This window comes from Hymenobacter sp. GOD-10R (genome assembly GCF_035609205.1).
Lineage (GTDB): Bacteria > Bacteroidota > Bacteroidia > Cytophagales > Hymenobacteraceae > Hymenobacter.
Window position 1 is genome coordinate 170451 of sequence record NZ_CP141184.1, and the last position, 922746, is coordinate 1093196.

763 protein-coding genes, 12 tRNA genes, 2 pseudogenes and 5 riboswitches (2 of these 782 running past the window's edge) are annotated in these 922746 nt (G+C 53.8%); of the genes and pseudogenes, 419 read left to right on the forward strand and 358 right to left on the reverse strand.

The window, feature by feature from the left end; genetic code table 11:
- From SD425_RS00725 to hemW, 3 genes are all read right to left on the reverse strand, one after another.
- A protein-coding gene (locus SD425_RS00725; protein ID WP_324674370.1) for an alpha/beta fold hydrolase crosses the window boundary here: on the reverse strand, nt 1–347 show its 5' portion. 337 nt of this gene lie to the left of the window's left edge; 347 of the gene's 684 nt are visible here — the first part of the coding sequence; its start codon is at nt 345–347; its stop codon lies off the left edge, out of view.
- Nucleotides 348–364: 17 nt separating this feature from the next.
- Nucleotides 365–790 (reverse strand): hypothetical protein, encoded by a 426-nt coding sequence (locus tag SD425_RS00730; RefSeq protein ID WP_324674372.1) that lies wholly within the window; start codon nt 788–790, stop codon nt 365–367.
- A gap of 120 nt (nt 791–910) precedes the next feature.
- Nucleotides 911–2056: a radical SAM family heme chaperone HemW gene (gene hemW, locus SD425_RS00735; protein ID WP_324674374.1), complete on the reverse strand. Its 1146-nt coding sequence runs from the start codon at nt 2054–2056 to the stop codon at nt 911–913.
- A gap of 171 nt (nt 2057–2227) precedes the next feature.
- Between hemW and SD425_RS00740 the strand changes: the two genes are divergently transcribed.
- The 4 genes from SD425_RS00740 to SD425_RS00755 all read left to right on the forward strand — a co-directional run bounded on the left by SD425_RS00740 (nt 2228) and on the right by SD425_RS00755 (nt 7216).
- Nucleotides 2228–4102 carry a POTRA domain-containing protein gene (locus SD425_RS00740; protein ID WP_324674376.1) on the forward strand — a complete coding sequence of 625 codons (1875 nt, stop codon included), beginning with the start codon at nt 2228–2230 and terminating at the stop codon, nt 4100–4102.
- A 125-nt stretch (nt 4103–4227) separates the two neighbouring features.
- Nucleotides 4228–4300, forward strand: a tRNA-Met gene (locus tag SD425_RS00745).
- A 597-nt stretch (nt 4301–4897) separates the two neighbouring features.
- The gene (locus SD425_RS00750; protein WP_324674378.1) at nt 4898–6295 is read left to right on the forward strand and encodes an undecaprenyl-phosphate glucose phosphotransferase; all 1398 of its coding nucleotides are present in this window, start codon (nt 4898–4900) and stop codon (nt 6293–6295) included.
- Between the two features lie 225 nt (nt 6296–6520).
- Entirely contained in the window at nt 6521–7216 is a 696-nt protein-coding gene (locus SD425_RS00755; RefSeq protein WP_324674380.1) for a WecB/TagA/CpsF family glycosyltransferase, read from the forward strand.
- Between the two features lie 93 nt (nt 7217–7309).
- Here the strand turns inward: SD425_RS00755 and SD425_RS00760 are convergent, their stop codons facing one another.
- The 11 genes from SD425_RS00760 to SD425_RS00810 all read right to left on the reverse strand — a co-directional run bounded on the left by SD425_RS00760 (nt 7310) and on the right by SD425_RS00810 (nt 24583).
- The gene (locus SD425_RS00760) at nt 7310–10012 is read right to left on the reverse strand and encodes an Ig-like domain-containing protein (protein ID WP_324674382.1); all 2703 of its coding nucleotides are present in this window, start codon (nt 10010–10012) and stop codon (nt 7310–7312) included.
- A 1036-nt stretch (nt 10013–11048) separates the two neighbouring features.
- Nucleotides 11049–12269 carry a hypothetical protein gene (locus SD425_RS00765; RefSeq protein ID WP_324674384.1) on the reverse strand — a complete coding sequence of 407 codons (1221 nt, stop codon included), beginning with the start codon at nt 12267–12269 and terminating at the stop codon, nt 11049–11051.
- 139 nt (nt 12270–12408) lie between these two features.
- The gene (locus SD425_RS00770; protein WP_324674386.1) at nt 12409–13248 is read right to left on the reverse strand and encodes a glycosyltransferase family 2 protein; all 840 of its coding nucleotides are present in this window, start codon (nt 13246–13248) and stop codon (nt 12409–12411) included.
- Nucleotides 13249–13292: 44 nt separating this feature from the next.
- A complete protein-coding gene (locus SD425_RS00775) occupies nt 13293–14579 on the reverse strand; it encodes a glycosyltransferase (protein ID WP_324674388.1) in 1287 nt (428 codons plus the stop codon).
- Between the two features lie 185 nt (nt 14580–14764).
- A complete protein-coding gene (locus SD425_RS00780) occupies nt 14765–15946 on the reverse strand; it encodes a glycosyltransferase family 4 protein (RefSeq protein WP_324674390.1) in 1182 nt (393 codons plus the stop codon).
- A gap of 83 nt (nt 15947–16029) precedes the next feature.
- The gene (locus SD425_RS00785) at nt 16030–17058 is read right to left on the reverse strand and encodes a nucleotide-diphospho-sugar transferase (protein ID WP_324674392.1); all 1029 of its coding nucleotides are present in this window, start codon (nt 17056–17058) and stop codon (nt 16030–16032) included.
- A gap of 27 nt (nt 17059–17085) precedes the next feature.
- On the reverse strand, nt 17086–18381 hold the full coding sequence (locus SD425_RS00790; RefSeq protein WP_324674394.1) for an O-antigen ligase family protein: 1296 nt from the start codon (nt 18379–18381) through the stop codon (nt 17086–17088).
- A gap of 33 nt (nt 18382–18414) precedes the next feature.
- Nucleotides 18415–19644 carry a glycosyltransferase family 4 protein gene (locus tag SD425_RS00795; RefSeq protein ID WP_324674396.1) on the reverse strand — a complete coding sequence of 410 codons (1230 nt, stop codon included), beginning with the start codon at nt 19642–19644 and terminating at the stop codon, nt 18415–18417.
- Nucleotides 19641–21248 carry a lipopolysaccharide biosynthesis protein gene (locus SD425_RS00800; protein WP_324674398.1) on the reverse strand — a complete coding sequence of 536 codons (1608 nt, stop codon included), beginning with the start codon at nt 21246–21248 and terminating at the stop codon, nt 19641–19643. The genes SD425_RS00795 and SD425_RS00800 overlap by 4 nt, the downstream gene beginning before the upstream one ends.
- 99 nt (nt 21249–21347) lie before the next feature.
- Nucleotides 21348–23729: a GumC family protein gene (locus SD425_RS00805; RefSeq protein ID WP_324674400.1), complete on the reverse strand. Its 2382-nt coding sequence runs from the start codon at nt 23727–23729 to the stop codon at nt 21348–21350.
- A 47-nt stretch (nt 23730–23776) separates the two neighbouring features.
- Nucleotides 23777–24583, reverse strand: coding sequence for a polysaccharide biosynthesis/export family protein (locus SD425_RS00810; RefSeq protein ID WP_324674403.1), 807 nt, complete (start codon nt 24581–24583; stop codon nt 23777–23779).
- Nucleotides 24584–25384: 801 nt separating this feature from the next.
- Here SD425_RS00810 and SD425_RS00815 point away from each other — a divergent pair.
- Nucleotides 25385–27499: a M13 family metallopeptidase gene (locus SD425_RS00815; protein WP_324674405.1), complete on the forward strand. Its 2115-nt coding sequence runs from the start codon at nt 25385–25387 to the stop codon at nt 27497–27499.
- 284 nt (nt 27500–27783) lie between these two features.
- Complete coding sequence (locus SD425_RS00820; RefSeq protein ID WP_324674407.1) at nt 27784–28545, forward strand: TerC family protein; 762 nt, start codon at nt 27784–27786, stop codon at nt 28543–28545.
- Here the strand turns inward: SD425_RS00820 and SD425_RS00825 are convergent, their stop codons facing one another.
- From SD425_RS00825 to SD425_RS00850, 6 genes are all read right to left on the reverse strand, one after another.
- The gene (locus SD425_RS00825) at nt 28546–29532 is read right to left on the reverse strand and encodes a cation diffusion facilitator family transporter (protein ID WP_324674409.1); all 987 of its coding nucleotides are present in this window, start codon (nt 29530–29532) and stop codon (nt 28546–28548) included.
- A 233-nt stretch (nt 29533–29765) separates the two neighbouring features.
- Nucleotides 29766–30998, reverse strand: coding sequence for a glycosyltransferase (locus tag SD425_RS00830; protein ID WP_324674411.1), 1233 nt, complete (start codon nt 30996–30998; stop codon nt 29766–29768).
- Nucleotides 30999–31570: 572 nt separating this feature from the next.
- The gene (gene leuB / locus SD425_RS00835; RefSeq protein WP_324674413.1) at nt 31571–32689 is read right to left on the reverse strand and encodes a 3-isopropylmalate dehydrogenase; all 1119 of its coding nucleotides are present in this window, start codon (nt 32687–32689) and stop codon (nt 31571–31573) included.
- Nucleotides 32677–33273: a 3-isopropylmalate dehydratase small subunit gene (leuD, locus tag SD425_RS00840; protein WP_324674415.1), complete on the reverse strand. Its 597-nt coding sequence runs from the start codon at nt 33271–33273 to the stop codon at nt 32677–32679. The genes leuB and leuD overlap by 13 nt, the downstream gene beginning before the upstream one ends.
- Nucleotides 33274–33338: 65 nt before the next feature.
- The gene (leuC, locus tag SD425_RS00845) at nt 33339–34769 is read right to left on the reverse strand and encodes a 3-isopropylmalate dehydratase large subunit (protein ID WP_324674417.1); all 1431 of its coding nucleotides are present in this window, start codon (nt 34767–34769) and stop codon (nt 33339–33341) included.
- Between the two features lie 86 nt (nt 34770–34855).
- On the reverse strand, nt 34856–36022 hold the full coding sequence (locus tag SD425_RS00850; RefSeq protein ID WP_324674419.1) for a 2-isopropylmalate synthase: 1167 nt from the start codon (nt 36020–36022) through the stop codon (nt 34856–34858).
- A 155-nt stretch (nt 36023–36177) separates the two neighbouring features.
- On the opposite strand from SD425_RS00850, the gene SD425_RS00855 reads away from it, so the two are divergent.
- The 6 genes from SD425_RS00855 to SD425_RS00880 all read left to right on the forward strand — a co-directional run bounded on the left by SD425_RS00855 (nt 36178) and on the right by SD425_RS00880 (nt 44282).
- Nucleotides 36178–37722, forward strand: coding sequence for a hypothetical protein (locus SD425_RS00855; RefSeq protein ID WP_324674421.1), 1545 nt, complete (start codon nt 36178–36180; stop codon nt 37720–37722).
- Nucleotides 37723–37963: 241 nt separating this feature from the next.
- Nucleotides 37964–39811 carry an NPCBM/NEW2 domain-containing protein gene (locus tag SD425_RS00860; RefSeq protein ID WP_324674423.1) on the forward strand — a complete coding sequence of 616 codons (1848 nt, stop codon included), beginning with the start codon at nt 37964–37966 and terminating at the stop codon, nt 39809–39811.
- Nucleotides 39812–39945: 134 nt separating this feature from the next.
- A complete protein-coding gene (locus SD425_RS00865) occupies nt 39946–40545 on the forward strand; it encodes an RNA polymerase sigma-70 factor (protein ID WP_324674425.1) in 600 nt (199 codons plus the stop codon).
- 77 nt (nt 40546–40622) lie between these two features.
- Nucleotides 40623–41345, forward strand: coding sequence for a head GIN domain-containing protein (locus SD425_RS00870; protein ID WP_324674427.1), 723 nt, complete (start codon nt 40623–40625; stop codon nt 41343–41345).
- 105 nt (nt 41346–41450) lie between these two features.
- Nucleotides 41451–42506: a FecR family protein gene (locus tag SD425_RS00875; RefSeq protein ID WP_324674429.1), complete on the forward strand. Its 1056-nt coding sequence runs from the start codon at nt 41451–41453 to the stop codon at nt 42504–42506.
- Nucleotides 42507–42539: 33 nt separating this feature from the next.
- Nucleotides 42540–44282: a DUF4974 domain-containing protein gene (locus SD425_RS00880; protein ID WP_324674431.1), complete on the forward strand. Its 1743-nt coding sequence runs from the start codon at nt 42540–42542 to the stop codon at nt 44280–44282.
- A 155-nt stretch (nt 44283–44437) separates the two neighbouring features.
- Here SD425_RS00880 and moaA read toward each other — a convergent pair whose 3' ends face one another.
- Nucleotides 44438–45448 (reverse strand): GTP 3',8-cyclase MoaA, encoded by a 1011-nt coding sequence (gene moaA, locus SD425_RS00885; protein ID WP_324674433.1) that lies wholly within the window; start codon nt 45446–45448, stop codon nt 44438–44440.
- Nucleotides 45449–45600: 152 nt separating this feature from the next.
- Here moaA and moaD point away from each other — a divergent pair, with 152 nt between their 5' ends.
- Complete coding sequence (gene moaD, locus SD425_RS00890; protein WP_324674434.1) at nt 45601–45843, forward strand: molybdopterin converting factor subunit 1; 243 nt, start codon at nt 45601–45603, stop codon at nt 45841–45843.
- Between the two features lie 119 nt (nt 45844–45962).
- Nucleotides 45963–46379 carry a molybdenum cofactor biosynthesis protein MoaE gene (locus SD425_RS00895; protein WP_324674437.1) on the forward strand — a complete coding sequence of 139 codons (417 nt, stop codon included), beginning with the start codon at nt 45963–45965 and terminating at the stop codon, nt 46377–46379.
- Nucleotides 46380–46423: 44 nt separating this feature from the next.
- On the opposite strand, the gene SD425_RS00900 is transcribed toward SD425_RS00895, so the two are convergent.
- From SD425_RS00900 to moaC, 3 genes are all read right to left on the reverse strand, one after another.
- Entirely contained in the window at nt 46424–48193 is a 1770-nt protein-coding gene (locus tag SD425_RS00900) for a S41 family peptidase (RefSeq protein ID WP_324674439.1), read from the reverse strand.
- Between the two features lie 171 nt (nt 48194–48364).
- Nucleotides 48365–49549 (reverse strand): NTP transferase domain-containing protein, encoded by a 1185-nt coding sequence (locus SD425_RS00905; protein WP_324674441.1) that lies wholly within the window; start codon nt 49547–49549, stop codon nt 48365–48367.
- The gene (moaC, locus tag SD425_RS00910; RefSeq protein WP_324674443.1) at nt 49539–50027 is read right to left on the reverse strand and encodes a cyclic pyranopterin monophosphate synthase MoaC; all 489 of its coding nucleotides are present in this window, start codon (nt 50025–50027) and stop codon (nt 49539–49541) included. Before moaC ends, SD425_RS00905 begins: the two co-directional genes overlap by 11 nt.
- Before the next feature lie 187 nt (nt 50028–50214).
- Here moaC and SD425_RS00915 point away from each other — a divergent pair, with 187 nt between their 5' ends.
- Nucleotides 50215–51447, forward strand: coding sequence for a molybdopterin molybdotransferase MoeA (locus tag SD425_RS00915; protein ID WP_324674445.1), 1233 nt, complete (start codon nt 50215–50217; stop codon nt 51445–51447).
- A gap of 47 nt (nt 51448–51494) precedes the next feature.
- Here the strand turns inward: SD425_RS00915 and SD425_RS00920 are convergent, their stop codons facing one another.
- The 10 genes from SD425_RS00920 to SD425_RS00965 form a co-directional block, all read right to left on the reverse strand.
- A complete protein-coding gene (locus tag SD425_RS00920; protein ID WP_324674447.1) occupies nt 51495–51908 on the reverse strand; it encodes a DUF2007 domain-containing protein in 414 nt (137 codons plus the stop codon).
- Between the two features lie 99 nt (nt 51909–52007).
- Nucleotides 52008–52154 (reverse strand): MFS transporter small subunit, encoded by a 147-nt coding sequence (locus tag SD425_RS00925; RefSeq protein WP_324674449.1) that lies wholly within the window; start codon nt 52152–52154, stop codon nt 52008–52010.
- A gap of 37 nt (nt 52155–52191) precedes the next feature.
- Complete coding sequence (locus SD425_RS00930; RefSeq protein WP_324674451.1) at nt 52192–53625, reverse strand: OFA family MFS transporter; 1434 nt, start codon at nt 53623–53625, stop codon at nt 52192–52194.
- Nucleotides 53626–53758: 133 nt separating this feature from the next.
- Nucleotides 53759–55282 carry an N-acetylmuramoyl-L-alanine amidase gene (locus tag SD425_RS00935; protein WP_324674453.1) on the reverse strand — a complete coding sequence of 508 codons (1524 nt, stop codon included), beginning with the start codon at nt 55280–55282 and terminating at the stop codon, nt 53759–53761.
- 9 nt (nt 55283–55291) lie between these two features.
- Nucleotides 55292–55861, reverse strand: a complete 570-nt coding sequence (locus tag SD425_RS00940; protein WP_324674456.1) for a hypothetical protein — start codon at nt 55859–55861, stop codon at nt 55292–55294.
- Nucleotides 55862–55903: 42 nt separating this feature from the next.
- Complete coding sequence (locus tag SD425_RS00945) at nt 55904–56482, reverse strand: energy transducer TonB (RefSeq protein ID WP_324674458.1); 579 nt, start codon at nt 56480–56482, stop codon at nt 55904–55906.
- Nucleotides 56483–56936: 454 nt separating this feature from the next.
- Nucleotides 56937–57410, reverse strand: coding sequence for a hypothetical protein (locus tag SD425_RS00950; protein WP_324674460.1), 474 nt, complete (start codon nt 57408–57410; stop codon nt 56937–56939).
- Between the two features lie 150 nt (nt 57411–57560).
- The gene (gene metF, locus SD425_RS00955; RefSeq protein ID WP_324674462.1) at nt 57561–58517 is read right to left on the reverse strand and encodes a methylenetetrahydrofolate reductase [NAD(P)H]; all 957 of its coding nucleotides are present in this window, start codon (nt 58515–58517) and stop codon (nt 57561–57563) included.
- A gap of 151 nt (nt 58518–58668) precedes the next feature.
- Nucleotides 58669–62382 (reverse strand): methionine synthase, encoded by a 3714-nt coding sequence (gene metH / locus SD425_RS00960; protein WP_324674464.1) that lies wholly within the window; start codon nt 62380–62382, stop codon nt 58669–58671.
- Between the two features lie 71 nt (nt 62383–62453).
- Nucleotides 62454–62563: riboswitch (SAM riboswitch) on the reverse strand.
- A gap of 281 nt (nt 62564–62844) precedes the next feature.
- The gene (locus SD425_RS00965) at nt 62845–62967 is read right to left on the reverse strand and encodes a hypothetical protein (protein ID WP_324674466.1); all 123 of its coding nucleotides are present in this window, start codon (nt 62965–62967) and stop codon (nt 62845–62847) included.
- 263 nt (nt 62968–63230) lie between these two features.
- On the opposite strand from SD425_RS00965, the gene SD425_RS00970 reads away from it, so the two are divergent.
- The 7 genes from SD425_RS00970 (at nt 63231) to SD425_RS01000 (ending at nt 72589) form a co-directional block, all read left to right on the forward strand.
- The gene (locus SD425_RS00970; protein ID WP_324674468.1) at nt 63231–64361 is read left to right on the forward strand and encodes an alkene reductase; all 1131 of its coding nucleotides are present in this window, start codon (nt 63231–63233) and stop codon (nt 64359–64361) included.
- Nucleotides 64362–64596: 235 nt separating this feature from the next.
- Nucleotides 64597–65475, forward strand: coding sequence for an SDR family oxidoreductase (locus SD425_RS00975; protein ID WP_324674471.1), 879 nt, complete (start codon nt 64597–64599; stop codon nt 65473–65475).
- A 346-nt stretch (nt 65476–65821) separates the two neighbouring features.
- On the forward strand, nt 65822–66712 hold the full coding sequence (locus tag SD425_RS00980; RefSeq protein WP_324674473.1) for an SDR family oxidoreductase: 891 nt from the start codon (nt 65822–65824) through the stop codon (nt 66710–66712).
- 252 nt (nt 66713–66964) lie between these two features.
- Complete coding sequence (locus tag SD425_RS00985) at nt 66965–68512, forward strand: M20/M25/M40 family metallo-hydrolase (RefSeq protein WP_324674475.1); 1548 nt, start codon at nt 66965–66967, stop codon at nt 68510–68512.
- 223 nt (nt 68513–68735) lie between these two features.
- Complete coding sequence (locus SD425_RS00990; protein WP_324674477.1) at nt 68736–69332, forward strand: gluconate 2-dehydrogenase subunit 3 family protein; 597 nt, start codon at nt 68736–68738, stop codon at nt 69330–69332.
- Nucleotides 69333–69444: 112 nt separating this feature from the next.
- Complete coding sequence (locus tag SD425_RS00995; RefSeq protein WP_324674479.1) at nt 69445–71136, forward strand: GMC family oxidoreductase; 1692 nt, start codon at nt 69445–69447, stop codon at nt 71134–71136.
- A gap of 115 nt (nt 71137–71251) precedes the next feature.
- A complete protein-coding gene (locus SD425_RS01000) occupies nt 71252–72589 on the forward strand; it encodes a family 1 glycosylhydrolase (RefSeq protein WP_324674481.1) in 1338 nt (445 codons plus the stop codon).
- Here SD425_RS01000 and SD425_RS01005 read toward each other — a convergent pair.
- A complete protein-coding gene (locus tag SD425_RS01005; protein WP_324674483.1) occupies nt 72552–72992 on the reverse strand; it encodes a helix-turn-helix domain-containing protein in 441 nt (146 codons plus the stop codon). The genes SD425_RS01000 and SD425_RS01005 overlap by 38 nt on opposite strands.
- 83 nt (nt 72993–73075) lie before the next feature.
- Here SD425_RS01005 and SD425_RS01010 point away from each other — a divergent pair, with 83 nt between their 5' ends.
- A complete protein-coding gene (locus SD425_RS01010) occupies nt 73076–73876 on the forward strand; it encodes an SDR family oxidoreductase (RefSeq protein WP_324674485.1) in 801 nt (266 codons plus the stop codon).
- A gap of 151 nt (nt 73877–74027) precedes the next feature.
- Here SD425_RS01010 and SD425_RS01015 read toward each other — a convergent pair whose 3' ends face one another.
- On the reverse strand, nt 74028–75539 hold the full coding sequence (locus tag SD425_RS01015; protein ID WP_324674487.1) for a catalase: 1512 nt from the start codon (nt 75537–75539) through the stop codon (nt 74028–74030).
- A gap of 140 nt (nt 75540–75679) precedes the next feature.
- On the opposite strand from SD425_RS01015, the gene SD425_RS01020 reads away from it, so the two are divergent.
- The 3 genes from SD425_RS01020 to SD425_RS01030 all read left to right on the forward strand — a co-directional run bounded on the left by SD425_RS01020 (nt 75680) and on the right by SD425_RS01030 (nt 78415).
- Complete coding sequence (locus tag SD425_RS01020; RefSeq protein WP_324674489.1) at nt 75680–76609, forward strand: LysR substrate-binding domain-containing protein; 930 nt, start codon at nt 75680–75682, stop codon at nt 76607–76609.
- Nucleotides 76610–76783: 174 nt separating this feature from the next.
- Nucleotides 76784–77539, forward strand: coding sequence for an alpha/beta hydrolase (locus tag SD425_RS01025; RefSeq protein WP_324674491.1), 756 nt, complete (start codon nt 76784–76786; stop codon nt 77537–77539).
- A 42-nt stretch (nt 77540–77581) separates the two neighbouring features.
- Complete coding sequence (locus tag SD425_RS01030; protein WP_324674493.1) at nt 77582–78415, forward strand: MIP/aquaporin family protein; 834 nt, start codon at nt 77582–77584, stop codon at nt 78413–78415.
- A gap of 13 nt (nt 78416–78428) precedes the next feature.
- On the opposite strand, the gene SD425_RS01035 is transcribed toward SD425_RS01030, so the two are convergent.
- Together SD425_RS01035 and SD425_RS01040 are read right to left on the reverse strand one after the other, a co-directional pair.
- Nucleotides 78429–80741, reverse strand: coding sequence for a patatin-like phospholipase family protein (locus SD425_RS01035; RefSeq protein ID WP_324674495.1), 2313 nt, complete (start codon nt 80739–80741; stop codon nt 78429–78431).
- A gap of 132 nt (nt 80742–80873) precedes the next feature.
- Nucleotides 80874–81245, reverse strand: coding sequence for a DMT family protein (locus SD425_RS01040; RefSeq protein ID WP_324674498.1), 372 nt, complete (start codon nt 81243–81245; stop codon nt 80874–80876).
- Nucleotides 81246–81369: 124 nt separating this feature from the next.
- Between SD425_RS01040 and SD425_RS01045 the strand changes: the two genes are divergently transcribed.
- The 4 genes from SD425_RS01045 (at nt 81370) to SD425_RS01060 (ending at nt 85600) form a co-directional block, all read left to right on the forward strand.
- Nucleotides 81370–82101 (forward strand): DUF3891 family protein, encoded by a 732-nt coding sequence (locus SD425_RS01045; protein WP_324674500.1) that lies wholly within the window; start codon nt 81370–81372, stop codon nt 82099–82101.
- 109 nt (nt 82102–82210) lie between these two features.
- On the forward strand, nt 82211–83176 hold the full coding sequence (locus SD425_RS01050) for a YihY/virulence factor BrkB family protein (RefSeq protein ID WP_324674502.1): 966 nt from the start codon (nt 82211–82213) through the stop codon (nt 83174–83176).
- 195 nt (nt 83177–83371) lie between these two features.
- Nucleotides 83372–84520, forward strand: a complete 1149-nt coding sequence (locus SD425_RS01055; protein WP_324674504.1) for a hypothetical protein — start codon at nt 83372–83374, stop codon at nt 84518–84520.
- Between the two features lie 75 nt (nt 84521–84595).
- Nucleotides 84596–85600 (forward strand): hypothetical protein, encoded by a 1005-nt coding sequence (locus tag SD425_RS01060; protein ID WP_324674506.1) that lies wholly within the window; start codon nt 84596–84598, stop codon nt 85598–85600.
- 64 nt (nt 85601–85664) lie between these two features.
- On the opposite strand, the gene rlmN is transcribed toward SD425_RS01060, so the two are convergent.
- Nucleotides 85665–86732, reverse strand: a complete 1068-nt coding sequence (rlmN, locus tag SD425_RS01065) for a 23S rRNA (adenine(2503)-C(2))-methyltransferase RlmN (protein ID WP_324674508.1) — start codon at nt 86730–86732, stop codon at nt 85665–85667.
- A 204-nt stretch (nt 86733–86936) separates the two neighbouring features.
- Nucleotides 86937–87521, reverse strand: coding sequence for a hypothetical protein (locus SD425_RS01070; protein ID WP_324674510.1), 585 nt, complete (start codon nt 87519–87521; stop codon nt 86937–86939).
- Between the two features lie 182 nt (nt 87522–87703).
- Nucleotides 87704–87799, forward strand: a riboswitch (TPP riboswitch).
- A 68-nt stretch (nt 87800–87867) separates the two neighbouring features.
- Here SD425_RS01070 and thiS point away from each other — a divergent pair.
- The 7 genes from thiS to SD425_RS01105 all read left to right on the forward strand — a co-directional run bounded on the left by thiS (nt 87868) and on the right by SD425_RS01105 (nt 94771).
- The gene (thiS, locus tag SD425_RS01075; protein ID WP_086592275.1) at nt 87868–88071 is read left to right on the forward strand and encodes a sulfur carrier protein ThiS; all 204 of its coding nucleotides are present in this window, start codon (nt 87868–87870) and stop codon (nt 88069–88071) included.
- A 30-nt stretch (nt 88072–88101) separates the two neighbouring features.
- Nucleotides 88102–89973, forward strand: a complete 1872-nt coding sequence (gene thiC / locus SD425_RS01080; protein WP_324674513.1) for a phosphomethylpyrimidine synthase ThiC — start codon at nt 88102–88104, stop codon at nt 89971–89973.
- Nucleotides 89974–90101: 128 nt separating this feature from the next.
- A complete protein-coding gene (locus SD425_RS01085; RefSeq protein WP_324674515.1) occupies nt 90102–90866 on the forward strand; it encodes a hydroxymethylpyrimidine/phosphomethylpyrimidine kinase in 765 nt (254 codons plus the stop codon).
- A 78-nt stretch (nt 90867–90944) separates the two neighbouring features.
- A complete protein-coding gene (locus SD425_RS01090; RefSeq protein WP_324674517.1) occupies nt 90945–91571 on the forward strand; it encodes a thiamine phosphate synthase in 627 nt (208 codons plus the stop codon).
- Nucleotides 91571–92341, forward strand: a complete 771-nt coding sequence (locus SD425_RS01095) for a thiazole synthase (RefSeq protein ID WP_324679480.1) — start codon at nt 91571–91573, stop codon at nt 92339–92341. Before SD425_RS01090 ends, SD425_RS01095 begins: the two co-directional genes overlap by 1 nt.
- Before the next feature lie 122 nt (nt 92342–92463).
- Nucleotides 92464–93585, forward strand: a complete 1122-nt coding sequence (gene thiH / locus SD425_RS01100; protein WP_324674519.1) for a 2-iminoacetate synthase ThiH — start codon at nt 92464–92466, stop codon at nt 93583–93585.
- Nucleotides 93586–93718: 133 nt separating this feature from the next.
- The gene (locus SD425_RS01105) at nt 93719–94771 is read left to right on the forward strand and encodes a HesA/MoeB/ThiF family protein (protein WP_324674521.1); all 1053 of its coding nucleotides are present in this window, start codon (nt 93719–93721) and stop codon (nt 94769–94771) included.
- Here SD425_RS01105 and SD425_RS01110 read toward each other — a convergent pair.
- Nucleotides 94757–95368, reverse strand: a complete 612-nt coding sequence (locus tag SD425_RS01110) for a thiamine phosphate synthase (protein ID WP_324674523.1) — start codon at nt 95366–95368, stop codon at nt 94757–94759. The two genes, SD425_RS01105 and SD425_RS01110, sit on opposite strands and share 15 nt — an antisense overlap.
- Nucleotides 95369–95380: 12 nt before the next feature.
- Nucleotides 95381–95812 (reverse strand): thioesterase family protein, encoded by a 432-nt coding sequence (locus SD425_RS01115; RefSeq protein WP_324674525.1) that lies wholly within the window; start codon nt 95810–95812, stop codon nt 95381–95383.
- A gap of 108 nt (nt 95813–95920) precedes the next feature.
- On the opposite strand from SD425_RS01115, the gene mnmD reads away from it, so the two are divergent.
- The 5 genes from mnmD to SD425_RS01140 all read left to right on the forward strand — a co-directional run bounded on the left by mnmD (nt 95921) and on the right by SD425_RS01140 (nt 100196).
- Nucleotides 95921–96610: a tRNA (5-methylaminomethyl-2-thiouridine)(34)-methyltransferase MnmD gene (gene mnmD / locus SD425_RS01120; RefSeq protein ID WP_324674527.1), complete on the forward strand. Its 690-nt coding sequence runs from the start codon at nt 95921–95923 to the stop codon at nt 96608–96610.
- A gap of 49 nt (nt 96611–96659) precedes the next feature.
- Nucleotides 96660–97532: a sulfurtransferase gene (locus tag SD425_RS01125; protein ID WP_324674529.1), complete on the forward strand. Its 873-nt coding sequence runs from the start codon at nt 96660–96662 to the stop codon at nt 97530–97532.
- Between the two features lie 33 nt (nt 97533–97565).
- Nucleotides 97566–98330 (forward strand): type I methionyl aminopeptidase, encoded by a 765-nt coding sequence (gene map, locus SD425_RS01130; protein ID WP_324674532.1) that lies wholly within the window; start codon nt 97566–97568, stop codon nt 98328–98330.
- Nucleotides 98331–98429: 99 nt separating this feature from the next.
- The gene (locus SD425_RS01135) at nt 98430–99656 is read left to right on the forward strand and encodes a DUF2157 domain-containing protein (RefSeq protein ID WP_324674534.1); all 1227 of its coding nucleotides are present in this window, start codon (nt 98430–98432) and stop codon (nt 99654–99656) included.
- 6 nt (nt 99657–99662) lie between these two features.
- On the forward strand, nt 99663–100196 hold the full coding sequence (locus SD425_RS01140) for a GDYXXLXY domain-containing protein (RefSeq protein ID WP_324674536.1): 534 nt from the start codon (nt 99663–99665) through the stop codon (nt 100194–100196).
- 71 nt (nt 100197–100267) lie between these two features.
- Here the strand turns inward: SD425_RS01140 and SD425_RS01145 are convergent, their stop codons facing one another.
- From SD425_RS01145 to SD425_RS01185, 9 genes are all read right to left on the reverse strand, one after another.
- Nucleotides 100268–100819 (reverse strand): biopolymer transporter ExbD, encoded by a 552-nt coding sequence (locus SD425_RS01145; protein ID WP_324674538.1) that lies wholly within the window; start codon nt 100817–100819, stop codon nt 100268–100270.
- A 44-nt stretch (nt 100820–100863) separates the two neighbouring features.
- Complete coding sequence (locus SD425_RS01150) at nt 100864–101409, reverse strand: 5-formyltetrahydrofolate cyclo-ligase (RefSeq protein ID WP_324674541.1); 546 nt, start codon at nt 101407–101409, stop codon at nt 100864–100866.
- A 28-nt stretch (nt 101410–101437) separates the two neighbouring features.
- Nucleotides 101438–103018, reverse strand: coding sequence for a bacillithiol biosynthesis cysteine-adding enzyme BshC (bshC, locus tag SD425_RS01155; protein WP_324674543.1), 1581 nt, complete (start codon nt 103016–103018; stop codon nt 101438–101440).
- Nucleotides 103019–103174: 156 nt separating this feature from the next.
- Complete coding sequence (gene rimO / locus SD425_RS01160; protein WP_324674545.1) at nt 103175–104488, reverse strand: 30S ribosomal protein S12 methylthiotransferase RimO; 1314 nt, start codon at nt 104486–104488, stop codon at nt 103175–103177.
- A gap of 102 nt (nt 104489–104590) precedes the next feature.
- Entirely contained in the window at nt 104591–105565 is a 975-nt protein-coding gene (ftsY, locus tag SD425_RS01165) for a signal recognition particle-docking protein FtsY (protein WP_324679482.1), read from the reverse strand.
- A gap of 179 nt (nt 105566–105744) precedes the next feature.
- Nucleotides 105745–105906, reverse strand: a complete 162-nt coding sequence (locus tag SD425_RS01170; protein ID WP_324674547.1) for a DUF4295 domain-containing protein — start codon at nt 105904–105906, stop codon at nt 105745–105747.
- Nucleotides 105907–105914: 8 nt separating this feature from the next.
- On the reverse strand, nt 105915–106097 hold the full coding sequence (gene rpmG, locus SD425_RS01175) for a 50S ribosomal protein L33 (RefSeq protein ID WP_045689232.1): 183 nt from the start codon (nt 106095–106097) through the stop codon (nt 105915–105917).
- A gap of 248 nt (nt 106098–106345) precedes the next feature.
- Nucleotides 106346–106585: a 50S ribosomal protein L28 gene (rpmB, locus tag SD425_RS01180; protein ID WP_045689230.1), complete on the reverse strand. Its 240-nt coding sequence runs from the start codon at nt 106583–106585 to the stop codon at nt 106346–106348.
- Nucleotides 106586–106691: 106 nt separating this feature from the next.
- A complete protein-coding gene (locus SD425_RS01185; RefSeq protein WP_324674554.1) occupies nt 106692–106868 on the reverse strand; it encodes a DUF5522 domain-containing protein in 177 nt (58 codons plus the stop codon).
- 118 nt (nt 106869–106986) lie between these two features.
- Here SD425_RS01185 and SD425_RS01190 point away from each other — a divergent pair, with 118 nt between their 5' ends.
- A complete protein-coding gene (locus SD425_RS01190; RefSeq protein ID WP_324674556.1) occupies nt 106987–107475 on the forward strand; it encodes a hypothetical protein in 489 nt (162 codons plus the stop codon).
- Nucleotides 107476–107499: 24 nt separating this feature from the next.
- Here SD425_RS01190 and SD425_RS01195 read toward each other — a convergent pair whose 3' ends face one another.
- Nucleotides 107500–108396 carry an LEA type 2 family protein gene (locus SD425_RS01195; RefSeq protein WP_324674558.1) on the reverse strand — a complete coding sequence of 299 codons (897 nt, stop codon included), beginning with the start codon at nt 108394–108396 and terminating at the stop codon, nt 107500–107502.
- A 212-nt stretch (nt 108397–108608) separates the two neighbouring features.
- Here SD425_RS01195 and rocD point away from each other — a divergent pair, with 212 nt between their 5' ends.
- The 4 genes from rocD to SD425_RS01215 all read left to right on the forward strand — a co-directional run bounded on the left by rocD (nt 108609) and on the right by SD425_RS01215 (nt 112296).
- Nucleotides 108609–109853, forward strand: coding sequence for an ornithine--oxo-acid transaminase (gene rocD, locus SD425_RS01200; protein WP_324674560.1), 1245 nt, complete (start codon nt 108609–108611; stop codon nt 109851–109853).
- Between the two features lie 126 nt (nt 109854–109979).
- The gene (locus tag SD425_RS01205; RefSeq protein WP_324674562.1) at nt 109980–110519 is read left to right on the forward strand and encodes a hypothetical protein; all 540 of its coding nucleotides are present in this window, start codon (nt 109980–109982) and stop codon (nt 110517–110519) included.
- Nucleotides 110520–110675: 156 nt separating this feature from the next.
- Nucleotides 110676–111668 (forward strand): porphobilinogen synthase, encoded by a 993-nt coding sequence (gene hemB, locus SD425_RS01210; RefSeq protein WP_324674564.1) that lies wholly within the window; start codon nt 110676–110678, stop codon nt 111666–111668.
- Between the two features lie 121 nt (nt 111669–111789).
- Entirely contained in the window at nt 111790–112296 is a 507-nt protein-coding gene (locus tag SD425_RS01215) for a GNAT family N-acetyltransferase (protein WP_324674566.1), read from the forward strand.
- A 12-nt stretch (nt 112297–112308) separates the two neighbouring features.
- Here SD425_RS01215 and SD425_RS01220 read toward each other — a convergent pair whose 3' ends face one another.
- On the reverse strand, nt 112309–112854 hold the full coding sequence (locus tag SD425_RS01220; RefSeq protein ID WP_324674568.1) for a hypothetical protein: 546 nt from the start codon (nt 112852–112854) through the stop codon (nt 112309–112311).
- 115 nt (nt 112855–112969) lie between these two features.
- Entirely contained in the window at nt 112970–114325 is a 1356-nt protein-coding gene (locus tag SD425_RS01225; RefSeq protein WP_324674570.1) for an APC family permease, read from the reverse strand.
- A 286-nt stretch (nt 114326–114611) separates the two neighbouring features.
- Here SD425_RS01225 and SD425_RS01230 point away from each other — a divergent pair, with 286 nt between their 5' ends.
- From SD425_RS01230 to SD425_RS01245, 4 genes are all read left to right on the forward strand, one after another.
- The gene (locus SD425_RS01230) at nt 114612–115553 is read left to right on the forward strand and encodes a cation diffusion facilitator family transporter (protein ID WP_324674572.1); all 942 of its coding nucleotides are present in this window, start codon (nt 114612–114614) and stop codon (nt 115551–115553) included.
- 94 nt (nt 115554–115647) lie between these two features.
- A complete protein-coding gene (locus tag SD425_RS01235) occupies nt 115648–116877 on the forward strand; it encodes an amine oxidase (protein WP_324674574.1) in 1230 nt (409 codons plus the stop codon).
- 5 nt (nt 116878–116882) lie between these two features.
- Nucleotides 116883–117593: a phospholipase D-like domain-containing protein gene (locus SD425_RS01240; protein WP_324674576.1), complete on the forward strand. Its 711-nt coding sequence runs from the start codon at nt 116883–116885 to the stop codon at nt 117591–117593.
- 51 nt (nt 117594–117644) lie between these two features.
- Entirely contained in the window at nt 117645–118148 is a 504-nt protein-coding gene (locus SD425_RS01245) for a methylated-DNA--[protein]-cysteine S-methyltransferase (protein WP_324674578.1), read from the forward strand.
- Nucleotides 118149–118252: 104 nt separating this feature from the next.
- Here SD425_RS01245 and SD425_RS01250 read toward each other — a convergent pair whose 3' ends face one another.
- The 4 genes from SD425_RS01250 to SD425_RS01265 form a co-directional block, all read right to left on the reverse strand.
- Nucleotides 118253–118618, reverse strand: a complete 366-nt coding sequence (locus tag SD425_RS01250; RefSeq protein WP_324674580.1) for a hypothetical protein — start codon at nt 118616–118618, stop codon at nt 118253–118255.
- A 47-nt stretch (nt 118619–118665) separates the two neighbouring features.
- Nucleotides 118666–119538, reverse strand: a complete 873-nt coding sequence (locus tag SD425_RS01255; protein ID WP_324674582.1) for an SDR family oxidoreductase — start codon at nt 119536–119538, stop codon at nt 118666–118668.
- Between the two features lie 166 nt (nt 119539–119704).
- Nucleotides 119705–120571, reverse strand: a complete 867-nt coding sequence (locus SD425_RS01260) for a helix-turn-helix transcriptional regulator (protein WP_324674584.1) — start codon at nt 120569–120571, stop codon at nt 119705–119707.
- Between the two features lie 215 nt (nt 120572–120786).
- Entirely contained in the window at nt 120787–121788 is a 1002-nt protein-coding gene (locus SD425_RS01265) for a hypothetical protein (RefSeq protein WP_324674586.1), read from the reverse strand.
- Between the two features lie 387 nt (nt 121789–122175).
- On the opposite strand from SD425_RS01265, the gene SD425_RS01270 reads away from it, so the two are divergent.
- Nucleotides 122176–122901 (forward strand): hypothetical protein, encoded by a 726-nt coding sequence (locus SD425_RS01270; RefSeq protein WP_324674588.1) that lies wholly within the window; start codon nt 122176–122178, stop codon nt 122899–122901.
- A 102-nt stretch (nt 122902–123003) separates the two neighbouring features.
- A complete protein-coding gene (locus tag SD425_RS01275) occupies nt 123004–123738 on the forward strand; it encodes a hypothetical protein (RefSeq protein ID WP_324674590.1) in 735 nt (244 codons plus the stop codon).
- A 100-nt stretch (nt 123739–123838) separates the two neighbouring features.
- Here the strand turns inward: SD425_RS01275 and SD425_RS01280 are convergent, their stop codons facing one another.
- Entirely contained in the window at nt 123839–126304 is a 2466-nt protein-coding gene (locus SD425_RS01280) for a M4 family metallopeptidase (protein WP_324674592.1), read from the reverse strand.
- Nucleotides 126305–126580: 276 nt separating this feature from the next.
- Between SD425_RS01280 and SD425_RS01285 the strand changes: the two genes are divergently transcribed.
- Nucleotides 126581–127372 carry an SDR family oxidoreductase gene (locus SD425_RS01285; protein WP_324674594.1) on the forward strand — a complete coding sequence of 264 codons (792 nt, stop codon included), beginning with the start codon at nt 126581–126583 and terminating at the stop codon, nt 127370–127372.
- 186 nt (nt 127373–127558) lie between these two features.
- On the opposite strand, the gene SD425_RS01290 is transcribed toward SD425_RS01285, so the two are convergent.
- Nucleotides 127559–128869, reverse strand: coding sequence for an amidohydrolase (locus SD425_RS01290; protein WP_324674596.1), 1311 nt, complete (start codon nt 128867–128869; stop codon nt 127559–127561).
- Between the two features lie 274 nt (nt 128870–129143).
- Between SD425_RS01290 and SD425_RS01295 the strand changes: the two genes are divergently transcribed.
- On the forward strand, nt 129144–129677 hold the full coding sequence (locus tag SD425_RS01295) for a phosphatase PAP2-related protein (RefSeq protein WP_324674599.1): 534 nt from the start codon (nt 129144–129146) through the stop codon (nt 129675–129677).
- A gap of 120 nt (nt 129678–129797) precedes the next feature.
- On the opposite strand, the gene SD425_RS01300 is transcribed toward SD425_RS01295, so the two are convergent.
- Both SD425_RS01300 and SD425_RS01305 read right to left on the reverse strand, forming a co-directional pair.
- The gene (locus SD425_RS01300; protein ID WP_324674601.1) at nt 129798–130583 is read right to left on the reverse strand and encodes an SDR family oxidoreductase; all 786 of its coding nucleotides are present in this window, start codon (nt 130581–130583) and stop codon (nt 129798–129800) included.
- A 72-nt stretch (nt 130584–130655) separates the two neighbouring features.
- Nucleotides 130656–131471: a phytanoyl-CoA dioxygenase family protein gene (locus SD425_RS01305; protein ID WP_324674603.1), complete on the reverse strand. Its 816-nt coding sequence runs from the start codon at nt 131469–131471 to the stop codon at nt 130656–130658.
- A 225-nt stretch (nt 131472–131696) separates the two neighbouring features.
- Between SD425_RS01305 and SD425_RS01310 the strand changes: the two genes are divergently transcribed.
- From SD425_RS01310 to SD425_RS29960, 6 genes are all read left to right on the forward strand, one after another.
- On the forward strand, nt 131697–132461 hold the full coding sequence (locus tag SD425_RS01310; RefSeq protein WP_324674605.1) for a WG repeat-containing protein: 765 nt from the start codon (nt 131697–131699) through the stop codon (nt 132459–132461).
- A gap of 76 nt (nt 132462–132537) precedes the next feature.
- Nucleotides 132538–133020 (forward strand): hypothetical protein, encoded by a 483-nt coding sequence (locus tag SD425_RS01315; protein ID WP_324674607.1) that lies wholly within the window; start codon nt 132538–132540, stop codon nt 133018–133020.
- A 14-nt stretch (nt 133021–133034) separates the two neighbouring features.
- Nucleotides 133035–133238 carry a hypothetical protein gene (locus tag SD425_RS01320; RefSeq protein ID WP_324674611.1) on the forward strand — a complete coding sequence of 68 codons (204 nt, stop codon included), beginning with the start codon at nt 133035–133037 and terminating at the stop codon, nt 133236–133238.
- Nucleotides 133239–133480: 242 nt separating this feature from the next.
- Nucleotides 133481–133771: a hypothetical protein gene (locus SD425_RS01325; RefSeq protein WP_324674613.1), complete on the forward strand. Its 291-nt coding sequence runs from the start codon at nt 133481–133483 to the stop codon at nt 133769–133771.
- Between the two features lie 201 nt (nt 133772–133972).
- A complete protein-coding gene (locus SD425_RS01330) occupies nt 133973–134665 on the forward strand; it encodes an energy transducer TonB (protein WP_324674615.1) in 693 nt (230 codons plus the stop codon).
- Between the two features lie 329 nt (nt 134666–134994).
- Complete coding sequence (locus tag SD425_RS29960) at nt 134995–135150, forward strand: hypothetical protein (protein WP_416381033.1); 156 nt, start codon at nt 134995–134997, stop codon at nt 135148–135150.
- On the opposite strand, the gene argH is transcribed toward SD425_RS29960, so the two are convergent.
- A complete protein-coding gene (gene argH / locus SD425_RS01335; protein WP_324674617.1) occupies nt 135151–136455 on the reverse strand; it encodes an argininosuccinate lyase in 1305 nt (434 codons plus the stop codon). It lies immediately after the preceding gene.
- Between the two features lie 323 nt (nt 136456–136778).
- Between argH and SD425_RS01340 the strand changes: the two genes are divergently transcribed.
- The gene (locus tag SD425_RS01340) at nt 136779–137243 is read left to right on the forward strand and encodes a VOC family protein (RefSeq protein WP_324674619.1); all 465 of its coding nucleotides are present in this window, start codon (nt 136779–136781) and stop codon (nt 137241–137243) included.
- Nucleotides 137244–137495: 252 nt separating this feature from the next.
- Here the strand turns inward: SD425_RS01340 and SD425_RS01345 are convergent, their stop codons facing one another.
- Both SD425_RS01345 and argB read right to left on the reverse strand, forming a co-directional pair.
- Nucleotides 137496–138563, reverse strand: coding sequence for a M20 family metallo-hydrolase (locus tag SD425_RS01345; RefSeq protein ID WP_324674621.1), 1068 nt, complete (start codon nt 138561–138563; stop codon nt 137496–137498).
- Nucleotides 138551–139333, reverse strand: coding sequence for an acetylglutamate kinase (gene argB / locus SD425_RS01350; RefSeq protein WP_324674623.1), 783 nt, complete (start codon nt 139331–139333; stop codon nt 138551–138553). Before argB ends, SD425_RS01345 begins: the two co-directional genes overlap by 13 nt.
- Nucleotides 139334–139887: 554 nt before the next feature.
- Between argB and SD425_RS01355 the strand changes: the two genes are divergently transcribed.
- From SD425_RS01355 to SD425_RS01405, 11 genes are all read left to right on the forward strand, one after another.
- The gene (locus tag SD425_RS01355; protein ID WP_324674625.1) at nt 139888–140745 is read left to right on the forward strand and encodes a GNAT family N-acetyltransferase; all 858 of its coding nucleotides are present in this window, start codon (nt 139888–139890) and stop codon (nt 140743–140745) included.
- Nucleotides 140745–141932, forward strand: coding sequence for an argininosuccinate synthase (argG, locus tag SD425_RS01360; protein WP_324674627.1), 1188 nt, complete (start codon nt 140745–140747; stop codon nt 141930–141932). The genes SD425_RS01355 and argG overlap by 1 nt, the downstream gene beginning before the upstream one ends.
- On the forward strand, nt 141919–142902 hold the full coding sequence (argC, locus tag SD425_RS01365; protein ID WP_324674629.1) for an N-acetyl-gamma-glutamyl-phosphate reductase: 984 nt from the start codon (nt 141919–141921) through the stop codon (nt 142900–142902). The genes argG and argC overlap by 14 nt, the downstream gene beginning before the upstream one ends.
- The gene (locus tag SD425_RS01370) at nt 142902–144050 is read left to right on the forward strand and encodes an aspartate aminotransferase family protein (protein WP_324674631.1); all 1149 of its coding nucleotides are present in this window, start codon (nt 142902–142904) and stop codon (nt 144048–144050) included. The genes argC and SD425_RS01370 overlap by 1 nt, the downstream gene beginning before the upstream one ends.
- Nucleotides 144051–144168: 118 nt before the next feature.
- A complete protein-coding gene (carA, locus tag SD425_RS01375) occupies nt 144169–145254 on the forward strand; it encodes a glutamine-hydrolyzing carbamoyl-phosphate synthase small subunit (RefSeq protein ID WP_324674633.1) in 1086 nt (361 codons plus the stop codon).
- Nucleotides 145255–145345: 91 nt separating this feature from the next.
- Nucleotides 145346–145759, forward strand: a complete 414-nt coding sequence (locus SD425_RS01380; protein WP_324674635.1) for an Imm50 family immunity protein — start codon at nt 145346–145348, stop codon at nt 145757–145759.
- 60 nt (nt 145760–145819) lie between these two features.
- Nucleotides 145820–146188 carry a hypothetical protein gene (locus SD425_RS01385; protein ID WP_324674637.1) on the forward strand — a complete coding sequence of 123 codons (369 nt, stop codon included), beginning with the start codon at nt 145820–145822 and terminating at the stop codon, nt 146186–146188.
- Nucleotides 146189–146285: 97 nt separating this feature from the next.
- Complete coding sequence (gene carB / locus SD425_RS01390; protein WP_324674639.1) at nt 146286–149537, forward strand: carbamoyl-phosphate synthase (glutamine-hydrolyzing) large subunit; 3252 nt, start codon at nt 146286–146288, stop codon at nt 149535–149537.
- Nucleotides 149538–149626: 89 nt separating this feature from the next.
- Nucleotides 149627–149989, forward strand: coding sequence for a hypothetical protein (locus SD425_RS01395; RefSeq protein ID WP_324674641.1), 363 nt, complete (start codon nt 149627–149629; stop codon nt 149987–149989).
- A gap of 147 nt (nt 149990–150136) precedes the next feature.
- Complete coding sequence (locus SD425_RS01400) at nt 150137–150418, forward strand: hypothetical protein (protein WP_324674643.1); 282 nt, start codon at nt 150137–150139, stop codon at nt 150416–150418.
- Between the two features lie 46 nt (nt 150419–150464).
- Nucleotides 150465–151409 carry an N-acetylornithine carbamoyltransferase gene (locus SD425_RS01405; protein ID WP_324674645.1) on the forward strand — a complete coding sequence of 315 codons (945 nt, stop codon included), beginning with the start codon at nt 150465–150467 and terminating at the stop codon, nt 151407–151409.
- A gap of 73 nt (nt 151410–151482) precedes the next feature.
- Here the strand turns inward: SD425_RS01405 and SD425_RS01410 are convergent, their stop codons facing one another.
- Together SD425_RS01410 and SD425_RS01415 are read right to left on the reverse strand one after the other, a co-directional pair.
- Nucleotides 151483–152007: a hypothetical protein gene (locus SD425_RS01410; RefSeq protein WP_324674647.1), complete on the reverse strand. Its 525-nt coding sequence runs from the start codon at nt 152005–152007 to the stop codon at nt 151483–151485.
- A gap of 106 nt (nt 152008–152113) precedes the next feature.
- Complete coding sequence (locus tag SD425_RS01415) at nt 152114–153322, reverse strand: homogentisate 1,2-dioxygenase (RefSeq protein ID WP_324674649.1); 1209 nt, start codon at nt 153320–153322, stop codon at nt 152114–152116.
- A gap of 221 nt (nt 153323–153543) precedes the next feature.
- Here SD425_RS01415 and SD425_RS01420 point away from each other — a divergent pair, with 221 nt between their 5' ends.
- Nucleotides 153544–154599: a transglutaminase domain-containing protein gene (locus SD425_RS01420; RefSeq protein WP_324674651.1), complete on the forward strand. Its 1056-nt coding sequence runs from the start codon at nt 153544–153546 to the stop codon at nt 154597–154599.
- 97 nt (nt 154600–154696) lie between these two features.
- Here the strand turns inward: SD425_RS01420 and SD425_RS01425 are convergent, their stop codons facing one another.
- Entirely contained in the window at nt 154697–156382 is a 1686-nt protein-coding gene (locus tag SD425_RS01425; protein WP_324674653.1) for a S41 family peptidase, read from the reverse strand.
- A 412-nt stretch (nt 156383–156794) separates the two neighbouring features.
- Here SD425_RS01425 and ruvX point away from each other — a divergent pair, with 412 nt between their 5' ends.
- From ruvX to SD425_RS01440, 3 genes are all read left to right on the forward strand, one after another.
- On the forward strand, nt 156795–157205 hold the full coding sequence (ruvX, locus tag SD425_RS01430) for a Holliday junction resolvase RuvX (protein WP_324679485.1): 411 nt from the start codon (nt 156795–156797) through the stop codon (nt 157203–157205).
- Nucleotides 157202–157810 (forward strand): peptide deformylase, encoded by a 609-nt coding sequence (gene def, locus SD425_RS01435; RefSeq protein ID WP_324674655.1) that lies wholly within the window; start codon nt 157202–157204, stop codon nt 157808–157810. The genes ruvX and def overlap by 4 nt, the downstream gene beginning before the upstream one ends.
- 198 nt (nt 157811–158008) lie before the next feature.
- The gene (locus SD425_RS01440; RefSeq protein ID WP_416381034.1) at nt 158009–158938 is read left to right on the forward strand and encodes a zinc dependent phospholipase C family protein; all 930 of its coding nucleotides are present in this window, start codon (nt 158009–158011) and stop codon (nt 158936–158938) included.
- Between the two features lie 66 nt (nt 158939–159004).
- Here SD425_RS01440 and SD425_RS01445 read toward each other — a convergent pair whose 3' ends face one another.
- Complete coding sequence (locus SD425_RS01445; RefSeq protein WP_324674659.1) at nt 159005–160009, reverse strand: NAD-dependent epimerase/dehydratase family protein; 1005 nt, start codon at nt 160007–160009, stop codon at nt 159005–159007.
- Nucleotides 160010–160168: 159 nt separating this feature from the next.
- Between SD425_RS01445 and SD425_RS01450 the strand changes: the two genes are divergently transcribed.
- Together SD425_RS01450 and kbl are read left to right on the forward strand one after the other, a co-directional pair.
- Nucleotides 160169–161263 carry a patatin-like phospholipase family protein gene (locus tag SD425_RS01450; RefSeq protein ID WP_324674661.1) on the forward strand — a complete coding sequence of 365 codons (1095 nt, stop codon included), beginning with the start codon at nt 160169–160171 and terminating at the stop codon, nt 161261–161263.
- Between the two features lie 48 nt (nt 161264–161311).
- A complete protein-coding gene (gene kbl, locus SD425_RS01455; protein WP_324674663.1) occupies nt 161312–162559 on the forward strand; it encodes a glycine C-acetyltransferase in 1248 nt (415 codons plus the stop codon).
- A 38-nt stretch (nt 162560–162597) separates the two neighbouring features.
- On the opposite strand, the gene SD425_RS01460 is transcribed toward kbl, so the two are convergent.
- The 4 genes from SD425_RS01460 to folP all read right to left on the reverse strand — a co-directional run bounded on the left by SD425_RS01460 (nt 162598) and on the right by folP (nt 170653).
- Entirely contained in the window at nt 162598–166968 is a 4371-nt protein-coding gene (locus SD425_RS01460) for a hypothetical protein (RefSeq protein WP_324674665.1), read from the reverse strand.
- A gap of 50 nt (nt 166969–167018) precedes the next feature.
- Entirely contained in the window at nt 167019–168485 is a 1467-nt protein-coding gene (locus tag SD425_RS01465) for a patatin-like phospholipase family protein (RefSeq protein WP_324674667.1), read from the reverse strand.
- Between the two features lie 441 nt (nt 168486–168926).
- Nucleotides 168927–169763 (reverse strand): diadenylate cyclase CdaA, encoded by an 837-nt coding sequence (cdaA, locus tag SD425_RS01470; protein ID WP_324674669.1) that lies wholly within the window; start codon nt 169761–169763, stop codon nt 168927–168929.
- Nucleotides 169760–170653 carry a dihydropteroate synthase gene (folP, locus tag SD425_RS01475; protein WP_324674671.1) on the reverse strand — a complete coding sequence of 298 codons (894 nt, stop codon included), beginning with the start codon at nt 170651–170653 and terminating at the stop codon, nt 169760–169762. Before folP ends, cdaA begins: the two co-directional genes overlap by 4 nt.
- Nucleotides 170654–170853: 200 nt before the next feature.
- Here folP and SD425_RS01480 point away from each other — a divergent pair, with 200 nt between their 5' ends.
- From SD425_RS01480 to SD425_RS01510, 7 genes are all read left to right on the forward strand, one after another.
- Complete coding sequence (locus SD425_RS01480) at nt 170854–171417, forward strand: DUF1599 domain-containing protein (protein ID WP_324674673.1); 564 nt, start codon at nt 170854–170856, stop codon at nt 171415–171417.
- A 157-nt stretch (nt 171418–171574) separates the two neighbouring features.
- Nucleotides 171575–172675, forward strand: a complete 1101-nt coding sequence (locus tag SD425_RS01485; RefSeq protein ID WP_324674675.1) for a BT_3928 family protein — start codon at nt 171575–171577, stop codon at nt 172673–172675.
- Between the two features lie 105 nt (nt 172676–172780).
- Nucleotides 172781–173836, forward strand: a complete 1056-nt coding sequence (locus tag SD425_RS01490; protein WP_324674677.1) for an ABC transporter permease — start codon at nt 172781–172783, stop codon at nt 173834–173836.
- 76 nt (nt 173837–173912) lie between these two features.
- Entirely contained in the window at nt 173913–174431 is a 519-nt protein-coding gene (locus SD425_RS01495; RefSeq protein ID WP_324674679.1) for a shikimate kinase, read from the forward strand.
- A gap of 80 nt (nt 174432–174511) precedes the next feature.
- Nucleotides 174512–175186: a sterol desaturase family protein gene (locus tag SD425_RS01500; protein ID WP_324674681.1), complete on the forward strand. Its 675-nt coding sequence runs from the start codon at nt 174512–174514 to the stop codon at nt 175184–175186.
- A gap of 284 nt (nt 175187–175470) precedes the next feature.
- Nucleotides 175471–177912, forward strand: coding sequence for a T9SS type A sorting domain-containing protein (locus SD425_RS01505; RefSeq protein ID WP_324674683.1), 2442 nt, complete (start codon nt 175471–175473; stop codon nt 177910–177912).
- Nucleotides 177913–178534: 622 nt separating this feature from the next.
- Entirely contained in the window at nt 178535–179098 is a 564-nt protein-coding gene (locus tag SD425_RS01510) for a hypothetical protein (RefSeq protein ID WP_324674685.1), read from the forward strand.
- A gap of 151 nt (nt 179099–179249) precedes the next feature.
- Here SD425_RS01510 and SD425_RS01515 read toward each other — a convergent pair.
- The 3 genes from SD425_RS01515 to pheS form a co-directional block, all read right to left on the reverse strand.
- Nucleotides 179250–179323 (reverse strand) — tRNA-Asn (locus tag SD425_RS01515).
- A gap of 96 nt (nt 179324–179419) precedes the next feature.
- Nucleotides 179420–179878: a hypothetical protein gene (locus tag SD425_RS01520; protein ID WP_324674687.1), complete on the reverse strand. Its 459-nt coding sequence runs from the start codon at nt 179876–179878 to the stop codon at nt 179420–179422.
- A gap of 81 nt (nt 179879–179959) precedes the next feature.
- Entirely contained in the window at nt 179960–181006 is a 1047-nt protein-coding gene (pheS, locus tag SD425_RS01525; protein WP_324674689.1) for a phenylalanine--tRNA ligase subunit alpha, read from the reverse strand.
- 266 nt (nt 181007–181272) lie between these two features.
- Between pheS and SD425_RS01530 the strand changes: the two genes are divergently transcribed.
- The 3 genes from SD425_RS01530 (at nt 181273) to SD425_RS01540 (ending at nt 182608) form a co-directional block, all read left to right on the forward strand.
- Nucleotides 181273–181746 (forward strand): hypothetical protein, encoded by a 474-nt coding sequence (locus SD425_RS01530; RefSeq protein WP_324674691.1) that lies wholly within the window; start codon nt 181273–181275, stop codon nt 181744–181746.
- Nucleotides 181747–181814: 68 nt separating this feature from the next.
- Entirely contained in the window at nt 181815–182168 is a 354-nt protein-coding gene (locus SD425_RS01535; RefSeq protein WP_324674693.1) for a hypothetical protein, read from the forward strand.
- A 71-nt stretch (nt 182169–182239) separates the two neighbouring features.
- Nucleotides 182240–182608, forward strand: coding sequence for a hypothetical protein (locus SD425_RS01540; protein ID WP_324674695.1), 369 nt, complete (start codon nt 182240–182242; stop codon nt 182606–182608).
- Nucleotides 182609–182684: 76 nt separating this feature from the next.
- Here the strand turns inward: SD425_RS01540 and SD425_RS01545 are convergent, their stop codons facing one another.
- Complete coding sequence (locus tag SD425_RS01545; protein ID WP_324674697.1) at nt 182685–183968, reverse strand: pitrilysin family protein; 1284 nt, start codon at nt 183966–183968, stop codon at nt 182685–182687.
- A 223-nt stretch (nt 183969–184191) separates the two neighbouring features.
- On the opposite strand from SD425_RS01545, the gene SD425_RS01550 reads away from it, so the two are divergent.
- The 4 genes from SD425_RS01550 (at nt 184192) to ytxJ (ending at nt 187465) form a co-directional block, all read left to right on the forward strand.
- Nucleotides 184192–186171: a dehydrogenase E1 component subunit alpha/beta gene (locus SD425_RS01550; RefSeq protein WP_324674699.1), complete on the forward strand. Its 1980-nt coding sequence runs from the start codon at nt 184192–184194 to the stop codon at nt 186169–186171.
- A gap of 158 nt (nt 186172–186329) precedes the next feature.
- A complete protein-coding gene (locus tag SD425_RS01555) occupies nt 186330–186638 on the forward strand; it encodes a hypothetical protein (protein ID WP_324674701.1) in 309 nt (102 codons plus the stop codon).
- Nucleotides 186639–186773: 135 nt separating this feature from the next.
- Complete coding sequence (locus tag SD425_RS01560) at nt 186774–187100, forward strand: hypothetical protein (protein ID WP_324674704.1); 327 nt, start codon at nt 186774–186776, stop codon at nt 187098–187100.
- 20 nt (nt 187101–187120) lie between these two features.
- The gene (ytxJ, locus tag SD425_RS01565) at nt 187121–187465 is read left to right on the forward strand and encodes a bacillithiol system redox-active protein YtxJ (RefSeq protein ID WP_324674706.1); all 345 of its coding nucleotides are present in this window, start codon (nt 187121–187123) and stop codon (nt 187463–187465) included.
- A 148-nt stretch (nt 187466–187613) separates the two neighbouring features.
- Here the strand turns inward: ytxJ and SD425_RS01570 are convergent, their stop codons facing one another.
- Complete coding sequence (locus tag SD425_RS01570) at nt 187614–188021, reverse strand: OsmC family protein (protein WP_324674708.1); 408 nt, start codon at nt 188019–188021, stop codon at nt 187614–187616.
- A gap of 113 nt (nt 188022–188134) precedes the next feature.
- Here SD425_RS01570 and SD425_RS01575 point away from each other — a divergent pair, with 113 nt between their 5' ends.
- The 3 genes from SD425_RS01575 (at nt 188135) to SD425_RS01585 (ending at nt 193105) form a co-directional block, all read left to right on the forward strand.
- Nucleotides 188135–188950, forward strand: coding sequence for a hypothetical protein (locus tag SD425_RS01575; RefSeq protein WP_324674710.1), 816 nt, complete (start codon nt 188135–188137; stop codon nt 188948–188950).
- Nucleotides 188951–189152: 202 nt separating this feature from the next.
- Complete coding sequence (gene lipA, locus SD425_RS01580; protein ID WP_324679487.1) at nt 189153–190046, forward strand: lipoyl synthase; 894 nt, start codon at nt 189153–189155, stop codon at nt 190044–190046.
- Between the two features lie 188 nt (nt 190047–190234).
- The gene (locus SD425_RS01585) at nt 190235–193105 is read left to right on the forward strand and encodes a glycoside hydrolase family 2 protein (RefSeq protein WP_324674712.1); all 2871 of its coding nucleotides are present in this window, start codon (nt 190235–190237) and stop codon (nt 193103–193105) included.
- 85 nt (nt 193106–193190) lie between these two features.
- Here the strand turns inward: SD425_RS01585 and SD425_RS01590 are convergent, their stop codons facing one another.
- On the reverse strand, nt 193191–193796 hold the full coding sequence (locus SD425_RS01590) for a DUF4136 domain-containing protein (RefSeq protein WP_324674714.1): 606 nt from the start codon (nt 193794–193796) through the stop codon (nt 193191–193193).
- Between the two features lie 204 nt (nt 193797–194000).
- Between SD425_RS01590 and SD425_RS01595 the strand changes: the two genes are divergently transcribed.
- The gene (locus SD425_RS01595; protein WP_324674717.1) at nt 194001–194294 is read left to right on the forward strand and encodes an SH3 domain-containing protein; all 294 of its coding nucleotides are present in this window, start codon (nt 194001–194003) and stop codon (nt 194292–194294) included.
- A gap of 94 nt (nt 194295–194388) precedes the next feature.
- Here SD425_RS01595 and gcvP read toward each other — a convergent pair whose 3' ends face one another.
- Entirely contained in the window at nt 194389–197307 is a 2919-nt protein-coding gene (gcvP, locus tag SD425_RS01600) for an aminomethyl-transferring glycine dehydrogenase (protein WP_324674719.1), read from the reverse strand.
- Nucleotides 197308–197500: 193 nt separating this feature from the next.
- On the opposite strand from gcvP, the gene SD425_RS01605 reads away from it, so the two are divergent.
- Nucleotides 197501–198742, forward strand: coding sequence for an NAD(P)-dependent oxidoreductase (locus SD425_RS01605; RefSeq protein WP_324674721.1), 1242 nt, complete (start codon nt 197501–197503; stop codon nt 198740–198742).
- A gap of 48 nt (nt 198743–198790) precedes the next feature.
- On the opposite strand, the gene SD425_RS01610 is transcribed toward SD425_RS01605, so the two are convergent.
- The 5 genes from SD425_RS01610 to SD425_RS01630 all read right to left on the reverse strand — a co-directional run bounded on the left by SD425_RS01610 (nt 198791) and on the right by SD425_RS01630 (nt 202147).
- A complete protein-coding gene (locus SD425_RS01610) occupies nt 198791–199612 on the reverse strand; it encodes a DUF1206 domain-containing protein (RefSeq protein ID WP_324674723.1) in 822 nt (273 codons plus the stop codon).
- 146 nt (nt 199613–199758) lie between these two features.
- The gene (locus SD425_RS01615; RefSeq protein WP_324674725.1) at nt 199759–200319 is read right to left on the reverse strand and encodes a hypothetical protein; all 561 of its coding nucleotides are present in this window, start codon (nt 200317–200319) and stop codon (nt 199759–199761) included.
- Nucleotides 200320–200470: 151 nt separating this feature from the next.
- Nucleotides 200471–200689, reverse strand: coding sequence for a CsbD family protein (locus SD425_RS01620; RefSeq protein ID WP_324674727.1), 219 nt, complete (start codon nt 200687–200689; stop codon nt 200471–200473).
- A gap of 88 nt (nt 200690–200777) precedes the next feature.
- On the reverse strand, nt 200778–201374 hold the full coding sequence (locus SD425_RS01625) for a hypothetical protein (protein WP_324674729.1): 597 nt from the start codon (nt 201372–201374) through the stop codon (nt 200778–200780).
- Nucleotides 201375–201394: 20 nt separating this feature from the next.
- Nucleotides 201395–202147: a hypothetical protein gene (locus SD425_RS01630; RefSeq protein WP_324674732.1), complete on the reverse strand. Its 753-nt coding sequence runs from the start codon at nt 202145–202147 to the stop codon at nt 201395–201397.
- Nucleotides 202148–202357: 210 nt separating this feature from the next.
- Between SD425_RS01630 and SD425_RS01635 the strand changes: the two genes are divergently transcribed.
- Nucleotides 202358–203902 (forward strand): hypothetical protein, encoded by a 1545-nt coding sequence (locus SD425_RS01635; RefSeq protein ID WP_324674734.1) that lies wholly within the window; start codon nt 202358–202360, stop codon nt 203900–203902.
- A gap of 62 nt (nt 203903–203964) precedes the next feature.
- Here SD425_RS01635 and SD425_RS01640 read toward each other — a convergent pair whose 3' ends face one another.
- Entirely contained in the window at nt 203965–204381 is a 417-nt protein-coding gene (locus SD425_RS01640; RefSeq protein ID WP_324674736.1) for a hypothetical protein, read from the reverse strand.
- 141 nt (nt 204382–204522) lie between these two features.
- On the opposite strand from SD425_RS01640, the gene SD425_RS01645 reads away from it, so the two are divergent.
- Entirely contained in the window at nt 204523–204924 is a 402-nt protein-coding gene (locus SD425_RS01645; protein ID WP_324674738.1) for a hypothetical protein, read from the forward strand.
- Nucleotides 204925–205119: 195 nt separating this feature from the next.
- Nucleotides 205120–206127, forward strand: a complete 1008-nt coding sequence (locus tag SD425_RS01650; protein WP_324674740.1) for a hypothetical protein — start codon at nt 205120–205122, stop codon at nt 206125–206127.
- Nucleotides 206128–206172: 45 nt separating this feature from the next.
- Here SD425_RS01650 and SD425_RS01655 read toward each other — a convergent pair whose 3' ends face one another.
- Complete coding sequence (locus SD425_RS01655; RefSeq protein ID WP_324674742.1) at nt 206173–206418, reverse strand: hypothetical protein; 246 nt, start codon at nt 206416–206418, stop codon at nt 206173–206175.
- A gap of 780 nt (nt 206419–207198) precedes the next feature.
- Between SD425_RS01655 and SD425_RS01660 the strand changes: the two genes are divergently transcribed.
- The 9 genes from SD425_RS01660 to proC all read left to right on the forward strand — a co-directional run bounded on the left by SD425_RS01660 (nt 207199) and on the right by proC (nt 218356).
- Nucleotides 207199–208209, forward strand: a complete 1011-nt coding sequence (locus tag SD425_RS01660) for an SMP-30/gluconolactonase/LRE family protein (protein WP_324674744.1) — start codon at nt 207199–207201, stop codon at nt 208207–208209.
- 213 nt (nt 208210–208422) lie between these two features.
- Entirely contained in the window at nt 208423–211356 is a 2934-nt protein-coding gene (locus SD425_RS01665) for a 2-oxoglutarate dehydrogenase E1 component (protein ID WP_324674746.1), read from the forward strand.
- Between the two features lie 116 nt (nt 211357–211472).
- Nucleotides 211473–213152: a 2-oxoglutarate dehydrogenase complex dihydrolipoyllysine-residue succinyltransferase gene (gene odhB, locus SD425_RS01670; protein ID WP_324674748.1), complete on the forward strand. Its 1680-nt coding sequence runs from the start codon at nt 211473–211475 to the stop codon at nt 213150–213152.
- A gap of 436 nt (nt 213153–213588) precedes the next feature.
- Nucleotides 213589–214173: a Crp/Fnr family transcriptional regulator gene (locus SD425_RS01675; protein WP_324674750.1), complete on the forward strand. Its 585-nt coding sequence runs from the start codon at nt 213589–213591 to the stop codon at nt 214171–214173.
- Nucleotides 214174–214946: 773 nt separating this feature from the next.
- On the forward strand, nt 214947–215327 hold the full coding sequence (locus tag SD425_RS01680; protein WP_324674752.1) for a hypothetical protein: 381 nt from the start codon (nt 214947–214949) through the stop codon (nt 215325–215327).
- 343 nt (nt 215328–215670) lie between these two features.
- A complete protein-coding gene (locus SD425_RS01685) occupies nt 215671–216009 on the forward strand; it encodes a hypothetical protein (RefSeq protein WP_324674754.1) in 339 nt (112 codons plus the stop codon).
- Between the two features lie 86 nt (nt 216010–216095).
- Nucleotides 216096–216767: a carboxypeptidase-like regulatory domain-containing protein gene (locus SD425_RS01690; RefSeq protein WP_324674756.1), complete on the forward strand. Its 672-nt coding sequence runs from the start codon at nt 216096–216098 to the stop codon at nt 216765–216767.
- Between the two features lie 48 nt (nt 216768–216815).
- A complete protein-coding gene (locus SD425_RS01695; RefSeq protein ID WP_324674758.1) occupies nt 216816–217256 on the forward strand; it encodes a hypothetical protein in 441 nt (146 codons plus the stop codon).
- 281 nt (nt 217257–217537) lie between these two features.
- Entirely contained in the window at nt 217538–218356 is an 819-nt protein-coding gene (proC, locus tag SD425_RS01700) for a pyrroline-5-carboxylate reductase (RefSeq protein WP_324674760.1), read from the forward strand.
- A 31-nt stretch (nt 218357–218387) separates the two neighbouring features.
- Here proC and yedA read toward each other — a convergent pair whose 3' ends face one another.
- The gene (gene yedA, locus SD425_RS01705) at nt 218388–219347 is read right to left on the reverse strand and encodes a drug/metabolite exporter YedA (RefSeq protein ID WP_324674762.1); all 960 of its coding nucleotides are present in this window, start codon (nt 219345–219347) and stop codon (nt 218388–218390) included.
- 437 nt (nt 219348–219784) lie between these two features.
- On the opposite strand from yedA, the gene SD425_RS01710 reads away from it, so the two are divergent.
- The 4 genes from SD425_RS01710 to SD425_RS01725 all read left to right on the forward strand — a co-directional run bounded on the left by SD425_RS01710 (nt 219785) and on the right by SD425_RS01725 (nt 227246).
- A complete protein-coding gene (locus SD425_RS01710) occupies nt 219785–221512 on the forward strand; it encodes a M1 family metallopeptidase (protein WP_324674764.1) in 1728 nt (575 codons plus the stop codon).
- A gap of 198 nt (nt 221513–221710) precedes the next feature.
- Nucleotides 221711–223117 carry a dihydrolipoyl dehydrogenase gene (gene lpdA / locus SD425_RS01715; RefSeq protein ID WP_324674766.1) on the forward strand — a complete coding sequence of 469 codons (1407 nt, stop codon included), beginning with the start codon at nt 221711–221713 and terminating at the stop codon, nt 223115–223117.
- Nucleotides 223118–223360: 243 nt separating this feature from the next.
- A complete protein-coding gene (locus SD425_RS01720; protein WP_324674768.1) occupies nt 223361–224965 on the forward strand; it encodes a glycosyltransferase family 39 protein in 1605 nt (534 codons plus the stop codon).
- A 283-nt stretch (nt 224966–225248) separates the two neighbouring features.
- Nucleotides 225249–227246 (forward strand): amidohydrolase family protein, encoded by a 1998-nt coding sequence (locus tag SD425_RS01725; protein WP_324674770.1) that lies wholly within the window; start codon nt 225249–225251, stop codon nt 227244–227246.
- Between the two features lie 107 nt (nt 227247–227353).
- Here SD425_RS01725 and SD425_RS01730 read toward each other — a convergent pair whose 3' ends face one another.
- The 10 genes from SD425_RS01730 to SD425_RS01775 form a co-directional block, all read right to left on the reverse strand.
- On the reverse strand, nt 227354–228643 hold the full coding sequence (locus tag SD425_RS01730) for a hypothetical protein (protein ID WP_324674772.1): 1290 nt from the start codon (nt 228641–228643) through the stop codon (nt 227354–227356).
- A 313-nt stretch (nt 228644–228956) separates the two neighbouring features.
- Nucleotides 228957–230615: a hypothetical protein gene (locus SD425_RS01735; protein WP_324674775.1), complete on the reverse strand. Its 1659-nt coding sequence runs from the start codon at nt 230613–230615 to the stop codon at nt 228957–228959.
- 314 nt (nt 230616–230929) lie between these two features.
- Complete coding sequence (locus SD425_RS01740; protein WP_324674777.1) at nt 230930–231505, reverse strand: dihydrofolate reductase family protein; 576 nt, start codon at nt 231503–231505, stop codon at nt 230930–230932.
- A 153-nt stretch (nt 231506–231658) separates the two neighbouring features.
- Nucleotides 231659–232084, reverse strand: coding sequence for a VOC family protein (locus SD425_RS01745; protein ID WP_324674779.1), 426 nt, complete (start codon nt 232082–232084; stop codon nt 231659–231661).
- A gap of 161 nt (nt 232085–232245) precedes the next feature.
- Nucleotides 232246–234198 carry a glycosyl hydrolase gene (locus SD425_RS01750; RefSeq protein WP_324674781.1) on the reverse strand — a complete coding sequence of 651 codons (1953 nt, stop codon included), beginning with the start codon at nt 234196–234198 and terminating at the stop codon, nt 232246–232248.
- A 165-nt stretch (nt 234199–234363) separates the two neighbouring features.
- Nucleotides 234364–234951: a phospholipid scramblase-related protein gene (locus SD425_RS01755; RefSeq protein ID WP_324674783.1), complete on the reverse strand. Its 588-nt coding sequence runs from the start codon at nt 234949–234951 to the stop codon at nt 234364–234366.
- Nucleotides 234952–235042: 91 nt separating this feature from the next.
- A complete protein-coding gene (rlmF, locus tag SD425_RS01760) occupies nt 235043–236014 on the reverse strand; it encodes a 23S rRNA (adenine(1618)-N(6))-methyltransferase RlmF (protein WP_324674786.1) in 972 nt (323 codons plus the stop codon).
- A gap of 170 nt (nt 236015–236184) precedes the next feature.
- Entirely contained in the window at nt 236185–236763 is a 579-nt protein-coding gene (locus tag SD425_RS01765) for a hypothetical protein (RefSeq protein ID WP_324674788.1), read from the reverse strand.
- A 256-nt stretch (nt 236764–237019) separates the two neighbouring features.
- Nucleotides 237020–237229 carry a zinc ribbon domain-containing protein YjdM gene (locus SD425_RS01770; RefSeq protein ID WP_324674790.1) on the reverse strand — a complete coding sequence of 70 codons (210 nt, stop codon included), beginning with the start codon at nt 237227–237229 and terminating at the stop codon, nt 237020–237022.
- An 83-nt stretch (nt 237230–237312) separates the two neighbouring features.
- The gene (locus tag SD425_RS01775) at nt 237313–238641 is read right to left on the reverse strand and encodes an MGH1-like glycoside hydrolase domain-containing protein (protein WP_324674793.1); all 1329 of its coding nucleotides are present in this window, start codon (nt 238639–238641) and stop codon (nt 237313–237315) included.
- A gap of 175 nt (nt 238642–238816) precedes the next feature.
- On the opposite strand from SD425_RS01775, the gene SD425_RS01780 reads away from it, so the two are divergent.
- Entirely contained in the window at nt 238817–239950 is a 1134-nt protein-coding gene (locus SD425_RS01780; protein ID WP_324674795.1) for a putative sensor domain DACNV-containing protein, read from the forward strand.
- Nucleotides 239951–240051: 101 nt separating this feature from the next.
- Here the strand turns inward: SD425_RS01780 and SD425_RS01785 are convergent, their stop codons facing one another.
- Nucleotides 240052–240507, reverse strand: coding sequence for a cold shock domain-containing protein (locus SD425_RS01785; protein ID WP_324674797.1), 456 nt, complete (start codon nt 240505–240507; stop codon nt 240052–240054).
- A gap of 135 nt (nt 240508–240642) precedes the next feature.
- Nucleotides 240643–241248: a pseudouridine synthase gene (locus SD425_RS01790; protein WP_324674799.1), complete on the reverse strand. Its 606-nt coding sequence runs from the start codon at nt 241246–241248 to the stop codon at nt 240643–240645.
- Between the two features lie 154 nt (nt 241249–241402).
- On the opposite strand from SD425_RS01790, the gene SD425_RS01795 reads away from it, so the two are divergent.
- Nucleotides 241403–242653, forward strand: coding sequence for a S41 family peptidase (locus SD425_RS01795; protein ID WP_324674801.1), 1251 nt, complete (start codon nt 241403–241405; stop codon nt 242651–242653).
- Between the two features lie 112 nt (nt 242654–242765).
- Here the strand turns inward: SD425_RS01795 and SD425_RS01800 are convergent, their stop codons facing one another.
- The 3 genes from SD425_RS01800 to SD425_RS01810 form a co-directional block, all read right to left on the reverse strand.
- Nucleotides 242766–243068, reverse strand: a complete 303-nt coding sequence (locus tag SD425_RS01800; protein ID WP_324674803.1) for a hypothetical protein — start codon at nt 243066–243068, stop codon at nt 242766–242768.
- Nucleotides 243069–243304: 236 nt separating this feature from the next.
- Nucleotides 243305–243805 (reverse strand): MarR family winged helix-turn-helix transcriptional regulator, encoded by a 501-nt coding sequence (locus SD425_RS01805; RefSeq protein WP_324674806.1) that lies wholly within the window; start codon nt 243803–243805, stop codon nt 243305–243307.
- 82 nt (nt 243806–243887) lie between these two features.
- Nucleotides 243888–244475: an HD domain-containing protein gene (locus SD425_RS01810; protein ID WP_324674808.1), complete on the reverse strand. Its 588-nt coding sequence runs from the start codon at nt 244473–244475 to the stop codon at nt 243888–243890.
- Nucleotides 244476–244595: 120 nt separating this feature from the next.
- On the opposite strand from SD425_RS01810, the gene SD425_RS01815 reads away from it, so the two are divergent.
- Nucleotides 244596–247337 (forward strand): cyclic nucleotide-binding domain-containing protein, encoded by a 2742-nt coding sequence (locus tag SD425_RS01815; RefSeq protein WP_324674810.1) that lies wholly within the window; start codon nt 244596–244598, stop codon nt 247335–247337.
- A 127-nt stretch (nt 247338–247464) separates the two neighbouring features.
- Here the strand turns inward: SD425_RS01815 and SD425_RS01820 are convergent, their stop codons facing one another.
- The 10 genes from SD425_RS01820 to SD425_RS01865 all read right to left on the reverse strand — a co-directional run bounded on the left by SD425_RS01820 (nt 247465) and on the right by SD425_RS01865 (nt 257270).
- The gene (locus SD425_RS01820; RefSeq protein ID WP_324674812.1) at nt 247465–248511 is read right to left on the reverse strand and encodes an adenylate/guanylate cyclase domain-containing protein; all 1047 of its coding nucleotides are present in this window, start codon (nt 248509–248511) and stop codon (nt 247465–247467) included.
- Nucleotides 248501–248899: a response regulator gene (locus SD425_RS01825; RefSeq protein WP_324679489.1), complete on the reverse strand. Its 399-nt coding sequence runs from the start codon at nt 248897–248899 to the stop codon at nt 248501–248503. The genes SD425_RS01820 and SD425_RS01825 overlap by 11 nt, the downstream gene beginning before the upstream one ends.
- A 39-nt stretch (nt 248900–248938) precedes the next feature.
- Nucleotides 248939–251107: a sensor histidine kinase gene (locus SD425_RS01830; protein ID WP_324674814.1), complete on the reverse strand. Its 2169-nt coding sequence runs from the start codon at nt 251105–251107 to the stop codon at nt 248939–248941.
- A gap of 33 nt (nt 251108–251140) precedes the next feature.
- A complete protein-coding gene (locus SD425_RS01835; RefSeq protein WP_324674816.1) occupies nt 251141–252526 on the reverse strand; it encodes an ATP-binding protein in 1386 nt (461 codons plus the stop codon).
- A 78-nt stretch (nt 252527–252604) separates the two neighbouring features.
- Nucleotides 252605–252880: a hypothetical protein gene (locus SD425_RS01840; RefSeq protein WP_324674818.1), complete on the reverse strand. Its 276-nt coding sequence runs from the start codon at nt 252878–252880 to the stop codon at nt 252605–252607.
- Between the two features lie 303 nt (nt 252881–253183).
- On the reverse strand, nt 253184–253918 hold the full coding sequence (locus SD425_RS01845) for a LytTR family DNA-binding domain-containing protein (RefSeq protein WP_324674820.1): 735 nt from the start codon (nt 253916–253918) through the stop codon (nt 253184–253186).
- Entirely contained in the window at nt 253915–255054 is a 1140-nt protein-coding gene (locus SD425_RS01850) for a sensor histidine kinase (RefSeq protein ID WP_324674822.1), read from the reverse strand. The genes SD425_RS01845 and SD425_RS01850 overlap by 4 nt, the downstream gene beginning before the upstream one ends.
- Before the next feature lie 13 nt (nt 255055–255067).
- Nucleotides 255068–255664, reverse strand: coding sequence for a DUF7010 family protein (locus tag SD425_RS01855; protein ID WP_324674824.1), 597 nt, complete (start codon nt 255662–255664; stop codon nt 255068–255070).
- A 118-nt stretch (nt 255665–255782) separates the two neighbouring features.
- Nucleotides 255783–256703: an alpha/beta hydrolase gene (locus tag SD425_RS01860; protein WP_324674826.1), complete on the reverse strand. Its 921-nt coding sequence runs from the start codon at nt 256701–256703 to the stop codon at nt 255783–255785.
- Nucleotides 256704–256904: 201 nt separating this feature from the next.
- Complete coding sequence (locus SD425_RS01865) at nt 256905–257270, reverse strand: hypothetical protein (RefSeq protein WP_324674828.1); 366 nt, start codon at nt 257268–257270, stop codon at nt 256905–256907.
- 353 nt (nt 257271–257623) lie between these two features.
- Between SD425_RS01865 and SD425_RS01870 the strand changes: the two genes are divergently transcribed.
- The gene (locus SD425_RS01870) at nt 257624–257815 is read left to right on the forward strand and encodes a hypothetical protein (protein ID WP_324674830.1); all 192 of its coding nucleotides are present in this window, start codon (nt 257624–257626) and stop codon (nt 257813–257815) included.
- A 325-nt stretch (nt 257816–258140) separates the two neighbouring features.
- On the opposite strand, the gene SD425_RS01875 is transcribed toward SD425_RS01870, so the two are convergent.
- From SD425_RS01875 to SD425_RS01905, 7 genes are all read right to left on the reverse strand, one after another.
- The gene (locus SD425_RS01875; RefSeq protein ID WP_324674832.1) at nt 258141–258413 is read right to left on the reverse strand and encodes a hypothetical protein; all 273 of its coding nucleotides are present in this window, start codon (nt 258411–258413) and stop codon (nt 258141–258143) included.
- A gap of 112 nt (nt 258414–258525) precedes the next feature.
- Nucleotides 258526–258924: a hypothetical protein gene (locus SD425_RS01880; RefSeq protein WP_324674834.1), complete on the reverse strand. Its 399-nt coding sequence runs from the start codon at nt 258922–258924 to the stop codon at nt 258526–258528.
- Between the two features lie 123 nt (nt 258925–259047).
- Nucleotides 259048–259524 (reverse strand): Hsp20/alpha crystallin family protein, encoded by a 477-nt coding sequence (locus SD425_RS01885; RefSeq protein ID WP_324674836.1) that lies wholly within the window; start codon nt 259522–259524, stop codon nt 259048–259050.
- Between the two features lie 46 nt (nt 259525–259570).
- Entirely contained in the window at nt 259571–259831 is a 261-nt protein-coding gene (locus tag SD425_RS01890) for a hypothetical protein (RefSeq protein WP_324674838.1), read from the reverse strand.
- Between the two features lie 42 nt (nt 259832–259873).
- On the reverse strand, nt 259874–260146 hold the full coding sequence (locus SD425_RS01895) for a hypothetical protein (RefSeq protein WP_324674840.1): 273 nt from the start codon (nt 260144–260146) through the stop codon (nt 259874–259876).
- 149 nt (nt 260147–260295) lie between these two features.
- Nucleotides 260296–260652, reverse strand: a complete 357-nt coding sequence (locus SD425_RS01900) for a hypothetical protein (protein WP_324674842.1) — start codon at nt 260650–260652, stop codon at nt 260296–260298.
- 12 nt (nt 260653–260664) lie between these two features.
- Nucleotides 260665–261216, reverse strand: a complete 552-nt coding sequence (locus SD425_RS01905; RefSeq protein WP_324674844.1) for a sigma-70 family RNA polymerase sigma factor — start codon at nt 261214–261216, stop codon at nt 260665–260667.
- A gap of 179 nt (nt 261217–261395) precedes the next feature.
- A riboswitch (cobalamin riboswitch) is annotated at nt 261396–261599 on the forward strand.
- Nucleotides 261600–261626: 27 nt separating this feature from the next.
- Here SD425_RS01905 and SD425_RS01910 point away from each other — a divergent pair.
- The 4 genes from SD425_RS01910 to SD425_RS01925 all read left to right on the forward strand — a co-directional run bounded on the left by SD425_RS01910 (nt 261627) and on the right by SD425_RS01925 (nt 266665).
- The gene (locus tag SD425_RS01910; RefSeq protein WP_324674846.1) at nt 261627–262856 is read left to right on the forward strand and encodes an ABC transporter substrate-binding protein; all 1230 of its coding nucleotides are present in this window, start codon (nt 261627–261629) and stop codon (nt 262854–262856) included.
- Nucleotides 262856–263941 (forward strand): iron ABC transporter permease, encoded by a 1086-nt coding sequence (locus SD425_RS01915; RefSeq protein WP_324674848.1) that lies wholly within the window; start codon nt 262856–262858, stop codon nt 263939–263941. Before SD425_RS01910 ends, SD425_RS01915 begins: the two co-directional genes overlap by 1 nt.
- Nucleotides 263941–264975, forward strand: a complete 1035-nt coding sequence (locus tag SD425_RS01920) for an ABC transporter ATP-binding protein (RefSeq protein ID WP_324674850.1) — start codon at nt 263941–263943, stop codon at nt 264973–264975. Before SD425_RS01915 ends, SD425_RS01920 begins: the two co-directional genes overlap by 1 nt.
- A 166-nt stretch (nt 264976–265141) precedes the next feature.
- The gene (locus tag SD425_RS01925; RefSeq protein ID WP_324674852.1) at nt 265142–266665 is read left to right on the forward strand and encodes a pectate lyase; all 1524 of its coding nucleotides are present in this window, start codon (nt 265142–265144) and stop codon (nt 266663–266665) included.
- A 105-nt stretch (nt 266666–266770) separates the two neighbouring features.
- Here SD425_RS01925 and yiaA read toward each other — a convergent pair whose 3' ends face one another.
- A complete protein-coding gene (gene yiaA, locus SD425_RS01930) occupies nt 266771–267175 on the reverse strand; it encodes an inner membrane protein YiaA (protein WP_324674854.1) in 405 nt (134 codons plus the stop codon).
- Nucleotides 267176–267391: 216 nt separating this feature from the next.
- On the opposite strand from yiaA, the gene SD425_RS01935 reads away from it, so the two are divergent.
- Nucleotides 267392–268033 (forward strand): hypothetical protein, encoded by a 642-nt coding sequence (locus SD425_RS01935; RefSeq protein ID WP_324674856.1) that lies wholly within the window; start codon nt 267392–267394, stop codon nt 268031–268033.
- A 132-nt stretch (nt 268034–268165) separates the two neighbouring features.
- Here SD425_RS01935 and SD425_RS01940 read toward each other — a convergent pair whose 3' ends face one another.
- A complete protein-coding gene (locus SD425_RS01940) occupies nt 268166–269323 on the reverse strand; it encodes an MFS transporter (protein WP_324674858.1) in 1158 nt (385 codons plus the stop codon).
- A 210-nt stretch (nt 269324–269533) separates the two neighbouring features.
- Between SD425_RS01940 and SD425_RS01945 the strand changes: the two genes are divergently transcribed.
- The 5 genes from SD425_RS01945 (at nt 269534) to SD425_RS01965 (ending at nt 278951) form a co-directional block, all read left to right on the forward strand.
- Nucleotides 269534–271381, forward strand: a complete 1848-nt coding sequence (locus SD425_RS01945; protein WP_324674860.1) for a T9SS type A sorting domain-containing protein — start codon at nt 269534–269536, stop codon at nt 271379–271381.
- Between the two features lie 195 nt (nt 271382–271576).
- Nucleotides 271577–272683, forward strand: coding sequence for a hypothetical protein (locus SD425_RS01950; RefSeq protein WP_324674862.1), 1107 nt, complete (start codon nt 271577–271579; stop codon nt 272681–272683).
- Between the two features lie 235 nt (nt 272684–272918).
- Nucleotides 272919–275135, forward strand: coding sequence for a T9SS type A sorting domain-containing protein (locus SD425_RS01955; RefSeq protein ID WP_324674864.1), 2217 nt, complete (start codon nt 272919–272921; stop codon nt 275133–275135).
- Between the two features lie 422 nt (nt 275136–275557).
- Nucleotides 275558–276421 (forward strand): SDR family oxidoreductase, encoded by an 864-nt coding sequence (locus tag SD425_RS01960; protein ID WP_324674866.1) that lies wholly within the window; start codon nt 275558–275560, stop codon nt 276419–276421.
- Nucleotides 276422–276659: 238 nt separating this feature from the next.
- Nucleotides 276660–278951, forward strand: coding sequence for a histidine kinase dimerization/phosphoacceptor domain -containing protein (locus tag SD425_RS01965; protein WP_324674868.1), 2292 nt, complete (start codon nt 276660–276662; stop codon nt 278949–278951).
- Nucleotides 278952–278974: 23 nt separating this feature from the next.
- Here SD425_RS01965 and SD425_RS01970 read toward each other — a convergent pair whose 3' ends face one another.
- Nucleotides 278975–281506 carry a sigma 54-interacting transcriptional regulator gene (locus SD425_RS01970; RefSeq protein ID WP_324674870.1) on the reverse strand — a complete coding sequence of 844 codons (2532 nt, stop codon included), beginning with the start codon at nt 281504–281506 and terminating at the stop codon, nt 278975–278977.
- A gap of 323 nt (nt 281507–281829) precedes the next feature.
- Between SD425_RS01970 and SD425_RS01975 the strand changes: the two genes are divergently transcribed.
- The 4 genes from SD425_RS01975 (at nt 281830) to SD425_RS01990 (ending at nt 286229) form a co-directional block, all read left to right on the forward strand.
- Nucleotides 281830–282711, forward strand: a complete 882-nt coding sequence (locus SD425_RS01975; protein ID WP_324674872.1) for an AraC family transcriptional regulator — start codon at nt 281830–281832, stop codon at nt 282709–282711.
- Nucleotides 282708–283589 carry a helix-turn-helix domain-containing protein gene (locus SD425_RS01980; RefSeq protein WP_324674874.1) on the forward strand — a complete coding sequence of 294 codons (882 nt, stop codon included), beginning with the start codon at nt 282708–282710 and terminating at the stop codon, nt 283587–283589. Before SD425_RS01975 ends, SD425_RS01980 begins: the two co-directional genes overlap by 4 nt.
- A gap of 15 nt (nt 283590–283604) precedes the next feature.
- Nucleotides 283605–284576, forward strand: a complete 972-nt coding sequence (locus tag SD425_RS01985) for an NADP-dependent oxidoreductase (protein ID WP_324674875.1) — start codon at nt 283605–283607, stop codon at nt 284574–284576.
- Between the two features lie 261 nt (nt 284577–284837).
- Nucleotides 284838–286229 carry an FAD-containing oxidoreductase gene (locus SD425_RS01990; RefSeq protein WP_324674877.1) on the forward strand — a complete coding sequence of 464 codons (1392 nt, stop codon included), beginning with the start codon at nt 284838–284840 and terminating at the stop codon, nt 286227–286229.
- Nucleotides 286230–286288: 59 nt separating this feature from the next.
- On the opposite strand, the gene SD425_RS01995 is transcribed toward SD425_RS01990, so the two are convergent.
- From SD425_RS01995 to SD425_RS02005, 3 genes are all read right to left on the reverse strand, one after another.
- Nucleotides 286289–287044, reverse strand: coding sequence for an SDR family oxidoreductase (locus SD425_RS01995; protein ID WP_324674879.1), 756 nt, complete (start codon nt 287042–287044; stop codon nt 286289–286291).
- A 77-nt stretch (nt 287045–287121) separates the two neighbouring features.
- A complete protein-coding gene (locus tag SD425_RS02000; RefSeq protein WP_324674881.1) occupies nt 287122–288024 on the reverse strand; it encodes a helix-turn-helix transcriptional regulator in 903 nt (300 codons plus the stop codon).
- 145 nt (nt 288025–288169) lie between these two features.
- The gene (locus tag SD425_RS02005; RefSeq protein WP_324674883.1) at nt 288170–289252 is read right to left on the reverse strand and encodes an NADH:flavin oxidoreductase/NADH oxidase; all 1083 of its coding nucleotides are present in this window, start codon (nt 289250–289252) and stop codon (nt 288170–288172) included.
- A 570-nt stretch (nt 289253–289822) separates the two neighbouring features.
- On the opposite strand from SD425_RS02005, the gene SD425_RS02010 reads away from it, so the two are divergent.
- Both SD425_RS02010 and SD425_RS02015 read left to right on the forward strand, forming a co-directional pair.
- Nucleotides 289823–290443 (forward strand): alpha/beta hydrolase, encoded by a 621-nt coding sequence (locus SD425_RS02010; protein WP_324674886.1) that lies wholly within the window; start codon nt 289823–289825, stop codon nt 290441–290443.
- Between the two features lie 85 nt (nt 290444–290528).
- On the forward strand, nt 290529–291464 hold the full coding sequence (locus SD425_RS02015) for a ring-cleaving dioxygenase (protein WP_324674888.1): 936 nt from the start codon (nt 290529–290531) through the stop codon (nt 291462–291464).
- Between the two features lie 88 nt (nt 291465–291552).
- On the opposite strand, the gene SD425_RS02020 is transcribed toward SD425_RS02015, so the two are convergent.
- A complete protein-coding gene (locus SD425_RS02020; protein ID WP_324674890.1) occupies nt 291553–292647 on the reverse strand; it encodes an L-dopachrome tautomerase-related protein in 1095 nt (364 codons plus the stop codon).
- A 247-nt stretch (nt 292648–292894) separates the two neighbouring features.
- On the opposite strand from SD425_RS02020, the gene SD425_RS02025 reads away from it, so the two are divergent.
- The 7 genes from SD425_RS02025 to SD425_RS02055 all read left to right on the forward strand — a co-directional run bounded on the left by SD425_RS02025 (nt 292895) and on the right by SD425_RS02055 (nt 299516).
- Nucleotides 292895–293320: a hypothetical protein gene (locus tag SD425_RS02025; RefSeq protein ID WP_324674893.1), complete on the forward strand. Its 426-nt coding sequence runs from the start codon at nt 292895–292897 to the stop codon at nt 293318–293320.
- 196 nt (nt 293321–293516) lie between these two features.
- Nucleotides 293517–294185, forward strand: coding sequence for an ABC transporter ATP-binding protein (locus SD425_RS02030; RefSeq protein WP_324674895.1), 669 nt, complete (start codon nt 293517–293519; stop codon nt 294183–294185).
- A gap of 95 nt (nt 294186–294280) precedes the next feature.
- Nucleotides 294281–295519 (forward strand): ABC transporter permease, encoded by a 1239-nt coding sequence (locus SD425_RS02035; protein WP_324674898.1) that lies wholly within the window; start codon nt 294281–294283, stop codon nt 295517–295519.
- A gap of 209 nt (nt 295520–295728) precedes the next feature.
- Nucleotides 295729–296970 carry an ABC transporter permease gene (locus tag SD425_RS02040; protein ID WP_324674900.1) on the forward strand — a complete coding sequence of 414 codons (1242 nt, stop codon included), beginning with the start codon at nt 295729–295731 and terminating at the stop codon, nt 296968–296970.
- A 138-nt stretch (nt 296971–297108) separates the two neighbouring features.
- A complete protein-coding gene (locus SD425_RS02045; RefSeq protein WP_324674902.1) occupies nt 297109–298215 on the forward strand; it encodes an efflux RND transporter periplasmic adaptor subunit in 1107 nt (368 codons plus the stop codon).
- Nucleotides 298216–298304: 89 nt separating this feature from the next.
- Nucleotides 298305–298814, forward strand: a complete 510-nt coding sequence (locus SD425_RS02050) for an acyl-CoA thioesterase (RefSeq protein WP_324674904.1) — start codon at nt 298305–298307, stop codon at nt 298812–298814.
- Nucleotides 298815–298943: 129 nt separating this feature from the next.
- Nucleotides 298944–299516: a type 1 glutamine amidotransferase domain-containing protein gene (locus SD425_RS02055; RefSeq protein WP_324679490.1), complete on the forward strand. Its 573-nt coding sequence runs from the start codon at nt 298944–298946 to the stop codon at nt 299514–299516.
- A gap of 84 nt (nt 299517–299600) precedes the next feature.
- Here the strand turns inward: SD425_RS02055 and SD425_RS02060 are convergent, their stop codons facing one another.
- The gene (locus SD425_RS02060; RefSeq protein WP_324674906.1) at nt 299601–300086 is read right to left on the reverse strand and encodes a DUF6992 family protein; all 486 of its coding nucleotides are present in this window, start codon (nt 300084–300086) and stop codon (nt 299601–299603) included.
- 136 nt (nt 300087–300222) lie between these two features.
- The gene (locus tag SD425_RS02065) at nt 300223–300882 is read right to left on the reverse strand and encodes a porin family protein (RefSeq protein ID WP_324674908.1); all 660 of its coding nucleotides are present in this window, start codon (nt 300880–300882) and stop codon (nt 300223–300225) included.
- Between the two features lie 175 nt (nt 300883–301057).
- On the opposite strand from SD425_RS02065, the gene SD425_RS02070 reads away from it, so the two are divergent.
- Together SD425_RS02070 and SD425_RS02075 are read left to right on the forward strand one after the other, a co-directional pair.
- Nucleotides 301058–301132: transfer RNA gene (locus SD425_RS02070), tRNA-Val, on the forward strand.
- Nucleotides 301133–301298: 166 nt separating this feature from the next.
- Nucleotides 301299–302204, forward strand: coding sequence for a histone deacetylase (locus tag SD425_RS02075; protein ID WP_324674910.1), 906 nt, complete (start codon nt 301299–301301; stop codon nt 302202–302204).
- 97 nt (nt 302205–302301) lie between these two features.
- Here the strand turns inward: SD425_RS02075 and SD425_RS02080 are convergent, their stop codons facing one another.
- The 3 genes from SD425_RS02080 to SD425_RS02090 all read right to left on the reverse strand — a co-directional run bounded on the left by SD425_RS02080 (nt 302302) and on the right by SD425_RS02090 (nt 305356).
- Nucleotides 302302–303009 (reverse strand): methyltransferase domain-containing protein, encoded by a 708-nt coding sequence (locus SD425_RS02080; protein WP_324674912.1) that lies wholly within the window; start codon nt 303007–303009, stop codon nt 302302–302304.
- 7 nt (nt 303010–303016) lie between these two features.
- Nucleotides 303017–304177, reverse strand: a complete 1161-nt coding sequence (locus SD425_RS02085) for a type III polyketide synthase (protein ID WP_324674914.1) — start codon at nt 304175–304177, stop codon at nt 303017–303019.
- 63 nt (nt 304178–304240) lie between these two features.
- On the reverse strand, nt 304241–305356 hold the full coding sequence (locus tag SD425_RS02090; protein ID WP_324674916.1) for an NAD(P)/FAD-dependent oxidoreductase: 1116 nt from the start codon (nt 305354–305356) through the stop codon (nt 304241–304243).
- 181 nt (nt 305357–305537) lie between these two features.
- Between SD425_RS02090 and SD425_RS02095 the strand changes: the two genes are divergently transcribed.
- Nucleotides 305538–305918: a T9SS type A sorting domain-containing protein gene (locus tag SD425_RS02095; protein WP_324674918.1), complete on the forward strand. Its 381-nt coding sequence runs from the start codon at nt 305538–305540 to the stop codon at nt 305916–305918.
- Between the two features lie 449 nt (nt 305919–306367).
- Here the strand turns inward: SD425_RS02095 and SD425_RS02100 are convergent, their stop codons facing one another.
- A complete protein-coding gene (locus SD425_RS02100; protein ID WP_324674920.1) occupies nt 306368–309928 on the reverse strand; it encodes a PAS domain S-box protein in 3561 nt (1186 codons plus the stop codon).
- A 22-nt stretch (nt 309929–309950) separates the two neighbouring features.
- Nucleotides 309951–311327: a sigma-54 dependent transcriptional regulator gene (locus tag SD425_RS02105; RefSeq protein ID WP_324674922.1), complete on the reverse strand. Its 1377-nt coding sequence runs from the start codon at nt 311325–311327 to the stop codon at nt 309951–309953.
- Between the two features lie 334 nt (nt 311328–311661).
- Between SD425_RS02105 and SD425_RS02110 the strand changes: the two genes are divergently transcribed.
- A complete protein-coding gene (locus SD425_RS02110; RefSeq protein ID WP_324674924.1) occupies nt 311662–313866 on the forward strand; it encodes a T9SS type A sorting domain-containing protein in 2205 nt (734 codons plus the stop codon).
- A gap of 149 nt (nt 313867–314015) precedes the next feature.
- Here the strand turns inward: SD425_RS02110 and SD425_RS02115 are convergent, their stop codons facing one another.
- Nucleotides 314016–314588: a hypothetical protein gene (locus tag SD425_RS02115; protein ID WP_324674926.1), complete on the reverse strand. Its 573-nt coding sequence runs from the start codon at nt 314586–314588 to the stop codon at nt 314016–314018.
- Between the two features lie 921 nt (nt 314589–315509).
- Between SD425_RS02115 and SD425_RS02120 the strand changes: the two genes are divergently transcribed.
- The 11 genes from SD425_RS02120 (at nt 315510) to SD425_RS02170 (ending at nt 328117) form a co-directional block, all read left to right on the forward strand.
- A complete protein-coding gene (locus tag SD425_RS02120; protein ID WP_324674928.1) occupies nt 315510–316361 on the forward strand; it encodes a hypothetical protein in 852 nt (283 codons plus the stop codon).
- A gap of 94 nt (nt 316362–316455) precedes the next feature.
- Nucleotides 316456–317223 carry an orotidine-5'-phosphate decarboxylase gene (gene pyrF / locus SD425_RS02125; RefSeq protein ID WP_324674930.1) on the forward strand — a complete coding sequence of 256 codons (768 nt, stop codon included), beginning with the start codon at nt 316456–316458 and terminating at the stop codon, nt 317221–317223.
- Nucleotides 317216–317824 carry an orotate phosphoribosyltransferase gene (gene pyrE / locus SD425_RS02130; RefSeq protein ID WP_324674932.1) on the forward strand — a complete coding sequence of 203 codons (609 nt, stop codon included), beginning with the start codon at nt 317216–317218 and terminating at the stop codon, nt 317822–317824. Before pyrF ends, pyrE begins: the two co-directional genes overlap by 8 nt.
- A 110-nt stretch (nt 317825–317934) precedes the next feature.
- A complete protein-coding gene (locus tag SD425_RS02135; protein WP_324674934.1) occupies nt 317935–320997 on the forward strand; it encodes a phosphoribosylformylglycinamidine synthase subunit PurL in 3063 nt (1020 codons plus the stop codon).
- 39 nt (nt 320998–321036) lie between these two features.
- On the forward strand, nt 321037–321894 hold the full coding sequence (locus tag SD425_RS02140; protein WP_324674936.1) for a phosphoribosylformylglycinamidine synthase subunit PurQ: 858 nt from the start codon (nt 321037–321039) through the stop codon (nt 321892–321894).
- Nucleotides 321895–321939: 45 nt separating this feature from the next.
- Nucleotides 321940–322866, forward strand: coding sequence for a phosphoribosylaminoimidazolesuccinocarboxamide synthase (gene purC, locus SD425_RS02145; protein ID WP_324674938.1), 927 nt, complete (start codon nt 321940–321942; stop codon nt 322864–322866).
- 156 nt (nt 322867–323022) lie between these two features.
- On the forward strand, nt 323023–323406 hold the full coding sequence (locus SD425_RS02150) for a nuclear transport factor 2 family protein (RefSeq protein ID WP_324674940.1): 384 nt from the start codon (nt 323023–323025) through the stop codon (nt 323404–323406).
- Between the two features lie 29 nt (nt 323407–323435).
- Nucleotides 323436–324716 (forward strand): phosphoribosylamine--glycine ligase, encoded by a 1281-nt coding sequence (purD, locus tag SD425_RS02155; RefSeq protein ID WP_324674942.1) that lies wholly within the window; start codon nt 323436–323438, stop codon nt 324714–324716.
- On the forward strand, nt 324706–325374 hold the full coding sequence (gene purN / locus SD425_RS02160) for a phosphoribosylglycinamide formyltransferase (protein WP_324674944.1): 669 nt from the start codon (nt 324706–324708) through the stop codon (nt 325372–325374). Before purD ends, purN begins: the two co-directional genes overlap by 11 nt.
- 1 nt (nt 325375) lies before the next feature.
- A complete protein-coding gene (purF, locus tag SD425_RS02165) occupies nt 325376–326881 on the forward strand; it encodes an amidophosphoribosyltransferase (protein ID WP_324674946.1) in 1506 nt (501 codons plus the stop codon).
- A gap of 138 nt (nt 326882–327019) precedes the next feature.
- Entirely contained in the window at nt 327020–328117 is a 1098-nt protein-coding gene (locus SD425_RS02170) for an AIR synthase-related protein (RefSeq protein WP_324674948.1), read from the forward strand.
- A gap of 71 nt (nt 328118–328188) precedes the next feature.
- On the opposite strand, the gene SD425_RS02175 is transcribed toward SD425_RS02170, so the two are convergent.
- Nucleotides 328189–328404 (reverse strand): hypothetical protein, encoded by a 216-nt coding sequence (locus tag SD425_RS02175; RefSeq protein WP_324674950.1) that lies wholly within the window; start codon nt 328402–328404, stop codon nt 328189–328191.
- Nucleotides 328405–328578: 174 nt separating this feature from the next.
- Between SD425_RS02175 and SD425_RS02180 the strand changes: the two genes are divergently transcribed.
- On the forward strand, nt 328579–329334 hold the full coding sequence (locus SD425_RS02180; protein ID WP_324674952.1) for a DUF4262 domain-containing protein: 756 nt from the start codon (nt 328579–328581) through the stop codon (nt 329332–329334).
- Between the two features lie 3 nt (nt 329335–329337).
- On the opposite strand, the gene SD425_RS02185 is transcribed toward SD425_RS02180, so the two are convergent.
- Entirely contained in the window at nt 329338–330822 is a 1485-nt protein-coding gene (locus SD425_RS02185; protein WP_324674954.1) for a nicotinate phosphoribosyltransferase, read from the reverse strand.
- A 113-nt stretch (nt 330823–330935) separates the two neighbouring features.
- Here SD425_RS02185 and SD425_RS02190 point away from each other — a divergent pair, with 113 nt between their 5' ends.
- Complete coding sequence (locus SD425_RS02190) at nt 330936–331619, forward strand: DUF1345 domain-containing protein (RefSeq protein WP_324674956.1); 684 nt, start codon at nt 330936–330938, stop codon at nt 331617–331619.
- Between the two features lie 37 nt (nt 331620–331656).
- Here the strand turns inward: SD425_RS02190 and SD425_RS02195 are convergent, their stop codons facing one another.
- From SD425_RS02195 to SD425_RS02210, 4 genes are all read right to left on the reverse strand, one after another.
- The gene (locus SD425_RS02195; protein WP_324674958.1) at nt 331657–332058 is read right to left on the reverse strand and encodes an STAS domain-containing protein; all 402 of its coding nucleotides are present in this window, start codon (nt 332056–332058) and stop codon (nt 331657–331659) included.
- A 45-nt stretch (nt 332059–332103) separates the two neighbouring features.
- A complete protein-coding gene (locus SD425_RS02200) occupies nt 332104–332448 on the reverse strand; it encodes an STAS domain-containing protein (RefSeq protein WP_324674960.1) in 345 nt (114 codons plus the stop codon).
- 251 nt (nt 332449–332699) lie between these two features.
- Complete coding sequence (locus SD425_RS02205; protein WP_324674962.1) at nt 332700–334250, reverse strand: FAD-dependent oxidoreductase; 1551 nt, start codon at nt 334248–334250, stop codon at nt 332700–332702.
- Nucleotides 334251–334357: 107 nt separating this feature from the next.
- Complete coding sequence (locus tag SD425_RS02210) at nt 334358–335245, reverse strand: cyanophycinase (protein WP_324674964.1); 888 nt, start codon at nt 335243–335245, stop codon at nt 334358–334360.
- Between the two features lie 561 nt (nt 335246–335806).
- On the opposite strand from SD425_RS02210, the gene SD425_RS02215 reads away from it, so the two are divergent.
- Nucleotides 335807–336286 carry a hypothetical protein gene (locus SD425_RS02215; protein WP_324674966.1) on the forward strand — a complete coding sequence of 160 codons (480 nt, stop codon included), beginning with the start codon at nt 335807–335809 and terminating at the stop codon, nt 336284–336286.
- A gap of 27 nt (nt 336287–336313) precedes the next feature.
- Here the strand turns inward: SD425_RS02215 and SD425_RS02220 are convergent, their stop codons facing one another.
- Nucleotides 336314–336880 (reverse strand): response regulator transcription factor, encoded by a 567-nt coding sequence (locus SD425_RS02220; protein WP_324674968.1) that lies wholly within the window; start codon nt 336878–336880, stop codon nt 336314–336316.
- Between the two features lie 941 nt (nt 336881–337821).
- Here SD425_RS02220 and SD425_RS02225 point away from each other — a divergent pair.
- Nucleotides 337822–338469, forward strand: a complete 648-nt coding sequence (locus SD425_RS02225) for a response regulator transcription factor (protein WP_324674970.1) — start codon at nt 337822–337824, stop codon at nt 338467–338469.
- A 76-nt stretch (nt 338470–338545) separates the two neighbouring features.
- Here the strand turns inward: SD425_RS02225 and SD425_RS02230 are convergent, their stop codons facing one another.
- Nucleotides 338546–340456: a rhamnogalacturonan lyase gene (locus tag SD425_RS02230; RefSeq protein ID WP_324674972.1), complete on the reverse strand. Its 1911-nt coding sequence runs from the start codon at nt 340454–340456 to the stop codon at nt 338546–338548.
- 285 nt (nt 340457–340741) lie between these two features.
- Nucleotides 340742–341857 carry an L-rhamnose/proton symporter RhaT gene (rhaT, locus tag SD425_RS02235; protein WP_324674974.1) on the reverse strand — a complete coding sequence of 372 codons (1116 nt, stop codon included), beginning with the start codon at nt 341855–341857 and terminating at the stop codon, nt 340742–340744.
- 241 nt (nt 341858–342098) lie between these two features.
- Here rhaT and SD425_RS02240 point away from each other — a divergent pair, with 241 nt between their 5' ends.
- From SD425_RS02240 to SD425_RS02270, 7 genes are all read left to right on the forward strand, one after another.
- Entirely contained in the window at nt 342099–344207 is a 2109-nt protein-coding gene (locus SD425_RS02240; protein ID WP_324674976.1) for a bifunctional aldolase/short-chain dehydrogenase, read from the forward strand.
- Nucleotides 344208–344612: 405 nt separating this feature from the next.
- Nucleotides 344613–345623 carry a GntR family transcriptional regulator gene (locus SD425_RS02245; RefSeq protein ID WP_324674978.1) on the forward strand — a complete coding sequence of 337 codons (1011 nt, stop codon included), beginning with the start codon at nt 344613–344615 and terminating at the stop codon, nt 345621–345623.
- A gap of 217 nt (nt 345624–345840) precedes the next feature.
- A complete protein-coding gene (locus SD425_RS02250; protein WP_324674980.1) occupies nt 345841–347121 on the forward strand; it encodes a TIM barrel protein in 1281 nt (426 codons plus the stop codon).
- The gene (locus SD425_RS02255; protein WP_324674982.1) at nt 347118–348452 is read left to right on the forward strand and encodes an FGGY-family carbohydrate kinase; all 1335 of its coding nucleotides are present in this window, start codon (nt 347118–347120) and stop codon (nt 348450–348452) included. The genes SD425_RS02250 and SD425_RS02255 overlap by 4 nt, the downstream gene beginning before the upstream one ends.
- A gap of 151 nt (nt 348453–348603) precedes the next feature.
- The gene (locus SD425_RS02260) at nt 348604–349344 is read left to right on the forward strand and encodes a (Fe-S)-binding protein (RefSeq protein ID WP_324674983.1); all 741 of its coding nucleotides are present in this window, start codon (nt 348604–348606) and stop codon (nt 349342–349344) included.
- Nucleotides 349341–350711, forward strand: a complete 1371-nt coding sequence (locus SD425_RS02265; protein WP_324674984.1) for a lactate utilization protein B — start codon at nt 349341–349343, stop codon at nt 350709–350711. The genes SD425_RS02260 and SD425_RS02265 overlap by 4 nt, the downstream gene beginning before the upstream one ends.
- Before the next feature lie 2 nt (nt 350712–350713).
- Nucleotides 350714–351277 carry a LutC/YkgG family protein gene (locus SD425_RS02270; protein ID WP_324674985.1) on the forward strand — a complete coding sequence of 188 codons (564 nt, stop codon included), beginning with the start codon at nt 350714–350716 and terminating at the stop codon, nt 351275–351277.
- A gap of 201 nt (nt 351278–351478) precedes the next feature.
- Here SD425_RS02270 and SD425_RS02275 read toward each other — a convergent pair whose 3' ends face one another.
- From SD425_RS02275 to SD425_RS02330, 12 genes are all read right to left on the reverse strand, one after another.
- Nucleotides 351479–352891 carry a glycoside hydrolase family 28 protein gene (locus tag SD425_RS02275; protein WP_324674987.1) on the reverse strand — a complete coding sequence of 471 codons (1413 nt, stop codon included), beginning with the start codon at nt 352889–352891 and terminating at the stop codon, nt 351479–351481.
- A 152-nt stretch (nt 352892–353043) separates the two neighbouring features.
- Nucleotides 353044–354549 carry a RagB/SusD family nutrient uptake outer membrane protein gene (locus SD425_RS02280; RefSeq protein WP_324674989.1) on the reverse strand — a complete coding sequence of 502 codons (1506 nt, stop codon included), beginning with the start codon at nt 354547–354549 and terminating at the stop codon, nt 353044–353046.
- 35 nt (nt 354550–354584) lie between these two features.
- On the reverse strand, nt 354585–357707 hold the full coding sequence (locus SD425_RS02285; protein WP_324674991.1) for a TonB-dependent receptor: 3123 nt from the start codon (nt 357705–357707) through the stop codon (nt 354585–354587).
- A 440-nt stretch (nt 357708–358147) separates the two neighbouring features.
- Nucleotides 358148–360076, reverse strand: coding sequence for a RagB/SusD family nutrient uptake outer membrane protein (locus tag SD425_RS02290; RefSeq protein ID WP_324674993.1), 1929 nt, complete (start codon nt 360074–360076; stop codon nt 358148–358150).
- Between the two features lie 30 nt (nt 360077–360106).
- Nucleotides 360107–363223, reverse strand: a complete 3117-nt coding sequence (locus SD425_RS02295; RefSeq protein WP_324674995.1) for a TonB-dependent receptor — start codon at nt 363221–363223, stop codon at nt 360107–360109.
- Between the two features lie 303 nt (nt 363224–363526).
- Nucleotides 363527–363841: an L-rhamnose mutarotase gene (gene rhaM / locus SD425_RS02300; protein WP_324674998.1), complete on the reverse strand. Its 315-nt coding sequence runs from the start codon at nt 363839–363841 to the stop codon at nt 363527–363529.
- Between the two features lie 405 nt (nt 363842–364246).
- Nucleotides 364247–365800: a sialate O-acetylesterase gene (locus SD425_RS02305; RefSeq protein WP_324675000.1), complete on the reverse strand. Its 1554-nt coding sequence runs from the start codon at nt 365798–365800 to the stop codon at nt 364247–364249.
- 149 nt (nt 365801–365949) lie between these two features.
- Nucleotides 365950–368805, reverse strand: a complete 2856-nt coding sequence (locus SD425_RS02310; RefSeq protein ID WP_324675002.1) for a glycosyl hydrolase — start codon at nt 368803–368805, stop codon at nt 365950–365952.
- Nucleotides 368806–369022: 217 nt separating this feature from the next.
- Nucleotides 369023–370177: a glycoside hydrolase family 88 protein gene (locus tag SD425_RS02315; protein WP_324675004.1), complete on the reverse strand. Its 1155-nt coding sequence runs from the start codon at nt 370175–370177 to the stop codon at nt 369023–369025.
- 32 nt (nt 370178–370209) lie between these two features.
- Nucleotides 370210–373230 (reverse strand): glycoside hydrolase family 2 protein, encoded by a 3021-nt coding sequence (locus SD425_RS02320; RefSeq protein WP_324675006.1) that lies wholly within the window; start codon nt 373228–373230, stop codon nt 370210–370212.
- 38 nt (nt 373231–373268) lie between these two features.
- Complete coding sequence (locus SD425_RS02325; RefSeq protein ID WP_324675009.1) at nt 373269–374525, reverse strand: oligogalacturonate lyase family protein; 1257 nt, start codon at nt 374523–374525, stop codon at nt 373269–373271.
- Nucleotides 374526–374554: 29 nt separating this feature from the next.
- Nucleotides 374555–375355, reverse strand: coding sequence for a polysaccharide deacetylase family protein (locus SD425_RS02330; protein ID WP_324675011.1), 801 nt, complete (start codon nt 375353–375355; stop codon nt 374555–374557).
- Nucleotides 375356–375487: 132 nt separating this feature from the next.
- Between SD425_RS02330 and SD425_RS02335 the strand changes: the two genes are divergently transcribed.
- Nucleotides 375488–376420, forward strand: a complete 933-nt coding sequence (locus SD425_RS02335; RefSeq protein WP_324675013.1) for a D-2-hydroxyacid dehydrogenase — start codon at nt 375488–375490, stop codon at nt 376418–376420.
- 71 nt (nt 376421–376491) lie between these two features.
- On the opposite strand, the gene SD425_RS02340 is transcribed toward SD425_RS02335, so the two are convergent.
- Nucleotides 376492–377028 carry a GNAT family N-acetyltransferase gene (locus SD425_RS02340; protein WP_324675015.1) on the reverse strand — a complete coding sequence of 179 codons (537 nt, stop codon included), beginning with the start codon at nt 377026–377028 and terminating at the stop codon, nt 376492–376494.
- A 202-nt stretch (nt 377029–377230) separates the two neighbouring features.
- On the opposite strand from SD425_RS02340, the gene SD425_RS02345 reads away from it, so the two are divergent.
- Entirely contained in the window at nt 377231–377500 is a 270-nt protein-coding gene (locus tag SD425_RS02345) for a hypothetical protein (RefSeq protein WP_324675017.1), read from the forward strand.
- 386 nt (nt 377501–377886) lie between these two features.
- Here SD425_RS02345 and SD425_RS29965 read toward each other — a convergent pair whose 3' ends face one another.
- Complete coding sequence (locus tag SD425_RS29965; protein ID WP_416381018.1) at nt 377887–379182, reverse strand: acyltransferase family protein; 1296 nt, start codon at nt 379180–379182, stop codon at nt 377887–377889.
- A gap of 570 nt (nt 379183–379752) precedes the next feature.
- Here SD425_RS29965 and SD425_RS02350 point away from each other — a divergent pair.
- Nucleotides 379753–380739, forward strand: coding sequence for an aldo/keto reductase (locus SD425_RS02350; protein WP_324675019.1), 987 nt, complete (start codon nt 379753–379755; stop codon nt 380737–380739).
- A 411-nt stretch (nt 380740–381150) separates the two neighbouring features.
- Here the strand turns inward: SD425_RS02350 and SD425_RS02355 are convergent, their stop codons facing one another.
- The 8 genes from SD425_RS02355 to SD425_RS02390 all read right to left on the reverse strand — a co-directional run bounded on the left by SD425_RS02355 (nt 381151) and on the right by SD425_RS02390 (nt 398918).
- Entirely contained in the window at nt 381151–382527 is a 1377-nt protein-coding gene (locus SD425_RS02355) for a vanadium-dependent haloperoxidase (protein ID WP_324675021.1), read from the reverse strand.
- A gap of 50 nt (nt 382528–382577) precedes the next feature.
- The gene (locus tag SD425_RS02360) at nt 382578–384302 is read right to left on the reverse strand and encodes a hypothetical protein (protein WP_324675023.1); all 1725 of its coding nucleotides are present in this window, start codon (nt 384300–384302) and stop codon (nt 382578–382580) included.
- Nucleotides 384303–384581: 279 nt separating this feature from the next.
- Entirely contained in the window at nt 384582–386612 is a 2031-nt protein-coding gene (locus SD425_RS02365) for an alpha-L-arabinofuranosidase C-terminal domain-containing protein (RefSeq protein ID WP_324675026.1), read from the reverse strand.
- A 104-nt stretch (nt 386613–386716) separates the two neighbouring features.
- Nucleotides 386717–390088: a VCBS repeat-containing protein gene (locus SD425_RS02370; RefSeq protein ID WP_324675028.1), complete on the reverse strand. Its 3372-nt coding sequence runs from the start codon at nt 390086–390088 to the stop codon at nt 386717–386719.
- A 200-nt stretch (nt 390089–390288) separates the two neighbouring features.
- Complete coding sequence (locus SD425_RS02375; RefSeq protein WP_324675030.1) at nt 390289–391491, reverse strand: glycoside hydrolase family 43 protein; 1203 nt, start codon at nt 391489–391491, stop codon at nt 390289–390291.
- A gap of 522 nt (nt 391492–392013) precedes the next feature.
- On the reverse strand, nt 392014–393639 hold the full coding sequence (locus SD425_RS02380; protein WP_324675032.1) for a RagB/SusD family nutrient uptake outer membrane protein: 1626 nt from the start codon (nt 393637–393639) through the stop codon (nt 392014–392016).
- A gap of 11 nt (nt 393640–393650) precedes the next feature.
- Nucleotides 393651–396707 carry a TonB-dependent receptor gene (locus tag SD425_RS02385; protein ID WP_324675034.1) on the reverse strand — a complete coding sequence of 1019 codons (3057 nt, stop codon included), beginning with the start codon at nt 396705–396707 and terminating at the stop codon, nt 393651–393653.
- Nucleotides 396708–396878: 171 nt separating this feature from the next.
- Nucleotides 396879–398918: a glycoside hydrolase family 127 protein gene (locus SD425_RS02390; RefSeq protein ID WP_324675036.1), complete on the reverse strand. Its 2040-nt coding sequence runs from the start codon at nt 398916–398918 to the stop codon at nt 396879–396881.
- A gap of 425 nt (nt 398919–399343) precedes the next feature.
- Here SD425_RS02390 and SD425_RS02395 point away from each other — a divergent pair, with 425 nt between their 5' ends.
- Nucleotides 399344–400336 carry a LacI family DNA-binding transcriptional regulator gene (locus SD425_RS02395; RefSeq protein WP_324675040.1) on the forward strand — a complete coding sequence of 331 codons (993 nt, stop codon included), beginning with the start codon at nt 399344–399346 and terminating at the stop codon, nt 400334–400336.
- 2 nt (nt 400337–400338) lie between these two features.
- Here SD425_RS02395 and SD425_RS02400 read toward each other — a convergent pair whose 3' ends face one another.
- The 8 genes from SD425_RS02400 to SD425_RS02435 all read right to left on the reverse strand — a co-directional run bounded on the left by SD425_RS02400 (nt 400339) and on the right by SD425_RS02435 (nt 414478).
- Nucleotides 400339–401994: a M1 family metallopeptidase gene (locus tag SD425_RS02400; RefSeq protein WP_324675041.1), complete on the reverse strand. Its 1656-nt coding sequence runs from the start codon at nt 401992–401994 to the stop codon at nt 400339–400341.
- Between the two features lie 148 nt (nt 401995–402142).
- Entirely contained in the window at nt 402143–404662 is a 2520-nt protein-coding gene (locus SD425_RS02405; protein WP_324675042.1) for a beta-L-arabinofuranosidase domain-containing protein, read from the reverse strand.
- 49 nt (nt 404663–404711) lie between these two features.
- On the reverse strand, nt 404712–406982 hold the full coding sequence (locus tag SD425_RS02410) for a S9 family peptidase (protein ID WP_324675043.1): 2271 nt from the start codon (nt 406980–406982) through the stop codon (nt 404712–404714).
- 244 nt (nt 406983–407226) lie between these two features.
- Complete coding sequence (locus tag SD425_RS02415; protein ID WP_324675044.1) at nt 407227–409629, reverse strand: glycoside hydrolase family 127 protein; 2403 nt, start codon at nt 409627–409629, stop codon at nt 407227–407229.
- Nucleotides 409630–409798: 169 nt separating this feature from the next.
- On the reverse strand, nt 409799–411046 hold the full coding sequence (locus SD425_RS02420; RefSeq protein WP_324675045.1) for an NAD(P)/FAD-dependent oxidoreductase: 1248 nt from the start codon (nt 411044–411046) through the stop codon (nt 409799–409801).
- 3 nt (nt 411047–411049) lie between these two features.
- Nucleotides 411050–412051 (reverse strand): 4-hydroxyproline epimerase, encoded by a 1002-nt coding sequence (locus SD425_RS02425; RefSeq protein ID WP_324675046.1) that lies wholly within the window; start codon nt 412049–412051, stop codon nt 411050–411052.
- A gap of 50 nt (nt 412052–412101) precedes the next feature.
- Nucleotides 412102–413556 (reverse strand): aldehyde dehydrogenase (NADP(+)), encoded by a 1455-nt coding sequence (locus SD425_RS02430; RefSeq protein ID WP_324675047.1) that lies wholly within the window; start codon nt 413554–413556, stop codon nt 412102–412104.
- On the reverse strand, nt 413546–414478 hold the full coding sequence (locus SD425_RS02435) for a dihydrodipicolinate synthase family protein (protein WP_324679491.1): 933 nt from the start codon (nt 414476–414478) through the stop codon (nt 413546–413548). Before SD425_RS02435 ends, SD425_RS02430 begins: the two co-directional genes overlap by 11 nt.
- A gap of 132 nt (nt 414479–414610) precedes the next feature.
- On the opposite strand from SD425_RS02435, the gene SD425_RS02440 reads away from it, so the two are divergent.
- The 6 genes from SD425_RS02440 (at nt 414611) to SD425_RS02465 (ending at nt 423951) form a co-directional block, all read left to right on the forward strand.
- A complete protein-coding gene (locus SD425_RS02440) occupies nt 414611–415486 on the forward strand; it encodes an AraC family transcriptional regulator (protein WP_324675048.1) in 876 nt (291 codons plus the stop codon).
- Nucleotides 415487–415611: 125 nt separating this feature from the next.
- Nucleotides 415612–416778 carry an alpha/beta hydrolase gene (locus SD425_RS02445; RefSeq protein ID WP_324675049.1) on the forward strand — a complete coding sequence of 389 codons (1167 nt, stop codon included), beginning with the start codon at nt 415612–415614 and terminating at the stop codon, nt 416776–416778.
- A 349-nt stretch (nt 416779–417127) separates the two neighbouring features.
- Nucleotides 417128–418585 (forward strand): serine hydrolase domain-containing protein, encoded by a 1458-nt coding sequence (locus SD425_RS02450; RefSeq protein ID WP_324675050.1) that lies wholly within the window; start codon nt 417128–417130, stop codon nt 418583–418585.
- 270 nt (nt 418586–418855) lie between these two features.
- Nucleotides 418856–419860, forward strand: a complete 1005-nt coding sequence (locus tag SD425_RS02455) for a hypothetical protein (protein WP_324675051.1) — start codon at nt 418856–418858, stop codon at nt 419858–419860.
- 988 nt (nt 419861–420848) lie between these two features.
- The gene (locus tag SD425_RS02460; RefSeq protein ID WP_324675052.1) at nt 420849–422090 is read left to right on the forward strand and encodes a site-specific integrase; all 1242 of its coding nucleotides are present in this window, start codon (nt 420849–420851) and stop codon (nt 422088–422090) included.
- Nucleotides 422091–422199: 109 nt separating this feature from the next.
- Nucleotides 422200–423951, forward strand: a complete 1752-nt coding sequence (locus tag SD425_RS02465) for an ATP-binding protein (protein ID WP_324675053.1) — start codon at nt 422200–422202, stop codon at nt 423949–423951.
- 780 nt (nt 423952–424731) lie between these two features.
- Here SD425_RS02465 and SD425_RS02470 read toward each other — a convergent pair.
- Entirely contained in the window at nt 424732–425040 is a 309-nt protein-coding gene (locus SD425_RS02470) for a hypothetical protein (protein ID WP_324675054.1), read from the reverse strand.
- A 198-nt stretch (nt 425041–425238) separates the two neighbouring features.
- Here SD425_RS02470 and SD425_RS02475 point away from each other — a divergent pair, with 198 nt between their 5' ends.
- The 5 genes from SD425_RS02475 to SD425_RS02495 all read left to right on the forward strand — a co-directional run bounded on the left by SD425_RS02475 (nt 425239) and on the right by SD425_RS02495 (nt 433072).
- Nucleotides 425239–425550, forward strand: coding sequence for a hypothetical protein (locus tag SD425_RS02475; protein WP_324675056.1), 312 nt, complete (start codon nt 425239–425241; stop codon nt 425548–425550).
- 5 nt (nt 425551–425555) lie between these two features.
- Nucleotides 425556–425921, forward strand: a complete 366-nt coding sequence (locus SD425_RS02480; RefSeq protein ID WP_324675058.1) for a P27 family phage terminase small subunit — start codon at nt 425556–425558, stop codon at nt 425919–425921.
- Nucleotides 425922–425948: 27 nt separating this feature from the next.
- Nucleotides 425949–426143 (forward strand): hypothetical protein, encoded by a 195-nt coding sequence (locus SD425_RS02485; RefSeq protein WP_324675060.1) that lies wholly within the window; start codon nt 425949–425951, stop codon nt 426141–426143.
- 449 nt (nt 426144–426592) lie between these two features.
- Nucleotides 426593–427453 (forward strand): DNA/RNA non-specific endonuclease, encoded by an 861-nt coding sequence (locus SD425_RS02490; RefSeq protein ID WP_324675062.1) that lies wholly within the window; start codon nt 426593–426595, stop codon nt 427451–427453.
- A gap of 615 nt (nt 427454–428068) precedes the next feature.
- Nucleotides 428069–433072 carry a malectin domain-containing carbohydrate-binding protein gene (locus SD425_RS02495; RefSeq protein ID WP_324675064.1) on the forward strand — a complete coding sequence of 1668 codons (5004 nt, stop codon included), beginning with the start codon at nt 428069–428071 and terminating at the stop codon, nt 433070–433072.
- A 285-nt stretch (nt 433073–433357) separates the two neighbouring features.
- On the opposite strand, the gene SD425_RS02500 is transcribed toward SD425_RS02495, so the two are convergent.
- Complete coding sequence (locus tag SD425_RS02500) at nt 433358–433495, reverse strand: hypothetical protein (protein WP_324675066.1); 138 nt, start codon at nt 433493–433495, stop codon at nt 433358–433360.
- Between the two features lie 38 nt (nt 433496–433533).
- Here SD425_RS02500 and SD425_RS02505 point away from each other — a divergent pair, with 38 nt between their 5' ends.
- Genes SD425_RS02505 through SD425_RS02515 form a run of 3 tightly spaced genes read left to right on the forward strand, consistent with a single transcriptional unit; the run spans nt 433534 to nt 434313 of the window.
- Nucleotides 433534–433749: a DUF2442 domain-containing protein gene (locus SD425_RS02505; protein ID WP_324675068.1), complete on the forward strand. Its 216-nt coding sequence runs from the start codon at nt 433534–433536 to the stop codon at nt 433747–433749.
- A 4-nt stretch (nt 433750–433753) separates the two neighbouring features.
- Nucleotides 433754–434017 (forward strand): hypothetical protein, encoded by a 264-nt coding sequence (locus SD425_RS02510; RefSeq protein ID WP_324675070.1) that lies wholly within the window; start codon nt 433754–433756, stop codon nt 434015–434017.
- A 50-nt stretch (nt 434018–434067) separates the two neighbouring features.
- Complete coding sequence (locus tag SD425_RS02515) at nt 434068–434313, forward strand: hypothetical protein (protein WP_324675071.1); 246 nt, start codon at nt 434068–434070, stop codon at nt 434311–434313.
- 114 nt (nt 434314–434427) lie between these two features.
- Here the strand turns inward: SD425_RS02515 and SD425_RS02520 are convergent, their stop codons facing one another.
- The 6 genes from SD425_RS02520 to SD425_RS02545 form a co-directional block, all read right to left on the reverse strand.
- Entirely contained in the window at nt 434428–434814 is a 387-nt protein-coding gene (locus tag SD425_RS02520; protein WP_324675073.1) for a hypothetical protein, read from the reverse strand.
- Nucleotides 434815–434907: 93 nt separating this feature from the next.
- On the reverse strand, nt 434908–436251 hold the full coding sequence (locus tag SD425_RS02525) for a Y-family DNA polymerase (protein ID WP_324675075.1): 1344 nt from the start codon (nt 436249–436251) through the stop codon (nt 434908–434910).
- Nucleotides 436235–436699, reverse strand: a complete 465-nt coding sequence (gene umuD, locus SD425_RS02530; RefSeq protein ID WP_324675077.1) for a translesion error-prone DNA polymerase V autoproteolytic subunit — start codon at nt 436697–436699, stop codon at nt 436235–436237. The genes SD425_RS02525 and umuD overlap by 17 nt, the downstream gene beginning before the upstream one ends.
- Nucleotides 436700–437419: 720 nt before the next feature.
- The gene (locus SD425_RS02535; protein ID WP_324671499.1) at nt 437420–437641 is read right to left on the reverse strand and encodes a hypothetical protein; all 222 of its coding nucleotides are present in this window, start codon (nt 437639–437641) and stop codon (nt 437420–437422) included.
- Between the two features lie 13 nt (nt 437642–437654).
- Nucleotides 437655–437867, reverse strand: coding sequence for a hypothetical protein (locus tag SD425_RS02540; protein ID WP_324675079.1), 213 nt, complete (start codon nt 437865–437867; stop codon nt 437655–437657).
- A gap of 597 nt (nt 437868–438464) precedes the next feature.
- Complete coding sequence (locus tag SD425_RS02545; protein WP_324675082.1) at nt 438465–438809, reverse strand: hypothetical protein; 345 nt, start codon at nt 438807–438809, stop codon at nt 438465–438467.
- Between the two features lie 43 nt (nt 438810–438852).
- Here SD425_RS02545 and SD425_RS02550 point away from each other — a divergent pair, with 43 nt between their 5' ends.
- Nucleotides 438853–439413 (forward strand): DUF4468 domain-containing protein, encoded by a 561-nt coding sequence (locus tag SD425_RS02550; RefSeq protein WP_324675084.1) that lies wholly within the window; start codon nt 438853–438855, stop codon nt 439411–439413.
- Between the two features lie 4 nt (nt 439414–439417).
- Here the strand turns inward: SD425_RS02550 and SD425_RS02555 are convergent, their stop codons facing one another.
- The 12 genes from SD425_RS02555 to SD425_RS02605 form a co-directional block, all read right to left on the reverse strand.
- Entirely contained in the window at nt 439418–442303 is a 2886-nt protein-coding gene (locus SD425_RS02555) for a hypothetical protein (RefSeq protein WP_324675086.1), read from the reverse strand.
- A 113-nt stretch (nt 442304–442416) separates the two neighbouring features.
- Nucleotides 442417–443028 carry a hypothetical protein gene (locus tag SD425_RS02560; protein ID WP_324675088.1) on the reverse strand — a complete coding sequence of 204 codons (612 nt, stop codon included), beginning with the start codon at nt 443026–443028 and terminating at the stop codon, nt 442417–442419.
- A gap of 79 nt (nt 443029–443107) precedes the next feature.
- Nucleotides 443108–443395, reverse strand: coding sequence for a hypothetical protein (locus SD425_RS02565; RefSeq protein WP_324675091.1), 288 nt, complete (start codon nt 443393–443395; stop codon nt 443108–443110).
- A 319-nt stretch (nt 443396–443714) separates the two neighbouring features.
- Nucleotides 443715–443948, reverse strand: a complete 234-nt coding sequence (locus tag SD425_RS29970; RefSeq protein WP_416381019.1) for a terminase small subunit — start codon at nt 443946–443948, stop codon at nt 443715–443717.
- 36 nt (nt 443949–443984) lie between these two features.
- Nucleotides 443985–444680, reverse strand: a complete 696-nt coding sequence (locus SD425_RS02570) for a hypothetical protein (protein ID WP_324675093.1) — start codon at nt 444678–444680, stop codon at nt 443985–443987.
- A 1032-nt stretch (nt 444681–445712) separates the two neighbouring features.
- Nucleotides 445713–448187, reverse strand: a complete 2475-nt coding sequence (locus tag SD425_RS02575; RefSeq protein ID WP_324675095.1) for a BT4734/BF3469 family protein — start codon at nt 448185–448187, stop codon at nt 445713–445715.
- 97 nt (nt 448188–448284) lie between these two features.
- Nucleotides 448285–448668 (reverse strand): hypothetical protein, encoded by a 384-nt coding sequence (locus tag SD425_RS02580; protein WP_324675097.1) that lies wholly within the window; start codon nt 448666–448668, stop codon nt 448285–448287.
- Nucleotides 448661–448972: a helix-turn-helix domain-containing protein gene (locus SD425_RS02585; RefSeq protein ID WP_324675099.1), complete on the reverse strand. Its 312-nt coding sequence runs from the start codon at nt 448970–448972 to the stop codon at nt 448661–448663. The genes SD425_RS02580 and SD425_RS02585 overlap by 8 nt, the downstream gene beginning before the upstream one ends.
- 123 nt (nt 448973–449095) lie before the next feature.
- On the reverse strand, nt 449096–450076 hold the full coding sequence (locus SD425_RS02590) for a hypothetical protein (protein ID WP_324675101.1): 981 nt from the start codon (nt 450074–450076) through the stop codon (nt 449096–449098).
- A 506-nt stretch (nt 450077–450582) separates the two neighbouring features.
- Nucleotides 450583–451872: a site-specific integrase gene (locus SD425_RS02595; RefSeq protein ID WP_324675102.1), complete on the reverse strand. Its 1290-nt coding sequence runs from the start codon at nt 451870–451872 to the stop codon at nt 450583–450585.
- Entirely contained in the window at nt 451866–452159 is a 294-nt protein-coding gene (locus tag SD425_RS02600) for a hypothetical protein (RefSeq protein WP_324675103.1), read from the reverse strand. The genes SD425_RS02595 and SD425_RS02600 overlap by 7 nt, the downstream gene beginning before the upstream one ends.
- A gap of 13 nt (nt 452160–452172) precedes the next feature.
- Nucleotides 452173–452580 carry a hypothetical protein gene (locus SD425_RS02605; protein WP_324675104.1) on the reverse strand — a complete coding sequence of 136 codons (408 nt, stop codon included), beginning with the start codon at nt 452578–452580 and terminating at the stop codon, nt 452173–452175.
- Nucleotides 452581–452771: 191 nt separating this feature from the next.
- Between SD425_RS02605 and SD425_RS02610 the strand changes: the two genes are divergently transcribed.
- The 5 genes from SD425_RS02610 (at nt 452772) to SD425_RS02630 (ending at nt 456004) form a co-directional block, all read left to right on the forward strand.
- A complete protein-coding gene (locus SD425_RS02610) occupies nt 452772–452936 on the forward strand; it encodes a hypothetical protein (protein ID WP_324675105.1) in 165 nt (54 codons plus the stop codon).
- 577 nt (nt 452937–453513) lie between these two features.
- Entirely contained in the window at nt 453514–454314 is an 801-nt protein-coding gene (locus SD425_RS02615; protein ID WP_324675107.1) for a hypothetical protein, read from the forward strand.
- Nucleotides 454315–454485: 171 nt separating this feature from the next.
- Nucleotides 454486–455136 carry a hypothetical protein gene (locus tag SD425_RS02620; protein ID WP_324675109.1) on the forward strand — a complete coding sequence of 217 codons (651 nt, stop codon included), beginning with the start codon at nt 454486–454488 and terminating at the stop codon, nt 455134–455136.
- A gap of 24 nt (nt 455137–455160) precedes the next feature.
- Nucleotides 455161–455877, forward strand: coding sequence for an Abi-alpha family protein (locus tag SD425_RS02625; RefSeq protein ID WP_324675111.1), 717 nt, complete (start codon nt 455161–455163; stop codon nt 455875–455877).
- Between the two features lie 53 nt (nt 455878–455930).
- Nucleotides 455931–456004, forward strand: a tRNA-Ile gene (locus SD425_RS02630).
- A 110-nt stretch (nt 456005–456114) separates the two neighbouring features.
- Here the strand turns inward: SD425_RS02630 and SD425_RS02635 are convergent.
- Both SD425_RS02635 and SD425_RS02640 read right to left on the reverse strand, forming a co-directional pair.
- A complete protein-coding gene (locus tag SD425_RS02635) occupies nt 456115–456684 on the reverse strand; it encodes a hypothetical protein (RefSeq protein WP_324675113.1) in 570 nt (189 codons plus the stop codon).
- Nucleotides 456685–456812: 128 nt separating this feature from the next.
- A tRNA-Arg gene (locus SD425_RS02640) sits at nt 456813–456884 on the reverse strand.
- A 132-nt stretch (nt 456885–457016) separates the two neighbouring features.
- Here SD425_RS02640 and SD425_RS02645 point away from each other — a divergent pair.
- Nucleotides 457017–458168 carry a DUF2652 domain-containing protein gene (locus SD425_RS02645; protein ID WP_324675115.1) on the forward strand — a complete coding sequence of 384 codons (1152 nt, stop codon included), beginning with the start codon at nt 457017–457019 and terminating at the stop codon, nt 458166–458168.
- A 179-nt stretch (nt 458169–458347) separates the two neighbouring features.
- Here SD425_RS02645 and SD425_RS02650 read toward each other — a convergent pair whose 3' ends face one another.
- Nucleotides 458348–459586, reverse strand: a complete 1239-nt coding sequence (locus tag SD425_RS02650; protein ID WP_324675117.1) for a Pycsar system effector family protein — start codon at nt 459584–459586, stop codon at nt 458348–458350.
- Between the two features lie 255 nt (nt 459587–459841).
- On the opposite strand from SD425_RS02650, the gene SD425_RS02655 reads away from it, so the two are divergent.
- The 3 genes from SD425_RS02655 (at nt 459842) to SD425_RS02665 (ending at nt 466920) form a co-directional block, all read left to right on the forward strand.
- Nucleotides 459842–463747 (forward strand): metallophosphoesterase, encoded by a 3906-nt coding sequence (locus SD425_RS02655; RefSeq protein ID WP_324675120.1) that lies wholly within the window; start codon nt 459842–459844, stop codon nt 463745–463747.
- Nucleotides 463748–463881: 134 nt separating this feature from the next.
- On the forward strand, nt 463882–465558 hold the full coding sequence (locus SD425_RS02660; protein WP_324675121.1) for a T9SS type A sorting domain-containing protein: 1677 nt from the start codon (nt 463882–463884) through the stop codon (nt 465556–465558).
- A gap of 216 nt (nt 465559–465774) precedes the next feature.
- Entirely contained in the window at nt 465775–466920 is a 1146-nt protein-coding gene (locus SD425_RS02665; protein WP_324675122.1) for a DUF6268 family outer membrane beta-barrel protein, read from the forward strand.
- An 81-nt stretch (nt 466921–467001) separates the two neighbouring features.
- On the opposite strand, the gene ppk1 is transcribed toward SD425_RS02665, so the two are convergent.
- From ppk1 to SD425_RS02690, 5 genes are all read right to left on the reverse strand, one after another.
- Nucleotides 467002–469101: a polyphosphate kinase 1 gene (gene ppk1, locus SD425_RS02670; RefSeq protein ID WP_324675123.1), complete on the reverse strand. Its 2100-nt coding sequence runs from the start codon at nt 469099–469101 to the stop codon at nt 467002–467004.
- A gap of 93 nt (nt 469102–469194) precedes the next feature.
- The gene (locus tag SD425_RS02675; RefSeq protein WP_324675124.1) at nt 469195–469686 is read right to left on the reverse strand and encodes a histidine phosphatase family protein; all 492 of its coding nucleotides are present in this window, start codon (nt 469684–469686) and stop codon (nt 469195–469197) included.
- Between the two features lie 160 nt (nt 469687–469846).
- On the reverse strand, nt 469847–471133 hold the full coding sequence (locus SD425_RS02680; RefSeq protein ID WP_324675125.1) for a M43 family zinc metalloprotease: 1287 nt from the start codon (nt 471131–471133) through the stop codon (nt 469847–469849).
- Between the two features lie 179 nt (nt 471134–471312).
- Nucleotides 471313–472632 carry a GTPase HflX gene (gene hflX, locus SD425_RS02685; RefSeq protein WP_324675126.1) on the reverse strand — a complete coding sequence of 440 codons (1320 nt, stop codon included), beginning with the start codon at nt 472630–472632 and terminating at the stop codon, nt 471313–471315.
- Nucleotides 472633–472693: 61 nt separating this feature from the next.
- Nucleotides 472694–473095, reverse strand: coding sequence for a cytochrome c (locus SD425_RS02690; protein ID WP_324675128.1), 402 nt, complete (start codon nt 473093–473095; stop codon nt 472694–472696).
- 196 nt (nt 473096–473291) lie between these two features.
- On the opposite strand from SD425_RS02690, the gene SD425_RS02695 reads away from it, so the two are divergent.
- Nucleotides 473292–475715, forward strand: a complete 2424-nt coding sequence (locus SD425_RS02695; protein WP_324675130.1) for a glycoside hydrolase family 95 protein — start codon at nt 473292–473294, stop codon at nt 475713–475715.
- Between the two features lie 340 nt (nt 475716–476055).
- On the opposite strand, the gene SD425_RS02700 is transcribed toward SD425_RS02695, so the two are convergent.
- The 10 genes from SD425_RS02700 to SD425_RS02745 all read right to left on the reverse strand — a co-directional run bounded on the left by SD425_RS02700 (nt 476056) and on the right by SD425_RS02745 (nt 485832).
- Nucleotides 476056–476832, reverse strand: coding sequence for an enoyl-CoA hydratase/isomerase family protein (locus SD425_RS02700; RefSeq protein ID WP_324675132.1), 777 nt, complete (start codon nt 476830–476832; stop codon nt 476056–476058).
- Between the two features lie 154 nt (nt 476833–476986).
- Nucleotides 476987–479038: a phenylacetic acid degradation bifunctional protein PaaZ gene (gene paaZ / locus SD425_RS02705; RefSeq protein ID WP_324675134.1), complete on the reverse strand. Its 2052-nt coding sequence runs from the start codon at nt 479036–479038 to the stop codon at nt 476987–476989.
- A 42-nt stretch (nt 479039–479080) separates the two neighbouring features.
- Nucleotides 479081–480256, reverse strand: a complete 1176-nt coding sequence (locus tag SD425_RS02710; RefSeq protein WP_324675136.1) for a 3-hydroxyacyl-CoA dehydrogenase NAD-binding domain-containing protein — start codon at nt 480254–480256, stop codon at nt 479081–479083.
- Entirely contained in the window at nt 480253–481035 is a 783-nt protein-coding gene (locus SD425_RS02715) for an enoyl-CoA hydratase-related protein (RefSeq protein ID WP_324675138.1), read from the reverse strand. Before SD425_RS02715 ends, SD425_RS02710 begins: the two co-directional genes overlap by 4 nt.
- A gap of 214 nt (nt 481036–481249) precedes the next feature.
- Nucleotides 481250–481753, reverse strand: a complete 504-nt coding sequence (gene paaD / locus SD425_RS02720) for a 1,2-phenylacetyl-CoA epoxidase subunit PaaD (protein ID WP_324675140.1) — start codon at nt 481751–481753, stop codon at nt 481250–481252.
- Nucleotides 481747–482547, reverse strand: coding sequence for a 1,2-phenylacetyl-CoA epoxidase subunit PaaC (paaC, locus tag SD425_RS02725; protein ID WP_324675142.1), 801 nt, complete (start codon nt 482545–482547; stop codon nt 481747–481749). The genes paaD and paaC overlap by 7 nt, the downstream gene beginning before the upstream one ends.
- A gap of 11 nt (nt 482548–482558) precedes the next feature.
- On the reverse strand, nt 482559–482846 hold the full coding sequence (paaB, locus tag SD425_RS02730) for a 1,2-phenylacetyl-CoA epoxidase subunit PaaB (protein ID WP_324675144.1): 288 nt from the start codon (nt 482844–482846) through the stop codon (nt 482559–482561).
- A 123-nt stretch (nt 482847–482969) separates the two neighbouring features.
- Entirely contained in the window at nt 482970–483908 is a 939-nt protein-coding gene (gene paaA / locus SD425_RS02735) for a 1,2-phenylacetyl-CoA epoxidase subunit PaaA (protein WP_324675146.1), read from the reverse strand.
- 254 nt (nt 483909–484162) lie between these two features.
- On the reverse strand, nt 484163–485242 hold the full coding sequence (paaE, locus tag SD425_RS02740) for a 1,2-phenylacetyl-CoA epoxidase subunit PaaE (protein ID WP_324675148.1): 1080 nt from the start codon (nt 485240–485242) through the stop codon (nt 484163–484165).
- Nucleotides 485239–485832 (reverse strand): TetR/AcrR family transcriptional regulator, encoded by a 594-nt coding sequence (locus SD425_RS02745; RefSeq protein ID WP_324675150.1) that lies wholly within the window; start codon nt 485830–485832, stop codon nt 485239–485241. The genes paaE and SD425_RS02745 overlap by 4 nt, the downstream gene beginning before the upstream one ends.
- A 580-nt stretch (nt 485833–486412) precedes the next feature.
- On the opposite strand from SD425_RS02745, the gene SD425_RS02750 reads away from it, so the two are divergent.
- Nucleotides 486413–486808, forward strand: a complete 396-nt coding sequence (locus SD425_RS02750; protein WP_324675153.1) for a hypothetical protein — start codon at nt 486413–486415, stop codon at nt 486806–486808.
- A gap of 120 nt (nt 486809–486928) precedes the next feature.
- Here the strand turns inward: SD425_RS02750 and fucP are convergent, their stop codons facing one another.
- From fucP to SD425_RS02795, 9 genes are all read right to left on the reverse strand, one after another.
- Nucleotides 486929–488236 (reverse strand): L-fucose:H+ symporter permease, encoded by a 1308-nt coding sequence (gene fucP, locus SD425_RS02755; RefSeq protein WP_324675155.1) that lies wholly within the window; start codon nt 488234–488236, stop codon nt 486929–486931.
- A 19-nt stretch (nt 488237–488255) separates the two neighbouring features.
- Nucleotides 488256–488699, reverse strand: a complete 444-nt coding sequence (locus tag SD425_RS02760; RefSeq protein ID WP_324675157.1) for a MaoC/PaaZ C-terminal domain-containing protein — start codon at nt 488697–488699, stop codon at nt 488256–488258.
- A 136-nt stretch (nt 488700–488835) separates the two neighbouring features.
- Nucleotides 488836–489936: a Gfo/Idh/MocA family oxidoreductase gene (locus SD425_RS02765; RefSeq protein ID WP_324675159.1), complete on the reverse strand. Its 1101-nt coding sequence runs from the start codon at nt 489934–489936 to the stop codon at nt 488836–488838.
- Entirely contained in the window at nt 489929–491170 is a 1242-nt protein-coding gene (locus SD425_RS02770; protein WP_324675161.1) for an extracellular solute-binding protein, read from the reverse strand. Before SD425_RS02770 ends, SD425_RS02765 begins: the two co-directional genes overlap by 8 nt.
- Nucleotides 491160–492326, reverse strand: coding sequence for a CaiB/BaiF CoA-transferase family protein (locus tag SD425_RS02775; protein ID WP_324675163.1), 1167 nt, complete (start codon nt 492324–492326; stop codon nt 491160–491162). Before SD425_RS02775 ends, SD425_RS02770 begins: the two co-directional genes overlap by 11 nt.
- A gap of 3 nt (nt 492327–492329) precedes the next feature.
- Nucleotides 492330–493484, reverse strand: coding sequence for a CaiB/BaiF CoA-transferase family protein (locus tag SD425_RS02780; RefSeq protein ID WP_324675166.1), 1155 nt, complete (start codon nt 493482–493484; stop codon nt 492330–492332).
- 4 nt (nt 493485–493488) lie between these two features.
- Nucleotides 493489–494646, reverse strand: a complete 1158-nt coding sequence (locus tag SD425_RS02785) for an ABC transporter substrate-binding protein (protein ID WP_324675168.1) — start codon at nt 494644–494646, stop codon at nt 493489–493491.
- Nucleotides 494647–494779: 133 nt separating this feature from the next.
- Nucleotides 494780–497533: a family 78 glycoside hydrolase catalytic domain gene (locus tag SD425_RS02790; protein WP_324675170.1), complete on the reverse strand. Its 2754-nt coding sequence runs from the start codon at nt 497531–497533 to the stop codon at nt 494780–494782.
- A gap of 260 nt (nt 497534–497793) precedes the next feature.
- The gene (locus tag SD425_RS02795) at nt 497794–498957 is read right to left on the reverse strand and encodes an esterase-like activity of phytase family protein (protein WP_324675172.1); all 1164 of its coding nucleotides are present in this window, start codon (nt 498955–498957) and stop codon (nt 497794–497796) included.
- A 260-nt stretch (nt 498958–499217) separates the two neighbouring features.
- Between SD425_RS02795 and SD425_RS02800 the strand changes: the two genes are divergently transcribed.
- Complete coding sequence (locus SD425_RS02800; RefSeq protein WP_324675175.1) at nt 499218–500357, forward strand: glycosyltransferase family 4 protein; 1140 nt, start codon at nt 499218–499220, stop codon at nt 500355–500357.
- A 60-nt stretch (nt 500358–500417) separates the two neighbouring features.
- A complete protein-coding gene (gene rfbC, locus SD425_RS02805; protein WP_324675177.1) occupies nt 500418–500960 on the forward strand; it encodes a dTDP-4-dehydrorhamnose 3,5-epimerase in 543 nt (180 codons plus the stop codon).
- A gap of 90 nt (nt 500961–501050) precedes the next feature.
- Here the strand turns inward: rfbC and SD425_RS02810 are convergent, their stop codons facing one another.
- Nucleotides 501051–502355, reverse strand: coding sequence for a UDP-N-acetylmuramoyl-tripeptide--D-alanyl-D-alanine ligase (locus SD425_RS02810; RefSeq protein ID WP_324675180.1), 1305 nt, complete (start codon nt 502353–502355; stop codon nt 501051–501053).
- A gap of 142 nt (nt 502356–502497) precedes the next feature.
- Here SD425_RS02810 and SD425_RS02815 point away from each other — a divergent pair, with 142 nt between their 5' ends.
- Entirely contained in the window at nt 502498–504762 is a 2265-nt protein-coding gene (locus SD425_RS02815) for a T9SS type A sorting domain-containing protein (RefSeq protein ID WP_324675182.1), read from the forward strand.
- Nucleotides 504763–504775: 13 nt separating this feature from the next.
- On the opposite strand, the gene SD425_RS02820 is transcribed toward SD425_RS02815, so the two are convergent.
- From SD425_RS02820 to msrA, 3 genes are all read right to left on the reverse strand, one after another.
- Nucleotides 504776–505558, reverse strand: a complete 783-nt coding sequence (locus tag SD425_RS02820; protein ID WP_324675184.1) for an amidohydrolase — start codon at nt 505556–505558, stop codon at nt 504776–504778.
- Between the two features lie 180 nt (nt 505559–505738).
- Nucleotides 505739–506911 (reverse strand): methionine aminotransferase, encoded by a 1173-nt coding sequence (locus SD425_RS02825; protein ID WP_324675186.1) that lies wholly within the window; start codon nt 506909–506911, stop codon nt 505739–505741.
- 90 nt (nt 506912–507001) lie between these two features.
- Entirely contained in the window at nt 507002–507667 is a 666-nt protein-coding gene (gene msrA / locus SD425_RS02830; RefSeq protein WP_324675188.1) for a peptide-methionine (S)-S-oxide reductase MsrA, read from the reverse strand.
- 353 nt (nt 507668–508020) lie between these two features.
- Between msrA and SD425_RS02835 the strand changes: the two genes are divergently transcribed.
- Complete coding sequence (locus SD425_RS02835; protein ID WP_324675191.1) at nt 508021–508416, forward strand: hypothetical protein; 396 nt, start codon at nt 508021–508023, stop codon at nt 508414–508416.
- Between the two features lie 17 nt (nt 508417–508433).
- Here SD425_RS02835 and SD425_RS02840 read toward each other — a convergent pair whose 3' ends face one another.
- Nucleotides 508434–509363, reverse strand: coding sequence for a YitT family protein (locus tag SD425_RS02840; protein WP_324675193.1), 930 nt, complete (start codon nt 509361–509363; stop codon nt 508434–508436).
- A gap of 202 nt (nt 509364–509565) precedes the next feature.
- Between SD425_RS02840 and SD425_RS02845 the strand changes: the two genes are divergently transcribed.
- Nucleotides 509566–509988 (forward strand): hypothetical protein, encoded by a 423-nt coding sequence (locus SD425_RS02845; RefSeq protein WP_324675195.1) that lies wholly within the window; start codon nt 509566–509568, stop codon nt 509986–509988.
- Between the two features lie 222 nt (nt 509989–510210).
- Here the strand turns inward: SD425_RS02845 and SD425_RS02850 are convergent, their stop codons facing one another.
- Nucleotides 510211–510519, reverse strand: coding sequence for an META domain-containing protein (locus SD425_RS02850; protein WP_324675198.1), 309 nt, complete (start codon nt 510517–510519; stop codon nt 510211–510213).
- 495 nt (nt 510520–511014) lie between these two features.
- Between SD425_RS02850 and SD425_RS02855 the strand changes: the two genes are divergently transcribed.
- The 3 genes from SD425_RS02855 (at nt 511015) to SD425_RS02865 (ending at nt 517338) form a co-directional block, all read left to right on the forward strand.
- Complete coding sequence (locus tag SD425_RS02855) at nt 511015–513888, forward strand: hypothetical protein (protein WP_324675200.1); 2874 nt, start codon at nt 511015–511017, stop codon at nt 513886–513888.
- Between the two features lie 210 nt (nt 513889–514098).
- Nucleotides 514099–514698, forward strand: a complete 600-nt coding sequence (locus tag SD425_RS02860) for a DUF4136 domain-containing protein (RefSeq protein ID WP_324675202.1) — start codon at nt 514099–514101, stop codon at nt 514696–514698.
- Between the two features lie 153 nt (nt 514699–514851).
- Nucleotides 514852–517338 (forward strand): TonB-dependent receptor plug domain-containing protein, encoded by a 2487-nt coding sequence (locus tag SD425_RS02865; RefSeq protein ID WP_324675204.1) that lies wholly within the window; start codon nt 514852–514854, stop codon nt 517336–517338.
- A 95-nt stretch (nt 517339–517433) separates the two neighbouring features.
- Here SD425_RS02865 and SD425_RS02870 read toward each other — a convergent pair whose 3' ends face one another.
- The 4 genes from SD425_RS02870 to SD425_RS02885 all read right to left on the reverse strand — a co-directional run bounded on the left by SD425_RS02870 (nt 517434) and on the right by SD425_RS02885 (nt 520586).
- The gene (locus SD425_RS02870; RefSeq protein ID WP_324675206.1) at nt 517434–518369 is read right to left on the reverse strand and encodes a YsnF/AvaK domain-containing protein; all 936 of its coding nucleotides are present in this window, start codon (nt 518367–518369) and stop codon (nt 517434–517436) included.
- A gap of 74 nt (nt 518370–518443) precedes the next feature.
- A complete protein-coding gene (locus SD425_RS02875) occupies nt 518444–518905 on the reverse strand; it encodes a YsnF/AvaK domain-containing protein (RefSeq protein ID WP_324675208.1) in 462 nt (153 codons plus the stop codon).
- A gap of 295 nt (nt 518906–519200) precedes the next feature.
- On the reverse strand, nt 519201–520193 hold the full coding sequence (locus SD425_RS02880) for an aldo/keto reductase (protein ID WP_324675210.1): 993 nt from the start codon (nt 520191–520193) through the stop codon (nt 519201–519203).
- A gap of 30 nt (nt 520194–520223) precedes the next feature.
- A complete protein-coding gene (locus SD425_RS02885; RefSeq protein ID WP_324675212.1) occupies nt 520224–520586 on the reverse strand; it encodes a hypothetical protein in 363 nt (120 codons plus the stop codon).
- Nucleotides 520587–520880: 294 nt separating this feature from the next.
- Here SD425_RS02885 and SD425_RS02890 point away from each other — a divergent pair, with 294 nt between their 5' ends.
- Nucleotides 520881–521378 (forward strand): ferritin-like domain-containing protein, encoded by a 498-nt coding sequence (locus SD425_RS02890; RefSeq protein WP_324675214.1) that lies wholly within the window; start codon nt 520881–520883, stop codon nt 521376–521378.
- A gap of 14 nt (nt 521379–521392) precedes the next feature.
- Here SD425_RS02890 and SD425_RS02895 read toward each other — a convergent pair whose 3' ends face one another.
- Nucleotides 521393–521890: a YdeI/OmpD-associated family protein gene (locus SD425_RS02895; RefSeq protein WP_324675216.1), complete on the reverse strand. Its 498-nt coding sequence runs from the start codon at nt 521888–521890 to the stop codon at nt 521393–521395.
- A 100-nt stretch (nt 521891–521990) separates the two neighbouring features.
- Between SD425_RS02895 and SD425_RS02900 the strand changes: the two genes are divergently transcribed.
- A complete protein-coding gene (locus SD425_RS02900) occupies nt 521991–522683 on the forward strand; it encodes a DsbA family oxidoreductase (RefSeq protein WP_324675218.1) in 693 nt (230 codons plus the stop codon).
- Nucleotides 522684–522821: 138 nt separating this feature from the next.
- Here SD425_RS02900 and SD425_RS02905 read toward each other — a convergent pair whose 3' ends face one another.
- Entirely contained in the window at nt 522822–525581 is a 2760-nt protein-coding gene (locus SD425_RS02905) for a T9SS type A sorting domain-containing protein (RefSeq protein ID WP_324675220.1), read from the reverse strand.
- Nucleotides 525582–526312: 731 nt separating this feature from the next.
- Between SD425_RS02905 and SD425_RS02910 the strand changes: the two genes are divergently transcribed.
- Nucleotides 526313–527317 carry a MoxR family ATPase gene (locus SD425_RS02910; protein WP_324675222.1) on the forward strand — a complete coding sequence of 335 codons (1005 nt, stop codon included), beginning with the start codon at nt 526313–526315 and terminating at the stop codon, nt 527315–527317.
- Nucleotides 527318–527353: 36 nt separating this feature from the next.
- On the opposite strand, the gene SD425_RS02915 is transcribed toward SD425_RS02910, so the two are convergent.
- Together SD425_RS02915 and SD425_RS02920 are read right to left on the reverse strand one after the other, a co-directional pair.
- Entirely contained in the window at nt 527354–528598 is a 1245-nt protein-coding gene (locus SD425_RS02915; RefSeq protein WP_324675224.1) for a lipopolysaccharide biosynthesis protein, read from the reverse strand.
- Between the two features lie 3 nt (nt 528599–528601).
- On the reverse strand, nt 528602–529825 hold the full coding sequence (locus SD425_RS02920; protein WP_324675226.1) for a glycosyltransferase: 1224 nt from the start codon (nt 529823–529825) through the stop codon (nt 528602–528604).
- A 451-nt stretch (nt 529826–530276) separates the two neighbouring features.
- Here SD425_RS02920 and SD425_RS02925 point away from each other — a divergent pair, with 451 nt between their 5' ends.
- Entirely contained in the window at nt 530277–531170 is an 894-nt protein-coding gene (locus tag SD425_RS02925; RefSeq protein ID WP_324675228.1) for a YicC/YloC family endoribonuclease, read from the forward strand.
- A 361-nt stretch (nt 531171–531531) separates the two neighbouring features.
- Nucleotides 531532–532029: a hypothetical protein gene (locus SD425_RS02930; protein WP_324675230.1), complete on the forward strand. Its 498-nt coding sequence runs from the start codon at nt 531532–531534 to the stop codon at nt 532027–532029.
- Nucleotides 532030–532153: 124 nt separating this feature from the next.
- Here SD425_RS02930 and SD425_RS02935 read toward each other — a convergent pair whose 3' ends face one another.
- The 10 genes from SD425_RS02935 to SD425_RS02980 form a co-directional block, all read right to left on the reverse strand.
- Complete coding sequence (locus tag SD425_RS02935; RefSeq protein WP_324675232.1) at nt 532154–533449, reverse strand: M28 family metallopeptidase; 1296 nt, start codon at nt 533447–533449, stop codon at nt 532154–532156.
- Nucleotides 533450–533471: 22 nt separating this feature from the next.
- Entirely contained in the window at nt 533472–533876 is a 405-nt protein-coding gene (locus SD425_RS02940) for a VanZ family protein (RefSeq protein ID WP_324675234.1), read from the reverse strand.
- A gap of 12 nt (nt 533877–533888) precedes the next feature.
- Nucleotides 533889–534269 (reverse strand): glycine cleavage system protein GcvH, encoded by a 381-nt coding sequence (gene gcvH, locus SD425_RS02945; protein WP_324675237.1) that lies wholly within the window; start codon nt 534267–534269, stop codon nt 533889–533891.
- 143 nt (nt 534270–534412) lie between these two features.
- A complete protein-coding gene (sprA, locus tag SD425_RS02950; protein ID WP_324675239.1) occupies nt 534413–542017 on the reverse strand; it encodes a cell surface protein SprA in 7605 nt (2534 codons plus the stop codon).
- A 33-nt stretch (nt 542018–542050) separates the two neighbouring features.
- Nucleotides 542051–542656: a Holliday junction branch migration protein RuvA gene (gene ruvA / locus SD425_RS02955; protein WP_324675241.1), complete on the reverse strand. Its 606-nt coding sequence runs from the start codon at nt 542654–542656 to the stop codon at nt 542051–542053.
- Nucleotides 542657–542910: 254 nt separating this feature from the next.
- On the reverse strand, nt 542911–545184 hold the full coding sequence (locus SD425_RS02960) for an NADP-dependent malic enzyme (protein WP_324675243.1): 2274 nt from the start codon (nt 545182–545184) through the stop codon (nt 542911–542913).
- A gap of 234 nt (nt 545185–545418) precedes the next feature.
- Nucleotides 545419–547398, reverse strand: coding sequence for a LysM peptidoglycan-binding domain-containing protein (locus SD425_RS02965; protein ID WP_324675245.1), 1980 nt, complete (start codon nt 547396–547398; stop codon nt 545419–545421).
- Nucleotides 547398–548837: an Asp-tRNA(Asn)/Glu-tRNA(Gln) amidotransferase subunit GatA gene (gatA, locus tag SD425_RS02970; RefSeq protein ID WP_324675248.1), complete on the reverse strand. Its 1440-nt coding sequence runs from the start codon at nt 548835–548837 to the stop codon at nt 547398–547400. The genes SD425_RS02965 and gatA overlap by 1 nt, the downstream gene beginning before the upstream one ends.
- 9 nt (nt 548838–548846) lie before the next feature.
- Entirely contained in the window at nt 548847–549215 is a 369-nt protein-coding gene (gene tatA, locus SD425_RS02975) for a twin-arginine translocase TatA/TatE family subunit (protein WP_324675250.1), read from the reverse strand.
- A gap of 8 nt (nt 549216–549223) precedes the next feature.
- Entirely contained in the window at nt 549224–549445 is a 222-nt protein-coding gene (locus SD425_RS02980) for a twin-arginine translocase TatA/TatE family subunit (RefSeq protein WP_324675252.1), read from the reverse strand.
- A 348-nt stretch (nt 549446–549793) separates the two neighbouring features.
- On the opposite strand from SD425_RS02980, the gene SD425_RS02985 reads away from it, so the two are divergent.
- On the forward strand, nt 549794–550756 hold the full coding sequence (locus SD425_RS02985; protein WP_324675254.1) for a GAF domain-containing DNA-binding protein: 963 nt from the start codon (nt 549794–549796) through the stop codon (nt 550754–550756).
- A 314-nt stretch (nt 550757–551070) separates the two neighbouring features.
- Here the strand turns inward: SD425_RS02985 and SD425_RS02990 are convergent, their stop codons facing one another.
- The 7 genes from SD425_RS02990 to SD425_RS03020 all read right to left on the reverse strand — a co-directional run bounded on the left by SD425_RS02990 (nt 551071) and on the right by SD425_RS03020 (nt 559201).
- Nucleotides 551071–552429, reverse strand: a complete 1359-nt coding sequence (locus tag SD425_RS02990; RefSeq protein ID WP_324675256.1) for a murein hydrolase activator EnvC family protein — start codon at nt 552427–552429, stop codon at nt 551071–551073.
- Complete coding sequence (locus SD425_RS02995; protein WP_324675258.1) at nt 552413–553192, reverse strand: DUF4292 domain-containing protein; 780 nt, start codon at nt 553190–553192, stop codon at nt 552413–552415. The genes SD425_RS02990 and SD425_RS02995 overlap by 17 nt, the downstream gene beginning before the upstream one ends.
- Nucleotides 553185–554993 (reverse strand): tetratricopeptide repeat protein, encoded by a 1809-nt coding sequence (locus SD425_RS03000; protein WP_324675260.1) that lies wholly within the window; start codon nt 554991–554993, stop codon nt 553185–553187. The genes SD425_RS02995 and SD425_RS03000 overlap by 8 nt, the downstream gene beginning before the upstream one ends.
- Before the next feature lie 112 nt (nt 554994–555105).
- Complete coding sequence (locus tag SD425_RS03005; RefSeq protein WP_324675262.1) at nt 555106–556116, reverse strand: sugar phosphate nucleotidyltransferase; 1011 nt, start codon at nt 556114–556116, stop codon at nt 555106–555108.
- A 105-nt stretch (nt 556117–556221) separates the two neighbouring features.
- Nucleotides 556222–556656, reverse strand: coding sequence for a dUTP diphosphatase (gene dut / locus SD425_RS03010; RefSeq protein ID WP_324675264.1), 435 nt, complete (start codon nt 556654–556656; stop codon nt 556222–556224).
- A gap of 118 nt (nt 556657–556774) precedes the next feature.
- Complete coding sequence (locus tag SD425_RS03015) at nt 556775–558295, reverse strand: lipopolysaccharide biosynthesis protein (protein ID WP_324675267.1); 1521 nt, start codon at nt 558293–558295, stop codon at nt 556775–556777.
- Between the two features lie 117 nt (nt 558296–558412).
- Nucleotides 558413–559201, reverse strand: coding sequence for an enoyl-CoA hydratase/isomerase family protein (locus tag SD425_RS03020; protein ID WP_324675269.1), 789 nt, complete (start codon nt 559199–559201; stop codon nt 558413–558415).
- Nucleotides 559202–559376: 175 nt separating this feature from the next.
- Between SD425_RS03020 and mscL the strand changes: the two genes are divergently transcribed.
- Together mscL and SD425_RS03030 are read left to right on the forward strand one after the other, a co-directional pair.
- Nucleotides 559377–559811 (forward strand): large conductance mechanosensitive channel protein MscL, encoded by a 435-nt coding sequence (gene mscL / locus SD425_RS03025; protein ID WP_324675271.1) that lies wholly within the window; start codon nt 559377–559379, stop codon nt 559809–559811.
- A 130-nt stretch (nt 559812–559941) separates the two neighbouring features.
- Nucleotides 559942–560400 (forward strand): hypothetical protein, encoded by a 459-nt coding sequence (locus SD425_RS03030; RefSeq protein WP_324675274.1) that lies wholly within the window; start codon nt 559942–559944, stop codon nt 560398–560400.
- Between the two features lie 112 nt (nt 560401–560512).
- On the opposite strand, the gene SD425_RS03035 is transcribed toward SD425_RS03030, so the two are convergent.
- From SD425_RS03035 to SD425_RS03060, 6 genes are all read right to left on the reverse strand, one after another.
- On the reverse strand, nt 560513–561079 hold the full coding sequence (locus tag SD425_RS03035; RefSeq protein WP_324675275.1) for a hypothetical protein: 567 nt from the start codon (nt 561077–561079) through the stop codon (nt 560513–560515).
- A gap of 375 nt (nt 561080–561454) precedes the next feature.
- Nucleotides 561455–564691 carry a translation initiation factor IF-2 gene (infB, locus tag SD425_RS03040; RefSeq protein WP_324675277.1) on the reverse strand — a complete coding sequence of 1079 codons (3237 nt, stop codon included), beginning with the start codon at nt 564689–564691 and terminating at the stop codon, nt 561455–561457.
- Between the two features lie 122 nt (nt 564692–564813).
- Nucleotides 564814–566088 carry a transcription termination factor NusA gene (gene nusA / locus SD425_RS03045; RefSeq protein ID WP_324675279.1) on the reverse strand — a complete coding sequence of 425 codons (1275 nt, stop codon included), beginning with the start codon at nt 566086–566088 and terminating at the stop codon, nt 564814–564816.
- A 92-nt stretch (nt 566089–566180) separates the two neighbouring features.
- Complete coding sequence (gene rimP, locus SD425_RS03050; RefSeq protein WP_324675281.1) at nt 566181–566654, reverse strand: ribosome maturation factor; 474 nt, start codon at nt 566652–566654, stop codon at nt 566181–566183.
- Between the two features lie 121 nt (nt 566655–566775).
- Entirely contained in the window at nt 566776–570693 is a 3918-nt protein-coding gene (locus SD425_RS03055) for a gliding motility-associated C-terminal domain-containing protein (RefSeq protein ID WP_324675283.1), read from the reverse strand.
- A gap of 51 nt (nt 570694–570744) precedes the next feature.
- Nucleotides 570745–574218 carry a gliding motility-associated C-terminal domain-containing protein gene (locus tag SD425_RS03060; RefSeq protein ID WP_324675285.1) on the reverse strand — a complete coding sequence of 1158 codons (3474 nt, stop codon included), beginning with the start codon at nt 574216–574218 and terminating at the stop codon, nt 570745–570747.
- A gap of 177 nt (nt 574219–574395) precedes the next feature.
- On the opposite strand from SD425_RS03060, the gene SD425_RS03065 reads away from it, so the two are divergent.
- The 4 genes from SD425_RS03065 (at nt 574396) to SD425_RS03080 (ending at nt 579796) form a co-directional block, all read left to right on the forward strand.
- Nucleotides 574396–575487 carry an endonuclease/exonuclease/phosphatase family protein gene (locus tag SD425_RS03065; RefSeq protein ID WP_324675287.1) on the forward strand — a complete coding sequence of 364 codons (1092 nt, stop codon included), beginning with the start codon at nt 574396–574398 and terminating at the stop codon, nt 575485–575487.
- A 305-nt stretch (nt 575488–575792) separates the two neighbouring features.
- Nucleotides 575793–577295, forward strand: coding sequence for a cysteine--tRNA ligase (gene cysS, locus SD425_RS03070; protein ID WP_324675289.1), 1503 nt, complete (start codon nt 575793–575795; stop codon nt 577293–577295).
- A gap of 70 nt (nt 577296–577365) precedes the next feature.
- Complete coding sequence (locus SD425_RS03075; protein ID WP_324675291.1) at nt 577366–578397, forward strand: M28 family peptidase; 1032 nt, start codon at nt 577366–577368, stop codon at nt 578395–578397.
- Nucleotides 578398–578479: 82 nt separating this feature from the next.
- Entirely contained in the window at nt 578480–579796 is a 1317-nt protein-coding gene (locus tag SD425_RS03080) for a MutS-related protein (protein ID WP_324675293.1), read from the forward strand.
- On the opposite strand, the gene SD425_RS03085 is transcribed toward SD425_RS03080, so the two are convergent.
- From SD425_RS03085 to SD425_RS03095, 3 genes are all read right to left on the reverse strand, one after another.
- A complete protein-coding gene (locus SD425_RS03085; RefSeq protein WP_324675296.1) occupies nt 579776–580684 on the reverse strand; it encodes an LD-carboxypeptidase in 909 nt (302 codons plus the stop codon). The genes SD425_RS03080 and SD425_RS03085 overlap by 21 nt on opposite strands.
- A gap of 135 nt (nt 580685–580819) precedes the next feature.
- Nucleotides 580820–581854: a homoserine O-acetyltransferase MetX gene (metX, locus tag SD425_RS03090; RefSeq protein WP_324675298.1), complete on the reverse strand. Its 1035-nt coding sequence runs from the start codon at nt 581852–581854 to the stop codon at nt 580820–580822.
- Between the two features lie 230 nt (nt 581855–582084).
- A complete protein-coding gene (locus SD425_RS03095; protein ID WP_324675300.1) occupies nt 582085–583464 on the reverse strand; it encodes an O-acetylhomoserine aminocarboxypropyltransferase/cysteine synthase in 1380 nt (459 codons plus the stop codon).
- A gap of 218 nt (nt 583465–583682) precedes the next feature.
- Between SD425_RS03095 and SD425_RS03100 the strand changes: the two genes are divergently transcribed.
- On the forward strand, nt 583683–583814 hold the full coding sequence (locus SD425_RS03100; RefSeq protein WP_324675302.1) for a hypothetical protein: 132 nt from the start codon (nt 583683–583685) through the stop codon (nt 583812–583814).
- A 33-nt stretch (nt 583815–583847) separates the two neighbouring features.
- Nucleotides 583848–583957: riboswitch (SAM riboswitch) on the reverse strand.
- 220 nt (nt 583958–584177) lie between these two features.
- Here SD425_RS03100 and SD425_RS03105 read toward each other — a convergent pair.
- On the reverse strand, nt 584178–584471 hold the full coding sequence (locus tag SD425_RS03105; protein WP_324675304.1) for a LysM peptidoglycan-binding domain-containing protein: 294 nt from the start codon (nt 584469–584471) through the stop codon (nt 584178–584180).
- Nucleotides 584472–584712: 241 nt separating this feature from the next.
- Here SD425_RS03105 and SD425_RS03110 point away from each other — a divergent pair, with 241 nt between their 5' ends.
- The 3 genes and pseudogenes from SD425_RS03110 to SD425_RS03115 all read left to right on the forward strand — a co-directional run bounded on the left by SD425_RS03110 (nt 584713) and on the right by SD425_RS03115 (nt 585841).
- Entirely contained in the window at nt 584713–585126 is a 414-nt protein-coding gene (locus SD425_RS03110) for a hypothetical protein (protein WP_324675306.1), read from the forward strand.
- 176 nt (nt 585127–585302) lie between these two features.
- Nucleotides 585303–585449, forward strand: a pseudogene (locus SD425_RS29975) (alpha/beta hydrolase family protein); the annotation flags it as partial.
- Nucleotides 585450–585499: 50 nt separating this feature from the next.
- Entirely contained in the window at nt 585500–585841 is a 342-nt protein-coding gene (locus SD425_RS03115; RefSeq protein ID WP_324675308.1) for an alpha/beta hydrolase family protein, read from the forward strand.
- A gap of 92 nt (nt 585842–585933) precedes the next feature.
- Here the strand turns inward: SD425_RS03115 and SD425_RS03120 are convergent, their stop codons facing one another.
- Nucleotides 585934–587004, reverse strand: coding sequence for a lysylphosphatidylglycerol synthase transmembrane domain-containing protein (locus SD425_RS03120; protein ID WP_324675310.1), 1071 nt, complete (start codon nt 587002–587004; stop codon nt 585934–585936).
- Nucleotides 587005–587281: 277 nt separating this feature from the next.
- On the opposite strand from SD425_RS03120, the gene dxs reads away from it, so the two are divergent.
- On the forward strand, nt 587282–589222 hold the full coding sequence (gene dxs / locus SD425_RS03125) for a 1-deoxy-D-xylulose-5-phosphate synthase (protein ID WP_324675312.1): 1941 nt from the start codon (nt 587282–587284) through the stop codon (nt 589220–589222).
- An 84-nt stretch (nt 589223–589306) separates the two neighbouring features.
- Here dxs and SD425_RS03130 read toward each other — a convergent pair whose 3' ends face one another.
- The 6 genes from SD425_RS03130 to SD425_RS03155 form a co-directional block, all read right to left on the reverse strand.
- Nucleotides 589307–590296, reverse strand: coding sequence for a hypothetical protein (locus SD425_RS03130; protein WP_324675314.1), 990 nt, complete (start codon nt 590294–590296; stop codon nt 589307–589309).
- Nucleotides 590297–590422: 126 nt separating this feature from the next.
- Nucleotides 590423–592339 carry a gliding motility-associated C-terminal domain-containing protein gene (locus tag SD425_RS03135; protein WP_324675316.1) on the reverse strand — a complete coding sequence of 639 codons (1917 nt, stop codon included), beginning with the start codon at nt 592337–592339 and terminating at the stop codon, nt 590423–590425.
- A gap of 148 nt (nt 592340–592487) precedes the next feature.
- Nucleotides 592488–592697 (reverse strand): hypothetical protein, encoded by a 210-nt coding sequence (locus SD425_RS03140; RefSeq protein WP_324675318.1) that lies wholly within the window; start codon nt 592695–592697, stop codon nt 592488–592490.
- Between the two features lie 55 nt (nt 592698–592752).
- Complete coding sequence (locus tag SD425_RS03145; RefSeq protein ID WP_324675320.1) at nt 592753–593946, reverse strand: cytochrome-c peroxidase; 1194 nt, start codon at nt 593944–593946, stop codon at nt 592753–592755.
- A gap of 282 nt (nt 593947–594228) precedes the next feature.
- Nucleotides 594229–594993 (reverse strand): LytTR family DNA-binding domain-containing protein, encoded by a 765-nt coding sequence (locus tag SD425_RS03150; protein WP_324675322.1) that lies wholly within the window; start codon nt 594991–594993, stop codon nt 594229–594231.
- Nucleotides 594990–596099 carry a histidine kinase gene (locus tag SD425_RS03155; RefSeq protein WP_324675325.1) on the reverse strand — a complete coding sequence of 370 codons (1110 nt, stop codon included), beginning with the start codon at nt 596097–596099 and terminating at the stop codon, nt 594990–594992. The genes SD425_RS03150 and SD425_RS03155 overlap by 4 nt, the downstream gene beginning before the upstream one ends.
- Nucleotides 596100–596418: 319 nt before the next feature.
- Here SD425_RS03155 and SD425_RS03160 point away from each other — a divergent pair, with 319 nt between their 5' ends.
- The 7 genes from SD425_RS03160 to SD425_RS03190 all read left to right on the forward strand — a co-directional run bounded on the left by SD425_RS03160 (nt 596419) and on the right by SD425_RS03190 (nt 604605).
- A complete protein-coding gene (locus SD425_RS03160) occupies nt 596419–597627 on the forward strand; it encodes a glycosyltransferase (RefSeq protein WP_324675327.1) in 1209 nt (402 codons plus the stop codon).
- Nucleotides 597628–597694: 67 nt separating this feature from the next.
- Entirely contained in the window at nt 597695–597934 is a 240-nt protein-coding gene (locus SD425_RS03165) for a PqqD family protein (protein ID WP_324675329.1), read from the forward strand.
- 1 nt (nt 597935) lies between these two features.
- Nucleotides 597936–598997 carry an ATP-grasp domain-containing protein gene (locus SD425_RS03170; protein ID WP_324675331.1) on the forward strand — a complete coding sequence of 354 codons (1062 nt, stop codon included), beginning with the start codon at nt 597936–597938 and terminating at the stop codon, nt 598995–598997.
- Nucleotides 598998–599224: 227 nt separating this feature from the next.
- A complete protein-coding gene (locus SD425_RS03175) occupies nt 599225–600595 on the forward strand; it encodes an alanine racemase (RefSeq protein ID WP_324675333.1) in 1371 nt (456 codons plus the stop codon).
- A gap of 10 nt (nt 600596–600605) precedes the next feature.
- Nucleotides 600606–602807 carry an urea transporter gene (locus SD425_RS03180; protein ID WP_324675335.1) on the forward strand — a complete coding sequence of 734 codons (2202 nt, stop codon included), beginning with the start codon at nt 600606–600608 and terminating at the stop codon, nt 602805–602807.
- Nucleotides 602786–604009, forward strand: coding sequence for a bacterial transcriptional activator domain-containing protein (locus SD425_RS03185; protein WP_324675337.1), 1224 nt, complete (start codon nt 602786–602788; stop codon nt 604007–604009). The genes SD425_RS03180 and SD425_RS03185 overlap by 22 nt, the downstream gene beginning before the upstream one ends.
- Nucleotides 603997–604605, forward strand: a complete 609-nt coding sequence (locus SD425_RS03190) for a tetratricopeptide repeat protein (protein WP_324675339.1) — start codon at nt 603997–603999, stop codon at nt 604603–604605. Before SD425_RS03185 ends, SD425_RS03190 begins: the two co-directional genes overlap by 13 nt.
- A gap of 1 nt (nt 604606) precedes the next feature.
- Here SD425_RS03190 and SD425_RS03195 read toward each other — a convergent pair whose 3' ends face one another.
- The 3 genes from SD425_RS03195 to SD425_RS03205 form a co-directional block, all read right to left on the reverse strand.
- Nucleotides 604607–605344: a hypothetical protein gene (locus SD425_RS03195; protein ID WP_324675341.1), complete on the reverse strand. Its 738-nt coding sequence runs from the start codon at nt 605342–605344 to the stop codon at nt 604607–604609.
- A complete protein-coding gene (locus SD425_RS03200; protein ID WP_324675343.1) occupies nt 605322–605846 on the reverse strand; it encodes a hypothetical protein in 525 nt (174 codons plus the stop codon). The genes SD425_RS03195 and SD425_RS03200 overlap by 23 nt, the downstream gene beginning before the upstream one ends.
- Nucleotides 605847–605910: 64 nt before the next feature.
- On the reverse strand, nt 605911–606648 hold the full coding sequence (locus tag SD425_RS03205; RefSeq protein WP_324675345.1) for an intradiol ring-cleavage dioxygenase: 738 nt from the start codon (nt 606646–606648) through the stop codon (nt 605911–605913).
- Between the two features lie 361 nt (nt 606649–607009).
- Between SD425_RS03205 and SD425_RS03210 the strand changes: the two genes are divergently transcribed.
- The gene (locus tag SD425_RS03210; protein ID WP_324675347.1) at nt 607010–608077 is read left to right on the forward strand and encodes a chemotaxis protein CheB; all 1068 of its coding nucleotides are present in this window, start codon (nt 607010–607012) and stop codon (nt 608075–608077) included.
- Nucleotides 608078–608366: 289 nt separating this feature from the next.
- On the opposite strand, the gene SD425_RS03215 is transcribed toward SD425_RS03210, so the two are convergent.
- The 5 genes and pseudogenes from SD425_RS03215 to mutS all read right to left on the reverse strand — a co-directional run bounded on the left by SD425_RS03215 (nt 608367) and on the right by mutS (nt 613337).
- Nucleotides 608367–608846, reverse strand: coding sequence for a DUF892 family protein (locus tag SD425_RS03215; RefSeq protein ID WP_324675348.1), 480 nt, complete (start codon nt 608844–608846; stop codon nt 608367–608369).
- Between the two features lie 767 nt (nt 608847–609613).
- Nucleotides 609614–609696, reverse strand: a tRNA-Leu gene (locus SD425_RS03220).
- A 99-nt stretch (nt 609697–609795) separates the two neighbouring features.
- A pseudogene (locus tag SD425_RS29980) lies at nt 609796–610170 on the reverse strand (hypothetical protein); the annotation flags it as partial.
- Nucleotides 610171–610295: 125 nt separating this feature from the next.
- A tRNA-Gly gene (locus SD425_RS03225) sits at nt 610296–610371 on the reverse strand.
- Nucleotides 610372–610580: 209 nt separating this feature from the next.
- Nucleotides 610581–613337 carry a DNA mismatch repair protein MutS gene (gene mutS / locus SD425_RS03230; RefSeq protein ID WP_324679492.1) on the reverse strand — a complete coding sequence of 919 codons (2757 nt, stop codon included), beginning with the start codon at nt 613335–613337 and terminating at the stop codon, nt 610581–610583.
- A gap of 157 nt (nt 613338–613494) precedes the next feature.
- Here mutS and SD425_RS03235 point away from each other — a divergent pair, with 157 nt between their 5' ends.
- From SD425_RS03235 to SD425_RS03260, 6 genes are all read left to right on the forward strand, one after another.
- Nucleotides 613495–614034 carry an RNA methyltransferase gene (locus SD425_RS03235; RefSeq protein ID WP_324675350.1) on the forward strand — a complete coding sequence of 180 codons (540 nt, stop codon included), beginning with the start codon at nt 613495–613497 and terminating at the stop codon, nt 614032–614034.
- A gap of 304 nt (nt 614035–614338) precedes the next feature.
- Nucleotides 614339–616981 carry a T9SS-dependent M36 family metallopeptidase gene (locus tag SD425_RS03240; protein WP_324675352.1) on the forward strand — a complete coding sequence of 881 codons (2643 nt, stop codon included), beginning with the start codon at nt 614339–614341 and terminating at the stop codon, nt 616979–616981.
- 361 nt (nt 616982–617342) lie between these two features.
- Complete coding sequence (locus tag SD425_RS03245; protein ID WP_324675354.1) at nt 617343–619958, forward strand: T9SS-dependent M36 family metallopeptidase; 2616 nt, start codon at nt 617343–617345, stop codon at nt 619956–619958.
- Between the two features lie 330 nt (nt 619959–620288).
- Nucleotides 620289–622922: a T9SS-dependent M36 family metallopeptidase gene (locus SD425_RS03250; protein ID WP_324675356.1), complete on the forward strand. Its 2634-nt coding sequence runs from the start codon at nt 620289–620291 to the stop codon at nt 622920–622922.
- A 131-nt stretch (nt 622923–623053) separates the two neighbouring features.
- On the forward strand, nt 623054–623476 hold the full coding sequence (locus SD425_RS03255; protein WP_324675359.1) for a hypothetical protein: 423 nt from the start codon (nt 623054–623056) through the stop codon (nt 623474–623476).
- On the forward strand, nt 623473–624246 hold the full coding sequence (locus SD425_RS03260) for a J domain-containing protein (protein WP_324675361.1): 774 nt from the start codon (nt 623473–623475) through the stop codon (nt 624244–624246). The genes SD425_RS03255 and SD425_RS03260 overlap by 4 nt, the downstream gene beginning before the upstream one ends.
- Nucleotides 624247–624317: 71 nt before the next feature.
- Here SD425_RS03260 and SD425_RS03265 read toward each other — a convergent pair whose 3' ends face one another.
- The gene (locus SD425_RS03265; protein WP_324675364.1) at nt 624318–625085 is read right to left on the reverse strand and encodes a TerC family protein; all 768 of its coding nucleotides are present in this window, start codon (nt 625083–625085) and stop codon (nt 624318–624320) included.
- Nucleotides 625086–625208: 123 nt separating this feature from the next.
- Complete coding sequence (locus SD425_RS03270) at nt 625209–625700, reverse strand: YajQ family cyclic di-GMP-binding protein (protein WP_324675366.1); 492 nt, start codon at nt 625698–625700, stop codon at nt 625209–625211.
- An 89-nt stretch (nt 625701–625789) separates the two neighbouring features.
- On the opposite strand from SD425_RS03270, the gene SD425_RS03275 reads away from it, so the two are divergent.
- Nucleotides 625790–626263: a GNAT family N-acetyltransferase gene (locus tag SD425_RS03275; protein WP_324675368.1), complete on the forward strand. Its 474-nt coding sequence runs from the start codon at nt 625790–625792 to the stop codon at nt 626261–626263.
- Nucleotides 626264–626345: 82 nt separating this feature from the next.
- Nucleotides 626346–626792, forward strand: a complete 447-nt coding sequence (locus SD425_RS03280) for a PaaI family thioesterase (RefSeq protein WP_324675370.1) — start codon at nt 626346–626348, stop codon at nt 626790–626792.
- A 115-nt stretch (nt 626793–626907) separates the two neighbouring features.
- Here the strand turns inward: SD425_RS03280 and SD425_RS03285 are convergent, their stop codons facing one another.
- Both SD425_RS03285 and SD425_RS03290 read right to left on the reverse strand, forming a co-directional pair.
- Nucleotides 626908–627885, reverse strand: coding sequence for an NYN domain-containing protein (locus tag SD425_RS03285; protein WP_324675372.1), 978 nt, complete (start codon nt 627883–627885; stop codon nt 626908–626910).
- 587 nt (nt 627886–628472) lie between these two features.
- The gene (locus SD425_RS03290) at nt 628473–629213 is read right to left on the reverse strand and encodes a metal-dependent hydrolase (RefSeq protein WP_324675374.1); all 741 of its coding nucleotides are present in this window, start codon (nt 629211–629213) and stop codon (nt 628473–628475) included.
- Nucleotides 629214–629652: 439 nt separating this feature from the next.
- Here SD425_RS03290 and mfd point away from each other — a divergent pair, with 439 nt between their 5' ends.
- Nucleotides 629653–633093 (forward strand): transcription-repair coupling factor, encoded by a 3441-nt coding sequence (mfd, locus tag SD425_RS03295; RefSeq protein WP_324675376.1) that lies wholly within the window; start codon nt 629653–629655, stop codon nt 633091–633093.
- A 161-nt stretch (nt 633094–633254) separates the two neighbouring features.
- Nucleotides 633255–633644: a hypothetical protein gene (locus SD425_RS03300; RefSeq protein WP_324675378.1), complete on the forward strand. Its 390-nt coding sequence runs from the start codon at nt 633255–633257 to the stop codon at nt 633642–633644.
- A gap of 45 nt (nt 633645–633689) precedes the next feature.
- Here the strand turns inward: SD425_RS03300 and SD425_RS03305 are convergent, their stop codons facing one another.
- Nucleotides 633690–634769, reverse strand: coding sequence for a chemotaxis protein CheB (locus tag SD425_RS03305; protein WP_324675380.1), 1080 nt, complete (start codon nt 634767–634769; stop codon nt 633690–633692).
- A gap of 396 nt (nt 634770–635165) precedes the next feature.
- Between SD425_RS03305 and SD425_RS03310 the strand changes: the two genes are divergently transcribed.
- Nucleotides 635166–635714 carry a GNAT family protein gene (locus SD425_RS03310; RefSeq protein WP_324675382.1) on the forward strand — a complete coding sequence of 183 codons (549 nt, stop codon included), beginning with the start codon at nt 635166–635168 and terminating at the stop codon, nt 635712–635714.
- A gap of 99 nt (nt 635715–635813) precedes the next feature.
- On the opposite strand, the gene SD425_RS03315 is transcribed toward SD425_RS03310, so the two are convergent.
- Nucleotides 635814–636791, reverse strand: coding sequence for a GlxA family transcriptional regulator (locus tag SD425_RS03315; RefSeq protein WP_324675384.1), 978 nt, complete (start codon nt 636789–636791; stop codon nt 635814–635816).
- A 283-nt stretch (nt 636792–637074) separates the two neighbouring features.
- Between SD425_RS03315 and SD425_RS03320 the strand changes: the two genes are divergently transcribed.
- From SD425_RS03320 to SD425_RS03340, 5 genes are all read left to right on the forward strand, one after another.
- Nucleotides 637075–637533: a DoxX family protein gene (locus tag SD425_RS03320; protein WP_324675386.1), complete on the forward strand. Its 459-nt coding sequence runs from the start codon at nt 637075–637077 to the stop codon at nt 637531–637533.
- Between the two features lie 73 nt (nt 637534–637606).
- A complete protein-coding gene (locus SD425_RS03325; protein WP_324675388.1) occupies nt 637607–638137 on the forward strand; it encodes a dihydrofolate reductase family protein in 531 nt (176 codons plus the stop codon).
- A gap of 120 nt (nt 638138–638257) precedes the next feature.
- On the forward strand, nt 638258–638593 hold the full coding sequence (locus SD425_RS03330; RefSeq protein ID WP_324675390.1) for a hypothetical protein: 336 nt from the start codon (nt 638258–638260) through the stop codon (nt 638591–638593).
- Nucleotides 638594–638786: 193 nt separating this feature from the next.
- Nucleotides 638787–640046, forward strand: coding sequence for a dipeptidase (locus SD425_RS03335; protein ID WP_324675392.1), 1260 nt, complete (start codon nt 638787–638789; stop codon nt 640044–640046).
- A gap of 196 nt (nt 640047–640242) precedes the next feature.
- Nucleotides 640243–640455, forward strand: a complete 213-nt coding sequence (locus SD425_RS03340; protein WP_324675394.1) for a hypothetical protein — start codon at nt 640243–640245, stop codon at nt 640453–640455.
- Here SD425_RS03340 and SD425_RS03345 read toward each other — a convergent pair.
- Entirely contained in the window at nt 640433–640888 is a 456-nt protein-coding gene (locus tag SD425_RS03345) for a DUF2141 domain-containing protein (protein ID WP_324675396.1), read from the reverse strand. The two genes, SD425_RS03340 and SD425_RS03345, sit on opposite strands and share 23 nt — an antisense overlap.
- A gap of 368 nt (nt 640889–641256) precedes the next feature.
- Here SD425_RS03345 and SD425_RS03350 point away from each other — a divergent pair, with 368 nt between their 5' ends.
- The 4 genes from SD425_RS03350 (at nt 641257) to SD425_RS03365 (ending at nt 644113) form a co-directional block, all read left to right on the forward strand.
- Nucleotides 641257–641697 carry a hypothetical protein gene (locus SD425_RS03350; protein ID WP_324675398.1) on the forward strand — a complete coding sequence of 147 codons (441 nt, stop codon included), beginning with the start codon at nt 641257–641259 and terminating at the stop codon, nt 641695–641697.
- Nucleotides 641698–641900: 203 nt separating this feature from the next.
- A complete protein-coding gene (locus SD425_RS03355; protein WP_324675400.1) occupies nt 641901–642530 on the forward strand; it encodes an HAD family phosphatase in 630 nt (209 codons plus the stop codon).
- Between the two features lie 185 nt (nt 642531–642715).
- Complete coding sequence (locus SD425_RS03360) at nt 642716–643249, forward strand: YceI family protein (RefSeq protein ID WP_324675402.1); 534 nt, start codon at nt 642716–642718, stop codon at nt 643247–643249.
- 105 nt (nt 643250–643354) lie between these two features.
- Nucleotides 643355–644113 (forward strand): alpha/beta hydrolase, encoded by a 759-nt coding sequence (locus SD425_RS03365; RefSeq protein WP_324675404.1) that lies wholly within the window; start codon nt 643355–643357, stop codon nt 644111–644113.
- A gap of 70 nt (nt 644114–644183) precedes the next feature.
- Here SD425_RS03365 and SD425_RS03370 read toward each other — a convergent pair whose 3' ends face one another.
- From SD425_RS03370 to SD425_RS03385, 4 genes are all read right to left on the reverse strand, one after another.
- Nucleotides 644184–645770 carry a PQQ-dependent sugar dehydrogenase gene (locus tag SD425_RS03370; RefSeq protein WP_324675406.1) on the reverse strand — a complete coding sequence of 529 codons (1587 nt, stop codon included), beginning with the start codon at nt 645768–645770 and terminating at the stop codon, nt 644184–644186.
- Nucleotides 645771–646255: 485 nt separating this feature from the next.
- Nucleotides 646256–648406: a M48 family metallopeptidase gene (locus SD425_RS03375; RefSeq protein ID WP_324675408.1), complete on the reverse strand. Its 2151-nt coding sequence runs from the start codon at nt 648404–648406 to the stop codon at nt 646256–646258.
- A gap of 271 nt (nt 648407–648677) precedes the next feature.
- Nucleotides 648678–649826: a TonB family protein gene (locus tag SD425_RS03380; protein WP_324675410.1), complete on the reverse strand. Its 1149-nt coding sequence runs from the start codon at nt 649824–649826 to the stop codon at nt 648678–648680.
- Between the two features lie 185 nt (nt 649827–650011).
- Nucleotides 650012–651031, reverse strand: a complete 1020-nt coding sequence (locus SD425_RS03385; RefSeq protein ID WP_324675413.1) for an aspartate-semialdehyde dehydrogenase — start codon at nt 651029–651031, stop codon at nt 650012–650014.
- A 250-nt stretch (nt 651032–651281) separates the two neighbouring features.
- Here SD425_RS03385 and SD425_RS03390 point away from each other — a divergent pair, with 250 nt between their 5' ends.
- The 4 genes from SD425_RS03390 (at nt 651282) to SD425_RS03405 (ending at nt 657495) form a co-directional block, all read left to right on the forward strand.
- Nucleotides 651282–653888 (forward strand): lamin tail domain-containing protein, encoded by a 2607-nt coding sequence (locus SD425_RS03390; protein WP_324675415.1) that lies wholly within the window; start codon nt 651282–651284, stop codon nt 653886–653888.
- Nucleotides 653889–654034: 146 nt separating this feature from the next.
- Nucleotides 654035–655606: a DUF1800 domain-containing protein gene (locus SD425_RS03395; protein WP_324675417.1), complete on the forward strand. Its 1572-nt coding sequence runs from the start codon at nt 654035–654037 to the stop codon at nt 655604–655606.
- 135 nt (nt 655607–655741) lie between these two features.
- Nucleotides 655742–656953: a DUF1501 domain-containing protein gene (locus SD425_RS03400; protein ID WP_324675419.1), complete on the forward strand. Its 1212-nt coding sequence runs from the start codon at nt 655742–655744 to the stop codon at nt 656951–656953.
- Between the two features lie 146 nt (nt 656954–657099).
- Nucleotides 657100–657495: an SPW repeat domain-containing protein gene (locus tag SD425_RS03405; RefSeq protein ID WP_324675421.1), complete on the forward strand. Its 396-nt coding sequence runs from the start codon at nt 657100–657102 to the stop codon at nt 657493–657495.
- Nucleotides 657496–657636: 141 nt separating this feature from the next.
- Here SD425_RS03405 and SD425_RS03410 read toward each other — a convergent pair whose 3' ends face one another.
- From SD425_RS03410 to SD425_RS03420, 3 genes are all read right to left on the reverse strand, one after another.
- The gene (locus SD425_RS03410; protein ID WP_324675423.1) at nt 657637–658506 is read right to left on the reverse strand and encodes a transporter; all 870 of its coding nucleotides are present in this window, start codon (nt 658504–658506) and stop codon (nt 657637–657639) included.
- 63 nt (nt 658507–658569) lie between these two features.
- Nucleotides 658570–661062: a TonB-dependent receptor gene (locus SD425_RS03415; RefSeq protein WP_324675425.1), complete on the reverse strand. Its 2493-nt coding sequence runs from the start codon at nt 661060–661062 to the stop codon at nt 658570–658572.
- Between the two features lie 92 nt (nt 661063–661154).
- Nucleotides 661155–662522, reverse strand: a complete 1368-nt coding sequence (locus SD425_RS03420; protein ID WP_324675428.1) for an Nramp family divalent metal transporter — start codon at nt 662520–662522, stop codon at nt 661155–661157.
- 158 nt (nt 662523–662680) lie between these two features.
- Between SD425_RS03420 and SD425_RS03425 the strand changes: the two genes are divergently transcribed.
- Nucleotides 662681–663688, forward strand: a complete 1008-nt coding sequence (locus SD425_RS03425) for a cation diffusion facilitator family transporter (protein WP_324675431.1) — start codon at nt 662681–662683, stop codon at nt 663686–663688.
- A 77-nt stretch (nt 663689–663765) separates the two neighbouring features.
- Here SD425_RS03425 and SD425_RS03430 read toward each other — a convergent pair whose 3' ends face one another.
- A complete protein-coding gene (locus SD425_RS03430; RefSeq protein ID WP_324675434.1) occupies nt 663766–665160 on the reverse strand; it encodes a PQQ-dependent sugar dehydrogenase in 1395 nt (464 codons plus the stop codon).
- A 126-nt stretch (nt 665161–665286) separates the two neighbouring features.
- On the opposite strand from SD425_RS03430, the gene SD425_RS03435 reads away from it, so the two are divergent.
- From SD425_RS03435 to SD425_RS03445, 3 genes are all read left to right on the forward strand, one after another.
- Nucleotides 665287–666972, forward strand: a complete 1686-nt coding sequence (locus SD425_RS03435; protein WP_324675436.1) for an amidase — start codon at nt 665287–665289, stop codon at nt 666970–666972.
- Between the two features lie 329 nt (nt 666973–667301).
- On the forward strand, nt 667302–667949 hold the full coding sequence (locus SD425_RS03440; RefSeq protein WP_324675438.1) for a hypothetical protein: 648 nt from the start codon (nt 667302–667304) through the stop codon (nt 667947–667949).
- A 94-nt stretch (nt 667950–668043) separates the two neighbouring features.
- The gene (locus SD425_RS03445) at nt 668044–670506 is read left to right on the forward strand and encodes a prolyl oligopeptidase family serine peptidase (protein ID WP_324675440.1); all 2463 of its coding nucleotides are present in this window, start codon (nt 668044–668046) and stop codon (nt 670504–670506) included.
- Nucleotides 670507–670567: 61 nt separating this feature from the next.
- Here the strand turns inward: SD425_RS03445 and SD425_RS03450 are convergent, their stop codons facing one another.
- Complete coding sequence (locus tag SD425_RS03450; protein WP_324675442.1) at nt 670568–671392, reverse strand: phosphatase PAP2 family protein; 825 nt, start codon at nt 671390–671392, stop codon at nt 670568–670570.
- A 431-nt stretch (nt 671393–671823) separates the two neighbouring features.
- Between SD425_RS03450 and metK the strand changes: the two genes are divergently transcribed.
- The gene (metK, locus tag SD425_RS03455) at nt 671824–673086 is read left to right on the forward strand and encodes a methionine adenosyltransferase (protein WP_324675445.1); all 1263 of its coding nucleotides are present in this window, start codon (nt 671824–671826) and stop codon (nt 673084–673086) included.
- Nucleotides 673087–673192: 106 nt separating this feature from the next.
- On the opposite strand, the gene hpf is transcribed toward metK, so the two are convergent.
- From hpf to SD425_RS03475, 4 genes are all read right to left on the reverse strand, one after another.
- The gene (gene hpf, locus SD425_RS03460; protein WP_324675447.1) at nt 673193–673492 is read right to left on the reverse strand and encodes a ribosome hibernation-promoting factor, HPF/YfiA family; all 300 of its coding nucleotides are present in this window, start codon (nt 673490–673492) and stop codon (nt 673193–673195) included.
- Between the two features lie 44 nt (nt 673493–673536).
- Complete coding sequence (locus SD425_RS03465; RefSeq protein ID WP_324675449.1) at nt 673537–674424, reverse strand: tyrosine-type recombinase/integrase; 888 nt, start codon at nt 674422–674424, stop codon at nt 673537–673539.
- A gap of 129 nt (nt 674425–674553) precedes the next feature.
- Entirely contained in the window at nt 674554–674748 is a 195-nt protein-coding gene (rpsU, locus tag SD425_RS03470) for a 30S ribosomal protein S21 (RefSeq protein ID WP_086592655.1), read from the reverse strand.
- 137 nt (nt 674749–674885) lie between these two features.
- The gene (locus SD425_RS03475; protein WP_324675452.1) at nt 674886–676028 is read right to left on the reverse strand and encodes an acyl-CoA dehydrogenase family protein; all 1143 of its coding nucleotides are present in this window, start codon (nt 676026–676028) and stop codon (nt 674886–674888) included.
- Between the two features lie 236 nt (nt 676029–676264).
- Between SD425_RS03475 and SD425_RS03480 the strand changes: the two genes are divergently transcribed.
- The 9 genes from SD425_RS03480 to aroE all read left to right on the forward strand — a co-directional run bounded on the left by SD425_RS03480 (nt 676265) and on the right by aroE (nt 687244).
- Complete coding sequence (locus SD425_RS03480) at nt 676265–677146, forward strand: polysaccharide biosynthesis/export family protein (RefSeq protein ID WP_324675455.1); 882 nt, start codon at nt 676265–676267, stop codon at nt 677144–677146.
- Nucleotides 677147–677282: 136 nt separating this feature from the next.
- Entirely contained in the window at nt 677283–679733 is a 2451-nt protein-coding gene (locus SD425_RS03485; protein WP_324675457.1) for a GumC family protein, read from the forward strand.
- A 128-nt stretch (nt 679734–679861) separates the two neighbouring features.
- Nucleotides 679862–680545, forward strand: a complete 684-nt coding sequence (locus SD425_RS03490; RefSeq protein WP_324675459.1) for a tyrosine-protein phosphatase — start codon at nt 679862–679864, stop codon at nt 680543–680545.
- 97 nt (nt 680546–680642) lie between these two features.
- Nucleotides 680643–681632 carry an NAD-dependent epimerase/dehydratase family protein gene (locus tag SD425_RS03495; RefSeq protein WP_324675461.1) on the forward strand — a complete coding sequence of 330 codons (990 nt, stop codon included), beginning with the start codon at nt 680643–680645 and terminating at the stop codon, nt 681630–681632.
- A 121-nt stretch (nt 681633–681753) separates the two neighbouring features.
- Nucleotides 681754–683151, forward strand: coding sequence for a tetratricopeptide repeat protein (locus SD425_RS03500; RefSeq protein ID WP_324675463.1), 1398 nt, complete (start codon nt 681754–681756; stop codon nt 683149–683151).
- Between the two features lie 173 nt (nt 683152–683324).
- Entirely contained in the window at nt 683325–684155 is an 831-nt protein-coding gene (locus SD425_RS03505) for a phosphosulfolactate synthase (protein WP_324675465.1), read from the forward strand.
- 105 nt (nt 684156–684260) lie between these two features.
- Complete coding sequence (locus SD425_RS03510; RefSeq protein ID WP_324675467.1) at nt 684261–685586, forward strand: sorbosone dehydrogenase family protein; 1326 nt, start codon at nt 684261–684263, stop codon at nt 685584–685586.
- Between the two features lie 129 nt (nt 685587–685715).
- Entirely contained in the window at nt 685716–686390 is a 675-nt protein-coding gene (locus tag SD425_RS03515; RefSeq protein ID WP_324675469.1) for a DedA family protein, read from the forward strand.
- A 113-nt stretch (nt 686391–686503) separates the two neighbouring features.
- Complete coding sequence (aroE, locus tag SD425_RS03520; RefSeq protein WP_324675471.1) at nt 686504–687244, forward strand: shikimate dehydrogenase; 741 nt, start codon at nt 686504–686506, stop codon at nt 687242–687244.
- A gap of 156 nt (nt 687245–687400) precedes the next feature.
- On the opposite strand, the gene wrbA is transcribed toward aroE, so the two are convergent.
- Nucleotides 687401–688018: an NAD(P)H:quinone oxidoreductase gene (wrbA, locus tag SD425_RS03525; protein ID WP_324675473.1), complete on the reverse strand. Its 618-nt coding sequence runs from the start codon at nt 688016–688018 to the stop codon at nt 687401–687403.
- Between the two features lie 372 nt (nt 688019–688390).
- Between wrbA and SD425_RS03530 the strand changes: the two genes are divergently transcribed.
- The 15 genes from SD425_RS03530 (at nt 688391) to SD425_RS03600 (ending at nt 708949) form a co-directional block, all read left to right on the forward strand.
- Nucleotides 688391–689077 (forward strand): sigma-70 family RNA polymerase sigma factor, encoded by a 687-nt coding sequence (locus SD425_RS03530; protein ID WP_324675475.1) that lies wholly within the window; start codon nt 688391–688393, stop codon nt 689075–689077.
- Nucleotides 689061–690671, forward strand: a complete 1611-nt coding sequence (locus tag SD425_RS03535) for a hypothetical protein (RefSeq protein ID WP_324675477.1) — start codon at nt 689061–689063, stop codon at nt 690669–690671. The genes SD425_RS03530 and SD425_RS03535 overlap by 17 nt, the downstream gene beginning before the upstream one ends.
- A 14-nt stretch (nt 690672–690685) precedes the next feature.
- A complete protein-coding gene (locus SD425_RS03540) occupies nt 690686–691231 on the forward strand; it encodes a hypothetical protein (RefSeq protein WP_324675479.1) in 546 nt (181 codons plus the stop codon).
- A gap of 57 nt (nt 691232–691288) precedes the next feature.
- Nucleotides 691289–691735: a hypothetical protein gene (locus tag SD425_RS03545; protein WP_324675481.1), complete on the forward strand. Its 447-nt coding sequence runs from the start codon at nt 691289–691291 to the stop codon at nt 691733–691735.
- Between the two features lie 307 nt (nt 691736–692042).
- Nucleotides 692043–694085: an excinuclease ABC subunit UvrB gene (uvrB, locus tag SD425_RS03550; protein ID WP_324675483.1), complete on the forward strand. Its 2043-nt coding sequence runs from the start codon at nt 692043–692045 to the stop codon at nt 694083–694085.
- 69 nt (nt 694086–694154) lie between these two features.
- Nucleotides 694155–694670, forward strand: a complete 516-nt coding sequence (locus SD425_RS03555; RefSeq protein ID WP_324675485.1) for a hypothetical protein — start codon at nt 694155–694157, stop codon at nt 694668–694670.
- A 176-nt stretch (nt 694671–694846) separates the two neighbouring features.
- Nucleotides 694847–695449, forward strand: a complete 603-nt coding sequence (locus tag SD425_RS03560; protein ID WP_324675487.1) for a sigma-70 family RNA polymerase sigma factor — start codon at nt 694847–694849, stop codon at nt 695447–695449.
- Nucleotides 695450–695597: 148 nt separating this feature from the next.
- Nucleotides 695598–696704 carry a FecR family protein gene (locus SD425_RS03565; protein WP_324675490.1) on the forward strand — a complete coding sequence of 369 codons (1107 nt, stop codon included), beginning with the start codon at nt 695598–695600 and terminating at the stop codon, nt 696702–696704.
- A 142-nt stretch (nt 696705–696846) separates the two neighbouring features.
- Nucleotides 696847–700281 carry a TonB-dependent receptor gene (locus tag SD425_RS03570; RefSeq protein WP_324675492.1) on the forward strand — a complete coding sequence of 1145 codons (3435 nt, stop codon included), beginning with the start codon at nt 696847–696849 and terminating at the stop codon, nt 700279–700281.
- A 20-nt stretch (nt 700282–700301) separates the two neighbouring features.
- Nucleotides 700302–701801 carry a RagB/SusD family nutrient uptake outer membrane protein gene (locus SD425_RS03575; RefSeq protein WP_324675494.1) on the forward strand — a complete coding sequence of 500 codons (1500 nt, stop codon included), beginning with the start codon at nt 700302–700304 and terminating at the stop codon, nt 701799–701801.
- Nucleotides 701802–701849: 48 nt separating this feature from the next.
- Nucleotides 701850–702926 (forward strand): LamG domain-containing protein, encoded by a 1077-nt coding sequence (locus tag SD425_RS03580; RefSeq protein ID WP_324675497.1) that lies wholly within the window; start codon nt 701850–701852, stop codon nt 702924–702926.
- Between the two features lie 22 nt (nt 702927–702948).
- Nucleotides 702949–704139 (forward strand): glycoside hydrolase family 130 protein, encoded by a 1191-nt coding sequence (locus SD425_RS03585; protein WP_324675499.1) that lies wholly within the window; start codon nt 702949–702951, stop codon nt 704137–704139.
- Between the two features lie 401 nt (nt 704140–704540).
- Complete coding sequence (locus tag SD425_RS03590; RefSeq protein ID WP_324675501.1) at nt 704541–706052, forward strand: tetratricopeptide repeat protein; 1512 nt, start codon at nt 704541–704543, stop codon at nt 706050–706052.
- Nucleotides 706030–707640 (forward strand): glycosyltransferase, encoded by a 1611-nt coding sequence (locus tag SD425_RS03595; protein ID WP_324675503.1) that lies wholly within the window; start codon nt 706030–706032, stop codon nt 707638–707640. The genes SD425_RS03590 and SD425_RS03595 overlap by 23 nt, the downstream gene beginning before the upstream one ends.
- Nucleotides 707641–707704: 64 nt before the next feature.
- Nucleotides 707705–708949: a glycoside hydrolase family 26 protein gene (locus SD425_RS03600; RefSeq protein WP_324675505.1), complete on the forward strand. Its 1245-nt coding sequence runs from the start codon at nt 707705–707707 to the stop codon at nt 708947–708949.
- Here the strand turns inward: SD425_RS03600 and SD425_RS03605 are convergent.
- Together SD425_RS03605 and SD425_RS03610 are read right to left on the reverse strand one after the other, a co-directional pair.
- Nucleotides 708882–709490, reverse strand: a complete 609-nt coding sequence (locus tag SD425_RS03605; RefSeq protein WP_324675507.1) for a DUF421 domain-containing protein — start codon at nt 709488–709490, stop codon at nt 708882–708884. The genes SD425_RS03600 and SD425_RS03605 overlap by 68 nt on opposite strands.
- 28 nt (nt 709491–709518) lie before the next feature.
- Entirely contained in the window at nt 709519–710055 is a 537-nt protein-coding gene (locus tag SD425_RS03610) for an inorganic diphosphatase (protein ID WP_324675509.1), read from the reverse strand.
- A 224-nt stretch (nt 710056–710279) separates the two neighbouring features.
- Here SD425_RS03610 and SD425_RS03615 point away from each other — a divergent pair, with 224 nt between their 5' ends.
- From SD425_RS03615 to SD425_RS03635, 5 genes are all read left to right on the forward strand, one after another.
- A complete protein-coding gene (locus SD425_RS03615; protein ID WP_324675511.1) occupies nt 710280–711365 on the forward strand; it encodes a PAS domain-containing sensor histidine kinase in 1086 nt (361 codons plus the stop codon).
- A gap of 227 nt (nt 711366–711592) precedes the next feature.
- Nucleotides 711593–713029, forward strand: coding sequence for a PAS domain-containing protein (locus SD425_RS03620; protein WP_324675513.1), 1437 nt, complete (start codon nt 711593–711595; stop codon nt 713027–713029).
- A 7-nt stretch (nt 713030–713036) separates the two neighbouring features.
- Nucleotides 713037–713441 (forward strand): response regulator, encoded by a 405-nt coding sequence (locus SD425_RS03625; RefSeq protein WP_324675515.1) that lies wholly within the window; start codon nt 713037–713039, stop codon nt 713439–713441.
- A gap of 180 nt (nt 713442–713621) precedes the next feature.
- Nucleotides 713622–714377, forward strand: coding sequence for an AraC family transcriptional regulator (locus SD425_RS03630; protein WP_324675517.1), 756 nt, complete (start codon nt 713622–713624; stop codon nt 714375–714377).
- A gap of 33 nt (nt 714378–714410) precedes the next feature.
- Nucleotides 714411–715565 (forward strand): NAD(P)/FAD-dependent oxidoreductase, encoded by a 1155-nt coding sequence (locus SD425_RS03635; protein ID WP_324675519.1) that lies wholly within the window; start codon nt 714411–714413, stop codon nt 715563–715565.
- Between the two features lie 18 nt (nt 715566–715583).
- Here SD425_RS03635 and SD425_RS03640 read toward each other — a convergent pair whose 3' ends face one another.
- From SD425_RS03640 to SD425_RS03665, 6 genes are all read right to left on the reverse strand, one after another.
- On the reverse strand, nt 715584–715922 hold the full coding sequence (locus tag SD425_RS03640) for a DUF202 domain-containing protein (protein WP_324675521.1): 339 nt from the start codon (nt 715920–715922) through the stop codon (nt 715584–715586).
- Nucleotides 715923–716024: 102 nt separating this feature from the next.
- Nucleotides 716025–717677: an FAD-dependent oxidoreductase gene (locus SD425_RS03645; protein WP_324675523.1), complete on the reverse strand. Its 1653-nt coding sequence runs from the start codon at nt 717675–717677 to the stop codon at nt 716025–716027.
- A gap of 51 nt (nt 717678–717728) precedes the next feature.
- A complete protein-coding gene (locus SD425_RS03650; protein WP_324675525.1) occupies nt 717729–719123 on the reverse strand; it encodes a sensor histidine kinase in 1395 nt (464 codons plus the stop codon).
- A 216-nt stretch (nt 719124–719339) separates the two neighbouring features.
- On the reverse strand, nt 719340–728900 hold the full coding sequence (locus tag SD425_RS03655; RefSeq protein WP_324675527.1) for a right-handed parallel beta-helix repeat-containing protein: 9561 nt from the start codon (nt 728898–728900) through the stop codon (nt 719340–719342).
- Nucleotides 728901–729354: 454 nt separating this feature from the next.
- Complete coding sequence (locus SD425_RS03660) at nt 729355–738006, reverse strand: T9SS type A sorting domain-containing protein (RefSeq protein WP_324675530.1); 8652 nt, start codon at nt 738004–738006, stop codon at nt 729355–729357.
- A gap of 1014 nt (nt 738007–739020) precedes the next feature.
- Complete coding sequence (locus SD425_RS03665) at nt 739021–739503, reverse strand: DinB family protein (protein WP_324675532.1); 483 nt, start codon at nt 739501–739503, stop codon at nt 739021–739023.
- Between the two features lie 322 nt (nt 739504–739825).
- Here SD425_RS03665 and SD425_RS03670 point away from each other — a divergent pair, with 322 nt between their 5' ends.
- The 9 genes from SD425_RS03670 (at nt 739826) to SD425_RS03710 (ending at nt 748275) form a co-directional block, all read left to right on the forward strand.
- Entirely contained in the window at nt 739826–740962 is a 1137-nt protein-coding gene (locus SD425_RS03670) for a sialidase family protein (RefSeq protein WP_324675534.1), read from the forward strand.
- Nucleotides 740963–741285: 323 nt separating this feature from the next.
- On the forward strand, nt 741286–742644 hold the full coding sequence (locus SD425_RS03675) for a site-specific integrase (protein WP_324675536.1): 1359 nt from the start codon (nt 741286–741288) through the stop codon (nt 742642–742644).
- Between the two features lie 18 nt (nt 742645–742662).
- Nucleotides 742663–743706 (forward strand): hypothetical protein, encoded by a 1044-nt coding sequence (locus tag SD425_RS03680; protein ID WP_324675538.1) that lies wholly within the window; start codon nt 742663–742665, stop codon nt 743704–743706.
- Nucleotides 743707–743801: 95 nt separating this feature from the next.
- A complete protein-coding gene (locus SD425_RS03685) occupies nt 743802–744083 on the forward strand; it encodes a helix-turn-helix domain-containing protein (protein ID WP_324675541.1) in 282 nt (93 codons plus the stop codon).
- Between the two features lie 17 nt (nt 744084–744100).
- On the forward strand, nt 744101–745033 hold the full coding sequence (locus tag SD425_RS03690) for a hypothetical protein (protein WP_324675543.1): 933 nt from the start codon (nt 744101–744103) through the stop codon (nt 745031–745033).
- Nucleotides 745034–745570: 537 nt separating this feature from the next.
- Entirely contained in the window at nt 745571–745948 is a 378-nt protein-coding gene (locus SD425_RS03695; RefSeq protein WP_324675544.1) for an HNH endonuclease, read from the forward strand.
- Between the two features lie 927 nt (nt 745949–746875).
- Nucleotides 746876–747307 (forward strand): hypothetical protein, encoded by a 432-nt coding sequence (locus SD425_RS03700; RefSeq protein WP_324675546.1) that lies wholly within the window; start codon nt 746876–746878, stop codon nt 747305–747307.
- Between the two features lie 70 nt (nt 747308–747377).
- On the forward strand, nt 747378–747881 hold the full coding sequence (locus SD425_RS03705; RefSeq protein ID WP_324675549.1) for a hypothetical protein: 504 nt from the start codon (nt 747378–747380) through the stop codon (nt 747879–747881).
- A gap of 49 nt (nt 747882–747930) precedes the next feature.
- Nucleotides 747931–748275, forward strand: a complete 345-nt coding sequence (locus SD425_RS03710) for a hypothetical protein (protein ID WP_324675551.1) — start codon at nt 747931–747933, stop codon at nt 748273–748275.
- Between the two features lie 102 nt (nt 748276–748377).
- Here the strand turns inward: SD425_RS03710 and SD425_RS03715 are convergent, their stop codons facing one another.
- The gene (locus SD425_RS03715) at nt 748378–750321 is read right to left on the reverse strand and encodes a hypothetical protein (RefSeq protein WP_324675553.1); all 1944 of its coding nucleotides are present in this window, start codon (nt 750319–750321) and stop codon (nt 748378–748380) included.
- Between the two features lie 157 nt (nt 750322–750478).
- Here SD425_RS03715 and SD425_RS03720 point away from each other — a divergent pair, with 157 nt between their 5' ends.
- Nucleotides 750479–751897, forward strand: a complete 1419-nt coding sequence (locus SD425_RS03720) for a Fic family protein (protein WP_324675555.1) — start codon at nt 750479–750481, stop codon at nt 751895–751897.
- 169 nt (nt 751898–752066) lie between these two features.
- On the opposite strand, the gene SD425_RS03725 is transcribed toward SD425_RS03720, so the two are convergent.
- Together SD425_RS03725 and SD425_RS03730 are read right to left on the reverse strand one after the other, a co-directional pair.
- Nucleotides 752067–753506, reverse strand: a complete 1440-nt coding sequence (locus SD425_RS03725; protein ID WP_324675557.1) for a DUF6575 domain-containing protein — start codon at nt 753504–753506, stop codon at nt 752067–752069.
- A gap of 615 nt (nt 753507–754121) precedes the next feature.
- Nucleotides 754122–754194: transfer RNA gene (locus SD425_RS03730), tRNA-Gly, on the reverse strand.
- A gap of 495 nt (nt 754195–754689) precedes the next feature.
- On the opposite strand from SD425_RS03730, the gene SD425_RS03735 reads away from it, so the two are divergent.
- Both SD425_RS03735 and SD425_RS03740 read left to right on the forward strand, forming a co-directional pair.
- Nucleotides 754690–755226 (forward strand): GNAT family N-acetyltransferase, encoded by a 537-nt coding sequence (locus SD425_RS03735; protein ID WP_324675559.1) that lies wholly within the window; start codon nt 754690–754692, stop codon nt 755224–755226.
- 150 nt (nt 755227–755376) lie between these two features.
- Nucleotides 755377–756411: a hypothetical protein gene (locus tag SD425_RS03740; protein WP_324675561.1), complete on the forward strand. Its 1035-nt coding sequence runs from the start codon at nt 755377–755379 to the stop codon at nt 756409–756411.
- Between the two features lie 17 nt (nt 756412–756428).
- Here SD425_RS03740 and SD425_RS03745 read toward each other — a convergent pair whose 3' ends face one another.
- The gene (locus SD425_RS03745) at nt 756429–758750 is read right to left on the reverse strand and encodes a B12-binding domain-containing radical SAM protein (protein ID WP_324675564.1); all 2322 of its coding nucleotides are present in this window, start codon (nt 758748–758750) and stop codon (nt 756429–756431) included.
- Between the two features lie 20 nt (nt 758751–758770).
- Here SD425_RS03745 and SD425_RS03750 point away from each other — a divergent pair, with 20 nt between their 5' ends.
- The gene (locus SD425_RS03750) at nt 758771–759403 is read left to right on the forward strand and encodes a hypothetical protein (protein ID WP_324675566.1); all 633 of its coding nucleotides are present in this window, start codon (nt 758771–758773) and stop codon (nt 759401–759403) included.
- An 11-nt stretch (nt 759404–759414) separates the two neighbouring features.
- Here the strand turns inward: SD425_RS03750 and SD425_RS03755 are convergent, their stop codons facing one another.
- The 3 genes from SD425_RS03755 to SD425_RS03765 all read right to left on the reverse strand — a co-directional run bounded on the left by SD425_RS03755 (nt 759415) and on the right by SD425_RS03765 (nt 761871).
- Nucleotides 759415–760806 (reverse strand): hypothetical protein, encoded by a 1392-nt coding sequence (locus tag SD425_RS03755; RefSeq protein ID WP_324675568.1) that lies wholly within the window; start codon nt 760804–760806, stop codon nt 759415–759417.
- 117 nt (nt 760807–760923) lie between these two features.
- Nucleotides 760924–761496, reverse strand: coding sequence for an AraC family transcriptional regulator (locus tag SD425_RS03760; protein WP_324675570.1), 573 nt, complete (start codon nt 761494–761496; stop codon nt 760924–760926).
- Between the two features lie 27 nt (nt 761497–761523).
- Complete coding sequence (locus SD425_RS03765) at nt 761524–761871, reverse strand: hypothetical protein (protein WP_324675572.1); 348 nt, start codon at nt 761869–761871, stop codon at nt 761524–761526.
- A gap of 225 nt (nt 761872–762096) precedes the next feature.
- On the opposite strand from SD425_RS03765, the gene SD425_RS03770 reads away from it, so the two are divergent.
- Both SD425_RS03770 and SD425_RS03775 read left to right on the forward strand, forming a co-directional pair.
- On the forward strand, nt 762097–762396 hold the full coding sequence (locus SD425_RS03770; RefSeq protein ID WP_324675574.1) for a hypothetical protein: 300 nt from the start codon (nt 762097–762099) through the stop codon (nt 762394–762396).
- Between the two features lie 80 nt (nt 762397–762476).
- On the forward strand, nt 762477–763076 hold the full coding sequence (locus tag SD425_RS03775; protein WP_324675576.1) for a DNA-3-methyladenine glycosylase: 600 nt from the start codon (nt 762477–762479) through the stop codon (nt 763074–763076).
- Between the two features lie 36 nt (nt 763077–763112).
- Here SD425_RS03775 and SD425_RS03780 read toward each other — a convergent pair whose 3' ends face one another.
- Both SD425_RS03780 and SD425_RS03785 read right to left on the reverse strand, forming a co-directional pair.
- Nucleotides 763113–764327 (reverse strand): class I SAM-dependent methyltransferase, encoded by a 1215-nt coding sequence (locus SD425_RS03780; protein ID WP_324675578.1) that lies wholly within the window; start codon nt 764325–764327, stop codon nt 763113–763115.
- Between the two features lie 28 nt (nt 764328–764355).
- Nucleotides 764356–764970, reverse strand: a complete 615-nt coding sequence (locus SD425_RS03785) for a hypothetical protein (RefSeq protein ID WP_324675580.1) — start codon at nt 764968–764970, stop codon at nt 764356–764358.
- Nucleotides 764971–765269: 299 nt separating this feature from the next.
- On the opposite strand from SD425_RS03785, the gene ahcY reads away from it, so the two are divergent.
- Complete coding sequence (gene ahcY / locus SD425_RS03790; protein WP_324675582.1) at nt 765270–766580, forward strand: adenosylhomocysteinase; 1311 nt, start codon at nt 765270–765272, stop codon at nt 766578–766580.
- 72 nt (nt 766581–766652) lie between these two features.
- Here the strand turns inward: ahcY and SD425_RS03795 are convergent, their stop codons facing one another.
- Complete coding sequence (locus SD425_RS03795) at nt 766653–767831, reverse strand: family 16 glycosylhydrolase (RefSeq protein WP_324675584.1); 1179 nt, start codon at nt 767829–767831, stop codon at nt 766653–766655.
- Between the two features lie 256 nt (nt 767832–768087).
- Between SD425_RS03795 and SD425_RS03800 the strand changes: the two genes are divergently transcribed.
- From SD425_RS03800 to nadD, 7 genes are all read left to right on the forward strand, one after another.
- On the forward strand, nt 768088–768861 hold the full coding sequence (locus SD425_RS03800) for a glycosyltransferase family 2 protein (protein ID WP_324675586.1): 774 nt from the start codon (nt 768088–768090) through the stop codon (nt 768859–768861).
- Nucleotides 768858–769907: a glycosyltransferase family 9 protein gene (locus tag SD425_RS03805; protein WP_324675588.1), complete on the forward strand. Its 1050-nt coding sequence runs from the start codon at nt 768858–768860 to the stop codon at nt 769905–769907. The genes SD425_RS03800 and SD425_RS03805 overlap by 4 nt, the downstream gene beginning before the upstream one ends.
- Before the next feature lie 27 nt (nt 769908–769934).
- Nucleotides 769935–771212: an O-antigen ligase family protein gene (locus SD425_RS03810; protein ID WP_324675590.1), complete on the forward strand. Its 1278-nt coding sequence runs from the start codon at nt 769935–769937 to the stop codon at nt 771210–771212.
- Between the two features lie 87 nt (nt 771213–771299).
- Nucleotides 771300–771947 carry a sigma-70 family RNA polymerase sigma factor gene (locus SD425_RS03815; RefSeq protein WP_324675592.1) on the forward strand — a complete coding sequence of 216 codons (648 nt, stop codon included), beginning with the start codon at nt 771300–771302 and terminating at the stop codon, nt 771945–771947.
- A gap of 16 nt (nt 771948–771963) precedes the next feature.
- Nucleotides 771964–772248, forward strand: coding sequence for a hypothetical protein (locus SD425_RS03820; RefSeq protein WP_324675594.1), 285 nt, complete (start codon nt 771964–771966; stop codon nt 772246–772248).
- A 9-nt stretch (nt 772249–772257) separates the two neighbouring features.
- Nucleotides 772258–772842 carry a guanylate kinase gene (gene gmk, locus SD425_RS03825; protein ID WP_324675596.1) on the forward strand — a complete coding sequence of 195 codons (585 nt, stop codon included), beginning with the start codon at nt 772258–772260 and terminating at the stop codon, nt 772840–772842.
- Nucleotides 772839–773420 (forward strand): nicotinate (nicotinamide) nucleotide adenylyltransferase, encoded by a 582-nt coding sequence (gene nadD / locus SD425_RS03830; protein WP_324675598.1) that lies wholly within the window; start codon nt 772839–772841, stop codon nt 773418–773420. The genes gmk and nadD overlap by 4 nt, the downstream gene beginning before the upstream one ends.
- Before the next feature lie 70 nt (nt 773421–773490).
- On the opposite strand, the gene frr is transcribed toward nadD, so the two are convergent.
- The 3 genes from frr to SD425_RS03845 form a co-directional block, all read right to left on the reverse strand.
- A complete protein-coding gene (frr, locus tag SD425_RS03835) occupies nt 773491–774054 on the reverse strand; it encodes a ribosome recycling factor (protein ID WP_324675600.1) in 564 nt (187 codons plus the stop codon).
- A gap of 83 nt (nt 774055–774137) precedes the next feature.
- A complete protein-coding gene (pyrH, locus tag SD425_RS03840) occupies nt 774138–774920 on the reverse strand; it encodes a UMP kinase (RefSeq protein WP_324675602.1) in 783 nt (260 codons plus the stop codon).
- A 133-nt stretch (nt 774921–775053) separates the two neighbouring features.
- Nucleotides 775054–775557, reverse strand: coding sequence for a biotin/lipoyl-containing protein (locus SD425_RS03845; protein ID WP_324675604.1), 504 nt, complete (start codon nt 775555–775557; stop codon nt 775054–775056).
- Between the two features lie 98 nt (nt 775558–775655).
- On the opposite strand from SD425_RS03845, the gene SD425_RS03850 reads away from it, so the two are divergent.
- From SD425_RS03850 to SD425_RS04105, 53 genes are all read left to right on the forward strand, one after another.
- Nucleotides 775656–778250: a M1 family aminopeptidase gene (locus tag SD425_RS03850; RefSeq protein WP_324675606.1), complete on the forward strand. Its 2595-nt coding sequence runs from the start codon at nt 775656–775658 to the stop codon at nt 778248–778250.
- A 232-nt stretch (nt 778251–778482) separates the two neighbouring features.
- Nucleotides 778483–778562, forward strand: a tRNA-Tyr gene (locus SD425_RS03855).
- A 74-nt stretch (nt 778563–778636) separates the two neighbouring features.
- A tRNA-Gly gene (locus SD425_RS03860) sits at nt 778637–778709 on the forward strand.
- Nucleotides 778710–778785: 76 nt separating this feature from the next.
- Nucleotides 778786–778860, forward strand: a tRNA-Thr gene (locus SD425_RS03865).
- A gap of 170 nt (nt 778861–779030) precedes the next feature.
- Nucleotides 779031–780221 carry an elongation factor Tu gene (tuf, locus tag SD425_RS03870; protein ID WP_086592724.1) on the forward strand — a complete coding sequence of 397 codons (1191 nt, stop codon included), beginning with the start codon at nt 779031–779033 and terminating at the stop codon, nt 780219–780221.
- Between the two features lie 114 nt (nt 780222–780335).
- Nucleotides 780336–780409: transfer RNA gene (locus SD425_RS03875), tRNA-Trp, on the forward strand.
- Between the two features lie 49 nt (nt 780410–780458).
- Complete coding sequence (gene secE / locus SD425_RS03880; RefSeq protein WP_086592725.1) at nt 780459–780653, forward strand: preprotein translocase subunit SecE; 195 nt, start codon at nt 780459–780461, stop codon at nt 780651–780653.
- A 12-nt stretch (nt 780654–780665) separates the two neighbouring features.
- Nucleotides 780666–781226: a transcription termination/antitermination protein NusG gene (nusG, locus tag SD425_RS03885; RefSeq protein ID WP_324675610.1), complete on the forward strand. Its 561-nt coding sequence runs from the start codon at nt 780666–780668 to the stop codon at nt 781224–781226.
- A 125-nt stretch (nt 781227–781351) separates the two neighbouring features.
- Entirely contained in the window at nt 781352–781795 is a 444-nt protein-coding gene (rplK, locus tag SD425_RS03890; protein ID WP_086592727.1) for a 50S ribosomal protein L11, read from the forward strand.
- Between the two features lie 20 nt (nt 781796–781815).
- A complete protein-coding gene (gene rplA, locus SD425_RS03895; protein ID WP_324675613.1) occupies nt 781816–782511 on the forward strand; it encodes a 50S ribosomal protein L1 in 696 nt (231 codons plus the stop codon).
- Between the two features lie 18 nt (nt 782512–782529).
- A complete protein-coding gene (gene rplJ / locus SD425_RS03900; protein WP_324675615.1) occupies nt 782530–783084 on the forward strand; it encodes a 50S ribosomal protein L10 in 555 nt (184 codons plus the stop codon).
- Nucleotides 783085–783147: 63 nt separating this feature from the next.
- The gene (gene rplL / locus SD425_RS03905) at nt 783148–783528 is read left to right on the forward strand and encodes a 50S ribosomal protein L7/L12 (RefSeq protein ID WP_086592730.1); all 381 of its coding nucleotides are present in this window, start codon (nt 783148–783150) and stop codon (nt 783526–783528) included.
- Between the two features lie 203 nt (nt 783529–783731).
- Nucleotides 783732–787622, forward strand: a complete 3891-nt coding sequence (gene rpoB / locus SD425_RS03910; RefSeq protein ID WP_416381020.1) for a DNA-directed RNA polymerase subunit beta — start codon at nt 783732–783734, stop codon at nt 787620–787622.
- A gap of 116 nt (nt 787623–787738) precedes the next feature.
- Nucleotides 787739–792088: a DNA-directed RNA polymerase subunit beta' gene (gene rpoC, locus SD425_RS03915; RefSeq protein WP_324675618.1), complete on the forward strand. Its 4350-nt coding sequence runs from the start codon at nt 787739–787741 to the stop codon at nt 792086–792088.
- A gap of 105 nt (nt 792089–792193) precedes the next feature.
- Nucleotides 792194–792529 (forward strand): DUF3467 domain-containing protein, encoded by a 336-nt coding sequence (locus SD425_RS03920; protein ID WP_324675620.1) that lies wholly within the window; start codon nt 792194–792196, stop codon nt 792527–792529.
- A 342-nt stretch (nt 792530–792871) separates the two neighbouring features.
- A complete protein-coding gene (gene rpsL, locus SD425_RS03925) occupies nt 792872–793300 on the forward strand; it encodes a 30S ribosomal protein S12 (protein ID WP_054410986.1) in 429 nt (142 codons plus the stop codon).
- Between the two features lie 79 nt (nt 793301–793379).
- Nucleotides 793380–793847, forward strand: a complete 468-nt coding sequence (gene rpsG / locus SD425_RS03930) for a 30S ribosomal protein S7 (protein WP_086592733.1) — start codon at nt 793380–793382, stop codon at nt 793845–793847.
- 100 nt (nt 793848–793947) lie between these two features.
- The gene (gene fusA, locus SD425_RS03935; RefSeq protein WP_086592734.1) at nt 793948–796089 is read left to right on the forward strand and encodes an elongation factor G; all 2142 of its coding nucleotides are present in this window, start codon (nt 793948–793950) and stop codon (nt 796087–796089) included.
- A 20-nt stretch (nt 796090–796109) separates the two neighbouring features.
- Nucleotides 796110–796415, forward strand: a complete 306-nt coding sequence (rpsJ, locus tag SD425_RS03940; protein ID WP_044515480.1) for a 30S ribosomal protein S10 — start codon at nt 796110–796112, stop codon at nt 796413–796415.
- A gap of 138 nt (nt 796416–796553) precedes the next feature.
- Complete coding sequence (locus tag SD425_RS03945; RefSeq protein WP_324675626.1) at nt 796554–797828, forward strand: O-antigen ligase family protein; 1275 nt, start codon at nt 796554–796556, stop codon at nt 797826–797828.
- Nucleotides 797829–798632: 804 nt separating this feature from the next.
- Nucleotides 798633–799364, forward strand: coding sequence for an O-antigen ligase family protein (locus SD425_RS29985; RefSeq protein ID WP_416381035.1), 732 nt, complete (start codon nt 798633–798635; stop codon nt 799362–799364).
- 225 nt (nt 799365–799589) lie between these two features.
- Complete coding sequence (gene rplC / locus SD425_RS03950) at nt 799590–800210, forward strand: 50S ribosomal protein L3 (protein WP_324675628.1); 621 nt, start codon at nt 799590–799592, stop codon at nt 800208–800210.
- 6 nt (nt 800211–800216) lie between these two features.
- Nucleotides 800217–800855 carry a 50S ribosomal protein L4 gene (rplD, locus tag SD425_RS03955; protein WP_324675630.1) on the forward strand — a complete coding sequence of 213 codons (639 nt, stop codon included), beginning with the start codon at nt 800217–800219 and terminating at the stop codon, nt 800853–800855.
- Nucleotides 800855–801142 carry a 50S ribosomal protein L23 gene (gene rplW / locus SD425_RS03960; RefSeq protein ID WP_324675632.1) on the forward strand — a complete coding sequence of 96 codons (288 nt, stop codon included), beginning with the start codon at nt 800855–800857 and terminating at the stop codon, nt 801140–801142. The genes rplD and rplW overlap by 1 nt, the downstream gene beginning before the upstream one ends.
- A gap of 36 nt (nt 801143–801178) precedes the next feature.
- Nucleotides 801179–802006: a 50S ribosomal protein L2 gene (rplB, locus tag SD425_RS03965; RefSeq protein WP_324675634.1), complete on the forward strand. Its 828-nt coding sequence runs from the start codon at nt 801179–801181 to the stop codon at nt 802004–802006.
- 2 nt (nt 802007–802008) lie between these two features.
- Complete coding sequence (gene rpsS / locus SD425_RS03970) at nt 802009–802287, forward strand: 30S ribosomal protein S19 (protein ID WP_086592741.1); 279 nt, start codon at nt 802009–802011, stop codon at nt 802285–802287.
- Between the two features lies 1 nt (nt 802288).
- Nucleotides 802289–802762, forward strand: coding sequence for a 50S ribosomal protein L22 (gene rplV / locus SD425_RS03975; RefSeq protein ID WP_324675637.1), 474 nt, complete (start codon nt 802289–802291; stop codon nt 802760–802762).
- Nucleotides 802763–802768: 6 nt separating this feature from the next.
- Nucleotides 802769–803641, forward strand: a complete 873-nt coding sequence (rpsC, locus tag SD425_RS03980; protein WP_324675639.1) for a 30S ribosomal protein S3 — start codon at nt 802769–802771, stop codon at nt 803639–803641.
- Nucleotides 803642–803678: 37 nt separating this feature from the next.
- Nucleotides 803679–804101 (forward strand): 50S ribosomal protein L16, encoded by a 423-nt coding sequence (gene rplP, locus SD425_RS03985; RefSeq protein ID WP_324675641.1) that lies wholly within the window; start codon nt 803679–803681, stop codon nt 804099–804101.
- Nucleotides 804102–804105: 4 nt separating this feature from the next.
- A complete protein-coding gene (gene rpmC, locus SD425_RS03990) occupies nt 804106–804318 on the forward strand; it encodes a 50S ribosomal protein L29 (RefSeq protein WP_324675643.1) in 213 nt (70 codons plus the stop codon).
- Nucleotides 804319–804321: 3 nt separating this feature from the next.
- Nucleotides 804322–804612: a 30S ribosomal protein S17 gene (gene rpsQ, locus SD425_RS03995; protein ID WP_324675645.1), complete on the forward strand. Its 291-nt coding sequence runs from the start codon at nt 804322–804324 to the stop codon at nt 804610–804612.
- Between the two features lies 1 nt (nt 804613).
- Nucleotides 804614–804982, forward strand: coding sequence for a 50S ribosomal protein L14 (gene rplN / locus SD425_RS04000; RefSeq protein ID WP_073107059.1), 369 nt, complete (start codon nt 804614–804616; stop codon nt 804980–804982).
- Nucleotides 804983–804994: 12 nt separating this feature from the next.
- On the forward strand, nt 804995–805261 hold the full coding sequence (gene rplX / locus SD425_RS04005; protein ID WP_416381021.1) for a 50S ribosomal protein L24: 267 nt from the start codon (nt 804995–804997) through the stop codon (nt 805259–805261).
- 13 nt (nt 805262–805274) lie between these two features.
- On the forward strand, nt 805275–805835 hold the full coding sequence (gene rplE / locus SD425_RS04010; protein WP_324675651.1) for a 50S ribosomal protein L5: 561 nt from the start codon (nt 805275–805277) through the stop codon (nt 805833–805835).
- Nucleotides 805828–806097 carry a 30S ribosomal protein S14 gene (rpsN, locus tag SD425_RS04015; protein WP_086592748.1) on the forward strand — a complete coding sequence of 90 codons (270 nt, stop codon included), beginning with the start codon at nt 805828–805830 and terminating at the stop codon, nt 806095–806097. The genes rplE and rpsN overlap by 8 nt, the downstream gene beginning before the upstream one ends.
- Before the next feature lie 187 nt (nt 806098–806284).
- A complete protein-coding gene (rpsH, locus tag SD425_RS04020; protein ID WP_324675654.1) occupies nt 806285–806683 on the forward strand; it encodes a 30S ribosomal protein S8 in 399 nt (132 codons plus the stop codon).
- Nucleotides 806684–806697: 14 nt separating this feature from the next.
- Entirely contained in the window at nt 806698–807252 is a 555-nt protein-coding gene (gene rplF, locus SD425_RS04025) for a 50S ribosomal protein L6 (protein ID WP_324675656.1), read from the forward strand.
- 12 nt (nt 807253–807264) lie between these two features.
- Nucleotides 807265–807615 (forward strand): 50S ribosomal protein L18, encoded by a 351-nt coding sequence (gene rplR, locus SD425_RS04030; protein WP_324675658.1) that lies wholly within the window; start codon nt 807265–807267, stop codon nt 807613–807615.
- Between the two features lie 4 nt (nt 807616–807619).
- Nucleotides 807620–808186 (forward strand): 30S ribosomal protein S5, encoded by a 567-nt coding sequence (gene rpsE / locus SD425_RS04035; RefSeq protein WP_324675660.1) that lies wholly within the window; start codon nt 807620–807622, stop codon nt 808184–808186.
- A gap of 5 nt (nt 808187–808191) precedes the next feature.
- Nucleotides 808192–808371: a 50S ribosomal protein L30 gene (gene rpmD / locus SD425_RS04040; RefSeq protein WP_324675662.1), complete on the forward strand. Its 180-nt coding sequence runs from the start codon at nt 808192–808194 to the stop codon at nt 808369–808371.
- Between the two features lie 11 nt (nt 808372–808382).
- On the forward strand, nt 808383–808829 hold the full coding sequence (gene rplO / locus SD425_RS04045; RefSeq protein ID WP_324675664.1) for a 50S ribosomal protein L15: 447 nt from the start codon (nt 808383–808385) through the stop codon (nt 808827–808829).
- A gap of 12 nt (nt 808830–808841) precedes the next feature.
- Nucleotides 808842–810158, forward strand: a complete 1317-nt coding sequence (secY, locus tag SD425_RS04050; RefSeq protein ID WP_324675666.1) for a preprotein translocase subunit SecY — start codon at nt 808842–808844, stop codon at nt 810156–810158.
- Between the two features lie 3 nt (nt 810159–810161).
- Nucleotides 810162–810932 carry a type I methionyl aminopeptidase gene (map, locus tag SD425_RS04055; RefSeq protein ID WP_324675668.1) on the forward strand — a complete coding sequence of 257 codons (771 nt, stop codon included), beginning with the start codon at nt 810162–810164 and terminating at the stop codon, nt 810930–810932.
- A 4-nt stretch (nt 810933–810936) separates the two neighbouring features.
- The gene (gene infA / locus SD425_RS04060) at nt 810937–811155 is read left to right on the forward strand and encodes a translation initiation factor IF-1 (RefSeq protein WP_086592757.1); all 219 of its coding nucleotides are present in this window, start codon (nt 810937–810939) and stop codon (nt 811153–811155) included.
- Between the two features lie 9 nt (nt 811156–811164).
- On the forward strand, nt 811165–811281 hold the full coding sequence (gene rpmJ / locus SD425_RS04065) for a 50S ribosomal protein L36 (RefSeq protein ID WP_071890035.1): 117 nt from the start codon (nt 811165–811167) through the stop codon (nt 811279–811281).
- Nucleotides 811282–811308: 27 nt separating this feature from the next.
- Nucleotides 811309–811686, forward strand: a complete 378-nt coding sequence (gene rpsM, locus SD425_RS04070; protein WP_324675673.1) for a 30S ribosomal protein S13 — start codon at nt 811309–811311, stop codon at nt 811684–811686.
- A 79-nt stretch (nt 811687–811765) separates the two neighbouring features.
- On the forward strand, nt 811766–812158 hold the full coding sequence (gene rpsK / locus SD425_RS04075; protein ID WP_086592759.1) for a 30S ribosomal protein S11: 393 nt from the start codon (nt 811766–811768) through the stop codon (nt 812156–812158).
- Between the two features lie 142 nt (nt 812159–812300).
- On the forward strand, nt 812301–812906 hold the full coding sequence (gene rpsD, locus SD425_RS04080; RefSeq protein ID WP_324675675.1) for a 30S ribosomal protein S4: 606 nt from the start codon (nt 812301–812303) through the stop codon (nt 812904–812906).
- Between the two features lie 71 nt (nt 812907–812977).
- On the forward strand, nt 812978–813967 hold the full coding sequence (locus SD425_RS04085; RefSeq protein WP_324675677.1) for a DNA-directed RNA polymerase subunit alpha: 990 nt from the start codon (nt 812978–812980) through the stop codon (nt 813965–813967).
- 196 nt (nt 813968–814163) lie between these two features.
- Nucleotides 814164–814748 (forward strand): 50S ribosomal protein L17, encoded by a 585-nt coding sequence (rplQ, locus tag SD425_RS04090; RefSeq protein WP_324675679.1) that lies wholly within the window; start codon nt 814164–814166, stop codon nt 814746–814748.
- A gap of 204 nt (nt 814749–814952) precedes the next feature.
- Complete coding sequence (eno, locus tag SD425_RS04095) at nt 814953–816224, forward strand: phosphopyruvate hydratase (protein WP_324675681.1); 1272 nt, start codon at nt 814953–814955, stop codon at nt 816222–816224.
- Nucleotides 816225–816303: 79 nt separating this feature from the next.
- On the forward strand, nt 816304–816618 hold the full coding sequence (locus tag SD425_RS04100) for an FtsB family cell division protein (RefSeq protein WP_324675683.1): 315 nt from the start codon (nt 816304–816306) through the stop codon (nt 816616–816618).
- A gap of 64 nt (nt 816619–816682) precedes the next feature.
- On the forward strand, nt 816683–817159 hold the full coding sequence (locus tag SD425_RS04105) for a hypothetical protein (RefSeq protein WP_324675685.1): 477 nt from the start codon (nt 816683–816685) through the stop codon (nt 817157–817159).
- Nucleotides 817160–817253: 94 nt separating this feature from the next.
- Here SD425_RS04105 and hscA read toward each other — a convergent pair whose 3' ends face one another.
- Nucleotides 817254–819113, reverse strand: coding sequence for a Fe-S protein assembly chaperone HscA (hscA, locus tag SD425_RS04110; protein WP_324675687.1), 1860 nt, complete (start codon nt 819111–819113; stop codon nt 817254–817256).
- A gap of 452 nt (nt 819114–819565) precedes the next feature.
- Here hscA and SD425_RS04115 point away from each other — a divergent pair, with 452 nt between their 5' ends.
- Complete coding sequence (locus SD425_RS04115; protein WP_324675689.1) at nt 819566–820396, forward strand: murein L,D-transpeptidase catalytic domain family protein; 831 nt, start codon at nt 819566–819568, stop codon at nt 820394–820396.
- An 80-nt stretch (nt 820397–820476) separates the two neighbouring features.
- Here the strand turns inward: SD425_RS04115 and SD425_RS04120 are convergent, their stop codons facing one another.
- The 3 genes from SD425_RS04120 to SD425_RS04130 form a co-directional block, all read right to left on the reverse strand.
- On the reverse strand, nt 820477–821538 hold the full coding sequence (locus SD425_RS04120; protein WP_324675691.1) for an Ldh family oxidoreductase: 1062 nt from the start codon (nt 821536–821538) through the stop codon (nt 820477–820479).
- Nucleotides 821539–821615: 77 nt separating this feature from the next.
- Nucleotides 821616–822569: a phosphatase gene (locus SD425_RS04125; RefSeq protein WP_324675693.1), complete on the reverse strand. Its 954-nt coding sequence runs from the start codon at nt 822567–822569 to the stop codon at nt 821616–821618.
- Between the two features lie 89 nt (nt 822570–822658).
- Complete coding sequence (locus SD425_RS04130; protein WP_324675695.1) at nt 822659–823540, reverse strand: class I SAM-dependent methyltransferase; 882 nt, start codon at nt 823538–823540, stop codon at nt 822659–822661.
- Nucleotides 823541–823628: 88 nt separating this feature from the next.
- On the opposite strand from SD425_RS04130, the gene SD425_RS04135 reads away from it, so the two are divergent.
- From SD425_RS04135 to SD425_RS04200, 14 genes are all read left to right on the forward strand, one after another.
- The gene (locus SD425_RS04135; protein ID WP_324675697.1) at nt 823629–824117 is read left to right on the forward strand and encodes a DinB family protein; all 489 of its coding nucleotides are present in this window, start codon (nt 823629–823631) and stop codon (nt 824115–824117) included.
- Between the two features lie 69 nt (nt 824118–824186).
- Nucleotides 824187–824984: a diaminopimelate epimerase gene (gene dapF, locus SD425_RS04140; RefSeq protein ID WP_324675699.1), complete on the forward strand. Its 798-nt coding sequence runs from the start codon at nt 824187–824189 to the stop codon at nt 824982–824984.
- 518 nt (nt 824985–825502) lie between these two features.
- Nucleotides 825503–826033, forward strand: a complete 531-nt coding sequence (locus SD425_RS04145) for a GNAT family protein (RefSeq protein ID WP_324675701.1) — start codon at nt 825503–825505, stop codon at nt 826031–826033.
- 214 nt (nt 826034–826247) lie between these two features.
- A complete protein-coding gene (locus SD425_RS04150) occupies nt 826248–827495 on the forward strand; it encodes a glycosyltransferase family 1 protein (RefSeq protein ID WP_324675703.1) in 1248 nt (415 codons plus the stop codon).
- Between the two features lie 71 nt (nt 827496–827566).
- Nucleotides 827567–828745, forward strand: a complete 1179-nt coding sequence (glf, locus tag SD425_RS04155) for a UDP-galactopyranose mutase (protein ID WP_324675705.1) — start codon at nt 827567–827569, stop codon at nt 828743–828745.
- Between the two features lie 209 nt (nt 828746–828954).
- Nucleotides 828955–830262 (forward strand): family 1 glycosylhydrolase, encoded by a 1308-nt coding sequence (locus tag SD425_RS04160; RefSeq protein WP_324675707.1) that lies wholly within the window; start codon nt 828955–828957, stop codon nt 830260–830262.
- A 2-nt stretch (nt 830263–830264) separates the two neighbouring features.
- Entirely contained in the window at nt 830265–831197 is a 933-nt protein-coding gene (locus SD425_RS04165; RefSeq protein ID WP_324675709.1) for an SDR family oxidoreductase, read from the forward strand.
- 254 nt (nt 831198–831451) lie between these two features.
- A complete protein-coding gene (secA, locus tag SD425_RS04170) occupies nt 831452–834850 on the forward strand; it encodes a preprotein translocase subunit SecA (protein ID WP_324675711.1) in 3399 nt (1132 codons plus the stop codon).
- 157 nt (nt 834851–835007) lie between these two features.
- Nucleotides 835008–835700, forward strand: a complete 693-nt coding sequence (gene deoC / locus SD425_RS04175; RefSeq protein WP_324675714.1) for a deoxyribose-phosphate aldolase — start codon at nt 835008–835010, stop codon at nt 835698–835700.
- Nucleotides 835681–836238 (forward strand): sporulation protein, encoded by a 558-nt coding sequence (locus SD425_RS04180; RefSeq protein WP_324675716.1) that lies wholly within the window; start codon nt 835681–835683, stop codon nt 836236–836238. The genes deoC and SD425_RS04180 overlap by 20 nt, the downstream gene beginning before the upstream one ends.
- Nucleotides 836239–836449: 211 nt before the next feature.
- A complete protein-coding gene (locus SD425_RS04185) occupies nt 836450–837697 on the forward strand; it encodes a M20 family metallopeptidase (RefSeq protein ID WP_324675718.1) in 1248 nt (415 codons plus the stop codon).
- Complete coding sequence (locus SD425_RS04190; RefSeq protein ID WP_324675720.1) at nt 837690–838526, forward strand: hypothetical protein; 837 nt, start codon at nt 837690–837692, stop codon at nt 838524–838526. Before SD425_RS04185 ends, SD425_RS04190 begins: the two co-directional genes overlap by 8 nt.
- Before the next feature lie 431 nt (nt 838527–838957).
- Entirely contained in the window at nt 838958–839401 is a 444-nt protein-coding gene (locus tag SD425_RS04195) for an Hsp20/alpha crystallin family protein (protein ID WP_324675722.1), read from the forward strand.
- A 193-nt stretch (nt 839402–839594) separates the two neighbouring features.
- Nucleotides 839595–841094, forward strand: coding sequence for a trypsin-like peptidase domain-containing protein (locus SD425_RS04200; protein WP_324675724.1), 1500 nt, complete (start codon nt 839595–839597; stop codon nt 841092–841094).
- 98 nt (nt 841095–841192) lie between these two features.
- Here SD425_RS04200 and SD425_RS04205 read toward each other — a convergent pair whose 3' ends face one another.
- The gene (locus SD425_RS04205) at nt 841193–841636 is read right to left on the reverse strand and encodes a hypothetical protein (RefSeq protein WP_324675726.1); all 444 of its coding nucleotides are present in this window, start codon (nt 841634–841636) and stop codon (nt 841193–841195) included.
- Nucleotides 841637–842150: 514 nt separating this feature from the next.
- On the reverse strand, nt 842151–843890 hold the full coding sequence (locus SD425_RS04210) for a T9SS type A sorting domain-containing protein (RefSeq protein WP_324675728.1): 1740 nt from the start codon (nt 843888–843890) through the stop codon (nt 842151–842153).
- Between the two features lie 273 nt (nt 843891–844163).
- On the opposite strand from SD425_RS04210, the gene SD425_RS04215 reads away from it, so the two are divergent.
- The 7 genes from SD425_RS04215 to SD425_RS04245 all read left to right on the forward strand — a co-directional run bounded on the left by SD425_RS04215 (nt 844164) and on the right by SD425_RS04245 (nt 851370).
- The gene (locus SD425_RS04215) at nt 844164–845450 is read left to right on the forward strand and encodes a zinc dependent phospholipase C family protein (protein WP_324675730.1); all 1287 of its coding nucleotides are present in this window, start codon (nt 844164–844166) and stop codon (nt 845448–845450) included.
- A 158-nt stretch (nt 845451–845608) separates the two neighbouring features.
- The gene (locus SD425_RS04220) at nt 845609–847207 is read left to right on the forward strand and encodes an aldehyde dehydrogenase family protein (RefSeq protein ID WP_324675732.1); all 1599 of its coding nucleotides are present in this window, start codon (nt 845609–845611) and stop codon (nt 847205–847207) included.
- Nucleotides 847208–847488: 281 nt separating this feature from the next.
- On the forward strand, nt 847489–848055 hold the full coding sequence (locus SD425_RS04225; RefSeq protein ID WP_324675734.1) for an RNA polymerase sigma factor: 567 nt from the start codon (nt 847489–847491) through the stop codon (nt 848053–848055).
- Between the two features lie 103 nt (nt 848056–848158).
- The gene (locus SD425_RS04230) at nt 848159–848896 is read left to right on the forward strand and encodes a hypothetical protein (protein WP_324675736.1); all 738 of its coding nucleotides are present in this window, start codon (nt 848159–848161) and stop codon (nt 848894–848896) included.
- 2 nt (nt 848897–848898) lie between these two features.
- Entirely contained in the window at nt 848899–850131 is a 1233-nt protein-coding gene (locus tag SD425_RS04235; RefSeq protein ID WP_324675737.1) for a hypothetical protein, read from the forward strand.
- Between the two features lie 91 nt (nt 850132–850222).
- Nucleotides 850223–850801, forward strand: coding sequence for a PPC domain-containing DNA-binding protein (locus SD425_RS04240; RefSeq protein ID WP_324675739.1), 579 nt, complete (start codon nt 850223–850225; stop codon nt 850799–850801).
- A gap of 38 nt (nt 850802–850839) precedes the next feature.
- The gene (locus SD425_RS04245) at nt 850840–851370 is read left to right on the forward strand and encodes a PaaI family thioesterase (protein ID WP_324675741.1); all 531 of its coding nucleotides are present in this window, start codon (nt 850840–850842) and stop codon (nt 851368–851370) included.
- Between the two features lie 115 nt (nt 851371–851485).
- Here SD425_RS04245 and SD425_RS04250 read toward each other — a convergent pair whose 3' ends face one another.
- The 4 genes from SD425_RS04250 to SD425_RS04265 all read right to left on the reverse strand — a co-directional run bounded on the left by SD425_RS04250 (nt 851486) and on the right by SD425_RS04265 (nt 856158).
- Complete coding sequence (locus tag SD425_RS04250; RefSeq protein ID WP_324675743.1) at nt 851486–852376, reverse strand: ferritin-like domain-containing protein; 891 nt, start codon at nt 852374–852376, stop codon at nt 851486–851488.
- Nucleotides 852377–852418: 42 nt separating this feature from the next.
- A complete protein-coding gene (locus SD425_RS04255) occupies nt 852419–853174 on the reverse strand; it encodes a ferritin-like domain-containing protein (protein WP_324675745.1) in 756 nt (251 codons plus the stop codon).
- Between the two features lie 417 nt (nt 853175–853591).
- Nucleotides 853592–855166, reverse strand: coding sequence for a DNA integrity scanning protein DisA nucleotide-binding domain protein (locus SD425_RS04260; protein ID WP_324675747.1), 1575 nt, complete (start codon nt 855164–855166; stop codon nt 853592–853594).
- A 209-nt stretch (nt 855167–855375) separates the two neighbouring features.
- On the reverse strand, nt 855376–856158 hold the full coding sequence (locus SD425_RS04265) for an energy transducer TonB (protein WP_324675749.1): 783 nt from the start codon (nt 856156–856158) through the stop codon (nt 855376–855378).
- A 297-nt stretch (nt 856159–856455) separates the two neighbouring features.
- Here SD425_RS04265 and SD425_RS04270 point away from each other — a divergent pair, with 297 nt between their 5' ends.
- The 9 genes from SD425_RS04270 to SD425_RS04310 all read left to right on the forward strand — a co-directional run bounded on the left by SD425_RS04270 (nt 856456) and on the right by SD425_RS04310 (nt 869943).
- Nucleotides 856456–856749: a hypothetical protein gene (locus SD425_RS04270; protein WP_324675751.1), complete on the forward strand. Its 294-nt coding sequence runs from the start codon at nt 856456–856458 to the stop codon at nt 856747–856749.
- A 354-nt stretch (nt 856750–857103) separates the two neighbouring features.
- Entirely contained in the window at nt 857104–859533 is a 2430-nt protein-coding gene (locus tag SD425_RS04275; protein WP_324675753.1) for a TonB-dependent receptor, read from the forward strand.
- 81 nt (nt 859534–859614) lie between these two features.
- A complete protein-coding gene (locus SD425_RS04280) occupies nt 859615–860322 on the forward strand; it encodes an ABC transporter ATP-binding protein (RefSeq protein WP_324675755.1) in 708 nt (235 codons plus the stop codon).
- Between the two features lie 3 nt (nt 860323–860325).
- Nucleotides 860326–861744 carry an ABC transporter permease gene (locus SD425_RS04285; protein WP_324675757.1) on the forward strand — a complete coding sequence of 473 codons (1419 nt, stop codon included), beginning with the start codon at nt 860326–860328 and terminating at the stop codon, nt 861742–861744.
- 1 nt (nt 861745) lies between these two features.
- On the forward strand, nt 861746–863131 hold the full coding sequence (locus tag SD425_RS04290; RefSeq protein WP_324675759.1) for an ABC transporter permease: 1386 nt from the start codon (nt 861746–861748) through the stop codon (nt 863129–863131).
- A gap of 140 nt (nt 863132–863271) precedes the next feature.
- Nucleotides 863272–864270 (forward strand): M14 family metallopeptidase, encoded by a 999-nt coding sequence (locus SD425_RS04295; protein WP_324675761.1) that lies wholly within the window; start codon nt 863272–863274, stop codon nt 864268–864270.
- Between the two features lie 112 nt (nt 864271–864382).
- The gene (locus tag SD425_RS04300) at nt 864383–866221 is read left to right on the forward strand and encodes a MutS-related protein (protein ID WP_324675763.1); all 1839 of its coding nucleotides are present in this window, start codon (nt 864383–864385) and stop codon (nt 866219–866221) included.
- 111 nt (nt 866222–866332) lie between these two features.
- Nucleotides 866333–867301, forward strand: coding sequence for a bestrophin family protein (locus SD425_RS04305; protein WP_324675765.1), 969 nt, complete (start codon nt 866333–866335; stop codon nt 867299–867301).
- Between the two features lie 431 nt (nt 867302–867732).
- A complete protein-coding gene (locus SD425_RS04310) occupies nt 867733–869943 on the forward strand; it encodes an FUSC family protein (RefSeq protein WP_324675767.1) in 2211 nt (736 codons plus the stop codon).
- Here the strand turns inward: SD425_RS04310 and SD425_RS04315 are convergent.
- From SD425_RS04315 to SD425_RS04325, 3 genes are all read right to left on the reverse strand, one after another.
- Nucleotides 869911–870552 carry a response regulator transcription factor gene (locus SD425_RS04315; protein WP_324675768.1) on the reverse strand — a complete coding sequence of 214 codons (642 nt, stop codon included), beginning with the start codon at nt 870550–870552 and terminating at the stop codon, nt 869911–869913. The two genes, SD425_RS04310 and SD425_RS04315, sit on opposite strands and share 33 nt — an antisense overlap.
- 100 nt (nt 870553–870652) lie before the next feature.
- Nucleotides 870653–872584 carry a 7TM diverse intracellular signaling domain-containing protein gene (locus tag SD425_RS04320; protein ID WP_324675770.1) on the reverse strand — a complete coding sequence of 644 codons (1932 nt, stop codon included), beginning with the start codon at nt 872582–872584 and terminating at the stop codon, nt 870653–870655.
- A 264-nt stretch (nt 872585–872848) separates the two neighbouring features.
- A complete protein-coding gene (locus tag SD425_RS04325; RefSeq protein WP_324675772.1) occupies nt 872849–873034 on the reverse strand; it encodes a hypothetical protein in 186 nt (61 codons plus the stop codon).
- 126 nt (nt 873035–873160) lie between these two features.
- Between SD425_RS04325 and SD425_RS04330 the strand changes: the two genes are divergently transcribed.
- The 4 genes from SD425_RS04330 (at nt 873161) to SD425_RS04345 (ending at nt 876421) form a co-directional block, all read left to right on the forward strand.
- Nucleotides 873161–873406: a hypothetical protein gene (locus SD425_RS04330; RefSeq protein ID WP_324675774.1), complete on the forward strand. Its 246-nt coding sequence runs from the start codon at nt 873161–873163 to the stop codon at nt 873404–873406.
- A 44-nt stretch (nt 873407–873450) separates the two neighbouring features.
- Nucleotides 873451–874167 (forward strand): hypothetical protein, encoded by a 717-nt coding sequence (locus SD425_RS04335; protein ID WP_324675776.1) that lies wholly within the window; start codon nt 873451–873453, stop codon nt 874165–874167.
- Between the two features lie 54 nt (nt 874168–874221).
- Nucleotides 874222–875301, forward strand: a complete 1080-nt coding sequence (locus SD425_RS04340; protein ID WP_324675778.1) for a hypothetical protein — start codon at nt 874222–874224, stop codon at nt 875299–875301.
- Between the two features lie 64 nt (nt 875302–875365).
- Nucleotides 875366–876421: a DUF3089 domain-containing protein gene (locus SD425_RS04345; RefSeq protein WP_324675781.1), complete on the forward strand. Its 1056-nt coding sequence runs from the start codon at nt 875366–875368 to the stop codon at nt 876419–876421.
- Between the two features lie 85 nt (nt 876422–876506).
- On the opposite strand, the gene SD425_RS04350 is transcribed toward SD425_RS04345, so the two are convergent.
- The 7 genes from SD425_RS04350 to rplM all read right to left on the reverse strand — a co-directional run bounded on the left by SD425_RS04350 (nt 876507) and on the right by rplM (nt 881647).
- A complete protein-coding gene (locus SD425_RS04350; protein ID WP_324675783.1) occupies nt 876507–876782 on the reverse strand; it encodes a hypothetical protein in 276 nt (91 codons plus the stop codon).
- 145 nt (nt 876783–876927) lie between these two features.
- Entirely contained in the window at nt 876928–877350 is a 423-nt protein-coding gene (locus SD425_RS04355) for a hypothetical protein (RefSeq protein WP_324675785.1), read from the reverse strand.
- A 322-nt stretch (nt 877351–877672) separates the two neighbouring features.
- Nucleotides 877673–878371, reverse strand: coding sequence for a carboxypeptidase-like regulatory domain-containing protein (locus SD425_RS04360; protein WP_324675787.1), 699 nt, complete (start codon nt 878369–878371; stop codon nt 877673–877675).
- A gap of 579 nt (nt 878372–878950) precedes the next feature.
- A complete protein-coding gene (tsf, locus tag SD425_RS04365) occupies nt 878951–879784 on the reverse strand; it encodes a translation elongation factor Ts (RefSeq protein WP_324675789.1) in 834 nt (277 codons plus the stop codon).
- A 196-nt stretch (nt 879785–879980) separates the two neighbouring features.
- Complete coding sequence (gene rpsB, locus SD425_RS04370; protein ID WP_324675790.1) at nt 879981–880748, reverse strand: 30S ribosomal protein S2; 768 nt, start codon at nt 880746–880748, stop codon at nt 879981–879983.
- Nucleotides 880749–880769: 21 nt separating this feature from the next.
- Nucleotides 880770–881156: a 30S ribosomal protein S9 gene (rpsI, locus tag SD425_RS04375; protein ID WP_086592810.1), complete on the reverse strand. Its 387-nt coding sequence runs from the start codon at nt 881154–881156 to the stop codon at nt 880770–880772.
- Nucleotides 881157–881194: 38 nt separating this feature from the next.
- Nucleotides 881195–881647, reverse strand: a complete 453-nt coding sequence (gene rplM / locus SD425_RS04380; RefSeq protein WP_324675792.1) for a 50S ribosomal protein L13 — start codon at nt 881645–881647, stop codon at nt 881195–881197.
- 234 nt (nt 881648–881881) lie between these two features.
- Here rplM and SD425_RS04385 point away from each other — a divergent pair, with 234 nt between their 5' ends.
- Nucleotides 881882–883372: a glycosyltransferase family 39 protein gene (locus tag SD425_RS04385; protein ID WP_324675794.1), complete on the forward strand. Its 1491-nt coding sequence runs from the start codon at nt 881882–881884 to the stop codon at nt 883370–883372.
- Between the two features lie 13 nt (nt 883373–883385).
- Here SD425_RS04385 and SD425_RS04390 read toward each other — a convergent pair whose 3' ends face one another.
- From SD425_RS04390 to SD425_RS04415, 6 genes are all read right to left on the reverse strand, one after another.
- Nucleotides 883386–884099 carry an RluA family pseudouridine synthase gene (locus SD425_RS04390; protein ID WP_324675796.1) on the reverse strand — a complete coding sequence of 238 codons (714 nt, stop codon included), beginning with the start codon at nt 884097–884099 and terminating at the stop codon, nt 883386–883388.
- 39 nt (nt 884100–884138) lie between these two features.
- Entirely contained in the window at nt 884139–885221 is a 1083-nt protein-coding gene (locus SD425_RS04395) for a sensor histidine kinase (RefSeq protein ID WP_324675798.1), read from the reverse strand.
- 165 nt (nt 885222–885386) lie between these two features.
- Nucleotides 885387–886085 (reverse strand): response regulator transcription factor, encoded by a 699-nt coding sequence (locus SD425_RS04400; protein ID WP_324679494.1) that lies wholly within the window; start codon nt 886083–886085, stop codon nt 885387–885389.
- Between the two features lie 142 nt (nt 886086–886227).
- A complete protein-coding gene (locus SD425_RS04405; RefSeq protein ID WP_324675800.1) occupies nt 886228–886935 on the reverse strand; it encodes a DUF3108 domain-containing protein in 708 nt (235 codons plus the stop codon).
- Between the two features lie 348 nt (nt 886936–887283).
- Nucleotides 887284–888363, reverse strand: coding sequence for a recombinase RecA (gene recA / locus SD425_RS04410; RefSeq protein WP_324675802.1), 1080 nt, complete (start codon nt 888361–888363; stop codon nt 887284–887286).
- A 261-nt stretch (nt 888364–888624) separates the two neighbouring features.
- Nucleotides 888625–889245 (reverse strand): GNAT family protein, encoded by a 621-nt coding sequence (locus SD425_RS04415; RefSeq protein WP_324675805.1) that lies wholly within the window; start codon nt 889243–889245, stop codon nt 888625–888627.
- Nucleotides 889246–889443: 198 nt separating this feature from the next.
- Here SD425_RS04415 and SD425_RS04420 point away from each other — a divergent pair, with 198 nt between their 5' ends.
- A complete protein-coding gene (locus SD425_RS04420) occupies nt 889444–890337 on the forward strand; it encodes an SDR family oxidoreductase (protein WP_324675807.1) in 894 nt (297 codons plus the stop codon).
- An 81-nt stretch (nt 890338–890418) separates the two neighbouring features.
- Here the strand turns inward: SD425_RS04420 and SD425_RS04425 are convergent, their stop codons facing one another.
- The 8 genes from SD425_RS04425 to guaB form a co-directional block, all read right to left on the reverse strand.
- Nucleotides 890419–890862 carry a hypothetical protein gene (locus SD425_RS04425; RefSeq protein ID WP_324675809.1) on the reverse strand — a complete coding sequence of 148 codons (444 nt, stop codon included), beginning with the start codon at nt 890860–890862 and terminating at the stop codon, nt 890419–890421.
- 128 nt (nt 890863–890990) lie between these two features.
- Nucleotides 890991–891956 carry a MoxR family ATPase gene (locus tag SD425_RS04430; protein WP_324675811.1) on the reverse strand — a complete coding sequence of 322 codons (966 nt, stop codon included), beginning with the start codon at nt 891954–891956 and terminating at the stop codon, nt 890991–890993.
- Between the two features lie 96 nt (nt 891957–892052).
- A complete protein-coding gene (locus tag SD425_RS04435) occupies nt 892053–893444 on the reverse strand; it encodes a peptidylprolyl isomerase (RefSeq protein WP_324675813.1) in 1392 nt (463 codons plus the stop codon).
- Nucleotides 893445–893727: 283 nt separating this feature from the next.
- Nucleotides 893728–896016 carry a peptidylprolyl isomerase gene (locus SD425_RS04440; protein ID WP_324675815.1) on the reverse strand — a complete coding sequence of 763 codons (2289 nt, stop codon included), beginning with the start codon at nt 896014–896016 and terminating at the stop codon, nt 893728–893730.
- A gap of 241 nt (nt 896017–896257) precedes the next feature.
- Entirely contained in the window at nt 896258–896623 is a 366-nt protein-coding gene (locus SD425_RS04445) for an ATP-binding protein (protein ID WP_324675817.1), read from the reverse strand.
- Between the two features lie 70 nt (nt 896624–896693).
- Entirely contained in the window at nt 896694–897023 is a 330-nt protein-coding gene (locus SD425_RS04450; RefSeq protein ID WP_086592824.1) for an STAS domain-containing protein, read from the reverse strand.
- 14 nt (nt 897024–897037) lie between these two features.
- Entirely contained in the window at nt 897038–899140 is a 2103-nt protein-coding gene (locus SD425_RS04455) for a PP2C family protein-serine/threonine phosphatase (RefSeq protein ID WP_324675820.1), read from the reverse strand.
- Nucleotides 899141–899514: 374 nt separating this feature from the next.
- Nucleotides 899515–900987 (reverse strand): IMP dehydrogenase, encoded by a 1473-nt coding sequence (gene guaB / locus SD425_RS04460; RefSeq protein WP_324675822.1) that lies wholly within the window; start codon nt 900985–900987, stop codon nt 899515–899517.
- Between the two features lie 289 nt (nt 900988–901276).
- Here guaB and SD425_RS04465 point away from each other — a divergent pair, with 289 nt between their 5' ends.
- Entirely contained in the window at nt 901277–902125 is an 849-nt protein-coding gene (locus SD425_RS04465) for an oxidoreductase (protein ID WP_324675824.1), read from the forward strand.
- Between the two features lie 266 nt (nt 902126–902391).
- On the forward strand, nt 902392–903228 hold the full coding sequence (locus SD425_RS04470) for an FRG domain-containing protein (protein ID WP_324675826.1): 837 nt from the start codon (nt 902392–902394) through the stop codon (nt 903226–903228).
- A gap of 92 nt (nt 903229–903320) precedes the next feature.
- Here SD425_RS04470 and SD425_RS04475 read toward each other — a convergent pair whose 3' ends face one another.
- Both SD425_RS04475 and hrpB read right to left on the reverse strand, forming a co-directional pair.
- A complete protein-coding gene (locus tag SD425_RS04475; RefSeq protein ID WP_324675828.1) occupies nt 903321–904094 on the reverse strand; it encodes a DUF2490 domain-containing protein in 774 nt (257 codons plus the stop codon).
- A gap of 91 nt (nt 904095–904185) precedes the next feature.
- A complete protein-coding gene (gene hrpB / locus SD425_RS04480) occupies nt 904186–906720 on the reverse strand; it encodes an ATP-dependent helicase HrpB (protein WP_324675830.1) in 2535 nt (844 codons plus the stop codon).
- Nucleotides 906721–906926: 206 nt separating this feature from the next.
- Between hrpB and SD425_RS04485 the strand changes: the two genes are divergently transcribed.
- The 3 genes from SD425_RS04485 to SD425_RS04495 are packed head-to-tail and all read left to right on the forward strand — an operon-like array spanning nt 906927 to nt 909276.
- Complete coding sequence (locus tag SD425_RS04485; protein ID WP_324675832.1) at nt 906927–907364, forward strand: MarR family winged helix-turn-helix transcriptional regulator; 438 nt, start codon at nt 906927–906929, stop codon at nt 907362–907364.
- Nucleotides 907365–907406: 42 nt separating this feature from the next.
- Nucleotides 907407–908666 carry an MFS transporter gene (locus SD425_RS04490; RefSeq protein ID WP_324675834.1) on the forward strand — a complete coding sequence of 420 codons (1260 nt, stop codon included), beginning with the start codon at nt 907407–907409 and terminating at the stop codon, nt 908664–908666.
- A 28-nt stretch (nt 908667–908694) separates the two neighbouring features.
- Nucleotides 908695–909276, forward strand: a complete 582-nt coding sequence (locus SD425_RS04495; RefSeq protein WP_324675836.1) for an isochorismatase family protein — start codon at nt 908695–908697, stop codon at nt 909274–909276.
- A gap of 33 nt (nt 909277–909309) precedes the next feature.
- Here SD425_RS04495 and SD425_RS04500 read toward each other — a convergent pair whose 3' ends face one another.
- Complete coding sequence (locus SD425_RS04500; RefSeq protein WP_324675838.1) at nt 909310–909633, reverse strand: rhodanese-like domain-containing protein; 324 nt, start codon at nt 909631–909633, stop codon at nt 909310–909312.
- 102 nt (nt 909634–909735) lie between these two features.
- Between SD425_RS04500 and pnuC the strand changes: the two genes are divergently transcribed.
- Genes pnuC through SD425_RS04520 form a run of 4 tightly spaced genes read left to right on the forward strand, consistent with a single transcriptional unit; the run spans nt 909736 to nt 912300 of the window.
- The gene (gene pnuC, locus SD425_RS04505; protein WP_324675840.1) at nt 909736–910377 is read left to right on the forward strand and encodes a nicotinamide riboside transporter PnuC; all 642 of its coding nucleotides are present in this window, start codon (nt 909736–909738) and stop codon (nt 910375–910377) included.
- 1 nt (nt 910378) lies between these two features.
- Entirely contained in the window at nt 910379–910909 is a 531-nt protein-coding gene (locus SD425_RS04510) for an ATP-binding protein (protein WP_324675842.1), read from the forward strand.
- Between the two features lie 47 nt (nt 910910–910956).
- The gene (locus SD425_RS04515; RefSeq protein WP_324675844.1) at nt 910957–911832 is read left to right on the forward strand and encodes an aldose 1-epimerase family protein; all 876 of its coding nucleotides are present in this window, start codon (nt 910957–910959) and stop codon (nt 911830–911832) included.
- Between the two features lie 48 nt (nt 911833–911880).
- The gene (locus tag SD425_RS04520; RefSeq protein WP_324675846.1) at nt 911881–912300 is read left to right on the forward strand and encodes a GNAT family N-acetyltransferase; all 420 of its coding nucleotides are present in this window, start codon (nt 911881–911883) and stop codon (nt 912298–912300) included.
- 131 nt (nt 912301–912431) lie between these two features.
- On the opposite strand, the gene SD425_RS04525 is transcribed toward SD425_RS04520, so the two are convergent.
- Nucleotides 912432–912674, reverse strand: a complete 243-nt coding sequence (locus tag SD425_RS04525) for a hypothetical protein (RefSeq protein WP_324675849.1) — start codon at nt 912672–912674, stop codon at nt 912432–912434.
- 206 nt (nt 912675–912880) lie between these two features.
- Nucleotides 912881–912994, forward strand: a riboswitch (TPP riboswitch).
- 57 nt (nt 912995–913051) lie between these two features.
- Here SD425_RS04525 and SD425_RS04530 point away from each other — a divergent pair.
- The 4 genes from SD425_RS04530 to SD425_RS04545 all read left to right on the forward strand — a co-directional run bounded on the left by SD425_RS04530 (nt 913052) and on the right by SD425_RS04545 (nt 918153).
- Nucleotides 913052–915538 carry a TonB-dependent receptor gene (locus SD425_RS04530; RefSeq protein ID WP_324675851.1) on the forward strand — a complete coding sequence of 829 codons (2487 nt, stop codon included), beginning with the start codon at nt 913052–913054 and terminating at the stop codon, nt 915536–915538.
- A 201-nt stretch (nt 915539–915739) separates the two neighbouring features.
- Entirely contained in the window at nt 915740–916975 is a 1236-nt protein-coding gene (locus SD425_RS04535) for an acyl-CoA dehydrogenase family protein (RefSeq protein ID WP_324675853.1), read from the forward strand.
- Between the two features lie 66 nt (nt 916976–917041).
- Entirely contained in the window at nt 917042–917737 is a 696-nt protein-coding gene (locus SD425_RS04540) for a hypothetical protein (protein WP_324675855.1), read from the forward strand.
- A 71-nt stretch (nt 917738–917808) separates the two neighbouring features.
- Entirely contained in the window at nt 917809–918153 is a 345-nt protein-coding gene (locus tag SD425_RS04545) for an HIRAN domain-containing protein (protein WP_324675857.1), read from the forward strand.
- Between the two features lie 21 nt (nt 918154–918174).
- Here SD425_RS04545 and SD425_RS04550 read toward each other — a convergent pair whose 3' ends face one another.
- Nucleotides 918175–918597 (reverse strand): hypothetical protein, encoded by a 423-nt coding sequence (locus SD425_RS04550; protein ID WP_324675859.1) that lies wholly within the window; start codon nt 918595–918597, stop codon nt 918175–918177.
- Between the two features lie 332 nt (nt 918598–918929).
- On the opposite strand from SD425_RS04550, the gene SD425_RS04555 reads away from it, so the two are divergent.
- The 5 genes from SD425_RS04555 to SD425_RS04575 form a co-directional block, all read left to right on the forward strand.
- Nucleotides 918930–919247, forward strand: a complete 318-nt coding sequence (locus SD425_RS04555; protein ID WP_324675861.1) for a YciI family protein — start codon at nt 918930–918932, stop codon at nt 919245–919247.
- A gap of 137 nt (nt 919248–919384) precedes the next feature.
- Nucleotides 919385–919819, forward strand: a complete 435-nt coding sequence (locus SD425_RS04560; RefSeq protein ID WP_324675863.1) for a hypothetical protein — start codon at nt 919385–919387, stop codon at nt 919817–919819.
- A gap of 296 nt (nt 919820–920115) precedes the next feature.
- Nucleotides 920116–920709, forward strand: a complete 594-nt coding sequence (locus SD425_RS04565) for an RNA polymerase sigma-70 factor (RefSeq protein WP_324675865.1) — start codon at nt 920116–920118, stop codon at nt 920707–920709.
- Nucleotides 920710–920882: 173 nt separating this feature from the next.
- Nucleotides 920883–921938 carry a FecR family protein gene (locus tag SD425_RS04570; protein ID WP_324675867.1) on the forward strand — a complete coding sequence of 352 codons (1056 nt, stop codon included), beginning with the start codon at nt 920883–920885 and terminating at the stop codon, nt 921936–921938.
- 175 nt (nt 921939–922113) lie between these two features.
- A protein-coding gene (locus SD425_RS04575) for a TonB-dependent receptor (protein ID WP_324675869.1) crosses the window boundary here: on the forward strand, nt 922114–922746 show its beginning. It continues 2817 nt past the right edge of the window; 633 of the gene's 3450 nt are visible here — the first part of the coding sequence; it begins with the start codon at nt 922114–922116; the stop codon falls past the right edge of the window.

Below are 922746 nucleotides of genomic sequence, written 5' to 3' on the forward strand. Positions count from 1 at the left end.
TGTGGCGGAACAAGCTTGTAGATTCCCGTAGCGCGAATCAGCCGTAACAAAGGCGGCAAAGATTCAGCATCCGGAATACTAGAGATGAGTACGGCGCGCGCCTGTGGCCGGATGCGGCAAATTTCCAGCGCCATCGTTCCGCCAAACGAAACGCCTGCTACCCAACAAACCCGATCGGCAGGAATGGCTTGCGCCAAGCGTTGCGCGTAGTGGTTGATCTGTTCATTCGGATAAGGCGTGAGCCATTGCATCACTACTACAGTACCCTGCAGAAGCGGCTGTAAGTTGCGAAAGATGCGCTCATCGGCAGCTAGGCCAGGAATGAGGTAGAAAGCAGGAGCTGGCACAGGAACACGCGAAAGGGTTATGGTTCGATGCGCAAGAACACGCCCTCCAAGTAGAAGATATTGTGAGGCATGGGTTCTTCCTCGGCCTCTTCTCCTTCCTCAGTGGCCGGATACGTGCAAGCTAGCTTCAGGGCCACTCCTGGCAGCGGTACGGGCGGTTCCTCCTCGGTAGCGTATTCGAGCAGGCAAGGCCACTCCGTGACAGTTGCAAGGGCGTCGGCTACGTCTTCCTGCAAGCTCTCGGCCCGCTCGCCGGCAAGGCGTAATAGCAAATCGAGTGCGGAAAACTGGAGACCTAGGTGAAAGAAGTACAGCTCCCCGTCGAAAATAGTGGTGGCCCACAACGTGACATCGTCGGTGTTGTCGAACACAACAGCGGTAATTTGAACCTGTTCGACAAAGAAATCGGTATCATCAGCGAGGGCGTCAATCAAGCGTTTCATAGATACAGATTTACGCTGATTTTCTTGATTTCGCTGTGGTTAATGATCAGTAATATATAAGGTGCAGAATGCTAGGAATCTATAGCGAAGAAAGATGCGCAAAAAGAATTTTAGGTACTGCTACTCAGCCTCTGCCGATTGAAACAGCTCCAGCGTTATCTGATCGGCTAGCAGCTTGCCAGTATCGGTGAGCACAAGCACTTCTTGGCGCAACGTGGCCCATCCGTTCTGTGCTAGGTGCTGCAAGTAGTCGGAATGTTGCGCGGCTAGGTCTAGACCTAGGGTATCGCGCAAGTAAGCTAGGTCGCAGCCGCGCGCGGTACGTAAGCTGGTCATGAGGTACTCGTTGGCCCGGTCGGTGGGCGAGAGAACTTCGTACGTCGCCGGAACCTCGTGGCGCTCGAGCACTGCCGTCACGTACTGCGTATTGTTCGCTACAGCGTACTGACGGCTTATTCCATCGAAGGAATGGGCGCTCGGGCCGAGCCCTAGGTAAGGCACGCCCCGCCAGTAGTTGGAGTTGTGGCGCGATTCGCGACCCGGCTGGCAGAAGTTTGAAATCTCGTACTGTTCATAGCCATGAGCATGCATCTGCGCCAACAGTAACTCAAATTGCTGGGCTACAAAATCGTCGGGAGGCGCTACGAAGGTGCCCTTACGTAGGCGCCGGCCAAATACTGTATCGGGCTCAATGGTAAGTGCGTAGCAGGAAAGATGCGGCACTCCTAGAGCAAACACCTGCTGCATATCCTGCTCCCAAATACGGTGGTCGGATGCGGGCACACCATAAATTAAGTCGACCGAAATATTCTCGAAGCCAGCATCCTGGGCTGCGCGCACGCCGCTGAGTGACTCTATGGCGGAGTGGGCGCGGTTCATCAAGCGCAGATGCGGCTCGTGAAAGCTTTGCAGCCCGATACTGAGGCGGTTGATGGGTGAAGCACATAGCTCGCGCAGCTTCGCGGCCGTGAGATCATCTGGGTTGGCTTCCAGCGTAATCTCAGCCTGAGGCGATACCCCAAAATGCTTGTGTATTGCCTCAAAAATGGTATTAAGCTCCGCTCCTGTGAGTAGGGAAGGGGTGCCTCCTCCGAAATAGATCGTGTCGAGGGTAGGCGCCGGGCCTAGGTAGTCACGCCGCAGCGCTAGCTCCTGCACGAGGGCATCGACCAAGCGACTTTTAAGCGCCATCGAGGTGCTAAAGTGGAAGTCGCAATAGTGACAAGCTTGTTTGCAGAAGGGAATGTGGAGGTAAAGACCGGGCACGGAGGAAATAGGTAGAAGAATGGCTAGGCTGGTAACAAGCAGCGACTAGCAATAAGTTTACAGGCGTTAGCTAGTCCGAACAAAGTAGATGGTGTAAGCGACACGCCTTATGTTCCGTAGCTTAGCTATCAATTTAAAATGAAGTGCGTTGTGTCAACGTTCTTACCACAAATGTACGTCCGCGTCCTCGTTGTATGTCTGCTTATGTGGTGCCTAGGTGGTGAGGTACCAGGCGCCTGGGCACAGATCACCCCGCCGGCTGCTTCGCCTTCTCCTAGTCAGGTGACTACAGCTGGCATGCCCGCACCAACGCCCGCCGCTCGCGACACCACGCGGCGAACTGTGCGCCAGCCAGTTCACCCGAAGGTGCTGCGCTTGCGAACGGAGGCGGGTGACCGAGCCGTCTTGCGCCGTTACCGCTACCGCACCACGCTACCTGATTCAGTATCGGCTCTGCACGAAGTGCGTGACCTGATTCTGGCTTTGCAAGCTGATGCGTACTTGACTGCCTCGGCCGATATCATGCGCTGGGGCCGCGATACACTGGCCGTGCAGCTATATATCGGTGAGAAGTTTCGGTGGGCACGGCTCCGCAATGGCAACCTAGGTGACGGCCTCATGACGCGGGCAGGCTACCGAGAAAAATTCTTCCGCAACCAGCCGTTCTTGCCTACGGAATGGACTCGCTTGCAGCAGCGCATTATTGGGGAGGCAGAAACCCAGGGCTACCCATTCGCCGCGGTGCGGCTCGACTCAGTCGAGTTGCGCGGGGCCGATATCGAAGCTAGGATCGTGCTCGACCGCGGCCCGGTTATTCTATTTGACTCCATTCAGATTGTGGGAAGCTCCAAAACCAAGAAGCGCTTCCTAACTAAGTACCTCCAGATCTTTCCCAATCAACCCTACAACCAGCAGCGCGTCGATGCAGCGGCGCAGTTGCTACGCCAGCTGCCGTATGTGCAGGTAAAAGGCAATCCGGAGGTGCGGTTTGCGCAAGGAAAAGCACGCGTGTACCTGCTGATTGACGAACGTAACGCAAACCAGTTTGATGCCATTGTGGGGGTGGTTCCCAACTCGAATACGTCGGTTGGGCAGCGTAAGCTACAGCTCACGGGCGACGTGACCATCAACCTGCGTAACCTGCGCGGTGGAGGAAAGCAGGTAGGCTTGCAATGGCGAAAAGTGGATATTGCTACGCAGTCATTAGATGCGCATTACCTACATCCCAATTTCTTCGGTACGCCGTTGGAGCTAGGAGCTAGCTTCAACCTGTATAAACAAGCCAATGCTTTCCTGACTATTCGCCCGAGGGTGCAGATAACCTATCCAACGGCGCGCGCTGGCCGCCTAACCTTTTTCACGGAGCGCCGCAGCTCCCGTTTGCTCTCGGACTCGGCCTCATTGGCCAGATTAACAGCTCTGCCCGATACTATTGATTCGCAGTACAACGCATACGGAGTGAGCTATGAATGGAACACGCTTGACGACCTTTATTTCCCGCGCCGGGGACTGCTGATCTTTCTGCAGAGCGCAATCGGGACCAAACAGCTAAGTCGGAACGCCGGAATCAATGAATCGTTTTATGATGGAGTTGTCCTGCGTTCTAATCAAGTAGCGCTTAGTGGCCGTGTCGAGCAATACATACGGATAGGAGGCAACGGCGTGCTGATGGCTCGGGTGCGCGGGGAGTCGTTGCTAAACCAGCGTCTGTTTCTGAACGATATGTTCCGGATTGGGGGGCTTGCCACACTGCGTGGCTTTAGCGAAAACTACTTCTACACGAATAGCTATGCCGTAGGAACGGCCGAGTTCAGGCAGTTTACCGGCACCGACGCCTACGTGTTCCTTTTCGTCGATCAAGCCTACTTGCGCCGCGACCTAGGTACTAATAAGTTCTGGGATGCTCCTACGGGAGTGGGTGCCGGTCTTAGTTTCAGAACTGGTGCTGGTGTCTTTCAATTCGTGTACTCCATGGGACAGGCCAAGGGGCAGCGTCTCGCTCCCAACGCATCAAAGATTCACTTCGGCATTACTAGCCGTTTTTGACGAAGTCTTAACTATTGAAGGAAATATTCTCTTTGATAATCAAGGTGTAAGCTTGGGTTAGCATGTTTTTGCGCCCGTAGATGCTTTAAATTAAATTCTATTCGTACATTTGCAGAACCAAACAGTGCGGGGTGGAGCAGTTGGTAGCTCGTTGGGCTCATAACCCAAAGGTCACTGGTTCGAGTCCAGTCCCCGCTACCTACACAGACCGGTTGCCTACCTAGGCAACCGGTCTTTTGCTTTTAGCCACATTGGCAACGTGCATTACGTCTGTTGCTCTGCACTTCCTCATACCTCTCCTTTCACTAGCCGCAGGTCCTTGCCTTTGCCGGTCAGGCGTAATGCGTAGCGCGCACTCATTGATCAAGCCTTTTAAGAGCAGAGTAGAAATTCTATTGAATATTTTGCAGTAATCCGCCCTACTTATCGAGGCTATTAATAGAATTTAGTCTCCGCAAACGTTTCCGCAATCCTTTTTTAATTAAAAAAAGGAAATTACTATACTGAACTGCAAATTTTAGGAAAATAAACAGGCTGTGAAATATTTATATTATTGATAATCAAGATACTGCGCTTAGTATAAAAAACTATTATTTTATTATTGCAACATAACGAAGCACTTTAAACGTATAACTAAGCTGAGTTACGATTTAACTTTACAAAAAAATAATCATAATTCATATTGATTAAAACACAAACACGTCTAACTTAGGACTGTGATTACTACCGCTCTTTTTCTCTCTACTTCCATACCCACCTGGATAGTTGCTAGCTGATTACAAACTCTCTGGCTCTATGGAACGCTACACACACTACACTAATTCTTACCGGGTCATTCTGCCCGTTCTCGACGTATTAATCATCTTTGGAGCTTTCCGTTTAGCTGGTTACGCGTACCTAGGTAACTGGCAATTCGCGGGTTACTATCCCCTCTTTTACGCGGTTTTTGCGCTGCTCTGGTGGATCCTTTCCGTGCAGTATGCGAACGTATATCGAGCGGGTGAACTCATCTCCTACCCTGAACGCTTCCGTAATCTAGCGCGCACGTTCCTAGTGCATGCTGGTTTGCTGCTGTCGGGGGCCATGTTGTTGGACGTGTACTGGATGCCTGCTCGCTACATTGTCATTGTATATGGCTTTGTGCTAGTTGGGGTAGTGGCAGGCCGCTTCTTGCTCGCTTTCCTCCGCCGTTCTTACCAGCGACACCTAGCCCGTCCGTACAGCCGCTTCGTTATTGTGGGCACCAGTCCCAGTGGCCAGGAACTCTATCGTACGCTTACGTCGTATGATGCGGTCGGCAACCAGTTCCAAGGCTTTTTCACCGACGAGCCGGTGCCAAGTAATTTGCAATCCTTGATAAAAGGCAGTGTAGCAGATCTAAAGGAGTTCTGCAAAAACGAGCAGATTGACGAAATCTACTTCGCACTTCCGCTTGATCAGCGCAGCCTGATTCAGGACCTAGCCAAGTTTGCAGATGATCATTTCGTATCGTTCCGCATCATCCCCGATTTCAAGGGTACAATGCAGACGGATGTGAACGTATACTACTACAACCACTTGCCGATCTTGACGGTGCGCCAGAACCCATTGGCTTTTCGCACCAACCAATTGGCTAAGCGGCTATTCGACATTGCTTTCTCAGGCTTCGTGATCTTCGGGATATTCCCCATCATCATGCCCATCTTGGCGCTGCTGATTAAGCTAGATTCTCCCGGACCAATCTTCTTTAAGCAACTACGGCCGGGCAAGCGCAACCAACTCTTCCCCTGCTATAAGCTGCGCACAATGCGTACCGATATGTCGGGCCTGGAGCTGCAAGCCACTAAGGGCGATGCTCGCGTAACCCGGGTTGGTCGCATTCTTCGCAAAACTAGTTTAGACGAACTGCCACAGTTTTTCAACGTGTTGCTAGGTCATATGTCGGTAGTCGGACCACGTCCGAACATGATTTCGCAGCTGGAAGAATATTCCAAGCACATTCACACGTATCCACTGCGCCACGCTGTTACCCCGGGCATTACGGGTTATGCGCAGGTAAATGGTTACCGTGGCGAAACGCGGGCTCCGCAAGCCATGGAAAAGCGGGTTGAGTATGACCTGAAATACGTGGAGAACTGGTCTTTTAAGCTAGACATGCAGATCATTGGCCAGACCGTTTGGAACATGGTGAAAGGCGAAAAGAACGCATACTAAGTTTAGCTTTAATATATAAAATACTGAATCTTTCGGACTGACTTTCCGTATAGGCTGCTACAAGCGAAACGGAGTCACCCGGATCTTACTACTACCTAGCAGAGGCTCCCTTGTGATTCCGTGAAGTGCGGGAATACGATGGAGCTTCTCTTAATTTAAACGGTCATGTTGCCTAAAAGACGTGTTCTGGACGCGGGTATATCAACGGGCTCCCCTTCCGAATTCGTGGATACAATTTTACAACTCGGAGCGGCTCGCTCTTCAGCGTATGTGTGCTTTGCCAATGTGCACATGCTAGTGGAAGCGCACAAAGACCCAGCCTTCCGTAACGTACTCGATGAAGCTAGCCTTGTGACGCCTGATGGCAGTCCGGTAGCAGCCGCAGTGGGTTGGTTTCACAAGCAAAAGCAACCCCGTGTGGCAGGCATGGATTTGTTGCCCGTGCTGTTGGCCGAAGCCGCTCGCCGCAACCAGTCGGTTTACTTTTATGGTACCACCAACGAAGTGTTGGAGGCCATTATGAAGCGAGCCAAGCAGGAGCTACCTAGCTTACGCATTGTGGGGGCTTATTCGCCTCCCTTTCGGCCCCTCACGCCTGAGGAAGATGCCGCCGATGTAGCTGCCATCAATGCCGCTGATCCGGATCTGTTGTTTGTAGCGTTAGGCTGCCCCCGTCAGGAACGTTGGATGGCCAACCACCGGCACCAGATCAAAGCCTGTATGCTAGGGGTCGGCCAAGCATTCTTGGTATACGCTGGCTTGGAGCAACGCCTGCCCGTGTGGGCTCGCAAGCTGTGGCTGGAATGGGCGTATCGGTTGTGGTTGGAGCCACGTCGGTTATGGCGGCGCTACTTAGTCACGAACTCTCACTTCGTGTACCTAATGGCCCGCAAAAAGCTAACAGGCAGCATTGGTAGCTGAGCCCATTAAGAGTTTCCTAAATTATTTAGAAAACAAGAAGGCTCCCACTCAGCTTGAGTGGGAGCCTTCTTGGTAAAAAAGGAAACCTAGCTTTTAACGCTCAATCATCAGGCGCTGGGTGCGTAGCTGAGTACCATCTTGCAACTGAAGGATGTAGGTACCCACCGGTAGGTCGTAAGTGGCAATTCGAAGGTCGTTGTTGCCAGCTTGCACAGACTGCTGTTGGTGGCTCATCTGTGTGCCTTGCAAGGTCGTAACCACAATATCTACCGTGCCGGCCTGCTCGAAAGCGGCTGTGAGCGTGACCTGATCATTGGAGGGGTTGGGGTACAAGCTTAGTTCCGCTGCGTTGGCCGTGCGGCTCTGGGCGCTGGCACCATCTAGTTGCACTACTTCCACATCGTCGAAGTAAAGCCATTCGCCTGCGTTGGCATCGGAGTAGAAGCCTACTTCGCACGTGCCATTGGTAACTTGGATGTTGTCCACTACTACTTGTTTCCACTCTCCATTTACATCGCCGGGAGTAGGGGGAATAGCTGTGGTAATCTGGCTGCCTCCGTAGTTGCGAACGTAGAGCTTGCTTTGATTGCCGCCGCTTTTCGTCCAAGCACGCACGCTATAACGCCCGTTGGGCAGGTTAGTCAGGATTTGGAAGGTGTACACCTCATAACTATTGGGGCGGTAATGGGTACCATGGTACGTACCGGTGTGGGCGCTTGGATACGTTTCGGTGTAGTCCGCGTTGGCGTTTGAGCCACGACCTACCCACGTCTGCCAGCCCTGCGGCTCTTGTACTGGCCCGCGGTCGGCCTCGAAGCCAGGGTTACGGACGTAGTTGGCCGAAGTGGACGTTGGGCTCGGGGTGTTCACGGCAAGCGTGGTAGCGGCCGAAGTAGTGGTAGCACCACTATTATCGGTGGCCCGGGCGGTGAGCGAGTAGCCACCAGTGGCCGTTGGCGTCCAGCTTAGCTGGTAAGGGGCCGAAGAAGCCTCTCCTAGCTTGGTGTCGCCGCTAAAAAACTCAACCTTTGCAATGCTGCCATCAGTGTCGGCGGCGTTGGCAGAAAGCGTTACGGCAACGTTGGCTGTACTGACAGTCGGGGCGGTGAGCGCCACGGTGGGGGCAGTATTGTTTGCCGTCGACGTTTGTTTCACCAGCTCTACATCGTCGAAGTAAAGCCACTGGCCGGCGGCAGCGTTGGTGTAGAAACCTAGCTCACACTGACCATTGCTCACGGCAATGTTGTTGATGACAACTTGCTTCCACTCGCCGTTCTCGGCACCATTAGTGGCCGGAATAGTGAGGCTTAGCTGAGACCCGCCATAGTTTTTAACTTGTAGCTGGCTCTGGGTGCTGGCGCTTTTCACCCAAGCTTTGGCCTGGTAAGTGCCATTCGCTAAGTTCTTTACCGTTTGATAGGTATACACCTCGTAGCTATTGGGGCGGTAGTGGGTGCCGTGGTACGTGCCGGTATGAGCACTGGGGTAGGTTTCGGTATAGTCGGCGTTAGCGGCTGTGCCCTGGCCCGTGGCAGTAAGCCAGCCTTGTGGCTCCTGTGCTGGTCCTTGGTCGGCCTCAAAGCCTGGGTTCACTACCAAGGTTTCGGAAGTAGGTGCGGGGCTCGGGGCTGGGGTTGGGGTAGAGCCTTCAACGCCGACAGTGATGCCGTTCTGCTGTAGCTTTTGCTGCCACAGCGTCCATTCGTTTTGCTCGGTGGCTACCGTAATGGGGTTGGGCAGGTGATTGTTGCCGGTGCGCGGCATCTGGTTCGAACCGGTGTAGATATCTTGGTCTTGCCGATCGTTATAGGGGAAGTTGGCGCCTTTCTTTACGTAGCCGATCAAGTTGTTCTCGATGCGGTTGTTGAAGAACACAGAGGCTAACACATTGTAGCCGTTGAAGATAGCCACCGCTGCGTAGTTGGAGTTGAGGCTGGTACCGTCAGTGAGCACCCCACTCGTCACCATGCGGTTGTCGTGGTAGTAGATGTCGTGACCGGCGGCAATGTTCATGGCTGCGTTGCAGGTGCTCACAAACTGGTTCTGGTAGGCTTCCAGATAGCCGGCGGTCAGGTTGGCCGTTACGCCATCACCATCGGTGGTCATGCCCGTGCCGGAGTAGTATGAGGCCGTAGCGGGGTAAGGGTAAGCACCGTATATAATGTTGTCGTGCACCTTGATAGGGCTATACGCCGTGCCCGATGAGTTGTAGAAGTTCATGTTGTCTTCCACTGCACTCTGGTTGGGCAAGTTGCGGAACTCGTTGTAACTAACCTCGATATTAGCTAGGTTCTGCACCGTATTGAGCTGCACGAAGCTGCGGTTCTCTTTGCCGCCGTTGCGGAAACGGCCATCGCAGTTCAACCCTTGGTTGTAGCGTACCTTAATAGTCTGTTGATCTGAGCCATTGCCGCTCCAGCGGTTAGCCAAAATGCCTGTGGTTTGTTCCAGGTAGTTGTGCTCTACCACCAGCTGCTTGGCTTGCCACGCGTCCACAAATCGGCCACGGGGGCGGTTGTCTTGGGTAGGCGTGAGGCCATAGCCTTTAGAGTTTCGGACGGTTAGGTCTGCCCCGCTGCCGGTCACGATCAGATCGCCAGCGCCCGCGAAGGTGCAATTCTGGAGGGTAACCGGCTCCGTGGTCGATACACGTACACAAGGAGTATTGGAATCGAGGCTGCGGTAATTCCCCGAGTACGTCCCCCCTCTGGTAATCGTAATTGGTGCCGAATAAGCTAGCTCCGGCGCCTGTGCTACCGCAGCGGTACCACCTACTGTTAGCAGACTTGCCAACACGAACCCAAAGACAGCTAGTTGATTAGTGAAAAAACGTGTGTGAGGTTTTGGTTTGAATGCAGGTCTCCCTCTTTGCATTTTTAGATGTTTTAGGTGTAGCGGTTTAGGTTGTGGTGGGGGTGGGTTGGGGCAATGGTGAGCAGACAGGAGGCATAGGCTATGTTCTATTTCCGCTAACTGGCACAAGCGAAGCAACGCTAATAAGAAATGAGCAAGATCCGTGGCGGTCTGCCTTCTTTCTGCTGCAAGAGCTTGCCGCTAGGCAAAGCTCATTTAGGCTAAAACTAGGATGTGTGACCCTTTATTAGCTATAAAAGCCCTCTGCTTTGGACAAACCGGCTAGTGGTTCTTGTCCTGGAGAGTAGCCTAGATCATTCCTGAAAGCTATTCTTAAGAGCAAACGTGTACTAAATGCCTCTCGCTGGACTTCTTAGAGCAGTAAGCTAAAGTGGCCTGTGCTTGAAAAAGTGATAGTCGAGAAGCAGTTAAGTAGTACAAAGGTAAAGAAGAATCCTTTGTTTGGAACAACTTCGAGGGAGCTGCTCCTTAGCTCGTTAATAGTTAAAAATTGTAATATTATTTTATTTGCTGTGGAGCTAATACTGCGGTAGTGTAATGAATTTGTTATAAAATTTAGGTAGAAGCACTGCGAGGTAGTGATTACTAGGCAGCGCGAACGAGCAGAGATTTTCCGCTAAAAAAGCAGTGTAGACGCAAAAAACGGGTAGTGACGCGATAAGCTAGGTTCCGGCCAGCAGCCTCATGCTTCTAGCCTTTGGCGTTGTAATAAAACTCGTTTGGCCGGTCGGTTGTAGCGTACATACCGGCCCGCTTTTGACTGCCGTTAGATAGATAAAATGACCAAATTTTGTTACAACTTATTTTATAAAGTACAGTAGTAAGCTGCCCAAATCTGCCTATTTAAGGGCGCATTAATCACTGCTTAATCTAGTTGGGGTGCGTTGATAGGACTGGAGCCCCACCCTCAATAAGTATAACTTGAAAAGAGGGGCTGCTGAGTTAATCAACCAATGAATTAATAGCGGGAGGATTGAACAGCAGGCGTCGCTTTGGAGCGTCCTGATGTGCCAACGGGCTTGGGGCCTACGTAGACGCGGTGACGCCGTAGCTTTTGCTGCCAGAAGGTGAACTCCTGCTTTTCAGACTGTAGCGTAATGGGATTGGGCAGGTGGGTCGTGCCCGTACAGGTAGCGCAGTTGTCTGTGCTAAGATCGTGGCGGTCAGGGTATGGTACAGCCGAACCCCACCGAACATACCCGATTGTGTTATGGACGACGCGGTTGTTGAAGAAGGTCGCGCTAGGTTGCTTATAGTAGTTAAATACAGCCGTAGCCGCGTATGTAGCTTTAAGCTTAGTGCCGTTGGGTAATAAGCCACTCGTCACCATGCGGTTGTCGTGGTAGTAGATGTCGTGGCCGGCGGCAATGTTCATGGCCGCGTTGCAGGTGCTCACAAACTGGTTGTTGTAAGCCTCTAGATAAGCCGTCGTGGTGGCTGCCGTGGTAGCGTCGCCATCGGTGGTTATGCCCGTACCGGTGAAGTGCTCGGCGGTGGCAGGGTAGGGGTAGGCTCCCTGCACGTAGTTGTCGTGCACCTTGATGGGACTTTCGGCCGTACCCGATGAGTTATAGAAGTTGATGTTGTCTTCCACGCCGCTTTCGTCGGGAAGGTTCTGTACCTCATTGTAGCTTACCTCAATACCCGCCACGTTTTGCACGGTGTTCAGCAGCAAAAAACTGCTGCGCGTGCTGCCGCTATTGTCGCGAAAGCGCCCGTCGATATTCCGAATCTGATTGTAACGGACGGTCAGGGTTTGCTGGGGCGAGCCGTCGCCGCTCCAGCGGTATACCACAATGCCAGTCGTCTGGGCTAGGTAGTTGTGCTCTACGGTTAGGTGCTTGGCTTTGGCAATGTCGATGAAGCGTCCCCGCGCTTGCTCCCCGACAGAGGGTACAAGCCCATAACCGCGGCAGTTACGCACCGTGAGGTCAGCGCCGTCGGTGTGCGCCTGAATCAAATCGCCGGCACCAGCTAGGGTACAGTTTTCTAGGGTAACCGGCTCAGTAGTAGCAATACGGATACAGGGTACCGAAGAGTCGGAGCTGCGGTAGGTGCCCGAGTAAGTGCCGCCCTTGTCGATGACGATGGTATGATCATCCTTCGCCACACTCGACGTGCAGGCACTGAGCGCCCAAGCTATAAGGCTCCAGAGCAAACTGCCGGTAAGAGTAGTCATGAAGTGAAGTAGAAGCTTAATAGTCAAGACTTACCTCTAACAGGCGTCTGTTAGGCAACTACCTAAGCTAGGTCAGCAGATCTGGTCGTCGGCTATTACGAGGTCGGCTAACCGCCATCATACCAATCATAAGCCTAAGTTAGTGCAAAAAGTAGCCGACCACCCGGCGCGCGTAGCCGTTGAGCAGGAAATACGGCAGGTAGGGTTTCGGGCAATTCTTTAGCGCGAAGTGCGTGAAATTGACCATGTTGCCGCCGCCGCGAATACCGAACAGATGCTGATAATAGCCCTTGAAGCTGCGCTGCTTGCGGGTTAGGGTCTGGCCGCTTTCGTCGGGATAGGTGCTGAGGCGCGCGTCGTAGTTGCAATACACAGGGAAGCCGGCGCGACGAGCTACGCTGGTGTAGTCGAAATCGGCGAGGTAGTGCGGCAGACGCTTCTCGTCGAACAAACCGATCTTCTCGATAACTGCTTTGGGAATGAGCAAGCCGCGGCCCGGCAAGTACGTCACCGGGTGCAACCCCTTAAACTGTTCTGGCTTCAATTCTTCCAGCAGATCGCGCCGGGTATTGGTGCGGAAGTCGAGCCGCTCGCCGCCGTAGATGGGCTTGCCGGTGGCAATATCCAGCTCTAAGGCTCCTAGCACGGCGGTAGGATGGCGGTCGGCGTCGGCTAGCATCTGGGCCACAAACGTTGGCTCGGTTACGACGTCGTTATTGAGCGTCATTACGCGGGTGGCACCTAGCTCCAAGGCCCGACGGATACCGGCATTCACTCCGGCCGTCCAGAACAAGTTACCATCGCCCGTCACCACTTCTACCTCCGGAAACTCGTCGGCCAGCATCTGGGCAGTGCCATCGGTAGAGCCATCGTCGACTACCACGGTGCGGAAGCGCTGATCGGTTTGTTTGCGTAGCGACAACAGGCACTCGCGGGTGAAATGCTTACGGTTGAAAACGGGAATAATGATGTACAACATAGGCGTAAATCAGGGGCCGAAAGCCCGTGCTTTAGAAACAGAGGTTACCCCGGAACGGGGTAGGAAGTCGGTTGAGGGCGGGGAGTAGGAATAGGAGCGGGCGCTGGCACTATCTCAGCAGCCAGCTGAAGCAGTCGGTTTACGCGTTTGGGCCACGTTTGGGTTAGCGCAAATGCATACCCAGCGCGACCCATACTTTCACGCGCCGCCGGGTGGTCGTAGAAGTGCTCCACGGCACGGGCCAGAGCGGCAATCGTTTCCTCAGGCGTCGTGACGGGTACTTTCAGCCCTGCTGCCGCCGGAATAAAGTCGCGAGCGCCCTGGTGGTTCAGGGTAATGATGGGCAGGCCAGTAGCCATTGCTTCCAGAAATTGCGCTGCAAACGAGTCGCGAAGGCTCGTGAAAAAGAAGGCATCGTGTGTGAGGTAGGCGTGGCGCACTTCGCTCCAAGGCAAGGTACCTAGGCACGTCACGCGACCTTCTAAGCCGTACTGCTGAATAAGGCCAGGCAGCAACGGCATCATGGGGCCATCGCCTACCACGGTTAGTCGAAACCGCACGCGCGGATCTACCTGCGCCAAAGCGGCAAGCACCACGGGCAGGGCCTTACGACTGATTAGTCGACCAAGCCAGAGCAAGCGCAGCTCAGCGGCGGGTTGACGTTCGGGAAACTGATCTGGAATGAACGCCTCCGGCAGGCCCGAATCGAGGAAAAGCTCCACACGTTGGGCACCTAGGTTTTTGGCTAGGGTTGCGGTTTCCTGGTTGGTGGTCAGTACCACAGAAGCTTGTTGCAAGTTCTGCCGCACGTTGGCGTCAAACGTGACCAATAGCCAACTCATGAAGGTGCGCGGAATTTCGGTTTTGTACCAGTTGGGTAGGTATGCCCGGAAGGCTTTCGGTGCTTGTTGCCCGCCGCCTACTGGCCCGAAGATCATCGGCTTGCCTAGCTGCCACAGCCGCGAGGCCATTTGTAGGCTACCATAGGTAGCGTGATGCACCAGGTCGAAGGGCGTGCGCTGCTCGAGCCGTTTGGCGGTGCGCCAAGCTAGGTACTGCCATACGAGGTAATGCAGGTAGATGCCAAACTGCCACCGGGCCAGAAAATCTACCCACTTCGGCACGGCAACGTACTCAAACTGGAGCCGGCTGGTGGTGCTATCGTGCACATGGTCGGCTAGGTATGCTTCTATGTTGGGGCGGCCAACCGGCTGCGTCAAGCATCGTACAAAGTGGCCTTGCCGAGCCGTTTGCCAAGCCCAGTTAAAACCAAAACCTTCCTCGCCACCCCGGGTCGGGTCGCAAGCATAGGCTGATGTGAGAATCTTCATAATAATAGTGCGTTGAGGGAGTGCTACGCGGCGCAATTAAGTAGTAAGATAAAGATATAGTTCTTCTTGCTAATCAAGTGTCTAGCTTTTGTTAGCTAGGTGTTACTTCTTTGTTTTCGAACAAATGCTAAGTGCACAAAGATGTGCAAAGTGGTAGTAGGAGTAAGGGCGGCGTAAACGCAACTCTACAGGCCGTATTTCTGATATAATTCGAGGTACTCGTCGGCTATTTTTTGAATAGGGAAACGTTGTTGCACAACCTCCAACCCCCGGTGAGAAATTTTCTGGTATAGTGCCTGGTCAGACAGGAGCTGGTGACTAGCCTCTACTATCTCGTCGAGGTTGCTGACGTCGACCAGCAAGCCCCCGTCTTCTACCACCCACGGCACGGCGCCGCTGTACTTGCCCGCCACCACCGGCACGCCGTAGCTCATGGCCTCCACTAGTACCATGCCGAATGATTCTTCTAGCGAGGTATGCAGTACCATGGTGCTCTGGGCAATCTTCCTCAGTACCTTGTCGTACGGGGTAGGGCCGAAGAACACGACGTTGGTTATGGCATGCTCGCGGCAAAAATCTACGGCATCCCCGTCGGGCACGAAGGCCGTGCCCATGGCCCAAAGCACGGCCTGCGGGTGGCGCTTTTGAATTTCTTTGAATGCGAGAAGGGCCATTTTGGAGTTCTTGCGGTCGTCCCAGCCGTTCACGACAATGCTGATGATGGGCTTGTCTGGCGAGGGCCTAGGTTCAAGATTCGGGCCGGGTAGCACGACGGGGTTAGCTACCACAAACACCTTTTTCCGCGTCCAGGGCTGCACCGACTCGGCCATGTAAGGCGACACGGCCGTAAACCAGCGTCCCTTGCGGAATACGTACCGCGCCATGAGCAGCAGGAAAAAGCGGTTCAGCGTCCGGACGTAATTGAAGATCACCTGCGCGTTGTCGTGGACGGTGGTGATGGTATTGGGGTTGTAAGCCAGCGAGGCGAGGGCAAACTCGTAGGTCCAGTGGGCGTGCACCACTTCGGGCTTGTACTGCCGTAGCAAGGCAAGCATCTGCTTGCGCTCGAAACGATAGAAATCGATATTACGACCGATTCGCTTGCCATTCTGGCGGAAGGTGCGCTTGCGGCACGGCGCCACAATATAGGTTAGCTGTCCTTCCTCGTGCACGAAGGGCGGCTTGTCGTCGTCCATCTGCTCGTCGATGGTAATAGCGACTACCTTGTGTCCGCGCCGAATATATTCCTTGATCAGATTGCTAATGAGGGGAGCTCCGGCGCGCCCTTGCGGATACGATTTGCCCTGCCACACCGATTCCGGTAGCAAGTCACTCGTTGCAATAGGCGCTACTATTCCGATAAACATTGTTATGTTCTAATATTTTCAGGACTGGTACGTTCGTAGCCCTCGCAGGTTGCGTGGGATAACGGCGAAGCCTAAGTAGGACTCTACCTCAGCACCGGGCTAGGTTGCTCGGCCGTGGCTTTGGGCTTGGTGGTGGGGCTTTGGAGGTTGGAGGCCACAGGTTTTTGTCCAGCGAAGAGGCGACGCATAATGGCCGACACCCGGCTGCGCAGAAATTCGTTGAAGCGTTTCCTGTCGCGTTGCCGGTCCTGCCGTACGTACGCCGGATGCACCAGCGGGAAAGCTAGGTCACGGGCAGGCACTGCGCCCATCATATCGCCGTCGTCGTGGGTGTGAGTCGAGTTATTACCGAAGCCGATGTTACCTACCAAGTTCACCGCCGGCACAATGTACAGGCCCGAGTTCATCCCGATAGTGTATTCCCACTGGTAATCCCAGACGTCGGCGGGCTGAGGTAGGCGCAACACCGCGGCCATCTTCGATAAGCGGTAGCGCTTCTCCAAGGGGCTGGTGAACATACCGTCGAGCGCACCGGTCTTTACCGCTTCCTGGAAGCCGGTAAGGTTGTAATCGTAGAGCACCCAGGCGCGGCGCCAGGTAGCCCACCCCCAACTATTGCGCTGCGTAGAGAAGTAGTAGGAGGGCGCACCCGGCGTCAGCGGCTCTTGGGCTTCCGAGCCGAAGTTGTTGCCGCCAATGTGCATCACGCGGGTATCGTCGCGGTAGCGGGCGAGCAATTCTTGACAGAAGGAAAAGAAGCTAGGTGCCGGCACGCAGTCGTCTTCCAGGATGATGCCTTCCGTTTCGTGACTGAAGAACCAATTGATGGCCGTAATGGGAGCAATGCCGCAGTTCAGGTTGCGCTCCTGGAACAGCGTAAAAACCTCGCAGGGCCAATCCACTTCTTGCACCACGGCACGGGTAGCGGCGCACTGGTCGACGTCGGTTGGGCGGTTGGCGCGCGGACCGTCAGCTGCTACATAGAGTCGTGTGGGGCGCGCTTGACGGATGGTTTCAAACACCCGGCGCGTGGTATCAGGACGGTTGAAAACGAGTAGAAGAACCGGAGTCTGCAGAGCCGCCTCGGGTTGCGGTGTGGAAGACTGAGGCATAGGACGACGGAGTTAGCGAAGGGAGAATTAAGCAGGTATCAAAGCTGACGGCTGGGCTTCCGGCTCCGGCATAAAGGGCACGGCAGGGTCAAGCGCCGGCGGCGCGGGCACGGGCTCTGCCACCGCCGCCATGATCAGGCCTAGCAAGCCAAAGTGATAAGTGGACCAATCGTAGGAAGTGCCGAAGACAATAAGGCTGCCAAAGTAGGCCACCAGCGCCGCCGTATCGGAATCCATGCGCCGCGACTTAAGCAGGCGACGCCCCACGCTGATAAACGGTACCAACAGCACCAGCAGGATACCTAGGATGCCAAAGTAGAAGGCGCGGTCGAGGTAGAAGTTGTGGAAGTGATGACCGGTGTGGTCGGGCCACATAGGGGCGTCGCTGCTGGGGTCGTAGAACTGCATCGGCACGTCGAAGCCTTCGAGGCGCCAGCCGGCAATGGGGCGCTTTTGCACCAAAGGGATGTACGATTCGATCTGCTTGAGGCGCCAGCTGCCCGTGCCTTGCTTATCGGCGTTGGCAATGTCGTCGATGCTCTGCTCGAAGCGCGATACCACTTCCGGGTTATTCAGCACAATCATGGTCAGGCCCAGCGAACCTAGGATGGCCGGCAAGCCGATCAGCAGAATCATCTTGGCCGGCGAGAAGCGCGTCGTCTTAGCTAGGCGCAGCAACAGCAAGTCGACGGGCACGGCAATGATGGTGGCAATCCAGACGGAGCGGTGCTGCAAGAACACAATCAGCGGCATGCAGACGAAGAAAATTAGCAGTGCTGTGAAAGAGTTGCGCAGCAAAAAGCGGTTCAGGAAGAACAGCGCTACTATCACGAGGAGATAAGCTGAGGAGGAGTTGAAGCCGCGCTCATTCTCTACGAAAGCATTCAGGCTCAGTGAATCACGGTGTAAGATCAATAGGTTTGCCATTAGCACCAGTACCAGCACGTTGATCAACTGCGAGAAAGGCGGCATGCCGTAGCGCCGGTGAAAGGCGTAGAGGCCAAAGGTGATGAGCAGCACGAAGAACTTGTTGAACACGTGCGGGTACACGAGCCATGAATTCCACCCCGCGTACGACTCCAGCACCAGCCACACAATAACACAGACCCAGGCCAAGAACCACTTCTTTACAATGGGTTGCATGTAGCGCCAGAAGAGAATAACGCAGGCTAAGCCACCGCCGAGCAGGGCGTAGTTAAGGTATTTCAACTGCTCTGGCTCTTGGTCGACCATGGAGCCATAAAGGAATTCCCAGAACACTGAGCAGGTGCAGAAGACCGCCAGCATGGGCAAGATTCGGAGAAAGTCTAAACGGATTTTCATGACACCAGACGCTGTAGAAAGGGCAGCCGTTACTCAAACGCGCTCTTTCGTGGAAAGGGTACCTGTGAAGGTGGGTGGGATAGAAGGCGCAGTGGTCGTAGCCTCCGACTTGGCCGATGTGCCGCGCCGGGCTAATTCAAAAAAAGCTAGGGTATCTTGCAGCATCACGGTGGCGTCGAAGTGCTTCTCGCCCCGGGCGTGCTGTCGTTGTTGCAGCTCCTGCCGTTTGGTTGCCGAACTGAGCAAGGTTTGTAGCCGCTCTGCCATCACGCTAGGTGCCGCCGTGACGGGGACCAAGGCTTCGGGGGTATCGGCTAGCAGCTCCGGGATGCCGCCCACGGCCAGCGCGACGGCCGGACACTGCGCTGCCATGGCTTCGATCAGTACCAAGGGGCAGTTCTCGCGCAAAGCGGCGTGCACGTACAAGTCGGCGGAGCGGAGCAGGGCCATGATGTCGCGGTGGTAGCCGAGCAGAAAGACGTGGTTACTTAGGTCGGCATCAGCTATCATCTGGCGAAGCAGCGCTTCATCCTCCCCTTGACCAACCAGCACCAGCACAAAGTCTGTTTGTCCGCGCTTGAGCTCGGCTGCGGCCTGCACCAAGTAGCGCTGGTTCTTGCGCGCCTCCAGCTGCCCTACGTTCAAGATCACTGGCCGACCGGCAAATTGCTGGCGCAGGTCGGGCGTGGTGGGTGCGGGCACTTGGGGCGGCTGGTTCATGGCGAGGCCATTGTACACCACCGTATGGCGGGCATCGGAAGCTAGCCAAGGTAGGCTGCGCCGCCGCACGTAGTCAGAAACCCCAATAAAGAAGCGCGTGCGGCTGAGCAGAAAGTTGTACCAGCGGTGCAAAAAGCGGGCGGTGAGCCCCGTAAATCCTTGCTGATGAATAAGCTCTTCGGCTGGGTGGTCGTTGAAGTGAGCCGTTACAACGACAGGTGCTTGGTCGCGCAATGCGAGGCGAGCGGCCCAGCCACTGCTCACGTCCTGGGCATTCACCACATCATACTGGGCCGAGCGGTCGATGGCAAAGAAGATTTCGGCCGCCTGGGTTAGCTCAATGCCGATCTGCTTGCCAAACACCATACCTAGCCCCCGACGAACAACCCCAATTACCCGGCGCACCACGGGCCGCAGGCTATCCTGCGTCACTAGCGTAACGGTGTGCCCTTGTGCCCGCAACAGGGAGGCAAGGCGTTCATAATGAACGCGTACTCCCGACGGTGCCGTTGGAACAATCAGTGAAGTAAGCAGGATATTCATGAAGGCATAGAGCTAGAAAGCGGATCGAAGGAGAAGAGCAATGCCTTCCGTCGTTCCAAGAACATTTCGTAGCGAAGCAGCAGCGCCCGCCCAGCAGCCGGTATCACCGACAGTTGCTGAAGGCGCGATAAGAGCTGTTGGAGTGGCGAGCGGAGCTCGGGTGAGGGCCAGCGCAACACCACGGCACCTAGCACGATGGCACCCGTCAGCATTTGCACTAAGAGCGTAACCAGCGTTGGTAGGTGCAGTGGACGAATCAGCAGCGACACGACTAGGAGGCCAGTGCCAACCGCCGCCGCATTGATCAGTCCCGGTACATAGATGGCAAACAGCCGACGATACGGAATACCAATATCGTTGTGGGTGATGCGCATGTAGAGGAAAGTTCGCACCACTTCACCGGTGCCAATAGCCGCCGCAATACCGGCCAAGCCAAAGCTGCGGAGCAACCCGAACAAGCTAGCCAGCAGAAGCATAAACTCGATGTTGAGAATAATCTTCTGCCGTAGGTTGGCGCGAGCATCGGCTACTACTCCGGCGAAAAGTGTGGTCATGCTCAGCGGGATAGAGATACACAGCACGCGCAGAATCGGCACCGAAGCAGCCCAGCGCGGACCTAGCAGCATCTCGACCAGCTCGGGCGCCGCTACGGCTACTCCCGCGCACAGCGGCATTACTACCGTGGCTACCAACGTGCTGCTAGTGAGGTACAACGAACGCACACGCGCTACGTCATCCTTCACTTTGCTAAACGCTGGGAAGGCAACCCGCGCCAAGCTGTTGGTCAGGAAGTACATGGGCAGATACAGCAGCATGTAAGCGCGGTTGTAAATGCCCAGCAGCACCGGACCTAGCAACCGTCCAATAAGCATGGTGTCGAGGTTGCCATTGATGAACTCTAGAAAGCTGATAATTGAAACCCGGCTGCCGTAGCCCAGCAACTGCTTGTAAGCGTTCCACTTAAAGATGAGCTTCATGGAGTGGCGCACGACCAAGTAGCTCATGATGGCTACTAAGAGTTGCTGAGCGAGAGTACCCGCAATGAGGCTCCAAACGCCTCCGATGTGTAATAAGCCCTTGCTCGTGGCCCAGGCTAGGGTAACACCCACACCACCGTACCCAAGGATATAAGCCGCTACTTCTATTTTGGCGAGTACTTCAAAGCGCATTTCCCGGCGCAGCAAGCTCGTCGCCGTCATGCCGAGGCCCACGAAAACGAAGCCCAGCGACTGAAACCGCACCAGCGATACCACCGCCTCATTGTTCAGAAAGAAGGTAGCCAAGGGCGCTAGCAAGCAAGCTAGGACGGTAACTACGGCACCTAGCCCCAAGGAAGCGGTAAAGGAGGCGCGCACGTCGTCTTGGCTGATGGTAGACCGCTGCACGATGGCATGACCAATGCCCATCTCGGCGAAGTAGGTGCCGAAGCGGAGCACCACACCTGCCATGGCCACTAAGCCGAACGCCGCCGGGTCGAGCAAGCGGGCCATAATGGCGGTGTAGCCAATCTGCATAAGCGCCGTTGCCACGGAGGCAGCGGTGGTCCATTGTACGCCGCGAACCGCCGCCGACGTAAGGCTTTTAGGGCTAGCAATAGTACTCATCGAATAAGGAGATAAAAGGGCGCAAAAAAGGTGTGTGAACAGCGGGAGCTCCGGACCTGCGCGCGAAAAGAGGAGGATGGCAGGTCCGGAGTAATAACACTAATAGATCGACGATTTGCCCTTGTAGCGATACTCGTAGGTTTGGGCAAAATGCACGTCGTTGATAATCATATAAATCTGCTTCACCTTTTGGTCGCGGTGCAGTTCGCTGATCTGGTTCACCAAGCCACGGTCGGTGTAGTTTTGGCGCACCACATAAATGTTGGCGTCGAGGTAGCGTAGTAGCACGAAGAACTCAGCCACGTAGCCCATGGGTGGAATGTCGACCAGCACGTAGTCGTAGTCTTCGCGCAGCTGCTGCATCAGGTCGCTTAGGCGCCGGCTTTCGAGCAGTTGTGTGGGGTTCTCCGGAATTGGGCCGCAGCACACAGCATCTAGGTTCGGCACGTCAGTGGATATGCGGGCTTCTTCCAACGTGCTCGTGCCAGCCAGGTAAGTGCTTAGGCCGTGCGCCCGACGCGTATCGATGCCGAAGTAACCGGCCATCGTAGGGCGGCGCATGTCGCACTCCAACAAGATGACGCGGCGGCCTCCCTGGGCTAGCTCGGCCGCTAGGTTCACCGTGCAAAAGGTCTTGCCCTCGCCCGGCACCGACGACGTCACGCCGATAAACCGCTTATCCGGTCCAGTAGATAGATACTGCAAGCTCACCCGAATCGAGCGGAAAGCTTCTGAGATGGGGCTACGCGGATCGTGCAGCATCGACTGCTTGTCGGCGCTAGTGCCATGGGGTACCACACCTAGCAACGGGATGTTGGTTACTTTCGATAGATCGTCTTTGCTCTGGATGCGACGGTTGGTTTTGTCGCTCAGCAGCACAATACCCGTCGGGATGGCCAGGGCCGCCAACAAAGCAATTAGGCCTACTAAACCAGGCTTGGGTGCCGATGGACCGATGCCGTTCTGCTTGGCCGGATCAACTACTTTCTTATCAGTACTGTTGGTAGCCAAAGCAATAGCTGCTTCGTTACGCTTCTCTACCAACAGGTTGTAGTTCTTGTCGGTGAAGTCACTGCGGGTTCTGAGAGCCGCTAGGCGGCGCTCATTCTCTGGCATCTGACTGATCTGCGTGCGCACCTGGGCAAGCTGGTGGTTTACATCACTCAAGCTGATATTGGCCGTGCGGATCAGGTTAGCTAGGGTCTGGATCAGCGACTCCTTGGTATTAACAATCTGCTCATCCAAACTCAATAACTGGGGATTGATAGCAGTAGCGTTGAGCGCCACAGACGTCCGCTCTGCGTTGAGCTTGGCAAGTTGCTGCACCAGCGCTAGGATAGCCGGATCTTCGATACCAGCAGTGCTAGGCGAAGCCGTTTGACCGGCGGCGCGGCGGCTGCGCATGTACCCGATCATGTTCTGGTAATATTTCAGGTTGGTAGCCAAGCGAGCCTGTGCCGACTGCAGCTCACTTTGGCGTTGAATGCCGGCTCCCGACTGTGCAGTAGCATCTACCACCCCGGCCGAAGCTCGGAATGAGCTAACTGCTTCCGCCGCACTGAGGCGAGCCTGCGCAATCTTATTGATTTCGTTGTCGAGGAAGGTGATGGTCTTGCGACCAATCTGGTTTTTCTGGTTAAGGTCTTCCTCCACGTACACTGCCATCAGCGTATTCAGAAACTGCGTTTCCTTGCTGGGTACTGAGCCCTGCGTGGCGAGTTCCAGGATGCGCGACTCGTGCTCGATGGGTTTCACTTTCAGGCGGTTCTGGTAATCACCTACCAAGCTAGGCATGTCTTGCAGCTTGAAGAAGAACCGCTCTTTCGTTGGCATGGCTGGGTAGCTAGGCTCGGGTGCAATAACGGCCGTCAGCAGCGGGCTGCGGAGGGTGTCGCCAGCGCGCACCGTTTGGTCGAGTTGCGTACCTAGAACTTCGCGTACCAGTTCGCCGGAAGCTAGCTGGTGTAGTTCACCCTTCTTAATATCAGCATGCACCCGGTAACGACCGTCTTGCTGCGGCTCCACGTAAATCGGCACGCCCACGAGCTGTGGCTTATTAGGCACGGGCAGCACCCGAAAGGGTACGCCGCCAATAGCTTGCTCGCGCACTTGCAGGTTCTTCACCGAGTTCAGCCACGAGTCGGGCACGGTATAATAGGATACCGCGAAGGGCAGCCGCGTGAGAGTGCGGCGCAGCATGTCGGTAGAAGTAAGCAAGCCTACTTCGTCCTCCAGCTTCATGCCTTTGTCCTTCGGGTCAAGTAGTTGCAGGAGCTCCTGTGCCTGCTTGGAGCCGGTGCTTTGGTTACCAATCAGAAGCGTAGAGCGAAAATCGTACGTAGGGGCTTTCACTTGCAGATACATCCAGGCAGAAAGCCCAGCTATCAGTACAGAAGCTAGAAAAAGAGGCCAACGCTTGCTGAGCTTAAAAAACAGCTCATGCAAGTCAATTTCATCGGAAGCAGTATGACGCGATTCCATACTAGCGAATTAGAGAGTGAAGAAAGGGTAGCGGAACAGCGGTGGGGTTATTTCTTGTCGAGGGCAAAGGTCAGTAGCAGCACTACCGCCGAGATGCCCGAAAAGACGAGGGCTAGGTTGGTAACGTTGCCCCGGGCCGCACGGGCGCGTAGCGGTTCTACGTACAGCGCATCGTTTGGACGGAGGTAGTAGTATGGTGATTGGAGTAGTTTAGGATCAGTTAGGTTCAACAGCACTACCTCCGAGCCTTTAGCTGTTTGGCGGATAAGCTTAATATTCTTGCGGTTGCCGAATTCCGTTAGGTCGCCGGCCATGCCTAGCCCCTCCAACAAAGTGGCTTGCGGGTTATAGATAAAATAGCGACCCGGTGTGCGTACCTCACCTAGCACGGTTATCTTAAAGCTAAGCAGCTTGACCAGCACATTGGCGTCGCGGATGTAACGCGTTACTTGCTGTTGGATAACTCGTTGTGCTTGCTCGATGGTCAGATTGCGCACAGAAACCTTGCCAGCTGTGGGGAGGGTCACGTTGCCAGCTTCATCTACTGGGTAACCTGACAAGTACAAAGTGCCTGGGTCACCAGAATAGATTGATTGAGTGCCGTTTAAGTTAAATTGTTCTGTAAGAGAGGATTGGGCGCTCTGCACGCGGACGCTGAGCACGTCATTAGGTTGAATATGGTAAGCGGGCGGAGCATTATCGATGTTTGTTGGAGTTTCTGTAGAATACTTAGCACCCTGCAGATAGGGTAGTTTGCTTTGAGTTATGCAGCCTTCCAACCCTAGCAGCGACAAAAGGGCGAACAACAGTCCTAGCAAAGGATTTCGCCGCCCGCAATGTGAAGAAAACAACATGGAAGCAGCTGGTAACGAATTCCTTAACAGCGTGCGTTGGCGCACTTGTTTAGGGCCTGTCAGTGAATTTAGGGCTTTCAAAGGTAAGTTGTATAGCTTTATGTTAATTAAAATAATCTACAATTAACTTGTACTTGCTTGCTGTATTGTTTAATGCAGTCATTGTTTAATGAAAATTTAATACTGGGCTGAGCTGCAAGGTGTGTGAACATGGTGGAGCAGAAAGGGCTGTTTATCCAGTGAATGAAGAAGCGAAATAGGTTGATGACACCGAGTATCAACGACAACCCGTACGAGAAACAACAAGAATAAGTTGAAAAAGTTATAGATTTATATAAATTAATATTTAATGCTATCTGATTATCAACAAAATAGCAATTAGGATGCAAGCGCAGCCTATTTCAATGGCTACGGAGAACAAAGAATCGAGACAACGCGCAGTGACCAAACGCTACCACCTAGCTGTTCAAACGCGCTACCTGTGTTGAGCTTGTTGACTCCTTTACAAACGAGCAACCCGAACAGTTAGCGCACGAAGAATGCTTGCAAATCAACACAGAGTGCCCTCACTTTATAGCCGCAACTACATGCAGCAGACAGATATACGGGCTAAGGAACAGAGTCGGTTTGCGGAGAATCCTGCATTCTCGAGTAGGAGGGCCAGCATAGATCTGAAGAATCTATTGCTAACTACCGCTCAAGAGAAGCAACCTAGGTAGTAACTTACCGACATTTAAGTGTACTCCTCCTTATTCTTATAGACGAGTATTGTCTTCCGTTCTGAACGGTGTTGCTAACTCCATGAATAACTTCCATTCCTTCTTCTGGGCCGCTCTGGCAGGGTCTAGCCTAGCCCTGACTGGTTGCGCAAGCACGGGCAAGGCACCCCAAAGCGCAACGACCAGCGCGACACCTAGCCAAACTGCGGCTAACCCAGGGCCCGTGCTGAAAGGCGTGGGCCTTGATATGGCCGACCTAGACCGCTCAGTGTCACCTTGCGATGATTTCTTTCAATACTCGGGTGGCAACTGGCTTAAAAACAACCCCGTGCCGGCGTATGCCTCAAGTTGGGGGCCGCGCAACTTACTGAGTGACCGCACGCAAGCTTTGCTGCGACAAATCTTGGAGGATGCTGCGGCTGCTACCAACGCGCCAGCCGGAAGTAATGCGCAAAAAGTAGGCGACTACTACGCCTCGGGCATGGATTCGGTAGCAATTGAAAAAGCTGGTCTGACGCCGCTTACCCCAGAGCTCAACCGCATCAACGCCATCAAAGACCTGAAAACGTTGCAAACGACGCTAGCACACGAGCAAGCGCTGGGCACGGGCGCTTTCTTCCGAGCAGGCGTGGGGCAAGACCGTAAAAACAGCACCGTGTATGCGGTGAACCTTGGGCAAGGCGGCCTGAGCATGCCCGACCGCGACTATTACTTGAAAGACGACGCGCGCTCGAAAACGGTGCGTACGGCTTACGTGGCCTACATGACCAACACGTTCAAGCTGATGGGCGACACCGAAGCGGCGGCTGCGAAGAAAGCCGCTGCCGTGCTTCGGTTGGAAACTAAGCTAGCGGAAGCTAGCAAAAGCCGAGTGGAGTTGCGCGACCCCTACGCCAACTACAACAAGATGACGCTGAAGGATTTCAATGCTCAGTTTCCGGCAGTTGGTCTGCCCGTTATGCTCGCCCAAAACGGACTTGGTGCTGCCCAGGAAGTAATCGTCGGGCAGCCGGCTTTTTTCAAGGAGCTGAATACGCTGCTCAAGACCGAGCCGCTAACCGACGTCAAAACCTACCTGATGTGGCAGCTGGTTAGCTCCGTAGCACCAGCGCTGCCTACCGCCTACGCCGACGAGGCCTTTCGGTTTGCGCAAGTGCAGAGTGGGGCCAAGCAGCAGCCCGCCCGCTGGAAGCGCATGCTAGCAGCCACCGACAACACCCTAGGGGAAGCGTTTGGTCAGCTCTACGTGGACAAGGCTTTTTCGCCAGAAGCCAAGCAGAAAGCACTGGACATGCTAAGCAACATCAAGGCGTCGATGGCCGAGCACATCCAGAGCAACACCTGGATGAGCGACGCCACCAAGGCCGAAGCCCTGAAAAAGCTGAATGCACTTCGGGTGAAGATTGGCTACCCGGATAAGTGGAAAGACTACTCCGCCCTGACCATTACGCGCGAGTCGTATCTGAAGAACGTGCTCAGCGCCAGAGAATGGTCGTACAAGCAGAATGTGAAGAAGTACGGCGGCCCCATCGACCGCACCGAGTGGGGCATGACGCCACCCACCATCAATGCCTACTATAGCCCGCCACTCAACGAAATCGTATTTCCAGCGGGGTACTTGCAGCCACCCTTCTTCGATCCGAACGCTGACGACGCCGTGAACTACGGCGCCATTGGGGGCGTGATGGGCCACGAAATGACGCACGGCTTCGACGACCAAGGCCGGCAGTACGACGCCGAAGGCAACCTGCGGGATTGGTGGACGCCCGCCGACGCTACCGAGTTTACGAAGCGCACGGATGTTGTTGGCCGCCAGTATGACGCCTTCTCGCCACTCGATTCGGTGCACGTAAACGGTAAGCTCACGATGGGTGAAAACCTAGCTGACTTTGCCGGGCTCACCATTGTGTATGCCGCGCTGCAAAAGCACTTGCAGAAGAAATACGGTAACAACCCACGCCCGCTCTACGATGGCTTCACGCCCGAGCAACGCTTCTTCCTAAGCTGGGCCCAGCTCCGTCGTACCAATATTCGCCCGGAAGCCTTACGCCAGCAAATCCTTACCGACCCGCACTCGCCGGGCCAGTACCGCACCATCGGGCCGCTGATGAACATGCCGGAGTTTTACGAGGCCTTCAGCTGCAAAGAGGGACAGAAAATGGTGCGGGCCACCGCCGACCGCGCTAAAATCTGGTAACCTAGCTAGCAGCCACTTGCTGGCATATGCCGGTGTTGAGGTAACCTAGGGTACAAGCAACGTACATATAAAATTGCAGTAAAAACGGCGACTCGCATGGATAAGGCGGGTCGCCGTTTTATGTTTACAGTTGCGAATACGTAGTTGCCCCTTACGGCAGGCCTGCATCAACTCTTTGTTGCATGCCATTAGCGAACCGAAATGCTAGCGGTACGTAGCCCTTTCTACACCTGTTGAGTTTGCGGCTGTGAGCCACCGGGGCTCAGCGGCCATCAGCTTCCTGCATGAACGTTTACCTTCAAGATATTCTGACGCACCCGCTGCCCTCGCTTGCTATCGTTGGCAACCTGATCATCATTGAAAGCCTGCTTTCCGTCGATAATGCCGCCGTTCTGGCTACCATGGTGAGCGATTTGCCCCGCGACCAGCGCTACAAGGCGCTGCGCTACGGCATCATTGGGGCATATGTCTTCCGGGCCATATGCATTGCTTTTGCGTCTTACCTAATTACGTTCTGGTTTCTTAAACCACTGGGCGGCTTGTACTTGCTGTACTTAGCATACGATTACTTCAAAGCAAAGAAAGCTGACCACGACGAAACTCCCGATAAGGGCAAAAGCTGGGTATACAAATGGACCCTAGGCCTGTTCGGAAAGTTCTGGGCCACGGTGGCGCTCATTGAGCTAATGGACCTAGCTTTTTCCATCGACAATGTCTTTGCTGTCGTTGCTTTCACCGATAACCTGATCTTGGTGTGCGTGGGCGTGTTTATCGGCATTCTGGCTATGCGCCTGGTTGCGCAAGCCTTCGTGACCCTAATGGGGAAGTACCCCTTTCTGGAGGTTGCGGCCTTCCTGGTTATTGGTTTGCTCGGCCTCAAACTGCTGCTTTCGTTGTTTGAGCACTTCCAGCCCCGGCATCCGTTCAGCCAGTTCTTAGGTAGTTATGCCGCCGATGTGGGGCTGACCGTCCTCACCGTGTCCATGTTCTTGGTACCACTGGCGTGGGCTTACCTATTTCCCCGGCAGGATAATCTACCCTCCTAATTATTTCGATTCGGCGCTAATGGCTGGTGCTGAAGTCACGCTGTCGGGTGATTTGGAGAGGAAAGTAGGCTGCACAAATAGGTGCTTCACCTCCGGGTGCTGGGCTTGAATAGTAGTACAAAGCTCGGCAACCGCCTGCGTGACCTGCTCGGCCGACAGCTCCGGGTGAAACTCGGCGCGCAGCACAACCAAGATTTCCTCGGGGCTTAAGTAGGTAGTCATAGGCGTTGCTACACGATGGATAGCAGGCGTCGCCTGAGCCAGCACGGTGAGTTGCTGTAGAAGGGCGGGTTCGGCCGTTTCACCTAGGAGCAAGCTCTGGCTTTCGCGAATCAGCAGGCCCGCTACGGTCACCAGTATTGCTCCGATGACGAGCGAGGCCACGCCATCGAGGTAGGGGTTCTGCAGTTGATGGCTTAAGAAAACGCCCAAAAAGGCCACAATGAGCCCGAGCAGATCCGCGGTATCCTCGAATAGCACCACGAAGGTTGCTGGGTCTTTACTCCGGCGGAAGGCCGACCAGAACGTTTGCCGTCCGCGTTGGGCATTGAACGTGCGACGAGCTAATAGAAAGGAAGCGCCATCAAAGCAAAAAGCTAGGCCTAGCACCACGTAGTTCCAGGTGGGGTCGGTAATGGGGCTCGGGTTTTTCAGGTGCTCTATCCCTTCGTAGATCGACATGCCGCCGCCAATGGCGAAAATGCAGATAGACACCACAAACGACCAGAAGTATAAGTCGCGGCCGTAGCCAAAAGGGCGCCGCTCGTCGGCGGGCCGTTGGCTGCGCTTTAGGCCAAGCAGAAGAAGCCATTCATTGCCGGTATCCACTACTGAGTGAATGCCCTCCGACAGCATAGCCGAGCTGCCCGTAAAGATGGCCGCCGCAAACTTGATAACGGCAATAGCTAGGTTAGCGGCTAGCGCTCCGAAAATCGCCGTTTTGGACGATGGCTGCTTCGAGGAGGGTTGGGTCGGCGAATCGTTCAAGGCGCAAGTAAGCTAGAGGCAGGGAGATGCGTTTCTTGCCTACTACGATAGCCTGCGCGTTTCGATGAAGTTTCTACCATTTGAGCCACCACAAAAACAGCAAAGCCACCCGGTACCGCGTGGCTTTGCTGTCCTCAATGCTGACTAATACGCCGAGCAAAGCACCGCGCCAGAGCTAGGTGAGTGGCTGTTGCTCAGCGAATGCTATAAAAGTGTTGCTTTTCCTATAGGTTTCAGGCGTTTGACTGGTATTCATTCGGCGAGGCTTTCATAGAATACTTATCAAGTGGTATCGTATTGGGCCGGGGACCTTCGATGATGGTTTTGTAGGTGTCTTCGATGCTATTAATGGCCAGCACGGGGTCGAAGCGTTGCGCGCTTCTAACGCCAGCCGCCACGGCGTCTTTGCGTTCTTCTGCCGTTAGTCCAACGACTTGCTCAATGGTGCGGGCTCCGTTTTGCGCCCAAGCTGCTACCTGTGCGGCCTCGTGCGGGCGGCGCGGGATGAGAAAGCCAGCACCCCCGGCTACTTCCGTCATGGGCACTTCATCGGTGGTAATTACGGGGCAACCGGAAGCCATAGCCTCGGCAATGGGCCAGCCAAAGCCTTCAGCTAAGGAGGGGAACAGAAAGACCGTGGCCCCAGCGTAAGCTAGCTGCACGTAGGTGTCCTCCACGCCCGAGAAGAAATGGATATCATCGCGGAAAGCAGAAGCGAGCCGCTTGTCTTGCAAGGCTTGCGAAGGCATTTCGCCGATGAGCAGCAACGGCAGGCGGCTGGTAGAAGTGGCGCGCCAAGCATCATATAGCTCGATAACGCCAAGCCGGTTTTTATACCAGGCGTTGCCGCCAACGTGCAGCAAATAACCGCTAGTGAGGTCGAGCTTCAACCGATTGCCGAGCTGCACCCGGGCTTCCGTAGGTTCTTTCGGCTTAAACTTCTGATTAAGGCCGTTGTAAACCACCTTGGACGTGAGCGGGGAAGACACAAAGGCATGCAGATCTTCCTTGGTGCGGTACGAAACCGAGATAAAGTGCTTGCCCTGAGAGTAACCGCGGTGAATGTAGCGCTGATAAATGCGCCCTGACCAGCTCGTGGCGTTATCGGGTATCTCGCCTAGGGCGGAGCGCTGCGCTAGAAAATCATGGCAGTGAACAACATGCGCTTGGTCGGCAACCAGCGGCACCCAGGGGCCAAGTGCATGATCGGTAAAGACGTAAAGAGTATCGGCGGGATTCTTCTTTAGGCGCTGCCGTACCTTGAAGGGGAACAACACATACTGGTCAATGTAGCCGAACCATTTCTTCAGCGAGCCTGGACCGGGAAGGCGAGAACAGATGGGCTGCGGAGCCCATACCTGCACTGCATGCCCGCGCTCTTGCATTCCATCTGCTAGCATCCGGGTAAACCTAGGCATGCTTTGATGCTCCAGAAAATCTGGATGAGCAAAGAAAACAATATTCATAAACGGAAGGGTAAGAGGGGACTGCTGGTGTGTTATGGCTTGGTAAATATACTGATCAAACCTACTTGTTTCGTTAGTTACGCCTGTTGCTCGTTTATTATCAATGAGTTATGTAAGATAACATGCTATCCTGAAGGCTTTTGTGCGCAATTTAGGTTGCCTTTGAAAAAGACATTTTATTCAGGGTAAAGTAATGAAGCGGGGTAAGTGGCCTGTGCATGAAGGAAGCATAGCTGTGGGGCTAGCTTTTCTACTGCAGCTAAAAATCGAGGAATGATGAGAGAACAAGTTTGACAACGAAAGTATATAAAAAATAATATAAAAATTCATATTTGTACATACTATACGATAAGGTGCGAGTGGTAGACATACTGTAAGACACAGCCATACGATGCTGTACGAGTGCCTGTAGGTCGTTTGAAACAACTGCTCTTTTAGCAGTCATTAGTTAATTGAATAGTGCCTGGTAGTGCTGGCCTCAGAGCCTGCGCTACACAAGTCAACGTTAAAAAAGAAGCCCCTCCACGTATTAAGTGGAGGGGCTTCTTTGCTTGTATCAAGCAAGAAAGAGCTTAGATAATCGTGCTCATACCCGCTTTAATATTGTCGCGGTGAAGCTGTGAGGTGGGAAAACCTAGCACGCATTGCGCGATGTGCGTTCCGACTTGTTCCGTAGTAGAAGGCGACGTCGGATTCAGCTCAGGCGTCAACACATTCTGAGCGAGGGCATCTTGCACCGCATCTTTCACCACGTTGGCGGCTTCCTGCAAACCGAAGTGTTCCAGCATCATGGCGATGGACAGGATAGTGGCAATCGGGTTGGCAATGCTCCGGCCTTTGGCCTGTGGGTACGAGCCGTGGATAGGCTCGAACATCGCGGCTTTGTCGCCCACCGAAGCGGAGGGCAGCAGACCCAAGGAACCAGCAATTACGGAAGCCTCATCCGAGAGAATGTCACCGAACATGTTCTCGGTCAGCATCACATCGAACTGTTTGGGGTTCAAGATGAGCTGCATAGCGGCGTTATCCACGAACAAGTAATCCACGGCTACGTCGGGGTAGGCTGGAGCTAGCTCTTGCACCACTTCGCGCCACAAGCGCGAGGTTTCCAGCACGTTGGCTTTGTCTACCAAGGTCAGCTTTTTGCGGCGGCTCTGGGCCGATTGGAAAGCTAGGTGCGAAATGCGCGTAATCTCCGGGCGGGTGTAGGTGCAATGGTCGAAGGCGCCATTTTCCGTGCGGCCTTTCTCGCCGAAGTAGATACCGCCGGTTAGCTCCCGGTAGATCAGCATGTCGGCGCCGGCAATGCGGTCGGCCTTCAGCGGCGAGTGGGGTAGCAGTATGTCATAGGCCGTTACGGGGCGGATGTTAGCGTACAGACCTAGCTCCTTACGCAGGCGCAGCAAGCCCTGCTCGGGGCGCACCTTGGCGGCGGGGTTGTTGTCATACTTGGGGTCGCCGATGGCGCCGAGCAGGATGGCATCGGCAGCGCGGCAGGCGGCTAGGGTGGACTCCGGCAGCGGGTCGCCAGTAGCGTCGATGGCGCAGGCGCCCATCAGTTGGTAATCGTAGGTAAAGCGGTGGCCGAAGCGCTCTGCTACGGCATCCAACACCTTAATAGCTTCGTGACAGACTTCTGGTCCGATACCATCACCGGCCAGTACGGCAATTTTCTTTCTTAATATGCCCATGCGCGTGTGGTTTCGTAGGCGGCAATAGCCTCCTTTTGGTTGACTAAAAAATCAATGTCGTCGTAGCCGTTGATCAGGCACTCCTTCTTGTAAGGATCTAGGTCGAAGTGAATGCTTTCGCCCCAGGCAGGTACCGTCAACGTTTGCTCGGGTAGGTTTACCACCAACTCCGTGTGCGGATCTTGTTCTATCTGGTCGAAAAGGCGTTGTAGCACCTCGTCGCTTACTTGCAAAGGCAGCAAACCCGTATTCAAGGCATTACCGCGGAAGATATCAGCGAAGTAGCTCGAAATAACAGCCTTAAAGCTGGCGTCATACAGCGCCCAAGCGGCGTGCTCGCGGCTAGAGCCGCAACCGAAGTTCTTGCCCGCCAGCAAAATATGGCCATCGTAGCGCGGATTGTTCAGCGCGAAGTCAGCTTTAGGCGTGCCTTCGGATGTATAGCGCCAGTCGCGGAATAGGTTCTCACCAAAGCCTTCCCGCGACGTAGCCTTTAGGAAACGCGCTGGGATAATCTGGTCCGTATCAATATTCTCGATCGGCAACGGAATGGCCGTGGTGCGAAGGATCTGGAATTTTTCCATATGCTAGAAAGCCGCAGCCCCTAGGTCCTGCTCGCGGAGAGCGGCACCTAGGGGCTGTGTGTTATTTAGTTCAGGTACTGCGTAATATCGACAATACGACCTTCCACGGCCGTAATAGCTGCCACTAAGGGCGAGGCTAACAAGGTGCGGGCGCCAGGTCCCTGTCGGCCTTCAAAGTTGCGGTTCGAGGTAGAAACGCAGTAGGCACCAGCCGGAATCTTGTCCTCGTTCATGGCTAAGCAAGCGCTACAACCTGGTTCGCGCAACTCAAATCCTGCTTCGGCTAACACTTTGTCGATGCCTTCCGCTATGGCTTGCTGCTCCACCTGTTTCGAGCCGGGTACGATAATGGCCTCCACGTTTTGAGCTTTGTGCTTGCCTTTCACGTAGCTAGCTACCGTGCGCAAGTCCTCGATGCGAGAATTGGTGCAGCTGCCGATAAACACGTAGTTGATTTCTTTACCTAAGAGCGACTCGCCGGGCGCGAAGCCCATGTACTTGAGCGAGTTCTGGAAGCTCACGGCTTCGTTGCTGGCTACCTCAGTCGGAATCAACCCGTTGAGCGCGATACCCATGCCGGGGTTGGTGCCGTAGGTAATCATCGGGTAGATGTCCTGCGCGTCGAAGTGATACTCCGAATCGAACGTGGCGTCGGCGTCGGAGTATAGAGTGCGCCAGTAGGCAAGAGCCTGCTCCCAGCGCTCACCTTGCGGAGCGTACGGGCGACCATCTACGTAGGCGAAAGTGGTTTCATCAGGGGCAATCATGCCGCCGCGGGCGCCCATCTCGATGCTCATGTTGCAGAGCGTCATGCGGCCTTCCATGCTGAGGCTGCGGATAGCGCTGCCAGCGTACTCCACGAAGTAGCCCGTGGCACCGCCGGTACCTAGCTTGGAGATAACATAAAGCGGTAAATCCTTAGCAGTTACACCACGGTGTAGGTCGCCTTCCACGGTGATACGCATGCGCTTGGGCTTGCTGATGAGCAAGCACTGCGAGGCCATTACCTGCGCCACCTGGCTCGTGCCGATGCCGAAGGCAATAGCGCCAAACGCGCCGTGCGTCGAGGTGTGGCTGTCGCCACATACGATGGTCATGCCAGGCTGGGTGAGGCCTAGCTCAGGTCCGATAACGTGCACAATACCTTGGCGCTCATGACCTAGGCCGTACAGCTCCACGTCAAACTTTTCGCAGTTCTCGGTAAGCTTGTTTACCTGCGAGCGGGAGAGCGGCTCCTCGATGGGCAAGTGCTGGTTGCGCGTGGGCACGTTGTGGTCGGCCGTAGCGAGCATCTGATCCTTGCGGAACAGGGGCAGGCCGCGCGCAGTCAATTCGTCAAAAGCTTGGGGGCTCGTGACTTCGTGAATGAGGTGTTTATCAATATAGACGACGGACAAGTCGCCGAAGGAGTTCACAACGTGAGCATCCCAAATCTTATCAAATAGAGTCTGTGCCATGATGGGGTGGGTGTAGCGCGAAGCTCCAGCTTCGCGCATCGTTGAACGACTTGGGCTAGGTCGTCGCAACGATGATTGTTCAACGAGGCGCGAAGCTGGAGCTTCGCGTTACAACTACTTGCGGGCTAGCTTGCGGCAACCAGGTTTTCTTGTTCAACCAAGATGTGCAAATCTTCGTCCACAACTTCTTTTTTACGGTCGGCGAGCACTAGGAACGAAGCGTAAGCTTGATCTAACACACTTTTATTGAACGCATAGCCGATCTTCTGCAGCCGGTAACCCAGCGCGGCGCGGCCCGAACGAGCCGTCAGGACAATCGACGAATCGGGGGCGCCTACTTCGCGCGGGTCAATGATTTCGTACGTCTCGCGGTGCTTGATCACGCCATCCTGGTGGATGCCGCTGGAGTGCGAGAAGGCATTGGCACCCACAATAGCTTTGTTGGCCTGCACCGGCATACCCATCATGTGCGACACCATCGTTGACGTTTCGGTCAGCAGCTTGGTATTGATATTAGTATCGAGGTTCAGGTAAGGGTGCTGGCGCAAAATCATCACGACTTCTTCCAACGCCGTGTTGCCAGCCCGCTCGCCGACGCCGTTGATGGTGCACTCAATCTGCCGGGCGCCGTGTACCACACCCGCAATGGAGTTAGCCGTAGCTAGACCTAGGTCATTATGGCAGTGCGTAGAAAGCGTCACGTTCTCAATGCCTTTCACGTTCTCGCGCAAGAACCTGATCTTGGCGCCGTACTCTTCGGGCAGGCAGTAGCCGGTGGTATCAGGAATGTTGAGCACGGTGGCGCCAGCCTTAATTACGGCTTCGCACACGCGAGCTAGATACACGTTATCGGTGCGGCCAGCGTCTTCGGCGTAAAACTCCACATCTTCCACGAAGGATTTAGCTAGCTTCACGGCGGCAATGGCGCGCTCCAATACGAGTTCCTGCGTCGAGCAGAGCTTGTGCTTCACATGCAGCTCGGAAGTACCAATGCCGGTATGAATGCGCGGATAACGGGCTAGCTTCAGGGCGTCAGCCGCCACGCGAATATCATTTTCAACGGCCCGGGTCAGGCCGCACACAGTAGCTTCTTTGGTTTGGGCAGCAATGGCGTGCACCGCCGCAAAATCACCGGGGCTCGAAACGGGGAAACCGGCTTCGATAACATCTACGCCTAGCAGTTCAAGCTGCCGGGCAATAACAAGTTTCTCTTCCCTGTTTAGCTTGCATCCTGGCACTTGCTCCCCGTCGCGTAGGGTGGTGTCGAAGATTTGGATTCGTTGAGCCGTCATTGTGTTGTTGCTGTTTGCTTACAGAATTCAGCATGCAACATGTCGGTTTAAAAACAGCTATGAAAATTATTTTTAAGAGGCTTTACTATTTCTAATACTTTAATCATCTGTTAAAATTAACTGTTTATCAAGTAGTTGCCCTTTTTTTAAGTACAATGCCTAACGGAAACACAGATCCAGTTTTTAGCTTAGTCAATTCCCTAACCCGCTCCGAAAAGCGTCACTTCCGCCTGTTCTGTAACCGCCAAGGCTCAACGGAAGGCCTGAAGTTCTTGCAGCTCTTCGACGCCCTCGACAACCTAGAGCAGTACGATGAGGAGCGGATTCTTGCGCAGGTGCCTTCTATCAAGAAGATACAGCTAGCGAACCTAAAGGCTAACCTCTACCGGCAGCTCCTATCCAGCCTGCGGGTGTACCAGGCGCATCAAAACCCTGATATTCAGCTGCACGAGCAGCTCGACTACGCCCGCGTGCTCTACAACAAAGGCTTCTATCAACAGAGTCTGAAAATGTTGGAGAAGGTGAAAGCTGCCGCCCAGCAGGCCGAAATGCCGCACGTAGCCCTCATTGCCATCGACTTCGAGAAGATGATCGAGTCGCAGTACATCACGCGCAGCTTGCAAGGGCACGCGGAGGTATTGGCAGCCGAGGCGCAGGATACGGTGAAGCACCTAGGTCAGCTGCACGAGCTGTCGAACCTGTCGCTGCGCATGTACGGGTTATACTTGAAAGTAGGCCATGCCCGCAACCAGGAAGATAATGAGGAAGTAACCAGCTTCTTCCGGAGCAACCTCGTGTCCTTGGATTTGCCGGAGGCAGGCTTTTTCGAGAAGCTCTACTATTACCAGGCGCACGTGTGGTACTACACCATCGTGCAAGATTTTAAAGCGTGCTACCGCTACGCGCAGAAGTGGGTGGATTTGTTTGAAGAAACGCCCGCCATGAAAGACGCGCAGACCATGCTCTACATTAAAGGGCTGCACAACCTGCTGGCGGTGCTCTACAACTTGCTGTACTACAGTAAGTTTATGGAGGTGCTGAAGACACTAGAAGAGTTTGCCGCCGACCAAGACCGTCGCACGACACCGAACACGGAGATCTTGCTGTTCCTGCACATCTACCAGCACCGCATCAACGCCTACTTTATGGAAGGCCGCTTCACCGACGGGCTAGCTATTGTGCCGGAGTTGTTGGAAGACATGCACGAGTACCAGCGCCAGCTGGACCCACACCGCGTGCTGGTGCTCTACTATAAAATAGCGAGCCTCTACTTTGGCAGCGGTGATAATCGCCGAGCCATCGAGTACCTCGACAAAGTAATCCACCACCGCGAAGGCAGCTTGCGCGAAGATTTGCAGTGCTTTGCGCGTATCCTGCGCCTTATTGCCTACTACGAGGCCGGCGAAGACGACGGACTAGAGTATCAGATTCGGTCGGTGTATCACTTCCTGGGTAAAATGAACAACCAGCAGCAGATGCAAGTGGAAATCTTTCGCTTCCTGCGCAACCTAGGTAACGTGGAGCCCACTCGGGTGAAGGAAGCATTCATCAACTTGAAAGAGAAGTTAATCAGCATTGCGGACAATCCCTTTGAACGGCGGCCTTTCCTGTACCTGGATATTATCTCGTGGCTGGAAAGCAAGATCGAGGGGGTGTCCGTGCAGGATATAATGAAGCGGAAAGTGCTGCAAATGAAATAAGGGCAGGCATAGAAGCATATAGCGACCTAAGAAGAACGGTCATGCTGAGCTTGCCGAAGCATCTCGCGTGCAGTAGTAAACCTGATGAGGGGAGTTACCATTGCACGCGAGATGCTTCGGCAAGCTCAGCATGACCGTTCTAGTATTTTAGTGGTGCTATTATTTACCTTGCTAGCCCCTCCGCAAAAGCTACCTAGCTTTCGTGCTGCACCATATCCACCCACTCACGACTCGAATGACCTTGAAACGTACGCTTTTGCTCAGCAGCGCCTTGCTCGGCCTTGCGCCAGCTTCCTCCTTCGCCCAAAAAGCTAGCCCCAAGCCAACTGATTTTCACCAATGGGCCGCCACGCCGCCAATGGGCTGGAATAGCTGGGACTGCTACGGCCCGACGGTGGTAGAGAAAGAAGTGAAGGCCAACGCCGACTACATGGCCAGCAAGCTCAAGGCGTACGGTTGGGACTACGTGGTGGTCGATATTCGCTGGTACGTGGGCAACGACACGGCCCACGGCTACAACGAGAAAAATCCGGAGTACAACATCGACCAGTACGGCCGCTTCACGCCGGCGCCGAACCGGTTTCCGTCGGCGGCTGGGGGCAAGGGCTTCAAGCCGCTGGCCGATTACATGCACAGCAAGGGCCTAAAGTTCGGCATTCACATTATGCGCGGCGTGCCGGTGGAAGCCGTGAAGCGCAAGCTGCCCATCCTAGGTACCAAAGTCACCGCGGCCGATATTCACACGACGGAAGGGCAGTGCAACTGGCTCCACGACATGTACACCATCGTGGCTGGTAAGCCGGGGGCGCAGGAATACTATAACTCGATCTTCGAGCTATATGCGTCGTGGGGCGTTGATTTCGTGAAGATTGACGACTTGTCAGAACCCTACCACACGGCTGAAATCGAGATGATCCGTAAGGCTATCGACCGCACGGGCCGCAAGATTGTGCTGAGCATGTCGCCGGGCGAAACGCCGATTGCTGATGCCAAACACGCCCAACAGCACGCCAACATGTGGCGCACCGTGGGCGACTTCTGGGACAGCTGGGAGCAGCTCAAAGAGCACTTCGACGTGTGCGAGCGATGGGCGCCCTACATCATGCCCGGTGCCTGGCCCGACGCCGATATGCTGCCCCTGGGTCGCCTAGGCATCCGGGCCGAGCGCGGCGACGACCGCATGACACGCTTCACCAAAGATGAGCAGCACACACTCATGACGTTGTGGAGCATCTTCCGCTCTCCGCTCATGTTCGGTGGCGATTTGCCCAGCAACGACCCCTTTACCTTGTCATTGCTGACGAATAAGAACGTGCTGGCAGTACATCACAACAGCAAGAACAACAAGCAGCTATTCCGCAACGGCGACGCTGTTGGTTGGATGGCCGACGATCCGCAAACCGGCGACAAATACCTAGCTCTCTTCAACGCCGCCGACCAGAAGCCCGCCGATGAGAAAGATGCCAAGTGGGTGAGCAGCCAGATCACGCGGCAGAACGTTAGCCAAACGGTAGATATCGACGTTACGGGTGCCAAAAAGCTGTACCTGTGCGTGCGCGGTGGCGCAGACGGCACCGCCTGGGACCACGCCAACTGGCTCAACCCAACGCTCACCAACGGCGATAAAACCTTGCAGCTAACCACCGCAACCTGGAAAGAAGCGTCGGCAGGTTGGGGTAAGACCACGGTGAACAAATCCGTATCGGGTGGCCCCTTAACGGTCGACGGCAAGGTGTACGAAAACGGTATCGGCACCCACGCCAACTCGGTGATTGAGTATGATTTGCCGGCTGGCTACACACGATTCAAGGCCACCGTAGGGCTGGACAAAGCGGCTGCTGGGCAAAACACCGGCGGTACGCTCAAGTTCTTGGTATTCACTACGAGCCCTATGCAGGCTATGCCGCCCGACTCGGCGCGCATATCGGTGGCGCTCAAAGACCTAGGTTTTCCAGCCGGCGTCACGGTACAAGATTTATGGACGGGCCGGAAAGTGGGCACCTTCACGCAAGGTTTCTCGCCGTTTATCCGGCGGCACGGCGCGGGTTTCTACCACGTGTCAGCTAGCACCAGCGGCAAGAAGTCGTAAGCTAGCTGGCCAATTTAAGCGAAGGTAATTAGAGGGCTTATCACATGCTTATGTGATAAGCCCTCTTTGTTTCGGTGCATACTTTTGTAACGCCTTAATCGACAGATTAATGCAGTATAAAAGTGCGGCTAGTTATGCCTCCTGACGAAAACGCTGACATACTGGAAAGCCGGCTGGCGACGCTGCAACACGCTGATGAAGAAGCCTTCATGGAGCTGCTGTTTCGCTCGTTTTATCAGCCGCTGGGCAACGTCATCTACCGGGTAGTACAAGATCGAGCTGCCGCCGAGGACCTGTTGCAGGACCTCTTTCTGAAAGTATGGAATAACCGCGGCACGCTCGTCATCACGACGACTTACAAAGCGTATCTCTACCGCGCCGCTATGAATACGGCTTTGCACCACCTGCAAAAGCACAAGTACCAAGTGGCCTGGGACGATGCACGCGTTCCTGAACCGAGCCGCAACGACACGGCCGACAATTTGGCCGGCGAAGAAGTCGAGCTAGCAGTAGCTGGTGCTCTCGAAGCGCTGCCACCGCAGTGTCGGGCGGTGTTCGTGATGAGCCGGGAAGAGGGCATGAGCTACCGCCAAATTGCCGAAGCCCTGAACGTGGCCCCTAAAACCGTCGAAAACCAGATGGGCAAAGCGCTGCGGCTGTTGCGGGAGCGGCTAAGTGGTTTCCTGTCAGGCATGAGCATGTGCGTAGCGATGATGGTTGAAAATATTTTTTGAAAGAGCGTGGGGGTGAAGGCTAGGTTTTGGGTCATAGGATCAAATCAGCTTTTCTAACCTACTCACCTTTCCAAGCAATGAAAAAAGTACTGCTCTCTATGTTCCTCCCTATGCTGTTCCTCTCGGCCTGCGACAATGATTTGATAGCGCCCAATGTGCGAGGCGTCGGCCCAACGGAATCGGAAACACGCACGCTGAACAGCTTCAGCAGCGTAGAGTTGAAGATTGATGCAGAGGTTGTTCTCACGCAAGGCCCCACGCAAGAAGTGCGCATCGAAGCCCAGCGTAACATCCTCGACGTTCTGGAAACGGAGCTTTCCGGCAACAAGCTCGAAATCGAATATGGCCACCACAATGTGCGTGGTCACGACCCGGTGAAAGTGTACATCACCGTGCCTTCGCTCTCCGAGGTGGAGGTAGCTGGCTCCGGCAAGATTCATAGCGCCACCCCCTGGACGGCAAGCAGCTTCCGCTCGCACGTATCCGGGTCGGGCGAGATTATCATGACTTTTGCGAAAGTGGATGGCCTGCGGACAAACGTATCAGGTTCGGGTGAGGTGCGCCTGAGCGGAGTGGCGCAGAGCCATAACACAACCATTAGCGGCTCGGGTAAGATCTACGCCTATGATCTCACCAGCCAGGACACGTATGCTTCTATTAGCGGTTCGGGTAAAACCTATGTGTCTGCTGCCCGCACGCTGGAAGTTGACCTGAGCGGGAGCGGCTCGGTGTATTACCGCGGCAATCCGAAGGTAAGCTCCCGTATTTCCGGCTCGGGCAAAGTGCTATCCGAGAATTAAATCACTAGCGTCAGCTTAGTCGTCCGCGCAATGAGTGACCTAGGTGCGGACGACTAAGGTGGCGCCACTACCAGGACCAAACTCCTAGAACTGCTCCTCCCAACTATGGCCGATTTCTTACCCGATTCCGATGTTCCGTGGGAGTTGCTGGCCAAGCACTTGGCCGGCGAAGCTTCTGCGTCGGAGCAGCAGCAATTGCACCACTGGCTGGCCGTTGAGCCAAGTCGGTTGCAGCTGCTCACCGACGCCACACGGACCTGGGAGCGGGGCAGAAACACAATGAAAGCGTTTACGGAAGCCGACGTGGAGCCCGCCTGGCAACGCTTCCGCACTTCGGCTGGCCTAGCTCCAACGCCGCCAGCCGAAGCTAGCCCGGCTCGGGTTGTGCCGATGTGGTCGACGCCAATAGGCATAATGCGTATTGCCGCTGCTCTTGCCTTGTGCATCGGCGTGTGGGGTCTGATGCGGGCGTGGTTACCAAAAAAGCTAGGCACTCAAGAAGTTACTGTAGCAGCCGGTCCCAAAATTCAGCTGACCACCTTGCCCGACGGCAGCCGCGTGTGGGTGAACCGCAACTCTACGCTGACGTATGGCGCTAACTTCAACGGGGCGACCCGCGAAGTGCGCCTGCAAGGCGAGGCTTTCTTTGAGGTGAAAAAGGACCACGGCCGTCCCTTCACGGTGCTGGCCCACGATACTCGTACGCGGGTGCTGGGTACTTCCTTCAACGTGCGCGCCTACCCAGCCGAAGATTCGGTGGAGGTGGCTGTCGTGACGGGGCGGGTCTCCTTTCTGCCTAGCTCCCGTGTGAAGCCCGCCGCCCCCGATTCGCTGCTCTTACCAGGCCGCAGAGGGGTGATCTACAAGGAAACACCGCTCGTAGTCGCGCAGCATTCTATTACCGATTTCAACTTTCGGGCGTGGCAGCGGCAGGAGTTAGTGTTTGATAACCAACCACTCCGCGAGGTAGCGCAAGATCTAGCGCGTTACTACGGCACGCCTGTCAAGCTGGCCCGGCCAGCCTTAGGCGAGTGCCGGTTCACCGGCTCCTTCCGGCAAGTGACGTTGTCGCAGGCGCTACACATCGTCAGCCTTTCGGCGGGCCTGACCGTCGCGCAGTCTGCCGAGGGCTATGTGCTCGATGGCGCGGGCTGCCGCTAGCCCTTCTCTCTTCTATTCAGACTTCTACTTACTATGAACACTGCGCAAAACCGCGTATGCCTAATTCTGGCTGCGCTGTGCTTAAGCATACAGCAGCCCCTTGTAGCGCAACCAAAACCTAGCCCTGTGCTCGAGCGCAACGTGTCGGTAAACTTTCAGAAAGTACCGCTCGAATCGGCGCTGCGTACGTTGCGCCAGCGCTATGGGGTGAACCTTTCCTACAGCAACACCGCCCTAGACTTGCGCCAGTCCGTGACGCTGCGTTTGCAAAATCAACCGCTTCGCACTGTGCTCAATAACCTACTGCGCGACACCAACGTCAGCTACCAACTGGTCGGTAATCAGGTAGTACTACATCCGGCGCCCACAAAGCCAACCACCGTAACGGCTTTGGCTACTGGCGCCACGGCTAGCACCGCCGCCCCCGTGCGCACCACAGAAGCTAGGTCGACCCCTGTTGAGCCCGCTGCAAATAGTAAGCCCGCGCCGCAAACTATCTCCGCTAAACCGGCGAGTGTACCTAGCAAGGAGGCCAGCAAGCCCGCACCGCGCAAGCCAACAAGCGCTACAAACCCGCTGACTTCTAACAAAAGCACGGCTAGCAGCACCTCAAAGAATACCAGCATGCGGGCGGCAAGCGGTGCTACGGAACCTAGCCCATCAGACAGCAACGGCGTAACGGCCTCTACTGCCCCCGCCACTGCCGCACTGAATCAGTCCGCTCCTCAACCCGCCGCAGACTCGGTTGGGGTAGCGGCGGCAGTATCCGCTACAAAGCCGGAACCCGAGGAAGCTGCGCACGAGACCATCACCAAACCGGCGCAGGTATCCTTCTTCTGGCCCTTGGGCTCGAATGGATTTAGTAGCGGTCGTACCGTCAACAAAGTTTCGCTCAACGTGCTAGCCGGCTACCAGGCCGGAGTCGATGGCTTCGAGGCAGCTAGCCTGCTCAACGTAGACCGCTACAACGTGAAAGGGGCGCAGGTGGCGGGCGTCGGCAACGTGGTTGGGCAGCAGCTCACGGGCTTCCAGGGCGCCGGCGTGCTGAATGTGCTAGGGGGTGAAGCGAACGGCTGGCAGGCCGCGGGCGTGCTGAACTTAGCTAGGCGCGCGGTGCACGGCGGACAAGCGGCCGGGGTGTTCAATGCCACTTTGGGGGAAGTGCGTGGAGTGCAGGCAGCGGGGGTATTCAATGTGGCGCGCTCAGTACACGGGGTGCAACTAGCTGGTGTAGTGAATATTGCTGATTCAGTGGATGGTATTAGTATTGCGCCCTTCAACCTTGTGCGTCACGGATATCATCGGCTAGAAGTCACCAATTCGGAAACCTGGCCGGTAAGTGCCGCTCTGAAGCTAGGTGGCTCAGCGGCGTTCTACACGTTTGTCACCGGCGCCTATGATGATTTCGGCAGCGGTCCTAGGCGTTGGGCACTTGGTTACGGGGTTGGTACCGAAGCGTGGTCGCGTAAGCGGCTGAGCCTAGCGTTGGATGCAGTGGCCATGCATGTAAATGAGGAGCAACGCGGCTGGACGGACGAGCTGAACCTGCACAACCAAGTGCGGGTGCTGCTCGGGTTTGCGCCCTTCAAAGCAGGCAGTCACCTCCGCATTGTGGCCGGCCCAACAGCAAGCGTGCTGGTCACACAGCGCTACGACAGTGGCGAGCAGAAAATCTATTCCAACCTCACCAAAGGCCACAAGCTGTGGCTAAACGAAGGCTCCGCCAGAACGCGGGTGTTCGGCTGGTTTGGGTACAGCGCCGGTATTCGATTTTAAGCTGGAAAGTTGGTCTTAAAAGAACGTCATGCTGAGCTTGTCGAAGCATCTCGCGTGCAATGGTAAACCCTAGTGATTGGAGTTGCTACTGCACGCGAGATGCTTCGACAAGCTCAGCATGACATTTTTAATAAAGCTGTCTAGTTGAAGGCAACCTAGCCCCCAATCGTCGACATCGATTCAAAGCTGAGCTGGTGCAGAGGCCGCTTTTGCTCGGCTTCGAAGCCATTGGCGGCACGGTAGCGGAATGCGTTTGCAAGCGCTTCTTGCACTTCCATATCGGAGGCCCCGCCGCGCAATAGCGCCCGCACGTCGAGCACGCCCTGGTCGTAGAGGCAGGTTTTGAGGCCACCTTCGGCCGTGAGACGGATGCGGTTGCAGGTGCCGCAGAAGGTGCGCGAATACGCGGCAATGATGCCTACCTGACCTAGGTGACCGGGAATGGTATAATCGGTGGCCGTAGCGCCAGGTTTGGTGGCAACGGGCGTCAGGCCGGGAAAATGCTCCTCCAAGTGTTCCCGAATGCGGCGGTAGTTCCAGGGCAGCTCAATGGCCGCATGGCTACCACCGTTGAACGGCATTTCCTCAATAAAGCGTACCTCAATGGGGAGTTCGCGGGTGAGTTCGGTCAGCGGTACCAAGTCCTGCGTGTTCTGCCCATCCATCACTACCGCGTTGATCTTCACCTGAATACCAGCAGCTAGCAGCGCATAGAACGTATCAAGCACTCGCGGCAATTCGTCGCGGCGCGTGATGCGGTGGAAGCGGCTGCGGTCGAGGGTGTCGAGGCTGAGGTTAACGGCTTTCACTCCAATACGGGCTAGCTCGGACACGTGTGGTGCAGTGAGCACGCCATTGGTAGTCAGGCTAATGTCGTTGATGCCAGGAATGTTGCTTAGGCGTTCGATGAAGGGCACCAGGTCGCGCCGCACGAAAGGCTCGCCGCCCGTTAAGCGTACTTTGCGCACTCCCAGACCAGCTAAGATGGTCACGGTGCGCTCCATTTCTTCGTAGCTCAGCAATTCATTTTTAGGCAAATACTCGATGCCTTCGGCGGGCATGCAGTAAAAGCAACGCAAATTGCAGCGGTCCGTGACGGCTAAGCGCACATATTCGAGTGGGCGACCATGGTTATCGAATAAAACGGACGGAGTAGCAAAAGCCATAGACAGCAACAAAAAGCAACACGTGCCGCGTTTAAAGTGCCACGCGAACGAAGGGGACTTCCGTAAGGACGAATTCTAAACAAAAAACGTTTAGCTGCACTTCGCAGTTTCGTGTGAAGCAGCGTATACGCAACGTTACTTGTTATAAACAAATGAAATTAAAAATTGCCCTTTTTGGCATCACAAAAGAAATCGTTGGTAAGCCCGAACTGGAGCTAGATGCTCCCGCCGAGCAGTCGGTGGCCGAGCTTATCGAGCAGCTTCGTGCAAAATACCCCGCGCTGAATGAGCTGACTAGCTTCGCCGTAGCCGTGAACAGCGACTATGCCGACGACGACTATCAACTGCACGAGCGCGACGAAATTGCGCTCATTCCGCCCGTTAGTGGAGGCTAGGGTGTAGCGCGAAGCTCCAGCCTCGCGCCATCGTCGGGTGAGCGCACCTAGGTCCGTTCGACGACAGTCCACCACACGCGAAGCTGGAGCTTCGCGCTACATTGTAGAAAATCAACCCCATGCACATAGAACTTACCGGCGAGCCTATTGATGTAGCCGCTGTGCTAGCGCTTGTAGAAGACGAGGGTGCCGGTGCCGTGAATGCATTTGTGGGCACCGTCCGTAACCAATCGACCGGCAAAAAGGTGGTGCGCCTGCACTACGAAGCCTACGACGCCATGGCCGTCGGCCAGATGCGCCGCGTGGCTGAAGAAGCTCAGGAGAAGTGGCCCATGCTGCGCAAAGTAGCCGTGGTACACCGCAAAGGGACGCTCGAAATCGGTGACGTAGCCGTGGCTATTGCCGTTTCTACGCCTCACCGGGCCGAGTCGTTTGCCGCCTGCCAGTTCATCATCGACACCATCAAAAAAGTGGTGCCAATCTGGAAGAAAGAAGAATACGAGGACGGCGCCGTGTGGGTGGCCGCGCACCCGTAGCGTGTACTTTGTAGCCCGCGCTACATTTGCCTGGATGCCGGAACCTAGCTAGCTTCTATCAGTTGCACAGCCTTTTCTAGCAACTCATCGCGCCCCTCCCTAATGCCTTGAATGGTCGGCTTCACCTCCACGTCGGGCACAATGCCTATGCGCTGGGTTTCGCGCCCATTGGGGTAGTACACCCCTAGGCCCGTAATCACGGTAGGGATATTACCAGGCAAAATGATGTTTGAGATGTTGCCATCGGCGCCGGCCGTAGTGCTGCCTACCACAGTGGCATTGGGCACCGTGCGGAGCGCCATCGTCGTGAATTCGGCTTGGCTCTGTGTCAGTTCGTTTACCAAGATGACTACCTTGCCTCGGTAGGGCTTGCCTCTACCTGGCTGGACGTACAGAGGACCAATGTTCGTGAACATACCCGGATACGTCACTTCGGGCTGACTAAATTTTACGAAAGGCTCCGGCTTATTCAGTAAGTATCGCAACAGGTTGTACACTACAAATTCAGCGGGGTAGTTGCGAATATCTATTACTAAGCCCTTCGTGTTTCCAGCGGCTTCCATAATGCTTGGTAGCCTCTCGTTCTTAAGGGTGCCTAGGGAGAGGTAGCCAATATTGTTGGGCAGTAAGCGCCAAGGGTCGAGCAGGGGGCTAGGTGTGCCGGTATTTAGCGCTAGGTTCAGCTTGTTGGCAGGGTAACGCGTTACCTGCAAGGGGAGTATTTGGCCGTTACGGTTTACTTGAAGCTGTACCTGCTCGGTGTTGCCACGCAGCAGCAGATTGGCAATTTTGCGCAGTTGGGTGGGTTCGTTTGAGGCTGGGGAAATAGGTTGAAGTTGCTTCACCAACGCGGGCACGGCTACCCCCTCAATCTTTTCAATGATATCACCCTTCTGCAAACCCGAAGCTTGCCCTAGGTTGTCATCATAAAAGTCCGTCACAACGGCTTTGTTCTCGACGAAACGAACTCGAGCAGGGGCATAAAACTGGCCTTTGTAGTCAGCTAGCACTTTATCTTGGTAGATGTCGGCGTGCGTATCGTTGAGGCGCGCAATCAACGTGAGCAGCGTTAGGTGGTACTGCTCAGCCGTGTTAGCCGCTGCCAGTTTCGGAATGAATTCGGGCAACACGCGCTGCCAATCTTCCCCAATGGCGTAGCGGTAAGGGAAGAAGTACTCAACCATGTTCCAATACCGGTAGAGCGCCAGCAGCCGCAAACCAGCGTCGGGTATATCGGTGAAGTCGTAGGGCACCTCGTGCTCGAAGATAGGGTTGCCCACCCGCGGCGCGGCACTCACGTAGTGATGTAAGCCTTGGTTGCGATTCCGGCGCAGGTAAGCTAGCTGCGTGCGGAGCGCTTCGCCGAGTTGCTTCTGGTCGTTGAGCCAAGCTAGGTCCGCCTGCAAGCGCACAGTGTTAGCAGCGGGTTCTTTGCAAGTTTTACAAGCCGGCACCTCCCCAAATTTAGTAACCCAGGTACTCAGGAGCTGGCTACGAGTCTTTTCATTGGGAGCACCCAACACCGAAGGCAGTACCCGAAATAATTCCGCATCCATGTTATAGTTGCCAACCGCTACAACTGGGTGGTAGTATTTCACGAAGCCCCACACCCGACCTAGCACCGACAAGTTCTCAATCTGCTGCTCGTTGAGTTTTGCTGGTAAAATCACCCCGGAGCGCCGTTGGAAGGCAGTGTCTTGGGCAGCCGCATAGTGCGTCGTCGTTTCTAGCGCTTGGTTGGACGCGGTAGGTTGGGCCAAGTCGGCGGCACTGATGGCTAGTTGTAGCGGCAGCCACAGAGTAAATTTTAACATAGAAGAATAGGAGAGGGCGTGTAGAAGGTAGAGGCAGAAAGATAGACGAAAGTGGCATTCAGCTAGTGATTTACAATAAAAACGCGTCAACCTACACTGCCTGTTGTGCAGTATAGGTTGACGCGTTTTCGTCGGGGCAAGGCTTCGACGTGGGTAGCGAACCGGAGGCGCCTAGGCTTTTAGCTCCCGCTCCGCTACTTCCCGCTCTTGCGGCGTATTCACGTTGCGCAGATCGTTAGGCTTAGGTGGCGTCAACAACTCGATGTCGGAGTTAATAAGCGCCTTGCGCGGACAAGAGTAGCCTAGGCTGAGGAAGCGCAGCAGCACGCCGTAGCTACGCGGCTCCCAGATGCTCGTGAGCGGCTCCGGAAACTCATTTTCCGAGCTTTGAAAAGCCGTGGCTACTTTCCCCGCATTGCGATGCTCCACCAGGTAGCGCAACGTATCGGTTGACAAAAAGGGCAAGTCGCAGGGCACTACGAGCCAGGCGGCGTTTGGGTCAAGTTGAAGGGCTGAGAGAATTCCGCCCATTGGACCTAGGCCCACAAACCGATCGGGGAGAGGCGTAAGGCCAGTGGGCAGTTCCGTGGCTTGGTCGGGTCGGCAGGAAACCAGCACATCGGTGCATACCTCGGCCAGCAGTTGAGCAGTATACTGGCGCTGTTCTAGACCGTGGTATTGCAGGCGGCCTTTGTCGGTCTGCATACGTTGGCTCTGGCCGCCCGCTAGCACCAGGCCTCGCAGCGGTGGGCGGCTATCGTGCCACCATTGTTGCACAAAAGCAGCAATACCGGCTGTGTCAGCTAGGGCCAGTACTGGGAGCTGATCTACTTGCGGCAGGTGCGTGCGCAGGTACTCCGGTATTTCCGTTACACCTTCGGGGAGCAAAATGGCGCGCACATCGGTGAGGCGGTCGAGCTTGCGGTCGAGCGGTTTGGCCGGGTCGAGGATGATGATTTGCTGACGAGCGCGGAAATGGTTGCCGTTCACCAGCACGATGCTTTGGTTAGCTAGCAGCTCTTTTTGCGTGAAAGGATCAAGCGTAATATGCTGATCTACGCGGCGGAAGGTAATCTTATCGGTTAGCTCGGCCGAGGCGCCGGCCAGCATGATGGGGCTAGCGCCGCCCGCGCCACCACTAGCCGCATCGTCGCCGGCGGCGTGGTCGGCATCCACGTAGGCCACGCGGAGCGTAGCCGCCAAGTGCGGCAGCAGGCGGGCTACCAACTCTTTAATCTTGCCGCACGGCGCACCCAGAATAGCTAGCTCGTGGCGGCCAAACTCACCTAGGTGCGGACGGGCCATTTGGGCGTGCTTGGTATGCTGCGCAACGCCGGCCGTGATGTTAGTCGACATGGTGGAAATCTTGTTTGCCGCCCGTTTTATCGAGCAGGCGGGTTTCGGCAATGACAATGTTGTGCGAAAGAGCCTTGCACATATCATACACGGTAAGCGCCGCAACGGAAGCTCCCGTAAGGGCTTCCATCTCTACGCCGGTCTTGCTGGTCACGGTGGCTGTGCACTCGATGATAACGGCGTCGGGTCCAGCTACTTCGATGCGCACCTGGCAGTCGTCGAGGCCAATGGGGTGGCAAAGCGGAATAAGGTCAGCGGTTTTCTTCGCCGCCATCACCCCAGCTATGATAGCCGTCTGAAATACAGGGCCTTTGCGCGTGGGTAAGTCGCCAGCCTGCACGAGCTGAATAATCTCAGCTCCGAGGATGACGCGGCTGCGGGCACGGGCCACCCGGCGAGTCGCCGCCTTGCCGCCCACATCAACCATAGAAGGCTGGCCAGCGTCGTTTAGATGCGTTAGTTTGGGAGTATCAGACATGAAAAGCAAGGTAGAATGTAGCGCAACGTTGGTGCTTCGCGTATCGTTGCGGGAGTTGAACGCGGGCAGCAGATAAAAGTCGATGATGAAACAAGGCAAGCGAATTATCTTCTTGCTTGTTTGTGCATAAACCGGCTGCCGACCGATACTATTTACAACGATACGCGAAGTACGGACTTCGTGCTACATGATTCTGCCCCTTATGCTCTCTGTCGAAGAAGCTACGCGTAGTATACTAGCTACCGCCCGCCCACTGCCATCCGAAACGGTACCCTTCCTTGCGGCCCTAGGTCGTGTGCTGCGCCAAGACGTAACCGCCGACCGCGACTTTCCTCCGTTCGACCGGGTGGCGATGGATGGTATCGCCTTGAACTATAGTGCAGTAGCTGCCGGGCAAATACGTTTCGTGATTGAAAAAACGCAGTTTGCCGGCCAAGCTCCCGCGCCGCTCACCGACCCAGCTGCTGCCATCGAGATTATGACCGGCGCCGCGCTGCCCCCTGGCACCGACGCGGTGGTGCGCTACGAGGATATTCTAATCGAGGAAGCAGCAGACAGCCGCGTAGCCACCCTACAAGTGCTGCCGAATGCATCTGGCCAAAATGTGCACCGCCGGGCCTCCGACCGCCAGCAGGGCGACGTGCTGCTCCCAGCAGGCACGTTGCTAGGCTCGGCGGAAGTGGCCGTGGCGGCTACCGTTGGCGCTACCGATCTGCTGGTTGCGAAGCGCCCAAAAGTAGCCGTAGTAAGCACCGGCGACGAACTGGTGGAAATTGGCGAGCAGCCGCTGCCTCACCAGATTCGGCGGTCCAACTCATACATGCTAGCCGCCGCCGTGCAGCAAGCAGGCGGTACGGCCGAAATCTTTCACTTCAACGACGACTTCGATGCCTTGTGCAGCGGGCTGCCCGCGTTGCTGCGCGACTACGATGCGGTGCTGCTAAGTGGTGGCGTATCAAAGGGGAAAGCTGACTTTCTGCCGGCGGCGCTGCATGAAGTTGGCGTTGAGCAGCTGTTTCATGAAGTGCAGCAGCGGCCGGGTAAGCCCTTTTGGTTTGGGCAGCACCCAGCGGGCGCAGTTGTGTTTGCGCTGCCGGGCAACCCGGTTTCTACGTTTGTGAACTACTACCGCTATGCGCAACCATGGCTCCGCGCCGTTCAGCTGCCTACCCCGGTGCCAGCGCCTGCGGCCTATGCGGTGCTTGCCACCGAAGTCACCTTTCGGCCGCGCATCACGCACTTTCTGCTGGTCAGCCTCGAGTCGACGGCAGACGGGCGTGTGCTGGCGCACCCCGAGCGGGCTCACGGCTCGGGCGACCTAGCTAGCTTATTGCCCAGTGATGGGTTTCTAGAATTACCGGCTGAGCAAGAGCTTTTTCCGGCTGGTACGGTACTGCCCGTGTGGCGCTTTCGCTACTAAATACACACCCACACGTGGCTTCTAGCTGGTATCAGATGAGGCTTACCCTAGCCTTTAAACTCGTAGCCGCAGTGAAAGCAGTGGTAGTACTCGCCGCGCAGCGACCAGCTCAGTAGTGCAAACAGCCGCATCGGAACGTTCGCCGATGGATCGAGTACTGGCTCCGATGATACATCGTGGGAGCCACACCGCGGACAAATGCGGGCCGCCGTTTCCTCCTCCGGCGATGCCACGCGCATCGGCACGACCTGATCTAGTAAGATTTGCTGAGCGGCACCTAGGTCTTGCTGGCGCACGTGCAGGCGCACCCCGCCGGCAATCGGGCCATAGGGTCGGTTTTCGTTGCTCAGAAAGCACGGGATGTTTTCAGCGTCGAGGCGGCTTTTGGCTACGTGGGCTGCCACGTAATTGGGAAAGGATTCGAGCAGCACGATGTGGTCGGCAGCAGAGTCAGCGGACATAGTGAAGGTCGTTTCCTGTCAAAACAAAAGAGCACCTAGCTCAGTGCCAAGTGCTCTTCGAATGTACAACCCGAAAAGGCTGATTCGGTTCGAGTAAGGTTATTTAAACAGTGCCAGCGCTTTTATGAAGGTCTGCGACACGCCCCAAAGCAGGGGAATGCCCACGAAAAGCCAAGCAAGCACCACGGAGCCGCCCGTAGCAGGCTCGTTGGCGTTAGAAGTAGAAGAAGTGGGTTGCGAATCCATCGTTTATCAGAGGTATGAAGGTAAATAGTAGGGTGGCTTAGTGGCCGCCCGCTTCAATCGTGACGGGGCCTTTTTCGTAGTAGCGCTCTGCTACGGGCCGTACCAGCAGATCGGCTATTAATCCGACTGCGAGCAAGCCAGCCATGGTATAAAACACGTTTTGGTAAGCTGCCGCACCCGTCAGGCCTTTCTCTGAGGCGCTTTCGTGCAGGTTGTGCACGATCAGCGGGCCTAGCACGCCAGCCGTGCTCCAGGCTGTGAGCAAGCGCCCGTGAATAGCACCAACTTGGTACTTGCCAAACAGGTCGGAGAGGTAAGCCGGCGCCGTTGAGAAGCCTCCGCCATACATGCTAATAATCACACACGCCACCACGACGTACAGCGTTAGTTGCAGATTATGACCTAGCGTTGGGATGAGTGCATACAGCAAAATGCCAAGGCCGAAGTAAATGGCATATGCCACCTTACGCCCTAGCTTATCCGACGCCGACGACCAGAAGAAGCGGCCTAGCAAGTTAAATAAGCTCAGCAACCCTACGAAGCCTGCTGCCGCTGCGGCCGTTACGCCCCTGCCCGAGCCCATGAACTTGTCGGAAAAGGTTTCTTGGATTAGCGGCGAAGCTGTTTCTAACACCCCGATGCCAGCCGTGACATTGGTAAGCAGCACCACCCACAAAAGCCAGAACTGCGGCGTCTTGATGGCATTGTCGGCCGATACGTTGCCGGTCGTGATGAGGGCGCTGTGCTCGGCGTTGGGTACGTAGCCAGCGGGTGCCCAATCATCGGCGGGCACCCGGATTGTCCAGACGCCGAACTGCATGAACAGCAGGTAGATAATGCCCATAGCAATAAACGTAGGCGCTACGCCTTGCGGGGCCGAGTCTTTGAAATGATTCATAAGGGCTACTGCCAACGGGGAGCCGATCATCGCGCCACCCCCAAAGCCCATGATAGCCATGCCCGTAGCTACTCCTTTACGGTCGGGAAACCACTTGATAAGGGTGCTTACGGGGGAGATGTAGCCAATACCTAGCCCAATACCGCCCACGAAGCCGTACCCGAAATAGAGCAGCGCTAAGCTGTGCAGGTGTACCCCGAGGAAGCCGATCAGGAAGCCGCCGCCAAAGCAGAGGGAGGCGGCCATCATAGCCTTGCGCGGACCGACACGCTCCAGCCATTTGCCAAAAATGGCGGCCGACAAGCCCAGCAACACAATAGCAATGGAGAACGTCCAGCCGATCTGTCCGGCTGTCCAGTCGGTGGGGGCGGGCGCGTTGGGGTCGCCGCTGATGAGCGAGCCCAAAGGCTTATTGAACACACTGAACGCATAGGCTTGCCCAATAGCTAGGTGAATAGCTAGAGCAGCTGGCGGCACAAGCCAACGGTTGTATCCTGGCTTGGCAATGGTGCGGCTACGGTCTAAGAGCGATGTACTAGCAGGGCTGCTATCCAGTATAGAGGTAGTTGCCATGAGGGGAAATAAGGGGGTGGAAGTGAAAACAAGTATGCCTCCCGCCGAATACTGGACTAAAGGCAGGGAATGTGATAAAATTGGTATACGTGTTTCCCTACCAAATAGCTAGATCAACCGTGTCGAGCAGGTATTACTGTTCGGCTGCTTTCTTCGACAACCATCCTCCAACTCCTTTCTGGCGAGTTCGGCGCAAAAATTCTTCTACGCCCTTCGTAAGCTGCTCGGCTATCTGCTGCTGAAACTGCGGATCAATTAGCCGTTTTTCGTCTTCCGCATTAGAAATAAAGGCCGTTTCCACCAGCGCATTCGGGTATTCCGTCGGGCCGTTCAAACCGAAATTGAAGCTACCGACGTTGCCGAATCCTTTCAAACCAGTTCGGCGCATGGCCTCATACAACGCCACCGACAGCGGCCGAAAAGCTAGGTAGCGGTAGTACGTACTCGTTCCCTGCACGCTCGGGCTGCCCGTTGAGTTGACGTGAATGCTGACGAGCAAATCCGGATTGAGCCGCCGCAACAGCAGCACCCGATCGCCGTTATCGACGGTTGTTTCAGTTTCGCGGGTCATGAGTACGCGCGCACCGCGGCTGATAAGATCTTGGCGCAAGCGCTGAGCAATGGCAAGCGTGATGTCTTTCTCACGGGCGCCTGTTGAGCCCGTCGCGCCTACGTTGGTGCCGCCGTGGCCAGCATCTACGGCCACTGTCAGGCCGCGCAACTGTAGCTTTGCAGGTGGGCGCTTGACTCGAATAACGAGCGTATTACCTTTGTAGTCAATTCGGTAGCCCCAAGCTTGTTCGTGTTTTAGGTTCAGGACTAGCCGGAACACATCGGGCTCTAGCTGCTCGTAATGCACATCACCCAAGGCTTGTAAGCCGTCGCGTTGGGTTATCCAGTTGGTGTTCGACGTTGCTCCAAAAACATCGACTACCAGGCGGGTTGGTTCCGTCAGGAGTTGCGAGCGGTACGGCAGGCGCGCATCCAGCGGCACCTGCACATAATCATAAAGCGAATCACCGTACACGCTCCATGACCCAGTGAGCGAGGTAGGCACAAACCCGCCCGGTGGCAACAGCCGGATTACCTCCTGGGGTACCCAGGCAGTTTGGGTGGCCGCTAGCTGCACCCGGTAAAGGTTACCCACGCGCCCCGTGAGGTGCAGCACTACCAGCGAATCCAGATAGCCTAGCTTAGCCCCGCCAAGACGGTCTTCGCCAAGGCCATAGTTGAGGTAGGCTAGGCTGCCCTTTGTGACGGCAAGCTGGGGTTCATTCGGGTTGAGAAACCGAATCTTGTTGCTCGTTGTAGCGGTAGCTAGGGTGCTATCCGGTGCCATTACCGTTACGGTAATGGCACGGTCGTGGAGTGTGTCGCCCGGCTGCACGATGTAAGTGCCTTGGTACACACCGCGCTGGCTTTTGGCAAGCCTAGGGTCTAGCTCTACCAGGGGCTTACCGCCCAAGAACGTAGCCTGACACCCCGGTTGCGCTTGCACGCGCACTTGTAGCCGGTCGCCGGGTTGGAGCCATTGGTCAGTAGCCAGTACTGTTTCTATCCGCTGTATAAGTCCTTGGCTGTATGTAGCTTCGTGACAAAAAAGCAGCCCAATCAGGCATATTAGGCGGCACCAGTAACGCAAAAGAACAAACCCCATGGCGTGACCTTAGCGGCTGGTGGCAGCAGGCTTGTCCCGGATAGCCTCCCGAATGTCTTTTACATCCCGGCCGTTTTCCAAGGCTAGGTATTCGGCTTGCAAGGCTTTCACGCGTAGGTCGTCAGAGGCTCGCACATCGAGGCGAATTGCACGCCGCTGCTTATTCAGGCGCTCGAAGACGGCGTCAGCATAGTCCCAGTCGCGCTGGGTCCAGGTGCGGCGCTTGGCCCTCACTTGGCGCATAAACTGTGTATAGGCCGCCGACACGTTATCGGGCGTAACGGTGCTGAGGTCAGCGTACGTACCGAGGAGCTCTTGCGTGAAGGTTGCTTCAGCTGCGGCGTTCAGCGGCTGTGCCTTGCGCACGCGCGCTGCCGAGTCGTACTGCGCTGTTCGCCGGCCAGCCACGCGCAGCTTAGCAGCGGCTTTGTCGGCCAAGGTATCCAGTTTGCGCACTTCCTGCCGCGCAATTTCCTGCCGCTCACGCGGCGTGCTGTCGCAGGCCGCAACGACGCAGGCAATTCCTGTAAAGAAGAGGCTCGCCTGTAGGCGCGAAGAGTATAATAGCCATGATTTCATGGCCACTATATACGCGAAACTATCGGCTCAGACTAATCTAGCTCACTGTTGCAACTTGAACGTGAAGGGCATCATGTAGCGTACGGGCACGGCTTTGCTGCCTATGCGCGGGGCAATCCACTGATCCGGAATGGCCTGGCAGGTACGTAGCGCCTCTTGGTCGCAGCCGCCCCCAACCGTTCTGATGACTTTATGGCCCGAGGCATGCCCTAGGGTGTCAATCATAAACGATACCATGACTTTGCCTTGTACGCCAGCTTGTTGCGCCGACTCGGGGTATTTCATTTGAGCAATGTAGGTGCCTAGCACACCAATACCCCCAATGAACAAAGGAGGCTGGTCGACCTCACTCATGCTCCACTCGCCCGGACGCTTTTCTACCTCATAAGATACCACCTCCACGGGCAGATAGTACAATAGTTTGCCAGTTGTATGGTCATACTTCTGCACTACCATCGGTTCTTCCGTGTTGCGGCTATAATTATAATACTCCCAAATGCCTACTTTCTTCCCTTTCTCCATCATACCCTTTTCAAATTCTGTTTTGTAGAGATGTTGCGCCTGACTAGCCGCCGGAAGTAGCACGAAGCAGGAGAATAACGTGAGTAAAGTTGATTTCATAGAACGGGTAACGGGTGGAGTCAGAAGTAAGTAGGAGCTAGAAGAATATCAGAATAGGGAGTATAACTATTAGAATAATTATTATAATAGTATGCGAATAATTCTGTTGCTTACTCGTTGTAAAGTATTTTGTAGCAGTATGTTAACTATGTATAGTAGCTGTGTGTCTTCGAGCCATTTTGGGAAATGTGCAAATAGTAAACCAGTTTCTCAAACGATTGCACAACCGCGTATTTTTCTTGTTAGCATATCTAGAAAGCTAGCTTAGTTGCGCAGTCACGCCCCGCTACTGACCTTCTAGTTGCGCAGTCACGCCCCGCTACTGACCTTCTGAACACTGATTGGATAGTGGCTGTTGAAGGAGGGTATAGGAAGCGGCTGGGTACAAAAGCAGAAAGGCGAACCGATAGCTAGGTTGCTATCAATTCGCCTTTGGGCAGGTAGGTTCCTGGTTCTAGCCTTCTAGCTCGTCTTCTAAGTCGCGCAGCTGGTTTGCCAGGCCTGGCAGATGAGGGCACAACCGCGCCAAGCGCCTAAGCACGTGGAGAGATCCGCGCTGGTCACCGAGCATTCGCAGCATGGTAGCCCACCCAGAAAGCGCTCCGAAGTGGCGTGGCTCTAAACGCAGGGTTTCCGCTACATCCAGCAGGGAGGCTCGGTACTCGCCGCGCAGGTAGTAGGCAGTAGCACGTTTGTTCCAGCCTTCCGCAAAGCTAGGTCGTGCCTCTATGAGGTGAGTAAACTCGGTGATGGCGTGGGTATAATCGCCGGCGGCAAGAGCACGAATGCCTGCTTCCAGGTACTTATCCAGCAACTGGTCGCCAGTGGCGAGCCATAGCTGCCAGATACCGTCCTGCAAGGCTTCTATCTCGGCCGGTGTCGTCGCAACCCGTAGTCGCGCAAACAGCTCATCGAGTTCGTTCTCCATTTGTCGTTTACCAGTTTACGGCTGCCAATTACCGATTATGGTTTAACAGCTGCAATGCTCACTCGCTGAAATACGCAGGAATGAGAGCAGCGGGTACAAGCCCTCGTGGCTTCGCACCCGCTGCCCTTGCCTATGTAGCTGGTAAGTCGCTTAGAACAAAGCGGAAGCAATACGACGGATCGACTCCGATTTGCTCATGGTATAGTAGTGTAAGCTAGGTACCCCGTGCGCCATCAGCTCCTTCGATTGATTGATGCACCACTCGATACCAATTTGCCGGGCGGCTTCATTGTTGGAGGCATGATGCACAGCTTCCGCCAGCGTTTCCGGAATGTTTAGGTAGAACGAGCGGGGCAACATGGTAAGCTGGCTCTTGGTGGTGAGCGGCTTCAGACCGGGAATAATGGGCACCATGATACCCGCTTCCCGGCAACGCTTTTCGAAGCTGAAGAACTGCTCGTTGTCGAAGAACATCTGGGTCACAATGTAGTCGGCGCCGCGGTCTACCTTGTGCTTCAGGTAGCGGATATCTGCCCCCGAGTTAGGTGACTCGAAGTGCTTTTCGGGGTAGCCAGCCGTACCAATGCAGAAGTTAGTGGCGGCGGTTTCGTCTTGCTCCTGGTTCAGGTACTCGCCTTTGTTCAGGTCATCGATTTGCCCGATCAGGTCACAGGCGTAGGCATGACCGTCAGGGTTCGGAATAAAATGGCCCTCCGATTTGATGGGGTCGCCGCGTAAGGCCAACACCGTATCAATGCCCAGAAAGTGCAGATCGATGAGCGCGTTTTCCGTCTCTTCCTTCGTGAAGCCCCCGCAGATCAGGTGCGGCACCGTATCTACATCGAAGCGGTTCTTGATGGCGGCGCAAATACCCACGGTACCTGGTCTTTTGCGCACGGTTTTCTTTTCCAACAAGCCGTTCGGATGACGCTGGTACATATACTCCTCGCGGTGATACGTCACGTCGATAAAGGGCGGCTTGAACTCCATCAGTGGCTCGATGTTGCTGAACAGGTTCTGAATGTTTTCGCCTTTGCGCGGCGGCAGCACTTCAAAAGAAAAAAGCGTTTTGCCCTGGGCTTGTGCCAGGTGGTCAGTTACTTTCATAAGCAAAGCCCATTCTCCGAAGGGAGAACAGACGGGGCAGGATGTAGCGCGAAGCTCCAGCTTCGCGCATCGTTGGACGATAATCGTTGTGAGTATAACAAACGGCGCAGACGATGCGCGAAGCTGGAGCTTCGCGCTACATTCTTTTATTTTATAATGCCGTGACGGGTATAGCCGTCGGGCTGTAGTTGAGGTTTGGAGAAAGCCACCGTTCGAGGTCGGTAACAGGCATGTTCTTGCGTTGCGCAATGTCCTCCACCTGATCTTTACCAATCTTACCTAGGCCGAAGTAGCGTGAGTCGGGGTGGGCGTAGTAGAGCCCGCTGACCGAAGATGCCGGGTACATGGCTAGGTTTTCGGTGAGGTGAATACCCGTTTTGTTTTCGGCATCGAGCAGCTCAAACAGCGTGATTTTCTCGGTGTGGTCGGGGCAGCCGGGGTAGCCCGGTGCCGGGCGCACGCCGCGGTACTTCTCCTGAATCAGCTCGTCGCCGCTGAGGTTTTCGTTCGGCGAATAGCCCCAGAATTCCTCCCGCACGCGCTGGTGCAGGCGCTCGGCAAATGCCTCAGCCAAACGGTCAGCCAGGGCTTTGATCATGATGCTGGAGTAGTCATCGTGGTCAGCCTCAAACTTTTCGAGCAGCTTTTCAATACCTAGGCCCGCCGTCACGGCAAAGCCGCCGATGTAGTCGGCGCGGCCGGTTTCTTTGGGTGCCACGAAGTCGGAGAAAGCTAGGTTCGGAATCTTGGGTCCTTTCTCGCCTTGCTGGCGCAGGGTGAAGAACTCGGTAGTCACTTGCTCGCGGTTGTCGTCCGCGTAGATTTCGATGGTGTCGTAACCTACCGTGTTGGCCGGCCAGAAACCAACCACTGCCCGCGCCGTCAGCAGCTTCTCGTCGATGACTTTACGCAGCATAGCTTGGGCGTCTTCAAACAGCTTCGTGGCTGCTTCTCCCAGCGTCTCATCTTGCAAGATGCGGGGGTAGCGGCCGCGTAGCTCCCAAGTATGGAAGAAGGGCGTCCAGTCGATATACTTGGCTAGTTCATCAAGCGGGTAATCTTCCAACACCTTCGTGCCTAGGAAGCTAGGCTTCGTGATAGGTGTGGCTTCCCAGTTCGATTTGAACTGATTTTCGCGGGCTGCTTCAATGGTGAGGTACTGCTTGTCGCGCTGACGACCAGCGTGGTCGTCGCGGAGCTGGCGGTATTCCTCTAGCACTGTGCTGGCGTACATATCCTTGCCCGAACCGAGCAGACCCGCAGCCACACCCACGCTGCGCGAGGCATCGTGCACGTGCACCACCGGACCGGTGTAAGAAGGCGCAATCTTAACAGCCGTGTGTAGGCGCGAGGTGGTGGCGCCACCAATGAGCAGCGGCGTTTTCAAGCCGCGCTTCTCCATTTCGGCTGCCACGTATACCATCTCATCCAGGGAAGGCGTAATCAGGCCGCTCAAGCCGATAATATCGGCGCCTTGCTTCTGCGCTTCGTCCAGAATCTTCTCCAGCGGTACCATTACTCCTAGGTCCACAATGTCAAAGTTATTGCAGGCTAGTACCACGCCCACGATGTTCTTACCGATGTCGTGCACGTCGCCTTTTACAGTGGCTAGTAGGATCTTACCGGCGGTCTGGCGCTCCGTGCCTTCTTTTTCGGCTTGCAGATACGGTTCTAGATAAGCCACGGCTTTCTTCATCACCCGCGCTGACTTTACGACTTGCGGCAGGAACATCTTGCCCGCGCCAAACAAGTCGCCGACCACGTTCATGCCGGCCATTAGCGGTCCTTCAATCACGTCGAGGGGGCGGCCAACCTGCTGGCGTACCTCTTCTGTGTCTTCGTCGATGAATTCGGTAATGCCTTTCACCAGCGCGTGCTTCAAGCGCTCGGCTACGGGTAGGCTGCGCCATTCGTCAGCTACAACGACGGCTTTATCCTTCTGCTTAACGGTATCGGCAAAGTTCACGAGGCGCTCGGTGGCATCGTCGCGGCGGTTGAGCAGCACGTCTTCGCAAAGCTCCAGCAAGTCCTTCGGTACGTCATCGTACACAGCTAGCTGACTGGGGTTTACAATGCCCATGTCGAGACCAGCGCGGATGGCGTGGTACAGGAAAGCTGAGTGCATGGCCTCCCGCACAACGTCGTTGCCGCGATACGAGAAGCTGACGTTGCTCACGCCACCGCTGGTGCGGGCACCGGGCAGGTTCTCCTTGATCCAGCGTACGGCATTAATGAAGTCAACCGCATAGTTGCGGTGCTCTTCAATGCCAGTGCCAACGGTCAAGATGTTGGGGTCGAAGATGATGTCGGTGGCTGGGAAGCCGACCTCGTTCACCAAGATGTCATAGCTACGCTTACAGATTTCGATGCGGCGCTCGTAGCTGTCCGCCTGACCGTCTTCGTCGAAGGCCATTACTACCACGGCAGCACCGTATTGGCGCACAGTGCGGGCCCGCTCCTTGAACATCTCTTCGCCTTCTTTGAGCGAAATCGAGTTTACGATGCTCTTGCCTTGCACGCACTTTAAGCCAGCTTCCAGTACGCTCCACTTCGAGGAGTCGATCATGAGGGGCACGCGGGCAATATCGGGCTCGGAGGCAATCAGGTTGAGGAAGGTCGTCATGGCCTGCTCCGAATCAAGCATGCCTTCGTCCATGTTAACATCAATAACCTGTGCGCCGCCTTCCACTTGGGCGCGCGCTACAGCCAGAGCTTCTTCGTAAGCACCTGTGCGGATAAGGCGGGCGAAAGCGCGCGAGCCGGTTACGTTGCACCGTTCGCCTACGTTCACAAACAGGCTGTTATCATCAAACCCGAAGGGCTCCAAACCGCTCAGGCGCGTAACCGCGGGTATTTCGGGCAGCGGCCTAGGTTTGTACTGATCTACTAGGCGGGCTAGCTCGCCGATGTGCTGAGGCGTAGTGCCGCAGCAGCCCCCAATGACGGTTATAATGCCATCTTGTAAGTAGTTCTCCACCACGTCGGCAAATTCCTGCGCAGATTCGTCGTAGCCGCCAAAAGCGTTTGGCAGACCAGCATTTGGGTAAGCCGAAATGTGCACGTCCGAAATGCGACTGAGCTCCTGTACATACTGCTTAAGCTGGGCGGCACCTAGGGCACAGTTTAGGCCCACACTCAGCAGCGGTAAGTGGCTGATAGAGTTCCAGAAAGCCTCTACCGTCTGACCCGAGAGTGTACGACCGGAGGCATCCGTGATAGTACCGGAAATCATGATGGGCACTACACGGCCGCCTTCATCGAAGAACTTCTGCACCGCAAACAGTGCCGCCTTGGCGTTGAGCGTATCGAAGATCGTCTCGATCAGCAAGGCATCGACGCCGCCATCAATCAGGCCGCGCACTTGCTCGTGGTAAGCAGTGGCTAGCTCATCGAAGGTGATGGCGCGGAAACCAGGCCGGTTTACGTCGGGCGAGAGAGAAGCCGTACGGTTCGTTGGGCCAATAGCACCAGCCACGAACCTAGGTTTACTTGGGTTCTTAGCGGTGTACTCGTCGGCGGCATCACGAGCCAAGCGAGCCGACTCATAATTAAGCTCATACACAACGTGTTCCAGTGCATAGTCAGCCTGAGCGATGGTCGTGCCACTGAATGTGTTCGTCTCCACCATATCGGCGCCGGCCGCAAAGTATTCTGCGTGAATACTGCGGATAATGTCGGGCTGGGTGAGGCTTAGTAGGTCGTTGTTACCGCGTAGCGGCTTGGGATGATCCGCGAAGCGGGTGCCCCGAAAATCTTCCTCCGTCAGCGGATAGCGCTGAATCATAGTACCCATCGCGCCGTCGAGCACGAGGATGCGCTGTTGGAGGATGTCGTAAAGCGGGGAGTCGGGACAGGCTATTTTCATGGTTCTCCTTCTGAAAGTCGGCGTACTGGTCGAGCCTATCCAGAAAGAGAAAACTGCGGGTGCAGGTTCCGTACTTATCTTCTTCGGTCCATTTTTTTTGCCGAATGGGAGTTGGCACCTTGTTTCACTCAGGTTGCCAAGACGTCGCAGGGCCCAGTCCCTCAGTCTTTCTGGATAAGTATCAAGGCAAAGATACGTTAGAAGTGTGGAAAAGTAAATGCAGCATGAAACAGGAGCTTAGTGCTGCATCCAAGTAAGCCGTAGCGGGTGTTTTTACCAGCGCTCTACTGCGTTATTTTAACGTTAGCTGCAATGTCCAGGCTCCATGTCGTCTTGGCACAGCAAGGACTTTATTACGCATGCAACTGCACAGCAGAGAGCCCCGCTACGGTTGCGTTGAACAACACAACCGTAGCGGGGCTCCCTAACAAGGTAAAAGGGTAAGCTAGCTTTTTAGGCTGTCTAGTCCTTTTTGACACAATTAGGGACGGTTTTGCCTTCCTTCTTCTTGGTGCCTTCTTGTTCATAACCTTTCCAGCACGGATCTTTTTCTTTCTTCGAGGCGGATGCTTTTTTCTCAGCCATGATCGGTAGGAATTAGTAAGTGGGTGAGTGAGGTACGCTTAGTGACTGAAGAAGGCTTACGGTTTGTTGAGCTCACTGTTCAACTTTCACGTAAAAAGCCAACCTTTTATAGGCTCACCGCTTTTAAGGGAGTCACCTAGCCCACCTGCGTGCAGACTAGCGATGATGGAGGCCAAAAATTATTTAAAACATTCGTGTAGCTACATGGTTCTTGGCAGTCAGAAAGCAGTGATTAACTGACGCATCTGCTTCCACTACACTGTATGACACAATCAACCAAGCTTTTCACGCCCTTCACGATGGGCGCTCTTACGTTGCCCAACCGCTTTGCCATGGCCCCCATGACGCGGAGCCGCGCTAACAACGAAGGCAACGTACCCACCGACTCGACGGTAAAATACTACGAGCAGCGCGCCTCAGCCGGCCTGATCATTACCGAAGGCTCGCAGGTTTCGCAGCAGGCAGTGGGCTACATCTTCACGCCGGGCATCTACTCGGAGGAGCAAGTAGCTGGCTGGAAGAAAGTAACCGATGCCGTGCACGCTGCTGGTGGTCGTATCTTCATTCAGCTGTGGCACGTGGGCCGCATTTCGCACCCATTCTTCCACAATGGCGAGCTACCCGTAGCCCCTTCAGCTGTGCAGCCAACAGGCGTAAAAGCCTTCACGCTCAACGGCCAAGAAGAAATTCCGACTCCGCGCGCGCTGGAAACACAAGAAGTGAAAGCCGTTGTGGAAGACTTCCGCAAAGCTGCTGAAAATGCCAAGAAAGCTGGTTTTGATGGTGCTGAAATCCACGGCGCCAACGGCTACCTAATCGACCAGTTCATCCAAGACGGCTCCAACCAGCGCACCGACGAGTACGGCGGAAGCGTAGAGAACCGCGCCCGTTTTGCCCTCGAAGTGGTGAAAGCCGTATCGGACGTGCTCGGCGCGGACCGCACCGGTATTCGTCTGTCGCCAACGGGCGTGATGGGTGGCATCAACGACACCGACCGTCTAGGTACGTTCAGCTACGTGGTGGAGCAACTCAACCAGTTCAACCTCGCTTACCTGCACGTGATTGAGGCGCTGCCTGGTCACCCAATGGCGGCCCAGCCCGGCCAGGAGAAAGTAGCCCCAACGCTGCGTAAAATCTTCAACGGTCCGTTTATCCTGAACGGCGGCTACACCCAAGAAACTGCTGAGGCTGCTCTGGAAAACAACGAAGCAGACATCATTGCCTTCGGTGTGCCGTTCATCTCGAACCCTGACCTAGTAGAGCGCTTCCAGCAAGGAGCGGCCCTGAACGCCCCCGATCAAGCTACCTTCTACGGCGGCGATGATAAGGGCTACATCGACTATCCGTCGTTGGCGGAAGTTGAGCAGGCTACGCAAGATATCGTGGAGAAATAGCCTCCACAATCGTTGCCTAGGTAGCTGAAGGATCTGCTACACACCAAACAAGAAAGCCTACTGCTCGCACCAGTAGGCTTTCTTGTTTGGTGGCAATTGGTCAAGCCTAGGTTATGGCGAAACCTTTTCTCTAAAAGCGAATCTGAAACTGAAGTAGGAAGGCACAACTTTTTGGCCTTGCTCCGACCTTCTCTAGGCTTCTGCGTACGCCTGTTCAACCAACCACCTAGTTGACATGACTACAGAACAGAACGAACCACGTCCTACCAATAGCGAACTGAACACGGGCTCTATGCCTTACCCAACGAGCCAGGAGGACATGAAGAGCAAGCCGGATTCGGACTTGTCGAACTACCAAGCCGCTGGCAAGCTCACCGGTAAGGTGGCCCTCATCACGGGTGGCGACTCCGGCATCGGTCGGGCCGTGGCTATTGCCTTTGCCAAGGAAGGCGCCGACGTAGCCGTGATATACCACGAAAACGCCAGCGACGCCGACGTAACCGGCCAAGCGGTGAGAGCCGCCGGGCGGAAGTTTCTGTCCATCCAAGCGGATGTGCGCTCGGCCGACGCCTGCCGCAATGCGGTGCGTCAGACTTATGAAGAGCTAGGCGGCTTCAACATCTTGGTAAACAACGCCGCTTACCAGATGGGCTACGAAAACTTCGAAACCATCCCGGAGGAGAACATCCACCGCACCTTCGATACCAACATCAAGGGCTACATCTTCATGGCGCAGGCGGCCATTCCGTTCCTGAAAGAAGGCGACTCCATCATCAATACGGGGAGCATTGCGGGTATCGTCGGCAATCCACACCAAGTGGATTATGCTTCCACAAAAGGCGCTATTCACACCTTCACTAAGAGCCTAGCTGCTTACCTAGGGGAGAAGAAAATCCGAGTGAATGCCGTGCTGCCAGGCCCCATCTGGACGCCGCTTATTCCCGGCACCATGCTGGAAGAAGACCTGAAGAAATTCGGTTCGCAGACCATGCTAGGTCGCCCCGGCCAGCCGGAAGAGCTAGCCCCGTCCTATGTATACTTTGCCTCGCAAGACGGTAGCTACAGCACTGGTAGCCTGCTCGAAGTAACAGGTGGTATGCCGAAAGAAGGCTAGAGCTATTGTACATGTAGCGCGGACTACAAAGTCCGCGCTACATGTAGCTAATCTAGAGCAAGCTATGTGCCTGTCCTACCAGGTCGTCATCCCGACTAGCGGGAGAAATCTTGTGTGCTGACGTAAGTAGATATTGCCTTGGTCGGCGAGATTTCTTCCTTGATCAGAATGACATTGCTAACACCAGCGCGGACTACAGAGTCCGCGCTACCAGCTGCCGCAACAGCTAAAAAGCCTTGCTACCTAGGTTGGTAGCAAGGCTTTTTTGTTGCCTGCTACGTGAAGCTTCGACTGTGGAGCTAGGTTCTGCGTAAGCTGAGCTATACATCGTTCTGTTCTCTTACCCATGACCAACCCCGAAGAATCTACCCCCGAGTTCCGGCCCATGGCCAGCGATATGAAGGCCGAAAAGCTGCCGTACCCAGCCAAGCAAGCCGATATGAAACAGCAGCCCGACTCCGACCTCGCTAATTACAAAGCCGCGGGCAAGCTGGAAGGCAAAGTAGCCCTCATTACCGGCGCCGATTCTGGCATTGGCCGGGCTGTGGCTATTGCTTTCGCTAAAGAAGGCGCCAACGTAGCCGTGCTCTACAACGAAAACGACGAGGACGCCGAGCAAACCAAGGCGCTGGTAGAAAAGGAGAATCGTAAGTGCTTGTTGCTCAAGTACGACGTGCGCGAGCCAGAGCACTGCCTGAGCGCCGTGCGCCGCACCCGCGACGAGCTAGGTGGCCTGAATGTGCTAGTCAACAACGCCGCTTTTCAGATGGCGCAGGAGAAGTTCGAGAACATTTTAGTCGAGCAGATTCGCCGCACCTTCGACACCAACATTCTTGGCTACATCTGGATGGCGCAGGCAGCCATCCCGCACCTGCAAAAAGGCGATTCTATCATCAATACGGGCAGCATCGTAGGCCTCACGGGCAACCCGATGCTGATTGACTATACCTGCACGAAGTCGGCTATTCACGCGCTTACTAAGTCGCTGGCTACTTACCTAGGGGAGAAGGATATTCGGGTAAACTGCGTAGTGCCCGGCCCCATCTGGACGCCCAACATCCCCGGCACCATGCCGGCCTCAGAAATCGACAATTACGGCCACGAGGTGGCTTTGAAGCGCCCCGGTCAACCCGAGGAGCTAGCCCCGGCTTATGTGCTGCTCGCCTCGCAAGATGGCTCCTTTATGACGGGCAGCCTCGTGCACGTGACGGGCGGCAAAATGTCGAGCGACCAGTAAGAGCTAGCTCATTCGAGCAGTAAAGGACCCGTTACGCGGAGCTTGCCAGACAACCTTATTTACTCCTCCAAAACGTCATGCTGAGCCTGCCGAAGCATCTCGCGTGCAGTAGTAAACCCTATTGATTAGAGTTACCACGGCACGCGAGATGCTTCGGCAGGCTCAGCATGCCCGTTTCTTAAGAGCCCTCTCAACACACTCGTAATTAGCCTAGCCTTTTCGTTTCTGAGCGTTTCGGACGTACTTAAGCCCATGAAGAAACGCTACCTACTAGGTGGTCTGCTGAGTGTGGCGGCCGCTGGGCTGCTGTCCGCCGCGGCTCCATCGGATGCCGTGCTGAAGAAAGTACGCCAATATCGCCAGCGTCACGAGCACGAACTACTAACCGAATACCTGCAACTGCTCGTCGTGCCGAGCGTGGCTGCCGACAGCGCTGGTCTGCGCCGCACGGCCACTACCATCGCCGACATGATGCGCAAGCGTGGCATTGCTAACGTGCAGATGTTGCGGGCCAAAACAGCCGGTGTACCGCCTGCTGTGTATGGCGAGGTGAAGGTGCCTGGCGCCACCCGCACTCTAGTGTTCTACGCGCATTACGATGGTCAGCCAGTTAACCCCGCCCAGTGGGCGACGGGTCTGAGTCCCTTCAAGCCAACCCTAGCTAGTGGGTCCCTGGCTAGCGGCGGTCAGCTACTACCTATGCCCCAAGCCGGTACCCCGCTCAACCCCGAGTGGCGCCTCTACGCCCGCGGCAGCTCTGACGATAAAGCCGGTGTGATGACCATTATTTCGGGCTATCAGGCGCTGGCACAAAGCGGCGTGAAGCCGACCGTCAACCTGAAGTTCTTCTTTGAAGGCGAAGAAGAGCGTGGTTCGCCGCACCTGGCCGAGCTGCTGAGCCAGCACCGCGACGTGTTGAAATCCGACCTCTGGATTATCTGCGACGGACCGGTGCACCAGTCGGGGCGCAAGCAGGTGGTGTTTGGGGCTCGCGGCGACGTCAACCTAGGTATCACGGTGTACGGCCCGAAACGCCCGTTGCACAGCGGCCACTACGGCAACTGGGCCCCGAACCCGGCGATGACCCTAGCGCAATTGTTAGGCTCGATGAAAGATAGCACGGGCCGGGTTCGAGTTGCTGGTTTCTACGACGATGTGGTGCCGCTCACCGCAACCGAGCAGGAAGCCTTGCGCCGCGTGCCCAACATTGATGATGACATTCGCAAGGAGCTAGGTTTCGCCCGGGCCGATGGCCAAGGCAAGTCGCTCGTGGAGCTGATTAATCAGCCTTCCCTGAACATCAACGGCATGCGCAGCGCCAACGTGGGCCCGCAAGCCGCCAACGTCATCCCGACGATGGCCGAAGCCGTGCTGGATTTGCGCCTAGTGCTCGGCAACGACTACCAGCGCCAGATAGAAAAAGTAGTGCGTCACATCGAGCGACAAGGCTTCTTCGTAACGCGTGCTGACCCGACCGATGCCGAACGAGCCCAGCACCCGCGTATCGCCAAGGTCACGCCTGAAACTGGTTATAATGCCCAACGCACGCCCATGGATTTGCCGGTAGCCCGCAGCGTGATCAATGCCGTGCAATCGACGGTGACGCAGCCAGTCGTGCTGCTTCCCACGTCGGGTGGGAGCTTGCCGCTGTATGTCTTCAAGCAAGAGCTAGGAGTCACCACCCTCACCGTACCTGTCGCCAACTACGACAACAACCAGCACGCCGAAAACGAGAACATCCGGCTCGGCAACTTGTGGGAGGGTATCGAAACGATGGCCGCCGTGATGACGATGAAGTAAAAGCAGAACGCTGGACTGTTCGCTATCGGGCCTGTCAACTCTTATTAGTTGGCAGGTCCGAAGTGTTTTAGGATAGAGCTGATAGTGCTTGCTGAGCCAAGGGCAAGCTAAACCATAAAATTATGTGCAAATATTCCTTATCCAGGGAAGGTTTTGTGCGTAAGGGGTTTATACCTCAACAGTAAAGTGCTGTTTGCTGGTTCTCCCCTGATCTTTTCCCCTTATGTCCGCTCCTCATTACCCCGACGGTACGGTGCGTGCCCTGCTGGACACGGACCTCGTTACGGAGGCCACCCGCGCTGCGCTGGAAAGCCGCCTCCAAACACCTAGCCTTGAGCCACAATTTTTCGACGGCACCACCTACGAGCTTCTCCGTGCCGTAGCGGCTCGGCTCTTTCCGCAGCCCGACCGCACCGAGCCCATCGAGCTGGCCGCACTCATTGATGAGCGACTTCTCACCGGTCAATCGGACGGCTGGCGCTACGATGCCCTGCCTCCCGACCGCGAGGCCTACCGGCTAGGGCTAGGGGGCATCAATGAAAGCGCCCAATTGTTATTTCAACAGTCCTTCTTGTCACTAGCGCCCGAGCAACAGGACGCAGTGCTAACTGCCGTGCAACACGGCGAAGCTCCTGGTAAAACGTGGGAGACATTGCCCGCCGTCCGCTTCTTTGAGGAATTACTGGCGGAGCTGACGGAGAACTACTACGCTCACCCGCTGGCTCAAGAGGAAATCGGCTACGTGGGTATGGCCGACGTGCCCGGTTGGCACCACCTAGGTCTAAATGCCCTAGACCCCCGCGAACCGGAAGCGCAGTAGAAATGCGCTACGGCACATTCGGCAAGCCGCGTGGCTTGACCTTTAAGAACCAATTACTCCCAGCACTCAAACAACGACCAGACGCGCCGTGGCGCGTTTCTACGACCACTATATGCCTGACGAAGAAGTAATCGAAGAGGGTGTGCTAAACCCGCTGAAGACGGAGATTCAGGACCCGTTGCTTCGCGAAATCATAGAGGAAAACCAGACGAATACTTCTCCCGTCCTTGACCCACTAGAGCAAGCTGCCTTGCTGCCGGAAACGGAGGAGGTAGTTGATTGTGTGGTGATTGGCACTGGTGCGGGCGGCGCGCCGCTACTAGCTAGGCTTGCTATGGCTGGCCTGAAGGTGGTAGCGCTGGAGGCTGGCCCCTGGCACGATCCCACCAAAGATTTTGCGACCGATGAGAAAGCGCAATCCTTCCTATTCTGGAACGATGAGCGCCTGTCGGCGGGCAAAGACCCGGTGGCGTTTGGCCGCAACAACTCCGGTATCGGGGTCGGCGGCTCTACCTTGCACTATACAGCCTACACCCCTCGCGCCCAAGACGATGACTTTCACCTGAACCGCGACTTCGGCACCGGCGTCGATTGGCCCTTCGGTTACGACGATATAGAGCCGTACTACGATGAGCTGGAGCAGTTTCTGGGTATTTCGGGGCCGGAAAGCTACCCGTGGGGGAAAGCGCGCAAGCGCAGTTACCCGCTGGCACCCTTGCCACTCAATGGCGCTGCGCAGCTTATGCAGCGCGGCTGTGAGGAGCTAGGTATTCGCACCTCGCCGGCCGCGAATGCTGCTTTGTCGGCGCGCTACTACCAGGAGGGCGTGGGCTGGCGCGAAGCGTGCACCAACCGCGGCTTCTGCCAGGCTGGCTGCAACAACGGCGCTAAGGCTAGCATGGACGTTACGTTTCTACCGCTTGCCACTGCTTACGGTGCCGACATTCGCCCGAATAGCTACGTCACTGAAATTGAGCGCAATAGCACGGGTCATGTGACGGGTGTGGTCTACACGCAGAATGGCATTCAGCAGCGGGTAAAGTGCCGCAACCTATTCCTGTGTGCGGGTGCCATCGAAACGCCACGCTTGCTGTTGCTCAACGAGCTAGCTCTCACCAGCGGGCAAGTAGGCCGCAATTTCATGGCGCACACCGGTGTGCAGGTGTGGGGCACATTCCCTGAAGATATTCGCCCCTACAAAGGCATTCCGGGGGCGTTGATTTCCGAGGATACACACCGGCCCAAGGATGCCGACTTTGTAGGTGGCTATCTGTTGCAAAGCATCGGGGTGATGCCCGTTACGTTTGCTAGTCAGGCCGCTCGGGCGCGCAAGCTGTGGGGCCATGCTGGGCGCGACTACATGCGCAACTACAACCACATTGCCGGCATCAACATCCTAGGTGACTGCTTGCCGCATGCCGACAACTTCCTGGAGCTTGCCGAAGAGAAGGATGTTCGTGGGGTAGCCAAACCTAGGGTGCACTTCACGGCGCAGCCCAATGAGCAGCGCATCACGACCCACGCCGAAAAGATCATGCGGCAGATTTGGGAGGCTGCCGGTGCCACCGATATCTGGGCCTTTCCGCGCTACGCGCATACCATCGGCACGGCTCGCATGGGCCTGAGCGGCGACGATGCCGTAGTCGATGCCAACGGCCGGGCCTTCGATGTACCCAACCTATACATCTGCGACAACTCCGTGTTTCCGAGCGCTTTGAGTGTAAACCCGGCCTTGACTATTATGGCCGTGAGCCTACGCACCGCCGACAAGTTCTTGGAAAAGGAACGCCGGCGGGATGCCTAACTAACAGTAGCGCGAAGCTCCAGCTTCGCGCATCGTTGAACGATAATCGTTGAGCAGGCTAGCACGGCTGCCTCCAACGGTGCACGAAGCTGGAGCTTCGCGCTACTCCCCCCACATGGCAAAAAACTTCTTAAGTCATATCACAAAGAAATTCGGCGACAGCGGCTACGACGGCGACGAATTTGGCGGCGCCGCGGGCCATAATGGCAATGGGCTGCCTACTGGTAACCCCGGCAACTTCATGTTTGCCACGGGCATCGAATGCTCGTACCCAACCATCGACCACGGCAAAACCCGCCGCGACCTGCTCGCCGAAACCGACCACTACAACCGCTACAAGGAAGACCTAGGTTTGGTGAAGGAAATGGGGCTGAAGGTGCTGCGCTACAATCTGCCTTACTACCAGATTCAGAAAGCCCCCGGCAAGTACGACTGGGACTTTGCCGACGCGGCCATGAAGGAAATTAAGCGCCTCGGTATCACGCCGATATTAGACTTGATGCACTTCGGCGTGCCTGATTGGATCGGCAACTTCCAGAACCCCGAGCTGCCCGTGCACTTTGCCGAGTACGCCGGAGCCGTAGCCAAGCGCTACCCGTGGGTACGTTTCTACACGCCTGTGAATGAGGTGTATGTGACTGCTCGTGCCAGTGCCCGCGACGGCATATGGAATGAGCAGCTGAAATCGGACCGTGCCTTTATCACGGCCATGAAGCACTGCGCGGCTGCTAGCATCATGGGCAACCATCAGATTGCCAAGCACCGCCCCGACTGCGTGATTGTGCAGAGCGAATCGGCCGAGTACATCCACGAAATGCGCACCATCGAGAGCGACGAAACACGCATCACGAACAAGCTCCGTTTCCTGTCGCTTGATTTGCTCTACGCTCACCCGCTCGATGCGGAAGTGCTGCTATTTTGCCTCGACAACGGCATGACCCGCGACGAGCTGAAATGGTTTATGGCTGGTGAGCCGCCCGGCTACCAGATTATGGGCAATGACTACTACGGTCGTAATGAGCGCATTATCAAGCCCAACGGGGATTGGTGCTCGGCCGAAGATGTGCTGGGCTGGTATACCATGACGCGCCAGTACTATGAGCGCTACCGCAAGCCCGTGATGCACACCGAAACGAACACCTTCAAGGCTGAAGACGCAGAATGCTGGCTTTGGAAGCAGTGGGTCAACGTGACGCGCATTCGCAAGGATGGGGTGCCCGTGGTAGGCTTCACGTGGTACTCCCTGCTTGACCAGATCGACTGGGACATTTCCCTCGCTGAAAAGCTAGGTACCGTCAACCCCTGCGGCCTTTTCGACCTTGACCGCAAGATTCGCCCGGTAGGGGAGTCCTATAAGATGATGCTCCAGGAGTTCGGTCAGATTACGATGGTGCCCCACAGCGAGATGTTCGAGATTACCTCACGTCCTGCGGAGCTGAAAGTGGAGGTATAGAGCACTTGGCGTAACCTGATTGATCAGGAGTACCTTTGATCTTGGATCGGTGCTTTAAGCCAAACTCGACCAAGGCATTAATGACGGGTTGAATTTCGATGGCATGGGGCGTGAGGGCGTACGAAACCGTGACGGGCTTGGTATTATTGACTGTTCGGGTAATGAGCTGGTTTTCCTCTAGCTCCTGCAACTCCTTCGATAGCACCTTGGGCGTGATGCCTACAGACGTTTCTTGTAAGTCTTTGAAACGCAAGGTGCCATAGTTGTACAGATTAAGCAGGATGCAGAATTTCCACTTCCCGCTTAACAACTCAATAGCGTCTTTCAGCGCCAAAACTTGCTCCTTACGAAGCTCTGGTATTTGTTCACAAACTGAGTCAGCTGTCATTTTAAGTGCTTCCATAAATAGTCACTTTCCTAAAGGTAACGGATAGCAAAAGTATAGTAACTACCTCACACTTTTGGCTTGTTCTTAAATACAACGAAATGAACAAGACCATTTTTATTACTGGTGCCTCGTCTGGTATTGGTAAAACAACCGCTAAACTATTTGCGGCTAAAGGCTGGAATGTAATTGCCACCATGCGCAAGCCCGAAAATGAAACTGAGCTCAACTTGTTGGACAATGTGAAGCTGCTGCCCTTGGACGTAACAAGTGTGCAGCAGATCCAAGACACTACGCAGAAAGCGTTAGCGTTAGGCCCCGTTGACGTAGTATTCAACAACGCTGGCTATGCCCTGCTAGGACCCCTGGAGGCTGCTACTGACGAGCAGTTGGTACGCCAGATGGAAACCAATTTTCTAGGTGTGGTGCGCGTTACCCAAGCCTTTATTCCAAGTTTCAGGGCTAGAAAAGCTGGCCTGTTTATTACCACCAGTTCCTCGGCTGGGTTGATGGCTTTTCCGGTGAGCTCGATGTATGATGCCAGCAAGTGGGCGCTGGAAGGCTGGAGCGAAAGCTTATCGTTTGAGTTACGCCAATTCGGGATTGGCATCAAAAACATAGAGCCAGGCTTGGTAGCAACAGAGATAGGGGATAAAGGGGTAATCGTTTCGCACCCGGAGTATGACGAGCTAGCGAACAAATTCTTCGCGGCCATCAGCTCTCCTAGCGGCGTAGTTTCTACCTCTGAGCAAATTGCGGAAGTGGTGTACGAAGCCGCTACCGATGACACCGATACCTTGCGCTACGTGTGTGGGGAGGATGCGAAAGCCCTGTATGCCCAACGCCTTACCGTAGGTGATGAAGCGTTCAGAAAGGGAGTTATGCAAATGTTTGCAGGGTAACCCGGCAACGAACCTAGGTGCCAGGCTTTCGACCAAGACCTCTTCTGCGGCCATACGTCAGACTCCCTAGGTCCTTCGGCTAAAATCGAAAAAGCCGGCCCCCACAAGGGCCGGCTTTTTGTTGCAAAAGAGGTGTGAAGAGCAAATAACCTTAAGCCGTCATGGCTGCAGCGGCGTGCTGCGTTGGCATCTCAGCATCAACACCTAAGCCCTTGGCAATGGCCATACCCAGGCGGATATCGGCGCGGAACCAGTGGCACAGCTGACGCTGAATGATAAGATCTTTCTTGGGGCCTTCGATGCCACTCATTGATCCTACGATGTTGGTAATGAGATTGGATTGTGCCTCCGGCGACAGCAAACGGAACAAGTTGCCGGGCTGCGTGTAGTGGTCGTCTTCGCCGGGGGCGTTGCGGTCGTAGCGGTCGGCAATGTTAGAGTCAAGGGGCAGTGGGGGCTCGCCTTGGGTCTTGTCTTCCACTGGGCCGTCGAAGCTGTTGGGGAAGTAGTTCGGGCCGGGGCCACCGTTGTCGCCGAGCGCCATTTGGCCGTCACGCTGGTAGTTGCTGAAGCCGAAGGGGCAAGCGTTTACGGGCAGGTGCTCGTAGTTGGCACCTAGGCGGTAACGCTGCGCGTCGGGGTAGCTCAGGATGCGACCTTGCAGCATCTTATCGGGCGAGTAGCTGATACCGTCCACTACGTGAGCGGGGGCGAAAGCTGCTTGCTCGACGTGGGCATGGTAGTTCACCGGCACCTCGTTCAGCTCCAGTACGCCGGCCTCAATCAGCGGGAATTCGCCCTGGGGCCACACTTTCGTGATATCGAAGGGGTTCCAGCGGAAGGTGCGCGCTTGGGCTTCGGTCATCACCTGAATGAACATCTTCCAGCGGGGGAAATTGCCGTTGTCGATGGCGTCCACGAGGTCATGCTGAGCGAAGTCAGCGTCTTCGGCCTTCATCAGGCGCGCTTCTTCGTCGGAGAAGTTCTTCACGCCCTGCTCGGTGCGGAAGTGGAATTTCACCCAGGTGCGCTCATTCTGCGCGTTGATCAGCGAGAAGGTGTGCGAACCATAACCGTGCATGTGGCGGTAGCCATAAGGCGTGCCGCGGTCTGACATCAGGATGGTAACCTGGTGCAGGCTCTCGGGATTCAGGCTCCAGAAGTCCCACATCATCGTGGGCGACTTGCGGTTGGAGCGAGCCTCGCGCTTCTGGGTGTGGATGAAGTCGGGGAACTTCACGGCGTCTTTCACAAAGAACACCGGCGTGTTGTTGCCCACAATGTCCCAGTTGCCATCTTCGGTGTAGAAGCGTAGGGCAAAGCCACGAGGGTCGCGCTCGGTATCAGCCGAACCTTTCTCGCCGCCTACCGTGCTGAAGCGCAGGAAGGTGCGTACTTGGTTGCCCACTTGGCTGAACAGCTTAGCGCGGGTATACTTGGTGATGTCGTGAGTAACGGTGAAGGTGCCGTAAGCGCCTGAGCCCTTGGCGTGTACTACGCGCTCCGGAATCCGCTCGCGGTTGAAGTGCGCTAGCTTTTCCTGCAGGAAGTAGTCTTGCAACAACAGCGGCCCGCGTGGCCCGGCCGAAATCGAGTTTTGGTTGTCGAAAATGGGGCGACCTGAAGCGGTAGTCAGCTTCTTCGGTTGAGTTGATTCTTCCATGCGAGATAAAGGGATAAAGCGTGTAGGGCGGCCGAGAAGCTAGCCAAAGCCGGCTTTCGACTGCACAAAGGTTGAGCTTAAATTTGTATCACGAAAATTGATATTCTTTATCTAAGTATAGCTGGTGATTATATTTGAGCATGAATTTGCAGCAGCTTGAATACATTGTAGCCCTCGACACGCACCGGCAGTTTGTGTTGGCTGCCGAGAAGTGCTTTGTCACCCAGCCAACCCTGAGTATGCAAGTGCAAAAGCTGGAGGAGGAGCTAGGGGTGTTGCTCTTCGACCGAAAGAAGAAAGGGGTGGAGCCCACGGTGGTAGGCGCCAAAGTGGTGCAGCAAGCCCGGCAAGTACTGCGCGAAACCCAGCAATTGCGCGAACTGATCCAAGTAGAAAAAGGCGAGTTGGTCGGCGACTTACGCCTAGGCATCATCCCGACCCTGGCGCCTTATCTGGTACCACTGTTTTTGCTAGACTTAGTAGAGCGCCACCCGCAGCTGCGGGTGCGGGTAGAGGAGTTGCAGAGCGATGCGATTACGCAGCGGCTTAAAGACAACCAGCTCGACGTAGGACTTCTGGTAACGCCGTTGGAAGATAGAGCTTTGCGCGAGGTACCCGTGCTGGAAGAGCCCTTTCTGGCGTACGTTGCCGAAGGCCACCCGCTCTACAGCCAGCCTACCGTGCAGCCGACCGACCTAGCCGCACACGAAATGTGGCTTCTGCAACAAGGCCACTGCTTCCGTCATCAGGTTCTGAACATCTGTACGCCAGCGGCTAATGCGCTGCCGCGCACCTTCAGCTACGAAAGTGGCTCGATCGAGACCCTGAAAGAGCTGGTGCGTCACAACCACGGCTACACGCTGGTGCCTGAGCTATCGGTGTTGCAGGAGCTAGGTAACCCCATGCTCAAGCGCTTCACGGCGCCCGAACCCGTGCGCGAAGTGAGCCTGGTGGTGCACCACAGCTTCGTGCGCACGCCGCTCCTCACTACGTTGCGCGAAATTATTCTCAGCAAAGTGCCGGAGCGGTTGCGCGCCAGCCAAGCCGGGCAGAAGATCCGGTGGCGGTAAATGTGGTCGCTGAATGGCTCAGGCTTAAAACAACTGTACTAACTGTACTAGCTGACAACAGCCAAAACAACACGAGTAACGATGGAGACACGAGTAGGTGTCTCTATATCAGCTAGCGCCGAGTAGCCGAAGAGCTAGATTCTGCGTAGTGGAGCCTATACCCAAAGCCCCACCATGCCCAGCACCGACAGTTCCTTTCCTAATCCGGTTTTCGTTTGCTTACACTATTGGGCCGGGGCCGGCCATGAGTGGGAACAGGTCGCGGATGTACTAGCCCCCGAGTTTGAATGCCTCACCCCCAACCTAGGTGGCTTTGGCGGAGCGCCAGCCCCGAAAGGCGGCCACAGCGTAGCGGCTTACACCGATTCAGTTGCGGCCCTGATCAAGGAGAAGCAGCTCACCAATTTCATCCTGGTTGGCCACAGCATGGGCGGCAAAATTGCGCTAGACCTAGCAGCCCGCCAACCCACTGGCTTGCGCGGCTTGGTGCTGCTTTCGCCCTCGCCGCCCACGCCCGAGCCCATGACGGACGAAGACCGCACCAACTCGCTGCGCGCCTACGGCAATACGGCGGCCGCGCTGGGTAATTTTACCCATATTACGGCCAAGCCGGTCAGCACCGAAATAAAGGCGCAGATCATAGAAGACAACCTGCATAGCACACGCGAGGCTTGGGACGCGTGGCTGCTGCGCGGTAGCCGGGAGGATATCACCAACCGGCTAGGCGACATCAAGGTGCCCTGCACTATTCTCGTTGGGGATGCGGATGCTGTGATGTCGCCTTCGGTGCACGGCCTCGAAACGCTACCGTATCTGCCCGAGGGTACGCATCTGGAAATTATTAGCGGGGCGGGGCACCTATTGCCCTACGAAGCACCCCAGGAAGTGGCGGCGCTGCTGCGAAAGTTCGCGGTTAGTTTGCGCCACTGACTCTAAGCCGCAAAATTTCATCGCGCAATTACTAGGTGAGGTATGTATATCAATTTTGGGCAACGATTGCGCGCGGGGTGGCGTCAGAACTGGCAGCATTACCTCACCGAAGCTGCGGGGGCGGCCTTATTTATTATAGTGGCTAGCCTGATTACAATAGCCGTGAAGCACCCCTCAGCGCCTCTTCATTCGTGGCTCGAGGGACGCGAATACCTAGGTCGTGCGGTGGTGGGGTTGGTAGTGGGCACTTTGGTTGTACTCATGGTGTATAGCCCGTGGGGACGGCGCTCGGGTGCCCACTTCAACCCCGCCGTGACTTTGGCTTTTTGGCAGCTCGGCAAAGTGAACCGCGTAGACGCCGTGTGGTATGTGCTGTTTCAAGTAGTAGGTGCCGTGACGGGCGCGCAGCTAATTAAAAGGCTGCTAGGTACTTGGTATGCCCACCCGGAAGTCAACTATGTATTGACTGAACCCGGCAAAGATGGCCTTTGGGTGGCAGTGGGGGCGGAGTTTCTGATTTCGTTGGTGCTCATGCTAATCTTGCTGACGGCGCTGCACTCCAAGCGGTTGCACAACAAAGCCGGTTGGCTGCTAGGAGCCTTGCTGGCTGTTTACATTGTTTTTGAAGAGCCTTACTCGGGTATGAGCACCAATCCGGCCCGCTCGCTGGCTTCGGCCGTGGCGGCGGGGAGCTACGCCAGTTTGTGGCTCTACGTGGTGGCGCCAGTGTTGGCTATGTGGCTGGCTACCTTACTATTTAAGCTGCTATATCACAACCAGCCTTTGCCGATGGCTATACTGGCAGGTTCCGAGGCTCCTACGGCCGCCACTGAGCACCAGCCGCCCCAATACCCCGATGCCAATGCAGAGGGCTAGCACGATCCGCTTTTTACTCCAATGACCGGCTGTGAAATAGCAGAAAGCCCACATGACCAAACACGCCCCAGCGTTTGGCTGAGTCGTCGTAGTGAATGATGTGCACGGCCAACGGGCCTAGGCGGGTAAAGTAGACAAAGCCCGAACTGGCCGTAAGCCGCGGCCGATCGAAGCCCTTGCGCGTAATGGCTCGTTGGTTGACGGCTTCCGCCAATGGCTTGTAAATCAGATGAACAAAGGCTTCGGAACGCCACTCCAGGCTGCCGAATATCGTGTGCGAAAACCGCAGCCCGGCGGCGGCGTAGCGCGGCGCCCGGTAGCTGTTCAGAAACAACGTGCGCGAATCCACTAACGGGGCAAAGACTGGCGCCGTTGTGAGGGAGGAACGGTAATTAGTGAAGAGCCCTTGCCCACTCACCATCACCTCCCCGAAGTATCCCCACGTCTGCTTGTTGCTGGCAGCCGGAAAGTACTGCTCTGTTGTGGCCGAAAACTGAAGCCAATGATGGTCGTCGGAATAAGGAAGGGTGCGCACCGAGGTGGAGCCCGGCGTATAGCGCTCCGTACCCTGCACGGCCCGAATGCTGATAGCTGCGCGGCGGCCGCCCGTAGCATATTGCTTACGGTTCAGGGAGTTGCGAGTGAAGCGCAGCGCTGCCGTGAGTCCTTGGAAGCGGGTACGGTCGAGCGTATCGCCTGACGAGACGGTGCGCACATTGGCGTAGTTGTCCTGGTTGCCGAAGTAACCTAGCTCCAAGGTCACCCGGCTGCGGTAGTTCGGACTAATGCCGCCTTGCACGGTGGCACTCAGGTCGCTTTGTGCGATGAGCGTGTTCTGAATGTCGCGCCCCAGCAAGCCGCCGGTCTTCTGGTAGCTCCAGTTATTGTACGTGATGGTCGGCTCGATGTAAAAGGGCAGCTTTTCGGGAATCGTAATGCGGAAGCGGCCTTGCCCGGCGTTGTAGAAGCGGCCCAAACTTACGTTGGCGGCCGTGGTGTACAAGAATTTCTTCAGGTAGCGAAACTCTAGACCTAGGTAGATATTATCCACGGGCCTGGTTGCTAGCACGAAGCCTAGCTCCGCCGACAAGTTGTTGTTCTTGCTGGCATCTACGCTGAACGTGTAGCCCCCTTGCTCTTTGTCGTAGCGGATACGCGGATACACGCCCCGGAAGAAGTCGTCGGAGGCCAAGCGGTAGTAGCCTTCTTCGATGTCGTCGATGGTGTAGGTACGGCCCTGGCGCTGAAAAAAGCGGCGTACATAGGCATTTTGACTAGTTTTTAAGCCCTGTACCGTGATCCGGTCAAAAACCGGAGCGGGTGCTTGGTTCTGGAAGGCTGTGCGGCGCGCCGCCAATGCTAGCGTATCCACGCGCCGCTCGATGCGCCGCAGTATCACGGGTAGCTTCGCCTGGGCTGCTTTGGTACCTAGGTCGATCAACTCGCGCACTTTGTCGAAATCCGTGGAGCCATAGCCCTCCAGATCGGGTTGAATAAACACGCCGTTGGGGCCCACCGCCAGCGTATCGGCCACACTCGCGCCCAAAAAAACCAGGGTGCCGGCCAAGAGCTCATCGTCTTTCTGGAACGGATACTTCTTGTAGGCTACGTCGCCCACATTCACCCCGATGATGATGTCGGGCGCAAACTCCGCCTTCATCACGTCGGTGGGAAAGTTGTTGTAGATGCCGCCGTCGAAAAGGTAGCGGCCGTCGGGGTTGCGAATGGGACGGAACACCAACGGCACGGCCATTGAGTTGCGCACCGCATCCGACAGCGAGCCGTTGCGCTGCACCACTTGGTTGCGGGTAAATACCTCGGCCGCTAGGCAGCGGAAGGGCACAAACAGTTTGTCGAAGTCGTAGTTAGCAGTAGCCCCCGCCGGGGCAAGGAGCTTGGCTAACACAAAGTTGAGGTTGACGTCGTTGATTAAGTTGGGGGTGATGCGCGTCCGCAACGACGAGTCGATGGCCACGCCTACCCGCAGGGCTGCCGGCGACGCATCAGAGTTCAGGTAGTTGAAGGTTTTGCTTTCGAGCTGCCGGCCCGACACCCAGTTCTGAAACTCCGGGTTCGTGACAATCTTCTCGATTTCCGAGGGCGCATACCCCGCTGCGTACATGGCGCCCACCACCGAACCCATGCTCGTACCGATGATGTAGTCGATGGGAATGTTGTTCTTTTCTAGCACTTTTAGCACGCCCACGTGGGCTAGGCCTTTGGCACCACCTCCGCTCAGTACCAAGCCTACTTTCTGAGCCTGGGCTGCTGGCAACCGACTGAAAAGCAGAAGCAACCCGGTCAGGAAAACGTAGAGTTTTTGCATAAGGGAAGCGAGGTGGAAGAGCAGCAGGTAGCCGCACGGCAGCCCGGCCACAAGTTATGCCAAGATAACCTGCCTCCTTCAACGCACGAAGTCCGATCCGTCGTGTAGCGCTGGCTTGCAACCGAGGCTAGGCTACCATTTGCGGAAGATGACATAGACGGCCGCTACCAACAGCGCAAACCCGACTAAGTGGTTCCAGCCTAGCTTGTCGGTTTTGAAGACGAGCACAGCGCACAACGTGAATACCGTAAGGGAAATAACCTCTTGAATAACTTTGAGTTGGAACAGATTGAAAGGCCCGCCATTTTCCTCAAACCCGATGCGGTTGGCCGGCACCTGGAAGACGTATTCGAAAAAGGCAAGACCCCAACTGATCAGAATCACCCCTACCAAACCGAGCCCGTGTAGCCACGTTATTTTCTTGAATTGCAAGTGCCCGTACCAGGCGAAGGTCATGAACAGGTTGGAGATGGTGAGCAGCAGAACGGTAGACAGCGCTTTCATAGAACAGCTAGAAAAAGAGGAGAAAAATCTAGCCCTATACGGATAAGACGCTGACGTAGCTCGACAGTACAACGATAAAATAAGGCCGGCGTATCCTCTTCCGCTTTTTGCGTACAAAGCTTCCATGATTGTAAACTATACGCCCGAAGGCTGGCAGATTATCTACCAGCAAGCTCACGCCTTGCTTGCCGCTCAGCTAGCTTGGCATTGGCAGCCCTTTGGCCCCGCTGACCGCTGGGTGGGGCTACTGGCTGCTACCGCTCAGCACGACGACGAGCAGCAGCACTGGGACGGCCACTACGGCCTGACGCCTGCCGGTGCGCCCGCTAACTTCACGATGAAGGAATTTTCGTTGGAACAAGCCACGGGTGTACTACGCGCGGCTAGGTTTCAAGGGCAGTGGCGCAGCTTACTCACCAGTATGCACCTGAGCTTTCTGTACGAGCCACTGCGTGCGCAACAGCCAGCGCTACCTAGCTTCCTCGATGAGCAGCAAGCCAACCAGGAACAGTGGCGAAAAGCATTGAAGGTAAATAAGAAAGAAGCGCAGCAGGCCTACGACCTCATGCAGTGGTGCGACCGGCTCTCACTGATCTTCTGCCGCCACGAACTGCCCGAAATGGGTCGGGCCCTCGAGGTCAGCATCGGCCCCGACGGCCGGCGCTACGATGTGAGCCAGCCCGCGCCCGAGGGGCCGGTGCTTGTGGCGCCCTGGCCGTTTTCGGTAGAGAAGTTTACAGTCAGTGTGGAGGCTAGCACGCTCAGCCAGCTTCAGTTCAAGGATGATGCGGAGCTAGCCGCTGCCCTGCGCATGGCGCCCGTGCAAACCTTAACCTGGACGCTACAGAAGCACTAGCATCTGGTCTTGCTAGGCTGGGGTAAAAGCAATCTGATCGAACGCAAGCGCCGTAACCCCGTACTACTTAGTACACAACCTAGGGCAAGCGCTCCTTTTTACCTATTTTATGGCTCACTACCGCTTCTCTGATATTGTCGCTATTCTGAAAGCTTCGGCTTCCGAGTTTAGCAATAACAACTCATTTCGGCATTCGGCCGCGCTGTCGTACTACACCATTTTCTCGCTACCACCACTGTTGCTTATCGTTATTACGATTGCCAGTGCTATTTACGGTAACGAAGCCGTGACGGGGCAGGTGTACGGGCAGCTGAAGGGCTTTGTCGGAGCTGAGTCGGCGCAATTCATGCAGGAAAGCATTGCTAAGTTCACCCTTCAACAACGTGGCGGTATTGCCACCGCTATAGGTGTCGGCACGCTAATTTTTACAGCTACCACGTTCTTCGTGACGTTGCAAGAAAGCATCAACGATATCTGGAATCTAAAAGCCAAGCCCCGCAACGGTATCGTACAGTTTCTACGCGACCGAGTGCTTTCGTTTGGCCTTATCCTGAGTGTGGCACTGCTGCTGCTTACCTCGTTCGTAATCAGTGCTGTACTGCAAGTGTTTACCAACTATTTGGAACATGTATGGCAGGATGCCGGCATAGTGGCCGTAAAGCTGGTCGACTTTTCCATATCCTTGGCAGTTACCACCACACTGTTCGCCATGATTTACCGCTTTCTGCCTGATGCTGTTATTCGGTGGCGCGACGTGTGGATTGGAGCCTTCATTACGGCAGCGCTGTTCGTGCTAGGTAAGTATCTGATTGCCTTTTATATCTCTTACGCTAATCCAGGATCTGCCTTCGGGGCAGCAGGGTCGGCCATCGTACTGCTGGTTTGGGTAAACTACTCGTCGCTCATTATCTTCTTCGGGGCCGAGTTTACGCAGGAATTTGCCGATGCCTTTGGGCAGAAAGTACAGCCCAAAGCCCACGCCGTACGCATCGAAACACGTGAGGTGCCAGAGGGCGAAAGCAAGGAAGAAATTACGACTGGCCGTCCTCGTGCTACTGGACGTTGGCGTGCGTAAGTAGCAGCCGAAAAGTCTAATTTATGTAATCAAATAACTGCGTATTCACTTCAGAAACCCGCTTTTCAAATCTGAAAAGCGGGTTTTTTTATGCGTCTGAAAAGTTAGATTATAGCTGCTTTTTGTGCGAGTAAGTAGCTGGTATATAGGGTGGAAATGCTAGGTTTACTCCTGTCTACTTCTATCTACACCTATATGTTAGCTTCCCTTAAGGCGACGTTCCTATTAGGCGCCATTCTGCTCACTACCGCTGCTCGCGCCCAACAAACCAATCCACCTGTTGCGAAGACGCTTGTTGTGAGTCCATTGGTTGGGGAAGTAGTTGATGCCGAAGAGAAAAGCAAGTATGGGTTATTCCCTTATTACAACGCCGACAACTTTCAGGAAGCTCGGTTTGTGCAGTTTACGAGCAACGACAGCACGAGCAGTGCTATCACGCTACAAACCACCTTGCGCAATGGCGATGTTAAGATGCGCTCTTTCACAACCAATGAGTTTGAAAACGTGCGGCGCCAGATCGAAACCCGCGACCAAGAGCTGAAGCGCTATAGCAAGCAGATGCAGAACGTGACGGGCGGTGACTCCATCGGCTCCACGTATTCTGTGGAGTTGCTTTCGGGCAACAGCTTCATCGGTGTGCTGTTGGCGCGGCGCGACAATGAACTGGATTTTTCGACCAAAGACCTAGGTCGCGTTACCATTCAGAAGTCCAACATCCAACGGCTGCAACTGCTTTCCGGCGCGCAGATAAGCCGCGGGTGGGAACCGTTGGGCAATGGTACGCGCATCTTTTTTGCGCCTACTGCGCGCACGTTGCGCAAAGGCGAAGGCTACGTGCAAGACATTGATATCTTCTTTCTAGGTGCTAATTATGGTATCACCGATAATATTTCCGTCGGTGCCTTGATTCCGTTGTTGCCAGGCGTTGGGCTTAATGCCTTTGCACTAACGCCGAAAGTTGGCTTTCCGGTAAGTGAGAAGTTACACGTCGGTGGGGGCGTGCTCTACGCAAACATTTTTGGGTCGAGTGGAGGGCTTGGGTACGGACTAGGTACTTACGGAACAGCCGACAACAACCTAACGCTAGGGCTAGGCTACGGCTTTGCTTCCGGGGATTTAAGCAGCTCTCCAATAGTTGTAGTTGGTGGAGCCACGCGGATATCCCGGCGCATTTCGCTGCTCGATGAGACGTACATCTTCGATGGAGGCTTTGCGGGCTTGTTCGGTCTGCGAGTAGCGGCCACTCGGCTTAGCGGCAGCCTAGGTTTTCTGTACGGAACAGGAGTAGGCGGTATTTATCCTGTTTACGCGGAAGTAGCCTATCGTTTTGGTAAAGCGCGGTAAATGATTGTTAAATAATCACTTGGAAGTCTTGTGTCCATCAAATAATCAGGGTGTTTTAGGGAGATATAATTTTTTATGCGACATCAATTATCTGCCTTTGCAAAAACAGTGAGCGTGCTCAGCCTTTGTATGCTAGGTAATGCAGCTTACGCGCAGCAAGAAGTGAGCAGGATCGTGACCGTGCATCCAATAGTTGGTGAAGTCATCGATCAGCAGGAAAAGCTAGCGTTTGGTCTATTCTCCGCATACCGTTTGGATGACTTCCAGAAAGCTAGCTTCTTTCGTTTCGCAAGCCTCGACAGCACGCGCGGTTCTATCTTGTTGCAGGTTACGCTCCGTAATGGCGAGGTGCGTACCCGGTCTTACTCCGAGCGCGAATTTCAGCAGGTACGAAATTCTATTGAAAGGCAATGCCAACAAACGCTGTATGAACAAAAGCAGGAGGAGCGTGTCGTTGCTCGAAAACAAGCATTGCCTCCGGATACAGCGGCAGCCCCTAAGTACTGGTACGTGGGAGTAGGAGCTACTTATCACAGCTATAATTCGGTTAATAGGCCTTACTGCGAGGCAGAACCACTCTACTTAGCGATAGGCTATACAATCAAACCGCGTGTTGCGCTTCAGGGGGAGGTTCGATACAGTCGTCAGATCAAGAATTTAAGTAACACCAGCGTGCTGAATGGTGAAACATATACTTACCGAACGGAGAGAGATACACGCAGTACGGCAGTAACGCTGTTAGCTCGCTTCCGGAAAAGCCAAACACAGCGGCGTTTGCAATTCGACTGGTTAGCGGGTATTACTATCGTACATGGGCGCGAAAAAGAGACAACCTTTCAAACTTCTTCAACTTATTCGCAGACGTATAACTATCCGATCAACAAAGCAATTCAACCACACCTTGTAGGAGGAATCAGCTTGCGTTATCTACTCGCACCGCATGTAACGCTCGGAACGCAATTACTTCTGAATAAGAACCTAGTTCCTTTCTTCTTTGGGTGGGGCACGCCTTTCGGAGGTGCAGATATTGGGGTAAGCTACTTGTTTGGTGATAGGAAGTTTGCACATGCAGTTAAGTAATACTTACTTAAACAAAAAGCCCCACCGTTCTACAACCGTGGGGCTTTTTGTTGGAGAAAATATCCTAAGCTTCTACTGGTTTCTGCTTCACAGCGAGCTGTCCGCAGGCCGCATCGATGTCTTTGCCGCGCGAGCGGCGCACGTTGGTTTGCACGCCGCGGTCGGCTAGGTACTTATGGAACGCTACCAGCTTATCATCGCCGGTGTTGCGGTAGCTAGCGTTTTCGATGGGGTTATACTCAATGAGGTTGACTTTGCAAGGCAACCACTTCGTAATCTGGAACAGCTCCTCCGCATCTTGCAAGGTGTCGTTGAAGTTCTCGAATACGATGTACTCGTAGGTTACTTTGCGACCTGTTACCTGGTGGTAGTATTGTAATGCTTCCTTCAAAGCTGCCAATGAGTTAGCCTCGTTAATCGGCATAATCTCGTTGCGCTTCGCGTCGTTCGGGGCGTGCAGGCTTAAGGCCAAGTTTGCCTTTACATCATCGTCGGCTAGCTTCTTGATCATCTTGGCAATGCCGGCCGTGCTGATCGTGATGCGGCGCGGGGCCATGTTCAAGCCATCGGGAGCGGTGATGCGCTCCACGCTCTTCACGACGTTGGCGTAGTTCAGCAGCGGCTCACCCATGCCCATGTACACGATGTTGGTGAGCGGCGTGCCGTACTGAGACTCGCACTGCTCCCGAATGCGTACTACTTGGTCGTAAATCTCGGCCGCGTCGAGGTTGCGCTTGCGCTCCATATAGCCCGTGGCACAAAACTTACACGTGAGCGAGCAGCCCACCTGCGAAGAGATGCAGGCTGTCATGCGCGTGTCGTGCGGAATGAGCACACCCTCCACAATATTGCCATCGTACAGCCGGAACGCCGACTTAATGGTACCATCGTTGGAAAGTTGCTGGTTTTGCACCTTCACCCCGTTGATGGCAAAGTGTTGATCCAGTAACTGCCGCGTGCTCAGGGAGATGTTGTTCATCTCCTCAAACGACGAAGCCGTGTTTTTCCACAGCCACTCCAGCACCTGCTTGGCGCGGAACGGTTTTTCGCCGTGCTCCACCATAAAGGCTTTGAGCTCGTCGGGGGTGAGTTTGCGGATGTCGCGTTTGGTGAGTACAGGCAAGGATATCATAGCTGCAAAGATACAACCTAGCAGGCAGTTGGGTTCCCTTTGGATAGTAGAGACGCAATATTTTGCGCCTCATCGTTGAACGGTGTAGCGCGAAGCAGGAGCTTCGCGCCTCGTTGAGCGACCAGTATCTAGGTTGGTAACAACAATTTCGTTCAACGCAGCGCGAAACGGGAGCTTCGCGCTACACGACCTAGGTTGTTTGTGCTAGCAGCAGCTCTGTACTACAACTGCCTTGCGCTGGCTCGGGGAGTAAACCAACCGGCGGCCATTCTCTTCGCCAATGTTGTAGAAAAAGCCGGGCAAGCCAGTTTGTTTGGCTTCTTCCCAGCTCTTTTTATCTGCGGTATAGTTCGTATCAAGCTTGTCGGTTGCTTTCACTGCTTGGTTCAGGAAGCTGTCGTCCACAAAGAATTCTTTCATGCGCTTCTGGATGTAAGCGGTGCGCTGCGCGTCCGTTGGTCTGTCGCCAGCGTACGTGTCGAAGCCGTAATCCAAGAGATAAGTAGCGGGAAATTGGTCGTTCCACAGCGTTTCGCCCTCGGCCGATACGATGCTCAAATTCACCGTACCCGTCAGTACGTCCTTGCCTTTTAGCTGAAGTTTGAATTGATCGGGCTTACTCCGATTAGAAAAAACATGTTGCTCCATTACTTCCTGTAGCACCATGGGTTGAGCAGCCGACGCGGTAACGGCCGCAATAGACGTAGCCGCTGTTTCCTCAGATGATGTAGCATTGGAGGCGGAGCAGCTAAATAGCAAGAATACCAGGCAATAAGAACTGAGTTTCATAGTACTTGAGGTTGAAAAGAACAGTGTAGAAGCAGCAGGGATGGCCGACGGTCGGGCCGTTCTATGTGGTATAAATTAAGAGAGGCTAGGTGGTGTGCGGTTGTCTTCAGTAAGGTATAAGACCTTGGTATACTTCGCAATTTTATTTGTGGAAGTAAAATAAATCCGCTTACCTTGCTCGCAGTAAACTTTAGGGGTGTTCCGCCGCGCGGGACTGAGAAATACCCTTAGAACCTGATCCAGGTAATGCTGGCGAAGGGAAAAGTGAGAAGCGAGAGCCTGTGTGCTGGGGCGTGCACCTACTGAAGTTTATTGTATTGACAATCAACCAGCTAAACCTAGCTCAATGGTTTTCTACGTCAACAATAAACCGCACGAAGCCACCGTGGAACCCACGTTGGCGGCTGCCCTTACCGAGCTACAGCTCGCCGACCAACGCGGCGTAGCAGTAGCCGTGAACGACCGGGTCGTGCCCCGCACGGATTGGGCTAGCTATGCCCTCCAAGCCCAAGACCGCATTACCGTAATCCGCGCAACGCAGGGCGGCTAGGCCGCGCATTTCCCCTCCTTCTTTTTTACGATGAAAAAAGACCAAGCACCCCAGCAGACGCTGGTGGAACGCGCGCCCCTGACCGGCTCGCGCAAGATTTACGTGCCCGGCCAACTCTACGACATTCGGGTGGCGATGCGCGAAATCGTTCTGACGGACACCCAACGCAAGTTCGACTTCACCAACCCCACAGAGGAGAACCCGCCCGTAACGGTGTACGATACCAGCGGCCCCTACACCGACCCAGACGCGGAAATCGACCTAAAAAAAGGGCTGCCCCGTTTGCGCGAAGAGTGGATTGTGAACCGCGGCGACGTGGAAGAACTGCCCGGCGTATCATCTGAATATGGGCAGCTTCGCGCCGATGACGAGAAGCTAGACCACCTGCGTTTCGAGCACATTCGGCGGCCGTATCGGGCTAAGTCGGGGCAAAATGTGACGCAGCTGCACTACGCCAAGCAAGGCATCATCACGCCCGAAATGGAGTATATCGCTATCCGGGAAAACCAGCGCATCGACCAGATAGCCAATGATGACGCGCTGAAAACCCAGCACGAAGGCTACAGCTTCGGGGCGAACACGCCGCAGGGCTTCATCACGCCCGAGTTTGTGCGCGACGAAGTAGCGGCTGGCCGGGCTATTATTCCCTCCAATATCAACCACCCGGAGAGCGAGCCGATGATTATCGGGCGCAACTTCCTGGTGAAGATTAACACGAACATCGGTAACTCGGCTGTGACGTCGAGCATTGAGGAAGAGGTAGATAAGGCCGTGTGGAGCTGCCGCTGGGGTGGCGATACGCTCATGGATTTGAGCACGGGTAAGAATATCCACGAAACCCGCGAGTGGATTATCCGCAACTGCCCGGTGCCAGTAGGTACGGTGCCAATTTACCAGGCGCTCGAAAAAGTAAACGGCAAGGCCGAAGACCTGACTTGGGAGCTGTTCCGCGATACGCTCATCGAGCAGGCCGAGCAAGGGGTCGACTACTTTACCATCCACGCGGGTGTGCGCCTAGCGTACATTCCGCTGACGGCCAAGCGTGTAACGGGCATTGTGTCGCGTGGCGGCTCCATCATGGCGAAGTGGTGCCTAGCTCACCACAAGGAGAGTTTTCTCTACACGCACTTCGAGGAAATCTGCGAAATCATGAAGGCCTACGACGTGGCGTTCTCACTCGGCGATGGCCTGCGCCCCGGCTCCATTGCCGATGCGAATGATGCCGCCCAGTTCGCGGAGCTGGAAACCCTCGGCGAGCTGACCAAAATTGCCTGGAAGCACGACATCCAGGTAATGATCGAAGGCCCTGGCCACGTGCCCATGCACCTGATTAAGCAGAACATGGACAAGCAGTTGAAGGAGTGCCACGAGGCGCCGTTCTACACCCTAGGTCCGCTGACGACTGATATTGCCCCCGGCTACGATCACATCACGTCAGCCATTGGCGCGGCCATGATTGGCTGGTTCGGGACGGCCATGCTGTGCTACGTGACGCCCAAGGAGCACCTAGGTTTGCCGAACAAGAAGGACGTGAAGGACGGCGTAATCACCTACAAAATTGCCGCCCACGCTGCCGACCTCGCCAAAGGTCACCCCGGCGCGCAGTACCGTGACAATGCCCTGAGCAAAGCTAGGTTCGAGTTCCGCTGGGAAGATCAGTTCAACCTCAGCCTCGACCCCGACACCGCCCGCGAGTACCACGACGAAACGCTGCCCGCCGAAGGCGCCAAGGTGGCGCACTTCTGCTCGATGTGTGGTCCGCATTTCTGCTCGATGAAAATCACGCAAGAGGTGCGCGACTTCGCCGCTGCGCAAGATGTGGCTACGGATGATGCGCTAACGAAAGGCTTGGCTGAAAAGGCCAGGGAGTTCGTGGAAAAGGGTAGCGAGATTTATCTGTAATCAATCAGACCGTCATGCTGAGCTTGCCGAAGCATCTCGCATGCAGTGCTAACTCTAATCGTTCAACGAGGCGGTAGAGATGCTTCGGCAAGCTCAGCATGACTGTCTAACAAAAGCAAAGCTGATCAATGCAACTTTCTCGCCCATATGCCCTCAGCATTGCTGGCTTCGACCCTAGCGGCGGAGCCGGCTTACTGGCTGATTGCAAAACCATAGAGGCCAACGGCGTCTATGGCCTAGGTGTGTGCACGGCTTTGACGGTGCAGAACGACGTGCAGTTTGAGCAAGTAAGCTGGGTGCCAGCGGCTACCATCTTAGATCAAGCGCGGCTGCTTTTTACTCGCTTCCCGATTAAGTGGGTAAAGATTGGGCTGTTCGAGAGCCTAGGTCACTTGCCTGAACTGCTTGAGTGGCTGCAGATGCAACAACCACGGGTGCAGATCATCTGGGACCCAGTGCTGAAAGCTAGCGCTGGTTATGATTTTCACAGCGAACCTAGGCAGGCGCTTGTACAGGCACTATGTAAACAGCTAACCTTGCTCACGCCCAACCGCCCAGAGATGTTGCGTCTGTGGCCGGCTGCCAGCGCCGAAGAATCGGCGGCAGCAGTTGCCGCTTTCTGTCCGGTACTGCTGAAAGGTGGCCACGCAGATGGGGATGTTGCTACCGATATCCTCTTCGTGGATGGCGACCAGCACGCTTTTACCGCGCCGCGCCTACCGCACGGCGAAAAACACGGTAGCGGCTGCGTGTTATCGGCGGCTATTCTGGCGGGGCTGGCGAAAGGGTATTCGCTGGTAGAGGCGTGCCGCGAAGGGAAGACTTACACTAGTGCATTTCTGGCCAGTACCGATACGCTGCTAGGATACCACGCGGTAGCGCGAATTATGTAGTTCGCGCTTGGAAAGACAGAGGTGAATGAAAGCGGACGCGAACGACAAAGTCCGCGCTACACGAACCAAGAAGACAACATGCAAATTAGCCGACTTCATTATATAACCGACTCACCCGCGCTAGCTGACCTAGCTTGCCAAGGCGGTGTCGACTGGGTGCAGCTACGGGTGAAAAACCTCTCCTATGCTGCCTGGGAACAACTCGCCCTGGACGTGCGGCAGGTGTGCCGTAAACACGGCGCTAAGCTCATTATCAACGACAACCCGCAAATAGCTCAGGCAGTAGGGGCCGATGGCGTGCACCTTGGCAAGCAAGACATGCCGCCGCAGGAAGCCCGCGCTATTCTTGGCCCCGACTACATTATCGGCGGCACAGCCAACACGTTCGCCGACATCGAAGGCTTGGTAGCGGCTAAGGTGGATTACATTGGGCTAGGCCCGTTTCGCTTTACGACTACCAAGCAGAATCTAAGTCCCATTCTTGGGCTGGAAGGCTACCAAACGCTGCTAGCTCAGTGTCGTGCCGCCGGGTTTGAGGTGCCGATTATTGGTATTGGCGGCATCATTCTGTCGGATGTAGAGGCACTCCGCGCTACGGGCTTGCACGGCGTTGCTGTATCGGGCGCGGTGTCGGGCACGGCGGATCCGGCTGCCGCGGCAACTCAATTCTTAACAGCTCTCGCCAGTTTACCTACTGTTGTATGATGACTCAGCCGCTCACGATTGCCGGTCGCACCTTTACGTCGCGCCTATTCACTGGCACCGGCAAGTTTAGCTCAGCGGAGCTGATGGAAGAAGCGCTGCTGACTTCCGGCTCGGAGCTGGTGACCGTAGCCCTGAAGCGTGTGGATGTAGCAGATAGCCAGGACGATATTTTGCGCCACCTAGCTCACCCACAGTTCAACCTACTACCAAATACCTCCGGTGTGCGGACCGCTAAAGAAGCTGTGTTTGCGGCTCAATTGGCCCGCGAAGCGCTGGAGACTAACTGGATCAAGCTCGAAATTCATCCCGACCCCAAGTACCTGCTCCCCGACCCCGTCGAGACGCTAAAAGCGGCCGAGGAACTGACAAAGCTAGGCTTTGTAGTGCTGCCCTACATTCACGCCGACCCGGTGCTGTGCAAGCGCCTAGAGGAAGTAGGCGTAGCTGCCGTGATGCCTCTAGGTTCGCCCATTGGTAGTAATAAAGGGTTGCTAACTAGGGAGTTTCTGGAAATCATTATTGGCCAGAGCCGGGTGCCGGTGGTAGTCGATGCGGGTATCGGAGCGCCTTCGCACGCAGCGGCGGCTCTCGAAATGGGTGCCGATGCGGTGCTGGTGAATACGGCTATTGCGGTTGCGGGTCAGCCGGTGCAAATGGCACATGCTTTTCGGATGGCAGTAGAAGCCGGACGGTTGGCGTATGAGGCGCGGCTTGCGGCACCTGTAGCGCACGCAGAAGCTAGCTCGCCACTAACGGCTTTTCTGGATTAGAACACCCACAAAGATCGTCATGCTGAGCCTGTCAAAGCATCTCGCGTGCTGACGTCTGCAACGAAGCGAGCGAGATGCTTCGACAGGCTCAGCATGACGGACTACCTTAAACTCTGTTGACTATGAGCTTCCGCCCAATCTTCGACGCGCACAGCTGGGACGACGTCAAAGCTAGCATCTACACCAAAACAGCTGCGGATGTAGAGCTAGCTTTGCGCGCCCCTAAGCGTACGCTGGAAGATTTCAAAGCGTTGATTTCGCCGGCTGCCGCGCCCTATTTGGAGCAGATGGCCCAGCTTAGCCACCAGCTCACGCGCAAGCGCTTCGGCAACACGGTGCAGCTGTATGTGCCTATGTACCTGTCGAATGAGTGTCAGAATATCTGCACGTACTGCGGCTTCAGCCTCGATAACAAGATCCGGCGGCGCACACTCAGCGGCGTGGAGATGCTACAAGAAGCGGCTGTGCTGAAGTGTTGGGGCTACGAGCATGTGCTGCTGGTAACGGGCGAGGCCAACCAGACTGTAGGCGTTGAGTATCTGCGCAAAGCTATTCAGGTGCTACGCCCGCACTTCGCCCAGATCTCTATGGAAGTGCAGCCACTGGATCAGGAAGAGTATGAGCTACTAGTGCCGGAAGGCTTGCACGCGGTGCTGGTATACCAGGAAACCTACCATCAGCATGATTACAAAAAGCACCACCCAAAAGGCAAAAAGTCGAATTTCTACTACCGCCTGGAAACGCCGGACAGGCTAGGTCGAGCCGGCGTGCACAAGATGGGGCTAGGCGTATTATTTGGGTTGGAAGATTGGCGCACCGACAGCTTCTTCACGGCCCTGCACCTCGATTACTTGGAGCGCACCTACTGGCAAACCAAGTACAGCTTATCATTCCCCCGCCTACGCCCGGCCGAAGGTCTGCTTCAGCCCAAAGTCGAAATGACTGACCGCGAGCTGGTGCAGCTAATTTGCGCCTACCGTCTGCTCAACGAAGAAGTAGAGCTGTCCATCTCAACTCGCGAGACGCCCACTTTCCGCGACCATATTGTGCGGCTAGGTATCACGTCGATCAGCGCTGGCTCCAAAACCAACCCCGGCGGCTACATCGTGGAGCCGGAGTCGTTGGAGCAGTTCGAGATTTCCGACGAGCGCAGTCCCCAAGAAATTGCCGCCATGCTGCGCCGCCAAGGTTATGAACCCGTCTGGAAGGACTGGGATGCGGCGCTGATGGCTATAGCACGTTAAAAAACGGTGTAGAGACACATACTTGTGTCTCGTCGTTGAACGACTGGCACCCAAACGACGCAGCTTAAACAACCTCAGCAACGATTGAGACACAAGTATGTGCCTCTACATCATTCTGCTAAACTTTTCCACTATGACTACTGCCGAATTTCGTCGCTACGACCGCCACATTCGCCTGCCAGAAATCGGGTTGGAGGGCCAGCAGAAGCTGAAGGCTGCCCGCGTGCTGGTGGTAGGGTGCGGTGGCCTAGGTTGCCCCGTGCTTCAATACCTGACCGCTGCCGGCGTCGGCACCTTAGGGTTGCTCGACTTCGACACGGTAGACGAAACCAACTTGCAGCGCCAGGTCCTCTACGCGACGGCCGATGTCGGCCGCCCGAAAGCGGAAGTAGCGGCGGAAAAGCTGCGGGCGCAAAACCCGTTCATCACCGCGCAGCCCCACCTAGCTCGGCTGGCTGCTGCCAACGCCCGCACGCTGCTGGCAGATTACGACCTAGTAGTTGATTGCTCCGACAACTTCGCCACGCGTTACTTGCTGAACGATGCTTGCGTGCTGCTCGGCAAGCCGTTCGTATTCGGTGCTATTTTCAAGTTTGAAGGCCAAATAAGCGTCTTCAACTACCAAGGTGGGCCAACCTACCGCTGTCTCTTTCCCGAGCCACCCGACGACTCGCCCAACTGCTCGGAAATCGGAGTGCTCGGCGTTTTACCCGGCATAGTAGGTACGTTCCAGGCCAATGAGGCGATTAAGCTCATCACAGGGGTAGGGGAGGTGCTCAGTGGACGGCTGCTTATGCTGGATGCCTTGACCTTAGCTTTCACAACTTTTGCTTTTGAGGCAGTAGCCGCAAACCGAATACCATGCGAGCTGATTGATAATCAACTTATTTGTGAAACGGATGCGGTGCCCGAAATCACGGCAGCGGATTTGAAGCAACAGCTGAAAGGCGAGAAAGCACTGCTATTGCTCGATGTGCGTGAAGAACAGGAGTATGCCACGCGCAACATCGGCGGCCGGCTTATTCCGCTGGGGCAACTCGCGGCAGCGCTGCCTACCCTAGCCCGCGACAAGCCCATTGTGGTGCATTGCGCCAGCGGCCGCCGCAGCCAGCAGGCGGTGCGGCTGCTTCAGGCGCACGGCTTTGAGCAAGTCGCCTCGCTGCGCAACGGCCTAGCTGATTTTTGATCGGATAGCCTGAAAAGCTGCTACTGGATCGGGCGCTTGCCAGACGGCGCCGAGCACCGCCGCACCCGCAAACCCTGCTTGCTGGGCCGCGCCAACGTTTTCTGCCGTGATACCTCCCAGCGCTATTACGTGCGGGGCATATTGCGCCCGGTATTGTAGCTGCTGCAAGGCCTGCGGCAAAGAACCTAGGTCGAAAGCGCTGCCGTAACCTGCCTTGCTGATGCTGTCGAAAATGGGGCTGAGCAGCACGTAGTCGTAGTGGCGCCGGTGCTGCTGCACTTCCTCCAATGTGTGAAAAGAGGTAGACAATGATTGACCCACCGGCAGCAAGCTAGGCCGCCACGTGTGGCGACTGCGCGCGGGCAAGTGCAGGCCATGCAGCGCATAGCGCTGAGCCAGTGCGTAGTGCGAGTGCAGTACGATACGCGAATGAAACAGCGCTGGTATTGCTCGAAAGTAATCCTCCAATTGGGCCTCGGGCCAATAGGGCTTGCGCAAGTGAAACAACCCTAGCCCCGCTTCAAACAACTGAACCAGCGTCGAAATTTCGTTCGGGCTCTCTTCGGGTGGCGAAATAAGTAAGAGCGTAAAGGCCATGTGAGCAGGCGCTTACTTATGCTCTGGCAAGCCAGTGACTATCCCCGCTGGCAACGGACGGAGCTTGCGGGTGTTGTAGTCGAAGCACAGCATGCCGGTTTTGGCCCGCGCAATTTCGCGGTCATCCTGCGCCTTCACCCAGTACACCACGTCGAAGCCGTACTTGTTTAAATCAGCCGCTGCTAGCTGGATATGAAGAATATCGCCGTGGAAACCTTCCCCTTTGTATTCGATGGCCACGTCAGCCATAATGAGGCCTAGCTGGGTTTCGGGCTCGAACTCTGGAATACCGATGTGCTGTAGAAACTGCACCCGTGCTTCGTGCAAAATGCTGAGTAGCGCGTCATTACCGAGGTGGGCGCCATAGTTTAGGTCAGTAATCCGCACGGGAATCTTAACCGTGAATAGAAAAGTATCAGGAAGGGCTACTTTTACGCGGGCCATTAGCTTGGTAGATAATAAGTATGAAGCCTTGAGAAGTAAGACTTTTGTACGTTGCCTAGCCTCACAGGTCTTGTCCGCAAAGATCTCACTTCTCATGTCTCTATGCTTATGTCTATACAAGTAGAAGTTCGCACCACCGAAGATGGCTCCAGTACGCTCTACGTACCCGCGCTAAATGAGCATTACCACTCCACGCATGGCGCCGTGCAGGAAGCCATGCACGTGTACCTAGGTGCCGCATTAGAACCGGCTTTAGCGTCTGACAAAACCCCGGTGCGAGTATTGGAGATTGGTTTTGGCACCGGTCTGAACGCATTGCTGACGTTACAGCGCGGCCTCACTGCGCCAGTGGCGGTGGCCTACGACACGATAGAAAAATACCCGCTGTCGGGGGAGGTCATTGCCAGCTTGCAAGCCGAGCGCTACCTGCTCAACCCGGAGCTGTTCGGGTTCTACGAGCAGCTCCACGCCGCCGCTTGGGACGAAGCCGTGCCATTGCTGCCCCGTTTTCTGCTGCGCAAAATCACGGGCGCTTTGCAGGAAACGCACCTAACTGCCAACCGATATGACGTCATTTATTTCGATGCCTTCGCGCCGGAGAAGCAGCCGGATATGTGGACCGATGAGGTGTTTGTCCAACTCTACGAAGCCGCTGCGCCGGGCTGCCTGCTCACCAGCTACTGCGCCAAAGGCAGCTTTCGGCGGAGTCTGAAAGCGGCCGGTTGGCTCATCGAAAAGCTACCTGGCCCGGCCGGAAAGCGGGAGATGACGCGAGCTAGCAAGCCAGTGTTGGCTTGAGAAAAGAAGACGTTTACTAACGCACCGACAGATAGCCAAGATATTACACATGACCAACGTAGCCGATAACCAGCCAGGACAAGCGTCACCCATCATCAAGCCCGAAGAACTGCTCCGTCTCAAAGGCACGCCGGAGCTCGTCCTCATCGATGTGCGGACGGGGCCGAACGTGCAGGCTAGGTACGCTGCCTCTCACCTGGAGGACGCCCTGTGGGTAGATCTGGAAGAGGAGCTGGCGCACAAAGCCGCCACGCCCGCCGATGGTGGGAGGCACCCGCTACCCAGCGCCCAAGCCTTTGCGGAGCTGCTAGGTCACCTAGGTATTAGCCCGACTTCGCATGTGGTGGTGTACGACGACAAGAACGGCGCAAATGCCGCTGCTCGGTTTTGGTGGATGCTGAAGGCCCTAGGGCATCCGGCCGTGCAAGTGTTGGATGGTGGCTTAGACGCGGCACTTGCGGCTGGCTTTCCCGCTAGTTCTACCGCCCCGCAGCCCGCTGCGGGGCCGATTTACCCGCAAAGCAGCTGGCAGTTGCCATTTGCATCGGTGGAGGAGGTAGAGCAAGCCGCTCAGGCGCCTGATCAGCTGGTCATTGATGTGCGCGATGCGATTCGCTACCGGGGCGAGCAGGAGCCGATTGATTTGATTGCGGGCCACATTCCGGGCGCAGTAAACATTCCGTTTACCAGCAATCTGGACGCTAACGGCTTTTTCCTGGCGCCTGAAGTGCTCCGGGAGAAGTACACGGAAGCACTTCGTAACTATCAACCGGAAAAGGTGGTTGTACATTGCGGCTCTGGCGTTACGGCGTGTCATACCCTGCTGGCTATGGCCTACGCCGGCCTACCAATTCCGAAGCTATATGTAGGCTCGTGGAGTGAGTGGTCTAACAGCGGCCGCGCCGTTGCAACGGAAGTATAAAGATTATTTAGAACTAGGAACAACTGATAAACGATGTCGATAGCCTCAGAAAGTGACTTGCTTGGGATGCAAAAAATCAGCGAAGCAGTAGGACTGACGCTGAAGCACATGCGGGAATACGCCCAACCCGGCATGACGGCCAAGCAGTTAGATGAATATGGCGGCAAGCTCCTGCAAGACCTAGGTGCCAAGTCGGCGCCCCGCCTCACGTACGGTTTCCCAGGCTGGACGTGCATCAGTGTGAACCAGGAAGTGGCGCACGGCATCCCGTCGGCGCACAAGGTGCTGCAGGAAGGCGACTTGATCAACATCGACGTGTCGGCGGAGCTAGATGGCTTTTGGTCCGATAACGGCGGGTCTTTCGTGCTCGGCCACGACCAACACGCCCATCAGCCGCTGGTTGATGCCTCGAAGCGCATTCTACAGAAAGCTATTTCACAAGTTAGAGGTGGCGTGAGAATCGCAGAGATTGGTCGCCTAATCGAGAATGAAGCGCGCAAATCGGGCTACAAGGTCATTCGCAACCTTGCCGGTCATGGTATCGGGCGGGGCTTGCACGAGGAGCCCCACGAAATCCTGAACTGCTACGATGGGCGCAACCGCGCACGCTTCAAGAAAAACTCCGTGGTGGCCATCGAAACGTTCATCTCCACGGCTTCTAGCTACGCCGAGGAACAGCAAGACGGTTGGACGCTGATAGGCAATCGTGGCGGCTTTGTGGCACAACACGAACACACAGTGGTCGTTACCGACGGCAAGCCGATCATTCTGACGGCCGCAAACGGCATTTGGGAGTAGTATTGCTTACAGTCGGTAAGTAGTCGCCAGCAACGATGCACTAACGAGTCACTTCACCCTAGCTTCACCTTGCCGCATTCTGCGTATGTTGCAGAAGCTATGAGTCGTAAATTTCTCGAAACGGAAAGCCCAACGTGGGTGGAGAAGGGCATCATCACTGCCGAGCAGCAGGAGCGGCTGCTGGGGCTCTACCCACCCGATGAAAAAGCCATTGGCTTGTTGCCACTGCTCGGGAGCTTGCTGGTAGGGCTGAGCGCCCTGAGCTTAGTTGCTGCCAATTGGCAAGGCCTCCCCGAAACGCTGCGGCTAGGTATTCTGCTGAGCTCACTGGCTGGGAGCTACGCCGCGGGTGAGCATTTTTTGCGGCGCGGTAATTACTCCCTGGGCATTGGGTTAGTAGGGCTAGGTCTGATCTTGTTTGGCTCCGCCATCATCTTGGTCAGCCAGATGTACCAGCTTATTGGGTACGATGTAACGGGCTTGGTGGCGTGGGCTGTGGCTGCTACTGGCCTCACATACCTATACCGCAGCCGCGCGCTGTTCCTAATGACAGTGGTCATTAGCTGCATCGTGCAAGGATACAACACCGGCCAACTTGGCGCGTTCAGCTACGCTACGGCTGCTTTCACGGCGCTAAGCCTAGGCTATTACTGGTGGCGCAACCCAGATTCCTTGATCGGCACGGTACTATCGGTGGGACTACTCTGGCAGGCGGGCTTACTAGTGAGCTTCCTGCACATCAAAATCACTTGGTTCTTCGTAGGCGCCATGTTGATCTACACCCTCGGCGATTGGCAGACCGACCGGCCCGCTGGCCGATCTATGCAAGGCCCGCCTATTGCGGCGGCGTTTCTGTTTATGCTAGGCTTAGCCATTTTTGGGGAAGCAGGTAGCTACACCGATATGCTCCGTCCGCCGTTGCTAGCCTATTTGGCGGCGTTAGGAGCGGTGTTTGCGCTATCGTTGGTAGCTAAGCGCAAACGGGGCCGCTTGGGTGGCGCCACCGACTGGCTGCTATTGCTTCCTGGCTTCTACCTGCCCGGTGGCTTACCGTTGGCCATAGCTGCGCTAATAGTGCTCTATGCCTACACGGGCACGCTGCTTTGGCGCGCCCACCAAGAGCAGAACCCCGACCGCGTGACGCTTGGTACGGTGCTGTTCATCCTGACAACGGCTGTAGCTTACTTCAAGCTAACCTGGGGCTTCATGGATAAGTCGTTGTTCTTCCTGCTTGGCGGGATCTTGCTGCTGGGCCTCAGCTGGTATTTGCAACGGCGCGCCGCCCAGACCCTAGCTTCCGAATCAACCGACAAACCGGCGCGCTAACTGCTCATGGCCACTCCGCTCCCTCAAAATCATCGGCGTTGGGTGTTGCTACTTGTGGCAGCGCAGATGCTGTTCATTCTGGCCGTGGCTGCCGCTGGCTACGCCACTACCGCCTATGGCCGGGTCGTTACGCTACGCACCTTGCCCGTCGACCCGCGCGACTTGCTTTACGGCGACTATGTACGCCTGAACTATACCATTAGCCAACTACCAATTGCGTTGTGGCAGGAAACGACGTTGCCCCGCCGCCGGCAGGCGGTGTACGTGGTGCTGCGCCCCGCCGGAGAAGCCTACGAGGCCGTGCGCGTCTACTTGCAAGAGCCAACTGAGCTTCCCCCTGATCAGATTGTATTACGTGGCTGGATTGAGGATCGATATCGGCGTAGCCTGCATATTCGCTACAATCTAGAGCGCTACTATGTGCCCGAAGGCAAAGGCAAGGAACTAGAGCGGAAAGGCCGGCAACACATTATGCTCGTGCGCGTGAGCATCGCGCCCTGGGGACAAGCTCGAATTACGGAAACGCAGGTGTTGCCGTAGAGGTAATCAAAAAAAGAACCCCGCCAAGGCTCAAAGCTCTGACGAGGTTTTTGATGACTTGCTTACTTACTTTACAAACCGTTTTTCTTAAGCAACTCCCGATCCGTGCGGTCTAGGTTTACCAGCGCGTATTTCTTCTGATTGGTAATGCTCATTTCGTCTAGCGCATCTACTAGGTTCTGGTAGTTTGCCTCGTCGCTCGACTTGATTAGCACAACGGAGCCAGGCTGCTGACGTTGCCGGTCTAGCAGGACTTGTCGTAGGCCTTCGGCGGCAAATGTAGTTGTGTGCAGTGCTGGGTGCGAGCTAGCATCGTTCACCCCAAAGAAATAATGCACTTGGTTATGCTTGCCTAGGATAAGCGTAAGGGCCCGGCTTTCGGGTACAGCAGTATTGCGAATGTCTGGCTCGGGCATGTTCAGCGTCATCACCGTCGGCTTACTGAATGTGGTGGTGAGCATGAAGAAGGTGAGCAGCAGAAAAGCTAGGTCCACCATCGGGGCCATGTCGAGGTGGAAGCCCACTTTGCGGGCGCGCGGTTTGCCGTCTTTTGCGGCGGGAGCGGAAGGCTGAATTTCGGCCATAGGGATGAGTTGGTTGAGGTGAAAGGTATTGGTACTCATCCAACGCCACATGGTGTAGCTGTATTGTCCTATATAGTAATGCCTTAAAACCGCCACACCCGTTCCGGCGTGATGCACGCGTGCAGCGGCACATCACCATCCCAGGCATCTTCAATACGCTTCACGGGCGGCTCCAAGCTCAGGCCAATTCGCACGGTGTCAGGCCGACATTCTTGCAAGAATCGGTCGTAAAAACCCTTGCCGTAGCCCACCCGGTGACCTAGCTCATCAAACGCGAGCAGCGGCAACACCACCGCGTCGAGAGCGGCGGGTACTACTTCCGCGGCACCAACTGGCTCCGGAATGTGCCAGCGGCTTTCAACGAGCTGCGTTTGGGGAGTGAGCTGGTAATGACGCAAGCTCACCCCATCGGGCTGTACAACCGGCACGGCCACCTGCACCGAGGGGTGCTCTCGCCATAGCTGCCGGATGATGAGCCACGTATCCGGCTCTTTCTGCCGGGCAACGGGCAGAAACACGTGCAGCCAGTGCCAACCCGCTACTTCAAAGTGTTGAAATAGTTGCTCCGCTAACTGCAGATTACGCTGAGCTAGGTCTTCCGGGGCGAGGGTGCGGCGCCGGGCAAGCATCTGCTGGCGGAGTTCGGCTTTTAGCACGCTACTCTTCCTCCAAAACAACAAAATTCAGCGCTAGCGGCTCAAAAGCCTCCAGGAGTTGCGCCACGAATTGCGGATTGTTGATGAGAATAGACAAGACGTTGTCTTCCCGCTCTTGCAGGCTGCCACCGGGGAAAAGCTTGTCCTTCAATGCAGTGAGTTGCGAGTAAGCTGTTTCGTGCTTGGCTTCGGCAGCTTTGCTCAAGCGCTTCTCCAGGCCCGCCACACCGCCCGCCGCCTTCTGGGCTTCGGCGGCTACGGTCTTTACTAATGTGGGGTCAAGGCGCTGGGCTAGGTCCGCTATTTCTTTGAAAACGGCAGCCAAAGCTTGTTGCTGAGCCGCCAAACTTACTTCTTCCTGACCTAGGGTGGCACCCACTTGCTTCTTCAGATCGGGCAGGGGCTTGAACAGATCAACCGGCGTCAGACCTAGCTTGCGGAGTTTGCCCGCGTTAGCACGACCTAGGTACAAGGCCGAATTACGAGGCAGTAGGATGGGAAAGGGTACGTTGTTATCAGCGAATACTTGCTTAAGCTGAAACCAGTAGGCGACTTCGGCGCCACCTCCCACGTAGCAGAGGTTAGGCAGTAGAATTTCTTGGTACAAAGGCCGCAGCACCACGTTTGGGCTGAACTGCTCAGGGTGCTGTTGGGCTAAAGTCAGGAGTTCCTCCTGGCTGTAACATCGGCTAGTGTTGCGCACGGCAATACAGTCGCCTTCGGGCTCTAGCCGCTCGCGCTTGCCTTCTTCCGTGATAAAGAACAAGTTGAGAGGGCGGGAGTATACTTGAGGCTTGTAGCCAGCCGTTTCCAGTTCAGCATTCGTGGTCTGCACGGCCTTATTAGAAGCCTGCTCCCGAATTTCCCGCTCTAGCACTGGCACGAAAGCCTGCTTCAGCGTCGGGCTGTCGCCGTCGATGCTGACCAAACCTAGCTCCCCGAACAGAGCGTGCGTGAGCTTGCGCGTTGCCTCCGTTAGCGTTTCTGACTCGCGGTAGGCTTGGTGAAACAAGGCGGGTACATCAGCAGGCAGTTGGTCGAGGATGGCTTCCGACAGGCCACCTAGCGGCAAGCGGCCTACGGGTCCGCCAACTTCAGCCGCCGACCATTCATACCGCTTACCGAACAGGTTGAAGTGGTTGATTTCGGCGAAGTCATGATCTTCCGTGGCCATCCAGTACACCGGCACAAAATCGTGCTGCGGAAACCGCTCTTTAAGCTGCTGGCACAACTTAATGGCAGTCACGATTTTGTAGACAAAGTACAGCGGGCCCGTAAGAAGGTTAAGCTGGTGCCCAGTCACTACTGTGAACGTAGTGTCTTTTTCGAGCAGGGCTAGGTTAGCTGCCACATTAGGGTGAATGTCAGCCAAGCCAGTGTACTGCTCCTGTAAGGCCGTTACTAAGCGTTGGCGCGCTTCGGGTGCGTACGCCTGTTTCTTCTCTGCTAGTTGCGCTTCAAACGCATCCAGCGCCGGAAAGCGGTGATAATAAGGTTGAAGCTCCGGGCGCTGGGCTAGGTAATCCGTAAGAAGCGAGGAAAAAGCGCCGGTCGTTTTATAATCGAGATGATGAAGGGGCATGACGAAGGCCAAAGGTTGCGGGTGCAAAGTCCGCAAAAAAAAAGCAGACCCACGTTGAGTCTGCTTTTGCAGCGGGTTCCAAGCAGAACCCGCTAGAGTCGTAAATGTTCCTTACAGGTGCAGCGCTACTCGAAGAGTAGGCGTCGCACAACGACGTTACACTAGCGTGCCGTACAAATCGAAGTCCGATACGTTGTTGATTTGCACCGTTGCGAAGTCGCCAAGGCGCACGTACGTATCAGGAGTAGCGGGCACCAGCACTTCGTTGTCAACTTCGGGCGAGTCGTATTGCGTGCGGCCCACAAAGTAGCCGCTCTCCTTACGGTCAAACAGCACTTTGTACGTCTGACCTACCTTTTCCTCGTTCATTTCCAGCGAGATGCCTTGCTGAAGCTCCATGATCTGGTCGGCGCGGTCCTGCTTCACTTCAGCGGGCACATTGTCTTCCAGCGTGTACGAGTGCGTGCTCTCCTCGTGCGAGTAAGTAAAGATACCGAGGCGGTCAAAGCGGGTTTGCTCCACAAAATTGTACAGCTCCTCGAAGTCCTGCTGCGTCTCGCCGGGGTGACCAGCAATTAGCGTGGTGCGCAGGGCAATGTCGGGCACGCGCTGCCGAATGGTGTCCACTAGCTCAATCGTGCGGCGCTTGCTGATGCCGCGGCGCATGGTTTTCAGCATGTTATCCGAAATATGCTGCAAAGGCATATCTAGGTATTTGCAAATGTTCTCGCGCTCAGCCATTACATCCAACGCATCCAATGGGAACTGCGACGGATAAGCATATTGCAACCGAATCCAGTCGATGCCAGGCACGTCGGAAAGGTGGCGCATCAGATCCGCTAGCTTCCGCTCGCCGTAGTGCTGCAGGCCGTAGTAAGTAAGGTCCTGGGCAATGAGAATCAGTTCTTTTGTGCCCATGCCAGCCAAGCGCTTGGCTTCGCGCACCAAATCCTCAATGGGTCGGTCGACGTGCTTACCGCGCATCAGCGGAATGGCACAGAATGAACACGGGCGGTTGCAGCCTTCCGCAATCTTGAAGTAAGCGTAGTGCTTCGGCGTCGTAATCAGGCGCTCACCTATTAGCTCGTGCTTGTAGTCGGCATTGAGCACCTTCAGCATCTGCGGCAGCTCCAGCGTGCCGAAGTAGGCATCGACCTGCGGAATCTCTATCTCAAGGTCGTCTTTGTAGCGCTGCGAGAGGCAGCCTGTCACATAGAGTTTTTCCAAGCGGCCTGCCTCTTTCTCATCGGCGTAGCGCAGGATGGTATCGATGCTTTCCTGCTTGGCATTGTCGATGAAGCCGCAGGTGTTAATAATCACAATGTTAGCGTCCGACTGCTCTGCTTCGTGCGTTACATCGAACTGGTTGGCCTTGAGCTGCCCCATGAGCACCTCTGAGTCGACCACGTTCTTGGAGCAGCCTAGGGTAATGACGTTTACTTTATTCGCCTGCTGGCTTCTGACTTTCACAGTACTGCTGAATTGATATGATTTGAGCTAAGGCAGAGAATAGAAAACTAGTTCCCTCCTTGCTATAAGGTGAGAACTAGTTTTTATCAATGGCAGTAGCTTTTACTTCTTAGAAAACAATGAATTAACGAACGTGCGGCGGTCAAAAAGCTGCAAATCCGTCATTTTCTCGCCTACGCCGATATAGCGCACCGGAATGTTAAACTGGTCGGAGATGCCAATAACCACGCCGCCCTTAGCGGTGCCGTCGAGCTTGGTAATAGCCAGAGCCGAAACCTCCGTGGCCTTGGTAAATTCCTTGGCCTGTAAGAACGCGTTCTGCCCAGTGCTGCCATCCAGTACGAGCAAAACCTCGTGCGGTGCGTCAGGAATGACCTTCTGCATCACCCGTTTGATCTTCGAAAGCTCGTTCATCAGGTTCACCTTATTATGCAAGCGGCCTGCGGTATCGATAATTACCACATCGGCCTGCATATCAACGCCTTTCTGCACGGCATCATAAGCAACGGAGGCAGGGTCAGTGTTCATGCCGTGCGAAATAACCGGTACGCCCACGCGCTGGCCCCAGATAATAAGCTGGTCAACGGCAGCAGCGCGGAACGTATCAGCGGCACCGAGCACCACCTTCTTACCCGCCGAGTGGAAGCGGTGAGCTAGCTTGCCGATGGTCGTGGTTTTGCCCACGCCATTCACGCCCACCACCATAATCACGAAGGGCACGCCAGTGTTGTCGGGGCGTTCCAACACGGCCGTCGAACCGGAGTTGTTGTCAGACAGCAAGTCGGCAATTTCTTCACGCAGAATACGGTCTAGCTCGCCCGTACTCACGTACTTATCCCGGGCTACACGGTCCTCGATGCGCTTGATAACTTTGACGGTCGTATCGATGCCCACATCGGCGTGCACAAGCAGCCCTTCTAGGTCATCGAGTACCTCTTCGTCAACCTTCGCCTTACCAACAACTGCCTTGCTGAGCTGATTGAAGAAGCTGGTCTTGGTCTTTTCCAGACCTTTATCCAGCGACTCCTGCTGCTCCTTGTTCTCCTTGTCCTTCTTGAAAAAGTCGAAAAGTCCCATGTAGTTCGGGGTAGCGCGAAGCTCCAGCTTCGCGTGTCGTTGCTGATAGTGAACGACCAATGTAACAGCTAATGCTAGCTGTTCAGTAATGCGCAAAGCTGGAGCTTCGCGCTACAACGCAAAAAAGTCCCACGCTGGCGGGACTTCTTCACTTCAGATAAGATGCCATCAGGCGAAGCTTACTTGGTACCAGATACCAAATACTCTTGCACTTTGTCAACGGGCACCATTTCCTCGCGGAACGTATAGGCACCAGTTTTTTCTGATTTTACGGCGCGAATGACTTTTGCCCAGTCTTTGCCCGTAGCTGTTTTCAGGGTTGCTACTACTTTCTTAGCCATTGCTCAGGTTACTTGATTTCCTTGTGAACGGTCATCTTCTTGAGCACGGGGTTGAATTTCTTCAATTCAATGCGCTCAGGCGTATTCTTACGATTCTTCGTGGTGATGTAGCGCGAGGTACCCGGCTGTCCCGAGTTCTTGTGCTCGGTGCACTCGAGGATTACCTGCACCCGGTTTCCTTTCTTAGCCATCTCGACTGGGTTTTTTGGATTAAGGACTGCAAAGGTACGGCGATTTTTGAAATTATCAAATTGCCAATCGACTATGTACTTTATTTACAAGTCGCTGGTTCCAAGAATTGCACGTACTTGGCACCTGCTAGCTAAAACAGGCACCCATAAAAATCGGCAACGAAACGAGCATTTGCATCTAAAGAATGCGGGCTTGTTTCGTTGCCGGTATACTGGATAGGAAGCTAGCTGCTAGCTCCTGGCAAAATCTAGTAAACGATGAAGCCTTGCTCCTTGGCCTTCTTCAGGACCGACATGATACCATTCTTGTTGATGGTACGGATGGTAGAGGCAGCAACTTTCAGCGTTACCCAAGCATCTTCTTCAGGGATGTAGAAGCGCTTCTTCTGCAAGTTGGGGTAGAACTTACGCTTGGTTTTGTTGTTGGCGTGCGAAACGTTGTTGCCTACGCGGGTACGCTTGCCGGTCAGATCACAAACTCGGGCCATGATATTTAGAGACTTAGAGGTTTCAATGCTGGAAAAAGGGACGCAAATATCGGTAAAAGTCTGATAAGACCAAATAGGGAGGCTGAAAAATAGCAGGTTAGCTAAATTAAGAACTCGGCGACGACCCTTTTTTCTCCTTTCGAAATCCCCAAGGACAGTGTCGGCAGCCGCTTTGACAACAGTAGCCGCGTTTTAAATGATACTGTTCGGTGAAGACCATATAGCCTTCCGGTGTTAAGTAATAATCACCGGGTTGGAGCGGTTGGGGCGTGACGTTGGGCATAAGGAAAGGCTGCAAGATACAGCCCTGCGAGAACTTAGGAACGCTATTTGGATAGCATAGAACAAGAATACTTAGCTGTGTTCAACCAAGTTCTATCGTATCCTATAGCGTAACTGTTATGATTAAAATTGTACTAACAGGTGCTTTCATCCTGATAGCAAGTGTTTGTAGTTCCGCGCAGCAGTGCTTAGTTGACAAGCCAATCGTAGCTTCTCAAGATGAGTTACCAGAAGCGACAAATACGCTTCAGATAAAAAAACAGCTCAATGCGGTTATTGCGGCACCTATACTCAAAGCTCGCCGCTCATTACCTCAGACCAAGCAGCGCTACCTGATGGGCCTCGAATCGGAAGAAAAGCTTTTTTTAACTGCTCGTATTTTCGACAAAAGTGGGGTGTTTGAGCAAGTGTTTACTGAGGTGCGAGACTGGAGCAAGGATTCTGTGACTGCTGTAATCGTCAGTGACTTAGACGCAGTTAGGGAATACCAAAAGGGCCAAACTATCACGTTTTCAGATAAGAACGTGCTGGACTGGATTATCATCAGGCCTGATGGAACAGAGGAAGGAAACTTTGTGGGTAAATACATTGCTAGCCTTCAGCAGTAGCGGCTAGCTGCATACCAAGCTTCTCTACTTCGGTATGTTCTTTAGGTCCTGGAGTGTGCCGCTGCTCTGGAATTTTACTTCGCTGTCTTTAGGGTTTTGCTTGCCAGCCGCTACAGTTATCGAGCCATTAACACGATAGGGTGTCTTCTTGGCTTTAAACAGCGTCTTGAATGCCACCTTTGGCATAGCTTTCGGTTCAAACTTCACGTGGATAGGCATCATCGTGGTGCCGCGTTTTCGGAAGGACACATCCTTCGTTTCTACACCCTTCACTTGCATATCATCGCTAATTCGGAAATCGTAGGCGACGCGCTTCACCGTGAAAGGGAAGGGATTGTAGTTGGTTACTTTGATGGTGATGGTGGCCCGGCCGTCCTTCAAACCTAGGTGGGTGACATCAATGTCGGCGATTTCAAAGTGTGGCAGCTTCGGCACGTAGATCCGTTTGCTGGCGCGTATTGGAATGCGCTCGGTGCCTAGCAGTGGCAGACGCGTGTAAGCGTCCATCGTGATGGCTACGTCAACACAATCACGCTGAATGGTCTTGATCTTATGAGCCACTTTGCTCAAGTCCATGTTCACGGGGATGTCTAAGGTGCTAACGCCCTTGCTCTTCACAGTCGTTGGCCGGTCCTTGGCGCCGCGACTAATAGCTGTGCCGTCGATATAGGTCACGTAGCGGAAGCTGTCTATTGTCATGCCGAGCGGCACGTGATTGCGCAGTTGCACGTGCATTTGGGCCTTCAGCGAATCGGGCGTGATGTTACCGGTCTGCATGCTGACATTTTCCAACGTTGGTAACAGGTCTTTGCCTTTGTTGGTGGCGAAATAGCCGATAACGCCTGCCGCTACTACTAGCAAAAGCAGAACGAGCAGCGTAGTCAGAATAGGGTGACGCTTATTAGAGGAACGAGAAGCCATGCGGAATAGGTTAAGTCAGTCTAGTGTCGAGCTAGGAAAGCCGAATTATATACGGTTGAGCATCAATTGTTTGGTAAGAAGTACGAGGGGTGCTGTATGCTAGGTTGCCGTCGGGCTCGTTTAAATAAACTGACCAGCCTAGACTTACCTTTTTCCGTAAGTTTGAGCACAGCCCTTTTCGTAGGCTTTCCCACCTGTTTACCTCTTTCTATATGGAAGCTACTTCTGCTACCACCCGCCGCAGCCACGAGCTTATGGAACTCGAAGACCGCTACGGGGCACACAATTATCATCCACTGCCTGTGGTACTTAGCCGCGGCGAAGGTGTACACCTTTGGGACGTGGAAGGAAAACGCTACTATGATTTTCTGTCGGCGTACTCAGCTGTCAACCAGGGGCATTGTCACCCACGCATCATTGGGGCGCTAACGGAGCAGGCCCAGAAGCTGACACTGACGTCGCGTGCTTTTTTCAACGACCAACTTGGGGCAACCGAGAAGCAGCTGTGCGAGCTGTTTCACTACGACAAAGCCCTACTGATGAACTCCGGTGCTGAAGCAGTGGAAACGGCACTGAAGCTAGCTCGCAAGTGGGGCTACCAGGAAAAGTGGATTGCCCCGAATAAGGCGCGGATTGTGGTGGCGGAACACAACTTCCACGGCCGTACTACCGGCATCATTTCCTTCAGCACCGACCGCGACAGTACCGGCGGGTTTGGTCCTTATAACCCTGGCTATCAAGTTGTCCCTTACGACGACTTAGAGGCGCTGGAAGAAGCCGTAAAGGATCCACACGTGTGCGCTTTCCTCGTGGAGCCAATTCAGGGAGAAGCGGGCGTGGTGGTGCCCTCTGAGGGGTATCTGGCCAAAGCGTATGATATCTGTCAGGCACACAAGGTGCTATTCATTGCCGATGAAATTCAGACAGGCCTAGGTCGCACAGGCAAGCTGCTAGCGACGGATTACGAAAGCGTGCACGCTGATATTTTGGTGCTAGGCAAAGCGCTGTCGGGCGGTGTGCTACCCGTATCGGCGGTGTTGGCGCGCGACGAAATTATGCTTACAATTCAGCCAGGCCAGCACGGATCCACGTTTGGCGGCAACCCGCTAGCATGCGCCGTATTGCGGGCGGCACTGGATGTGTTGCAAGAAGAAAAGCTAGCTAACAACGCTGCTACCTTGGGCGAAATTTTTCGGGAGCGAATGCGCCAGATACAAGCCAAGCGCCCCGGCGTAGTGGAAGAAGTACGCGGGAAAGGCTTGCTCAACGCTGTGGTAATCATTCCGACGGAGGATGGCCGTACAGCCTGGGATGTGTGCGTGATGCTGATGGAGCGTGGCGTGCTCGCCAAGCCGACGCACGGCGACATCATTCGGTTCGCGCCTCCTTTGGTTATCAACCAAGAACAACTGCACGAAGCCTGCGACATTATCGAGCATGTGCTCCTAGCTTTCTAACTTATCAGAGTGCGTACATGGTGCGTTGATCGAGACCTAGACCATTCTGCCTTGGCAGCAATAAGGGGCCCGATCAGCGTACCATGTGCGACTCTACGTACCTATACCACATCCTGCTGCACCCGCATGGTTCTTTCTACTTCGAAGCGTCTTCTACTTTTTTGCCTCTATGTTAGTCTCGCTAGCTGTCGAAGCGAGCAAATAGTATTTCAGGCTGCCACGCCGCCTGAGCAGCACGTATCAGCCGTTAGTAACCTGCCGGTCGTAGTGTACGAGGCGCGTGCCAATAACATGGACGCTCCAGTTAGGGCACAGGGGAAGTCGCTACAGATGGCGCTACCTAGCAAAGGGCAGAAGGCCACAATCAAAAAAAGAATCGTGCGCGCAGCTGCTGTAGCTAGGCAAGCGATACGGCCACGGCTACTCAGCAAATCCAACATAACTGCCGTGCGCGAGGTGCAGGATGAAGGCGAAGGCCAGCCAGCATTACTGGTGCTAGGTATTCTGCTGGTATTGGCAGGTATAGCAGGTGGCTTTTTGATAGGCGGCGGAATCGGGTTTTTTGTGGGGCTGCCTATTGGATTGTTAGGATACTACTTCTTCATGAAAGGCTTATTGGGACCCAACGCTTGGATAGAAGTAGGCAATGAGTTGTTCCAGCTATAAAAAGCTAGGTAGTATTTCAGATGAAGCGAGAAGGTTACAGTCAGCAGCTAGCAGCGCTGGGCTCATAATACCTGTCGAGTGCGTCTAAAATTGCCAAACGTGGCAACCTTACCTTTGCCCACGTTGTTCTCCTCGGTTGAATCTTCTGAATGTAGTATGGCTATTATCCCCACGCACCGACCACGGCGCAATCGTAAGTCGCAAGTAATCCGTGACTTAGTACAGGAAACCACGCTTTCTGTTCACGACTTTATCTATCCTCTCTTCATGATTGAGGGGCAGAACCAGGCCATCGAAATAAAATCGATGCCAGGTATTCATCGCTTCTCCCCCGACCGCATCATTGATGAAATTGGCGCCTGTGTTGAGCTAGGTATCAAATCATTTGCTCCTTTTCCGGGCTTGGAAGATGGCGTGAAAGACCGCCTTGCCCGCGAAAGCGCCAACCCTGAAGGCCTTTACCTACGCACTATTGCCGAAATCAAGCGCCAGTTTCCAGAGGTCGTACTTATGACCGACGTGGCTATGGACCCATATTCGAGCGACGGCCACGACGGCGTAGTAGACCCCGAATCGGGCGAAATCCTGAACGACGCGACCCTAGAAGTACTCGGGCAGATGTCGTTGGCCCAAGCTCGCGCGGGTGCTGATGTTATTGCCCCCAGCGACATGATGGACGGTCGCGTGGCCTTTATCCGCGACGTGCTCGATAGCAACGGCTTCAGCAACGTGAGCATCATGAGCTACACGGCTAAATATGCTTCCGCGTTCTACGGCCCGTTCCGCGATGCTCTTGACTCGGCGCCAAAGAAAGGCGACAAGAAAACGTACCAGATGAACTACGCCAACCGTCGTGAAGCCTTGCGCGAGCTAGCCCTCGACGAGCAAGAAGGCGCCGACATGGTGATGGTGAAGCCTGCCCTGAGCTACCTCGACATTATTCGCGAAGTGCGCAACGCCACCACACTGCCCGTCACGGCTTACAACGTAAGCGGCGAGTACGCGCTGGTGAAAGCAGCTGCCCAAAACGGCTGGGTCGACGGCGAAAAGACCATGATGGAAGTGCTCATGAGCATCAAGCGCGCTGGCGCCGACGCTATCCTGACCTACTTCGCCAAGGAAGCTGCCGCCGTACTGAAGCGGGGCTAGGTCATAAGAAGAAAGTAGCGCGAAACTCCTGCTTCGCGTATCGTTGAACGCTGATCGTTTGCTAGGTTGCAACACGAACTGTTCAACTATACGCGAAGCAGGAGCTTCGCGCTACTTTTTTATGCTCACCGTCCGCCAAGCTACTTCCGCCGATATACCTTCCATTCTGGCCCTCGTTCGTCGAGTGGTGCCACTAATGATTGCTGCGGGCAACTTTCAATGGTCAGCTGATTACCCGAACGAAGCTGTCTTTCAGCAAGATATTACCCGGCAGCATTTGTGGATTGCCGAGCTCGACGGTCAGCTAGTAGGGATAGCAGCTCTTACGAATGACCAAGACGAGGAATACGCCCAAGCCGATTGGAACGTAACAGAAACAGCTCTGGTCACGCACCGCTTAGCCGTTGACCCCGCCGCACAGGGGAAAGGCGTGGCGGTAGCCTTATTAAACAAAGCCGAAGAGCTAGCCCGAGAACAGGGCCTGCACGTACTCCGCGTCGATACGAACTCTGAAAATCAAGCAACGCAGCGGCTCTTTCCAAAGCTAGGATACCGCTTTGCGGGGGAAATCACGCTCGGTTTTCGGCCCGGACTGCGGTTCTTTTGCTACGAAAAGCGCCTATCGTAGCGCTGCTGGTTACTACTCGGGCACGGCAAAGCTCTGCAACGCCGCAAGCTCCTGCTTAACCTTCTTCTCCCAAGTAGCCTGCTTGGAAGCTAAGGTGCCGTACTGTGTTTCGACGCCGTAGCGCTGTCGTCGCTTGGCCGCCGCGGCCACAATGCGCTCCTCCGCGCTAGGCGACTTTTGCGTGCTAGTGGCAGCGGCCGAGGTAGCCGTAGCCTGGCGCAACTGGCGCGCATAGATTTCCATAATATCGAACAACGTTTGCTGAAAGCGAAGCTGCTCGGGCAAGTGCTGGCTGGGGTTAATGCTCGAAGCGGAGCGCACCAAGTTGTTGCGCACGATAATGCGCTTTTGGTGGGTGTAGATGTTGGTGCGCGTCTCAGTAGCTAGCTGAAATTCCGCCTTGCCCGTCTTGCCTTTCTTCAGCTTCACACCGAAGTCGTTGACCGTGAGGCGGTGTTTGGCACTCCAAGGCACCAGATCGGTTGTTGCTGTTTGGGCTTGGCTTGAAGATGTAACGAAGCTAAGTAGAAGAGCTAGGATACCTATCGATATTCTCATGTAGGATAAATAGTGAAATGGGCGCGAGAAGATACAAGCCGAAGGCTTACGGTCCATAAAACGCACGTCCATTTTGGTTCGACAACCTAGGTGTCGGACTGGCGGGCGTCCGCTGCTATTCTGCGAAAGGCCACCGTTTCTGCTGCCGGCTCCACAACAGAAAGGCCACAATGCCGGCCGCAATAACGGCTAACCCCGAGAGCATAAACGTGGCCCCTGTACTCCAGAAGACCCCTAGCCACACGACCACGGCAACAATTACCGGCAACGGATAAAGCGGCATTCGGAAGGGCAAATGAGCTGTGCCGCGCCGGCGCCGCAGGAGTACCAGCCCGATGGCTTGCCCTACAAACTGCACCAAGATGCGCATAGCTAGTATGGCACTAATGACCTCGCCTAGCCGGAACAACAAGCTGAATACAAACCCTACGCCGCCCAGAATCAGGAGCGAAACGTGGGGAAAGCGTTTGGTGGGATGCACTTTGGCGAAAAGCGGAAGAAACTCGCCATCGGCGGCGGCGGCATATGGAATGCGCGAGTAGCCGAGCAACACCGCAAACAACGATGCAAACGCCACCCACAGCACCAGCGCCGTCGCGAGCTTGGCGGCCGTAGCGCCGTAGATTTTCTCCACGAACGTGCTAACGATGAACTCTGAATGCTGAGCCTCTTGCCACGGAATGACGGTGCCCACGCTCCAGTTGAGCAGCAGGTACAAGGCCATGATACCCAAGATGCTCAGGAAGATGCTGCGCGGAATAAGCTTGTGCGGCTCCTTTACCTCCGCTCCTAGATGACACACGTTGTAATACCCTAGGTAGCTGTAAATGGTCTTCACGGCCGCTTGGCCCATAGCCGCCGACAGCAAGATGCCCGGTAACGCCGAGAAGCCCCCGGTCGGCATCCAAGCTACGGTGTGCTCGGAGTGCGTGATGCCGCCAAAAATCAGCCAGCCCATCAGACCGAGTACACCAAACCACAGCATAACCCCCAGCCGGCCAATGTCTTCGATGCGGCGATAGAGCAACGCAATGAGGGCCAGTACCGTGATGCCTGACACGAGCTTGGGTTGCCACCACGCCGTGAGCGGCACGAGGTAGCCGAAGTACTGGGCGAAACCGATAGCTCCGGAGGCCACTACCAGCGGGGCCTGCACCAGCGTTTGCCACACGTAGAGAAACGACATCAGGCGGCCCCACTTATGTTCCCCGTAGGCTAGCTTCAGAAAGCGGTAGGAGCCGCCCGCCTCCGGATGGGCCGCGCCCAGTTCCGACCAAATCAGGCCGTCGACAATGGCTAAACCTGCACCGACAAGCCACGCCAGCAGAAAGTACGGCCCCATAAACCCCATCACCAGCGGCAAGGTGACGAAGGGCCCGATGCCGACCATGTCGATCATGTTCAGGGCCGTCGCCTGCAACAGGCCTAGGTTACGACGGAGAGTAGGAGTGGCAGGGTCAACGTGAGCCATAGGCAGAAGCTGAAAAGAAGAGGTACCCAGTAAGACAACGGGATTTAAAAGCTCAAGAACGCTGAAATGTTCAAGGCGGCCAACGGAGCGGTTTCCAACTTTGCCTACCTAGCCTGCGCGGGGACATTGAGCAGACCATGGATCGATTGGGAAAAGCGATTCAAAATCGCTATCCGAAAATCAAGCATATCTTCGTCGAGACGAGTTCCTCCACGGCACATGCATCCTAGTGCCGTTCTAACCTCCTGCCGCTGCCATGCGTAGAGCAGCGGTATAACCACACTCTATGTCCGGACACTCTTCCTCAAAGTTTGCTATTTACGGGGCTATTGCGGCCAACATTGCTATTGCCGTCAGCAAGTTTGTGGCAGCGTACTTCACCGGTAGCTCGGCTATGCTGTCAGAAGGTATTCACTCCTTCGTCGATAGTGGCAATGGGTTTTTGATTTTGCTAGGCGTCAAGCAAAGCGAAAAACCCGCAACCGTTCAGCATCCTTTTGGGCGCAGTAAAGAGTTGTATTTCTGGGCGTTGATCGTGGCCGTGTTGGTGTTTTCGGTTGGGGGTGGCATGTCGTTCTACGAAGGCATCGAGCATCTGCGCCACCCGGCGCCCATCACTGATCCTACTTGGAACTACGTGGTGCTCGGCCTCTCCATCCTCTTCGAAGGAATCTCGTGCACCCTCGCCTTAAAAGCCTTTAACAAGGACCGCGGCGACATGGGCTTTTTCGAAACGCTACGGCGCAGCAAAGACCCGTCGGTATTCGCCATCCTGATGGAAGATATTGCCGCCTTGGTCGGGCTAGCATTTGCCCTGGCTGGTGTGTACCTAGGTCATGCCCTGAACAACCCCTACTTCGACGGCGCCGCTTCTATCCTGATTGGGTTGCTGCTGGTAAGCGTCGCTATATTCTTGATTTATAAGACGAAAGGCCTGCTAATCGGCGAAGGCGTGGACGAAGAAACGCTTGCCTCGCTACAAGCCATTGCCTGCGCCCAACCCGGCGTTGAAAACGTGCGTCCGCCGCTGACCTCTTACCTAGGTCCGCAGGATGTGGTGCTGGCCTTGGATGTACAGTTTGAACGTAACCTATCGGCCGCGCAAGTAGAACAGGCCATCGATGGGTTGCAGGATGCCATTCGAGCAAAATACCCTGAATTTAAGCGCATCTTTATCGAAGCCAAACCCATTGGCCAGAAAGAGCGCACCGCCTCTCTCGCCCGCTAGTTACGAGCACAACGTTGTGCTTGAGTGCTCCCGACAGCTAGCTGATTTCGCCCTCAGCGTCGGGAAAACCGTTTGTTAACCCCCTTCTTTCCCAATGCCTGCCAAACACACCGAAGACCCCGATTTTGGCCCTAACCCTTTCCAATCTTTTTGGATGGGTGGCTATGAGTGTACCGATCAGCTGAACGCCTTCGGTAACCGAGTAGACTTCCTGAATGTAACCAACCATTTGGAGTTGCTCAACGAGGATTACCAAGACCTGAAGCCTTTCGGTATCGGTACCGTGCGGGAAGGTATTCGCTGGAGCTTCGTCGAGAAGATACCGTATCAGTACGATTGGAGCACCGTGCAGGTGCTGCTCGACGCTGGCAAGCGCCACGGCATTCAGCAGGTGTGGGATCTATGCCACTTCGGCTACCCCGACGATCTAACGCCATTGCACCCCATGTTTGCGCGGCGCTTTGCGGCTCTATGCCGTGCCTTCGTGGAGTTTTACCGCTCGCAGCGCCCCGACGATACGCTCATCATAACGCCTATCAACGAGGTGAGCTTCATGTCGTGGCTAGGGGGCGATGCCCGCGGTACTTCGCCGTATTGCGTGGGGCAGGGCTGGGAAGTGAAATACCGCCTGATGAAAGGGTACGTGGAAGGCGTAGCTGCGCTGCGCGAGGCCGACCCAAGCGTCCGCATCCTGACCACGGAGCCGCTTATTAACATTGTGCCACCACCGTGGGCTGATGCCGACCACCGTCGCCGTATCGCAGAATGGCACGACCACCAGTTTCAGTCAGTAGACATGCTATCGGGGCGGATATGCCCCGAGCTAGGAGGACGCCCGGAGTTTATCGACATCCTAGGGTTCAACTTTTACTACGATAACCAGTGGCAGCTTGACCCCTACGAGCGTATTCCGTGGGCCGAAGAGCCTGCCGATGCCCGGTGGCGCCCACTAAATGAGCTGCTAATGGCAGCCCACAAGCGTTACAACTGCCCCGTGGTGCTCACCGAAACTAGCCACCCTGGCGTCGACCGCCCGAAATGGACGCGCATGATTGCCGAGGAATGTGCCCAGGCGATCCGCAAAGGCGTGCCATTGTGGGGCGTGTGCTTGTACCCCATCATCGACCGTCCTGACTGGGACCACCTCACGCCCTGGCACCAATCTGGCCTGTGGGACGCGGAGTTGCGCCCCGATGGCGAGCCACATCACCGGGTATTGTATGAGCCCTACGCTACGGCGTTGCGAGCAGCGCAAGCCAAGGTGGCCGCCGCTTTGCCCGTTCCAAATCCTAAAGTTAACCCCGTTTCTTTGTCCTTATCCTAATGCCTATGAGTCCGTCAGCTGCTACCACCGAGTTGTTGGCACGTTTCCGTCGTGCCTTCGCCGATTCGACCTTGTCGGCCGAGGAAGCACGCGACTTACGGGAGCGGCTGGCGGCACATGGCTTACAGGGTAATGAATTGGAAGCCCTTCGCCATCAGTTATTTGCGATGGCGGAAGAACGTTTTAACACATTCAAGGACAAGAAAACGGTAGAGTGGCTGGAGGCGGCTAGTGCATTACTGCTGTCGCCAAGCACTCCGCAGCTAGCTCACGCCGAGGTGTTTTTCAGCCCCGGCACTGAGTGCCTAGATGCGATTTTGGGCTTCATCAACCGAGCAGCGCATCGCCTAGATGTGTGCGTGTTTACGATTTCTGACGACCGGATTGCGGAAGCCTTACTTGCAGCACACCGCAAGGGCACAACCATCCGGCTGCTCACCGACAACGACAAGCTCCACGACCAAGGCTCCGACATAAAAGCGTTGCAAGCGGCTGGGCTAGCGGTACGAATCGACAACACGCCCAACCACATGCACCATAAGTTCGCTCTCGCCGACGAGCGGCTAGCTTTGACCGGGAGCTATAACTGGACGCGTTCAGCAGCTCTCGCCAACTTGGAGAATCTGCTCATCACCGACAATACCACGGTGGTGCAGCGCTATGCCACCGAGTTTAATCGTCTTTGGCAGGAAATGCAAGTCTACGAAGGTCACTAGCTGAAAGCAGTTGGTGTCCATGTATTTGCGTCAAAAGTAGTTACTTGCTGTATGCAAACAGTTACACCCTTGGCCGTTGCCTACCTAGCTTCGCCGGTGGGCCTTTTGGAGTTGCGCGGCACCGATGCGGGCTTAGCGGCGGTGCTTTTCCGACAGGACGGAGAAGCTGCTCCGACGCCCCCCGATACCTTGCCAACTTGCCTACGCGAAGCCGCGCAACAGCTGCAAGCCTACTTTGGCCGGGAGTTACGCACCTTCGACCTAACTTATGATTTACAACAAGGCACTGATTTTCAGCGTCGCGTTTGGGCTGCACTTCCCGGCATTGGGTATGGTCGAACGGCCTCTTACCTCGACCTAGCTCGCCAACTCGGCGACCCAAAAGCCGTGCGCGCCGTGGGCGCCGCCAACGGCCAAAACCCCTTGGCCATCGTGTGTCCATGCCACCGAATCATCGGCGCCGGTGGGCAGCTTACAGGATACGCCGGTGGCCTAGCACGTAAGAAGTGGCTATTGACTTTCGAGAACCCGCCTGCGCAAGGAGAGTTGTTTTAGCTAGGGTATGATGAGTTAGTTGACACAACCGAGCTTCTCGGACACAGTTAGTACGTTCTTTCCTAATGCTTTTTCAGAAGTAGGCTCCATATAAAAAGCGCTGCTTAGGGTAGCTGAATTTCAAGTACTCGTTTCTCCATGTTCAGAACCATGAGTGTGCTGTCGAGTTGTTCTGGCACACAGTCTAGTAGCTCTCGCTCATGTAGATACTGTTGATAGGAATGAGGCCCTAAGTGAACTACAAGTTGGTAGAGGTGCTGAGTGGGGCCTTGGCCTTTCGAACTGCGTTCCAACCAAGCGCGTAAGACGAGTTGATGCGTCTGGGCCACCGAATCCAGCAAATAATCTGCTTCCCATTCTGGACCGAGTACCCCATCACACCAGCAGCCTCTGAGGTCAGGCTTGGCAGCCTGCAACAAGGACGCAGAAAGCGCCCATTCTAGTTGTTCCAGAAAGGCTTCAGTGATCATATAGTAGGTAACGTACTAAGCTAGTTGTGAATAGGCGAAACTTAGAATCACTGTTTTTGCTGTAGCTTATACAGCATTTTAACTCCTTCCCTCAATGACGTAGGCTGACGTCCTAGCATCTGTGCTAGGTCGGGACTTACTTCGGCTTCCTGGCCGTGTTCGATATCGGTCATAAACCCTAGGGTCCGTTCGATGACAAGTGCTGGCACCCCACGATCTTGCATGCGTGCCGCAAAGGTGGCTGGCTCAGCGGGCGTATAGGCGACCTGCTTTCCCGATGCCGCCGTTAGCGCCGCGGCTACGTCGTCGAAGGAGTAGGCTTCGCTGCCAGTGAAGTGGTAGATGCGGTTATCGCAGTCACGCTCCAGCAAGGCATTTGCAATGGCTTCGCCCATTTCACTGCGGAGAGCAAAGGATACTTTGCCCTGGCCTGCCGGCAGATTAATACCCGTTTCCAGCACTTGAGGGCCCGTAAACAGCGGCAGCACATCCATATAAAGGATGTTGCGGAAAATAAGATAGGACAACCCGCTGGCTTGGATGTACGCTTCCGTTTGGAAATGGCGTACCATCAGGTGATTGGCTAGGGTGCTAGGGTCTTTAAGGGCTCGGCTTGTGTAAGCGAGACAACGTACTCCAGCCTTTTTAGCTGCGTCTACCACGTTCTGGTGTTGCTGTAGCGCGTCCTCTTCGCCACCGCCCGAGATGAGGAGTACTTTCTCGATGCCTTGCATGGCTTTTTCCAGCGAGGCTGGGTCATCATAGCTGCCTACCCGAATGCTTACTCCTTGTGCTTGCAAGTCAGCAGCTTTGTGCTCGTCGCGTACTAAGGCGGCCAGCTGCGTGGCCTCGGTCTTGCGCAAAAGGGTTTGCAGCACAGCTGTACCTAGGTGTCCGGTAGCTCCAGTTACTAAGATCATAGGAAGAATTTTGCGTGAATACCTGAGCTACTTGCTGTCCGTCCCAGCCTAGCTAGGTAAGGCAGAAATAGCGGAACGTTATGATGCAAAATTCAGCGCCAGCGCCAAGCGGGAGAATGGCTGATTGGGGGTAAGATGTGGCGAAAAGTCGGTAAGTGCGTTTGACCTAGCTAACTTGCCGATAAGCAGTGGGAGAGAGGCCTGTGCTTTTCTTGAAAAACCGGCTGAACGCAAACTGATCGGCAAAGTGCAGACTCGCCGCGACTTGGTAGACAGCCAAGGTATGGTTCTGCAACAAGACCTTGGCTTCGAGTACCACTGCTTCGGCTATCCAGTCGCTGGCAGTCCGGCCGGTTACAGCTTTTACCAGTTCTGTGAGGTACTTCGGGCTGATGCACAGGGCGGCAGCGTAAAATTTTACGCTCCGAGCGGAAACGCAATGCGCTTGAACCAACTGCCGGAAAGACTTCGCTAGCAACTGGCTTCTGGGCTGGCTCACTGGCAGTACAACCGCTTGCTGGTCGTACAATTCACCTATTTCGTACAGCAGGCTGTTGAGGATGTTTTTTAAAATATTATCCCGTTGAGCGCTGGGTGCCTTGTACTTCTGCTGCAAAAAGCGAAAGGAAGCGGCAATGTTAGCGGCCTGTGCAGCTGAGAGCTGGAGCACGTAGGTAGGAGGCGCGACGAAAAAGCGAAGGTTGCCGGTCGCCGCATTATTGGTCGTGATGAACTCCTTAGTGAAAAAGACGGATAACGTTTCGTAATCATCGGTGATGTGCAGCCACTGCTTGAGCACATCTGGGGTTGCTAGAATTAGACAATCGGGAGATACGGTGTACGTCTCTAGGTTCGCTTTTAGCTCGGCTGTTCCCCGCAGACAAAGGCTGATCTTGTAGTAGTCGCCACGGTAGGGAAGGTGCAGAGGGAGCCTAGGTTTCGGCCCTGCATAATCCGGAAAGAACACCTCCGAGGCGACCTCATTATCGCTGGCAAATGCCTGCAATCGATAGGTTGGAATAGGTTCGCTCATTGAAAAAGCAGTGTGGTAGTAGGCCCTTGTGCCGCTGATCTTCTAACGAAATAGCACCAGCAAGTTACCACACTCTCGTTCCTATTGCCTTGCAAAATATTGCTGGCGTACCAATCCGCATAAGCACAAGCAAAATGCGGCAAACCAAGTTTAGAAGAAGAACTTGATTTGCCGCAAAGCAAGATTACGAGTCAGCTACCTAGGTTGTAGCGCTGTTATTGCAGCGGTTTGTGAGTCAGAACGTTGAATAAGCTCTTGGCGAACTTTGCGTTAAAAGGAGAGCTAGGTAGCGTATCGACGGCGAGCTTGGCGCTTTTCAAGCCGTGGATCACGCCGCCACCCGAAAAGCCCCGTACTATTTCCTCGCGCGCGTTGTTGAGCACAACGAGGTGGGGCCACTTGTTGGTGAGCTGCTTTACCTTCAGCAAGCGCTCCGAAACGGCCAAGTTGGCGAACTGAGGCGTCAGTAGGGCTGACAAGAGACTATCCATCAAGGCTTTCAGCGGCTTGTACCAGTAGTGAAACACGTAGTGGTTGCTGGGCACTAGCTGTGTTTTGGTGGGCAGTACCAGGGAAAAAGCTACTTGCTCAGTCACGAGCCATTTGCCGTTGCGATACAGCGTGTCGAGGGTGGAGCACACGTCGGGCAGTAAGCTAGCTACTTCCTGGGTCAGGCCGAGTACCCCCGAATTCCACATATACTGCGTTTTCTGAAATTGGTGTTGCTGGTCACCAATCTGAAACGGTTGCGAGTCGATGTAATTGACGGCTTTCTGAATGCCTTGTGCTTCTTCAGAAGAAACGCCCTTTGTAACAGAATCGACGTAGCGAGCCTCACGCATGTGCATCAGGCTTACCCCTGGCTGCATGAGTCCAAGCAGTTCATTGGATGAAGCCACAAAGAACGTATCCGAATCGCAGAATAGTACACTATCAGTAGGGTAGTCGCGAAACAGCCGATCGATTACAATGGCTTTGGCCCGGTGGATATAACGTTGGGGGCCATACATTTCTTCTAGGCTAGCGGGAGTCAATAATTTGTATTCAATGGGTAGGCCTGTCAGATAAGGAGTAAAGGCATCTGGCCGGTCAGTATATACCACTGTTTTTACGTTGGTTTTGTCACCGGCATACCATGCCCAAAAGCTTAGAATGGCAAAGACGGCACGATGGTGTTCGGTAGTGCGTCCATAAGAGAGGATAATGTGGTGTGTCATATTCAAGGAGGGGATAAGTAGCAGGTCGGAAGATCAATCCTACAAAGATACAATTAACTCGAAAATATATGGAAAATGTTCAAAATAGAAAAGGAAATATTATAATCGTGTGACTTAGAGCATTATGTAATTACTATATAAGGTAAAGCGCTATCCTGTGGCGAGTAGCCTGCATCATCTGACAGGAACTTGAAGAGGGCAACGCATGTCCTGCACACAGGATCTGAAAGGTGAGCTAGCGAGGCAGTAGCGTATAACCCTGGCCAAGATGGTAACTTGCGACAGGGTGAGCTGATGCGTCGGTAGAACCTAGGTCCTTTGCGAAACGCCTCGACTAGTAGTACTTTGCTGAGAAGTTTATATCCGTTTTTATCACGCGCACCTCACATGAAGAAATTAGTGTGGTTGGCAGCGCTGCTCCTGTTGGCAGCGGCTACTCCTACCCAAGCACAGCGAAAAGTTAAAATCAAGACCAAGCCTGGTACTGCGGCCCCGTTGGACAAGGCGAGCCGGTTGCTGCCGCTTTTTGGAGGCGCTTCGGCGGCGCAAGCTGAGCAAGTTGTAGGGCCAGCATTCCTAGCTGATGTAGCGAAGAGCTTCGCTTCCCGAACCGAAGCCAGCAAGTTCTTTTCTGATAAAGGATATGAGTACTTAGTTGAAAACCAGCCTGATACTGCAGTGTATCGGTTCAACCTAGCGTGGCTGCTCGATCAGAAGAACGCCGATGCGTACCGTGGCCTTGGCGTAATCGCCAGTCAGCGCGCCAACAACGACGAAGCTATCAGCTTGATTACGCAGGCATTAGCCATTGAGCCCACCAATGCACAGCTGATGGCCGATTTGGGTGCTAGCTATTTGATTCAGTACGAAAAAGACAAGAAGAAAAAGAGCCTTAGCCAAGCCATGGATTACCTGCAAAAAGCCATAGCGACGGACCCCAAAAACGCTGGGTCTTGGCAGCAGCTAGCTCGCGGCTACTACTTGCAGGAAAACTTCGCCAAAGCCTGGGAAGCCGTGCATACGGGCCAGAACCTGAATATGACAAGCCTTGATTTTCAACTGATTGGTGACTTAATAGCCAAGATGCCCGACCCAGAAGGCAAATTCAAATAAACTGAGGCGCCCAGCGTTACTATACTATACTATTACCAAACCGAGGGCTGAGCGAAGTCGTATGTTCGGCCCTTCCCTGTTCCCACCAAGCACAACCTACCCGTGAATTACCGTTCGCTGCTTCTGAGCGCATTCTTACTTACCGCATTGCTGCCGCGCACCGGAGCCGCCCAAACTAGTCCTGAGCGCCGGCGGCGGTTTTACAACAGCCAAGCGCGGCCTTACCACCGAGGCCCCGTGCGGCTGACTGCTGGCCTAGGGGCTGGCTTCTACAACGGCGACCTGACCAGCAGCCTTAGCAATAATTTTCCTGGCGTTAGCGGAAGCTTGGGCGTGTTGTACCAGCTGTGGCCGCACTTGCTGATTGGCAGCGAAATAGCGGCTTTCCAGATTGGAGCCAAAGATGACATCCCGGAGCGCAACCTAGCTTTTCGAGCCCGTAATGGGTCGGGCGAAGTGTTCTTCCGCTACGAACCTTTCCACGACGAAGCAGAATACGCCGATCCTCGTGGCCCCGGCGCCATCGTGAAACCGTATCTGAAGGCGGGTGTCGGTTTGCTGCTTTACAACCCCAAGAGCTACAACGGTACTACGCGCCCCGAGACGTATACCACGTTCCTAGGGCCAGAACGCAACGACTATCCCGCTATGGCCATTGTGGCGCCCGTAGGCCTAGGGGTCACAGTACGCCTGACCCGTTCGCTCAACGCAACGGCGGAAGCGGCCTACTACTTTACTACTACTGACCACCTCGATGATGTGAGTCAACGCGCTAACTCAGCGGCTAACGACGGCTATGCCCGCGCGGAGCTAAAGCTAGAATATGCCCTTTGGTAAGTGTAGCGCGGAGCTCCCACTTTGCGCTACATTATCACAACCAAAAAAGGCCCGTCAGATGACGGGCCTTTTTGTTAGGTAGTTGGAGTGGCGCAGGAGGTTATTGCTTTACAAAGCGCTGGTGGAATTCCTTCTGCCCGTCGCTGACGCTGAGCGTGTAGAGGCCGCTAGCTAGGTTGGCTACGTTCAATTGGCCGTTGCCATCGTAGGAAACGCCCTTCACCGCTGCGCCACGTGCGTCGAATACGTGTACCGTTTTCACCGTTGCGTTGTCGGGCAGGGAGAGGCGCAGTACGTCGGTAGCGGGGTTTGGATATACCTCGAACTGACGACCCGGAGCTTGGCTGAGCGATTCTCCTTTGGTCGTAGTCAGACCCGCAACACCCGTGTTGTCGAAGGTGCCGCCGCTGACGGTAACCGAGTAATCTTCCGTTTCGCCGTAGCTATAGGTGCCGCAGCTAGTCGCCGTAGAGTTATAGCTCATCACCACGCGCATCCGGGTTTTACCAGTCTTGGCGGTGGTGGGTACTGTGAAGGTAGTGGATAACGTAGCCGCGCTAGCCGACGAGCCCGAAACAATTGTCTCGCCCGAATCGGTAAAGTCGCCATCCTGGTTCCAGTCGATGTAGATTCTCCAGTATTCCGTGTAAGCGGAAGAAGAAAAGCCCGCGCTGAAGTTTAACGTCTGCGAAGAGCCGGCTGCTACGCTCGTGGCGGTTGCCGTGCCGTCGTAGTAGCCACCATCGGCGCTCGACGTGCGGTTGATGGTACCTAGCTTCACTAAGTCAATCCATTCGTACGTAGAAGTGCCTTTGGAGCTGCAATACGCGGTGCTCGTGGTGGGTGGAGGCGTAGTCGTGCCACCGCCGTACACAGCGCCTACGCCCACGGCATACCAGGCATTGGTCGTAGCAATTACTTGCGCTGAGCCTGCGCCATACAAGTCGGTAGCGGCTTGAATAGCGGCCGTGCGGGCGCTGGCATAATTGGAAGAAGATGTGAGGTACACATCTTCCGCCCGGAAGGTAATCTTCGCGGCGACATCAATGCCCAGTCCCGTTACAGAGTAGCTGCTGCCGATGTCGTTGGTTCCGCTACCGCCTTGGCTGAGCAGGTAGAACCAATAATTGAGTACGCCCGAGTTGGTATGCACGCCGCCATTATCCGACGTGCCAGCGTACCAGTACGTGCCTTTGTAGGTGTCGGGCTGCTGATACTGGTTGGGGTTGCTCATAGAGCGCAAAGCGCCGCCCGCTTTCATGATTTCTTCGCCAATGAGCCACGTGCTCTTGCCCGTGAGGCCGTAGGTGCTCACGGCGCGCGCTTCCACGCAGGCACCCCAAATGTCAGAGAAGCCTTCGTTCATGGCGCCCGACTCGTACGAGTACGTTAGGTTCGCCGTATTTTCACACACAGCGTGGCCGATTTCGTGGCCGCACACGTCCATGGCCGTAAGCGGCTTGAAGGTGCTAGCACCGTCGCCGTAGGTCATGCGCGTGCCATCCCAGAAAGCGTTTTCGTAGCCGGCGCCGCCTGGTTGGTCGTCGAAGTGCACGTAGCTCTTGATTTTAGCGCCAGCGTTGTCGAACGAGTTACGGCCGTGTACCGCCTTCCAGTAGTCGTAGGTGGCCTGGGCACCAAAGTGGGCATCGCCAGCCACGTTGTCGTAGTTGGTGTTGTTGTACTCGGCGGCCGTCCAGTTGTTGTCGGCGTCGATAAAGTCGGTAGCGGAAGTGTAGCTGTTGCTTTTTTTGCAGTTGTACGTCTCAATACCTAGGCCGCGGGTGTACTCGCGCAGCCGGTAGCCGCCGGTGGTCGTCTCGTCAGCCAAGGAGCGGGTACCGCTGTACGCGGTGGCAAAGCTACCGGTGGCGCCAGCGTGCTTAATGATATCATCCTTCATCACCACTTGGCCCGTTTGGGCATCCACGTAGATGTAGGCGCGGCTCACGGGTTGCTGGGCATACACGTTGAACTTCCAAGCGAGCACAGGCTTAGCTGTTCCTGCTTCGCTTGGGGGCGTCACAATAACCAGTTCGCCGGTCGGCTTGTAGGTAGCAGCTAGGTCGTTTTTGTCCTGTCGCAGGTTGGCTTCTTCGGTGGCGTCTTGCCACATATACTTCCGAGCGTCTACGTAGTCGAGGGCGCGCTGCAAAGCAGCAGTGGCGGTGAGCGACGGAGTCACATTCAGCTCCTTGATCGGTGCAAAGTGCCCACTGATGCTCTCAATGGTGCCCTGACGAGCGTGCACGCTGTAGGAAGCATGCTCTACCTTAATGCCGCGATAATATTGATCAAAGCGCTCGTGCACGAAGCCAAGCTGATCGGTCTCTGCCTTGGTTTGGAGTACCTGATCATTTTTGGTGAGCTGCAGTTGATCGGTAAGAGCTTTGCGTGCTTCGCTGAGGCTGTAGGCTTGGCTACCTGGCTTGAAGTGCACAAAAGCGGGCGTACCATCCTCGGCGACTAGTTTCCGTTGTACCCGGTTGAGGTCCTGTGCTTGGGCATTGGCGTGAACAAGGCCACCCAATAGGAGTAAGGCAGCGGCGGAGTACTTGTGGGACATAAAGTGGGGTTTAGATTGTGTAGAAATGATAGAGCAGCTTGGATTTGCAAATAGGAGGGTTCTAACTTAATCAGATTTTAATCCTCTTACCTTCGCATGTCACAATCGCAGCGGTATTGTCCATAATCAGCGTTCTATATATTATGCAGTAAGCTCGTAATCAGTACTATGACCTGCACCGGGTAGGGCAACGCTAGCTTTTTGCTCCGGAATTTTTCGCCTTATAAGGCCTTGACACTCCCCTTCATCCAGAACCTCTCTTTCTTCTCTTCTACTATGACTTCTTCCAATGCTGCTTTGCTTACCAACCGCTGGAACCTAGCCGGCCGTACGGCCCTCGTCACCGGGGCATCGAAAGGAATCGGTGCGGCCGTTGCCGCTGAGCTGCTCCAGTTTGGCGCCACAGTGCTAGCAGTAGCTCGCCAAGCTGAAACCCTGGAAACGCAAGTGGCCGAATGGCGCGCCCAGGGCCTGGATGCGCATGCCCTAGCTGCCGACGTGAGCACCGCCGCCGGACGGGCTGCCCTGCTCGAAGCGGTACAACAACACACGCCCAAACTGGATATCCTGGTGAATAACGTGGGCACCAACATCCGCAAGAAGACACCGGCTTATAGCTCCGACGAATACCAGCACATTATGGCGACGAACCTAGAGTCGACGTTTGAGCTGTGCCGCCTGGCATACCCGTTGTTGCAGGCTGCGGCCGGAAGTAGCATCGTTAATATCTCTTCAGTGGCCGGGTTGCAGCACGTTCGCACCGGCGCCATCTACGGCATGACCAAAGCCGCCATGATTCAGCTCACTCGCAACCTAGCCGTGGAGTGGGCCGCCGACAAGATTCGGGTGAACGTAGTGGCCCCTTGGTACATCCAGACCCCGCTGGCCGCTGGCGTACTCAGCAACGATGACTATCGAAATGAAGTGCTAAGTCGCACCCCCATGCAGCGCATCGGCGAGCCGGAAGAGGTGGCTGCGGCTGTAGCTTTCCTTTGTCTGCCGGCAGCTAGCTACATCACGGGCCAATGCCTGAGCGTGGACGGTGGCTTCACGGTAAACGGGTTTTAAAGAAGTAGCGCGAAGCTCTCGCTTCGCGTACCGTTGAACGACTTGCACCTAAGTGGCACAAGGATTATCGTTCAATGGTACGCGAAGCGGGAGCTTCGCGCTACATTTTCTAGTGGGTACCCTATCCTAGGGTTACTTTATCTGATCTGGCTTGTAGAAACGCGCCGTAGCGTATTCCTACAAGTTCTACTGTTTCAGAGCTAGGTAATCGGCGGCTAGCGTGGCTAGCGTCTTGACACCTAGGGTGAAGCCGCTTTCGTCGAGCATAAAGCCGGGCGTGTGGTGCGGCGCCGTGGTAGCGGGGTCGGTGCCCTTGCTCATGCCACCCACAAACACGAAAAAGCCCGGCACTTTCTCCTGGAAATAAGCAAAGTCTTCGGCGCCGGTTACGGCCTTTTGCACGCTCACCTTATCGGCGCCGGCGGCGGTACGCAAGGAGGGCACCATCAGCTCCGTGAGTTGCGGGTTGTTGTACGTCACAGGCGCGTAGTTCTGAATGGATACGTCGGCCGTGGCGCCAGCACTTTCGGCAATGTTGGTGGCCGTGCGGCGGATAGCGGCCCAGATTTTTTGCTGCATGTCTTTATCGAGCGTGCGGATAGTGCCGGTCAGCTCCACTTGCTCCGGGATAATGTTGTTGCGCACGCCGCCGTGTATCATACCCACCGTAATCACCGCCGCATCTGATGTCAGTTCCGTTTGGCGGCTCACGATAGTTTGCAGGCCCATGATAATCTGCGCGGCCGTCACTACGGGGTCAACAGCCAGCCAAGGGTAAGCACCGTGCGCCGATTTACCCTTCACCACAATGTTGAACACATCGGAGCTGGCCATTTCGCCGCCAGACCGGTACGAGAGCTTGCCGACTTCCGTTTGAGCCTGAATGTGCACGCCAAAAATGGCATCCACCTTCGGATTTTCGAGGGCCCCCTCTTTCACCATCAGCTTGGCGCCTCCTTCCTCGCCGGGCAGCGAACCTTCTTCGGCGGGTTGGAAGATAAACTTCACGGTGCCCGGCAAATCTTTCCTGACTTGGCTCAAAACCTCAGCCGCGCCCATAAGCATGGCCACGTGCGAATCGTGGCCGCAGGCGTGCATCACGCCCACTTCCTGGCCGTTGTAAGTGGCCTTGGCTTTCGACATGAACGACAGGCTGTTGCTTTCCGTCACGGGCAAGCCATCCATGTCGGCGCGCAGAGCTACCACGGGGCCGGGCTTGCCCCCTTTCAGAATGCCAATAACGCCCGTACGAGCCACGCCGGTTTTTACTTCGATCCCTAGGCTTTTGAGGTGAGCCGCAACAATGCCAGCCGTGCGCGTTTCGTGATTACCTAGCTCTGGATGCTCGTGCAAGTCACGGCGCCAGGCAATCACCTTCGATTCCTCTTGGGCAGCTAGCTTGGCAATTCGCGCATCCAGGGCGGCATTGGATGCAGGAGGAGCCGCCGCGACAGTCGTTAGCAGGGTTGAGGCAAGCAGTGCGTAAGCAAGTTTCATAGAGGAAAAACAAGGAGCTGAAAAACGGCTCGTAAGGTACAATGCGGTTGCCATTCAGCCATAACCGATTCGGCTAGCTATTTTTGTCTCTTCAACGGCCCTGATGGTCGCTGCTGGATGGAGCTAGATGTTTATTACAAAGAATGAGGAGCCTGCGGTGGCGGCTCCCTTACCGCATAGGGGCACAAGAACGTGGGCGTGGGCGTGGAAAAATTTCAGTTTTCGGTGGCAGCTGGGCTTAGGTCTGTTGCTTGGTGGTTGTTTGGCGTTTGGAATGCCGCATTACTTCGCTCTCATTGAGGCGAGACACGGACGCGTGCTCGCTGATCCGCTGCTGGCGCGTCTGCCAGCCTTCGACACGTCCTGGATAACCTTCACGATTATCTACCTGAGTATTCTGATGGCGCTGATTCATTTGGGGCAGCGGCCGCTGGCGTTTGTGCGGGTGCTGTGGTCCTATTGCATCATGCACCTGATTCGGATCGGTACGCTTTGGCTAGCGCCTCTCGACCCTCCCACAGGCCTTGTGCTCCTGCACGACCCTATTGTGGATACGTTGTTTTATCCGACTAACCCTATTACGAAAGATCTGTTTTTCTCTGGCCACACAGCTACCCTTATGCTCCTATCATTGGGCGTGCAGAGTCTGTGGCTCCGGCGTATGTTGCTGGTTGCCACTGCTGCTGTCGGTTTTCTGGTGTTGGTGCAGCACGCGCATTACACCTCCGATGTGCTAGCTGCACCAGTGTTTGCAGGGCTGAGCTATTGGCTCGCTGGCAAGTTGGGTGGGAAGAGCTACACTGCTTAACTGAACGTGTGTAGAGACACATACTTGTGTCTTATCGTTGAACGATGGCGCTGCAACATTTACGCTAGAATAACCTAGGTAAACAACATCAGCAACGCGCAAAGACACAACTATGTGCCTTTACTTCAAATGCTTTTCGTAGAGGCCAGCCGCAATTTTCTCCGTCACCGCCTTCGGCACGAAGCTCGTCAGAGTCGCCGAAATCTTGTTGAGCGCCCCCGGAATAATCTCTGCTTCGCCGGCTAGCATCGCCGTGATACCGATGCGGGCTACGTCTTCTGGCGTCATCCCGAACTTATTAGCCGTGGCTTGCAAGTCGGCGTTCATGCCAGCGCGGTTTGGGAAATCGGTATTAGTCGCCCCAGGGCTAAGGCACGTCACCGAAACCGACGTGCCACGCAATTCATAGCGCAGACCGCGGCTGAAAGTGAGTAAAAACGCCTTGCTGGCTGCGTACAGCGAGAGAGTCGGAACGGCTTGGTAGGCCGCCGTGCTGGCTACGTTCAGAACGTATGCTTTCGGCTGCTGCCGCAACAGCGGTAACAAATGGTGCATCAGCTCGACGGGAACCATCATGTTAAGCTGAAGCATATTCTGCTGATCTGCGAGGGACAAATCCTCGAAGCGGCCCCACAAGCCATATCCCGCATTGTTGATCAACACCGCCAGATCGGGCGCTTGGACGTTAGCCCACTCAGCCACGCGCCCAGCGGCACCCGGTGCAGCTAGGTCGGTAGCCAACACTTGCGCTTGCACCTTGTGAGCTGCGCTTAGCTCCGTGGCTAGCTGCGCCAAGGCATCTGCCGAACGGGCTACCAGTAGCAAGTTGTAGCCGCGCTGGGCGAGCTCCGTGGCTAGCGCCCGGCCAATTCCACGCGAAGCACCAGTAACAAGGGCAGTTTTCAAGGGCGTAACTGAATAGCTGAGAAACTGAGGAGCGGAGGGACATTGTCTCTCCGCTCCTCAGTTTCTCTAAAATTATTTGACCAAGTGCAGGAAGCGCAGGTAGAAAGGCGTGGCGCTGTTGGCGTCTTTGGGGTCGTACTTGCCGGCAATGATCGGAATGTACATCACGCGGCGACGCGAAACTTCCCCTACTAGCGGCGACTGGGCCACGCGGTGCCACATCCGGCCATCGTGCACCGTAAGGTCGCCGGGCTCGGTTTCCACGGCCACTTCGTTGTCGTCGGAGCTTACGTCTTTGTAGTATTTCTTGCGGAAGAGCATGTCGCGCAGGCCCTGGCGGTGCGTGCCCGTGAGCAGGCGCAAGCCGCCGTTAGTAGCCGGGGTGCCATCGAGGTGCACGCCCACGTTGAGCATGGGCGCAATGCGCTTGCCGTAGAATACGTCGCGCAACGAGTCGGTGTGCCAGCCCATTTGCGAGAACTCACTACCCGTTACGTTGACGTAATGGTTGATGACTAAACCGTTCTTCTCGTTTTCGCCTACGCGGCCCCCCGGCGTTTCAAGCAGCGGAAATAGAGCTTGAAAGCGCGGGTCTTGCAAAAACTCGTGGAGAACGGGACTATAGTGCGAAGCAAAGGCAAACCGCTGCACGATAGGCGAGCCGTCTACATCCTTGCCGTACTTAATCGGTACTCCGTTCACTTTCTTCACGCCTTCCTCTAGCCACTGCCGCTGTACCTGCTGCGAGGCTTGCAGTAATTCCTGCACTCTATCACGAGAAATAAAGGGTCGAAAATGAAGAAAGCCATTCTCTCTAAAAAACGCCAACTGCTCTGCCGTGAGGCTATTACCTAGGACAAAGCGGGGATAGTCTTGTATTGCTGACATAAGAAAGCGGCGACAAACCGGCGCCTGGTAGCTGCAAAGATACAACACGAGCGGCCGTCTGAAATAAGTTGAGGTTAAACTGTCTGACTTCAGCCGCGTGTTGCAAACGGCAAAAATTGATCTAGTCCTGTGAAGAAAACGTGAATCAACTGTTAAGACACCTTTTCTGTTTTGTGAAGTGCTATTATCTTCCAGCAATTTCTGCTCTACTCACACACCTACATAATGAAGCTTTTTCTCTCAATAGTGCTGCTGCTAGCCAGCGAAGCCACCGATTTACAAAATACACCCCCAACTCTAGTGCCATTTCGGCGCGGCGCTAAGTGGGGCTACGCTGATCAGCGCCAACACTTAGTGCTGCCGTTGCAGTACGATGAAGCCGGTCCCTTCGCGGATGGCGTGGCCTGGGTGCGGCAGGGCGAGTTGTTTGGCTACATCAACGCTACGGGTACCTTGGTCACGCCGCTGCACTTTACCAAAGCAAGCAATTTCCAGCAAGGGCGTGCTACAGTCGTGCTTGGCGCCGAAACGTTCGACATCGATCCAAGCGGTCAGCGGTTGAATACGCCGCCGGCACCCGCGCCCGAAGTCGACGTGCTGAGCCAAGGCCACGTCATCCGGCAAAATGGGAAGCTAGGCTACCGCTTCACCGTCGGCGACGCCATTGTGCCCGCCGAGTACGACGAAATTCAGGAAACCATCACCGGGCTACTTGTGGTGCGGCAGGGGCAGAAGTGGGGCGCTATCAATGGCAAAGGCAAACGAGTGCTGCCCGTAGCGTACGATGCCATTCGGGCCAGTGTGGAAAGTGAGTTTCCAGTTGTGGAACAGCAAGGGCGATTTGGCTACCTAGCTGCCGATGGTCACCTGCTGGTGAAGCCCAAATACCGCGCCGCCGAACCGTTTCAAGGAGGCGTGGCACGGGTCGTGACCGAAGTAGGGCAAGCAGGCTTCATTGACACCAAAGGAGAAGAATACTTCGAGGAATAAAGCTGACGTATTCCGTATCGATAAGTCAGTATTAATCGTTTCACAGTTGGTGTTTATTACTAACTGTGAAACGATTATGACTACACAACCTAGGTTCCTCCGCACTACTTGGCTTTGGCGCCAAGATCTTGCGACTCTCGTAGCTGTATTTGGTTTAGGTTTGCTCAGCAGCAATACCTGGGCGCAGACTCAGACTCCAACAGATACTACCTCACCATTCCGCTTGTTGCCTAATTATGGCGCGAACGAGGCCTTTTCCCCTATGGAACGAATACCGGTTTTCAAAAAAGGCGGGAATATAGGTCTGTCTACGTTTATTAGGACGAACCAAGTGCCGTTACCGCCTGGTGCGAAGGTATTGCTTATGTCATTTGTCGTTGACAAAAATGGTAAGTCAAAGCAGGCCAAATTGAATACTCTTCCTGGTGGCATAAGCATCCCGACCAGCACGTACCAGAAGGTAGCGCACATACTGAAATCTATGGATTTTGTGCCTGCTCAGCAGGAAGGTAAGCCGGTCAGCTTCCCATTTACAATTCCGCTCGCTCGTAGTAAATAGACGTTGTTGGTGATATGCCTTCGCTCCTCATTCTTGATGTGCATCTTATATCCTACGACGCCGACTGGCAGCAGATGAGGCTTGCCGCCCAGGGCCGCTACTGCGACCAGGGGGTGCACGACTTTACTACCGCTTCCGCTGATGCCCCCGCAGCTCCGGCAGTTTTTGATGGTGTTGGTTTGCGGCTGAGTCGGCCTTTCTCATCGTCGAGCAGATAGGTCAATTCAGCTACCTAGATACCGATGGGTGTTTGCTCGTCAAGCCTAGGTACCGGGCCGCCCAGCCTTTTCAAAAAGGTTTCATGCGCGTAGTCACCGATGTTGGAGGAGTCGGCTACAGCGATGCGCAGGGAAGAGTATTTGAAGGATTAGCTGGCAGATTCTGAGAAGCAGAGTAGATTATACCGTTTTCTGAATGGAAAGCGTTTGATGTTCGTGTTTGATCCTGAAACCAATTGACTATGCGCTACTTCTATCTCGTTATTCCTTGTTGGCACTTCGACCGTTTTCTGACCATCCTGCTACTAAGTGGTGGGCTAGGTTTGCTCAGCTACAGCGTACGAGCACAGACTCACCCTGCGCAGGATGGGGAATCACCTTTTCGCTTGCTTCCTAACTATGAGAAGGTGTACACCTACGTGGAGCGTATGCCATTTTTTAAAACGGAGGAAACGAAGGTTTATCGGCATTCATCAAGAAGAACCGACCAACGCTACCACCTGGTGCAAAGGGACTTTTTATGGAGTTTGTAGTGGATAAAACTGGCAAACCAACGCAAGCCAAATTGATTACCGTACCTAGCGGCATAAGCATCCCAGCCAGCACGTATCAAGAAGTAGGACACCTACTGAAGGACATGAATTTTGTGCCTGGCCAACAGGGCGGGAGACCAGCAAACGTCTCGTTTACGGTTCCGCTCGTTCGTAGTAAGTAGGCCAGACATCGTTTGTAACATGCTCCCGCTGCCTATCATCAATGTCCGCCTCCAACCCTGCGACGCCGACTGGCAGCAGATGACGCCTACCGCTCAAGGTCGCCACTGTGCCCACTGCGACCGGGTGGTGCACGACTTCACCATCGCCTCCGCCGATGACCTAGCTCAAGCCCGCGCCAACTCACCGGATGGGCGCCTGTGTGGCCGCTTCCGCCCGGCGCAGCTAGCTCCTAGGCCGCAGCTACGCCCGAAACTGCAGCGGTTTCTGGTGGCGTTGGTGCTGGTGTGCGGGCTAGGTCTGACGAGCCAAGAGGCTTGGGCACAGGTGAAGAATGCTCCACCAGTCAAAGGTGCTCGGCAGAACTCGTCAGAGGATATAGGAAAGATTTATGATCAGGTTGAGCAAATGCCCTTCTATAAAGACGGCGGACCGGATGGAGTACTTCGTTCTATTGATAGAAACCTGCGTTATCCCAAAGGACAAACTAGCAGTGGTAGAGTATTTATCAATTTTACTGTTACTAAAACCGGTGACGTCAGCAATGTCAAAATCATGAAAGGTTTAGGCGAGCCGTTCGATGCGGAAGCTATGCGTGTCATACGTTTGCTCGGTAAGTGGACGCCAGGAGTACAGAGTAACAGGCCAGTAGACGTTAGCTTCACCGTGCCTGTCACTTTCTCTCCGAAAGAATTGAAGCCGAACAAGCCATGAAGCGCTTTGTAGTGATGCTAGCATGGATATGCTGCCTCTGCCTAACGAGCAGCAAGATATGGGCGCAAATACGTGTAAAGAGCAAGGCTTCCCATGTAGAGTTTGTTCCTATTCGAATCAATGCTTCATAGAGGCCTTTTATAGATACTGCAGGCTTGGCTACTAAACCTGAGAAGGAATTCTATCCTATATGCGGTCATCTACCTACTTACAAAAAAGGAGGAGCGGCCGGATTAATCAGATTCATAAAGAAGAATCTTCACTACCCTGAGAACAAAGCTGTTTAAGGGAAAGTGTTGGTATCGTTCATTGTCGACAGAACAGGTAAAGTGCGTAACCCAAAGATTACGCAAGGGTTAGAGCCTAGTTTTGATGCCGAAGCCTTGCGTGTAGTACAATCACTTGGTGACTTTACGTCTACCCAGAGTGACGTACTTTACACTGTGCCTATCGTTTTCAGCTTGAAGCAAACTGTAAGCAAATAGTTACTTACCCAGCACCTTACTCCCTTCCCGCACCTTTGCCACCTTCGCTTGAATTTCCTCCAGACCTAGGTTGTGCACGCTGCCTAGGTGCGTGGTGTGGAAGTCTTTGTGAGGCACGTAGCTGCCATCGTTTACAGCTCGGCCCACCTGCTGATACGCCTCGCGGAACGGCGTGCCCGACTGGATGAGCTGGTTGATATTCTCCACCGAGAAGATGCCATCGTACTTATCCTGTTCCACTAGGTTTGGCTTGATCTTCAGCTCCGGCAGCGCGAAGAGCAGCATGTCCAGAATGTCGCGGAACTGCATCATGGGCTCGAAGAGGATTTCCTTGAGCAGCTGAAAGTCGCGGTGGTAGCCACTGGGTAAGTTATTAGTAGCTAGAATGATGGTGTTGGGCAGCGCCTGGAGCGTATTGCACCGGCCGCGGATCAGCTCGAATACATCCGGGTTCTTCTTATGGGGCATGATGCTGGAACCCGTGGTGAAGGCTGCCGGTAGCTCCACGAAAGCTAGGTCTTGGCTGTTGTAGAGCACCAGGTCGTAGGCTAGCTTCGAGAGGGTGCCCGCAATGCCGGCAATGGCGAAGGCCACCGTTTTTTCCGTCTTGCCGCGCAGCATCTGAGCACCCACCGAACTCACGGCTAGGTTGCCGAAGTGCATTTCCTGGGTCGTCAGCTTCCGGTCGATGGGGAAACTGCTACCGAAGCCCGCGCCGGAGCCTAGAGGGTTTTGGTCAGCGACGGTGTGGGCGGCTTCGAACAGGGCAATATCCAGCAGCAAGTGCTCAGCGTAAGCCGAAAACCATAGTCCGAAGCTGCTCGGCATGGCGGCTTGGAAGTGCGTGTAGCCGGGCATCAAATCGGCTTTGTGGGCTTCTGCTTTTTGCAGCAACACCTCCACGAGCGCCATGATCTGGGCGGCGGTTTGCTCAGTGTAGTCTTTTAGGAAGAGCTGGATAGCCGTGAGCACCTGGTCGTTGCGTGAGCGGGCCGTGTGGATTTTCTTACCCGCGTCGCCAAACTTTTCGGTCAGGTAGTACTCAATCTTGGAGTGCACATCCTCGAAGCTGTCTTCAATAGTGAAGCTGCCGTCGGCTATCTGCGCTTCTAGCTCACCTAGACCTTTCTGGAGCTGCTGGTTTTCTTCTTCGGAAAGCAGACCGACTTGCGCCAGCATCTTGGCCTGCGCTTTCGAGGCTAGAACGTCGAACTTCGCTAGGTACAGGTCTAGCTCCCGGTCTTTGCCAACGGTGAACTGTTCAATTTTCTCATCGACGGCAATACCTTTCTCCCAGATTTTCATATCTATAGAATGTCGCGCAAGGTTCAGGAATTGCGCATCGTTGCACAAATGTAGCGCGAAGCTCCAGCTTCGCGCCTCGTTGAACGACATTCGTTGCTACGAACCTAGGTTATGCAGACACGCCATTCAACGATACTCGAAGCGGAGCTTCGCGCTACAAGTTGTTCGATGAGTCACGAAGTGGAAGCTTGGCTAACGCATTCTCCGGCCCGCGCTACGGCGGCTAGCCTGCCGCAATCGACCCCTTCTTTTGTCGTCTTTACCCGCTTGATAGATGAGTTGGCGGAGTAGCTTTGTTTTATTCCTAATCAAGCGCTAGTACCATGCAAAAGATAACCACCTTTTTGACTTTCAATGATAAGGCTGAAGAAGCCGCAACGTTGTACACTAGTACTTTCAAAGATTCACGCATCACAAAGGTGACGAATTACGCGAAAGCAGTGCCTCAACTAGCCGGGAAGGTGATGACCGTTGAATTTGAATTGGCTGGACAAAAATACGTAGCGCTGAATGGCGGGCCGCATTTTACCTTCTCAGAAGGTATTTCATTGGCTGTTAGCTGCGCCGATCAAGCTGAGATTGACGAGCTATGGGATAAGCTCACTGCCAATGGTGGTGCGCCAGGCCAATGCGGCTGGCTGAAAGACCCGTTTGGAGTGTCGTGGCAGATTGTTCCGGGCAACATGGGACAACTATTATCCGGCGCCGATCCGGCTCAGTCACAACGCAAAATGGCCGCTATGATGCAAATGCACAAAATTGACATTGCCACTTTAGAGCAAGCCTAGGTTCGCTATAAAAGCTGGCTAAGAATCCGTGCAAATACATCCAAAACGTCATGCTGAGCTGGCCGAAGCGTCTCTGTCACAGAACTAGAACCATGTAGAGGCGCATACTTGCGTCTCTTCGTTGAACGACTGACGCTGGAACGACCTAGGTAAACAACATCAGCAACGCGAAAAGACACAAGTATGTGTCTCTACATTGAGTAGCGAAGCTCCAGCTCGCACCGCATGACACATGATTTCTAATACATGCCGCTACAATGCTAGTCCATCCAACAACTTGATGTAGTCGTTGATGCCGCCGCGAATCTCACTGAGGTAGATGTACTCATCTGGCGTGTGCGAACGGGCCGAGTCGCCAGGGCCAATTTTTACTGTCGGGAAGCTCATCATGGATTGATCCGAAAGCGTAGCCGAGCCGAACGTCTTTTTACCTAGCTGCACACCCTTCTGCACCAACGGGTGCTCCAGCGCAATGTGCGACGAGTTCAAGTGCGTCGAACGGGGCGTTACGTCCGACTGCACGTTTTCGCGTACGAGTTGTACCACTTCTTCATTCGAATAGAACTCGTTGGTGCGCACATCTACTACGAACTGGCAGCGGTCAGGCACCACATTGTGCTGGGTGCCGGCCTGAATCTGCGTCACAGTCATCTTCACCGGACCTAGCATGGGTGAGACTTCCCGAAACTGGTAGCTCTGAAACCAGTGAATATCAGCAACTGCTTTATACAAAGCATTTTCGCCTTCGTTGCGGGCGGCGTGGCCAGTCTTGCCGTGCGCCACGCAATCGAGCACCACTAAGCCTTTTTCGGCAATAGCTAGGTCCATCTGCGTCGGCTCACCCACGATACCTAGGTCAATTTGAGGTAGCAACGGCAGCAGGCGGCGAATGCCATTCACGCCCGAAACTTCTTCTTCCGCTGTAATGGCGCAGATCAGGTTGAAGGCTTGCGGATGCTGTTCAAAATACAGGAACGTAGCCAATAGGCTCACCGCCGAAGCTCCCGCGTCGTTGCTGCCTAGGCCGGTGAGCTTGTCGCCTTCCACGGTAGCACCGAATGGGTTATACGTCCAGCTAGCTCCCGGCTTCACGGTATCGTGGTGGGAGTTGAGCAGGATGGTCGGGCGACCTTCGACCCAATTCTTCGACAGCGCCCACACGTTGTTCGCGTCACGGAATACAGTAGCTTGGTGACTTTGTAGAAAGTCGTAGAGCAGCGCCGCTGTTTGGTCTTCCTCTCGGGAAAAAGATTGGGTTTTAATCAGCTGAATGAGAAGCTGAATAGCCTCTTCCGAAAGCTGCGAGGCTAGCTCCGACATAGCACCGTTTTGATAGGCTCGTTAATCTTCATGGCGTGCTCAATCACCACGCGCTCCACGCCGGCTTCCAGCGCGGCAAAAGCATTTTCCATCTTCGGCAACATACCGGCGGCAATAACGCCGTTGGCCTTCAACTCTTGGTACTGTGTGGGCGTAATCTGCGGTATCACCGATTGATCGTCCTGCACATCAGCCAGTACGCCGTTCTTCTCAAAGCAGAAATGCAGCTCCACTTCGTACAAGGAAGCCAGTGCCTTCGCCACTGAGCTAGCGATGGTGTCGGCATTGGTGTTGAGCAGCTGGCCTTGGCCATCGTGAGTGATGGCACAGAAGACCGGCGTAAGGTCTTGTTGTAGCAGCTTGTGTATCAGCTCCGCGTCAACGCTTTGGTCGTTCAGGTCGCCGACGAAGCCGTAGTCTACTTCCCGCACCGGGCGCTTGGTGGCCCGGATCACGTTGCCATCAGCACCCGACAGACCTATGGCATTTACCTGCTGCTGTTGCAGCAAGGCCACGATTTGCTTGTTCGTCTTGCCGGCGTAAAACATCGTCACAATGTCGAGGGTGGCAGCGTCGGTGATGCGGCGGCCGTTGATCATACGGGGTTCGATGCCAAGGGCTTGTAGCATGTCGCTGGCGCCTTTGCCGCCGCCGTGTACCAAGATCTTTTTGCCTGCTATTTTCGAAAGCTCTGTTACAAACTGACCTAGCTGCGTGCTGTCGTCAATGATGCCGCCGCCAATCTTGAATACTTTCAGAAGTTCTTTCATTAGCTATTTATAAGCGTCGGTCGCGTAGAGACGCAATAGTTGGAGTCTCGCTCGTTGCTGATAGTGTTTATGCTGCCACCTGTGTTGTTCAGCCTTGAGTCGTTCAACAAAGAGACGCAAAATATTGCGTCTCTACGCTCAAAATTCAGTTCACAAATGAACTGTAGCTGCCAGAATGTGTTTGGATAGTGCAAAGGTCTTATACCTATCATAAGATCAAACCCGAATAATGTAGGCACCCGCACAAAGACGCTCGTACGACAGTTTGGACAACGATTTGCACGCAATTGAGACGTGCAAAATCAAGGTACACCAGGCTGAGTACCAGCGGCGGAAGCAACACTGCATCATACGCCACGTAAAGCTGAGGGGTAGCGACGTTTCTCCACCCGACGCAAACGGCGCCGCAGTTACCAAATCGTGACGAATAAGACTTTTTCGACTAACCACCCTGTTGAAAATCAGTTGGTTGAATAGTCTCGGCACGTATCTTGCCCCTCACGGAAGCTTGCAATATCCCTCAAGGTTTCTATGTTTGCAAAAAATATCCGCATGTGGACTGTCCGTATTGGTCAGTCGCTGCGCCAAAGATCCAAACGGACAATGACTCGACGACGGGTGTAGACGCTGTAAATCTGCTGGTAATGGCACTGGTGCCTAGCCGGCCCGGCCATTTTTTAGCCGGATTTAAGCCTCTGCCGGACCTTAGGCCACTCGCCTCGCCCCGGCTGCCGCACATGCTTCGAGAGAAGCGGCTCACCTTTCCCGCAATTTCCTTGCTTTTCGAGACAACTGCCTACCCGGTAGGCATTCCTATTGCCGTCCCCATGACCCTACGTGTCGCCACTTTCGCCGACATTCAATATGTCGAAACCTTGTGCCAATGGTATGTTGAATCAGCCAAAGCACGTGGTACGGGTATCGCCAAGCGCGACCCAAACTATCTAATCAAAAAGATTCAGAACGGCGACGCCGTCATTGCTTTCGTCGATGATGAGCTAGCGGGCTTTTGCTATATCGAGACGTTCGAGGACAACAAGTTTGTTGTCAACTCGGGTCTTATCGTGAGCACCGAAGTACGCAAGGAAGGCCTAGGCCGCGCCATCAAAAACGAGGTGTTCAAGCTTTCTCGCACCAAATACCCAGCCGCCAAGATCTTCGGTATCACGACCAGCGCCGCCGTGATGAAGATCAACTCGGAGCTAGGCTACCGTCCCGTGACCTTCCCGGAGCTGACGCAGAGCGACGACTTCTGGAAAGGCTGCATGAGCTGCAAGAACTATCACATTCTGCAAGAAAATGAGCGCAAAATGTGCCTGTGCACCGGCATGGTGTATGACAACCTGAACGACAAGTACGCGCAGAAACCACAAGCAACCATCAATTTCATCGAAGAACCCCAAAAGCACTAATGAAAAAGGTAGTTCTCGCCTATAGTGGCGGATTGGATACATCCTATTGTGTCGTGTATCTGACGAAAGAACTGGGCCTGGAAGTCCATACGGTTATCGTCAACTCGGGCGGCTTTTCGGAAGAAGAGCTAGCTGCTATTGAAAAACGTGCGTACGAGCTAGGCTCGACACGACATGAAGTAATCGACGTAACCGAGCGCTTCTACAAAGAGTGCTTACGCTACCTGTTAGCAGGGAATGTTCTGAAGAATGACACGTACCCGCTGAGTGTCAGTGCGGAGCGCATGTTCCAGTCACTGGCGTTGGCCGAGTACGCTCGCGAAAACAACGCCGACTACATCGCCCACGGCAGCACCGGCGCTGGCAACGACCAAGTGCGTTTCGACGTGGCTTTCTCCGTTATTTCGCCCAACACCGAAATCATCACGCCCATCCGCGACCTGAGCCTTTCGCGCCAAGCCGAGATTGAATACTTGCAACAGAACGGCGTAGAGATGAGCTGGGAAAAAGCCAAGTACTCCATCAACAAGGGTATTTGGGGCACCAGCGTAGGTGGCGTGGAAACGCTGACCTCGAACAAAGGTCTGCCCGAAACCGCTTGGCCAACTCAGCTAAGCGAATCGGAGCCGCGCGACATCGAAATCACCTTCGAGAAAGGTGAGCCGGTAGCGCTTAGCGGCGAGCAGATGAACCCCGTAGCCCTAATCCAGGCGCTGAACGACCTAGCAGGCAAGTACGCCATCGGCCGAGACACGCACGTGGGCGACACCATCCTAGGTATCAAAGGCCGCGTGGGCTTCGAGGCTCCAGCGGCGCTGATCCTGATCAAAGGGCACCACTTGCTGGAGAAGCACACCAGCTCGCGCTGGCAGTTGCTACACAAAGATTACATCGCCAACTGGTATGGCACGCTGCTGCATGAAGCACAATACCTCGACCCGGTGATGCGCGACATGGAAGCTTTCCTAGCGTCGTCGCAGGAGCGTGTGTCGGGTACGGTGTACGTGACGTTGAAGCCTTACCGTTTTGAGCTACAAGGTGTTTCGTCGCCCTACGACATGATGCAGTCGAAAGTGGCTACCTATGGCGAAGAGAACAACGCCTGGGATTCACGCGACGCCAAAGGCTTCATCAAGATTTTCAGCAACCAACTTCGGATTCACGGCAGCTTCGATGGACAGAATTAAGGTCGGTATTGTCGGCGGCGCGGGCTACACAGCCGGCGAGCTGATCCGCATCTTGCTGCATCATCCGAGCGCTGAAATCACCTCTATCATTAGCACCTCGAACGCCGGCAATCCGGTGTTCCAGGTGCACGACGATCTAGTGGGCGAAACAGACCTAGCTTTCAGCTCGGAGCTAAGCGGCGCGGAAGATGTGGTGTTCCTCTGCCTAGGCCACGGCAACTCGAAGGCTTTCCTGGAGAAAACCAGCTTGCCGGAGTCAGCCAAAGTCATTGATCTGAGCAACGACTTCCGCCTAAATGTCGACAAGCAGTTCGGCGGCCGAGCGTTCGTGTACGGTTTGCCGGAGCTGAACAAAGCAGAAATCCAGCAGGCGCAGAACATCGCCAACCCCGGTTGCTTTGCCTCAGCCATTCAGCTAGCCTTGCTGCCCCTCGCGGCCGCTGGCAAGCTCACGAATGACGTGCACATCTCGGCCATTACCGGCTCGACCGGCGCTGGTCGGGAGCTGACGGAAACGACGGGTTTTACGTGGCGTACGAACAACATCTCCATCTATAAGCCCTTCAAGCACCAGCACTTGGGCGAAATAAGGGAAAGCCTTGAACAGCTGCACCCTAGCTCCGATATTGAGGTGAACTTCATCCCGTACCGCGGAAATTTCACTCGCGGTATCTTCGCCTCGGTATACACCAAGGCCGACCTGACCCAAGACGAAGCTCGGCAGCTGTACAAAGACTACTACGCCGATGCGCCATTCACGACGGTGTCGGACAAGGAGATACACTTGAAGCAAGTGGTGAACACCAACAAGTGCCTGTTGCACGTGCAAAAATTTGGCTCGCAGGTGCTTATCACGTCGGCCATCGATAACTTGGTAAAGGGGGCCTCAGGCCAAGCCATTCAAAACATGAACCTGCTGTTCGGCCGCCCCGAGCAGGAAGGACTTCACCTTAAAGCCGTGCTTTGGTAATGGAGCTTTTCAACGTTTATCCGCTTAACGACATCACCCCGGTGCGGGCCCTAGGTGCGCAATTGTGGGATGATAAAGGTCAGCAGTACCTGGATTTCTACGGCGGCCATGCCGTGATTTCCATCGGGCACAGCCACCCGCACTACGTGCAGCGCATTACGGAGCAGGTGAAGAAAATCGGCTTCTACTCTAACTCGGTGCACATCCCGATTCAGCGCGAGTTGGCGCAGAAGCTAGGCGAGGTGTCGGGCTACCCCGACTACACGCTGTTCCTGTGTAACTCCGGCGCTGAGGCTAACGAGAATGCACTGAAGCTAGCTTCGTTCCACACGGGCAAGAGCCACGTTATTGCGTTCAAAGGCTCCTTCCACGGCCGCACTTCCGGCGCGGTAGCCGCTACCGACAATCCGAAGATCGTCGCCCCGTTCAACGCCAACCACTCTATTTCCTTCTTGCCGTATGATTTGGCTGAAGTGGAGCGTGTGATGCAGGAGAAGCCAACGTGCGCCGTTATCATCGAGCCGATTCAAGGCGTGGGCGGCATCATCATGCCGTCGGATGAGTTCTTACAAGGGCTGGATGAGCTGTGCCGTGCTAATGGCGTGGTGCTGATTGCCGATGAAGTGCAGTGCGGTTACGGCCGTAGTGGCAAATTCTTCGCGCACCAGCATGCGGGCATCAAGCCGGGCATCATCTCGGTGGCAAAGGGTATGGGCAATGGCTTCCCCATCGGCGGTATCCTGATTTCGCCGGAGTTCAAGGCCTCTTACGGTTTACTCGGTACTACCTTTGGCGGCAACCACCTAGCTTGTGCGGCTGCGCTGGCCGTGCTTGAAGTGATTGAGCAAGAAAACCTACTGGAGCACGCTCGCCAGGTGGGCGAGTACCTGAAGCAGGAACTACTCGCCAATGGCGAGGCGCAGGAAGTACGCGGCCGCGGCCTGATGGTCGGGTTGAAGTATGACTTCCCTATCAAGAACGTGCGCGACCAATTACTAACGGAGCACCGCATCTTTGTGGGCAATGCTTCCGATCCGGGCGTGTTGCGTTTGCTGCCGCCACTCAACATTAAGCAGGAAGAAGTTGATCAGTTTTTGCAAGCGCTTTACGCTTTAATTGCCACAAAAGCAGAAGCCAAAACAGCATAAAACAATAACTCCCTTCCTTCTCCGAGGAAGGGAGTTATTGTTTTATGCCCTAGCTTTGTGGCGCTAATTTTTGCAAGCAACGACCACGGGGAACCTCCCCAATTCAGCCAATATAACATTGACTAAGCAAGTGAAGCTAGTGCTGGAAGACGGCACCGAAATCCAGGGTAAATCCTTTGGGGCTTTCACCTCGGCCGCGGGCGAAGTGGTATTTAGCACGGCCATGACCGGCTACCCCGAAAACCTCACAGATCCTTCCTTTAAGGGCCAGATCCTAGTGCTGACCTACCCCATGGTAGGCAACTACGGCGTGCCTGGGGAAGAACTGTACGAGTATGTGTCGAAGGTGTTTGAATCGGATAAGATTCATATCAGCGGCCTGGTAATCAATTACTACTCCGAGGAGCACAGCCACTGGAACTCCGCCAAGAGCCTAGGTGACTGGCTGGCCGAGTACAACATCCCCGGCATCTACGACGTCGACACGCGCCTGCTGACCAAGAAGCTGCGCGAGAAAGGCGCCATGCTCGGCAAAATTGTAGCCGCCGATGACATTGAGATGCACGACCCCAACCAAGACAACTTGGTAGACGCCGTGAGCATCCCCGAAGTGCAGCGCTATGGCACCGGCAAGCACAAAATCGTGCTCGTGGACTGCGGCACGAAGTCGAACATCATCCGTTGCTTGCTCAAGCGCGACGTGGAGCTTATCCGTGTGCCGTGGGACTACGACTTCAACACCATCGACTACGACGGCCTGTTCCTCTCGAACGGCCCCGGCGACCCAAAAACCTGCGAGCCCACCATTGGCCACCTGAAAACGGCGTACGGTACGGAGAAGCCGATCTTCGGTATCTGCCTAGGTAACCAACTCATGGGCCTAGCAGCCGGTGGCGACACTTTCAAGCTAAAGTACGGTCACCGCAGCCACAACCAGCCGGTATTGCTCTCAGGCACGAAGCAGTGCTATATCACCTCGCAAAACCACGGTTTCGCGCTAGATACCAAGGGCTTGCCGGAAGAGTGGGAAATGCTGTTCGAGAACCTGAACGATGGCACCTGCGAAGGCATCAAGCACAAGTCGAAGCCGTTCTTCTCCGTGCAGTTCCACCCCGAAGCCGCTGGCGGCCCCGAGGACACGGAGTTCCTGTTCGACCAGTTCTTGGATTTGGTAGAGAAGCATAAAGCGGAGCAAGGCAGCTAGGTTCTGGTACGTCAGCAGTCCTGAACGTCATGCTGAGCTTGTCGAAGCATCTCTACTGCTTAGTCTGGCTTCCTGCAACATACTTGGGGATATGGCCGAATCAGAAAACCCCGTAGTCAGCCAAATAGTCAACGCCGGCATTGTGCGTGAGCATTTTGGTTATTGGCCGGATTTCCACGATGCTGAAATCGTCAAAGTAATCTTCGAGGCTCACCCTGGTTATCGGGCTTCGGTCATGTTTGTGATAGCCGCTTTCGAAATAACAAAAGGCATTGATGAAAGAGGCTATTACAAGTTGGCAAAGCACTGTGATATTAAACTTCAATTCACTGGTATACAGGAAATAGAGTTTAACGATTTCGGTCATCAAAACGTCATTTTCGGTTTGACACTTGAAGAAAGCGGAAGCAACATCAAATGCACATTCGATTCTTCTGTTGGAATGGACGCAGTTATAGTTGCTGAAGAAGCATTAGTGTTAAGCTTAACTCCAACAAAGCAGTAATGATGCTTCGGCAAGCTCAGCATGACGTACTAACTTTGGCCACTCCAACGCAGTGTTCTTATGCCAGCAAAAAGTAGAGGTCTGCAAAACTGGTGGGTGCTATTACTAGGCGCTCTGGCTTTTGCGACATTCTACTTCGTCAAGAACATGGGTCAACAGACGCTCATGAAAGCGGTGCTAGGTGAGCCAGCTGATTTAGTTACCGCTGCTATGAGTTCGGCCAGAGTTTCGCCTAGGATAACCAGCCACACGGGAAAGATTACGGCCCGGAATTTCAAGGTGGAGAACCTTAGCGCCAAAAAAGATTCGCTCGTCCTTCGATTTCTCTTGGAAGGCGAGCGGTCTGATGCAACGATCAAACTCTGGATGGCCAAACAGCCGTCTGGCAAATGGAAGATGGTGAAAAGCGATACCCTCTTTACCCCATAGAAAACTTTACCTGTTCACGTACGCATAAGCTGTAGCCAACTTGGCACGGCTGCTTTTTAACACGACTACGCTGCTGGTCTGTTACTTAACCACAAGAATGAACAAACCCAACAAAGTTCTGGTCCTCGGCTCTGGCGCCCTCAAAATTGGCGAAGCCGGCGAGTTCGATTATTCTGGTTCGCAGGCGCTAAAGGCGCTGAAGGAAGAAGGCATCCGCACCATCCTGATCAACCCGAATATTGCCACCGTGCAGACGTCGGACGACATTGCCGACGACGTGTACTTCCTGCCAGTGACGCCTTACTTCGTGGAGCGCGTTATTCAGAAGGAAAAGCCCGATGGCATCTTCGTTGCGTTTGGTGGTCAAACGGCGCTGAACTGCGCTGTGGCGCTGTACCGTGACGGTATATTCGAGAAGTACGGCGTGAAAGTGCTCGGTACGCCCGTGCAGTCCATCATCGACACGGAGGACCGCGACATCTTCAAGGCAAAGCTCGACCAGATCGGTGTGCTCACCGCCCGCAGCGAAGCCGTAAACTCGGTGGAAGATGCGCTGGCTGCTGGCAACCGGATTGGCTTTCCGCTGATTATCCGCTCTGCCTTCGCGCTCGGCGGCCTAGGTAGCGGCTTTGCCTACAACGAGGACGAGCTACGTGTGCTGGCCGCCAAAGCTTTCTCGACTTCCGATCAGATTCTGGTAGAAGAGTCGTTGAAGGGCTGGAAGGAAGTGGAGTACGAAGTGGTGCGCGATGCATTCGATAACTGCATCACGGTCTGCAACATGGAGAACTTCGACCCCATCGGTATCCATACTGGGGAGAGCATCGTGGTGGCGCCGTCGCAGACGTTGAGCAACCGTGAGTACCACAAGCTGCGCAGCATTGGCATTAAGACCATTCGTCACCTAGGTATCGTGGGCGAGTGCAACATTCAATACGCCCTCGACCCGCACTCGGAGGAGTACCGCGTAATTGAGGTAAATGCGCGTCTGTCGCGCTCCTCAGCGCTGGCTTCTAAGGCGACGGGTTACCCGCTGGCTTTTGTGGCCGCTAAGCTCAGCCTCGGCTACTCGCTGGCCGAGCTGAAGAACAGTGTAACCCAGACGACTTCGGCCTACTTTGAGCCGGCCCTGGACTACCTCGTGGTGAAGCTGCCGCGCTGGGACCTAGGTAAGTTCTCGGGCGTGCAACGGCAGATAGGCTCGGCCATGAAGAGCGTGGGCGAGGTAATGGCTATTGGTAAGTCGTTCGAGGAAGCTATCCAGAAAGGCTTGCGTATGCTGGACACTGGCAAGCGCGGCTTCGTGGGCAACGAGACGGAGCAACTCGATAACGACACCATCGACCAGCTGCTGAGTGAGCCGAACGAAGAGCGCATCTTTGCCATTAACCTAGCTTTTGAGGCTGGCTACGACATCGAGCGGGTGCATGAGTTGACGCGCATCGACCGGTGGTTCTTGCAGCGCCTCTACTCCATTTATGAGTTGAGCAACCAGCTAGGGGAGAAGCGCAACAACGGCGGCCTAGAAGCCCTCGATACTGAGACATTGCGAGAGGCTAAGAAAATGGGCTTCTCCGACCAACAGCTGGCTGTGAAGTTGCTCGGCCAGGGTGACGTAAAAGCCAACGAGCTAACCGTGCGCGCCCGCCGCAAGGCTCTGGGGGTGCTGCCCGTGGTAAAACAAATTGACACCCTAGCCGCTGAATTCCCGGCCCAGACTAACTATCTGTACACCACGTATCACGGCACCGAAAACGACCTAGAGCCCGAAACCGACAAGTCGGTGGTGGTGCTGGGCTCGGGCGTGTACCGTATTGGTTCGTCGGTAGAGTTCGACTGGTGCGGGGTAAATGCCGTGCAAACCGTAGCAGAAGAAGGGTACAAGTCCATCATTATTAACTATAACCCCGAAACCGTTTCGACGGATTACGACGTGAGCGACCGGCTCTATTTCGAGGAGCTGTCGTACGAGCGGGTAATGGACATTCTGGAGTTTGAGGACCCGACCGGCGTTATCCTCTCCACTGGCGGCCAGATTCCGAACAACCTCGCCACGCGCCTAGAGCAAGCAAACGTGCCCATCCTAGGTACCGCCGCCGCCCAGATCGACGAAGCTGAAAACCGCCACAAGTTCTCCAGCATCATGGACGAGCTAGGTATTGCGCAGCCGCGTTGGAACGAGCTAACCACGATGGAGGCCATCTACGACTTCGTGAAGCAAGTAGGCTTCCCGGTGCTGATCCGGCCGAGCTACGTGCTGTCGGGCGCGGCCATGAACGTGGTGTCGAATCCGCAGGAGCTAGAGGAATACCTGAAGCTGGCCGTCGCCGTTAGCGCCGAGTACCCGGTAGTGGTATCGGAGTTTATCCAGGAAGCCAAGGAAATCGAGCTGGATGCTGTAGCCGACAAGGGCGAAATTGTGTCGTACGCCATTTCCGAGCACGTGGAGTTTGCTGGCGTGCACTCCGGTGACGCTACTATGTACTACCCGCCGCAGCGCGTTTATGTGGGCACGGTGCGCAAGCTCAAGGTCATTGCCGAGAAGATTGCCAAGCGCTTCCAGATCAGCGGGCCGTTCAACATTCAGTTCCTGGAAAAAAACGGCGAAATCCGCGTTATCGAGTGTAACCTGCGCGCCTCGCGGAGCTTCCCGTTCGTATCCAAGGTGTCGGGCAACAACCTGATCAAGAAGGCCACAAAAGTGCTGCTTGGCCTGCACGTGGAGCGCGACGCGAGCGAGTTGGTGTACGACCTGCCCTTCGTAGGTGTGAAGGCCTCGCAGTTCTCCTTTACCCGCCTGCAAGGCGCCGACCCAGTGCTGCGCGTGGATATGACCTCTACCGGCGAAGTGGGCTGCCTAGGTGATACGGCCGAGGAAGCGCTACTCAAGTCGTTGCTGTCGGTGGGCTACCGCATCCCGAAGAAGTCGGTGCTGATTTCTAGCGGCCCCATCATCTCCAAGGTAGCCTTGCTCGGCGCCGCCCGGCTGCTGGTGCAGAACGATTACACCCTCTACGCCACCCATGGCACGCACCTTTTCTTCACCGAAAACGGTGTGCCTAGCACCCTGGTCTACTGGCCCGACGAACTCCAAGAGCCCAACGCCCTGACCTACCTGCGTGAGCGAAAAATCGACTTGGTCATCAACATCCCGAAAAACCTGACCAAGGGCGAGCTGGACAACGACTATAAAATCCGCCGTACCGCCGTCGACTTCAACATCCCGCTCATCACTAACGCCCGCCTGGCCAAAGCCTTTATCAAGGCCTTCTGCACGCTAAAGATGGAAGACCTGAGCATCAAGAGCTGGAAAGAATTCAAGGCGCAAGCGGTAAGTGTAGAAGCGTAGTAGAACGCTCGTTACCTGGAACATCTTAATAAGAACGTCATGTTGAGCGAAAGCTTGGCATGACGTTCTTTCTTTAGAACCTTCGTTTTATGGCTCTGTACCTTTCTAGCTTAGAACTTGTAGCACGTGTACACCTAGGTAAAGAGGTCGAACAATGGCTTTCATACTACCGTGAAGCAGACTATACAGTAATAAGATGGCTAATTATTTACAAAGATGAAAGCCAGTTCACAGTAGCCTATCATGAATCGTTCGATGAGGGCGACGAAGGTTTCCATGATGTATATGAGTTCTCCGCGCTGGACCCTGATGATGATACCACCCACTCGTTTGATTCAGTAGAAGAAGCTGTGGCTTTTGCTATTGAAAACTATGGCGCTGCTGCGGATAGGTTTGTCGCAGGCGGTATGATTCAGGAAGAATACGCCAAGTACGTGAGAGTTAGAAAGTAGTATTGATAGTAAAAATCAATAAGAGTGAAACTTAGAAACCTCAAATCCGTCGGTCGCAATGCAACACACTCTTACCTGAGTACGCTGAGTCATATTGGTGGAGAGTATACCGCTACTGTATTGTATAGGGAGGCTCTGAAAGCTGGAATGTCCAAGTTAGAGCTTGATGTCTTGAATGTCACTTTCAGTCACCTGTCACGAGTTGATGACATAAAAACTTCGCTACAAGAGCTCCAACAGAAATTTCTAGCGCTGCTAAGCAAGGAAAACATTCCGCCTGAAGCAGTAAAATCTTATAAGCTGCTGCTAGAGTTGAAGGGTAGTAGAGTGGATGTGGTCGATTTGCAGTGCAAGCCAGAAATAGTTGACCTGAACGACAAATTATATGAATGTGCTATCGTGAGTGAGAAATACCCAGAACCAGTATAATTATGTTCTTCTTTTCTGCGAGATAGATTTTCGCGTTACACCACACATGAAAAAATTCACCTCCTTCGCCGACGTTCCTGACTACAAAGTTCTGCTGAGCAAGGCGCTAGAAATCAAAGCTAATCCTTACGGCTACCAGCACCTAGGCAAGAATAAGACCGTTGGATTAATCTTCTTCAATCCTAGCTTGCGCACGCGCCTAAGCTCCATCAAGGCGGCTTACAACCTAGGTGCACAAGCTTGGGTGCTCAACGCTGGTGCCGACTCTTGGACCTTAGAAATGAACGACGGCGCCGTAATGAACGGCTCGACGCAGGAGCACATCAAGGAAGCCATTGCCGTGATGAGTCAGTACTGCGACGTGCTAGGAGTGCGCACCTTTCCCGGTCTGAAGGATCGGGATGAAGACTACAACGAGGTGACGTTCAACAAGATTCTGAAGTACGCCACGGTACCGGTAATAAGCCTGGAAAGCGCTACGCTGCACCCCTTGCAGTCGTTCGCCGACCTAATTACGGTGGCCGAAACCAAGCAGACTGAGCGCGTGAAAGTGGTGCTAACCTGGGCGCCGCACGTGCGCGCCCTACCCCAATGCGTACCCAACTCCTTCGCCGATTGGTTCTCGGAAGTTGATTGGGTGGACTTCGTTATCACGCATCCCGAAGGCTACGAGCTAGCCGAGCAATTCACCAAAGGTGCCCGCATCGAGTACGACCAGAAGAAAGCCCTGGAAGGCGCTGATTACGTGTACGCCAAGAACTGGAGCAGCTACCGCGACTACGGCCAAGTAATCAGCCAAGACCCGAGTTGGATGGTAGATGCGCAGCATATGTCGTTGACCAACAATGGTAAATTCATCCACTGCTTGCCCGTGCGCCGCAACGTAGAAGTGGGTGATGCTGTGCTGGATTCACCTAACTCACTGGTGATACAAGAAGCCGGCAACCGGGTCTTCTCCATGCAGACAGTGCTGCACGAGATGCTGAAGTAAAAGCTAGGTTTTCTGACAAACAAAAAGGCGCTTGAACCTAGGTTCGAGCGCCTTTTTGTTTGTTGACTGATTACTACAGCGGATCAGCCGTCACCTTAAAGCGAGAATCTGAACGAATCGTGATGTCTTTGCTGATGAGCTTGGCAACGCTTGCTTTTGTGGTGAGCGTGTAGCTGCTGGCTTTGATGTATTTATCGAGCTTGGCCCCGGTGGGCTTCAAGGTGATGGTCTGCACACCTTTGGGAATGTCGCTCAAGGAAGCTAGCAGGATCTGGTCGTTCGAGCTTGTGCTGATGTAGATTTCGATGCTGCTTAGGAAGTCGAAGTTCTCCGTGTTCGGGTCCGCAATGGTGAGCGTGAGCTTGTTGAGACTCACATCTTTTACCAAGTCGGCGCTGGTGTTATTATTCGCGAACTTTTGGCTCGACTGCGTTGGTACCGCTACGGGCGAAAGCATGTTGAGGCCAAGAGGGGAGCTAGCTGCTACTTTGATGTTTTCGGTATCCTCGATGTAAAAGGTGAGCAGTTGATCAATCTTCTTGCAACCCACTGCCAGCAGCAAGGCGACAACAGAAGTGAGTAACAGTATTTTTTTCATATAGGTGGATTTTAGAGATGTACGAAGCTCGTCAACCAAATAGTTTGCCGAGTTGTCGGACTACTCTAAAATCCATCCTGTTGTACTGCAAGGAGGCAGGCTGACCTTAATCCATCATATCAGCCGAGCGGGGCGGGTCTGGTACGAAGCCGGGATTCCAACTCATTGCATATCGCTCATCGAGGTAGGGCAAGGCCGCCTCAGTGAGGTAGAGCGGCTTGAACGTATCGACCATCACCGCTAACTCGTGCGTCTCCTTTTTGCCGAGGCTAGCTTCCACCGTGCCGGGGTGCGGGCCATGCGGAATGCCGCTCGGGTGCACTGTGAACGAAGCTAGGTCCACGCCGCGCCGCGACATGAAGTTGCCGGCCACGTAATACAGCACTTCGTCTGAATCCACATTGGAGTGGTTGTACGGCGCCGGAATACTCAGCGGGTGATAGTCAAACAGCCGTGGCACGAAGGAGCAAATGACGAAGTTGTGTCCTTCAAACGTCTGGTGCACGGGCGGTGGCTGGTGCAGGCGGCCAGTAATTGGCTCGAAATCATGGATGCTGAACGCATACGGGTAGAAGTAGCCGTCCCAGCCAACTACGTCGAAAGGTGAGTGACCGTAGGTGAGCTGGTGCAGGTAGCCTTCCTTCTTGACCTGAAGCAAGTACTCGCCCGAAGCTTGCTCATCATCAGTCACCAACTCATGCGGCGGGCGCAAATCCCGCTCGCAATACGGCGAGTGCTCCAGCAACTGCCCAAAGTGGTTGCGGTAGCGCCGGCACGTTTCCACTGGGCTGAAGGACTCAATAATGAGCAGCCGCACTGGCCCTTCCTCAAAGTGTAGCTGGTGAATAATGGTGCGCGGAATCACAATATAGTCGCCCGGCTCGAAGCTGACTTTACCTAGCTGGCTCCATAGCTCGCCGCGTCCTTCGTGCACGAAAATCACTTCATCGGCCAAGGCGTTCTTATAGTAATACGTCATCTGCTTTTCCGATGGGTTACAGATGCTCATGGTCACGTCAGCATTGGCGAGTAACGTCTGACGCGCTTGGAGGTAATCGCCGCCAGTAGTGGTTTGCGCTAGGGTGCGCAGATGGCTAGGTTGCAGGGGCCGGTCGCGCAGAAGCTTGGGGCCGTACGGAATCGGTTGACCTACAGCCTTGATCTGGGTAGGCGGGTGCCGATGGTAGAGCAGAGACGATACCCCGTGGAAACCTAGGGTGCCCACGAGTTGCTCCGAGTATAAGGAGCCGTCAGGTTGTCGGAATTGGGTGTGTCGCTTGCGCGGAATCTGGCCGAGGCGGTGATAGTACGACATAGGGGGTGGGTAGTGAGGGTGGGTGTATGTAAAGATTTGCTTCTCAGACGAATGTTCCTAGCACCAGCATTCGTAACTACTCGCTTATTTGATGACCACTTGCGCCTAACAGCCGTACCTTTGATTGTCGCTTAGAATTCCCCTAGTGGAACGGGCCTGTTGGCGATATCGGGTGCAGACGGTCGCCCTGATTGAGACAGGCGAAACCAAACCCAGCGCTCATGCAAACATCCTCTTGGTTTTTACGCCAGGCCCCTCGTTGGGCAATGGCTAGCTTGTGCCTTGCTGGCAGCCTCCTAGGCCCAACGGCGCAGGCTCAACGTCAGACTACTCCGCCTGCAACTCGCGCTTTCACGTTTGAATATACGGCTACTGTGCACGACGTACCGGCCGGCGCGAAAGAGGCAAACCTGTGGTTGCCGGTACCCCACTCCGATAAATCACAGGATATTAAGGACCTGAAAATTACCTCTCCATACCCGTATGAGGTAGTAAAAGGAGAGTATGGTAATCAGATTCTGCATCTCAAAGTGGACAATCCACCGCAAGCGCCGATTGCCGTAACGATGCGTTTCGCCGCCGTGCGCCGTGAGCATAAGAACCCCATGCTCACCGCCAAGAAAAATCAAAAGCTAGCTTCCGAGGAGCAAGACCCCAACATGCAACGGTGGCTAGCCGCCGACCGCCTCGTGCCGCTCGATGCGAAAGTGAAGCAATGGGCCACCGAAGTCGTAACGAAAGCCAACGCCAAAACCGACCTAGAAAAAGCGCAAGCTATCTACAACCACGTCGTCTCGACGGTGAAGTACGACAAAACCGGCCAAGGCTGGGGCCGCGGCGACATCTACTACGCCTGCGACGCTCGCCGTGGTAATTGCACCGATTTCCACGCCATCTTCATTGGCTACTGCCGGAGCCTAGGTATTCCGGCTCGGTTCAGCATCGGCTTTCCCCTGCCTCCTGAGCGCGGCGCAGGCGAAATCAAAGGATATCACTGCTGGGCCGAGTTCTACACGAAAGAAACTGGTTGGGTGCCCATCGATGCGTCGGAAGCGGCCAAGAACCCCGACAAGCGCACCTACTTCTTCGGTGCCCACGATGAGAACCGGGTCGAGTTTACCCGCGGCCGTGACTTAGTGCTAACCCCAGCTCAGAAAGGAGAACCGCTAAACTACTTCATCTACCCGTACGCCGAAGTCGACGGGCAGCCGTTCACAAACGTTGACAAGAAGTTTACTTACAAAGATGCTGATAAGCAGGCTGTAGGATTGCGCTAGAAATAGCCTAGCCAAACATAAGAGCTAGCTTTAACGAAGAAGCGCCTGACGACGCGTCGTCAGGCGCTTCTTCGTTTTATTGATTCTACGGTACCTTCTACTTCTGCCCAAGAGCTAGTAGACTATTGGTATTCGATAGAGCATTTAGGGCCTGCTGCATCTCTTTGTCTTGATCGTTCAGCACGGTGTAGTAAGCCGCTTTTCCATAGACGCTGCGGGCAATGTAGGCCTTGAGTTGAGTCCGCAGGAGCGGGGAGGCGCGGCGCATACCAGCAGCATCGAGCTTAACTCCATCTTTTTCTGCGCGAGTACTTAGCGCTTGAAGTTGAAGGTCAGAAATGCGAAAAGTGGCGTTGAACTGCTCAAAGCGTAAGCCTTCTAGCTCTGCTTTGTGACTTTGGTAGAAGTTCAGCGCAAACTCCCGTACCAAGTTGTGGCTATGCAAGCGCGTAAAATAAGCCGAGTAAGCTGATGTATCGCGAGCCACGAAGAGGTCGGGCATAATGCCGCCGCCACCGTATACCGTACGGCCATGGTCAGTGCGGAAGCGGAGGGAATCGGCAAAGTGGATGCTGTCGGCGTGGAAAAACTCACCGCGGTGCTGACGGTTACTTAGCTCGTGCTCGTAGGCCTCGTAGCCGCCCTTGTAAGATTTCTGGATGCAGCGTCCCGAAGGCGTGTAATAACGCGCGATAGTCAGGCGAAGCTCCGAGCCATCGTGCAAGGTAATCGGCTGTTGTACCAAGCCTTTACCAAACGTACGTCGACCAACCACCAGTGCCCGATCATGGTCTTGTAGCGCACCCGCAATTACTTCGGAAGCGGAGGCACTGCCTTCGTCGACCATCACGACGAGCGGTCCTTCTTCAAACTCGCCAGCTACCCGCGAGAATGTTTGGGTGTCGTATTGGTCGCCTTTGCCGTCGGTGTAGACAATCTTGCGGGTTCCACCAATAAATTCATCGGCGATTTTGGTTGCCCGATCAAGATACCCCCCTGGGTTACCGCGTAGGTCGAGCACCAACCGGTTCATGCCTTGGCGCCGAAGATCACCGAGGGCGCTCTTGAACTCGTCGTACGTGCCAGTAGCAAAGCGGCTGATCTTCAGATAACCTGTCTGGTTATCGACCATATAGGCCACGTCTACTGAGTTGTTCGGGATTCGGTTACGCGTTACGGATAGGTTCAACGGCTTACTTTGCCCGCGCCGATGTACCATGAACTGTACATTGCTCCCGCGTGGCCCGCGCATCTTGTTGGCCATCTGTTCAATGGTGAGCTGCACACCTGATACCCGTTCGCCATTCAGACGTAGAATTTGATCACCGGGCTGTAGCCCTGCCTGCTCACCCGGCCCGCCGCTCAGCGGTGCTACCACCGTCACGGTATCATGAAACAGGTTGAACTCTACGCCCACCCCATCGAAGTCACTCTGCAGGAAAGCCGAAGCTTGCTGCTGCTGCTTGGCGGGAATAAAAGTGGAATGCGGGTCGAGGCGCTCTAACATCCGGCTGATGGCGTAGTCGGAAAGGGCTTCAGCGTCAACTGTATCCACGTAGTCGCGGTCGACGTAGCTCAGAATCTCCTTGAATTTTAAGTACCCACGTGCTGTGCCATCGGGGTTCTGATCAGAAGGCCGAAAGGGATTTGCTCCCAACAAGACACCACAAGCCAAAGCAAGCGCCAGAAGCAACGGCTGTCGAATCTGCGCCCGCGAATTTTGAACCGGAGTTTGCGGTTCAACAGTTGGTGGCGTAGACGGAGCAGTTGGGTCGACTTTCATAAGCTCGGAGAGGGTAACAGTCAGAGCAGCAGGAGACTCTTACTAGTAGGAGAGTAGATCAAATATATTAAAACTTTTCCAAGAGAAAGGGGTTATGAATAAGGCGGTCGTTAATTTCATGTTAAAGTGAAATATATTATCTAATAAGACCAAATATATCGGCTTTTAAGAGAAATAATCCTAGCTATGAACTGGTTTAAACAACTAAAGTAATGCTCATGGAATAGGATTTAAGCAATGATAAACTTTATAGGTGTTCCTAGCTAAATTGTAACTAAGTAGTTGTAACAGCTATATGGCTGATAAAATCGCGCGTCCGCTTTCAACCTAGGTCCCGTATCTTTGTGTTGTGGTAAGTACGTCTACCAAACGAGCTTACAAATTCTTCTAGTATTCTTTGTCGCATAAAGTAATGGGCCGCATTCTCGCCATCGATTACGGCAACAAACGCGTAGGGCTAGCCATTACTGATCCGCTACAGCTCATCGCCACGCCGCTCGAAACTATTCATAGTCAAGATGTATTCACGTATGTGAAGGCGTATCATCAGCGTGAGCCGTTGGAGGCCATTGTGGTGGGAATGCCCCGGACGCTGCTCAACGAACCTACGGACGTAACTAGCGCCGTCGTGGGTTTGGTGCGGCGCTTGCGGCGTGAGCTGCCCGATGTGCCACTGCACGAGATAGATGAGCGCTATACGTCGCGCATGGCGCACCAAGCAATGTTGGCGGGCGGCCTTTCTAAGAAAGACCGTCGCGACAAAGCCACGGTAGACCGCGTAAGTGCCACCCTGATTCTGCAATCTTTTCTTAATTCCCGATGATTTACCCTATTGTTGCTTTCGGCGACCCGGTACTGAAGACGCCCGCCAAAGCAGTTCCCGCCGATTTTCCTGCCGATGAACTGCAACAGCTTGTCGCTGATATGTTTGCCACCATGTACTCGGCACACGGCGTAGGCCTAGCTGCTCCACAGATTGCAAAAAGTCTGCGTTTGTTCGTCATCGATTCGGGTCCGATGGTAGATGATGAAGACGAAGAAACCGGCGAAAAAGTAGTGCTAGCTCCTTCAGCCGCACCCGTAAAGCGTGCTTTTATTAACCCCGAAATTGTGGAGGAGATTGGCGAGGAGTGGGGCTTTGAAGAAGGCTGCTTGAGCATTCCGGGCGTACGCGAAATGGTGTACCGCCCCGAAACCATCGTGCTACGCTACGAAGACGAGAACCGCGTGCAACATGAGGAGACCTTTTCCGGAATGACGGCCCGCGTAATTCAGCATGAGTATGACCACCTAGATGGTATTCTGTTCACGGATCATCTGTCCGGCTTCAAGAAGCAACTAATCAAAGGCAAGCTCAGCCGTATCAGCAAAGGCGACGTGAATGCCGACTATCGGATGAAGTTTCCGGTGCCAGCAGGACGGCGGTAGGTACTACTCCTAGATTCTTTATCAGCGCGTCTGTTTTGCCGAACCCGGCAAGACAGACGCGTTTTTGTTGTATAGTTCTTGCACTGAGACGCACAGCGCATTGACCTAAGCTAGGTCAGCGGCTAACCTATCTATTCTTATCGTGCTCAGGCGTTGAAAAAGCTATTTCTATCATTACTGTTAACGCTCCTCTTGCTTGTGCCTCGCCAGCCGCAGGCTTGGGGCTTTTTCAGCCATCGATTGATTAACCGCTTGGCTGTATTCACGTTGCCGCCCGAAATGATTGGGTTTTACAAGGCCAACATTAGCTACTTAACGGATAACGCTACACGCCCCGATCAGCGGCGCAGTGTAGTGCCTGGCGAGGCGGCGCGGCATTTCATTGATGCGGATGTGTATGGCCCTAACGCGCTGTCGCAGTTGCCTCGCAGCTATGCAGATGCTATAGCGGAGTATGGCGAAGACTCGTTGCTGCGCCATGGCATCGTGCCGTGGCAAGTGGCGCGCATGAAGTATCAGCTCACCGAGGCGTTTCGGGTGCACGACACTGACCGGATTCTGCACCTGTCTGCTGACCTAGGGCACTACGTGGCGGATGCCTGCGTGCCGCTGCACACCACCCGCAACTACAACGGCCAACTCAGTGGTCAGCGCGGCATTCATGGGCTCTGGGAAAGCCGACTACCCGAACTGCTGAGTGCCAACTATGATTTTTTTACCGGTTCAGCGCCTTACCTCGATAACCCGACAAAAACGATCTGGCAGGCGGTAGCGCGGGCACATGCTGCTGTCGATTCGGTGTTGTGCTTTGAGGAGGAGCTGACCGCTAGCTTACCTGAAGACCGTAAGTTTGGCTTTGAAGAGCGTGGCAATCAGACTGTACGCACCTACAGCCGCGACTTCAGTCGGGCATACCACGAGCGCCTGCATGGCCAGGTAGAGCGGCAGATGCGCCGGGCCGTGCAGCTAGTGGGTGCCATCTGGTACACCTGCTGGGTAGATGCGGGGCAACCGGACCTAGGTGCTATGCCGAAAACTCTATCGGAAGAAGAAAAGCAACGGTTGATGGCCGAAGAAAAAGAGTTGCAGAATGCACCGCATACAGCCAGTGCTGGACACGATGAGTAACTGTTGTCAAAGACCGTCATTTCGACTAGCGGGAGAAATGACGGTTTGTCAAACAGAATACTTCCTTTAATGCACTAGCGTAGCGTGCTGCACTCCAGACTGAGCTAGCTGCAAGTGCGCTAGCATATCGTCGGTCATTTGCGTTAGATCGTAATGCGGCTGCCATTGCCAATCTTGGCGGGCTTGCGAATCGTCGATACTGGCGGGCCAAGAATCGGCAATTTGCTGACGCGAATCGGGCTTATAGGTAATGCTGAAATCAGGGATTTGTCGCTTGATGCTAGCTGCTATTTCGGCGGGCGAGAAGCTCATGGCACTCACGTTGTACGACGACCGAACCGTAATCTGGTCGGCAGGTGCGTGCATAAGGTCTAGGGTAGCCTTCAGCGCGTCGGGCATGTACATCATCGGCAGGTAGGTATCTTCCTGTAGGAAGCACTCGTAGCTGTGGCTAGCCAAGGCTTGATGGTATATATCGACGGCGTAGTCGGTGGTGCCGCCGCCAGGCAGCGACTTATAGCCGATCAGGCCCGGATAACGCAAGGAGCGAACATCGAGCCCATACTTCTGGTGGTACCATTCGCACCACTGCTCGCCGGCTAGCTTGCTAATGCCATACACGGTGTTGGGGTTCATGACCGTGAGTTGGAGCGTATTATGGCGCGGAGTGGCTGGCCCAAAAACAGCAATGGAGCTAGGCCAATACACTTGGGCCACGCGATATGCTACGGCGGCATCGAGCACGTTGAGCAAGCCTTCCATGTTCAGGCGCCAACCGAACTGCGGGTTTTTCTCGGCCGTGGCGGAGAGCAGCGCCGCTAGGTGGTAGATCTGCCGCGGGCGGTACTGCTGAATAATGGCTTCTAAGCGCGGCCGGTCGAGCACGTCGAGGAGCTCGAACGGGCCTTCTTCACGCAGCTCAGCTTGTTGGGGCGGGCGCACATCAGCAGCAATAACCCGGCTAGCGCCGTATTGCTGCCGCAGCGCATGCGTCAGCTCGACGCCTAGCTGTCCGCAAGCGCCAATAACGAGAACGGTGTCGCTGGGGGGGACACCTGGAGTGGTTAGCATACTAGGTTACGACAAGTGGGTGGACTGCAAAGATACCGGGTTACGCTGATTTAGGCTGGTCAACAGTCATGCCCGAAAAGGGAGGTGGCGCTCACAAACCGAGAATATGAGGGATAAACACACGCGCCAGAAATCAGTTGCGTTTGCTTAAGTTTGATCATGTGCTACATCGGCTTCGGGCGGCGTTTTGCTTTGGTTTGGACGGCTAGCCTGCTGAGTTTTTCGGCGCGAGCACAGAACGCGCCTGTGCTAGCTAGTCCGTACCGCAACCTTGTGATGGAAGGCGGCGGTATTCGTGGCATTGCCTACGGCGGCGCCTTGCAGGAGCTGGAAAAGCGCGGCGTGCTTGCTGGGATCCGACGCGTAGGTGGTACCTCGGCGGGCGCTATTCAGGCGGCGCTGCTAGCAGTGGGTTACTCTACAACGGAGATTATCGATGTGGTGAACCATACACCGGTACAGCGGCTCAACGATGGCCGGCTGATTTTCTTTGGCGGCAGCACGCGTCTGCTGAAGCAATATGGCTGGTACCGCGGCGACCAGTTCACGAAGTACATGAGTGAGTTAGTAGGGCGTAAAACCGGCAACCCCAATCTGACCCTAGGTCAGCTGCACCAGCTTGCTCAAGCGGGTCACGGCCGCGACCTGTACGTGACCGGCACGAACCTTACCACCCAGCGCACAGAAGTATTCAGCTACGAAACGCATCCGCAGTTGCGCATTGCTGATGCTGTACGTATCTCCATGAGTATTCCGCTGTACTTCCGGGCGGTGCTGCTCGATGCGCACGGCAACATCGTGACCAAGCCAGCCAAGAACCAGCCAATCAATGTGCTAGTCGATGGGGGCTTGCTGGCTAATTATCCAGTTGATCTGTTTGATCATGCGAACTATCTGCCTGCGCAAACCCTAGCTGCTTGGCCAGGCAACAGCCGCATCTTCAACCCTGAAACCCTCGGCCTGCGCCTCGACCGCGCCGAGCAGATTGCGTACGACACGGCCAGTGCCGGGCGGCAGCAGCTTGCCCCCTATACAATTCGTAACTTTGGCGGCTACATCGGCGCTTTGTACACCCTCGCCATCGAAAACCTGAACCCCGCTCAGCCCGATGACTGGAAGCGTACGGTGAGCATCAGCACCCTAGGTTTCAACCCGAAGATCAAGCGCGTATCAGAAACGCAGAAGCAGCAGTTGATTGAAAGCGGAAAGCAGGGTGTGCAGGTGTTCTTCACAAAAGCGCACGTTAAGAATTGACTTGCCTTCCACCCATTCAGTATTTAAAATTCACTACGCAATACGTTCATGTATACCACCCTTCAACCCGATCTCGAACAACAGCTCCAGGAAATAAAAGACGCTGGTCTTTACAAGAAGGAGCGCATCATCACTAGTCCCCAAGGCGCTCAGATTGAAACCACTGAGGCTGGTGAAGTGCTGAACTTTTGTGCCAATAACTACCTGGGTCTTTCGTCTCACCCTGAGGTAATTAAGGCTGCCAAAGAGGCTATTGATACCCACGGCTACGGCATGTCGTCGGTGCGTTTTATCTGCGGCACCCAGGATATTCACAAGCAGCTAGAGCAGAAGCTAGCTGAGTTCCTGGGCACCGAAGATACTATTCTCTACGCCGCGGCCTTTGACGCCAATGGTGGCGTGTTCGAGCCTTTGTTCAACGAGCAAGATGCCATCATCTCCGACGCGCTAAACCACGCTAGCATTATCGACGGGGTGCGCTTGTGCAAAGCCCAGCGCTACCGCTACACCCACAACGACATGGCCGATCTGGAGAAACAGCTCCAGGACGCTGTAGCGAAAGGCACGCGCCACCGCATCATCGTGACCGACGGCTCGTTCTCCATGGACGGCACCATCGCCCAGCTCGACAAGATCTGCGACCTAGCCGATAAGTACCAAGCGCTGGTGATGATTGACGAGTGCCATAGCATGGGCTTCTTGGGTAAAACCGGTCGCGGCACCCACGAGTACCGCAATGTGATGGGCCGCGTCGACATCATCACGGGCACGCTCGGCAAAGCGCTCGGCGGTGCCATGGGCGGCTTCACTTCGGGCCGTAAAGAAGTTATCGAGATGCTGCGCCAGCGCAGCCGTCCGTATTTGTTCTCGAACACCCTCGCTCCGGCTATTGTGGGGGCTAGCCTACGCGTGCTCGAACTGCTCACCGAAAGCACTAAGCTGCGCGATCAGCTGGAAGAAAATACCAAGTACTTCCGCGAGAAGATGACCCAAGCCGGCTTCGACATCAAGCCCGGTGAGCACCCCATTGTGCCCGTCATGCTGTACGATGCTAAACTGGCGCAGGAGTTTGCAGCCAAAATGCTCGACAAGGGCATCTACGTAGTTGGCTTCTACTATCCAGTAGTGCCAAAAGGACAAGCCCGCATCCGGGTGCAGCTCTCGGCCGCTCACACGCGAGAGCACCTCGACAAGGCCATTCAGGCATTCATCGAAGTAGGGCAGGAGCTAGGTACGCTGAAAGACCGCGCCGCCGCGCAGCCGGAAGCTGGGCAGGTGGTGCAGAATACGCCGTAAAAATCTGATGGGCATCGCCATGTACAACCGCTAAAAAGCTAGGTTGTTGCTGCTTTTGACACCGTGCCAGAGCTGAACGGGGTGAGACTGACAAACCGGTAGAGTAGCGGTAACGTTGCGGTGAGAGCGGTAAGAAAGGTCTGGGCCTCGTTCAGCACGCTGCGCTGGGTCACGAAAATAAACAAAGCCGCCGCCGATAAAGTCAGAAAGATGGGAAGGCTGCGTCGAGACCAGGTGCCATCCCGCTCTGCCTCCTCAGCCGCCTCGCGCTCAATACGCAGCGCTTGTTGTGGCGGCAGACCGTTCAGGATGAAGAAACGGAAGCTCTCGTTGACCGGCCGCAGTCCCACGTGACTGTAGGTCAGCAATCCTTTTTGGAGTAAATCGTTTATAACCTGTGCGTCGCGGCTATTGACCAGGCCGTCCTGTGCAACGTCGTAGAGCAAGTATTGCTCATAAGGCGTCAGGGTATCCCATAGCTGGCGAAAATGAAACTGAGCGCGCTGCTGAATGCTTAGAATAATATCGTCTTCGCTTAAGCGCTGGCCTAGCCGGTAGTTATCAATCAGCAGTTTTTCCAATTCTTTCTCCATGGGTAGCCCAAGGAACGGCAGTGCGGAACACTCGACCTCTACCAAGCAGCGCAAATACCAGAAGTGCGCCTTCATAAGGACTTTGTTCGGATTAGGACTGACAATGTTCAGCTTATTTTCAAATAATTTCCTGTTATCCAGTGACCCTTCCCAGCAGGTGTAGAGCTGCAAGGGGGGTGTGGGCGTCATTGGCACGTAGATCAACTGAAAATCAGCCAGCGCATCTAATAAGGCGTCCCCAGTTTGCCAGATGACTTTATGATTTTCCTTATCCGTGCATTTGTCGCGCGTATGGCCGCAGTCGGCGAATACAACCGGGTGCACCCGTGAGGCAATCACTACGTTAGCATGGCAGTGCTGCTGCACATAGTTCAGTACCGCAATTTTGGACTGCGTAAGGGCAGGGTCGTGAGGGTGGTAGTCGAAATAATCCAGGGCGACAACTACTCCCTTTGCGGCCTGCCGAATTTGGGCCTGCCACTTCTCCGGAACGACCTCTTTCCCTTTTTCATAAGGAAGTAGCTCTCGGCAGTCTAGGTGCCGTGTCGCGACCTCGGGCGCTGCCTGCGCCGCGGGATAAGTGTTTTTGGTCGCGCAAAGCTGATATTCGTGCCGAGGTAGGTCCGCATTTATTGGGCGAGAAGTGGTGGCGCATACCAACGTTTTCAAATCCAGCATGTCCAGATTGAACACCCGGCGAGCGAGCAGGTACAGAAGATGATACAGGCTGATCAGGAGCAGAAGCAAACCTGCTAGTGTCCGCAGCCACGTCCAAAAGTCGGCTATATCCGGAGAGTCTTTTTTTAGCAGGTCGCTGGGAAAGTACCAATGCTGTCCCCAATGCAAGTCGCTTATAGAAGATGTAAAGTAGTTGGAGGTAGCGCGAGCAGATGGTGGACCGGATTGCGCAGTAGTAAGCGTATCCCACGAGGAGGTTACGATCCAATTGGCTAAGTGCGCGCTGCCGCGTGGAAGCACCCGCTGCATATTGCGGCTAAGGGTATCGAATTCGGGGTGCAGCCACGTAATAAGCTCTCGATAATTATTTTCGGCCCGGGTAAAAGGAACCTGCTTCGTAGCGACAACGGGAGTAGTGCTAGAGCGAGTGTCGAAGAAAAAACGCAGGTATCCTTTTCGTTGGAGCCCCTCTTGGCCGGGCGCTCTTGGCGGCGCTGCCTGCATCACGCGCGCTAGCGCAAGATGCGCATGCCGAATCTGTAACTCTCGCTCGGCGCGGTAAGCAATCTGATAGCAATAGATAGCCGGTGCAATGCTGAGGACCACAATCCAGCTCAGGAGCATGACAGAGTAGGTGCGCTTGAGCGTAATGGAAGAGTAAGTAAGCTGCGTACCCGTCTGGTTGAATGCCCTAGGTCTGATGCCGCTCCATACCTCCAGCCGCCGACCTAGCTCCGGCAGCGCAAGTAGCAAAAGCACTAGCAGAAGCTGGAGCAGCCCGCCCGCTATCCAGGCCACACCGGTCCAATACCAGGCTATAAGGTTGTAAACTAAAGCAAAGCTTAAGGTGAGGCGGCGCACGTAGCGCAGGCCCCCGGAGGCATTCCAGAGGGTATGCAGCGCCATCAGCGGCCGCCATGTACCCGCAGTCAGGGCAGACGGCGTGAGGTTGTCGGTTGGAAGCCGCAGTTTGAAGAAGGTGAATAGAAACGCATAAAGCGGCACCAATGGCAACAGCAGCAACTGCACCAGCGGCCCCGCAAAAAGGCTGAAGAGAAACAACAGGAAGGTGCCACCTAGCAGCGCCGCTGCTATTTGCACGTAGGTTGGAACGCGTGCTGTCCGCGGCCACAGGCGCCGTAGGCTATAAGGCATGGTCAGAACGGTGTGGCGCGACGGCAGCACCAGCATGTACAAGCCCAGAAAAAGGGCGGCAAGCAGGCTAAATGTGGAGAGCAGCGTGCCGGCCAGACTAAGCGTTTGCATCTGCCGGGCGTGTACTACGTGCAGATCTGCCAGCGTCACTAAAAACAGGGGCCATTCTTGCAGGGGTTGAATGCGCACCATGAACTCTTGCCCTTGGTAGCGAGCCGCTACCGTCGCCACATCACGGGTAAACATAGCCGCGCGCAGGGCACCGGCTGGCTCACAGTCGGTGAGCATGTTTTCGCTTAGGTTGAGGCGAGCATCCGAGTGAAATTTGATTTCACCTTTGTCATCAATCACGCAAAAGCTGTAGCCCGGCGGCAAGATTGGGTTGGAAAGGCTACGTAAATGCGTGCTGTAAACCGCCAGCAGATTATCTTTTTTGAGCGTGTCGTCTGCCGGAATATGCTGAAGGTTGATTCGGCTAGGTCTGGCGTAGACAGCAAGCTTGTCGCCGGTGCGGCCGAAAGTGACCAAGGATTCCAGTGTAAATGTATCGGCCTTGCCTTCGGCGGCTTCAGGGGGATACAACTGCCAAAGTTGATTAGCCTTCCAGCGCCGATGATATGTTCGCTCGCGAAGGTTGGGCAAGAAATCATCGCCTAAAGTATCGACGCTAAAAACCATGTTACCCGCTGCGTTTATCCAGAATAGCTGGTCGTCTTTTTGCCAGGCACGCGCTTGCACTACGGCGCTATCGGCGGTTTTTAGGACAGGGTTTGGCCATTTTTTGGGCGTAGCGGAGAAGTCGGTTGGACTAGTGCGGACAGGTAAGTTGCTTTGCAGGTATTTGCTGGCTATCAGTGCATTATCTGTTGTGCGTAGTACGACATTAAGAACCTGGAGTTCCTGGTAGAGTTCCTGCTCTACCTGTGCGCCGAGTGCCGCAATTTGTTTTTTCAACAGCTTAGGCTCTGTGAGGTGCTTGGCTACCAACGAGTGCGCCAGCAGCAGCAGAAAAGCCGTGCCTAGTACCAGCGACAAGCCGCATAGCACAACATCCCACCGGCTCAGCCGCTCGCGTGCACCCATAAGCGTGACTTTGAGGAAAGGTAAAGCCAGCATCCCTACGAGCACAGTGCCCAGAATTAGGTCGATAAGATTTTCAGGTAATTCCCGCCGTTGCGCATCAAAATTACCCGTGGCGACGGCACCGCCTAACAGCCAGGTTACGCGGGGGCTCATGCGTACGGGCTGTATAAAGAGCTTATAGGGTTTGCCGCCAATAGTCAACTCTACCAGGCGGGGTGCCTGAATGCCCGTTGTGTCGCGTAGCCAAAGCCCGACGCCTTTCTTGGAATCACTCGTGAGCGTAAGGGTAGCAGGGGCCTGAAATGATTGATAATAGATCTGGTCAAATACTTCGAGCTTACGCGGATTGGTGCCCAAAATCATAAAATGCTCGAACGCATCGGGGCGCAAAAGACCCTGCGTGAACTCGCGAATGTTGCTGGAAGCCGTTAGTCGCAGGAAATCTTCGAAGCCGTAGGTGAACTGCAAGCGTTGGTTATCTTCAGCGAGTGACAATAGCTCTCCACGGCGCGGCTGCTCTGACATGCGCTCAAGCTTCTCAAACTCAGGAGAGATTAATCCCTGATCCTGCCACTGCTTACGTAGTAGAATCGCGGCACTTTGGTAAGCGCTGTCAACTGCTGTTTTACTTGTTTTAACGGGAATTCCTGAGCTAGGAGGGTTTGGGTAAACCTTGTAGCGGATTTCCCGCACCATTGCTTCGCTGCGCTTGCCAAACGCCCGGCTTTTGCCCTGCATGTTTTCTCCAATGCGCTCCATCACCCGGAAGTAGCGGGCGCGCAGGTCCTGCTCGCGAGCGGGCAAATAGCCCAGGACGTACCAGGCTACTCCTAACGCAATAAAAAGGCTAAGACCAACCGTGACGGCATTGCGCCGCAGGGGTTCAGTGAAGGAGCCCATCGAAAAACGTAGAAAGTGGCAGCGGACTGTAAGTTGCTGCTACTGCTGTATTACCCGTGCACCGATACATCAACTTGTGCCCTCATATAACCTGGCTTCATGCCGCCGGGCCACTCTAGCTCCACGGCAGAGGCTTCGTGGGGGCGAGCTTTTTCGGCATCCATTGTTTGGGCTTGCTTCACTACTTCCACCTTCGCGGCCCGTAGCTTCTTGTAGCCTTGCCAATCGAAGTTCAGCAGGAACTCCACGGCCCCGCGCACGCCTACGGCAAACAAGTCCAGCTTCTGCTTATCGGACATTTGAAAGTCAAGCCAGTTGAAGCCATCTACATTCAGGCAGTGCACCAAGTGGCGGTAATCGGAGTTGCGGCGAATGAAGTCGAAATCGTATTGGGTGCGGGCGGCGTCGAAGATGGCACCTAGGTACTGCGGCAATGATTCGGTAGGGCGTGCCGAAGCGCGGTCGGTACCTAGCTTGATGCCGAAGGTAGGCGCGGCCGGCACCTGCGTGTTGTCGTGGAAGAGGTCGATGGGGAAGTTGGACATAATGCCGCCGTCCACGAACAGCACCGATTCCGGAATTTCGCCCGTGTAGCCCAGCGCATCCCAAGCGGCCGCGTACGGGTTATCCGGAGCTGACTGGTTGCGGCCTGGCAGCCCTGAAATGGTATACGGTTCGAAGAAAAGCGGCACCGACATCGAGGCGCGCACCATATCGGCCGGGTGCACGCCCTTCCAGTCGGACCAGTACAAAGGCGCCATTTCGGGGAATACCACTTTTGTTTGGGTGGTTACGTCGGCCGCCACAATGGCAATGCGGCCTAGGTCTTCGGGCATGTAAACCGACACTTCGGGCCGGCCATAAAGTGGATCAGCCAGACGTTGTAAGCCTTGCGCGGGCACTTGCCGCCGGAGTGCCACCAGTTTGTTGATAGAGTTAACGCCTTTTTGGTTCAGCAGCCGTTGGAGCCACTGCCGAAACACGTCGCCGTGATGCAGACCTTTATCATCGCGGAGATTATCAATGACTTGCAGGCCGTCGGAAAAGAGCTTGGCCTTACCAGTGAGGCCATGAAGCCAGCCACCTAGCCCTTGGTTAGAGTCATTGGGGCGCAATAAATCTCCGGTGAAGTCCTTGGCATCCTCATCACCGTCCACGAAGTCGTAGAAGTTCTGGTTGGCGAGCTGCTCGATAATCCACTTGGTAGAGGCTTCTTGCCGCGGGCCGGCCGCGGCCATCAGCAGGGCGTTGATAGAGCCTGCCGAAGTACCTCCTAGGCGTAAGAAGCGAATACCCGCTTGCTCTAAGGCATACACGTAGCCCACCAACGCAATACCGAGCATACCGCCGCCTTCCATCACAAGATCCACGTACTGGTGCGGGCGTTGGCCATCGGCAGGCGTGTCTACTATATCGGATATAGACCACTCAGGGTGCTGGGCTAGGTATTCACGCATCTGGTCAAGGGCGCTACGTACGCTAGTGTGTTCGGTAAAATCGGCGGAGGAAAGTGGCATGGTAGGAAAGAGTTAGAGGAGCGAGGAAAGCAAGGACACGAGCAGCGCGTAGCTAGGCATGGTTGCTGGTGCGGAGCAAGCATGAGGGGGCATCCAACTAGGCAGTCAGAGCCGCAGGATAAGACGCGCAGGAAGTAGCTAGATAGCTAAGTTAGCGTAAGGGAATAAAAATGAGGAATAGGCACCTCATCTAAAACAGGACGTGGAAGCTGAACTGCTGCCCACACGGATAACGGCTGGATAACCCAGCAGTGCTTGTCGTAATTATTGAATTGAATGTATAAAAACTACCGGAAATACTGGTACCTAAGCTGGATAATTTTTCAGCGTAAAGCTTTGCTGATGAGCTAGGTTACCTCTTCGAGCCGAGCAGGCCGCCTAAACGCCTACGCCTGATAAGCAGCTGCGCTTTCTGGTAGCGTACAAGCTGTCGCTCGAAAGCTAGGCTGCTACCGTTTTCTCGGTGCCGGTTGTGCTCGACGACGTTTTGGGCTTTACGTCGTACAGCATCTCATTGAGCCGGGCCCGTAAGTCGGCGGGAGCTAGGTTGCGGAACACTTCGCCGCCGCGCACGAGCGATATCTGGCCTGTTTCCTCGCTCACCACCAGCACCACACTGTCCGTTACTTCCGTCAGGCCAATGGCGGCGCGGTGGCGCAGGCCCATCGAAGCTGGCACATCGGGGTTTTCGCTCACCGGCAAGATGCAGCGCGCCGCCTGAATGCGGTTGTTGGCGATGATAACGGCTCCGTCGTGGAGCGGGCTGGTTTTGTTGAAGATACTCATGATGAGACGCTTGCTCACCACTGCGTCGATGTTGTCGCCGGAGTTGGCGTAAAATTTCAGATCAGAGGCCATCGTAAAGGCAATGAGCGCACCAATGTTCTTGCCGGCTAGGCTCTTGGCAGCTTCGACGAAAGGAGTCACGCTCATGCGGGTGGGCTCTTCGCGGCGCCACGGGAAAACCCGCACCCGGTCGAGCGCCGTGGCTTTGCCCACGTTCAGCAAAAACCGACGAATTTCCTGCTGAAACAGAATGATGCCGGCTAGCACTCCCACGCTCATAAACTGCCCCAAAATTGAGGTAAGCAGTTCCATGCCAGCGGCTTTCACCACCAGATAAAACAGATACACTGACATGAGGCCCAAAAAAATCTTCAGGGCCACACTGCCAGTCAGCAGTTTATAGAGCTGGTAGAACAAGACCGTGACCAACAACACATCCACGATGTCGATCCAGCCAATGCGCAGGAAGCCGATAGCGAAGGTGCCAATCACGGAGTTAAAGAAGCATAGGTTGCAGAAACGAGGCGGACGGCTTGAACGGCCTCCGCTACATCATGTACGCGCAGTAGTTTGGCCCCGTTGAGCAAAGCAACAGTGTTAAGCGCGATGGTGCCGGGCAGGGCTTCCTCTGCCGTCAAGCCTAGGGGTTTGTACACCAAGCCTTTGCGCGAGAGCCCTGCTAATACGGGTAAGCCAAGAACTTGCAGTTCTTCTAGGCGCCGCAGTAGTTCATGGCTCTGCGCGGGCGTTTTGGCAAACCCAAAGCCAGGATCGAGCACGACATCCACCACGCCAGCGTCCCGAAGGGCTGCCAGCTTGTCGCGGAAATAGCGCACCAGCTCCACCACAATATCGGCGGCATAGTCGGTGTGCTGGGTCATAGTCTGGGGTGTGCCGCGCATGTGCATAAGTATGTATGGCACCCGCAACCGCCCAACAGTGGCAAACATAGTCTCGTCGAGCGTGCCGCCACTGATGTCGTTGATGATGTCGGCACCGGCGGCTACGGCCTCGTCGGCAACGCTGGCGCGAAACGTATCGACGGAAATGATTGCCTCCGGGAAGGTTTCGCGCAAGGCTACTAAGGCAGGCAGTAGGCGGTGCTGCTCTTCCGTGGCGCTAATGTCTTCAGCGCCGGGGCGCGAGGAGTAGGCACCTAGGTCGAGTACGGCCGCGCCAGCTTTGAGCATGGCTTCGGCCCGGCGGAGCAGATCGGTGTGGTTGGCTTGGCTGGCAACGCGACTATCGGCGAAAAACGAATCGGGCGTCAGGTTCAGGATACCCATCACCTGCGGCTGGCGCAGATCCAAGAGGCGGCCACCAGGACAGCATAAGGTTTGCCTCGGGGAAAAACACGTATCTTTCGCAGCGGTCTGGATCATGGGAATTTGGAAGCGCAAGGACTTAGTGGGTGGGCAAAAGTCGCTTTGATTCCGGGCACTAGCAAGCCTGTTAGCACCCGCAGCGGGCAGGGAAGCTGCTGCCACGCGGCAAAGCAAACTAGTGCACAATCCCTTGTACGCTGCTTGAAAACCAAACCCAAGTTCCCAAGCCCCCAAGTTCCTAATCTAGCCTTAATATCTTGCAAACCCAAACCCAGCACGAGTACAACCAAGTAATTAGCCATTGCAGAGCGCTATTCTTGGCCAAGACGCACGACTACGGCACGGCGTGGCGCATCCTGCGGCTACCTTCTGTTACAGACCAGATTTACATCAAGGCACAGCGCATCCGCTCGATTCAGGAGAAGGGCAAACAGCTGATAGCCGACGGCGTCGACGAAGAGTTTGTGGCCATCATCAACTATTGCGTCATTGCGCTCATGCAGTTGCACCTGCCCACTGATGCGCCGATGGAGTTAGATCCGGACCGTGTAGCCGATGCCTACGATGAGGAAGTGGGAGTCAACAGTCAGCTGCTGTTCGCCAAAAACCACGACTATGGCGAGGCTTGGCGGCAGATGCGGGTGGAGAGCATCACCGATATCATTCTGATGAAGCTGCACCGCACCAAGCAGATCGAAGACCTAGGGGGCAATACCTACGTGTCGGAAGGAGTGGAGGCTAACTACCGTGATATGCTGAATTATGCGGTATTTGCGCTCATCAAGCGGAACTTTGCTACGAGCAACGAAGGAGCAGCATAACGGCGTAATCCGTGGCGAGGCATACCTTTATGCTACTGCCTCGGCCTAACTTCGTCGCCGTTATCTTCTTGGGCAACTTTCAGGTAGAAAACTAGGTTGCAACCTAGCTTATGCTCCGTTACTCTATTACTCCGTTGCTCTTTACTCAACGTCGTTCATGAAACTCGTTACGCGTATTTGTTGGGCGCTGCTTGGCGGCCTGTTTATCTTCTCTGGCCTGATCAAACTCAACGACCCCATCGGTACGGCGTTGAAGCTGGAGGAATACTTTGAGGTATTTGCGCAGGACTTTGGGTCGTTTTTCCTGAACTTCCGCACTATTGCGCGCACGCTGTCGATTGTGTTGAGCTCCTCGGAAGTAGTGCTAGGTGTGGCCTTGTTGCTACGCTGGCAAATGCGTCAGATTATGTGGGCGCTGCTGGGGCTGCTGGTCTTCTTTGCTTTCCTCACGTTCTACTCGGCTGCCTTCAACAAGGTAACGGACTGCGGCTGCTTCGGCGACTTTATTAAGCTCACGCCGTGGGCTTCCTTTACCAAGGACTTGTTCTTACTAGGATTGTGGGCCGTGGTGCACTATAACCATCGTTACCTGCGGCGCACCTTTGCGCGTGGCACGCTCGGGGTCATGTACATCACGGTGGCTACCGCCGTAGCGGTTGGCATCGGAGTGCGGGCCCTAGGTCACTTGCCCTACTTCGATTTTCTACCCTATAAGGTGGGCAATGATATCGGCAAACTCATGAAGCCTTCGGCGCAGTTGCGCTACAAGTACATCATGACGCGTAACGGCGAGACGAAGGACTTTACCGACTACCCGACTGATACCACCTGGAAGTTCAAGCAGATGGTGGCGCTAAACCCCGAAGCCGGGCCCAAAATCACCGACTTCAAGGTGTGGAACGACGAAGGCGACTTTACGCAGCAAATCATGGAGGGCAATCGTCTCGTGCTAATCGTGCAAAGCACCGAAAGCGCCGACCGCGACCGGTTTGAGCAGTTCAATGATTTGTTTGCTCAAGTAGCCAAGTCGCGCAAGCACATTTCTACGCTGGTCATCACGAGCAGTAGCCCGGCCGAGTTCGACGCCTTTCGCCACGATGTGAACCTAGCGGTGCCTTTCTATTACGCGGATGCTACCGTGCTCAAATCCATGATTCGCTCGAACCCGGGGTTGTTGCTGTTGCAGAACGGTGTGGTGAAAGGCAAATACCACTACCACGACATTCCCGACGCCGGAAAGCTAGAGGAACTATTATAGTTTAGTGCTTGAGGCCTAGCGCTTGGTGCTTAGTTTTTAGAGCAAGCTAGCATATACTCACACTGTTAGGCTCAAAACCAAGCATTAGGTACCCAGCACCACGTCATGGTTTCTTTCATCTTCCGCCGCTTAAGCCAAGGCATACTGATCCTGTTGGGCGTAGCGCTTACGGTATTTTTTCTGTTCACCGTATTGCCCGGCGACCCGGTGGCCTTACTAGCTGGTCAGCGCTCCGACCCCGCTACCCGCGCTGCCATTGCCGCCGACCTAGGCTTGGATCAGCCCGTATCTTCGCAGCTTGCGGGCTACCTCAATGATGTATTGCCCGTGGGCATCCATTCGCGCGACTCGGCGGGAGTAGCTAAGTACGGCGGCGTAGCACTGTTGCCCCTAGGTGCTAAGGCATTGGTTCTGAAGAAACCGTATCTGCGGCGCTCCTTCCAAAGCAACAAAGAAGTGCTGAGCATCTTACTCGACCACTTCACGGGCACGCTCTGGTTGGCACTGGCCGCCATGCTACTAGCGGCGGTATTCGGTATTTTGTTTGGCGTGTTGGCCGCGTTGAAGCCCCACACGTGGCTCGACCGTTCACTCATTACGGTGTCGGTGCTTGGCATTTCGGTGCCGTCGTTTGTGGCCGGTATTCTCATCGCCATGACGTTCGGCTTCTACTGGAGCCGCTGGACGGGGCTCAACCTCACAGGTCAACTCTACGAAACGGATCCGTTTACGGGCACCCACCTAGTGTTGCGCAACTTAGTGCTGCCCGCTGTGGCCTTAGGTATTCGCCCATTGGCCGTTATTACGCAGCTTACCCGTAGCTCTATGTTGGACGTGCTCAGCCAAGATTACATTCGGACGGCTAGGGCAAAAGGGCTTTCTGGCTACCACACGGTAGTAGGGCATGCGTTACGCAACGCACTAAATCCGGTTATTACCGCTGTTTCGGGGTGGCTGGCCTCGCTCATGGCCGGCGCTTTTTTCATTGAGTATATCTTCAATTGGAAGGGGCTCGGTACCGTCACCTTGCGCGCCGTCGAGAACCTAGATTTCCCCATCGTGATGGGTGCCACCATCTTTATTGCCTTTCTATTTGTGCTGATCAATATCGTCGTTGATGTGCTCTACGCCGTGTTAGATCCGCGAGTGAAGTTGAGCTAGCTCTTCGTAAATGAGCGAACTTATATGCAGGTTATTCTATACGACTTGTTCATTGCCCAGTGCTAACTAAACCCACATGCGTTTTCACCTAATTGGTATGCCGGGAGCGGGTAAAACTACCCTAGGTCGCGGCCTGGCTACTTTCTACGGAGTCCCTTTCTACGACTTAGACGAGGAAATTGTCCGCCAAGAAGGCCGTAGTATCGCTGCAATGTTTGAGCAGGAGGGAGAGACTTACTTTCGCGAACGGGAAGCCGCCACGTTGCAAACAATTCTGGCGGAGCGTGATAGAATGGTGTTGGCTACGGGTGGTGGTACGCCCTGTTTTCACCAAAACCTCGACTTACTGCTAGCTACCGGGCTAACGATTTACTTGGAAGTGCCAGTTGAAGAACTCGTACGCCGCTTGGTGCGCGCCGCTGCTGCCCGTCCCCTTTTAGCTAACCTGCCCGACCCGCAGGCCCTAGAAACTCGCTTGCGCGAAACCTTAGCCACCCGCGAACGGTTCTACTCCCGTGCCCACTTGCGCTGCACCGGTACTTATTCGGTAGAAAGCATTCAGCGGTTGATTATGCATTACCAAACTACCGGGTGAGCTAGCCATTTGCGCGAGCATTGGTGCACGATTTGTGCGCTACTGCGTATTTTTGCCCCATATACCAGTCATTTATCTGTATGAACACTGCCTCCGCCGCTCCTGAGCCCGATGTGAAGCCCACGCCCACGCCGACGCCTGGTACAATTAAGCCCAAGCAGAAAGGCTCCGCTCAGCTGTTTAAGAATCCCGTTCTAGAGCGTTTAACCCATACGCACATTGCGGGCCCACTCACCATCTTTTTCAGTGTAGCAGCCGTTAGCCTCTATTACGGTCTGAGCCGCGGTTTACTCACAGGGCTATCTGCTTTTGGGCTGTTCCTAGCCGGCTGGTTTCTCTTCACGTTAGTCGAATATTTGGTGCACCGCTATGTGTATCATATAGAGGCCTCCACGCCAGGACGCGCGAAGTTCCAGTACACCATGCACGGCGTGCACCATGAGTTCCCGAAAGACAAAACTCGCCTCGCTATGCCTCCTATCCTGACGGTGTTTGTGGCGTCGTTGCTGTTCTTCATCTTCCGCTTCACCTTTGGTAATGCAGGTTTTGGGATCCTAGCTGGCTTCGTGTTTGGCTATGCGCTGTACTTATTTGTGCACTATGCCATTCACGTATACGCACCACCGAAGAACTTCTTAAAGGTTTGGTGGCATCACCACGCCCAACATCACTACCGGCAAGATGAGGTAGCATTTGGGGTGTCGAGTACCCTATGGGACCACATCGTTGGTACCATGCCGGATAAGAAAAACTAAGTATAAGTACTATGACAGAGAAAGGGCCTTCGGGCCCTTTTTTATTGGCTCTTGAAAAAGATAGTGTCCCATAATTGTGCACCTACTGGAGCGGTTATGGTGGTTACGGCACAAGCGATACTACTGTCTAGAAGACAGTAGGTTGGTTATCGATCTAATATAAAGGTTGTTAAATATTAGGCTAGGTATTTGATTAAACGGCGCACAAGCAGCTACGCTTGGCAAATGAATTGATAAGCCCAAGATCAATTCGAGCCTTTTCTCGCCTTCATTCATACTAGTTCATGACAAATTTTTATCGTTGCTGGTTGGTACTTGTGGGAGTATTAGTCTTTGCTACTTTCTCGGCAAAAGCTCAGTATACCTTCTCTAACACCAACTTAAATCCTTATAAGCAGAACTTCGACTCACTTGGGACGGGAACTGCTACTTTCAACAATAACTCAACTTTTCGGGGGATTTATGCAACCGCAACTCTGACAGCATATCCTGGCGCGACCTTTCCACCTAGTGCTCTTAGCCCTAGCGATGGTTCTACTGGGACCGGTGCATGGTATCACTTTGGCTATACTGGAGATACTGATCGAGCATTTGGCGGTATTGCGGCCGGCACGGGTGCTACTGGGGTTGGCACCGGCTACATCGGAGTGCGTCTTAAGAATGGCACTAGCGGAGCAACCGCGGCCACGATCAAGAGCCTAGAAATTATGTATGCTATGGAGCAATGGTATAACTCCGGCATTAATACAGCCGCGCAGGTGAAGGTGGATTACCAGATCAGCACTACCCCTATAGTTTCTTTGACTAGTGGTACTTGGACTCCCATCAGTGCCCTCGGCGTTGACGCCCCCTCTACCACTACTCCCATTGCTCCACGCGACGGCAACTCTACTACAAACCGGCGTGTGTTGCGCAGCACACTTACTGCTGACATTCCGGTCAATGGTGAGATAATGATTCGTTGGTCGTACACATTCAACAGTACCACCAATGGTAATGGTTTGAGTATTGATGATGTGGTTATCACACCGCAAACAAACATCTTCTACTCCAAAGCCAATATAAATTTAAACTTAGATGCTCTTACTACTTGGGGTACGGCAACTGATGGTACCGGCACGCAACCTGCAAGCTTCTCGTTGCCCAACACAGTATACTATGTACAAGGAAACACTACTACATCTGGCACCAGTAGCTCGAGTCGTATTAATGGAAGTGCGGCAGGTACTTGGACTGTAGATGGTGCAAACTCCCATATAGTTGTTGGAGTACCGGGATCGACTGTTTCCTCGCGTCTGTATCTTTTCAACGACGACGACATAAAAGGGGTAGTTGATGTGGAGAGTAATGGGGCCTTGGCTATTCAGCGCCCTACTTACGCATCTACACTTACCCTAGGTCGGCTTGCTAATACCAGCACGGTAGAATATTATACGACGGGTACCGACATAAACATAGCGCCTGGCTCTTATGGTAATTTAAAATTAACTGGCGGTGCTAATAAGAACTTAATTGGTAACGTGCTTGTGAACGGCACTCTCAGTTTTATAACAGCATCAGCTACAAGCGGCGGAGTGACAGTGACTGCTGCTCCAAAATTGTACTTGGGTCCCTACAACCTTACCATACAGCGTGGAGGGCAGATTCAAGGTGCTAGCAATGCTGCTTTTGTAGTGACGAATGGTAAGGGACAACTCCGTCAAAGCGTAACCAATAGTGGTACGGATGTGCTGTTTCCAATCGGTAGCTCTGCTGCTAGCTATACGCCGGCTTTACTACAACAACCTAGCAGCACAACAGCGCGCAATGAAGACGTATTCTCGGTCCGTGTGGCCGATGGCATGTATGCTCGCTATGATGCTTCAGAAACCGGCATAGGTACTGCTGTCACCAACCAGAACGTAAAGAAAACTTGGTTAGTGAGCGAAGAAGTACCAGGTAACTCTAATATCACAATGGGGTTGCAATGGAATAGCACAGACGAAATGGCTGATTTTGTCCGTAATAGCGCTTACGTATCGCATTATCTTGCTACAGGCTCATCAGCTTATTTCGACAAACCTAGCGAGGTACCCGGTATTGCGGCTGGCACTGTAGCTAGCAGCTACCGAGTGAATCGAGGAAGTATCACAAGCTTCTCGCCCTTCAGCGTGTCCTCCCGGCCAGATATGCCTTTGCCAGTAGAGTTGACGGCCTTCTCGGCGCGGCGCCTAGGTACTGCGGTCGTTTGCCGCTGGACCACGGCCAGCGAGAGAAACAGTGCTAAATTCATCGTTGAACGTAGCACTGATGGTCATTCTTTTCAAGCCATCGGGATGTTCGCTGCCGCTGGCACGAGCACTGCTGCGCGTTCTTACTCCTTCGCTGACCAACAACCGCTAACTACTACGGCCTACTACCGATTGCGTCAAATTGATGAAGATGCTACAGAGGCCTTCTCGCCAGTTGTAACGGTAGCTGGCTGCACGGAATGTCTTGCTAACAACGTGACAATAGCTCCAAACCCCAGTTCCGGCTTGTTTGAGCTTTATACTAATCTTGAGGCGGTTGTATTAGGCGGTACCGTTAGCAATACGCTTGGCAAGTCAGTGCTGACCATAAATCAAGAGGTGCCAGTTGGACCACAACGTACCTTACTTGATTTGACACAACAGCCCGCTGGCGTGTACCTCGTGCAACTACAAACAAGCAGCGGTAGTTTGGTACGGAAGATTGTAAAGCAGTAATTAGTTAGCTCGCTTACTATTCAACAGAAAAGGCGCTCGTAGAGCGCCTTTTCTGTTGAATATAGTTCTGTAAAGTTAGCCGCGCATTCTGCGTACTAAAAACCAAATAAGTAGTACTACCAAGAAGATACCAACGACAGCGGTCCAGGCACCTGCTTTGAAAATATCACCAATGGCCTCACAGCTGCTAAGTGAAAAGGTAAGCAGCACGAGGGTAAAAGCGAGGAAAAAACGAAAATCTTTCATGGCAGGTCAGTAGGGGAAATGGAGGGAGAGGAGTTGCAACGACTTTCAGCGTTTCAGATTGATACTGACCAACGCGCGAAAAGGTTGAGAGCCCTCGCTAACTTCTACCGTCATTTACTACTGTTCGTTGTCGTGCTATTATGACCGGAGAGCTATGTTACTAGGAGAAGCGCTGCTTCCTAGCTCAACACTTGCGGTGGCTATACCTAGGTAGGTACAGCAGTATTGGTTCTTTACATCTGTGTAGGAGGCTGATAACCAGCTCAGCAATACAGCCGTTCTTGGTTTTTTTGTGTTGCTACTAAAAGCACTTTTTCGGTGTCGTCTGCGTATGCAGGAGAAGTAGTTTCTGTTAACGACTAATCTTTCTTCTCATATGTCACGCTTTGTCTTACCGAGCTTGTTCGTTGTGGCTGCTTTGAGTAGCCACCTTGCTCTAGCGCAGCAGCCTGCTGCTTCATCAACGCCGCAGGCTGCGGAACCCGCTACCTCCTCCACCAAACCCGATAATCCGACTACACCCGCATCTTCTTGGACCACTCCTGGTACTGGTAAAGAAGCTTCTGATGATGCTGCCTCGCGAATAGAGGGCGCGCATATTGCGCCAGGCTTCACGGCTGCTCCTCCCACGCGCGTGCGTTATGATTACCGAGGCCGCCCAATGGGCGCGCCACTGCGCCGGCCTACGGTAAACTCGTCGGCTCCAGCTCTCTCGCCTGCTCCTGCTGCTCAGAATAGTGCTGCTACTAATTCGGCAGCAAACAGATCAGCCGGTGCAGCACCAACTGAAGCCACTCCAGCAGCGGAGCCCGCAACTCCCTCAACTTCTAACAGCTTGAAATCGTCGGCTCCTGCTGCTCCTAAGGCAACACCAGCAAAGAAAGCAGCCCCAAAGAAAAAACAGTCAGACGGCTGGGGCACTAATACCAGTGGTTGGTAATAGGTTTATGATAACGTATACGAATGACTAAACAGTCGTTAACTCTGTTAGCCAGTTTATATGCGGCTGCGGCAAGAACAAGCCATCCGAAAATGGTGACGTTTTAAAACAAAGAAGCCCGCTGGATATCCAGCGGGCTTCTTTGTTTCTGCGCTCCCTCCTGGGCTCGAACCAGGGACCCTCTGATTAACAGTCAGATGCTCTAACCGGCTGAGCTAAGGAAGCGGTTATGGCGGCTTTTAGTAGCCGTTGCGGGTGCAATATTAAGACGGTGTTTTGCTTTTTGCAAGAGCTACACTGTATTTTATTTAATAAAAATAGCTAGTTGCTGATAGTAAGCAAGTTGCCGCTTAAAGAAGTTGCATACTGACGCAATGGATAACGCGAAGGCCCACCCTGGATCTGACCCTGCAAGCTAAATTGGGAGGTGCAGCAGGTGTCGCGAAAGAACAAGCGCGAAGGATCAATGCTTACCGTGGCGCAAGAACTAGTCGGCTGATACGGGCAGGTCCGGTCGAAAGCTAGGTAAGAACCAGCTTTTTGCCGCACCACTATCAACCCCTTGGTTCCTTTCACACCACCATCCACGTACTGTACGCCGTTGTCGAAGCGCAGGGCCGTGTTCTGCTGGTCAAGCAAGCTTATGGTGGTCGTGAAAGCAATTATGGGTATCTGAGGCTGCACCTCCGAAGCAGAGTCGCCACCACAGGCTATTATACCTAGCATGCCAGTAAGTACGGTCGCTGCACTGAAGAAGCGTAAGCTGCTGGGTATACGCATGGTCTTATCTTGCTTTATAGGGCTGGGTAGCTTGGTGAGTGACAGTAGAGCAGGGAACATTCTACTGTCACTCACCACACGCTAACCTAGCTGTACTCCTTCGAACTGGCGTAGGAAGCGCATGTCGTTCTCCGTGAACAAACGCAAATCCTTGATCTGATATTTTAGCATGGCAATGCGTTCGATGCCCATGCCCCAGGCATAACCTGAGTACTGCTCAGGGTCGATACCGGATTGTTGGAGTACATTGGGGTCAACCATACCGCAACCACCAATCTCAACCCAGCCGGTTTGCTTACAGATGTTGCAGCCTTTGCCCTTGCAGATCAGACAAGTGATGTCAATTTCGGCGCTAGGTTCGGTGAAAGGGAAAAACGACGGGCGGAAGCGGATTTGGATGTCTTGCCCGAACATTTCCTGCACGAAGTAGTACACCGTCTGCTTTAGATCAGCGAAGCTCACGCCCTCATCAATGAAGAGTCCTTCTACTTGATGGAACATCATGTGAGCACGGGCCGAAATAGCTTCGTTGCGGTACACCCGCCCGGGCATGATGCTGCGAATAGGAGGCTTTTGGCTTTCCATTACGCGCACTTGCACGTTGCTGGTGTGCGTGCGCAAAAGCCAATCGTTGGTTTGGCCTGGCTCGCGGTGTACGAAGAACGTATCCTGCATGTCGCGCGCCGGGTGATTTTCGGGGAAATTTAGCGCCGTGAAGTTATGCCAATCGTCTTCAATTTCGGGCCCTTCGGCTACGTTGAAACCAATGCGCGAGAAAGTGCGCACCATTTCTTCGCGTACTAAGCTCAAGGGGTGCCGGGTACCTAGGGCATTGGGCGCTGGGGGTAACGTGTAGTCGAAGGTTGCATCGGCAGGCGCATTTTGAGCGGCGGCTTCTACTTCCTGCTGGCGCTGCGTAAACTTCTCTAGGGCTAACTGCTTAAGCTGGTTGAGCTCCTGACCCACGGCACGGCGCTGCTCCTGCGGCACTGTTTTTAGTTGGTCAAACAGGTCGGCTAGCTGACCTTTACGACCTGTGAAGGCGATTCGAAACTGCTCCAGCTGTTCGGGAGCTGTAAGATCGTAGGCTTCGATTTCGGCGCGTAGCCGATTGATATTCTCCTGCATAATAGCGCAAAGGTACGGCGTTGCCGACAACTGATAACAGCCCCGGCACATGTTGAATTTGGGACTTTCTAGTGCAAAATGGGGAATTGTTTATCCTATATCCGGCTAGGCCTGTCGAGGTCAGTAGGAGAATTTTAGGATTTGGTATGATTGATGCAATACGATGAGCATCCGAATGGCCGTTACTGACGAGAGCCGGCCTTCGTTATTTGTCTTTTTTACGGCGTACTCCTGCATCTATTTCCACACCCATTCAGTCACTCACCATGCCTCGTTTTCTGTTCCCCGCATTCTTGTTAGGTGCTTTGCTAAGTGCCTCTACTATTACTCAAGCACAATCTGATACTCGGACTAATACCACTGCCGTCGACCCATGGGCAGCTACTGATGCAGTAGCTGATGCGCCGCAATACGCTACGGGCTGGAGTAGCGCGCCAGGGATGAGTCTGAGCTTGCACCAGCGCCCAACCACCGATTACCGGGGCCGTCCGCTTAAGCAGCAAGCGAAAGTTAAGCGTGTTTCAGTAGATGATCTAGCTATCGTTGATGCCAACGATGACCCCATGATGCACAGTTCCGGCGTCATGATTGCCCCTGGCATGAACACGGCGCCTTACCGTGGCGTGAGCACCGACTACAACGGCCGGCCGCTACGCAAGTCAACGCATACCAGTTCTACTATAGGTGCCAAGATGGCGAAGGCAGCGCCTGTTGCTGTTGTGCCCTCAACAACTTGGTAGAACAAGCCTCAAGCTAGAGTCGGCATTATTATCGTAAGGCAAATAGTAGTCACTCTACTTTTCCTACGATGCGCCTCCCTTTACTCCTCGTTTCGATGCTTGTGCTAACCGCATCTTCCGTGTTAGCGCAACAAACTCGCCGCACAGCCAACGGCTATCATCATACGCAGAATGCAAAAGCCAAAGCTCGTTCGGGGGCTTATGCCCGCTACGACCGATCAGGTCGTCGCAACGAAGATAATCTGAAGCTAGCTCCTGGCTTGCGTCTGAACATGCCTAGCCCGCCTACTACCGACTATATGGGGCGGCCACTGAAGAAGAAAACAGCTCCTGTTGCGACGGGTGCAACTAGTCTTTCAGCCAATCAGTCAGCTAAAGCAGCTACGAAGCCGACGAAGTCAGCGAAGCGGCAAGCACGATAAGCGCGGAACAACAGATGGTCGAAGCAGCCGTTTCTGCGTATAGGATTTAACACGCTCACGGTTAAATAACTATGTCACGGATTGCTTTTGTGGTGCTGCTAAGTGCCGCGCTGCTGACTACTACGGCCGTTACGGCGCAAACGCGCACGAATGCGCCAGCAGGTAAGAAAACAGGATCGAGCGGCAAGGTATACCCGGCACAACCAGCTCGCACGTCCACTAAGCCCACCGCAGGAGACGGCAATACGGCCTCACCTGCTACCGACCCCAAGATGGAGCCATTAATGGAAAGCCAAGGTGAGTCGGTAGCACCGGGCATGAGCGGGGCGCCACCCACACGGGTTACAACCGACTACGAAGGTCGCCCAGAGAAAAAAACGACGAATAGTTCTACGTTATCGTCGCCTAAGAGCCCGGCTGCCCAGCCAAAAACGCAGTAGAACTTCAGATAAGAATGATAAAGCGAGAGCCCACCGATACATCAATCGGTGGGCTCTTTTATTTGTGACCTCTTCTCTACTCGGCTTCTGTGCCGACAGTTGTGAGTTCTTCTACTACTTCTTTTGGTTGAGCACGATAATACAGAGTCGTGCTATTCTCAGGGCGTAGCACTTCTTGCGCCGCAGCTAACACAGCAGCTGGCGTAATAGCCTGTATACGGGCGCTTTCCTGGTTCACTAGGTTAGCGTCGCCCATGAGTTTGCTGTAAGCTAGGTTCATAGCTCGGTTCAGCAACTCAATTTCTCCAAATACAATGCTGGCCTCAGCCTGGTTCTTTACCTTTTCCAGTTCTTCGGCAGCCACTTCCGTGGTGCGTAGCTCCGCCAGAATTTCTTCGACGGCAGCATCTGCCTCTTCTGGCGTTACGCCGGCATTGAGCTTTCCGCTGATCACCAGCAAGCCGGGTTCTAAAGAGCCGGTGCAGGAAGCAGAAACGTTGTTGAACAATGGTCGTTCTTTCACCAAGCGCTGGTATAAGCGCGACGACTTGCCTCGGCCTAGCACGTCGCCAAGCAAATCGACGGGGTAATATGCCTCATCAGCGCGGCCGGGCATGTGATACACTTTGTAGAACGCCGTTACGGGCACATCAGCCGCCACATCAAGATGACGCGCCTGCGTTTGACGCGGCTCAGTAGGCAGGTTGCGGTCGTAGTGTGTTCCGCTTGGAATTGGCTCAAACCACTTTTCGGCTAGGCGTTTTACTTCGGCCACGGGCACCGCACCAGCTACGACCAGGATGGCGTTGGCGGGTGAGTAGTGCTTTGCGAAAAAAGCGCGTACGTCGTCCATCACCGCGTTTTCGATGTGGCTTACTTCCTTGCCAATGGTAGCCCAGTTGTAGGGATGTACTTGATAGGCAAGAGGACGCAGCTTCAACCATACGTCACCGTAGGGCTGGTTAAGGTAGTTCTGCTTAAATTCTTCCACAACCACCTTGCGCTGCACTTCCAAACCCTGCTCCGAAAAAGCTAGGCTCAGCATCCGGTCCGATTCAAGCCAGAAGCCTGTTTCGATGTTGGCGGCGGGCACAGTCAGGTAGTAGTTGGTGATATCTGGCGAGGTAAAGGCGTTGTTTTCGCCACCGACGCGCTGCAAAGGCTCGTCGTAATTAGGTATGTTGACGGAGCCCGAAAACATCAGGTGCTCAAACAAGTGCGCGAAACCTGTGTGGTGCGGGTCTTCGTCGCGCGAGCCCACATTGTAAAGGATATTGAGCACGGCCATCGGCGTGGTGTGGTCCTCGTGGACGATGCAGCGTAGACCGTTGGCTAGGGTAAATTCTTCGAAGTGAATCATGAACTATTGAAGGGAAGAAGGGCGGGAAAGAGCAATTATAATAACCGATGGATATAATCAAAGTTTCAACTACGCAGAAAAGACAACAGGTGGTTGGTTGAAGCTCACAATGACCAGCAGACCAGATGCTGACAATTCATCTCGTCTAGAATGAGGCCGAACAATTTTCCTTCCTTTTCAAACCCGTACTTTTGAGGCTGCTAGCTTTATTACTCGCCCACGTATGCAATTCGACCGCAAGGATTACTCCAACGAACAACTTTTAACGCTTTACCGCGCTTTGCTCAAGCCGCGCCTGATCGAAGAAAAAATGCTGATTTTGCTACGCCAAGGCAAAGTGAGCAAATGGTTTTCCGGGGTGGGGCAGGAAGCTATTGCTGTGGGGAGCACGTTGGCGCTCAATGCGGATGAATACATTTTGCCGCTGCATCGTAACCTAGGGGTATTCACGGCCCGGGAAGTACCGCTGGCGCGGCTGTTCGGTCAGTGGCAGGGCAAGCTCGACGGCTTTACCAAGGGGCGCGACCGAAGCTTTCACTTTGGCAGCAACGAGCACCATATTGTCGGCATGATCTCGCACCTAGGTCCGCAGCTTGCCGTAGCGGATGGTATTGCCCTGGCAGACCTGCTCGACCAGCAGAAGCGGGTGACCTTGGTGTATAGTGGCGACGGAGGTGCCTCCGAAGGCGATTTTCACGAAGCCCTGAACGTAGCTGCCGTGTGGCAACTGCCCGTTATTTTCTTGGTTGAGAACAACGGCTATGGCCTTTCCACTCCCAGTAATGAGCAGTTTCGCTGCCGCTCTTTTATCGACAAAGGTCCCGCTTACGGCATGGAAGCCGTGCAAGTAGACGGCAACAACGTTCTGGAAGTGTATGGTACCATTCAACGGCTCGCCCACGACCTGCGCCAAAAGCCACGGCCGGTGCTAGTAGAAGCCATTACGTTTCGGATGCGCGGACACGAGGAGGCGAGTGGCACTAAGTACGTACCGCAGGATTTACTGACGGAGTGGGCCGCTAAAGACCCCGTGACCAACTACGAACAGTGGCTGGTGGCCGAAGAACTGCTGAGCGAAACTGGTCGGCACCGCATTCGGGAGCAGATCAAGGTGGAAATTGACGAAGCGCTACAAGCCGCTGACGCCTTGCCCGCTCCCGTCGCCGACGAAGCTACCGAGCTAGCCGACATGTATCAACCATTTGAAGCGCCCGAACAAGCCCCCGCCACTAATGGGCCTAGCTCCGATAAACGCTACCTAGACGCCATTTCCGACGCCTTGCGCCAGAGCATGGAGCGCTACCCCGAGCTGGTGCTAATGGGGCAGGATATTGCCGAATACGGCGGTGTATTCAAAGCCACGGAAGGGTTTGTGGCACAGTTTGGTAAGGCGCGGGTGCGCAACACGCCCTTATGCGAATCGGCTATTCTGGGAGCTAGCCTAGGGCTGAGCATCCGCAAGAAAAAATCGATGGTGGAAATGCAGTTCGCCGATTTTGTGACCTGTGGCTTCAATCAGATTGTGAACAATCTGGCGAAGAGTCATTACCGCTGGGGGCAGAACGCCGATGTGGTTGTGCGTATGCCCACGGGGGCAGGTACGGCGGCCGGGCCATTCCACTCACAGAGCAACGAAGCGTGGTTTGTGCACACGCCAGGCCTGAAAGTAGTGTACCCCAGTAGCCCCGAAGATGCGAAAGGTTTGCTCAATGCCGCCATCGCAGATCCAAACCCTGTGCTTTATTTCGAGCACAAGCTGCTGTACCGTTCCGTCACGGGAACTGTGCCCGACGAATACTATACCACGCCCATCGGCAAAGCTAGGCTCGTGCGGGAGGGTGACAACTTAAGCATCATTACGTACGGGCTAGGGGTGCACTGGGCTACCCAACTCGCTGAAGAGCTAGCCCTTGACTGTGATATTCTGGACTTGCGCACCTTGCTGCCCTGGGATGAAGAGGCCGTGCGCCAAACCGTGACGAAAACCGGCCGCGTGCTTCTGTTGCACGAGGATACACTCACCGGCGGCATTGGCGGCGAAATAGCCGCCTGGATTGCGGAGCACTGCTTTGAGTACCTCGATGGACCCGTGCAGCGCGTTGCTTCACTCGATACCGCTGTGCCCTTTGCCCCGACGCTGGAGAAAGCATTTTTGCCTCAACAGCGTCTGCGTGAGCGTATTGAGAAGTTATTGGCCTATTAGCCGCCCGGTTAAGGCACGGGTTTTGGTACCTAGAGTAGCGTAACTAAGCAGCGGAGTAATTGAGCAAATGGATAACTGTGTTTACCTAGATATAAACCCTTCTCCAACTACTCAGGCACTTGGCTGCTCCGTCACTCACTTTCTCCTGATATTGGTTTATGATTACCTCTTTCCTGTGTAAAGCACGGACTGCCGTGTGGTTGTTGGTGCTGAGCTGCTTGTTGACGACGGCTTGCCACTCGCACCGTATTCCGAACCCAACGGGGCCACCGCAGCCGAAAAAGGTGAAAGCCAGCAAGACCGCCGATGCGACTGAAACTGCTGATGGATCAACGGCTACTGCCCCACCACCTCAGCACAATAGCTACGACAAAAATGGCCTCCTGAAAAAGCCTAAGTATGAGCGTCGGCGCGTGAAGCGGAAGATAGGACAGCGCAAGTTCCTGGGTATTGTTCTGCCCTTCTAAATAGCCTAGCTAAGCCTTTCTGTTTTACGTAACAGTGCTAGGCTAAAAGGTTTACGTCAACGTACGTAGTAGCCAAGCTTCTCGCAGGCCTTCAAACGCTGCTTCGTGCTTATACTTACTTTTACCGTCCATCTCATGCATCGTATCATCGCACTTGCCTTTCTGTTGCTTCTCATCGGTTACGCGCAACCAGCGGCGGCGCAGACAAAGGAGATAAGTCCGGCGAAGCTACGAGCGGCTAATCGCCGTTCTTTACGCGAAGCACGCCAGTATCCGGCCCCGGCGGCCTACAAGGATTCGCACTTGGCCGTGAGCCGCGCTGACTTACGACGCGGAGAAGGCGGGCAGACGGGGCAACCCAACGATGGGCGCGACAGTTATAAATTCGATAAGACGGGCACGGCGCGCGTGAGCGAACCAATTGCGCCCGGGCTGCGTCCTCGCAAGAAGAAAAAGGAATAAATTACTTAACCACCCAACCCATGGCTCCTTGGCAACCCCTCACGCAGGCTGAACAACTCACCGATATCGTTCGCGAATCGCACGAGCAGCCTGTCCTCATTTTTAAGCATAGTACCTCCTGCTCGATTAGCGCAGCGGCTAAGAGCAAGCTAGAGCGTCAGTGGAACGACGCGGGCCTGGAAAATGCTAAAATATACTACTTGGATTTGCTGCGCTACCGGCCCATTTCGACCCAGGTTGCCGAACAGTTTGGGGTGCGTCACGAGTCTCCGCAGCTGTTGCTTATCCAGGACGGCGAGTGCCGCTACGATGCCTCGCACATGGGTATTCGCCTGAGCGACGTGAAGAGCAGCATCAACGCATAAGGCGAAAGGCTAGGTGCTAGGTAGAGGACAAGCATTTACCGCATTGATGAAGAGTGCTTTATTGTTAATTACAACGTATTAACAATAAAATGGTCACCTTATCGATAAAGTAGAATGCCTCATCAACCTAGCACCTAGCCTTGCTGCTTTATAGACTATAATCGAACTGAACCTCCTGCCGAATTTCTGGGTTCAAACTCAGAGCAACCGGACAGGTGTGTGCTGCGTTTTCGAGGATGGTACGTTGCTTTGGCGACAAGGCGGCGGGCAGTTGAAAGTGCACATCGATTTGTCCAATGCGCCTTGGGTCAGCCACCATGTGCTTGGTTACGTTGAAGGTAGTACCAGCTAAGTCGATCTGGCTCCGCTCCGCAACGATGCCCATAATGGTCATCATGCATGAGCCGAGCGCTGCACTGACGAGGTCGGTAGGCGAAAAGGCTTCACCCCGGCCATGGTTGTCAACAGGTGCGTCGGTGACGATGCAAGTGCCAGAGGCTGTGTGTGTAGCTTCAGTACGTAGCTGGCCGGAATAGCGGGCGGTGGCGGTGCTCATAAATTAACAAAGAAGGTAAGACAATGCGTGTAAATTTACGTACTTTCGATAAGTCAGCTACTCAGCGACCGTTTTCGGCCTCCATTGTTCCATTCCCAGCTTTTTCGTCACCCGTGCGTACGTTATCTGTCTCCGGCTGTTTAGTACTGGCTGTTTTGGCTTTTGCGCCTGCTGCACGCGCGCAAAGTCAGAATGCGAGTCAGACCGTAAGTGCTACTGATGAGCCTTCTTACCGCAAGGAATTTATCTACGGCATCAACTTCAACACGCGTGGCGGCTTAATTGGGGGCGTATCGGTGCGCTCTACCAAGTTGCTGTCACAAGATTGGTCGCGGTTTTGGGGAATTGAAGCGGTAGAGGTGAAGCACCCCAAAGAGCAACGCGTCACTAACATTAACACCGGCGGCACCTTCGTGCTTGGCAAGAGCAACTATATGTTTGCCATCCGGCCTACGTTTGGTGTGCAGCGGGTAATTTTCCGTAAAGCACCCGAATCGGGCGTACAGGTGAATGCGTTGCTAGGAGCTGGCCCTTCCGTTGCGCTGCTCATGCCGTACTATATCTCTTACGATTTAACAGATCGACAAGCTAACGGTCAGATAAAGCAAGGGACGCAGCAAAAAATCGTGAACCAGCAATACGATCCGAACGTCAACACCGAGGCTGGCCGCATTATCGACCGGGCGCCGTTATTTGCGGGTATCAGCGAAACTAAGCCCAACATCGGAGCCCACTTGCGCGGGGCACTTAGCTTCGAGTATGGTCGCTACCGCGATGCGGTAGCAGGTATTGAAGCGGGCTTTTTAGTGGAGGCTTATACCAAGAAGTTGACCATCCTGAGCGTGCAATCAGCGAGCAGCACCAAAGCGCTGAACGAGCAATTTTATCCATCCGTGTACCTAACCCTTTACTTAGGTCACCGGAGCTAAGAGAAGAACCAGCTTATAGTGGCTGACGCTACAGAATAGCCGGCGCACTTGCGTATGCAAGGGGCCGGCTATTTGATTTTGAACTTGTTTACTGGCTAGGGGTTGTACCTTTAGCTTAGCACGCTAGCCTTATCATAAAGGATAGTTGCTCAGTAGCCACATAACTGTCATTTGACCTTACCTTTGCAGCATGGATGAATTGTTGCTGACCCTGCCGATAATACAACCCCAGGCCACTGCGCCTGCTAAGCCGCGCAAGCCCGATTGGTTGCGCGTAAAGCTGCCCGTGGGACCTGAGTATGCGAAAGTTCGCCGACTGGTGGACGAGCACAAGCTGCACACCATTTGCGAGAGCGGCAACTGCCCCAATATGGGCGAGTGCTGGGGCGCGGGTACGGCTACGTTCATGATCTTGGGTAACATTTGCACCCGTTCTTGTTCGTTCTGTGCAGTCGCTACCGGCCGCCCAAATGAATATGACTTAGATGAGCCGCGCCGTGTGGCCGAAGCCATTCAGCTGATGGGCGTAAAACACGCCGTTCTTACCTCCGTGAACCGCGACGAGCTGAAAGACCGAGGCGCTAGCGTGTGGTACGAAACGGTGGTGCAGACCAAGCAACTCTCGCCTACTACCACTATCGAAACGCTCATCCCCGACGTGAAAGCCAACTGGGCCGCCCTCGATACAATGATTGCCGGTGGCCAAGAGGTAGTATCGCACAACATGGAAACAGTAGGCAGCCTATATCGTCTGGTGCGCCCACAAGCCAAGTATGACCGTTCGCTGGAGCAGATTCGGCGTACGAAAGAAGCGGGTAAGCGCACCAAGTCGGGCATTATGCTTGGCTTAGGCGAGCAGAAAGAGGAGGTATACAAGGCAATGGACGACTTGGTCGAAAACGGCCTCGACATTCTGACCCTAGGTCAGTACCTGCAACCTACTAAGCGTCACATCGAAGTTGCTGAATTCATTCACCCAGACTTGTTCGCGCACTACCGTGAAGAGGGTCTGCGCCGTGGCCTCAAGTACGTAGAATCAGGCCCGCTGGTGCGCAGCAGCTACCACGCCGAGCGCCACGTAAACGTGCCGATCTAATCAACTTGATCCGAGTTCAAATGAAAAAGGACAAGCTAGCTAGCTTGTCCTTTTTCATTTGAACTCGGCGTCGTTTTAGTGAGGAAAAGCTAAGGGCAGCTAGTAAACAGGATAGTACAGGGTAGCTGATGGGGTAAGAGCATGTATGTTCGCCTCTCTGTTATGATACCCCGCAAAGCCTTTACCTCATGCGCCGAAAGCTAGCTTTTTTAATTACCTGTTTACTACTGCTGTATACCGGCAGTTTGCGTGCCCAATCGGATGCACGCAAGCAAGTTCAATACCTATCGGGTACCGATAATAACCATACTGCCACCTGGGATTTCTACTGCACTGGTGGGCGCAAGAGCGGATACTGGACCACCATTCAGGTGCCTGCGTGCTGGGAGCAGCAGGGTTTTGGTAGCTACAACTATGGTCGCGACTACAAAACCTACGGTAAGAACTTCCGCTTCGCCGATGAGAAAGGCATGTACAAGCGGCAATTTCAGGTGCCGGCTAGCTGGAAAGACAAGCAAGTGTATCTGGTCTTTGAAGGCTCAATGACGGACACTGAGGTAAAAGTCAACGGCCAACTCGCCGGACCCGTGCACCAAGGCGCTTTTTACCGGTTTAAGTACGATATCACCAGCAAGCTGCAAGGTGATAAAGCCAATTTGCTGGAAATAACAGTAAGTAAAATGTCAGCTGAAGCCTCGGTCAACAATGCCGAACGCCTCGCCGACTACTGGATTTTTGGGGGCATTTTCCGGCCTGTGTACCTAGAGGCCTATCCGAAGCAGTTTATTGCGCACACCGCCGTTGCCGCCAAGGCCGATGGCACGTTTGCCATGAATGTGTTCCTAAAAGGCACGCAGCAAGCCAGCGAAGTGCAAGCTGATATCCTGGACGCTGCTGGCAAAGTAGTAGGCACAGCAAAGGCTTCAGCCAATCCGCAAGACACAGTAGTTACGCTACGTACAAAAGTCAACAAGCCATTGCAGTGGACTTCGGAAACGCCGAACATGTACCGGGCCAACGTGACCTTGAAGACGAATGGCAACCTAGCTTTCCAAACGACAGAGAAGTTTGGCTTCCGTACCATCGAGATCCGACACGGCAAAGGCATCTATGTGAATGGTACACAGGTGAAAATGAAGGGTATCAACCGGCACAGCTGGTGGCCCGAAACCGGCCGTACGCTCAATGACTCCATTCACCTAGGTGACGTGAAGCTCATGAAGGAGATGAACATGAACGCCGTGCGTCTGTCGCACTACCCGCCCGATGCTAAGTTCTTGGAAATCTGCGATTCGCTCGGCCTGTACGTGCTTGATGAGCTAGCGGGTTGGCAAAAAGCGTACAGTACTAAAGCTGGTGAGAAGCTGGTGAAGGAGATGGTGGAAAAGGATGTGAACCACCCAAGCATCATCTTCTGGAGCAACGGCAACGAAGGCGGCACGAACAAAGAGCTAGATGATGATTTTGGAAAGTATGACCTTTCCGCCCGCCCAGTTATCCACGCGCACCACCGCCCCGGCAACGCCTTCAACGGCATCGATACAAATCACTACGAAGATTACTACAGCACCCAAAAGATCCTCGCTGACTCGCTCATCTACATGCCTACCGAGTTTCTGCACGCCCAAGACGACGGCGGCGCGGCCGTGGGCCTAGGTGATTTCTGGGAGCTACACTGGAAATCGCAGCGCTCCGGTGGCGGCTTCATTTGGGCGTTGGTGGATGAAGGCATTGTACGCACCGACCTGAACAACATTATCGACGTGAACGGCGTGAATGCTCCAGACGGTGTGGTTGGTCCGCACCGCGAGAAGGAGGGAAGCTTTTACGCTATTCGGGAGATTTTCTCGCCGGTACATATCACCCTCAAGGAACTACCTACTTCCTTTAAAGGCGTGGTTCCGGTGGAAAACCGCTACCACTTCACGAATCTGAATCAGTGCTACTTCCAATGGGAGCTGGTAAAATACCGTAAGCCAGGCGAGGTATTCGCAGGCTATACGACGATGAAGAAAAGCCGAATAGCTAGCCCTAATGTTGCGCCCCTCGCTAGCGGTAAGCTCGATTTGAAGTTGCCCAAGGATTGGAAAACGTACGATGCGCTGCTGCTCTCTGCGTATGATCCGGCGAAGAACCTAGTATACAAATGGTCGTGGAAAACAGCGGCTAACGACCAGCTACTCGACGGCGTTTTGGCTTTGCAAGACAAGCAGCCGCAACCGGTAGAGACAACGGACACTGACAGTACTCTCACACTGAAAGCCAGCGACATCACCGTGACGTTCAACAAGCGCAATGGCAAGCTGACGGGCGTGAAGGGCAATAGCGGTGATAAGCTTTCCTTCGGCAATGGCCCCGTGATGGTAAGCGGCAATGCTACCTTCACCGGCCTCACCCACCGGAAGGAAAACGACGGCGAGGTAGTGGAAGCTAGCTATACCGGCGACCTGAAGTACGTGCGTTGGAAGATGTACAGCACCGGCTGGCTCGGCCTCAGCTACGAATACGCCTTGAGCGGTGATTTCCCGTTTACAGGCGTGAGCTTTACGTACCCCGAGAACTTTGTGCTGAGCGCGAAATGGCTCGGCAAAGGCCCGTACCGCGTCTGGAAGAACCGCCTACAAGGTGTGACCGATAACGTATGGGAAAATGCCTACAACAACACCCAAACCGGCGCGGCTCCCTGGATCTATCCCGAATTCAAAGGCTACTTTGCCGACATCACATGGCTGGAAATGAACACCGTAGAAGGCAAGTTCCTGGTAGCCAGCCCTGATAAAGGCTTGTACGTGCGCATGCTCGATTTCTATGGCCTATCGGGCGTGAAACCGCATCCGGCTTTGCCCATCGGTAACCTCTCGTTCCTCGATGCTATTCCGCCCATCGGTACTAAGCTGGCGTTGAATATCGACTCTAACCCGCAGAAGCTAGGTCCTAACAGTGAGCAAAACCACGTGAGCGGCAGCACCAAGCGCACCCTATACTTCTTCTTTGGCTTGCCCAAAACGAGTGGCGAAAAGCAGCCTTACACCGTGCCTGCTAAGAACGATCTGTTCTAGAAGCTAGGGCGCGACATAAAGCAGATACAAACAAAAAGCCCTTCTCCAGCATTGGAGAAGGGCTTTCATATTACTAAGCTAGGGCTTAACGGCGAGCGTTGGTGTCCTGTGGAGGGTACGTGCCCAGGATGCTACCTACAATGCGGTAGGTTTCCTGTTCCGAAATAGTTTGCTGATCCAGTTGAGCCTGACCCTGGCCGCGCCAAGCTAGCTCTTTACGGTGCGCATCCACGAAGTCGATGATCACTGTACCAGCTTTGTACTCAGTTACGGGCGTATAGCCATAGCCACGGCCGTAGAAGCCACCATAACCATAGTATGGATAGCCGAGGCCGTTATAGTAAGGCGATACGCTTTGCTTTTCTTCTACTTTGGCCGAGTAAGCAATGTAGAGGTCGGGGTTCGTCTCAGAGTACGTCAAACCCTTCTTCTGCATTTCCGTTTCCACGGCTGCGCGCATGCGCTTGTCGAGGAACGACTCGTAGCCTTTGGCAGGGCCGCCTTCTGTGTCAGGCTGCTGCTGCGGGTACCATGCCCACGTTTTGTAAGCACGGAAGTTTACAGAATGATCAAAGTCGGAAGAGACACCTACGCGTGAAGTCGTAGCGCAACTGGTGGCTCCAAACAGTAAAGAAAGACCGACAAAAGCCAACGCGGCCGGTCGGGCAAAAAAGCGGGTGATGCGGTTCATATGGTTGCTAATGCGGTGTAGTATGCGGGAAAAGGAGTCCAATAATAATCAATTCGAAAGCCTTTCCCCTTCTTGTTTTCTCAACATTGGAGCAGGGGTCAACGTTCCAAAATAGTAGGCTTGCCTAACAGATTCTATACGCCTTTCTGAGCGGAATATTGTTTGGCAAGAAATTTTCTATAAGTAACTAAATACTATATAACTATGAAAAAACTCATACTCTGCTTACTCGCTTTTGCTCCCTTGGCTTCCTGCAGCACGGCCGAGGTTGGTAGCTATTCGCACGCTAATCGCACACCCGTCGCGCACGACAGTGTTGTAGAGTGCGGCCTGTACAATGGCATGACCAAAGAGTCGACGGTACTTGCTACGCTAAGCTCTGGCACCCAGGTACAGGTTACGGACACCGTAGACCAATACTTTGTGAAGGCCCGCCTCACGAAAGACGGAAAAACGCTCAGCGGCTACATGTACCGCACCTGCTTTGCTAGCAAATAACTTATCGCATGCCTAATCATATTCCATACAAAAGGGGCCGTAATCATCGATTACGGCCCCTTTTGCGTGTTAATTACTTAAGAAAGCTAGGTACTTAGTACGAAGGTCCCCGATCAGTTGGTACCAGCTGCTCCTCTTGGTCGGCATATTCCTCGATAGAGGTGCACGAGCAGATCAGGTTCCGGTCGCCGTACGCCGAGTCGATGCGGCTCACGCTCGGCCAGAACTTGGCAGCGCGGGTATACTCGGCGGGGTACACGGCTTGTTCGCGTGAGTAAGGACGGTCCCAGTTGTGGATCAATACGGCCGCTGCGGTGTGCGGCGCGTGCTTGAGCACGTTGTCTTTGGCATCGGCGCGGCCTTCTTCTATCTCGCGAATTTCGGCGCGAATTGAAATCATGGCTTCGCAGAAGCGGTCGAGTTCCTCTTTGCTTTCGCTTTCGGTAGGCTCTACCATCAGCGTGCCGGCTACCGGGAAGGAAACCGTGGGCGCGTGGTAGCCATAGTCCATCAGGCGCTTGGCAATATCCTCGACCTCAATGCCGGCCTTCTTGAACTGACGGCAGTCCAGAATCATTTCGTGGGCGCAACGGCCATTAGCGCCGGTGTACAGCACTGGGTAGTGCTCCTCCAACTTAGCTTTGATGTAGTTGGCGTTCAGAATGGCTATTTCCGTCGCTCTCTTCAACCCTTCGCCGCCCATCATGGAGATGTAGGCGTACGAGATAGGCAGGATGCTAGCCGAACCCCATGGCGCGGACGATACCGCACCCGCTTTGCGGCCGTCAGCACTTACGACTGCGTGGCCGGGCAGGAAGGAAGACAGGTCTGACACCACACCGATAGGACCTACGCCAGGACCACCGCCCCCGTGCGGAATGCAGAAGGTCTTGTGTAGGTTCAGGTGGCACACGTCGGCACCGATGGTAGCGGGCGACGTGAGACCAACCTGGGCGTTCATGTTGGCGCCGTCCATGTACACGCGGCCACCGTGCTCGTGGATAGTCTGGCAGATGTCGATGATGGTTTCCTCGTACACGCCGTGCGTGCTAGGGTACGTCACCATCAAGCAAGACAGGTTATCGGCGTACTTAGCGGCTTTCTCTTTCAAGTCGGCCACGTCGATGTTGCCTTCCTCCGTGCTCTTCACAACTACTACCTGCATGCCGGCCATTACGGCCGAAGCTGGATTGGTGCCATGGGCGGAAGCTGGAATCAGAGCAATGTTGCGGTGACCTTGGTCGTGGGCCTCGTGGTAAGCACGAATGACGAGCAGGCCGGCATATTCGCCTTGGGCGCCAGAGTTTGGCTGCAGGCTCACGGCGGCAAAGCCCGTAACTTCACAGAGCCACTTCTCTAGGTCATGGAAAATTTCAGTGTAGCCTTGGGCTTGGTCGCGCGGAGCGAAGGGATGCAGGCTACCGATTTCGGGCCACGTCACCGGAATCATTTCGGCGGTGGCGTTGAGCTTCATCGTGCACGAGCCCAGCGGAATCATGGAGTGAGCTAGGCTCAAATCCTTGTTTTCCAGGTGCTTCATGTAGCGCAGCATCTCGTGCTCCGAGTGGTGCGTGTTGAAGATGGGGTGGGTGAGGTAGCTGCTCTGACGAATCAGGCTAGCCGGCCATTTTAGCTCGATGTCGGTAGGCATCAGGGCTTCGGTCCGGGTTTCTTTGCCAAGAATCCGGGCAAAGAGGTCCACGATTTCGGCTACGTCGGCTGCTTCCGTGTTTTGGTGCAGCGAAATACCAACGCTGGTTTCGTCGAAGTACCGGAAGTTGATACCTAGGTCTTCGGCTTCCTTGCGTAGGGCGTGGCGCAGCTCCGGGCTTTCCAGCTTTAGGTGCAGCGTGTCGAAGTAGTTCTCGTTTAGCTGATCAATGCCCAGCGAACCTAGCTCCTGTGCAAGGATCTGCGTGAAAGCGTGGATGTTGACGGCAAATTGCTTGATGCGCTGCGGACCGTGGTACACAGCATACATGCCTGCCAACACGCTCAGCAGCACCTGTGCTGTACAGATGTTGCTAGTTGCTTTTTCGCGGCGGATGTGCTGCTCGCGGGTTTGCAGCGCCATGCGATACGCCTTGTTACCAGCCGCATCCACGCTTTGGCCGATGATACGGCCCGGGATGATGCGCTTGAAGGCATCCTTCGTAGCGAAGAAGCCAGCGTGCGGACCACCGTAGCCCATCGGTACGCCGAAGCGCTGGGAGTTACCCACGCAGGCGTCCGCGCCCATCTCGCCGGGCGAGGTGAGCAGCGTGAGGGAAATCAGGTCAGCGGCAACTACCACAAACAAGCCACTTTGGTGGGCTTGGCTGATGAAGTCGGTGTAGTCGAATACTTCGCCATCGGCGCCGGGGTATTGCAGGATGGCACCAAATAAGCCTTCCATCGCGATGTCGATGGTGCGGTGGTCGCCCACCACGAGCTCAATACCGAGGGGCGTAGCGCGCGTGCGCAGCACGTCGATAGTTTGGGGCAGCACTTGCTCCGAGACGAAGAACTTATTGGCGTTCTTTTTCTTAGTCTGGCTATGAAACATGTGCAGGGCCTCGGCCGCCGCCGTGCCTTCGTCGAGCAAGGAGGCGTTGGCAATTTCCATCCCGGTCAGGTCCATCACCACCGTTTGGTAGTTGATGAGCGCTTCGAGGCGGCCCTGAGCAATTTCGGCTTGGTACGGCGTGTAGGCCGTGTACCAGCCGGGGTTTTCGAGAATGTTGCGCTGAATAACAGCAGGCAGGGCCGTGTCGTGGTAACCTAGGCCGATGTAGTTCTTATATACCTTATTCTGCCCAGCTATTTGTTTGAATTTAGCCAAAAAAGCCCGCTCCGTTAAGGCTGCGGGCAGGTTCAGGGGACGCTGGAGGCGAATAGCTGCCGGTACCGTTTCGTCGATGAGCTGCTCGACCGAGTCCACGCCGATCGTGCGTAGCATCTGAGCAATAGCAGCCTCGTCGGGACCGTTATGACGGTCTACGAATAGGTCGGCAGGCTTGGGGTGAAGAGTCATATAATAGAAGTGAGTTGTGACACAGGCAAAACGCCGAAAGCGGAGCTAGGCAAGAGACACTGGTAAAAGCGCAAAAGCCGCACGGTTGTTCTCGGATAGTTCACTTTCAGGCAACACAAAGGTAAGGTGAAAACCAACGCTACGTTGAGGCTAGAAGCTGTAGCTTTACCTACCACCCACAAACCACACGAGTATGCGTAACGTTTCCCTTGGCCTCATCCGCGAAGGCAAAAATCCGCCCGACCGCCGCGTGGCCCTCACGCCGAAAAAGTGCGTTGAGGCCCTAAGCAGTTTCCCTGGCTTACGCCTTGTGGTGCAGGAAAGCGCCGTGCGCAGCTACAGCGACCAAGAATACCGCGACCTAGGTATCGAAGTACAGGCCGACGTAGCCGACTGCGACATCCTGCTAGGCGTGAAAGAAGTGCCCGTAGACCAGTTGATTCCCAACAAAACGTACCTGTTCTTTTCTCACACCGTCAAGAAGCAGCCGCGCAACCGCGAGATGCTCCGGCAAATCCTGGCCAAGAACATCACACTGATTGACTACGAGATGCTGACCAACGCGCGAGGCGAGCGAATTGTGGCCTTTGGGCGCTATGCCGGGATTGTGGGCGCTTATAATGGCCTGTTGATCTACGGGCGCAAACACAACTTATATAACCTGAAGCCGGCTTACCAGTGCGTCGACATGGACGACATGCAGGAGGAGTTCTTCAAAGTAAAGAAGCTGCCGCCCATCAAAATAGCGGTGACTGGTAGTGGCCGCGTGGCGCAGGGCGCCCTGGAAGTACTCACGCGCATGGGTATCCGGCGGGTGAGCGTATACGATTACCTGTACCTAGCTTTCAACGAGCCGGTGTACACGCAGCTGTGCTCTTCCGACTACAACGCTCGTCGTGATGGGCGCGTGTGGGATACGCCCGATTTTCACCGTAACCCCCAGGAGTATAAGTCGACCTTCGACAAGTTTTTGCCCGTGACCGATCTGCTCATTGCCTGCGCATATTGGGACCCCGCTGCGCCAAAGTTGTTCACGGAAGCTGAAACGCAGCAACCTAGCTTCCACATCAATACCATTGCCGACGTGACCTGCGATGTGGATGGCTCTATTCCGTGCACGAAGCGTAGCACTAGCATCACCGCTCCCGCTTATGACTACAATCCTGCTACCGGCGAGCTAGAGCCGCCCTGTTCGCGGCCCGAAAATATTACCATCATGGCCGTTGACAATCTGCCCTGTGAGTTGCCGCGCAATGCTTCCCGCGACTTTGGTCGGCAACTGCTCGATGCAGTGTTTCCGCATCTGCTGAGCGACACGGCAGATGAGATAATCGAGCGCGCTACTATCACTCGCAACAGCCAGCTGACTGCCCGCTACCAGTACCTGCAAGACTATGTGGCGGACACAAAAATAGCCTCCGCGCCAACGACCTAGGTAGGTACAATGACGCGGAGGCTAGGTAAGAAACAGGCCAGTAGTAGCCTAAATTTGCAGCACAGGGTAGCGGGCGCGCACCATCTGGTAGACGCCATACGCCATCAGACCTAGGGCCACAATTCCGAGTACGGCCGGGCCCATAGAACTGAGCAAGTCGAAGGCGCCTTCGGTACCTTGTACTTCCTGTGAATTAGAATTAAGAGCTGCTTGCAGCAAAAAGTAGCCAAGGATGCCAAGCACAATGCCGCGCGCTGTGTAGCCCGCCTGGCCGGTACGTTCTACCAATTGCTTCTGTTCGCTGGAAAGGCTACTAGAATCAACGTCCTTCTTAAACTTGCCTGCGTAAGCGCGATAAATCTGGTAGAGGCCGATGCCAATGGTGAGCAGCGCCGCCGCTCCCACCAACCACTCGCCCAACGGAAGGTCTAGTATTTTGGCTACCAGTGTCTGCCGGCCATTGCCGTTGCTGCTCGGCGGCGCGCCTTGCACGGCGGCGCGGCCCGCATACAGCGCCAAGGCAGCATAGATAGCGCCGCTACCGGCGTAACCAAGACGTTTGGCCAAGCCAACAGGCTTGGTGCCTTTATGCTCAGTGTCGCGCACTGCCTGCACGAAACGCCACACGACATAGCCCAGCAATCCTAGGGCTACTAAGCCCAGCAGCCACCGACCCAGTGGGAGTTCTTGAAGGGTCAGGACTGCTTTCTTCTTATCGGCCGTTTGACCGCCCTTCATGCCAGTAGCCGCCAATAAGGCTAGGCCACCCAATAGGAAGTACACAAAACCTTTGGCCGCAAACCCAAAACGGGCCAGCGTGCGAATTCCCTCGGAAGTCGAGGGCAAAGTTGGAGAAACAGAAAGTGCCATATCGTACTAGGGTAGGGAGAGAGAAACTTTACAGTTGCTCTTACGGAGATGGCACCGCAAACGGTTATTCTCTAGTACGTTGTACAACCCGGTAACGTGGCGGCTGCTCATGCATACCCTATGCGCACAAGTGCAGAAAACCTAGGCTAGCTTTCCTTCCCAAAAAAGTCGCTCGGTTGGTAAATGGTCGCGCCATTGCGAATGAGCGTTTTATTCTCGGGCAAGTCGAGCGTGACAATAGGCTTGCCGGCGGCTATTCGGCTCTGAAACAGCCTTTCTAGATTGCCCTCGGGTGCCATGTACGGGATAAAAAAGTTGTCGGCTAGGTCCAGCACAAGCATGTTGCGGATGTCGGCCGTTTCTTGCGAGGTAGAAGTCACCTTCGGCTCAAAAGGCGTGACGAAAAGCAAGTGGCCTGCTTGTATCTCAGCTTCATACTCAAGGTGAAGGCCCATCTGTATTCCACGGCTTAAGGCGTATACAATAGGGTAATGGCGTGCGAGCAAATAGCGAAATATGCTTTGCTCAAGCTGCGAATGAAAGCCCGAAAGCAGACAGTGACCGCGCCGCCGCTGCTCAAGCACCCACAAGTACGTGGTGCGCTCGATGGCCGGTGGATAGTTACGAGAACAGAAAAAGGCTGTTTTAATCAACTGCAGTAAGTTGATGTTCCCGAGCGTATGTAGTTCATCTGGTGCAATGGACATGGAGGAAATAAACCGATTGCTTCTGCAATGCTACGAGCTAGTAAGCTTCCAGAAAGCTTTCTCGTAAATGGATGATATAAAAAGAACCCCGTTCCAACGAATTAGTTGAAACGGGGTTCTTTTTAAACTGCAGTTCTAGTCGAAATATTGCCTAGAAGTTGCGATGAAACCAATCTTTAATTTCGTCGATTGTGTGTCCAGTTTTTTGCTGTAGCCGGCCGAACCATTCATCTTGCTGACCCTCTTCGTAGTTCAGGTCATCGTCGGTGAGGTCGCCCCACTGTTGTTTGGCTTTGCCTTTTACTTCGTTCCAGCCGCCGCGGGCGCGTAGCTCGGTGCTGTCGTCAACGTTGTTGTTGTTGATATCCATGGTAGGTGGGAGGTTAGATGAGTAACCCTCAATTATACGCAGGCTCGACAGTAAGGTTGAAGATAGGGGCGTTAGTTGAAGGTAAAGGCTAGGTGAAGTTGCTGAAGACCGCCAGAATAATGATGGCTTCCAATATTGCAACGGTACCTAGGCCCGCTCCAAATCCGCCAACGACGCTGCCGATCTTCTTTTTATGGGCTTGCTTCTGATAGCCTGCCATGTAGTCGGGGTTGTGTAGGAGCTTAGCTTCTGGTACAATAAAGTTTTGGGGTTTTGGCTTAGTCGCGCCCACTACTACTCCCGTGACAACGCCGCCATAACTTACTCCTACTATAGTAGAAGCATAGGTTCCCCAGAAAGCGCCAGGTGCTTTGTAAAGTTTGCGGGCATCTAAGCGTCCTTGTGTGTACGCTTCCTCTTTAGACATAACAGGTTCCATAGGAGCCGCTGGATTGTGCAGCACTTCTTTGGTGCCATTGGCGTAGCGGATTAGAAAAACAGTATCGCTAGCTAGCTGAAGCGTATCAGAGCGCCCTTCAGCCGCGCTGATGTAAGTGACTTGTGCGGGCGTAATGGTGATTACTTTCCCTGGTATCTCTTCGCCGTTTGACTTAAGAATAACATCTTGGGCAAACAACGGGAGAGCGGTGAGCAACAAACTGAAGAAAAGTAGAAGCTGGCGCATAGGTGAAACAAGCAAGTAGGTTAGCGTTTGCGAGAGTTGAAGCCGAAAAGCAGGCTGAAGCGGGCGCCACCATTGCCTGGCACCACTGCGAAGTTGACCGGGAAATTGACGCCGTTGGCGCGGAACGAAGTGCCAACCGCTAGGGCTATGTTGGCACTGATAGGCGTCAGGTTTGGACCGACGCCAAACTCAAAGCCCTTGGGTCCACGAATGCCGATAAGTGCGTTCACGCTCGGGATGAACTTGCCTTGCTCTAGGCCACCGATAAGCGGCACTACTTCAAGCAGCCCCGAAGTACCGTTGGGCATTCGAAAAACGCGGGTTTCGAACTGCCAGCCAAACTGCGTCAGGAAAGGGTTCAGGTGGAGGCGGTCGTCGGCTTTGCGCGCTACGCCACCGGTAAGGACCGTAATACCCAGGCGCGGCCCGCTGAGGTGAACTTCTTCGTAAATCGGCTCTTCATTGGCCGGTACAATAGGGCTGCTCGGGGCGGCTGGCTGTGGCCTAGTAGCCGAATAGGGGCTAGGTGCCGGACCTTCTTGCAGGACTTCTTTGGTGCCATTGGCATATCGAATCATAAATACGTCGTGGCGACGCACTTTGATTAATGGACCATCGAGGTTGTCGGCACGCTTATAGCTGATTTCTAGGGGCGTAATTTCCAGTACTTTCACCGATAGTTCTTCGCCATTGGTCTTGGTAAGTAGGTCTTGGGCTTGGGCTGAGAGGCTCCAGAAAAGCAGTGTAAATAAGGTGAGTACTAAGTGGCGCATAGCGTAGGCTAGAAGGTGGGAGATGACAGTAGAAAGATGCACCCTAGCCTAGCAATGGTGGCAACGAGTTTTTAGTAAGAATAGACTTTTAGAGTTAATCAAAAATGGATATAAATGACTGATAATCAGAATAAAGTGTTATGAATAATCAGACTTATCATTGTTTGAATAAATCATTGGCTTGCCGGGCTTATTCACGATCTTAACGGCATGGATGACCTGCGTACTACCCTTGCTACTTTCTCCCCCGACGACCGTAAGGATTTTGCCCGGTTTATTCAGCGGCAGCGTAAGAAGACAAAGGGCCGCCTCGACGCGCGCCTCTACGAGTTGCTGCTTCATCAGCGGGTATACTCGACGGAAGAACTGATCCGTCATTTGTATCCGGAGGAGCCAAACCCGGTGGCGTACTACGCGTTGCGCAAACGCCTCATGCGCCACCTCACCGACTTTCTGCTGCTGCGTCAGCGTCAGCAAGATGCTACTGCTGCTGCGCCGGTGCGTGGCCAGCTTACCTTGGCGCAGTACCTGTTTGACGTTGGGGTGCCACGCCTAGCCTGGACGACCCTGCGCAAAGCTGAAAAGCTAGCCCGGCAGAATGAACAATACGAGTTACTTAACACCGTCTACAACCTTCAGATTACCAATGCCGACACTGCTCCCGCGGGTGAAGAGCTAGCTGACATTATCCGGCGCCGCAACCTGAACAAAAAAGCCGCTGATGAGGAAGAACGGGCCAGCATTGCCAATAGCTTGATTCGGCAGCGCTTGCGGGAAGCGCGTACGCGTGGCCGCGGCGGTGAGGCCTTCGATACCATTATGCAAGAAGTACTGCGCGAGTATGAATTGCAGGAGGCTTTTGCCCGGCGTCCGTCGTTGCTGTACCGGCTGTTGTCTATTGCCCGGAGTGCTATGCTCGTGCGTCGCGACTTTGTGTCGTTTGTGCCTTTTGTGGTGCGCTGTTATAACTTGATGGAGAAGCGCCACGGGTTTGCGCCCGCCCACCGCTACTATCAGCTGGGATTGCTCTACATGATTGCCCACGCGCTGTATCGCACGCGGCGCTTTGCCGAGTCGGTGGCTTACCTGGAGCAATTGCGTTGTGCGTTGTACTCGGGCTCCCGTAGTCACTACACCGATTTTCTCCCCAAATACACTTTCCTGCTGGCCGCCAACTACGCTTTTTTGCGTCGCAATGCTGAGAGTATTCAGTTGGTTGAAAGCCTGTTGTGTAACGCGGAAGTTGTGCTTTCCTCCCGTGACCAGCTCACGGCCAAGCTAGGATTGAGCTTTCATTACTTTGCCGAAAGTCAGTTTCACAAAACCAACCAAATCCTTATCAGCATTGGTCGCTCCGATCATTGGTGCGAACAGCAAATGGGTCTGGAGTGGGTGTTCAACAAAAACCTAGGGGAGATGCTGACCCAGCTTGAGATGGGCAATGCTGACCTAGCCCTAAACCGGCTGCGTGCTATCGAGCGCATGGTGCGCGAGCGGTGCCCCGACGGCAACACGTACCACTACGTCCTCACTTTCCTGGCGCTAGTACGCGAAATCATCGATGATCCGGCCGCGGCAAACCAACCGACGTTTGCCGAGCGGCTGGGCAAGATGCCCACGTTCTTGCCGCTGGAGCGCGAAGACCTGCAAGCGCTAAGTTTCTATTGCTGGTTGCGGGCTCGCATGTTGCGCAAGCCCTACTACGACGTGCTGCTGGAACTGGCTGATACTGCACCCGTGCTGCAAGCCCTGTAACGCAACGCGCCCGCCCTAGTAGCTAGGACGGGCGCGGACTTTACTCGCCAGTTGGTGTAGGCTTAGTTCTTGCCAGCGGCGCGCATCTCCGCTTTGGCATCAGCCTCAGCTTTGTCTACTTTGGCATCTGCTTTAGCAGCGGCTTCTTTGGTTTCAACTTTGGCTTTGTCAGCAGCGTTGTCAATGGCATTGCCTGCCTTATCTACTGCGTTGCCAGCGTCATTGGCGGCTTTGTCCATGGCATCACCAGCCTTGTTGGCGGCATTATCCATTTTGGCGCCTGCATTTTCGGCGGCATTTTCCATGGCGTTGCCAGCATTGTTGGCTTCAGCTTCTACTGCGTCGCCGGTGTTCTCGGCAGCAGCCTCTACATGGTCGCCGGCTGCGTCAGCTTTCTGCTCACCTTCCTGAGTGCAAGAAGTCGTGGTGAATGCGGTAAAAGCAGCGGCTACAAACAGGGATTTGAATGCGATTTTCATGGTTGGGTAAAGGGATTGGGTGAACAAGAGGAGTGCTCTTAATCAAGCACGACAGGAAAGGTAACCCAACGGCTCAGGCGGCTCCTTTCAACTTTTTCCGGCTACCGACAGTATAGATTTAGGCATTTAACTATTACCGCTATGGATTCGACCACTCCCACGCCTCAAACACCCCTCGTACCATCTGTTCCGCTCGACGTAACCGATCAGCAAACCACCGCTCTGCTCGACGATACCGTTGCGCTCCTCAATGATGGTGTACCCGACAAAGAAACGAAGCGGGGCCTAGCCGAGGTAGATCGTTGGGAAGCCGTCCTGACTGCGTCGGAGCGGCCAGGGCTAGCTAAGATCATCCAGGAGCTAGCTACCCTGCGCGAGCAGCTAAACATGCCTGCTACGCAAGCACACGAAATTGCCGAAACGCTTGCTACGTTAGGCGCCGAAACCACCAAGGTTGCCGACGAGGCAAACAATGGTTACACAGGTCCACTCACCCAGCTAGGCAAGCTGCTCATTAAGATGAGCAACGCATTGTCGCGCTAAGACTTAATTCAGCACATAAGAAAAAAGCTCCTGCCTTTCGAGGCAGGAGCTTTTTTCTTAGATAACAACCTAGGTCTGTTTACGAGCTGTTGGTCAACATCTAGTAGCTAACCAAGGTGGGGTTATATGGGGTTCAGCGGTGTACTTCAGAAGCACACTGTACTTTTGTGCTTTCACCCGTGTTGTTTTGCTTCTATGTCCGTTCCTGCTCACCTCCAATTATACGATCCGTTAGAAGGCATGCGCTTTGGCCCGGAGCATTGCTTTCTGTGCGGCGCACCTACTGAGCCTCCCATCGATTCTGTACCGGTGTTTGCCTACTGGTTAATGGACCGTTACGCCTTAGGCGACCGGCAGATCCAGTTGCTCGATCAAAGCATTGTAACCTACCGCGACCTGCGTATCCCGTGCTGCCAGCATTGTCGTACGCACTATGTAGAGCCATTAGAGGCGCAAGCACAGCAAGCCGCTGAAACAGGATTGGAAGGCTGGCGGACCTTGCCGGAGAAAACGTTGTTTCTATGGCTAGGTAAAATGTTCTACGGGGTCTTCATCACCGAATTGCTCACGGAACTGAATCCTTTGGTGAAGCCGCGCTACCCATTAGCCGAAAACGCCCAGATGTTCCGCCGCTTCTACGCCTTCTTCCAAACGTTCCAAGCGCTACGGGTACCCATTGTGTTCGAGGATTTTACGCCCGCATCGCTCTTCATTTTGGAAGTAGATCAACGAGAAGATACGATCCTCTTCGAGTACGACGACGACCTGACCACTATGGTGTTCAGCATTAAGCTAGGTAACACCGTACTCATGGCGTGCTTAGCTGATAACGGTATTGTGCGCGATGCCATGCGGCGCGTGGTCACCGATGCTGATCGGCCCCTGCACCCTGTCCAGATAGCGGAGTTTAAAGCGCGGGTGTACTATGGCGCCTACTTGTTCAACGTAGTGCCCGATTACTTTGCGCGTCCACTTAAGCCGGAGGATGACCACCTAGTGTACGACACATTGATCGACGATATCACAAACGCGGTTTTCAACCCATGGGAAAACTCGGCCTATGGTCAATCGTTGCAAGAGATGTGGAAGCGGTGGAATATTTCCTACACGACTATCCTACGTGATCCGTCGCAGCCTCTAAGCTTTTTGTACGACGAGAATAGCCAGCCACGCTCGATAGAAAGATACGAAGCGCCTAACTGAGGAAAAAAGACCGAAGCATTTCGGTGTAATACTTTAGAGAGGCGCTTAGCTAGCAGTCCAAGTGGACTCAGCGGCTTCTTCTACTTTACTGATGCGTACTTTATCCCACTTACCGTAGATGCGCTCATGCCGACCTACCAGCAGGTCAATAGTGCGATGCAAGCGGCGGTTCATTGTGTCGTGAATGATATAGGTGCCATCGAGCTCGGCCGAAATACCTTGCACACGCACTGAATCACCGAAGTCAAATTTGCCACCCCAGCCTTTCAGCATATCGCGGGAGAGAGCCATCCACCGGTGCCTACTACTATGGTGCCTAGAAATACGAGAATTGTCTGCAGTGATTAATGGCTCTTTGTCTGTCTGCCGAGCTTCAGCCGAATACACGGTGGCTGTCACCTGATAGCTAGGCAGCGTTTTGGGAGGTAGCGCTGCAATTGCTTTGGGTACAAAAAGTACCGCTTGACGCGGACTCAAATGGGCTACTGTAGAAGGTAAAGCTGCTGTCGTTGGAAAGACGCGAGGTGGGAAGAGCAGCGTAAGAACTAGTAAGGCAATAGACATGATGATTGATTTGGTGGACTCTTCTTTCGTCCGAAGAGAAAGGACTACTCATTCTCGAAAAGCAGCTGAGAATGAAAATGGGTTTGCTAAGAAATGTTGCAACCCAGAGAAGCCATTTTGGCTTTGAGGCGGCAAGTTAATAAAAAAAATACTGATCGATAGCTCAAGAGTACTATTGGGCTGGTTAGGTCACAACTTTACACGCAGTTTTTACTAATAATATTAGTAGACAGGTGCTGGGGTTGTCGTTTGCATAGATGGCAAACGAACATGGTTGAAAGTCGTCCGTACATGCAAAACCCAGCTGTAACGGCTGTATGTACTTCACCAACCCAAACTCCTATGCCATTGACTGCTCTTATTCCAAAGCTAGGTGCTGCTAACCTAGTTGTTGCTAGCATGTTAGCATTAACCAGTTGCTCTTCGCCTTCGCCAACAGCAAAAGAAGACGCAACCTCAACAGCAGCAAATACTGATTCGACTGCCACCAACTCACCCCTACAAATTGTGACCCAACTTAAAGGTCCGCAGTTTGTGGGGGTGGCGGTGCTGCCTGATGGTCGCACGTTCATCGACTTTCCCCGCTGGGACTACAACCCGGTGACTCCCGTTGCCCAGCTCGGTACGGATGGCTCTCTGAAGCCTTACCCAGACGCAAACTGGTGCCTCTGGAATGAAACTGTGCGCAATGAGCCCCAGAAGCACTGGATTTGCCCACAGAGCGTCTATGCTGACCCAAGCGGCATGCTGTGGGTACTCGATCCGGCCGCGCCAGGTTTGAAAGCTACCGTGCCAGGTGGTCCTAAGCTGGTCAAGATTGATCCCAAGACGAATAAGGTGGTGCAAAACATCAGCTTTCCGGAAAGCGTTGCCCCCCGTAAGTCGTACCTGAACGATGTGCGCGTCGATACACAGCGTAACTATGCCTATATCACGGAGTCGGGTATGGGCAGCTTAGTGGTCGTTGATTTGAAATCAGGGAAGGGGCGCCAAGTTTTAGTTAAGCATCCTTCGATGCTAGGGGACAGCACCCTAGATATTAAAGCAGAAGGGCAAACGCTGATTGACGCTACTGGAAAGAGGATGCGGTTCAACGCCGATGGTATTGCCCTAAGCCGCGATTTTCAGTATTTGTATTGGAAGCCACTTACCAGCTACAAGCTCTACCGAATTAAGACAGAGGCACTTCGCAATGCTAGCCTCTCCGATGTACAACTTGCTCAGCAAATAGAAGACCTAGGTAAAGTGCCCGCTTGCGATGGGATGGAGATAGATGCCAGTAATAACCTGTATATGACAGCGTTCGAGAACAACTCTATTGTTCGACGCACGCCCGACGGCAAAGTGGAGACTATCGCAACAGACAAACGTTTGCAGTGGCCCGACACATTTAGCTTAACCGCTGATGGTACATTGTACGTCACAAACTCTGCAATTCACAAAACTCCTACTTGGAACAAAGGGATAAGCCAAGTTGAACAGCCCTTTCATATTTTTAAAATGAGCATACCTAAGTAGCTCAACTTTAACGTTTCAGATAAAGCCTTTCTATCTTTAGAGAGGCTTTTTTGCATTATTTTCTCTAGATTGGCAGGAACAATAATTGCGTATCAGAAGTACCTATAAAAGAATTAAGGTTGATTGTGAGGTTTATTCGCACATGCGAATATGAGTTTTTGCCTTGTCCTCAAGCTTTTTACTTTTGCTCTTGACTCACCCAGCTCCTTACTTATGGAAGCTTACTCTTATATCGCCAACGCCCATGGCGACTACATCGAACAGCTGTACCAAGCGTACAAGCAAAACCCGGAATCGGTGGATTTCGGCTGGCGCAAATTCTTCGAAGGCTTTGACTTCTCGCAGCAATATCCAGCTGAGGGTCAAGCTACTGATGGAGGCGGAGTAGCGCAACCAGCTGCACGGCCAGCTGCTAGCAATGGGGCAGCGACGCTCGGCGCTATTCCAGAGCAGAAGCAAGATTACGGCGTATTGAATACGTCAGCTTCTACTAATAATGCCTCGGGAGCTATCCAGCCAACTGACGTAACAGCAACTGACAAGGAAACTGCTGTCCGAAACCTTATTTACGCTTATCGTAGCCGTGGCCACTTGCTCGCCCACACCAATCCAGTTCGGGCCCGCAAAGACCGCCAAGCACGCCTAGCTATCACAGAATTTGGTTTGTCCGAGGCGGATCTCGATACTTCGTTCCGTCATGGAGCATTGGTGGGCCTAGGTGATGGGGCTAAGCTACGAGACATCGTAGCTGCCCTGGATAAAGTCTATACCCGAAGCATAGGCTTCGAGTACATGTACATCCGCGACCCACAGATCCTAGATTGGTTCCGCGAAAAAGTTGAAAAAGACTCACTAAGCTTCAATCCAGGTACGGAGTACAAAAAGCGTATTCTGAAGAAGCTGAATGAAGCAGTTGTTTTTGAGAACTTCTTGCACACCAAGTTCTTGGGGCAGAAGCGCTTCTCTTTGGAAGGTGGCGAAACGACGATTCCGGCACTCGATGCTATCATTAACAAGGCATCAGAGCTAGGGGTAAAAGAGGTGATGATCGGGATGGCTCACCGTGGCCGGCTGAACGTGCTGGCCAACATCATGGGCAAAACGTATGAGCAGATCTTCTCGGAGTTCGAGGGAACTGCCGTCCCGGATTTGACCATGGGTGATGGCGACGTAAAGTACCACATGGGCTATAGCTCTGACGTAGAAGCAGAGAATGGCCAAAAGGTAAACCTTAAGCTAGCTCCTAACCCTTCTCACTTAGAAGCAGTGAACCCTGTGGTAGAAGGGTTTGTGCGCGCCAAGATTGAGCACCAGTACAACGACGACTACCACCAGATCCTGCCTATTCTCATCCACGGCGATGCCGCGTTGGCCGGCCAGGGTATTGGCTACGAGGTGACGCAGATGTCGCAGCTGGAAGGCTACAAGACGGGCGGTACAATTCACTTTGTTATCAATAACCAGGTTGGTTTCACCACTGACTTCGAGGACGCACGTTCTTCGATCTACAGCACCGACCTAGCAAAGATCATCGACGCGCCAGTGTTGCACGTAAACGGTGATGACCCAGAAGCGGTAGTATTCGCCGTCCGTTTGGCTACCGAGTACCGTCAGCAGTTCCACGCCGATATCTTTATTGATATGGTGTGTTACCGTCGCCACGGGCACAACGAGTCGGATGAGCCGAAGTTCACGCAGCCTACACTATATAATATCATCTCTAAGCACCCGAACCCCCGCGAGGTTTACAATACCATGCTGGTGAACCGGGGCGACGTGGACGCTGAGCTAGCTAACCAGATGGACCGCGAGTTCCGCGACCTGCTGCAAGCTCGCTTGGATATGGTGAAGCAAAAGCCACTACCCTATAGCTATCAAGTTTTAGAGAACGAGTGGCGCAGCCTAGGTCGTGCTAAAAACGAGGACTTCGAAAAGTCACCGGAAACAGGTGTGAGCGAAGAGGTCGTGCAAAAAGTAGCCAAGGCGCTGACGACTATTCCAGAAGGCTTCAAGCCGATCAAGCAGATTGATAACCTGCTCAAGGAGCGCCGGAAGATGTTCTACGAGACTCGCAACTTGAACTGGGCTGCTGGCGAATTGCTGGCGTATGGCTCATTGTTGCAGGAGAACCACATCGTGCGCGTAAGCGGCCAAGATGTGCAGCGGGGCACATTCTCGCACCGCCACGCCGTGCTACATGACGCCGAAACGTCAGCACCTTACAACTCGCTCAACCATATGGAGGGCGACCACGAGAAGCTCAGCATCTATAACTCGCTGCTGAGCGAGTATGCAGTGCTAGGTTTCGAGTTCGGCTACGCCATGGCCAATCCTACGGCGCTGGTAATTTGGGAAGCGCAGTTCGGTGATTTTGCCAACGGAGCTCAGACGATGATCGACCAGTTTGTGGTATCATCGGAGAGCAAGTGGCAGCGGATGAACGGCATTGTGCTACAACTACCGCACGGCTACGAAGGCCAAGGCCCGGAGCACTCCAATGCCCGTCCCGAACGTTTCTTGCAGCTAGCTGCCGAGAACAACATCATTGTGGCAAACATGACCACGCCGGCTAACTTCTTCCACGCATTGCGTCGTCAATTGACGTGGAATTTCCGTAAGCCGCTGGTTGTAATGTCGCCTAAATCAATGCTACGTCACCCCTTGTGCGTATCTCCAATCGAGGAGTTCACGAGCGGTACATTCCGCGAGGTACTCGGCGACGTGTATGCTGATGCGAAGAAAGTGAAGCGTGTGCTGCTGTGCTCCGGTAAGATATACTTTGACTTACTCGAAGAGCAGCAAAAATCACAACGCAAAGACGTGGCTCTTGTGCGAGTTGAACAATTGCACCCATTCCCTCAAAAGCAGCTTAGCGAAGAGTTGGCTAAGTACCCGAAGGCTAAGCTATACTGGGTGCAAGAGGAGCCAGAGAACATGGGCTATTGGAACTACTTACTGCGCTTTATGCGTCGCGAGTTGGAAGACGTTATTGCCCGTAAGCCTAGCGCTTCACCCGCAACTGGCTACAACAAAGTTCACGTAAAAGAGCAGAAAGATTTAGTAGCTCGCGCTTTCGAGACGGCCAACCCGGCTATTGAAAACGTAAAAGCTACTGTAGAGGAAGCCGCCAAACGTGTAGACGCTTAAAGCTGTTTGGTAACCGCCCAACCATTCTCAACAACAGCTCGCGGCGGTGGCCGGGCCTAACACGGCTCGGCTAGCCCTACTTTTTACTCCTGAAATCTCTCAACCTACTCCCACGTATGGGTCTGGAAATCAAAATCCCCGCCGTTGGCGAATCAATCACCGAAGTTACCATTGCCAAATGGCTCAAAAAGGATGGTGAAACTGTCAAGCGCGACGAAGTTATTGCCGAGCTAGAGTCTGACAAAGCCACCTTTGAGTTGCCAGCTGAGGCAGATGGTGCACTACAAATTCGCGTAGCCGAAGGCGAAACCATTGGTATTGGGACCATCATTGCGGAAATAGGTACTGCTGGTCAAGCGCCAGCGGCATCTGCACCCGCAGCAGCTCCGCAGCCTGCGGCCGCATCAGCTGCTCCCACTGCTGATCCTATTACGCAAGGTGAGCAAAACCCAAGCGCTAGTGATCAATCGGGCTATGGTGGGTCACAGTCGGGCTCTGCTGATACACCGACTACCGCTGCGCCAGCTGCTAGTGCCCCTAGCGCTGGTAGTGCAACAAGAGAAATGAAGATCCCGCCAGTAGGCGAATCTATTACCGAAGTAACGGTATCGAAGTGGCTTAAACCCAATGGGGCGCAAGTTGCACAAGATGAAGTTATTGCGGAGCTAGAATCTGATAAAGCCACGTTTGAGCTACCAGCCGAGGCAGCTGGCACATTGCGCCACGCTGTGGAAGAAGGCCAAACAATTTCTATAGGTACTGTCGTAGCTCGCATCGAAGGCAGCGGTGCTGCTAGCAGCGCTCCGGCATCTACCCCAGCACCTGCTGCAAGCGCGCCAGCACCAGCCGCTCAGGCTGCTGCAACTAGCGCTACCAGCTACGCCACAGGCACGCCTTCGCCTGCGGCTGGCAAAATTCTGGAAGAAAAAGGTATTGCTGCTGGCGATGTAGCTGGTAGCGGTCGTGATGGACGCATCACGAAGGAAGATGCTGTGAATGCGCAAGCCAAGCCTGCTGCACCTGCACTTGCTCCTCAGGCAGCTGCTCCAGCACCAGCCGCTCAGTCAGCAACTGCTCCTAGTCTGGTTGCTGGTAATCGCAATCAGCGCCGTGAGCGGATGAGCAACTTGCGCAAAACGGTAGCACGCCGCTTGGTAGCTGTTAAAAACGAAACGGCCATGCTGACCACTTTCAACGAAGTGGATATGCAGCCGATTATGGAACTACGTAGCAAGTTCAAGGACAAGTTTAAGGAGAAGCACCAAGTAGGCTTAGGCTTCATGTCGTTCTTCACCAAAGCTTGCTGTGTAGCACTAAAGGAGTTTCCTTCCGTGAATGCGCAGATTGATGGTGGTGATATCGTGTTCAACGATTTCTGCGACATTAGCATTGCTGTATCGGCTCCGAAAGGGTTGGTAGTGCCCATCATTCGCAACGCCGAACAGCTTTCGTTTGATGGCATTGAGAAAGAAGTAGTGCGCCTAGCTACAAAGGCTCGGGATAATAAATTGACCATTGAGGAAATGACCGGCGGTACGTTCACCATTACGAATGGTGGTATCTTCGGCTCTATGATGAGTACGCCCATCATTAATGCTCCACAATCAGCTATCCTAGGTATGCACAACATTGTGCAGCGCCCGATTGCAGTAAACGGTCAAGTAGTAGTTCGACCAATGATGTACCTAGCGCTCAGCTATGATCACCGCATCATTGACGGTCGTGAATCAGTAAGCTTCCTGGTACGCGTAAAAGAACTGCTGGAAGATCCTACTCGTCTATTATTGGGCGTTTAGCACTTGCAGCATATAACAAACAGAGAAGGGCAACTCCACAATGGAGTTGCCCTTCTCTGTTTAATAGGTTACGTCAGTAAGCTAAGTTGTATGGAAGAACATAGAAGGCCTGTCAGCGGGTAAGGGCAAGTGTGTAATACTTAGGGAGCTACTTTCTTCGGCAAGTAGTTTGAGCTCCTTTTTGTATTCTACAGATTTTACCTGCGGAAGACGGCAACAGTATTCTGCTCGTTGCCATTGGATTACCTGTTTATGAAGATGATGTTTTTATAATAAAATGGATGTGTTTTGATTGATGAAGCAAGATTATACTGTGTCAACTGCCTCGCTTGCAGCATCTTGTTCTTCTTGTTATGGAAGGAGATGTGAGCCTTTTATTCATTGCCAACCAGAGGAATTAGAAATAATAGCAGAGACTAAGGTCTGCCAGACATACATGAAAGGTCAGACTATTTACCGAGAGGGTAGTCCCGCTTTGGGACTATACTGTGTGCATAGTGGGAAAATCAAGGTCATCAAGGTAGGAGGAGACGACAAAGAACAAATCGTTCACCTAGGCAAAGCAGGAGAAGTTTTAGGGTTGGCCGCCTTAATAGCTAGGTCCAACCATCTAGCTTCGGCAGTAGCATTAGAAGACTGTGTTGTTTGCTTTGTGCCCCGCACTAGTTTCCTATACTTGCTCAGCAGCAATTTGCAGTTCTGTACGTCTTTACTCAAAGTGCTTGCTGATTCTTTGCACAAAGCTGAGCAGGGTATGTTGCGTCTGGCTTACAAACCAGTCCGCGAGCGGTTAGCTGATGCTTTGTTGCTGCTGCTACATACGTATCAGACAACTGATCAAGCACAGTTTAGCATAGCCATTTCCCGTGACGACTTAGCTGCATTAGTGGGAACGGCGAAAGAAACCACTATCCGCTTATTATCTGAATTCAAGGACAAAGGAATTATTGCCAGCAAAGGAAGTCAAATCACAATTCTTAAACCTGAAAAGCTAGTCGAAATAGCTGCTCTGTATGACTAGTTAGCTCTATCAAAAGCTAAACTTGCTATTGAAACGAACTGTGTTACTAGTCGAATGAATTTTTTTTCACTTTAAGAGAAGAAAAAATGGTTGAATAAGAAGATAGTATTTTGTTCCTCAATAGGGAAAATCCACTACACCATCATTCCTGATTTGAGACTTTGTATTTGAGATGATTAATATTTTGTACTATGTTAATTATTTATAAAGCTTAAATATTATTTTTATTGTGCGTAAATATTAGAATAGTTATAAAATGCAATTATCTAACACTAACTAGGCCACCAAATCACATGACTTCTAGTTTCAATTTGAGAAAATAGCTGACACAAGGAATACATGCGTGTCTGTGCTACTTTATTGCTTGTAGTATTGTCTGATTATCAGGTATATAGTTAATACAATTTAGAGCATATCAATCTATCGCTGACAAATAATTGCGACAACTGTCAATCGATTGGCTACTCAGATCACTTTATAAAGTGACTTTTATCATTTTTATAGTCAGCTTTTAACGCAAACTTTGGTACATCAATTGCACGGATCGTAATAGAACAATGCAATTACGAAGGCTGCTCGGTCAATGTTTTGGTAGATATAAAATAATCTGCTTTTTCTTTGCTGATCCACACTTGCTACTAGGCCATCTGTATAGTTCAATAACAATAAACTAACCTTCAGACTGATCTGGCCAAGCAACTACATGCTTGCTAGTAGCAGCTGAATTATCCAACAAATTAACTTCTTAACCTTTCCTACCCCTTTTTATTCTAATGGCTTACTCTGTAAACACTCCCGCCGGTAAAGTTGTACAAGGCATCATTTCTGACTTACCAGGCCTGATGGCTGTTGCCGTTGTTGATACGGGCTCGGGCATGAGCCTCGCTTCGCACTCCAATGCGCCAAGTATCAACCCTGACACTGCTGCTGCTTATAACACAGAAGTGGTTAAGCAAAAGCAAAAAGCTATGGCTGCGCTGAAGTTGACAGATGAAACCATCGAAGATATTCTGATTTCACTTAGCACACAGATTCACCTTCTCAAGCTCAATAACAGCGGTACTAAGTTTATCTACTTAGTAGTTAGCATCAAAGACACGAACCTGGCAATTGCTCGCGAAGTTCTTCGTAACCACGTTGATACAATCAACTAGTACAAGGTGCATACTCCTCCCGAAGCATATTAGGCCGTTGGAGAGAGGTATTACTAAGTAAAATCAGTTTTGTGTTATGCTTAGGACGATTAGCTACCTAAGAGAGTTTCCAATCAGCTAACAGCGAAGAGATTCTAGGCAACTGTATAGTAATTGTACAGGTAATTTCGGTTGAAGTCAGCGTCTCCCAGCGCCATAAAGTTTGGGTGGTGATTTTGGATGAATCTGTATGAACCTGAGTTTTTTAAAGCGCCTGCCTTTCGGCTCTAGTAACGAAGCGCACAGAATTGTTTCGTCTGCAACTGGTCCTGAGCGACTCACCGCAGAGAAGTTGTTGCAGCAGATGTTAGACGGACTACCAGAACTATTAGCTGCGGCCGTTGTGGATGTAGCTTCAGGTAGAGCACTAGCAACTTACACGAGTGCCCGTGAATTTAATCCTAACAAAGTAGCAGGCTTTAACGCCGAAGTAGTAAAACAAACATACGGCCTACTGCAAGCCTTAGCGCTTGAGGATGAGCAGATTGAAGATATTCTGATAACCTTGCGCAATCAGCTGCACTTGCTGCGGTTGCTGCCCGACGGAGAGCAGTTGCTGTACGTCGTCGTGGATTGTCGGGATACGAACCTAGCTCTGGCCCGTACCGTGATGCAGTCATGTGTACAAGCTGAGTCATTTTAGGCGGCTGCAGTCGCCAAGCATTATTTATCACACGCCCTTTCCTTTCCTTCCTTTTTCCTTCCTTCTACCCTTTTATCCACTCTTCCATGAAGTTGACTGCTTCTCCATTCGATCCAACTACGGGTGAGCTGCTACCCGTGTATCGTGATGCTTATTTGCGCGGGGACCTAGCCCGGACGCAGACCAAAGCTGTAGATGAGTACCTACGGCGCAATTCGCAGCAGGGAACAGACGCCCTGCACCGCTTGCATAACATGGCCACAGAAGGCGAAGCTGTGCGGCCTGTAGGTTGGGTAAACCGTCAGATCGACCTGATGCGCACTGAGCCAGAGCGTTTCCGTCGTCGCGCCGCTTCAATCGTGGCTGGTGCAGCACTCGTGGGCGGTACTGTATTCGCGGGCACCAATTTGCCCAAGAGCAACCTGCCTTTCGAACACGCAGCTATGACAGAGGCTGCTAGTTCTTTGCGCATGGTGGCTGTGCGTGGTCGTATCCTCAACGAAGAAGGTAAGCCACTGGTAGGCGCTACCGTTCTGCATAAGGGAAGCAGCCGCGGTGTGAGCACCAACGCAAATGGCGAATACGTACTGTTTGTGCCAGCAGGTGCGAGCAAGACGACCTCGTTACAGTATGGCTACGGTGGTTATGTTGAGGAGGAAGTACCCGTTGCTACGGCCGCAGCTAGCAAGGCGCACAATGTGACCTTGGTACCGCAAACTGAGCAGGCAAAGAAGCACCGCCGCTGGTTGTTCTTTTAGTTTTCACGGGAGCAGTACCCATACCTCTGCTCACCAAACTGACCTAGAGTGAAACCAAAATCTTATCGAAAAAGAGCATCTAAGCGAAAAGTTACTCCAGAAACGGCTATTAGTTCGGCTCAGCTTGAGGCTGCCGACACGGTCGTACAAGGTATACGAGCAGATCTGCCAAGCTTAATGGCAGTAGCGGTGGTCGATGTTAATTCGGGCAAGATGCTGGCCTCTCATTCCAACTCTATCAGTATCAATCCGGAGACGGCCGCAACGTACAACACAGAGGTTGTGCGGCAAAAGCAAAAAGCGCTAGCCGCTTTGGCGCTTGAGGAAGAGCAGATTGATGAGATACTGATAACTCTGCGTCATCAGCTTCACCTTATTAAGCTGACAGATGCTGGGCACACCTTCGTATATCTGGTGGTAAAGTCAAGCGAAACGAGCTTGGCTGTGGCCCGCGAAGTAGTACGCAGTCAAGCTCTTTTGCTTAGCTAGGCCCGCTAGCAAACAAAAGAGTACAAGTAAATTCTGGAGAGTGCAGCTAAAAACCCCGCGTTGAGTGCTTCCTAGTGAAGCCGCTCGATGCGGGGTTTTGTGTTGTATGGCTAGTGCTAGGCCAAACAGTAGAGGCACTGGTTATAGCGTGCACAGCAAGTGAGAACAGTGCCGTTAATGGCGGAGCCATTTTCTCTGCTACCTTCGTAAGGGGCTGCTAAACTGTCGTTCGCGTAGGTAAAGCACGCGCCGCTTATCAGAATTAACTAGCTATGTTCAGCATGAAGAAATCAGCCAGCCGAATTGCCATTTTAGGGAGCGGCAACATTGGCATTGCCTTAGCCAAAGGACTGGTGAAAGCCGGCATCTTTGAGCCGGCTCAAATCACGCTTACCCGTCGCAACAGCGCGGCCCTAGCCTCACTGGCTCAGGAAGGCTATGTCACGAGCAATGACAACCTAACGGCTGTGGAAGCAGCAGATATTGTTGTGTTGGCTGTGTTGCCACAGCAACTCAACAAAGTGTTAGAAGGTGTTAAGCCTAGCATTGATCCTGCAAAGCATCTGATTATTTCCGTTATATCTGGCGTGAGTTGTGCCGATATCCGGCAAGAGCTAGGTGTAGAAGTACCTGTTGTGCGGGCTATGCCAAACACAGCTATCAGTATCGGGCATTCGATGACGTGCGTAGCCAGTGATTGTGCATCTGAGGAGCAAATGGCGCTCGTAGAAGCTCTGTTTGATACGGTAGGCAGTACCATTCGTATCAATGAGGAGCTTATGACTTCCGCCACAGCACTGTGCGCTTGCGGTATAGCGTTCTTTTTGCGCTCTATCCGGGCAGCGTCGCAGGGAGGCACTGAAATCGGCTTCCACGCCCATGATGCCTTGAAGATGGCGGCTCAAACCGCTAAAGGCGCCGCTGACTTACTTTTGCAGCTCGCATCTCACCCGGAGCAGGAAATTGATAAAGTGACCTCCCCAAAGGGCTGTACTATTGCGGGCCTTAATGAAATGGAGCACAACGGCTTCAGCTCGGCTATGATCAAAGGAATCAAGCTGTCGGCGGAGAAGGCTGGTACGCTATACAAAGAAAGCTAGCCTATAAAGGGTAAGTAGAGGTGTAGCTTGTCTACGCCTCTACTTGCGGGCGAAGTGCTGCGGCTTCTTGGGGTTTCTTAGTGCGCCCACCTAGCACGACTAGTACCACCGCGACCACAATCAAAGCTGCTCCGCCTAGCATTTGCTTGTTCAGAGGTTCGTCGGCGAAAGCCCAGCCGAGAAGTACGGCTACCACCGGATTTACGAAAGCATTTGTGCCGGCTAGGGTCGGCTCAACAGCGCGCAAGAGCCAGATGTAGGCCGAAAAGCCCATGATAGAGCCGAAAACGACTAGGTACCCGAATGCTACCCAGGACTTCGCCGTGATGGTAGTCAGTGTGAAGCTAGATGCTTCTCCGTGCAGTAGTGCCGCCACAAGCATCACAAGGCCACCACAAATCATCTGCATGCTGCCGGCCACAAAAGGCGAAGGCGAGGGTTGCTTTTTCTTGGAATACAGCGAGCCAATGCTCCAAAGAAGAGCCGCCGTGAGTACACAGGCAACACCTAATGTCTCATGGCCCGGTAGTGCTACGTGGCCTGCTTCCGATGTGCTAGCCAATAAATAGACCCCCGTCAAGCCTAGCCCCAACCCAACCATAACTCCTAGCTTGGGCCGGGACGACATGCCGCTTAACCAGCTGAATAGGGTTAAGAACATGGGCACCGTAGCGGCTAACAACGCTGCCAAGCCAGACGGAATGTACTGTTCCCCCAGAGTTACGCCGCCGTTGCCGATGGTAAGCAGGCATACGCCAATAACCAAAGCGCTGCCCCAGCCACTTGGCGTGGGTTTGGGGGCGCCGCGTGCGCGCATAAAGCCGTAGAGCAACAAGCCCGCGAGCAGGTGCCGGGCGCTAGCCATGAGCAAAGGGGGCATGCTTTCAATGGCAAAGCGGATACCTAGGTAAGTGGAACCCCAAACAACGTAAACGATGGCGAATGCGAAGAGAAGGGCTGCGCGCGCGGGAGGTGGGGAAGAAGTAGCCACAAGGATGATGAAAAGTAGAGCTAGCAGAAAGTTAAGTGCCGTTCTAGGCAGGCGTGTTGCAACCTGTCACAAAGCGTCAGCACAAAACTGGCTTTAAATAGTCGATCAAACGAGCTAGGTGAGTTGAAGTCAACAGGATACTGACTCTTGCACGCTCAAAGCGGGTTGCGTAAGCAGCATTTTAGCTTGCTTCAGGCGTACACTCGTGGCGTGTTGGTAGAGCGAGTAGCTAAGTGATTGACGAAATTACTTCAGCAATCGCTTTTTAGGAAGCATAGCTTGAATAGCGCAAGTTTACAGCGACTCCGTCTTACTATCGCCTACGGAGTGAATGTGCAAACCAAAGCCTTGACAAGGATAGTGCAAAAGCTGTAGATGCTTGGTGCGATGGGTGTGCCGCTAACACCTTTGTTGCAGAGGCTAGCTTCGGTTCGTGCATGCGCAACCTGGCTGGCACATTGGTGTCTGGTAAAACCAGTACCTTCCGCTTTTGTCACCAAGTTGTCATTATGCTCAGAGCATTTCTCTGCTACGCTTCCCTGCTTTTGCTACCGCTGCTCAGCAAAGCCCAGGTTCAACCTGTCCAACCTGCCGTCACCCGTGCCGATTCGCTGCGGGGTAGCCTCACGCCCCTGCGTACGTGCTACGATATTAATTACTACCACTTAGATGTGCGGCTGAACATTGAGCAGCGAGCTATTAGCGGCTCAAACTTGTTTCGCTTCACAGCCACGCAAGATTTCACCCGGCTGCAGTTTGATCTGTTTGCCAACCTGACCGTGGAGAAAGTGCTGTACAAAGGACAAGCGGTGCCGTTCACGCGGGAGTACAACGCCGTGTTTGTCACCTTTCCGCAGCCGATTCGGAAAGGCGCGCACGACGAGTTTACCGTACAGTATGCCGGCAAACCCGTTGTGGCTAAAAAAGCACCTTGGGACGGCGGCTTCGTGTTTACGCAGGACGCGCAGGGTAAACCATGGGTTGCCACCGCTTGCCAGGGAGTAGGGGCTAGCATCTGGTGGCCAACCAAAGACCACCAAAGCGATGAGGTCGACAGCATGCTCATCAGCGTGACGGTGCCGAAGGGGTTGAAAGACATATCGAATGGGCGGCTGCGCAAGACGACAGCGCTACCCGATGGCTACACCCGCTTCGATTGGGCAGTGCGCAATCCAATCAATAACTATGATGTAGCCTTGAACGTGGGCGATTACCAACACTTCGGCGATACCTACGACGGCGAGAAAGGCAAGCTCACGCTCGATTATTGGGTGCTGCCTGAGAATATGGAGAAGGCTAAAAAGCAGTTTGGTGCCAACGTGAAGCCCATGCTTAAGGGGCTGGAACACTGGTTTGGACCCTACCCATTTTACGAAGATGGCTATAAGCTGGTAGAGGCCCCGCACCTCGGTATGGAGCACCAAAGCGCGGTGGCCTATGGCAACCATTACCAGAATGGCTACCTAGGTCATGACCGCTCCGGCACGGGCTGGGGCTCGAAGTGGGACTTCATTATCATCCACGAAAGCGGGCACGAGTGGTTTGGCAACAACATTACTAGTAAGGATATAGCCGACATGTGGGTGCACGAGGGCTTCACCACTTATTCGGAGTCGTTGTTCGTGGAAAGCCTGTTTGGCAAGCAGGCCGCGCAAGAATACATCTACGGGCAGCGCAAGAACATCCAGAACGATAAGCCTATCATTGGTCCGTACAATGTGAACCAGGAGGGCTCTAGCGACATGTACGATAAAGGTAGCGTGCTGCTAAACATGGTCCGGACCATTATCAACGACGACGAGAAGTGGCGCCAGATCCTGCGCGGGCTAGGCAAGACGTTCTACCACCAGACCGTCACCACCGAGCAAGTTATTGGCTACATCAACCAGCAAAGCGGGAAGGACCTCACCAAGGTCTTCGATCAATACTTGCGCTACACCAGCCTGCCGACGCTGGAAGTGCGTTTCCAGAAGGAAAAAGCGGAGTGCCGCTGGGTTGCTGATGCAAAAGGCTTCAACATGCCTGTGCGAGTGCGCACCAAAGGCGGTACCTACCGCTTCATCACACCTAGCACCGAGTGGCAGCCACTAGCCGTGGCTAAGGTGACCAAGGAAAACCTAGAAGTAGACACCTTCGACTACTACATCAAAGTCGCGGTGCTGTAGCCACAGCATGGAACTGCCATTTGTTGTCTACCTGCAGCTGTTAAGAATTTTATTTTGGAGGAAGAGAAGCTTGTGTTTAGACCTAGCTTTGCCCGCAGAAACAACGCTTGTCAGCTGGCTAATACCTACTGATCTATTAGGTGCTAAACTTTGTTCCTTAACTTTAGCCCCACTGATTCTCACAGCTTACTTCTTATTATGAATCAATACGACGTCACCGTCATCGGCTCCGGACCTGGGGGCTACGTGGCGGCCATTCGCTGCGCGCAGCTAGGCCTGAAAACTGCCATCATCGAGAAGTACCCCACGCTGGGTGGTACCTGCTTGAACGTGGGCTGCATTCCAAGCAAAGCGCTGCTCGATAGCACCGAACATTATCATAACGCGCATACTACCTTCAAGGAGCATGGCATTGAGCTGAGCGACTTGCAAATCAATATGAACCAGCTCATCGACCGCAAGAATGGGGTCGTGAAGGCAAACGTCGACGGTATTTCGTTTTTGATGAAGAAGAACAAAATCGACGTGCTGCAAGGCGTTGGTTCGTTCATTGACAAGAATCACATCAAAATCGCGCCCACCAATGGCGGCGAGGAGCAGCAGATCGAGACCAAAAACGTCATCATCGCCACGGGTTCGAAGCCCACGGTGCTGCCCTTCATCAAGCAAGACAAGCAACGTATTATCACCAGCACCGAAGCCCTGAACATCCGAGAAGTGCCCAAGCACATGATCGTGATTGGTGGCGGCGTTATCGGGTTGGAAATGGCGTCGGTGTACGCCCGCTTAGGTGCCAAGGTATCCGTGATTGAGTTCATGGATTCGCTCATTCCAACCATGGATCGTGCTCTTGGCAAAGAGCTGAAGCGCATCCTCGGTAAGATCGGCATCGAATTTTTCCTGAGCCACAAAGTAACGGGTGCTACTCGCGAAGGTGACGCCGTGACGGTGACTGCTACCAACCCCAAAGGCGAGGAAGTTAAGTTTGAAGGCGATTACTGCCTCGTGGCGGTGGGTCGTGTACCCTACACTCAAGGGCTTAACCTGGAAGCTGCCGGTGTGCAGATGGAAGAGCGCGGCCGCATCAAGGTCGATGAGCACCTGCAAACCAACGTGCCCGGTATCTACGCCATCGGCGACGTAATTCGCGGTGCGATGCTCGCCCACAAAGCCGAAGAAGAAGGCGTGTATGTAGCCGAAACCATCGTGGGTCAGAAGCCGCACATCAACTACCTGCTCATTCCGGGCGTGGTGTACACGTGGCCCGAAGTGGCCGGCGTGGGCTACACCGAAGAGCAGTTGAAGGAAACCGGCCGTGCTTACAAAGTAGGTTCGTTCCCGTTCCGCGCTTCGGGCCGCGCCCGCGCTTCGATGGATCTCGACGGCTTCGTGAAAGTGCTAGCCGATAAGCAAACCGACGAAATCCTAGGCATGCACATGATCGGCCCGCGCATTGCCGACCTCATTGCCGAAGGCGTAACAGCCATGGAGTTCCGCGCTTCTGCCGAGGACGTAGCCCGCATGAGCCACGCCCACCCCACGTATGCCGAAGCTGTGAAGGAAGCGTGCCTAGCCGCTACCGAGAACCGCGCCATTCATATGTAAACCGCTACGCTCGCTTATTTACACCCAAAGCTAGACCTAGCCATACAAAACAAAAGCCGCCTGCTAATAGGCGGCTTTTGTTTTGTATGGCTGCGTGCTTGCGTGCCTGCTACCATGATCTGCATAGTAAAGGGTTCGGCACAGAGAAGTAACTTGCTAGCGGCTAACTTCAGATAGTGAAGAATTCTGGTGTCCGCCGCTTCTCTTCTATCAATTTCACATTCTACCTGATACTACTTTACTGTGTCTGACCTTACGCTAACAAACTCCCGAAAGCGGAATATCTGGGTGGGAAGCTTCTTTTCACTGCTGCTGCTGCTCGGCTTGTTTATTTATCGTGACTACGGCATTTCGCTTGACGAGTCAATAAGCCGTGAAAATGGGATGATCACCTTAAAGCACCTAGTGCAGTACGTAGCGCCTGGTATGCTTGAACAGGACTTCATTCTGAATCAATACATGCCGCTGGAGCAGTATAATGACCGCGACTACGGTATTGCATTCGAAACGCCCATTTCTTTGATTGAGCGGTTATTGCACATCGACGACGAAGGCGACCAAATCTATTTTCGACACCTGATGACCTTTCTGGTGTGTTTTGGTGGAGTTATAGCGGTGTACCAGTTGGCTGCCCGCCGCTTCCGCGACTGGCGTGTCGGGTTGCTCGCAGCCTTATTCTTAGTATTAAGTCCGCGCTTATTTGCTGAGGCGTTCTACAACGACAAAGACGCCGTGTTTATGGCATTGTTTGCGGTAGCTACCAATACAGGCGTGCGATTTTTGCTGCGACCTACAGTTGGCCGGGCCGTTTGGCATGCACTGGCTTGCGCTGTGATGATTGATGTGCGGATTATGGGAATTATTCTGCCGGCTCTTACTCTCGGATTTCTGTTTTGGAGCGCCGTGCGTGGACAAGTGAAATGGCCACAGATGTTGACTACGGGTATGCTGTATGTGGTTTTGGTAGCGGGATTAGTCGTCGCTTTCTGGCCTTTTCTGTGGTCGGCACCACTGGATAACTTCCTCTGGGCTTTTGATAACATGCGGAATTTCCGTGCAGATGGACTAATTCTGTACCTAGGCACGCCCGTTTCGTCTACTAAGTTGCCTTGGCACTACCCCGTCGTTTGGGTTGGTGCTACCACGCCACTCCTGTACGTGGTAGGCTTTCTGGTAGGGGTTATTCTGATCGGGATTACGCTAGTGCGCCAGCACTGGCGACTATGGCAAAACGAGCAGGAGATGCAGGATCTACTTTTTTTGGCCTTGGCTGTAGGGCCAGTTCTAGCAGTTATTGTGTTACACTCGGTGCTATATGATGGCTGGCGGCAGCTGTATTTCATCTATCCTGCATTTCTGTTGATAGCCATGCGCGGCTGGGTAGCAGCTTGGCAATGGCGGCCCTTACAGACAGGCGGAGCGCTCTGGTCTAGGGTGGTGCTGGCGGCAACGGTGCTAAGTGTGGTAACTGTTGCTTACCAAATGGTCCGCGACCATCCGCTGCAAAATGTCTATTTCAATGCGTTGGCTGGCCGTCATCCGGAAGAAAAGTTTGAAGTAGATTATTGGGGCCTAAGTTTCCGCAAGGGGCTAGAGTACATTGTGGCCACTGACGACCGGCCTCATATAGCCGTTAGTGCCCCTGTAGCACGATGGGCGGGTTTCAGTCAGAAAATGCTGCCAGCCGACACGCGCAATCGGCTTCAGTTCGTAGACAACCCAGCCGAAGCTGACTACTTCATTACGAATTATCGAGGGCACGCCTACAGCTACGATTACCCCAATGAGGTCTTCCAGATACGCGCCAACAACATGCGCGTCCTATCCGTGTTCCGTTTGCGCTGGTAGCTCCCGTCAATAGCCTAGCAACGGAGAGCTACCAGCGCAATTTGCTACAAGACATCAATCAATGCAGACTATGGTTACCCTACCACGGAGAGCACCAACATCTAATCCAAGAGAAGTAGATTAAAGCGACGAAAGAGATTTACCTAGCTGCCAGGTACTAGGCAGTTTACAGCTGATCTCGTACCTATATTAAGTTCAAAATTGGCTTGAGAATAAGAGTCATATTGTTAGAAGACAATTGCTTAAGTTAGCTAATCTAGCACCTTGACTATTCCTTCTCACGATGAAACAAGCCTGGTTAGCTTTGACCCTAGGTTGTGCACTCTTCTCAAAAGCCGCACAAGCCCAAATGCCCGCCGACAGCGGCACCTTCCTGCTGCACAAGTTTGAACAGCGCATCGGGAAGGAAACCTACCGCGTGACTTCCTCCGCCCAAGCGCTAACCTACGACGTGCGTTTTCGCTTCGTGGATCGGGGAATGCCAGTGCCGCTGCGGGCCAACATCACCGTGACGCCTGCCGGTGAGCCGGTGAGCCTAGGAGTATCAGGCAACACCTCGCGCTTTTCTATCATCTCCGATTCGGTACGGATGCTGCCTAATGGGCAAGCGTACGTGCGGGTGGGGGAGAAGACCACTACCGCCGCGCGGCCAGCGTTAAGCTTCCCTGTGGCCGGCTACTCGCCGGTGACGGGGCAAATGCTGCTACTCCGCTACTGGCAGCAGCACGGCCGACCCACTAGCCTCGACTTACTACCCACCGGCACAGTACGCATCCGCCGCGACGGGCAAGATACACTTACCTTCCAAGGCAAGCCCTTGGTGCTCCAGCGCTACGTGCTGAAAGGCTTGGTGTGGGGCAACGAACTTCTCTGGACCGACCAGCAAGACCGCCTCGTGTGCATCATCACCAACGACGCCGAGGGCGACAAAATCGAGATGATGGCCCAGCCCTACGAGGCGCTGCTATCCACCATTATCGAGCGGGCCGCGACGCATGGCATGCGCCTGTTTACGACGGAAGCTGGCGGCCAAGCAGCCACTAAAACTGCTGCCAAGCCGCGGCAGCTAGCATTTGTGGGCGGCACGGTGGTAGATGTGGTGCAGGGACGTACCATCCCGAACGCGGTGGTGCTGGTGGAGAACGGCAAGATTAAGCAGGTAGGGCCTGCTGCGAAGGTGAAGGTGCCCAAGCAAGCCCAGGTTATTCGGGTGGAGGGCAAAACCATCTTGCCAGGGCTGTGGGACATGCACGCCCACTTCCAACAAGCGGAATGGGGCCCCGCCTACCTAGCCGCCGGCGTAACCACCGTGCGCGACTGCGGCAACGAGTTCAGCTACATCAACGCCGTGCAGCAAGCCATCGATGCTGGGCGGGGTGTGGGGCCTCGCATCCTCAAAGCCGGCATCATCGACGGCGACGGCCCGGCGGCCCTAGGTATCGTGCGGGCCAATACGCCCGTCGAAGCCGCCCAGGTAGTGCAGCGCTACCAAGACAACGGCTTCGTGCAGATCAAGCTCTACAGCTCGCTGAAGCCCGAGATAGTGCGTGCTATTTGTGAGGAGGCGCACAAGCGCGGCCTCACCGTGACGGGTCACATTCCGGAGGGCATGACCATCTTGCAGGGTGTGGCCGCGGGCATGGATCAGGTGAACCACCTCCCGTACGTAGCCGAGGCCCTGACGAAGAAGCCTGATAAATCGTGGGTGCTGAACGATACCACCAGCGCCCGCGTCTACCGCTTTCTGAAGGAGCACCACACTGTTATCGACCCGACGGTTGGGGTGTTCGAGATGACAGCCCGTTCTCTGAAAGACGATCTTACCACGATAGAGCCGGCCTTTGCTTCCTTACCCCAACCCTTGCAGGCGCTGTTCCTGACGATGGGCACCACGCCCGAGCGGGCGACCGGTGCCAAGCCCATTATGGAGAGCTTCTACCATCTCGTGAAGCAGCTCTACGACCAGGGCATCCCCATTGTAGCCGGCACCGATATGGTTTTCCCCGGCACCAGCCTAGCCCGCGAGCTGGAGCTGTATGTGCAGCAGGCCGGCCTCACGCCCATGCAAGCCCTACAAACCGCCACCATCACGCCCGCCCGCGTGATGAAGCTAGACCAGCGCACCGGCTCCCTCGACCCCGGCAAGCAAGCCGACCTGCTCATCGTGGATGGCAACCCCTTGCAGCAAATCCGCGACATCCGCCGCGTGCAACTGGTAGTGAAAGACGGTGAGCTCTACGATCCTGCCCGCATGCGGCAGCTAGCGGATTTTCAGAAATAAACAAACCTGAGTTGATGAATGCTCACTACTCTTTAATTGTTGAAGCTGTGATCTTACTCTGAAAGTTAAGAGTACCTATTTTTATTGTATAATTAAACTTTTATATATTAATGGCTTGTGTGATTGTGAATGTTGTTTCTAAAGTCTAGAAGTATTTGATACACAAGTTGTAGATGTATTTTTCCTATTGTGTGATCAAAATATCGTATTGAATTACCTTCGTTGCTAATATGTAGGTCTTCAAAAAATGTTTGAGTTCTTATACCTGTGACTTCTTTTATTTCGAAAGGCTCAGTTATGTTAAATTGCTCTCTTGTAGTTATTGAAAATACTTTTTTTCTTAAATCTTTTAAATCCTGTAATGTTATATCTGTTAGTTCTTCGGTTGTTATAGGTTTCGATATTACAAATTGATTGAATAAGTCTGTGTCTATGTCATTATTCTCTTCATAGCTAGTGAAAAGAGCAACATTTTCTCTGTACCTATTAGCATAGAAGGGTGCAGCAGAGGTTATTTTATTGTAATCAACTCTTGTAGAGGAGAATAAAATTCCTTTAAAGTTTGATTTCCTTAAAATCTCTGTAAGTAGTTGTGGTAACACGTACTCTTCCGCAAATGCATTTCCTTCAGAACGTCTTGAACGCTTGAATGAGCAAACTTGTGACAAGATAAACTTGCAAAAATCTCTTCTAATATCTATCTGTCCAACTATACTTGGAGCGCCTACATTATCAGACGATAGTACATTATGATTGATGAATAAATCAGGAAACTCATTTGTTATATCTAATACTAGAAGCTTATTTGGCGATTTATGCCTGAACGAGCAGAAATAAATATTTTCTAGGCTTTCAATGCTGCCTCTAATCTCAGCAACTACGTCGATTGGTGATAAGCCGAGATAAAGTAGTGGTTGTCCTGTTATCGAGTACCTTTGATTTTGTATCAGATGTCTTTTATTGAACGGGATATGGAATAGATCTGTCTTATTTAATATCGCGCTACTCTTTCTTCCTCGAAAGAAGATAGATTTATCTATTTTATTGCTGGATTTTAGTAAGTCATACTGATTTAAAAGGTAGTCGAATATTAATAATGCATCCGGGTTATTGCCCTTTATCCAGTATGTGTATACTTTTCTTATTTCGTCAAAAAATAATCTTATATCTACAGTTGATTTTATCTCTTGATGTAGATGTGTTGCTTCTAATTGTGTATTTATATGGATTTTCTTATGCTTTTCGCATTTATCAACATCTATTAAAGAGTTGTATTCATTGATGAAGTTATTCTGGTACTCTTTTAATACTTCTTCAAACCTTTCTGATTTAGATAGAGATAAGGTCCGTAGTCTATCCTGAAAAGGGTCTTCTAAAAAGCAAAGGATACAGTTCATGAGCTTAATCGTTTTGATAGAAGATAATAGCTCTAATGTAGAATCTAATCACTGTAAACTGACGCGAGCTTGTAAATCGAGCCATGCATTCTCCAAAACTGGCGCGAGCTTATAGATTGTGCCTGGCCTTGAGTGGAGATTAAATCTCCACTGTCGCAACAGCGACAATGCGGTACTACTCCGCGTACGACTGCCTAAGTATAAGCACAGGTTCTGACAAATGGAGGCGCAGCCTCCAAGCATAAGAGGCGCGAGCTACAAGCTCGCGCCAGCAGGAGCCAGTATGCAGCCGCGGAGGACGTAACAGCTAAACCTAGGTCTTCTGCACCAGCCTAAATCCGTCTTTCGTCACCTGGTATTGCTGACCCTGAATCGTGATGGTTTCGCCTTCCAGCAGCTTGCTCAAATCCATAAGGTCGGCTTCGATGGTGTGCAGGGAGAAGCCGTGCTTGCGGGCTAGGGCTAGGTACTTGGGGTTGATGTAGTCGTGCACCCCACACAGGATAATGCGCACGTGGGCCGTTGTATTCTTGAGGAGCTTGGCGTCGCGGGGGAAGGTGTAGTTGTCCGCAATCAGGATCAGGTCGGTGGACTCGGAGGTGAGTTGCTGGGCGTAGAGCAGGGCTTCGGCGTCGTTTTCGGGAGCGTCGCCGCCCCCGCCGGCTTTCATAGCTTCGATCAGCTTGTTCTTGATGGCCTCGTAACTGTCCGTTTTTACGTGGTGGAGGCCACCGGTTTTGCCGGGGCGCTTGTCTTTGTCGGGCTGGTCGTCGCCGTCGTTGAAGAACACGAAGGTCTTTTTATCCTCTAAGGCGCTGAGTTGCAGCCACGCTAGTAGGTCGTAGGTGTAGGTGAACATGCTGCCCGTCACGTCGGTCACCACTACTTCCTTGCTCCACTCGGGGTGGCGTTGCATCACGCGGGCTACCACGTTGGCGTCGGGCGGCAAGGCTAGCTCGGCGGGTACGGTGTCGGCCGCGGCCAGTAACTCACCGGCCTTGGTGATGCGCGCCTCGCAGTAGTCGTGCTTGCCCTTCTTTTTCAGGAAGACGCGGTACAGCCGGGCCGCCGAATCGGGCAGAGAAAAGTTGGTAATGGCTAGGTCGGGGTACCCAAACACCTGAAACGGCCCTATTGGCAGGCGCACCGCTCCCTTCACAATGAACGGAAACCGGCGCCGGTCGATGGGGAAGCCAGAGGCAAACACTACGCTTTCACGGAGCGCCTTCTCTAGCGCCTCGGTGCACAGCGGTTTCGCAGTGGGCTGCACCTGCACGGTTTGGGTTTTGCCGTCGGCGTCTACCGTCATCTGAAACTTCACCACTTGTGGCGTGCGCTCGGGGCAGGTGTAGGCGCGGCGAAAGTTGCGGGCCATGTCGCGGACGGTAAACCGGCTCAGCGGCAGGTTGCACGCTACTTTCTTGCCCGACGCCTTCTTGGCGGCTTTGGGGTGTTTCTTTTCGAGCAGGCGCAGCTTGCGCGTGAGGCTATCTACCTCGGCGCGGCTGGTGGCGGCCGTGGCGTGCTTGGCCACATACACCACAAACCCGTGAAAAAATGGCTGACACGCGGTGGGGCTGTTGCAGCCGGTTTGCTCCACCAGCGTCCAGGTCACGGATTCATCCTGCAACAGCCCTGGCACCACCGCAGCTAGGTTGCGAATTCGGCTGAGGTTTAGCTGCCGCTGATTGAAGCTAGGGTTCAGGCGAAACGCTGTGTACACCAAATCAATCCGCACGATGTGGCGCTCGTTGAGGTGCAGTGCCTGCACGTCGGCACCCGAGAACGTGGCGGGTAATTCGAGTGCCTCTAGGTCGGGCAGCGGCTGGTAGCGCTCCGTACGGTAGGCGTTTAGCTGGTCGTAAAAAGTAGTGAGTTCTGTCTCCGAAGGCGTGCTCTGCGCAAAGCTGGCGCTGGTTGCTAAGAAGAGGATAAAACTGGTGAGAAGTGCCTTATTGAATAGCCAGGACATGTAAGAAGTATAGCAAAACTAATAAGACACAAGGTACGGGTTTCGCCGCTTCCTATATCTATCCGTGATACTTGACTTCTACCAAGTTCTTCGTGTCAAAACACGGGCTTGAGTTAAACTAGAACTAGAAAGCTCCCCTCCTTTTTTAAGGAGGGGTTGGGGGTGGTTCCTTGTCGTTGAACGACTAGCTAGCTTTAGTTTCCTAGCTCTAGCAGGACCACCCCAACCCCTCCTTAAAAAAGGAGGGGAGCTTTCTAGTTTATAACTTCTATTATCCTAGCTCTAATGATAATTTCTACTAAGTATTGATCTAGTTACTCGTCGCGCTCCAAGACGTATTTCAGGACTACAATTCCACAGTCGAAGACATTTGATTTCAGTAAGGCTAGGTGCTGCTTGTGCGCAAGTGCTTGGAAGATCGGCATGCCTTGCCCAATAGCTACCGGGTTGATGTACAGGTGGTACTCATCAATTAAATTGTGCTGAATGAGCGCCGATACGAACGTGGCTCCGCCGTAGGCAATAATGTCTTGGCCGGGCTGCTGCTTGAGCTGGTTGATTTCCTCTACTAAGTCGCCTTTCGCCAAAACAGTGTTATCCCACTCCGACTGGTCGAGGGTCTTGGTGAAAACGACTTTGGGCGTATCGGTGAACTTCTTGCCAGCGGCAATTTCGGGGTTGTCCGTCGTAGCGGCGACGTTGGCCCAATGCGGGATAAAGCCTTGCGCGAGTTTGCGCCCAAGCACAATGCAGTCGACGGACGCGGTTAGTTCTTCTGTGTACTGCTTCAGCGCCTCGTCCCAGTCGAAGGTTAGCCAATCCATTTCACCATTGGGCCCGGCAATGTAGCCGTCGAGAGTCATCTGCACTTGCAGCTTTAGCTTTCTCATTGTCTCGTATTTCGATTATTACTAGAGTTGCAATGACGTTGTGTTGGTAGCTTGGTCATTGCAGTAAATCAATAGCCTAGCCACTTAGGTACATAGGCAAGTCTGCCAGCCATTTTTCCTATTGGTCGGATTGATTCTTAATAATCAAGCAGGTTACAGCGCTGCGGCGGGCTGCTCTTGCTGCACGGCAGCCGGGTCCATGTATAGCACTTCCCAGTGGTGACCATCGAGGTCTTGGAAGTTGCGAGCGTACATAAACTCTGGGTTCTGTATTTCCTTCAACGGCTGACCGCCAGCCGCCAGGGCTTTGTCTACGAGCGTATCCACGGCTTCCCGGTCATCGGCCGATAGGGCAATCATCACCTCCGTGGTGCGCGTCGCATTGGCAATGGCTTTGTTCGTGAAACTCTGGAAGAAGGGCTCTACCAGCAACATCACGTAAATCGTATCGCTCACAATCATGCAGGTAGCCTTTTCATCCGTGAACTGCTGATTGAATTGAAAACCTAGCTTCTTGAAGAATTCGATGGAAGCATTGAGATTCTTAACGGGAAGGTTGATGAAGATTTGGGTAGCCATGACGATAGTTTTTAGTGTTTTGATATGCCAAAGATATTAGCATAGTAAAGCTAAAAAAGTGTGCAAATGCGACAAACTACAGGGGCATTTGCGCCAGGTAAATGCAAAGAAAAAGGCTACCATTTCGGGTAGCCTTTCTGTGTGTGCGTGGGGAGCTTAGCTTACTCTTTTACCAGCCGTTGGGTGATCTTCTGCTGATCTTTTGTGATGATTAGGAGCGTGTATACGCCCCCGCGTAGCGAGGCTATATTAAGCTCGTTGCCTTTGAGCGTGCCGCTGGCTTTCACCACACCATAGGCATCCAGTATTTGGTATTGACTGCCAGACAAAGCTAGGTCAGTAGTTAGGTACAGCTTGTCTGTTACGGGGTTGGGGTAAAGCTGCACGGCTTGCTCGCTGCTCGTGGTAGCGGTGGTTGCCTTTGCAATGGTGCTAGCAGCTTTGCTAATACGAATCCAGTTCAGATTCCAGCCGCCGGTTTGGGCAAACACGCCGAAGCTGTAAGTGCCAGCCGTCACGGTGACGGTTTGCGAAACGGTGGTCCAGGTTTGCCAGCCGCCGGTGGCTGGAATGGTTACTTTGCCGAGCTGCGTGGTGCCCGAGTTCAGATCCGACGACAAGGTGCCGCCGCCGGGGCTCGCCACGCGGTACTCCACGGTGTAGGTGCCGGTAGTGGGGAAGGTGATGTTGCTGTAGGCCATCCAGTCGCCTGCGTCGATGTAGCCCACGTTCAGGCCGCCGCCCGTGTCGGTCGTGGTTTGGGTCTGTACCCCTGACATGTTACTGTAGTTTTCCGCCTCTAGGTTGATGGTAGTTGCAGTAGGTGCCGCTGGGCCGTACACCTCCACTTCATAGATGGAGTAACCGTAGGTAGTAGCGCGGCGCGTGCCGTAGATGCGCAGGTAGCGGCCGCGACCCATGAGGCCAGTAATATCGTCCACGCCGCCGTCGCCGTTGATGACCGACTGGATTGAAGTCCAGGAAGTACCGTCGGAAGAGGTTTGCAGCTGGTAGTCTTTGCCGTAGGCGCCTTCCCAGGTGATTTTTACTCGCGAAATGTCCTTTACCGTACCTAGGTCGAGTTGCAAATACTGCGGATCGGCAAAGGCGCTGCTCCAGCGTGAGGCCAGGCTGCCATCAATGGCCTTGGCCGCCGTGGTACCGTTGTTTTCGCTCGATGAAGCTGTAGCGCCTACGGGCGTCAAGCGAGTGGTAGTGGGAGTAGTGGTGCTGCCGCCGGCGGGCAAGCTCACGTACAGTTGACCTAGCTCAGTAAGCTGCCCCGACGTAGCACCGAGCAGGTTGATGTTGGGTATCTCGCTGTTGCGCCCCGAAAACCACGCGTAGCGAAACACGGCGGGCTCGTTCTCCAAGTAGTTCACGGCCGCCGTTAGGTAACGCTTCTGCACATCGAGCGTGATTTGGTCGTGGGGCATGTCGCCGCACGAAAACTCGGTGAGCCAGATCGGCTTGCCGTATTTCTTCAGCTCCCCAATCTTGTCGCGCAGCCACTGCTCCTCACACACGTAGGTGTGCACGGCAATGTAGTCGACCTGGCAGCTCGGGCAGGCGGCAAAGAAGGCGTCGAGGTACTGGGTGGGCGAGTAGTAGGTGGTGCCGTTTTCCGAGACACAGTCGCCGCAGTAATTCACGGCCGGCGACACCAGCTTGAGGTTTTTGCGGCGGGCTACTTCTTGTAGGGTCGGCCACAGCGCCGCGGCTTGGGTAGGTGTGAGGTTTGCTTGGCTGCGGAAGTTGGGTTCGTTGAAACCTAGCAAGTACTTGGCGCCGGCCGGAATGTTAGCGGCCAGCCGGTCGGCGGTGAAGGGCGCGCCGTCGAGGTCGCGGCCCCACTGCATGGGCACGTACTCCACCCCTAGGCCCGAGTAGACGCTCGCGGCGCCCGCTTCGGGTTTCGAGTACCAGTTGTACCACCAACTAATGCCGGGCGCCAGCGCCTGCATGTCGGCCGCTGAGTGGTAGCCGTAGGCAATGCCCCGCTTCGGGCTCTTGGTTTGGGCGGTGGCTTGGTGGGGCCAGCTACCTAGCAACGTTGCTGCGCCGAGCAGACAGCCAGTAGCTAGCCGGCTAACTAGAGTAGGAAGTTTACGCATGAAAAGAGCAGTTAAATGGATGGATTGGTTGGGTGTTGCGGATAGGTCGGAGCTAGTAGTTTCTAAAGATAGTTGTAAAAAAGAAAGACCACCGTTCGAGGTGGTCTTTTAATAGAATGGTAATGCGTTGATGCTGAGCTTCTACTTTCCTGCGCGGTAGCGTCGTTACTGTTGTTCATTAAATACAGTATCAATAGCCAACCCAGCCGCCAATAGCATCACAGTCGAAATAGGCTGCACTTCGCCTGTGTCATGAATAGAAATCAGGTAGTTGTCGGCAGTGGTGAAGAGCTCTTTACCAAAGCCAGCCCATTTCTTGGTCACTACACCTACTTCCTGCCCCGAGGCGCTGATAAACTTGAAGTCCCAGCTTTTCCAACTGCCTTTGATTTCAGCTATTTTCTCATCCTGCGGCGAATACACGTGGAAGCCGCCTGCGAGGCTGAATATCTTGCTTTTGAAATAGCCTAGCTCGTTTTCGTGCGCATCAATGACGCGCACCTTCGAGCGCCAGAACGTCCAGCCGCGCTCAATACGCAGCAGGGGCTTGGAATCTAGGGTTTCACGCACAGCTACCGTTGCAGGTAGCATCTGTTTTTTGAAAAGTAGCCGTAGCCATATCGCCCACGACGGAGTAGCTTCACTCGCAATGCCTATTTGCTCGTTGGTTTCGGGGTCCAGAATATCGTAAGTGTCTTCCAGCTTGAACATGCCTACATGTTCGCGAATAAAGTAGTTGTGCCGATTTAGCATAAGGAGTATAGAAATACGTAGCAGCGCGCGTTGATGGAGCTGGCGTTATATGGTTCAAAACACATATAATGCCGTTTCCGCATGCCACTGTTTACTGCGTCGCCCACCGCTTTTCGCGCCACGCGCGCTGTTTCTCCGCGTCCAAATACGTCCAAGCTACGATGCGGCTGATCTTCTGACCCTGCGCCATGTTGATGGTACGCACATCAGTGGCACCTAGCTTTTGCAGCGACTTATACAGGCCCGGCAGCGTTTCTTTCTTGGAAACCAACGCCGTAAACCACAGGCACTCCTCGCGAAACAAAGCACTTTCGGTGGCCATGCGCCACAGGAAAGTAGCTTCGCCGCCGGGGTACCACAGTTCACTGGGTTTGCCGCCGAAGTTTGGCGTAGGCTTGGGGCCTTGGCTGGTACCTAGGTTGTGTTCTTTGCGCCGGGTGCTAGCCTCGGCTTCGTCTTCTGAGCTGTGGAAAGGCGGATTGCACATCGTCAGGTCGAACACTTCTTTGGGCTTCGTGATGCCAACAAACATGTTGGTAGACGAGGGCTGCAGGCGCAGCTCTACCGCGCCGGTGAGCACGCTGTTGTTGGCGACAATTTGCTTTGCCACCCGAATGGCTACTGGGTCGACATCGGTGCCGATAAAGCGCCAACCGTATTCGCGGTGCCCGATAATGGGGTAAATGCAGTTCGCGCCCACTCCGACGTCGAGCACGCGAACACGCTTACCGGTGGGCACCACGCCATCATTGACGGAGCCGAGCAAATCGGCTAGGTAGTGCACATAGTCGGCGCGGCCAGGGATGGGCGGGGCTAGGTAGCCAGCCGGAATATCCCAGAGCTGAATACCGTAGTACTGCTTCAACAACGCCCGGTTCAGTGCCTTCACCGCATCGGGGTTGGCAAAGTCGATGCTGGTGTCGCCGTGCGCATTCACCGCCACGAAGGGGGCTAGCTCCGGCGAGTTTTGCACGAGCTGCGGGAAGTCGTAGCGGCCACGGTGGCGGTTGCGCGGGTGCAGGCTTTCTTTGTCGGCAGCAGAGTTCTTAAGTGGCTGGGGCATGAGCAATAATACGTGAGGCAGCAAGTAGCGGTAAGTGCTAGGCCTCCAAATCTAGCTAGAGTTGCCACAACCGCTGCTTCCTGGCCTAGCACGTAGCCCGGTGAAAACACAAAGGCGACTGAAACGCGGAGAGTTTCAGTCGCTTTTGGTGGTTAGCTCGTCAGAGTGCCTTACTCTTCAAAGCTCAAGTTCTTGGGCTCTTTGGGCTCTTCTAGCATCTTTGCCTTATCCGTGGTAGGAACCGAGGTGTCTACCACTTCAAAATTGAGATTGTCAAACCAAATCTGACCTGCATCATCGAGTAGGGCGCCGTAGGCAATGTTGGAAGCCTGCGCCGGCACGTCGAGCACGATTTCATACTTCTTCCAATCGGACGTGCCCTTCAAGGCACGACCAGACATGTTATCGAAGGACAGCGCCCTCTGAGAACCAGCTTGGTCGACGCGCAGCCAAAAGCCGGCCCACCCTTTTACCTCTTTGGCTTTCATGTAGCCGGTCATCCGAATGCGCTTACCTAGGTATTTGCCGGGGGCGCTATTCTGCATCAAAGTGCCAAAGCCATTGGGCGCAGCATCAATAGAGCGGATTGTAGCGGCGTTCTTCCCTGCCTGCCCCGCGCCTTGGTCAACGCCCATTTCGTACTTCTTGGGCTGACTGCCGGCCACGAACCAACCCGTGGGTATATCATACGAGGATAATGCCAAGGCCACCCCAATTAGTAGGCCTCCTTTCATGATTGCTGTTTTCATAAGGGCATTGATAAAGAGTGAAGGATAACGAAACTTGACTTCGCTAATCTAGCGGGAAGATGCAGCTTTATTAAGATTACCAAGTAGTTAAACGAGATATACGCTGGCGTAGTACATGCTTTCTGCCAGAATATAAAGCGGCTTATCTAGGCCGGAGGCACACACAAATGCGAAGAGCCCGAAACGAAAAGCGGCTGAAGCTCCCGTAGGGCTCCAGCCGCTTCTAAGTAGCTATCAAATTGCTGACGGTGCCGCCTTAGGCTTTCTTCAAGAACTCCGCCTTGAGCACCATCACCGAGCCACCGGCGCGTCCTTCAATTTCTGCGGAGTTGTTGGTCAGGCGGATGTTCTTGACTACGGTGCCACGCTTCAGGGTGGTAGAAGAGCCTTTTACTTTCAAGTCCTTGATCAGCGTCACGGAGTCGCCTTCATTGAGAATGTTGCCGTTGCTGTCTTTGGTTTCCATAAGCTGCTAAAGTTGAGTGGCGCGCTTGGCCTGTGTGAGCCTTTCGCCGGAAGGAGTGAAGCGCCAAAGGTACCTAGGCTCGCTTATTTGACAGAATCGTACAGGCGCGCCATTTCAATCAGCGGGTTATGACCTAGGTAGTCGCGGCACGGTGTGTTGTATTTGGTGTTGGGCTTGCGCTTCACATCTTCCGGCTTGCCGCCCAGCGGGTGATAGAACTCCCAGATGGTGCCCGTCCGCTTGAACTGCTTCGCCGAATCATCCAGGGCTTTTTCGAGGATAACCTTAGCGGCGTCTTTGCGGCCGTAATTCAGGCAGCCGCGGGCCGCCCAATAGGCCATGCTGTTCCAAGCCGGGCCGCGCCACATGCGCAACTCAAACTTCGGGTCGCGTCGCCCAACGGTGGCAATGGGATGGTCAGTCAGAAAGACAGACTTATTAAGTAAATAGTTGTCAATGTATCGGTTGGCTTGCTCCTGAGTGGCCGCGCCTGTTACAAGCGGCCACATGCTTTCGAAGGGTAAGTTGCGGAGCGCGGGGTCTTTCACGGCCCAGCTATCGTAGAACATGCCATCGGCGGGCACATACAAGCCCGTTTGAATAAATGTGCGCAATTCGTTGGTGCGTTTCTCATAATAGCTAGCATCCAAGCCGAGCTGCCGAGCCCACTTCGCAGCCATTTGGTAGAGTGCAAATACGTGGCTGGTGGCATCGACGCAGGCTAGGGCGCCTTTCGCCACTTCATCGAAGCGGATGCCTTCGTCGACGCCACTTTCCCATTTCTTCAGCAGAATATCATTGTAGAAAAAACCTTCTCCTTCCGCTTTCCGCGTATTCTCGAACCATGCTATTTGCCGAACCAACGGCGTGTAGAAGGTCTTGATAACGGTGCTGTCCTTGGTCAGCTTCACATAATCCTGCACCGCCAACGGCCACAGCGGCGGGTGGCCTTGGGTGTTCTTGTTCCACGTCACCGAGTCGCGCCCCGACATGCCGCCGGGCATGTAGATGGAGCCCGGCAGCAGCCCGTTTGGCTCCTGATTTTTGATATCGTTCAGTAACTGATGCAGTGCATGCTCGGGGTAGGAGGGCAGCACGTCGAGCGTTTCGTGCACCACATCCCAGTGGCCAAACGCATTGCCGTACACGTAGCCAGGACCTAGGTCCTCCCATTCGTAGTCGAAGGGCCAAGCAGCGGGGTGCGTGCCTTTTTGGTGCAAGCCTGCCACGTACGTTAGCATAGGGCGCCACGCAGGTTTGCCAGCTCGGGAGGCGTCGGTAGCTAGCTGTTGCCAGCTGCCCTGCGCGGGTACGTTGCCGGTGGCAGAGCGCGAAGTTTGCGCGCTCAGTTCGGCGCCCGCTCCGATGAGCAACATGAGGGCTAGGTAGGCTGTGCGAGTATACTGTTTCACGAAGTGATGGGTGGTTTGGTTGGCAGTGCGGAATGGCTAACAAGCCCGCTGAGGCAGTGAAAATAAGCGCTTGATTGGAGGATGCTTACTAGTCGTGCGTGTTTTTAAAAGCCAAACGCCACAGTCGACTTCGCGTAAAGTAGGTTCGCAACCAAAAAGCCTTGTTATTGCCCTTATGTTGTCCGAACCCTCGTATTTAGCGGCCCGCATGGTCGCTCCTATGGTTGAAGCGCATTTTGCGCGGCATCGGGCCGCGGCTACGCCGGAAGAGGAACCCTTTTTGGCCTTAAAGCCGGAGTCTTACCTGGTAGAAGCCGTTATTGACGCCGCCTTCTGGGCTAGCTTGCGCCGCGAAGAAGGACATCCACCCAAGATTTCGCTGGCGCTGCTGCCGCCCGATGGGGCGAAGTACCCGCTGTTGTTTGGCCAGCGCCGCCGGCTAACCCCCTATAATTTGCTGAAGCTAGCCCCAGCCGTCGAGCAGCCCGGCATTCACCTGGGCGTGTGGCACGACGAAGAAGGCCTGTATGTGTGGGGCACTGCCATCAATATTCCGCCGCTGTGCTTTGTGCTAGAAGTGGTGGAACCTGGCCTGCTGGTTATCAAGCACCGCCGCGCCGATGGATTTGGTAAATTTGTCAACGTGGCCATCCTCCGCGGAGATCAGCTGCAAGTAGTCGACGCCGACAACGCCGCCGTGAACGACTGCCCCGCCTTGCAAGCCTTTCTGCCCGACCACGGCCTTCTCACGACCTCCGGCGAAACCAATACGGTGCTGGTGGAGCTGGCTACGGCCATGCGCGCTCACGGTCGGGGTGGCCTGGTACTAGTCGTGCCACCCAGTAACAACCAGTGGAAAGAGTCCATTGTGCAGCCCATGGTGTATCCCGTGGTACCTGCTTACACCGGCATTGCCGACGTGCAGCAGCAAGACCAAACCCGGCGCAAGTGGCAGGATAAGCTCCTGCACACCATCAAAATTGTGGGGGGCTTCACGGCCGTCGATGGCGCCACCGTCATCACGCAGGACTATGATTTGCTGGCCTTTGGGGTGAAAGTGGCGCGCGCTGAATCCAGCACCCCAGTCGACAAGATGGTATTATCAGAGCCGGTGGTGGGCAGCATTGCCAAGCGGATGCACCCGGCCCAAAACGGCGGTACGCGCCACCTCGCCGCTGCCCAGTTTGTGCACGACCAGCGCGATTCGATAGCGCTAGTGGCGTCGCAGGATGGCTACTTCACCGTCTTTGCGTGGTCGGAGAAGCTCGACCTGGTGCACGCCCACCGCATCGACGTGCTACTACTCTAGAAGAAACGCGTTGCAAAAGCTAGGTAGCCGTAGCACCCAAATGCAAAGAGGCCGCAACACGAACGTGTTGCGGCCTCTTTAGGTTAGCAGAGCGTAAGGGTTTAAGCCTCTAGTTTCACGTTGAAAGCACTGGGACCTTTCGGACCCATTTCAATTTCAAAGTTTACTTTGTCGTTCTCCTTGATTGGGTTTACCAACTTGTTGACGTGCACGAAAACGCTTTCCTGCGTCTGCAAGTCTTTGATAAAACCATAGCCTTTCGACTCATTGAAGAACGTTACCGTACCCTTATGGATAGGGTCTTCCTGCTCCATATCTTCCTGCTTGAGGGTTACGATACGGATGGTCTCGGGGTCAATTTCTTTTTTCTTCTTCGGGTCCGGAGGCGTCGCGGAAATGTTACCGTTCTCGTCAACGTAGGCTAGCATATCGTCTAGGCTCTGGCCTTTCTTCGCGTTTGCCTGCCGCTCTTCTTTCTTCTCGGCTTTCTCGTTGCGCTTCTGTAACCGTTTCTTTTCGTTTTCCTTCTTGCCGAAGGTGGCTTGTGATCTGCCCATGCGTGTCTTTATAGATGTAGGCGCCCGATGGCGCCCGATGTGAAACGGTTGTATAGTTGAAAACAGATGCTACAGCACTATAGTTCATGCAGCAAACAGAAGCGTAGCAGGGCCGGGTTTTGGCGGGCGCCGCACCTAGGAAGAGCAGTGTAAACTACCTACTTCTTCGCGCTCAGGAAGCGCAAAGTTAACAACTTCCTGCACGCCACCCGGTGGTAGATTATGCAGATGAATGTTGCCGACCCGCACGCGCACCAGTCGGAGGGTTGGAAAACCTACGGCGGCCGTCATTTTGCGGATCTGCCGAAACTTTCCTTCTGTTAGCGTTATCGACACCCAGCTGGTAGGACCGTGGCGGTCGTCGCGAATTTTTTTGGTGCGGGGCGGAAAGCTAGGTGGCGTCTCTAGGCGGAAGGCGGTGCAGGGGCTGGTCTGGTACTTCACATCGCGGAGGCCAATTTCTACCCCTTGCTGCAGTTGTGCCACGGCCTCGTCGGTTATCAGGCCGTCGACTTGCGCATAGTACTCCTTCTCAACGCCTTTGCTCCGCACCATTTCGCTCACGCGGCCGTCAGTAGTCAGCAGCAACAGGCCTTCGCTGTGCTCGTCGAGACGGCCAATGGCCATGGTGCCCTCCGGGAAATCGTACAACTCGCCCAGGAGCTTTTTCTTCTTTAGCTCGCACACAAACTGGCTGAGGTAGCCAAACGGCTTATGAATGAGGAAATGACGGTGCGTCATGCGCGGAGAAGAATAAAAGCAACTAAAAGGAAAACGGTTGTGCTACGAGCCTTGCACGACTCGCGGCGAGCAGCTTAGGCTGGTAAGGATGTTGCAAAATTACAAAAGCTAGCGCCTGTTTTGCGAAGCTAACTTTCTGTCGCCTTCTTCGGGCATGAAAATATTGCTACTGGCTATTAGCCTGCTGGTGTGCGTTGGAGTACCAGAAGTATCGGGACAAACAAAGCTGACCCCGCAGCAGTACCGCCAAGACTTTGACTTTTTCTGGGAGACGATACATGACAACTACGCGTACTTCGATAAAAAGCAAACCGACTGGTACAAGGTGCGCCAGCTCTACCAGCCCCAGGCCGACACCATTCGCTCGCGGCGGGCCTTTGTGCGGTTGCTGGAAAACGCGTTCATGGAGCTCTACGACAATCACGCTTCCTTGGCAACTAACCGGTTCGACTCACAGCGCCTGGTGCCCTCCGGCAGCGACCTGCATGCGGAGTTTGTGGCGGGCAAAGCCATCGTGCTCGACGTGCGCCAGCACCTAGGTGCCGAGAAAGTTGGGATTCGGCCGGGGATGGAGGTCGTGGCTATTGGCGGCGTGCCCATCGAGCAAGCCATTCAACCCTTCGTAGGCAAAGCCCTGCACACCGTGGACGCGGAGGCACGCAACTACGCTCTGGACCTAGCCTTGGCTGGCGCCCACCACCTGCCGCGCAAATTATCGGTGCGCACGGCGGGCGGCGTGGTAGAGTACCAGCCCGATCAGCCTGTCATGCTCCAAGAAAACGTGAACTACCCGCGCAAGGTCGAAACCCGAGTGCTGGGCAAAGTAGGCTACATCCGCATCAATAACTGCTTGTTCGATAATGGCTTGATGCAAGCCTTCGATAGTGCGCTCACAACGATGCTGCCCACCAGCGCGCTGATCCTGGACCTGCGCGATACGCCCAGCGGCGGAAATACCACCGTAGCTAGAGCCATTCTGGGGCGCTTCATCACGACGGAGCAGGCCTACCAAGAACATGAGCTGGTGAGCGAGGAAAGAGTGTACGGGGTAAAACGGAAGTGGCGTGAGTTGGTGTCGCCGCGGCCAGCGCCATACACCCGGCCCGTAGCGGTGCTCGCCAACCACTGGACGGCGAGCATGGGCGAGGGCATCACCATTGCCTTCGATGCTTTGAAGCGTGCTACAGTCGTAGGCACCGAGCTAGCCCGACTCAACGGCGCTATTTACTCGTATAAGATGCCCAACTCTGGTATCGGGTTCAACTTTCCCGCCGAAAAGCTCTACCATCTCAAGGGCACTCCACGCGAAAAATACCGTCCCAACATCTTGGTCGATTTACGCAAAGCTAACCCTGCTTCTAACCAGGATTTGATTTTAGAAACAGCATTAAAGCTGCTCAACTAAGCCAGGATAGCTACTATACAAGCGCAGCAAGCGCCTAACCCTAGGGTTAGGCGCTTGCTGCGCTTGTTTGTCGCGGAGCTATGCCGCTGAGCAAAGCAGGGTCTTCGTTGTACTAAGAAGCCGGTGTAGTCTGCGCGTTTTTGATACTTACCGCGTACGCCATAGCCAGCGTATCTACCTCGTAGCGGATGCTCTGCATTTCCGTGTCCTTGGGGGCCGTAAAATCAACGTAGTACCGCTCGCCCGTGAGCCTGCCACACGCCCGAATACGGAAGCTAGGCATGTGCATTTTGAACCGTTTGCGAATCACGTTTTGCAAGCCTTTGTTGTCGGGCGGAACAGTTGAGAATACCACACGAACGACGGTGCCGGCAGTCAATAAGTTAGTGGATGATGAGTCGATTAGTGTAAGCATACAACCAAAAGCAAGCTGCCCAACAGGTGTAAGTACACCTAGCTTGCGCAGTGAGAAAACAGATGCTGATTCTTCTTTCTATCAGTTAGTAGCGCAATAGCAAAAAGCAGGCACAACTTATGGCGGAGCAGCAGGGCCCGCGCAAAAAGTCTGTTTTTCGGCAGTATGTACTGGCCGTGCAAGCCTAGCCTGCCTGTATGAGGCACGCCAGCTCAAGGAGCAAAGGCAACGTGAAGCTAGGAGCTAGCTTCTTGGGTGCTAGGTACGGCGTGGAGCGCGGCAGCATCTGCCGAAGCATTCTCGGCGGGTAGCTTGGGGCGACAGTTGTTGTAAATACGCTCTAAGCTCTGCCGCAGCTGTAGCAATTCATCTTCGCCGAGGCCTTTTAAGGCAACAGCGCGGTTGCTGAGTACGACCGGTTGCACCGCGACCAGCACATCGTGCCCAAGCGGCGACACGCGCAGTTGGCTCCGCCGCCCATCTTGCGGTAGCCGCTCTGCTTTTAGGAGGCCGCGTTTAAGCAACAGCGCAATAATGCGGGCTACGGAAGCCTGATCTTTGAACACACGCTCGGCCATGTCCGCTTGGGTGAGGTCGTCGTGCTCCTCTATCACGCGCAGCACCAGCCACTGGTCGACGGTGATGTCAATGCCGGCGCGGTCAATATTGGCTTGCGCAAACTTGCGGTATTGTCGAATAGCTTTATCGAGGGAGTAGAATAATATTTCTGAAAGCATGAAGGCTGGAGCAAGGGGTGAGAAACAACAGTGGGCGAAAGGTATAAAGAAGTAGATGCCTCGCTGTTGCCAGCCAGACCAATTAGGCTAATAAGGCTCGGACTTCGGCTAAGCGCGCTTGCTTAGCCGATTCGCGACGGACGTTGGCCGTGACAGTCCAGTAGTGGTGTGCGCTCAGAAATTTCACCTGGCCTTGGTTCCAGGTATGATCGTCGACTGCGGAGCCGTGCGCTTCCAGCTCTTTGCGCAGCGTCTGACTGACCGGCCAGAAGTCGGCGGGGCGACCTAGGTAATCGAGGTCGGCATCGCAAAGAATCTTGGCCAGCAAGGAGTCGCCGGGGCATTGCGGCAGGCGCGTAGCCATGATGAGGCTGCAAATCAGCTCGATCTGGTCGGGTGAGTAGTCCATATCGGGCAGCACTTGGCGCGCTAATTTGCAGCCCGCCGCCTCGTGCCCCTGGTAGGTCGTCATGAACCCCGAATCGTGGTAGTGAGCGGCCGTGCGCAACAGGGCGAGCATAGTGGGGTCGGTGATGCCCTCGCCTGCCGCCAATGCTTGCGCCTGTTGCACCACATCCAAGGTGTGGTGCAAGCCGTGGTAATAGAGAGTTGGCGAGAGGTGCGCGCGCAACTCCCGCAGCACGTACGTTTCGGCGCGGTGGCAGTCCATAACAGGCAGCGGGAAAGGATAGGTGCTCTAACTTAAAAGGAAAATTCGGATACTGTGCGCGGCCGGGCACCTATCTTGCACTTTCGATTAAGATGGCTAGGCATTCTTCTTCTCTCTGGCATGACATTACTTGAACGCTGGCAGCAACTGGTTGGCATTCGCCCAGATGAAGGGCGTACGGTTGGGCTGTTCTTTCTGCATAACTTCTTGCTCGGCATCGGGACCATTCTGGTGTACGTGTCGGCCAACGTTATTCTGCTCGAAACCAACCCAGAGCGTAATCTGCCCCTAGCCTACGGTGTGGCAGCGCTAGCTATGATGGGTGCCAGCAAGATCTACGGCCACTACGAGCATCATCTGTCGCTGCAACGCTTAGCCGCCCGCGTGCTGCTGTCGGTGGTCGTGGTCACGGGCGTGCTGGGCGTCCTGATTACGTTCGGGCATTCGGTGGCGGCGGCCGTCGCTATTATGGCGGGCTACCGTGTGATTTACCTGCTCACCAACCTAGAGTTCTGGGGCGTGTCGGCGGTGGTGTTCGATGTGCGGCAGGGGCGCCGTTTGTTTAGCGTGATTAGCTCCGGCGATATGCCCGCCAAGGCGCTCGGGGCCGTGCTAGCCATCCTGATTCATCATCACTCCGACCTGCTGTGGCTGCTGCTCACCGCCTTTGCCGCCTACCTAGGTGCCCTGCTGACGCTGCAAGCCACAGGCCGCTTGCACGACGTAGAAGTGAGAGCCGCCGCCCGCGCGGTGCGCACGCAAGCCCTCGCTCCGGAGCTGCGCAAGTGGTTTGGCGACAGCCGGTTGGTGCTGACGCTGTGCCTAAGCCTGACTGCTATTGCTGCCGTCACGACGGGAGTAGAGTATTCCTTCTTCGTGAATGTCAAACACAAATTTCACGACCAAGCCAGCGTGATGCAGTACGTAGGCAGCGTGCTGGTGCTGACGTACTTATTAGCGTCGCTCTTCAAGCTGCTGTTTTCCCACACCCTACTCAGCAAGCTAGGTATCCGGTGGATGCTGATCACCCTGCCCATTGTGGTGCTCGCTAGTTTGCTGTTGTTTGGTGGCTTGTGGATCGAGCAAGTGGAGGAAAGTATCCTGCTGCTGTATTTCTGCGGTCTGTATCTGGTATTGGAAGTGCTGCGCCGGGCCATCTTCGACCCGGTGTTTCTGGTGCTGTTCCAGCCCATGTCAGCGCCCGAGCGTTTGCAAGCCCATACGTTGGTGAAGGGCTTCTACGAGCCATTGGGCATGGCGTTGGGCGGCGGGTTGCTGTTTGCGCTACACTTCTTCCCGGCGCTTAGTCAGTGGGCGCCTTTCGCCTGGATGGGCTTGTTTATGGCCGGGGCCATCTTCTTTTTGCATCGTACCTACGGCCACTACCTGAGTGAGCTGCAACACGCGCTGAGCCGCCGCTTCACAACCGATACCGAAGCGGATGGGCAAAGCTGGTCGGAAGCCCTAGGCTCTCGGCAAAATGGCACGACCGCCTTGTCTGATGGGCGAGAAACGAAGCAACTCATTGCGGCGCTAACCGACAAAAACTTGCGCCATGCAGCAGCTGATCAGTTGGTGCAGTTGGGCGAAGCCGCGGTGCCGGAACTGGCTACCGTGCTGCAAACCAGTCCGGATGAAACGCTGGTGCGGCGCGTGGCTTTGGTGTGCGGGCAGATTCGAGTGCCTGCCAGCCGTAGTGCACTGCTGTTGCTGGTGCAGCAGCCAAACCTAGCTCGGCGAGAAATAGCCTTGCGAGCGCTGCGCAGCTTTGGGCCTGTTGCCGCAGATGCGCCGCTGTTTGAAGGCTTGATTTTGGCCGAGATGAAGCTCGCCCAAGTGCTGCTGCACGGGCAAGCAACGACCGACAACGCCCCGCTCACCCAGGCCCTCGACTACGAACTATCCAAAGTGCAGCAGCGCATCTTTGGTTTGTTATTCCAGCTGTACTCTCCCCAGCTCATTGCCGATGCGCAACGTGGCGTGACGCACGCCACCCGCGAGCGGCAGGCTAACGCGCTGGAAATGCTGGACAACGTCATTGCGCGCCCCGTTTACCTAGCTCTCCAGACGCTATTTGAAGTAGCGCCTGTGCGCCAGAAAGTACGGGCTTTTACTACCGTAATCGGCTCAATGGAAACATCAGAACCGGTGCTGGATACGATCATCCGGTGCGGCGAAGCAACATTTTCGGACTGGACGGTCAGCGTAGCCCTGCGCCAATGGCACCCCCAAGCTGCTACCAGCGCCGAACTGCTACCGTACCTAGGTAGCAAGAATCTGCTGATTCAAGAAAGCGCCTTTGCGGTGCTCGATCAACTTTCCGAACAAGAGCCTACGCTTTACCAATCTTTGCTTGCTGCTCACCCCACGCTTACGTCTTTGCGCATGAGTCACCACGCCACAACTTCCCGCATCCCGGCCACGGAGCGGGTTTCGGTCCTGAAAAACACCGCTCTCTTTGCCGCCACGCCCGAGAACGTGCTGAGTAGCATTGTGCCCATCATGAAGGAAGTGACGTTCCACGATGAACAGCAGGTATTTGCCAAAGGCGACCTAGGTGCCTCGTTGTTTATCGTTTACAAAGGGGAAGTCGGAGTTTTCAGCGGCGCGCAGCACTTGGCCACGTTCCGCAAGGGCGACTTCTTCGGCGAGCTAGCCCTGCTCGATGCGGAACCACGTTCTGCCACCGCCGTAGCGAAAGGCGATGTAGTGGCCTTTCGCCTCGATCAGGAAGACTTCTACGATGTGATGGAAGAACGCAGCGAGGTGCTGCGCAACATCATGCGGGTACTATGCCAGCGCTTGCGTCGGCAGAATGAAAAGACAATGGCAGCACCTCCTAGCTCTGTGTCTGAGGGGTAGCCTCCGCGAAATCTCTACGGAAACACTAGCTGGCGAGGTACTCGGCAGGCGCTATAGAATTATTAGGTTCGGTTGCGTTTTCCTCGCCCTTCAGCGCTTTTGCGCAGAAGCTAGGCTATTGGCTTACCTAGGCTACTACCTCGTACGTCATTACTGGCAGCGACTTATTCTTCAGCGTTGCTTCGCCCACTGGGGTGCATTGGAAGGATTCTTTCACCTGTTGGTAAATAGGCTCAGTAATAATAATCTGCCCCGGCTTAGCGGCCGATTGCAGGCGCTGGCTCACGTTCACGGTGTCGCCGATAACGGTGTAGTCCAGGCGTTTGAGCGAGGCCGAGCCAATGTTGCCCGAAACCATCTCGCCGGTATTGATGCCAATGCTGACCTCTGGGCGATACGGTTTGCCATCGGGTAGCGTGTCCTCATTGGCTTGAATGACGCTACGCACCGAAAGGGCTGCGTCGATGGCGCGGTCGAGGTGATAGTCACCGCGGAACACGGCCATTACGGCGTCGCCCATAAACTTGTCGATGTAGCCGCCCTGGGCAATGACCTCCTGCACCATCTGGTCGAAGTACTTGTTGAGCAGTCCCACGACGTTGGCCGGGGGCAGTACCTCAGAAAGCGCTGTGAAGCCGCAGATGTCCATGAAAACCACCGTGGCATCTACCGTTTCACTCACCATCAGCTTGTTTTCGAAGCCAGGCCTTCCCATCACGTTGAGCACCGTCTCATCCACGTACATCTTCAGGATGTTGTTTTCCTGAATGGCCCGGAGCGTTTCACGCGTTTGCTGCACGTGCGTGGCCGTTTTGTCCATGGTCAGCTCTAGGTCGGTGAAATCCACGGGCTTGGTCACGAAGTCGAACGCCCCGCGATTCATAGCCGTGCGGATGTTCTCCATGTCGCCGTAGGCCGATACCATCACCGTTTTCACGATGGGGTTCGTTTCGGGGAGCTTGCTGAGCAGCGTCAGGCCATCCATCACCGGCATGTTGATGTCACTGAGCACAATGTCGAGGTCCGGCGTGTCCCGCACGCGGTTCAGCGCCTCTTGGCCATTGCTGGCAAACAAGAACTCGTATACATTCTCCCGGATTTTACGCCGAAATTTCTGTTTGATGAGCAGCTCCAAATCCGCTTCATCGTCTACCACCAGAATCTTAGTTTTCATGATTTTCCAGGGAGATGAGCTTGGCTTTCAGCGCGGAAAAATCAACGGGTTTGGTCAGGAAGTCATTGGCCCCTAGCTGCATGGCTTGCTGGCGGCTGGTGTCGTCGCCATAGGCTGTGATCATCATCACTTGCGGAGTTGGCGGCACTGGCGGACCAGGATACTCCTCCCGAATATGCCGCAGCAACTCCAGGCCGCTCATGCCCGGCATGTTGATGTCGGAAAGAATTAGGACCACCTCCGAAACGTGCTCGTGCAGATAGTTCAGGGCTTCCTCGCCCGAGTAAGCAAAGGAAAAAGAGAATTCTCCGCTCCGAATTTCGCGCCGGAAGCGTTGCTCAAACAGCACGCGCACATCCACCTCGTCGTCTACAACCAGTATTTTCATCATCAGCGAAGATAGTATAATCAGCAGGCAAAATAGGGCTTAGATAGGAAGAGTAATAATAAACTCGGTGCCGTAGCCGGCCTGGCTTTCCACCGCCAGCGTGCCGCCATGCCCTTTGGTGATGATGTCGTAGCTGAGCGATAGCCCTAGCCCCGTGCCCTCACCCGTGGGCTTGGTCGTGAAAAAGGGTTGAAAGATCTTGGCCTGCACCTCGGGCGGCATGCCGGTGCCGTTGTCAGCTACCCGGATTTCTACTCGGTTGCTGGTGTGTCGGGTACTTACGCTAACCGTGGGTGCGTACCCGGGCTCGCCCATTTGCTGGCGTTTTTGTACGGCGTAGAAGGCGTTGTTGAACAGGTTCAGCAGCACCCGTCCTAGGTCCTGGCCCACGGCTTCGACCAGGGGCAAGTTGGGCGCGAAGTCCGTTTTCAGTGCGGCATTGAAGCCTTTGTCCTTCGTCCGGAGGCCGTGGTAAGCCAGGCGCAGGTATTCGTCGGCTAAAGTATTCAGATCAGTGGGTTGCCGCTCGCCGGTGCTGGCGCGGCTGTGTTCGAGCATGCCGCGCACGATACTGCTGGCCCGCTGCCCGTGCTGGTGAATCTTGCCTAGGTTCTGCCCGAGGTCGTCGGCCAGGGCCACCACTTCTTCCGTGTCGCCGGCGGCTTGTGCTTCTTTTAGTTCGGCTACCAACTCAGCCGACACATCGGCGAAGTTGTTGACGAAGTTCAAGGGGTTCTGAATCTCGTGGGCAATGCCGGCCGTCAGCTCCCCTAGGCTGGCCATCTTCTCTTTTTGGATGAGCTGGGCCTGGGTGGCGCGCAGCTCGGTGAGCGAGCGTTGCAACTCGCCGGTGCGCTGCTGCACCTGCATTTCGAGCGTTTCGTTTTGCTGGGCTAGCAGGGCTTGCTTTTCTTGCTCCTGGGCCAGGGTTTGGGCCGAGAGGCGCTCGACTTCGTCTAGCTTGACTTGCAAGAGCTGGCTATCCAAGGCAAACTCGCGGGCCAGAAATAAGGAGATGCCTAGCGCTGGCAGCACAAAAGACAATGCGACTATCAAGGACACCGCTGCGGGAGACCAGCTTGACAAAAACGGATTCAAAGCAATGGAGGCAAGTAACACAATGCCAGACGCAAAACCGGCCCCTAACAGCCCGGCACCGCGCCGCCGCTGCCGCAGAGCCCGTCCGATGAGCCACAATTGGTCGAGGGTGAGCACAATCATAAACCCGACGTAGCATAGGATACCGGTTAGCTCACGCCGCAGTACTTCGCCCGTCATCAACAGTACCACAGGTAGTACACTCGCGCCCAAGACTTTGTAGAGCCAGCCAGGGCGCACCTGGAATAAGGCATACAGCGCCCGAAGTGAGTACAGCGCCGCCAGCAGCAGCCACGCCACACCCACGCCGTACACCACGGTTCTTTCCTCTAAGGAGACCGAGGGCCAATACGTGAGGAGTAAGCACGAAAAGCCAGTGCCCAGCGCGTAGTAGGCAAAGTAGCGGTTGGCGGGCTGGGCCCGGTTGTAGCGATAAAAAACCAGGTGCAGCAAGCTCAGCAGTAAGAATATGCCAGTTAGCCAGGCAAAAACAGCATCGGCTTGGCTGGCTGCAGCATCCTTCCGCCGAATCTGCGACAACTCACGCAGCCGAAGCGCTAGATTACGCTGGCTGCTGTGGGCTAGGTAAGCCTGGAGCCAGGGTGTGTGCTGCTGGGGAGTGTAGCGCACGGCCAGCACTAGCTCGCCCGCCGCCGACGGGCGCAGGTCCAGGGGCGAAGCGGTTGGGCTACCAGTCCGCACCTGAACTGGGTCGGGGCTGTAGGTACCGTAGCGGCCGATGCGCCGGCCGTTGCTGTATACGTCGAATCCGGCCAGCGCCGGACCCGTTTGCAGCCCTAGGGCTTGCTGGCGCAAGCTGTCGCCCAAGCGCAGGCGCAGCCGAAACCAGCCAGGGCCAGCCAAGAAACGGGCGGGCAGCGGCTGGCCCACTCGACCCACGGTGATGGTGTCCCAGCGGTGATCGTTAAAATCGGGCCTAGCCCAGGTGGGATCGTCGCCGGCGTGGTAGCGCCATCCTTTGGTGAGCGGCAGGCCTTCGGCGGGCAGGCGGTTGATGACCACAGCTGCTGAGTCGGCTTGAGCCTGAGCAGTAGGAGGCGAGAGCAGCAGCCACAAACCGGCTAACAAGAGGAGATGCAAGCGGTTCATGAAGGCAACTGTAAAGAGCTAGCTTTTAGTTATCTAGGCGGGTAAGCTAATGATAAATTCGGTGCCTTTTCCCTCCTGACTTTCCACCGCCAGCGTACCCCCATGGCCTTTCGTGACGATGTCGTAGCTCAACGATAAACCTAGCCCCGTGCCCTCACCGGTAGGCTTGGTAGTAAAGAAAGGTTGGAAGATTTTTTGGCGCACTTCCTCCGGAATGCCCGTGCCGTTGTCGCGCACCCGAATCTCAACTTTTTGGGGAAGTTGCTTGGTGCTCACCGTCACGGTGGGCTGATAGCCGGGTTCGCCATTTTTCTGGCGCTGCTGCACGGCGTAGAAGGCGTTGTTAAACAAGTTCAACAGCACCCGACCTAGGTCTTGCGGCAGCACTCCCACTTCTTTTACCGCCTCATCGAAGGTAGTGTTAAGCGTGGCGTTGAAGGTCTTGTCCTTGGCGCGCAAGCCGTGGTAAGCGAGGCGCAAGTATTCATCAGCGAGGCTGTTGAGGTCGGTGGCCTGCCGTTCGCCGGTGCTGGCGCGGCTGTGCTGCAACATGCCCCGCACGATGCTGCTGGCCCGCTGGCCGTGCTGATTGATCTTGAGTTGGTTGTGGCTCAGGTCGTTCAGGATTTCCAGCAGATAGTCTTTGTCGGCTTCCGCTAGCTCCACTTTCTCTACTTCCTCGCGCAGCTCCTGGCAAAGCTCCACGCTCACCTCCGCGAAGTTGTTGACGAAGTTCAAAGGGTTTTGAATCTCGTGGGCAATGCCGGCGGTGAGTTCCCCGAGGCTCGCCATCTTCTCGGCCTGAATGAGTTGGGCCTGCGTGGTACGTAGCTCCGTCAGGGCCGACTGTAGTGCTTCGGCTTGCTGGGTAAGGGCGGCGGTGCGCTCGCTCACCATACGCTCAAGCTCGGTGTTTTGCGTCGCGATGCGCAGCTTCTCCTGCTCTTCTTTCTCCCGCAGCAGCAAGTCGGTCTCCAAGCTCCGCTTCTGATTGCGTGCGATGAAGGCAAAGGTGACCATCCAAATAACCGAGAAGCCCTGCCACGAGTCAAACGTGTCGTCGTACTCCTTGATGAATCCGGACGCCACCACATTCAGCAGGAGTTCAAAAAACGAGTACAGGGCAAAAGGAACCAGCGCCAGCAGCAGCGTTCGAGCGGGTTTGTAGCTCCTGAGCTGTAGCAGCAGCGCGATAAAAGTGAGGTAGACGAACAGTAAGTAGGTTTCATCTAGCAGCTTGCTTTGAAGCTGAAATACGGCCGCTAGGCCCAAAATTACCACACCCGGCACCCAGATCTTATCGAGGAGCTTATCCCAGCGCGGCGCTAGTTGGGCCGTGTTCAGAAACTTGCGGAGCAGGCGGGCAAACACGACCGCAACGGGAATGGTAAATAAGATAGCCGTGTAGTCGAAGCGCATACGCAGAATCTGTTCGAAGTAAAACCTGAGCGGCGCCCCGCAGACCAGCGCACCGTAAGAAGAAAACCAGTTGCTGCGCTAGGGCGTGTCGCGCCCAAAGTTGCGCTCTAGCCAGCGCCCGGGCGCAGAAGGCACATCCAGAATCAGAACGGGGTTGCCGGTGCGGGAGCGTTTCTGCTTCAACAGCGTCTGCCGCTTTTCTCTGGAAAATAGCGCCCCTACATAGTCGCTGGCTACGCCCACCACCGTTGGCAGTGCCACGCGTACCTGCACCGACTCGGGCTCGGGAGCGGGTGGTGGCTTCGACGGGGCTTGCGCCCAGCCTATATGGCTAGCTAACGTAAGAAAAATCAATAGAATAAGTAACCTAACAACCCTCATGGCACGGGTAAAGCAGAAAGCCGAACGGCAGCGTAGGAGGCCGCATTGCTAACGGTGATAACACAGGTAAAACGCAAGAGCCATAAAGCCGCCGGGAGCTTATCTGCTTCGAGTTAGAAAGACGCTGGCAGAATTACAATAAACTCGGCCATTTCCGCACGACCTGCGACGCTTGCTCCTGACAGATGCAGAACCTAGCTTTTCGGTTGCTTCTTCTACAAGCAAACAGCCGACCTTAGGGCCGGCTGCGCTACGTGGTACGCCAAACGAGCAGAACTATAAGCTCATCATCTCGCGAAACAGCACCGACTGCTTGCGCGAAACTTCGACCTCGGGTCCGTCCTTGAGCTTGATCTTGAGGGTGTTGCTGAACCACGGCTCGATGCTGTCGATCCACTTCAGGTTGATGATCTGCTGGCGGTTGGCACGGAAAAACACCTTCGAGTCGAGGCGCGCTTCTAGGTGCTGCAAGGTGCGCGGAATCAGCGGGCGGTGCTGCTCGAAGTAGATTTGGGTGTAGCTGCCATTGATTTCAAACAGCTTAATATTTTCTAGGCGCACAAACCAGCACCGTTCGCCGTCTTTCACAAACACCTGATCGGAGGCGGCCAACGGCGGGCCTACTTCCGCGGGCTGTGGAGCGGGAGCCGCCAACCTAGCTAGCTGCTGCTGACGCGCTTTCTCAACGGCCGCCGCCAAGCGCACTTCCTGGATGGGCTTGAGCAAATAGTCCAAGGCGTTGACTTCAAACGCTTGCAAGGCATAGTCGAGGTAAGCGGTGGTGAATATGACGTGCGGCGCCGCGTCGAGCGATTCTAGCAAGTCAAAGCCATTGCCACCCGGCATCTGAATGTCTAAGAAGAGTAAGTCGGGGCGCTGCTGCTCAATTTGAGCGCGGGCTTCGGTGATGTTTTTGGCTTCACCTACAACGGTTATATCGGGAAAGCTCTGGAGCAAGTGGCGCAGCTCGATGCGCGCTAGGCGGGAGTCGTCAACCAGCAAAGCGTTCATGCGGTCGGGAAGGGAAGAGTGGAAGAAGTGGACGTAAAGCTAGGTTCGGTTGGCGGCGACTGCGTGTGCGGAGTAAGCGGCAGGCGCAATTCGGCCAGCACTGTCGCCGGTACCACCGGGTCGTTGCCGATAACGAGTTGCACGTGCTTGCCATACAGCAAATGCAGGCGCTCCTGGGCATTGCGCAAGCCAACCCCTTCGTGGCCCGGCTTGGGCGCATAGTGGCCCGTGTTGCGCACCGTGATGTAGAGCAACTGGGTACCTAGGTTGGCGCGCGCCGTGAGGGTGATGGCGCCACCATCGGGTCGGGGCGCGATGCCGTGCTTGATGGCATTCTCCACGAGCAGTTGCAGCGTCATGGGCGGAATAAGCGTGGGCAGCGCCACTTTATCGACGTCGAGCGAGTAGGCAAGGCGCTCTTCGAGCTGCACAGCTTCTAGCTCCAGGTAGTGCTCCACAATTTCCAGTTCGCGGGCAAGCGGTACTTGCTCGGTGCTGTTGAGTTGAATAGAATAGCGCAGTAAATCAGATAGATGCGTAATCATCTGGCGGGCGCGGCTCGGGTCTTCCATTACCAGTGCCCGGATGTTGTTCAAGCCGTTGAACATAAAATGCGGATTGATCTGGGCTTTGAGCGTGCGCATTTCGGCCTCGCGCACGGCGGCCGCTAGCTTCCACTTATCGACTTCAGCCTGCTTGTAGCTGCGCAGGTAATGCCAACCAAAGTAAAAGCCTTCCCAAAGCCACAGCACAAAATTGACGTTCAGAGCGTAACCAATAAACTGCCCCCAACCGTGCGGTTGGCCATCGCCGACGGGGCGTACCAACCAAATAATAAGTGCCCAAATAATAAGCTGACTTACAACTGACAGCAGTAAGTTGATGAGCAGCAATCGGCTAAGGAGTGGCAGTGGTGCAAGCCTCTCCCAGCCATTGGCCTTGATGTGGTAGCGCAGCCCATGCGTAAGAGCCAGCAAAGGCAACACAATGACCACGGTAATAAGCACCGAGTCGCGTGTGAATTGACCGAAGCCGATGAACAAAGCGAGGTTGAAGATGGCGTACAGGAGCCAGCCAAGGAGCTGCGCACGCCAATACAGACGACTAGGAGCAGGTACGGAGGCGTAAGAAAACATGGCGCTGGCTTAATCAGGCGGTAGTTAGCGAAAGGGTGCTGCTGGCCAAGGTATAAGCCTGCTTGTTCTGACGGTAGGAGCGAAGCAGTAAACCGCTTAACAGCAGGAGTGCGCACACGATAAAAGTCGGAATCAAATACAGATTAGCAACAGCGACGCGCAAGCCAAGTACCAAACAACCCACCGGAATAACGCCCGCCATAACAGCAAACGGCCTAGCATTATAAAACCAGGCATACGGGAAGAAGTGCGCCCCCGTGATAATGCCGTAGGTCATGATAAAGTACTGGGGATACTTGCTGTAAATGAACATAAGGAACGGGAAGTAGAACAGCTGCGCGAAGTTCAGCCACAAACCTAGGGGTTGAAGCGGATTGTGCGGCAGCTTCCAAGTCGTGCGGAACACTTTCGACAGCATCCAAGCCAGGGGCAACATAGCGCCGCCCACAAAAAACGTGATGAAGCTGTTGTAAGCCGGCGAGTTAGGCAGCGTCCAGACGAAAGTAATGACCGCCCAAATGATGCTAGCCGCCACGATGAAGTCGATGCCGTTCTTAGCCTTCACCGATAGCTCCAGCTTCAGCGCCGCAAATTCCTGTTCAGAGACCATAGAGAGCTAGGTAGTGGTGTGGCAAATGCTTGGTAATTCGTTTCTTGAAGTGAAGTGCCAGCTCACGGACCGAGAACCTAGGCTGCCGGGCCGTGAGCTGGTGTGGTCAAAATAAGTATTACTTCTTCGCCACGCTGTTCTGCTTCAAAAAGGCATCTGCCTGGGCGAAAAACCACTGCGTATCATCCCACATCAGGAAGTGCTTGCCGGCTTCCGACATTTCCACGTGATGCTGGGGAAGCTTAGTGTATTGCTGCTCGAAGATGGCGCGGGTGCTTTCCTTCGTCGAGCCGTAGTCTTTGTAAGCGGCCCAAGCACCTAGCACAAGCGCAGGCTGCTGAATGCGAGCAATATCTTGGCGTAAGTCGGTCGTGCTCATATCGTACATGGCCTGGCCAACAGTGGCGGGGTCGGAAGCCACACTCCAGCGTGTCGCTTGGCTGATGCGGGCGGTGTCGGTAATCAGCGCGGCCGACATTTGCCGAGCCCCAGCAAGGCTTCTCTTGCCTTGCTGCATCTGCTGGCGCATACCCTCCGCCATGGGTTTGGCTTGATCAGCGGTAAGGCTAGGATTTTGGACAGCCGAGAGGAAAGGCAATGAATCCACAATCACCAGCGGGCCGATGGCTGTGGGTTCCGCGGTGCTCATCCACAGAGCCATGAACCCACCTAAGCTATGCCCGACAACCACGGGCTTGGTGAGCTTCTGCGCGTGAATGTAGGCGAGTAGCTGGTCGCGTACATCTTGCAGGAAGTGCTCCGACACCGGTGTTTGGGCCGGCTGCCCACCAAAGCCCGCCAGCGAGATGATGTGACACTGGTACTGCTTCTGGTAGTGCGCCACCGTTTCGTCCCACACGGCGCCGGGACACGTCAGGCCCGGAATGAGAATCATCGGCTTGCCTTTGCCTGCTACCTGTACGGTAAAGCTAGGGTGGGCGGCGGGCTGATCAGCCCGCGGTGTGGCTTGCACAGTGAGTACCTGGCTGAACAGCACAAGCACAACGAACAGGGCACGGAGGGTAGCAAGAAGGTTCATCTGACCAAGTGTTTAGGTGATTGATGGTCCAAACCTAGCTCCTGCTATCAGCCGAGAAAATACGCTTTAGGGTGAACGGTAATTCTAGCGGTCGAATGGGCGCAAAAACGGGCGAATGGCAACTAGGTTAGCTGGCAGTCGGTCCGCCCGTAAAGCAAGAAAGCCGCCCTTGTGGGCGGCTTTCTGAAAAAGCTAGGCTTATTAGCGTTTAGTCGTGGTAGCCGCGGCAGGCGCCACCGTAATGTTGGGCTCGTACTTGATCCAATCGAGCTGGCCAGGTTTGCCGCCTTCTTTTTTGCGGAGGAAGTACACCTTGTCATCATCTTGGCGGCGACCGAAGGTTACGGAGCCAAAGCAGTCGTCACATTTGATGTCGCAGTACTTGAACTTATCCTGGGCCACACGGCTGGTCAGGCGCAAGTTCACAGAGCCACACAGGCCGCACGCTGGCACATCGGGAAAGCTCAGTTTTTCGTGCTCGGTGAGCAGTTCGTGCAAATCGGTGCCAGTGGCATTGAAGTGGTAGCTACGGTTACCGATCTTCTTGGTAATCATCATCTCTAACATGGGAGCAGAAGTTAGTTTACAGAATATAGAACATCATTGGCGACGTTTTCGAGCCATAAATTACTAAAAATATTTGCCTATTTACTAAATATATAAGCAAATTATTAGCTTCTATTTTATGCAGTTGGTAAGTTGTTGTTAAATAGTATTTTAAGTAAATAAATGCGCTAGTGCATCATTGATTCACTTAGCAAAAAGATGAACCCCTACTAATCGACATAGCCTAGGTGCTCACATCCTATATAGAATATTATTTTTTATAAATTTCTTGTGAGTGTCTTATCTGTGAGAACCTGGTGAATTTTTTGCCAGGGCGTCGTTGTATCCTTATTGGAGAGATATTAAGCGATGCTATGGAGCCCGAAGAAACGTTTTTAGAGAATGCCGCTACAATGGTAAAATATGGTAAAATGGAGTTGCAGCAATTCCTAGACTGGACGGATTGTCATAAACCGTACGGCGTCAGGGCCAAAGCGCTGGTTAAGAGGCTAGAGGAATTGGCAATGGAGATGAAAACCTTGCAGAAAGAATACAAGTCCCGCTAGGTCTTGCTCGACGCAATACGACCTAGGTTGGTGAATAGCAGTAAGAAGCCGGATATCGTCCGGCTTTTCGCTTTGATGATAATCAGGTCTTTTAGCTTACCTGTGTAGATCAGCGGCTGCCACTAGATTTTCACTTGGTCCACAGTAACTCGTGAGCCTAAACGATGGCTATAAAGCACAGTGCAGGAATCCAGTAGCGCCTCTGACCAGCGGCTCCGCAGCATCAGAGCGGAGCTAGGTGCTTGAGCTACTCCGCTTCCTGTAAATGCAAACGCCTCTCCTGAATGGAGAGGCGTTTGCATTTACAGGAAGTATAAGCAAGAATTTAGTGCTGCTTCAAACGGTGGCGGCTGAGCGTCGCTAGGTAAGCTGGCGAGGGCAGCGCCTGATCATCGGCATCCATGCGAGCTAGGTCCTCAATCTGGATTTCGCCGTTGATATAAGCCTGAAGGTTTTCTATGACGGCAGGAGCAGGCGGATTGCCGCTCATGGTAGCAACAGATAAGCCCCACTCAGCATATCGCTGTCGTTGGCGGCGGGCGGTAAGTTCATCCGCCGGCAGGTCCGACGGGAAAGCGGTAAAGTATGACTTAGGCATAAGCTACGAATATAGTTGTATTATTCGAGGCCTGTTATACAAATCATGTGCCGCTTCCTGAGCTTTATAGCTATACTTATATTTTGCTTCTTACTGTTGGATAATCAAGGGTTTAAGTGGTAGTCAGCCAAGCAATAGCCTGGGATTCCGTGTCGAAATAGCGGTAAGTCATGGGCAGATTGCGTACGGCCGTTACTACCGTTGCAGTAGCAAGCCGGGCAAACACATCCTGCGCCAAAATAACCGCTCCGAAGCGGTAGCCGCCCTCAAGAATCGTGAGAGGCAACCATTCCTGCATCACAAAATGCTGCTCATCGGGGGTGAAGGGTGTCATCAGGCGCTGGTCAATTAACAAGCGTCCGTCGCCACGACGAGCAATCAGCCGGGTCGTATGACCAAGCAGGGACCGTAGCTCATCTCCTTTGCGGAGGCCTCGCTGGTACGTCAGGCGGGCAAAGCCTAATGGGTCCTCGCTGGAATACCCCACCCGATTTTCGTAGTAAATACGCAAGAAAAGTAGCGGAGGGTAAGTGAGCCTCCTATGCCAAAGGGAACAAAAACTACGCCATCAACTGCTTGTCAGGCAATGTTATAGAAGCTAGGTGGTGGTTCTGCTTGCGACTTTACCGGCGGGCTAGCTTACTTTGATGGCCTGGGCCGGCTGCGTAGTAGCAGGGTTTTTCGGCAGAATTACTGTCAGAATTCCGTCGGTGTACTGCGCTGTGATGTCGGCTGGTACTACCTTGCCATTGAGTTGGAAAGAGCGCTCAAAAGAAGCATTGCGGAACTCGCGGCGTGTGTAGTAAGCGCTGGTTGCCGCCGCATCCGCTGGCTCTTCGGGACCTTGGTAGGCGATGGTCAACACGTCGTCTTTCACGGTCAATGCAAAGTTGTCTTTTACCAGGCCGGCCGCAAAGAGCGACAAAACGTAGCGGTCCTCCGCGTCTTCGATGTTGACGGGTACCAGTTGGAGTCTTCCGGCTGGCCAACCGCCGTGCCGGTGCCGACCCCAGCCCCAGCGCCGCCCGTGGCCGCAACTGTAACCGCGGCCGCGTGGGTCGCCATGAAATTGTTGTTCTGCTTCTGCTCGATTTGCTTGTTGATTGTACATGATTTGAGGTAGTTAAGAAAGGATTGATAAAAAGGAAGGACCTAGCTTACTGCGGTTGCTGTGCGTCAGTAGTTGGGTTCGGCGCAAGTGGCCTAGTGGGTGGCGCAGCAGGCGGCGTTATGTTCCGGTTGGGGTAGCGACTACCGTAGACATCACTGGCGCAAGTGCGCCAGCCGCCGTGCCTTCCCCCGAAATAGCCTCTTGAGGTGTCGTCCCACCCGAAGCGGCGATGCCGAGCTAAAGCGCTCAGGCTGAAAAAGGTGGCTAGTGCCACAACAATGGCAATGGTTACGCGGGCAATTCGCATGATGGTAGGGGAGAAAAGGGTGAAAGGAGTAAAGCCGCCGTACTAAGCAACTTGCACATGACTAACAGGGCCATTACCAGCGATGGGCGCGCGGTACCACTGCCCATCGATGGGCACAGGCGCAAAGGGAAAAGGAGCGTAGCTAGCCCACCGTCCGCGTCGCCCAAAACGACGGCCACGCCAGCCGCCCGTAATGAGGCGTACTAGCAAGCTGAGCAGTCCGACAAACAGTAAGAACCGGAAGAAGAAAGGGAAGAAAAAAAGCAGTGTGCCAGCGAGTAAGCCAATGCCAACTGCGCGAAGGATGGATTTCATATGCCTGTTCGTTAGTGAGAAAGGGTATTTCTCTGGAAGTCGAACGGCTTGTGTGTTTTACTCTAAACTCCGGCAGAAATTTTTAAGAATTTTAGAAAGTTAGGGTTTGATCAAGCAAAGCCCACTTACCTAGGTGCTTCCGCCGGCGGCTAATCCTGGCGCGGGCGGCCACCCCGGCGGTGCTGATGCCGCTCCCACCACTGCGACCGAAAGCGGCGTCGCTCTTCGTCGCTCATTTGCATCCACTTCTCGCGGCCGCGGCCCCAACCCTGCCGCCTGGCGCCCCAGCCTGCTCGCGGTCCGAACGAGCCAAACAAAATACGACACAGCACCAGCAGGCCTACGCCCTGCCAGTAGCTGAGCCGGCCCGCATGCACGGCTGCCGGCAAGATGGCGTTCCACAAGCTCATCACTACGCCACCCAGCACCAAGGCCAGGGCAGCCCCGACCAACGGAAAGAAAAAGAAGCGGCCCCGGGGGCCTCGCGGCTGGTTAGAGAAAGGCATGAGCGAGGCTAGTTAGTAGTTGAGAAATTCATGGTATAAGTTGGCCAGCCGCTTGCGTAGGTGGGCCACGGCATAGCCTTTCCGTGAAATGATGGTTTTGATACCAACGCCGACCTCGTCCGCAATTTCTTGCAAAGTGCGGTCTTCTAGCTCGTTTTGCACAAAAACGTAGCGCTGGGCTTCCGGTAGCTCGTCGAGAGCCTGAAAAAGTTGCTCCCAAAAAAACTGTTTTAGATCTTCCTCCTCAGGGGTGGGTGCCTCCGCCAGCAGGATTTCGCGGAAGCTTAGCTCGCCCTCCTCGTCCTCGTAGCTGTAATCGTCGAGGCGGTCTTCGTGCTTCTTGCGAAACTTGTCGACAATCTTGTTGCGGGCCACGCGGTGTAGCCAGCCGCTCACCTGCTCAATGGTTTCCAGTTCCGATTGGCTCGTGAACTGATACCACACTTCTTGCAGCACATCTTCGGCGTCTTCGTCGCTTTCCACACGGCCGCGGATAAAAGCAAACAGCTGTTTGCCATATCGTTTTACGGTCCCAATGATGCTTTGCTGGTTCGACGCTGCCAAGGTGGTAGGAGTTGGGAGCTGTGCTGTGGTAGGCGCCTTTAGGGTGGGGCGACCTAGGTACAGCTTCTGCTACTGCGGAAGACGAATCAGCGGCTTGCTTTACTTTAAAGTGATGGCGAAGAGCTAGGTCTGGCGCGGAGCAACGCACCAGCGGCGACACCTCCCATTTTATTTCAGCTACCTTTACCGCCAGCAAAGGTGGCTGCGCCGAATACATCGGTGGCGGCCCGAAAAGGGAATCCGGTGCGAATCCGGAACAGTCTCCGCTGCTGTAACCCCGTACCAATGCGGCCGACACGACCAGGCCACTGCTTCCGCACGGGAGTGGGAAGGCCGTCGGCCGAGGGGAAGTCAGAAGACCTGCCTTTGCGCCAGCCCGTTACAGCTTTCGGAAGAAAGGCTTGTCAACCATGAAGAACCCCGCTACCCGCCGGATGCCCGGCGGCTTATCCTTTGTATTTCCTGCTGGTTGGCGGTGGTTAGGCTTGAGCCTAGCTATGCATTGCGCAAACCTGCTGGCGAGTTGCTCGCAACCAACGCCCGAAAAGGCAGCACCGCCAACAGCTACTCCGCAGGAGCAAGTCGCTGGTGCGTCGCAACAAACGACTATCAAGTACGCCAAAGGCTTTACGATTCAGTACGTCGGCAACTACAAGATTGTCAAGATCCTAAATCCTTTCAAGGACCACACCGACACGGCCTGCTACGTGCTCGTGCCGCGCGGTCAGTCGCGGCCAGCTGGCTATGGCAGCAGCTCGGTTATCGAAACCCCCATTCGAACGCTGGTAGGCACCTCGTCCATGCACATAGCGCTGGCCGACTTTCTCAATGCCGATGACGTGCTCGTGGGGCTAGGTAGCCTGCAATACGCCTCGGCACCCGCGGTGCGCAAGCGCATTGCCGAAGGAAAGATCAAAGCGTTTGGCGAAAACTCCCTCAACGAAGAGCAGCTGATTGCCCAGCACCCCGATCTGGTGATGACCATGGGCAGCCCCGGCGCCCCGGTGGAGCGTTTTCATACCCTAGCCGCCGCGGGCGTGCCCGTGATGGTAAACTCGGAGTGGGTAGAGACAACACCCCTAGCCCGCGCCGAATGGGTGAAGCTACTGGCCACCTTGCTCAACAAAGAAGCCGTTGTTAATCAGAAATTTGCCAAAGTAGAAGCAGAATATCAGCGTCTCACGGCTCTAACGCGGCGGGTAACCAAGCGGCCGCAGGTGCTCACGGGGTTGCCGTTCAAGGACACCTGGTACATGCCCGATGGGGAAAGCTACACGGCGCAGTTCTTCCGCGACGCCGGTGGGGCCTACCACTGGGACCAAGAGCGCGCCGCCGGCAGCCTAGCCTTGGCCTTCGAAGCCGTGTACCCCGTGGCCCTCACGGCCGACTGCTGGGTGAACACCGGCACGGCCAATACCAAAGCCGAAATCCTGGCCCAGGACGCCCGCTACGCCGATTTTCAGCCCTTCAAAACGGGAGCGGTGTACAATAACAACAAGCGCACCGACGGCCATGGCTCCAATGATTATTGGGAGTCCGGCGCAGTACATCCGGAAGTAATTCTGGCGGACCTTATTAAGATTTTGCACCCAGAGCTCCTGCCGCAGCACGAGCTGGTGTACTATAAGCAACTAAAGTGATGAACACATTGACGGCTGAGCCGGTGGCGCACGGCCGCCGCCTGGCACGCCGCCGGCGCTTGCTGCTGGTAGGGTTAGTAGGATTGGTCGGGCTAGCCTTTATGCTGGATATTGCCCTTGGTTCGGTGCGCATCCCGCTGCCCGCGGTGGCCGATGTGCTGCTGGGGAAAAGCAGCGGCACCATAGCCTGGGATTTTATTGTCGCCAAAATCCGGGTGCCTAAGGCTATTACGGCGGTGCTGGTAGGCTGTGGCCTCGCGGTCAGTGGCTTGCAGATGCAGACGTTGTTTCGCAACCCGTTGGCGGGACCGTCGGTGCTGGGCATTACGGCGGGGGCTGGGCTCGGGGTGGCGCTGGTGATGCTATCGGCGGGCAGCGCGGCCAGCCTCTACGCCATTCAGCAGCTTGGGCTTGGGGGAAGCTGGCTTATTGTGCTAGCCGCTACCCTAGGTGCCGCCCTGGTGCTCTTGCTGGTACTCGCCATTTCGGCCCGCGTGCGCGACAACGTGGTGATGCTTATTGTGGGGGTGATGATCGGCAACATCACCCTTTCCATTGTCAGTATCTGGCAATACTTCAGCGCTCCAGAGCAGATCCAAGAGTACTTGCTGTGGACGTTTGGCTCGTTGGGTGGCGTTACGGGGCCGCACTTAGCCGTATTAGCGGGAGTAGTTCTGGTGGGGTTGGTGTTAGCTTTTGCCTCTTCGAAGCCGCTTAATGCTTTACTGTTAGGGGAGAACTATGCTCGTAGTATGGGCCTGACGGTGGGTCGCGCGCGGCTGCTCATCATTGCTAGCACTAGTCTGCTGGCGGGCAGCATTACGGCTTTCTGCGGACCGATCGGCTTTGTCGGTATCGCCGTGCCGCACCTGACCCGCGCCCTGCTCAACACTGCCGACCACCGCTTGCTGATTCCGGGCGCTTGCCTAGTGGGTGCGGGCCTGACGTTGCTATGCGACTGTCTGGCGCAGCTGCCGGGCAGCTCAACGGCTTTGCCAATCAATATTATCACGGCGCTGGTAGGGGCGCCGGTCGTTATCTGGGTTACGCTGCGCCGGACCCTCGTACGCTCTTCCTTTTCCTGATGATGGCACCTCCTCCCTTATTGGAAACGCAGGCGCTGGTCATTGGCTACAAGCTTAGTCGGACGGAGCGACGGCACGTGGCCGGACCACTAGACCTAGCTTTGCAGCCAGGCGACTTGGTGTGTTTGCTTGGGCCGAACGGGGCCGGCAAATCGACGCTGATGCGCACGCTGGCGGGCTTGCAGCCGCCCCTCGGGGGCCATGTGCAGATTGAGCAAGTTGATACCCAGCACCTAGCTGCGGCCGAGCTAGCCCGCAAGCTCAGCATCGTACTCACTGACCGCGTGGAGGCTGGCAACCTAACGGTACAGGAGTTGGTGGCCCTAGGTCGCTACCCGCACACGGGATGGCTCGGCAACCTTTCCGCGCACGATCATACCGTGATACAAGAAGCTTTAGCGTCGACCAATACGGCCCAGTTCGCGGCTCGCCGGGTGGCAACGCTCAGCGACGGGGAGCGACAGAAGGTGATGCTCGCCCGCGCCCTCGCCCAGGATACGCCCGTGATTCTGCTCGATGAGCCCACGGCTCACCTCGACCTGCCCAACCGGGTGCAGCTCATGCGTTTGCTGCACCAGCTGGCTCGTCAAACGCGGAAAGCTATCCTGCTTTCAACCCACGAGCTCGACTTAGCTTTGCAGGCGGCTGACTATGTGTGGCTCATGCACGGCCAGGGACAACTGCATACAGGCGTCCCCGAAGACCTGGTGCTCAGCGGCACGTTTGAAGCGGCCTTTGCCCGCGACGGCCTCGCCTTCGACCAGGCCACTGGTACGTTTGTCATCCACGAGCCCGGTGCGCGTGCGGTGCACTTGGACGGTAGCGGTCCGCTCGCTTTCTGGACGCAACGTGCCCTTCAGCGTGAAGGCTTTAAGCTGACGACTGAACCGGGGACTGGGCTTCGCGTGGAATTGCGTGAGCAGGCTAGCTCGGGCCGTTGGGTCAGCCACCTAGCCGGGCAAGCGCACGAGCATCATTCCATTGCCGATTTGCTGGCTTACTTGCGTGTCACCTCAGCACCTTCGCCTCGTTAGGTTAGCTTCCACCTTACAGATGCGACTAGAAACTGGTTTTGGCAACGTTTGCATAAAGAAATAGCCTAGGGGCGCGGACACGTAGTTGGGTTTTTCGGTAGTATCAAGGCTGCATTAGATGAGATGATGCCTACTCTTGACTACTCCCCTCAAAACCACCCGCTTTATGTATTGCCTTTCAGATTCAACTACGACCACTAACCGGAAGCCTCGGCAATGGGCTGCTCTGCTGGCTGTAGCGCTTGCAGCCGTGAGTTCCCCTAGCTGGGCGCAGCAGCTCGCTTTTCCTGGGGCTGAAGGCGCAGGGCGCTTTACTACCGGTGGGCGCGGCACAAGTGCTGTTCCTACCACCGTATTTGAGGTCACGAACTTAAATGACGACACCAACCCCGGCAGCTTGCGCTACGCGGTAAGTCAGAAATCGGCGGTGACGCATCGAACGGTGGTGTTTCGGGTGTCGGGCACGATTCACCTGAATTCGCCGCTGACTATCTCGAAGTCCAACATCACCATTGCGGGCCAAACGGCACCCGGCGACGGCATCTGCCTAGCCGATTACCCGGTGAACATCCACGCTAACAACGTGATTGTGCGCTACATCCGTTTCCGGATGGGCGACAAAAACCAGAACAAAGGCATGGTAGACGGAGCTGGCGGCGATGACGCTTTTGGCGGCACGCGCAACAACCGCCTCATCGTGGATCATTGCACTATGAGTTGGAGCACCGACGAGACGTTTTCGGTGTACGAGGGCGACAGCACTACCTTGCAGTGGAACCTGATGAGCGAGCCGCTGAACTACTCGTACCACTTCGAAGAAGGCGACAAAGACTTTGAACATCACGGCTTTGGCGGCATCTGGGGTGGGCAGCATTCTTCCATGCACCACAACCTATTTGCCCACTGCAACAACCGCACACCGCGCTGGAACGGCAGCCGCTACACCCACCCGGCGGGCTTCGAGAATTGTGACTTCCGCAACAACGTCATCTACGATTGGGGTCAGAACAACGTGTATGCGGGCGAGGGCGGCAACTACAACATTGTCAATAACTACTACAAGCCTGGCCCTTCGACCAACGAGAAAGTAAAGGCCCAAATACTGAATCCGTATAAGCTTACCACGGGTAAAAATCCGTTGCCGTACGGCAAGTTCTACCTGACGGGCAACTACGTGGATGGCTCGCCGGCCGTGAGCCGCCGTAACTGGTCGGGGGTAGTGATGAACGCTGGCAGCCCCGCCGATACGGCGCTGTCGAAGGTGGAAGCGCCCTTTGACCTAGGTGCCGTGACTACCCAAAGCGCTACCGAAGCCTACGAAGCAGTGCTGCAAAGCGTAGGGGCAAGCCTGCCGAAGCGCGACGCCGTAGACCAGCGCATCATCAACGACGTGCGTAACCGCACGGGAGGCCTGATTGATGTGCAGGGTGGCTTCCCGCACGGCACGCCCTATAGTGAGTCGCAAAAGGCGTGGCCGGTACTGAAGTCGCTAGCCTCGCCCACCGATACCGACCACGACGGTATGCCCGACGCTTGGGAAACGGCGCACAAGCTCAACCCCAAGGACGCGGCCGACCGCAGTAAGCTAGGTACAGATGGCTACACCATGTTGGAAGCGTATCTGAATAGCCTAGCTACTCCAAGCGGAGTGGCGACGAAAGCTCAGCCAGCTACCAAGCGGCGCGGCTAGAGGCTAGGCGTTTGACCGGCGGACGCGAGTAATTCTGAAACTAGTGTAAGCAAAACAGCCGCTCCGAAGAGCGGCTGTTTTGCATTTGGTCAGCACGGCACTAAGCTAGCTTTGTGGCGTACGCCCCGAGCTTTGCGCGTCCCGCGTGTTTTTCTGCACGGCAATGGCGGCGAATAAGCTGAGTAAGAACGACATGCCGTAGAAGCCCTTCTCACTGAGCGTGAGGGTGGCATTCCATAAGCCAACCACCAGTAGCATAATGGCGAGCAGGGTGGAAACCCAGCTAATGCCGTAGTAGAGGTTCGTGACGGGAATGCCTTCCATCCGGTCGCGCACGCTTTTTTGCACCGAAACGGCCGAGAACAACCCGTACATCAACACCGTGAAGTAGTAGCCTTTCTCGTTCAGCGGCATTTGCGCGTTCCACAGGCCCACGTTGTAGCTAACAGCGCCCGCAAGTAAGGCGACCCAAGATGCGGCAATAAAAGCACCGGATGGTTGCTGATTCATAAGGTTTTAGGGTAACGGGAAGCACTTGTATTAGTTTGCTGTAATATTAGCGAATTGACTGAACTCAAGTGCTATTTTCTTCTGGCAACGCACTGCCAGCTTGCCTAAGGAGCTAGGTCCGATTAAATCCGCAGCAGAAACTATATACCTAGCTCCACCGTAGAGCGGCCTCTACGACCACAGGTTGTTTTTGCTCTTTAAAGAACCGGATGTAAGATGAAAAAGACCTTGTTGCTTTCCTGCGCTGCCGGCTTGCTATTGACGGCGTGCTCCCAAGATAAACCGGCTGCCGTCACAACCGAAACCCAGCCCGCCACGGCACCTGCTACCACCGACCCCACGGCGGCAGAGGTAAAAGACATGATGGATTCGACGTACCGCGTAGAAGCCGACCGCATTGCCGAGCAGATAGCCTCCGACGCTAACCTGACTGATACTGCCGCGGTAGCGCAGGTGCGGGAAGCACACTATGAGCGCGCCCGCCAGCTCGCGGCGGCTCGTAAGCAGTACGCCTCCGACACCACAGGGCAATACGCGGCGTTGCGCACCATCAACGACAACACGGCGGCCCAGGTAAAAACGGCCCTGAATAATCCGCAGCAATACAGCGCGTACGAATCGAACCGCGACGCGTACTACAATGGGCCGTACACGGCGAGTACTGCCTCGGGCGCTGCTCCTCACAGGCGGCGCGGTCCTGCCATCGACAAGATTTCCGATGATGGCCGCAAGGTTAAATACGCGAACGGTGCCAAAATTAAGCGCGATGAAGACCACCCGAACGAAGTGAAAATCAAGCGAGCCGATGGCACGAAGATCAAAATCGACGAAGACGGTAACCGCACCGTGAAGAAGTAGCCGTTCCAAGCGAAGAAAACAAACGCCCCAGCCCACTTCCGAACGGAGGAGAGCTGGGGCGTAGTGCTTAACGGTAATGCTCTGCGCCCTCTGCGGGAACCAACGCAAGGCGGCAACGTGGAGAGTTAGGTGCTAGGTCGGTTCTTTTAGGCGCCACACCATGCCCATCATCACCGCGCCCAACACCGACATGAGCCCCAAGGACCAGCGCAGGCTAGCCGCTTCTGCAACAAAACCTACCACTGGCGGCACAATCAGAAAGCCGAAATACCCCACGGTAGACACCGCCGCAATAGCCGAGCCGCTACCTAGGTTCGATGATTTGCCAGCCATGCCAAATACCAGCGGCACCACGCAGGAAACACCCAAGCCAACCATCACAAACCCTAGCCCCGACGGAATAACCATCGGAAACAAGGCGGCTAGCAACAGACCTAGGCTCATGAGGAACCCACTGTAGCGCAGCATGTTCCGGATGCCGAGCCGGCTCACGAGCCAGTCGCCGGAGAAGCGCCCAGTCGTCATGGCCACCATGTAGGCGGTGTAACCTGCCGCCACTAATTCCTTGGGGGCGTGCACGGCCTTAGCGAAGTAGATGCTGCTCCAATCATACATCGTCCCCTCGCAGGCCATAGAGGTGAACGCAATGGCGCCAAAGCGTAGCAGCGTCTTGTCGGGGAGGGCAAAGCCGGTTTTTTGCGCCTGCGGTTTTGGCTGCAAAGTCAGGGTGCCCGAGAAGAAGCTAAACGCCACGGCCGTCAGCAGAACGCTCACGATGACCATGTGGTAGGGCAACGACACGTTGGCCGGAATAAGCAACGCACTTACGCCCGCGGCGGCAAATCCTGCCACGCTCCACACGCCGTGGAAGGTGGCCAGGATGGGACGACTATACAAGCCCTGCACCCCCACCGATTGCGCATTCACGGAGATGTTCAGCAGGTTGCGGGAGCAGCCAAAGCAAAATAGTACCAGCACAAGCTGCCAGGTATGCGCCACGAACCCTAGGGTACCGAGCATCAGGTTGTAGAGAATAGCTCCCACCAGCATGATGTTGCGGCTGCTGTGGCGCTGGAGCAGCACACCGGTGACGGGTAGCGTGAGCATCAGGCCAGCCGGCAGGGCCAGCAAGACGCCCCCGAGCTGGGCTTCGTTGAGCCCTAGGTGCTGCTGAATCGTGGGTATGCGTGAGGCCCAGGTGGAAAACCCAAAGCCCGATACGAAGAAGAAAACGGCCGTAGCAATTCGGGCGCGAAGCGGAGACGGTGCGCTAGAAATGGTAATTGACATGAAAGCGGACAGACGTAATAAGCAGCAAGATGCACTAAGGCTTGGAGAATGAATAGCTAGGAGGCAATAAGCTGATAATCATTCGCTGTGACCAAGCTGAAGGGTACGGCTTGCGTATTATTGTTGACAACGTTCCCGGCAACGATTGCGATAATAAATAAGCGCTACTGTCGTCCTCACGCATTAGATTTCGTTACGATTATACTCGTGATGCTTCCGCGCACTTGCAAACGACAGCTCGCCTCCCGCAAACCCTTTATCCAACCCACCCAAACCCCTTACACGATGCTAAGAACGGCTACGCTCATCTCTCGTTTCATTCGCTTCACTAAGCCGTTGCTGGCTGGTAGCGTCCTAGGTATGCTAGGGTTGTGCGCGCCGATTCAGGCTCAGCGACTAATTGCTTTTCCGGGTGCGGAAGGAGCCGGTAAATACACCTCTGGTGGCCGCGGCACGCCTGCGGTGGCTACTACCGTGTACGAAGTGACGAACCTGAACGACGATACGAGTCCCGGGAGCTTGCGCTACGCCGTGACGCAGAACTCGTCGGTGCTGTACCGCACCGTAGTGTTTCGGGTGTCGGGCACCATTCACCTACTTTCCCCGCTTAGCTTCAACCGCGCCAACACCACCGTGGCGGGCCAAACGGCGCCCGGCGACGGTATTTGTTTGGCTGATTACCCCGTGAGTGTGGGGGCCAACAACGTGATTGTGCGTTACATCCGGTTTCGGATGGGCGACAAAAACCAGAACAAGGGCATGGTAGATGGCAGCGGCAGCGACGACGCGTTCGGGGCGCTCAGCCGGACGAGCCTTATTGTGGATCATTGCACCATGAGCTGGTCGAGCGACGAGGCCTGCACCGTGTACCGCGGCGACAGCACCACGCTGCAGTGGAACATCATCAGCGAGCCCCTAAACTACTCGTACCATTTCGAAACCGGCGATACTGATTTTGAGCGCCACGGCTACGGGGGTATTTGGGGCGGGCGTCATGCTTCTTTCCACCACAATCTGCTGGCTCATTGCCTGGGCCGCGTGCCGCGTTTTGATGGCAGCCGTAACCTAGCGCCAAACACCGCAGGCCAGGAAAACGCTGACTTCCGCAACAACGTGCTCTACAACTGGGGCTCCTACAACACAAACGGAGGCGAGGGCGGCAACTACAACATCGTCAACAACTACTATAAATACGGACCTTCTACTTCTACGGGCAGCTCGGGGGGCGTAAGTATCCGCTCGGAGGTGCTGAACCCGTACAAGCAGAACTCTTCGCCGGTGTTGCCTTATGGCAAGTACTACCTGACGGGCAACTACGTGGATGGCTCGCCGACCGTGACTAAGCAAAACTGGCTAGGTGTCGTAATGAACGGCGGCACGCGGGCCGACACCGTTTTGTCAAAGGTCGCAACGCCTTTTACTGTTCTTGACTTTCCTACCCAAAGCGCTACTGAAGCCTACGAAGCGGTGCTGCAAGGCGCTGGCGCTACCTTGCCAAAGCGCGACCCGCTAGACCAGCGCATTGTGCAGGATGTGCGCAACCGCACGGGAGCCATCATCGACGTACAGGGCGGCTTTCCGCACGGCACGCCTTACGCCCAGACGGTGGGTGCTTGGCCGGTGTTGAACTCGGCCCCCGCGCCCACCGACACCGACCACGACGGCATGCCCGACGCCTGGGAGTTGAGCCAGCAGCTTAACCCCAACGACCCCTCTGACCGTAATGTGCGCGGCACCAACGGCTACACCATGCTGGAAAACTACCTCAATACCATTGGCTCCGTTGTGACCGGCGTGGCCGTTCAAACCACCCAGATCGGGGCTTTGGTAGCGTACCCGAACCCAGCCCGCGAGCAGCTCACCGTAGCGCACCCCGTCGCCGTTCGTGGAGCCAAGGTTCTGGTTTATAGCTTCGAAGGCAAGAAGGTTGCGGAGTTTGCCAGCGACCTAGGTACGCAGCAAACGTCGGTGTCGCTCCAAGGACTGGCGCATGGCAACTACCTGCTGGTGTACACTGGCGGCGCGGCGCGCCTTACCACGAAAGTGATAAAGCAGTAAGTGGAGCAGCATAAAACGCTTAATCTCAAAGCCTACTCGCGCAAGCGGGTAGGCTTTCTGGTGCAGTAGGGCCTAGGTACAGCGTGCTAAGTAGTGCTTCGGAGCCAGCTTGGCTTCATCAGAATGGATCGACCTAGCTTCTGGCTTTGTACGAAGTAAGTCTCCAAGGCCGTTTACGACGCTAAATGAGTATACATGAAACGAAGAGTAAGCTTGAAATCACTGGTTGAAAAAGGAAAAAGAGGCGTAGCGAAGGCCGTTGTATGCGGGGCTGCGGTAAGCGTGTTAGCGGCTTTTGTGGGAAAAGTACCTAGCTATTCATCTGAAAGCAAGGAGACTACGGCGCTTGCTGCCAAACCGGACTTTAGCGCAGTGGGCTTCGCTACCCAAAATGGCGGCACCAAGGGTGGTGCAGGTGGACGAACCGTGACGGCCACTACGTTAGCCGAGCTAACCAGCTACGCCAAGAGCAATGACCCGTTGATTATCAGGATTACCGGTAAGATTTCGGGTGGTGCGCAGGGTGCCTCGATCAACGTGAAATCGAACAAAACACTGCTCGGGGTGGGCTCGACGGCTTTTCTGGAAGGGGTGGGGCTGAACATTAGTGGGCAGCACAACATCATTGTGCAGAACCTGAAGCTAACCATGTCGACGGTGACCAACACCCAAACCAACGACGAGGGGCGCCAGCAAGTAGCCCTGAACGACGGGGACTGCATCACCATTCAGAATGGCAGCACCAACGTTTGGGTTGACCACTGCGAGCTGTTCAACCTAGACCCCGTGGCCCAGCCCAACCAGGACCTCTACGACGGGCTCATTGATGCCAAGGGCAACAGCGCGTACATCACCATCTCCTGGTGCTACTTCCACGACCACCACAAGTGTCACCTCATCGGCAGCTCTGATAAAGACAATGCCGACCGAAAAGTGACCTTCCACCACAACTATTATTATAATATCACGGAGCGGGTGCCGGTGTACCGCTTCGGCACCGGGCACGTGTTCAATAACTACTATAAGCACGTGTACGGCACCGGCGTAAACAGCCGCATGGGCGCCTGCCTGAAGGTGGAGAAGAACTATTTCGAAGACACAAAAGACCCCATCACTACCAAGAACAGCGCCCAGCCCGGCAACTGGGATGCGGCCGACAACTACTACGCCGCCTGCAAAGGCAGCCAGCCCACAACCTCTACCTGCACCTTGGCGCTGCCGTATGCCTACGCTACCGTCATGACCAAGACGCCCGAAGTGAAGGCAGTCGTGACCCAGTGGGCTGGGATCGGCAAGCTATAGAGGAAGCCTAGGCCGAATGCCTCGGGCATTCGGCCCGTTAGCGCGAGAAAGCTAGGTAGGTAACCACTTCGCTGGCAGCTGCTGCCACAACGGATGGATGTGCGGTTTGGGCCGGGATTCGGGCTGTGAACAAGATTTCAGCAAATACTAGGAATACAGCACAGTACAGTACAGCTGCCGGGGCTGGGTTTAGTTGTTTGGAGCCAAGTTCTTCAATCCACATTCCTACCCAAACATGACCAGAACCTTACCCTCGCTGCCCGGCTCGCCACGCCAGCGGCCGATTCACCGTTGGCTAAAACGAGCCGCGCAAAGCATCCCAAGCCGATGGGCCTCGCTTGCGCTCGGCGCTAGCCTCTTGGTAGCCTCCGCGCCGATGGCACAAGCGCAGAAGTATATGGAGCGCCTAAACCGCGGCGTCGTGGCCGTACGTACCAGCGCCAGCCAAGTGTACGTGGGCTGGCGCCTGTTCGGGACGGACCCAACGGGCATCGCGTTCAACGTGTACCGGGGCAGCACGAAGCTGAACACGACGCCCATCACGGGCTCTACCAACTTCGTAGATGATGCGGGCACCGCCGCCACGGCGTACAGCGTGCGAGCCATCATCAACGGCGTTGAGCAGCCTTCCACGGAGGTGGCTAGCGTGTGGGGTAAGCAGTTTATGAGCATCCCGATTCAGGCGCCCGCCGGGGGCACCACACCCGATGGCGTGGCCTACACCTATAGCGCCAACGATGCCAGTGTGGGTGACTTAGATGGCGACGGGCAGTATGAAATCGTGCTGAAGTGGGACCCTTCGAATTCGAAAGACAACTCCCAATCGGGCTACACGGGCAACGTGTACCTAGATGCTTACGAGCTGGATGGCACGCGCTTATGGCGCATCGACCTAGGAAAGAACATTCGGGCCGGCGCGCACTACACCCAGTTTATTGTGTATGATCTGGATAGCGACGGCAAAGCGGAGCTAGCCTGCCGCACCGCCGATGGCACCATCGACGGCAAGGGCACGCTCATTGGCAGCGCCACCGCCGACTACCGCAACACGAGCGGCTACGTGCTGAGCGGCCCCGAGTTCCTGACCATCTTCAACGGCCAAACGGGCGCTGCTATGGCCACCAACGATTTTGTGCCGGAGCGCGGCACCGTAACGAGCTGGGGCGACAACTACGGCAACCGCGTTGACCGTTTCATCTCGACGGTGGCGTACGTAGATGGCAAGCGGCCTAGCCTAATCATGGGGCGCGGCTACTACACACGTTTGGTGCGGGTGGCCTGGGATTGGCGCAATGGCCAGCTCAGCCGCCGGTGGGTGTTCGACAGTAACAACGCAGGCAACGGCAGCTATGCCGGTATGGGCAATCACCAGCTAACCGTTGGCGATGTGGACGGCGACGGCAAAGACGAAATAATAAACGGCGCCAGCGCCATCAATGATGATGGAACTGGTTACTATTCCAATGGCCTAGGTCACGGCGACGCCTTGCACATGAGCGATATGGACCCCGACACGCCCGAGCAGGAAGTGTGGCAGCCGCACGAAGAACCTGCCCGGTATGGTAACTATGCTTTAGAATTCCGGAATGCTAAAACAGGCCAGCCTATTTGGGGAGTGCAAGGTACCGGCGACATTGGCCGGGGCCTAGCCGCCGACATCGACCCGCGCTACAAAGGCTACGAGTGCTGGGGCTCGACGGGCGGCCTGTACAACTGCAAGGGGATACAGATCGGGACCACCCGCCCGACGATCAACTTCGCCGTGTGGTGGGACGGTGACTTGTCGCGCGAGCTGCTGGATGCCGCTTATAACGCAACCTCCAACTCCAGCACCGTGCGCTTGGAAAAATGGAACTACACCAGCAACTCCCTCACGCGCCTGCTGACGCCTAGCTTGCCCGAAAACGGCGACGGTCAAACCAACAACACGACCAAGGCTAACCCCTGCGTGACGGCCGATATCTTGGGCGACTGGCGCGAGGAAATCTTGCTACGCAACCGCGACAACACGCAGCTGCTGCTGTACACTACCACCGACCTGACCGATAAGCGTATTTACACGCTCATGCACGATCCGCAGTACCGGGTGGCGGTGGCCCACGAAAACTCGGCCTACAACCAGCCTCCTCATCCTAGCTTCTACCTAGGTACGGACATGGCCGCTGCGCCCACGCCCAATATCATTCTGGCTGGCGACATCGTGACTGGTACCCGGTCGGCTACAAAAGTAGGATCAGTTATTAGCGTGTTCCCGAACCCAACGTCGGGTGCTATGCGCATCAAAACGCCAGGTGCTTTCACGTACCGCATCTTCGACCAGGTAGGTAAGGAAGTGGAAAGCGGCACCGCCCGCGAAGAATACGCCGCTGGTAGCAAGCTCAAAGCAGGTATCTACCTGATCAAAGTAGAGGCGGCCGGTACTACCGAGACGTTTAAAGTTATTAAGCACTAACCTCATAGCTAGGTTAGCGGTAAGCAAGGAAGCCAGTCGGAGTACATTGCTCCGGCTGGCTTTCTTGCTTACCGCTAAGCCGGCTGCCGGTCCGACGCCCTAGGCGTCCGACCGGTTGCTGTCTGGTGTCGTCTGCATAAGCTAGGGGCGCGCAGATCGTTTTGGTGTCATGTTCTGCCGACAACCGGTCTGACGCCTAGGGCGTCGGACCGGCAGCCGACTGGTTGGGGTTGCGCTGTTTGGTTTAACCTGAGTCAAACATTCTGACTAGATTATGCCTTGTTTGGTACGTGTTATTATATTAAAAGTCAATCGATTAAGTACGATATAGCTGAAGAGGTAGAGGGAAGGACGGAGCGGCTGAACAATAACCCTACACCTCATGACCCGTTTTACCAACAACTTAAAACGACCTACTTGCTATGGAAAACAAACCAACCTCACTGCCCCCACAGGCCCAAGACCAGCAGCCCGGGATTGAGCAGGAGATGACGCCCCAACCGGAGTACATCCGTTCCAATTATAAAGGCAGCGACAAGCTAAAAGATAAAGTAGCCCTCATCACCGGCGGCGACTCTGGGATTGGCCGGGCGGTAGCCGTGCACTTCGCCCGCGAAGGCGCCGACGTTACCATCACTTACAAGCCCGAGGAAGAGCAAGACGCGTACGACACGCGCCAACTAGTAGAAGCTGAAGGTCGCCGCTGCATCACGATTTCGGGTGATTTGCGCGATAAGCAATTCTGCGAGGATATTGTGCAACGCACGATTGATGAGCTAGGTAAGCTCAATATTGTGGTGAGCAATGCCGCTGAGCAGTTCGTCAGCACGGATGTATCGGAGCTGCCCGACGAGCAATTCGAGGATACCTTCAAGGTGAACTTCTTTCCGATGGTGTACGTGGTAAAAGCTGCTCTCAAGCACATGGGCGAGGGCGACTCCATCATTGCGACGTCGTCGGTAAATGCGTACAAAGGCAACCAGCAACTGGTAGATTATACGGCCACGAAAGGCGCTATCACAGCGTATATCCGCTCGATTGCGCAGCAATTGGCCGAGAAGAAGATCCGCGCTAACAGCGTGGCACCTGGACCCATCTGGACGCCGCTCATCCCGGCTAGCTTCCCGCCGGATAAGGTTGCTGAGTTTGGTAAGGATGTGCCCATGAAGCGCCCTGGTCAGCCCTCGGAAGTGGCCCCGGCTTATGTGTTCTTAGCGTCGGAAGATGCTTCCTACATCAGCGGGCAAGCTATTCACCCCAATGGAGGCTCGGTGCTGAATACCTAGGTTTCGCAATAGCTTTCAAGTAAAAAGGCGCTGGTTCTGACGGACCGGCGCCTTTTTTATGTCTGGCTTCTAAAGGCAAGCTAGGGAGCAGTGCTACTTAGTCGTGCCTACTTGAGTAGTTGCTTTGAGGAAGGATGCCCGCCTTACGGTACAAAGCGCGAATTCTGCGGTACTTTGCGCGCGATTCAACTCGCTGATAAATTGTACTTTGAGGAACAAGGTGCTACTTCGCCTTCCCATGTTATCACGACGCGCGCTCGGTACGCTGTTTCTATTTTGGTTCTTGGCCACGAGCATGAGCTGCTCGGCCGAGGCCATCTACCCACGGCTGAGCAAAGCCGCGTTCGACAGCTTGCTTGCGCAATTGCACCGCAGCCGCCCCGATACGAATCGAGTACAACTGCTGCTGCGGATAACGGACGACCTATTGCTCCAAAACGACGACCTAGGCACCGACCTGCAGCCAGCCCTAACCTACGCTCAACAGGCAGCAGCGCTGAGCGACCGACTACACTTCGCAGCTGGGCACGCTGGTAGTTTGCTGATGCTAGGCCAAGTGCACGAGTATATGAAGCAAGACACGCTAGGTCCAAGCCTCATTCGGCGGGGCATAGCGCAAAGTCAGCAAGAGCATATGCCACGCCTTGAGGCCCTGGGCTGGCTCTACCTAGGACAAGGCTGCGGTTCGAGCCCCCAGGAGCTAGCTACCCAGCTCTACTGCTACCAACGGGCCCAAGTGTTGTTTCGGCAGCTAGGTAATAAGGAGGACGAAGCCTACATGCTGAAGTGCGTGGCCGATGTGCATTTACAGCAAGGCCACTCCGAGCAAGCCGTCCGGGAGTTGCTGGAGGTAGAAGCGCTCTACCGATCTGCGGGTCACCGCCGCATGCACTACACCTACGACCTGCTGCACGCCACGTATCGGCAAATGAGTGACTACAAAGAAGCACTGCGCTACGGCCTAGCGGCGGTGGAGAGTGCCCAAGCCACCCGAGACACCTTCATTCTGGGAGGATTGTACGTGCGGTTGGCCGTTGCGTACCGCGAGCTAAAGCAGTATCCTAATTCTCTGGCGTACTACCAGAAGGCGTTGAAGAATTTTGAGCATAATGGCAACGACGTCAACGCAGTAGCTATGGCGGGAGCCATTGTGCGGGTAATGGTAGCGCAGCATCGTGCCCCGGAAGGGCTAGCTTTTTTTACGCAAGCCACCAAGCCCTATCTCACCGGCTCGCCCCGCGTACTTGTCCGCATTGCTGATTACATGACCGAACTGCATACCACGCTGGGTCACTATGTCGTGGCCGAGCACTATGCTAAGCAGATGGTAGCCTTTTGGAAGTCGGGCGCCGCCGACAATGGGGAGAAGAACACGCTTGGCTTGACGCTGGCGAAGTTCTATTTGCGTACCAAGCGCTACGATCAGGCGCGTGACTACTTGCAGCAGGTGCTAGCACTAAACCAGCACAGTGGCCCCGTGCTGCGCCGGGCCGATATTCATCTGCTATTGTTTAAGGCCGACTCTGCCCAAGGCCGCTTCCCAACGGCCATTGCCCACTACCAGCGCTACAAGCTGCTGAACGATTCGGTGTTCAACGAAACCAAAAACAAGCAGCTAGCCAGCCTCGAAATTCAGTATGATACCCGCAAGAAGGAGCAGAATATTACCCTGCTCACCAAACAAAACCAAGTGCAGCAGGCCCGCATTCGACAGCGTGAAGTGCAGCGCAACGCCACGCTGGTCGGCGCCGTGATGCTCGTGTTGCTGCTGGGGCTAGGCTATAACCGCTACCGCCTGAAGCAGCGCAGCAACCAACTTCTAGAAGCCAAACAGACCGAAATTAACCAGCAGAATAAGTCGCTCGCCCATGTGCTAGGAGAAAAGAGCGAACTGCTGGCCGAAAAGGAGTGGATGCTCAAGGAAATTCACCACCGCGTGAAGAATAACTTGCAGATCATCAGTAGCTTGCTAGCTACGCAGTCTGATTACCTGCGTGATCCGCAGGCGGTGACTGCCATTCGGGAGAGCCAGAACCGTGTGCAAGCTATGGCCTTGCTGCACCAGAAACTCTATCAAGCCGATAGCCTAGCCCGCGTGAACATGGCCGAATACGGCCAGGAAATAGTAGACAACCTGCTGCACTCCTTCGACTGCCAAGATACGGTGCGGCCGCTATTCACCCTCGATGCCGTCGAGCTGGATGTAGTGCTGGCTACGCCGGTTGGTTTGATTATCAACGAGGTAGTGACCAATGCCTTGAAGCATGCCTTCCCGCCGCCGCGCCGCGGCACCCTCACCGTCGAGCTGGTTGCCGTGGGGCCGCAACGCTACCAACTCACCATCGCCGACGACGGCGTGGGGCTGCCGCCAAGCTTCGACGTGCAACACAGCCGCAGCCTAGGTCTTACCATCATTCGTGGCCTGAGCCGGCAGATAGACGGCGTCCTCGACATCTCGCAAGCCGATGGCGTGCGGGTGTCGTTGCAGTTTGAAGCAACTAAAAAGCCCATTCGCGTGCTGACTACCTAGGTCAGGCCACCTAGGTAAGCAGGTTAGCGCACGGCGCTGATATTCAGCTTTTTCATGCGGGCTTCCAGCGTGGTAGGCTTCAGGCCGAGTAGCTCAGCCGCGCCACCCTGCCCCCGGATGCGGTTGTTGGCTTGGGTCAGCGCCGCCAGAATGGTGTCGCGCATGGCATCTTGCATAGGGCGCACGGCCGCATCTGAGGGGCTGGTGGCGGTTGAGAGTACTACTGGGCTTGGGGCCAGCGGTTCGGCCAGTGCCAGGGTCGGCGGCGTAGATAGAATAGCGGCTCGCTCCAGCACATGCTCCAGTTCGCGTACGTTGCCGGGCCACGCGTACTGCCGAAGTTGCTGCATCGAGGCATTGGCAATGCCGGTGAAGCGTTTGCCTAGCTGCTTACCTAGCTTGCGCAGAAAGTATTGCGCCAGCGGCAGAATGTCCTCAGGCCGCTCGCGCAAGGGTGGTATCAGCATCGGAAACACGTTGAGGCGATAGTACAGATCGGCGCGGAAGCGGCCGGCCGCCACTTCTTCCTGCAAGTTGCGGTTGGTGGCCGCCACAATGCGTACATCCACGACAATGGTGCCCTTGCCGCCGAGGCGCTCAATCTCTTTCTCCTGAATCACGCGCAGCAGCTTCGCCTGCATTTCCAAAGGCAGCTCCCCGATTTCATCCAGAAAGATGGTGCTGTGGTGAGCTAGCTCGAACTTGCCAATGCGCCGATCATAAGCTCCCGTGAAGCTGCCACGTTCGTGGCCAAACAGTTCCGATTCAATGAGTTGGGGCGGCAAGGCGGCGCAGTTTACCTTCACCATCGTGCGGTCTTTGCGCTTCGAGAGGTTATGCACGGCCCGCGCAATAAGCTCCTTACCAGTACCAGTTTCGCCTAAAATCAGGACCGTGGCATCAGTGGGCGCCACTTGGCCGATGCTCTTGAATACCGTTAGCAGCGGCGGACTCGTGCCAATGATTTCCTCGAAGTTGTGGCTGGTTTTGATTTCCTCGTTGAGGTAGGTTTTCTCCTGTTCGAGCTGCTCACTGAGCGTTTTGATGCGCTCAAATGCTAGCAGGTTCTCCAGCGCCAGCCCTAGCGGGCGGCTCAGCTCTTGCAGCAGCAGCAGGTCTTTGTTGGTGAAGGCATAAGCCGCGCGGCTCGCCACGACCAAGGCTCCCATTGTGCGGCCCTTGATCGTGATGGGCACATACATCGACGACTGCAAACCCACATGCTCCCCGTAGCGCTGTGCTACCAGATTTTTGGCGCGGCGCTTTAGGCCTTCTTCGCCCACGTTTAGGGTCGGTTGCTGCATGAGGGGCTCCAGGTCGGCTAGGGCCTGCGGCCACTGCTGGCGCGTCGCGGTATCGGAGGCCGGCACCACCTCGTCGAGGTGCAGAAGCTGAAAGTGTCCATCGACTCGTTGCACGGTGGTGTCGTCTTGTGGGGTACCGAGCACCCGGGCCAAGCGGTAGAACGTGAGCAGGTCGAGGGGCAGCAGCTGGTGCAGCGCCCTGGCCACAACAGGCGCAATTTCTTCTAAGTCGCGGCCATTCTGAAAGGCACCTACCATGGCTAGCTCCACGCTCTTGAGCTTGCGGCGCTCGTCTACTTCCTCACATACCAGCAAGTTATCCAGCGCCAAAGCAATCTGCGGGATGATGAGGCTGACGGCTTCGTACTCCTCGGGCGCGAAGCCGCTGGCAGCCGTCGTAGCAAGCTGCAAGCTGGTGAAGGAGTGCTGCTTGAGCAACACCGGAAACAGGGCCATCGACTGCACGCCAAACGCCGCGCGGCTAGCCCGCGCCGTCGGGTAGCGCTGGCACAGTTCTTCGAACGCCGCGCCGCTGAAAATGCCCGTTTCTTCCCCGAGCTGGTCGGGCGCCTGTTGGGTGAGCTTGGCCAGCAGATCCTGGGGCGCGTCGCGACCTAGCAGCTCGGGTAAGTGGATGCGCTCAAACGTGCCCAGTGCCGTTTTGCGCAGCATGACCCAGTAAAAAGACTGCTCCTCGGGCAGGCCCATGCGCAGGTTGAGCACCGTGAACGGCACCAGTTGGTTGATCTGCGCAGCAATAGCTAGGCACAGCTGATCCCGGTCGCGGATGGAGATGATGGCGTTGTTGACGGCTATCTGCGTTTGCTGTTGCTGGCGGAGCTTCTCCTCTTGGCTGTGGGCGTGACGGTAGCGGGCAATTTCTAGTGTCGTCAGCACGTCTTTTTCGCGGAAGGGCTTGTTGAGAAAGCCAAATGGCTCGGTCACCTTTGCGGCTTCCAACACGCTGTCGGTCAGGTTAGCCGATAGATACACGAACGGAATGTGCTGCTGCCGTAGCCAGTGGGCTAGGTCGATGCCGGTTGCCTCGCCTTTCAGAAAGATATCGAGCAAGACAATCGTGGGCGTGGCTTGGGCGACGAGTGCCTGCGCCGCCGCTACCGACTCAGCTAGGCCGAGGACTTGGTAGCCCGCTTTTTCCAAAATGCGTTGCAGGTCGTTGGCAATCAAAAACTCATCTTCAACAATGAGGACAACCGCAGGGCTAGGTTCGGAAGAGGGGCTTAGCTGCATGGGGTGTGGTAAGGAAAGGGCGGTAAGATGAGGTAGCCTGCCGGTAAGAAAACTCCCGGAACACCGCTCATCCACCTGCTTCGGAAGGAAGTGGGACGCTATGGAACAAAGCTCAGCAAGAAAGGTCTATTCGTCCAACGGTGCCTCCAATATAATGGAGCCTCTAGTATGTTGGAGGTTCCGCAGTAGGTAAGGTCTATATTGATAAGTTAGTTAAATATATGTAGTTCAGCTACTTGCTGCTGATTTTATAGTTGAGCCGCGCTAAATAGCTGGCTGGCACCTGATTGGTGAAGTAGTAGCCGAACCAACGGCTATTCTACATGATGAAACGCCACATCCAACACGACCCCTTAGTGCTGGAAGAGTTTGAGGCAACGACCTGGACCAGCTTCCGGCACCTGCGCAACCACTTCGAGCTTATTCAGATCCGCAGCGGGCACGGCGAATACGTCGTGAATAATCACCAGCTAGCTTACCGTGCCAGCGACCTGTTTCTGCTTGGACCCGCCGATTCCTATTCATTTACCATTGCGGAGCCGACCCGCTTTGGCGTGCTAAAGTTCACGGAAGATTACCTTACCCAACTCACAGCCAGCGGCATTCACACCGGCGCTTGGCAACTGCTACGTGATTCGACGCTGCATGCGTCGCTGGGGCTGCTAGGCAACATTGAACTCACCCCTACGGAACAGCAGCAACTCGATGCATTGCTCGCCATCCTGTTTGCCGAAGCCGACAACCGTGGGACGCCCTTCAATGATACGTTGGCTGAGTCGCTGATGGGAGCCGTGCTCAGCATCATGGGGCGCCAGCTGGTGAGTAGTATGCCGAAGATGCGCCGCGTGCCCTCGTACGCGGAAGAAGCCATGCAGCGCCTGATTACCTATATCCGGCGCCACATCGCGCAGCCCGACTGCCTGCGTGTGGAGCGGCTAGCCGATGAGTTTTCTTACTCGCCTAGTCACCTGAGCGCTTTGTTCAAACAGGCAACGGGCGAGTCGCTGGGCCAATACATTTTGCGCTACAAGCTGATGCTGGTGGAAGCTAGGTTGCAGCTAAGCACCCTCACGGTGTCGCAAATAGCTGAAGAGCTAGCTTTTACGGATGTGTGCCACCTGAACAAGCTGTTCAAAAAGCACTACCACGCCACGCCATCCGACTACCGGCGGCACCTTGCCACCCTAGCTTCCGTCAGCATATGAGAACGACGCTGAATTTCCACCGAAGCGAGTCGCCGCAGTTTGATGTCAGCTCCCTGGCTAGATTTCGCCAACAATCGGGCAACCTCCGCGCCCAAGATGCGCAGCATTACACCGTGGTGCTGCTGGAAGGAGCAGGCCAATCGACCACTCTGCCCCTGACGCAGGACCTAGGTCTTACGGAGCTATACTTTGTAGCGCCCGGCCAGCCAACCTGGCCTAACCTGCCCGAGTGGGCTGAAGGGCAAGTGCTGCAGTTCACCGATGCCTTTGCCTGCCTAACGGACCACGAACGGGAGTTGCTGCTATTCCAGCTATTCCACAACGCCAACGCCGAGGAACCCGTGCAAGTGTCAGGCGAGCAAGCGGCCGAATTGGACTTTTTGCTTTCCAGCATGAAGCGACAGGCTGATGGCGCGTCGCTGTTGCGCGACGACTTGCTTCGTGCGTATCTCAAAACGCTGTTGCTCTACTGCACCCGTCTGCGCCAACAGCAGTTCGGAGTAGCTAGACCCCTAGTGCAGCTCGGGTTGTTTGGTCGTTTTCAGCAGCTGCTGGAAGGAAACTATACCAAGTGGAAATCGGTGGCCGAATACGCCGATCAGTTGCATGTGACGCCTAACCACCTCAGCGTGAGTGTGCGCAAGGAAACCGGTCGGCCTGCCAGTGACCATATCCGGAGCCGTATCGTGCTGGAAGCGCAACGCTTGGTGGCGCGCACCGATGCCTCCCTGAAGCAAGTCGCCTACCAGCTTGGCTTCGAGGATGTCGCGCATTTTAGCAAGCTCTTCAAGCGTTGCACTGGCGTCACGTTTTCTCACTTCAAGGAGCAAACCCGCACCCAATACCGCTTTCCCGCGCCCAACTTAATGGTGGCCTAGGTCACCCGGCCACGCATGTATTCCGCTGCTTACCAACCCTTCATGCAAGCGTTTCAGCTTACTGGTACCGCTGGCATCGATGACCTTCGCCCCATTGTGCTGCCCGTACCTAGCCCCGGCGCCGGACAAGTGCTGCTGCACGTGCACGCGCTCAGCCTCAATCCCATCGATGTGCAAACTACATATGGTCGGGGCGTTTACGCAGCCTTGCAGCACCAAGAGCTACTAGTGCCGGGCTGGGACGTATCGGGTGTCGTGGTAGCGGTGGGGGAGGGAGTAGCCGAAGACCTGATTGGACAGGCCATGTTTGGCGTGGTGAACTTCCCGGCGCCCGGCGGCACGTATGCCGAATACGTGGTGGCGCCAGCGCGTGAGCTAACTTTGAAGCCGGTTAGCTTGAGCCATACAGAGGCCGCCGCGGCTGGATTGGCGGCCCTCACGGCCTGGCAAACCTTAACTAACACCGCGCATTTGCAGCCCGGGCAGCGGATCCTTATTCATGCTGCCGCGGGTGGAGTGGGGCATTTTGCGGTGCAGCTGGCGAAAGAGCTAGGGGCGTATGTGATAGGAACTTCCTCGGGGGCAAGCCGGGTGTTCGTGCTGTCCTTAGGTGCCGACGAGCACGTGGACTACACTCAGCAGCAAGTAGATGAGGTGATGGCGCCCGTCGATGTGGTGCTGGATACCCTAGGGGGCGACGCCAGCCGTCATTCGATACCCATTATTAAGGCGGGTGGAATGCTCATCAGTCTGCGCTCCGATCTGTCGAATGACCTCGCTGCATTGGCCCTAGCGTATGGGGTGAGTCTTAAGCGTTTTCAGTTCGTGGCGTGTCCGGCCAATTTGCAGCAAGTGGCGGCGCGGCTTACCACCGGCGAGCTGCATGTGCATGTGGCGCGCACGTGGCCCTTCGCTCTCCTGCCAGAGGCCTTGCGGCAAGTCGCCAACAACCATGTACAGGGGAAAGTCTGCGTTACGCTGGAGTAACTACTTACTTGCTTGTCTGATAGAAGCAGCTCCAGGCCAAAACGGCTCACCTTCAGTAATGGTCGTCTTATCTGGCACTAGGGAATTGTCGGCTGCGCCATATGCGTGTGCCGTAACCTGGCTGGCAGTAGCAACGCCTCGCCTTGGGCGTAGACGGTGGCATGTACCGTGGTGCAGTATAGCGGAGGTTGGGTATCTTACGGGGCGTTTCCGAGACGGCAAGCTGCCGTCGAAGAGTGTCACCTAAGCCGCGTAACGACCATGAATCATTCCTTTGATGCACTGATAATTGGGGCTGGTCAGGCTGGCCCTTCGCTGGCCGGCCGGCTCACGGCGGCAGGCTGGACGGTCGGTTTCGTGGAGCGGAAAAACTTTGGCGGTACCTGCGTCAACACGGGCTGCACCCCGACCAAAGCGCTCATTGCCAGTGCCAAAGCGGCGCACACGCTACGCCAAGCTGCGGACTACGGTCTGCCATCAGCCAATGAATTCACGGTAGACCTAGCTCAGGTAATAGCACGCAAAGATTCCATCGTGGCCGCCTCGCGCGCCAGCTTGGAAAAGTGGCTCACAAATATGCCCGGCTGCACTGTTTTCCGGGATACGGCCAAATTCCTGTCGCCTACTACTATGCAAGTGGGTGATGCGGTGCTGGAAGCCAAGCATATTTTTCTGAACGTAGGCGGCCGCCCGGCCATTCCGCCGCTGCCTGGTTTGGAGCAAGTAGCCTACCTAACCAGCAGCACCATCCTAGCATTGGAAGAACTGCCCACACACCTGGTGGTGGTGGGAGCCGGCGCGGTTGGGCTGGAGTTTGCCCAGCTGTTTCGGCGGCTAGGCTCCCAGGTAACTATCGTGGAGCGCAGCCCGCGCTTACTCCCGCACGATGACGAGGACGTTGCCGCCGCGGTGGCTGATATCCTTACCAGTGAAGGTATTACGCTTCGCCTCGGGGCAGAGTGCATCAGTGTGGGGCTGGATGGTGGCCAGCCGGTAGTGCACGTTAGCTGCGAGGAAGATCCCGAGCCGAGCCGGGGCTCGCACCTACTGCTAGCCATGGGCCGCCAGCCCAACACCGATGATCTGCAGCTGGAAAAAGCTGGGCTGACAGCCGATGCCCGCGGCTACCTACCCGTAGATGAGGAGCTGCGCACCGCCGTGCCGGGCATTTGGGTGCTGGGCGACTGCAATGGCCGGGGCGCTTTCACGCACACGTCCTACAACGACTTCGAGATTGTGGCTGCCAACCTGCTCGACCATGAGCCACGCCGCGTGAGCGACCGGCTGCCAGTGTCAGCTATCTACCTCGACCCGCCCTTTGCTAAAGTAGGCCTGACGGAGGCGGAAGTACGTGCTGCCGGCACGCCCGCCCTGATCGGTAAGCGGCCCATGACCAAAGTCGGCCGCGCCGTGGAGAAGGGCGAAACCAAAGGCTTCATGAAGGTGTTGGTGCACGCTGAAACCGATCAAATCCTAGGAGCAAGCATTGTAGGCACGGGCGGCGACGAAGCCATCCACTGCATCATCACGGCCATGTACGCCCGACAAACGGCCACTTTCATGCGCCACAATGTTTTCATTCACCCCACCGTCTCAGAGTTAATTCCGACCGTTTTTGGCGAGCTAAAGCCACTTGAACCCGCGGGGAAGTAGTTTTTATAGAGGGCAGCACTTGTACTGTAGCCTTGCTAAAGCACCTAGGGCGGTGGCGATTAGCTCTGCGCCGTGGGCCGGATAACTATCTCGCCTACATCTACGTCGGCTGGCTGCTCGATGGCGTAGGCAATGGCGCGAGCAATGGCCTCCGGTGCTATGCCTAGCTGGTCGCGCATGGTCAAGATCTGCGCCTTCATTTCCGGGTTAGTCATGGAGTCGGCGAAATCGGTATGCACCACACCTGGCGAAACGATGGTCACCCGCAGCTTTTCGCCAGCTTCCTGACGCAACCCCTCCGAGATGGCGCGCACCGCGAATTTCGTCCCGGCATATACGGCCATGGTCGGCACGATGCGGTGTCCAGCCGTCGAGGCCACGTTGACGAAATGCCCGAAACCTTGCTGCCGGAAGACAGGCAGCGCGGCTGCAATGCCGTAGAGCAGCCCTTTGATGTTGACGTCAATCATGTCGTCCCAGTCCTCAACACGCAGTTCTTCGAGCAGGGAAATTGGGCCGATGCCTGCATTATTGATGAGGACGTCCAGTTTTCCATATCGCTCGCCGGCCAACTGAATGAGGGCGCCGACGTCGTCGCGCCGCTTGACGTCGGTTTGGGCGTAAGCAACTTGTCCTCCGGCTGCGGCAATTCGTTCAGCCAACGCGGCTAGCCGTTCCAAGCGGCGGGCGCCTAGCACAACCGTGGCACCCTGCCTGGCTAGCAATAAGGCCGTTGCTTCCCCGATTCCGCTGCTCGCTCCCGTAATGGCGACGACTTTACCCGCTAGGTTGTTCTGTTGTGCGTTGTCTTTCATGGTGCTCTGTTGTTAAGATGAGTACCACAAAGGTCGCGGCCGAGGCTAGGTCCAAAGTATGCGAATCAATCCAAAAGCTATGAAAGCGACACCAGTTGTTTTCGGTAGGCGTGGGGTGGTTGCCCGGTTTGCTTTTTGAAGAATGCGTTGAAATTGGAGGTGTGCTCGAAGCCTAGGCAGTGGCTGATTTCGGCCAAACTCCAGTTGCTGTGACGCAACAGCGATTTTGCTTCCGCTACCATCTTCTCAGCAATATGCTCGCTCGTGGTTTTGCCGGTTTGGTCTTTCAGCGCCTTGTTCAAGTGGTTGGTATGAACGGCCAACTGCCGGGCAAATTCATTCGCATTTTTGAGGAGCACCGGGTGCTGAGGCGAGGCCAAGGGAAACTGCTGATCCAGCAGGTCTAAGAAGAGCGCACTAATGCGGGCGGCCGAGGTGCCCAGCTGATAAACCGGCGTCTCGGGTGCTAGCTTAAGCGCTTCGTGGAGTATGAGTTGCACGTAGTTGCGCAGCAAGTCGTACTTGTGGGCGTAAGAGGACTGCATCTCCGTCAGCACCTCTTCGAACAGAAACCCCAATCGGTGAACTACTTCCGTGGGCGGAAATAGCACCGGTGTCCCACCAACCCGAAACAACGGCGAATTGGCTACACTAGCAGTTTTGAGCTGCTGCGTGATAAATTCTTCCGTGAACAGGCAAGCGTAGCCGGTTTCGCGACCGGCCGTGCGCTCCCAGGAGTAAGGAATCAAGGGGTTAACAAATACCAGGGCCGCCGCTTGCACCTCGACCTGCCGGTCGGCATACGACAGGATGCCTTGGGCATTGTTCAGCAGCTTTATCTTGTAGAAGTCGCGCCGAATGTGGGGAAAGGAAACGGGGGTAGCCACATCCTCAATCCGGTACGTCGTGACCTGCCCGGCCACAGGTCGTCCCCGCCCGTAGCGCTGGTAGTATTCGGTGAGACTTTCTCGTGCTGACATCTGGCAAAGTTATGCCATTCAAGCAACAGCTCAAGCAATTCAGCTAGAAGAACTGTAGGAAGATAGTCCGTCGTACCAACCCGCAACGGCTGCACCTAGGCTAGGCGCCCTGACTCACCCGAGCCTCGTGCACGAAGACCTTTGCCTAGCGGTTTAGCCCTGGAAAAGCCCGCAAATAAGGCACGGGTGCGGACGCTTCGAGGTGCAAGTCCTGCGCTGCGCGCAACGGAAAATACGGGTCGCGGAGTAGCTCACGGGCCAGTAATACCAAGTCGGCTTGCCCACTGGTGATGAGCGTGTTGGCCTGCTCCGGTGTGGTGATCAGGCCCACGGCTCCCGTCAGAATACCCGTGTCCGCTTTGATCCGCTCGGCGTATGGGACTTGGTATAGCGGCACCACTTTGGCCTTATCGGGCATGCCAAACCCGCCAGCCGAAGCCGTGACAACATCCACGCCGTGCTGCTGCAACACGGCCGTCAGCCGTACTGAATCGGCTAGGTGCCAGGCATGCTCTTCTTCCGAGAAATCGACGGCCGACAGGCGGACCAGCAGGGGCATTCCCGCCGGAATAACGGCCCGGATGGCATCTACTGTTTCCACCAACAGGCGAATCCGGTTTTCAAAGCTGCCCCCGTATTCGTCGTGCCGGTGGTTGGCCAGGGCCGAATAGAATTGGTGAAACAGGTAGCCGTGCCCCGCGTGTAATTCAATTGCATCGAAGCCCGCCGCTACGGCCCGTTGCGCCCCGACGGCAAAGTCGGCAACTAGCGTTTGAATTTCTGCTACTGTGAGGGCCTCCGCAGTATGCTGCTTATCCAGCGACACGGCAGAGGCGCTCTTTGTTATCCAGCCGCCTTCGGCGGGCGAGATGTAGTGAAAGCCCGCGGCCGGGTGTGCGTGGCTGCCTTTACCGCCCGTGTGCCAGAGCTGCACGGCAATTTTGGCGCCTTGCGCTTGCACAAACTGCACAATGGGACGCCAAGCGGCCACCTGCGCCTCATTCCACAGCCCTGTGTCGAAAAGCGTGTTACGTCCTTGCGGCGTCACGGCCGTGGCCTCCGTGATGATCAAGCCCACACCACCCACCGCGCGGCTACCTAGGTGCACCAAGTGCCAAGGGCCAACCAAGCCGTCGGGACTGCTGTACTGCTGCATAGGCGACATCACCAGCCGGTTTTTCAGGCGTACCTCGCGGATTAGCAGGGGTGAAAACAAGTTCGTTTCCATCAGGGTAGAGCTTCGTTGATTATGGGGAGCAGTGTGGCGGAGTCGGGCGCCTGCCTAGCTTGCTGGTGCTATCCTAGGCTACAGCAATCTCTTTCCGCTGCTACGCTTAGTCTAGCTTAGCGAGAAAAGAGGGCGCTCAGCCGTAACTGTTAGCGCAAAAGTCTTGGTGCTAGTGGTGTGGTTCCATAGCTGAATTCTGCATTCGGAGGTATATTTTATCGATCAGCCGTGCTCTCGACCTCCGCTAGCTACCTCTTTGTTTTGCTGATCCGCTGCTGAGCACCCTGGCGCCCTGCATTTGCGTCAGCCCGTTAGCACACACAGGCTGCTGGTATTGAGTAGGATAGCTGCCCGCAGCAAACAAAGTTGCGCTCCCCGGTCTTGTTCACGACTAATACCTAGGTAAGTGAAAGCAGTTGCGGGGTACACTTTTGCACGAGGTGCACGCTGGTTCAGCTATAAAATCTACCTCTGATTGCAGGATTTAACCATCGTGAGAGCGTGGCGTAAACGCGTTCTTTGTCCTTTGCCTGGCAAGGTTCCTTGGTTAGGCTTTTTTACAGTGGTTGTATGCACCAAGAACCCATTCGCACCGCCGGGCAGCCGCTTAGCGGTGCTTCCAAAGCCCTGATTATGCTGCACGGCCGGGGCGGCAGCGCCGCCGATATCCTGTCGTTAGGCCGACACCTGCACGTGAGCTCCTATGCTCTGCTAGCTCCGCAGGCTAGCCAAAGCACGTGGTATCCGCAGTCTTTTCTGGCGCCGCCGGCCCAAAACGAGCCGTGGCTTTCAGATGCGCTGGCCGCCGTGAGCAAGGCCGTGACGGAAGCCGAGCGCCACGGCATCAGCAAAGAAAATATCTACTTTATGGGCTTCTCCCAAGGGGCTTGCCTCACGCTAGAATACGTGGCCCGCAATGCCGCACGCTACGGTGGCGTGGCTGCTTTCACGGGTGGCCTCATCGGCAATCAGGTAGTTGAGGCCAACTATGCCGGCGATTTCGGGGGCACGCCCATTTTCATCGGCAGCAGCGACCCCGATTTTCACGTGCCGGTTGAACGCGTACGTGTCTCCACGGCGCTGTTCACCAGGCTAGGTGCGCAGGTGACGGAGAAGATCTACCCGAACATGGGTCACACCATCACGCAAGAAGAAATAGACTTGGCTAACCAGCTGATATTTACAAGCTAGGTGCTAACTGCTGGTCGCTAACGGGCAACCAACAGCTTACCTAGCTTTCTTTCCTCCTCTCTCGATTCTCATTCACCCTTTCCCTATGGAACCTCGCATCTTAGGCCTGCACCACGTAACGGCTATTGCTGGCAATGCTAAGCGCAACTACGATTTCTACACCAACGTGCTCGGTTTGCGCTTCGTGAAGAAGACCGTCAACTTCGACGACCCCGGCACCTACCATTTTTACTTTGGCGACGAAACCGGCTCAGCGGGCACCATCCTCACGTTTTTTCCGTGGGAACATATCACGCCTGGCCGTCGCGGTATTGGGCAGGCGACCGAAGTAGGCTATTCTGTCCCGGCTGGTAGCTTCGATTTTTGGATGAAGCGCTTCGAGCAGCACGGCGTGACTTACAACAAGCCAAGTGAGAAATTCGGGGAGCAGTACCTCACGTTCCTAGACCCCGATGGCTTAAAGCTAGAACTCATCGTGTCGAAAACAGAGGACACGCGCAAGCCCTGGACGACCGCCGAAGTAGGCGCCGATGTCGCTACGAAAGGCTTTCACACGGTCACGCTCACACTAGCGAGCATCAAAGCCACGGCTGAAATTCTGACCGAAGTGTTCGGCTACACGCTGCTGGAAAGCCACGTAAACCGCTACCGCTACGTGACCGATACGGTACAGGGCGCCGCCTATATCGACCTGGTGGAAGTGCCCGGCGAAGCCCGCAGCGTAACGGCCGGCGGCTCCGTACACCACATCGCCTTCCGCGTGAAAGATGACGAAGCCGAACTCTACTTCCGCAAGAAGCTAATCGAGAGAGGCTTGCAGCCCACGCCCCAGATCGACCGTGACTATTTTCACTCTGTGTACTTCCGCGAGCCGGGCGGCGTGCTTTTCGAAATTGCCACCGAAAACCCCGGCTTCACCGTGGATGAACCACTTGCCGAGCTAGGTACGAACCTCATGTTGCCCAAGCAGCACGAGCGCCTACGCTCCCGCCTAGAAGCGAGCCTGCCGCCGATTGGGTAGGTTAGTTTCGTAAGGGTAAAATCAAGAACGTCCTGCGGAGCCTAGCTCCGCAGGACGTTCTTGTTAGTATCCGTTTTAAAGCTGCTTACTACGGCTTGAACTTGAAAATCCGATAAGGCTCGGTGCGTTCGGCGCGCGGGATGTGCAGCTGCGAGGTAGTCACGTAGAGCGAGCCATCAGGACCCACGGCGTAGCTGTCGGGCCACTTCAGTTGAGTGCTCTGCGAAACAATCTGGGTTTGGTTGCCAGGGGTGATGCGTGTTACGGCATTCAGCTGAATCGTCGTGAGATACAGGTTGCCGGCTGGGTCGAACTCCATGCCGTCGGTTGGCTCCGTCTGACCTAGGTTTTCCACTTTCTGAGCGAGTTGCGGACCGGGCAACGCAGCATCCTGCAAGTACTGTGTGCCGATACGATACAGCGTGCGCGCCGTGGTGGCGTGGTAGTAGAGATACGCGCGGTCTGGGGTGAGCGCCAGGCCATCGGAATGCACCGAAGGCAGCTGACCGGCGCGGTTGCGCCACACGCGGCCCTCTACGGTCAAAATCAGGTTTTCTGATTTGGTAGATGGATCGTTCCCTAGCAGCCGGCGGCTTTCCCCCGTAGCTAGGTTCACCACGATAATAGCGCCGATGTTGGAATCGGTAATGTAGGCGAACTTCTTCTGCGTATCCACGCGCACATCGTTGAGGTAGCTACCGGGGTACACTACCGTTTCGGGGAAGCTGATACGCTGCACAAGCTGCTTGGTGCTGAGGTCAAACTTGAGCAGCTTGGCGCCATTCTGCACCACACCGCGCATCTGCGGAGACGCCGCGTCGAGGACCCACAAGAAGTTTTGGTCATCAACAATTACGCTCTGCACGCACACAAAGTGATTTTGCGCGGATAACGTCGGGTTCCAGGTGTTCCAATCCGCGTTCGGGAAAGGAGTGGCTTGGGCGCCGCTTACTTCCGCTACTGAATAGGGGATAGTATCGGTTTCCATGCGGGGAAAGTTGGCGAAAATGCGACCTTCCTTCGAAACACCCACGCCCGTCCATTGCACAGTAGAAGTGGCTACTTGCGCGAGGGGGACGCCTAAGGAGATGGGTTGGTTAGGGCCATCATTGTCGTCGTTGCAGCTGGCCAGCAGGCCTAGGCTCGTGACGCCAATTAGTAAGGGGAGGAATAGTCGTTTCATAGCGGGTGAAAGAAGAGGGGTAGGTGGAAAGTGTGCACCAGGGGGTCTGGACAGTAATGCCTTACGATCAAGGCCTTGCATCTGACTGCGTTATTGCTGGCGCCTACCTCATTTTTCCGTACTTATACCCAGAAAGTACCGATGAATACGGAGGGCACAGTGACGCGGCGGCTGCCGTGCTTGCCCACACATAGCCATGCCCGAATTTTTCACGTATGCAGGGGGCACACTCACCTTTTGCACATCTATGTCTGGTAGCCGCTCTCTTCTCTTTCTAGCCTTGCTCACGTCGCTCACTTTTGGCTGCGCCCGCCGCCGAAGGGCCGATATTCCCGAAGCCCGCACGTCGGTGCCGGTAGCGCCCGCACCCGCCCCGGCCGTAGCGCCCACTGCCGCTCGCGACCTGACGGATGTGATGACGGATGAGCTGAAACTGACGCCTCTTCAGCAAACCAAGGTGCGCGGTATTTTGAACGGCACCGTGGAGCAAGTCAATGCTGCGCGCCAACAGTATGGTAGCAACAAAACCGCGCTAACGACTGAGCTGCGCCGCATCAATGCTTCATCAGAAGCGCAGCTAAGGGCAGCGCTCACGCCTATTCAGTACAAACAGTACGTAGCCAAGAAGCGGCAGCTTCAAGCCCAGATGCAGGCACGCAAAGCCTCTAACTAATTACCTAGCTTTTCCTTGCCGAACTCGACAGTAGTACCATGCGAAAGCTAGGCTACTGTCGAGTTTTTGTTTTTACTATATAGGGTATGAAATAACAAATTAGGACTCCACCCATATTGAGGAGTGAAATTATCGTCTAGTTTTGAGAAACGAGCCCCTATTCAAAAGCTAGTTCCTTGATTTCTCTTGACCTTATATGATTAAGCTGGAAGACATTCGCAAAAGCTATGCGGTAGGCCCCAGCAAGTTACCAGTACTTAAAGGGATTGACATGCACGTGCGCGAAGGCGAGCTGGTGAGCATTATGGGCTCATCGGGTTCGGGCAAAAGCACCCTGCTCAATATCCTCGGTATCTTGGATGATTTCGATGCCGGCAACTACTATTTGGCGGGCACGCGCATCGACCGCAACTTGTCGCAGGCGAAAGCCGCGCACTACCGAAACAAGTTCCTTGGGTTTGTCTTTCAGTCATTTAACTTGCTGAGCTTCAAAAACGCCATGGAAAACGTGGCGCTACCACTCTACTACCAGAAAGTGAGTCGGCGCGACCGAAACCGTCTCGCCCTAGAGTACCTCGATCGGGTGGGTTTGCGCGAGCGGGCCGACCACCTGCCTAGTGAACTATCGGGTGGGCAAAAGCAACGCGTCGCCATTGCCCGCGCCCTGATCAGCCAACCCAAACTCATCCTCGCCGATGAACCCACCGGTGCCCTCGATACCCAGACTACGCAAGAAGTGATGGATATCTTCAAGGATGTGAACCGCCAAGGCATGACCGTCGTCATCGTGACCCACGAAACCGACATTGCCGACCAAACCCAACGCCTCATCCGAATGCGTGATGGGATTATTGTTAATGATTGACGCCGTGAATCGGTGTTTTAGTGAGCTGTCAACTTGTATGATAGCTCATGCACTCGGTTATCGATTCACTGAATGAAGCAGTTGCTCGATGAAGCATGTTCGACTTAGATAAGTGGCAGGAGATTCTGGGCACGATGCGCCGCAACAAGCTGCGCACCTTCCTGACAGCCTTCGGGGTATTCTGGGGCATTTTCATGCTGGTACTGCTGCTTGGAGCTGGAAAGGGACTGGAAAACGGCGTGCTGAAAAACTTCGGCAGCGCTCCTAATAGCTTGTTTATCAGCGGAGGCAAAGTATCGTTGCCGTGGCAAGGCCTGCAACCGGGTCGTCAGGTGAAACTCACGAACGACGACATGAAAGCTATCCGCCGGCAGATTGGTGATGTGGAGCTGATTGCCCCACGCAACCGCCTAACGGGCGAGTACACCATTGAGCGCGGAGCTAAAAACGGTTCTTACCAAGTCTTTGGGGCCGATGGCGATTTCTTTCGCCTCAACGGTGAAAAGCTAGCTGCTGGTCGCCTGATTAGCCCTCTGGACCTGTTGGAGCGCCGCAAAGTGATTATCCTAGGCGAGCGGGTACGCAAGGTGCTATTCGGCGATGAGGATGCCATTGGGCAATACGTGAAGGTGCGCGGCGTGTCGTTTCGCGTGGTGGGCATTTTTACGACCACCCAAAATAACGGCCGCAACGAAGAGCGCGCCTACACACCATTCAGCACGTTCCAAGCAACCTTCAACCAGTACAACCAAGTGCAGTTGCTCGTGCTGAGCACCCGCGACGGCGTGCCGGTGCAGGTACTATCTGATAAGGTTCGCCTATTGTTGGCCGGGCAGCACCACTTCAACCCCGACGACGCTCAGGCGTTGCAACTGGAGAACACCGAAGAGCAGCGCAAGCGCTTTCTGGGGCTGTTTACCGGCATTCGCCTGTTCGTGTCGGTTATTGGCGTGCTCACGCTGGTAGCGGGCGTGGTGGGGGTAAGCAACATCATGCTCATCATCGTGCAGGAGCGCACCCGCGAAATCGGCGTGCGCAAAGCTCTCGGCGCCACCCCGTGGAGCATTGTGAGTTTGATTCTGCAAGAAGCCATTGTGATTACGGGCGTTTCTGGTGGCCTAGGTTTGCTGGCTAGCGTGGGCTTGATAGCTGCTGCACGCTACGGCATCGAGAAAACGGGTGCCGAGCTTCCCTATTTCGACCGACCTGAGGTTAACCCCAGTGTGGCTGTTACGGCCGTTGTGCTGCTGGTCATAGCCGGAGCAGTTGCCGGGTTGATTCCTGCTCTGAAAGCTGCCAACATTAAACCCATCGAGGCCCTAAGAGCAGATTAATACCCATGTACTTAAAATCAGAGAAGCTAGAGTTAGTTGCTAGCTCCCCTCCTTTTTTAAGGAGGGGCCGGGGGTGGTTAAGGTTGGGAGAACAAAGCTAGCTTCTAGTGGCTAGCATCGTTCTCCCAACCTTAACCACCCCCAACCCCTCCTTAAAAAAGGAGGGGAGCTGTAGTTTCTAATCTGTCAATGGATCAATAGAAGAAGCCATGTTTGACCTAGATAAATGGCGGGAAATATGGGCAACGGTGCGGCGGCATAAGCTGCGCACCAGCCTGACGGCCTTTGGGGTCTTCTGGGGTATTTTCATGCTAGTGGTGTTGCTAGGTGCTGGCAAAGGCTTGCGCAACGGGGTCGAGCGCCAATTCAACGTGGCAAAAAATGCTGTGTTCGTGTGGTCACAGCGCACGAGCGTACCCTACGCCGGCCTGAAAGTGGGGCGCTTTATCCAGTTCACCAACGACGACGTGACCGCCTTGCAGCGTGGCGTGCCCGAGGCAGCACTCGTGCTACCACGCAACACCTTAGACGGAGATTTCTCCATTCAGTACGGCGCCAAAAGCTCTACCTTCTCTGTGAAAGGCGAGTACCCCGCTTTTCCGGCCGTACGCCCCGTGAATCTCACCGAAGGCCGGTTTATCAATGAGCCGGATATTCGGGAGCGGCGCAAAATTGCCATTATCGGTGAGCGGGTGGTAGAGGTGCTCTTTGGCAGTGAGAACCCAATCGGTCAAGACATTCGCATCAAGGGCATCTACTTCCGGGTGGTGGGCGTGTTCAAGGGTAGCGGCGAGGCCGAGGAGGCCCAGGAAGATGCCCAAACGATTTATATTCCGCTCACCGCCTTGCAAAACACCTTCAACAAGCCGAATCAAGTGGGCTTCTTTGCCTTCATCCCCAAGCCGGGGGTTCCCGCCAAGGAAGTCGAGGTCAAAGTCAAGCAGGTGCTAGCTCAGCAGCACAAGGTAGCGCCGACAGATGAACGCGCTTTTGGTTCGGCCAACGTGGAGGAAGAGTATAGCCGCGTACAAGGCTTATTCCTAGGTATATCTAGCTTCAGCTGGCTGGTGAGCATCGGCACCATTCTCGCCGGCATCATTGGCGTGAGTAATATCATGCTCATTGTGGTGAAAGAGCGCACGAAGGAAATCGGAATACGCAAAGCACTAGGCGCCACGCCGTGGAGCATTGTGAGTCTGATTGTACAAGAAAGTATCGTCATCACGGCGGCGGCGGGTATGCTAGGTCTGCTATTCGGCACGGCACTCATGGCGGGCATTAACACCCTGATTGCGGGGCAGGAAATAGGCTTCTTTGCCAACCCGCAGGTAGACGTTAGTGTGGCCCTCACGGCCGTGGCCTTGCTAGTGGTAGCGGGCGCAATAGCCGGCCTCGTTCCGGCTGCCAAAGCGGCTCAGGTGCAGCCAGTAATTGCCTTAAAGGATGAATGAATTTGGTTTTTACAGCAAGATCTTGATCTCTAAGGATTGGGAATTCTGCCTTCAGCGTAAAGGCCTGCTTCAAGCAGGCAGATAAGAAATTCATAAAACCTTACTAGAGGTTACGGATCGGTACACTATTTTACATCGATGAAAAGAGTTTTCCTGGGGCTGTTGCTCTTGCTAGTACTGGCGGGTTTTGGGTGGTTGGGCTATTACTTTTACCGCCAAGCGCATACCGACCCGGTAACGTATGAAACGGAGAAGCCGTTTGTGACCGACATCGTGAAGAAGACGGTCGCTACGGGCAGCATTGTGCCGCGCCGTGAGGTAGAAATCAAACCGCAGGTATCAGGTATTGTGGAGGAGCTGTACGTGGAAGCCGGCCAGCCGGTGAAGCAAGGCCAACTGATTGCCCGCATTCGCACGGTGGCTAGTGCCGCGAACGTAAATACGGCCCAAACGGGCATTCAAGCCGCGCGCATTGCCTTGCAAACGAGCAAGACGGAGCTAGATCGACAACAAGCTTTGTACGACCAAAAAGTAATTGCTCAGCAGGAATACAACCGCTACGTGGCTGATTATACAGCCAAAAAACAACAGCTCGAAGCGGCCGAAAGCAACCTGCAGATCGCCCAGCGCGGAGCCTCACGCAACACGGGTGGCTCGCTGAATTTGGTGCGTTCCACCATCACGGGCCTGCTGCTCGATGTGCCGGTGAAAGTGGGCTCGTCAGTGATTGAGCGCAACAACTTCAACGAAGGCACCACCATCGCCTCGGTGGCCGACATGCAAAGCTTGATTTTCGAGGGTAAAATCGATGAAAGTGAAGTGGGGAAAGTGCGCGAAGGCATGGACATCGCGCTGAGCGTGGGCGCCTTGGAAAACCAGACTTTCCCCGCTACCCTCGAGTACATCGCCCCGAAGGGCGTGCTGGAAGACGGCGCCATCAAGTTCTTGGTGCGGGCCAAGGTGAGGCTCAAGCCCGGCGAGTTTTTGCGGGCTAATTATTCGGCAAACGGCGATATTGTGTTAGGGAAGCGCACGCAAGTGCTGGCGGTGCGCGAAAGTCTACTGCAATTTGGTAAGATCAACAAAGACAGTGTGTTTGTGGAAGTCGAGACCGGACCGCAGCAGTTTCAGAAGCGAATGGTAAAAACTGGGCTTTCTGATGGTATCAACGTGGAAGTAATGTCAGGAGTCGGTAAGGATGACAAAGTGAAAGTGACGGGCCCACCCGCTGAAAAGAAAAGCTAAAGCCGTGGAGACTGAGCAGCAAAAAGCGGCCTAGGTCAAACGCCTCTATTACATTCGCGTATTAACCTTCCGACCTAGCTTCTCCGCCTATGCCCGCCTTGCCTCAGTCGCCGGAAACTATGCACCGCATCCACTTTCAGGATTGCGACCCGTTTGGGCACCTCAATAATGCCCGGTACCTCGATTATTTTCTCAATGCTCGGGAAGATCATGTGTTGAAGCATTATGCCCTCAACCTCACCCAGCTAGCGAGCAAATCGGGCGCGGGTTGGGTGGTTACGAAGCACCACTTAGCCTACTTGCGCCCCGCTAATCACGGCGAAAACGTGCTAATCCGCAGCCAGATTATCCACTTCGACAACTCCAACCTAGTGGTAGAAATGCAGATGCGGAACGAAGAAGGTACGCGCTTAAAAGCCTTGCTGTGGTCGGAAATGGCCTTCGTGAACCTAACTAGCGCTACCCGTACCGACCACTCCGACAACCTGATGGAGCTGCTGGACGACCTCGACGTGGAAGAAATCAGCTACGACCCCGATGGCTTCGATGAGCGTGTGCGCCGCCTGCGCAAAGAGCTGAAGCGCGAGCGGGCCGAGTGATACCCACAATCATGTACTAACTGTCGCGGTTCAGCCGCGTTAAAGAAAAGCCGAAGCACCTAGGTGCTTCGGCTTTTTTGGTGGCTTATGCCGCCGTTTTCCACCCACACCACCTGCAATACCACGATTATGAGTCTCTTTGGAAGTGATAAACTGAAAGGCAAGAAGATAGCCATTGTTGCCACCGACGGCTTCGAACAAGTTGAGTTGACTAAGCCCAAGAAATACCTCGAAGACGAGGGCGCCGACGTCGACGTAATTTCTCTGAAAAGCGGTTCCATCAAAGGGTGGGACATGACCGATTGGGGCGACAAAGTAGATGTCGACAAAACTATTGACGAAGTAAACGCCGCTGATTACGATGCCCTTGTGCTGCCCGGTGGCCAGATCAACCCAGACAAGCTGCGCCTAGAGAAATCAGTCGTAGACTTCGCTAGCGAGTTCATGCGCTCGGGTAAAGTAGTGGCTGCCATCTGCCACGGCCCCTGGACGCTGATCGAAACCGGCCTGGTACACGGCAAAACCATGACCAGCTGGCCTAGCCTCAAAACGGACCTCAAGAACGCCGGTGCCCACTGGGTCGACGAAGAGGTAGTAGTAGACAAAGGCTTGATCACCAGCCGCAAGCCCGATGATATTCCGGCCTTCAACAAGAAGATAGTAGAAGAAATCTTAGAAGGTCAGCACGCGCCTCGTTCGTAAGAACTAACACGCAGTAAAACGAAAAGCCCCGTTGGTAATCCTAACGGGGCTTTTCGTTTTGGCAAAATCGTAGGCCTAGCTCTGCTAGGCGGGAAGTAGGCCCAGTAGTTCGTTGGCAAACGAATGATAGCGCAGATAAAGGCCTAGGTCGAACAAGAGCAGAAATCCGCCTTGCAACCAGAGTGACTGGCCAAAACCGAGTAGCCGCTCGGGGCGCTGAAGCGCGGAGGCTGCGCGGGCGCGGAGCCAGCTGCCGCAAGCTAAGTACGCCACGTCGAGGCCGGCGTTGAATAGCAAGATCTTTTCGGTGGTAAATTGCTCGGTGAGGCTAGTAGCCAAGTTCATACCTGCTACCTGGTTGGGGTGGGCCCGTAAGATGCCAGCCACGGCAAGCACCGCATTCACGAAGTTCCAACCAATGTTCATTTGATGGAAGTAGTGAATCTCGGTGCGTGTATCGGTGCGAGCCGCAAAATAGCCGCTCACTAGCAAATTGAGCAGCGCCCACGCGCCGAGCATCCCCATGCCGTGCTCTATCATCAGCTCCCGGCTATGATTAATGGCATTCATTGCCTGCGAGCTGGCGCTAAGTGCTTGGTAACTGACCATAGAGAATAGCGGTGTCTGATGCTGGGTTAAGATTACAAAAAAGGAAGCCTACGCATGCGCAGGCTTCCTTTCTAGCTGAAGCAGCTAGCCGCTGATGTTATCGCGAAAAGCCCAGACCTAGGTATACCTGGACCGCTTGATTGTAGAGCTTATCACCCATGGGCATGGCCGAAGCCTTCCGGATTTTTGCTAGGCCTAGGTCGTAGCGGGCGCCTACGCGGGCTGGTCCAATGCGAGCCTCGAGGCCGCCCACGGCGCCGTAGTCGAGGCTATGAAAGCCGGCTTGGCTGATGCTGGTATCTAAGGTTGAGTTCTTGGCATTGATCAGCAAGGCAACCTGCGGTCCAACGTGCACACTCACATTGTCGAGAAAGTTATACACGAACAGCACGGGTACCTGTAGATAATCGAGCTGGGTTTTCCGTAGCAGCACGGCTGCGCCGCTTGGGTCGGCCTCGTAGCCTTTGCGCGAGTACAGGAATTCTGGCTGAATAGAAAAGGCGTCATTTAGCGCAAATTGGGCGTAAATGCCTGCCAAAAAACCGTTGAGGTTGTTGCGGTTGGTGAGAGAGCTTTTGTTGTCGCCGCGCACGCCGGCCAGGTTCCAACCGCCTTTGATGCCAAAGCCGTTATTGCGCGAATCGTTGGTGCCGGTGCCGTAATCAGTGGACGAACGGATACCAGGAGGGCCTTCTTGTGCCCGAACGAACGTGGTAGAGGCAAGGCAAAGCGCGAAAAAGAGAAGAAGCTTTTTCATAGATGACGGGGGTATCAGCTAGCACATAAGACGTTTGTGTAACGCTATACTTGTGCCTATCAAGAAGGTTGCGACAGCCCCTCGCCGGACTCTTTAAATATTTTTCCGAAATCTATTTTAAATGCCGGTCAAATCCATATCTTTACTTCCTTCCGGCCGCCGCCAGATGGCTTTTGGGGTGTTAGCTCAGTTGGTTCAGAGCGCTACCTTGACAGGGTAGAGGTCACTGGTTCGAGCCCAGTACGCCTCACAAGAAAGCCAGGAGTCCGAAAGTAACCGCCCCGCTGGCGGTTATTTTTGTTTGTAGCCCTTTCGACTGCCTTCCTTACTGGTTGTGCAAGTGGACGGGCGCACCACTTCTGCCGTACCTAGGTCTGCTAGTGCTTGTGTCCTTGTGGTCCCATTTACAACAACGTATGCTTCCTATTGCATGGGCGCCTTGCTACGCTCATTCGCTGCCTGCAGGGCACCGCTTCCCAATGCTCAAGTACGAGCTGCTGCCCGAGCAGCTACTGCGTGAAGGCATCGTCACGGAAGCTAATTTCTTTCGGCCGACGCCACCACTTGAAGAAGATATTCTGCGCACGCATACGGCCGACTATTATCACCGGCTGCAGCATGGGCAGCTCACGCGCCAAGAAGAACGCGCAACAGGTTTCCCGTGGTCAGAAGCGCTGTTTATAAGAGAAGTAACCATTTTGGGTGGTACCATCGAATGCGCTCGGCGTGCCTTGCACCACGGTGTTGCGCTCAATGTGGCAGGTGGTACGCACCACGCCTTTGCCGATCGGGGCGAAGGGTTTTGTTTGCTCAATGACCAAGCTGCCGCTGCGCACTACCTGCTGGCGCATGAACCGCGTGTTCAAAAGATTCTGATTGTAGACCTCGATGTGCACCAGGGAAATGGCACGGCAGCCATTTTTCAGCATGAGCCGCGGGTGTTTACTTTTTTTATGCACGGTGCCCGCAACTACCCGCACCGTAAAGAACAATCTGACCTGGATTTACCATTGCCCGATGGAACTGATGATGCAGCATACCTAGCTTTGCTGGGCGATACGCTGCCCCGTCTATTGCATGAGGTAGCGCCCGACTTCGTCTTCTACCTAGCTGGGGTCGATGTACTAGCCACCGACAAGCTTGGTCACCTGGCCTTGACGCGAACAGGCTGCCAGCAGCGCGACGAGTTGGTGCTCGAGCTATGTCACCGGCATCAGCTCCCGGTAGTGGTGTGCATGGGTGGCGGCTACTCCGAGCGGCTCGCCGATATCGTTGAATCTCACGTCAATACCTTTCGTGTCGCCGCTGTGCTGTTCGACTGAGTGACTGAGTGACTGAGTGACTGAGTGACTGAGTGACTGAGTGACTGAGCAAGACAGCCGGGTAAGGTACGAGAACAATCACTCAGTGCGAAGCCAATCAGTCACTCCATAAGATGACTTGCCAGCGGAAGGCCCAGCGCCAACGCAAGCGGTATTTCTTAATGCCAGCTTGTTGCAGAAGGCGCTGCCAATCGTGGCGGGTGAAAGCGCGGGCTACCGAAAGCGGCGCGTCATTCCGTACTAAATACGAGCCGCGAAACAGCCGCGTAAGCCACTTGATACTGTAGTAAGCCAGCCAATGCCGATGCAAGTCGTTGATAATAACACAGCGGCGAGCCTGCTGCTGCCATGCACGCAGAAGCGTGACGAGTTGCGCGTCGGGAAAGTGATGACAAAATAAGCTCGCCGTAATAATGTCGTATTGCTGCGCTTGGAACTTAGAGCTGAATACGTCGGCTTGCTCGTACCGAATTTCGGGGTAGCTCTGGCTGCGTGCGGCAGCATAGTCCAGCATGAAGGAGTTGGCATCAACGCCAACGAGCGCCAGCTTCACGCCTCGCCGTCGGCCCCACTTCGCAATGCGCCGTAGCGTGTCGCCGCCCCCGCTCCCTAGGTCTGCTACTTGCAGCGCAGGGGCTTCAGGAAAGGACTTCTCCAACGAACTGAATGCTTGCAAGATGGGTTCGTAGCCCCCAAGCCACGTATTAATGGTTTCCAGCTCATCTAGGTTCTGACGAAGATCGTCGGAAGCTAGCGTTAGATTGTCCATCAATTCCTCTTCCGTAGCGCGCTGGCGAAGATCCATCGTCCTGCTAAGCCTTTTCTACCGCGCTGCTCACGGCACTGTCAACCGTTGCACAGGAGCAATACGCCACCGTTAGCAACATCGCTTCCAGGGTTAGGCCTGGGCCGAAGGCAAAGCTCAGCACGGGGTCCTGGTTGTTGGCGGGGGTAAGACTTTGCAGTAGCTCGCGCAACACGAACAGTACCGTTGCCGACGACATGTTGCCGTACTCGCGCAGCACTTGGTAAGCAAATCGGTTGTCTTGGGCGGTAAGACCTAGCTCTTGCTCAATGGTTTCCAAGATCTTGCGTCCGCCGGGGTGAATGGCAAATGCATGAATGTCGGCCAACTCTACGGGCAGCTTTGCCAGTAACCCATCAGTTAGCTGCCGAATGCCCCGCTGAATCATGCGCGGTACGTACGACGACAGCGTCATCTCGAAGCCGAAGTCGTTGATATGCCACGCCATATCCTTATGGCCATCCGACTCTATTTCGCAATGAAACGCGGCAAGTTCCAAGCTAGGTCCTTGCTCAGCGGGGCGGCTCCGTACCAAGGCCGCCGCCGAACCATCGCCAAACAGTGCGTTTGAGACGAGATGATCCTCCTCTTTGTTTTTCTGGAAGTGAATGGTACACAACTCTGTACATACAATCAGCACGCAGGCTTTGGGATCGGCCAAACAGAATGCGTCGGCTAGCTTCAAGGCATTGAATGCCGCATAGCAGCCCATAAAATTGACACACGTGCGGCGCACCGCCGTGGATAGCCCTAGTGCTGCTACTAGCTCGATATCTAAGCCAGGCGCGTACATACCTGTGCAGCTCACTGTAATCAGGTGCGTAATGGCACTTGGCTCAACATCCGGCACTTGGCGCAAGCAATCCTGTACGGCCGCTACCGACAGCGGCAAGGCATGCTCCCGGTACACACCCATGCGCTGACCCACCGTTGGGAACGGCTCTAAGTCAGGGGTGTTAGGAAAAAACGTAAACTCCCCGTTTGTGCGACCATAATCAGGCAGAACGGAGTAGCGCTGGCCAATGCCAGACACTCTGTACAAGGCTTGCAGCTTGCGCGTATCAGATGCGTCGAGTTGCAGCGCCGTCGCCATGAAGTCGGCAATCTTAGGCTGAGGAATAAGGTGCGGAGGGGTGGCCGTGCCAATGGCACATAGAAACGTGGTCATTAATCGCAGTATACGCAATTTAACTGGGCAGTGGTCAGGCCGTCCACCTGGTAAAATTTGGTGCTAAAATGGTTGCCCGTGCGTACGCCGCATAATCGCTTGCACCGCCGCTGGCCAATGACGCAAGCCCCCTACAACGGCCTCGCTCAAAGTAGGCTGTCCGAATAAGCGCTGTACCAAACGTCCTACGCGGAGCCGTGCTGCAAATTGCTGGTGCCAATCGTGCCGGTAGTGGTTCTCCATCGCCGTCCGACCTAGCTGCCCTAGCAAAAACTCGTGGGTACGTTGTGCCACAAGCCGGGCCCCATGAATAGCCATAGCCATGCCGTTGCCACAAAGCGGCGTAATAAGGCCGGCTGCATCGCCGCACATTAGCACATGGTCTTCGATGCAACTTTTAGAAGCAAACGATATTTCGTTGATTACTTCCGGCTGCGGATACAGGAACTCCGCTTCTTGCAGAATGTGGCGCAGCAGCGGATTGCGAGCTAGCACCTGCTTCTCCATCGCCGGAATGGTGCCGTGCTTTTTGAGGTTTTGCCGCGTGGTCAGGTAGCAAAAGCAAAACTTGTCATCCTCAATGGCGGAGATGCCTGCGTAACCATCGGCAAAGTTGTGCAGCGCAATTACGTCGCGCGGGTAGGCTAGCCGCAGGTGGTATTTCACACCAAGGTAGGGCGAGCGTTGCTGAAAAAAAGCGCGCTGGAGTTGCCGGTCTAAGTTGGTGCGCTTGCCATATGCCCCTAGCACCACCCGCGCCGTGAGCTGTCGTCCGTCGGCTAGCTGCACCTGATGGTGGTCGGCGGTTGAGTCGAACGTTACATCGGTTACCGTGGCCGCTTGGTGAAACACAACCCCACGCTCTGCCGCCAACTGATAAAGATAATGATCAAGCGAATAGCGACTCACGCCAAACCCGCCTAGGTCGAGGGAGGTGGTAAGTGTGCGCCCGGCTGGCGAGCTAAGTAAGAAGCGCGTAAGCTGCGCCGGTGCTAATACGCCCGGGTCGGCACCGAGACGTCGTAAGTAGGGTAGTACCTCGTTGGAGACGTACTCTCCGCAAACTTTATGAAACGGAAATTTTTTGCGTTCTATTACGGTCACCTCATGGCCGCGTGCCGCTAAGTCTAAGGCTGCTGTCAGGCCACCTAGGCCGCCGCCAATAATGAGAACGTCCAACTTACTGAGCGAATTAAAGTGGATAAAGAAGTGAATACGAGGAAAAAAGCGCCAACTTTCACAAAGAAGAATTATATTCAAGACATTTAATGAATGATTCTCTCTACCTTTGTAAACCTAATTAAGTGGCAGACGTTAAGTACCGTATTCTGCGCGCCCTTGTTTACACCCGCGTATTCCTATGATGAAACGATTACATTTTTTTTGTTTACTTACCGTGTTGACCCTAGGTGCAACACGTAGCAGCGCTCCTGCTGCGCTGGCGCAGCCGGTGACCGAACGGGTCATGGCGACTTCGCGGGCAAGCGACGATAAATCGATGCTGGTCTATCCTAACCCAAGTACGGGTATAGTTCATGTTGCTATCAATGGATTCGAAGGCCGTCGTTTAGAGCTTCAAATTTTGAACGTCATCGGCTCCGTTATATACCGCGAAAACTTGAGCGAACTGAATGACCGCTATACCAAGACGCTGGATTTGACGAAGTTTGCAGGCGGCTTGTACTATATTAAAATCGCTTCCGATAACACCAGCGAAATGCGCAAGTTAGTTATCCGCTAATTTTCGCGTCTTCCTAACCAATCAACTGAAAAGCAGCCAGTGGCTGCTTTTTTTATGGGCTATCACCAAGCAGGTGAGTTGATGGGTAGCCAGCAAAAAAGAACAGCGCCTTCTGGTGGGAAGACGCTGTCAACAAAAGGCTGTTAGCCTTTATTTAGCCATTGTTAGCACGTACCGGCTGAGGAGTCAGCATTGCTTTGATATTATCAACGGTATTGATGGCAAGAAGAGCAGTGGCGAGGATCAGTCCAAAGAAAATCAAAAGAGACATCGGAGTAGGTATTAGGAGAAGTGAAAAGCCAGCCTCGCTAGCAACCGAAAAAGATGATTACAAGATACTGACTACTTTGATAGGTTAACTCAAGAACAAGCAAATGAGTTTAGTATAATTATGTTCTTTTCGAAAAACCTACAGGTATTTGCTACTCCACTGACTCCTATTTACCTAATTAATTCGGAAACTCCTCTTGCAATTGGGCAATTACTCGCGTAGTCACATCCCGAACCCTAGCTACTTGCGTCTCGACGGCTGTCAGATCAGTAGGAGCTAGCTTACAAGCTTCTATCTGGCGAATAGTATCGTGTAGCGGTTTAATCTGTAAGCCGTCGAGCGAGCTTTTTAAGTGGTGGGCCGCAGCGCTTAGCGCTTCCCATTGTTGGTCGGCTAAGTGCTTTTCTAAGTCCTGCACACAAGGCGGGGTAGTCTGAATGAAAAGATTTACCAAACGACGTACAAAGGCTTCGTTGTCATGCGTCAAGCGCCGGATACTACTGAGGTCATATAGCGGTTCCGCAGGTTCCTGCACCGGGGCAACAGTTGGTAGTTGCGTCACTTGCGGCCGCTCTTGCAGGGCCGTTGCCATAACCCGGAATAGATCTTCTTCGCGGAATGGCTTCGATAGGTAGCCATCTAGGCCCGCCGCGCGGTACCGCTCGTTTTCGCCGGGCATAGCGTGGGCCGTAAGTGCTATGACTGGGGTAGCGGCCCGCTCAGGATCGGCATGCTGGCGGAGCAAGTTCGTCGTTGCTACTCCATCCAGGCCAGGCATCTGAATGTCCATCAATACAACGTCATAGCGATGCTGCTGGAACAACGCTATAGCCTCCTGGCCGGTACTAGCCGTATCCACATGCATGCCCCAGTTTCGGAGTATCACCTCTACCAGCATCTGGTTGATGCGATTGTCTTCAGTGAGGAGTACGCGTCTATCTCCTAGGCTTTGGTAGTGCGACTCTGGCAGGGCAGAGGGCACAGGTATGGCGTCGGCCGAAGCCGGCGCGAAAGGCAGGCTAAAGCGGAAGGTACTGCCTTCGTTAGGCTGACTCTCTGCTGTAATCTCGCCACGTAACAACTCCACTAAGCCACGTGAGATGCTTAAGCCTAGCCCTGATCCCCCGTATTCGCGGGCTGTACTATCAGAGGCTTGAGTAAAGGCTTCAAATACATTCTTGAGTTGATGCGCTGGAATTCCAATACCCGTATCACGCACGCTAAATTCAAAGCGTACCTCATCCTCCGATTCGGTTAGCAAACGGCAACTAAGCCACACAGTCCCGTCGTTGGTAAACTTAACGGCATTGCTGAGCAAATTGAGTAAAACTTGGCGTAACCGGTAAGGATCTCCGATTACAAACGTCGCCACTTGCGCCGAGGGCTCTTCGAGCTGAAGAACGATTCCTTTCTCGTTTGCCCGGGGTTGCAGAGAATGTAGGCTAGCTTGCAACACCTCACGCAAATCAAAGTGCGTTGCTTCCGGCCGAATCTTGCCGGCTCCGAGTTGTGCCATGGCTAAGATGTCGTTAATAACTACTAATAAGTTCTCGGCAGAATGGCGGATATGATCCAGATATTGGCTTTGCTGCTCATCCAGGGGCGTTTTGGCCAGCAGCGAAGCCAAGCCTAACACCCCGTTCATGGGTGTGCGAATTTCGTGGCTCATGTTGGCCAGAAAAGCCTGCTTGGTATTGGCATTTTCCTCCGCAGCCTCCTTCGCCTCCCGTAGCGCATTCTGTACCTGCTTCAGCTCAGTGATGTTGCTGGAAACACCAAGCACTTGCACTGTGCCATCGGCTAGTTCAAATGGCCTTCTTATACTATAGAACCACATCACATCCCCATTGGCCTGAGTAAACTTGTCTTCGCCTACTACTTCGCGCCCCGTGGTGATTACTTGCCGATCAAACTGTAGGTATTCGGCGGCTTCCTCTGCATTAACAGGAAGTTGCGACGGATTTGTGCGGATGATTTCGGCGGTGCTTAGGCCAAATAAGTCTGCTGTGGCGCGGTTGGCGAGCAAATAGTTGCCTTGCTCATCCTTCAGATAAATCAGGTGAGGCGTTGTATCAATAACTTGGCGAAACAAGTGGTTCTGCTCCGCGAGGCGTCGGTTGGCAGCACGGCGCTGCTCGTCAGCTGTTTTCCATTTCGTTATGTCCTCCGCCACTCCAATTATCTGCTGCATAGCACCGTGGGCGTCGCGCTCAAACGGTGAATGTGTCATGCGTATCCACCGGACGAAGCCACTCCGGTGAATGATGTATACCTCAATGGTAAGGACCTCGCCATCAGCTAGCTTTTGCAGTTCTCGTATGTGCCGCTCGATTCTTCGCACCTCTGATGCTGGGAATAGCTGCGCCAACATGCCCGATCCCATTTGCTGGAGCTCATCTTCGGTGTACCCAAACAGGCTGTACGCCTGTCGATTGCTATACACATTGCTAAGCGTGCGCAAGTCGAAGAGATAAATCATGTTGGGAGCGGTATTGGCAATTCGCTCCACAAACAACTGGCTCTGATGCAGGGCTAGCTCAGTAGTACGCTGCTGCGTTATATCCTGGGCACTAGCTACCACGGTTTTCACTCGACCATCGGGGTGGCGAGTGAAAACCGTGCTCATAAAGCGGAACCACTTATGCGTACCATCACGGTGGCGCAGTCGGTACTCTGCCGTTACAGTCTGGCCATCTACAAGATGTTTTAAATCAATTGATTGCTGCGGTAACAGATGTCGGTCCTCCACTACCACGAGCTGAATTAATGCGACACGATCCATCGCCATTATCTCGGACTCTGAGTAGCCTAGTAGGTGGTAACACTGTCGGTTAGCGTATGTAATCTGTTGTTCTTCTAGGTCATACAAGAGCAACAGAATAGGTACCGTATCGTTGATACGAGCCACAAACAGCTGGCTGCGTAGCAAGTCTGCTTCTGCGTTGCGTCGAGCGGTGATATCCGTCAGGTAAACGTTGGCACTCTCCTCCTGTGGTAAGGGCACAACCGTCCAGAGATAAAAGTGATTGGCAAGCTGTCGTTCTGACGTACGGGGCTGGCACTCAGCTAACGCTTGGGCTATTTCTCGGAGCAGATGTTCCTGGCATGCTTGCTCCGTGGGAGAAGCTAGGTCCGTCAGGACACTTTCGGCGGCTGGGTTGGCGTATAATGCTTGGCCAATACGATTAAAATTAATGATGGGGTAAGGGCTCTGCTCGGCCAAACGCGAAAGCTCTTGAATACGCTGCTGCGTTTGTTGTTGCTGCGTTACATTCTCAAAGCTCCACAAGTGCAACGTAGTTTGCCCTTCTTGTACAACTGGTAGGTAGTCACACTGCAGTACTTTGCCATCCGTGAGCTTAGCAATCAGCCCCGTCACTCTGGTTTGACTGTAAACGGCAGAGCGTAGCTGCGCCCGGACTCTATGAGCATCGCAGAACTTGATAGTGGCTTGGTCGAAAAGCGCAGTATAGACTTCACCGACATAAAGTTCTGGCCGCTCAGTCAAGCCAAATAAGCCACACAAACGCTCGTTCACCAGCGCCACAGTGTAGTGCTGCGTGAGTGCAACTACGGCCGTGCTCATCGTCTGAAACAAGGCTGATGCCTGACGAGCTGCCGCTACATTCTGCTCTTGTATTTGCTCACGTAACACGTGAAGCTCACCTTCCGCAGCCGCTTGTGCTCGGCGTGTCCATTGCAGCTGCCTGCGCAGATGTCGTAAAGCGATAGAACTCATCGTGGTACAGAAAGCGTGATGATCAGCGTATGCGGACCTCGTTGTTTTGTACCATACGATAAATAGTAGACTTACCGATCTGCAACTTGGCCGCTACTTGCAAGATATTCCCTTTATGTGCATCGAGATACCGCTGAACAATATTCGCCGTTTGCGCCCGAAGCGACTCATCCTGCGGTATGTCCTCGGCCCCATTGCTGCTAGTAGCCGTCTGTTGCCGCCGTAAGGAGAGGCTTTGGGGATAGATAACATCTCCTTCCGTTAGTACGGCCGCTAGCTCGACTACCGCTTTCAATTCGCGGATATTACCTGGGAACGGGTACTGAAGCAGTAGCTTTTTCGAATCATCGGACAGCTTACACGCCAGAAGATTGTTTTGTGCACAGAAGTCTTGTAGAAAAGACTCAGCTAATAGTAGCACATCTTGGCCGCGTTCACGCAACGGTGGAAGTATGATAGGTAAACCTAGCAACCGATAATATAAATCTTCGCGGAAACGCCCTTCTTGCACTTCTTGTGCTAAGTCGCGGTGCGTTGCTACCATCAGGCGTGCGTCGAACGGGATGGGGGCCGTGCCTCCGACGCGGCTAACTTCACGCTCTTGCAACACGCGCAGCAGCTTGGCTTGGAGACTCAAATCAAGTTCGGCAATCTCATCTAAGAACAGTGTGCCTTTGTGAGCTTCTTCAAAACGACCAATTCGCCGGTTGACAGCACCCGTAAAAGCGCCTTTTTCATGGCCAAAAAGCTCGCTCTCTATTAGCTCGCGTGGAATAGCGGCAACGTTGACAGCGACAAAGGCATAGTCACGCCTTTCTGACTGGAAGTGAATGGCTTTGGCTACTAGTTCTTTCCCTGTGCCAGTTTCTCCGCTTATGGAAACTGTGATATTAGTGCGTGCCGCTTTTTCAATTAGGGAAGCCAGGTGCCGCATTTGCGGGCTATTGCCTAAAATGGCGTGTTTGGGGTCGTATTTACGGCCAATCTGCTCACGCAAGCGGGCGTTTTCCTGCCGTAATGCTAACTGCTTACGAACATTTCCGACAGCGTTCCAGAGCCGGTCAGCTGTCTCTTCGTCCTTTACTAGATAGTCATAAGCTCCTTGCCGCAGCAAGCCGATAGCAGTAGTAATATCTTCCTGGCCCGAAATAATTATAACGGCAACTTCTGGCAGACGCTCCTTAATCTGTCGAAAGACTTGGTCACCCTTGCCGTCGGGAAGAGAGTAGTCGAGCGTAATCAAGTCAGGCTGATCACCCAAGTTGGCCAAACAGTCTTTCGCCGTAGTGAAACGCCGTATGGTGTAATCTGGATTTTGAGCGAGTTTGTACTCCAGTAATTCACCGTACCAGGGGTTATCCTCAACGATGAAAATAGTTATAGGTAAATAATTAGTCATACAATAACGACAAATCAGCAGAAGGCATTCTATTAACCGGATACGAACCTGTTAAAACATTGTATCTCGAAATAGTTATAATTCTGCTAGGGTCAGCAATAGGGTGTGGAAGGGAGTAAAGACGAGGGCTTTTGTGCGAGTATAAGTGGGAAAAATTGGCTTACCAAACTTTCCCAAAATAGCACCAATAATCCAAAAATGGGACAGTTTTCATGAGGTTGCATGAGTATAACATCTTGATATTAAAAGATATAAGTTATTTTTTTAAGTCTGGTAAGTCAATTGTACTTATGCCAGAAAATAATTCTCCGATGTAAAAGTATACTGTATTCTAATGACTCGCCCTGACCGCTTCTACCTAGTGACTCTGCGTCACCTCATCTGTTTGTCCGTCTTCCTGTTTTGTACTTACAAAACTGTTGCGCAAAACCCTGACGTTATCTACGCTACAAAGGTAGTAAGTGTAGACGAAAGAAAATGCGGTGTTATCCTGTGCAGTGATGGGTTTGAAAATTCTGCGGCGTTAGCTACGCTCGATAAGAGTGACTACACCACTTTATATCCATCTGCTGTAGGATCTGCTACTAAGGTAAGAGTACAGCTTGCGAGCATTGTACCAGCTGGTTCGCGAGCTGGGTTTGTGGTAAGCAACAACAAAGGGCTCATTGACCTCTCCGTGCTGAATGGCTTTATTGTCAGGACGTATGACCTCGGGGGCAGTGGTAGTTCGGCAGTCAAGCAATATATCAATAATAGCGGACTAGTTCGTGCGCAGGCATTTAGCAGCGATCCAAGCCGTATGGAATTTATTGCCAGTCAACCGTTCCAGGAAATGGAGATTGAGTTTGCTGGTTTGCTCACGGTTGCTACGCAGTTTCGTCTTTATTACGCTTTTGGATTTCGTGACAACAACTCGACCCTACAGTACAAGGGCGTACTGACCAAGATAGCTGCACCGCTTTCTACTGATTACAGTACTCAAAGCCGCAACTCTAGTCTCGTAGAAGCTTGTGTAAACTCAGGCGTGCTAAATCCGGAAAGAGCCGTTGATAACACGCTGGATAACTATGCTACCTTCGGAAGTTTAGCGGGTGTTACTTGTCCGGCTACTCTGAACACCCGTTTGGCGAGCCCCGCAGGTGCTAATTATCAGGCCGGATTTGTAGTTGGAAATGGCGGCTTACTAGATCTTAATGTGCTCAAGTCGCTGAAGGTGACAACATACCTCGGCAACGTAGCTCTCGAAAGTTCATTGAGTGGCAACTTGCTAGAAGTCAATGTGCTGCCAGATGGTAAATACCAGATCAGCTTTCCTGCGACCAAACCATTCGACCGAGTGGAACTGCAACAAACAGATTTGGTAAAGGCTCTATCAAACTTGAATGTTTATTATGGTTTCGGAATTGAGCAACGGGCTTTCCGCGACGATACGCCGGTTCTGTCGAATTTTACAGACCCCACTGGGAAGTATGTAGCCCAGAGTAGCAGCGTTCTGTGTGTCAACTGTGACCCAAAAGACGTGACCAATCCTAGCCTAGCTGCTGATAACTCGAGCGATAGTTACGCGCAGATCAATTCCTTTCTGAATGTAGGGGGGACGACGAGCTTAAAGCTAAAGTTGAACGATCAGTATGCTTCAGGAAAAGCTGGCAACCGTGCAGGTATGGTATTGAACTACGGTGGCGGCTTACTTAATGATGATTTACTAAAGAATATTACCCTAAAGACATACGCTGGCGCTGACGGTAGCAAGCTGGTTGAAACGGCCAGCGGAGCCTCTTTGCTGGACTTAGGGTTGCTGAATAATGGTAAAAGCGAAGTCTCCTTTCTGACGACCCAAGATTTTGACTGGGTGGAAATCCAGGTGAGCAACGTTGTCTCGTTAACTGAAAGGACCCGAATCTACCAAGCTTTTGCGGAAGACGCTCGTATCGGGTTTCCTACAAACTTGGTAGCACCAGTGGCGCCGCTGCCAGTCGAACTGCTGTCATTCAAAGGCAAAATGGTTGGTTCGGCAGTACAACTAACTTGGAAAACAGCTTCGGAGCGCGGCAATGACTATTTTGTAGTAGAACGAGCTACTACAGCTAACGCGACTTTTGGCTCTATCGGGCGAGTGGATGGAGTTGGTAGCAGTAACAATGAGCAAGCCTATAGCTTTCGCGATACAGAAGTTGCTTCCACAAATACAACGAGCTACTACCGTTTGCGGCAAGTAGATGTAGATGGCAGAGAAACCCTCTCGCCTGTGGTTGCTATAGTATGGGGAAAAGTACCGGCATCAACCAAAATTGATCTGTATCCTAATCCCGCCACAACGTCTCAACTCGTGCAGCTACAGTTGCCAGTAGCTCATGAGCAGGGGCAGGTGCTCGTGGTATACAATGCAAACGGGCAATCCATTAAGCAATACCCCGTAGTGGCGAATGCCTTTACTGTGTCTACTAACAACCTTTCAGCTGGTCTGTACCACATTGTATTGCTGGATGCTGCCGGACAGCACCTAGCTTCTCAGCGACTAATGGTAACTGGTAACTAAGCCTTTATTTATAGTTTATCCTACGTGTTTATCCTCTGTGAATGTAAAAGCCCCGTTGTGCAGGTCAACGGGGCTTTTCGCATTATTTAGTCTGTCAGAAGTCAGTCCTACGAGGTATAAATCTGGGAAGGCTGTTACAATAAATAAGATCAGTGTTCTGCTGCTGGAAGACCTACAGTGCCTTCTTCTGTCAGAGGAGCGTTGTTCATGTAAGAGCGAAAGCTAAGAGATACCTCACTCGCTAGAGAATTGGCCTGTGCTGTTACCCGGCGGGCATTGTGCGTTTTCGCATCGTTATGATCTGTGGCAAGTTGAGCAATGTACTCCTCTAAAGGTTTGGTCTCTACGACTTTGCCAGTTGTGGTCACTATCTTAAAATTACCTACTTGATAAGCATAGCCTTGTGTCGTAATACGAAAGACGAAATCGAAGTAAACTACCATCGGTTGCTCCTTCCCGCTGGCCGTTACCGGTGTGACCTTGCTCGTCCCGGTTACACGTACTTCACGTGTGCTTGCATTCGATTTAAAGTCTGTCTTAGGCAGCTTTGTAAACTTATTCTCAGTCCAATCTAGAGCCCGCAGGTATAAGGCGGCAGCTGTATTATCACTACTTACCTGTTCGGTAGATTCGATGGTTGTTCCTGAATCGCCTTGGGCATGAACCGGAGCAGCTACTGCTAGCAAACTGCCAAACAAAAATCCTAGTATTACTTTCTTCATGCGCCTGTTGATATGATGCTCGGCTCTGAGCTAAACGAAACAAAACTACTAGCTTGTACTATATTGAATATTGTCAAGTGCGTTATGCTTTTACTAATATGTAGGGGCACTCTCGCCGTAGTGTATGATGAGTGTAGATATGAATTTGAATAGGTTCATAGGAGAGTTTAACTGTTGCTTATAGAGTATATACAGAAGTTATTTTGTATTATTCCTGTATCTTCTAATTTTGAATACATAACATAAATACGATGCATAGTAGCTAGGCCACTAAGAAGTATATGAGCTAAACTACTTGGCTACAGAATGTATCCAGCATAGTTGGTTAGTAATCAATAGAATATATTCTGTAAGAGTCGCTTTTGTCAAGGAGTAGCAACAAATAGGCTGCCAAACCGGATTGATAATTCGGCAATATAAAATTAACGCATCGTGTTACGAAATTGTAAATTAGTTAGTACCTTTGTGACGTGCTTCAGCTAAACAACAATCATGCGATGAAGCGCGGGACGTTGCGAAAAGCTGTCCTGCGAGAAGACCGGAAGGTCTTTTCCTCCGTTGGCTCTTCTGTTTTTTCGGCGTTTGTTCCGTTTGCCGCTCCGGTTTCCGTAGCGGTTTTTTTATGTTCAACCGAATCATCTGCGCGAGTTCTTAGTGCTTTCAATTTTCAGTCATAACCAGTCTAACCCAACCGGTATCATGCAAGAAAACACCACCCTCGCCCAACAAACTTCGGCTGCTGCCCCTGTTGCTGTCCCGTTCTTGATCAACCGCGAGAACGTTATCTAAGCTACTGACTAGTAAAGCGCCCGGTGCAAGCCGGGCGCTTTTGCTTTTTAGAAGATTGTCATTCTATTTCTACTCACCTGGCCTTTATAAAAGAGGAAAAGGCTAGGATCAGAAACCCAAACTACTCACGCTATGCAACTGGGAACACGCATTCTACAGAACCCCATCTGCTTGGCAGCCGCGTCGTGGCAGCTCGATGGGACGGGGTATGAGCAACTCGGCGCCATCTTCACGCGCACCGTTACCATGGAGCCTAAGCCAGGGCTCTATGAAGAAGGTATTTGGCAAGTAGCCGACCAGACGCTGCTGAACGCCACCAACATGCGCACTGAAAGCGCAGAGATATTGGTAAACGAGTACTTGCCGAATCTGTGCCGGTACGGTGTACCGGTGTTGGTGAGCATCACGGCGCCCGGCATTCCTGGTTTTCGCAAGATTGCGCGTTTTCTGAAGCGCGAAGCCGGTGACCAGATTGCTGGGGTAGAAGTGTATATCACCACCCACGATACAAGCAAAGGCTTCGACCTGAACGCTAAGTTTGTGCGAGAAGCCACGCAGGCCGTGCGTAACGAGCTAGGCCGCGACGCTGCGGTAGTCGTGAAGCTACCCCCATGGCCAGAGCATATCCGCAGCCTGGCAATCGGTGCGCAGGAGGGCGGCGCTTCGGCACTAGCCGCTACCAATACGCTGAAAGCCCTACACCTACCTGATGATGCTACGGATGATCTGCTGGTAGGAGGCTTGTCGGGCGAGGCGCTGCGACCCGTGGCACTGCGTTGTGTGTACGAGCTAGCCCACGATGAACGCGTGACGCTTCCCATTTTTGGGACGGGCGGTATCTTTACGGCGGGTCATGTGACCGATTACCTGCGTGTCGGTGCTAATGCGGTACAAATTGCCAGCGGCGAGTGGTTAGACCCCGGTTTATCGGCTCGCCTGGCCTCGGAGTGCGCCCACTTGACGCCTAACGCAATGAAGTTATAAGTCAAGAAATAAGGCGTTCGCGCCGCCTGAGTAACTCTATTAACTTTCGTTTGACGACACGCAAAACCTAGGTTTTGCTTACCACCCAAGTTCTATGGAAAAACTCATTCAACGCGTTCAACAAGCCGACTCTTTGCTATGTGTGGGCTTGGACCCCATCGGCGCGGATGACCAGGTGCTTGCTCGCCTGCACGAAGTAATCGACCAGACCGCTCCTTACGCGGCGGCTTTCAAGCCTAACCTAGCTTTTTTTCTGTCGCGACCCGATGGCGTGAACCTACTGCGCATCGTGGTAGATCGGGTGCCGAACGGCATTCCCGTGATTCTGGACGGTAAGTTCGGCGACATCTCTAACACCGCCGAGCACTATGCCCGCTTCGCCTACGAAGTAGTGGGGGCTGATGCCGTAACCGTGAATCCTTACATGGGCGATGACGCCATTGTACCGTTTGCCCAGCCGGGTAAGATGGTGTTTGTCTTGGCAAAGACTTCTAACAAGCCTACACACTCCTTGCAAGATGTGGCCCTGACGCGCGGTGGCTACCTCAGCGACCTAGCTGCCGGTGTAGTGAAGGAATTGGACGAGCAGCATCACAATATTGGTCTAGTAGTAGGCGCTACCAACCCCGAGGCGTTGGCCCGTGTGCGCCAAGCTTGCCCTGATCAGTGGTTCCTGGTGCCTGGTATTGGCGCCCAAGGTGGCGACCTAGCCTCGACGCTCAAAGCCGGGCTGCGCCCGGATGGGTCAGGTCTTCTTATTAATTCATCACGGGCCATTTGGCAGGCGGTTGATGCCGGTGCCGCCGCTCGTGAACTACAGCAACAAATCAACTCGTATCGTCCCTCCGTTGTCAATGCCTAATTCTCAAATCGAAGCAAATTCTTTGGAAAGCCAGCTGGTGCAGGAAGATGCCCTGTTGCGCGGGCATTTTCGCCTTTCCTCCGGTCTGCACTCCGATACCTATGTGCAATGCGCCCGCTTCCTGCGTCGTCCCGACCTAGCTGCTCCAGCGGCGGCCACATTGGCTGAGCAGATTCGCGAAGCTGGTTTGCAGCCGGATACCGTTGTCGGCCCCGCCATGGGTGGCGTCGTGATTGGCTACGAGCTAGCTCGGCAGCTCGGCGTGCCCGGCATTTTCACCGAACGCGACGATACGGGGCAGATGACTCTGCGTCGGGGCTTCACGGTGCAGCCGGGCGAGCGAATTATTATTGCCGAAGACGTGGTGACTACGGGCAAGAGTACCAACGAGGTAGCTCGACTGTTGACCAGCCTCGGGGCAGAAATTTTGGCCGTCGCAAGTTTAATTGACCGCACGGGTGGGAAAGCTGAGTTAAGTTTTCCGAACTTTGCACTGCTGCCGGTAACGGCGGCCACCTACGCACCCGATGATTGCCCGCTGTGTCGGGCAGGTATTCCGGTGGTGAAACCCGGCAGTCGGCCGGAGAAAGCGTTTTCTTAAACCTACCTAGCTTGCCGGCTGGGCAAGGCATTCCTGGTCTGTTCCCTGCACCGTATATACAAGGAGTGGGAAAACGAATTGGGAAATAGCAAACCTTACATCTTTTCCTTTTGGAAAACATACTTCGTTCTATTCAGCTGCTGCTCAAGCCCGGCGTTCACGACGGCGAAGGCCAGCGAGTAGCTGAGGCGGCCCGCCGCCATTTGGGTCTGCGCACCGGCCGGGTGCAAAGCACGGCCGTGTACTCAGTGCGCTACCCCGTTACGGACCAGCAACTGCGTGATTTCGCGACGCATTGCCTCCAAGATCCAGTGCTCCACGACGTAGCGCTGGATGAACTACGACACGAACCCACGTTCAAGAGTTACATCCTGGTAGCCAAGCTGCCCGGTGTAACCGACGACGAAGGCATATCGGCGCAGAACGCCCTAGGCGACTTCCTCAACCAGCCGCTCGACACGCATACGCAGCATATCTTTAGTAAGCGACTGTACTTTCTGGAGCAGGACCTGCCGGAGAGTAGTCTGCGCCGCTTGGCTGAGGAGCTGCTAGGTAACAAGCTCATTAACCGATTCGAAGTCGGCCCCATTTCCCAGATCCGCGACTACACGCCGCGCCCGGGTGGTGGGGCCGAGTCTATTACGAACCTGGTATCCTTGACCGGCCTCTCCGATGAGCAGCTTGTGCAGCTCTCGAAAGACAACCTGTACGCGCTGAACCTAGAGGAAATGCAGGCGGTGCGCGCCTACTATGCTAGCCCCGAAACGCAGCAGGAGCGCCAAGCCGCTAGCCTGCCCACCGACCCAACCGATTGCGAGTTGGAAATCGTGGCGCAGACGTGGTCAGAGCACTGCAAGCACAAGGAGTTCAGCGCCGTTATCAAGTATAAGGACCTAGGTACGGGCGAGGAGAAGGAAATCGACTCCTTATTCAAAACCTACATCAAGAATGCCACCGCCGAAGTCGACCGCCAACTGCGGGCCAACGGCAACGATTGGTTGATCAAGGTGTTCAGCGACAACGCGGGTGCCGTGCGCATCAACCCCGAGTCGTTATTCGTGTGGAAGGTCGAGACGCACAACTCGCCGTCGGCTATCGACCCGTACGGCGGAGCTATTACCGGCATCCTAGGAAACAATCGCGACCCGCTGGCTACCGGCATTGGCGGCGCGCAACTCCTCTTTAATACGAACGTGCTGTGCTTCGGCAACCCGGAGTTCAACGGCACGCTGCTCACGAACCAGTTGCACCCGCGCCGCATCTTCGAAGGTGTGCGCAAGGGCATTGAAGACGGCGGCAACAAATCAGGTGTGCCGACGGTAAACGGCGCCATCATTTTCGATGACCGCTACGCCGGCAAGCCGCTAGTATACTGCGGCACCGGCGCCGTGATGCCGATGCAACTGGCCGGACTAGACTCTTGGGAGAAAAAGATTGATGCTGAGGACCGTATCATCATGGCTGGTGGCCGGGTGGGTAAAGACGGTATCCACGGCGCTACCTTTTCGAGTATTGAGCTAGACGAAACGTCACCGGCTACGGCTGTGCAGATCGGCTCGCCGATTACGCAGAAGCTAGCTATGGATTTCCTGATGATCGCCACACGCCGTGGCCTCATCAAGTGCAGCACCGACAATGGCGCAGGCGGCTTGTCGTCCAGTATTGGCGAGCTAGCTACCATCAGCGGCGGCGCCGTGGTGGAGCTGGAGAAAGTACCGTTGAAATATCCAGGGCTGCGGCCGTGGGAAATCTTCGTTTCGGAATCGCAAGAACGTTTCTCGCTGGCTGTAGAGCCTAGCAAGCTCGATGAGCTGATGGCCCTAGGTCGCGAGATGGAAGTGGAGTTGACCGACATCGGTTACTTCACTGCCGATGGCTTCCTCGATGTGCGCTTCGACGGTGCACCCGTGGCACACCTGAATATGGAGTTCCTGCATGACGGCGTGCCGCGCAAAATCCTTGAAGCCGAGTGGCAAGCGCCACAAGCCCAAGAGCCTCAACTTGCTGCTGACCTCGACTACACCGACGTGCTAACGCGCCTGCTCGGCAGCCTAAATATCTGCTCGCGTGAGTCAGTGATTCGGCAGTACGACCACGAGGTGAAAGGCCGTACTATCATCAAGCCTTTGATGGGTGCGACTGGCCAAGCGCCGCAAGATGCCGCCGTGGTGCGCTTCAACTTCGAAAGCTGGGAAGGCGTGGCCGTGAGCAACGGCATCCTGCCCCGCTTCGGCGACCTAGATGCGTATCATATGTCGGCCGGCACTTTTGATGAAGCCGTGCGGCAGATCATTTCGGTGGGAGGGAAGCTGCCCAACCTAGCTCCCGGCGACAACATCTTCTGGTCGGTGAACGACAACTTCTGTGTTCCCGATTCAGTCTATGACCCCACCAGCAACCCCGATGGTAAGCAGAAGCTAGCTAAGCTGGTACGTATGTGCGAGGCCCTGCGCGACGCCACCGCGGCGTACTGCATCCCGCTCACCAGCGGCAAGGACAGCATGAAGAACGACTTCAAAGCGGACGGCGTGAAAATATCGGTGCCCCCGACGGTGCTATATTCCATGACCGCCAAGATTGAAGACGTGCGCCACACCATCACCTCCGACTTCAAGCAAGCCGACGACGTGGTGTACCTGCTGGGCGAGACCTATGACGAGCTAGGTGGCTCGGAGTTCTACCAGCTGTTCGGCGAGCTAGGTGCCAACGTGCCCCAGGTTCGTTTCGAGCAAGCCAAAGAACTCTACACGCTCATGGGCCAGGCTAATGATCAAGGCCTCATCCAATCGTGCCACGACCTAAGCGACGGCGGTCTAGCTGTGGCGCTAGCTGAAGCGACGTTTGGCTACGGCTTCGGCGCTGAGGTGGAGCTGAAAGGCGAGCTGAGCCTAGCGGCGCAACTGTTCTCGGAGTCGCACTCGCGCTTCGTGGCTACGGTGGCGCCGGAAGATGTAGTGGCCTTCGAGCAACATTTTGGCGCTCGGGTTACTCGCCTCGGTGTGGTAACGGCGGACGGCCAGTTGACGGTGCGGCACGCGGGGCAGACGGTTATCTCAGCCACTACTGCTGACCTGCGGGACAAGTGGTCGAATGGCCCGGTGAATCAAGTGATTGGCTTAGGGCATGATGCTCTGCGCAACGTGAACGAAAGCTCAACCGGAGGTCTGGGTTAAAACGCATAAACGGCGCTCAAGCTTAGCGCTTCGAAAAATATGGTTCAAGCACTCATTTTAACAGGTTTCGGCATCAACTGCGAAGAGGAATTCGCGGCGGCCTACCGCTTGGCGGGTGCTGAGGCGACGATCGTGCACCTGAACCAGGTGCTGCTCGGGCATGTCAGCATCCACGATTACGACATCCTGAACTTCCCCGGCGGCTTTAGCTTCGGCGACGACCTAGGTTCAGGCGTGGTGCTTGCCAACAAGCTGCGCTACCGCCAAACGCCTAGCGGCCGCACGCTGCTTGATGATATCAAGGAGTTCATCGCCAATGGCAAATTCGTGATGGGCATTTGCAACGGCTTCCAAGTGCTGGTGAAGCTAGGTCTGCTCCCAAATCTGAGCGGTAACGTGACGCCCGAAGTGACGCTCACGCACAACGCCTCGGGTCGCTACGAAGACCGTTGGGTGCGCCTGAAGGTAAACCCGAACTCGCGTACACCTTTCCTGAAAGGCATCGAGACGATGGAAGTGCCGGTGCGCCACGGCGAAGGTCGCTTGGTTATCTCCGGCGCCGACACCCTAGCCCAGATTCAGGACAAAGCCCTGAACTGCCTCACTTACATCGGTTTTGATGATTCGCCGACCGATGTGTACCCGCATAATCCCAACGGTGCCGACCTGAACTGCGCTGGCCTGACCGACCCAACCGGCCAGGTATTCGGGCTAATGCCGCACCCGGAGGCGTTCCTTTCCCTGTACAACCACCCCGATTGGGCTCGGCGCAAGCGTCTGAACCGCAGCATCAGCGAGGAAGGCGACGGTCTGAAGCTGTTCCGCAACATTGTGGAGCACGTGCAAGGCCAGCGCACCGAAGTTGTATCCCAAGAAATAGGTCAGTTATCCTCTTAATACCCCTGTAACCCGCTGGCCCAACCCCGACTGACTACCGCCCACATGAACACCCTCAACCAGTTCGACACCCCTCAGCTTCAACTCCTGCACCGCGGCAAAGTTCGCGATTCGTTCCGCGCCCCCAACGGCGAGCGTATCATCGTCGTAACCGACCGTCTGTCGGCTTTCGATTCGGTGCTGGAAACGCCGATAGCGCACAAAGGTGCCGTGCTCAATGGTTTAGCTAACTTCTGGTTTGAGAAAACCAAGGACATCATCCCCAACCACGTAATTGAGCTAGTGGATGCCAACGCCATGCTGGTGAAAGAGGCCGAGCCGATTCGGGTGGAAATGGTGGTGCGGGCGTACCTCACCGGCTCGATGTGGCGCGGCTACCAAGCCGGTCAGCGCACCTTCTCCGGCGTGACGGTGCCCGACGGCATGACCAAGCACCAGCCCTTCCCCGAGTTCATCCTGACGCCTACTACCAAAGAGGAATCGGACCGCGAAATCACGCCTGAAAACCTGGTAAGCGAAGGCTGGGTAAGCCAGGAGCTGTACGACCAAATGGCTGTGAAGGCCCTAGCCCTCTTCAAAGTTGGCTCGAACCTGCTGAAGGAGAAAGGCATCATCCTGGTCGATACCAAGTATGAGTTTGGCTTGCTCAATGGCGAGCTGATCCTGATTGACGAAATTCATACTCCCGATTCGTCGCGCTTCTGGTCGGCCGAAGACTACGCCAAGAACCCCGAGACCGCCGAGCAGATGGACAAGGAGTACGTGCGGCAGTGGCTGATTGCCAACAAGCAAGACGGCAAATACCCCCGCGCCCTCACGCCGGAAGTTTCGGCCGAAGCTAGCCGCCGCTACCTCGACATCTACGAGCGCATCGTGGGCAGCCCGCTCCCGACCGGCTCCGAGCAGACAACTGACGTAACTGCTCGCCTCGTGGGCAATCTGGTGCGTGCTGGCTTGATGACGCCGAACTAGCCATGAACCTGAACTCGTCAGTAATCACGCCGGTTGGTATGCCGAGCCTAATGGTAGTTCGCCCGAACAACTATCGACAGAGATTGCTGGCATCAAAGCGAAGTTATGTGCTGCGAATGCTGAGTTTAAGGTGTTGTAAATAGCCTAGGTACGCCAATGGAGACATCTAATCCACAACAACTTGTTGAAACTTATATCGAGGCCTACAACCGCTTCGATGTAGATGGGATGGTGCGCCATCTACACGACGATGTGGTGTTCAAGAATGTTTCTAACGGTGAAGTAACCCTAGCTACGAAGGGGAAAGAAGCCTTCCAGCAACAGGCTGAGCAAGCCAAACAATATTTCTCTCATCGGGAGCAGCACGTTACTAACTGGCAGAAAGCTGACAGCCAAATAGAAGTGCTGATTGACTACATCGGAGTAGCAGCCACTGAGTTTCCTAACGGTTTAAAACCTGGTGATACTCTACGCCTGCAAGGCAAATCTATTTTCCAGTTCGCCGACGGTAAGATCGTTTCCATCGAAGACATTAGTTAAGACACGTCGCACGCTCAAGCATTATTCTCTTGACCACCCCCAAAAATATCGTTCTCCTCGGCTCTGGTGCCCGCGAACACGCCTTAGCTTGCAAGCTGACGCGCGACGGCGGTACCGTGCACGTGATACCCGGCAACGCCGGCATTCCCGGCAGCAACCCTAGCATCAGCGCCACCGACTTCCCGGCCATCCAGCAATTCTGTGAAGCCAATGACGTAAAGCTGATTGTAGTAGGGCCGGAAGCTCCTTTAGCAGCTGGCGTTGTGGATTTCTTTGCCGGGACGGACATTAAAGTGTTTGGTCCTGACAAGCGCGGCGCGGTGCTGGAAAGCTCCAAAATCTGGTCGAAAGAATTTATGCGCCGCCACGGCGTAGCTACAGCACAAGCTTGGCAGTACCGCAGCGACCAAATAGAGGAGGCACGAACTAAAGCTGCCGAGCTAGGTGGACACGTGGTTGTGAAATACGATGGCCTAGCTGCCGGCAAAGGCGTGTACGTGTGCTCGTCGGTAGAGGAAGCAGAAGAGGCCTTGCGCGATTTACAAGCCCAGCACACCGGCTGGTTTTCATTTTTGCTCGAAGAAAAGCTAAGTGGCCCCGAAATCAGCATTATCGGCATCACCGATGGTGTTGCGATTCGGTTGTTGGCGACTTCACAAGATCACAAGCAGCTGTTAGCTGGCGACCAAGGTCCGAATACAGGTGGCATGGGCGCTTACTGTCCTGTGCCGTTTGCCAATGATAACGTGCTAGCTGCCATTCGCACCAATATTGTTGATCCTACGCTTCGTGGTCTTCAGAATGAGCCTTTTGATTTTAAGGGTTTCATTTATTTCGGCATCATGCTCACCCCGAATGGGCCGAAGCTGCTAGAATACAATGTGCGCCTCGGTGACCCTGAGGCAGAAGTATTGTTGCCTGCCATGGCCAGCAGTCTGTTAGAGCTAATTGAAGCGACTTTGGAAGGTACCTTGAATCAAACGGTGGTGCGCCAAAAACCTGGCTACTTCGTGGGAGTCGTGCTGGCTTCTGGTGGTTATCCGGCTTCTGGCTTCCCCACTGGCTTTCCCATCAAAGGGCTCAACGAGCTGCACCCTAGCACACTAGTCTACCATGGTGCCACGCGGCAACAAGATGGCCAGTTGGTGACCAATGGGGGACGCGTGCTGGTGCTGGCGTCTCACGGAAATGATTTGGAGGCCGCCATCCAGCGCGTGTACGATGAGTGCGCCTTGGTTTCCTTCCAGGACATGTACTACCGTACCGATATCGGTCGACGGCCCACATCTAGCTTAACCAATGCCTACTAACGCCCCTACAGATCGTAAGCAGCGGCTCGCCATTCTGCTGTCAGGAAGGGGCTCCAATATGGTGGCCTTAGTGAAAGCTGTACAAAATGGTGTGCTACGCGAACTTGCGGAGGTAGCCGTGGTGTTCAGCAACCATCCGGAGGCGCCGGGTCTGGCTACAGCAGCAGACCTAGGTTGCCCAACGGCTAGCTTGTCGTCGCAAGGAAGAAAGCGAGTGGCATTTGATGCGGATGTGGTCGAATTGTTGCGGGGATATCAGCCTGATTATCTGATACTCGCTGGTTATATGCGTATCTTGTCACCTGTCTTTATCCGCGCGTTTGCCGGGCGTATCCTCAACATCCACCCGGCCGATACGCACCAGCACCAAGGTTTGCACGCCTACGAATGGGCTTTTGAGAACCAATTGCCCGAAACCAAAATTACCGTTCATCTCGTGGACGAAGGCCTCGACACCGGTCCAGTGCTGGCTCAGCGTTCCGTCGATTTGCGCGGCGCAAATACATTGGCAGAGGTAGAACGCCGCGGTCTAGCCGTGGAACACGAACTGTATGCCGAAACTCTGGCCCGTCTGATTACCGGGCAGCTTCCTTCTCAAACAACTCCCGGCCCCCAGGTATCTGTAGCGGAAAACTGGCAACCGGCAACTGATAACTGATATGTGCGGAATTGTTGGTTTCTACGGTCCTGATGACGTCGTTCATGATATCGTGTTCGGCCTCACGGCCTTGCAGCACCGCGGGCAGGATGCCGCCGGCATCGCCACGTTCAACGGCAACTTTCACCTGCACAAGGGCAATGGACTCGTCAACGACGTGTTCAAGCCCAAGCACGTGAAGAAACTAAAGGGCAACATCGGCATCGGGCACGTGCGCTATACCACGCAGGGCTCCAACGACGCCGACCTAGCTCAGCCGTTCACCACCAGCTACCCGTTTGGGCTGGCAATGGTGCACAACGGCAACGTCATCAACTTCCGAGATGCGGCTAAGCGCCTGCACGAGAAGTACCACGTGTTGCCTAAAACGAGCAATGACTTGGAGCTCATCATGTACACCTTCGCCTCGGAGCTGCGCATCAAAGACCTCGACCACCTCTCTGTTGTCGACATCTTCGATGCCGTTGAGACGACGCAAGAACTGGTGAAAGGTGCTTACGCGACCATCACCATGATTGCAGGCCACGGTTTGCTTGCCTTCAATGACCCCAATGGTATTCGTCCGCTGGTGCTCGGGCGTCGTGATACCCCTGATGGGCCGATCTACGCCTTTGCTTCTGAGTCCACTTGCTTCGACTACCTAGGGTTTGAGTTCATCAAAAACGTGGGACCGGGACAGGCAGTGTTCATCGACAAGAACTTCCAGGTTCACTACAAGAACCCGTACAATTTGCCAAAGGCGTTTTGCGTATTTGAGCATATCTACTTTGCCCGCGAAGACTCTACCATTCACGGGCGCTTAGTGGCTCGTGAGCGGGTACGGCTGGGTAAGATGCTAGGCCGTAAAGTATTGGAAGCGGGGCTAGAGCCAGATATGGTGATTGACGTGCCATCTTCCGGCTACTTTGCTGCCTCTGGGCTTGCTGAAGCTATTGGCGTTCCGTATCGCCGCGCGATGGTGAAGAACAACCATATGGGTCGTTCGTTTATCGTGAGCAGCCAAGCTGGGCGCGAAGACATCGTGAAGAAAAAGCTCAACCCCATTCGGGCGTTTGTGGAAGGTAAGAAGATAGCTGTGGTCGACGACAGCATCGTGCGCGGCACTACTTCCCGGCGCATTGTGCGAATTCTGCGTGAAGCTGGTGCGAAGGAAGTTTACTTTATTTCTTCCGCTCCGCCCATTGTGAGTCCCTGCATCTACGGCATCGATATGGCCATGAGCACGGATCTGATTGCCGCTAACCACACAGATGAGGAGATCTGCCAGTTCATTGGCGCTGACCGAGTTATCTACCAAACTTTGGAAGACTTGCAAGAGTTGTTCAGTGAGGAGCGCGGCCATGGCGGCAGTTGCTTCGCCTGCTTCTCCGGTAAGTATCCGACCGGTGATGTGAGCCGCTACCTGCGTCACATTCAAGAAGAGCGCGAAAGCCACCGCAGCAAGAAAGACCGCGAAGAGGCGAAGACGTCTGTTAGCGCCAAAGCACCTGCTGCAACGGAACACTAATTTTAAACCAACCTAGCTGTCATGCTGAGCTAGCTGAAGCATCTCTACCGCCAAAATAGCTTCTGACGTTAGTCCGACGAAGCGGTAGAGATGCTTCGGCTAGTTCAGCATGACATTCTTTTATTAACCTAGCACTGCATGTCCTCTTCTGAAAAACCCGCCGGCTACGACATCGACCTCGGCAACGAATGCTCCCGCAATGCTTACGCCTGGTCGAAGAAAACCTTCGCCAATCGTGCTGGTAAGCCTGGCGAGCCAGCCCAGGATCTTGACGGCGGCTTCTCGAACGAAATTCGCTTTGGCAACGCCCGCCTCGGCATCAGTTCCGATGGCATTGGCACCAAGATCGAAGTGGCCGAGCGCGTGGGTAAGTACGACACCCTAGGGTACGACTTAGTGGCCATGACCGCCGACGACCTCATCGTGGGAGGCTTCGTGCCAACTAATATCTCTAACATCATCGACGTGAACACGCTCGATTACAGCGTAATCGACGAGCTGATGCGCGGCCTGCACGATGCCTGCAACTTCTCTGAAATTGCCATTACGGGCGGCGAAATTGCGGAGCTAGGTAATCGGATCGGCGGCTGGGCAGGTGCACGCATGAACTTCAACTGGTGCTCGACGGCTATCGGTAGTCTGCATCCTAGCTTGGAAAAGCCGCTCAGTGGTGCGGCCGTGCAAGCCGGCCAAGTGGTCGTAGCCCTCCGCTCACCCTCGTTCCGCTCTAATGGCTTTTCGCTGGCGCGTCGCACTTTGCAAAACTTGTTTGGTGATGCTTGGCACCAAGCTAGCTACGATGGCTCCGACGCCGCCGAAATGGGCCACACCTGGGGCGAAGCGTTGCTGGCGCCGTCGCTCATCTATTCGCCCGGCGTAACGAGCGTACTCAACGCTGGTTTGCCGCTGTATGCCGCTGCGCACATTACCGGCGGAGGCATCGCTGACAACTTCAAGCGCGTGTTGAAAAATGGCGTTGGAGCTGAGCTAAATAACTTGTTCGAACCACTTCCTGCCATGCAGCGCCTGACGGAGCTAGCCGGCATCACACCCGCCGACGCTTACCTCTACTGGAACATGGGCAACGGCATGCTGCTCGTGACCGACGAAGCAGCAGCTGAAGGTGTCGTTGCGCAGCTCCGCGGTAAAGGCTACCAAGCACAAGTAGCTGGTCGCATCACAGCCGAGTCAGGCATTCGGCTGAAGGTAGAAGCAGGTGATTTGAGCTACGAGTAAGCACCAAGAGCTCTAGAACAAAAGCGTCTGTCATCCTTCGGGGCGACAGACGCTTTTGTTTTAGAGCTAGGTTAAGCCTGTACCGGCTCGATGTCGAAGCCGGCTTGCGACACGGCTTTCATCACTAATTCCGGAATGACGTTTTCGCCTTCGACGGTCAGGATTTTGGTGGGGTTGTTTGTGTCAACGTTCCATTTTTCGACGCTGGCTTCGGCATCGAGGAAAGGCGTTACAGCGCGCAAGCAATTAGCGCAGTTGATGCTAGTTTTGAATTTTAGGGTAGACATGACAAGTAAGTAGTTAAAGCGCTGAATAACCTAGGAACCTAGGTGCAGCGGGAAGTTGCGGGTATAACAGCAGATTCAATACAAATGTATTAGCAACAGCCAAGAGAAGCGGTACAGACTTTGGCTGGTGGAGTGCAGAGTTTTGGGTTACTTCGTGTAGAACCTACCAAACCTATGTCACACGAGGAACCCACTCTACGGCCGGAAGACAGAATTAAGAGCGATGTAGATAAGTATGGCTGGCACATTGCGTTGTTTGAAGCGGATACCGCTACGCCTGCTTTCGCTTATACCATTGGCCTGTGGAAGAACTTTCAGCATCCGGAGGTTATCACGTTTGGGCTTCCACTACCTGCTATGCATGCGCTTCTGAGTGGGGCCGCAGAACTAGTTAAGGGCAACCAGCCCCTGGCACTTGCTACGGATAATTTCGATTTCTTAGATGGCTTGCCGGTGCAGTTTCGTCGTGTGGAAGAGGAGAATCTTGGCGATTACCTTGGGTATGCACGTTGGTACTACAACTTCGAGCAATTCCCAGCTATTCAGCTGCTTTGGCCCGACGAGCAGAGCAAGTATCCTTGGGATGCTGAGCATGATGAGCGCTACAAGTTCTCGCAGCCATTATTAGAGCATAAGCTTGACTTTAAGTTCTTTGAGGAGCGGAATACTGCCGTTTTTGTTGCGCAGCAAGTCTTCAAAGAGAATAAACCTATTCTCCGGGTACGCCATGATGAGGAAGACGGTGCTTGGCAATTTCTAACCGATGCGCCGGCCACCACCGATACCATTATGCTTGTAGCCTTGGAGCAAGTCGTAAAGCACGATCCCACAATCAACGCCTTATTCGACTTGCCCACGGGGCAGTCCGCCTTCCGAGAGTTTGTTGGCGGCGATTGGAAAAGGGTGGAGGTTACAAAAAGGGAAGGATAGACGCTACGCCGGCCGCTGCGGGCGCTTCTCCAGAATCAAATTCGTGCGGAACGTGTTTAGTCCTTCTTCCAAGCCCACGGGGTACGTGTGCGGGTTCAGGAAGCGGCGGATACTTGGATCAAGTGAGTTCACCTCTCGTTGCACCCGTTCGCGGCTTTCCTGCAAGCTAGGTAGCGTCATCACGAGTTGGCCTTCACGAAACACTGGCTCCAGCAATTCCCGGAACGTGGTGGAGCGCACCGGGCGGCGGCGCGTAGGATCTAATGGGTCTATGATGGTAAGTTGCTCGGGCAGCGGCTCGGCGATGTTGTAGAGCATGTCGGCACGAGCCTGGCCCTTTTCCGTTTCAAAACGACGCACTTGCAAAATGCCGGGAATGCTGGTTTTGGCGAGCTGCTCCGAGATTTTCACGGTGAAGTCCCAGTCGCTGTCGTCGGCTTTGCGCAGGGCTGCTAGCTTGTATACACCGCCCAGCGCTGGCTGGTCGTAGGCCGTCACGAGCTTCGTGCCCACGCCCCACGTATCGATGCGGGCGCCCTGGAGCTTAAGGCTGGTGATAAGGTTCTCGTCGAGGTCATTGCTGGCCACGATGCGCGTCTTGTGGAATCCCGCCTCATCGAGTAAGGCGCGCGCTTCGCGGCTGAGGTAAGCTAGGTCACCCGAGTCGAGACGAATACCGGCTAGCTCGTGGCCTTGGGCCCGCATCTGGCGTGCCACCGCAATAGCGTGGCGCACGCCTTCCAGGGTGTCGTAGGTATCCACCAAAAAGACCGAATCATCTGGGAAAGCCTCGGCGTAGGCCGTAAAGGCGGCTTCCTCGTCCTCAAATGACATCACCCAGCTGTGCGCATGCGTACCCCGCACCGGAATGCCGAAGCGTTGGCCCGCTAGTACGTTGGAAGTAGCATCGGCGCCGCCTAGGTAAGCAGCACGGCTCGCCGAAAGGCCACCATCGAACCCCTGCGCTCGGCGCAAGCCAAACTCCAGCACTAGGTCGGAGCCGGCGGCTTCGCGGATGCGGGCCGTTTTGGTGGCAATTAGCGTTTGGAAGTTGATGAGCGTAAGCAGCGCCGTTTCGAGTAGTTGCGCCTGAAGCAACGGGCCTTTCACTCGTACCAGTGGCTCGTTAGCGAAAACGACCGTGCCCTCCGCAATTGCATCCACGTCACACGTGAACTTCAGGTCGCGCAGGTAATCCAGGAAGCCTTGCTCAAACATCGGAACACCTTTCGAGCCTTGTAGGCTAGCTAGGTAGGTAAGGTCGTCCTCCGAAAAGCGAATGTTTTCGAGCCAATCGACGGCATACGCTAGGCCGGCGCACACGGCGTAACCACCATTGAACGGCGGCTTGCGGAAGTAGAGGTGGAAAACGGCTTCCCGATCTTGCATGCCTTTTTTCCAGTAGCCGTAGGCCATGGTGAGCTGATACAAATCGGTAACGAGGCTAAGTGAGGGGGCGTACAGGCCGGAGAGCGGAGCAGGGTTCATGCGAAAACAGTTGGCAACAGACCGGCAACATACGCAATTAGCCGCGCTTAGGTGCCAGACTGCAAAAGTCCCGGTTTATTCCGCAATTTGAACTACTGTTTGCTTTTACTTTTATGCCCCGTGTCGCCTCATCTTTTCGTCCGTTTCATCACCTAGGTTCTGTCTCCTCCCAATTGCGGCTAGGGCTAGGACTAAGTGTTGGGTTGGCGGCGTTCTTCTTCACGCCACCATATCTACACCCTATTACGCGGTGGGTGACAGCCTGGGACGGATTTGCTTTTGCTACGCTAGTTGTCATTTGGAGCAGCATTACTACCAGTGATGTCAGTCGTATTCGCAGTGTGGCTACCGCCGAAGATCCTGGCCGGATTCTCTCTTTTAGCTTTGTGCTGGTAGGGGCCGTGGCTAGCTTGCTGGCGGTGGCGGTACTGTTGCGCATCATGCATGCTTCGCCTGGGCACGTGATGCGAATGCAGATAGCTTCGTCGGTGACGGCAGTTGTTTGTGCGTGGTTGCTGCTGCACACCATCTTCACGCTGCGCTACGCGCACCTGTACTACGACCCCGATGTGGACGGGAGCGAAGGAGGCCTAGAGTTTCCTGGTGCTGAGAAAGAGCCCGACTATCTAGATTTTGCCTATTTCTCCTTCGTGATTGGCATGACGGCCCAAACCGCCGACATCAGCATAAGTGGCCGCACGCTGCGCCGCATGGCCCTGTTGCACGGCATCTTAGCGTACGGCTTCAATACGGCTATCATTGCCCTCAGCATCAGTAGCCTAGCTAGCGTGCTCTAAACGTAGTAGAAAGGAACTGTAGCTTTCTCTCGGGGACTTACTCATGCGTAAGCCAACTCATCGGTAAAGTGCGCGCGTGGGCGTACCTCGATACGCGTTGGGCATGACAGTACGTGTCGGCGTCGAGCAAGGTGGGCACGATGGTGGGTGGTTGCGCCGGACTGGCATCTACCAACTCTTGTTCTATAGCAGGCTCTAAGTGGCAAAGTATCAACTGGATGCCCCGTTTCGTGAACTGCTGATGATAATGTAGCAGCACTTGACACGTATGCGTGCTAAGCTGGTGAAGCTCGCTACAGTCAATCCAAACACTGGGTTTGCCACTATGAGCCGCACCAAATAGTGCCTGCGCTAGGGGTACGCTCCCAAGGGTGTGGCGCTCGGGGGCTAAGATCAGCAAGTAACTCTCCGGCAGGATTTCGCGGTACACCTCCCTCATAATCGGCTAAGAACAAAGAAGTAAGTAGTGAGTGTGACGGTCCGGCTATAAGCCTTTCTGATCAGGACCGTTGTAAGCCTCGGCGGGAAGAAGGGTAAGCAGCGAAGCTAGCCCGGAAGCATCGAGGCGCTCTTGCACAGCAGGTTGTAAGCCGCATAGCAACAGCGTGGTACCCATGGCCTCAAATCGAGGCAAGAACTGGAGGAGCACACGCAGACCGCGGTAATCCATGTGCGTAAGCTGGCGGCAGTCAAGCCACACGCGGTGAGCGCCGCACTGAGCCGCTTCCACCAGTAGCGTTGTCAGCCTGCTGACATTTTCGTCACCTAAGCACGCCCCTCGGAGCCGGAGCAGGAACTGATCAGACTTCATTAGCTTGTCGAAATCCATAGTGCGCTGGTTTAGCGGTGGAAGTCTGATTTCCGGCGTGACTCTTATCTACTTTTCTCATGACAAAGATAGATAGGTCCCCCAGGCAAGCATAGGCGTAAAATACTGGTTTATTGCTCTATTTATCTGAAAATGAGTACGTATAAACAACCACTTGATCGAACTCAGCTGTAGGGGACTATTGGCAAGACCCTGGCCCACGCTCATTGCACCAGATGAGAAGGGCAGGGCCTTGCTTTATTTCAATAGACCTAGCTTTCATCCACAGCCGCTAGGTCTTGGTTGCTGGGGCCATTGAGCAAATGCCCGTAGGCGTCGAAGCGGGAGCCGTGACAGGGGCAGTCCCAGCTACTCTCTACACCGTTCCAGTGAACCACGCAACCTAGGTGAGGGCAGATGGCCGAGCACGTGTGCGTTTGACCTTGCGGGTCGCGGTACACAGCTACTTTCGTAAGGCCCCGTCGCAACACAGCGCCGCTACCCGGCTTGATTTCTTCTTCCTGCGAAACGTCGCCGCCCGTCAGCAGATCGGTGTACTCGGCCGCCACGTTTACGTTTTCGACGATAAACTCCTTAAGCGCCGTGGGACGGAACGTTACGCGACCTGGGTCATAAAGCTCCTCCCAAGGTGTTTGGCGACCCTGAATCAAGTCGGCAACAATCATAGCACCTAGGGTGCCGTGGGTCATGCCATGACCCGAGTCGCCGGTGATGATGTACACGTTTTCGTCGTCCAATGGATTCCGGCCTGCATACCCTAGGCTGTCACTCGGTTCCATCACCTGGCCCGACCAGCGGTAGTCGATGCTTTCAATCATCGGAAAGTGCTCACGTGCCCATTCTTCCAAGCAGCGGAAGCTTTCTTCTGGCACGCCCTGGCCAGTTTTGTGGTCTTCGCCACCTACCAAAAGCAGATCGTACGAAACGCCATCAGGTTCGCCGGGTACCTCCTCCAAGCGGATGTAATGGTACGGGTCGGGCGTATCCCAATACAGGGCCTTGGTTACGGAGCCGTGCGGAATGCGAGCGGCTATGGCATACGTTCGGTAGGGGTGCTGCTTAGTGTGCATCACCACTCGGTCGTTCACAGGCGTGTTGGTAGCCACCAGCACGGCTTTGGCCGTCACCTTAGCGCCACTAGCCGTCGTTACGCTAGCTGACTTACCGCCTTTTACCTCACTCACGTGTGAGTGCGTGAAAATACGGCCGCCGAGTCGCGTAATAGCGTCCACCAACCCGTGCAAATACTTGATGATATGGAATTGCCCTTGGTTGGGAAACTCCAAACATTCACCTGTTTGAAACCCTTTGGTGGGCGAGTTCGATAATCGCCGGACACCTGTAAGGCCCGCGTGGTGGGCAGCCTCTAGTTCCTCATCTAGCTCTTGCCGGTCGCCATCTTTCGGTAGAAAAAGGTAACCATTGACGCGGGCAAAATCGCAGGCAATATGTTCTTCCCGCACAATGTCATTGATCAGATCAATAGCGCCGCCGTGGCTCTGGGCAGCAATGCGGGCACCGGATTCGCCGAACAACTCCTCCAGCGTCGTGTAGCGGTCGTCGAGGGCGTTGGAAAGATGAGCGGTGGTGCGGCCGGTTTCGCCACTACCTAGCTTGCCGCTTTCCAGCACAACTACGTTGCGCCCTTCGCGCGCGAGCAGGTAAGCGGTGGTAAGGCCCGCAATACCTGCGCCTACCACCACCACATCGGCGGTAATATTCTCGGTAAGTGCCGGAAACTCGGCCAGGGAAGGCGCGGTATGCAGCCACGAGGGCTGCGTAGAAGCGGAAGTTTCTTTCATAGCGTAGTAAGTTGAAAACCGGTCAGCTAGGGTATGTACGCCCTAGCTGCTGACTGGTTTTGCTTGAAGCCTAGGCACAAATAGGCCACAGTTGAGCTTGCGTCCGTTTAGCGGTGCAGCTCTGGCATGACTGATAGGGTATACCGCTCGCCTGGGGAGAGGAAGTGGAGCTGTAGGCAGCGGATATAAAAAGGCGTTTCGGGCGCAACGTCGTAGATGTTAGTGGACGTGTCCTCGCGGGTTTCCAAAATAGTTACCAAGCCGCTGCCAATAACTTCCAGCTCCCGGCCATCGTGCACAACCACGGCGGTGTCTTCTTCGAGGCCGATACCAACGCAGGAAAGATTGGTAGCCAGAATCTGGGCCATGCGCACAATGCGGCCCCGCGCAATAAAGTGGGTGTCGATGGCTACGTCGCGCATAAATTGCAAGCCGGTCGTAATAGCAATTTCCCCTTTTCGAAACCCCGCGTTGTTGGTGCCCTCATAAATCATGGGGGTTGATAGGGCTGTGGCGCCTGCGCTAGTACCACCCAGTACAATGCGCTCATGGGTGTAGCGCTCCTTCAGGCGTCGCAGAATAGTGGTGCCACCCAGAATGCCAGTGAGGCGGAGTTGGTCGCCACCCGTAAACCAGATGCCGGCAGCCTGTTCCACTAGTTCTAGATACTCTGGCCGGAGCGTATCAGCGCGGTTGCGTATATCGAGCACTTCTGTGCGCTGACGACCTAACTCGGCGAAGACCTTCTGGTAGTCGGCTGCCGATTCTTCGGGTACTCCCGAGGCAGTGGGCACTATCACAATCAGCGGATCATCGCCTTGCAACTCGTCGCAGAAACGCTTGAGGATGGTCTCGGGCGCAAAGCTGTTGTTCCGGTCTTGGTTCGAGCCCCGTTCGGCAGCTTCGCCTTTGTTCTCGTGGCCCCCTACAGCAATAAGCAGCCCTTTCGGCGGGGGACAAGTTTGGTCGTGGGTGTTGTGTTTGCGAGTAGACATAAGTGCTAGAAAATACTGCCTTAGCCAGCGGTTGGTTGTAGCCAGCAGCCTAGCTTTTCTACGGTACTACTTACGAAGCTACTGGCTGATGAGCTTGCTGTAAACTGTTGATAGCATGATGAATATTAGCAGCAACCTTATCTTGTGCAAGGCTAGATAGCCCCATAGGTTTCTCTCCTTTTTCAAGAAAAAATACGTACTGAACCACGATTAATTAAGTATCTGCCACCTAGTATATAATTGATTAGTCAGTAAAATTGGCCTCTATAATTCGTTACAAAATTGCTAGTAAAACTTTCTTATTCTGTACTCGTGTAGCCCGGGTACCGAATGCCTTTTCTTGCTATGAAAACAGCCAACCTATCAGCGTCTGGTCCGTTAATGTGCGGACTGAAATAGGTTGCTTACGCTTGCGTGTCTTGCACAGGATTGGCACCCCCGGCGCCTTACCTGTGTGAAGCTTACTCGTCATGCTCTCCGAGAGGTTCCTGCTCTCCGCTTAGCTCAGTTCGTGCATTTACCGCTCTGCCTACTTCCTTCCTTCGTTAACGCGAACATACCATGCGTCCGGTCTACTCTCAGCCTCGCTCCCTCAATCCGTCAGCCGACTTGCCCGTCGTTGACTACTACCCCGCCAGCCCTTCCTGCAGCTTCGTCCTGAGCCGCTGCCTAGGGTCTTCGTCTTACTATGGCTTATGGCTTCTGGAAGGCACTTCCGTGCTCGAGCACTGGGTGGTGCTAGCTGACGGAACGCGAGGCCTGCGCCAGCCCAATATCTTTTTGCTTCAGTCCGCTAGCCGGCTTTTGCCCGCGGCACATTTTGACGAAGGTCCTTGTCAGATTGTACCGCTGAACCTAGCACCCCGCACGACTAGCCCTGACCGAACGATGCGCCAAGCTCTCACCGAAGGGAGCCTAACGTTGCGCTTAGATGGGCAGCACATGCACGGAGACTATTTGCTCCAGCGGGTTGGGGCGGGCCGGGGGCACACGTGGCAGCTAACCCATATTGGTCAGGCTGCTCTGCGTAAGCTAGGCTAGGCACCTCTGCCTTATTTTGTAGCGTGATTACTGGTCGCTCTTTATGCGGTGAGGTTGGTGCGCAGGCATACTAGTCAGAAACGAGCTAGCTTTCTGAGTGTCAAGCTGCTCTTTGTTGTGCGCCTGTGTAGCCAACGAAGCTATTTGGGCATCTAGGCTGGCGGAGATGCTGGTGCCGCAGAGCAGGCTATCTACCAAGCTCAACCCAATTTCGGTGCACAGAAAAGGCGCACTGCGGTTCACGGTACGGATAGCGTGCAAAAGCTCCCGCAAAGGCGAATTTTTGAGGGCATAACCCAGCGCGCCAGCCTCGAATGCCTGGGCCGCGTAATACGCATGATCAAGCATCGAAAGTACCAACACCTTCACATCCGGAAACCGTTGCCGGATGAGCTTGGTGGCGGTGAGGCCATCCATGGCCGGCATATGCAGGTCGAGTACTACCACATCGGTGGGCGTTTGGGCTAGCACCTCCAGCAGGAGCAATCCGTTGCTGGCCTGGCCTACTACTTCCATATCCGATTCCTGTGCAAGCAGACTCCTGATTTTATCCCGCAAAATGGTGTGGTCATCAGCCAGAACTACCCGGATCATAAGCGCAGTGTAAGTAAGATAACTAGGAGCCCTACAAGGGACTAGAGTGTTTACTCAATAAAGAAGCCAAACCTAATAGTGTTCAGGTTGTTACGGTTGAGTTGTAGTTGATTGATCGTTTGCTTGGTGAGTATAGCCAGCAGAAATACTGATCCTTAAAATCAGTGTTTACTCGGTGTTAAAGCGAAAGAGCGCGGGCTAGCTTTGTTCTCGCTTCCGAGAAGGATGCCGTCCACCCAATCAGTCATAATAATGTTGCTCTCTCTAACGTATCCGCTCTCTCGGCCCGCTTGTAGGTCGCCCAAACCGGATACTGTTGTTGCAAGTCCTTCTGACATAGCCGAGGCACGGAGGACAGTGACAGTGGCCTGCATTCAATACCCATTCATGATCTACGAGAACCTAGCTCGTGCGTAATCCCGTGGCGCGTCTGAGGTGGGTGTAGCAGAGATGGTAGCAGGTTTATAGGCAATACGTTGCTATGCGTAGCCTATGCTGTGCTGGTTTGCTATCTACAGTAATTTTGCTGTCCTTGCTCAGCCGCTATTCTCCAGCTTTCGGCTTGTTGTTGACAGACTAGAAGCTACAGTATTAGATGCTCAATAGGGCTTTAGAACTACTGAATAAGTAGGCTAGCTTTGGAAATGCTTATCACCGAGCTATGCTATCGGGGTGTTTCCGCGGAACTGGCAATCTGTTGATAAACTAAGATAGCCATAAGCCGATTTACATCGTACAATTACGTGCTAGTGGAGGGACACAAGAAGCTGCGTGATATACACGTAATCCACTCAGTAGTAATACTGGTTTTTCTTTTCTTAGCAGCGGAGCTTGCACCTACTGCTGCTTAGCCACAAATGGAAGGCAGAGACTACAAAGCCACTGCTTTGTTTGTCGTTCGTGCTTTTCGTTCTGTTGTTTTTTCTTCTTTCTTATACGATATGATTCGTGTTGTTCTGACTGATGACCACGCTATTATCCGCGACGGGATCAACTCGTTGTTGCGTGATGAGCCTGGTCTGGAGGTAGTGGGGGAGGCTGCAAACGGGCAGCAGTTGCTGGATTTTCTTGAAACGACGCCCGCTGATGTGATCCTGCTGGATTTGAATATGCCCATCATGGATGGGTTTACCACCATTGGGCACCTGCGCCGGCTGTATCCACAGATAAAAGTGCTGGTGCTTTCCATGCTCGACCATGAGCGCTACGTTGCCCAAGCACTGGAAACAGGTGCCCTCGGGTATGCCCTCAAAAACACTGGCCGCGCTGAACTCATCTATGCCATTACAACCGTTGCGACTGGCCAGGCCTTCTTGTGCACCGCTATTGGAATGGCGCTGCTACGGCGGCTTCAAAGTCCGGAGACGAGTGTAAATGAAACGCCGAAAACCAGCAGCCTGTCTAAGCGTGAACTAGAGGTGCTGAAGCTAATAGCGGAAGGCATGACCAACGCCGAAATTGCCGACAAGCTTTTCACCAGCAAGCGCACCATCGAAACACATAGGCAGAATATCATCGAGAAAACGCAAGCCAAGAATACCGCCGCGCTGATCAAATTTGCCGTCAGCAACGGCATGCTCAGCGAGTAGCCCATAAACCACAGGGCCTGCTCCACAAGCGCTTAGTTGTCGCTTGTGGAGCAGGCCCTGTGGTTTATAGTGCTTTTTACTGCCTCTGGCCCTCGCCCAGGTAAAAGCTAGTATGGGGCGGCTGATTGTAGCCCACATTTTCGCGCGCTACCCCTAGCCGATAGGCGGGATCCTGCATCAGCGTGACGAAGCGGTGCTCGGTGGGAATGTTGGTAGTGAAGATAAACAGCTCCTGATTGTTGGTGTTGCGCCAGATAACCTCTTCGCGCCAGTCGCCGAACAGGTCTGCACTTACGCAAGGGGTGGCTTTGGTGCCGTTGTTGGAAGCAGCGCCGAGCGGCCCGCCGTCCAGCAAGTGGTCGAGCTTGCCATTCATATAATCCCACTTGTCAATGTAGGTGCGGTCGAGCAGCTCCCGTAGCAAGTCGCCATCCCACCAGATGCCAAAGTTGATAGAGCGCGGAGCCTCACCGATGCGCTGCCCCTTGATGGTGCGCAGCCCCGTCTCGGGGGAACTGGCCCACACCTCCGCCCCTAGGTAGCGCGGGTCGATATCAGCAGCCATGCCGCGGCCTGCATCTTGGCCCTGGTCTGTGGACCAAAGAATTTTGCCGCTCGTAGCATCGTAGAGCGCGGCACCTGGACCTAGCTCGTGGCCGGGAATGGGTTCTTCGTTTTCGTGCACTCCCCAGGCTTCCAAGCCAGGCGTCGTCGGGTCGAAGTTGCTGACGTGCAAGGCGTCGCCGTGGCGCAGGCCCGTGGAGAATAAACCTTTGCCATTATCATCAACCACCATCGAGCCGTACACGATTTCATCCTTCCCATCGAAGTCTACGTCGTTTACGCTCAAGCCATGGTTGCCCATGCCCGAAAACGGATTTTCGGGGTTCTGCGAGTCGAATACCCAGCGGGAAGTGAGCTTGCCCTGGCGCCAGTCCCAGGCGGCCAGCACTGTGCGGCCATAGTAGCCCCGGCACATCACCACGCTCGGGTGCACGCCGTCGAGGTAAGCTACGCACGCCAGCATCCGGTCGCTTCGGTTACCGGTGTTGTCATTGCCGCCATTACCCCCAATGCCGCCCCAGCCATTGAGCGGCTCGCGACCAGGCACGTAAGCTGTGGTAGCTAGGGTAGCGCCAATAAGGCCATTGAACACCGTAAAATACTCCGGCCCGGCCATGATTTTGCCGTAGCGACCGTCGCGGGTGCCCGGTACCTGCACGCCGTCAGTGGGCACAGTGAGTGAGCGGTAGTCCTTGCTTGCGTCGCCAACTACCTTGCCTTGACCATCGATGCTGCCGTCGGCCGTTTTGCAAGCTACTTCTGCTTTGCCGTCGCCGTCGAGGTCGTACACCATGAACTGGGTGTAGTGTGCTCCGGCCCGGATATTCTTACCTAGGTTGATGCGCCACAAGTGCGTCCCATCCAACTTGTAAGCATCTAGCAGCACCGGGCCACTGAGCCCCGCCGAACCATTGTCTTTGGAGTTGGTAGGGTCCCATTTCAACACAATTTCGTAGGTGCCGTCGCCATCTAGGTCTGCCACGGAGGCGTCGTTGGCCGTGTAGGTGTAGCTACTCACGTCGGTGCCGCTGCTGACCGTGCCACCTTCGGGTTGCTTAAGCGGCACGCGCATGAAGTTCTGAGCCCAGACGGCAACCGGCTGAGCTGGTGCATCCTGTGCGGTAAGATGAGTCCCTTTGGCGTTGACCAATTCTACTGAATAAAGGTAGCTCGACGTGGCGTCAGCGGTCTTGTCTACCCAGTTGGTGCTGGCTGTAATGGGCTGGTTCGTTAATCTTGTAGGCTTACCACCTTTGACCTGTCGAAACACGTGAAAGGCAGCTCCCGCCGGATCTGTATTCAGCAGCCGCCAACTAATAAACACGTCTTGCTTTTCCCGTCTTACTGCTACCACACCCCGTCCTAGCTTTTCCATTTGGCGCGATGTGGCGGGCGGCGCAGGCGTGGGTTTCGCTTCTGCCATACTGAGGGTAGCGCCCAGGAGCAGTAGACCTACAAGGTGGCGTGATACGGTTAAGCACTTGTTCACTGGAAGCAAGGTGTGATTCATAACAAACACCAGAAAATAAAAAGAGACGGGTAACAAGGCATTATAGAGCTATGCTTGATCGGGAGTACCGCATCACAGCGAGCTAGCATTCACACTTCCTCATAACTAAAAATGGCCCGTTTAAGCGGGGCCATTTTTAGTGTAGTTGAGTACAAACTTCCTCTCGATCGTATCCGACGAGCCGGGGTGCTAGCTAGGCTAACGTGCTGGTTGTGTTTCTACTGAAGCTTGCAATAGGGGTTGGGACTTGGCGGGTGCCGCGGTGGCTTCGCTTTGGTCCGAGCCTAGGTAGTTACCGTAGCCCACAATTATCGTGGATAGCACTACCGTCAGGATGCCAAGTGACACGGTGCGCATGGTAGCACGGTTGGCGCCACGCCACTCGTGTAAGTAGAGGCCCCACATCGAGCTAAATGCAATGATAAAGGCCATGTGCAGCGTCCAACCTGAGAAGCGATAAACACCTAGCTTGGTGTCGCCCATCCCGTAGAAGAAGAACTGGAAGTACCACAGCGTGCCAGCCGCTGCGCAAAACAGGATGTTGCGCAGGGCAGGATATGAAGGGTTAAGATAGTCGGTGTAGGTGCGGTTCTTAAGATTTAGGTAGAGGCACCACACGGCATTGGTAGTTAGGCCGCCAAGCAGAATCACTACTAGAATAGCGTTGTTCTTGTAGAGCGGGTCGGCGCCCTGCTGCACGGCTAGGTCCGCAATTTTTTGTCCGGCCTCTAGGCCAAAGGCAAAGCAGGCGCTCATAATGCCCGAAAACACTGCCACCATCAGGCCTTTTTTCAGGTTGTATTCGGCAATCGACTCGCTTTTCTGTTCAGCCGACAGTGACTTTTCCTTCATGATACCGGCTCGGCTGCAAATCAGAATGCCGACCAAGCACACAAGCAGCCCCAGCAGCGTCACTTGCCCAGAGGCGGTGCTCAACAGTTGAACGATGGTGCCGCCCCAAATGGGTGGTACCAGCGTACCGACCAAAGCGCAAAGCCCCATGATGACGGCCATGCCCAGCGACAAGCCTAGGTAGCGCATGCCTAGCCCAAAGGTGAGCCCCCCAAAGCCCCAGAGCACGCCCCAGAAATACACCCAAAACAACGTGGAGCCATCCGTCTGGCTCAGTACAGTCGTCAGGTTGGGAATAGTTGCCAAGCCTAGGATCCACGGAACCAGCAGCCACGATACGATGCCGCCTACTAGCCAATAGCTCTCCCAGGACCACCCTTTCACCTTTTTATAAGGTAGGTAGAAACTGCCGGACGCAAAGCCGCCTAAGGCGTGAAAAATAACTCCCCAAATTACAGCCATAGTGGTAGGATTTTCAACAAACTTGCTTTACTCGCTGCCTTGTACCGTCCTGTGCTCTCCTGACTTTAAAAAGTACAGCTTACACGTGAAGATAAGGAGGACAGATGAGCTCGATAACACTATCTTCACCCTAGAAGCAGGAGAGTGCAGGAGGTTTAGGCCGCAAGAGTGAGCGTCCTTTGTATTAAAGCATACCAAAAGCCTAGTTATTGTCTCCGCAACATCAAAGAAGCACACGCATATGAACCAAACGTCAACCTTTCAGCACGTCAGCTACTTGTGGGACGAGGCTAAGGCGGCTGAACTGGCCGGCGATGAGGTAGCCCTCTTTATCTACCGCTCCAACCTGCTCGGCGCTGATCTGCGCCTGACCAACTACGCCGGCGGCAACACCTCGTGCAAAGTAACCGAAACCGACCCCCTCACGGGCCAGCCCACCGAAGTGATGTGGGTAAAAGGCTCCGGTGGTGATATCGGGACCCTCACGAAAGCTGGTTGCGCCAGCCTCTACGTAGAGAAACTGCACGCGCTAAAGAACCGCTACCGCGGCTTGGAGTTCGAAGATGAAATGGTGGAGTTGTTCAACTACTGCCTGTTCGACCTCAAGTCGGCCGCTCCTTCCATCGACACTCCGCTGCACGGCCTGCTGCCTTTCAAGCACATCGACCACCTGCACCCCGACGCGCTGATTGCCATTGCGGCCAGCAAAGACGGCGAGCAGATCATGAAAGAAATCTGGGGTGACACGATGGGCTGGCTGCCTTGGCAGCGCCCTGGCTTCGACCTAGGTCTACAGCTAGAGAAGATCGTGCAGGACAATCCAAACCTGCGCGGCGTCATCTTGGGCGGCCACGGCTTGTTCACTTGGGGCGACACTAGCTACGAGTCGTACATGAATACGCTGGAAGTCATTGAGATGGCTGCCACGTACCTGGAGGCTAACTACGGCAAGAAGAGCCCCGTGTTTGGTGGCGTGAAGCTAACGAACGGCCCTGATGAAACGGAGCGCCGCAAGCTGGCTGCTGAGGTAATGCCAATCCTGCGTGGCCTTGCTTCGAGCAAGCGCCGCATGCTCGGCCACTACACCGATGATGCCCGCGTGCTGGAGTACGTAAACTCCAACGACCTGCCCCGCCTGGCACAAAAAGGCACCAGCTGCCCCGACCACTTCCTGCGCACCAAAATTCGTCCGCTCGTACTCGATGCTGAGACGATGAAAGGAGACGCGGAGAGCGTAAAGACGTACCTGGAAAGCCAGTTCGAAGCGTATCGCCAAGACTACGCTGCGTACTATGAGCGTAGCAAGCACGCCAACTCACCCGCCATCCGCGACGCCAACCCCGTCATCATTCTGTGGCCCGGCGTGGGTATGTTCTCCTTCGCCAAAGACAAGCAGACCGCTCGCGTAGCCGCCGAGTTCTACACCAACGCCATCAACGTGATGAAGGGTGCAGAAGCCGTGTCGGAATACCTAGGTCTGCCTGAGCAGGAAGCCTTTGACATTGAGTACTGGCTGCTCGAAGAAGCGAAGCTTCAGCGCATGCCCAAGCCGAAGTCGTTGTCGGGCCAGATTGCCTACGTAACGGGCGGCACGGGCGGCATCGGCAAAGCTATCTGCGAAGTGCTGCTGCAAAACGGCGCCTGCGTGGTAGCTGTTGACCGCGACCGGTTGGAAGAGACTCAGGAGGAACTGCGGAAGAAGTATGGCAAAGACAGCGCGCTGTCGGCCCGCATCGACGTAACGGACGCTGAGAGCATCGCCGAGTCGTTGCGCCAAGGCGTACTGCAATTCGGTGGCGTCGACATCGTGGTGAACTGCGCCGGCTTGTCGATCAGCAAGCCCCTACAAGACACGACCCAAGCCGACTGGGACATCCTCAACGATGTATTGGTAAAAGGTCAGTTCTTGGTGAGCCAGGAAGCCGTGATTATCCAGCGCAAGCAAAAGCTAGGTGGCGACATCGTAAACATTGCTAGCAAAAACGGCTTGGTAGCTGGCCCGAACAACGTGGCTTACGGTACCGCCAAAGCTGCTCAGCTGCATATGTCTCGTCTGCTGGCCGCTGAGCTAGGTCCTGACAAGATCCGCGTGAACACCGTGAACCCTGATGCCGTGTTGCGCGGTAGCAAAATCTGGGAAAGCGGCTGGGCCGAAGGTCGCGCCAAAGCCTATGGTGTTAAGGTAGAAGATCTGCCCCAGCACTACGCCAAGCGCACCCTGCTCGGCGAAGAAGTATTAGCTGAGGACATTGCCAAAGCAGTACTCGTGTTCGTGGATGGCTCACTAGCCAAGTCGACGGGCAACGTGCTCAATGTGGATGGCGGCGTAGCTATGGCTTTCGTACGCTAGACAAGCAACCTCCAATTGCAAAAGGGCGACTGTGCATTGCACGGTCGCCCTTTTTGTTTTCTTGGAAGAATTAAAATTGTTGTACCCGTGTCATAAGGGTGTGTGGCCGCATACAAGGGAGCCCATTTTCAAGAACAGAAACACAACAATGCGTTTTATATAGCTAGGTAGCGCCTATGTGGCAACGTTCCCGGAAACGATTACAGGAATTATTCACTTGTTCATTTTTAAATGTGCACCTGTTTAGGTAAGTTTTGTGACGGTTTACTAACTCGTCAGTTCTGCTAAACTAGGTTCTGACTTAGAAAAACTCTATAAGCACTATGGTTCGTAAGTTGATTTCTCCTGCTGGAGTGAGGGTCCATTTCCTAGTTTCGCCCAACTTATGCAATCGTTTCCACTAGTATGTACAAGCTGCAATTTAAGCCCTTCGATAAGACCCCCAAGTACAAGCAGATTGTGCAATCTGTCATTACGGACATCGAACGCGGCATCCTGAAAAAGGGAGATCAGCTACCTTCTATTAGTGAGCTAAGCTCAGAGTATTATTTAGCGCGCGACACGGTTGAAAAAGCTTACCGGGAACTACGGGAGCGGGGCTTTTCTACCTCGGTGCAGGGCAAAGGCTACTACGTGCAAGCCGACGACGCCGTAAAGCTGAAAGTGCTGCTGATTTTCAATAAGTTAAGTTCCTATAAAAAGATCATCTACTACGCTTTTATCAAAGCGTTGGGCGAGCGGGCGAGCGTTGACCTACAAATTCATCACTACAATGCCCGCTTGTTTGAGGAGATTATCGACAAGAACCTAGGCAAGTACAACTACTATGTTGTGATGCCGCACTTCACGCAGGATCTTGACAAAGCAGATTTTCGCAAGGTGCTGGAGCGTATTCCAAACGACGAGCTAGTCCTGCTCGACAAGGATATTCCGGAGATTAAGCACGAACACCTAAGCGTCTATCAGGACTTCGATAAGGATATTTTTGGGGCCTTGGAAGGCTTGCAAGACCTTCTCACCAAGTATCACCGCTTAGTACTGGTGCTGCCGAGCGACGGGAACTACCCAGTGGAAATTGCGTGGGGCTTCCGCACTTTTTGCATCAACTACAAGAAGGAGTTTGCGGTCAAGGAAAGCTCCATGAACGAGGTGCTGCAAGCCGGAACGGCCTACGTGCTCGTGGAAATCAGCGACTTGGCGGAGCTCATCAAAAAGGTGCGTCAAACTAGTTACCTTCTTGGGCGTGAGATAGGTATAATCTCGTTTAACGAAACAACGCTGAAAGAAGTGATGGGCATCACGGTTATCACGACTGACTTTGAAGCGATGGGACGTACAGCCGCGGAAAAGCTATTGGCCAAGGAGCACTGCAAGGTCAAGAATCCGTTCTATACAATCCGGCGCGGGTCACTTTAAAGAGTGACTGAGTATCGTGCAGCCGAGTAAGGTACGGGGACAACCACTCAGTCACTCAGCCGCTCAGTCACTCCGTGCAAAGTCACTCAGTTGCAGAGGCAGGAGAGTTCAGAACAGTTTGGGGTGGTGGCGGCCCTATTTTGCTTAACGAAATTCTGATTTTGTCTAAGCTTCGGCTGCCACTCCGGGGCTTTTACTACACCCTCATCCGCACCCCATGATACCCGATCAGCGAATCCACGACCTCAACCAATCGTTGCTGGCTAACCACCAGTTCCAGCTCAACTACGTTACCGACCTTCTAGGTCGCCGCCAGATCGATGTTCAGGATGTCATCCGGCAGATTGTTGATTTTCAAGTGGCTATTCCTAGCTGGGCCCTCGGAACGGGTGGCACGCGCTTCGGCCGCTACCCTTCGGGCGGGGAGCCGCGCAGCTTGGAGGAAAAAATCGAGGACGTGGGCTTGTTACACAAGCTTAATGGCTCGTCGAACTCTATTTCCTTGCACATTCCGTGGGATATTCCCCAGGATATTCCTGCTCTGGAACAGTTGCTTCACGAGCAAAAGCTGGTGATTGATTCGGTAAACTCCAACACGTTTCAAGATCAGAAAGACCAGCCCTATTCGTATAAGTTTGGCTCTTTGCTCAATACGGAAGAAGCCACGCGCCAACAGGCGATTCAGCATAACATTGACTGCATTGGCTACGGCAAGCAGCTAGGGGCTAAAGTGCTGACGGTGTGGCTCGCCGATGGCTCCAACTTCCCCGGCCAGCAGCACTTCCGCCAAGCTTACCAGCGCACCGCCGATTCGCTAGCGTCCATCTACGAAGCCATGCCTTCGGATTGGACCATGTTGATCGAGTACAAGCCCTACGAGCCGCACTTCTACTCGATGGTAATTCCTGACTGGGGAACATCGTATGCGCTGTGCCAAGCTACCGGCAAGAATGCGCAGGTGCTCGTTGACCTAGGTCACCATTTGCCGAACACCAACATCGAGCAGATCGTAGCGCGCCTGCTGCACTTCGGCCGCTTGGGTGGTTTCCACTTCAATGGCTCTAGCTATGGCGACGACGACCTAACCACTGGCAGCAGCAAGCCCTTCCAACTGTTCTTGATATTCAACGAGTTGGTAGACGGCAAGCTGGATAAAATGGTGAACAACCCTGCTGTGGCCTACATGATTGATGCGAGCCACAACACCAAAGATCCGCTCGAAGACTTGCTACAGTCGGTTGATAACATCCTGACTACTTACGCGAAAGCGCTGATTGTAGACCGCGCCACCTTGCGCGAGGCACAGCAGAACAACGACGTAGTAAAAGCCGAAGAAACGCTGCGCGATGCCTTCCTCACGGATGTGCGTCCGTTGGTGGCCGAGGCCTACCGCCAGAGCGGCGGTGCACTGCACCCCATTGCCGCCTACCGCGCCGAACGTATCCGCGAGCAGCTGATCCAGCGCCGGGGCAAACTCAGTGTTTCGACCGGCTTATGAGCAAGAAAAAGCCTATTTACGCCGTCTTCGACGTTGGCAAGACCAACAAGAAGGTTATCCTCTTCGACGAAGATCGGCAGATCATTGAGGAGAAGCAGCACATCTGTCAGGAAACCGTTGACGAGGATGGTTTTGCCTGCGAAAGCCTCACGCGCTTAACGCAGTGGGTGCAGACGCACTGGTACGAGCTACGGCACAATCCGCACTACTCGCTAAAGGGTGTCAACTTCACCTCGTACGGGGCTAGCTTCGTGCACCTTGGGAAGGATGGCAAACCAGTATTGCCGCTGTACAATTACCTGAAGCCCATGCCAGACGACTGCGCCGAGCAATTTTACGCATCGCTGGGGCAGTCGCCGGAGGAGTTTGCTGCTGATACCTGCTCACCTAGGCTCGGGATGCTGAACTCGGGTTTGCAGCTTTACTGGTTGAAGTACGCCAAGCCGGAGCTGTTTGCGCAGATCCAGACGTCTTTGCACCTGCCGCAGTACCTGTCGTACCTGATTACGGGCGAGAAGTACAGCGACTACACGTCAGTGGGTTGCCACACGGCCCTTTGGGACTTCCGCAACAACCGCTATCATGATTGGGTACAGCGCGAAGGAATCGAGGAAAAGCTAGCTCCACTGATTAAGGACTCAGTGGCGTCAGTGGTTGATGGGATCTTGGTTGGGGTGGGGTTGCACGACAGCTCCGCAGCGGTGCTGCCGTATTTACAGCAGCAGAGCGAACCGTTCTTGCTCGTCTCGACCGGCACGTGGTCGGTTACGCTAAATCCTTTTAACCGGGAGCCGCTCACGCCGGAGCTGCTGGAGCGTGACTGCCTGAGTTACTTGTCGCCGCAAGGCCAGATGACCAAGGCATCGCGGGTGTTCTTCGGGCGTGAGCACGACTACCAGGTGGCGCGTATCGCGGAGTATTTCCACGTGAAGCCAGATTTCTTTCACTCGTGGGTGTTGGCGCGGCCATACGACGCGGCTTCGCACAGCTTCAAGCCGGCTTGCATGGCTGGCACAGGACCCTTCCCGAAGCAACCGGCTGAAGAGTGGGACCTCTCGGGCTTCCACACGGCCGGCGATGCCTATCAGCATCTCATCCACGGTTTGCTCGACATTCTGACGACTTCGATCAACTTAATTCGGCAGGACGAGAAAACGATTTACGTCGATGGCGGTTTTGCTCGTAACCCCCTGTTTATGCAAGTGCTAGGGTGGAACTTCCCCGACGTGAAAATTCAGACGTTGGAGGTTCCTCAAGCAACGGCTATGGGGGCCCTGATCAACCTAGAGCAGGGCGAGGCTTGGAAGAAAACGCAATTGATGTTTTCATAGAAATACTGTTTGAAATAGAACACCATACTGAGCCCTGCGAAATATCTGGCGTGCAGTAGCGACTCTGGTTGGTAGAGTTGCCGTTGCACACGAGATGATTCGCAGGGCTTAGCATGACAAATGTTTTGACGGCTTCAGAAGCCAAAAGCGAATGAAAGTAGGGCTGTTTATTCCCTGTTACGTCGATCAGTTTTATCCACAGGTGGGCATTGCGACCCTTCAGTTGTTGGAAAAGCTAGGCGTGAAGGCCGATTTTCCCAAGCAGCAAACCTGCTGTGGCCAGCCAATGGCTAACAGCGGTTGCGAGCAGGACGCCATTCCGGTGTACCACAATTTCGTCGACACCTTTCAGGACTACGACTACGTGGTAGGGCCGGCGGGTAGCTGCGTGTACCACGTGCGTAAGCACTTCAACATCATCGATCAGACGCCCCAGGTAGAGCACGTGCGTACGAATACGCGGGAACTGTTCGATTTCATTATCAACGTGCTAGGCATCACCGAGATTCCCGGCTCGTTTCCGCACAAAGTGGGATTGCACCTGAGCTGCCACGGGCAGCGTGGTTTGCACCAGGCTAATGAGTCGGAGATGACACCCGTACGCGACGGCCAGCTGAAGCGCTTGCTGACTTCGATGAAAGGCTTGGAGTTTACCGAACTCGACCGTAATGATGAGTGTTGCGGGTTTGGCGGCACCTTCTGCGTATCGGAGGCTGGTATTTCGGCCCGTATGGGGCAAGACCGGGTGAAAGACCACGTGCGTAACGGTACGCAGGTGCTCACGGGCGGCGACATGTCGTGCCTGATGCACCTAGAAGGCATAATTCGTCGCGGGAAGTTGCCGATTAGAGTGATGCACGCGGCCGAAATCCTTAATGGAGCCATTTTATGAGCCATTCCCAACGTTCCGATATTTTTCTCCTCGATGCTGATCGTACCACGTGGCATGATGAGACGCTGTGGTTTGTGCGGCAGAAGCGGGACAAAGCCGTGTATGCCTTGCCCGAGTTTCAGGACTTGCGCGAGCTAGCTTCGCAGATTAAAAACCACACGCTTAGTAAGCTAGACTTCTACCTCACGCAGTTCGAGGAGGCCGCTAAACGTAACGGCGTGCAGGTCCACTGGGCCGCCGATGCTGCGGAACATAATAGCATTGTACTAGGGCTCATCAAGAAGCACAACGCTACGCGCGTGGTGAAGAGCAAGTCGATGCTGACGGAAGAGTGCCACTTGAATCCGCATTTGATCAAGAACGGGATTGAGGTAATCGACACTGACCTAGGTGAACGGATCATTCAGATGCGCGAGGAGGCACCTAGCCACGTCGTGCTGCCGGCCATTCACCTGAAGAAAGAAGATGTAGGCGATACGTTCCACATTCACCTCGGTACTGCTAAGGGCAACAACGACCCGCAGCAGCTCACCGAAGCGGCTCGCCAACACCTGCGCGAGAAGTTTCTGGCTGGCGAAGTCGCCATTTCGGGCGTCAATTTCGCTATTGCTGAAACGGGTAGTGTGGTGGTGTGCACCAATGAAGGCAACGCCGACCTAGGCGTGAACCTGGCGAAGGTGCACATTGCCTGCATGGGCATGGAGAAGCTTATTCCGCGCCTGTCGGACCTGAGCGTGTTTACGCGTGTACTCACGCGCAGCGCCACGGGGCAGCCCGTCACGACCTATACCTCGCACTTCACCAAGCCAGCGCCGGGCAAAGAAATGCACATTGTGATTGTGGATAACGGCCGCACCAAGCAGCTAGGTCGCCCCGACTTTCGGGCCTCGCTGAAGTGCATCCGGTGCGGGGCCTGCATGAACACCTGCCCCGTGTACCGCCGTAGTGGCGGCCATAGCTACGATTTCACCATTCCCGGTCCCATTGGCGCCATCCTGTCGCCGAATATCGACATGCGTAAGCACGCGTCGTTGCCATTTGCCTCCACGCTGTGTGGCTCTTGCACCGATGTCTGCCCAGTGAAGATTGACATTCATACGCAGCTGTATAAGTGGCGCCAAGTGCTGGCCGCGGAAGGCGAAATTCCGGCGAGCAAAAAGTGGAGCATGCGCCTGCTAAGCAGTGTCTTGTCGCGGCCGGGTGTATACGGGCTAGGTGGCAAAATAGCCCGGCAAGGATTGCGCTTCCTGCCGCATGGTCTCACGCACGCCAAGGGCTACAACCCCTGGGCTATTGCCCGGGAGTTGCCGGAGCCACCCAAGCAGAGCTTCCGCGACTGGTACGAACAACAGCAAAAGAAAAGCTAGGTATGAGCTCGCGCGAAAAAATTCTGGCTGCGGTGAAAGCCAATCAACCCGAAGAGTTACCGCTCCCCGACGTACCCGATTTCACCGGCGATGACTCGCTAGAGAAGTTCACGACGATTCTGGAAGGAATCGGGGGTAAGGTGGTCCCGATCCGGGGAATCACGCACCTGGATGTTGTTATCAAAGAGCTGTTCCCGACTGATGAGCGGGTGGCTTCTACGCTGATGGCCTCGACCGTATTGGTAGATGCGCTAACTCCTATCGAAGTACTAGCGGCAGTAGACGTCGCCGTTCTGCAAGGGGAGTTTGGTGTCGCCGAAAACGGCACCATTTGGTTGCCGGAAGCTAACATGCTGAACCGCGCCTTGCCCATGATTACCCAGCACCTCGTGCTGGTGCTGGATCATGAGCAGATTGTGCCCACCATGCATCAAGCTTACGCAAAGATAGGTTCCGTTGGAAACTACGGTATCTTCCTGGCAGGTCCTTCCAAAACCGCTGACATCGAACAGTCGCTAGTTATCGGGGCCCACGGTGCTCGTAGCTTGACGGTGCTATTGGTGTAGCGCTTATAAACTTCTTTCTGCTGTCATCCTGAGCTTGCGAAGGACCTTATCAGATTTGAACGAGACATTATTGCGACGCTCTAGCGTGATAAGGTCCTTCGCAAGCTCAGGATGACAGCAGAAAGGGATTGAATAGTTGCAAAAAGAAGCGGCTGCTCCTAATTGGAGCAGCCGCTTCTTTTTGCATGAGAAATGCTGGTGCTACTGCTTCATGTCTGTGCTGTTCTGAACAGCCAAAGTCGACTGGTCGGCGGCTTTGATGTTCACATTCTTCGTGGTCCAGTCTTTTGCGTAATTAATGCTCCCGGCCTTGGCGGCGGAAATAGCTAGGTCTTCCAAGGTGAAGTTCTCTAGGATAGAGTTCTGTAAGCCAGCGGCCCGAATACCAACTTTAGCATTCTGCACTTTCAATCGGGCTACGTGCACCTCACGGTAGTGGGGCAGGCCACGCTCAGGCTCCACTTTCATCAGCATGGCTTTCCAGTGGGCGGGCAAGGTCTCCTGCGTATAACCGGCCGGCAGCTCGGAGTAGCTATAGCTCGGGTTCCAGTTCATTTCCACTTCAACGGCCGAGCCAACCCCGTCCATCTCTACATCTTCAAACACGATATCTTCTACCGTGCCTCCGCGCGTAAGAGCCGACTTGATGCGCAGGCCCGCCGATGTGCCTTTGGCTTTGAGGTTATGAGCAAGGACGTGACGAATGCCACCCGAAGTCTCGCTGCCACAGGTTAGGAGCCCTGCGCCCGCGCCAGCCACACAGTCGCGAATGACGATGTATTCGGTGGGCCGGTTCACGCGCAAGCCGTCCCAGTCGCGGCCAGCCTTCAGACAGAAGTTGTCGTCGTTGCAGTCGATGTCGCAGTTCTGCACTAGCACGTAGGAGCTAGAGTCGATGTCGATGCCGTCGGTACTGGGGCCGTGTCCGCCGATGTTGTTGCGGATTACTAAACCGTCGGCCGTTACGTTTTTGGAGTAGAGGATGTGCACGGTCCAGAAGCCGGAGCGTTGCAGGGTGATGCCTTTTAGCGTCACGTTGCTAGCATTGGACACGAGTAGAGTGCGGGGCCGCTTGGCGTCATAGTCTACGATCCAGCGCAGGCCCTTTGGTTCGTACTCTTTGCGCATGGCCCAGTAGGCATCCCAGAACACTTTCCCTTGTCCATCTACGGTGCCCTGGCCCGTGATAGCCACGTTGTCTTGATCCAGGATATTGAGCAGGGCGGCAGGCCACTTCATTTCCACCCCAGCCACTCGGGTCTGGATTTCAGGGTAATCTTTGAGGTTCTCACTACCTAGGATGGTCACGCCTTTATCAAGTTGCAGCGTGACGCCCTTTTTCAAAAACAAAGAACCCGTGAGGTATTGGCCTGGGGCAAATGTGACAACGCCGCCCTTCTTAGCAGCGGCGTCAATAGCGGCCTGAATAGCTTTCGTGTTCAGGGTTTTGCCGTCGCCGACAGCCTTGTACTTCCCAACAACAAAGATAGTTTGGTACTTCGGAGCCGTTTTGGCGCCCACTTGTTTTACCCAACTTGGTGTATTAGAGGTAGGCTGCGTGAAGGTATTAAGCCAGACGAGAAAGGGTATCAAGAAGGCAAATAGTAAGGGCATACAAAGGAAAATCAGGTAAGAAAAGTGCTCAATCGAAGTACGGAGCGTACGATGGCGGCATCGCTGTAGGCTAGAGCGAAAGAGAGAAGGAGTAGGTATGCTAAGGAGTAAAAAAACGGGCAGCTCTATTGAACTGCCCGTTGATGCTAGGGTTAGTAACCTGGATTCTGCTGCCAGAAACCAGGATTTATTTGCAGTTCTTGCAATGGAATCGGGTAGAGCAGATCATGCTCATCAATCGGACGGGTAAGCTTAACGCCGTTGTCCTTAACGAACTGATTCATGACGGGAATTGCCCGGCCTGTCCGCACTAGGTCGTGCCAACGGAGACCTTCAGCGGCAAACTCCCAACGGCGCTCTTGCTCCAAGGCCAAGCGAAATTCATCTTTCGACATCGACGACAAGGCAGGTACTTTGGCGCGGGTACGAATGCGGTTAAGGATGGCTAGAGCTTGCGCGGGCACTGCCCCGCCGCTCTCTTCATTTAGCACTTCCGCATACATCAGTAGCACATCTTCCACTCGAATGATAGGGAAGTTATTGGGGTAGTCACGCTGACCAGTAGGAGCAGTAGTGCCTTTCTCCAGGAACTTGGTGAATTGCGTACGGCCCGATTTAGCATTGGTCTTGGTGTCAACGTAGCCCGAGTCGAGGCTGGCAAATTTGCGCACATCTGGCTTAGGCCAGCCGGCACCAAACAGGTTAGGATTGATAGTGGCGTCAGGACCGAAGGGCTGGTAGGCCGACCATTGCGAGGGGAACTGAAAGGCCTGATCCGACGGAATCTGGCTACCTAAGCCACCGGTGCCGGAGATGTACTGCACCTCAAAGATGTTGTACAGGTTATCATACGCAGTCTTGAAGATGTTCGTGTAGTCAGCGGCAATAGTCGGTACAGCTGTAGTCCTTCCTTCCGCGGCTACTACGTCGCCGAGCTGCTGCTTCGCCAGCACTAGCTTATCAGCTTGCTTTAGCGGGTAGCCGTACATGGTCAGGTACACCCTGCCAAGCAACGCTTTGGCCGCCCACTTCGTAGCCCGGCCTTTGTCGGCGGCGGCGTAAGTGTCGGGAAGGTTATCGGCAGCAAACTTCAGATCGTCAACAATGAAGGCATACACATCGGCAATAGGCGAGCGAGGTGTGCCTTTGGCTTCGCTAATCGTGACTGGCTTGCTCACGATTGGCACATCGCCCCAGTAGCGTACCAAATCAAAGTATGCCAACGCGCGCAGGAACCTAGCTTCACCCTGAAACTGAGGCACGCGGGTAAAGTTGAACGGTGTGATACGGTCGAGCACCGTATTGGCACGGTACACAAGCTGGTACAGGTTCGTCCACGTCGACTGAAACTGTCCAGTCTGCGAGGTAGCTAGGTAGCCGTTGATGTCGGCGTAGTCACGCTGTACGCTCAACGAGATGTTTACCACCACGTTGTCAGCGCGCATCTCCGACATGTTCCAGTGAGAATTAGTAGGCAGCGTTAGCAAGTTGCTATAGATAGCCATAACGCCCTGGTTGACATCTACCTCAGTTTTGTAGAAGTCATCGATGCTGTTATGCGCTTCCGGACTGATGTTCAGCGAGTCCTCGCAGGAGAACAAAGCTAAGCTACTCAGACTCAGTAGAGCGGTGTAGGTAAAGGCTTTAAACGATTTCATCGTAGTAAGTCAGTGTCTGATAGAAGTATAGATGATTATAGCGTCAGGTTGAAACCTAGTGTGTAGGTGCGTGCCTGAGGATACCCGCCATAATCATAAGCGCCCTGGCCTGTGCTGTTCACTGCTTCTGGCGTGAAGCCACCGGAATATTTGTGCCAGATATAGGCGTTTTCAACGGCTAGGTAGATGCGGGCGCGGTTGTAGAACCGAACGCTAGGCAAGTTGTACCCGAGGGTAATGTTCTTGATACGAATGTAATCGGAGCTGTACAGCCAGCGGGTATCGTAGTAAGCACCCGTGGTAGCGCCGATGCTCGGCGTCATGCCGTCGCCAGGATCATCCGGCGACTTCCAACGGTTGCTCCACTTTGCGAGCTTGTTGTACAGGTAGCCCATGCCGGGTCGGTCGATAGAACGACCAATCATGGAGTAGATTTGACCACCCTGCTGCGCGTTGACTAGCATGGATAGATCGAAGTTTTTGTAGGTAAACGTGTTTGTGATACCGAAGATGAACTTGGGCTGTGGATTGCCTACAATTGTGCGGTCATTGTTGTCAATCACCCCGTCGCCGTTCACGTCGCGATACTTCGAGTCACCAGGTATCGACTTGGTCATGTGAGGGCTATTGTCAACATCCTCCTGATTCTTGTACACGCCAATGGCATCATACAGTAGGAAGGCATTAACTGGCTGTCCCACTTGGATAATCGAAGTTAGGTTGTCGTAGCCCGTCTGAATAGGCGTGTTGTCGCCGGTGAGAGCCAGCACCTTGTTGCGGTTGTACGACACATTGAACGAGGTATTCCAAGCAAAAGCCCCGATTAAGTTGCGTGAGTTCAGACCTAGCTCAATGCCTTTGTTGTTGATGTTGCCTACGTTCTGGTAGCTAGCTGTGAAGCCCGTGAGTGCCGATTGCGGAGCGTTCAGCAGCAGGCGCGTGGTCTTGCGGGTGTAAGCATCGGCGGTTACCTGCAAGCGGTTGTTTAGTACCGCGAAGTCGAAGCCCACGTTGTAGCTGTTGCTTTGCTCCCAGCTCAGGTCCGGGTTAGCATAGTTGGCTGGGCCATAGCCCGTCATGGCTACACCGTTGAGCGAATAGTTGGCCGTGTTCAATAAGCCGTACTGCACGTTGTCCGGAATGCGGTTGTTGCCCGTTACACCGTAGCTAGCCCGAAACTTAAGATCGCTCATAAAGGTGATGCCATTCATGAACTCCTCGTCTGACACGCGCCAGCCAAGCGAAGCAGCCGGAAACAAGCCAAAGTGCGAGTTTGAGCCAAACTTCGAAGAACCGTCCCGACGTAAGCTAGCTGCTAACAGGTACTTCTCTTTGTAATTGTACTGCACGCGGCCGAAATAAGAAATCAGCTTGGTGGTGTAAGGAACGGTGGTGTTAGTGGTCGTGGTCGAGTTGGCGTTATTAAACAAGTACGTCCAGTCGTTGGGGAGCTTAGTAGCTACTTGCTGACTTTGATCCAGCTTGGTCCATTCGTTAGAGTAACCAACCAGGGCGCTGATGTTGTGGTCGCCAAACTGACGCGTGTAGTTCAATACGCCTTGGGCTAGGTAACGGGTGCCGTACTGCTGATTGCGCACCGAGCGGCTAGCAGCGCCTGCGCCACCAGCCGTAGCCCAGTCGCGGGTAGCGTTGGTGGGCGTAAACTGGTTGTCGAGGGTGTAGTTATTATCCATGGCGCCGAGCAGCTGAAGCTGTAAGCCTTTCGTCACGTCGACATTCAAGCCCATGTTCGCGTTCAGACGAGTGCGAGTCGTTTTGAAGTTAGTGCGCTCCATCACGGCTACGGGGCTGATGTAGCGACCCGACCAAGCATAAGCGGAGTAAGGATCGGCACCTACCAGAACACCTGCCTTCTTCGGACCGACGGGAGGCATCTGAACGGCGACCATAGCCTGAGCATCTTTACCATCTACGCGGCCTAGGCCCGACCACTCGGTGGTAGGTGCCAGCGTCATCGTGAGCTTCACACCTTTGCGGATGCGAGCGTCAAAGTTGGCGCGCAGGGTAGCCCGGCTTAAACTCGAGCCTACAGCAATACCATCCTGGTTCAGGTAAGAGCCATTGACGTTGTAGTTGAAATCGTCGGTGCCGCCTGATACACCAATTTGGTACTGCTGCATGATGGCTTTGCGGAAGAAAGCATCTTGCCAGTCAGTATAAGCCAAACTATCGGAGCCGTACTGCCACAGTGGGTCGTACATGTAGGTCGTGTTTGGGCTAGTCAGCGAGGTTCCTAGCTCTGAAGCCCGGTAACTCATGGGGTCGCTGGCTTTATAAGGCTTATTCACAGTGGTTTTGCCGCGGCTCACCCAGGCTTCGTCGATGCCATCTTTGCGCTGCTGGATCCATTGCTCCGGCGACATCATGTCGATGCGGCGTTCCAGAGATTGCACGCCTGTGAAGCCTGAGAATTGCAATTGAGGCTTACCTTTCTTGCCACGCTTGGTAGTCACGAGTACGACGCCATTGGAGCCACGCGAACCGTAAATAGCGGCCGACGAAGCATCTTTCAGCACCTCGATATTGGCTACGTCCGTTGGATTAATGCCGCGCAAGTTGTCCACGGGTACCCCATCCACTACGTAAAGGGGCTCGTTGGAAGCGTTAATGGAGCCCGTACCACGTACACGAATGGAGAGGTCTGCTCCGGGCTCACCCGTAGTAGTTTGCACCGTTACGCCTGGCATCTGCCCTGCTAAGGCATTCTCGATCCGGTTAATGGGTCGCTCTTCTATTTCTTTGGCTGTAACACCGGCTACGGCCCCAGTTACGTTACCCGCTTTCTGGGTGCCGTAGCCAACTACCACTACTTCATCCAAGGCTTTGGTGTCGGCACCTAGGACAACGTTTACCTCCGATTTACCATTGATCGGTACCTCCTTCGTGATATAGCCCACGAACGAGAATACAAGGGTGCCGGTACGATTTGGGATATCGAGGGTGAAGGTGCCGTCGGGGCCAGTGCCGGCTCCCACGGTAGTACCCTTCAGTACGACGGTCACGCCTGGCAAGCCGTCCTTCGAGTCAGCAGCTGTTACTTTGCCGGTAACTGCTTGCGCTAACACGGCCTGAGCGGACAGCAGGAAAGTTGCTGCCAGCATCGTCGGCCGAGTTAGATTAAGTACAGTTTGTTCCATATCTAAAAAGTAAGTTTTGAATTATTTATTTCGTGGTGGGACAATGCCAACGTTTTCGGGTACTGTTGCAGAATAATCGCAAACGTTTGCAAACTGAAGCTCAAAAAATACTCAAGGCAAAAGATCATATAAAGAAGAAGCAGTGAGGCAAATAGGCACCCCGTCAGGTAGATAAGAGGAGCAGGTGTGCATTGGCAGAAAGGAAGTTAAGCACTAAACAGATTAATAATTTATTAAATATAAGATAGGACACATCCCAGTGCCTTCCCGCACCCTCCTGCCTTTTTAATAATATTAGATTAGCTATATAGATGAGCGCTGGCTAGCTCGTACACGGGTTTATGCCTCATCATTATTCTGGGAGTATAGACGCACAAAAAAAGGCTGAGCCACTTTGCGTGACTCAGCCTTTTATAGCAAAATTTTGTTAGGGTAGTTCCCTAGTAGCCGGGGTTCTGCTCGGCTTGGCGTTCGTCAGAAGTTAGAGGTTTACCGTCCCGGAATACGCGTTCCAAATGTTGCTGCGGAATGGGTCGTAGCTTATGAAACGGCTGGATGTTCTTTGCATCGGGGTTGTGGTAAGGAGCCCGGAGCAGTACGGTTTCGGTACGCACTAAGTCCTCCCAGCGGTACAGCTCGCCGAGTAGCTCGCGGGTCCGCTCGTTCAGAATGAAGTGAATGAAGCGGTCCTTCTCGGAGCTCACCGATGCTGGGTACATCTCGGCGGGGTCGTTGGTGCTGAACTTGGCCGTCGTTATCTGCAAGGCCGGATACGTGCTGCCAGCGTCGTTCTTGCTGCCACCTTCCACTTTCCAGAATTGCGAGGGTTTCGCTTCACCGGCTTTATAAGCGGCGCGCTGGCGTAGGGTGTTGATGTAGGTCACAGCCTTGCCGTAGTCGCCTTTGCGACCGTAAGCTTCGGCCGCAATCAGGTAGGTTTCGCCCAGACGGGCTAGGATACCATCACGCGTGCCGCGGGTTTCGTTCACGTTCGCCCGGAACGGATCCAGGAACTTCACGAGCGAGGGGAAGCGGCTGCGCCCTCCCACATCACCGGTGGGCGAGTAGTAGGAAGCTAGGGCCCCCGAAGCAGTGCGGTAGTAGCGGGCCGCTATCAGGTAGCGCGACTTGGTAATCTGCGCGTTCGTGAGCGCCGTTTGGGGCGTGTTCACGATGATGTACATCGCCGTGTCGCCAGTGGCGAACTTAGGCTGACCAACCTGCGCAGGCGTGGGGGCATCGGCAGCCGTCCACTTTGGAATGCTAGACGCCGTGTTGGAGTAGTACGCCGTTTTGATGCTCTTATAGAAGCGCGAGTCGTTCTTACGGTCGAAGATGTCCATGGCGTAGTTTGTGGGCATCAGGCGACGATAAGGACGCCCGCCTGCTACGTCGCGGGTCATGCCAGGCACGTTCACGTCGTACTGGATCGAGTAGTACAGGTGCATGGTGTTGCCGAGCGTGCCAGCGAGGGTCAGTACGTTGTTGAACTGCGCGGCAAAGATGATTTCCTTGCTGGTCTGCGCGGCGCGGCTGTTGCTGTAGTTACTGATGTCCCAGAGCTTGCCAAAATCGGTTTCCAGCTGAAAAGTGCCGGAGTTAATCACTTGGTCAGCGTAATAAGCGGCGCTGTCCATATCGGTGGGCTGCTGGCCGCGTACGTCGGTTACGGCGCTGCCGCGGGTAAGGTACACCTTGGCGAGGAAGTGCTGCGCCGCGCCGCGCGTGGCCCGGCCAAACTCAGTGTTGGTTGGCGTTAGGTTGGCAGCCGCAAAGCGTAAGTCGGAGACGATGGTGCGGTAGATAGTCGGCACGGCGGTGCGTGGAAACTCCAGTTGCACGCCTTCGCTCGACTTCAGCACCAACGGAATGGCGCCGAACTGTTGCACCAGCTCGAAGTAATAAAGGCCGCGCAGGAAGCGTAGCTCCGCTAGGCGCTGCGTTTTCTGCACGTCCGTAGCTAGGGTAGTCGTGCCGGCTATTTTCGGAATTAGCTCAAGGCCCGTATTGCAGCGGTTGATGCCCTGGTAGCACCGCGACCAGAAGTCGTTCTCGAAGTTATCGATACCGTTGTTGGGGTTCAGGCGGGCATCGTACGTGTTGTAGTACACGTAGTTGATCTGGTCGCCGTGGGTAAACTCATCGGTGCCGAAGTTGAACAGCGTGTAGCCCTGCTCGCCCTCAAACTTGGCTCGGGTGGGCTCATAGGCCGATTTTACCAGGTCTTGCAGGCCTTGCTCGGTGTTGTAGTAGTCGTAGGTGAGCGTCGAAACGAGCTCCTCGTTTAGGTAGTCTTTACAAGCCGAAAGGCCTAGGCCTGCTAGGGTAAACAGCGCGGCCAGCCAGGTTTTTGTATGTCTTTTCATCATGATTGCGGGAAGAAAAAGCTAGCCTTATGATCAGAATCCAACGCGCAAGCCTACAACTAGGCTTTTTACACTGAGGCTGTTATCAGAAACGGTGCGCGTATTTGGGTCCGTGATTTCTGGGTCGAAATTCTTGACATTGGTGAAGAGGAAGGGGTTTACCACGTTCACGTAGGCGCTCAGGTTCTGACCTTTGAATTTCTCAACGATAGCCTTGGGGAAGGTATAGTTCAGGGAGATGCTGCGCACCTTCACGAAACTGGCCGAGATAAAGCGGCGGGCATCACCGTAGAGGGCAATGTCGGCGCTCTTATCGGGGCGGGGATAGTCGTTGCTGGGGTTGGAGAGCGTCCAGTAGTTCACGTCGTTGGCCTGGTAGCGGCCCCCGAGACCAGGGCGGAAGTTCAGGTTCGTCATCTGGCCCACCCGCGCATACACCAGGAACGACAGATCGAAGCCAGCGTAGGAGAAGGTGTTGTTTACACTGCCCGACCACTTCGGCACCGTCGAACCTAGGATGGTCTGGTCCTGGGCGTTAATCTTGCCGTCGCCGTTGATATCGGCCACCTTGATCTGGCCAGGTACTTGGCCGTAGCTCTTAGCCAAATCCGCCTCATTCGTTTGCCAGATTCCGGTAAACTTGTAGTTGTAGTACACGTTGATCGGCTGCCCGATAAACCAGCGGTTCCCAACGTCGTCCTGCGCGCCCGACGACAGCTTCACGAACTCTTCCTTGTTCTTGGTGAAGATGAAGTCGGTGCCCCAGCGAAACTTCGAGCTTTCGATGTTGCGGGTTGAAAGCGCCACCTCGATGCCCGTGTTGCGAGTATCGCCAATGTTTTGCAGGATGGTGCCGAAGCCAGAAGCAGTTGGGATGGCGCGGGGTAGGAGCAGGTCAAACGTGTGGGCACGGTACACATCCACCGAGCCGCTGATGCGGTTTTGGAAGAAGCCGAAGTCAACACCTAAGTTGATCGTCGATGTCTTTTCCCAGCTTAGGTCGGGATTTTTCAGGGCGGTGGGCGCATAGCCGTAGGCAGGCGTTTCGTCCCACACGTAGGCTGTCTGACCTAGGGTACCACCTGTCAGGTACGGATCAACCGACGACTGGCCTACCACGCCGTAACCGGCGCGCAGCTTTAGCTCGGTGAGCTGGTTGATGTCTTTCAGGAACGATTCTTCCTGAAGCTTCCAAGCTAGGGCAAACGAGGGGAAGAACGCCCACTTGTTGCCGGGCGCCAGCACCGATGAGCCGTCGTAGCGACCCGAAGCGGTCAGCACGTAGCGGTCCTTGAAGCTGTAGTTGATACGACCCATCCACGACTGCAACCGACGCTTAGAAAAGGAGCTGCCGAACGTCTCAGGGCTGCTATTGTAGCTCGAACCTAGGTTGTACCACTTCTGGCTGTCGTAGGGTAGGTTAGATGCGGTGATGAAGGATCGTTCGCTACGGTCCTGCTGGGCGCTTTCCAGCACCGTAACGCCTAGGCTGTGGTTGCCAAACTGCTTGTCGTAAAAGAGCAGGTTTTCCACCACGTAGGTGAAGTTCTGGTTCTGGTCGTTGCGACCCCACGAGGTGCCACCCTGCCGGTTCGACGACCGCGCCGCCTGGAACTCGCCACTCCGTCTGTTGCGGAAGTCAGGTCCTACGTTGATGCGGAAGCGCAGGCCGGGAGCTAGCTTCGCCTCGGCGTAGAAGCTGCCAAAAAAACGGGTCGTGCGTCGCTCATCAAATACCAGCTCAGGATCCAGAATGGGGTTCACAATGTTCACGTCGGCGCCGGGCAGGAAGATGGGGTTGCCGCTGGGGTCGTAGGGCACCGAGATGGGCAACTGATTGACCATCTTACCATAATAGTCGGTGCCGAAGTTCTGTAGGTTCAGGTTGGCGTTGGTCGAGCCGCCTACCGAGATGATGTTATTGACCTTGTAGTCGAGGGTCATGCGGGCCGTGTAGCGCGAGAAATCCTGGCTGATCTGCACCCCCCGCTGTTTGAGGTAGCCGATCGAGATGGATGCCCGCAGCTTGTCGGTGCCGCCGCTGGCGCTGATCTGGTGGCTTTGCGTGATGCCCGTGCGCAACGCTAGGGCGCCCCAGTTGGTCGTGCGCACTTTGCTGTTGTCGTAAACCGGAATTTCGGTAACGTTGGCGCCATAGAGAGCCTTTTCCTCATCCGTGGTCGGACGCGTAGCTACCACCCGGTTCGCGCGGTCGGTCCACGTATACGCGTCGGCAATGCCTTCCCAGGTATAAGGATCAGTGCCGAAGATGGCGTAGTCGGTTACTGGATTCGGGTAGAGCGTCGGATAGGAACCCGAGGTGCGATTCGCCTCGCGGCGGTACTCGGCAAACTGCGGTCCGGTAAGCACGTCGGCTTTCACCAACGGCTTGTCGAAGCTCATGTAGGTGTTATAGTTGATCGTGAACTTGCCTTCCTTGCCGCGGTTGGTCGTGATCAGCACCACGCCGTTGGCCCCACGTGAGCCGTAGATAGCCGTAGCCGAAGCATCTTTCAGCACCTCTATCGAGGCAATATCCTGGGGGTTGAAGTCATTCAAACCCGTGCCTTCTGCCAGCGGAATGCCATCTACCACGTACAGTGGGTCGTTGGACGCCTGCACCGAGCGGTTGCCGCGGATGCGAATAGCCGGCGATTCACCAGGTCGAAAGCTACCCCCGCTGATGTCGACTCCCGACGCCCGGCCTTGCAGGGCTTGGGTGATGTTGGTCGTCGGCACCTGCTGAAGCTGCTCCGCCGACACCGAAGCTAGGGAGCCCGTTACGTCGCTTTTCTTCTGGGTGCCGTAGCCCACCACTACCACTTCATCCAACGCCTTGGTATCCTGGCCGAGGGCTACATCCACCGTGCTCTTGCCATCGATGGCTACTTCCTTCGTGACATAGCCCACAAAGGAAAAAACCAGCGTGCCGGTACGGTTGGGTATCTCCAGCGAAAAGCTGCCGTCGGCATTCGTGCCCGTGCCGTTGCTGGTGCCTTTTACCACTACCGTCACGCCAGGCAGGGGCTCTTTGGTCTCGCTTGTGGTTACTCTGCCAGTAACTGTCTGCGCCCAGACCTGCTGCGTGAATAGCAGCACAGTGGTCAAGGCCAAGCACTGCCGCCATACATGGGTAATACTGTTCCTCATAGAAAAGTTGGTTAAGGTGAGAATAAGACAGTAAGTGCGCTTCGCAAACGATTGCGCCTCGTGCGGAAAGAAAGAGCGAAAAGAGCAGTCAGAAGTAGGATAGACATGACCACTACTTACTGGTTGGTCACGCAAAGCCCAAAACCGCATTAAATGCTCCTCAAATAGCAGCAAAGCCAGAGTGCTCTCCCTCCCGTACTCTCCTGTACCTAAAAATCTTGTTATTAATCACATACAAAAACAGCCCGACAATTGCCGGGCTGTTACGCAAAGGTTTGCAGAATGCTATGGTAGAGTTTACTGTCAGTCAGCGTGAAAAACGGGTTCCAGCGTAGTTGACACCGGCGAATTATCAGGGTTGGTCTCCATGATATCGGCCATGTAAGCCCACCATTTTTTCATAATTGGCAAGCTAGGCAGTTGGTCGATGGTATGGCCTTCTGCGCGCTTCTGCACAGCGAACAGGGTGCCGCTGGCGCGGTCCAGGTAAATGGAGTAGTCGCGAATGCCCGCTTCAGTTAGGGTTTGTGAGAGTTCGGGCCAGATTTCGTCGTGGCGGCGTTTGTACTCGGCTTCGAAGCCGGGCTTAAGCTTCATCGTAAAAGCTACTTCTTCCATAGGGCTGAGATGATGCGCGAAACTGCGCTGGTGCTGAAATAAGAAGTATTTCAGCGATGAGTAAATCGAGAAAAGTTATTATGTGCCTGACGGGCAAAGAGTAATGCGTTGATTGAGCCTAGGTCGTTTTTGAATGAATTCGAGTTGGTATGTTTTTGGAAAAACACAGAACTGTATCTTCAACTGCTCTCGATGAAGCTTGTGCTACTCCGCATTGCCTTACTGGTCTACCTGTTCACCCTCTCCTTCACGGTAGGTAGAATCAGCGCGCTTTTGCGGCTGCCATCCCCCTTAGCTACCCTGGCCGCCGAACGCCTAGCTGCTATCAGAAGTGTTGATACAAAGCACCTTGATATAAGACCTAGGTAATAGCGAGAGTGTTGCCTTTTGCTCAGCAGGAACACACTACAACTTGCCCTGAGTAGGCGTGCGCCACTTATCCGTGCGGAACGGAGTAGCGGGCAAGCCAGCCGCGTTGTAGAAGTTGGGCTTTGGTACTTCGCGCCACGCAAAGCGCACGGCTACGGGTTGCTTCACCTGGTCGCTCCACACCACCACCGACTTACCTTCGATCTTGGCTTGGGCGGGCACAAATACGCTATCAGCCCCAGAAATAGTGAATTGCTTCAAAGGGCCTCCACCTTGCGCGACTAAGCCGCCGTCTACGTAGTCGAAGTTGAGACGAGCCTTGCCGTTTTCCACCTTCATGTCGTGGTATATGGGGCCAGAGTAGGCTAGGTTTTTCTGGCCATAATCCTTGGCTAATGCCCACAGTGCCAAGCGGTGGCCTACTACTTCCTTGTTGCGCGGGTGAATGTCGAGCGAGTCGCCATAATCGGTAATGACGGCCATGCCGGTGTGGGGCACGGTTTGCATCGTAAGCAATTGTGCTTCGCGCAGCTCGGGGTTGCCGGTGCGGTGCGGAGCAATCTGCACGAAGTAGAAGGGGAGGCTAGGTTGCTGCCACTCAGCGCGCCAGCTGGCAATCATGGCCAGGAACAGCTTGCGATATTGGTAGGCCCGCTCGACGTTGCTTTCGCCCTGGTACCAGATAGCGCCCTTCAGTGTGTAAGGTATCAGCGGGTGAATCATGGCGTTGTAGAGCTTATAGGGCGACTTGTTGCTGGTGGCACCTATTAGCTCGCGCGGGGCGGTAAGCGAAGTTTTAGGGTCGGCGGCCTTGGCCTGCTTATAGGCATCCGACTGTGCTTTGTAATCGGCTAGCTTCTGGTCGTAGTTCTGAAGACCTAGATCGTAGCGCGCCAAAATGGGCTGAAGCTCCGGGTCTTTTTCGAGCACGTCCTTCCGCGTCCACGACTCGGCCGGCGTGCCGCCCCAGGTGGAATTGATGAGACCAATAGGGTAGTGCGTTTTCTCAAATACTTCTTTCCCAAAGAAGTAAGCTACCGCCGAAAACTCACCTACGGTTTGCGGACTGCACACGGCCCAACTGCCTTGCACGTCCTTTTGCGGAGTGTCCCCCACCTTCGTCTGCACCGTGAACATGCGGATGTTGGGGTAGTTGGCTTTCGGAATGACCTCGTCGGCGTTGATGATGCCGGTGTAGGAGCCGCTGTTGGGGCGTTTGGTCACGGGAAAAGCCATGTTCGATTGCCCCGAGCAGAGCCACACCTCCCCAAGCAGCACATTGTTGATGGTCAGCTTGTTCTTACCCTCGATGGTGAGCGTGTAGGGGCCACCCGCTTTGGTCGTTGGCACGCGCACCAGCCAGTTGCCTTGGGCGTCGGCGGTGACTTTCACGGGTGCCTTCGTCCAGCTCGCTGTCACGGTTACGGCTTCGCTCGGGTCGGCCCAGCCCCACAAGGCTACGTTCGACTTTTGCTGAAGCACCATATTGTCGGTGATCAGCGCGGGTAGAGTAACGTTGGCGAGGGTGGGTTGGGCACCTCCTAACAAGCCTAAGAAAAGCAGCTTGTGAAAAGAACCTAGGTATTTCATAGAGGGAGAAAGGCAAAGAACAATTTTGTTTTCAACAGAATAGACCGTCATGCTGAGCTTGCCGAAGCATCTCTTCCGCCAAAGTAGATGATTACCATTGCGGGAGAGATGCTTCGGCAGGCTCAGCATGACGGTCTAGTTGAAGTAAGCTACTGCACCTGCGCGCTGCTGGTGGCGGGCGTCAGGGTCACGGGACCTAGCAGGCCCGACTCGCGCGGTGCCCACTTCTCGGCGGTGAAATTGCCGTCGGCGCCGCGGTTTTGGGGCAGGCGAGCCGACATGTTGATGTTGTAGAATTTCTTCCACTCCACATGATTCTTGTCCATGTCGGCGATGCGGTTGGCCATGGCATTCGACACGCTAATGGTGAGCGTGTTGGTTGCTTTGAGCTGATTTTTAGGGATGAACACCTGATACACCGGGCCGATGAGCGTACCGACCTCTTGGCCATTTACCTGCACGCGGGCGCTTTCGGCTACTTTGCCTAGGTCCAGAAGCCAGCCTTCATCGGAGCCGGTGGGCATGGGGAAGGAGGTGGTGTAGGTGGCCGTTCCGGAGAATTTCTTCACGGCGTCGCCGCTAAGGTTAGTCCACGAACCTAGCTCTTTGGTCTGCACTTTCGCGGGCAACTCAGGGCCGCCTTTCACGAAGCTAATGTCCCAGGTACCGTTGATCGGCTGAGCTGCGCCGGCCGGCTTCAGGTAGGCGTACACCGGGCCAGTCACGGCGGCCGTGTTGGTCTCTAGGATGCACGACTCGCCGGGGGCTAGCTGCACGTACACCTCCGGCGTGTTGCCGCCGTTGCGCAGGGCCGCCATACCTAGCTTTTCGGTCATGGGGTTGTAGAGGGCCACCGATTTGGCGGGCGTTTGCAGCTTCACCCAGCCTTCCACAGCCTTCTCACTGCGGTTGACCACGAAGTAGTAATGGCCTTTTTCGTGGGTGCGACGCACGTATTGCAAGCCTTGATCAACCATCGTCTCCCGTTTCACGTTGGCCGCGGCGAGTAACTGATCTACGTCTTTGCCAACCAAAACCTTGCCTTTGCCGAGGCTAGCTTGCTGCACGCCTTTACCGCCGTCGGTAAACTTCAGCGGGGCCAACAGCTTCTTCAGCGTAGCACGGCGGGCTTCGAGGTTGCCAAGACCGGGCACGTCCGTCGGGAGCTGGTTTTGCACCACGATGGTCGCGCCATTTTGGGCTAGAGTCAGTACGCGCTCTAGGGTGGGCAGGGGCACGAGGCGAGCGTCAGGCAACAGGATGGTCTGGTACGTCACGCCACCGGTGTGTAGGTCGCGGCCGGCGCCGGTCACGCGCTGAAGCTGTTTATCGGAAATGAAGTCGAAGCCGTAGCCTTTCTTCAGCATGTCTTCGGTAGTGTTCTCCACGGGCATGCCTTTGAAGCCGTGGTCGATGCCGTCGTAGTGTTGGAGCAAGACCTTGCCGCTCGGGTTCGAGAACGAATCGTACATGGGCAGGTACACCAGCACGTCGTTGTTGGGCTTGCCTTGCTGCAAGAATGACTGGCAGTGCGCCACGTAGGTGTTCAGCTTGCCGAAATCCGTCCAGAAGCTGTTATTTGGGTTGAAGTGCACCGCCGCATAGAACAGCCAGCCCGGCCACGCCGCCGACGCTGGCGAGTAGTTGGTACCGTGGTAAAACGTGTGGTTCACGCCGCCTAATAGGTACCGGTCCATCGACAGTTTTACGTCGCTGAGCTTGGACAGGAAGTGCTCGTTCTCCCAGGTTGCCGACTCCGACGAAGCTAGCTTCTTGCCCGTCACGTTAGCCGCCGAGGAGGCAAACTTGATGCGCAGCAAGTCGGTGCCTTCTGTCTCAGGAATATCGGTAACGGCGTATAAGTCAAGGATGTTAGCCGGCGAGCCGTGCGCTTGGTTGCGGATGATAGCGCCTTGTGTTTTGGCCCAATCACTCCACACCTTGGTGTAGTTTTCAAGCAGCAGCTCCGAGATGGTTTCACGGTAGTCGCAGAGCACACGGTGGTTTTTGTCGTCGGTGTCTTTGCCAAACAGCGCCGGCAGGTACTTGCGCAGGTCGTAGCCGCGGCGCTTCTGGAACTCCGTGAACATGGCTGGCGTCCAGTTGGCCTCGCCTTGAGCGTCGTCTACTTCGTAGGAATCGTTGAAAAACGCCCGCAGTGCCTTGATGTCGTAGCCTTTGAAAGCTTCATCAAAACGCTGCAAGTAATGTTGGGTGGCAGTTTTCGAAAGGTGGTCGACTACGTCGCCCTCGCCGCCGGGGCCCGCGCGCTCCACCTGCTTGCCGTGCCAGCCTTGGAACACTGCGTATAAGGTCCAGTTGCCGGCTGGGGCTGTCCAGTTGAGCTTGCCGTTGGCGTCTACCTTCAGGGTCAAATCCAGCGTTTCACCTTTATCGGAATAGGCCATGAGAGTTTGCAAGGGCAAAGGCTTCTCAAACCGCACTTGGTCCAAAGCTAGGGTCTGTAAGTCCTTGTTCTTGGCCACCGGGTCGACCAGCGTTTTGATATCAACTTGGTGATTGACAGCACGGATAATCGGCTTTTGCATGAACGTCACAGCATCTTTCAGCTGCTCGCCGCCTTTCACCGAGTAGGTTTCATAGGCCATGTATTTGCAGGCATCAGTGGGCGTCACCCACGGGCCGCCGAACGGCCAGCCCGAAGCTTGCGCCATGTCCACGCCCATGTCGAGGCGGCCGGCTTCCTTCAGCGTGTGCGTGAGCATGCCCATCCACTTCGGTGATAGAAAGTCAATGAACTGATTTTCGGCGCCGTGCACGCCGTATATTGCCGTGATTTCTACACCACCTAGGCCGGCCTTGTTGTATTGCTCTAGCAGGCTCGTGAGGTCTTTCTGGTTCACGGCGCTGCCTTCCCACCACCAGCGCGTCCAGGGTTTGGTTTGCTGAGTAATGGTTGGCCACTTCGGTGCTTGCGCCCAACTAGGAGTATGGGCAGTGGCCAGGCCTAGCAGGATGGGTAGGAATAAAGTTGATTTTTTCATGAGTGGGAAAGGAACTCTGGAAATTGCTAGGGCAGACTAAGAAACTAGAAGCTAGCAAGCTCCCCTCCTTTTTTAAGGAGGGGTTGGGGGTGGTCAGACTAGAATTAGAAAACCAGAACTAGCATCGTTCTAACACCAGAACCACCCCCAACCCCTCCTTAAAAAAGGAGGGGAGCTTGCTAGCTTCTAGCTCTAAGTAGTTAGACCTAGCTTAATCTTACTTCAACTTGTACAACTCGCTACCAGCCAACAAGAAACAACCTAGGCCGTAGTCTTGGAAGTCGGGCATGTGGTCGTAGCTCACGGGTTGGCCGTCTTTGGGCTCTTTGCCAGTGCCCTGCACGTAGCCGAGGGCGCCATCGGGGTGCACGCATTCTTTCTCCATGGCATTCCAGGCTTTCACAACGATTGGCTTATAAACACTCTTATCTAAGAGGCCGTTGTTCATGCCCCAGGTCATGCCGTACACGAATAGAGCCGTGCCGCTCAGTTCTTTGCCGCCGAAGTGGGTGGGGTCGACGAGGCTCACGTTCCAGTAGCCATCTTGGCGCTGCAAGGGCGGCAGCGCCTTCATCATGGCCATGTACATCTGCTCGTACTCCTCGCGGTGAGGGGCGCCTTTCGGCAAAATTTCCAGGGTGCGCACCATGGCGGCTACCACCCAGCCGTTGCCGCGGCTCCAGTAGCAGTCATCGCCGTTGGGCTCTTTGTAGGGCGGCACAAAGTCTTTGTCGCGCCACCAAAGCTGGTCTTGGGGGTTGTAGAGGCCACTGCCGCCGTGCACCGTTTTTGAGTAGTTGTAGATCTGGTACATCTTCTCGAAGTACTTGTCGTCCTTGTACATAACCCCTAGCTTAGCGTACACGGGCATGGCCATTTGCAGGGCGTCGATCCACCACCAATCGTCGATTTTGTCGCTAGCCACCATCAGGTCGATGCTGGCTTTGATGTCGTGGATGCGCTCGGGTTTAGGGTCGATCTGGTAGAGGTCGATGTAGGTCTGGCCGGCGCACTGGTCGTCGGCGTTACGTGTTTCGATGCCTTTGCGCAGGCCCCACTTGTGCTTCTCGCCCCACTCCACGGCGTAGTCATAGTAGCGCTTCTGTTTGTCGGTTTTGTAGAGCGCCATCAGACCTTCGTAGTACACGCCGCGGGTCCAGATGTTGCTGGGGCGGGCAATGTTGGTCACGATTTCCTTGCCTGGGTCCGGCCACAACTTCATGAAGTAGGCGTTGGTCTTGGTCATCGTTTTCAGGATGACCTTCGGCTTAGGCAGTTTTTGCGCCTGCGTAGTGGCGGCACCTAGGGTCAGGGCCAACGCCAGCAAGCCGGTGCGGGCCGCGTGGCGAACAAGGAAAGAGCTACTCTTCATTATGGGACTTTGGTGGTGAATGTGATAGTCGGTTAAGGGTTGGTTTGTCCGAGCGCACCTAGGCTCGGGCGTGGTTTCTCGTACACTTCGGCCTCCACAATACCTAGCGTGCCGGCCGGACCAGGTTGGTCAGTGGCGGCTGTGGGGTTCTTGGGGGCGGCTTTTTGCTCAGCGAGTTCCGTGATGTTGTAGGCGTCTTGGTTGCTGCCCGCGCCCACTAGTTCGATGCGAAGGCGCTGGCCGGTTTGCGGGGCAAAGATGGCGGTGTAGTAGCCAAGGTTGCGCTCCGTAGTGCCGCGGAACACTTCTTTGTCATCGACCAGAATGCGAATAGGGTACGTGCGCGAACGCCAGCCACTGAGCTTCAGCGCCACTTCGCTCACGGCGGCCGGCCGGGCTAGCTCATACTGAATCCAGGTGTTCGGCTGCTTCTCGCTGATCCACTCCGACAGCTCGTTGTCGTCGTAGCTCAGGACTGCGTTGGCTTGGTTTGAACTGGCCGTTACTTGCTTGATGGGCACCGTCGTGCGCGAAATCTGGAAGGAAGGGGTGGTTGGTGTGGGGCCACGCTTTAGGCTGGGGGCTAGGTCGGCGCCAGGCAGTTGCAGGGCTAGGCCATTAGTCACAGCTACCGGCTTGGAAGCTAGGCTCACCGAAGCCGACTTCAACCCGTCGGCAGCGGCTTGCAGATTAATCTTGCCGGCTTGGGTGGTCGTGCGGATAAGCACGCGGTTCACGCCGCCTTCTACCGGTAGGCTTTGGGCCAGGATGTAGTTATCAGGACCTTGGGCTAGGCCGCCGCGCCAAGTGGCAGCGCCTTTCAGGGTGAAGTTGATCATGTTCAAAGCCGTGGGGCAGCGCAGACCTTTGGCGTCTACTACTTCCACTTGTACCAAGGCTAGGTCAGCGCCGTTGGCTTGTAGGCCGTTGGGACTCATCATCGGGGTCAGGCGTAAGGCAACGGGCGCACCAGCGGTTTGGTGTGCGGCCTCGCTTACTTTCTTGCCGCCCGCATCATAGCTCACCGCCTTGAGGGTACCGGGCTGCCACGCTACGTTCTTGAAGGTGAACAAGAACCGGTGGCTTTGCTCGCCCTGGCCCAATGACTTGCCATTCAAAAACAGCTCTACCTTTTCGCCATTCGACACCACGGTTACGTCCTTCTTCACGCCTTCCTTGTAGTTCCAGTGGCCGATGATGTGCGTGCGCGGCTTCTCGGTATCGACCCAGCCATCCCACATTACTTGGTGGGCAAAAAAGCCGTCTTTGGCTATGCGCAAGGCGTCTACTTCGCCACTGCGGCGGTAGTTTTCGCCACCGCGGTAGTGGGTGTTAGAGTCAGAAAAGACGATGTTCACACCGCCCGAATTCACGCGCTGACCAGTGCCAGGGCGCTCGTGCCAGTAGTCGTACCACCGCATCAAGTCCTCGCGGGCGTGGGTGTCCTGGTTGCGGTTGTACTCGGCGGCGCTGGCACCTTTGTACAGCGGGCCGTCGCCGTCCTTGTGGTAGGGCGGCGAGAGTTCATCCCAGTACTTGCGCAAGCCTTCGTCGCGGGAATACTCCATGGCCCACAGCGGCTTGGTGGCGCTTTTGTTGATGTAGAGCATCTCGCCGCCGTACTCCGCCTCGGCAATGTCGAGCATCTCGCGGGAGCCGATAGCCCGGCCGCCATTGGGGTCGTATTGGTCGCGGATGGTCTTCATCTCGCGCATGTGTTCGGCGCTGATGCTCTCATTGCCGCACTCATAGAACACGATGCTCGGGTTGTTGCGGTTGTAGATGATGGCGTCGCGCATGAGCTCGGTGCGCTGGCCCCAACGGCGGCCGGTTACGTCCTTCTCGGCGTCGCCGGCGGGCATGGCTTGCAGCAGGCCCACCCGGTCGCAACTTTCGATGTCTTGTTTCCAGGGCGTAATGTGCATCCAGCGCACCAAGTTGCCGTTGCTTTCCACCATCAAGCCGTTGCTGAAGTCCGAGAGCCACGCCGGCACCGAGAGGCCCACGGCAGGCCATTCGTTGCTGGTGCGCTGGGCGTACCCGTGCATTTGCAGCACCCGGTCGTTAAGCTTCACCATGCCGTTGCCAAACTCCGTTTTGCGAAAGCCCGTGCGCGTTTTCACCACGTCCACGGGCTTGCCGTCTACCTTCAGGGTGGTGTACACGGTGTACAAATAGCCATAGCCCCAACTCCAAAAGTTCAGCCCGTCAACTGGGCTGCTGGCGCTAACGATTTTGGTTTCGCTGGGCTGCAACGTGATGCTGCCGCCGCTCAGCTTCTTAATCTCCTTGCCAGCTAGGTCTTCCAACGTGGCTTCATACTCAAAGGTGCGCGCCGTAGGGTACTCGTTCTTCACCTGCGCTTCGGCCGTAATGGTGGCTTTGCGGCCAGTCACGTCGAAGTTTTTGGCGTAGATGTACACGCCCGTGGTACCTAGGTTGGAGTAGAGCGGGAGGGTTTGGTACAGTGGCTCCGCGACGTGCAGGAATACGTTTTTGGAAAGGCCGCCGTAGTTAGCGTTGAAGTTTCGGTCGCTCCACTGATACTTCTGGTCGGTGGCCTTCTCCTTATAATCCCAGTCGTTGTTGGTACGCACGGCCAGCACGTTTTCCTGGGGCGCGGGCTTCAGCAGCTTCGTTACGTCGAAGCCGAAGGCCATGGCGCCGTTTTCGTGGCGGCCAATAAACTCGCCGTTCAGGTAAAACTCGCCCACCTGCCGCACACCCTCAAACTCCAGGAACACCTTCTTGCCCGCATCGGCTTTCGGCAGACGGAAGTGCTTGCGGTACCAGGCAATGCCAGTCGACAGGTCTTTGATGTCTTTCTTAAAGGCCTCGTCCTCGTTCCAAGCCCACGGCAGCGTAACGGGTTTCCACTTGGCGTCGTCGAAGCTAGGTGCCTCGGCGCCAGCGGCATCGCCCACGTACACCCGCCAACCGGGATTGAAGTTGTACTTCACCCGCGGGTTAGAGGGCGCAGCAGCTACCGCTGTCAGCGCCGCGCTCCATAGGAACAGCGTGGTGAGCAATGGGATGAAAGTAGTGCGACGCATTAGGAAGCTAGCTTTGCTGAAAATATTCTTGCAGTCAACTACTGACCAACTTTGCCCACGCTGCCTTTCAGGCTCGCCGGAGCTAGCTCCACGGCGTACACTTCCTCCTCGCCCTCAAAGTTGGCGCGGAAAATTAGCCACTTGCCATCGGGCGAGAAGTGAATGTTGGGTTCCAGCTTGTAGCCGTGGGCCTTCATATTCACCAGCTTTTCGGAGCGAAACTTGTCGCCTTCGGGGTGGAAAAGGTAGATCCACTGACCGTTGGGGGCTTTGGCTACTTGGCCGGGGTCGCCACCGTCGCCGGCGAAGAGCTTCTGGTCGGCGGAGGTAGTGAAGTGAATGGACCACTCGTCGCGGGTCATCTGGTATTTTTTCTCCTGGCCGGTTTGCAGGTTGGTGCCCGTCAGGTAGAAGGTGGCGCCGCGGGGCAATTGGTTGTCGAACCAGATCGTCTTGCCATCGGGGCTGAAAAACTCGTGGCCGGCAATTTCCATGTCCATCGTGCGCTTGTGCACGAGCTTCACGGCCTTGGTTTTGGTGTTGATGGTCCAGATGCGGTCGACCTTGTGCCAGGGGCCTTCGTGGCAGAACATCAGCAGGTTTGGGTCGGTGGGCGAGTACTGCACGTGGTTGAGCCAGGCGCTGTCGGTGAACAGCTTGTTCAGCTGCGCCGTTTTCACGTTCACGCTGAAGAGCGTGCGCGGCAGCTTGGCCTCGTAGATGCGCGTGAAGTAATCGTGCTTCTCGGGGTACTTCTTCGAAATTTCCTTCTCCGCGTCCGTCGACCAGGCGCCTCCTAGCTCGGTTTCATCCGCGTTGAGCGTGGTGATGCTGGCTTTGAAATCCTTCGGGAATACGAAAACCCGGCGCGTTTTCTTGGTGTCGATGTTGGTGGCGTACACCGTGTCCTGGGTTTGGTAGAATACCTGCCGGCTCTTGGGTGCCACGATTTCGCCGCTCACCTGTGTGAAGGCGCGTGTCAGCGGCTGAGCCTGATACGTTTTTAGGTTGAGCGTGTAGATCTGCTTGCCGGCTGGGGTGGTGTGATAGAACACCATCAAGTCGCCCTCGCTGCCGCGCTGCTTGACGAAGGGATTATTGTGGAAGTAGAAGCTGGCGTTGCCACCTTCGAGGCGCGTGAGGCGCACCACTTTGTGGCCCGTATCCTGGTCGATCCACTCGGTGGGCATGGGCTTCTTGGAGCCGGTTTCGAGCTTGGCTTGGGCGTATGCGGCGGCTGGCAACAAGCCGGCGCCGAGCAAACCTAGGGTGATTCTGTAAGCAAGCGTAATCATAGCAGGTGGGTTTGGGAGTGGCGGGGAATCTAGTGGGCGGATAAGGGGAGCCGCTGGGCGGCTGGCACGTCGATGTACTTGGTCAGGTCGCGTAGGGCAATGACCTTGTAGTGGTTGTCGTGCAGGTACTTCAGGTATTCTGCGAAGAGTGCCGGGGGCGTCGTAACCCAATCATGCGCGTAATCGGGCACGCCGTGGATGGTGAGCACCAGGATCTTACCACCTTTCGCTTGCTGCAACGCATCCATGATTTGCTGCTTGTTGCCGGCCTTGGTGGTGTAGCTAGGTATCAGATAGGGGTGGTCGACTTTCGGGTCGTAGAGCCGGTCGCCGCCGGTGCGCGCAAACTGGTAGCCTTTCTCCTTCAGCACCTGAAAAGCGGTTGGACTGGTGTCGTAGGCGGGATAAGCAAAGTTGACGGGGCGCGGAATGCCATAAGTTTTGCAGCGCTGCTCCAGTGAATCTAGCTCCGCCGTGAGCTGTTCCTTGGTCAGCTTGTTCACATGCTTGTGCGTGAGCGTGTGGCTAGCCACCTCGAAGCCCATCTTATGGAGCTGTTGCATTTGCTGCCAGCTCATGTACTTGGTTTTGTCGGCGAAGTCAGGCGGAAACTCGCACACGAAGAACGTACCGCCGAAGCCGTACTTCTTGAGCAGCGGCGCCACATAGGTGGCGTGGGTCACGGGGCCGTCGTCGAAGGTGAGTACTACGAGCTTATCGGGTATGGGGCGGCGCACTACCTGGGCGGTAGCCCCAACAACACCTAGCCACGAAAAGACCAGAAATAGTACTCGTTTCATGCGGTGGGAAAGCCGAAAAGGCGTCGACATGGGGTGAGAAGTACTTCAAGAACGCAGCTAAAGGGCTGGTAACACTCCTGTACTGTTCGGGTCGTAATCGGCCACCAAACCTGCTGTTGCGTACAGGGAAGCTAGCTTTGGCGCTCAGCCACTCTCTTTACTATGCAACTTTTCGTGTACTCCGCCTTCAGTGAAGCCAGCCAGCGCCGCCTGCAACAGGAGTTGTCTGCCGACCTGATGGTGGTATTTCGCACTAACCTTCCCGAAGACCAACAGCGCTCCGCCTTTCAAAAGGCTGACCTGCTGTTCGGGAATCCACCGGCCGCGTGGCTAACGGAGGAGCCGCCGGCGCTACAGTTTTGGCAGATCGACTCGGCGGGCTTCGAGCGCTACACCGATGCACGCCTAACGGCCGCCATTGCCAACATGGGCGACTTTTTCGCCTGGCCATGCGCCGAAACAATGGTGGCGGGCATCTTAGCCTGGTACCGGCATATTCCGGAGCTAACCCTGCTGCAAGCTAAGAAGGAATGGGTAGGACCGCCGGTGCGCAAAAAGCTAGGTCTGTTGCGCAATCGGCGCGTTATCATCCTAGGTGCCGGGGCCATTGGGCAAGCCGTGCGTCAGCAACTTACTGGCTTCAACTGTCAGGTGCAGTTTTTGGCCCGTACTAACCCAGAGGCTCAGCTGCGTTCGGTAGAAGACTTGAAGGCCGCTTTACCCCAGACAGATATAGTAGTCAATTGCCTGCCCGGTAGCGCCGAAAAGTTCTTCTCCGCCGACCTGATTAATGCCATGACACCCGGCAGCCTCTACGCCAGCGTGGGGCGGGGCAACACCACCGATGAGCCGGCGCTCGTTGCCGCGCTGCAAGCTGGCAAGCTAGGTGGCGCCGTGCTCGATGTAACAGCCAAAGAACCGTTGCCGGCCGACAGCCCGCTCTGGAGCCTGCCCCAGGTGCTGTTGACTCAGCACACTGCCGGCGGCCAGCCTGGCGAGGAAGACGGCCGCATCGACTTGCTGCTGCGCAACTTGCACCACTTTCGCCAGGGTGAGCCGCTCGAAAACCCGGTTGAGCTATCGAAAGGCTATTAAGCTGATTCTGAGAAACAATAATTGCTAGGCTGTCATTCCGAGCCAAGTGAGGAATGACAAGTTGCCGTCTGCTACCGGCTTAGCAACAAAATAGGCTGCTCTTTATACGGAATACGCGCGAGCTCTTTGTAGCCAAACTTTTCAGCTATGCGTAGGGAAGCCACGTTTTCCGGGTCGATGATACAGACTGTTTGCTTGTTGGGGAAGTTCTGCTCGCCCCAAGCTAGGGCCGCCTGTACCGCTTCGGTGGCGTATCCTAGGCCGTGCACGCGCGGCGCCAGTACCCATCCGATTTCGGGGATGCCTTTAATAGAAGGCGTGAGGTCGCGGTTGAAATCTGAGAAGCCTACGTTGCCGATGAAGCGGCCGGTGCTTTTTTCCTCTACCGACCAGTAGCCGTACCCCATCAACGACCAGTGACCCTGCTGCGCTAGCATCCGCCGCCAAACCTCTTCCTCCGACTGCGGCTTACCACCCAAAAAGCGGTAAAAGTTAGGCTCCTGCCATATAGCAGTGAACTCAGGTAAGTCGTCAATTCGGCAGCCGCGTAGCAGCAGGCGCTCGGTTTCGAGCACGGGCACTTGGGTCAGAGAAGGCAGAAAAGGCATGGCGCCAAGATAAGAAGATGTAGCGCGAAGCACTCATTTTAAACTGCACGCAGAAACCTAGCGCTCGGGGAACGGCAATGGCTTTGGTAATGTTTTTGCAATAAGAAACGAAGAATAAAAAGGATTATTCCTTAGCTGGTGTCTCCGCTTCCTGCTGCCGAATTAGTAGCAGTTTCTGGTTTCTTTCCCTTCCTTTTTGATCATGAAAAAGCTTCCTTCCTTGCTGGTGTTGTTTGCTTTATTGCTCAGCAGCCAGCTCTTTACCGGGTGTGTAGCTTCCTACAACCCCTATTACCAACCGGGTGTCGTGGTGGCTCCACCGCCCGTTATCATCCGGCCCCGCCCCTACATGTATCAGCGGCCCTACTATGGCTACCGTAACTACGGACATGGTGGCGGTTATGGCTATGGCCGCGGAGGCGGGTACAGCCGGGGTGGTTATGGACACAGTGGCCATGGACGAGGCCGCTAGTTGCATATTCCCTTATAAAACAAAACAGCCTACCGGACTTGGTAGGCTGTTTTGTTTTATAAGGAGAGTGAAGTACTAGGTTTTTACTACACAGACCGAGACTTAGCTCTATAGAGCATCAAGCCCAGATAGTTTGTTTGCAACAAACTTAAAAAGCCATGCCTAAGGATATCACTGTAGAGCCTGTTTATATAATGCAATTTATACGGTAACTATCAGTTGTAGCTCTGCTTACATAGCAGTGGTTATAGTATTTTGTTATTATACTACTACTGTAGTAGCTGGTTTTGTTCTGTGAAAAGTAAACGCAAGTTCATTATGAGATTAGGTAGGATGAATTGTGTTTATTGCATTAAATATAAAGCGGCGTAATTATAAACAGTGTTTTATAGTGAATGTTGAAGTATTAGTTTGTTTTGAGGTTGCTTTAGTAAGAGTCGTTTTCTGAACCAAACGTTTAGTGGCTTTTCGAGATAATAGTATAATAAGCTGCTTAATGCAACCACAATAGATAGTAAAGAAAAGAATAAAATGTACTTATAGTGGGGTACATGTCGTTGCATTAAGAATTTTTCAATTCTTGGTGAAATACTCATTACGAATACAAAATGTAATAAGTACAAAGAGAAGGATATTTCCCCTAAAAAATAAATTGGTTTCGTTGAAAATAACTTGCTCAGTAGCGAATGGTCTCTGGTAAGCCCAATTAGCATGAACGGTATTAGTAGAATAAATACTGTGTTCGCTAATAAACTAGTTGAAAATAGTAAAGCTATTTGAATCAGAGTCAACAGATAAAAGAGCGAATTGGGTACGAGTTTAAGACGGCCGCTATCCAGTAAGCTAAAGGTGGCTATTCCTAGTAAGTATGAAGCAAGACCTCGTAGTACAGGGTAATACCCTGTCGTGATAATAGAAACATAGTTCTGATTCAGAAGAAATATATTGTCAAGTAAGAATTTGTGATTTCGGTAATAAGGGTTGGTCAGGCTCTTAGTAATAAAAAGTATGATAGATATAGAGAGGATATATAAAGTAAATACCCTTGCGTATTTGCTGTTTATTTTGTTGAATAAAACGAACATAATCGGTAATAGGAAGTAGACAGCCCATTCGATAGACAAAGACCAAGCTAATGGGTTGATGTTTTTAATATCAAACAGGCTTTGGAATAATGTAAGATTAACCGCTATGGTTAAAATATCAGTATTATGTTTTGTAAATAATAACTCTGCTATAAAATAGCAAAATGCGAGAGCAATGTAGATAGGATATACTCTGCAAAACCTTTTAATGATAAAGTTGAAATAATTTGTCTTGTCAATATTGTCATTGAATTCGTTATACGAAGTGATGCTTAGTAGGAAACCACTAAGGATAAAAAACAAATCAACGCTCCAATTGCCGTGGTTAAACAATATGGTTAAATAGTGTTTGCTTGAGGGACTTAGTATACTGTTGTTCAGTAAGAAGTAGTGCCAATGGTGGAAAACTACAAAGAGAGCTGCAAGTCCTCTAACTCCCGTTAATGATTTTATCTCTACTTTGTTCATTATCCTTTTACTAAAATTGTTTTGAACGATACAGCAGTGTATGCCTACATACAGATGAAGGAGTCCTGTCCAAGTAGTTCGCGGTAGGGCGATTGAGGTAAGGTCATAAATAGGCAGGCTGTTGACCATCCCTAGGCAAGCATCCTCCAAGGGGTAGTAGAACAAATGCCATAAGATCACGGCTGCAACTAGGCAAGTGACCTGACGCCTATAGTTTGCTGGGATAAAATTATATTAATTTTTAATAGGATATATTATATATGTAAATAATATTAAAAATTCTTTATATAAAGATGAAAGATGGGCCCGCGTCTACCATGTGGCCCTCCACTTTGATTACTTGCTATCCCACAGCCAGTACTATTGCGATAGGCTACTAAGTTGGCCGAGCGGGTTGGTACGATCTAGCTAGCATTCTTTCTTGTCTTGTGCTTATAGCCTCCCTAGGCTGTTTCTTCTATTTCGCGCTTATAATGTTTATAACCAGAAGAGAGCAAGCCCAACGCCTAGCAGCAGACCAGCGGAGCTTCCCAGCAGGGACTATAAGCAAGCACGCCCGTAGTTGCAGCCAAAAGTGCTGGGTTGTATGTCAGTTCCATGAAAAGTATAGGCCGACTTTGGGTTCTTGGCGTATACATTCGCCTAAGTAAAGCACCCAGGTGCCCTTGTTTTCGCTCCTCAACCACTCCCAACACTTCTATGCAGTACCGCAAACTCGGCAAAACCGGCTTCTCCATTTCCGAAATCAGCCTAGGCACCTGGCAAGTAGGCGGCAAATGGGGCGACCCGTTCAGCCACGAAAACGCCGATCAAATCCTGAACGCCGCCGTCGACTCCGGCATCAACTTCATTGATACAGCCGACGTGTACGGCGACGGTGAAAGCGAGAAAGCCGTGGGCCGATTGGTGCGCAACCGCTCCGAGCGCATCTACGTGGCCACGAAGTGCGGGCGCCAGCTCCAGCCCCACGTGAACGAGGCGTACACGCCCGAGGCCATGCGCAAGTTCGTGGAGGCTAGCCTGCGCAACATGCAGCTCGAAACTCTCGACTTGATTCAGCTGCACTGCCCGCCCACCGAAGTGTACTACCGCCCCGAGATCTTTGAGGTGTTCGATCGCCTCAAGGAAGAAGGCAAAATCCAGAACCTAGGCGTGAGCGTCGAGAAAGTGGAAGAAGGCCTGAAAGCGTTGGAGTTTCCAAACGTGACTACGATTCAGCTTATCTTCAATATGTTCCGGGAGCGTCCGTCGGAGCTGCTATTCAAGGAAGCTGCCCGCCGCGACGTGGGCCTGATCGTGCGGGTGCCGCTGGCTAGCGGCCTGCTAACGGGTAAGTTCTCGGCCAACACACAGTTTTCGGCCGACGACCACCGCAACTTCAACCGTAACGGCGAAGCCTTCGACAAAGGCGAAACCTTCTCGGGCGTCGATTACAACACGGGCCTAGAAGCCGTGGAAGAGCTCAAGCGCGTATTTCCCGACCAACCCAACCTAGCTCCCCTAGCCTTACGTTGGGTGCTAATGTTCAATGAAGTAAGCTGCGTAATTCCGGGGGCTTCTAAACCCGAGCAGCTGACCTCCAACTTACACGCCGCCGAACTGCCGCCGCTATCGGCCGAGCAGATGCAGCGCGTGAAAGAGATTTACGACCAGAAAATCCGGCCGCAGGTACACCAGATTTGGTAATACCTAGCTGCACAAAGCTGCTTTTAACACAAATCCGCCCGACTGCGCTTGCAAGCAGCCGGGCGGATTTGTGTTGTGTTACGCCTACTGTCAACTCACGCACAACTTCAGCAGCATGTGCCACAGTTGCGCAGATTTTCTGCGTGGAACGATAAAAGCCTTGAACGTACGGCGCCAACCAGCAACCCAGACAAGTTCCCACTCCCGTCGGGTTGCTGTTGGTATAACAAGACGCTCACCTGCGTGTGCCGTGGTGGCCTCTTCTCCCCTAAAGAAGGGTCCACAGCACACAGATTATCTCGGTTGGCGCCGCACGTTTTTAAGGATCAGATGGATATGAGATGGTGTCAATCTGATTTAAGGCGATAGAAAAAAGCTAGGTAGAAGAAATAGAAAGCTCATTGCAAAAAGCTAGTGTGTGAGGGGTTGCCCCATGTGCGTGTGCTGCGCCACCAGCCGCGGGGAATGCTGTGCATCTTGCAGGCGCTGCACCACCAACTGCCCCACCTTGCGGCCTTGGAACTGCCCTTGGCGCACAGCATCCGGAAAGTGAATGCCGCCGTAGAGGCGCGACACGGCGGCCTCGGCTGCGGCTTGTTGGAAGGAAGCGAAGTGCCTAGGTTTCAGCCCAAACGCTTTCTCCGTATCGTCGGTGTAGGCGAAACTGGGGCCGAAGTAGGAACCGAGCACCTCAGCCGCCGCCGTCGAAATGACCGAGTGCCCGCTCAGGTATTCCGGGAAAGGAGGCGTTTGCAGCATAGGCTTCCACTGCGGGTCGAGGTAGCGACGAATGGCCGTTTCGGGGCGAATTCGGTTGCTGCGGTATTTCTCTTTCCAGCAGCAGATAAAGGCATCCGTGAGGGTGAGGGCCAGCACGGCGTGTACTTGCATGGTGCGGCCAAAGGAAGCTCGGCTCTGCCGGCAGGCAATACCAGCAATCTTCATCCAGTGCGCCCCCGGCGACATCTTCTTGAGCCCAACCTGCAAGTGCCCTTGATCCTGCATCGCAAACGGGTTGCAGTCCCAGAAGCTAGCTATTTGCCGTTGCTCCACGGTGAGCGTGTTGCCCACTTGCCGCACGCTGTCCATCAGTTGGTAGAAACCAGAGCCTTTCGCCGAAGCAAAAGCTAGGGGTGGCGCTGGCGCAAACTGCCCCGCCGAATCCAGGAAAAAGGGCCGAATGGTGCTGAAGTAGGGCTCCACGGCCGTGAAGTAACCGGGCGGGGTCGGGTACCAGTACCCTTCACCCTCGGTGGGCGTGTAGCGCGGCCGGTCGCTGATGCGGTAGTAGCCATCTTGCTTGGCGTACACCAGTACCGCTTGCGCAGCTTGTTGGGCTACTTGCTGGGACGCCGCGAGCACCTCCGCCGGCATGCCCCGGTGGCGGCACTCGTCCAGTAACTTTTGCTCGCGAGCCTTCAACTCACTGCCGGAGGGTTGGAGCTTGCCAGCTGTTTGAAGCATGGCGAGCAGGGCGGCTAGCTGAGGCGAATATCCTGTGGGTGCCAGCCTAGGTACCGCGAGCGGCACGTGGAGTCGGCTCGCCAGGGCAGGACAAGTGGAGTCGCTTCGTGCCAGCACCTCATTGCCGGCCAGCAGGGCGTAGGCAAAAAACCGAGCGGCCAGGGGCGGGTTGGTTACGTCGTGCATCATCAGCTCGTTCATCTCATCCACGACCTGACTAATTTGGTCAGCCGTGGGCGTGTAATCCGCGGGCACCATGCGCTGGCAAGATTGCCCGCCTACGCTAGCCATTAGCAGAAACAAGACGAAGAGAAAACGGCTCATGAACAACCGGTTGGTGTAGCTTGTGGAACTCAGAAAAGACAAAACCTAGGTTACTGGACCTTGCGGGCCTTCGCCGCCTGAATATCCTGGGTGACTTGCTCTCGATACTTGTCGAAGGTGTCGTTGGCAAAGGTGATAGTCGGGATGGGGCGCTGGCTGGCCGACACCGGCCGGGGCTTGCTGAAGCCGTACTCGTGCACCCCAGTGCTGCCCGAACCGGGGGCCGGGGTGCTGAGGTGGTTGTAGCTATCCACGTAGGTGTAGAAGCCAGCCGGATACATCGAGTAGCGCGGCACTTGCGTCAGCGGGAACACACTCATCAGAGCGTCGTAGTGCATTTCGGCGATGGGCAGCACGCCAGGGTGGCGCCGAGCTAGGTCCGTTACCAACTGCTGGGTGCCCACGTACATATCGGCTTTGGGGTTGTTTTCCCAGAGCCCGGCAATGTCCATGAAGTACGAATCGACGTGGTAATCCTTGATAACCTTGTCGATCCGGTCGCGCAGGTAGTTGCGCCACGAGGCCACGCCCACGTTCATCACCGGCATCCAGCCGTCGCCGTGCCGGTCGTTGTCCCAATCTACCCAGTTCAGGTCCCAGTTGTCGCCGTCGGTGTGCTGGGTGATGGCATCAGCAAACTTCTTGAACACCGGCAGCTCGCGGTTGGCCGAGTTGGTGCCGAACATAGCCGAAAAGTGAAAACCTAGCTTATGGCCCTCGTCGATAAGCTGCCGAAAACCTTTATCGCCGCCCATGCGCGGGTCGGTTTGGTAGAGCGGGTAGTTCCAATAGTAGCGCCCATCCCAACCGGGCAGAAACACCAGCACGTTTTTCGGATCAATCTGGGTGGCTATCCAGCGCAGAATGGTGAGCTGCTTGGCGTAGTCGTTGAAGATGAAGCCCGTCCAGTGGGCGCCGTGCAGGGCGACTACCAGCTTGGTGTCGCGCAACCAGGCGGGCACGTCGGGGCGGGTCGTGTAGGCCGGAATGTGGTAGGCCTGGGCAACGTGGGCAAAGAACGGCTTGGCAATGGCCTCGTAAGTCGGGGCCGCCCCGATGCGCCATAAGCAGCTCTGTACCCGCTTGCGTTTGTCCCAGCCGGCTTGCTCATAAATCAGCTCGGCGCGGTAGCTGTCGGGGCCTGGTTGGAGGTAAAACCTAGCTGGGCGCACCTCCGTCTGCCGGGCCGAAAGCTCGAAAAACCCACCTTGGGGCTTCTTAATGACAATCAGCGGCGTAGAAAGCTGGCCAAATAGCTGCGGGTATTCAAACGTGTTTTCATCGTCGTGCGGGTCCATGAAGTTGCTGCCCGCTAACGACAGCTCGCCCCGCGGGATGCCCCGCACCACGGTGCTGATGGACTTGATCGGCTGGTTCATTTGGGCCGACACGCGCCACTCCACGCTACCATCGGGGTTGCGTTGCAGCTCTGCCGTGAGTTCGCCGGCGGCTTTTTCCTGCCCGCCGGCCCAGGTAAAGCCTTGGCACAAGTAGCGCAGCCGGTCGCCGGAGCGCTCCAGCCGCGTGCGGGCCGGGTCAATGGCGTAGGCATTCTCGAACGTCTGCACCCGGAAGCTGAACTGAAAGCCCGCAAACTCCGCTGAGGGCTCCGGCCATGCGAAGCTGAACTTCATTTCACCCTTGCCCTTGGATGGCGTATACACCCCATCAAGGGAAGTGAGGGGCAGCAGTTCGTTTTGAGCCCTAGCCGGCTCCACAAACAACCCCAACCACCCTAGGGTAGCCAACAAAAACAAGTGCGCCCGACGTTGCATACTATTTGGTAAAAGCCTGATTGTCTAAATGAAAGATCGATAACATCTGGCGGTCATCCCGAGCTGGTTGAAGCACCTCTCGCTTCGCCTGCCGAGTGTAGAGACACATACTTGTGTCTCCTCGCGTTGCTAGTGTTGTTTGCCTATGTTGCGCCAGGCCGGTCGTTCAACGAGGAGACGCAAGTATGCGTCTCTACACTCGACAGGCGAAGCGAGAGATGCTTCGACCAGCGCGACAGGACCTTCTTTCTTGCTGATGCTAGCTCAGGCAAGTCGGAACTAGCGGCCCGCGGAGCCACTGCTGTTCGTGTTGCCCCGCGACACGTCCTTACGCGGCTTGGCGTCGCTGCCTTTCACCCGAATGACCGTGAGCGAATAGGGCGCAGTGGTATAGGCGAAAGTGCCGCTAGCTTTGAACGGAGCTGTTTTAGGCACTACCGTTTGGGGGCTAGCGAAAGTGTTTTTGGCATCGCGTGGGCCGGAAAGCGTGATGAGTTCGGCCGTGGGGCGCAGGCGCTTGAAGCGCGACAAATCTACGCGCACGGGCTGGGCGGTAGCGCCGGAATTCACCAGCTTCAGAATCACATCGCCGCTGCTGGCATCGCGCACGCAGGAGCTGACTACGGCTGAGTCGCTGGCCGTGAGTATGCCGCCGAAGTACTCGCTGCCCTGGTTGCGCGAGAACAGCTGCTGCACGTAGTAGTTCACGGTGGGGCACACGGTAGAGTTATTGAAGTAAATCAGGTCGGGGTTCCACTGGGTGTGACCCTCCTTGGCCAGCAGCGGGGCGTAGGAAGCTAGGCGCACCACGTCACCGTTGCGCTCCAACGAGGTCATGTAGGCGGCTTCCGACAAGGCGTTGAACAGGGTGTTGCCCCGCGAGGCGTATTCGCCTAGGTACACGGTAGACTTTTTGCGGTCGTAGCTGTCGTAGCGGCGGTTGTTTTTCAGAAACCACTCCGGGCTCTCGTAATAATGCTCATCCACCATGGGTACAGCTAGCTGGTTGGCGAAGGTCCAACCCTGGTCGAAGTCCTCACCGCGAGGGGCTGGCCCGACGGTGCCAATCACCGTGATTTCGGGGTGTTTCTGCTTAACGGCATCATAGATAACCTTGAACCGCTCGCGGAACTCTGGGGTCTGCTTGTCTTCGTTGCCGACGCCTACATACTCTAAATGAAACGGCTCCGGGTGGCCCGCTGCGGCCCGCTTAGCACCCCAGGTAGAGGTGGCCGGGCCGTTGGCGTACTCAATCAAATCCAGTACTTCCTGCACGTACTCGGGCATCTCGGCCGTGGCGATACTCTGTTGACCCGTGCCGCCAATACGCCACGTGCCGCCCGAATTTTGGCACGAAACGGCCGCTGGTACCACCGGAAGTGGTTTAGCCCCAATGTCTTCGCAGAACTGGAAGTATTCGAAGTACCCTAGGCCGGCCGTCTGGTGGTAGTTCCAGATGTTGCGCTGCGCCACGCGCTGCTCTAGCGGGCCGATGGTGTTTTTCCAGCGGTACATGTTCTCCAGACCGTCGCCGTGGGCTAGGCAGCCGCCGGGAAAGCGCACAAACTTGGGCTGCAAGTCGGCTATCGCCTGGGCTAGGTCGGCACGCATCCCGTTAGAGCGGTTCTTAAAGGTCTTTTGAGGAAACAGAGAAATCAAATCGAGGTCGACGGTGCCTTTGCCGGTGGCCAGCACCACCAAGCTGCTGGCAGCATCCGTGCCCGTGGGGGTGAGGGTCACGCGGTAGGGCTGCCAAGTGGCAGCTTGCACCGGTAGCGATGCTGTCGCCAGCACGCCGCCTTCCTTGTCGCGCAACTGAACAAGCAGCGGAACGCTCTTGCCAGCCTTCACGCGAGCCTGCACCGAGAAGTTATACTGGTCGCCAGCCTTCACCGGAATGCCATCGAAGCCGCTGTTTTTCAAGCCAAGCCCTTTCTGCATCTCATTCTCCACGTGCAAGGTCACGTAGTGCGGGTTACTGGGGTTGACGGGCGCCGCCGTTTCCACTGACATGGTGCCGAAGGAGTAGCCTTCCCGCAGAAACTCCCAGGCCGTGAGGGAATGCCAGGCGGCGTTGTCGTTGGGGGTGTATTCAAAGGAGCGGTTTTGTACCAGCTCGGCATAAAGGCCACCGTCGGCGGCGTAGTTGATATCCTCGAAGAAGATGCCGAACAGATCCTGGCTGATAGGTTTGCCAGCGGCTAGGTCGGGCTGCGCTTTTTTTGGGGCTTTCTGCGCTTGGCCACGGCTAGGCAACAGGGAGGCTAGGCCTAAGCACGTCAGCAGCAGGGAAGAGTAGGGAATTTTCATGGGTGAGATGCTAGTGGGAAACGAATGGAGCTTTATAGCTAAGTGCTGGGGTTAGGCTCGCAGCGGAGTTATGGGGCATTTTAGCAGGAGCTAAGTACGAAAGGTCATGGGGTGTGCTGCGGGCTCTGCAAGGCGTAAGCCTGCAAGGCCTGGTTGTTGCGCCCCACGAGCAGCACGTTGCCGAGCTGGGCAAAGCTGCGTACGTCGCCTTGCACCCGCAGCCCTGATTGCCGTTGCGGTACCGTGGTGAAACCGCCCCGGCCGTCGCCGTGCAACAGCAGGCCGTAGCCCGCGTCGTTGTTGCCGAAGCGGATGCGACAGTGGGTAGCGTTGCCGCCAAGCAGTAAGTCGGGGTTGCCGTCGTGGTTGTAGTCGAGGGTAGTGAGGGCGAAGATGGGGGTGTATTGGGCTTCGGGTGGGAGAGAAGCTAGCCGATACCTAGCTTGGGGGGTGCTTAGCAGGCAGGTGGTTGGCAGGTGGTTGGCGCGCAGTACGTTGGCACCTTTCAGCTCATCTGGTTTAAAGATATCGGTGAGCTGGGCGTCGGCGTAGCTTTTGTAGTTGGGGAAGCGGCTGCGCGTCATGCTGAGCTGGTCTAGCAGCTCATCGCGCGACACGAAGGGGTAGCTTTGGCCTTGCAAATACATGCACAAAATCGGGTCAACGGCGCCGTTATCGTCGAAGTCTTTGTAGTGCAGCTCCGCTGGTTGCTTGGCGTTGGCCCGGCACTGGGTGTTCAGGCCCATGTTGCCGATTACCAGGTCCGGTTTGTTGTCCTTGTTCAGGTCGGTTACTAGCAGCTTGTTCCACCAGCCCGACAGTTTGCCGGGCAGGTAAGTAGCGGTTTGGTCAGCAAGCCGGCCGCTCTGATTTATCCATACTTGCACGGGCAGCCATTCGCCTACCGTCACTAGGTCGGGGCGTTGGTCTTGGTTCATGTCTACCCAAGCGGCGTCAGTTATCATACCTAGCTGCCGGAGTGTGGGGGCTAGGTTTGCGGTTTGGTCGCGGAAGCGGCCGTGGCCGTCGTTGAGCAGTAGGTAGCTGGTGGGCGGTTCGGGGTAGCGGCCGGGTGTCACGCGGCCTCCTACGAAAAGGTCGGGGGCGCCGTCGCCGTTCACGTCGGCTACTCGCACGCAGGCGGTGCTGGTGGGCATGACGGGCAGGCTGCCCGCGGAGCTTTTGCTGAAGTTGCCGCGCCCATCGTTGAGGTACAGCCGATCTTGCAGGAGCGCGTCGCCGGGCAGGAAGTTGTCGTAGCCGCCACTAGCCACGTAGAGGTCTAGGTCGCCGTCGCGGTCTGCATCTAGGAAAGCGGCGTCGGTATCTTCCTGTAGGTAATCAGCTTCCAAAGCAGGCTGCGGCAACTCCGCAAATCGCCCCGCGGCTTGCTGCACAAAAAGCCGGCTGGCGTGCCCTGAAGCGCCACCCATGAACATATCCTGCCGACCATCGCCGTTCACATCGGCCTGCACTAAGCACGGACCGTTGTATGACAAGCTGTTGATCAGCAGCGGTTGACGCTTGAAGTCGTTGACGTTATTCTCCTCCGCTACTGCTGTGATTGGAGCAGGCACTGCCGCAAACACTGGCAAGCTAGCTTTGGTCGGGGCTGGTGCCATTTGCTTCTGCGCCTCCGCTTCGCGCAACACCAGCAGCTTGCCGGCCGGTACAGCGCGCACCACCTGCTCCCGGCCACTCGGCCACACCACGCGCACCGAATCGGCTTGGCGCTGCTGACCTAGGCCAAAGTGCAGTACCGGCGACACGCTCGACTCGTAACCACGCCCAACTAGCTGTTCCTGGGTCTGGGTCAGGGCATTGCCATACAGCATCACCTTCGCCCCGATACCCAGACGGTTGGCACCTAGGCCTTCCAACCGCACGGAGAGGCCACGGTTTTTAAGTCGCTTCTCCGCGATGTTGCGATAGAGAAACGCCTCTCCGTTGAGGTTATTGACTACCACATCTAGGTCGCCGTCGTTGTCGAGGTCGGCGTAGGCGGCGCCGTTGCTGTTGGCGGGCTCCGTGATGCCCCAATCGGCGCTAACGTTGGTGAATGTTGCGTTGCCTGTGTTGCGAAATGCGTAGCCCACTACGTTGGAGGAAGGCATCTTGCGCACCAAGTCTAGCAGGTTTTTGCGCTGCACGTCGCCTTGGCGGTCATGCAGGAAATCGCCCATGTACTTCAAGAAGTCTAGGTTGGTATAGTCGTGCAGGAAACCGTTGGTGATGAACAGGTCCTTCCAACCATCGTTGTCGTAATCGGCCAGCAGCGGGGCCCAGCTCCAATCGGTATTCGAGATGCCGGCTAGCTGCCCGATTTCGCTGAAGGTGCCGTTGCCGTTGTTGAGGTGCAGCATGTTGCGCATGTACTGCTTGTGCAGGCCCGCCTCGTCGCGTATGCGAAACAGCTCATAATTGTCGCTGGCGAAGAGCAGCTTTTGCCGCCGGTTGTCTTCGGGCAGCATATCGAGGGTGCACACATCGGCGTAGCCGTCGTTGTTGAGGTCGGCCGCGTCGTTGCCCATCGAGGAGAGCGACGTGTGGCCCATCTGGTTACCCAGTTGATCGGTGAAAGTGCCGTCGTGGTTATTGATATAGAGGTAGTCAGGGGCTAAGTAGTCACTCGACAGGTAGATGTCGGGCCAGCCGTCGTTGTTGAGGTCAGCCACGGAGGCGCCGAGCGCAAAGGACAACCGCGTGTTCAGCAAGCCCGCCGCTGTGGCCACTTCCCGAAACTGCGGCAAGCCCTGCTGGCTGCCTTCGTTGCGGTACAGCTTCAGCCCCGTCAGCGCATCGGGCGTGCGCATGAGCTGCTTGATGTAAAACTCATCCAGGTTCTCAAATCGGCGCGGACTGTGGTTCAGCAGCAGCATGTCGAGGTCCTGATCTTTGTCGTAATCGAAGAAGACCGCCTGCGTGCTATAAGCGGAGTCGGCTAGCCCGCAGGCCGCGGCTTGCTCGCGGAAATGCGGCACCCCTTGCTTATCCGGACCTAGGTTGAGAAACAACTGATTTTGGCGGAGCTTACCCGGCAAGTCGCCCGAGCGGCACACGTAGAAATCGAGGAGGCCATCTGCATTGAGGTCGACCATCGTGACGCCGGTCTTCCAGCCTTTCGGCAGGGCGACGCCCGCGGCGTCGGTGGCATCCTCGAAGCGCAGATTGCCTTTGTTCAGGTACAGCTTGTTGCTGCCTTTGTTGGCGGTGAAATAGATGTCGTCTAGCCCATCGTTGTTCACGTCGCCGAGGGCTACGCCGCCGCCGTTGTAGGTGTATTCGTACACCAGCACGTTGGTCAGCTCGTCCTCCTGGAGGTCGTTGCGGAACGTGACGTGGCTTTGTTCGGCCGGCACCAGTTGGAACAGCGCGTTCTTATTCACCACTGCTCGCTGCTCCTGCTGACACCCAGCTAAGTGCCACAGTGCAAGCAGTAGGAGCGTAACAGCAGAAAGAGGGCGCCAAACACGCATAGCAGAGAAAACGGCAACTGTTGGTGATAAGTGTTTGGTTGTACTAAGTGGCTACTGTCCTCAGCGTTGCTCCTCGCTTGCCGGGCTCGTTCTTCAGCGAAATTCAGCGACTTATAGCTAGCTGGCTCACTAGACAAACGGTAGCGCAAGCAGCGATGCGCAGGAAGTGCCTATTGAACGGCGAAAAGCCCCCACATTCTTCATTGGTTGAATTGCCACCAGTCAAATCTGAATAGGTTGCTACCGGTGCCTTTGAAGACAAAGTAGACATCGTGTACTCCCTTCTGCCGGCTGACTTTGCAGGACTGAACCACCCAATTTCCAAGCCCTCCGGTTGGCTTACCGTTCAAAGACCCTAGCAAAGTACCCGTCGGGCTGTCCAGGTGCAGCTCGATGACAGGCTTGACGGACGTGCTAGCAACAGCGGCCATAAACTCCTTAGCTCCCTGTTCAAAATCAACGCCCTTCACCTTGATATAATCACCGCTGTCTATGTTCGTTACGTACATGCCCGTAGGGCCTTTGCTGGTTTTCAGGCCTTGGCTTCCGGCAATGGTTTCTGCCTCGTTGCGCTTATATGGGTTCAAGACTGCGATGCGGTCTACGCCGGCTTCTGACCAAAAAGGCAGTTGCTGGATGGTGCCATCACTGTTATAAGTGAGCTTCGCCAGACAAACCGAGCGCCGCTCCGTATGCGTCGCCGATTGCGCTTTGGAAATGGCATAGTTGAAGCCAAATAGGTACGAGTTGCCCTTGTAGTCGATAATACCCGGATGATTGCCGTTGGACCTAGGGTCTCTATCCATCAGCGTTCCAGTGTAATTCCAGGGCCCCGTAGGACTATCACTCATCGAATAGCCAATGCCCTCTGGACAGCAGGTCGAAGCATAGGCCATGTAATACTTGTCCTTTCGTTTGTAAAACCACGGCCCTTCCTGGTAATTGGCCGGTTTAGTCGAAGATTTAACGATAGGGCCTGAATACGAAATCATGTCCTTATTCAGCTTGACATAATACAGATTCGGATTGCCCCAGTAGAGGTAAGCTTGCCCGTCGTCGTCAATGTAGACGGTCGGGTCAATATCATCGTTGCTATTCTGAATCAAAGGCTTGCCTAATGGATCAGTGAAGGGGCCGTAAGGGCTATCCGAAACCAGTACCCCAATCCCTTTGACATGGATAGGGCAATACATATAGAACTTCCCATTGCGTTCGATGCACTGCGGGGCCCACGCTCCATTTTTTGGCGACCAACTAAAACTGTTTGTAGAAGCGACAGGCCCGTGGTCGGTCCAGTTCACCATATCCGTGGAGGTGTAGAGCAGCCAGTTAAACATCTTGAACCCGGTTGCATCGTCCTCATCATGACCCGTATAGAGAAACACGGTGTCTCTATAAACCATAGGTGCCGGGTCAGCCGTGAACTTGGTTTGGATAATCGGATTTTGTGCACGGCAGACCAAAACTGCCGATGTAAACAGAAATAGAATGAAAAGCGTAATGCTTGTTTTCATGCGTATGCCCTTGAATGATAAGGGGTTGTTGAAGGGACTCATCTACGATGACTTGACTTTGTGTAATCTCTAAACTAGATAAAGGCAAGGCGACTAGTGTGTTCAACTGCGTTAGCATCCGGGTGTCAGACACTTCCTAAGAGTCCGTGATTGTTGCAAAACCCTACTAGGTTGAAAACAATATACCTGTGCCGCTATTCGCTCAGAAGAGTGGCGCTAGACAGCCTCATGAGGTGCTGCCTAGCGCTCAATCTATTCTTCGGATTCACAACCGAGACTTCTGCAACAGCCACGTCTCTTTACAAGATGTTCAAGCCGTTAAAAGCTTGTGCAGCACACTTGGTAGCGTCCGTTGGGAGTTGAGAATAGCTTCAGAGGGGGCCAGGGATGAGGCACCTGCCTAGACCTAGGTTAGTAGCCGGGGTTCTGTTTTAGGTTCGCGTTGGTGTTCAACACGTTCTGCGGAATGGGCATGAGCGTGCGGTAGTCACCATTGGGCACGTGCGAGAGCCACGACTTCTTGGTGTACACTCCGAAGCGAATCATGTCCTGGCGGCGGTGACCTTCGGCGGTGAACTCCCAACCTAGCTCATCTAAGAACCGGCCGTACTGAATGTCGGCGCCGCCTTCTACCGGGCTTATTACATTGTTGCGCGCTGGGCCGTATTGGTAGGTGCTACCCTTCATAAGGTCGGCGCCCGTTACGGTAGCTTTCGAGGGGTTATTAACGAAGCTGCGCTGGCGTACTTGCGTTACCAAGGCCGCGGCTGGTCCTGATTGACCTAGGCGTAGCATTGATTCAGCTTTCATCATCAGGATATCGGCGTAGCGGAACAACGGGAAGTCGTTGCTGAGGTCAATGCGTACGCCTTGTTTAATTTCAAATTTGCCAACCCGGAAACCATCTGTTTCGGCTCCTAGCTCCACGCTCGGCAACGTATTGGTAAAAATGAGTGGCTTACTAGTAGTAGCGCCGAATACACCCACTAGTGGCGCACCTGATGAAGAGTACTGTTGCCCTTGTATCCAGTTTTGCTTCAAGCGGGTATCATCGGGATCATAAGTGTTGATGAATTGCGGAATCGCGCAGATACCACCGCCCCACATACTACCCTGGGCATTATAAGTCTGCTGATTCTGAGGCTGCAGCGTCTGCATATGAATTCGGAACCCTGGCGCATATGTCTCGTCAAACGGAATGGCGAAGATGATTTCCCTAGAGCCTTCGTTCTGCGTTTTGAAGACATTGGCCTGAATGATTTCCAACGAAAACTTACCTGAGTTGATAACAGCGTCACAGGCGGAAATGCATTTCACCCATTCAGCCTGTCCAGCATATACCTGAGCGTTGAGGTACATCTTAGCCAACAGCGCTTGGGCCGCCCATTTGTTGTTGAAGCGACCATAGGTACCGGCATCGGCCGCATCGCTTAGGAGTGGTAGCGCTTCTGTAATTTCTTTGACAATAAAATTATAAACCTGTGCACGGGTGTTTTGCTCCGGCAAAAAGCCCTCCGGCACATTGAAACGGTCTACAATAGGTACGTTACCGAACAAGTCACAGAGGATGTAATAATAAGAGGCGCGCAACACTCGTATTTCCGCCATAAGCTGCTCTTTGCCCGTCGGAACTGGCAATTGCCCGGACTCTATCTGGAATAGAAGTCTATTGCAGTTTGTGACACCCGCGAAAGCTTGGGTCCAGGCGTCACGTGGCGTAGCGTCCAAGGCCGTCCACTTATGCTCGTGTAAGCGGCGGTAAGAGCCATCATCGACCCACCCATTCGGGCGTCCTGGGGTTACTGTTTCGTCGGTAGAAGTTTCGTTGATACGATATACCCCGTTGAACTCTAGATACAAAGGGCGCCAATTGATGTAGGCTGCCCCCGCTAGTGCAGGCACATCAGCCACAGTAGGTACAAATTGGTCAGAGACAATCTCATTATAGCTTTCGTCATCAAGCTTAGTACAGGCATCGAAACCCATCATTGCTGCTGCCAGTACACCAACACGCAGAAAATTAGTAGTGCTTTTCATTGTTTTCTGAGTTACAGGGTTAGGTTGACGCCGAGTGTGAAGGTGCGCACTGTGGGAAATTTGTCGCGGTCATCATCTCCTGGTGCTAGACCAATACGGTTCACTTCTGGATCAATTCCTTTGTAGCCCGTAATGGTGAAGGTGTTCAGCGTAGAAGCATACACCCGCAGGTTTTTGATGTGCTTCACTAAATTTGGTTTGAAATTGTATCCTAAGGTGATGTTGTCGATCTTCCAGAAGTCGCCATCCTCGATGTAGTAGCTGTTATACTCGAGTGGCATCTTGGTGCTCAGCACTGCCTTGTCGAACACCTTGTCGTAGGTGGAGCGTAGCTGGTTGTACTGCGTTATACCGGTGTTCTCGTAGTACATGCGTTGAAAGTTCAGAATCTGGTAGCTGAAAGCTCCACGCATTGTCACACCTAGGTCGAGACGCTTGTATTGAAAGTTGTTATTCCAACCGGCATAATACTTAGGCAGCCCATTGCCCAAGATCTGTTTGTCATCTTCGCTGTGGGTAAACTGATCATACGGTAGCCGCTCGCCTGATTTGGTTTGATAGATCCATTGTCCATCATCCGTCACGTCCACTACTTTGTAGCCATAGAATTGACCTAGGGGTTTGCCTACTTCTACTCGGTGTGTGTAGGTCTGAATTGGTTCGCCTGTGTAGCCGGTGTTGAAGAAGTTATTAGTCAACTTGTACACCTCATTGGCGAGGGAAATAAGTTTGTTCTGGTTCGTAGAAAAGTTGAAGCTCGAGTTCCAGACAAAGCTTTTTGTCTGTACCGGTACTAAATTGAGTAGCACCTCGAGGCCTCTATTCTCCAAAGAACCAACGTTCGCAGTGGTCGTTCTGAACAGGTTAGGCGGCGAAGGAACTTCATAGTCGTACAGCAAACCATTAGTACGTCGGATGTAGTAGTCCACTGTACCATTAATCCGGCCTTTGAAAAAGGAGTAATCCAAACCCACGTTTGCTTCACGCTTTTCCTCCCAACGCAAATAGGGGTTGGGATTACTTGAAGGAGTTAGGGTTTGAATCCAACTGCCATTAGATAAAAATGGCTGTCCATAAGCTTGACGTGCCACTCCTAAGAACGACCGGCCGGGCGCTGTGCCCGTCACGCCGTAACCCGCCCGGAGTTTCAAATCATCCAGAAAGGCTAGGTCCTGCATGAAATTTTCGCCCTTGATACGCCAGCCGACTGAAACTGCCGGAAAAGAGCCCCAGGGCTGCTTAGCGCCTAAGAAGCGAGACGAGGCTTCGCGCCGGAGGCTAGCCAACAGCAAGTATTTTTCCTTGTAGTTGTAGGTCACACGGCCGAAGAAGCCTACTAGGTTCCACTGACCTTTGTCGCTGTACATCGATGCGCGTCCAAGACGTAGCGCGTTGCCGAGGCCCACATTGTTGTAGGTGAATAAGTCAGTAGGGAAGTCTGAGTTCGACAAGTAGTAATTCTCCGACGTATTCTGCTGGTAGCTGTAGCCGCCTAACACCGAAAAACGATGTTCGCCAAAGCTGCGGTTGTAAGTCGCCGTCAACTCGGCTAATCTTTCTACTACCTGAGTGGTGCCGCGAGATGCATAGCCGTTTAAGCCGTCGCGTAGCGTAGACGGATGCTGCTTGGTTTCAGAGTATCCCCGCACTTGGTTGTAGCGCGTATTGGAAGCTAGGGCTTTCAACTGCAAATTGTCGACTGGTTCCCAAACGATGCTTCCGTTCAAACGGGTGTTCTGGTACGTATTCAGGCCATCCGATTCGTAGAGGCGTGAAAGTGGATTTTCGTAGTTGAACAGTGAAAGTTGCTGGGCGTAGGTTCCGTCAGGATTGTAAACCGGAGCTGTAGGATTTCGAATAATGGCCTGCCGATACGTGTAGCCATTAAATGCACGGCCCTCGCCAAAGTTGCCACCATCCGGAATGCCATAAAATCCGCCATCAACTGTTGAAGTATAACGGTTGTTGCTATTCAGAATACCTAGGTTGATCTTCACCCGCCCATCAAACATGGCGTGATTAACATCGGCCCGACCTGTGAAGGTACGGTTGTCTGTTTTTTGAAAAACCCCCTCGAAGTAGCGGTAATTGCCGTTAAGCAAATAATTCGTCTGTCCGTTGCCTCCTTTGAAGGTAACGTTGTGCACGTGGATCAATGGGTTCTGGCTGATCTCCTTAATCCAATCGGTGCTGGCACCTTGGTCAGTGAAGGCTACGCCCTCAGCTAGTTTTTGCCGGTACTCACTAGCCGTCAGCATCTCGGGGCGGCGTGCAATGCGCTGGGTACTCACGTAGCCACTATATTCGATCGTAGGCGTGATGTTGCCTTTGGGTCGGCGCGTGGTGATGAGGATAACGCCATTCGTGCCACGCGTGCCGTAAATAGCAGCAGCCGAGCCATCTTTCAGCACATCAATGCTTTCGATGTCCTCGGGTGCTACGGTATTCAGAGTGCCTGGAATGCCATCAATCAAGATCAGCGGCTGCGTACTAGAGTTTAGCGTGGTCGTACCACGTAATACTATTTGGCTGTTAGCGGTAGGGTCGCCGCTGGGCGTGCTCACCGTGAGGCCTGCCACTTTGCCTTGCAGCAACTGGCCTGCATCCTTGGTAGCTCCTTTGATAAAACTTTCCTCCTTCACGCTTGCTACCGAACTGGTCAGGTCGGCGCGACGCTGGGTGCCGTAACCCACCACCACCACGTCGCCGAGGGCCTTGGCATCGGGTTGCAGCGTCACGTTGATAACGGACCGGCCGCCAATAATTACCTCTTGGGCCGCGGAGCCCACAAAGCTGAATACCAACACGGCGTTAGCAGGGGCCGAAAGCGAGTAGTTACCCTCCGCATCAGTCTGGGTGCCATTAGTCGTGCCTTTCACTACCACGTTCACGCCAGGTAACGCCGCACCTTGGTTGTCAATTACCCGACCCTTCACAGGGCCGTCCGCTTGGAAGATAGGCTTGATCAGGCGAGCCGCCGCCAAGCTTTCGTTAGGCATTGTCACCGACATCCCACAGAGAGAAGCAGCCAACACGAAGCTATTAGCGTGAGGTAAGGGAATTTTCATACGCGGAGTATTAGGTGAGGGAAAAGGATAAGAGGCAAGGCACTAAGAGCTTTCTGTTTTACACAATCGATTGTGCAGTTGAGAAGCTTCAGAAAGGAGGCGCAACAAGGCAGAGACTAGGTGCTAGGCACTGCTATAACAGCACAGTGCCTAGCTACTCAGAAAGGGTCCTTATTTGTTGACTACTGCTTCGGTGATGGGCTGACTGATGATGTCAACGTCGGTCACGCGCTGGGGAAACCACACCGTCATTTCACCCTTGCCGCGGTTAGCCCAGGCATAATAGGGGATGGCCGTCATGGTTTGCTGCACGGTGCTGATGGTGTTGGCAGCGGCATCCACTTTCACGGTGGGCACAGTAGCGGTTAGCTCCATCACGCCATTCAGCACGTCAGGCTTGTAGGCAGCGGCGAAAGAGGTAGTAGTGGGCACGATGAGGTTGCTGGTTTTACCGGCATTGTCCTTCCACTCAGCGCAATAGATAACGGGTCCGCGCTGCAAGGCTACCTTATCTAGGTCGTCTTTTACTTTCGCATTAGCCACTACTTGGCGCACTTCCATGGGGAGTGTTACTTCCACCACGTCGTTCTTACGCCACTTCTTTGCCAGCACCGCATAGCCCTTCTGCACCGTGTAAGTCACAGGTTTGCCGTTGATCTTGATGCTTACTTTCTCCTGCGAAGGTGCCGCAAACGCGTACAAATCCGACGGCATGGCCTCGTTGCGCGCCCAGCCTGGGATGCGCACCAGCAGGTTGAAGTCGGAAGTAGCAGCGGGATTTACCGTGAACTTCAGGCCTCCGTCCCAGGGGTAGTTGTTCTGCTGGGTGAGCTGTACCTTCTTCTTATTGACAAGCAAGTCGGTGCTACCGCTCACAAACAGGTTGACGTACACATCGTTACCTTTTTGGGCGTACACGTAGCCGGGCAAAGAAGGGAACAACCGGGCTAGGTTAGTCGGGCAGCACGAGCACTCAAACCAGCCCGCGCGCGCCGGCTCGGTCTGGGCAAAGCTGAAGCTGTTTTTGATCTGCATGGCGTTGGAGTAGAAGAAGGACTTGCCATCTAACCCCACGCCGGAAAGCAGCCCATTATAGAGCACCTTCTCCATAATGTCGGCGTACTTCGCGTCGCCGTGCAATTGGAACATGCGTTGGTTCCAGTAGATATCCGCCACCGAGGCGCACGTCTCGTTGTAGGCAGTATTGTTGGGGAGTTCGTAGTTTCCCCCAAACCGTTCGCCACCGGGCACGGCACCGGTGCCGCCCGTTACGTAGAACTTCTTAGTTACCATGTTGTTCCAGATGCTGTCTACCGAAGCTAGCATCCGTTTGTCGCCGGTGAGGGCAGCTACATCCGCCATGGCGGAGTAGAGGTATTCGGCGCGCACGGCGTGACCAATGGCCTCGCGCTGGTCGTACACCGACTTATCATCTTGCCAGTAGGAGCCGTTTTTCCATACGTCCTTGCTCTTAGGGTCGTAGCCTTTATACTGCCCTCTCGCTTCCAGGAAAAACTTGGCGGTGCTCAAGTACTCGGGTTTACCAGTCACGCGGTAGAGCTTCACGAGGCCCATTTCCACAATCTCGTGGCCGGGGGCTACGCTGCGCTTGCCGGGACCGAATACGGAGCAGACTAAATCCGCATTCTTGAGGGCAATGTTGAGTAGGTTTTTCTTGCCAGTAGCCTGATAATGAGCCATCGCTGCTTCGTAGAGGTGGCCCGAATTATACAACTCGTGGCTTAGCTCACGCTCTCTCTCCCAGCGCTCCTTGCCGGCCCACGGGTGCGGGTGCGCCGGATCGATGGTGCGGGCTGTATAGAGGTAACCATCAGGCTCTTGCGCAGCGGCTACTTTGGTAATTAGGGCATCTACGTATTCTCCTAGCTTCTCATCCGGGTACAAGCTCATAGAGTACGATGCGCCCTCAATGGTCTTGTAGATATCGGTGTCGTCGAAGGGGAAGGTGGTGGCGAACTTGCCCTGCTTGGCCGCTGCCATTTCGAAGTTCTTCACCCGATTAGTGGCCTCGCAGCGCTGAAACGACGCCGGGATGGTCACGTCGGTGTTGGTCTTGAGGCGCGGCAGCCAGAAGTTGTCCGTCAGCTTGACTTTCGTGAATGACACCGCCTGGATGGGATAATCCGTGTTCTGGGCCAGCGCGGCAGTCGTTAGGCCTAGGGCTAGGGTTGTAAGAACGAGCTTGCTCATGAATGCAAGAGAGAAATGGGGTTGAGGTGGGTGCCTGCTAGAAGGTGCAGGGTGCGCGTAAGGCAGGTGCGACGAGAGCAGAAGCCGATAGATTAAAACTCAATGGTCGGCTATCGAGGTCTTGTACAAACATATCAGATAATAACACATTGCGCAAACGATTGAGCAAAAAAATTAGCAAACGTTTGTGTTAGCACAAGACATGTTTATTCGGCATAGTAAACAGTTGGTAGCTTTGACGTTATGGAGATGGTTTAGTTTAGTCGCACTTAGGTCCTATTACTATGGTAGGTTCTGGTCACTGATACCAGCCTAGCTGATTATTCCTTAGGTTTACTTAGGGAGATGTTGCGGTGCCTTCTCCTATAACCAATACAACCAATCTGATCTTGAGCAAAGAGACGAAGCCGACTTCCATAACTGACTTGGCTAAGCAACTAGGGTTATCCGTGTCTGGCGTTTCGCGGGCGCTGAACAATGACCCGCGCATCAGCGCGGCCACGAAGCAACGGGTGCAGGAGCTAGCTCGGCAGATGAACTATCAGCCGAATCACCTAGCAGCCGGATTGCGCAAGGGCAAAAGCAAGCTGCTGGGCGTCATCGTGCCCTACATCGACGGGCGCTTTTTTGCCATCGTTATCAGGGGCATCGAACTGGCAGCCAGTCAGGCCGGTTTCAACGTTGTGATCTGCCAATCGAACGAGGACGTGGTGCACGAGCGGCAGAACATCGAAACGCTGCTCAGTGCGCAGGTTGAAGGCATTCTGGTGTCATTGTCGCGCACGACCCACGATTTCGCGCACTTCGAGAAGGTGCAGCAGCGCGGTATCCCGCTGGTGTTCTTCGACCGGATTCTGTTGGGCACGGAGGTTAATGCGGTACTGCTCAACGATTACGCTGGAGGCTTCCTCTCCACCGAACACCTCATTGGGCAAGGCTGCCGGCACATCGGGCACTTCGCCGGCCCGCAGCACCTAGGTATCTACAAGCACCGCCGGCAAGGATACCTCGATGCGCTGCAAAAACACGGCTTGCCCACGTCGGAAGAGCTGATTGTGTACTGCGACACTATGACGGTGGAAACCGGCCGGCAGGCCGCAAAGCAACTCTTGCACTTGCCGGAGCGCCCCGACGCTATTTTCTCCTCCAGCGACGCCGCCGTGGCCGGAGCACTGCAAGTGCTGGAAGAACACGGCTTGCGAGTGCCGCAGGATGTCGCCTTGGCTGGCTTCAGCAACGAAATGTTCACCTCCCTGACCAAGCCCATGCTGACGTCCGTCGATCAGCGGTGCGAACAGATGGGGGAAGCCGCCGTGCGCTTGTTTATGCAGTTGCGCCAGGAAAAAGGAAGCGCTGTACCCCAACACGTTGTTTTAGAGCCCGAACTATGCGTCCGGGCTTCTTCCCTGCGTACCTAGCTTCAGTCGATCAGCACGCCGATGTAATAGTTAAAGGTGTCGACCTCCAAATTGTCTTTCGTGAGCCCGGCAATTCCTAAGGGTTTGAAAGCGGTAGTCGGCGTAACGAAGCGGTACTCGCCACCCTTCTGGCGCACCCTCACCGGCATGGCAAACCCAGGCACGTCGGCCACCCACCGACCTAGGGCTTCCCCTTTCTCGAAGCGCACTTCGAGCGTCGGGATGGTGGTGTGGCGCAGGTACTGATCATAGATTTTGGTGAAATCCTGTCCGCTCTGCTGGCTGATATAGTCAACGACCTGCGTGCCGTTGACAGTTTGGTGGTAGAACGTTTTGTTGAGGCCGCGCAGGATCTGGCGCCATTTCTCGTCGTCGTTGATGATGGTGCGCGTCATGTTTAGCAGGTTGCCGCCCTTGGGGTACATATCCCCCGAGCCTTTGTTGTTCAGGTTGAACACGCCCACAATCGGCCCATCGTTGACGATGCCGAGGCGGGTGCCGTGCACGTACTCTTGGCCGGCTTGCTTACCAAACTGGTTTTCCACAAACAGGCTTTCCGAGTAGTTGGTGAAGCTTTCGTGCACCCACATATCAGCTAGGTCCTTAGAGGTGATGTTGTTGCCAAACCACTCGTGTCCGCTTTCGTGGATGATAATGAAGTCCCACTTATTGCCCCAGCCCGTACCCGACAAGTCACGGCCCCGGTAGCCGTTCCCGAAGCTATTGCCATAGGCCACAGCGCTCTGGTGCTCCATACCGAGGTGCGGCGCCTCCACTAGTTTATAGCCATCCTTGTAGAAGGGGTACGGCCCAAACCAATGCTCCATCGACTTGAGCATGGGCTTCACATTAGCGGTGAACTGCTGCTTGGCCTTGGCTAGGTTCTCGGGCAACACCCAGTAATCGAGCGTGAGCTTGCCGTTTTCGCCCTGGTAGGTGTCGCCGAAGTGCTGGTAGTCGCCCACGTTCAGAGCCACGCAGTAGTTGTTGATTGGATTAGCCACAAACCAATCGAAGCGGGTATCACCGCCTTTCAGCTTCGTAGTTTTGCGCAGCCGCCCGTTCGATACATCTTTCAGGCCCTGAGGCACCGTCACACTGATCAGCATGCTGTCAACTTCGTCGGCTTGGTGGTCTTTGGTGGGCCACCAAATGCTTGCCCCAATGCCCTGGCAGGCCGAAACGACCCACGGCTTGCCTTGCTTATCCTGGCTGAACACGAGGCCACCATCCCAAGGCGCCCGCTTGGCTTCGGTGGGGTTGCCAGAGTACTGCACCGTAAACTCATCCTGCGTGCCTTTCCGAATCGGCTGCGGAAAGGTGACGAACACCGCGTTGGCTTCGCGGGTAAACGGCACCGACTTGCCTTTATACAGCACCTTGTCAACAGCTAGGTTCGCGAACAAATCGAACTGAAGCCGGGTGAAATCTTCCGTGGCCGTAAAGCGAAACAGGTTGGAGCCGCTAATGAACTTGCGGGCCGGATCCAGCTTCACATCCAAGTGGTAGTAGTGGAGGTCGTAGCAGGTGCGCAAGGGCGTGAGGGCGCCGCGTAGCGTATCAGTCCGCGTAAAGGTGAGCGGGGCGGTCGTTTGGGCGGCAGCCTTGCCCAGTATTCCGGCGCAAGCCAGCAGCAGAAAAGCCTTTTTTAGGGACATAGAGAGATTTTAGTACTTAGAAGCTAGGTTGTTGGGGTAGAGACACATACTTGTGTCTCGTTGTTGCTGATATTATTTAGATCGGGTCGTACTTGGTAAGCCGTTCAACGACGAGACACAAGTATGTGTCTCTACACCCAGGGCACAATTACTGCCGCACGTTGCGAATGCCGTACACGGGGCCGGCGCTGTTGTTTTGTTTGGCTTGGAAAGTCACTTTTACCTGCTGTTTGCCTTTGGTGAGGGCGGGCGGAATAGCGTAGGAGACATCGTAGAAGCGGCTTTCCTTGTACTTGTTGAGGTCTTCGGTGGCAATCTTTTCGCCATCAACCAACACATCGAACACGCGGCCGCGGTTATCCATGCCCCAGTAGGTAAGCATCAACGTGTTAGGCGTGTTGGGGGAGACTTTCAGGGTGAAGGCCATGTTGCCACCTTCGTTGACCATGCGCCACTTGCGGCCGTGCTCCTCGCCGGTTTCGGCTTTCTCGGTGATGGTGAACAGGTGGTCCCGCTCGGGCTGCATCTCGCCCACGCGCAGCACATCCACGGTGCGGGCTTCTAGCTCTTGCTGCTGCTTGCGGGCGGCTTCATACACGCGCTGCTGGGTGGCCCACTTGTCGGGCGTAAACACGTCCCAGTACACCGTGTAGTACTCGTCGCCGGTTTGGTTGAACGGCATCAGCGGCACATCATGAGGTGTACCTAGGCCGGCGGTTTGGAAGCGGAGCTGCGCGGCATCGGTGGCTTTCACCCACTGATTGGGGTTGTTGTTGGCCGTTACGAGCACGGGCACGCCGGTTATGGGCTCGGGTTCAGTGTTGCCGAGCACTCCGGCTAGCAGCGTGGGGCCATAGAACATGGCGCGGCGGTCGGGGTTGTCGGGTAGGGCTTCGGTGTAGAAGTCGGCGGGCAAGGTCAGCTCCACGCGGTCCTGGTTTCTCCACTTGCGGTCGAGTACGAGGTAGCCTTCGGCATCGGGTGCTACGGCTACTACTTTGCCATTTACGCGCACCTGCGGGTTCTTAGTCCACTTGGGCTGACGTAGGCGCAGCTTAAAGGCGCGCGGCTTGGTGGCAGCGAGGGTAAACGTCACTTGGTCTTTGGCCGGCAGCTGACTTTCCTGGCGCAGCGTCAGGCCTTTCTCCTTCCAAGCTAGCTCCGACGGGATGAACAAGTTGACGTACACGCTGCCGTCGGCTCCCTGGAAGTAGATGTTCTCGGCATACTTCACGTGGTTTTCCATGCCCGAGCCCACGCAGCAGGTGAAGGTGTTGAACTCGTCGCTGTAGGTTTTGCGGCCACCCATGCGCAGGGGCACGAAGTAGGTCGTCATGCCGGTGGCGTGGTTCTGCGAGGCCAGGATATGGTTGTACAGGCCTTTCTCGTAGTAATCCATCAGCTTGGCCGAAGGCTGCTGAGCAAACAAATGCTGGGTGAGCTTCAGCATGTTGTAGGTGTTGCAGGTCTCGGTGGTGTTCTCGCTGAGCTTGTCATTGAGCTTGCGCGGCTCCCCTAGGTACTCGTAGTTGCTGTTGCCACCGGTGGCGTAGGAGTGGTTGTCGGTCACCGTTTTCCAGAAGAAGTCGGCAATGGCAGCGTCCTTCTGATCGCCGGTCAGTTCGTAGCGGCGGGCGCTGGCAATGGCCTTCGGAATCTGGGTGTTGGAGTGCTTGCCGGGCAAGATGTCGGTGCGGGCGGCCAGTGGGTCGAGGACTTTCTTGTCGTAGAAGCGGTACGAAAGGTCGAGGTATTTTTTGTCGCCGCTCAGCGCGTAGGTGTTGGCGAGCGTTTCAGCCATGCCGCCGTACTCGCACACCATCATTTCTTGCATCTTGGCTTCGTCGAGGCCTTTGATGGTGTTGCCAGTCCAGTCGGCTAGGCCTTGGTTGACGGTGAGGGCCGTTTTGTTATCGCAATACAGATAAGCGTCGAGCAAGCCAGCCATGATCTTGTGCACGGTGTACCACGGTGACCAGGCTCCATTTAGGTCGAAGCCGCGGGAGCGAATGGTACCGCTGGCTACCTCCGCCCACAGTTTGTCCTCGTTAGGAATAGCCCCTACGTACCCCGTTTTACGCGCCTTCTGGCACTCATCCAGCTGCGCCACGATGTAGTCGACTCGCTGCTTAAATTCTGGCTTACCGGTAGAAGCGTAGCCCAGCGCGCATGCCGACAAGTAGTGCCCCAGCGTGTGCCCCGCCAACTCCGACGACTCCCAGCCGCCGTAGCGCTTGCCCTTGGCCGTCAACCCACTATGCTCCCGAAAATCAGCCAGCAGCCGGTCGGGCTCGATCTTCAGCAGGTACGTCACGTCGGCCTGCTCCGCTTGCTTGAACGGCCCGTCGAGTAGTTTCACCTGCGCTAGGTCGAAGGCGTAGGCTTTCACGGGTACTTTCGGCTGCACCTTCATCCGTTTATCGCCGGGCGTGGGCAGGTATGTTTGGGCCAACGTGCTGGTGCTCAGTAAGCCGAGCAGTGCAGGTACAAGGTAGGAGCGTTTCAGGAACTGGTTCATGGTGTAGTAGCGGGGTGGGAGGCAGAATTGTAAGTTGAAGAGACGCTTGCTGAGTGGTTCGGGGGCAGGCCAGAACGTCGTAGCGCGAAGCTCCCGCTTCGCGTACCGTTGAACGTCAAACGTTGAACGACCTAGGTGCCAGTTGTTCAACGTAGCGCGAAGCGGGAGCTTCGCGCTACACCGTTCTGCTAAGCTAACGTTACGGCGTAGGCAACTCGCTCCACTCGGGCGGGGATTGGTGGAGCAGGTGGCGCACGAAAAAGTCACGGCGCTTCCGTTCGCCAAACTCGCCGCCGGTGGTGTGGCCTAGGTTGGGCAACATCACCAGCTCGAAGTCTTTGTTGGCTTTGATGAGAGCATCGGCAAACTGGTAGGTAGAGGAGGGGTCCACGTTGTCGTCCATTTCGCCCACCAGGAGCAGCAGGCGGCCGCGGAGCTGGTCGGCGTGGGTCACGTTGGAGCACTCGGCGTACTGCGGCCCGATGGGGTAGCCCATCCACTGCTCGTTCCACCACATCTTGTCCATGCGGTTGTCGTGGCAGCCGCACGAGGCCACGCCCACTTTGTAGAACTCCGGGTGAAACAGCAGCGCGCCCGCCGCGCTCTGTCCGCCCGCCGATGTGCCGTAGATGCCCACCCGCGTCAGGTCGAGGGCGGGGTAGCGCTGGGCGGCCGCCTCCAGCCACTTGATACGGTCGGGGAAGCCGGCGTCTTTCAGGTTTTTCCAGCATACATCGTGGAAGGCCTTGGAGCGGTTAGAGGTGCCCATGCCGTCGATTTGCACCACCACGAAACCTAGCTCCGCCAGTTCGTGCATGCCTAGGTTGTTGTTCATGAACGACTTCGGCACAAACGAGTCGTGCGGCCCGGCGTAGATGTTCTCAATCACTGGGTACTTGCGCGCCGGATCGAAGTTGGTGGGCCGCACGATGATGCCCCAGATGTCAGTTTTGCCGTCGCGGCCCTTGGCGCTGAACACTTCGGGCGTTTGCCAATGTGCTTGCTGCCAAGCACTCAGGTCGGCGCGCTCTAAGGTTTGCAACACCTTACCGTTAGCGGCATCGCGCAGCACCGTTACGGAAGGCAAATCCACACGCGAGTACACATCTACGAAACGCTGGTAATCAGGCGAAAACGTGGCGGCGTGGTTGGCGTTTTCGGGGGTAAGGTCCGTAAGGTGCTTGCCGTCGAAGTCTATGCTATAGTAGTGCAACAGGTACGGGTCCTGGCCGGCGTCACGGCCGCTGGCGGCAAACAGAATGGTGCGCTTGGCCTCATCCACGTGCACCACTTGGCGCACCACCCACGGCCCTTTGGTTATCTGGTTCTTGACCTTGCCCATGCGCCCGTCGTAGCGGTAGAGGTGGTTCCAACCGTCGCGCTCCGACATCCAGATGATTTCCTTGCCGTCGGCTACGTCGTGGCGGAACAGCTTGCCGCTGTAGGAGATGAACGTGGGGCTGCGTTCCTCAATCAGCGTCCGCACTTGGCCGGTGGTAGCGTCGGCTTCTAGTACGCGGTACAGTTGGTGCCCGCGTTCGTTGTACTCAAAAGTGAAGGCGTGGCTATCCTTGCGCCAGGTTGGGCGCGAGATGTTGTACTGCTGCGCAAACAGCGTGAGCGGCAACTGCATCTGCTTTTTCTCGGCCACCAGAAACAAGCTAGGTTGGTGCAGGGGCAACGCATCGCCGGGCTTGAGGTAGGGGCGGGTTTCAAGCTTGGGTTGCAGCTGATCAGTCGGCGAGGAGCGCACTAGGTACAAGGTGTGCGGCGTGTTGCGCCGAATGCGCACGCCCACCAGCTTCTTCGAATCGGGCGCCCACTGCAACTCGCTGGAGTAATAATCGCCCGCCGAGCCGTCGAAGCTGAGCGGCGTTTCCTCCTTCGTCTTCACCGAACGCAGGTACACGTTGTAGTCTTTTACAAACGCCACCCACACGCTATCAGGCGAGTACACCAGCTTGCCCGCTTCATCGTGGTCGTCGCGCTGGTTCCAATACCTAGCTTCCGGCAGCTTACGCGTTTGGCGCAGCATAGTGGTGGCCGGGGCGTATTCCCACTCGGCCGGACCGGCGGTGAAGTTCACCAACAAGCCGGCTGACGTGGTAGTGAAGCGCACGTTGCTGAGCGGTAATTGGTAAGGCGTCACGGGCTGCTTCAGGGCCGCACTGAGCTTTGAGGCCAAAGGGCTAGGTTCGAAGGCGGGCTGGGGCGCGGTGCTGCCCTGGGCCGCTTGCCAGAACTCTTGGCCTTTTGGCGTGTACATGGCGTAGTACACCGCCTTGCTATCGGGCTGCCAACTGACTTGCGTTGGAATGTGGTACGCTGTACGGTAAAGCTGCTTGTGCAACGCATTGCTCCGCTGATAGTCGGCTAGCTGCCCGCCTTGAGCCGAGCTAGGCTCGGTGTGTAGCACACTTAGAGTCAAGGTCAGCAGGTAGGCTGCACGGGCAAGCGTAGAGAAGGCCATAAGCAGAGAAATGTGATGTGTCTTTTAGAACCTAGCTTTTAATCAAAATTCACGGCCGACTACCTCTGTAAGCGTTGCCGCTCTTGGTCGTCATGCTGAGCCGGTCGAAGCATCTCTACCGCTTCGTTGAACCTCACCCCAACCCCTCTCCAAAAGAGAGGGGCTTAGAATACCACTGCGGGAGAGATGCTTCGATCAGCGCAGCATGACGGTCTAGTATTTGGGTCTTCGGTCGTCAACTAGCCTACTTCACCATCCATTCGTGAATGCCGGTGGCGTTGTCGGCGGGAAGTTGGACTTCCAGTTTGAGGGCGGTGGTGCGCACTGGCTCAAACTGCACGGTGTTGTATTTGTCCTTCGCAATGGCATAAGGCGTAGTGTTTTTCACCGGCACCCACTGCCCATCTTTCTGGTAATAAACCTTGTAGCTGGCCGGAATGCGGCAGCCGCCCCACGGACCGTCATCAAACCAATATACCTTCGACTCAGACACGGTGGCGGGCTCGGCAAAGTCGTATTGCACAAACTCAGTGGTGTTTTTCTTGGGCCACCAGTGCAGGTAGGGGTAGTTGGCGTCCTTGGAGTCGATGGGGTCGTACTGGTCGGCGAGGGCCTTTAAGGTTCTGGCGTTTTTCAGCGACGAGCTAGCTTTGCTGCGCGAGGCAATGGTAGGCGCCGGCATGGGCCGAGCGGCCGAGGCTTCGTAGGGCACCCACACCGTCATGTCGCTGGGGCCGCGGTTGGCCCAGGCGTAGTACGGAATGGCTTTTACCGTTTGTGGGCTGGTCAGGAGCTGGTCGGAGTTGAGCTGGCGGCGCGAGCTGCTGCCCGCGGCCGTCAGCAGGTTGATGCCGTTGAGCAGGTTGTCCTGGTAGGCGACTTCCACTGGCGCCTTCTGATCCACGATGATGTTCTGCACCAAGCCGTTGGTGTTGTCGGGGCCTTCGAGGCAGTACACCACTGGTCCGCGCTGTAGGGCAAACTTGCCTTGGTCGTCTTTCACCTGAGCGCTGGCCACCACCTTTTCGGTCGTCATTGGCAAAGCTAGGGTCACATGGTCGCCTTTCTGCCAGCGCCGCTTCAGCACCGCGTAGCCGTGGTCAAGGGTGTACTGCATCGGCTTGCCGTTGATGCTCAAAGTAATGGGCTGGGGCGCCGCGTCCACAAACTTGTACAGGTTGCCGGGCGTGGGTTGCTGTTGGGCCCAACCCGGAATGCGCACGCGCAAGGCGAAATCCTGGCGCTTCTGCGGATTCACGGCTAGGTCGATCTGGCCGTCCCAAGGGTAGTTGGTTTTCTGCTCGATGTTGACCTTGCCCGAGGGCAGCTGCACGTCGCTGGTGCTGGTCATGAACAGGTTCACGTACAGGTTATCCGCGTTTTGGGCGTACACGTAGCCCGGCACCGAGGCCATAAAGCGCGTCATGTTGGAAATGCAGCAGGCGCACGCAAACCACGACCCGCGCTGGTGCTGACCCATGGAAGCCAGCGGATTAGGGTAGAAGAAATGGTCGCCGCTCAATGACACGCCCGCAATCAAACCATTGTACAAAGTGCGCTCCAGCACATCGATGTACTTGGCGTCGCCGTGCAGCAAAAACATGCGGTTGTTCCAGTACACATTGGCAATGGACGCGCATGTTTCGGCGTAAGCCGACATATTGGGCAGCTCAAAAGGCTTCCCGAACGCCTCACCGTTGCCGGTCGCGCCGATGCCGCCCGTGATGTAGAGCTTATGGTTCACCACGTCCTCCCAAATGGCGTCGATGGCTTTCAGGTAGCTAGGGTCGCCGGTGAGGGCGGCCACGTCGGCCATGGCCGAGTACATGTAGGTGGCCCGCACGGCGTGGCCCACGGCGGCATCTTGGTCGACCACGCGCTTGGCGGCCTGGTTGTAATCGTTGCCCTTGGGGCCGCGTACGTCCAGGAAAAACTTCGCTAGGTCGAGGTACTGCTGCTTGCCGGTGACGCGGTAGAGCTTGGCCAGCCCAATTTCGACCACTTGGTGGCCAGGATACACTTCCACTTTGCCAGGGCCGAAGTCGTGTACCAGCAAATCGGCGTTTTTCAGGGCAATGTCGAGCAGGGTTCGTTTGCCAGTAGCCTGGTAATGCGCCACCGCGGCCTCGTACAGGTGCCCCGCATTGTACAGCTCGTGGCTAAGGTCTTCTTCTTTCTCCCAGCGCTTCGTCCCGATCCACTCGTGGGGTTTGGCAGCTTTCACTGTGCGGAAGGTATAGAGGTAGCCATCCGGTTCCTGCGCCTTGCCAATCAGCGTAATCAGCGAATCGACGTACGTCTCCATGCGCGGATTTTTCTTCACCTGCATGGCGTAGGAGGCTCCTTCAATCACCTTGTACACGTCGGTGTCGTCGAAGGGGAACTGCGTGAGCTTGTCGCCGGGTAGTTCACCCGCCGCCCGCCGGAAGTTGTCGAGGTGACCATCTTGCCGGCACTGCTGCATGGTGTGCGGAATGGTCACGTCGGCGTTGGTCTGCATCTTGGGCGCCCAAAATTGGTCGTGCACGTGCACCTGCGTAAAGGCGACCGGCTGAATCGGGTAGTCGCGCGGCGGCGCGACCTTCTGCGCACTGGCGGCACTCGCCAGACCTAGGAACAGCAAGCTAAAAGCGAAAGATGGGCGCATGGCAGGAGAGCTAGGAGGTTTGGGTGGGAGTGGTGTAGAGACACATACTTGTGTCTCCTCGCGTTGCGGATGTTGTTTACCTAGGTCGTTCTTGGAGGATTGTTCTTAAGTAAATTGTGTTGGCGTTATCGTTCAACAGTGAGACACAAGTATGTGTCTCTACATTGACCTAGCTGTACCGGTCGGGCGAGAAGGCATCCATCAGCAGGCTGGTTTTCTGGTCGCGCAGTTGCTCGGCGAGAAGCTTGCCGGTGCCGGGTGCTAGGCTGATGCCCATCATGCTGTGGCCGGTGCCGAACAGCACATTGCGCCACTTTGCCGTCGGGCCGATGTAGGGCAGGCCGTCGGGCGAGCAGGGGCGCAGGCCGCTCCACACCGTTTGTGGGTCGGGTGCCACGGGCGTAAAATCGCCGTAGTAGCGCTGAATCGACTCGAAGATGCCCTGCACCCGCTTGCGGTTGATGCTCACATCGGTGTCGGTGATTTCCATGGTGCCCCCAAACCGCACTTGCCCGCCGAAGGGCGTTACGGCTACTTTCTGCTCGGTGAGAATGGCCGGGATGCGGATGGCAGGCTGGTTGGTTTGCATGAAGCTGTAACCCTTCCCCGAGAGCATGGGCAGGCGCACGCCCAGCTGGCGCGCCACCTTGCCCGACCAAGCCCCGGCGCATACTACGAGGTCGTCGCAGGCGAAGTCGCCCTGCGTGGTGATGACGTGCGTGATGGTGTCGCCCGTGTGGTCGAAGCGCAGCACTTCGGCCTGCGAAATCAACCGCACACCACGGGCTTGCAGGTGGTTTTTGAGGAAGCTGTAAAGCTTGGCCGGATCGAGGTGAGCGTCGCCGGTGAAGTGCACAGCCCCGCGTACGTCGAGGTTGGTGTCGGGTTCCAGGGCCCGCACTTCGTCGCGCGACAACACGTTGGCTTCGATGCCGACCGTGTTGGAAAGCTGCGCCATTTCCACTTCCTCGTGCTCGATGGCGGCCGTTTTGTAGAGCATGAGCAAGCCTTTTTCTTCCAAACCTAGCTTCGCTTCGGGGTGCTGCTGAGCTAGATCGAAGTACAGGCTCTTGCTGAGCAAACTCAGGTTTTTGAGGTAGGGAATGCTGCGGTCGACGTGCTTGGGCGTGGCCGAGCGATAAAATAGCAGGCACCACTCCACCAATCGGCGGTCGAGGCGGGGGTGAATGTAGAAGGGGCTTTTAGAAGAAAACATCCACTTGATGCCCTTGCCGATCATGCCGGGCGAGGCTAGGGGCACGAAGTGGCTCGGTACGATCATGCCCGCGTTGCCGGTGGAGCAGCCCTGGGCTAGGTCGCCTTGGTCGAGCACGGTCACGCCGAAGCCGGCTTCCTCTAGGTAATAGGCTGTGAATAAGCCGATGATGCCGCCCCCGACAATTACTACGTTGCTCATACCCTAGAGAACTTGAAAACCGTGAACGTAAGGATCTTCGTCGTCGAAGAAGATGGTGTTGTGCCCCGTAATGATGGCCCACCCTTCGATGCCCGGACGAATGGCCGGCCGCCCCGCCACGGTGGTTTCCTCCTCGATGGTGCCTTTGAAAATGGACCCAATAATGCTTTCGTGGATAAACTCCTGCCCCGGCTTGAGCTTGCCCTTGGCGTACCACTGCGCCATGCGCGCCGAGGTGCCCGTGCCGCACGGCGACCGGTCGATGGCCTTGTCGCCGTAAAACACCGCGTTGCGGGCCGTGGAGCTAGGACTCAGTGTATCGCCCGCCCACAGAATGTGCGACAAACCTTGAATAGTCGGGTTTTCGGGGTGCACGAAGGTGTACTGCTCGTTGAGGCGCTGGCGCAGCACCCGGCTCCAGCTGATGAGCTTGTCGGCCGGGTAGGCTTGCAGGCCCTGGAAGTTCTCCTGCGGATCGACGATGGCGTAGAAGTTGCCGCCGTAGGCCACATCCACCCGCAGCGGACCTAGCTCGGGGCACTCCACGGCTAGGTTTTCGGAGTCGAGGTAGGCCGGGATATTCGTCAGCTTCACCGACTTAATCTTCTGACCTTCCTGGCGGTACGAAACCAGTACTAAGCCGGCCGGCGTTTCGAGGCGCAGTTGGCCGGGCACTTTGGGCGTAATCAGGCCTTCCTCCAAGGCAATAGTCACGGTGCCGATGGTGCCGTGGCCACACATAGGCAGGCAGCCGCTGGTTTCGATGTAGAGCACGGCCACATCGTTGGCAGGATCTTGGGGCGGGTACAGGATGCTGCCCGACATCATGTCGTGGCCGCGGGGCTCAAACATAAGCCCCTTCCGAATCCAGTCGTAATCACGCAGAAAGTGTTGGCGCTTCTCGCTCATGTTAGCGCCGTGCAGCTCGGGGCCGCCGCCCGCTACCAGGCGCACCGGGTTGCCGCAGGTGTGGGCGTCAATGCAAAAAAATGTTTTACGGGCCATAAAGTGGCTAATGGTGTAGCGCGGACTATAAAGTCCGCGCTACAGCTAGGTTAAAGACTGCGCTGCGTTACTTCCCCGTCGATCATCCGCCAGATACCCGTCGGATTTTCGTTGCGCAACTCCGGTGGCAGCAGCTCCGCTGGCGCCGACTGGAACGTGACCGGCCGTGCAAAGCGCTTGATGGCATAGGAGCCCACCGACGTGCTGCGTGGGTCAGTAGTGGCTGGGAAAGGCCCGCCGTGGGTCATGGCGTGGCTGACTTCTACACCCGTGGGCACGCCGGCAAACAGCAAGCGGCCGCACTTCTCGCGGAGCGCATCGGCTACAGGTTCGGCTTGGGCTAGCTCGGCGGCAGTACCCCACAAGGTGCAGGTGAGCTGCCCGTGCAAGGCGTTAGCAGCGGCCAGTAGCTCAGCTTCGTCTTGGTAAGTAACTACCAGGGTGAAAGGACCGAACACTTCTTCCTGCAATGCCGCATTCTGTATCCATTGCGCAGCTGAGGTGCGAGCTAGGCCAGCGCGGCCTTCCAGCGTGTGCGTCTCGGGCTGAACCAAGGCGTGCACATTGGCGTGCTGAAGAAGGGAGGAAAGGTTCTGGTAGTAATTGTCGGCGATGCCCGCGTGAAGCATGTGGGTTGCGGTGGCGCTGCTGAGCGTTTCTCCTAGGCTGTCTACGAAAGCTTCGGCAGCCTCGTCGGCTGGCACGAACACCAGCCCCGGACACGTACAGAACTGCCCCGCGCCAAGCAGCACCGATTGCGCCGCCTGCTGTGCCAACCCAGTTGGGTCGGAAGCTAGCTTTTCTGGTAAGATGAACAGCGGGTTGACGCTGCCCATTTCGGCGTACACCGGAATCGGTACGTCGCGGCGCGTAGCTAGGTCAAATAACGCTTTGCCAGCGCCGTAAGAGCCCGTAAAGGCCACGGCACGCACGGCAGGATGCTGCACCAGCTCCGTCCCGACTTGCGTGCCGCCCACTACGTGTTGGAACACCGCCGCCGGCAAGTTGCACTGCTGCGCCGCCTTGGCAATGGCTTCGGCTACTAACACGGAGGTGCGCGGGTGCGCAGGATGCGCTTTATACACCACCGGGCAGCCGGCCGCTAGCGCCGAGGCCGTGTCGCCGCCAGCCGTCGAAAAAGCTAGGGGGAAGTTGCTGGCTCCAAATACTGCTACCGGCCCCAGCGGCAGCAGCAGCCGACGCATATCGGGGCGGGGGAGGGGCTGACGGTCGGGCAGGGCCGTGTCAATAGTGGCCTCGGCCCAGTAGCCGTTCTCTACCAAATCGGCAAACAGGCGCAGCTGACCTTGCGTGCGGCCTCGCTCGCCAGTGAGGCGTGCCAACGGAAGGTTGCTTTCGGTGCTGGCGGTCTGCAGCAGCTGATCACCTAGCTCATCGATGGCCGTGGCGATGGCGCGCAAGAACGTAGCCCGCTCGGCACCCGTGGTTTTTTTATAAATAGCGTAAGCCGCCGTGGCTTCGGCCAGGAGCGCATCAAACGGCATGGACAGCGGCAGGCGTAGCGGTGAATGTGGGGAGCGCCGGGCGCGTATCGAGGCCGTGTTGAATGAGGGCCATTACCCGCTCCCGCTCCTCGCCAATCAGTGTCAGGCGCGGGGCCCGCACGTGCTCGGTGCCAAGGCCAGCCATTTGTTCGGCTAGCTTGATGTACTGCACCAGCTTTGCATGAATGTCGAGCTCTAGCAGGGGCAGGAACCACCGGTAAATCGTGCGGGCTTCTTCAATGCGGCCTTCCTGCACGAGGCGGTAAATGGCCACCGTTTCTGCTGGGAAAGCGCACACCAAGCCGGCTACCCAGCCGTGGGCGCCCATCAGCAGCGCTTCCAAAGCTAGGGTATCTACGCCGCCCATAATCCGCAGCCGGTCGCCGTAGCGCGTCACCATGCGCGTCACGTTCGATACGTCGCGCGTCGACTCTTTCACGGCCTCCACGTTAGGGCACGCGTCGAGCAGCTTGTCGAAGATTTCAAGCGTGACGTAGGTTTTGTAGTCGACGGGGTTGTTGTAGATCATGATGGGCAGCTCTGTGCTCTGCGCCACCGACGTGAAGTAGGCGAGCGTTTCGCGCGCATCGGTGGGGTAGCGCATGGCCGGCAGCAGCATCAGGCCCGAGGCACCTAGGTCTTCGGCTTCCTGCGCCCGCAGAACAGCTTCCTGGGTGGATCCCTCGGCGATGTTGAGCACCACGGGCACGCGGTCCGCTACGTAGTCGATGGTGCGCCTCGTCAGTTCGTATTTCTCTTCCGTGCGCAGCACGCTCGATTCGCCAAGCGTACCGCCCAGAATAATACCGTGCACGCCAGCGGCTAGCTGAGCATCGATGTTCTTGAAAAACGTGTCGAAGTCCAGACTGCCGTCTTGGTGAAACTTCGTCGTAACTGCTGGGAATACGCCTTGCCAGTTGATCATAAGTTTTATCGCTTTTTTACAAAGCTATCCGCTCTGGAAGGCGAAGTCCCGTACGGAATTAGTAAGAGATAATGCTATATTGACAATTATCCCGCGATTTGCGTGATAGCCGATTAATATAGTACCGTCATGAAAGTCATCTCGTTTAAGATTCCGAAGTCAACCAATGACTTCATCCGGTACCAAGTCGACCACCAGCCGTACTTCTACGACAAGCTGCACCAGCATCCCGAAATTCAACTCAGCTACGTGCTCGAAGGCGAGGGCAAACTGGTCGGCGGCGACTACATCGGCCTATTCCGCCCCGGCGACTTGTTCCTGCTCGGCCACGATGTGCCGCATGTTTTTCGCAGCAACAAGGAATATTACGACGAGCAAAATGGCCTCCGCAGCCACGCCGTTGCCGTGTTTTTCGACCACCGGGTGTTCACCAGCGGCTTCTACAGCATCGAAGAGCTGCAAGGCGTCCGAAAATTCTTCGAGCAGCTGACGGGGTGCTACCGCATCCAAGAGGCTGCCCACGACGCTATTGCGCACCATATGCTAGCCTTGCCGCACACAAGCAACTTAGAGCGAGTACTCGTCGTGCTCCAAATCGTGCAGCAGCTCATGCAGCCAGGTGCGCTTCAGTGCCTGAATGTAACTGACCAAATGCACAACCTCAACGAGCGCGAAGGCAAGCGTATGGAGCAGGTGCTGCACTTTTTGATGGAGCAAAGTCACCGCGCCATTTCGCTCGAAGAGGTAGCCTCGGTGGCAAATATGAGTAGAGAAGCGTTTTGTCGCTTCTTCAAAGAGCGCACCCGCAAAACCTACGTGCACTATCTCAACGAGCTGCGCGTCACCAACGTCTGTCAGCTGCTCCTGCACACCGAGCAGACGATTGCCGGGGCGGCTTACGCGTGCGGGTTTGCTAACCTCTCGCACTTCAACCGCGTGTTCTTCAACATCATGGGTAAAACCCCACGGGAGTACCGGGAAAACAACGCTATTGTTCAAAGATAAGTAGCAGGGTATAATCCTACAGGTTAGTTACATAAATAATTTATGATTTAATATAACTACTTATGGGATAGACCCAATTCATGGCTGGTGCGTAGAGCTGATTATCAACCCCTTAGTCCACCCTCATGAAAAAAGGTTTTCCTGTCAAACTAGCCGCTGTTCGCGCGCTTATTTCTTCTAAAGCTACCACCTCTTGGCGCCGCGCACTAAGCGGATTGCTGCTGTCGAGTGCCCTGATCGGGGCTAGCGCCTGCACAGAGGATGGTGGTCTCTTTCCGTTCCCTACGTCGGTTGTCATTCAGCCGAATGGCCCTAAGCCTGAATGGGGACCTAGCATCAAGCCAGAGATGCAAAGAGTAATCGAAGAGCTGGACAGCCTCACTAAAGGAGTACCGCTGTATACCCTCACGCCTCAGCAAGCGCGTAAGGCGCCGTCCTTCAAGGATGCGCTGCTCGCCGTGATGAGCCAGTACAACATCGCTATGCCTAACCAGTCGGTAGACACCACTGGGCGAGCGATACCAGTAGCCGGGGGCACTATCCGGGTGCGGATCTATACGCCACGTCTCGTGTCGCCCACTATGCCAGGTATTGTTTATTATCACGGTGGCGGCTGGGTCATTGCCACCAACGATACGTATGATTTCTCGGCACGCGCCCTAGCTGCCAAAACCGGCTCCGTAGTGGTAGCCGTGGAATACCGCAAAGGTCCTGAGTTCCGGTTCCCGACCGCACACAACGATGCTTTTGCCGCCTACCGCTGGGTGCGTGACAATGCCTCCTCGATTAAAATAGACGCCAACCGCATTGCTGTGGCCGGCGAAAGCGCCGGCGGCAACCTAGCAGCTAGCGTGTGCATCATGGCCCGTGATGCCGGTGTGCCGTTGCCCAAGCACCAGCTCTTGGTGTACCCCATTGCCCGCTATGACATGAATACGCCTTCGTATCAGCAGTTTGCTAATGCTAAGCCCTTGAATAAGCCCTCAATGCAATGGTTCTTTTCATACTACCTGAACAGCCCTGCCGATGGAGCTAGCCCGCTTATTTCCCTAGTAAACAACACGAACCTACAAGGCTTGCCGCCCGCTACGGTAATCAACGCTGAAATCGACCCCTTGCAAAGCGAAGGACAACAATATGCCGCGCAGTTGAAAGCAGCGGGCGTGCCGGTCACCTCGAAAGTGTATGTGGGCGTTACCCACGAGTTCTTCGGAATGTCGCCGGTGGTGCCTCAAGCCACCGACGCGCAGACGTTGGCCGCCGCGGAGCTGGTCAAGAGCCTAAACTTGTAAGAAACAGCCGTTCTTATTTGCAGACAGCCCCCGAAACCTAGGTTGCGGGGGCTGTTTTCGTTTCCTTTAAAGCTAAGTTAGTAGGCGCCAGGTTTAGCTGATTATAACAGAAGTGGCTGTTGCAAAAGTCGATCAACAGGGTACCTAGGGATTAGTCGAGCCTCTGCCCACTGCCAACTAGTGATGCGCCTCACACTTTTAGGGTCTTAGCCCTATCGATGTTACTCAGTAGCGCTACCGTTGGGAATTTTGCAATAGCCACAGAAATTACGTCTAAGCGACTAAGAAGCAGATCTTTGCAATGCTCGCCTATGCCTTTCGTAGATCCTACTTTCCTTGCCGCTCGTTTATGAATCGTCTCGTTGGATTATGTACCTGGTTTCGCATCTTGCTGCTAGGCTATGGGGTGCTCGGCTCGGTGCAAGTGATGGCGCAAGACGCCCGCCCGCGCTACGACGCCATGAGCCAGCAGCTAGTAGCAGCGTTCAACACCGAGGAACCACTCGCACTTTACGCCCTAACCTCGCCCGCGTACCAGGCTAGGATGAGCGCCGCCAATTTCAGTACGGGCACCCGCAAGTTTTACGTCCAAACGGGCTATTGGGAAACCGTGCAGTTTCGCGAGCAGGTACCAGATGGCATGACCTACACGGCTAAGTTTGAGCGCGAAACTGCCGTTCTTTTTCTGCAACTCGACGAGACGGGTAAGATCAGCCGCTTCAATTTCAAGATCATCCCATTCGTCAGCCAACCCAAAACGTATCGGGTGCCGAGCAACAACCCGCTGCGCACGGCTACTGACAGCTTGGTAGAAAAGCTAGCCCGGCCCTACGTGCAGCAGGGGCCAGCGGCGGGCCTATGCTTAGCCGTGCTCGACCACGGCCAGGTGCGACGCTACAGCTACGGCGAAACGCAGCGCGGCAACGGCCAACTGCCAGACCCCAACACCACGATTTTTGAAATTGGTTCCGTTACCAAAACCTTCACCACGCTGCTCCTGGCCCGGCAAGTGGTGCGCGGCAAGATGCATTTGAAGGACCCCGTTAGCCAGTATCTGCCCGATTCGCTACCCCGCCTAGCTTACCAGACCGCGCCTATCACCTTAGAGAACCTAGCAAACCACACATCGGGGCTGCCGCGCCTGCCCGCCAATATTTACCTCGGCAAGGTAGACCCCGCTGATCCGTACCGGCATTACACGCTCGATTCGCTTTACCGCTTCCTGGCGCGCTACCAACTGCCCGCGCGGCCCGGTAGCCAATTCGTCTATTCCAACCTAGGGGCCGGACTGCTGGGCTGCGTGCTCGCGCAACATGCCCACCGCAGCTTCGACCAGCTCATTCGCGCGCAGATCAGCCGACCGTTGCGCATGCCGGATACGCGCGTAGAACTGACTACGCAAGAACGCGCCCGCTTCGCCCAAGGCTACAATGAAAAAGGCGAGCCCACCACCGTGTGGAACCTTGCGACGCTGCAAGGCTCCGGGGCGCTCAAATCGACTTTGCGCGACATGGTGCGCTACACGCAAGCACAACTCGGGCAGTTCCGTAGCCCGCTTGCAAAGGCCATGGCCCTTACTCACCAAGCAACGTTTAGCAGTCCCGATAACACCCTCGGTTTGGGTTGGCGCATTGCACAACGGCCGCCGCAAACGTACTGGCATCACTCCGGCGGCACCGGTGGCGGGCGCTCCTTCGTAGGGTTTGATCCACAACGTCAGCTCGGTGTCGTTATCCTCTCCAATGCCGCTTTGGATGTTACCATCATTGGCCAGACGATCCTGGAAAGAGAAAGGGTGGCTAAGTAAGACTAGCTTGCGGTAGCACCCGCTTTGCTTGCCTGCGCAGCCCCGCCGACCTAGGTCAGTGGGGCTATTTCGTTGCAGGTGGGCGGCGAGTGGCATTATCGCAGCCGGCTTATAAAGGCCGGACGAGTAAGAGGGCTTGTGGGGGCGGAACGCTACACTTTGTTTTGTATGTTACATCATTGATTAACACATGTTTATGTGATTTTCTCGTGTTGCTGTGCGCTCTACCTTGGCAGAGGTAAATCAAACATCACTAAACAATTATTAATCATGAGTGCATTGCAATTTGATATGGCCAAGCTAGGTCAACAGCTAACTGGGTGGGATGCCAAAGACGGTAGCGCAGCTGAATACACCAGCGCCGGGAGCAACTACCGCACCTACAAGCCAAGCGTGTCGCCGACGCCATCAGGTGGGCTGTTCATCTCCACGAAGCTCGATCATATTCGGGGCATGGCCGCCGATGACCACGCGCAAGTGGAAATGGAATTTGCTGCCAATGGGTTCATTGCCTCCTCGCGGGTGGCCATGACGATTCAAGGGCACAACACCCTGGATACGGGCCTGGTTGCCGGGGCCGCGGGTACGGGCGGCACTGTGTTCGGCGGACCCGCAGTGGGCGCGGCGGCCACTGCCATTGCCGAGCTATCAGCGAAGGTGCTGAATAGCCTCTCGAAGTTCATCACCGACATTAGCGAAACCGGCGGCCGGGCCAACTTTCCGGCCGTGGTGCGTATGAACATGAACTGCATCTTTGCCTCGCTGATTCCCCAAACACCATTCGCTGTTTTTGGGGCAATAGGGGCCAAGTGGGCGGCGCTGGGCGGCGCGTCTTCCTTCCTAGGTCAGCCCCTCACCAACGAGCTTACCACCCCCGACGGCGTCGGGCGCTTCAACCACTTCCAGGGCGGCTCCATCTACTGGACCCCGCAGCTAGGTGCGCACGAAGTGCATGGCTCCATCCGCGACAAATGGTCGTCGGTGGGTTGGGAGCGTTCGGGGTTGGGCTACCCAATCACCGACGAAACTACCACGCCCGACCGAATAGGCCGCTTCAACCACTTCCAAGGCGGCTCCATCTATTGGTCTCCGCAGACCGGGGCACACCTCATCTACGGGGCCATTCGGGATAAGTGGGCCTCACTTGGCTGGGAGCGTTCCGCCTTGGGCTATCCTACTTCTGACGAAGTAGATAATCCTGGGGGCGGTCGGCTAAATACCTTTCAGCACGGCCGAATCGTTTGGACGCCGGCTGGCGGGGCCGTGGTGCGCTAAAGAAGGGAGAAGGTAAACAGGGTCTGGTTCTCCTTACTCGGTTAGGTTTATACAATTACCTGTCTGAAGCCGCAGCCTTTGAAGCCGCGACTTCAGACAGGTAGTCGTACCCGTAAATGAACTCAAATAGATCATCTAAGCACACGGATGGTGAGTCCGCAGCTCAGCAGAAGCAAATTATAGATTCAACTGCATAAAACGAGAGTTAGTATCCTATGTAGTATTTTGATTTTCAATGCTTTATTGTGTAACGATCTGAGTCGACAAATCGTAATTACTACAAATTTTCACCACCTATATTGTTACGATTATGACCAGCCCTCTACCTTGGTTGTGTGGTGCCATGTTGCTCACTATTCTTCCCGTGAGTTGCTTGCTCTTTGGTTGTGACACCAATAAATCGGACGCGCCGCAGCCTGCGGCTACCGGCGAGGAGGCAGCACGTTTGCCAGTGAGAGGGCCTATAGGTCCACCCCGTGATACTATCCGAGTGCCTCTGCCTCCGACGTTACCACCCACTCCTCCTACCTCTCCCGATACTATCCGGGTGCCTCTGCCTCCGAGCCCCCCGCCTCCAGCCCCCGACTCTACGCGTGCTCCTCGTTAGGTAAAACACAACTACTTGGTAGTGGCCTCTTCGATAACTAGCTCGCCCCTTTGATTGGATCAGTGATCTAGCTAGTAGGTACGTACCATCGAATTGCGCGCTATTGGAGACTTTGGGATAAGCCCAAAAACCAAAACGGCCCCGCCAACCTAAGTTGGCGGGGCCGTTTGTTGGTGGCCCCGGCGAGAATTGTACCTTCTCACTAATCCGACATTCATACTCACCGAAAATACCTGTTTATAGCCTCTAATGCGGCTTTTTATTTTGAGGTTGTGAGGATTAAAGGGTACAAGTGAGAATAAATGAGCGTTTCTGTACCCCCAGCTGTACCCCGGGGTACAGAAAATACTAGCTTTGACCTAGCACTTGTTCCGCTCGCTCATGGCTACCGTATCCTTCCACTTAAAGGAGCCCAAGGCTGATAAGCCCACGGCTATTTTTGCGTTTCTCTCCTTCGACGGCCGCCGGGTCAAAGTGTACTCCGGGTTGTCTGTACATCCTAAGCAGTGGATCAAAGCGGATCAACGAGCCAAGGTCCGCGGCTACGCCAGTAACGGCAAGCTGAACGACTCGTTGGAGCTGCTGGAGAAGAAGCTGCTGGCCTACTATGGGGAGCAGCGGGCCCTCGGACTATTGCCCACCTCCGAAGCGCTCCGGATCCTGGCCTTACCAGAGGAAGTAGAGGCACCTACGCAAGCTGCCTTGACGTTTTGGGATTACTTTAATGAGTGGATAGCGCTGACGCGAGACCGCGGCAAGGTGCGTACAGCGCAAACGTACGCCACTGCCCTGCGCCACTTACGCGAGTTTCAGGAAGCCAAAGGGTATGCCGTCGACTTTGACACCATCACGCCCATTTTCGGGGACCGCTACACGGCATACTTGCTAACTACCGCTGGCTTGACCGATAACACTATTGAGAAAATGGTAAGCCGGCTCAAGCGCTTTATGAAGTATGCCGCGGATCGAGGTTTTCATACGAACGCTAGTTACCAGAAGCTAAACTGGCGTCGGCAAGAGCCCGATATCATGACGCTGACGGCCGAAGAAGTGGCCGCATTGGAAGCCTTGGACTTGCCTGCTGGTGGCTACCTGGATAATGCTAGGATGCTGTTCTTGCTCAGCTGCTACACCGGCCTGCGCTACTCGGACCTAGTAAGCATCCGCTCGGAGCACGTGCGTGGCCACATGCTGCGCATCACCACGCAAAAGACGAGGGAGACTGTGAGCATTCCGCTACAGGCTCGGGCGCTGCTCATCGTCACGCGCTACCTAGCCGGCGGGGTACGCCTCATCACGAACCAGAAGCTGAACTTCTACCTCAAGCAGCTAGGTCAGCTGGCCGGCATTGATAGCCCACTGGAAGTAGTGCGCTACAAAGGCGGAGAGCGGTTGAACAGCACCGTTCCCAAGTGGGAGAAGCTAGGCTGTCACACCGGCCGCCGAACGTTCGTGACGCTCAGCCTGGAGCGAGGGCTGCGGCCGGAACTCGTGATGAAGATCACGGGGCACCGGGACTGGAAGTCCTTTAAGCGCTACGTCAACATTACTGAGCAAGCAGTAGAACGAGAGTTTGCCAAGGTGTATGAAATGCCTGAGCCGCTGCTCAAAACTACTAAATAGAAAAATTTGTGCTTTTGCTTTCAGACTTCTATCGTATAATGTTGGCGTAGGTTAAGAATGAGTGCCAACGTCCATCCAATTCTTGTTACCTATTCAAACTTTGTTCTCGATGACAATAGAAGAACTTTCCTTACTAAAAGAGTCTGAAGATAAAGTCGAATTTAAAGCGGCTAAAGGAGGCAACTACTCGTATGGTGGCGGTACTAAAGCGGTAGCTAAAGATCGAAGACACTGCATCTTAGGCTATATAGTTGCACTGAGTAATGAAGGAGGTGGCTATTTAGTATTTGGAATGAAGGACCAGTACCCTCATGAAGTAGTAGGTACTAACCAAAGTTCAGGGGAACTTGGGCAGCTGAGAGAGAATATCTATAGTGACCTTAAGATCAGAGTGGATATTGATGAATTATTTGACGATCAGCAGCGACGAGTAGTTGTCATTACTGTTCCAGGACGCCCCATTGGCAAAGTCTTTAAGTTCGAAGATGTACCATTGATGAGGATAGGAGGTGACCTACTTCCTATGTCGGATGAACATTACCTGCGCATCATTCAGGAGCAGGAGCCAGACTTCTCAGCGACCTTTGCTCCGGGTCTTTCCTTGAAGGACTTGGATGATAATGCGGTGCAACTCATGAAGGCCGCATATGCTGAGAAGCAGAAGAATTCCAGGTTTCTTGGCTTAAGTAAGGCTCAGGTGCTTACTGACTTAGATCTTATTGTTGATGGTAAAATAACGTATGCCGCGCTTATTCTGCTTGGCAAGCGAGAAGTTCTACATCAACTTATGCCCCAAGTAGCTATATCACTTGAGTACCGAAGTGGAGAGTCACTGATACGGTATGATAAACGCGATTTTTTATTAGACCCTTATTATATTCTTATAGAAAAATTATGGACTAGTATTGATGCGCGCAACGGAGCTGTACCAGTACAGAAGGGACCATATATCTTTGATATTCCTCACTTTAACAAAGAGGTGATTAGAGAAGCTGTTAACAACGCTGTAGCTCATCGTGATTACCGTCGGCAAAGCGAAGTCGTAATTAAGCAGTATCCTATGTCACTTACTATTAGCAGTCCTGGTGGTTTACCTGGTGGCGTGACTCTAGAGAATATGATCTCAGTAAACAGCACGCCAAGGAATCGCAGACTTGCTGAAGTCCTTTCCAAAACGGGTATTGTTGAACGCTCTGGTCAGGGTGTAGATAAAATATATTATCAATGTATCAGTGAGGCTAAGGGCGCACCCGATTACAGTGCTACTGATCCGTTTCAAGTTGTCCTTAAACTTCCTGGCCTAGTACAAGATAAAGCCTTTGCTCTATTCATCACGGAAGTTCAAAGCCAGCGTACTCCTGAGAATACGCTTTCGGTATATGACGTGATGACGTTAGATAAAATACGTGAGGGAGCACCTAAAATGGATCTTGACCCTGACTGTATCCGTCGTTTACTTCATGAGGGCCTAATCGAGAAAGTAGGACGGACAAATAACCAGCGTTACCGACTTGCAAAGCAGTATTACTCTTTCACAAATCAAGAAGCGCATTACTCAGCTAGTTCACCTTTGGAAGAAAGCAAAGCTGTTATGTTGATCATTCAACATCTAGAAGAATTTAAGACAGCTAAACTAGGAGACTTTGCAGAGTTGTTTAGTTCCTTCTTGACACGTGATCAGACTAAGTATCTGGTATACAAGCTTTTGAGTATTGATTTTTTAAAGCGCCAAGGACCATCTAACGGCCCTTATTATACTTTGAACGAAAACATACTGAACGACCACATACAGCGAAATGAAGCCATTAAGCAGGTCTTAATCGAATTGAATGTCAGTCATCAAAAAGATAAAGGCCGATAAATAGCAGCTTGTAAACCTTGAGCGCGTGTTTTACGTGGAAATTCCACACGGACGCACACCAAATTTGGGAAATAATATAATTTAAACAATAATATATAAATCATAATACTTTGTAAAGTGCTCATTGTAAGCATATTACGCATTTATGATAAATTGTCTGAGAACCCACACGAACCCACACGAACCCACACCAAAATCATAAGGGACGTGCTCAATTGCTTCCTCTTAATAAGTTAAACTAAATAGGTATACGCTTGCCTATAGTAAAATAGGTTAACACGAACCCACACGAACCCACACGAAAGTGGTGTAGTATGCACAAGCAGCAAAGGGAAAAGTGCCTTTGTGCGCTACAATGGACATTTTTTAGTAAGCAATAGTCTACACAAACCCACACGAACCCACACGAACTTTAGAGAAGAAGTCGCTTTTAATGCATCGAAGACTGTGTTCTCGAAAAGGAATTATTAGGAATAGCTAAGCTAATTTAGTTGCCAACTTGCTCAAAGGAAGGCTAAAGGCCCGCACTGATACCCGACGGTGCGGGCCTTTTCTGTTGTTGATGGAGTATTCTTAAGCCTGTAGCATCTTCACTGGCTACACTAATAAAATGCTTTAGTAGGCCGCGCAATTTGGCTCAGTATAGCTTGTGCATTGCTACACTTGGCTAGCCTAGCTCAGTGTATTCTGGATAGGATGCATCAGCGCACCCATCAAGGGAAAAGAATTGTTTTTTGGGGTGCACCAGGTACACTCCCTACAGTGTCAGCTTGTGCTCTATTACTCGCCGAGTGCATCTTCAATACCTTCATCTGTCAAAAAAACGGCATCAGTAGATTCTATATACCTGATAGCCCGTTTAGGCATATTTAGCATCCTTTTTTGAGTCTCGATTGCTTCATTTAGTACAGCAACAAGATGCAGATACTGACTTTTGAAAATATCATCTTCTGAATTTTCATCGGCTTTCTTCTGCATTGTATCACGGGCCTCCTGAAAGTTTTGAATGTCAATTTGGCTTTGCTGCTCAATCTGTTTTAGTATTTCCTTAAAGCCTACCAATCGCGATTGCTTTTCTTCTTCCGTCATGTTGAAATAGAGTAAGTGTGGCTGTAAATGTGATTGTAAGATAATAGCTTGTTTATCCAATCTGAGACCGGTACAGGTAGGAGTTCCTTATAGCAGCGTCCCGGGGTAACCGTAGCCTAGACTCGCGCAGACACGCGTGCAAAACTGAACCCCAAAAGTTCCTAGCTTCGTCGCTGAACTAAAACCCGAAAAAATACCATGAATTACCAAGGCAGAATCGCAGTAAGCTACCGAGATGAGTTGATTCTTGGTAATGTGACAGCCACGTTAACTGTTCAAGAGCAAGGCCCTACCAAAAGTTGGTCTGTCTTCACCTTTCACGAGTTTATTGATCAATATCCTCTGTCTATAGCCCAGCGCGACAGAGGAGTTGTAGAACTCACGTTTGTGCGCGACAATGGCGAGGAGTATTCGGGCCAAGCATTCGTTTCGAATATAGGCATAGGGGCGGCTGGTGTGGAGGTGTACTTCACGGGTACAGGTCGATTAAACGGTTACAAAGAATCCTAAACGCCATGGCTGGAGGTCGCCCCAATAAACCCACCATTTTAAAAAAGCTCGGCGGTACGGCGCAACCGTGCCGCACGAACGACCTGGAGCCCGTGCCCGAGGTCGGACTACCGATGGCGCCCGATTGGCTTAGCGAGAAAGCCCGCGAATACTGGCAGCAAATTGGCGATGTCTTGCTGAGCATGAAGCTGGTAACGGTCGCCGATGGCCCGGCCATGATGCTGCTCTGTGATGTGCTGGCCGAGTGGGCGGAAGCCCGGCAGTTCGTGCTCAGCAACGGCATGACGTACTCGACTTACACCAAGCAGGGCGACGAAATGCACCGGCCCTTGGGGATAGCGAGAGCAAAGACCCGTTTGCGGATATGTTGAACGATATGAAAGGGTAACTTGCAGCCTATGGAAAATAACCAGCACGACCTAGCCTTAAGCAAAGTGGAATACGAAACAATTAATGTTGTTATAGGTGGAAAGAGCCAGGATACGATTTACAAGTTTACTTACGAGCGAGATACCCCAAACAGCCCTTGGGAGTTGGTAAAAAAAGAAAAAGTATGGCCCACGCCTGGCACCAGTGTGCCCACGATGCCGTAGCCGCTGGCCGCGCTCAACTCATGACTCGTTGGCTCGGAAATACGAAGAAGCTAAGCACCCAAATGAAGCTTACCGCACCGTTCAGCAACCTTGGTTTGATCTTAGCATCTCCTGTACAATAAGAAAAGCCCAACGTTTACGATGTCGGGCTTCTTGCTTGCCGATCAAAAAGGAACTGTCTTCCTAAGTGCGCTAGCTACACTAAGTGTACTCTCAAGCGGCAATACGCAGTAAGTAGCGCAGCTGAATTGTATTGATGCCTCACATGCTAATGTTGCCTATGCGCCGGCTTGGGGTAAGAGGAGTGAGCGCTCTGGCCACCTTCGCCACCCGGTTGATGGCCGTAGGTACATCGGAAGCTTTGAATGTGGCGTAGAGACATAGCGGGTCTGCCCAACCGTTGGCACTGAATTAGGTACTAGCTGCCATAAGCACTTTAATACTTACACATGCGGCTTCTTCCTTCTTGTAGTATTTTGCTGTTTGTTGGTCTACTCACAGCAAGTTGCTCGGATAATAAACAGACCCTTACGCCTGCGACAACCTTCCCAACGCACGACGAGAACTTGGCGCTGGGTAATCCGAGTGGGGCCACGACGGACGCGAGTAACTACACAAACTACCTGCTCGTAAAGCCGCAGTATACGCTCAGCTACCACCGCGACCGCGGGACTCCCAACTGGGTGAGTTGGCACTTGAGCAGCGCCTGGCTGGGCACAGCGGATCGCCAAGACAACTTCACAGCTGACAATACGCTGCCTACAAGCTGGTACCGCGTGACCACGAGCAGCTACACCGGTTCCGGGTTTGACCGGGGGCATAACTGTCCCTCGGCCGATCGTACGGGTTCAGTGGAGGATAACTCGGCCACGTTCCTGCTGAGCAACATCATGCCGCAAGCGCCCAACAACAACCAGCGCACCTGGGTGGGATTGGAGAACTACTGCCGCACGCTTGTAGACCAAGGCAATGAACTCTACATCATCTGTGGCAGCTACGGCAAAGGGGGAGTGGGCAGCAACGGCGCGGCTTCCACCTTGGATAATGGTCACGTAACCGTTCCGGACCGCTGCTGGAAAGTCGTGGTGGTATTACCTATCGGCATTGATGACGTGCAACGGGTGAGCACCAGCACGCGCGTCATTGCGATTGATATACCAAACGACAATAGCGTCAAAACAGATTGGGCCAGCTACGGTACCACCGTCGATGCGATTGAGCAGGCTACTGGTTATGATCTATTGTCGGCTGTGTCCACTTCTGTGCAAAAGACGGTAGAGGCGAGTGTCGATACCGGTCCAACGAACTAGACTGCCCGAACACTTGGACCTACACCAGTGCCTGTGCTGTACCAGTAGTGAAGGAATAGAAGAGTACATACCTTACGTGACGGATATCAAATAAAAAGCCCGGCTCTCATTAGGCCGGGCTTTTTGCGTTATAGGGACCCTATATAAGAATGTTTATTTCCGATAATTGAGCCCAATCGGCCTCCGATTACCATCCGTTGTTTGCGTCTCGAGCAGGCTATACTGCATGGGGTTCAACTTTCGCTCCTACTACTTACCCATGCTTGGTTCTTGCAGACTGCGTACTACCAGTGCCATTGCGCGTTCGAGCGCTACAGGTAGGTAGCAGCGTACACGAATAATGACAAATTCGCCTGAGAGGGTTGCCCGGCCACGCTCGCCGCTGTAATTGATCGGCGGGACGCGGGAAGGTTGCGTGGCGACAACCTAAAAAAAGTGCACTACCCCCCCCTGTTTAGGGGTACTGTCTTCTTGGGATTTGGGCAAAAGCGTCGAATACCTTCGCTTCGGTCAAGTGCCCGGACTTTTCTACTCGCCGTTTGTCGCGGTGAGATAAGAGGGGTTGGGTCTGACTGCTCACTATCGACTTCTTGTCTCCTCTTATCCTCCCCAATCATGACCATACCTTTACATTCGCTTCTCACTCGCCGGCGGCACCTAGTGCTGCTGGCCAGCTTACTCGGGCTGAGCCTCAGGACCCAGGCCCAGCTGACAATCACCAGCACGAGTCCGGTGCGCAACACCAACCAGGCGCCTCGGGCCACGAACGTGAGCTTAACCTACAACCAGGCGCTGAATACTACCACCGCTAGTCAAGTGCGCGTGTTCAGCCAGCAGGCTGGCGGGCGCAAAGCGGCCACGTACTCGGCCAGCGGCAACACGCTCACGGTGAACCCCACCACCGACTTCAAGCCTGGCGAGACGGTCTTCGTCACCGCCCCGGCCACGGTGCGCAGCAGCACCGGCACGGCTGCCACGCCCCGCGTGTTCCAGTTCACCACCCAGGCCGGCATAGCTGCCGGTACGTTCGGCGGCGGTAGCCAGCTAGCGGTGAGTAGCTTACCCAATACGGTGACGCCCGCGGATGTGGATGGCGACGGTGACCTCGATCTACTCGTCTCAGCCGGGAACTTTGGCCCAACCTTCGTTAACGTCCGCCTCAATCAGGGCGGGGCACAAGGCGGAACGCCCGGCACCTACGCGGGGGGCTCGGATGTCGCTGTTGGCAGCAGAACGCGTGGCGTCGTGGTAGGGGATATAGATGGGGACGGGGACCTGGATCTGCTCACGGCCAACTACATCCCTACCGGCACCGTGAGTGTACGCCTGAACCAAGGTGGAGTGCAGGGCGGAACGCCGGGCACCTACGGGGGGGGCTCGGATCCGACAGTAGGTAGTTTTCCGCAGAGCGTGGCGCTGGGCGACGTCGATGGCGATGGCGACCTCGACCTGCTGGCGGCCAACTCTAACGACGTCACCGTGAGTGTGCGCCTCAATAACGGGCAGGGCGCCTTCAGCGGCGGCTCCGAAGTGAGTGTGGGAAGTGGTCCTAGAGATCTAGCGCTGGGCGACGTCGATAGCGACGGCGACCTGGATCTGCTGACCATCAACGACGGCGATATAAGTAACTTCTTCAGCGCCAGCGTAAGCGTACGCCTCAACAATGGAGGGGGTGGCTTCGGCGGCGGCTCCAACTGGAGCTTGAACGGGGGGGCCAGAGGCATTGCGTTAGGTGACCTAGACCAGGATGGCGCCTTGGATTTACTGGTGGCAACCAGCAACAGTGTGGTGAATGTGTTCCGTAATAATGGACAGGGCCGCTTTACGAGCGGCCAAGAGGTCCGTGTCGGGACCGATACCAACGATCTAGCGCTGGGCGACGTAGATGGCGACGGCAACCTGGATTTTCTGACGGCTAATTACAACGGCAACTCGGTGAGTGTCCGCCTGAACACGGGGCAAGGAACTTTCTCCGGCGGCACCGAAGTGCCCTTGGGCCCCGCAATCTACAGCGTCAGTGTAGGCGATCTGGATGGGGATGGGGACCTGGACCTCGCGGCGTCGAGCTTCAGCGAGAACACGGTGAGCGTGCGCCTGAATCAAGCGCCCTCTCTCCCTACCATCACCAGCTTCACGCCCACCCGTGGGGTAGCCGGCACGAGCGTCACCATTACCGGCACAGGCTTCACCGGCGGTACGGTCGTGCGCTTTAACAGCACCACCGCCAGTGGCGTTACGGTTACTTCGGCTACGCAGCTGACGGCTACCGTGCCCGCCAGCGCCACTTCCGGCCCCATCAGCGTGACCACGCCCGGCGGCACAGCCAGCACCAGCGGCCTCACGCCGGCCGTCTTTACCGTCACGGCCGCCCCGGTGGTGACCACCACGGACGGCACCACCACCGCCCTCGAGCAGACCTTCACGGCCGTGGACCCCGGCCTGACCGTCACGGATGCAGATGGCTCCACCCTGGCCTCGGCCACGGTGAGCATCAGCAGCGGCTTTGTCAGCAGTCAGGATGAGTTGTTGACCACGCCCACCGGCAACATCACGACCAGCTACAACCCCACTACGGGGGTGCTCACGCTGACCTCGTCGGCAGCCCGCGTTAGCCTGGCCCAGTGGCAAACGGTGCTGCGCAACGTGAGCTACCGCAACTCCTCGGCCACGCCCAATACGGCTCCGCGCACGGTACGCTTTGTGGTCAATGACGGGGAGCTCAGCAGCAGCCCGGCCACCAAGCTGGTGCAAGTACAAGCCGTCAATAGCGCCCCCTCCGTGCCCATAGACAGCGACCCGGCGCTCAACACCGTGGCCGAGAATGCCCCCGCCGGCACGCTGGTGGGCCTGACCGCCGCTTCCTCGGACGCCGATGGCACCGTATCCTACTCCCTACCTAACTCGGCGGGCGGCCGCTTTGCCATCAACCCGAGCACCGGCGTGGTCACGGTGGCCAACGGCACGTTGCTGGACTACGAAGCAGCCACGTCGCACACGGTGACCGTGCAGGCCTCGGACGGCACGCTCACCAGCGCGGCTAGCTTCACGATTCAGGTGACCAATGTCAACGAAGCGCCGGTGGTGACCACCACCGCGGGGCCGACCACCTTTACGGAAGGGGCCGGGGCCGTCGTGGTAGACAACGGGGTGACGGTCACAGATGTGGACAGTCCCACGCTCACGTCGGCCACGGTCAGCTTTACGGCGGGCCAGCAGGCGGGACAGGATGTGCTGGCCTTCACCAACACCAGCGCGGCCACCTTCGGGACCATCGGCAGCGCTACCACCACGGGCACGCTGACGCTGACGGCGAGTGGTGGCCCGGCCACGCTCGCCCAGTGGCAGGCTGCGCTGCGCGCCGTCACCTTTGCCAATACGTCGGCCACGCCGACCACGGCCCCGCGCACGGTGAGCTTCGTGGTGAACGACGGCACGCTGAGCAGTAGTGCGGCCACGAAAGTGGTGCAAGTGCAGGCTGTGAATGGCGCCCCCTCGGTGCCCACCGACAGCAACCCGGCCCCCAATACCGTAGCCGAGAATGCCGCCCCTGGCACCTTAGTTGGTCTGACCGCGAGTTCGATTGATCTAGATGGCACCGTGACCTACTCCTTGACGAGCTCGGCCGGCGGACGCTTTGCCATCAACGCTACCACGGGTGTGGTCACGGTGGCCAATGGCAGCTTGCTAGACTACGAAACAGCGACGGCACACTCCATCCTAGTACAAGCCTCGGATGGCACGCTCACTAGCTCGGCCAGCTTTACGATTCAAGTCACCAACGTCAACGAGCCCCCAGTGGTGGCCAATCAAAGCTTCTCGATCCCGGCGAGTTCCCCGGCGGGTACGGTGGTCGGGACTGTCGTGGCCACCGACCCCGACGCGGGGCAGACGCTGATCTACTCGATCACGGCAGGCAACCCCGCAAGCACCTTTATTTTCGTGGGTAACCAGCTGCAAGTGGCCAATGCCGCTGCGCTCAGCACTACGGGCACCTACGCCTTGACCGTGCAGGTGCAGGACAACGGCAGCCCGAGCCTCGTGAGTACCGCCACGGTGACCGTGACCGTGACGCCCGTCACCCAGGTGCTGTATCGGCTCAACGCCGGCGGCCCAGCCCTGAATACGAGTCTCGGCCCGTTTGCCGCCGACCAGTATTTCTCCACTAGCCGCACGGGTGCCAACACGGGCCCGATTGCCGGTACCACGGATGACGCGCTGTATCAGACGGAACGCTTCGAAGGCGCCTTCGGCTACGCCCTGCGCGTGCCCAACGGCACGTATCAAGTGGTGCTGCACTTTGCCGAATTGTACTGGACGCAACCCGGTCAGCGTATCTTCGACGTACGGGCCGAAAACCAGCTCGTGCTCGACAACTATGACATTCTGCGCAAGGTCACACCTTTCACCGCCACCATGGAGACCTTCTCCGTGGTCGTCACGGATGGCGTGCTCAACCTGGACCTGTCGGCCCTGGCCCAGGACGGGGGCCGCGACGCGGCCAAGCTCTCGGCGCTGGAAGTGCTCGCTCTGAGCAGCGGCCCGAACCAGGCCCCTGTGATTGCCAACCAGAGCTTCTCGGTGGCGGAGGGCAGCGTCGCAGGTACCCTGGTGGGGACCGTCGTCGCCTCGGACCCTGATGCGGGACAGACGCTGAGCTATGCGCTGGTCGCGGGTAACACGGATGGGGCGTTTGCTTTCGTGGGCAACCAACTGCAAGTGGCCAATGCCACGGCCGTGCGCACGGCCGCTTCACCATTCACCCTGACCGTGCGCGTCACCGATGATGGCAACCCGGCCCTGAGTGCCACCGCGACGCTCATTGTAACCGTCACGCCGGGTATGCAGGTGTTCTACCGTTTGAACGCCGGTGGACCCGCCGTGAACACCAGCTTCGGTGCGTTCGCGGCCGATCAGTTCTTCTCTACTAGCCGCACGGGGGCGAACAGCAGCCCCATCGCCGGCACCACGGACGATGCTTTGTACCAGACCGAACGCTTCGAAGGGGCTTTTGGCTACAGCCTGCGCATCCCGAACGGCACGTATCAGGTGGTACTGCACTTTGCCGAAACGTACTGGACGCAACCCGGCCAACGCGTCTTTGACGTGCGGGCCGAGAACCAACTCGTCCTGGATAACTACGATATCCTGAAAAAAGTGGTGCCGTTTACTGCTACCACCGAGACGTTTACGGTAGTGGTGACCGATGGAGTGCTGAATTTAGATCTGTCCGCCCTCGAGAGCGAGGGTGGACGGGACGCGGCCAAGCTCTCGGCCCTGGAAGTACGGACCCCCGCGGCAGCGCAGAGCCGGACGACCCTGGCGGGTCAGGCCGTGCTGGCTGCCAAGCGCAAGGGACCGCTGAATGCGCGGCTCGAAGCCGTGCCCAACCCCTTTGCCGAGCAGGTCAACCTGCGCTTCCAACTCCCACAAGCCGAAGCCTACACGCTGACGGTGTATGATCTGGCCGGACGGGCACTGAGGCAGCAAAGCGGCCAGCCCGTGGCCGCAGGCGAACGCCAGCAGGTGAGTCTGGAGCTAGGTCGCTATCCGGTAGGCGTCTACGTGGTGCGCCTAACCACGGCCTCCGGCACCCAGCAGGTGCGCGTAGTCAAGCAATAGCCTGCGGCGCACACCCGAAGTGGCACCTAACACCCGGCCCGGTACGCGACTTCTTGTCGTTTGCCGGGCCGCGGTGCGTTAAGGCTGGATCCAGCTAGGTAAAATAAAAGCCTCGCACTCTCTCAAGGCGGGGCTTTAAAGTGACGCCATTCAGTAGCGTGCTGGCCTAAGTCACCAATACAGGAAAGACAAGAAAATACCGCAATTGGTTGCCAAGGTTAGCACACTCAATATCACTCTAGCAGTAGCGTAACGCCAGCTGAAGCCGTTACTGATGAAAGTCAGTTAAGGGTATTGCTCATCGTAGAACATGGCGCTGAGCGCACCGATCAACCAGAGGAAGACGAGTAGGTACACCCAGCCGGGCGTCGGGCGTCGGGTACGGAGCAGGTGACGGCGGCGACGAACAGCAGGGTAGAGCATGCTTGCGGTTATGCAAGCCCTGTGCCTACCTTCGGGGCATGGCTTCCATTAATCGCGTCGAGTTTACTACCACCTCTATTTACGTCTTCCTGTCGGGCAGCACTTTCTGGCCGTGCCTGCTTACGGCCCAGCCGGCTACGTTCCTGTATCACGCGACGCCGGCCCAACGGGCCAACTGGCAGCTAGCTGATCGGGATACGGCCGTAGAGTGGCCTGATCTTGGGGAGAAGCTGACGCTGGAACAGATGAAGTAAGCCGATGTCAATCACCCTGTCAAGATTCAAGTTCCTGAGCCAAGTCGACCAACTAGGTACCGTGCTGAATGAAGGCACCTACTTGGCTACCCGCTACGAGGAAGAGGATACCATTAACCTGTATCACCTCGGGAGCTTTTTTGTCGAGGTGTACTATGACCCCGAGGTCAACCACCTGCACCAGTGCCTGTGCTTTACGGATGCGGGAGGGCTGGAGGACTATGCGGTGTATGTTGGCCTGCAGGACTTGGGACTAGGATGGGGGTAGGCGAGCGGCTGACCATGGGGCAGATGGACAGATAGCGTATCTTGGTGACGATGGAACCACAACCCTTTATCCCTGCCACAGAACTCTTTCAACAAGGGCTGGACGCGTTAGGGATAAAGCACCAGCCCTACTTAGATGAGATAGCAGCGCGGTATAAGTGGCCCAAACAGCTTCGCCACTACGTAGTCTTGTATGAAAACTACGATCGGCAGCTCGACTATACATTCGGCTCGTATAAACTGCCAGGCTACATTCAAGAGGATATAGCTGCGTTATTTAGAAACCTGTTTTTATAAGAAAAGCCCGGCCTTGTGAGCGCCGGGCTTTTTTACTGATAATAGTTGTGTACCACTAGTAAGAGCGCACCAGGCACGTATCCGGTGATTTTTCACACGGCCTTGCACGAGCTTCTATAAGGACTTGTGCTGCACATCAATGATTCCGTATTCCCCCGCGGCATTTTCAACGTGAATCACCAGGCTTTGTAACGGGCTGGGCTTCTGCTGGAGCGCTCGCCCATCCGCTCGTACGAACGAGGTCCAGGGAATCGACATTAGAGAATTAGGGCGCAGCGTATTGGTTCGGTAGATGTACTCTTTGTTCACAACCAGAATCACGCGGCGATAGGTGACGGGATCGTAGTTGCGCAGCCACAGGGCATCTTCCTTAGTGCGCGCGCCCATATCCAATTTGAGCGTTGGTTTCTTGGCGGCTTCCGCCGGAGTAAATATTTGCGCACGAGCCGAGAAGGAGAGTGTGCCGCACAAAAGGCCTAATAGAAGGAAATAGTGATACATAACGGTTAGAGTAGAATAAGACCAGCACGCTTGTTCAACTTTCACTCCAACTGCAAAGCGCTATACAAGCGAAAAGCCTTGTCTATTACCTACTCACTTGGTGGGGTTCTCTGGCTGCTTAACCGAAAGCTGCAGGGCATCCATGTTAATGCGCCAGAGCCCTTCAAAGCTGGTGGTATAGGCCGGCGTTTTCCACTCGGCTTTTCCTACCCAGGGAGTTACTTTCTGCCCTTGGCCACGGTAGGCAGTAGCAAAGCTGACGGTCCCCGTGCCGTAGCGCTGGTTGAGCTTATCGAGCTCGGCCATCAACCGAACGCGGCCCTCGCACTTTGGTTTAGGATCAAACAAGTCTAGCTGTTGGCAGCCATCTGCTTCTAACCCGTCGAAGACCACGCCGGCTTTTTTGTAGACGGTATGGGGCTGCCACAGGCGCTTAAGTAGCGCCCGTGCGTAGCGTAACAGCTCGCCCGTGTCGCTGGTGGCCGTGGGCAAGGTCATCGTAGCTGAGAAGGTGTGTGGGGGTGGCTCCAGCCCGAAACGGTTCTTGCTAATGAATACGGTGAGCACATTCACGGCCGAATTCTGGCGACGTAGCTTCTCGGCCGCTCGTGCAGCAAACGTGCCCACGGCGCTAAGCACGTCTTGGTACTGGGATAAAGGCTCGGCAAAGGAGCGGGTGCAGGCAATGCTCTTGCGTTCGAGTTGCCCATCTTCACTCGGGGCGAGCTCGTGACAGCAGTGGCCTTGCAGCTCGCGCACGAGGCGGGCTCCGACCACGCCCCCTAGATGCTTACGGGCCCAAGAATCGGAGACCTGCGCCAGGTGGGCGGCCGTCGGAATACCGAGGCTGTGCAGCTTAGTGGCGTACTGCCTTCCAATGCCCCACACGTCCTCTACGGCTACCTGTTCCAGCGCCCAGCGTCGCTTCTCGTCCGAATCCAGGTAGAGCACGCCTTCCAGGTCCGAGCGCTTCTTGGCTAAGCGGTTCGCCAGCTTGGCCAGCGTCTTGGTCGGCGCAATCCCGACGCAGGTGGGGATGTGCGTGCGGCGCTTCACTTCGGCGCGAAGACGTCGGCAAAAGGCGTCTAAGTCGCCGTGCCAGCGCTGCATACCGTGCAGGTCTAGGAAGCACTCGTCGATGGAGTAGATCTCAATCTCGGGAACCATGCTAGCCAGGTAGCTGGTCACGCGCCGACTCATGTCCCCATAGAGCGCGTAGTTGCTGGAAAAGACCTGCACCTGATGCGCCTGTAGAAGCGGCTTGAGCTTGAAGTAGGGTTCGCCCATGCCAATGCCCAGGGCCTTGGCTTCTGCCGAGCGGGAGATAATGGAGCCGTCGTTGTTGCTGAGCACTACGACGGGCACACCATTCAAGTGCGGCTGGAAGACCCGCTCGCAACTCACGTAGAAGTTGTTGCCATCAACTAACGCGAACATAGCTCGACAAACGACCGCGGCGGGTTTCGGTGACCACGTGGGTGACCACGCCCCACACGTCGAATAGATCGGGCTGGGTAATCTCCATTGAAGGAAACGCGGGGTTGTCAGGCACGAGCCACCACGCAGAACCGCGTTGTACGAAGCGCTTAACGGTGAACTCGCCCTCCACAACGGCAATGACCACGTCATCGTGCTGGGGCCGAAGGTGGCAGTCGACAGCGAGCAAAGCACCGTCGCGGATGCCCGACTCTCCTCCCGTCATGCTATTCCCTGTGACGCGCACCAAGTAGGTGGAGTCAGGATGGGGTAGGAGCAGTTGGTTCAAATCGAGCTTGATACCCCGGTGATCTTCCGCTGGCGAGGGAAAGCCCGCGGGCACGAGCGATTCAAAGAACAAGAGCCATAAGGGGCGGTGACGAATCGACAACAAAACAACTTCACACATAGGCAGCGCAACAAAGATGGGACTGCAAGAAATACGATATTGCTAATATAATTGGACAATCATTGCTAAAAAAGTTATCAACAGTCTGTGGATAACACTGTTAATAACTTGTTTGGCTAGCTCATTTGATTAGCAGACTGAAGTAAGCTTTGGGTAATTATGAAGCTAGGTTTGTGTATTGTATCATGGTACAAAACGACACCGCCCCCAAGGTCTACTTTAACCTTAGGGGCGGAAGAGTATGGCTCGCCATCGACTACCAGAGTCGGAGACGGCGCCGTAGCTTGTCACCGGCTAGCACTAAGCTGATTATAGCGGTAATCAGTGCAAGCAAGGCAGCTACAGCCTTACATAGAAGCGTGAATTCGGCAACCATGCTAGCATTCAAGAGGACCCACGCCAAGAGGCGCAGCAGGATCGTAAAAAACAAGTGAGCGGCAGCCGCCATGGCTGCGATGCTCTGTGGGGATAAGTACAACACCCACTATCTATATCTGCCTCGCTGTTCCCTGGAGGGGGAAATGGCCTTTTTTTGCAAAAAATAATTGCAAATAATTGACAGTCAGGTAGAAATATTTTGCAAACAGGACGATTTTGACTTCGAAATCAAGGTGCCTTGTGCATTTTTTGTATTCGGCACGTCATTACCAAAAGAGCTTTGCAACCTACCAAGCATGACCTCTTTGGTACCTTCCGTCGAGGGCGAGATGACCGTCAAGGCTAGTATACCTTGCCTGTTACCGGTGATTTCCAGGTATAGCGATGCTCTAACTCGCCCTTGCTTACTGCTCGAATGATCGGTGCCAAGTACGCTTGGCGATTCACGCCTTCGCTTTGCCTGATGAGTTCGTCTAGGTCATCCACAACCTGCTCGGGCAATATCAGCTTGATCTCTTTCATGCCCCGTTCTAATAGCCCAGGGCGGCGTTTCTTGCTCGTCATCTTCAGCTGCGGTTTAGGTAGTGGACTGCTTCAATTGCCAGGTGTAGGGCCGGCTGATTTCACCCTTGGCAACGGCTTTTAGCACCGGCGCTAGGAACTCCTGCATCGTGCTGTTGCCTTCATCCTCGCGTCGCGCATGCAACAGCTCGAACACGGCTTGGGGAATACCGATCTTGATGTATTGTTCGTGCGCGCCGTCCTTGTTCGTCTTCGTCTTATGAGCCATAGGATGCGTCGGAGGCGTAAAGAAGTGATAAATAGGACCCTGTTTTTGCTATAGCAATTTAGCAAAATGTAGCTGATATTCTACCCCGATAGGGTCGAAAAGTTTGGGAAAATCCTGCTGTTTACCGCTTTGCGCTACACAGTTTGCAGAGAGCAGAGAGGCTTACCCTAGGCTGCATGTGAGCGTGGGTAAGTTCCCTAACTAGTAGGGAGCTTACTGTGCCAAGCAAAGAAGGGTACCGGCGCAAAATTGCGCTGCCAGATCGGAGCGCCACCGAGCGCTACTGCCCAAGGGTGATGCAGGGAAAGGGATGCAGAACGTTGGGTTTTGTTGGGTTCAGTAGCTAGGCACTATCACGGCAAGGCATACCATTAATGGGGGGTTTTAGGGGGGAGTATCGGTAAAATCATCGGGTTCGGTCCTCGCGTGCGCGCGTGTACTGGTCGCAAAAGTCCTTGTGATCTGCGTTCATTCCCTCGCGCGTGCGCGTACTGGTCCGGAAACTCCCCTCGGCTTGGATGCCTCGCCTCGTACGCGCGCGTATTGGTGTCGAAACTCGTGGCCTAGGTGCCAAAGCGTGTGCTTGTGAGCCCCTGCTCACGCGTTGGCAGGGGCAGAATGGAAGGCGACGGTAGGCACTAGGGTCAGAATGCCCCAACCACAGTTGGCGGGCTCGAAGTTACCGTCTTCGCTGCGCCGGGCGAAGATGTGCTCTACGGAAGGTGCCCGGCCGACGTCGGCAAGAAAGTTCTGGTAGGAAGTAATCCAGCGCGCGCACACAACGATACCGCGGCCACCATAGCGGGCATAGTCCCGGTGGTTGGGATTACGGCACCGGCCCAGCATGTGCCGCCAGGCGCGGTATTCCTTGGTTTCGGTGTGCGCGTACGATTCACCGTGCTTGACTTTTCTCTGACGCTTCCTCACTTGCTTGTTGTCCATGGATCGAACTGGTTACTTGCGTTTTGTTCAGTAGCTTTCCTCTATGAAAACCTTACTAACTATCGCCCTATTCTTACTTACCCTTCGTACTACCCAAGCCCAAACCCTAGCAGGCTTGCCCGTCGATTCGACTACCAAGAAAATAACCTACATAGGCGTTGTGCCTGTGGCAAATGCAACAAAGGAGGAATTATACGCGCGCGCTCAGGAATGGGTAGCGAAGAGCTTCAAGGACCTTACACCTGTTAGCAACCAAGTAGCAAATCTGATTGTCGTAAAACCACAAATAAGATCCTCTTGGGGGATTACTACCAAGATCGAAGATGTTGTCGGCTTCGCACTAACCATCACAGTTAAAGATGGGCGTTACCGTTACGAATTAACTAATGTCGTGTGTGAAGTACCTGCCACTGCTATTAACGGCAGAATCAATCCGGCGCAAACGGTTAGCTACGAAGATATATTCACAAATAGGGCAGGCTACGATAAGAGAGGGCAGCCACAGCCGTTTTTGCTAGACCGCATGACTAGCGTAAACTCGAGCCTTAGACAAGTAATCTTCTCTCTTCAGCAAGCTGAAAAGTCTACTACCAAAGACTGGTAGCATACTAATTGAGCGAGCTTTTCTTTATCTGCTGTTCGCGCTTTTCCCACCAGTTGAACATTCTCCTAGCAGCATCAAAGCCCAGTTCTGAAGGCACATTGCGACCGATAGCTTCGCCGAGCTTGTCGTAATCAATATCCAGCGAGGCTTTCATCTCTGGCTGCTGTACATCGCTAATGCTTGAAGCAAAGACTTCTCTACTCATCCGACGCTGCGCATAGCCTCCATCCAACAAGGTGGTTACGCCAACCGACCCGCCGCTGGCGAAGCTGCGCTGCCCAACAACAGCAAAGCTGTTCAAATGCGTAAGCACCGCAGGCTGTGGCGTGCGGTACTGCGCCCGTAGCTGCTCAATGGCTTGGTGTCCGCCCGCATTCTTTACCTCTTCAGCTGTCCAGACGTGTTCCCCGTTGCTGAGCTTGTAGCGCACGCCCGCAAGCGGTCCCGTTGCCGGTATACTGTCGCTGGTGCCGGTGCCCGGCCCTTCGATAGCACCACCCTCGGCAAAGGCTAGCACAGCTACGGTTTGAGCTGCTGCTTTGGCAATGGCCAATGTGGATGCAGTAGCATCGTAGGCGAAGGCAGCGGCAAGGCTAGCCGGTGGGGCTATTGCGCCAATCTTGATACCCGTAAGCGCAATCTCGCTTAGTTGACGCTCCAGGTTAATACCGATTTCAACTACAGCTAGTGCCTTCTTGGCAGCCATAGCAAGCTGATAGGCGTCAGTTTCTTCGCCCGCTAACGAGGTGATTATATCTGCTACAGATTGCCCAATCTGCACGCGCTCTTCGTTAAGACGCCGCTCCTGTTCAGCCGCCTTTTGCTTGGCAGTCAGGACGCGCTCTGTTTGCCGTAGCTGATAATCGGCTGCTTTCTTGTCGGCTTCTGCTTGATCTTTTCGATAGTCATTATTGAGCACCTTTAGCGCCTCAATGCCAGCACCTTCAATTGCTGCTACAGCATCTTGATACTGCTGTTCTCTGATTTCGCCTTTAGAATAGGCTAGCTCAATAGCTTGCAGCCGTTCGTCCTGGTAGTCGTTCAGCGCAGTGAGTGCGTTCTGAAACTCTAGCTCCAGCTGCTGTTGGTCGGCCTGGGCATTGATTAACTTCTTAGCCGCTTCGTTGTCGTGGGTTTCGTCCAGCGCGGCTAGCTGTGCCTTTCGTTGCTGTTCAATAGCCTGCCGTTGCAAGTCTAATGCCTTCGCGCTGCCCTGCACCTGATACGTCAGTTCGGCGGCGGTTTCATCTTGTGCGGCTTTGATGCTGGCTTGGGTGCGCTTTTTGGCGAAGTCCGTTTCTAGCTGCGCTTTGTCGTTCTCGTACTTGGTATCAATGAGTTGCTTTTGCTTGTTGGTGAGGTCTTTTTGCGTCAGCTCGATCTTGCGCGAGTTCACAAGCTTTTGCTCCAGCAAGCGCAGTTCCTCCTCGCTACCAGCGCGCACCTTGCGGAGCTGCTGGTCGATCAAATCATTCTCTAGTTTCAACTGCCCACGCCGTAATTCTAGCGCCTTGTCGCTGGCCTGCTGGGCAGCTTGCGCAGCCGAATTGCGGATTTCGTTGATCTTGTTGTTTAGCTCAATTTGCCGCGTCAGGCTGTTTTTGGTAATGTCGGCGAGCTTACCCTCTTCCTCGGCTATTTCCTTGCGCTGGGCGGCGGTTTGGCTGTGCAAGCTAGCTTCGCGCTTTAGCGCATCGACGCGCAACTGCTGTAAGTTGAGCGTAACCTGTGTGGTCTGCTGCTCCAAGGCAAACGCCTGCTGGGCGGCCTGAATGCGTACACTCGTGGCCTTGGTCACGTCCTCGGCGGCAAACTTGAGTTTTTCAATCTGCGCCTCGTTGCGCTTCTGTTGCAACTCGACTTGGGTTTCCGCGTCTCGAATGCGCTGCAAGGTCGTAGCGATTTGCTCGCCTGCCTTGGCCGCGTTGCCGACTTCCGAGCCGAACGCTTTTGCCTTGTCGGTGGCGTTGGTAATGCCGGTGGCGAGCTGCACCGCCCCATCGGCCAGCTTGGAAAAGTCGCGCTCCTGAATGGCCTCTAGCAGCACGCCGAAAGAAGCTAGGCGGTTGCTCAGATTCTTCTCGATGAAGTCTACTAGGTCGCTTATGGCTTGCTTTGGATCGGTAAAGGCTTTGAGCAAGGCCTGCCCGATGGGAGCAATCCTATCCACGAGTACCCCGAACACCACATTGACGGCCTTGGTCTTACGCTCTACGAAGTCCATGCCCGCTTGTGTACGCGTTAGGAACGTGTAGAGCGTGCCGAGGGCGAGAATGACGATACCGATCACGCTGGTAGCTAGTACCCGGTTGAAGCTACCAAAGGCAGTCTTACCAATTTCTAGCCCTTTGGTGAGCTTGCCGCTGAAGTTGTCGGCTAAGTCTACCACGCTATTACCGAAGGAGCCAGTACCGCGTAGGGCCTCTTTAATGGAGTCGCCGTACTCGAACAGCCGGCCTTTGAAGTCGCCGACCTTTTTGCTGCCAGCCGCTAGGGCGTCGTTGGTTTCCCGGAGCTCGGCCGTTAACGCCTTGCCTTCTTCCGTATTCTCGCGCTGTTCCTCGCCCATCGCGTTGAGCTGCGACGTAAGTAGGCGTGCCCTCGCTCGGAGTTGGTCATAGCTACCCGCAGCCGCTAGGTTAGCTACGCGCTGGGTATCGTTGAGCCTGTTGAGCAAACTCACTTCTTGGCCCATGATCCGCACGTCGTTCGCGTACCGCTGCATGCCTCGGTCGGCTTCGTCCTGCGAAATCTTGCCGGCCTTCGCCTGCTTGTCCAGGTCGGCCGATGCCTGCTTGGCCTCGCGAATCGACTTCGTCAGTTCCTGTATTCGTTTGTCGTTATAGTCGATGTCGACACGAAGTAGGATCCTCTCTTCTGTGGTTGCCATGCCTGCAAGGTGCAACACCTAGGTGCAGGCAGGCAGTTTGTGGGTTACAGGCGGGGCGGGAAATTAGTGATCCCTATATCAGGCTTTGTGGCTAACGAGCTAGTGGGGGTTGGCTACCCTTTTCCTTTATGCTGAGCTGTTATGGCATCCATTTTCGCTATAGCATCTTTATACCGGGGATCTGCACGCATTAGCGCATCGAATTTCGCACCAAGTGTATCGTACTCACTTTGCAATTCTGCGATTTTCTTGCGCATAATTTTTTGTTGAGCAGTTCCTACCTCTCTCCATTTCTTGAAGTTATCACAAGCACGTACGAATATGTATATAGCGCCAAGCAGTGTTAGTAGGAATCGCTCAAGATCATGCGAAGCATTTAGCTGTGACAAAGCACTATAGGCTGTCACTAATGATGCCCCCATTTCAGCACTTGCATAAATAAAGCGATGTTTCTCGCGTAAATTGTAAAATACAAGCCCTGTACTAATTACGGCTCCACAACATAATGCAATGGCTGTGCGAGAATTTAACCACGCAGAGTTCTTTGACCAAATTATAGGGAGCAGTGTATTGAGCCCGTAGGCGGCTAGTCCTACCATTGCTATAACAGCTAATCCGGCACCTATTCTTTCGAATGTTCGCCACCAGCTTTTACTCCAAGCTAATTCAGCACGCTTTTCTCGTGTTTTGCGTGAGATTTCTTCTAGCTCTGAAATTTCCTTCATTTTGCATAGCATAGTAATTAAAAGCACCGCAATCTCGTGCGCTTGCGTCAGGCTTTGTGGCTAACGAGCTAGCAGGGTTTTATGATTGATCTTCTATCGCTGCCTCTTTCCACGCGTAATAATGATCTGGCAATCGGCGGTACTGCTTTAAAAACGCAGCCGTAAAAGCGTCACTTGTCGACGAAGAGGTACCGCTATACCCTATCATACCTATCACAATTATATCGGGATCTTTAGTGCTTATATATTTCATCACGTTCATTACATAAGCCGGTGCCATCGCTAGCCCGTCGCTGTTTACACCAAGGGCCTTTATGAAGCGAATGGTTCTGCCTTGATAACTCTCCTCTCGAAATTGATAGCGCATAGGTATAAGCTTGAGGTTTGCTAAAGCTAGCAAACCCTACCCAATACCACACACGGAACCTCTCGGCAATCTTCGGCTGAATCCTAGGGCGGGGAATAACACAAGCAAATGATAATCAGATGCGCGCGTAGACATGGTAACAAGTGGAAACTAACCCAACACCTCTGCGGGGCGCTAATGGCCGGTAGCACACTTGTACCTCGGGTACGTGCGCCAGACATTCCCGGATAAAGTCAATTTCACCCTCTTTGCGCTGTGCCAGCTCGCCAATGGTGACGTGTTCTTGCTCGTAGTCCTGTGCTTTTTTAATCGTAAAGTGCTAATTTAGAAGGATACTAGCTGCCTCGCTCATGCGCTGCACCACCTTTTCCGCGCTCATGCCGAAGGCGCCCATTCGCTCGTCAACAGCGGCCCGAACATTAGCAATTCTTAGCAATCGGTGCGCTTCTTGGCCCGCTCCTGAGGTGGCATAACCAGCGAGCAATGCCGCTTTTGTCTTATTTTCTGAATCGAAGGCAAGTATCCTTTTCGACAACAGTACGCGCACGCGCACGCATGTGCGCGTACTGGTCGGGAAACTCCCTACCAGCTAAGCGAGCCCTACCTGCTGCTCATGATCCAGACGCTCCTGTAGTAGGTGCTGGTAGACAGTATCGGCCGACCAAGCCGCTACGGCCACCGGATCCGTGCCCAGCTTGGCGGCGATGATGCCGATGACGAGCGCGTAACCCGGAAGCGCCGGCTGGCTAGCCTGCGCCTGCGCCGGCCGCGGCTGTCGGCACTGCACGCACAGGCAGGGCTCAGCTAGCTTGGCGTACTGCGTCGTGAGTCGCTGTAGCTCCGACAGGCAATGCCGCACGGCGGGGTAGGTATCGGTGATTGGCCACGCAAGACAAGCGGCGCCAAGGTCGGTGGCCACCTGCTGATCGAAGCCATCGACGCCTGGCTGCTGTCGGGCCACGAAAAGACCATAGAGCTGCCCGAAGCACGAGAGCAATGGTTGACCATAGGCTAGCATGCGCAGCTGCTCCGCCTGCACGTACGTTGCTTGCCCTAGGTCCAGTGGGTAGGCGGGACCACCAGTGGTCAGTGGCTCGGTGCGAAGGAAAGCCAAGGCAGCAAGTACCGACTCGCTGAGCTCCACCGGTCGGCCTACCAGGCAGGCGGCGGCGTGCTCCATGGTCGAGTCGGCGAGGGCGGCCAACGCACAGTACTGGCGCGTAGTGACTTCGTGCCAGGAAGAGGGTAATTCGTAAGGGCCGACGCTGTCGACAAGGTTTATCATGAGCGAGCTGGTGAGGGGAATTTATAAACGAGATGAGGCGAGGTAAACCGGCATTCGGTTTCCGTTGTGTTCCCGGAGCTATGCCTTTCATGCGTTAACAAGTGTTAACACTTGTTAGAAAAATGTCAGCATGCGTCTGCCCATGACGCGTTCGTGCGTAAGGGTGGGAGCCGACTGAAACAGGAAAGAGCCAACCCGGCTACAGTCGAAAAAATGTTAGCATTTGTTAGCATGTCGAGTCGAAAATCCTAGCATTTCTTAGCATTTGAGGTCGCTGCACCTTAGCAAACCTTAGCAACCTAGGGGCCACCCACGGTGAGGGTATACCATTTCGTTATGCCCTTTGCTGGACTACAGCTGGCTCCTACAAAGGCCACCCGTTTTTGCTGTTGATCTCTGTTATTTATAGGAGGGCAAAGGGTCATTCTATGCCTGTTATATGCCTGTAAACGCCGCAACAGTCTTAGGCTTTCTTAGGCTATGGTAGGCGGTTCCATTCCTGTTTTATTCCTGTAAACGCTGGTGTAGGATAGCGGAGATTAGCTGATGCGCAAAGGCTATATCTGTTGACTATAAACTTTATAAAAAATAGCCGACGGGTCACTGTCTTTGCAAAGCTCAGAACAGAGTGGAAATGTGTGTTTTCATCGAGAATATAGGCTTGGTAAATGGTGTGGCCTTGTGGATTGTCAAAGCGGATTTAGAGCTAAGATGTTGACGTTGTGTATGTTACTTGTAATGGCTAGAGAAGTTAGAAGTTGGTGATTGAACTGGTGATCGAAATCTCAATCACCAGTTACCTTTTGATAATCAGCATGTTGTGAATGATTCTTGGTCTTTTATAATGACTTCCTCTCTTCCAGCTATGGATTGTATTTTACTATTACTAATAGTTAGCGCGTATAAAAAAAGTACAAACCTGTATAAAGAGGAGGAGTAAGCTTGTTTTTTATATCTTTTATGTCTGTAAACTGTTGATTTATAATTGGTTATTGGTGATTGAGATTTCGATCACCAGTTCAATCACCAGCCTTATTCGATTTCTCCAGGCTTCAAGAAGTAGGACTTATCACGATAGATATCACGCATGATCCACTTCTTGCGCTCGAAGCCATACCGGGCCATGAACTGGTAAAAGCGCCGCATCGAAAAGCGCGTTTTTTGCTCGCCGCTATACGCGAGAAAGTTCTCGTACATAGGCTCGGCCCATAGGTGCTTGCTCATCGGGTCGCCCGTGCTGTAGGACGCATCATGTGCGACTACCTCTGCCGCCCACTCCACGAACTCGGGACTGGTTGCCTCCTCCAGCTTACGGCTGCTAAGGCCTGCGTTTTGCAGTTGGGTTAGCTTGCGGCCGCCACGCAAGAACAGTTGCACCCAGCCGAGGGCGAGATTGAAAAAGCGGTTCCATTCATCTTCATCCCAGCCCTCATCGAAGAAGCCCGTGCCGAACTCATCCTTCGGCGTGTAGTTGACGGAATAGTGGGGTACCAGTGGAATCTCGATTTTGCGGCCTTCGCGGCTGCCGCCTTCGCCCGTGACCACGTCGTTCGTGGTGATGGCAAACTTGGGGCTGTCCTTGAATGGGATCAAGATCTCCGGCTGGTTCTTGCGGTTGACGGCCATATCGGCGGCAATCTCCGTGAAGAGCTTGTCTAGGCTGAGTCGCTTGTTGGGCCACTCGTCGAAGTAAGCAATGCGGGTGTCGTCATCAATGCGCTGAAAGCGGAAGCTGTCATCGAAGCGGAAGTTCTCGCCTGGAATGAGCGTTACCTTCACCAGTTTACTCACGGCTTTGATGAGCAAGCTCTTGCCCGTGCGGCCGTCGCGCCGGCCCTGGGTGGCTACTTCATCGACGATGATGATACACTTGGTATTAGTTTCCTCCTTGTAGCCATGGAGCAAATAGCCAAGGGCTTTCTGTAGCTGTTCTAGGCGCTGGGCATCCTTGCCTGTAACATTGACCATGAACGAGTGAAAGTCGCACTGTTGCGCCGCACCTTGGTCAACGAGGTAAATATCGTGGGCGATCTTCTGTGTGTCCCAGATGAGGCCAGGCAGCGCGGCGTAGGGGTGCTTGGTGATAGCCTCAGCAGTAACTTCTACCCAGCCGTTCTGGAAAAAGAAGTGCGCCTTATTCGGAGTATCGCGCACGAAGCTAGGTACGAAGGGCTGAAGCGTTTGCAGCACCTCACGGTCGAATACGCCCCGTATTTGCGTGAGTAGCACATCGAGTAGATCTTCCTGCTCAATGTCATCAAAATGGGCGGGTAGCCCCTCGACGTAATCAAACGCATACTGCTTTACTTCAAAGTGCTTGACGCGGCACACCACGTTGTCAACGACCCGTAGCCATTCTACATTTTCGCCGGCCGGGCGCCGGCAGAAGCCTTCTTGGTTATACCATTTGCGCAGCTTCACGCGGTCAATCATGAGCCTGAAGCTGTCGCGCTTCTTCTCGTTCTCGACCAGCTTCCAAAAGGTCAGGAACGTAGGATTCGGCGTGTCAAGCACGGCATCTATGGCCGGCGCTAACAACTCGGGCTTAATGCCATCGTAGATCCCCAACGCATTTACGATCAACTCCCGCGGCTGACCTTCACGGGCCCTTTGGCGCACGATACGCTGTTGGAAATCAGGTAAGAGAGGTTTCTGAGCTCCTTTCTTGAAGCCACTACGAATGGTGGCTTCGGCCGTTTTTAGATTCTTTACCTCAGGCTTTGTCTGAATAGCTTGATACAAAGAATCGAAGGCGTCAGCCTCATTGACATAGCCCGTGGCAATGTACCCACCGCATAAGTGAGCCGCATCCCGCAATTGATAATGCTTGCTACCCTCCGTGCTATCATACACCATGCGGCAGGCGCGCTCAATAATCACCTTGCCATAATTCGTGCGCGGTGCATAACCCCCGACGCCCAACTCAGGGCGAGACTGGCTGAGCCGCGGCGCCGGCCTAGTCTCCGGCAATGATTCTTCGAAGGTAGCCGCTGACTCGTTCAAGTATAGATCCGGATCATAGCTCACGTAGCGTAGGCGCGAGACGTCGCTGCAGGCCGGATCAACGACGAGTCCATGCGCTTGTTGGTAATAGGCCGCCAGTGCTCGGAAGCTGCCTTTGTGGTCTTCCTCCGGAATGGGGATGATGATGGAGTAGCCTTCGCCGCCGACGCTGTACGAGCAAGCGAACGTGTACGAGTCGGCTTCGACTCTTTTGCGCTTAGCCACGAGGTCGACGCCCGGGTTATGCTTCTTGTCGACATCTAGGCATATCAAGCCGCTGTGCTTGATCAGAGCTTCGCTCAGCCGCTGGGTGAAGGTACCCGAGACTGTGTAGGCAGGGAGCTTTAGCTTTTCTTCATCATAGGTAGCGGTGCCCAGCAGAGCGCGCACGGCTTCGACGGCCTCGCGCCACCTGCCCAACTGCACATCGCGGAGTACCGCCACAATGTCCGTTTCTTGGCTGGCCTTCGTTTGTTTAGGCTTGGGAAAATAGGAGACGAGCATATCGGCAACGGAGACACGTTCAGGGCTATAAGGCCGGAAACGAGGGGAAGGAATAGGAGAGAGGGTGCACCTAGCTAGGTGCGTCGCTAGCCCGCGGCTAGTTCAAGGAGACCAGTTTGGTTAACAGTTCGGCAAAGGCAGTGAGTGGGTCAGCGTCTTCACGGACCTCAAAACGCACGATGGCTTCGATCTCTTTGGGCAGTAACACTGTGCCCCAGCTGCCATCCAGGGCCACCAGTTCAATAAAGGGTATCCGAGCGGCGAGCTTGTTCTTCTCTACCTTGAAGCCGAGCATTTCCTGCTTCCCTTTACGCGAGATAACGATGTGCTGTCCAGGCTGAAGCTGCCACCATTCGCCCTGCAGCATACGGGCGGCCCAGAACGTACGACTTTCAGGAAGAGGTATGGTAAATTCTGGAGCGGTGTGGCCTAGTGCTTTTTGGCTGAGACGCTTTTGCAGTGCCTTGGAGAAGTTACCCACGACGTCCTCCTTTCAGACTGCGCTGCTGGCTCTGTAAGCTGCTAAGCAGTTCAGAGCGTTTAAAATAGGTGCGGCTGCCCATTTTTGAGTAGGGCAATTTACCTATGCGCTTCCACTCGTGGATGCTATGAACTGTTACATTAAGCAGGGCTGCTGCCTGCTTAACAGTAAGCAATTCCTCCGTTTCAACTGCATTAGTAGGCATAGCTATACCTACTTGCTGAAGTTCGAATCGGACCACAGCCCGGAATTGTTCCAACAATTCAGCAGGCGTGATACCGGCAGTAATGATTGTAGATTGCATTTGCTGTAACCACAGGGATGTTGCCTGATGGCATTGAGCAAATAGACTAAACCTAATGAGCAGTTACGGGTGGCCCTTATTGGAACTATCCATAACTGCTCATTACTGACCAACAGAAGGTAGTTATTGATCTTTTGGGTGGCTTCTTATCCAAGCGTCAACCCATCCTTTTGCCTCTGCAACATAATCCCTGAAGGAGTAGCTGCCATTGTCAGCGATATTAGGTTTGTAGTTAATCACTTTGTCTCCTAAAACAGCACCATAAGCATGGTAGAAGATTTCTGCCCATATCTTATTAGTCTTAACAGGTATGAATAGCCCACTTCTTTGCAATACTTTATAAGCTGCAGTAAAAGCACTCTTGCCTTTTTGGCCTCTGCCTAATGATTCATTCGTTAAGCAATTTCCTTTGTTATCGACAATGCTTAAATACTGCATTAGCTCCAAAGCATCTTGCCAAGTGAAGCCTGGCTGACATAAAACCTGTACTGCTTCTGGACCTGTCGCTGGTGCTGGTTCAATTGTTAAATCATCAATCTTGGCAGGAGGTGTTGTAGGTTGTTCAGACAGTAAGTCATTCCCTTGTAGTGGATGTGCTTCGGCAGCACTGGTTCGCCGGATAATGAAGCCACGCTCAATGTCATAACGAGGCGGCCAAGATGGGCAGGAGTCATACTTTCGCTTGAGCCATTCAAGCGCTACAAGAACACGTTTGTTAGGAGAAGGATATTCTTCCTCCAATAGGTCAATCAGGTATTGAAAAGTGGGTCGCTCGTTTTCCCGCCCGAAGCGTGCTTGTAACCAATCTGACAAGGCAAATGCCGGCACCGTATCTGGGTCAGAAAGAGAGCCCCCCACTGATCTCAAGAAAGCAGCCTGAAAGTCAGGATGAAATGGAATACTTTCACCGGCATTAAATTCAGTGTTTCCTGTTTCCCGATATTCCCATAGATGTTCTTGTTCAGCGCGCTCAATAGCCTTTTCACGCGCCCAGATCCAATAATTATTGAGGGAATCTAAATCAGGCTCATCATTGGATTCGTTCGAAGAGTTATAGTCTTCATCGTCTTGGTAATCTTCGTATTCTTCGTGCTCAGTACTCATCAGCTTGCCAGCTTATTTGTTGCCAAATACCAAATTGTTAATGAGGCAAAAGGTAACTCGGCTATTACTCCCAATTACTATCTACTTCGCCCCCTTGCCTCTTACTGCATCAAGAAGGCGTGTCGGTCACAATCCTTAGCCGTGGCTCGCCTCTTTCATCTAGAAGTGTGTTCAACGTAGTATCAGGTCGAATACATAGTTCGGCCTTAAGCCTTTGCTGCTTATCAACGCGTGCTACCTCTTGACACCAATATACTTCCTGCTCTTCCAGCTTCTGGAGTCTGGTTTGAGTAGTCTCTAGTAGCGTTTGTGCTAGGTTTCTTCCTGAGTTATCAGGGCATAACATAGTTACTATACCGCCTGCGCAAGTGAAGCTTACTTCTACTGGCTTACCTAGCTCCAAGTCGCGTAACACAGACTTCAAAGTGATTTCTGTGGTACGAGCTTCATCTAAGTAAGCCATGGCTTCGCGCAATTCTTTTTCAGCGTAGTTCATATCAATGGTATTAAGCGCCGAAGCGAAATGAAATAACCTGTGTTTGATGTTCTTCTGGCTCTGGCTCAAAGTAAGGGTCAGGTGCGTTGGCGCTGCCAAACACGGCGTCAAATTCATCAGCAACCGTATTGTCGAGAATCTTGGCGTATAGTTTTTCTGTCAGGCGCACAGAAGCATGACCTAGCACCTTCGACACGGTTTCCATTCGCATCCCCTTGTTGAGCAACATAACCCCAGCCGTCTTGCGCCCAATGTGGGTTGTCAGGTTCTGTTTGAAACCGATAACCTTGGCGACTTCCTTTAGATAGCGGTTGTAGTGCTGCCCCGACGTAACTGGCAAGTGGTCGTTATACTTACCAAGAATCATTTCCGCTTCTTGAGATAGCGGTATAACACATTTGTACTCTTGGAAAAGGGTAGACTTTTTGCGCGTTACATGCAGAATACGCCTTCCATTGCGCGCTTCAGCGGCTTTCGCGACATCAAGCGCCTCTAAATCCGAATACGACAACCCTGTCCAGCACTGGAACAAGAAACAGTCCACCACACGCTGCATACCCTCTTCCTTAAAAGAATGAGTAGCGAGCTTGTGTATCTGCTCAGGCGTCAGATAAACCAATTCTTTCGGAGTTAGCTTCTTGCACTTATATCCCTTTAATGGATTGCGACTTAGATACTCCCGGCGTACACCCCACTCCAGTACTTGACCTAGGTACTGCGTAATTTTTGCCACGTAGTTCCGATTGCACTTATCCGTAACCAAGAGCCACTGCACCATTTTATCCGCCGCCGTATGCTTGACTTCATCGGGGCGTAGCTCTATTTGCTTGGTGGCCTCTAGGTATTGGGTTATTTTCTTTCGCCACACGCCGTTGGTTTTGTAGGTCACAAGCGATATTTCAACCCCAATAAGGCTTTCCCGCTCCCTTTGGTAATCCGCAAGAAGCTGAATCAAGCTCAACGGGCACTCGCCCGCATTGTACTGGCGCAGGATGGCAGCACAGGTAATAGGCTGCTTTTGCCGTTCTAAGTCGTAGATAATTTCGGTTAAACGATCTTCGATCTTTGTGATGCGCAGATTAGCGAGCATAGCCGCCTCTTTGCGGCCATTGACCCGCTTGGTGTGCGTGTTCCATTCCGTCCGCTGCACCAGTACGCCTGTAGCAAAGTTTTCTTCGTGAATAGTGGTTTCCTCCTCGCTCTTCTTAGTGACCGTAAGGCGGCAAACGATAGAGCCGGGGCGGTCGGCGTTGCGCGGATTTTTACGAAACCAAAAGTGAATTTTAGGAATGGTTAGCATTGTGCAGCACCTCCTTCCTGTACCGATAACACTTGGCGGCTTTCTAGGCTAGCGAGCTTTTCCTCATTGATGCGCAGTTGCTCTTGGCAGTAGTTGAGCACTAAGACCATGACTTTCGTGCCCACTTCCCACGAAACAGTTACCTCGCTGCCTTTTGTGTCGGTGGAGTTGGTGCGGATGGTAATTCCAACCATGTTGCCTTGCGCAATCTCATCTTCGAAAAAGACTTGAGCGCGATCTGCTAGGTCAGTTCCCGTAGGAGCGGACATGTTGTGAACGACTTTCATAAGCTGCGTGAGGTTAGAGAGTGAGAATATCTAAGTAAGAAAGTCCAGTTTCTTCCATGAACTCAGCGGCTTCAGTCTGGTGGGTAAGCCCGGCAGCATAGTCGGCGGTGCGCCCACGCTGAGTGCGTTGAACTACTGCTTGCGCTAGCTGGCGCTCGGTGCGCACGCGGTACATGTTGCGGAACCAGCGTTGCAGCTGGGCCACACAATGGCACTGCTCCACGTTGGCCGTGCAGCGCTGGCACTCCTCGGAAGAGAAGAGTTCCGCATCGAGCATTCCCGTAATGTTGGTGCGCATCGAGCGCAGGATAGCAGCGGCTTTCTCTTCGCGCTGCTGTTCTAAGAACCGACCTAGGGGACCGGTATAGCGGGTCAGGCCGACCATACCGACGGTCAGTACCTGGGACTGATGATGATTCATCGTACCTTTGTTGTGAAGATGGATACTAGGGCTTGCCGGCCCGGTGTCTAAAACTGGAGGTCACCCCTTGCCGGGGGTGACCTCTTTTGTGTTACAATTGTAAAGACAAATGATATACAAAACAAATATTGTGTAAAGAAAATTATATCTATTGTCTTTACATTGTATTTATGTCTTTGTATGTTTGCCACATGGAAAAGGATACTTCTCTTAAGAAAACCTTGATCAACTTGCGTGTTGATGCCGAGTTGGCAGATGCAGGTAAGACGCTTGCGAAAAAGCGTGGTACCAACCTGTCCACTCTATTAAGAATGCTGCTAATCCAGGAACTGGAAAAAGACAAGCAAGGGAAGTAGCTCTAGTTTCCGTGCATTCTTTAGCGCTTGATGAAGCATGTTGTTAGGTATAGCTTGATAGGTCAAGCATAGCTAGCTTCCAATACAAACAATAGGCTCCTCACAAGGGAGCTTTTTCTATCTTACAGCGACAGCAAAAAGTCAACACCTAGGTGCGACAATAAAGAAGCATCATGATGCTTATCGTTAGAAAAAATGGGAGAGAAATTAGCTAGCCACGAAAACGAAGTGCTGCTTCTACGAGCACAGAAAATCGGCTTGCTGGAGCTAAATATTCAAGCCATAAGTATGATACTAGAGCAATACCAGACGGAACTAGCTCAGGAGAAAGCTCTTATACAAGCTCAACTACGCAAAGAAGCAGGTTTGTCTTCGAAAAGTGAAAAGGAGAAATAGCCTCTTTGTGTAGCTACGCTACTATGCACCTTGGCCCTTGACTAGGCCAGACGCCCAAGTATTGAGGTGCCTACTGCTTAGGCTTCAATCCTTATTAGCTCAGTTCGGACGCTGCTGATACAAGAGTTGAAGAGGGAGGGGAAGTAGCCTTGATTAGTAACAATTAAACGAAACATATACCATGAATAATCTTGATGCTAAAGCATTTCTATTTGAATTGCCAATTTATACACCTATTAAAATTACAGATGAAAATAGAAGTGATTTTAATAAACTGATAAGCTTTAGAGGTAATATAGATTACTTTAATCCTGGGCTTGGGGAAAATACAACATATAATATAACTATAGCTTATTCAGTTCATGTTTCGGAATTTACTTCGTATGGTGGCTTAGGATCTGCTATAGCTAAATGCGTTCGGACATCGCAAGAATTCACCTTCTATTATTTTTATGATGATGAGAATCGTGTATTTATGAAAGTCGGACAACACCCATCTGTTGCGTATTTTCATATTTCACAGGTAAAACAATATAACAAAATACTTTCAAGAGATAAATTAAAGGAATTTACAAGAGCAATTGGGCTAGCAGCAAATGGTGTAGGAATAGGCTCGTTTGTTTACTTGCGTCGAATATTTGAAGGCTTAATAGAAGAAGCTCATACAATAGCTAAAGCAGACCAAGGTTGGGATGAGGAGCCATATTCAAGAGCAAGGATGGCGGATAAGATTGAACTACTCAGAGCTCACCTACCGGCGTTTCTGGTAGAAAATAAGGCGCTGTATGGAATATTAAGCGTAGGGGTACACGCACTAAAAGAAGAAGACTGCTTGGCTTATTTCGAAACCGTGAAGGTAGGTATTGAGCTTATACTCGATGAAAAGCTGGAAGCGTTCGAAAAGCAGAAGAAAATAGACGACGCAAAGCAGAAATTAGCTGATTTAACTAATAAGATTAATGCAGGATCTAAGCTTAAATAGTTGTTCATAATGGAGCAAGTTAAGGACAGATATCAATTTATAATCGGCTTTGCTGCAATAGTAATTTCATTAAGTGCATTCAAAGATGAGCTAAAAAGTATAAATATTAACTATGGTATATTTTCGTTCACTGTTTCATAGTTTTTATTTGGTATTATACTGGCGTTTGTAGTGGTAGTTCATATCTATGTTATTCCTTATATATTTTACAATACGAAGTATAAAAACTATAAAATTATTAATTATATAGAAGTTTTGAGCTATGTTTTATTTTTAGCTATTGCTTTATGCCCTACTTTTATGGGTGTGTTTTATATGATCATGTATGCTATAAACAATATTGCTTGGTTGACAATTGACAATTTGTTGAATTTATCAAACTTTGTTATTGTTTTTCTATTTTTATTTAATTTTATGTTAAGTAGAAGTTTTTTGGTTAGGTATATTAGACAGAAGAAGTATAAAGAACAAAATGAATTAAAAATAAAAGAAATTACCTCGTTAGAGGTGGCAAAGAAGTTGTCTGAAGATGGTTATTATAGCCACTCTTATATTGAGCTATTAAAAGTTATAGAGAATTACTTGTTCAGAAAGTTGAGACTCAAAGATCTTATATTTAAGAGGGAGAGTTTGATGAAAATGTTCGATATAGCGATAAAAAATAATATTATAAACAAGCAAGATCTTGAGACGTTAAGGGCGTTGACAGAAATGAGAAATAGTTTTGTTCATGGTGAACATATAGGTGTAAGTAAAGGACAGGCTCAAGAAGCTCTGGCTTTTGTTGAATCTTTGCTTTATAGGCTAGGAAGTAATAATTAAAGGGGAGTATTTGTTGATCTCATTATGGCAGACGAACTCACCACTTTACTCTCGGCCACTGGCGGCGCTTTCCTAGGTAAGTTTGTAGGCCCAGCTGCTGAGCAATTAGGCAAGGCCGGCTGGGAACGGATTCAGCAACTTGGCCAACGAGCAACGGCTTACTTAGCTACGGTCGGCCGTGAGCCTAAACCTGTCGAGCCAAAGATACTCGTGCCTTTAGTTCAAGCAGCCGCACACGAACCAGATCCTGGCTTAGCTGATAAGTGGGCTGCATTACTTGCAAATGCTGCTGACCCAGATACGCAGGTAGATGTTCAACCTGTGTATGCGGATATACTCAGGCAGTTGACAGCAAAGGAGGTTAAGTTACTAGATGAGTTGTTTAACAGTAAGACTATAGCTCGAACCTTACAAATCTTTGAGCCTAACTACGAGCACCAGCAGAACCCTAGTGGAATATATTTATTTCGTAAATCCCGGACGATTGGTGTTTCGCTTGACTTGGAAAGATTACGGCATGAACGAGGCGATACAGGAATAGAGCGGAGTTCATTTGAATCCTTGGTAGATAATCTACTCCGTCATCGCCTTCTAATTGCGGCACGGGAAGAAATACCTAAGAAGCAGTCAGCAATTGGCAATAGTCTTGATCCAAGACCTGTAATCAAAAAAGCTTACTTTTCAGCTCTAGGCTTTGACTTTATGATGGCCTGTACGCCTCCTAACGCTGTAAGGGAATAAAAACTCAAATGCTTTGTCAACCTAACCAAGCAATATATCGTGTGTATGCGAAACGGGGTGTAGCTCAGCTGGCTAGAGCAGGGAACTTATAATCCTTTGGTCGCGAGTTCGAATCTCGTTACCTCGGCAAAGAAAGCCTTGATCATTGATCAGGGCTTTTTTATGATACCCTCCATCTTGTTCCATCTGTCGACCAAGTACTAAAAAGACAAAAGCCTTGGCCAACGCTGGGGCTTTTCAAAGATACCCCCGAATGGTGTTGAAGAAGGTATATTTGTCTTTGTTAAACTGCTTCAGGATGATTCGAGTCTCATTGTGCCAATTCGTTGATTCGATTACTGCGTGAGCTTCTGACTCATCATTCGATACGGACACGTGGTAAGCTGATGTTCTATTCAGCAGCGCTGTGATCTGCTCGTTAATCGTTCGAGCACTAGGAGTCGAAAGGAGGCCAGGAAACAGAAGCTTCTCATTCGCATTAATTGCCGCGCTCAGTTCATTAGCTGCAGACATCAACTTATTCATAGTTTCAGCGGGTGCTACGTCCAGTAGCATCGCTTGCTGGATAATATCACTGATGGCGTGTAGCTGCTTCACTACATCTTTGAAGAACGCATAACGTAGATCAAAGTACTTCTTCTGTCTGTTGTTCAATTGTACAAAGAGGAACTGAAAGACAGCAAACAAGAAGCCGAGCTGTGCCAAGGCAGCAGGCGTGCTATCACTTGTCTTAACGATGAATTGAGACAGTATTCCCGTCAGCAAGATGAGCAGTAGGTAGTAGAAGTGTTTAACAAGGAAATCCACAGCCCTATTTCGTAGGTCAACCATTCCGATACGCTCTGCGCAATAACATGTGATTAGCCGTCTTGTACCCCTAAACGTACCCCTGAAAAAGTAAAACCGCGTCTACGGGCTGTAAACACGGTTTCATGTGGCCCCGGCGAGAATCGAACTCACATCTAAAGTTTAGGAAACCCTTATTCTATCCGTTGAACTACGGGGCCTTTCGGAAGTTAGCTAGGGGCAAAGGTAACGGGAAAGCAACGCCACTGCCAAACTGCGAAGCCAGACACTGCGTAAAGGCAAGTAATTTCGCGCAGCAACTTTCTCTCTGTTCAGTTACCGTTTTTATCCGCATGGGCTTACTGGACGATTTGCATGCTGCCCGTCGCGCTGCCGGCGGCCGTGTTGCTACGGGACGTAGTGGTGCCCAGCCGGCGCTGCTTTTCATTCCGGATATTAGTGGGTTCACCCGTTTTATTCAGGAAACCGGCGACGACCTAGCCCAGTGGCTGGTGGCCGACTTGCTCGAAATTTTGATCGAGGCCAATACCTTAGGTATGTCGGTGAGCGAAATTCAGGGCGACGCCATTTTGTTCTACCGCCTTGGGCCGCCGCCTTCCATTCAGGACCTCGTGGCCCAGTGCCGGCGCATCTTCCTCGATTTTCAGAACTACGTCCGGTTAGTGGAGCGCGACACGGGCTCCACCCTAGGTGCTGCGCTGCGCAACAACGATCTCACCCTCAAGATTATCGTGCACTACGGTCATGTGAATGTGGCCCAGATTCGCAACTTCACTAAGCTGATGGGGCGTGATCTGATTGTGGTGCACCGCCTGCTAAAGAACAACGTAACCGGCAGCGAATACCTGCTGCTGTCGGACGACTACCTCGAAACGCAAAAGCCCGCCGACATCGCCCGGAGCTTCTCCTGGACGCGCCTGCTGCGTGGCACTTGCACCTACGACTACCTAGGTCAGATATGCTACCAGTATGCGCATCTGACGCCCCTCCGGCTTCTGCTCGACGAGCAGATGGCCCCCGGCCGGCCTAGCGGCACCCAGAACAACGCGCTCAAAGTGCGACGTTTGCTGCCGCTGCCGGCGCGCGACGTGCTACGCATCGTCAGCAACTTCCGGCTGCGCCCGCGGTGGATGGCAGGTGTCACTAAGGTGCATTACGACGTGACCAAAGCGGGACGCTTGGGTACCTCCTACAAAGTGGATATCAACAACGGCCAAATCGACTTTCAAGCCGTGCAGTACTTTGAGGATGAAGATCGGATTGAGTACGTGGAGAAAATCTCGCACTTCCGAGTTTTTCCTAACTCCCTGTTATTCTTCTTCATCGAGCCCGTCACGGAAGGTACTGCGCTGCTTACCCTGGAGTTTCGCTACGGCCACATTGCCAGTTCTAGCTCCCTGATTCGCTTTGGCCAATTGCAACGCATGCATCGCTTTTTGGGCGAATCAATCAAGCGCTTGGCAGCGATAAAGAGTAACAGGTAACAGAGCAGTGGAGTAAATCACTAAGCTAATAAAACAAAAACGGCTGTCATCCTGAGCTTGCGAAGGACCTTATCACCTTTGAACAAGCCACTGTTACATGGGTCGTTCTGGCGTGATAAGGTCCTTCGCAAGCTCAGGATGACAGCCGTTTTGTAGGTACTTAATTTCTACAAACTGCCTTACACCTTATACAGCAGCACAATGCCGAACGATAAGGCCGTCAGGATTAGGCCGACCATGAAGATGGTGTAGCTGATGCGCAGCAAGCGGTATTTCTTGGACAGTACTTCGCCGAGGTAGTAGATGTCGGTTACCATGTTGATGTAAAGCGACTCTTTCTGGCGCATTAGCTCCGTCATGCCGCCCTGGAAATCGTCGAGGCTGAGCTTAGTGAAGTTGCCGAAGAACAGCAGATTCACGCGGCGGTTGTTGGCTACTTGTGGGCTCTTTTTCAGCCATTTAAAGCTCGTTACGTCAGGCTGGGCCGATAGGATGGATGACACCACCGAGCCAAGCGCCGTGATGAGCAGAAGTCCCATCGGTACCATCAGCAAAGGGTTGCGGGTAAAAGCTGGGCTCAGCACCGCCGACTTGCCCCCGATCTTAATACCTAGGTACGTCACGATGACCGAGATGAGCACTGCGTTCAGCTGAATCATCATACTCGCCTTTTTATCGGCCATGTCCGACAGCTTCATGTGGTTGCCATACATGGTGCGAAACATGGTTTCGATACCACGCTTAGGCTCGGCGAACGTCTCGGTTTTCTCCTTATCCTTCTTTTTCTTCTTCTTCTCGATCTTCTTGAGCAGGTCGCGCTGCTCCTTGATATTGTCTTTGAACTGCTTCTGGTACCGTTCCTTGGCTACATCGGTGTAGTACTTAGCCGTCAGCATAAAGTCGAGCTGGTTCTCGGCCCACTCCACATTCGAGTAGGTTTTGCCAACAGTGGTTTCCCACTCGGCGCGCAGCAGCTCGGCCCCGGCAATAAAGTCTTCGCTACCTAGGTTGCTCATATCAGCATCCACGAGCAACTGTTGCAGCTCAGTGTCGCGGCGCTCGTTGCGGTGCGTGGCCCGGATCGTGTCCTTCACCAGCGCAATCCGGTCGGCCGGGTAGCCTTGCTCCGTTAGCCATTGCTCTGCCAACTCCATGCTGCGGTACTCATGTCCGTCGTATATTTCAAGGTAGCCGGCATCGTGAAACCAGGCGGCTAATACCAAAGCTTCTAGGTCTCTATCGCTCAGGCCCGCTGCTTTGCCCAAGGCCTGCGCCTCCCGAACTGTCGTTTGCGTATGCTTCAGACTATGGTACACGAGCTGGCCCGGCAGTTTCTTTTCGAAAAGTGCTGTGATGTACGCGCCAGCTTGGTTGATAATCTCGGATTTTGCTTCCTTAAGTATCTTGGTAGTTTCCATGCAGTAGGGGAGAAAGGGCGTTGCCAGGGAGAGCAGCGGTGAACCAAGGTAAAACGCGAATATTGCGTTCAGGTTTTTCGTTGCCTATACTAAACTGTAAGCAACCAGTTTTCGTACGGCAGCCCACACAGCTTTATAACAAATAAGCGGCCGCTTAATTTCTAAGTTTGCTGCCTTTTCTGCTAACCCTAATTATTCGTACTTGGTTTACGTTGTTAGGTTGGTGCTTACCCACATTACGCTCACGCCTTCCGTATGAGAAGATTTTTCCGTGCCTATTGTCTTTTACTGGCCGTCACGAGTTGGATCTTGCCAACTGCTTACGCACAAAAGAAAACGCAGACCCCGCACACAATCCGGCCAAACTACCACCACGGCGGCGAGAACTGGCAAAGCAAAACTCCTCCTGATAGCACGCACATTCGGTATACTGTTTTCCTGATCGGCGACGTAGGCAAGCCTATTCCTAAAGCAGAGGGGGGCGAACCGTCGTTGAATTACCTGCGCAAGCAAATCATGGCTGCCGGTGCCAAAAGCACCACCTTGTTCCTCGGCGACAACGTGTACGAATACGGCTTGCCACCCGAGAATGCCCTTGACCGGAAGGAGTCGGAGCGCCGCCTGACCGATCAGCTCGACATCCTGCGCAACTATCCTGGCGAGAAGTACATGGTGCCCGGAAACCACGACTGGCGCCAAGGCCTAGCCGGTGGCCTCGATCAGGTAGTGCGCCAGCAGACCTTCATCGAAAACTACATGATGAAGGATTCGGCGCAGTTTGCCTACACCGGCGACTTCCTGATTCCGCGCGACGGTTGCCCTGGGCCGTTTGAGGTGCGCGTGCAGGACGACATCGTGCTGATCATGCTGAACTCGCAGTGGTTTTTGCAGACCCAAACCACGGAGAAACCTTACGGCGCGAACAGCGGCTGCGGCGTTGCCAACGAGACCGACTTCTTCACGCAGCTAGAGGACGTTATTTCTCGCAACAAGGATAAGAACATCATAGTCGTTGCCCACCACCCGATTCAGTCGGACGGTATCCATGGGGGCTACTTCACCGTCGGCGACCATATCTTCCCGCTGTCTATTGTCTTCAAATATGCGTTCCTGCCCTTGCCGGTTATTGGGTCGATTTATCCCTTTGCCCGCAAATACGGCGGCGTGACGCAAGACATTGCTCACCCACTTTATCAGACCTATAAGAAGGGACTGGAGGATATTTTCGCGCGCTACCCCAACATCGTATATGTATCAGGGCACGAGCACAACTTGCAATACTTCAAAACGCCCACCTACCATCAGATTATTAGTGGTGCCGGCTGCAAAACCCAGCACGTGAAGCCCGGCAACGGCGCTGATGCTATGTTCTCGGATAAGGAGAAAGGCATTGCCCGGGTAAACTACTACGACAACGGTGAGGTCTGGACGGAGTTTCTGGTGCCCGCAGACAGTGGTGAAGTGGCCCGACGCGTATTCCGGACGCCGCTCTACGCCAAACAAACCAAGTTGGTGGAGCAGGTAGCCGTACAGCAACAGGCGCCCAGCGTCTCGTTCAAGGATAGCAGCATCACGGTGGCGGCCAACCCGGCCTACGCTGACCGGGGCAAGTTCCACAAGTTCCTGTTCGGGAAGCACTACCGCGCCGAGTGGGCTACGCCCGTGAAAATGCCAGTGCTCGACTTAGCTACCGAGCGTGGTGGCCTCTCGCCCTACAAAGTAGGGGGTGGCAAGCAAACGGCTTCGCTGAAAGTACGCAACGAGGAAGGCCGCAACTATACGCTGCGCGGGCTGAACAAGGACCCTTCGGCGGTACTGCCTGAAGCCCTGCGCGCTGGGGCGGCAAAGGATATTTTACAAGACCAGATTTCGGCTCAGCATCCGTATGGCGCCCTGCCGATTCCTCCCCTTGCTTCGGCCGCGGGCATTCTGCACACCAACCCTGAGTTGCGCTACATTCCGCAGGACCCACGGCTGGAGCAGTACTACGAGCGATTCTCGAACACGCCGGTGTTCTTGGAAGAAGACGCCAAGGACAACCAGAGCAACGTGGAGTCATTGGGCAACGCCAAGAATCTGGTGGGCACCGACAAAGTGCTGGAACGCTTAGAAGAAGACAACGACAACCGCGTCGACGAACAGGCGTTTGCCCGCTCGCGCCTCTTCGATATGTGGATTGGTGACTGGGACCGGCACGAAGACCAGTGGCGCTGGGCGGAGCGCAAGGACAAGGACGGCGACCGGAAATTCACAGCCGTACCCGAAGACCGCGACATTGCCTTCTTCAAGGGTGACGGATTGTTCCCGTACCTAGCTTCGCGCAAGTGGGCTATCCGCAACTTCCAGAACTTCGGTTACGACTACGCTGACTGGAAAGGGTTGAACCTCACCGCCCTGGCCAACGACCGGGTGTTCCTAGCTTCCATCACGAAGGAAGATTGGGTGAAAACGGCCGAGGACTTGAAGAAGCGCCTCACCGACGCTGAAATCGACAACGCCCTGCGCCAGCGCTGGCCCAAGAAAATCTACGACGAACACGGTCCCGAAATTGCCGCCAAGCTCAAGAGCCGTCGCGAATTACTGCCCCAACTTGCCGCCGACTACTACACGATGGTGTCGAAGATTACGGAGGTGAAGGGTAGCTCTAAAAATGAAAAATTCGTGGTGGAGCGTCTCGAAGGCAACAAAACCCGCGTGACGGTGCAGAAGATCAATAAGGATGGTAAGCTGACCAAGATCCTATTTGACCGCACCTTCGATAACAAAGTCACTAAAGACATTCGCCTCTACGGCTTCGCTGGCAACGACGTCTACGACGTGCGTGGTGACGTAAAAAAGGGCACCAACGTACGCATCATCGCAGGCACCGACCGCGACTCCATCGTAGACCGTTCGCACGTGCGGGGCCTAGGTAACTACACCCAGGTGTACGACGCCGATTCGGGCAACGTAATTGTGCCGGGTCGCACCACGCGCCTGCGCCTAGCGTCGAACACCGACGTGAACCGCTACGATTATCCTAACCGTACCGACCGCAAAGACTACCAGCTCAACTACCTAGGTCCGGCTGCTTACTTCGGCTACAACGTCGACGACCGGATCTTCATTGGCGGCGGCGCGACGTACCGACGTTACGGTTTCCGCAAAAAGCCGTTTGCCTCGGAGCAGTCGTTGGTGGCCAACTACGCCTTCTCGCAGAGCGCCTACAACGTGCGCTATCGTGGTCAGTTTACCGACGTGTTTGGCAAGCTTGATCTGAACATCAGTAGCCAGCTCTACGGGCCGCAGCTGCTGTACAACTACTTTGGTCTCGGCAACGACACCCGCAACGAAGCGCCCAAAACTGATGGTCGTGTGCGGCTGCGCGATATCAACGAGACCTACCGGATTCGCTTCTCGCGCTTCTACGTGGCCCCGATGCTGGAGAAAGACATTTTTAGCTTCCTGAAGCTAGGGTTCGGTCCGCAATACGATCAATTCCGCGTCGACCGCGAAAACCTAGGTAGCAAGATTGCCGAAGGGCTTGGTACCGGCAACGACAACCGCACAGGCGCCGCCGTGGGTATTCGTGATTCCGACTTTGGTCTGAACCGTTACCTAGGAGGTAAAGTGTACTTGAATCTCGATGCCAGCAGCTCGCCCAAAAACCCGCGTATTGGTATCCGGTGGTACAACAGCGCCGAGTACAACTACCAGCTCAACGGCGAGAAGCTGCGCTACGGCCGTTTGGCGTCGGAGGTGCGCTTCTACGTGAGCCCCAACTTCCCCTTCCAGCTCACCTGGGCCGGGCGCTTGGGCGTGGCCCGCAACCTCGGCGACTACCGCTTCTACCAGGCCAACACCTTAGGCGGTACCACCAACCTACGCGGCTACCGTCGCACGCGCTACGCTGGCCGCAGCTCGTTCTACGCCAACGGCGAAGTGCGCGTGCAACTCTTCACCTTCAACGCCTATTTGCTGCCCGGTAAGTTTGGTATCCTAGGTCTGGCCGATGCTGCCCGCGTGTACAGCCCCTACGACGTGAAAACGGGCTTCGATGCGCTGCACTCAGCCTTTGGCGGCGGCGTGTGGGTGGACATCCTCAAGCAAGCGGTTGTCAATGTGACCTACTCGGTGGGCGAGGAGCGCCTAATATTCCTTGGGTTCGACTTCTTGTTCTAAGTCATCCAAGGCAACAGCTGAACACAGCGCATTAACACAACGACCAGACAAGCTACTTGTCTGGTCGTTGTGTTAATGCGCTGTGGGGCGTAGCTTTAGCATGCAATTTATCCGGTGTATCAAACTACTTTCTTATGCTTACTATTACTCGTTTAATTCGATTCATTACGGGCTTGTTGGTTGCGTTCGGTCTAGGTTTTAAAGGGTTGGCCCAGACGGCGCCTACTTGGCAAAGCGCACAAACCATGGGTAGCCCGTGGAGTTTTGGGGTGGTTAAAGCCGGCAGCTCTGCCGTCGATGGCGCCGGTAACTTCTATGAAGTTGGTAACTTCAGCGGAACCAATGCAACTGTTGTGGGGGGAATGACGCTCACCGCTCCTGTTGGTTCGGCCAACTCCATCTTTATAGCGAAATACACTGCCGACGGGAGATTAGCTTGGCTACGCCAACTTAACGGAGCAGGTTGGATAGAATCGAAGAAAGTGGCGGTCGATGCCAGTGGTCACGTGTATGTGGTAGGCTTTTCCTCGAACAAAGAAATAGACCTAGGCAATGGCGTGAAGCTTGCCGGCGGCACTGATGATCGGGCCTTCATTGTGCGCTACTCGCCCGAAGGCGTTGCTGAGTGGGCACAGCAAGCGACGCCTCGTTCCGTTGGACACGGCGTTGGCTTTGATGCGGCCGGTAACGTGTACTTCAGCGGATTCTTCTACTCAAATACCACAATTGGTGGCCAGAGTATTTCTTCTCCAGGTACGAACACTACCTTCTTGGCCCGTCTATCCGCTGAGACGGGTGCTGTGCAATCCTTGGTACCTACTTTTTACTACACGCCACCTGCTAGCGGGCCAGGTACTTACGTAGAAACAGGGCTTGCAATTGGCGCTGATGGTCGAGCTTATTTAACTACTAGTTTCAGTCTGCCGGTCACCTTCAGCTCAACTACCACACTGCGGCCCCGCGGAACCCGCGACGGACTGGTTGCCTGCTACAGTCCACAGGGAAGATTCGAGTGGGCACGACAGTTTAGAGGACAAAAAGTAGCTGTTCCGGGCAAAGCTACTCCGGATGCCGCTGGCAATGTTTACGTAGCTGGGTTTGTTGATGGCGCCGCTACTTTCGATGCCATTGTGCCATTTGGAGCGGGTAATTTCCTCGCTAAGTATTCTCCACAGGGAGCAATACAGTGGGTGCGAGCAGACGAAGGAACTAGCACAGGTGGTTGGAGCAGAGTGTGCCTGGACGAAGCCGGGAATCCCTATGTAGTTGGGTCCATTACTGGCGCAGCTTCATTTGGTTCTGTGAAGCTTATTAGTGCTGGCAAAACCGACATTGCGGTAGCTTCTTATTCGCCTCAGGGCGACTTGCGTTGGGCGCAATCAGCGGGTAGTGTCGACTCTGACTGGGGTCAAGATATAAGTGTAACTGGGGGAACAGTGTATATGATAGGACGCTTCAGCAGTACCTGCTCGTTTGGCAATCAAACGCTAAGCACAGCCACTCTGAGCCCGACCGCGCCAAGCTCCGAAACCTTCATTGCTCGCCTAGGCACGAGCGTGTTGGCAACGCAAGCCGCTCGTTCCACAACCATAAGTATCTACCCAAACCCGGCTACTGATCAAGTGCAACTCCTAGGTCTTCCAAGCGGTAGCCAAGTGAGCCTGGTAGATGCGCTCGGCCGGCTAGCTCGTACGAGTGTGCTCACCGCTGAAGGGAAGGTATCGGTAATAGGATTAAAGCCTGGCTTGTACTCGCTACAAGCAACCGATCAGCAAGGGCAAACCTATAGAAGCAGACTAGTCATTCATTAAAGAGTTGAAGCTGTTGCCAAGGCTTTTCATAGGGATATGCTTTTGTACAATGACGGCAAAAACACATTTGGGGATGAGTAAAAGAGTTGATAACCAGTAATTCCTGATACAACCTAAACTTAACAGTTCATCCTTTCATCCTTTTTTCATCAAAAGACGTTAAGGCGAAAGCCTAACGTCTTTTTTGCTTTTATCAGACCTGCCCTTTCGTCTGTTATGCCAACCTTTTTTACTCTTTGGCGCGGTACCTTGCGTGCTAGCTTTACCGGTTTGCTATTGCTGAGTGGCCTAGCTGCACAAGCGCAGGAAACGCCTCCGCGCACGCCCGTATTTCCGCTGCCAGCCCCACTGCCTGGCGATACGGCCTCTGCCAACCAGGTTGGAAATTCGCAGGAGTTTGCCACGCCCTCCGTGGTTGGGCAAGGACCTAGCAAAGGAGTCGTGGCTCACCTGGAGCGCCTGACAGACTTCTCCATTAAGTCGAAGCTAAATAACAGCGACGGCAAGCCTATTACCAACAATTCCACCGTTACGAAGAACAGCCGGGCTTTCATCAAAGGCTACATTCCGGCCTGGAACCGGCCGCACCTGAAGGTTATTCTGGGCTTTAACTACGACCGGGAGGAGTTTCAGTTTAACAGACCCGACAATTCGGTTTTGTACCGTAACCTAGAGGACAAAGGTCTCAAAGTGCTAGGTGCCCAGCTGGCCGTGATTCGGCCGATAGATGATGTGCACTGGTACATTGCCCGCGTAAAAGGGGAGCTAAATGGCGACTATACAGCCAGCGAGCTAGACGTGAATGACTATCTGAAGATGTCGGGGGAGTTTATTTACGGCTGGAAGCGCACCAAGTACTTTGCGTGGGGCGTAGGTCTGCAACTCAGCTATACCTTTGGGCGGCAGAGCATTTACCCCGTTGTTCTTTACAACCGCACCTTCAACGAGCACTGGGGAGTAGAAGCGTTGTTTCCAGCCCGCGTAAGCTTCCGCTACAATGTGTCGGATAAAACGTTGCTTTTCGGGGGTTACACCGTCGATGGCCTGAACTACAACGTCAAGCTGCGCGAGCCGCTACCAAATGGTATGCAAACGCTGATTTTGCGTGAAACAGAGTTCAAGCCCCGTTTGCGTCTGGAGCGTGAGATATACGACTTCGTCTGGTTTGGTCTCGAAGCCGGCTACCGCTACAACGCCTCCTTTAATGCCTTCGATGATGCAGGCAACTCTGGCTTTAGCTTATTCCGCAAAGGTACCCGTCCGCGCATCGTCGATAACACCCTAGGTGGGGCACCTTATGCAAGCATTGAACTGTTTCTGGTGCCGCCGCGCAAATTCCTGAAAAAGACGGCAGGTAAGTAGCGCTAAGGATACTAAGTAAAAGCTAGCCCCGCCTTTCAACTGAGAGGCGGGGCTAGCTTTTGTGAAGAGTCGCAAAAGAAGTTAGTGCTTGACCGCAGTCGGCTTTTTCTTCTTGCCCAAGCTTTTTAGATACTCATAGGTCGCAAACTGGGCCCGTATTTTGGGCGCGGTTGGGTCTTCTTGGCCGAGGAAGTGGTTGTGCCAATCGCGCGACTTTACATTGTCTTGGCGCTGAAGATCAAGCAAGTGGCGTACTTCCGCTTTAACAACTGGATCGAGAATGGGGAAGGCAACTTCCACGCGGCGGTCGAGGTTGCGGGCCATCCAGTCGGCGGAGGAAACGTACACTTTTTCCTCACCGTTGTTGCCAAACACGTAGACCCGTGCGTGCTCTAGGTAGCGGTCGACCATACCACGCTGCTGGATGTTTTCGCTTTGGCCTGGCTCACCGGGAATCAGGCAGGAGATGCCCCGGATCAACAGCTCAATACGGACACCTGCTTGGCTAGCTTCGTAAAGCTTCAGAATCATGCGCTCATCCTGCAAGGCATTCAGCTTCAGAATGATGTACGCTTCTTTGCCGGCCTTAGCTAGCTTGATCTCGCGGTCGATCAGCGCGTTCAGCTTATCGCGCAGCTCGAAGGGCGCTACCAGCAGATACTCGAAGGAACGGGGCTGCCGGTCGAGGAAATAGCCGAACACTTGGCCCACTTCCTTCGTCAGGTGCGGGTTGGTGGTGAACAGGCCGTGGTCGGCGTATATCTGGCTGGTTACCTCGTTGAAGTTGCCAGTGCTCAGGTACGCATACAGGCGGTTTTGGCCTTCTTCAGTTCGGCTCACGAGGGCTAGCTTGCTATGCACTTTCAGCTCCGGAATACCGAAGATGACGTTGGCGCCGGCTTTTTGCAGCTTCTCGGCCCAATGAATGTTCGACTCCTCATCGAAGCGTGCTTTCAGTTCTACTACCACCGTCACCTGCTTGCCGTTTTTGGTGGCTTTGAGCAGCGCCTTGGCTACCTCGCTCTTTTGCGCCACGCGGTAGAGCGTCACGCTGATGCTGGTCACGAACGGATCGGTGGCGGCTTCGTTCAGAAAACGCGTCACGTAGTCGAACGACTGGTAGGGCAAGTTCAGTAGGTGGTCGCGCTCAGCAATGGCGTCCAGCATCTTACCGGCTGTGCGGGGTAGGGTAGGGTGCGGCAGCGGCGGAAAATCCGGATACTTCAACTCGGGCTGACCTAGCCCAGGGAAACCGAAAAAGTCGCGGAAGTTGTGGTAGCGGCTGCCCTCTACCAGTTCTTCCTTGCCGATGCCCGTCTTCTGCATCATGGCTTTAAGCACCTGCTTGGGCATGGCAGGGTCGTAAAGCAGACGGGCTGGGTAGCCGGTTTCGCGCTTTTGCAAGCTGCTCTTGATCTTGGCCATCAGGTTGCCCGACACTTCCTCCTGGATATCTAGCTCCGCGTCGCGAGACAGTTTGATGGCATTCACCTGCACCCGCCGGTAGCTCGGAAACAGGGTACGCACGCAGCACCGTACTACATCGTCGAGAAACATGACGTAATGCTCCTCCCCCTCGTCGGGCAGCTGCACAAAACGGCCGCCGTGGCGTTTGGTGGGCAGCTCCAGCACAATAACGCGTTCCTCATCCTCGTGCTTTTTCTGCTTCACCGGCTCGCTTAGCAGCAGTGTCAGGTACACACTCTGGTCTTTGAGAAAGAGATGGTGCAGGTTGTCATCCAGGATGATAGGCGAAAGCAGGTCTTGCACGTTGCGCTGGAAGTACTCGTGCACCCAAGTCTTCTGCTCGTCCGTCAGGTCGTGCTCCGAAACCAGGTGGATGTGCTGGCGGCGCAACTCGGGCATGATCTGGTTGCGAAACGTCTCGCCAAACTCCTGCTGTTGCCGCCCAACTTCTTGCAGCAGGTCGTGGAGCTGTTGAGTGGGGTCGTCGCCTAGCTTGGCGCGCGTTTTCTTCTTCAACTTCTCCAAGCGGCGCAGCGTAGCTACCCGCACCTTGAAGTATTCATCAAGGTTAGACGAGAAGATAGCCATAAACTTGATGCGTTCTAGCAAGGGTACTTCGGGGTTCTGAGCTTCCTGCAACACCCGCTCGTTGAACGTTAGCCAGCTTAGCTCGCGGTTCAGTAGGGTAGGGTGGGGTTTCTTGGTTGATTCCACTAGCGCAATGTTGAGGGTTGATGTGACTGAAGGGAAATAGCTGGGTAAGGTACGAGAACAATCACGCAGTGACTCAGCTACTCAGTCACGCAGTTACTGATTCTTGGGATAGTCGTAGAAATAGAACTCGGCGTTGGAGCGGTCCACTTCGGTCCAATGATCGCAGCTAAACTTGAGGCAAACGATAGCAGCTGTGGGAAGTTCGTTGAGCTGGCTAGGAGAAAGTAAGTTCGCGAAGTCGGTGAGGGTGTTGTTGTGGCCCACCAAGAGCACCGAGTTGGCTGGATCGGGCAGGCCGCGGACGATATCAAGCATGTCCGGCACTTCGGCCCGGTAGAGACGCTCCACCACATCAATGCGATTTGGCGGGTAATTGACCTCGTGGGCTACGAGCGCCGCTGTGCTCATCGCTCGTACCGCTGGCGAGCTAATCAGCAGATCAAGCTGAATGTTGCGCTTGGCTAGGGCTTGGCCCATTAGAGGGGCGTCGTCACGGCCCCGGTCGTTGAGGGGGCGCTCCTTGTCGGTGAGGTCGTCAAAGTCCCAGCTCGACTTGGCGTGCCGCATCAGATACAACGTTTTCATGTAAGAAGAGAGTAGGGGAAATAGGGTACGCTTTTTTACTGGCGACCCTAGCAAATAGTTATGTGTACTGAACAGTTGCGAAGATTAAGCCAGCAACAAAAAAGACCTGCCCCGGAAGGCAGGTCTCAGAAAAAAAGTAGGGTGTAAGCCCGCTACGTTGCTAATCTTTTTGAAAGCGCTGGTTCACGGCCTGGTTGCCTTTAGTCAGCGTAAGTTGGTACAAGCCGCGCGGCAACTGGTTGATTTGCAACTGTCCTTCGCTGAATTGCGCTTGCTTCATCTCGTAACCGCGGGCGTCAAATACCTTCACGCTCCAGCCGGCTAGGCTGCTTTCCGGCAAAGCGACGTTGAGCACATCCGTAGCCGGGTTCGGGTAGAGCGTTACCTGCGACTTAGCAATCAGACTGCCCGTAAGCGGCGCCGTCACACCGGGTGAGGTAAGTAGTGAAGCCCGCGCGCCACCGGCGGCAAACAGCGCATTCATACGCGCCGACTGCCCGGTGCTAAACATGTACATGCACGCGTCGTCGGTGTAGTCCATGTAGTTCATCGACATGTCGCCTTGGTTGGAGCAGGTCACGTGCGGAAAGCTAGGGCAGCCGTAGTTGGCAGTTTGCTGCGTGGGCGTATCGTCTACGTAGTCGTTGCCGCAGCTAGCATCACCCCAAATGTGACGCAGGTTTAGCCAGTGGCCCACTTCGTGCGTGGTCGTGCGGCCTAGGTCGTAGGTGCTGGTATAGGTGCCATCAGGGTTTTTAACGCGGCTGCCAAAGGCTGAATACAGAATCACGACGCCATCGGTGCTGGCTTTGCCACCCGGAAACTGCGCGTAGCCGAGTAGGTTCTGGCCTAGGTTGCAGGCCCAGATGTTCAGGTACTTGGTCGCGTCCCAAGCATCATCGCCGCCGCGCTTCGCGCTTTTTACCGCATCGTTGGTGCTCCACGACGACACTTTAGTTTGGGTGCGTACAATGCCGTTGGTAGTCTTCCCATTGGGGTCGCGCTGCGCTAACACGAACTTCACGCCGGTATTAGCCGCTACCCCCGAAAACAGAGAAGGCACCTTGCTGACATCCTTATTTAGCTTGTTGAAGTCCTCGTTCAACACATCTATCTGCGACTGCACTTGGGCATCAGAAATGTTCTGGTCGGTAGTGTTGTACACCACGTGCACGACCACCGGAATGGTAACTGTAGTAGTGGTGCCAGGAGTTGGCTTGCCGCTCGTGCGCATGCGCTGAAAAGAGCGGGTGTGACTCTCGATAGCCTCCAAGCGCTGAGCTAGGCCTGGGTCTTCTTTGAGCTGAGCTGTTAAGACATCCATGGTGGCGCATTCGCGCCGAGGCAGTACGAGCTTGCCAGGTGCAAGCCGGTTTTGGGCAAATGCCGAAGGTAGAGAGCCGAGGCCGCACGCAGCCAAAGCAAGTGCGTAGAACGTTTTCTTCATAGAAGAGAGAAAAGTTGGTTTTGGGAAAAAGAAAGAGCGAAAACAGGGACTTAATATATTGAAAATTCAAAGGTTATCTAGCTTCTAGGGTAAAAAACAGCTTCCGGAATTAGACACAAAAAAGCCCCGCCAACTTGGCGGGGCTAGGGTACGCACAGAGGCTTTTGCCTGCAGCTAGTTTACTCCACGCTTTCTGGCTGCTGGTTGGGGTAGCGTCGGTAGTGAATAGCTGCCACATGGCGCGTCAGCAAGGCGCGCAGCTCATCAATGTTCTCGCGCTCCTGAGCCGAAATGAATATGACTGGGTCGTGCATCTTGGCCATGTAGGTGGCTTTGAGCTGCTCCAGCGTGGGCCGCGGGGTGTGGTCTTCCTCGGGGTTCATGCCCTCAAAACCATCATAGTTTTCGTTGTGCGCCTCGGGGTTATATAGGTCGATTTTGTTGAACACGAGCAGCATGGGCTTATCAGCGGCCTCAATGTCCTTGAGCGTGTCGTTCACTACTTCAATCTGTTCCTCGAAGCCGGGGTGCGAAATGTCTACCACGTGTACCAGCAGATCAGCTTCTCGCACCTCATCGAGGGTGCTCTTAAAGCTCTCAATCAGGCGAGTGGGCAGCTTGCGGATGAATCCTACTGTGTCGGCGAGCAGGAACGGAATGTTGTCGAGCACCACCTTCCGCACCGTCGAGTCGACGGTCGCGAATAGCTTGTTCTCGGCAAATACGTCGGAGCGGCTCAGCATATTCATGATGGTGCTCTTGCCCACGTTGGTGTAGCCGACTAGCGCCACACGCACGGTGCCTTCGCGCGACTTGCGTTGGGTGTGGCTTTGCTTGTCGAGGTCCTTCAGCTTGTCCTTCAAGAACGCTATCCGGTCGCGCACAACACGACGGTCCGTCTCGATTTCCGTTTCCCCCGGACCACGCTGCGATACGCCCCCACCACGCTGCCGGCTTAAGTGAGTCCAGAGGCCCGTGAGGCGAGGCAGCAAGTATTGATACTGCGCTAGCTCCACCTGCGTGCGCGCCGTTGCCGACTTAGCCCGTTGGGCGAAAATGTCGATAATCAGCAGCGAACGGTCCACGATTTTCACCTGTAGCTCGGCTTCCAGGTTGCGCAGCTGCGAAGGCGAGAGGTCGTCGTCGAAGATGACCATGCTCGCCTTGTTGTGCTTCACAAACGCCTTGATTTCTTCCAGCTTGCCCTCCCCCACGAAGGTGCGCAAATCCGGCTTATCGAGGCGTTGCACAAAGCGCTTGGTCACCTTGGCCCCAGCGGTTTCGGCCAGAAAAGCTAGCTCATCGAGATACTCCTGCGTTTTCTCGTCGGCTTGGCGCTTTTCGGGTACGGCAACTAGCACGGCCGTTTCCTGCTCGAAGCCGGTTTCGTAGGTGCCGTCGGCGTTGCGCTTGAGTTGGGGCGTCTTGTTTTTGCCGTCGTCCTGGTTGGGGTGGCGGGTGCCGCTACTGTTAAAGCTCCAGTCCTTATTCTTTGCCATGTAGTTTTGATTCTAATTGCGAAACGTTCAAGAAGCTACTGAACGCGTTGGTTGTCAACGCCTAGCGTAGTGTCATCGAGTACGTTACTACCTGTTCAATTTCTTCGTCGGTGAGGGTGCTCTTAAAGGCCGGCATCTTGCCCAAACCGTTTTTTACTATGTACACGCGACCCGTGACCGTAAGGTTACTCTTGGTTAAATCGTGGGCGCCGTTAGCGCCGAGTTTGCCATTAGCGCCATGACAAGCGGTACAGTTCTGCTGAAACAAGGATTTGCCCGCCGCCAGTGCGTCGTTTTCCAGCGTGTTCATGATAGCGCTTTGGGCAGCACCTATCGAGGATTCGTTTGTCGGCGCAGCCGACTCGGTGCGCTTCGTGTCCACGGAGCTACAGCTGAGCAGCAAAGCCGATATAGCTAGGCTGCCCAACCAGCCAGCCTGGGATGGTAGAAAAGTGTACTTCATATTCTTAGACATAACATCTAATTGAGTCGCAAAGTAACCAAAGTGCCTGTTCGTTTTGGCTTTTTATGAGGCTGGCTTCCGCTAGGCCAACACACGAGGGCGTCGGACTAGAAAGGTGGCTAGCTTGGATACCCAGATAGTACAGGAAGCGAGCTTAGTGCTTTCTTTGGTAGTTACTTCGCTCAACCACTTCCCCATGCCTCACTTAAAAACGCTTCTTCTTGCCTGCTACTTGGTCGTCGGCTTCGGCTACTCTAGCTTTGCCCAGGCCGATATGAAGCTTTGGTACGAACAACCTGCCAAGACTTGGACAGAGGCATTGCCGCTCGGCAATGGTAGGCTAGGAGCCATGGTTTTCGGACGCGTGAACGAGGAGTTGATTCAGCTTAATGAGCAAAGCTTGTGGTCGGGCGGACCCGCTAACCTCAACGCTAACCCCGATGCTCCCAAGTATTTACCACAAATTCGGGAAGCACTTTTCGCGGAAGACTACAAGAAAGCCGAGGAGCTTTGCCGCAAGCTGCAAGGACTTTACACCGAATCATATTTGCCGCTCGGTGACCTCACGATAAAGCAAAGTTTCGCTGGTGAGCCCACCGCTTACTACCGCGACCTGAACATCGCCGACGCTACGTCGCTCACCCGCTTCAAAGTGGGAGACACGGAATACAGCCGCGAAGTTTTGGTGTCGGCGCCCGATCAGGTAATCGTGATTAAGCTGAAGGCGAGCAAAAAGGGCCAGCTATCCTTAGATGCTTCGACTAAAAGCCAGCTACGTTTTGCGCTAGCTCCTAGCGGGACCAACGAGCTGGTGATGAGCGGGGAAGCCCCCTCGCACGCAGATCCTAACTACGTCAGGTACAATCCCAAGCCCGTTATTTACGACTCAACCGACGCTTGCCGCGGCATGCGCTACGAGCTGCGCATGAAAGCCAAAAACAAAGGTGGCCAGGTAACCGCCGATGCCAAGGGCTTGCACGTGCGCAACGCCACGGAAGTGGTGCTGTACCTCTCGGCCGCCACTAGCTTCAACGGGTTCGATAAGTGCCCGGACAAGGACGGTAAGGATCAGTCGAAGCTCGCTAGCGGCTATTTGCAAAAGGCGTTTAGCAAGAGCTTCGAGGCTATTAAGAAGAGCCACAAGCAAGATTATCAGCGTTACTTCAAGCGGGTGAGTCTGTCGCTCAACGGCAACCCCGCGGTGAACCAACCGACGCTAGAGCGACTCAAGCGCTACGCTGATGGAGCGGCTGATCCGGCCCTGGAAGCATTGTATTTCCAGTATGGGCGCTACCTGCTGATTTCCTGCTCTCGGCCCGGCGGCTTGCCCGCCAACCTGCAAGGCATCTGGAACGATAACCTGCGTCCGCCGTGGAGCAGCAATTTTACCACGAACATCAACACCCAGATGAACTACTGGCCGGCCGAAATGGTGAACTTGTCGGAGCTGCATCAGCCGTTGATTGAGTTTATTAAAACCACAGCGGTGACTGGTCGGCAAACGGCTCAGAACTTCTACGGGGCCCGCGGCTGGGCTGTGCACCACAACTCCGACATTTGGGCTACCTCCAACCCCGTGGGGGACCTAGGCAAGGGCAGCCCGACCTGGGCCAACTGGAGCCTAGGCAGCCCCTGGCTGAGCCAGCACCTGTACGAGCACTACCGCTTCACCAATGACCTAGGTTACTTGCGCGACACGGCGTACCCGCTGATGAAAGGCGCAGCCGAGTTCTGCCTTGATTGGCTCGTCGACGACGGGAAAGGACATTTGGTAACGGCGCCATCATCGTCGCCGGAAAACGTGTTTATCACCGAAAGCGGTGTAAAAGCGAGTATCTCGGTCGCCTCCACGATGGACATGTCTATCATTTGGGACCTGTTTACCAACGTAATTGAAGCCTCTGAAAAGCTAGGTGTCGATGCTGACTTTCGGCAAATGGTGACGGAAAAGCGCAGTAAGCTCTTCCCCATGCAGATTGGCAAGCGCGGCAATTTGCAGGAGTGGTACAAAGACTGGAGCGAGGAAGATCCGCAGCACCGCCATGTGTCGCACCTGTTTGGGCTGCACCCCGGTCGCCAGATCTCGCCCCTCACTACTCCCGAACTGGCTGCTGCGGCCCGCCGCACGCTAGAGCTGCGCGGCGACGCGGGCACTGGGTGGAGCATTGCCTGGAAAATCAACTTCTGGGCCCGCCTGCACGACGGCGACCATGCCTACAAGCTGCTGCGCAACTTACTCCACCTCACCGGCGTGGAAGGTACCCAGTACAGCAAAGGAGGGGGTACGTACCCGAACCTGTTCTGCGCCCACCCACCGTTTCAGATTGACGGCAACTTTGGGGGTACATCGGGCATCGGTGAGATGCTGCTGCAAAGCCAGGAAGACGTCATTCAGTTGCTGCCGGCGTTGCCTGCTGCGTGGCAAGCGGGCAGCGTGACGGGCCTGCGTGCCCGCGGCGGGTTTGAGGTAGACCTCGCCTGGCAAAACAACAAACTGCAATCAGCCACGATTCGCAGCCTGACGGGTACTGCCTGTCAGGTGCGGTATGGTAGTAAAGTAATTGATTTACAGTTCAAACCAGGACAAACACGTAAGCTGGATGAGAGCCTAGCACAATAACCGCCTACCTACGGCTGCGCATTGCGCGCTGTTGCGAGACCTGGGCGAATCCTGAAAAAATACCTAGTTATAGGTATTTCGCACGGCCTCTAAGTAGCCTAATATTGCTACACAGAAAGTAGGATAATCGGCCTGGATTACGAATTAATACGGGAGGTGATAACCGCTTAAGCTGAACAGTGGATTGCCCCTTTATCTTGTTACCAATCAAGTATTGTACGTCCGTTTATAGGCTTATTCTAACACGCTGGTTCTAATTCGTGTGTACTATTTCCTAGAGCCTGCTAGCTGAACCTCAGCTAGCAGGTGTTTTATTTTATAGGGCTCGGCTGCAGCCGCACTACTTGCTTTTAAATGCTTGAATAGCCTGGCGGGTAAACTCCGAGAGAACCAGCCGCCCGCTAATGCCGGCGCGCTCTACGAGCAGTGTATCCCAGTGCGCAGTACCTTCCCAAAACACTTGCTTCAGCGCCGTTAGGGCCTCTGGATTGTAGCGGGCTAGCTTTTCGGCAAAGGCTTGCACGGCAGCATCCAGTTCTGCCGCGGTGTCAAACAGCTCAGCGTATAAGCCCCGCTCCTTGGCCCACGTAGCGGGGCGAAACTCGGCGGCATCGAGGGCTAGCTGCGCGTAAGCCGCGGAGCCTATTTTGCGCTCCACCGCAGGCCCCACTACAAAGGGACCGATGCCCACTACCAACTCGCTAAGTTTCACGGCCGCTTGGGTAGTGGCAAAGCAATAATCTGTGGCCGCAGCCACGCCTACGCCGCCCCCAATGGCCTTGCCCTGCACCCGCCCAATGATAACCTTGTGGCACGTCCGGCAGGCATTAATCACCTGCGCAAAACCGGAGAAAAAAGCTAGGCCTTGCGCTTCATCCTGGATAGCCATGAGCTCGTCGAAGCTAGCACCAGCGCAAAACGTTCGCTCGCCTTCGCTGCGCAGAATAATGACCTTGGTTTCTGCTTGCTGGCCTACCGTGCTGATGGTGCTAGCTAGCTCCGTCAGTAGGCTGCTTGGGAGCGAGTTGTGGGCGGGGTGAAAGAAGGAGATGGTGGCAATACCTAGGTCGTCGGTGGTGGTTTCTACTTTGCCGGCAGTTAGCGTGTTGGTGGTCATTTGGGTGGAAGTTGATAAAAGCTGCTTACAGAAATCGTCTGTCATCCTGAGCTTGCGAAGGACCTTATTACGCTAGAAAGACTCGTTCTTACGTGATAAGGTCCTTCGCAAGCTCAGGATGACAGGTAGAAGGTACCTATGCTACTACTAAAGGCTATGCCTGCGCTTTTTTCTTGACCATCGTCAAGATGGTCGCTATGGCAACCGTCTCGCCCGCCTCATCGGACACATCAACGAGCCAGCGCACAATGCCTTTGGCTACGTCGTTCTCGTCGCGCTTTTCCTGGGCTACCTTTTCCTTCACTGTCAGCTTTACACCGATGGTCATGCCGGGGTACACAGGCTTGGTGAAGCGGCACTCATCAAGGCCGTAGTTGAGCAGCACCGGTCCTTTGCGCGGATCTACGAACATGCCGGCGGCTTTGCTCAGGATGTAGTAGCCGTGCGCCACGCGGCCCGTAAACAAGGTGCCTTCCAAAGAAGTAGCATCGACGTGGGCGTAAAAATTGTCGCCCGACACTTGCGCAAAGTTGGTAATATCGCCCTCCGTGACGGTGTGGCGGTGGGTAGTGTACGTTTGCCCGATGGCTAGCTCCTCGAAGTAGTGCTGAAAGGGATGTTTGTCGCGCTCAAACTGCTTGGCCCCTTGCTGGTACACATCCGTAATGGCCGTAATCATGGTCGGCGAGCCTTGAATAGCCACGCGCTGCATAAAGTGCTCCACGCCGCGCATGCCCCCCATCTCCTGGCCACCGCCGGCGCGGCCTGGCCCACCGTGAATCAGCAGGGGCAAAGGCGAGCCGTGGCCGGTGCTTTCCTTGGCTACTTCGTTGTTGAGTACCAGGATGCGACCGTGGTGAGTAGCCGCGCCGAGCACGAACTCCTGCGCTACCGCCGGGTCATTGGTCGCCACCGAGCAAACGAGGGAGCCTTTGCCTAGGTTAACTAGCTTGATAGCATCGTCGATGTGCCGGTACGGCATGAGCGTCGTTACCGGGCCGAAGGCTTCCACCTCGTGCGATTCGGTGAAGCGGAATGGTTCGGGATTCAGCAGCACAATAGGCGAGACGAAAGCGCCCGTTTTGCAGTCGGCCCCGATAACCTGCACGTTATCTAGGTCGCCGTACACGATGGGCGTATGCTGGGCTAGCTGCCGTACTTTTTCGCGGAGGCGTTGTACTTGGTCTAGGCCAGCCAAGGCGCCCATGCGCACGCCCTCAGCCAGCGGGTGGCCAATGGTAGTTTGGGCCAGGGCTTTGCCCAAGGCAATCTGCACATCTTCCAGCAGGTTTTCCGGCACAATGGCCCGGCGGATCGCCGTACACTTTTGCCCAGCCTTGGCCGTCATTTCCTTGCGTACTTCCTTGATAAACAAGTCGAACTCTGGGGTGCCCGGCACCGCATCTGGACCTAACACGGCTGCGTTGAGCGAATCGGCTTCCAGGTTGAAAGGTACGGCCTCAGCGATGATGCGGGGGTGCGCTTTCAGCTTGCGCCCCGTCTCGGCTGAGCCAGTGAAGGTTACCACGTCCTGGTAGTTGACGTGCTCAAGGATGCCCTGGCCCGAGCCGACCACCAGTTGCAGCGCCCCTTCGGGCAGGATGCCGGAGGCAATAATTTCGCGCACCACCGCTTCGGTGAGATAAGCCGTGGGTACCGCTGGCTTCACGATGGCCGGCATGCCCGCCAAGAGATTCACGGCAATCTTTTCCAGCATGCCCCAGATGGGGAAGTTATAAGCATTTATGTGGACCGCTACGCCTTCACGGGGTACCATCAGGTGCTGGGCCATAAAGGAGCCGCCCTTCGACAGCCCAATCGGATCGCCATCCACGTAAAACGGCTTATCGGGAAATTTGCGGCGCAGTGAGGCATTAGCAAACAGGTTGCCGATGCCCCCCTCGATATCAATCCAAGAGTCAGCGCGAGTGGCGCCCGAGCGGTAGCTAAGGGTATAAAACTGCTCCTTGCGCTCTGTTAGATAGAAGGCGAGAGCCTTCAGCATGCGGCCCCGCTCGTGGAAGGTAAGGCGGCGCAGGGCAGGGTTGCCCACGCGGCGGCCGTAGTCGAGCATGGCCGCAAAGTCGAGTCCTTCGCCATCGGCCAAGGCAATGACTTCGCCCGTGGAGGCATCGTAGAGCTCTTGCTTTTGGCCCGAGCCAGGCATCCAGCGGCCTAGGGCATAGTTTTCGAGAGTGGGCGTCATGTGGGTGGGGGTATTTGACGGCTCACCTGCCAGCGCCAGGGGCTAGGAGGGGAGGCTCACGGAAGGTGAAAAAGATTGCTCAGTTCGCACCAGGCGCCGCAACAAAGCACTGGCGCGGTAGCGGTCCTCGCGGTAGTCGTCGTACAGCTGGTCTAGCGTGCGCAGCACGTTTGGCAAGCCTAGCTCATCGGCCCAGGTGAGCAGCCCTTTCGGGTAGTTCACGCCTTTCGTCATAGCTAGCTCTAGGTCTTCTTTGGAGGCAACTTGGAAGGCAAGCGCTTCTGCGGCTTCATTAATGAGCATGACTAGAATGCGATGCAGCACCATACGACCTAGGTTTGGGTCACGGTTGGGTTCGGGCTGTGCGGCTCCTTCGCGGTACTCGTAAAACCCGCGGCCCGACTTGCGACCTAAGTAGCCAGCTTCCAGCAGCCTTTTCTGGGTGAACGACGGCTTGTAGCGCGGATCGTAGAAAAAAGCGGTGAAGACCGATTCGGTGACGCGGTAATTAACGTCGTGACCAATGAAGTCCATGAGGGCAAAGGGCCCCATCCGGAAGCCACCTAGCTCAGTCATGGCCCAGTCGATGGTAGCAGCGTCGGTGAGACCTTCCTCCAAAATACGGATGGCCTCGCCGTAGAAGGGCCGCGCCACGCGGTTTACGATGAAGCCGGGCGTGTCCTGGGCCAGCACGGGCACTTTGCCCCACGTGTGAAGTAGCTGTTTGACTTCTTGCGCCAAACCAGCCCGGGTTTGCACGGCCGGAATGACTTCTACCAACTGCATCAGCGGCGCCGGGTTGAAGAAGTGAATGCCGATAAAGCGCTCGGGGTGCTGGCACGTAGCCGCTAACGACGTAATTGACAGCGACGACGTATTGCTTGCCAGTATGCAGTCAACGCTTAGCACACTCTCTATCTGCCGGAAAAGCTGTTGCTTGGCACCTAGGTCTTCCACAATAGCCTCCAGCACCAAGCCGCAATCGGAAAAATCTAGGTAGTCGCGGGTGGGCTGCACCCTGGCAACGGTTTCCTCCACGGCTGCTACCGACAGCTTCCCTTTTTCCCCGAGCTTGTGAAGGTTCGCCCGGATGCTTTGTTCGGCGCGGGCTAGCGCGGCATCTGTCTGGTCGAGCAGGCGCACCGTATGGCCCGCCGTAGCAGCTACTTGCGCAATGCCCGCGCCCATAGCGCCGCTGCCGATAATTCCGATAATCATTGGCCCGTGAACGTAGGTTGCCGTTTTTCCAGGAACGCAGCGACGCCCTCGCGGTAATCGGCGGTGTGGCCGGCGCGGAGCTGGTAGTCGCCCTCAGCGCGGAGTTGTTGCTCAAGATCGTTGCTGAAGGTACCGTTCAAAAGTTGCTTAGTGTAAGCCAAGCCTTTAGTCGGCATGGCAGCTAGCTTTCGGGCCAGGGCCGCTACTTCACCGTCGAAGGCTTCATCGGCAAACACCTTGTAAATCATACCCATCTGCAAGGCTTCGGCGGCACTTACTTTGTCGCCGGTGAGCATAAGGGCAGAGGCGCGCTGCATCCCAACTAAGCGCGGGAGAAAATAGGTGCCGCCGCTGTCGGGAATCAAGCCAATCTTGCTAAACGCCTGAATGAAACTGGCAGATTCTTTTGCCACCACGATGTCGCAGGCTAGGGCAATATTGGCGCCTGCTCCAGCCGCTACGCCATTCACAGCCGCCACCACGGGTTTCTCCAACTCCCGGATTAGCTTGATAATGGGGTTGTAATGCTTTTCCACAATCTCCGTTACCTCGGGGCTGTCAGGGCCGGTTATCTCCGCCAGATCCTGCCCCGCGCAGAACGCCTTGCCCGTGCCCGTGAGCACCACGGCCCGCACCGACGTATCCTGCTGGCACTCACGTAAGTGCTGTTGGAAAGCGAGAGCTAAGGGTTTGTTGACGCTGTTGAAAACATCAGGCCGGTTGAGGCGCACGGTAGCGACACCAGCATCGAGGGAGAATAGGAGGGAGTTTTCGGACATAGCGGAAAGAGAAGCTTGAGATTAATTGGAGCTAGGCTACATATTCTAATAAGCTAGCTCTAAGCTCCCCTCCTTTTTTCAAGGAGGGGTTGGGGTGGTTAAACTCGTTGAACGATGCTAGGCTTAGTTTTCTAGCGCTAGCCTGACCACCCCCAACCCCTCCTTAAAAAAGGAGGGGAGCTAACTTGGCCTAGCTTTTATTCTGGTTGCAATATCAATGACATTTGAAATAATCAAATGGCTCGTGGCAGTCGTCGCATTGGTAGAGGGCTTTGCAAGCCGTGGAGCCAAACTGGCTAACCAAGTGCGTATTAGCAGACTGGCAAAGCGGGCAAGCCACGGCGGTAGCTTGGCCAAATAGGTTGAGCAGGTGCCCGGTGGCGGTGCCATCGACTGGCGGGGCAATACCGTAGGCTGTTAGCTTTTCGCGCCCAGCCGCTGACAGCCAAGCCGTCGTCCAGGCCGGGCTGAGCTGATGGTGGACGGTAAGCTTAGTGACACCTTCTGCCAGCAGTCGCAGCCGAATTTCGGTGGCAATGGTGTTCATGGCCGGGCAGCCCGAGTAGGTAGGCGTGATGGTAACGTGCACCTCGTCGCCCTCCACCCGCACGCCGCGCACGATACCTAGGTCCAGGATGCTAAGCACCGGCACTTCAGGGTCCGAAACCTCTTCGAGCAGTTGCCAAGTGGTCTCTTCAGTGAGCGTTTGCGCTACCATTTCATGCCAGGATAAGTGCGCTGCATGTACTGAAGCTCCGCCAGAATGTAGCCAAGGTGCTCGGAATGGCGGCCACTTTTGCCGCCCAACTGCGGCGGAATGTTCTGGGGTACAGGCAACGTAGCTTCGGCAAATACCTGCGCCGTGTATGCGTCTAGGCTAGGTTGCAGGGCAGCGTAAGCTGGAACAATACCTAGGTCTTGCAAGGCTAGTTCGGTGGGCGTGGGCGTGGTTAGCTCGCCGGCATAGCGCCACAGCTTACCGATGGCTTTGTCGATGCGCTGCCGGCTTTCTTCGGTGCCATCACCAAGACGGATCACCCACTCGGCGCTCCACTTGAGGTGGTAAGCCGCTTCCTTCACCGACTTCTCAGCAATGGCCGCCAGGCGCTCGTCGGGACTGGTTTGCAGCTGCTGAAGAAAATGGTAATGAAAGTTATCAAACAAGAACTGCCGCACTACGGTATGCGCGAAGTCGCCGTTGGGCTGCTCCACTAGCAAGGGGTTGCGGTAGTCGGTGGCCACGCGCAGGAAAGCTAGGTCGTCCTCGGTGCGGCCACGGCCTTCCAGTTCGGCCGCATACTGGTAGAAGCTGCGCGTTTCGCCCAGCAGATCCAGCGCGATATTGGCCATGGCTAGGTCCTGCTCCAAGATCGGCCCGTGCCCGCACCACTCCGATAGCCGGTGGCCGAGCAGCAAGCTCGTATCGGCGAGTTGCAGCACGTAGTCGAATAGTAGTTGTCGTACCTCAGGCGACGAAGCCGGCAGCACGGGAGAGTCGGAAGCAGCTTGCATAACTAACGGGCTTACATATGCTTGATGGAATCCGGAACCTCGTAAAAGGTCGGATGCCGGTATACTTTATCGTTGGCCGGGTCGAAGAACGCCGCCGCATCATCGGGGTTTGAGGCGTGAATGTGCCGCGACTCCACCACCCATATGCTGACGCCTTCCATGCGCCGGGTGTACACGTCGCGGGCGTTCTGAATAGCCATAGCCGCATCGGCGGCGTGCAGGCTACCCACGTGCTTGTGGTCGAGCCCCTGCTTGCTGCGAATAAATACTTCCCACAAAGGCCATTCGGACTGAGACATAGCTGGTGTCCTTGTAGAGACGCATACTTGCGTCTCAATCGTTGCTGATGTTGTTGAGATTGGGTCATTCCACGAGCTTTGTTCAACGTATGTCGTTCAAAGGCGAGACACAAGTATGTGTCTCTACACGCGTTCAGCCCGTTTCTTAGCGTGAGCTAGGGCCGCTTCGCGTACCCAGGCGCCTTCTTCGTGGGCTTGCACGCGGGCCTGAAGACGGTCGTGGTTGCAAAGGCCGTTGCCGTTCACCACTTGCCAGAACTCCGCCCAGTCTACGTCGCCAAAGTCGTAGCCTTTTTTCGCTTCGTTCCACTGGAGCTTGGCGTCGGGTACGGTCAGGCCTAGGAACTCCGCTTGCGGCACCATCATGTCCACAAACTTCTGCCGTAGCTCGTCGTTGGTAAAGCGCTTGATGCGCCACTGCATCGACCTAGCCGTATTGGGCGACTCGTCGTCTTTCGGGCCGAACATCATCAGCGTGGGCCACCACCAGCGGTTCAGCGCTTCTTGGGCCATGGCTTTCTGCTCGGGGGCGCCTTCGCAGAGCGTTTGCATAATCTCGAAGCCCTGACGTTGGTGGAAGCTTTCTTCCTTGCACACGCGCACCATGGCACGAGCGTACGGCCCATACGAAGTGCGGCACAGCGGCACCTGGTTCAAAATGGCGGCCCCATCTACGAGCCAGCCCACACAACCGATATCGGCCCAGCTCAGCGTGGGGTAGTTGAAGATGCTGGAATACTTGGCCTTGCCCGCGTGGAGGTCAGCAAGCATTTGGTCGCGGGAGGCACCTAGGGTCTCGGCGGCGCTGTAGAGGTAGAGGCCGTGGCCGGCTTCGTCTTGGACCTTGGCCAGCAAGATGGATTTGCGCTTGAGCGAAGGTGCCCGCGTAATCCAGTTGCCTTCCGGCAGCATGCCCACAAGCTCGGAGTGCGCATGCTGCGAAATCTGCCGGATCAGTGTCTTGCGGTACGCATCGGGCATCCAGTCCTTCGGCTCGATGCGCTGGTCAGCATCAATGCGTTGCTGAAAAACCTCTTCCTGGGTAAGTTCTGCCGTTTCCATGATGCTTTAACAAGGTTTTGCTAACAAACGTTAGTTAAATGTAAAGAAAAAGTTCTGATCAGACGCATTCATTATCAGAACGTCATTCCGAGCTTGTCGAGGAATCTCGCGTGCTGACGTTAGAAAGAGAGGCGAGGTAAAAAGAGCGGCACGAAAACAAGAAATTGTCTGACATCTACTTTTGACAAAGATTCACAACGACTGCGCGCGAGATGCTTCGACAAGCTCAGCATGACGTTCTTATTGTTAGGCTGCTATTGGTCAAAATCTACCATCACCTTTTCTGACAACGGCCGAGCTTGGCACGTCAGTACGTAGCCTTTTGCCACCTCCGTATCCGAGAGGGAGTAGTTCACGTCCATTTCTACTTGGCCCTCCGTTACCCGCGCCCGACAGGTGCTGCACATGCCGTTTTTGCAAGAATATGGGGCATCGGCACCGCTCTCCAGCAACGCATCCAGAATAGTATCGCCGTAGTACGACATTTCCAGCACGCGCGTGCCGCCGTCGAGCTGCACGGTTACTTGGCTGTGCTTGTCGTCGGGGGCGATGGCGCGCTGAGCCTGACGAGCAGCAGCACGCTGAGCGCTACCTGCCGAGGTAAACAACTCAAAGTGAATCTTCTCCGGAGCTACACCAGCTTCTGCTAATGCATCTTTTACTTCGAAAATCATCTCCTCCGGCCCGCAGATAAAGGCTTCGTCAATCTCGCTGGGTGGGATAAGCTTGTGGAGAAACAACCTAGCTTTTGACTTATCTAAGCGGCCAAAAAGCAGATCACTGTCGCCTTGCTCGCGGCTTAGCACATGATGCACACTTAAGCGCGCCAAGAACTTATTCTTCAGACCTTCCAGTGCTTCCTTGAAGATAATAGAGTTGCGGCCACGGTTGCCGTAAACGAGCGTAACGCGGCTATTGGGCTCCGTCAGGAGCACCGTTTTGATAATGGAAAATACCGGCGTGATGCCGCTGCCTGCCGCAAAGGCTACGTAGTGCTTGGCTTGCGTCGGGTGAAGCTCGGTGGAAAAGTGGCCTGCGGGAGGCATTACTTCTAACTCCTCGCCAGCACACAAGTCGCTCATTGCCAAGGATGAAAACCGCCCTTCTGGCACTTTCTTGATGGCCACCTGCCATTCTTCATCCAGCGGGCTGCTGCAAATGGAGTAGGAGCGCCGCAGCTCCTGGCCCTCGTGCTGGCGGCGGAAAGTGAGGTACTGCCCAGGCGTAAACCGAAAGGTGTCGCGCAGCTCGGTTGGTACGTCGAGGGCTAGAGTCACGCAATCAGGCGTTTCCTTCGCAATACGTTTGATCTTGAGCTTGTAAAAGCGGCTCATGCGTGTGGTTTAGCTAGGCCATTCAGCAGAATGGTCATGATGTTTTCTTCCAGCTCCTCGGGCGAAACGCCGCGGCCGGGGTGGTACCACAGCTCCACCCAGCGTACCGCCGACAAAATAGTGAACAACGCCACCGACACGTTCACCGGCTGGAACTCGCCCGCCGCAATGCCCTGCTCAATCAGCGCCGCAAAGCCGCGCTCGTAGCGCTTGCGGGCTTCCTTGAACTCAGCGAGCTTGCTGCCAGTCAGGTACTTCCAATCGTTGTTGCCGACCGACACAGCGGCGCCATCTTCCACCATCAGCCGAATGTGCAGCCGAATTAAGGCCTTGATCTTATCGACATAAGAAGCCTCCGTGTTTTCAATCTCCGTTAAGTGCGAGATGTAGGTATCGGACACGTAGAAGCAGATCGTCTCCAGAATTTCGTCTTTGGAGTTGATGTGGTTGTACATGCTGGCAGCCTCCATGCCTACCTGCGCCCCTAGGTCACGCATAGACGTTCCGGCGAAACCTCTTTCCTTGAACAGCTTAGCGGCCTCATCCAGAATGAGTTGGCGTTTGTTCGTCTTAACCTTTTTGATCATCATAGCGGAGTTGCGCACCTACGCTTCGCTTCAGGGCCGAAAGCAGCACTACCTCGCCAAAGTGCCTAGCAACGTAGCGGCGTGCTCAAAGCAAGCAGCGAAAGAAAAGCTAAATGTATTGGGCTTTTACGGTACTAACAAACATTCGTTATTAGCAACTGAGTTGCACCTAAACCATAAAAAGCCTAGCAAGCCCGTAGCGCGCATATTTGCTGCGCTTAGCTGTAACTGAGCATCTTACCGCCTCGCTAGCTCAGCTATTATCAACTTTTTTCTATTAAACGCGAGTTATTACTAGTGGAAAAGGGGCAATTGTGAAATAAATGCAATTAATTTGCTGTAAAATATAAATATAGGCAAACGGATGTTGCACCAAACGAAGCAAATGGGTTTTCGTTTTACGTGTTGCTCGCCCTACTTGACTTAGGTAACCGGAGGCGCGACCTCCAGCCTAACGCCCACGCCTATGCTCAGTAGCCTAGCTTCCTTGTGTGTGGAAACGCTAGAACGAAGCTAGGTCGAGGTAAGAGGAGATAAATACGTCCATTTGCTTATCCATAAAATGAGCGAATCAACTTACAATATGAAAAATATACTAGCCATCGGACTGACGATAGTTGCGTGGCTACTAGCGGCTCACCTAGTGCAGCAGCTATCGATGATGTGGTTTGGGTGGGTGTTGGCTGGGCGGCATGGCATGGCCTTTTGGGGACGGTTCTTTGTGCTAATCGTGCCGCATGCGCTGGCTTTCTTTTCCACCGCTTTCATCTCTTTAGCCGTTGCCGTCGCTAGCCCCGATTCTCGTAAAACGCTTCAGATCTTGTGCTTGCTGAACTTTGTGTTCATGCTCAAGTGCCTGTTCATCGACCCGAAAAGCTGGCATACTTGGCTGGCCATGGGCTCTTTCCTAGCCGCCACGGTTACGTGCGCGGGCTTGTTGCAGGTAGTAACACCCAACAGGGAGCACTCAGAGTCGTAAAAGCACGCTGCCACAAAAAGCTAGCTCCACAAAAAAGCCGCCCGATACTACTGTGTCAGGCGGCTTGCTTGCCTGTTCATAACAGGCTGTAATAGAATTTTTGCCCAGCATAAGCAGCCGTTAGGCATGCTGCATGTTCTTGTTGATTTTGTAGCCGCTTAGGCCGAAGTACAGCACCACCACAAAGCACACTAGCGGTACCACGTAGCCGGCCTGCGTGGCGTCGCCCTGCATGTCGATGACGGTGCCCATGATGTAGGGGATGATGGCGCCGCCCACAATCGACATTACCAGCCACGAGGAGCCGGGCTTGGTGTCGTCGCCCAGGCCAGCAATGCCGAGCGAGAAGATAGTGGGGAACATGATGGACATGAAGAAACCGAGGCCGCCGAGGGCGTAAATCACGTAAGCGCCGTCGCCAAATACTGCCACGGCGCACAGCAAAATGGCCGCCACCGCGTAGATGGAAAGTAACTTCTGCGACGAAACGTACTTGAGCAGCGCCGTACCCACGAAGCGCCCAGCCATAAACAGCAGGCCATAGACACCTAGGTAGTAGCCAGCGGTTTTCTCGTCGACGCTCGCGCCCTGCTTGGCCATGCGAATGAAGAAGCTCGTGACGCATACCTGCGCCCCTACGTAGAAGAACTGCGCAATGACGCCCCAGAGCAAGTGCTTGTGTTTCAGCACCGCGAAGAAGCCGCCACCCTGCGAAGGCTCCTGTTCTTCGGCTTTCACTTCGGGGAGCGAGATGAAGTAAAACAGCACCGCTACTAGCAGCAAAATACAACCTAGCACGAAGTACGGCATCTTCACGGCCGCGGCTTCCTGGGTCAGGTAGGCATTGCGAGCCGTTTCCGACATGGCCGCTAGCGCCTGCTCACTGTACTCCTTGCCCGATAGAATCAGGTTGGTGCCGATGATGGGCGCAACCATGGCAGCTAGGCCGTTGAACGAAGCCGCTAGGTTTAGGCGCTGGGTTGATTTAGCCGGGTCGCCGAGAATGGCGGCGTATGGGTTGGCCGTGGTTTCCAGGATGGTAAGGCCGCAACCAATGATGAACAGAGCCAGCAAGAACAAGCCATACGAACGCGCACTAGCCGCGGGCAAAAACAAGAACGCGCCCGCCGCAAACGTCACTAACCCCACAATGATGCTGACTTTGTAGCCTAGCCTCTTGAGCAGCACGCCCGCCGGAATAGCCATCAGGAAGTACGCCAAGAAAACCGCCGTATCCACCAGCGTCGACTGCCGGTTGTTCAATTGGCACGCCTTTTTGAGGTGCGGAATCAGGATGGAGTCGAGGTTGTGGGCCATGCCCCACAGGAAGAAAAGGCACGTGACCAGAATAAACGGGAACGTGTAATTCCGGCGGCCGGTGCCCTCGGCAATTGTCGCCGTGGGTGCTGAGTTCGTTGCAATTGCCATTAGCTAGTGGGTTTTGGGGTTAGGAACGTAGTTTCACCACGAGCAGATGGTCGCAAGCTAGCACCACTTCGCCGTGTTCGTTGAGCACCTCCACGTGCTCAGTAACGGTGCCGTAGCCTGGCTTCTTGCCTTCTTCCTTGTTTGAAATCGTGACTTCAGAGTGGATAGTGTTGCCAATGAATACCGGCTTCACAAAACGCAGTCGGTCGTAGCCCTTGGAAAAAGCCTCGGGGTTAATCTCGGAAGCCGTCAGGCCGATGCCGATGCTGAAGATCATGGTGCCGTGAGCAATGCGCTGCTGGAAAGGCTGAGTCTTGCACCACTCGGCGTCCATATGGTGCGGGAAGAAGTCGCCGGTGTGGCCGGCGTGCACCACAAAGTCGGTTTCGGTGATGGTGCGACCTAGGGTCACCCGTTTGTCGCCGAGCTGATAATCTTCGAAGAAGGTGGATTTGAAATACATGCAATACTTATCGGTTGATAATTGTTAGCGCATGTCATGCTGAGCTTGCCGAAGTATCTTGCGTGCAGGAGTACCTCCCTTTGCTAGGACTACTATTGCACGCGAGATGCTTCGGCAAGCTCAGCATGACGGTCTGCTAGTTGGTTGTGGTAAGCTGATCAGCCACGACTACGCCGCCTTGGTCACTTGAAATATAGGCGCTTTCTACCACAGCCATGGTTTTGATGACGTCTTCCACGCTGGTGGGCAGCACACCGATTTCGCCCTGCTTGTATTGCATGAGGCTGCCCATCGTACCCATGAAAGCATCGGGGAACCAGGAGCCTTCTAGCTCCGCGGTGTGCCAGGTGGGGGCTTGTCCTTCTTCCATAATGCAGTACTCGAACTTATCGGGCACGCCGTGCGGGTAATCCATTAGCAAGCCCATTCTAGCTTTGATGACGCCCTTCGTGCCTTCCCACTTGATAAAGCTCTCCTGGTTTTCAGGGCCGAAGGAGTGGTCATGGTTAGTATTGATGACGGCGTGCATCGTGTCGCCATAGTCAAACAGGATGGTGGAGCGAGAGGAAGACAAGGACTTAGCCGGGTGCTTCAAGGTTTTGGCCATCACGCTGTGCGGCTCACCTAGGAACGACCGAATCAGGTCGATGTAGTGAATGCTGTGGTACTGAATTTCCAGGCGCGGATGCACCATCACGTGCGGAAACAGCTCCCAAGGCGTTTGCAGCGTCACGCGCACTTCCAGGTCGTACAACTCGCCAAGCAGCCCTTGCGCGAGCATGGAGCGGGCGGCGCTCACGTAGGGCGCGAAACGCAGTTGACAGTTGATGGCGGCAGCTAGGTTTTTGCGCCGGCAAACTTCCAGTATCTCTTTGCTCTGCCAGAAGTAGTCGCCCATGGGCTTCTGAATCAGTACGCCGCAGCCATCGGGCAACTGGTTCAGGGTCTCGACAAACTGCTCGGGCATGATGGTGATATCGTACACGGCATCTTTCGGCGCGTGCGCTACGGCATCAGCTACATTGTCATACACGTGCGGAATGCCCCACTCGGCAGCTAGCTTCTCGGCGCGTGCTCGGGTGCGGTTGGTGATGCCCACGACTTCGAAGCCGGCCTTTTTATAAGCGGGCAAGTGCGCGTCGCCTACGATGCCACCCGCTCCTATAATCACGATGGGCAGCGGATTTTTGGGCAGTACTGGCTTGTACTGGATGGGGGTGCCGTTTATCTCAAACATGCTCAAACGAATTAATTTTTGATTGACCTGCGGCTAGCAGCTGTTCTATATCTTGGTCGGTGCCAATGGCTTGCAGCACTACTTCATCAATGATGCTGGCGATTTTCGCCCATGTGCTTTTCTGCGGCAGGCTCTCGGCTTGCTCGTGCAGCATGGCTAGCTTGTGGTAGTAAGGCACCGTGGCGCTTACCTCGGCATCGTGCCACGTCGAGAGACGGCAACCAATGCCGCCTTCCAAAGTCAGCAGCTTGTCGTTCTGTGGGTTGACGGCGAAGCAGATAAAGTCGTAAGCCGTTTGCTTGTGTTGGCTGCCGGCGCCAATGGCGTACAGCCAATACACGTTCAAAGAGCAAGGCTTGCCGCCTTGGCCTTGCGGAATGGTGGTAATATCTACCTTGCCTTTCACGGCCGAGCTTTCATCCACTTCGCACATGGAAGCAAAGCCAAACCAGTTGATCATCATGGCTGCTTCGCCCCGCATGAAAGCCATGCCCGCCTGCACCGACTCGTAGGTGTCGGAGCTAGGGTGAATGGCTTCTTTGTCGCGCAGCAGGTTGCGGTAGAAAGCTAGGCCAGCCTTAGCTTCCGGTGTGTTGATCTGCACGCGGCCTTGCTCGTCCACCAGCTTGCCGCCTCTTGACCAAAGCTGTAAGCAGAAGTCGAACACCGTATTATGGCCGTCCGGGTAGGCGGCCACGATGGTGCCGTAGAGGTGTTGCTCGGGGCGGTGGAAGAAACGAACGACGGTGTGGAAGTCCTCCCAGGTTTGAGGCGGCTGCAAGGGCTTGCCGTGCTGGCGCTGAAACTCAGCTTGCTCAGCAGGGTCTTCAAACAGATCCTTGCGGTAGATCAGGCACTCGGGGCCGTCGTGGAAAGGCAGCCCCGCCACATCGTCGCCGTATTGCTGCATGCCTAGCAGTGACTGGCTCCACCCTTGGGGGAAGTCGGTGGGCGGGTTTTCGGCTAAGTACGGCGCTAGGTTTTCGAGGGCGCCAGCTGTATAAGCTTCTAAGAGCCAATCGGTATTGATGTGGGCCACATCCCAATCGCCCTTGAGCAAGCCTTCGTCAGTGAGCAGACTTTGATGGAGTGGGTGCAAGTCCATGGACACCATCTCGGCCTGTAGCTGGCAGCCCGTGTGCTCGCAAAAGCTAGCCCACAGCTTCTCCATCGCACTTTCAAACGGGCCGAACTTGCGCACCGCAATGCGGAAAGGCTGGGTGTCAGGCGTCATGACGAGCGGCTTTTAGGTTCGCTATTTCCTGAAGCAGCGCTTCGTTGTCTTGACCTAGCTTGGGCGAGCCTTTCGGGGAGGTAAGCAGCTCGCCATCAATGCGCACGGGGCAGCGGGTGGTCTGGTATTGGTAGCCGTCGGTCATGGTCACGTGTTGCAGCATGTCGAGGGCTTTGAAGCCGTCGTGCTGCATGAGCTTGTCCCAGGTCAGCACATCGGCGCACCAGATATCGGCGGGTTCCAGGATGGCTAGCCACTGCTCGGTGGTGCCGGTGCGCAGGTGTTCGGCTAGGGTAGCTTTTATTTCGTCGCGCTTGGAAAAGGCCTCACTTACTTCGGTGTAGGCTAGGAGCGGTTCGCAGCTCAGAAGCTTGCCAAGCACCGGGATGGAGCCCATGGCTAAGGCTAGGTAGCCGTTGCTGGTTTGGTAAATGCCGTAGGGCGCCCCGAGGTAGGCGTGGGCATTGTTGCTTTCCGTGCGCTCGGGCAGCACGCCGCCATCGTTGTAGAAAGTGGTGATAGTTTCAAACTGAAAGTCAAACGCTGATTCGAGCATGCTCACCTGCACCAAGCCGCCTTCCCCTCGCACGCTACGACGCACCAGGCACGCCAGCAGTCCTTGCGCTAATTGGGCACCAGCCAGCATATCCACAATGGAAAGGCCCATTGGGACGGGACCATGGCTGGCATTCCCGCTGAGCCACGTCAGGCCCGAAAACGACTGTAGCAGCAGGTCTTGGCCTGGTTTGTCGCGCCACGGGCCTTCGGTGCCGTAGCCGGAGATTTCGCCGTACACCACGCTGGGGTTCAGCTGCTTTACGCTGGCGTAGTCGAAGCCTAGGCGCTCCATCACGCCGGGGCGGTAGTTGTGCATCACTACGTCGGCTTGGCGCACGAGCTCGGTGATGTACTCCCGATCTTGGCTGTTTTTCAGGTCGGCGGCAAAGCTTTCCTTGTTGCGATTGATGGCATGAAACACCGACGACTCGCCATTCATGATGACGTTGGAGGTGTACAGGTGCCGGCAAATGTCGCCCGTCTCGGGGCGCTCAATCTTGATGACCCTAGCTCCAAAATCAGCCAGCCGCAAACTGGCAGACGGGCCGGAAAGGAACTGGCTAAAATCAACGACTAAATAATCTTCGAGTGGTTTCATCGGTTAGTGGTCGGCCAGGTTAAACTCCTCGTTGATGCGCTTCGTGTCCACGCCGGGCCTGGGAGCGGCCTTGTCGGAGTACAGCTTTTGCCCGTCGATGCGGATGGGGCAGCGAGTGGTGGCTAGGTCGTGGCCGTCGGGCAGCTTCACGTGCTGCTGCATGCCGATAGCCTGGTAGCCAGGGGTTTGAGTCGCTTGCTGGTAGTTCAGTACTTCGGCGCACCAAATGTCTTGGGGCTCCAAGATGGCGAGCCACTCTTTGGTCGCCTTGGTTTGGAGCTTGTCGGTAAGCAACGCCGCTATGTCGTCGCGGTACTCAAACCAGGAGCTAGGGCTAGGATATGCATCCAAGATGCCGCAACCTAGGCTCGCGTCAAGCTTGGGGAGGTTGCCCATGGCTAGGGCTAGGTAGCCGTCTTGGGTCGGGTACACGCCGTAGGGCGCGCTGAGGTAAGCGTGGGCTGTGCCGCGGGCGCCACTGCGCGAGGGCAGTTGGCCGCCGTCGTTCAGGTACGTCGTGATAACCTCGAACTGCATGTCGAGCACCGATTCCAGTAAACTCACTTCCACCAGCACGCTCTGCTTGGTTTTGGCCCGCTTGAGCAGCGCCGCCAGCAAGCCTTGCGTGAAGTGCGACCCACAGATGATATCCGCCACGGCAATGCCAAACGGCACCGGCCCGTCGTTCTTAGTGCCCGACAAATACGTGAGGCCTGACAACGACTGGATCAGCAGATCCTGCCCCGGCTTCGCGGCCCATGGTCCTTTGTTGCCGTAGCCCGTCACGATGCCGTACACAATGCGCGGGTTGATGCCGCGCACCGATTCATAATCCAGCCCGATTTTCTCCATGATGCCCGGCCGGAAGTTGTGGGTCATGATGTCGGCCTGGGCTACCAGCTTGCGCACACGGGCTAGGTCCTCGGGGTCTTTCAGGTCGGCGGCGTACGACTCCTTGTTGCGGTTGATAGTGTGAAATACCAGGCTGTCCCCGTCAATAAAGAGGTTCTTAATCGCAATCTGCCGCCCTGCTTCGCCCTTGCCGGGGCGCTCAATTTTGATAACCCTGGCCCCTAAGTCGGCTAGCCGCAAGCCTGCTGAGGGAGCTGCCAGAAACTGCGCAAACTCTACTACCAGAATACCTTCTAATGGCTTCATTTGCTTACTCTTTGGTTCGGGATTCACGGTAGAGGTCGTTCAGTTGCTTCAGCAGCGTGGCTTCGTCGCCGCCGTTCATTAGATACTGGCGCACTGGCTCACCGGCGTGGTCCTGGAAGAACATGTGGCCGTGGTACCTAGGTCGGAGGAAAGCGCGTTGCAAGGACGGCAGCGTGGAAGCGAAGTAATTGCTGCTCTGGCTATTCACGTACTCATCTTGCCAGGCGCTGAGGTGGCCCGGTTGGCCGCCGTTGTCGAAGTACAACGTCTGTTGGCAAGTGGGCGAGGCCACGAACTCGGCGTATTGCGCGGCTTCTTGCACGTGCTGGCACTTGGCCGAAATAGCTAGGCCAGTGCCGCCCAATGTGCTGCGCAGGCGCGACTCGCCGTTGAGCGTAATCATGTCGTGGAAGTGCAGCAGCTTGCGGGCGTAGCCGCGGCGCGAGTAGTTGGAGTAGCCGTAGGCAAAGGGGCAATACGCAATATCGTCGGTCAGCGTCATGGCCTCGTACACCTGAATGGGGTTGCGGTGGAAGCACGCCGGATCGACGCGGCTAGCAAGCTGGCGGAAAAGCTGCAACGCCTGAATACCAACGTGTTCACTCACGACTACCTCTTCCTGCTGACACGGATCTTCCCCCAAAGACGAGCAGAACATGTAGAAGCTCATCAGCGTGTCAATCGGAATGAGTGAGAAGGCTACCAGCTTGCGGTCGGCGAGAGCGAGCAGGTCTTCGTAGGTTTCAGGGAGCTGAAGGCCATGCTCGGCTAGCAAGTCGGGGCGGCTGGAAGCTACCGGCGTGGCGGCATCAATAGCTAGGGCCCATTGGTGACCATTGAAAGAATAACTCTCGAAGGAATGCCCCACCGTGTTTTGCGCCTGATCGGCCAGGAACTCCGCCGACAGGTGCTCATCCAAGGGTAAGATAGATTGCGTACGCGCCGCAAAACCTGCCCACGGATGGTCAATCACGAGCAGATCGTAGCGCTCGGCGAGCTGCTGAATGGACATATCGGCGAACTGCTGCAAGGAGCGTTTCTCCCACGTGATATCCACATTCGGGTGCAATTCGCTGAAGCGCTGCGCGGTAGCCGTCATCGGCACGAAGCCGCGGCTATGATTCCAGGTAATTCCTTTTAATACGATTCTCTCGGCGGCCATTTTAGTTTGTTTTCAAGCGGAGTAGGGGGGTGGAGTGATGTGTATTTTGTCATCCCGAGCACAGCGAGGAATCTGGATTAGCCTCCTATGTTTGTTATCCAGATTCCCCGCTGTGCTCGGGATGACAAATGAACTAGTTAGTGCTAACCACAAAATGGTAAGTACCAGCGCTAGCACTAATCCGTGCTTTGCCTCGCTCTATACCTAGCAGTTTCAAGTCTTGGTGCTGCGCTAAGGGCTGGGTCCCTTCCACGATTTTGGAAGAAGCCATGGCAGGCAAATAGATGGTGGCCGTGGTGTTAGCCGGGATAGTCGCCGTTAGCTCGAACGTGTTGCCAATTTTCTTCCAATTACTGATAATCAAGCCGTAGGGCGAGTGGTAGCTGGCTTTGGCTGCCGTGACATCACCCACCGGCTCGGGCCGAATGTCGATCTTGTTGAAGGCCACGCCATCTTTCGCGGGGCGGATACCTGCTAGGCCGCCGTAGAGCCACTCCATCAGGTGGCCGAGCATGAAGTGGTTGTTGGATACCGTTGGCAAGGCCGCCCACGATTCAGTCAGGGCGGTGGCGCCTTTGGCGAGTTGGTAGCCATAGCCGGGCACGTCGGAGCGGCTGTTCATGTCGAAGATGACGTCGGAGCGGCCTTCCTCGTCGAGCACTTGCAGCAGGTAGCGGTAGCCGATGTCGCCAGCCGTGAGGCTGTTGTTGCGGCTGCGAATGTCTTTCACAATGTTCTCGATTACCGCCGCCTTATCCTGGGGCTCTACGAGCTTCATATACACGGCCATGGCGTTGGCAGCTTGGCTGCCGGTGGCGTACTGTTTCGTGTCTTTGTTGAAGAACTTGGCGTTGAAAGCGGTTTTCACTTCGGCCGCTAGCTGGTCGTAGCTAGCAGCATCTTGGGGCTTGCCGAGTAGGCGCGCAATTTTGCTCAGCAGCGTCAGGTCGTAGTAGTACATGGCCGTGCCGGTCACGCCCATCGGCGTGAGCTGCGACACACCTGGCGGCTTGGGACCTAGGTCGTACCAGTCACCCAGGCCCTGAGACAAGATATGGCCGTTGGCTTTGGTGCCGAGGTAGGCAATGTAGCGCTGCATGGTGGGATAGCTAGCGGCGAGCGTCTGCCGGTCGCCGTACCACTGGTAGAGGTACCAGGGCGTGATGATGCTGGTGCTGCCCCACTCGGGCGAGTCGCGGAACATGTCGCCACCCCACTCAAACTTGACGTACTCGGGCGCAATTTCCGGTACGAGGCCGTTGGACAGTTGCGAGCTGCGGATGTCCTGTAGCACCTTCCGAGTCAGATCGGGTACATCGTAGTTGTAGAGCACCGAGCTGAGCATCAGGTGCGTTTGTTCGAGCCAGCCGAGCTTTTCGCGGTGGGGGCAATCAGTGAAGGTGCTCACCATATTGCTCTTGATAGCCCAGTCGATGAGCGTATGGGTGTGGTTGAATAACTCGTTGGAGCAGGCAAACTCGCCCGCACGCTCAGCGGCGTTACGGATGTGCAAACCTTTGAGCGCTACTAGCTGAGGTGCATTCTGTGGGTTGGCTTCGCCTTGTGGCACGCCGCCTTTCACTTGCAGATAGCGAAAGCCGTAGTAAGAGAAGCGAGGCTGCCAGGTTTCGGTGCCTTCGCCTTTCAGAATGTACTGGAAGTAATAAGGGCTGCCCGCGTTTTTCTGGTTGATAGTACCGTCTTCCTTCAGCAACTCGGCGGGCCATATGCGGACTGTGTCGCCCTTGTGGCCTTTCACTTGGAGTTGCACGATCCCCGAAGCATTCTGACCTAGGTCGTACACCCAAGTACCCGCTACGGGCTGCGTAGTCTTCTTCGGCGCGAAGTTCTCAAACACCTTCAGCGGCTCTTGTAGCTGGCTCGTTAGGCGCGGCGGACCGTCTACCAGCAACACGGGTTTCCAATTACCTTTCGGTTCCTGGAAGCTAGGGGTGTCCCAGCCGGGTTGTTCGAGCGTGGCGTTGTAATCTTCGCCGCCGTAGATGCTGGAAAACGTGATAGGGCTAGGTGCCGTGCGCCAAGACTGGTCGCTGAGAATGTTCTGCGTAGTGCCATCGGCGTACTCTACCAGCAGACGGCAGATCATCTTGGGGTAGCCAAACGCCACCTTCAGCTTGCGGTAGCGTCCCTTCACCGGCGGCACGTAGTAGAAGCCGTTGCCGAGCATCACGCCCAACGAATTCGGGCCCGCCTTCAGGCGCTCGGTGAGGTCGAAGGTCACATACTGGGCTTCTTGGTCGTACTTGGTCCAGCCGGCGTCGAGAAAATGCTCGCCTACTTTCTGCCCGTTCAGGCTCAGCTCAAAGTGACCTAGGCCGGAAACGAAGATGGTAGCTTTCTTGATGTTTTTCTTGAGTGTGAAGCTCTTGCGCAGCAGCGGCAGCGTATTGCTACCATAATAGCGGTCCTTTTTGCCGTCGGTGGGCAGAACGTTTTTGCTCGAATCAGGGAGCTGCTCGTAGGCGATCCAGCGGGCGCCTTTCCAGTCGGCTTTTGCGGGTAAGCCCATCTGCCACTTGGCCGAAGAACTCCACGCCGAAGCGGTGTTCTGGTTGTCCCAAGCCATTACCTTCCAGTAGTAATTCTTGGTGGGCTGCAGGGGCTTGCCGGCGTAAGCTACCTGAATAGAAGCACCGGAATTGACCTTCTTCGAATCCCAGACGTTGCCCGTGTTGGCTTTGAGCAGCTCGGGCGTATCGGCCACCAAGATACGGTAAGCCAGCTGCTTAGCTCCGCGTCGGTCGGTATTCAGTTGCCAACCTAGCCTCGGCACCGTTACCTCTATGCCCTTCGGATCTGCTTTGTACTCGCAGGTAAGCTTTTTAAGAACAAGCTGTTGGGCAGAAGCTAAATAGGTGCTTAGCACAAGGATTAGCAAGAATAGCCTAGGCATAGGTAGTTGGCGGGAATCACGGTGGCAGGGGCCACCGCGTAGCGGAGGATCAGGATATGCTAACAGGCACTAGAGAAGGGCAATATCTTCCGCTGAGTGCGCATAACTCTTATGCACTTTCCTGTTTTGGCCGAGCTTACCGAAAACTAACCGTGAGTGCTGGTGCTTCTTTCGCCAACGGCCAACAAAAAAGGCTCCTCGCAGGAGGAGCCTTTTTGACAAAGTGGGTTTAGTTACGGCATCACCTCGAACACCAGAAACTGAGATATCTGGCTGTTGCTGAAGTTGTCGTCGGCTACCAGTACCAACGAGCGGTGCCCGTTGGAGAGTTTCGGGCCGAACGTAAAGCCTTCGATATTATCGACCCGGTTGATGCCAGTGGTGGCTACGTCGAGCACGAGGCGCTTGCTCACGGTGGTGTAATCGGAGCCTTGTAGCGTCCTGTTTGACACATCGGTGGCACCGGCTAGGTCGATTTCATAAATCTTAACTGAATAATCGGGCGTGGCCCCCACGGCGTAGGAACGCTCCATGGTCAGCAACTTGGTGTCAGATAGCGCCAGCACTTCTACCACGCCGTTCAGACGGAACTGGTCGCCCGGAATCGGTGCTTTATGCACCGCGTTGAGGCGATACGCGTACTGCGCAATGGGCTGGCGGGTGGCTTTGTCGTACTTAATGATGCGGATGGGTGAGCCTTCCACGTTGAAATCAGCGCGCGGACCGTCTTCATACAGAGGCTCTTCCGACGCCGTGAAGGTATACTGGCCACTTGGGCTGAAGGATAAGCCCTCGAATGAGCCGTTAGAACGGGTACCGTTCTCAGTGGCTTTTATTTGAAAAATAGGTGGCACCAAGTAGTCGGCTACGAATGCGCCTTCGGTGGTCGACTCCCGTAGGAAAGGGTTCGTCAGCACGGGCGGCGTCACGGTCACGTTGCGCACACCTTCGCTCGTCCAAACGATGTGCTTGCTGGCCGCGTCGTAGCGGATGCCTTCGGGGTCAATGCTATTGTAGCGGTCAGCGGTAGTGCTGGGGTAATTGCTACCGTCGGGGCGCTTGAGCGTTGTTACGGAAGTGAACGTAACACCTTCGAAGCGGCTCTTATCGAAAGCTAGCTTAGCGGTGTAGTAGCGCACTGGTTGCAGCGCCGAAGCGTCGTCGCACATAATGTAGTATGTGTCGTTGTCGGCCCGGTAGTCGATGCCGGAAAAGCCGCCGAGCGTGGTGCCGTTGTAGCTCTGTTGGAATGGGACAATCTTCTCCCCAATGAAGCGCAAAGACTTCACGCGAATAGACGTGTCAATTTCTGGCAAGGTGTCTTCGTCGCAAGCTGTCAGAAACGGCGTGGTGCCGAGGGCAAAAACCGCGGCGGCAAGAGGGAAAAAACGCTTCATAGGGTTAGGTTGAGGGTGAAGAAAAGGGTGATGAGCAGCAAAGAACGAGAATTACGAAAGGCGGGCGCATTATAAAACTGTTACCTGCACGGCCCCCTAGCTTGGTACGCACGCGGCAAACTCTTAGGAGCTTGTGCTAAGCGATTGAGTTAGAAATGCGAAAGAAGCGGGATAAGGTAGCACTTATCCGGTATCTTATCCTAAATAGCTGGGTTACTTTAATTAGCTTTTACCTTTGCGGCCTGAATAATTCGTGGTTCATGCGCGTCGCTATTGTTATTAACACCTCCTGGAACATCTGGAACTTTCGTCGTAGCCTAGTGAAGGCCTTGCAAGCCGCCGGGCACGAAGTGCTGGCCATCGCGCCGCCCGACGACTACTCGGCCCGATTGGAAACAGAGCTAGGTTGCCGCTACGTCCCGATCCGGATGGAGAACAAGGGCACCAACCCCGTAAAAGACGCCCAGCTCACGCGCCGCTTCTACCAGGTGTACCGCCGCGAGCGGCCCGACGTGGTGCTGCAATACACCATCAAGCCCAACATTTACGGGACCCTAGCTGCCCGCATAGCCGGTATTCCGTGCGTCAATAATGTGTCGGGCCTCGGCACGGTGTTCCTCATTCAGAACTTTGTGAGCCGGGTGGCGCTGGGGCTGTATCGGTTTGCGTTCAAGTTTCCGCACCGTGTGTTTTTCCAGAACGACGACGACCGGCAGCTTTTCTTGCAGCACCAACTCGTGCGCCCCGAAATCACCGACTTGCTGCCAGGTTCGGGTATCGACGTGCAGCGCTTTCACCCCGCCACCGAATTTCAGCGCCAGCAGCCGTTTACCTTTCTTATGATTGCGCGGGTGCTCTACGAAAAAGGAATTGAAGAATATTTTGAAGCGGCTCGGCGGGTGCGGGTGGCTGTGCCTGGTACGCGCGTGCAACTGCTCGGCGGCATCGACGAATCGGGCAATATTGGCGTGAAGCGCGTCGTGTTTGAAGAATGGCTCCAAGCCGGCAACATCGAATACCTAGGTACCTCCGACAACGTAGCCGAGCACATTGGCCGCGCCGATTGCGTGGTGCTGCCCTCTTATCGCGAAGGCACGCCCAAAACGCTGCTCGAAGCCGCCGCCATGGGCAAACCTATCGTGACTACCGACGTGCCCGGCTGCCGCGAAACCGTGATTGACCAGCATAACGGCTTCCTCTGCCAAGTGCGCGACGGGGCCGACCTAGCCGAGAAAATGCTGCAAATCCTGCGACTCTCCGATCAAGCCTTGCATGCCATGGGACAGGCTAGCCGTCAGCTAGCTGTTGAGAAGTTCGACGAGCGCATTGTGCTCGACAAGTATTTGCGCGTGGTAATGGAGGCTACGCAGGCCAGTCGCCGTTTCGCGCCTAAAGCATAACTTTCCGCATCGATTGCCTTCTGCGGAGTAGGTGATTTATAATTTCTAGTTATTATCTAAATGGAGTTCAAGTACTTTGATATACCGGGCGTAGTAGAAATTACACCCCGCGTTTTTGGTGATGTTCGCGGCGCGTTCTTCGAATCGTTCAGCGAGAAGCGGATGGCAGAAGCTGGGGTAGCAGGCAACTGGGTGCAGGACAACCAGTCGCGCTCCGACCGGGGTGTAGTGCGTGGGTTGCACTTCCAGCGCCCGCCGCATGCCCAGGCCAAGCTAGTACGCGTAGCAGCAGGCCGTGCCCTCGACGTTATCGTTGACATTCGCCAGGATTCGCCAACCTATGGTCAGCATTTGGCGGTGGAGCTAGATGCCACACGCTACAACATGCTCTATGTACCCGTGGGCTTCGCACACGGTTTCACGGCGTTGGAAGACAACACGTTGTTTCTCTACAAGTGCACCGACTACTACGCTCCGCAGGCTGAGGGTGGCCTGCTATGGAACGACCCGCAGCTTAACATCGAATGGGGCGTAACGAACCCAACTGTATCGGCCAAAGATCAAGTGCTACCTACCCTAGCCGAGTTCGATAGCCCTTTTTAGTGAGTGACTGAGTGACTGAGTATTGGGTAGCCGGACAACTAGGTGCGGTAACAAATATGCAGTCACTCAGTGCGAAGCCACTCAGTCACTCTATAAGAACTCTACTAACGTTTCCAGGCCCATCCCGCGGGAGCCTTTTATCAGGACTTGGCGGCCTTGCAGTTGCTGCTGCTGGAGCCAAGCAGCCGCTTCGGCTTTGGTGGGGAAATAGTGGAAGGTACGGCTAGCCTCGGCGGCGTAGCGCATTTCGTGACCACACAGCGCCACGAAGCCAATGGGCAATTTAACTAGCAACTGGCCTAGGGCTTGATGCTCCGTGATGCTTTCAGGACCTAGCTCAAACATGTCGCCTAGAATAACCACTTTATCGGTGGCATCGCCGGGGCGCTGCGTGAAGCTTGCTAGGGCCGCTGCCATGGAGGAAGGGTTCGCATTATAAGCATCGAGCACGAGCGTGTTGCGCCCAGTTTGTACTAGCTGCGAGCGGTTGTTGGTGGGCGAATAGCCGGCCAACGCCTGCGCAATATCGGCAACCGGCACCCCAAAGGCAGCGCCTACTGCGGCGGCGGCGGCAAGGTTCGGGAAGTTATAATCACCAGTGATTTGGGCGTCTACCAAGGTGTTGTCGAACAAGCGCAGCGTAACGGTCGCCTTACCCGTGTGCACTAGCTGCGCCGGATACGTGTCGCCGGCATTCGGATAAGTCACGCGTTGCGCTACCTGTGCACCAAGGCCGGGTAGCTGCGGGTCGGCAGTATTGATGAAGGCTGTACCGTTGTGAGCAGCTAGGTATTTAAACAGCTCACTTTTGCCACGAGCCACACCCTCGGCGCCGCCAAAGCCTTCTAAGTGCGCCTTGCCAATATTCGTGATCAAGCCGTGTGTCGGTTCGGCTAGGCTGCTTAGTAGCGTAATTTCGCCCTGGTGGTTGGCTCCCATTTCCACAATAGCTAGCTCGTGCTCGTGGGGGCGGATGCTGAGCAGCGTGAGCGGCACCCCAATGTGGTTGTTCAGGTTGCCACGCGTGTACTGCACCCGGTAGCGGCGGCTCAGCACCGCATTCACCAGCTCTTTCGTCGTGGTTTTGCCATTGGAGCCCGTAATAGCCAGCACCGGAATGGTAAGCTGACGCCGGTGGTATTGAGCTAGCTGCTGCAACGCTTCGAGCGGATCGGGGGCGTAGGTGTAGCGGGCCGGATCGGTGGCGGCTAGGTCAGCATCATCTACTACCGCATGCCGGGCTCCTTTGTCCAACGCTTGCGGAGCGAAGTCGCGGCCGCGGAAGCTAAGTCCGTTCAAGGCAAAGAATAAGGTGCCATCTTGCGCCTGCCGCGAGTCGGTGCTGACGGCGGTGCACTGCTGGTAGTGGGCGTAAAGCGCCGCTACATCTTTCATATTGGTAACTGAGTAGAGCTGAGTGGGAGAAGGAAACGGGTAGCTAGGTTTAAAAGGAGTGTTGCACTAGGTACTAGCGTGAACCATTTAGCCGTTCATGCATTTACTAAGCTGAAGCTATCCATTCTGCACTCCTGGTTCTATGCTGCAACGATTACTGTTCGGGTTTTTCTTTCTGCTGCTTGGTCAAAACCTAGCTTCGCAAGCGCAATCGGGGCAGCCGTTTGGCTGGCAGTACCAAGCAGCGGCAAAAGTAGTGCACGGCACCGATACCTTGCGCAATGCGTGGGCGGGCGGGTTCAATTCGCCGCAATTCTCCACCATTGACCTCAACGGCGACAGCCAGCTCGACCTCTATGTATTCGACCGCATGTCGCAACGGTCCGTCACGTATCTTAATGTAGGGGCACCAACGGGTGGCCGTGCCTGGAAGCTAGCCCCCGAATACGCGGCGGTATTTCCAACCGATCTGCAAGGGTGGGCGTTGCTGCGCGATTATGATTGTGATAATCGCCCCGACTTATTTGCCTGGGCGCCAGGGGGAAATATTCGCCTGTTTCGGAACGTGGCTGGGGCGGGTGGCCGACCTAGCTTTCAACTCGTCAATGACCAGCTTTCGTTCTTCAACACCACCAACAACAGCGGCAACATCATTACGGGCAGCGCCAACATGCCCGATATCCGCGACATAAATGGCGACGGTAAGCTCGATATCATCACCTTCGATTGGATATCAAGTTCTACGGTAGAGCTTTACTTGAATAATAGCGCCGCGTGTGGTGGCCTCAGTTTTCGGCAGGAGACTCCAACGTGGGCAAACCTGTACGGCTGCACGGCTACTTGCACCGAGTTTTTGTTCGGGAATGTGTCGTGCCGGCCAGGGCAAGTAAACCACACCAGCGGCCGCAACTTGCTGGCCATTGACCTCGACGGCGATGGTGACCAAGACGTGCTAACGGGCCGCGACTACTGCACCGAGCTAATAAGTCTGACGAACCAAGGGACGGCGCTACAAGCAACAATGTCGGCCAGCAGCGTGAACACCAACTTTCCCGCAGGAACCAAGCCGGTACGCATCACCAATTTTCCAGCCGCCTATTCCGTAGACGTGACCTTCGATGGCCGCCCTGACTTAGTAGTAGCGCCGAATCTGTATGATAATCAAGATACAGTCGACTCGCGGCAGGTGGTGGTTTTCTACGAGAATACGAGTGCCAGCAACGTACCTAACTTTGCTTTTCGGCAGTCTGACTTCTTGCAGCGCGACATGATTGAGGTGAGCGAAGGAGCCGCGCCAGCGCTGGGCGACCTAGATGGTGATGGGCTGCTGGATATGCTGGTAGGTAGCACCAGTCGGGTCAACGCTAATGGCCGTTATCGTTCGTCGTTGTATCACTATCGCAACGTGGGCAGCCGCACTAAGCCTATCTTCAAACTCATGAGCACCGACTACCTAGGTCTGTCGAGCCGACGTTTTGCGGGCTTGAAGCCGGTATTGGTCGACCTGAACCGCGACGGCGCCTTGGACCTAGCTTTCTCCACGACGGTACAAAACCAGAATAGCATCTATTACGTGCTGAATACGGCGGCTGCCGGACAGCCTGCCGTCTTCAACGTGGGTGCCGCGGTAGCCATTACGGGCATTCCCAACCGCAGCTACGACGCGCCCTGCTTCACCGACGTAGACGGCGACGGGAATGTAGATCTGTTGCTGGGAACGAACATTAATACGGCCGATTTTCCTGGCTATTCGCTGCGCTACTATCGCAACACAGGCAGCCAGCCGCTGAGCCAGGCTTTTAGCTTAGTTAGCAACGACTTCGGGCAGATCCGGACCACGACCGGCACTCGCCCCGTGAACCTGCACCCCACCGTGGCTGACTTCGACGCCGACGGAAAGCCTGATCTACTTACGGCTGACGCTTCCGGCGATCTGCACCTATTTCCAAATTATCGGGCGCAAGCCGGGCTGTTTACCGACCGCACTGATGTGCTGTACAATCCGATTACAGGGCAGTATCAGGGTGCTAGGCTAGGCTCGGGCCGCCTCGCCCCCGTGGCCGCCGATCTGAATGGTGACAATGTACCTGAGTTGTTGGTTGGTCTGGAAACCGGTGGCGTGGTAGCCATGGCAGCCCGCAGCACCGTGCTAGCTACTTCTCCGGCCGCTGTAGCGGCGCTAGCGCTGAGTGTGTACCCCAACCCAGCAACGGCAACGGCTACCATCGAGGCGGCTAAACCGGTGCGCGTCGCGCTGCTCGACGTTATGGGGCGGACGGTGCGCGTAAGTCCTACAGTTGCGCGTCAGCATACGTTAGCGCTTGATGGATTATCGGCTGGCCTGTACATGGTACGCTGCGAAACCTCCGACGGCGTATTGGTCACGCAGCGACTCGTGGTGCAATAATGGCTTGGCTAAGCTAAGAAAGGTTGAATTCGTCTGCGTCTTGCAAAGCAGGAAAGCGGGCTCGGAATGATTCCAAATCAGCGCGCCGCAGCGCACGAGTGATGCTGGTTTCTTGGTTGCCTACCTCTACCAAATACTCGCCGCGCATATCCAGAAGGGCAGAGTCACCGGTGTACGAATTGCCATTGCCATCGACGCCTACGCAGTTGACGCCTACGGTGTAAGCAATATTCTCGATGGCGCGGGCACGGAGCAAGGTGGTCCAGGCTGTGCGGCGCACGCCCGGCCAGTTAGCGACGTACAGCAGCAAGTCATAAGGAGCGCTGGCTAGATTCCGGCTCCATACCGGAAAGCGTAGATCGTAGCACACGAGCGGGCAGATGCGCCAGCCGCGCCATTCTTCTACAATCCGTTCGGTGCCCGGCTGATACGTGTTGTGCTCCCCAGCCATCGTAAATAGATGACGCTTGTTGTAATAGTTCAACGAGCCATCAGGCCGCACCCACAGCAGGCGGTTGTAGAAGCTGCCATTCTCGTCGCGAATTACGAGACTGCCCGTTACGACGGCATCTTTGGCGGCGGCGGTCTTGCGCATCCACGCAAGGCTAGGCCCGTCCATCGTCTCAGCTACTAATGGGGCTTCCATCGTAAAGCCCGTTGTGAACATCTCGGGTAAGACAATCAGATCAGTAGGAATAGATATCTGCTCGATGTAGCGGCTAAACTCGGCAAGATTAGCCACCGGATCGTGCCACTGCAATGACTTTTGGATAAATGAGAGCGTGAAATCAGGCATTAGTAAACAGATCTGCGAATGAATTATTTGGAAATATGAAATGAAAAATTGATAAAAAAAAGTAAAATAGTGCAAAGTATTGTTGTTAATTCTTAAGCAGCTACTTTGCTCTGATTATTAGTAATATACAAATTAGTTTATAAAAATATTCTTCGCCAAAGAAGGGCCAGATGAGTGTGTTTACTGGATATTGGCACAAAACTTCAGTATCCTTTGGGCTGCGGCTACCAAGGTTTCCTCACGTTTGGCAAAGCAGAAACGAATCAGTCCTTGGTTGCGCCCATGATGATAAAAGGCCGAAACGGGTACAACTGCTACGCCAGCTTCTCGCGTGAGCCGCTGAGCAAACGTATAATCATCTTCTGCCGAAAGCTGCGCGTAGCGAGCGAGTTGGAAGTAGGCGCCGGGCGCCGGCAACAGCTCAAAACCAGTAGGCTGCATTAGCTCGGTGAACAGGTCGCGCTTTCGCTGGTAAAAAGCCGACAGCGTCTCGTAGTGCGCAGCATCACCTAGCACATCAGCTAGGGCATGCTGTGTAGGCGTGCTAACACTGAACGTGAGAAACTGGTGCACGCGTCGTAGTTCGGCTGTGAGGGCGGGCGGGGCGATGCAGTAGCCCACCTTCCAGCCCGTGGCGTGGTACGTTTTACCGAAAGACGACAGCACAAACGCCCGCTCGGCGAGTTCGGGTTGTTGGAGCACGCTGTAGTGCTGTTGCCCATCGTACACCATGTGTTCGTACACCTCGTCGCTGAGTACCAGCGTGGCCGTGTTGCGGAGCAACGCCGCTAGCTGATCTAGATCGGCCGACGCCAGAACGGCTCCGGTTGGATTATGCGGTGAATTCAACATAATCAACCGGGTGGCCGGCGAAAGCGCCGCAGCTACAGCGTCCCAGTCGTGGCGAAAATCGGGCGCGGGTAGCGGCACGTACACGGGAATGCCACCCTGTAATCGGATGGCTGGCCCATAAAGATCATAGGCTGGTTCGAGTACTATCACTTCATCGCCGGGACGCACGACGGCGGCTAGCACAGCGTACAGCGCCTCCGTTGCGCCACTGGTAATCGTAACTTCGGTAGCGGGGTTGGGCGCCGGTACGTGGTAGAGCTGCGCGGTTTTCTGGCTGATCAGTTCCCGTAGCCGAGGCAGGCCTGGCATAGGCGCATACTGTTGGTGACCACTGGTGCGGGCATGCCGGGCTAACGCTTCGGTCAGGGCCTGGGGCGGATCATAATCCGGAAAGCCCTGGGCTAGGTTGATAGCGCCGCACTCCGTCGCCAGCTGCGTCATCACGGTAAAAATACTGGTGCCAACATCGGGCAGCTTGGAGACGAGCGGCGGCAAAGACATAGGAACAGAGGTAAAGCTAGGTGGCGTAACGCGAATGTAGCGCGAAGCAAGTGCTCCGCGCTACATTTCATACTGTTACTACCCGTAAGACTACAGTGGATTCTTGAGCTTGTCCTTGAAGGCTTTCTGAAACTTCTCCACTTTCGGCTCCGATACCGCCCGGATGTAAGACTGATTCGGGTGCAAACGGTAGAATCCTTGGTGGTACTCTTCGGCGGGCCAGAACTGCTTGAACGGCGCTACTTGCGTCACGATGGGCTCTGGGTAGTGCTTCGAAGCATTGACACGCTTCATAGTTGCCTCAATGGCTTGCTTTTCCTGGGGCGTGCGATAAAAAGCCACGGACCGGTACTGCGGACCTTCATCAGGTCCTTGGCGGTTTAGCTCCGTCGGGTCGTGGGCACCTAGAAAAAATACGTCGAGCAGGGTTTGGTAGCTGATCTGCTTCGGATCGTAGTAGACCTGCACCGATTCAGCATGGCCGGTATTCTCGCTGCCTACCTGCTCGTAGCTAGGTTGCGCTACGGTGCCGCCCGCGTAGCCCGACACCGCCGCGCGCACGCCGCGTAGCTCTTCAAACGTCTCCTCGCAGCTCCAGAAACACCCTCCGGCAAAAGTAGCTACGGCCAACCCTTTTAGGTCTTTCGGCGCCGGACCAGCTGTCGAGCGTACGACGCCTTGCGCGTCAGAAGTATTCTGCGAGCAGCCCACTGCTCCTAGCAGCAAGCTTAACAGGTATATTTTCAATTTTGCCATGGGGAAGAAGTACGTGGGCAAGGATGTACGAAACAGCTAAGCAAACGGTCGGGACGAGGCGATAAAAGGCCGCTAAGCTGCTGCCTCGTTCTTACTAGAGTGTACCTAGCTGTTTAGTGTACTTCTTGAACACAAAAAGAGGCAAGAAGATTTTCAAACTCGCCTTTTGATTGTCAGTAGGTTGGCATTCATACAAGGGCGCGCCAGTACACCGCGGTGCTTAAATGATGTATCCTAATTCGTGTAATTACGTAAGGCGTTCAGATTGTTAGCAGTAGGATTGTTTCGAAGCGCGACCATCATCTTGCTATTATTATACTGCCTGCTGCCCTCCACGCCCATTTGCATTGGTTATGTTCTTACGCTCATTGCTACAAAGCCCAACTATTGAAATCAGCTTCGATCATAGAAACGACTGGCTGTATGCGGAGTGGGTTGGAGACCAGGATTTCGACAGCGTCAAGCAAGGTTGCTTGCAGATGCTTGACTTTATGAAGGCGGAGCGCTGCCACAAAGTTTTGAACGATAACCGGCTGGTGACGAGCATGTGGTCGGATGCGGCAGAGTGGGGCGGCCACGTTTGGTTTCCGGCAATGAAGGATGCCGGTTTGGAGTATTTTGCCTGGGTATACTCGCCTAACGTATTCAGCCGCCTCTCAACTGACCTGACGCTGCAACACACCACCCAGCCCGTCGTGCTGACGTTCGATAACGTCGAGACAGCCAAGGCATGGTTGGTTCAGATGTAGCCCGCAAGCTAGGTAGGCTAGTGCAGAGGACGCTTCTTGACCAAACCTCCTTTGGTGTCGCGGACGCTGTGCATCACAACAAAGGCTTGCTGGTCAATCTTTTCAATTTCGTCGACTAACTGCGTAACCTCTAAGCGAGTCGTTACAGTGAAAATAATGTCCAGCGTATCGAGCTGGTCACCGTCCGAGCCGTAGCCGCGCTTACCAATGTAGAGTGTCGCCCCGCGACCTAGCTCTTCGGTAATCATCTTCCGGATGGCTTCACTCTTTGGCGAAATAATCGTGACGCCGGTGTATTCCTCTATGCCTTCAATGATGAAGTCCATCGTTTTGGCCGCGGCCAGATACGCCAGAATTGAGTAAAGGGCCGTTTCGATGGAAAGCAGCAAGGCCGCTACGCCAAAAATCAGGATGTTGATAACCAGCACAATGTCTCCAAGAGAGAGGGGCGTCTTTTTGCTGATGTAAACACCCAAAATCTCGGTGCCATCGAGCACTGCGCCGCCGCGAATCGTGAGGCCAATACCGGCACCGAGAAAGAAGCCTCCGAACACTGCGCTAAGCAGCTTGTCGGAGGTCAGAACGGGAAAGTGGCAGACCAGCAGTACTAATGCTAGGCCTGCGATAGTCAGCAGTGTGCGAAATGCAAACGCTCGGCTGATCTGGAAATAGCCTAGCACTACGAACGGAATGTTGAATACAATCAGTAGCAGCGGCAGCGGCAACTTGGTGAGCTGACGGGTTAGCAGGGAAATGCCCGTCACACCGCCGTCAATGAAGTCGTTGGGCAGCAGAAAGCTTTCAAGGCCAAGTGCTGCTGAAAAGATGCCTGCTATGATGAAGCAGATCTGAAGAAGTTGTCGGCGGACCCAAGCATTACGTCCATGGTGGTTGATGAGCGCCGGGCTCGTACTCGAAACGGAGATAGGTAGTTCGTTTTGACTCAATAGTGTGGGGTTTAGGAGAAAAGGGTTGTAGAGATAACAAGAATAGACGCCGTGAAAAGTTCACACGAACGAAAGGGCTTGTCCTCAAGCACGAGCTTGGCTAGCAGGTGAAGCACGCTTGGTACGAACGCCCGATACGTTATACAGCAGGCACCCTTATTGTGAAATATATATAAGTTTTGTGCAATGCATCTGCTCTGTTATGTGTCTGCTCTCTCTACACACCGAACCGTATCTTACGCTCGCCTTAGATTGTGACAACAAATGGTTGTATGCCGACTGGCAAGCCGTACAAACCCCGCAGACAGTTGAGGCTGGCTGCCAACTCATACTGCGCTATACTCAGGAGGAAAAGTGCTGCAAACTGCTAAACGATAGCACGTCTGTGCAAGGTACCTGGAGCGTTGTAACAGAGTGGGTTAACAACGGGTATTTTGATAAGCTCGCCATGGTTGGTGTGCGTAAGCTAGCTTGGGTTCACTCGGAAAATTGCTTCAGTCGCTACACCACTGACTATGTACTGCAGCAGGTGAGTAACCCAGTTGCAGCCGCCTTCAACGACTTGCCGGGAGCTTACATCTGGCTTCAGCAGAGTCAGATTGCAAGCTACTTAAGAGCTTCTTGAGCTACTTCGATTTATCCCATTTTGCAACATATTTCTCTTTATGCGAAAGAGATGGGCCTGACTTGCTTGTTGTCAGAGCCAAGTAATTACTTTCTAGCAAGAAAAATAGCAGCTGAATACTTTACAATTTGCTAGGGAACGTAATGGCAGCTACAACAAAAAAGGCGGGACATGGAGTCCGCGCCTGTGTAAATACCTAGCTATACTACTGGGTCACCGCTGCTACTGCATAGCCTCAAAAGTCGCCCGCGGAGTAGCTCCTTCCTTATCGAACAGGCTAAGCGTTGTACCTTCTACTTTGTAGTGCGTGCTTTGTTCGAGTGCTGTTAGGTAGCGCAGTTCTACGTTCATTGTGGTGTCATCACACGAAATCAACGTGGTGATAACCTTTGCCAGTGCCATCAGACGAGTAGCAAAAGTATGGGTGAATGTCCCAACGTAGCCGCGTCCTGTTACTTGCTTGCGCAAGCTGCCATCGGTGGAGCGGAGCAGATGCGTTGTAGCATCGTCTACCTGTAATGATGTGGGCACAGTTAGCCCGTCTAGCGTGCGTAGTACCCAATGGTGCTCCAACGACGCGTTAGAAGCCGCTTTAATTGTGGACTCTGCTTTTGGGCTGTAGCCACTCAACAACAAGCCTAGCGATAGGAGTAAACAGGAGAATAACCGAAGGTACATAGGCATGGCATCTGGATAAGGATAAAACAAGCCTCAACAAACATGATTTTGAGCCGCCTATGATGGTTGCAGGTAGCCCATTTTTACAACGTAAATACTTGTTAACTTACTAGTAATAAGTGTTTTAATTTCGATTGATTAGTTATATATAGTTAATAATAACTACATGTAACTAGAGCTCAATGCGGGATTTGGATGGTTAATGGGCGCTGAGAAAGATAGCGGTTATCTGGTAAAAGCAAGAAAAAGCCACCTCACAACCGCCAAGAAAATCAGCGTAGTAAGCTAGAAAATGCGCAATGAAGTTGTGCTTGATTTCGGCTATTTTGCCAGTCTGAACCCTGCTCAATGCTTTCTCGCTACGTGTTGCCAGCACTACTTGTGCTAGCTTCTTGGGTGCCTGCCCACGCCCAGACCTTACCTGTTCTCGATCAAAATCCGGCTTCACTGCGCTGGTACCAGCTTCAGACAGCGCACTTTCGCGTGTTATACCCCACTGGGTTCGACGCCACTGCGCAGCGAATGGCGCAGCGCCTTGAGCGGGTATACGAACCCGTGAGTGCCACCCTGGAACGGCCGCCCCGTCCGATTCCGCTGTTGCTACAAAATCAAACGACCGTTAATAATGGCTTCGTGACAATTCTGCCGCGCCACTCGGAGTTCTTCACTACGCCGCCTCAGGATCCTTTTCTGAGTGGCACCCTCGATTGGCTCGATTTGCTGTCGGTGCACGAGTTTCGGCACGTCGTTCAGTTTGATAAGGGCCTGCAAGGATTGTCGCGGGTGGCCTACCAGCTCTTCGGGTACGGTGGGCTCGGGTTGGCCGGCTTAGGAGTACCCGATTGGTTTACAGAAGGCGATGCTGTGGGCACCGAAACGGCCCTAACGCGTAGCGGGCGCGGGCGCATCCCCAACTTCGACCTAGGTTTTCGGGCCAACTTGCTAGCGGGTAAGCGCTTTAGTTATCCCAAGGCGGTAGGCGGCTCTTACCGCGACAACGTGCCCAACCACTACGTGCTTGGCTATTACCTGACCACCAACTTAAAGCGTAGCAACGGAGCCACCGCCTGGAGCCCGGTGCTAAACCGCTACTATAATTTCCCCGCGTACCCTTTTTCTTTCTCCAACAGCCTGCGACGAACCACAGGCCTGCGCGTAGAAGACCTCTACCAGCGCACGCTCACCGCATTGGACTCATTGTGGCAGGCGCAGCAACGCCGACTCACGCTCACGGAGGCTACCCCGTTGGCCGTGCAGCCCGAGCGCAAGGTGTTCACGGAGTACCAGTATCCGCAGTACGTAACCGACAGCACGGTGCTAGCTGTAAAAACGGGCCTCGGCGACATCTCGCAATTGGTGATGCTGCGCCCTAGCGGCCGCGAGCAGCGCGTGTTTGTGCAAGGGTTGGTGAACAACCCAGAGATGCTGTCGGTGGGTGGGGGCAAGGTATGCTGGCCGGAGTTTAGCTACGACCCGCGCTGGGGGCAGCGGGTGTTCTCCGAAATTCGGTTGCTCGACTTAGGTACGGGACGGCTCACGCATCTCACGCACCGCACCCGCTACACCGCCGCCGCACTCTCGCCCGACGGGCGCAGCTTGGTAGCGGTTCGTACCGATTCGGCCTACCAACATCGGCTCGTGGTGCTCGACGCCGAAACGGGCCGAGTGCGTAAGGTGCTCGCTAACCCTACCAACGACTTCTACCAACAGCCCCGCTGGCTCGCCGATCAGCACAGCGTGGTTGTCGTAACGCTCAAGCCCGCTGGCAAAACGCTGGAGCTTATTGATACTGAGACCGAACAGCATCGACAATTGCTGCCTGTATCCAACGATAACCTGAGCCACCCGCAACCGTGGGGCGACTACGTGTTCTTCAACTCGCCGCGCTCGGGCATCGACAATGTGTATGCGGTGGCAATGGCATCGGGGCAACAGTTTCAGGTGACATCGCGGCCGCTGGGTGCTTACTATGTCGCCGTTGCGCCAAGCAATCAGCAGCTAGCTTTCCACGACTTCCGGGCTGAAGGGGCACGTGTCGTGACCATGCCTCTCGACCCGGCGCGTTGGCTGCCCGTGCCTGCCACAGCACCGGCCCCAGCTTCTTACGCCGATCCGCTCACCCAACAGGAGCCGGGCGCTGCTCGTCTCCAGGCAGCCTCGCCCGACTCGGTGGGCCCGCGGCTCGTGGCCACGCGCTACCGCCGGCTACAGCACCCGTTCAACGTGTACAGTTGGGGCGTGATACAGTCGCCTTCGGGGCAGGACTTTAGCCTAGGTATCCGGTCGCAGGATTTGCTGAATACCACGCAAGCCATCGTAGGAGCTGGCTACGACCAGACGGAGCGCATGGGCAACGTATTTACCACCCTGAGTTACCAAGGCCTTTTGCCCATCTTCGATGTAACGCTGCAACACGGTGGCCGTCAGACATCGGTACCCATCGACCGGCGGCTGCCGATCGACAGCGTACGCAGCGACCGTTGGCAGTACACGCGCCTCACGGCCGGCGCGCGCCTGCCGCTCAACCTCACCCGCTCGCGCTATCTGCAAGCCCTAAACCTAGGTACGTACTACAGCGAAGAGCAAGTGCGCGGCTACAACCTGCCGGTGCGCTACCGAAATGAGGTAGGCTATGGCCGCAGCCTGCACGTGGTTACATACAGCCTCAGTTATGCGCGTCAGCTGATTCAGAGCAAGCGCGACGTGGCGCCGCGCTGGGGCCAGTCGATCAGTGCTTCGTGGCGTACCACACCGTTTGCGGCAGGGCTGCAAGCGAGCCAATGGGCGGTGCAGGGCGGCCTCTACGTACCGGGGCTGCTCAAGCACCATGCGCTCCGGTTGAGTGGGGGCTACCAGCAACAGAGCCGGGAGTCGTATCAGTTTGGCGCCGCTGTGTTCTATCCGCGCGGGCAAGGCTATGTGAGCTTCGATCGGCTCCAAACCGGTAGCATTGAATATCGGTTGCCGGTAGCCGATATGCATTGGGCGCTCGGACGGTGGCTGTATGTACAGCGCCTGAAAGCCGCCGCTTTTCTGGACGTGGCCGTTGGGCAAAGCCAAGGAATATCGACGCAACATTACCGCACCACCGGGCTAGACCTCACCTTTGTTTTCAATACGCTGCGCTTGCGTGTGCCGCTTGAGGCAGGTGCACGCACAATTTATAACCAGCGCTCCGGCACGTGGGAGGTACAGCCTTTGGTCCTGAATATTGGATTTTAATGATCCAATTGAGCATAAATTAGTTACATCAAAGCTAGATAAACCAATCTCTTTGTTCGTAAGATGATCGGTAAGCAATAGCCTCAGCAGTAGGGCTGACGCAACCACAACAGTGGGAAGGAAGCCAAGGGTAGAAATGCTCGAGCCTTGTAACTTCTGGAGGGTAAGTGAGTATGAGATAGGGTTTTCCACTAAGAACTATCTCACCTCATGAAACCTACTTTGTATGCAGCCGTGCTCATGCTCTTCGGCCTGATCACAAGCTGCTCGTCCGTGAATGTACAGCAGAAGGCAGGCGTTGACTTCAGTAAATACCGCACTTATGACTGGGGCAAAATGGACGTAAAATCGGCCAATTCGCAGAACCCCATTTACCAGAGCAGCCTGAACGACCAAATGATTCAGGATGCTATTTCGAGCGAGCTAGCGAAGCGTGGCTTGCGTCGGGTGCAGGGCAATGCCAAGCCTGACCTCTATCTAGCCTACCACTTGTATATTGAAGAGGCAGAGCGTACGGTAGCTAACCAGCCCGCCGCTGGCTTTGCTTATCCCTATGCCTTTTCGTACCGAGGCGCCTTCTTCCCCATCAACTATGGGTACATGTACGGTTCGCCCTTCTACAGCACGGGCTACCATACAGAGAACTACAAGGAGGGTACCCTCATTCTCGACTTCATCGATTCGCGGGCTCGCAACCTGGTGTGGCGCGGCTCGGTAGCCGATGCCGTGAACAACCCCGCCAACATCGGCCCGGAGTTCGCCAAGTCAGCCAAAGAAATTCTCGACAAGTTTCCGGTTGGAAAGCAGTAAGCAACCTAGTCTATGTCCTTTACACAAAAAAACCGCTCGTCATGAGCGGTTTTTTTGTGCGTAAGGCGCATGGCATGTGTTACTGACTACGTTCGTTCTATATTGATCCGAGTAAATTGGTTTAGGGATCCTTAGCTGTTATCACGTATTCGTATGCGTCATTTTCGTTGGCTGGCATTAAGCGTAAGTGCCTGTGTTGCTTTGCTGGTTGGTACTGGCTTTAGCCGGCCCGATGAGGGCTTTGTGCAACAGGTCATTGCGCAGCTGAATAAGTTTTATCAGGCTCGATATCCCGAAAAAAGCTACCTGCACCTCGACAAGGCGGTGTATGCAGTGGGCGAAACGGTATGGTTTAAGGCGTACGTGGTAGATGCCTCGCGCCACTTGCCCGATACGCTTAGCCGCGTACTGTACGTAGATCTGCTGTCAGCGCAGAACCGTTTGGTGGCGCAACGCGTGCTACACTTGCAGCAAGGCACCGCCAATGGCGATTTTACTTTGAGCGATACGCTCGCGCAAGGCATGTACACGGTGCGTGCCTACACCAGTTGGATGCGCAATGCTTCGCCCGAATACTTCTTCTCCCGCCGCATTCCGGTGTGGCGTACCGATCCGACGACTGCAGCGGCGCCCGCGCCAGCACGGCGCAAAAAAGCGGAGCTCAATGCTGCTACCGCGCCCGCTCAAAGCCGACAACCCGACGTGCAGTTCTTCCCCGAAGGCGGCACCCTCATTGCCCAGATCGACAATCGGATTGGCTTCAAGGCCACGGACGCCTACGGTCATGGCATAGATATAACCGGGGTGATAAAAGACGAACAGGGGGCCGATGTGCTAGCTTTTCAAAGTCAGCACCTAGGCATGGGGCAGTTGCTGCTGAACCCGGCGGCGGGCAAGCACTACCAGGCGCGAGTGAAGCTACCCGACGGAACTGTGGCCATTTACCCGTTGCCCATGGCGCAGCCGGAAGGTTTGTCGCTGAGTATCTCGGAGATAGGCGACTTTTATAACATCACTATTCGCCGCAAAACCCTAGCCGGCACTGCGCCTCCCGATAACATCACCCTGGTGGGGCACGTGCGAGGCGTGGTCGGCTACGCTGGGCGCGGACAGATTGATGATACGCGCGCCTTTACGGCCCGCGTGCCGAAAAGTAAATTGCCGACCGGCCTTGCCCACTTCACCTTGTTTAACGGGCAAGGCGTTGCGCAATGCGAGCGGCTGGTGTTCGTGCGCAATGAGCCTAGCTTACAAGTAAAAATCACGCCTTCCAAAGCTAGCTACGCACCCCGCGAGAAAGTGGACCTGACGGTGGAAGTGCGCGATGCTACAGGGCAGCCCGTGGCTTCGCAGTTTTCGTTGGCGGTAAACAGCGCCCAAGCATTAGTTGCCAACCCCGACGCGCACAACATCCTGTCCGATCTGCTGCTGACCTCTGATTTGCAGGGGTTCGTTGAAAACCCGGCGTACTACTTTCAAGAGAACACGCCCGATGCGAAGATGGCCCTGGATAACCTATTGCTGACGCAAGGGTGGCGACGTTTTACCTGGAAGCAGATGCTAGCTAATACGTTCGATCCTAGTCCATTCCCATTGGAGCGTACGCTAACGGTGAGCGGACAAGTGCTGAACGACGGCAAGCGGCCTATCGCAAACAGCGACGTCGCCCTTATTCTGTCGCGACCCGATCGTGGATTTGCCAATGCTACCACCGATGCTGATGGTCGGTTTTTATTCACGGGCTTTAGCGGCAGTGATACCACGCAGGCCCTAGTACAAGCAAAAGGCACAAAGGGCAACCGCAGCCCTGTGGTTCGGCTCGCCGATCCTTTGGCGCCACTCCCCAAAACCGCATTACCGAGGTTGATCAGTCCGCAGCCGGAAATAGCGGAGTATCTACAAACCAGTAAGAAGCAACAAGTCGCGGAACGGCGCTTTCGCATGGATACTAGCAAGACCATCATGCTAGGGAACGTGACGGTAAAAGGGCGGAGAACGGCCCAACCCGATACCCGCAAGATTTACTCGAACGCCGATGCCACCATTAAGCTCAGTGACATACCCGCCGCGAGCAGCTACGTGAACATTCTGCAAGTGCTGCAAGGGCGTGTGGCCGGTCTGACCATCACAGGCAACGGTTTCGACATGCATGCTCAGATTCGGGGGCAAGGCTCCCCGCAGTTCCTCGTGGACGGTGTACCGGTCGACGACAGCTACATCAGCGCGATTTCGCCGACGGATGTGGAGTCGGTAGAAGTTCTGAAGGGGGCTTCAGCGGCAATTTTTGGGGGCCGTGGGGCTGGGGGCGTCATTGCTATTTACACTAAGCGCGGCAATCCTAATTACGATTACTCCAAAGACCCTGTGCCACCGCGCCTTGCGTACATCAAGCGCCCCGGCTATTACCGGGCTCGCGAGTTTTATGTGCCGCAGTATGACGGCTCCGCCAAAGCACCCACTCGCCCCGACTTCCGCAGCACGACCCTTTATTGGAACCCGCAAGTAAATACCGATGCCAGCGGCATTGCCCACCTATCTTTCTACTGCTCCGATGCGAGCGGCCCCTTCCAAGTAAACGGCGAAGGCTTATCGGTGAATGGCACACCAGGGCTAGGTACCAGCAAGTTTTTGGTGCAATAAAGAAAGCTAGCTTCTGCTACTACTAGTAGTAAACAAAAAAGAGGCGGCCCAATGTGGGCCGCCTCTTTTTATAAGAAACTAGGTTCGTTACTAGATTAGTAAGAGCCAGTGTTCGTGTTATTTGTGTTGTTCGTATTGTTGGTCGTATTCGTGGTACCCGTGCTGGTTGTGCCACTGTTTGGGATTTGCTCCACGTCTACTTCCGTCTTGCGCACCGTGTCGTGAATAGTTTCTTCACGCTCGCTCACTTCTTTGCCGAGCGTTACTTCTTCCACCACGCGGGCTTCTTTGCCTACTACAGCACGCTCTGCGCTTTCCGTGATTTCAACGTCGCCTTCTTTGAAAGCAGCGAAGTCAGCATCGGTAGCTGGACGGTTTACGGGGTTACGCTGCACCGTTACGTGCTCTTCGCGCAAACGCACGCTAGCTTCTACAGGGCGCTCTACGATGCGGCTACGCAGACGGGCACCGCCCGTTTGCTCCACGCGCTTGCCTACTTGCAGGTTCTCCTCAATTACTTGAGCCGATACTTGGCCATCTGTTGTGGTGGCTTGCGTGCCGGTGTTAGCAGCGTAGTTGTTAGACTGATAACCGGACTGTGAAGCACGCTCATCTACATCTACAGCACCTGCTGCGTCGAGAATTTCGGCGGCACGGCTAGCATGTTCGGCTGAGCTTGCATGCACGGTTACGATAGAACCTGTGTTACGAGCTACGTGCGTATAACGCTGAGTGTCATCATCATCACCTCCGAAAAGGTTGCTGAAGAAGTTGCCAATGCTGTCACCCGTGCGGCCGGCTGCATCAGCAGCACCTTCCGTTAAAGTGCCACTTGTGTTTTGGTAGTCCGATGGGTCACGATCGGCGCCACTAGTGGAAGAATTACTGTTGTAGTAATTGCCACGGTTGCCACCTTGCGACGATTGGGCTACGTCTACGCTATCCAGGCTGAAGCCGGCAGCGGCTAGTTGTTGAGCGGCTTGCTGCGCTTCGGCAGCGGTGTCGAAGAATCCTACTACGGTCTGAGCCATGATTTTAAGAATTTTGGTTAGGGAGTGGTTGGGAGAAAAAAAGAGTACTAGGTAGGGGTAGGAATAGCCAGTGGCTAGGTCGTTGCTGAATTAAGCGGCGTTACAGTGCCATCAGGCGTGAGGCGTTCTACATGAACTTCCTCTTTGCGCAATACCATCTGTTGGGTTTCCAGCGTCTCAACCCGGCGTTTCGTGATGTGTAGTTCTTCTACTACGAGTAGTCGTTTTACGAGCACTTCACGCACAACTGGGATGATGGTCACGTCGCCTTCTTGCCGTACCGTGGGCGCTACGTCGACGTACTGGTTGCGAGCCACGCGTTCGACATTTACTTCCTCGTGCACGAGAGGCACCACGGCCGCTTCCGGCACTTGCGTCACGCTTTTGGTGATGCGTACACGCCCTGTTTCTACCACTTCGCGCTCAACACGAAGGTATTCCTCAATCACCGGAACCGTTATTTCTGCCGGCGTAGTTGAGGAGATACGCTGCGGGTCTGGCGCGGCCTGTTGACTTAGATCCTGGGTGGCACTCATCACAATAACTTTCTAGCAGGGTGTTGTGCTAAGCTATACGCCCCCCTAGTGCTGGTGTTATAGTTGAGCTTACATATCGGCGGAACCTTACACGGTGCCTTGCTAAGTAAAAGACGATACAGTAGAGCTGTGAATCAGGTAATTATAGGCGCTATAGCATAGCTACCTCCTTCTTTCGGTCAACTACCCAGTTCAAAACTCATCCTTCGCTCGGAATATCTTTGCCCGGAATTATGCACAAAAAAAGCGCTGCCCAGCAAGGCAGCGCTTTTCATTTTTTAGCTGTGTTAGAAAGCTAGGCTAACTGAAGCTGGTTGAGCTGTTTGGTAATAAAGTCGAGTTCTTCAGCTGAAAGCTTCACCTCAACAGCCTTCGCATTTTGCGTAGCCTGATCGGCGTTGCGGGCGCCTACCAAGGCTACCGTGATGCCAGGCTGCTCGATGGTCCAGCGTAGCACTACTTGTGCCAAGGTGGCGCTTTTACTTTCCGCCAAGGGCTTGATTTTGTCCAGAAAACCGTTAATCCGGGTAAGATTCTCGCCCGAAAACAGGGGGTTATTCTTGCGCAAGTCGCCTTCACCGAATTGGTAGCCGGGGGTTACCTTACCCGTTAGCAAACCTAGCTGCATGGGACTGTAGGCCAAAATAGCTTTGTTGTGCTCTAAGCAATAAGGTACCACGTCGCGCTCGATGTCGCGCTTCACCATGCTGTAAGGTACTTGGTTTGAAGCTAGCTTCACCGTTTTTGCGGCTTCTTGCATCTGTTCCACCGAGTAGTTGCTCACGCCTACTGCGCGAACTTTTCCTTGCTCAATCAGCTTGGCCACGGCGCCCATTGTATCGGCAATAGGCGTGGTCACGTCGGGCCAGTGGATCTGGTAAAGGTCGATGTAGTCGGTGCCGAGGCGGCGCAGACTGTCTTCGCACTCCTTGATGATGCTTTCTGGCGCCGCGTACTTGTACACGTCAAGGTCGTGGCCACTGTTGTCCTTGGTTTTGAAGCCAAAGTCACCCTTTGCTAGGTCCCAGCGCATGCCAAATTTGGTCAGGATCTGCACCTTGTCGCGTGGTAAGCTCTTGATGGCTTCGCCCACAATCTCTTCGCTCAGACCTTGGCCGTAGATAGGAGCTGTGTCAATGGAGGTAACTCCCAAGTCGTAGGCCGCATGAATAGCACCTACAGCGTCGTTTTGTTCGGTACCTCCCCACATCCAGCCGCCAGCGGCCCAGCTGCCAAATGTGATGACGGATGTTTTGATACCAGAGTCGCCTAATTCTTTGTATTCCATAAAAAGTGCATGAGAGGCTAAGCAGAGAAGCTATTGGTTTTTGCCCGCCGAGTTTTTCTGCATGGTTTCGCTATTGGTAGAGCCGGTGGCGCTGCCCTTCTTGGAAGGGGTAGTAGGTGCCATCTGGATCTTGCCTTTCGGAGGAGGAGTGGTGTTGTGTCCTTGGCCGCCCGAGCGAGTTATTTGGTTTTTGCTGGTTTTGGATACCCCTTTGGTACCACCACCGGGCGTATAGTTGGCTTGGGAAGCAGTGGGGTGGGAAGTGCCTCCGCCAGTAGTGCTGCTGCCAGCGCCGCCTGTGGTGCTACCCGTGTTGGGGCTGCTTGTGGTTTGAGCGGCAGCCGTGCCGAGCGTAGCGGCCAGGATAGCTACGAGTGCGAGAATCGTTTTCATAGTGGGTGTCAGGTGAGGTAAGAAAGAAAAAGCCTAGCGCAATGTGCGCCATGCTAGGTGGCTTACGGCGAACGAGTGACGCGCGTTCAGGCGTAAGCGCTACACAGGAGCTAGCGAAAACCGATGACAAGGAGCCTTAATACGCGTATCAGCCCAGCACACAGCCAGGCAGAAAACGATTATTGGGGCTCATTTTGGAGCATTTTAGTAGTAACCTAGGCAGGAAAAACTATAGTTAACCTTGCTGCGTAAGATATTGTAAATCAATAAGTAAATTACTCGGTAGTCCTAGCTATGGAAGCGTTAAAAGAGCTGAAAGCCTTACTTGCTCATGAGGTACAGATGATGCACAGTGCCGAAAACATCCTGCTAGCGGGCCTCCCGCTCATAATTGAGAAAGCGAGCAACGAAGAGCTGAAAGCTGTACTTGATATGCACTGGAAGGAAACCGGAATGCAAGTGAAGCGTTTGGAAAAAGCCGCTGAATACCTCCACATTTCAGCCAGCGGCAACCAGAATCCAGGCATGAAAGGCTTGCTCACTGAGAGCGAGAAATTAACGCAGCAAGAGGGTGCTGAACCTCTAGTAGATACCGCCCTGATTGTTGGGATGCAAAAAATTGAGCATTACGAAATAGCCAGTTACGGAACCGCGGCATACCTAGCTGACGAACTAGGCCTCACGGAAGTAGCTGACCTCTTGCGCGAAACGCTGCTCGAAGAGAGAAATACGAGCTCGATTCTCGGCCAAATTGCCCAGAAAAACATTATTCGGCAGGCGGCTAAGGTGTGAGGCAGGTACTACGGCTAGTCGCGTGAGGTGGCGCCAAATGGATGCTGACCCGCCGCAAGCAAATGCAGGACTTTTACAATGCGCTCGGCGCGAGTTTCGGGCCGTACGGCACTGCGGATGTGCTGCGCGACCGCCCGTTTCATGCTAGGTTTTAGGCGCAGAAAGCCTGCTTCTGCCTCGGGCCATTCCGCCAAGGCTTGCGCAAGCTCAAGGGGTAAATCAACGGCATCGGGTTCTGGGTCCGGGAGTAAGGTGACGGTTACTTGTGCACCTAGCTGGATGCCAATTTGATTGCGAATTTCTTTGCTGATCATGAGGTACCGTTCGCCAGTCTTCATTGGGTGCAAGCCAAGTCGGAATGTGTGCCCGTTTAGTGTGCTGATCACGCGCCGCACAGTTTTGCCACCTAGGTCTTCAACGACCGACAGCGGTACTACCAGAATGGACATGGGCATGAAGCTAGGTCCGCCGGGTTCTAACAAGGACTGGAAAGTGAGTGGCGTAGATTCCATACGACAACAAGATGAGCAGTAAGCGTACTAGCTGAAAGAGTACTTGTCGGGCAAACTTTTTAACCCCGAATATGCTTTTGCAAGCAAAATATAGCAGAAGATGAAAGTAGAAATCTGGTCCGATATCATGTGCCCGTTTTGCTACATTGGCAAGCGGAAGTTCGAAAATGCATTGCAGCAATTTGCCGGGCGCGATGCGGTCGAAATAAAGTGGCGCAGCTTTGAGCTCGACCCTAATATGGAAACCGTTCCTGGGCAGAGCATCCACGAGCTGCTAGCCACGCGCAAAGGTGTGTCGGTGAACGAAGGCAAGCAGATGAACGACTACATGGCGGGCGTTGCCGCCGAGGTAGGCTTGCACTACGACTTCGACCGCATGATTCCGACGAATACCTTCTTGGCCCACCGATTCTTGCACCTAGCTGCGGCGCACGGCCTGCAAGACGTTGCCGAAGAGCGGGTATTTGCGGCGTATTTTGTAGAAGGAAAGAACGTAGGCGACCTAGGTACGCTCGCGCAGCTCGGCGCCGAGCTTGGGCTTGATGCTGCGGAAGTAACCCAGGTGCTCGAAACGGAGGCTTATGCCAACCAAGTGCGTTTGGATGAGTACGAAGCGCAGCAAGTGGGAGCCCGCGGGGTGCCCTTTTTCGTGTTCAATGACAAGTACGCCGTGTCAGGCGCGCAGCCATCAGAACTGTTTTTGGAAGTACTGGAAAAGGTACAAAGCGAAGAAAAACCGGTAATAGTAGCTGGCACCGACGGCGCCGCCTGCGATGTAGACGGTAACTGCTAATCTATTCGACATACTCCAACACGCAAAAAGCGCGACCTAGGCCTAGGTCGCGCTTTTTGCGTGTTGGAGTATAATAAAACTATAATTATCAGTAAGCTAGAGAATTGATGCCTTAATAATTCTGTACTCTGTGAAATGCTAGTTGATAATTACTTTCTGGGCGTGCTGCTGTCCGTCAGCGGTACGAAGGATCAGTTGGTACAGGCCCTGCGAGAGGCGAGAGGCTTGCACGGGTACTTGGTTGGTGCCAGTCCGCAACGACACTGCCTGCTGTTGTACCTGACGACCTAGGCCATCCGTGAGCGTCAACAAGGCAGTTTGGGCTGTGGTGGCTGCGTACTCCAGTGTGAAATCTCCTTGCGTTGGGTTCGGGTAGACGGTCATTCCAGCTTTAACCGCATTGGCTGTGGCCGAAGCTAGCACAGCGGTGCTAGCGCAGTTTTGGGTAGTAGCTACCGAGCCACGGTTCACTCTGTTGAAGCGCTCGTCGCGCATCAGGTTGCTGGAGTTCACCATGTTCATGTTGCACACTAGCGTGTTGTAGGTACCAGTGCTCAAGTGCACTGCGTTGTCGCAGTTGACGGCCGTGTTGTTCTGGAAGATGGTGCCGAGTACCGCTGGGATGCCTTCGTCCACGTACTCCTCCGTCCAGGGGTGGAACTCGAGGTAGTTGAGGTAGCCTTCTGGGAAGCTAGCATCTACTATCGCCGGAATGTTGGGCGTACCTGCCGTGAGTTTGTTGTTGCGCACTTCCAAGTTCAGAACGGAGGTGCCGAACGTGTGGGCTTGGATGTGCTGCACTGTATGTACCCCAATGAATACCCCGTTGGAGCCATCTAGGTTCGCCACATCGTTGCCGATGATCTGGTTGTTATACATGGGCAGGAATTCCTGCGGAACCCCCGCGCTTGAGTTGTCCATCTGCCAGGGCGTTAGGTCAATTGAACCGCTGTTGATCAGCTTGTTGCCTATGATGGCTACTTCCAAGCTCGCATTTTGGTAGAGCGTCACCCCGCGGCGGTTGCCTTCCAATGTGTTGTTCTTGATGAGCCAGTTGCGCGAGCCCCAGTTGAAGATGGCGTAGTGGCTACCAGCGCTAGGTATCACGTCCCAGGGCCGATCGATGGTGAGGGTATTGCCGTTGCGGCTCGTGATGGTGCGGAACTGCCCCATGCCTTTGCCACTCACGATGGCTACAACAGGTTTTAGTGTTGCAGCGCCCCAGTTCCGGTTGTTGTCGCGCAGCGTAGTGGCCGTAGCCGCGCTTACTGAGCCTGCATCTTCATCGATACGTTGACCAGCGCCGCCGCCGCCTTCCGCGATAATGGTTTCTCCATCGTTGGAGTTCTGCGCCGGGCCGTTGATCACCTTGAATAGGTTGTCGACAATAGCAATGTTCTCGGCGAAGTTTACCACGACCACGTGGTTGGTGATGTTAGTGGGATACCGGGCGCTGCCATCCCGGTACACGCGGTTGTTTTCAAAAACACCATCGTGGGCTCCGTTTAGGTTAATGCCGTCTACTGCGTAGGTTACGTCGTTGTTGGCAAATACGAAGTTGGTGCAGCCATTCAGCTGAAGAGGTCCGTGAAAGCCCGATTCGCTGTCTACTCCTTGAATAAACTCAGAATTCGTAATCGATACTTTGTTGGAGTTGGCCCACCAGAGCCAGTCGCCGCGGTCCATGTTGAAACGGACGCGCTGCATGAACACTTCGGTGCCCCGGCCGGTCCAGTTCTGCACCCATCGGCCCGATTCGTTCACATTGACCATGCTTAAGTCCGCAAGGCCCGACTGCTGCGTCTCGTTCCAGATGATGCCCCATTTGTCTGGAGCGGGGTTACCGTAGCCGAACTTGATGATCGTCCGATCTTTGCCGTCTCCCTTAATTACCACCCGGTTTTGCATGTAGAGGCACAAACCCCAGTCTGGAGCTAGCTTGTAGGTACCAGCGGGCAAATAAACCACGCCACCACCAGCCGCACCGGCTTTGTCGATAGCCTCCTGAATAGCTTCGTGGTCACTTACCTGACCGTTGCCCGTAGCGCGCTTGCTCAAGCGTGGGTCCGTTTTTACGTTGTAAACGTTGCCGTAATAATTAATCTTAGAAGCCCACGGCACCCCTAGGTTGAAGTAGTCCGTGCCGCTGTTGATAGCCGTGATGGTCTGCTCTACTTTCGTTTCGCCAGCGTTGCCGCCGCGGCCATTCGTAACGAATACGTTGTAGCGGGTGCCTGGCTGTAAGGAGGTTGGAACCGTCATCTTGAGCACGTAGGCGTCGCTCTGGCTGGCGTTGATTGTGGCAGTGCCACCGCCCGAGCCACCGTTCTGTGCTACAAAGCGCACTTGGGCCGTGCTGCCCGGTAGCGTTAGATTACGACCGAAGATGCGCAACGAGCCACCCGGTACCACTTCCGGAGAGTCGAAGTGCATACCGTGTGCCTGGTTGATATAAACGCTTGCGCTACGCTGGCCATTCTCTTCTACCCATACTTGGTAAACGTCCTGGGTTACGTTCGTTGGGATAGATACAGTAGTTTGGCCGGCGCTCTGAATTAGAGCGGACATAGGCATACGGCCGCTCGAGGTGCCAGGCGCTAGGTATACCTTAGCAGCCGAACCAAAATTGCCTTGTAAGCTAATGGCATCACCGGGCTGAGCGCTCGGGCTCGCATTGAAAATAGTAGCTTGTGCTGCGGCCTGCTGATGAATACCAGCACTGCCAAGAAGTGCGGAGAGTACTACGGCCGATTTGAAATGCCGACCAACAAATCCTGTGTTACGTGGATTCGTTACAGGCACTGGCTCAAGTGTAGGAGTCAGCTTGCGTGTAACGAACTTAAAGAACTTAGAAAAGGTAAAAGATTGGAAAAGCGCAAATTCGTAGTAATCTCTCATAGAACCTGGTTTGGATATAGCACGGGCGTCTTGCAGAGCAAGAAGAACTTTGGGTAGAAGATGTAGTAGAACAAATTCTAGAATAGCTCTGATTTTATGCTAGCAATTAGTCGACCAGATTATAAGTAAATTTAAAAAAATAACTTCTTGATCATAGGCATACTAGCTTACGTATGCTATACGCATGTATAAGAAGCGCGGATCTAAATTCTATCGTATTACGTTGATAAATAACGTGTTATAAAAACATAGTAAAAATTATATTATTGTAATTATCATAGAGGTAAATAGAAATAATGCACAATCATATGTATTGCTAAATTATTGATATAGTTATATAAGTTACTTAGAAATAACAAACATATTTAATTAACCTAATTTTAATTATTATAGCTAGGTCTCTTGTCGAATGTATTCATGCTTATGATAGGAAGAATGGAAGAACTACAATAGATAGGGTATGTTGAATTATGGGAAAAGTGATGCAAGAGAATAGCGTGTTGTTGATAGACGTATTGCAAGTAGTAGCTAAGTAGTTGGGCTAAAGCTGTATAGTATGTCTCTGAAGAAACGGCCACTTACTGATAGTTTGATAGTCTAAGCGACACTAAGAGCCGTAATATGGTAAAGCGTGCCCTATAAATGCAGCTACCACGCGTGAGGCTAGATAACAGTAAAAGCTGCCCTTACCGTATCTTTACCTTTACGGTCATTCATTCTGCTCTTAGCTTATGTCATTATCATTGTCTGCGCCGGGGCAGCCTGCCGCACTACAGCCTGAAGACTACCAACAAAAGATCAAACAGGTGTTTGCCGAAGTAGGCAAAGTTGTAGTCGGCCAGCAGTACATGGTGAATCGACTCCTAATTGGTTTGTTTACAGGAGGGCATATTCTGCTGGAAGGTGTGCCAGGCCTAGCTAAAACGCTGACCATTAGCACGCTTTCGAAGGTGCTGTACTTGCCTTTTCAACGCGTGCAGTTTACCCCCGACCTCTTGCCCTCTGACCTGGTAGGTACCATGATTTACAACCAGAACCAGTCGGTATTTGAGGTTAAAAAGGGTCCGATCTTCTCGAACTTGGTGTTGGCTGATGAGGTAAACCGCTCGCCGGCCAAGGTGCAGAGCGCCTTGCTCGAAGCTATGCAGGAAAAGCAAGTAACCATTGGCGAAACCACCTACCCGCTGGACTTACCTTTCCTCGTACTGGCCACGCAAAACCCAGTTGAGCAGGAAGGAACGTACCCGTTGCCTGAAGCGCAGGTTGACCGGTTTATGATGAAAATCTACGTCGACTACTTAAAGAAAGCTGACGAGCTAGAGGTGATGCGTCGGATGGCTAACTTGAGCTACGTAGGCGATGTAAGCCCGGTGCTAACCAAAGAGGATATCTTTGGTATTCGCAGCCTTATCAACCAGGTGCAGATTTCGGAGACATTGGAGAAATACATCATCGAGTTGGTGTTTGCTACCCGCAAGCCCGCTGATTATGACCTAGCCGAGTTTGCGCAGTACGTACAATTTGGCGTGAGCCCACGGGCGAGCATTGCCTTGCACCGGGCCGCCAAAGCCGTAGCCTTCTTCGATGAGCGTGACTACGTGCTGCCCGAGGATATTAAAGAAGTAGCCAAAGATGTGCTCAACCACCGCATCTTGCTTAACTACGAAGCGGAAGCTGACGGAGTCCGTACTGCCGATCTAATTGAGGCCATTTTGCGCAAAGTACCGATCAGCTAAGCGGTAACGGGCAGTGCTATTCTGCAAGGTACTTATTCAAGAGGTTACTCTTTGCAAATCGGTGCGACTTGGTAGCAGGGCCGTCATGCCCGTATTTGTAGCTTGGCTGAAAGCCCGGAGCAGGTAAGCCATGGAAGCTAGGTAAGATAAGGAGCTAGCCAGCGCCGCACCCTGAATACCTAGCTGCGGAATCAGTAACCAGCAGGCGGGCACCGTTACAATCAAGCCAAGTGCTGTGGAGATGTTATTGACGCGATATTGCCCTAGCCCACTAAAGTAGGTGCTACACATTATATTACTAGCAATGGCCATCACGCCTGGCGCTAGTAATATGATGACTGAACGCGCTGCTCCAAACTCGGGTCCAAACACGGCTACGAACACAGAAGAGGGGAGGAGGCTCAGCGTTAGAACGCCGATACCTGTAGCAAGCAGCGAGAGCCGGGCCACACCTAGGGCCGGTGCCACTTGTGCCTGCTTATCAGTCGCATGCACCAGATCAACGTACTGTACCAAGGCTGTACTGCGCGGAATGAGCCACACGGCTTCCGCCAGCGCCACTCCCACCGATAAAATGCCGACGGCGTGCGCATCAACGTAGTGGGCCACGAAGTAGTAGCTCAGGCGGTAGTTAGCGAAAGCAAGAATGTTGGACAAATGAGCCCCACGCCCGTTCTGCGCTAGCTCACGGGTCGTTTCACGTAAGGCCTTACCGCCATTCCACTGGTCAGGCAGACGAGCCAGCACCACAAAGCTTAGCAGCAGGGGGAGGCCATAAGCAACATAACTCGCGTAGTAATAAACCGACACTTCGCGCCAAGCTAGGCCAGCGAAAGCTACTAGTAGAAAGCCTGCCAGCAGGGTTACTTGTAGGACCGTGAGAACGTTGTAGGCTTTCTCCTGCTTACGCCCCAAAAGCAGCAGCGTATTAATTGTAAAGAAGGCTTGCAGTAGCGAAAGGGCGCATAAATGACCTAGGTAGGTAATGCTTACCTGCCGCAGCAATCCAACCGTAAGCGTACCGACGGCACAGACCACTATCGCCCACGCGTACGCCGGTGGTAGCAAGTGCCAGATGCTACGCTTCGGTGACAAGTAGATCAGCGACGATCCACCCACCAAGCCAATAAAAAGGAGCAGCGCAGCACAATCAGTCGTAAATAGGCTCACGGCTCCCCGCCCGCTGGCACCTAGATAACGCGCCGTAAACCAAACAATAGCGAAGCTGAAAAGAGCCGTTGCAAAGCGGGTAACGAAGTTTTGGAGTATACGTCGCACCATCTACTAAGCGGAAACAGGAGTGAGTGAGCCATGTAGCACGACAGCGTACAACTGGGCAAACGAGCGCCCAACCGCTGCATAGCTGAATTGAGCAACGGCCACGCGCCGCAGCTGCTGGGGTTTGAAACGCTCAGGGTAGTCTAAGACCTTTTCTAGGGCACGTTGCAAGGCTACCTCGTCGCCGGGCGAAACAAGCAGTCCGCGCGAACCATCAGCAGGTACTAGCTCCGGTACTCCGCCCACGTGGGAAGCCACAGCGGGTAGCCCGGTAGCTTGTGCCTCGATGAGCACGCATGGCAGATTCTCGTAATTGCTGAACAAGACAAAGCAGTTAGCGCGACGCATTTCCGTTGCAATAGCCGACTGAGGTAATTTACCTAAGAAAAAAACGGAACGGTCGAGCAAGCCTAGCTCAGCGGCTAGTTGCTTGACTTCTTCTTCTTGGGGCCCATAACCTGCAATGCGCAAGGTCAGGCTGGGGCGCTTTGCTACCAACCGCGACATTGTCCGCAGAATACCACTGAGATTCTTGGCTCTCTCATTAAAAGCAGCCACGTGCAGCAGCATGTTGGCACCTGGCAGTCGTTGCTCCTCAGCCAGCGACGATGAGTCGGGGAGATGAAATAGCTCTGTGTCAACCACGTTAGGAATGACAACAGAACGTGCGTTGGTGACACCTAGGTCTGCTAATGCTTGTCGCAGATTATCCGAGACGGTATGCAGAGCGGCGGCCTGCGCTATTACGCGCCGTGTGAGCCAAGCCCGTAAGCGCCCCATACGGTGCGCATTGATAGGTAAGTACAAGGTCCAGTGTTCCGTTATGACGTAAGGAATACGGGCCCAGACCTGTAGCCACCATGCAAAGAGGCCAGTGCGTAGCAGTACGTGCACATGAACGAGGTGGGGAGGTGCCCCCCAATGGCGTACTAACCTGCGGTATCCTTGTCCAATACACCAGAAGTAGAGGAAGACCTTCAATACTTTGTCGAGTATACCTAGCCCTGTCAGTCGCGCTCTATAATAGTAGCGTAAGGAAGGCAACGAAGCGCTAAGATCAGCCTCGCAAGTAACCCAATGAGGAAGTGGGCCGCGTGCAACGGTTGCAAACAGAACAGCCACATGGGCATGAGGTGCAATAGCCGCAACATGCCGGGCTACGAAGTCCCCATCTTGGTCATCGTAGCGGTGCGGGTACCATTTGGGCAGCATCAGCACGCGAGGTTTCATAAGCAAGCACAAGCTACATGTTTTAACCGCACACCCTAGCTATTCTCCTTAATAAGACTCCATTGGTTGGCTGTTGCAGGCGCTGCCAGGTTGCCCAATGTGCTTGCAATTAACTTTCGAAACCAAGTGTCGTAGTATTTCTCTTACTCTATGTAAGGTTTGTTGTGCAGCGCTCAGCCTATTTGAAGTAGAACCTAGCTAGCTCTACTCCTGAATAAGTAGCACGAAGAACACAACGAGTCTATTCTCAAGGGCATGATTTCTACAAGTTAACTTGCGCCTCACAAGCAGTAGAACTTGTAGCACTTTTGCTCAAAGCCATATAAGCCGAAAAGATGTTATTAGGCTTGTGCAAGCTTGGCAGCCATTCGGTACGCCTAGCAATAAATACAGGCGGCCAGTTCATATGTCGCCGATAACCTAATTTAACTCGCTCCTTAAGCAACAACTCATGCTTCAATCGATGACTGGCTACGGTATCGCTCATCGCGAAACCGATCATTATTCGGCTACGGTCGAAATCAAATCGCTCAACTCAAAAACATTAGATCTGAGTTTGCGCCTACCACGCTTTCTGCAAGATCGGGAGCTAGAAATACGCAACTTGGTTACTAAAAGCCTCGTGCGGGGCAAAGTCAACTTCAGCCTCGATTTTGTGCGGCCACGCAATGCAGTTCGGGCTGCCGCTGGCGTAAACCAAGAAATATTGCTGGCAACATACCGTGAGTTGGAGAGAGCTGCTGATTTGGTAGGAGCTTCTAAAGACCAACTTTTCACCTTAGCGCTCAACATGCCCGGCGTGGTACAGTCCGGCACAGAGGCGCTTGCTGCCGAAAACGAAGAGGAAATAGCTTGGGACGAACTGCTGCCTCTGGTGCACGAGGCTCTGGAGCGGCTCAACCAGTTCCGGCAAGATGAGGGGCAGACCTTAACTAGCGAGATACTGAGCTACGTAGAAACCATCCGGGCCCAGCTAACAGAAATAGAACGCCACGACCCCGAGCGAATTGAGCAAGTGCGTCAGCGCTTGCAGCAGCATCTAGCCGACCTAACAGCTAATGAGCATTTTAACGTAATCCGCTTCGAGCAAGAAGTGCTCTACTATGTCGAGAAACTAGATATAGCTGAGGAAAAAGTGCGGTTGGCCAGCCACTTAAATTACTTCGCCGAAACAACGCGGCTGCCAGAGTCTGCTGGAAAAAAGTTGTCGTTTATTGCTCAGGAAATTGGCCGTGAGATCAACACTATCGGGTCCAAAGCAAATGACTCAACTATTCAGCACTTAGTAGTTGGCATGAAAGAAGAGCTAGAGAAGATCAAAGAACAGATTAATAACATCCTTTAGCTTCTTGGGAGAAGTATAATGTAATTTGTACTTTATTAATAATAATTTTAATATTAATAATTTTGTATACTTAACCATGATTTAGAATAAAAACAAGGGTGCTCTGAGCTAGTATAGAATATAAGTAAAAAATGAGCGTTGATAATCAATAGTTTATGATAAATATCGATATTTCGCTTTATGTAACTAAGATTATTTTTGGTACAGTGCTTGCAAGCAGTATTTTTGTACGTAAATTGTGTTATCCAAACAGCAGGCCTGGTCTTCTACTAGGTAATTGAAAACGAACGATCATCCTCTTAAGGTTAGTGTTATGAAAAAAGTAATACTTTTTCCAGTCTTGTGCTTGATGCTGTCATTGATGGCTTTTCGCTCTGAAATTGAGCTCATCAAGAAGCGTGTTCTAAGCGAGCGTGTTGAAATTCTTATCCCCAAAGGATTTGAAGTGATGAGCGAGCAGCAAATGGACTTCAACTACGCAAAAGCAACAAGCCGCCCCAGCGTAATCTATACGAACAGCAACGAGGCGAGCATTGCTTTCACGTACACCGAGACTTCTGCTGATCAGGACATGATTCAGATGTACGCTGACAACTTCTATAAGACGTACACGAAGCAATACAAGGGAGCAAAGTGGTTCTCTAACGGCGTAAAGGAAATCAACGGCCGTAAAGTAGGCTACTTAGAGTTGATGAAGCCTGAGCTAGGTCACGAAGTATATAATCTGGTTTTCTTCACCGACGTTGAAGACAAGCTGTTGCTTTGCACCTTCACTTGCGCTGATCGTCAGAAGCCTGAATGGGAAACCATTGCTAAGCAAATCATGGGTTCGTTCAGAACAAACGAGCCGCAGCACTAAGAGTATCTACAAGAGGTATCTTTCTCAAAGCTCAGCTAGCATCGTCTTATGTCGATGCTAGCTGAGCTTTTTGTTTTGGCGCAATAAGCACCTGGCTATATAACTCTGTACCGATAAGGATGCTTCAACCCCCGAGGAAAGCTAGGAAGTTGGTTATCAAATGAAAAACACCAGTGAAAGCCGTGAGTGGCAAGGTCTCGGCCCGATCATAGACATCGTGGTAGGCAGTAATACCGCCACGGGTGTAAAGAAAGAAAGCCGGGACCCCACGCTCTGAAAAAGGAAAATGATCTGAATTAGCTGCGCGCCCACGGGCAGCTATCTGCGGTACAAAGTGATTTGCATCATTAAGCTGCGTCAGGTGTTGGAAGGCAGATTCTAATAGCCGCCCATTCACTACTGTAATACCTTCGTCGCCGGTGCCTAGTAGGTCTAGGTTCATTAGAAAACGAATATGGGTAAGTGGAAACAGTGGGTGCTCCGTGAAGTATTGTGAACCTAGAAGGCCAGCTTCTTCGGCGCCAAAGACAATGAATGCGATGGAATAAGCTGGTTGATGAACTGGCTGAGCGTAATAAGCGGCTAGTTCCAGTAGCATAGCTGTGCCGCTGGCATTATCGTTGGCGCCGGGAAAATAAATGTCCTTACCCATTTGCCCGAGGTGGTCGTAGTGAGCAGTGACAACTAAAAAGGAATCAGGCTGCGTACGACCGCGCACATACCCAATCAGGTTTTGCGTGTTGTAATAAGGCTCAAGTTTGGCGTCTACTTTTATCTTAATAGATGCCTTTACGGAAGTAGGCCACTTACTTGCTAGTACTTGCAGCCTTACTTGCGAGACTTGCTCTTGAGCAATGGAGGCTGTTAGCTTCCCATTCATCAGCGTGATGCGGGCGCTTGCTTGATCTAGGTGCTGAGCCAGTAGAGGCTCTTTAGCTAAGCGCGCAAGATCCCGCTGACGCAAGACGACAACCTGCCCACGTAATGGCTGCGCAAGGAAGCGTTGTTGCACAGCCTCATCGGAGAAAACGAGCGTATCTAACTGTGTTGCTGACTTTGCAAGGGTTCCGCCACCAGAAGCCGGCTCGACGATGAAATCAACCCCAGGTTGCAGGCGTGTATTTCCGCACCGAAGCTCCGCTCTTCCTGGGAAGGTATTAACAGCAAGCGTAAAGGGTTGGGTATAGGAAGGGGTGAGTGGTTGTAAACCCAACGCTTGAAAGCGGGTGCGGAGGTAGCTTGCCGCTTTCTGGTCTCCCTGTTGTACGTAGCCTCGGCCGTGCAAAGCAGGGGAGGTAAGGTCGCGGATGGTCTGACGGACGCGGGGCATGTCTTGGCCATCCGCGGCCGACGTAGCACTAAAGAAGAGTAGCGCTAACCAAGGTAATTTAGGCAGCAAGCTAACAGTAGGAGCTTCCATCAAAAGCTAGCTTATAGGCAGTTTATTGCCACCAGCGGCGCAAAGCCGCCATGCCCAGCAGCCCAATCACGGCACCTATAGAATCACTAATTAGATCGGACCATTCGCCGTGCCGACCTAGGTTCATCGTCATTTGTAGCACTTCAATGAGGGCGCCAAACGCTATGCAGCCAATTAAGACTAGCGAGAAAACATGCGTACGTAACCCAGGGAAGCGGCGTTGACGACCGGCAGAAAAGCAGGTTAAGACGGCAAGCAAGAAGAAAACTGCCGCATGAGCGGCGGTATCGAATGATAGCAGCTTCCACTGCGGTGTTACCGGCATCTCATCGGCCGGCGTGAGGGTAAGAACCAAAACAGTCACCGCCCACATCACCGGCAGGGCAGCAAAAGCTCGGCGGGACATGGGCGGTGCAGTAGTGAGCATTACTAGCAGTAGTTAGGCACCAACAAGCTCGCCGTAAGTTTCGGCGGTTAGCAAGCCTTCGAGTTCAGAAGGGTCGGCAATGGATATTTTGATCATCCAACCGTCGCCGTAAGGGTCTGAGTTCACTGATTCGGGGCTGCCGTCGAGGTGGCCATTTACTTCCAGGACAGTGCCGGTGATGGGGCTAAAAAGGTCTGAAACAGTCTTTACCGCTTCTACGGTGCCAAAGACTTCGTTCTGTGCCACCTCTTTGTCTAGCGTGTCAATGTCAACATACACGATGTCACCTAGCTCCTTCTGGGCATGGTCGGTGATACCGATGTAAGCAACGTCACCTTCCACACGGATCCATTCGTGCTCTTTCGTGTATTTCAGATCGGTAGGCAGATTCATGATCAAACAATATTTAAGGAGTAGGACAGAAGGCCGCAGAGCGCCCGCGCCTCAAAAGTAAAACGAGTAACTGAGTAGCGGAGCAACTAAGCCAAATTTATTGAACATCCTGGCTTAAGTGCTCCGCTATTATTTACTGCGGCTTATTGCGACAAGCTATAACGCAACTGAATACCGCCTTCCGTTGCCGTGTTCTTAAACGAATTGCTCACCCTAGGTTCCGACACTGTGCGTGTGAAATAGAATTGCAAGTTCAGACGCTGATTGAGTGTATAGTCAATCGTGGGGCGAAGCTGCACCTGTCGATTGCCGTTGGTAGTTTGGCTTACGGCTCGGCCAGTGCTGGCTTCGATTCCGCTAGCAGCAGCTTCATCAGGGTTCACTACATCTTCGATGGACCGCTGAATGGTGGTGTTGTCGCGAATAGATAGATCTAAACGGGCGTTCAGTTCATTTCGTAGCACTCGTTGCTCCCCATTAACCTTGAAAGGCAGCTTGAGGCGGTTGGTTACGAAGCCAAGGCCGATAACCATTTCTGTAGTGTAAAGCTCCGTTACCTGGGCGTTGGTGGTGTTCAAGCCAATGTTGCGTGCGGTACGGTATTCCACACGTCCCGTTAGCTTGTCCACTGTGGTGAAGTTCAGACCAATAAGTGGAGCTAACTGCTCCGAAATGGTTACCTGACCAAGCACGTAGTAGGGGATAAACTGGTTGTTAATGTTTGTAATGTCGCCTACGAACTGATTATTGCCAGTAACCACATTGAAGCTATTCAACTCATAGCCATACTGCGTAGCAGTGGTGTAGCTTGTGATATTGTAAACGGAAGAGTAAGCATGGTTAAGCGTGATCGTGCGAAAGTAACGTTTGATAAAGGGTATCTCGGCCAAACCATTATAGTCGATACGCCAGTTAGGGAGTGGAAGGGTTGCAAATGGTTGAAAGCGCTTGGCTTTGTAGCCATCCGATGATTTGCCCTTATAGGCATCTAAAAAGGCTGGAATGAGTACGTCTTGGGAGTTGTAGCCATATCTACCACTTTTAAGCTCAAGCAAGTTTGTGGTAGGGTTGCGTACCTCCACCCCTCCATTTTCTACCGATACCGGATTAGCAGCTGCTAATTTCTCACGCACAACACCGCGGTTTAGAATGAACCGGTTGAATGCTTTCGAAATATTTCCATTAGCGCTTCGGTCACCAAACAGAGTTTGAATAGTGATGATGGAAGTGCTAAATGACCCATTGCCGAGCGCCTGAGTATTTTGAATTCTTCTATCACTATAAGGTAACAATGTCGTCGTATCGACCTCTAGGCGGTAATACCGCTCCCGGTTGCGGGCTAGCTGCCGACGTGCGTCAATCTGGATGTTAAAGTCACGGAAGGGCTCCAGCGCGGTGCGTAAGGTAAGGTTCTCGGTTAGCAGTGAGCTGAGCGGTGTATTCAATAGGTCGCTGCGTTGCGTGTACCAGCCATTGCGGGCAGCGCGTTCGTACAGGCTATTTAAGTCATACTGCTGACCTAAGATAAATGGCACGCCTGGTGCATCCCAATCACTATTGAGACCAAAGAAGCGGGTACTAGGCAAGTAGCCGGGCAGCAGTGTACCATTGCTACGCGCGTAAGTGAAGTTGATAGAGCGGGCCGTCATCAAAGAACGAAGCACTGCTTTCAACACCCGCAGCTGCGGACCCTTGGTTGTATCTTTTACGACGGGCTCTTTGTTGGCGCCCGTCAACGAGCGCGGCGTAACAGCCCGGTCCTGGCCAGGGCCATCCGCAGCACGGCCAGGTGCCGGTGCATTGTTGATGATGTTGAGGAAACGCACCTTGTTGTAGAGCTTCACCAAATCAATCTTCCCGTTAGCGCTTAGCTCCCCGTTGTTCTGAATAGTGTTACCTAGGTTCAGGCGGGTAGTGGCCGTGTCCTGCTGGCTGATGGGGTTTACGGGCGCACGCAGAGCAGTAGAGGCCGCTTGCCAGCTGTAGTTCGCTTGGTAACGAATATCTGATGATATCCAGTCGGTGAGCGGAAACTTGTCTAGAGGCAGCCGGTACGTGGCGGCAACAGTTTGGTTGAAGTTGGTAGTGCGTCCGCCACGGCGGAATAAATTATCGCGCAGCAGCTGCCGGTTCTGCCGAGAAATAGGGTCATCGCCAAGCGTAGGGCCTACTCCCTCATCTACTACTCCGCGGTTAGTAGCCGTATAGTCCAGAATCAGGCTTTTGGTCAGATCCCACTTCAGGTCGTAAATACGGTTGATGAAGAAGCTCTTTTGGTACACGCCAGCAATGCCATCACTGGTAGGCAACTGGCCTACTTCCCGCACCCGTTGTAGCAGCAACTCGTTGTAGCGGCGGTCGAGGTCGGCGCGGAAAGAGAAGCGGCTAGGTAGGGGTGTGAAATTGATATCCTGGAAAATCTTCAGGTACGGATTGTCCAACAGCTTAGCCTTGGCGAAAGGCGCGTAGTTTTTAGGCGTGGTCTGATACACGTAGGCCAGGGCACCTGTGTACGTTTTGTTGTAGTCGCGGTCAGTATTGATATCAGTGTGAGTGCGCTCCGTAATGGCGTAGCTCACCGCTAGGTTCTCGATATCATAAGGCCTGACTTTTTTGTCTGGATTGGTGCGTTCCTTATGCACGTTCAGCACGCTAAGACTTCGACTGTGGGTCTGCGAAATGACTTCCTTGCGGTACTTAGCCCGATCGGCGGCACTTTCAAACTTTTGCAGCGACTGACTCAGCTTTGTATCTGGGTCGAGCGGGTCGTATTGGGGCGCAGCACTTTCGATGCCTGCTTGCAGCAGCACGGGCACACGCAGACCTAGGCTGACAGGCAGAAACTTGTCAGCGGCAACAGTGGCATTCAAATCGCCGCGGGTGATGCTGCTGGTGGTGCGGTCAATGAGCTTGGACTGCAAAGCACCGAATCCTACCGAGGTGTAGCTGCCGGTGGCGGTGATGTTGGCTACGTCAGCTAGCTTGGTGTTGAAGCGAGCTGTGGCCGCGAAGCCGCCTTCTCGGTCGAAGTCGTACACGCGGAACTCATCGGCCCAAATACACAAGGACTTGGGCGTCTTGTCGTCGGCGGGGTTTTGCACCCCGATCATTGCTCCTTGTACAGCGCTGAAGTCGGGGTTGCCAAGGATCGTAATTTGAGCCGGAACGCCGTTCTGCGCTATGACTGTTTTTACGTAAGGCACCGTGTAAGCAATACCTAAGCGGTTTCGTTCTGCCTTTGCATCAATAAAGTCTTGAAAGCTGATCTGAACTTCGTTCTTTTCAGGCCATATATCCCTTGCGGTGTTCCCAGAACGGGTAATTTCTAATGGAAGCGAATATTCGTAGTAGTTCTGAGTATAGTCAGTGCCAATGCGGACAAAACCTCGTACAGAACCGGGTTCACCGGGAGTTATATTTTGAAGTGATGGGTCCTCCGTCTCGGCATGCAGGAACAAACGTAACTGTTTGTAACGCAGCATATTGATGCTAATGTTCTTGTAAGCTGCTTTACTGAAGCCATCCTGCAACTCGTCCACGCACATGCGCAACGACTGTTCATTCTGCTGACGGCTCGTTGTTGTAGAACCATATTCCCGGTCGCGCTGGATGTTGGGTGGCGATATGTATGGAATAGCGCTAGTGCCTTGCACGTTGGCTAGGCCGTTAGTCTCTAAGCTAACCGTTGAGATGTTGAAGGCACCAGCGTCGTTGGTGGTATTCACATAGGTTTGGCCCGGCTCTCCGATAACTGTTTGGAAACGACGCCACTGGTTGGCTACAAACTGCATTTGCAGCATACGCAGCACTACCGGCTCTCGCCACTGGGTCAAATACATGCGCAGAAAGCGAATAGATTTGAACCCAAAAGATTTTGCGTCGCCAGTGCCCCGGTATCCCGTATATTGGCGAATGGGAATACGGAACTGGTACCAATTTACTGGCTCATTTGAGCCATTAGGGTTGGGGGCTGTTACTTTATCAACAATGTTGTTTTGCCCTACTTCGAGTTGACCTGGTTGAAGCGGAATGCGATACTCATAATATTGCTCAACATCTGAAATAACGTTGTCACGGTTCAGGTCTTCTTTGTCGGGATAGGCGGTAGAACTCTGTTGACTGTTCTCCACTGAGTTGCCTTCCATGCCGTTGTACTGCTTGTAGCGACCTAGAATCTGTGTACTGTTGGTATTGTAGAACCCGTCTAGATGGTGCCGGAAGTCGTCAGCGGAAGGATCTTCAAACTGGCTGTAAGCGCCTTGAAAGAAGCCTTGTTCGTCCGTATTGCCGAGGCCATCTAAGCCAACGTCCTGGCGTGTGCGACCCCCTGGGGCGGTACTGAAAGCGTCTGTTAGGAATTGCTGACGCGACACAACTCCCCAGTCAGTGGGTTGAACTACATCATTCCGGTTAGCTTCCGTGCCATCAGGCAAGCCGTTTTCAAACTCGTGTTGACCGTTGTCCCGTAGTGCGTCTTCTGAAATGGAGCCTAGGTTGAAGTATAGTTCGCCACCAGTTGTATTGTTCGACCCCGCAGTTGGCGAATCGCCAACTACACCGTTAGGACCTGCGATAAACGGGTCCATTAACCAAAACTCTAAGAACTCTACGTTAGCGTTGTCGAAGTCAGTGTCGAAGGTGATTTCTCGGCTAATACCACCGTAATGGTTCACAATGTTATTACCATCGTCTATGCGCTGTCCGTCAGTGCTTACCCGCGGATTATAGTTGTAAGGTCCCCGTTCTCCTGGAAAGTAAGCTAGGTCCAGCGGATACTCATACCCGTTGCCAGTTGCGCCGACGTCGCGGTTCGGGAACACTTCCGTGCGCAGAATACCACGGGTATAGTGGTTTTTATTAGCTGAGTAAGGAGTGATGCCAGCAGGCTTACTGGGTCCATTCGTGTAGTACGTCTGGTCGATGGTGTACCAGGCAAGTTTAGCGCGGTTGTAGGCAACGGCAAGGCCGGTAGCGCTGCCCACGAGCGGGGAAGGCGTAGCAGCTAAGCGCCAAGCCGTGGCTACGTTGGTACCACCTAGGGTATACGGCGTGCTAGCATTCTCAAAGTCGTCGATGTACGACACGCCATTCTCGCCCCGGCCTAGCTTGGTTTTGCCGGGCACAAATTGCGCAAATTCACCACTGAATGCTACCGAAGAAGGCTCCTTGGTCGAGATAAACGGTAAGGCATCGAGATACTTCGTGAGAGCCCGCGACTCACGCCGCATGTTCACATCGAGACCGTACATGGTGTTGTTGCCCGGTTCGTCGCCTATGTTGACGCGGTTGATACCTGGGGCCTGATTTTCGGTCAGGTGCAATACCGTCGCACCGAAGTTCACATCTTGGTTGAGACGATAATCGAAGCGGGCACCGACTAGCTTGCGCGGCTGCACCTGCACCACGGCATTTTTCTCGAACGTGATGTTCAGTGCATTGGCCGAGTTTAGGTAGCTAGGATTGAGAATCTTGACCTTCGCCTGATCGTAAAATACTTGATAATCAACGCCTTCTTGCAACAACGTGCTGCCCGACATAACCCGTACCGAGCCTTGAGCTACGCCAATGCCTGGTAAGTTGATTTCGTCAGTAGAAGTAGCCTGAAAACGTCCCCGCAGCACGAACTTGTCTTTCACCTGCACTTGTTGTGCGTCGGTCTGCGTTTGGTTGTAAAGCTCCGAGTAAACGTATTTGCCGATCAGAGCTCTCTCCGCGGTTGCGTTGGCGCCCGTTGTGTCAAACTGAGCCCGTAAGTAGCTGCCAAAGGGCTGCACGTTGGGGAAGATGATGCGACCTAGCTCAGGATCGATAGTGATACCAGACAAGAAGTCAAAGTTACCGTCGGAGTTCCGGTCGTTGTTGGGGTTTACGTTGTCGAGGTTAAGAACTTGAACGAGTGGAATATTAGCAATGCGTTCGCCTTCCTTGAGCGAGATTAGATCGACGCCCGTTTGGTCATCCTTATAGACGATGTTGAGGCGGAAGTTATCCCGGTTGAGCTGGTTTGCATTCAGAGAATAAATGTTCTTCATCAGCAGATCCCACGTTGGTAGGTTGCCTGTTGCCAGGTTCGGGTTCTGCTGAATAGAAGCCACTGCTGGTGATGAGTTCCGGTCGACCAATCCTACGCCAGGCTTTGTTCCCTTCAGCATTTTTAAGAAGATCACCTCATCTTGGCCTACGTTGGCGTAATCGTCGGTAAGCTCCCCTACTTTGTAGGTTTGGCCATTGTAGAGGTATTCAAAAGATACCCCTAGTACCTGCTCGGGCTGTAGCTGCGTGTTCAGCGAGAGGTAGCCTAATTGCGCGTTGAAGGTGTACTCATTTGAGGCTAGCTTACGCGCCCGCACTCGCTCAAAGTCAATACTTTTAGTGAGCTGCAAGCCAGGAGTGGTTTGCAGATAGGTATCAACCGAAAGGTTTCCGCGCGCTGTAGCACCTCCTCGTGTAACGCTCGAAAACTCCAAGTTGGCGTTGTTGGAAGTAGCCGTGCTAGCCGAAGTACCACCACCTTTGAGGAACTGCGCCCGATACACTTTGCTTGGCTCAGCCAAGTCCATGAGCGTAACCACGTTACGCAGGTTGTCGGTGGTGCGGTTGTCGTTCGTGACGTACACCTCCAAGCGGCGGATCTCGATGCCGCTCTGCACCGTGGGCAAGTTGCGCAAAGTGGCGTCGTATCGGTCACGAAAGAACTGCGACAGGAAGAAGTGGCGGTTGTTTTCGTAGGCGCTGGCTTTCACCTCAAAGGTGCGGCTCTGCGCGCCATTCTGTACCGTTACGGCGTCGGCCTGACCGCGCAACGTAGAGGCTACCGTCGTGACGGCCAAGCGGCCGAACTGTAGCTGTGCCTTGGCGCCAAATAGGTTCTGGCCGCCTTGGATTAGAGAGTTATTGAGCGGCAAGCTGACGTTGCCTAGCTCGATCTTGCGGATAATATCGGTGTCGAAGCCCGTGTAATCGAGCTTCATATTGTTCTCAAAGTCGAACGCGGCCTTGGTATCGTAGTTGAACGTGATCCGCATTTTCTCCCCGATCTGGCCGGTGAGATTGAGGTTCATGTTCTGGTCGTACTGAAAGTCGCCTACCTTCTGCTGGCGTAGAGTCAGCGTCGGGTTGTAGTTGCGGTTGAAGCGGGCGCCCATACGCAACGTCACCGAGCCCTGCGGACGAATATCTACGTAGCTGCCGCCGAAGATGCGGTCGGCCATAGGGCCTAGGTATATCTTCGGGATGAGGCGTTTGGCCGTAGCGGGGCTTTGGGTCTCGCCCGCTACGCCGCCTTCCGACTTTTCGCGGAAGTACGTCCGGATAGCTTGTTGCTGTTGCCAACGCGCATATTCCTCAGCAGACATTAGGCTAGGATTTCGATAGTCGATTTCTGAACCTATTTTCTCCTGAATGTCGTAGAACTGTAAACTGTCGTCGGGAGTCACCTCGAGCTTCACGTTGGAAGGCAACGGCAGGATCAGGGGCGAGCGACGACGTTGGGGCGAAAAGGGCGTACCGATTCGGTCCTGCGGCCCTACTTTGGGCCGACGACTCGGGCGGTAGCGACTAGTGTCGCCGGGCGCAGTGCGAGGGGTATCCGACGCCAGCGCCAGTTGGTTGTTTGTTTTAGGAAGCCAGGCCCATAATTGGCGCAACGCAAACGGGTTATTTCCCGTAGGTTCAGCCTGGGACCACCACGCAGCCAGCAACGACACAACAACAACTGGAACGGCGAGAGATTTCTTACCGGTATTCAAGAGCTAAGAAACGGGCGGTAGCCGGGTAGATTTCTAATTAGATTTCAGCGCAAATTTGATGAGGGCCTCCACGGTCAAGTCATTGCCGTGACGACTTTGGATAGTGTCTAGAGTTTTCTCGGCCGCAGCGCGTGCAAACCCTAGGGTAACTAAAGCGGCTAACGCTTCAGCGCGGTTGGTATTGTGCGCACGGGCCAACGGCACCGTGTCGACCCCGGCTTTCGCTAATAATTCATCTTTTCGTAATCGGTCGCGTAGCTCCAATATCACGCGCTGTGCTGTTTTCGGCCCAACGCCCTTGATGCTCTGAATAGCGCGTACGTCTTCCTGTACAATGGCTTGCCGGATTTCGCCCACCGACATAGACGAAACCATCACGATGCCAGTGCCGGGGCCAATACCCGAAACTGAAATCAGGAGCATGAACAAAGCGCGCTCATTCGGGTCCAAAAACCCGTAGAGGGTGTGAGCGTCTTCCTTGATGTGCTGGTACGTGTAGAGCTTAATCCGTTCTTCCTCAGCAGGTAGCTTCGAGTAAGTAGCCAGCGAAATCTTGATTTCGTAGCCAATGCCGTTGACGTCTAGTATAGCTTGCGCGGGATCTTTGTAAGCCAGTTTGCCGTCGATATATGCAATCATAGAGGGGATTTCAAAAGCAATATAAAGTGGTGAACTCAGCCGGGGCAGGTAGGCTTCCACAGCTGAGTTCATCAACACTTCATAAAACTAATGAAATCGGAGTAGCACGCCAAAAAAGCGTCCGTTATAGTTCAACTAGGTTAAGTTATAACAGATGGGCTGTGGCTTGCGAATTTGCACAGTGTGGTGCAGTTGTTTTCCGTCTGCTCTAGTGACTAGCTAGGTACAGTCGTTACAAACAAGAGGGTATGTTGCTACAGACCCTTGCCACCGCGGTGAGCGTCAACCACTGCAATAGCCGCCATATTCACGATTTCGCGCACGGAAGCACCTAGCTGCAGAATGTGAACGGGCTTACGCATTCCCATTAGTACGGGCCCAATTACCTCGGCGCCGCCAATCTCTTGGAGCACTTTATAGGCAATGTTGCCCGAAATAACGTTCGGGAAGATGAGCGTATTGGCGCCACCTTTTTGAGCTAGCTCGCTGAAGGGATATTGTTCTTGCAGGAGTTGCGGATTCAGGGCGGTGTTGGCCTGCATCTCACCATCCAGAATCAGGTCGGGGTAGCGCTGCTTAGCTAGCTCCGTGGCACGGCGCGCCTTGTCGGGGAGGTCGCCGGGGTTAGAGCCGAAGTTGGAATAGCTCAGCACTGCAATCCTAGGTTCAGCATCGAAGAAGCGCACGGCCCGGGCCGTTAGGCCAATAATATCTACCATCTGCTCGGCCGTGGGGTCGATATTCACGGTAGTGTCCGAGAAGAAGAATGGGCCTTTCTTGTGCTGGATGATATACATACCGGCTACTCGCTTCACACCATCTTCCACACCAATTACTTGTAGGGAAGGCAAAATCGACTTGCCGTAGTCTTTGGTCAGACCAGTAATAAAAGCATCGGCCTCACCGGTTTCCAGCATCATCGAACCATAGTAGTTCCGCTCACGCAACAAGCGGCGGCCTTCGTACAGCGTGATGCCGCGGCGCTGCCGCTTTTGGTAGAGTAGTTCTGCATACTCGGCACGTTTGGCGTCTTCCTGCAGAATGTCGATGATCTGGCAGCCTTCCAGGTCGAGATTATTAGCCTGAGCAATCTGCCGGATCTTATCGTGGTTGCCTAGTAGAATCGGATAGGCAATATTCTCATCCCGTAGAGTTTGCGCAGCCTTAAGGATCTTGTAATTGTCGGCTTCGGCAAATACGATTCGTTTTGGGTTCGCTTTCGCCGCCGAGATGATACGGTTCATCAGCTTCTGGTTGGCACCTAAGCGTCCACGCAACTCATCCTCATACGCTGCCCAGTCGGTAATGGGCTGCCGAGCTACACCACTCTCCATAGCAGCCTTGGCCACCGCCGGTGAAATAGTGGTGATCAGGCGCGGGTCGAGAGGTTTGGGGATAAGATATGTGCGACCGAAGGTGAGAGTGGTGTCACTATAAGCCTGATTTACCATCTCGGGCACTACATCCTTCGCTAGCTCCGCCAACGCATGCACCGCGGCAAGCTTCATGGCCTCGTTTATTTCGGTGGCGCGTACGTCGAGTGCTCCCCGGAAGATGTAGGGAAAACCGAGCACGTTGTTCACCTGGTTCGGGTGGTCGGAGCGACCCGTAGCCATAATAATGTCGTGGCGCGTCGAGATGGCTAGGTCATAGTCAATCTCTGGGTTTGGGTTGGCCAGGGCAAACACAATCGGGTTGGGTGCCATAGCCAGCAGCAGTTCGGCTGGCAGCACATTGGCCGCCGACAAGCCTAGGAACACATCAGCACCTTCCATCGCTTCTGCTAACGTGCTGATCGGACGCGTAGTGGCAAACCTCAACTGCATGTCCGCCAAATCAGTGCGCGCCGGAGTGATGATGCCATCCTTATCAAAGACCACCACATTTTCCAGCTTCACACCTAGCTCTAAATACAAACGCAAGCAGGATACGGCCGCAGCACCAGCACCGCTCACCACTAGCTTTACTTTGTCAATCTGCTTGCCTACCACTTCCAGCGCGTTCAGCAACGCCGCTGAGGTGATGATGGCCGTACCGTGCTGGTCGTCGTGCATGAGCGGAATGTTCATCTGCTCGCGCAGGGCCGTCTCAATGCGGAAGCACTCGGGTGCCTTGATATCTTCTAGGTTGATGCCGCCGAAAGTGGGCTCCAGCGCCTTCACAATGCGGATAAACTCATCCGGATCGGTCGCATCAATCTCGATGTCGAAGCAGTCGATGCCCGCAAATTTCTTGAATAGAACGCCTTTGCCCTCCATCACCGGTTTTGAGGCTTCTGGCCCAATGTTACCTAGGCCCAGCACCGCCGTGCCATTACTGATCACGCCTACTAAGTTGCCCTTAGCAGTATACTTATATACATCAGCCGGATTGGCCGCAATTGCTTTACAAGGTTCGGCTACGCCTGGCGAGTAAGCTAGGGCTAGGTCCGATTGGGTACTAACGGGCTTGGTGGGCACTACCTCAATCTTACCGGCTGGGCCTTGGGCGTGGTAGTTGAGGGCGTCTTGCTTGTTAATCTTGGACATGGGAAAAGGTAGAGGCAAGGGGTGGAGAAATTTGCATCCAATAGGCAAGTTGGCAATTTTGAGCGGAATGGAAGGCTCGGGCAACCAACTTAGCTATAAAAAAGCCCTGAGCTACTGGGTAGCTCAGGGCAAGGAAAATAACTATGTGTCAAAGGTTTGTCTAGTACACCAGTGTCGTTGGGAAGTCAGTTCAACCTGAACGGTACTTTTATAGCCTAACGCTACATGGATAACCTAGCTTTGCTCCAGCACCAACTTCTGCCCAGGCTTCACTTCATCCGATTTTAAATGGTTAAGCTTGCGAAGTTGCTCTACCGTAACGCCATGATAGCGCCGTGAAATATTGTAAAGCGTATCGCCCGGTTGTACTAAGTGTATTTTGGGTAATGGTGCAGTAGCTGGTTTTGTTGAAGCTTTAGCAGTAGCGCGAGCGGGTGCCGCCGGTAAGTTTGTGTTGCTAGCTACTACTGGCTCTGGGAGAGATTCCTCTTCCTCTGAGCCGTAGAACACTAGTTTTTGACCTATACTTAGGTTTGCCGACCGAAGATGGTTTAAGGCCATGAGTTGGGAAGCGGTCATGCCGTGTGCACGAGCTATCTTGTCTAGGTTGTCGCCACGTTGCACACTGTAAGTAGTTAGTGCGCTATCGGTGGAAAGGCTAGCTGCTGTTTCCAGTAGCGCTGGAGTCGACGTTGGCTCTTTGGCCACTCGGGCTATCGGAGCCGATTTGACTGGCGCTGGAACGGTCTTCGCCACGGCGTCAGAGTCCTTCTGAGCAGCGACTGCTACGGCAGGCTCCCGGATGCTCTTACGTGTTGCCACAGCTTCTTTACCTCCAAATAGGGGTAAGGTAGTTGGGATAGCTAGCTTTCTAATAGCTATTGACGTTGATGCAGAAGCCGAAGGTTGCTCAGTGGGCAGATAAACAACTAATTGCTGCTTTAGTGTTAAAGCACGACCTCGGCGCAAATTGTTCCAGCGAGCGATTTGTGTCGAGGTTACGTTGTACTGCTCTGCTACAGAAGCTAGGTTCTCGCCACGGCGCACGGAATGGCGCACGCGGCGGTAGCGTACATCGGCTTGTGGTGCTGTAGCCGCCAGCATGGGCTGGGTAGCTGTTGCATCGAGCAAGCTAGGAAAGCGGGGCATAAGCAATGCCGGAGGCGGAACCGTTACTTTGCAGAAGTCGAGCAACGTAGTACGGTCAACTGCGGCTAGCTCTGGCCGGATGCATGCCGGGACTGTAAGCCTATAGTTACGCAAAGTCTCAGGCAAGTAGGCCTTTTTGATTTCCGGGTTATGGCGCGCAATCTCCGTCGAATCCAACCCGAACTGTGCTGAGAACTTACGCAAATCCAGCGACCGACCTGAAATAATAAGGGTGTCTGTTGGTTCAGGATAGAGGTAATGCAACGAGTCAGAATGTAAGCCGTGTTCGTGGGCATACTTCAGCGTGTAAAGGGCGGCTGTGAAGGTTGGAACGTAGTTGCGCGTTTCTTTGGGCAAGTAGGGGTAAATAGCCCAGAAGTTCCGCTGTCCGCCCGCCCGGCGAATGGCCTTCATGATGTTGCCCGAGCCGTAGTTGTAAGCGGAAAGAGCTAGCTCCCAATCACCGAACATGCGATATAGGTCGCGAAGGAATCGGCAAGCGGCCTCCGTCGATTTCTCCGGATTCATGCGCTCATCAATGTAGTCGTTGCGCACGAGCCGAAAATCATTGGCAGTTGGTCCCATAAACTGCCACAACCCTACCGCTCCCACACGCGAGCGTGCTTGTGGCACTAGGGCTGACTCCACTACCGCCAGATACTTCAGGTCTTTCGGGAGGTTGTATTTCGCTAAGTATTTCTCAAAAAGCGGGAAATACAAATTTTCGCGCTCTAGAATCCGCTGCGTATAAGCCCGATTGTTTATCGTGAAGTAGTTCACGAAGCTCATCACCGTGTTATTAAACAGGTGCGGTACGTCAGTTTCGAGGCAGCCAATGCGGTCAGCCACCAAATCGCGCATAGTAGGAGGGGTGCGCAGCCAAGCAAGCTGCACCGAGTCGATGACGACGGGTGCAGCTACTAGCGAATCAGGCAGCACGAGCTGCACTGAGTCAGTTCGTTCATAACCTAGGTTTTGTTCGGGTACGATTTGCGCCACCGTCGGCGAGGCAAAAGCGAGCAGTAACAGAAGCCCGGCAATGGTACGAACCAACACGTTTTTCATCAGGGCAAAGCAGGGGTGAGCGACTCCGTAACCAGTTTTGAGAAGGCCAGCAGGTGTTCTTCCCGGAACGCACCGCTGAGAATCTGCAAGCCAATCGGCATACCTTCTGAATCGGTGCCTGATGGCACCGAAATAGCGGGTACCCCGGCCAACGATGCCTGCACCGTGAAAATATCAGCTAGGTACATCGCCAAAGTGTCTTGCTCCACATCGCCGATGTGGAAAGCAGTAGTAGGCGTAGTCGGAAGCACCAAGAAGTCGTACTGCCGCAGGAGCTCGTCGGTTTTCTCCTTGATCAACCGGCGTACCCGTTGTGCCTTGGTGTAATAGGCATCGTAGTAATCTGCCGACAACACAAAAGTGCCAAGCAGAATACGGCGCTGCACTTCTGGCCCAAAACCTTGCGAGCGAGTCTTCTTATAAAGTGACTCCAAGTCGGTAGCGTCAGGAGCTCGGTAGCCGTACTTCACGCCATCAAAACGGCTCAGGTTAGAGCTAGCTTCAGCTGTGGTTAAGATATAATAAGACGGTACGATGTAGTCAAGGTAAGGGAAATCTACTGCCTCGACTACGTGGCCTTGACCACGTAGCACATCGAGTGCTTCTTCCGTCGCCGCTTTAATTTCGGGGTTCAGGCCCGGGCGCTCCAAGCAGTCGCGAATATAACCGATACGGTAGTGAGGCGCCGGGGTAAGAAGCTCGCTATAAGCAGGCACTGGCTCCTTGCTTACGGTGCTGTCGAATTCATCAGGGCCAGCCATTACCTCCAGCAGCAACGCCGCGTCCTCAACAGAGCGAGTTAAAGTGCCTATCTGGTCAAACGAGGAAGCGTACGCAATCAAACCGTAGCGTGAAATGCGTGAATACGTGGGCTTGAAACCTACAATACCACAAAAAGCCGCTGGCTGGCGTACTGAACCGCCCGTGTCAGAGCCAATGGAAGCTAAGCAGAGGTCAGCTTGTACAGCCACTGCCGAGCCACCCGAAGAGCCACCCGATACCCGAGTAGGATCAAGCGCATTGCGCACCGGTCCGAAATAGGAAGTTTCGTTGGAGGCACCCATGGCAAACTCGTCGCAGTTCTGCCGGCCAATGAAAATAGCGTCCTCATCGAGCAAGCGCTGTACAGCCGTCCCGGTGAACAAGGACTTGAAGCCATCCAGGATATGGCTACTCGATTGCAAAGCGTGGTCTTTGTAAGCTAATACATCCTTCAAGCCCACAACCATACCTGCTAGCTTCCCTGCTGTACCAGCAGCTAGCTTCGCGTCGACGGCATCAGCTTGGGCACGTGCTTCGTCAGGCCATACCTCCAGGAAAGCATTCAAATTGCTTTCCCGCTGGATGTTATCTAGATAATACTCCACGAGCTGACGACAGGTGGTAGTGCCTGCCGTCAGCTCGTTTCGAACTTCGGTAAGAGAGTTAAACCGTCTCAAATCACAAGGTTAGTTGGTGGTCTGATCAAGGCGGGACCGCTCAGAAGTTTGCGGTGTAATACCACCATCCATGGGCGGCGCTACGGTTGGCTCGGGGCCAACATAAGGCTGCGGTTCGGTGGGGGTACCCGGATACACAGGTTGTGCAGGCTGCTGGTAGCTAGGGGCGTTGTAATGCTGCTGCGTTGGCTGACCTGCGTTTTCAATTTCGCTACGAATCTCACGCGAAGCGTCTTTGAACTCGCGGATACCTTTACCAAGGCCACGAGCTAGCTCCGGAATTTTGTTGGCACCAAAGAAAATCAGGATAACGACTAAGATCAACATCAGTTCGCTACCGCCGATGTCACCTAAAAAAAGCAAAAGGGAAGTGTTCATGGCTTTAATTATCGACGTGGTTGGGTGGGATCATTTGGGTTAACAGGCCGGTCGCGAAACTCAGGCTTTTCTTCTTTGGAAGCATCTTTAAACTCGCGGATGCCTTGTCCCATGCCTCGAAACAGATCAGGAATGCGTTTTGCGCCAAACAGTAAGATGATAGCGACAACGATCAGCAGAATCTCTGTTGTGCCAAAGTTGCCGATCAGGAAAAGCGAAGCGAGTGTCATAACGATGTGGCCTGAAGCCGAGTTAGAGGTGGTGAGCTAGCTATACGCAGTGCAGCCTATTTCAGGATTGGTAAAAGTACCGCTTAATTTTTAAAGGCGCCGCAGAAACCCCAATCTTTTCAGCATCAGCTACTATATTCAATCTAGATCTTGTCCAGTTGCGTACGCACCTTCAGTACTGATTAATTTAAAACTAAGTTCATCGAAGCAGAAGAGTATTTCGCCGAAAATCGTACTAGATACCTAGCGCAGAAGCCGTATTTTGTATCCTTGTAAGTGCATGTTGTGCATTTATTGCGATTCTGCCACTACCTGCAGTCGTGTCCGCCCTTTCCAACCCTTGTTCTAATGCCGTCGAAATCAAATTCTGCTTCTGAAATCACTCGACCTTTGCTTTCCGCATTGCGTTCTGTAAACGAAGCAGAACGCCTCGAAGTGTTACGTAATTACCAAATTCTTGACAGCCCTCCCGAGAAGGTGTTTGATGATTTGGTTCGTTTGGCTGCTTACATCTGTGGTACGCCCGTTTCACTGGTTTCACTCATCGACGCCGACAGGCAATGGTTTAAGGCACAAATTGGATTTGAAGGAATTCAAAGTACCAGCCGAGATAAAGCTTTTTGTCAGTATGCAATGCTGGCTGATGATGTGTTTGAGGTAGAAGACACAACTAAAGATCCGCTCTTCAAGAGCAATCCTTTCGTTACGGATTCGGCAAGTGGAATTCGGTTTTATGTCGGAGCGCCCCTCATAACTCCTGAAGGCCAACCTCTTGGTACCATTTGCGCACTCGATACAGTACCGCGCCGACTGAGTGATGAGCAGCGCGAGGCCATGCGTATTCTGGCCCGGGAGGTCGTTGCGCATCTAGAATTACGTCGAGCGCGCCTGCAGCTAGAGCAGGAGCAGCAAAAGCTTGATGGCCTACTCCGCATGGCCAACGACGCTGCCGAATCTATGTATTTGGTTAGCCGAGCCGAAATATTTATCAAGCAGGAGCAGAAGCTACTGCGCCTCAAAACGGCAGACATTCGCTATGTAGAGGCTCTCGGTGATTACGTAAACATTTACACGGGCCGCGAGCGTTTTACAGTATATAGCACCATGAAGGAGTTGGAAACAAAGTTGCCTGCGCGCGACTTTGCTAGGGTGCATCGTAAGTATATCGTTCGACTCGACCGCATTGTGTCCATCGAAGCAGATGCCGCGCTAGTCGATACAGGCCGAGGCACGGAAGCCAATAACTTGATGCCTGTTCCGATCGGAAATTCTTATAAAAGTAGCTTGTTGAACCGGCTCAATTTGCTCTAACTTCTGCAACTGAGCCAACTAACGCTTTGCCAACAGGCAAAATGGCGCAGCTAGTCGAGAAAAAATGCCATTTGGCCGAATAGCTGTGTGCAAAAGGCAAGGCTTTGTCTATATTTCGGAATGTTAGCGGGAGGGCTTTTCAGCTCAGCAGGCGTTATCGCCTCATTGCTGATGTCCGAGAGGACCGTCTGTTAGCTAAGTTTGTTTTCATAGCTTGGAAAGGCACCGTACGTTGTACGGTGTTTTTTTATTTCAAGCTGTTTGCTTTGGCACTGCACAGCTGTAGTGAACTACTATAAAGGGCAGTGAACCTGTTACTTGTGGCCAAGCCATCTCTCAGGGTTGAGGTTGGCACTGTTGCGCCATACCTGAAACTGGAGCTCTGATGTTCCCTCCGTATTGGTGTACACAGTACCTATCTGCTGGCGCATGTGCACTTGCTCTCCTTCGCTAACACTGACACTACGCAGCTTCGCATAAACAGTGAAATATTCGCCGTGTTGAATCATGACGATGTTGTTCATGCCAGCAATGTTAGCCACTGTGAGCACCTTACCGTTGAAAATAGCGCGTACTGGTTCGCCCGCATTGGTTTGAATGTCAACGCCGCGGTTCTCTACTATAACATGCTTAAGTACCGGGTGTGCATGGCGGCCAAAGTGTTGTGAGATGAAGCCCCGCGCAACGGGCCATAGCAACCGGCCTTGGTTCTCGGCAAACGAAGAAGAGAGAACAGCGGCTTCGGGGGTAAGCGTTACGCGGTCGACACGTTCCGCCGCGGCCACAGCGGCTTCCTCGGCAGCACTGGTGCGACTCGTAGAGCTTGGGCTACGCCGCGTGGCCGTGCTGTTACGAGCCGCTGCCCGAGCAGCTGCGCGAGCCGCCGCGGCGCGAGCGGCACGGGCAATTTCTTCTCGTACACGCTCCGCTATGAGATTATCGAGCCGTACCACTGCCTGCTGGCGTTCCGCTAGCTCGCGTCGTAGTTGTTCTTCTTGTTGACTAAGCTTCGTAACGACCTGGTCTTGCTGCGTTTTGAGGGAGACTAAGTTGCGGTTCTCCGAAAGTTGAGTGCTCAGCAGACTGCTCTTTTCCTGTTTTTTTTCAGTCAGACCTGTGAGTTGCTGGGTCAAGCGCTGCTGGGTGCTGGCAATCTGTGCGGCTTGGGTCCGGCGTACTTCCGAGTACTGGCGCACGTAGCGCAAGCGTTGCATGAACTGGTTGAATGACTCAGCCGCGAACAAGAACATGATGCTGTTGTAGCTATTCGCCGTTTTGGAGGAAGCGTACACCAGCCGGCCGTATTCCTCCTGAAGCTGCTTTAGGCTTTGAGAAGTGTGCTGTACTTGCGTCTCCGTCTGCTGTACATCTGACTCGATGTACTTTAGCTCAGACGAGATGTTACGAATAACGCCTTGCTGAACCGTCAGCTTTTCCTTCAGCGCATTCAGTTGACCTAGGGAGGCTTCTTTTTGGCGCTGCGTTTGGGCTAGAATGCGGCTTGTTTCGTTGATGCGCCGCAACGTTGCTTGTCGTTCCCGCTGTAGCTGAGCTTTGCTCTTCTTCGTGGAGGCGGTTCGCCGACGCTGCTGCGCTAAGGGTGCCGTTGCTTGACTTAGCGCCAGCAACCCCACAACTAGCCAAATACCCCAAACGTTACTTCTTCCGCGCATAACCAGAAGGCACGGAGAAAGGAAACGCAAGGCGTTCTTTGTCTACGTCCACGTTGCGGTAGTTAATAGTTGCTGAGGAGGTAGGCCCTTGTGCTTGTTGAATTTGGAGCACTACGTTGTAAGCAAACAGTTGATTAGCAGGCGCCACAGCACGAAAGTCGCTAAAGTCAACTGTCACATTATTTTGACTTTGCGAATCTTTCACGTTGAGCTTTTGCACCTTCTGCTGACCTAGATTGATGAGCTGCTCGACTAGCAAACTTGCCTGTTGGAACTGCACACGCTGTGTGGTACCTTCCGTTGTAACCTCCGGGGTAGAGCCAGTAGGAGCGAGTAAGTAGTTACCTAGCAAAATGGCTTGCACCTGGTCGAAGGTAACAGGCACATTTAACCGCTGGCTGAGGTAGGCAAAATCGCCTGCGTAGTACTCCCGTTGCAGTTTGTTAAGAACCCGCACAGAGTCGCGAGTGATGTAGGCACGCGCTCCTTCAAAACCAGCTACCGAAACCGAGAGCCAAATAATACTGTCTTTGCGCACTCGCAGCGTCAGGTTGGCTGTCGGAAGCTTATTGCCTTCTTGTTCAATTTGTGCTTTCCCCTTGGCTGATAAGTAGCGGAAATCTACGCTGGACGCCCGGGCAACATCTGCTACTGGAGCTGGTGTGGTGCTAGGGTTCTTCGAAGCCGTTGGAACGGTCTTACGAGCGCAGCTTCCTAGTAAAAAGGCTGCTAGGAACAACACCAGCGGGAAGCATCTATTCATATAGCTTTTTCTCTTTAATTTTGCGGTCAACAAAGGGCGATGCCCCTCCGATGACCTTGGCGCGCTGCCATTGTGCCAGCGCTTTTTCTTGGTCGCCCAACTGATAAAGTACGTCGCCATAGTGCTCGAAAATAGTAGCGTCTTTCGACGTCTTCAGCGCTTTTTCTAAGCTTTGGCGGGCACCAGCATAATCCTTTTGCTTGTAGAGTACCCACGCGTACGTATCCAGGTAGGTGTCGTTGTCCGGGAACTGCTTCACAAGCTTAGCTGCCATTTCTTTCGCCTTATCCAGCTTCTCGCCTCGCAACGACAGAAAATAACTGTAGTTGTTCAGTGCCTGGGCATTGTTGGCGTCGAAAGCTAGGGCTGCATCATATGCGGCATCCGATTTGGGATTATCCTTGAGCTCGTGGTATGCATCGCCAAGCTGCGTATCAAATTGCGCCAGTAGCTCGGGGTTATCGGTGGCGAGTTTGCGGCCGTATTCCAGTGACTTTACGCCTTTAGCTGGCTGCTTATTCAGCAAGTGAGCTACGCCATTGTAAAACCACAGGGAAGCTTGGTTAGGGAAAAGCTCCAAAGCCCGTTCGGAGTGCCGCAGTAAAGAGTCCGTCTGGTTTAGCTCGGCGTCGATTAGTACGACTTGCTGCCACAGCTGGAACTTAGAGTTGTCGAGCTGGATAGCTTTTAGGTACGTATCGCGGGCATCTTTTTTATGCTCCGTAATCGTCTGAATGTCGCCGGCCACGGCGTAGGCTTTCGCTTCCTTTGGGTGCGTACGGGTAGTGATGGCTGCTAGGTCGAGGGCCGTTTGCTCGAGTTTTGGGTTAGGTAGCTGCCGGATATAATCGACTAGAATCCGCACCTTGTCATCAATATCGAGGGCAGGGCTCTCGAAAGCCTGTTTAATCTGCTTCTCCGATTCGGGCGTGTTGCCCTGTTGCCGATACACATCCGCCAAAATCATGCGGGCCTGCGGATTATCTGGATCCTGCTTCAGGGCTTGTTGGGCAACTCGAATAGCGTCGGGAAAGCGGTTGTTAGACGCATATAGCTCGGCCTGAGCAATTACGTAGCGAATCTCTTCCGGATTGGTGGTAATGAGCGTTTCGCCTTCTTTAAGTGCCTTGTCGAGATTGTTTTGCTTTAGGTAAATCTGCTGCTTCTTAAACGAAACTTCATCCATTGGGCCAAACTGTTTTTCGGCTTGGTCGAAAGTAGCTAGGGCCTCGTTCAGCTTGCCCTGCGCCATGTACAGATCAGCTAGGTTGAACAAATAATAGCCCGAGTTCGGTACGTCGTGGATGAGGCTGGTATAAACCTTCGTCGCTTGATCGAACTGTTTCTGATTTGTGTAAATCTGCGCTAGCAGCAGATAGTAGTAAGCGTTTTTGGAATCGAGCTTTACGGCCGCATTCGCAAAGTTGGTTGCGTCCTTGTAGTTGCCGCTCAGCAGATTGGTTTCAGCAATCTTATAATTGATGGCTGCATTGTTGGGGTTGAGCGCGTAGGCTTTTAGCAACCGCTCCAAGGCTTTGTTGTAGTCCTCTAAGAGCAGAAACTTCACCCCATCTACGAAGAAGGACTCGCTGATTTCGCGATCCTTCTCCGAAAGAGGTTGAGCTTGTTGCTTTGCCGATTCTATCGTGGCCCGGCGCGCTAGCTCCTTTCGCTCTTTACGACTGAGCTTGTGTGGTTTGGCCGTAGCCGCGTCCGGGCTCGAGCTAGCCTGTTGTGCGTAGCCTTCATGAGCCAGCAGCAGGCCAAGAAAAAGTAAAAGCGAAAGTGAAAAACGACTCATGGACGCAAGAGCGCGGACTGTCGTCCGCTATTCGGATAAAGGAGTTAAGCCAGCTACGTAAATAGGCAAACAAATGTCCGCGCTCCTGATAACGTCACAAGTAACAAAAATATCACACGCGCAGCGTGTTGTAGTCACCTAGGCTCAGGTCTTTGGGCGTGCTAGCTACCGTAGCGAAGTTACCAATCATTGAGTTAGTTACAGTAGTGTGTGCGACAGTAGCTGATTGTTGTACGATAGAGTTCGACACCACCGAGCCACGAACGTTTGCTTGGTTGCCGAGTGATACGTGTGGGCCGACTACCGAATCGGTGATGATTACGCCTTCACCTACATACACGGGGGGAATGAGGACGCTATTGGTCACTTTGGCCGAGTCAGATACCAAGTTCTCGCCGCGCTCCTGTAAGTACTCTAGGTAGCGCTGATTGGTGTATACGGTTGCGTCTTTGTTGCCGCAGTCGAGCCACTCCGTCACGCGGCCAGGCACGAACGTAGTGCCTTTATTTTTCATGTTTTCCAGAGCATTGGTGAGCTGGTACTCGCCTTTGTCTTTGATGTCGTTGTCGAGCAGGAACTGAAGCTCGTCGCGCAGGTAAGCGCCGTCCTGGAAGTAGTAGATGCCGATAATAGCTAGGTCGGATACAAACTCCTCGGGTTTCTCCACGAAGTCTGTGATTTCGCCGTTTTCATTCAGCTTTACTACGCCAAAAGGTTTCGGGTCATCTACGCGCTGCACCCAGATAGTGCCGGCTGCTGAGCTATCCAGCGTAAAGTCAGCCTTGAAGAGGGTATCAGCGAAAGCCACTACCAAGGGGCCGCTCAGTGAATCTTTGGCCGCCAAAATAGCGTGAGCAGTACCTAGGGGCTCGTCTTGGTAGTAGATAGATCCTTTGGCGCCTACTGATTCGGCAATCTTCACGAGGCTTTTCTCCACGGTTTCGCCGAAACGACCAATGATGAAGGCTACCTCATCAACTGGTTCACCACACACCTTCGCAATATCCTCCACCAAGCGTTGCACGATCGGCTTGCCCGCAATTGGAATAAGTGGTTTGGGAACCGTGAGGGTGTGCGGACGCATGCGTTTGCCCATGCCGGCCATCGGGACGATGATTTTCATAGTCTTAAAGGTGATAATAGAGAAATGAGAGGTGAGTTTTGTTGGGGGTAGGTAAGAAAGGAAATTATGACAAAGAAGTGAAACGCGACGGTTAAAACTCGCTCACTACTGAACGCCGGTACTGCCGTAGCCGCCTGCCCCGCGCGCTGTTTCACTCAAGGCTTCGGCTAACTCCCACGTGATGGTTTCATGTCGAGCCACAATGAGCTGGGCCACCCGCTCGCCATCCTGCACGATGAATTCCGTGTCGGAAAGGTTGACCAGCAGCACCATCAGCTCGCCACGATAGTCTGCATCGATGGTGCCGGGACTGTTGACGATGGTAATGCCGTGCTTGTAAGCCAAGCCGCTACGAGGCCGTACTTGCACTTCATACCCAATTGGAATTTCCATGAACAACCCCGTCGGAATAAGCGCACGTTGTAGGGGCTTCAACGTAACCGGCTCCGTGAGGTTGGCTCGCACATCCAAGCCGGCGGCATGGGCCGTTTGATAAGCGGGCAGCGGATGCCGAGAACGATTTATAACGGGTATTTGCATGAGCAGAGCAACAGGCGTTTGCCATGTTTGGCAACAAAGATAGACCGAACACAATGCTAGGTGCATCGGCCAAGAAGATTTTGAAAATTTGCGTGATGTTGTGGCCGGCGACCTAGGTCTACTTTCGCGTTAGCTGTGGCGCCGAAGCCTGTTTTTTCGGGCGTTCCACCAAGTAGAGAAGACCCACAAAGAGGAGACAGATGCCCGCGTGGAAAGTATGACGCAGCCAGTAGTCGGCTACAGGGATAAACCATGAAATTGTGACTAACCCTACGGCGAGCAGCAACCAGCTCAGTAGCCGCGCCACAGGATAAGGAACTGGGAAGTGATAATTGCCTAGGTACCAGCATACGGCTGCCATCATGAAGTAGCAAGCTAGGGTCGTCAGGGCCGAACCCATGTAGCCGAGCAATGGAATGAGCAGGAAGTTGAGGGCAATGGTGAGCAGAGCACCGCCGAAGGAGATGTACGTGCCGAAGTAGGTTTTATCTGTCAGCTTAAACCACACTGAAAGGTTGTAATACACCCCTAGGAACAGATTGGCCAGCAATAGAATAGGTACTACACCTACACCTTCGCGGTATTCAGGGCGGCGAAGAAATAACAGGCTGAAATCCTCAATGTTGATGCTAATGAATACGAAAATTACAGCGCAGCTCAGCGTAAACCACTTCATCACTAAAGCAAAAGTGGCCGGAGAATTCTTCTCCGTGCTTTGGGCAAAAAAGAACGGCTCGGCGGCGTAGCGGAACGCCTGAATAACGAGCGACATAAAGATGCTGAGCTTGTAGCAGGCGCCGTATACGCCTACTGCCGCCAAGCTCGATTGACCCGGATAGAAACCTTGGGGGAGCCACCAACCCAGCAAAATTCGGTCGAGTGTTTCGTTAACCATGCCAGCCAGACCCATCAACATAATAGGATAGGCGTACTTCAACATCGGCCGCAACGGCTCCAGGTTCAAGTGGAAGCGGAAGTCAGTCAGCTCCTTACCTAGGAGAAGCAAGGTGATGATGCTAGCGGCCAAATTGGATAAGAATACATACCCAACCCCGATAGTGGGATTGTAAAGAGTTGCTATTAAAGGTTTAAGTGCAGCCAGATACTTGCCTTCCAGTATATCAGGGCAGAGCACGATAAAGAATAAGTTCAGGCCAACGTAGAGCAGAATGTTGGTCATGCGGATGGCTGCGAACTTACCCGCCTTGTTTTCGAGCCGCAGCCTAGCATATGGTATAGCCGCAATGGCATCTAGCCCCAAAATCAAAGCAATCCAGACGGCGTAAATGCTTTGCTCGGGCGGCAGACTCATGAACTGCATCAGAGGCTTGGCAATGAGCACCAGCAAGCCCGACAATACGACGCTACTCACAAGCAACAAGCTGAGCACCTCGTCGTACAGGCGCTTGCGGTCGGTGCCTGGCCGGTTGGCAAAGCGGAAGTAGGTTGTTTCCATGCCGTAGGTGAACAGCACGTTCAGAAACGACACATAGGCGTACAGACCAGTCACAACGCCGTATTCGGCCGCCGCAAACCGGGCCGTATACACGGGCACCAGCAGATATGACAGCACCCGCCCCAAAATACTACTTACGCCGTACACGGCCGTTTGGCCTGCCAGCTTTTTAGCTACACTCATTTGGGAATGTTGAGTGTTAAGTGTTGATTTTTGAATGAAGCAATGATCTTGCTATCAGCTTTGTAGCTAAAGTAAGTAGTGTTGCTTATCTACCATTCAATACTCAATACTTAACATTTATTTACCTGTAAACGTGGCTGCTCGCTTTTCTAAGAAGGCGCGAGTACCTTCCCGAAAGTCTTCGGAGCCGCAGCAGCGGCTGAAAGCATTCGCTTCTGTCTGGTAGCCGTGGCGTTCCTGGTCGAAGGCGGCATTCACGCAATCAATCACCAGCCCGACAGCAAGCGGCGCCTTGGTGAGAATACGTCCCAGCAACTGCTGGCAGAAGGGCAGAAGTTCCGCCGCTGGCACGACATGGTTGACCAAGCCAAGCCGCAACGCTTCATCCGCTTTGATCTGGTCACCCGTGAGCATGAGCTCCAGCGCCTTCCCTTTGCCGATAAGCTGCGTGAGACGCTGCGTGCCGCCGTACCCCGGAATTAGACCTAGGTTCACTTCAGGCTGGCCAAAGCGTGCATTTTCAGCGGCTACGCGCAAGTGGCAAGCCATGGCTAATTCGCAGCCGCCACCCAGCGCAAAGCCGTTTACGGCAGCAATAACTGGTTTGGAGCTTTCCTCAATCAAGCAGAATGCCTCCTGACCAAGCTCAGCGGCCCGCCGGCCCGTTATTTCATTGAGCCCTGCTAGCTCGGCAATATCCGCGCCTGCCACAAAGGCCTTGTCGCCGCTGCCCGTTAAGATGATGCCACGCACATCGGCATCGTCTAGGGCCTCCTGCATCGCCTGCCGGATATCCTCGATAGTAGCCGCGTTCAACGCATTGAGCTTAGCTGGTCGATTCAGCATAATGGTCAAGATGCCGGAAGCAGCATCGACCGTATAGAGTAGGTTTTCAAAAAGAGCCATGAGCAGCAAAAGCAAAAGCCGTCGAATAAGGCGCAAAGATAGGAGCAAAACCTTGGCGGCTCGTGAGAGGAGCTAGCAGTAGTTTATTACACTTGAACGTAGTGGAGATATGAAACTTTAGTTTCTATATTTACCTCGACTGTTGATCTTTTCACTTATAAACCTTTCTAAACTAATGGGTTTCGTAACCGAATTTAAGGAGTTTATCTCTAAGGGGAATGTGCTGGACTTGGCAGTTGGTGTGATCATCGGGGCCGCTTTTGGAAAAATCGTTACTTCCTTGACGGATGACGTGTTGATGCCATTCTTGGGTCTACTAACGGGCGGCATAGATTTTAAGAACTGGTTTTTTGCTCTAGATGGACAGTCCTATAAGACGATTGAACAGGCTAAAACCGCTGGGGCTGCTACTGTCAACTATGGCTTATTCTTGAATGCTATTCTTTACTTCTTCATCATCGCTTTTTGCGTATTCCTGCTCGTAAAAGCGGCTAACCGCATCAAGTTGCGCCCCTTGGCCGTGACCACCGTTGATCCAGGGCCAACGAAAGAGCAGGTGCTACTGATGGAAATTCGAGATGCATTACGCGGGCCTACTTTAAAACCTTAAAATAAGACAAGTAGTAAGTCTCTCTTTTTCTTGTAATTTGAACGAAGTTATTAAGTTACCCGTTAGCGGCTTGCATGGAACCATGCTCCGTAGCTCTGGCCTAGTGGTACGACCGATACTTCTTCATTGCATGAAAAAACTGATTGCTGCTACCTGTTTGGCAGTTCTATTCTTTGTTTCCCATGGGCAGGCTCAGACAGCGGATTCGAGCCCGTCGTCTATTATGCAAGGTGCCCCTGGTACTGAGCGTAGCACACGCAAAGCCAAAAAGAAGGATTCAGCAGCCGATGTTACCCAAATGCAGCGTCGGATGAGCATGAACCCCGAAGAAGCCAAGCGCGACCAGCAGATGGAGATTCTGGCTGCACGCTCGGGAGGCACATCAAACACGAGCTTTGGACGAGCTGCCGGACCTGCCCGCCAATTTGAAAAAAGCAGTGGCGGATTTACAGTGCGCAAGTTCAAAGACAACCGCATTGGCACGGCACGCCAAAAACGAGGGCAAACCCGGCCTGCTCCTGGCATTGACCCGAAGGGCAAGCCTCTCAGACACAAGTACAAAAAGAAACATCACTTCTTGTTTTTCTAAAGCATAAAAGGCCTGGCAGTTTTGCCAGGCCTTTTTGTTGAAATCAGTAGCTTCATTCATGCCGAACGACTAGGTACCGGCTTGTGTGAAGCGCTGTTTCTACTCTTTTGGCTTAGAACTTTGCCGTGAGTCCAAGCTTCAGATAGGTCATGTCATACCCAGCTTCCGCGAAAACGCCTACTTTTTCGGTGAAGAAGTAACGACCACCTAGGAAGATACCAGTAGCCAAATGCAAGCCCTCGTCGTTGTAGGCGTTTTGTGGATTTGGGTTCGTATTTGAGTAAGAGTTAAGACGTACACCTACTGTGAGGCCAGCGTACGTATCTATCTGCGGATTACTAGTTAGATTATAGTGGTAAGCACCACGGGCCATGAGCATAATATCTGTCCAGCTCGCTTTGTAGTCAGTCTTCGGAAAGTCATAGTAGTAGTGTTTATAGCCTAGCAGGCCTCCCACACTAAGAGTACCCGGGCCGAAGCTATCGGTGATGCCTTGCTCGTATGTGATGCTTAATGCTGGTGATTGCTTGAGGCTTCCAAAAACATCATACCCATGGTTGGCGCCTAATAGCCCAATACCAACGTTTACTGCTCTATCGCCTGCATGAAACGTAGAAGTAGTTTGCGGGTCATACATGGTATTGAGGACCGTTTGCACCTGCGAAACGCCCTTTTGCAAGGTAGTAGGTTCCTGTGAAGCAGGTGCGCTAGGTTTTGCCGGGCTGGTAGTAGACGTTTTTGAAGAAGAGGCTGGTTTCTTCGGTGTCTTTTTAGCTTGGGCTATTGCTGACCCGCTAACGAATACACAAGAGAGTAGGAGTAGCTGGGTGGCAAGCTGCTTTATCATGGGCATAAGAATAAGAAGAATGGTGCAAAGCCTTAAGCAGGTTCTACGCACTGTATACGCTTTACAAGCCGTTTATAGTACAAAGCTATTTACTTAATCTGTAAGTGGCTCAACCTAGGATACTACCAGTCGGTAGCTAGGAATAAACAAAAAACCTCAGCGATTACCGCTGAGGTTTTTTGTTTGAACAAACTATGGAAGCAGAACTTACAGGGTACGTTTCACTTCTTTTTCTTCGAAACCTTCAATGTTGTCACCTTCTTGTAGGTCATTGAAGTTCTTCACGCTGATACCGCATTCATAACCTTGGCGCACTTCCGACACGTCGTCTTTGAAGCGTTTGAGGTCCTGAATCTCGCCAGTATGTAGCACGATTCCGTTGCGTACCACACGCACTTTGGTTTTGCGAGTGAACGTGCCATCGGTTACCATACAGCCAGCAATAGTACCTATTTTGGTGATATTGAACACTTGGCGAACTTCAGCGTTGGCAACCACCACCTCTTGTACCGTCGGGGCAAGCATACCTTCCATGGCATCCTTCACCTCATTGATGGCGTTGTAGATGATCGAGTAGAGGCGAATATCAATCTGCTCCTGCTCGGCCAGTTTCCGGGCACTCTGCGAAGGACGTACCTGGAAGCCAATAATGATAGCGTCGGAAGCCGAAGCCAGTAGCACGTCCGATTCGGAGATGGCACCTACCCCTTTGGTAAGGATATTCACCTTCACCTCCGGTGTGCTCAGCTTGAGCAACGAATCGGAAAGTGCTTCTACCGAACCGTCCACGTCACCTTTCACCAGCACATTCAACTCTTTGAATGAGCCGATTGCCAAACGACGACCAATCTCGTCGAGTGTGATGTGCTTCTTGGTGCGTAGGCTCTGCTCGCGGGTGAGTTGCTGACGCTGGGTAGCTAACTCGCGGGCTTCGCGCTCTGTATCCATCACCTGAACCTTATCACCAGCTTGCGGAGCACCCGTCAAACCAAGTACCTGTACTGGAGTAGCAGGACCAGCTTGCTTCATCTTCTTACCGCGGTGGTCCGTCATCGCCTTCACACGACCGTAGTGCGGTCCTGCTAGTACGATGTCACCAACGCGCAACGTACCGGTCTGCACCAATACAGTTGTTACATAGCCTCGGCCTTTGTCAAGCGAAGCTTCGATTACAGTTCCTATTGCGTTGCGGTCAGGGTTAGCCTTCAGCTCAAGAAGTTCTGCTTCGAGCAGTACCTTCTCCAACAAATCTTCTATGCCAAGACCTGACTTCGCCGATACTTCCTGTGACTGATACTTACCGCCCCATTCCTCAACTAAGATGTTGATAGCTGACAGCTCTTCCCGGATTTTGTCAGGGTTGGCAGACGGCTTATCTACTTTGTTGAGAGCAATGACAATAGGTACACCAGCAGCTTGCGCATGGTTGATGGCTTCCTTGGTCTGTGGCATCACTGAGTCGTCGGCAGCTACCACAATGATAACAATGTCCGTCACCTTAGCACCACGTGCACGCATAGCGGTAAACGCTTCGTGACCAGGAGTGTCAAGGAAAGTAACGCGCTTGCCCGAAGCAGTCATCACGTCGTAAGCACCAATGTGCTGCGTGATGCCGCCTGCTTCACCCTTCGCTACAGTCGCATTACGGATATAGTCCAGCAATGACGTCTTACCGTGGTCGACGTGACCCATGATGGTCACGATTGGAGCGCGTGGCTGCAGATCCTCGTCGGCGTCCTCAATACCTAGGTCGGTTTCTTCCTCTTCAGCCGACAAGAACTCTACGTCGTAGCCAAATTCATCCGCGATTACGGTGATGGCTTCTGCGTCGAGGCGTTGGTTGATAGAAACGAACATGCCCATGCCAAGGCAGATTTTAATTACCTCGTTGACCGATACGTCCATCAACGAAGCTAGGTCGTTAGCCGAGATGAATTCCGTAACCTTCAGCGTCTTCGAGGCTAGCTCGTTCTGCTGGCGTTGTAAGTCAGCAGCTTCAGCGGCACCAGCACGCTTATCGCGGCGGTACTTGGCGCGGTTATTTTGTGAGCCACCACGACCCCCACTCAGCTTCGCTAAGGTTGCCTTGATTTGCTCTTGGATCTGCCGTTCGTTCTGTTCAGGAGTAACAGCTGGTGCTGCCGGACGCGGAGCGTTGGAGCCACCCTGATGGCCTTGACCACCCTGGCCTGGGCGTTGGTTTGGCCCGCCTGGGCGTTGCTGCCCTTGGTTGCCGCCTCCTTGCCGTTGCTGGCCAGGAGCGTTGTGCGGACGGTTGCCTTGGGGATGCTGGTTGCCTTGATTGCCACCTTGCCCTTGGTTGTTACCGCCTTGTCCTTGCTGACCACCCGTGTTAGGTGTGCCAGGAGTAGGAAGGCGTTGCCGCTTTTTCTTAGCATCAGCGTTTAAGCCACTCTTCCGGACATCAGAAGAAGCTACTGGGCGACGGTTGTTGTTACCTCCGCCACCACGTCGTGAAGAATCAACAGGCAATTCAATCTTGCCAAGAACCGTCAAGCCTTTCAGCTGGTCAGCTTTTGCTACGATCGTGCTCGTGTCTTCGGGCGTTGCAGGGCTTTCTACAGCAGCAGGTGTAGCCGGAGCAGGTGCTGCAGGTGGAGTGGGAGCAGTAGCTACTGGTGTTGGGGCCGGCTGAGGAGCAGGTGTAGCAGCTACTGGCGTTGGCGCAGGTTGTGCGACAGGAGCAGGTTGCGCAACCTGTGCTGGCCGTGCAACCGGAGCAGGTGCTGGAGTCGCTGTAGGTTGCGCAATCGGAGCTGGCTTCGCTTCTACGCGAGGCTGAGGCGTAACTGCTGCTGGCGCGGGAGCTGGAGCCGGTTTAGGCTCAGCTGGCGTAGCCGCTACGGGCGTAGGCTGGGCAACAGGTGTTGGTGCTGGAGCAGGCGCAGCAGGGCGTGGTGGAATTGGCCGGCCTTTCGCATCAAGCTCAATTTTACCTAGCACCTTCAAGCCAGGTGCCCGCGGACCATCCACAGGGGCTGGTGCAGGCGCAGGGGCCGCAGCAACTGGTGCCGCAGCAGGTGCAGGAGTATAAACAGGCGCAGCCGGCTGCGATGCAGGAGTCGGTGCTGGCCGCGCCGCCGGTGTAGATTCTTCTATGGATTTGGGAGCGGGAGCAGCAGGGGTTACAACAGGCGCAGCTACGCTACCATTGGCCTTAGGAGCCACGGGTTCAGGACGGGGCGGGACCGCCTCTATCTCGCTCTGGCGTTTTGCCTGACTGAGTTTGGAGGCTTCCATCTTATCCTGAGCCGACGACTCGAATGCTTTGTTGAGCAGCGAAACCTGCTCTGACGTTAGCTTCGTCGTTGGCTTGTTTTCGATGTTGTGCCCCTTTCCCGCCAGAAAGTCCACGACTGTGGCCAATCCGATGTTGAGGTCTTTGGCTGCCTGCTGTAGCCGTTTGGGTGTTGCTTCCGCCATTCTATGCTCGCGAACGATACTCGTATTCAGTTGCAAAGGTACTACATTAAATCTTGCCGAACGGCGTTAAATCACGCCACTTGGCTTGATTTAATGCCCTTGCCGGACCGGCCGCCGCGCACTCATTGCGCGTCGCCGGAATTTGCTTCTTCTTCGGAATCCTCAAATTCCTGCTGGATGATGCGGAAGACGTCCTCTACAGTCTCTTCTTCTAGCTCCGTCCGGCGTACTATATCTTCTTTACTTACGGCCAAAACGGCCCGGCCAGTGTCTAAGCCGATTTTCTTGAACTCAGCTAAAACCCAAGGCTCAATCTCGTCCTGGAACTCGTCCAGCGCGATATCCTCGTCGTAATCCTCGGCTTCCCGGAACACGTCGATTTCCATACCTACCAAGCGGCTAGCTAGCTTAATGTTAGCACCGCCCCGACCGATAGCTAGGCTTACCTGGTCTGGCTTTAAGAACACAGAAACCCGACCAGTTTGTTCATTAATCTTCATCGAGCCAATCTTGGCTGGCGACAAAGCCCGCTGAATGTAAAGTTCCAGGTTATCAGTGTAATTGATAACGTCGATGTTCTCATTCTCCAGCTCCCGAACGACAGCATGGATACGTGAGCCTTTCATACCAACGCAAGCCCCTACTGGGTCGATACGGTCGTCGTAGCTTTCTACGGCTACTTTGGCCCGCTCGCCGGGTTCCCGTACGATGTTTTTGATGGTGATGAGACCATCGTAAATCTCGGGTACTTCCTGCTCGAACAAACGCTCCAAGAAGGCTGGTGCAGCACGTGACAGAATAATCTTCGGCGTACCGTTGATGATTTCAACGCGGTGCACGACGGCACGCACTGTATCACCTTTGCGGTAGCGGTCTTTTGGGATCTGCTCTGCTTTAGGCAGTACTAGCTCGTTTTCTTCCTTATCAAGAATAAGTGCTTCGCGGCTCCATACTTGGTACACTTCGCCGGTGATAATCTCGCCCACCTGGTCTTTGTACTGCTGGTAGAGGTTGTCCCGCTCAAGGTCCTTCACGCGCTGAATCAGCGTCTGACGGGCCATGAGCACGGCGCGACGACCGAAGTCCTCGAGCTTTACTTCCTCCGCTACTTGCTCGCCTACTTCGTAATCGGGCTCTATCTTTTTAGCTTCCTCCAGCGGAATCTTATCGAAGTCCCAGATATCTTCTGAGTCATCGTCTACGATTTCGCGGTTGCGATAGATTTCAAGGTCACCTTTGTCGACGTTGAGGATGACGTCGAAGTTCTCGTCGGTCGTGTACTTTTTCCGAATCATCGTACGGAACACGTCCTCCAGGATGCTCATCATCGTGGGACGGTCAATGTTCTTGGACCGGGCGAACTCGGCGAACGATTCGATTAAGACGTGACTGTTCATTGTACGAATTAATGATTGTTAAATTGTTGATCGTAGGATGACTGAGTGTGACTAAGCACAAACGATAATCAGTCATTTAACCATGCAACTATTTATTTAAATGAAATAACCACTTTGGCTTCCTGGATGTCCGCAAACGGAACGAAGGCTGCCGGTAAGGTCTTTTTCTTGTTTTTTTCTTTTACTATCTCCGCTATCTGGATACCATTGGCGTCGGAAGACTCCAGCGTGCCGGTCTTCTCGGTACCATCGGCCATCTTTAGGCTGAGCGTACGGCCAGCGTGGCGTACGTACTGCCGTGGGTCGGTGAGGGGCTGATCAGCACCAGGCGAAGTAACTTCTAGCGTATAGCTAGCTTCTTCACCGTAGGCTTCATCAATACGACGGGCTAGACGCCGACTGACTTGAGCGCACTCATCAATACCCACGCCTTGGTCGCCATCCAATACTACTGTGACCTTGGGCCGAACAGCTGAGTCAGAAACCGAGAGGCTTACCATAAAAAGATCCAGGCCAGTGAGGCTGTCCTGAAGCATATCAGTAAGCTGGGTGGGATTAAATTTCATGAAAATAGAGCTAGGTGACAAAAGAAAGAGGGGACTACGCGTCCCCTCTTTCTTCTTCAATTGCTGGTGCAAAGATACTATAAAATTCGAGGAAGCGCAAGCCATGTGCTAAAGGGAGAAGCTAGCGTTGTAGTTCCAGCCAACCCTTGTACTTAGTGCCGTCGGCCATGTACAGCAGATAGTAGTAAACGCCGGCTGGCTGCTTACCTCCATCCCAGTTATTTTGATAAGCGCTAGATTCATATACTTGGTTCCCCCAACGTGAGAAAATCTGGAGCCGGCGCGGGCAAGCCATTGAAGCTACGAAGAAGTCGTTGAGCCCGTCGCCATTCGGCGTGATAATATTAGGGGGTAGGCGGAATGGCTTTACCTCTATAAGAGCTAGGTCGGCCTGAGTGCTACACTTGTTATTATTGAAGGCGAGCATGACGTGCGGCTGATAGCGGCCAGCACTCGTATAGGTGTGGTCTACCTCGGCACCAGTTGCTTGGGTACCGTCACCAAAGTCCCAGACGGCTCCAGCCGCCACGCCGCCGAAATGGACACGCAAAGGAGCCTCTCGATCTTCGCGGCAGAGGGCCGGCGCCCAGGCTGGCACGAAGGTCGGCACTGGAGCAACGCTGACTTTGCGGGTGATGGTGCCCGTGCAAGGCCCATTGGCGTAGGTGTAAACAGCCGTTATGGAGCCTGAGAAACCAGGAGGCGGGGTGAAGCGTCCAGTGGCAGAAATGCCCGGACCGCTCCAGGTACCGCCGCTAGGGCTAGCGCGCAGCTGGATAGGCTGGGTGCTGCCCGGGCATAGTAGCGTATCGGGTTGAGCTATAGGTGCTGGGAGAGCCTGTACCGTTATCTGAATAGCACCGCTTGTGCTGCAATAGCCATTAGAATACGAGCTATAGGCGAGCGTGTGCGTGCCTGCCCCAGCGGCTGATGGCTGAAACCGATAACCAGCCGGATAGACGTTGGAGTACGACACGCCCCGGCCTGACCAGTAAGCATTGGCAGGCAAAGACACCATTGTAGTATTGCTTACGCAATAAGCCGGATAACTAGGAATGGTAATAGCCGGGCTAGGGTTGACGGTAACCTGGAGTGTGCTGGTAGCTGCGCAGGTACCGCTCGCATCGGGTACAGCGTACGTTAGTTGCTGAGTGCCAACCAAGGCATCGGTCGGGGTGAAGAAGAAGCCGCTGGCTGCGGAGCCGCTAACGCCAGGACCGCTCCACGAGCCACCAGCGGGTGTTCCCGTCAAGCGGGTTGGGGCAGAAGCAGAACAAGTAGTGAACCCATAGCCCGCGTCGGCTCGGGTAACTGTTAGCTGCTGAGTAGCGCGCGCCTGACAACCGTTTTGGGAATAGGTGTAAGCTAGGGTGTATGTGCCAGCAGAAAGAGAATTAGGATAAAATTGATTGCCCGTGACGCCGGGCCCACTAAACTGTCCGCCGGCTGGTGTGGCTGCTAGCGTTACGACGGGGGCCACTGTGCCGGGGCTCAGGCAGAATGCGGTTTGTGAAAGCGGATTAAACGAGGCCGTTATTGTTGGCGTAACGGTAAGGCGGGTCGTGGACGTGCCGCCACAGCTTCCGACGCCCGTGAGTGTATACGTGAGCAGGTACTCACCTAGGCCTACGGCGCTGGGTGTAAAAACGAACCCACTGGCCACTGAGCCACTCACGCCTGGCCCGCTCCAGGTACCGCCCGCTGGGCTGCCGTGGAGTGGATAGGTACCTAGGTTGACGCACACTTGCTGGGCGGGGCCAGCAGTAACGGTGTACGTTTCAAAGTTAAACTTAAAGGCTGCGTTGTTGCAGTTGCTGTAACCAGAACGGGTGGAGAAAGTACCAGCGCCGGGCGGAATGGGGAAGGAGTAGCCGTCGCCGCAGGCGCATACCGATTGGTACACGGCGCCGCGCGGATCGAAGCGGGAGGTGCCGCCATCGACGTGGTCGGCGCCGCTGCCTTCCCCAAAGAACGTGGCGTAGTCGAGGGCCGTGGCGTTGGCTGACAGCTGCATAAGGTAGAAGTCGTTGCCATCGGTCGTCGGCTTAAGCGCATTGGACGTAACGGGTAGGCCCGTGGTGGTACCATTGCCGTAGCTGCCGCCGTTGGAGGTGCCTCCCCAGCCGCTTAGGTAAATGCGGTTGCACTGGTCAACCAGAAAGGCAGTGGGCGAGATATTTGGCACGGTGCCCCCACTGCCAATGACCGTCGAAAAAAGAGTGCTACCTAGGTCGGGCGTGAGCTTGTGAATAAAGATCCGCCCGTTGGTATTTTGGTAGTGGCCCGCCGTAACCGGGTATTGGCCGGTTGTTTGGCCGAGTGCATACACATTGCCTTCTACATCTAGCTGAATGAAAAAGGCTTGCTCGTAGGCAGCGGTGCCTAGGTAAGTGCTGTGCTGCAAGGTGGTGCCATCGTTGCTGATGCGCGCAATAAAACCATCTTCATTTCCTAGATAACTCGGTTGTAAGGCAGACGCTACCGTGGGGAAGTTGGCGCTCTTGGTGCCCCCAGCCACGTATAGGTTATTAGCCGCATCTAGCTGCAATGAATACGCGCCATCGGTGCTGGTACCACCTAGAAAATTGCTCCACATGAGCTGATCTAAGCTAGGGCTGAGTTTACAAACCACTGCATCGGTAGCGCCCCCTTTAAAGGAAGTGCTAAACCCACGGGGCGCAGGAAAGTCGGCCGAGGCGGTGCAGGAAGCCACGTAAACGTTGCCCGCAGCGTCCAGTAGAACGTCGCCCCGGAAGGCGTCGCCATAGTTGCGGGTAAGGCGGTCCGTGGCGCTGGGGTCTAGCAGACCGTCATTGCTGCTACCACCTAGGTAAGTAGAACCTAGCAATTGGCTGCCGTCGGCGCTCAAGCGCGTTACCACAATGTCGGAACCGTTCAGCAGGTAGCTGCCGAGCCCGTAGGGCGCAATACGCGAGCCGCCTCCAAAAGTCCGGTCGTAGGCGTTGTTGGTGGTTGGGTAATTCGACGAGGACGTAGAGCCAAGCAGCACCAATTCATTTTGCGCGTTCACGACGAGGCTGTGGGGAAAGTCGCCGTTATTACCGCCAATATAGGTTGCCCATACTCGGGACGCTGCGCCGGTAGTGGCCGTGTTATACTTGATAAGAGCAATATCAACTAGCCCGGCGTACGCGATTTGGTAAGCACCTAGCGTCACAGGGTAGCCTACCCCGAAGCTAATGCCGCCCGAGTACAGGTTGCCTTGCGCATCGTAGGTGGCGGTGAAGCCCCAGTTGTCGGAAGTAGCGCCCGTATACGACGAGTAAACCACCGTTGGGTCGATGGTAAGCGGCCGTTGCGGATCGTAGGCACCTAGTTGAAAGCTTACTTCGTTGCCGCGCAGCACGTAGTGGCAGGCCACGGCCTGCCGTCGGCCTGCTGCGTCGAGTTGCCAGGCTTGCGGAGCTAGCTCCGAGAAAGTGCCCAGCGACGTCCGGATTTGCAAAGAGCCATCGGGTTGCAACGCCATGGCATCGCCACCTTCGTAGCGCAAGCGGATTAAGCTAGGGTCGGCGGCGGGGGCTAGCTCAAAATCGTACTCCAGCTTCTGGTCTTGGTTCTCATATAGCCGAGCCCCAATGCCGGGCCACAATGTAGTGTAGTGCAGATGGCGGAAGCCACGCACATGGTGGGTCCATTGCTGAGCGTTGCTGCCACGAAAGTAGTTGCGCACTTCCTTGGTTTGCTCTGTTGACGTAAGGGCCACTTGGTCGGATGCGCCCACGAAACGCATGCGAAGCGCGTGGGCGCGTAGCTGATCGGAGCTAGGTGCGTTGGCTAGTTGAGCGGCAGTGCGGTGATGGTTGAGCGAAGTAGCGTCAAGCCAAGCATAGGTTAGGCCATCGGTTTCCACAAAAAGCCGACCTGCTGGAAGCTCGGCTACGTAGCGGGCCGGCGCTTCCCATTGCCCTTTATTTTCGACAAATTCCAGACTTTGCTGCGGCGACGGGGATGCCAACGCCGTGGTAGCAATACTCCAAAAAATAAATAGTGAGTAGAGGTTTCTCCAATAACGCATGAAAAGGACTAGCTATAGAACAGGTGCTGTTCTCCGCAAAGACCTTTCCGTTTAATTGCGTTTTACCTCTAGCCAGCCCTTCACCGCTCGTCCTTCTGTATCGCGCAAATGATAGTAATACACGCCATCGGCTAGGTCGCCGCCGTGCCAGTCGTTGCGGTAGTTGTCGGTTTCGTACACCTTACTTCCCCAGCGCGTGAAGATGCGCAGCGTAGCTGGCTGGCAGCTAAAACGTGGAATGAATAGCTCGTTTTTGCCGTCGTTGTTGGGCGTGATGATGTTTGGCACAAACACATCTCCCACCTCCACCGGCGCGAAGCGCGTTTCTACCTGACAATTAGCGTAGCGTGCGGTGAGTTTCACCTGGTAAGTACCCGGCTTTTCGTAACGGTGCAAGGGTGCTTCTTCCGTCGAAGTGGTTTGGTCCCCGAAATCCCACTCGTAGGTGCCGCCCGTTAGCACAGGTGCGAATTGGCAGTTAAAAGGAGCTAGGCCCGTATACTGGGGAGCTGCCTCGCAAACAGGTATATCGAGCGGAACATTGCTGCTAGAAGTGGGCGCAATCACTATTTTGCGAGTGGCGGCTACGGCGCAGCCGTTCTGGGTAATGGTATAGCTCAGCGTAAAGATGCCGCCTCTATTATTCGTGTTGGGTGGCGTAAACATACCATCAGCCGTTATGCCCGTACCGCTCCAAGTGCCGCCGGCGGGGCTAGCACGCAGCATACGAAACGCGCGGGTCTGGTCGGCGCATAAGGTGGTGTCGCGCCCAACTTGCACAGTAGGCGGTGCGCTGACGGTAATCGTCTGCGTAATGCTCCCGCAGGCTACTGAGTCGGGTAGGGTATAGCGAATCAGGTGCGTGCCCACACCGGCTTGCGCAGGGTTGAAGGTGTTGCCGCTCATGCCCGGGCCGCTGTACGTTCCGCCTGCCGGACTAGCAGTGAGGGTAATTGGCTTGGCGTCGCGGCAAATAGGGGGCACACTGGGTACCGTTGGCGCAACGACCGGTACCACGGTCATTCGTAGCGTTCGGGTGCTAAAGCAGATGCCCGCGGTAGCTACTACATACGTGAGTGTATTGCGCCCAAGCAGCGACGAGGAAGGCGTGAACTGATAGCCACCACCCGGAATGGCTGACACCCCAGGCCCACTCCAAACGCCTCCCGCCGGACTGCCACCTAGGCGGATCGGGCCGGCATCGGTGCAAACGAAACGGCTCGGGCCAGGATCGGCGGTGAGCGCCCCAAAGTCAACCTTGAAAGAGGCGTTGTTGCAGTTTAAGGAGTTGTTGTCGCGCGTGTAGGTGTTGGCGCCTGGGGGCACCGGGAAACCTGATATGCCACCGCAGCCGCCACACACCGCCTGGTACACCACACCCCGTTTGTCGAAGCGCGACGTGCCACCGTCGACGTGTTCCTGCACGCCCGCTTGGCCGTAGAAAGTTCCGTACTCCAAATCCCGCATACCCGGTGTAAACTCTGCCAGATAGAAGTCGGAGCCATCTGTGGTTCGCTGAATGGCGTCGGGCGTAATCGGCAATCTGGTGGTGCTGCCACGGTCGTAATTGATTCCGCCGCCCCAGCCGCTGATATACACCCGTTCGCAGTCGTCGACCAAAAAGGCCGTGAGGGCTAGGTCGAGGGTGGTGCTGCCACTGCCGAAGGTAGTCGAATACAGACTCTTGGACAGCGTATTATCAAGTTTCTGCACAAACTGTCGGCCTCCCGCAACCGAATATAAGCCTGTTGTAACAGGAAAAGCACCTTTTGATTGGCCGAGCAAGTACACATCATAGCTACCATCCAACTGCAGGAAGTACGCTTGATCGTAGGCGCTGGTGCCAATGTAAGTGCCTCGCTGCAACACGTTGCCCGCGCTACTTAGGCAGGCTACAAAACCATCGATGCCGCCTTGCGCAGTAGGGTGCAAGCTGCCGCTGGTGGTAGGAAAGTTGGAGCTGTTCGTGCCACCGCACACGTAAACGTTGCGGCTGGCATCCAGCTGAATGGAGTAGGCACCGTCGTAGCCGGAGCCACCTAGGTAGGTGCCCCAAATGAGCTGCTGTAAGTCAGGCGAAAGCTTGCAGACGACGGCATCGGACCCTCCGCCTTGGTAGCTGGTACGGAAGCCATTGCTGGTGGGAAAGTTGCTACTCGTGGTAGTAGAAGCTAGGTAGATGTTGCCCTCATCGTCCGTAATGACATCGCCGCGAAACTCGTCGCCGTAGTTGTAGGCCGCGAGGGGCGAGCTGATGTGGAGGCCATCGGTGCCGTTGCCTCCGAGCAGGGTAGCACCCGTCAAGTTCGAGCCGTTGGCGCTGAGTTTGGCCACAAACATATCGGCCCCTTTTGGGTAGTTAGGCGTCGCATCAGGCTCACGAATAGGTGCTGGAAAGGGACGCACCGCCGGCCCGCCATTGAACGAACGATCATACGCATTGCGCGTGGTCGGGAAATTGTCGGAGCCTGTCGAGCCAAAAATAACCAGCTCTCCTTGCTTATTCACCACCAAGCTATGAGGCGCGTCAGCTTGATTACCACCTAGGTAGGTAGCATATAGGCGGGCTGCCGTACCGCTTACGGTTGTGTTGTATTTGATGATGCTGATATCCTCGTTGCCGCTGAAGCTGGTATCATACGCCCCATTGGTGGTAGGAAAGCCCATGCTGAACACAATGCCCCCCGAGTAGAGGTTGCCCTGGGCATCGTAAGTGGCCGTATAGCCCCAGTTGTCGGCCCTGGAGCCGGTGCTGGTCGAGAAGACCACCGTCGGGTCGATGACAAGAGGGTACTTCGCGTTGTACCTGCCTAGCTTGAAGCTCAGTACGTTCTCCTTCAATACAAAAGCGCACGACACGGGCACGCGTTTTTCGCCAATCCGTTGCCAGGCTTGGGGAGCCTGCTCCTGCACCTTGCCCACCGACGTTTGAATAAGTAGGTTGCCATTTTGCAGCTTGAGGCGGTCTGCACCCTGGTAGCGCAGACGGATGTCGCTGGGCCGAGCGCCGGGCGCTACCGTGAAGTCATATTCGAGGTGCTGTTGCTCATTCTCGTAAAGGTGCACGCCAATGCCCGCGTACACATCGGCGTAGCTGACTGTACGAAACCCCCTAACCTCGGAAGCCCACTTACTCGGATCTGCGTCCAGAAAGTAGTTGCGCCGCTCGGTGGTGGCCTCATTGCCGCGTAGGCTCGTATTGGGGCTCGCTCCTTCAAACGTAACCGAGTAGGCGTGGGCCCGCAGCATACCCGTGCTTTGTTTTGACTGCGCCTGGGTGTTGTTGTGGTCGTGCAACGCCTGCGCATCTACGAGGGCGTACGTGAAACCAGCTTCCCCCAAAAAGAGGCGGCCTGCGGGCAGCTCGGCCACGTAGCGGGCGCGGGCGTCCCATTGGCCCTTGTTCTCCACAAATTCCAGGGTGCGGTTGTCCGAAGCCAGTTTGGCAGGCTGCGCTACCGCCGGCAGGAGCACGGTACTACTCAGAATCAATAAGATAAAGCCACGAAGAGTAGAAAGAAACATAGGCGAAACCAGATAAAAGCTAGGTATTTAGTGTGCAAGATACAACGCAAAGAGAGGTGCTCAGCGTATGCTAAGTGCTGGTGCTAGGATGCTTTCCGGCTGCAACGCCTACCTTTGTTCAAGGCTATTTTTCTTTTGGCGGTGCGTCGTTCGTTTGCGTTTACCTGTACTGTACTTGTGGTGCTGTGGCTAGTGCTAGCCATTGCCTGCGTGCAGATTCCGCCGCATACCTTCTGGCCTGCTGCTTTCGGTGCTCTCACGTTGCCCGTAGCGCTAGCCTTGAACCTAGCTTTCCTGGCTTACTGGCTGCTCCGACGCTGGGTGGTAGCGCTATTGCCGTTGGTGGTGACGGTGCTCACGTGGCCGCACTTGCAGCGAGGCCTAGCGTTGCATCCGTGGCGCAACGTGGAAGCTACCAGCACGCCCGACCGTCAGGTGCGGGTGCTAAGTGCCAACGTACGCATCTTCAATGTGTACCCGCAGCTGCGCGACCCTGACCTAGGTTCGTCGCGTAAGTTTGTGCAGTGGCTGGCCGAAAGTCCCGCCGACATTATTTGCTTGCAGGAGTTCTACAATGAGCCCCGCAGTGCGCGCAGCCGCGACGGCAACGTGTTTCGTACGGAGCAGCAGATCGGGCGCGATGCCAAGCGCCATGCCTTTGTGTCGAAGAGCCTCACCAATAGCGCTGGCGCCGAGTTCGGCATTGCTATCTTCTCGCGCTATCCTATCCTGCGGCGTGGCACGATTTCCTTCGGCAAGCTGACGCAGAACCACGCCATGTTTGCCGACCTGCGTCTGCCCAGCGGCGACACCATTCGGGTGTACAACTTTCACCTGCAAAGCATGAGCATGGAGGAAAAAGACATCGTGCAGAGCTACTCTAGCAAGGCGGGCTTCGAGCAAAAAAGCCGGGGTTTGCTACGCCGTTTTAAGCGTGGCATGATGGCGCGCAGCGTGCAAATCGATACGCTCGTTCGCCGCTTCGAGCAGTGCCGCTACCCCATGCTGCTCTGTGCCGACCTTAACGACTTGCCCTACAGCTACAGCTACGACCAGCTAGCCGACCACTTCCAGAATGCCTGGGCTACGGTAGGCACTGGCATTGGTAGCACTTACAACGGCCGGCTCCCTTTCCTGCGCATCGACAATCAATTTGCGAGCCGGCGCTGGACAGTTGAGGATTTCCAGGTGCATTACGAAATCCCGTACTCCGACCACTTCCCTACTACGGCCACTTACGATCTAAAAGCGAAGAACGAAGCCGATTAAAGAACTCAGCAGGCTGAACTCACCAGAGTAGCTTATACCATGGCTAAATAGGAGCTAGCTCAAGATAATTTTAATACCTGATTCCAAACGCTTGTACTGGTGGTTGAACTTTATATACTGGCCGGCTTAGCTTTTGTGCCGCAGGTACTGCTGCGAAGACTTTGTTGCCGTTATTAACGGATAGTTTGTCCAGCTTTCTATTACAAAATAGCTTGGTACAAAACTTTCTGGGGTACTAAATAGATGAATGGTACGCATCTCGATTTTGCGCCGGAAGGCCCATCAAATATTTCTACTTTTGCCGAATGCAGCACGCGCTTTCGCTTTATAATACCCTGACTCGCCGCAAGGAGGCGTTTGAACCGCTTCACTCGCCATTCGTGGGAGTCTACCTCTGCGGTCCGACTGTGTACAACGACGCCCACCTGGGCAATGCCCGTGGTCCGGTCGTGTTCGACGTGCTGGTGCGCTACTTGCGCCACCTAGGCTATACCGTGCGCTACGTGCGCAACATCACCGACGTCGGCCACTTGGAAAACGACGCCGATGAAGGCGAAGACAAAATCTCGAAGCGGGCCCGCGCCGCTCAGCTAGAGCCCATGCAGGTGGCCGAGTATTACGCCAACCGCTACCACAACCACATGGAAGCGCTGGGCTGCTTGCCACCCGATATTGAGCCCCGCGCCAGCGGCCACATCACCGAGCAGATCGGCATGATCGAAGAGATTATTGCCAACGGCTTTGCTTACGAAGCCAATGGTTCGGTGTACTTCGATGTGCCGCGCTACAACGAGCAGCACAGCTACGGCAAGCTATCCAATCGGAACATTGAAGAGCTGCTCGCCGGTACCCGCGACAACCTAGCCGGTCAGGATGAAAAACGCTCGCCGCTGGACTTCGCGCTCTGGAAAAAAGCCTCGGAGTCGCACCTGATGCGCTGGCCTTCGCCGTGGAGCGAGGGCTTCCCCGGCTGGCACCTCGAGTGCTCGGCCATGAGCCGCAAGTACCTAGGTCAGACCTTCGACATTCACGGTGGTGGCCTCGACCTCATGTTTCCACACCACGAGTGCGAAATTGCGCAGAGCCAAGCCAGCCATAGTCATTCCGACGAAGCCCGCGTATGGATGCATAACAACATGATTACGGTGAACGGGCAGAAGATGAGCAAGTCGCTCGGCAACTTCATCACCTTCAACGACCTGTTCAAAGGCGGCGCGGCGGCCCTCTCGCAGCCCTACTCGCCCATGACGGTGCGCTTCTTTCTGCTGCAAGCCCAGTACCGCAGCCCCATCGACGTGAGCGATGACGCCTTGCAAGCGGCTCGTAAAGGCTACCGCAAGCTTATGAACGGCCTGCGCTTACTCGACAAGCTCCAACTGCCCGAAGGCACCGAGCGCGCCGCCGATACCGAGAAGACCGACGCCGAGCTGCGTAAGCTTGTCGCCGATTGCTTTGCCGGCTTGAACGACGACCTGAACACAGCCCGTGCGGTAGCTAGCCTCTTCAACTTGCTGCGCAAGTTCAACGGCTTCGGCGCAAACCTAGCTACGCTGGCTAATGTCAGTGAGGCTGCTTTGGCAGAAGCTATCGGGGCTTACCGTTCCCTAGTGACCGACATTCTGGGGTTAGTAGATGAGCCGCGCGCCAATGCCGAAGATTTACTGAGCCTCACACTCGCCTTCTACCAAGAGGCCAAAGCCACTAAGTCCTACGACAAAGTCGACCAAATTCGGGCGGCACTGAAGGAGCAAGGTATTGTGGTGAAGGATACGAAGGCGGGCGTTGATTGGGCGTACAGCGAGGAGTAAAAAATATTCACCGGAACTTTAGAACGTCATGCTAGCTTGCGCAGGCATGACGTTCTTTTCTTAACCATCTATGAGCAAATCGTCTTGGCTAGCCCCCGCGCTGGCTCTTCTGCTGCTAGCCACCGGCTGTAACCGCGACAAACCCGCCACCACCGACACGGTAGATACGGAGGAAGCGAAAGTGCCCGCCGCTCCAGGCTTCAACGCTGATTCGGCCTACGCCTACACCGCCAAGCAAGTCGCCTTCGGACCCCGCGTGCCCAACTCCAAGGCCCACATAGCCACCGGCGACTGGATTGTGCAGAAGTTTAAGACCCTAGGTCTGACGGTGAAAGAGCAGCCCTTCGAGGCTATGGCGTTTGATGGCAAGATGCTGCGCTCCCGCAACATTATTGCGCAGTTTCAGCCCGAAGCGGCCCGCCGCGTGGCCGTCTTCACGCACTGGGACACGCGCCCTTTCGCCGACAAAGATGATCAGCACAAGAATGCACCTCTCGACGGTGCCAGCGACGGCGCCAGCGGCGTAGGTATTGCCTTAGAAATGGCTCGTGTGCTGGCCGCCCAGCCGGATAGCAGCAAGCCAAGTGTTGGTATTGACTTTATCCTCTTCGACTCCGAGGACTACGGCTACGACAGCAGCACCCAAGGCGAGCTGAAAAATCAATTGCAAGCGCAGGAAGAACAAGGCAAATCGAGCTGGTGCCTAGGTTCGCAGTACTGGGCGCAGCACCTGCTGCCCGCCAACTACAAGCCCGAGTACGGCATCTTGCTAGATATGGTGGGTGCCAAAAACGCCAAGTTCAGCCGCGAGCAGCTCTCTGTGGAAAAGGCCCGCGACGTTGTGGATAAAACGTGGAATACGGCCGCCCAAATCGGCTACTCCGATTATTTCCTCTTCCAGGATAGCCCCGGCATCACCGACGACCACGTCTTCACGAACCAAGCTGGTGTTCGCACCATCGACATCATCGACCACCTACCCGTTGGGGATGAGTACTTCCCCGCGTATCACCACACCACGCAGGATAACATGAGCATCATCGACAAGCGCACGCTTAAGGCGGTAGGGCAAACGGTGTTGCAGACGATTTATGCCGGATAATATCTAGTAACTCTCTACGTTGAAAACCCTGGCTGCTCGCGCGGTCAGGGTTTTTTGTTGACCTATGTTACCAGCCTAGCTTATGGTGCGCGTCGACGATTTGCGAGTGTCAACCGACGTATTGTCGTTGTTCAACTTCACGCACAATGCCGAAGCGGAAAGAACCCTATTGGCGTTCCTGCAAAAGGTGCCTAGCTTGGTAGAAGCCGTCGTAGAGCGGCAACAGGTGATTAAGGGTTTTCTGGCAAATTGGGACGTGCTGGCCAATTTCTCTTACCAGAAAATCCAGTTTATGGAAGTGCACGCCTTCCTCAACGGAGTGAGTGATGGCCGTATTCCACTTGAAACCAACCAGCTAAAGGCGTCGCTAAAGCTATTGCTTTCTGAGGAAGAGCGGTATGCCATGCGAGCCAAGTACGTGCAAACCTTGCTTTTCCTGCACCGGCTCTGGCAGCATTACTTTGTCGGATTGTCGATGAAGGAGTTTCCGGTGAGCTTTCAACAGCAACTGCTGGTGTTGCTCCGTTTTATGGAGCGGTTTAGCCTAGAGGCAAATGCTACGGCAATCCAGGAGGATAATTTTACGGCTGCCCGAATGGTGCAGTTTGCCCGCGTCTTGCAAGCCATCAGCTTCGCAGAAATGAAGGCGTTTTGGGAGGCGTTTTACGACTTTGAAGTCTATTGGTCGTTGGCGAAAGGAGTACGGAAGCACGAGTTGGTCTTTCCCAACTTTCAGAAGGGTACTTTTCAGTTACAGGAGTTCTACCACCCGTTGATTCAAAACCCAATTAAAAATACGCTGGAGCTACAAGCCGGTGAGAACGTATTTCTGCTAACCGGTCCTAATATGTCGGGCAAGTCGACCTTGCTCAAGGCGGTGGGTTTGTGCGTGTATCTGGCGCATATTGGGCTAGGTGTACCGGCCGTGGCTTGCACGATGCCCTTCTTCAAAACCATTGTCGTTACCATCAATCTCAGCGACAACCTTCAGGATGGGTACAGTCACTTTATGGCTGAAATTCAGAACTTGAAAGCCGTGCTGCTGGCTACCCGTGATACGGACCAAACCTTCGCTATCTTCGACGAACTGTTTCGCGGCACCAACGTGGACGATGCGCTAGCCATTAGCCAGGCTACTATTAGTGGCTTGCAAGCTTTCCCGCAGTCGTTCTTCTTTATCTCAACGCACTTGCTTCAGCTGAAGCAGCAGCGGGAAGCGCAAGCGTTCGTCAAGGAGTATTACATTGACTGCACGTTGAGCGAAGGCATGCCGACTTTCTCCTACAAGCTCCAGCTAGGCTGGTCGGAGTTGAAGATTGGAAAGCTGCTCTTTGAGAAAGAAGGCTTAAATGAGCTACTCAGGACGCGTCAGAACGAATTACGGCGTCACATAAGCTAGGTTAGTACCTGCTGCTCCCACCGTCAGCTGCGCCATACGGCCGCACACCAGCGCCATATTCTGCGGCTCATGACCAACGGGAAAGCCGTACGCTACCGGGAATTTGTACTTGCTAGCGTAAGTTTGAATGATTTCGTAGGACGTTTGACCGAACGGAATCGTGTTGTCGTGCGGGTCAGTGAAGTGGCCCACGATCAAGCCCGCTAGGTTTTGAAGCTTGCCAGTGCGGTCGAGGTGCACCATCATCCGGTCGATGTTGTAGAGGTACTCGTCAATATCTTCTAGGAACAGAATGCGGCCGGCAGTGGAGCAGTCGGAGCGCGTGCTGCTGAGGTTTTGGAGCAAGCTCAAGTTGCCACCTACTAGCTCACCCGTAGCGGTACCTAGGCGATTGAGTGGGTGCGCTGGTGCTGCATAACTTACTTCCTCCCTAAACAATACGCGCCGCAAACTCTCCAACGATTCTTCGCCACCTATTTGGTCGAAAAGCAGCGGCATCACACCATGGATGCTTTCGTGACCTAGGGCTAGCAAGTGGCAGTTGAGCACCGTCACGTCGCTGAAGCCGGCGATCCACTTCGGGTTTTCGGCGAAGCGAGAGAAGTCCAGTTGGTCGATAATACGGGAGGTGCCGTAGCCGCCGCGGGCGCACAAGATAGCCCGAATGTCGGGCGCGTCGAGCATGCGCTGGAAGTCGGCGCGTCGCAACTCATCGCTACCAGCGAACTGGTGGTACTCGGCCGTTACCGTATCACCTAGCACTACTTCCAGCCCCCAACTGGTGAGAATAGAAACCGATGCTGCTACTTCGGCGTGCGACACTTTGCGGGCGGGGCAAACAATGGCAACCCGGTCGCCGGGACGTAAGGAGGGAGGAGTGGTAGGCATAAGAACAGCAATTGAGCCGCAACAAACTTACCGACAATCTGAAAAAGCTAGGACCACTTCAGTCGCTTAGTTTTACTAAGTTGCCGAAGTGGTCCTAGGGATGAAGTCAGTAAGAAGCTAGACTTGAGCTAGCTTTTAAGAATGCGCCAGCTTACGCGCGTAAAAGCGCTCCAGAAAGCGCGTGATTTGTACAGTTTCGATCAAAAAACCATCGTGCCCAAAGTGCGACTCCATTTCCACGTACTGCGCCGTCGGGATATGGCGAGCGAGTAGCTGTTGCTCCGCGGGCGGAAATAGCACATCCGAGGTGATACCAATTACGAGCGTGCGGGCCTGAATATGCCGAAGAGCGGCAGCCAAACCACCACGCCCGCGGCCTACATTGTGCGCGTCCATGGCTCTGGAAAGCGTCACGTACGTGTAGGCGTTGAAGCGGGCGACGAGTTTATCGCCTTGATACTGCTGGTAAGAGCTAGCCCGAAAATGGTCGAGCTTTTCGCCCTCTACTTCGGCTTGCGTAGTGCCATACGCTTCGTAACTGCGGTAGCTCAGGAGCGCCATGGCACGAGCGGCTTTCAGACCTCGCTGACCGCCTTCCGGCGTCGCTGAGTAGTAGGTCTGGTCGGCTTGAATGGCGAGGCGCTGCGACTCGTTGAAGGCAATGCCCCACGGCGAATGCTGTGCATTGGTAGCAAGCACCACCAAGTTTTCGAATATTGTAGGCTGCTGAATAGCCCACTCTAGCGCCTGTTGTCCACCGAGCGAGCCACCGATCAGCGTGTGAATCTTCGTGAAACCTAGGTGCTGTCGGAGCTGGTCGTGCGCGGCTACCATGTCGCGGATGGTCACCAGCGGAAACACATGATATAGCGGTTCGCTACCCTCCGAAACAGGCGTAAGCGGCCCTGTAGAACCGTAGCACGAACCGATTACGTTAGCACAAATAATGAAATAGTCGGCCGGATCAAACAAGTAGCCTGGACCGAATAAACCGGGCCACCACGCCAATACATCGGCGTTAGCGGTAAGGGCATGGCACACCCAGACCACATTATTCTGGGCCGCATTGAGCGTTCCGTAGGTGTGGTAAGCAACCTGCACAGCTGATAGCGTGGCCCCGCTTTCGAGCTGTAAAGGTGTAGGAAGATTAAAAAGCTGGCTCTCGGTCATTCATCACAAAAACAAAAAAGCTTTTCAATAGTCCAGGTTGAACCGAAACGCTGGCAGATTGTTAACCCACCCCTGAATTGACTTTCGCCAGCGTTGGTTCAACCTGAAACTACTGAAGGATAGCTAGGTTTGGTCCCTCTCAAAAAACCAACTTTACTACCCGCAAACGGCAGCCAAGTGGAAAGACGGGCGCGCACCTCTAAGGCAGCGCGCCCTCCTATGTCTCCTCTTTAGACTTCCAGCGGCTGCGCGTGTTCTACTTCAGGCTGCAACAGAGCGCTTTCTGACTCGTCGGGCGTAGCAGCGTTGGCTACGGCATCGAAAGCGGCCGATAAGTCAGCCTTGATGTCTTCGAAGTGCTCGATACCTACCGACAAGCGTAGGAGGGTGGGCGTTACGCCAGCAGCGTGCTGCTCTTCCTCCGATAGCTGTTGGTGCGTAGTAGCCGAAGGCTGAATGATCAGCGTCTTAGCATCACCTACATTTGCTAGGTGGCTCACCAGCTTCAAATTATCAATGAATTGCGTTGCGGTATCCTTGCTGCCTCTGATGCTGAAGGTCAATACGCCACCGGCACCTTTGGGCAGATACTTTTGCGCCATATTGTAATAAGGGCTGCTTTGCAAGCCGGCGTAGTTTACGCTTTCTACCTGTGGGTGCTGCTCCAGCCAAGTAGCAATTTTCAGGGCATTCTCCACCGTGCGCTCTACGCGGAGCGACAGGGTTTCGAGGCCAATCAGCAACTGCCAAGAGTTGAAGGGACTGATCGAAGGACCTAGGTCACGCAGACCTTCTACCCGGGCCCGAATGATAAAGGCGATGTTGCCGAAGGGGCCATTCTTGCCAAATACGTCGTTGAATACAAGGCCATGGTAGCCTTCGCTCGGCTCCGTAAACTGCGGGAATTTGCCATTACCGAAGTCGTACTTACCGCCATCCACAATCACCCCGCCGATGCTGGTACCGTGACCACCGATCCACTTAGTCGCCGATTCTACAACGATGTGCGCGCCATGCTCCAGGGGACGGAACAAATAGCCACCCGCGCCAAAGGTATTATCAACTACTAGCGGCAGGTCATGCTTTTCGGCAATAGCTGCAATCTTCTCGAAATCTGGAACGCTGAAGCTAGGGTTGCCGATGGTTTCTAGATAAATAGCCTTGGTATTCTCGTCAATTAGCGCCTCAAAGCTCTCAGGCTTATCGCCGTCAGCGAAGCGAGCCTCAACACCTAAGCGCTTGAACGCTACCTTGAACTGGTTGTAAGTACCACCGTACAGGAAAGATGTGCTCACGAAATTGTCGCCAGCTTGCAGAATGTTGTTCAGAGCAATGAACTGCGCCGCTTGACCGGAGCTTACTGCTAACGCAGCTACACCACCCTCCAGCGCGGCTATACGCTGCTCAAACACGTCTGTTGTGGGGTTCATCAGACGGGTGTAGATGTTGCCAAACTCTTTCAGGGCGAAGAGGTTAGCACCATGCTCGGCATTCTTGAATACGTACGAAGTAGTTTGATACAAGGGTACAGCACGAGCACCAGTAGTAGGATCGGGCTGCTGACCAGCGTGAAGTTGAAGGGTCTCGAAGTGGAGGTTTTGCGTTGACATGATTGAGAGAAGTATTGAAGAGGAGGTTTTTGAAGACAATTAGAAAAGTGCAACTCAGAGTGCACAAATGCCCCGCTGTGGGCTGCTCCAAAGCCAAAACAAGCGTTGGCGGAGCAGAGTGACCTAAGTAGCCGCGCGCAGAAGGCGTTAGCAGCAATACAGTTAGGGGAGAAGCGGGGGAAAGCTAGGGCGTAGCCTAGCTACAACACGCGCCACAAGTGCGCATTCGCATTCGCATGACTGCTGGGCTAGAAAGCAAAGCGCAGGAGCAGTCGGTGGCCGAAGCCAGAGCGTACAGGTTCATCGGCGAGCCGGGGCATACGTTAGCAGCGGCGGCAGATGATGGGTAGTAAGTGGTAAGCGAGGAGTTTTTCATGGTACTCAACTTATATTTCCCACTTTAATTTTGAGTGGGCAGGAATTGGCACCTTTCGATGATCGATGGTTGCCAGCGGGTCTTCGAGCCTAATCTCTCGCCGCTTCTGTATAAATCTTAAGAAAACTACTCCGTCTCTAACGGAGGAGTACCTGTTTGGTGAAGGCAAATGTACAGCTGGTTTTCAATAATGCAAGCGAACGAGAAAAAAATGTTGATTTTTTCTCGGCGATATGCTTAGTTGGAAATCAGCAGAAATAGCTTGGGTCAACAAAAAAAGACGCCGCACCAAAATGGTACGGCGTCTTTCTACCTTTTTGCGCAAAAAAGGCATGAACTAGAGTTGGGGGAGTGTAAGCACTTGGCCTACCTCGATATGATCAGGGTTAGCGCCGATGATAGCCTTGTTCGCATCATAAATCTGATGCCATTTGCTAGCGTCGCCGTAATGGTTTTTAGCAATTTTCGAGAGAGAATCGCCGCTTACAATAGTGTAAGAGGTGCCTTGAGCGGCGGTAGTCGTAGCTGGTTGAGCCGCGTTGCCGAAGAAATCTGTGGCGCCGGCTGCAGGCTTCTCAGCTGGCTGAACTGGCTTCTCTTCGCCTTTGTTCAAAAAATCAAATAGTCCCATGGTGTAGGCCGGTTTAGGGTAAGGGGAAAGGCAGCTGGACTGTAATAGAGCCAGTTATAGCCTTGTTGGGGAATATTACGCGAGCCTAGCAATTAAGTTGCTGCAAGATAAACGGCTGAGGACCATCATTAACCCTAGGCGGTCTTCATCGTATGAAGCCCATCTGCGTAGCTGTTTGCAACTGGCAGTTGCGTGTCATTTGTACCCTTTTCTCTCTCCCTAACTTTATCCCCTAATCCGCATGAAAACCATGTCATCTCCCTTGCGCTACTTAGCTAGCCTGCTGATGCTCGTATCGCTGTTTACTTTTAGCTGTAAGCAGGAAAACAAAGTAGGCGAAACCAACCTGCTCTACGGTACTGAAAGCAAAGTTTGGAAAACCGACAAGGAAACGAATGCCACTGGCGAAAAGGTGGATCAAACCAGCGCCGATAAGAAGACAGAGCTGCGTTTCTACGCCAACGGCAACTTCAACATGACCTCGCCTGCGCAGTCGATGCAAGGCAAGTACACCTTCGACCAGGCTGGTAAGAAAATCACGCTGACTCCTGATGGTGCACCGAACTCACTGGCTTTCGACGTGGTAAACCTAACCAAAGACGAAATCACGCTGAAAGCTCCTGACGGTTCGCAAATGATGCTCGAAGCCGACTAAGCTAGCGCCGCACCGCCAAATTTTGAACAACAGCAAAAAAGCCTTCTTGCAGCATGCAGGAAGGCTTTTTTGTGCTCATGGCTGTGGCTGAGCTAGCCTAGGTAATTACCGCTTCAGCTCAAACGATGCCGATTTAGGCCAGTTGAATTAAAACCTACCTAGCCCTCGACAACGGCATGAAGCGCGAAGATTCGGTGCAGGACATCGGCAAGCTGCTCGACTGGATTGCCACCCAGCCAGACCTCGACCCTAGCCGCGTGGCCGTGTATGGCGGCAGCTATGGCGGCTACATGGTGCTGGCCTGTATGACGCATTTCAACGACCGGCTCCGCGCCGGCATCGATGTCGTAGGCATTTCCAACTTCGTCACTTTTTGCAAAACACGTCGCCCTACCGCCAAGACTTGCGCCGGGCCGAGTACGGCGATGAACGCCAGCCTGCCATGCGCGCCTTCTTCGAGAAAACGGCTCCGCTCAACAACGTGCAGAAGATTACCAAGCCCATGATGATCGTGCAAGGTCACAACGACCCGCGCGTGCCCTACACCGAAGCCGAGCAGATGCTAGCTGCCCTCAAGAAAAATGGCAACGATGCTTGGTTCATGATGGCCAAAGATGAAGGCCACGGCTTCCGCAAAAAGAGCAACCGTGATTACCAATCGGCGGCTATGTCGGAATTCATTCAGCAATATGTGGTCAGCCCGCCGCTAAAGTAAGCTAGGTGCTGAGCTTCATACAAGAACGTCGTGCTACGACCAGCGCAGCACGACGTTCTTGTATGGATCAAGATGATAAGTTGTCAGAGAATTTACTCTGCTGCTGGAGTCGTTGGGCGGCTGAAAACCCGGGCTACCCAGCGGGGGAGAAAGACGGCACCTAGCACCAAGTACAGGTAGTAGGTCACGATGCGGTAGAACAGAATGACGAAGTTGGTCATGGTGGCCGTGCCGATAAAGCGGCCGAAGAAGAGCGGAAAAGCTCCTTCAGCAATGCCTGCACCGCCGGGGGTAATGGCTACCAGCAGCACAATTTTATACACCATGTTGCGGCTAAAAATGACCCAAAACTCCCCGAAGTTGATCGGAATGAAGGCCGCAATGATGCAACCGATAACCAAGTAGCGCGCCGTCCAGACGAAGGCCGTTGCTAGTGCTGTCCGAATCCAATAACCGGCCTTGTTGCCGCGGAGCTGCGCAGAAGCCGCTACCATTTCTTGGCCATGCTTGTAAGCGCTAGGCCGCCACCGGCGCAGCAATCGGAATGAAAACAGCCGTACCAAAAGCCGCTTCATGGCTGTTGGGTTGATAAATAGCGCGTAGACCATGGCAAACGCATACAGCGTTACCGACACATAGCTTACAATAAACGCCACGCGGATGGAGGCGGCAAAAGCGCCTTTCAAGGTTTCCGGAAACAACCCTTCTCCGGCCCAAAGCACCACGATTGGCACGGCAATGACGTAGTAAATGTTGTCCAGCAGCGCCGTAACCATCACGTAGGCCAAGGACTTACCTAGGGTAATACCTTCCTTATTTAGAATAAACGGCGCTACCGAGGTGCCACCCGCCGCCGAAGGCAGCACGCAGGAGGCAAATTCCCAGATCATAATCACATCGAGACTCTGGCGCCAGCTTAGTACTCGCTCTGATATTTCCCGAATGCGGTAAATGTATCCTAGGTCGCGAGCCATGAGCACGGCGAACGTGATGACTAGCCATTGCTCCTTGGCATTGCGCAAAGGGGCTAGGTCGCCGGGTTGGTAGCTGCGCCAAAACATGAAGCCAACAACCCCGATGCCGATGAGCACCGGCAGAATAATGCGCGAGGGTTTGAGCTTATCGAGTAGCTGTTGATCCTGACTTTGTTGGGTAAGGGGCATAGGCGTGGGGTGATAAGCAAAAGTACGTAGTACAGGCGGAGCCGGCTGTGAATTCGTTGTTATGGTTGCAGAAAGCGAAAGCGATGCGAAGCCGTGGCGTAGTCCTTGTACAGGCGTTAGGGTAAAACCAAGATGGTTGTGTAACAAACACAACAACCGGTCAAGCAGAAAACCCGTAACTTTGACCATTGTACGTGTCAGCATACCCCCGTAGTCTCAACATTTTAGCCTCGACGTCTGTTGCTCACAGTTCTCTACTCTCTGTTCCCTTCTCACGATGATTGTCGAACCTGGTGAATTGCTGGCGGCTATAAACTCGCCCGATGATCTTAAGAAACTCAGTGAAGATCAGCTGGTACAGCTAAGCCAAGAACTCCGACAATTTATTATTGATTCCGTTTCGATTTACGGTGGCCACTTCGGCGCTTCGCTCGGTGTAGTGGAGCTGACGGTGGCCCTGCACTATATCTTCAACACGCCCTACGACCAGCTCGTGTGGGACGTGGGCCACCAAGCGTACGGCCATAAAATCCTGACCGGACGGCGCGACCGTTTTCCGACTAATCGGCGCTACAACGGTATGTCGGGCTTCCCGAAGCGGAGCGAGAGTGAGTATGATGCATTCGGCGTCGGCCACAGCAGCACCAGCATTGGCGCGGCCCTCGGTATGGCGGTGGCATCCGAATATAAAGGCGAGAACGACCGGCAGCACATTGCCGTAATTGGCGACGGTGCCATGACGGCCGGTATGGCCTTCGAAGCCCTAAACCACGCGGGCGTCACAAACTCCAATCTGCTGGTTATTCTTAACGATAACTGCATGAGCATCGACCCCAACGTGGGCGCGCTCAAGGAGTATCTAACCGACATTACTACCTCGCGTACTTATAACAAAGTGCGCGACGAGCTGTGGAACGTGCTTGGCAAGCTGAGCAAGTTTGGCCCAAATCCGCAGCACATAGCCCGCAAGGTGGAAACCGCCATGAAGGCTACTTTGATGAAACAAAGTAACCTCTTTGAGGCGCTGAAATTCCGCTACTTCGGTCCAGTTGATGGACACGATGTAAACCACTTGGTGACTATCCTACGCGACTTGCGCAGCATTCCCGGTCCCAAGCTCCTGCACTGCGTGACGGTGAAAGGCAAAGGCTACGCCTTAGCCGAGAAAGATCAGACGCTGTGGCACGCCCCCGGCTTGTTCGATAAGATTACGGGCGAGATCTACAAAAAGCACCACGACAAGCCTCAGCCGCCGAAGTACCAGGATGTGTTCGGACATACCCTTGTGGAGCTAGCTAAGCAAAACGCCAAGATCATGGGTGTGACGCCGGCCATGCCGTCGGGCTCCTCGCTGAACATCATGATGGAGGCCATGCCCGATCGTGCTTTCGACGTGGGCATTGCCGAGCAGCACGCTGTGGTATTCTCAGCCGGCCTAGCTACGCAAGGCTTGGTGCCGTTCTGCAACATCTACTCCTCGTTTATGCAGCGGGCCTACGACCAAGTGGTACACGACGTTGCGCTGCAAAACTTGAACGTGGTGTTCTGCCTCGACCGAGCTGGTTTTGCCGGTGCCGACGGTCCCACGCACCACGGCGCCTACGATATTGCTTTTATGCGCTGCATCCCGAACATGGTGGTATCGGCCCCCATGAACGAGAGCGAGCTGCGCAACCTTATGTACACGGCCCAACTGCCCGATGCTGGTCCGTTTAGCATTCGCTACCCACGTGGCGAAGGGGTGATGCCCGAGTGGCGCACGCCATTCAAGAAAATCACCGTTGGCACTGGGCGTGTAATCCGCGAAGGTGAAGGCGTAGCGATTTTGAGCTTCGGCCACATCGGCAACTACGCTGTGCGCGCCACGAACCAGCTTTTAGCCGAAGGCCTAGAGCCCGGCCACTTTGATATGCGCTTCGCTAAGCCGCTTGATGAGGAGATGCTGCACGATATCCTAAACCGCTACAAAGCTGTTGTGACGGTAGAAGACGGCTGCTTGCAAGGAGGTTTCGGCTCGGCCGTGCTGGAGTTTATGGCCGACCACGGCTATAGCGTGCTCGTGAAGCGTCTCGGCATTCCGGACCGCGTGGTGGAGCATGGCACTCAAGATGAGCTCTACAAAGAATGTGGCTTCGATGCCGCAGGTATTGCTACCGCTGTGCGCGAACTGACCGGCAAGGTAGCCGCGCAGATTGGCATTGAGACGGTGATTTTGTAGCGAAAAGCTAGGGTATTTAGAAATAAAAAAGCCCCGTTGGATTTTGGTCCGGCGGGGCTTTTTTGTATTGTCTTTAACAAGTCCTTAGTTAGTAGCCAACACGGAGGCTGCCTCACATCGATGTTTGATAACAGTTAAAATTCGACGTTGAATTTCGCTCATCACGTAGTCAGTCCATAATCCAGCATACGGATTGAGCCGTGTGCTGAGCCGTTGTTGACTGTACAAGATGAGGCGAGTACGAGTAGGACTCAGCTGTTTCAGCTCGTAAGTGCCGCGCAGTACATCAAAAAAGCGTCCTCCAACTGTCACGTGCTCATCGAAGGTTGTGGGAGGAATAGTAGCAGTATTAGGCGTAATGCTGAACGAAATGCGTTCCTGTGGCTCCCAGACGTCTACAGTTTCGATAAACTCAACGCCTCGTTCAAAAGTAGCATGGCGTACACCACCTATTCCTTCGTGCGTTAAAGTAGCTTCAACGGGACGCGGGAAGCCAATTCTGTCTATTAAGCTAGGTCCTAGATCATGTGCCTGAATAGCAGGAACACGGATGATATGGTGCCATACCACCGTAGCTGGTGCTTGGATAACTATGGTATTTTCGACTCGTCGTAAACTAGTAGGAGCAATGAACTGGCTTTCAACGGGAGCTAATAAAAACGGCAGAAGTGCAAAAGCTACTAAGGTGTAACTCTTCGTCTCATCAGTTTTGTCCTGGGTCATCACCACATAAATTGTTGCACCGATCCAGGAGGTAAATAGAAAAACTGGGAAGATGATCAGCACGCAAATCATTCCTTCTAAGTGAAAGAGCAAAGCGGTAGCTAAGAATAGCAGAACTGTAAGAAAGGGAGCCCACACAGTCCGCCAGGATCTAGTAGCAGTAGCAGGCGTGAAATGGGCTGTCGTAGCACCAAGTGCGGCCGGAACGAGTACTAGAAAGCAGAGCATCAATAAGCCGCCTGCTTCATGGAATAAGTCGCTAGCAAAGACGAAACGGCCCAACAGCGCTAGAAGTAAACCAGCTGCACCCGCAATAAAATAGTGCGAATACTCACGTTTTATAAAAGACATTGTAGCAACAGTAATAAGAAGCAACCTACGTAAAGCTGCACAATCATACCAATTTGATCTGTGCGTTTGGGCGACATCTTACTAGCTATATTCTTCTCTTATTCTGTTATTGTCAAAAGTTAGCTCCTACGGCAGCACCGTAAGCGTGCCTTTATATTTGCGGCCGTCGGTGTAGGTGATGAGGTAGTAGTACACGCCGGAGCTGCCAATGCCACTCCAGCGGAAAGTACGTTCAGGTGAGCGGTACACCTCGTTGCCCCAGCGTGAGAAAATCTTGATGCCAGCGAAGCGCACGTCGCAGAAGTCGGCAGGCAGGCTCGGGATGGTGAACACATCGTTGAGGCCGTCGCCGTTGGGCGTAATGACGTTGGGGGGCAGAAAGCTGAGGGTATCGGTGGCGGGTACTACTTCAAACTGTACGGTGCGGCTGTAGGCTAGCTTTTCGCAAGACGACGTTTCCTGGAGCTGAAAAACGACCGTTAAGGTTTCTGCTACTTGAGCGGCGTCGCAGGTGGCTTGCCACTGGAAAAGGCCGTTGGCGGTGCCGTTGCCGTTTTGCGCGGTGAAACTCATGCCCATAGCAGCTAGGTCGAACCCCTGGCCTTGGGCGCTGAGCACTAACGGGTTCTTATCGGCGTCAGTACCCGTGAGGGTGGCGGTGTAGGTGCTGCCCAGCGGAACCCGAACCGGAACGATTGCCCCCGTGGCGCTGACCGTTTGAAAGCTGGTGGTCAGTACGGCGGGGATGTTTGGCAGCGGCTCGGCCATGAAAGCTAAGCGCACGGTGTCACGCTTGGGCAGGCTGCACCCGTTATCGGCTACGACGAGGTCGAGCAGATAGACTTTCTTTTTGGTGTCGAAACACTCGGGGAAGCAGAGTGTGGCCGTGAGCGTGTCGGGGGAGCCAGCGGCGCGCACGGTGCCACTGGTGGCGGTGGTGAAGCTAGGTCCGGTAGCGGCGCTGGTGAAGTTGACCGGTACGGCCGACACAGTTAATCGAGAATTGGCATCGGCGTCGGTGTAGCGCAAGCGGATGCAGTGGTCGCTGCCAGGCTTGATCTTCAGGGTGTCGTGGGCCGGATTGTACGCGCGAGCGCCGGTAGCGGCGGTAAAGAGCTGCAAGCTAGGTGCCGTGTTCTGCGGGCAGTTGAGGACGTAAATCTGGAAGTCGCGTCGCGTCTCGCCGATCTTCACGCCCTTACGGTATTCCGAGCAGCGCACCCCGAACACAAACAAGCCGAGCTGCGAAGGCCGTACGGTGAGGCGACCTGTGTGGGCATCGATACCGAGAGTAGGGTTCCCCGGAATTTGGTTTTGGGTGCCCAAGCCGGTGGTCCAGGTAACCGTGGTGTACGGCGCGCCTTCCGGGGTGGGCGCGGGGTCGAGGCTGGAAGAGTGGCCGTTCAGGGGCGTCACCATGTCATATACCAGCGAGTCGCCATCAGCATCTTGGCCTCCAAAATCGTAGTAAAACAGCTCGCTGCGGCAGGCATAGTCACCGAGGGGCGGGAAGATGCGCGGCGTGGAGTCAACAAACGACTGCCCATTGCGCACGACGGCCGGAAACTCCAGGTAAAACGTCTGGGCGGCCGTGAGCGGCGACACGATGTTGCTAATGGTTTGATTGCGGCAGCAGCGTTCGACGGCCGCGTAGTAGCCGGCCGTGCTCGTATACGTAGCCGCGGGCAGCGTAACATCGGCGCTGTATACAATCTTGCGCGTGCTAAGGCTCGAAACGGTGCAGGCTGGATTGGTGTACTGCACGGGCGTTCGACTCAGGCGCTGCAACACCACTAGCGCCATGCGGCGGTTGGTGGCCTTATCGAAAATACCGGCGGTCAACGTCAAGTCTTCCGCATCCGGATTCCCATTGATGACGTCGAAGTACAGGTTCAGGCTCAGCGTGTAGGTGCTGCCTGACTTGTACTGCAGCTCCATTTCGCCACCCACAATGTGCGTGGCGCGCGCCGACGAAATGCTGCTGGCTAGCAGCAAAAGGATAAGGCAGAAACAGGAAAACGGCTTTTGGAACAACTTCACCATAGCAGACCGGGCGGGCGCCGTAAGCGTAAATCAAGCGTAAGGTGTGGAAAAATCGAGAATTCCCGACTGGCACAACCAGTCGGGAATCAAACAAAGCATACGACCTAGGCTATAGGTGTGCTGAGCCTAGGTCGCACGAGTCGCCGCACTACGAGTGCGAAGTGGAAGAAGTAGAAGTGGTATCCGTTGGCGCCTTCTTGCAGCCACCTTTAGAAGTACTGGTGCCCGAAGACTTGGCGCTGGAAGTACTGCTGCTGCTTTCTGTGCTTGGCACTACGTCGTTGGTTTCGCAGGAGCTTAGGAGGCTGGTGCTGAGCAACAAGGCAAAGCCAGCACGGAGGATTAAAGAGGTCTTCATGAGTGTAGAATGGGTAAAAGTGAAAAAAATGAACTGGGTAAGCTTGTAGGGAGAATCATTGAATGTTGCCACCGACGGGTAAGCCACTGGGTACTTGCGCCGGCACGCGTTTGTCGTAGGTATCGGAGTTGAGCGAGCCTAGGAAAGCAATGATGGCCTGCTGGTTGGTCACGGTGCGAGGGAATAACGCGTCGAGGCTGTTGCGGGGCACATGGGGGTTGGCCGAAGTAGGTGTACCGCGGCCCGCGTCGTAGAAGCGGAGCACGTCGGCTAGGGTGGTGAGCACGCCGCTGTGCATGTAAGGTGCCGTCGCGGCGAGGTTGCGCAGGCTAGGTGTGCGAAATGCGTACGTACCGTTTTGACCCGAATCGGAAGTGGTAAGCTTGCCATTATCGGCTACGCCGAGCACATGCAGTTGGTAGTCAGAAAGCATAGGGCCGCTGTGGCACTTCTGGCAACCACTCTGCACAAAGGCATTCAGGCCCTGTACTTGCTGAGTGGTTAGGGCCGTTTGGTCGCCGCGCATGTAGCGGTCGAAGGGCGTGTCCGTTGCTACCAACGTGCGCTCGAAGCAGGCCAGCGCCTTGCCTAGGTTAGTGGCCGTGATGGGCGCGGCGCCGCCAAATACCGCCGCGAATTGCTGCTGATACTGCGGAATACGCCGCAGCCGGCTCACGACCGAATCCAGAGCCGCTGCTTCGCTGAACTGGTGCCCGCGCATTTCTTCTAGCGTGGCAATCGGCAGCAAGGATTGCGCTTCCAGGGACTGCGCCCGCTCATCCCAGAACATGGGCGCCGTCACGGGGTTGCACACAGCATCCACGCCGATACCGTTGAAGGCGACATTCAGCAGCGTTTGGGTGTTGCGTTTGCCAAAAGGAATATCGTTGGGCGCGTGAAAGCGGCGTGTGGCACCTAGGCCTTGCCCGTTCACGCCAATGGGCAGATCGAGCTGATCGGCGTAGCCGCTGGCCGGATGGTGGCAGCTCGCACAACTCACGTCGCGGCTACCCGAGAGAATCGGGTCCCAGAAAAGCGCCTGGCCTAGGTTGATTTTGGCCGCCATTGAAGCATTATCGGCGGGCGCAGTTACGGTAAGGGGCAGAGCACCTAGGCCGTTGGTGGTGGCAGTGGTCGTTGTGGCGGCGGCGCTAGCCCCAGGGCTGACCGCATCGTCTTTCTGACAAGCAACTGCCAGTAAAAAGCAAAGGCTACTCACCAATGACCAAGTAGAAAGAGCGGCTTTCACGGGTAGAGAGGAGGCATAAGGTGGAGTAGACGATAAAGCCTCAAGTCCTCTCTCAAGCCTGTAAGCTGCTATAGCAACCTAATACTGCGCTGAGAGGCACTTGGCTTGCCGAAGCTACCATCCTTGCTAGCCTTCCTTTAGGCAGAATAGGCCACTTGCCAAAGTACCTAGACAACTACCCGTTTTTTATCGGTGAACGGCGAGCTCCACCCTAGCCGTCTGAGCCTCTTGCCTCACCATTCATTGCATCTGCTCGAGGCACAACGCCTTGAACAATAAGCGCTATTTCCAGCGGCTAAAGAACTGATCGAACGTTTCGCGGTACCGCTCGCTCACCGGAATCGTCATGTCGCCGATCTGTACGGTGCTGCGCGTAATGGACTTGATTTGATTCAAAGCGATGATGTACGAGCGGTGAATACGCATGAATTGCTGCGACGGCAGACGGTCCTCCAGTGCTTTCAAGCTGGAAAGTGACAACAGCGGCTTGGGCTCGCTCTTGCGGTACACTTTGATGTAGTCCTTGAGCCCTTCGATGTACAGAATGTCGCTGTAATCAACGCGTACAAGCTGATACTCTACCTTTAAGTAGAGGTATTCTTCAGCGGGTGGTCCAGTCAGTGCGGGCGTTTCAGTAGTCGGCGCGGGCACTGGGGGCGGGCTTTGCATAAGCTCGGCGTACGCCTTGGCTTTCTGGGCAGCCCGCAGAAACTCATCGTAGTTGAATGGCTTAAGCAGGTAGTCCAACGCATCCACCCGAAAACCCTCGACGGCAAACTGATTGAAAGCCGTGGTGAAGATGATGCGCGGGCCTCGGTTGCCGGGGCCTTTGTCTAGCACCTTGGCTAGCTCCAAACCGTTCAGATCGGGCATCTGAATATCCAGAAATATGACGTCTACTGCTGGGTCTTGGGCGAGAGCCCGCAGGGCCTCTACCGATTTGCGGTAGCTGCCGGCTAGCCGCAGAAAGGGGGTTTGCTCGATGAAGGTGCAAACGAGCTTGAGCGCCAGGGGCTCGTCGTCGACGGCAATGCAGTTGAGGATCATAGGAGCGTAAGGGTGAGAAGGACGCGGTATTCGTTGTCGGGCGTGCGTTCGGTAACGGTAAGCGAGTAGCGGTTTGGGTAAAGTACTTCCAGGCGGCGCAGCGTATTGGTGAGGCCAATACCGCCACCTTCATCGAGCGTGGCCTGCTTGGGAAACAAACTGTTACGTACTTCCAACTCCAGCGTCTGCTCGGTAGGCTGCCGGATGGCGACGTAAATATGGCTGTTGCCGTCGGAGCCGATGCCGTGCTTGAACGCATTTTCTACGTACGGCAGCAGCAGCATCGGCGCGATCGGGGCGTTGTGCAGCGGCTCGGGTACTTCAAACGTGACGGTTACTTCATCGGTCAGGCGCAGGTGCATCAGGTCGATGTAGTCGCGCACAAAGGTGATTTCCTGGCTCAGCAACGTAGTATCGGCGGGCGTTTCATAGAGCACGTAGCGCATCATGCGCGAGAGCTGATGCAGTGCCGCCCGCGCCTGGTCGCCGTCGATGAGCGTAAGCGAGTAAATATTGTTGAGCGTGTTGAAGAAGAAGTGCGGGTTGATCTGCGCCTTTAGCAACGACAGCTCCGTGGCCATGCGCGCCTGCTCCAGGAGCTGCCGGCTTTGGGCGTCGCGCTGCCCTTTTTGCACCGCCGTCAGGCCCGTGCCCAGACCTAAGGTGAGTAGCGTAATAAGCAGAATACCAGGGTTGAAAAGCGCGGGTTCTTCGCCCGGACCTAGCTGCATGTGGGGCCGCGGAGCACACCATGGGTTCACGTTGAGGGCATCTTCGCGGGCTTGGGCCAGCAGCTCGGGTACTCGCAGTCGTTCTTCAAGCTGCTGATGCACGGCAAGGGTCAGGAGCGTGGCGCCGGCAAACAAAGCTAGGTAGAGCAGCACTCGGCGTCGGTAGAGCAGGCGCGGCGCCACAACCAGCACATTCGCGTAAAACGCTGCGACGAGCACGCCAAACACCACCCCCTGCTTGAGCCAAAAAGCGCTCGGCAACGGAGCCGGCTGGCCCGGTGGGGGCAAGGACAGCAACACGCCTACCAAACCCCAAATGAGCGCGTGAAGCAGCACCGTAGGCGCGTAGCGTAAAAAGAAGGGCGGTAAAGACACGGGCTTTCAGAAACAAAAGGAAAAGCAAAGTACACGTTTGAGGACGTAGTAAGCGGCGGCGGTTCGGCCACTAGCGGAAGTTTACCGATCAGCGCTAACTTTTGTGCGTTTGCGGATAGAAGGAAGGTTGGGTGGCAAGATCGTAACGAGTATCGGCAGGGTCGTATGCCGCTCGTGCCGCGTTGCTAGATCTGAAATGGGCGGCGAAAAAATCCCGGTCGTCTAGGTGTTTGGCGAAGTGGCCTATTATAGTTCAGGTAGACGGAAAAAGGCGACTACGTTTGTGTTGAGCTCATGGCTCTTACCTAGCTGCACCGTTATGGTCTCTCGCTTTACATCTGAGCTGCTGTCGTCGGTAACAAAGCCAACGGCCCACAAGGTGCCGCTCGCAATGCTGTGCCTCTCCACGAGTTGGGGAATGCGCGAGGAGCAAATACTGGCTTTGGCAGCCGAGCTGCATAAAGGCACGCACGCCGTCACGCTTATCGTGGCGCCGGGCTCGGCGTTGCACCAGCAGGCTCAGGCGCACCAGGTGCCGTGCTTCACACTCCCGGTGCGCTGGAAAAGTTTTAACCTGTGGTCGGCGCGTGTGGTGGCGCGTTGGCTCGAGCGGCAGCAGATTTCGGTGTTGATGACGACTTGGGCCTCCGACCTAGCTTTTGCCAACTTCATTAAAGCTTGGGGCAAAAAGAGCCTGCGGCTGTTGCACCGCCAGCTAGAGCCGCTGCCCACTTCCAGCGCTTTGCCGGCTTGGTGGTTGGTGCAACAAGTGATGCGAGTCGATGCTTGGCTGGCTCCGTCGCCGCGGCTGGCTCGCCAGCTGCAAGCGCAGGCGCACGTAGATATGCGCCGCATGTGGATCGTGCCGCCCGCGTTGCTGCCCGAGGTAGAATACCACGGGCACGGCTTGACCCAAACAGCGCGCAATCTGCTGGACCTGCCCGAGCACACGCACCTAATCGGCGTGCTCGACTGCGGGGGCGATGGGCCGGCGTTTGCCATTGAGGCGCTGTACCGCATGCGGCAAGAACATGGCTGCGCCGCCGAACTGGTGCTGATGGGCGGCCCCGACACGCCCCCGGAGCTAGGCCGCTGGGCGAAGCTGCGGGAGCTAGCGCACCAGCTTCGGATGGACCATTGTGTGCACCTGCGTCCTCTGCACAATGCCAGTACGCCCATCTTGTTTTACCGCGCCTTAGACGTGCTGCTACTGCCCACCGAAGCCGACGCCACTGGCCTAAACCTACTGCGCGCCATGACCTCGTGCTGCCCGCTCGTTAGTGTGGCCGCCGCCGATGCCCTCGATTTGCTAGAAGAGCAGCGGACTGCGGCCCACCTCTTCGCGCGCGGCGACGTGGCGGCGTGCGCGCGGGCACTGGCTGATATACTAGCCGTGCCTGGCCCCGCTCGGCGCATGGCGCAGTGGGCCGCTACGCTGGTAGGGCGGCAATGCAGCCCTCAGCGGCAACGGCATCAGGTAGAAGCAATTATCGACTATATCAGTCGGCACGAGGTAGTGGTTTCCTGAGCGGACCTGCCGGATAGTAGGTTCTTGCCGTATCTTCACCAAGCACAATTGCCGGCGTCCGGTACTCATGAAACTCAAGAAGAACATCGCAACCAGCGAAACGGGCTTTATCTTCAATCCGGTCACCGGCGACTCCTTTTCCGCGAATCCATTGGCCGCGGAAATCATTGGGTTGCTCAAGCAGGAACAGACGGCAGAGGCCATTAAGGCGCATATCTTGGGGCGCTACGAGGTGGAGCCTAGCCAGTTGGAGAAAGATTGGGACGACCTAATCGCGCAACTGCGCGACCATAACCTGCTCGACTAATATGGAGGCTTCCGGCGGCAACCGGCCGCGCTATACCATCGCCGTGAGTGGGCTCAACGCTATTGATAGTCCTGGCCCCGGCGTGGCCGTTATCCGGGCGTTGCACGAAAGCTCCGGCTTCACGGTGCGCATCATTGGCCTGAGCTACGAGGCGCTGGAGCCAGGTATTTACCTGCATGAGCTCGTGGCCAAAACCTACCAGTTGCCGTATCCTGGCGCCGGCACGGCGGCGCTGCTAGAGCGCCTCACGCACATTCATGAGCAGGAAAAGCTAGACCTCATCATTCCCAACTTCGACGCCGAGCTGCCCAACTTTATCAAGCTAGCCCCCCAGCTGACGACCCTAGGTATCCGTACGTTTCTGCCCACGCTCGCCCAACTGGAAGCCCGCGATAAGCTGCATCTGCATGCTTTCGGGGCTGAGCACGGCCTGTCGGTGCCCGCCGATGAGCCGTTGCACCACGCCGGACAGGTGGCGCAGCTAGGGGAGAAGCTAGGGTACCCGCTGGTGGTGAAGGGTAAATTCTACGATGCCGTAGTGGCTCACACGCTTGAGCAGGCGCATAAGGCCTTCCATCAACTGCACGCCAAGTGGGGCCTCCCCGTGATTGGGCAGCAGTTTGTCACCGGCCACGAAATCAACATTGCCGGGCTGGGGGATGGCCGTGGCAACCTCATCAGCGCCGTGCCTATGCGCAAGCTCTATATCACGGACAAGGGTAAAGCCTGGGCCGGCATCACGCTAGAAGATCCGACGCTGCTTGCTTTGGCTGAGCAGTTTGTAGCTGCTACGAACTGGCGCGGCGGTTTCGAGCTAGAGCTAATTCGTACGGCCGCGGGCGAGCTATATATCATTGAAATCAACCCGCGCTTTCCCGCCTGGATTTACCTGACGGCTGCGGCCGGCCAAAACCAGCCAGCCGCGCTGGTGCAGCTAGCTTTGGGAGAAGAAGTACCGCCTTTCGAGGGCTACGCGGTCGGGCGCATGTTCATCCGCTACGCCTGGGATTTAATAACGGATAACACCGAGTTCCACCAAATTTCGGCCTTTGGTGAGCTATGAGACACTTCACAATACCACTATGCACGCAACTAAAAGCTATTACTAGGTCTAAGTTCCCCTCCTTTTTTAAGGAGGGGTTGGGGGTGGTCCTTCTCGTAGAACGACAAGCTAGCTCTAGTTTAACCACCCCTAACCCCTCCTTAAAAAGGAGGGGAGCTTAGACCTAGCTCTAACCTCAATTGTGTATTCTTCTAGTCTTTGAATTACTGTAAGCCCGATTCTATCGAATGAACACTACCGCAAAGCTCCGCTATGAACGCCCGGCGCTGAAGAAGCTCACGGCTGGGCCGATGAACAAGTTTGGCAGTCGCACCGAGTTGCAGGCCGTGACGCACCTGGAAGGCGCCGCTGTGAAAGACTTGCTGGCGGAGTTTGGTTCGCCGGTGTTTATGTTGAGTGAGCGGCAGTTGCGACGTAATTATCAATACGCCGTGCGCGCTTTTCGCACGCGCTACCCTAGGGTGCAGTTTGCGTGGTCCTACAAAACAAACTACTTGAATGCGGTGTGCCGCGTGTTTCACCAGGAAGGTGCCTGGGCGGAAGTAGTGTCGGGCATGGAATATGAAAAGGCGCTGCAAAACGGCGTGCCCGGCAACCGCATCATCTTCAATGGGCCGCAAAAGTCGCGGGCGGAACTGCAACGGGCCGCCGAAAACGACTCCCTTCTCCATATCGACCACTTCGAGGAGCTATACGCCCTGCTCGACCTAGCCGCGGAGCTGCCGCGCCCGCCCCGCGTGGCCATCCGCGTGAACATGGACACGGGCGTGTATCCGCAGTGGGACCGGTTCGGCTTCAACTACGAAAATGGCCAAGCCTGGAACGCCATTCAGCGCATCGTCGCGTCGGGGCGGCTGACGCTGGTGGGGCTGCATTGCCACATCGGTACCTTCATGCTCAGCCCCAAGGCCTACGCCTTAGCTACCAGCAAGCTCTGCGACCTAGCTTACAACTGCCGACAGCAGCTGAACACGCCTATTGAATACCTAGACCTAGGGGGCGGGTTTCCCTCGGCAAACGTGCTGAAAGGGGCTTATCTGGCCGGCGGCGATGCCGTGCCTTCGCTCGATGAGTTTGCGGAAGTCATTGCCGATACCATCCAAAAAGCAGGTTTCCGGCCCGATGAACTACCGCTGCTTATTCTGGAAACTGGGCGAGCATTGGTTGATGATGCGGGCTACTTACTGGGCACTGTACTCGCGACCAAGCGCCTAGCCGACGGTCGCCGCGCAACCATTGTAGACTTTGGCGTGAACTTGCTGTTCACCTCCTACTGGTACGACCACAAGATTAGTCCCGCCGGCGAGTTCTCGCACCACACCGAAGAAACCGTGCTGTGCGGCCCTTTGTGCATGAACATCGACGTGGTGCGCGAAAGCGTGACCTTGCCGCTGCTCAATGCCGGCGACCAGCTCGTAGTGCACAAAGTCGGCGCTTACAACCTGAGCCAGTGGCAGCAGTTCATTCACCTGCGGCCCAACGTGCTGCTACTGGATGAGCAGGGCCAGCCGCACGTCATTCGACAGGCCGAAACGCTAGAGTATGTGCAACAGTTAGAGCAAGTGCCCGCGCATTTGCAAGCCATCCAATTGCCTTAACTGAGTGGCCGTGAACAGAATCCGCACGGTTGTGGGGCCATTCGGAGCAGCGGTGTTGCGCAGCTATAGTTTGCTGTTCTTCTCGCAGCATCGGGGCTTTGCCGTGCTGTTGCTGCTAGCTACCTTCCTGAACCCAAGCGCGGGCGCGGCGGGTTTGGCCGCCGCGTGTCTGGCCGTAGCAGGAGCTAGGGTGGGCGGTTTCAGCGAAGAGCTGATTCAGCTTGGCGCCTACAGCTTCAATGCGTTGTTGGTGGGCTTGGCGCTTGGCACTTTTTACCAAATCACGGGGGCTTTCTGGGTGGTGCTGGCCGTGGGCGCTTTGCTGGGGCTGCTCCTGGCCGTGGCGCTCAGCGGCTGGCTTGGTAAGAGCGGATTGCCCACGTTGTCATTGCCTTTTCTGCTCACTATTTGGGTCTTGGTGCCAGCAGCCGACCAGTTTCACGGCTTGTTGCTGAACGAAGCCAGCATTTACTGGCTCAACGACGTGTACGCCCTAGGTGGCGAGCAGTTAGTAAGCTTAGCTCAGCAAGTGGGCGAATGGTCGATTCCATCGAGCATCACCACGTACCTGCGGGCCCTGAGCGCGGTGTTGTTCCAAGATAGTGTGCCGGGTGGCTTGCTGGTCGCAGTGGGGTTGCTGTGGCATTCGCGCATTGCGTTCTCGCTGTCGGTGCTGGCATATGGGGGGGCTTGTGGCTTTGGGTTGCTTGCGGGCGGGCCGGTGGTCAGCTTGGCGTACTATGACCTAGGTGCCAACTACATGATGGCGGCCTTGGCAGTGGGCGGCGTTTTTCTCATTCCCTCTCTGAAGTCCTACTTGGTGGGGCTAGCCACCATCCCGCTGACGGCGGTGCTGATAACGGGGCTCGGCAAACTACTGGCGGGCGTTGGCTTGCCGCTGTTTTCGCTGCCTTTTTGCGGCACGGCGTTGCTGGCATTGTACACGTTGTTGCTGCGCACACGCCCCGAGGAGTTGCCGCTCACGCCGTTTCAGTCGTACTCGCCGGAGCGCAACTTGTACGCGTACCGCAGCGACCAAGCTAGGTTACGCCACCAACTCTATTACCAGCTCAGCCTCCCGTTCCGGGGCGAATGGCTGGTGACCCAGGGCTACAACAGCGGGCTCACGCACCAGGGCGAGTGGGCCCATGCCCTCGACTTTATGGTGGCCGATGCCGATGGCAAAACCTACCACAACACCGGCGTCGCCCTCACCGACTATTACTGCTTCAACAAACCTGTGCTGGCGCCCGCTGATGGGGTAGTGGAAGCCTTGGTCATGCACATTGCCGACAACGCGCCCGGCGCTACCAACACGCACCAAAATTGGGGCAATACCCTCGTGTTGCGCCACCAGACGGGTTTGTACACCAAACTTTCGCACTTGCGCGCCCACTCCGCTCAGGTGCAGGTAGGCGAGTTTGTGCGGAAAGGAACGGTGCTGGCGTACTGCGGTAACTCGGGCCGGTCGGCGGAGCCGCACTTGCACTTTCAGGTGCAGGCCACGCCCTATATCGGCTCGCGCACGCTAGCCTACCCATTGGCTTACTTTTTGACGCAAACTGCCGGCGGCCAGCAGTTTGATAGCTTCACGGTGCCGCAGGTCGGCGACACTGTTTGTAATCCGGAGCTGAACCCACTGCTGCGCCAAGCCCTAGCTTTTGCGCCTGGCTATTGCCTGGATGTGCGCTCCGCCGACGACCCCACAGCCCCTGCGCAGCGCTGGGAAGCGTTGACGAATGCGTACAATCAAACGTATTTGCGCTGCCGCACTACCGGCGCCACGGCCTACTTCGAGCGCAACGACACGGTATTTTACTTCACTGCTTATCAGGGTTCCCAGCACGCGTGGCTGTATCAGCTGTACCTAGCTGCCTACCGCGTGCCGTTGACTTATTTGCCCACCGAAACGGTGCACGACGCCTTCCCCTTGTCGCTCGTGACCAGCCCCGGACTACAAGGAGTGCAGGACGTGCTGGCGCCCTTCTGGCTGTTTATCAAGCCGGAGTTTACGCTGCAATACGGCACGCCCGATAACCCCTATCACACCCGCGCCCTGTGCTTGCGCAGCCGCGTGGCAGTGCGCGTACTGGGCCGCACTACCTTCGAGCAGGAAGCCCACCTCGCTCTGCGCGACGGGGCGCTACAGGAGATAACTATTCACCAAGGCTCACACACGCAGCGTTTGCTATGCTCCACGGTTTCCTCCTAAGATGTGTGCTGGTGGCCAGCACCGTGCTGGGGCTAGCTGCGCTGCCGCTGGCCGCCCAAGACCTGCGCGACTTCCCGTACGTCGATAGCCTAAGTGTAGGCTTAGTAGAGCAAGGGCGCTGGCAGGCGCTGGACTCGTTGGGAAAAGCAGCCTTCCATGTCGGGACTGATTACCCGGCGTTGCGGCAACGGCTCGGCTACGCGGCTCTGCAACTGACACGCCCCGCCGATGCTGTTCGCCACTACGGCCGTGCGCTGGCCGCCAACCCAGCCGATGAGGAAAGCCGCACGCAACTGGCGCTGGCGTACTTACAAATGAACCAAACGAGTGCCGCCCGCTTCGCCGCAAGCACCCTGCCCGATTCGGTGCGCCGACCGCTACACTTGGTCGCAACCAAAATGATCAGCGGACTGGATTTCGACCTAGGTTTTCGGCCGGCTGCAAACGAATGGCGCGGTGTCGCTGGCTACGGGCGACTGGGTGTGTCTAGCCAGCTAGCTACTCGCCTGAGCTTGGAGCAGACGCTAGGGTACTACGGGCAAACGGTAGAACTACCTGACTTCAAAGGCTCCACACCCTATGCTATTCGGCAGGTCGAATACCAAGGGCTGCTTACCCTGCAAGCTAGCTTGCCGGTGCAAGTGAAGCTAGGCTACCATTACATTGATAATTCATTTGCCCCATCCAACGAGGACTTCGGCTCTCGCTTTCGCAAGCAGCACTACGCAAGCCACTTAGGCTACACAGCCGTGCAATACAGTCGACCCGCCTGGAACGTGAAGCTCGGATTCTATGCCGGGCAGATTACGGATACCACGCGCACCCAGGCGGATGTGCTCGTTACCCTTTATCCGCTGCACAGTTTGCGCTTCTATACCTTCGGCAGAGCTAGCGTAGTGCGTTCTAGCGGCCGTACGTTCCCAAATGCTTTGATAGGAATGGGAACCCAAGTGCGCCCTGGCTTTTGGCTCGAAGGCTTTTGGAGCCCTGGCAAAGTACCGGTGCTAGCTGAGCTCGACGGTGCCTACGTGTATAACCTGCTCGACCCGTTGAAGTACCGTTTGGGGCTAAACGCGTACTGGCAACTAACCAAGCAGTGGCGGTTGCGCGTTCATTATACGGTCGCTCGTTACTTTCAAATCAGTTCACCCGACTTGTATACTCAACATGCCCTGACTGGGGGACTTTCATGGACTTGGTAAAACTATTCTTCACGGGTGCTTTGGTGGTGGTGCTCGCGTATCCGGCGGCGGCGCAAGATCAGTCGGCGGCTTTCTCAGCCAGCTACGCCGCCGAGGCGAAAGCCGACTACAACGGCGCCATCTCGGCGTTGCGCGGCGCTTATACCGGCACCTACGAACAAAATTTGCGGCTGGGCTGGCTGTACTTTCTGGCCAAAAACTACACGGTTTCGACTAGCTACTACCAGAAAGCCGTGGAGCAGCGGCCGTATGCCATCGAGCCCAAGTTTGGATTGATCAAGCCGCTTAATGCGCTAAACCAAGTGGCGCAGATGCAGAATACCTACGCGGCCATCCTGAAAGTAGACCCCCAAAATACGCAGGCCAACTATTGGATGGGCGTTATCTTATTGAATCAGAAAGCTTACGATAAAGCCGTGCGCTACTTCGAGCGGGTTGTAAATCTGTATCCGTTCGACTACGACGCTAACCTATCCTTGGCGTGGTGCTACCTGAACCTAGGTCGTAAAACCGACGCGCGCGTGCTTTACAGCAAAGCCCTGCTCGTGCGCCCCAACGACCCCACCGCACTAGCCGGCCTGAAACGGACGCAGTGAGCTACGCTAGCTTCTGTCCGTTGCTATTTACTTCCAGCACGACTACTAGCGCATTGTTGCTAAGCGCTTCCAGTTCAATTCCCGTTGTCTCCCACAGACCTAGGCCGTCCTTCTCGTGCAGCAGCCGACCTTCCACTTCGAAAGCGCCCGCGACGACAAAGGTGAAAAGCAAAGAACCCGCGTCGCTTGCCTGATATACCGTTTCGTGGCGGCCCGCAAAGCGACCTAGGTGCAGCGAAAAAGGCAGTAGTGACTTGCTGCTGTTAGCCTCAGAACCGGGGACTAGGTTGGCTAGCTTGTTATCAACTAGGTCCAAGTCGAAGTGGAACGAGTAGTTGAACGCGGGCATGATCGACTCTTCGGCCTTAATCCAGAGGTGCAGGAAGCTCACCACGTCGGCTTCGTACGGGTTGGTCAGCACAAGGGTACTGGCGACGGGCAGCGTAATGACTTGTACTTCGCCCACATCTGCAATGTATGTAGTGCCGAACGAGTCTTTCACTTCGATAGCGCCCGTTATCGGGACAATAACTACGTGCGACGTTTGCTGAGCGCGCAGTGTAATGTGTTGCAGACCCGCTACCATTTCCTCATTCACTGCCAGCAAGCTGCCGAGTGCCTTCTTGTGCTCGTGCGCGTAAGAGCCAAAGTTGAACGTGCTGTAGCGCCGAAACTGCGCGGTTTCGGTCAGGCCGCGCTGATCGGCTAGGTAGATTCTACCGGGCGTTTGCTTGCTCATCTGATTCGATATTTTGCAAGGCGTGAATCGCTAGGTAAGGTTGCAGCTGAAATAAGTTGGTGAGCGTTTCGCCGCCGGCTTGCTGTTCCGAAACCAGCAAATACGTCCCAATGGTATCGTGCCACACCAGCGGCTCCGCGTAAAAGTTGATAGCTACCTGGTGTTTGCTTTTATCCAGCAAGTCGGAGTTGATGAGCTCAAACTGGAATTTTGAGAACTTTAGGAAGTGCTTACCTAGGTTGTTGAGCACATCCGGTACCACTCCGTTTAGCTGTTGCAGGTAGCCCACGGCCGCCGCACTCACTAGAAAGTGCAGCTTGTCGGCGCCCGGTGCGTGGTGCAGCAGCTCGCCGAAAGTGCGGTAGCGCTTCTCCTGATTATACAGCTGAGCCTGCATCCGAAACTCCGCGTAGGTGTCCTCAAACACCATCTTTTCCCAGGGCTTAGTGGCGCTGCTATCAATGACTTTGCGATAACATAGCGTGATAAGACGTTTGCTCATAGCGTAGACTAAAGAAGACGCTAAGGCAAAACCCTAGCGTCTTTTTACTGAATTACACAGGTAATTAAGCTGGCACGGCTAGGCTGATGGCGAGCTGAAAGCCATCGGTGGTGTTGCCCGTCACAGTAGCTAGCTCCACGGTGTACCCGTCGCTAAACACGTTATCTTGAGCGTTCGACGTATAGCCTGAGAGACCTTTCTTATAGCCATTCACAGCCGCTACGGCCGTGCCGGTGCCCTCCGGAAAAGCAATTTGCGTCACCTTGAGCGACGTGCCGCTGGCCGTGTACACGTGCACGTGAATGTGCGTGGCCCGCCCAGAATACCAGCCGGGAAAGATGCTAGTGAAGGTTACCAATCCGTTGGCATCCGTGGTTTGCCGGCCGCGCAGGAAGTGCACCGAGGTATAATTCGTCGATTGCATGCCGCTGCCACCGTACTCGGAGTAGTTGCCTTCGGCGTCGCAGTGCCAGATGTCGACTAGGGCGCCAGCTAGGGCCGCGCAGCTGCTGTTACTGCTCGTGATGGTGATTTTGGCCGTCATCTTATAGCCGCTGCGCCCATCCGTAATGTCGCTGCGCACATACGAAGCGGGCGTTTTAGTCGGAAAAGGCCCTTCCGTTTCGGTGGGTGCTACGGTGCAGCTGCCAGAGCTCGTCGTGCCCCCCGTTGTGGTGCCCGTCGAGCCAGTGCTGGAAGAGTCGGTGGGAGTGACTGAGTCATCCTTGCTGCAGGCGGAAATAAGCGCTGGAGTCGAGAGGGCTCCTACTAGGAGGCTTTTCAGGAAGTTCTTTCTTTCCATGGTCTTTTCGAGTATGCTGCTGAGTAGTGAGTCAAAGGTGCTCGAAGTACCTAGAAGTCGCCCGCTCGAATCGACCACTAGCAAATTGGAATCGACGTTTTTGCTTTTAATTGGGAAAAGGAGCAGCGGGCACGAGTAAAGGCCCTAGAGAAGTTGTGTAGGATGAGATAACCTCCCGTAAAGCAGCTTTTCATCTAGGCTGAACCCGGGTTGGAAGAACGTGGCGGGTGACTAGTCGAACGCTGCTTCGTCAAGAGAGAACCCTCTGTGGGAATTCGCAGAAGGACTGCCATCTAGCTTAGGTAGCTTTTTGCGCGGCATACTCGTAAGCCATAGGTGTGTTTTTCCTATTCTAAAGAATATGGCTCAACGTTCCTCAACACCTTCTGCCAAACCTTGCCGCGACATCGTCGTGATAGGGTCTTCTGCGGGAGGCGTAACTGCTTTGTTGGATCTAGCTGCTGCGCTGCCGCCTGATTTTCCGGCTCCTATCTTTGTGGTGCACCATGTGGGCGCCGGCTCCGCGAGCGTTCTGCCCCAACTCATGAACCGCGTATCGGCGCTGACGGTGAAGCACGCCGACGACGGAGAAAAGATGCAGCCCGGCTTTATCTACATAGCGCGCCCCGATCACCACCTCCTAATTGAGAATGATCAGGTACTAATAACCAAAGGCCCCAAGGAGAACCGGTTTCGGCCGTCTATTGATGCGCTATTCCGTTCGGCGGCTTATTCCTACGGTCCGCGCGTGATTGGGATAATCCTGACCGGCTACCTCGACGATGGTACGTCGGGGCTGTGGGCCATCAAACGGCTAGGTGGCCTAACGGTGGTACAAGAGCCGAAAGATGCGGAGTTCCCGGATATGCCCCTGAATGCTTTGCAGTTCGTCGCTGCCGACTATGTAGTGCCAGTCGTTGAGCTAGCATCGCTACTCACGCGCTTAACGCTGGAGCCAGTGTCTGCAAAGAAGCGCGCTGACAAAGCAGAATTAGAGTTGCTGCAACTTGAGCTGGCCATTGCCAAACAAGGCAACGCCTTTGAGCTAGGCATTATCGAGCGGGGCGTGCTGACCTCCTTTACCTGCCCCGATTGCCATGGTGCCCTCACGCAATTAATTGAAGGCGACCTGATTCGTTTTCGTTGTCATACCGGCCATGCGTATACGGTTAGTGCCTTGCTCGGAGAAGTAACGGAGTCGGTCGAAAGCATGCTCTACCAATCCATGCGCGGTTTGGAAGAAACAAAAATGCTGTTGCAACGGCTAGGTGAGCACTTCGGGCGCGTCAAACAGCCAGCCGTAGCTGACCTTTTTCTGCGCAAAGCCGAACAAACCGCCAAGCAGGCGCGCATCGTGCACGATTCTATCCTAGAACACCAATCCCTCAGCGGCGACTTACAATTTGATATCAAGACGGAAATACCATAGTTAAAAACGTCCGTTGATACTGCGTGGTACGCACGGGAGAAAAGTTGTTATGTCATTAATAACAAATAAGCTCCTGCCGCAAGCGTTGGCTTGGCAGCAGGAGCTTATTTGTTATGGAACCTAGCTCAACTTAAATAGCCGCACCAGGTGGCCTGACCAACGCGCCTTCTTCATTGGCGGTAGCATGGCTTTTTGTTGTCAACGGCTGGGTGGTATGCTTACTAGGTGATTAGTGTATGCTTCGTGGTTTGACACCAAAGGAAGCACGGAAAGGGTGGGTGATACTAGCTTATTGGGTGGCAAGAATCTTCTTGGCAATTTCTGTGTGCTGGTCGTCCGCTTTCTTGGCTTCCTCTACCGATGCTTTCATTTCTTGTTCGGTTTGGGAGAAGCCAGCGGCTGCCGCGTAGGAAGCCACAGTGCCGAACGAACCAATCCAATAGTGCAGAGCCAATTGGCCGCTAGCAATGATTCCTAGGTCACGTACGTCATCCGTTTTGGCTTCGCCCCGAATTTCTTTGCTCACTTTATAATGAGCTTCCAGAATGTCGTTATTTTTCGACTCAACGCCGCCTACTTCAGCAATGGCGCGCTCGATGCGCTTCGCCCATTCCTTGGAGGTAGTGTTGCCTTGTTCGAGAGCTGCTTTCAGCTCCGGATGCTTGGCATCGTTCTGAATTTCATCTGTGGCAGCAGCGGCTACTTGGCTACCTGATTGTTGAGCGGCTAGGCCGTTTTTGACGAGTTCTTTTAGGTCTTCGGTATTCATGGAAAAATAAAAATAGAGTGCAGATGACAAGCTTGTCTTGTCTGGCTGTTCGAACGTATATAGCGGCAATTTGTTCTTACCCAAAGTACCGTTGTAGATGAGCGAATAAGTTTATTTTTATTGTTAATTATCAATATTTTACACGTGTTAAGTTTTCTTTATCTGAATCAAAAGCCTAGGTAAGAAGAAGGCTTTTAACCAAAAAAATATGCTTTTTGCTTAGCCTCGTGTGAATTGATATTATACAATTTATTACATCCTTATATCGAGTTGATAATCAACTATATCTTGGTTTGACGCATAATGGATTTATGAAAAAGTAGCTCAACCATATAGCAGGTGCTTAAATCGTACTTGATAACACAACAGTAACAAGATCAGAGAGCCTTAAAAGCCACAAAGTTGTAGAGCTTAGCGGTCCTAGAAAGTAAAGAGACACCCGATTGGCATTACCTGAAAGGACAAGATCTTGTATACCTTTTTGTGTAGAATTAACCAGCTAGTTGTTCCTATCTGCGCCTATGTAATGTAGCCTGCTTACATTGACCTCACTCCGTCTATTCTGGTTTAGCTAGTTCAACCTCCTAGGTTAGGGCACAGGCTGGCAAGAAGCGAGTGGTGTGTAGTATCAGAGCCTGTTGGCAATAAGTCCGCAGTGAGAAACCCGGAGAAAGCCAAACGACTAAGCGTAAAAGAGAAAGAGGCCGTTGGTTCTGCTGTCAGAACCAACGGCCTCTTTCTCTTTCAGAGGTCTTGTGACCTCGTCGTACCAGAGACGGGAATCGAACCCGTACGCCTATTCGGCAAGGGATTTTAAGTCCCTCGTGTCTACCTGTTCCACCACTCCGGCCTGTACCCTGTGCTGATTCTTGCCCCGGTAAGAAGAAGTCTGCGCGTGACAATTAGGGCAAAGTAACTGTAAATTTTCTATTCTATGGTCATTATTGCGACCATTTATGTGGTGTAACTCTAAGGGAATCGGCTGGCCACGCCATTCGCGTAACCCGCAGCCTTCACAACAGTGCTCTTTTACAGACTCTTTCAGCAACCGGTTGCGCAAACCATGCATGAACTTATAAGGAGAATTTTCTACTAGAATAGAAGCTAATGGTTTACACTTACCAAACTTTCGATAGCGTGATCCACTGTTCCAACTTTGGCCTGTGAAGTGGCTGGTATCTAATTGCAGTGCAGCAATACGTGTCTGCACCGTTTTATAGTTACCTCCAGCAGGCACCAACCCTAATCGTACGATTACTTGAGCAATAGACAAGCTTTGCGATACTACTTCGCAGAACTGTACGTCGGGTACTTTCGGCGGCATAGCTGAAGTTGCTCGATGCAGAAAATTACTGCTGACGAAGGTAGACACCGAAAATAATAGGTTGCCTCTACCTTTTTTGAAGTAAAAACAAAAAAGACGTTGCTTTTCGGCAACGTCTTTTTTGTTGGAGCGGGAGACGAGGTTCGAACTCGCGACCTCGACCTTGGCAAGGTCGCGCTCTACCAACTGAGCTACTCTCGCTTATCGTCCGCGTTACTGCGGTGGCGAATGGTGTTGCAAAGGTACACTGGTTTTTCTTTCTGTCAAGAGGTAGCGCTAAAAAAAGACAGAAAAAATTATTCAAAAAACGCTTCTAGCTCATAATCAGGGCCTTTTTTTACTTTCCTCTGTGCTGCCCGTAGCAGAAATGTGCCGTTAGTGTTTCTGCTACGGACAGCATGAGGGCAAGCTTACTTGCCGCCAAGTGCTAGCTTTAGCTCATTGAGCTTAAGCAAAGCATCGATGGGGGTGAGCGTATTCACGTCGAGGTGTTGGAGCAAGTCGCGCACGCGCTCCAGAGCGGGGTCGGCAGGCTCGAACATGCTGAGCTGCAAGCTAGGACGTGGTGCCGTAGCTACCGCCGCGGCAGGTTGTGGCCGCGGGCCACGGGCTGTCTGAGTGTCTGTTGCTTGTCCGTGCAGGGGTACTACTTTGCCTTCGGCTTCGGCAGGCTGGACCTCCAAACCAACTAGCACATCGTCAAATTCCGTGGGGCCATCTTCAAAACTGCTGGTGGCGCGCTCCTGCTCCAAGTGGTGCATGATTTCGTTGGCCCGTAGCACCACAGCCGTCGGCATACCCGCCATGCGCGCCACGTGGATGCCGAAGCTATGCTCGGAGCCGCCTTCTACCAGCTTACGCATGAATAGGATACGTCCGTCGGCTTCTTTCACCGCCACGTTGAAGTTGCGCACACGCGGGCAGTCTTCGGCGAGCTGGTTGAGTTCGTGGTAGTGCGTGGCGAAGAGGGTTTTGGCTTTGGCCTTCGGGTTGTTATGCAAATGCTCTACAATAGCCCAGGCAATGCTGATGCCGTCGTAAGTACTGGTGCCGCGCCCAATTTCGTCCATCAGCACAAGACTGCGATCAGAAAGGTTGTTGAGGATGCTGGCCGTTTCGGTCATCTCCACCATAAAGGTGCTTTCGCCCTTGCTGAGATTGTCGGAAGCACCTACGCGGGTGAAGATTTTGTCGATTACGCCAATCGTAGCCGCTTCGGCGGGAACGAAGGAGCCAATCTGCGCCAGGAGCACAATGAGGGCAGTCTGACGCAGCAGCGCAGATTTGCCGGCCATGTTCGGCCCTGTAATCACGACGATTTGCTGCTCCTCTTGGTCGAGGCGGATGTCGTTGGGAATGTAGGTCTCACCAGGCGGGAGCTGGCGCTCAATGACGGGGTGGCGCCCCTGCTTGATATCAAGCAGGGTGCTGTCGTCTATCACCGGCTTCACGTAGCTGTACTGGCGCGCCGTCGTGGCGAAGCTAGCTAGGCAGTCGGTAACGCCAATGGCGCGGGCGTTCTGCTGGATTTGGGGCACGAAGTCCATAGCCAGCAGTACCAAGTCGTTGTAGATCTGCTGCTCCAAGACAAACAAGCGGTCTTCGGCGTGGAGAATTTTCTCTTCGTACGTCTTCAGCTCCTCGGTGATGTAGCGCTCCGCATTGACCAAGGTTTGCTTCCGAATCCAGGAGCTAGGTACCTTGTTCTTATGCGCGTTCGATACTTCGAGGTAGTAGCCAAATACCTTATTGTACGCTACTTTCAAGGACGAAATACCAGTATTCTGCTGTTCGCGCTGCTGAATTTGCAACAAGTAGTCTTTGCCCGAGAAGGCAATGTTGCGCAGCTCATCGAGCTCTTTGTCAACGCCGTCGTTCAACACATTGCCTTGGTTGGTGAGCAACGGAGCGTCGGGCTTGATCTTGGCCTTGATTTCTTCGCGCAAAGAAGCGCACGGATTTAGCTGATCCGCAGCTTTTTGCAGAGCTCGGATGCCTGAGCTAGCTAGTAGGACGCGCATCGGCTCGATAGCATCAAGGGCGCGGCTCAGTTGCAGCAGTTCCCGCGGGTTCACGCGGCGTACGGCCACCTTGGAGATAAGGCGCTCTAGGTCATTGATTTGGCGCAAGTGCTGCGTGAGCTGACCTAGCAGTTCATCATCTTGCAGGAGCGCATCCACCGTGTCGAGGCGACGTTGGATCTGGGCCGGCTCTTTAAGCGGCAACACCACCCACTTGCGTAGCAGACGGGCACCCATAGGCGTTACCGTTTGGTCGAGAATGTCGATGAGCGGTACGCCGCCCACGTGCTGCGGGACCACCAGCTCCAGGTTACGCACCGTGAAGCGGTCGAGCCACACGTACTTATCTTCTTCCAGGCGCCCAATGCCGGCAATGTGGCCGATGTCGGTGTGCTTGGTTTCGGCGAGGTAGTGCAGGATGCAGCCGGCTGCCGTAATGCCCTCGCGCAGACCATCAATGCCGAAACCCTTGAGTGACGTGGTTTTGAAGTGGCGCGTGAGCGTATCGTGGGCGTAGTCGAAGCCGAAAACCCACTCGTCTAAGGCATAGTGGCAGTAATCAGGACCGAAATGTTGTTCAAACTCATTACGGCTTTTCTTACAGAAGAGAACCTCCGCCGGGGCAAAGTTTTGCAGGAGCTTACCTAGGTACGCCCGGTCGCCCTGCGCCACCAGGAATTCGCCGGTGCTGATGTCGAGGAAGGAAATGCCTGCTTCCTGCTTGCCGAAGTGAATGGCGCACAAGTAATTGTTGCTCTTGCGCTCCAGTACGTTGTCGTTGAACGACACCCCCGGCGTAACCAGTTCAGTGATACCACGCTTCACTAAGCCTTTAGCGAGCTTCGGGTCTTCGAGCTGGTCGCAGATGGCCACGCGCTGCCCAGCCCGCACGAGCTTAGGCAGGTGCGTATCGAGGGAATGGTGGGGAAAGCCAGCCAAAGGCGTTTCGGACGGGGTACCGGCGCCGCGCTTGGTCAGCACAATATCTAGGATGCGGCTCGTGGTAACGGCATCTTCACCGAAGGTTTCGTAAAAGTCGCCCACACGGAATAGGATGAGCGCGCCCGGATGCTGCTGCTTGAGGGCGTAATATTGCTTCATGAGCGGCGTATCGATCACCGGGGCGGGACCGAGCGTGCCGTGCATGGGAATAGGCTTCTTAGGGGTCGTACTGGTTTTCACGAGCAGGAATGACGGAAGTGGAACGGCGAAAACGCTAGAAGGGCACAGTTCACCAGATCCAGTAAGCTAGGTTCTAATTTGTCGATGGCAGCCACACCGGAGCGCCTTCCTACCTTTGCATATGCGCAAACTCACCATGGAAGAACTGAACCGACTGACGGTGACAGACTTCAAAAATACGCAAAAATTCCCCCTCACCCTCGTGCTCGATAACGTGCGGAGCCTACATAATGTGGGCGCCGCTTTCCGCACCGCCGACGCGTTTGCCATCGAGAAAATTTGGCTCTGTGGCATCACTGGTCGGCCGCCCCAACGCGAGATTACCAAAACAGCCCTCGGGAGCACCGAATCGGTGACGTGGGAGTACGCTCTAACCACGGCCGAGGCTATTCAGCAGCTAAAAGCAGCCGGCTATGTGGTGGTGGCAGTCGAGCAAACCGATCAAAGCCAAGCGCTGACCACGTTCTTGCCCGATCCGGCGCGGCGCTATGCCTTGGTGATGGGCAACGAGGTGTTCGGCGTGGAAGATGAAGTATTAGCCTTGTGTGATGCCGCCGTCGAGATTCCACAGTTTGGGACCAAACATTCGCTCAATGTGTCGGTAGCAGCCGGGGTAGTGCTGTGGGATTTCTTGATAAAAATGGGCTTGGCTACGTCCTAGCTTGTGTTAGAAGAACCTAGGTTTGCCTTAAAGAGCATCCCACCAGGGTGCACCACAGTTTGCCCCAACTTTTGCGTTCGATAGAGCTAGCTGGTGAGTGTATGTTGTTACTGTTAACTAGAGGGTATTTGGCAGAAATACAGGCTGACTTACGCCTGTTTGGTAATGCCCTTTGCAGTTGATAATAAATCAATTGTAAAAAACAGTGGCTGCATAATTCTTCCGCAGTAACTGCGTAGCTTTGAAGATAAGCTCCCTTGATAAACCTAGCCCCACCTTTCTACTTTACTTCTTGCCTTATTATATGAATAAAGCCTTTACCAAGCCCGCTTCTCGTGCGCTGGTTCTCGCCGCGTTGCTGGCCGCGCCCGGACTGGCAGGAGCCCAGACGACTCCGCTAAGTAGCGCGCTGAATCAGTTTGGGAGCCAACGCAGCAAGCTAGGTCTTAGCGAAACAGACTTGACTAATCCGGCTGTTACCTCTTCCTATACAGAGCCTAGCTCGGGCGTAACGCACGTGTACTTGCGGCAGCGTTACCAAGGCATTGAAGTATATGGCGCCGAAGCTGATCTGCACCTCAACCAGGCGAATAAACTGGTGAGCATGCACAGCAACTTTGTAGCGGGCGTGGCAGCGCAGGCGCGTGCTTCCACAACACCTACCTTGTCGCCTACGCAAGCGGTAGCTGCTGCTGCCAAAGTCCTGAACCTAGCTTCGCCAAGCGGCCTGACGATAGAAAAGGACGGTCAGCCCGCTACGGGCTTGGTCTTCAACGAAGGTGGTATTTCGCTGGAAAAGATTCCAGTGAAGCTCATGTACCAAGCAAGGCCTAGCGGCGAGCTAGTGCTGGTGTGGGACGTGACCATTGCCCCCAAACAAAGCAATCATTACTGGAACGTGCGTGTGGATGCGGCCACCGGCCAATTGGTCGATAAGACCGACTACACGGTATCGGAGCCAGTAAGCTTTGCCGACCTCGCACAGCGAAGCCTAGCTACCGCCGCTTGGCCCGCCCCCGTTACGGCGGCCAAAACAGCGACGCCGAACAGCTACGGGGTGTGGCCGATCACCGTTGAGAGTCCTATCCACGGAGCCCGCGCCGTGGTAACGAATCCGGCCGATGCTACCTACTCACCCTTTGGCTGGCACGACACCAACGGCGTAGCCGGGGCTGATTATACCATCACCCGCGGCAACAACGTGTACGCGTACGAAGACCGCTCGAAGCGGGACACGCCTGGCTATAGCCCCAACGGAGGCGCAGATTTGATCTTTGATTTTCCCTTCGATCAAAATCTGGCGGCTCAGACGAATCAAGACGCAGCCATCACGAACTTGTTCTACTGGAACAACCTCATGCACGACGTGATGGCCTACAAAGGCTTCGACGAGGCGAGCGGCAACTTCCAGTCGAGAAACTACACGGGAGCTGGCGCTGGCCAAGATTATGTGCAGGCCGAAGCGCAGGATGGTAGTGACGTCAACAACGCCAACTTCTCCACGCCTAACGACGGCTCCCGCCCGCGCATGCAGATGTTTCTGTGGCCTGGCATTGTGCGCGCAACCCTTACCGTGATTTCTCCGGCTTCTGTAGCTGGCACGTACGCGGGCATCAATGCTAGCTTCGGCCGCAAGCTTTCGGCTACCACGCCACTCACCGGCAACTTGGTGCTCGTAAACGACGGCGCCGCTTCCACCCTAGGCTGCACGGCACCATTCACGAATGCGGCGGCGGTCAGCGGCAACATCGCCGTGGTAGACCGGGGCACTTGTGACTTTACACAGAAGGTGCGCAATGCCCAAACGGCGGGCGCGAAAGCCGTCATTGTCATTAATAACATAGCGGGCGACCCGTATGCTATGGGAGGTGCCGACACTATTGGGGTGAAAATCCCGTCCCTGATGATTTCGCTGACTGATGGCAACAGGCTAAAAGCTAGCTTGAACACGGGTGCGTCGGTGGCGGTTTCGGTGCTGGGCAGCATACCGCCTCCCGACCGCGATGGTGACTACGACAATGGGGTTATGGCGCACGAATACGGGCACGGTATTTCCACCCGTCTGACCGGCGGCCCAGCCAACTCTAGCTGTCTTCCCAATGACACTGGCTACGAGACGATGGGAGAGGGCTGGAGCGACTTCTTTGGCCTATGGATGACTACCAAGCCCGGCGACAAAGGCGAGACAGCGCGTGGGGTTGGGACGTATCTTTCTTTCGAATCACCTACCGACCTAGGTATTCGCAGCAAACCGTATTCTACGGATTTTACTGTTAACAATTATACCTATGCGCAGCTCGGTACGACTGGTGGTAAGTTCAGCGAAACTCACGCAGTGGGAGAGGTGTGGGCAGCCATGCTCTGGGACCTAAACTGGGCCTTAGTTAGGAAATACGGCTACAACGCTGATCTGAAAGGAGCAACCGGTGGCAACAACATCGCCTTGAAGCTGGTGCTCGATGGGTGCAAGTTGCAGCCCTGCACTCCTGGCTTCGTAGATGGCCGCAATGCTATTCTAAAGGCCGATACCCTGTACAACAAAGCCGCTAATGCTCCCCTGATTTGGCAGGTGTTTGCCCGCCGAGGCCTAGGTTATAGCGCGGTGCAAGGCTCCAGCAAAAGCGTGAACGACAACACCGCCGCCTTCGACTTGCCCGCCAACGTGCTTGCCACGCAAAAGCAGCTCAGCGAAGATGTGTTGGCTGTGTACCCCAACCCTGCTAATAGCCAGCTCACCGTGCGCACGCTGATTAGCAGCCGCACGCCCGTGCAGGTTTCCTTGCTAACCGTACTGGGTACTGAACTGCAGAAAACCGAAGTGCCAGCCGCCAAAATGCAGCAAGAAGGTCTGCAGCTAAACACTACTTCATTAGCCGCGGGCCTTTATCTGGTGAAAATCAGCACGTCTGATGGTGTGGTCACAAAGAAAATATTAGTGCAGCACTAAAAAAACGAGTCCTCGCAGCGTAGTAAGCGCTGCGTTGGAACTAGACGAAACGCCCCATCCAGCTATACCAAGCTAGGTGGGGCGTTTTGTTTGAATAGCTGGAAGATGATTTAGGTACTACGCAGATTATCTGCTGTTAACGTGCGGATAGGATAGAATATTAGCAGGGCTTCATGGCGGGAGCAGATAGGGACAAATGGCGCAGGATACCGATGGAAAACTAATATTATAATTATACTATATAAATAAAAGACTGAATTATGTTCAGAAATAAGTTTCTCGGTGTCACGATTCATATATAGATTTGGACAGCAGCCTTTCCTTAGCGCTGCCCCTAATCTGTCCCCTCTTACAACCTTCTATGAAAATACCTTTTACTCCAACTATTCGGCCTCTCGCTTTAGCTGCTTGCCTGGCTCTGCCAGGCCTAGCAATGGCCCAAACCGCGCCCGTTCAGAGCGCTCTGCAACAATTCAGCAGCCAGCGCGCCAAGTTCGGCTTGAGCTCGGGCGACGTGGCCGATCCAGCTGTGACGAGCTCGTACACTGATGCCGGCGGCGAGCTAACGCACATTTACCTGCGTCAGCGCTACCAGGGCATCGAAATCTATGGTGCTGAGGCTGATCTGCACGTCGACCGGAGCCAGAAAGTAGTAAGCTTACACAGCAACTTCGTAGCGAACCTAGCTAACGCGGGTCGCTCAGCCACCACACAGCCGGCCCTGACGGCAGTGCAAGGGGTAGCTGCTGCGGCTAAAGTCCTGAACCTAGGTACGCCGAGCAACCTAAACGTTGTCAAAGCCGGTACGCCAGCCGAGGGCCTAACCTTCGACGAAGGTGGCGTTTCGCTGGAAAAAATTCCAGTGAAACTCATGTACCAAGCCCGTCCTAGCGGCGAGCTAGTGCTGGTATGGGACGTAACCATCGTTCCTAAAAAAGGCGACCACTACTGGAACGTGCGTGTAGATGCAGCCACCGGCCAATTGGTCGATAAAATGGACCTGACTATTCACGAGCCCGTTAGCTTTGTTGAGCTCACGCAACGCAGCCTGGCCACTTCCACTTGGCCAGCGCCGCTTACTAACGCCGTGGCAGCTACGCCTAACAGCTATAATGTATATCCCATCACGGTAGATAGCCCCTTGTCGGGCAGCCGTCAGTTGGTGGTAAACCCCGCCGACCCCACGTATTCGCCCTTCGGCTGGCACGATACTAATGGGGTAGCCGGTCCTGAGTACACTATCACCCGCGGCAACAACGTGCACGCGTACGAAGACCGGGTAAACGCCAACGCTCCCGGCTACAGCCCCGATGGTGGCGCTGACTTAGTGTTTGACTTCCCCGTCAACTTTGCTCAGGTACCCCAAGCTAACCAGGACGCAGCCATCACCAACTTGTTCTACTGGAACAACATAATGCACGACGTGATGGCCTACAAAGGCTTCGACGAAGTGAGCGGCAACTTCCAGGTTAAAAACTACACGGGCGCTGGCCTAGGCAACGACGACGTACGTGCCGAAGCCCAAGACGGTGGCGGCACCGACAACGCCAACTTCGGAACGCCTAACGATGGTTCGCGCCCCCGCATGCAGATGTATCTGTGGTCGGCGCCAGCCTCGCTGGTTATCAATGCCCCTTCACCAGTTGCAGGCACTTATAAGGCAATACCCGCCGGCTTCGGTAAAAAGCTAGCGCCAGGTGTTCCGTTTACTGGGCAGTTTGTGCTAGTAAACGATGCTAGCTCGACCAGCCTTGGCTGTACGGCTCCGTTCGTTAACGCGGCGGCCATCGCCGGCAAGATTGCCGTACTTGACCGCGGTACTTGCGACTTCTCCGCTAAAGTGCGCAATGCAAAGCTAGCCGGTGCCAAAGGCGTAGTGGTAGTGAACAACGTAGCTGGCGACCCCATCACGATGGGTGCCGGTGCTGACACGACGAACACGGGCATCCCATCCGTTATGATTTCGCTGGCGGATGGCACAAACCTGAAGGCCAACCTAGCTGCAGGTGGAACCCCCAGCGGCGCTATAACTGGCGGCATCCCACGTGATGGTGACTTCGACAACGGCATCATTTCTCACGAGTACGGCCACGGCATCTCGACCCGCCTAACGGGCGGACCAGCTAACTCTAGCTGCTTGAACAATGCCGAGCAGATGGGCGAGGGCTGGAGCGACTTCTTCGGCTTGTGGATGACCACCAAGCCCGGTGACGTTGGTGCTACGCCCCGTCCTGTTGGCAACTTTGCCACCTCACGCGACGTGAACGGCGTTGGTATCCGTACCAAGCCGTATTCGACGGACTTCGCGGTAAACAACCTGACCTATGCTTTGATTGGTACTACGGCTTACTCCGAAGTGCACGCCACGGGTGAAGTTTGGGCAGCAACGCTGTGGGATCTGAACTGGAAGCTGGTGGAGAAGTACGGCTACAACAAAGACCTGAAAGCCAAAACGGGGGGCAACAACATTGCCCTGAAGCTGGTGCTGGACGGCTGCAAGCTGCAGGTGTGCCGCCCCGGCTTCTTGGATGGCCGCGACGCCATCCTCAAGGCTGACTCGCTCTACAACAACAAAGCCAACACGTACCTGATCTGGCAGGTGTTTGCGCGCCGGGGCATGGGCATCGATGCCGTGCAGGGCTCCAGCAACGTGCTCACCGACAACTCCGCGGGGTACCTGATTCCGGTGCGGGTGCTAGCCACGCAGAGCCAGCAGCAGCGTGACCAGCTGCTGGAGTTGTTCCCCAACCCGGCGAGCAGCAGCCTGACCTTGCGTTTGCCCGTACGCAGCAGCACGCCGGTGGAGGTGAGCCTGCAGACGGTGCTGGGCAAGAGTGTGCGCCGCAGCGTGGTGGCCTCGGCCGAGCTGCAGCAGGGTGTGGAGCTGAACACGAGCGAAGTGGCCGCGGGCCTCTACATCGTGCAGCTGCGCACCAGCGCCGGTACCTTCAGCAAGAAAGTCCTCATTCAGCACTAAGCGCCTAGCTACAGTAGCTGAGCTATCATGAAAAACCCCGATGAGCCACGTGCTCGTCGGGGTTTTTAGTTATTAGACCTAGGTTCAGGTTCTCGCACTCTCTACTGTTCGGCCGCGGTTTGCACTCAGCGTAATCAAATTTTCTCTATTGCTGTGTTAGCAAGCCTGGCTCAGCGGGTAGTTTGAATGCTGATAGAGAGGGAATTGGATTAATAAGATAAAATGAATTTTAGATGAACTTATATTTTTTATTACGCTCGGCTATCTATAGGTTTGAGAACTAGCCACTTCATCGCTTACCATACCATCCTTAACCTTTCAATACCTACTATGAGAACAACCTTTACGCCTACAGTAAGTCGGGCTTTGGTCGTTGCCGCATTGCTAGCCATGCCTAGCCTTGCCTCCGCTCAGACTTCTCCTTCTGCGCTGACCACTGCGCTGAGTCAGTTTGCAAGTCAGCACGCCAAGCTGGGACTAAATGCACCTGACGTAGCCAATCCGGCTGTAACCAGCTCGTACACGGAAGCCGATTCCAAGGTAACGCACGTGTATTTGCGCCAGCGTTACCAGGGTATCGAAATCTACGGGGCCGAAGCGGACTTGCACCTCGATGCCAGCGACAAAGTCGTAAGTCTGCACAGTGCCTTCGTGAACAACGCCGCTGGCGCCGCAAGCGTGGCAGCGACGGCTCCTACGCTCACACCGGCGCAAGCAGTGGCCGCCGCCACTCGGGCCCTCGGCCTGGCGGCACCTAGCCGGCTAGAAGTTGTGCAAGCTGGTGAGCCAGCAGTTGGGTTGAAGTTGAGCGAGGGCGGTATTTCCCGTTCGCCTATCAGTGTGAAGCTGATGTACCAGGCCACCGAATCCAAGCAGTTGGTGTTGGTGTGGGACGTGACCATCGATGATGCGACTTCCGACCACTACTGGAACGTGCGGGTGAATGCCGCTACAGGCGCATTAGTAGATAAGAGCGACTACACCATCTCGGAGCCGGTTAGCTTTTCCGAACTCACCCAACGGGCCCTAGGTACTAAAAACTGGCCCACGCCAGCTGCACCCGCCACAACCAACAGCGTTGCCGCTCCTAACAGCTACAACGTGTATCCTATCACGGTGGAGAGTCCCCTATATGGCAGCCGGCAAGTAGTCGTGAATCCCGCCGACCCTACGTATTCACCTTTCGGCTGGCACGATACCAACGGGGTAGCTGGTCCTGAGTACACTATTACCCGCGGCAACAACGTGCACGCGTACGAAGACCGCAACCGGGCCAACGCCCCCGGCTACAGCCCCGATGGTGGCACCGATTTGATCTTTGATTATCCTTTCGATCAGAGCGCCGCGCCACAAGTGTATCAAAATGCGGCCATCACGAATTTGTTCTACTGGAACAACCTGATGCACGACTACATGGCCTACAAAGGCTTTGATGAGGTGAGCGGCAACTTCCAGGTGAAGAACTACACGAACGCCGGCCTAGGCAACGACGACGTACGCGCTGAGGCCCAGGACGGTGGCGGCACTAACAACGCCAACTTCTCGACGCCGAACGACGGCTCCCGTCCGCGCATGCAGATGTATCTGTGGCCCGGTGGCGTCGGCAGCATCACAGCGCCGGCAACAATTGCTGGTAGCCTCCCGATGCGTGGCACAGCCTACGGCAGAACGCTGACGGCGGCGGGTCCGATTAGCGGGAAGATCGTGTTAGCCAACGATGGCTCCGCTAACTCGCCGCGCGCTTGTAATCCGCTTCTCAATGCTGCTGACATCAACGGTAATATTGCTTTAGTGTACCGGGGTGGCACTTGCTCGACGCCTGCCAAAATTCGCAACGCGCAGAATGCGGGTGCCCGTTTGGTAATGATAGCTGACAGCATCCCGAATACTGCTATTGCTAACTACGGCGGCGCAACCGACACAGTAGGTTTGCGCGTTCCGTCGGTTGCCATATCCAAAGCCGATGGCGACAAAATCAGAGCCGCTCTTACCTCCGGTGTTACCGTTACGGTAGCCGTTAGTGGTATCATTCGCGATGGTGACTTTGACAACGGGGTTATCGCCCACGAATTTGGCCACGGCATTTCCAACCGCTTGACGGGCGGACCAGCTAACTCCAACTGCCTAGGCAACGCCGAGCAGATGGGTGAGGGCTGGAGCGACTTCTTCGGCTTGTGGATGACTACCAAGCCCGGCGACCAGGGCTTCACTCCCCGCGGAATCGGTAACTACGTGACGGGTGCCGCAGTAGATGGCTACGGCATTCGTCCGCAGCGTTACTCGACCGACTTTGCAGTGAACAACCAAACGTACGCGCTGATCGGTACGGGTGCCTACACGGCCGTGCACGCCATCGGCTCGGTTTGGGCAGCAACGCTGTGGGATCTGAACTGGAAGCTGGTGGAGAAGTACGGCTACAACAAAGACCTGAAAGCCAAAACGGGGGGCAACAACATTGCCCTGAAGCTGGTGCTGGACGGCTGCAAGCTGCAGGTGTGCCGCCCCGGCTTCTTGGATGGCCGCGACGCCATCCTCAAGGCTGACTCGCTCTACAACAACAAAGCCAACACGTACCTGATCTGGCAGGTGTTTGCGCGCCGGGGCATGGGCATCGATGCCGTGCAGGGCTCCAGCAACGTGCTCACCGACAACTCCGCGGGGTACCTGATTCCGGTGCGGGTGCTAGCCACGCAGAGCCAGCAGCAGCGTGACCAGCTGCTGGAGTTGTTCCCCAACCCGGCGAGCAGCAGCCTGACCTTGCGTTTGCCCGTACGCAGCAGCACGCCGGTGGAGGTGAGCCTGCAGACGGTGCTGGGCAAGAGTGTGCGCCGCAGCGTGGTGGCCTCGGCCGAGCTGCAGCAGGGTGTGGAGCTGAACACGAGCGAAGTGGCCGCGGGCCTCTACATCGTGCAGCTGCGCACCAGCGCCGGTACCTTCAGCAAGAAAGTCCTCATTCAACACTAAGCGCTTGGCAGATACCAGAGGCTAGGTGCTATACCTAGCTATCGAGCCAACTGAACCTAAAAGAACCCCAAGGAGCCACGGCTCGTTGGGGTTCTTTTTTGCCAAAAAGCGGCTTTTACGTATGTGCAATTATGCCTGACTTAACCACTGCCTTGCTCGCCCTGCGTCCAGCTGTTGATGCTGCACTGTCTGAAACTGCTACCCCCACGGTTGGAGACTTTCTACACCGCACCTTACGACCCGTGCTGAAGCTGCAAAATGAACTGTTGCTGCTCGTAGTAGCCGATTTTGTGCGCGAACACCACATCCCTTTTCAAGCGGCTGGCGCTGCCGAGCGCGAACGAGTAGTGGCGGAACTCGTAGCCCGCAACGTGAAGCTGCGCTACACCATTATTGGCATTATAAGTGGCATGTTCACCCCGGCCGAAACAGCTTTCTACCGTCAGCACCGCGCTGAACTCAACCGCCGCCTGCTGGAGCTAGCTAGCCAGCGCGTGCAGAGTCAAGTGGCGACGGTCGCCGAGCACGTAGTGTCGGCCGGCGCTGCTACATGAAGAATCATTACCGAACGCTAGAACTATCCAATTTTGCTAGTGCCACTGATGTCCGGCGTGCTTATCGTCGGCTGGTACTAGTGACGCACCCCGACCGCACGCCTGATGTGGCTGCTCATGAGCGCTACCTAGCTATCAACGAAGCCTACGAGGTGCTGAGTGACGCTCAGAAGCGCTACGTGTACGATACACGGCTACACGCTTTCCTTAATCCGCTTCCACCTGTTGTAGCAACAACTCCGGGGCTAGCCGTGCCACCTAGGGTAAGCCGTCCACCTATGAGAGTATGGCGGCGTCGGGTGGTTGTCACAACTGACTTCAGCCATTATGCCGAGCGCGCCCGGCGTTGGTGTCGGTATTTGCTCTCGGTGCCGTGCATCTTATTTATCGACTATTTCCTACTAAAGCATACGGTAAAAGCGCCAGTTGTCGCCTTCTATGATCAGTATCACGCAATTACAGGCATTAGATACCTAATCAAAACGACGCAAGGCAGCTTCGTAACTAGCACTACTTATCCTGAGAGTACCGATACCCTGACGGTGCAAACCTCGTGGCTTTTCCACTTCGTGCACACCGCGGTGCTCCCAAACGGTAAAGCGTTGCCCGTAACCCCCGATTATCACTCTTGGATGGCGTTTGCGGGGCTCTTGACGGTGGTGGCACTATTTGGGCAATGGAAATTACTCTCGCCTAATACCAGCATCAATGCGGCCATTTGCGCAACTATGCTGGCTATCATTGTTGTCGCACTTATGATTAATGCATAAGCAGTTGTTCATCATAATAAAAAAGCCCGCTTCGATGATCGAGCGGGCTTTTTTGATAAGGAAAACCTAGGTTAGTCGTACTGCGAATCACGCAAGGCTACGGGCTCGGCTTTCTTCCGCATGCGCATGTTGAGCAGCTCGACCACTAGTGAGAAAGCCATGGCGAAATACACGTAGCCCTTCTCAATTTCCTTGTGGAAGGCTTCCATCACCAGCATAATACCGATCATGATCAGGAACGACAGCGCCAAGATCTTGATGGTTGGGTTGTGGTTCACAAAATCGCTGATGTAGCCGGAGAAGGCGAGCATGATGCCCATCGCGCAAATCACCGCCGCAATCATCACTAGCACGTTGTCAACTAAGCCTACCGCTGTCAGGATCGAGTCGAAGGAAAACACAATGTCAATCAAGACAATCTGGACGATCACCCGCGCAAGGCTCTGATAATTACCAGCGTTGATATCCTCCTCGCCGCCCTGCAGCTTGGTGTGAATCTCGGTAGTGCTTTTCGCCAGCAGAAACAAGCCACCTGCCAGTAGGATAAGGTCGCGACCCGATACTCCAAAGTTCGACTCGTCCAGGAATGGCAAGTTCAGCGTAATCAATGGCTCTTTCAAGCCCACAATCCAGGTAATGCTCAGCAGCAAGCCAATGCGGAAAACGAGCGCCAGCAAAAGTCCGATAGTCCGGCCGCGTTGCTGTTGCTCATGCGGCAAACGGTTGACGACGATGGAGATAAAGATGATGTTGTCGATGCCGAGTACAATTTCCATGAACGTCAGCGTAAGGAGGCTGACCCAGGTATGTACATTCGCAAAGGCAGAAAAGTCGAACATTAAAGGGAGCGTTGATGAGTTGGAAGGCTACGTCAGCAAAGAGCCAATGAGCTAAGGAAGTCGAGGTGAGCTGTATTGGGTGTTGGGCTACAGGGCAGACTGCTACCTCGGCAGCACCCCAACCTAGCTTTTCATATTTACGAACTGCAAGGGCTGGCCAATATCAGCGCCCCGGAGAAGGGAAATTACCTGCTGGAGTTCATCGATCTTCTTGCTCGACACACGCACTTGCTCGTCTTGGGTTTGCGCTTCTGCTTTGATCTTGCTGTCTTTGATGAGCTTGATGATTTTGCGGCTTACCTCTTTATCGATGCCTGCACGCACTTTTATGGTCTTTTTCACCAGCGCACCCGCTGCTTGCTCTTCCGCCGAAAAGTCGAGCGCGGTGCCATCAATGCCTTGCTTTACCACGCGGCCCAGCAGGATATCTTCCAGCGCCTTTAGGCGCATCGAGTTTTCAGAGCTGAGCTGAATCGTGTTGGCTTTTTTGTCTAGCTCGATTCCGCCCTTGGTGTCGCGCAAGTCGTAGCGGGTCAAAAGCTCTTTTTTAGCGGTATTCACCGCGTTTTCCAGTGTTTGGGGGTCTACTTTGCTTACAATGTCGAAGGAGGCCATAGTGCAGCAGCTAATACGTGAGATAGGCTGTACGCCAATTAGGATGGGTTGTTGACGTGCAGATCAAAGGTAGGAGTTTGCCTACATTGTTGGCAGTTTCTTCTGCTTGCTACGTGTACGCTATTATGGACCCCACTACTCCTGTTACTCCAGCCGAGTTTGCCGCTTACTACGATTTGCGCTACCGCGTATTGCGTGCCCCGTGGAATCAGCCCCTAGGCTCGGAGCGCGCCGACGATGATGAAGCGCCCGACACAACCCATGCCATGCTAACGGCTCCCGATAAGACAGTAGTAGGAGTGGCTCGCCTGCATCCGTCAGGACCTAGCCAAGGGCAGGTGCGCTACATGGCCGTCGATCCGGCTTGGCAAGGCCACGGTGTTGGGCGAAAATTGTTAGAGTACCTGGAAACAGTTGCCCGGCAGCGTGGCCTGACCGAGTGCATCCTGCACGCCCGCGATACGGCTGTTCCCTTCTACTCGCGAATGGGCTACGAAGTGGTAGCACCTTCTCATACACTTTTTGGCAGCATTCCGCACTTTCTGATGTGCAAGCCATTATAGCTGCCGCACGCAACCTAAGCTAGGTGCAAAATCAAATTATAAATCAGTCAACCAATTCCAACGCATTCGAACGGCAAGCCTTATGGACCTCGCAAAGCAAGTAGCCATCTACAATAAGATTAACCACTATGGCCGCACTAATGGGATGGAATTGCAGGTGCAAGCGCCCGGCGAAGTAACCTACACCATGACGGTGCGAGAAGAACATTTGTCTTCCCCAAACACCTGCCACGGCGGCGTGATAGCCGGCCTGATGGATGCAGCCCTAGGTGCCGCCGCCCTTACCCTCGCTATGCCCGTGGGCGAGCTAGTATCTACAGTGGAGTTTAAGATAAATTACCTACAGCCGGTGTATCTGCACGACGTATTGGTGGCGCGGGGCTGGGTAGAACAGGCCGGCAAAACGTTGGTAGTGACCAGCGCAGCTATTGCTTGCCATAATCGTGATGAAATAGTGGTGGCGCGCGCTCTAGGTACCTTCAATCGGTACCCGGCTAGCAAGCGAGATTTCGAAGGGTTGGCCAGCTAGCTGCGAATGGATAGCTAGAATAGAAAGCAAAACTAACCCACCTAGAAACGACACCGCCGGATAACCCCGTGTTGCGGCGGGACTATCCGGCGGATAAGAGTAGTATCAAAACGACTTACAGTCGATCGGAAGAGTTTGCTTCGGGCTCCTCTTCGTATTCTTCACTGTCTTGTGGGGGCTGTACTTTACGTACGTTGCGTGCACAATCTTCGTCGCGGTGGTTACGGCCAACGGTAAATTCAACCCAGTCGCCTTCACGCAGGTCGTTAAAGTCACCTTCTGACATATCAGCGTAGCTGAAGAACAAGTTGTTTGGCGGCATCACTACGAAGCCAAAACCATTCTTCAGGTTTTTGATGGTGCTGATACCAACCGTGCCAACCGGACCGGCAGCTGTTGGGCCCGTGGGGCGCACTGGCTTAGGCGCAGGGAAGGCTACCGGCTCTGGCTGGTTAACGAAGAGATTTTCAATGATTTCTTCGCTGCTAGCTAAGCCATTGTCGATTACATCGTGCATGCCGATTGGGTACGTTGCATGCTCGAGTAATTGTTGCGAAGCGCGGGTAACGCGGTTTTCGCCTTTGAAATCGACGTATTTGAAATCCCAGTTCAGCAGCATAACACGCGTACCGATGGTATTCAACTTCTTGATCAGGGGCACATAGTCGCTGTCGCCAGCGATGAGCACGATTACGTCGAAGCTCTTGTGCAGTGCTAGTTCTAGGGCTTCGAGGGCCAACCACACATCAATACCTTTTTCCTGCAAACGGCCGTCGCGCGTTTTCAAAGGCATGTAATGCGTGGTGATGCCTAGGTTCATCAAAATATCGTCAAGCAGACGGTCGTGGAACAACCGGTCTTTATCGCGTGCTTCTGTGGCGCTCAGGCGGCCTCGGAAAAAGTGAGAGTCAGTAATTTGGCTCAGACGTACATCTACGTCTTCTTCTTCAGCTACTTGATGGCGGATATATTCATGTAGACCTTCCAAGCTAATGCGAGCTTTACGTTCGTGTTGGAAGTAGTAGTAATCGCTGATTTTCAGGAAATAATTGCCGTCATAGAAGACGCCTATCCGAATCAGTGGGCTATTCATCTGGTTCATACGAGAAATTTTTGTGTGCGCAAAAGGGTGTGGTAACAGAGCGGATAATTGGTGCAACTGACTTATTGCAAGTCAATAAGACGAGCAAAGATACAAGGTACGAGGATTAGGTTGGCATAACTTTAAGCCCAACGGGTTTCCTGCGAGTAAAGGCGGAAACAAGAATGTGGAACAACGGGCGTAAAGTTTTTTATCAGCTAAAGCTCTATCCTATGTATATGAAATCTCAAAAAATAGCAAACCAATCGAAACGCCTAACCAACTTACCTAATGCAACAAAGCCTAACATAGTTTTAACTTAGAACATTAAGGAGATGCAATACTAGGAAATAAAACATTGCCGATCAGTATAGACGCCAAGTAAAAGGGCCGTCTTATATCCTAATTATTGCTTGGAAGTAGCTTGATAAGTAGCTAAAGCAAATATACCATTTCGTTCTTCTATCTGAAAAACTCTATTGTCTAAGAACGACGAACTGACCTAGGTTGTAGACGGAAGATGGTAATTGAACGACCAAACTGGTTATTGCGTTTGTCCAATTTTATGTTTGGATAACGCAAGTTTACTAAACGGTGCTTCAGAAGTGCATCTGGCCAACTACTAATGCCAGTATAAGCAGTGCATAACCAATACAAATGCCTACTTCCAACAAGTTCCCTGACGTGGAACCTGTCGCAATAAGTGGAATTTTTAGGGAGATATCAGATAGGGGGAGAAACCAGCGGACTCCTTGTTTGGTGAGCGAATCGGCGACCAAATGGGAGGCATAGCCTGCTCCCGCAAATTGGGCTACACCGTGCCAGCCTAGCGACTGGTTGGCAAGATATCCTACGTACGTCCAGAAAGCCGTTGCCCAGAGGGTATGCGTCCAAGAGCGGTGAGATGTGAAGGGTGCCAGTGCTACAAATGCGCCTAGTAGGCTAAGCCAGAGAAAGCCAAAATACAAACCCACAACGGCTGTGCTGGCGCCCGTAAACAGCAAGGCTAGCTTACGGGCCGAGCCGCCCTGCATACCTAGCCCAATAAGGCCGAAAGCAAGGGCTGCGGTGTAGCTCATGCGCTGTTCGCGACCAGGCGGCAGCGTGAAATACGTGTACGCCGCGATACAAAGCGCGCCCGCCGCAAATGCCCAACGGACATAATTCTGAGCAAAGCCTAGCCGTTTGCTCAAGCGGCTGCCAGGGTGGTCAAGGTCGGGAGCGAGGGAGGAGAAGCCCGCTAAGGCAATACCGAAAGGAGAGAAGGGTACCCCAGGGAGTAGGCCGGCAACGGCGACACCGGTAATAAGCCCAATAGCTAAGTGAGAAGAACCGCGCACGAATAATTATGGGATAAAGAATAAAGTGCAAAGATACCAGCGCAAGATGGTAAGGAGTGAGATACCTAGCCTTTTGTAGTGCAATTTATTTTGTTGTTCGTAGCAGATAAGGTGCTTTTTTGGTGATGCTGTGCAATTTTCTACAGCTTTTTATATTTTGCCTAACTCATTGGGTTATAACATGACAGACTGCCTAGCTGCTCGATATGGTAGTAACTGAAGCTGTTTTCTATTCACTAGTCCGATTAACGCAGGTGCGGCCAGTACTGGCTGTCTGGTATTCGGTAAGGAATAGATAAAAGAACACAAGGTTGAGCTTCCGGATGGGTGGCGGAAACTTTCGAGCCGTTGCGGCGGTATTGCCTACGTACCATGCCCGACCAGAGAAGTCCTCTAGCCGGGCTTCTTCCTTTGCCCCTCGTCTTAGAAACTATTTATTTTGAAAGCCTCCGAATTTATTCAGCTTTATCGCCACGACCCGGACGTGTTGCACGTGGCTACTGCGCTGAAAGAAGCGTCAGCCAATGGACCAGCACGCCTGCATGTTCGTGGTTTGGTAGGCAGCCAGGACGCGGTGCTGGCCGTGACGCTGCACAAGTTGCAGCCTGAGCAGCATCACTTATTTATTCTACACGACCGAGACGAGGCTAGCTATTTTTTGGCCGACTTGCAGCACTTGCTCGGCAACGACCACGAGCCGCTGTTGTTTCCTAGCTCCTACAAGCGGGCTTACAGCTTCGATGAGACGGAAAACGCCAACGTACTCATGCGCGCCGAGGTATTAAACCAGCTCAGCTCCAGAGAGAAAGTTGGGCAATTACTCGTGACGTATCCGGAGGCCCTGACGGAAAAGGTTATCAACCGGCAGAGCCTGGTCCAGCACACATTCTCGGCGAAGGTGGGCGATAAGCTCGACGTGAACTTCTTGGGCGAAATGCTCGCTGAGTACGACTTCGAGCGTACTGACTTCGTGTATGAAGCTGGCCAATACGCCGTGCGCGGCGGTATCGTGGACGTGTTTAGCTACGCGAATGAGCTGCCGTTTCGCATCGAATTGTTTGGCGACGAGGTAGAAAGTATCCGCACGTTCAACCCCGAAAGTCAGCTTTCGGTGGAAAAGCGCGATTATATCAGCATTGTGCCCAATGTGCAGACCAAGCTGCTGCAAGAAAAGCGAGAGTCGTTCTTAGACTTTATTCCGCGCAATACGACTGTTTGGTCCAAGGACATGCGCCAGACGTTCGACGTAATTGACGAATCGTTCGACAAGGCAGAGCAGGGCTTTAAGCAGGTGCTAGAAGAAGGTGGTGGTGTACAGATCGTGAGTAAGCCGGAAGACTTATTCGAAACGGCGAAGCTGGTAAAGAAGCTGCTCGATAACTTCACCGTAGTAGAGTTTGGGAAGCGTTTCTATTATAAAACGCCCATCGAGTTTGCCTTTGCCGCTAAGCCCCAACCTAGCTTCAATAAGGATTTCAGTCGCATCGTCAAAAACCTGAAGCAGAACCAAGAGCAGGGCTACACCAACATCCTCGCGGCCGACTCGGTGCGGCAGGCCGACCGGCTCCGCACCATCTTCGATGAACTCGATAACAACGTGCAGTTTCAGCACCTGCTCATTGCCCTGCGTGAAGGCTACGTAGACGAAACGCTGAAGCTCGTGGTGTACACCGACCACCAGTTGTTTGAGCGCTATTACCGCACCCAGGAGGTGCGAAAGTTTTCGAAGAAGAAAGCGCTTACGCTTAAGGAACTGCGCACACTTCAGCCCGGCGACTACGTGGTGCACCAAGACCACGGCATTGCGCGCTTCGCCGGCATGATGCAGGTCGAAATCAACGACAAGGTGCAGGAAGCCATTCGGTTGGTGTACCGCGACGATGACGTGCTGACGGTGAGCGTGCATGCCTTGCACAAGATTGCTAAGTACAGCGGGGCTGAGGGGACGCCGCCCACCATGAGCAAGCTAGGTTCGCCGGAATGGGAGAACAAGAAAAAGACCGTCAAGAAGAAGGTGAAGGACATTGCGGCCGAGCTGATTCGGCTGTACGCCAAGCGCAAAACGGCGCCGGGTTATGCCTTCTCCAAAGACAGCTTCATGCAGGCCGAGCTAGAGTCGAGCTTCATTTATGAAGACACGCCCGACCAGGCTAAGGCCACAGAAGACGTGAAGCACGACATGGAGGTGCCGCACCCCATGGACCGCCTCGTGTGCGGCGACGTAGGGTTTGGCAAAACGGAAGTGGCCATCCGGGCCGCGTTCAAGGCTGTGGCCGATGGTAAGCAGGTAGCCATGCTAGTACCGACCACTATCTTGGCTATGCAGCACTATCAAACCTTCCGCGAGCGACTCTCCAATCTGCCTGTGACGGTGGAATACGTGAACCGCTTCAAGACTACCAAGCAGATCAAGGAGACTTTAGGCCGGGTAGGAGAGGGCAAGACCGACATTTTGATCGGTACGCACCGCTTAACCAACAAGGATATCAAGTTCAAAGACCTAGGTCTGCTGATCATTGACGAAGAGCAGAAGTTTGGGGTAAAAACCAAAGACAAGCTGAAAGAGCTGAAGGTGAATGTGGACACGCTCACGCTTTCGGCCACGCCGATTCCGCGCACACTGCACTTCTCGCTCATGGGTGCCCGCGACTTGTCGGTGATTGCCACGCCACCCCCAAACCGCCAGCCGGTGCAAACCGAGCTGCATGTGTTCGACGAGACCATCGTGCGCGATGCCGTGGCCCGCGAGCTAAAGCGTGGCGGCCAGGTGTTCTACGTGCACAACCGGGTGAAAGACATTGAGGAGCAAGTGGCCATGATTATGCGCCTCGTGCCCGACGCCCGCGTGACGTATGTGCACGGGCAAATGGAGGGCGACCAGCTCGAAAAGCGAATGATGAAATTTGTGGAGGCCGAGTACGATGTACTGGTGGCCACGAACCTGATCGAAAGCGGCTTGGACATTCCCAATGCCAACACCATGATCATCAACCGCGCCCACCTAACTGGCCTCAGCGATTTGCACCAGATGCGTGGCCGCGTAGGACGTTCGAATAAGAAGGCGTACTGCTACCTGCTCACGCCGCCGGTAGCCAACCTACCCGCCGACGCCCGCAAGCGTCTGAATACGCTAGAAGAATTCTCGGACCTAGGGGCCGGTTTCAACGTGGCCATGCGTGACCTCGATATTCGGGGCGCCGGTAACTTGCTAGGTGGCGAGCAAAGCGGCTTCATCAACGACCTAGGTTTCGAGACGTACCACCAGATTCTGGATGAGGCAGTACAGGAGTTGAAGGAAACGGAGTTCCGCGACCTGTTTCTGGGGGATCAGACGGGCCGCTTGCAGGAAGCTGCTGCCATCAACCGCTCGAAGGAGTGCAACATCGAAACGGACCTGCAAATCCTGATTCCGGAGCAGTACGTTACGAGCGTATCGGAGCGCTTGCAGCTCTACTCGAAGCTCGACCGGGTGAAGGATATGGGCGAGCTGCGCAAGCTAGTGAACGGCATGATTGATCGGTTCGGACCATTGCCACACGAAGTAGAACAGCTCATCGATATTGTGAAGCTGCGGTGGCAGGGTTGTCAGGCTGGCTTTGAGAAGATCACCCTCAAGAAAGACCTGCTGAAAGGCTACATTCCGGCCGAAAACAACGAGGCTTATTTCCAAGGAGCTCAGTTCGGTAACATCCTGAACTACGTGCAAACGCACCCAAACAAGGCCCGCATGAAGGAGCGCAAAGACCAGCTCATCATCAGCATTGAGGAAGTGAAAAACGTGCAGGCCGCCAAGCGCATCCTCAGTGAGCTAGGTAGCGAGGAAAAAGCCGAGCAACCTGTACTCGCAGGTTCGGCAAGCGACAACGAGGACGAGAGCTAGGTTGCCGTTTAGTGCTACAAGATGACTTTATCCCGCTAGTTCCTTTCCCTGTTTGGGGAGAACTGGCGGGATAAATTTTTGGTACTACAAGGGTTGAAACAAGCTAGGTTCTTTTTTATATTTCACAGAAAGAGACTTAGTGACCTGTAACCTTGCTAGCTATGCCCTATTCGATGAACGCTAATAGAAAAGCATGGTGGCACCTAGCTACGGTGAGTACGCTCCTGTTGGTGGCCGATCAGTTGCCGGACTGGCACAAGCTGTGGTTTGTGTCGGAAACCGGGCATTTTCACACTACCTATACCATCACGGCGGTGCTAGTACTAGGCCTATTTCTGCGCTGGCGGCCAGCACTGGGGCTTTTAGTTGCTTGGCAGGTGCTGCACTTATTCCTGATCTACTTTGCGCTTTCGCACGATTTATCGGGAGGAGAATACACGTTCGGGTATTTGCTGCTAGCTTTTTTGCGGTTAGCGGCGCTATGTATCCTCTTCTTTTCCGCTGATATTAACCGGTATGTGAGACGACAGCCGATAGCGCTTGCTAGCTAAAAGAGCCAAGCGGGAGAGTTGAGAACGGAATGTCAGACCGCGTAGCTAGTCGGTTGTTTTGCGTCGCCGGTTTGGGCGCCGGGGAGCTTTGTCTCCGCTCAGCGATTCGTGGTTGAAAATGGAGCTGTGCACGATGCGTGCTTGCTGACCGGTTGTCTCGGCCTTGGCGAAAAACGTATTTGCTATGGCTTGCTGGCCTTCATCAGCGAAGTGCTCACCTAGGTGTTGCAGGAGCATTTTGCTTTCTTCTAGCCCGCGCATCGACTGGTAAAGCATCGCTTCCACCGATTCGGTTACTTCCGAGAGCAAAGCGCTAATAGTATATGCGTGGCCGGTGTGGCAGCGAAAACGGATTAGCTTGCCTTCGATAAGTTGCGTGAGGGCGCCGTGGCATTCAGGGCAGGTAAACGCCGTGAGCTTGCCCTGATTGATGATGCCCATTTCGAAGGCATTATCATTCTTGGCAATACTTAGCTCAATCTCTATTCGGGTCAAATCCTCTTGCGCCATTTTGGGTTCGGCAGGCACGGGTTCCATGGTAAGCTTCACTAGCAACGCAGCCAGTTCGGACAGTGGCACCACATGATCGGCCTTCACGTACTCTAGCGCGTTGTTAGGTATGGCCGGCGACTGCGCGTCCGCTGGGTCCTGCACTACCGTCACCCCGCCTAAACGTTGGATACACCACAATCCCGAAGTGCCATCGTCGAGGTAGCCGGTCAGGACTACCCCAATTACCCTCGGGCCATACTCGTAGGCCGCCGAGCGGAATAGCGCATCAATAGACGGCCGAAACCGATTTTCCTTCGGGCCACGCTTCACCAGTACTTTATCGTCTTCGATCAGCAAGTGGTGATCAGGCTGCGCGACGTAGATGGTGCCCGGCTGTACCTCCTCTCCATCTCGTGGGTGCTTAGCGGGTAGCGCCGACACATGACTCATCAACTGCGGCAAGATGCTGTCAGCGTAGGGAGCCATGTGCTGCACCACAAGAATGGGAGCTGGAAAGTCATGGGGTAAGCCCCGCGCAAGATCCATCAAGGCAGTGACTCCTCCCGACGAAGCGCCAATCACTACAATATCCCGTTTTGGCTGGGAAGCTTCGTTTTTCGTGTGTGTTGCCATACTGATGAATTTACACAGAGGTATAGGTATAGGTATAGGTATAGGTATAGGTATAGGTACGAAAACCATCTCCCACGGTTTAGTATGCTCCTATCTGCTTAGTGCAAACAGCTAGCTTCGAGAACCGTTCTCCTCCTAGTCCTTTAGTGCCTAGCTCTATGTAGGTTGCGTTGAAGAAAGAGACAGTTTGGTTATTTTAAACTTTCGATGGAAGCTCAACCAGATTGCTGTCAGCAGCGCAATGTACAGAAGTAACTGATATATCATTGGTTTAGCGCAGGTCACTCTTCCGGGGAGGCTATGAATTCAGGCAAAGCTTTAGTCGAGCCCAAGTAATTGTCTATATTCTGAGGAAATCGGCAACGGTAAATCCGAGTGCCCGCAACTGACCTCGCTATGTTCAAGGCCTTGCAATCGAATTCGATAACCCTACACCTCATCAACGACGACAACTTAGCCGAGGTGTACGAGCTATTCCAAGGGCATCCGGACTCAAAATCAATGGTGGCGGAGATGTTTCGCAACTACTTGCCGCGCTACGAACAAGGCCAGCGCACCAATTTTGGCTTCTACTCCATGCTTGGTGACGAGCTAGCCGGTATGACGCTGCTCACGGTGGATAGCTGGGAGGAGCGCACCGGTTCTACCGGCGCCGACGTGTTTGAGCACATGCGGGGCCGTGGCGTCACGCCCCGCAGCAAGCCACACTTGTTTTACCTAGCTTTTGAATTGCTCGGCCTGAACCGAGTGGCGACTGGTTGCCGCGTATCCAACGTATCCTCCAAGCGCTCCATCGAGAAGACCCTAGGTTTTCAATTTGAAGGTGTGATGCGCGAGTCGGGCGTAAACGACCAGGGTGAGTTTGAAGACGAGTTGCTTTACGCCATTCTGCGCCGTGACTGGCTAGCGCTGTACGATAAGTCGCTGGTGCGGGTGATTGAGTAAGACTTAGTAGCGCTGCATGCGAGACGTGCAACGATCGCACGCAAAATTCCTCTCCGCGAAACGGCGTTATTGACATGTTGTAGAAACCTAGGTTCGAACCTAGGCTACTCGTTCCCGGCTGTATTTGTCCCGGTATTGTTTCGGCGATAAGCCCGTGATGCGCTTGAAGGTATCCCGAAAGGCCTTCGGGTCGGTGTAGCCGACGTTATACATCACCTCGTTCACGTTTTCCCGCGACGATTCCAGGCTGTTTTTGGCGGCTTCTACCTTCACCCGTTGAATGTATTCGACCACCGAGTTGGCCGTGGCCTTCTTGAAGCGGCGTTCTAGGTTGCGGCGGCTTAGGGCTAGCATATCAGCAAGCTGATCGACGGTAATCTTCTCCTGGTAATTATCCTCGATGTAGGTCTGAGCGCGTTTCACCGGCTCGTCGCCGTGCTCCTTCTGGCCGTTGAAGATGACAAAGGCCGACTGGCTTACGCGCTCAATATCAATTTGGAACACCTTGGCGCATAGCACGGCCATGTCGCGGCCAGCGTATTTCTCGATGAGATAAAGCACCAAGTTGAGGTAGGAGAATGCTCCGCCACTGGAATAAATGCCGTGCTCGTCGGTGATAAGCCGGTTCTCGACTAGCTCCACCTCCGGGAACATGCGACGAAAGTCGTTGGCGGCGGCCCAGTGCGTTGTGCACTGCCGGCCGGTGAGCAGCCCCGTGGAGGCAAGCAGAAATGCACCCAGGCATAAGCTAGCTACCTCCGCCCCTTGTCTGTACTGTTGAATAATCCAGGGCACAAAGTCGCGGTTGGCTTGCAACGCATCCGCCGGGTCGCCGTCCACCGCCGGGATGACAACCAAGTCCGTGCGGTCCACATCTTCGGTCAGTAGTTCCGTGTACACATTGTACATGCCCCCGCATACGGGCGTGGCGTGCGCTAGTCCCACTAGCTGCACCTGAAACAATGGTGGCTTGCCCATGCGCGCCAGCAGGGCATTTACCTCAGAGAATACCAAGCGGGGCCCCTCGATGCTGCCCAGTATGGCGCCGCGCGGAACCAAGATGGTGATGTGCTTCATAACCGGAAACTAACGTGACGTGGATAACAAGCAACCAAAATTTAGTGGTGTAAATGTGCTAAAATATTTCGCAATATCCTGCTAATATTTGTCGCAATTCACCCGCAGATCGTCGCATTTGCCCCCGCTTTTTGGCTAGCCTTTCGTGCACCTTTGTATAGTTCGGCAGACGCCTGAATGCTTGATAATCACACGAAAGCAATTGCTGAGCGGGCCCAAGGGCTGCGGCTGCGTTGCTGCTTCACCTAGGTTCTCCATCCTTCCACTTCTTACCCTGTAAGCTATGAAATCAAAAACTCTCCCCATTCTTTACTGGAGCATCACGGGCTTATGTTCCTTGGCGATGCTGATGGCTGGTGTAGTAGAACTGGTGCGAACGACTGAGGGGCAGGAAATCATGCGCCACCTAGGATACCCGGTGTATGTCCTTACCATCATCGGCGCGGGCAAAACGCTAGGTGCACTAGCTATTATCCAAGGCTGGTTCCGTACCCTGAAAGAATGGACATACGCGGGCTTCACCATCAATTTGCTAGGTGCCGCGGCCTCCCGCGCTTATGCCGGCGACAGCCTCGCGCTGATTGTGTCGCCCTTCCTATTTCTGGCGGTGCTGCTCACGTCATATTTTCTCTGGAAAAAGCGGCTGGCACAATCCAAGCGTCAGAGGCAACCCTCTACGCTGCACGTAGCATCTGGGTCAGCAGAAGAGAAGCTAGCCCAGGTAACGGGCCTTGTAGCCTAACAACCTAGGTCGTTTAAGGCCTACCAAAAAAGGACGTGTTTACTTCTGCTTAAAAGCTATGAGAAAGGTGATTGTGTCTGAATTTCTATCGTTGGACGGTGTTATGGAAGAACCCATGTGGACGTTCAACTACTTTGGGGAGGACCAGGCGAAGTACAAGCTAGACGAGCTCATGGCCTCCGATGCGCTGTTGCTGGGCCGCGTAACATACGAAGGGTTCGCCACTGCTTGGCCCGACCGCAAGGATGAGCAGGGCTTTGCCGACCGCATGAACAGCTTGCCTAAGTATGTGGTATCGACCACGCTGAACGAGGCGGAGTGGAACAACTCCCACGTAATCAGCGCAAACGTGGCCGAGGAAGTAACACGGTTGAAACAACAACCTGGGCAGAACATTCTGGTGGGCGGCAGCGGACAGCTCGTGCAGTCCCTGATGCAGCACGACCTCGTCGACGAATACCGGATCATGTTCTTTCCGGTGGTAATCGGGAAGGGCAAACGTTTATTCAAGCAAGGCAGTACAGCTACTCTAAAGCTGACAGATGCTCAGACTTTCGCCTCCGGCGTCACGGTGCTCACCTATCAGCCTGATCGTAAGCACTAACCTAGCTTCGTGACGAAGCTAGGTGCCCGTCTGAACATAGCGTCTTCTTATCTCGTATGTGTCGCTGAGAGGCCAATAGGCCTTTGAAGTCTCTGACTTTCCTCCATAAGACACAACACGATGAAAACACTACTTGCACTTGCGACTGTATGCGCCCTGAGCATCACGGCCGCTGCCGCTCAAACGACTTCTCCTGCTGCTGGCACCACGCCTACCATGAATGGTACGGCTAGCCCCCAATCGTCGCCTCCAGCTCAGCCAAACTCCTCCCTAGGTACGTTACCAAGCAGCAACACCCAGCCAGCCAGCGACATGCAAACGGGCACCACAAGTGGCTCTACTATGTCGGGTGGTATGACCGGCGGCAACATGCGGAAGGCAGACAAGGCCATGAAAAAAGACCGCATGAAAAAGTCGAAAATGAAGTCATCGACTTCTACCAGCACTACGCAGTAAGCTGCGAAGCCTCTGTTAGAAAAGGCCACCGATAGGTGGCCTTTTTCTTTGGTCCTTGTATCAAGTGCCGAGCACAACCTAAGTGCTAGCATTGGAACTAGGTAGGAGGAGGCTAGCTATTCTGGGGCGCGCATAATGGCATCTTGCCGGGTGCTGTGTACCTTGTTTGCCTAACGTATTGCTGTTGGGTACCATGTCTCTCCTGCGCTCCGCCTTTCTACCGATGATGTTAACGCTTGCGACACTATCAGCTCGCGCCCAAACCGACGAGGCTAAACTACAAGCCAAAGCCCGCGCCATTCACGAACGGGCCTTTGTCCTCGACACGCACCAGGATACGCCCGGCAACCTCCTCAAACCTGGTTTCGACCTCACCAAAGACCACACGCCCGCGGAAGAGGCGCAAGTTGACTTCCCCAAGATGAAACGTGGCGGCCTCGATGGCGCTTTCTGGGCCGTGTACGTGGGGCAGGGCCCGCGCACGCCGGAAGGCACCGCCGCCATCCGGAAAGAGGTACAGGCTCTGTTCGACGTCATTCACGGCGCCATCAAGCAGTACCCCGCCGAACTAGCGTTGGCCACCACGCCTGCTGAGGCGCTGCGCATCCGCAAGTCTGGGCAGCGCGCGATATTCATTGGCATGGAAAACGGTTACCCCGTTGGGCAAGACCTAGGTATGCTTCAGCAGTATTATAATCAAGGCGCCCGCTACATCACGCTCTGCCATTCCTCCAACAACGACATCTGCGATTCCTCCACCGACCCGAAGGGGCCCGAACACCAAGGCCTGAGTGCCTTCGGCCGCCAAGTGGTGCAGGAAATGAACCATCTGGGTATGATGGTCGACGTGTCGCACACCTCCGATTCGACGGTGTATGACGTGTTGCGTCTCTCCACGGTGCCCATTATTGCCTCGCACTCGGGTAGCCGCGTGCTCAGCAACATGGCGCGCAACCTCACCGACGACATGCTCCGCGACCTAGCTCGCCACGGTGGCGTGGTGCAGCTCAACCTGTTCAGCCCGTACGTCAAGACCGAAACAAAATCGCCCGAGCGGCAGGCCGCCGAGCAGGCTTTCTGCGCCAAGTGGCAGATCAAAACCTTCCTCAACGTGTACGCATTGCCGCCCGCTGATCGGAAGGAGGCGTTAGCTGAATACACGCAGATAGAAAAGCAATACCCCGTGCCCCTGGCCAACGTGCAAGACGCCGCCAACCAGATCGACCACCTCGTGCAAGTAGCTGGCATCGACCACGTGGGCATTGGCTCCGACTTTGACGGTGGTACCATCCTCGATGGCCTTGCCGACATCGGCGACTTCCCGAATCTGACCCTAGAACTAGTGCGCCGCGGCTACTCGGCACGCGACATCAATAAAATCTGGGGTGGCAACCTGTTTCGGGTGATGCGCGCCGTAGAGCGAGGCAAGGGGAAAGGGCCGCGCAAGAGCTAGGTACTTAGCAGTAAAGCAAGGGTTATTGAACGAGTCCAATAATTTATCGTTTAATAACTAGTGGCTTTCCATGAGAAGAGCCCTTGTTCCATTCTGAGCATCAAGAAAATGAAATCGATTCGTTTGTTTTTGGCTATAGTGTCTTGCTTTGCGCTTACCAATTGCGTTTACCACCGCGATAGTGCCTACCGCGGCCGTGACAACGACCGCCACGGCCGTCACAGCAGATATGACCGCCACGATCGGCACCGTGGCTACGCGCATGACCGTGACCACGACCATGACCGTGGGCGCTACTAACCTAGCTTACACCACAGAAAAAGGGCCGCTCCTGATCAGGAGTGGCCCTTTTTCTGTGTACGGTACCACTAGCGGTGCCGTCGCTTTTATTCTTTCAAGGCGATGGTGACTACTGTGTTCGTCTGACCAACCGTGAACTTGCAATCGTTAAAATCGGGTGGGCTGAGCTTAGGACGTACGTTGTTGGAAAACGCGAATGGCTCCGTCGGAATGCCGAGGAAGTTCTTGTCTAGCTTGTCGTTGTTGTTGGTATCCTGGGTAATAGCCACGGCCCAATCGCCCTGGGGCAGCTCTACGGGCAGCATGATCTTGTTTTGGCCGCTGGGCTGCACTACTTTCTTGAACACGTAGCCGTCGGGCTTCAAAAACTTCTCCCGCAAGTTGTAGAAGTACAGCTTCACGGCCGACTTGGTGGAAGCTAGGTTCGATACAACAACCGTGATGGAAGAAGTGGCGGCCGGATCTTCTGCGCTTGCTTGCGCGACTGAGGTGCTGATAAGGCTGCTACCTACTAGCAGGAGCGTGAGTTTGGCTTTGGGCATAAAGAGAAAGAAACGCAAGTGCTGGTTACGGGCGAAACACTTACGCCTACGAAAAGATTGCATAGGTCGCTGGCATTCTGGCCTAAACGAAGCCAGGCAAGTAGTACCAACGCCAACTGTGGCGTAAAAGATGAGCCGACCGGATACCTCCCAAACTAGCAGTGTAGTGAAGCAATTCAGATCAAATGGGAGACAAGCTGAACGGCACGCATGAAACTTAAAAATTTTAGTAGTCTAGTAATGAACCGGTTATAGCTGAACAACATCCTATTTTCTAATCTTAGTGATAGAGGTGCACGTAAGTATTTGACAACCAGTATGTAGTGTTCAGCTTACCTTTCTCCTCACCCAACCCAAAAAATACTTTTATGAAAAAGTTAGTTGTGATGGTTGCCGTATTGGCAGCTACGCTGGCCACGGCCAAAGCACAAACTACTTCCGGCTCTACAGGCGGCGGTAGCACTTCGGGTTCAACTGCTGGTGGCGGCACGTCGGGCTCGGGTAGCATGTCAACCTCGGGTTCGGGTGGCAGCACTTCCGGCTCGGGCACTATGTCGACTTCCGGCTCTACAGCCGGCGGCTCTACTTCGGGCAGCGGTCGTATGTCGGGCTCGACGAGCGGCTCCGGACGTTCGATGAACAAAGCCACGGGCACCAAAGGCTCCATGCGCGGCAGCAAGAGCGGCAGCCGTTCTGGCAGTGGTTCATCGAGCACGAGCGGCAGCGGTAGCACGAGCGGCAGTTCGACGGGTGGTAGCACCAGCGGCAGCACTTCTGGTAGCGGCTCCACCACCGGCGGATTGCGCTAGCCACACGCGCCTAGTCCTTTGCGATTTCCAAAACGCCCGGTAGCACCGGGCGTTTTTTTGTGCCTTGTTTAGCGAGAACCACGCGCCCCAAGCAGCCAGAGGCAGCTGCCAAATCTTGCGCGGTACCTACCTTCGCCCCATGCTAGCGTTCCTGCCGCAGTTCTGCGCGCAGGTGAAACTGGCCTCATATTCACGTTTTTCTTATGACTGCTCCTGCTATTACTACCATCATCTTCGACCTAGGTGGCGTGCTCATCGACTGGAATCCGCGCTACCTCTACCGCCGACTCATCACCGACGACCAGGAGCTAGATACATTTCTAAGCACGGTTACTACTTCTGACTGGAATGAAGAGCAAGACGCTGGGCGCTCGTTGGCCGATGGCACGGCGCTGCTGGTGGCCCAGCACCCACAGCACCGCGAGTTGATCGAGCACTTTTATGGGCGTTGGTCGGAGATGCTCGGTGGCGCCATCGAAGGCACCGTAGAGGTTCTGACTGAGCTGAAAGCTAGCCAGCGCTACCACCTGTATGCGCTCACCAACTGGTCAGCCGAGACGTTTCCGATAGCACTGGAGCAGTTCGATTTTCTGCATTGGTTTGAAGGCATCGTGGTATCAGGCACAGAGAAAATGCGCAAGCCGACCCCCGAGTTTTATCACCTGCTACTCACGCGCTACGGGGTAGAAGCCCAGCAAGCCGTGTTCATCGACGATAACCTGCGCAACATTCAGGCGGCGCAAGCCATTGGCATGCACACGGTTCACTTCCAATCAGCCGAACAACTACGCGCCGAACTGGAGACTTTGGGCGTACTATCCACGGTCAGCTAGAGCCTGCCTGCGGTGGTAAGTTGGACGCAAAAAATAAAAATAGGACAGAATTGATTGATGTACGTACATTAATTAGTACCTTTGTCGCAGTGGTTGCAAGGTCAGAGTCAAAGACAAGACTTGACGAACCGGCAGCTACCAGATAATTAACTACTATATATTCATCATTTCAGTTCTTCACTGACATGGCAACTACCAAATGGGTCATTGACCCCATGCACTCCGAACTTCAGTTCAAAGTAAAACACCTCGTTATTTCGACCGTAACGGGCTCGTTCAAGAGCTTCACGGGTGAAGCAGAAACGGAAGGCGAAGACTTTGATAACGCCAAAGTGCGGTTCTCTGCCGACATCGCTAGCATCGACACGGGCCAAGAAGGCCGCGACGAACACTTGAAAGGCGCCGATTTCTTCGACGCAGCGCAGTATACGCAACTCACGTTCGAGTCGACTTCGATGACGAAAACTGGTGACGACGAGTACAAGCTCGTTGGCAACCTGACCCTGCACGGCGTAACGAAGCCCGTAACCCTGAACGTGGAGTTTGGTGGCGCTACCAGCGACTTCTACGGCAACTTCAAAGCTGGCTTTGATGTGACCGGCAAGATCAGCCGCAAAGAGTACGGCCTGACCTGGAGCGGTGTAACCGACGCTGGTTCTGTGGTAGTAGGCGACGAAGTGAAGCTCGTGGCTAGCGTGCAGTTCGCGAAGCAAGCATAACCTAGGTCCTGAAACCTAGCTTCTGAAAAGCCATCCGTAAGGATGGCTTTTTTTGTGACCAACCAGCCAGCGCTGCGTATTAGTACACTTGCTAACTACTTGCTTATGCCTTCCCAACCGACCCTCGTATTCTTGCACGGCTTCGCCGAAAGCCGCGAAATATGGACTGATTTCACGCGTGATTTCCCCGCGCACTACCAGATCTTAGCGCCTAACTTTCCCGGCTACGGCGCGTCAGATGCTCCGCTAGTCGATGACTACTCGATGGAGGCACTTGGTGAGTTTATCAAGAAAGAGCTAGGGAGGGTAGGCGCTTCGCAGGCGGTACTAGTCGGGCACTCGATGGGTGGGTATGCAGCCCTAGCGTTTGCCGAAAAATACCCGGCGCAAGTAGCAGGCTTGGTACTCTTTCACTCATCGGCCTTGCCCGACGACGACAGCAAGAAAGCCAACCGCGACAAAAACATCAGCTTCGTGGAGCGGCATGGCGTGGAAAAGTTCATGAGCACCTTCATCCGCCCGCTCTTTGCCAACACCAACGAGCAAACCATGATGAACGAGCGCCAGCAATTGGAAGAAATGGGCATCAACACGCCCCAAGCCAGTGTGCTGGCCGGCATGCAAGCCATGCGCGACCGGCCCGACCGCACCGACGTGCTGCGCAAAGCCACATTTCCAGTGCTGTTCATCGTGGGCAAAGAAGACCTAGCCGTGACGCTCGAAACTTCCTTAGCGCAAGTGGCGCTGCCACCGGTGAGTACAGCGTTATTTCTGGATAGCGTAGGGCATCTAGGCTTCGTGGAGCGTCCCACCGAAACACGACGCGCCGTGCTTGACTTTGCGGCTAGTGTATTCGCAAAGTAACTGACCTAGGATATCGTTACCTAGGTCAGTCACCGCTTGTACTCAGTAAGCTAAAATTCAGGGAAGCCTATTAGTTGCGCACCAACGGCACGACCATTTGGGCTTTCTCGTTATGCACGCGCACCCAGTACGTACCGGCCGCTAGTTGCTCAACGTTCAGAACCTGGGGGCGCTGGCTGGCAACTTGTTGCGGCTGCCCTACTGACTGGCCGAGGCCATTGAGCAGTTCTACTCCATAATTTCCAATCGGCAAGCGGGTTAAATCCAGGGTTACACTTCCCTCCGACGGGTTCGGATACAGTCCTATCTCACGTTGTAAGCGTGCTGCTGTATTAGCAAGCGGCCGATCGTAGGTGTACACGATGATTTTGTCGGGCCGATCGAAGTTGTTGGTGGTCAAGTAGATCTTGTTGCCATCGGGCGATATAGCAACGTCGCGCAAGCGGCCATTGAGCTCCTGATCGGCGGTGAAAAAGCGCTTGGGGTTTGGGTCAGCCGACGTGGCGGGCGCTAAGGTTACGCCATCAGGGTTCAGCTTAAATTGGAAAAGCTCCTGATCGGTATTTGACCCATTCTTCAGCGTGACGACTAGCAGGCTGTTGGTCCAGGCAGGAATAGCGTTGCTGCTGTAGTAGGCGCCATCGGAGGGGGCCACGGAGCACCAGTCGACAGACGTGGGTGTGGTGGGTTGGGGCACGGCGCACCACGCGTACATAGCTGGTTTTAGCTGGTCGTTGGCAATGAGCGGGTTGGGGACGTAGGCGTTGATGTACGCAGTTTCACCGGGATAATTGTCGTCGCCATGATACCCGCGGACGTTCTTCCAGCCGTAGTTCATACCCTTCACCAGCACGTTGATTTCATCATCCGTACGGTCGCCATGCTCGGTGTCGTAGAGCACGTTCTGCACCGGATTGTAGATCAGGCCTTGCGGGTTGCGGTGCCCCCGGGTGAAGAAAGAATTACCTGGAATAGGGTTGTCGCTCGGAATAGTGCCGTCGATGTTGAACCGGTGCACCTTGCCATTTTTATAGGCTGGATCTTGCGCCAAATTATTCGGATTGCTTGATTGGGGTACGTAGCAATCAGGATTATTCGTGTCAGACACGCCGTTGTCGCCCACGGTGAAGTAGAGGTAAGGAAGTCCGTTCTGCTTAACGGCCAACAACCGACCACCTAGGTGGTCGTAGCCCGTGGGCATGTTTAGAACGAGGTCTTGGCTAGCCGTTACGCGGCTGTTAGGAGCATTCCAGGTCAGTCGTACGATTTTAAACTTCGTGGCTGGGGCCGCGGCAGTTCCGCTGTTGTACGAGTAGACAAAGTACACGTAGGAAGTCGCGCTGGTCAGGAAATCGGGGTGCAGCGTCAAACCTAGGGTGCCAGCACCAATATTGGGTTGAAAACACAGCGGCGACTGCTCCAGCGGCGACCCAGCGAAGTAGTCGGGGGCAGTATACACCACGGTCTTTTCACCCGTCGTCGGGTTTACCCGCGAAACCCGCCCGCCAGACTCGGTTAACCACAAGTAATTGTCGGGACCGTACGTCATTTCCCAAGGAGTAGTCAGGGAAGTGGGCAGCTCGGAACGGGTAAACGATTGGGCATGACCTAGGCCAGATAGAAGGAGCAGCCCAACGAGCGTAGATAGTTTTTTCATTAGCAATAGGTAGTAAAGGTTTGGTTAATATGGCCTTACGCTAATTATAAAAAATAGTCTAGCTCTACTATCTCTAGCAATGACGCACAGAAAAAGAGTTGCTCGTTGGAGTGAAAGCAACTGAAAAAATGATCTACTACATATTCATTTCTTCGCCGCCGAACACGCAATAGATGTTATTTCTTGAGACGAGTTCTGCGAGCAACTTGAGGAGAGCAACCTAACTTTTCTGTACTAGGATGAAAAGGCGGCCGCTTTAATAAGCCAGTGGCGCAGTCGTAGATGACATACAGGTTAGTCGAATGATAAGCAGAACTGCCCTCGTACCTAGCTGGCACGAGGGCAGTTCTGTTGAGCTGAATGCTCTTTCAATAACGAATCGAATTCATCACTACGCTTTCGATATCAAGCATAGGAACACCTTTTCGCTTTGCCGAAAGCTAGGTAGGTGTAACGCATACTTATTGCACGGCCTCCAGAAGAAGTTAGTCTTTCACTAAGGACAGTTCAGCTGTTGGTTCAAGCTTTGGTTGGCTTTTTACCGAAGCCACTAGCTCTTCCTGAAGGCGTAGTAGAGCACCTAGGTTTTTGAAATACAAACGTTGAAGCCGTTCACTACTTCCGTCCAGTACATCCAGAAAGTCGGAAAGAGAGTTGTTGCTTAACAGTACTACTCGCGGCATTTCGTAAGAGTGCATAACGAAGTCATATAGAGTCTTGTAGGACGCTAAATGCACAAGTGGCAGCAACTCAGTGACCCGAAGCGGTTGCATTGCCGCGTCAAAACTATCGAGACGCTTCCTAAATAGGATGTTGAAAGTGCCCACTTCGCGCTCCGTTAACTGGCCCTTTTTGAATATCTCTTGGATAGATTCACGCATGTCCGCCAGCAGCTGCAGGACTGTTTCCAAAGCCTGTTGAATCACATACTGTATTTGGTAGCGAGCAAGCCAAGCGGCTCGTTGCGGCGCATTGATGGTAGAGAGGTGCCAGTGTAGCGCCACTACTTGGCGGTCGAAGGTTGCTAACCAAGCGGTGTGTTGCTGCTTCTCTTGCGTGAGACGTTCTGTTACCGAGGCCGCTTCCGCCGCTTTGTAGGTTACGCCCGCCACTGTGAAGTGAGATTCCTTCGTGCGCTTTCCCTGGATAAGTGCTAGCCGCTGCAAATCAGCACGGCGGATTTTCGCGGCGTCAGTTCGCGCTTGTAGTTCAGGCCCAAACAAAGCTTGGTGAGCTTCTAACAGGTTATCAGCTGGTAACGTCGTCGTTTCAGCCAGCTCAGCAAATGTGCTAGGGTCGAGTAATGTGAGCAGGCGCGTGTCGTAGGTACCTGCATACTGCGGGTGATAGGTTAATTCATGTCGCTCGGCGGCTAAGAACTCCTCTATTTCCTGAGCTGGCAGCAACGTAGTGCCTAGCCGGGCATCTGCCCCAGAATAGATGATGTGCGTAATCGATTGGCGCAGTTCGTCGGGGTTGTTGAAGAGCAGCCAGGGCGAGCATTCATTTACCGGTCCTGGTACTCCCAGAGCTTGGGCACGCTGCTCGCGCAGATAGTCAGCCGGATGGCTCGCGTACATCTCTACCACTTGCACTTCATCAGGCTTAAAGAGGCGCTTAGGTCCTTCTGGTGAAGGTAAACTGCTCGTCAAGCGCTCTGCTAAGCTTTCCTGAAGGCAAAGGGTTTGATGATAAAACAGGTCATTGGTAGCTAACTTATGTTCCAAGGCGGTGCTAAGTTGCCCCATCGCTTGTTGCAAAGCCGTGCTCACTGGCCCTAGCTGATACAGCGCTTGGCAAATGGCATCGGAGCCCGCCATGCGCACAGCCATGCGGTCGGCTTCAAATTCCATCTCCCGTGACAGTGAGGCGTTAATTAGATGGATGCCTTGAAAAGCTAGCTCCAGCACCTTCCGAATGGCCCACACCACGGCGGTCATCAGCCACGCTACGAGCGAAACCCGAATATCCAACTGGCGCCATTTGCTCAGGGTTTCATCCCAGGCATCACGCTCATATACCATATCATGAATGATGCGGCTGGCCGTGTACGCGTAACTGCCTAGCCGCATAGTGCGCTGAGCAAAGTGCCCAAACTCGTGAGCCAGCACGGCCTTGAACTCCGTTAGGTTCAGGCCATTCACCAAACCTAGGCCGATCAGCAGGTTCTTCTGAGTGGGTAAAAACAAGCTCCGCAGCGTGTTGTCATACGACACAGAAGCGCTGACCTGGGCGTCGATGTAGATATTCTTCGGCATAGGTGCTCCCGATTCGGTACAGAGCTGCTGAATAAAAGCAAACAGCTCGGGCTGTGCCTCAGGAGCGAGCCGTAGCTGGCCTTCTCGCTCCTTGTGAGTTGCCTTGAAAAAGAACTTCACCAAGAACACGACGACCATGACGGCTGCCACTACGCATCCTAGGTGGAAAAGCGCCGTCCACATAGTGTAAGTGGGCAGGCGCATTGTTAGCGTGAAATACACCAGCCACGAGGCGGCGGCTAGCAAAGCTAGGTAGAGCAAAATGAAGAGCAGGATACTAGTCATCATCGCCGCAATCATCCACCTGTAGCGTAGGTTAGGACGGTCAAAACCAGCAGGCAGCACTGTAGGGGAAGGAGGGTATAGCGTTGAAGTCATAAATGAACACGGTAAATTTTTAGTCGATAATATGAGGGAAAATAGATATTTATTTGGTCTTACGTTCAGGTGTTTACTTTTTCTTGTGAAGTAACCACTAAAAACATAAGCCCCAATGATGGACAACATCATTGGGGCTTGTGGTAAAGTAAAGAGACAGTGAGCTTTTACTTAAGCAAGAGCTGCTTCTTTCAGCAGACCTAGCTTGGTCATGTGCTCGGCAATCTGCACGGCGTTGGTGGCGGCACCTTTGTATAGGTGAACTATCTTGTTACATGATGTGAAAGGAAAGAGGCACTACATAGAACACCTTCACAGGTTTGCCTTCCTGCTTGGCTGGTGCTACGGCCGGGTGCTGACTTCTGACAGCCGCCAGAACAGCATCATCTAGTTCGCGCCCAACTGAACTAACTATCTCGGGTTTCTCCAGTGCGCCGGCTTCATTGACTTCGAAGTAAACATACACGTCGCCTTGCATCTTGTTGCGCAGCGCCATAGGAGGGTACTTTGCCGCGCGTTGCAGTTTCGTTAGAATATCTGTCGGATCTGTTAGCGTCTTGAATACAGGCATCTGATCGGCGTACGGATAAACCTTCTCGGCGCTAGCAGAAGGAGTGAGGCGAAATGTGACCGGTAGAATGATAGCGGAGCTTGCAACGGGTGCTCCATTCTTACTAACAGGCGTCCAAGCAGGCATAGCGCTGATCCACTGCGTAGCGGCTTGTTCTAAGGTGCTACCTACTTGTTTGTTGATAGTTCGGGGCTTCGATTTGCCTTGTTGGGTGCCTTCAAAGGCTGTGAGTGGCCTAGCTTCTATTACTTTACCTGTCGCATCAAGCTTAAACTTAATAAAGACACGGCCTTCGGCTTGGGCTGCGCGCGCAGCTTCCGGATACGGTGCAGAAGCTAGGTAGGCGAGTAGGGCATCTGGGCCACCTGGATACTTAGCACTGCCAGCGTTGGTGTTAGCATAAGGAGCCAATAACTTGCTCTGGCTCTGCATGGCAAAGTTGATGGGCATCGTGAGAGCAACCGACACTGGCTGGCCCTGCTTTTTGCCCGGCTGCCAAGCAGCCGGCATGGTAGAAATCACCCGCAAAGCTTCTTGATCCAAAGCAGGATGTACCCCTTTCAAAACCTGAGCTTGCTCTACTTGCCCTTGTGCGTTTACCACAAAGGACACGAACACCCGGCCTACTGCACCGGTCTGAAGCGCTTCAGCCGGGTACCGCGTATTGTGTCGGATGTAAGCTATTACTGAGTCCGTTCCGCCGCCTCGAAAAGAGGGCATCTGCTCCACATAGGTATAAACGGGCGAAGTAGTTGTGGTAGCGGCTGGATTGGAAGTAGATTGAGCAAATAAGCTAGGCGTAATGGTGAGGAGCGCACCGACGATGGCGAGGCAATAAGCGTTCTGCATGGGTGATAGTAGGGAAGTGAATAAGGACTTGTTGAATAGTTTGGGTTCAAGGTAAATACTTCCAAACAATACATACCTAGCTTTTTATGGGGATAATAATGGCACCTAAAGAAGGGGAAGTATAAAGCAAAAAAGAGCCTCCTGGTGCTATACCAGAAGGCTCTTTCTAAACAATCAGCAGGAGCTTAAACCGCAGCTTCAGCCGTATTCTCTTTCAGCAGACCTAGCTTGATCATGTGCTCGGCAATCTGCACGGCATTGGTGGCGGCACCTTTGCGCAAGTTGTCGGCCACTACCCACATGTTCAGGGTGTTTGGCTGCGACTCGTCGCGGCGCAGGCGGCCTACTAGCACGGCGTCTTTGCCGTGGGCGTCTTTCGGCATGGGGTATACGTTGTTGGCCGGGTCGTCAACTACTTCGATGCCTTCCGTTTGTTCGAGCAAGCTGCGTACTTCGGCTAGGTCAAAATCTTTGGCGAACTCCACGTTCACAGCTTCCGAGTGGCCGCCCATTACGGGGATGCGCACGGTGGTAGCCGTTACCCGGATCGATTCGTCACTCATGATTTTCTTGGTCTCGTTCACCATCTTCATCTCCTCCTTGGTGTAGCCGTTCTCACCGAACACGTCGATGTGGGGCAGCACGTTCAGGTCAATGGGATGGGCGTAGGCGCGCGGGCCGTCGAAGTTACCGGCGCGCTCAGCCATGAGTTGGTCCACGGCTTTTTTGCCGGTGCCCGTTACGCTCTGGTAGGTGCTCACCACCACGCGCTTGATCTGGTAAGCCTCGTGCAGTTTATGCAGGGCCAGCACCATCTGAATGGTCGAGCAGTTGGGGTTCGCGATGATTTTATCTTCGGGAGTCAGCTCTTTGGCGTTGATTTCGGGCACCACAAGCTTTTTGGTGGGGTCCATGCGCCAAGCGGACGAATTGTCGATTACCACGGTGCCCACTTCTGCGAAGCGAGGGGCTTGCTCTTTCGAGACCGAGCCACCGGCCGAGAAAATGGCTACGTCCGGACGGGCCGCAATAGCGTCGTCCATGCTTACAACCTTGTATTTCTTGCCGAGGAACTCGATTTCCTGTCCTACCGATTTCTCGGAGGCCACGGGTAATAACTCGCTGACCGGGAAATTCCGTTCGGCCAGCACTTTCAGCATTTCGCCGCCGACCAAGCCGGTGGCACCTACTACGGCTACTTTCATGAGTGAAATAAGGGTTTGAAAGCCACGCGTGGAACGTGGTTCTAGGACAAAGATAAGAGAACGAACATATTGATACTGAATGATTATTTCACCGCGGCAGGAATGCGCCATAGCGCATTCGGTAGCCGGGCGCATTTGTTGGGCTAGGTCTGAGTCGTTCTGACGACAACACGCAACGACGAACGCACCCTGGCGCGCTCCTACGATGGCGCGGTTTTAGAATGTGGCAGACCCCGTTACTGCTTATTCTATGAGAAAATTATTTCTAAGTCTATTCTCATTATTATCCTTCCCCGCCGCCGCGCAACTCACCGATTCCTTTGCTGATGGTAACCTTACCCAGAATCCTACTTGGACCGGTGATGCAACTAGCTTTCAGGTAAATACCCAGCTTCAACTCCAAAGCAACGGCCCCGCCACCACAGGCACTACGCTCCAACTCACCACGCCCTGCCAAGCCGCCACGGGTACCACGTGGGAATTTTACGCTAATCTGAAGCTAGCTACCTCCAGCGGCAACTACGCCGATGTATGGCTCATGGCCGACCAAGCTGACCTAAAAACTACCGGCACCAAAGGCTACTTCGTACGCCTCGGCGGCACACTCGACGAGGTGGCGCTGTTTCGCAAAGATGCCACCGGCAGCCCCGTGTACGTGGTGAACGGGCTCGATGGCACCCTAGCTTCCTCGACCAACAACGTGGTGCGGGTGCGCGTAACTCGCTCGCCGCAAAACGTGTGGAAGCTGGAGCGCGACCTCACGGGCGCGGGCACGAGCTACGTGAGCGAAGGCACTGCCACCGACGCTACCCATCAGCGTAGCAACTACTTCGGCGTACTGCTGACGTACTCAGCGGCCAATAACCGCAGCTTTTACTTCGACGATTTTCGGGTGACGGATGCCACACCGCCGGTTTTAGTCAGTGCTACGCCCGTCACGGCGCGGCAGCTCGACGTGGTGTACAATGAACTTGTAGATGCAGCGCCGAGCGCCGTGAGTTACCGCCTCACGGGTGCAGGTGCGCCACCCGTGCTCACCGCCCAGCGTGACGCCTCCGATCCAGCCACTGTGCACCTAGCTCTGGGTGCCGATTTGCCTTTGGGCAACAACATCTTGGAAGCACGCAACGTGGCTGACCTATATGGTAACACGGCCGCAGGGCCGCTTGCCGTGAGCTGCGTGAACAAAGGCTTTCCGGTGGCGCCCGGCGTCAATCAGGTGCTCATCACTGAAATTATGGCTGACGAGACGCCGGTGGTAGGGCTGCCAGCCTCCGAGTATTTAGAAATCCATAATCCGACGTCCGGTACGTTGTTGGACTTAGGTGGTGTGCGGCTGCAAAAAGCAGGCAGCACCACGGCGGCCGTGTTTCCAGCTGGCGCTACGTTGCTGCCTGGCGAGTATGCTGTGGTATGCGGCAGCACGCGTGCTACGCAATTTGCCAGCTTCGGGAAAGTGTTTGGGCTCACCAATTTTCCGAGCCTCAGCAACAGTGGTGACCAGCTCCTGCTGCGCAGCCGCGCTGGCCAAACGCTGTTTGAAGTAAACTACTCGGACACGTGGTACAAAGACAACCGCAAGAAAGATGGTGGTTGGGCTTTGGAAATGGTGGACCTAGCCAACCCGTGTGCTGGCATCGACAACTGGACGGCGAGCACCGATGCCAGCGGCGGTACACCTAGTCGTGTTAATTCTACGAAAGCCACGAAACCCGACCTTACGCCGCCTGCGCTGCTGCGGGCTTTGGCACTGACTCCCACAACGGTGCGGCTGTTCTTCGCGGAAAAGCTAGATAGCACAACGGTGGCTAATCCGGCACTGTACACTTTAGCGCCGGCCGCTGCTATAACCCGCGCTGCGCCCGTTGGTCCGGATTTCCGGATGGTTGATCTGACGTTAGCCGCGCCTTTGGCTGTGAATAAACCTACCACTGTGACGGCGCAGCGCATCACCGACTGCGTGGGCAATGCTGCCGGTCCGGCAACTTCCGCGGCTTTTGCACTGCCAGGCACGCCTGCGCCAGGCGATATTGTTATTAACGAAGTACTGTTCAATCCGCGAACTGGCGGAGTGGATTTCGTGGAGCTGCTTAACCGCTCCGCCCAATATCTTGACGTGCACGGTTGGCGGCTAAGCAGCGAAACCGTTACGGGCACAGATGTAATGGATATTAGCTCCGAGCCGTACGTGTTGGCGCCGGGGCAGCTTGTGGTGCTCACCACGCGTCCCGATGTGGTGCAGAGCCAGTATCCTACGCATGACGCGGCGGCATTTCTGGCTATGAATAACTTTCCGTCGCTGCCCGATGACGCCGGAACGGTGATTGTGCTGGATGCCACCAGCCAGACGCTGGACCGCTATACGTACAACAAAAGCCAGCACCTAGCTTTGCTAGATGACCTGAACGGCGTGTCATTGGAGCGCGTTCGGCCCGAAGGGCCTAGCCTCGCCAGTAACTTCCACTCGGCCGCCAGCGTCGTTGGCTACGCCACGCCCGGCCGTCCCAATTCGCAGTATCAGCAAGACCCCGGCGGTGACAAGTTCTTCCGCATAGACCCCGAAGTCTTCACGCCCGACGGCGACGGACAGCACGACCTGACAACCATCAACTACACGCTCAACCAGGGCGGCTACGTAGCCAGTGTTACGGTGTACGATGCACAGAGTCGCCCTACGCGCCACCTGGTACGCAACGAAACACTAGCGGTGAGCGGCTTTTTACCGTGGGATGGACTAAGCGACCAGGGCCGCAAAGCACCCATCGGCTATTATGTATTTTACATTGAGTTGTTGCAGCCAAGCACTAGCCTGAAGTACGAATACAAGCGCACCGTGGTGCTGGGGGCTAGGTTGTAGAAATACGCCTTGGCGCATGCTGGTCCTATCGTTTGCAAGTAGTTGAGCGTCATTATGGGCCGAACATGCCGTAGCGCGTTCCTGCAGATTAAACCATTAGCCGTCAGTAGCGTCCAACGGCAGAGCTGGTTTAAAGTATGCTGCCTATGACCACCCAAAAGCGAATTCAGCACTTGTATTGGCGCGCCGGTTTCGGCCCGCGGCCCGAAGACGTGGACGCCGACATGTCGCCGCGCAAGGCATTGCGCAAGCTGTTGCGCGAGTCGGAAAAGTTCGAGCCGCTGGACAGTCCATTGATGCGCTACACGGAAATCAAGCCGCCCTTTGTGGCGGGCTCAGCCCCTGCTCCGGTGATGGATTCGCGGGTGACCGGCATGACAACCACGCCTGATCAAATGGCTACTTCTGCCAACACATCGGCGACCGTAGCTGGCCTAGCCCCTAGGGCATTGTTGGCGGGCTCAACTCCTGGGCGGCCGATGCTGCTGCGCCGTAGTCAGCTCACGCCTCAGCAGCGGAAGATGGAAAACGAGGGCATCCGTGACGCTTTTTACCAGATGAACCTTGGTTGGATGGAGCGCATGGCCAACTCGCTGGCGCAGCTGCGAGAGAAAATGACCTTCTTCTGGCATGGTCATTTTGCGTGCCGCGTGCGGCAGCCGGTTACGGCATTGCAGCTCAACAATACCATTCGGCAGCTCGCCCTCGGCAATTTTGGCGACTTGTTGCTGGCCGTGTCGAAAGAGCCCGCCATGTTGCAGTTTCTCAACAACCAGCAAAACCGCAAGCAGCACCCCAACGAAAACTTCGCCCGCGAGGTGATGGAGCTGTTTACCATCGGGCGCGGCAACTACACCGAGCACGATGTGAAAGAAGCGGCTCGTGCTTTCACGGGGTGGTCGTCGGATGAGCAGCACCAATTCATTTTTCGGGAAAAGCAGCACGATACGGGCTCAAAAACCTTCATAGGTCGCACCGGCAACTTTAGCGGGGAAGACATTCTGACGATTCTGCTGGAGCAGCCCAAAACGGCGGAGTTTATTACCACCAAGCTCTACCGCTTTTTTGTGAATGACACCCCTAGCCCGGCCCATATTCAGCCGCTGGCGCAAGCGTTCTACAAAAGTCATTACGACATCAGCGCCTTGCTAGAGCAAATGTTCTCGGCTGATTGGTTCTATGAGGCGGCCAATGTAGGCAACCGTATCAAGTCGCCCATTGAGCTGCTGGCGGGCATCAAGCGCACTCTAGGGGTGCAGATGGAAGACCCCAAACCGCTCATTGGCTACGAAAAAGCATTAGGTCAAACGCTCTTCGAGCCGCCGAACGTAGCTGGCTGGCCGGGTGGCCGCAACTGGATCGATAGCTCGTCGCTGCTGCTGCGCTTGCAACTGCCGCAGGTGCTGTTCAAAAATGCGCAGTTCAATGTGGCGCTCAAAGAGGATGAAAACGACATTTTACCGTCGGTTGCCAAGGCTGACCGTACGTTTCGACAACAGGTAAAAACGCACTTGGAGCTGAAGCCGATAGCTGCTTTCCTAGCCAAGATTCCGGAAGATCAGCAAGCCGCGAAGCTAAGCGAGTTTCTGCTGCAAGCGCCCATCCGGCCCGAAAACCTAGTACTGGTGCAGCAAACCGCCGCCAAAGCTCCGGTGGAAGCACGCCTAAAAACGATGATTACGAGCCTACTGGCGCTGCCCGAGTACCAGTTGATGTAGAATGTAGCGCGAAGCTCCTGCTTCGCGTGTCGTTGAACGATGATCATTGGGTAACCTAGGTGCAAGTCGTTCAACGATGCACGGAGCGGGAGCTTCGCGCTACGTCAGCACATTACCTCACCAAAAACCAACCTCATGACCAATCGTCGCGACTTCCTGAAAACGTCGGTGCTGGCTAGCTCGCTGCTATTCGTGCCGAAATTCCTGCACGCGTTGGACCGGCAGGGCGTGGCCCGGCTCGGCAACTCCAATGGGCGGCGACTCGTGGTCATTCAGCTGGGCGGCGGCAACGACGGGCTGAATACCATCGTGCCCTACCGCAACGATTTGTACTACAAAGCTAGGCCTACACTAGCACTGCGCGAGCAGAGCGGCCTGCTGACCCTAAACGACGACCTAGCCCTGAACCCGGCCATGACCAAGCTGAAGGCGCTCTACGACGAGGGGCGAATGGGCGTGCTCAATAGCGTGGGTTATCCCAATCCCGACCGCTCGCACTTCCGCTCCATGGATATTTGGCAGAGCGGCTCGGCGGCCGATCAGGTGGTGACAACGGGTTGGCTAGGTCGTTACCTCGACTCCAACTGTGCCGAGTGCCAGGTGCCCTACACTGGCGTGGAAGTAGACGACACGCTGAGCTTAGCCATGAAAGGCGGTCAGCGGAAAGGCTTGGCCCTAAAAAACCCCGAGAAGTTTCACCAGATCACCCAAAACCACTTCATCGCGCAGGTGAGCGGCGAGCAAGCGCCCAGCAATGCGTCCTCCGAGCTAGATTACTTGTACAAGACGCTGGCTGAAACTTCCTCGTCGGCGGAGTATCTGTACCAGACCTCGAAGGTGTATAAGTCTAGCGTGACGTACCCCAACACGGAATTTGGTCGCAACCTGAAAACGACCGCCGAGCTTATTAATTCGGGTATCGAGACGCGGGTGTTCTATGTGTCACTCTCGGGCTTCGATACGCACGTGCGGCAACACGAGCAGCAGGGCAAGCTACTTGGCGACTTAGCGGAGGGACTAGGTGCCTTCACGGAAGACTTGCAGAAAAGCGGACAGTTCGATAGCACGCTCGTGATGACGTTCTCGGAATTTGGGCGGCGCGTGCAACAAAACGCCAGCAACGGCACCGACCACGGCACGGCCAACAACATGATGCTGCTCGGCGGAGCCTTACGCAAGCCCGGTATTCTTAACGCGGCGCCGGACCTAGCCAACCTCGATCAGGGTGACTTACGTTACCAACTTGACTTTCGGAGCGTGTACGCAACCGTGCTGCGAGACTGGCTTGGAGCTAATGACACAGCCATTCTAGGAAGTGAATTTGAAAGGCTGTCAGGAATTGTATAAAAAATTTTATTCTGTTAATCAATTAGTTATGTAAAATAAGGGCTTACAGAATATGGGTATTTTATTAGCTCAACAATATCAATAAATTCCTGCGTGCGTAAGAGGAGACAAACAACCTTACCAAACCAACCAAAACTCTTCTTACGATGAAAATATTATCACCATCAGCCCACGGCGTAATGGATTACGCGACGGTTGCCATCTTTGCGCTAGCTCCCACCATTTTCGGCTTCACGGGTACGTACGCCACGGTTTGTTATGTACTAGCAGCTGGCTATTTGGTTGTCACGTTGCTGACCGCTTTCCCCATGGGTGCCATCAAGATGATTCCGTTCCCTATACATGGCGGCTTCGAGCTAGTTAGTGGTCCTATTATCCTGGCTTCGCCTTGGATCTTTGGCTTTGCTGATGCCAACCCAGTGGCCCGTAACTTCTTCGTTGCCATGGGTGTTGTCTTCCTGTTAGTATGGATGATTACCGATTGGCATGCTCAAACGCAAACTCATGCTCGCGGTTCGCTTATGACCGATCATAACCACTAGAGCTTAGTTATTTATAGTTTCTAGCTAAACGAAAAGGCCGATGTGGTACATACCACATCGGCCTTTTCGTTTAGCTAGAAGTTGCTGTAATGTAAGAGTGACTGCTAAGAAGCAATTCTAGTTCTTAATGCGGCAAACCAGCTACCGCCGGAAGCTGAAGCCAATAAAGTACTCGTGGTCAGTTTGGCGGTCGAGGGCAATGTGGGTGCCGAAATCAAGCTGCAGGTTGTCGCCGATGTCGAACTGCGGGCCTAGGTTGATGGAAGTGCGCCACGCCGACCCACGCATATCCCAATAGCCTACCAGCTCCACAAAGCCTTCGAGCCATTTAGCAAACTCTCGGTCGATGGTGAAGGTCGGGGTGAGTTGCGTGTAGTGTGAAGATGTTTCGCGGTCGTAGCTCCATACGCCAGCTACCTGGCCGCCTACATTCCAGTTGTGCGGTAGCTTATAAACCATTGGAACAGAGAGCCCAAGCTCCGTACCGCCTTCGCCCACATTGTGGCCGGTGGGCATGCGTACCAGCCCGAGCACTGCCAGCGCGAATGGTTTGTTGTCGTCGCCAACGATGTTGCGCTTCACGCGCAGCGTAAGATCCCCGAAACCCGCCTGACGGAGCGGCGAATCGTTGCCCGGGTCTTCCCATTGCTTATCAACGATGTACGACTCGACTTGCAGCTGTACATCCGTTTTGTCGGTGAGACCTAGCTTCAGGAGCATATGGTTTACATAAAACTCCCGTTCGCGGCTGCCCCGTTGGCGGCCATTAATTAGCCTAAAGCCGTCGTCTTCCAGTTGAAAGTGCCCGGCATCAACCGTGTAAGGGCTGTCGGTGATGCCGGGGCGGTCGGGCACCAAGGGACGCATGTATTTGCGCGGCGTCGGGTTGAAGAGCTTGTACTGGTGCTTGTCGACCGGAATAGTGTCGTTGAGAACTTGGGCGTGCGCGGCGCCCGTCGCGGCCAGCAGTATCTGAGCCGCTACTAGTAAGCGAGTGTACGATTTTGCCATTGCATGAGGGGAAAAGGAGAGAGTAGCCTCATACGAGGTCTGGCGTACTAAGATGCTGTTGGGCTAACCCCCAAAAGGCACAACGACTTTCACGCTGAGGTTGCGCCCCATGTTGTAGATGCCTAATCGACCGGTCGGCGAGGCTGCGTAGTACTCGAAATACTTGAGACGATTCAGGTTTGATTGATAGGCTTTGTCGAACACATTGTCCAACTGGACAAAGAGTTGCAGCCACGGTTTGGCCTGGTTGGTCACGAAGCTTGTGCCTGCACCTAGGCTCCAGAGGGCATAGCCTGGCGTAGCCGTTTCAGTATTGTCGACGGCGTAAAATCGATTTTGAGTTGCTACCGCTTCCACTCCCACATGCACGTAGGTTTGAGCTAGCCAACGAGCAGGTTTGGCTAACGTGGCTCGAAGCTCAGAGCGGGTGCGCAACGGCGGCATAAAAGGCAAGTAGCGGGCGGCGCGACCGTGCTGCTCCCGTAGCGGCTGGTTTTGGTTGAGCCCATTTACAAAGGCGAGGCTATTATCGAAAAGGAGCCACTTGATAGCGCGCGGATGCAGCTTCAGGCTAGCCTCCAGGCCATAGAGCCGGGCAGCGGCTTGCTGGTACTGATACGTCGTGTTGCCTGGCACGATTACTACCGGTTGGCCGCTGGCATCGTAGAGCTTAGCTTGGTAGATATAGTTCTGGATGTTGTTATGGAACACCTCCACGCTGGCGTCCAGGTCGGGCAGGTAGGCCAGCAGACCTAGGTCTTGCTGCAAGGAAAACTCAGGCTGAAAGCTGCGGTTGCCGAGGTACACGATGTGCGCGCCGGGGTCGAGGCCGTTGGAGCCTACTTCAGTGATATTAGGCGCCCGGTAGCCCCGCGCCACGTTGGCCTTCACCAGCAGCCGCTCCGATAGGCTATAGGTTGCCCCTAAGCTCCCCGATACACCCCGAAACCATTTATTCAGCGCCAGAAACTGAGGCTCAGCGCCCGCTGCTTTCTGCGCCGAAACGCGTTGGTCGAAGCCCGTAGCGGGGTTAGGAACGACGTAAAAATCATCCCAGGTGAGGCGGCGCGCATCGTAGCGGGCCCCACCCGAAAGGTCGAGCTTCCCGAAAGACTTTTTCAGGAACACGTAAGAACCTAGGTCGAACAAGCCGTAATCAGGAATGGGAAAGTCGGTGGCGTCGCGGTTGCGGTTTAGCTGAGCCATACCGTTTACCCCGACGGTCGTTTCCACGCCCTGCCAAGTGGGTAAGTTGTCGCGCAGGTCATAGTTGTAGGTCGTAAGCGCCACGGCCAGGCCTGCCTGCTTGGGCGCCGTGGGATGGTTGAATTCGTAGCGGAAGTTCTGCTGCGCCCCCAGTAACAAACTAAGCTCATGCTGACCTAGCTTCACCTGGCTGCGGTTGAACAGCCGGTAGTGCTTAATGAGTTGGTGCAGGGTCCCGATGGAGTAGGAGCGCAACCCGTCGTCTGTTACGAGCGGCCGGTTCTTGATGTCATCTAGGTTCGCTTCGAACACCTGCTTGGTGAAGCGCCGGCTGAGCGAGTCGCGGCTGCCATCGGGGATTTCCTGCTGGTTGTGGTAAGCGGTGGCGTACCAATGCGAGTAGCCCCACGCTTTGTCCACGCCCACCATACCCGAGAGGTTCAGCTCCCGGAAAGCCGTGCCGTACACGCGGCCATCGATGCTATTCTGGTAGTTAGCCGCCGTTTTTTGCGAGACACGGAAAGCGTATTGCCACGCCGGCTGCCGATAGGAGAGACCTAGGGACGTGCCAATCAGGCCATTGTTGGAGTGGTACTCGCTGATAATATCACCGCGGAGTTTGCCTACTGGGCCGCTTGGGTGAGCCGGCAGCATATTGATAACCCCGGCCACGGCATCGGAGCCGTACATGAGGCTGGCGGGACCTTTCACTACTTCGATGCGCTCAATGTCGTACTGGTCGACCTCAATGCCGTGCTCATCTCCCCACTGCTGTCCCTCTTGGCGCAAGCCATTGTATAAGGTGAGTACCCGATTATAGCCTAGCCCCCGAATGAAGGGCTTCGAGATGTTTGGCCCGGTCGTCACGGCCGTGAGGCCTGGCACTCCACGCACTGCTGCGTCGATGAGGTTGGTGCTGAGGTTTAGGTTCATCTCGCGCTTGCCAAGCACGGCAATCGGGACGGGGCTGCGGCGGATTTCGGTAGTGCGCGACACGCCCGTTACCACTACTTCTCCTAGCTTCGAGGTAGTAGGCTTGAGCACCACATTTACCTCCACTGCTTGCCCGGCGGCTATTTCCACTGGCAAGCGTTGGGCATCGTAGCCCAGAAAAGAAAAAACAACCTCGTGCTTGCCCGGCGCTACGGAAGCTAGCTGGTAGTGGCCTCCTTTATCCGTGGTAGCGCCTACAGCAGTGCCCACGAGCACCACGCTCACAAACTCCAATGCCTGTCCTTCCGCCGTTACGCGGCCCCAAATGGCGCCGTGCTGCGCTTGTGCTAATTGCCCGAAGATGCTGAGAAGCAAGAAGCTAATCAGAATTCGCCAGTACGTAGAAAAAGCGCTCATGTGCTTGAGATTGGCTTAAAAATTAATTTAGATCGACCTAAATCAAAAGGCAAAAGAAAACCGCTGCCAAGGCTGGCAGCGGTTCAAAGTGACTACGCGAAGAACGTCTGAAACAACAAGTACACGTTTAGCACGATGATGATACCTGACACAACCCAAGCGGTAAGCTGTACCACAGGGCGGTTGGCGAATACGCCCATTTTGGCCCGGTCACCCGTAAATAGCACCAGCGGCACCACCGCAAAGCTGAGTTGAAGCGACAGAATAACTTGACTAAGAACCAGCAACTCACTCGTGCCTTTTTCCCCGTACATCAGGGTCACGATGAAGGCCGGTACTACCGCAATGCCGCGCGTGATGAGGCGACGAACCCAAGGCTTTAAGTGGAGATTTAGGAATCCCTCCATTACGATCTGTCCGGCTAGGGTGCCCGTCAGGGTAGAGTTCTGACCAGAAGCTAGCAGGGCTATAGCAAACACCGCACTGGCTGCACCGGCACCTAGCACCGGAGCTAGGAGCTTATGAGCATCCGAAATGTCGGCTACATCGTGCATGCCGTTGCGGTGGAAGGCTGCGGCCGCCGTGACTAGGATGGCACCGTTCACAAAAAACGCTAAGAACAAGGCCACCGTCGAGTCGATGGTGGCAAACTTGATGGCCATACGCTTGCCGGGTTCCGTTTGCTCGATGGCCCGCGTCTGCACGATGCTGGAGTGCAAGTACAGGTTGTGCGGCATTACGGTAGCACCCAAAATACCAATGGCGATGTAGAGCATGCCTGGGTTCGTAACCACCTGCTTCTGCGGTACCAGTCCTTGCAGAATGCCAAAGTAGTCGGGGTGCGATACGATAATCTCGTAAAGGAAGCACCCGAAAATCAGGAAGATAAGACCGGCTATAATGCTTTCTATCAGGCGGAAGCCCTTGCTTTGGAACAGCAAAACCAGGAACACATCCAGAATCGTCAGTCCTACGCCCCAGGGCAGCGGCAGCCCAAAAAGCAGATTCAGGGCAATGGCTGAACCAATGACCTCGGCCAGGTCGCAGGCGGCAATGGCTATTTCGCAGAGCACCCACAGCATCATCGCCGTGGGCTTGGAGTAATGGTCGCGGCAGGCTTGCGCTAGGTCACGGCCCGTCACAATACCTAGCTTGGCGGCTAGGTGCTGCAAGAGCATGGCGAAAAGATTGGAAATCAGAATGACGGATAATAGCGTATAGCCGTAGCGCGCCCCGCCCGCAATGTCGGTGGCCCAGTTGCCGGGGTCCATGTAGCCAACGGCTACCATCAAACCGGGTCCCCAAAACGCTAAGAACTTACGCCAAAATGGAGCATCGGCGCCCGGAACCTTGATGCTGGCAAATACTTCACCCAAGGAAGGTGCTTGCCGAGCACGTCGCCATCCTGTTTCGGCCGGAGGAGGAGGCACTACAGGTGCATTCTGTACTACTGGCGGCATATCGTTCGGATAAGATGACTTCACAAAGGAAATTTTAGAAAGGCCTAAATTATTTTTTAAGCCCACTTAAATACAACATTTTTCTTCTAAATGTTTCGAAAAGCCGGGAAGTAAGTTTTTTACCGGATTTTTGTCCCCCCATTCTGGGTTCCTAGCACATGAACATCGCCAAAACCAAAAGTCAGTTCGGTCTTATATCGCTCTTAGTGAGCATAGGGTTGGTGGGCATAAAATTTTATGCCTATTACCTGACAGCATCACAAGCCGTTCTGACTGATGCGCTTGAGTCAATCATCAACGTATTTACGAGCGGCTTTGCGCTGTATAGCCTCTACCTAGCCGGGCAGCCCAAGGACGAAAACCATCCGTACGGCCACGGCAAAATCGAGTACCTGTCCGTTGGCTTCGAAGGGGCCCTGATCCTGATTGCGGGCGTGTACATCTTCTACAGCGCTACTTTGGCGCTGCTCCACCCGCACGCCGTAGCTCGGCCCGACTGGGGCATGGCGCTGCTCGGCTTCACAGCCCTGGTAAACCTAGGTACCGGTTTTATGCTGATTCGCTCCGGCAAACGGCTTAGTTCGGTGGCGCTGGTTGGCGACGGGCAGCATCTGTACCTTGATGCGCTGAGCACGCTGATATCGTGCGTGGCGCTGGTACTGGTCGCTGTTACCGGCAATGTGCTCTTCGATGCTGGCGCTGCTCTGGGCCTAGGTATTTTCATTGTCGTGAATGGCTACCGCATGGTGCGGCGCTCCGTATCGGCGCTCATGGACGAGGCAGATGCTACGGTGGTGCGCGATGTTATTGCGGAGTTGCAGCGCTACCGCCAGCCCGCCTGGATTGACGTGCACAACCTGCGCGTGCTCCGCTACGGCGCCGACCTGCACATCGACTGCCACATCCAAATGCCCTATTACTTCAGCCTAGAAGAAACGCACACCGAACTCAATAAGATCGAGCACCTCATTCGTCAGCGCTTCGATGTGGAAGTGGAAATGTTTGTGCATGCTGACCCGTGCACATTTGCAGCTTGCTCTCTCTGCCATATGCCCAATTGCCCCGTACGCCAGCATCCCTTCGCGCAGGAAGTGACTTGGACGCTCGGCAACGCCGTTAAAAACGAGCGCCACCATCTGACGCCGGAGCTGGAGGAGAAGCAGTAAAAGCTAGGTAGCGCTCTAAATAAAGAACGCCATGCTGCGACTCGCGCAGCATGGCGTTCTTTATTTAGCAGGAAGCTCTAATTCACTACTAAGCGCTGGGTGAACTGCTCGGGGCCACTGATGGCACGCACTACGTACACGCCGGCTTGTAGTCCGGCTAAGCTCACTTGCAGGTCATTTTGGCCGGGAGTAAACGCAGCGGTGCGTACGGTCCGGCCTAGGGCGTCGTGCACCGTAGCGGTGGCAGTGCCGCTGGGGGAGCTAGGTAGGTGGAGCGTCACGGCGTGTTGGGCAGGGTTAGGCCACAGGTGAAAGGCTGCATTGCGTGGGCTCTTGTTGGCTAGCACATAAGCGCGGTTTTCCAGCACCAAGATGCGGTCGTCGGTGGCGGCGGGGGTGCCACGACCGTCGCGGTTGCTGGTGCCCACGTAAATCTTGCCCTGCGGCGACACACAAATGGCTCGCAACCGACCGAAGCCTGACAAGTAGCTAGCTGCGGTGCCCACCGCATCGCCGTTAGCCTTCAGGGGCAGTTGGGTCATGCGCCCACCTTTCAGAGCTACAGCTAGCAGCGTGTTGCTCCACTCCGGAATAGCCGGATGATTATAATAGGCTAGACCAGCCACGCCCACTGTTGGCGCCCAACTGTACAGCGGTGCGCGCACGTTGTTGGCCGTGCAGAAAGCCTGCTCATCGGGGAGGTTGCAATTGCCCTCCACCGTTGGCCAGCCATAGTTGCGATTAGGCTCAATGAGGTTTAGCTCGTCTTCGGCATCCTGGCCGTGTTCACTGCTGTAAATTTTGCCGTTAGCGGCGCGTATAAGGCCCTGCGGGTTGCGGTGACCATAGCTATACATGCGGTTGACGGCCACGGGGTTGTCGGTCGGAATGGTGCCATCTAGGTTAAGGCGGAGCACCTTCCCGATAAGGGCCGTGGTGTTCTGCGCTTCGGGGCGTTGTTGGGCATCGCCGGTGGTCATGAGCAGGGTGCGGTCGGGGAGGATAAGCAGGCGCGAACCCGCGTGCGTGCTGGTTGCAGGTATGTCGCCGAGCAAGACCAGCGGATTGCTCAACGAGCCGGTACCCGTGGCGGAGTAGGTGTAGCGAACGAGCTTTTCCTTATAGCTGCCATCGTTGTAGTTATAAACGATGTAGACGTAGGGCGAAGTGGCAAAATCAGGGTGCAGCACCATACCGAGCAGGCCACCTTCGCTGCTAGTCACTACATCGGACACGGTGATGAGTGGCAGCACTTCTCCGGTCGTCGGGTTGACGCGGCTAATACGCCCTCCACGCTCCGTCATCCAGATAAAGTCATCAGGCCCCCAAATCAGCTCCCAAGGCACCATCAAGTTGGAGGCTAGGGGCGTTACGGAAACGGTGGTGCTGCCCACCGGAAAGGTCGTAGTCTGGGCCAAAACGCTACTCGACAGTAGCATAATTCCGAGAATATATGTAACAAATTTTTTCATGGTAACTAGTTAAGGATGAATGGATAATGTCTATACGAAAAGCCGCCGAAGAAAGCTTTAATCAAATAAACTTGCTCACTTCCGCAGCTAGGTTAGCTTTGTTAAAGCCACTTTCCCCTCTTTTTAATGAAAAGAATTTTACCACTACTCACGGTTGGCTTAGTCTCCTTTGGCGCAGGCGCGCTGATACCGCGCCCCGCCGCCTTGCCCGAAATCACGATGCCGATGGCGCGAGCGGCCCAAGAGCTATTCGGCCTGAGCTTTACTGAGGCCCAACTCGACTCGACCCGGCGCAACCTTACCTCGTACCGCGAGAGTTACCAGACGCTCCGCGGCATCAGCTTGCCCAACAGCGTTGCCCCTAGCCTCGTATTCGACCCTCGGCCATTACGTTTGCGGCAAGCCATGCTGGTCACCACCAAATCGGACGTGGGTAAGCTGCCGGCCGCTGGTAAAATAAAGCTGCCCTCCAACCGCGACGCCCTAGCTTTTTACACCGTCCGCCAGCTCGGCGAGCTGTTGCGCACCAAGCAGATTACCTCCGAGGAGCTAACGACGTTCTTCTTGGCACGCCTCAAGAAATATGATCCGCAGCTACACTGCGTCATCACCCTCACCGAAGACCTAGCCTTGCAGCAAGCCCGCCAAGCCGATCAGGAAATTAAGGCAGGGAAATATCGGGGGGCGCTGCACGGCGTGCCGTTCGGGGTAAAAGACTTATTCAGGGCCAAAGGTTACAAAACTACTTGGGGCTCGGTGCCCTATAAAGAGCAAACCCTCGACGAAGATGCCGCCGTAGTTGAGCGATTGCGGGCGGCGGGCGCGGTGCTCGTGGCTAAGCTAACCCTCGGGGAGCTAGCCCAAGGCGACGTGTGGTTTGGCGGCAAAACCCGCACGCCCTGGGATGTCACGAAGGGGTCGAGCGGCTCGTCAGCCGGGTCGGCTTCGGCGGTGGCGGCGGGGTTGTTGCCGTTTGCCATTGGCACCGAAACCCTAGGTTCTATCGTCAGCCCGAGCACGGCGTGCGGTGTTACGGGCTTGCGCCCAACCTACGGGCGCGTAAGTCGGGCCAATGCCATGGCCTTGAGTTGGAGCATGGACAAAGCCGGCCCGCTAGCCCGCTCAGCAGAAGATTGTGCGCTGGTGCTCGCCGCCCTCACTGCGGCTGGCCCCGACCCACGCGACCCAGCTACGATGCTAGCCTCCAACACGTTTCGCTACGCCTTCGATGCCGACGTGAAGAAGCTGAAGGTGGGCTACGTGAAGGCTAGCTTCGACCAAGACTACCCAACCAAGGCCAACGATCAAGCTGTGCTGGAAGTGTTGCACAAGCTAGGAGTGGAGCTTGTGCCCATTACGCTGCCAACTATTCCGCCCGCTAGCCTCCGTTTCGTGCTGACTGCTGAAGGAGCCGCTGCTTTCGACGACTTAACCCGTTCGGGCCGTGACCAGCAAATGGTGCTGCAGAACCGCTTTGCCTGGCCTAACACGTTCCGCTCGTCGCGCTTCATTCCGGCAGTGGAGTACATTCAGGCCCAACGCGTGCGGAGCTTACTAATTGAGCAAATGGATACTCAGTTGAAGGGGCTGGATGCGTACGTGTCGCCATCCTTCGTGGGCACTAACTTGGTGCTTACCAACCTCACCGGTCACCCAGCCGTGGCTTTGCCGAACGGCTTCACGGCGCAGGGCTTGCCCACGACTATCACCTTCATGGGCCAGCTGTATGAGGAGGGAAAGTTGCTGGCCTTGGCCAAAGCCTACCAGGATGCCACCGATTTCGATCAGAAACATCCTGCGCTCAATTTCTAAGTTTGTAGCAGAGGCTTGTGGAACATGCGTTTATTTACACAAGCCTCTCCCTGCCCTTGCTTACCTAACCTAGTTGCTGCGTGGTGCAATGGTTTCTTTTTACCCTGTGCAGCAGCCTGATGATCTCCTAAACAGTCTCAATTGCTAGCCCCATACGACGCGTATGAGCTAGAAACGCAACTTGATTTCGCGTTTTCAGCAACACCGGACCGTTTTTTGGAGAGTAGAATGTCTAATCATTATAGGACTCCGGCGGCTAGCTAAGAGCTTCTGGTGGCAGTCGCTACATTCTATCATTATCAGGTATCCATTTTTAACGGTAATCCGACTTGAATACTACTCTCGCTACTCGTTGGAATCGGCTGACCGCACCGCTCACCACTGATGTGGCGCTGCGCAATGCTACCTTTCATCAGCTCTCGGAAGCCTATTGCGCGTCGGATCGGCATTACCACACCCTAAATCATATCCGCAACCTGCTTGATTCGCTAGAGCGCTCGGGGTTGGCATTGCATGATCCAGAAGTGGTGAAGCTAGCTATCTGGTTTCACGATGCGGTATATAGCTCCTTGCGCGACGACAACGAGGCACGCAGTGCGGCTTTAGCGAAAGAGTTTCTCTCCAAAACCACGCTGTCGGCTGAGCGCTGCAACCGGGTGGCTTACTTAATTGAGCGTACCAAAGACCACACCCAGCCCCAGCCCGCCGCCGACGTCGACTTGCTCTATTTCCTCGACGCCGACCTACAAATCTTAGGTGCCCCGGAAGCTGATTATTGGCAGTACGCTCGCCAAGTGCGCCAGGAATACCGTTTGGTACCCGACTTCATGTACCGGCGCGGCCGGCGCAAGGTGCTGGAAAAGATGCTCAGTACCGCGCAGCTATACCAGACGGAAACCTTTCGCAGCCGGCTGGAAGCTGCTGCGCGCCGCAACTTGCAAGCTGAGCTGCACGCCTGGGACAAGGACGGATTATAAAAGCACGGGTAGTTGCAACACCTAAGTAGGGGCAGAGTCTTTGGGGAAAGCTAGGCTAGTTAACTTGTAGCCGATCATTCTTTCTACCAATCTGATGCGTCTTTCTACTCTTCTTCGGGTGTTGCCCTGGCTGCTACCGGCGGCCACGGCTTTTGCCCAAAACAAACCTGCCACCACACTCGCGCCGCTTACCGTCGAGAAGATTATGCGCGACCCGGCGCAGTGGCTCGGTACTTCGCCATCGAATATTGCGTGGAGCGAGGACAGCAAGCGGATCTATTTCGATTGGAACCCCGAAAAAAATCGGCGCGATTCCCTCTATGTGGTAGCAGCCGGTGGTGGCACCCCGCGCAAAGTAAGCTTCCGCGAGCAACGCGACTTGCCCACCACGAATGCTCGTTACGACCAGCGCTACACGCGGAAAGTGTACGAGCGCGACGGCGACATCTACCTGCTCGACCTGAAAACCGGGAAAACACGCCGCGTGACGAACACGGCCGAGCGTGAATCGGCGCCGGCGTTTGCGCTACGGGAGCAGCTGATCAGCTACCTACGCGCCGGCAACCTCTTTACCTGGGACCCGACCACCGGCGAAACTGTGCAACGCACCGATTTCCGCAAGGGCAGCAAACCCGGCGACCCGCTGATGAACAAGGAAGAGAAATTCCTGAAAGCGCAGCAGCTTGCGTTGTTCCAAATTATCCGGCAGCGCGACCAGGATCGGCAGGCTCGTGATCAAGCACAAAAGGCGCTTGCCAAGCTGCGGCCCAAGGCTATTTACACGGGTACGCAGAACGTGAGCAATATCGTGCTCAGTCCGGATGGCCGCTACGTAACCTACCGCTTAGCGCAGGAACCAACCGGCGTGAAAACGACCATCGTTCCAAATTTCGTGACGGCTTCGGGCTACACGGAAGATATCCCGACCCGCACCAAAGTAGGCGTGCCGCAGATGACCTATACCCTAGGTTTCTACGACGTAGCCCGCGACACAACCTTTTTGGTGAGCTTGCGCGACCTACCAGGCTACAACGACCAGCCCGGCTATTTGAAAGAATACGCGGCCAAATCCAAAGCCAAACCTACTACAGACTCTACTAAAACGGTTGGCTCGAAGAAAGCCGCCACGCCAGCCGACCGGTCGTTGGCTCCGTTTGGGCCAATTTGGTCCGAGAATGGTGAGCGTGCGTTTTTGGTGGTGCGCTCCGCCGACAACAAAGACCGCTGGATTGCTGCCCTCGACCCCACCACCCGCAAGCTGACTCCTCTCGACCGGCAGCACGACGACGCTTGGATCAACGGTCCCGGCATTGGCTACGATGAAGGCAATGTAGGCTGGCTGCCCGACAACCGACGCATCTGGTTTCAAAGCGAAGAAACAGGCTACAGTCACCTCTACACCGTAGACGCGACCAGCAAGCAAAAGCAAGCCCTCACCAGCGGTAACTTCGAGATTCAGGAAGCTAGCCTCAGCCGCGACCGGAAGACGTGGTTTATCACGGCCAACAAAACGGCGCCCGGCGAAAAGCAGTTTTACCGTATGCCTGTCAACGGCGGAGCGCTTACGCAGCTAACCGCGCTACCCGGCGCCAGCGAGGTCACTATCTCCCCTGATGAGAAGACGCTGGCCGTGCGATACAGTTACACCAACAAGCCATGGGAGCTGTACGTGATGGACAACAAGCCGGGCGCTAAGCCGCGCCAACTCACGCACAGCACTACCCCGGAGTTTGAAAGTTACGCATGGCGCGACCCCGAGATTATTAAGATTAAGGCGAGCGACGGTGCTGACGTGTACGCCCGTCTGTACCGTCCGGCTAGCCCCACGGCGCAAGGGCCAGCCGTCATTTTTGTGCACGGGGCCGGTTACTTGCAGAATGCGCACAGGTGGTGGAGCCAATACTCTCGGGAGTATATGTTCAACAACTTGCTAGTCGACAAAGGTTATACGGTATTGGATATCGACTATCGTGGCTCCAGCGGCTATGGCCGCGACGTGCGCACGGGCATCTACCGCTATATGGGTGGCAAAGACCTTTCGGACCACGTAGACGGCGCCAAACTCCTTGTTCAGAAATACGGTGTTAGTCCGCAACGTATCGGTATCTATGGCGGCAGCTACGGCGGTTTTATCACCCTGATGGCCATGTTTACTCAGCCCGACGTTTTCCGGGCCGGCGCTGGTCTGCGCTCCGTCACTGACTGGGCGCACTACAACCACGGCTACACCGACAACATTCTCAATGAGCCCTACAACGACAGCTTGGCGTACACTCGTTCATCGCCCATCTACTACGCCGAAGGTCTCAAAGGGGCCCTGCTTATGTGTCACGGCATGGTCGATACCAATGTGCACTTCGAAGATATTGTACGGCTTTCGCAACGGCTAATTGAGCTGCACAAAGAAAACTGGGAGCTAGCTGTGTACCCAGTAGAGAACCATGGTTTTGAGGAGCCCGCCTCCTGGACCGACGAGTACAAGCGCATTCTCAAGTTGTTTGAGACAAACTTAAAACCTGCTGCCACCACTGGTGGGAGTACTGGCTCAGGACAATAAGCCAAAAAGCCCCGCTACTGTCTACGTAGCGGGGCTTTTATTAGAAAAACTAGGTCCGCCACTATAAGCGCTTTGTAAGCAACAAGCCGCTATACGAGTAGCCATTTACATTCAAGCCTTGCACGGGCGACACAGCAAGGCCCGTGCGTTCCGCGGTTTTGTGTAGTTGCGGCACCACAATACCCATGGTCGCGCCTACCGCGTAGCCTACGATATTATCGGAGAGAAAATGCTTGCCCGCCTCAATGCGGGTATAAGCCATGACGGCTGGCACGACAGCCGCCGCCGTCCATACCAGCGGCTCTGCCGCCGAACCAGGATTGAAGTCGTGGTATACCTTGGCGGCAAAGAAAGTAGCCGTCGCGGTGTTGGCCGTGTGGCCAGCATAGAACGAGTTAGTGGCAATGTGGCTATTTCGGTCGCCACCACCTTCCGACCCGTAAAGAAAGGGTCGATAGCGTGTTACGTTGCCCACCGTCATCGTGAATACGGCGTTTTGAGCTAACAGCGTCTGCAGATACAAACCTAGCACCTGCCCGTAACGGCTACGCACATCTGCGTCTAGTGCGAGCAAGCCAGGGGCAATGAGCAATGTGGGGTACACAATGAAGTCACCAACTGTCTGGGCCGTCTTACTATAGTTGCCCGCCACAAATCGGTCAAACTTAGGCACGTCGTTTTTATTTAGAGCTGCTAGCTGAGTTTGATTCAGTCCGTCCTTTTGAGATACTAAGTACAGGCCAAGCCCACTCACTGCTCCTAGTCCTACCGTAATGGGGGCATCAACGGCAAAGCGGGTGCGATATGGAGAGGAGGCCTGTTGGGCAGTAGCAGGGGAGGCAAACAGGAAGAAGCCAGGCAGTAATAGGGCGAACAAGTATTTCATACAGGAGAGATATAGCGGAATGTAAATACAAACGAATAACTCAACTGTAAGGTTGGCAAGCTGACAAGCTTATAATGCTACTTCCCTTACATATCCGTGGTTGGCTTGCCCATAAATGCAAGATTGTGGAAGCCAGCAACCAGCGCAATTGCTTGCTAACAAAAGCTGCTGGTTTAGCATTGTTGTTTGTATTGCTTCCGTTTAGCTAGGTGCTAGGAATTAGACTATTGCAGCGTAAAGTGTCATGGCTCTCGGCTTTTTTCGTCGTGAAAGAATTTGCTTCGGTGGCTACTGCGTGTAGGTATTGGTCGTTTGAGCAAGATGCACAAGGCATAATCTGTCAATTACCAAACGAAACCTGTAGCTTTGCACACCACCCCGCATTGAATTACAACAAGTAGCTAAGCATCTTTTTACCGACAACGAACCGAATGCCTTACTTATTTACTTCTGAGTCCGTTTCGGAAGGACATCCAGACAAAATAGCCGATCAGATCTCCGATGCCATTCTCGATGAGTTTCTGCGGCAGGATCCGCAAGCGAAAGTAGCTTGCGAAACGTTGGTTACGACGGGGTTGGCCGTAGTAGCTGGTGAAGTTAAATCCACGGCTTACGTTGATGTACAGGGTATCACTCGTGCCGTTATCCGACGTATAGGATATACCAAAGCCGAGTATAAGTTTGAAGCTGAGTCATGCGGCATTTTATCGGCCTTGCACGAGCAGTCGCCCGACATCAATCAGGGTGTTGAGCGCAAGAGCCCGGAAGAACAAGGAGCCGGTGACCAAGGAATGATGTTCGGGTACGCTACGCGCGAAACTGAAAACTACATGCCTCTAGCGCTCGATCTATCGCACCGCCTGTTACGCGAACTATCAGCTATTCGCAAAGAAGGTCAGGTGATGACCTACCTACGTCCGGATGCCAAGGCGCAGGTGACAATCCGATATTCTGACGACAACGTTCCTGAGGCTATCGATACTATCGTGGTCAGCACTCAGCACGACGAGTTCGATGACTCGGAGCAGGTAATGCTGGAGAGGATTTCGGACGATATCAAGTCGGTACTTATTCCACGCGTGAAGGCACATTTGAGCACTAGTGTGCAGCAACTCTTTACCGACGAGATTACCTATCATATCAATCCAACGGGCAAGTTCGTGATTGGTGGCCCGCACGGCGACTCAGGGCTGACAGGTCGTAAGATCATTGTGGATACCTATGGCGGCAAAGGCGCGCACGGTGGTGGTGCTTTCTCGGGCAAAGACTCGTCGAAAGTAGACCGCTCGGCTGCCTATGCTACCCGGCATATCGCCAAGAACTTGGTAGCGGCTGGCGTGGCCGATCAGGTACTAGTGCAAGTTGCTTACGCCATTGGTGTAGCTCAGCCAGTAGGCTTGTACGTAACCACCTATGGTACGACCAAAGCAAAAGGCTCAGATGGTAACGTGCTCACCGACGGACAGATCTCTGAAAAGGTGCATGCCCTATTTGATATGCGCCCTTATGCTATTGTACAGCGCCTAGGTCTGCGGAATCCGATCTTCAGTGAAACGGCTGCTTACGGTCACATGGGCCATGAGCCAGGTAAGAAGGAAGTGACTCTCGCCAATGGCGAGGTGAAGACGTTCGAGACATTCACTTGGGAAAAGCTCGATTACGTTGATAAGATCAAAGAAGTGTTTGGTTTGTAAACCAAAAAGCACTGTAAACGAAAGCGCCCTTCCTGCATCAGGGAGGGCGCTTTCGTTTACAGATTTAGGAGCAGCCTAGCTTTTGCTAAGTTTCTGCTCTATGCAATTAATGGGTTATCTGCTTTTCTTTGTACTTCACGATTTGCCGCCGCAAGCAATCATACGCAGCATCTGTTGCTGATTCGAAGGTTGGAGCGTCTTCTTGGCAAAATAGGGTAGAGCCCGGCACGAAGAGCTTTACCTCTACAGTTTTATTACTGATACCATCCTTGTTGTTAAGCTTCAATATAACCTCACCTTCCGTAACACGGTCGTAGAAGGTTTCGAGCTTATCAAGGCGCTTCTGGATGAAGTCGAGCAGTTTTTGGTCGGCGTCGAAGTGCACCGAGTGCATCTGTACTTTCATCGGATGTTGGGTTTTAGTAGATAAAAAAGGGAAACAAATAAACGTCAGGCCTTCGGATGGGCCTTCTCGAATACGGCTTTAAGCTTGTCGATGGACAAGTGGGTGTATACCTGTGTGGCCGCTAGGTTAGCATGCCCAAGCAATTCCTTGATGGCATTTAAGTCGGCTCCTTTGCCGAGCAAATGCGTGGCAAAAGAATGCCGCAATACGTGCGGATGCTGCTGTGCGGAGGCAGTGGTAATCTGACCTAGGTATTGCTTCACGGTACGATACACAAGCTTTTCGTAGAGAGGTTCTAGCTTATCCGTAACGAGCAAGGCACCGCGGGCGTTGTCGCTACTGCCAAATTCTGTTTGCTTTTGGGCTATGTAGCGCTCCAAGACAAGCATCAAAGTTGGGTTCAGAGGCACCACGCGTTGCTTATTGCCTTTGCCTGTTACGCGCACTGCGCGCGAAGCTAGGCTCACGTCGTCGTGCTGAATACCAATGAGTTCAGACAGGCGAATCCCAGTGCCGTAGAGTAGCTCCAGCACGAGCTGGTCACGCCGACCTACGAAGGTGTCGGGGAAATCGAATGAGTTAAGCAGATTATTAAGAGAATCCTCTGGCACAAAGTTAGGCAGCTTCTTGGCCATCTTCGGCGCTGTAATGCGCAGCATCGGATTGCGTGTGATTACATTGATGCGCAGTAAGTATTTATAGTAAGAGCGCAAGCAGGCAATCTTACGGTTTACCGTACGCGGGTCATGTTGTTGTTGCATCAACTCCACAATCCAGGAGCGAATGATCATGTGATCAGCCTGGGCTGGGTCAGATAGCTCATAGCTCTTCAGCAGAAACGCCGCAAACTGCCGTAGATCGGTTTGGTAAGAAAGCACGGTATGCGGACTAAAGCGCCGCTCGAACCGGAGATAATCAAAAAACAATTCCATACGCTAAACGCCTAGGCTAGGCATTCAAGGTATGGAATTAAATCGAACTATACGGACGCGAAAAAACCGGCTGATCTGCTTACGAAAGCAAATCAGCCGGTTATCGACAAGATTTCAGCGAACCGCGACCTATTGGTTGTCGGTAGCGTACATGGTTTGCTTGTACACAGCCTTCTCTTTCTGCTTGCGCTTAGTTACAGAAGGCTTCTGGAAGAACGTACGACGACGTAGTTCTTTCAGCACACCCGTGCGCTCGAACTTTTTCTTGAAACGCTTCAGAGCCCGGTCAACCGACTCGTTATCCTTAATCTGGACGATGATCATATGTACAATGGAGTTGAAAATTCGCTGTAAAGGGTCGCAAAGGTAATCACAGTTTTTTGTGATTTCAAAACGAGCCGCTTAGGAATCCTTCTACGAAGCTGTCATTATGTTAGTTTAGGCCAGCAGAAGGTTAAAAATCAATGTTTCAGGAGGCTACGAGCGATTACCAATTTTTGGATTTCCGAAGTGCCTTCCCCAATAGTGCAAAGCTTAGCATCTCGGTAGTACTTCTCCGCCGGGTAGTCTTTCGTGTAGCCGTAGCCACCGAAAATTTGTACGGCCTCGTTAGCAGTACGCACAGCTACTTCTGAGGCATACAGCTTAGCCATGGCTGACTCTTGTGTTACGTTCTGGCCGTTGTCTTTCATCGTAGCCGCACGATAGGTGAGAAGCGAAGCCGCCTCAATCTCAGTAGCCATATCGGCGAGCTTGAAGGCAATGCCTTGGAAGTTAGAGATAGGTTGGTTGAACTGATGTCGCTCTTTTGAATAGTGCGTAGCAGCTTCTAAAGCGCCTTGAGCAATGCCCAAAGAAAGAGCCGCAATAGAGATGCGTCCTCCGTCCAGCACTTTCATCGACTGTACAAAGCCTTCACCAACTTCTCCTAAGATATTTGCTTTTGGTACGCGGCAGTCAGTGAAAACCAGTTCTGTCGTTTCAGAAGCGCGCATACCTAGCTTGTCGGCTTTCAGCCCATGTGAGAAGCCTTCAGTAGGCTTCTCAAGCACAAAGGCGGTCATCCCATGCGAGTCACCGACTTGGCCGGTTCGTGCAATCACAACGGCGATGTTGCTACTTTTGCCGTGCGTGATGAAGTTTTTGGCTCCATTCAGTATATAATAATCACCGTCTTCCTCGGCTACGGTACGCATGTTGCCAGCGTCGGAGCCGGTATTGGGCTCGGTGAGTCCCCACGCGCCAATCCATTCGCCGGAAGCTAGCTTAGGAAGCCATTTGTATTTTTGTTCCTCGGAGCCAAATTGCAGAATATGGCCGGTGCATAGGGAATTATGCGCGGCCATGGAAAGCCCGATACTGCCGTCAATTTTAGCTAGCTCGGCAATAGCCGTCACGTATTCAACGTAGCCAAAACCTGAACCGCCGTATGCCTGTGGCACCAGCACGCCCATTAGGCCTAGCTCACCGAGTTGTTTGAAGATGTGAAGGGGAAATTCTTGGTCATTGTCCCAACGCATCATGTCGGGTCTAATGTGGTGCGCGCCAAAATCGCGCACCATCTGGGCAATCATGGTTTGGTTCTCAGTGGCAACTGATTCCATAAAACAAAGAAAGTTTGGGTGGACCGCACGGCAGAAGGTGGGTGGGCGCCGTGTTGGGGTGGTGAAGATACTATTTTGCCAGCCCGAAAGCCAGTGAGCTAAGCATCAGGATGTGAGGCACGTATTTTGAAAGGGCGTGCCGATTTGGTTACTTTGAAGGTTTTTCAGGAAAAATCGCAGGTGAAAACTCGCTTTTTCCGACGCCCTTTGTTATAAACTTGGCTTACTTAGCCTGCATGCAACAACCTACCCTCTGTCGCCTTTTCCGCCTCTGGCTACTATGCGTGCCCTTCGCGTTTCTCGCCTCTTCTTGCGTAAAGTCTGTCTATTACCGTCAGAATGTTCTCCTGCGCACCACTGGCGGAACAGGTATTGATACAACAAAACTGCGGGATGTAGTGAACCGAGCAGAACGTAACTACATCATCCAGCCAAATGATTACCTACAAGTACAGGTCTTCACTAACAATGGTGAAAGAATTCTGGATCCAAACGGAGAGCTTCATTTCGGCTCACCATCGGGACAAAATATTAGTTCCAATAGAACAGGGGGTGGGACTGGTGGCGTGGCCTCAACGGGTCCAGCGTTCTTAGTGCAAGTTGATGGTTACATACGATTGCCTATGGTGGACCGAGTGAAAGTGACTGGCTTGACATTGCTGGAAGCTGATAGTCTGTTAGAAGTTAGATATAATGAATTTTACAAAGGCTCGTTTGTTGACACCCGTGTTACAAATAACCGTGTCGTTGTGCTAGGTACCCCAGGCGGTAGAGTGATTCCCTTGGAAAATGACAATGTAAACCTACTAGAAGTTTTAGCGTTAGCTGGCGGCATTGATGGTGGAGCAGGTAGCTCGGCTCGAAGTGGTGGTAAAGCTAACAACATACGTCTAATCAGAGGTGATTTGAAGAATCCACAAGTACAAATAATTGATCTAACAACAATTGAAGGAATGCAGCGGGCAAACCTACAAGTGGAACCTAACGATATTATATATATTGAACCTATCCGCCGCCCATTCTTCGAGGCACTGAACGATATCAACCCAATTTTGAGTTTGGTAACTACATTGGCTGGGGTGACAACCACTATAATTTACCTGACCCTAGCTCGGTAGAGAAAAGGAATTAATAAAGTTAGATAAGGTGTTTCTAATTTAAAGAAGGGAGGCTTCACTTAGCTTCAAACTAAGTAGATAAATTCTTTCCCATTGGAACGATATTCAATCTAAATCATCGATTTCAATAAAATAAATGGCAGTAAACGAGAACACCGAGCTGGAAGAGCTTATTCGCAATGCGGGTGGCAGCGAAGCAGAGGTAGAGGACGATGATGGTGCTGGGTTGGACCTAGTTACACTGTTATTAGTAGCTCGCCGCAGCTTGCCTTGGGTCGTATTGCTTATCATGCTGGGCTTGACAGGCTCTTGGTTGTATTTGCGTTATACAAAGCCGATTTATCAGTCGTCATCCATCTTAAAAATTGACGAAAAAACCGAAGCCAGCGCGCTAGGTCTAGGTAGCGTACTAGGGGGAGATCTTCGACAAGGGGGTAATAAGCTATCGGGCGAAATAGAGCTTATTAAGTCTAATATAATTTATGAGCACCTAAAGGACTCATTAGCGCTCGACGTCAATTATTACGTAGAGGGTACTGTTCTGGAAAATGAACTGTATGGATTGTCCCCGTTCAAGGTAATGTATAAGATCAAGGACGGTAGCTTATACAACAAAAGATTTGACCTCACTTTCAGTAGTACACAACAATTTCGGATTTCCTACCAATACCAAGGACAGGAGATAAGCGCTGACTACCGTTTAGGGCAACCCATTGTGACGCCCGCTATGGAACTGTTACTGACTTCCACCTCGTGGATGAGCGAAGGCGTAGTTGGAAAGAAGTATTTCTTTATTGTAAACGACGGGGGATCTATTAGTAACTATTTGAATAAGGGGCTGAATGTGCAGGTTATCAATCCTGATGCAAATACTATCCAAATATCTTTTACTGACTTCAATCCTAGTAAAGCTCAAGCCATTGTTAACAAGATTGACACAGTATACTTGCAGGAGAAGCTAGCTCAGAAACAGGAAGCAACACAGCGGCAGTTAAAATTTCTGGAAACGCAAATCATTGAGAATAAAGATAGTTTGCAAGATGCTGAGAAAGACTTAGAAGAGTTCACAAGCCGTACTAGGACCTACGATGTACGTGGTAATCTGACAAACATCTCCGATAAACTAATTGCACAGGAAAAAGCGCGATTGGAGCTACAACAACAAATTGAGCTGTTAGATGAAATTGCTGCGTTGGTAGATCAGAATCAACTTACCCTTAATGAGGAAACAAGTATTTCTGAGAGTATTCCCGGTTTAAAGCGGCTCGGGGATGAGCAGGTTGCCCAGCAAATAGCGCGGCTTAATGACTTGCAATGGAACCTACGCCGAGTTTCGCGCTCCTATCAGCCGACCACGTTTACGGTGCAGCAATTGCAGGCAGATGTTAATCTAGTAAAAAATAGCACGCAACGACTACTACAGCAGAATAGACGCTTGTTGGTGCAGCAGCTCAATGAGACGGGTATAGAGCAAGATAAATTAAGAGCTGAATTACAACAGATTCCAGGATTAGCTACGCAGCAAACCCGCTTACAGCGGCCTTTTGAACTATATCAAAAGACGTATACTATGCTGGTGGAGAAGAAGATGGATTTCGGGATGGCCATAGCAGGCACCACTGTTGATTTCCAGATACTTTCTCCCGCTAGTGGTCCAGGCGCGCCTATCGCTCCGGTGCGCATGGTAGTGTATGCCATTGGACTAGCCGCTGGTATTGTATTAGGATTAGCAGTAATAGCAGTGCGCTACTTCATGCACAATACCGTAACGAGCGTACGTGAGTTGGAGAGGGCTACCACCGCATCAGTACTAGGTGTTATTCCAACTTATGATAAAGAGAAGATGAGTGTGTCGAGGCTCGTAGTTGATAAAAACCCTAAATCGGCTATTTCAGAGTCTATTCGCTCCATCCGAACGAATTTAGACTTTATCAGCTCAGCGAAGAAAAAGCGGCTTATCTCTGTTACATCCACTGTTTCGGGAGAGGGTAAAACATTTGTTACAGTAAATTTAGGAGGTATCGTTGCGTTATCGGGTCAACGAGTGGTTATTTTAGACTTAGATATGCGCAAGCCAAAAGTAAACTTAGCTTTTGGTACTGAGAACGTAAAGGGAGTTAGTACAATTCTGATCGATAAACACTCAGTGCAAGAGTGTATTCAGCATACCAGTATCCCTTCCCTGGATTTCATCTCTGCTGGCCCAACCCCACCAAATCCATCGGAGTTGATTCTGAACGCACGCTTTGATGAAATGCTAGCTGAGCTGTATCAGCAGTATGATGTAATCTTGATTGATACTCCGCCAGTTGGCCTAGTGACCGATGGTATCCTGATCATGCGTAAGGCAGACATTCCGATCTATATCGTGCGGGCTAATTACTCTAAGAAGACGTTTTTGAAGAATATCAACAAGATTATTCGCGCTAATAATTTCACCCGCCTTTCTACTATCCTCAACGATGCACAAGCAAGTGGCCTGTATGGTTACGGTTATGGCTACGGGTACGGGTATGGTCAAGGGTATTACGATGAAGCCGTACCTGATAAAAGCTTAGTTCAGCGTCTTCGCAAGCAGTTCTCTTAAATTCCCGTCCGCTCTCTTCCTCCCACCCGCTTCTTCTTATTATTATGGGGTCGTTCCTGCAAAGGATCTTTGGCCGACCAACTGTGCCTATTGAAGTGTTGGCGGACTTGGCTGCTCTCGAAGTAGATATGCATTCGCATTTGCTGCCTGGCCTCGATGATGGAGCTGAAACTATAGAGCAATCGGTAGAACTAGTGCGGACAATGCAGGAGCTAGGTTACCGCAAGTTGGTGATGACTCCTCACGTGATGGGGGACTTCTACAAAAATACTCCAGCTGATATTCAAGCCGCCTTACTACGCTTGCAACAAGCAGTTTCTGCAGCTGGCATCACGGATATTGCTCTAGCATGCGCCGCAGAGTACTACTTAGATGAATGGTTTGCGCAAAAGCTAGAGACGGGAGAGGAACTGCTTACTTTCGGTGGCGACAGTCGGTACGTACTAGTGGAGACGTCGTACATCAATGAGCCTTTCAACTTTCTCGAAATTATTTTTCAGCTAAAGTCGGCGGGCTACCAGCCGGTGTTGGCCCACCCCGAGCGGTACACGTACCTGTACGACAATTTTGCGGCCCTGGAAAAGATGCGGGCCAACAATATCTTACTGCAAGTCAACTTAAACTCACTGGCGGGCTACTATTCGCGAGGTGCAAAACGTGTTGCGGAGAAATTGATTGATGCAGGATTAGTAGATTTGCTAGGCACAGATGCGCACCACCTGAAGCATACCACAACGTTGCGCGAGAAAGTGTTGTCTACTGAGTATTTACGCAAAGCCTTGGCTTTGCCCCTGCTTAATAGTTCTCTGTAGCTCTTGGCGCTTGCTGGTTAATGCGTAACATGCGTCCCGAATGCCTAGGCAACGCCGCCTAAAATGACCACCTTATTTGCAGCCAAGTGCTAGTACTATGATTTTTGTTACGGGAGGCAGTGGGCTGGTTGGTAGCTTCTTATTGCCTGCGTTGCTAGCTCAAGGGCATAGAGTACGAGCACTGTATCGGCAGCGGATTCCGGCAATGCCGGGTGGCGAGAAGATTGAGTGGGTGCAAGGCGACTTGCGCGATACCGTTGTGCTGCGACAGGCGCTAGTAGGCGTTACGCACGTTTTTCATTGTGCCGGTTTGGTTTCGTACGCTCCGCAGGATGAGCAGGCTCTACAGCAAACGAATGTAGAAGGCACAATGGCTGTGGTAGATGCTTGCCTCGAGCAGGCAGGTGTGCGCTTGTGTCATGTATCGTCGGTAGCCGCTTTGGGAGGAAATGCGAAGGAGCAGGAAGAGGACGCCCCTAAGGTAGTCGTGCTGAATGAAAGTGCTAAGTGGGACTTAGGCGCGGAGCACCCGGCTTACGCTACCTCGAAGTACCTAGCTGAGTTGGAGGTGTGGCGAGGCGTCTCCGAAGGACTCTCAGCCGTGATTGTCAACCCGTCTGTTATACTCGGGCCAGCCGATTGGGCCCGCAGCAGCACCCGGCTTTTTCGCTACGCTTACCAAGAACACGCTTTTTACACGCCGACTACCCTGAACTTGGTTGACGTGCGTGATGTGGTAGATGCTATGGTGCATTTAGCGCTGCGCACAACTGTCAGCGGGGAGCGTTATATACTGAATGCTGGTGCATTGCCGTTACAAGAGTTCTTGCAGCAGGCGGCTGCTTGCTTTCAGAAAAAGGCGCCAAGTGTAGCTGTTCCGAATTGGGCGGCTGAGGTTATTTGGCGCTTCGAACACACCCGAGCTGCACTTACGGGAGCTAGGCCGCTTATTACTAAAGATACTGCACGCGCTGGCCGGCGTGCAACAACATATGACACCACCAAAGTGCAAGCGGCTACCGGCCTGGCCTTTCGTCCGTTGGCGGAAACCATTCAATGGTGTTGTACCGGACTTCGACCGAACTAGTGGTGCTCCGGTTTGGTTGTTGTATCTTAGGCCGGTCGGTCTATTTACGTAGGCTGATTGCTTAACACCACCCGCGGGCCTGCCGTTTTGGCGGTTTCGCGTTGATTGTAGTCGAATGAGAATGAACGACAATTTTGAGGACCGGGACGAGGTGCTGAACAGCGTGCGTCGTTTTGAACGCATGATGGCCAGCAACGAAACCATATTTTTTGACTTGGCCGATTTCGAGAGTATTATCGACCATTATACCACCAACACGCAGTATGATAAAGCCTTGCAAGCATGTGAGGCTGCTATTGCTCAATATCCGTTCAGCACCGAATTACTAATTGATCGTTCGCAGGTACTAGCCATGAAAGGCGAGTATACGGCGGCAGCCCAGCAGATTGAAGACGTCGCTCAGCTTGACCCTACGAACCCTGATGTGGCCGTTACGCGTGGTATTATCGCTACCCAGCGAGGCGAGTTCGCTGCAGCGGTGGCGTTCTTCTTGGATGCGGCTGCTCACTCGCCTGACCGCGACGATATTTACTTCAACCTAGGATTGGCTTACCAAAGCTGGCAGAAGTATAAGAGTGCTGCTAAGTACTATAAGATGAGCTTGCGTCTGAACGCCGACAATGAAGTGGCTGTTCAGGAGCTACTCTATTGCCTGGAAATTTCAGGGCGCTTAGAAGGTAATATCGACTTCTTCAAACGCTTCACGGACGACGACCCATATTCGGCGCAGGCGTGGTACAACCTAGGTCAGGCGTATTACCGACTAGAGAACTACGACGAGGCTGTCAGTGCGTTCGAGTATGCTATTCTGATTGACTCCAAGTTCTACGATGCGCACGCCTTTCTGGCTAGCACGTATGTTAGTCAAGAGAAATATCAGGAAGCCATCAAGGAGTTCCACCTGAGCTACAACGAGAAGCACCCAACGGCCGAAGCTTTTTGCAACATTGGCGAGTGTTACGAAAAGCTAGCTGAGTGGGCGCTAGCTCGCCGCTTCTACCAGAAGGCTATCGATATTGACCCTAATCTGGACGAAGCATGGTTTGGCATTGGGGTAATCCTGAATGCGCAAGAGCGTTGGTTTGAGGCCATTCACTTTTTCCGTAAGGCTGTTACGCTTTACGAAGAAAGTGCCGAGTACTGGCTAGCTCTTGCAGCGGCCGAGTATCAGGTAGGCAATATCGTGAGCTCACTAGAGTGCTATGAGCGCGCCGCGCAGGTAGCCCCCGACAGCAAAGATGTATGGCTGAACTGGAGTATTATCTTGTATGAGCAAGGCAACTACGACGGAGCCATCGATTTGATGCGCAACGCGGTAGAAGTGCAGCCGGAGGAAGCCGAGTTGTATTATCGCCTGTGCGCCTATTTGCTGGCAGCAGGTCGCTACCGGGAGGCTTATCATTACCTGGAAAACGCGCTGACTCTGGACTTTGATAAGCACCGGCTTCTGTTTGACTACTTCCCGGAGCTAGAGTCGCAACGCGCTTTGATGCGCCTGATTGAACAGTATCGTAAGTAGGAGCCTAGGTAAGCAGTTGAGGCCCCGTGAGCTTGGCTTTCTTTCTGCTAAGAAGCAGGAAGAAACCAGGTTTGCGGGGCTTCAAGTCGTTTTAATGAATGGATATAAAATTCGGGCGTACTTTTGAGCCATGCTTAGGCTGCCATTAGAATCAAAAACCTAAGCCCTCAAGTATGAATTATCACCTGAACGACCTCCCCGAACGCACCAGCAAGCCCCGCGAACAAGGCTTTACCATGGTGATGGACAAAGGGTTAAGTATTCGTGAAACCGAAGACTTCCTGGAAGTAGGCGCCGAGTACGCCGACATCGTCAAGCTAGGCTGGGCTACTTCCTACGTTACGCCCAACCTGAAGCGCAAGCTAGAGGTGTACAAAGCCGCTGGGGTGCCAGTGTATTTTGGTGGTACGTTGTTCGAGGCGTTCATTATCCGCAACCAGTTTGACGATTACCGGCGGCTACTTTCCGAATTTGGAATGGAGTACGCGGAAGTGTCAGACGGGTCCTTGGATCTAAATCACGACCGCAAGCTAGAGTACATCCGCACGTTGTCGCAGGAGGTGCAGGTGCTGTCGGAGGTAGGCTCGAAAGATGCTGAGAAGATCATTCCACCTTATAAGTGGATTTCGCAGATGCAAACCGAACTTGAGGCTGGTGCCATCAAAGTAATCGGGGAGGCTCGCGAAGCCGGCAACGTAGGTCTGTTTCGTAGCACCGGTGAAGTGCGCTCAGGCTTGGTAGAAGAAATTCTGACGAAAGTGCCGGTCGAGAAGATCCTGTGGGAAGCGCCGCAGAAGGCACAGCAAGTATGGTTTATTAAGCTGCTCGGCGCCAACGTAAACCTAGGTAACATCGCTCCTAATGAAGTAGTGAGCCTAGAAACGATCCGCTTAGGCTTGCGTGGCGATACGTTCACGCACTTCCTCGACATGGATAACGTGGACGAAATGTTCAAGCCCGCCAAACCAACGGGCAAGCCGGGCACTTCGATGCCGCGTGGTTAGGCCACATCAAATCAATGCGTAAGACAAGAAGCTAGCTTAACTCAAGCAGACCGAAGCGCGTACACTAATAAGTCAGCCCACCCACGGGCTGACTTATTTTTTGATATGAAACGGAATTTCTGCTACCTAGCTTTTCTGCTATTAGCGGCTTGCGGAGGACCTTCCAAAGAGGAAAAAGCCGCCGCGGCCGATAACCCTGCCAAAACTATTGAAACGCCCGACGACCAAGCGGTGCACTTGCCTCAGCCCTACGCCACTAAGTCGGTGACAAACCGCGTGCATTTGCAAGATTGGCCTAATGGCAAAACGCCTACCGTACCCGCCGGCTTCAAAGTAACGGAGTACGCCCGCGACCTGGAGAGTCCGCGTTGGATGTACGTGCTGCCCAATGGCGACGTGCTCGTAGCTGAGGCCAATACGGTGCCTACTACGGCTGTGAAGAAAACCACTGTGACGCTGAAGCTAGATCCATCGAAAGCCTCGCGCCCAACCAGTGCCGACCGCATTACGCTGTTTCGCGACACGAACAAAGACGGTAAGCCCGATGTGCGCGAAACCTTCCTAGCTCACCTCGACCAGCCGCTCGGCATGCTGGTTATCGGCAACAAGTTCTATGTGGCGAATACAGATGGCGTGATGGTGTTTCCCTATCAGCTAGGCGCAACCAAGATTACGGGGCAGGGCAAGCAGATCCTAGACTTGCCGCGCGGTGGCTATAACAACCACTGGACCCGGAACCTACTGGCCAGCGCCGACAACTCCAAGATTTACGTGACGGTAGGCTCTGGGAGCAACGTGATGGAACACGGTCCTGCGAACGAAGTACGCCGCGCTAACATTTTGCAGATCAACCCAGATGGTAGCGGCGAGAAGATTTACGCTAGCGGCCTACGCAACCCCGTGGGTATTGACTGGCAGCCCGGCACCCAAACCCTGTGGGCAGCCGTGAACGAACGCGACGAGCTAGGTGACGAACTCGTGCCAGACTACATGACCAGTGTGAAAGAAGGCGGCTTCTATGGCTGGCCGTATTCGTATTATGGTCAGAACGAAGACCCGCGCCGCAAAGGGGAGCGTCCTGACCTAGTGAAGAAAGCTATTGTGCCCGATGTGCCGCTCGGGCCGCACACAGCTTCACTGGGGCTAGCTTTCTACACCAAAGAGGCTTTCCCGTCCAAGTACCACAAGGGCGCTTTCGTGGGTCAGCACGGCTCTTGGAACCGTTCGACTTTTTCGGGTTATAAAGTGATGTTTGTGCCCTTTGAAGGCGGCAAACCTGGTAAGCCGGAAGATTTTATGACGGGTTTCCTAGTAGGCGGCGACTCCAAAGACGCGTATGGTCGCCCGGTGGGCGTGACAGTGTTGCCAGACGGATCGATGCTCGTGGCAGATGACGCCGGCAACCGTGTTTGGCGCGTGAGTGCGACCTAGGTTGTGGCCTAAATGGCCGTTTAAATCTTCGTGAAATTATCTCAACAGGCTGCCCATATCGGGCAGCTTGTTTTCTTTGTAGCGTAATCAACGACTCGCGACTCCCTACTCTTCTTACTTAATGGCCCAATGGAGATAATCAAACACTTTTTTGACCTCGTACTGCACCTCGACAAAACGCTCATCGACGTGGTGCAGCAATACGGCGGTCTTACCTATCTGATTCTGTTCCTGATTATTTTCGCCGAAACGGGAGTTGTCATATTTCCCTTTCTGCCCGGCGATTCTTTGCTGTTCGTCGCCGGCACGTTGGCTGCCCGGTCCGTATCACCCGGCTCCGACCAAACCCTGCTGCATCTGACGTATTTGATTCCGCTCCTGTTTTTCGCTGCTTTCCTCGGCGATAACCTCAACTACTTTATCGGCGACTACCTAGGGCCAAAAGTATTTCAAAAGGACTATAAGCTGTTCAAACGTAAATACTTAGAAGATACCCAAGCCTTCTACGCCAAGCACGGCGGCAAAACGATCATCATGGCGCGCTTCATCCCCATTGTGCGCACGTTCGCGCCGTTTGTGGCGGGCGTAGGCAGCATGAAATACGCCTATTTTATCAGCTACAGCGTGGGCGGCGCGTTGTTTTGGGTGATTTCGCTGACGATGGCCGGCTATCTATTCGGCAATATTCCGGTGGTGGAGAAGAACTTTACCATCGTTATCTACCTCATCATTCTGGTTTCGGTGGCACCACCGCTGTTCCAATTTTTGAAGCAAAAGCTAAGCGGTCGGCCATCGGAAGCCTAGGGCGCAACCGCAGTACCATTGTGTAATATTTTCTGCTCAAACCGCTCCGACAATTGGTCGGGGCGGTTTTTTTTGTTGCTTTAAGAATTGAATCTGTTGAGCTAATCCTTCTTATGAGAGAATTCGGCCTTATTGGCAAATCCCTTAGTCATTCGTTTTCGCAGACCTATTTTACCCAGAAATTTCATAATCTAGAGCTGACGGATTGTTCGTACGAACTGTTTGAGTTGGCTGATATTACAGAGTTGCCCGCGTTGCTAGCAAGCCACCCAAACCTAGCAGGACTGAACGTGACGATTCCGTACAAAGAGCAAGTATGGCCGTACCTGAACGATGTCGCACCGTCGGCTGCTCGCGTTGGTGCAGTCAATGTGATTGAGGTTACCACCGATGGACAGTACATTGGGCACAACACAGATTACACGGGTTTCCGCGAGTCGCTTGAGCGGTTTTACCCAGATCGGGGCGAAGATGTAGCGGCGTTGGTCCTCGGGACTGGCGGAGCCTCCAAAGCCGTGGAAGTAGCCCTGCGCGACCTAGGTATCCGTTACTGGGTAGTATCGCGTAACCCATTAGCCAAGGGCCTGACGTACGACGATCTTACGCCCGCGCTGGTCGCGGCGCATTCTCTGATCATCAATGCCACGCCCTTAGGTACTTACCCACGCATCGAAGAGTTTCCTGCGTTGCCCTACGAGGTTCTCACGCCTCAGCACTACCTCTTCGACCTCGTGTATAATCCGCGTGAAACCCGCTTTTTGCAAAAGGGAGCGGAGATGGGGGCTCAAATTATCAATGGATTTGAAATGCTTTGCCTACAAGCTGAAGCGGCATGGCGTATTTGGAATAAGTAGGTCGCAACGCCAGCTATAGTATAGCAGCGAGCTAGGTCTTGGCTGAAAATGCTGCGTGACCTAGCTCGTTCATCTTCACTCAGCTACCCTAAAACAACAACAGCCACTCGGATGCGAGTGGCTGTTGAAGGTTGCAAGTAGGGTGCAGAAAACCAGTTATTCTTTAGCAACTAGCTTACGAGCAATTTCAGCCGTGTGTCGACCTTGGAAACGGGCACCTTCTAGCTCGTTCGGGCTAGGCTGACGCTCGCCTTGGCCACCAGCTACGGTGCTTGCTCCATAAGGAGTGCCGCCCGTTACTTCTTCGTGGCCCATTTGTCCCTGCCAAGCATAAGGCAAGCCGACCACCACAAACCCGTGGTGGAATAGCTCTGTGTGGAACGAGCGAATCGTAGTTTCTTGGCCACCGTGCTGGGTAGCGGTGCTTACAAACACGCTACCTACTTTGCCTACAAGCGCACCAGTCGCCCACAAGCCGCCGGTGCTATCCATAAAGGCTTGCATCTGACCGCACAGGTTGCCGTAGCGCGTTGGGGTACCGAAGATGATGGCGTCGTATTCTGTTAGCTCGTTGGGCGTAACAACCGGAATGTGAGCGAAAGCCTGCTGGGCACCTGTAGCACCAGTCTTGTCGAGTACTTCTTGGGGCAACGTTTCGGGAACGCGCTTGATGACTACTTCATTGTCAGCTACTTCGCGGGCGCCTTCTGCCACCGCCTCGGCCATTTTGTAGATGTGACCATACGTAGAGTAAAACAGCACTAGAGTTTTCATGCGGGTGAGCTAGGGAGTGAAAATGAGAAATACTGTGAGTTCTCCACCGTGTACGCGAATACTGTTGAGGCGATGGTGTTGCAAATGTATGTACGTACATTGAATTTACAAGCTGAACCGTATAAATATATTCGTGGCCTGCATTAGCCCTGCCGCCGGATGCCGGCAAAAAAATCTGGCGAGGCATTGCAACCTTTCCTAACGGTTGCGGGCTCTTCCTACCAAAGCCCAGTGACCTAGCCTTTTATTCGTGCCCTCGATTTATAGAGTCGATAAGCCTATGCAACAAGCTTATTCAAGTGGCAAACGGCCCAACCATCAGCCGAACGCCAACCAAACCTACGGAGCCGGTGTGCTAAGCCGGTCGCACCAATGAGCGCATCCCTTTCTATGAGCGCCATTGGCGGTCTGCGCCGATTGCTGACTGGCGACGGTGAGCCCCCCCGTACGGCGGCCGAGCCAGCTGCTTCGCCTGCCTCGGTGCGCCAACTCACGCCGTCGTTCCCGCTGAGCGAGGTGGAACTGATTGAGGGCTGTATTGCAGGCAGCCGCACGATGCAAAAGCAGCTGTATGAGCGATTTGCCGGCCGCATGATGGCCGTGTGTCTGCGCTACGCCCAAACTACTTTTGAAGCGGAAGATGTGCTACAGGAAGGCTTCGTTACGGTTTTCTCCAAGCTGAGCAGCTTTCGGCGGGAGTGCCCGCTGGAGTTCTGGATTCGGCGCATCATGGTAAACGCCGCCTTGCGGCAGCACCGCCGCAACACGACGCTCGTGGCGCTGAGCGAAGGCGAGTACCCAGTGGATTTGCAGGACGAGGAATTTACGCTGTCAAACTATGCGTTTGAAGAACTCCTGACGATCGTGCAGGAGTTAGCTCCCCGTTACCGGATGGTGTTCAACCTGTTTGCCATCGAAGGCTACGGGCACAAGGAAATTGGCGAGCTGCTCGGCATTTCCGAGGGCACCAGCAAGTCGCAGTACGCTCGGGCCCGGGCGATTTTAAAGACAAAATTAGAGCGCCTCGACGCGCATCGTACCAATGGAACCTTCCGCTAACAAATCATCTGCTGACCAGCCTACCGGCGACTTGGAGCACCTGTTCCGACAAAAGTTCGCGGAGGCAGAGGTAACGCCCCGGCGCAACGTGTGGGAGCAGATTGACCACGAGCTGCTGGTACGGCAAAACGAATCGTACCGCCGCCGCTTAGTGCAGCAACGCTGGATAGCTGCCGCTTGCATCATGTTGGTGCTAGCAGCTAGCACCTGGGCCGTTCATCTGAACTTATTTCAGCACGCCGAAGTGGCTGCTGTAGAAAAACAGAACGACGCGATTGAGTCGAAAACGCGGCTAGCAACATCGGCCTCCAGATCTACCCGGCTAGCTACTGCCGCACCCGCAGCAAAATCAGCGAACGGGGAGGCTCCGCTTCTGGCCGCCGTTGTGCGCAACCCGCAAGTAACAATCATATCCGAAGGTGGGTCAGCAGTAAGCCAAGGGTCTAGCTTTGGCGCTGCTAATGAAGTAGCTAGCCTAGGCTCAACTTATAGCTCTGGTGTAGGGCGCTCTTACGCAGCCAGCCAACAGTCGCTGCCCACGGGTGGCATGTTTACTGCCCGCCAAGCAATAGCAGGTGGTTACGCATCTGGGTTCGCTGCTAACGAAGCCTCCTTTAGCGGCGGCTTACTACCCGGCACCATGGCGACGCGCATGGCGAGCCTGCTGGCGGCTATGACCGGCAACCTGCCCGATACGCTTCGCAAAGCAGCCTTACCCGCTGGTCCCGAAATGCTAGCGGCGCAAGAGGTTCTGCCCGAGCGTCCACGCACGAGCAGCAAACGCTGGCGCTGGAGTGCTGCAGTAGCCGCGTCGTCGTACAACCCCAACATCAACTTCAGCCGCAATAGTCACAGTGCCCTAGCGTACGCCTATTCTAGCCCTTCACCTACCCAAAATGTAGGCACTGCAGATCAAGGGACGATGTATGAACAAGCCGCCAACGAGTATCGACAGCACTTGCAGGCAGGTTCGGGTTTCCGGGGTAAGCTAGGGGCAGCACGTCCGCTGAGCAAACGGTGGGAACTGGTAACCGGACTGGAAGTGGCGCTGTTAACAGCTGCTTCGCAGTTTGCGACTACCACGGCTGCGTATTCACCCAATGCCGATGCCTTCACGGGCGCCAATGCCACCTATCGGCAGCAGCTTAGTTCGAACACAGTTAGTTTTTCGCAACCTAGCATCAGTGCTACGCACTATCGTTATACCTCGGCCGGGGTACCAGTGGCCGTCCGGTACAGCTCGCCCAAGAATGGTCTGTCGTTTTATGCTACCCTAGGTGCCGCTGTGAACGTGCTGCTAGGCAGCCGCACGGAAGTAGCTGGTGCCTCGGAAGCGACGCAGAAATACTCGTTAAACTCCTCCGATTCGCCCTATCGCAAAGTGCTAGCCTCTGTGCGAGGCGGCGCCGGTGCCCGCTATCGGGCCGCCGATGGGCAGTGGAGCCTGCTGATTGGCCCAGAAGCTGACCTAGGTCTAACGACGCTCAACGCTGACCCGGCGCAAAGCTTCTTCAAACGGTCGCGCCCTTACTCCGTCGGTTTGGCAACGAGCGTTGAATTCGGGGGTACGAAGTCTACGGTCGTCAATCCTTAACAAATCGGAACGCTATGCGACACAGCTATTTGTTTGCGCTGTTACTGCTTGTACTGCCTCTGGTAAGTTGCGAGAAGGATAACGACGTATCGCCCGAAGAGGAAACTGAGTTTGTGCCCGGCGAGGTGCTAGTCGGGATTAAAGAAACAACTATGGTGCCGCAGACCTTTGCGTTGGTGAACAGCCGGTCGTTGGAGATTTTGGCTATTTCCATCCCGATGTACAACTCGAATCTACCGTCTGACAGCTCGGCCTATGTCGAGCGGGCGCTAAATGCCAAGCCGTATATCAATGATAAAGGTTGGAAAGCCAGTGTTATCCGCAATACAAACACAGGTAAGCTAACCGTAAATATGCGCCTGATGAACATGAATTTGGCTAACCAGCGAGACTGGCTGGCCACCGTGCAACAGCTGCAGCTGCAAGAGCAGCCAACTGCTACATCCTACCATCTGAAAGTACCGGTGGGGCAGGAGAAAAAGTGGGTAGCGGAGCTTCAGCAGCAAAGCGAAGTACGCTGGGCAGAGTTGAACAACATCGTTCATATCCAACTGCACTAAAGCTAGGTCCACTAAGTGCTTTTTGAAAGCAGCTACCCTCACCCTTGATCCATAGATATGAAAAAGATAGTCATTGGTCTGGCGTTAAGCAGCGGGTTGCTAGGTTGCCAAAAGGACAAATCCGCCTCGGGAAACCTTTCGGCCAGCGACTTTGCAGTGACGAACCAGAAAACCGCTTCCGTACCCTTAGCTGGGGCAGATAATGTGGCAGTGACCCTGAAAAAAGTATCCGACTCGCGGTGCCCTAACGGGGCGCAGTGTATCTGGGCAGGCTACGTACAAACGACTATCGAAGTAAAAACAGCTGCCGATGCTGTCCAGACGGTTGACTTGTGCCTGGCGCAGTGTGGCGTAGGCACACCCTGGCACTACCGCGACTCGACTACCGTGCTGATTAACAAGCAGCCCTATTGGCTCTGCTTGACTGCTGTTAACCCTTATCCATCTGTGAAGAATTTCTCAACCGAAGCGCAAACTGCTGCCTTGCGCTTGGTACCGCAATAACTAGTGAACTATCGTTATCCTATCATAAAACAGAAAGAGCCCGTTTCGAGAGACGGGCTCTTTCGCTTTTTCTGACTCCTTGGCTCGGTTTCGCAGTTAGTGCATAAGGTCGAGTAGCCAAACGGCGCTACAGACATTTTGGCCAATCCAGCGAGCTTTTCTGTAGGGTAACATGTGGCCTATTAGCTTCGAAAACTTCTTGACCTAGCTTTTTTGTTTGTGCGGAAACCACTGGTAGCTGAACGGGGTTATCATAGGCTGGCTTTTTTGCCATCTTTAAAGCCAGCGCGGCTAACTTTATACCTGCATGGAATATCAACTGACCTCGGAATTTAAGCCTACTGGCGACCAGCCTACCGCCATTGCGCAACTAGTGCAAGGCATCAATAGTGGCGAGCCGGCACAAGTGCTACTCGGCGCAACCGGCACGGGTAAAACCTTCACGATGGCCAACGTTATTGCCCAATCGGGGAAGCCGGCGCTCGTGCTGTGTCACAACAAAACGCTGGCTGCCCAGCTTTACGGCGAGTTCAAGGCGTTTTTTCCTAACAATGCCGTCGAGTACTACATCAGTTACTACGACTACTACCAGCCCGAGGCCTACATTGCCAGCACCGACGTTTTTATTGAGAAGGACCTAGCTATTAACGAAGAGATTGAGAAGCTACGCCTGCACTCAACATCGTCGTTGATGAGCGGGCGGCGCGACGTAATTGTAGTGGCTTCTGTGTCGTGTATCTACGGTATCGGCAACCCCGAGGAGTTTGGCAAGAACGTTATCTACCTAGCTCCGGGGCTGAAGTACTCGCGCAATAACCTGCTCTACCAGTTCGTGCAAATTCTGTATTCGCGTACTGAGGTGGAGTTCACGCGCGGCACGTTTCGCGTGAAGGGCGACACGGTAGACATCTTCCCTGCCTACGCCGACTTTGCATATCGCATCTACTTCTTTGGTGACGAAATCGAGAGTGTTCAAAAGATTGACCCCGTCAGCGGCAAGAAGCTAGCCGACGAAAAAGGCGGCGTAACGATCTACCCAGCCAATCTCTTCGTGACGGGCAAAGACACGCTGAACCAGGCCATTCACGAGATTCAGAATGACATGGTGGCCCAGCATGCTTACTTCGAGAAAGAAGGCCGGGATGCTGAAGCCAAGCGCATTATGGAACGCACGGAGTTTGACTTGGAAATGATTCGGGAGCTAGGCTACTGCTCCGGCATCGAGAACTATTCGCGCTACTTCGACCGCCGTACGCCGGGTGCTCGTCCCTTCTGCCTGCTCGACTACTTCCCCGATGATTACCTGATGGTGATTGACGAGAGCCACGCCACCATCCCGCAGATCAGGGCGATGTGGGGCGGTGACCGCAGCCGCAAAACGGCGCTGGTGGAATACGGCTTCCGCTTACCGAGCGCCATGGACAACCGCCCGCTCACGTTCAATGAGTTCGAGAGCATGTTCCGGCAAGCCGTGTATGTGTCGGCTACTCCTTCCGACTACGAGTTGACCCAAGCGGCCGGCGTGGTGGTCGAGCAGATTATCCGTCCGACCGGTCTGCTTGATCCAGAAATCGACATTCGCCCCAGCGTGAACCAGATTGACGACTTGCTCGACGAGGTAGATGAGCGCGTGAAAATGGGTGACCGGGTACTGGTAACCACGCTCACCAAGCGCATGGCCGAGGAACTGAGCAAGTACATGGATCGGCTAGGTATCAAAGTTGAGTACGTGCACAGTGAGGTGAAGTCCTTGGATCGGGTGGAGATTCTACGTCGCCTGCGCCTCGGCGAAATCGACGTGCTGATTGGGGTAAACCTATTGCGTGAAGGTCTTGACTTGCCCGAAGTGAGCTTAGTGGCTATTCTCGACGCCGACAAAGAAGGCTTTCTGCGTGATCAACGCAGCTTGATTCAGACCATGGGCCGCGCTGCGCGTAACGACCACGGCAAAGTAATTATGTACGCCGACCGCATGACTGGTTCCATGCAGCGCGCCATCGACGAAACCAATCGTCGGCGGGCCGTGCAGATGGCGTACAACGAGGAGCATGGTATCACGCCGCGCACCGTTACGAAGTCGCGCGAAGCTATTATGGGGCAAACCTCCGTGGCTGATATGCGCAAGATCGAACCGCAAGCCTACGTCAGCCCCGAAGCCATGGGTGACACAATGACCCTAGCCGCCGAACCCATCATCTCGACGATGAACCGGGCGGAGTTGGAAAAGGTCATTAAGAAGACCGAAAAGCTGATGGAAGGCGCCGCCAAGGACCTCGACTTCTTGCAAGCCGCTAAGTACCGCGACGAGCTAGCTCAGCTCCGGCAAATGCTGAAAAGCAAGCGGGATTAGCAATACGCAAGCTTAAATTAAGGGCTCATTGTATTTTGTGGTCAGTTATCAACCTACCCACAAAACACGATGAGCCTTTTTTATCGACGCTTGTTGCTACTGCTTCTATTAACCGTTTTTACAAAGCCGGAAGCGGTGCAAGCGCAGCAGCCCGTGCATTACCAATACATGCACATCTTTTACTACGGTACCAAAACTGCTGCTGGTACTCCGGCCTTGACCTACGTTCCCGCTTTCAATGGGCAGAAGGACGTGACAATCAAAGATCCAGAGATTTTGTTGAGGTTAAATAAGCCATTCAGCGGTAAATCTCGTGTCAGTACCAGTACTTCCTCCGCTGAGGGAACATGGATCACTGATGAAAATGGAAAGTCTCACAAACAAACCCCAGAGGAAACTAAAAAAGCATCGCAGCTAGAAGCCGATCAGAGAGCTGAATACACACGTGCCGTTTCGGTAAGGACAGAACTTGTGCACGATGCTATAACACAAGCGCTCAATAGTACGGCGGCTGGCTGGGAAGTAGTCCAGATGGTTAGCGTAGAAAACGGAGGCTTAGTGTATCTGCTTCGCAAGCCAAGTTAAAAAAGAATAAGCTAGCTTATAGGTAAGTGAAGCGCTGGTACACAAGTACCAGCGCTTTTGCTTTTTATCGTTTTTCCAACAGAACCCCACTCGTTAAATGCCTCCGAATACAGCTGAGCTGTTTAGTGACCTAAATTGTTGATATTGTGACATAACTGTTTGATCATTCGAGATCTATGTACACCCCGCCTCCTGCGCACCATGAGCAACGACACGGCGAAGACCTAGCCTTATGGCAGGCCTTTCGTGCTGGTCAGCGGGAGGCGTTAGGCGTACTGTTCGATCGATATGCGCAGCAGCTTTTTGCCTACGGCCACCATCTGGTCAGCGACGCCGAACAGGTGAAAGATGCCATCCAGACGGTGTTCGTGAATCTCTGGGTGTGGCGAGAAAACGTGAGCGAGGAAGTAACCGTGAAGTTTTATCTCTATCGCAGTCTGAAGCGCGAGCTGCTGAAGAGAACTAATGAACCTAGGTTGCGGCTAGCCCACCCACCTACCGAGGAGCAGGAGCCTTCGATTGAGCAGCAATGGGTAACGACAGAGGACGAGCAACAAGTCGCCGCCAAGTTGAACTTGTCGCTGGCGCAGCTGTCGGGCCGGGAGAAGGAGATTATCAATCTCAAGTACTTCAATAACTTCAAGATTCGGGAAATTGCCGATCTGCTCCATCTCAGTGAGCAAACTGTATCTAACCTATTGCACCGCGCTTTGCAGAAGCTGCGCAAGTCAGTCGTGCTAGGGTTCTTGCTCTTTCTGGTACTAGGTTCCGCCGAATAAAAGCTAGCCGAACACCACCGAAGGGCGGTACTTTCTGCAGGCTGAGAAAAAAAGTTGCGTAGAGCGTGGTAGAAAGAAACAGAAGCTAGCTCTTGGGTAATAGAAGCGCTTAATCGCCGCAATTCCGCCGCGCTGCGCTCCTTCGCCGATGCCCGACTACGTTCAGTATACTGCCGAAGACTTTGCCCAGGACGATTTTTTCGTGCGGTGGGTATTGCTGCCTGATGCAGAGACAGAAGCATTCTGGCAAAATTGGCTGACCACCTTTGCTTTTCGGCGCGAGGAGGTGGAAGCGGCGCGCCACTTGGTGTTGGCGTTGCATCAGTTGCCGCAGCAGCGCATGGCCGTAGGCGAGAAGATGATGCTCAAGCAGCGCATCTTCGATGAAATTGAGGCGCGTGAACAAGCACGGCCGCCGATGGTGCGCGCGATGCCGCGAGTGGCATGGCAATGGGCCGCGGCGGCGCTGCTAGTGTTTGGGTTGCTCGGGGGAAGCTGGTATTTGTGGCAGGCTCGCCAAGGCGCGCCTGCTATGGCTTACCTACAGGTGGTGAAAACGCAAACTGCCGACTCGTTGCGTGAAGTGGCCAACGCCACCGACGATACGCATCTAGTCGCTTTATCCGATGGTAGCTCGGTGTTGCTGCGGCCGCATAGTCGGCTGGCTTTTCCGACGCGCTTCACTGGGCCTAACCGCAACGTGTACCTCGAAGGCGCCGCTTTCTTTGAAGTGGCTAAAAATCCGAGTCGGCCCTTCTTCGTGAACACTGCCCACTTGGTGACGAAAGTGCTTGGTACCAGCTTTGAAGTGCAAGCTAGGCCCGCGGCGGCCCGTGTAGTCGTGACCGTGAAAACGGGCCGCGTATCGGTGTACCCGCAAAGCAGCGCCGAAGCCGCTGCTCAGCGCCAGACGCGCAAGCTAGAAGGCTTTGTGCTGGTGCCTAACCAGCAAGCCACCTACCGCTTGGCCGACCGGAAGCTTCTACGGACTTTGTTGCCGCAGCCTAGGTTGCAAGCCGTACAGCCAACTTTTGAATACACCGAAACGTCTCTCAGCGAAGTATTTGCCCAACTAGAAAAGGCCTATGGCGTGCACATCGTGTACGACGAAGCCGTGCTCGGCAACTGCCCGCTGACGGCGTCTTTCACCGATGAGCCGCTATTCGAAAAGCTAGGTCTGATCTGCAAAGCCGTGCAAGCCAACTACGAAGTAATGGACGCGCAAATTGTAGTGACGGGTCCTGGTTGTAAGTAAGTTTTTAGCCGTTGCTGGGGCGTTGACCGCAAACGTTTGCTGTCGTTCGTCGGAGGCCGCGGAACCTAGCTTCTCTTAATGCGTGTGCGGCATTCCGCAGCGCTAGTGCCTTGTGTTCTCTTCGCCTAATTCCCCATACACCATGCTACAACTTTTATTCGACCGAATACGGCGCACGCAGTGGCTGTGTCTCCCGGTGCTGCTGCTGTTACTCAGCGTGCACCAGGTAGGAGCCGCACCTAGCTCTGCGCAAGATGCCCTGACGCGGCGCATCAGCTTGCAGATCAGCAACCAAGAGCTAAAAGCGGTGCTTCGCCTGATAAGTCAGCAGGCTGATGTGAAGTTTGTGTACAGCTCCAAGCTCATCAATACGCAGCAGAAAGTGACGCTCCAGGCCCGCGAACAACGGCTGGATGAAGTGCTTAATGAACTGCTCACGCCGCTAAACCTATCTTTTGAGGTGTTGCAGAATCAAGTGGTTATCCGCCGGGCCGAAGCGACAGGTTCGGTGGCACCCTCCACGCTGGAAGCGCACAACTCGTCGGTGCCGATGGCCGTGACGGTAGCAGGCCGCGTAACTCAGGCCAACGGCGAAGGGTTGCCCGGCGTGACGGTATTGGTGAAGGGCACCAGCAATGGCACTACCACCGACGCCAGCGGTAGCTTCAGCCTAAGCCTGCCTGACGCCAACGCCACCCTGACGATTTCTGCCATTGGCTTCATCACCCAGGAAGTGCCGCTGCAAGGCCGCACGCAAATAAGCATCGTGTTGCAAACGGATGTGAAGGCGCTTGATGATGTGGTGGTTATCGGTTACCAGACCCAGCGCAAAGCGGATCTGACCGGTGCTGTTTCCCAGATTAACCAGCGCGACATTGCTAACCTGCCGGTTACTAATACAAGCCAAATTTTGCAGGGCAAAGCCGCTGGTGTAGCCATCACTCAGCAAACCGGGGCGCCGGGAGAAAATATTTCCGTGCGCATCCGTGGCATCGGTACCCTCAACGACAACGATCCGCTTTACATCATCGACGGGGTGCCCACGAAAACCGGTATCAACCAGATTTCGCCTAATGATATTGAAAGCGTCAACATTCTGAAGGATGCTTCCTCGGCGGCCATTTACGGGGCGCGGGCCTCCAGCGGCGTCGTGATTATTACCACCAAGCGTGGCAAGTCGGGCAAACCTAGGTTGAACGTCAGCGCGTACGGCGGCGTGCAAACGGCTTCCAACCTGATCAAGATGGCCAACACCAGCCAGTATGTGGCGGCCTACAACATTGCGGCCCAAAACGACGGCCGGGACCCAATTCCGGCGAATGTGGCCGGGTCGCTGCCCAATGTGAACTGGCTAAAGGAAGTGCTGAAGCCTGCACAGCAGTACAACGTGCAAATGGACGTGAGCGGCGGCAGTGACAACTCCCAGTACATCGTATCGGGCAGCTACCTCAAGCAAGACGGTCTAATTCAAAACTCGTCTTTTGACCGCTATAACCTGCGGACGGCCGTGAATACCACCTTGTCGAAGTACTTCAAGGTGGGCACTAATGCCAACCTCTCTTACAACAAAACGCGGCAGGTAGGCACCTCTGGCGACGGCTTCGGCGATGGTAACCCGGGCGCTAGCGTGGTGCGTTTCGCGCTGTTTCGCACGCCCGGTACCACGGTTTACAACGACCAAGGCCAGTTCGTGGACTTGCCCCGCACGCCGGATGGCAACCTAGCTACCGGTTTCCTAGGCGACGGCATCAACCCCGTAGCGCTGGCCGACGCTACTGACCGCAACTTCAACCGTTACTCGCTGCTGGGCAATGTATTTGCCGAATTCACGCCCATCGAGCGCCTGCGCATCCGCTCCGACTATGGCGTTACCTTCCTCATCACCGATTACAAGCAGTTCTTCAAGACGTACGGTATCGACCGCGCCTTCAACTCGCCGGCGCAGCTAGCCCAATCCAATAACAAGGAGTTCAACTACAACTGGACCAACACAGCCGTCTACGACTTGCCGCTGGGCAAGAGCACCTTTAGCTTTCTGCTTGGTACGGAAGCCATTAAGAACAACGTGCAAGCCATATCTGCCTCGCGTCGCGGTTATGTTGACCAGTCGTCTACCTTCCAGTACCTCGACAGTGGCACGGGCGTGCAGCAGAACGGTGGGGGAGAAGCCCACTCGGCGCTGTTCTCTGGTTTTGCCCGCGTGAGCTACGACTATAGCAGCCGCTACCTAGCTAGCTTCAACTTCCGCCGCGACGGCTCCTCTCAATTCTTGCCGGGCAGGCGGGCCGAGAGCTTCTACTCTGGCTCGGTAGGCTGGAACCTAGCCCAGGAAGAGTTCATGCAGGGAATATCGGCTTTGTCGCTGCTGAAGCTGCGCGCTAGCGTGGGCCAGCTTGGCAACTCGAACATCGGCAATTACCCTTACGCGTCGCTGATAGGCGGCAATTTCTACTATCCGTTCGGCGGCGTGTCTACGCAGGGCTTGAGCATTGTGAGTAAGGGCAACCCGAACATTCGGTGGGAAACCAGCACGCAGTCAAACTTTGGCTTGGACCTAGGTCTGTTGCAAGGGACCTTGCAGCTGTCAGTAGATTATTTCATCAAGAACACGTCGAACGTGCTGCTGAATTTGCCCCAGCCTAGCAGCGCTGGCAACGGTGGCAACCCCGCTGTGAACGCCGGTAAAATCCGCAACCAAGGCTTGGAAGTGGAGCTGAACTACCGTAATACCATCGGCAAAGACTGGAGCTACAACATCACCGGGAACCTAGCTACGCTGCAAAATGAAGTGGTGTCGCTGGGGGACGCTACGCCCATCGTCGGCGGCCGCATCGACAACAACTACTTCGCCACCCTAACTTCCGTGGGGCATCCCATTGGGTCGTTTTACCTGCTGCAGAAAGAAGGCATTTTCCAGAACGCCCAGGAAGTATTCACCCATGCCTACCAAGGCCCCGGCATTCAGCCTGGCGACGTGAAATACAAGGACCTCAGCGGCCCCGATGGGGTACCCGACGGCGTGATTGATGGGTACGACCGCACCTTCGTCGGCAGCTCCATTCCGAAGCTGACCTACGGTCTGACGGGCAACGTGCGCTTCCAGAACTTCGACCTGAGTTTGTTCTTCCAGGGCGTATACGGCAACAAGCTCTACAACCAGGTGAACACCGACATCGAAGGCTTTTACCGAGCCTTCAACATGACGGAGCGTGCGGCGACTAACTACTGGACCGGCGAAGGCAGCACCAACGAATACCCACGTTTGTCGTGGACCGGCGCTTCCAACAACAAGCAGCCCTCCGACCGCTTCCTAGAAGACGGCTCCTACTTGCGGCTCAAGAACTTGCAGCTAGGCTACACCTTCGGCGAGAAGGTACTGGCACCAGTGAAAGTGTCGTCGGTACGGCTGTTCGTCAGCGTGCAAAACCTGCTCACCTTCACCAAGTACACTGGCCTCGACCCGGAGCAAGGCACCAACAGCAACTCGCTCGGCGACGGCGTGCGCGCCGTGGGCATCGACTTCGGCACGTACCCCTCGGCCCGCACCTTCACGGCCGGTATCAACGCGAGCTTCTAACCACCTAGCCATCAATCAGTATGAAAATCAAACCATTTGCTCTTGGCTTGTTGGGCACGCTGGCCTTGACGACCGGGTGCGAGAAATTCCTGGATCAACCCGTGCTCGGGCAATACGAGGCGGGGCAGTTCTTCACCTCCGATACCAACACCATCCTGGCCGTAAATGCGGCCTACGTGCCGCTCTCGTTTCGCGACGGCGGCTCCAACACCATCTGGGTGCTAGGCGATGTGGCTTCCGACGACGCCGTGAAAGGTAGCAACCCCGGCGACCAAGCCGACTTCGAGAACGTCGATAACTTCAGCATTGCGCCCATCAACGCCGCCGTAGAAGCCCAGTGGAAGCGTGACTACGATGGCGTATTCAAGTGCAACGCAGTTATCGATGGCTTGCCGGAATCGAACACCAGCGTTAGCGCCACGGTGCGCCAGCAGGCAGTAGGGCAGGCCAAGTTTCTGCGAGCTTACTACTACCTGGAGCTGACCTCGCTCTACGGCGATATTCCGTTGCGTGTGAAGGTGGAAACGCCCGTGGAGCTGCAAAGCCCGGCTCTGCCGCAAGCCCAGATCTACGCCCAAATCGAGGCCGACTGCCAGGCTGCGGCCGATGCCCTGCCCACAAGCTGGTCTGGTTCCGACCTAGGCCGGGCTACCAAAGGAGCAGCCCTAGCTTTGCTAGCAAAAACCTACCTCTACGAGAAGAAATGGGCACTGGCCGCCCAAACGGCGCAAGCGGTGGGCGCCTTGGGTTATAAGCTGACCTCGGTGTTCGCCGATAATTTCCGCGCCGCGACCAAAAACAACACTGAAACTATCTTCTCGGTGCAGCACACCAGCGCCTTAAGTCCCAGCCAGGGCAACAACCTCAACCAGTGGTTTGCTCCGCGTCCGCAGAACGGGTACGGCTTTTTTCTTCCTACCCAGAGTTTAGTGGACAACTTCGAGCGGACCTCCGCCGGCATCGTTGATCCGCGCCTGGACTACACCGTCGGGCGGACGGGCCAGCCGTTGTTCGGTGTGCCTTTTGACCCCACCTGGACCTCGACGGGCTACGTAGCCAAGAAGCACTTGCAGCCGCTTACCGAGATTCCGACCACCATCAAAGGTGACGGCAGCTTAAACTACCAAGCCATTCGGTACGCCGATGTGCTGCTGATGCAGGCCGAAGCTTTCAACGAAAGCGGTAACAGCATGGCGGCCTTGCAAGCTCTCAACCAGGTGCGCAAAAGAGCCCGCGAAAGCTACCTCTACGATACTTCGCTGCCGGGCGCCGGCACAGTACCCGCAGGCCTGCTGCCCGACATTACCGTGACGGACCAAAGCCAGTTGCGCGACCTGATTCGGCGGGAGCGGCGCTCGGAGCTAGCCCTAGAGTTTCACCGGTTCTTCGACCTGATTCGCTACGGTGAGGCTTATGCCCGCCAAGCGCTAAGCGACCGGCCCAATTTCAACTACGCTCGCAATCAGTTTTATCCCATTCCGCAGAGCGAGCGGGACACCAATAAAAAGCTAGGTAAATAGTCTGGCTCTGGCCGGGCTTTTCATTCCCACCCCTTTGTGATTTTGAACATGAAAAGGCATCTATTTTACCTGCTTATACTCCCGTGGCTGCTCGTCGGGTTTGCCACGGCACTATCTTCTTGCTCCGACTCAGACGATGACGACCCGCAAATCAGCGGCGACAAAACGAAGCTGACGGCGCTGATCGACTCCGTAACCGTGGGCTACAATGCCGCCGTGGAAGGCACCAAGCCCGGCAACTATACCGTCGGCTCGAAAGCAGCCCTGAGGTCGGCGCTGGACCTAGCTATCAACACCCGGGACGACGCCAAATACACGCAGCTGGAGGTGAATAACGCCACGGCCAACCTGCGCCGGGCCGTGGCTGCTTTCCGGAGCGGGCTCATTCAGGAAGTTTCGGTAGCTAACCTGGTGGCACAATGGAAGTTCGAAGGTAATGCCAACGACGCTACTGCCAACGGGAATAACGGTTTGTTGAAATCGGGGCCAACAGGGCCGGGCACGGCACCGGGCGACGGTGGTGTAGTGCCGCAGCTCGTAGCTGACCGGTTCGGCCGGGCCAACCAAGCGTACGAGCTTAACAACGGTGCTTATATCGAAGTGCCGTACAAGGCGGCCCTGAATCCGCAAGCCCTAACTATTAGCTTGTGGTGCAAGCGCTTTGACGCGAACGACAACAACTATATCGTGTCGCTGAACCGCTGGAATGGCTTCAAGCTGCAGCTGCAAGGCGCCGGCAAGCCGTTCTTCACGGCGTCTACTACGGCCACGATTTTCGACCGCGACTCCGAGGCGGGCATTGTGCCGGTCAACACGTGGGCGCACGTAGTGACGTCATACGTCGACGGCACGCTGAAATTCTACATCAACGGCGTGTTGGTAAAAACCTGGACCAACACGCAAGGCGCCCTCAAGACGGTTCCGGAGCCAGTTAACCTGGCTATTGGTCAGCAACTTCCGAAGGAGGTATATAACCGTGCGCCCACTGCTGGCCAAACGGCGGATTACTTCACATACTACAACGCCGCCTTCTTTAAAGGGCAGCTCGATGATATCCGCTTCTACAACCGCGCCCTGACGGATGCGGAAGTAACGTCCATTTACACCATTGAAAGATCCTTATAACGCCCGCCCGACCTCACCCTACATGACAGATTCCAACAAAAGCTCCTACCTGACTGGCAGCTTACTGACCCTAGCCCTCGCCGGACTGCTGAGCTGCAACAGCTCCGATCGAGCGCAAACAACAACCCAACCCACCGCCGAAAGCTGGACGATGCTCAACTTCACCAAAGTCGACAGCGCCAACCCAATTATGGGACCTAGCATGGTCGGCCGGTTCGTTGACCCTATCGCTAAGCAGCCCGTGCTCTGGGAAGAAAAGGACGTATTCAACCCGGCGGTAGTAGTGAAGGACGGGAAGATCTACATGCTGTATCGGGCAGAAAACAAGGTGGGTGCTCTCGAAAAAGCGTCGCGTATCGGCCTAGCTACTAGTACCGATGGCATTCACTTCACCCGCATGAAAGAGCCGGTGCTATATCCCGATAACGACGCTCAGAAGAAATATGAGTGGCCCGGCGGCACGGAAGACCCTAGGGTGGTGGAGAGCGACGACCACACCTATTACATGACCTATACGGCCTACGACGGCGCCCTAGCCCGCTTGCAGGTGGCTTCATCGAAAGACCTGCTACACTGGACTAAGTACGGCAGTGTTTTTAACGACGTAGCGGACGGCAAGTACGTCGATAAATGGAGCAAGTCAGGCTCCATTGTATCGCGCTACGAGCCCGATGGCCGTATTGTAGCAACCAAAATCAAGGGCAAGTACTGGATGTATTGGGGCGACGCGCAAATCTGGCTAGCTACCTCCGACGACCTTATCCATTGGACGCCCTTGGAAATGGCCGCCGGCGAAAAGCCCCCCGTACCCTTGCGCGCTCAGGCTCTCACCTTACCCAACCTAAAGATTGTGCTGCCCACCCGCGAAGGCAAATTCGACAGCGACCTAGTCGAATCGGGGCCACCGGCCATGCTCACTGACAAAGGCATCTTGCTGATATACAACAGCCGGAACGTGCCTGCCATCGGCGACAAGTCGCTGCCGGAAGGTACTTACACCGCGGCGCAGGCCCTATTCGATAAGAACGATCCGGCTACGCTGCTCAACCGCACAGATACTTATTTCATGCGCCCCGAAAAGCCGTATGAAACGACTGGGCAAGTAAACCAAGTAGTGTTTCTGGAAGGCCTGGCCCGCTACAACTCCAAATGGTTTCTCTACTATGGCACCGCTGATTCTAAAATTGCTGTAGCGACGCGACCAGTGGAGTAACGAGCAGCACTCTTAGCTATTCTTCAAAAGCGCAACCTAGCTAGGTTGCGCTTTTGCTTTTTAGATAGAATGCTACTTCTGAAGCAGATAAAGGTTGTGCTGTCTATAAGTAAACGGTCGAATCTGCTCTTAATCCCAACATTCAAACTTTCGGGCGTTGAAAACGGCAAGAACGTCGGATGAATGTGGCAAATGGTCGATTTGTTTTCGGGCCGCGGCTTGCTCGCACAATCTTGTATGGTGCAAAGAGTAGTTTTTAACCGATACTACTTACTTCATGATAAAACATGAAATTTTTATATCAGGATAAAGAATGCCATTTTTATGGTCTTTTTCAGAAGTAAAAGTTGCCGATCGACGGCTAGAGGCTTCTTTTCTACTTACGCGTGCTCTGGAGCTGAATGAAAATAATTACGTTACTATTTGCCTTCTTTTTAGCTCAAAGACTCCAGGCACAATCTTCTTCCCCGGCTGATACAGTGGAATATGCACGGGCGAAGGCTACTACCAAGGACTTTGCTGCCGCTGACCGCTTATTGATAAGCTACAACGCACGGCACCTGGATGTGAATGGATTGCGGCTGCACGCACAGGTTTTGTACTGGAACAAGGCGTACGAGCGCGCCAATGAGGTGCATCGTCGCGCCATTACCTCCTTTCCGGATCTAGCTGTGCTCAAGCTCGACTACGGGCGCTTTCTCTACGAGCTCGGAAAACATAGGCAGGCGCAAGCCGTGCTGGAAGGGTACCTAGCCCATGATAGTCTCCAGGCCGAAGCCAACCTGCTGGTGGCACGCATTTGCTACCAGGAAGGACACTTGGCCGCGGCCGAAAACCGGGCTGCGTTCATGCTCAAGCACTATCCTGGCAACGCCGACGCCACGGCCCTGTTGACCGAACTGCACCAAGCGCAGGCGCCTTATCTGCGGCTAAGCAGCCGCTATGCCGCCGCCGACCAGCCGCTGAAAGCGCTGAACGACGAGCTGGAAAGTACGTGGTATCGCTCGTGGCTGCTTGCGCCTTCGCTGCGGGTGCAATTCACGCATTTCAACTTGCCAGAGCTAGCACGCAATTCTATTTGGCTGCAAGCAGGGAACACGATCCGGCTGAACCAAAGTGGATTGACTCTGAATCTGCAAGGGGGGGTGTTTCGAGCGCAGCTAGGCAGCGGTGCTTGGCGCCCAACGGGCAGTGTGCTGCTTACCCAGAAGGTGGCAAGCTACCTCTACCTAGACTTTAATGCAGAGCACCGACCTTACCAGCGTACCCTAGCCAGCGTGCGCAGCACGACTACTGTAATGCAAAACGTGGAGGGCGCAGCAATCCGGCTAAATAAATCGGATCGGTGGCTCGGCAAAGCGGTTTACGAGTGCCAAACGTTTGCCGACGACAACACGGTTCAAACGGCCTACGCGTGGCTACTGGCTCCGCTGCTCACTACTAAGCTCGCTACGCTGCAAGGCGGCTACGCCCTGAGTTACGCTACCACGAAGCGAAGCACATACGTGCCAGTCAAGACGCTCGATGAAATAGTGGCTGCCAACAGCCCCGTGGCAGGCTACTACGCGCCGTATTTCTCGCCCAAGAATCAAGTTGTCAACTCACTGCTAGGCTCCTTTAAGATAAAGCCGCCCTGGAAGGTGACGTTTTCGGGGCAGGCCAGCGTGGGCGTGCTGGCGAAGGCCGACAACCCTTATTTGTTCCTGAATAAATCGGCTAGCAATGAGCTGTACGTAGAGCGAGGCTTCTTGCGCACATCCTATCACCCGCTTGATCTGCAAGTGGTTTGTCAGGTGAAAATATCGCCGGCGCTTTCCTTGGCTGCTGACTACAGTTACCGCAAACTTTTCTTTTTTACTGCGCAGCAGGCTGGCCTGCAACTCAGCTATCATGTGGCCTCAGAACAAAAATAAGGCGGAAGGGCTGTGGCAGTTCCGGGCTGCCGCTGCGCCCGTTACGGCGCAAAAGCTAGGCTTGGCCGTGCTGGTGGTGGCGGGCTGCGCGAGCATTCTTCGGCTTGGCGACTGGTGGTTTCGGGCGGAGCACGTGGCGGCGCTGCCGTTGTTTCTGGTGCTGACGTTTATCTTCTGGTGGGGCATCGTCCGGATGGTGGTGCTGTGGATATCGTACCTGCGCATCCGCAAGCCCGAACCTAGGCCTGCACCCCAGCAGCGACGGGTAGCCATCTTCACGACCAGCTCGCCGGGCGAACCGCTGAGCATGTTTGAAAAGACGCTGGCAGCTTGCGCCCGCATCGACTATCCGCACACTACCTATTTGCTCGATGACACTCGCGACCCTAGGTTTCGGGAAGCAGCTGAGCGTAACGGCGCTGTGTGGCTGGAATTGGTGGGGCTGCCTGGCGCGAAAGCTGGTAAAATCAATGCCGCTTTGCAGCGCACCGATGAGGAATTTATCCTAGTACTCGACCCCGACCACATCCCATTCCCGAACTTCCTGGATGAGGTGCTGGGCTACTTCGATGATGAGCAAGTAGGCTTTGTGCAGGTGGCGCAGGCTTATTACAACCAGTACCGCTCCTTCACGGCCCGCGGTGCTGCCGAGCAGACGTACGGCTTCTACGGCCCGACCCAAATGGGCATGAACGGCCTGAACTGCGCCGTAGCCATTGGGGCCAACTGCACCTTCCGCCGCACGGCGCTGAAGAGCATCGGGGGGCACGGCATTGGCCTGGCTGAGGACCTCATCACGGCCATTCGCATGCACGCCGCGGGTTGGAAGTCAGTGTACAACCCGGTAGTCGTGAGCCGCGGCCTGGTGCCCGAGGACCTAGGTTCGTTCTGCAAACAGCAACTGAAATGGGCGCGGGGCGTGCACGAAGTGCTCTTTGCCGAAGTGCCCAACTTGTGGCCGACGCTTAGCTTCTGGCAGCGCTTGTCGTATCTGACGGTGGGCACCTACTACGTGTCGGGCGCCACGATGCTGCTGTTCTTGCTCATTCCGTACCTATTCTTCTGGGGCGGTTTGCAGCCAGCAAACATGAACTTCGTGGAGTTTTTGGTGCACTGGCTGCCAGTGGGAGTTTTCGGCGTGCTGATTTACCTCTACGTGCAGCGGTGGCTGTGTCACCCAGCCGAGGAGCGCGGACTACATTGGCGCGGCATGTTCCTGAAGTTCGCCTGCTGGCCGGTGTTTTTCCTGGGGTTTGTGCTGTCGCTCTGGGATGGCAAGATTCCCTATATCCCCACCGCCAAGCTAGCTGATGGGCGCTTCACCTGGTTTGCCTGGCCGCTGTTAGCGCACCAGTTGTTGTTTGTCGGTACGCTGCTGTACGTGGTGGTAGAACGAGCTTATTACACACCCGAAGCGCGCCTCGCCCTGAGCAGCGGCGATATCTGGGGTATGATGGCGTTTGCGGGCGTGGCCTTTCTCATGACGGTGGGCGGTTTGTTTGCCGCTTATCAATCGAGCAAGCTGACGCCGGAGGAGCCCTGGGCCATCGTGCCGCTGCCTACTACAAGCCGCCAACTGGCATCTTAAGCAGCTTGTTGTTACCTGCTTTTCTGTTCTGACCGAATCAATCCCATCCGTTAGTATTTCAATCATGAAAGTTCTGGTCTACCGAACTTCCGCCGTGCTGTTGGTTATTATCGCCGGCGTGCTGCTTTCGTCGTTGCTGCTGTTTGCCGGCGAGCGAAGCAAAGGGCCATTAGAAGACTTGGCTACCACCGTGACGAGCGACGTAGCTAGGTTTGAAAAACAGCTAGTAGGCGGCGACCTGCGCAAGAGCCGCTCGGCCGCCCTAGGGTGGTTTGCCCGCTACCGCACCAACAAAGCGCTGCTCAACGCCCCCGATACGATCCTTACGGGTGCCTACGACAACAACACCGCCGAGTCATACGAGAGCATTGTGGCGTTGGAAGAATCGCTGCAAGTGAAGCTGCCCATCATTCAGCTGTACACAGCCTGGGGCAGCAAGAAAGATCAGGTATTTCCTATGCTGCGGGCACAAGCCATTCAAGACCTAGGCTCCCTCCCGATGATTACCTGGGAGCCTTGGCTGGATGACTTCGATCGAACTGTATTTCCAACTGCGCAGGCTGCGGAACGCGTAAATGAAGGCGGCCTGAAAGCCATTGCAGCGGGCCGCTACGATGCTTACGTGGACAAATGGGCCACGGCGGCCAAGCAATTTGGCGCGCCCTTTTACCTACGCTTCGGCCACGAGATGAACGATCCGTACCGCTACCCGTGGGGGCCGCAGAACAACGATCCGGCCGATTACATTGCTGCGTGGCGTCACGTAGTGAGCCGGTTCCGGCAGCTAGGTGCCACCAATGCTATTTGGCTTTGGTCGCCGCACCCAGCCTACACTAACTACCGGGAGTTCTACCCAGGTAATGAGTACGTAGACTGGATCGGGGTAACGACCCTGAACTACGGCACAGTGGCGCCGGCATGGAGTAAGTGGTACTCGTTTGATGAAATTTTCGGCAATAGCTACGCGGAGTTCTCGCAGTACGGCAAGCCAATTATCGTCACCGAGTTTGGCTCGTTGCGTGTGGGCGGCGACCGGGCGGCATGGTTCCAGCAAGCTCTCACCGATTTGCCGGTGAAGTACCCAGCCGTGAAAGCAGTGGTGTTTTACAACAACTCAAGCGACATGACCACCACTTACAAGTCGTTGGATTGGTCGTTTAATGCGGATAAAAAGGTGCTAACCGCTGCTACGCAGGCTATGAAAAGTTGGCGGGTGCACCGTTCGCCCATCAGTCGGCTGCTTAGTGGAAAGCCGCTGGTCGTGGCGCCTTCGGCTGCTCGCCCGGATCAACATCCTTTGGGTAAGTAGTATAGCCTTTGGGCGGCGACGTTGGCGGACCTACGGGGCTCTTCCGCAGGACAACAGTAATTTGACCATTGCGCTCCAGGCGCACCACGTCGGTTTCGGCCAGCGAGTCGATGTTGGCAGCATCCCGTAGTCCTTCGTGTAGGTCTTTTTCGGAGAGGTCAGTCTTGCGTAGTTGGTCATGAAAAAGCTGGCCGCCTTGTGCCAACACCCTAGGTTCGCCCTTGATGAGCCGACCAACAAAATCGCTGTGGTAGGCTGCAAGAGCTAGCACGCGGTGCAACACGACCAACACCGTGCTAGCTAGGAGAGTACCGAAAAACGGCGAGGCTGCCACGATGGCCCGGCTGAGTACGGCCCCCAGAATGATCTTTATGACAACGTCAAAGGGGGTGTTGCTTCCGAAGGCGCGCGTGCCCACCAGGCGCAACAGCCCCAGCGATACAAAGAAGATGATAAAGGCGCGCAAGCACATGGCCAGTACCGAAATAGTATGCGGGCCGGCGTGTAGCTCTAGCAAATTACTAAACCAAGCAACGCTCATAGGTTGTCAGGCGAAAGAGGGTGGGGTGTTATGCAGCGGCGAGCTTTTGCCCTTGCTCAACGAGCTTTGCTGCTTGTTTTGCGCCTGAGCGCCGAACGGGTTTGAATTCCCCGCCCTTCGCTTCGTTGTAGGAATGAAAGAAGTGCTCAATTTCGTGGAGCAGTTGCGGCGACAAGTCCTTGATGTCTTGAAGGTGCTGGTGCTGCCGCGACATGGCCGATACCGCCAGTAGCCGGTCGTTCTTCTCAACGCGGCCATCGTTCTCGATTTGCTCGGCCTCGATGGCTCCAATCAAGCGCACTTCCAACAAGCAGCCCGGAAAAGCAGGCGCATCCATCAGCACGAGCACATCGATGGGGTCGCCGTCTTCGCCGCGGGTGGAGGGAATAAAGCCGAAATCGTACGGAAAGCTGGAGCCTTCGGGCAGCACGCCTTTGAGTTGGATAAGCTCTAGGTCGGGTTCGTAGGCAAACTTGTTGCGGCTGCCTTTTGGGGTCTCAATAATAACGTTGAAGTTCTTGCTTTCTGCGTTTTGCGCAGGCAAGGTGTGCAAAGCGACTGCCATAGGAAAGGAGGTAACAATTCGGTAACATTACCTTGTACCGGTAGGCTGTGGTGCGGGTTGCAAGTGCCGAGCTAGGTACACAAACGCTAGGTAGCCGCGTGAGCGCAGGCATACCAAAGGAAAGAACAAAGCACACTTGCGTACCCCCGGCAGATCAGCGAAGAAGGCACAACCAAACTATAGGACGTCGTATAAGTCCTTATCTTTTTTTAATGTTGGGCATAATGCTAGAGCCTGCCACATTTTTTCTAGATCAAGCGGAAGCTAGTTCGCAGATACACTTCATTTATGACCTTGCGGCTCAGCGGGTCGTGTTCATCAACCGCGCTTATGAGCAGGTGTTACGCGGCACCTGCGCCCACGTCAACGATGAATTGCCAGCCCTGTTCGCCCGCCTGCACCCCGATGAACTGCCGCTGATGCAGCGCTACTGGCAGCTTTGGACGCAAGGTCGGCTACATGATGAGATAGATTTCCGCTTGCGCACACCCGGCGGTGCCGACCAGTGGCTGTGCTTGGCGCCGCACTGGTACCAAGATGCGGAGGGGCACGCGTGGCTAGGGGGCACGCTGCGCGACATTAGCGTGAGCAAAGACAACAAGACAACGAACGAGAAATTCAGCGCCAAGAAGAACACGGTACTGGAGATCCTCGCGCATGACCTATCCGGCGCCTTCAGCGTAATGCAGCGCCTAACGGAACATATTCAGGAGGAGGTAGTGCCAGAGGACAACCCACACGTGGCCCAGATGCTGGGAATGATGCAGAACACCAGCCAGAAAAGCGTTCAGATGATCAAAGACCTGCTGGATCAGGAATTTCTGGAGTCCTCTAACATCAGCCTGAACCTTGAGCGGGTTGATCTGCGCGACAAAGTAAGGCAATGTGTGGAGCCTCTACGCCAGGCACCGGGGAGTGAGGCCCGGCAGCTAGAATTGGTGCTGCCCGAGGAGCCCGTGTACGCGGAAGTAGATGTTAACAAGCTCCAGCAGGTTGTTAGCAACCTAGTTGGCAATGCCCTCAAGTTCACTCCCAATGAGCGCCGTATTCAGGTCAGCGTGGCGCCTTGCCCCGGCTGTGTCCACGTCGCCGTTGCCGATGAAGGGATTGGCATTCCTGCCGCGCTGTTGCCTGAACTATTCGAGCGCTTCACCAAGGCGCGTCGACCGGGCTTGCGTGGTGAGCCTACCACCGGCCTAGGTCTGTCGCTGTGCAAAACGATTGTGGAACTGCACCGTGGTACGCTGACGGTAACTAGCACGGAGGGTAGCGGCTCTACTTTTACTGTTGAGTTGCCCGTGACCAGTTAGACCGTTTTTTAGACCCTCAATTCTGCAACTTTATTTTTTATATCACTCGTAAAAAGGGAAGAAAGAACAAGATATTTCCAAAGCTCATTACCTTCTGTTTTAGTAGAAAGTGGTCGATTTTAGCTCCTCGCCTCCACCTCGTCATACAACACTCGGGCTATAAGGTGAAGGCTGCCGCTCTCAACTACTTGTGCAATGGGCCACTACTTCTAGCAGCATAACCCACCATGAGTGAAAGTGCAGAGTTGGTAAACAGTGAGGAGCGGTTTCGGTCCTTGTTTCAGAATAACTTGGATCTGATTCTATTTCAGGACCATGAAGGTGTCATTTGGGATGTGAACAGCTCTTTTTTGACTTTGTTGAATCGGACGAAAGACGAGGTGGTAGGGCGCACGCTGTCACCCTTCTTACCGCCCGAGCTTGTTCCGGTATTTAACGAAAAACTCCAACAAGCTTTTGCCGGCACGCGCGTGCAGTTCGACGTAGCCGTGCAGTTCAAGGGTGCCGAACCTAGGGTGCTCAATGTCTCTAAAGTGCCGCTGTGGGTAGATGGGAACGTGCGAGGCGTGCACATGGTGGCGCGCGATATCACCGAACTGACGGCCTCCCACCAACTCATTGAGCAGCAGGCCCGGAAGCTTAATACCATTTTTGAAAGCATCACCGATGCACTTTTTCTCATCGACTGGAATTGGTGCTTTACCTACCTCAACCACGAAGTAGAGCGACTGCTGCACGTAGAGCGGGCGAATGTGCTCGGAAAGAATATCTGGGAAGTGTTTTCGGAGGAGGTAAACGGCGCCTTTTACCAGCAATATCACCACGCTATAGCCACCGGCAAAGCGGTGCATTTTGAAGCCTACTACGCAAAGCAGCACTTGTGGCTGGAGGTTAAGGCTTTTCCTTCAGAGGCGGGCCTATCCGTGTACTTCTCCGACATCTCGCGCCGTATGGAAGCCCAGGCCAGCCAAGAACGGCTCACCCAAGACTTGTATCGGCACAACCAAGATTTGCAGCAGTTTACCTACTTAGTGTCCCACAACCTGCGGGCGCCCCTAACCAATGCCCTCGGCTTGGCCCGGCTGCTGCAAGAAGAAGTAGCGGCGCCATCGGAGACCCTAGCTTACTTGGAAGCTAGCTTAGAGCAACTGGATGTGGTGTTTCAAGACATGAATACCATTCTCTCGGTGCGGGACAGGCAAGACATGACAGCCCCCGAGTCGATGCTGCTCGCCGACGTATTGGGCCAAGTGTTGTTTAGTTTGCAGGAGGAGGTGCAGCGGGCGGGGGCCGTAATCAGGCTCGAACTACCCGGCGACTTGCGCGTGCACGGCAACCGCGCCTACTTGTACAGTATCTTCTATAATCTGCTTACCAACTCTCTTAAATACCGTTCGTCAGATCGGCCGCTTCGAATATCCATCACGGGTACCCGCCAACCACCCATAGGAGTGCACCTTTCCTTTGAAGATAATGGCTCAGGATTCGACCGCGAAAAGGCCGGCACAGATGTTTTTAAGTTATATAAGCGGTTCCACGAAACCACATCGGGCCGAGGGGTTGGATTATATTTAATTAAAACGCACCTCGAATCCATGGGCGGCCGGATAGAGGCCCAAAGCCAAGTGGGTGTTGGTACCCAATTTACTCTATTGATACCCTAACAAGCGCATGCATACCGTTCTGATTGACGACGATTTTATTAGCGTGTTTCTAACCGAGAAATTACTGAAGCGGGAGGGCATAGGCGACGCAGTACGCTCATTCCAGTCGCCGCAAGAGGCAGTAGGCTACCTGCAGCAAACCCTGCCTGCTGAAATTCCGGAGCTGATTCTGCTGGATCTGAATATGCCGTTGATGAACGGGTGGGACGTTTTAGAGGCCCTTAAGCCTTACGAGGAAGATCTTTTGCCGCGCTGCTTCATCTACATTCTCACGTCGTCCTTAGCCTTGGCTGATACGGCGCGGGCCAAGGAGTTCGCGCTGGTGACGGGTCTGATTCATAAACCTTTGGACAAAATGCACATTCAAGAAATCCACGCAAGGATAGTGGAGCGCCGGTCAAACTTAGCGTGATGTACACACCCAAATGCTTTTGCTTATGCGAATGCGCTAGGTTTCGTGCGTTGCTCTATCGGAATCATGGTAAAGGTGCCGTAAGACGGCTTACACAGTCCGGCTTATAAAATATCATACCTGGTAAGGCGTCTGCCGGGATATCCTGGGGGGATACTAGGCTGCTTACGCCAACGGCACATGGACAATGCTCTTGAATATCAAGCTGTAAAACCAACTACAGCCCTAGCTGCTGTGGTTGAGCGCTTTTGGATGCTAAAAACGGGTTCGGGCGCCGCTAAGCCTATTCGACTACTGCCAGATGGGTGGATCGATGTGGTGTTTTCGTACTCCAAAACGGATTCGTTTCACGTTATGCTGATGGGGCTAGGTAGCGTTGCTGACCAAGCCACGCTCGCGGCCGAAACGGTGATGTTTGCTGTGAGTCTGCGCTTGCCCGCTGCTGAGTACCTGTTGCAAACCCGCGTGGCCGATATTCTTAATGGCGTTCGGCCGTTGCCTGCTAGCTTTTGGAACATCACGGCGGCTGACCTAACCGATTTTGGGCAGTTCTGCGCCAAGCTGAATAACACCTTGCGCGCGCTGTTGCAGCCAATCCTCGATCCGCGCAAACGCCGGCTATTTGAGCTGCTCTATGCCTCTGCGGGTATCTTGCCCGTGCACGAGCTGGCGACGCAGTCGGGGTGGAGCAGTCGGCAGACCAACCGCTATTTTCAAGACTACTTCGGGTTGTCGCTTAAGACGTATTGCGCTATTCTGCGGTTTCGAGCGGCGTTTCCGCAGCTGAAAGCCGGCCGGTTGTTCCCCGATCAAAACTTTGCCGATCAAGCGCACTTTATTCGGGAAGTGCGCAAGTTCTCTGGGGTGCGTCCGAAAGAGCTAGCGCGCAACCAGGATGACCGATTTATTCAATTTTCTGCCTGGCCTGAAGAATAGCTTTGTCTCCGTAATCATTAAGTACGGATAACTATGCTTCTGACAAACAAGAAAATAGCCATCATTGGTGGCGGACCGGGTGGCCTCACGCTAGCTCGCCTACTCCAACAGCAAGGCGCCGATGTGACGGTATACGAGCGGGATGCTGACCGCACGGCCCGTCAGCAGGGCGCTACCCTCGACCTCCACGACGAATCGGGCCTGCGCGCCCTCACCGAAGCTGGCTTGCTCGATGCCTTTCAGGCGCATTATCGGCCGGGCGCCGACAAACTCCGCCTGCTCGACGGGCAGGCCACGATCCTCCACGACCAGCATCAAGAGCCCGATCCGCACACGTTTGGTCATGCGCATTTTCGCCCCGAAATCGACCGCGGGCCGTTGCGCGACTTGCTGATCGATTCGCTTACGCTCGGTACTATCGTCTGGAACAGCCAGTTACTAGACCTAGCTCCTACTACCAATGGCTGGCAACTGCACTTCGCCGGTGGCCTTACCGCTTCCGCCGATTTAGTAGTAGGGGCTGATGGAGCTAGCTCGAAAGTGCGGGCCCGCGTGACGTCGTGCAAGCCGTTTTTCACGGGCTACACGGTAGTAGAAGGCAATGTGTACGACGCGGCCCAGCACGCTCCTGCCCTGTGGGCGCTGGTGAAGGGTGGAAAAGTCTTTGCGCTCGACGGGGAGAAGTCGATCATTCTGAGCGCCAAAGGTGACGGTAGCCTAGCTTTCTACACCTGTCAACGCACGACCGAAAACTGGGTACACGAAAGCGGCATTGACTTTCATAATCTAGGGCAGGTGGCGGCCTGGTTTGCGCACGATTTTGCTAGCTGGAGCCTTGTGTGGCGCGAGCTATTCGCTACAGAGGCGGCGTATTTTGTGCCGCGCCCGCAGTACTGCATGCCCCTCGACCAGCAATGGTCAACCCAGCCCACGATTACCTTACTCGGCGATGCTGCCCATCTGATGCCGCCTTATGCCGGCGAGGGCGTGAACATAGCCATGCTCGATGCGCTAGAGCTAAGCCTCTGCCTGACGGATGGCCGTTTTGCAACCCTACAAGAGGCAATCAGCCAGTACGAAACCGAGATGCGCCGCCGCGGCTCCGACGTGGCGGCTATTTCTATCGAGTCAATGGAACAGTTGCATTCGCCCAACGCCGTCGCTTGGATGAGCCAAGTAATGGCGTAGCGGCTTGCTCTCACAAAGCTAGCTTTGGCCAGCAATAGCCGGCGCTACCTGCTGTTGTGGCATTGTGGGGTGTGGTCCTCTGACTACGGCCGCATGAATACGCTCGCGCTTGTGCTGAAACCGCATGTAGCCGCCCACGATCATACCAATGCCGAGCGGAATCAGACCCACGCCAATCCACACATAGATGTATTCGCGAAAGAAATTGATCAGTGAAAAACCTGCCACTACCAAGGCCACGCCCGTCCGCAGGTAAGCGAGCATGGTGCGTTCGTTGGCGAGGCGGGTGCGCTCCACGGCTAGCCGGTCGCTCAGGCTTAGCGGCAGTTCGGAGTAGGAGGGAGGAATGGCAGCCATGCCACAAGGCATACTGGCTTTCGCTGACCTAGGTTATAGTTGCGGCGCCAGCAAGAAACTAAATAGCCCAGGGTTTAGGCCCTGGGCTACGAAGCAGATCAGCTATTCATCTAAGTATTGATGGACGAATTTGATGGCCATTGAGCCTTCTCCCACCGCTGAAGCCACTCGGGCCATGGCGCCTGCCCGACCATCGCCGGAGGCAAATACGCCGGGCACGCAGGTTTCGAGCAGATACGGCTCCCGTGGGCGTTTCCAATGCGTGGGGTAGCGAGGGTCCATTACTAAGTCGCGGCCGGTAAGCAAGAAGCCTTTTTTGTCGAAGAGCACCGTACCGTCGAGCCATTCGGTACTCGGCTTGGCCCCGATGAAGACAAACAACGCCCGCGCTTTTCGTACCTCGCGCTGCCCTTTGATGCTAAGCACCAACTCCTCCAGGTGGTCTTGTCCGCATACTTCCTTCACTTCCGTGAAAGACATAATCTCAATGTTGGGGGTCTGGCTGATCTGCTCGATGAGGTACGCCGACATAGAGGCCGCCAGCGTTTCGCCCCGGATGACGATGTACACCTGCCGGGCGTAGGCAGCTAGGTACATGGCCGCTTGGCCCGCTGAGTTACCCCCGCCCACAATGTACACGTCGCCTTTGTCGCAAGAGCGGGCCTCGGTGCGGGCGGCGCCGTAGTACACGCCAGCGCCACTAAGCCGGTCGATGCCAGGAATGTCGAGGGTGCGGTAGCTGACACCGAGGGTGAGTACTACGGCTTTGGTACGCACCTCGCTGCCGTTGGCCAAGGTGAGGACTTTGTAAGCGCCATCCTGGATGCACAGATTGGTGACTTCCTGCGCCAGAAACTCCGTCCCGAGCCGCACGGCCTGCGACCAGGCGCGGTGCGTTAGCTCACTGCCGCTCACGCCGGTAGGAAAACCTAGGTAGTTCTCGATGCGGGAGCTGGTGCCTGCCTGGCCGCCGGGAAGGTTGCGCTCAATCAAAAGGGTTTTTAGCCCTTCGGAAGCGCCATACACCGCCGCAGCCAGCCCCGACGGACCAGCCCCTACCACCACTACGTCGTACAGGTCGGCTGAGGCATGTGAGGCTAGACCTAGCTTCGCCGCAATAGCGCCGCGTTCTGGGTGGGCCAGCGCTTCGCCGTCCTCACTAATGATTACTGGCAAATCGGTGGTCTCAAAACCCGTGCTGCTGAGTAAGGCCTTCGCATCAGGGTTCGTTTCCACATCTAGCCACTCGAAAGGCACCATGTAGCCGGCTAGAAAGTCCTTGACCTCGTGGGAGAGCGGCGACCATTGAAAACCAATGACGCGCACACCTTGAAACCTAGGGCGGTACGTGGCCTGCCAGGCATCTAGCAAGTCGTGGAGCGTAGGATACAAGAGCTGCTGGGGCGGGTCCCAGGGCTTAAGCAAGTAGTAGTCGAGCTGGGCTTGATTGATAGCCCGGATAGCGGCTTCCGTATCGGCATATGCCGTGAGCAACACGCGCTTGGCATTGGGGAAGAGCGTGCGCGTCTTTTCTAGCAGCTCAACGCCTTCCATGCCCGGCATGCGCTGGTCGGCCAAGACAAGCGCTAGCGGCTCGGCCCGAACGTTGAGCTCTTTGATGATTTCTAGGGCTTCAGCGCCAGAGCTAGCCCGGATAACGCGGTAGTCGCGGCGAAATTCGCTGCGGAGGTCCCGATCTATGGCGCTCAGCACCTGCGGGTCGTCGTCGACGGCTAGGAGAACGGGTTTTTTCATGGCGGAAAGAATAGGGCAGCGTTGTGGAAAGAAAGGTGTGCGAGTGCAAGTCTACGCTACAGGCAGCCAAGCACAAAACTCTGTGTGGCCCGGCGCCGATTGCACCTCCAGGCGTCCATTGTGGTTGCGGATGGTGCGCTGGGCAATGTCAAGACCTAGGCCTGTGCCGTCGCCGGCCTGCTTGGTGGTGAAGAATGGCTCGAAAATGCGGGATAAGATATTCGGCGGGATACCGGGGCCATTATCGATGATGAAAACGCGTACAAAGTCGCCCTCCCGACGCGTGCGCAACGTGATGGTGCCGCCGTTGGGTAAAGCATCGAGGGCATTGTCAATTAAGTTCGTCCAGACCTGATTCAGGCTGCTGACCTGTCCATAGATCGTCGGCAGATCGGGGGCATAGTCGCGTACGAGCTGAATATTCTTGTTGCGCAGCTGGTAGCTGAACATGTTCACGGTACTTTCCAACCCGCTCACGACATCTAGCGGCGCCATGTCGGAGCCCCGGTCCATGTGCGAATACGTCTTCACGTTGTTGACCAAAGTGCTGATGCGGGAGCTAGCTTCCTGCACGTCGCAAACCAAATGATAAGTGGTGAGCTGCCCTTCGAGCCAAGCCAATGCTGCTGGCAGCACCTCTTTGGGTAGATCGGCAGCTACGGGCTTGAGTTGGTCGAGCGTTATATCAGCATCAATCAGCCCGCCCGCCAACTGGTAGCCATCGGGCACGCCTTGCTCCTCCAGCCAATCGGCTAGCTCATCTTCCTGGTCAGCGCGCTGCAGCGCCGATAGCGGTGACTTCGCCTCTATACTACAAGCCGACTCTGCTAGGTTCATCAAGGCTTCCAGCGACTCGGGGGTGGGGCAGTGGCGTACCAGGCTGAGGAGCAGCGCCGGCTTCGTTGCGGCCCGGTCAGCTAGGGCTTCGGCGGAACGGGCAATGGCGGCGGCTGGGTTGTTCAGCTCATGCGCCAGACCCGCCGAAAGCTTGCCCAAAGCCCGGAGCTTTTCGTCGCTTTCTTGGCCGCGGGTTTCCTCGCGCACTCGGTCGCTCATGATGGCTACTAGGCGCTGCACCAGCTCTGGGCTCACTCGTTCGAGCTCCGGGAAAAAGCTGCGGTGGAGAGCAAACATGACCGTTTGGCCAACGGCGGCGCCGTAATTAGGCAAGGTTTGTAGGCGCGAATACGGTAGCACGCCGCTGACTTGTCCTGCCCCAATGCGGAAGCGTGGTTCCCGGTGTCCGTTTTGAGTACGGAAAAACTGAACGCCTCCCTGCAGGAAAGCAGTCATGTATTCGGCTGGGTCGCCGGGTTGCACAATGGGTTCGTCGGGCGCGTAGTCGCGGCGCTCCCCGTGGGCCAGTAACCAGTCTAGCGTTTCAGTGGGCAACCCCTGAAAGGTGGTTATGGTGAGCAGCTCTTCTCGGGTCAGATTGGCAGGCATAGGTGCGAAGGTAAGCTAGGTTCTTTATCAATATACACTGCTAGCGCCAGACCTAGGATGAAGGCCGGTTTTGCTTCTATGAGCAGGGTGCTTGTCAAAGTGACGAGCTAGGGCACCAGGGTTGCATGCTTTACAAAAGCGAAGTAAGTAGTTGTTTAAACCAAAAAAGCCTCTCCCAAGTGGGAGAGGCTTTTTTGAAGAGCTAATAAGCAATGCTTACTGCTTCAGCAGACGCTTATTGAGGTGTACCGAGTTGCCATCGATGACAACGATGTAAGTACCCGCAGGTAGATTCTGAACCTGAAGCGTGTGCGTGATGCCACCAGCTAGCTGCTGCGTGCTCAGTACTCGGCCAGCCGCATCCACCAGAGTCACCGAGTAGGTGCCGGCAGGTACCTGCGTCAGGTCGAGAGTGGTCTGGTCAACAGCCGGGTTCGGGTAGAGCTCCATGGCTACGGTCGTCACTGCCGAGAACTGCACCGTGCGCACAGGCGAGATAAACTCGGTGCTGTCGGTATCTACTTGGCGCAAGCGGTAGTAGAGCTTTTGCCCGAAGCGAGCCGCGGCTTTGTCAACGAAGCTGTAGTTATGTACGCTGCTGGTCGAGCCATTGCCGGCTACGGTGCCTACTGCCGTAAACTGCTGTCCGTCGAAGGAGCGTTCTACCACAAAGTGGTCGTTGTTCTTCTCCGAGGCCGTTGTCCAAGCTAGTACAGCATCAGTCACTTTCGCCGTAGCAGTGAAGGCCGTCAGCTCCACGGGCAGCGGTGCCGAACCGATCGTGAAGTTTTCAATGATGGTGTTTGTGCCACCATTCACGTCGGTCGTGGTAACGGTTACAGAGTAACTACCTGACTTCAGCTTCGTGCGGTCAGACACGTATAACTGGCCCGTCGTCGCATCCAAACTCACGCCGATAAGTGCTAGCTGTGCCGCGGTGAGCGACGAACCTGATGTCACTGTCGCGTTTGTTCCCGTAGTGGGTAAGCCGTTGCTAGCGCCAGCTAGCAGAACACCTGTTGTGGCATTGTACACCAGGGTCGAGCTACCAGAGGTAACGTAGCGTGCGCCGTTCAAATCGGTGATATACGTCAGCACGTCGTTGTTCTGGTACGGCGAAACGCCACCTTTGGTCGGCGTAACAGCGTACGTTGAATTCTGGTCAGTTCCTACCTGAATCGTGTACAGAGCCGTGTTCGACGTAGCCGCTACTGTAGCATTATCGGTAGCCACGTAGCTGAAGAAGGCATTGCCCACGAAACCAATAGCTGGTAAGTAACGCAGCTGGCTAACCTGAGCAGCCGTGAGATTGGTGCTCGTCGTAACAACAGTGGTGCCATCGGCCAAGTAGAGCGTGCCCGAAGTAGGCAGCGACGTAATCTTGTAGGTTAACGTGTTATTGTCAGCGTCGGTGCCTACTAGTGGCGAGATAAGCATGGCCTTAGTAGCCGTGTTACCCTCTGGCGATTGAAGGCTGTTGACAACGTTGTAGACTACTGGTGCCCGGTTGCTGATGGTCACAACGCTCGCGGAGTTGTTGCCCGTGTTCGTGTCAACGTCAGAGGTTACAGCACCTGCTACCGTCACTGTGGTAGGCGTGGAAGGCGTAATGAACGATAGGTAGTTCGTTACAGCGTTAGCCGATCCACCTGCCAGCGAAGCGATAGTGGGGAAGGTGATTGTCGTGATTCCGCTCGCTGTACTAACGGAGCTACCAGCCGGGTAAGTCAAGCCGGTTACTGTGCTGGGCACCATTACCGTTTGCACCACGCCGGTAGCGGGCGAAGCCGTGCTAACATTGGAAGTTGCTACAGCATAGGTCACTCTCGAGCCAGGTGTCGCCGTCGTCACGTTCGAGCCAGATGCTGCCGTCGTGGGGCCGCTGATGCTGGTCGTCGCATTTGCCTGCGAGGTTACGTTCACCGTAGCCAAAGCCGTGTTGTTGCTTAGCGCGCCGTCGGAAGTACCCGACGTAATGGCGGCTACTGCCTTGATCGAACCTGAGGCTGGGGCCGTGAAAGTCACCGTGTACGTACCTGTCACAGCGGCGCCACCAGCGATGGTAGCTACTGTTGGGTATGTCACGATGCCCGTGTTAGGATCGTAGTTGCCGTTGTTTGATGCTGTAACACCTGTTAGGCCAGGTACCAACACAATCTGCGGTACTACGTTGGTAGCGGTGCCCGTACCTAGGTTGCTGAAAGTAGCCGTCAGTGTAGTCGCGGTGCTAGCATTCACCGCCGTTGTGGCAGGTGTGAAGGTAGCTACTTGCAAATCAGCTGTCGTCGTGGTGGCCGTTACCGGAGTAGTCGCCACGCTGGCGTAGTTGTTATCCAGGTTCGTGTCGTAGCTGGTAGTGGTTACCTGCGCTACACCTGTTAGCTGTGCTACGTCGGGCATAGTTACCGCTACTTCGTTCGAGAGGCTAGCCCCGTTGGCTAGTGCTCCTACGATTGGGAACGTCACTAAGCCAGTGGTGTTGTCGTACGTGCCAGTGTTAGCACCACCAGGGAACGTAACGTTGGCAGCGCCTAAGCCGGCGGGCAGCTGTAGCGTGGGTGCTACACTCGTTGCCGTTGTCGCGCCCTTGTTCGTCGTGCCTACTACGTAGAGTACTTGGTTGCCTACCACTGCCGAGGCTGCAGCCGTTGCGCTAACAGTTACATCAGCAGAAGGAGTTATCGTGGTTAGTACCGTCGCCGTGTTATTGGCAATAGTAGTTTCATTGGTGCTAGTGCTAACCGATGCCACCGGGCTAAAGCTGCTCATGCTAGCGGGTGCCGTGAACGAAATAGTATTCGTTTGCGTGAAACCCATCGCTAGCGGATCGGCGAAGCTGATGGTCAGTACACCGGAAGTAGCATCATATTGGGTGCTGTTAGCCGCTACACCGTTGAGCTGTACGTTGGTCAAACCAGCAGGCAACTGTACTTTTTGTACAACACCATTAGCTGTGGCAACACCATTGTTCGCCGTTGTTACCGTGTAGCTCACCGTCTGGCCGGGTAGGGCCACTACTGGGCCAGCTAGGGTGGTAGCCACATCCGTTACAGGTGTCACTTCAACCTTTGCTTCAGCCACATTGTCGTTAGGAACCAAGTCAGCATTGGAGGTGCTCACTGTGGCCGTTGCTAGAACAAAGCCTTGCTGTGGTGCAGCAAATGTAACGGTGTACGTCTGAGAACTTCCTATTGCTAGGTTCGAGGTTAGCGCCGGGAAGGTTAGCAAGCCTGTAGCCGAATTATAGGAACCACCACCTAGGTTGCTGAAGGTTAGGCCAGCGGGTAAGGCTACCGTTTCCTGCACACCGGCCGCCGCACCTGGTCCAGCATTGCTAGCCGTAATGGTTAGGGTGATGTCAGCACCTGCTGCCACGTTAGTTGCAGAAGGCGTAATGGTCGTATACACGTTGGTCGCTGTACCAGTACCGGCTTTGCTCGTAACCGTGGGGCGCACAGCTGCGCCGTTTAGCTGCGCCGTATTATTGTTCGTGCCAACTGTCGGCGAGTTGATGTCGCCGGCATTGGTGTTGGTCAGGCCAGAGGTGACAACTGCTACGGGAGCTAGGAAGTCGTTGCTGGGTGCCACGAAGCTAATGGTATTCACCTGTGACTGACCCGCAGCTAGCGTGCTGATGGCTGGGAACGTTACTGTGGTTGTGTTGGCGCCCGAATTGAACGCCACTGTGCCGCCGTTGGAAGCATAGATGCCGGTTACGTTGCCAGGCAGCGTTACTGTCTGTACTACGTTGGTTGCCGGCGATACCGAGTTGACGTTAACCGATGTGGCCACGTTGCTCGTCACGATAGTGTAAGTAACCTCATTACCAGCCGTTACGTTACTCGGGCCGTTAATTGCTGTCGTTACATCGAAGCGAGGCGTGATAGTCGTCGGTACGGCAGCCATGTTGTCGGTGGTGGTCGTTTCTGTACCACCGTTGCCACTAATGTTAGCCGTCACAATCAATGGATCCGAAGCCGGAGCCGGGAAAACTACCGCCGTTGCGCTCGCACTGGTGCTAGCCGCTAGGTTACCAATGGTCAACGTCAGCAAGCCCGTGTTCTGGTTGTAGCTGCCGGTCGGGAAGGTAATGATGCTGTTGCTCAGGGTACCCGTGCTACCGCCTACTGTGAAGCCCGTAGTGGTGAGACCTGCTGGCAACTGCACAGTTTCTACGACGCCAGTGGCAGCTAATAAGCCAGGGTTGCTAGGGGTTACGTTGTACGTCACCGAAGCACCTGCATTAGCTGACGAGGGTCCCGAAATCGTAGTGGCTAGGTTGAAGGTGGTACCTTTTACCTCTACCGAGATGTAAGCCGTGTTTGATACCGTACCCGAAGTGTTTTTCACGGTATAAGGTATCGTAGCGATGCCTACGAAACCAGCAGCAGGTGTAAAGGTCACATTGCCGCTAGCATCTACCGTAAAGACGCCCTGTGAAGTAGGTACAGCCGTGCCAAGCGTCACGGTCGTTGGGTCAATAGTACCGCTCGGCGTGTCGTTTGCCGTTACGGCCGTGGTGCCCGCAAAGGTATAAGCCGTACCTGGCGTAGTCGTAGCAAAGTCGTTGTTGGCGACTGGTGCCTGCTGTACAGGAACGTTACCTGAGAATTCGGAAGTGCCGCGCTCCGTAGCCGAAGCAGAGGTGATCGTAGCCGTAGCCGTCAGCTTTACACCGCTGGTTGCCAGCGCTGCTTGTTGAGCCGAAGTCAAAGAAGAAAGCGGAATCGAGAAGGAGAAGCGATTTTGACCCGTCTCCGTGCCCTGGTAGAAGCCGTTGATAGTGGCATTGCTCTGACCATAGCTGCCGGTGGTGGCATCTAGGTCTGTAGCCGAGCCTTCGGTGCGCGAGAACAAGTAAGCTGCGCCCTGCCCGAAATTAGCGCCGATGGCATTGAGTGCAGGCGCGTTTGAGGTAGCAACAAAGAACTCCAACAATGCACCGGTCTTGGCGAAGCCTGTCAGCAACAGGTTACCATTACGAATAGTAGCCGCCGTGATAACGGGGTAGTTCAACAGGCCATTAGCACCCGTATCCGTATCGCCGTTGTCGTTGTACGACACGAAAGGTGAGGAGCCACCGGGCAGCGTGTTATTAGTCGTCTCCAGATCAATGCCGATGTTACCGGTGGTCACGTTGCCGTTGGAAGCTACGCTGCCGTTACCGCTGATCGAATTCATCGACAGCACGTTGTTGTTCGTGTTAGTCGCAGTGCTCGTCGTGTTAGTACCATTTGTGACGGCAATACCAGCGCCAATGTTGTTGGTGATGATGTTTTGGCTAACCCTGTTGCTGCTGCCGAATAACCGAACACCAGCGTTTTCACCGTTAGCGCGGCCATTGTTCGTGATAGTGTTCCCTGTGATGGTATTGCTGCCCGCCGAACCGTACATATCTACACCTGCTCCGAAGTTGTCGAGGATATAGTTACCGGTTATTATCGTTGCTGAGCTATTCTCAATATCAATGCCGTCGAGGTTGTCGGCGCCAATGCTGTTGTTGCGAATTTCGTTGTTACGAATCACAACGCCCGTTGAGCCGTTTTCCACGCCAATACCTTTGCCTTGTGCGTACCCAATCAGGTTGTTTTGGATAATACTAGCCGTGGCGCCGGTAGTAGTGCCGTTGCCTTTACCGCTGATGATGCGCAGGTTGTCGCCCGTACCCGAGGATGTTGTGCTATAAGCTAGGCTGCTGGTCGTAGCAGCAATGCCTAAGAAGTCATTTTCGATCAGGAAGCCGGTGATGTTACCAACCCGCACGTTTGCATTGTTGTCATCGTTGGTTGCCGTGCCAAAGCCTAGTACCGATAAGCCGCGCAGTGTCGTGCCAGCCGCTTGTACATCGAGGCCGATATTGACGGTTGTAGATGTTGTGCTTTGAATCTGAACTTCCGGCTTGTTCACGGCCGTCAGAGCTAGTTCGTCACCTGTGTTCGCAATGCCATCGGGTCCTACTCCTACAGTGCCTGCTGTACCTAGCGTGCCCGTGTTCGTGTCGCCAATGTTTGAGGTCTGCGTTGAGCCGTCAAGCGTTGTATTGGCATCCGTGAGAGCCGGAAGCGTGGTAGCAACTGTAATCAGGGCTACGCCGTTGGTCAAGCCTGAAGGCAGACCAGCACGCAAACCTGCCGGAACATTGGTAGTAGCGCCATTCGGAATCATGAAGATAGAAACCTCCTTGCCCGCGGTCTGCCCAACTTGAGCTAGGTTCGCGTTAGTAAGCGCATTAGCGTTGGTGATGAACTGCCGCAGTGAGCCTTGACCCGAATCGTTGGTGTTAGTCACCACATCGAAGTTAAAGCCGAAATCCGGACCAGTAGTGTTACTGGCTAAACCAATTGTAATAGTGGCTTGGCTTTCCGCAATTGTAGTAGCCGTGTTCAAATCAGCTAAGATGGTACCGGTAGCGCCGTTAGCAGCATCTACTTTTGCTGGAGCTTCGCCACCTACGCGGCTGCTAGTACCGTTGTAGGTCTGTACGGGAAGCAAGCCAGCGACGTAACCTGCACGGCTGCTAGTGACCGTATTATTAACAACACGGACGGTGTAGGTACCCGCTGCTGCGTTGAAGGAGTACTGGCCGGTAGCGTCGGTGGTGGTAGCCGCTACGAACGTGCCAGTGTTATCGTATAGTTCTACACGAGCATTAGGGCGTGTGGCCGTGCCAGCTGTAGCACGCGAACGGCCTGCGCCGCCACCGTAGTTCACATCTTCAAACACATAACCTGTTAGGGCCACGTTCTGCGCCGTTACATTGCCGGAGAACTCCGAAGTAGAGTTGCCGAGGGTCGCTGTGCTGGTAAGTACCGAGCCAGTGGTAATGGAGGCGAAGTTGCCGGTCAGCGGAATAGAGAAGGCAAAACGGTTGGTGTTGTCTGCTCCTTGTGTTAAGCCGTTGATAGTACCCGAGTATGAGCCTGTACCTCCGTTCAAATCGTCTGCAGATCCTTCGGTGAAGCTACCTAGGTAGGTTTGACCTTGACCAAATCCGGCGTTAGCTGCCACGCTGTTGGCAGTGCCTGCGGCTGCAAAAAACTCGATAAGAGCGCCAGGGCGCGCGTAACCTTGCACAACTAGAGTATTGCCCTGCACAGTAGCGGAGGTGATAACCGGAAAGTTGAGCAGACCATTGCCGCCCGTGTCACCATCCCCGTCATCGTTGATGGTGACGTTGGTTGTCGCCCCCGTATTACCATTGTAGAAGGTAGGTGCGTTGTTCTCGGCCGTGCTCAGCAAGTCGATGCCTAAACGAGTGTTGCCGAAAATGGAGTTCTGTGAAATACGAACAGTATTAGCCGAACCGGCTACCAGTATGCCCGAGCCGTTGTTGCCTGAGAGTATGTTGTTTGAGATAACTGTCAGGTTAGTAGCGCCGAAAATACGCAAGCCCGAACCTTCTTCGCCGGTGTTGTTCGTCACCGCTACTCCGTTGTTGGAGATGGTGTTACCTGTGATGGTGTTACCACCAATGGCGTTAAAGTAAGAATCGATGCCGTGACCATTGGTACCCGTGATTAGGTTACCCGACACCGTATTGCCTGTGCTAGCGCCTTGTAGCTCTAAGCCGTCGAAAACGAGTCCTTCCGGAGCCGGCTTGCTCTCTTGGGCGTTGCCACGGATTTCGTTGCCTGCGATGGTGTTGTTATTGGAGCCGTTGTTGAAGCCTTGTACCCAAACGCCCATACCGCCATTGTAGCCGATGAGGTTGTTGCGGACAGTTCCGTTGTCAGCATCGTTCAGTAAAATACCTTCGTTAACAGTCCGTGCTCCCACTCCGGGGTCGGTGAAGCTTGTGGCCGACGTACCTAGCACGTTCTGCTCGACCAAAAAGTTAGTGATGTCAGCGTTGACAGTGATGTTGTGGTCAAACCGGTAGAGACTCAGGCCACGGATAGTGGTACTAGCGCCTGCTACTACTAGGCCATCGAAGCCGCGCGTGCCTACCAGCTGTACTTCAGGGCCGTTTACTTTGTTGAGGACCGTGTTATTCGTGCCTACCGTGCCACCTGTACCAAGTACGGCCGTGTTGTTATCACCGATGTTGGCTGTTTGCGTAGTCGCATCAAGGTTGGTGTTCGGGCCCGTGATGTTAGTTAGCACTGCGGTAGGCGAAATCACGGCTACCCCGTTGGTCAGCTGCGAAGCGGGGCCATTGTTTGTCGAAGCCAGTAAACCAGCTACTGCCTGGCCCGAGGGAATCATGAAGATGCTCGTTTCTTTACTAGCGGGCAAAGCCGTTGTTGTTCCGGCATTGATGTACGATCCGCTTTGCGCCAAAGCCGCTTCATTACCTAGAGCATTCGCGTTCAGAATAAACTGTCGGAGTGAGCCCTGGCCGGCGTTGTTGGTATTAACCACCAAGTCGAAGTTAAAGCCGAAGTCGGGACCGACAGTTGCTGCACCACTGCTGATTATTGTGGCAATAGACTCAGGTAGGATAGTACCTGAACTCAATGCGGCTAGCGTCTGACTGCCTGAGTTGGCAGCAGCGTCAGTGTACGAAGGATTCTCACCACCAACGCGGGTGGTAGTACCATTGTACGTCTGTACGGGAATAAGGGCCGCCGTGGAACCTGTACGTGAGGAAGACACTGTGCTATTAACGACGCGAATAGTATAGGTGCCATTAAGTACGTTGAACGTGTACTTCCCAGCAGCATCGGTTGTTGTCGTCGTGACTAGTGCTCCGGAGCTGTTGTACAGCTCAACTGTGGCATTCGGGCGAGCCACTGCACCACTGGCCGTGCTAGGCCGGCCAGCACCACCTCCGTAGTTTACATCCTCGAACACTACACCACTGATCGTAGAAGCTACAGGAATCGTGTACGTAGCAGCTGTTTGAGCCGTACGCCCAGTATTGTCCGTGACTGTATACGTGAAGGATGCACTGCCCGTATAACCAGCGACTGGCGTAAAAGTCAGAAGGTTGAGTTGGCTCGAAAGAATAGCTTGCCCAGCTACTACTGCTGTGTTATTAAAACGCAATACGCCAGCCGTTGCAGCTGGTAGCGTCAAGATGTTATAATAAGCTAGGGTACCATCTGCGTCAGTGCCTGATAAGTTAGGCGATAGTACCGCCGATGCAGATGAAATAGCTACTGTTGCGTTGGTAAGGTTGCTAGCTACCGGAGCATTGTTAGCTGAAGCAGGACCAGCACACAATGCAGAAGCAGGAATTACCTGGCGAGCAATACCAGCTGCAGTGCTAGCATATTCTAATTTTATAACGTTTTCGCCACCTTCTTCTGCATACAGAATCAGCACATCGTGAAAACCAGCAGTTAAGGTAACTGTGAATGACTTCTCACTTGCAGCATGGGGTCCGCCGTTGCTGATGGAAGCATTCGCAGCGTTAGGAGTCGTCGCTAAAGCGGGATTGTCAATCCACATGTACGACGCGTCATCTGAGGTCAGATAGAATGTATAGCTACCCGCTACCGGAATATTGATGCTTCCCCGATAGCGTGCACTGAAGTTATCGGGGTTAGCTGTCGTACCCGACGAAAATGCAGTAGCAGGAATCGAAAAAGTGGCAGTTGTGAAGTTTACCGTTTGGTCGATACGACGTTGCTGAGCTGTACGCTGAAAAAACGTAATAGCGTTTGCGTTGAAGCCTGCTTCTTGATAGAAAGTCGTGCGATAATACTCTGCCGTTAAGCCGTTGGAAGAAGTACTGTTGTCCAGAAAAGACGGCTGACACTGTGCCCACGCCACGGTCCTGCCCAAGGCGGTCCAGGCCAAGAGCAGAACAACAAAACGTAAAGTTGTTCTCATGCTATAGTTAAGGGGAGATAATGTGTGACGAATGAAGTTTAGCAGTATGTCATTTTGGGAAAAACACAGAATCAATTATGATGCGAACCTGGTCTGTGGTTGAGCTAAGAATAAAACAATTCGACGAATGCCAGTGCGCGCCCGACAAATGCAGATCATTTAGTTGATGAATGACTAGATTAGCAGAATAATTTATATGATTCGATATTAAGCCTAGGAGTTACGTTTTAAGTTACTGACGAGGTTTTAATCTGGGAAAAAATATTATCAGAACGTAGGCGTATTGTTTATGTGCTGTACGTGTATTTGTAATTATTTTTATAATAAATTTATTCAACGCTCTAATTTAATATTTGTACTATAAAAATAAATCTTTTAACAAAAGCCTTGTAAAGCAAAAGAGCCCCACCAATTTGGTGGGGCTCTTTTGCTTTGAACTTACCTTATTGAACTGCTATTGCTTCAATAAGCGCTTCGTAATATGCGTGTCTTTCCCGTTAATTAGGATGAGGTAGGCACCACTAGGCAAGTGTTGTACATGGAGCACGTGCACCAATCCACCATCTACTACCTGCGTTGCTATTGTACGGCCACTTAGGTCAACCAAGGACACTGTGTACGTTCCAGTTGGTAGCGTGCTCAGATCCAAATGTGCTTCCGCAGTAGTTGGGTTTGGGTATAGACTTACGTTGACCTGCGCAGGCTCCGTCACAAACGCCACCGTACGTACAGGCGAGTAAGCCACAGTACCGTCTGTATCTACTTGCTTGAGGCGGTAGTAGATTTTTTGGCCTAGGCGAGCGGCACGAGCATCGAGCAAGCTGTATTCGTGCGCGGTAGTGCTAGTACCCTGACCTTTCACCGTGCCTGCAGCCACAAACGTAATCCCATCAAGCGAGCGTTCTACTTCGAAGTGGTCATTGGCTTTCTCCGAAGCAGTCGACCAAGCAAGTACTGCGTCATTGCCTTTTGCAGTAGCTGTGAAAGCCGTCAGCTCGACGGGTAGCGGGAGGCTACCAATCGTGAACGTCACAGGCTGAGTGTTCGTACCCCCGTTGGCATCTACCGTCGTGATCGTTACTGTGTACGTACCACTCTTCAGCAGAGCCCGGTTGGAGACAGTAAGAACACCAGTAGTAGAATTGATGGTCACGCCAGCTGGCAGCGCATTGCTGCCCGAAGCTAGTGCCGCTGAGCGAACACCATTGTCGGTGATGGCCTGGGGAGAAGCCGCGTTGTAGGTGCCACCATTTGCGTCGAAGGCATTGCTGATGATGTCGCTATCCTGATAGGGATTGTTGCCTCCTTTCGGCGTGGTGTTCGTGTACACGGAGTTCACATCTTGACCAACTGGAATGAGGTAGGTAGCAGGCAGCGAAGTAGCACCAGCGGCATCCGTAGCCGTATAAGTGAAAGAAGCATTGCCTACGTACCCTGCAGCTGGGTCAAACGTCAATTTCGCAATGTCAGCTAAGGTGACGGTAGCACCCGGCGCCAACGCAGTAGTTCCGTTGTAGAGAATACCCTGGGTGTTGCTCGGGAGCGTTGCGATGGTATACGTTTTAATGTCCGTGTTACCATCTGCGTCCGTGGCGCTTAGCGAAGAAAGCAGCAGAGGACCAGCCGTGTTGCCCTCAGGCGACTGCAACGTATTTATCAAGTTAGCCGCTACCGGCGCACGATTGCTTGTTGTTGCCGTGTTCTGAGTCGCAGTATTGTTGCCAGTTGTACCATTGTCACCAGTAGCTCGTACGTTACTCACCACGGCGAAGCTCGTGCTAGGTGCCGTAAAGCTGATCGTGTTGGTTACTGTGTTAACGTCACCTGGGTTAAGAGTCGAGGGCACCAGTATGGTAATCGTAGCACCTGAAGCTACCGTGATGGGCGCGCCACCATTGAGAGAGTAGCTCGTTACGCCGGCCGGCAGGGTCACAGTTTGAGTTACGTTAGTAGCGGGCGAAGCACTATTGTTGCGCGTTACTACCGAATAATTCACCGTGTTGCCAGCTACGGTAGTTGCCGGACCTGTTATGCTGGTCGCAACGTCTACGCTCGACGTAATAGCTATCTTAACTACGGTCGTGTTATCACTCGTTGTCGGATCCGATTCGTTGCCGCGCACAGCCGCTATGGCTACCATTGGATCAATGCTAGGTGCTTTGCTTACCGTGATGGTGTTGGTGACGGCACCTGCAGCCCCTGTGTTTGGGATGCTCGTGCTGGGGAAAGTCACCAAGCCAGTGACGTTGTCGTAGCTGCCACCGCCCGTTACTACTACAGTACCTCCATTGCTGGTGAGGCCTGCTGGTAGTTGCACGGTTTGCACCACACCCGTTGCCGTACCCGTGCTAGTTGCCGCGTTGGTCGTCGTGACGGTAAAGGTCACTGGCTGACCAGCTGTTTGGGTGACAACGTTGGCCAAAAGGATCGTGGTCAGATCGTTCTGTGCCGTTGTAGCGGGTTGAACTGTGGTAGCTAGGCTAGCCGAGTTGTTGCTAACATTAGGATCAGTCGTTCCCGTTACCATTGCTGTTGCAACGGGCACAAGTACGTTGGTGCTAGCCGGAGCATTCAAGGTTATAGTTCCGGAAGTAGCGGCATCATTACCAACGCTCTGATTGGACTGAGCTGGGAAACGGACAACACCATCAGCACTGTTATAGCCCGAGGTAGTAGAGTTAGGCAGCACGTTGCCGGCTGCGTCGCGCACCACAACACCGGTTAAGCCACTTGGCAACTGCACAGTAGTCGTGACACTCGCCGCAACGGAACCGCCGTTGTTGGTAGTAGTCACCGCATACGTGAGCGGGTTACCGGCAACGATGGTGCTAGGTCCTGTGAGCCTTACCTGCACGTCGGCGCTAGCCATGATGGTTGTTGTAACCATCGCCGTGTTGTTGGTTAGGCTTGTCTCGGCCGAGTTAGTCGTGACCGATGCAATGTTCACTAAGCTTGCTCCATTGTTAGCAGGTGCCGTGTAAGCAATGCTGTTCGTAACGGAGCTGCCACCGGCCGCTGACGTAAGTGCTTGGAACGTGACAACGCCAGTGCTGGCATTGTAAGTCGCGCCATTCGGATACGTTGCTACGTCGCCGTTCACGGAGCTAGGGGCACTGCCGCCGATGGTTACGGCACTAGTGCCGCTTGTGGCAAGTCCTGCTGCGATGTTGACCGTTTGAACCACGTTGCCAGCAGGAGCTAGGCCGGTGTTGGTCGTCGTCACCGTATACGTCAGGCGTTGACCAGGCATGGCGGAAGTAGGACCGCTTAGAGCTGTCGTTACATCCGTAGCCGCCGAGTTCACCGTTGCCTGAGCCGTCGCTACGTTGTTGGCTGCTACGTTATCAAGCGTAGTAGCGCTCACATCGGCTGTGGCTGTTACAACACCCGAAGCCGGCGCAGTAAAGGTGATGGAGTAGGAATTGTTATTGGCAGCTCCTGCACTTTGCGAAGCTATTGACTTGAATGTGACAATGCCGGTGCTCGCATCATAAATTGCTCCATTGGCGTAGGTAGCCACCGTGCCCGAAACGGACGTTGGAGCTGCACCGCCGATTTTAACAACGTTGGCATCCGTGATAGCCGTAGGCAAGCCAGTGGGTATTGCTACTCGCGTCACGACGTCCGTTGCCGGATCTTTGCCAGCGTTGCCTTGCGTGACGTTGAATGTGATGGCAGAACCAGCGTTGATGCTAGCAGCTGATGATGTTACCGTCACGAATGTGTTAGCATTGGTAGTCGTTACGGGCGGAGCCGTTACACTGGTATTCACCGAAGCCGTGTTGTTGCCCGTGTTTGTATCAGCCGGCGCCGAGGCCACGCGAGCACTTACCGAGTAGTTGCTGCTTGGAGCAGTGAAGCTAACGGTGTTGTTAACCGTCTGCCCAGCGGCGAGCGACGTGATAGCCGGGAACGTCACAACGCGCGTTGTTGCGTCGTAAGTTGCGCCACCAGTCACGAAGATGTTGGCAGCCCCAACGGGTAGTGTCACCGTCTGCGTTACGTTAGGTGCAGCTGAGCTGGTGCCACTGTTCGTAGTTGATACATTGTATAGCACTTGGCTACCTGCCGTGATAGTGGCCGGACCGCTGATAGCCGTTGTGACGTCGTACACGGCCGTCGTGTTGTTGGTAGCCGTTGCCATGTTGTTGGCTGTTTGACCTGCTTCGTTCGACGTTGTGCTGATCGAAGCTGTTGCTACCACTGCGGCCGTCGTCGGTTGCGTGTAGGCGATGGTGGAGGTAACTAGCTGACCACTCGTGAGCGAAGTAATGCTAGGATACGTTACCAGGCCAGTTGTATTGTTGTAAGAGCCGGTCATGCCTGTGAAGGTGACCGTACCTAGGCCAGCGGGGAGTTGCACAGTTGCTACGACGCCGTTTGCCGTCTGGGGACCTGTTGCGCTTAAGTCGGTGAAGTTAACTGTGAACGTACCAGAACCGCCCGCGCTCACTGGGCCATTACCCGAAATAGTAGCTGCTACATCCGAAACCGCATTTACGGTCAGGTTGAGTGTTGCTTGATCGGGAGCGGCATTCACTCCCTGCCCTGATGTGGTTGCCACCGTGCTGCTCATGGGTACAGAACCCGTTGTGGTTGGAGCGGTGAAGGCAAAGCTGAACGAGTTGGTAGCGCCACCAGCTAACGTGGTTGTGGTGCCTCTGAAGTAGAGCACGCGCGTGCTTGGTTCGTAAGTCGTGCCCGGATACGCCGTTTGGATAGTGCTCAGCTGAGTGCTCGTGAACGTGGCACCTGCTGGCAGCGTCACACGCTGTGTTACACCGTCGGCCGAGTTCGGACCGTTGTTAGTGAAGGTAGCTAGGTACGTGCCCGAAGGCTGGCCAGCATCCAACGTAGCCGGACCAGTTAGCGTCGTTGTGACATCCGAGGCGCAAACGGAACCCGTTGCGCTGTTGGCAATGCTGCTGCTGATCTGAGCATTTACTACGCCCACCAAGCCAGCAGCTGCGCCGAAAGCCACGCCGCCTGTCGTTGTGCCGTTAGCACCGCTCGAAACTGAAGTGCCTTTCACGGTACCGTTGGCCAAGATGACGCCGCCACCGCCACCGCCACCAGGTCCATGAGCACCGCCAGAACCACCTGTGTTGGTTCCGCCGTCACTGCCATTGGCCGTGAGCGTAACGTTTATTAAACCAGCAGGATTTGTAGCCGTGACCAAGATAGAGCCACCAGCGCCGCCGCCGCCGCCGCCATCGTCAACTACGGTGTTATTAGGTGCTGCACCACTAGCAATGATGGAGCCAGTGCCCGTAATAGAGCCAGTACGTAGGATGACGATGCCACCACCTGCTTTACCACTGCTAGCAAAGCCATTATTGGGAGTGCCGGTGCCATTGTTTGTAGAGCCAGCACCACCGCCGCCACCTAGAACGAGGCGGTTGCTGTTGACTGCCGCGAAGTTGGCGCCAGGTTCGCCGCCAATGGCTAGGTTGCTGAAGAAGTTGTTGCCGCCACGACCACCAGCGCCACCATTGGCACCGCCGCCGCCGCCGCTGTTATCGATGTTGTTGTTGCCACCGCCACCAGCGTTGCCGGGGGCACCACGGCTGGCGCTGCCGCCGTTCGGGTAGCCATCCGTATTCGTATCCAACACGGCAGTGCCTGTGTTCACATAGCGCGGAGTGCCGGCCGTGCCTTCACCCTTTTGCGCATTGTAGTCAGAAGCTGTGGTTGTAACGTAAGAAGCGTCATTGCCCGTAACAGTCGATTGAACACGACCAGCACCACCACGGAAACCGGCACCCGTTACATCGAGGTTGAAGTTGTTCAGGCTCGTCTGGCCCGCTACGTCAATCACGAGGATACCACCCGTGGAGCCATTCCATGGGCTAGGCGTGATGGTAGCACCTAGGGTAAGGTTGCCATACTGCGGCACGCGAATCACTTGGAAGCGTCGCTGACCGGAAGTTGTCGTTGCGGCAGCATTTTGGTAGCCGAACTTCAACCCATTAACGAGTTGAATGGTACCGCCACTAGCGGCCGTCACGGTGTTAGCCGCCACTACATACTCGTACTGACCCGCAATGAAGTTTGTGTTATTTAAGTTGCCATTGGCTGCACCACCCGCTACACCGTCGCCGTACGCATCGCTGTTGCTGTTGTCGATGTCAGCCCCCTGCATCTGGATAACCAGCAGAAGGTCGCCAGCCGTGATATCGGTTTGAGCTCCAGCTGCAGCGGTCACCTGAATCGACTTTGCTCCAGCGGCTAGAGTCTGGGCAGTAATACTAGGATAATACGCATCGGGATTAATCGTCAGGCCTATGGCGTTTCCGTCTTTGCCGGGGATAGCACAAGCTGCGGCAATGCCACTGGCTCCGGTTGCCGTTACTGGGATGGTGTACGTAGCCGGTGTCGCATCTTTCTGTCCTTGGTCGTCGGTTACAGTGTACGTGAAGTTGACCGGGCCACTGTATGTTACTGCCGGAATAAAGGAAAGCTGAGTAGCCTGCGTCGGCGTCAGTACTAGTCCGGGGAAGTTGGTCGTATTCAGAATAGCGCCGTTGACGTAGAGTGTGCCTTGGTCAGAAGGTGGTAGGGCCGTAATCGTGTACGACTGCACCGTGCCATCGACTGCTGCGCTGAGGTTATTGATAGCTGTGGCGCCAATGCCGGCGGGCAAGCTAGCATTCGTGATGTCTTTGGCTGCTGGGTCCAAGCGGCACCAAGTCATTTGGTCGATACCAATACCCGCAGAAGCACCATCGTTGCCTGCTCCAACGTTCTGATACGTTATAGTTAAGCTTTTAATAGGGCTAGGAAAGTAAGCTATTACTGTTCCATCTACGCTGCTAGTAGTGTTGGCAGTACCAGTTGCCACGTTGCCGCTGGTCGCTACGATAGCTGAGTTGCTGTTGACCTTTGATAAAGAAGGCAGAACGGGAATAGTACCATCGCTACCGGTAAAGATGACCCGGTCAATAAATCCACCACCAATATCAATATCTTGTATCCGTACGGCGAAGTTTGATACTAGGCGAGAGAAGGTATATGTGACGGAAGAGCTGTTGGTACTATTCGCGGAGTAGTCAACGCTCCAAAGTAGGGATTGCACTCCGTTCAAAGTAGCTGTATTGAACGAGTTAGCGGAATTGGCGCCAGGGTTGTAACCCGTAGTGCTAACCTGTGTTACAGAAGAGCCAGTAGGAACTGCCTCGGCAGTGCGATTCTGCCAATCTTCTCCCGCGGCGCGCGTGCTATAGTTAAGAGTGGTAGTTACCGTGCAAGGCGCTACGTACTGCAAAGGAATCGTGAAGGTAGCTGCCGTGGTTGAGGTTAGGCTCGCATCATCTTTTACGGTGTAGGTAAACTGAGCGCTGGTACCCATGTTGCCTGCCGCTGGGTCGAAACGTAAGCTTGCAGCTTGCGCTGCGGTCAGCACTTGGCCGTTGCTTACAGGCTGGTAGGTAGAACCCGTAGCGTTATAGTAAAGTATTCCTTGCGAGCTAGCCGGAATAGCCGTGATTGTATAAGACTGGACTGTACCATCAACAGAGGAACTCAGGGGATCAAGGGTGACTTGACCAGCCGTGCTCGGTAGCGTAGCAGAGTTGGTCACGTCGTTTGCCACGGGTGCTAGGCGGCACCAGGTCATACCTACAATGCCAATGATCTGTTGATCGGGGTTGTTCAGAGCAGGGTTGCCATTATTGAAGGTGATGGTGAGAGTATTGATAGCACGGGGGAAGGACGCTGTTACAGTCGCATTAGTAGTGCTGTTGCCCGTAGCGGTAGCACCTACAATTGTTACACCACCAGAAGAGGTAAGCGTTGGCGTTACGGAAGAGGTGCCATTCGATCCAGCAAATACTACCTGATCTGTGTAGTCTGTAGCGAGCAAGCCCGACTGTGAATTGATGTTATTTACTTCTACACTGAAGTTAGATACCGGGCGGCTAAAGTTGAACTGGATGGAGTTGCTGCCGTTTGTAGTGGAGAAATCATTAGTCCATACCAGCACTCCTTGGTTGTTCAGTGTGCCTATCTGCAGCGAACCAGCCGTGTTATTGAACGTGTAGTTGCTGGTACCAATTTTAGTAGGACCGTTAGCACTTGGCACGCTTTCTTGCGCGCGTGCTTTCCAATCTTCCCCAGTGGTACGATCTGCAAATGCGAACGTAACGGGTGCTGTCGTGCATGGAGCAGAAGCAGGTGTTACGAGTACCTTGCGTGTGCTGGTGTTATTCTCCGTTGGGTCACTGCTCGCCGTTCCGGCCGAAATAGTAGCAATGTTGTTGTATTCGGATAGAGCAAGTGGTGCCGTGTACGTGTACGTAAACGAAGTGCTGCTACCAGAGTTTAAGGTGGTAACAGTTGGCCACGTAATCGTGTTATTGATAGCCGAATAAGTTCCACCGCCAGCGTTGGTCACCGTAGCGCCGGCTGGTACTGTAACCTGCCGCACAACGTTGGAAGCTGCTACATCTGGTCCGTTGTTGCCGAACTGCACGGTGTACGTAAGGCTTTGCCCAGGAACTGAGTTGTCGGGTGCCGTTATAAATTGAGTAAATAAATCGGCTTGCGCACACCAGCTAATGGAGTTGATGCCAATCGTTTGTAAGCGGCCTGCAGCACTAGCGGCCGCCGAGTTGTTATAGTACAACACCAACTTGGTAACGCCAGCAGGCATAGTCGCGGTTAGGTCGCCAGCGGTATTGCCTGCTGCTACGTTGCCACCTTTGCCCCGTACTCTGCCGCCGCTTACATATTCGTTGTTAGCGTTGGTCGCGAAGTTGGCACTAGTTAGTGTTGCAGGAGTAGTGCTCCCATTAATATACGGCTCAAATACCAGGTCATCAATGAAGTTAACATCCGAGTCGATGTCCTGAAACTGGAAGGTTAGGTTGTTAACTGGGCGTGTGAAGGTGAGCGTGACAGAGGAGCTATTAGCGCCAACGACGTTCTGATTATCCTGCTGCCAGACAAGCGATTGACCGCTTAGGTTACCACTCGTTCCTACCGAGAAAATGTTTGTCTGCCCGGCGGGTACCGTGCTGGTGTAGCCGTTGAACGTGAAAGAGGTGCCGTTTACTGCTCGGGTTCTTGTCCGCTCATCACCTGTGGTACCCGTATTGGTATAGTTCACCGTGCTGGTTGTCGTGCACGTCTGAGCCCAAGCAGGAGGAAGCCCTAAAGGAACTAGGGCTAATAAAAGCCCTAAAAATCGTAAAGCTGTCTTCATGAAGATGGAAGTGGGATGTTATGAGGGTTAGTTAGCGGCAGGTTTAGGCAATCGAGCAGAAGTTCTATTTTGGGAATTATGATTAGTCTTTCTGATCGGTGATTCTATTTATCAGGTAGATTTTTGTATAATTATTATGAATAGACGAGGTGTTTTATGTGTTTTTACTTCGTGTATTACTAGTTTAATTATGTAGTGGTGTTGTGTTCCATAAATGGGAATGAGTAATCTATTTATGGGAAATTATATCAATAAAATAGAGGTTATATATAGTAGCTTGCTTTGAAAATTTTACATGAATATTATTTAGTAAGCTGATATTCAATGATAAACCAGATAAAAATGAGTGTTTTTATCTGGTTTATATAAATAGAGACGAACTAAAAATGTGCCATACATCAGTTAAATATTTCAACAAATAGAAGTTTGCTTATCAGAGATACAAAAATATTATACTGCTTATATTTATATAATAGACAAGCGATTATTTTAATTCACATAAATTGTATTTTTTATTTAATATTATTTATTAGTAATATCCAATGATGCGGTTAGTAAGGAGCAAGATCCCATGTAGCAAGGCGCTTAGGAAAGAGAGGCCTAGTTGCTGAATTGGTGGTAGGCATTAGCGAGCCCGGACTAGGTGAGTCGAAGCTGCTTTGCAACTGTGCCGACAGAGTCTAGATGTGCTAAAACAGCTCCACGCAAAAAAGCAGTGCCCCAACTCTGCTTAGGGCAAAGAGTTGGGGCACTGCTTTTTTAATACTTAGAAGAAGAGCTTATAAGCTAGCTTTTGTCAAGCATCTTCTTGATTCTCGGAAGAAAAGACTTCAGTGGTAGGCTGGTAAGTTGCTCTGCGAGCAATGCAATCGGGTAATGGATTCGTGCCCGTTGAAAGCTAGGGTTGTTGCAACCAGCTTATGACCAGTTGTTTAATAGGCGACGAAGCAAAATAATCTGCCCCGTGTGATAAGCAGTATGGTCGGCGATGAGTACAGCTTCCCGGAAAATGTTCTGACCTGTACCATGCGCAAGAGGCTCGAACAGATCATGGTTTGAGTCGTGGAGCAACGCTACGAACCGGGTTTTATCTTGCTGAATATGAGCTAGGGTGGTTTCCCAACGCGCCTGATCAGCAAGATCTTTGGCGCTCGGCCAGTACTCATCAGGCCACTTCGGGGACTGATGTTCTGGGTTAATACAAAACTCCACGATGTCCCACTGCGCTATTCGCACGTGCTCGACTAATTGCCAAATGGTATAGGGGAGCCCTGTCGCCGGCTTGTTTAGAAGTTCAAGTGGAATAGAAGCGCAAGCCTCCTCGAAAGGAACGTGAGCATTTCCTCCTTCTAATAATTGAATAAGCTCTTTTACCAAAGCTTCGCGTGCATGCTTTTCCATGAAGTCGGTGTCTACTTAATTACTTAGTAGTTTCTTGATCAAGCCAAACGTAGGTTTCAACAAAACGTTTTCCGATGCTTCAGGCTCCCTTGGGGTAAGTAGGAGGGTAGAAAGCGCATAAGAACTCACCTAGGTTGAGCTTCATAAAAAAGGCTAGTTCGCCCTTCTATTAGTAGGAGAGATGTTGATTCAGGACGCAGAAGGCGCCCCAACTTTGAGTAGCTTGTCTTCATTCGTGTACCGCAACTCAAACCCACTGGTAAGTAGGACGATGACTAAGATGAGAACCTTCTTTGTGAATGGGAGACTAGCTATAGGGCTATTGCTTAGCATTTCCGATACTGCCCGTGCCCAAACCAAAATGCCAATTAGTCGCCCCACGTATTACCCACGGGTGGTGCGCCTAACGCAAGGGCAGACTCCAGGTCGGCTCTTGGCTAGCTTTGATGTGGGTAAGACGGGTGCTATCTACGAAAGCCCTGATAATGGCCGTACTTGGCAGCACCTCGCCGACGTAACAGAAAATACGCCACCCCGCAACTGTTGTAGCAGTCTTTGGGAAGTGCCGCAAGCCCTTGGGGCTACAGCAGCAGGTACTCTGTTTTGGGCTACTTCAGTAGGTACAGACCAGGGCGGACGCGGACCATGTTCCATCCGTCTCTACCATAGTACTGACGGCGGACATAGCTGGAGTTTCTTCTCAACATCCGTAAGTGGGTTCATCGGACTCTGGGAACCGGAGTTTGGCGTAGATGCTCAAGGACGTTTGGTAGTCTATTACTCTAGTGAGGAGCGAAAGGCCAGTGGCTACAACCAGATGCTAGCCCATAAAGTCTCCGCCGACGGAGGATTGACTTGGGGTGAAGAAGTGCTGGATGTAGGAATACCTGACGGCGCCAAGCGGCCGGGAATGCCCATCGTGCGCCGCCTGCCCGATAAAACGTACGTGATGACGTACGAAATCTGCGGCATGGGTTGCGACGCGTATATCCGCCGCTCCTCCGATGGCCTAGCTTGGGGCAATCCGGCCGACCCTGGTACGCGCATTGAATCAACGGCGGGTCATCACTTTGCCCATGCGCCTACAGTAGTCTGGTCTCCTATGCCTGGCTACCCACAGGGTCGTCTGTTAGCCATTGGGCAATTGTTGCTCAACAACACTGATAACGCTGTAGCAGCCAACAACGGGCAGGTGTACATGATCAACGAGCAAAATGGAGAGGGGCTTTGGCAGGAAGCACCGGCTCCTGTCCCAGTGGCTGAAGCCAAAGACAACCCTTGTCCCAACTATAGCTCTCAACTAATTCCCGCTGCCGATGGCCTAACTGTGCTAGAGATAGCGCTGAAGTTTGAAGATAACGCCTGCCACGCCTTTTACCACACGGCGCCACTACCTAGCACGGAGCTTATAAAACGGGTTAAGAGCAGTAAAAGTAATGTCAAGAAGAAGAAGCTTTAGCTCTTCGTAATCTTCTTGATAGTCAGAAGATAGAGTAAGTTTGATACGCTACCGCAATCACAAGGATAGATCGCAAAAACAAATAAGCCCCTTAACATCACTGTTAAGGGGCTTATTTATAATGAGCGAGAAACGAGGCTCGAACTCGCGACCCTCAGCTTGGGAAGCAATGGGTATGGCATAATAGGTCAATGCGGTGCTCTGTTAAAAATGCTGTTATGTGCTCTTAAACAAAGATTTATTCATTGTTGCCTATTGTCGATATAAGGTCTTTTACTAGATTTGTTTAAACCGACGTTTAAACCAGCGTCGGTTTAAACAGAATGACAAGGACAACGGAGCACAAGGAGGGGAAGGCTACAGTGAAGGTTGTGTACTACAAGCAGAAGACGCTGGCAGATGGCTCGCATCCGTTCATGGTACGCATTACCAAGAATCGGAAGCTAAAGTACTTGGCGACCGGCTTGAGCCTACATCCGAAGTATTGGAATGCTGAAAAGAAGGAAATACGCCGGAGTTATCCCGAGAAGGCAAGAGAGAAGTTACTGCTAGACTTGAAAGAATGGCAGACCAAATACGAGGAGGCCGCTAAGAGCTTAGCAGAGGCCGACGAGCAGCACGACGCGCCGGCCGTTGCAGCCAAAGCTATTGAGGGCCGCAAAGCCCAGCGACGCGTTAAGCTGCTGGCTTACATTGAGGAGTTGGCAGTGGGTTTAGTAAAGACCGGGCAAATAGGTAACGCAACCGTGTACCGCGACCTGGGTAGTCAGCTAGCTAAGTTCATAGGAGCTGAATACAACGCGCCGGATCCGCCATTAGGGAAGGGGCAAGAGGCTGATAAGGCTACTTGGGTGCAGAAATACGACATTCCGTTTGATAGAGTAACTGTAAACTTCTGCAATGAATGGGAAGCCACGCTGCGTGCCACCAGGGTAGAAGAAATTACCCTCTCATTGCGTTTCCGCACGTTACGAGCAGTGCTGAACAAAGCAATTGCAGCAGGAGTAGCTAAAGCGGACAGCTACCCATTTGCTCGTACTGTAGCCGAGAAGCACAAGTTCAGCGTTGGCAAGTTCGACGTGAGCACAGCAAAGCGTGCCATTTCTCGCGAGGAGTTACGCAAGCTGGAAGCGCAGGAGCCAGAGAGCGACCGACAAAGGCTAGCCAAAGATGTATTTCTGTTTTCGTTTTACTGTGCGGGTATCAACTTTGTCGATTTGGCGCAACTCCGATGGAAAGACATAAACGGCACGGGTGAGACGCAACGACTGAGCTATGTGCGGCAAAAAACAGGGGGCAAGTTCTCGCTACGCTTACTAGCTCCTGCTGCCGTTGTCATAGATTCTTACCGCCCGCATACGTTCGCCGGACCTGATAGCTATGTGTTTCCCGTGCTGGATTCAAAAAAGCACACTACCCCAACGCAAATTAAAAACCGGCTGCATAAGGTGCTGGGACAAGTAAACAAAGACCTCAAGCAATTGGGAGAACAGGCTGGCATTGCTACACCCTTAACTACCTACGTAGCGCGGCATTCGTTTGCTACAACGCTGAAGATGGGCGGGTATGCTACAGGGATTATCTCACAGGCAATGGGTCATAAGTCAGAGGCCGTTACGGCTGTTTACCTTGACTCTTTTGCTTCTGATTTAGTAGATAATGCTTTTGAGGGATTACTATAATTCAACTACTTGTGCTCTATGCTTAATGATCCATATGCCGCCCCATTCATTGAGAACGTTCTTGAATACCGAGAAACGTCCATTAATTGTATTAGCGAGGCCGTCGCGATGCAGGACAAACTAAATGCTCTTAGAATTCACTTTGAGAGTGAGGTAAGCTCCGCATTGATTAAATTATCAGACAGGAAGCAAAAAAGGCTTTTAACACAAATACTACTAGCATTTCGCGGGAAAGGAATAGGCCGGCGCCTTGAAGGGGTATCTTTCAAGGAATGGGTTAGAGCTTCGCGTGTAAATGATGGAGCTATGTCCGAGCAAGAGGAAGTGCCAGAAGAGGAACTAGTAGATATAGATACCCTGGCAGCCTGTGAGGAGGATGCCGTTGAGCTTTTTAGGGAGGTAGATTATTACAAACAATACCAACAAGAATATCGGCTAAGGGTAGGTGAAGAACCCGAAGATATGGCCGTGGATGATTTTGACAGCTCTAAACTAGTTGATCGTATTGCGTGGGACGTCTTAGGAACTGCACAGGAGAATATACGTCAAGCTTATGCGCGATTAGTGACGGAGGAAGAGGCTACTGAGTGGATAGCTAATACAGAGCACCGCCTTTGTGCAATTCGCCATAGGCTTAAGTTGCCGTATCCCACATCTCGCGAGATAGCTAAATATTACGTTACCGGCCATGACCCTCTGGTAGCAAGCAACGCAATTGATCATAGTAGCCTAACACCAGAAAGCGACCCTAAGATGTTGGCGCCACGCCGTAGAATCATTATCCTACACGTCTACCTTGGTGGGTTGGGAGATGTTATCGGCTCTCCTAAGGGAGCTGCCGCACTTGCAGAGCGTTATGGTATAAAGGGGGCCAACATAGGCAAGGTAATGAGTAAACTAGTAGACCGTTGGGGAACAGAAGATGATATTATCAAAACCACTACTAGACGAGAACTACATGGACTTATCGAGGATATACAATACATTAAGCAATATCTCAATTCCGCACAACAGGCTGTAGCTGATAAGCATCTAATCACTATTCGTAATAAGTTAAAGTAACCGGTTCGGAACCGGTTGTGGTGCATAGGTTTTGCCTCATTTGCATATCGCTAGTGAAGTAGGTAACACCGCCTACTGTAAAGCAGCGGTAAGCAATGAGCAATCCATTTGAGAGTCTAGGGGCTCAGTTAAGCCGGATAGAGGCTAATCAACTAGAGGTGCTGCAATACCTACGCACCTTCCAATCTCCCTTGCCCCAAGTAGGAGGCATAGAGCTAGCCCAAGAAGTGCTACGCTTGAGCAAGCCACGCATCTATGCGCTTGTATCAGAAAGAGCAGTGCCACACATGAAGCGCGGCAACCGTTTAAGCTTCAACCGCGCCGAGCTGCTACAGTGGATACAAGACGGGCACCGCGCCGAACGTAAAGAGGTTTAAGCTTTGGCGTTACCATCGTGATAGATGAGACACGCTTTAGGGGTAAAATCGACCCCAACGACCATGTATCGGTACACCGCCTGAGCCGTTCGCCTGCCTTTTATGAAGCTACTAGCGAGCCTGACGAGCGCGGGCGAATTAGATCGGCGTATCGTGGCTTTCGTTTGGACTACTTCTATGCAACGGGCGAGATTCAAGGCAAAGGCTCCTTGCAGAGCTTCGCTCAAGGAAGCAATGTCGCCAGGTTCACGGCGCAAGAGATTAAAGCTGCTTGCATTGACTTGGCTTCGGCCGTCGATCTGCCGCCAGAGCAACTACAAATCAGCCGCCTAGAAGCGGGTGTAAACTTGCCTTTGGCCGAATCACCTAAAGAGTTCTTAGCTGGCCTGATGAGCCATCAAAAGGCGCTTTTTACGGCTACGGATCCACCTAGCAAAGCAACTAGGCCACTGCTCTACAATGCATACCATACAGAGCGGCGACTGAAGTTCTATGATAAGGGTGAGTACAACAGATTGCAGGGGCGCCCGCTGTCGCCAGATGGCCCGCCGCATCTACTGCGCTACGAAATAGCTTACCAACGGGCGAAGATACTGCAGCGCCTTACAGGCTTGCCAGAGCTGACGCTAGCAAACTTGTATGAGCCACAGGTATTAGAGGCCCTTGCTAATGATCTAGTCAAACAATGGGAGTGCACCCAACGACACCAACTAATGAACTACAACGGCCTTTCACTTGCTGAAGCGACCCTACTTCACGTGGCAACGGATACAGCTTTTTGGGAAGCTATGCGCAAGACCCTGCCGCGTAGCACCTACGAGCGTAACCGAAGCCGCGCCCAGGCTTTGCTACAACAGCGCCGCGAACCACATCTCTACGATCAAGTATTTGCTCGCGAATTGAATGAACTGCTGCCGTCGCCTGAGCCAGTAGCCAATGTTCAAAAGTGAGGGGAGTTTACACCCCTTGTAATCAGTTGGAAATCCCCTCCTGTGCATCACCCCAGAAAGGGCAAGAAAGTCACCCCGCACACAAGCCTAAATGAGTGTGTCGCCATGCGTAGCGCGAGCGGAGTATGGCCCATAGCGGAGCGTCAAGGTTCGCAGTCGTCTACACACCTGAGTACATAGAGCGCGACTTGTAATCGGCGCAATTTGGCGCCTATTGAATACACCGACTCTCGCAACAGAGCGGTGCTGGCAACAAGGTGCAGGCTAGGCCTCCCTTAGAATCCCCAACACATACGGAAACAATCATGCTAGGAGCCTGAAAACGGCACCCCGGCCCATCCTTGCCTTTGACCTATGCACATTTCACCCAAAAATGCCCAATGCCTCTACTATGAAGGCCGCTATTACTTCTCTATAGCTAACGCTAGTCGCTACTATGTTTCCCCGTGTGGCTCAGTGCTATCAACGTGCGGAAAGAGGCCTAGACTAATGAGGCCGGCACCTATCAATAAGGGATACTTGATGACAAGGCTACATATGAATAACGGCAAGTGGCGGAACTGGTTAATTCACCGCTTAGTAGCCATTAGGTTTTTGCCAAATCCAGAGAATAAGCCTACCGTAAATCACATCGATGGTAATAAACTTCGAAATTCAGCAGACAACTTAGAATGGGCTACCTACAAAGAGCAAAGTGAACACACGATAGCCTCGGGAATGTGGCCCGCCCAAAGCATGTATGGCTTATATGTGACACCAGCTGGTACGTTTACCACCATGAAGGCTGCCGCTGCTGTCCTGGGCGTTGCTGTCGTAACTATAAGCAATCGTTGCAAAGGCTATAAGGGAAGGCCCGCCGCAGTGGGTTATGGCTTTATTCCATCTACTAGTCAACTGCAAAAACAGGCCGCGTAATTTCAATGAGAGTGCGGTACAGGAAGACAATAGGCATCTGACTAGTGTTGGGCCTATTGTCAACCGCCTACTAAGTAGGAATCCCTATATAAGCTCTACTTATTTGAGTGTTTTTAGTGTGCTGATAACCAGGTAGATAAAACAGCAGCCAACATGCTTGGCTCCTACACAAAGCCAGCGGAAAGGTAGCCGAGCTTAGGTTAAGAACCCGCCACTTTTCTCGTATAATCAGCCTTTAGCACGCCTACCTGCTCAAATAAGCTAGGCTTATTCGCTGAATAAAACCACCAAACGCAAGATGTTGACTATCAGTGAAGAAAGCCTGCTATTACTGGCAGTGAGTATAAGGCAAGTAGAGAGAGAGATAGCAGGCTGCTATAAGCTCAAACCGGCCCAAGTACGCACACTGGTAGCTCTAGCCGACGCCTGTAAAACTCCGCTGGGAACAGTTTCGCCCGGTGAATTTGACGCTACACGCTTGTTTGCCCCTACGTTATTACGGGCACATCGGCGCGAGTTGATTCAGAAGGGATTCGTGTACCGAAAACGAGAGCCTCACGGCCGCCAAGGGCTAGGCTTGACCTTCCATGGGCGCCTAGTAGTGAAAAGATACCTGCGAAGCCTACAGGCCATCGTGAGTGCCTAATTCTGATAAGAGCGCGGTACACGAGGACACCTCATGGCAGGAAAGGCCCCGGTGTCAATGTTGATCCGAAACCGAATCCTAGGACCGTGTACCCCAAATAATTAGGGGCACCCCACTCCGCTATGCGCTTGTGCTGACACACAAATAAGTTGAATAATTTAGCGAATATTATTCGCTAAGTGATTAATATACATATAATTAACATGAAATAATATTATATTATTCAGTACTTGTCGCTTATGTTTGAGCAGTCACTTGCCTTTCAATCAACTACTGCTGCCATGCTATCTACTGTCACTCAACCCCGCTTCGAGTATGTAGGCTCGTCCACATTCACCAGCGCCCAACCTGTTCGCCTTTTTGAAGATCGTTTGCTGGCTACGTTGCTCGGTGCTGAGATTACCAAGTGCGGCATGAGCCCACAGATCAAGATCGTGTATGACGCTGAGCCTTCACCCGTTATGCTGGCCGCTCACAAGTTCTATGGCTTCCGCCGCCACCCTCAGCAGAACACCTTCACCGCTAGCTACAACTACACCGCAGTGGCCTGTGCCATTCTGCTAGCGAGCCAAAACAATTTTGCATCGGCGCAATACACAGACGTGCGCGCCGAAAGCATAGCCAAGAGCCTATTCGGTACTGATTACCTAGTACACAACTTCAACTGTGTCATGAATAAGCTAGGTGCTAAGCTGGCACCCTCAGCTAACTAAGTGCTGGTAGGACCGGACTAACTCGTGGCACGGTCTACTATCATCTTTTCACTTCAAAACCGCTTGCGTCATGTCTGTATCTCAAATGAATCCCACTCAACCAAGTGCTGTAGAAGACGAGCTGTATTTTCCTGTCGGGCCTACTCGCTACCAAGCTCAAAACGTCTTTCTTAGCGATGCTGAGCGGGCTGCGGGTTGCGAAGTATATCGAGTGCCAAATAGCGCGCTGGCTCCCTACCAGCAAGCAGGTGACTACGTTGTGGTACGTCCACTAGAGCGTAACTACTGGGGCGAGCCGAAGTTTGGTAACGTGTGCCTGCTCCTAGTGCAATACGAAGCGGATGAATGGCTTCAGGAGTTTAAGGCCAATCATTTCATGCGCGTGCTTCACAACAGTATTGAGGACGGCGGCCCTATTGTCGGCTTTGAGGATGACGACGATAGCGAAGCCGTACCTACGCAACGCCGCGCGCGCACTATTCTGGAAATGTGGGTTGTTGTCCGGCTAACTCGCAACTATGGCGCCTGGGATGAAAAAGGCCCCTTTGAGCATCTATACAGGGAAGCATCCTAGCTACCTACTTATTCAATGAATGACTTCCCTCCAAACTAACAACACGACAATGGCTGAAACACCCGAATCATACCTGAAATTCATCGAGGACTACCCCAGCTACTTAGGCCTGCTGACTTACGTAGAAACCTTAGCTAAGAATAAGCCAGAGGTTTTTGAAAGCCCACCGGATGAAGCGATAATAGATGCGTTGGCCTCAATGCTCGCCACTAGGCTCTACTTGGCCGCATATGTCATGGGCGGTCTGCGGTTTATACATGAGGTCGAATTAGAGTTTCTACGCCTAGGTAAGCAGCAGGAGGTAGATGCAATTATTCAGATGCTCAAGGCGAATGCGCTGTTTATGGTAAATGATAGCGGTAATACAAATACAGATTCAGCCTCAGGTGAGTAGGGGTGCATCAAGCACCGACTGACTACACCTGATTTTGCATTGAAGTACAACAAAAAGCCCCGGCCGATTGGCCGGGGCTTTTTTATAGGGGTTGTGGTGGGACTAGTAGGCGCCTCCGGTATTGTATCGTTTGGGTTTGGTATCTGCCGCTTTGGTAGAGGGCTGCGAGCTTCCGCCCCCGAAACCCAGTTCATCTGTCTTGCCGATAAGTTTGTAGTTCTTACCGCCATGGGAATAATATTTATCCCCTTGGGAAATGGTAGACGTGGTAGCCGGCTGACTAGTCTGCGTGTAAGGGCTGACAACGCGGCCACCTTTGCGCTGCAAGGCTTCAACCACTTGGTTCTGTTGAGGTGTAAGCCGTTTCGGGTTCCACTTGCCGCCGCTAGCTCGTTGTAGCTGTGCGTCTACCGTCTGGCTAGCTGGCACAATAACCGACTGCCTGTTTTCTGTAGTGGAAGTTGCTGCCCAAGGCTCGGCATATTGACCTTTGGCGGCCTTGATGTTAGTGGTTGGCTTTGGCGGCCCGCCCGCGCCGTCATTGCCCGTTCTGGCCTTGTCGGTAAGCGTACCCCGGTATTCTACCCGTAGCTCAGCCTTGCGGGCCTGGGCAGTCGTTAGGCCGTCAATGGTCTTGTGTAGGTACTGATAGGCGTCTGCATCGGAGGCAAACGGCTCTTTACGGCCGACGCGCTTCCCATCTACATACAGCACATAGTCACGGCTCACAAGCTGCATGGGCACTTTACCGTTGCCTTCTGCTAGCGCCGTCGTTTTCCCATCTTGTCCAACGACTTCGGCGCCTCGGTTGTCTACCGTTACCTCAGCGTACGACTTACGAGCACTGGCAAAGGTTTCGCCCACAGTAGGGTAGTGGTTAGTGATAGCAGAAGGCAAAATCCCCACTGCATTTTTCACCCTCTGCATGGCACCGGTTGGCGCCGGCTGATAGGTAGAAGCCTGGTAGCCGGTTGTAGGTGTTACCGTTACCTCTGTTCCAGATTGCTTCGGGGTTGCCTTCGGTATTTTGGGTGCAATCGGCCGGCTGTAGGTTTGTGTATTGCTCGTGCGCTGGTAGGCGTGCGGTAGCAGCAACTCATTTAGGAACTCTGTACGCGTTTTAGGCGTGTTGGCTTCTTGCCATACGAATTGCCGTTCCTGCTCGGTTAAGGGCTCGTAGCTACGCATTTTCTGCTCGACGGCCTTTATTTGTGCATTGTATTGGCTCTGCTTCAAATCCAGCAAGCCTCTTAGGAACGGATCTGCTTCGGCGGCCAACTGCACTTCGGGCAACTCAGTGCGCGGAATAGGCTGGTGCGTTTTCGGGTCAAGCTTCAGCCGACCATTTTCGAGCAAGAAGTAGTTAGATGAGGCCTGAGCTTTCTGACCGTAACCGCCCGGCCGTGCTGCACTGGAAAGCGTTGATTGATCCGCTTCGAAGGTAGAATCTAGCCAGGCCTTCACTACCTGCGTCTCGTCGTAGTTCTTGGCGTTGGTCAGCGTGGCCGCAAGAGTAGTAGGGCTGAACTTACTTAGGTCAACCGTATTGCCTTGCTCGTCTTTGAGGCTATTATAGAGGTCGGTTGTGATGGCTGCGTCGTTGTAGCGCGGGTCAGCTTTGGCTGTCTGTCGCACCTGGTCGAGCATTTTGCCTACTTCCTCGGTACCATGTACGAAACTGTTATGTTGGTCCTCTAGCTGCTGCACCGCATTTCGCCTTTGATAGATATCTATCTTGGGGTCTTGGTAGAGGGCGTTCAGCTTTTCTCGTGCCGCTTGGACGCTCTGGTCAATCTGCGTTTTAAAAGGCAGGTAGCCGTTGACATTGAGTTTAGAAGCAGATAGTAGGTCGCGGAACTCCTGTGCCTGCTGAGCCTCTCGTTTGGCCTGTAATTGCTGCTCCTGTTGTTGCTGCCGCGCCCGTAGTGCGTCCTGCTGGCGGAGGATGGTCAAGGGTGCCGTGCCTAGGCCATAAACGGTGGCATCCCCGCTGCCTGAAACCCCTAATGGGACAGAATTAAAGCCTGGAAATGGTAGTGTTGCCATACCATAAATTTACGCATTTATGACCGCACAAACGCATTTTAGAGTTAGGTTAGAGCGCTGTTACGGTCACATGTATAATGCCCTTTGCATTTGATTATAAGCGTTTATCTACGCTAGAGTAAGTAGTTTGAAAGCAATTTGTTAACCCATAAAAACCATGGAACAGTATTCCTCTACCCTTAATATCGATTTAGCGCAAATTGATAAGCTGAAGGCTAATATTGAAGCTTTACAGCCAATCAGCGAAGAGCAAAGGCAGCGTATTTTTCAGAAGTATCGATTGGATTGGAATTATCATTCTAACTCAATTGAAGGCAACAGTCTGAGCTATGGGGAAACTGTAGCATTTCTAATGGAAGGTCTGACCGCCAAAGGCAAGCCACTAAAAGACCACTTAGATATCCGAGGCCATAACGAGGCTATTAATTTCTTACTAGAGTTACAGAAGCGTGAAGCAGAGTTGACTGAGCGAGACATTCGCGAGTTACACGTAATGATTCTGGTAGAGCCTTACGAGTCTCGAGCCGAAACAGCAGATGGACAAGCTACTACAAAGATCATTCAACTAGGCCAGTACAAGACGTCAGCAAACCACGTGCGAACGGCAACGGGGGAGGTCCACTACTATGCTACGCCGGAGGAAACGCCCGCTAAAATGCACGATTTAATGGTGTGGTATCGGGAAAATAAAGCGGAAACACACCCGCTAATTCTATCGGCTCTATTTCATCATCGGTTTGTTAGCATTCACCCGTTTGATGATGGAAACGGGCGTATGGCACGTTTGCTATCTAATTTGATTCTAATGCAAGCTGGTTATCCTCCTATTGTAATTCTTCAAAGCGAAAAACGCGAATATTATGGTGCACTTAGCCAAGCAGATGCAGGTATTGATACATCATTATTAGAGTATTTTTCAGAGAGACTTATACGGTCATTGGATACTTACTTGAAGGGTGCAAAGGGGGAAGATATTTCTGATTCTAACGATTTAGATAAGGAGATAGCTTTGTTCAAAGCGTCTTTCGACGACGAAGTTCTAGCAAGAGTAGAGTTGACAACACCTGTCTTGGAAGTACTATTGATTAAGTCTATTCTTCCACTATTAAAGAAGGTTATTGAGTACAGTAGTAAGCTCAATAACCTTTTTCTTTCGTCTGGCGTGAAGGTTTCAATTCATTCCATAGCTACCAATGAAGGAAATTATATATATGATGAAGAAACTGTTGATCAATTTATAGATAGTTGGCTCGGAGGAACATCCCCTTTATTACTGGATAAATTTGTTGGGGTATTTTCTAAGAAATCTACTTATAGAACAATAACCTTAAATTACTCATGGAAAAGTTTTAAAGCCAGTACCAATCCATTGCCTAGCTTCTCTGAAATGATATCAATTACTTTTCATAATGCAGAATACGTTATTACGGCAGGTAGGACAACGTCTATTGGCTATATGCTGACTAAGTTTTATCCAAAACAACTGACTCAAGACGAAATAGATGCTGTAACTAGATATTTTGTCGTTGCAGTCATGGATACCATAAAGCGAAAGCAAAACCATACTTCTGTTTAGGCCAGGTATTGATAAGTAGTTTTTCTGATTGTTGGATAATAAATATAGGGTAAAGGTATTTGTAACAAAAAGGCCCACACTATCGCAAGATAGCATGGGCCTTTTTGTTAAACAGGAAGTAAAAAAATGTCTAATAAACCCAGCTTCATACTGGTGTCTGTCTATGAAATTAGACTTGTTCGTCTAGTACAATTTGCTTAAGTCTATCAAAATCACTGTTTTGTTCATCGGTTCTAAAATCTGCAATCATACCTTTTAAGAGGTCATATCTACGTAACATTCTCTCTTTTAATTTATTTACTGCTTCTTCACTTGTGGAGCCATCGCCTTCTATTCCAGTTGTATCCTCCCTTACTTTGTATTGCTGCCCACTAAAAGTTGCTTTCAGTTCTAAGGGATTACGCAATTTATATCCCTTCCCTCTCCATTCAATGGAATTGATTTCAATTGTATATTCATTTACTTGCTTTGCAGATACTATCTTAGATACAATCTGCTTTCGTGTCATTTTACTGATTTCTTGGTCTTTGTTTTTCTCAAATACTATTGTTACTAGTTCTTTTTCTGGATTATCGAGGATAAGTATATCATTTTTATTCACTTTTTCAAATAGTACTTCACGTACTTTTTCATTGGAACGCACAGGCTTATCTATAGACTTGAAGTGCTTATCTGCTTTGGTAATTTGATAGTCTTCATTTTCGATTATCTTGAGATAAGGATTTAGGAAGCGTATTAGCTGATCTGAAGTGTAACTGTTGCTTAGAGTATCAATAGATTCAGGATTAGTAAAGTCCATATCTATCACTTCTGTCTGGAAGCGACTTGGTAGATCTTTTAGCCAATTATATGATTCCTGATCAAGAACGCTTAAACTAGAAATGAAATCGGGTGCAAGAGCAACACCAAAACTACCAAGTCCAAAATCCACACCCCGCAATACTGCCTGTTCTCTTATATTTCTAATGCTCTTGTTCCACTGCTTGGTGTCGTTGCTTCTACTAGCAAATCTCTTTTCATAATTAACGTGAGCATATTCCACGAAAGAGATGTTGATATTTTTTAAGTAATCAACCATTTGTGGTACTTCTGGTGAAGTACCATGTTTGTTGCCAGATGGCTTTAAGTTTGTGTATATGGCTTTATTTTGTAATGCCTCGTAGTGACCTTGTGAGCTATCAGGTGAATTTACGATAGGTTGTTCAATCCAAGTATTATAATATTCTGGAAATGAGAGTTCGTAGTAAATATTCTCTTCTGGTATATAATCTTCGGGTAAGTCTTCTAGTGATAATAGCTGCAACAACGTATGCTGTCCTTCGTCATTAATGTCCGCTACTAGAACCCATTCGCTGATTGTAGTTTCTAATAAAGCTTTAAATTCTTCTAAGCCTCTTAAATAGTTAAGTAAGTTCTGCTGGGTTACGCGATAAATAAGCCAACGGTTAGCCGTGTCATCACTATCAACCCAATGGTATAGATAATGATGGCCTTTGTGATTGGTGTAATGGACTAATAGAGGACCATCAAAGTAAATGAGGTCTGCAACCCTATTGAAGTCTTTAAGAGGAAAGTTATTTAAGCTTGCTCCATTCAGTTCTACCATCATACGGTCAAGGAGCTATCATAAGTAAAACTAGACTGCATAGGAGCATCTACGTAAGGATGTACGTTGAAATGACCGTTTTGCTCGGGGGCTGATATTACTCCGTCAGCTGAGGTTAGGAGGCACTTTGCTACACATGTATACGGCGGGTTCATTTTCTTGAAGCCTTTTACTGCGTTAAACAGTGCATGAGCTTGGTAGGCTTTTAAAAAAAATGAGAGGCCTAACGCATTACAAGTTTTTGATGGCTCGCCTATATACGTTCTTATTGATCGCCCTTCTCGTTCTGCTTTGAGTATTTGTGGAAGAAAGTTGTCGGCTTCTGTCAAGGGTTCATACATAAAACGGAATGCCTCCAACCTTTCTACTTCTTGGCAATACTCACAAGGGCAATGCGCGGTTATTTCTAGCCTTTCCATTTCAAGCTGATACATCAGCTTATCCTTATCACACATAGGATATTACTGTAATAGCAGAGGATATTATTGATGGTGCAAGCTACAGAATCTGCTTGCTAAATTTTGTGGGCAAGCCAAGCAAATCACTAGTTTAAACTATCGTTTAAACCAAAAACAAATCAGCTACTTAGCCTTTAGGCTAAGTAGCTGATAATCAATGAGCGAGAAACGAGGCTCGAACTCGCGACCCTCAGCTTGGGAAGCTGATGCTCTACCAACTGAGCTACTCTCGCGGAGCGGTACTTACTTGACAAAAATACACAGCAAAAAGCAATTTGCAACTGCCAGGCCGAGCCAAAAGGGTATAGGTGCTTTAGCAAGGATTAGGTGCAGCGATTAGGTGCAGCTAGCTTGTTGACCAAAAAGCAATACTTACTTCGCGTCGAGGTTAACGTACAACGCATAAAACCATTGAAAGAACGTGCATATGACTTCTTCTAATCGCAATCGGGGTACGCTTTATCTATTGATGGGACTGATTTTGTTAGGTATTCAGCTCTATCGGTTACCTGGGTTTTACGCTGATTGGCAAGTGGAGACACTCGACACACCGCGTTTCTTTTTGAGTATGGTCATTCTAGTAGGCGCGCTTTTCATGTTGCGGGCAGGCTGGCGAATGCGTCGAGGCGGTCATACTATCGATTAAATAAAACCAGTAACTGAGCTAACTGCTTTCGTGCGAAAGTGTGGAGGTTTTACCTTTGAACCGCTTAGTAAACTTCCTAACAATGTCTTCTCCGCTCCAAATCACCGTTGCGAAACGTACTACTGCTATAGCTGCTCAACTTGCTTCTTTCGGTCGCCAAGCATTTTACGACACCTTTGCCGCAGACAATACACCGGAAGATATGGCGGCTTATTTGGATGAAGCCTTTGGCGAGGCACAACAATTTGCTGAGTTGCAGGACCCTAATACCGTTTTTTTGCTAGCGCAAATGCAACAGGAGTTAGTTGGTTCTGCCAAGTTGCGCTTTGGGTCTACACTTGGGCTAGCTCCGGGTAAGTCAGCCGATTCACAGCTAGAGGTGTCGCGCTTGTATGTGCAGAAAGATTGGATCGGGACGGGGTTAGGTGCTGTGCTCATGCGCCGAATTATCGAGGAAGCCCGTGCGAAGGGTTGCCGGAGTATTGTGTTGGGGGTATGGGAGCGCAACGAACGCGCTATTGCCTTCTACCAGCGATTTGGCTTTAAGACTATTGGCAACATGGATTTTATGCTCGGCAAAGACTTACAGAATGACCTCATTTTGCGCAAAGGCTTGTAGCTAATATCCCTGGGCGCAGGCTAGCTTTCCTGCTTGCCCTACTAGTATGGCGCGGTACGCTTACTTTTGACCCGCCTTATCTACCAACCTGCTATGCACTTGAGCTATTGCCTTCCTTCCATCCTGTTGTCGCGTGTAGCAGTTTGGCTGATGCCATGCTTGCTTGTTGCAGTGGGCTGTTCGTCGGGAGAACGGTCGGCGGGACCTCTGCCGACTGGTCATTACGAAGGGCCTATCACGTACCAAGGCACGGAGCTACGCGCTATACTCGACTTACGTGAGGATGCTACCGGGCACTTAGAAGGAGATTTGCGCTTCCCGGATAATCAAGGCCTAGGGTTTGTTGCTAGTAACTTGCGCTACAATGCCCCTTTACTTCGTTTTGAGCGCCAAGGCCAAATCAATTTGAGTGGTAGTACGGTGATAGAGGCTATCCGAGAGGGTGATTTTTGGCGCGGCACATTTACTACCGACAGCGCCCAAGCAGAGCTGTTACTTGTCCGACGTGGCAAGGCTGATCCGCGGCCTTATGGTACGCAGCCGTTGACTATTCGCTACGGTAGCCAGAATATGAATAGCACCTTGCGGCTCCCCGACGATACGGTGCGCAAACATACAGCCTTGGTACTGTTGCCTGATTCAGCCACGGATTTAAGCCAAACAGCGGATCTATTGGCACGGCAAGGCTTTGCTACGCTACTTACGCAGCCTACACCCACAGCACCTGATTCCGCAGCTGGTCAAATGGCTCAGGCCGCATTAGCAACGCTCCGTGCTACGCCTGGCGTAGATACCTTGCACGTGGGGTTGTGGGTAGCGGGAGCACAGGCTCCGTTGGCGCTGAGCTTAGCTATGCAAGGAACTGTCAAGCCGGCCTTTGTGGTAATACAGGCGGTGCCCGTAAGCTCACTGGCTGCGCAACAGCCTTTTCGGGCACTTACGCGCCAACGGGTTCCGGTGCTGGCAGTATATGGAGGCAATGATACGGCACTCGACGCCCGGGAGAGCACAAAGCGGCTGCGCAGTGCGCTAGGAGGCCGGGGAGCAACGGTACGGCTGTATACCAATGCCAATCGTAACCTGATGCTGCCAAGTGGTACGCGCGCCGATGGCAAATGGGAGTGGACACGCCCCGCCCCGGGCTACCTAGATGAGCTACTCACGTGGCTACGAGCTAGGCAATAGAAAGCTACGCTAGCTTTTTAGAACAAGAGCAGCCCTTTTTCACGCAACAACAGCCAGGTAGGCGAAGCTAAGAACCCTTCAAACGATAGGCCAGCGGCCTTGGTGGGGAATGTGCTAGCCGCTTCTTTGAGTAGGACCTTAGTGTCGTAATCGAAGCTGAGCTTCACTAGGAGTTGGTGCAGCCACTCACCGATTACAGGGGAGGTTTTGACTTCAAAGTCCTCTGCTTGTTCGTAAAAAGTAAGCACCGCCCGCTGTCCTTTTTTATTATCAGTTAGCCGCAACTCAGGGGAATTGCCGAGCCAAAACAGCCGCGAATTTTGCTTAGCAGAATCAGCTTTGCTAGGTTCCTGCAGAGCTTGCTGAATAAGCTGCCGCGGCAGAGTAGCACGTGGTACTTTGAAATCGAACCAAAACTGCAGTGGTTCCTGCAAAGCGACACCGTGCATGTAGTTATACAATGCTTTGGCGAGGCCAGGACCAAACTGCTCGTGGTTGGCACCAGTAGGATCATCGTGCCATAAGTCGTTCCAAGCGAAGTTGCCGGGCTCAGGACCAATAGCCGCTACGTTGTACTTGGCGGGATTTTTCCCAACGGGCGAATGAGCCGTCATGGAGAAGCGGTGCCAATAGCCCGACTGCACAATGCCAGCTCCAAATAGCTGACGCACCACCTCCAGCGAATCAACGGTTTCCTGCGCGGTTTGGGTCGGGAAGCCATACATTAGGTAAGCATGTACCATAATGCCAGCCTGGGTGAAGCCATCCGTCACGCGGGCTACTTGTGCAATGGTCACTCCTTTTTCCATCAGGGCAAGCAGGCGGTCGGAAGCCACTTCTAAGCCACCTGATACGGCAATACATCCGGCTGCTGCTAATAAGCGGCATAGGTCGGGTGAAAAAGTCTTCTCGAAACGAATATTTCCCCACCACGTGATACTGACGCGCCGTTTGAGCAACTCAATAGCTAGGTCGCGCAGGGCGAGGGGAGGAGCTGCTTCGTCCACAAAGTGGAAACCAGTCTGCCCCGTTTGCCGCACAATTTGCTCGATGCGGTCCACGAGTAATGTTGCGGGCGCTGTTTCGTAGCGGCTGATGTAATCCAGCGTCACGTCGCAGAACGAGCATCGTTTCCAATAACAGCCGTGTGCAATAGTGAGCTTGTTCCACCGACCATCACTCCATAGCCGATGCATAGGGTTCAGCACTTCGATGACCGACAAGTACTCAGTGAGCAGCAAGTCGGAGTAGTCGGGGGTACCGACTTCCGGGTGCGGGATATCGGGATGCGGGAAGTTGACATACTCAACCTCGCCAGCCTCGTTGCGCAGGAAGGTGCGCTGTAGCTTAGCACGCTCTAAAAGATCCTCCTGCTGAGCGTGTTGGAGTAGCTCACTCGAATCGTCGAACGATTGGAAATACTGCCGGACACGAGAGGCTTGGTTTACACCTGCCGCCGATTCGACTAGCTCTGCACGACGGCTTTTTTCGTTGACTAGATATTCTAACAACCGCAGCCACGGGCCTTCGCCGTCGTCTAGGGTTAGATAGTCGATGTAGTCAAAAAAGCGGGGCTCTTTTATCTGGCGCAGCTCGGTATTAGGGTACCCGCCGCCCATTAGGGTTTTGGTGTGCGGAAGAAGTGCTTTCGCGCGGCCAGCCAAACGCAAGGCCCCGTAAAGGTTGCCCGGAAACGGCACGGTAAAGCCTACAACATCTGGCTGTACGCGCTCCAGCAGTTCATCCATCAACTCCAGAAGGATGCGGTCTACGAGATTGGGCTCTGTTTGCAAAGCCTCGTACAACGGCTCGAAGCTGGTAGCTGATAAAGCTAGCTTTTCCGCATAACGTGAAAAGCCAAACTGCGGGCCCACTGTTTCCTTGATCAAGTCGCCTAGGTCCTCGAGATAAAGCGTCGCCAAATGCCTTGCCTGATCGGTCAGCCCCATGGTGCCGAACGCGCCTTCCAAATCTGCGATGTTGTCGAAGCGGGCTGCTTCGGGCAAAAAGCGACTATGGCAAATACGCGGAGCTAGGGTGTTGTCTTTGTTCTGCAGAAATCGGATTACTGGCTCAATGGTCGTAATGTAGCTGCGTTGCAGGCGCACCATGCGGCGAGCATTATCGCTGAGCTCGTACCGGCCTAGCTCGATTTCCGCGAATACGCGCTTCAGCCCGGCCGCTGAAAACATACGCAGTACCAACTCCAAGCCTAGGTCGGCTTGCGTAACAGCGTAGCCGCGTCCGCCCAAAAAACCCTTCAGGTAAGCCGTAGCTGGGTACGGCGTATTAAGCTGAGTTAGCGGCGGCGTAATGAGCAGGATGCGGAAGATAGACACAGGAGCGTAACCACAGAGTTATGGCAAAGGTGCCACAAAGGTACAGCCTATCAAGTAGCTCATATCTTCGAAGCCATGAACTGTCTTACGCCATTATGATTAGCTTGCCAGAAAAGCTTGCGCCATTATCCGCTACTGTAGCATTAGACAAGATTCTTGCTGGCGAAGTACTACGTGATTACCGGGTAATCGGCAAATTAGATCTACTAGCTGGGTCTTCTGAGAGCACATATTTTGGGCACCCTATCCTACTAGAAAATTGCTGGATTGAAGAACTGCATGGCTCTACTTTAAGCTTTGAACGCCCGTTAGAACTACTCAACTCCTATGTGCACAAGTGTGATCTTGCCTTTGCTTACTTTCTGCAAGGCTTAGTTATAGAAGATTGTGTCTTCGCTGATTACTTGGATTTTCAAGCTGGCGGCCATAATAAGATGGGCTACCCAGTGCGACTTTTGCGCAATACTTTTGAGGGCTTTGTAAATTTCTTCGATTGCTGGTACGAAGCTTCTGTGCATATCGAAGGCAATAAGTTTAGTGGCGGTACTAACTTACTCGGCGCACCTAAACACTATCAAGTAACGTTTGACGAATTGCCGTTGATCCAAAACAATATCGGTGATTTGCATCGAAACGATGAGGCAGAACGATAATCATCGGCTACCTACATCTTCATGCCACTCATCCGCATTAATGGAGCATTTAAGCGCAGATACACTTGAGCCGAAACGGGCGTTTTGCCGTAGTAGCCGCGGAGCTGATCATCCGGACGATAGACACTGCCTTGTGCGCCAACGTGTAGCTCTGGCCCGTGCTGCCCAAGTTGTGCTAGCCGGTAGCTAGCTCCTAGGGTTAAGGCATGCACATTATAAATTGGGTGTGTGCCTTCGGTGTGCGGTACTGTAAGTTCTTCCGCATCTTTTTGCAGAAATTCATAACGGCCATACACAGTAGGCTTGCCTAACGCTATGTTGGTTTCTGCTAACACGGCGTGCTCATTACCGAAGGCGTAATGGTTCATACCCCAGATGAAGGAAGACGCAATGTAGTGGTAATCGCCCCACTGGCGGCTGTGCATGAGTCCGGCGGTAGTGCGTTGCACATCCTCATCGGCGTGCAACTCTTCGGGACTTTTCACCCACGCTTGTCCTATCTGTAAAGACAGTTCATTGGTCGGATTCCACATGAGGCGAGCAGCCCACGAGTCGGACCTAGGTCGGTCGAACCCGTAGCGGTACTCATTGGGTTCGCGGCCCGTGAAGTTGGAGCCTTCCAGCTTAAACTGTTTGTAGCGTACACCTAGGGTGGCTACTCCAAAAGTAATGTGCGTCGCATCTACCCAGTGATGGCTCAGGGGCGCATCGGGGTTCGACATGGCCGAGATGCGGTGCATAAAAGCAGTGGGACCTACGGCTGGCTCACCCGGATAACCTAGGTACAAGGTCATGTCCACGTCTTGAGAAAAGGCGTGTGTATAACCAACGCTTAAGCCAGAGAACAAGTCGTGAGGATGCTGACGGTCAACTAACGGGTTTCCCTTGTACGCCTCACCGGATTGAAAAAGAAGCGGGTAACCATTGTTGCCTTCTGTGAGTGGGTCCAGCGAAACCATTAGGGTGAGATTCAGCAGCCCCCGTTGGCCTACGTTGCGCTGAGCCATGGTCATAAACCAGTTAGGTGCGTCGAGGGTACTACCACCACGCTGCCCATTTTTTCGCCCGATGTTTTGGTTTGTGTAGCGCCCAAACACGGCCCCGTGGTACATGAGCATCCACGGACCCTTGTGTTGCATCCACATGTACATGGGTGTAGCGTCGGGTTGCCAAGCCGTACCGGAACCGTTGCGCGACATAGGCAAATAGCGCGAATATGCGTGCGACATATTCATGTCGTGCATGTCATGGTCGCCATGCGCCATGCTCGAATCGCCCATGTGCATGCCCGATTGGTGCATACCTCCGTGCTGGCTGGTGTCAGCCGTAGCATTGTGCATGTGCTGCGCAGAAACTACCGTTGGTAGCAGTAGCGCGAATACAAAGAGTCTCAGTAAGGGCATAAAAGAGGCGGTCGGAGTTGTAGAAGAATATTCTTCTACAACTCCGACCGCCTCCTGGGGGTTGTATGCAATTCGGCTTCAGGGTGTATAAGGTTCTGCTGCCGATAGAAAGCTAGGTTACGCTAGTTCGTCGAGGGCTAAACGCTTTGGCATGAGCTCACGCCGAAATTCACTTACCGAGCGACCTGTTACTTGTCGAAATTGATTACTAAGGTGCTGGCCGCTGCTGTAACGCATCTGATCAGCAATTTCGCTAAGAGTTAGCTCGCCGTAGCTCAGCATCTCTTTTACACGCTCAATCTTCAGACGAATCAAATATTTCTCGATTGTGAGATTAGCGGTGCGGGAGAATACCTTACTCAAGTGCGAATAAGTAGCAGCAAACCGATCCGTTAGGAAAGCAGAAGTAGTAAGCGGCATCCGTGCTGTGCGTAAATGCTCTAGGTACTCAATCAGGCAGCCTTTAATCTGTTCGGTAAGTTGCTCGGCGCGACCCGTAAGTACATCGAAACCTGCTTCGCGCAGCAGTGGGGCTACTGCCACCGGATCGACCGGCGTAGCCTGATCAAGCTGTGCTTGGCCTAGCTGGACGTTGGTAGGTTTGTAGCCAGCTTGTTCGAGAAGGTGGCGTACCGCCTCAACGCAGCGCGGGCACACCATATTTTTGATATGAAGCAAGGTTGTTTTCACGGGCGATTGTAATTATGTAGTACGGTGTTACTTCAACCGTTTTGCGGTGCTAGTTGTTTTCCGGCTGGTCGAATTGCCAGTCGCAGTAGTAGTACGAATACGACGGCCGGAGGATACAGTAGGTACTGCTCGCCAACCCTTACCAAACCAGTTTGCCGCTGCCCAGTTAATAAAAGGTACTACGCCAAGGAAAGTAACTGCCAGCAGCCAGAAAAATACGAAAAAGGCGCCAAATAGCCGAGAGAAGAATGCGTCGCTAGTGCCGAACAGATATCCTATGAGCAGCAAGGCCAGTCCAAAGCTCACACCAGCTAGTATTGCTATGCGACGCAACCACACTTGGTAATTAGTAGAAAGAGAAGAAAAGCGAATCATAATAGCTGAGAGTATGGCAAATATAGTAGTTGCTCAGCGTCTTAAACGGTAGTAGACTAGTGCAAGAACAACACTTTCGTATTTCTCGTAGCTTGATTTACGCCTTTGAGTCTCCCTAGGTATTTGCGTTGCAAAAGCTGAATTAGGTACTACGCAAAAACTGTTGCGCTAATCAGCCGTAGAGGCTATTTGCAGATATTCCTATTCAGCTTTAGTCTCTCTCGTATGAAACTCTCTCACTCGTTTCGTCCCCTAGCTTTTGCCTCTTTGTTGAGCGTAGCTTCATTAGCATCCTGTAGCACCGGTACCGACTCAGGAGATACCAACGTGGAACGCGGCACTAGCAAGTCTGATGCACCTATGCAGGAGGGCCCTGCCTCTGCTGGCTCTGACTCAACTACCGCTGGGCTTCGTCCCGACTCGGTACAGCGTCCAACAGGAAAACAGCTTTACGACCATGCGGCCGATGCCCACGACCGTAACCATGACGGCCTCGAGGATGAGCCGCAAACGCAACAGAAGTAGCAGTCAAAAAATACTCGAAAGCAACAAGGCCTCTTTCAACCAGAAAAGAGGCCTTGTTCATTTTATTGTTGATTGCTCCTATGAAGCTTCCTGTTACTTTCTACCAACAACCTGATGTAGTACAGATTTCTCGTAGCCTGATTGGTAAGTATCTGTTCACGAACATTGACGGGGTACTTACCGGCGGCCGCATTGTTGAGACGGAGGCGTATGCGCACATAAACGATCAAGCATGCCACTCGCACCTAGGTCGTTTCACCAAGCGTACACGCATCATGTACGAAGCTGGCGGCGTTGCCTACGTGTATTTGATCTACGGCCGTTATGCGCTGTTCAATATCATCACCAACGAAGTCGGCAAAGCCGATGCCGTGCTCATCAGGGCTATTGAGCCGGTTGAAGGTATTCCTGAAATGCTGGTGCGTCGTGGGCTAGCTAAAGTTTCTTCCAAGCTCACGGCAGGACCTGGCTTAGTTACGCAAGCCCTAGGTATCACAACGGCATACTACGGTACCAGCGTAGTGGGTGACATAATCTGGATTGAAGATTACGACGAAACTATCCCCGATGAATTGATTATTGCTAGTCCGCGGGTTGGAATCGATTACGCGGGCGATGATGCGACTTTACCTTGGCGATTTCGGTTAAAGAACAGTAAATGGACTAGCCCAGCAAAGTAGCTTCGCTGCGAAGCTACTTATGGCACTGGATCTTTGCTACTCAGCTGCCTGGCTGATAGGCTGTATCATCCGTTCGCACACAAGCACGATGGGGCGGCTACGCAGATCGGTAGTCCCAAACAGATACAGGTCTCCGCCTTCTCGGATGCCCGTGCGGCTCCGAAACTCAGCTACTGAATCAGGGAAATTACGAGTGGTAACATGCGCCCTGGCTTCTGGACCTAGGTGTGGCCGCAAAGCCTCACCCGCGTAGCGCTCGGTAGCCAAGATGCGGAAGATACGGCCCGGGAATTCTGGCCGTAGTATGTCGGAAGTGTAGAGGTGACTATGCTGGTGCAGCTTTAACAACTCGAAAGCATTGCCAATACTACGGAAGCCACCAGCCTTGAGAATGGCTACGTTGGGTTCGTAGAGATACTGCTGTGGGTCGGCGAAGCGCGAAATGGCGCGTGCTTCGCGTGCTTTATTCAACCGGAAATCCTGCTGTTGGCCATTGCGCAGCAAATTCACCGTGAAGCGCTCTGGGTCCACTGCCGGCTCTGGGCCAAGCTCATACAGCACTTCCTTGCATTCGTTGTCCACAGCTATCACCCATAGCCGACGTACTTGCTTCAATTCTGCCAATGCTTGTTCAATATCGAGCATGGGAGAAGTCTTCAGCAGCACGCGCTGGCTTTTGTGCAATAGCAAGGGCATAATACGCAGTACATCTGGCTCGCAATCCTGTAAGCGGTAAATCTTACGTGCTGCCGTATTACGGCGAGCAGGATCAAGATATAGCCAGTCAAATGATTGATCCGTGCTCTTCAAAAAACTCACTGCGTCGCTTGCGTGACAAACAATATTTGTTTGGCCGAGCTGCTCTAAGTTGTAACGAACTACCGCCACCAAGGCAGGATCACGCTCGACGTAATGGACCTCCGGAATTTGACGAGCGAAGTAGCTAGCATCGACTCCGAAGCCCCCGGTAAGGTCCGCGAGGCGCTGACCACTTACCAAGCTAGCTTTGAAAGCTGCCGTGCGAGCGGAGGATGCCTGCTCAACCGATAAGGCTGGTGGAAAAATTAAGTCTGGGTTGCTGGCCCATTCAGGTAGCTTAGTACGGGCCTTCTGCCGTGCCTGGATCTGGCGCACCAGATCGGGTACCGGCAAGCTAGGGAAACGGCGCGCTTGTAGCGCCAACTGAACGGGGTCTTCATGCAGGTGATCGGCAACATACTGCCGAGCCGCTGCTGGGAGCGGAAATTCCATGAAATACTCCTACGAAAAAAACGCAAATTTAGCGCAAACTCCAACGGATTGCTAGCTGCGGCTGCCCAGTGGGAGCCACTACACCAACAGCCGTGGGCGAAAGTCGGCGCAGCAAGTTATGATAGCTGGTCGGAAGATCACTATTATACTCTTCTACTGCCCGTTGAAAGTAGTGACTTGTATTGCGCGAGATAAACACGTTAGCCAGTAAGCTGGCTGCTGCTACCCCTATGGCCACTTGCTGCTTCGTAGTGAGATAGACTTGTTTATCGCCAGCTAATACCTGTTGACCATAGAAAGCAACTGCGCTAACAAAGATCAGTCGCTCTCCGATCAATAAGGTTTTTTGCCGCCGGTAGTCATTCAAATAACTGAGCGCCTCTGAATTATAAGCTAGGTATGGTCTAATTCGTTGGCCAAAAAAACCAGCATTTTGGTAGTCTTCACTACCATCTAAAGAAAAATAAAAGTTCGACTGTGGGCCATTCAATCCTCTGGTTTTGTCCTCTGCACTTATGCTAACAAGTGGATGATGTGTGATGTTCGTCTGCGCACGAGCAGCACCGAAGAGTAATATGAATGGCAGCAAAAAGGTGATGCGGCGACCAAAAAGCGTGGCCGTCAGTAGAGAAAAAGAGGGCATAAACTTGCAAAGAGCAACTGCTTACTAGGAGTTGCTGAGTGATAGAAAACTCGCTGATGCATTAGAACAGAGCGCGCGAGGCATACGTTCTGACTGCTGTCATATAGGCTTTTTCTAATAATGCAAAGACGGTGCTAATCCTTGATTCGGATCGGCGATTTTTAAAATGCTCAACGGCATCTTAAAGCCCACTTGCTAGCATAGCACTATATTTATGCATGCTGCTTGTTATAGCTCAGCTAAAATCCCAATAACAAACTTGTTACCTTTGTAGTTGAAACCGCAAAACAGTTACAACTATGGTGGAGACAACTTACGTACCTTATAAGGTTAAGGACATCACATTGGCCGAATGGGGCCGCAAAGAAATTCGGTTAGCTGAGGCAGAAATGCCGGGGCTAATGGCATTACGTGCTGAATTCGGTCCTTCGAAACCATTGAAAGATGCTCGCATCGCTGGATGCTTGCACATGACGATTCAGACGGCAGTACTCATTGAAACGCTCATCGAGCTAGGGGCTGATGTTACGTGGTCTTCGTGTAATATCTTTTCTACACAAGATCATGCGGCAGCAGCTATTGCAGCAGCCGGTATTCCGGTGTATGCTTGGAAAGGCATGAACGAAGAGGAATTCAACTGGTGCATCGAGCAGACTTTGTACTTCGGTGAGGAGCGTCAACCACTGAATATGATTCTCGATGATGGTGGTGACCTGACGAACATGGTTCTGAACCAATTCCCGGAGTTAGCTGCTGGTATTCGTGGTATTTCGGAGGAAACGACCACAGGCGTGCTACGCCTACTCGACCGGGTGAAAAATGGTACCCTGCCGATGCCTGCTTTCAACATCAACGACTCGGTCACGAAGTCGAAGTTTGATAACAAGTATGGTTGCAAGGAGTCAGCAGTAGATGCTATTCGTCGGGCTACTGACGTGATGATGGCTGGCAAAATTGCTGTGGTAGCTGGCTACGGCGACGTAGGCAAGGGTACTGCTGCTTCACTTCGCGGTGCCGGAGCACGCGTTGTTGTTACGGAAATTGATCCTATCTGCGCGCTGCAAGCCGCTATGGACGGTTATGCCGTAAAGAAAATGGCTAACGCTATTAAAGAAGCGGACATCGTAATTACTGCGACTGGTAACTGCGACATCCTGACGGAAGAGCACTTCCGCGCGCTGAAAGACAAGGCTATTGTTTGTAATATCGGCCACTTCGACGATGAAATCGATATGGCTTGGCTTAACACTAATTACGGTCACACAAAAGATACCGTAAAGCCTCAGGTTGACCTCTACAACATCGACGGCAAAGAAGTTATCGTGCTGGCCGAAGGACGTCTTGTAAACCTAGGTTGTGCTACAGGTCACCCTTCTTTCGTGATGTCGAACTCTTTCACTAACCAAACACTAGCACAACTGGAGCTGTGGGAGAACTCGGATAAATACGAGAACAAGGTATATACGCTGCCCAAGCACCTAGACGAGAAAGTAGCTCGCCTACACCTAGCTAAGATTGGGGTAGAGCTAGATGAGTTGAAGCCAAAGCAAGCTTCTTACATCGGCGTAGATGTAGAAGGTCCGTTCAAATCAGACCTGTATCGGTACTAGAAATAACCTAGCCCCAGTAAAAAAGAAGCCTGGTTCGAATTTTTCGAACCAGGCTTCTTTTTTACTGGGGCTCTATAAAGGGCCAGAAGGGAGTGTATTATGCTGCCAATTAGTCGAAAAGGTGAATGTTTGTAGCTGATTGTTACCACCTTGGTAAGTAATGGTGTTAGTACGAATATCGTAATGCAATTCACTTTTTACTAAGTAATCTGTCTGCTGAACATTGGCCGTTTCATGAAGGGATTCAACCTTCCAACGTTTGCCGCGGCGTAATGCACGATAGAGCTCATCGTTGTTACCCCGATAAAAGACCTCTTCAGGTGATAGTGGGTTCACAATAAGAGCACCAACTGCTGTACTGATGTTCGGTAAGCTTTCTACAATCGATTTGTTCGCTGCTTCTGGATCACTTGTATACGGCAGTGAATAGTCATTGCCACGCGGCTTTAACACTCGGATATAATCAATATCCATGTGTGCACGCTGTACAGATTGATCGTAGTTTTTCATCTGTAATGTCGCTAACAGCATTCCTGCACAATTGTGCGTGGCTATTACCGTATCGTCGACGTTATAAAGCAAGCGACCATTGAAGAAAAATGACACGCGCGAAGGAGTCCAAACGGCAGTGTAGGTATTGAAGTCATCTGAAAGCAAAGACCCGAAACGTTTGTAGAGAACAGCCCCTTTTTCTGCATTTCCTAATGAATCATTAGGAAACGTTTTGTGCCAGTCGATGACTCCTGACTGGATAACTGCAGCTGGATCAGGCTTCAGGTTATCTACCACATCTATCTCCGTATCGCCTGAGAGGAACCAGAAGGTAGGCCATGTTCCGTTTCGGCCTTTAGGGAGCTTGCACCTTATTTCGAACATTCCGTAAGTAAAGCCCGGGTACATTCCATGGCAGCTTTGGGTGCCATCTATGTCGATTATCGACTCGATCTTACCTGAGACAAACAATCTGTCTCCATGCTTGCTCGGTTTTGGTTCCGGCAAGCGTTGTGCAGAAAGGCGCAGCAAGCCGGTGCCACGGTGTTTACCATCCGAGCGCAAGGAAACTTGCTCTGGAGTGAAGTACTCATCTCCCCAGCCTTGGTCAGGATCATTCGGACTTACGAAGCGCCAGTTACGACCTAGCTCCTCTTTTTGGGTGTAAGTGAAATCATCCTTGAAAATCTCTTGGTAGTTCTTGTAATCAATTGTTGATTGTGCAATTAGCTTATTGAAGATTGCTAGAGTAATAAACAAAACTAGTACTGACCTGAGCCACATACGAAGAAGTTGGGAGGGATAAAGACTGCAATAAGCAAGCAACTGAAAGAGGTAGTAGGAGCCACCAAAGTCGCACAAATCTTGCCACAGGCTACAACTTACATCATGTGACTATTGGTACTTAGGTTGCAAGTACGCATGCTACATCAACGTGTTGTTCTGGAAAGACAGTACGTGATTAACCATGGCAGGTCAAGGCCGATGCTAACAAAATGCGGATATTTGCGCCTATATGTCCATTCTGCTTTCGGTCGTCATCATCACTTATAACGAAGAACATACTATTGGCCGCTGCCTGCTCGCTCTGCAGGATATAGCAGATGACGTGGTGGTGGTTGATTCTTTCTCGACAGATCGCACTGTCGAAATTTGCCAAGAGCACAACGCCCGAGTCGTACAGCATCAATTTGAGGGATATGTAGAGCAAAAGAACTTTGCTACTACTCAAGCGCACCACGATTATGTGCTCCAACTCGACGCTGACGAGGTGCTTACTGATGCCTTGCGCGATAGTATTCGACAGGTGAAAATGAACTGGCTGGCTGCCGGCTATACGTTAGCCCGGCTTACTAATTACTGTGGCACTTGGGTGAAACACGGTGGTTGGTATCCTGATCGTAAGCTGCGCCTCTACGACCGCCGCTGTGGACAATGGCAAGGCCTGCTGCTACACGAACGCTACGAACTATACCCTAACCAGCAAGCAATCAACTTAAAAGGAGACCTGCTTCACTATTCATATGATTCCGTAGAACAGCACGTAGCGCAGCTTAATCGCTTCACGAGCATCGCCGCCGATGAGCTAGCTTTACGCGGCAAGTATCAGGTTACGCTGTTTCACCTATTGTTGAAACCATGGTGGAAATTCGTGCATGGATACTTTTTGCGTTTAGGCTTCTTAGATGGATTCGCTGGGCTATGCATTGCCGGTATTTCTGCTTGGGGAGTTTTTCTAAAATTTGCTAAGCTGCGTACGAAGCGGCCTCGGCTTACTTCCGGCTTATGAAGACGTTTATCATTAGCCGGACAGATGCTATTGGTGATGTGGTGCTTACCTTACCCATCTGTGGTCAACTGAAGCAGATGGTGCCAGGCTGCCGGATCGTTCTTCTGGGGCGCACGTACACGCAAGCTGTGGCAGAAGCTTGCCCATGGGTAGATGCTTTCCTGGATTATGACGAGTTGAGAATTCTAGGAGAAAAAGACCAGCTAGCTATTCTGCGCGCTCAGCAAGCCGATGCCATTGTGCACGTTTTTCCTAACAGGCATGTAGCACAGCTAGGGCGTAAAGCCGGCATTCCACTACGGGTTGGTACCCGTAGCCGCTGGTTTCATTGGTTAACCTGTAATCGGCTGGTGGCGCTTAGCCGCCGGCATTCCCAGTTACATGAAGCCCAACTCAACCTGAAGCTACTAGAGCCATTCGGCTACACTGAACAACCTGGTTTAGATCAGGTAGCAGCATTGGTACGCTTGCAACCAACTGTGCCACTTGCTATCGAATGGCAGCAGTTGCTAGCTGCTCGTCGGCCAGAGCAACTCAATGTTATTTTGCATCCCCGCTCACGAGGTAGTGCTCGCGAATGGGGACTGGAGTATTTTGGTGCGCTTGCTCGCTTGTTGCACCAAGCGGGGCATCGAGTTTTTGTAACAGGCACAGCAGCGGAGGGGGAGGAACTGCGGCCATGGCTAGATGCCCATGCTGCCGTATTGGCTGGGGAGCTTACTGGTAAGTTAAACCTAGCACAACTCTTATCGTTTATTGCTGCTGCTGATGGGCTGGTAGCTGCCAGTACAGGACCTTTACACCTAGCTGCAGCACTGGGGCGGCACGCACTCGGCTTGTACCCACCAATGCGCCCTACTCATCCTGGCCGTTGGGCTCCCTTAGGGCCGTATGCTGAGTACTTGGTATTTGACCGTCCCGATTGTAACGACTGCCGACAAGTACCCGCTAGCTGCACTTGCATCAAGGCCATAGCACCACTGCAAGTGTTAGAGCGTATTTTAACTTGGCAGCACTTACCTGTTGTTACTTTTGCTGCTTTCTAGAGTTCGCCTGCTTATTCCGAATATTTTATGAGTTCATCTACGCTGGCAACTGCATTGCGGCAAGCATACCGGACTGGCTATCTTTCCCAATGCCTATTGCTAGTAGCTTGCGTTGCAGGCATTGTAGGGCTACTGTCCGCTCGGGCGTTAGTGGCCCTGAGCCCATTGGTTGGTCTACTAAGTGCGGCTACTAATCCTGCATGGCGGATTGAGCTAGCTCGATGGTGGCATAATCCGGCCGTCGTGTTTGCGGCCTTGCTTTATGCTGTGCTTGTGTTCAGCGGGCTGTATACTACGGAATGGGGCATCTGGCGACACGAGCTTTTTCGGCAGCTTCCTCTACTAGGCGTACCGCTAACTTTTGCTGTTGCTGTGCCGCTAAGTGGTCGCCAGCGGTTTCTCCTAGGTTGTATGTTCGTCCTAGGTACTGCGCTGTTGGGTACTGATACATTGGTTCGTTACCTGCTCACGGCGTCTGAAGTACACGAAATGTTTAACACTGGACAGAACATTCAAACTGTTACGGGGGTGTTTCACATCCACTTCAGTGTAATGCTTGCCTTAGCGTTTTACTTTGGCGTGTTGCTGCAGCGTAGTGCTTACGCCACCCGCTTATGGCGTTGGCTCCTGCTACTAGCAGTGCTATTAATTGTAGTCGTTTTACACGTGTTAGCATACCGCACTGGGCTGCTAGTTTTCTACAGTACTCTGCTCTTCGATGCTGTTGTGTTGATTGTAGCGCGTCGTCAGTTCTTGTGGGGGCTAGGAGCATTGATCATGTTTGCTGTCCTGCCGTGGCTTGCTTATAAAACACTAGAGCCTATCCAAGCTAGGGTCAATGGTACCTACTACGACCTTGAGCAGTTCAGTCTTAATCACGACATCAACAACTTTTCGCTCTCGAAACGTTTGGCTGCCTGGCAAACGGCGCAGGCCGTTGTCGCACAGCATCCATGGTTCGGTGTAGGCCTTGCTGATACGGAACCGGCAATGATGGAAGAGTATAGGTGGCGCGACTTTGGCCTACAGCCCGTCAACTGGGTCATGGTTCATAATCAATATTTGCATTACCTATTAGGCGCTGGTATCGTAGGTCTATTTGTGTGGCTACTTGTCTTACTCGGGCCGTTAGCGCAACCTAGAGTACGTCGTAACCCGTACGTCATACATTTCCTGCTCATTCTGTGCGTAGCAATGTTAGTTGACTCGCTTCTACAGCTTCAGATTGGCTTCAACCTTTTTGTTTTCCTCTATGGCTTCTTAGTCGTGAATGCAGAGCGGCAAGCCCAGCAGAAAGCTGGTTGACCCACCAAAAAAACAAGTAGAGCACCAACTTGCTTGTTTGGTCACTAGCTCTTTTTTTACAATTTTAGCCATCTACTCCTAGTGCCCATGAGCGATTCTCCCGAACGGGTTCCTAAGCTGAGCAAAGAAGAAAAGGACCGACGGTTCCAAGCCGAACTAATGCCCGTCCTTGATTCTCTGTACAACTTTGCCTACCGTCTCACCCTTGATGAAGATGACGCCAATGACCTCGTCCAAGAGACGTATTTGAAGGCCTATCGTTTCTTCGAATACTTCGAGCCGGGAACCAACGCGAAAGCGTGGCTGTTTCGCATCCTGAAAAACTCGTTCATTAACGACTTCCGAAAAAAGAGTAAACAACCCGCCAAAGTCGACTACAGCGAGATTGAGGGTTACTACAATACGGAAGACGTGGAGGCCGAGGGCGACGTGGGTAGCACGTCGTCGGATATGCGGCAGCAAGCAGTGCGTGACCTCATCGGCGACGAGGTGGCTAGCGCACTGAACTCCTTGCCAGTTGATTTTCGTACGGTCATTATCCTCTGTGACTTGGAGGGATTCACCTACGAAGAGATGGCAAAAGTATTGGACATTCCAATCGGGACTGTCCGTTCGCGCTTACACCGAGCACGAAATTTCTTAAAGGAAAAACTGGAAAAGTACGCCAAGTCGATGGGGTACGGCAGCGAAGAGCAAGCCGATGCATTAGCGACTGACGATGACGACAACGAATAAATAAATGATTTAGATTATGAAAGCCACCTCTACAACACCAACTAACCAGAACGCGGCCGTTACTGGCCCCGACTGTGAACGCGTGACGACAATTCTCGACCAAATCATCGTGGGCCAAGCCCCTAGCGAGGAAGATGAAGATTATTTCATCAGCCACGCCGAAGACTGCTCTCCGTGCTTCGATAGCATTGATAAGCAGCGTATTTTCGTTGGGTTTCTGACTCAGTATGTGGGCCGTAAAGGTGCGCCTAACTCATTACCTGACACAATTATGACGCGCCTTAAGACGGAAATGGCGTAATTTTGCCTGATGCAGGGTAAAATTATTGTGTTCTCAGCACCTTCTGGCGCTGGCAAAACCACTATCGTCCATCGGTTGCTGGAGCGAATTCCAGAACTGAGCTTTTCTATTTCGGCTTGCACGCGCGATAAGCGCGGCCGCACCGAAGCTAATGGTAAAGACTACTACTTCATCTCCATTGAGGAATTTCAAGAGAAAATTCGTCATGATGAGTTCGTGGAGTGGGAAGAAGTTTATGCCGGCAACTTCTACGGTACTCTAAAATCCGAAATCGAGCGCATCTGGGCTAGTGGTAGACACGCCATCCTAGATGTGGATGTAAAGGGCGGTTTGAGTATCAAGGAGTTTTATAAAGACCGTGCTTTAGCTGTCTTTGTTAAGCCTCCATCTTTAGAGATATTGGAAACCCGATTACGAACTCGTGCAACCGATTCTGAGTCCAGTATTTCTGGGCGAGTTTACAAAGCTAAATTTGAGCTCACGTTCGAGGACCGGTTTGATGTGGCCATCGTCAACGATAACCTAGATGAAGCTTCTTCACAAGCTGAAAAGCTAGTACGTAACTTCATAGCAACAGAATCGAACTTGTCGTGAACACGGCACCTAGGATAGGGTTACTGTTTGGCTCTTTTAATCCGATTCATACGGGCCATCTGATCGTAGCAAATTTTATGGCTACGCACACGGATCTAGATGCTGTATGGCTAGTGGTGTCGCCTCAAAGTCCGTTCAAAGCCGAGCAAGAGCTTCTAGCGGAGCGCGAGCGTTATCATCTAGTTCAGTTAGCTATTGCAGGAAACGAACGGCTACGAGCGTTAGATACGGAATTTGGTCTGCCTAAACCTAGCTATACTGTCGATACACTCAGTGTACTTCGAACACAGTATCCCAATCATCAATTTGTGTTATTGATGGGGGAGGACAACCTAGCTGGTTTACCAAAATGGAAACAGGTTGACCACATTCTGGAAGAAACTCCGATTTATGTATATCCGCGTTCTGGTGCTTCCGCTTTGCCAAAGGTACCTGAACAAGCACGCGTTGTAGAAGCTCCTTTACTAGATATATCGGCTACGTTCATTCGTAATTGCATACGGAATGGTAAGTCTATCCGGTACTTGGTTCCAGAGAATGTAGAGGAAGAAATTACCCGCAAGGGTTATTGGCAGTAAGTTTTATCGATCATAAAAAGCCCCAACTAAAGTTTTTTAGTTGGGGCTTTTCTGTTCTAAGTAGGCTAGCTCAGATGGTCATAATCTCAGCTTCTTTCTTGCTCATCAGATCATCAATCTTACTGATATAGCTATCTGTTACTTTCTGCACTTTAGCTTCTGCATCCTTTACCGCATCTTCTGCGGCACCTTCTTTTAATAGTTTACGCAAAGAATCATTCACGTCTTTGCGGATACTCCGGATGCGTACCTTTCCACTTTCCGTTTCATTCTTCACCTGTTTCACCAGGTCCCGACGACGCTCTTGCGTCATTGGAGGAATGTTGAGCCGTACTCCTTCCGCATCCGACTGCGGATTGAGACCTAGGTCGCTGTTCTTAATAGCCTTTACTACCTCACTAATAATGTTCTTCTCCCAAGGCTTAATGAACAGCGTACGAGCATCGGGAGCTGAGACGTTGGCTACCTGGCTGATAGGAGTAGGGGTACCGTAATAATCTACTCGTAAGCTGTCGAGCATGGCTGGAGTGGCTTTACCCGCCCGAATGCGACCTAGTTCAAGGCTGGTGTGCTGTAGCGCCTTCGCCATCGACTCTTCGCCTTCGCTTAAGTAAAACTGAATTTCTTCGTCCATCTTCTGGAATTCTGAAAGTTAAAAGTTATTAGTACGTCAGAAATTGCTGTTGTTCAACTGTTCTTGACCAAATAGTCAAATAATTAAGCCTGTCCAGTGGGTGCGTCCAAGCTAGGTTGTAAGCTGCTATGCTTTGGTTCAAGGGAAGTAGCTTCTGGACTTAGTACAACACGAGTACCAATATCCTGTCCATCAATGAGGCGCTGAAGGTTACCTGCAGTATTCATGTCGAATACAATAATGGGTAGGTTGTTCTCCTTACACAAGGTGAAGGCCGTCATATCCATTACGTTGAGGTTCTTTTCGATGACCTCATCAAAAGTAATTTCCGGGAAGCGTGTTGCAGTTGGGTCCTTTTCTGGATCAGCTGTATAAATTCCATCAACACGGGTACCTTTCAGAACAACGTCTGCTTCTATCTCAATAGCACGCAAGGAAGCAGCTGAGTCAGTTGTGAAGTAAGGGGAACCAATGCCTGCACCAAAAATTACTACACGTCCTTTCTCCAAGTGGCGTAATGCCCGTCGCCGCAAATAGGGCTCACATACCTGTTGGATTGTAAGACCGGACAGCAAGCGGGTTTGTACCCCTAAAACTTCCAAAGCGCTCTGTAAAGCCATCGAATTGATGACTGTAGCCAGCATGCCCATGTAGTCGCCCTGTACTCGGTCGAGGCCGAAAGCAGCTGCCTGTACACCACGGAAGATATTACCCCCTCCAATCACGACAGCTACCTGCGTACCGCTATCGGCCGCGGCTTTAATTTCCTGTGCGTATTGCATCAAACGAGCTGCATCAATGCCATATTGTTGCTGGCCCATTAGTGCTTCACCGCTTAGCTTCAGCAGGATTCGGTTGTACTTCAAAATAGAGAGAGTTAAGTGGAGAAATCAATTGTTGTGAGGCGAATACGGCAGCTTAACCAAGCTTGTGAAGTGTTTGTCAATTAAAAGTCAAACTGAGCATGCCTCGTCGGCAGTGGTCATTTGTATTTCTAGCTCAGCTAAATGAGATTAAAACTTGCCCTTTACTAACATTATCGCGCAGAGCCACTTTAATAGCATTGACCACTCCATCAGTAGGAGCTTTCAATATGTTTTCCATTTTCATAGCCTCCAATACTAGTAGTGGGTCGCCTTTATGAACCGTCTGACCAGATTCGACTCGGATATCGACAATAAGTCCCGGCATTGGCGCTTTTAGCTCATTTACCTTGTGTGCAGAAGCGTCAGCCATGCCTAATCGGTCGAGCAGGAGGTCAAAACGATCTTTGGCCTGAAGTTCGATAAAGTGATTACCGACTTTCAGTGTAAATGATTTTGCTGTGTAGTCAGTGCTTATTACTTCAATCGAGTAAGATCGACCTTCATAAAGCAAATGATAACGTCCATCTCCCAGCAGCACTAAGTCCCAGGTGAATAGCTCGCCATTAACGGAAATAGGACCATTAAGCTGATAATCTACTTCCCAACTGCGGTTCGAACTAGTACTTATCTGGAGCATAAAGGTGTAAGGGAAAGGGCGCGGAAAAGGGCTTAAAGATAGGTCAAATCTGAAATATTTTCGGAAATTTAGGCCACATTCCTATAGTGTCTGCTAGCATGAAATATTCGGTCCTCGGCATTCTTGGCCTGGTCCTCACGTGTCATATAACCGCACCAGCTCAAACTGTTAAGTCTACTAAAGCGGTATCAACGAAAACAGCAACTCGCAAGAAGCCAGTAAGTCCAACTGCGCAAGCTACTCCTGAACCGGCGGTTAGCACGTTGGTTGTACCCTCATGGTTGCCACCTACTACTCCCGTACAACCCACAGCTACTATTCTCACGGATTTGCTTAACACAAAGCTAGATATCCGTTTCGATTGGGCTAAACAACAACTTATTGGTAATGCTGCTTTGTTGGTTCAGTCGCACTTCTATCCGCAAAGCCAATTGGTACTCGATGCCAAGGGGTTTGATATTAAAAGCGTGCGCCTGTTGACCAAAAACAACAAGGATAAGAATCTAAATTATACTTACGACAAGCGCAAGCTTACTATTACCCTCGACCGACAGTATGCGCGTACGGAGCCATATGAGGTGCGTATTAGTTATGTCGCAAAGCCAAATGAGTTAGCAGCAGGAGGGAGTGCTGCCATCACCTCTGATAAGGGTTTGTACTTTATCAACCCCCTAGGTACTGATAAAAACAAGCCTCGGCAGATTTGGACGCAAGGTGAGACAGAAGCTAACTCTTGCTGGTTTCCGACTATCGATAAGCCGAATCAGCGCATGACGCAGGAAATCACCCTGACGGTAGATAAGCAGTTTAAGACGCTTTCTAATGGAGTGCTGATTTCTTCGAAGGGAAACCCTGACGGAACGCGTACGGATGTATGGAAGCAAAACCTAGCCGCAGCACCTTACTTGACCATGATAGCTGTGGGTGATTTTGCTGTAGTGAGCGACCGTTGGCATGGTAAGGCAGTGGATTACTATGTAGACCCTAAATTTGAAAGTACTGCACGAGCCGTATTTGGGCGCACACCTGAGATGTTAGAGTTCTTTTCTACCAAGCTAGGTGTTGAGTTTCCATGGGAGAAGTATGCTCAGGTAGCAGTATACGATTTCGTATCAGGTGCCATGGAAAACACCACGGCCGTGACGCATCGCCAAGAAGATACACAGCTCACGCAACGCGATTTACTCGACCGCGACGATGACGCTACAATCGCACACGAGTTGTTTCACCACTGGTTCGGTAATTACGTTACCTGCGAATCTTGGTCAAATCTACCTCTCAACGAATCATTTGCTGACTACGCTCAGTTTTTGTGGGCTGAACATAGTAAAGGAGCTAATGAAGCCGCTCTTGAGCAGCAAAAAGGATTGAGTCAGTATCTCTATGAGGCACAAAGCAAGCGAGAGCCGCTTATCCGCTATCACTATGAGAACCGCGAAGACATGTTTGACTCGCACTCTTATAGCAAAGGCGGACGTGTGTTACATATGCTGCGGAAATACGTTGGTGATGATGCCTTTTTTGCAGCCTTAAGCCGATACTTGACACAGAATAAATTTTCCTCGAGCGAGTTGTCGAAGCTGCGTATAGCTTTTGAAGAAACTACCGGAGAAGATCTTATGTGGTTCTTCGATCAATGGTTCTTGCAACGAGGACACCCAGAGTTGCATGTGACTCACAGCTACGCTAATGGGCAGGAAAACTTGCATGTGCAGCAAGTACAAGACACTACGTTCACTCCTCTCTACCGTCTACCTGTTACAATCACTATCTGGAACAACAATCAGCCGATTGATCATCGAATCACCATAACAAAAGCTGATCAAGTCTTTTCTATACCTGCGTCGCAACACCCTAGCTTAGTAAAGTTTGATAGCGAAGGACAATTGCTAGCCCAGATTGAAGAAGAACGTACGCAAGACGAACTACTGTTTCAGTACTACCATGCGCGCAATTATCTGCAGAAGTATGAAGCGATAGAGAAGCTACGGCCGAAGATGGGTGATTTGACTGTCAGTGGCATGTTGCGTGCCGCCTTGAATGATGATTTCTGGGCTGTACGGCAGAATGCAGCTGAAGCTTTGCGTAAATACAAAGGTCCTGAAGGAGGAGCAATTCGGAAGGAATTACAGCGAGTAGCAAGTAAAGATCAAAAGAGCCAAGTTCGAGCAGCAGCAATAACTTCCTTAGCTTCGTTTCCTAACGAGGACTTCAGTGGGTTGTATGCTACTGCACTCAACGATAGCTCGTATTTAGTAATAGGAAGCGCTATTAACGCACTAGCTAAGAACCCTTCTATTAACACCAAGGAGCAGATTAATGCTTTGCAGGAGACTCGTAATGAAACACTGTTGAATGCTTTAGCGAACTACTATGCTCTAAATGGTACTACTGATCAATATCAATGGTTTTTGCGCCGTATGGCTGATGTCAGTGACGAAAATCTATATCAATCCTATTTCGAGGATTTTGCTACCCTAATGTTGAGAATGCCTCCTGTGGAGCGTGATAAAGGTTTGCAACGTCTTGAAAGCTATGCTCGAACTGGCTCGAAGTTTTATGTACGCTTAGGAGCCTATAAGGCTTTAGGTATGATGGCCGCTACTAATTCCAACGTGAAAGCAACCATGCGGGATATTCGAGAGAAAGAAAAGGACCAACAGGTAAAAGCTATGTTTACTATGTTGCAATAAATTCTACTTAGCATGTTCATAGTAAGGAGAATAGCTTTGTTCTTCTTCCAGAAAAGAGATGTAACGTTCAGTAAGCTTTAGCTAAACTGAAAAAATAATTACATCCTTTTTGATGTGGCGCTTGACTTGCATCGGAAACCCATTAATTTTGCAGCTCCTTAAGCCATCCGTCTTAGATAGGTTTAGCTAAAAGGAGCAAAGAGCTTTTGATAAATGGTCAAGAGATCTATTTGGGGGCGTCGCATAGCGGCAATTGCGGGTGACTGTAACTCACCTCCTTCGGGTTCAAAGGTTCGAGTCCTTTCGCCCCCACTGTTGAATAGTAGATGATACAACTTGACTTTGTGATTAGCTAAGTTGGTTTTGCTATCATATACTGCTCGCATGCGGGAGTAGCTCAGTTGGTAGAGCGACAGCCTTCCAAGCTGTAGGTCGCGAGTTCGAACCTCGTCTCCCGCTCAGAACGAATTATAGAAGCAGTTAAATGCAAGTCGCGAGCTTTTGACCGTTCTTTATGAATTGTTTTGTGCAATTAGCCGTTGTAGCTCAGGGGTAGAGCACTTCCTTGGTAAGGAAGAGGTCATGGGTTCAAATCCCATCAATGGCTCCATTTATAATAGTACCGGCGGAGCAGCGCGACTGCACCGTTTGTATTTATCAAGCAAGTAAAAGCGACGTGCAGTTTTCCTACTTTGGCGAAGCTGTGTTTCGCTTTCTTGCAATATAGTCTAGTCGCGTTTTTCCCTCTTACACCACAAAATTCCTCTTAATCTCTTTACAATGGCTAAAGAAAATTTTGATCGTTCCAAGCCGCACGTGAACATCGGTACGATCGGGCACGTGGACCACGGCAAAACCACCCTGACTGCTGCTATCACAACGGTACTGGCGAACAAAGGTCTGGCCGCTAAGCGTGACTTCTCGTCGATTGACAACGCTCCTGAAGAAAAAGAGCGTGGTATCACGATTAACACGGCTCACGTAGAGTATGCTACCGAAAACCGTCACTATGCTCACGTTGACTGCCCTGGTCACGCTGACTACGTGAAGAACATGGTAACAGGTGCTGCTCAAATGGACGGCGCCATCCTAGTGGTTGCTGCTACTGATGGCCCAATGCCACAAACTCGTGAGCACATCCTCCTAGCTCGCCAGGTAGGTGTTCCTCAACTAGTAGTGTTCATGAACAAAGTGGACATGGTTGACGACCCCGAATTGCTTGAGCTCGTTGAAATGGAAATTCGTGAGTTGCTCTCTTTCTATGACTTCGACGGCGACAATATTCCGATCATCCAAGGCTCGGCTCTAGGTGGTTTAAATGGTGACGCTAACTGGGTTCCCAAGATTGAGGAGCTGATGGACGCTGTTGACAGCTACATTCCAATTCCTGCTCGTTTGACTGACCTGCCCTTCCTGATGCCGGTTGAGGACGTATTCTCAATCACAGGCCGTGGTACTGTTGCTACTGGTCGTATTGAGCGTGGTATCATCAACTCAGGTGAGCAAGTAGACATCCTAGGTATGGGTGCTAAGCAAGGTCTGAAGTCGGTAGTTACCGGTGTGGAAATGTTCCGCAAGATCCTTGATCGTGGCGAAGCTGGTGACAACGTAGGTCTGTTGCTCCGTGGTATTGAAAAAGACGATATCCGTCGCGGTATGGTTATTTGCAAGCCGGGCTCAGTAACTCCTCACCAGAAGTTCAAAGCCGAAGTGTACGTATTGTCGAAAGAAGAAGGTGGTCGTCACACTCCTTTCTTCAATAACTACCGTCCTCAGTTCTATCTGCGTACTACTGACGTTACTGGTATCATCACTCTTCCAGAGGGTGTAGAAATGGTAATGCCTGGTGATAACATCACTATCCAAGTTGAGCTGATCAACAAGGTGGCGATGGAGAAAGGACTTCGCTTCGCTATTCGCGAAGGTGGTCGTACTGTAGGTGCTGGTCAGGTTACTGAAATCCTCGACTAATCTGATTTATAGAACAATCCGCCTCTGATTTTTCAGGGGCGGATTTGTTTTATCTATACTTTGCATTACCTTTGCACTCCCAATTGAAACCTAGAGTTCATGGGAAGTGTTTCTACGGGCGTAGTTCAAGGGTAGAATAGAGGTCTCCAAAACCTTTGATGGGAGTTCGAATCTCTCCGCCCGTGCCAAAGGCCAGTTCGACTGGCTATGTTTTTAAAGCCAAACCGGCGCTAGATCATGAGTAAGCTGACGAAATATTTCCGCGATACTACTGAGGAAATGCGTTACAAAGTAACGTGGCCTTCTCTCGAAGAACTGCAGAAGAGCGCTGGCTTAGTGCTTATTGGTTCGCTGGTTTTTGCTGCTGTTGTTGGTCTAATGGATGTTGTATTCAACAAGAGCTTGGAAGTCTTTTACAATTCATTCCGTTAATCGGCTGATCTGATGGGAGAATTGAAGTGGTATGTTGTCCGCTCAGTAAGTGGACAAGAAAAGAAGGCCAAACAGTACTTAGAGACTGAAATTGGTCGTCATGGTCTCTCGGAGTTAGTACCTCAAGTATTAATCCCAGCGGAGAAGGTGTATGAAATGCGTAATGGAAAGAAACGTGTACGTGAGCGTAATTTCTTTCCTGGTTATATCCTTATCCATGCAGACTTGACGCACGGAGAAGTTGATCACATCATTACTAGTACTCCTGGAGTGATTGGCTTTCTTAGTGATAAGGAAGGGAAGAGCACAAACACTAAGCCTATTCCACTACGTCTTGCCGAAGTTAATCGCATTCTCGGAATCGTAGATGAAAGTGAAGAAGAAGTTGCTTCCCTTGAGACGCCATTTATCACCGGTGAAATGGTGAAAGTAGTAGATGGTGCGTTTAGTGGTTTCTCGGGTACTGTAAGTGAAGTATTTGAAGAGCGTAAAAAGCTGAACGTAATTGTGAAGATATTTGGCCGTAGCACTCCCATGGAGTTGAGCTATACACAGGTCGAAAAAGAATCATAGCATAAAGAAAGTTATCGTCACTAGCTAGCTGCTTCGAGCTAGTGGTGCTTCCACATATTTCGAAGCAATATTTAACTGAGGGCTATTAGTGTTACGACTATTTAGCTCGAAGCTTTTCAAACCAAATGGCCAAAGAAATTAGAGGTTATCTGAGACTTCAGATAAAGGGAGGCGCTGCGAACCCTTCGCCGCCGGTTGGACCTGCACTTGGTAGCAAAGGCCTTAACATTATGGAGTTCTGCAAGCAGTTTAATGCTCGGACTCAAGATAAGGCTGGCCAAGTATGTCCTGTTTTGATTACCATGTACACGGACAAGTCATTTGACTTCGTGGTGAAAACCCCACCTGCTCCGGTAATGTTGTTGGATGCTGCTAAAATTCAGAGCGGTTCAAAAGAGCCAAACCGAAACAAAGTAGGTTCAGTGACATGGGATCAAATTCGCCAAATCGCTGAAGTGAAAATGCCTGACTTGAACGCTTTCAAGATTGAGTCAGCAATGAAGCTTGTAGCTGGCACGGCCCGTAGCATGGGTATCACGATCAAAGGTGACGCTCCTTTCGCTCAATAACTTTAAACCAAGAAGAACTCATGGCAAAAGTTAGCAAAAAGCGCAAGGAAGCCCTTGCCAAACATGACCTAACACAAGTACGTTCGTTAGTAGAGGCTGCCAAAGTGGTAAAGGATATAACCTATACCAAGTTTGATTCTTCTGTTGACATCGACGTGCGTTTAGGTGTTGACCCACGCAAAGCAGACCAAATGGTACGTGGCGTTGCTACGCTACCTCACGGTACTGGTAAAGTTGTACGTGTACTTGCACTCGTTACGCCTGATAAAGAAGCTGAAGCGACTGCTGCTGGTGCTGACTTTGTAGGTCTTGATGATTATATCTCCAAGATTGAGAAAGGCTGGACGGATATCGACGTAATCATTACTATGCCATCAGTAATGGCAAAGGTTGGTCGTCTAGGTCGCGTGCTAGGTCCTCGTGGTCTGATGCCGAACCCAAAATCAGGTACGGTAACTACCGATGTAGCAAAAGCTGTACAGGAAGTAAAGGCTGGTAAGATTGACTTCAAAGTTGATAAAACTGGCATCATTCACTGCAGTGTTGGTAAAGTGTCGTTCGACGACAGTAAGCTTGCTGAAAACGCTTTTGAAGTTATTCAAACCTTAAACCGTTTGAAGCCTTCTTCAGCGAAAGGTACTTACATCAGAAGCATTACGCTTTCGAGCACGATGAGCCCAGCTGTACCGGTCGACACGCAAGTAACTTCCGCTTAAGATAACTAAGACGACGATATGACCCGGGAAGAAAAACAAGCCCTCGTCGACGAGTTGAGCGAGAAGTTTCAATCGCACAACGCGTTCTACATCACCGATGCTTCGGCGATGACGGTAGCGAAAATCAATGAATTCCGTCGCCTGTGCTTCAACCGCGGCATGGAGTTCAAAGTTTATAAGAACACACTGATCCGTAAAGCACTTGACACGCTTGACGGAGAGACAACAGAAATCGATGCTGCACTGAAAGGTCAGTCAGGTGTTCTGTTCTCTAAAGAGTCGGGTTCAGCTCCTGCTAAGCTTCTACAAGACTTCTATAAGCAGCAAGCTTATGGAAAAGGTGTAGAGCCGAAGCCAGCACTGAAAGGTGCATACGTAGATGCTAGCATCTACCTAGGTGCTAATCAACTTGAGACTCTCAGCACTATCAAAGGCAAGCAAGAACTCCTCGGCGAAATCGTCGGCTTGCTTCAGTCACCTGCAAAGAATGTTATCTCTGCTCTATCGAGCGGCGGAAGCAAGCTGGCTGGTATCCTCAAAACGCTTTCCGAAAAAGAAGAGGTTGCAGGCTAACCGCTGCTCATCTTTTTCACTTTCAACTTATACAACAAACAACTTTTTTAACAATCTACAGAAATGGCAGATTTGAAAGCATTCGCTGAGCAGCTCGTTAGCCTGACGGTGAAAGAAGTAAACGAACTAGCTGGTATCCTAAAGGAAGAGTATGGCATTGAGCCTGCTGCTGCTGCTCCCGTAATGGTAGCTGGCGGTGGTGGCGCTGCAGCTGCCGAAGCTCCTGAAGAGAAAACTTCGTTCGACGTTATCCTAAAAGCTGCTGGTGGCCAGAAGCTAGCTGTTGTTAAGTTGGTGAAAGACTTAACTGGCTTAGGATTGAAAGAAGCTAAAGAGCTAGTTGACGGTGCCCCTAAGCCTTTGAAAGAAGGTGTTGCTAAAGACGAAGCTGATTCTTTAAAGAAGCAGCTAGAAGAAGCTGGTGCTGAAGTAGAAGTTAAGTAAGCTGCGGCCCGCTTTTTCTTTTAGAAACATGGATAGGCCTGGCAACTAAGCCAGGTCTTTTCCTGTTTGTAGACTATAAGTTTTATTGAATTGCTCTCTTGTGCCGCATTGCGGCTTTTTGTGCCTAGGTACGAAAGAGAGTTTGGCAAAGGTTGCCATTGTTAGATTACGCTTCAGTGTCCATTTCTTAACACCCAAACGCATTGGCTACACCGAAAGCAGAGGCTTTGCAGAAAGCCGACGAGCGAATCAATTTCGCCAAGATTAAGAAAGTTATCGAATACCCAGACTTCCTGGACGTGCAGCTGCAATCGTTCCAGGATTTCTTTCAGTTGGAGACGGCTGCCGAAAGCCGTGCTGACGAAGGTCTGTTTAAGGTATTTGCGGAGAACTTTCCGATTTCGGACTCGCGCGAAAACTTCGTGTTGGAGTTCATTGACTACCACGTTGATCCACCAAAGTATTCGGTTGACGAATGCATTGACCGTGGTTTGACGTATTCAGTACCCTTGAAGGCTAAACTGCGTCTTATCTGCAATGATACGGACAATGAGGACTTCGAGACGATAGAGCAAGAGGTTTTCTTGGGGAATATTCCCTACATGACCGAAAAAGGCTCTTTCGTAATTAACGGTGCTGAGCGCGTTATTGTATCGCAATTGCACCGTTCGCCTGGGGTTTTCTTTGCTCAAAGCAAGCACACCAACGGTACTAAGCTGTACTCAGCTCGTATTATTCCGTTCAAAGGCTCGTGGATTGAGTTTGCTACGGACGTGAACAACGTGATGTATGCTTACATTGATCGGAAGAAGAAGTTTCCAGTAACAACGTTGTTGCGTGCTATCGGCTATGGCACCGACAAAGACATTCTCGATCTATTCGGTTTGTCGGAAGAGGTCAAGGCTGACAAGAAGAGCCTCAAGAAAGCTGTTGGCCGCAAGCTAGCTGCTCGGGTACTGCGTACCTGGACGGAGGACTTCGTAGACGAGGACACTGGTGAGGTTGTATCTATCGACCGGAACGAAGTGCTTTTGGAGCGCGACTCTACTATTGAGGAAGAAGATATTGACACGATCCTAAATGCTGGGGCAAAGTCGGTAATTCTGCACCGTGAAAATGTGAATATTGCGGATTTCGCAATCATCTATAACACGCTTCAGAAGGATAATTCCAACTCAGAGAAAGAAGCTGTCGAGCAGATATATCGTCAACTCCGTAATACGGAGGCTCCTGATGAAGAAACTGCTCGAGACATCATTCAGAAGCTGTTCTTCTCTGATAAGCGCTATGACTTAGGTGATGTTGGCCGTTACCGGATCAACAAGAAACTAGGTCTTGATAAGAACTGGGAAGCTCGGGTACTAACCAACGAGGACATCGTCCTTATCGTGAAGTACTTGATCGGCTTGATCAACTCGAAGGCAGTAGTCGATGATATTGACCACTTGTCTAACCGCCGAGTACGTACCGTAGGTGAGCAGCTTTACGCTCAGTTTGGCGTAGGTCTGGCCCGTATGGCACGTACGATTAAGGAACGCATGAACGTGCGCGACAACGAGGACTTCAAGCCGGTTGACTTGATCAATGCTCGTACTCTGTCGAGCGTTATCAACTCGTTTTTCGGTACAAACCAGTTATCACAGTTCATGGACCAAACGAACCCGCTAGCTGAGGTGACGCACAAACGTCGCGTATCAGCTCTTGGGCCAGGAGGTCTGTCACGTGAGCGTGCTGGTTTCGAAGTACGTGACGTTCACTACACGCACTACGGTCGTCTTTGTACTATTGAGACGCCGGAAGGACCGAACATCGGGCTAATTTCGTCATTGTGCGTGCATGCTCGTGTGAACGGCATGGGCTTTATTGAGACACCTTACCGTGCCGTGAAAGAAGGCAAGGTAGATGTAACTGAACAAGTAAAGTATCTAACTGCTGAAGAGGAAGATACTCACCACATTGCTCAGGCTAACGCTCGTATCGACGAAGAAGGAAACTTCTTGTCGGAACTTGTAAAAGGTCGCTTTGAAGGTGACTTCCCAGTAGTAGAGCCTGGTGAGTACTCCTATATGGACGTAGCTCCGAACCAAATTGTGTCGGTGGCTGCTTCGTTGATTCCTTTCTTGGAACATGACGACGCCAACCGTGCACTGATGGGTTCGAACATGCAACGTCAAGCAGTACCGCTACTCCGTCCGCAGGCACCTATCGTGGGTACTGGTCTGGAAGGCCGCACAGCTATTGACTCGCGTACGCTGGTCGTAGCTGAAGGTACAGGTGTTATCGACTACGTTGATGCTAATAAGATCATTGTAAAATATGATCTGACACAAGAAGATATTCTCGTGAGCTTCGACGCTGAACGTGTTACCTATGATCTTATCAAGTTCCGTCGTACCAACCAAGATACTTGCATCAACCTGACCCCGATCGTAAAACGCGGGCAGCGTGTTGAGAAAGGTCAGCCATTGTGCGAGGGTTATGGCACTAACAACGGTGAGCTAGCTTTAGGTCGTAACATGCAGGTGGCGTTTATGCCATGGCAGGGTTACAACTTCGAGGATGCTATTGTTATCTCTGAGCGTGTAGTTCGCGACGATATCTTCACTTCGATTCACATCGAAGAATTTGAGTTAGAAGTACGTGAAACAAAGCGTGGCGAAGAGGAACTGACTTCGGAGATTCCAAACGTTAGTGAGGAAGCCGTTCGTAACCTTGACGATAATGGTATCATCCGTCTAGGTGCTGAAGTGAAGGAAGGTGACATTCTGATCGGTAAGATCACGCCGAAAGGAGAGACTGACCCAACGCCGGAAGAAAAGCTGCTCCGTGCCATCTTTGGTGACAAAGCTGGTGATGTGAAAGACGCTTCTCTTAAAGCGCCACCCTCATTGAACGGTGTGGTTATTGGCACGAAGCTGTTCTCGCGCCCGAAGAAAGACAAGAACCTACGCGCTAAGTCGAAGAAGGAAGTAGAAGAGTTGAAAGACCGCTACGCCCAAGAGCTTCGTGGTGTGAAGGCTGTGATGGTTGACAAGCTGGTGCAATTGCTAGAAGGTAAAACTTCGCAAGGTGTAAAGCACAAGTTCGGTGACGAAATTCTTTCGAAAGGAGCAAAGTTCGGCAAGAAGAACATCACGGAGGCGCTCTTCCCCGAGAAGAACCCTTACAAAGATGAGAGCAACTATGCTGTGCCAGAAGAGGTGAATATGTTCAAAGACCTCATCTTGGAGAACTGGACGTCTGACGAGAAGGTGAATGGTATGGTGCTACAATTGGTGAAGAACTACACCAAGCGTCGCAACAACATCACGGCTCGTTTCAAGCGCGACCGGTTTACCTTGGAAGTAGGTGATGAATTACCCGCTGGCATTGTACAGCTCGCCAAAGTGTACATCGCGAAGAAGCGCAAGCTGAAAGTGGGTGACAAGATGGCCGGCCGTCACGGTAACAAAGGGGTAGTAGCTCGTATCGTTCGCGATGAGGACATGCCCTTCTTGCCGGATGGTACCCCGATGGACATCGTGCTCAACCCGCTTGGTGTACCTAGCCGTATGAACATCGGTCAGATCTATGAAACGGTACTAGGCTGGGCAGGTCTGAAGCTAGGTCGTACGTATGCTACTCCAATTTTTGATGGTGCTACCGAAGAGGAAGTATCACGTGAATTGACAGAAGCTGGCTTGCCACGCTTTGGCCGCGCTTACCTGCACGATGGTCTGACGGGTGACCGTTTCGACCAGCCTGTAACGGTAGGTGTAATCTACATGCTGAAGCTAGGTCACTTGGTTGATGACAAGATGCACGCTCGTTCTATTGGACCCTACTCGCTTATTACGCAGCAGCCGCTGGGTGGTAAGGCGCAGTTTGGTGGTCAGCGCTTCGGCGAGATGGAGGTGTGGGCACTAGAAGCTTTCGGTGCTTCCAACGTACTACAGGAAATCCTGACGGTGAAGTCGGACGACGTGATTGGCCGTGCCAAGGCGTACGAGGCAATCGTAAAAGGTGACGTGCTGCCAAAGCCAAATATTCCTGAGTCATTCAATGTGCTTATCCACGAGCTACGTGGTCTGGCTCTGGAGATTACGCTTGATTAGATAGATACAGGTACGGCTCAGTTTCATTAAGATGGAACGAGTCGTACCTATTCTAGTGTTACCCTAGGCTGCAAGGCATATTTTCTTCCGACATAAGTTTTTAGAGAAACGACAGCATGGCGTTTGCAAAAAATAAAAAACTGGTGCAGGACTTCTCGAAAGTCACTATTTCACTGGCTTCGCCCGAATCCATTTTGGAGCGGTCGAACGGAGAGGTAGTGAAGCCCGAGACGATCAACTACCGGACGTACAAGCCTGAAATGGGTGGCTTGTTCTGCGAGCGGATTTTCGGTCCTGTGAAGGATTGGGAATGCCACTGCGGCAAATACAAGCGCATTCGTTATAAAGGCATCATCTGCGACCGTTGCGGCGTAGAGGTGACCGAGAAAAAGGTGCGTCGTGAGCGGATGGGCCACATCGAATTGGTGGTGCCTGTTGCTCACATTTGGTACTTCAAGTCTTTGCCCAACAAAATTGGCTACCTGCTGGGCCTGCCCACCAAGAAGCTAGATCAGATCATCTACTACGAGCGTTATGTAGTAGTACAACCTGGTGTTCTGGCTGAGGAGGGTGTACAGCAACTCGACTTCCTCACCGAAGATGAGTACCTCGACATCATCGATAAGCTCCCCCGCGAGAACCAGATGTTGCCGAATGAAGACCCTAATAAATTCATTGCCCGGATGGGAGCCGATGCGCTGCAACTTCTGCTGGAGCGCACCAACCTAGATGAGCTTTCCTATTCTCTCCGCGACTCTGCGGCGCATGAAACTTCACAGCAGCGTAAAGCTGAAGCGTTGAAGCGTCTGCGCGTAGTAGAAGCGTTCCGCGATGCGGCTACTCGTATCGAGAACAAGCCGGAGTGGATGGTAATTCGCATGGTACCGGTAATCCCACCGGAACTGCGTCCGCTTGTGCCGTTGGATGGTGGCCGCTTTGCTACCTCCGACTTGAACGACCTGTATCGTCGCGTAATTATCCGTAACAACCGCTTGAAGCGTCTGATCGAGATCAAAGCGCCTGAAGTGATTCTGCGGAACGAGAAGCGTATGCTACAGGAAGCGGTTGACTCGCTGTTCGACAACTCGCGTAAGGTGAACGCCGTGCGCGCTGAAGGTAACCGTGCACTGAAGTCGCTGTCTGATATGCTGAAAGGCAAGCAGGGCCGCTTCCGTCAGAACTTGCTAGGTAAGCGTGTTGACTATTCAGGTCGTTCGGTTATCGTCGTTGGTCCTGAGCTGAAATTGCACGAGTGCGGTCTGCCCAAGAACATGGCAGCTGAGCTGTTCAAGCCGTTCATCATCCGTAAGCTCATTGAGCGCGGTATTGTGAAGACGGTAAAGTCAGCAAAGAAGATCGTTGACCGCAAAGATGCCGTGGTATGGGACATCTTGGAGAACGTACTGAAAGGACACCCTGTGCTCCTGAACCGTGCTCCTACGCTGCACCGTCTAGGTATTCAAGCTTTTCAACCACGTCTAATTGAGGGCAAAGCTATTCAGCTGCATCCTCTCGTTTGTACTGCCTTCAACGCTGACTTTGACGGTGACCAGATGGCTGTGCACGTTCCACTAGGACCGGCTGCTATCTTGGAAGCTTCGATGCTCATGTTGGCGTCGCACAACATCCTGAACCCTGCCAACGGCGCACCTATTGCGGTACCGTCGCAGGACATGGTTCTAGGTTTGTACTACGTAACCAAAGGCAAGCGTAGCACCGACGATGAGAACGTACAAGGTGAAGACCGTATGTTCTACTCCGATGAGGAAGTAGTAATTGCCATCAACGAAGGCCAGCTTTCGAAGCACGCTTACATCAAGGTGCGTACGAAAGTACGTGACGAAAATGATGAGCTTGTAACGAAAGTTATCGAGACTGTTGCTGGCCGTGTGCTGTTCAACCAGTTGGTGCCTGAAGAAGTAGGTTTTGTTGACGAATTGTTGACGAAGAAGAAGCTTCAGCAAATCATCTCGTTGGTGTTCAAGCGTTCGGGCATGGCTCGTACCGCTCAGTTCCTTGACGACATTAAGACCTTAGGTTTCCAGTCAGCTTACAAAGGTGGTCTGTCGATGGGTCTAGGTGACATCCAGATTCCTGCGGAGAAAGATGCTCTGGTAGCCCAAGCTCAAGCAGATGTAGCTGCCGTGACGCAGAACTACCAGATGGGTCTGATTACAGATAACGAGCGTTACAACCAAGTTATTGACATCTGGACGCGTATCAACAACCAGATCACGGAGACGCTAATGGGACGCCTTGAAAAGGAGAACCAAGGCTTCAACTCGATCTACATGATGATGCACTCTGGTGCTCGTGGTTCGCGTGAGCAGATCCGTCAGCTTGGCGGTATGCGTGGTTTGATGGCTAAGCCTCAGAAGTCGTTGCAAGGTTCGGTAGGTGAGATTATTGAAAACCCGATTTTGTCTAACTTCAAAGAAGGTCTAGACGTTATCGAGTACTTCATTTCAACCCACGGTGCTCGTAAAGGTCTTGCTGACACTGCTCTGAAGACAGCTGACGCAGGTTACCTGACCCGTCGTCTAGTAGACGTATCACAAGACGTAATCGTGAACGAAGTAGACTGCGGTACGCTGCGTGGCCTTGAAGTTTCGGCTTTGAAGGACAACGAAGACATCGTAGAGTCACTGGCTGAACGTATCCTAGGTCGTGTAGCTGTTCACGATGTAGTTCATCCTGTAACAGACGAAGTAATTCTGCCGGCTGGTGAAGAAATCACCGAAGAATATACTCGCTTGATTGACAATGCTGGTATTGAGACGGTGGAAATCCGTTCAGTACTGACTTGCGAATCGAAGCGTGGTATCTGTGCTAAGTGCTATGGTCGTAACCTGTCTTCAGGCCGCATGGTACAGAAAGGTGAGGCAGTAGGTGTTATCGCTGCACAATCCATCGGTGAGCCTGGTACCCAGTTGACGTTGCGTACGTTCCACGTAGGTGGTACAGCTTCTAACATCGCAGTTGAGGCTAGCATCCGCGCTAAGTTCAACGGTGTAGTAGAATTCGAAGACATCCGTACTGTTGACAGCACCAACGCTGAAGGCGAGAAGGTAAAAGTTGTAATGGGCCGCTCGGGTGAAATCCGCATCGTGGAGCCTAACACAGGTAAAGTTTACATTTCGAACCACGTGCCTTACGGCTCGTTCCTCTACGCTGACGAAGGTCAGCAAGTAGAGAAAGGGTTTGTGATGTGTAACTGGGACCCTTACAACGCTGTCATTCTATCCGAATTCGACGGTACTGTACAATATGATGCTATTACGGAAGGTGTCACTTACCGTGAAGAGTCGGACGAGCAAACAGGTCACCGCGAGAAAGTAATCATTGAGTCTAGAGACAAGACGCAGAACCCCTCGATCATTGTGAAGCCTGGTAAGTCAGGCGACACAGAAGGTCAGAAAGGATACAGCATTCCGGTTGGTTCGCACATCAACGTGGAGAACGGCGACAAGATCAAAGCTGGCCACATCCTAGCTAAGATCCCGCGTGCCGTGGGTAAAACCCGTGACATCACCGGTGGTCTACCTCGCGTTACTGAATTGTTCGAAGCTCGTAACCCATCGAACCCAGCTGTTGTGTCGGAAATTGATGGTGTAGTAACTTACGGTACGGTGAAGCGTGGTAACCGCGAAATCTTCGTCGAGTCGAAAGACGGTGTGAAGAAGAAGTACATGGTGCCATTGTCTAAGCACATCCTAGTGCAGGACAATGACTTCGTACGTGCTGGTATGCCACTTTCTGATGGTGCTATCACGCCAACTGACATCCTGAACATTCAGGGGCCAGGTGCTGTGCAGGAGTACCTCGTGAATGAAATTCAGGAAGTATATCGCCTGCAGGGTGTAAAGATCAACGACAAACACATCGAGGTGGTAGTTCGTCAGATGATGCAGAAAGTGGTCATCCTTGATGCTGGCGACACAACCTTCCTGGAGAACCAGGTAATCGACAAGATTACGTTCATGGAGGAAAACGATACCATCATTGACATGAAGGTCGTTACTGAAGCAGGAGACTCTCCGAACTTGAAGCCTGGCCAGATCGTGAGTGCCCGTCGTTTGCGCGATGAGAACTCTAGCTTGAAGCGCCGTGACCTCAAGTTGGTGCAGGTACGTGAGGCGCAGCCCGCTGTGTCGCGTCCTACACTTCAAGGTATCACACAGGCTTCGCTCGGTACTCAGTCGTTCATCTCGGCAGCATCCTTCCAGGAGACGACGAAGGTGCTTTCAGAAGCTGCCATCCGTGGTAAGGCTGATGAGTTGCTCGGACTGAAGGAGAACGTGATTGTGGGTCACCTCATTCCAGCCGGTACTGGCCTGCGTGAATACACGCGCCAAGTTGTTGGCTCGAAAGAGGAGTTGGAAGCGCTGCAAGCTGCTAAAGCTGAAGCTCCTGAGCCCAAGCGTACTTCGCGAGCTAGCAAGCGGGAAACTTCTGTACAGGAGTAGGTCTCACTTAATGCTTGAATTAGGAAAGCCGACTGGGATGACCAGTCGGCTTTTTCTTTTTAGTAATTTTACTAAACTATCTAGTCCCAAACAGAACGACACACCATGGAACAAGAGCCTTCTGACTTGAATAATCCACAGGACCCTAACGCCATCAACATTGAATTGCCAGAAGCTATTGCGGAAGGCGAGTACGTAAACCTAGCTATGATAGCTCATAGCAGCAGCGAGTTCGTGATAGATTTTATACGAATGATGCCTGGTGTTCCAAAAGCCAAAGTAAAGTCACGCATCGTTCTCACGCCGGAGCATGCTAAGCGCCTACTGAGCGCATTAGGAGACAACCTCACTCGATTTGAACAAACATTCGGTGCTATCAAGCAGCATGCGGATGTACCTAGCTTTCCGATGAACTTTGGTGGAACGATGGGTGAGGCATAGGAGTTATTGACGTCAACAAAGTAATAGTTAAGTACCCACTTGTTGCTTTTAAGCTTACCAACATACCATTTTGTAATAATAACTCCTGGTCACAGCTAGCAGGAAGCAAAGACCGAAGAAGTCAAAAGGCAGAAAAGCATATTGTATAAAAAGCAACATGTTACTCATGACAATCTGAAGGAGTTGAGTACGCTGCACTTATGACTTGTAAATATTAATCGAGAGACATCAGCATTCTATAAAATTATCTATTTCAACCTGTTTGCTATTCTGATTCAGAACCTCTACCTTTGCAAGCCTAATTTTTTGGGAGAGAACCCCCCTCGACAAACCATTCTATAGATGCCAACCATCAATCAATTAGTACGAAAAGGAAGAGAGAAGCTGACGACCAAGTCGAAGTCGCCTGCTCTCGATTCTTGCCCGCAGCGCCGTGGCGTGTGCACCCGTGTATACACCACTACGCCTAAGAAGCCGAACTCGGCCATGCGTAAAGTCGCTCGCGTGCGTCTCACCAATGGCAAAGAAGTCAACGCCTACATCCCAGGCGAAGGCCATAACCTGCAGGAGCACTCGATCGTGCTGATTCGCGGTGGCCGTGTAAAAGACTTGCCAGGTGTACGTTACCACATCATTCGTGGTGCCCTCGACACAGCTGGTGTAAATGGTCGTCTGCAGCGCCGTTCCAAGTATGGCGCTAAGCGTCCTAAGCCAGGTCAGCCAGTAGCAACTGGAAAAGGCGGCAAACCAGCACCCGGTAAGAAGAAATAAGCTAGTAGGGAGTAATTGGTATTGAGTGTTGAGACCTGTTCTCTTCTCAATACTTAATACTCAATACCTAATACTAACCATGAGAAAGTCAAAACCAAAGAAGCGCATTCTCCTGCCTGACCCAAAGTACAAGGAGACGCTAGTAACCCGTTTCGTAAACTACATGATGTACGACGGGAAGAAAAACCTAGCTTATACCATTTTCTACGATGCTTGTGAATTAGTTGAGCAGCGTACTAAAGAGAATGGATTAGAGCAGTGGCGCAAGGCATTAAATAATGTAATGCCGAGCGTGGAAGTAAAAAGCCGCCGCGTAGGCGGTGCTACTTTTCAAGTGCCGATCGAAGTACGTGCTGACCGTAAGATCTCAGTTGGCATGAAATGGATGATCCAGTATGCACGTCGTCGTGGCGAAAAGACCATGAAAGACAAGCTAGCTGGTGAAATCATTGCAGCTGCCAAGGGAGAAGGTGCTTCTGTTAAAAAGAAGGATGACACCCACCGGATGGCTGAAGCTAATAAAGCTTTCTCGCACTTCCGATTCTAGTATTAGCATTTTTGGCGGTTAGGGGATTTAGTAGTCTAATTTTGTGTTCAGACAATTACTAGGGCTTTGAGTCCTCTAGCTTCTAAGATTCAACAAGAAAATGGCTAAGCAAGACCTTAAATACCTCCGTAACATTGGGATTATGGCGCACATTGACGCCGGTAAAACCACAACTTCGGAGCGCATTCTTTATTATACTGGCAAAACCCACAAGATCGGCGAGGTGCACGAAGGTGCAGCCACGATGGACTGGATGGAGCAGGAACAGGAGCGAGGTATCACAATTACGTCGGCTGCTACCACCACTTTTTGGAATTACCCTACAGACGAGAAGGGTGACCCAACATCAGAGACCAAGCAGTATAAGATCAATTTGATCGATACTCCTGGTCACGTAGACTTTACTGTAGAAGTAGAACGTTCGTTGCGAGTACTCGACGGTGCAGTTGCTTTATTTTGCGCTGTATCTGGTGTAGAGCCTCAGTCGGAGACAGTATGGCGTCAAGCTGATAAGTACAAAGTACCGCGCATCTGTTTTGTTAACAAAATGGACCGTGCTGGTGCTGACTTCTTCAAAGCTGTTGCTGAGATCAAAGACAAGCTAGGTGCTAATCCAGTGCCTTTGCAAATCCCCATAGGTGCTGAAGATACTTTCAAAGGCGTTGTAGACTTGCTTACTGGTAAGGCTATTGTATGGGATGATGCTACACAAGGCAAATCGTATCATGAGATTCCAGTACCTGAGGATCTAGTGGATACCGTAGCTGAGTGGCGTCAAAAGCTGGTAGAAAGCGTAGCTGAATATGATGACGCACTACTCGAGAAGTTTTTTGATGATCCAGATAGCATCACTCGTGAGGAAATGATGGTGGTAATCCGCAAAGCGGTTATCGACATGAAGTTCTCACCTGTAATGTGTGGCTCTGCATTCAAAAACAAAGGAGTGCAGTCAATGCTAGACGGTGTAATGGCGTATTTGCCTTCACCGTTAGATATGCCTCCTATCATTGGTACTAACCCAGATACCAACGAAGAGGAAGTTCGCCAGCCAACTACAGATGCTCCTTTCTCTGCATTGGCATTCAAAATTGCTACTGACCCCTTCGTAGGACGCTTGTGCTTCTTCCGTTGCTACAGTGGCGTTCTAGAGGCTGGTTCATATGTGTTCAACAACCGTACTGAGAAGAAAGAGCGTATTTCGCGTTTGATGCAGATGCACTCCAACAAACAAAACCCAATTGACCGCCTTGAGGCTGGTGATATTGGTGCTGGTGTTGGCTTCAAAGACATCAAAACAGGAGATACACTAACCGACGAGAAGAACAAGCTAGTTCTTGAGTCGATGAGCTTCCCAGAGCCAGTTATCGGTTATGCTATCGAGCCCAAAACCCAGGCTGACGTAGACAAAATGGGTATGGCGATTGCCAAATTGGTTGAAGAAGACCCGACCTTGACTGTACAGACTGATCCTGAAACCGGACAGACAGTGCTTCGTGGTATGGGTGAGCTACACCTTGAGATTATCATTGACCGTATGCGTCGTGAATTCAAGGTTGAGATCAACCAAGGGGCACCTCAGGTTGCTTATAAGGAGGTTCTTACCAAGAAGGTTGAGCACCGTGAGACTTATAAGAAGCAAACAGGTGGCCGTGGTAAATTTGGTGATATTGTTTTCGAACTTGGTCCAAAAGAAACAGAACCTGAAAAGCCTGGTTTTGAGTTCGATAACGCTATCGTAGGTGGTGTTATTCCACGCGAATTCATCGCACCTATCCAAAAAGGTTTTGAGGAAGCCATGAAAAATGGTCCTCTAGCTGGCTTCCCTGTTGAAGGTATGAAGGTGCGTTTGTTCCACGGTTCTTATCACGATGTTGACTCTGACGCTTTGTCGTTTGAATTGGCAGCTCGTGGCGGATTCCGCGAAGCAGCTCGTCAAGCTGGTCCTAAACTTCTTGAGCCAATTATGGCAGTAGAAGTAGTTTGCCCAGATGAGTACACTGGCCCTGTAACCGGTGACCTAAACCGCCGTCGCGGTTTGATGAAGGGTATGGATACGAAAGCAGGGGCTCAGCTTATTAAGGCAGATGTACCTCTTTCAGAGTTGTTCGGTTATGTGACTGACCTACGTACAATCTCTTCGGGTCGCGCTTCCGCTTCTCTGACGTTCTCTCACTATGAGCAAGTTCCTCAGAACTTAGCAGAAGGCATTATCGCCAAAACAAAAGGTAACGCTGTCCGCTAATTGCTTTCAGACTAAGAAAAATGAACCAGAAAATTCGTATCAAACTTAAGTCCTACGATCATAATCTCGTGGATAAGTCATCCGAGAAGATCGTGAAAGCGGTGAAGGCTACGGGTGCTATTGTAAGCGGACCAATTCCGTTGCCAACAAACAAAGAGAAGTTCACAGTCCTTCGTTCGCCTCACGTGAACAAGAAGTCTCGTGAGCAATTTCAGCTCTGCACGTACAAGCGTTTAGTAGATATCTACTCGACTTCATCGAAGACAGTAGATGCTCTAATGAAGCTAGAATTGCCTAGCGGCGTTGATGTTGAGATTAAAGTTTGATCAGGTCATTCTATCTCTAATTAAAAACACCCTCTGGTTAGTAAACCAGAGGGTGTTTTTTTGTCCTAGCCAAACGATGATGCTAGGTATGGTTATTTGCTTTATTTACGCGAGGATGTACAAACATCCGATAAAACCATGAACTGTATATACACAACACCTATATCGCTTACACACCGGCTGGCCGAGATATTTTGTGCAACTATTATCATTGGCCTTTTTACCAAGGGGTTCTTACCAGCTTTATCTACCATCGGTACAATCTGTCTCTTCTTAACTGCCCTCCTTTATCAAGTCGCAAATACGAAAGAGAAAGCAAACAGGAGCAACTGGGTGATATATATGATGCCAACAGGTGTCTTTTTAGTTCATCTATTTTCTGGCTTAAACACAGAAGTAGCACATAGGCAAGGGTTATGGGAAGATTTGCTTCTGGAGTCCCCTTTTTTGTTGCTACCTCTATCTTTTGTGTTGCTGCCGAAATGGCCAGAGCAATATCTGAATCGGTTGTTCTTGCTATTCTTCTGCTTAGTGCTCCTATCTGCGTTAGGGAGTACAGCCAATTACGTGTTGCATGCTGATGAGATTAACAAGCTGTATTCTCAATCGCAAATAATGCCGACTGTACCGGATTATATACGTTTCAGTTTGATGGTGACATTTGCAATTGTGATAGCCGTACAATTTGTCAGAAGCAAGGCTATTACGAAGCAGAAGCGTTTTGCATTAATTGTAAGCGTAACGTTCCTAGTACTATACCTGTACTTGCTTGCTGTGCGTAGCGGTCTAGGAGCTTTCAACGCGCTGGGTCTATTTGCTATAGTATGGTTGGTTTGGAAGCGCCGAGAATATACTCAGGCAATAGTGTTAGCTACACTATTAATCTTGTTGCCTGCAATGAGCTTCTTCTGCTTTCCTACTTTCCGGAACAAATATTATAACACTCAATACGATGTAGCGCAAGTACAAACTTCAGGTTCTGCTAATAACCTATCACTAGTTGGACGATTCTATTCCTATAAGGTAGGCTTACAATTGGTGCGGCAATATCCTTGGTTTGGTGTAGGTAAAGCTGACATGGAGCAAGAAGTAAGCTATTTCTATAGGCGTGACTATCCTGATATTGATCCTAGTTCTTATCTAATGCCACATAACCAGTTCCTCTATTACCTAGTGGCTTTTGGCTGTATAGGGTTAATGGCATTTCTATACTGCTTCTATTACCCTTTGTTAGTAGCTTGGCAGCAAAACTCTTTATTACTGATAGCCCATTACGTGATAGTTTCTTGTTCCTTCATAGTTGAATTTACTCTAGATCAAAAGAACCAAATAGGCGCTATGTATAGCATATTATTTATATTGCTATGTACAGCGAATATGATTTCGAGTAAGGACAAGCAGCTTAATCAGTAAAAGAGATGATTGTTGTCTTACTACTCATTGATATCAACTGAAGTCTCGGTGCTGGGTAATATGTTGTTGTGAGAGTCAAGGGTATAACATGGAGCCGGACTTTCTCCAACTTGAGAAACTAAGTTAGTTGTGGTGCATTCAGAGGCCATTCTAGTAGCTTTTCCAAGCTTTGAATATATGATAGCACGATAAATAGTATGTGTAGCATCTTTCTTGTAAGAGATTGTACTTAGCTTGCGCTATTTTCCACCCAACGTAACTTAGTCATTGATGACGGTGCTTACCTATTCGCGAGTCCAACTTATAGCGACGGTGTTTTGCGCCTTTATTATTGCAGGACTTTTTACAAGTAGTTTCTTTAGAATACTACCTAGCATCGGTATAGCTGGATTGACGATAACAGCCATTTCATACGCTGTTCAAAACCGTCAGATTGGTCAACGATCAATGTGGACCGTATACTTAGCGCTCACTGCTGTCTTTGTACTTCACTTGTTAAGTGGCTTAAATACTCAGGTAGAGAATAAAAGCGATTACTGGCGTGATATACTGCTCCAATCACCTTTCCTGCTTTTACCAGTCTCTTTTTGGCTCCTACCGCCTATAAAAGCGTTTTACCTGAGATCCTTATGGACACTATTTTTTACTCTGGTAATAGTCTTTGCTCTTGGTAGTACTGTCAACTACTTACTGAATGCTGAGTACATCAACGAAACGTACTTGCATTCGCGAGTAATGCCTACTGAGCCGGATCACATTCGTTTCAGTTTGATGATATCGTTAGCAGCTGCTGTAGGTGCAATCATGCTGGTGCACAAAGCGTGGTCATCGAGCTGGAGTCGTTGGTTAATTATAGCTGGTACTGTCTTTTTAGCCTTCTATCAACACTTGCTTGCAGTTCGCAGCGGATTGATAACATTCTATGCTTTGAGCATCATAACTACAATCTGGTTAGTGAAAGTAAAAAGTTACCGGATTGCAGTGAAGTTGAGTCTATGCTTGTGCTTACTACCTATCCTAAGTTTCATATGTTTTCCAACCTTCCGTAATAGGTTCCATAACACTCGCGAAGATATAGGTCAGGTGGATCAGATACGTTCTGCTGATAATTACTCGTTAACTGGACGGGTATATTCGTATAAAGTAGCTATGCGTGTAGTGAAAGAGAACTTGTGGGTAGGAGTGGGAAACGTAGACATGCAACAAGAGCTAGCGAGACAGTACAAAGAAACATTCCCTACTATAAAGACAACATCTTATATAAAACCTCACAATCAGTTTATCTATTCTCTAGTAGCCTTTGGCGTAGTAGGAGTGTTGTTCTTCGTGGCTTGCTTCTATTATCCACTAATTTGGTCATGGCCACAGCATACTCCTCTGCTCATAGCTCATTATTGCATTATCACATTGTCGTTCCTGGCTGAGTATACATTAGAAACCCAAATAGGACTTACATTCTCGCTTATGTTCTTATTACTCGCTTTAGCTGGTTTAACTAGCAAAAGTGATCAAGACGGTCTTTGGACACCAGTTTAAAGGTGTTAAGCTATGTAGATAGCGTTTACAGATCTGGCATCGGTACTATCAGGCTGAACTACCTGGTTTATAACTTCTAAGCTAGGAATGAGTAAGAGAAGTAGGCTATAAAAAATATTTAAAACTAGGCTGGGAAAACACTTAACTATTCCCTAGCTTTGCACTCCCATTACGAAAACGCTATTTGGGCGTTTTCTCTGTGTCTTTCAATAAAATATCAAACGAATGCCTGGCATCATCGGTAAAAAAATCGGTATGACAAGCCTCTTCACTCCGGACGGGAAGAATATTCCTTGCACGCTTATTGAAGCGGGTCCGTGCGTAGTGACGCAGGTGAAAACGCTAGAGAACGACGGGTATACCGCTGTTCAACTCGGCTACGGCGAGAAAAAAGCGAAAAATACCACTAAAGCATTAGTCGGTCACTTCACGAAGGCTGGTACCACTCCTAAGAAGAAGCTCGTTGAGTTTCGTACAGAGTCAGTAGGTAACTATACAGCTGGTAGCGAAATCAAAGCAGACCTCTTCGAAGAAGGCGAGTTTGTTGATGTAGTAGGTACTTCAAAAGGCAAAGGCTTTCAAGGTGTAGTTAAGCGCTACAACTTTGCTGGGGTAGGTGGTCAAACACACGGCCAGCACAACCGTCTTCGTCACCCTGGTTCAATTGGTGCGTGTTCTTGGCCCTCACGTGTGTTTAAAGGTATGCGTATGGGTGGCCGCATGGGTGGCGATCGGGTAAAAGTGCAAAACTTAAAAGTGATGCGCGTAGTAGCTGACAAGAATCTAATCTTAGTTAGCGGCTCTATTCCTGGTGCTAAAAACTCTTACGTAGTCCTGGAAAAATAACGCGAGATGGAACTGTCAGTATACAACATTAAGGGGGAGGACACCGGCCGTAAGGTAACGCTGTCAGACGCTATATTTGGCGTTGAGCCCAATGAGCATGTGATGTACCTCGACGTAAAGCAATACCTAGCTAACCAGCGCCAAGGAACGCACAAGTCGAAGCAACGCAACGAAGTACATGGTACGACGAAGAAGCTCAAGAAACAAAAAGGCACTGGTGGTGCTCGTGCTGGTAGCATGAAGTCACCCGTATTCGTAGGTGGTGGCCGGGTATTTGGACCTCAACCTCGCGATTATAGCTTCAAGCTTAATAAGAAGACAAAGCGCCTTGCTCGTCTTTCCGCATTAAGCACTTTGGCTAATGAAGGTAAGGTTGCATTAGTAGAGACTATCACTCTTGATGCTCCAAAAACTAAAGAGTTTGCCTCCATTCTAGCTAGCTTGAAACTAAATAACGGCAAAAAGACTTTGCTCGTGACTGGTGAAGCTAACAAGAATGTTGTGCTATCTGCTCGCAATATCCAGCGCATAAAGGTTGCTACACCAGTAGCACTGAACACGCACGATCTACTTAACACAGATACGCTGCTGTTGTCAGAAGATGGGTTGAAGTCGTTGGAACAACTTTATACTACTGCTGAGTAATGAGCACGTTAAGGAAACCAATCGTGACCGAAAAGGCCACGGCCCTGAATGAGAAAGGTCAGTATGCTTTCGAAGTAGAGCGGAACGCTAACAAAGTTCAGATTAAGAAAGATATTGAGCAGCTGTACGGTGTAACGGTAACAGGCATTAGCACTATCCGCACACAAGGCAAACTCAAGTCGAAGTTCACGAAAGGCGGCGCTGTATCTGGCCGTCGTGCGTCGATCAAAAAGGCAATTGTAACCGTGAAAGAAGGCGATGTAATCGACTTCTATAGCGGCATCTAAGCAGATTAAATCTGCATAAGCGCATTTTAAGGTAAAATGGCACTCAAAAAACTAAGACCAACATCACCGGGTCAACGATTTCGCATCGCCCCGGCTTTCGACGAGATAACCACGTCGACGCCGGAGAAATCGTTGTTGGCGCCCATGGAAAAATCCGGTGGCCGTAACAACTCAGGCAAAATGTCCAACCGCTATATCGGTGGTGGACACAAGCAGAAGTATCGTGTTATCGACTTCAAGCGTGACAAAGCTGGTGTTTCAGCTACGGTGAAGACGATTGAGTACGATCCGAACCGTACTGCTCGCATCGCTCTACTCAACTACGCCGATGGCGAGAAGCGTTATATTATCGCTCCTGCTGGTTTAGAAGTAGGTACGACAGTTGTTTCGGGCCCCGGTGTTGCTCCTGAAGTAGGTAATGCTCTCACCTTGCGTGAAATTCCTCTAGGTACTATCGTTCATAACATTGAATTAATGCCTGGTGGTGGCGCCTCTATCGCTCGCTCAGCTGGTACTTATGCCCAGTTGGTAGCTCGCGAAGATAAATATGCTACGTTGAAACTGCCCTCAGGTGAGATGCGTATGGTACTCGTTACCTGCATGGCTACTATTGGCACCGTTTCAAATGGTGACCACATGAACGTACGTCTTGGCAAAGCTGGCCGTAATCGTTGGTTGGGCCGCCGTCCACGTGTACGTGGTGTAGCTATGAACCCAGTAGATCACCCCATGGGTGGTGGTGAAGGTAAGTCGAGCGGTGGTCACCCACGCAGCCGCAACGGTATCTTTGCTAAGGGTCAAAAGACCCGTAATAAGAACAAGTATTCTGAGCAGCTCATCGTAAACCGTAAAGGGAAGAAATAACAATGGCACGTTCGCTAAAAAAAGGGCCGTACATTGACTTCCGGCTCGAGAAGAAAGTTTCGGCAATGGACGATTCCGGTAAAAAATCAGTGGTGAAGACTTGGTCGCGCCGCTCGATGATTTCTCCAGACTTCGTTGGCCACACCTTCGCTGTGCATAACGGCAATAAATTCATCCCAGTATACGTGACTGAGAATATGGTCGGCCACAAACTAGGCGAGTTCGCTCCTACGCGAAATTTCCGTGGTCACGTAGCTAAGAAAGATAAAGGCAAGCGCTAAGATGGAAGCTACTGCTAAACTCCGTAACGTGCCTACTTCACCGCGCAAAATGCGGTTGGTAGCCAACCTAGTTCGTGGTCAAAAAGTAACCCGTGCTCTAGGCTTGCTAAAATTTGAAGCTAATTCAGGCGCTGAGAAAATCGAGAAGTTGCTTTTGTCGGCCCTAGCCAACTGGCAGCAGAAGAACGAGAATGAGCGCATTGAGGAAGCGAACCTTTACATCAAAGAGATCTTTGTTGACGAAGGCCGCCAGTTGAAGCGTTTACGTCCTGCTCCTCAAGGCCGTGGACACCGCATCCGCAAGCGTAGCAATCATGTGACTTTAGTAATTGATTCGAAAGTAGAGCCTCTAGGAAGCAAAGCTGCTATCCAACAGATTGAGGAAACTAATTCGGTTCAAACTGACGTTACCCGCACTCGTCGCGGTTCTTCAAAGAAAACAACTACTGAAAAGACGGCTGAAGCCACCGCTTAATCAACTATGGGACAGAAAGTAAATCCAGTTGGCTTCCGTTTGGGTGTCATCAAAGGATGGGACTCGAACTGGTATGGCGGTAAAGACTTCGCCGACAAACTAGTTGAGGACGAAAAAATCCGTAAATATATTTTAGCTCGTATCCCGAAGGGAGGCATCTCCCGCATCGTAATCGAGCGCACCCTAAAGCGTATTACCATTACAATTAATACTGCTCGCCCAGGTGTTGTAATTGGTAAGGGTGGTCAAGAAGTTGATAAGATTAAGGACGAACTTAAGCAGATTACCAGCAAAGACGTTCAGATCAATATTTTCGAGATCAAACGTCCTGAGCTTGATGCTAAGCTAGTAGGAGAGAGCATTGCTCAACAACTACAAGCTCGTATCTCTTTCCGTCGTGCTATGAAGCAAGCTATTCAAGCTGCTTTGCGCGTCGGTGCTGAAGGTATCAAAGTACAGTGTGGTGGCCGTTTAGGCGGTGCTGAAATTGCTCGTTCTGAGCAGTACAAAGAGGGTCGTACGCCGCTACATACGTTGCGTGCTGATATCGACTATGCTTTGTCAGAAGCTCAGACAGTTTATGGCAAAATCGGCATCAAGGTGTGGATTATGCGTGGCGAAATTTTTGGCAAGCCTGATCTTTCGCCAAACCAGCAGCCAGCTAACCAAGGTGGTGAAAATCGTAATGATCGTAACGACCGTGGTCCACGTGGTGAGCGTGGTGACCGTGGCGGCGACCGTGGTCCACGTCGTGACCGTAACGATCGTGGCGGCGAAGGCCGTGGCGACCGTGGAGGTGATAACCGTAGTGGACAAGCTGGTCAAGGCGGCCAACGCCGCGGTGGCGGAGGTGGACAGAATCGTGGCCCACGTCGTTAATCCTTTCTTCTTCTCGAATTTATATTTTCGATAACTCATGTTACAACCGAAAAGGACCAAGTATCGGAAGATGCAAAAGGGTCGCGTAACAGGCTTAGCCTACCGCGGCAGCTCCATTGACTTCGGTTCATTTGCTATCAAGTCGCTGGAAACTGCGTGGATTACTGCTCGTCAAATCGAAGCTGCCCGTATCGCAATGACTCGTGCTATGAAGCGTGAAGGTCAAGTATGGATCCGCATTTTTCCAGACAAGCCTATTACCAAAAAACCTGCTGAGGTTCGTATGGGTAAAGGTAAAGGCTCGCCTGAATATTGGGTAGCTATTGTGCACCCAGGTACCATCATGTTTGAATCTGATGGTGTACCGCTTGAAGTTGCTCAGGAATCGTTGCGTCTTGCGGCGCAGAAACTGCCCGTGAAGACGAAGTTCGTTGTTCGTCGTGACTACTTAGAAAGCTAGTAAGATGAAAAACACTGATATCCGCAACCTCTCAGTGGAGGAGCTAAAAAACCAGATCAAAACTGAACAAACCAATGGCCAATCATTGCGCTTTGCGCATGCTATTTCGCCCTTGGAAAACCCGATTCGCCTGAAGCAAAACCGCAAGAACGTAGCCCGTCTGAAGACCGAGCTTACCCGTCGCGAAAAAGAGCAGGCTAATCAAACTGCTAAATAAACGATGGCAAGCAACGAAGAACAGCAGGCCACAAGCGCAGCAGAGCGCAACCTGCGGAAAGAGATTATCGGGCGCGTAGCCAGCTCCAAAATGGATAAGTCCATCACGGTAGTGGTTGAGCAAAAGCAAAAGCACCCGATCTATGGTAAATTCGTGAGCAAGACGACTAAGTTCATGGCTCACGATGAAAACAACGAATGTGGTGAAGGTGATACGGTTCGGATTATGTCGACTCGTCCACTAAGCAAGAACAAGCGTTGGAGATTGGTAGAAATTGTAGAGCGCGCTAAGTAAGATGATCCAGCAAGAATCCCGTCTGACTGTCGCTGATAATAGCGGCGCCAAAGAAGTGCTCTGCATCCGTGTCTTAGGTGGCACAGGTAAAAAGTATGCTAGCGTAGGAGACAAGATCGTTGTTTCGATCAAGTCGGCTATTCCTTCTGGCAATGCAAAGAAAGGCACTGTATCTAAAGCAGTGGTAGTTCGCACGAAGAAGGAGGTACGCCGTAAAGACGGTTCGTACATCCGTTTCGATGACAACGCTGCTGTATTGCTCAACAATAACGATGAGCCCCGCGGTACTCGCATCTTCGGACCAGTAGCTCGTGAGTTGCGTGAGCGTCAGTTCATGAAGATTGTTTCATTGGCCCCTGAGGTTCTGTAAGCATAGTAGCATATGGCAACGAAAGCAAAAGACCAAAAGCCCGCGAAACTTCACGTAAAGACCGGTGACACCGTAACGGTGATTGCGGGTGATGAGAAAGGTAAAACTGGCACCATAAAGTCGGTAAACCGTTCAACGCAGCGTGTAATCGTGGAAGGCCTGAACTTGGTTACTAAGCACAACAAACCAAGTGCAAAGAACCCCCAAGGTGGCATCACTAAGATCGAAGCCGGAATTCACGTAAGCAACGTGAAGCGCTTGGAATCGACCAACGCCTAACCTGTTCACGACAATGGCTAGACTTAAAGAAATATATCAAAAAGACGTAGTACCTGCGCTCCAGGAAAAATTCCAGTTCAAGAGCATCATGCAGGTGCCTCGCATCACAAAGATCTGCATCAACCGTGGTATCGGATCAGCTGTTGCTGATAAGAAACTAGTTGATAATGGTGTGGACGAGTTGACGACTATCACTGGTCAAAAAGCTGTTCCCACTATCGCAAAACGCTCTGTATCGAACTTCAAGCTTCGTGAAGGCATGCCGATTGGTGCTCGAGTTACCCTCCGTGGTGACCGGATGTACGAATTCATGGATCGTTTACTAACAGTGGCTCTCCCACGGGTGCGTGACTTCAAAGGCATCAATGACAAAGGCTTTGATGGTCGCGGTAACTATACCCTAGGTATTAAAGAGCAAATTATCTTCCCAGAAATATCGATTGATAAAATCAAATCAATTTCTGGTATGGATATTACCTTTGTTACGACTGCCGAGAATGATGAGCAGAGCTACGAGCTTCTGCGAGCTTTCGGTATGCCGTTCACCAACGCCAAGAAACAGAACAATGGCTAAGGAATCTGTTAAAGCAAGAGAAAGAAAGCGCATTGCCACGGTAGCGCGGTATGCTGAAAAGCGTAAAGCATTGAAAGCCGCTGGTGATTACGAAGGCTTAGATAAGCTGCCTCGTAATGCTTCGCCAGTTCGTATCCATAATCGCGACAAGATCAATGGTCGTCCTCGTGGTTATATGCGTAAATTTGGTATTAGCCGTGTAACATTCCGTGAAATGGCTTTAGCTGGTAAAATCCCCGGCGTAACGAAAGCTAGCTGGTAATTATCACCAGGTGCTACTTTTACTATAGTAGCGAAGTAGTATTTGGCAGGTTGCCGAAAGAAACCATTGGACGGAACTAAACACCGCGCCAAGTAGTCTTAACCGAAAATTTCGTCGCTATTGATATAGCGGCGAAATTTTTCTTATCTTTGCGCTCCCGAAAAAGGAGTGTCTTCCTCAATATCAAATGAATACAGATCCAATTGCCGATTACTTAACCCGCTTGCGTAATGCAATCAAGGCGAACCATCGGGTAGTAGAGATTCCGGCTAGTAACATCAAAAAGGAAATTACGAAAGTACTCTACCATAAAGGGTATATTCAAAGTTACCGTTTCGATGATGCTTCGGTTCAAGGTACTATCAAGATTGCCTTGAAGTATAACCCTGCTACTAAACAACCTGCTATTACAAAACTTGAGCGTGTAAGCACGCCTGGTCTTCGTAAATATGCGCACGTTGAAAACCTTCCTCGTGTGTTAAGTGGCTTAGGTATTGCGATTTTGTCTACGTCGAAAGGCGTCATGACAGAGAAAGAAGCAAAAACTGAAAATGTGGGCGGCGAAGTGCTGTGCTACGTTTACTAAGAAAGAAACGCACTATGTCACGTATTGGTAAACTGCCAATCAGCCTGCCTACCAACGTCCAGGTTGAAGTAAGCAACGATAACGCCGTAACGGTAAAGGGCCCTAAGGGTACTTTAACTACACCCGTGGATCGTGATATCACAGTGGAGAGAGTAGATGGCCAATTGGTCGTAACTCGTCCAACTGAACAGAAGCGCCACAAAGCTATGCATGGCTTGTACCGTTCTCTCATCAACAACATGGTAGTCGGTGTGAGCAATGGCTATAGCGAGCAGCTAGAACTTGTAGGTGTAGGTTACAAAGCCACAGTAGCAAGCAATACGCTTGAGCTATCTTTGGGTTACTCACACAATATCTTCTTAGCACTTCCCAAGGAAGTTACAGCTACTGCTGTAACTGAAAAAGGTAAGAACCCAATCGTTACGTTGACTAGCATCGATAAACAGTTGCTAGGTCAGGTAGCTGCTAAGATTCGTTCGTTGCGCAAGGTTGAGCCTTATAAAGGCAAAGGTGTACGCTTCGTTGGCGAGCAGATTCGTCGTAAGGCTGGTAAAACAGCTTCGAAATAATATTGTATCATCATGGCTTTCGATAAAGCAACAAGAAGAAAACGGATCCAGCGCATCATCCGCACTAAGGTCGCTGGCACGTCCGAGCGTCCACGTTTGGCAGTGTTTCGCAGCAATACAGGGATTTATGCCCAGATTATTGACGATACAATTGGCCATACGTTGGCGTCTGCTTCCTCGAAGCACGTTTCGGTGGAAGGGGGCAACGGAGTAGCTCTCGCTGCCGCAGTAGGCAAAGAACTTGCTTCGCGTGCTCAGGCAAAAGGCATTTCGAAAGTGGTATTTGACCGTTCAGGTTATCTCTACCACGGCCGCGTAAAATCACTAGCAGAGGGAGCCCGCGAAGGCGGCCTCAATTTCTAAGAATATGTCGCAAGATAACAGAGATAACCGCGGTGGTCAGAACCGTGACCGTAGCGGTAACCGTGAACAGCAAGCTCCTCGTGCTGGTGACAACGACCTGAAAGAAAAGGTTGTTGCTATTAATCGGGTAGCTAAAGTAGTAAAAGGTGGTCGTCGCTTCAGCTTCTCAGCTATTGTTGTTGTTGGAGATGGTAACGGCACCGTAGGCTATGGCCTAGGAAAGGCGAACGAAGTTACTGATGCTATTGCAAAAGGTATTGATGATGCTAAGAAGAACTTGGTTAAAGTTCCTCTTTATAAGCACACAGTGCCTCACATAATGGAAGGTAAGTATTCAGGCGGTTATGTACTTGTACAACCAGCAGCAGCTGGTACAGGTGTAATTGCTGGTGGCGCTATGCGCGCTGTCTTTGAAAGCGCTGGTATCAAAGATGTGCTAGCAAAGTCGAAAGGATCTTCAAACCCACACAACGTGGTAAAGGCCACTTTCGATGCTTTAAATAAGATGCGTGATCCACTGCAAATTGCGCAGCAGCGTGGTATCTCTCTTCAACAAGTTTTCCACGGCTAAGCGAGATGGCACAAGTAAAGATTAAATTAGTAAAAAGCGTTATCGACCGCCCAGAGCGGCAGAAACGCACTGTCAAAGCTCTCGGCTTGGGCAAGATAGGTAGCATGACGGAGAAAGAAAATACTCCTCAAATTGCCGGTATGATAGCTGCTGTGCAGCACTTAGTAGAAGTAACTGAACTCTAGGAATAGTCGACATGAATCTCAGCAATCTCAAGCCCGCTGCTGGTGCTACGCGCAACGAAAAGCGCATTGGCCGTGGTACGGGTTCAGGCCGCGGTGGTACATCTACTCGGGGTCATAAAGGTGCAAAGTCTCGTTCAGGCTATTCTAAAAAGTCTGGCTTCGAAGGCGGTCAAATGCCATTACAGCGCCGAGTACCTAAATTTGGTTTCAATAACATCAATCGTGTAGAATACAAAGGAATCAACCTTGATATTCTTCAAACGCTAGCAGAGAAAAACGGCTCCACTACAATGGATGCTAGTTACTTTGTAAGCCACGGGTTGGTGTCTAAGAATGCCAAGGTAAAAGTATTGGGTCGGGGTGAAATCACTCAAGCTCTTGAAGTACATGCTCATGCTTTCTCAAAGTCCGCTATCGAAGCTATTGAGAAAGCTGGTGGTAAAGCTGTGACGTTGTAAAGCCTCGAGGCAATGAACAAATTCATCACAACGATTAAGAACATTTTTGCTATTGAAGATCTGCGTATGCGGATCTTCAATACGCTTTTTTTTATTGCCATCTACCGGCTAGGTTCTTACGTTGTGCTGCCCGGCGTTGATCCTACTAGGTTGAAGCAAGGTGCACAAGGCCTATTTGGCATCCTAGACACTTTATTAGGAGGAGCCTTCAGCCACGCATCCATTTTTGCTTTGGGTATTATGCCCTACATCTCTGCTTCAATTGTATTACAGCTATTAACTATAGCTGTACCGTACTTTCAGAAGCTACAGAAAGAAGGTGAATCAGGCCGCAAGAAGATAAACCAATACACTCGCATTCTGACCATTCCAATTGTAATGGCACAGTCTGTTGGGTTTATTGCTACAATCAATACGGAAGCAATTATAGCTCCGGGTACGTTGTTTACCATTTCCACAATGATCATTCTTACAGCAGGCACTCTGTTCTGTATGTGGCTTGGCGAAAAGATTACCGACAAAGGTATTGGAAACGGTATTTCCATGATCATCATGATTGGCATTGTGTCACGTTTGCCTGGTGCTATTATCGGTGAAGCAGCGGCAAAAGGTATGCGCGGTTCACTGATCTTCCTAATCGAGATGGTTGTGTTGTTCCTGGTAGTAATGGCAGTAATTGTTCTTACTCAAGCGGTTCGTCGTATACCAGTTCAATATGCAAAACAAGTAGGAGGCACAACACAACTGAACGCTCAACGTCAGTTTATTCCTCTTAAGGTGAATGCTGCTGGTGTAATGCCAATCATCTTCGCTCAGTCGTTGATGTTTGTCCCAGCCATCGTTGCATCCATTTGGCAAAATGATAGTGATACAGCTAGCTACATTGGGGTAAAGTTTTCTGATTACACTTCATGGCAATACAATCTAGTATTTAGCTTGCTCATCATCGTCTTCACTTACTTCTACACTGCTATAAGTGTAAACCCTAACCAGATTGCTGACGATCTGAAGCGGAGTGGTGGTTTTGTACCAGGTGTTAAGCCTGGGCGTGATACTTCAGAACATATGGATGAAGTATTAACGCGAATCACTTTACCTGGTGCAGTTGCTTTAGCTTTGATTGCTATATTCCCTGCTTTAGCTTTGTTGGCTGGTATTACTCGGCCTATGTCAGCATTCTATGGCGGAACTTCTCTAATCATTATGGTTGGTGTAGTGCTTGATACATTAAATCAAGTAGAAAGCTACTTACTAATGCGCCATTATGATGGTATGATGAAGACAGGTAAATTACGTGGCCGTGCGCAAAACATTGCAATGGCCTCTTAAGACATGCTTGTTTACAAAACTGAGGAAGAAATAGATTTGATGAAAGCTAGTGCCAAAGTGCTAGCTCAAGCTCATGGGGAAGTAGCTTCCATGATCAAGGAAGGGGTTACTACACGGCAACTTGATTCTCGTGCGGAGGAATTCATTCGTGACCATGGTGGACAACCTTCTTTCAAAGGATACAACGGCTTCCCTTTTAGCCTTTGCATTTCGCCTAACTCAGTAGTAGTACATGGTTTTCCTAGTGACTACGTACTAAGAAGCGGTGATATCATTTCTGTAGATGCTGGCGTCTTATTAAACGGGTATCATAGTGATAGCGCTTACACTTACCCAGTAGGTGAAGTTGCACCAGAAGTACTAGCTCTACTTGAGTCTACCAAACAATCGTTGTACTTAGGGATTGAAAAAGCTATAGCTGGTAACCGAATAGGTGATGTAGGCTATGCTATTCAAAACTTCGTTGAAAAGCGAGGTTACGGTGTCGTTAGAGAGTTAGTAGGCCACGGAGTAGGACGAGATTTACATGAGCAGCCACAAGTGCCTAATTATGGTAAGCGTGGTGCGGGCGTCAAGTTGCAGTCAGGTTTAGTTCTAGCAATTGAGCCTATGGTGAATCTTGGAACCAAAAACGTTGTTCAAGAAGCAGATGGCTGGACAATAAGGACGAAAGACCGTAAGCCATCGGCTCATTTTGAGCACACAGTAGTAGTCAGAAAAGAAAAGGCGGAGATTCTCACCTCCTTCGAATACATAGAAAAAGCCTTACAGTAGCCTTATGGCCAAACAATCCTCCATTGAGCAGGACGGAGTAATTCTGGAAGCCCTCTCTAACGCGATGTTTCGAGTTGAGTTGGAAAACGGTCATCAGCTGGTGGCTCATATTTCCGGAAAGATGCGGATGCACTACATCAAGATCCTGCCAGGAGACAAGGTGAAGCTTGAAATGTCGCCCTACGACTTGTCTAAGGGCAGAATTGTTTATCGTTACAAATAACCCGACGACATGAAAGTCAAAGCATCGGTTAAGAAGCGCAGCGTTGACTGTAAGGTGATCCGCCGCAAAGGCAAGCTTTACGTAATCAACAAGAAGAACCCACGCTATAAGCAGCGTCAAGGTTAACAGCACCAGACTTTTCAAAAAAAGCACATGGCTCGTATTGCAGGGGTAGATATCCCGGACAACAAACGCGGCGAAATCGCCCTTACGTACATTTTTGGCATCGGTCGTAGCTCGGCCCAAAAGATCCTAACACAGGCTAGCGTTTCGCTGGACAAGAAAGTTAAGGATTGGACGGAAGCTGAAGCTGGTGAAATCCGTAGCATCATTGCTGCGGAACATAAGACAGAAGGTGTTTTGCGCTCAGAAGTGCAACTTAACATTAAGCGTCTGATGGACATCGGCTGCTACCGTGGTCTACGTCACCGTAAGGGATTGCCGGTTCGTGGTCAACGTACCAAGAACAACTCGCGCACCCGCAAAGGCAAACGGAAAACCGTTGCTAACAAGAAAAAAGCTACTAAATAAATTGTAGCGGGAATCGAAGCCTACCTAGGTGTTGAACTTAGGCAGGCTTCAACACCTTCCGCATTTTTGCGATAACTAAATGGCACAAAAGAGAAAAGACAAAGCCAAGAAGCGCGTTGTCGTTGTTGAGCAGGTAGGACAAGTCCACATAAAGGCTTCATTCAACAACATCATTATTTCTATTACCAACAACAATGGTCAAGTAATTTCTTGGGCATCTGCTGGTAAGATGGGTTTCCGCGGTTCGAAGAAGAACACCCCTTACGCTGCACAAATGGCAGCTACCGACTGCGGTAAAGTGGCTCACGATTTAGGCTTACGTAAAGCTGAAGTATTTGTGAAAGGTCCAGGGTCAGGTCGCGAGTCGGCCATCCGCACTCTCCAAAACGTGGGTATTGAGGTTACTACCATCCGCGATGTAACGCCGCTGCCTCACAACGGCTGCCGTCCTCCTAAGCGTCGTCGCGTTTGATCTACTGAACAGGCAACTTATTACGTTTCGTTAATAAGTCGTTTTTGGTGTTGGAAACTTGATGTGGTCACTATACTGTTGAACACGTCGAAAATACAGCAACACCTTCGGTTCATTCCTCATAAAAATCAACATCCCCGAAATGGCACGTTATACTGGTCCAAAAACCAAGATTGCCCGTCGCTTCGCAGAGCCGATCTTCGGCCCAAGCAAGGCACTCAATAAAAAGAATTATCCTCCGGGCCAGCATGGCCGTGGTCGCCGCAAGAAACAGTCCGAATATGCAATCCAGTTGATGGAGAAGCAGAAGGTTAAATATTTGTACGGCATGTTGGAAAAGCAGTTTGAGAACCTCTTCCACAAAGCTGCTACAATGCCTGGTATCACAGGTGAGAACTTGTTGTCCTTGCTAGAGTCTCGCCTCGATAACACGATTTACCGTCTAGGTATTGCTCCAACTCGTCGTGCTGCTCGTCAATTGGTGTTGCACAAGCACATCACAGTAAACGGCGAAGTAGTAAACATTGCTTCCTACAAACTACGTCCTGGTGATTTGGTAGGTGTTCGGGAGAAATCGAAGTCACTAGAAGCTATTGCTACTAGCCTGAGTGCTCGGAATTCGCGCGCATTCTCTTGGCTAGAATGGGATGGCAAGGAGATGGTAGGCAAGTTCCTCAATGCTCCTGCCCGCGATCTGATCCCTGAGAAAATTCAGGAGCAGTTGATCGTCGAGCTTTACTCGAAGTAATCATTTGGCCTAGGTGTTATTAGCCTAGGCTACTTCGATTTTTTTCCTGTTTTATTTTTAAAGCCCCATTTATGTCAATCTTAGCTTTTCAAATGCCGGAGAAGGTTGTGATGGAGAAATCCGACGACTTCTACGGAACGTTTGAATTCAAACCGCTAGAGAAAGGCTACGGCGTCACGATCGGCAACGCATTACGCCGCATCCTGCTGTCGTCGCTGGAGGGCTACGCTATTACGTCGGTTCGCACCCCTAGCGTACTGCACGAGTTCATGACTATCGAAGGAGTGATTGAGGATATGTCCGAAATCATTCTGAACCTAAAGCAAGTTCGCTTCAAAAAGGCGAGTGACGCTATTGAAGATAAAATCACGGTTCGTATCAAGGGTCAGGACACGTTCACGGGTGGCGATATAAACAAATTTACCAACGGCTTTCAGGTTTTGAACCCCGATCTGGTGATTTGCCACGTTGACCCAAGCGTTGAGCTAGAGTTTGAATTTACTATTCAGAAAGGACGTGGTTACGTACCTGCTGAAGAGAATAAGCCTTCTGACCAAGTATTTGGGCAGATTGCGATTGATGCCATTTTCACGCCTATCAAAAACGTGAAGTATAGCATCGAAAATACTCGTGTGGAGCAGAAAACTGACTACGAGCGTCTGTTGGTCGAAATCCAGACGGATGGTTCGATCCACCCAGAAGATGCCCTAAAAGGTGCTGCTAACATTCTGATTCAACACTTCATGTTGTTCTCAGATAACACGATGACTTTTGAAACAGCAAAAGCTGAAGAAGAAGAAACTGTTGATGAAGAAACGCTGCACATGCGTAAAGTCTTGAAAACGCCATTGGCGGATATGGACTTGTCAGTACGTGCTTATAACTGCTTGAAGGCAGCTGATATCAAAACCCTCGGTGACTTGGTACAGCTGGATATGAGCGACATGATGAAGTTCCGCAACTTTGGTAAGAAATCTCTTACTGAGTTGGAGAACCTAGTAGAAGAAAAAGGTCTGACTTTTGGTATGGACCTGAGCAAGTTCCGTCTCGACGAGGACTAGTAAACAGATGTGCTGATTAGATGGTGCGCCAATGCTTATGCGGCATGAAGCGCTTAACCTAATCAGCACATCAATTTTTATGTATTCCCATCAATACGCCCGAGGGTTGGCAGTTCTAATGAGATGGTTCCTTTACAAACCGTCCGCCGTGGTTGCCATCCGCAAGCGTATACTTTTGCAAACTGCATTTTAAACAATGAGACACGGTAAAACCATCAACCACCTAGGTCGCACGGCTGCGCACCGCAATGCTATGTTGTCTAACATGGCATCTTCTCTAATTCTGCACAAGCGTCTGACGACCACAGTAGCCAAAGCAAAGGCTCTCCGCAAGTTTGTAGAGCCTCTGTTGACAAAGTCAAAGAGCGATACTACGCACTCGCGTCGTACCATCTTCGCTACGCTGCAGAACAAAGATTCGATCAAAGAATTATTTGACACAGTAGCTGTTAAAATCGCAAATCGTCCAGGTGGCTACACCCGCATCTTGAAACTCAGCGACAACCGTTTGGGTGATAATGCTGAGATGTGCGTCATTGAGCTAGTTGATTACAACGAAACTCTGTTGGAAGCCAAAACAGCTGGTGAAGCTAAAAATACTACTCGTCGTTCGCGCCGTGGTGGTAAGAAAGCAACTGATGCAACTACTACTACCGGCGAAGCTGTTGCTCCTGCTGCAGTAGTAGAAACTAGCGCTCCTGAAGATACCCCAACTGCTACCGTAGAGGAAGGTCAGACGCGGGATGAGGCTAAAGCTGCTGACGAAGAAGCCGCTTCTTAATTCTAGCTTACCGATAATGAAAGGGACGTGCCTCGCAGCACGTCCCTTTTTGTTTGTGGCTACCGGCACATTATATCGAACTCATTAGCCCTGTTAATTGAAATCCTTACCTTGGCGCCCGGAAAAACACTGGCCTCGTATCTTCTTCCTTCTTAAGCTAGGCTAGAGTAGAACACCATCTTTCACCTCCATTTTTCTTTAACCATGAGCATTATCTCAGCCATTCACGCCCGCCAAATTTTTGATTCGCGTGGTAATCCGACCGTTGAAGTGGACGTAACCACCGAAACCGGAGTGGTAGGCAGGGCAGCTGTGCCATCAGGCGCTTCTACAGGCAAGCACGAAGCTGTAGAACTCCGCGACGATGATAAGTCCAAGTACATGGGCAAGGGCGTGCTGAAAGCCGTCGAAAACGTAAATAGCAAGATTGCTGAAGAGCTGATTGGCTTCTCTGTGTACGAACAGGCACTGCTCGACAAGATTATGCTAGAGCTAGATGGGACCCCTAACAAAGGTAACCTAGGTGCTAACGCTATTCTTGGTGTCTCGCTGGCTGCCGCTCGCGCAGCCGCTCAAGATGCTGGTATGCCATTGTACCGCTACGTAGGTGGTGTAGGAGCTACTACGCTGCCTGTGCCAATGATGAACATTCTGAACGGTGGCAGCCACGCAGACAACTCCATCGACTTTCAGGAGTTCATGATTATGCCCGTAGGAGCTAGCTCTTTCTCGGAAGCTTTGCGTTGGGGTACGGAGATCTTCCACCATCTCAAGAACGTGCTGAAGAAGCAAGGCTTTAGCACCAACGTAGGAGATGAAGGTGGCTTTGCCCCTAACATCAAGTCGAACGAAGACGCTATCAAGATTGTGTTGCAAGCCATTGAAACGGCGGGCTACAAGCCAGGCGACGATGTGATGATTGCTATGGATGCTGCTACTTCGGAGTTCTACGAAGATGGTCACTACCATTTCAAGAAGAGCACCGGTGATAAGCTGACTTCGGCAGAAATGGTTGCTTACTGGACTGATTGGACGAAGAAGTATCCGATCATCAGCATTGAAGATGGTATGGACGAGGATGACTGGAGCGGCTGGAAACAACTCACAGAGAGTATCGGCTCAACAACTCAGCTCGTAGGTGACGACTTGTTCGTGACGAACGTGAACCGTTTGCAGCGCGGTATCGACGAGAAGATTGCCAACGCTATCTTGATCAAGGTAAACCAGATTGGTACCCTGACTGAGACAATCGATGCGGTAAACCTAGGTCGTCGTAACGGGTATAAGAGCATTATGTCGCACCGCTCAGGTGAGACTGAAGACAACACCATTGCGGACTTGGCAGTAGCGTTGAACACAGGTCAAATCAAAACAGGTTCGGCTTCGCGCTCTGACCGGATGGCTAAGTACAACCAGTTGCTGCGCATTGAAGAGGAGCTAGGTGAAATCGCCTACTTCCCTGGTAAGAAAATGTAGTCTTCGCGCTAGCTTAGTCATAGCGATACGGCTGATTCCAACAAGTTGGAGTCAGCCGTATTCGTATATTTGAAGTGCTATGGAAATCAACTCTATGTTCCAGCGGGTACCACGCTTTTTTCGCAGCTTCTACTTCGTGACGGGGTTGGGCTTCCTCGTCTGGATGTTCATGTTCGATGCGAATGATCTCGTGAAGCAGTACGAGATGTACTCTAAATGGCGGGAGCTCCAGACGGAGCGTGATTATTACCTGAAAAATATTGAGTCGGTGAAGAAGGATCGGGCCGAGTTGTTGAGCAGCCCAGAGCTGTTGGAAAAGTTTGCGCGGGAGAAGTACATCATGAAGCGGCCCGGCGAAGATGTTTTCGTGCTCGTGCCACAGGAAGAAAAGTAAGCTCTAGTAGTCGGCTGTCACCCTAGCGGTGCTACCTGAAAGCAGCGCTTTACGTATTGATAGCATGTTGAGAGTAAAAGATACTACCGGTTTGCGTGCCGCAAAGCGGCTAGGGCTGCTGCTTAGTTTGAGCTTGTTGGTGGTGCTGCATGCTGGGTTTATGGTGCCGGCACCTGCCAAACCATCGCAATTACAAGTCGCACGACAATTCCTTATCGTCTTACTGCAGCGGCAGTATAAGCAGGCGTACCAATTGCTTGCCCCTGAGGTAAATGCGGCTATTAGCCTACGCCAATTTGAAGCCGCAACACAACCATTGATTGAGCAAAGCCAGCGTCGTGGACAAGCTATTGACTTGTATAAGCTAGGTATGCGTATTAGCGATGGTCCAGTTACCCGGTACTTCTATAACTTCTCTTTCAAAAGCGACACATTGCAGGCAAAGCCTACTGTGTTGCTTGATGTAAGCTTTCGTGACTCAACGGCTACGCGGGTATTGAGCTTCGGTCTTATTCCAGCGCCTCAGCGAAAGCTGAAGTAAATGTTTCTGTAAAAGACCTAGCCCAGCATCGAGATAAATCTTACTCAATGCTGGGCTAGGTCTTTTCTTAGGATATCCCCTAGGAAGAAGCTGTTTACTCAATCTTCTTCCCCGTCATAGCTTGCTTGATGGAGATATTCATCACGCGCTCGGCGAAGGGACTTGTGAGGGCTTCTAGCTCATCCACAGCTTTGAGGATGGTATCCTTGTCGTTGGTTGCTAAAGAGTCCTTCAAGGTCTGCGTTTGTGCAGTTGTTTGCGTGATTTCCTCCTGGGTGAGATGCTCAGCGTTTTTGGTGATAAAGCGTTCTACCTGGTAGATCATCTGCTCGGCTACGGTGCGGGCTTCGATGACCATACGGGCCGCTACGTCCTCGCGGGCATGCGTGAGCGAATCCATAAGCATTTGCTCCACTTGGTCGTCAGTAAGGCCGTATTGAGGCTTGATCTCGACGGCTTGGCGCGTGTTGGAGCGTAACTCAATGGCTTCTACCTTCAGAATACCATCGGCATTCAGGATGAAGTTGACGTCGACCTTCGGCAAACCAGCAGGCATAGCTGGAATACCGCGTAAGTCGAATTCCGCCAGTTTACGGTTTTCCTTCACTAAGTCCCGCTCGCCCTGGTATACAGAGATTTTTAGATTCACCTGTCCATCAACCGACGTTGTGTACTGCCGACCTGCTTTGGTTGGAATCTTGGAGTTGCGCGGAATGATGGGGTCCATCAAGCCGCCCAAGGTCTCAATCCCTAGGGTCAGAGGCGTTACGTCAAGCAGCAGCACGTCGCGCCGGTTGCCGGCTAAGATGTCGGCTTGAATAGCCGCGCCAAGTGCTACTACTTCATCGGGGTTGAGCGAATTGTTGGCGGGTTGTTGGAAAAATTCCGATACGGTATCATACACCAGCGGCACGCGAGTCGAACCGCCAACGAGTAGTACGGCATCGAGATCTTTCGGACCTAGCTTAGCATCAGCTAGCGCCTGGCGACACGAATCAATTGTGCGCTGTACGAGCGGCTGAATAAGGCTATTGAACTTGACTTTGGTGAGCGGCAAGCGGACACCAGCAAATTGCGCCTCAAATTCATCATGCTGGCTTAGGTGCTTCTTGGCTTGCTCGGCCAACAGGCGCAACTCCTGCTGGGCAGAGGAGTTATCGTGCAACACCGTTGTTAGTTGATAGTCGAACGTCCAATGATCGATAATAGCGCGGTCGAGGTCGTCGCCCCCTAGGTAGGTGTCGCCGTTGGTGCTTAGTACCTCGAAGATGCCCTGCTGAATGCGGAGAATGCTAATATCAAAAGTGCCGCCACCTAGGTCGTATACAGCCACGGTTTTCTCCTCTTCCGGTGAGAGGCCGATACCGTAAGCCAGCGCCGCTGCTGTCGGCTCATTCACGATACGTAGCACTTCTAACCCAGCTAACCGGCCTGCATCGCGCGTGGCTTGGCGCTGAGAGTCATTGAAGTACGCCGGCACTGTGATAACAGCCCGGTTGACGGGCGTCTTGAGGGCGTGTTCGGCGCGGGCGCGCAGCTCCCGCAGAATCTCTGCCGACAAGTCGATAGGAGAGTAGAATCGGTCGCCCACCCGGATCTTGACCAAGCCCTCCGAGTTGTCGTCGATGATCTTGTATCCAAAATGCCCGGCGTGCTCGCCTACGTCACGGTAGGATTTGCCGAGCAAGCGCTTCACCGAATAGATTGTGTTCTGCGGATCGGTAAGTAGATAGTCCTTGGCCTCGTTGCCAACGATTGGTTCTGCATCGTCGGCAGGAAAGTGCACAACGGAAGGCACGATGGTACCGCGGCCTTGGTCGTTGATGGCAATAGGCTGCCGGTTTTCAGGATGGATGTAGGCGACCAAGCTATTCGTGGTGCCTAGGTCAATCCCGACAATAATTTCTTCTTGTTGTATGCTCCCGGTTGAGAGGTTGATTGCGACTTTGGCCATGCGTGTAAAAGGAGGACGCGCCGTGGCGCGTGGAGTGAACAAAACAGCGTAGCGAGCTAGGCTACTACTTAAACTGTTTTGGGCCGCAAAAGTAGCGAAGAAATGCCGGCGGGTATGGTTTTACCCATTGATGCTAGCCTGTAGCTCTACTAGCGACGTGCAAAGCAACCTAGTTGAAGGTCAGTACGGAAAAGAAACGGCACAGTACCTAGGTCGGATTTTATGCTCGACCTAGCATCCTTTCTAAGTCAGCGAGAGCATAGTAAGCGGGCCATGCTGAGCAGTACCCTGAAACCCGAAAAGGAATTAATTCCTGCTAGTAATGGTTATACTACTGAAAGCCATCAAGAAAGTAAGTTTAGCTACTTGATGGTTTTTCTCGTAAAAGAGAGATACATGGTTTCCCGGGCACTGGGAGGCCTTTTCCAATAAACCGTAACCAGCCAGTGAAGATGGAAAAGCCAAATGTAGTGCGTCGTCAGCGTGTTAAGCGTCGTGCTCGTCGGATGATGCGTCGCGTGTTACCGTTCGTTGCTTCTTTGTTTATGGCGACCCCTTTGGCTTCGTCCATCAACAAATCAGTAGCAGGCGGAGTGCGTACCGAAGCGCGTGCCGTTTCTGCAAAGCAGATGCAGGTTGCTTTTTACGAGCAGAACCTCCAGAACTTGTATCATGACTTGAACGTGGAACAGCAAGGGCTGCACTACGACGTATTTGAGAAAGCCATGACTGGCTACCTCAATTTGAAGCAAGACAATAAGCTAGGTGATAAGCAACTGCTAACTGTAGTAGATTTCAGCTTGCCTTCCACTGAAAAGCGCTTGTGGGTATTGAACCTAGCTACTAAGCAGGTTCTGTTTCATACTCTAGTGGCACATGGTCACAACTCGGGCGAAAACGTAGCGACAAACTTCTCTAACGAGAACGAATCGAACATGAGTAGCTTAGGCTTCTATGTGACCGATAGCGAGTACATGGGTAAGCACGGTCGTTCCCTCAAGCTAAACGGCCTGGACCTAGGTTACAACGACAATGCCTTGATGCGCTCTGTCGTGATGCACGGCGCCGACTACGTGAGCGAAGATTTTATTCGTCAGAATGGTCGACTAGGTCGTAGCCTTGGCTGCCCTGCCTTGCCAATGGACCAGTACGCACAAATCATTGACACCGTAAACGGCGGTACTTGCTTGTTTATCAACGGGCAGAGCCCAACGTATTCTTCACACTATCTGAATACGGAAGTAGCAATGAATGCCTATCTAGGTGGCACCCAATCGATCTAACTATTCTTTCCTATAAGAAAAGCCCAGCTGCTTCTTGCGGCTGGGCTTTTTTGTTGAAGTTGGCTACGGCTACAAAGCACTTAGAGCGTGAGGCCGAATTTTTGGCCAACGGTTTCTAAGTCCTTCACTACTGGGTCCAGCAGCGGAATACCGTCGAGCAGCCGCTGCGCCGATATTTCGCGCTCTGGGTCGCCGGGAATGAGTACCTGCTTGCCTTCCACTGCGCGTGCGTTGCGGAACGTGGTAATCCAGTTATCCATGTGCGCCTTGAACTCCGCCGCTGGTCGGAAAGCATCGATACGCATAGCGCCGAAGAAATGGCCGATCCCTTGGCCTACTGGATCAGCAGGTGGTTGGAGGAATGCTACGAAGGGTGGCACCCACGGTCCATAATTAGCCCCCGAAAGTACCGCCGAGAAAATATCCACGATGCTACCTAGGCAGTAGCCTTTATGCGAACCGGTTTCGCCGCCGAGTGGAAGCAACGCGCCACCTTCTTTCAGCTCATTGGGGTTCGTCGAGCCTTGGCCGTGCTTGTCTTGAATCCAGCCATCAGGTGCAGGCAATTGTTTGCGCTGCAAAATTTCGAGCTTGCCATTGGCGGCAGTGGTGGTAGCAAAGTCCGCTACGAAGTCGGGCTGCTCGCCAGCGGGCACGGCCACGGCGATGGGGTTGGTACCGAGCAGCCGGTCGAGCGAATACGTAGGTGCTACGAGCGGGCTAGCATTCGTCATGGCCATACCGATCATGTCGTGCGCCAACGCCTTCATAGCATGATATCCGGCAATACCGAAGTGATTAGAGTTCTTGACCGAGACCCAGCCGGTGCCTGCTACGCGCGCTTTTTCCAACGCTACGTTCATCGCCTTCGGGGCCACCACTAAGCCTAGGCCACCGTCGCCATCTATTACCGCGGTGCTCGGCGTTTCGTACACCACGCCCACGCGTGGCGTGGGGTTGATGCGGCCCGCTTCCCAGAGGCGTACGTAGCCGATCAGGCGCGCCACCCCGTGCGAGTCGATACCGCGCAAATCAGCTGCTAGTAGCGACTCGGTAGCTAGGGTAGCATCATCATCGGGGCAACCGATACTTTTGAAGACGGACTCAGTGAAGGTGAAAAGCTGATTATAAGGAAAAGTCACGGTCGGTGTTGATAAGGTGAGTTGACTAGATGAATGCCGCCTACCAGCTTAGAGCTATAGGAGCGGACTAGCAGACGTTAGCGCTTTAGCATTTCGGCAAGCAAGCCTTCTTTCAGCGCGTAAGCGGAAGACCGAACCCGCGTGAAGCCATAGGTCTTGAGCACGAAGTCAACCAGCACGCAGGCGACTACAATCATGTCGGCGCGTAGCGATGTCATGCCGGGAAGGGCCAAGCGGCCCGCCCGATCGAGGGTAAGCAGTTGGTTGTAGCTTTCATAGAAGCTATCAGATCCGATTTCTGTTTCGGGCGGTAAGGCATACTCTGAGCGGTTTACACCGACGCGGGCAGCTTGCAAATCACCTAACGTATCGAAGCTACCGGAAGCCCCCACCAAGTCTACTGGCTGATAGTGCTGCACGGCCGAGGTCAAAGGAGCTAGCGTTGAAGCTAGGTAGGCTTGCTCGGCGCGCACTTCTTCGGGCGTAATAGGGTCGTGGTGCATAAACAGATCCAGCAACCGTTGCGCGCCGATTTCAAAGCTTTGCTTCCAGAAGATCGTCGCATTGTTGGCAATGATGAACTCCACACTACCGCCGCCGATATCCATCAGCAAGTGTGGCTGCTGACCTAGGTCCACAGCTTGCCGTACTCCCTCGCAAATCAGTTCTGCCTCTCGGTCGCCGGGAATTACGTCGACTTTAATCCCGGTTTGCTCAAATATGTCTTGTACTAGTTCGGCGCCATTGCGGGCACTGCGCACAGCACTGGTAGCAGTAGCGCGAACTTCCGTGGCTTGGTGCAGCTCAATTTCCTCCTGAAATGCTGTGAGCGTGTGAAGTGCCCGGGCATAAGGTGCCGGCGCAATTTCCCCTTTACTGATGCCACCTTCACCCAAACGTACGCCCACCTTTGTCTGGAGCAAGATTGTCGGCTCGGCATGTCGCACCTCAGGTAACTCCACAATCAGCAGGTGGAAGGTATTTGTGCCCATGTCGATGAGCGCCAGACGTTGGTGTTTGGGGATAGTCATACGCAATAAGAGTACAGGTAGAAAGGGCGCTTTGTGCTACCGCGCAGCGCCGTAGCAGAAAAAGCTAGGATAGAGAGGAGTTGTTAGCATCAACTGCTGAACCGGCAAAAAGTCCCGAGCGGCAACTTACGCTGTGCTTGGTCGTGTAGGTAAATCTCCCCGAGTTCACGCACGCCGCTGATGGGAGGGAAGATGTTGTTGATGAGGTTATCTAGAATAAGCGCTGAGAAGCCCAGCGAGTATAAGTTGATGACGAAAAAATGATCTGTGGGGTCCAGGAGCTGGTGGCAGAGCTTTAGCAACTCGTTCAACTCATCTTCCAGCTGCCACTTCTCGCCGTTTGGGCCACGGCCGTAAGCGGGTGGGTCGAGAATGAGGCCCTGGTATTTGCTGCCCCGCTTCACTTCGCGGCGCACGTACTTCATGGCATCCTCGACGAGCCAGCGCACCCCATCGAGGTTAGACGCTTCCATGTTGTCGCGGGCCCAGAAGTTTACTTGCTTCACCGAGTCGAGGTGCGTCACGTCGGCACCAGCGGCACGGGCCGCTAGGGTCGCCGCGCCCGTGTAGGCAAACAGGTTCAGTACCCGTGGCACGGCGGCTTGGCGCTTTTTTGTTTGCTCGAAAATAAAGCGCCAATTGGGATCTTGCTCCGGAAACAGCCCTACGTGCTTGAACGCCGATAGCCCTAGTCGGAAGCGTAGGCGCAAGTCGCCCTGATTATAGTTGATGACCCACTGCTCGGGCATGCCAGGTTTGAGCTGCCATTGGCCGCGTTCGGTGCTGCCTTTTTCCCGCCGGAAAGTGGCATTGGCGCGCTGCCACTCGCTAGCGGGCAGGTGCGGGTCCCAGATGGCTTGAGGCTCAGGGCGAGCTAGCACGTACTGGCCAAAGCGCTCTAGTTTTTCAAAATTGCCGGCGTCGATCAATTCATAATCGGGCCAGGTGCCGGTGGTCAGGAAGGAATACATAACTTTCGGTAAAGCCGCTCAGGCGGAAGGGCAAAGGTAGTCTGTTGCCCGGTATCCATGATGGGCTGATCTATTGCACTCTACTGTTATGACCGAAATAGAACGTCTGCTCGATCAATTCCGCCGCGCCTATAACGGTGACTCGTGGGCGGGGCCCTCGCTCACTGCTACGCTGCACGGCATTACGGCCGCACAAGCTACGGCGCACCCGCTCGCAGGGGCACATAGCATCTGGGAAATCGTGCTACACCTGGAAACGTGGATACGAACTGTTTATCGGCGGGTTGAGCAGAACAAACTCATCGGACCAACGGATGCTGAGAACTGGCCCAACGTGCCCGCAGTAGCTGATGACGCGGCGTGGCAGCAAGCGCAGGCCAGACTCGGGCAAGCCCACGAGCAACTGCTGGCGCGGCTCGGCCACTTGCGCGATAATGATCTGAACCGGGAGCTAGCGCCCGCGCCAGACTATTCGGCTGGTACGCCAGGCTCCTATTATGTGCTGCTGCATGGGCTCGTGCAACATCATCTCTATCATACTGGACAAATTGCGCTCCTGCGAAAAGCATTTGCCTGAAAAATATGTTGAGGACCTAGGTTTCAATGCTAGGTCGCGGCTGCCGATCTTTGTCTACCTTCTATTAGTATGACGACGCTACACTTCCACAAATACCAAGGCACCGGCAACGACTTCGTGATGATCGACGACCGGGCCCGTCAGTTCGACACAACGGATTATAAACTCGTGCGCCATCTCTGCGACCGGCGCATGGGTATTGGGGCCGATGGGCTTATCCTGCTCCGTCAGCACGCCGACTACAACTTCGAAATGGTGTACTTCAATGCCGACGGTCACCTAGGTTCGATGTGTGGCAACGGTGGCCGCTGCACCGTAGCTTTTGCCAAACAGCTGCACGTTATTAAAGATCACGCGCACTTCTTGGCTGCCGATGGTCCGCACGAAGCGCGCGTCGATCCAGATGGCACCGTGCACCTACGCATGCAAAACGTGACGGGGCAGCAGGTAGTGGAAGAACACGGCATTTTTCTGGATACTGGCTCGCCGCATATCGTGCAGTTCCTATCGGGTAATGCCTTGTCTGAATTAGACGTATTTGCCAAAGGCCAGGCCGTGCGCTACAGCGACTACTTCCGCGAGAAAGGTACCAACGTCAACTTTGTGGAAGCACCTGCAATGGTTGGTCAGCCCTGGCAAGTACGTACCTATGAACGCGGTGTAGAAGATGAAACGCTTTCCTGCGGCACTGGCGTAACGGCTGTTGCATTAGCAGCTTCGCGCCAAGGTGCCAACAGCCCGGTGCACCTCCGCACGCGTGGCGGCGACTTGCGCGTCTCGTTCGAAGCGCAGCCTGACGGGTCATTTACACAAGTCTATCTGAGCGGGCCCGCTACATGGGTGTTCGAGGGAAACATACCATGCTAGGACATCGCTGAGAAGTGCAGCCTATCCAATGCTCGCGCTTGAGCCCAGTTTACATCTATTGAAAACCTCTGACAGCGTATTAGCTTGCTGTCAGAGGTTTTCTTTTACTAAAATACCTTGCGAAAAAGTAATAGCTATAGCAGAATAATCATCTTCCATACAACTTCACAGTGGACTATAAGCTAAACCATTATTTTGATAATGTCTGCTTAGAATAATTATAATGAATGCTGATCAAAGTGTTGTTAATAATAATTTTTACATAAAAAATTATATTATAAAGTGTTGTTCACTGTGTAGCGTTCTTGTTTTATTCTAATACTAAGTAGTATATTGAAGTGAGTTTATTTCTTAGCGAGCTACTTTTGCAAGCAATTAAATAGCGGACGCGTCACGTGTGACCTATGTTCCTACAGGAAATAAAGCAATCTGTCGGCAAGGAATAAGCTAGCTGTTCAACTGCCACATGTGTTACTCTTCCCGTTATACTGTACCATTAGCTTATACCTACGCTATACATGCTTCAATCCGCAACCGTGCAACTCCGGGCACTGGAAGATTCTGATCTAGACTTTTTGTACGAGCTAGAGAATGACCCAGCTATTTGGTCCGTTTCTGATACACTAGTGCCGATTTCGCGCTTCACATTGCGGCAATACCTAGCCAACGCAACTGCTGATTTTCACGAAGTACGGCAGCTACGGCTCATCATCTGTTCGGTTGAAGGTAATAACCCTGGCAAACCTGTTGGAGTGCTCGACCTATTCAACTTCGAGCCGCTGCATCAGCGCGCAGGAGTTGGGATAACAGTACTTGCTACTGAGCGGCGCCGCGGATATGCGCAAGCGGCGCTGGGGTTATTGCTAGAGTACGCGGGCCAACATTTACGCCTGCATCAGCTCCATTGCACGATTTCAGCTGATAATCAAGCTAGCTTATTACTGTTCCAAGCCGTTGGTTTTCGGGAGGTCGGAATTCGCCGTGAATGGCTCCGAACGGCTGCGGGCTGGCAAGATGCCGTAGAAATGCAGCATATTATTAAAATTTAGTTAAAGTTCAGCTTGCTGACAATGATGAAGTTAGTCAAGTACTTAGAAGGAAAGCTGCATACATAGCGTTGAGCTTGTGCAAGATGGAGGGAGCAGATGGTCGCGTCACAAGCATCCTTTTTCCTCGCCGCCCGTATATGTAATCACTGCGGGATTAGGCACCTGTACCGAACAGTATTACCAGTCCTTCTTTCTACTTTCCAGCTCCTTTGATATGCCGCTCCCGACCTCGGCGGAGGCACCACCACGTGCTGCCTCTCCAATGACCCAACCAGACACTCGCTCCGCTTCTACCACCTCTTCCGCCGACCCTATTGCAGATTCTTACACTTTACCTGATCTAGTGTGCTTTGCACACTTACACTGGGACTTTGTGTGGCAACGGCCACAACACTTGCTATCACGATTTGCTCAAAAAGGCCGCGTTTTCTACGTAGAAGAAGCATTTGTTCATCCTGACCAGGTAGAGCCGCACCTGGAAATCAAAGACCGGCAAAACGGCCTAAAAGTCGTAGTAGCACATTTGCCCGCAGGCCTAGACGAGGCTAGCTCCAACCAGATTCAGCAGGATTTGCTGAAGCGTTTTTTTGCTGAAAACGCCATCAACCAGTACGTATTCTGGTACTACACCCCGATGGCGCTGGATAAATCAAGAGATTTTACGCCTGCTGTCACCGTTTACGACTGCATGGATGAGCTGGCAAACTTTAAGTTTGCTCCGCCTCGTCTGCGTCAATTAGAGCAGGAGCTATTCGAACGTGCTGACCTCGTTTTTACAGGCGGACAAAGCCTTTACGAGGCGAAAAGCAAGCAGCACAACGATGCTCACGCTTTCCCAAGCAGCATCGATAAGGACCACTTTGGCTTGGCACGCACCGACATGCCTGATCCGCAGGACCAAGCCGCCATTCCGCACCCACGTGTGGGTTTCTACGGTGTAGTTGATGAGCGCCTCGATATAGAGCTGCTAAGACAGCTAGGCGCGGCTCACCCCGAATGGCAATTCGTAATCATTGGGCCAATTGTGAAGATTGATCCAAATACACTGCCCCGCACTTCCAACATCCACTACCTAGGTGGTAAAGATTACTTGCAGCTGCCAGCCTATATCCACGGCTGGGACGTAGCAACGCTACTCTTTGCTGATAATGAGAGTACTAAGTTCATCTCGCCTACCAAAACGCCCGAGTATCTGGCTGGTGGTAAGCCGGTTGTCAGCACGCCGATCCGCGACGTGGTGCGCCCTTACGGTGAACTAAACCTCGTGCAGATTGCTGCCAATGCTGATGACTTTGCTAAAGCCATCGAAGTAGCACTAAAGCAGAAAGACGATGCCGATTGGCAACGCCGGACCGACGAGTACCTAGGAACAATTTCTTGGGACTTAACCTGGGACGCCATGGTAAACCTGATGCAGCAAAAACTGGCTGCCAAGCGTACTAGCTCTAACCAAGCTAGTTAATACACCAACCTGACTAGGCCGTTCATCACTGGCCCCAAACCCAATCTCAACTACCAAGACCCAGTTAAGCTATGTTCGACTATCTCATCGTCGGGGCCGGTTTCGCCGGAAGCGTGTTAGCCGAGCGGCTAGCAACCCGTTCCAACAAGAAAGTGCTCATCGTAGATAAGCGCAGCCACATTGCTGGCAACGCGTATGATCACTATAATGAGGAAGGTATATTAGTACACAAATACGGTCCGCATATTTTCCACACCAACTCGAAAGACGTATTTGAGTACTTGTCTAACTTCACCGATTGGCGCCCATACGAGCACCGTGTGCTCGCCTCGGTAGATGGACAACTAGTACCAATGCCTATCAACTTAGATACCATCAACAAGCTGTATGGCCTAAACCTGAACAGCTTCGAAGTGGAGCAATTTCTGGAGTCGCAAGCCGAAGAAGTACCCGTAATTCGTACTTCAGAGGATGTGGTAGTAAGCAAGGTTGGTCGTCAGCTGTACGAGAAGTTCTTCCGCAACTACACGCGCAAGCAGTGGGGCCTCGATCCGTCGGAGCTGGATAAGTCGGTAACGTCGCGTGTACCTACCCGCACCAACCGTGACGACCGTTACTTCACGGATACGTATCAGGCAATGCCGCTGCACGGCTACACTCGCATGTTCGAGCGTATGCTGGAGCACCCCAATATCAGCATCATGCTGAACACCGACTACCACGATATCATCGATTTCATTCCGTTCAAAGAAATGATTTTCACGGGTCCGGTAGATGAGTATTTTGACTTCAAATTCGGCAAGCTGCCTTACCGTTCGTTGGAGTTCAAGCACGAAACGCTGAACACAGAGAATGCCCTAGCTGCCGCGGTGGTAAACTACCCCAACGACAACCTGTACACACGCATCACGGAGTTCAAAGCCTTGACGGGCCAGAAGCACCCCAAGACCAGCCTCGTGTATGAGTATCCGAAAGCAGAGGGTGATCCGTATTACCCAGTGCCGCAGCCTCAGAATGCCGAACTGTACAACAAGTACAAGAAGCTAGCTGACGAAACCCCAGGCGTACACTTCGTAGGTCGCCTAGCTACCTACCGATACTACAACATGGACCAGGTAGTAGCGCAAGCACTGACGCTTTACAAGAAGCTTACGGAGAAGACGGAAGAGGTAACAACCAAACTGCCGCCCATCTCAGGTTCGACTTCCATCATCGATAAGATCGTAAAGCGGGCGCCTTCCAAAGAGTAGTCTCGTTTATTATTTGAGCCGATAGCGAACAATCGGCAACAGGATAGCTGTCATCCTGGGCTCGCGCAGAACCTCTTCACCCTAGTGGCGGCCCTCCGCCTAGGCCTGAAATCAGGTTCCTGGCGCGGCTCAGGATGACAGTCCTTTTTTCTAGTTGTATGAACTCAACACTAGAAAAAAGTATAGCAGTTCGTTTAAATGCAACAAGGATGGAACCAGTAGAAGTATGGGGCGGCGTGGAATGCACCATTCGGCGAATAGGGGAGGGGTATTCCGACCAACTCGCTAGCAGTGGCCACCGCACCCGAATTGAAGACTTGGATCTGTTTGCGGAGCTAGGTATTCGCAAGCTGCGGTACCCGATTCTGTGGGAGCAAGTTGCCCCCGAAAGTCTTGACAACCCCGATTGGACCTGGACGGATGAGCGCATGGCGCGGCTCCGCGAGCTAGGTATCGACCCCATTATCACTTTGCTGCACCACGGAAGTGGACCGCGCTACACGGCGCTGCATCAAGATAACTTTGTACCGGGGTTGGCGCGTTTTGCCGGGATGGTGGCCGAACGTTATCCGTGGATAACGCACTATACCCCTGTCAACGAGCCACTCACCACGGCCCGGTTCAGCGGCTTATATGGCATCTGGTATCCGCACGGCACCGATGACCAAACCTTTGTCCGGATCCAGCTGAATCACATCCATGGCACAAAGGCTGCCATGAAAGCTATTCGGGAAGTGACTCCGGAGGCGAAGCTGGTGCAAACCGAAGACCTAGGTAAAACGCATAGCACACCAAACCTAGAGTATCAGGCCGAGTTCGAGAATAACCGACGCTGGCTGACCTACGATTTGCTCTGTGGTTACTTGGACGAAGGCCACCCCATGTGGGAGTACCTTCGTCATCATGGCGCTTCTGAAGAAGAGTTGTTGGACCTAGTCCATGAGCCATGCTCGCCTGATATCCTAGGCATCAATCACTACATCACAAGCGAACGGTTTCTCGACGAGAACCACCAGTACTTTGAGCAACATCGTCGGGTGCACGGCGGTGAGCGGCCCGACTATGCCGATGTCGAGGCCGTGCGTGTCCGACCGATTCAGCTACTTGGCTTTCATGGCTTGCTCAAAGAAGCGTGGGAGCGGTACCAACTGCCCATCGCTGTTACCGAAGTTCACCTCGATTGTACCCGCGAAGAGCAAATGCGCTGGGTACAGTATGCCTGGGATGCGGCCAATAAATTGAAAGAAGAGGGTATCGATATGCGGGCCATAACCATATGGTCTTTGCTCGGTGCTTACGACTGGAATTCGCTCCTGACGCAGGAAGGCGCCTTTTACGAAAGCGGTGTATTCGACCTGCGCGGCGGCAAGCCTCGGTCTACTGCTCTGTTCAAAATGGTTAAGGGCCTCGCGACAGAAGGCAGCTACCATCATCCGTTGCTACAAGCAAAAGGATGGTGGGAGCGAGACGACCGTTTCCGCTACCATCACCATGCTCCCACCTCCAAGACCTCCTAGCTATGAAAATACTTGAACAAATTGACTCATCTTCGGGTCAGCCCCAACAGGCTATAAGGCCGCTACTTATCGCGGGCGCTAGTGGCACGCTTGGCCGCGCTTTTCAGCGCATTTGTGCTATGCGAGGCATCGAAGCCGTTGCGCTGAGCCGCGCCGAGCTAGATATTTCTGACCCCATCTCGGTAGAAGCTGCGTTTTCCCGATACAACCCGTGGGCAGTGGTGAATGCTGCTGGCTATATGCAGATCGATAAAGCGGAAAAAGACTTTGAGCAGTGCTACCGCGAAAACACCATCGGACCCGCCGTTTTGGCTGCCGCTTGTGCTTACCGTGAGGTTCACTTTCTCACGTTTTCCACGGACCTTGTTTTCAATGGGAATAAGTCGGCAGCGTACGTGGAAAGCGATACGCCTTGCCCACTCAATGTATATGGCAACAGCAAGCGCCTCGCTGAGCGCGACGTATTGGCCTGTATGCCCAAAGCATTGGTGGTACGCACCAGCGCTTTCTTTAGCCCTTGGGATGAGTACAACTTCGTGTATCACGTGTTGCGTGCCGGCCACGGTAAGCAAGCCTTTGAAGCTGCCAACGACGTGCTCATCTCGCCCACGTACGTTCCGGATCTGGTAAACGTATCCTTGGACTTGCTCATCGATGAGGAGCGCGGGGTTTGGCATCTTGCCAACCAAGGCGCTTACACGTGGGCCGACCTAGCTCGCCTAGCTGCTGACATGGCGAGCTTGGATACGTCGTTTGTTGTGCCCCGCTCAATGCAAGCGCTCGGCTTACCAGCTGCTCGGCCCATCTACAGCGTGCTAGGTAGCAAACAGGGGCAGTTGTTGCCCGCAAGTGAAGAGCGCTTACACCGTTGTGTTTCTGAGGTAATGGCCACCATGCGTAACCCTACGGAAGAACTAATGGCAGTAGCGTCGTAAGCAAGTAGTTGTGCCATTTTATAGCTGACCTAGGTAGCTTCCTTGACGTTTTGCTGACCAGCTTAAGCAGCCCAGTTTGACCGCAAGCGAAGTCATTAAAACTCTGCCAAGATTTCCTTATCTGAAACCCTGCATACTTCTTGAAGGAGCAGGGTTTCTTCGTTCTGGGAACCAAGGAACACCGCGGGCGGGTTTTTCCTAAAAACGCCGTAAATTTGAGGTGCGCCCCGGCGTTTCAGCTAAAAAACAATAGCATGCTTGATTTTATAGGGAAGACCGTCGCCAAGATTTTCGGCTCGAAAGCGGACCGTGACTTGAAGGAGATTATCCCGTACGTGTCACTTGTCAATGCCGAATATGCCAAACTGGCATCTATCTCCGATGATGAGCTCCGTCAGCGCACGGAAGAAGTGCGGGGGCGCATTGATGCGCATCTGAAGGGAATAGACGACCAGATTGCCGGGTTGCACCAGCGCATCGCTAACGAGGCTGCCCTCGACGCTACGCAGAAGGAAGCAATCTTTGATCAGATTGATGCGCTGGAAAAACAGCGTAACAAGGATCTGGAGGTAGTACTATTGCAAGTACTGCCGGTGGCTTTTGCCATTGTTAAAGAAACGGCTCGTCGCTACAAAGAAAATGGTCAGTTGGTCGTAACCGCTACCGATTTCGACCGTGAGATTGCTCGTCGCAAAAACAACGTTATCATCAACGGGGACAAAGCAACCTGGGCCAACAAGTGGACCGCTGCGGGTGCTGAAATCACCTGGGACATGGTACACTACGACGTGCAAATCATTGGTGGCGTAGTACTGCACCAGGGTAAGATTGCGGAGATGGCTACGGGTGAAGGTAAAACCCTTGTCTCGACGCTGCCATCCTTCCTCAATGCCCTTGCGCGGCGCGGTGTACATATTGTAACCGTCAACGACTACCTAGCTAAGCGTGACTCGGAGTGGAATGCACCCTTGTTCGAGTTCCACGGCATCACCGTTGATTGCATCGACAAACATCAGCCAAACACTGACGCGCGTCGACAGGCTTACCTAGCCGATATTACCTACGGTACCAATAACGAGTTCGGCTTCGACTACCTGCGCGACAACATGGCGCGCGACCCCGAAGAGTTGGTACAGCGCAAGCACCACTATGCCATGGTCGACGAAGTGGACTCGGTGCTCATCGACGATGCCCGGACGCCGCTTATCATCAGCGGCCCCGTACCCCGTGGCGACGTGCACGAGTTTTATCAGTTGAAGCCCCGCATTCAGATGCTGGTAGACGCGCAGAAAAAGCTCGTGCAAGATTACTTGGTGCAAGCGCGCAAACTCATCAAAGAAGGCAGAGACGGCGCGAAGGAAGGCGACGGCGGATTAGCATTGTTCCGCGCCTACCGTGGTCTGCCGAAGAGCAAGCCGTTGATTAAATTCTTGTCGGAAACGGGTATCCGGGCCGTATTGCAGAAAACAGAAAACTATTATCTGCAGGACAACTCACGTCAGATGCCCGAGGCCGACATGCCGTTGTACTTCACCATCGATGAGAAGAACAACCAGATCGAGCTAACCGAAAAAGGTATTGACCTCATTACGGCCCAGGGCGAAGATCCGCACCTGTTCATCATGCCCGATATTGGGTCTGAAATCGCCAATATCGAGAAGTCGAAAGAGCTAGGTGAAGAAGAGAAAGTGCACGAGAAAGACCGCCTGATGCACGAGTATCAGGAGAAGTCGGAGCGCGTGCACACCGTGAACCAGTTGCTGAAGGCTTACACGCTGTTCGAGCGCGACCAAGAATACATCTTGACCGAAGACGGTAAGGTGAAAATCGTGGACGAGCAGACCGGCCGTGTCATGGAAGGTCGTCGCTATTCTGACGGTTTGCACCAAGCTATTGAGGCAAAGGAAAACGTGCGCGTAGAAGATGCCACGCAAACCTATGCTACCGTGACCTTGCAGAACTACTTCCGCATGTATCACAAGCTAGGTGGCATGACGGGTACGGCCGAGACGGAAGCCGGTGAGTTCTGGGAAATCTATAAGCTTGACGTGGTAGTTATCCCGACGAACCGCCAGATTTCGCGCAAAGACGAGCACGACAAAGTCTACAAGACCGTACGTGAAAAGTATAATGCCGTAGCCGAAGAAATCCAGACGCTGGTGCAAGCTGGCCGTCCGGTGCTGGTAGGTACTACATCGGTTGAAATTTCGGAGCTGGTAAGCCGCATGCTGAAGCTGCGCGGCATCAAGCACCAAGTACTGAACGCCAAGCAGAACCAGCGCGAAGCCGAGATTGTAGCTGCTGCTGGCTTCCCCGGCACCGTGACTATCGCCACCAACATGGCCGGCCGTGGTACCGACATCAAGCTGCGCGAAACCTCGCGTGACTCGGGTGGCCTAGCTATTATTGGTACAGAGCGCCACGAAAGCCGCCGCGTTGACCGCCAGCTGCGTGGTCGTGCCGGTCGTCAGGGCGACCCAGGTTCTTCGCAGTTCTTCGTGAGCTTGGAAGACAACCTGATGCGTTTGTTCGGCTCGGATCGGATTGCCAAACTCATGGACCGTATGGGCCTAGAGGAAGGCGAAGTGATTCAGCACTCCATGATTACGAGCAGCATCGAGCGGGCACAGAAAAAAGTCGAGGAGAATAACTTCGGCACGCGCAAGCGCCTGCTGGAGTACGACGACGTGATGAATGCCCAGCGTGAAGTAGTCTACAAGCGCCGGCGCAACGCCTTATTCGGCGAGCGTCTGGAGCTGGATATCTGGAACATGATTTATGATGTCTGCGAAGACATCGTAGTTGGTCACAAGATTACCAATGACTACGAAGATTTCAAGCTAGCTATCATCCGTGTGTTCGGCTACGACACGCACCTGACGCAGCAGGACTTTAGCGCCGTACAGGCTCCGCAGCTCACGCAGCGCCTCTACGACGAAGCCCTAGGGTATTACCACAGCAAGAACGAGTTCATTGCCGGCAACACCCTGCCGCTAGTGAATGATTTGCTGAGCCAAAATGCCCCGTACGAGAACATTGCTGTGCCATTCACCGATGGTCGCAAGCAGTTGCAAGTCATAGCCAACCTGCGCCGCATGCAGGAAAGTGAGGGTCACGAAGTGATTCGCGGTATGGAGAAGGTGGTTGTGCTGTCGGTTATCGACCAGGCCTGGACCCAGCACCTGCGGCAGATGGATGACCTCAAGCAGGTGGTACAGAACGCCGTGTACGAGCAGAAAGACCCGCTTTTGGTGTACAAGTTTGAGTCGTTTGAGCTATTCAAGCAGATGATCGGCAAAGTGAATGAGGAAACCGTTTCCTTCTTGTTCCGCGCCGACGTGCCAGTGCAGCAAGGTGCTCAAGGTTACGACGAGCCCGAGTTCATGCTGGAAGATGAGCTGCCTGCTCAGCCTGCACCGAAGCTGAAAGCTCGCAAAGAAGTTTCGTCGGTGTCACTCGGCGCCGGACCCGAAGACATGGGGCCTGAAGACGCACCTATTGTTGAAAAGCAGCAGCCTGCGCGTGCTCAGAAAGTGGCTAACCGTAATGATAAGGTGAGCGTGCAGTATATGGACGGACGGATCGTTCGTGACGTGAAATACAAAACGGTGGAGGATGACCTCATTAATAATCGTTGCGTGCTTCTCGATTAAAAAGAATTGAGCATATTAGTTTAATAATTAATGGCAGGCGGGTATCCGTCTGCCATTAATTGTTTTTTAACTATATTCGTCATGCTCTTTTCAAAGCTAGCGTGGGGTTTAGTTACTTGTTGTCTTTCTGCGCGCCAGCTAACCACCTATTTGCACGATGTTTCACCCGATGAGTGCTACTGCTACGAACCTCGCCACTCGTATTGACCACACCTTATTACGGCCAGACGCTACGCAAGCCCAAATTGCCCAGCTCTGCACGGAAGCCGCCCGCTACCAGTTTGCCACCGTCTGCGTGCCGCCGTGTTACGTGCGATTTGCAGCCGAGAAGCTACTTGATACCAGCGTAGTAGTTTGCACGGTAGTTGGTTTCCCCCTAGGATACCAGCTTACCAAAGTGAAGTTCTTTGAGGCACATCAAGCCCTCACCGATGGAGCACGTGAAATCGATATGGTGATGAACGTAGCCGCCTTCAAATCCGGTCAGCTGGAAGAAGTAGAGGAGGAAATCGGACAACTCTCCGAACTCTGCCACTTCAAGGGGGCGCTCTTGAAAGTTATAATTGAAACAGCTCTGCTGTCGGAAGATGAAATCATCATGGCGTGCGAGCTTTGCGCTGACGCAGGGGCTGATTTCGTGAAAACCTCCACTGGCTTTGCTAGCCGTGGTGCTTCCGAAGCTGATATTAAATTAATGCGCCGTCATTTGCCTGGCCATATTCGTATTAAAGCGGCTGGCGGTATTCGTACGCGCACGGCCGCTTTAGTATTAATTGCCGCTGGCGCCGACCGAATTGGATCGTCGAATAGCGTGGCCTTGCTGGAAGAAAATGAAACACCTGCTCCATAACGTGTCTTTTGTATTTGCGCTGCTTGCCCTAGCTTCTTGTGCGGCTACTGCACCTAGTGTCGCCACTACTGCGCCCGCTCCTGCCGATACGACTCGGAAAACGCCCGCGTCATTGCCTGCCGAGGACCTAAGCAAGTACCGTCCTGCTTTTAGCGGAGCAAAAACGGAAAGCAGTGCTCCTGTGGCAACTGCCAAACCGCGTCCGGTGCCACCCACTAATCAAGTAAATACTCAGATAGACCAACGGCTGCGTGACCAAGCGTATACCAATCAAAATGTGAAGTATGCGCAAGGCTACCGTATTCTCGCGTACGTGGGGCTAGAACGTGACCAAGCTATGGCCGTCCGACGAACCATCATTGGGCAGTATCCCGAAGAAACGGATTATGTCACCTTCAAGCAGCCGGTTTATCGGTTGTGGGTAGGCGATTATCTAACGCGCTTAGAGGCCGAGCAGGCAATACAACGTATTCGCCCGTTGGCTCCTAAAGCTGAGTTGCAGCCCGCCCAGATAGTATTGAACAAAACGACTTACTAGGCCTTGCGCTTTATAGGAAAACATTGAGGTAGTCAGTTGCTAATTTTTAGCGGCTGGCTATTCGCTTTTATAGAGTAGATGTTGATGTTTGTGGAAGGTTTGCCTAGCTAACAGGTAAGATTCAGAAACTAGGTTACTTTGCTAGAAGTTACTGCTACTAACTGCTGTTCACAGCATGCTAAAATCCGTGTAAGCCCGCGGTTCAACTAAGATGATCGAGACTATCAAACAACTTGCAGCTGATAATGCAGCTGATACTGTAGCCTTACGTCAGCACCTGCACGCGCATCCGGAGCTTTCGTTTCAGGAATTTGAAACAGCTGCTTTTGTAACCGCCCAACTCCGGCAACTCGGGCTAGATCCGCAGCCCATGGCAACGACAGGCTTAGTGGCGCTGATAGAAGGACGGAATCCTGGCCGGCGCACTGTGGCTTTGCGTGGCGATATGGATGCACTACCCATCTTAGAACAGAACGACGTGCCTTACAAGTCGACGAAGCCAGGCGTGATGCACGCGTGCGGGCATGATGTGCACACGTCTTCTTTGCTAGGTGCGGCCCGCATTCTGACGCAACTGCGCGACCAGTTTGAAGGTACGATAAAGCTTATTTTTCAACCCGGTGAGGAGTTGGTGCCCGGTGGTGCTTCCTTGATGATTAAGGAAGGCGTACTGGAAAATCCGGCTCCGGATAGCGTATTAGGGCAGCACGTTTTCCCGATGCTACCAGCCGGGCAGATTGGTATTCGCAGCGGCCGTTACATGGCTAGTACCGATGAGTTATACCTAACCGTACGTGGGAAAGGCGGGCACGGCGCCATGCCCGACCAGAACCTAGACCCCGTGTTAGTAGCTGCTCACATCATTGTGGCGGCGCAGCAGATTGTGAGCCGGCGCGTGAACCCAAAGATTCCGACGGTACTGTCGTTTGGAAAGGTGATTGCCAACGGTGCTACGAATGTAATTCCCAACGAAGTACGCATAGAAGGTACTTTCCGCGCTCTGGATGAAGCGTGGCGTGAAGAGGCACATGTTATTCTGCGGAAGCTGGTAGAAGGATTAGCCGAATCGATGGGCGCGACGTGCGAACTAGAAATCCGTCGGGGCTATCCTTGCCTCGATAATGACCCCGAACTAACTGCGCGGGTGCAAGCTGCAGCCGCAGAATACCTAGGTGCCGAAAACGTCATTGAAATTGATCAGTGGATGGCAGCCGAAGACTTTGCTTATTACTCGCAATCAGCAAAGGCGTGCTTTTACCGGCTGGGTACCCGCAGCAGCAATGGCGACGGTCGTTTTGCCTCCTCCGTGCACACGCCTACTTTCGACGTTGACGCTAAAGCACTTGAAGTAGGACCTGGTCTGATGGCTTGGCTCGCCATTTGTGAACTGGCCTCAGGTGACTCAACAACTACATCTGAGACGCTCGCGGCTACCTCGGCGGCCAGCGCTCATGCTTAATTCGCCAATCGCTCTTAGGTTTTGGCGGCTAGGTGCTGCTAGTCTGCTACTAGCCGTGCTGGTTGCTAGGCCCGCAGCCGCGCAGGACCGGCGAGTGGTAAACGGGCTAGAACTGTGGCCGGAGTTACAGGCTGAGCGTGCGTTACAAGGTGACAATTACGGTTGGCTAGGTGTAAGTGGTCCAATGACTACTACCGTCAGTACCGATCTAAAATATGTAGGAATACGGGCTGGCTACGAACACTTCTGGAACAACCAATGGAGCGGGGGAGGCTTGCTACAATTCGCTGCCTATAGTAGCTATCGAAGTGGTAGCGGTGCCTCAAATTTGAGTGTGGACGTGACGCCAGAGCTTTATGTGCGTCATTGGAATACGCTTGGTAGCTTCAACTTCCGACAGCGGCTCGGTTTAGAATACTTCATTCCGGCCGGGGAGGCAGAAAGCCGGGCGCTGACCCGTTTGCGCTTCGACTTAGACCGGCTTGTGTCAGTAGGGCGCCTCGTGTTACGGCCACGCATCGCCTACGAGGGCCGAGCCTTTTTGCGGTTGCAGCGTGATGCGAATGAGCCCAAGGAACGTGTAATCGACTATACAATGCTACGCGCAGAAGTAGGCGTACGGCTTTCCGACCATATTGACTTTACGCCTTGGTTCGCGCACCAAACAGCATATACCTTCACGCTTCCTCAAACGGATGCCACAGGGAAAGTCACGATTCTAGGTGGGCGTCGCAACTTCGTTACGCCTTACCTAGGCTTAGACGTGCGCTATACGCTCTTCCGCGGCAAGGAAGTGTTCGAGCGGCGACAATTGCCGACGCAACACTAATTGCATGACGTAAGGCAAGCCAGTTAGTATCATTCTGAAGCGACCAACAAAAGCCACCTAGGTTCAGCGAAAATTATCCTCGCTGAACCTAGGTGGCTTTTGTTATGAACACCAACTGCCAAACCAGAAACAATCTGTTGACGAAGCGGGCCTGCTGAGCTCATTCTAGCAAGGATGCAGGATGTGCTTGAAACAGTTTAGATCGACATGTATGTCAAAAAGTCGTAATCAAATCAGCGATGTATATGGCGTATAAAGATCGTGAGGCCATATTATGGCTCTTGTGAATCTTGTTTTAGAAAAAGTAAAAACAAATTTGAGACTTTTTGTCATTAATAAAGGCTTGAAAATGCCTTGGTACAGATTTTATAGAATAGAGGTGTATCGCAATTGATACTACTTGACTCAGACTCTAAAAAGATTTGTTTCCCATGGCAACTCTCTTGTATAACAACCGCCCTGCTCTTCGTCCTTCACGCGCTTTCAACTCTGTATTGAACGAACTGTTGCGCGACACATTACCAACCGTGAACCAACCTTCGAAAAGCTTCGTGCCTCAGGCCGATATCCTCGAAACAGAGCACGGCTTCGAACTGCACCTAGCTATTCCTGGTGTCGTGAAAGAGGATGTGAAAATCGATTTTCAGGAAGGTAACCTGGTGATTAGTGGCGAGCGGAAAGCTCCAGCTATCGAGGAAAATGCTCCTAAATTCCGCCGCACCGAAACGGCTTTCGGTACTTTCACCCGCACGTTCCGCTTGCCAGAGACGGTAGATGTAACGGCCATTGATGCACAACTGACCGACGGTATCCTGCGTGTAACGCTGCCATTCGACAGCAACAAAGTGACTAAGCATCACATCGAGGTGCGCTAACATTCAACTGCAAAAAAAGGCATCGGTTGCGGTGCCTTTTTTGTTGAAATGTCTGTTATGGATGTATAGTTTGCAACCGAAATACCACGGAGAGACTCTCTACGTTAGAATTCGTAGTTCTTCATTGGAGTCTCATGATTTCTGTTGTAACTTCCCTTATCATCTTTCAAAACAAACAACCCATTTATTACCCATGCAAGCAAAACAAATGATGCTCGGTCTGCTTACTTCTGCCGTCCTAGGTGGAGGCGTGGCCGTGGGTGGGTACAAGCTGTTGGAGCCGGAGCGCACCTACGCGCCCCAGGCCGTAGCTGCCGACCCTAACGTGCGATATACCAGTGAGCTGCGTAGTAGTGCGTACAACGTACCAGAAGGATTGAACTTCGTGGCAGCTGCTGCTTCCGTAACACCAGCGGTGGTGCACGTGATGACCGAGTATGCACCCAAGGCTAACCAGAGCGATATGTCGCGTATGGATCCGTTCCTGCGTCAGTTCTTTGGTGATGGTGCAGAGCAGTTCCATGGCCAGTCTGGTCCTCAGATGGGCTCGGGCTCAGGTGTAGTTATCGCCGCCAACGGCTATATCGTTACGAACAATCACGTAATCGAGAAAGCAGATAAAATTGAAGTCGTGCTCGACGACAAGCGGAAGTTCAAAGCTACGCTCGTTGGTGCCGACCCCAATACCGACCTAGCCCTGCTGAAAGTAGAGGCTGACAACCTGCCTTTCGTGAAGTACGGCAACTCTGACGACGTGAAAGTTGGGCAGTGGGTACTCGCTGTTGGTAACCCGTTCAACCTGAACTCGACCGTAACAGCTGGTATTATCTCGGCCAAAGGCCGTAACATCAATATCCTTCGCCGTGAGGATAACATGGGCATTGAGTCGTTCTTGCAGACCGACGCTGTCGTAAACCCTGGTAACTCAGGTGGTGCCCTCGTGAACCTCAATGGTGACCTGGTCGGTATCAACTCCGCTATTGCGTCGCACTCAGGTGCTTTCGAAGGTTATTCCTTTGCCGTACCTAGCTCGATTGTTAGCAAAGTAGTCGACGACTTGCTCAAGTATAAAGTAGTGCAGCGTGCCCTGTTAGGCGTGAGCATCCGTGAAGTTGATGCACAGCTGGCTTCGGAAAAGAAGATCAAGAACCTGAACGGTGTGTACGTGATGGGCTTGACCAAAGGCAGTGCTGCCGCGGCAGCTGGGTTGAAGGAAGGCGACATTATCACCGAAATCAACGGGGCTAAGGTTAACACCTCTTCGCAGCTTCAGGAGCAAGTAGCTCGCTACCGTCCTGGCGACAAGATCAAGGTGACGTATCTGCGCGGCGATAACTTGAGCACGGCTTCGGCTACGCTACGCAACTCGACTGGCACCACGGATATTGTTCGGGAACTGGCTGCTACTACGCTGAAGTACGAAGGTGCAACCCTCGCTCCGGTGAACCGCTTAGAAATGAATAAGCTAGGTATTGAAGGCGGTGCCAAGATCAGCGGTATCAAAGGCAGCAACTTCCGCGAAACGGGTATTGCTGATGGCTTCATCATCACCCGCATCGACAAAAACAAGGTGGGCAAGCCGCAAGACGTAGCCTTGTACCTCGACCAAGCAAAAGAAAGCGGTGGCGCCCTCGTTGAAGGCGTGTACCCTGATGGTCGCAAAGCTTTCTATCCCATCGGGCAATCTGAATAAGCTAGCTCCACTGAAAACGAAAAGCCTCGTCACGTGTGACGAGGCTTTTTTATTTGCTTGTAGGTATAGACCCTAGTATCTGTCTCTGGGAAGGTAATTCAGGCTAATAGCCAGTGCATCGCCGAGCCTTCATCGCCAAAGAGCCGCATGCGGTAGGTGCGTTCGTTTGATAGGCCGTAGCTGAGGTATTCTTGCTGAATGGGGTTGGACTCGTATACTGCCATGCGAGCAGGTGAGCAGAGTACCGAGATCCGCAACTGCTGGGGGAGAAGCTGCGCCGCGGCGTGCGGGTAAAAGATGCTGGTCGTCCAGTTACCTAGTTCCGGACTGAGCTGATCGCGCCGGCGGACATCAAGAAGCCAACGAGCCGTAGCATGCTGTTCGGCCTCCAGCAGCAAAGCCGTGAAGTCCGCTTGTAATTGAGCCAATGGCGCATCTTCCAACCAGCGTGCTACCACTACACCTAGGTCGGGGCGGTGAACGATGGAGCAAGTGCTGATCGACATAGAGCTGGTGGGAGCGTAGGGGTGGGACGATAGCATAAGCGGCGCAAAGGGATATTAGATTTTTTACGCAGCTAGCTCTGACAAAACAGGAGCCAACAGGAGGTAAAAGAAGCTAGTCTAAGCTACAGAATTTACCAGAAAGAATACCATGCCAATAAAACGAAGCTAGCTGGGTGCTACTTGCTTCTGGTATCCTGAAAACGATAAAAGCATATAGGCATAGTTGCAAGGAAATAAAGTAAAAATAGAGCGCCTACGAAAATTTTGGCTGCCTTTTTGCCTATAATTCTGCTTCCTGCACTACCTATTTGCACGCATTGATTTTTTACTTTTCCTATTATCCTACTTCTCTTATTCTACGCTAGCCCAAACCAGATTTTAACCCCCTGGCTATTTCGCTGGAAGCAGCCTAGCCTATCCAAAAGCTGAAGAAGGAAGTAAACGACCGAGCGAGACTGGATTCATCCGGTCTCGCTCGGTCGTTTCAGGAGGTTCTGTTCGAAAGTTGTTCTAGGACAGCAGGGGCAGATCTGACGAAATACGAAGGCTATCACTGGATCAGTAAGGCTTGTGCAGCTTGTTGGGTGCCGAACTGGACACAAAGCCGATAGACTCCAGGAGCTAGGTTACGGAGTGGCAATTCAACCATAGTGCCGGTGGCCTGTAAGCGCAAGGACTGCGTACGTACCTGCCGACCTAGGGCATCTGTGAGCGTGAGCGTAGCTTGGGTTGCGTTAGCAACAGCCGGTATTTGGATGGTAGTTGAGGCATTCGCAGGATTAGGATAGACCGCAAAGCTAGCTTTGGTCAGGGTATTATGGGTAGCTAACACGACGTCACTCAGAGACGCCAGTACACTTGTAAAACTACCATTCGGATTCCCAACATTGGGAATATTGCCGAAGCTAGCTGGAGGGCTAACGGTACAGCCAACATAGATGACTGATCCTTGCACTGCCAGGGCACCCGAGTAATCATAACTTGGTCCTCCTCCTTGCTGGACCCAGGAAAATGCACCGTTATTACCTAGGTCGGTGAGCTTGGCCACGAATACATCGCTGGCACCAATGCTGCCGGTGGCAGTGAGGGTATAGGGGCCGAAATCAGCGGTCTGCCGAAATTCACCCGTTATGTACACATTATTACCCTGCACGGCTACTGCATGCGCATTATCATATTCGGAACCACCTGCCCGTTGAGCCCAGGCAAAACTCCCCGTGGCACCGGCGTCGGTGAGCTTGGCCACAAACAGATCGAGGTTAGAATCGGTGGTAGTGAGTGTGGTCGTACCAAAGGTGGCAGTCGGTCCCTGAAATTCGCCTACCACGTACACACTGTTACCCTGCGCGGTTATGCCGTAAGCTATATCGCTCTTGGTGCCGCCCGCTGATTGCGCCCAGACGAAATTCCCTGTCGTGCCCGCATCCGTGAGTTTGGCCACGTACACTTCGTAAATGCCAGGGTTGGAGGAGTTCGTTAAAGTGACGTTACCGAAGGTCGAAGTAATACCGTAAAAAGAACCTGTAATGTACACGGAGGTACCGCTAACGGCTATACTGCGGGCCTCTTCGCTACCCGTACTGCTACCTCCGCTCTGTGCCCAAATGAAGCTTCCGGTAGCACCCGCATCCATGATCTTAGCTACATAGACGTCGGAGGAGCCCGAGCCAGGTAAAACAATGGTACCAAAGGAAGTAGGAGTGGAGAAGGAGCCAGCAACGTACACGTTTGAGCCATTAGCGGCTATCCCGTAGGCGCTTTCGCTGCTAACTCCACCAATTTGTTGGGCCCACGTAAAGGTGCTGCTAACACCTGCGTCAGTCAGCTTCACAACAAAAGCATCATCTGAGAAGCTTCCTTTGTTAATTAAAGTGAGGTTGCCAAAGCTGATAGCTCCTCCATTGAACGCACCTGCTAGGTAAATATTTGTCCCACTCACGGCTATAGATTTAGCTTCGTCGTAGCCACGAACGCTGACACTTTGCTGCGCCCAAACAAAGCTTTTGGTTGCGTTGCTCCATTTAGCAACAAAAGCACAGATATTACGAGGCGGGCTAGCGTCCAGCGTTGTGGAGCCGAAAGTGACTATTCCTCCAAAACGCCCTGCTATGTACACATTACCATTGGCGTCCGTGGCCGTAGCGTTGACGACGCAACTTCCGCTACCAGTATTAGCTATGGCCGTCTGCCAGGTAGGAGCCTGCGCGCGTACGGCTCCGACGCACAGGCAGAGGAACAGCAGGCTCAGCAGCAATTGCGGCCTGAAAACGAAGAGTAGAATTGATTTCATAAGCAATCAAGATGAGGGCTGGTGTTGATCGTCAAGTAAGGTGATAGTCTCTCTGTTGGAGAAGTAATTTTAATATAAAAAGATTTTATAGGATATCAACTGTAAGTATGTGGCATAGGTCATCCAAAGTTTCGTGCCTAGGTTGCTAGTAGTGTGAGGCGGTAAGCCTACATAAAAGCTCCCTGAAACGCCTAGCATTCTGAGTGGCTTTGCGTTTGTTACCTGCACGATTTGTTATTGCTGAGGTAGTCGTTGCGTAGCTACCTTGCCCGTATGCTCACTCATCTATTACTATTTCTGCTGCTTTTTGCATTGCCTGTTGCGCCAGCAGCTGCTTACTCAGTGCTCACCCACCAAGCCGTCATCGATTCAACGTGGGAAACGTGCCTTGTACCATTGCTGCACCAGCACTACCCAGGCGCTACGGCCGATCAGATGGACGAAGCTAAGAGCTACGCCTACGGTGGCGCCATTATCCAAGACATGGGCTACTATCCGTTGGGCGCAGAGTTTTTTACGGATCTGACTCACTATGTACGTAGTGGCGACTTCGTACGCAACCTGCTGGACCTAGCTCGTAACCGCAATGAATACGCCTTTGCTCTCGGGGCGCTGTCGCACTACGTAGCCGACAACATTGGGCATCCGGAGGGCACCAACCTGATTATGCCTACCGTGTACCCTAGCTTGCAGGCTAAGTATGGTGCCGTGGTGACGTATGAGAAAGCACCTCATCGTCATACAGAGCTGGAGTTTTCCTTTGATGTAGTGCAAGTGGCGGCTGGCCGCTACCGAACTCAGGATTACCATAAATTTATTGGCTTCCGGGTGAGCAAGCCGGTGCTGGAGCGTGCCTTCCAGCAGACGTACGGGCTGGAGCTAGGGCAGGTATCATTCAACATCGACGTAGGAGTTGCCTCGTTTCGCTTTGCCGTAAACCAGCTGTTGCCGGCAGCAGCTAGGGCTGCCTGGCATAGTCAGCATAAAAAGATCCGACAGGTAAGCCCACGGGCGCGCCGCCGCGAGTACCTGTATAAGACCAATAAGCGCAAGTTTGAGCAAGAATTCGGCACCGAATACGAGAAGCCAGGTTTTGGGGCGCGGCTAATGGCCAAAGTCATTAACCTGCTGCCCAAGATAGGTCCGCTCAAAACGTATGCTTTCAAGTTGCCCAGCGCCGAAGGCGAAGCCGTATTTAGGAAAAGCTACCGGGCCGTACTGCGTGGCTACTGCACCCTCGCACACCAGCAACCCAAAGACACCCTGTCTTCGGTGCCACCTGTGCCTGATACTAGCCTGGATACCGGCCAACCTACCCGCCCCGGCAGCTACGGCCTAGCCGACGAAACGTACGCGGAATGGCTCCGCGAACTGCATCAACATCATTTCGAAAACGTGCCAGCGGCGGCAAAGCAGCATTTGCTGGCGTATTACGCCAACGGAATCCCGACTACTACGCCGGAAGAAGAGGAGGAAGATGACCGGCGAGAAACCCGCAAAGAGCACCGCGAAACGGCAGAAGCGCTAAAGGCACTGCGGGCGCTAGCAGACGGAAAGTAGGACCACTACGATTTTGCTAGCTTTGTAAACAGCACTACCAGACTGCGTCTGGGCCAGCTAGCTACACGAGTGTTGCACGAAACGATCAGCCAACCTGACGGGTTGGCTAGTAGCGCTTCACCACATTGGTGTCCCACTCAATACTGATTTATTCTGTTATGAAACAAGCCCTTGAAGAAGCTGTGGCGACGGGTGCCGCGCCCGCGCCAGAAGATCCGCACGGTATCCAAACCATTTTGCAAGAGCTAGGTGTGCGCCCCGATAATCCGGCGTACAGCACAGGCCTGCGTTGGGGCGGCGAAAACAACGAGCAGAGCCGTACCATCTGTTCGCCGGCAGATAATAAGGCTATTGCGAAGGTACAATTTGCCACCGCTGCCGATTATGAGGCCGTTGTGAGCACCGCGCAGACGGCGTTCCAAACGTGGCGGCTCGTGCCTGCACCTAAGCGCGGGGATATTGTGCGGCAGATCGGGAATAAGCTGCGCCAGTACAAAGAGCCGCTCGGCAAGCTGGTGAGCTACGAGATGGGCAAGATTATGCAGGAAGGCTTAGGCGAGGTGCAGGAAATGATTGACATCTGCGACTTCGCTGTGGGCCTCTCGCGGCAGTTGCACGGCTTCACGATGCACTCGGAGCGGCCGGCTCACCGTATGTACGACCAGTACCATCCGCTGGGCGTGGTGGGTATCATTTCGGCCTTCAACTTCCCGGTAGCCGTGTGGAGCTGGAATGCCATGCTCGCCGCCGTGTGCGGCGATGTAAGCATCTGGAAACCTTCCGAAAAAACGCCCCTCGTGGCCGTAGCCGTGCAGCAGATCATACGGGACGTGTTGGAAGAAAATGAGCTGCCTGAAGGTGTTTTCAACCTGATTATTGGTGATGCGGAAATAGGGCAGCTACTGGCCGCCGATGAACGGGTGCCGCTGGTATCCGCGACGGGTAGCACGCGGATGGGCAAGCAAGTGGGGCAAGTAGTTGGTGCCCGTCTAGGTCGGGCGTTGCTGGAGCTAGGAGGAAACAACGCTATTATCCTGACGGAGCACGCCGACCTCGATATGGCTATGCGTGCCGTGGTATTTGGGGCTGTTGGTACGGCCGGGCAGCGCTGCACCACCACCCGCCGTCTCATCATCCACGAGTCAATTTTCGACGAGGTGAAGCAACGGTTGCTCGCTATTTATCCCAAGCTGCCTATTGGTCACCCGCTGCAAGACGGTACGCTCGTGGGGCCGCTGATTGATCAACAAGCCGTAGAAGGATTTACAAAAGCCTTGGGGCAGGTACAGCAGGAAGGCGGCACGCTACTCACGGGCGGCGAGGTGCTTACGGAGGGTACCTACACGACGGGCACTTACGTAACGCCCGCCTTGGTAGAAGCTGAGAATCACTACCACACGGTGCAGGAAGAAACCTTCGCGCCTATTCTGTACCTGATTAGGTACCGCGGCGATGTGGAAGCCGCCATTGCTCTGCAAAACGGTGTACGTCAAGGTTTGTCCTCTTCTATTTTCACGCTCAACATGCGCGAGGCCGAAGCTTTCCTAGCGGCAACCGGCTCCGATTGTGGCATTGCCAACGTGAACATCGGCACCAGCGGGGCCGAAATAGGAGGGGCTTTCGGAGGTGAGAAAGAAACGGGCGGTGGCCGCGAATCGGGCTCCGATGCCTGGAAGATTTACATGCGCCGCCAAACGAACACCATCAACTACTCCCGTGAGCTGCCACTGGCGCAGGGGATTAAGTTTGACGTGTAGCGCCTAGCTACTCTCACACTATCACAGCGCCCGGCTATCGTAGTCGGGCGTTGTTGTTTAAGCATAAGGGCTTCATCAATCATTCAGCTAGTAGTCGTTATGCTTGCTAAACCTAGGTAGGCTAGGCAACAAGAAAGAACACAATAGCTTAATCTGGGACTGGTGCAACCCTGAGACCTAGCTCCTGTCTTTCTCCTGCTTACCTACCAGGATTAGCAGCTTAGCTCGGAAAGTTAGATATTTAGATCTGCTCTCGACTAATCGCAACCTAATAAGGACATATGGAGGCTTTTGCGTACACTGACATCAATGCCCCGCTTGTGGAGCGCTGCCGCCTCGGCGACCGCCGCGCTCAGGCCGAAATATATAAGCGCTACGCCAAAGCCATGTTTAACGCCTCGCTGCGCATCACCGGCGACTATGCTGAGGCCGAAGACGTGTTGCAGGAATCGTTTCTGAGTGCTTTTCGGGAACTGCATGGCTACAAAGGCGATTCGTCGTTCGGCAGTTGGCTGAAGCGAATTGTAATTAACAAAAGTATTAACTGCCTGCGCAACCGGCGCCTGCAACTGGTTCCACTCGCCGACCAGCACGATGGCGCCAGCTCCGATGGAGCCGACGACCTAGGGCTGGAAGGAGAGACCCTAGGATGGCGTGCCGACGTGGTGCGGCGCTGTGTACAAGAGTTGCCGGACGGTTACCGGGTTGTTTTGTCATTGTATTTGCTAGAGGGCTACGACCACGCCGAAATAGCTAGCATTCTGAATATCACCGAGTCAACGTCCAAATCACAGTATAGTCGGGCCCGCAAGAAACTCTTGGAGCTAGCCCGCCTGCGCGGATTGTAAAACCCAACGCAATCAGCAGCTTACGGCGGCCGCCTATCGCCCACCCGGCGAATATGACGAGAAGCGGCCAGCCATGGGGAGAAACGTGCGTATAACCACCTGTATGAACGAGAATAAAGACGAACTAGAGGCATTTGTCGAACACCATCGAGCTGACTTCGATGCGTTCGAGCCCCGCCCCGACCTCTGGGACGATATTGAGCACGAACTTGCCACTACAGCTACCACCGCTGAAGAAGAGTCTCCGTTGCGAATCATCAAGCTAGCTCCCACTGAGCCTAGCCAACCGGCTAAGTCATACCAAAAGTATCGCGTGGCCGCTGTGCTGGCGCTAACCTTGCTAGCTGGCGGCGGGTATTTTTGGAAGCAAACAAATAAACCAGTAGCCTTCGCTTGGGAAAGCAAGCAGGCATCACCCCTGCTACCCAGAGCGGCCAGCGAAGGTACCGCCGCGGCGCCTGCTTACCTGCACAACCTGCCGGAAGCATTGCCTGCTACTAACGCGCCGGCTCAGCGTCTATCGCAGGCCGTTGCGCGCATGGAAGGATACTATGCCGCCCAAATCGCAGAGCGCGAAACTGAGTTAGCGCAGCTAGATAGTGAGATACGCAATGCTCCCGCTGGATGGCAGCATGAGCTAACCGGCCTCGATTCGACTTATCGTCAGCTACGAGTAGAGCTGTACCGCAATCCGGAACCCGATGTGGTGCTGGAGGCAATGAACCGTAACCTTCAAATTCGGCTCGACATTCTTAACCAGCAATTGCGGACGCGTGAGCAGATTCAGTCCTATCATGCCTCGTCGCCCATGCTGGCTGCCGATAGTCATCGCATGCCATGAGAATGCAACCACTCCTTTCGGGTAGTTGGTCGCAGGTGCTGCTAACTGCTTTCATGCTGACGAGTGCTGCCACCCTACCTAGCTATGGGGCAGCCAAAGGTGCGTCGCAAGGTCAGGGCCAACAAGGCGGGCCGGCTGAAGCCCAGCAAAAAGCCCAACAAGGACCTGCTACCGATGAGCAAGGCACGCAGGGTGAACAAGGAGAGCAAGGCGATGCTACCGCGCTGACCAGTGAAAAAAGCCGGAAGGTGAGCCGTACGTTCGCAGTGAGTGCCAACCAGCCTTACTTGCTCGAAACGCGCTACGGCCGCGTGCAGATCAATGTTTGGAACCGCAATGAAATCCGCACGGATGCGGAAATCATCACGCACGCCGATACCGATCAGAAAGCGCAACAGCTGCAAGACATGATCGACGTGCAGATGGTGCGCCACGATGCAGCTTCTGGCGGCGTGGCCGTCCGCTCAAAGTTCGGTGCCATACCGCACGAGTGCTGGAGCCGGCGACGTCTGTACGAAGTCAACTATACGGTATGGTTACCCAAAAACACGCCGCTTAAGGTGTCGAATACCTTCGGGGAAATCAGCATCAGCAGCGACTTGACGGGCTCGACTGAGCTAGCGGTAGAGTATGGTGCCTTGCGTACGGGGCGCCTCGAAGGCAGCCAGAACGTATTGCGCGTAAGCAACGGGCAAGCGGCAGTTCCATTTGCGCGCCGGGCTAGCATCGAAGCGTCTTATTCCAAGCTCCGGCTCACGGAAGCGGTTACGGTCGAGTTGCGCAACAACTACTCCGACATCGACATGGGTACGGTGCAAGACCTAACGATGCACAGCAAGTACGGCGACGTAGCACTTGGTACGGTGCGCAACTTACGTGGCAGCTCGGGTTTCTCTACCTTCAGCATCGACAAAATCAACGACCGGTTGGATATGAAATTGCAGTATTGTCCCTCCTTCGAGGTGCGCAATACGGGTAAGAACTTCCGGCAGATTAACCTCGACGGCGGTTACAGCACGATCATGCTCAACTTCCCGGATGGTGCCGGCTTCAACTTTGACGTAAATACCGACCACGGCAAGTTGCTGGTTGACAAAAAACTGATTCAGGTACAATCAGAAGAAAGCAGCGCTTCTTCCAGTGATATGCAGGGCCGCTTTGGTGGCGTAGTCGCCAAAAACGCGGGTAACGTTAACATCAAAGTTCGTTACGGCAACGTGCGCTTCAATCGCTAAGTACACCTAGCAAGATTTTTAGAACGTGCCGGTCGGGTGGTTGGATGAGCCATTCGGTCGGCACGTTTTACTTACCCTAGGTCGCTTACCTTTGGACTACACTTTCGGTCGGCCCGTGCATTATTATCTATTACTACTTATTTGGGGGCTAGGTAGCCTAGCGGCACCAGCCACTGTTGCTCAGCAAAAGATGCCTGCTTTACCTACACCGCCAGTTGCGCTTTCCTCGCCCATGCGCACCTATGCGTTGCGACTACGGCCCGGCGACGATTTGCGGCAACAACTCACCGCTTTTACTCAGCAGCACAGTATCAAAGCGGGTGCTATTGTCACATGCGTAGGGAGCCTTACTACAACAACACTGCGGCTGGCTAATCAGGAAGGGCCCACCGTGTATCAGGGTCACTTCGAGATTGTATCGTTGGTTGGGACGTTATCGGTCAATGGCAGCCATCTGCACCTGTCCGTAGCGGACTCTACGGGGCACACGCTTGGTGGGCATTTGTTGGATGGCAACCGTATTTACACCACTGCCGAGCTGGTAATTGGCGTGTTAGAGGAGCTAGAGTTTCGCCGCGAAACCGACCCCGTATCGACTTATCAGGAGCTGAGTATTTACCCGGCACCTAGTAGCCAGAAACCGCGGAGAGCTTCACCGAAAAAGCCCTAACTTCCCTAGGCTGATTTCACCTAGCGACCTAGCTTTTTATGCTGAATCCCACTGGTGCGGTACCGCCGACTTCGGCTGATACGCCACAAAAAGCCGCTTTCCGGCGCGACATTCTTAACCCGCTGAAGCTGCGGATCTTTATGTTGCGCCGCCTGCCAATGGCTTACCTAGCCGGTTTGCGCGTGCGAAGCCTAACGGAGAAAGAAGCTACTGTGACGGTGCCTTTCAAATACCTCACGAAGAATCCGTTTCGCAGCATCTACTTTGCCTGCCTAGCAATGGCTGCTGAGCTAGCAAGTGGTGTGCAAGCGCTCATGCACGTCAGCAGCGGCTCGCCCACGTCGATGCTGGTGACCGGCCTAGAGGCAACGTTTATGAAAAAGGCAGTGGGGCTGATTACGTTTACCTGTCCCGATGGTGCTAGCATTGAACAGGCTGTGGCGGAAAGCCGGGCTACGGGTGAAGCACGCACAGTGGTAGCCACTAGTACGGGCCTCGATGCCGCAGGCGACACAGTAGCCGTATTTCGCATTACTTGGTCATTCCGGGCCCGGCAAGCCGGGCGTTAAGAGTCGCTTATTCCTGCGCAGACCTAGGTTCGTAGCCCGGGCCCATCCGCCATAAAAAAACGGGGACAGCCGTTACGACTGTCCCCGTTTAGAATCAATCCGATTGATGGTGTGCTTACTTCATGAAGTTCGAAGCAATGGCAAGAACAGTAGCCATATCGAGCGGCTCGTCGAACGCTTCAGACGCTTGGGCTGCGGTAACGAAAGAACCGGTGAGTTCAACACCTGCCTGAGCCGTGTTGGCTTCGCTTGGGTACATCGCTGCGGGCGTGCCAGCACCGTAGATGGCACTGGTGATAGCAGGAGCAGGGCCGCCGCCGTCATTACCCGAAATCCAGCTCTTCGGTGCCGACTGAGGTGAACCAGCAACAGCTTGCGGACCGCCCCGGCGCATGGTGCGCAAGTGCGATGCGTGCCGCGCTTCTACCGAGTGAATGTTCAGCGCTGCTTCTAGTACCGTGTTGTTGCTGATGAGTAGGGGAGCACCACCTTTGTAGGCGCGCACGCCAGTATCCTCGAAGCTCTGGGCTAGGGCTAGGAAAGTCGTGCGGTTCGTGAATACATCAGGTAGCAGGGCAGCACGCGTGCCACCTTTCGAGCCGGTGTAGTCGAAGTTATTGGCCGTGAGCGGCGCAATAGCATCAGCACCGAGCACCGAACGCAGGAAAGCAACGTGGTTAAACTCGTCGGTGGCGATGGTGATGATCTGCGCGCGGTCTTCGCCCGACAGCAAGCCAGCCCGGTTAATACCTTCATTGTAGAAGATAGACTCCAGGTACTCTAGTTTAAGCGCGAAGTTGAGCACGTCTTTGATCTGCTGGCTCAAGCCCGAGGTTTGGCCATACGCTTTCTGGAACATGGAGCCCATAGCCAGTGGTACCGCGGCCGTAGCTAGCTTTTTGCCGAAGCCAGCAAAGTGCTTGAACATGGCGCGGCGCTGATCGAGACGTTCGTAAACCTCTGGGTCTACTTTCTCGATTTCAGCAATGATGTTGAGAAGATTCATGGGGTATGTGTCTTTACGATAGGAGAATGGGGAAACACGACGCTATTCGGTGGGCAGGTTGCTGACATTCAGCTTCGAACCCTTCTTCAGGTAGTTATTAGCTACAGCGACTACCTGGGTGGGCGTCTTCGACATTTCTAGGCCGGTGTTGAAGTCTACCACATCCGGACCAACGAAGCTGCCGTTGCTGAGTAAGTCGCGAATAAGCGCCGCGTGACGTGCTTCTACCGACACAATTTTACCGGCCAAGCCTAGGTATACGGGGTTAGAGATGAGTTTGCCAGCGCCGTTGTAAGCAGCTACACCTAGGTCTTCGAACGCCTTGGCAGCACCTAGCACGCTCGTGCGGTTAGCAAAGTCGATGGTCGTGAAATCGGGCTCTAGGTCGCGGATGGGGGTGCCACCGTTTGCTTTGATAGCCGTTTTTAGGAAGTCGCGGTGAATCCGCTCGTGCGCTTCCAGGTCCGACAGAATCTGACGCTCCGCGGCGCTGGCGCCAGTGTAGTAGGTGCTGGTGATTACCTTAGCGTAGAAAGCAGCTTCGAGTTGCTCTAACGCATAGGCATAGTTGAGCACCCCAAAATCGCCGCTGCCAACGTTTACCTCAATGAGGCTCGCTGGTACGTTCGGGTTATTGAAAATCTCATCTAGAAGGTCGTCGCAACCCGTGAGGGCGAGGCTACCTACCGCCACACCGGCACCAGCGGTATAGCGCAAAAAAGTACGCCGTTGCAGAGGCGTGTTCGAGTCCTTTTCGGGATCTGCAACAACAGGTTTTTGGGACAGAAGTTTTGACATATTTTTTTGAACTAAAACGTGAAAGAATACTCAGTCACAACGATACGGAATTAGTCGGGGGTCAGATTGTTTGATAATAAAAATACGTATTTATACCTATTTAAAACGTTTGCGGAATAGGATATATTAATAGTATTAGGACTTTGTGAGTATAGAATTTGGTTTTTTATCTAATGTTAATCTTCCGTTACATTTATGTGACTTGTAAGAATATTCCTTACCTACTCAAGCTTAACTGTAAGTACACTCGCTGAGTGCTGACTAAGTTGATTTGTTTTGGGTACAAGCAAGTCAGAGGCAGCAGCGGAAATTGCACACAAAAACACCAGCTTTCATACCGCTACTTGCCTAAGTCGCGGTATGAAAGCTGGTGTTGTGCTAAGTAGCAAGTAGGGCCGAGCGCCTACCTAGCTCTTGTCAATCTAGTATTACGGCGTCTTGTTCTTCCTTGGTGATGACATCGACCAGACCGTCTTCACTCACCACAATGGCCATGCATGGGTAAGGTGAGCTTTCTACGTAGCGAATGGCCGAGTTGTAGCGGGCACCACGCGTGCTGCTACCACGGCCGCGCGTGGTGGCTTTGCCGTCCAGAATAACGCCAATGGAGTAGCAGTACGCGTCGGGGTCGATGAGTACGGCGCCATCAATAGCCGTCACGAGGCGCGTGATAAGCGGCGTGAGCGGCACAGGCTCGATGAGCGTGCATTGTAACTTGAGGCGGTCGGCTTCAGCTAGGGCTTCTGTGGTGACTACCAGCAGCGTGCCGTGCTTCTGCCGGCTAGCTTCCACCACTACTTCCCACAGGCGTTCCACTTTCACGTGGTCGAATAGGCCAAACACGCGTTTCAAGTCTTTGCGGAAACGGGTCCGGTTCAGGCGCACACGTGGCAGGCTTGGCAAACCATAGCTGGCGCGCATGAACACCTTTCCGTCGTGTTGCAACTCCCAGGCGTAGTGGTTGATGAAGTTCACGACAAACAAATCTTCCCGATTGATGTCGTAGGTGCCCACTAGCCGACCTAGGGCATACACGTTTTCTCCATCGGCCAGCAAGCTGATATCGGCAGTCGTCATCTCCAGCAGCTTCCGCACGGCCCGGTAATCGGTAAGCGGTGTAGGGCAAGTGAGAGCGAAAACCTCTTCTAGATTTGGGTGCCGACGCTGGGCAAGCAGCAGCTTACCGACGCCTTCAGCCCCTTCGTAGCGCAACGACGAGATGGTGTTGCACGTGTCGAAGAGACGGGCCGCGTTGGGATTTACGTTTAGAGCCTGCGCCGGCGTGTCCATCAGAATACGCCCGGCGGCGCGGAGCAGCTCGTCGTTTTCGCGCGGCCGCTCCATCATGCTAGCTCCTGGTTCGAGCTCCGACAAAGCTTTGCCGCATTCCTCGCTGAAACGCAGGATAGCAGATACCAGCAGCGACGACGCGAGCGGCCGGCCGTTGAGGTAGTATCGGTTGGGTTGAAAAGAGGGGTAGGTACGCAACGCACGCCGGTTGACTTGCAACACCGTTACGACATAGTAGGAGCCAATTTCTATGGGCCAGCCAGCAAACGACTGCCGCTTGCCGGTGGGTGTGTCCAGCACGTCGAGGGCTTCCTGCACGGCCATACGCAAGCTACGGCCGTGCCGCTTCCGCCGTAGCACGCTTTCGCTGAGTATCTCCTGGTCGCCGTTAAGCCAAATGTCAATCTGTTGGAGGCTGTTGCTGCGCGCTATCACCGTTCCGAAGCTGGTGAAATCGAGACCACAATCGGCAGGCTCTAGGCACACGGGCAACACCGGTAGATTCTCCTGCTCAACGGGAATACCGACCAAAATAACAGATGGGTCTAGCTCGTCGTCGAGAGCACCAAAGAGGTCTTGGGCCAGCAAATAAACAGCTTGCCGGAAGCGGGCTTGGTTGGGCCAGATGGTTGAGGTATCTAGGGTCGCCGGAAGCTGGGGCGCCACCGGCGGCGCGGCTAGAAGTGGGAGGGGAGTAAGCATAAAGCAGGAAGCTAGCAAGGATAACGTGTTAAACGCAGCCAAACAGGCCTGCGATGCCCGCCGGATGGAAGTGCCGTTATTCGCTGCGAGGTTACCCTGTATGTACCCCTAATGAGTTGATAAAGTACTACTTCGCAGCTGATCTATAGAAAGCACCCAAGTGGCCGGGTATACTATAACAGACGAACAGCAGCGCTGGTTACTTTAGGTTAGAGTTGAAAAACTACGGGTAACACCATTTTTTGCCGCAGCGGCTGGCCTTTGTAGCGAGCCGGATTCCATTTAGGGGCTGCTTTGATCAAACGCAAAGCCTCCTCGTCGCAGCCTGAACCTAGGCGCTTTACCAGCTTGGGCTCAGTGAGGGAGCCATCTTTCTGAACCACGAATTCTACCATCACGCGGCCTTCTATTTTGCGCTGTCGTGCCAAAGTAGGGTAGCGTAAGTTCTCCTGAATCCAGGTGAAAAAAGCGTCGGTGCCGCCGACAGGGCGAGCAGGTTCGTCGGGCGCAACGGTCTGTGGCTGGTCGCTACCAGCGCCGCTTGGTGTACCCGCTGCGCTAGGTTCGGAGCCTTGCGGAATCTGGAAGGCTACCGGGATGGTCACGCGCTGCCGCACTTTTTCGCCGCGGTGCTGGGCAGGCGTCCACTTGGGACCACCTTTTATCAACCGAATTGCCTCTGCATCGAGGGCGGGGGCGAGCGGCTGGGGCACCGTCACGTTGGACACGACGCCCGTTTTCTCGACTACAAAGGTCACGTTCACGGTGCCTTGCAGGTCCTGCTGCAAAGCAGCGGTGGGATATTGCTGATTATCGGCTAGGTACTGACCGTATGCTTCCACGCCACCTACAGGTACAGCTGGCTTTTCTACGGTATCGTAGATTTCGCTAGCCTTGGGGTCTTTGGGATAAGCTAGCTTTTGCTGAGCTTGGGTAGACAGGGTGGCCGTAGTGAGCAGGGCGGTGAGTAGCAAGCGAGAAAAGATCGTCATGTGGATGGGCGCAAGAGTGTGGAGGCTAGCCTCGCGAAAGCGGCGAGGGCTCAATTCGCTTATCAAAATTCAGGCAACTATTCAACGAACCCCCATTAACAGTTAACACGGATAGAAGGCTAGGTAGTGCCGAAAGCCTAGGTGCCCCTTGAAATATTGGTAGTTTTATGCAACAATGTGTCATTTGTGATAATTCTGAATACCTTTGAGCTTCATGTTTTTTTCATGAGGGGTGTTTCGGAAATAAGTTTAGGGCAAAAAGTAAGTGTCTGGTGGTTGCTGCTGCTCCTGCTACGCATGTCCCTGCCCGAAACAGCCGTGCTGGAAGCTCACTTTCATCGGCACACCGAAGTAGAGCCCGCTACCAAAGCAGTCGGGGCGACAGCTAGCAAGCATTTGCTTACACCTAAGCACCAACATTGCCACACCGAGCAGTTTTATAACGTGCCTTTTCAACCGGCTGAAGCAGTGTTGGTGGAGGTGCCGTTGCAGCTCCGGCCGTATGCTGTTTACCGGCCGCAGGCGCCCGTGTGCCGGTCGTGGCACCTGCTGAAAGGTGCCTCTTTGCGTGGGCCACCCGCTCTTAGCTAAACACTAGGCGTAGCGCGCTTTTTACCTGCTAGGTACCTGCTTTTCGGGTGCCGGCCACTGGCTAGCTTTTGCTGCTGACTATGTGTAATCGGTTGTGCCCTGCGGCAATATCGTCCTGCTCCGCTCGAGTGGTGATGCGGTGTGCGTTGCCATCACGTCGCACCTAGCTAAGAAATTAACTTCCAAACGTAAGAGGCTTTTGCCCCGCGGCATTTTGTGCCGCCTGTGGCAGTATGCTGTGTGCTTTCCGGCCACCACCTAGCTCCCGCAAAATCGCCGGAGCCACCTTTCCCTCCTTTTTCTCTGATACCTCTTAATGCCCGACGCGCTGTCGCTCGGCATGACTTTCCCCTTATGCAACGACTTCTCTACATCTTACTTTTTTTACTACCTGCTTTGTGTGGCGCGCAAAACCTAGGTAGCATCAATGGCCGAGTACTCAGCGCCGATAGTCACCCGCTGGAAGGCATTTCGGTGGTGGAAACAACCGGGCGCTTCTCCGCGCTTACCGATAAAGAAGGCCGCTTTGCGCTAACCAATCTGCCGCTAGAGCAACTGACGCTGCTCACGCGTAGCCTCAACTTCAGCGAAGCACGCCGCACGGTGCTGCTAACCGCCGAGGCGCCAAGCGTGACCATTGACTTTCGCCTGAATGCTAGCTCCAATGCGCTGCAAGAAGTGGAAGTGCTAGGTCGTAAGGAGACCACCTACAAGAGCGACTACAGCTTCGTAGGAACCCGCACCGCCACGGCGCTCATCGACGTGCCACAGTCAATTTCGACCGTGACCAAGGAGCTGATGGATGACCGGCAAGTGTTCCGCCTCACCGATGTAGTAAAGAACGTGGCCGGTGTAACGCAGTACTCACACTACGACGACCTGACGGTGCGTGGCTTCCGCAACGGCTACGAAAGCGGCTTTCGGCTGCTGAATGGCCTGCGCTCTGGCTTCAGCTACGGCAACTCGTTTACACAGGCGCCGCTCACCGTGAACCTAGAGCGGGTGGAAGTGCTGAAAGGACCCGGCGCCGCGCTGTTCGGCGACATCAACCCCGGCGGCACGGTGAACATGGTGACCAAAAAGCCGCTGGCCGACACGCGCCGGGCCATATCGTTCTCCACCGGTAGCTTCAACACGACAAGAGCTTCCGCCGATTTCACGGGTCCGCTCAACGAGCAAAAAAACGTGCTCTACCGCTTCAACGCGGGTTACGAGAAAACCAACACCTTCCGCGACGTGAACGACACGAAGTCGCTGATGCTAGCACCCACCGTGACGTTCCTGGTGTCGGACAAAACTACGCTGAATGCCGAGTTGGTGTACACGCACATCAACGGCTACCTCGACCGGGGCCTGCCCATCAAGGCCAATGACTTATACGCGGCGCCGCGCAGCTTCACTCTCAGCCAACCCAGCGACTATTTCCGCACCAATACCTATTACCTGAACGCCTCGCTCACGCACAAATTCACGGATTGGCTGTCACTGAACGCGTCGTACCTCGACTTCACCTACAACGAAAACCTGAGCGAGCACCGCACCCTGAATACCTACGCTGATGCACCGGCCAACACGGTGATGAACCTGCGCTACTTCGACCGCCGCGCCGAAGAATACACTAAGAACCTCTCGACTTACTTCTCGCTGAACCGCAATACGGGCTCTATTGCTCATAAAGTGGTAGTGGGGGCCGATTACATCCGCTTCAACACCGATAAGCAGAGTACCATGTTCGAAGCACGCCAGAAGCTGGTGAACAGCGTTGCCACGCCGCTAACGTTCGACTTGAATAAGCCCTTGTACGAAATTCAGGACCCCACGAAATACATCCGGCGGCCACTGCCCCAGTTCTTCATCGACTACATCAACTCGGTGTACCACACGGTGGGCATCTACGCGCAGGATCAACTGGAAGTGACGCCTCGCCTGGGCCTATTGCTAGGTGTACGCTACGAACTGTTTGCCGATGAACGCGACTACGGCGACGGCTCTACCACCATCCCGCAGCGCCGGGTGATGCCCCGCGCCGGCCTCACGTACTCCCTGCGCGACAACCTGAACTACTTTGCGAGTTACAGCTCTGGTTTTCGGCCGCTCAAGCCCGAGTATATTCGCTTTCCGGAGCGGTATGGCCGCGGTTCGGCTTTTAGCCCGGAAACCAGCTACCAGCTTGAAACGGGTTTGAAGGGCGAGTTCTTCGATAAGGCGTTGTTTGCTACCGTAGCTGTGTACCAGATTGTGAAACGCAACCAATTGGTAGCTACTGGCTCGCTCACGGCCGACGGTGGTCAGGTGTATCGCCAAAACGGCCAAGCTCGCTCACGTGGGGCCGAGGTGGAGCTGACCGGCAACGTCCTGTCGAACCTTAGCCTGAACCTGAACTATGCCTTAAACCACACAGAGGTGATGGATGCCGACTTGCCAGCCGAAAACGGTCAGCCGCTCGCCAACGCGCCCAAGCACATGGGCGGCCTATGGGCCAAATACACCTTCACCACCCCGGCCCTGCGCGGCCTAGGCATAGGGGTAGGCGGCAACCATGTAAGTCGCCGCCGCTCTGAGAATCAGGTGACGATTGCGGGTACCGAGGAGAAATACTGGGCACACTGGCCTAGCTACACGGTGGCCGATGTGGCGCTGTTTTATACCATCAACCGCTTCAATTTCCACGTCAACCTCAACAACGTGTTCGACAAGTACTACTTCGTCGGCGGCTACGATTTCTTCCGTGCTAGTCCTGGAGCGCCCCGCAATTTCATGACCACGCTGGGCTACACCTTCTAAGGAGCTAGGTAGCACTACCGGTCGGACGCCCAAGGCGTCCGACCGGATAACACATCTATTAAGTCAATACCTAACGAGTCAATGACCTACATTTTAGAGGCGAAAGAGCTGCGCAAGCAGTACCCCAATAAGCTAGCCTTACGCGGGTTGAACCTGCAAATCGAGCCGGGTGAAGTATTCTGTTTGCTCGGGCAAAATGGCGCGGGCAAGTCTACGACCATCAACCTGTTTCTGGGATTTGTGCAGCCGACGGCAGGCGCGGCGTACATCAATGGGGTAGAGGTAGCCAGCAACCCTTTCAAGATCAAGCAATACCTAGCCTACATTCCGGAGAACGTGATGCTGTACCCGCACCTGACGGGTGTAGAAAACCTAGCCCTGTTCAGCAGTTTGGCGGGCTTCCGCTACTCGGAAAAAGAGTTGGTGGAGTACCTGGCCGAAGCCGGGCTACCAGCTGATGCCGTGCGGCGGCGGGTGGGTACCTACTCGAAGGGTATGCGCCAAAAGGTGGGTATTTCCATTGCTGTGGCCAAGCACGCCAAGGTGCTGCTGCTTGACGAGCCCACGTCTGGCCTCGACCCCAAAGCCAGCAACGAATTCTCGGAGCTACTGCGCCAACTTAGTCAGCAGGGCACCGCTGTGCTCATGGCCACGCACGACTTGTTCCGGGCCAAGGAAGTCGGCACGCGGGTAGGCATCATGCGGGAGGGCGAGCTGGTTGATGTGCGCCCTACGGCTGCTTTGAATGCTAACGAGCTAGAGCAGCTCTATCTCACCTACATGCAATAGCCCATGATTCGCAGTATTGCCCAAAAAGAACTTGTGAGTACCCTCCGCGACCGGCGCTTTGTGGTGCTTAGCGTGCTGATGCTCGGCTTGCTGCTGGCTGCCACGCTGGTCGGGCGGGCGAGCTACCGCACCTTGCAGCGCGAGCGGCAGGTGGCCCAGCAAACCGTCAACGATCAATTCCATCATCAGCCCAACCGTCACCCGCACCGCGTGGCGCACTACGGCTCCTTTGCCTTTCGACCCAAAGCTGGGCTGAGCTTTCTGGACGCCGGGCTGGATTCGTTTACCGGCACGGCGGTATTTCTGGAGGCACACCAACAGAACAGCGTCAACTTCAGCCAGGCCCAACAGGCTAGCTCTCTCATCCGATTTGGGGAGCTGACGGTAGCCTTCGTGCTGCAATTGTTGGTGCCGCTGCTGATCATTTTTCTGTGCTTCAATGCTTTCGCCGAGGAGCGCGAAGCGGGCACGCTGAAGCTGCTGCTCAGCCAGGGCGTGTCGTTGCGGCGCGTAGCTTGGGGAAAGATTACGGGTTACGGCCAAGCCGTGGCGCTGGTCGTGGTACCCGCATTAGCGCTGGCGGCGTGGTTGCTGTTGGCGCAAGAGTCGTTTGCCAATAGCCCCGATGCGTGGATGCGCCTGGCGCTATTTGGCCTGAGCTACGTGGTGTACTTTTTTCTCTGGATTGTGGGTGCGGTGGTAGTATCGGCGCGGCAACAACACGCCCGCACGGCCTTGGTGGTACTGCTCGGCTGCTGGATGCTGGGCGGTATTATTCTGCCCAAAGCCACGGCGAACCTAGGTGCTAACCTGTTCCCGGCCATCACCAAAGCGCAGCTCGATGCCAAGGTGCACGAAGAAGCGCAAAAAGGCATCAACGGTCACGATCCGCAAGACCAACGCAGTGCAGCCCTGAAGGCTAATCTGCTCAAGAAGTATAAGGTCGATTCGGAGGAAAAGCTGCCCGTGAGCGTGGGTGGACTCGTGATGGCGGAGAGCGAGGCCTACACCAGCAAGGTGTATCAACAGCATTTTGCCGCCCTCACCCGCACCTACGAGCGGCAAAATGCCCTAACAGTGTGGGCGGGACTGCTCAACCCGTACCAGGCCATTCGGCCGCTATCGATGGGCCTAGCTGGCTCCGACTTTGCCCACTATGTGCATTTCCAGCAAGCCGCCGAAACCTACCGCTACCAGCTGGTGCAGCGCCTCAACGGCCTGCAAGCTAGCATGGGCTACGGCGACAAAGAGCGCAAGCTCGACGCAGCTACGTGGCAAGCCATTCCCATCTTCACCTACGAAGCACCCCCGCTGGGGTGGGCGCTGGGTTACTTGCTCGTGCCGGTGCTGGCGCTACTGTTGTGGGTAGTAGGCCTGAGCTGGCTAGGACTGCGGGCGATTGACAAAACAAGCATTGTGTAGCATGATGAGTACTTTCTGGATTTTATTAAAGTACGAGTGGCGTCATTTTCGAGCCGCTAAGGGCTTGGTGTTGCTCACTGGTCTTGTGGTAGTGGTTGGCCTCTATGGCATCTATTACGGCACCACCGAAATTGAGCGCCAGCGCCAACACCTAGCCGAACTACCTGCCCTGGCCCACCACAATGTGGAGGAGCTCAAAAAGAAATTTCCGGGCCCCGCCGACGCCGGCGACATTGGGTATTACCACACCACCTTCGCGGTGCACCACCCCACAGAATGGGCTAGCCTAGCTCTCGGTCAGCGCGACGTGAATCCGTATTGTGTGAAGCTACGCCTGCTTGGGTTGCAAGGGCAAATCTACGCGTCGGAGAATGTGAACCCGACAAAAGTGCTCAGCGGCAACTTCGACCTAGCTTTCGTGCTGGTGTACTTGTTTCCCCTGTTGATCATTGCCCTGAGTTTCAACCTGCTCTCCCAGGAGAAGGAGCAGGGAACCTTAGTGTTGCTGCTGGCTCAGCCGGTGCGCCCCGGTACGGTAGTAGCCGCCAAGCTGACGTTGCGGCTATTGCTGGTGCTCGGCCTAGCTTTGTTACTGTCGGCGGTGGCGCTTGCCTGGGCTCAGGTACCGTTTGATGAACGCGTGGGCATGTGGCTAGCGCTGGTAGTGCTTTATTGCCTATTCTGGTTCGGGGTGGTCGGTATCATAACGGCATTGCAGCGCAACTCGGCCTTCAACGCGGTAGCGCTGGTGGGGGCGTGGCTGGTGCTCGTCGTATTGATACCAGGCTTGCTGAATGTGTACGTGGATGCAACCCAACCCGTGCCGCAAGGCATGGAGCTGACTATTAAGCAACGCGAAGAAATACACGGCGGGTGGGACAAGCCCAAGGGCGAAACCATGAACCGCTTTTTTGTCCTGTACCCACAGTGGCGCGACACCACCACCATCAAAGAGCGGTTTGTGTGGCGCTGGTACTATGCCTTCCAGCACCTCGGCGATGAGTCGGTGCGGCCACTGGTCGCGGCGTACACGAATGGCCTGCGCCAACGGTTTGTGCTGGTGGAGCACCTAGCTTGGCTGTCACCGGCCATCAATGCGCAAGTGAGCCTCACCGCACTGGCCGGCACCGACCTGCCCACGCACCTAGCTTTCCAGCAAAGCGCCACCCGCTACCACGACGCGCTACGGGCTTTCTATTATCCCTATCTGTTCCGCAAAGTGGCTTTCACTCACGCTGACTACGAGAAGGAGCCGACGCACACGTTCACTAGTATCTCTGAAATCGGTACGGCGGCGAGTGGCTTGTGGAAGCTGCTTGTGAGCGTCGTGGCGGTATGGGCTATTGGGCTGGTGTTGTTGCGAATACGGCCGCTCAACCCATGCTAAAGGTATTCAGGTGTCTAGCTAATAGCGTCCTTCTGCCGGTCCCTTACTTTTCAACCACAGTTTTCTTCCTAATGGTATTTCGCGTTTTTTTTCTTCTGCTTTTCTCTACAGCAGTATTACAACACCTAGCTAGCGCCGCCGTGAAGTCCTTTGTCTTCCAAAACCAAACCATCAAACCCGGCACCAAACGTTCGATGCTGCTGCCCGTGGTAGCCGGCACCGACAGCACCGTAATTCCGGTAAGTGTGTTTCATGGAGCAAAAGAAGGACCGGTGCTCGGTATCATTGCCGGCGTGCATGGCTACGAGTATCCGCCCATTGTGGCGGCTCAGCAGTTTGCCCAAACGCTCGACCCTGCGCAGCTGAGCGGCACCGTCATTCTGGTGCACATTGCCAACGTACCTAGCTTCCTAGGTCGCCGCATTCAGTATAATCCCCTTGACGGAAAGAACCTGAACCGGGTGTTTCCGGGCAAAGCCGATGGCACCATCACCGAACGCATGGCGTGGCTGCTCGGCAACGATATAATCGGTCGCTGCAACTACGTCATCGACGTGCACGCTGGCGACGCGCAAGACGACCTGCGCCCGTACGCCGGCTACTACAACTACTTCGATACACCCGAATTATCGGAGAAAGGCCGGCAAATGGCGGTAGCGCTGGGCTTTCCCTACGTTATTCAGTTTGGTAATGAGCCTAGCTTGAAAAATGAATTGGGCGTGTATTGCTCCCGCGAGGCCATCAAGCGGGGCATTCCGGCCGTCGACATTGAGTGTGGGCGCTTTGGCATGGCCGAAAGCGAAAACGTGGCGCAGATCAAGCAAGCGCTGCACAACTTGCTCGTGCACTTACGCCTAGAAACAGGGCAGCCGCTGACGAACAACCAACCTTATATCATTGCGCAACGCACATCCGTCAATAGCGAGCATATGGGCTTTTTCTACCCCCAAGTAAAGGCCGGCGAGTTCATCCACAAAGGCCGTAAGCTAGGTTACGTGACCGATCTGTTCGGCAATCGCCTTGCCGATGTGCTTGCCCCTGTGAATGGCGTCGTCTTGTACATGAGTTCAACGCCGCCCATCAGCAAAGGCGAAAGTTTGTTCAGCATCGGCCACATTCCGGTCGCGGCGCAGCCGTAGTAAATAGCTGCGCGGAAGCTAAAGCCGTAGGCGTCGGAGCCCGAGCGCAGAGATTAACACGACGGTAGCCTTCGCGACGCCGTATCTTTAGCCGAAACTTGCTCTTGCTACCGTGCCCGACGCCACCAATTTTCGCCCTCTCTCCATACCGCCCGCCGACGTATTTCAGGAAAACCAAACAGTGCATGCCGCACGCGAGCAGCACTACGCGGGCAGGCACCGCATTATCGCGTGGCTGCGGGTGGTGGCGTTTGGTCTGAGCGCCTTCGGCATCTATTACCTGTTTAGCCGAGGCGAGTTGCAGGGAGCTTTCGGGCTGTTGTTTGTGGCGTACCTCGTGTTCTTGTTGCTGGTTCGTTGGCATAACAGCGTGGGCTATTGGCGCGAACATCATCGCCTGCTCGGCGAGCTGAACCGCGACGAAACAGCCCGGCTGCAAGGCCAGCTAGCTTCCTTCGACCCTGGCCTGCGCTACCTCGAGGCCACCCACCCCTACGCCGCCGACCTAGATGTCTTTGGCGCGCACTCGCTGTTTCAACTCCTGAACCGGGCTACGTCGCGGCTAGGTCGCGACTGGTTGGCTGGTTGGTTGCTAGCACCTTCTCCCGCCGTAGCCGTGCGCGAACGACAAGCCGCCGTGGCTGAGTTGGTGCCCGACCTCGCTTGGCAGCAAGAGTGGCAAGCCCGCGCCCGCCATTTTCCGCGCCAGGAAGCCGACCCGCGCCAGTTCACAACGTGGCTTCAGCAGCCCGACTTTTTTGCGGGTAAAGGCTGGTTGAAAATTCTCTTGTTTGTGCTGCCGCCGCTCGCCGTGACGGCGGTTGTTTTGTGGCTGACGGGCAACGGGGCTGCGCCGCTACTGGTGGCCGTGTTGGTGCTAGGCGCTTTGAATGCACGCTTCCAAAAAGCTAGGGCTGAGTACTTTGAGCAGAGTATGGCTATGCGCGACGCACTCCGCGCCTACCACGACCAGTTGGCGCTGTTTGAAACGCGCACCTGGCAAGCGCCCTTGCTGACCCGCTTGCTGCGCGGCCTGCATGCCTCCGAAAACGGCGCGCCTGCCTCGCAGCTTATTGGGCAATTGTCGCGCATTGTGGGTTTGTTCTCGATGCGCCAAAGCCCAGCCGTTGCCGTGCTGGCTAATAACCTGCTGCTTTGGGATTTCTTCTGCATGTGGCGGCTCGAAGGTTGGAAGCAGCGCCTCGGAGGAAAGTTAGACGCCATGCTGGAAATAGGGGCGGAGCTGGAAGCACTAGTGAGCTTGGCCGGTTTCCAGTTCGCTAACCCGAGCTATGCTGTACCCAAAATCAGTACGGCGGCGCTTGAGTTTACGGCCCATGGCCTAGGTCACCCGCTTATTTTTGCCTCCGAGCGCATTAGCAACGATTTTAGCACGGTAGGCATGGGGCACACAGCCGTCGTGACGGGCTCCAACATGTCGGGTAAAAGCACATTTCTGCGCTCGGTGGGGCTGAACATGGTGCTGGCGCTGGCGGGTGGCCCCGTGTGCGCGAATCAGCTGAGCGTGAGTCCGGCCCAAGTGTACACGGCCATGCGTACCCAAGATAACCTCGCCGAAAGCACCTCTTCGTTTTACGCCGAGCTGAAGCGCTTGCGTCTGCTGCTGGAGATTTCGGCCACGGGCGAGCCTGTGTTTTATATGCTCGACGAGATTCTGAAAGGCACGAACTCCGGCGACCGGCACCGCGGCGCCCGAGCGCTGGTGCGCCAGTTGCACCAGCGCAACGCCAGTGGCCTCGTCAGCACCCACGACCTAGAGCTAGCTGACCTAGCCAACGAACTACCTGACTTTGTGGTGAACTACAGCTTCAACAGCACCATCGAGGGCGACGAAATTCGGTTCGACTACCATCTCACGCCCGGCGTATGCCGCAGCTTCAATGCCAGCAAACTCATGCAGTTGATGGGCATTGATCTAGATAATAGCTAGGCTTATCCTATTTTTAATTTGCTCTTAATCTCAGGGTATTACCTTACCGCGGCATAGCCGCTGCGGCTACGCCGGAGTCTATGGCTCCGCGACTGAGTTGTATTCTTTCTTATGTACGTTCGTAATAATCTGCGCCCACGCGTCATCTGGCGATTGACTTGGCGCAGTGTGGTTGTGTATACTATTTATTCCACGGTAGTCTGCTATTTGTACGGGCCTTTAGGCCTGCATTCGCTGGATATTCCGTGGCAGCCCGTGGGTACCCTAGGTACGGCTGTGGCCTTTTATATTGGCTTCAAAAACAACGGCTCCTACGACCGTTTTTGGGAAGGCCGTAAGCTGTGGGGCGGCATTGTAAACTACAGTCGCTCGTGGGCGATGCAGGCGCTGGAGTTCGTGACTTCCGTGGTAGATGCGCCTGACGTGCAGGCGCAACCTGCCTCTGCTAATGAGCTAACGGAGCGGCACCGAACGTTGGTGTTTCGGCATGTGGCATGGGTAAATGCCGTGCGCCTACACCTGCGCCGTCAGCCCGAGCTGTGGGATACCGATGTGGCCCCTTTCCTGAAACCCGAAGAGTCAGAGCGCATGCGCCATTACCGTAATCCGCCGGCTCAAATGCTGCGGCAGCAGGCCGCCGACCTGCGTGTTCTACGCGAAGAGCGTGGTTTGCTCAATGACTTCCAGCACGTAAGCATGGTCGATACCATACGGGAGTTTAACAACCTACAGGGCGCCTGCGAGCGAATCAAGAACACGCCCTTCCCGCGGCAGTATGCCTTCTTTAGCTACTTGTTCGTGCAGATATTCTCCCTGCTACTTCCCGTAGGCCTGATTGGTGAGTTCGAGAAAATGGGTCCTGGTCACTTCTGGCTCACGGTTCCTTTTGCGGTACTGGTCGCGTGGGTGTTCAACACCATTGAGGCAGTAGGTCACTTCAGCGAAAACCCGTTTGAGAACGAGATGAATGACGTGCCCATGACAGCCATTTGCCGAAGCATTGAAATTGATTTGCGGGAAATGATGGGTGAAACCAAAGTGCCACCAGCCCTAGCGCCCGTCGACGACATATTGTATTAACCTACAAAAGCGGTACCCCTAATTGGTACCCGAAGGTTAAGTGAATTGCTAGTTATCACAAAAAAAAGCTGCTCCTGCTCGGGAGTAGCTTTTTTTGTGATGCCTGAGCTAAGCCGTAGAGCGGGTTACTATTTGCCAGACGAGCTATTAAGTATAAGCTGCTTGTACGGGTTGCGCTTTCGGTTTACTTCTTGCCTGAAGGCGCTAAAGCAGGCTGCCTACGTTCTTCTCAGACCTAGGGCCCGCAAGGTGCTGCTACTTCTTGCGTTAGTTGTAAGCTAGGTACCCATTGCACCAAAATAATCGGATCAGCTTGCCAAACGGGTAGCCGTTTCCCGTATAGTAGCTGTTCGTAACTTGAGTATGGACAGGATAAGTGGGCCGCTCCAACATCTAACCTAATGGGTGTTGCACGGCTGTCAACCGCTCCCATGAATTCGCAAACTCGTAATATTCAGTATTTTCTTTTCAGCCAAGATTTCTCCGATGGCGTGCGTATTACGTTGGCTGCGTTGCTGCCGGCTGTGTTGTTTGCGCAGCTAGGCGAACTCACCACTGGCATTACGCTTTCCACGGGGGCTGTCTGCATCAGCATCATCGATACGCCTGGCCCGGTAGTGCACAAGCGCAACGGGATGCTGTACGGCAACTTGGTTATTTTCTTGGTGGCCTTGCTCACGGGCTTTGCGCGCTTCAATGCCTGGACTCTAGGTCTGGAAGTGCTGGCGCTCAGTTTTCTCATGACCATGCTCAACGTGTACGGTAACCGGGCCGCGTCGCTTGGGTCGGCGGCGCTGCTGGTGATGATCCTGAACATGGAGCAGCCCCTGACGCCCGCTGAAGTGGTCATGCACAGTGGGCTGATTCTGGCAGGCGGTGTGTGGTATATGGCGCTAGGGTTGGTGCTATTTCGGGTGTTGCCCTACCGGCCGGCCCAGCAAGCTTTGGGGGAGTGTATTCATGCCATTGCCAACTACCTGAAGCTCAAAGCCGCCTTCTACCGTATCCGCACCGACCTCGACGACGACTACCGCAAGCTCGTGGCGCAGCAGGTAATCGTGAGTGAGAAGCAGGATGCCGTGCGGGAACTCCTGTTCAAAACCCGCCAAATTGTAAAAGAGTCGAACGCCACTAGCCGCCGCTTGCTACTCACGTTTGTCGATGTGATGGACTTGTACGAGCACATCACGGCTACCTACTACGACTACGAAGCCATCCGCAACCAATTCGGCCACACCGGCATTCTGGAAGAAATAGCTAGCCTCATCGACCTGATTGCTGCCGAGCTGGATAATATCGGCTTTGCCATCCAGGCCAATCATTCCTTCCGTAGTCGCAGCAACTTTCTCGAGCGGCTTGAGCACCTGAAGAGCCGGATTGATGCGGTGGGAGAGCAGGAGCAAGGTACCAGCAACCTAGTGCTGAAGAAGCTGTTGGTGAACCTGCGCAACCTCACCCAGCGCCTCACTGATGTGCTGAACTACTTCAATGCCAAGTCGGAAACCATACCGACTCGGCACACGGAAGTGGAATACATGCGTTTCGTGTCGCACCAGGATTACGACCTGAAGGTACTGCGCGACAACCTGACGTTCAGTTCGTCGGTGTTTCGGCACTCGGTTCGCCTGATGCTCGCCAGTGGTGTCGCTTTCCTGATAGCCAAGTTGCTGTTCTCCGGTAACCACAGCTACTGGATTGTGATGACCACGGTGTACATGCTCAAGCCTGCATTTAGCTTCACCAAAGAGCGTAACTATCAACGTATTGTCGGTACGTTGAGCGGTGGTGCCATTGCCGGCGTGTTCCTGCTGCTCACCAGCGACAAAGACCTGCATTTCTTTGTCATGTTGATCTTCATGGTACTGTCGTACAGTTTCCAGCGGCGCAGCTACGTGGTGTACGTCACCCTCATGACGCCTTTCATCCTGATCATGCTTAGCTTCTTGGGCTTGAACTATTTAGATATAGCCGAGGAGCGGATCAAGGATACGGTTGTTGGCTGTATTATCGCCTTTTCGGCGGGCTACTTGTTGTTTCCTAGCTGGGAATACGAGCAGCTTAATGACTACATGCGCGACGTGCTGAAGGCCAACATCAGCTATTTGCAAAAGCTAGCCGAAGGCCTAGCTGGCAAACCCGTGGTGCTGACCGAGTACAAGCTCGTGCGCAAAGACGTATTTGTGAGTTCGGCCAACCTAGCAGCAGCCTTCCAACGAATGCTTTCGGAGCCGAAAAGCAAGCAGCGGAGTAACGAAGATGTGCACCAGTTTGTCGTTCTCAACCATATTCTGGCTTCCAACATTGCTACGCTCACTTCCAGCCTAATGGCCAAGGAACCAACGGAGCAGCTCATGGAAGGCATCCGCGCCGTTAGGCGGGCCTTATCAGTCCTGGGTGCGAGCCTAAAAAAGTTTGACCCTACAACTAAGATAGCCGAGCCTAATATGGGCGAGATTCTGCCATACTCTGAGGCGACTGGCCGGCGTAAAGCGAACCTCTCCTCCGATGAGCGTCAGTTGCTGGAACAGCTAGAGTTCATACAAAAAGTAAGTAGTGACATCGGGCGGGTAACGGACGCTATGTTGGAAGTGACCACCAAGCCCAAGCAACTACAAGCCGTGGTCGATAGCGAACTGCACTAGCGCGGCTACGTTGCTAATCTCTAGCTTGTGCATGATGTTACGCCGGTGCGTGCTGACCGTGAGCTCGGCTAAAAAGAGACGTTCGGCTATGTCGCGGGTAGTGAGTCCTTCACAAACGAGCTTCACAATTTCCCGCTCCCGATTCGACAGCCGCTGTAGCTTCAGCAATGGATCAGCACCGTTGACGGGAAGCTGTGCCGCCGATGTGCGCGTTTGTTTGGGGAATACGGTCTTCCCTTCGCGTACGCGACGGATGGCCGCTAAAAGCTCGTCCATATCCGCCGACTTGGGCACAAAGCCCACAGCCCCCGCAGCAGCCAACTGCTCCATCAGCCTGGGCGTAGTGGCCATGCTAAAGACTAGAATGCGCAACCCTGGATGTAGCTGCCGCAACCTAGGTAGCAACGATAAGCCATCGGTGCCGGGCAAGTGCAGATCGAGCAGTAAGATATCAGCGGGAGAACTGCCGGCCGTGGCAAGCCACGACATCAACGCTTGGCCGTCGGCAAATTGCGCCGTTACCACTAGGTCAGGCTGTTCAGTCAGCGATAAAGCGAGGCTCTGCGTGAGCATCCGGTGATCATCCAAGATGAGCAAGCGAGCAGGCATGAGTAAAGAGAGGATTAGACGGAAAGCGAATTAGCTGGTAAGATGCGGATTCTGGCTGAGTATTTAGCTTTTAAGGCTCCTTGTGGGTCGCTCACCAGCATTATGATTTGTAAGGTAAACGTACAAACACACTAGTACCATGTTCGGAACTGTCGATGTGTAAGCTGCCTTGCAGATAATCGGTGCGCGCTTGTACCCCGCGCAGCCCAATGCCCCGGCCCGAGGGCGTGGCGGGCATACCGCGGCCGTTGTCTTCGACTAAGATCTCCAGCACATCGGCGTGGCGCAGCAATTGCACGAGCACCTCCGAGGCCCGGGCGTGACGTAGTGCATTGTTGAGTAACTCAGCCGTAATCCGATAAGCGGCTTGTTGGACTCGTGGCGGCAGTTGTTCCAGCCCCTCGTCGCAGTACGTCCGAATTGTAGGATTGCCGTACAGATTGAATAAGTCACGCAGTGTTGCAATTGATTCCGTTAGGGTGCCTTGCCCCGGCTCAGTAGGAATCAGCGAGTGGCTGAACGTCCGTACCTCGTCGCGCAGGTGCCGTAGCAGCAACTCAGTGTGGTGACCAGCGGCAGCAGCAGCTGGCGAACTCGCAAAGGCCTCCCGCATGGCAGGCCCTTGGTAAGCCAGATGCAGCGCTGCTAGGTTTGGGCCCAAGGCATCATGCAATTCGCGAGCAAGCTGTTCGCGTTCTACTTCCTGCGCGGCTATTAGTTTTGAACTCAGAGCGTTGCGCTGCCGGAGCTGCCGGATGCGTAAGCGGGCATTCTGTCGTAGGGCATGGCGGAAGCGCCCCATGAGAAGTACGCTTAGCATTAGCAGCTCAAAGAACAGACCCCAAGCCAGGGCATTAGGCTGCAACAGGTGCAGATTTGTAATACCTAGGTGGTTAAGCCAAAAAAGCGAAAAGCCCGTGAAGAAGAAGAAATAGGTGAGGCCAAAGTAAGCTGCCAAGCGACGACGCGACGTACGCGCAACAGCTAGCAATGCCACCCAGCCATAAACAAAAGTGGCCAGCAGTAGCACCTCCCGGCCCGCATTCAACGCGAACAGTCCCGCTCCGCCCACGCGCATGGCCAGCGGATAAAGCAAGGTATAAAGCCCCACGAAAACGGCTACCAATAGTGCTAACCAGGTGCCGCCGCGATGGAGACGAGGCCAGTCTTTACGCAGGCGCAAGAAGAGCTGCATGATGTGCATGCCACAAGCCGAAGCTAGGAGCATAAAGTTAAACTGCCCAATGTGCCATAGCACGCGGTACAGCCAGTTCGGCAGCAATAAGGAATCCAGCCCATCTTCCATCAGCAAAAAAATCGTGGTGCAGACCACGTATAGCACATACCAGACGTGGATTCGGTCGCGCAAAAAGGCGAATAACATCAGGTTAAATAGCGCGCTGCTTAGGTAAAACCCGATCAACCAGATCCAATGCTGATCGAACGGATAATTGACTTCCCAGGCCAAAAAATCTTCCGTAGTAGTCACGTCGGTGGGGAGGTATAGGGCCCCCGCGTGATGGTCGATGCGCAAGTACAGTACTCCTCGCTCGTGAGCCGCTAACATGAAGGGCAGGCACAACGCTCGGGCTGGGAAAGCGCGCTGCGTAGTGGGTTGCTGCGAACTAGCGCTTATCACCCGTACAAACCTGCTCTCGCCCGCTGGTCGCCAGTAGAGCGTTGCACTGTCTGTGTAGTTGTAAAGGCTCCAGAGAAACCTAGCTTGATGTGAGAGGGTGTTGGCTACATTCAGCCGCATCCACACCCGGCGATGCGTAAAGCCAAGGTTGAGTGTACGGTGCCAAGGTCCTGCCCGGAACTGCCCATTGTGCCACAAGGAATCAGCATGTTCTGGTGTGACGGGTGCTCCAAACGGCTCCGTGCAATAGCGGTACGTTTCAGAGAGGTGGTTGCTATTCGCCTGCCTTAGGTACAACGTGTCCGTCAGACGGTGCTGAGTAGGTTGCGCTATAGCACGCAGGCAACTCAGCCCGCATAGCAGGAGCCACAACACGTAGATGCGAGCAGGCACAGGTAACAACTAGGATAAATAGGATACGTTCAGTTGACGCATACAATATTATTGTATGCGCTTCATTTTCAGCGTTAACATCAATAATAATTTGACCTAGGTCTAAGCCAAACTTTGTAGCCAGTAGAACCAAATAGCAAGGCGAAGATGAACTAAGCACGCTGAAGTTAGAGCTACTCTACTCGCTTTATTTATAGAGACAAGACACACCAAAGCAACGGGCACCCCGGAGAGCATCTGTCGCTTTGGTATGGAAGGCTAGATTTATTTATCAGCTTTCTTGCGGCCGGAGCCACTTTTCTTGCCCCCGCCGTCTTGCTTGTTTACCGTGGCCCACGCAATGCGTTCGGCTTCTTCCGGTGATTTGCCTTGCTTTTCGTAACCCTCTTCAATGTGCTGGGCCTCCCGCTTCTGCTTGTCGGTATAAGCCGATTTATCTCCTTGTGGCATGGTCAAAAGATGAAAAGGTTAAATAGCTCGTATACGTTGCAGTAGGTTCACTGTTTAGGCTGGGCTTACGTGGTTGACCTAGGCTGCCTATCTTCGCCTTTTTATTCCTTTTAAACTCCTGCTGCCATGCGCCAGCTAGCCGATATTCCGCACCCAGAAGCCAAAATCACCCTTTTCTCCTGGAACGGGAAATACCTGATTAAACTCGAAAAGGGCCCTTTTGAACAAACGTACAAGGTGAGCGAAATGGATGTCACCAGCGAAGATGACGTGCGGGCGCTACTCGACGAAGAGTTTGTGGCCGCCGCTGTTCAACGCTTCACCCAAATGCGCCAAGACTTACAAGCTGCCTTTGCTCGCCATGATTTGTAGCCTTCATGTGGTTTAAAATCATTATTGTACCTCGCTCTCATCTCATGCGCTTCTTCTATTTTATTCTCTTCCTGGTCTTTGTAGCGCCGAACGCCAACGCACAACTCTACGATGTGCGTGGTGGTACCGTCAATTTTGAGCGCAAAGAGCGCGACGCCTTAAAAGTGCAGGTAGATGGCACCGCCGCCTGGACGCGCGACTATTGGCAGAGCTGGTTGAAAGACAACTACAACATTAGGCTCAAAGGTGACGGAGTATTTGGGGTCGGGAAAAAAGATGTGCTGGTTGCCAAGCAAACGCCCGCTTCCAGTGTCTCTGGGAAGCTGATCGATCTGTATTCCACCATCACCTCGCCAGCTGACACCGTATCAGAACTCGCCGTTTTTGCCGACCTAGGTTCTAGCTCTTGGATCAATCCTGACCGCACGCCCTCGGAGTATGCTGCCCTGCGTACGATTGTGCAAAGCTTCGCGTCAGCAGCCCAGCGCAAGGCATATCAGGAGCAAGTAATCGAGGCGGAAAAGCAACTGCGTGATACTGAGAAGGAAAAAGATAAGCTGCAAAAGGAAATCACAAGCCTGCAAGCCAATACCAAGAGTAACCTAGCTAAAATTGAGTCGTTGAAACAGCAAAACGTTACCAACACGCTCAAAGCCCGCGAAGACTCTGCTAAGGTTATCACCACTGGTCAGCAGATCGACTTGCGCAACAAACAGTTGCAGCGTCGCCGCGACCGATTAGAAACCTTAAATCGTAAATAGTTCGTGCCCAACGCCTGTCGTCTTCGACAACGCTTTCTCGCACCCTCACTTGTTATGGAAAAAGATCCTTCACCGCTTGACACCCTGCGCCAGCTCAAAGAATGGCTTGACGCGGGTACCATCACGCCCGCTGAGTTCGAGACGCTGAAGCAAAAACTGGTCTTCAGCCAGAAAGACACGCCTGCTACGCCAACCACTTCGCTGCCTTCCTTTACCAGTGCTAGCCCAACGGAAGACCCAGTGAGGCCACCCGTAGTAAACGAACCAGTCACGCCACCTAGCTCAACTGCTTTCCCGAGCTTCACGGCCACGCCCACCTCTGACCCTAATCTGTCCACTGCTTTTAACACTAACTCGTATGGTTCCGAGGTTGAGTCAGCACCTGAACCTATTGAAGACACCGAGTTCGTAGCACCTGCCCCCGCTCGCAATCCATTGGCATTGGTGCTGGTAATTGGCGGCGTGCTGGCCCTCCTTGGTTTGGTGTTGTACTTAACACTTGGGAATCAAGAGTCAGAACGTCTCACCAGTACTTCCCGAACGGAAGCCGACAGCTTAACTGTGCAGCCAGAAGTAGGGCCGCAAGCTCAGCAGATTGACCTGCCACCCGCTGCTGCTCCTGAAACGGTTCGAGTGGCGCCTGCCGTACCGCCAGTTGCTGCTCCCACTGTCGACTCGTCAGCTACCACCGTCGCAACGACTACTCCTGCTGCTGAGGCGCCCGTAGTCGATGAAGCTGCCGTGCGTAGCCAGGTATTGAGCGCACTAACTTCGTACTATGACGACCTGAAGGAGGCCCCATTCGATGCAAATCAGCACTTTGCCTCGACTGTGGAGCGTTTCTATACCATGCAAAACACTACCCCGGCGGCTATCAACGACGACCTAACCAAGACACACTTCCCTGAGTTCTTGGAGGCTGATACGCAAATAGACCCAGCTAGCGTGCAAGTTGGCCCCGTCGCAGATGATGGCACGCGGGTCGTAACATACCTGGAAAAGGGTAAAGCCTTTCGGCAGTCACGCCAGCAGCACCAGCGCACTACTGCGCAAGTTCGCGTCCGCCTCGATAAGGACTATAAGATCGTGTATCTGCGGCAAGAACGCTTGCTAGAGAATACCTTCACTGAATAGCATTATCGGATAGCTGTTTTCGTGAAGCTGCTATTCGATAACCGCAAGCCGTTCTGCATCATCCATGCGTCCTTCTTACTCATTCTACGCCAAGCTGAAGCTAGCTTTAGTGCTTTCAACTGGCGGTATCTTCTCGTGCATAACGGTCATTAAGCCGAGCCGAGATTTTGCGCGTTATCCGTCAACTGCCAGTCCTGATTATGCCCAAGCCGCTAACTGGGCCGCCTTACCCGAACGCCGCGACTCGGTTGATACTGTGCCATACGGAACCACGTTGCGCGATCAACAAAATACTGCTGCTGCTGATGTATTCTTCGTGCATCCCACTACCTACTACAGCCGCGCAAGCTGGAATGCTAGCTTACAAGACAAGCAAGTAAATCTGTTTACCGATCGGAATGTCATGCGCAAGCAAGCCAGCGTGTTCAACGCGGCAGGTCGTATCTATGCTCCACGTTACCGACAAGCCACCCTTTTTTCTTTCTTCGATGAGCATAATGGCAATGGCAAAAAAGCTTTGGGCCTAGCCTACGGTGATGTAAAAGCTGCTTTTCAGTACTACCTAGCTCACTATAATCAAGGTCGGCCCATCATTATTGCCAGTCATAGTCAAGGTACGGTGCACGCCACGCAGCTGCTCCACGATTTCTTTGATAATAATCCGGCGTTACGCAAGCAACTGGTAGCTGCCTATTTGATTGGCTACCATGTGAAGGCCAATGAATATCAAGCTATTCGCCCCTGTCAAGATTCTACCCAAACGGGGTGTTATATTAGCTGGAACGCGGTAGAGTGGGGGAAAGAGTTTGCGCCCTTCGAAGGCGGTGTAGCAACCAATCCACTTACTTGGCAAACCGATACTATCGCTGCACCTGCCACTGCAAACCTAGGTGGTGTACCGCAAGCTTTCAACCGTATTGATACGCACGTAGCAGATGCTAAGGTTCATAACGGGCTAGTCTGGATACACCCACCTACCGTGAGTGGATACCCCCGCTTTCTATTACCGGGGCAGCCTGAGTTGCGTGCCTCTTTTCATATCGCCGATTATAGCTTGTTCTACCTGAACCTGCGTCGTAATGCTGTGACGCGTGTAGAAGCTTGGCGCAAGCAGCCTTAGGTGCAAGTATAACCTCAGTTGCGTTATTAACAGAGAAGCCCGCTAACCTAAGTTAGCGGGCTTCTCTGTTAATAACGCAACTATACTATAGCAGTACGTCAGCGTGGCCTTTCAATACGTTGCGAGCCATAGCCAAGTTGGTATCCTTAGCGTTAACAGCGAGGTAGATGAACTTGCCACCGTCGGGGGAAAGCTTCAGCAAGTGCAGCTGATCCGTAAGCGTCAGCAGGATGTCCTGAATCTTTTGGTTCAGTTTTAGAGCTGAAATAGCCTTCAACTTAGCTTTTACTACTTCTGTGTTGTAAGCAGCAGCAGTTTCAATGTCAAAGTCAGACACATTGGAATGGAAAGCTAGCGGCATGCCAGTTTCAGTTTCTACAACGGCTACAGAAACAAGCGTGGGAAGTTCTTTCAGAATGCTCTGAACTGTTGAATTTGGATTGACATTCATTGGAGTAAATACAGTAAATAAGATGTGAAAAATGTAGAGAGGGAAATGTGAGGTATTATTTAGCAAGTGAGCGCATGATCTCGCGCGCTATCGCCATGTTAGTATCACTGCTCTTGACTGCTAGGTGACAATAACGTCGCCTATCAGGCATGAGGCGGATGATGTGAAATTGATCTTCCAACACGATAGCTAGGTCATTCATCTGCTGATCACCAAGCCAAGAAGCTGTTAGGGCTTTCTGAAACTCTTTAACGACTTTGGTATTATGAGTTGCGAGCTTGTAAGGATCGAAGTTAGCCTGCGACGTATAAGCAACTAAGACGCGCGCTGACTTAATATCTACCACAGAAAAAGTCAATAATTCGGGTAGCTCTTGTAAGAACTCGTTTACAAGTGTAGTAAGCTGAGCACGTTCAGTTCCAAATGCCTCTCCGGTGACCTTCTTGATGGCAGGTTTAGTCAGGAAAGGAATTTTCATCTAATAGGATAGCTAAAGGGTAGGTGAAGAAATAGGAAGTATCTAATGCGTTATTGCCTATAAGCTTTAAAAACGCTTTGATAGTTGGCTTATTCCAAAAACTAGACCAATGCTTGCCAATAAGGAGGTTTGCGTAATTTTTTTTTAATTAAATATTCTAGTTAACGAATTCAGCTTGCACAAAGAAGGCTCCACTATTCGTGAATGCTCATCCTGTGCAAGCTGAGTAGAATCGCTCGGCAATAAAAAGTTCAATTATTATCTTAGCAATAAGTAGCTTATAAAGTTTGCCCAAATAAAGTTAGTAGCAAGATAAGGTTCGTTAGTTGAAGAACAACCAATGCCGCTTTTTGCTAGCTTTTTTCTCCTTCTCACGTGGTACCAATGTCATGTTCTCAACACGTCCACCTTTTACTTGTACTTCTTCATCAGTATAGCCACCATAACCATACTGCAGAGTAATTGGTTGGTTAGCAGGTACTCGCAACAAGTATTCTCCTTTAGCATCTGTGCTTACACCGTAGAAGCTGCCTTTTTGCATGATAGTGGCTCCAACCAACGGCTTCCCTTCTTCGTCGAGAATGCGGCCACGTACGGTTGATACACGGAGCATACTGTTTGCTGCTTCTATTTCTGCTGTTGGAGCAAGAGCAGTAGTCAGGTTAGCAGCTGGTGCTGCATTTGCTTCAGTGGTTGGGCGGCTAGAGCCAGCGAACACTGCACCGCCAATGAGAGCACCACTTATCACCATCGCTGCAGCACGCTGACGGAAGCGTTGAGGCTCGGTACGAATCAGATCGAATTGCCGTTGTACCCACCCTACAGGTAGTACATCATGACCTAGGTTTTTCATTTCATAGAAGCGACGCAATGTCTCATCAGCACAACGGCTGTTTGCTTTGATGTAAGCGTCTACTGCTTCTGTGTTTTTGCTAGAAAGGTCACCGCGTAGATAAGCGTCGCGATAAGCTGGGAGAAGTTCACCTGTTACGGCATGGAATGGGCTGGCATTCAGTTTCATAAAAATGGTTGCAAATAGGTTGTGTGAGTAGTGAAGTAGCTCTTGAAAGCATGAGCAAGTTCAGCATTATTATATTAAATATAAATATTCATATTGTTAATATTAGAAAAATCAAATACTGTCCTCTAAAATGAAGCAATCATAATAGTGCTTAAAATCTGTATTTAGCTATATTTTAGGCAGTAATAGAGCCTTTATTGAAATTATAGGATAAGCTAATTTTCCTAAAAATATACAAAGTTCCCAAATGTGGAATTATGATAGTAAAGCCTTGCTTCAGAGACTTTTGTAAATATGTTTATAATAATTTGTATTTATTATTCGCTATGTTATTCACTATAATACGTTAGTGCTAGAAAGATAGACAGACTTGTTATAATCACATGTGTGACTTGCTTCAACTAAACAAAGCCTATAAGTAGCTGTGTCAATATGAGAATTGTTGATGAGCTGTCATGAGGATATCGTGTGATATAGCCCTGATCGTATAGAATACTAGAATAAGTGGTCTTAAAAAACGAAAGCCTACTGGTAAGACCAGTAGGCTTTCGTGATAGTTAAAAGAGCTAAATGCTCTGCCTAGGCACCAATAGCAACACGCTTGAAATCTGTTACAGTCAAGCCCTTCTGTTTGTTGTCGAGCAGCTTGGCAATGGTAACAGAGTTGTCTTTCACAAACTCCTGATTCAACAAGGTGTTGTCCTTATAAAACTTGTTCAGCTTGCCTTGAGCAATCTTCTCTAGCATAGCTTCTGGTTTCCCTTCTGCACGAGCCTGCTCCTTACCAATTTCGATTTCGCGCTCAACAGTAGCAGAATCAACACCTTCTTTGTCTACGGCTACTGGCTTCATCGCTACAATTTGCATCGCTACGTCGCGGCCCACTTCCGTGATATCGGCACCTCCTACATTCTTCAGGCCTACTAGTACGCCTTTCTTGTTGTCGGAGTGAATGTAAGAAGCTACTTTTTCAGCAGTCAACGTAGCGTAAGTTACGTCGATCTTCTCGCCAATTTTGCCCATCAGGTCAGTGATGTGCTCTTGTACAGTTAGGCCATCAGCTTCTTTCGATGCCAACAGATCTTCTTTCGTACCAGCGTTAGTACGCACAGCAGCGTCTAGAACTTGTTGGGCTAGTTCGCGAAAGTTAGCAACCTTGGCTACTGACTCAGTCTCGCAAGCTAGGGCTACTAGCTTACCAGTAGTGCCATCTTCGCTCACGCTTACCAATACTAAGCCTTCTGAAGTCTCGTTTTCAGCGCGCTTGTCAGCAATCTTCTGACCTTGCTTGCGCAGAATGTCACGAGCAGCTTCGAAGTCGCCATCAGCTTCTGTAAGCGCTTTTTTGCAATCCATCATGCCAGCGCCAGTCATAGCGCGCAGCTTGTTCACGTCTTGGGCGGTAATAGCCATTCCTGTGATTTTATGGGTGTGGGGTGATATTATATCGTTAGCCAGAAGGTATAATCTTTAACCTTCGGCCCTATCTCTTCATGGATTGTACCAGAGCAGAAGCCCCGGCCAATTTGGCAGAGCAATGGGGTAAAGAAAAAGGGAACACCGGAGCCGAGTGCTTCGCATGTTCCCCTCTTCTCAAATTAGAAGCAGACTATTCGTCGGCGTTTTGCTTCTCCTGAATGCCTTCGTCCTCTGACTGCTTGCGGTCGGCTTCCTCTTTGTCAACCTTACGCTCCGACAAGCCGTCTTCGATAGCCTTGCCAATTGAAGTTACAATCAGCGAAATAGACTTAGAAGCGTCGTCGTTAGCAGGGATTGGGAAGTCAACCAGCTCAGGGTTCGAGTTGGTGTCGCAGATAGCAAACACTGGGATGTTCAGCTTTTGAGCTTCTTTCACAGCGATGTGCTCGCGCTTCACGTCTACTACGAACAGAGCAGCAGGGAGGCGGCTCAGGTCAGCGATTCCTCCTAGTACACGCTCTAGTTTCTCACGCTCACGCGACATCATCAGACGCTCACGCTTAGCTAGGGCAGCATAGGCCGTATTTTCCTTCACCATCTTGTCGATGGTGCTCATTTTCTTCAGCGACTTACGCACAGTGGCGAAGTTCGTCAGCATGCCACCCAACCAACGGTCGGTTACGAATGGCATCTTCAGACGCTTAGCCTCGTCCGTTACAATTTCTTGTGCTTGCTTCTTTGTAGCCACGAACATGATCTTACGACCGCTCTTGGCAATGTTGCGGATGGCGTTGGTAGCCTGATCCAGCGAAACAAGGGTTTTGTTTAGGTCAATGATATGGATACCGTTCTTCTCCATGAAGATGTACGGCGCCATTTTGGGGTCCCACTTGCGCGTAAGGTGACCAAAGTGGGCACCAGCTTCAAGCAGGTCTTTATATGTGGTGGACTGAGCCATGATGTAGTTTCCTCTGGAAGATTAGCGTTTCGAGAACTGGAACGAGCGGCGAGCTTTGCGACGGCCGAACTTCTTACGTTCAACCATGCGGGGGTCGCGGGTCAGGAAGCCTTCTTTCTTCAGCGCCGGACGCGTTTCAGCATCTTCGCTCGTGAGGGCTTTAGAAATAGCTAGGCGGATTGCCTCAGCTTGAGCAGCAATACCACCGCCGCGCACGTTTACCTTTACGTCGTACTGTCCGAGTTTTTCGAGCGTAGCGAAAGGTTGGTTCACGATGTTCTCCAGGAGTTCGTTGCCGAAATAGGCCTTCATTTCCCGGTTGTTGATAGTGATATTCCCTTGCCCGGCCTGCATGTAAATACGGGCCACCGAGGTTTTTCTTCTACCAGAGGTGTTGGAGATTTCCATTAGAATTAGTTAGAGGAAAAGCGCAAGTCAAACGAGACTTACAGGTTCTTGAATTCAACAGTTTTAGGCTGTTGGGCTTCGTGAGGGTGCTCAGCACCGGCGTACACGAACAAGTTACGGAACTGCTCACGGCCGAGACGGTTGCCTTGCAGCATGCCTTTTACAGCATGCTCAATTACGCTAGCCGAGTTTTTGGCTTTCTTGTCGCGTAGGTTTACGCGCTTCTGGCCGCCTGGGTAACCCGAGTGCGTTACGTAGATTTTGTCGGTCAGTTTCTTGCCAGTTACGCGCAGTTTGTCGGCGTTAACTACGATAACTGAGTCGCCGCAATCAGAGTTAGGCGTGAATGAGGGCTTATGCTTGCCGCGCAGGATGTTGGCAATTTGGCTAGCCAAACGGCCCAGCGGTGCATCGCCAGCGTCAATCACGACCCAGCCCTTATTGGCGTTGGCTTTGTTGACGGATTGCGTCTTGAAGCTCAGATGATCCATTGGGGAGATGAGTAAGCGTTTGAAAATGAGGAAGGAACCGAATATGGTTCGGGAAAAACGGACACAAAATTACTGACTTTCTATCGAAAAGCAATAGCTAGCTAATAATTGTGTCTGAAAGAGCGCATTAGCTAGCTTATACAAGGTGTTCACATAAAAGCACTAACAGTAAGTAGCAGAGTAAAGCTGCTGCTCCACTACTAGTATCTTGTTGCTCATTTATCGCCAACACTCATGCTTCTGCCTACTACGCAACGCTCTCTTACTGCTACTGATTATCGTTGGATATGGCTGGCACGTATTGTTCTAGCCACAGGCTTACTTGTGCGAGTGGTAGTGTGGTGGCAGCAACGATCCATCAACCTAGACGAAGCAAATTTAATTCGAAACTTCGTTGAGCGCAGCTATGGTGAACTGTTTGAGGACCTAAGCTATGAGCAGTATGCTCCGCCTTTGTTTTCGGCTTTGGTGAAAGCTAGCATTACCATGTTGGGCAATGAGGAACTCACCGTAAGGCTAGTACCGCTTCTAAGTGGTATGCTTATGCTTATCCTGTTTTATCGGCTTGCTCACCGGTGGTTAGCACCTTTGGCTGCAGTGCTAGCGCTTGCTTTTGTTGCGTTCGATAAAATTTTTCTGGATTATGCTACTGAATGCAAGCAGTATGCAACAGATGGCGCAGTAGCGCTAATACTACTCGAACTAGTGCATACGGTAGGTCACCAATTTAGTAACCGGCAAGCCGTGTTATGGGCCGTGCTAGGAATGGTCGCTGTGTGGTTATCTATGCCTGCCGTGTTTGTCCTAGCAGGTATAGGGTTTTTTATGCTCACCCGATATATACAGCAAAAGAATACTTCTGCTATTATCAGGGTAGTACTTGTGGGTGTATTATGGGGCGTGAGCTTTCTGGTGTATTTTATTCTGCTGCTTCGGCAAAATGCACAGTCAGATTACCTGCAAAACTTTCACCGGGAACATTTCTTAGCTTTTCCACCGCTTAATGAGGACGAGTTCAAGCTGTTGCTAAGACAACTCAACGAGTTAGTTGATAAATCTATCGGCAAAACGGCAATTGCTAGTGTACTAGCCGTGATAGGGGTTGGGATAGGTATTAGGGAATTGATTCACCAACGACGAGCAGAAGCCTGGCTACTGCTAGCCCCAATCATCTTCTGCCTTATGGCTTCTGCTTTGCGTTACTACTCGCTGATTCCGCGGCTTACACTGTTCTTTCTGCCCTTACTGATCATCCTCATCTTTATCGGCCTAGATAAGCTTTTCACTAACCAATGGGCTCGCTATCCTTTCTTGCTCGGCATCATTGTTACGCTTCTCAACCAGCAACACCTGTACAACTTGTGGCGACCATTCGAAGGCGATTACGCCGAAGTCAGCCAAGGGCTATCCTTCATCGCGCAAGAACAGCAACCCAACGAAGCAGTATTTGTGTACCACAACAGTGCACCGATTGCACGTTACTATACCCAGCACCACAAGCAATCCTTGGTACTTACAAACTTGATATTGCAGCGTTTTCGGAACAGCCCAACCGATATTGTGACGGAGGATGTACGCGCCATACTGCAGCATGGAACACGCCGCATCTGGTTGCTCTACGACCGACCAGATAGCACGATGGCCGACCTAGCTAGAACCGTAGGCACCATCCGCAAGCGCAAAAACTACTTTCGTGGGTATGTGCTCTTGTGCGAAGCTAAATAGCTAGCTCTAGCTATTACTGATTCTGTCTGAGAACATCTACCAGTACCCGGAAATCTTTAGGGTATGGCGCCTCAACTGTTACTTCTTCGTCATTTAGCCGTTTGAAAACTAGCTTGGCAGCGTGCAGCGCAAATCGTTTTATGAATGGCTGCTCCGCGTCGCCTTCCTTAACGTTGAAGTGCTTCTTTATTGAGGATAAGTAAAATTCCTCTCCGCCGTACAGCGTATCATTAACGATAGGAGCTTGTAGGTACATCAAATGCAAGCGAATTTGGTGCATGCGGCCCGTGACGGGTACGCACTGCACCAGTGTATGGCGAGCAAAAGCTTCCAGAGTTGTAAAATACGTTTCGGCAGGCTTGCCTTTAAAGGCTAAGCGCGCTTTCCCTTTCGTCGTAGTTTCGATGCTGCGGTCTACCAACTTGTTGTCGAACTGGTGTACTCCCCAAGCAACGGCATGGTAAAGCTTCTGAACCTGCCGGTTCTCAAACTGCATGGACAGGTGGCGGTAAGCCTCCGGGTTTTTGGCTAATGCTAGCGCTCCTGACGTCTCTTTGTCAAGACGGTGGCAAGCCTGCATGTCAGGATGATACTGACGAGCTAACCGCAGAATATTAGGTGCGTTGCCGACGCGCTCATCAAGTGTTGCTAAGAACGGCGGCTTATTGATGACCACAAAGTCGTCATCTTCAAACAGGATTAGGTCTTTAAAATCGGGCTGCTTCATAATAGGCTACAAAGGTACGCCAGAGAAGCTTAGCCCAAACTAGCTAGGTTGGAGTTGATCATGCTCCAACTCAACAGCCATGCTTTTCGGCTTGGTAAGCTTGAACTCTAACGTAGTACCCTGTCCGACTTCGCTACGGACCCGGATAGTAGACTTATGTGCTTCTACGATATGCTTACTGATGGCTAGACCTAGGCCTGAGCCACCAGAGTCACGCGAACGACTTTTGTCAATACGGTAAAACCGTTCGAAAATGCGGTTCTGATGCTGTTTTGCAATCCCTTCTCCATCATCATGGACTCGGATATTGACTGTTTTATTGCCTTCCATCAGTGAGACAATCACATGACCACTCTCCCGGCCATACTTAATAGCATTATCGATCAAATTGACAAGTACCTGGCGGATGCGGTTGCGGTCAGCCAGTACAACCACATTGGTAGCAGTCGGTTTAGGCAGCGATAATTCCAGCGTTACTTGTCGTTGAATAGCTTTTAGCTCCAGCTGCTCAAAAATCTCCTGAATAAGGAGAACTAAGTCGAATGGCTGTTTGCGCAAACGCACAACGCCTTTTTCCAACTGGGCTATCGTCACTAAATCCTGCACTAACGCATCGAGCGTGTCGAGACTGTTAGCTGCTTTCTTCAGAAACTTCTGACGCAAGAATTCATCGTCGACGTCGCCATCTAATACGGTGTGCAGAAAGCCTTGGGCGGCGAAGATGGGCGTTTTGAGCTCGTGCGACACGTCGGCCAAAAACTCGCGTCTGAGTACCTGTAGGCGTTTGAGCTCGTCAATCTCGTGCTGCCGACGCTCAGCCATCTGCAAAATCTCGTCGCGTATGCGCTTCAGCGGTTCTGGACGAAATAGAAATCGGTTGGAAAGCTTGCGGAATTCCTTACGCTTGATGTTTTCTAGCCCTGCGTAGATATTGTTGATTTCCTGGAAGATTAACGCTTCAAAGGATAGATAAACCAACAAAAAGCACGCAGCAACCGTGACGCCACCAGTCAGAAAGGCTTGGCGGAACGGTAACGTAGGTCCTAACCAAGCAAAGGTGGTAAGTACGCCGGCCACGAGCAGGGAAAGTAAAATTGCGATGGCACGGGAAGAAAGATTCACAGGAGAATTGTGGGTTGGGTTAGTTGATATATTGCTAGAATGCTCCGTTTTATAGTTGGCACTGCTACCGTCGGAACCAGGACCATAGTGCTTTTGCCGGCGATAACGCCGAGCCGCTACTCCCGCAATCAGCCTAGCAACACATCAACTAACGCAACATGCACCTTAGTCCGTATTGAATTTATAGCCCACTCCCTTGATGGTTTGGATGTGGTGGTCGCCGACCTTCTCGCGCACCTTACGCACATGCACATCGACGGTGCGCGCTAGTACAAAGACATCATTGCCCCAGATGTTCTGCAGCAATTCTTCGCGGCCGAACACTTTGTGCGGCGAAGTAGCAAGGAAGGCAAGCAGTTCGAATTCTTTTTTGGGGAGCGTAATCTTACGACCATTCTGGAACACAGCAAAGCCAGTCCGGTCAATCTTGAGGCCGTTGATTTCGATCGTGTCGGAGATAAACTGCGGATCTTTATCGCGGCGCACGTGGGCGGCGAGCCGGCTCAGTAGAGCCCGTGGCTTGATTGGTTTGGCAATGAAGTCGTCGGCACCGGCTTCAAAGGCGGCTACTTCCGAGAATTCCTCGGCGCGCGCAGTCAAGAAGATGATATAGGTTTCCTTGAACCTAGGTTGCTCCCGTAGTTGCTGACAGGTGGCAATGCCATCTAGCTGAGGCATCATCACGTCGAGCAAAATAATGTCGGGGTTAAACTGCGGTGCTATTTCTAGCGCTTTACGCCCATCAGGGGCACTAGCTACCTCGTAGCCTTCTTTGCGCAGGTTGTATTCCAGTAGCTCTACAATGTCTGGGTCGTCATCTACTACCAAGATTTTGTAGGTGTTAGCGTTGGCGGCTGGTTGCACGGTACGGGGTTTTTGGTTGTAAAAGAAAATGCGCGAAGACAAAAATACCGGTTGCCGAGCGGCGAGGCATGTTACCATATTGTGAAGCCGCTGCCGTAAGGGTATAAAAAAAGCGACTCGTCGGAGTCGCTTTTATAAAAAGTCAGTTTTGAGCTACCAAATTCAATCGATTTTTCAGGCCTTGATATTTATACATATCAATCTTGACTGACCCCACAAACATCTCGGCTTGGATAAGTACCGGAATCTTATTGCGGTCATCAGACAAGTAAACAGAAATAGCATTCTCGCCACGGAAGAGCTTATTGCTGGGCATCTTAGGTACTAAGCGAATGGTGCGGATGACGCCCGCTTTTGTTTCCACGGTTTCTCTGCCTTTGTAGATAACGTCCATGGTAAACACATCCTTGTCGAAAAAGCCCTGAACCCGGATAACTTCACCTGGCCGTCGTTGGTCGTAGTTAAGCGTACGTAAGTAATACACGCCGCTCACAATGTCCTGCACATTATTTGGTACCTTAAAGCTTTCGTGCTTGGCCGGTTCTTGCTCTTTTTTCTTGGTTTCCACTGCCACCATGTCGTGGGTATGGTCAAAATCAACCGTCTCCTTCTTCCGATAATGGTTTTCTTCGATGTTACGGAAGAACTTCTGCGGAAGAATACTCGCTGTATCGATGTACGATCGCCATGTGTCACGTACGCGCATGAACAAGTCGAAGGAGCCGTTGGTACGGCCCGTGACGGTAGCACGGTAACAGGGGCGGTCATTCACCCGGTGAAGCTCGTTCGAAACTTCAATCGTGGCTTCTGCCGCGTTGATAAGACCATAATGCACTTTGTAGCTGAGCACTTCACCCCGCGTAAAGCTGGTATTTGGTAAAGTGCGGGTGCCTTCTGAAAGCTGAAACGCCGTCAAAGTTGCGCAAAATAGTAGAAGTGCAGGAGAAATAGATAGCCAGCGACGCTTCATGAGGAGGCTAAGATACAATGTAGCTGAGCTAGCTCAAAAGCGGTGCCAGCAAAGATAGATAGGAGGGTGATAAGTAATTAAGTGCCATGAAGGTAAGCGAAACCTAGGTACTTAAATGTAGCAAGCATACGTAAAAGTTACGTTCACGGCTTTTGTAACTATTTAAGAATAAATAAAAAAGCCCTCCCATTTCTGGGAAGGCTTTTAGTAAGGTGCAAGCACCCGAAATTATTCGTCGTCCTCGTCGACTGACTCGTCAGTTGGGATAGCAGCCAAGGCAGCAGCAGGCTCGCCTTTTACCATGGCCCGGATCTTAGCTTCGATTTCGTCAGCTAGTTCATGGTTGTCGAGCAGAATTTGCTTCACGCCTTCACGGCCTTGACCTAGACGGTCGCCGTTATAGCTAAACCAAGAACCCGATTTGGCAATGATGCCCATGTCGACACCTAGGTCCAGAATCTCACCGACTTTGGAAATGCCTTCGCCATAGAGGATGTCAAACTCAATAACCTTGAAGGGCGGCGCTACTTTGTTTTTCACCACCTTCACCTTCGTGCGGTTACCGGTTACGTTGTCTTTGTCTTCCTTGATCTGGCCAATACGACGGATATCAAGACGGACAGAAGCATAGAACTTCAGTGCGTTACCACCAGTGGTTGTTTCAGGCGAGCCGAACATTACCCCAATCTTCTCACGAAGCTGGTTGATGAAGATGCACAAGCAGTTGGTCTTGTTGATGGTACCCGTGAGCTTACGGAGTGCCTGGCTCATGAGACGAGCGTGCAGACCCACTTTCGAGTCGCCCATGTCGCCTTCTAGTTCGCCTTTAGGTACTAGCGCTGCTACAGAGTCAATTACGATGATGTCTATGGCACCGGAAGAGATCAGCTGGTCGGCGATTTCGAGAGCTTGCTCACCATTATCAGGCTGGGCAATCAGCAAGTTCTCGGTGTCAATACCTAGCTTCTCAGCGTAGCTCTTATCGAAAGCGTGCTCGGCGTCGATGAAAGCCGCCATACCACCTTTCTTCTGTGCCTCGGCGATGCAATGCATGGTCAGCGTCGTCTTACCCGACGATTCTGGTCCATAGATTTCAACGACACGACCGCGTGGCAGACCGCCAATACCGAGGGCGATATCGAGGCCGAGCGAACCAGTGCTGATGGATGGGATATCAGACACCTTGTTGTCACTCAGTTTCATGACCGTGCCTTTGCCGTAGCTCTTATCTAGCTTATCTAAGGTAAGCTGAAGCGCCTTTAATTTCTCGGCGTTAGGATTGACGGCTTTGTCAGTGGTTGCAGCCATTAGAATGGAATTGAATATAAACTTAGAGTTTGTGAAGGTAAGCTTTTGGAGCCGGTTTTACAACCGTTTAGTGGTCCGTCTGACCACTAAGGAAGACCCTTTCGGGGCTGGCTATTGGTAACATAGCACGTCTATATTTTGTCCCCGCAATGCTAAAAATATTTGCTGAATTTTCCTGCTGAAAATGTGTGATAAACGCCTTAAAAGCGCTTGTGCTAGGTACTGGCTGTTGCTCAGATTATTAGCTTTTTCAAAAGGCTTTTAGGCAGAAAGTGAGTACGGTCTCGTGGCGGCATCTTGCGCCTCACTACGAGCAAACGCGAAGTAGCGAATCTCTGGTTCCGTTTGGCGCAAAGGCCACAGCCGCGGGCGCGTAGGTAAGGGGCGGAAACCAACATGCTTGGCTACCGCATGACTGCGGTAATTATCGGCGTAGCAGCGAATATCGAGGCGACCCGCATTGATGGCAGCGCCGAAGCCAAACTGCACGGCAGCAGTCAAAGCTTCCCGGGCGTAGCCGTGTCCTTGAGCCGTAGCGGCCAAGTAGTAGCCTAGCTCAGCTGTAGCTGGCTGGCTCCAGGTGGGCTTCAAGCTGATATCACCTAGGTATTCGCCCGTAGTGGTATGCCAGATGCCGAGTACAAACAGACGTCGCGCCTGCCAATCTTGCTGGAAAAGCTTTATAACTCGCAGCCCATCTTCCAAGGTGCGTACGGCCGCAACTCGCGCCGGAAAAGCGTGCTCAAGTCGTGCCCGATTTTCCTGAATAAGGTGAAAGAAAGCACTTGCGTCGGTTGGTTCGTAAGGCCGAAGCGTAAGCCGGGTCGTGTGAATGGGAACCCACGCGGGTGCTTCAACAGATAGTGAATCAGCAACGTGCATAAAAGGAGGAGATAGAATACGAACTACACGTACGCACAAACGAGACCAAATGGTTGGCTCCTTTGGGATTGCCGTATTCTGTACTAACCCGTGCATTTGAACGCCGTTAAGCTACTGTACCTAGTGCAACAACGCACTAGCAGATTCTAGAAGCTAGCTCTAGCTAACTTTTTATCAGGAGCTTAAAACGTAAATAGAATGACAACTATAACAGGACGACTCACGGGCAAAGTTGCTATCGTGACGGGCGGTGGCGCCGGCATAGGCGAAGCCATCAGTAAAAAGTTTGCTAAGGAAGGAGCTTCCGTAGTAGTCGTAGGCTTTGCCGAAGATCCGGTGCGGCAAGTTGTAGAGGAGATTATCGCAGTTGGCGGGCGGGCAGTGGCATTTACGGGCGATATCTCAGACGAGCAAACGGCGCAGGCCTGCGTACAGACTGCTGTTGACCAATTTGGTAAGCTCGATGTACTAGTTAACAATGCAGGTGTTTTCCCGGCTACTTCTACGCTCGATAAGTATCCGACCGAAGCGTTTGAGTACATGATCAAGAACAACATCTACTCAAACTTCATGATGACGCGGGCAGCGTTGCCTTACCTACAAAAGACCAAAGGAAACATTGTGTCAGCGGGTTCGGAGGCTGGTCATATGGGCGAGCCGCAGAACACACCTTACGGTGGCACCAAAGGCTTTGTGCATGCCTTCCAACGCGGAGTAGCTGTTGAGCAGGCGAAGTTTGGCGTACGGTCTAATGTTGTTGGTCCAGGTCCAATTGATACGGCTTGGACGCATAAGGAAACCGGCCCAATGGATGCGAAAATGGAAAAGCTGACGGTACAGGGCGTGCCATTGGGTCGCCGGGGTACTACGGAGGAAGTAGCTAACGTGTATGCCTTCTTGGCTTCCGATGAAGCTAGCTATGTAACGGGTGCTACTTATTATGTCGATGGGGGCGTGACCATCTCGAAAGGCCCACACGGCGACGATGTACCGAGCGACCTAGCCAAAGAGCCGGAAGGCACACTAGCGCTAGAACACGAGAAAGACGGTCACACCAAGATCCGTCAGCAGGATGCTGGCCACATGCTATAAGCAGCGACTATCAGCCACTAAAAAAGCCCTTCCGAGCAGGAAGGGCTTTTTAGTTTTATTGGTAGTAATATCTGAGACGAATTATTTCTTAATGGCTACACTTCGTGAATCGGGGTAGCTGTGTTGGGCTGGACTACCGAGTGCTTGTTGCGTACGCATCACGTTGACCTGGCGAGCTGCTTCGTTGAAGAACTCTAGGCGGCGAATGAGCATCTCTTTCGTTAGCACCCGCCCTTCAGGGGTTCGCATGAAGGCTTTTTTATCCTCCAAAATGCGGCGCATGACGGCTTCAGTTTGCGACTCATGCTGCAAGTACTGCTGGTGGAACTCGGCTAGCCGCTCAAGGCCCTGTGTAGCTAACCGGAAATGTTCACCGCCTTGGTTGAGAACTTCACAAAGCACATAGACTTCCAACGGTAGTGAGGTCTGCAACGCGGTTGTGCGTAAGTCGAGCCCTGCTTGCAACGCTTCCAGCAAGATTTCCACGTTGCGCTCAAACTGCTGATAGTAGCCCGGAACTTCCATCTTTTCAGGTAATCAATTACTAGTTATCGTTTATCAATTGTTCAGCAATCTATCACTTAATATCTAGCCAAGAAGCATCAACAAAGCCAAGAACCTGGCTTTGGAGCGACCCAGTAGACGCTAAATGATTAGAGGAGCTCTTTAATGATCTGCTCGACGGTGATGCCTTCGGCTTCGGCTTTGAAGTTGCGCACAATGCGGTGGCGCAGGATAGGCAACGCTATAGCACGCACATCCTCGATATCGGGTGAGTACTTGCCGTTGAGCAAAGCATTGCATTTTGCGCCTACAATTAGGTGCTGCGAGGCTCGCGGACCCGCGCCCCACTCGAGCAGTTGGCTGATACGAGCGGGAGCACGCTCCGTATTGGGCCGCGTTTTATGCACCAGGTTCACGGCGTACTCTATTACGTTGTCAGCTACTGGTACGCGCCGCACCAAGTGCTGGTACGCTTGAATATCAGGTGCGTGAAGTACTTTGCTTACACTAGGCTTTTTATCCGTAGTAGTATTCTTCACGATTTGCAACTCCGCCTCGTAGCTTGGGTAACCTAGCTCGATATTGAACATGAAACGGTCGAGCTGCGCCTCCGGTAGTGGATACGTTCCTTCCTGCTCGATAGGGTTTTGGGTAGCTAGCACGAAGAACGGACGATCTAAAGCGTAGCGCTTACCGGCCACCGTTACCGAGTACTCCTGCATGCTTTCCAAGAGGGCTGCCTGGGTTTTGGGCGGGGTGCGGTTAATTTCGTCTGCTAACACAATGTTGGCGAACACCGGACCGTGCACAAACTGGAAGTTACGCTCCTGCGTCAGCGTCTCCGAGCCTACGATATCCGAAGGCATCAGATCGGGCGTGAATTGGATGCGGTTGAACGACAAATCGAGCGAGTCGGCAATCGTCTGGATCAGGAGCGTCTTGGCGAGGCCTGGTACTCCTACCAATAGGCAGTGGCCTTGAGAAAAAACGGCCGTTAAGACCAGCCGCACGACTTCATCTTGTCCGATGATTACCTTACCAATTTCCTGCCGCAGCGTTTGGTAGGAGGCAGCCAGCGCATCGGCGGCTTCTTTGTCGGAAGAGAATGTACGCATGTAAGAGGGCTATAAGCAAAAAGCTAGGAGTAGAAGTGAGCAGCAGAGCAATACTACTAACTCCCGACTTCTAACTCCTAGCTTCTGTACTGATTTTTAGAGAGTAGTTGGCGCAAGTACCTTGCAATCGGTGTACTGAGGATCTACCTCAATAAACACGCTACCCCGGTTTTGTTTAAACCATTCGTCCAGCGCCTTATTTTTCTTTTCGTTTAGGGCTGCCTGCGAAATCTTTTGATAGTCATCTTTCAAGTTAGCCTGGTGCGGCGGCGTATTCGACTTCAGCCAAATAATACGCATAGCATCCTTGCCATCATCGGTACGATAAGGGAGAGGGGGCGTAATGTGGCCTACCTTCATGGTATCGATGGTGAAGAAGATAGCAGGGTCTAGCTTATCGAGCGGCAAGTAAGTGCCTCCATCCTGACGGTTGGAGAGCAAGCCACCGCTAGCGCCCGAAACCTTATCATCGGAAATATCTTTGGCGGCTTTCGCAAAGCTGATGCTATCAGCCAGAATGCGGGTGCGAAGCTTGGTGAGCTGCGACGCAGCTTCGTTAACGTCGTTACCGCCCGTCTCTGGCTTGATCAGGATGTGACGAGTGCTAAACGATTCGCCTTTGCGCTCAATGAGCTGAATCAAGTGAAAGCCAAACTGCGACTCTACAATAGGTGACATCTGACCAGGTTCTAGGCGCAGAGCGGCCGCCGAATATTCGGGAGCTAGGTCTTTGCGCGTGAAGAACCCGATGTAACCTCCTTCGGCAGCCGAACCAGGGTCTTGTGAGAACTGCTTCGCCAGTGTCTCGAAGCTTTCGCCAGCCTGAATACGGGCGCGCAGGTCGTTGAGCTTCGCAACGGTAGCTTGCTTGGCGACGGGGTTTACTTGCGCTAGCTTCACAATCTGACCTACTTCCACTTCGGTGGAGAAGTAAGGCAAGCTGTCTTTCGGAATACGGTTAAAGTACTGGCGTACTTCGCGCGGTGTTACCGTTACTTTGCCAGCAATCTTCTCCTGCATTTCTTGCTGCACGAGCTGGTCCTTTACTTGGCTCCGCAGATCTTCTTTAAGTTGTTTGAGCGGCTTGTTGTAGAATTCTTCCAGCTTCTTCTCCGAGCCAATCTGTTGCACGAAGTAAGCCATCCGACGACTCAGCTCGCCGTTCACTTTCTCATCCGTTACCGTCACAGAGTCAGTCTCCGCTTTGGCTAACATCAGCTTGCTCATTACGATGCTCTGCAGAAGCTGGCAGCGCAAATTGGGAGGTAATGGTTTGCCTTCAGCGCGGGCTGTTTCTTGGGCGTAAGCGGCATCCAGGTCTGATTGAAGCACGATCTGATTGTCGAGCTTCACGATGATGGCGTCAACCATCTTGCGGCCTACAGGCCGGCCTATTCCCAGCTGTGCAAAGCTAGCAACGGTTGTGCTAACCAGTAAGACGACGCTCAGCAGCGCCCCACGAACCGGCGTACGAGAAAAATAAGTCATGGAATCAAGTAGTAACATTCACCAGGAGCTAGCTCGCCCTGTGAACTAGGCTGCTTTATAAACGCATAAAGCAGCCGGTAAATTTCAACATAAATCCTTTCTCCGGCAAAAAGCCACTTTGATCGTGGCTTTTGCATAAGAGCCGCTGGAGCAAGGGGAAGTTGCATGTGCCGCCAAAACAACCTAGCTGGCTGTGCTTATACCACCTAGGTTGCCTTGCGCGGTAGAAAATAAAACGCCCTGGGTGGTTTGCCAGGGCGTTTGAAAGAGTTGAAGCAGCTGCTTATTTGGTTATCAGTTTGTCTACTTCAGGCTGGTTGATCTTCACCGGGTACTTTTCCCGAAGCTGGGCTACCCACTGCTTTTCTAAGTAGTTCTGGTAATCAGAAGTAGCCTGTCCACGTGCCTCAGACAGCGTCTTCGGGCCGGCTGGCAACGCCTTGTCAATAGTAACAGCATAGTAGCGGCCATCTTTCTGCACGTTGTAGGTGCCAGGGCCTTTGCTCATTAGCTCGTCGACTACCTTGTTATCGCCTTTCTGGAAGTTGCGCTGCATGATCTGCACAGCCAGCGAATTCTGCTCGTTCAGGCTAGCTTCCAGCATAGCCGGGTTGGTGCTAAACAGAACGGCCTGCGAAGCAGTAGCGCCTTTGGGCGTGTAGAAGCTCTCGGTAGTGACACCTTTCTGCTTCAGATAATTGAGTACGCTAGTCGAACGGCGTTTAGCGAGCGCCGCGCTTTCTCCTTTGCGTGGCTTCAGCAAGCTAGCCGTGTTCAAGAGCAAGGTAGTATCCGTTGCGAGCTGCGTAGCGAGGCGGTCGAGGGCGAGTTGGCTAGCTGGGAGCAGGTCGGTAGTGTTGCCCTTGAACTGCAGTGCAGCTAGCGGGTTGTCTTTCACTGCATACACCCCAACCTTCATCTGCTGCTGGGCTTTGGTGAGCAGCTCGGGGCTAGCTGCGCTGATGACGGTGCCATGTACGCGAGGTTCCCACTGATACTTGCTTTGGTTTTCGGCAAAGAACTTCTCCAGGCCAGTCGTGTCCTCAATGGCTTTCGACCATACCTTTTCGTCCATCAGCTGGAAAAGCAGAATACCGTCGCGATATTCTTTCACCAGCATGCGGTAGTCCTCGTGCTTATCCTCGAGGTTAGCCTTTTCGTAGTCGGTCAGGCTTTGGTCTACATACTGATCATAAAGCAGCTGCATGGCGTAGCGCGGCTCTGAGCCAGTGCGCGGACGCTGGTTTTGCTGCACATACGTTAAGAAGTCCTTTGCTAGGTACGGCTTGCCTTTGATGGTGAACAACGTCGAATTATCACTTGGGCCTTTGCTCGCTTTCGTTGTAGCAGCGGGCGCGGCATACTTGAAGTGTCCGCTTACCAAAGAAGTGTCGGCTTTGCTAAAGACATAATCTTTACCGGCCTTGTTCTCAGCAAATTGGTTTTCGGTGCGAATGCGCTTGAGGAAGGCTGTGCGGTTCAACTCCGAGCGGGAGTCTTTGGCTACCTTGCTTTTCAGTGTAGGCTCCATGGCCGCAAACGTCGGGATGGGCTGCTTCTCGATCAGCTTGATAATGTGCCAGCCATAGGGCGTTTGCACGGGTGCCGAGATGTCGCCGGGCTTTTGGAGCTTAAACGCAGACTCTTCGAAGCTAGGAATCATGCGGCCGGTGCTGAAGGGCGGCAGCTCGCCACCGTTGGCCGCCGAGCCAGCATCTTCCGAGAACTGAGTCACGAGCTTTTCCCAATCCTCTTTGCGCTGCAAACGGCTATAAAGCTCGTCGATTTTCTTCTTGGCCGTTAGCGAGTCCGCTTTGGGTTGGCCTGGTGTCGCCCGAATCATCAAGTGCGCTACTTTGATTTCACCCTGGGCCGGGCGAGCGTCGTTCACTTTAATCAGGTGGTAGCCGAAACGAGTGCGCACCGGCTGCGAAACTTGCCCAACGGGCGTACGGTACGCGGCCGACTCAAACGGATACACCATCTGCATAGCCGTGAAGTACCCTAGCTTGCCACCATTTTCGCGGGCTGAGGGGTCTTCCGAAGATTCCTGCGCTATTTTATTGAAATCCTCGCCGCCAGTTACGCGCTGCCGCAGAGCCGTGGCCTTCTGGTAAGCAGCCAACGTATCCTTAGGGTCGGCATCAGGAGCCACTCGTATCAGGATGTGCGAAGCGCTGATTTCCTTGCTCATCCGGTCGTAAGCTTCCCGTACGAGCTGGTCGGTTACGCTTTTCTCGGTGAGATAAGGCTGGGCTAGCTGTTGCTTATAGCCCGTTAGCTCTTGCTTAAACGCCTGCGTCGTATCGAGGCCACGCTGCTCGGCTTCGAGTACTTTCAACTTGAAGTTGGTGTACAGGTCTAGGTATTCCGTCACGCTCGGCTTGGTGCCGAATTCGGGCGCCGAGCTATTGTTCTTGCGGTAGACGTACGCAAACTCTGAGGCAGGAACTTCGTGGGTACCTAGGGTTTCAAGTACGGGCTGTTTAGCGGTAGTAGTCGGTTTAGTAGACTGGCACCCGGCCAGCAGCGCGCCGGCAGCAAAGCCAGCGTACAAGATGCGTTTGTGCATACAAGAAATAAGAATCTGAAAGAGCAGTCGGTAATAGAAATTGTGAAAAGGGCGTGACCGGCTGACTCTTGCAATTTTACGGATTTTTTCTTGGCTCTCCCACGCCTTGTAAGATTGGGGTACAGAATAGGATTGTAAAGCTTCTCTAAGTTACGTCAGCCCACAAAAAGAAAGAGCCTGCTTTAGGCAAAGCAGGCCCCGAATAGGGTAGTGAAATTAGAAAGACAGCACCTAGGCGGCACTAGGTAATGCGCTTATAAAGGCGACAGACGTTGTGGTTATTAGCACTCTCAAACTCAACCTTGTCCATGATGCGGTTGACGAGTGCCATGCCCACACCACCTTTTTTGCCAAGCCGAATATATTCGTGCAAATCGGGCTCACGAAAAGAAGAAGGCGTGTACGAATGCTTGCTACCGTCCTCTATTTCAATGGAGAAGGTGTTGTTTTCGACCTCCAGGGCGAGATCTAAGAACTGAGATTCATCTTCGGCGTTGGCGTGAATAATTAGGTTGGCCACCACTTCATCTACAGCCACCAACAGCTGGTTGAGCAGCACATCGGGGAGATGATACGCTTTCAAAAAAGCCGTAACGAAATCGCGCACGACCTTTAGGTTGTGTCGACTACAGCTGATTCTAATAGCGTTTTTCATTCCTTTTGATACTCGCTCCTGATCAGATAGCCGTAGCTTCTGCCGCTGATGGTACAATGGTCATGAGTGCATCCAACCCCAAGATTTCAAACACGTTGTGCACTTTCTCCTGCATGTTGAAGAATACCAGCTTCACGCCGGCATCCTGGAAGCTTTGCAGGTGTGAGATGAACACACCCAAGCCAGCCGAGGAGATATAGTTCAGGCGCTGGCAGTCAATCAGAACTTTCTGGTAGTTCAGGATCTCTGGCTTAGCTAGCTCCGTGTCGAGCAACACGGAAGAACTAGCGTCCAGTTCTCCATCCAGAATGAGGGTAAGAATGTTATCGGAAGCTTGCTGAGTCACTTTCATACGGGTGCTCTACGTTAGATGCTAGGTTCAGGTTGAGAGGCGCGGAACTTGATAACGAGCAGCGTTTGGTCGTCGTGAATAGGCTGCCCGCGGCTGAATTCAGCTAAGTCCTCCAGTATCTGAGCTTTAATTTCGTCGGCACTCAGATAATACGTGCGCTCCAGCATTTGTTTCAGTCGTTCCTCGCCGTACTCCGACTGATCAGCCGCCCGCGCCTCCACGATGCCGTCCGTATAGATTACCATCACATCACCAGGGTTGTAGTCGTAAAACTGGTTCTTGATGTGCCGCTCGTAAGACTCGTTGCGGATAATGCCCAGACCTAGGCCTGCCGTGCGGAAGTATGATACCTCCTCTTTAATAGAATGGTAGTAAAGCGTGTGGCAATGCCCCGCGCGCGCAAACACGAAGCCGCCATGCTCATAGTCAATGATGTAGAGAGAGGCTGTGATGAAAGACGACTTTTCCAGGCAGTGAACTAGCGCGGTATTGGCCTGCGACATGAACTTGCTAGGTACCGGAAACTTCTCGCGCTCTGTGCGGGCCAGTGGGTTCTCCTGCATGAGGGCATGGAAAATGCCCTTCATCTGCGCCATGTGGAAGGCCGCGGTAACGCCCTTGCCCGAAACGTCGCCGATCAGAATAGCTAGCCGACGACCCGGCAAGTGCAGAAAGTCGTAGAAGTCACCACCTACTTCTTTGGCCGCTAAAGCATGCGAACTGATTTCAAACCAGTTATCCGTGGGCAGGTTTTTCGGAATTAGGCTGTCTTGTACGGAAGAGGCAATCTTCAACTCTTCCTGTACCCGCTCGTTCTGAATAGAGCGGGCCATCAACTGCAGGTTTTCGATGCTGAGTACCGTCTGACTGGTGAAGGTCTGCAGGATGCTCATGTTCTCTCGGTCGAAACCCTGGCGTTGACGCTTGAGCAGGTAAAGGGTGCCGTAGTTGCGTTTGGTAGAGCGCAGGGGCATCACGATTAATGCTTCAAACTCTAGTCCCAGCGCACGAAAGCCGCTGCTGTTGTTCAGGTCATTATTTAAGTACTCAATCTGACCTAGGTTATAGTCGGCCAGCAGGCGGCGAATTGCTACAGAATCGGCTTCTGCGATGTTATGCCGCTGGTAGGTAACAAGCGCATCTTCTTCTGTATCGAGTATATCGAGCCAAGCAGCATCAGCTTCCACGGTTTGTACCGCCGAGTCGAAGAGCATGGCGTACACTTCCTCCTCCGTTTGCCCGCGCTGAATGAGCTGGGTCAGGCGTTGCAAACTCAGGATTTCTTCCCTTTTCTGTTCAAAGACGCCGGCAGTTGGCAGGTTAAACAACGTGACTAGCAAGCCCATCACGGCGTAAAACGTAGCGAAGAAGACCGTGAGTACCAGGAAGGCGTGCTGCGAGGCGGGTCCTACCAGTCGAGGGTCTTGTTCGATGCGCAGGAAGTACGCCACGAAGATGGTCATGCTCAGCAGAATGGCGCCTTGCAGCATCACGGCTTCCAGCTTCTGACGGCGGTTGAGGTAGGCAACCCACTTCTGATTACCGCTTAGGTACACGCCGAAAAAGGCTAGTGCTCCTAGGACGGGCAAAGTGAAATACAAAGGGAACTGCCAGCTAAGTAGCCGGAACAGCAGCGTGATGCCGAGGAGAACTTCAAACCAGATCCACTCGCGCTGCAAGCGCTCTGAGGCGCGAAACAATACCAATGACCGCCATGCGTAGTTCGTGAACGCTAGGAAGATGACGAACAGGCCTAGGTTGACCGTATAAACAATAGCGAAGAAGGTGCGGTCGGTGGCAGGATGTTTAAATTGTACTACTCGCTCTAGCAGGTGCAGTCCCACGCAGATGGTAGCTAACAGCCCTGGCCCCAGGACTAGTCGGCGTAGTAAGCCAACGAAATCAGTACCGCGCAGCAGGTTTGCTTGCGCCCGTTGATAGCCGAAAACGGCAGCTACAAAAACTGCCTGAGCCGTCAACGTTACCCAATTGGGTGGAATACCAAAGCGGCTAGCAGCAGCCGGACTTGCGTGCAGCAGCGTACTAACGAGCAACACCATCCAACTCAGCAGCATTAACGGCAGGAATGCCGTTTCAAGCTTCTGGCGAATTGTCATGAAGTAAGGTAAAGTACAGTTTTATTGCTTTTAGTGTCAATGACAATAAAGCATAAAGAAATGGCAAGATAAGGTTTCCGGCGCAAATTTGCTTGAGAGCAGCTACAACCGGATTAGTAAACCGAAGGAATAAGCAAGAAGTAAAAAAGTACTCTTAGTAGCTATAATTTAACATATCGGGTTTTTTCCTGCTATTCTGAATGGTTTACCAAAACAGGCAACGAGAAATGCTAGTCTAGCTAGTACGTATTTCTGCTGAGTGCTCAGTGTTTGTACTGAGCTAGCCAAAGTCGTGAGAATGTTCAAAAAGTACATAATCCTACTTGCCTATGCGGCAAAGTAGGATTATGACATGCTTCGGACAGGAAACTGGCTTAGCGGCTGCTGTAGTTTGGTGCTTCCCGTGTAATCTGTACGTCGTGCGGATGGCTCTCGCGCAGGCCAGCATTCGTGATGCGTACCATACGCGCCTCCTGGAGTTTCTCGATGGAAGCAGCTCCACAGTAGCCCATACCTGCCCGCAAGCCACCGGCTAGCTGGTAAAGAATTTCGCTGACAGCTCCTTTGAACGGTACACGCCCAACGATGCCTTCGGGTACTAGTTTCTTCACGTCATCTTCGGCATCCTGGAAGTAGCGGTCTTTAGAGCCTTCTTCCATAGCCTCTACCGAGCCCATGCCGCGATAGTTCTTGTACTTACGGCCTTCGTAGATAATCACTTCGCCAGGCGCTTCTTCGGTACCGGCTAGCATAGAGCCAATCATCACGGAGGAAGCTCCACCAGCTAACGCCTTCACGGCATCACCTGAGAACTTAATACCCCCGTCGGCAATAAGTGGAACATCAGTGCCTTCTAGACCGCGTGCTGCTTCCAGCACCGCCGAGAGTTGCGGCACGCCAATGCCGGCAATGATGCGGGTCGTGCAGATAGAGCCAGGACCCACGCCCACTTTCACCGCGTCGGCGCCGGCGTCGGCGAGGGCACGGGCGCCTTCGGCCGTCGCTACGTTGCCAGCAATGACTTCTAGGGTGGGAAAAGCCGTCTTGATATTGCGCACCGCATCGAGCACTCCTTTCGAGTGGCCGTGAGCCGTATCAACGCTGACCACATCTACGCCCGCTTCCACGAGTGCGGCCACACGGTCCAGCAAATCGGAGGTAACGCCAACAGCCGCGCCTACGCGCAGGCGGCCATACTGGTCTTTGCAAGCGTTAGGTGAGCGGCGACGCTTGCGAATGTCGCGATAGGTAATCAATCCTACTAGCCGGCCTTGTGGGTCAACGACAGGCAGCTTCTCTACTTTGGAGTCTTGTAGAATCTCCTCGGCTATAGCTAGCTCCGTACCGGCTTCGGCCGTCACGAGCTTGTCTTTGGTCATCACCTCCGACACAGGACGGGTCATATCCTTCTCGAAGCGCAGGTCGCGGTTGGTTAGGATGCCCTTCAAGCGCCGTTCGTTGTCAACAATTGGAATACCTCCAATCTTGTTGTCACGCATGAGCTGCTTGGCGTCGCCTAGGGTAGCGTGTTCTTCCAAGGTAAAGGGCTCCAGAATCATTCCGCTCTCTGAGCGCTTCACGCGGCGAACTTGTTCGGCCTGCGCTCGGATGCTCATATTCTTGTGGATGATACCAATTCCACCCTCTTGGGCCATGGCAATTGCCAGCTCTGATTCGGTGACGGTATCCATCGCTGCCGAAAGAAAGGGCAGGTTGATACGGATGTTGCGGGTAAGCTGGGAGCTGGTGTCGGCGTTGCGGGGCAGTACCTCCGAATAGGCAGGTAGCAGTAGAACGTCGTCGTAGGTAAGCGCCTCGAAGGCAATTTTGGCGGGCTGGTCGGCCATAGCAACAAGAGTTTAGGTACTTCTTATTGCCGGACAAAGATACGGCGAAAATTTGGCTTGCACATTATGAAAGCGTTGCCAATGCAAGAAGCCTGGTATTTAATTGCAAAAGCTTAAGTAAAAGCCTCGCGTGTCGGAGGTTGCCTTTTGGCGAATTCGCGGTCTTTTTATAGGAGAGCACCTAGGTAGCGCATCTGCCCGAAAACCTGACCCTACGTATTGGAGTTGAAGCAAGATGAAAGCAGCAAGCTAGGCTGCCTTCTATTCATCAAGTATTTGTACCACGTTCATGGCAACATCTCCCAAAGTATGGTTTATCACGGGCGCTTCCACCGGTTTTGGGGAAGCCCTGGCGAGCTTCGTGCTCGATAAAGGGGACCAAGTAGTAGCTACTTTCCGCAAAGGCGAGCAAGCTGAGGTTTTCTCGCAGAGTGCAGAAGGCCGGGCCCACGGCGTAATAGCCGATGTAACGAATGAGCAACAAGTAAAAGAAGCCGTAGAAACGGCCATCAACGTATTTGGCCGCATCGATGTGGTGGTGAACAACGCGGGCTACGGCTCCATGGGCAGCATCGAAGAAATACCAGCCGAAGAAGTACAGCGTCAGTTCGACGTAAACGTCTTCGGGCCATTACACGTGTTACGGGCCGTGTTGCCCCACTTGCGTCAGCAGAAAAGCGGTCATGTGCTCAATATCACGAGCATTGGCGGTTTAAAAACCTTCCCCGGTGTGGGGGTTTACAACGCGAGTAAGTTTGCACTAGAAGCCATTGGGGAAAGCCTTGCCCAGCAAGTAGCTCCTCTAGGTATCAAGGTGACCAACATCGAGCCGAGCGGTTTTCGCACGGATTGGGCTGGTCGTTCTGCCACTTTTGCCGACACGCAAATCGAGGATTATCGCACCACCGTGGGCGAAAACCTGAAAGGCATTCAGAGCTACAGCGGCAAACAGCCCGGCGACCCGGTGCGCGCCGCGCAAGCCATGTACGACGTAGTGAACCAAGAAAATCCGCCGTTGCACCTACCGCTGGGCAAAGCCGCCGTGAAAGGGGCGCGGGATAAGTTCACGACCCTGCTGAAGGAACTAGAGAGCGTAGCCGCTATCGGCGACGCAGCTGACTTCCCAGCAGGAGAGTAGACTTGGCTAAGCCAACTCGTTAGGATTGGTTTGCGCTATAGACCCACCCTAGGTAGGAAAAGTCCGTACACACAAACTGCCTGCTGCTGAAAGCGGTAGGCAGTTTGTGTGTACGGGCCTGCTAGGTGCGACTTACGAACTAGAGTAAGTCTTGCGGCGTCCCTGGCACGTTTGAAGGAATCATGAATACTGGGTTTTGACCTAGGTTCAGCTTGTCTACGCAAGCAGGTTTATCGTATTTGAGGCGAATCCAACTAACTTTTATCGTGTATTCGAGCATTAATGATCTTCACGTTCGCTCGTGGGAAGAGCTACAACACGTGCTGTTCCGCGACACCTGGGACGGGCGCATCGGGCGCTACCGCTCGCCGTTCGTCTACCGGGGCCTTCGCTCGCATACGTATACTCTGACTACCAGTCTTGTGCGTTTGGGGGGTGATTTCGCCTTGCTAGAGCACCACTTGCTGCGCAACTTTCGCAAGTACGCCCGGCACGCCCCCGACTCTGAGACCTCCGTCTGGAATTGGCTGGCCCTGGCGCAGCACCACGGCTTGCCCACGCGCTTGCTCGACTGGACGTATTCGCCCTATGTAGCCCTGCATTTCGCCACCGACGACCTAGATGCCTATGACCAAGACGGCGTGATTTGGGCGCTCAACTACGTGAAAGCCGCGGAGAGTCTGCCTGCCCCCCTCCGGGAAGCTATTCGCCAGGAAGGGTCTAATGTATTTACGCCAGAACTGCTGGAGCCTGTATGCCCCACCTTACGCGACCTAGCTCAAATGCAGCCTGAGCCGTTCGTTTTGTTTCTGGAGCCGCCTTCGCTGGATGAGCGCATTGTGCACCAATACGCGCTGTTCTCGCTCATGTCGACAGCCGAAGACAACCTGCACGACTGGCTCGAAGCACAACCCGACTTGTTCTTCCGCATCATCATTCCGGCGAGCCTCAAGTGGGAAGTGCGCGACAAGCTCGACCAAGCGAATATCACGGAGCGGGTGCTGTTTCCGGGGCTAGGAGGTCTGAGCCGGTGGTTGCATCGGCACTACAGCTCGGCTCGTGGCCGATCAGCCGCTACTGATTTAGAGCAGGGTCCTGGCTAGTCTGTTCCTTGGGCGTTGCATGTTGTTGGATCTATTCAACAGGCACTACCCTAGCACAAATCATTTGCGTCGCACGCTACTTAAGCGTTCTGTTACGGCTTGTTCTTGCGAAAATCTGGGTTGACGGTGAGGCCGGCTTGCAGGGTGTGATTATACTCGAACACCTGCCCGTCGTCGTGCTGCACAATTTGATAGAGGTAGCCTAGCTCCAGCGAGGTAGCAGGTGTAAATTGATACCCTAGGGCGCCGTACAGACGGTTTTGGTTGAAGATATTCTGCTTTACGTTCGGCCCGTAGTTGATGAAAATGTCATCGTACGTGGTAACATACACGGTGTTTGGGTCGCCGTCTTTGCCCTTGATGGGCAGCGTGAGCTGAATGCGGTAGCGGCTTCGGTTCGAAAATTTATACGTGTTGGCCCCAGCGTCGCGGAGCCAGCGCTGCTCCTGCCGGAACCGATGCATGACCCCTAGCTTGCCATACGTTTCGTCGAGCTGAAGCTGCTGGTAGAAGCGGCGTTCGTGCGACCGGCCCGAATCGGGGTAGTCACCATAGGGCAACGAGAGCAAGTACACGTAGCCAGCCGTGAGCATGAGCTTGTCGGAAGCGTGATAATTTAGTCCGGCCCGGTAGAAGTACTGCTGCGGATCACGCAGAAAATGGGTGCGGCGGTACTGAAACTCCGTGTGAATACTCCACCGTTGGCTAACACGAGCATCACTGTAAAACATTAGCCACGCGTTGTTATTCCGGTCGCTGATGCGCCCTTCGGTGGTGTTTTGCCCGTATGCTGCCGTGCTGAGCGAAAAGGCCAGCGTGGCTAGCGCTAGGTAGCGTTTGGCTACGTTCGGAGAAAATGCGGGCATGAAGAGGCGAGAGGAAGCGGAGCAGCTTGGTTTGTTCCGCTAGCCTTTACGGTAAGTACCTGCAAAAGATGGGCGCCGGCAAGCGTCTAGCTTACTTCAGCCCATTCTGCTTGCGGGTGCCACGCATGGGTTCGGCTTCCAAGGGGTTGTCAGGCCAATAATGCTTGGGGTAGCGGCCGCGCATGTCTTTGCGGACCTCGAAGTAGCCATTAGCCCAGAAGCTGCGCAAATCCCGCGTGACCTGCACCGGTCGGTAGCCCGGTGACAACAACTGCATGGTGAGGGGCACCCGCCCGCCGCCCACCACCGGCGTATCAAGCAGGCCAAATACCTCCTGCAAGCGCACCGCCAATACTGGGGCGGTAGGGTCGGTGTAGTCGAGGGTGATGCGCGAGCCGGTGGGCACGGCGAGCTGGGCTGGAGCCAAACGGTCGAGCTCTTGCTGCTGACTCCAGCCGCCTGGTAACCAAACGAGCAGCGCCTGGCGTAAATCAAGCCGGTTCACTTCTGCCAGCGACTTCACGCCGCGTAAGTAAGGCCCGAGCCACTCTTCTAGGGCAGCAAGCAGCGCCTCATCGGCTACATCGGGCCACTCGGCCGGAGCTAGGTTGTGCACAAAAGCTAACCGCATACGCAGCTGCTGCGCCTCATCGGTCCATGGTAGCTTACTCAGGCCACCTACCCGCAGCCCCTCCAGCAGCGCCGCCATCACTGCTTCTGGGTTAGGGTTGGCGAGAGAGGTTTCCGACAAATTGAGCGCCCCGAACCGACGGCGGCGGCGTGCGACGACCCGGCCGGCGGTAGCATCCCAGGTTACTTCCTCACTGGTTTCGATAAGGTTAGCGAAGTGCTCTTCTAGCTCGGCGCGGTCGATGGGAGCGGCCAGAGCAGCCCGCGGGGCATGGGGCGGGCCGTCAAGGTGAGCCACGGCAAAAAAGACATCATCGCGCCCAAAATACTCGGCGGGCAGAATAGCGCGTTGCCCCGTCACGAGCCGCACGCGCTCCGGTGTTTCGCGCTGCGCCAAGCGGTCGGGGTAAGCAAGTGCAGCGAGCAGACCCGCCGCGTCAGGCACTGGGGCAGTATTTCCGATATTCGCCCGGTGGCGCAGCACGGCGGCAGCTTCGCGCACTCGGTGCAGCGCTCCTTGGTCAGGCGTAAGGCCCGGTAGTGGGGCCCGTCCCGTGACGACGGCTTCTAACCGCAACCGCAAATCGGGCGGCGTGGTGGCGCCATCCGGCAAGCGCAGCAAGTCACGCTCGGTGAGGAGCGCCGCGAGCGCGCAGGCCGTAGCTCCGTGCCCTGCTTCTTTGCCCCGCACCACCAAGTGGCCCAAGCGTGGCACCAGACCTAGGCCTGCCAGCGCGCGGCCATGCTCAGTGGGTTTGCCGGTCGGGAGCAAAGCCCCGAGGCGCACCAGCAAATCGCGCGCTTGGGCTAGGGATGCAGCCGGTGGAGCATCGAGCCAACGCAGGCTAGCGGCATCGTGCACACCCCAGAGAGCTAGCTCCAAGGCCAGTCCGCTCAGGTCGGCGGTGAGGATTTCGGGCGGAAGGTGGGCAGGGTGCAACGCGTGTTCCGCCTCCGTCCAGAGGCGGTAGCAAGTACCGGGACCTAGGCGGCCAGCACGGCCCCGCCGTTGGTCGGCTGCGGCTTGGCTCACTAGTACCGTCTCTAGGGAAGTTAACCCCGTGCGCGGCTCGAAGTGTGGCACCCGGGCATAGCCGCCATCAACCACCACCTGCACGCCTTCGATGGTCAAACTGGTTTCGGCGATGCTGGTGGCCAAAACCACTTTGCGCCGACCTGCTGGCGAAGGTCGCAGCGCGGCATCCTGTTGCTCGGCGGGGAGCTCGCCGTGCAACACGTGCACATCAACGGTGTTCGGTAGAGAGCCCGCTAGGCGCTCGGCGGTGCGGCGCTGGTCGGCCAGGCCTGGCAGGAACACCAAGACGTCGCCGGCATGTTGAGCCAAGGCTTCCCGCACAGTAGTGGGCGTCAGGGCAGAGAGTCGCTCGTGGGGGCGGTTGCTGGCAGCAGCCATCCGGGCAGGAGCTAGGTAGTGGGTAGCTACGGGATGCTGCAAGCCGGCGCTGCGTACTATTGGCGCTTGCAGCCAGGCGCCTAGTCGCTCGGCTTCTAGCGTAGCACTCATGATCAGCAGGCGCAAATCGGGTCGCAACACTGCTTGCGCATCCAACGCGAGGGCTAGGCCTAGGTCGGCTTGCAGGCTTCGCTCGTGAAATTCGTCGAAGAGGACGGCGGCTACTCCCTCCAGCGCCGGATCGTCCTGCAACATGCGCGTCAGGATAACTTCCGTGGCAACTTCAATGCGAGTCTTGCTAGAAATCTTGCTTTCCAAGCGCACCCGGTAGCCTACGGTTTGCCCCACCGGTTCACCCAGCAGGCTAGCCATGCGTGCGGCAGCGGCGCGCGCGGCTAACCGGCGCGGCTCCAGCACAATGATGCGGCCGTTGGCGGGCATCCAGTCGGCTTCCAGCAGCGCCAGCGGTACCACTGTGGTTTTGCCCGCGCCCGGCGGCGCTTGCAGCACTGCGCAGTTGGTGGTGCCTAGCGTGGCGAGTAGTTCTGGGATGGCGGCCCGGATGGGAAGGTCGGGGAGCATAGTGAAAGGTAGTGAGTTGCGATGCTAGCAAGAGAGCCAGCTAGCCGCTCAGACGTTGGGCAAGTGAGGCAGACACCTTAGCGGAGTCTTGGGTGCAAAATTACACGACAGCAGCTAGGCCTCCACCTGTGCTAGCATTTGGGCTAGGTTGTTGCAACTATTCAAAGGTTACTTTGTTAAGTTACTTAATAAAATTACTTTATGAAATGAGTGATCAATCTGAAGCGGCATATCTGGCAGTCGAGCTGCGCACGGTACTATTCCGACTGATTAAAAAGCTGCGCAGCCAATCACCAACGCACGGCAAGATGTCGCTCACGGAGCGGTCGGTGCTCAAGCTACTCGATCAACATCAGCAACTGCTCCCCACCGAGCTAGCGGCGATGGAGAAAGTAACTACCCAGGCCATGTCACAGATTTTGAAGCATCTAGCAGAGCTAGGATACATCACGCGGCAGCCATCGGGAATTGACAAGCGCAAGGTGGGTGTTGCGCTATCGGAACAAGGGCGTGCCTTGCTACAGGACGTGCGGCTCGAGGTAGATGAGTGGCTGCACGTTGCCTTGCAAGAGGCCTGCTCACCGCAGGAACGAGCTAGCTTACATCAAGCGATGCCCATCCTGACAAAACTAGTTGATCTATAGGGTAGCTGCTTGACACAGGCAGGCTACTAAGCCATACCACGAATGACCTCAGATACTTTTCGCGCCTTTCGCAGCCGCAATTACCGCTTATTCTTCGCCGGGCAGTCCCTCTCCTTGCTGGGCACCTGGATGCAGAAGACGGCGGTTAGTTGGGTAATATATTCGCTTACACACTCCAAGTTTATGCTAGGGGTGAGCGTGTTTGCCACGCTCTTTCCGGCGGCTATGTTCTCCTTCCTAGGTGGGGGCGTGGCCGACCGTTACCAGCGCTACCGCGTTCTGCTGCTAACCCAGGTACTATCAATGGTGCAGGCACTGCTACTCACGCTGCTGGTCTTTTTTCGGCCCAATGGCGTTTGGGGAATCGTGGCGTTGAGCGTGGTGCTCGGCATCATCAATGCGTTCGATGTGCCCGTGCGGCAATCGCTCGTGCCGGAGTTGGTCGATGACAAGCAGGATTTGCCCAATGCGCTGGCGCTAAATTCGGCCATGGTAACGCTGGCCCAATTGCTCGGTCCGGCCTTTGCTGGCTTTGCGCTGGAAAAGCTAGGCGCCGTAGCGTGTTTTGGCTTGAATGCCGTAAGCTTTGTGGCTGTTATCGGCTCTCTTTTGTCACTGAAGCTGCCAGCGTACGTGCCTAAGCCGCGCACGAAGAGCATGCTGGAAGAGCTACAAGAAGGCCTCCACTACGTAGCTGCCACGCCCGCCGTGCGGCATATTATCGTTATGCTAATGCTGATTAGCTTGTTTGTGCTGCCTTTTACTACGCTGCTGCCCGTGTATGCGAAGGACATTTTTCACGGCAACGCCACCACGTTCGGCATGTTGGAGGGGGCAGTAGGGCTAGGTGCCTTTATCGGCGCCTTTTTTCTAGCCTCACGCCAGCCGGGTACGAACCTGAAAAAGCTACTCGCCGTGAACACCTTTATTCTGGGCGTGGGACTGCTGGTGTACTCGCATATGTCGTGGTACGTGCTAGCCTTGCTGTCACTCGTGTTTGGCGCTTTTGGAATGGTAACGCAGCTCACCATCAGCAACACGCTCCTGCAAACTACCGTGCCGCTGGCCTTGCGCGGCCGGGTGCTGAGCTTGTATGTACTGGCTTATGCAGGATTGCTACCGCTGGGCAGCTTGCTGGTAGGGGCAGTGTCGCAGCGTATTGGTGTGCAAAACACCGTGTTGGCGGAAGGAATTATGGCCGTGCTGATCGGACTGTTGCACGTGCTTGCGCTACGCCGAGAGAAGTTAGCACAGCAAGCGTCACCGCTGCCTATCCAAGCTACACCTGAAGTGGCCTTGTAGAAGTAAGCTTTTTCTTTCCTTTTACCCGATGATAACTGCCCTCGATCATAGCACAGCGCTCGTTTTGATTGATTTGCAAAACGGCATCTTGCAACTGCCTGTCGTAGATTCTACTGATACGGTGTTGGCAAACGCGAACAAGCTTATTGCCGCTTTTCGGCAAGCGGCGCTTCCTATTATTCTCGTAAACGTAGATCCGACTCAAGCAGTGCAGTACCTACGTGCCGAGGCAAAACGGCCAGGCGGAAACCTTACTATTACGCCCGAATGGCTTGCTTTAGCTCCCATGCTTAATACTGAGCCAAGTGACGTTCGTATCACTAAGCCTACCTGGGGCGCATTCTCCAACCCTAGCTTTGATGAAGAACTGAAGAAGCGCAAGGTGACAGGTATTGTGTTAGCAGGTATTAGCACCAGCATCGGAGTGGAAAGCACAGCTCGGACGGCCTTTGAGCGTGGCTACAACATCACGTTTGCCCAAGATGCCATGACGGATATGGTAGCTAGTGCGCAGGCAAATAGCCTGAAAGTTATCTTCCCACGCATCGGCGAAGTCGATACGACCGAGAACATTGTCAACATGCTGGGTGCGCTTAACACAGTTGCTTGATTGTACCTAGGTAGTCACCAGGTCAGCAACTCCTTAATACACCGCCACAGTTGGGTCGACGCGCAGGCTCCAGGCATGAATGCCACCGCGTAGGTTCAGCAGGTTAGTCAGGCCATGCCGGTGCTGAAGGTAGGCTAGGGCCTGCATGGACCGCACGCCGTGGTGGCAGATGAGCACCGTAGGCTGGTCGGGGTCAATTTCTTCGGCGCGCTGCGCAATTTCTCCTAACGGGATAAGCTGGCTGCCTTCGATGCGACAGTAGGCGTATTCCTCCGGCTCGCGCACGTCGATTAGCTGAATGGCTTCTCCCTGTTGGAGCCGGGCGTGAAGGGCTTCGGGCGTGAGTTCAGGGAGCATAAACAAGAGGCTAGAGGAAGAGGTAAAAGGAAAGCTAGCTGCAAAAATAAACCACCGCGCGTTAGCTTTGACTTTTCCCCTGTACGCGCTTACTCTTCGCTTGTGCTTCAGTCGCTGTATGATTTTTGGGTTGCCGCTGCCGGCAGCACACCGCTCGAGTGGGTGGCAGTGCTCACCGGTATAGCATGCGTGTGGCTCGCCGCCCGCGAGTCGCTGTGGAATTTTCCGGTGGCTATTGTTAGCTGTGGGCTATATGTTGTTGTGTACCATGGCGCACGGCTATACGCTGACCGCAATTTGCAGGTGTTATTTATTCTGATGAGCCTGTACGGATGGTACGAATGGCTGTATGGCGGCGCTCGCAAGACCGAACTGAAAGTGTCGCGCACGCGGCCCTTCGAGTGGGTGCTACTACTGGTAGGCGTGGCGTTATTTACCTTCGGCTTTGGCTACTACCTCCAGCACTACACCGACGATTCGCTACCGCACTGGGATAGTCTGACCACTGCCATTAGCCTAGCTGCCCAGTACCTGATGATGCGCAAGCGCTTGGAAAACTGGTGGCTCTGGATTCTCGTCGATGCCTTGTACGTGCCTATTCTGTGGCACAAAGAGCTATACCCAACCAGTGGCTTGTACGCCGTGTACTTGGTGCTGGCTACGTATGGCTACCTAGAGTGGCGCCGTGCCGAGGCGAAGGCCAAAGCTGATTCAATAACCAGCGCGCCGCTGCCCGTTTCCTAAGATGATACGCGTCGCCATCACCGGCCCCGAGTCAACGGGCAAATCGACCTTAAGTCGGCAGCTAGCCGAGCACTATGGCACGACGTGGGTACCCGAGTACGCCCGCGTGTACCTCGACGAGCACGGCCCCCACTACACCTTAGCCGACCTAGAAGAAATTGCCCGCGGCCAGCTCGCCGCCGAGGAAGCCACCGCTGCTGGCGCCCACCGCGTGGTATTCGTCGATACCGATTTGCTGGTGATAAAGATCTGGGCGGAACACGCGTTTGGCCAGTGTCCCGCCTGGATTCTGCAAAAGCTAGCCGAGCAGCACCACGACCTAACCTTGCTGCTCAACATCGACCTTCCTTGGGAGCCGGACCCCTTGCGCGAACACCCGCACATGCGGGAGTATTTCTACACGTTGTACCAGCAGGAGCTACAAAAGCTAGGTATTCCTTTTGCCGAAATCAGTGGTTCGGGGGAGCAGCGGCTGGCGCGGGCTTGTGCGTTGGTGGATAAGTTGCTCGCCGATTCTGCGTCGTCATCGTAATCAGTAGCGCATTACCTAGCTTTCCGCTCCCTTCTTATTTTCACCGCATGACCTACTCTCTCGAAAACGACCAATGCCGCGTTGGGGTGCAAACCCAAGGCGCTGAGCTCAGCAGCTTTGTCCGCAAAGACCTCGGCAACCTCGAATACATGTGGCAGGCTGACCCCGCTGTGTGGGCGCGGCATGCGCCGGTGCTGTTTCCCATCGTGGGGCGGTTGCCGCAGGATACGTACCAGTACAAGGGCCAGTCGTACAAACTCTCGCAACACGGCTTTGCCCGCGACCAGGAGTTTACCCTAGCCCAGCAAACCGCTGATACGCTCATATTCGAGCTGCGCGCTGATGAAAAAAGCCGCGCTGTGTATCCCTTCGATTTTGTGCTGCGCATTTCGTATCGGCTGAAGGATACCACCCTTACTGTAGGTTGGGAAGTGCAGAATCCCGCCAGCGAGGAACTGCTGTTTAGCATCGGGGCGCACCCAGCTTTTCGGTGCCCACTGCTGCCCGGCGAGCAGTTCGAGGACTACTACTTTGCCTTCGATGCACCCGAAACGTTCGAGCGCTACTTGCTGGAAGGTGGCTTGCTCAACGGCGAAACCGAACCCGCGCTGACCAATGCCACCGAGCTGCCGCTCACCTACGAGCTGTTCGCTCAAGATGCGCTGGTGCTGAAGAAGTTTGATTTCTCAAAACTAGCCCTGCGAAAATATGGTTCGGAACGCGCCGTGAGCATGCGCTTCGATGGATTCCCCTACCTAGGTCTCTGGACGAAAGGGCCCGGCGCCGAATTTGTCTGCATCGAGCCGTGGCAAGGTATTGCTAGCTCCGTGGGCGACTCAGGCGAGCTAGCCGATAAGGAAGGCATCTTGACCCTAGCTCCTAGGCAGAACTTCACGGCCGAATACACGATAACGGTGGAGTAGCAACGCACTCGTCCGCGTTTCCGCCAGGATTTTTAAGCACCTAGTAGCATGCCTTCTCTCGTTACTATTCGCACAATTCAGCCCGAGGACACGTACTGGCTGCGGCATTCGGTGCTGTGGCCCGAGAAGCCGCTTGACTACGTCAAGATTGCGGAAGACAACGAAGGCTTACACTTCGGTGCCTTTCAGGAAGAACAGTTAGTAGGAGTCATCTCCTTGTTCGTGAATGGCGAGGCTGCGCGGTTTCGGAAGTTCGCCGTCGATCCTCGCTACCAACGCCTAGGTATTGGCTCGGAATTGCTGACGCGGGTGATGCAAGAAGCTTCACAACAAGGTGCCCGCACTATTGCATGTGATGCGCGCCAAGAAGCAACCGGTTTGTACTATAAGTTCGGTATGCTGCCAGAAGGCCCCGAGTTCTACAAAGGCCCTATTGCCTACGTACGCATGCAGAAGGCACTACCGTAGTTTACGTTTATTACTTCCCAAAAGCGAGGGCCCTTTCGGCTATCCATATTGCGCACAGTCAGCCTAGCTGAATGGGCAAGAAGGGATAACAGAAAGGGCCTGTCTCGTCTTCGAGACGTTTGGGGATCGTGCTACGATAGCAGGGGCGTGCTTGGGTGCGGCGTTTTGGGGCGCCGGTTATAGTCGGGCTCCCAATCGTTGATGGGGCGGCTGATGCCGGGGGGGAGGTCTAGGTCCGGGAGGCCGCCGTCGAGTGGTTCGCCTCCATCATCGTCATTATCGGGCGAGGGTGGGCGCTGGAACCGACGACGCGGCACCACCATGAAGTAGGCCAAAATGGCAAGTACCACGAGCGTGTAGATTAAGCTGATCATGGCAGGCGAAATAAAGACGAATCGGTAGGAAGATGGTCTCGCGGACAGTAGAAAGATAACGGGAGAAAGTGCGGAGTTGTTTTCGATTGCGACCAAAAAAACGGGCGCCTATTCTCATACCTAAGGTAGATGATTTTCAGACGAAAATAAAGAACCCGTTACCGCAGTTTGGAACTAGCAACGGCGCGGTCTAGTTTTGCAGCCTAGTACAAGTTTAGGGGTGCCTACTGTTTCAGTAATGAAACCAGTTGGGCTGAGATCATACCCATTGAACCTGATCCGGGTAATGCCGGCGAAGGGAACAAACGATCCGCGAACGTAACTGCCTGCTGCGCTGACCCCTGGCGCTGGGTTCGTTCTACCTTATCAAGTTCTTCTTGAAACACTTCTTCCTTTCGGGCGCGGCGCTTCTGGCGCTACCGCTTTCGACTTGGGCACAAGGACCCGTGTCGGGCTCCGTGACAGACGCTCGTACGGGTGCCACGTTGCCGGGCGCTACTGTGCTGCTAGATGGCGCACCCGTTTCCACAGCTGCGGATGCTAATGGGGCTTTTACGGTACCTAGCGTACCCGCTGGCCCGCACGAACTGCGTATCACCTTCATCGGGTACCAAGCCCTTGTCCGCCGTATTGAAGGCCAGCCCACGGCTCAACAACTCACGCTCAGCCTACAGCCAAGCGGGGTGCTGACCGGCGAAGCCCTCGTGACGGCCTCGCGTGCCAACGAGCGCACCGCTACCGCTTACACCAACCTCAGCCGCCAAGACCTAGCCAAGCGCAACTTCGGCCAAGATCTACCTTACCTGCTCGACCAAACGCCATCGGTGGTGGTAAACTCCGACGCCGGCGCGGGCGTGGGCTACACGGATATTCGCATTCGAGGCACGAGCAACACGGGCATCAACATGACCATCAACGGGGTGCCGTTGAACGACCCCGAGTCGCACGGTTCCTTCCTCGTGAACCTGCCCGACCTAGCTTCGTCGGTGAACAGCTTGCAAGTGCAGCGCGGCGTAGGTACCAGCCAGAACGGCGGCGCGGCGTTTGGCGCCAGCATCAATATCTCGACCCTCGATGTGCGCCGCGAGGCCTACGCCGAAACCCAGAACACCTACGGCTCCTATAACACGTGGCGCAACAACGTGTCGTTCGGAACGGGATTGCTCGGCGGGCACTTCATGGTCGATGGGCGTTTGTCGCGCGTGGCTTCGGATGGCTACATGAACCGAGGTTCCTCGGATCTAAAGTCCTACTATTTCTCAGCCGGCTATCAGGCCAAGAACACGCTGCTGAAGTTTATCACCTTCTCAGGCCGCGAGAAAACCTATCAGGCCTGGAACGGCGTGCCCGAGCCTGCCATCACCGGCAACCGGGCGCTGTTGCAGAACTACATCGACAACGGCGAGTTGAGCGAGGCCGACGCGGCGCGGGTGCTGCAAGAAGGCCGGCGCTACAGCTACTACACCTACGATAACCAAACCGATAACTACCAGCAGAATCACTATCAACTGCACCTTTCGCAGGGGCTAGGAGAGAATTGGAATATTGGAGCCGCGCTGCACCTTACGCGGGGCTTCGGCTACTACGAAAACTACCGCACGAATCGGCGTTTTTCGGCTTATAACCTAGCTAATGTGGTTATCGGCGGCGACACCATCACGCGCACCAACCTCATTGACCGCAAGTGGCTCGATAACTACTTCTACGGTGGCACCTTCGCGCTCAACTACCAACCCCGCGACAACGACAAGCTGCAAGCAACCTTCGGCGGCGCTTGGAACCGCTTCGACAACGACCACTACGGCGAGGTGATTTGGGCGCAGTACGCTTCTAACGGCAACATCCGCCACCGCTACTACTTCAACGACGCTACTAAAACCGACTACAACGCCTACGCCCGCGCCACGTGGCAGGTGCTGCCCAAGCTAGGTGTGTACGGCGACGTGCAGGTGCGCCACATCACGTACAACATCAACGGCATCGAGGATGACCAGAACGACGTGACGACCCGCGCCCGCTACACGTTCTTCAATCCCAAAGCCGGTGCAACCTATGCGTTGGCCGAGGGGCAGCAGCTCTACGCCAGCTTCGCCGTGGGCCAGCGTGAGCCCATCCGCGCCGACTTTACCGACCGCCCCGCCGGCGACCAAACTGCCAAAGCCGAGCGCCTAAACGACTTCGAAGCCGGTTACCGCCTCAATAGGTCTGATGCAAACCTGCTAGGTCAGCGCACAGCGTTGCGTTTGGAGGCCAATTACTTCTACATGCACTATCGCAACCAGCTAGTAGCCACGGGCCAGCTCAACGACGTAGGCACGGCCCTGCGGACCAACGTGGCACGCAGCTACCGCACGGGCTTAGAGCTAACAGGCTCTGCTTCGGCCAATGACAAAATCAGCCTGAGCAGTACCATCACGGTGAGCCGTAACCGCATCCTAGGCTACCGCGACGTAACGTATGATGCTGATTATAATCCTGTAGTAGCGGAGGCCCGCACCTCTACTATTTCGTACTCGCCCTCGGTGGTTTCGGCGCACACGTTGGAAGGACAGCCGCTGAAAGGTTTGCGTGTGGCACTGCTTTACAAAACCGTTAGCCGCCAGTACCTCGACAATTCGGCCAACTATGGCCGCCGCATCATGCCCTACCAGGTAATGGATTTTCGGGTGCGCTACTCGATTCATCCCACGTTCGTGAAGGAGATTGAGCTAGGTCTGCTAGTGAATAACGTGCTGAATCGCAAGTACGTCGCTAACGGCTACACCTACAGCTACCTAGGTGCCAGCGGCGGCCTCGATACCTTCAACTGGTATTTCCCGCAAGCTACGCGCAACGTGCTGGCTTCCGTCGGTGTGAAGTTTTAACGCTCGAAAAACAACGTTTAAACCCGTCTGTCATCCTGACGCGGGAAGGACCTTATCACATTTGAACGAACCGTTGTTACGACTTCGTTCTGACGTGGTAAGGTCCTTCCCGCGTCAGGATGACAGGCGTTTTTATTTCGATCTGTTCGACCTAGCTCTGGTAACTTCCTATCTTTGAAAACCACCCCTAACTACTTTGCTATGTCTTCCCAAGCCGATATTCTCTCTCCGAACGCCAAAGCACACAGCGCGCAACGCGGCTCGACTAACGCCGCCGGCTTCACCGATTATTTCGACCTCGATGGTTTATTGACCGAAGAGCATAAGCTCATCCGCCAGAGCATGCGCGATTTTGTGAAGAAAGAGATTTCACCGAACATCGAGCGGTGGGCGCAGGAGACGCATTTCCCTTCGGAAATCGTGCGCAAGTTTGGGGAGGTAGGGGCCTTTGGTCCAACCATCCCGACGGAGTACGGCGGCGGTGGCCTCGACTACATTAGCTATGGCCTCATCATGCAGGAAATCGAGCGCGGTGACTCTGGTATGCGCTCCACGGCTTCGGTGCAAGGCTCGCTGGTGATGTTCCCGATCTACCAATACGGCTCGGAGGAGCAGCGCCGCAAGTTCTTGCCTAAGCTAGCTTCTGGCGAATGGCTTGGCTGCTTTGGCCTTACCGAACCTGACCACGGCTCCAACCCCAGCGGCATGGTGACCAAGTTGGAAGACAAAGGCGACTACTACCTGTTGAACGGCGCCAAGCTTTGGATTTCAAATTCGCCCGAGTGCCAAGTGGCAGTGGTGTGGGCCAAAAACGAGGAAGGCCGCATCAAAGGTGTGATTGTGGAGCGCGGCATGGAAGGCTTTACCACGCCCGAAATCCACAACAAGTGGAGCCTGCGCGCCAGCATTACCGGCGAGCTGGTGTTCGACAACGTGCGTATCCCCAAGGAGAACGTGCTACCCAACGTAGAAGGCTTGCGCGGTCCACTTTCCTGCCTCGACTCGGCGCGCTACGGTATTGCCTGGGGCGCTATCGGTGCCGCCATCGACTGCTACGAATCGGCGCTGAAGTACAGCTTGCAGCGCGAACAGTTCGGTAAGCCCATTGCCAGCTACCAGCTTCAGCAGCGCAAGCTAGCCGAGATGATTACCGAAATCACAAAGGCTCAACTGATGGCGTGGCGCCTAGGTACCCTCAAAAACGAAGGCAAAGCCACCAGCGCCCAAATCAGCATGGCCAAGCGCAACTCGGTAGCCATGGCGCTAGAAGTAGCCCGCGAAGCCCGCCAGATCCACGGCGGGATGGGCATCACCGGCGAGTACCCCATTATGCGCCACATGATGAACCTAGAATCGGTCATCACCTACGAAGGCACGCACGATATCCACCTGCTCATTACGGGTGCAGATATTACGGGTATTCAGGCGTTTAAGTAGATTTGTGTACCACTGAAGCGGCTGCTCTACCTAGTTGGAGCAGCCGCTTTATTTTATGTAATGGCTATGAAGGTTTATCTGCTTTGCTTGCTAGTATTTCTCCTTAAGCATGGTAGTTCGTGTGTGGGCCAGCGGATACCCGAAAAGTTGGTTTATCAACTGGCAGAGTCAGTTTTGGACGATTATCGGCAGCAATTACTTCACTACTTGCAAAAGCAAGCAAAAAGCCAGGTACATGTAGAGCACAAGCCACGTGTAGCTAATGATAGTATAGCTGCAACTATGCTTGTATTGGATCACATCTACCCAGGCTATGATTCGTATCGGACGCTAAAGATTGAAAATCGGAGCTATGAATTCATTAGAACGTCGCTGCTTAACTACTTATCACTGGCTGACCTAGCTTATATGCGTCAGCAACTGCCAGACGCCATGAAGTTTAAGTTTGATCAAACGAAACTTCATTCAAAAGGAGTGAAGATAATAGCATTTGATACACTTACGGCTTTGCGTAAACGTGTAAGCAAGCATATAGAATTACCAGTAGCCGATTTTATAGAATATCGGGTGCGAGATACCTTGGTAAAGCAATACGGCAGCAGGGATTTATATAAGATATCCTGTCCACTGCTGTCTGAAAATCACAAACAAGCTGTTATCAACATTGGGTTGCCTGGTGGCCGGGAAGAGCTGTGCATCTATAGCCGAAAGGGTAAGGTATGGCGTAAGCTGGAGGCGATATTGATAGCATACCACGATTAACGCGCTAATCACACCACCTATCGTATATATTAGCCACTGATTTCTAACCTAGCTTTTTTAGACACATTGCTATGGCTGCCACGCCTTCCGCCTCTTCTTTAGTTCTACTCGAATGTCTGATAGCGGGCACCTCGCACCGTGAGGGCTTGAAGTCTTACGAGCCAAACCTACAACTGGGTCAAGCCCTCACGTTAGCCCGCGAGGCCGATAGCACCTACGATGACTGGGCCGTGCGCGTGTACACCGCCGACTCTAACGCCATGTGGCTAGGCTACCTGCCCGAAGGTCGCAACGAAACCGTTGCCCGGCTGCTTGATGCTGGGTTTAAGCTAGGTGGGCGCCTCACGCACAAAGCGTGGGAAGACGAGTGGCTCTACCTGGAAATGGAAGTGCTGCTCATGGGTGAGCAGCAGTAAGTAAGTAAGTAAGTACTTGCTCTATTGCTGGCTCGGCGTCTCCTTCCGCAGCAAGTACCGGACAATGCTGCCTTCCTGTAACGTGTTAACCAATACCCAGCCCTGGGTACCTAGCTCGTTAAGCTTTTTCACTTCTGCTTGGTAAATGTAGTTGCGGAGGTAACGCGTGCGGCGTACCAGAGTAGAAGTTGAATCGGCCCGGCCTTGCGCGAGTGTGGCGCTGAGATCTTTCTTGGAAATGCTGGATACGACGAGCTTCGGCAACTCTATGGTTGTAAAGGAGCCATTCGGCTCGATAAGCGTTAAGGAAGGCTTCGGCCCAGATATGGCTTCGTTATCTAGCTCACGTACCAACATAACGTACTGTGAAGTAAAAGCTTTCTGAGCATAGCTAGAAGCACCAATTAACAAGAACAGGCTGGTTGCGGAAAGCAGTTTTAGCATGAAGCAGGAGAGAAGTTGAGATGAAGAGAATAACAGCAGGAGCTTCGACTAATAATACACTATTGGTGGCGCAGGTAGGCGTACGAAGCTAGGCGAAGCGCCAATAGCCACAGCTAGTTTTCCAAGTATTGGATCTACCAAGTTTCATATTGATTTGGGGCGGGCGGATCGAGCGTGCAATCAACAACGAAAAACAGGCAGAATAGTATCTTGCTTACATTGTATAGTAAAAATTATATGTTTTGGGATAGTGGCATGTCCTGTGTTTCTGATAGGCCTAGATCAGCAGCTCTGGTCTTAAGAAAACAGAATCCTATCTAGTATAATCTCTCATGTCACTCTACGCTTATTTACTCCTGCCTGTTGGTGGTACCCTTTCTTGCCCAGAAGCCGCGCAGGCGGAAGCCGATATTTTAGCCGCTCATTTTCGGCATTTGCAACGCCTGCAAGTTGGCCAGTTGCTCAAACTCGCCGGAGTGGGCGGGCAGGCCAATTTTGGCTTAGTACTATTCGAGGCCGAATCATCGGCGATGGCTGAAGCTGTTATGAACGCCGACCCGCTGGTGAGCAGCGGCTGCATGACGGCCCAATGCGTGCCCTTTCAGGTAGTGCTCCAAACCGCCGGCGTGCAACTTCATAACGCAGCCTAGGTAAGCTGGATTTGTGAAGGCTATGAAAGCTGAACAGTATGTTTGTCAGCTACATAGCCCAAAAATCTGTACTGTTTCAAACTGGCTTGCATAGGCTGATTGCCGTATAAAGTAGCTCCACCAACCACCCATGAGCTATGGCAACCAACGATCAGCAACCGGAACACGAAAATGCAGAATCGCGCCGCCAGGAGCGCCGCGCACAAGCCAACCAAGACTACCACGAGACGCCTGAGTCGCGTATTCAGCCCGACCGCAACGACCCTAGGTCACACCATGAGCGCACCCGCGACGGGGATGGCAACCAGGATTTTAGCACCACCGGCGACGACGGTACTTCCGATGGGGTGGCTACTGTCGTGACGGGCTCTGGCTCCAACAACAACGGACCCGGCGGCGCCGTTGGCGACAAAACTGCTAGCCCCAGTGATACTGGAACTCAAGGCGGTGGCCAGAGCAAGCAGCCGCATCTGAATACACCGAGCGCTCAATCGTCGCACCAGGCGAGTGGGCCGCGCGGCGACCATGGCGAGAGCGGCCACAAAGGGAGCCGCAGCGGCAACCAAGAGTAAGCTATCCTTCTACCGGCGAATAACAGGTAGCTCACATCAGAAAGCTAGGTATAGCGCAACAGCGGCCTAGCGTTACTATACTGCACAAACCGCACTGGCAACGATGCTAGTGCGGTTTGTGCTTTTTTGCAGGGCTCTGTTGCTCAACCTAGCAAACCTAGGCGAGGTAGGTTTTGCCCGTTTGTCGTCGGTAAATACAGTAAATAGCACGTAGCCTTTTGCTGATAGTTTGTAGCTACGCGCTTGTATATTTACTAGAAGCTCCTCTTTTCAATATTCCGCACCGTAGTCGCTCAGTGAATTCTTTACCCCCGCGAACGTATATCTCCTGGACCGACGACGCCTTGCTCCAAGCGCTGGTAGCCGACGACCGAACTGCTTTCGCCGAGCTGTATGAGCGTTATTGGTACCGCGTGTTTGCGGTGGCCTACCGGAAGTTGAAGTCACGGGAAATAGCCGAGGAGCTGGTGCAGGATCTGTTTGCTACCCTCTGGCACAAGCGGGCCGAGCACGCTATTCAGCAGCTAGAGTACTACCTGCTGGCCGCCATCAACCGCCGGGTTATTGGATACTTACGCGCCCATCAGGTGCGCGCCGCTTACGCCGACTACTGCCGCCGTAACCAAAGTGAGGCGAGTCAGGAAACGGAACACGTTCTGGCCGCTTCTGATCTGTCGGAAGCATTTGCCAAAGCCTTGCTGCAATTGCCTGAGCAGTCGCGCGAGATTTTTCGCCTGAGCCGGTTGGAGCACGTGCCAGTCGCAGAAATTGCGCTGAAGCTGAATCTGTCGTCTAAAGCAGTGGAATATCACCTTACCAAATCTCTGAAGCTACTGCGCGTTTACCTGCGCGACTTCACACTGGTAGCGGCGTTGTTCCTGTTTGTTTGATAAAACTTGTGCGTTGATCAATTATTTTATTAGATATTCAACTGATTGATCGTAAAGTGTTTGGGTGACTGAAAGCTAGGTTTAGAAAAGAAAGTCTGAAAAAAGTTTACCAGGAGTTTAGGGGTTGCTAGCGGTTGCGCGTCTTCCTCTATAGAAGCCTTTCTGTCTCCTGTATGATGACCCAAGCTGAATTTGAAGCCTTGCTCCAGCGCTACCTCGACGGCAATAGCCAACCGGGTGAGCGGCAGCTGGTGGAAAAGTGGAGCCAGCAGCTTGGGCAGGAAGAAAACCTGGTGCTCGACCGCAGCCTGCACGAAGAAGTGCGGACCGCCATGTGGCAACGCATCATGCAACTCACCGCCGACGAAGAGTTGGTGGCACCTGTTCAGGAAATGCCGGTCGTGTCGCGGCCACTTTCTTTCTGGCAGGGGCAGGCGAGCCGGTGGGCGGCCGCCGCCATCTTGGTACTTAGCCTCGGGCTGGGTTGGTGGCTGCTCCAGCGCAGCCAACGTGCGGCCGACCTAGCTTCTGCGAAATGGGTGCGGCAGGTGAATAACCTTGAACGTGAACAAGAACTCACGCTTCACGACGGCAGCCGCGTGACGTTGTACCCTGGTAGCCGCTTGCAATACAAGGAGGGCTTGGCTGGTGCTCGTCGCGAAGTATATCTCACAGGGCAAGCCTTCTTTAAGGTGACCAAAAACCCGTCCCGCCCATTTCTAGTGTACACCGACAAGGTTCTGACGACGGTGCTAGGCACGAGTTTTCTGGTAACGGCTTATGCCAATCAAGAAGCCAGGGTAGCCGTGCGCGAAGGACGCGTAGCCGTGCAGCCCCGCAAGGGCGCTCAGCTGGATGCCACGCCCGCGCAACCTAGCTTCAAAGGGGTCGTACTTCTGCCCAATCAGCAGGCAGTATACCTAGCTAGGAATGAGCGACTTGACAAAGAGCTTGTCGCAAAACCGACACCGCTGACGCCGCAGCCACTCGACTTCAAGAAGCGCCCCGTGGCGGAGGTGCTGGCCGCCTTGGAAAGGGTATACGGGGTGAACATCGTGTACGACCCCATCAAACTCCGCGACTGCACCATTACCATTGCTTTCGAGAATGAGCCCTTGTTTGAACAGCTTGATATTCTTTGCAAAGCCTTGAATGCGAGCTATAAACGAGCGGATGACGCGCAAATAATCTTTGAGAGTACGGGCTGCAAACAGCCAGCTAAATCCTAGTTCAATTATCCACCGGTAGCTAGCTTTTACTAGCGCCGCCTCCCGCCCAACGGCAAGCTAGCCGCTGCTAGGAAGCCAACCATCTGCCATCCGATAACACGCTTTTGCGAGCGTGCTAGGTTTCTTATTGCTCTTCCCTAACCTGTTCTATTCCCACTGCAAACGATTTCGGCCTATGAACAACCGCGTACCTTTCTCTCGACGCTGGTACCCCATCAGATTAGTTGCGCTGAGTTTAACCCTAGCTACTCCGCTCGCTGCTAGCGTAGCCGCGCCCGGACCGGTGCTTTCGCAGGTGCTACTGGAGCGAAAAGTTTCGTTTAAAGCAGAGGCGCAAACGATTGAGTCGGTACTTAATCAGCTCGAAAAACAGCTCAACGTGCGCTTCGTGTATAGCCCGTCGCTCATCGGCTCCGACCGCCGTGTGACGTTGCAAGTAGCCGAAAAGCCACTCACGCAAGTGTTGGATGAACTGCTTGCTCCGCGCAAAATTCAATATGAAGTGCGCAATAATCGCATCATCCTCAGTCAGCCTGGCAGCAGCAAAACTACCGCCGATGTACCCGTATCGGGGCGGGTGGTGGATGCGAAAGGAGAGGGGCTGCCAGGCGTAACGGTGGTAGTAAAAGGCACCACCATTGGCACCGGCACCGGACCAGACGGCAGCTTCTCCATCAACGCACCGGAAAATAGCGTCTTGGTATTCAGCTTCGTAGGATACACGCGCAAAGAAGTGCCAGTCGCAGGAGCTACTAGTACTATAAGTGTCACGCTCGCCGAAGACACAAAAGCGCTGGACGAAGTAGTG

Coding starts and splice junctions, on each gene's coding strand:
- SD425_RS00730 (WP_324674372.1), bottom strand. CDS start 790: ATGAAACGCTTGATTGACGCCCTCGCTGATGATACCGATTTCTTTGTC.
- SD425_RS00740 (WP_324674376.1), top strand. CDS start 2,228: ATGTACGTCCGCGTCCTCGTTGTATGTCTGCTTATGTGGTGCCTAGGT.
- SD425_RS00750 (WP_324674378.1), top strand. CDS start 4,898: ATGGAACGCTACACACACTACACTAATTCTTACCGGGTCATTCTGCCC.
- SD425_RS00765 (WP_324674384.1), bottom strand. CDS start 12,269: ATGACTACTCTTACCGGCAGTTTGCTCTGGAGCCTTATAGCTTGGGCG.
- SD425_RS00770 (WP_324674386.1), bottom strand. CDS start 13,248: ATGTTGTACATCATTATTCCCGTTTTCAACCGTAAGCATTTCACCCGC.
- SD425_RS00775 (WP_324674388.1), bottom strand. CDS start 14,579: ATGAAGATTCTCACATCAGCCTATGCTTGCGACCCGACCCGGGGTGGC.
- SD425_RS00780 (WP_324674390.1), bottom strand. CDS start 15,946: ATGTTTATCGGAATAGTAGCGCCTATTGCAACGAGTGACTTGCTACCG.
- SD425_RS00785 (WP_324674392.1), bottom strand. CDS start 17,058: ATGCCTCAGTCTTCCACACCGCAACCCGAGGCGGCTCTGCAGACTCCG.
- SD425_RS00790 (WP_324674394.1), bottom strand. CDS start 18,381: ATGAAAATCCGTTTAGACTTTCTCCGAATCTTGCCCATGCTGGCGGTC.
- SD425_RS00795 (WP_324674396.1), bottom strand. CDS start 19,644: ATGAATATCCTGCTTACTTCACTGATTGTTCCAACGGCACCGTCGGGA.
- SD425_RS00800 (WP_324674398.1), bottom strand. CDS start 21,248: ATGAGTACTATTGCTAGCCCTAAAAGCCTTACGTCGGCGGCGGTTCGC.
- SD425_RS00805 (WP_324674400.1), bottom strand. CDS start 23,729: ATGGAATCGCGTCATACTGCTTCCGATGAAATTGACTTGCATGAGCTG.
- SD425_RS00810 (WP_324674403.1), bottom strand. CDS start 24,583: ATGTTGTTTTCTTCACATTGCGGGCGGCGAAATCCTTTGCTAGGACTG.
- SD425_RS00815 (WP_324674405.1), top strand. CDS start 25,385: ATGAATAACTTCCATTCCTTCTTCTGGGCCGCTCTGGCAGGGTCTAGC.
- SD425_RS00820 (WP_324674407.1), top strand. CDS start 27,784: ATGAACGTTTACCTTCAAGATATTCTGACGCACCCGCTGCCCTCGCTT.
- SD425_RS00830 (WP_324674411.1), bottom strand. CDS start 30,998: ATGAATATTGTTTTCTTTGCTCATCCAGATTTTCTGGAGCATCAAAGC.
- leuB (WP_324674413.1), bottom strand. CDS start 32,689: ATGGGCATATTAAGAAAGAAAATTGCCGTACTGGCCGGTGATGGTATC.
- leuD (WP_324674415.1), bottom strand. CDS start 33,273: ATGGAAAAATTCCAGATCCTTCGCACCACGGCCATTCCGTTGCCGATC.
- leuC (WP_324674417.1), bottom strand. CDS start 34,769: ATGCGCGAAGCTGGAGCTTCGCGCTACACCCACCCCATCATGGCACAG.
- SD425_RS00850 (WP_324674419.1), bottom strand. CDS start 36,022: ATGACGGCTCAACGAATCCAAATCTTCGACACCACCCTACGCGACGGG.
- SD425_RS00855 (WP_324674421.1), top strand. CDS start 36,178: ATGCCTAACGGAAACACAGATCCAGTTTTTAGCTTAGTCAATTCCCTA.
- SD425_RS00865 (WP_324674425.1), top strand. CDS start 39,946: ATGCCTCCTGACGAAAACGCTGACATACTGGAAAGCCGGCTGGCGACG.
- SD425_RS00870 (WP_324674427.1), top strand. CDS start 40,623: ATGAAAAAAGTACTGCTCTCTATGTTCCTCCCTATGCTGTTCCTCTCG.
- SD425_RS00875 (WP_324674429.1), top strand. CDS start 41,451: ATGGCCGATTTCTTACCCGATTCCGATGTTCCGTGGGAGTTGCTGGCC.
- SD425_RS00880 (WP_324674431.1), top strand. CDS start 42,540: ATGAACACTGCGCAAAACCGCGTATGCCTAATTCTGGCTGCGCTGTGC.
- moaA (WP_324674433.1), bottom strand. CDS start 45,448: ATGGCTTTTGCTACTCCGTCCGTTTTATTCGATAACCATGGTCGCCCA.
- moaD (WP_324674434.1), top strand. CDS start 45,601: ATGAAATTAAAAATTGCCCTTTTTGGCATCACAAAAGAAATCGTTGGT.
- SD425_RS00895 (WP_324674437.1), top strand. CDS start 45,963: ATGCACATAGAACTTACCGGCGAGCCTATTGATGTAGCCGCTGTGCTA.
- SD425_RS00900 (WP_324674439.1), bottom strand. CDS start 48,193: ATGTTAAAATTTACTCTGTGGCTGCCGCTACAACTAGCCATCAGTGCC.
- SD425_RS00905 (WP_324674441.1), bottom strand. CDS start 49,549: ATGTCGACTAACATCACGGCCGGCGTTGCGCAGCATACCAAGCACGCC.
- moaC (WP_324674443.1), bottom strand. CDS start 50,027: ATGTCTGATACTCCCAAACTAACGCATCTAAACGACGCTGGCCAGCCT.
- SD425_RS00915 (WP_324674445.1), top strand. CDS start 50,215: ATGATTCTGCCCCTTATGCTCTCTGTCGAAGAAGCTACGCGTAGTATA.
- SD425_RS00920 (WP_324674447.1), bottom strand. CDS start 51,908: ATGTCCGCTGACTCTGCTGCCGACCACATCGTGCTGCTCGAATCCTTT.
- SD425_RS00925 (WP_324674449.1), bottom strand. CDS start 52,154: ATGGATTCGCAACCCACTTCTTCTACTTCTAACGCCAACGAGCCTGCT.
- SD425_RS00930 (WP_324674451.1), bottom strand. CDS start 53,625: ATGGCAACTACCTCTATACTGGATAGCAGCCCTGCTAGTACATCGCTC.
- SD425_RS00935 (WP_324674453.1), bottom strand. CDS start 55,282: ATGGGGTTTGTTCTTTTGCGTTACTGGTGCCGCCTAATATGCCTGATT.
- SD425_RS00940 (WP_324674456.1), bottom strand. CDS start 55,861: ATGAAATCATGGCTATTATACTCTTCGCGCCTACAGGCGAGCCTCTTC.
- SD425_RS00945 (WP_324674458.1), bottom strand. CDS start 56,482: ATGAAATCAACTTTACTCACGTTATTCTCCTGCTTCGTGCTACTTCCG.
- SD425_RS00950 (WP_324674460.1), bottom strand. CDS start 57,410: ATGGAGAACGAACTCGATGAGCTGTTTGCGCGACTACGGGTTGCGACG.
- metF (WP_324674462.1), bottom strand. CDS start 58,517: ATGAAAGTAACTGACCACCTGGCACAAGCCCAGGGCAAAACGCTTTTT.
- metH (WP_324674464.1), bottom strand. CDS start 62,382: ATGAAAATAGCCTGTCCCGACTCCCCGCTTTACGACATCCTCCAACAG.
- SD425_RS00965 (WP_324674466.1), bottom strand. CDS start 62,967: ATGGCTGAGAAAAAAGCATCCGCCTCGAAGAAAGAAAAAGATCCGTGC.
- SD425_RS00970 (WP_324674468.1), top strand. CDS start 63,231: ATGACACAATCAACCAAGCTTTTCACGCCCTTCACGATGGGCGCTCTT.
- SD425_RS00975 (WP_324674471.1), top strand. CDS start 64,597: ATGACTACAGAACAGAACGAACCACGTCCTACCAATAGCGAACTGAAC.
- SD425_RS00980 (WP_324674473.1), top strand. CDS start 65,822: ATGACCAACCCCGAAGAATCTACCCCCGAGTTCCGGCCCATGGCCAGC.
- SD425_RS00985 (WP_324674475.1), top strand. CDS start 66,965: ATGAAGAAACGCTACCTACTAGGTGGTCTGCTGAGTGTGGCGGCCGCT.
- SD425_RS00990 (WP_324674477.1), top strand. CDS start 68,736: ATGTCCGCTCCTCATTACCCCGACGGTACGGTGCGTGCCCTGCTGGAC.
- SD425_RS00995 (WP_324674479.1), top strand. CDS start 69,445: ATGCCTGACGAAGAAGTAATCGAAGAGGGTGTGCTAAACCCGCTGAAG.
- SD425_RS01000 (WP_324674481.1), top strand. CDS start 71,252: ATGGCAAAAAACTTCTTAAGTCATATCACAAAGAAATTCGGCGACAGC.
- SD425_RS01005 (WP_324674483.1), bottom strand. CDS start 72,992: ATGGAAGCACTTAAAATGACAGCTGACTCAGTTTGTGAACAAATACCA.
- SD425_RS01010 (WP_324674485.1), top strand. CDS start 73,076: ATGAACAAGACCATTTTTATTACTGGTGCCTCGTCTGGTATTGGTAAA.
- SD425_RS01015 (WP_324674487.1), bottom strand. CDS start 75,539: ATGGAAGAATCAACTCAACCGAAGAAGCTGACTACCGCTTCAGGTCGC.
- SD425_RS01020 (WP_324674489.1), top strand. CDS start 75,680: ATGAATTTGCAGCAGCTTGAATACATTGTAGCCCTCGACACGCACCGG.
- SD425_RS01025 (WP_324674491.1), top strand. CDS start 76,784: ATGCCCAGCACCGACAGTTCCTTTCCTAATCCGGTTTTCGTTTGCTTA.
- SD425_RS01030 (WP_324674493.1), top strand. CDS start 77,582: ATGTATATCAATTTTGGGCAACGATTGCGCGCGGGGTGGCGTCAGAAC.
- SD425_RS01035 (WP_324674495.1), bottom strand. CDS start 80,741: ATGCAAAAACTCTACGTTTTCCTGACCGGGTTGCTTCTGCTTTTCAGT.
- SD425_RS01040 (WP_324674498.1), bottom strand. CDS start 81,245: ATGAAAGCGCTGTCTACCGTTCTGCTGCTCACCATCTCCAACCTGTTC.
- SD425_RS01045 (WP_324674500.1), top strand. CDS start 81,370: ATGATTGTAAACTATACGCCCGAAGGCTGGCAGATTATCTACCAGCAA.
- SD425_RS01050 (WP_324674502.1), top strand. CDS start 82,211: ATGGCTCACTACCGCTTCTCTGATATTGTCGCTATTCTGAAAGCTTCG.
- SD425_RS01055 (WP_324674504.1), top strand. CDS start 83,372: ATGTTAGCTTCCCTTAAGGCGACGTTCCTATTAGGCGCCATTCTGCTC.
- SD425_RS01060 (WP_324674506.1), top strand. CDS start 84,596: ATGCGACATCAATTATCTGCCTTTGCAAAAACAGTGAGCGTGCTCAGC.
- rlmN (WP_324674508.1), bottom strand. CDS start 86,732: ATGATATCCTTGCCTGTACTCACCAAACGCGACATCCGCAAACTCACC.
- SD425_RS01070 (WP_324674510.1), bottom strand. CDS start 87,521: ATGAAACTCAGTTCTTATTGCCTGGTATTCTTGCTATTTAGCTGCTCC.
- thiS (WP_086592275.1), top strand. CDS start 87,868: ATGGTTTTCTACGTCAACAATAAACCGCACGAAGCCACCGTGGAACCC.
- thiC (WP_324674513.1), top strand. CDS start 88,102: ATGAAAAAAGACCAAGCACCCCAGCAGACGCTGGTGGAACGCGCGCCC.
- SD425_RS01085 (WP_324674515.1), top strand. CDS start 90,102: ATGCAACTTTCTCGCCCATATGCCCTCAGCATTGCTGGCTTCGACCCT.
- SD425_RS01090 (WP_324674517.1), top strand. CDS start 90,945: ATGCAAATTAGCCGACTTCATTATATAACCGACTCACCCGCGCTAGCT.
- SD425_RS01095 (WP_324679480.1), top strand. CDS start 91,571: ATGACTCAGCCGCTCACGATTGCCGGTCGCACCTTTACGTCGCGCCTA.
- thiH (WP_324674519.1), top strand. CDS start 92,464: ATGAGCTTCCGCCCAATCTTCGACGCGCACAGCTGGGACGACGTCAAA.
- SD425_RS01105 (WP_324674521.1), top strand. CDS start 93,719: ATGACTACTGCCGAATTTCGTCGCTACGACCGCCACATTCGCCTGCCA.
- SD425_RS01110 (WP_324674523.1), bottom strand. CDS start 95,368: ATGGCCTTTACGCTCTTACTTATTTCGCCACCCGAAGAGAGCCCGAAC.
- SD425_RS01115 (WP_324674525.1), bottom strand. CDS start 95,812: ATGGCCCGCGTAAAAGTAGCCCTTCCTGATACTTTTCTATTCACGGTT.
- mnmD (WP_324674527.1), top strand. CDS start 95,921: ATGTCTATACAAGTAGAAGTTCGCACCACCGAAGATGGCTCCAGTACG.
- SD425_RS01125 (WP_324674529.1), top strand. CDS start 96,660: ATGACCAACGTAGCCGATAACCAGCCAGGACAAGCGTCACCCATCATC.
- map (WP_324674532.1), top strand. CDS start 97,566: ATGTCGATAGCCTCAGAAAGTGACTTGCTTGGGATGCAAAAAATCAGC.
- SD425_RS01135 (WP_324674534.1), top strand. CDS start 98,430: ATGAGTCGTAAATTTCTCGAAACGGAAAGCCCAACGTGGGTGGAGAAG.
- SD425_RS01140 (WP_324674536.1), top strand. CDS start 99,663: ATGGCCACTCCGCTCCCTCAAAATCATCGGCGTTGGGTGTTGCTACTT.
- SD425_RS01145 (WP_324674538.1), bottom strand. CDS start 100,819: ATGAGTACCAATACCTTTCACCTCAACCAACTCATCCCTATGGCCGAA.
- SD425_RS01150 (WP_324674541.1), bottom strand. CDS start 101,409: ATGCTTGCCCGGCGCCGCACCCTCGCCCCGGAAGACCTAGCTCAGCGT.
- bshC (WP_324674543.1), bottom strand. CDS start 103,018: ATGCCCCTTCATCATCTCGATTATAAAACGACCGGCGCTTTTTCCTCG.
- ftsY (WP_324679482.1), bottom strand. CDS start 105,565: ATGGGACTTTTCGACTTTTTCAAGAAGGACAAGGAGAACAAGGAGCAG.
- SD425_RS01170 (WP_324674547.1), bottom strand. CDS start 105,906: ATGGCTAAGAAAGTAGTAGCAACCCTGAAAACAGCTACGGGCAAAGAC.
- rpmG (WP_045689232.1), bottom strand. CDS start 106,097: ATGGCTAAGAAAGGAAACCGGGTGCAGGTAATCCTCGAGTGCACCGAG.
- rpmB (WP_045689230.1), bottom strand. CDS start 106,585: ATGGCCCGAGTTTGTGATCTGACCGGCAAGCGTACCCGCGTAGGCAAC.
- SD425_RS01185 (WP_324674554.1), bottom strand. CDS start 106,868: ATGCCCAACGTCACGCCCCAACCGCTCCAACCCGGTGATTATTACTTA.
- SD425_RS01190 (WP_324674556.1), top strand. CDS start 106,987: ATGATTAAAATTGTACTAACAGGTGCTTTCATCCTGATAGCAAGTGTT.
- SD425_RS01195 (WP_324674558.1), bottom strand. CDS start 108,396: ATGGCTTCTCGTTCCTCTAATAAGCGTCACCCTATTCTGACTACGCTG.
- rocD (WP_324674560.1), top strand. CDS start 108,609: ATGGAAGCTACTTCTGCTACCACCCGCCGCAGCCACGAGCTTATGGAA.
- SD425_RS01205 (WP_324674562.1), top strand. CDS start 109,980: ATGGTTCTTTCTACTTCGAAGCGTCTTCTACTTTTTTGCCTCTATGTT.
- hemB (WP_324674564.1), top strand. CDS start 110,676: ATGGCTATTATCCCCACGCACCGACCACGGCGCAATCGTAAGTCGCAA.
- SD425_RS01215 (WP_324674566.1), top strand. CDS start 111,790: ATGCTCACCGTCCGCCAAGCTACTTCCGCCGATATACCTTCCATTCTG.
- SD425_RS01220 (WP_324674568.1), bottom strand. CDS start 112,854: ATGAGAATATCGATAGGTATCCTAGCTCTTCTACTTAGCTTCGTTACA.
- SD425_RS01225 (WP_324674570.1), bottom strand. CDS start 114,325: ATGGCTCACGTTGACCCTGCCACTCCTACTCTCCGTCGTAACCTAGGC.
- SD425_RS01230 (WP_324674572.1), top strand. CDS start 114,612: ATGTCCGGACACTCTTCCTCAAAGTTTGCTATTTACGGGGCTATTGCG.
- SD425_RS01235 (WP_324674574.1), top strand. CDS start 115,648: ATGCCTGCCAAACACACCGAAGACCCCGATTTTGGCCCTAACCCTTTC.
- SD425_RS01240 (WP_324674576.1), top strand. CDS start 116,883: ATGAGTCCGTCAGCTGCTACCACCGAGTTGTTGGCACGTTTCCGTCGT.
- SD425_RS01245 (WP_324674578.1), top strand. CDS start 117,645: ATGCAAACAGTTACACCCTTGGCCGTTGCCTACCTAGCTTCGCCGGTG.
- SD425_RS01250 (WP_324674580.1), bottom strand. CDS start 118,618: ATGATCACTGAAGCCTTTCTGGAACAACTAGAATGGGCGCTTTCTGCG.
- SD425_RS01255 (WP_324674582.1), bottom strand. CDS start 119,538: ATGATCTTAGTAACTGGAGCTACCGGACACCTAGGTACAGCTGTGCTG.
- SD425_RS01260 (WP_324674584.1), bottom strand. CDS start 120,571: ATGAGCGAACCTATTCCAACCTATCGATTGCAGGCATTTGCCAGCGAT.
- SD425_RS01265 (WP_324674586.1), bottom strand. CDS start 121,788: ATGACACACCACATTATCCTCTCTTATGGACGCACTACCGAACACCAT.
- SD425_RS01270 (WP_324674588.1), top strand. CDS start 122,176: ATGAAGAAATTAGTGTGGTTGGCAGCGCTGCTCCTGTTGGCAGCGGCT.
- SD425_RS01280 (WP_324674592.1), bottom strand. CDS start 126,304: ATGTCCCACAAGTACTCCGCCGCTGCCTTACTCCTATTGGGTGGCCTT.
- SD425_RS01285 (WP_324674594.1), top strand. CDS start 126,581: ATGACTTCTTCCAATGCTGCTTTGCTTACCAACCGCTGGAACCTAGCC.
- SD425_RS01290 (WP_324674596.1), bottom strand. CDS start 128,869: ATGAAACTTGCTTACGCACTGCTTGCCTCAACCCTGCTAACGACTGTC.
- SD425_RS01295 (WP_324674599.1), top strand. CDS start 129,144: ATGCCGCATTACTTCGCTCTCATTGAGGCGAGACACGGACGCGTGCTC.
- SD425_RS01305 (WP_324674603.1), bottom strand. CDS start 131,471: ATGTCAGCAATACAAGACTATCCCCGCTTTGTCCTAGGTAATAGCCTC.
- SD425_RS01310 (WP_324674605.1), top strand. CDS start 131,697: ATGAAGCTTTTTCTCTCAATAGTGCTGCTGCTAGCCAGCGAAGCCACC.
- SD425_RS01315 (WP_324674607.1), top strand. CDS start 132,538: ATGACTACACAACCTAGGTTCCTCCGCACTACTTGGCTTTGGCGCCAA.
- SD425_RS01320 (WP_324674611.1), top strand. CDS start 133,035: ATGCCTTCGCTCCTCATTCTTGATGTGCATCTTATATCCTACGACGCC.
- SD425_RS01325 (WP_324674613.1), top strand. CDS start 133,481: ATGCGCTACTTCTATCTCGTTATTCCTTGTTGGCACTTCGACCGTTTT.
- SD425_RS01330 (WP_324674615.1), top strand. CDS start 133,973: ATGCTCCCGCTGCCTATCATCAATGTCCGCCTCCAACCCTGCGACGCC.
- argH (WP_324674617.1), bottom strand. CDS start 136,455: ATGAAAATCTGGGAGAAAGGTATTGCCGTCGATGAGAAAATTGAACAG.
- SD425_RS01340 (WP_324674619.1), top strand. CDS start 136,779: ATGCAAAAGATAACCACCTTTTTGACTTTCAATGATAAGGCTGAAGAA.
- SD425_RS01345 (WP_324674621.1), bottom strand. CDS start 138,563: ATGTCGGAGCTAGCCTCGCAGCTTTCGGAAGAGGCTATTCAGCTTCTC.
- argB (WP_324674623.1), bottom strand. CDS start 139,333: ATGAAAGAACTTCTGAAAGTATTCAAGATTGGCGGCGGCATCATTGAC.
- argG (WP_324674627.1), top strand. CDS start 140,745: ATGAAAAAGGTAGTTCTCGCCTATAGTGGCGGATTGGATACATCCTAT.
- argC (WP_324674629.1), top strand. CDS start 141,919: ATGGACAGAATTAAGGTCGGTATTGTCGGCGGCGCGGGCTACACAGCC.
- SD425_RS01370 (WP_324674631.1), top strand. CDS start 142,902: ATGGAGCTTTTCAACGTTTATCCGCTTAACGACATCACCCCGGTGCGG.
- SD425_RS01380 (WP_324674635.1), top strand. CDS start 145,346: ATGGCCGAATCAGAAAACCCCGTAGTCAGCCAAATAGTCAACGCCGGC.
- SD425_RS01385 (WP_324674637.1), top strand. CDS start 145,820: ATGCCAGCAAAAAGTAGAGGTCTGCAAAACTGGTGGGTGCTATTACTA.
- carB (WP_324674639.1), top strand. CDS start 146,286: ATGAACAAACCCAACAAAGTTCTGGTCCTCGGCTCTGGCGCCCTCAAA.
- SD425_RS01395 (WP_324674641.1), top strand. CDS start 149,627: ATGGCTCTGTACCTTTCTAGCTTAGAACTTGTAGCACGTGTACACCTA.
- SD425_RS01400 (WP_324674643.1), top strand. CDS start 150,137: ATGTCCAAGTTAGAGCTTGATGTCTTGAATGTCACTTTCAGTCACCTG.
- SD425_RS01405 (WP_324674645.1), top strand. CDS start 150,465: ATGAAAAAATTCACCTCCTTCGCCGACGTTCCTGACTACAAAGTTCTG.
- SD425_RS01410 (WP_324674647.1), bottom strand. CDS start 152,007: ATGAAAAAAATACTGTTACTCACTTCTGTTGTCGCCTTGCTGCTGGCA.
- SD425_RS01415 (WP_324674649.1), bottom strand. CDS start 153,322: ATGTCGTACTATCACCGCCTCGGCCAGATTCCGCGCAAGCGACACACC.
- SD425_RS01420 (WP_324674651.1), top strand. CDS start 153,544: ATGCAAACATCCTCTTGGTTTTTACGCCAGGCCCCTCGTTGGGCAATG.
- SD425_RS01425 (WP_324674653.1), bottom strand. CDS start 156,382: ATGAAAGTCGACCCAACTGCTCCGTCTACGCCACCAACTGTTGAACCG.
- ruvX (WP_324679485.1), top strand. CDS start 156,795: ATGGGCCGCATTCTCGCCATCGATTACGGCAACAAACGCGTAGGGCTA.
- def (WP_324674655.1), top strand. CDS start 157,202: ATGATTTACCCTATTGTTGCTTTCGGCGACCCGGTACTGAAGACGCCC.
- SD425_RS01445 (WP_324674659.1), bottom strand. CDS start 160,009: ATGCTAACCACTCCAGGTGTCCCCCCCAGCGACACCGTTCTCGTTATT.
- SD425_RS01450 (WP_324674661.1), top strand. CDS start 160,169: ATGTGCTACATCGGCTTCGGGCGGCGTTTTGCTTTGGTTTGGACGGCT.
- kbl (WP_324674663.1), top strand. CDS start 161,312: ATGTATACCACCCTTCAACCCGATCTCGAACAACAGCTCCAGGAAATA.
- SD425_RS01460 (WP_324674665.1), bottom strand. CDS start 166,968: ATGGGCTCCTTCACTGAACCCCTGCGGCGCAATGCCGTCACGGTTGGT.
- SD425_RS01465 (WP_324674667.1), bottom strand. CDS start 168,485: ATGCCACTTTCCTCCGCCGATTTTACCGAACACACTAGCGTACGTAGC.
- folP (WP_324674671.1), bottom strand. CDS start 170,653: ATGATCCAGACCGCTGCGAAAGATACGTGTTTTTCCCCGAGGCAAACC.
- SD425_RS01485 (WP_324674675.1), top strand. CDS start 171,575: ATGAAACTCGTTACGCGTATTTGTTGGGCGCTGCTTGGCGGCCTGTTT.
- SD425_RS01490 (WP_324674677.1), top strand. CDS start 172,781: ATGGTTTCTTTCATCTTCCGCCGCTTAAGCCAAGGCATACTGATCCTG.
- SD425_RS01495 (WP_324674679.1), top strand. CDS start 173,913: ATGCGTTTTCACCTAATTGGTATGCCGGGAGCGGGTAAAACTACCCTA.
- SD425_RS01500 (WP_324674681.1), top strand. CDS start 174,512: ATGAACACTGCCTCCGCCGCTCCTGAGCCCGATGTGAAGCCCACGCCC.
- SD425_RS01505 (WP_324674683.1), top strand. CDS start 175,471: ATGACAAATTTTTATCGTTGCTGGTTGGTACTTGTGGGAGTATTAGTC.
- SD425_RS01510 (WP_324674685.1), top strand. CDS start 178,535: ATGTCACGCTTTGTCTTACCGAGCTTGTTCGTTGTGGCTGCTTTGAGT.
- SD425_RS01520 (WP_324674687.1), bottom strand. CDS start 179,878: ATGCGTATACCCAGCAGCTTACGCTTCTTCAGTGCAGCGACCGTACTT.
- pheS (WP_324674689.1), bottom strand. CDS start 181,006: ATGCAGGAGAATATCAATCGGCTACGCGCCGAAATCGAAGCCTACGAT.
- SD425_RS01530 (WP_324674691.1), top strand. CDS start 181,273: ATGCCTCGTTTTCTGTTCCCCGCATTCTTGTTAGGTGCTTTGCTAAGT.
- SD425_RS01535 (WP_324674693.1), top strand. CDS start 181,815: ATGCGCCTCCCTTTACTCCTCGTTTCGATGCTTGTGCTAACCGCATCT.
- SD425_RS01540 (WP_324674695.1), top strand. CDS start 182,240: ATGTCACGGATTGCTTTTGTGGTGCTGCTAAGTGCCGCGCTGCTGACT.
- SD425_RS01545 (WP_324674697.1), bottom strand. CDS start 183,968: ATGATTCACTTCGAAGAATTTACCCTAGCCAACGGTCTACGCTGCATC.
- SD425_RS01550 (WP_324674699.1), top strand. CDS start 184,192: ATGCAATTCGACCGCAAGGATTACTCCAACGAACAACTTTTAACGCTT.
- SD425_RS01555 (WP_324674701.1), top strand. CDS start 186,330: ATGATTACCTCTTTCCTGTGTAAAGCACGGACTGCCGTGTGGTTGTTG.
- SD425_RS01560 (WP_324674704.1), top strand. CDS start 186,774: ATGCATCGTATCATCGCACTTGCCTTTCTGTTGCTTCTCATCGGTTAC.
- ytxJ (WP_324674706.1), top strand. CDS start 187,121: ATGGCTCCTTGGCAACCCCTCACGCAGGCTGAACAACTCACCGATATC.
- SD425_RS01570 (WP_324674708.1), bottom strand. CDS start 188,021: ATGAGCACCGCCACCGCCCGCTATTCCGGCCAGCTACGTACTGAAGCT.
- SD425_RS01585 (WP_324674712.1), top strand. CDS start 190,235: ATGCGCCGAAAGCTAGCTTTTTTAATTACCTGTTTACTACTGCTGTAT.
- SD425_RS01590 (WP_324674714.1), bottom strand. CDS start 193,796: ATGAACCGCATCACCCGCTTTTTTGCCCGACCGGCCGCGTTGGCTTTT.
- SD425_RS01595 (WP_324674717.1), top strand. CDS start 194,001: ATGAAAAAACTCATACTCTGCTTACTCGCTTTTGCTCCCTTGGCTTCC.
- gcvP (WP_324674719.1), bottom strand. CDS start 197,307: ATGACTCTTCACCCCAAGCCTGCCGACCTATTCGTAGACCGTCATAAC.
- SD425_RS01605 (WP_324674721.1), top strand. CDS start 197,501: ATGCGTAACGTTTCCCTTGGCCTCATCCGCGAAGGCAAAAATCCGCCC.
- SD425_RS01610 (WP_324674723.1), bottom strand. CDS start 199,612: ATGGCACTTTCTGTTTCTCCAACTTTGCCCTCGACTTCCGAGGGAATT.
- SD425_RS01615 (WP_324674725.1), bottom strand. CDS start 200,319: ATGTCCATTGCACCAGATGAACTACATACGCTCGGGAACATCAACTTA.
- SD425_RS01620 (WP_324674727.1), bottom strand. CDS start 200,689: ATGGATATCAACAACAACAACGTTGACGACAGCACCGAGCTACGCGCC.
- SD425_RS01625 (WP_324674729.1), bottom strand. CDS start 201,374: ATGCGCCAGCTTCTACTTTTCTTCAGTTTGTTGCTCACCGCTCTCCCG.
- SD425_RS01630 (WP_324674732.1), bottom strand. CDS start 202,147: ATGCGCCACTTAGTACTCACCTTATTTACACTGCTTTTCTGGAGCCTC.
- SD425_RS01635 (WP_324674734.1), top strand. CDS start 202,358: ATGGATGACCTGCGTACTACCCTTGCTACTTTCTCCCCCGACGACCGT.
- SD425_RS01640 (WP_324674736.1), bottom strand. CDS start 204,381: ATGAAAATCGCATTCAAATCCCTGTTTGTAGCCGCTGCTTTTACCGCA.
- SD425_RS01645 (WP_324674738.1), top strand. CDS start 204,523: ATGGATTCGACCACTCCCACGCCTCAAACACCCCTCGTACCATCTGTT.
- SD425_RS01650 (WP_324674740.1), top strand. CDS start 205,120: ATGTCCGTTCCTGCTCACCTCCAATTATACGATCCGTTAGAAGGCATG.
- SD425_RS01655 (WP_324674742.1), bottom strand. CDS start 206,418: ATGGCTCTCTCCCGCGATATGCTGAAAGGCTGGGGTGGCAAATTTGAC.
- SD425_RS01665 (WP_324674746.1), top strand. CDS start 208,423: ATGGAAGCTTACTCTTATATCGCCAACGCCCATGGCGACTACATCGAA.
- odhB (WP_324674748.1), top strand. CDS start 211,473: ATGGGTCTGGAAATCAAAATCCCCGCCGTTGGCGAATCAATCACCGAA.
- SD425_RS01675 (WP_324674750.1), top strand. CDS start 213,589: ATGAAAGGTCAGACTATTTACCGAGAGGGTAGTCCCGCTTTGGGACTA.
- SD425_RS01680 (WP_324674752.1), top strand. CDS start 214,947: ATGGCTTACTCTGTAAACACTCCCGCCGGTAAAGTTGTACAAGGCATC.
- SD425_RS01685 (WP_324674754.1), top strand. CDS start 215,671: ATGTTAGACGGACTACCAGAACTATTAGCTGCGGCCGTTGTGGATGTA.
- SD425_RS01690 (WP_324674756.1), top strand. CDS start 216,096: ATGAAGTTGACTGCTTCTCCATTCGATCCAACTACGGGTGAGCTGCTA.
- proC (WP_324674760.1), top strand. CDS start 217,538: ATGAAGAAATCAGCCAGCCGAATTGCCATTTTAGGGAGCGGCAACATT.
- SD425_RS01710 (WP_324674764.1), top strand. CDS start 219,785: ATGCGCAACCTGGCTGGCACATTGGTGTCTGGTAAAACCAGTACCTTC.
- lpdA (WP_324674766.1), top strand. CDS start 221,711: ATGAATCAATACGACGTCACCGTCATCGGCTCCGGACCTGGGGGCTAC.
- SD425_RS01725 (WP_324674770.1), top strand. CDS start 225,249: ATGAAACAAGCCTGGTTAGCTTTGACCCTAGGTTGTGCACTCTTCTCA.
- SD425_RS01730 (WP_324674772.1), bottom strand. CDS start 228,643: ATGAACTGTATCCTTTGCTTTTTAGAAGACCCTTTTCAGGATAGACTA.
- SD425_RS01735 (WP_324674775.1), bottom strand. CDS start 230,615: ATGTCCTGGCTATTCAATAAGGCACTTCTCACCAGTTTTATCCTCTTC.
- SD425_RS01740 (WP_324674777.1), bottom strand. CDS start 231,505: ATGAGAAAGCTAAAGCTGCAAGTGCAGATGACTCTCGACGGCTACATT.
- SD425_RS01745 (WP_324674779.1), bottom strand. CDS start 232,084: ATGGCTACCCAAATCTTCATCAACCTTCCCGTTAAGAATCTCAATGCT.
- SD425_RS01750 (WP_324674781.1), bottom strand. CDS start 234,198: ATGCGTAAACTTCCTACTCTAGTTAGCCGGCTAGCTACTGGCTGTCTG.
- SD425_RS01755 (WP_324674783.1), bottom strand. CDS start 234,951: ATGCTAAATCGGCACAACTACTTTATTCGCGAACATGTAGGCATGTTC.
- rlmF (WP_324674786.1), bottom strand. CDS start 236,014: ATGCCCCAGCCACTTAAGAACTCTGCTGCCGACAAAGAAAGCCTGCAC.
- SD425_RS01765 (WP_324674788.1), bottom strand. CDS start 236,763: ATGAAAACAGCAATCATGAAAGGAGGCCTACTAATTGGGGTGGCCTTG.
- SD425_RS01770 (WP_324674790.1), bottom strand. CDS start 237,229: ATGGAAACCAAAGACAGCAACGGCAACATTCTCAATGAAGGCGACTCC.
- SD425_RS01780 (WP_324674795.1), top strand. CDS start 238,817: ATGTTGTCCGAACCCTCGTATTTAGCGGCCCGCATGGTCGCTCCTATG.
- SD425_RS01785 (WP_324674797.1), bottom strand. CDS start 240,507: ATGGGCAGATCACAAGCCACCTTCGGCAAGAAGGAAAACGAAAAGAAA.
- SD425_RS01790 (WP_324674799.1), bottom strand. CDS start 241,248: ATGACGCACCGTCATTTCCTCATTCATAAGCCGTTTGGCTACCTCAGC.
- SD425_RS01795 (WP_324674801.1), top strand. CDS start 241,403: ATGAAAATATTGCTACTGGCTATTAGCCTGCTGGTGTGCGTTGGAGTA.
- SD425_RS01800 (WP_324674803.1), bottom strand. CDS start 243,068: ATGCTTACACTAATCGACTCATCATCCACTAACTTATTGACTGCCGGC.
- SD425_RS01805 (WP_324674806.1), bottom strand. CDS start 243,805: ATGCTTTCAGAAATATTATTCTACTCCCTCGATAAAGCTATTCGACAA.
- SD425_RS01810 (WP_324674808.1), bottom strand. CDS start 244,475: ATGGACTGCCACCGCGCCGAAACGTACGTGCTGCGGGAGTTGCGCGCG.
- SD425_RS01815 (WP_324674810.1), top strand. CDS start 244,596: ATGACATTACTTGAACGCTGGCAGCAACTGGTTGGCATTCGCCCAGAT.
- SD425_RS01820 (WP_324674812.1), bottom strand. CDS start 248,511: ATGAAAACTAAGATTCTGGTGGTAGACGATGAAGCGGATTTGGAGCTG.
- SD425_RS01825 (WP_324679489.1), bottom strand. CDS start 248,899: ATGAAAATACTGGTTGTAGACGACGAGGTGGATGTGCGCGTGCTGTTT.
- SD425_RS01830 (WP_324674814.1), bottom strand. CDS start 251,107: ATGAACCGCTTGCATCTCCTCTTGTTAGCCGGTTTGTGGCTGCTGCTC.
- SD425_RS01835 (WP_324674816.1), bottom strand. CDS start 252,526: ATGCGCTTCGACTACACGGCTATCTTATTTACCATTCCCGTTGCGGTC.
- SD425_RS01845 (WP_324674820.1), bottom strand. CDS start 253,918: ATGAACGCTTTGCTGGTTGACGACTCCCGCCTAGCGCGCATCGAGCTG.
- SD425_RS01850 (WP_324674822.1), bottom strand. CDS start 255,054: ATGTTTTCTTACGCCTCCGTACCTGCTCCTAGTCGTCTGTATTGGCGT.
- SD425_RS01855 (WP_324674824.1), bottom strand. CDS start 255,664: ATGGTCTCTGAACAGGAATTTGCGGCGCTGAAGCTGGAGCTATCGGTG.
- SD425_RS01860 (WP_324674826.1), bottom strand. CDS start 256,703: ATGAACCTTCTTGCTACCCTCCGTGCCCTGTTCGTTGTGCTTGTGCTG.
- SD425_RS01865 (WP_324674828.1), bottom strand. CDS start 257,270: ATGTTAGAGATGATGATTACCAAGAAGATCGGTAACCGTAGCTACCAC.
- SD425_RS01870 (WP_324674830.1), top strand. CDS start 257,624: ATGGAGCCCGAAGAAACGTTTTTAGAGAATGCCGCTACAATGGTAAAA.
- SD425_RS01875 (WP_324674832.1), bottom strand. CDS start 258,413: ATGCCTAAGTCATACTTTACCGCTTTCCCGTCGGACCTGCCGGCGGAT.
- SD425_RS01885 (WP_324674836.1), bottom strand. CDS start 259,524: ATGTACAATCAACAAGCAAATCGAGCAGAAGCAGAACAACAATTTCAT.
- SD425_RS01890 (WP_324674838.1), bottom strand. CDS start 259,831: ATGCGAATTGCCCGCGTAACCATTGCCATTGTTGTGGCACTAGCCACC.
- SD425_RS01895 (WP_324674840.1), bottom strand. CDS start 260,146: ATGAAATCCATCCTTCGCGCAGTTGGCATTGGCTTACTCGCTGGCACA.
- SD425_RS01900 (WP_324674842.1), bottom strand. CDS start 260,652: ATGCCTTTCTCTAACCAGCCGCGAGGCCCCCGGGGCCGCTTCTTTTTC.
- SD425_RS01910 (WP_324674846.1), top strand. CDS start 261,627: ATGAAGAACCCCGCTACCCGCCGGATGCCCGGCGGCTTATCCTTTGTA.
- SD425_RS01915 (WP_324674848.1), top strand. CDS start 262,856: ATGAACACATTGACGGCTGAGCCGGTGGCGCACGGCCGCCGCCTGGCA.
- SD425_RS01920 (WP_324674850.1), top strand. CDS start 263,941: ATGATGGCACCTCCTCCCTTATTGGAAACGCAGGCGCTGGTCATTGGC.
- SD425_RS01925 (WP_324674852.1), top strand. CDS start 265,142: ATGTATTGCCTTTCAGATTCAACTACGACCACTAACCGGAAGCCTCGG.
- yiaA (WP_324674854.1), bottom strand. CDS start 267,175: ATGAATCAGCAACCATCCGGTGCTTTTATTGCCGCATCTTGGGTCGCC.
- SD425_RS01935 (WP_324674856.1), top strand. CDS start 267,392: ATGAAAAAGACCTTGTTGCTTTCCTGCGCTGCCGGCTTGCTATTGACG.
- SD425_RS01940 (WP_324674858.1), bottom strand. CDS start 269,323: ATGTCAATTACCATTTCTAGCGCACCGTCTCCGCTTCGCGCCCGAATT.
- SD425_RS01945 (WP_324674860.1), top strand. CDS start 269,534: ATGCTTCCGCGCACTTGCAAACGACAGCTCGCCTCCCGCAAACCCTTT.
- SD425_RS01950 (WP_324674862.1), top strand. CDS start 271,577: ATGAAACGAAGAGTAAGCTTGAAATCACTGGTTGAAAAAGGAAAAAGA.
- SD425_RS01955 (WP_324674864.1), top strand. CDS start 272,919: ATGACCAGAACCTTACCCTCGCTGCCCGGCTCGCCACGCCAGCGGCCG.
- SD425_RS01960 (WP_324674866.1), top strand. CDS start 275,558: ATGGAAAACAAACCAACCTCACTGCCCCCACAGGCCCAAGACCAGCAG.
- SD425_RS01965 (WP_324674868.1), top strand. CDS start 276,660: ATGTTATCACGACGCGCGCTCGGTACGCTGTTTCTATTTTGGTTCTTG.
- SD425_RS01970 (WP_324674870.1), bottom strand. CDS start 281,506: ATGCAGCTAAGCCCCTCTTCCGAACCTAGCCCTGCGGTTGTCCTCATT.
- SD425_RS01975 (WP_324674872.1), top strand. CDS start 281,830: ATGATGAAACGCCACATCCAACACGACCCCTTAGTGCTGGAAGAGTTT.
- SD425_RS01980 (WP_324674874.1), top strand. CDS start 282,708: ATGAGAACGACGCTGAATTTCCACCGAAGCGAGTCGCCGCAGTTTGAT.
- SD425_RS01985 (WP_324674875.1), top strand. CDS start 283,605: ATGTATTCCGCTGCTTACCAACCCTTCATGCAAGCGTTTCAGCTTACT.
- SD425_RS01990 (WP_324674877.1), top strand. CDS start 284,838: ATGAATCATTCCTTTGATGCACTGATAATTGGGGCTGGTCAGGCTGGC.
- SD425_RS01995 (WP_324674879.1), bottom strand. CDS start 287,044: ATGAAAGACAACGCACAACAGAACAACCTAGCGGGTAAAGTCGTCGCC.
- SD425_RS02000 (WP_324674881.1), bottom strand. CDS start 288,024: ATGTCAGCACGAGAAAGTCTCACCGAATACTACCAGCGCTACGGGCGG.
- SD425_RS02005 (WP_324674883.1), bottom strand. CDS start 289,252: ATGGAAACGAACTTGTTTTCACCCCTGCTAATCCGCGAGGTACGCCTG.
- SD425_RS02010 (WP_324674886.1), top strand. CDS start 289,823: ATGCACCAAGAACCCATTCGCACCGCCGGGCAGCCGCTTAGCGGTGCT.
- SD425_RS02015 (WP_324674888.1), top strand. CDS start 290,529: ATGGAACCTCGCATCTTAGGCCTGCACCACGTAACGGCTATTGCTGGC.
- SD425_RS02020 (WP_324674890.1), bottom strand. CDS start 292,647: ATGAAACGACTATTCCTCCCCTTACTAATTGGCGTCACGAGCCTAGGC.
- SD425_RS02025 (WP_324674893.1), top strand. CDS start 292,895: ATGTCTGGTAGCCGCTCTCTTCTCTTTCTAGCCTTGCTCACGTCGCTC.
- SD425_RS02030 (WP_324674895.1), top strand. CDS start 293,517: ATGATTAAGCTGGAAGACATTCGCAAAAGCTATGCGGTAGGCCCCAGC.
- SD425_RS02035 (WP_324674898.1), top strand. CDS start 294,281: ATGTTCGACTTAGATAAGTGGCAGGAGATTCTGGGCACGATGCGCCGC.
- SD425_RS02040 (WP_324674900.1), top strand. CDS start 295,729: ATGTTTGACCTAGATAAATGGCGGGAAATATGGGCAACGGTGCGGCGG.
- SD425_RS02045 (WP_324674902.1), top strand. CDS start 297,109: ATGAAAAGAGTTTTCCTGGGGCTGTTGCTCTTGCTAGTACTGGCGGGT.
- SD425_RS02050 (WP_324674904.1), top strand. CDS start 298,305: ATGCCCGCCTTGCCTCAGTCGCCGGAAACTATGCACCGCATCCACTTT.
- SD425_RS02055 (WP_324679490.1), top strand. CDS start 298,944: ATGAGTCTCTTTGGAAGTGATAAACTGAAAGGCAAGAAGATAGCCATT.
- SD425_RS02060 (WP_324674906.1), bottom strand. CDS start 300,086: ATGAATGCCATTAATCATAGCCGGGAGCTGATGATAGAGCACGGCATG.
- SD425_RS02065 (WP_324674908.1), bottom strand. CDS start 300,882: ATGAAAAAGCTTCTTCTCTTTTTCGCGCTTTGCCTTGCCTCTACCACG.
- SD425_RS02075 (WP_324674910.1), top strand. CDS start 301,299: ATGCTTCCTATTGCATGGGCGCCTTGCTACGCTCATTCGCTGCCTGCA.
- SD425_RS02080 (WP_324674912.1), bottom strand. CDS start 303,009: ATGGATCTTCGCCAGCGCGCTACGGAAGAGGAATTGATGGACAATCTA.
- SD425_RS02085 (WP_324674914.1), bottom strand. CDS start 304,177: ATGACCACGTTTCTATGTGCCATTGGCACGGCCACCCCTCCGCACCTT.
- SD425_RS02095 (WP_324674918.1), top strand. CDS start 305,538: ATGATGAAACGATTACATTTTTTTTGTTTACTTACCGTGTTGACCCTA.
- SD425_RS02100 (WP_324674920.1), bottom strand. CDS start 309,928: ATGAGTTCTATCGCTTTACGACATCTGCGCAGGCAGCTGCAATGGACA.
- SD425_RS02105 (WP_324674922.1), bottom strand. CDS start 311,327: ATGACTAATTATTTACCTATAACTATTTTCATCGTTGAGGATAACCCC.
- SD425_RS02110 (WP_324674924.1), top strand. CDS start 311,662: ATGACTCGCCCTGACCGCTTCTACCTAGTGACTCTGCGTCACCTCATC.
- SD425_RS02115 (WP_324674926.1), bottom strand. CDS start 314,588: ATGAAGAAAGTAATACTAGGATTTTTGTTTGGCAGTTTGCTAGCAGTA.
- SD425_RS02120 (WP_324674928.1), top strand. CDS start 315,510: ATGCAACTGGGAACACGCATTCTACAGAACCCCATCTGCTTGGCAGCC.
- pyrF (WP_324674930.1), top strand. CDS start 316,456: ATGGAAAAACTCATTCAACGCGTTCAACAAGCCGACTCTTTGCTATGT.
- pyrE (WP_324674932.1), top strand. CDS start 317,216: ATGCCTAATTCTCAAATCGAAGCAAATTCTTTGGAAAGCCAGCTGGTG.
- SD425_RS02140 (WP_324674936.1), top strand. CDS start 321,037: ATGGTTCAAGCACTCATTTTAACAGGTTTCGGCATCAACTGCGAAGAG.
- purC (WP_324674938.1), top strand. CDS start 321,940: ATGAACACCCTCAACCAGTTCGACACCCCTCAGCTTCAACTCCTGCAC.
- SD425_RS02150 (WP_324674940.1), top strand. CDS start 323,023: ATGGAGACATCTAATCCACAACAACTTGTTGAAACTTATATCGAGGCC.
- purN (WP_324674944.1), top strand. CDS start 324,706: ATGCCTACTAACGCCCCTACAGATCGTAAGCAGCGGCTCGCCATTCTG.
- purF (WP_324674946.1), top strand. CDS start 325,376: ATGTGCGGAATTGTTGGTTTCTACGGTCCTGATGACGTCGTTCATGAT.
- SD425_RS02170 (WP_324674948.1), top strand. CDS start 327,020: ATGTCCTCTTCTGAAAAACCCGCCGGCTACGACATCGACCTCGGCAAC.
- SD425_RS02175 (WP_324674950.1), bottom strand. CDS start 328,404: ATGTCTACCCTAAAATTCAAAACTAGCATCAACTGCGCTAATTGCTTG.
- SD425_RS02180 (WP_324674952.1), top strand. CDS start 328,579: ATGTCACACGAGGAACCCACTCTACGGCCGGAAGACAGAATTAAGAGC.
- SD425_RS02185 (WP_324674954.1), bottom strand. CDS start 330,822: ATGAACCCTGCTCCGCTCTCCGGCCTGTACGCCCCCTCACTTAGCCTC.
- SD425_RS02190 (WP_324674956.1), top strand. CDS start 330,936: ATGCCCCGTGTCGCCTCATCTTTTCGTCCGTTTCATCACCTAGGTTCT.
- SD425_RS02195 (WP_324674958.1), bottom strand. CDS start 332,058: ATGAGGGAGGTGTACCGCGAAATCCTGCCGGAGAGTTACTTGCTGATC.
- SD425_RS02200 (WP_324674960.1), bottom strand. CDS start 332,448: ATGGATTTCGACAAGCTAATGAAGTCTGATCAGTTCCTGCTCCGGCTC.
- SD425_RS02205 (WP_324674962.1), bottom strand. CDS start 334,250: ATGAAAGAAACTTCCGCTTCTACGCAGCCCTCGTGGCTGCATACCGCG.
- SD425_RS02210 (WP_324674964.1), bottom strand. CDS start 335,245: ATGTCTACTCGCAAACACAACACCCACGACCAAACTTGTCCCCCGCCG.
- SD425_RS02215 (WP_324674966.1), top strand. CDS start 335,807: ATGCGTCCGGTCTACTCTCAGCCTCGCTCCCTCAATCCGTCAGCCGAC.
- SD425_RS02220 (WP_324674968.1), bottom strand. CDS start 336,880: ATGATCCGGGTAGTTCTGGCTGATGACCACACCATTTTGCGGGATAAA.
- SD425_RS02225 (WP_324674970.1), top strand. CDS start 337,822: ATGATTCGTGTTGTTCTGACTGATGACCACGCTATTATCCGCGACGGG.
- SD425_RS02230 (WP_324674972.1), bottom strand. CDS start 340,456: ATGGCAGAAGCGAAACCCACGCCTGCGCCGCCCGCCACATCGCGCCAA.
- rhaT (WP_324674974.1), bottom strand. CDS start 341,857: ATGGCTGTAATTTGGGGAGTTATTTTTCACGCCTTAGGCGGCTTTGCG.
- SD425_RS02240 (WP_324674976.1), top strand. CDS start 342,099: ATGAACCAAACGTCAACCTTTCAGCACGTCAGCTACTTGTGGGACGAG.
- SD425_RS02245 (WP_324674978.1), top strand. CDS start 344,613: ATGTACAAGCTGCAATTTAAGCCCTTCGATAAGACCCCCAAGTACAAG.
- SD425_RS02250 (WP_324674980.1), top strand. CDS start 345,841: ATGATACCCGATCAGCGAATCCACGACCTCAACCAATCGTTGCTGGCT.
- SD425_RS02255 (WP_324674982.1), top strand. CDS start 347,118: ATGAGCAAGAAAAAGCCTATTTACGCCGTCTTCGACGTTGGCAAGACC.
- SD425_RS02260 (WP_324674983.1), top strand. CDS start 348,604: ATGAAAGTAGGGCTGTTTATTCCCTGTTACGTCGATCAGTTTTATCCA.
- SD425_RS02265 (WP_324674984.1), top strand. CDS start 349,341: ATGAGCCATTCCCAACGTTCCGATATTTTTCTCCTCGATGCTGATCGT.
- SD425_RS02270 (WP_324674985.1), top strand. CDS start 350,714: ATGAGCTCGCGCGAAAAAATTCTGGCTGCGGTGAAAGCCAATCAACCC.
- SD425_RS02275 (WP_324674987.1), bottom strand. CDS start 352,891: ATGCCCTTACTATTTGCCTTCTTGATACCCTTTCTCGTCTGGCTTAAT.
- SD425_RS02280 (WP_324674989.1), bottom strand. CDS start 354,549: ATGAAATCGTTTAAAGCCTTTACCTACACCGCTCTACTGAGTCTGAGT.
- SD425_RS02285 (WP_324674991.1), bottom strand. CDS start 357,707: ATGGAACAAACTGTACTTAATCTAACTCGGCCGACGATGCTGGCAGCA.
- SD425_RS02290 (WP_324674993.1), bottom strand. CDS start 360,076: ATGATGAAAAGACATACAAAAACCTGGCTGGCCGCGCTGTTTACCCTA.
- SD425_RS02295 (WP_324674995.1), bottom strand. CDS start 363,223: ATGAGGAACAGTATTACCCATGTATGGCGGCAGTGCTTGGCCTTGACC.
- rhaM (WP_324674998.1), bottom strand. CDS start 363,841: ATGGAAGAAGTAGCTTTTACGATGAAGCTTAAGCCCGGCTTCGAAGCC.
- SD425_RS02305 (WP_324675000.1), bottom strand. CDS start 365,800: ATGAAATACCTAGGTTCTTTTCACAAGCTGCTTTTCTTAGGCTTGTTA.
- SD425_RS02310 (WP_324675002.1), bottom strand. CDS start 368,805: ATGAAAAAATCAACTTTATTCCTACCCATCCTGCTAGGCCTGGCCACT.
- SD425_RS02315 (WP_324675004.1), bottom strand. CDS start 370,177: ATGAAGAGTAGCTCTTTCCTTGTTCGCCACGCGGCCCGCACCGGCTTG.
- SD425_RS02320 (WP_324675006.1), bottom strand. CDS start 373,230: ATGCGTCGCACTACTTTCATCCCATTGCTCACCACGCTGTTCCTATGG.
- SD425_RS02325 (WP_324675009.1), bottom strand. CDS start 374,525: ATGATTACGCTTGCTTACAGAATCACCCTAGGTTTGCTCGGCGCCGGC.
- SD425_RS02330 (WP_324675011.1), bottom strand. CDS start 375,355: ATGTCGACGCCTTTTCGGCTTTCCCACCGCATGAAACGAGTACTATTT.
- SD425_RS02335 (WP_324675013.1), top strand. CDS start 375,488: ATGCAACTTTTCGTGTACTCCGCCTTCAGTGAAGCCAGCCAGCGCCGC.
- SD425_RS02340 (WP_324675015.1), bottom strand. CDS start 377,028: ATGCCTTTTCTGCCTTCTCTGACCCAAGTGCCCGTGCTCGAAACCGAG.
- SD425_RS02345 (WP_324675017.1), top strand. CDS start 377,231: ATGAAAAAGCTTCCTTCCTTGCTGGTGTTGTTTGCTTTATTGCTCAGC.
- SD425_RS29965 (WP_416381018.1), bottom strand. CDS start 379,182: ATGGTCAACAGCCTGCCTATTTATGACCTTACCTCAATCGCCCTACCG.
- SD425_RS02350 (WP_324675019.1), top strand. CDS start 379,753: ATGCAGTACCGCAAACTCGGCAAAACCGGCTTCTCCATTTCCGAAATC.
- SD425_RS02355 (WP_324675021.1), bottom strand. CDS start 382,527: ATGAGCCGTTTTCTCTTCGTCTTGTTTCTGCTAATGGCTAGCGTAGGC.
- SD425_RS02360 (WP_324675023.1), bottom strand. CDS start 384,302: ATGCAACGTCGGGCGCACTTGTTTTTGTTGGCTACCCTAGGGTGGTTG.
- SD425_RS02365 (WP_324675026.1), bottom strand. CDS start 386,612: ATGAAAATTCCCTACTCTTCCCTGCTGCTGACGTGCTTAGGCCTAGCC.
- SD425_RS02370 (WP_324675028.1), bottom strand. CDS start 390,088: ATGCGTGTTTGGCGCCCTCTTTCTGCTGTTACGCTCCTACTGCTTGCA.
- SD425_RS02375 (WP_324675030.1), bottom strand. CDS start 391,491: ATGGTTTATAGAGACACCGTGTTTCTCTATACGGGTCATGATGAGGAC.
- SD425_RS02380 (WP_324675032.1), bottom strand. CDS start 393,639: ATGAAAAGCACTACTAATTTTCTGCGTGTTGGTGTACTGGCAGCAGCA.
- SD425_RS02385 (WP_324675034.1), bottom strand. CDS start 396,707: ATGAAAATTCCCTTACCTCACGCTAATAGCTTCGTGTTGGCTGCTTCT.
- SD425_RS02390 (WP_324675036.1), bottom strand. CDS start 398,918: ATGAGCAAGCTCGTTCTTACAACCCTAGCCCTAGGCCTAACGACTGCC.
- SD425_RS02400 (WP_324675041.1), bottom strand. CDS start 401,994: ATGTCCCTAAAAAAGGCTTTTCTGCTGCTGGCTTGCGCCGGAATACTG.
- SD425_RS02410 (WP_324675043.1), bottom strand. CDS start 406,982: ATGGCCTTCTCTACGCTTGCCCGTGCAGCCTACCTGCTGACCTTGACT.
- SD425_RS02415 (WP_324675044.1), bottom strand. CDS start 409,629: ATGCGCCCATCTTTCGCTTTTAGCTTGCTGTTCCTAGGTCTGGCGAGT.
- SD425_RS02420 (WP_324675045.1), bottom strand. CDS start 411,046: ATGAGCAACGTAGTAATTGTCGGGGGCGGCATCATCGGCTTATTCACA.
- SD425_RS02425 (WP_324675046.1), bottom strand. CDS start 412,051: ATGGCCCGTAAAACATTTTTTTGCATTGACGCCCACACCTGCGGCAAC.
- SD425_RS02430 (WP_324675047.1), bottom strand. CDS start 413,556: ATGCCGTTTGATGCGCTCCTGGCCGAAGCCACGGCGGCTTACGCTATT.
- SD425_RS02440 (WP_324675048.1), top strand. CDS start 414,611: ATGAAAGTCATCTCGTTTAAGATTCCGAAGTCAACCAATGACTTCATC.
- SD425_RS02445 (WP_324675049.1), top strand. CDS start 415,612: ATGAAAAAAGGTTTTCCTGTCAAACTAGCCGCTGTTCGCGCGCTTATT.
- SD425_RS02450 (WP_324675050.1), top strand. CDS start 417,128: ATGAATCGTCTCGTTGGATTATGTACCTGGTTTCGCATCTTGCTGCTA.
- SD425_RS02455 (WP_324675051.1), top strand. CDS start 418,856: ATGAGTGCATTGCAATTTGATATGGCCAAGCTAGGTCAACAGCTAACT.
- SD425_RS02460 (WP_324675052.1), top strand. CDS start 420,849: ATGGCTACCGTATCCTTCCACTTAAAGGAGCCCAAGGCTGATAAGCCC.
- SD425_RS02465 (WP_324675053.1), top strand. CDS start 422,200: ATGACAATAGAAGAACTTTCCTTACTAAAAGAGTCTGAAGATAAAGTC.
- SD425_RS02470 (WP_324675054.1), bottom strand. CDS start 425,040: ATGACGGAAGAAGAAAAGCAATCGCGATTGGTAGGCTTTAAGGAAATA.
- SD425_RS02475 (WP_324675056.1), top strand. CDS start 425,239: ATGAATTACCAAGGCAGAATCGCAGTAAGCTACCGAGATGAGTTGATT.
- SD425_RS02480 (WP_324675058.1), top strand. CDS start 425,556: ATGGCTGGAGGTCGCCCCAATAAACCCACCATTTTAAAAAAGCTCGGC.
- SD425_RS02485 (WP_324675060.1), top strand. CDS start 425,949: ATGGAAAATAACCAGCACGACCTAGCCTTAAGCAAAGTGGAATACGAA.
- SD425_RS02490 (WP_324675062.1), top strand. CDS start 426,593: ATGCGGCTTCTTCCTTCTTGTAGTATTTTGCTGTTTGTTGGTCTACTC.
- SD425_RS02495 (WP_324675064.1), top strand. CDS start 428,069: ATGACCATACCTTTACATTCGCTTCTCACTCGCCGGCGGCACCTAGTG.
- SD425_RS02500 (WP_324675066.1), bottom strand. CDS start 433,495: ATGCTCTACCCTGCTGTTCGTCGCCGCCGTCACCTGCTCCGTACCCGA.
- SD425_RS02505 (WP_324675068.1), top strand. CDS start 433,534: ATGGCTTCCATTAATCGCGTCGAGTTTACTACCACCTCTATTTACGTC.
- SD425_RS02510 (WP_324675070.1), top strand. CDS start 433,754: ATGTCAATCACCCTGTCAAGATTCAAGTTCCTGAGCCAAGTCGACCAA.
- SD425_RS02515 (WP_324675071.1), top strand. CDS start 434,068: ATGGAACCACAACCCTTTATCCCTGCCACAGAACTCTTTCAACAAGGG.
- SD425_RS02520 (WP_324675073.1), bottom strand. CDS start 434,814: ATGTATCACTATTTCCTTCTATTAGGCCTTTTGTGCGGCACACTCTCC.
- SD425_RS02525 (WP_324675075.1), bottom strand. CDS start 436,251: ATGTTCGCGTTAGTTGATGGCAACAACTTCTACGTGAGTTGCGAGCGG.
- umuD (WP_324675077.1), bottom strand. CDS start 436,699: ATGTGTGAAGTTGTTTTGTTGTCGATTCGTCACCGCCCCTTATGGCTC.
- SD425_RS02535 (WP_324671499.1), bottom strand. CDS start 437,641: ATGACGAGCAAGAAACGCCGCCCTGGGCTATTAGAACGGGGCATGAAA.
- SD425_RS02540 (WP_324675079.1), bottom strand. CDS start 437,867: ATGGCTCATAAGACGAAGACGAACAAGGACGGCGCGCACGAACAATAC.
- SD425_RS02545 (WP_324675082.1), bottom strand. CDS start 438,809: ATGGACAACAAGCAAGTGAGGAAGCGTCAGAGAAAAGTCAAGCACGGT.
- SD425_RS02550 (WP_324675084.1), top strand. CDS start 438,853: ATGAAAACCTTACTAACTATCGCCCTATTCTTACTTACCCTTCGTACT.
- SD425_RS02555 (WP_324675086.1), bottom strand. CDS start 442,303: ATGGCAACCACAGAAGAGAGGATCCTACTTCGTGTCGACATCGACTAT.
- SD425_RS02560 (WP_324675088.1), bottom strand. CDS start 443,028: ATGAAGGAAATTTCAGAGCTAGAAGAAATCTCACGCAAAACACGAGAA.
- SD425_RS02565 (WP_324675091.1), bottom strand. CDS start 443,395: ATGCGCTATCAATTTCGAGAGGAGAGTTATCAAGGCAGAACCATTCGC.
- SD425_RS02570 (WP_324675093.1), bottom strand. CDS start 444,680: ATGATAAACCTTGTCGACAGCGTCGGCCCTTACGAATTACCCTCTTCC.
- SD425_RS02575 (WP_324675095.1), bottom strand. CDS start 448,187: ATGCTCGTCTCCTATTTTCCCAAGCCTAAACAAACGAAGGCCAGCCAA.
- SD425_RS02585 (WP_324675099.1), bottom strand. CDS start 448,972: ATGCAATCTACAATCATTACTGCCGGTATCACGCCTGCTGAATTGTTG.
- SD425_RS02590 (WP_324675101.1), bottom strand. CDS start 450,076: ATGAGTACTGAGCACGAAGAATACGAAGATTACCAAGACGATGAAGAC.
- SD425_RS02595 (WP_324675102.1), bottom strand. CDS start 451,872: ATGCTAACCATTCCTAAAATTCACTTTTGGTTTCGTAAAAATCCGCGC.
- SD425_RS02600 (WP_324675103.1), bottom strand. CDS start 452,159: ATGAAAGTCGTTCACAACATGTCCGCTCCTACGGGAACTGACCTAGCA.
- SD425_RS02605 (WP_324675104.1), bottom strand. CDS start 452,580: ATGAATCATCATCAGTCCCAGGTACTGACCGTCGGTATGGTCGGCCTG.
- SD425_RS02610 (WP_324675105.1), top strand. CDS start 452,772: ATGGAAAAGGATACTTCTCTTAAGAAAACCTTGATCAACTTGCGTGTT.
- SD425_RS02615 (WP_324675107.1), top strand. CDS start 453,514: ATGAATAATCTTGATGCTAAAGCATTTCTATTTGAATTGCCAATTTAT.
- SD425_RS02625 (WP_324675111.1), top strand. CDS start 455,161: ATGGCAGACGAACTCACCACTTTACTCTCGGCCACTGGCGGCGCTTTC.
- SD425_RS02645 (WP_324675115.1), top strand. CDS start 457,017: ATGGGCTTACTGGACGATTTGCATGCTGCCCGTCGCGCTGCCGGCGGC.
- SD425_RS02650 (WP_324675117.1), bottom strand. CDS start 459,586: ATGGAAACTACCAAGATACTTAAGGAAGCAAAATCCGAGATTATCAAC.
- SD425_RS02655 (WP_324675120.1), top strand. CDS start 459,842: ATGAGAAGATTTTTCCGTGCCTATTGTCTTTTACTGGCCGTCACGAGT.
- SD425_RS02660 (WP_324675121.1), top strand. CDS start 463,882: ATGCTTACTATTACTCGTTTAATTCGATTCATTACGGGCTTGTTGGTT.
- SD425_RS02665 (WP_324675122.1), top strand. CDS start 465,775: ATGCCAACCTTTTTTACTCTTTGGCGCGGTACCTTGCGTGCTAGCTTT.
- SD425_RS02675 (WP_324675124.1), bottom strand. CDS start 469,686: ATGAAAACGTTGTATCTGATGCGGCACGCCAAGTCGAGCTGGGACTTT.
- SD425_RS02680 (WP_324675125.1), bottom strand. CDS start 471,133: ATGAAGAAAACGTTCTACGCACTTGCTTTGGCTGCGTGCGGCCTCGGC.
- hflX (WP_324675126.1), bottom strand. CDS start 472,632: ATGGCAAAGAATAAGGACTGGAGCTTTAACAGTAGCGGCACCCGCCAC.
- SD425_RS02690 (WP_324675128.1), bottom strand. CDS start 473,095: ATGAAGTACACTTTTCTACCATCCCAGGCTGGCTGGTTGGGCAGCCTA.
- SD425_RS02695 (WP_324675130.1), top strand. CDS start 473,292: ATGCCTCACTTAAAAACGCTTCTTCTTGCCTGCTACTTGGTCGTCGGC.
- SD425_RS02700 (WP_324675132.1), bottom strand. CDS start 476,832: ATGACCACCAACACGCTAACTGCCGGCAAAGTAGAAACCACCACCGAC.
- paaZ (WP_324675134.1), bottom strand. CDS start 479,038: ATGACGCCCACTCTCGAAAACTATGCCCTAGGCCGCTGGATGCCTGGC.
- SD425_RS02710 (WP_324675136.1), bottom strand. CDS start 480,256: ATGATTATCGGAATTATCGGCAGCGGCGCTATGGGCGCGGGCATTGCG.
- SD425_RS02715 (WP_324675138.1), bottom strand. CDS start 481,035: ATGTCCGAAAACTCCCTCCTATTCTCCCTCGATGCTGGTGTCGCTACC.
- paaD (WP_324675140.1), bottom strand. CDS start 481,753: ATGGTAGCGCAAACGCTCACTGAAGAGACCACTTGGCAACTGCTCGAA.
- paaC (WP_324675142.1), bottom strand. CDS start 482,547: ATGCAAGCTGCTTCCGACTCTCCCGTGCTGCCGGCTTCGTCGCCTGAG.
- paaB (WP_324675144.1), bottom strand. CDS start 482,846: ATGTCTCAGTCCGAATGGCCTTTGTGGGAAGTATTTATTCGCAGCAAG.
- paaA (WP_324675146.1), bottom strand. CDS start 483,908: ATGGAAACGGCAGAACTTACCCAGGAAGAGGTTTTTCAGCAACGCATT.
- paaE (WP_324675148.1), bottom strand. CDS start 485,242: ATGAGCCGCTTTTACAAGCTCAAGATCAAACGTATTGCGAAGGAAACG.
- SD425_RS02745 (WP_324675150.1), bottom strand. CDS start 485,832: ATGATGATCAAAAAGGTTAAGACGAACAAACGCCAACTCATTCTGGAT.
- SD425_RS02750 (WP_324675153.1), top strand. CDS start 486,413: ATGAAAAATATACTAGCCATCGGACTGACGATAGTTGCGTGGCTACTA.
- fucP (WP_324675155.1), bottom strand. CDS start 488,236: ATGGCAATTGCAACGAACTCAGCACCCACGGCGACAATTGCCGAGGGC.
- SD425_RS02760 (WP_324675157.1), bottom strand. CDS start 488,699: ATGTATTTCAAATCCACCTTCTTCGAAGATTATCAGCTCGGCGACAAA.
- SD425_RS02765 (WP_324675159.1), bottom strand. CDS start 489,936: ATGTTTGAGATAAACGGCACCCCCATCCAGTACAAGCCAGTACTGCCC.
- SD425_RS02770 (WP_324675161.1), bottom strand. CDS start 491,170: ATGACGCCTGACACCCAGCCTTTCCGCATTGCGGTGCGCAAGTTCGGC.
- SD425_RS02775 (WP_324675163.1), bottom strand. CDS start 492,326: ATGAAACCACTCGAAGATTATTTAGTCGTTGATTTTAGCCAGTTCCTT.
- SD425_RS02780 (WP_324675166.1), bottom strand. CDS start 493,484: ATGAAGCCATTAGAAGGTATTCTGGTAGTAGAGTTTGCGCAGTTTCTG.
- SD425_RS02785 (WP_324675168.1), bottom strand. CDS start 494,646: ATGGCCGCCGAGAGAATCGTATTAAAAGGAATTACCTGGAATCATAGC.
- SD425_RS02795 (WP_324675172.1), bottom strand. CDS start 498,957: ATGAAGCGTTTTTTCCCTCTTGCCGCCGCGGTTTTTGCCCTCGGCACC.
- SD425_RS02800 (WP_324675175.1), top strand. CDS start 499,218: ATGCGCGTCGCTATTGTTATTAACACCTCCTGGAACATCTGGAACTTT.
- rfbC (WP_324675177.1), top strand. CDS start 500,418: ATGGAGTTCAAGTACTTTGATATACCGGGCGTAGTAGAAATTACACCC.
- SD425_RS02810 (WP_324675180.1), bottom strand. CDS start 502,355: ATGAAAGATGTAGCGGCGCTTTACGCCCACTACCAGCAGTGCACCGCC.
- SD425_RS02815 (WP_324675182.1), top strand. CDS start 502,498: ATGCTGCAACGATTACTGTTCGGGTTTTTCTTTCTGCTGCTTGGTCAA.
- SD425_RS02820 (WP_324675184.1), bottom strand. CDS start 505,558: ATGCCTGATTTCACGCTCTCATTTATCCAAAAGTCATTGCAGTGGCAC.
- SD425_RS02825 (WP_324675186.1), bottom strand. CDS start 506,911: ATGTCTTTGCCGCCGCTCGTCTCCAAGCTGCCCGATGTTGGCACCAGT.
- msrA (WP_324675188.1), bottom strand. CDS start 507,667: ATGGCAAAATTGAAAATATACCTGTTAAGCTTGCTGCTAGGAGCAGTG.
- SD425_RS02835 (WP_324675191.1), top strand. CDS start 508,021: ATGTTCTTACGCTCATTGCTACAAAGCCCAACTATTGAAATCAGCTTC.
- SD425_RS02845 (WP_324675195.1), top strand. CDS start 509,566: ATGTGTCTGCTCTCTCTACACACCGAACCGTATCTTACGCTCGCCTTA.
- SD425_RS02855 (WP_324675200.1), top strand. CDS start 511,015: ATGCTTTCTCGCTACGTGTTGCCAGCACTACTTGTGCTAGCTTCTTGG.
- SD425_RS02860 (WP_324675202.1), top strand. CDS start 514,099: ATGAAACCTACTTTGTATGCAGCCGTGCTCATGCTCTTCGGCCTGATC.
- SD425_RS02865 (WP_324675204.1), top strand. CDS start 514,852: ATGCGTCATTTTCGTTGGCTGGCATTAAGCGTAAGTGCCTGTGTTGCT.
- SD425_RS02870 (WP_324675206.1), bottom strand. CDS start 518,369: ATGGCTCAGACCGTAGTAGGATTCTTCGACACCGCTGCCGAAGCGCAG.
- SD425_RS02875 (WP_324675208.1), bottom strand. CDS start 518,905: ATGAGTGCCACCCAGGATCTAAGTCAACAGGCCGCGCCAGACCCGCAG.
- SD425_RS02880 (WP_324675210.1), bottom strand. CDS start 520,193: ATGGAATACAAAGAATTAGGCGACTCTGGTATCAAAACATCCGTCATC.
- SD425_RS02885 (WP_324675212.1), bottom strand. CDS start 520,586: ATGAAAACGATTCTCGCACTCGTAGCTATCCTGGCCGCTACGCTCGGC.
- SD425_RS02890 (WP_324675214.1), top strand. CDS start 520,881: ATGGAAGCGTTAAAAGAGCTGAAAGCCTTACTTGCTCATGAGGTACAG.
- SD425_RS02895 (WP_324675216.1), bottom strand. CDS start 521,890: ATGGAATCTACGCCACTCACTTTCCAGTCCTTGTTAGAACCCGGCGGA.
- SD425_RS02900 (WP_324675218.1), top strand. CDS start 521,991: ATGAAAGTAGAAATCTGGTCCGATATCATGTGCCCGTTTTGCTACATT.
- SD425_RS02905 (WP_324675220.1), bottom strand. CDS start 525,581: ATGAGAGATTACTACGAATTTGCGCTTTTCCAATCTTTTACCTTTTCT.
- SD425_RS02910 (WP_324675222.1), top strand. CDS start 526,313: ATGTCATTATCATTGTCTGCGCCGGGGCAGCCTGCCGCACTACAGCCT.
- SD425_RS02915 (WP_324675224.1), bottom strand. CDS start 528,598: ATGGTGCGACGTATACTCCAAAACTTCGTTACCCGCTTTGCAACGGCT.
- SD425_RS02920 (WP_324675226.1), bottom strand. CDS start 529,825: ATGAAACCTCGCGTGCTGATGCTGCCCAAATGGTACCCGCACCGCTAC.
- SD425_RS02925 (WP_324675228.1), top strand. CDS start 530,277: ATGCTTCAATCGATGACTGGCTACGGTATCGCTCATCGCGAAACCGAT.
- SD425_RS02930 (WP_324675230.1), top strand. CDS start 531,532: ATGGCTTTTCGCTCTGAAATTGAGCTCATCAAGAAGCGTGTTCTAAGC.
- SD425_RS02935 (WP_324675232.1), bottom strand. CDS start 533,449: ATGGAAGCTCCTACTGTTAGCTTGCTGCCTAAATTACCTTGGTTAGCG.
- SD425_RS02940 (WP_324675234.1), bottom strand. CDS start 533,876: ATGCTCACTACTGCACCGCCCATGTCCCGCCGAGCTTTTGCTGCCCTG.
- gcvH (WP_324675237.1), bottom strand. CDS start 534,269: ATGAATCTGCCTACCGATCTGAAATACACGAAAGAGCACGAATGGATC.
- ruvA (WP_324675241.1), bottom strand. CDS start 542,656: ATGATTGCATATATCGACGGCAAACTGGCTTACAAAGATCCCGCGCAA.
- SD425_RS02960 (WP_324675243.1), bottom strand. CDS start 545,184: ATGTCCAAGATTAACAAGCAAGACGCCCTCAACTACCACGCCCAAGGC.
- SD425_RS02965 (WP_324675245.1), bottom strand. CDS start 547,398: ATGAAAAACGTGTTGGTTCGTACCATTGCCGGGCTTCTGTTACTGCTC.
- tatA (WP_324675250.1), bottom strand. CDS start 549,215: ATGAACACTTCCCTTTTGCTTTTTTTAGGTGACATCGGCGGTAGCGAA.
- SD425_RS02980 (WP_324675252.1), bottom strand. CDS start 549,445: ATGACACTCGCTTCGCTTTTCCTGATCGGCAACTTTGGCACAACAGAG.
- SD425_RS02985 (WP_324675254.1), top strand. CDS start 549,794: ATGCCGTCGAAATCAAATTCTGCTTCTGAAATCACTCGACCTTTGCTT.
- SD425_RS02990 (WP_324675256.1), bottom strand. CDS start 552,429: ATGCGCGGAAGAAGTAACGTTTGGGGTATTTGGCTAGTTGTGGGGTTG.
- SD425_RS02995 (WP_324675258.1), bottom strand. CDS start 553,192: ATGAATAGATGCTTCCCGCTGGTGTTGTTCCTAGCAGCCTTTTTACTA.
- SD425_RS03000 (WP_324675260.1), bottom strand. CDS start 554,993: ATGAGTCGTTTTTCACTTTCGCTTTTACTTTTTCTTGGCCTGCTGCTG.
- SD425_RS03005 (WP_324675262.1), bottom strand. CDS start 556,116: ATGAAAATCATCGTCCCGATGGCCGGCATGGGCAAACGCATGCGTCCG.
- dut (WP_324675264.1), bottom strand. CDS start 556,656: ATGCAAATACCCGTTATAAATCGTTCTCGGCATCCGCTGCCCGCTTAT.
- SD425_RS03015 (WP_324675267.1), bottom strand. CDS start 558,295: ATGAGTGTAGCTAAAAAGCTGGCAGGCCAAACGGCCGTGTACGGCGTA.
- SD425_RS03020 (WP_324675269.1), bottom strand. CDS start 559,201: ATGGCTCTTTTTGAAAACCTACTCTATACGGTCGATGCTGCTTCCGGC.
- mscL (WP_324675271.1), top strand. CDS start 559,377: ATGGGTTTCGTAACCGAATTTAAGGAGTTTATCTCTAAGGGGAATGTG.
- SD425_RS03030 (WP_324675274.1), top strand. CDS start 559,942: ATGAAAAAACTGATTGCTGCTACCTGTTTGGCAGTTCTATTCTTTGTT.
- infB (WP_324675277.1), bottom strand. CDS start 564,691: ATGGCGGAAGCAACACCCAAACGGCTACAGCAGGCAGCCAAAGACCTC.
- nusA (WP_324675279.1), bottom strand. CDS start 566,088: ATGAACAGTCACGTCTTAATCGAATCGTTCGCCGAGTTCGCCCGGTCC.
- rimP (WP_324675281.1), bottom strand. CDS start 566,654: ATGAAATTTAATCCCACCCAGCTTACTGATATGCTTCAGGACAGCCTC.
- SD425_RS03055 (WP_324675283.1), bottom strand. CDS start 570,693: ATGCGTTATTGGAGAAACCTCTACTCACTATTTATTTTTTGGAGTATT.
- SD425_RS03060 (WP_324675285.1), bottom strand. CDS start 574,218: ATGTTTCTTTCTACTCTTCGTGGCTTTATCTTATTGATTCTGAGTAGT.
- cysS (WP_324675289.1), top strand. CDS start 575,793: ATGCAGCACGCGCTTTCGCTTTATAATACCCTGACTCGCCGCAAGGAG.
- SD425_RS03075 (WP_324675291.1), top strand. CDS start 577,366: ATGAGCAAATCGTCTTGGCTAGCCCCCGCGCTGGCTCTTCTGCTGCTA.
- SD425_RS03080 (WP_324675293.1), top strand. CDS start 578,480: ATGGTGCGCGTCGACGATTTGCGAGTGTCAACCGACGTATTGTCGTTG.
- SD425_RS03085 (WP_324675296.1), bottom strand. CDS start 580,684: ATGCCTACCACTCCTCCCTCCTTACGTCCCGGCGACCGGGTTGCCATT.
- metX (WP_324675298.1), bottom strand. CDS start 581,854: ATGACCGAGAGCCAGCTTTTTAATCTTCCTACACCTTTACAGCTCGAA.
- SD425_RS03095 (WP_324675300.1), bottom strand. CDS start 583,464: ATGTCAACGCAAAACCTCCACTTCGAGACCCTTCAACTTCACGCTGGT.
- SD425_RS03105 (WP_324675304.1), bottom strand. CDS start 584,471: ATGGGACTATTTGATTTTTTGAACAAAGGCGAAGAGAAGCCAGTTCAG.
- SD425_RS03110 (WP_324675306.1), top strand. CDS start 584,713: ATGAAAACCATGTCATCTCCCTTGCGCTACTTAGCTAGCCTGCTGATG.
- SD425_RS03120 (WP_324675310.1), bottom strand. CDS start 587,004: ATGCCCCTTACCCAACAAAGTCAGGATCAACAGCTACTCGATAAGCTC.
- dxs (WP_324675312.1), top strand. CDS start 587,282: ATGATTGTCGAACCTGGTGAATTGCTGGCGGCTATAAACTCGCCCGAT.
- SD425_RS03130 (WP_324675314.1), bottom strand. CDS start 590,296: ATGTCTTTTATAAAACGTGAGTATTCGCACTATTTTATTGCGGGTGCA.
- SD425_RS03135 (WP_324675316.1), bottom strand. CDS start 592,339: ATGGTGAAGTTGTTCCAAAAGCCGTTTTCCTGTTTCTGCCTTATCCTT.
- SD425_RS03140 (WP_324675318.1), bottom strand. CDS start 592,697: ATGAAGACCTCTTTAATCCTCCGTGCTGGCTTTGCCTTGTTGCTCAGC.
- SD425_RS03150 (WP_324675322.1), bottom strand. CDS start 594,993: ATGATCCTCAACTGCATTGCCGTCGACGACGAGCCCCTGGCGCTCAAG.
- SD425_RS03160 (WP_324675327.1), top strand. CDS start 596,419: ATGGTCTCTCGCTTTACATCTGAGCTGCTGTCGTCGGTAACAAAGCCA.
- SD425_RS03165 (WP_324675329.1), top strand. CDS start 597,695: ATGAAACTCAAGAAGAACATCGCAACCAGCGAAACGGGCTTTATCTTC.
- SD425_RS03170 (WP_324675331.1), top strand. CDS start 597,936: ATGGAGGCTTCCGGCGGCAACCGGCCGCGCTATACCATCGCCGTGAGT.
- SD425_RS03175 (WP_324675333.1), top strand. CDS start 599,225: ATGAACACTACCGCAAAGCTCCGCTATGAACGCCCGGCGCTGAAGAAG.
- SD425_RS03185 (WP_324675337.1), top strand. CDS start 602,786: ATGCTCCACGGTTTCCTCCTAAGATGTGTGCTGGTGGCCAGCACCGTG.
- SD425_RS03190 (WP_324675339.1), top strand. CDS start 603,997: ATGGACTTGGTAAAACTATTCTTCACGGGTGCTTTGGTGGTGGTGCTC.
- SD425_RS03195 (WP_324675341.1), bottom strand. CDS start 605,344: ATGAGCAAGCAAACGCCCGGTAGAATCTACCTAGCCGATCAGCGCGGC.
- SD425_RS03200 (WP_324675343.1), bottom strand. CDS start 605,846: ATGAGCAAACGTCTTATCACGCTATGTTATCGCAAAGTCATTGATAGC.
- SD425_RS03205 (WP_324675345.1), bottom strand. CDS start 606,648: ATGGAAAGAAAGAACTTCCTGAAAAGCCTCCTAGTAGGAGCCCTCTCG.
- SD425_RS03210 (WP_324675347.1), top strand. CDS start 607,010: ATGGCTCAACGTTCCTCAACACCTTCTGCCAAACCTTGCCGCGACATC.
- SD425_RS03215 (WP_324675348.1), bottom strand. CDS start 608,846: ATGAATACCGAAGACCTAAAAGAACTCGTCAAAAACGGCCTAGCCGCT.
- mutS (WP_324679492.1), bottom strand. CDS start 613,337: ATGCACGGCACGCTCGGTCCCGCCCCGGTGATCGATACGCCGCTCATG.
- SD425_RS03235 (WP_324675350.1), top strand. CDS start 613,495: ATGCGCAAACTCACCATGGAAGAACTGAACCGACTGACGGTGACAGAC.
- SD425_RS03240 (WP_324675352.1), top strand. CDS start 614,339: ATGAATAAAGCCTTTACCAAGCCCGCTTCTCGTGCGCTGGTTCTCGCC.
- SD425_RS03245 (WP_324675354.1), top strand. CDS start 617,343: ATGAAAATACCTTTTACTCCAACTATTCGGCCTCTCGCTTTAGCTGCT.
- SD425_RS03250 (WP_324675356.1), top strand. CDS start 620,289: ATGAGAACAACCTTTACGCCTACAGTAAGTCGGGCTTTGGTCGTTGCC.
- SD425_RS03255 (WP_324675359.1), top strand. CDS start 623,054: ATGCCTGACTTAACCACTGCCTTGCTCGCCCTGCGTCCAGCTGTTGAT.
- SD425_RS03260 (WP_324675361.1), top strand. CDS start 623,473: ATGAAGAATCATTACCGAACGCTAGAACTATCCAATTTTGCTAGTGCC.
- SD425_RS03265 (WP_324675364.1), bottom strand. CDS start 625,085: ATGTTCGACTTTTCTGCCTTTGCGAATGTACATACCTGGGTCAGCCTC.
- SD425_RS03270 (WP_324675366.1), bottom strand. CDS start 625,700: ATGGCCTCCTTCGACATTGTAAGCAAAGTAGACCCCCAAACACTGGAA.
- SD425_RS03280 (WP_324675370.1), top strand. CDS start 626,346: ATGGACCTCGCAAAGCAAGTAGCCATCTACAATAAGATTAACCACTAT.
- SD425_RS03285 (WP_324675372.1), bottom strand. CDS start 627,885: ATGAATAGCCCACTGATTCGGATAGGCGTCTTCTATGACGGCAATTAT.
- SD425_RS03300 (WP_324675378.1), top strand. CDS start 633,255: ATGCCCTATTCGATGAACGCTAATAGAAAAGCATGGTGGCACCTAGCT.
- SD425_RS03305 (WP_324675380.1), bottom strand. CDS start 634,769: ATGGCAACACACACGAAAAACGAAGCTTCCCAGCCAAAACGGGATATT.
- SD425_RS03310 (WP_324675382.1), top strand. CDS start 635,166: ATGTTCAAGGCCTTGCAATCGAATTCGATAACCCTACACCTCATCAAC.
- SD425_RS03315 (WP_324675384.1), bottom strand. CDS start 636,791: ATGAAGCACATCACCATCTTGGTTCCGCGCGGCGCCATACTGGGCAGC.
- SD425_RS03320 (WP_324675386.1), top strand. CDS start 637,075: ATGAAATCAAAAACTCTCCCCATTCTTTACTGGAGCATCACGGGCTTA.
- SD425_RS03330 (WP_324675390.1), top strand. CDS start 638,258: ATGAAAACACTACTTGCACTTGCGACTGTATGCGCCCTGAGCATCACG.
- SD425_RS03335 (WP_324675392.1), top strand. CDS start 638,787: ATGTCTCTCCTGCGCTCCGCCTTTCTACCGATGATGTTAACGCTTGCG.
- SD425_RS03345 (WP_324675396.1), bottom strand. CDS start 640,888: ATGCCCAAAGCCAAACTCACGCTCCTGCTAGTAGGTAGCAGCCTTATC.
- SD425_RS03350 (WP_324675398.1), top strand. CDS start 641,257: ATGAAAAAGTTAGTTGTGATGGTTGCCGTATTGGCAGCTACGCTGGCC.
- SD425_RS03355 (WP_324675400.1), top strand. CDS start 641,901: ATGACTGCTCCTGCTATTACTACCATCATCTTCGACCTAGGTGGCGTG.
- SD425_RS03360 (WP_324675402.1), top strand. CDS start 642,716: ATGGCAACTACCAAATGGGTCATTGACCCCATGCACTCCGAACTTCAG.
- SD425_RS03365 (WP_324675404.1), top strand. CDS start 643,355: ATGCCTTCCCAACCGACCCTCGTATTCTTGCACGGCTTCGCCGAAAGC.
- SD425_RS03370 (WP_324675406.1), bottom strand. CDS start 645,770: ATGAAAAAACTATCTACGCTCGTTGGGCTGCTCCTTCTATCTGGCCTA.
- SD425_RS03375 (WP_324675408.1), bottom strand. CDS start 648,406: ATGACTTCAACGCTATACCCTCCTTCCCCTACAGTGCTGCCTGCTGGT.
- SD425_RS03380 (WP_324675410.1), bottom strand. CDS start 649,826: ATGCAGAACGCTTATTGCCTCGCCATCGTCGGTGCGCTCCTCACCATT.
- SD425_RS03385 (WP_324675413.1), bottom strand. CDS start 651,031: ATGAAAGTAGCCGTAGTAGGTGCCACCGGCTTGGTCGGCGGCGAAATG.
- SD425_RS03390 (WP_324675415.1), top strand. CDS start 651,282: ATGAGAAAATTATTTCTAAGTCTATTCTCATTATTATCCTTCCCCGCC.
- SD425_RS03395 (WP_324675417.1), top strand. CDS start 654,035: ATGACCACCCAAAAGCGAATTCAGCACTTGTATTGGCGCGCCGGTTTC.
- SD425_RS03400 (WP_324675419.1), top strand. CDS start 655,742: ATGACCAATCGTCGCGACTTCCTGAAAACGTCGGTGCTGGCTAGCTCG.
- SD425_RS03405 (WP_324675421.1), top strand. CDS start 657,100: ATGAAAATATTATCACCATCAGCCCACGGCGTAATGGATTACGCGACG.
- SD425_RS03410 (WP_324675423.1), bottom strand. CDS start 658,506: ATGGCAAAATCGTACACTCGCTTACTAGTAGCGGCTCAGATACTGCTG.
- SD425_RS03415 (WP_324675425.1), bottom strand. CDS start 661,062: ATGAGCGCTTTTTCTACGTACTGGCGAATTCTGATTAGCTTCTTGCTT.
- SD425_RS03420 (WP_324675428.1), bottom strand. CDS start 662,522: ATGCCGCCAGTAGTACAGAATGCACCTGTAGTGCCTCCTCCTCCGGCC.
- SD425_RS03425 (WP_324675431.1), top strand. CDS start 662,681: ATGAACATCGCCAAAACCAAAAGTCAGTTCGGTCTTATATCGCTCTTA.
- SD425_RS03430 (WP_324675434.1), bottom strand. CDS start 665,160: ATGAAAAAATTTGTTACATATATTCTCGGAATTATGCTACTGTCGAGT.
- SD425_RS03435 (WP_324675436.1), top strand. CDS start 665,287: ATGAAAAGAATTTTACCACTACTCACGGTTGGCTTAGTCTCCTTTGGC.
- SD425_RS03445 (WP_324675440.1), top strand. CDS start 668,044: ATGCGTCTTTCTACTCTTCTTCGGGTGTTGCCCTGGCTGCTACCGGCG.
- SD425_RS03450 (WP_324675442.1), bottom strand. CDS start 671,392: ATGAAATACTTGTTCGCCCTATTACTGCCTGGCTTCTTCCTGTTTGCC.
- metK (WP_324675445.1), top strand. CDS start 671,824: ATGCCTTACTTATTTACTTCTGAGTCCGTTTCGGAAGGACATCCAGAC.
- hpf (WP_324675447.1), bottom strand. CDS start 673,492: ATGAAAGTACAGATGCACTCGGTGCACTTCGACGCCGACCAAAAACTG.
- SD425_RS03465 (WP_324675449.1), bottom strand. CDS start 674,424: ATGGAATTGTTTTTTGATTATCTCCGGTTCGAGCGGCGCTTTAGTCCG.
- rpsU (WP_086592655.1), bottom strand. CDS start 674,748: ATGATCATCGTCCAGATTAAGGATAACGAGTCGGTTGACCGGGCTCTG.
- SD425_RS03475 (WP_324675452.1), bottom strand. CDS start 676,028: ATGGAATCAGTTGCCACTGAGAACCAAACCATGATTGCCCAGATGGTG.
- SD425_RS03480 (WP_324675455.1), top strand. CDS start 676,265: ATGCAACAACCTACCCTCTGTCGCCTTTTCCGCCTCTGGCTACTATGC.
- SD425_RS03485 (WP_324675457.1), top strand. CDS start 677,283: ATGGCAGTAAACGAGAACACCGAGCTGGAAGAGCTTATTCGCAATGCG.
- SD425_RS03490 (WP_324675459.1), top strand. CDS start 679,862: ATGCATTCGCATTTGCTGCCTGGCCTCGATGATGGAGCTGAAACTATA.
- SD425_RS03495 (WP_324675461.1), top strand. CDS start 680,643: ATGATTTTTGTTACGGGAGGCAGTGGGCTGGTTGGTAGCTTCTTATTG.
- SD425_RS03500 (WP_324675463.1), top strand. CDS start 681,754: ATGAACGACAATTTTGAGGACCGGGACGAGGTGCTGAACAGCGTGCGT.
- SD425_RS03505 (WP_324675465.1), top strand. CDS start 683,325: ATGAATTATCACCTGAACGACCTCCCCGAACGCACCAGCAAGCCCCGC.
- SD425_RS03510 (WP_324675467.1), top strand. CDS start 684,261: ATGAAACGGAATTTCTGCTACCTAGCTTTTCTGCTATTAGCGGCTTGC.
- SD425_RS03515 (WP_324675469.1), top strand. CDS start 685,716: ATGGAGATAATCAAACACTTTTTTGACCTCGTACTGCACCTCGACAAA.
- aroE (WP_324675471.1), top strand. CDS start 686,504: ATGAGAGAATTCGGCCTTATTGGCAAATCCCTTAGTCATTCGTTTTCG.
- wrbA (WP_324675473.1), bottom strand. CDS start 688,018: ATGAAAACTCTAGTGCTGTTTTACTCTACGTATGGTCACATCTACAAA.
- SD425_RS03530 (WP_324675475.1), top strand. CDS start 688,391: ATGAGCGCATCCCTTTCTATGAGCGCCATTGGCGGTCTGCGCCGATTG.
- SD425_RS03535 (WP_324675477.1), top strand. CDS start 689,061: ATGGAACCTTCCGCTAACAAATCATCTGCTGACCAGCCTACCGGCGAC.
- SD425_RS03540 (WP_324675479.1), top strand. CDS start 690,686: ATGCGACACAGCTATTTGTTTGCGCTGTTACTGCTTGTACTGCCTCTG.
- SD425_RS03545 (WP_324675481.1), top strand. CDS start 691,289: ATGAAAAAGATAGTCATTGGTCTGGCGTTAAGCAGCGGGTTGCTAGGT.
- uvrB (WP_324675483.1), top strand. CDS start 692,043: ATGGAATATCAACTGACCTCGGAATTTAAGCCTACTGGCGACCAGCCT.
- SD425_RS03555 (WP_324675485.1), top strand. CDS start 694,155: ATGAGCCTTTTTTATCGACGCTTGTTGCTACTGCTTCTATTAACCGTT.
- SD425_RS03560 (WP_324675487.1), top strand. CDS start 694,847: ATGTACACCCCGCCTCCTGCGCACCATGAGCAACGACACGGCGAAGAC.
- SD425_RS03565 (WP_324675490.1), top strand. CDS start 695,598: ATGCCCGACTACGTTCAGTATACTGCCGAAGACTTTGCCCAGGACGAT.
- SD425_RS03570 (WP_324675492.1), top strand. CDS start 696,847: ATGCTACAACTTTTATTCGACCGAATACGGCGCACGCAGTGGCTGTGT.
- SD425_RS03575 (WP_324675494.1), top strand. CDS start 700,302: ATGAAAATCAAACCATTTGCTCTTGGCTTGTTGGGCACGCTGGCCTTG.
- SD425_RS03580 (WP_324675497.1), top strand. CDS start 701,850: ATGAAAAGGCATCTATTTTACCTGCTTATACTCCCGTGGCTGCTCGTC.
- SD425_RS03585 (WP_324675499.1), top strand. CDS start 702,949: ATGACAGATTCCAACAAAAGCTCCTACCTGACTGGCAGCTTACTGACC.
- SD425_RS03590 (WP_324675501.1), top strand. CDS start 704,541: ATGAAAATAATTACGTTACTATTTGCCTTCTTTTTAGCTCAAAGACTC.
- SD425_RS03595 (WP_324675503.1), top strand. CDS start 706,030: ATGTGGCCTCAGAACAAAAATAAGGCGGAAGGGCTGTGGCAGTTCCGG.
- SD425_RS03600 (WP_324675505.1), top strand. CDS start 707,705: ATGAAAGTTCTGGTCTACCGAACTTCCGCCGTGCTGTTGGTTATTATC.
- SD425_RS03605 (WP_324675507.1), bottom strand. CDS start 709,490: ATGAGCGTTGCTTGGTTTAGTAATTTGCTAGAGCTACACGCCGGCCCG.
- SD425_RS03610 (WP_324675509.1), bottom strand. CDS start 710,055: ATGGCAGTCGCTTTGCACACCTTGCCTGCGCAAAACGCAGAAAGCAAG.
- SD425_RS03615 (WP_324675511.1), top strand. CDS start 710,280: ATGCTAGAGCCTGCCACATTTTTTCTAGATCAAGCGGAAGCTAGTTCG.
- SD425_RS03620 (WP_324675513.1), top strand. CDS start 711,593: ATGAGTGAAAGTGCAGAGTTGGTAAACAGTGAGGAGCGGTTTCGGTCC.
- SD425_RS03625 (WP_324675515.1), top strand. CDS start 713,037: ATGCATACCGTTCTGATTGACGACGATTTTATTAGCGTGTTTCTAACC.
- SD425_RS03630 (WP_324675517.1), top strand. CDS start 713,622: ATGGACAATGCTCTTGAATATCAAGCTGTAAAACCAACTACAGCCCTA.
- SD425_RS03635 (WP_324675519.1), top strand. CDS start 714,411: ATGCTTCTGACAAACAAGAAAATAGCCATCATTGGTGGCGGACCGGGT.
- SD425_RS03640 (WP_324675521.1), bottom strand. CDS start 715,922: ATGGCTGCCATTCCTCCCTCCTACTCCGAACTGCCGCTAAGCCTGAGC.
- SD425_RS03645 (WP_324675523.1), bottom strand. CDS start 717,677: ATGAAAAAACCCGTTCTCCTAGCCGTCGACGACGACCCGCAGGTGCTG.
- SD425_RS03650 (WP_324675525.1), bottom strand. CDS start 719,123: ATGCCTGCCAATCTGACCCGAGAAGAGCTGCTCACCATAACCACCTTT.
- SD425_RS03655 (WP_324675527.1), bottom strand. CDS start 728,900: ATGAGAACAACTTTACGTTTTGTTGTTCTGCTCTTGGCCTGGACCGCC.
- SD425_RS03665 (WP_324675532.1), bottom strand. CDS start 739,503: ATGGAAAAGCATGCACGCGAAGCTTTGGTAAAAGAGCTTATTCAATTA.
- SD425_RS03675 (WP_324675536.1), top strand. CDS start 741,286: ATGACAAGGACAACGGAGCACAAGGAGGGGAAGGCTACAGTGAAGGTT.
- SD425_RS03680 (WP_324675538.1), top strand. CDS start 742,663: ATGCTTAATGATCCATATGCCGCCCCATTCATTGAGAACGTTCTTGAA.
- SD425_RS03685 (WP_324675541.1), top strand. CDS start 743,802: ATGAGCAATCCATTTGAGAGTCTAGGGGCTCAGTTAAGCCGGATAGAG.
- SD425_RS03695 (WP_324675544.1), top strand. CDS start 745,571: ATGAATAACGGCAAGTGGCGGAACTGGTTAATTCACCGCTTAGTAGCC.
- SD425_RS03700 (WP_324675546.1), top strand. CDS start 746,876: ATGCTATCTACTGTCACTCAACCCCGCTTCGAGTATGTAGGCTCGTCC.
- SD425_RS03705 (WP_324675549.1), top strand. CDS start 747,378: ATGTCTGTATCTCAAATGAATCCCACTCAACCAAGTGCTGTAGAAGAC.
- SD425_RS03710 (WP_324675551.1), top strand. CDS start 747,931: ATGGCTGAAACACCCGAATCATACCTGAAATTCATCGAGGACTACCCC.
- SD425_RS03715 (WP_324675553.1), bottom strand. CDS start 750,321: ATGGCAACACTACCATTTCCAGGCTTTAATTCTGTCCCATTAGGGGTT.
- SD425_RS03720 (WP_324675555.1), top strand. CDS start 750,479: ATGGAACAGTATTCCTCTACCCTTAATATCGATTTAGCGCAAATTGAT.
- SD425_RS03725 (WP_324675557.1), bottom strand. CDS start 753,506: ATGATGGTAGAACTGAATGGAGCAAGCTTAAATAACTTTCCTCTTAAA.
- SD425_RS03735 (WP_324675559.1), top strand. CDS start 754,690: ATGTCTTCTCCGCTCCAAATCACCGTTGCGAAACGTACTACTGCTATA.
- SD425_RS03740 (WP_324675561.1), top strand. CDS start 755,377: ATGCCATGCTTGCTTGTTGCAGTGGGCTGTTCGTCGGGAGAACGGTCG.
- SD425_RS03750 (WP_324675566.1), top strand. CDS start 758,771: ATGGCAAAGGTGCCACAAAGGTACAGCCTATCAAGTAGCTCATATCTT.
- SD425_RS03755 (WP_324675568.1), bottom strand. CDS start 760,806: ATGCCCTTACTGAGACTCTTTGTATTCGCGCTACTGCTACCAACGGTA.
- SD425_RS03765 (WP_324675572.1), bottom strand. CDS start 761,871: ATGATTCGCTTTTCTTCTCTTTCTACTAATTACCAAGTGTGGTTGCGT.
- SD425_RS03770 (WP_324675574.1), top strand. CDS start 762,097: ATGAAACTCTCTCACTCGTTTCGTCCCCTAGCTTTTGCCTCTTTGTTG.
- SD425_RS03775 (WP_324675576.1), top strand. CDS start 762,477: ATGAAGCTTCCTGTTACTTTCTACCAACAACCTGATGTAGTACAGATT.
- SD425_RS03780 (WP_324675578.1), bottom strand. CDS start 764,327: ATGGAATTTCCGCTCCCAGCAGCGGCTCGGCAGTATGTTGCCGATCAC.
- SD425_RS03785 (WP_324675580.1), bottom strand. CDS start 764,970: ATGCCCTCTTTTTCTCTACTGACGGCCACGCTTTTTGGTCGCCGCATC.
- ahcY (WP_324675582.1), top strand. CDS start 765,270: ATGGTGGAGACAACTTACGTACCTTATAAGGTTAAGGACATCACATTG.
- SD425_RS03800 (WP_324675586.1), top strand. CDS start 768,088: ATGTCCATTCTGCTTTCGGTCGTCATCATCACTTATAACGAAGAACAT.
- SD425_RS03805 (WP_324675588.1), top strand. CDS start 768,858: ATGAAGACGTTTATCATTAGCCGGACAGATGCTATTGGTGATGTGGTG.
- SD425_RS03810 (WP_324675590.1), top strand. CDS start 769,935: ATGAGTTCATCTACGCTGGCAACTGCATTGCGGCAAGCATACCGGACT.
- SD425_RS03815 (WP_324675592.1), top strand. CDS start 771,300: ATGAGCGATTCTCCCGAACGGGTTCCTAAGCTGAGCAAAGAAGAAAAG.
- SD425_RS03820 (WP_324675594.1), top strand. CDS start 771,964: ATGAAAGCCACCTCTACAACACCAACTAACCAGAACGCGGCCGTTACT.
- gmk (WP_324675596.1), top strand. CDS start 772,258: ATGCAGGGTAAAATTATTGTGTTCTCAGCACCTTCTGGCGCTGGCAAA.
- frr (WP_324675600.1), bottom strand. CDS start 774,054: ATGGACGAAGAAATTCAGTTTTACTTAAGCGAAGGCGAAGAGTCGATG.
- SD425_RS03845 (WP_324675604.1), bottom strand. CDS start 775,557: ATGCTCCAGATAAGTACTAGTTCGAACCGCAGTTGGGAAGTAGATTAT.
- SD425_RS03850 (WP_324675606.1), top strand. CDS start 775,656: ATGAAATATTCGGTCCTCGGCATTCTTGGCCTGGTCCTCACGTGTCAT.
- tuf (WP_086592724.1), top strand. CDS start 779,031: ATGGCTAAAGAAAATTTTGATCGTTCCAAGCCGCACGTGAACATCGGT.
- secE (WP_086592725.1), top strand. CDS start 780,459: ATGAGTAAGCTGACGAAATATTTCCGCGATACTACTGAGGAAATGCGT.
- nusG (WP_324675610.1), top strand. CDS start 780,666: ATGGGAGAATTGAAGTGGTATGTTGTCCGCTCAGTAAGTGGACAAGAA.
- rplK (WP_086592727.1), top strand. CDS start 781,352: ATGGCCAAAGAAATTAGAGGTTATCTGAGACTTCAGATAAAGGGAGGC.
- rplA (WP_324675613.1), top strand. CDS start 781,816: ATGGCAAAAGTTAGCAAAAAGCGCAAGGAAGCCCTTGCCAAACATGAC.
- rplJ (WP_324675615.1), top strand. CDS start 782,530: ATGACCCGGGAAGAAAAACAAGCCCTCGTCGACGAGTTGAGCGAGAAG.
- rplL (WP_086592730.1), top strand. CDS start 783,148: ATGGCAGATTTGAAAGCATTCGCTGAGCAGCTCGTTAGCCTGACGGTG.
- rpoC (WP_324675618.1), top strand. CDS start 787,739: ATGGCGTTTGCAAAAAATAAAAAACTGGTGCAGGACTTCTCGAAAGTC.
- SD425_RS03920 (WP_324675620.1), top strand. CDS start 792,194: ATGGAACAAGAGCCTTCTGACTTGAATAATCCACAGGACCCTAACGCC.
- rpsL (WP_054410986.1), top strand. CDS start 792,872: ATGCCAACCATCAATCAATTAGTACGAAAAGGAAGAGAGAAGCTGACG.
- rpsG (WP_086592733.1), top strand. CDS start 793,380: ATGAGAAAGTCAAAACCAAAGAAGCGCATTCTCCTGCCTGACCCAAAG.
- fusA (WP_086592734.1), top strand. CDS start 793,948: ATGGCTAAGCAAGACCTTAAATACCTCCGTAACATTGGGATTATGGCG.
- rpsJ (WP_044515480.1), top strand. CDS start 796,110: ATGAACCAGAAAATTCGTATCAAACTTAAGTCCTACGATCATAATCTC.
- SD425_RS03945 (WP_324675626.1), top strand. CDS start 796,554: ATGAACTGTATATACACAACACCTATATCGCTTACACACCGGCTGGCC.
- SD425_RS29985 (WP_416381035.1), top strand. CDS start 798,633: ATGCTGGTGCACAAAGCGTGGTCATCGAGCTGGAGTCGTTGGTTAATT.
- rplC (WP_324675628.1), top strand. CDS start 799,590: ATGCCTGGCATCATCGGTAAAAAAATCGGTATGACAAGCCTCTTCACT.
- rplD (WP_324675630.1), top strand. CDS start 800,217: ATGGAACTGTCAGTATACAACATTAAGGGGGAGGACACCGGCCGTAAG.
- rplW (WP_324675632.1), top strand. CDS start 800,855: ATGAGCACGTTAAGGAAACCAATCGTGACCGAAAAGGCCACGGCCCTG.
- rplB (WP_324675634.1), top strand. CDS start 801,179: ATGGCACTCAAAAAACTAAGACCAACATCACCGGGTCAACGATTTCGC.
- rpsS (WP_086592741.1), top strand. CDS start 802,009: ATGGCACGTTCGCTAAAAAAAGGGCCGTACATTGACTTCCGGCTCGAG.
- rplV (WP_324675637.1), top strand. CDS start 802,289: ATGGAAGCTACTGCTAAACTCCGTAACGTGCCTACTTCACCGCGCAAA.
- rpsC (WP_324675639.1), top strand. CDS start 802,769: ATGGGACAGAAAGTAAATCCAGTTGGCTTCCGTTTGGGTGTCATCAAA.
- rplP (WP_324675641.1), top strand. CDS start 803,679: ATGTTACAACCGAAAAGGACCAAGTATCGGAAGATGCAAAAGGGTCGC.
- rpmC (WP_324675643.1), top strand. CDS start 804,106: ATGAAAAACACTGATATCCGCAACCTCTCAGTGGAGGAGCTAAAAAAC.
- rpsQ (WP_324675645.1), top strand. CDS start 804,322: ATGGCAAGCAACGAAGAACAGCAGGCCACAAGCGCAGCAGAGCGCAAC.
- rplN (WP_073107059.1), top strand. CDS start 804,614: ATGATCCAGCAAGAATCCCGTCTGACTGTCGCTGATAATAGCGGCGCC.
- rplX (WP_416381021.1), top strand. CDS start 804,995: ATGGCAACGAAAGCAAAAGACCAAAAGCCCGCGAAACTTCACGTAAAG.
- rplE (WP_324675651.1), top strand. CDS start 805,275: ATGGCTAGACTTAAAGAAATATATCAAAAAGACGTAGTACCTGCGCTC.
- rpsN (WP_086592748.1), top strand. CDS start 805,828: ATGGCTAAGGAATCTGTTAAAGCAAGAGAAAGAAAGCGCATTGCCACG.
- rpsH (WP_324675654.1), top strand. CDS start 806,285: ATGAATACAGATCCAATTGCCGATTACTTAACCCGCTTGCGTAATGCA.
- rplF (WP_324675656.1), top strand. CDS start 806,698: ATGTCACGTATTGGTAAACTGCCAATCAGCCTGCCTACCAACGTCCAG.
- rplR (WP_324675658.1), top strand. CDS start 807,265: ATGGCTTTCGATAAAGCAACAAGAAGAAAACGGATCCAGCGCATCATC.
- rpsE (WP_324675660.1), top strand. CDS start 807,620: ATGTCGCAAGATAACAGAGATAACCGCGGTGGTCAGAACCGTGACCGT.
- rpmD (WP_324675662.1), top strand. CDS start 808,192: ATGGCACAAGTAAAGATTAAATTAGTAAAAAGCGTTATCGACCGCCCA.
- rplO (WP_324675664.1), top strand. CDS start 808,383: ATGAATCTCAGCAATCTCAAGCCCGCTGCTGGTGCTACGCGCAACGAA.
- secY (WP_324675666.1), top strand. CDS start 808,842: ATGAACAAATTCATCACAACGATTAAGAACATTTTTGCTATTGAAGAT.
- map (WP_324675668.1), top strand. CDS start 810,162: ATGCTTGTTTACAAAACTGAGGAAGAAATAGATTTGATGAAAGCTAGT.
- infA (WP_086592757.1), top strand. CDS start 810,937: ATGGCCAAACAATCCTCCATTGAGCAGGACGGAGTAATTCTGGAAGCC.
- rpmJ (WP_071890035.1), top strand. CDS start 811,165: ATGAAAGTCAAAGCATCGGTTAAGAAGCGCAGCGTTGACTGTAAGGTG.
- rpsM (WP_324675673.1), top strand. CDS start 811,309: ATGGCTCGTATTGCAGGGGTAGATATCCCGGACAACAAACGCGGCGAA.
- rpsK (WP_086592759.1), top strand. CDS start 811,766: ATGGCACAAAAGAGAAAAGACAAAGCCAAGAAGCGCGTTGTCGTTGTT.
- rpsD (WP_324675675.1), top strand. CDS start 812,301: ATGGCACGTTATACTGGTCCAAAAACCAAGATTGCCCGTCGCTTCGCA.
- SD425_RS04085 (WP_324675677.1), top strand. CDS start 812,978: ATGTCAATCTTAGCTTTTCAAATGCCGGAGAAGGTTGTGATGGAGAAA.
- rplQ (WP_324675679.1), top strand. CDS start 814,164: ATGAGACACGGTAAAACCATCAACCACCTAGGTCGCACGGCTGCGCAC.
- eno (WP_324675681.1), top strand. CDS start 814,953: ATGAGCATTATCTCAGCCATTCACGCCCGCCAAATTTTTGATTCGCGT.
- SD425_RS04100 (WP_324675683.1), top strand. CDS start 816,304: ATGGAAATCAACTCTATGTTCCAGCGGGTACCACGCTTTTTTCGCAGC.
- SD425_RS04105 (WP_324675685.1), top strand. CDS start 816,683: ATGTTGAGAGTAAAAGATACTACCGGTTTGCGTGCCGCAAAGCGGCTA.
- hscA (WP_324675687.1), bottom strand. CDS start 819,113: ATGGCCAAAGTCGCAATCAACCTCTCAACCGGGAGCATACAACAAGAA.
- SD425_RS04115 (WP_324675689.1), top strand. CDS start 819,566: ATGGAAAAGCCAAATGTAGTGCGTCGTCAGCGTGTTAAGCGTCGTGCT.
- SD425_RS04125 (WP_324675693.1), bottom strand. CDS start 822,569: ATGACTATCCCCAAACACCAACGTCTGGCGCTCATCGACATGGGCACA.
- SD425_RS04130 (WP_324675695.1), bottom strand. CDS start 823,540: ATGTATTCCTTCCTGACCACCGGCACCTGGCCCGATTATGAATTGATC.
- SD425_RS04135 (WP_324675697.1), top strand. CDS start 823,629: ATGACCGAAATAGAACGTCTGCTCGATCAATTCCGCCGCGCCTATAAC.
- dapF (WP_324675699.1), top strand. CDS start 824,187: ATGACGACGCTACACTTCCACAAATACCAAGGCACCGGCAACGACTTC.
- SD425_RS04145 (WP_324675701.1), top strand. CDS start 825,503: ATGCTTCAATCCGCAACCGTGCAACTCCGGGCACTGGAAGATTCTGAT.
- SD425_RS04150 (WP_324675703.1), top strand. CDS start 826,248: ATGCCGCTCCCGACCTCGGCGGAGGCACCACCACGTGCTGCCTCTCCA.
- glf (WP_324675705.1), top strand. CDS start 827,567: ATGTTCGACTATCTCATCGTCGGGGCCGGTTTCGCCGGAAGCGTGTTA.
- SD425_RS04160 (WP_324675707.1), top strand. CDS start 828,955: ATGGAACCAGTAGAAGTATGGGGCGGCGTGGAATGCACCATTCGGCGA.
- SD425_RS04165 (WP_324675709.1), top strand. CDS start 830,265: ATGAAAATACTTGAACAAATTGACTCATCTTCGGGTCAGCCCCAACAG.
- secA (WP_324675711.1), top strand. CDS start 831,452: ATGCTTGATTTTATAGGGAAGACCGTCGCCAAGATTTTCGGCTCGAAA.
- deoC (WP_324675714.1), top strand. CDS start 835,008: ATGTTTCACCCGATGAGTGCTACTGCTACGAACCTCGCCACTCGTATT.
- SD425_RS04180 (WP_324675716.1), top strand. CDS start 835,681: ATGAAACACCTGCTCCATAACGTGTCTTTTGTATTTGCGCTGCTTGCC.
- SD425_RS04185 (WP_324675718.1), top strand. CDS start 836,450: ATGATCGAGACTATCAAACAACTTGCAGCTGATAATGCAGCTGATACT.
- SD425_RS04190 (WP_324675720.1), top strand. CDS start 837,690: ATGCTTAATTCGCCAATCGCTCTTAGGTTTTGGCGGCTAGGTGCTGCT.
- SD425_RS04195 (WP_324675722.1), top strand. CDS start 838,958: ATGGCAACTCTCTTGTATAACAACCGCCCTGCTCTTCGTCCTTCACGC.
- SD425_RS04200 (WP_324675724.1), top strand. CDS start 839,595: ATGCAAGCAAAACAAATGATGCTCGGTCTGCTTACTTCTGCCGTCCTA.
- SD425_RS04205 (WP_324675726.1), bottom strand. CDS start 841,636: ATGCTATCGTCCCACCCCTACGCTCCCACCAGCTCTATGTCGATCAGC.
- SD425_RS04210 (WP_324675728.1), bottom strand. CDS start 843,890: ATGAAATCAATTCTACTCTTCGTTTTCAGGCCGCAATTGCTGCTGAGC.
- SD425_RS04215 (WP_324675730.1), top strand. CDS start 844,164: ATGCTCACTCATCTATTACTATTTCTGCTGCTTTTTGCATTGCCTGTT.
- SD425_RS04220 (WP_324675732.1), top strand. CDS start 845,609: ATGAAACAAGCCCTTGAAGAAGCTGTGGCGACGGGTGCCGCGCCCGCG.
- SD425_RS04225 (WP_324675734.1), top strand. CDS start 847,489: ATGGAGGCTTTTGCGTACACTGACATCAATGCCCCGCTTGTGGAGCGC.
- SD425_RS04230 (WP_324675736.1), top strand. CDS start 848,159: ATGAACGAGAATAAAGACGAACTAGAGGCATTTGTCGAACACCATCGA.
- SD425_RS04235 (WP_324675737.1), top strand. CDS start 848,899: ATGCAACCACTCCTTTCGGGTAGTTGGTCGCAGGTGCTGCTAACTGCT.
- SD425_RS04245 (WP_324675741.1), top strand. CDS start 850,840: ATGCTGAATCCCACTGGTGCGGTACCGCCGACTTCGGCTGATACGCCA.
- SD425_RS04250 (WP_324675743.1), bottom strand. CDS start 852,376: ATGAATCTTCTCAACATCATTGCTGAAATCGAGAAAGTAGACCCAGAG.
- SD425_RS04255 (WP_324675745.1), bottom strand. CDS start 853,174: ATGTCAAAACTTCTGTCCCAAAAACCTGTTGTTGCAGATCCCGAAAAG.
- SD425_RS04260 (WP_324675747.1), bottom strand. CDS start 855,166: ATGCTTACTCCCCTCCCACTTCTAGCCGCGCCGCCGGTGGCGCCCCAG.
- SD425_RS04265 (WP_324675749.1), bottom strand. CDS start 856,158: ATGACGATCTTTTCTCGCTTGCTACTCACCGCCCTGCTCACTACGGCC.
- SD425_RS04270 (WP_324675751.1), top strand. CDS start 856,456: ATGTCCCTGCCCGAAACAGCCGTGCTGGAAGCTCACTTTCATCGGCAC.
- SD425_RS04275 (WP_324675753.1), top strand. CDS start 857,104: ATGCAACGACTTCTCTACATCTTACTTTTTTTACTACCTGCTTTGTGT.
- SD425_RS04280 (WP_324675755.1), top strand. CDS start 859,615: ATGACCTACATTTTAGAGGCGAAAGAGCTGCGCAAGCAGTACCCCAAT.
- SD425_RS04285 (WP_324675757.1), top strand. CDS start 860,326: ATGATTCGCAGTATTGCCCAAAAAGAACTTGTGAGTACCCTCCGCGAC.
- SD425_RS04290 (WP_324675759.1), top strand. CDS start 861,746: ATGATGAGTACTTTCTGGATTTTATTAAAGTACGAGTGGCGTCATTTT.
- SD425_RS04305 (WP_324675765.1), top strand. CDS start 866,333: ATGTACGTTCGTAATAATCTGCGCCCACGCGTCATCTGGCGATTGACT.
- SD425_RS04310 (WP_324675767.1), top strand. CDS start 867,733: ATGAATTCGCAAACTCGTAATATTCAGTATTTTCTTTTCAGCCAAGAT.
- SD425_RS04315 (WP_324675768.1), bottom strand. CDS start 870,552: ATGCCTGCTCGCTTGCTCATCTTGGATGATCACCGGATGCTCACGCAG.
- SD425_RS04325 (WP_324675772.1), bottom strand. CDS start 873,034: ATGCCACAAGGAGATAAATCGGCTTATACCGACAAGCAGAAGCGGGAG.
- SD425_RS04330 (WP_324675774.1), top strand. CDS start 873,161: ATGCGCCAGCTAGCCGATATTCCGCACCCAGAAGCCAAAATCACCCTT.
- SD425_RS04335 (WP_324675776.1), top strand. CDS start 873,451: ATGCGCTTCTTCTATTTTATTCTCTTCCTGGTCTTTGTAGCGCCGAAC.
- SD425_RS04340 (WP_324675778.1), top strand. CDS start 874,222: ATGGAAAAAGATCCTTCACCGCTTGACACCCTGCGCCAGCTCAAAGAA.
- SD425_RS04345 (WP_324675781.1), top strand. CDS start 875,366: ATGCGTCCTTCTTACTCATTCTACGCCAAGCTGAAGCTAGCTTTAGTG.
- SD425_RS04350 (WP_324675783.1), bottom strand. CDS start 876,782: ATGCCGCTAGCTTTCCATTCCAATGTGTCTGACTTTGACATTGAAACT.
- SD425_RS04355 (WP_324675785.1), bottom strand. CDS start 877,350: ATGAAAATTCCTTTCCTGACTAAACCTGCCATCAAGAAGGTCACCGGA.
- SD425_RS04360 (WP_324675787.1), bottom strand. CDS start 878,371: ATGAAACTGAATGCCAGCCCATTCCATGCCGTAACAGGTGAACTTCTC.
- tsf (WP_324675789.1), bottom strand. CDS start 879,784: ATGGCTATTACCGCCCAAGACGTGAACAAGCTGCGCGCTATGACTGGC.
- rpsB (WP_324675790.1), bottom strand. CDS start 880,748: ATGGCTCAGTCCACCACATATAAAGACCTGCTTGAAGCTGGTGCCCAC.
- rpsI (WP_086592810.1), bottom strand. CDS start 881,156: ATGGAAATCTCCAACACCTCTGGTAGAAGAAAAACCTCGGTGGCCCGT.
- rplM (WP_324675792.1), bottom strand. CDS start 881,647: ATGGATCATCTGAGCTTCAAGACGCAATCCGTCAACAAAGCCAACGCC.
- SD425_RS04385 (WP_324675794.1), top strand. CDS start 881,882: ATGCTTCTGCCTACTACGCAACGCTCTCTTACTGCTACTGATTATCGT.
- SD425_RS04390 (WP_324675796.1), bottom strand. CDS start 884,099: ATGAAGCAGCCCGATTTTAAAGACCTAATCCTGTTTGAAGATGACGAC.
- recA (WP_324675802.1), bottom strand. CDS start 888,363: ATGGCTGCAACCACTGACAAAGCCGTCAATCCTAACGCCGAGAAATTA.
- SD425_RS04415 (WP_324675805.1), bottom strand. CDS start 889,245: ATGCACGTTGCTGATTCACTATCTGTTGAAGCACCCGCGTGGGTTCCC.
- SD425_RS04420 (WP_324675807.1), top strand. CDS start 889,444: ATGACAACTATAACAGGACGACTCACGGGCAAAGTTGCTATCGTGACG.
- SD425_RS04425 (WP_324675809.1), bottom strand. CDS start 890,862: ATGGAAGTTCCGGGCTACTATCAGCAGTTTGAGCGCAACGTGGAAATC.
- SD425_RS04430 (WP_324675811.1), bottom strand. CDS start 891,956: ATGCGTACATTCTCTTCCGACAAAGAAGCCGCCGATGCGCTGGCTGCC.
- SD425_RS04435 (WP_324675813.1), bottom strand. CDS start 893,444: ATGACTTATTTTTCTCGTACGCCGGTTCGTGGGGCGCTGCTGAGCGTC.
- SD425_RS04440 (WP_324675815.1), bottom strand. CDS start 896,016: ATGCACAAACGCATCTTGTACGCTGGCTTTGCTGCCGGCGCGCTGCTG.
- SD425_RS04450 (WP_086592824.1), bottom strand. CDS start 897,023: ATGAAAGTGACTCAGCAAGCTTCCGATAACATTCTTACCCTCATTCTG.
- SD425_RS04455 (WP_324675820.1), bottom strand. CDS start 899,140: ATGACAATTCGCCAGAAGCTTGAAACGGCATTCCTGCCGTTAATGCTG.
- guaB (WP_324675822.1), bottom strand. CDS start 900,987: ATGGCCGACCAGCCCGCCAAAATTGCCTTCGAGGCGCTTACCTACGAC.
- SD425_RS04465 (WP_324675824.1), top strand. CDS start 901,277: ATGGCAACATCTCCCAAAGTATGGTTTATCACGGGCGCTTCCACCGGT.
- SD425_RS04475 (WP_324675828.1), bottom strand. CDS start 904,094: ATGCCCGCATTTTCTCCGAACGTAGCCAAACGCTACCTAGCGCTAGCC.
- hrpB (WP_324675830.1), bottom strand. CDS start 906,720: ATGCTCCCCGACCTTCCCATCCGGGCCGCCATCCCAGAACTACTCGCC.
- SD425_RS04485 (WP_324675832.1), top strand. CDS start 906,927: ATGAGTGATCAATCTGAAGCGGCATATCTGGCAGTCGAGCTGCGCACG.
- SD425_RS04490 (WP_324675834.1), top strand. CDS start 907,407: ATGACCTCAGATACTTTTCGCGCCTTTCGCAGCCGCAATTACCGCTTA.
- SD425_RS04495 (WP_324675836.1), top strand. CDS start 908,695: ATGATAACTGCCCTCGATCATAGCACAGCGCTCGTTTTGATTGATTTG.
- SD425_RS04500 (WP_324675838.1), bottom strand. CDS start 909,633: ATGCTCCCTGAACTCACGCCCGAAGCCCTTCACGCCCGGCTCCAACAG.
- SD425_RS04510 (WP_324675842.1), top strand. CDS start 910,379: ATGATACGCGTCGCCATCACCGGCCCCGAGTCAACGGGCAAATCGACC.
- SD425_RS04515 (WP_324675844.1), top strand. CDS start 910,957: ATGACCTACTCTCTCGAAAACGACCAATGCCGCGTTGGGGTGCAAACC.
- SD425_RS04520 (WP_324675846.1), top strand. CDS start 911,881: ATGCCTTCTCTCGTTACTATTCGCACAATTCAGCCCGAGGACACGTAC.
- SD425_RS04525 (WP_324675849.1), bottom strand. CDS start 912,674: ATGATCAGCTTAATCTACACGCTCGTGGTACTTGCCATTTTGGCCTAC.
- SD425_RS04535 (WP_324675853.1), top strand. CDS start 915,740: ATGTCTTCCCAAGCCGATATTCTCTCTCCGAACGCCAAAGCACACAGC.
- SD425_RS04540 (WP_324675855.1), top strand. CDS start 917,042: ATGAAGGTTTATCTGCTTTGCTTGCTAGTATTTCTCCTTAAGCATGGT.
- SD425_RS04545 (WP_324675857.1), top strand. CDS start 917,809: ATGGCTGCCACGCCTTCCGCCTCTTCTTTAGTTCTACTCGAATGTCTG.
- SD425_RS04550 (WP_324675859.1), bottom strand. CDS start 918,597: ATGCTAAAACTGCTTTCCGCAACCAGCCTGTTCTTGTTAATTGGTGCT.
- SD425_RS04555 (WP_324675861.1), top strand. CDS start 918,930: ATGTCACTCTACGCTTATTTACTCCTGCCTGTTGGTGGTACCCTTTCT.
- SD425_RS04560 (WP_324675863.1), top strand. CDS start 919,385: ATGGCAACCAACGATCAGCAACCGGAACACGAAAATGCAGAATCGCGC.
- SD425_RS04570 (WP_324675867.1), top strand. CDS start 920,883: ATGATGACCCAAGCTGAATTTGAAGCCTTGCTCCAGCGCTACCTCGAC.